We start from the raw sequence: 918,253 nt of genomic DNA, 5'->3' as shown, positions 1-918,253 counted from the left end.
GCGAGGGTGCCCTGCGGGATCAGCTCCACCTCCAGCTCACCGGCCAGGTACTGGCGGGCGAACTCCTTGTTGGCCCCGATGTAGGAGCCGGTGACGCGCGCGATCCGCCCGGCGGCCAGCAGCACCGCGAGGCCGGACTCCATCGCCCCGCAGTTGTTGGAGACCACCGACAGCCCGGTGACCCCCCGCTCGTACAGGGCCTCGATCAGCACGTTCGGCACACCGCTCAGCCCGAAACCGCCGACCGTCAGCGACGCGCCGTCACCCACGTCGGCCACCGCCTCCAGGGCGGTGGCCACCACCTTGTCCATCCGAGAAGTCCCATCTCTGCCGAGCGACCCAGCGCACAGATCAATCAGTGCACTGACTATTTCCGCGAGGTGTTCCCACACGCTGCCACCGGCGGGCCGAACCGTCAAGACCTCGGATTATGCGAGAAAAGCCGACGATGGCGGCCTCCGATCACCCGGGTCTCGCGCGGTATCGTTCAGTGCACCAACGAATCGGCAACCCGGGAGCGCACATGGCCGCGGTGGACCTCAGCACCCAACTCGGGCATCAGGCCCGGCGCCTCCAGCAGGCCCACCACCTGCTGTGGAACACGATGGTCTCCGAGGAGATCACCTCGCCCCAGTTCGCCGTCCTCAACACGCTCGTCACCGAACCCGGCCTGGACCAGCGCACCGTGGGGGAGCGGGTGGGGCTGGACCGCTCCACGATCGCCGAGGTCATCGCCCGGCTCGTCGGCCGCGGACTGCTCGACAAGGTCCGCGACCCGCAGGACGGCCGCCGCTTCCTGCTGCGGCTCACCGACGACGGGACCCGCACCCAGCGCAAGCTGGCGGTGCGCGCCGCCCGGATGAACCAGGTGTTCCTCGCCCCGATCTCCGCGGAGGAGCGCACCCAGTTCCTCAGCCTGATCCAGCGGGTCGCGGACGCGGCGGAGGGGCTGCGCAACCCCACCGAGCCGCTGGCCGCCCAGCACTGACACCGGGCGCGCCATCCTTCATCCCTCACCAGCCATCCGGCCCGGTCACGCCGTCGCGAACACCACCCACACCTGACCCTCGGCGAAGTTCACCGGAGCGCCGTCGTTCGTCGTGAACCGCGTGCCCTCGAACGCCGTCGCGCGCTTCCACTCCACGTGGTGGACCTTTCCGTCGCGCAGCACCTCGGCCCGGCCCTCGCCCACCGTCTCGGTGAACGGCGTGTTGTGCCCCAGGCTGTCGAAGTACCCGGACGGCCGCAGGTTCACGTACTGCACGACCACCGTCGCGGGCGCCACCTCCCCCGCGTCGGTGGTGGTCGCGGCAGCGCCGTCCATCGACACCAGCCAGCGCGCCCGGCTCTCGGACCAGGTGAAGGTGAAGCCGGCCGCGGGGTACGTCACCGTCCGCGACGACAGCGGCACCCCGCCCTCGGGTGCGGCGCCGTAGCGGAAGCCGGTCGTCAGCGCGTCGGCGCCCGGCGGGGCCGGGATCAGCCGGTCCGGGCTCAGATAGAGGTTGTGCGGCGCGGGCCGGCCGGCGCCCCGGTAGTAGGCGCCGGGCGTCCGCTCGGGCGGCTGGGCGTTCAACGGGGCCATGTCGATCAGCGGGAGCAGCTTGCGCTGGGCGCCGGAGAAGGCGAGCGTCGGCCGGTCGAACTGGCGCAGCAGCTCAAGATCCGACTCCCGGGCGCTGCGCACCGGCCCCACGGCCTTCGGCAGCTCGGTCGCGTACACCGCCATCAGCCGGCTCAGACCGCCCTCGACCTGCTCGACGTAGACCACGTCCGCCGCGTTCAGACCGGTGTGCGGGCGGGCCCGCCGGGAGTTGTCGATCTTCACGGCGAGCACCGACCCGTCGCCCGCCCCGTACGTCGTGCCGTCCGAGCCCGACGACTCGGGGTCCGGTCCCCGGCCGTCGTCGGACCCCCGGCCGCCACCGGCGGTGCAGCCCGCCGCCAGGGAGGCGGCGAGGGCGACGGCCAGCAGGGTGGCGGCGGCTGTGGTGAGGCGCCGGGGGCGGGGGGATCTTGGTGCCGGGGGCGCGGACGCGCCTGCCGATGGGTGCGCGCCTGCGGATGGTTCCGTGCCCGCCGACGGTTCCGCGCCCGGCGCTCGTCGTGTGCTCACCGTCCGTGGTGTGCTCACCGTTCGTGCTCTGCCCACCGCTGCCACCCACCAGTCCCGTGTTCCCGATTGTGCGCTTATCCGGTCATCGATGGCCATACCCGGTCACGTCATGTGCGGTGCCGGTCATCAGCCGGTGGCTCACGCGGAATGCGCCGATCGGCGCACACGCCACGATTCGGTGCGCGCCGCCCCGGGTACCCGGGGCGCGCAACCGCAGGACCAAGCCCCCGGGGCGACGGAGGGAGCGCGGGCATGAGGGCAGTGACATGGCAGGGCAAGCGGAAGGTCAGCGTGGACAATGTGCCCGATCCACGCATCGAGGAACCGACCGACGCGGTCATCCGCGTCACCTCGACCGGCCTGTGCGGCTCCGACCTCCATCTGTACGAGGTGCTCACCCCGTTCATGACTCCGGGCGACATCCTCGGGCACGAGCCCATGGGCATCGTCGAGGAGGTCGGGGCGGGCGTACCCGATCTCGCGGCCGGCGACCGGGTCGTCGTACCGTTCCAGATCGCCTGCGGCGACTGCTGGATGTGCCTCAACTCGCTGCCGACCCAGTGCGAGACCACCCAGGTCAGCGGCGAGGGCATGGGCGCCGCCCTGTTCGGCTACACCCGCCTGTACGGCGCCGTCCCCGGCGGCCAGGCCCAGTACCTCCGGGTCCCGCAGGCCCAGTTCGGCCCCATCAAGGTCCCCGAGGGCCCGCCCGACGACCGCTTCCTCTACCTCTCCGACGTACTGCCCACCGCCTGGCAGGCGGTCGCCTACGCCGACGTCCCCCAGGGCGGCAGCGTCGCCGTCCTCGGTCTCGGACCCATCGGCGACATGGCCTGCCGGGTCGCCCAGGTACGCGGCGCCGGACGCGTGTTCGGCATCGACCTGGTCTCCGAGCGGCTGGAACGCGCCCGGGCGCGCGGCGTGGAGACGTACGACCTGCGAAGCTTCGACAGCGAGAAGGAACTCGTCGCCGCCATCCGCGACGAGACCGACGGGCGCGGCCCGGACGCCGTGATCGACGCGGTCGGCACCGAGGCGCACGGCAGCGCCGTCGCCAAACTCACCCAGCAGGCCGCCGCCCTGCTGCCCAGGGCCATCGGCGGCCCCCTCGCAGAACGCTTCAGCGTGGACCGGCTCGCCGCCCTGCACACCGCGATCGAACTCGTCCGCCGCGGCGGCACCCTGTCCCTCGTCGGCGTCTACGGCGGCACGGCCGACCCGCTGCCGATGCTCACCCTCTTCGACAAGCAGCTCCAGATCCGGATGGGCCAGGCCAACGTCCGCCGCTGGACCGACGAGATCATCCCCTACCTCACCGACGAGGACGTGCTCGGCGTCGACGACTTCGCCACCCACCGGCTGCCGCTGGAGGACGCCCCGCACGCCTACGAGATGTTCCAGCGCAAGCAGGACGGCGCGGTGAAGGTGCTGATGACGCCCTGACACCGCTCGGGTCAGACGCCGGCCCGGACCGACCGGACCGGCGTCTGTCTGTCAGCCGCTCTCCCCGAAGATCTCCGCGAGGTCGTACCGCACCGGCTCCTCCAGCTGCGCGTACGTGCAGCTCTCCGGCGTCCGGTCCGGCCGCCAGCGGCGGAAGCGGGCCGTGTGCCGGAAGCGGGCGCCGTTCTCCATGTGGTCGTACGCCACCTCCACCACCCGCTCCGGACGCAGCGGCACCCACGACAGGTCCTTCTTGCCCGACCAGCGGCTCGGCGCCCCCGGCAGCCGCGCCGACTCGTGCGCCGCCTCCTCGGCCCAGGCCGCCCACGGATGCCCCGAGGCGTCCTCCATGCGCAGCGGCTCCAGCTCTTCGACCAGGTCGGCCCGCTTCTTCATCGAGAACGCGGCCGACACGCCCACGTGCTGCAGGACACCCCGGTCGTCGTAGAGCCCGAGCAGCAGCGAGCCGACGACGGGGCCGCTCTTGTGGAAGCGGTAGCCCGCGACCACCACGTCGGCCGTCCGCTCGTGCTTGACCTTGAACATGGCCCGCTCGTCCTGGCGGTAGCGCAGGTTGCGCGGCTTGGCGACCACCCCGTCCAGGCCCGCCCCCTCGTACTGCTCGAACCACTGCCGCGCCACCTCGATGTCCGTCGTCGCCGGCGCCAGATGCACCGGCGCCGTCACCCCGGACAGCGCCCTGACCAGCAGCGCGCGCCGGTCCTCCAGAGGCACGTCGAGCAGCGACTCGTCGTCGAGGGCCAGCAGGTCGAAGGCGACGAAGGACGACGGCGTGCGCTCCGCCAGCGTCCGCACCCGCGACTCGGCCGGATGGATGCGCTCGGTGAGCGCGTCGAAGTCCAGCCGGCCCTCCCGCGCGATCACGATCTCCCCGTCCAGCACGCACCGCTCCGGCACCCGCTCCTTCAGCGCCGCCACCAGCTCGGGGAAATACCTGGTCAGCGGCTTGGTGGTACGGCTGCCCAGCTCCACCTCGGGCCCGTCACGGAAGACGATCGCCCGGAACCCGTCCCACTTCGCCTCGTAGTGCATGTCCGGCGGGATCCTCGCCACCGACTTGGCGAGCATCGGCTTCACGGGCGGCATGACGGGCAGATCCATGGTCCGACTCTACGAGTCGTCCCCGGGGTCCGCCCGTCGCGCGACGCGTGGCTCAGCAGTACCGGTGCTCGGCCCGGGTGAACCCGAAGCTGTAACCGTCCGCGTAACCGCGGGCGTAGTCACGGTTGCCGGACCTGCTCCGCAGTCCGTAGTCCTCCTTGCAGTCCCTCCTGGCGTCCCGCCAGCCGTCCCGGAAGCCGTCCCGGAAGCCCCGTCGGTAGTCCCTCGCCGACTCGGGAACGAGACTGACGGCACTGACGGCACTGACCTCGGTCTGACTGGGCGTCGCCGCGGCGGCCTGCTGGAAGCCGGCCGGGGTGAGGACGGCGGTAGCGGCGATGAGGGCCGAACTCAGGACGGCGGTTCGCAACCTCTTGCTGGCGCGCATGACCTGCCTCCTCAGTTGTAGGTACGTGCAGGTAAAACCACCATAACCACCCAAATGGGCCCCGCAACTTGCGGCACCGGCACCCGATATGCCGCCTTGTGTGTGCAATCTGCCCCGAGATGCACGAGACGTGCGGGATGCTCAAGACATGCGGGATGTGCGAGACGCGCGGGATGCAGGTGATGCGAGGAATGCCGGATCGTGTCTACCGTTGCCTGCATGGGCGAAGCGGTGGAACTCGAGGCGGGCGGCAGGACCGTACGGCTGTCCAATCCGGACAAGGTCTTCTTTCCGGAACGCGGCTTCACCAAGCTGGACCTCGCCCGGTACTACATCGCGGTCGGACCCGGCATCCTGCGCGCCCTGCGCGACCGGCCCACCACCCTGGAGCGCTACCCCGACGGGGTGAACGGCGAGTGGTTCTTCCAGAAGCGGGCGCCGAAGAGCATGCCCGACTGGATCCCCACCGCCCACATCACCTTCCCCAGCGGCCGCACCGCCGACGAGATGTGCCCCACCGAGGAGGCCGCCGTGCTCTGGGCCGCCCAGTACGGCACCCTCACCTTCCACCCGTGGCCGGTCCGCCGCGACGACGTCGACCGCCCCGACGAACTCCGCATCGACCTCGACCCGCAGCCCGGCACCGACTACGACGACGCCGTCCACGCCGCCCACGAACTGCGCGCCGTACTCGACGAGTTCGGCGGACTGCGCGGCTTCCCCAAGACCTCCGGAGGACGCGGCCTGCACGTCTTCGTCCCCATCGAGCCCCGCTGGACCTTCACCCAGGTGCGCCGCGCCGCCATCGCCGTCGGCCGGGAGATGGAACGCCGGATGCCGGAACGGGTGACCATCAAGTGGTGGAAGGAGGAGCGCGGCCAGAAGATCTTCATCGACTACAACCAGACCGCCCGGGACCGCACCATCGCCTCCGCCTACTCCGTACGGCCCCGCCCGCACGCCCCCGTCTCCGCGCCGCTGCGCTGGGAGGAGGTCGGCCGGGCCCACCCCCGGGACTTCGACCTCGCGACCATGCCCGCGCGCTTCGCCGAGGCCGGCGATGTGCACGCGGACATGGACGAGCGCCGCTACTCCCTCGAAGCCCTGCTCGAACTCGCCCGCCGCGACGAACACGACCACGGGCTCGGGGATCTGCCGTACCCGCCCGAGTATCCGAAGATGCCGGGTGAGCCCAAGCGGGTACAGCCGAGCCGGGCGAAGAAGGCCGGGCCTACAGCTCCTTGATCACGACCCCTTGATCACGCCCCCTTGATCACAACTCCTTGACGCGGATGTCCCGGTACGACACCACATCCGTCGTGCCGTGCACCTGGAGACCGATGTAACCGGAGGCGAAGCGCCGTCCGTCCGTGCCCGGGTCGTCCGAGCGGGGCGGGACGAAGTCCTGGCCGCCGATGTTGTCGAACTCGTTGATCAGCACGCCGTTGCGGTAGACCGAGTAGTGCTGGTCGACCACCCGGATCTCGTAGTCGTTCCAGGTGCCCTTCTGGGTGACGCCGGCCCCGGCGAGACCGACCCGGTCGAAGCCGTACACCGACCCGGTCTTGTACATGTCGCCGTCGGGCCGGTCGAGCACCTGCACCTCGTGCCCGTACTTGATGGCGACCCACTCCGGCCGCGGCTCCTCCGGGTGGTCGTGCACCCACGGGAAGCGCACGAAGACGCCGGAGTTGGCGTTGCCGGTGCCGGGCGCGTCGTCACGCCACTGCAGGCGCAGCGAGAAGTCGCCGTACTTGCGCTGCGGGAACCACAGCATGCCGAGGCCCGGCTCGGTGGTGCCGCTGGTCATCGACCCGTCGGCGTTGAGGCCGAAGGAGCCGCCGCCGACGTGCTGCCAGGCGGCGAAGGACTCCGCGCTGCCGTCGAAGATCGTGCGGTAGCCCTCGGTCTGGCCGGGCTTGCCGATCCCGGACTGCCGGGCCGCCCGCTGGATCGCGTTGCCCTCGCGCTGGTCGATGATCCCCTCGCGCAGCAGCCGGTCGAGGACCGACTTCACATGCTTGAGGAACAGCGCGTGCGAGGTCCACTCCTTCTCGTCCTCGATCAGCTCGTTGATCCGGCACCGGTTGTCGGTGACCCGGTTGGGCACGCCCGAGTCGACCGTCCCGACGATGACCGTGCGGCGTTCGTCGTACTCGGGGCAGTCCGGCGGCGGCACCTGGCCGGCCACGACGGTGAAGCTGACCGTGCGGGCGGGCGCGGTGTTGCCGGCCTTGTCGGTCGCGCGGTAGGCGACGGTGTGGGCGCCGGCGCGGTCGACGATCAGCGGTGTGGTGTATGCGATGTACGGTCCACCGTCGAGTGAATACTCGATCCGGTCGACCCCCGACCCGCCGGCGTCGGTCGCCGTCACGGTCACGGTGGCGCGGTTGACGTACGCGCCGTCGGAATTCCGTGTACCGTCGACGGTCGCCCCGGTGACCGGTGGTGTGGTGTCCTGCGGCGGCGCGGCGACCACCGTGAACTCCACGCTCTTCTCGGCCGCCACGTTGCCCGCCTTGTCGGTGGCCCGGTAGCGGACGACGTGCGCGCCGGTCTGATGCACCATCACGGGGGCGGTGTACGGCTGCCAGGATCCGTTCGCGCCGACCGCGTACTCGATGGTGTTGACCCCGGTCCCGGTGTCCGAGGCGCTGACGGTGACCGTCGCCATGTCGATGTACGTGCCGTCGGGGTTGCGGTCGCCGCTGACGGTGGCCGAGGTCTCCGGCGGGGTGGTGTCGTCCGACTGCGGGGCGACGACGGTGAACTCGGCGCTCTTCTCGGCGGAGACGTTGCCGGCCTTGTCGTAGGCGCGGTAGCGGATCGTGTGGGTGCCGACCTGGTCGACCACGATGGGGGCGGTGTACGGAAGCCAGTCGCCCGCCGTGCCGACGGCGTACTGTATACGGTCGACTCCCGATCCGCCGTCGTCGTCCGTCGCCCGCACCGTCACGGTCGCCGACCCGACGTACTCTCCCTGCCCGTTCCGCGTGCCGCCGACCTCCGCGGTGGCCTCCGGCGCGGTCGTGTCCTCGCCGCCGCCCTCGGTCACCACGAGGATGCCCTGCATGGAGCCGTGGCCGGGGATCGTGCAGTGGTAGAAGTAGCGGCCCGGGGTCAGGGTGACCTCGGCGGTGTGCCGGCCGCCCATGTCGTCGTTCGGACTGGCCAGGATGTTCAGCGGCACGTCGCTGTTGAACTCCGGGTCGTTCGTCGCGAACGTCAGGGTGTGCGGCATGCCGGTGGTGTTGCCGGTGGCCGCGCTGTTCTCGAAGACGATCGTCGCCGGGCCCGCCACCGCGGTCGTGGGCGCCGAGACGTACTTGGTGATGTCGTCGCCGGCCGTCCAGGTGAGCACCTGGGCGGCGGACGCGGCGGCCGGTCCGCTCCGGTCGGCCGCGGCCGGGGCCGCCTGCACCCCCAGCAGCAGGAGCAGCCCCGCCAGCAGCGCGGCCAGCGCTCTTCGTCGCCCGGTCGTCACAGCTCTCACTACTGTGCCCCCCTCGCCAGCTGGTCGGCCGCCGGCGTCGGACCGCCGCCGGTGTACGTCACCCGCCACAGGGCCGACTTGGCGTCCGAGGTGAAGAAGCCGCGGCCGTAGTCGAGCACGTACAGCGCGCCGTCCGGACCGAACTTCCAGTCCATCAGGTTCTTGATGCCGTCGTTGCCGACCGGGACGATCTTCTTCAGCGACTCCGAGTGCACCGGCAGCCCGCCGTCGCCCTGTGTCTTCGGGTCCATCACCACCGCGTTGCGCGGCTGGTCGGCGTCGTAGAAGTCGCCGACGAACCACTTGCCGTCCCAGTACGACGGCCACTTGACGTCGCTCGCGCTCGTCTCGTCGTAGCGGTAGACCGGTCCGTTCATGGCCGCCTGGCCGCCGCCCTTGAGCCACGGCAGCAGGAACTTCTGCTCGCCCGCCTGGTACGACGGGACGCCGTTCGCGTCACGCGGGAACTCCGGCGCGCCGCCCTGCGGGGAGTACCAGATGTTGTTGCCGGTGACCGGCGGCAGGTTGACCAGGCCGTCGTTGTTCGGGGACTCGTTCTTCGGGTGGTCGCAGTCGTACCAGTCGAGCGGCTGCGAGGGATCCGGCAGGTTGCGGTCCCGGTACGGCTGCTTGTTGCCCATGCAGTACGGCCAGCCCCGGTTGCCCGCCTCGGTGATGACGGCGAACGTGTCGTACTTGGCCGGACCCCACACCGGGGAGGGCGCCGACGCGTCCGGGCCGACCCAGCCCGCGTACAGGACGTCGGTGGTCTTGTCGACGAAGATGCGCGCCGGGTTCCTGACGCCCATCACATAGATCTCGCCGCGGGTCTTGCCGCCGCCCTCGTCGGTCTCCTCGCCCGTGAACAGGTTGCCCTCGGGCAGGGTGTAGGTCCCGTCGGGCTCCGGGTGGATGCGCAGGATCTTGCCGTTGAGGTTGTTGGTGTTGCCGGCGGTGCGGCGCGCGTCGGCGAAGGAGACGCCCTTGTAGTCGGGCTCCGGGTTGTTGCCGGAGTAACCGTCGCTGAAGCGGCTGGAGTTGTTGTCGCCGGTCGCGATGTACAGGTTGCCTTTGGAGTCCCAGGCCATCCCGCCGCCCGCGTGACAGCAGCTGTGGATCTGCACCGGCCACTTGAGCAGCACCTTCTCGCTGCCCAGGTCGAGCTTGTTCGTGGCGCGGTCCAGGGTGAAGCGGGAGACGCGCCGCTCGGCCATGCGGGTGTCGCGGTCGATCCCCGAGTGCGGGGTGTAGTGCAGATACACCCAGCCGTTGTCCTCGAAACGCGGGTCGAGTTCGATGCCGAGCAGGCCCTCCTCGACCTTGACCAGCTCGTCGCCGCCGCCCTTGTTGCCGAAGACGGTCAGCTCGCCGGCGAGGGTGACCTGCTTCGTCCTCGGGTCGTAGACGTGGATCTGGCCCTTGCCCTTGCCGATGTCCGGGTCGTTCCAGTCGGTGACCACCGGCTGGGAGGAGTCGGCGCCGCCGCGGCCGATGTAGAACACCCGTCCGTCGGGGGCGGTGACCAGGCCGTGCGGCTCGCCGATCTGGTCGTTCTGCCCGGGCTGGTTGGGCCTGGTCAGCCGTTCGGCCTTGTAGTTGCCGTTGATCGTGGCCTTGCAGTCGGCCCGCACCAGCCGCGTCGTCCACAGCAGGGCGCCGCGCAGATGGGCGCGGAAGTCGGTCTCGTCGTACGACGACACCGTGCCGCCCATGCCGGTGTAGAAGGAGCGGCCGCCGTCGTAGTCACGGCACCAGCTGACCGGATGGTCCCAGCCGTTGGCCCCGGTCCCGGGCTGGTATGTGGACTCCCGTACACGGGCGACTGTATGCACATCGCCGGACGGGTTCTTCACCCAGTTCAACCACCGGTCGGGGCGCTTCCACCGCACCGGCAGATCCTTGGTGGCCGGATGCCGGCGGTCGCCGACCTCGACCGTCGCCCGCTGCACGGTCGTCGGACTCGCGGCTGCCGGCCGGGCGCCGACCAGCCCGGTGAACCAGTCCGAGTACGGCTCCGCCCGGGCCGCGTCATGGATGCCGACGAAACCGCCGCCCGCCTCCATGTACGCTTCCAGGCCCGCCTCCTGCTCCGGGTCGAGGACGTCCCCGCCGCCGGTGAGGAACACGATGGCGTTGAACCGCCCCAGCCGGGTCTCGTTCGTGAACACGGAGGCGTCGTCCGTGGCCTCCACCTTGAAGCGCTGGCTCGCCGGGCCGGACAGCCCGATCCGTTCGATCGCCTCGATCCCGGCGTTCACCACCGGGGACTCGTCCCCGGACGAGGCCGAGCCGTGGAAGATCAGCACCCGTACGTTCGCGCCGCCCGGCGGCGACTTGACGGACATCGTTGTCAGTGGTGGCTCCGGCGCCGGGCGCGCGTTCGCGGCGGAGCCGGAGAGCAGCCCGGCGGCGACGAAACCGGCGGTCAGGGCGGCCGTGACGGCCCGTCTGCCGGTCCCCGACCGTCGTGGCGCCCTGGGTCTGTGGTGCGATGTGGACCGCATGTGGTCATCCACCCCTCGTCGGTCACAGCAACAGCGCCAAGGAAGCTAGACCTCTTTGCGCGGTTCGCCAATAGGTATGACCGGGATCGCACGAACTTTGTCCAGGGTGTGGATAAACGCGGGGCGCCCCGCTACCGTCTCGAATCCCGTACCGGAGTGGGGAGTTCGGCATGGACAGACGTGGGTTCAACCGGCGCGTCCTCCTGGGAGGAGCAGCCGTCGCGACATCGTTGTCCCTGGCACCGGAGGCGACCGGCGCCGGGGAGGCACCGAGGACGGCCCCGGCCGGCGGCGAGGTGCGACACATCCGGCTCTACGCCGAGAAGCTCGCCGACGGGCAGATGGGCTACGGCCTGGAGAAGGGCAAGGCGACCGTCCCCGGGCCGCTCATCGAGCTGAACGAGGGCGACACCCTGCACATCGAGTTCGAGAACACCATGGACGTGCCGGTGAGTCTGCACGTCCACGGCCTGGACTACGAGACCTCCAGCGACGGCACCAAGCTGAACAAGAGCGACGTCGAGCCCGGCGGCACCCGCACCTACACCTGGCGCACCCACGCGCCCGGCCGCCGCAAGGACGGCACCTGGCGGGCGGGCAGCGCCGGTTACTGGCACTACCACGACCATGTCGTCGGCACCGAACACGGCACCGGCGGCATCCGCAAGGGCCTGTACGGGCCGGTGATCGTACGCAGGAAGGGCGACATCCTTCCGGACGCGACCCACACGATCGTCTTCAACGACATGCTGATCAACAACAAGCCGGCGCACAGCGGCCCGAACTTCGAGGCCACGGTGGGCGACCGCGTCGAGTTCGTGATGATCACGCACGGCGAGTACTACCACACCTTCCACATGCACGGGCACCGCTGGGCCGACAACCGCACCGGCATGCTGACCGGCCCGGACGACCCCAGCCAGGTCATCGACAACAAGATCGTCGGCCCGGCGGACTCCTTCGGCTTCCAGGTGATCGCGGGGGAAGGGGTGGGCGCAGGGGCGTGGATGTACCACTGCCATGTGCAGAGCCATTCCGACATGGGGATGGTGGGGCTGTTCCTGGTGAAGAAGGCGGACGGCACGATCCCGGGCTACGAGCCCCACGACCCGCACACCGAGCACCGGCACTGACGTCACCCGATGTCCAGGACCGTCCATTCGGTGCCGGGTTCCTCCTGGACGTGGAGGCGGGGCAACGACGCGGTCGGCGTGCACGGCGAAGCCCAGTGCCGACCGGACGGGGTTCTCACGCACCCGCACCGCGTGGCCGGCGCCGATCCTCAGCAGCGGGAAGCGCGTGTACGGGCAGGCCCACGCGGTCCGGCCGAACACGTTCAGCGCGTAGCAGTCGGAGATCGAGTCCGCCGAGGCGGCCGGCCGGTACGACCACAGGCTCTCGCCCGTGGCGGACCACTGGCGCAGGCCGGGCGCGCTCAACGGGTCGCCGTACACGCCCTCGTCGAAGTAGCCGACCCACAGGTCGCCCGCCTCGTCGGTCAGCAGATGCTCGATGGCGTCACCGACCCGGAACGTCCACGAGGCGCGGCCCAGCGCGTCGAACACCTGAACCTGCTGCTCGCCCGCGCGTGACCGGGCGTCCGCCACCACGAAGCCGCCGTCCGGAAGGGCGGCCAGGTGCGGGAAGCGCGCGGTGACGGCGTTCAGCCGGGTCTCGGAGGGCCGCCCGTCCCCGGCGGTGACCACCAGGGCGTCGCACGGTTCAGGCGGCGCGCCGCGCGGCGGGCGTTCCCCGAGGAGCCAGTGGGCTAGGGGGTGTCTCGTCGATCAGGCCGGATCAGGGAGCGGCGTCTGGTGCCGTGCATCGCAAGGCGGAGGAGGGAGTCGATGCGGCGCATCGGGGACCGACGACAACGCGGCGAGGCGCGGTGCCAGGTGCCGCGAGCCCGGCATGATCGGCGAGACGCCCCCTAGTCCGTCCGCGCCCACCGTGCTGTGCAGGACGGTCTGTTCACGATACGCGCGCGGCAGTCGTGCGTACGGCACGAGCCGCGTCTCGGCGGCCCTACTCGGCATGGGCCTTTCTCGTCGTCATGCCGTGATCATCACCCGGTGACGTCCGCCCGGCAAGGCCTTTTACGGCGCCGACGGCACGGGCTCCCCGCCCGGCCCCGCGGTTATCCTGATCGTCGACCGCGGAGGAGGAGTCCCGAAGTGACCGAGGCGTCGTCCCGTCCCACGCTGGAGGCCGTGGCCGCGCGGGCGGGAGTGTCACGGGCCACCGTCTCCCGGGTCGTCAACGGCGGGGACGGCGTGCGCGAACCCGTGGCCGAACGGGTCCGGCGGGCGGTGGAGGAACTGGGGTACGTCCCCAACCAGGCGGCCCGCAGCCTGGTGACCAAGCGGCACGACGCGGTCGCCGTCGTCATCGCCGAGCCGGAGGCCCGCGTCTTCGCCGACCCGTTCTTCGCGCTGCAACTGCGCGGCATCAGCAAGGAGCTGACCGCCCACGACAACCAGTTGGTGCTGCTGCTGACGGAGGGCCGTGACGACCACGCCCGCGTCGGCCGCTATCTCGCCGGCGGCCATGTCGACGGAGCCCTGGTGTTCTCCCTGCACCTCGACGACCCGCTGCCCGGCCTCATCCAGGGCGCCGGAGTTCCGACGGTGTTCGGCGGGCGGCCCGGCTGGAGCGACGCCACGCCTGTCCAGGCGCTCGTCTCCGATCGGCCGGGGGAAGCCGAGGGCACCGTCACCGCGCGCACGGCCACGGCGGTGTACGTCGACAGCGACAACCGCGGCGGCGCCCGCGACGCCGTACGCCATCTCGTCGGTCTCGGCCGCACCCGGATCGCGCACATCACCGGGCCCCTCGACCAGACGTCGGCGGCGGACCGGCTCGACGGCTACCGGGACGTGGTGGGTGACGCCGATCCGCGGCTGATCGCCGAGAGCGACTTCACCCCCGGCGGCGGGGAGCGGGCCATGCGCGGCCTCCTCGACCGGATCCCCGACCTGGACGCCGTGTTCGCCGCCAACGACCTCACTGCCGCGGGCGCGCTGCGCGTCCTGCGCGAACGCGGCCGGCGGGTGCCGGAGGACGTCGCCGTGATCGGCTTCGACGACATGCTGCCCGTCGCCGAGCAGACCGAGCCGCCGCTCACGACGGTCCGCCAGGACATTGAGGGGATGGGCCGGTTGATGGCCCGCCTGCTGCTCGGCCGCCTCGACCGCGGCACCCCGCCCGCCGCCGGACCGGCCCCGGACGCCCCGGCCGGCGTCGTCCTGCCGACGACGCTGGTACGACGGGCCTCGGCGTAGCCCCGGCCCGGACGGCGGGACGCGGCCCGCGGTGGCTCACTCCTGCGGCGGCGCGCTCTTGATCACCGCGAAGCGGGCGCCGTACGGATCCGCGAGCTTGGCGATGCGGCCGACGTCCGGCATGTCCGTCGCGGGCATCCGGACCGTGCCGCCCAGCTCCTCGGCCCGGGCGGCGGTGGCGTCCGCGTCGGCGACCTCGAAGTACGGCAGCCAGTAGGGGCCCGCCCCAGCCTCCGTCGGGTCGTCGGACAGCGGGATGATGCCGCCGAACATGGACTCCTCGCCGCCGCCCGCCGGATTGACCGTGGTGTAGACGCCGCCAGGGAAAGGGACGCCGAACGTCTCCAGGCCCAGCACCGCGTGGTAGAACGCCGCTGCCGCAGGCATGTCCGGGGTGTACAGCTCCACCCAGCACAGCGACCCCGTCTCGCCCGCCACGTCGATCCCCTCGGTCCGCCCCGGCTGCCAGATGCCGAACTGCACGCCCGCCTTGTCGCTGAGGATCGCGATGCGGCCCTGCCCCATCACGTCCATGGGCCTGAACAGCACCCCGCCGTGCGCCTGTTCGGCCGCGTCGGCGGCCGCCTGCGCGTCCGGGCTGCGGAAGTACACGGTCCACGACGGCGGGCCCTGCTCCGGCGTGGTCCGCATGCCGCCGGCCACCGTTCTGCCGTCCAGTTGGAAGAAGCCGTACCCGCCGGCCTCGGGCCCCGCCGACCGGAAGCGCCAGCCGAAGAGGCCGCCGTAGAAGGAGACGGCGCCGTCGAGGTCGGGGGTGCCGACGTCGATCCAGTTCGGAGCGCCGTCGACGAAACGGGTGGTGAGCATTGTCGCCCTCCTCGGAAGAGGCCCGTTGCCTGCTCAGTCCGAGTCTCGCACCGCCCACTGGCAACCGCCGCCGGACCCCAGCCAGGTTCACCCTGTGTGACGGCCACAGTTCTCGCTGTTTCCGTCGTCTCCCGCGCGCCGCCGTGCGCGGGGCCGCGTCGGCGGGGCATCATCGGGGCGGCCGGAGGCCCGGAGCGCCGCGTTGATCCGGCGTTGATCGGACGTTTTTCGCCGCCCGGCAGGCTCTCGGACATGCACCTCGAGACGATCACTCCGGCCCCCTCCGCCTGGCAGTCGCAGGCCCTGTGCGCGCAGACCGGGGCGGACTTCTTCTTTCCCGAGCCCGGCAGCTCGGTGCGTGAGGCGAAGCGCATCTGCGGCATGTGCGACATGCGTGCCGCCTGCCTGGAGTACGCCCTCGCCAACGACGAACGCTTCGGCGTGTGGGGCGGCCTGTCCGAGAAGGAACGCCTCCACCTGCGCCGCACCTCCCGCTGAGCCGGCGCGACCGCCCGGCTAGGATCCTCGGGCGTGCCCGGGGCGTCCGGGCAGGCCGGGGGCCCTGTGGAGCAGAGGCAGACTCGCCGCCTTTCCAGGGCGGTCACGCCGGTTCGAATCCGGCCGGGGCCCACCAGGGCACAGGGGGTGGGGCGGATGACGGACGCGGTCACGGAGGAGGAGCTGGCGGCGTTCCACCGCGTGGTGGGCAAGCTGCGGGCGCTGCCCGTCGACGACCCCGTACGGCTGCGCACCGAGCAGGTCGCCGCATCGTTCGCCCGGGACGGTCGGCTGCGCCGCCGCAAGGCCCGCGGCGCCGAGGTCTCGACGGCGGACGCCTCGGTGATGGCCGCGACCGCGACCGGCGCGCTCGACCGGCGCGAGGACGCGCCGCTGGCCGCTCCCGGCGCCGGCGGAGTGTTCCGCAAACCGCGCGGCTGCTACGTCTGCAAGACCCCCTATCGCGAGGTCGACTCCTTCTACCACCGGCTCTGCCCGCGCTGCGCCGCCGACAACACCGCACGCCGCGCCCTGAGCACCGATCTGCGCGGCCGCCGGGCGCTGCTCACCGGCGGCCGGGTGAAGATCGGCTTCCAGCTGGCGCTGATGATGCTGCGGGACGGCGCAGAACTCCTCGTCACCTCCCGCTTCCCGCACGACACCGCGCGCCGCTTCCGGGCCGCGCCGGGCAGCGAGCGCTGGCTGGACCGGCTCACCGTCCTCGCCGTCGACCTGCGCGACCCCCGCCAGGTGCTCGGCCTGTGCGAGGAGTTGCGGCAGGACGGCCGGCCGCTGGACATCCTCGTCAACAACGCCGCCCAGACCGTGCGGCGGCCACCGGAGTCGTACGCGCTGCTGGCCGCCGGCGAGCGCGACGCGCTGCCCGAGGGCGCGCGGCAGGCGCCCGGCTTCGTCCCGATGCGGATGATCGAGGGCGGCGCCGCCGCCCTCCCCGCGGTGCTGCGCGAGGCCGACGAGGCCGGGCTGCTGCCCGATCCGTCCCCGGAGAACTCCTGGTCGGCCCGGCTGGGCGCGCTCGACCCGGCCGAGGTCCTGGAGACCCAGCTCGTCAACGCCCTGGCCCCGGCTCTGCTGTGCGACCGGCTGCTGCCGCTGCTGCTGGCCTCCCCGCACCCGCGCCGCTACGTCGTCAACGTGACCGCGGTGGAGGGCCGGTTCGCCGTGCGGAACAAGACGGCCGGCCACCCGCACACCAACATGGCGAAGGCCGCGCTGAACATGCTCACCCGTACCAGCGGCGCCGAACTCGCCGGGCACGGCGTGCACATGTGCGCCGTCGACACCGGCTGGATCACCGACGAGAACCCGGCCCCGAAGAAGTCCCGGATGGCGGGCGCCGGTTTCCGCACCCCGCTGGACGTGGTGGACGGGGCGGCCCGGGTGTACGACCCGATCGTGCGCGGCGAGGCCGGGGACCCGGTGTCCGGGGTGTTCCTGAAGGACTACCGCGAGGCCGAGTGGTGAGACGGCGGCGGCCGAAGCGCCGTGCCGTCGCTCAGCGCCGTGCCGTCGCTCAGCGCCGTGCCGTCGCTCAGCGCCGTGCCGTCGCTCAGCGCCGCATCGCCGTGAACACCTCGGTCCAGAACCGCTGGTGCCGCTCGGAGGCGCCCACCAGATAGGTGGCCCGCAGCTTCGGCGGCAGCCGCGCCACCAGCCGGGTGACCACCGCGCGGTGCTTCTTGAGCTGCGACAGTTCCGCGTTGGCGATGATCTGGTGCACCACGTCACTGTCGTCGCCGCCCTCGTCGGACCGCTCCGCCGCCCGCCGTAGCCGCTCCTCCCAGGCGTCCACGTCCCGCGCCAGCTCGCGCAGCCCCGTCACCGGGCGGCCCCGCAGCCGGTCGATCAGCGCGGTGAGCGGCACCGGCGCGTACTCGCCGTCGCCCAGGTAGACGGTCGCCATCTCCAGCGGCAGCCCGTGCCGGTGCAGCTTGATCAGCCGTTCCAGGGTGCGCTTGGTGATCCAGGCGCGGCCGTCGTCGTCGATGTCGTGCTTCCACCACTCCAGCACCGTCTCCGCGTCCGCCCCGTACCGTTCGATCAGCCACTCGTTGGCCGGTATGTCCTCCGGCCGCACGGTGAGGGAGGCGGTGAAACGGGACGCCTGGGCGATGTTGTTGCGGGACACCAGCAGCTTGCGGCCCAGGTGGTACGGCGGGTTCTGCACGGCGATCTGGGCGCGCAGGTTCTCGATGCGCCGCCCGGCCAGCGACCACTCCTGGGTGATCTCCATCAGCTTGGCGAACGCGGCCTTGTCCTTGGGCCGGTTGTACTCGTCCCACACGATCGCCTTGGGCTCGGGCCCGGTGAACCGCGCGGCCAGCAGATTGTCCAGGGTGCCGTCCGCCGAGGGCACCGGAGCGCACAGGTCCTCGACGTTGGTCACCGGCAGGGAGAAGTACAGCGGGTCCCCGCCCAGTCCCTCGCGCAGCGTCTGACGCACCAGCTCCGTCTTGCCGCAGCCGGGCGGGCCCTGCAGCAGCACCGTCCAGCGGTTGCGCAGCGCGGCCCGCACCACCTGCCGCACGGGGTCGGGGACCGTCGCCGGGTTCGGCACGCCCAGGGCCCCGGCGATCCGGTCGAGGACCTCCGCCGTACGGTCCGGTCCGGGCCGCCCGTCGGGGTCCCGTTCGACGAGCCGCAGCCGTTCCCCGTCGAGCAGGGGCAGGCCCCAGCGCAGCGGGAAGCCCTCCTGGGCGTTGGCCAGGACGTGGTCGAGGGTGCGCGGGGACAGCAGGGTGCGCAGGCCGGGGGAGAGGGACGCCCACACGGAGAACACCGGGCCGAGGTCCCACCGGCGGTACTTGGCCGCCAGATGCCGCCGCCAGGAGGTGTCGTTCGCCGTGATCCGCATCGTCACCATGCGGTCCAGCAGCGCGAGGTCGCCCCGCCGGGCGGAGGTCTCGGTCAGCGACTCGTTGTCCGTGAGGAAGACGCCGATACAGCCCAGGGCGCGCAGATCGTGCTCGCCGAGCGTCCAGTCGCAGGCGATCTGCATCAGCTGCGACTGGATGGTGTCGCCCGCCTGGAGGGAGTCGTCTATCAGCAGCACGAACGGCCGGCCCGGCTTGAGGGCGCTCATCACCAGCTGCCGCAGCACCAGTTCGCCGGTGCGCGGATCGCGCACCGGGGCGCCGACGAGCAGGTCGTCCGGCGTCAGATTGGCCGCCGGGACGTACACCAGCACGGCCTCGGGGTGGGCACGGCCGATGTGCGAGAAGAACGTCGCCGTCTTGCCGATGCCGTGCTCGCCGAAGACCTGACCGGTCTGGCCGAGCGCGATCATCGCGTCGATGAACGTCTCCAGCCGGGAGCGGCCCGCAGGGTCGTGCCCCGGCGCGGAGGGAGGCGTCCGCTGTACGTCCGTGGTCATCTATCGCGTTCCCGTCGTGACGCGATGGCAGGCCATCGCGGGTGTGTGCGTCTCCGGCCAGTCCAGGCCGCCCTCGGTGATCAGCCAGATCCAGCTGTCCGGCTCGGCGGGCGTGATCGGTGGCGCGTACCCGTCGGTGAGCACGATCACGGCGTCCGGGGTGACGTCGAGGCGGCGGCCGTCGACCTCGGTGCGGCCCTCCACGTAGTCCGCGACGGCCTGGAAGCTGGTGCCTCCGCCGCCGTAGACGCGCTCGCCGGGCCGGAACGGCATCACCACCGCGTCGAACGACAGCCAGTGCGCCGCCACGCCGTCGATCCGGCCGACGAGTTCGGTGAGCCAGGCGATCACGTGGTCCGGCATCGAGCCGGACGTGTCGAGCGCGATCACCAGCATCTTCTCCCGCACCGGGCCGCGCCGGGACAGCATCGGGTCGTGGCCGAGGGCCGCGAGCAGCGCGCCCCGCTTCTTCGGGTACACCAGCCGCTCGCCCTCGCGCAGCCGCGAGCCGAGCACGTCGACGAGCCAGCGCTGCCACCAGTCGACCGTGCGCGTGGCCGTGGTCCGCCCGCGCAGCGTGCCCGCGCCGAGGTCGCCCCAGATACGGGCGGCCCGCGCGGAGCCGTCCTGGGTGCGGAACATCAGCTCCAGCAGCTCCCGCTCGGCTCCCGCGTGCCCGCGCCGGGCCGCCAGCAGGGCGTTGAGCAGGGCGGAGGAGACCACCGCGTCGACGGTCTCCTGGTCGGCGGGCACCGCCCCGTCCAGCAGGTGCAGGCACAGCCGCCGCTCGGGCACCGGCGGGCGGTGCATGCGCCGCAGCTCGCCGTACACCCGCAGATCCGTCTCGATGAACTTCGGGTACGGCAGCGGATCCAGCCCGTGCGCCGTCAGATCCGCGTGGTAGGCGTCGTACACCGCGCGGGGGTCGACGCCGGTCGGCCGGCCGTCGATGAGGGGCAGCCGCGCACGGCCGAGCCGGGCCAGCGCGACATGGTTGACGGCGACCTCGGCGGCGACCGTGAACACCGGGTCGGCGCGCAGTTCGGGCTCGGCGAACAGATGCCGGTGCACGAGGTGGCGGGCCTCGTGGAACAGCACGAACTTCACGCCGTCCAGGCCCAGCGCGACGAAATAGTGCGGGTTGTACAGCAGCAGGCAGGTGCCGTCCCCGGAGGCCACCACGGCCGCGGTGTCCACCGCCGTGGTCGTGATCTGGTGACGGCACTTCGCGTACAGCCAGGATGCCACCGCCGACTCGGTCAGCCCGAAGTCCAGCAGCGCGGCCTCCTTCAGCCGCCGCGCCTCCTCGACGACCTCCGGATCCGCCGGCCGGTACCGCTCCAGCGCCCGGCGGTCGGCGAGATCGACGACCGGGGCATGCCGCCCCCGCTCCCCGTACCCCAATGTCGTGCTCCCCCGTGCCGCGTTTCCCCGTGCCTCATTGGTAGCAGGCCCCACCGACAACGGGCCAAGGCATTACCTTCCGTGCTTGCCGCGGCAGGGCGGTCGAGGCGTTACCCTCTGCGGCAAGGGCGGGGCCGTAGCGCAGAGGCAGGCGCATGGTCTCCAAAACCGGACACGCTGGTTCGAATCCAGCCGCCCCGCCCCCTCTTCGACGACCGCCCGCCCGCCGGGTCAGGCGATGGCGCCCGCGGTCGTCACCAGCTCCGGCACCGTCCCGTAGTACGTGTCGACGAGCTGGGCGAGCACCGCCCACGCTTCCTCACGGCCGCCCAAGTGCTCCCACACCAGCGGCCGCAGGGCGTCCTCGGCCTCGCGGACACGCTTCGGGAACAGCGTGCGGCCCGCTGACAGCACCGCGAGCACGGTCCGCGCGGGACCGTGCTCCGTCGCGTACTGGGCCGGGCCCGCCAGCACGCCGGCCCGCCGCAGCCGGTGGGTGAACTTGGGGTGGGAGCCGAACTGCTCGCGCAGCGCGGGCGGGCAGTCCGGGCGCACGGACAGCGCCCAGCGGGCGTAACCGGGCAGCGGGGCCTCACGGTCCGCCTCCGTGACGGTCCGCCAGTCGGCGGGCGTCACGACCATGGAGGCGGCGGCGCGGCCCGTCGCCATGGTGGTGACCGCGCGCAACGCGCCCACCAGGCCGTGCTGCCGGTAGGCCGCCGGCGCCGGGAGTTCCCCCTCGCGCCGCACCAGGCTGTCGACCGGCACCGGCTCCGTCCGCCCCGGCCCGAACGGTACGCCCCGCGCGATGGCGCGCCGCAGCCCGTCACCGGCGGGAAGGTGCCGCCACACCACCGCGTTGCCCAGCGGGCTGTCCTCCTCGAGGACCCACAGCAGCACGGAGGACGGGACGTCGGTGTTCCGCCAGGCGGCGTCCGCGGCGGAGGGGAGGGCGGGGGAGCCGTCGGCGCCCACCGTGATCCCGGTCCGCTGCCGCACCCGCGCGGCGTCCTCGTCCCCGATCAGGCCCAGGAGGAAGCCGACCGCGTGCTCCGACATGCCGTAGTAGCGCATGGCGTGCATGATGCCGCAGGCCGGAGGCGGCGCGCACCGCCGATTCGACGGGTGTCAGCCTCCCGCGCGGGCGGCCATCCGGGCCTTGCGGGCCGCGAGCTTCTCGTCGAACTTCGTCGCCTCGCTGTCGAGACCGTTCATGAACAGCCCCAGCTCCTCCTGCGCCTGACGGCCCTCCGGGCCGAGGCCGTCGATCTCCATGATCTTCAGGAAGCGCAGCACGGGCTGCAGGACGTCGTCGTGGTGGATGCGCAGGTTGTAGACCTCGCCGATCGCCATCTGCGCGGCGGCCCGCTCGAAGCCGGGGATGCCGTGGCCGGGCATGCGGAAGTTCACCACGACGTCGCGGACCGCCATCATGGTGAGGTCGGGGGCGAGTTCGAAGGCCGCCTTGAGCAGGTTCCGGTAGAAGACCATGTGCAGGTTCTCGTCGGTCGCGATGCGGGCCAGCATGCGGTCGCAGACCGGGTCGCCGGACTGGTGGCCGGTGTTGCGGTGCGAGATGCGGGTGGCGAGCTCCTGGAAGGCGACGTAGGCCACCGAGTGCAGCATCGAGTGCCGGTTGTCGGACTCGAAGCCCTCGCTCATGTGGGCCATGCGGAACTGCTCCAGCTTGTCCGGGTCCACCGCGCGGGAGGTGAGCAGGTAGTCGCGCATGACGATGCCGTGGCGGCCCTCCTCGGCGGTCCAGCGGTGCACCCAGGTGCCCCAGGCGCCGTCGCGGCCGAACAGGCTGGCGATCTCGTGGTGGTAGCTGGGCAGGTTGTCCTCGGTCAGCAGGTTCACCACCAGGGCGATCCGGCCGATCTCGGTGACCTTGGACTGCTCCTTGTCCCAGGCCTCGCCGTCCTCGAAGATACCGGGGAAGTTACGGCCGTCGCTCCACGGCACGTACTCGTGCGGCATCCAGTCCTTGGCGACCTTCAGATGGCGGTTCAGTTCGTTCTCGACCACTTCCTCCAGTGCGTACAGCAGCCGGGCGTCGGTCCAGACTGAGGGGCTGCCGAGGTGGGGAGAGGTGATCGTCACGGGTACTCCAGGGGGACGGACTTCGACGTACGGGGGCCGGCGGGCGGCGCCGGAACCTACGGGATCGTAGGCTACGAAGCCGTAGGTTACGAAGCCGTAGGTTAAGCGCGTCGTAAAGATCGCTGTTCAGGCGGTCTTCCCAAAGCGGGCCGGAGATGCGGAAAAGGCCCGGGACCCGCAGGTCCTGGGGCTCTCCCCGTGAGCCGGTCGCCCGGTCAGGCATACAGCTCGCGCAGCCGCACCGAGAGACATGTCACACAGCCCTCGAGCTTCTCGAACTCGCCGATGTCCACCAGCACCGGCTCGTAGCCGAGGTCCGCGAACAGTTCGGCGGTCTTCGGGGCGCTGGCCGCCATCAGCAGCTTGTTGCCGCCGAGCAGCACCACGTGGGAGCCGGACTCCTCCGGCACGTGCAGGAAGCGCCCGAACAGCGACGGCGTGTCCATCAGCGGGATGCGCCCGATGACCGTCCCGTCGGGCAGCGCCGTCACCGCCGACTTCAGATGCAGCACCTTGGTCACCGGTACGGCGACCACGCGCGCCCCCAGCGGTTCGAAGGCGGCCCGCACCTGCTGCACACCGGCCGCGTTGGTGCGGCCGCCGCGCCCGACGTAGACGGTGTCGCCGATCTTCAGCACGTCGCCGCCGTCCAGGGTGCCCGGCTCCCAGATCCAGTTCACCGAGCAGCCGAGGCTCGCCACGGCCTCCTCCACCGCGACGGTCTCCGGGCGGCGGGACTCGGCACCGGGGCGGGTGATCAGGGCGACGTTCCGGTACATGACCACCGTGTCCTCGACGAACACCGAGTCGGGGCAGTCGTCGGCCGGATCGACCTCGAGGGTCTCCCAGCCGTGCGTGCGCAGCGCCTCCGCGTACGCCTCCCACTGCTCCACCGCGCGGTCGAGGTCGACCTCCGTACGGGCGACATGCGTGACGAGGCCTTCGGCCAGGCGGGGGCTGGGACGGCGGATGAGGGCCTTCTTGCTGGGCACGAGGGTCTCCGTAGGGGATGGGTGTTTCCGGTCGTGGCCGAAACCCGACGGGGTGACGGCCGCATCATGCAGACCCATTGTCGGAGACGGCGGCTCAGGACCGCGCGGACGGGGCCCGTCTACGAGCCGCCCCCGGCCACCCGACGCAGATGCTCCCCGGTGAAGGACCCCTCGGCGGCCAGCAGATCGCGCGGTGTCCCCTCGAACACCACTCGTCCGCCGTCCTTCCCGCCGTCCGGCCCGAGGTCGACGACCCAGTCGGCGTGGGCGATCACATCGAGGTTGTGCTCGACGACCACGACCGTGTTGCCCGCGTCGACCAGCCGGTCCAGCAGGGCGAGCAGGCCGTCGACGTCCGACATGTGCAGACCGGTCGTCGGCTCGTCGAGGACGTACACCGCGCCCGTGCGGTGCAGCCGGGTCGCCAGCTTGATGCGCTGCCGCTCGCCACCGGAGAGGGTGGACAGGGGCTGGCCGAGGGTCAGATAGGTGAGGCCGACGTCCCGGAGGGCGCGCAGCCGGCGCCGTACGCCGGAGTCGTCGAAGAAGTCCAGGGCCTGCCCGGCGGTCATCTCCAGGACGTCCGCGACGGAGCGGCCGCCGACGGTCAGCCGCAGCACGTCCTCCCGGAACCGCCGGCCCTCGCAGTCGTGGCACGTCGTCGTCACCGGGTCCATGAAGGCGAGGTCGGTGTGGATGACACCGCGGCCCTCGCAGGTGCCGCAGGCGCCCGCCGAGTTGAAGCTGAACAGCCCCGGGTCCGCCCCCGTCTCCCGGGCGAAGATCCGCCGTACCGTGTCCATCACCCCCAGGTAGGTCGCGGGCGTCGACCGCGCGGAGATGCCGATCGACGACTGGTCGACGACCACGGCCTCGGGGTGCGCCGCGGTCAGCTCGGCGACCAGCGTGCTCTTGCCGGACCCGGCGACCCCGGTCACCGCGGTGAGCACCCCGGCCGGGAAGCACACGGTGACGTCCCGCAGGTTGTGCCGGTCGGCGCCCTTGACCCACAGTTCCCCGGTGCCCGCGCGGGGCCGCTCCTTCACCGCCGTACGGCGTCCCAGGCACCGCCCGGTCAGCGTCCCGGACGCGGCCAGCTCGCGCGGGGTGCCCTCGAAGACGACCCGGCCGCCGTCGGCGCCCGCGCGGGGACCCATGTCGACCACGTGGTCGGCGAGCGCGATGACGTCCGGGTCGTGCTCCACGACCAGCACGGTGTTGCCCTTGTCGCGCAGCCGCAGCAGCAGTTCGCCGAGGCGTCCGACGTCGCGCGGGTGCAGTCCGACGCTGGGCTCGTCGAAGATGTACGTCATCCCGGTCAGGCTGGAGCCCAGGTGGCGCACGGTCTTCAGGCGCTGGCCCTCGCCGCCGGACAGGGTGGCGGTCTCCCGGTCGAGGCTGAGGTAGCCGAGGCCGATCGCCTCGATGCGCTCCAGGGCCGCGACGGCGGCGCCCGCGACCGGCCGGGCGACCGGGTCGTCGATTTCCTTCAGGACGCCGATCAGGTCACCGACCTGCATCCGGACGCAGTCGGCGATCGACAGCCCGTCGATCCGGGTGGCGAGCGCGGCCGCGTTCAGCCGCGCCCCGTCGCAGACCGGGCAGGTGTCCTCGGTCAGGAAGCGCGCGACGAGATCGCGGGTCTTCTGGCTCAGGGACGACAGGTCCCGCTTCAGGTAGAGCCGTTCGAACCGGTCGGCGAGGCCCTCGTAGTCGATCTCCCGGGCGCCGCCGGTGTTGTCGACGCCGACCTTCGCGCCGCGCCCGCGCAGCAGGAACTCGCGCTCGGCGGCGGTGAACTCGCCGACCGGCTTGTGCACGTCGAGCGCGGTGGTGTTGGTGTACGTCTGCCCCTGCCAGGTGCCGACGGCGAACGGCGGGAACAGGACCGCCCCGCCCGCCAGCGACCTGGCGGGGTCGAGGAGGCGGTCCCAGTCGGGCAGCACCGTCCGGCCGAGGCCGTCGCAGCGCGGGCACATGCCCGACGGGTCGTTGAACGAGTACGCCGTCGCCGGTCCGGCGCTCGGCGTGCCGTGCCGGGAGAACAGCACCCGGATCACCGAGTAGACGTCGGTCATCGTGCCGACCGTGGACCGCGAGTGGCCCCCGATCGGCCGCTGGTCGACGACGATCGCGGGCGACAGGTCCTCCAGCGTGTCCGCGTGCGGCCGCTCGTACTTGGGCAGCCGGTTGCGCACGAACCAGGTGAAGGTCTCGTTCAGCTGACGCTGCGACTCGACCGCGATCGTGTCGAAGACGACCGACGACTTCCCCGATCCCGAAACGCCGGTGAACACGGTCAGCCGGCCTTTCGGGATGCGGAGGGTGACGTCCTTGAGGTTGTTCTCCCGGGCCCCGACGAGGGTGATGAACTCACGCATGCCCTCGAAGCTAGGCGGGATACCCGACAGCCTCTGGCGTGATTTCCGTGAGTTCTCCGTCCAGCCGCAGCCAGCGGGTGATGCCGATCGACTCCAGGAACGGCACGTCGTGGCTGGCCACGATGAGCGCCCCCTCGTAGGACTCCAGGGCCGTGGTGAGCTGCCGTACGCTCGCCATGTCCAGGTTGTTCGTCGGCTCGTCCAGCATCAGCAGCTGCGGCGCCGGCTCCGCCAGCATCAGCGCGGCCAGCGCCGCCCGGAAGCGTTCGCCGCCGGACAGGGTGCCGGCCCGCTGGTCGGCCCGGGCGCCCCGGAACAGGAAGCGGGCCAGCCGCGCCCGGATCCGGTTGTTGGTGGCGCCCGGCGCGAACCGGGCCACGTTCTCGGCGACGGTCAGCTCGCCGTCGAGGACGTCGAGACGCTGCGGCAGGAACCGCAGCGGCACATGTGCCGTCGCCTCGCCCGCCACCGGTGCCAGCTCCCCGGCGATGGTGCGCAGCAGGGTCGTCTTGCCCGCCCCGTTGCGCCCGATCAGCGCGATCCGCTCCGGTCCGTGCAGATCGAAGCCGCCTGCGACGCGAGCGCCGTACGCCAGTTCCAGCTCCCGCAGGGTGAGCACGCTCCGGCCCGGCGGCACGGCGGTGTACGGCAGGTCGACGCGGATCTCGTCGTCGTCCCGCACGGCGTCCACCGCCTCGTCGAGCCGTTCCCTGGCCTCGGCCAGCTTCTCCTCGTGCATGATGCGGTGCTTGCCCGCGGACTCCTGTGCCGCGCGCTTGCGCGCCCCCATGACGATCTTCGGTTCGCGTTTGCTGTCCCACATCTTCTGGCCGTACCGCTTGCGGCGGGCCAGTTTGACCTGGGCGTCGACCAACTCCCGTTTCTGCTTGCGGAAGTCGGCCTCGGCGACCCGCACCATGCGCTCGGCGGCCTCCTGTTCGACGGCGAGGGCCTCCTCGTACGCCGAGAAGTTCCCGCCGTACCAGGTGATCTCGCCGCCGCGCAGATCGGCGATCTGGTCGACGCGGTCGAGGAGTTCGCGGTCGTGGCTGACCACGACCATCACGCCCGGCCAGGACTCGACGGCCGCGTACAGCCGCCGCCGCGCGTACAGGTCGAGGTTGTTGGTGGGCTCGTCCAGCAGCAGCACGTCCGGGCGGCCGAGCAGCAGCGCGGCCAGCCGCAGCAGCACCGACTCGCCACCGGAGACTTCGCCGATGGTCCGGTCGAGATCGATGTGGCCGAGGCCGAGTTCGCCGAGGGTGGCCAGCGCGCGCTCCTCGACGTCCCAGTCGTCGCCGACCGTCTCGAAGTGCTCCTCGGACACGTCACCGGCCTCGATGGCGTGCAGCGCGGCCCGGCGCTCGGCGATGCCCAGCGCCTCGTCGACCCGCAGGGCGGTGTCGAGGGTGACGTTCTGCGGGAGGTAGCCGACCTCGCCCACGACGCGCACGGTGCCGTCGGACGGGATGAGTTCGCCCGCGATCAGTTTCAACAGGGTCGACTTCCCGGACCCGTTGACGCCGACGAGCCCGGTGCGGCCGGCGCCGAAGGAGACGTCGAGGCCTTCGAAGACGGAGGTGCCGTCGGGCCAGGTGAAGGACAGGGAGGTGCAGGTGAGGGAAGTATGCATACGGGCCTCGCGGTTGCTTGATGTGGTCAGGGGCAACGCGTGTCGAGACACCGGAGGGCGGCGACCGTCGCGGAGGTCCGCGAGGGCGGAAGGCGGGAGCGAGAAGAAAAAAGCCCTGTTCCGCAAGGACGGCTCGAATGCCGAGGTCGCACGCAGCGCACACACGGATGATGTGTGAGGTGGTGTCTCAGGACCTCAGAAGAGCAACGTCCTTCTCCAATCGGCGGCAACAGAAGCGCTATACACCGTACGAGCGACGCCGGGGGCTGTCAACGACATTTATCGGCACCACTCCCCGGCACCACTCCCCGGCATCACTCCCCGGCATCACTCCCCGACACCACTCCCGCGCGGACGCCTTCCGGCCGGCACGTTCATGTCGCATTCCTGCCGGACGGCCCTCCGCGCGGGCTGGTTGAGTCGTCCGCATGACCCACGACACCACCCTGCGCGACCGCGCTGTCTCCTTCCGCGCCCTGCACGTCCCGGGCCGCCCGCTGGTCCTGCCGAACGCCTGGGACGCCGTCAGCGCCCGTCTCGTCGCGGACGCCGGTGCCGCCGCCGTGGCGACCACCAGCGCCGGGGTCGCCTGGGAACTGGGCGCACCCGACGGCGACCGTCTGGAGCGGGCAAGGGCGCTCGGCGCCGTCGCCGCCATCGCGGGCGCGGTCGGGGTGCCGGTGAGCGCGGACGTGGAGAGCGGCTACGCGGCGGACGCCGCGGGCGTCGCGGACACCGTCCGCGCGGTGCTCGCCGCGGGCGCCGTCGGGATCAACATCGAGGACGCCCGGTACGAGCCGGGCGGGAGCCCGCTGCGGCCGGTGGCGGAGCAGGCGGAACGTATCGCCGCCGCCCGCGCGGCGGCCGACGCGGCCGGAGTGCCGCTGTTCGTCAACGCGCGCGTGGACACCTTCCTGCGCGGTGCCGGGGGAGTGGACGCCACCCTGGAACGGGCCGCCGCCTTCCTCGCCGCGGGCGCCGACGGGATCTTCGTCCCCGGGGCCGTCGACCCGGGGACGGTGAAGCTGCTCGTCGACGGCGTCGACGGCCCGCTGAACGTGATGGCTGGACCCGGCGCGCCGCCCGTCGCCGACCTGGCCGCGCTCGGTGTCGCCCGGGTGAGCACGGGCGCCGGTGTCGCCCAGGCCGCGCACGCCCTGGTCCGCCGCGCCGCGCGGGAGCTGCTGGGCGCGGGGACGTACGACGCGCTGGCCGCAGGCCTCGACTACGGAGAGCTGAACGAACTGCTCGGGCGCAGGCCCTAGGGAACGTCTCGCCGATCATGCCGGGCTCGCGGCGCCTGGCACCGCGCCTCGCCGCGTTGTCGTCGGTTCCCGATTCCGATCGACGAGACACCCCCTCGGGGGCGGGACGCCCCCTAGCAGGCGTCCCGCATCAGCACCGCCAGATCGTGGTCCAGGTCCAGATACGCGTCCTCCAGACCCTCGGGCACCAGGCGGCGGGTCGCCTCCAGGAACCGGCGCACGTCGTCCGAGCGGACGTGCACGACGGCGGTGCCCTCGGGGGCGTGGAACTCCAGGACGGTGCGGTCGTAGCCGTACGGCCGCACCCGGACGTCCCCCTGGCCCTCGGGGCCCTCCTGGCCGGCCGCCAGAAGCTCGCGGGAGAACGTCCAGCAGACCTCCACGCCCTCCAGGGTGGCCTGGGCGGGGAAGGTCATCCGGACGGCGAACGGATCGCGTCGGTCGTAGTACAGCGTGGCCGGGATGCTCGGCATCCGCGGCGCGGCGGCGACGAGTCGGGCCTCGACGGGCTGCTCGATGACGGTGGACAACGCCTTGCTCCCTTGTGACGGCCGGACGGACTTTCCGGGGATGAGGCCGGGCACAGGAAGAGACGTCGGAATCGGCGGGTCCGTGCACCCGTGCCGAGTGACCTCCGTCACCGTGTTCCATCACGGCCGGAATTCAGTCCTGCGGACGCGCCCGCGCGCGGGGTATCTCTTCCGTCGGCGATGTGGGTACCCGTTCACTCGTCGTGAAAGGAAGTGAGCGCACATGCCGCGCGGTTCCAGCTCCAAGCGGGAGCGCCAGTACGAGCACATCAAGGAGAGCGCCGAGGACCGGGGCGAGAGCACCGGGCGGGCCAAGGAGATCGCGGCGCGCACGGTGAACAAGGAACGGGCCCGGTCCGGCGAGTCCAAGACCGCCGGCCGCACGTCGACGCAGGACATGTCGTCCGGCAAGCGGGGCGGTCAGCGCTCCGGAAAGGGCTCCCGGGGACCCACCTACGACCAGCTGTACGAGGAGGCCAAGAAGCGCGACATCCACGGCCGTTCGGACATGAACAAGCAGCAGTTGCAGCGGGCGCTCGGCAAGTAGCGCACCGACGGCCCGCGCGGCCGGCCCGCCCCGTACGCTCGTGCCCACCATGACGATCGTACGCATTCCCGCGGGCTGGCCCGCGACCGAGGAGGAGGCCCGCGCCGTCCAGGACGAGCTGCGGGCACGAGTGGTCCTGGACGAGCCGGGGCCGCCGCCCGGCACGGGGCACGTCACGGGGGTCGACGTCGCCTACGACGACGAGCGGGACGTCGTCGCGGCGGCGGCCGTCGTCCTGGACGCGGCGACCCTCGACGTCGTCGCCGAGACCACGGCCGTGGGACGCATCTCCTTCCCCTACGTGCCGGGCCTGCTCGCCTTCCGGGAGATCCCCACCGTGCTGGCCGCCCTCGACGCCCTGCCGTGCCCCCCCGGCCTGGTCGTCTGCGACGGCTACGGCCTCGCCCACCCGCGCCGCTTCGGCCTCGCCAGCCACCTCGGCGTGCTCACCGGCCTACCCACGATCGGCGTCGCCAAGAACCCCTTCACCTTCGTCCACGACGAACCGGGCACCCCGCGCGGATCGTCGGCACCCCTGCGCGCGGGAACCGAGGAGGTCGGCCGGGCGCTGCGCACCCGCGAGAACGTCAAGCCGGTCTTCGTCTCCGTGGGCCACCGCGTGAGCCTCGACAACGCCTGCGCGCACACGCTGGCGCTCACCCCCGAGTACCGGCTCCCCGAGACGACCCGCAGGGCGGACGCGCTGTGCCGCCGGGCTCTGCGGGCGGCCACGCGGGTCGTCAGCCAGGTCGCCGCGGCGGCCGCGAGGGACCCGGAGCGGTCGTGGGGGCGGTCGGTGTTCGAGCGGCAGGCCGATCCGCTGGCCTGGGCCGGGCGGGTGCTCGCGGCGGCGGCCCCGGCGCCGCGGCCCCCCGAGATCGAGGCCGCCCTGGAGCTGGCGGCCGACCGCGAGCGGTGGAGCCGCGCGGGAGAGGTGTTCACGCAGGTCCGCGGTGGCCTGGCCCGGGCCGAGGACCGGCTCACCGAGGCGGAACGCCTGTCGTTCCGGATCGCCGAGCTGATCGCCGAGGTCGCCCACAACGTGGCCGGACCCCCGCCGTTCCACGACCACCACGCGGGCTGGCGGATCGGCCCCCTGGCGGTCCGCCTCGCCGCCGCCGCGCCCGACCCGGCGGTACGGGAGCGCATCGCCGCGGCACTGGGGGAGTGGCCGCCGCCAGGGCAACCCGGGCAGGTCTGAGTACGGCGACTGAGTACCCGTACGGATGCCTGCGCGGCGGCCGGCCCGCCAGGCTGGCCGCATGACCTCGCCCCGTGCCCCGAAGCCCCTCACCGACCCCCAGCGCCCCGTCGAGCGTGCCGTGACCGCCGCGCTGGTCCTCGCCACGCTCGCCGGGCTCGCCTGGATCTGCGGGATGATCTACACGGCCGTGGAGTGGCCGGTGTAGGGCGGTCTCCCGGCCGGGAGGGAGCCGCAGGACTCGTACAGAACCTCAGCGGCGTGCGGCCACCCGGAAGGTGATCCCCGCCGCGCGCAGCCGCTCGGTCAGGGCGTCGCCCATCGCCACCGCGGTGGTGAGCTGCCCGGCGGCCGGCGGCAGGTCGTCCAGGGCGAGGCAGAGCGCCGCCTCGGCGAACATCTTCGCCGTCTCGCCGTAGCCGGGATCGCCGCCCGCGACCTCGGTGAACACCCGCCGCCCGCCGCCCTCGCCGACGAACCGCACGGAGAACCAGCTCCTCGCCCGCTTCTCGGCGCTCGGCCCCTCGCCGGGCTTCAGCCGGTCGGACAGCCAGCGCCGCGCGGGCGGCACCTGGGCGGCCACGACGAGCGCGCCCACGGCCGCCACCCCGCCGAGCGCGACCGGCAGCCGACGTACGGCGGCGTAGTGGCGGTAGCGGAAGTCGGGGCCGTAGCGCTCCAGGGCCCTCGCCGAGCGGCGCACGATCTGCGGGTCGATGGTCGGCAGCGGCAGCGCCCAGGCGCCGACCTCGGGAGCGAACCGCGGTCCGGCCGGCGGCGCGCTCGCCCGGCGGCCCACCAGCCGGGGCTCGTGGCGTCGGCGGTCCCGCGCGGCGGCCGCCAGTCGCGGGCCGCGCGCGAACTGGTTCAGGGCGGAGGCGAAGGTGCCGCCCGAGAAGGCCGCGTCCACGGACACGTATCCGTCCACCCTCAGGGGCACCCCCTCGGGCAACTGCCGGACCGTGAAGTACGCGCCCAGGTCGTGCGGCACGGAGTCGAAGCCGCACGCGTGCACCAGCCGCGCGCCCGTCTCACGCGCGCGTACGTCGTGCCGGACGTACATCAGGTCGACGAACTCCGGCTCGCCCGTGAGGTCGAGGTAGTCGGCGCCGGTGTCCGCGCAGGCGGCGACCAGCTCCTCCCCGTACGTCACGTACGGGCCCACCGTCGTGGCCACCACGCGCGCGTGCTCCGCGAGCCGGCGCAGCGAGGCCGGGTCGGCGACGTCCGCCCGCAGCACCCCGATCCCCGCGCCGCCGGGCAGGCGCTCGCGCAGCCGGTGCAGCTTCTCCTCGCTGCGGCCCGCGATCGCCCACCGCAGGCCCTCGGGGGCGTGCGCGGCCAGGTACTCCGCGGTGAGCGTACCGACGAAGCCGGTCGCCCCGAACAGCACGACGTCGTACGGGCGATCCGCCCTTTTCAGCCTGCTCATGACACCTCTCGCTCCCGCAGCACGCGCCGCTGTCGGTGGCTGAGGCTAGCGTGAGGGGTGCGGAGCCCGACGACGAGCCCGGAGGTGGCGCGCTGACGCGCGCCGAGCCGGGGGCGCGCGGGGGCGCGCCGGATTGTCCCGGGGTGCGCCGGCCGGGCGCCCGGCCGAAAATGGCTAAGCGCTTGCTCGTTCAGGCCTTGTGTCGACTGAAACCTGTTCTTACCATCACCGGTGTTACATCGGTTGTGTCACAGCGAGGGGGCTGGATGACCACGGCGAGGACGACCACGGGGAACACGCCGTCACCCGGACCGCTCGCGGGCGTCCGCGTCGTCGAGCTGGCCGGCATCGGCCCCGGGCCCTTCGCCGCCATGCTCCTCGCCGACCTCGGCGCCGACGTGGTCCGCGTGGACCGCCCCGGCGGCCCCGGCCTCGGCATCGACCCGGAGTACGACGTCACCAACCGCAACAAACGCTCGGTGGTCGTCGACCTCAAGGCCGCCGACGGCGCCGACCGGGTGCTCGACCTGGCCGCCCGCGCCGACGTCCTCATCGAGGGCTACCGCCCCGGCGTCGCCGAACGGCTCGGCGTCGGCCCCGACGCCTGCCACGCCCGCAACCCGCGGCTCGTCTACGGCCGGATGACCGGCTGGGGCCAGCAGGGCCCCCTCGCGCACCGCGCGGGCCATGACATCGCGTACATCGCGCTCACCGGCACCCTCGGCCTGATCGGCGCCCCGGACGAGCCGCCGGCCGTCCCCGCCAACCTGCTCGGCGACTACGCGGGCGGCTCCCTCTACCTCGTCGTCGGCGTCCTCGCCGCCCTCCACCACGCCCGCGCCACCGGCACCGGACAGGTCGTCGACGCCGCCATCGTCGACGGCGCCGCCCACCTCTCCGCGATGATCCACGGCATGCTCGCCGCCGGCGGCTGGCAGGACCGCCGCGGCGCCAACCTCCTCGACGGCGGCTGCCCCTTCTACGGCACCTACGAGACCGCCGACGGGCAGTACATGGCCGTGGGCGCGCTGGAGCCGCAGTTCTACGACGTGTTCACGGACCTGCTCGGCCTCGGCGACCAGGCCCCGCCGCGCCACGACATCACCCGTTGGGACGAACTGCGCGCCCTCGTCGCCGCCCGCTTCAAGGCCCGCACCAGGGACGAGTGGACGGCCGTCTTCGAGAGCTCCGACGCGTGCGTGGCCCCCGTCCTGTCGCTGCGCGAGGCGCCGCACCACCCGCACCTGGCCGCCCGCGGCACGTTCACCGACCACGGCGGTCTCACCCAGCCCGCGCCCGCGCCCCGCTTCTCCGCCACGCCCACGGCGGTGCGCACCGGCCCGGCCCGGCCCGGCACCGACACGGAATCCGTGGCCCGCGACTGGGACGTCCCCCGACTCGTTCCCCCGTCAGCGGCCCCCGAGCCCCCGAACCCTCAGTGAAAGGCCTCCTCGTGAGCACCGAAGCGTACGTGTACGACGCGATCCGCACCCCGCGCGGACGCGGCAAGGCCAACGGCGCCCTGCACGGCACGAAGCCCATCGACCTGGTCGTCGGACTCATCCACGAGATCCGCGCCCGCTTCCCCGGCCTGGACCCGGCGGCTGTCGACGACATCGTCCTCGGCGTGGTCGGCCCGGTCGGCGACCAGGGCTCCGACATCGCGCGGATCGCGGCGATCGCCGCGGGCCTGCCCGACACGGTCGCCGGCGTGCAGGAGAACCGCTTCTGTGCCTCGGGCCTGGAGGCCGTCAACCTGGCCGCCGCCAAGGTCCGCTCGGGCTGGGAGGACCTGGTCCTGGCCGGCGGTGTCGAGTCGATGTCCCGGGTGCCGATGGCCTCCGACGGCGGCGCCTGGTTCAACGACCCCATGACCAACCTCGCGGTCAACTTCGTGCCGCAGGGCATCGGTGCCGACCTGATCGCCACCATCGAGGGCTTCTCCCGCCGCGACGTCGACGAGTACGCGGCGCTGTCGCAGGAGCGCGCGGCCGCCGCCTGGAAGGACGGCCGCTTCGAGCGGTCCGTCGTCCCCGTGAAGGACCGCAGCGGCCTCGTCGTCCTCGATCACGACGAGCACCTGCGGCCCGGCACCACCGCCGGCTCCCTCGCCAAGCTGAAGCCGTCCTTCGCGGACATCGGCGACCTCGGCGGCTTCGACGCGGTGGCGCTGCAGAAGTACCACTGGGTGGAGAAGATCGACCACGTCCACCACGCGGGCAACTCCTCCGGCATCGTGGACGGCGCCTCCCTCGTCGCCATCGGCTCCAAGGCGGTCGGCGAGCGCTACGGCCTCACCCCCCGCGCGCGGATCGTCTCCGCCGCCGTCTCCGGCTCCGAGCCCACCATCATGCTCACCGGCCCCGCCCCCGCCACCCGCAAGGCGCTCGCCAGGGCCGGCCTGACCATCGACGACATCGACCTCGTCGAGATCAACGAGGCCTTCGCGGCGGTCGTGCTCCGCTTCGTGAAGGACATGGGCCTGTCCCTGGACAAGGTCAACGTCAACGGCGGCGCCATCGCGCTCGGCCACCCCCTGGGCGCCACCGGCGCGATGATCCTCGGCACCCTCGTCGACGAACTGGAACGCCAGGACAAGCGCTACGGCCTCGCCACCCTGTGCGTCGGCGGAGGCATGGGCATCGCCACCATCGTCGAACGCGTCTGACCTTCCCGCGGACCCACCAGACTTCTACGGAGACCCCTGTCATGACCGAGAGCACCACGATCCGCTGGGAACAGGACGACACCGGTGTCGTCACCCTCGTCCTCGACGACCCCAACCAGTCCGCGAACACCATGAACCAGGCGTTCCGGGACTCCCTCGCGGTGATCGCCGACCGCCTGGAGGCCGAACGGGACTCCATTCGCGGCATCATCCTCACCTCCGCCAAGAAGACCTTCTTCGCGGGCGGCGACCTGCGCGACCTGATCCGCGTCACCCCGGAGACCGCCCGGGAGCTGTTCGACGGCGGCATGGCCATCAAGCGGAACCTGCGCCGCATCGAGACCCTGGGCAAGCCGGTCGTCGCCGCGATGAACGGCGCCGCCCTCGGCGGCGGCTTCGAGATCGCCCTCGCCTGCCACCACCGTGTCGCCCTCGACGCGCCCGGCTCCAAGATCGGCTGCCCCGAGGTCACCCTGGGCCTGCTTCCCGGCGGCGGCGGTGTCGTCCGCACCGTCCGGCTGCTCGGCATCGCCGACGCGCTGCTGAAGGTGCTGCTCCAGGGCACCCAGTACAGCCCGCGCCGCGCCCTGGACAACGGCCTGGTGCACGAGGTGGCCGAGACCCGGGAGGAGATGCTCGCGAAGGCCCGCGCCTACATCGACGCCCACCCCGAGTCCGCCCAGCCCTGGGACGTGCCCGGCTACCGCATCCCCGGCGGCACCCCCGCCAACCCGAAGTTCGCGGCCAACCTGCCCGCCTTCCCCGCCAACCTGCGCAAGCAGACCGGTGGCGCCCCCTACCCGGCCCCGCGCAACATCCTCGCGGCGGCCGTCGAGGGCTCCCAGGTCGACTTCGAGACCGCCCAGGTCATCGAGGCCCGCTACTTCGTGGAGCTGGCGGCCGGCCAGACCTCGAAGAACATGATCCAGGCGTTCTTCTTCGACCTCCAGGCCGTCAACTCCGGCGCCAACCGCCCCAAGGACGTCGCCCCCCGCCAGGTCCGCAAGGTCGCCGTCCTTGGCGCCGGGATGATGGGCGCCGGGATCGCCTACGCGTGCGCCCGCGCGGGCATCGACGTCGTCCTGAAGGACGTCTCCCTGGAAGCCGCCCTCAAGGGCAAGGGCTACTCCGAGAAGCTGTGCGCGAAGGCCGTCACCCGGGGCCGTACGACCCAGGAGAAGGCGGACGCCCTGCTCGCCCGCATCACGCCCACCGCCGAGGTGAGGGACCTGGCCGGCTGCGACGCGGTCATCGAGGCCGTCTTCGAGGACACCGCGCTCAAGCACAAGGTGTTCCAGGAGATCGAGCAGGTCGTCGAGCCCGACGCGCTGCTGTGCTCCAACACCTCCACCCTGCCGATCACCGCGCTCGCCGAGGGCGTGCAGCGCCAGGGCGACTTCATCGGACTGCACTTCTTCTCGCCGGTCGACAAGATGCCGCTCGTCGAGATCATCAAGGGCGAGCGCACCGGCGACGAGGCGCTGGCCCGCGCCTTCGACCTGGTCCGGCAGATCAACAAGACGCCGATCGTCGTCAACGACTCGCGCGGCTTCTTCACCTCCCGCGTGATCGGCCACTTCATCAACGAGGGCGTGGCCATGGTCGGCGAGGGCGTCGAGCCCGCCTCGGTGGAGCAGGCCGCCGCGCAGGCGGGCTACCCGGCCAAGGTGCTCTCGCTGATGGACGAGCTGACCCTGACCCTGCCGCGCAAGATCCGCAACGAGACCCGGCGGGCCGTGGAGGAGGCGGGCGGCACCTGGACCGCGCACCCCGCGGAGGCCGTCATCGACCGCATGGTCGACGAGTTCGGCCGCACCGGCCGCAGCGGCGGCGCCGGTTTCTACGACTACGACGAGAGCGGCAAGCGCGTCGGCCTGTGGCCGGGCCTGCGCGAGCACTTCACCGAGCCGGGCCGCACCATCCCGTTCGAGGACATGCAGGAGCGCATGCTGTTCTCCGAGGCGCTGGACACCGTCCGGCTCCTGGAGGAGGGCGTCCTGACGTCCGTCGCCGACGCGAACATCGGCTCGATCTTCGGCATCGGCTTCCCCGGCTGGACCGGCGGCGTCCTGCAGTACATCAACGGCTACGAGGGCGGCCTGCCCGGCTTCGTGGCCCGCGCGCGGGAGCTCGCCGACCGTTACGGCGAGCGGTTCACGCCCCCGGCGCTGCTGGTGGAGAAGGCGGAGAACGGGGAGCGGTTCAGCGACTGAGGCAGTCGGCGGCCGAGTGGTTCACCCCACGGTTCACAGGGCGCTCCGCGCCCGACCGGGTGCCCCCGCCCTACCGGGTGAGCCACTCGCCCAGCTCCTCCCGCAGCGACCGCTGGAAGGTCGTCAGAAGCGCCTGCACGACCAAGGGGTGCATGTGTGCGGACAGGGACCGCACGTCCCGCGCGTCACGGTCCGACACCTCGCCCCGGAAGAGCTGGGACAGCTCACGGGCCGCGGCGCGCGAGTGTTCGATCAGGACCTTGCGCGCCCCCAGGATCGCCTCCTGCGACATCGGCACGTCCAGCAGCCGCACCCCGAGCCGCAGCAGGCCCAGGTCGACCCGGTAGCCCTCGGGATCCGGCCGTACGACGTCCATGGCCGCGAGCCGGTCCACCTCGTCGTCGCCCAGCGCCCGGCCCGCCCGCCGCTCCAGTTCCTCCCGGGTCACCGTCTCCACGGTCTCCGGCGCCCAGGAGGCCACCACCGCGCGGTGGATGGCCAGGTCGTGCGCGCTCAGGTCCGGCGGCAGCTGCTGGAGATAGCGCTCGATGCCCGCCAGCGTCATGCCCTGGTGCTGCAGCTCCTCGATGAGCGCGAGCCGGGCCAGGTGCTCCCTGCCGTAGTGCCCCACCCGGCGCGGGCCGATCACCGGCGGCGGCAGCAGGCCCCGGGTGCTGTAGAAGCGGACCGTCCGCACCGTGACACCGGCCCGCGCGGCCAGCTCGTCGACGGTGAGGGTCGGGTCCTCGGCATGGCTTGTCATGTTCAGCAGTATCGCTGTCTCACCAGAAGTGTGAAACCCGCGGAGATCCTGTGACAAGTAACGCTCTGTGACCTGGGCCACCGCATGTGACGGACCCCTGTGGGAAGGTGCTGCCTTGGTCTGTACCGCGACACCCAGGGTGGTGCGGGCCGCGTCACGTACGGACACCCGGGCGGCACAGCGCCCGGGCGCACCAGAGAGTGGAACCACCCGTGAGCAAGGACGCCGTGGAAACGGCAACGGCCGCCGCACATCCCGAGGCGGCGCAGGCCCCCGCGGACGCGGGCGACGCCGGTTACAGCAAGGACCTCAAGGCCCGCCACGTCAACATGATCGCCATCGGCGGCGCGATCGGCACCGGACTCTTCCTCGGTGCCGGCGGCCGCCTCCACAACGCGGGCCCCGCGCTCGCGCTGGCCTACCTCGTCTGCGGCGTCTTCGCCTTCTTCGTCGTCCGAGCCCTCGGCGAGCTGGTCCTGTACCGGCCCTCCTCGGGCTCCTTCGTGTCGTACGCGCGCGAGTTCCTCGGCGAGAAGGGCGCGTACGTTGCCGGCTGGATGTACTTCCTGAACTGGTCGACGACCGGTATCGCCGACATCACCGCGATCGCGCTGTACACGCACTACTGGAGCCTGTTCACCGACATCCCCCAGTGGGTGCTCGCCCTGATCGCCCTCGCGGTGGTCCTGGCGGTGAACCTGATCTCGGTGAAGATCTTCGGCGAGATGGAGTTTTGGTTCGCGATCATCAAGGTCGCCACCCTCGTCGCCTTCATGTTCGTCGGCATCTTCCTGCTGGCCACCCAGCACGAGGTCGGCGGCCAGACCCCCGGCCTCGGCGTGATCAGCGACAACGGCGGCGTCTTCCCGCACGGCCTGATGCCGGTCGTCCTCGTGATGCAGGGCGTGATCTTCGCGTACGCCGCGCTGGAGCTGGTCGGTGTCGCCGCGGGCGAGACCGCCGAACCGGAGAAGGTCGTCCCCCGCGCGGTGAACTCGATTATGTGGCGCGTGGGCCTGTTCTACGTCGGCTCGGTCGTCCTCCTGGCCCTGCTGCTGCCCGGCTCGGTCTACTCGGCCGACGAGAGCCCCTTCGTCACCGTGCTGTCGAAGATCGGCGTCCCGGCGGCCGGCGACGTGATGAACCTGGTGGTCCTCACCGCCGCCATGTCCTCGCTGAACTCCGGCCTGTACTCCACCGGCCGCATCCTGCGCTCCATGGCCATGGCGGGCTCCGCGCCGAAGTTCACCGCGCGGATGAACCGCAGCCAGGTCCCCTACGGCGGCATCCTGCTGACCTGCGCGGTCTGCGTGCTCGGCGTCGGCCTGAACTTCGTGATGCCGCACCAGGCCTTCGAGATCGTGCTGAACGTCGCCTCCCTCGGCATCATCAGCACCTGGGTGATCATCATGGTCTGTCACCTGGTCTTCGTCCGCCGCGCCAAGGCGGGCCTGGTGGAGCGGCCGTCGTTCCGGCTGCCCGGCAGCCCGGTCACCGAGATCGCCACGATCGTCTTCCTGCTGGTCTGCCTCGGCATGATGTGGAACGACCCCGAGGTCGGCCGCAAGACGCTCCTGCTCATCCCGCTCATCACGATCGCCCTGGTCGCCGGCTGGTTCGGCGTCCGCCGCAGGGTGTCCCAGACGACGGACCAGGAGCTGACGAAGCTCACGGGACGGTAATTCTGGGCCACTGTCAGTGGCAGCGCCTACGGTGGCGTCATGTCGGAGATCATCTATGTCCGGGGTGACGCCACCGTGCCGTCGGTGAAGGGCGTCAAGCTGATCGCCCACGTCTGCAACGACATCGGCGGCTGGGGCAAGGGCTTCGTGCTGGCCATATCGCGCCGCTGGCCCCAACCGGAGGCCGCCTACCGGGCCTGGCACCGGGAGCGCGCGACGAACGACTTCGCGCTGGGCGCGACCCAGTTCGTCCAGGTCGAGCCGTACGTCTGGGTGGCCAACATGATCGGCCAGCGCGGCATCAGGACCGGCAGCAAGGGCGTTCCCGTGCGCTACGAGGCGATCGACACCGCGCTCGGCCACCTCGCCGACAAGGCCCTCGAACTCGACGCGTCCGTGCACATGCCCCGGATAGGCTGCGGACTGGCCGGCGGCAAATGGTCCCGGGTGGAGCCGCTCATCGCTGAGCGGCTGGTGTCGCGGGGTGTCCCGGTCACGGTGTACGACCATGGGGAGGGCCGGAGTTGAACCGTGACACCGACGTGCTCGTGCTGGGCGGCGCGGGTGTGGACACCATCGTGTACGTACCGGAGCTGCCGCTCCCGTACGCCGACAGCTACCTGATCCACGACGGGATCCGCACCCGCGCCGGCCAGACCGGCGACTTCGTCTCGCTCGGCCTGAGCGCCCTGGGCCTGCGCACCCACCACCTCGACTTCCTCGGCGACGACCCCGAGGGCGACCTGGTCCGCGCCCTGCACCGTGAGCGGGGCATCCCGCTCACCGCGATCCCGCAGCCCGCCGGAACCAAGCGCGCGGTGAACCTGGTCGGCCCCGACGGCCGGCGCCTGTCCCTGTACGACAGCAGCCGCGGCCACCCCGACGACCGCCTGCCCGAGGCCACGGTCCGGGAGCTGGCGGAAGGCAGCCGCCACGCGCACGTCTCCATCACCCAGCCGTGCGACCACGCCCTGCCGGTGCTGCGCGAGAGCGGCGTGACGATCTCCACCGACCTGCACGACTGGGACGGCGAGAACCCGTACCACGAGGCGTTCGCGTTCGCCGCGGACGTCGTCTTCGTCTCCGCCGCCCGCCTCACCGACCCGGAGCGGACCCTGCGCCGGATCGCCGAGCGGGGCCGCGCCCGCCTGGTCGTCGCCACCGCCGGCGCCGAGGGCGCCCATCTGCTGGCCGACGGCGAGCTGACCCACGTACCGACGGTGACGCCCCCCGCGCCGGTGGTGGACTCCAACGGCGCGGGCGACGCCTTCGCCGCCGCCTTCCTCTACGGCTTCCTCGCCGGTGAGCCGCCCCTGCGCTGCGCCCGCTACGGCGCGGTCGCGGGCGCCCACGCCTGCACGGTGCCGTCGACCCAGGTCGACGCGATCGACCGGGACGCCCTGCTGGCACGGACCACGGCGGAGCCGGAGGAGACGGCGGCGGTCACCGCTCCCTAGTCCTCGTGACCGTGCCCGTGCCCGTCACCGTGCCCGCGCCCGTGCTCGTGCACGCCGTTGGTGGCGGCGATCTTCTTCCACGACTTCGGCTGCGCGGGAGCCTTCGCGGTCCGCGCGATCGACGCGTCCCGCGCCGCCGACGCGCCCGGCTTCGACGGCTCGTACAGCCAGGTGTCGAACAGCGCCGCCAGCGGCTTGCCGGACACCTCCTCGGCGTACCGCCGGAAGTCGGCGACGCTCGCGTTGCCGTGGGCGTACCGCTGCGGCCAGCCCTTGAGGATCGCGAAGAAGTCCTCGTCGCCGATCTCGTTGCGCAGCGCCTGCAGCGCCAGCGCGCCCCGGTCGTAGACGGCGACGTGGAACTGGTTCTCCGGCCCCGGGTCACCGGGCCTGACCGCCCAGAAGGCGTCGTCGGCCGGGCGTGAGGCGTACACCCAGTCGGCGATCTCCTGCGCGGTCCCCTCGCCCTCGTGCTCGGACCACAGCCACTGCGCGTAGCGCGCGAAGCCCTCGTTGATCCAGATGTCCTTCCACTCGGCCACGGACACCGAGTCGCCGTACCACTGGTGGGCCAGTTCGTGCACCACCACGGAGGTGTTGGTGCCGTTGGCGAACTGCCGCGGGCTGTAGAACGGCCGGGTCTGCGTCTCCAGCGCGTACCCGGTGTTCGTGTTCGGCACGTACCCGCCGAGCGCGTTGTACGGGTACGGCCCGAAGTATCCGGTCAGCCAGTCGGCGATCTCCCCGGTCCGCTCGACGCTCGCCCGCGCGGCGCCGTAGTTGTCGCCGAGGTCCTTGCTGTAGGCGTTGACGACCGGGATGCCGCTCTCCGTCCTCCCGGTCGTGACGTCGAAGCGGCCGACCGCGAGCGTGGCGAGATACGTCGCCTGCGGCTTGTTCGAGCGCCAGTTCCAGCGGGTCCAGCCGAGCCGGGAACTCGTCGACTGCAGGGTGCCGTTGGAGATGGCCTGGGTGCCGTCCGGCACCTGCACCGACACGTCGTAGGTGGCCTTGTCCAGCGGATGGTCGTTGCTGGGGAACCACCACCAGGCCGCCTCCGGCTCGTTCGCCGCGACACCGCCGTCCGGGGTGCGGTGCCAGCTGGTGAAGCCGTACGCCTGCTTCGCCGACGGCACCCCGCTGTAGCGGACCACGACGGTGACGGCGCTGCCCTTGTCGAGGGGTGTCCTCGGGGTGATCTCCAGCTCGTGCTCGCCGGAGGTCCGGAACTTCGCGGCGGCGCCGTTGACCCGGACCTCGCTCACGTCCAGCAGGAAGTCCAGGTTGAACCGGGACAGGTCCTGCGTGGTGCGGGCGAGCAGGGTCGCGGTGCCCTCCAGCCGGTCGGTGGCCGGCTGGTACTTCAGCCGGAGGTCGTAGTGGGAGACGTCGTAGCCGCCGTTGCCGTACGCCGGGTAGTAGGGGTCGCCGATGCCCGGAGCGCCGGGGGCGTGGCTCGCGGCCGATGCCGGGATCGCCAGCAGGAGGGAGGCCGCGGCCAGCGCGCCCGGAGCGGTCATTCTGCGGTGCACGTCAGCTCCAATTCCTAGGTGCGGAAAGTCTGTTCGGAGTCTGTTCGGAGCCTATTCAGTCCCTGTGTCCCCGGGCATGTCCACCGCCACCCCTGTCACACGATCGCCATTCGGCCGTCACGATCGGCTCCACCACACGGGCGAATTCCGGCCGCACACGCCCCGGGGACGGCACTTCGTGCGGCTCGGACGTCACACGACACGCACCGCGCGACGCGTCACACGCACCGAGCGACGCGTCACACGCATCGGACGAGGCGTCACGCGCCCCCTTCTGCACGGCATTTCACCCCGGTAGCGTCCGCGGCATGCCGATACGCACGCGCTTCACGATCTGGAGACCGCTCGCGGCAGCGGCCACCGCCGCCCTGATGGCCGGCCTCCTCACCCCCGTCACGGCTCAGGCCGCACCCCGCACGAGCCGGCCCGTCTACTCGTACGACGACGCCATCCGCGAGTCCGTCTGGGTCGACACCCGTCTCGACGGCGACGGCGACGGACGCACCGACCGGGTCGCCGTGGACATCGTCCGCCCCCGCGAGACCGACCGGCAGGGCCGCCGGATCCCCGTCATCATGGACGCCAGCCCGTACTACTCCTGCTGCGGGCGCGGCAACGAGAGCCAGAAGAAGACCTACGACGCGGCCGGGAACGTCGTCCGGATGCCGCTGTTCTACGACAACTACTTCGTTCCGCGCGGCTACGCCTTCGTCGGCGTCGACCTCGCCGGAACCAGCCGCTCCGACGGCTGTGTGGACGTCGGCGGCCGCTCCGACATCCAGTCCGCGAAGGCCGTCGTCGACTGGCTCAACGGCCGCGGCAAGGCCTACACCACCCGCACCGGCACCACCCGCGCCAAGGCGACCTGGACCAACGGCCGGACCGGGATGATCGGCAAGAGCTACGACGGCACCATCGCCAACGGCGTGGCCGCCACCGGCGTCGAGGGCCTGGAGACCATCGTCCCGATCGGCGCCATCTCCTCCTGGTACGACTACTACTTCGCCAAGGGCGCCCCGCTGTTCGACTCCGGCCCCGACGGGCTGGCGGACCGTGTCGAGAGCCCCGAGGCCCGCGCCCGCTGCGCCGCCGTCCAGCAGCGCATCGCCGACGGCGCCCCGCGCACCGGCGACTGGACCCCGCTGTGGACCGAGCGCGACTACGTGCCCGACGCCGGCCGGGTGAAGGCCAGCGTCTTCGTCGTCCACGGCATGCAGGACCTCAACGTCCGCGCCAAGCACTTCGGCCAGTGGTGGGACGCGCTCGCGAGGAACGGCGTCGAGCGCAGGATCTGGCTCTCCCAGGCCGGCCACGTCGACCCCTTCGACTTCCGCCGCGCCGATTGGGTCGACACCCTGCACCGCTGGTTCGACCACGAACTCCTCGGATACGACAACGGCATCGACGACGAACCGATGGCCGAGATCGAACGCGCCCCCGGCCAGTGGGTCACCACGGCGGTCTGGCCGCCCCGCAGCACCCTGCCGACCATCCTCAGGCCCGCCGAGGGCACCCAGGACGGCGTCGGCACCCTCGGACTGCGCCCCGGCACCGGCACCGAGACCTTCACCGACGACCCCGCGCACGACGAGACCGACTGGGCGGCGCACATCCACCGGCCCACGCCCGACAAGGCAGGCTTCACCACCGGCCCGCTCACCCGCGACCTGCGGCTGTCCGGCTCGTCGAAGGTGACCGTCACCGCGACCCCGACCACCTCCAGCGCGCACCTCAGCGCCGTCCTGGTGGACCTCGGCCCCGACACCATCCGCGACTACGCCGCCGAGGGCGAGGGCATCACCACCCTCACCGACCGCACCTGCTGGGGCGCGAGCACCAGCGGCGACAGCGCCTGCTTCAAGGAGACCGCGGCGGAGACGGCCGACGTCGACTACACGATCGTCAGCCGCGGCTGGGCCGACCTCGGCAACCACTCCTCGGCCACCGGGGCCCCGCTCACGCCCGGAAAGCCGTACACGATCACCCTCGACCTGGCCGCGACCGACCACGTCGTCCCCCGGGGCCACCGGCTGGCGCTGATCGTCGCGGGCACCGACAAGGACCTGATCGAGCCCCCGGCGAGCACGCCGACGCTCACCCTCGACCTGTCCCGCACCTCGGCCCGCGTCCCGCTCGTCGGCGGCGCGCCCGCCTTCGCCCGCGCCACCGCCGGCACCACGACCGCCGTGCCCGAGGCCGCGCCGCTCGACGGCGTCCGCGACCCGGGCGCCGCACGCAGCGTCCCGTAGGCACGGCTCACCCGGAGGGGGCGCCGGCCAGTCCGGCGGCCTCCTCCGCACATCCCCAGGCCACGGTGACGCCGGCGCCGCCGTGGCCGTAGTTGTGCACCAGCACCCGTCCGTCCGGCAGCGACGTCCGCTCCAGCCGCACCGCCGGGCGGGCGGGCCGCAGCCCCACCCGGTGCTCCAGCACCCGCGCCCCGGCGATCTCCGGCCGCAGCGCCGCGCACCGCCGTACGATCGCCTCCGCCTCGGCCGGGTCCGGCTCCGGCGTCCAGACGTCGTCCTCGGCGGTGCCGCCGAGCACCAGGCGGCCGGGCTGCGGGAAGAAGTAGGCCATCGTGCCGTCGGCGGCCGTCGAGACCAGCCAGGTGCGGATGCCCGGGTTCTCCACCACGACCAGCTGCCCGCGCACCGGCCGCACCGACGGGTCGGGCACCAGGGTCCGGGCGCCCAGCCCCGTGCAGTTGACGACGACCGGCGCGTCCGCCTCGGCGAGCGCCGTCACCGTCCGCTCCTCCACGACCCCGCCCGCCGCCCGCAACCGCTCGCGCAGCCAGGGCAGATGGACCGACATGTCGACGAGCGGCAGCCGCGTCCACAGCCCCGCACCGGAGTACTCATCGGCCGTGGCCGCGCGCAGCCCGGGCAGTCGCGCCGCGGCCCAGCCGGCCACCTCGTCCAGGGCCGTTTCGCCCAGTACCCCTTCGACCATGCGTACGCCGGTCACCTCGGGGCGTCCGGCCAGCTCCTCGTACACCGTCAGCGAGCGCAGCGCCCAGGCGCGCGCCGAGCCGACCGGCCGGATCCGGTACGGCCACCACAGGGCCCCGGCAACCGCCGAGGTGGTCCGCTCGACGGGCTCCCGCGTCCACAGCCGGACCCGGTGCCCGCGCTCGGCGAGCACCACGGCCGTCGTCAGCCCGATGACACCGCCGCCCACCACGACCACGTCGTCCCTCACGTCACTGTCCACGCCGGGACCGTAGCGGAATGTGTCATGCCGCGCTCAGAACGCCGCCGGACTGGGGATACTCACAGCATGTCTGCCGCGTATGCGACCTTTGGCCTGGCACCGGCGATGCGCGCCGGAGGCGTCCTCGCGGACGGCGCGTACCAGGTGCACCGGGACTTCGTCGACTTCATCGTCGACGGACGCCCGCTGCTCTTCCAGCTCTCCGACCTGGACGCGGTCTCCCCGCTCGCCGCCGACGTGCCGCCCGCCATCTTCACCGCCCAGGTGCGCAGCCTGCTGCTGGACGCCGCCCCGCCGCTGCCCGGCGGACGGCAGGTGATCTACGGCTGCCCCGAGTGCGCCGACCTGGCCTGCGGCGCGGTCACCGCCGTCATAGAGCGGGACGGCGACGACTACGTCTGGCGGGACTTCGCCTGGCAGACGGAGGAGCGAGTCGACCTCGAACTCAACGGCTACCACGGCATAGGGCCGTTCCGGTTCCGCGGCGAGGAGTACCGCGCGGCGCTGCGCTCCCTGCTCGACGGCACCGACCCCGCCGCCGGCCGCCGCCGCGTGCTGCTCATCGGCGCCCGCGTCGCCCTGCTCGCCAAGCTCGCCGCGGCCCTGCGCACCATCGGCATCGGCGCCGACATCGCCCACGACGCCGACCACGTGCCCGCCGAGGAACTGCGCGGCTACGGCGCCGTCGCCTTCGGCCGCGCCGTCGGCCCGGACGAACGCGCCGCCGTGCGCGGCGCCTTCGAACGCGCCGGGGTCGACGTGGCCTACGTCGACGGCCTCGCCCCGATCGTCCCGCTGCTCGTCGCCCAGATCGAACACGCTCTCGACCGCAGCCCCGCGGAGCGGCGCCGCCTCACCCGGCTGGTCGCCGCCGACGGCGAGGCCGGCGTCGAGGTCACCTCCCCGTGCCGGGTCGTCCTCACCGCGTACCGCCTCGACCGCCTCTACCGCATCCACACCCGCGAACTCTTCGACGGCGTACTCGAACCCGGCCGGCACCGCATCGCCCTGGACGCCAAGGCCGTCAAGGGCGAGTCCTACGTGGTCGCGCGGACCGCGGGAAGCGTGCTGGTGGAGGCCATGGCCAAGTGAGCCCCGCCGGGCCCCGACCCGGTCCGGGACGGTGAGTGGGACGGTGGGAAACCGGCGCGACCGGGCCGCGGGGCGGCGGTTAGGATCGGCGGTCTGATGACTGCCACCCTCGTCGCCAAGAACCTCGCCGCCGGTCACGGCGACCGCTCGCTGTTCACCGGCCTCGACCTCGTCGTGGCCCCCGGGGACGTGATCGGTCTGGTCGGTGCCAACGGCGCCGGAAAGTCCACCCTGCTGCGCCTGCTCGCCGGGCTCGACCGCCCCGAGCAGGGCGAGCTGCGGCTCTCCCCGCCCACCGGGACCGTCGGCCATCTGCCGCAGGAGCCGGAGCGCCGGCCGGGGGAGACCGTCCGGGAGTTCCTGGCCCGCCGCACCGGCGTGGCCGCCGCCCAGCGGGCCATGGACGAGGCCACCGAGGGCCTGGTCGAGGGCAGGCCGGGTGCGGACGACGCCTACGCCGTGAGCCTGGAGCGCTGGCTCGGCCTCGGCGGCGCCGACCTCGACGAGCGCGCCGAGGAGGTCGCCGACTCCCTCGGCCTCGCGGTCGGCCTCGACCAGCCGATGACGACGCTGTCCGGCGGCCAGGCCGCCCGCGCGGGCCTCGCCTCCCTGCTGCTGTCGCGCTACGACGTCTTCCTCCTCGACGAGCCCACCAACGACCTCGACCTCGACGGCCTGGAACGCCTCGAACGCTTCGTCTCCGGCCTGCGCGCCGGCACCGTCGTCGTCAGCCACGACCGCGAGTTCCTCACCCGCACCGTCACCAAGGTCCTCGAACTCGACCTGGCGCAGCGGCAGATCAACCTCTACGGCGGCGGCTACGAGGGCTACCTGGAGGAGCGCGAGACGGCCCGGCGGCACGCCCGCGAGGACTACGAGGAGTACGCCGACAAGAAGGCCGCCCTCCAGGAGCGGGCCCAGATCCAGCGCGCCTGGATGGACAAGGGCGTCAAGAACGCCCGGCGCAAGGCGAGCGACAACGACAAGATCGGCCGCAAGTACCGCAGCGAGGCCAGCGAGAAGCAGGCCGCGAAGGCCCGCCAGACGCAGCGCCTGATCGAGCGTCTGGAGGTGGTCGAGGAGCCTCGCAAGGAGTGGGAGCTGCGCATGGAGATCGCCTCCGCTCCGCGTTCCGGCGCGGTCGTGGCCACCCTCCGGGACGCCGAGGTGCGGCGCGGCGGCTTCCGGCTCGGCCCGGTCTCCCTGCAGATCGACTGGGCGGACCGGGTCGCGGTCACCGGCGCCAACGGCGCGGGCAAGTCGACGCTGCTCGCCGCGCTGCTCGGCCGCGTCACCCTCGATGCCGGGCACGCCGCCCTCGGCTCCGGTGTGCTGGTCGGCGAGGTCGACCAGGCCCGCAAGCTGTTCCACGGCCCGGAGACCCTGCTGGACGCCTTCGGCGCGGCGGTCCCCGGCACCGAGCCGGCCGAGGTGCGCACCCTGCTCGCCAAGTTCGGCCTGAAGGCGGACCACGTGCTGCGCCCCGCGGCCACCCTCTCGCCGGGCGAGCGCACCCGCGCCGCCCTCGCGCTGCTCCAGGGCCGGGGCGTCAACCTGCTCGTCCTCGACGAGCCGACGAACCACCTCGACCTGCCCGCCATCGAACAGCTGGAGTCGGCCCTCGACGCCTACACCGGCACCCTCCTGCTGGTCACCCACGACCGCCGCATGCTCGACGCGGTGCATGTGACCCGCCGCCTGGAGGTCGCGGACGGCAAGGTCACCGAGCGCTAGGGGGGTGTCTCGTCGATCAGGCCGGATCAGGGAGCGGTGCCAGACGCCGCGAGCCCGGCATGATCGGCGAGACACCCCCTAGGGCCGCCCGGACCCCGGGCACTCAAGTGCGCCAGGGTCCGGGCCCGCGTGTCTCAGCCCCGGCCGCTCTTCTTCGAGTCGAGCAGACCCGCGCGGCGCAGGGCGTCCGCCATCGCACTGTTGGCCGGGGCCGGGGCCTGGCGCGCACCGCCGCCGCCCCCGCCACCACGGCCCTGGCGCTGCTGCGGCGGACGCCCGCCGCGCTGCTGGCGGCGCTCGCCGGAGGGCTGCCCGCCCTGCGGGGCGGCCTCGTCGTCCAGCCGCAGCGTCAGCGAGATCCGCTTGCGCGGGATGTCGACGTCGAGCACCTTCACCTTGACGATGTCGCCGGGCTTCACCACGTCACGCGGGTCCTTGACGAACGTCCGCGACATCGCGGAGACGTGCACCAGGCCGTCCTGGTGCACGCCGACGTCGACGAACGCGCCGAACGCGGCCACGTTGGTGACGACACCCTCCAGGACCATCCCCGACGCCAGGTCGGAGATCTTCTCCACGCCCTCCTTGAAGGTGGCCGTCTTGAACGCGGGGCGCGGGTCGCGGCCCGGCTTCTCCAGCTCCTTGAGGATGTCGGAGACGGTCGGCAGACCGAACGTCTCGTCGACGAAGTCCTGCGCCCGCAGCGAGCGCAGCACCCCCGTGTTGCCGATCAGCGCCGCCACCTCCTGGCCGGCGGTCTTCACCATGCGCCGCACCACGGGATACGCCTCGGGGTGCACGCTGGACGCGTCCAGCGGGTCGTCGCCGCCGCGGATCCGCAGGAAGCCCGCGCACTGCTCGTACGCCTTCGGACCCAGCCGGGGCACCTTCTTCAGCTGCGCCCGGGAGGTGAAGGGGCCGTTCTCGTCGCGGTGCGCCACGATGTTCTCGGCGAGCCCGGAGGAGATGCCGGAGACCCGGGCCAGCAGCGGGGCGGAGGCGGTGTTCACGTCCACGCCGACGCCGTTCACACAGTCCTCGACGACCGCGTCCAGCGAGCGTGACAGCTTCACCTCGGACAGGTCGTGCTGGTACTGGCCGACGCCGATCGACTTCGGGTCGATCTTCACCAGCTCGGCCAGCGGGTCCTGGAGCCGGCGCGCGATCGACACGGCGCCGCGCAGCGACACGTCCATGTCGGGCAGCTCCTGCGAGGCGAACGCGGAGGCCGAGTACACGGAGGCGCCCGCCTCGGACACCATCACCTTGGTGAGCTTCAGCTCCGGGTGCTTGGTGATCAGTTCACCGGCGAGCTTGTCCGTCTCGCGGGACGCGGTGCCGTTGCCGATGGCGACCAGCTCGACCGCGTGCTCCTTCGCCAGCCGGGCCAGCTTGGCGATCGCCTCGTCCCACCTGTTGGCGGGGACGTGCGGGTGGATGACGTCGGTGGCGACGACCTTGCCGGTGGCGTCGACCACGGCCACCTTCACACCCGTACGGAAACCGGGGTCCAGGCCGAGCGTGGCGCGGGTGCCCGCCGGGGCGGCCAGCAGCAGGTCGCGCAGGTTGGCCGCGAACACCTTGACGGCCTCGTCCTCGGCGGCCGTGCGCAGCCGCAGCCGCAGGTCGATGCCGAGGTGGACGAGGACGCGGGTGCGCCAAGCCCAGCGGACCGTGTCCGTCAGCCACTTGTCGGCGGGGCGGCCCCGGTCGGCGATGCCGAAGCGGTGCGCGATCGTCACCTCGTACGACGACGGCCCCTCGGTCGGCTCCTCCGGCTCCAGGACGAGGTCCAGGACCTCCTCCTTCTCGCCGCGCAGCATCGCCAGGACACGGTGCGAGGGCAGCTCGGTGAACGGCTCCGCGAAGTCGAAGTAGTCGGCGAACTTCGCGCCCGCCTCCTCCTTGCCCTCGCGCACCTTCGCCGCGAGCCGCCCGCGCACCCACATGCGCTCGCGCAGCTCGCCGATCAGGTCGGCGTCCTCCGAGAACCGCTCGGTGAGGATCGCGCGGGCGCCGTCCAGCGCCGCCTGCGGGTCGGCGACGCCCTTGCCGGCGTCGACGAAGGCGGCCGCCGCGGCGAGCGGCTCGACCGTCGGGTCGCCGAGCAGCCCGTCCGCCAGCGGCTCCAGCCCGGCCTCGCGGGCGATCTGCGCCTTGGTGCGCCGCTTGGGCTTGTACGGCAGGTAGATGTCCTCCAGGCGCGCCTTGGTCTCCGCGCCCCGGATCCGCGCCTCGAGTTCCTCGGTGAGCTTGCCCTGCTCGCGCACCGACTCGAGGATCGCGGTCCGCCGCTCCTCCAGTTCCCGCAGATAGCGCAGACGCTCCTCGATCGTGCGCAGCTGCGCGTCGTCGAGCATCTCGGTCGCTTCCTTGCGGTAGCGGGCGATGAAGGGCACCGTCGAACCGCTGTCGAGCAGCTCCACGGCAGCCTTGACCTGCCGCTCCCGTACGCCGAGTTCCTCGGCGATCCTGCCTTCGATGGACCCAACTTCAATGGACCCGGGTGTCGTCACGATCCCGTACCGCCTTCTCCACTTCGGGTTGCGCGGCAATTGTGGCAGGTGACACCGACAGTAGGGGATCAGGGCGGGTCTCGGGCGCGGCTGGTGTCACGCCCGGCGCGCGCCTCGCCCGCCGGACGCCGACGCTCCGCCGAAGAGCCGGGCCAGTGCCCGGAACGGGAGTGTCACCACCGTGGCTATGGCACCGCCGATCTGCCGCAGTACGTCCGCGATCGCTCGGAACACGTCGTTCTCCTTTCCTCGCTGTTGCTCGTCGGGCAGCCCTCGGGTACCTCACTCGCGCCCCGGCATGCATGGCAGGAAAGGTGGGTTGCTCGTCATTGCGGCCATCCGGCGGGGCCCGAAGAATCGACGGCATGGCGCAGCGAACCGTCCTCGTCGTCCTCTTCGACGACGTGCAGAGCCTCGACGTCACCGGGCCCGTGGAGGTCTTCACGGGCGCCGGGCTGCACACGCCGGGGTCGTACGAGATCCGTACGGCCTCCCTGGACGGCGGCCCCGTGCGCACCTCCAGCGGACTGACCGTCGTACCCGACCGGGCTCTCGTCGATACCGCCGACCCGCACACCCTGGTGGTCCCCGGCGGGCGGGGCACCCGCGCGCCGGACCCGCGGCTGACCGCGTGGCTGCGCGAGTACGGGCCGCGCGCCGAGCGGCTGGTGTCGGTGTGCACGGGAGCGGTGCTGCTGGCCGAGGCGGGGCTGCTGGACGGGCGGCGCGCGACCACCCATTGGGCGTACTGCGACAAGCTCGCCCGGGACCACCCGGCCGTCGAGGTGGACCCCGAGCCGATCTACGTGCGTGACGGCCGTGTCGCCACCTCCGCCGGAGTCACCGCCGGCATCGATCTCGCGCTCGCGCTGGTCGAGGAGGACCTGGGCCGTGACGTCGCCCTCGCCGTCGCCCGGCACCTGGTGGTGTTCCTGCGCCGGCCGGGCAACCAGGCCCAGTTCAGCGCCCAGCTCGCCGCCCAGACGGCCCACCGGGAGCCGCTGCGGGACGTGCAGCAGTGGGTGACCGAGCACCCGGCCGCCGACCTCAGCGTGGACGCGCTCGCGGCCCGCGCCCGGCTGTCACCCCGCCACTTCGCCCGCGCCTTCCGCGCGGAGACCGGCACGACCCCCGGCCGCTATGTCGACCGGGTCCGCCTGGAACACGCCCGCCGGCTGCTGGAGGACACCGCGGACGGCGTCGAGGAGATCTCCCGCGCCAGCGGCTACGGCACCCCCGAGGCGATGCGCCGCGCCTTCGTCCGCGCGCTGGGCGCGTCCCCGGCGGAGTACCGCCGCCGCTTCCGCCCGGCCCCCGCCCCCTGAGGCCCCATCCACTTCGTCGCTGCCCACCGAGGCCCCGCCCACGACGACGCCGGGCCACGCCCACCGGAAGGACCCCGATGCAGATCGCCATCGTCCTCTACGACCGCTTCACCGCCCTCGACGCCGTGGGACCGTACGAGACCCTCGGCCGCCTCCCCGACTCCGAGACCGTCTTCGTCGCCGAGCGGACCGGGCCCGTCCGCACCGACACCGGGAACCTCGCGCTGACCGCCGACAAGGCCCTCGCCGAGGTGCCGCACCCCGACATCGTGGTCGTCCCGGGCGGCCCCGGGCAGACGCAGCAGATGGAGAACCGGGCCCTGCTGGACTGGCTGCGCGCCGCCGACGCGACCAGCACCTGGACGACGTCCGTGTGCACCGGCTCCCTGCTGCTGGCCGCCGCCGGCCTCCTGGAGGGGCGCCGGGCCACCTCGCACTGGCTGGCCCTGGACTTCCTCGGGGGCTTCGGCGCCGAGTCCGCCGGCGAGCGGGTCGTCTTCGACGGCAAGTACGTCACCGCCGCCGGCGTCTCCTCCGGCATCGACATGGGCCTCGCCCTGCTGGGCCGCATCGCGGGCGACGAGCACGCCCAGGCCGTCCAGCTGCTGACCGAGTACGACCCGCAGCCGCCCTACGACGCCGGCGCCCCGCACAAGGCCCCCGCGCACCTCGTCGAGGAGTTCCGCGGCAAGAGCAGGTTCATCCTGACGTAGTCCACGTGAAGCGCGGCGACCGGCGCTCCAGGAACGCGGCGACGCCCTCCGCGGTGTCGCCGCTCTCGCGGGCCCGCGCGGTCCAGTGGTCGTCGCGGTCGGTCCGCCCGTCGGCGAACTCCTTGGCCGCCGCCTGCGTCAGCTGCGAGCGGGACGCGAGGATCCGGGTGAACTCGGCGACCCGCTTGGCCAGCTCCCCCTCCGGCAGCACCTCGTCCACCATGCCGGTCCGCAGCGCCCGCTCCGCCTCGATCAGCTCGCCCGAGAAGAGGAGGTACTTCGCGGCGGCGGGGCCCACCAGCGACACCAGCCGCCGGGTGGAGGACGCCGGGTAGACGATGCCGAGCTTCGCGGGCGTCACCCCGAACAGCGAGCCCTCCTCCGCGAACCGCAGGTCACAGGCCGCCGCGAGCTGGGACCCGCCGCCCACGCAGTGCCCGCGGATCGCCGCCAGCGTCGGCTTCGGGAACGCCGCCAGCGCCTCCTCGGCGGCCACGGCCAGCCCCTGGGCCTCCTCGGGCGAGCCCTGGAGGGTGGAGATGTCGGCGCCCGCGCAGAAGGTGCCGCCCTCACCGGTCAGCACCAGCGCCCGTACCTCCGGGTCCGCGGCGAGCGTGTCGAGCAGCGGCGGCAGCGCCCGCCACATCGCGGCGGTCATGGCGTTGCGCTTGGCCGGGTGGTGGATGACGACGGTGGCGACCGAGTCGGCGACCTGGTGCAGCAGCTGGGGCTCCATGTGCCGGATGCTAGCCGCGCGGGGTGTGCGCACGGTCGGCGAGGGGGTCGGGACCGGAGCGCGGGCACCGACAAACCCGTACAACCCGAATAGTTCGCAAAGTCGGCAGAGGCGGGACAGGAGCAGTCCCACAACTGACCGTGTCATACGCCAACGGTCAGAAACGCTCGATAAGTGCTGACTTGTGTTCAGCTCTTCGCGTCGACGAGCTGTTTGCCAACACTCGACGTGTGGTGACAATCGAGCGCGAGGGTGGCGACCGGACGATGGCAGGCGGCGCAGAGGCACCCCTTGAGGCGAAGACGCCCGACCCCCTGCCGTACGAGGGCGTCTGGAGATTCACCGCCCCCGCCGTCGACGCGTCGGTGCCGCAGGCCCGGCACGCCGTGCGCGACCTGCTGCTGCGCCAGGGCGTGCCCGTCTCGGACGACGTGGCCCAGGGGCTGCTGCTGATCGTGTCCGAGCTGGTCACGAACGCCGTCCGGCACGCTGCGCTGCTGTCGCCGATGCTCGCCGTCGAGGTGGCCGTCGGCGCCGAGTGGGTGCGGGTGTCCGTGGAGGACAACCACCCCTACCGCCCGACGGCCCTGGAGGCTGACCACGGGCAGACCGGCGGCCGCGGTCTCCTGCTGGTCCGGGAGATCACGCGCGAGGCGGGCGGAGTCTGCGACGTCGAGCACACCACGACCGGCGGCAAGGTCATCTGGGCCGCCATGCCCCTCACCCTCGCACGGCCCGCCTGAACGTTCCGGCGCGGCCGCCGCGTTCCGGGGCCCACCGCGCCGGCCATCCGGCCACTCGGCCATCCGGCCACTCGGCCGTCCGGGCTCCCCGCGGCCCCGCGCCCCGAAGGTCACCGAGCCACAGGCCGCCCCGGCCGTCTCGCCGATCCACGGACAGGCCCGTCGTCTCGCCGATCCACGGACAGGCCCGTCGTCTCGCCGATCCACGGACGGGCCCGTCGTCTCACCAGTCCGCGGACGGACCCGTCAGTTCCCTGATCGCCGGGCGGGCGGCGTCCAGGACCGTCATGAACCAGGCCGAGAACGGGTCCTCGGCGTGCCGCTCCGCCAGTTCGGCGGCGGTGACGAAGGCGGTCGCGCCGACCTCCTCCGGGTCCGGGACGAGCGGCGACTGCACCAGGCCCACGAAGAGATGGTTGTACTCCTGCTCCACCAGCCCCGACGCCGGGTCCGGGTGGTTGTAGCGGACCGTGCCCGCCTGCGCGAGCAGCGACGGGGACACCCCCAGCTCCTCGTACGTCCGCCGGGCCGCCGCCGCGAACGGCGCCTCGCCGGGGTACGGGTGTCCGCAGCAGGTGTTCGACCACACGCCGGGGGAGTGGTACTTGCCGAGCGCCCGCTGCTGGAGCAGCAGCCGCCCCTGCTCGTCGAAGAGGAACACCGAGAACGCGCGGTGCAGCTGCCCGGGCGGCTGATGGGCGGACAGCTTCTCCGCGGTGCCGATCGTGACGCCGTTCTCGTCGACCAGTTCCAGCAAGATCGCGTCCGCGGTGCCGTTCGACGCGCTGTGCGTCGCGGTGGCAGGTGTGATCGGCATACCCATCCTTCGCTTCGTTCCTCGTGCCCAGTCTGCCGTACGAATCCGGCACTCCCGGCACTTCCCGGCACGCCCGCATGTCCCGCGCGGGGCCTGTGCGGCTGCCGCCACCGGTCGGACACCGGAAGGGGCCCGGTAGGTGATCGTGCCCCTGGCGGGGGACGGGGAACCGTTCGGACTGGCGTACGACGCCGCCACGTCACCCCGCTCGGGTTCACCGTGCTCGGCCCCGCCGGCGCCTCAGTGGCACAGCCGTGCCTCATGTTCCGCGTGACCGCTCGGCTCCAGCTGGAACGTGCAGTGCTCGACGTCGAAGTGATGGCCGAGGCAGCCCTGCAACTCGTGCAGCATCTTCTCGTGGCCGATCGCGCTCAGTACGTCGGAGCGGACGACGACGTGCGCGGACAGCACCGGCATCCCCGAGGTGATCGTCCAGGCGTGCAGGTCGTGCACGTCCTCCACCCCGTCCAGCGCCAGTATGTGAGCCCGCACCTCGGCCATGTCGACGTCCTTCGGGGCCGACTCCAGCAGCACGTCCAGCGTCTCGCGCAGCAGCTTCCAGGTGCGGGGCGCGATCATCAGGGCGATGACGAGCGAGGCGATCGGGTCGGCGGCCTGCCAGCCGGTGGTGAGGATCACCGCCGCCGCCACCAGCACCGCGACCGAGCCCAGCGCGTCCGCCGCCACCTCCAGGAAGGCGCCGCGCACGTTCAGGCTCTCCCGCTGCCCCCGCATCAGCAGGGTGAGGGAGATCATGTTCGCGGCCAGGCCGATCCCGCCGAAGACGAGGGTCACGCCGCCCTGCGTGTCGGCCGGGGTGACGAACCGCTGGATCGCCTCGTACAGCACGTATCCGCCGACCCCGAGCAGCAGCAGACAGTTGGCGAGCGCGGCGAGGATCTCGGCGCGGGCGTAGCCGAAGGTGCGGTTCTGGGTCGGGGGCAGGTTCGCGAAGTGGATGGCGAGCAGGGCCATGCCGAGGCCCAGCGCGTCCGTCGCCATGTGGGCGGCGTCGGCGATCAGCGCGAGCGAGTCCGCGAGCAGGCCGCCGACGATCTCCACCACCATCACGGTGAGGGTGATCGCCAGCGCGATCCGCAGCCGGCCGCGGTACGCCGCCGCGGCCGTGCCCGTGACCGGTGCGCCGTGCGCGTGTCCGTGGTCGTGCCCAGCCCCCATGAAAGCCGCCCTCCTGCGATCGGTCCGGATCACAGTGAACTACGGGTGGGGGGTATCCGGCAACGCGGCACTGAACACCGTTGTCATATGCGCTGACCTGCGGAAACGATCCCCAGGTCAGAGCGTTGCGGCAGTCAGCGGCCGTGATGCAGCAGCCAGCCCCGCCATGCCGACTCGACCATCTCGCGTACCCCTCGGCGGGCGGTCCACCCCAGTTCCGCGGCGGCCCGCCCGGCGGAGGCGACGGCGCGCGGGGCGTCGCCCGGGCGGCGCGGCTCGACGACGGCCGGACGGGTGTCCCCGGTCACCTCCCCGATCAGCGTGACCAGTTCCCGTACGGAGACGCCCTCGCCCCGGCCGATGTTCACGGTCAGATCGCCCGCCGCGTCCCGCGCGGACAGCCTGCGGGCCGCCGCGAGGTGGGCCTCGGCGAGGTCGGCGACATGGATGTAGTCCCGCACACAGGTGCCGTCCGGCGTCGGATAGTCGTCGCCGAAGATCCGCGGCGCCTCGTCGCGGGTGAGCCGGTCGAAGACCATCGGCACGATGTTGAAGACACCGGTGTCGGCCAGCTCGGGGGTGGCCGCCCCGGCGACGTTGAAGTACCGCAGACAGACGGTGGCGATGCCGTGCGCCCGGCCCGCGGCCCGCACGAGCCACTCACCGGCCAGCTTGGTCTCGCCGTACGGGTTCACCGGCGCGCAGGGCGTGTCCTCCGTGATGAGGTCCACATCAGGGTTGCCGTAGACGGCCGCCGACGAGGAGAACACGAACCGCCGGATCCCGGCCCCGGCGACCGCCTCCAGCAGCGTCGCCAAGCCGCCCACGTTCTCCTGGTAGTACCGGGTGGGCTGCGCCACGGACTCGGCGACCTGCTTGCGCGCGGCGAGATGCACCACACCGGTCACCCCGTGCTCGGCGAAGACCCGCTTCAGCAGGTCCGCGTCCGTCGCCGACCCCCGCACCAGCGGCACGCCGGCCGGCAGCCGCGCGGGCACTCCCGCCGACAGGTCGTCCAGCGCGACGACCCGCTCCCCGGCCTCGGCCATCGACCGCGCCACATGTGCCCCGATGTATCCGGCACCGCCGGTGATCAGCCATGTCATGGTCGCCCACCCTAAGCCCGGGGCCTGCCGCGGGCCGAGTCCGGGCCTGCCGCAGAGCGAGTGCGGCCCCGGCTGCCGACCGGGCCTGGCCCCGGCTGCCGACCGGGGCCGGCGCCCGCCGCCGACCGGGCCTGGCCCTGCCGCTGACCAAGTCCGGCCCTTGCTGCCGACCGGGTCTGGTGCCTGCTGCTGACCGAATCCGGCCCCGCCGCCGACCGGGGCCTGCCCCTGCCGCCGACCGAATCCGGCCCCCGCCACACACCGGCCCCTGGCTCCGCCGCGCCCGCACTCACGGCGCTGCGGCACACGCACCCCCGGCGCCGCCACCCCCCTCCACCACGCTCAGGAACCGCACCCTCACCACACAGCAACCGTCGTATGTCACGAATGTCCGCGTTGTAAGCGGGATTTTGTCCCGCGCCCCCCGCACCCCCCATGATGATCAGGGCAGAGTGGCTTGCAGCATGGGGCGTCCGGGCCGTGAACGGGCGGTGAACACGGGCCTCCGATCATCCGATAGCCTCTGCCGACATGCCGCCCGCCTGGCGCAGCCGATGGTGCAGCCAAGGGGCGCCCCCACATGTTCAGGCCCGGCGCCCCGCGCGTCGGCACGCTAGGAGTGAGTTCGGTTGTCGACCGCCATCCTCACCGGTCAGCCGGTCCCCGGATCGTCGATCGAGGGCGATCTGCGGTCCCTCGGCTTCGAGGTGCGCACCGCCGCCGACACCGCCGACGCCGAGACGCTGCTGGCCCAGGTGCCCGGCGACCAGCGCGTCGCGGTCGTCGACGCCCGTTTCGTCGGCCATCTGCACGCCCTGCGCCTCGGCCTGACCGACCCCCGCTTCCCGCTGGCGGCCGTCCCCGGCGCCGTCACCGCCCAGCCGGCCGGCCGGCAGGCCCTGACCCGGGCGATGGCCCGTGAGAACTCCGCGGGCGGCACCGGCGGCACCGGCGGCGCCGTCGTCGTCGACAGCCTCGCCGACCGCGTGGTCACCGCCCTCGACGCCGACGGCGCCGACGTGCACCGCCCCGAGCTGGGCAGCCTGGTCGCCACCGTCCCCGGCGACCCGCAGGCCCGCAACGAGGCCCGTCAGGCCGTGGCCTCCGTCGACGACGAGGCGATCCGCCTGAAGTCGGCCGTGAAGTCCCGCGACGGGTTCTTCACCACCTTCTTCATCAGCCCGTACTCCCGCTACATCGCCCGCTGGTGCGCCCGCCGCGGCCTCACCCCGAACCAGGTCACCACGGCCTCCCTGATCACCGCGCTGATTGCGGCGGCCTGCGCGGCCACCGGCACCCGCGGCGGTTTCGCCGCGGCCGGCGTCCTGCTGATCGCCTCCTTCGTGCTGGACTGCACCGACGGCCAGCTCGCCCGCTACTCGCTGCAGTACTCCACCCTCGGCGCCTGGCTCGACGCCACCTTCGACCGCGCCAAGGAGTACGCCTACTACGCGGGCCTCGCCCTCGGCGCCGCCCGCGGCGGCGACGACGTCTGGGCCCTCGCCCTCGGCGCGATGATCCTCCAGACCTGCCGGCACGTCGTGGACTTCTCCTTCAACGAGGCCAACCACGACGCCACCGCCAACACCAGCCCCACCGCCGCCCTCTCCGACAAGCTCGACAGCGTCGGCTGGACGGTCTGGGTGCGCCGCATGATCGTCCTGCCGATCGGCGAGCGCTGGGCGATGATCGCCGTTCTCACGGCCGCCACCACCCCCCGCATCACCTTCTACGCGCTGCTCGTAGGCTGCGCCTTCGCCGCCGCGTACACCACGGCGGGCCGCGTCCTGCGCTCCCTCACCCGCAAGGCCCGGCGCACCGACCGGGCCGCGGCGGCGCTCGCCGACCTCGCCGACTCCGGCGCCCTCGCGCAGGGCGTCGCGAAGGCCCTCGGGAAGCCCGCCCGCCGCCTGCCCGGCTTCGCCGTCCCGGCGATCGCCCTGCTCGGCGGAGTCGCCGTCGTCGCCACCGCCCTGTTCACCGAATTCGGCAGCGCCTGGCCGATCGTCGCCGCCGCCGGCTACGCCCTGACCTCGGGCCTCGCCGTCGCCCGCCCCCTCAAGGGCGCCCTCGACTGGCTCGTCCCGCCGTTCTTCCGCGCCGCCGAGTACTGCACCGTCCTCGCGCTCGCGGCCGGCGCGGGGGTGAACGGAGTGCTTCCGGCGGCTTTCGGGCTGGTGGCGGCCGTCGCCTACCATCACTACGACACGGTGTACCGCATCCGCGGCAACGCCGGTGCGCCCCCGGTCTGGCTCACCCGGACCATCGGGGGGCACGAGGGACGCACGCTGCTCGTCACCGTCCTGGCCGCGCTGCTCACCGCCGCGCAGTTCAAGGTCGCGCTCACGGCCCTCGCCGTGGCCGTCGCCCTGCTGGTGCTCGTCGAGAGCATCCGCTTCTGGGTGTCCGCAGGGGCGCCCGCCGTACACGACGAAGGAGAACCCGCATGATCGGCCTCGTGCTGGCGGCCGGCGCCGGACGGCGTCTGCGCCCCTACACCGACAGCCTGCCCAAGGCGCTGGTGCCGGTGGGGCCCGCGGGCATAGAGGGCGAACCGACGGTTCTCGACCTCACCCTCGCCAACTTCGCCGAGGTCGGCCTCACCGAGGCCGCGATCATCGTCGGCTACCGCAAGGAGGCCGTGTACGAGCGGAAGGCGGCGCTGGAGGCGAAGTACGGCCTCGAGCTCACCCTGATCGACAACGACAAGGCCGAGGAGTGGAACAACGCCTACTCCCTGTGGTGCGGCCGTGACGCCCTCAAGGACGGCGTGATCCTCGCCAACGGTGACACCGTGCACCCGGTCTCCGTCGAGAAGACCCTGCTCGCCGCGCGCGGCGAGGGCAAGAGGATCATCCTCGCGCTGGACACGGTGAAGGACCTGGCCGACGAGGAGATGAAGGTCGTCGTCGACCCCGAGAAGGGCATGACGAAGATCACCAAGCTGATGGACCCGGCCGAGGCCACCGGCGAGTACATCGGTGTCACCCTCATCGAGGGCGACGCCGCCGCGGAGCTAGCGGACGCGCTGAAGACCGTCTGGGAGACCGACCCCCAGCAGTTCTACGAGCACGGCTACCAGGAACTGGTCAACCGCGGCTTCCGCATCGACGTCGCGCCGATCGGCGAGGTCGACTGGGTCGAGATCGACAACCACGACGATCTCGCCCGCGGACGGGAGATCGCGTGCCGGTACTGACCCGTCTCATCCCCTCGCCGCTCGTCGTCGACATCCGTCCGGGGGCCATCGACGACCTGGCCTGTGTCCTCGCCGACGAGCGCATCTCGCACTCGGGCCGCCTCGCCGTGGCCGTCAGCGGCGGCTCCGGCGCGAAGCTGCGCGAGCGGGTCGCCCCGCAGCTGCCCGGTGCCACCTGGTACGAGGTCGGCGGCGGCACCCTGGACGACGCGGTGCGGCTCGCCGCCGACATAAAGGCCGGCCACTACGACGCGGTCGTCGGCCTCGGCGGCGGCAAGATCATCGACTGCGCCAAGTTCGCCGCGGCCCGCGTCGGCCTCCCCCTGGTCGCCGTACCGACGAACCTCGCCCACGACGGCCTGTGCTCACCGGTCGCCACCCTCGACAACGACGCCGGGCGCGGCTCCTACGGCGTGCCCAACCCGATCGCCGTCGTCATCGACCTGGACATCATCCGCGAGGCCCCGGTCCGCTACGTCCGGGCCGGCATCGGCGACGCCGTCTCCAACGTCTCCGCCATCGCCGACTGGGAGCTGGCCCACCGGGTCAAGGGCGAGAAGATCGACGGACTCGCCGCCGCCATGGCCCGCCAGGCCGGCGAGGCCGTGCTGCGGCACCCCGGCGGCATCGGGGACAACGAGTTCCTCCAGGTGCTCGCCGAGGCGCTGGTGCTCAGCGGCATCGCCATGTCCGTGTCGGGCGACTCCCGCCCGTCCTCCGGCGCCTGCCACGAGATCAACCACGCCTTCGACCTGCTCTTCCCCAGGCGGGCCGCCGCCCACGGCGAGCAGTGCGGGCTGGGCGCGGCCTTCGCGATGTACCTGCGGGGGGCGCACGAGGAGTCGGCGTACATGGCCGAGGTGCTGCGTCGGCACGGGCTGCCGGTGCTGCCCGAGGAGATCGGCTTCACCACCGACGAGTTCGTCAAGGTCGTGGAGTTCGCCCCCGAGACCCGGCCCGGCCGCTACACGATCCTCGAACACCTCGACCTGAAAACCGACCAGATCAAGGACATCTACGCCGACTATGTCAAGGCCATCGGTAGCTGAACTCCGGCCGGTCGTCCACCCCCCGGGGGTGAAGGACCGGCGCAGCGGTGAGCACTGGATGGGACGCCTCTACATGCGCGAGGTGTCCCTGCGGGTCGACCGCTACCTGGTGAACACCAGGGTCACGCCCAACCAGCTCACGTACCTGATGACCGTCTGCGGCGTGCTCGCGGCCCCGGCACTCCTGGTGCCGGGGATCCCGGGCGCCGTACTCGGCGTGATCATGGTCCAGCTGTATCTGCTCCTGGACTGCGTCGACGGCGAGATCGCCCGCTGGAAGAAGCAGTACTCGCTCGGCGGGGTCTACCTCGACCGCGTCGGCGCCTACCTCACCGACGCCGCCGTCCTCGTCGGCCTCGGCCTGCGCGCCGCCGACCTGTGGGGCGAGGGCCGCGTCGACTGGCTGTGGGCCTTCCTCGGCACCCTGGCCGCGCTCGGCGCCATCCTGATCAAGGCCGAGACCGACCTGGTCGGCGTCGCCCGCCACCAGGCGGGCAAGCCCCCGGTGCAGGAGTCCGCGGCCGAGCCGCGCTCCTCCGGCATGGCGCTGGCCCGCCGGGCCGCCGCCGCGCTGAAGTTCCACCGGCTGATCCTCGGCATCGAGGCGTCCCTGCTGATCCTGGTCCTCGCCATCGCCGACCAGGTCCACGGCGATCTCTTCTTCACCCGGCTCGGCACCGCCGTGCTCGCCGGGATCGCGCTGCTGCAGACCGTGCTGCACCTCGTGTCCATCCTCGCGTCGAGCAGGCTCAGGTGAGTGCCGTGGCTACGTCAATGAAGGTCGGCGCCGTCGTCATCACCATGGGCAACCGCCCCGAGGAGCTGCGCGCCCTGCTGGAGTCGGTCGCGGGGCAGGACGGCGACCCGGTCGAGGTCGTGGTGGTCGGCAACGGCTCGCCCGTGCCGGACGTCCCCGAGGGCGTGCGCACCATCGAGCTGCCCGAGAACCTGGGCATCCCCGGCGGCCGCAACGTCGGCATCGAGGCCTTCGGGCCCGGCGGCCGCGACGTCGACGTCCTGCTCTTCCTCGACGACGACGGGCTGCTCGCCCGTACCGACACCGCCCAGCTGTGCCGCGAGGCCTTCGCCGCCGACGACCGGCTCGGCATCATCAGCTTCCGCATCGCCGACCCGGAGACCGGCGTGACTCAGCGCCGCCATGTCCCCCGCCTGCGGGCCTCGGACCCGATGCGCTCCTCCCGGGTCACCACCTTCCTCGGCGGCGCCAACGCCGTCCGCACGAAGGTGTTCGCCCAGGTCGGCGCGCTGCCGGACGAGTTCTTCTACGCGCACGAGGAGACCGACCTGGCCTGGCGGGCCCTCGACGCGGGCTGGATGATCGACTACCGGTCGGACATGGTGCTGTACCACCCGACGACCGCGCCCTCCCGGCACGCCGTCTACCACCGGATGGTGGCCCGCAACCGGGTCTGGCTCGCCCGCCGCAACCTGCCCGGCCTGCTGGTCCCCGTGTACCTGGGAGTCTGGCTGCTGCTCACCCTGGCGCGCCGCCCCTCGCGGCCCGCGCTGAAGGCGTGGTTCGGCGGATTCCGGGAAGGCTGGTCGACGCCGTGCGGTCCCCGCCGGCCCATGAAGTGGCGTACGGTGTGGCGGCTGACCCGGCTGGGCCGGCCCCCGGTGATCTGACAAGCTCGTCCCTGCACGGGCCGGGCCACCACCCTCGGCCCGGGCTCCCGCCGAGCCCGCACCGGCTGCGCATCTTCGAAGACGAAAGTTTCCACTAGTGAGTGAGACAACGCACGACGGCGGAGTCGCCGTGACCGAGCCACCCTCGCCCGACGGGCATCTGACGGCGGCCGAGCTCGCCGCGAAGTACGGCCTGTCCGTGAGCGGCGCCCGGCCCTCGCTCGTCGAGTACGTCCGCCGGCTCTGGGGACGGCGTCACTTCATCATCGCCTTCTCCCAGGCCAAGCTGACCGCCCAGTACAGCCAGGCGAAGCTCGGCCAGCTGTGGCAGGTCGCCACCCCGCTGCTCAACGCGCTCGTCTACTACCTGATCTTCGGGCTGATCCTGAACGCGGGCCGCGGCATGTCCAAGGACGTGTACATCCCGTTCCTGGTCACCGGCGTCTTCGTCTTCACCTTCACCCAGTCCTCGGTGATGGCCGGCGTCCGCGCGATCTCCGGCAACCTCGGCCTGGTCCGCGCCCTGCACTTCCCGCGCGCCTCGCTGCCGGTGTCGTTCGCGCTCCAGCAGCTCCAGCAGCTGCTGTTCTCGATGATCGTGCTGTTCGCGGTGGCCTGCGCCTTCGGCAGCTACCCGGACCTGTCCTGGGTGCTGATCCTCCCGGTCCTGGCCCTGCAGTTCCTGTTCAACACCGGCCTCGCCCTGGTGGTGGCGCGGATGGGCGCGAAGACGCCGGACCTGGCCCAGCTGATGCCGTTCGTCATGCGGACCTGGATGTACGCCTCGGGCGTGATGTTCTCCATCCCGATCATGCTGGAGGACAAGCCGGCCTGGATCGCCGACGTGCTCCAGTGGAACCCCGCCGCCATCTACATGGACCTGATGCGCTTCGCGCTGATCGACGGCTACGGCTCCGAGAACCTGCCCCCGCACGTCTGGGCGGTCGCGCTCGGCTGGGCGCTGGTGACCGCCGTGGGCGGCTTCGTGTACTTCTGGAAGGCGGAGGAGAGGTACGGCCGTGGCTGAGGCACGCGTTCCCACCGTCATCGCCGACGATCTGCACATCGTCTACCGCGTCAACGGCGCCAAGGGCGGCAAGGGCAGCGCCACCGCCGCGCTGAGCCGCATCCTCAAGCGGGGCTCCGACGACGAGGCCCGGGGCGTGCGCAAGGTGCACGCCGTGCGCGGCGTGTCCTTCGTCGCCTACCGGGGCGAGGCCATCGGCCTGATCGGCTCCAACGGCTCCGGCAAGTCCACCCTGCTGCGGGCCATCGCCGGTCTGCTGCCCGCCGAGAAGGGCAAGGTCTACACCGACGGCCAGCCCTCGCTGCTCGGCGTGAACGCCGCCCTGATGAACGACCTCACCGGCGAGCGCAACGTCATATTGGGCGGTCTCGCCATGGGCATGTCCCGCGAGGAGATCAAGGCCCGCTACCAGGACATCGTCGACTTCTCCGGCATCAACGAGAAGGGCGACTTCATCACCCTGCCGATGCGCACCTACTCCTCCGGCATGGCCGCCCGCCTCCGCTTCTCCATCGCCGCCGCCAAGGACCACGACGTCCTCATGATCGACGAGGCGTTGGCGACCGGCGACCGCAAGTTCCAGAAGCGCTCCGAGGAGCGCATCCGGGAGCTGCGCAAGGAGGCCGGCACGGTGTTTCTGGTCAGTCACAACAACAAGTCGATCCGCGACACCTGCAACCGCGTGCTGTGGCTGGAACGCGGCGAGCTGCGCATGGACGGCCCGACCGACGAGGTCCTGAAGGAGTACGAGAAGTTCACGGGCAAGTGACCCGACGCGCCCGGGGCCCCGCCGGAACTGCTCCGGTGGGGCCCCGCGTCTGCGAGACGGCCGCCAACTCCCGCCCGTCGTAGGATTCTTGGCGTCAATCGGTGCGTTCTTGTGATGCCGGGGACACCCGCGGGGACCGTCCAGGGTTGTACAACGTAAGCTGTACCGGTCCCGAATCGATGCAAGTGGGGCGATAATGCGCGACACCCACCGTGAGGGAGGCCGTGCGAACACCGGGCGGCGTGTCCGAAATAGTGTGTATTGGCTCCGCAGTGTAGAACGGGAGATGTGACGGCAATGGCTACGGAAACTCCCCACCTCGCCGCAGCATGTGCCGTCCCCGCCCGAGGCAGCACACGGTGACGCGAACCGGCACGGCGCTCCCGGCCGATCCGGAGCGCGCCACCCTCGACAAGGCCGCGGCCGAGAACTTCCCCGTGGCCCCCTTCTTCCTGCCCCGGGCCTGGCGGACCGACCTGATGGCCGTCTACGGCTTCGCCCGTCTCGTCGACGACATCGGCGACGGCGACCTCGCCCCCGGTGGCGCCGACGCCCGGCTGCTGGGCGTCCCCCCGGAGCGGGCCGAGGACCGGCTGGCCGTGCTGGACGCCTTCGAGGCCGATCTGCGCCGGGTCTTCGACGGCGAGCCCCGGCACCCCCTGCTGCGCCGCCTCCGGCCCACGGTCCGCCGCTGCTCGCTCACCCCCGAGCCCTTCCTCGGCCTGATCGCGGCGAACCGCCAGGACCAGCTGGTCAGCCGCTACGAGACCTACGACGACCTGCTCGCCTACTGCGAGCTGTCCGCCAACCCCGTCGGCCGGCTCGTGCTCGCCGTCACCGGCACCGCCACCCCCGAGCGGATCCGCCGCTCCGACGCGATCTGCACGGCCCTGCAGATCGTCGAACACCTCCAGGACGTCGCCGAGGACTTCGGCCGCGACCGGATCTACCTGCCCGTCGCGGACATGAAGCGCTTCCACGTCCAGGAGGCGGATCTCGCGGCCCCCTCGGCAGGCGCGTCGGTGCGCGCGCTGGTCGCGTTCGAAGCACAACGCGCCCGCGATCTGCTGAATGAAGGCGCCCCCCTCGTGGGTAGCGTGCACGGCAGGCTCAGGCTGCTGCTCGCGGGGTTCGTGGCGGGGGGAAGGGCGGCCGTCGACGCGATCGTCGCCGCCGACTACGACGTACTTCCCGGCCCGCCCAAGCCCGGCAAGCTCCGGTTGCTGCGCGAGGTGGGCGTGACTCTGCGAGGAGAGGGGTGATCCGGACCGTGGAGCCCGATCCACACGTGTCGGCACCGGTACTCGCCGCCTACCGCTACTGCGAGGCCGTCACCGGGCAGCAGGCCCGTAACTTCGCCTACGGCATCCGGCTGCTGCCGGCGCCCAAGCGGCGCGCCATGTCGGCGCTGTACGCGTTCTCCCGGCGCGTCGACGACATCGGCGACGGCGCGCTCACCGGCGAGGTGAAGAGCGCCAGGCTGGAGGAGACCCGGGCGCTGCTCACCCGGATCCGCGAGGACGGCGTCGACGAGGACGACACCGACCCGGTCGGCGTGGCGCTCGCGCACGCCGCCCGGACCTTCCCGATCCCGCTCGGCGGACTGGACGAGCTGATCGACGGCGTGCTGATGGACGTCCGCGGGGAGACCTACGAGACCTGGGACGACCTGAAGGCCTACTGCCGCTGCGTGGCGGGCGCCATCGGACGCCTCTCCCTCGGCGTGTTCGGCACCGAACCGGGCGCGCGGGGCGCCGAGCGCGCCCCCGAGTACGCCGACACGCTCGGGCTCGCGCTCCAGCTCACCAACATCCTGCGCGACGTCCGCGAGGACGCCGAGGGCGGGCGCACCTATCTGCCCGGCGACGACCTCGCCAAGTTCGGCTGCTCGGCCGGGTTCGCCGGACCGACCCCGCCGGAGGGCTCCGACTTCGCGGGCCTCGTGCACTTCGAGGTCCGCCGGGCCCGCGCCCTGTTCGCCGAGGGCTACCAGCTGCTGCCCATGCTCGACCGGCGCAGCGGCGCGTGTGTCGCCGCCATGGCGGGCATCTACCGCCGCCTCCTGGACCGCATCGAGCGCGACCCCCAGGCCGTCCTGCGCGGCCGCGTCTCGCTGCCCGGCCGCGAGAAGGCCTACGTCGCCGTGCGCGGCCTCTCCGGCCTGGACACCCGCCACGTCACCCGCCACGTCAGCCGGCGCACCCTCCGGAGGCGCGTCTGATGGGGCACTTCGGGCTGGGGGCGAGCACGGGGACGGACCCGGACGGAGCCGCCGACGGGGAGCGCGGCGATGCCGTCGGCGGCAGGCGCCGCGGCGGCACGCACGCGCGCGTGACCGCCGTCGGCCCCGGCGGCCGCCCCGACGGCGCGTGCGGCGGTGTCCTCCGGGAAGGCACCGGTGACCGCCCGTACGGGAAGCGGCGCGCAACCCTCCGGCGAGCGGGTGCGTCACAGACTGCAGCGGTCCGGTCCGGACGGTTCCTTCGGCGTGGTGGACGCGCAGGGGAGGGTGCACGATGACCGACGGCACGAGGAACGGGCGCGGGCGGGACGCTGTGGTCGTCGGCGGCGGGCTCGCCGGCGTCACCGCCGCGCTGGCGCTCGCCGACGCGGGCGTGCGCGTCACCCTGCTCGAAGGCCGGCCCCGCCTCGGCGGCCTCGCCTTCTCGTTCCGGCGCGGTGAGCTGACCGTCGACAACGGACAGCACGTCTACCTGCGCTGCTGCACCGCCTACCGCTGGTTCCTGGACCGGATCGACGCGGCCGCGCTGGCCCCGCTGCAGGACCGCCTCGACGTGCCCGTCCTCGACCTCGCCAAGCCGGCGGGCCGACGGCTCGGCAGACTGCGGCGCGACGCGCTGCCCGTCCCGCTGCACCTGGGGCGCAGCCTCGCGACCTATCCGCATCTCTCGCTCGCCGAGCGCGCCGCAGTCGGCCGGGCCGCGCTCGCGCTGAAGGGGCTCGATCTCGCCGATCCGGCCCTGGACACGCAGGACTTCGGCAGCTGGTTGACCGCGCACGGTCAGTCGGCGCGTGCCGTCGAGGCCCTGTGGGACCTGGTCGGAGTCGCCACCCTCAACGCGGTCGCGGGCGACAGCTCCCTGGCGCTCGCCGCGATGGTGTTCAAGACCGGCCTGCTCTCCGACCCGGGAGCGGCCGACATCGGCTGGGCGCGCGTCCCGCTGGGCGAACTGCACGACCGGCTGGCTCGCAGGGCGCTCGACTCCGCGGGCGTCCGCACCGGGGTCCGTACACGCGTCACCTCCATCTCGCGGTACGTAAACGGGCGTTGGAGCGTTCAGGTTCCCGGCGAGACCATCGAGACGGACGCGGTCGTGCTCGCCGTACCACAGCGCGAGGCACACGCCCTGCTGCCGGACGGCGCCCTCGACGCGCCCGAACGGCTGCTCGAAATCGGCACGGCTCCGATCCTCAACGTCCACGTCGTCTACGACCGCAAGGTCCTCGGCACGCCCTTCCTCACCGCCCTCGGCACCCCGGTGCAGTGGGTCTTCGACCGCACCGAGGCCTCCGGGCTCACCGGCGGCGGCCAGTACCTCGCGGTGTCGCAGTCGGCCGCACAGGACGAGATCGACGCCCCGGTGGCCGTACTGCGCGAGCGGTACCTGCCGGAGCTGGAGCGGCTGCTGCCCCGCACCCGGGGCGCCGAAGTGCTGGACTTCTTCGTGACCCGGGAGCGCACCGCGACCTTCGCTCCCACCCCCGGCGTCGGTCGGCTGCGGCCCGGCGCCCGCACCAAGGCCCCCGGCCTGTACCTGGCCGGAGCGTGGACCGCCACCGGGTGGCCCGCGACCATGGAGAGTGCGGTCCGCAGCGGCATCGGTGCGGCGGACGCCGCGCTGCGTGCCCTGGGCCGGCCCCGCCCCCGTCACCTCTTCGACGTCGAGGAGGCGGCCTGATGCAACGGCTGCACGGCGCGGCAGGTCCCCGCACCCCCGGTACCGCAACAAGAGGAGAGACTGTGCCCACTGTGCCCCCGGCCTCGAAGGCCGCTCGAGAGACCGCGGTGGACGTGACCGCGCTCCTGGAGCGCGGTCGGACCCTGGCCACACCGGTACTGCGGGCGGCCATCGACCGCCTGGCCCCTCCCATGGACATGGTCGCCGCCTACCACTTCGGCTGGATCGACGCCGACGGCAAGCCCGCCGACGGGGACGGCGGCAAGGCCGTGCGCCCCGCGCTCGCCATGCTGTCCGCCGAGGTCACCGGCGCCGCCCCGGAGATCGGCGTCCCCGGCGCCGTCGCCGTCGAACTGGTCCACAACTTCTCGCTGCTGCACGACGACCTGATGGACGGCGACGAACAGCGCCGGCACCGCGACACCGTCTGGAAGGTGCACGGCCCCGCCCAGGCCATCCTGGTCGGCGACGCCCTCTTCGCGCTCGCCAACGAGCTGCTGCTGGAACTCGGCACCGTCGAGGCGGGCCGCGCCACCCGCCGGCTGACCACCGCGTCCCGTGCCCTGATCGACGGCCAGGCCCAGGACATCTCCTACGAGCTCCGCGACCGCGTCACCGTCGAGGAGTGCCTGGAGATGGAGGGCAACAAGACCGGCGCCCTGCTCGCCTGCGCCTGCTCCATCGGCGCGGTGCTCGGCGGCGCGGACGACCGCACAGCCGACACCCTGGAGAAGTACGGCTACCACCTCGGCCTCGCCTTCCAGGCCGTGGACGACCTGCTCGGCATCTGGGGCGACCCGGACGCCACCGGCAAGCAGACCTGGAGCGACCTGCGCCAGCGCAAGAAGTCGCTGCCGGTGGTGGCCGCGCTCGCCGCGGGCGGCAGCGCCTCCGAGCGGCTGGGCGAGATCCTCGCCGCCGACGCCGTGAGCAGTGACTTCGCGAACTTCTCCGAGGAGGAGTTCGCTGCGCGTGCCGCCCTCATCGAGGAGGCGGGCGGCCGCGAGTGGACGGCCGAGGAAGCGCGCCGTCAGCACGCCATCGCCATCGAAGCCCTCGACGCCGTGGACATGCCCGCCCGGGTGCGGGCCCAGTTCTCGGCGCTCGCCGACTTCGTCGTCGTACGAAAGAGATGATCACTATCGGTCGAATAGCCCTCGCGTAGTCGCCGGCCGGTGTGCGAAGGGAAGCGCACCGGCCGACGGCGGACCCACAGCAGACAGCGTCACCAGCAGGACTGCACGAAGGGGAAGCCATGACAGCGACGACCGACGGAAGCACCGGGGCCCTGCCGTCCCGCGCTGCCGCGGCCAGCGAAACCGACACCGAGACCCCCGCGGCGGCCGGGGTGCACGAAGCCGCCGTACGCGCCACCTTGCGCGCCACCGACTTCCTGCTGTCCCGGCAGGACGCCGAGGGCTGGTGGAAGGGCGACCTGGAGACCAACGTCACCATGGACGCCGAGGACCTGCTGCTCCGCCAGTTCCTGGGCATCCGCGACGAGCGGACCACCCGGGCCGCGGCCCTCTTCATCAGGGGCGAGCAGCGTGAGGACGGCACCTGGGCCACCTTCCACGGCGGGCCCGGCGAACTCTCCACCACCATCGAGGCGTACGTCGCGCTGCGGCTGGCCGGGGACGCCCCGGAAGCGCTGCACATGGCGAAGGCCGCCGCGTGGATCCGCGACCGGGGCGGGATCGCCGCCTCCCGGGTCTTCACCCGGATCTGGCTGGCCCTGTTCGGCTGGTGGAAGTGGGAGGACCTGCCCGAACTGCCGCCCGAGCTGATCTGGTTCCCGTCGTGGGTGCCGCTCAACATCTACGACTTCGGGTGCTGGGCCCGGCAGACCATCGTCCCGCTCACCGTCGTCTCCGCGAAACGGCCGGTCCGACCCGCGCCCTTCCCGCTGGACGAACTGCACACCGACCCGGCCCGCCCGAACCCGCCCCGGCCCCTCGCCCCGGCGGCCACCTGGGACGGCGCCTTCCAGCGGCTGGACAAGGGCCTGCACGCCCTGCGCCGGGTGGTGCCGAGACGGTTGCGCCGGGCCGCCATGAACACCGCCGCCCGCTGGATCATCGAGCGGCAGGAGAACGACGGCTGCTGGGGCGGCATCCAGCCGCCCGCCGTGTACTCGATCATCGCGCTGCACCTGCTCGGCTACGACCTCCAGCACCCGGTGATGCGTGAGGGCCTGGCCTCGCTGGACCGTTTCGCCGTCTGGCGGGAGGACGGCGCCCGGATGATCGAGGCCTGCCAGTCCCCGGTGTGGGACACCTGCCTCGCGACGATCGCCCTGGTCGACGCCGGGCTCCCCGCCGACCACCCGCGGCTGGTGAAGGCCGCCGACTGGATGCTGGGCGAGGAGATCGTCCGCCGCGGCGACTGGGCGGTGCGCCGACCGCAACTCCCGCCGGGCGGCTGGGCGTTCGAGTTCCACAACGACAACTACCCCGACATCGACGACACCGCCGAGGTGGTCCTCGCGCTGCGCCGGGTCAGGCACCCGGAACCGGAGCGGGTGGAGCGGGCGATCGGGCGCGGGGTGCGCTGGAACCTCGGAATGCAGTCGAGGAACGGCGCCTGGGGCGCCTTCGACGTCGACAACACCAGCCCCTTTCCCAACCGGCTGCCGTTCTGCGACTTCGGCGAGGTCATCGACCCGCCCTCGGCCGACGTCACCGCGCACGTCGTGGAGATGCTGGCCGTCGAGGGCCTGTCCCACGACCCGCGCACCCGGCGCGGCATCGACTGGCTGCTCGCCGAACAGGAGCCGGACGGCTCCTGGTTCGGACGCTGGGGCGTCAACTACGTCTACGGCACCGGATCGGTGGTCCCCGCCCTGGTCGCGGCCGGCCTGTCCACCGCGCACCCGGCGATCCGGCGGGCCGTGGCCTGGCTGGAGCGGGTGCAGAACGACGACGGCGGCTGGGGCGAGGACCTGCGCTCCTACAAGGACGTCAAGGCGTGGAGCGGCCGGGGCGCCTCCACCGCCTCCCAGACGGCGTGGGCCCTGATGGCCCTGCTGGCGGCGGGGGAGCGGCACTCCAAGACCGTCGAACGCGGCATCGAATGGCTGACGGCCACCCAGCGGGAGGACGGCTCCTGGGACGAGCCGTACTTCACCGGCACCGGCTTCCCCTGGGACTTCTCCATCAACTACCACCTCTACCGGCAGGTCTTCCCGCTCACCGCGCTCGGCAGGTACGTGCACGGCGAGCCCTTCTCCGGCGGCAGGGCGGCCAGGCCGCTCGCCGAGGCCAAGGGGAGCTGATGACCGTACGGCCCGCTCCGGCCCCGCTGCTGATCGCCTGCGCGCTCGGCATCGAACACCTGGCCCTGCGCCTGGGGGACCGGAGCGGCGCGGACGGGCCCGTCACCGTGCTGCGCACCGGCATGGGCCCCAGGGCCGCCGAGCGCTCGGTCACCCGGTTGCTGGCCGACCCGGCGCTCGCCGGCGCCGTCGTGCTCGCCACCGGTTTCTGCGCGGGGCTCGCCCCCGGCATGCACCCCGGTGACCTGGTCGTCGCCGAGGAGACCCGGGACCCACGCGGCGGCACCCCGTGCGTGGGCACCGAGCTGCTCGTCAAGGAACTCGTCCGGGCCGTGCCCGGCCGCACCGTCCACACCGGCCCCCTCACCGGCTCCGATCACGTGGTCCGCGGCCTGGAGCGCGCCGATCTGCTGGCGACCGGCGCGATCGCGGTCGACATGGAGTCGGCGGCCACGCTCCTGAGCGCCGTGCGCGCGGGCGAGCGCCCGGTTGCGGCCGTCCGGGTGGTCGTGGACGCTCCTGAACATGAACTCGTCCGTATCGGCACGGTGCGCGGTGGAATATCGGCTTTCCGCGTCCTACGTTCCATCCTTCCCGCTTTCTTTGAATGGCACCGCAATGTGCTGCTCCCCAGGAGGTGAGCCCGATGGCCATGCCGCTGCGCCAGTCCATCAAGGTCGCTACATACTTGGCTGAACAAAAGCTCCGCCGGCGCGACAAGTTTCCGCTCATCGTCGAACTGGAACCCCTCTACGCCTGCAACCTGAAGTGCGAGGGCTGCGGCAAGATCCAGCATCCCGCGGGCGTGCTCAAGCAGCGCATGCCGGTCGCGCAGGCCGTGGGAGCGGTGCTGGAGTCCGGCGCGCCGATGGTGTCGATCGCCGGCGGCGAACCGCTGATGCACCCTCAGATCGACGAGATCGTGCGCCAGTTGACGGCCAAGCGGAAATACGTCTTCCTGTGCACCAACGCGATGCTGCTGCGCAAGAAGATGGACAAGTTCACTCCGTCCCCCTACTTCGCCTTCGCCGTGCACATCGACGGCCTGCGCGAGCGGCACGACGAGTCCGTCGCGAAGGAGGGCGTGTTCGACGAGGCCGTCGAGGCGATCAAGGAGGCCAAGCGGCGCGGCTTCCGGGTCACCACCAACTCCACTTTCTTCAATACCGACACCCCCCAGACCGTCGTCGAGGTGCTGAACTTCCTCAACGACGACCTGAAGGTCGACGAGATGATGATCTCGCCGGCGTACGCCTACGAGAAGGCGCCCGACCAGGAGCACTTCCTCGGCGTGGAGCAGACCCGCGAGCTGTTCAGGAAGGCCTTCGCGGGCGGCAACCGGCGCCGCTGGCGGCTCAACCACTCCCCGCTCTTCCTGGACTTCCTGGAGGGCAAGGTCGACTTCCCGTGCACCGCGTGGGCGATCCCCAACTACTCGCTCTTCGGCTGGCAGCGACCCTGCTACCTGATGAGCGACGGCTACGTGCCGACGTACCGCGAACTCATCGAGAAGACCGACTGGGACAAGTACGGCCGCGGCAAGGACCCGCGGTGCGCGAACTGCATGGCGCACTGCGGCTACGAGCCCACCGCCGTCCTCGCCACCATGGGGTCCCTCAAGGAGTCCCTGCGGGCGATGCGCGACACGGCCTCCGGAAACCGGGAGTGACGCCATGACCGCCGTTCCCCTGGGCGTCCCCGAGGTGCCGGTCCGGCCGCTCGCCGAGCGCCGCCCGTCGCGGCGGATCCACGTCGGGCCGGTCGCGGTCGGGGGTGGCGCCCCCGTCTCGGTGCAGTCGATGACGACGACCCGCACGTCGGACATCGGCGCCACGCTCCAGCAGATCGCCGAGCTGACCGCCTCCGGCTGCCAGATCGTACGGGTCGCCTGCCCCACGCAGGACGACGCGGAAGCGCTGGCCACCATCGCCAGGAAGTCGCAGATCCCGGTCGTCGCCGACATCCACTTCCAGCCGAAGTACGTCTTCGCGGCCATCGAGGCAGGCTGCGCCGCGGTCCGTGTGAACCCCGGCAACATCAAGCAGTTCGACGACAAGGTCAAGGAGATCGCCAAGGCCGCCAAGGACCACGGCACTCCGATCCGCATCGGTGTCAACGCGGGCTCGCTGGACCGGCGACTGCTCCAGAAGTACGGCAAGGCCACCCCGGAGGCGCTGGTCGAGTCCGCGCTGTGGGAGGCGTCCCTGTTCGAGGAGCACGACTTCCGCGACATCAAGATCTCGGTGAAGCACAACGACCCGGTCGTGATGATCGAGGCCTACCGGCAGCTCGCCGCCCAGTGCGACTACCCCCTCCACCTCGGCGTCACCGAGGCCGGTCCCGCCTTCCAGGGCACCATCAAGTCGGCCGTCGCCTTCGGCGCGCTGCTCTCCGAGGGCATCGGCGACACGATCCGGGTGTCGCTGAGCGCCCCGCCCGCCGAGGAGGTCAAGGTCGGCATCCAGATCCTGGAGTCGCTGAACCTGCGGCAGCGGCGGCTGGAGATCGTCTCCTGCCCGTCCTGTGGCCGCGCTCAAGTCGACGTCTACAAGCTGGCGGACGAGGTCACCGCCGGGCTGGAGGGCATGGAGGTGCCCCTGCGCGTCGCCGTCATGGGATGCGTGGTCAACGGGCCCGGCGAGGCCCGCGAGGCCGACCTGGGCGTCGCCTCCGGCAACGGCAAGGGCCAGATCTTCGTGAAGGGCGAGGTCGTCAAGACCGTCCCCGAGTCGAAGATCGTGGAGACCCTGATCGAGGAGGCGATGAAGATCGCCGAGCAGATGGAGAAGGACGGCGTCGCCCCGGGGGAGCCGGCCGTCACCGTGAGCTGAACAGCACGGACCGAAGGGGGCCCGAGCGTGACGATTCTGGAGAGCATCCGGGGACCACGCGACCTGAAGGCGCTGTCCGAGACGCACTTGCGCGAACTGTCCGAGGAGATCAGGGACTTCCTGGTGCACGCGGTCGCCAGGACCGGCGGCCATCTCGGTCCCAACCTGGGCGTGGTGGAACTGACCATCGCCCTGCACCGGGTCTTCGAGTCACCGGTCGACCGCATCCTGTGGGACACCGGCCACCAGAGCTACGTGCACAAGCTCCTGACCGGCCGGCAGGACTTCTCCAAGCTGCGCGGCAAGGGCGGCCTGTCCGGCTACCCCTCGCGGGAGGAGTCCGAGCACGACGTCATCGAGAACAGCCACGCCTCCACGGCGCTCGGCTGGGCCGACGGGCTCGCCAAGGCACGCCGGGTGCAGGGGGAGAAGGGCCACGTCGTCGCGGTCATCGGCGACGGGGCACTCACCGGCGGCATGGCCTGGGAGGCGCTGAACAACATCGCCGCCGCCAAGGACCGCCCGCTGATCATCGTCGTCAACGACAACGAGCGCTCCTACGCCCCGACCATCGGCGGCCTCGCCAACCACCTCGCCACCCTGCGCACCACCGACGGCTACGAGAAGGCGCTCGCCTGGGGCAAGGACGTGCTGCTGCGCACACCGGTCGTCGGCCATCCGCTCTACGAGGCCCTGCACGGCGCCAAGAAGGGCTTCAAGGACGCCTTCGCGCCGCAGGGCATGTTCGAGGACCTGGGCCTGAAGTACCTCGGCCCGATCGACGGACACGACATCAAGGCCGTCGAGTCGGCGCTGCGGCGCGCCAAGCGCTTCCACGGGCCGGTGCTCGTGCACGTCCTCACAGAGAAGGGGCGCGGCTACGAGCCCGCCCTCGCGCACGAGGAGGACCACTTCCACACCGTCGGCGTCATGGACCCGCTGACCTGTGCGCCCCTGAGCCCCGTCGGCGGGCCCTCCTGGACCTCGGTGTTCGGCGACGAGATCGTGCGGATCGGGGAGGAACGCGAGGACGTCGTGGCGATCACGGCGGCCATGCTGCACCCCGTGGGGCTCGGGAGGTTCGCCGAGCGGTTCCCGGACCGGGTGTGGGACGTCGGCATCGCCGAGCAGCACGCCGCGGTCTCCGCGGCCGGACTCGCCACCGGCGGGCTGCACCCGGTCGTCGCCGTCTACGCCACCTTCCTCAACCGGGCCTTCGACCAGTTGCTGATGGACGTGGCGCTGCACCGGTGCGGGGTGACCTTCGTGCTGGACCGGGCCGGGGTGACGGGCGCCGACGGCGCCTCGCACAACGGCATGTGGGACATGTCGATCCTCCAGGTCGTGCCGGGCCTCAGGATCGCCGCGCCGCGCGACGCCGACCAGCTGCGGATCCAGCTGCGGGAGGCGGTCGCCGTCGACGACGCGCCGACGCTGGTGCGCTTCCCGAAGGAGTCGGTGGGGCCGGACATCCCCGCGGTGGACCGGGTCGGCGGCATCGACGTCCTGCACCGCGGCCCCGGACCCCAGGTGCTGCTGGTCGCCGTCGGGGTGATGGCGTCGGCGTGCCTCCAGGCGGCCGAACTGCTGGAGGCGCGAGGCATCGGCTGCACGGTCGTCGACCCCCGCTGGGTCAAACCCGTCGACCCGGAGCTGCCCGGCCTCGCCGCCCGGCACCGGCTGGTCGCCGTCGTCGAGGACAACAGCCGCGCGGCCGGGGTCGGCGCGGCGGTGGCGCTCGCGCTGGGCGACGCCGAAGTGGACGTGCCGGTACGGCGGTTCGGCATCCCCGAGCAGTTCCTCGCGCACGCCAAGCGCGGCGAGGTGCTGGCCGACATCGGGCTGACGCCGGTGGAGATCGCGGGCCGGATCGGCGCGAGCCTGGCGGTACGGGCGGAGCGGGCGCGGGGGGCGGCGGACGGCGCTCCGTCGACGCCCGCCACGGCCCCGCATCCCCCGGCGCAGCACCCCGCCGCCGACGAGCCGTCCGAGGAGAGCCACGTATGACCACCGCGGAATCCGCGTCCCAGCCGCCGGAGCCGGCGCCCGGCGGGGAGTTCGACCTGAAAGCGCTGCTGGCCGAGCGCGGTACCGAGCGTTACGAGTTGCACGCCCGGTACCTGAACCACCAGTTGCCGCGCATGCTGCACACCATCGGCTTCGACAAGGTCTACGAGCGGGCCGAGGGCGCGTACTTCTGGGACACGGACGGCGCCGACTACCTGGACATGCTCGCCGGATTCGGGGTGATGGGCCTTGGCCGCCACCACCCCGTCGTCCGCAAGGCGCTGCACGACGTCCTCGACGCGGACCTCGCCGACCTCACCCGGTTCGACTGCCAGCCGCTGCCCGGGCTGCTGGCCGAGCGGCTGCTCGCGCACAGCCCGCACCTGGACCGGGTGTTCTTCGGCAACAGCGGCACGGAGGCCGTCGAGACCGCGCTGAAGTTCGCCCGGTACGTCACGGGCCGGCCGAGGATCCTGTACTGCGCGCACGCCTTCCACGGGCTGACCACCGGCTCGCTGTCCGTGAACGGCGAGTCCGGCTTCCGGGACGGCTTCGCCCCGCTGCTGCCGGACACGGCCGTACCGCTCGGCGACCTGGACGCGCTGGCCCGGGAGCTGAAGAAGGGCGACGTCGCCGCCCTGATCGTCGAGCCGATCCAGGGCAAGGGCGTGCACGAGGCCCCGCCCGGCTATCTGCGCGCCGCCCAGGAGCTGCTGCACCGGCACAAGGCCCTGCTCATCGCGGACGAGGTGCAGACCGGACTCGGCCGCACCGGCGACTTCTACGCCTATCAGCACGAGGAGGGCGTCGAACCGGATCTGGTGTGCGTGGCCAAGGCGCTGTCCGGCGGCTATGTGCCGGTGGGCGCCACCCTGGGCAAGGACTGGATCTTCAAGAAGGTGTACTCCTCGATGGACCGGGTGCTGGTCCACTCGGCGAGCTTCGGGTCCAACGCCCAGGCCATGGCGGCGGGCCTGGCCGTGCTGTCCGTCATGGAGAACGAGCAGATCGTCGCCGGTGTCCGCCGCACCGGAGAGCTGCTCAAGGCCCGGCTCACCGCCCTGATCGACAAGTACGAGCTGCTCGCCGACGTACGCGGCCGGGGCCTGATGATCGGCATCGAGTTCGGCCGGCCCCGCTCGCTGAAGCTGCGCGGCCACTGGACCATGCTGCAGGCGGCCCGCAAGGGCCTGTTCGCGCAGATGGTGGTGGTGCCGCTGCTCCAGCGGCACCGGATCCTCACCCAGGTCTCCGGCGACCACCTGGAAGTGATCAAGCTGATTCCGCCGCTCGTCATCGGGGAGCGGGAGGTGGACCAGTTCATGGACGCCTTCACCGCCGTGATGGACGACGCGCACAGCGGCGGCGGGCTGGTGTGGGACTTCGGGAAGACACTGATGAAACAGGCGGTGGCCAACCGGTAGCCGGGGGCAGGGGACAGGGGACGGGGCGAGGTTCCCGGCCCTTTTGCCTGTGGGGCAAGAAAATTGCCTCACAGGCAAGAGTCGGGCTCAATGGAGACATGAGCTCCTCCGCCGCCGGGCCGGGCCCCGAGCCCGCCGGTGACCTGTCGACCATGGCCCCGCAGCTGCGCGCCCTGCGCCGCCGGGCCTCCCTGACGCTGGAGGCGGCGGCCCGCGAGGCCGGGCTGTCGCCGGCCCATCTGTCCCGTCTCGAGACCGGGCAGCGCCAGCCGTCGCTGCCGATGCTGCTCGCCCTCGCCCGGGTCTACGGTACGACGGTCTCGGAACTGCTCGGCGAGACGGTCGCCGGCCGGGACGCCGTGGTGCGCGCCGCCGACATGGAACCGACCGCGGCGGGCGGCTGGACCTACTGGCAGGCCGGCGCGCCCGGACGCGGCATGCAGGCGCTGCGCGTGCACGTGCCGCACGGCTCCCAGGGCGACATCGTGCGGGTGCACCCCGGCGAGGAGTGGCTGTACGTCCTCAAGGGGCGGCTGCGGCTGCGCCTCGGCGACACCGTCCACCGCCTCGGACCGGGCGACAGCGCGCACTTCGACTCGCTGACCCCGCACCGCATCGCCGCGGAGGACCCGGACGGGATCGACCTGCTCTTCGTCCACACCCTGTTGCAGAGCCCGACGGCCGCGCTGTGCCTCGGCCCCACCACCCATGTCACCGGAGAGACGCCATGAGCGGAGTCCAGAAGAAGAACGAGCGCCAGATCTGGGTGCGGCTGTTCATCTACGTGGTGGCGGGGCACGCCTTCGCCGCTTTCCTCTATCTGCTGTTCGCCGTCGGGTCGAAGTAGCCGGCGAAGCGGCCGACGGAACAGCCGCGCGGCCGTGACCGGCCTCAGTCGAGCAGCCGCTCCCGCAGCCGCTCCCGGACCGCCGGGGTGACCTTCAGTCCCTGTTCCAGGTAGGGGTCGACACCGCCCCAGGTCTCCTCGATGGTGTCGAAGGCCGCCGACAGGTACTCCGCGCGGGCGTCGAAGAGCGGGCTGAGCAGCTCCATGACCTCGGGGGAGTAGGCCGCGGCGGAGCTGCTGCTGCGGTGCACCTTGTAGCGCCGATGCTTGGCGTTGGACTCCAGGTAGTCGGCGATGATCGCCTCGCGCTCGACGCCCAGCGCGAGCAGCGTCACGGCGATCGACAGCCCCGCGCGGTCCTTGCCCGCCGCACAGTGCATCAGCGCGGGCACGCTGTCCTCGGCGAGCGCGTGCAGGACCCGGGAGTGCTCGGCGGTGCGCTGCTTGATGATCACGCGGTACGAGGCGATCATCCGGCCGGCCGCCTTGCCGTCGGCCAGCAGCTCCCGCAGCTGGTCCAGGTCGCCGTCGCGCACCATCTTCCAGAACTCGGCGCCGTCGGCCGGGTCAGACAGCGGCAGGTTCACGTTGCGCACGCCCGGCAGTTCGACGTCCGGGCCCTCCAGCTTCTGGTCCGCCGCGTTGCGGAAGTCGAAGATCGTGTGCAGGCCCAGGGAGGACAGGAAGACCGCGTCCTCGGCGGTCGCGTGCGCGAGGTGGCCGCTGCGGTAGAGCACGCCGTGCCGCACCCGGCGTCCGTCGACGGTTGGCAGACCGCCCACGTCACGGAAGTTGCGCACTCCGGCCAGTTCGGGCTCGGTCGACGGGACCTGCTGCGTCACGTGGGCTCCTCCCAGTCGGACCCGTCCGCGCTGTTCGCCTACGGGCACGCGTCCGACCATACGACATGGATTCCTGAGGCAATGAAGTCGTCCACAGGCGGGATACCCGACCAGGGGAGGCGTTGTCCACAGGTGCGAATGCCGCAGTTCTCCGACTCCGTCGCATATAGGTGAACTGTCCGAATTGGAACCTTCGTCGTAACTCGCTCTGGAGTAAAGGGTTCTGGAGAGGTGTCACGTGAGGAGCGTCATATCCGTGACGGTGGGTCGCCCGTCATGTCCACGTAATTCATGCGTTTTTCAAGGGCTTTTGGATAAACGGGCTGCCCGGTAATCGACGGAGGGTGACCGGGAATTCAGTGTCCGAAAAGATCGAAAAGCGCGCGCGGGCAACCTTTCGCTTGTCCTGGTGCGTCTTGCTCGCTTACGTTCCACACCGATCCGAGCGGAACGCCGAATCCTGCCGCTGCTCGGTGCCCGCGCAAACTCACCCGTCCACGGCAGGAGCGGGGGACCCACAGGTACGACCGCCTGTTCCGGTTCCCGGAACGGCTCGGGGTACAGCCACGCCTCGGCGTGGCCGGGCATCTCCAGTCCGCACCCGACAGCTCACCTCGCAGGCGCCGGAGAGGAATTCGCCATGCCTGCCAAGGGTAAGCACCGCCGTCCGAAGACCCTTCGTTTCACCCGTTCCATCGCCGTCGCCGGAACCGGCGGCGCCGCGCTCGCCCTCCCCCTGATGGGGGCCGCCGGCGCTCACGCGGCCACCCCGCAGTCGGTTTCCGAAAAGGCCGTCCAGTCGGTCGCCTCGGTCCAGCAGACGGCCGGGACGAAGGCCGCCGAGAAGAACTCCGCTCCGCGCACCTACACCGTGAAGTCCGGCGACTATCTGTCGAAGATCGCCGAGGACCAGAACGTCGAGGGCGGCTGGAAGAAGCTCTACGCCGACAACCGCGCGGCCGTCGGCGAGGACCCCTCGCTGATCCATCCCGGCCTGAAGCTCTCGATCGGCGGCAAGGCCACGGCCGGCTCCGCCGAGTCCTCGCCCTCAGAGGCCGCCAAGCCGTCGCGGTCCACCCAGTCTTCGCAGCCGGCCGAGGCGTCGCAGCCGGCCGAGGCGTCGCAGCCGGCCGAGTCGCCGTCCTCGAACGCGCCCACCACCACCACCACGCAGGCGGCCCAGGCCGCCCCCGCCGCCGCCGGTTACGTCGCCCCGGCGTCCGGTGCGGGTGTCGGCACCGCCTACAAGGTGGCGGGCAGCATGTGGTCCAGCGGCTACCACACCGGTGTCGACTTCGTCGTCCCGACCGGCACCTCCCTCAAGGCCGTCGGCTCGGGCACCGTCGTCTCCGCCGGCTGGGCCGGCGCGTACGGCAACCAGGTCGTCATCAAGCTCGCCGACGGCTACTACGCCCAGTACGCCCACCTGTCCTCCCTCTCCGTGTCGGCCGGGCAGTCCGTGACCGCGGGCCAGCAGGTCGGTCTGTCGGGTTCGACCGGCAACTCGACCGGCCCGCACCTGCACTTCGAGATCCGCACCACGCCGAACTACGGCTCGGACATCGACCCGGTGTCCTACCTCCGCTCGAAGGGTGTCGCGCTCTGACGCCACCCGCCCACGCCGGTTCCTGACCCCGGCGCCACGAGCCACCGAAGGCCGGACCCCGATCCCCGGGTCCGGCCTTCGGTGTTGCCGTCCCGCGGGTTCGTGGCCGGTTCGTGGCGGCCGTGTGGCGGCGGGGCCCAGGGTCTCGACAGGGCGAGGCCGGGAAGACACGGTGATCCACGACAGGCGGCAAGCGCCTTCTAAGTGCACTTGCCCAGTGCTTCCCATGCGAAGGAGCGCTTCCCCGTGCCCACCACCCGCAGAGCTTTCGGAGTTCTGGCGGCCGGTGCCGCCCTCACCGTCGCGGGCGCCCCCGCCGGGTCCGCGCAGGCCGCGCCCCGCCACCCGCGCCGACGCCTGATCGCCCGCGACGACTTCCGCCACGGCCTGCGGCAGTGGGTCACCGAACTCCAGGACGGAGGCGCCGTCACCGCCTCGCGCGGGGTGCTGGACATCGACGTGCCCAGCGGGGCGGACGGTGTGGTTCAGGCAGCGGCTCCAAGGCGCGTACGTCATCGAGTACACCGCCACCCCCGTCGCCGCCGGCGGTCCCAACGACCGGGTGTCGGACCTCAACAACTTCTGGAACGCCACCGACGTCCGGTCCCCGCACGACCTGTTCGCCACCCCGCGCGGTGGCGCGCTCGCCGAGTACGACCACCTCCGGACGTACTACGTCGGCTACGGGGCCAACGGCAACACCACGACCAGGCTGCGCCGGTACGTCGGCGAGGCCGGGGTGCGTCCGCTGATCCACGACTGCACCGAGCCGCTGCTGGTGCCCGGCGCGCCGAACCGGGTGCGGATCGTCTCCGCCGGGCAGGCCGTCCAGTGGTGGAACAACGGGCGGCTCGTCTTCGACCACACCGACCCGGAGCCGTACACCGAGGGGCACTTCGCCTTCCGTACGGTGTGGAGCCGTTTCCGGATCAGCGACTTCCGCGTGTGGCGCCTTATTCCTCAGTTGACCAATCCTTGAAGAGTGGCTTATCTCACCGCCCGTCAACCCCTGCTTACGGTCGCGTAGGTCACATTCAAAGGTGAATCATGGTCCGACGTGGCAGACGATTCGAAGAATGACAGCAGATCAGTGATCGGGTCGTACGTGGCGGTGGGGGACAGCTTCACCGAGGGCGTCGGCGATCCCGGCCCCGACGGGGCGTTCGTGGGCTGGGCCGACCGGCTCGCGGTCCTGCTCGCGGACCGGCGGCCCGAGGGCGACTTCCGGTACACCAACCTCGCCGTGCGCGGAAAGCTGCTCGACCAGATCGTGGCAGACCAGGTGCCGCAGGCCGTCGAACTCGCGCCGGACCTGGTCTCCTTCTGCGCCGGCGGCAACGACATCATCCGGCCCGGCACCGACCCCGACGAGGTCGCCGAGCGGTTCGAGCGGGCGGTCGCCGCGCTGGCCGCCGCCGCGGGCACCGTACTGGTCACCACCGGGTTCGACACCCGGCGCGTGCCGCTGCTGAAGCATCTGCGCGGCAAGATCGCGACGTACAACGGGCACGTCCGGGCCGTGGCCGACCGCTACGGCTGCCCCGTGCTCGACCTGTGGTCCCTGAGGTCCGTCCAGGACCGCCGGGCCTGGGACGACGACCGGCTCCACCTCTCACCCGAGGGTCACACCCGGGTGGCGCTGCGCGCGGGCCAGGCGCTGGGCCTGCCCGTCCCCGCCGACCCGGAGCAGCCGTGGCCGCCGCTGCCGCCCCGCGGCACCCTGGAGGTCCGGCGGGACGACGTGCACTGGGCGCGCGAGTACCTGGTGCCGTGGATCGGCCGTCGCCTGCGCGGGGAGTCCTCCGGCGACCACATCACCGCCAAGGGCACCCTGTCGCCGGACGACATCAAGATGCGGATCGCGGCGGTGGCTTGAGCGCCGGGGTGCTGCGGCGGGGCCGCCGGGCGCCGAATCGCCGGGCACGGGCGCCCGAGGGTGCCCGTGCGGCCCGCCCTACTCCTGCGGCAGCCCCAACTCCCGGGCCAGTGCCTCGTCCACCCACTGCTGGGCCCGCGCGCGCGAGACGGTGCCGCCGTACGAGGTGAGCTGTACGGCGAGTCCGTCGAGCAGGGCGGTGAGGCGCAGGGCGGTGCCGGCGGGGTCAGGGCACTCGAACTCGCCCGCCGTGACCCCCTCGGCGATCACCTCGGTCAGGGCGGCCTTCCACTGCCGGTCGAGGTCGCGGGTGACCTCCCGCAGGGCGGGCTCGCGCAGCGCGGCCGACCAGCCCTCGATCCACAGCCGCCAGCCCTTGGCCTGACCGGTGGGCGCGTACCAACGCACGGCCGCGCGGAGCCGGCGCAGCGCCGTGGTCCGGCGGCCGAGCAGTCCGCGCAGACGCGCGAGATCGTCCTCGGCGGCGTACGCGAACGCGGCCGCGACCAGCTTCTCCTTCGTCGAGAAGTGATAGAGCACCAGCGCGTTGCTCACCCCGAGGACCGAGGCCACGTCGGCGATGCGGACCGCCGTCACGCCCCGCGCCTCGATCTGCGCCACCGCGGCGCGCAGCAACTCCTCACGCCGCTCCGCCACGCTCAACCGCACTCTTGCCACGGCGTCACCCTAATGGGCGCGGCGGGCGGTTCACCGGCCGTCCGTCACCGGTACCAGCCGAAGCGCTCGGCGATCACCGGCAGCCGCTCCTCGGCGAGGGCGTGCGCGGCGGCCCGCGGGGTTGTCGCGTCGGCCTCCGCGCGCGCCAGCATCCGGTCGGTCAGGGTGCGCATCGCGCGGCGGGTGTGGGCCAGCGCCTCGTCCGCGTCCGCCCCGATGTCGCCGAAGAGGGTCCACCACCACCAGGCGTTCGTCCCGGAGTTGACGACGACGTCGGGCAGCACGGTCACGCCCCGCGAGGTCAGCGTTTCCTCCGCCTCCGGCACGACGGGCATGTTCGCGGCCTCGGCGATCCAGCGGGCGGTGATCCGGTGCTGGTTCCCGGAGTCGACCGCGTACGAGACGGCCGCCGGGACCAGTACCTCCGCGTCGGCGGACAGCCAGGCCTCGCAGGGCAGTTTGCGGTCGCCGGGCCGCAGCGCGGAGCGGTCCACGGTGCCGAACGCGTCCCGCGCGGCGAGCAGCGCCTCGACGTCGAGGCCCGCCGGGTCGGCGATGGTGCCCTCGACGTCGGCGACGGCCACGACGGTGAGTCCCGCGCGGGCGAGGAAGCGGGCGGTGGCGCCGCCCATGGTGCCGAACCCCTGGACGGCGACCCGCGTGCCCGCGTACGGCACCCCGGCCCGGTCCAGGGCGGTCAGCACCGACTCGGCGACCCCGCAGCCGCCCACCAGCGCGTCGAGCCCGATGCCGTCCACCTCGACGGCGAACGCGTCCGCGAGCCTCCTTCGCGCGGCGCTCTCGTCGTCGAGCAGGGGGTAGACGGCCTGGACGGAGGAGACGAGGCCCGCCTCGGCGGCGGCCCGGTCCACCAGGTCCTGCGTCAGTCCGAGGTCCTCACCGGTGGTCCAGAAGCACTCGACGTACGGCCGCACGGCCCGCAGGTAGCGCACCAGCAGCCCGTACGCCGCAGGGTCGCGCGGATCGCAGTCGATGCCGCCCTTGGCGCCGCCGAGGGGGACGTACCGGCTGCGCGGGTCGTAGTGCAGGGCCTCCTTCATGGTCATCCCGCGGGCCAGCCCGGCGACCTCGTCCAGCGTGCAGCCGGCGCGCATCCGCAGGCCGCCGCTGGAGACCCCGCGCACCAGCCGGTCGACGACGAGATAGCCGTGGCGGCCGGTGACGTGGTCGGTCCAGGTGAGCGACAGCAGCGGGCCGGTCATGCGGGACTCCTCGGATCTTACTGAACGGTGAGTCAGTATCGGGACGGTCTCGGCGAGGTGTCAACGCGCGCGACGGCACCGGCCGGCCGCCCCGCGGAGCCCTCCGGGGCGGGCTGTCGGTGGGGCGGACCATAATGGATGCCTCACCGACTCCACCTGGAGGTACCGTGGCCGGTCCCCGATCCCTGAGCTCCGGGCTCAGCGCGCTGCAGCCCGAGGCCTTCGGCGCGGACCCCAGTGGTGACCGCCTGGCGCGGATCCGCAGATCGCCCCACTTCAAGGACGGCGTCTTCCAGAACCCCGGCGGCCCCTCCCGGACCCGGCCCTCCGGCTCGGCCCTCGATTTCGCGAAGGTCTACTTCGACAAGGAGGCCCGCGCCCGCCGCGCCCCCCAGGGCGGGATCCCGGTGCACGCCACCACCCTCGCCGACATCGCCGCACCGCCTGCCACCGGGCTGCGGCTGACCTGGATGGGCCACTCCAGCGTGCTCGCCGAGATCGACGGACAGCGGGTGCTCTTCGACCCCGTCTGGGGCGAGCGCTGCTCCCCTTTCGCCTTCGCCGGTCCGCGTCGGCTCCACCCCGTGCCGCTCCCGCTGGCGGCACTCGGCCCGGTCGACGTCGTCGTCATCTCCCACGACCACTACGACCACCTGGACCTGCCCACGATCAAGGCGCTGGCCGGCACGGACACCCTCTTCGCCGTACCCCTCGGCGTGGGCGCCCACCTGGAGGCGTGGGGAGTGTCCCCGGACCGGCTGCGCGAACTGGACTGGCACGAGGCCACCCGGGTCGGCGGCCTCACCCTCACCGCCACGCCCGCCCGCCACTTCTGCGGGCGCGGCCTGCGCAACGGCCAGCACACCCTGTGGGCGTCCTGGTCGGTCGCCGGTGAGCGGCACCGGATATTCCACAGCGGCGACACCGGCTACTTCGACGGCTTCCGGGACATCGGCGCCGCCCACGGCCCCTTCGACGCGACGATGATCCAGATCGGGGCCTACAGCGAGTTCTGGACCGACATCCACATGACGCCCGAGGAGGGCGTGCGGGCCCATCTCGACCTCCAGGGCGGTCTTCCGGGCGGGGTGCTGCTGCCCATCCACTGGGGCACCTTCAACCTGGCGCCGCACCCCTGGGCGGAGCCGGGGGAGTGGACCAAGGACGCCGCGGAGGAGGCCGGGCAGGCGGTCGCCCTGCCGCGTCCCGGTGAGCCCTTCGAACCCGCCGGGAAGCTGCCGGCCGACGCGTGGTGGCGGCCGGTGTCCCGGCCGATCCCCCGTCCGTGGCGGCGACCGAGGGCCGTGGAGGCCGTCGCCGACCCGGAGCCGAGGGACCTGGACCTCGCGGGCGAGCGCTGACGTCGGCCGGGGGCGGGGAGATGCCGCGCCCCCGGCCTTGAAGGCGACGCCGGGCGCGATGGTGCCCGACGTCCCGTCTCTCGGCGGCCCCGACGTGGGGGAACTCGGCCGCCGGTCGCCGCGCTGATCGCCGAGGGCCGGCCCGATCCGGGGCGTGGCGCGAACCACCGCGCGGGACTCGTCCCAGACCGGAGGCGTGGCGCGACCCACCGCGCGGGACACGCCCCGACCGATGGCGTGGCGCAACCCACCGTGCCGGACACGCCCCCGACCGGTGACACGCCCCCGACCGGTCGCCCTCGCCGCTCAACCGGCTTTCAGGGCCTCGTCCGTGAGGTCCAGGTGACGCCGGAACGCTTCGCGGCCCCGGTCCGTGAGGCGGACGACGCGGGAGTTGTCGGCCGGGGTCAGCCAGGACTCCCGCAGCGCGTGCCGGAACACGCTCGCGGCCACCGCTCCCGCCAGGTGCGGACGCCGCTCGGTCCAGTCCAGACAGGTACGCACATGCGGTGCCGTCTCCCCGGCGGCGATGCCCGTCTCCGTCAGCCAGGCCACGCCCGACGCGGTGAGGGCGGGGCCGAACTCCCAGTCCAGCAGCCCTCGTTCGGTCATGGCGTCGGTGATCGCCACGGACAGGGAGCCGCCGAGGTGGTCGTAGCAGACGCGGGCGAAGGCCACGGCCCGCTGCCGGCGGGCGGCGACGAGCGAGCGGACCGGGACGAGCCGCTGCGGGGACAGGGCCGCCAGTGCCTCGATCATCTCGGCGACCCGGCTGTCGGCGAGGCGTACATGGCGGTGCCGGCCCCGGCGCGCCTCGGTGAGCAGGCCGCCGGTCACCAGCCGGTTGAGGTGGCTGGTGGCCGTGGAGGGCGCGACACCGGCCAGCCGGGCCAGTTCCGTCGCCGTCCAGGCCCGCCCGTCGAGCAGGGCCAGGCAGAAGGCGGCGCGGGTCCGGTCGGCCAGCAGCGCCGCCAGGGAGGCGAGGTCCGGTTCCTCGGCATGGGCATCGGGGCTGGTCACCCCGCCATTGTGGCGGGCGATACTTCGACGGGCGCCGAAACGTCGCGCCTCTAGCGTCCTACGGCATGAAGACCGTGACGACCGCGAAGACCGCGAAGACCGCTACGCATGCCGGAGTCCACCCTGGTACGCACGCCGGCACCCATCGAGTGATCCAGCCGAGCATCCTCTACTTCGGCACCCCCGTGGTCCTGCTGGCCACCGAGAACGAGGACGGCACCGCCAACCTCGCGCCGATCTCGTCCGCGTGGGCGCTGGGGCAGTACCTCGTAATGGGGCTGGGCAGCGAGAGCCACACCGCGCGCAATCTCGCCGCGCGCCCCGAGCTGGTGGTCAACGTCGCCTCGCCGGAGCTGTGGGACCGGGTGGAGCGCCTTGCACCGCTCACCGGCGCCGACCCGGTGCCGGAGAGCAAGCGGGCGGTGTACCGCCACGAGCCGGACAAGTTCGCCGCCGCCGGGCTCACCCCCGTCGGCTCGGACCTCGTGGCGCCGCCGAGGGTCGCCGAGTGCGCCCTCCAGCTGGAGGCGCGGGTCCGCGCGCTGACCCCCGGCGGGGACGGGCTCTTCCTCAGCGTCGAGTGCGAGGTGCTGCGCGTCCACGCGGCGGAGCGCGTCGTCGTGCCGGGCACGCATCACGTCGACCCCGCGATCTGGAGCCCGCTCATCTACAACTTCCGTCACTACCACGGTCTTACCCCGGAGGTCGGCCACGGCTTCCGCTCGGAGACCGCCAGGCTCGCCGCACGCCAGCGTTAGGTATGTTGACATAGGTATGTGTCCGTATCTATGGTGAGGGCATGCCCGCCCTGACCGACGGTGCTCTGGACGCCCTCGGCTCCACCCTGAGCGCGCTCGACACGCCGCACCCGCGCACCGCCGACTGACCGCACCGGTCGGCGGTGCCATTTCCCGGTCCGGCCGCGCTCTCGGCCTCCCCCGCACCCACGACACACGACGCATACGACAAGGACCGGCACACCCATGCCCTCCCTCACCCCGCACGCCGCCGCGCCCCGGCAGGCTCCACCCACGGCGGCGCCGCGCGGCCGGCGCGACAACCCCTGGCTGACCCTGATCGCCGTCGCCTTCGGCCTGTTCATGGTCGGGCTCGACGGCTCCGTCGTCTCCATCGCCAACCCGGAGATCGGCCGGGACCTGAACGCCGGCACCGCCGACCTGCAGTGGGTGACCAACTCCTACCTCCTCGCCCTCGCGGCCGCGCTCATCCTCGGCGGCAAGCTGGGCGACCGCTTCGGGCGGCGCACCTTCTACCTGATCGGCGTCGCGGGCTTCACCCTCGCGTCCGTCGCCATCGGGCTCGCCGGCTCGATCGAGGGCGTCATCGCCTTCCGGGCCGTGCAGGGCTTCTTCGGCGCCCTGCTGATGCCCAACACCCTCGCCCTGCTGCGGGCCGTGTTCCCGCCACGCAAGTTCGGCATGGCGGTCGGCATCTGGGGCATGGTCTCCTCGGTCTCCACCGCCCTCGGCCCCATCGTCGGCGGTCTGCTCGTCCAGCACGTCGACTGGGAGTCCGTCTTCTACGTCAACGCGCCCATCGGCGTCGCCGCGCTCGCGTTCAGCGCCCTCGTCCTGCCGAAGAGCAAGAACTCGGCCGCCGCCCGGGAGAAGTTCGACCTCGCCGGGGTCGTCCTGCTCGCGGCCGGTCTGCTCGCCGTGGTCTTCGGCGTCGTCAAGGGCGAGAGGTGGGGCTGGACTTCGGCCGGCACCCTGGGCGCCATCGCCGCGGGCGTGGTGATCCTGCTGGTCTTCGCCCGGTACGAGACCCGCGTCGCGAACCCTCTGCTGCCGATGCGGCTGTTCCGCAACCCGGCGCTGACCGTCGGCACGGCCGTCACCGCGCTGAACTTCTTCGTCCTGCTCGGCGTGATCTTCTTCGTCATGCTCTACCTGCAGAACGTGCGCGGCTACACGCCCGTCGAGGCCGGCGTCCGCACCCTGCCGCTGAGTCTGGCCTCCGTGGTCGCCTCCCCGCTCGGCGCCCAGCTGACCGAGCGGTTCGGCCCCCGGCTCACCATGCCGCTCGGCATGGTCCTCCAGGCCGCCGCGGCCTTCACCATGCTCACCTGGAGCGCCGACTCCTCGTACGCCACCATGTGGCCGCCCTTCATCGCCCTCGGTCTCGGCGTCGGCATGGTGATGTCCGCCTCCTCCGCGGCCATCGTCGGCAACGCGCCGGTCCGGGACGGCGGCGTCGCGGGCGGCCTGCAGGCCACCGCGCTCCAGATCGGCGGCGCGCTGGGCACCTCCGTGCTCGTCTCCCTCATCAGCGGCCGCGTCGGCGCCACGCTCCCCGGAGCCCTGACCGACGCGGGCGTGCCCGGACCCCTCGCCCACGGACTCGGTGAGGCCAAGGACGCCGCCGCGATGGGCATCGCACCGGTCGCCGACGACATGCCGGCCCGCGTGGCCCACGCGGTCGTCGAGGGCAGCCACACCGCCTTCATGAACGGTGTGCACACCGCCGTCCTGGTGACCGGCGTCCTCACGGTCGCCGGCGCGGTGATCGCGGCGCTCGGTGTACGCGGCCGGTCCGCCGCCCCGACGGGGACGCAGGCCACCGAGGGCTGACTGTGGGCCCGGCGCCGCCGGAGCCTCGCCCTGCCCGCACCGGCCCCTCCGGGCACGGGCAGGGCGCCCACGTCCCACCGGCGCCGTATGCCCACAGCCCTGTGCCACGGCCCCCGGGCAGGCCTCGAACGCCGACTGGGACATGGCGCCGGCGAACGAGCGACGACCAGCGGCTCAGGGGACGGCGACCGCGCCCGCCACGGCGCCGGCCAGGCCGTCCACCCGGAGCTCGTCCGGCCGACCACATGCGCACGCGCGCCCACCTGCGCGTCGAGCACCGACCCTCCGCGTGGGCGCGTTCCGGCGCTCCACATCGGGGAGGCCGTCACCGTCCCGACGCCGAGCGCATCGGCACACCCCACGGTGCCGGGCCACCGTCCAGCCGACGGCCACCGCGCGAACGCCCGCGCACGCCCGCGGCCGACGCCGCGCCTCGTGGCTACGCCACCGCCCGCCCCGGCGCCCCGGGACGGGACTCGTACCGCACGCTGTGGAACCGCCCGGCCTCCTCCCGGCCCGTCGGATCGCCGCCGAGGGCCCGTACCGCGTCGACCGCGAAGCGCTGCTCCCGCTCGTCGGTGAACCGACGCTGCGGATAGGTGCGGGCCGTGTCGGGTGTGGTGTGCAGGCCACGGTCGGCGAGAGCGCGCACGACGGGGTCGTAGGACACGGTCCGCAGTACGAACGCGCTCACCCAGACCGGACGCCGCGCGCCGTCCAGCAGGCGGGCGAAGGTCCGTTCCGTGACGTAGCTGCCGCCACCGGTGATGGTGACCAGCCCCACGCCGGCGAGCGCACGGCCCAGCTCGGGGCCGGGGTCGGAGCGCTCCAGGTCGTCGGTGAAGGCGGCGTCGAGCAGGCCCACCTCCCGCGCGTAGCGCACGGCCGGCGCCGAGATGTCCAGGCCGTACACCGGCAGTGCGTCGGGGCGGCGCCGCTCGGCGTAGAACTCCTTGTCCCAGGCGGCGAGGCCGGAGGTCGGCAGGTCCCGGGCCGCAGGGGACAGGTAGTGCTCGTACAGCTCCGCCAGGGTCACGTCGTGGTTGAGCAGCGCCGCGTTGATGCCGTACGAGCAGCACACGTCCAGTACCGCCGGAACGCCGGGCAGGCCGTCGTCCAGCGCGGCCCGCTCGGCGGCCACCCGCCGGAAGACCGGCTGGGCGTGGTGCGGGATCTCGTACCCCAGCGGGGCCAGCCGCGTGAAGTACGCCCGCGGATCAGCCTGGTCGTAGATGTCGTCGAAGCACGCCTTGCCACCCGCCATGCCGTCTCGGCCCCCTGTTCGCCGACGAGCCTTCCTCTCATGATGTCCCGCCACGGCGGAGGCGGCTCGTCGAGGCCCGGCGAGCCGCCGTCCCGCCCACTGCCGCGGTTACTTCGTCGCGCCCTGCGCGAAGCCGTTGTAGATGTAGCGCTGGAGGAAGAGGAAGACGAGCAGGGTGGGCAGGATGACGAGGATCGCTCCCGCCGAGATGTTCTCCCAGTGCGCCCCGAAGGGCCCCTTGAAGCGGAACAGCGCGGTGGAGATCGTGCCGAGGTCCTCCGAGGGCATGTAGAGGAACGGGATGTAGAAGTCGTTGTACGTGGTGATGCCCTTGATGATGACGACGGTGGCGATCGCCGGCTTCAGCATCGGGAAGATGATCTTGCGGTAGATGGTGAAGGCGTTGGCGCCGTCCAACCGCGCGGCCTCGTCCAGGGAGGTCGGGATGGCACGGATGAACTGCAGGAAGATGTAGATCGACACGATGTCGGTGCCCATGTAGAGCAGGATCGGCGCCCAGCGCGTGTCGAACAGGCCGAAGCTGTTGACCACCTGGAACGTCGCCACCTGCGTCGTCACGCCCGGCACCAGGGTGGCGACCAGGAACAGGCCCATGACGAGCTTCCTGAACCGGAAGTCGAAGCGGTCGATGGCGTACGCGGTCATCGAGCCGATGACGACCGTGCCGGTGATGGAGAACAGCAGGATGAAGGCCGTGTTGCCGAACGCGCCGAGCATGTGACCGCCGGTGAACGCGGTCGCGTAGTTCGAGAAGTTCAGCCAGTCGTCCGGCAGGCTCAGCGCGCCACCACCGTCCGCGATCTCCCGGGAGGTCTTGAGAGAGGTGAGGAAGACGACGACGAGCGGGATCAGCACCACGAGCGAGGCGAGGACCAGGGACAGATAGGTCAGCGTCGTCGCGATGCCGAAGCGCCGGCGCCGCGGCCGTCCGGGGGCGGTGAGGGTCATACGAGGTCCACCTTCTCGTCGGGCACCAGACGGCGCTGGATCCAGGTGATCAGCAGGATGATCAGCAGCAGTACGACGGCGCAGGCGGAGGCCAGGCCCGTCTTGTTGAACTGGAAGGCGAGCTTGATCGTCTGGATCACGAAGGTCGAGGTCTCGGTCGCGCCGCCCGTCATGATGTAGGGGATCTCGAAGACGGACAGGGAGCCGGAGACGGCCAGGATGACGCTCAGGCTGAGCACCGGCCGGATGCTGGGCGCGATGATGTGCCGGAACTGCTGCCAGCGGCTCGCCCCGTCCAGTTGCGCCGCCTCGTACAGCTCGCCGGGGACGGACTGGATCGCGCCGAGGAACAGCACGAAGTTCAGGCCGGTGAAGCGCCACACGGAGACACCGGCCAGCGAGGTGTTGGCCGACTCCGGGTCGCCCAGCCAGGCGTGGTCGCCGTCGACGCCCAGGAACGCCAGGATCGAGTCGAGGGTGCCGCCGTCCTGGAAGAAGTACAGGAAGACGAAGCCGATCGCGACCCCGTTGATCAGGTACGGGAAGAACAGGATGCCCTTGAAGAGGTTCCTGAAGCGCAGGTCGAAGCTGAGCACGGTGGCGAAGTACAGCGCGACGGCGATCTGCACCACGGACGCCGCCAGGTAGTAGAAGCTCACCGCGAACACCCGGAACATCTCGGGCCGGGTGAACAGCTGGGTGTAGTTGTCGACGCCGACGTAGTCGCGGTCGGGGCTGACGCCGTCCCAGTCGGTGAAGCTGTAGTAGATCATGTTGCCCACCGGCACGTAGGTGAACGTGATCAGCAGTGCCAGGGGGACCAGCAGGAACAGCCAGGGGGTGATCCGGCGCAGGGGATGGTCGCGCCGGCTGCGCGGCCGGGCGCCGGAGCGCCGGGCGGGCCGGGGGCCGCGGTCCGGCTCGGCGGCCGGCGCGGGCGGTGCCGCGGGGGAGGTGGTGATACGGGTCATGTGCGGGCCAGAGCCTTTCGTCGTCCTCTGAGAGCGCCGGCCCGCCGGGTCCCGGCGTCGGGGGGCCGCGGGGGCCGGGACCCGGCGGGCGCCGGGGTCAGGACCCGGTCGTCCGGGCGGCCTCGGCCCAGCGCTTGTCGAGCTCGTCGAAGTAGCCCTGGAGCGACCCGTCCTGGGCGCCGCGGGCGATGTCGACCAGCTTCTGCCGGTAGTCCTGCTTGCTCAGGCCGATCTCGGAGGCGTTGTCGATCGCGTTGACCTCCGCGGTCTCGGCCTCTGAACGCTCCACCAGCTTGACATCGTTGTCAACGTAGCTCTGCAGCGTGCTCGGCAAGGACGCGGACTTCAGGGCGGAGACAGCGCCCTCCCTGGCCGTGTAGCCGGACTTCTCGGTGAACCAGTCGATCCAGGCGCGCGCGGCCTGCTTGTGGTCGGAGTGGATGTTCACGGCCATCTGGTAGTCGGACACGAGCGTGGCGCAGAACTGGCCGTCCGTCTGGTACGGGAAGGGCATGAAGCCGATGTCCCCGGGGTCCTCGCCGGCCTTCTCCGCCGCGTCCTGCATCTGTGTGACGGCCCACGAGCCGAGCAGCATGCTGCCGACCTCTCCCTTGGCCAGCAGCGTCTTGGACGCCTCCCAGTTGGTGGTCGACGGGTCCTTCTCGGACAGGTTCGCGTGGACGATGTCGTGCAGCAGGGTGTCGATCACGTTGAGGTCCGAGCCCTCGGCCCAGGGCTTGTCCGTCGCGGCGAGTTTGTCGGAGGCCTGACTGTCGCAGCTGACCGAGCCGATGCTGTTGGTCCAGGGGCTGCTGAGCGGCCAGCCGTCCTTGAAGTTCGTGTAGTAAGGGGTGGCGCCGGTCTTCTCCTTCACCGTCCTCAGGTCGTCCAGGAACTCCTGGGGCGTGGCCGGCCAGTCGGAGATCCCGGCCTTCTTCCACAGCGCCTTGTTGTAGACGAAACCGTTGGCGGTGCCGAAGGTGGCGATGCCGTAGGTCCGGCCGTCGACGTCCGTCTTGTCGGTGAAGCGGTACGTCTCCTTCATCGTCGCGGTGCTGCCGAGCGGCGCGAAGAACTTCGGGTAGTCGCCCTTGGCGACCGCCGAGGGGATCAGCAGGACGTCGCCGTAGTTCTCGGTGTTCATCCGGATCTTCACCTCCCCCTCGTAGTCGGTGATGGCCTCGAACTCGACCTTCACCTCGGGGTAGGTCTTGTTGAACTCCGCCGCGTACTTCTTCATCGTGCCGTTCTGCACGAGGTCGGTGCGGTTGGTCAGGACCTTGATGGTGCCCGAGACGCCGTCCGGGTTCAGTGGCGCGACCGCGGTCTCGTTCGCGTTCGGTGTCCCTCCGCCACTGCACCCCACGACGGTCAGCATCGTGGTCGCCAGCAGGGCGGCGCTCAGGGTCTTCCTCCCCATGTGCCCAACTCCTTCCAGGGTTACGGCTCGGGCTCCGGTGGTTGACGGCACTATGTCAGGCGGTTGTAAACCGGTAAAGCTCCTTGTGAGAGCGGGATGCCCAATCGTTACCTGACATTTCCGGTGGATCTTGGTGTACAGGCTCGTGGCCTGTGGGTTTCCAGGCCTGGCGGGCTGAAAGTGGGGACTAGACCGGTTAATCACCCCGCGTTAGGTTGAGTCGCGACGCACACGAATCAGGCCCGTCCTGCCAAGAGGAGCCGCACATGAAGGAAGTCGTTCCGCTCGCCGAGGGCTGGAGCCTCCACCACGACACGAGCCCGCTGCCCGCCCAGGTCCCCGGCTGCGTGCACACCGACCTGCTCGCCGCCGGGGTGATCCCCGACCCCTACGTCGGTCTCAACGAGCGGGAGGTGCAGTGGGTGGGCCGCCGGGCCTGGACCTACAGCCGCGCCCTCGCCGCCGCCGACACCTCCGACGCGTCCCACGAACGCGTCGACCTGGTCTTCGACGGCCTCGACACCGCCGCGACGATCACCCTGGACGGTCGGGAACTGGGGCGCACCCGCAACATGCACCGCCGCTACCGCTTCGACGTGACCGGCCGCCACGGCGGGCTGCACGTGGAGTTCGCGTCGGCGTACGACGAGGCGGAGTTCGTACAGGTGCTGACCGGCGACCGGCCCAACGTCTACCCGGAGCCCTTCCAGTACATCCGCAAGATGGCCTGCTCCTTCGGCTGGGACTGGGGACCCACCCTGGTCACCGCCGGCATCTGGCGTCCGGTCCGGCTGGAGCGCTGGTCGACGGCCCGGCTGGCCGAGGTGCGCCCGCGCGTCACCGCCACCGACGGCACCGGCCGGGTGGAGATCCACATCGACGTCGAGCGCACCGAGCGAGGCGCCGACCGTCCGCTCGCCGTCCGCGCCACGGCGGGCGGCGCGGTCGGCCGGGCCGTGGTGGACGGCACGCGGGCCGTGCTGACGCTGGACGTGCCCGACGTGGCCCTGTGGTGGCCGCGCGGATACGGCGAGCAGCCGCTCTACGACCTGGAGGTGACCCTCGTCGAGGACGGCGACGAGGAACCGCTCGACACCTGGCACCGGCGCATCGGGTTCCGCACGGTGGAGCTCGACCGTTCCCCCGACGCGCACGGCACCGGCTTCACCTTCGTCGTCAACGGCGTACGCATCTTCGCCCGCGGCGTCAACTGGATCCCCGACGACGTCTTCCCGTCCCGCGTCACCCCCGACCGCTACCGCGCGCGCCTCGTCCAGGCCGCCGAGGCGGGCGTCGACCTGGTGCGGATCTGGGGCGGCGGCATCTACGAGGACGACGCCTTCTACGACGTCTGCGACGAGCTCGGCCTCATGGTCTGGCAGGACTTCCTCTTCGCCTGCGCCGCCTACCCCGAGGAGCAGCCGCTGCGCTCCGAGGTGGAGGCCGAGGCACGGGACAACGTTGTCCGGCTGATGCCGCACCCCTCGCTGGCGCTGTGGAACGGCAACAACGAGAACCTGTGGGGCTTCCGCGACTGGGACTGGGAGCCGGACCTGAAGGGCGACTCCTGGGGCGGCGGCTACTACCTGGACCTGATGCCCCGCGTCCTCGCCGAACTCGACCCCACCCGCCCCTACACCGCCGGCAGCCCCTGGTCCGGTTCCTGGGAGCACCACCCCAACGACCCGGCGCACGGCACCCACCACTCCTGGGAGGTGTGGAACCGGCGCGACTACGCCGAGTACCGCGACTCCGTGCCCCGGTTCGTCGCGGAGTTCGGCTGGCAGGCGCCGCCCGCGCTCGCGACCCTGCGCCGCGCGCTCCCCGACGAGGAACTCGCCCCCGACTCCCCGGGGATGCTCCACCACCAGAAGGCCGAGGACGGCAACGGCAAGCTGAACCGCGGCATCGCCCGCCACTTCGACCTGCCCGCCGACGACTTCGACCGCTGGCACTACCTCGCCCAGGTCGTCCAGGCCCGCGCCGTGGCCGCCGGCATCGAGCACTGGCGCTCGCACTGGCCGGTCTGCGCCGGAACCGTCGTATGGCAGCTCAACGACTGCTGGCCGGTCAGCTCGTGGGCCGCGGTCGACGGCGACGGCCGCACCAAGCCGCTCTACCACGAGCTGCGCCGCGTCTACGCCGACCGCCTCCTCACCCTCCAGCCCGGAGCGGACGGCCCGACCCTCGCCGTGATCAACCAGAGCGGCGAGACCTGGCGCACTGCGGTGTCGCTGCGCCGCCTGCGGGCCGACGGCGGCGTCACGGCGGAGGCGCCGCTCGAGGTGACCGTCGGCCCCCGCGAGGTCCTCCGGCTGGATGTGCCGCGAGACCTGGTGCCCGACGAGCGATCGGGCAAGGAGTTCCTCGTCGCCGACGCCGACGGACTGCGGGCCGTGCACTTCCCCGTCCCCGACAAGGAGTTCGCCTACCCGGCACCGCGCTACGACATCGACGTCCAGGCCCTCGGCGACGGCGGTAGTGTCGACGTCGTGGTGACAGCACAGACCCTCGTACGAGACCTCCTGCTGCAGGCCGACCGGCTCGGCGCGGACGCCGTCTGCGACACCGGCCTGCGTACCCTGCTCCCCGGTGAGCGGGCCCGGTTCCGGGTGCGCGGCGCCGGTCACCTCACCGCCGACGTGGTCAGGGGCGCGCTGTTCTGCGCGGCACCGAGGTGAGCGCTCCCGCCGAGCGCGTCACCATCAGGGACGTGGCGGCCGCCGCGGGAGTCTCCAAGGGCGCGGTGTCGCTGGCGTTCAACCACAAACCGGGCGTCTCCGAGGCCACGCGCGAGCGGATCTTCGCCGTGGCCCGGGAACTGGGCTGGGCGCCGAACTCCTCGGCGCGCAGCCTGTCCCGGCAGTCGGTGGACACCGTCGGGCTGGCCATCTGCCGGCCCGCGCGGCTGCTCGGTCTGGAGCCGTTCTACATGGAGTTCGTCTCCGGTATCGAGAGCGTGCTCGCCGAGCGGTCCTGCTCGCTGTTGCTGCGGCTGGTGGGCAGTCTGGAGGAGGAGATCCACCTCCAGGAGCGGTGGTGGCGGGAACGCCAGGTCGGCGGGTCCGTCCTGGTCGACTTCCACCAGGACGATCCGCGCGTCGCCGCGCTCGCCGAGACCGGCCTGCCCGCCGTGGCGGTCGGCCACCCCTCCCTCACGGGGGGCTTCCCGTCGGTGTGGACCGACGACGCCACGGCCGTCGCCGAGGCGGTGCGCTACCTGGCCGCCCTCGGTCACCGGCGCATCGCCCGGGTGGGCGGCCCGGCGGGCCTCGGCCACAGCGCGATCCGCACCGCCGCGTTCGAGGAGACGATGGCGGAACTCGGGCTCGCCGGCGGCCGGCACCTGGAGACCGGATTCTCGGGGGAGGAGGGCGCCCGGGCGACGCGGTCCCTGCTGCTGTCGCCCGACCGGCCGACCGCGATCGTCTACGACAACGACATCATGGCCGTCGCCGGGCTGGGCGTCGCCGCCGAGATGGGCGTCGCCGTACCGGACGAGCTGTCCCTGCTCGCCTGGGACGACTCACAGCTGTGTCGGCTGACCCATCCCACGCTGTCGGCGATGAGCCACGACGTGCACGGGTTCGGCGCCCAGGTGGCGCGGATGCTGTTCGACGTGATCGCCGGCGAGGACGTCCCGTCCCGGCCGGTGGCGACGCCCGAACTGGTGCCGCGCGCGTCGACGGCACCGCCGTCCGTGTGAACGCCTCGACGGAGAAGGGGCGCGGCATGCGGCCGCGCCCCTTCTCCGTCGTCGCCTCCCGGTCAGGAGGCGGCGCAGGCCGAGCCGTTGAGGGTGAACGCGGCGGGGACGCCGTTGCCGCCGGTCGAGGAGCCGCTGAGACCGAAACTCACCGACCCGCCCGCCGGGATCGTCCGGGTCCACGACTCGTGGGTCGCCCGCACGGTACGGCCGTCCTGGGTCGCCCTGGCGTTCCAGACCGAGTTGATCCTCTGGCCGCCGGGGAAGGCGAAGCTCAGCTCCCAGCCGTCCACGGCCCGGTCGGAGTGGTTGCGGATCGTGACCTCGGCGTTGAACGAGCTGCCCCAGTCGCTCAGCCGGTACTCCACCGCGCAGGCCGCCGTGCCGGAGCCGGGGGCGGTGCCGGCGGTCACCGTGGCCGACCTCGGCGAGCGGTTGCCCGCCGCGTCACGGGCGTAGACGGTGAACGTGTAGCGGGTGTTCGCGGTCAGGCCGGTCACCGTGACCGTGGTGGTGGCGGAGGCGGCGACCGTGGTCTCCTGGCCGCCGTCCACCCGGACCACGTCGTAGCCGGTGACCCCGGTGTCGTCGGTGGCGGCCGGCCAGCTCAGCCGCAGGCTGGTGCTCGTGGCGTCCGAGGCGGTCGGCGTGCCCGGGGCGGTCGGGGCGGTGGTGTCACCGCCGGTGCCGCCGGAGAAGACACTGGCCTCCTCGGCGGTGGCCTTGATGCCGTCGGCGCCGTCGAACAGGCGCTTTCCCCAGGCGGTGGGGCGTGAGGCGTCGAAGCCCTGGACGAGGTCGAGGTACTCGACGCCGCCGCCGTTGCCGCTCCAGGACCAGCCCAGGTAGCCGATGCCCAGCGACTGCGCGGTGGCCATGATGGCGTCCTCGTCCGGGTCGCCGTCGGAGTGCATGTCGCCGAACTCGCCGACCACGACGGGGAGTTTCGCGCTCACGAACCGGTTGAGGTAGTCGCGGACCTCGGCAGCCGTGTCGTAGACGCCGTACATGTGGATGTCGAAGACCGTGTTGCGGTCCGGGTCGGCGGCGAACACGTCGGCGGCGTTGTCGCGCATCGTGAACGACCAGTCCTGGCCCCAGTTGGGGGCGTCGACCACGAGGGTGTGGTCGAGGCCTCCCGCCCGCAGCCGGCCGATGGCGGTCCTGGTGTCGCCGGTCCAGGCGCTGTAACCGCTGTTGCCGTGCGGCTCGTTGCCGATGTTGACGATGACGTACTTCTCCTCGCCCACGAGGGCGCTCTTGACGTCCAGCCAGTAGTCCACCGCCTCGGACAGCGGCGCGGCGGCGCCGGCCTCGCCGTAACCGGTGGTGTCGTGCGCCTCCAGGACGCAGATCAGACGGTTCTCCTTGCACTCGGCGACCACGTGGGCGACGTCCGCGGTGTCGTTGCGGGTCCACTGGTCGCCCGTGCTGAGCACCACCCGGACCGAGTTGGCGCCCTTGGCCTTGATGTCCTTGAGCGCCTGGTCGGTGCGATCGGGGTGCCAGGTGTGCGCGTGGTTGACGCCGCGCATCACGAAGTCCTCCCCGTTGGCGTCCAGCAGGCGGCCCTCACTGACGTGGAATCCGGAGGGGGCAGCCGCCTGCGCAGCAGGCGCGGCGGCGAGGAGTGAGGCGCCCACGGCGAGGATCGTGCCCGTGGCCGCGGCCAGTTTCGTTCTCATGATTGCTCCCGGCTCGAGAATGTGCGGGGCGATGCGGAAAGGCGGAAAAGCCTTTCAATCGTGAATGCCAAAGGAACACGCCTGAAAACGGCTGCGTCCCGCGCCGCTTCGGTATATCCGCCCTTTGGCATTCACGAGAGTATGGATGCTCCGGAAGGAACACAATGCCTTCGACAGAACCGGTTAAGTGGATTCTTCCGCTACGTCAACGGGCGGCGAACGGATTTCCACCGCCCTATCTGCGCCTGTTGTTAAACCGATATAGCTGGTTCGCTGCAGCCGTGAGTGCGGCCGCGTCCGTGGCTTTCCGGGCCGGATGTGCCGTCGCGCGGCTGCCGCACGGCCGTCCATGTGGCGGCCGTGCGGCGGTCGCGGGGCCGCCGTACGGCCGTCGTGCGAGGCGAGTCGGTGCGATGGCAGGGCCTTGGCCAGCGGTTGGTGACGCTCGGTGATGCTCCCCCCTTGCCCTGATGGGGGGCGGGCGGTGGTGAAAGGCCCGGCGAACGGGAGCGTGCCCGTCGGGGCGCGGCGCGAGGCGGGGAAGGGGTCGCCGCCGCCTTGTTCGATCCAGACCGCTTCCGACCAGCACTGATCATTCCGTTTCGTTTGGCGTGCGGCCGAACGAGGGGCTTATCGGTCTGTCGTACGAGGGCTCATACCAGAGTGGGACGCTCTGCGGGGGTCTTTGTCAACTGCCCACCGCACATGATGCGTGGGCGACTACTGTCAGTGTTCGTCGGGCGACGCAGAACCAGTTCAGGGCATCCGGCCGACGGACCAGTACACGGACCAGTACGAGGACACCGATGTCACACCTCCGCGCACCGGCCGCACGCGCAGACCGCCGTGAAGGCGGACGGCACGGGCGACCGGTCGCCCGCACTGCCCCCGCACTGCCCGAGGCACACATACGGTCCCAACTGCTGCGCCTCGCCGTCCTGCCGCCCATCGCGGTCGCCCTCGGCGGCTGCGCGGCCGTGCTGTTCACCGTCCGCTCCACCGGCGTACGGACCGGTCTCACCCTGTGGGCCGTCCTCGCCGGGGCGGCATGCGTGGCCCTCGCCGGGATCGTGATCGCCGCCGTGGCCGCCCGACGCGCCGCCCGGTCGGTGCACGAACGCGTCGCCGCGCTGCGCCGCGGCAGCGCACGGCGCGAGGCCGACCTGCGCGCCCTCGTCGAAGGACTGCGGCGCGGCGAGGCGCCGCCCCCGCTCGCCCCGCACGGCGCACCGCCCGAGGACGCCGACGACTTCGACCTGCTCGCGGCCGACCTCACCCGCCTGCACGACGGCGCCGTCACCGCCGTCGTGCAGGCCGCGCAGCTCTCCAGCCAGACGGGCAGCGAACAGAAACTCGAGGTCTTCGTCAACCTGGCCCGCCGGCTGCAGTCCCTGGTGCACCGCGAGATCGCCCTCCTCGACGACCTCGAGAACGAGATCGAGGACCCCGATCTGCTCAAGAGCCTGTTCCACGTCGACCACCTCGCCACCCGGACCCGGCGCCACGCCGAGAACCTGGCCGTGCTCGGCGGTGCCGTCTCGCGGCGGCAGTGGAGCAACCCGGTCTCCATGACCGAGGTGCTGCGCTCGGCGATCGCCGAGGTGGAGCAGTACTCGCGGGTCAAACTCGTCCCGCCGATCGACGGCACCCTGCGCGGCCACGCCGTCGCCGACGTGATCCACCTGCTCGCCGAACTCGTCGAGAACGCCACGGTGTTCTCCGCCCCGCACACCCAGGTGCTGCTGCGCGCCAGCCTCGTCACGTCCGGCCTCGCCGTCGAGGTCGAGGACCGCGGCCTCGGCATGCCGGTCGACGAGCAGACGCGGATGAACCAGCTGCTCGACGACCCCGACCAGGTCAACGTGGCCCGCCTGCTGGCGGACGGCCGCATCGGGCTGTACGTCGTCTCCCAACTCGCCCGCCGGCACGGGATCGAGGTACGCCTGCAGTCCAACATCTACGGGGGCGTGCAGGCCGTGCTCGTCGTACCCCAGGAGCTGCTGGGCGCGGCCGCGGGTTCGGGCGGCGAAGCGGGGGAGAACGCTGGGCGAGCTGCCGGCGCGGCCGGGGGCACGGGGACGGGCACGGCACCCTCGCCCGCACCGCAGCCCCGGCACCAGCCGGTCCACCAGCGCGCCGACACCGGGCAGGACGTCCACGTCCGCCCGGGCACGCACTCCGCCGCCTTCCCCGACCAGGGTGCGCAGCCCGACCCCGGCGCTCACCCCGCCCGCCTCCCCACCCGTGGCGCGCGTACCGAGCGGGTGAACCCCGCGGACGCGGCTCCCGGCATCCGTGCCGAGGACCGGCCGGTCGTCGCCGAGCGGGAGGGAGTGCCGCCCGTGCCGCGGCACGGCGGTGTCGTGGGCGGCACCATGGGCAAGCCCCGGCTGCCCCGGCGTCGCGCGCAGGAACACATCGTCCCCCAGTTGCGCGGCGGTCCCGCACCGCGCCAGGACGACGGCCAGCCCGTCGGCCACGACCCCGGCCTGATGGCGGCCTTCCAGCGGGGCATCGGTCTCGCCGAAGCCCAGCAGAGCCTGGAGCCGGCGGCCGGCCCCCACCCCGGCCCGGTCCCCGCGGAGCCGCCCACCACGGCCGTACCCCCGCTGGACGTACGACCCGTGCGCGCGTCCGTGACCCCCGAGGCGATGGCCTCCGACCTCCGTTCCACCACCCGGCACGACGGGAGCGCGTCCGCCGGATGACCACCCCCACCCCACCCCCCTGCGCTCCCGCAGACCTTCGTACCCCAAGGAGTCGATCCACCATGGCGAGCGATGCCTCCACCGGCCTCGTATCCGATCTCGACTGGCTGATGAGCGGCCTCGTGCAGCGCGTCCCCCACACCACCAGCGCCGTCCTGCTGTCCTGCGACGGACTGGTGAAGTCGGTGCACGGCCTCGATCCCGACAGCGCCGACCACATGGCGGCGCTGGCCTCCGGCCTCTACTCCCTCGGCCGCAGCGCCGGAGTCCGCTTCGGTGACGGCGGCGACGTCCGGCAGGTGGTCGTCGAGCTGGACTCGACCCTGCTGTTCGTCACCACCGCCGGCTCCGGCACCTGTCTCGCCGTGCTCGCCGGCCGGGAGGCCGACGCCGCCGTGCTGGGCTACGAGATGGCGATGCTGGTCAAGAGCGTCCGCCCGTACCTGGTGACCGCGCCCCGGCAGCACGCCGTCGAACCCACGGCGATGAGGCCTTGAGCGCGGCGACGGCCGGCGACGGGCCCTGGCTCGATGACGCGGCCGGGCGGCTGGTGCGCCCGTTCACGGTCAGCAACGGCCGCACCCGCCCCACCGTCGCGCTCGACCTGATGTCGCAGGTGATGGCCACCGGCGCCACCGCCCTCGGCTACCTCGGCCCCGAACACGCGCAGGCCCTCGACCTGTGCCGCGCACCCGTATCGGTCGCCGAGATCGCCGCCCATCTGAAGCTGCCGGCGGTGGTCGCCAAGGTGCTGCTGGCGGACCTCGTCGACTGCGGGGCGCTGACCACCAAGCCCCCCGCCTTCCACCACAACCCCACGGACCGGGCCCTTCTGGAGGCAGTGCTCGATGGACTACGACGACAGCTCTGAGTACGACTACAGCGCCGGTCACGACGACGGCGCCGACCCCTTTCCCACCGCTCTGAAGATCCTGGTCGCGGGCGGGTTCGGGGTCGGCAAGACCACTTTCGTCGGCGCGGTCAGCGAGATCGCCCCGCTGAGCACCGAGGAGCTCCTCACCACCGTCAGCGTCGGAACCGACAACCTCGACGGCATCGAGAACAAGATGGAGACGACCGTCGCCATGGACTTCGGTCGGATCACCCTCGACTCCGACCATGTGCTGTACCTGTTCGGCACGCCCGGACAGGAACGGTTCTGGTTCATGTGGGACGAGTTGTCCGAGGGCGCGCTCGGCGCGGTCATCCTCGCCGACACCCGCCGGCTGGAGGAGTGCTTCGCGGCCGTCGACTTCTTCGAGGAGCGCGGCCTCGGCTTCATCATCGCCGTCAACGAGTTCGACGGGGCGCACCGCTACGACCCCGAGGAGGTGCGGGCCGCCATCGACCTCGACCCGCGGATCCCCGTGGTCCGCTGCGACGCCCGCATCTCCGCCTCCGGGGTCCAGACCCTGCTCACCCTGGTCCGGCACCTCATCGCCCACGCCCCCGCCGTCCCCGCGCCGAGCCACGGCGCGCACCGGTGACCACCGACCCCGACGACGCCACCGCCCCCGACCGCCCGACCGCCCCAATGCCCCTGACCGTCCCACCCGACCACCCCAACCTCCCCGACCGCCCATCGTCCCTTCGCCCCATCGCACGGAGCCGCACATGACATCCGCCCACAGCGACGGAGCCCGCCCATGAGCTACGACCCGCCGCGCCCGGCCGGTCGTCTGCTGCTCACCCCCGAGGACAAGGAGGCCCCCGCCCGCACCCTGCGGCTGCGCGGCCTCGGTCTCGGGGAGCGCCCGGAGCCCGCCCTCGACGCCTTCGCGGCACAGCTCGCCGCGCACACCGGGGCGCCGTACGCCATGGTCAACTTCCTGCACGAGCACGGGCAGTTCTTCGCCGGCCTGCGCGCCCCGGCGGCCGGGCCCGCCGGGCCCGACGGCGGTGCCCGGCCCGTGGTCGGCCGCCATCTGCCGCGCGACCACGGCTTCTGCCCCCATGTGGTGGCCCGGCGCAAGGCGCTCGTCCTGGAGGACGTCCGCGACTATCCGCGGTTCGCGGGCAACCCGGTCGTCGACGAGTTCGGCATCCGCTCCTATCTCGGCGCCCCGCTCATCGACACCACCGGCATGGTGCTGGGCACGGTGTCCGTCGCCGACGTAGCGCCCCGGCCCTGGGGCCGCCTCGGCCTGGAGACCATCAAGTCGACGGCCGCGGACCTCGCCGCCCGCCTGGAGGGCGGCCCCGCGCGTTGACCCCTCCGGGGGGTGTGAAGGAAAGCTGTGGCGCCGCTTAAGAAAACCTCGATGGACCGGGGGCATCCTCGTACGGAAGATTGCTAGGCGATTCCACACCTTTCCCCGTCCACGGGCTTCTTCGGCATGCCCGCGGGCGGGATCTCACCCTCAGGAGCCGTTGCGTTGAAGGCGCTGGTCAAGGAGAAGGCGGAGCCCGGGCTCTGGCTCGCGGACGTCCCGGAGCCCGCCGTCGGACCCGGCGACGTACTGATCAAGGTGCTGCGCACCGGTATCTGCGGCACCGATCTGCACATCCGGTCCTGGGACGGCTGGGCGCAGCAGGCGATCCGCACCCCGCTCGTCGTCGGGCACGAGTTCGTCGGCGAGGTCGTCGGGACCGGCCGGGACGTCACCGACATCGCGGTCGGCGACCGGGTCAGCGGCGAGGGCCACCTGGTGTGCGGCAAGTGCCGCAACTGCCTGGCCGGACGCCGCCACCTGTGCCGGGCCACGGTCGGCCTCGGCGTCGGCCGGGACGGCGCGTTCGCCGAGTACGTGTCCCTGCCCGCGTCCAACGTGTGGGTGCACCGCGTGCCGGTGGACCTCGACGTCGCGGCGATCTTCGACCCGTTCGGCAACGCGGTGCACACCGCGCTGTCGTTCCCGCTGGTCGGCGAGGACGTGCTGATCACCGGCGCCGGCCCGATCGGTCTGATGGCCGCCGCGGTGGCCCGGCACGCCGGCGCCCGCAACGTGGTGATCACCGATGTCAGCGAGGAGCGCCTGGAGCTGGCCCGCAAGATAGGGGTGAGCCTCGCGCTGAACGTCTCCGGCGCCACGATCGCCGACGGGCAGCGGGAGCTGGGCCTGCGCGAGGGCTTCGACATCGGACTGGAGATGTCCGGCCGCCCCGAGGCGATGCGCGACATGATCGCCAACATGACGCACGGCGGCCGGATCGCCATGCTCGGCCTGCCGTCCGAGGAGTTCCCGGTCGACTGGGCCCGGATCGTCACCTCGATGATCACCGTCAAGGGCATCTACGGCCGGGAGATGTTCGAGACCTGGTACGCCATGTCGGTGCTGCTCGAAGGCGGCCTCGACCTCGCCCCCGTGATCACCGGCCGGTACGACTACCGCGACTTCGAGGCGGCGTTCGCCGACGCGGCGAGCGGCCGCGGCGGCAAGGTCATCCTCGACTGGACCGCGTAGCCCCCGTACAGCTTTAGGAGCTTCTTCGATGTTCGACTCCGTGCGCGACGACCTGCGCGCCACCCTCGACGAGATCCGCGCCGCCGGCCTGCACAAGCCGGAGCGGGTGATCGGCACCCCGCAGTCCGCGACCGTGAACGTCACCGCGGGCGGCCGTCCCGGCGAGGTCCTCAACTTCTGCGCCAACAACTACCTCGGCCTCGCCGACCACCCCGAGGTCGTCGCCGCGGCCCACGAGGCGCTGGACCGCTGGGGCTACGGCATGGCCTCCGTGCGCTTCATCTGCGGCACCCAGGAGGTGCACAAGGAGCTGGAGGCGCGGCTGTCCGCCTTCCTCGGCCAGGAGGACACGATCCTGTACTCCTCCTGCTTCGACGCCAACGGCGGTGTCTTCGAGACGCTGCTCGGCCCCGAGGACGCGGTGATCTCCGACGCGCTCAACCACGCGTCGATCATCGACGGCATCCGCCTGTCCAAGGCCCGCCGCTTCCGCTACGCCAACCGGGACCTGGAGGACCTGGAGCGCCAGCTGAAGGAGGCCTCCGACGCGCGCCGCCGCCTGATCGTCACCGACGGCGTCTTCTCCATGGACGGCTATGTGGCGCCGCTGCGCGAGATCTGCGACCTCGCCGACCGGTACGACGCCATGGTCATGGTCGACGACTCGCACGCCGTCGGCTTCGTCGGCCCCGGCGGGCGCGGCACCCCCGAGCTGCACGGCGTGATGGACCGCGTCGACATCATCACCGGCACCCTCGGCAAGGCGCTCGGCGGCGCCTCCGGCGGCTATGTCGCCGCCCGCGCCGAGATCGTCGCCCTGCTGCGCCAGCGCTCCCGGCCGTACCTGTTCTCCAACACCCTCGCCCCGGTGATCGCCGCCGCCTCGCTGAAGGTCCTCGACCTGCTGGAGGCCGCGGACGACCTGCGCGTCCGGCTCGCCGAGAACACCGCGCTGTTCCGCCGCCGGATGACCGAGGAGGGCTTCGACATCCTCCCCGGCGACCACGCCATCGCACCCGTGATGATCGGCGACGCCGCCGAGGCGGGCCGGATGGCCGAGCTGCTGCTGGAGCGCGGCGTGTACGTGATCGGCTTCTCCTACCCGGTGGTGCCGCAGGGGCAGGCCCGGATCCGGGTCCAGCTGTCCGCCGCGCACTCCACGGACGACGTCAACCGGGCCGTGGACGCGTTCGTGGCCGCCCGCGCGGAGCTGGCCGCCTGATCCGTGCCGGTCTCCCGACCTGAGAGAATCGACCCCGTGATCGAAGCGCGGCGGCTGCACATCCTCCGTGCGGTGGCGGACCACCGCACGGTGACGGCGGCTGCCGCCGCGCTGTACCTCACGCCGTCCGCGGTCTCCCAGCAGCTGACGGCCCTGGAGCAGGAGACCGGCCACCGGCTGGTGGAGCGCGGCGCCAAGGGCGTGCGGCTCACCCCCGCCGGCGAGATCCTGCTCGGCCACACCAACCTCGTCCTCGCCCAGCTGGAGCGGGCCGAGGCCGAGCTGGCCGCGTACAGCTCGGGCGCGGCGGGCACGGTCACCGTCGCCGCCTTCGCGACCGGCATCGCCGAGGTCGTCGCGCCCGCCGTGGCCCGCCTCGCCCGCACCTCGCCCGGCATCGGCATCCGGGTCCAGGACGCCGAGGGCGACGCCAGCCTGCCGATGGTGCTGGACCGGCAGGTCGACGTGGCGGTGGCCGTCGAGTACCGGGGGGCACCGCCCGCCGACGATCCCCGGCTGACGCACGTGCCGCTGTACGCGGAGCCGTTCGACGCGGTCGTCCCGGTCACCCACCGGCTCGCCGACGCCCCGGAGGTGCCGCTGGCGGAGCTGGCCAAGGACCCGTGGATCGGCCCCTACCCCGGCAACCCCTGCCACGACGTGGTCGTGCTGGCCTGCGAGAGCGCGGGGTTCCAGCCGCGTCTTGAGCACTCCTCCGACGACTTCCGCGCCGTCGTGGCACTGGCTTCGGCCGACGCGGGCGTGGCCCTCGTACCGCGCTCGGCGCTGCGCGGCATGGACCTGGCGGGGGTGGTGGTCCGGCCGGTCGACGGGGTGGCGCCCACCCGCCGGGTCTTCGCGGCCGTCCGCCGGGGCGCCGAGGAGCACCCGCTGATCCGGCCCGTGCTGGACGCGCTGCGGGCGGCCGCCGAAGGGTAGGGAACCGGCCACCGGCCGAACGCAGTCTGGGCTGTCATGCGTGTGACGATGATCCTCCCGGCCCTGACCGAGGCGACGAGCCCGTTGTTCCGGCCCATCAAGTACTCGCTGTTCCCGCCTCTGGGCCTGGCCACCCTCGCCGGCTACCTCGACCCCGACGACGAGGTCACGCTCCACGACGAACACGTCGAGCGCCTCGACCTGGAGTCCCTGCCGACCCCCGACCTGCTGGTCGTCCAGCCGTACATCACCTCCGCCAGACGCTCCTACGAGATAGCCGACCACTTCCGTGCCCGCGGTGTGCACGTGGCCATGGGCGGACTGCACGTGACCTCGCTGCCCGAGGAGGCCGCGGCGCACGCCGACACGATCTTCACCGGCCCCGGCGAGGACACCTGGCCGCTGTTCCTGAAGGACTTCCGCGACGGTGCGCCCGCCCGCCGCTACGACTCGACGCTGCGCACCCTCGCCGGACTGCCGCCGGTCCGCCGCGACCTGATCAAGCGCCACCTCTACCTCGTGCCCAACTCGATCGTGGTGTCCCGCGGCTGCCCGCACCACTGCGACTTCTGCTACAAGGACGCCTTCTTCGAGGGCGGGAAGTCCTTCTACACCCAGGCCGTCGACGACGCCCTCGCCGAGATCGACCGGCTGCCCGGCCGCCACCTGTACTTCCTCGACGACCACCTGCTGGGCAACCGGCGGTTCGCCGAGGCCCTGTTCGACGGCATGAAGGGGATGGGCCGCCTGTGGCAGGCGGCGGGCACGGTCAGCTCCGTGCTGAGGCCGGACCTGCTGGAGCGCGCCGTGGAGGCCGGGCTGCGCAGTCTGTTCGTCGGCTTCGAGACCGTCAACGACGCCAACCTCGCCGAGCGCCGCAAGAACCAGAACATCGGCACCGACTACGCGGCGGCGGTACGGCGGCTGCACGACGCCGGGGTCATGGTCAACGCCAGCTTCGTCTTCGGCCTCGACCAGGACGGGCCGGACGTGTTCGACCGGACCGTGGCGTGGGCGGTCGACCAGGGCATCGAGACGGCGACCTTCCACATCATGACGCCGTATCCGTCGACCGGGCTGTGGAAGCAACTGGAGTCCGAGGGGCGGATCGTGCACCGCGACTGGGACCTCTACGACACCCGCCACGTCGTCTACCGCCCCAAGGGGATGACGCCGCGTCAACTGGAGGACGGCTACTGGCGGGCCTACCGCGACTTCTACCGCTGGTCCAGCATCTGGCGCGGCTCGGCGGCGCAGCCCGGCCCGCACGAGCGGCTGCGGCACCTGGCGTACGCGGGCGGCTGGAAGAAGTTCGAGCCCGCGTGGGACCTGCTGATCCGCTCGAAGCGGGTGGTGCGGGCGCTGCCGGCGCTGGAGCGGACGCTGGCGGCGTTCGGCGGGAGGCGGTGATCGTCGGCTGCCTCCTGTCCGTCTCCTCTCTGCCTCCTACTCTGTTTCATATTCGGGATAACATCCCTGATATGAAACAGAACCTCACCGAAGCCGGGCCGGACCCTGTCGACGCCCGGCTCGGCGCCCGCCTCGCCGAGCTGCGGGCCGAACACGGCTGGTCGCTCGGCGAGCTGGCGGAGCTCAGCGGGGTCAGCCGGTCCACCCTGTCCCGCGCCGAACGGGCGGAGATCAGCCCCACCGCCGCCGTCCTGAACCGTCTGTGCAACGTCTACGGACGCACCATGTCCCGGCTGCTCAGCGAGGTCGAGGCGGAGCCCGCGCCGCTGCTGCGCGCCGCCGAGCAGCCGGTGTGGGAGGACCGTGCCTCCGGCTTCGTGCGGCGCTCCGTGTCGCCGCCGCACCCCGGGCTGCGCGGCGAACTCGTCGAGGGACGGCTCGCCCCGGGCGCCGACCTGGCCTACGACCGGCCGCCCGTGCCCGGCCTCGAACAGCACATCTGGGTGCTGGAGGGCGCCCTGGAGGTGACCGCGCAGGACGTCGGGCACCGTCTCGACGCCGGGGACTGCCTGCGCCTGCGGGTGTGGGGCCCGACGCGGTTCCGGTGCGCAGGCCCCCGCGAGGCGCGCTATGTGCTGGCGGTGGTGCTGCCGTGACCATCGTCCGGCTGGACGCCAGCCGACTGCGCGAGCGCGCCGACGAGTTCGCGGAGCTGCTGGTCGACACCGTGGCGGGCGGCGCCTCCGTCGGCTTCCTCGGCCCGCTCGACCCCGCCGAGGCCGCGGCCTGGTGGCGGGAGCGGGCCGCGGAGGTCGCCGCCGGGCAGCTCGCCGTCTGGGCCGCGGACGACGGGGACCGGCTGGTCGGCACCGTCGGCCTCGCCTTCGCCGGCAAGGCCAACAGCCGCCACCGCGGCGAGGTGGTCAAGCTGATGGTGCGCCGCGACGGCCGCGGCCGGGGCATCGGGCGCCGCCTCCTGGCCACCGCCGAGCAGTCCGCCGCCGAGTCCGGGATCACCCTGCTCCACCTCGACACCGAGACCGGCAGCCTCGCCGAGCGTCTGTACGGCTCGGCGGGCTGGACGCGGCTCGGCGCGATCCCCGACTACGCGGCGGCACCCGGCGGGGAACTGCGGCCGACGACGATCTACTACAAGCGGCTCCCCGGCGCCGCCGGTACGGCTCCCACCAGGTGAATGTCAGTGGCAGGGGCTACCGTGCGGGGCATGTCGGATGCCGAAGACGTACGCCGTATCGCCCTGTCGCTGCCGGACACCACGGAGAAGATCGCCTGGAGCATGCCCACGTTCCGGGTGGCGGGGAAGATGTTCGCCACGCTGCCCGAGGACGAGACCTCCATGGCGGTGCGCTGTCCCAAGGACGAGCGTGACGAACTGGCCCTGGCCGAACCGGAGAAGTTCTGGATCGCCGACCACGAGGCCCAGTTCGCCTGGGTGCGGGTACGGCTCGCCGCGCTGGAGGACGAGACGGAACTGCGGGACATCCTCGCCGACTCCTGGCGGCAGGCGGCCCCGCCCCGACTCCTCGACTCCTACCCGGAGTTGGGGCTGCCGGCCGCGGAGTGAAAATCCCTTGGGCGCGCCCGGCCGCCGTGGCATGATCCCCGGGCCCGAGTGGGGGCCGGGGAGGGAGTGGGCCAGTGACGTCCGGGACACCGTCGCAGGGGGAGGGCCGGGGAAGCGGGGCGGGCGGGGGAGGCACGGAGACCGGCGCCGGTGCCGAAGCCGTCCCCGGCCCCGGCTCGCACGGCTTGTGGTCACGCGACTTCGGCCTGTTCTTCGTCGCCCGCGCCGTCGCCCGGCTCGGCGACACCATGCTGCCGGTCGCCCTGGCCGCGGGCCTGCTCCAGCACGGGTACGGAGCCGGCGCGGTCGGCCTGGCGATGGCCGCGACCGCCGCCACCTTCGCCGGGCTCGTCGTCTTCGCCGGGGTGATCGCCGACCGGTTCGCCACCCGCACGCTGATGATCTGGGCCGACCTGGTCCGGCTCGGCACCCAGGCCGTCGCGGCGGGGCTGTTCCTCGCCGACCACGTGGTCCTCTGGGAGATCTGCGCGATCGGCCTGGCCAACGGCGCCGCGGGGGCCCTCTTCCAGCCCGGCGTGGCCAGCATGGTGCCCCGCCTCGCCGCGGACGTCCAGGGCGCCAACGGGGCCATCCGGGTCGCCGAGTCGGTCGCCCAGCTCGCCGGACCCGCCGTCGCCGGCCTGCTCGTCGGCTTCGCCTCGCCCGGCGGGGTGTTCGCCGCCCACGCCGCCACCTACGCGATCAGCGCCCTGTGTCTCCTGCTGCTGCGCCTGCCCCCGCTCGCCCCCGACAGCCGTCCCACCGGTCACGCGGCGGACACCTTCCGGGCCGACCTGGTCGAGGGCTGGCACGAGTTCCGCTCCAGGACCTGGCTGTGGGGCGTCATCGCCGTCTGGTGCCTCTACATGATCGCCGTCTGGGGGCCGACCGGGCCCCTGGTGGCCACCGAGGTGGTGCGCGACCACGGGCCGCGCGCCTACGGCCTGGTCAACTCCGCCCTCGGCGCCGGCACCGTCGTCGGCGGGCTCCTCGCCCTGCGGCTGCGGCCCCGCCGGATGCTGCGCGCCGGCGCGATCGCCCTGACCGGCTTCGCCGGGTACCCGCTCGCCGTCGGCCTCGGACTCGGCGTCCCCGCCATGGCGGCAGGGGCCGCCGTCGCCGGGGCCGGGCTGTCGTTCTGGGGCGTGATGTGGGCGACGACCGTGCAGACACAGGTCCAGCCCGACGTCCTCAACCGCATCCACGCCTACGACGTGGCCGGCTCCCTGGCGATGATGCCCGTCGGCCAGGCCCTCGCGGGACCGGCGGCCTCCGTGCTCGGCGCGCGGCAGGTGCTGCTGGTCGCCGGGGCGATGAGCTTCGTCGTCGTGATGTCCCTGCTGTCGGTGCGGGCGATCCGCGGCCTCGTCCGCGTCGACACCCCCTCCGCGTCCCGCACGCCCACGCTCCCGGGCAAGCCGGCCCTCCGCCGCTGAGGCACCCGCCCACCGATAAAGGGGTGCGCGAGCACCGACCCGAGTGCGGTATTGTTTCTCTGCGCGTTCGGCCAGGGGAAACCCCAGGTCAGACGGCATCGGGACGTGGCGCAGCTTGGTAGCGCACTTGACTGGGGGTCAAGGGGTCGCAGGTTCAAATCCTGTCGTCCCGACTTGTGAGAGTCGAAGGCCGAAGGCCGATTCGGAGATCCGAATCGGCCTTCGGTCATCTCGGGAAGCCGCTTTCGGCGGTCGCGTCGAGGAGGGCCCTCCGGCACGCCTGGACGGCGGGGTGCCGGCTGCGGCCAGGGCGTACGACGGTGAAGACGCGGCGCGTGTGCCGTCCGCGAGGGAGCCGCCGCAGGGCGACGGTCGGGGTCCGCCCGCTCCAGACCAGGTCGGGGAGGAGAGCGGCGGCGTGTCCCTGCTCGACGAGACGCACGTGGAGCAGCAGGTCGGTGGTCTCGAACCGTACGTCGGGTTCGAACGGCACTCTGACGGAGCGGGCCGGGAGCGGCGAAGCGGGCCCGGTCGCCCAGGTGACCGCCACCGACGGCAACCACGGCCGCGCCGTGGCCCGCATGGCGCGCCTGCTCGGCCTGCGCGCCCACGTCTTCGTGCCGCGGAGCGTGCACCCGCGGGCCGTGGCGGCCATCGCCGCCGAAGGGGCGCAGGTCACCGAGGTTCAGGGCTCCTACGACGAGACGCTGCCCACGCTGGCCCCGCCCCGCCTGCCGGCGGCCTGGGCCATGACGCTCCTCCTCCACGCCGCCCTCACCGTCGTGTGGCTGGGCGGCTACGTGCTCCTGCTGGCCAAGGACCGGCAGGTCCTCGAAAGGCCGGGCACTCGCCGCGCGCTCGGACGGACCACGGGCGTCGTGCTGATCGGCCTCGGCCTCGTGGTCGCGACCGGTTCGTGACAGCTCCGCACGGGTGACGGCCCTAACCGATTTCCCGCAGATAGGCGCGGACCGTCTCCGGCAGCCGGTAGCGGGGTCCGTCGGTGCCGTCCTCGAGCAGCAGCAGCGAGCGGTCCACCAGCCGGGACAACGCGTCCAGGGCCGAGTCCAGCAGCCCCTCCTCGGCGGCGGTCTTCTCGACGTCCGCGAGCGCGTGGCCGTCGTCGCCCCCGCCCAGCAGGCGCAGGACGGCCCGCTCGGGAGGGGAGAGCAGCGCCCAGCTCCACTCCAGCGTGGCGCGCAGGGTCCGCTGCCGCGCGGGGCCGCCGCGCCGGCCCGTGGTGAGTACGGCGAACAGGCCGGAGTCGAGCCGGGCGGCCAGCTCGGCGGCGCCGAGGGCGCGCATCCGGGCGGCGGCCAGTTCCAGGGCGAGGGGCAGCCCGTCCAGCCGCCGGCAGATCGCGGTGACGGCCGCCGCGTTGCCGGGACCCAGCCGGAAACCCGTGGGCGCGAGGTCGGTGAACAGTTTCACCGCGTCGTACGAAGGCAGTTCGTCCAGGGGCGTCCGCGGCGGCGGCGTGCTGAGCGGCGGTACGGTCCACACGCGTTCGCCGGGCACGCCGAGCGGTTCCCGGCCGGTGGCCAGGACGCGCAGGGCGGGCTCCGCGCCCAGCAGGCCCTCGGTCACCTCGGCGACCGCCTCGACGACGTGCTCGCAGGTGTCCAGGAGGAGCAGAGAGGGCCGGGCGGTCAGGGCGCGGGCGATCAGGCCGGACACCGTCTCCGGAGTGGCGGACGACCGGTCCGGTCCGGCCAGGTCGACGTACCCGACGTCCTCGGCGCCGAGGCCGCGCACCACCTCCAGGGCGAGGCTCGTCTTGCCGACCCCGCCCGGCCCGGTCAGCGTCACCAGCCGGGCCGACGCGAGCAGCGTCCGCACCTCGGCCACCGCGTCCGCCCGGCCGACGAGTGGGGCCACGACGGCCGGCGGCGGCGCTGCGGGCGGGGCGACGGTGCCCGGCGCGGAGTCGTGCTGCCGGAGGATCGCCTCGTACTGGGCGCGCACCTCGGGGCCCGGATCCACGCCGAGTTCGTCGGCGAGGCGGGCGCGCAGCCGCGCGTAGGCGGCCATGGCCTCGCTCTGCCGGCCCGCCAGGTACAGGGCGCGCAGGTGGGCGGCGTGCAGGCGTTCGCAGAGCGGGTGGTGGGCGAGCAGGGCGCTCAGTTCACCGGCCAGCGTGTCGTGCTCGCCGAGGTCGAGGCGGGCCTGCGCGTGCGCCTCCAGCGCGGTCACCCGCTCGTCCTCGAGCCGGACGATCGCCGTGCGCGCGAAGCCCTGGTCCGACACGTCGGCGTACGCGGGCCCCCGCCACCGGCCCAGCGCGTCCGCCAGCAGGGCCGTCCGGTCCCGGGGGCCGCCGGCCTCGCGGGCGCGGGCGGCCAGCGCGCGGAACGTGCCCGCGTCGACCGAGTCGGGGGAGGCGGCGAGCAGATAGCCGGGCGGCTGCCGGACGACCAGGTTCCGGCCGCCGGGCTCGCCCGCCTCCAGCGCCCGGCGCAGCTGGGAGACGCGGGTCTGCAGCGCGGCGGCCGGGTTGCGGGGCAGCCGGTCGCCCCACAGGCCCTCGATCAGCCGGTCCGCCGGGACCGGACGGCCCTCGGCGACCAGCAGGTGTGCGAGCAGCGCCCGCACCTTCGCCTCCGGCACATGCACCGGCAGGCCGTCCTCCGTCCACACGGCCAGCGGGCCGAGCACCCCGAAACGCACGCCTGAACGATAGCCGGACCGCCGATCGAGGACCTGCAGAGAACCCGAAGAAGACCTGAAGTGGCCTCCGGCACCGTTCGGAACGTCAGCGATGACGTCACAACGTCAACGCGCCGCGAACACCGAAGGGTTGAGCCATGACCGCGTACACCGCTCCCACCCCCGCCGTCAGCCGGGAGATCCACCTCGCCGCCCGGCCGCACGGCACGCCGGTGCCCGGCGACTTCCGGCTGGTGCGCACCGACGTGCCCGAGCCGGGCGACGGGCGGGTCCTGGTCCGCAACACCTGGATGTCCGTGGACCCGTACATGCGCGGACGGATGGACGACACCCCCTCGTACGTCGCCCCGTTCGAGGTGGGCCGGGTGCTGGAGGGCCACGCCGTCGGCGAGGTGGTGGCCTCGCGCAGCCCGGCCGTCCCGGTGGGCGCGACGGTGGCGCACTTCGCGGGCTGGCGCGAGTACGCCCTGCTCGTCGCCGCCGACGTCACCGTCCTCGACGTGACGGACTCCCGCCCCCAGGACCACCTGCACGTCCTCGGCCAGACCGGCTTCACCGGCTATCTGGCGGTCACCGAGACCGCTCCGGTCCGGCAGGGCGACGTGGTGTTCGTCTCCGGGGCCGCCGGCGCGGTCGGCAGCGTCGCCGGGCAACTGGCCCGGAAGTTCGGCGCGTCACGGGTCGTCGGCTCGGCGGGCGGGCCGGACAAGACCCGGGCCCTGACGGAGGAGTTCGGCTTCGACGCGGCCCTCGACCACCGTGCCGGACCCCTCGCCGAGCAGCTGGCCGAGGCGGCGCCCGACGGCATCGACGTGTACGTCGACAACGTCGGCGGGGACCACCTCCAGGCCGCGATCGGCGCCCTGAACAGCGGGGGCCGGGTGGCCCTGGTCGGCATGATCAGCGGCTACAACGCCACCGGTCTGGTGCCGGGCCCCGCCAACCTCTACGACGCGGTGCTCAGGCAACTCACCCTGCGCGGACTGCTGGTGACCGCCCACCTGGACCGGCTCCCCGACTACGCCGCCCGCGCGGCCCGCTGGCTGGCCGACGGCAGCCTGCGCACCAAGGAGACGGTCGTGGAGGGCGTCGAGCACGCGCCGGAGGCGTTCCTCGGCGTGCTGAGCGGCGCCAACACCGGGAAGATGCTCGTCCGTCTCTGAGTCGTCGGCCCCCGACTTCCGTACGCATTCCGTACGCACGAGTACGGATCGAGCGCCGGATGGGAGGATATGGCCGTCATGACTGCAGGGTGGGGTGCGCGCACGGTGCGGGCCGCGGTGTTCGCGGCCGTCTGTGTGCTGCTCGCCGCCCTGGGTCACGTCCTCATGTCCGGCCGGCACGTGCCCGGCTGGACGCTGGCCGGCGGTCTCGCCGCGACCGGTGCCGTGGGCTGGGGCCTGGCCGGGCGTGAGCGCGGGCTGCCGCTGATCACGACCGTCGTGGTCGCCGCCCAGACCGCGCTGCACTCGGTGTTCTCCCTCGCCCAGTCCGGGACACCGGACCTCGGGCACACCGCGCACATGTCCCAGATGGGGCACATGTCGCATGCAGGGCACATGGGCGGATCGGTGACCGGTTCCGACCCGTCCGGCTCGTCGTCCTCCGGAATGCTCGCCGCCCACCTCCTGGCCGCCCTGCTGTGCGGGCTGTGGCTCGCGCACGGCGAACGCGCCGCGTTCCGCATTGTGCGCGCCGTCGCCGGATGGCTGGCGGCACCGCTGCGGCTGCCGCTCGCCCTGACCGTCGTACCCGACCGGCCGCGTCCGCGCGTGCGGCGGCGCCGAGCGGACCGCTCACCGCGCCGCCTCCTCCTCGTCCACGCGATCACCTCCCGGGGTCCGCCGCAGGGGACCGCTGTCGTCTGACGACAGCCGGTTTCCCGGGGCCGCCCGAGTGCGCCCCGGGCCCCGGCCGTACGCCCGCGCAGGGCGGTACGGCCGCTTTCCCCTGTGACGAGAAGGACACCCGGTGATCACTTCTTCCCTGCCCGCCTCGCCCGAGCGGGCCGAGAAACGCGTCCGCGCCGACAGGCCCGAAGGGGTCGACGAGTCGATAACCGCCTGGGCGCTCGCCGCCCGCGGCGGCGACCCGGCGGCCGCCGACCGGTTCGTGCGCGCCCTCCACCGCGACGTGCTGCGCTACGTCGCCCACCTCTGCGCCGACCCCCAGGCGGTCGACGACCTCGCGCAGGACACGTTCCTGCGCGCGCTCGGGAGTCTGCACCGCTTCGAGGGCCGCTCCTCGGCGCGTTCCTGGCTGCTGGCCATCGCCCGCCGGGCCGTCGTCGACAGCTACCGGTACGCCGGGACCAGGCCGCGGCTGCACGACGCCGCGGACTGGCGGCCGGTCGTCGAGCGGGCGCAGCCGTGCGGCCTGCCGGGCTTCGACGACGGGGTCGCGCTGCTCGACCTGCTGGCCGCGCTGCCCGACGAGCGCCGGGAGGCGTTCGTCCTCACCCAGCTGCTCGGCCTGCCGTACGAGGAGGCCGCCAGGCGCGTCGGCTGCCCGGTCGGCACCCTGCGGTCCCGGGTCGCCCGGGCCCGCGCCACCCTGATCGGCCTGCTCACGGCAGCGGCGTGACGGTACCGGGCCGGGCGGCGCGCGGTACTCGCGTCCGCCGCCCGGCCCGGAGTCCCGTCCCGAGACCGGTCCGCTCAGCGGCGGCTGCGCACCTTGCCGTCCCGCGGCGCCGGGATGAACTGCAGCTCCAGCGTCACCGGCGGCTCGGCCACGCCGGGGCCGCCCGCCTCCGCCCAGCGCAGCAGCTCGTCGGTGGAGTCGTCGTCCGACGCGAAACCCACCCACACGGCGCGTCCCCCGGCCCGCCGCCCGGCGCCGGACGGCTGCACGACGACGACGTTCGCCTGGTCGCACGGTCCGAGGCAGTCCGTGACGCGCACCGCGAACCGGCCGCCGGAGTCCGCCGCGGCGGCCCGCAGCCGCTCCAGCTGCCAGGCGTGGTCGGCGCCGGGGTGTTTGCGGGCGTTGCCGCAGCAGCAGCCCCGGCACACGACGAGCGTGCACGGCCGGGGCCCGAACCTGAGGGTGGCGGAGGTGCTCAAAGCGCCAGGCCCACGTGGGCGAGTGCCTGCTTGAGCAGGACGCCGTGCCCGCCCGGCATCTCGCTCTGCACCGCCTCCGACGCCGCCTCGTGGGGGCTGAACCAGACCAGGTCGAGGGCGTCCTGCCGGGGCCGGCAGTCGCCGGTGACCGGGACGATGTAGGCGAGGGACACCGCGTGCTGACGCGGGTCGTGGTACGGGGTGATGCCCTGGGTCGGGAAGTACTCGGCGACCGTGAAGGGCTGGAGTGAGGCCGGCACCCGGGGCAGCGCGACCGGACCGAGATCCTTCTCCAGGTGGCGCAGCAGGGCGTCCCGGACGCGTTCGTGGTGCAGCACCCGGCCGGAGACCAGGGTGCGGCTGACCGTGCCGTCCGGCCCGATGCGCAGCAGCAGTCCGATACTGGTGACCTCACCGCTGTCGTCCACGCGGACCGGCACCGCCTCGACGTACAGGATCGGCATGCGGGCGCGGGCCAGTTCGAGTTCGTCGGGTGTCAGCCAACCGGGCGTGGTTTCGGTCATGTCAGACATTGCTTGATCATACTTTCAGGTCGCGTCGGAAAACCGGTAGACCCGGCGGGCGTTGTCCCCTCCCGCCCACCGGGCGATCCGCAGGGCGTCGGGCAGGCTCAGCTCGTCGGCGGCCACCCTCTCCTCGAGCAGTCCGGCCAGTCCCCGCCGGAAGGCGAGCGCGCCGAGCGTGTAGAACTCGGCCACACCGTAGGCGTCCGAGCTGTACAGGAGTTTGCGGAACGGGGTGATCTCCATCGCCTCGGCGAGGACCGCGCCCGCCCGGGCCGGACCGACGTGCGTGAGGGTCAGGCCGAGATCGAGGTACACCTGCTCGAACACCGACGCCAGATACGCGGCCTGCCGGTGGTAGGGCCAGCAGTGCAGGAGCAGCACCGGAACCGTGCCCGCGGTCAGGCGCAGCCAGTCGGTCAGCAGTGCGGGGTCCGCGCGGTGCAGCCGCAGCTCGGCGTCGCCGAACCCGGTGTGCAGTTGGAGCGGCACGCCGAGATCGACGGCGGTCCACAGCACGTGCCGGACCAGTACGGGGTCGGCGAGTCGTCCGCCGCCCGCCGCGAGCCACCGGCGGGCGGCGGCGGTGACCTCGGCGTCGGCGGGCCGCGCCGGGTCGAGGACGAAGCCGGTGCGGTAGGCGGCCACCGACTTCACCGCCACCACGCCGGGCCGCCGCACCGCCTCCCAGGCGGCCGAGCGGAAGGCCTCGGCGTACGCGTCGGGCTCCGCGCCGGCCGCCGCCACCGCCTCCGCGACCCGCTCCAGCCGTACGACCTCGAAGGCGACGGCACCGGCGGCGGCCGCCAGTTCGGCCGGGGCGGTCAGGTCCGGCGGCCCGTACCCGGTGTCCACGCAGAGGACGCCCGTCCCCGAGGCGGCCAGCAAGCGCCGGTTGACCTCCGCCGCGCCCAGTTCCGTCCGCCGGGCCAGGTACTCGTCGGGCGGGGCGTGGCGCGGCAGGTCCAGCAGGGGAGCGCAGTGACGGCGGACGGCCACGCCGGCGGGGCTGTCGAAGGGGGAGACGCCGGGCCAGGCGTCGCCCTCGGTGAGCAGGGACTCGAAGCGGTCCCGGCCAAGGGCCGCGGTGACGACCCCGTGGCAGTGGTGGTCGACGAGCGGCAGCGCGGCGAGGGCCTCCTCGACCGGTCCGGGCCCCGCCATGTCAGTACACCCACCGGTAGGCGGCGGCCACCCGCGCGTCGTCCAGCCCGGCCACGGCGGCGATCTCCCCCTCCCGTACGGCGATCACCGCGTCCGCGAGGACCGGCCCGAGCACCTGCCGCAGCCCGGCGTCGCGCCGGAACTCCGCCACCGACCCGGCCAGCGAGACCGGCAGCCGGCGCACCCCGCGGGCCGCCGCCTCCGCGGCGCCCAGCAGGGCCGGATCGTCCGTGGTCTCCTCGGGCAGCGACCCGCCCGCCGTGACGCCGTCCAGTCCGGCGGCGATCAGACAGCCGAGGGCGAGATACGGGTTGGCGGCCAGGTCGACCGGTTTGACCTCCAGGTTCGCCGCGCGGTTGCGGAGCCCGGCGGTGCCGGTGACGACCCGCAACGCGCACTCCCGGGCCTCCCGGCCCCACGCGGTGAACACGCCCGCCCACCGGGACGGCCGCAGCCGCAGCGCGCTGGCCGGGCTCGGCGCGGTCACGGCCGTCAGCGCCGGCAGCCGGTCCAGGATCCCGGCCGCGAAGGCCTCCGCCTCGGCCGTCATCCCGTACCGGCCGGGGCCGCCCGCGTGGAGGTTGGTGTCCCCGCGCCAGGCCGAGAGGTGGATGTGGCCGCCGTTGCCGACGCCGTCGGCGAGGACGGCGGGGGAGAAGGACACCCTCAGCCCGTGCCGCCGGGCCACCGCCCGGATCGTCTGCCGCACCAGGACGCTGCGGTCGGCCGCCGCCACCGGGTCCAGCGCGCCCACCGAGATCTCGAACTGCCCGGGCGCGTACTCCGGGTGCACCTGCTCGACGTCCACGCCCTGCGCCGCGCACGCGGCCAGCAGCTCGGCCAGGCACTCGCTCAGCTCGACCTGCCGGGCGGCACCGTAGGCCGGGCCCGACACGGCCGGGAGGAACTCCCCCTCGGGCGCCGAGGCCGGTCCCACCGACCACTCGATCTCCACGGCCGCGCGGAACGTCAGCCCGTGCTCCCGTCCGGCCCGTTCGACGACCCGCCGCAGGAACGTGCGCGAGCAGGCCGGATGCGGCTCGCCCTCCTGGGTGATCCGGTCCACGGGCGCCCACGCCCAGCCGGGCTGCGCGGCGAGCACCGTCAGCCGGTCCAGGTCCGGGTAGAGGCGCAGATCGCCGTCGGGGGAGCCGAGCACGTCGGTGCGGACGATCGAGTCGTCGGCCAGGAACGTGTCGAACACCGGGGACATGCCGACACCCCAGGCCGCGGCGTCGGCGAGCCGCGCGGTCGGGATCGTCTTCACCCGGGTGACGCCCGCGGTGTCGACGTAAGCCAGCACGATCCCGTGCACGTCCCGCCCGGACAGTTCGCGCTCCAGCGCGCCGGCCCGCTCCACGTCCCCGGGACGGCCGCCGGGGACCGGGTCGGTCAGGGTGGTCATACGTCCTCCTCGACGGGCTCGGCCGGGCCGTTGCGCGGTCAGGGTTTCACGGCCACCGCGCCGAACTGCGGGACCACGACGGGCGCCGCGGACTCCGCCCGCCACTGCGAGCACGACACCAGCCCCGGCTCCAGGAACTCCAGTCCGTCGAAGAACGCGGCGATGTCCGCGCGGCTGCGGGCGGTGATCGGCGGCGTGGCGTTCTCGTTCCAGAATTCCATCGCCGGGATCTGGCCCTCGCCGCCCAGCTCGGGCTCGAACGTGGGGTGCGTGAGGACGAGGAAGCTGCCGGAGGGCACCGCCGCCATGACCCGGCGGGCGATCTCCCGCGCCTTGTCGGTGTCGAGGACGAAGTTGAGGATGCCCAGCATCATCACGGCGACCGGACGGGTCAGGTCCAGGGTGCGGGCGGCGCGCTCCACGATGGCGTCCGGGTCGTGGACGTCGGCGTCGACGTAGTCGGTGACGCCCTCGGCGGCGCCGGTGAGCAGGGTCCGGGCGTGCATCAGCACGATCGGGTCGTTGTCGACGTACACGATCCGCGAGTCGGGGGCGACCCGCTGGGCGATCTCGTGGGTGTTGTCCGCGGTGGGCAGCCCGGTGCCGATGTCCAGGAACTGCCGCACCCCGCGCTCCGCCGCCAGGAACCGCACCGTCCGGCCGAGGAACTCCCGGTCCGCCCGGGCGACGTCCCGGATCACCGGGAACATCGAGGCCACCTGGTCGCCGACCCGGTGGTCGACCTCGTAGTTGTCCTTGCCGCCGATCCAGTAGTTCCAGACCCGGGCGTTGTGCGCCACGGAGGTGTTCAGGCGCGCCGTTCCCTCCGCCGGGGTGGGGGCCTCGCTCACGTCGCTTCCTCTCCTCGCCCGTACGCGGTCCCCGCCATTGTGCCGCGCCCATGATCAGGGCGTCCCGGGAACCGGGGGAGTGGGCGTTCACTCGGGCGGGTGCACGTCCCCGGGTAGGGTTGACAGTCGTCCACCGAACGACAACAGGCTGCCGTCGCAGGAAGCAGGACATGCCGTACTCGCACTCGCCCCTCCCCACCGCCGCCGACGCCCCCGCCGCTCCCCCCGCCGACATCCGGCTCGTCGTCACCGACATGGACGGCACGCTCCTGGACGACGACAAACGCGCCCCGGACGGACTGTGGGAGACGCTGGCGCTGCTGCGCGAGCGCGGGGTGGTGTTCAGCCCGGCGAGCGGCCGCCAGTACGCCACCCTGGCCCGGGAGTTCGCGCGCGCCGCCGACGGCATGGTGTTCATCGCGGAGAACGGCACCTACGTGGTGCGTGACGGCGTCGAGCTGAGCTCCGACCCGCTGGCCCCGGACGTCGTCGCCGGGATCGTCGCGGCGGTACGGCGTCTCGCCGGCTCGGGCGTGGACCTGGGCGCCGTCGTCTGCGGCAAGAAGTCCGCCTACGTCGAACGGTCCGACGAGCCCTTCCTCGCCGAGGTGCGCCGCTACTACGTGGAGAACCGGGTCGTCGAGGACGTCACCGCCGTCGACGACGACATCCTCAAGGTCGCCCTCTACGACTTCGGCCCCGCCGAACGCACCACCGCGCCCGCGCTCGCCGCCTTCGCCGGAACCCACCAGGTCGTCGTCTCCGGCGAACACTGGGTCGACGTGATGAACCGCACCGCCGACAAGGGCGCCGCCGTCCGCCGGCTCCAGCGCGACCTGGGCATCACCCCGGCGCAGACCATGGTGTTCGGCGACTACCTCAACGACCTGCAGATGATGGACACCGCCGAGTGGTCCTTCGCCATGGCCAACGCCCACCCGGACGTCATCCGCCGGGCCCGCCATCTCGCGCCGTCCAACAACGACGACGGCGTGCTGCGCACGATCAGGCGCGTGCTGGGGCTGCCGACGGGCGGGACGGCGGTCTGAGGGCCGCGGGCTGCGCCGGGCGTGCCCCGTCGCGCCACGTGATGCGCCGGTGTCACGCTCTGCGGGGCTGGGCATGGTGAGGGGTGCCGTCCGGCCGCCGTGGCCGAGATGTGACATCGAAGAGGGGGAGCCATTGTCGTCTTCGATCCCGCCCGCTTCGTCCCTACAGGCCTCGTCCATACCGTCCTCGGCCATACAAGGCTCGTCCATACCGTCCCCGTCCGTGCCGTCCTCCCGAGGCAGGCCGCAGCCCGTGCTGGGCCCGCCCGGGGGCGCCGCCGTCTTCCTGGTCGTCACCGTCGACCCCGGCGGGGAGGCCGCCGCCCGCGAGACGCTCGCCGAACTCGCCGGACAGCAGCGGGCGTTCGCCTTCCCACACCCGGACGCGGGTCTGACCTGCGTGGCCGGCGTCGGCGCCGAGGCCTGGGACCGGCTGTACGGCACACCGCGCCCGGCCGCCCTGCACCCGTTCCGCGAACTGGCCGGGCCCCGCCACCACGCCGTGTCCACCCCCGGCGACCTGCTCTTCCACATCCGGGGCACGCGGCCCGACGTGTGCTTCGCGCTCACCACCGAGATCATGAAAGGCCTGCGCGGCGCGGCCACCGTCCAGGACGAGGTGCACGCCTTCGCCTACTACGACGCCCGCAACCTGCTCGGCTTCATCGACGGCACCGAGAACCCGGTCGGCCCCGACGCCGCCGAGACGGCGCTGGTCGGCGACGAGGACCCGGAGTTCCGCGGCGGCAGCTACGCCGTCGTGCAGAAGTACCTCCACGACGTGGCCGCGTGGGAGGGCCTGACCACCGAGGAGCAGGAGCGGGTCGTCGGCCGCGCCAAGTCGACCGGCCTCGAACTGGACGCGCCCGGCTCCCACAAGGAGGTCAACACCGTGCTCGGCCCGGACGGCGCCGAGCAGCGCATCCTGCGCGCCGCCATGCCGTTCGGCCGACCCGGCCAAGGGGAGTTCGGCACCTACTTCATCGCCTACGCCCGCGATCCGCAGATCACCGAGACCATGCTGCGCCGCATGTTCCTCGGCACCCCCGCCGGCGGCCCCGATCCGCTGCTGGACTTCTCCCGCGCCGTCACCGGCACCCTGTTCTTCGTGCCCTCCGCCGACCTGCTCCAGGACCTCTCGGCCCACGGCAAGCCGCGCTGAGTCAGTCGTCCCCGTCCTCCTCGCCGTCGTCCCCGGCGGGGGCCGGGGCGCCGGTCGCCGGGGGCGGGGTCGGTGTGGCGGCGGCCGTGGTGCCGGTCGCGGGCGGCTGGGCGGTGGCCGGGGCGGCGGACGGGGTGGCGGCGGTCACCGGGGTCCGAGCACCGGGAGCGGGATCGCCGACGGCCGGGGCCTGGCCCTGCGTGCCCGTGGCGGGCGCCTGCTCCAGCTGTGTCTCCGGGGTGGACGCGGCCGGGTCTGCGGTGGCGGAGGGGTCCGTACGGACACTCTCCGTGCCCCCCTCGTCGGGGGAGAACCACATCATCCCGGCGAACATCGCGGCGAGGAACAGCCCCACTCCGGCGGCGCCGGCCGCCACCTTCCGGCCGTTCACCTTCGGCCCGTTCGCCCGCCGTCCGCCCCCGGACGGCGCGCGGCGCCGGGAGGCCGGTCCGGTGGACGGCAGCATGTACGTCGTCGCGGGACCGGTCTCGCCCAGGGGGCGCGGCCCCGCGGACTGCGGCTGGGGCTGGGGCTGGGCTTGGGGCAGGCCGGCTCCGGGCTGGAGGCGGGGCCCCTCGGCGGGGAGACCGCCCTGCGCGGCCGCGGGCAGCGGCTCCGGGCGGCCCTGCCAGGCGCCCGAGGCGAACCACTCGGCGACCTGGGCGGCCGCCGGCCGGTGCTCGGGCTGCTTGGCCAGCAGGCCGAGCAGATAGCTCTCGAAGGCGGGCGGCAGCTGGGCGCCGAGCTGCCGGGGCGGCGTGGGGGTGGCGTCGAGGTGCTGGTGCAGGATCGCGATGGCGCTGTCGGCCTGGAACGGCGGGGCGCCGGTGAGCAGCTGGTACAGCACACAGCCCAGCGAGTAGACGTCGCTGGCCGGCCCCGCGGGCTTGCCCAGCGCCCGTTCCGGGGCGATGTACAGGCTCGTGCCCACGATCTGCCCGGTCGCGGTGAGCGCGGCGGCCGGGTCGTCCATGAAGCGGGCGATGCCGAAGTCGCCGATCTTGAGGGTGCCGTCGGCGTCCAGCAGCAGGTTGGCGGGCTTGATGTCCCGGTGCACGATGCCCTGCTGGTGGGCGGCGGCGAGCCCGGCGGCCGCCTCCGCGGCGATCCTCGCCACCCGCTCGGCGGACTGCGGCCCGGAGCGGGCGAGCAGCCCGGACAGGCTGTCGCCCTCGACCAGCTCCATCACCAGGAACAGCCGGTTCTCGTACGTGCCGAAGTCCAGTACGCCGACCACATGGGGGTGGTGGAGCCGGCCGGCGGTCTGGGCCTCCAGCCGGAACCGGGAGGCGGCGGTGGTGTCGGAGTCCTGGGGCAGCAGCAGCTTGACGGCGACCGGCCGGCCGAGCGTGTCGTCGTACGCCCGCCAGACCTCTCCCATCGCGCCGCGCCCGATCGGGTCCTGCAGCCGGTAACGGCCCGCTATGAGCACCTCTGCTACGTCCTCGTCCTGAGTGGGTCCACCGCCGCGGGCCGTAACTCACCGCGCGGGTGCGGGTGATGGTGGGGGGAGCGCCGCGGCTGCCTCAGCGTACCGGCCGCACGGGGGTGTTGATCACCGCGGGCGCCGGGCGGCACTCCTCGTCCCCGGTCGACGGCCGATGTCCGTCGGCACCCTGACGGCGTACGAGAGGACACTCGTCGACGAGGACGACGGCTCGGCGCGTGCCGACGGGCGGCACCGCGGGCAGGATGGAGGCGCACCGCCGCGCCCGCCGCCCAGGGAAGGAAGCCGTATGAGCGATCCGGCCGTCGTCACCCGTCTCGCGCGGGAGCTGACCGCGGGAGTGAAGGCCGCCGAACTGGAGGACTTCTACCGGGACTTGCACCGCCACCCCGAACTGTCCTTCCAGGAGCACCGCACCGCCGCCGCCCTCACCGCGCGGCTGCGGGCGGCCGGTTACGCGGTGACCGAGGGCGTCGGCCGAACCGGGGTGGTCGGTGTGCTCTACCACGGGGACGGCCCGGTGGTGTGGCTGCGCGCCGACATGGACGCGCTGCCCGTACGGGAGGCGACCGGCCTGGAGTACGCCTCCACGGTCGACGGCGTGATGCACGCCTGCGGCCACGACCTGCACGTCACGTGGCTCGTCGGCGCCGCCGATGCGCTCGCCGCCGCACGGGACGCCTGGTCCGGCACGCTCGTCGTGGTGGGGCAGCCCGCCGAGGAGTCCGGCGGCGGCGCGGCCGCCATGGTCGCGGACGGGGTGCACGAGCGCTTCCCGCGCCCGGACGCGCTCTTCGGCCAGCACGCCGCCCCCGGCCCCGTCGGCCGCTACGCGCACACGCCCGGCCTGGTCCTGTCGGCCTCCGACGACCTGGACGTCGTCGTGCACGGCCGCGGCGGCCACGGCTCACGGCCCGAGGCGGCCGTCGACCCGGTCGTCACGGCCGCGCACATCGTCACCCGGCTCCAGACGGTGGTGTCCCGGGAAGTCGCCGCGAAGGACTCGGTGGTGCTCACGGTCGGCCGGTTCCACGCGGGCACCCGGCACAACGTCATCCCCGCCGAGGCCCGGCTGGCGCTGAACCTGCGCACCCAGGACCCCGGGGTGCGCGCCCGGGTGCTCGCCGCGATCCGGCGCATCGTCGAGGGCGAGTGCGCGGCCGCCGGCTGCCCCGTCCCGCCCGGCGTCGACCTGGCCGGGGACGGCTTCCCGGTCACCGTCAACGACGCCGGTCTCGACGCCGAGACCGCCGCCGTCCACCGCGCGCTGTTCGGCGCGGACACCGTGCTCGACTTCGGGCCCGCGACCGGCAGCGAGGACTTCTCCCGGCTCGCCCCCGAGGGAGTGCCGTACGACTACTGGTTCGTCACCACGACCCCGCCCGGCATCTGGGAGGCGGCGCCCGGTGACGGACTGGCGGCCAAGATCGCCGCCGTGCCCGCCAACCACAGCCCGCTGTTCGCCCCGGACCTCTCCGCGCTCGTGCCGGGTGTCCGCACCCTGGTCTCCGCGGCTCTGAGCCGCTTCACCTGACGTGCGGCCGAGCTCAGACCTTGCGCGCCACCGCGCCGTACAGCGAGACCGGCCCCGGCCCGATGTCCGACTCGCCCTCCGCCAGCTCCGGACGCCAGTCGGCCACCGACACCACGCCGGGGTCCAGCAGGTCGAGCCCGGTGAAGAACCGGCCCATCTCGTCCCGGGAACGGGCCACCAGGGTCACCCCGCCCGCGGTGTACGCCGCGATGCCGCGCCGGACGTTCTCCGGCTCGAAGTCGGCGGTCATCGCGGACAGCACCAGACAGCTGCCCGGCGCCAGCGCGCCGACGAGGGCGTCCACCAGGTCGTAGGCGCCGTCCTCGTCCGCGACGAAGTGCATCAGCGCGATGAGGGACAGGGCGACGGGCCGGTCGAAGTCGAGGGTCTGCGCCGCCTGTTCGACGATGCGCGCCGGTTCCCGCACATCCGCCTGCACATAGTCCGTGGCACCCTCCGGGGTGCCGCGCAGCAGGGCTTCGGCGTGGGCGAGGACGATCGGGTCGTTGTCGACGTACACCACCCGGGACTCCGGGGCCGTCGACTGGGCGATCTGATGGAGGTTCGGCTCGGTCGGGATGCCGGAGCCGATGTCGAGGAACTGGCGGATGCCCGCCTCGCGGACCAGCAGCCGGGTGGCGCGCTGCATGAACCAGCGGTTGGCGCGGGCGGCCCGCGGGGCGCCGCCGTCGATCGCCATGATCTGGCGGCCCAGCTCCTCGTCGACCGGGTAGTTGTCCTTGCCGCCGAGATACCAGTCGTACACCCGGGCCGGATGCGGCCGGGTCGTGTCTATCCGTCGTACGGCCGGCTCGGTCCCCGTCACACCCTGCTCCTCTGCTCGAACGCCCCCGCGAACGCCCGGGGGTCGCGAGCAGTCTGACACGATCATGCGGCGCGGCGCAGAGTGTCTTCGGCCACCTCCTTCTCCAGGGCCGCCCGCACCAACGCGGCGGCCAGCACGGCCGGTTCGGCGTCGCCGGCCAGCTCGACCAGCCGGTCGGGGTCCTTCGGCAGCCCGAGCCGGGCGGCACCCGAGAGGGCCTTGCCGCCGAAGTAGGGCGCCACTTCCGGCCAGACGCGCTGCACCTCCCGCAGGAAGATGTCGACGCCCGCCGGGCCCAGACCGGGCACCTCGCGCAGCAGCCGCCCCAGCTCGCCGAGGTCGCCGTCCGCCGCCTCGCGCAGCCGGCGCAGATCCCCGCCCCAGCGCTCGGTCAGCAGCTCCGCGCCGTCGCCGAGCATGGTGGCGGTCCGTTCGTCGTAGCGCCGGTAGCCGCCCTCGCCCAGCGCGTCCACCCGGCGCTGCCAGGGCGCCCCGGCCATCCGGCGCGGGTCGCGCAGCCCCGCCTCGTGCAGGGCGCGCGCGGCGGCGACCGCGACGGAGGCGCGGATCCGGGCGCTGAGCAGCACGCTGAGCACCAGCAGCCGGTACAGCGGCTGCGGGGTGTCGCGCAGCCGGATCCCCGCCTCCTCGGCATAGGTCCGTCCGTGCGCGCGCACGAGGGCGCGCGCCACCTCGGCCCGGTCGCTCACGGCTTCAGCGGGTCATGGCCGATCGTCATCAGCTCGTGACGACGACGGGTCTGCTCGCCCTCGGGCTCGTTCGCGATGTCCGTCTGCCCGGACACCATGTCCACGACCAGCGACATCACGCGGATGTCGTCGTCGGTCAGATCGGTGCGCCGCTTCTGCAGAATGGCCAGAACCCGCTGCCCGAGGGGCGGGCCCGCCTGGTCCGGCAGCGGCTCGGTGGCCTCGTCGGCGTCGCGGACCCGCAGCCAGGAGGCCAGCTCCTGGGAGGTCATGTTCACCACGCGGTGGAAGTCCTCCCACAGCGCGTCGAGTTCGCGGGAGTCCGTCATGGCGTACCCCTTCCGGGTGGTGCGTGCGGGGTGCGGGGTGCGGGGGTCACTCCTCGCGCGGGAAGTTCTCCGCGTCGAACATCCAGCGCTGCTTCTCCAGGTCGCCCGTGATGTCGATCAGCAGGTCCTGGGTGACCGGATCCGGACGCTCGGTCGCCTCGATCCGCTCCCGCAGCCGGCCGATCGCCGCCTCCAGCGTCTCCACCATCACCTGAACCACCTCGGAGTCGCGCACCCAGCCCTCCTTGGGGGCGGGCAGCGTGAACCGGGCGGCGATGGTCTCAGGGCGCCCGTCCGGCGACACGCCGAGCGCGGCGGCCCGCTCGGCCACCGTGTCGGAGTGGGCGCGGGCGGTCGCGACCACCTCGTCGAGCTGGAGGTGGATCGAGCGGAACCGGGGTCCGACGATGTTCCAGTGCGCCTGCTTCCCGATCAGCGACAGGCCCAGCAGATCCACCAGGGTCTCCTGGAGCGCGTCACAGGCGACCCGGCGGGCGTCGTCGGGCAGGGTGCTCTTCACGACGGTCATAGCGCGCTTTCTCCTTCTCGCGTCGTCCTGGATTTCTGGACGTCGGAGCGGTGCGGCGCGCTCGGCCTCGCGCACCGGCACGGGCCGCCCTGCCGCGACCGCTCCCTGCGGGCGCGGGTGCCCCGGGGACGTCGGTGCAAAACGCGGGCGGGGGCGGGGTGCTCAAGCCCCGAGCACCCGGTCCAGGAACGCCGTCACCTCCGCGAACGCCTCCGCCTTGTTCGTCTCGTGGAAGACCTCGTGCCGGGCGCCGGGGAAGACCCGCTCGGTCAGCGCCCCGCCGCTCAGCCGCTCCACGCCCGTCCTGCTGCCCGCGAGCGGTACCAGCCGGTCGTCGTCGCCGTGCAGCCACAGCAGCGGCAGCGGGCCCACGTCGCCGTCCTCGGCGACGTCCTGCAGGGTCCGGACGAACGCCCGCAGGGTCGGCCGCTTCATCGGGCCGTGCCACACCAGCGGGTCCGCCGCGTACGCCGCCTGCACCCGGGGGTCGCGGGAGAGCGCGGCGGGGCTGATCGGGATGTCGGGGATCTCCCCGCGCGCCGCGTCGTGGGCGAGCAACCGGGCCGGTGTCTCCCAGGTGCCGATCACGGGCCCGGACAGCACCAGCGCGGCGAGGTCACCGCCGTACCGCTGGGCGTACCGGGCGGAGATCAGGCCGCCCATGGAGTGTCCGACCATCACCGTCGGTACGCCGGGATGCGCGGCCCGCGCCCGTTCCGCCACCTGGCGCACGTCGGCGACCACGTCCTCGAAGTCCTCGATCAGCACGCGCTCGCCCGCCGACCCGCCGTGCCCGGCGTGGTCGGGCGCGAAGACGGCGGCGCCGTGCTCCGCCAGCACGCCGGCCGTCTCCGCGTACCGGCCGCCGTGCTCGCCGTACCCGTGCACGAGGAGGGCGGTGTACCGGGGCCGCGGGTGGGCCCACTCACGGACGGTGATCGCGCCCCGCGTTCCGGTGAGGACGTGCTCGCGGGCGTCGGTCATGGCTCCTCCAGCCGCGTAGGGGAAGGTTCGGGGGGATCTTTTCAGGGGGCCTCCCAGAGGTCTATAGTCGAAAACTAGCAGTGCTAATTAACGCGGGTCCGTTCCCGCCGGCGCTGTCCTTGTCTGCTGAGCGATGACGGTCAGGAGTCCCACGTGCGTCCCGTCCACTTCGCGGCCGCCCGCCGCACCCCCATCGGCAAACTGCGCGGAGCCCTGTCCTCGGTGCGGCCCGACGACCTCGCGGCGGCGGTGATCCGCGGCCTCGTCGCCGACGTGCCCGCGCTGGACCCCGCCCGCATCGACGACGTCTACTGGGGCGCCGCCAACCAGGCCGGCGAGGACAACCGCAACGTCGCCCGCATGGCCGCCCTGCTCGCCGGCCTGCCCGAGTCCGTGCCCGGCGCCACCGTCAACCGGCTGTGCGCCTCCGGCCTGGAGGCCGTCACCACCGCCGCCCGCACCATCGCCGCGGGCGAGGCGGACATCGTGCTCGCGGGCGGCTCCGAGTCGATGAGCCGCGCCCCCTTCGTGCTGCCCCGCCCCGACGAGGCCCTGCCGCACCGCATGGAGACCGCCGACACCCGGCTCGGCTGGCGGCTGGTCAACCCCGCGATGCGCGAACTGCACGGCCTGCTCTCCATGGGGGAGACCGCCGAGGAGGTCGCCGCCCGCCACGGCGTGTCCCGCGAACGCCAGGACGAGTTCGCCCTGCGCAGCCACCGGCGGGCCGCTCTCGCCCGCAAGGACGGCCACTTCGACGACGAACTCCTGCCCGTGACCCGCCCCGACGGGGTCGTCGTCGACAGCGACGAGAGCGTCCGCGAGGACACCTCGTACGAGAAGCTGTCCCGCCTCAAGCCGGTCTTCCGCGAGGGCGGCACCGTCACCGCCGGGAACTCCTCGCCGATGAACGACGGTGCCGCCGGCCTCCTCCTGGTCAGCGAGGAGGCGCTGAACGACCTCGGGCTCGAATCCCTGGGCCGCTACATCGGCGGCGCCTCGGCCGGGGTCCACCCCGACGTCATGGGCCTCGGGCCCGTCCCCGCCACCCGCAAGGTCCTCGCCCGGGCCGGCTGGGGCATCGGCGACATCCAGGAGGCCGAGTTCAACGAGGCCTTCGCCGCCCAGGCACTCGCCTGCGTCGACCAGCTCGGCATCGACCCGGAACTGGTCAACCCCACCGGCGGCGCGATCGCCCTCGGCCACCCGCTCGGCTGCTCCGGCGCCCGCATCCTGACCACCCTGCTGCACCGCATGCGCCGCACCGGCTCCGCGCGCGGGCTGGCGACCATGTGCGTCGGGGTGGGGCAGGGCAGCGCGGTGCTCGTCGAGAGGCACTAGGGGGTGTCTCGTCGATCAGGCCGGATCAGGGAGCGGCGTCTGGTGCCGTGCATCGCAAGGCGGAGGAGGGAGCCGATGCGATGGGGGTCCCCCCTGCTCGAGCGGAGCCGAGAGCTTGGGGGAATCGGGGACCGACGACAACGCGGCGAGGCGCGGTGCCAGGCGCCGCGAGCCCGGCATGATCGCCGGACACCCCCTAGCCGCCAACAGCCCGTCCGGCGTGTGAGGACGAGGCCCGTCCAGGGCCGAAGCGGGAGCCCGGGGGCGGCAGCCCCCGGGAGTGCCCGCCGCCTCGACGCGGAGCCGCAGCAAGGAAACGGAGCAGCAATCCCATGGCAACCCTGTCCGTGGCGAGCATCCTCGCCGAGAACGCGCGGCGCCGGCCCGGCAAGACCGCCCTCGTCGAAGGCGACCTGCGCCTCACCTTCGCCGAGGTGTGGCGGCGGGCCCTCGCCCGGGCCGGCGCCCTCACCGGGCTCGGCGTACGCCCCGGGGACCGCGTCGCCCTGATGGCGCCCAACGTGGCCGAGTTCCCGACGGCGTACTACGCGATCGCGGCGGCCGGCGGTGTGGTCGTCCCCGTCCACCTGCTGCTGTCGGCGGCCGAGGCCGAGCACGTGCTGAAGGACAGCGGCGCGACCCTGCTGCTGTGCCACCCGGGGCAGGCCGGGACCGGTGCCGCCGCGGCACGCGCCGCCGGGGTGCCGATCGTCACGCTGGGCGCCGAGTTCGACAGGCTGGCGGCGGACGCCGAGCCGCTGCCGTCGTACGTCACCCGCGAAGCCGACGACCCCGCCGTGATCTTCTACACCAGTGGCACCACCGGCGTCCCCAAGGGCGCCGTGCTCAGCCACCTCAACCTGGTGATGAACGCGACCGTCAACGCCTTCGACGCCAACGACATCCGCCCCGACGACATCGCGCTCGGCGCGCTGCCGCTGTTCCACGCCTTCGGCCAGACGGTCTCCCTCAACTCCGTGTGGCGCGCCGGGGCCACCCTCGTGCTGCTGCCCCGCTTCGACGCGGCGAGCGCCATCGAGCTGATGGTGCGGGAGAAGGTCGACACCTTCCACGGGGTGCCCACGATGTACGTCTCCCTCATCGCCGCGGCCGCCGAGGCGACGGCCCTGCCCGAGCTGCGGGTGTGCGTCTCCGGTGGCGCCTCGCTGCCGGTTGCCGTGCTGGAACGGTTCGAGAAGGCGTTCGGGGCGCCGGTCTACGAGGGGTACGGACTGTCGGAGACCTCGCCGACGGCGACCGTGAACCAGCCCGTCTTCGGCACCAGGGCGGGCACCATCGGGCACCCCCTGTGGGGCGTGGACGTCGAGATCGCCCGCGCCGAGGCCGAGGACCGGATCGAGCTGCTGCCGGCCGGCGAACTCGGCGAGGTGGTCATCCGCGGCCACAACGTCTTCTCCGGGTACCTCGGCCGTCCCGAGGCCACCGCCGAGGCACTCGTCGACGGCTGGTTCCGCACCGGCGACCTCGGCACCAAGGACGCGGACGGCTTCCTGCGGATCGTCGACCGCAAGAAGGACGTCATCATCCGCGGCGGCTACAACGTCTACCCGCGCGAGGTCGAGGAGGTCCTGACACGTCACCCCGGTGTCGCCCAGGTCGCCGTCATCGGCCTGCCGGACGAACTGCACGGCGAGGAGGTGTGCGCCGTGGTCGTCCCGGCCCCGGGCACCGCCCCCGACGCCACCGGGATCACCGACTGGTCCAAGGAACATCTGGGGCGCCACAAGTACCCGAGGCGCGTGGAGTTCACGGACGCGCTGCCGCTGGGGCCCAGCATGAAGGTGCTCAAGCGGGAGCTGCGGGCGCGGTACGCGGAGCGGTCCGACCCTGCCTGACCCGGCCGGTTGCGTGCGCATAGCATCGGTGTCCGCATGGACACGATGACTCTCTGGCACATCACCGGCTGGGAGTTCGCCGCGCTCGCCCTCGCGGCGATGCTCGTCGGCTTCTCCAAGACCGCCGTGAGCGGTGCCAACACGATCAGCCTCGCCGTCTTCGCGGCGGTACTGCCCGCCCGCGCCTCCACGGGGGTGCTGCTGCCCCTGCTCATCGCCGGGGACGTACTCGCCGTCCTCACCTACCGCAGGCACGCGCACTGGCCGACGCTGTGGCGGCTGTTCCCGGCGGTCGCCGTCGGAGTGGTCATCGGCACGGTGTTCCTGATGTGGGCCGACGACGGGATCGTCCGTACCTCCATCGGTGTGATCCTGCTGCTGATGGCCGCGCTGACGGTGTGGCGACGCCGTACGGCCGAGCGGGCGGAGGAACCCGACGGCGTCACCACCCGCGCGGGCCGGGCCAAGGCCCGCTCCTACGGCGTGCTCGGCGGCTTCACCACCATGGTCGCCAACGCGGGCGGCCCGGTGATGGCGATGTACCTGCTGTCGGCGGGCTTCCGGAAGCTGGGCTTCCTCGGCACGTCGGCGTTCTTCTTCCTGATCGTCAACGTGTCCAAGGTGCCCTTCAGCGTCGGCCTCGGCCTGATCGACGGCCCCTCGCTGCTGCTGGACGCGGCACTCGTGCTCTTCGTCGTACCGGGGGCCTTTCTCGGCAGGTGGGCCGTGAACAGGATCAACCAGCGACTGTTCGAGCAACTGGTGATCGCCGCGACCGTGCTGGGGGCGCTGCAACTCCTGCTGCGCTAGCTCGGCTCATGGCCGCCGCCGTGACCATGGTCGCGTCCTCGCCGGCCGGGCACTCTGCGGTGTACGCGGGCCTCCCAGGGCGCCAGCGTCAGCGTCGCCTCCAGCGGTGTGGTGCCCTGGACGTTGCCGATGACCAGGTCGGCGTGCTCCCAGCCTGCGGGGAGGCGGACGTCGGCGGGTTCGCCGGTGAAGTTGCCGAGGACGAGAAGTTCCGTGTCCTCGTACCGGCGTGTGAAGGCGTACACGCGCTCGTCGTCCGGGAGCAGTGGTGTGAAGTCGCCGTGGACGACGACGGGTTCGGTGTGCCGCAGGGCGATCAGGCGTCGGTAGTAGTGGTACACGGACGCGGTGTCGGCGGTCGCCCGCGCGGCGTTGACATGGCGGTGGTCGGGGTGGACGGGGATCCAGGGCTCGCCGGTGGTGAAGCCGGCGTGGGGGGAGTCGTCCCACTGCATGGGGGTGCGGGCGTTGTCGCGGCTCATGGCGCGCAGCCCTTCGAGGACGCGCTCGGGGTCCTCGCCGCCCGCGACGGCGTGCGCGTAGTGGTTGAGCGATTCGATGTCACGGAAGTCGTCGATCGAGGTGAACGGGGCGTTGGTCATGCCGAGTTCCTCGCCCTGGTAGATGTACGGGGTGCCGCGGTGCAGGTGCAGGACGGTGGCCAGCATGGTGGCCGACCGCACCCGGTACCGCGGGCTGTCGTCGCCGAAGCGGGAGACGACGCGGGGCTGGTCGTGGTTGTTCCAGTAGAGGCTGTTCCAGCCGGTGTCGTTCAGTCCGGCCTGCCAGCGGCCGAGTGACGCCTTGAGGTCGCGCAGGCGCAGCGGCCGGACGTCGAACTTGCCGTCTCCGTGGTCGAGTCCGACGTGTTCGAACTGGAAGACCATGTCGACCTCCGCACGGGCGGGGTCGGTGAAGAGCTTCGCCTCCTCGACGGTCACCCCGGGCATCTCGCCGACGGTCAGGAGGCGGTCCTCGCGGCCCGCGAAGACCTCGCGGTGCATCTCCTGGAGGAACTCGTGGATGCGGGGACCGCAGTTGAAGGACGGCGATCCGTCCCCGTACAGGCGGCCCTCGGGCACATGGCCGTCCGGCAGGGCGGGGTCCTTGGAGATGAAGTTGACGACGTCCATGCGGAAGCCGTCGACGCCGCGGTCGAGCCACCAGCGCATCATGGCGTACACCGCCTGCCGGACCTCGGGGTTCTCCCAGTTCAGGTCGGGCTGCTTGCGGGAGAAGAGGTGGAGGTAGTACTCGCCGCTGTCCGGGTCGTACTCCCACGCCGGTCCGGAGAAGGCGGAGCCCCAGTTGTTCGGTTCGGCTCCGGGCGTGCCGGGCTCCATGCCGGGGCGGGCGGGCCGCCACCAGTACCAGTCGCGCTTGGGGCTGCCGGGCCCGCCGCGGGACTCGACGAACCAGGGGTGCTCGTCGGAGGTGTGGTTGACCACGAGGTCCATGACCAGTTTCATGCCGCGGTCGTGGACGGCGGCCAGGAGCTTGTCGAAGTCCTGGAGGGTGCCGAAGACCGGGTCGATGTCCTGGTAGTCGCTGATGTCGTAGCCGTTGTCGTCCTGCGGTGACGGATGGACGGGGGAGAGCCAGAGGACGTCGACGCCGAGCTCGGCGAGGTAGTCCAGGCGGCCGGTGATGCCGGGCAGGTCGCCGATGCCGTCGCCGTCGCTGTCGGCGAAGCTGCGGGGGTAGATCTGGTAGACGACGGCCGACGTCCACCAGGGGTGCGTCGCGGTCACTTGACGGAACCTCGCATCACTCCGGAGATCACCCAGCGCTGGGCGAAGACGTACACAAGGAGAACAGGTGCCAGCGCCATGAGGTAGGAGGCGAAGGCCACGGTGTAGTTGGTGTTGAACTGGCTCTGGAAGACGTACTGCACCAGGGGCAGTGTCTGCGCGCCGGGGTCGGACAGGACGACCAGCGGCAGCAGGAAGTCGTTCCACGCCCACAGGCAGGTCAGGATGCCGACGGTGGCGTTCATCGGCATGAGCAGGGGGAAGATGATCCGCCAGAAGATCGTCCAGGGAACGTCGTCCTTCACCAGCCGGGCCCGGATGGCGGTGTCCGGGTCGGGGACGTGGTGCTGCCGCACCCGGATGCCGGGGTGCTCCGCCTCGAAGCCGGCGATGAGCTTGTCGAACGTCTCGACGGCCTCGGGCTTGAACTGGAAGAAGTCCAAGGTCACCGGTTCGTCCCGGCCCTGGGACGGGGAGCCGCAGGCGCCGAGCAGCATGACGGTCAGACAGGCGGACAGCGCGGCTCTGCCTCTTGCACGGATCATGGTTCTCTCCTGGTGGCGTCAGACGCGGACGGCCTGGAAGAGAGCGAGGCGCTCCGGGTACAGGGCGGGCGCCTGGACGCCGGTGGCCGTCAGGACCCGTCCGGGCAGCTCCACGCCGTCGCCGTGCCACCAGGGGAGCCGATGGCCGGTGGGTCCCTCGGGGCGGTCTCCGGGCGCGAGCGGGGACAGGTGGTAGACCGCGTCGGGGTCGAGGCCGGGCAGCCGGACCCGTCCGGGCGGGGACTGCACGCTGGTGGCCGTCTGCACCAAGGCGTACACGGCACGGGACCGGTCGGGTGCGACGACGCCGTGCAGCCAGAGGGCCGGGTCGTGGTGGTCGGCGTGGACGACCGTGCCCGAATGCAGCAGGGGCCGCAGCCGCTTGTACGCCGCGATCCACTCGGCGAGGCCGGCCCGCTCCTCGGGGGAGGCGAGGGTGAGGTCCCATTCGATGCCGAAGTGGCCGAACAGGGCCGTCCCCGCGCGGAAGTCGAGGGTGTGGGCGCGGCCGGTGGTGTGGGCGACGGGGGAGGAGACGTGTGAGCCGAGGAGTTCGGGCGGCAGGAGGAGTCCGGTCCAGCGCTGGATCTGCTGGCGTTCCAGGGCGTCGATGCAGTCGCTGGTCCACACCCGGTCGGTGCGCTCCAGGATGCCCAGGTCGACGCGCCCGCCGCCGGACGAACAGGACTCGATCTCCAGGTGAGGGTGGCGTGCCCGGAGTTCGTCGACGAGCCGGTACACGGCGGCGGTCTGGACGTGGACCCCCGCCGTCCCGAGCGGGCTGTGCCCGGCCTCGACCAGGTCACGGTTGTGGTCCCACTTGATGTAGCCGATGCGGTACTCGGTGACGAGCGCGTCCAGGCGCTCCAGGACGTACGCGTACGCCTCCGGGTGGCCGAGATCGAGGACCTGCTGGTTGCGGGCGGCCGGCGGGACGCGTCCGCCCATGGCCATGATCCACTCGGGGTGGGCGCGGGCGAGGCCGGAGTCGGGGTTGACCATCTCCGGCTCGAACCAGAGACCGAACTGCATGCCCAGCGCGTGCACGTGGTCCACCAGCGGGTGCAGCCCCTCGGGCCAGACGTCCTTGTCGACGTACCAGTCGCCGAGCCCGGCGGTGTCGTCCCGGCGGCCCCGGAACCATCCGTCGTCCAGGACGAAGCGTTCCGCGCCCACCTCGGCGGCGGCGTCGGCGAGGGCCTTCAGCTTCTCCGCGTCGTGCCGGAAGTAGACGGCTTCCCAGGTGTTCAGGGTGACCGGCCGCGGCGACCGGGGGTGTCGCTCGCGGTCGCGCAGATAGCCGTGGAAGCGTCCGGCCAGCTCGTCGAGCCCGTACCCGTACGACCCGTAGACCCACGGGGAGGTGTACGTCTCGCCCTCGGCGAGCCGGACCTCGCCGGACAGCAGGACCTCGCCACCGCCGAGCAGGCGCACACCGGCCGGGGTCGCCTCGGCCAGCGAGCGGTGGTTGCCGCTCCAGGCGACGTGCAGCCCCCACACCTCACCGGTGCGGAAGCCGAAACCGCTCTCGCCCGCGACGTGTACGAGCGTGGCGTCGATGCCGGTGCGGCCGCGCCGGTTCTCCCGCAGATGGGTGCCGAGCGTGAACGAGTGCCGCTGCGGCGCGCGTTCACGCAGATGCCGGCCGGTGAGGTCGAGCAGTTCGGTGGCGTGGCCGGGCACGGGCAGGGTCAGCAGCAGGCCGTCGACGGTGTAGGGGCGGGTGCCCTCGTTGGTGAGGGTGGCGCGCTGCCGTACCAGTCCCGACGCGGTGACCTCGATCTCGAGGGCCAGCGCGAGTTCCGCGTGGCGGTCGACGCAGTCCACGGCCACGCGGTGCGCCACCGGCCCTTCGCCGGGGCCGGTCCGCACGGTCCGCACGGTCCGTACGGACCGGGTGGCGAAGGCGGTGGAGAAGTCCTCCCCGTCCCGGTGCCCGGTCAGCCCGGGCGTGCCGAGCCAGCCGGCGGACTGCTGGGGGAGCACGCTGACGGGCACCGGATCGTCGAGTGAGCACGACATGACCTGCGCCGCCTCGCCGCGGACCAGGCCGGCCAGCGCGTCGCCGGTGAGGTCGCCGAGATCCGCGCCCCAGTGGACGACCCGGGGGAGGAGGCCGCCGGCGCAGTCCAGGACGAGGCTCATGCCGGCGGCGCGGAAGTGGAGGAGGTCGTCGTGAGGACGCTCGGGCATAGGGGGAGTCCTTGGAGGAGAGAGGGAACGCCCGGACCCTCGCCGAGGGGCGGGGAGGCGGGCCGTTCGACTTGGACGGAACTTTCAATGCGGAAGCGTCTTCCCGTCAACCCCTCGGAAACACGCTCCTTTTTCGGGCGAAACACTGCGAGGATCGGCCTGTTGTTTTCATCTCGGAAGTAACCAGGGGGTGTGTGGGTGGCTGTGTGTGGGATGCTGAAGCCGACCTGCCGACCGTCCCGACCCGCGGAGGGCCACCCAGTGGATGCCACGTCAGCGACGTCGACCCCGATGATCGGTCCCAGCCGCGCTGTCGCCCTGGAAGTCCTGCTGCGCGGTCCCGTCTCCCGCAGTGAGATCGCTCGCCGCCTGGACATGTCGGCCGGCAGCCTCACCCGGCTCACCAAGCCGCTCGTCGACGACGGTCTGCTCGTCGAGGTGGACTCCGGTCCCGACAAGGAGTCCGGGACGGTACGCCGGACCAGGCCCCTGGACATCAATCCGGCCGCCCACCACTTCATAGGCGCCAAGGTCACCGGCGACGACGTCTACGCCGTCCTCACCACGATGCGCGCCGACGTCGTCGACGCGGCGCACAAGCCGCTCCCCGGCCGGGACCCGGCGTCCGTCGTGGCGGCGGTGAGCGAGCTGACCGGAGAACTGACCGCCCGGGGCACCCGGATCAGCGGGGTCGGAGTCGGCCTCGGCGGACGCGTCATCCACCACACCACCGTCACGGAGGCGCCGTTCCTCGGCTGGAGCCAGGACGTACCCCTCGGCGGACTGCTCGCCGACGCCCTCGGCGTGCCCGTCACCGTCGACAACGACCTGCTGGCGCTGACCCGGGCCGAGCACTGGTTCGGCACCGCCCGGGGACACGACCGCTTCGCCGTCATCACCGTCGGCGCCGGGGTCGGCTACGGCCTGGTCATGCACGACACCGTCGTCGACAGCCCGGACGCCGGAGTGGGACTGCTGGGGCACTGCCCCCTCGACCCGCTGGGCCCCCTCTGCCCCAGCGGGCACCGGGGTTGCGCCACGGCCATGCTGTCCAAGCCGTCCATCCGCGCCGCCGTGTCCGTCGGACTGTGCCGCCCGGTCACCTACGACGAGTGCCTGGACCTCGCCGCGGCCGGTGACCCGGTCGCCACCCACGTGATCACCGCGTCCGGCCGCGCCCTCGGCCGGCTCCTCGCCGCCGTGGCCAACTTCACGCTGGTGCGGAAGATCGTGCTCACGGGGGAGGGTGTACGTCTGGCCGAGGTCGCCCGCGCCGCCGTGGACGAGGGGGTACGAGCCGACCGCGCCCCGAGCACCGCCCCGCTGGACGTGCGGATCCAGCACAGCGACTTCACGTACTGGGCCCGCGGCGCGGCGGCCACCGCCATCCAGGCCCACGTCCTGGGCGACGCGCTGACGGCGGGCTGACGGCGGGCCGAGTCGGCCGGCCCGATCCGAACGGCAGGAGCTAACCGCCCGGTGCCCGCAGCCCCAGCAGCGCGGGAAGGTCCGCGAACGAGTCGACCACATGGTCGGGTTCGCCGCTCGCCGACCGGTGGGTCTCCGGCAGGTACTTCCCCGTCCGCACCAGCACCCCCGTGAGACCGGCGCGCTGTGCGGCGAGTACGTCGGACTCGATGTCGTCGCCCACCATCACCGCCTCGCCCGCCGGGGCCCCGAGCCGCCGGAGCGCCGCCTCGAAGAACGCCGCCGAGGGCTTCCCGGTCACCTCGGCCTCGGTGCGGGCGGCCTGCTCCAGCCCGGCCAGGAACGCACCCGAGTCCAGCCGCAGCCCGTCCTCGGTACGCCAGTACAGGTTGCGGTGCATCGCCACCAGCCGCGCCCCGCGCTGCAGATACCCGAAGGCCCGGTCCAGGGCCGCGTACTCGAACTCGGGCCCGGCCCCGCCGACGAGCACGACGTCGACGGCGTCGTCCCCGGCTTCCGCACCGCCGCCTCCGCCACCCTCGCCGACCAGGCGCACACCCGCCAGATCCGCCTCGATCTCCCCGCTGTTCAGCAGGAAGCAGCGCGCGTGCGGATACCGCTCGGCGAGGTGGGCTGCGGTGATGGCCGGTGCGGTGAGGACGTCGTCGGCGGTCACCGGGAACCCCGCGTCCGCCAGTGTCCCGGCGATCGACGCGCGCGTGCGGGACGTCGTGTTCGTCACCAGCGCGAAGGGCAGTCCCGCGGCCCTGATCGCCCGCAGCGCGTCGACCGCGCCCGGCAGCGGCTGCCAGGAGACGGTCAGAACGCCGTCGATGTCGATGAGCACGGCACGCACCGGGTCCATGACAGGACGATAACCGCGCCGCCGCCGCCGTGGGCAGCCGTCAGCCCTCCCAGTGGGCGAGCCGGTGCAGCGCGGCGGCCGTGCGGGTGAACCCCTGCTCGCCGAGCAGGGCGCGCAGCTCCCCGTTGAAACGGTCGATCTCGGGCCGGGCGGCGTCCAGCGCGGCCACGCCGTCCTCGGTCAGCTCCAGCACGACGGCACGATGCTCACGCGGATGCGCGCGCTTCGCGAGCAGCCCCGCCTTGCCGAGCCGGGCGACCAGCCCGGTCACCGCGGACTCGCGCAGCCCGAGCACCCGGGCGAGCCGCTGCTGGGTGAGGCCCGGCTCGTCGTGCACGGCGAACAGCGCGCCGAGCTGGGCCGTGGTGACCCCGGCGGCGGCCAGACAGCGGCGGTCCGCGGCGGTGCGCAACCGGTGTGCCGCCTGTTGCAGCAGGAAGAACAGACGCGGGTCGGAGGACGGTTCGGCGGGCTGGGTCATGGGTGGGATCTTGACAGACGAGGAGCACGCGCGGGAGGCTCACTTCACTAGTGAAGTGAAACCGTGAGGTGGGAAGTGAACGGCAACGGCAACGACGGCCTGGAGCTCGCGACCGCCCGGCAGGTGCTCGCCGCCCAGCCCTTCAGCAAGCTCCTCGGCGCCCGCCTGACGGCCTTCGGCGACGGAGCGGCCACCCTCGAACTCGACATCCGCGAGGACCTGCGGCAGCAGTACGGCTTCCTGCACGGCGGCGTCCTCGGCTACGCCGCCGACAACGCCCTCACCTTCGCCGCCGGCGCCGCCGTCGGCTCCGGGCTCATCACCTCCGGCTACACCATCGACTATCTGCGCCCGGCGGTCGGCACACTGCTGCGTGCCGAGGCCCGCGTCGTCCGTGCCGGCCGCACCCGTGTCGTGTGCCGCTGCGACCTGACCACCGTGGACGAGACGGGCGCCGAGACCCTGTGCGCGGTCGCCCAGGGCACGATCGCGGTCACGACGGGCTCCGCCTAGTCGGGCCCGGGACCGGGCTCGTACCCGGTGACGACGTAGTCCGCCTCGTCGTCCAGGGCGTTCTCGTCCCAGTCCAGCGAGATGCGCACGGGATGACCGTCGGCGGCGTACTTCGCCTCCGCCGTGTCCGCCTCGTCGCGCCGCGCCCGCGCCAGTTCCTCCAGCAGCTCGCCGAGCGTGGGCACTTCACCGGGCAGCTGCTCCACCACCCGTCGCCCGCTCTCGTCGAGCCCCCTCGCGTCGGTCACCTCGCCGTCCCGTACGGTCACCCGGAAGGTGCCCAGCAGGGACCGCTCCCCTTCGCTCGACGTCAACGTGTAGGAGTACGCGGCGGGTTCCTTCCAATCGGTGCCCCGCTCCTCGGCGGCGGTCGCCCGAGGCGTGGGGGTGTCGTCCCCGCAGGCGGCGGTCGTCGCCAGCAGGCCCCCGGTCAGCAGAATCGCGGCGGTCACGGAGCGGGCGGTGCGGCGGACAGCGGTCATGGCGGATCCCTTCGACGGACACGAGCGGCCGGCGGCGCCCACGGCGGCGACCGCGACGGCGGTACCACTGCGACGCCGCTGGACCGTCAACCGTTCGATACGCCCGGCCCGATGCCGTCCAGGTGCCGGTACGCGGGGTTGGGTATCTCCTCGATCTCCCGCAGCGGCGCCTCCTGTGCCCGGCTCTCCTCGCAGCTCTCGCAGGTCAGCAGCGAGTGGCCGGGACCCCACTCGGGGGCCGCGAGCCGCATGGCGCCTCCGCAGTGGGCACAGGGAGCGTAGGGACCTGGTGCCGGGTCGTACCGGGGGACGCGCAGCAGGCGGGGCTCGGTGAACACGGCGGGCAGCTCCTGTGCGAGCAGGGCGTCCGTCGGCAGGCGGAGGCCGAAGTGCTCCGCCACGATCCGGAACAGCCGCGGCTCCTTGCCGACTTCGTCGTCCTCGTGCTCGGCCTCGTCGCCGCTCGTCGACCAGTCGGGCTCCCCGTTCTCCGGCACCGCCACGCGCGCCGCGACCAGCCGCGCGTCGAGCTGTTCCGTGTGACCGGACCGGTAGGTGTAGGTGACGCCCTCGTGGTACTGCCACACAGTGGTGCCGTCGACCGCGTAGGTGAGCTGGGGCGGGTCCATCGTCGTGTCCAGGATCGACACCGAGCGGGTGCCCTCGGGCATGCGTGGCGCCTGCTCCCCGAGGCGGTCGCCGCGAGTCCAGGCCGACGGCGGCTCCAGGGCGAACGCCCAGCCGCCGCACTCGCCGAACGTGGCGACGTCCGGCGGGGTGTCCTGCCAGGGCACCTTCTCGTGCAGCAGCCCGTGCGTCTCCGCCGTGGTGCGCGGGGCGGCGGCCTCCTCGGGCGAGGCGCCCAGCAGCACGACCAGGTCCCGCGCCGACATGCCCTGCGCGAACGTCAGGTAGTACCCCTCCACCGCGCCGTGCTTCTCGATCCACTCCAACCCGTCACCCATGGCCGGACCCCCCTCGTCCACCGCTGCCGTCGCGTTCACCGAGCCGTTGGATCAAGTGAAGCACCCCGCACTGACAACGCCTGTGCCGCGCACGGCGTGGCAGGGCCCGGCCGCTCCTACCAGGCGGCTCCGTCCGGTTCCGGGGCGACGGACAGGGGCGCGGCGGTCGTGGCAGTGTCGAGGCCGCAGGTGCCGGACGCCCTCGCCTGGTCCCGGCCCGTCATCCGTACCGTGGCCCGGCCGTCGCGGTCCCTGCTGTAGGCGGCCGTGCAGATCAATTGGCGCAGCGCGGTCGTGTCCAGTTCGGCCAGGTCCAGGGGAACGACCATCAGGACGTCGCCGTTCTCGGGGAACTTGACGTGGACCGCGCCGGAGGCGACCCGGGGGAGCGAGGTGGCGAGCCCGGCGGCCTCGTCGGTCCGCGCCGGTCCGCTGAGCAGCGCGGAGATCACCTTCTCCGTCGGGGCCGGCTGAGCCTGGCCGGTGCCCTCCTGGTAGTCGGCCCCGAACACGCCCGCGGGCTCGAACGTCCGGATCACGGGGCTCACCTGGCCGTCGGGGGAGCGGAAGAAGAGCAGCGCGTCGTACCCGGGATCGACGAAGGCCTGCACGGTGGCGGGGCCGCCCGCCTCGACGACGTCGGTCTCCCGGATGCCGCAGCCGCCGAGCAGCAGGACCGCCGCCGGCACCGCGGCGGCGACCGCCCGGCGGAGCCCGCGCTCCCGCCTCATCCGCCGTCCTCCTCCGTGCGCAGCGGTATCTCGACGGTGAAGACGGCCCCGCCGCCCGGCAGGTTCCCCGCGCGGATCGTCCCGCCGTGCAGCCTGACGTTCTCCAGGGTGATCGCCAGCCCCAGGCCGCTGCCCGCCGAGCGGGTACGCGCCGCGTCGGCCTTGTAGAAGCGGTCGAAGATGTGCGGCAGCACCTCGGGCCGGATCCCGGGGCCGCTGTCGGCGACCTCGGTGACCAGCACCGGCACACCGTTGGAGCGCGCCTCACCGCGCAGCCGTACGGTCACGGGCGCGCCGCCGTGCCGCAGCGCGTTGCCGACGAGGTTGGCGACGACGAGGTCGAAGCGGCGCGGGTCGAGCCGGACGCGGATGCCGTCGGGCAGTTGGGTGCGGACCCGGCCGTCGCCCGTCCAGTGCCGGTTCTCCAGGGTCTTGCGGATGGCCTCGGCGGCGTCGACCTCGTCGGTGTGCAGTTCGGCCGCGCGCGCGTCGAAGCGGGAGATCTCCATCAGGTCCTCGACGAGCACGGCGAGCTTCCCGGTCTCGGCGCTGATCAGCCGGACCGCCCGGGCGGTGTCGGGGTCCAGCCGGCCCGCGTCCTCGTCGAGGACCTCGGTGACGGCCAGCATTCCGGCGAGCGGGGTGCGCAGTTCGTGCGAGACGTCGGAGGCGAAGCGGCGGGCGCGCGCCTCGGCCCGGCGCAGTTCCCGCACCGAGTGCTGGAGTTTGGCCGCGGACTCGTTGAACGTGTGGGCGAGCTCGGCCAGTTCGTCGCCGCCCCGCACCTGGATACGGGTGTCGAGCCTGCCGCTGCCCATGCTCTGGGCGGCCTCGCGCAGTTCCCGCACCGGGCGCAGCACGCTGCGCGCGGCGAGCAGGCCGGGCAGCAGGGCGATGGCGAGGCCGGGCAGGGCGCCGTCGCGGGCGGCGGTGAGCAACGCGTCCGTGTTGACCTGCTCGTCGGTCATCCGCATGACGGCGTAGAGGATCAGCCGGGTCGGCAGGACGCCCTCCGGACCCGTCCGGAAGACCGTGGGCATGGCGATGGTCAGGTAGGGGACGCCGTCCTTGACAACCCGTTCGAAGCTGCCGTGCGGATCGGCCCGGGCGGCGCGCCGCAGCTCCGTCGTGATGACGGTGGAGACGGGGCTCGTGCCCGAGGACGCGCGGATCGAACCGTACTCGGCGAAGACCACCCACGGGTGCGGCTTGCCCTTGCGGGCGATGTCGCGCAGGACCTCCTCCAGTCCCTCGGCCCGCACGGGCAGCACGAATCCGGTCTGCTGGACCTGGTCGCGGAACGACGACACCGCGGTGTCCTGCGCGGTCTGCAGCAGGGCGTTGCGCGCCTCGCGGTAGGTCAGCGCGGCGGTGGTGCCGGCGCTGACGGCGGCGACCAGCAGGAACGCCAGCACCAGCCGCGTGCGCAGCCCGAAGGCCGCCGCCCGCCGCGCCGACCGCCGGCGGTTCGCGGCCCGGCGCCGCCGCCGGGCGGCGGGCCGCGGCACCCCGTCGGGTTCCGGCGCGTGCTCGTCGCGAGCCGGGTCGTCGCCGGCCCCGCCGGCCTCGTCGGCGGGGCCGGTCAGGTCGCCGTACGCCCCGGCCGCAGGCGTCGCGTCGAGGCCGGGCCCGCCACCGTCCCCGTCCCCGACGCGGCGCACCCGGCCGAAGTCGATGCCCTCGGTCACAGCGGCCCGAAGCGGTAGCCGAAGCCGCGCAGGGTCTGGACGTAGCGGGGAGTGCCGGACTCGTCCTCGATCTTGTTGCGGAGACGGCGGACGCAGGCGTCGACCAGGCGCGCGTCGGCGTGGTAGCTGTGCTCCCAGACGTGCTCCAGCAGCTGCTGGCGGCTGAACACCTGCTCGGGGGCGGCGGACAGATGGAGCAGCAGCTTCAGCTCCGAGGGGGCGAGCGCCAGGCGCCTGCCGCCCTTGGTGACGGTCAGTCCGGCCCGGTCGATGGTGAGGTCGCCGTGCACCTCCGTGGCCGGCCGTCCCGGGCCGGTGTCCTCGATGCGGCGCAGCACGGCGCGGATGCGGGCCTCGATCACCTCGGGGCGCGCGGGCTTTACGATGTAGTCGTCGGCACCGGCCTCCAGGCCCACGATCACGTCGAAGTCGTCACCGCGCGCGGTGAGCATGATGATCGGCAGCTGGCTCTCCTCGCGGACGCGCCGGCAGACCTGGACGCCGTTCAGCCCCGGCAGCATCAGGTCCAGCAGCAGCAGATCCGGGCGGAACTCGCCCAGCGCGGCGAGTCCGGCCTCGCCGGTCGCGGCCGCCCGAACGTCATGGCCGCGGCGGCGCAGACCGAGTTCGACCCCTTCGCGCACGGCGGGGTCGTCCTCGATGAGGAGTACGCGGGGCATCGACAGTCTCCTTGGGGATGGTCAGCGCCGGGCCGTCCGCCGGCGCAGGCGGAGATCAGCGCGTCGAGTTCGGTGAGCCGCAGCGGGCGGGCGAGCAGCGCGAAGACGAGCACCACGACGGCGGCTCCGGCGGCCGTCGCGGCCAGGGCCCCCGCCCGCTCGGAGCCGGCGGCCGCCAGGTGGCCCAGCACGGTGGCGGGCACGGCGGCGAGCAGCAGCCGGGCGTGCGCCGCGACGGCGGAGGACCGCCAGGGCCGGGCGACGGCCAGCCGGCGGCCCAGCACCCGGCCCGTGACCACCCAGCCCGCGCACAGCGCCAGCGAGTACGCCGCCGCCATCCCCGTCACGGCCCAGCGGGCCGGCAGCAGCTGCGAGGCGGCCACGGACAGACCCGCGTTGAGGACGACGATCACCAGGTTCAGCAGGAAGGGCGTACGGGTGTCGGACAGCGCGTAGAAGGTGCGGGACAGCACGTACTGGCCCGACATGGCGACGAGCCCGGGCGCGAAGGCCATCAGGATCCCGGCCATGGCGGCCGTGTCGTCGGCGCCGGTCCTGCCGTGACCGAAGACGAGGGCCATCACCGGCTGGGCGAGCGCGAACAGCACGCAGGCGGCGGGGACCACGGCGGCGGCCGAGGTACGCAGGGCGTGCGACACGTCGCGTCGCACGGCCCCCATGTCCGCGTCGGCGGCCGACGCGCTCATCCGGGGCAGCAGCGCGGTCACCAGAGAGACCGTGATGATGCCGTGCGGGACGACCCACAGGACGTAGGCGTTGTTGTACGCGCTGAATCCGGGACCGCCGTCCAGGCCCGCGGTGGTGGCCAGCCGCGTCGTCACCCAGTAGGCGGCCTGGTTGGCCAGGACCAGCAGCACCAGCCAGCCGGCCGACCGCAGCGGGCGGGTCAGCCCGCTGCCCCGCCAGTCGAAGCGGGGCCGCCAGCGGAACCGGGCCGCGCGCAGGGCGGGGACGAGCGCCAGCGCCTGCACGGCGATACCGGCGGTCGTGCCCCAGCCGAGCACGGCGGTCTCGGTGGCGGTGAGCGTGTCCCCGCCGCCCATGGCCGGCGCCAGGTACAGGCCGAAGACGGTCATGACGACGACGTTGTTGAGGACCGGCGCCCACATCATCGCGCCGAACCGGCCGCGGGCGTTGAGCACTTGCCCGAGCAGCGTGAACACGCCGAGGAAGAAGATCTGGGGCAGGCAGTAGCGGGCGAACGCGGTCGTCATGGCTGCCTGCGCGCCGCTGTAGTCGGTGTACGCGTCGACGATCGCGGGCGCCGCCCACACCGCGGCGGCGGTGATCGCCAGCAGCGCGACGACGCAGACCGTGACGAGCCGGTCGGTGTAGGCGGCGCCACCGTCGTCGTGTTCCTTGGCGGCCTTGACCAGTTCGGGCACGAAGACGGCGTTCAGCGCGCCGCCGAGGAGCAGCATGTAGACGATCGTGGGCAGCGAGTTGCCGACCGCGTAGCCATCGGCGGTCGGCCCGATGGTGCCGAGCGCCGCGGCGACCACGGCGGACCGGGCGAAACCGGTGCCCCGGGACACCAGCGAGCCGGCCGCCATGACGGCACTGCTGCGCGCCGCGGACACCGGCTTCGTGCCCTCGCCGGCGACGGAACTCACGCCCGCCGCACCGGCGGCACCCCGCTCCGCACCCGTCTGCGTGGCCGGCCTCACCGGCGGTTCAGATACGCCTGGAAGGCGCGGTAGAGCGTCTGGTTGGCCGTGCCGCTCAACGGTCTCTCCCATTCCCCCAACGTCTCGACGACCTGCCCGCCGGTGCCGAGCTTCCAGCGCAGCAGTCCGTACGCACGTTCGTCAGGATCGAGAGTGGAGGGTACCCCGCGCATGTCGTAGACGTCAGCGCCGAGGGCGTGGGCGTCCAGCAGCATGCGCCACTGCAGCGCGTTGGAGGGCCGGACCTCGCGGCGGTGGTCGGCCGAGGCGCCGGTCTGGTACCAGACCCTGCGGCCCACCGTGATCATCGTGTGGGCGGCGAGGATCTCCCCGCCGTGACGGGCGAGATAGAGCTTCATCCGGCCCGGCTCCTCCGCGTTGAGCGCCGCGTACTGACGCTCGTAGTAGGCGAGCGAACGGCCGAGCCGGAAACCGTCGCGCTCCTCCGTGACGCGCAGCAGCCGGTAGAACTCGGGCAGTTCCGCCGCGCTGCCCACCAAGACCTCCACGCCCTCCTTCCGGGCGCGCCGCACGTTGCGCCGCCACTCCTGGTTCAGCCCGGACCACAGGTCCTCGGCGCCACGCCCGGCGAGCGGCACCCGGAAGACGTGGCGCGGCTGGGCGTCCCCGTCGTCCCCGGCCCCGTCACCGCCGCAGCGGCGCCAGCCGCGGGCCCGCAGCCGTTCGGCGACGGCGGTGCCGAGCGGGTCGACCTCGCTGGCGAGGACGTCACGCAGGTGTCTGCCCGGGCCGGTGAGCGACTTCAGCAGGGCGGCGTCCCAGCTCCGGTACGCGGGCGAGGGGCCGATGCGCACGGCGAAGGCACCCGAGCGGCGCAGATGCTCCAGCAGCGGGGCGAGCCAGCCGTCGAGGTCCGGGTCCGCCCAGTCGGCGACGGGACCTTCGGGAAGGTAGGCGAAGAACTTGCGGGTGCCGGGGAACTGCCGCAGCAGCACCAGGGCGACCCCGGTCAGCTCACCGGCCTCCGGATCCGGCCCCCAGCCGAGCAGCTGGGCGCGCCAGCCCTCCTTGACGTCGGCCCAGGACGGGCACTGCAGGAAACCGGCGCCGAGCGCCGCGCCGCGGGGGGAGGCGAGGAAGGCGCGGTAGGTCTCGGCGGTGACGGGTCCGAGCCTGAGGTCCCGGTTCCGTTCCTCGTGCTGGCGGCCGGGCGGTACGAGCAGCGCTGACACGGTCTGTGAGCCTCTCCTTCTCCCCGGCTGTCGCGGGGACGCAGAGGATGCTCACAGCCGCCCGTGACCGTCCCGCGCGGCGAATGTGACCGGACGATGACCGTTCCCCACCAGTCGCCGTCACATTGCCCGGACGCCGCTGACCAGGACTTATCCGGCTCTAGAGTCACGACATCTTCCGCCTTGTCCGTCACCCACGGAGGTCCCGTTGTCCCGCACACCCATACGCGCCCGCGCCCTGGCCGGAACCGCCCACGCCCTGGCTCGAACCGCCCGCGCCCACGTCCTTGTCCGCACCGCCGTCGCCGCGGCCCTGCTGGCGCCGCTCGCCGCCTGTTCCGCGGACTCCGCTCCCGCCGCGCCGGACGCGGGCAAGGGCGGGAGGGACGGTGACCGTCCCGTCGCCGTCACGGTCACCCCGACGGGACGGCAGGCCGCGGCCGGTGAGCGGGTGAAGGTCACCGCGGCGGGCGGCCGTCTCACCTCGGTGACCGTCACCGACGCCGAGGGCCGGCGGCTCGCCGGTGAGGTCGCCCGCGACGGCCGGACGTGGATCTCGGACCGCAAGGCCGTGCCCGGCACGGCGTACGAGGTGACGGCGGCGACCCGGACGCGGGGCGGCACCGCCGGCACCACCCGGGCCTCCTTCATCACCTCCCCGGCGGACAAGGTCAACAAGGTCGACTGGCGACCGGGCACCGGCACCACCGTCGGGATCGCCCAGCCGATCTCCCTGGTCTTCGACAACCCCGTCGAGAACCGGGCCGAGGTCGAGAGGCAGCTGAAGGTCACCACCTCCGACGGCACCGAGGGGTCCTGGGGCTGGATACGCGACTGGTCGGGCCGGGACCGGGTGGACTGGCGGCCCGAGACGTACTGGAAGCCCGGGACCGAGGTCACCCTGAACGCCGAACTGAACGGCACCGACTCGGGCACCGGCGGCTGGTTCGTGCGCGACTACACGAGCACCTTCACCATCGGCGCGCGGCAGGTCGTCGAGGTCGACCTCGACAGCCACCGGCTCACCCTCGTCCGCGACGGCAGGACGGTCCGGCGCATCCCCGTCTCCGGCGGCACGCCCGGAGGCGACAAGCGCTCCTGGCGCGGTACCGCCGTGCTGATGGCCAAGGAGGGCACCGTCAACATGAACTCCGAGACCGTCGGTCTCGGCGACGCCTACGACAAGATGGTCGACTACTCGATGCGGCTGACCTGGTCGGGGATGTACGCGCACGCCGCCCCCTGGAACGCCCGCCACTTCGGCAACGCCAACCGCAGTTCGGGCTGCATCGGGATGAGCGACGCGGACGCGGCCTGGTTCTACGACCAGGTGCGGCCCGGCGACCCGTTCGAGATCACCGGAAAGGACACCAAGGGGGTCGTCGAGCCGGGGAACGGCTTCGGCGCGTGGAACCTGTCATGGGCCGAGTGGCAGCGGCGGAGCGCCCTGCGCTGACCGCGGCGGCGCCCGCCGCCCCTCGCCCCTTCGCGGACGTGGTGCCTAGCCCTGTCCCGGGTTGCGACGCAAAAGGTAGGTGTCCATGATCCAGCCCTTGCGCTCCCGGGCCTCGGCCCGCAGCCTCTCGATGCGCGGCGCGGCCTCGGCGATCGGGCCGGACACGGTGATCTCGTCCGGGGTGCCGAGGTAGGCGCCCCAGTAGATGTGGATGTCCTGGTCGGCGTACTCGCGGAAGGTCTGATGGGCGTCGAGCATCACGACGACGTCGTCGACGCCCTCGGGGAAGCCCTCGGAGAGCCGCCGCCCGGTGGTGATCTGCACGGCACCGGCCACCCGGTTCAGCCCCGTGCGATGCCGCGCGACCAGCGAGGAGACGCTGCTGATGCCGGGCACCACGTCGTACTCGAAGGCCACGGCGCCCCGGTCCAGCACCTCCTCCAGGATGCCCAGCGTGCTGTCGTACAGCGACGGATCGCCCCACACCAGGAACGCGCCGGTCTGGTCCTCGCCCAGCTCCTCGAGGATCAGCCGCTCGTAGATGTCGGCGCGGGCGCCGCGCCAGTCGCCGACGGCCGGCGAGTAGGCCGCGCCGTCCGCGCGCCGGTCCCGCTCCGGGTCACGGGCCTCCACGATCCGGTAGGTGCCCTCCGGTACGTGCGTCTTCAGCATGTCCCGGCGCAGCCCCGTGAGATCGGACTTCACCTCGCCCTTTTCGAGCAGGAAGAACACATCCGTGCCGCGCAGCGCCCGGACCGCCTGGAGGGTGAGCTGGTCGGGGTCGCCCGCGCCGATACCGATGACATGAATCTTTCGCACGCCCCGAGTCTGCCGTACGGCACCGGCGGCGCCGCCACCGCCCGTGCCCTCACGCCCCGTACAGCCGGGGCGCGCGTGTCCGCGCGTCCACCACCGCGGCCCCTCCGACCCCGTCGGAGCCGTCCGCCCCGGCCTCCACCACGCCCGCCAGCTCCCGCGCCCACGCCACCACGCCGGTCAGATCCATCCCGTACGCGTCCGGCCGCCCGGACGACTCCGCCCACGCCTCCACCGCGCCCGCCCCGCGCCGCAGCAGCCGCGCCCCGCCGGTGACGTTGCCGCGGGCCGCGTGGGTGAGCCCCACGGCGAGCTGGGCGAGGCCCCGCCACAGCGTGCGCTCCTCGTCGGGCCCCGACTTCCAGGCGTCCTCGAACACCTCGTGCGCGTGGAACGGCTTCCCCGCGTCCAGCAGCGCCTGCGCCTCCGCCACGGTCTCCTCGGGCGTCCGTACGACCCCCTCCGGCTGCCGCTCCACGCCCGGTGCCCCGTACGGCAGCGGCCGCCCGAGCCCGTCCCGCGGCCGCGCGTTCCGCGCCCGCCCCTCCGCGTCCCGGTCCCGCGCCACGGCCGCCGCGCCTTCCGCGTCCCGGCCCTCCGAGGTGCTGCTTCCGCGTCCCTTTCCACCCATACGACGATTGTGCCGCCCGGTGCCCCCTTCGGCGCCGCCGGGCCCGTGGGGTAAAGTTCTGTCCGCGCGATCACGCGGGTCACCGCGAGAGGACGCACCGGGACGTGGCGCAGCTTGGTAGCGCACTTGACTGGGGGTCAAGGGGTCGCAGGTTCAAATCCTGTCGTCCCGACTTTTCGAAGTCGCAGGCCGAGGGGCCGTTTCAGGGCATCTGAAACGGCCCCTCGGCCGTTTTCGCCGTTCCCGCGTCGCACGAGGTCTCAGGAATCAGGAAGCCGAATACATCCCACGCTGTTGCGTGCATCCCGTGATCGAGATAAGGCGGCGTGATCATATTACCGAACGGTAGTCCTGTTCGTCTCCGTGGCCTCGCAGGCCGCCACCAGATGGGCGACGGACGCCAGTGTGATGTGCCGGTGCCAGCCGGGGAAGGAGCGGCCCGCGAAGTCGCGCAGGCCGACGCCGTCCGAGATGGCCGCGCAGTCGCGGGTGACGACGCCGGGCAGGTGGGTGAGCCGGAGCGCGGCGGTGACGGCGGAGGGGTCGAGGTTGGTCAGCCACAGGCGCCGGCCGGCGCGGCGGTCGGGGCGCCGCTCGTCGAGGAGTGTCATCGGCTCCCGCCGCGGCGGCGGCGCCACCACGGGGATCATCACGCCCGTGGTCCGGCCGTCAGCGGGGTTCGCCGGGTGCCGCACGTACGGCAGCGACTCGGCCAGTTCGCCGGCGGCGCGCAGCAGATCGCCGTACATGGGCAGCCTCGACCGGTCGATGCGCACCGGTGTCACCGGGCTCACCCGCACCACGAACGGCAGTCCCGTCGTCGTCAGGAAGCGGGCGATGGCCATGCCGTTCACCTCCGGGATGTCCACGACCACCGGCAGCCGCCGCATCCCGGCGACGTTCAGCAACCCGTGGACGGCCTGCTGCACGCACTCCTCGACGGTGCCGTACGCGGCGTTCTCGGGAACGCTGGCCCGCCGCCGGAGGGGGTCGGCCGTCCAGCGGGCGGACAGCCGCAGCTGCCAGTCGACCGGTACGGCCGACCGCTGCGACGCGAGCCAGGTGCCCACCGCCTGCTGGCCGTTGACGGTGCCCATCGAGGTGGGCTGCGGATCGGTGCCGACGGAGTGCGGCCCGGTCTTCGGGATCAGCGTGGAGCCGATCACCCATGCCTCCGGGGCCAGGACGCGCTGCGCGTGCCGGGCCGCGGCGTGCCGGATCGGCATCCACTCCCAGGGCGAGGTGCTGATGAAGTGGTGCACGCTCTGCTGTGCCGACGCCCCGTCGAACTGCGCCGCGATGCTCTGCAGCGTCTTGCGGCCGGGCACCGACAGCAGCCCGCGGACGTAGCGCTCGGCCTTCACCCGCTGCCCGTTGAGGTGCAGGGAACCGAAGAGTCTGCGGCAGGCGGCCGCGTCCAGGGCCGTCGGCATCGTCGCCGCCGGCCGTCGGACCGTCGTGACCGAGTGTTCCCGCACGTTGCGCATCGTCGTCCCCCCGTGACCGCAAAAAAGGACTCTCGTCCTGTTTTTTTATACGAGGGTACGCCGTACACAACCGTATGTTTTCGGCCAATGATGGTTCGGAGGGGCGCTCTCTCGGTGCCGGGGAGGTGGCGGGAAGTGGAACTGGCTTAGTCCACAGGCGAGTCGGGTCCATCGGGAGGGCTGTTGATGGTGGTGGCCTCGCGCACGCTCTCGGACGGGCGGGAAGCGCTCTCTGGTGGAACGCGCTGTGCGCACACGCTGTTTCGCACGTATTTTTGGCCAAAACCGAACGGAGGGCCGGTACTTTAAACGGCACTGGGGCCTCTCCGACTCAGGGGGAACGTTGTACGACATCACTCTCGACCGGCGTCCGACCGCTCAGGTCGGTCTCGGCGCATACGCCCATCTCAAGCGGCAGGAGCACCTGCTCGTCACCGGCTGGAAGCGCCTGGGCGCGCACGACTTCACCCTGGGTGTCAGATGGCCCGCCGTGCGGGGGGACCTGCCGTACGACCCCCGCGTCCTCGCGCAGACGATCCGGCAGACCGGACTGGTCGTGGCGCACGGCGCGTACGACGTCCCGTTGACGCACCAGACCATGCTGAGCACCCTCGACTTCACGATCAGCCCCGGGCTGCGCATACCCCGCGGGCGGACGTCGGAGCTGGACGTGCGGGTCACCGTGTCCGAGGGCGGGGGCAGAAGGCGTACCACGCGCGCGCTGCACATGACCTTCCAGGTGCTCATGGACGGGGCCGTGGTGGCCCGTGCCGAGAGCGAGTTCGGCTGGATTCCGGAGCGGGTGTACACGAGGGTGCGCGGTGACCGGCGCCATGTCGACTGGGCGGCCTGGCCGTTGCCTGCCCCTGTCGACGCGGCGTCGGTCGGCCGGGTCTCCGCCGTGGACGTGATGCTGGGCGCCGGGGACCGCCCGCACCGCTGGCTGCTGCGCAACGACCCGGACAACCACTTGCTCTTCGACCACCCCGTCGACCATGTGCCGGGCCTGGCCCTGCTGGAGGCCGCCGACCAGGCGGCGCGCGCCCTGCGCGGCCCGGCGCCGTTCACGCCGGGCCGTGTCGAGGCGGTCTACTGGCGCTACGTCGAGTTCGACCAGCCCTGCTGGATCGCGGCCGAGCCGCTGCCCGAGCCCGGCGCCGTCCGCGTCACCGGCACGCAGGAGGGGGAACCGGTCTTCCGCGTCGACTTCCGCGCGGGGGAGTGAGGACCGTCCGCGGAGCCGACCTCGCGCGGGCTGTCCGTCAGCGCGAGGCCGGCTCTTCCTTCGGCACCCAGCGCAGGGCGAGAACGCCCAGGGCGAGGCAGAGCAGGCTCGCCACCCCGATCGCGGCGTGCAGGCCGTCGACGAAGGCGTCCTCGGCCCGCGCGACGGTGGCCGCCGTCAGGCCCGGCTCGGCGAGGGTCTCGTCCAGGGTGCCCGCCACGTCGGGCCCGGTAAGCCGGAACACCGCGGCGGCGAGCGAGCCGAGCAGTGAGATGCCCAGCGCGTTGCCCAGTTCGTTGCTGGTCTCGGCGATCGACGCGGCCGATCCGGCGCGCTCGGCCGGCACCGCGGCCACGGCGGTCTCCGCGACCAGGCTGAAGGAGAAGCCGTAGCCGACACCGGTGACGAGCGAGGAGGCGATGAACGCTGCCACGCCGTGCTCGGTGGTCGTCATCAGCAGCAGGAGCAGGCCGCCTCCCATGAAGAAGTGCGAGGCGATCAGCGCCGCCCGCTTGCCGATCCGCTCGACCACGCCGCTCGCCCCGACGCACGCGGCGGTGAGCACGGCAGCGCCCGGCAGCACCAGCAGAGCCGCCGTCAGGACACTGTGACCGAGGACGGACTGGAGGTAGACGCCGGTGAGGTAGCCGGCCGCCGCCCAGGCGACGAGTGACAGCACGCCGGTGAGGATCGCGACGGTGAAGACGCGGTCCTTGAACAGCCGCAGATCGAGCAGCGGGTGCTCCAGGGTGAGCTGGCGGCGGACGAACCACACCAGGAGCGCGACGCCCAGCGCCCCGGTGATCGCCTCCGTGGCGGAAAAGGCCTCCGCGGCGGCCGACTTGACCGCGTGGACGGCCAGCAGGATGCCGACGGCGGACAGGACGACGCTGAGCGCGTCGATCCGGCCGGGGTCGGTGGTGCGCACCTCGCGCAGCAGCGCCGGGGCGAAGGCGACGAAGAGCACCACGACCGGGACGTTGATGAGGAACACCGATCCCCAGTCGAACCGGCTGAGCAGCAGGCCGCCGAGGACCGGTCCGACCGCGAATCCGGCGGCGAAGGCCGCGGCGAAGACGCCGATGGCCCGGGAGCGTTGCCTCGGGTCGGGGAAGAGGCCGCCGATGATCGCCAGGCCGGCGGGCAGCAGGGTCGCGCCGCCGAGGCCCATCAGGGCGCGGCAGGCGATGAGCGTCTCCGGGTTCGGCGAGAACGCGGCGCCCGTCGAGCCGATGCCGAAGACGACGGCGCCGGTCAGCAGGAACCTGAGCCTGCCGTACCGGTCGCCGAGGCTGCCGAAGGCGATGAGCAGGGACGAGACCACGAAGCCGTAGATGTCCAGGATCCACAGGGCCTGGTCGGTGGTCGGCGTGATCGCGGACGTGATGCCCGGCATCGCGAGATAGAGCACGGAGCCGTCCATCGCGACGAGGGCGACCGGGCCGAGCACGACGAGCAGACCCAGCCAGGCTCGTCGGTCGGCACGTTCCGCGACTAAGTCGGAGGAAGTCACGGGGCAACCTTTCGGGAGAAGGCGCGAGTCGGTTCGGGAAACGCGGGAAACGCCGCATACGGCGTACGCGGAATGCGGGGCGTGCGGTGTACGCGAATTTCGTGCGTACGGCGTACGCAAGCTGTTGGGTATGGTAGCTCATGACCATCAACGCGCAAGGCAGGCAAGCGAGTTCACCTGGGCTGTCGCGACGCGCCATCGTGGCGACAGCGGTTCGGGTCGCCGACGCCGAGGGTGTCGGCGCGCTTTCCATGCGGCGGCTGGCGAACGAACTGAACTCGGGCGTCATGTCGCTCTACCGCCATGTGGCGAACAAGGACGCGCTGCTGACCGCCATCACCCAGGCGGCCTGTGACGAACACCCCTATCCCGAGCCCGCGCCCGCGGACTGGCGTGAGGCGATGCGGCTCGCCGCGCGACAGGACTGGAAGGTGTACACCGCCCACCCCTGGGCGTTGGTCACGTCCAGCTCCGCCCGGCACTTCTCGGACACCTCGTGCCTGGACTGGATGGTGGACGCGCTCGCGGACCTCACCGACGACCCCGACCTGGCGCGGTCGTTCTCCATCGCCGTGTGGTCGTACGTGCAGGGCGTGTGCATCCAGCATGTGGCGCAAGAGCTGCTGCCCGCGGGGGACAAGCCCGAGCAGTCCCCGCTGCGGGCCACCGAGGAGGACTTCGAGACGGGGCTGGAGACCCTGCTCGACGGGATGGAACAGCGCGCCCGGCAGGCCGGTCCGGCCCCCGGGGAACCACGCTCCGCGCCCGCCTTCCCGGCCGCCTCGGCACAGTGAGGCGGACCGGCCCGGCGCGCTATCGTTCCTGCCATGATCGCCATACGGTTCGACCGCTTCGGCGGTCCCGAAGTCCTCACGCCCGTCGAAGTCGCCGACCCGGAACCCGGCCCCGACGAGCTGCTCGTCACCGTCGAGGCGGCCGGGGTGAACTTCGCCGACATCCACCAGGCGGACGGCTCCTACCTGGACCCCGGCCAACTGCCCCACATCCCCGGCAGCGAGGTCGTGGGGCGCACCGACGACGGCCGCCGGGTGCTGGCGAAGGTCTCCCACGGCTACGCGGAGCAGGCGGTGGCCAAGGCGTCCGCGGTCGTGGACATCCCCGAGGACCTGGACGCCGGGGCGGCGCTCGCGCTGCTGGTGCAGGGGCTGACGGCCTGGCATCTGCTGCGCACCGCCGCCCGCCTGGGCACCGGCGAGACCGTCGTCGTGCACTCCGCGGCGGGCGGTGTCGGAAGCCTCGCCGTACAGCTGGCCCGGGAGTTCGGTGCCGGGCGGGTGTGGGCACAGGCCTCCACGCCCGAGAAGCGGCGACTCGCCCTGGACCTCGGCGCGGACGCCGCCGTGGACTACCCGCTGCCGGAGCGGGCGGAGGTCATCCTCGACGCCGTCGGCGGTGAGCTCTTCGACCACGCCCTGGACTCGCTTGCCTCCGGCGGCCGGCTCGTCACCTACGGCAACTCCGCGCGCACCGGCTTCACCCCCCTCGACCCGGCCCGGCTCAGCCGGCTCAACGCCGCCGTCGTCGGCTTCTGGCTGCGCCCCACCCTCGCCGCGCCCGGCGCGTTCGCCGGCCCGCTGAAGGAACTGCTGTCGCTGACCGCTCAGGGCAGGCTCAAGCCGGTGGTGCACCCGGCGTACCCGCTCACCGAGGCCCGCCGTGCCCACGAGGACCTGCTGGCCCGGCGCACGACCGGCAAGGTGGTGCTGCGCCCCTGAACGCGCTGCCGGGACCGAACGGGGTAGCCTCCAGCATGACCAGTGATCTTCTCGCCGGGAAAGTCGTCCTCGTCACCGGGGCGAGCAGCGGCATAGGCGCCGCCGCGGCCAGGGTGTTCTGCAAGGAGGGCGCGACGGTGGTGCTCGCCGCGCGCCGCGAGGACCGGCTGGCCGCGCTGACCGAGGAACTGCGGGCGAGGGGGGCCGAGGCCGCGCACGTGGTGTGCGACGTCTCCGTCGCCGAGGACGCCGCGCGGGCCGTGGAGTTCGCCGTCGCGGAGTACGGGCGGCTGGACGGGGCCTTCAACAACGCCGGTATCGGCGGCGACCGCACACCGCTGCACCTGATGTCGGACGACGTCTACGACACCGTCATGGACGTCAACGTCCGCGGCGTGTGGAACTGTCTGCGGTACGAGATCGCCGCCATGCTGAAGGGCGGCGGGGGCGCCGTCGTCAACAACAGCAGCGTGGCCGGGCTGGTGGCCATCCCCGCCGCCGCGCCCTACATAGCCGCCAAGCACGCGGTGGTCGGGCTGACCAGGGCGGCGGCCGACGAGTACGCTCAGCAGGGGATCCGGGTGAACGCCGTAGCCCCCGGCACGACCCGCAGCGAGATCACCGAGGACTGGTTCAGGCGCAACCCCGGCCTGGAGCAGACGGTCAACGCGATGACCCCGCAGGGCCGTACCGCCGAGCCGGAGGAGATCGCCGCCGCCGCGGCCTGGCTGCTGAGCGATCGCTGCCCGTTCCTGACCGGGACGGTGCTGCCCGTCGACGGCGGTTTCGTCAACCAGTGACAGTCGCAGCGGACGCGGAGCCGGAGGCGTCACGGCCTCCCGCTCCGCGTCCCTCGTACGGGCCTCCGGAGGCGGGCCTTGGTAACATACCGATCCTTCGGTAGTTTAATCATTGAGCTATCAACGTTCCGGGACGGCGGTGCCGGCCGGGGCGCTGGGGAGAGTGTGGGGGCGGCCGAGTGGCGCGGCAGGAGCGTGCGATCCGCACGCGTGAGTCCATTCTGGAGGCCATGGCGAGCCTCTTCATCGAGGTCGGGTACGAGGCGGCCACCATCGCGGCGCTGGTCGAGCGGACCGGACTGACCCGGGGCGCCCTGTACTTCCACTTCCCGACCAAGGAAGCCATGGCGCACGGCGTCCTCGCCCGCGCGGTGACCCGCGAGGGGATCCTCCCGCAGACGTACAAGCTCCAGGAATGGGTCGACCTCGGCCTCCTCCTCGCCCACCGGCTGCCCCGGGAGCCGATGCTGCGCGCCGCCGTCCAGCTGTCCGTCGACCCCAAGGCGCGCAGCCTGTTCGGCACCCGCTGGCCCGACTGGATCGACGTCGGCCAGGACCTGCTCGAGGAGGCCAAGGAACGCGGCGAGCTCCAGCCGCACGCCGTGCCCGCGGAGATCGCCCGGCTGACCGTCGGCGCCTGGACCGGGGTGCAGCTGGTGACCGAGGCGCTGCCGGACGGACTCGGGCTCTCCGAGGAGATCGCGCGGCTGTACCAGCTGATCCTGCCCAACGTGGCCAGCATCGGCGTCCTCGCCAAACTGGACACGTCCCCCTACCGTGGGGCGCGGCTGCTCGAGGCGGAGGAGCACTCCGTGTGAACTCCCTTGACCTGGAGCCCACTTCAGACTGAAGACTCCCGTCCGTGCCCCGGCCCGCGGGCACGGACGGGAAGGACCACCATGCAGTACCGCACGCTCGGCACGGACCCGGCGCGCCGCCGCGAGGTCAGCGTCCTCGCGCTCGGCGCCATGCTCTTCGGCTCCGTCACCGACGAGAAGACCTCCTTCGCCGTCCTCGACCGCTATGTCGAGGCCGGCGGGAACTTCATCGACACCTCCGACGCCTACGCCTACTGGACCGATGGCGGCCAGGGCGGGCAGAGCGAGGAACTGCTCGGCCGGTGGCGGCGCAGCCGCGGCGTCGGCGACGAGGTCGTCATCGCCACCAAGCTCGGCGCCCGCCCCCTGGCACCCGGCACCGGACACCTCGACAACCCCGAGGGGCTGTCCGCGAAGGTGATCCGGGAGGCCGCCGAGCGCAGCAGGGAACGGCTCGGGGTGGAGCGCATCGACCTGCTGTACGCCCACATCGAGGACCCCGCCGTGCCGCTCGGCGAGACCGTGGAGGGCTTCGCCGAACTCGTCGCGGACGGGACGGCCGGTCTGCTCGGCGTCAGCAACCACGCGGTCTGGAAGGTGGAGCGGGCCCGCGCCCTCGCGGCGGCGGCCGGGCTGCCCGGCTACGAGGTCCTCCAGCACCAGCACAGCCTGCTGCGCCCCCGCTTCGACGTACCGACCGTCCAGTTCCCCGACGGCAGCATCGGCCACGCGGGCCCGGAACTCCTCGGCTACCTGCGGGCGGAGCCCGGCCTCACCCTGGTCGCCTACTCGCCGCTGCTGGCGGGCGCCTACGTCCGCGAGGACAAACCGCTGCCCCCGGACTACGAACACCCCGGCACCCCGGCCCGGCTGGCGGTGCTGCGCGAGGTGGCCCGGGAGACCGGCGCGACCGTCAACCAGGTGGTGCTGGCCTGGCAGATCGGCGGCCAACTGCCGATCGTGCCGCTCGTCGGAGCCTCGTCCGTCGCCCAGCTCGAGGAGAACCTCGCCGCCGTGGACCTTGAGCTGACGCCGGATCAGCGGACCCGGCTGGACGCCGCGCACTGAGCCGGGTGGGCCCCGCTGTGACAGGCCTGTGACCGGAGGTGTGGCTTCCGCCACGGACGCGGCGCGTCCGGCCCGGTGATGATCGCCGGATGCGTACCGCCCTCCCGGCCCTGCTCGTCGGTGCCGCCCTGCTGCTCACCGCGTGCGGTACCGAGACCGCCGGCGCGCCCGGCACCGCGGCATCGGGGCCCGCGTCGGCGCCCCCCTCGGCGTCGGCGCCGCCCGGTGACCCCGCCGACCTGGAGCGGGACGGCGTACGGATCACCGCGCTGACCCCGTCGTCGCCGGACGGGGCCGGGCGGCCGGTCACGGCCGCGTACGAGGTCACCAACGAGCACTCCGAAGCGGTGACTTACACGGTCACCTTCACCTTCGCGGACGAGGGCGGCAGGGGGCTCGCGAACGTCGAGGAGACCGTGCGGGACGTGGGTCCCGGGCGGACGGTACGAGGGACCGTCGCCGGGGACGGCATGGCCCGCAGCGCCACCCGCGCGGTCCTCACCGAGGTCCTGAGGGTCCCCGCCGACGAGGCGCCCGCCGCGCCCGGCACCTGTCCGCCCTCCGGGATCCGGGTCACCGCGGACGAGGGGGACGCCGCCATGGGGCTGCGGGTCGTCGGGCTGTCCCTGGAGAACTGCGGCACCCGCGTCCGGCACGTCGACGGGTATCCCGGGATCGCCCTGCTCGACGCCGACTGGCAGCCGGTCAGCGGCGTGGACGTGCTGCGCGGCAGCGGCGGCATCGCCACCGTGACCGGCTTCGACGATCCGCCCGGGCCGGTCGCCCTCGCCCCCGGCGAGCGCGTGACCGCCGGCCTGATGTGGCGCAACACCACCGGCATGGGCACCGCGGTCACCGTGCCGTACGTCCGCGTCACGGCGCTGCCCGGCGCCGACCCCGTGATGGTGGCCCCGCATCTCGATCTCGGCACCACCGGCAGGCTGGGGGTCAGCGCCTGGCAGCGCCCGCCGGCGTCCTGACGGGGCCGGTCAGGGCCTGACGAGCAGCTGGAAGTCGAAGGAGTACCGCGAGGCGCGGTAGATGTGGGTGCCGTACTCCACCGCGCGGCCGGTGTCGGCGTACGCCGTGCGCTCCATGGTGAGCAGGGCCGCGCCGTCCCGTTCCTCCAGGAGCGCCGCCTCCTCGGCGGTGGCGGAGCGGGCGCCGACGGTCTGGCGGGCGCTGTGCAGGGTGAGGCCGGCCGCGCGCATCATGCGGTACAGGCCGCTCGACTCCAGCCGGGCGGTGTCCAGGGCGAGCAGATCCGCCGGAAGGTAGTTGCGCAGGAACGCCACGGGCTGCCCGTGCGTGAGGCGCAGCCGCTCCAGGGCGGTGACCTCGCCGCCCTCCGGGACGCCGAGCGCGGCGGCCACGCGGGCGGGGGCCGGGATCCGCTCGTGGCGCAGGACGCGGGTGGCCGGACCCTGCCCGGCGGCCTCCAGGTCGTCGTAGAGGCTGCTCAGTTCCAGTGGGCGTCTGACCTGACTGTGCACGACCTGGGTGCCGACGCCGCGGCGGCGCACCAGCAGCCCCTTGTCGACGAGGGTCTGGATGGCCTGACGGACCGTCGGCCGGGACACCCCCAGGCGCGCGGACAGGTCGACCTCGTTGCCCAGCAGGTTCCCCGGGGCGAGCGCCCCGTGCTCGATCGCCTCCTCCAGCTGGCGGGCGAGCTGGTAGTACAGGGGGACCGGGCTGGTGCGGTCGAGTGCGAACGGCACGGCATCGAGAACGGAGACGGTCGTCGCCACCGGAACACCTCCTGCGGGCGGTCGAAACCCAGGTGTAGGCCGGGCGCCGCCTCCTTGTCAATACTTTGTACTTACATTCGGACCTGCTTGTGAAATGATGTCTTAACAAAGTATTGACAGCGGGCTTCCCAAGGGATGGAATCCGGTCTCAACGCAAGAGCCGTGCTTCCCCCGTCGCACAGTGAGGTGCAGGAAAGATGGACCGCTCTCCTCGGGACCGCTCGTCCCGCTCCCGCTCCCGCAGCATCACCTCAGCCCTCGCCGTGGCAGCGGCGGCGGCCCTCGTCCTCGCGGGCTGCTCCAGCGGCTCCGGCGGCAAGAAGGCCGAGGAGTCGGCGGACGGCGCCGCCGCGGGCAAGGCCTCCACGCCCCGGATGACGGTCGCCCTGATCACCCACCAGTCGCCCGGCGACACCTTCTGGGACATCGTCCGCAAGGGTGCCCAGTCCGCCGCCGACAAGGACAACGTCGAACTGGTCTACTCGGCCGACCCCAACGCGGGCAACCAGGCCAACCTCGTGCAGAACGCCATCGACCAGAAGGTCGACGGCATCGCGGTCACCCTCGCCAAGCCGGACGCCCTCAAGGACGTCATCAGCAAGGCGAACGCGGCCGGGATACCCGTGGTCGGCCTCAACTCCGGGGTGAGCGAGTGGAAGAAGCTCGGCCTGATGGAGTTCTTCGGGCAGGACGAGACCGTCGCCGGTGAGGCGCTGGGCAAGCGGCTGAACGAGTCCGGCGCGAAGAACGCCGTCTGCGTCATCCAGGAACAGGGCAACATCGGCCTCACCCAGCGCTGCGACGGCGTGAAGAAGACCTTCTCCGGCAGCATCGAGACGCTGTACGTCAACGGCACGGACATGCCGTCCGTGCAGTCCACGATCACCGCCAAGCTCAAGCAGGACAAGGCGATCGACCACGTCGTCACGCTCGGCGCCCCGTTCGCGCTGACCGCGGTCAAGTCGGTGTCCGAGGCGGGCAGCGACGCGAAGGTCGCCACCTTCGACCTCAACAAGCAGCTCACCGGCGCCATCAGCGAGGGCACCATCGAGTTCGCCGTCGACCAGCAGCCCTACCTGCAGGGCTACCTGGCGGTCGACTCCCTCTGGCTCTACGAGAACAACGGCAACTACAGCGGTGGCGGTGAGCAGCCGGTGCTGACCGGACCGGCGTTCGTCGACAAGTCCAACGTCGAGCGGATCGCCGCGTTCGCCGCGAAGGGCACCCGGTGATGGGCATGGCTCAGCAGGCTGCGCCGGCGGTGGACACGCCGCCGGCCCCCGGCCCGGGACGGACCGACGGGCGGACCGCCCGTCGCCCGCCGGCACTGCGGCTGCTCGCCCGTCCCGAGGTGGGTGTCTTCCTCGGCGCCGTCGCGGTGTTCGTGTTCTTCCTCGTCGCCGCGCCGCCGGTGCGCGACGGCAGTTCGATGGCCAACGTGCTCTACCAGTCGTCGACCATCGGGATCATGGCCCTGCCGGTCGCGTTGCTGATGATCGGCGGCGAGTTCGACCTGTCCTCCGGGGTCGCGGTGATCACCTCGGCGCTCACCGCCAGCATGGTCAGCTACCAGCTGACCATGAACGTCTGGGTCGGCGTGCTCGTGGCGCTGGCCGTGTCGCTGGGCGTCGGGCTGTTCAACGGCTGGGTGCTGGTGAAGACCGGACTGCCCAGCTTCCTGGTCACCCTGGGCACGTTCCTGATGCTGCAGGGTGTCAACCTCGCCGTCACCAAGCTGATCACCGGGAACGTCGCCACGGACGACATCAGCGACATGGACGGCTTCGACCAGGCCAAGGCGATCTTCGCGTCGTCCTTCGACGTCGGCGGCGTCCAGGTGAAGATCACCGTCGTGTGGTGGCTGGTCTTCGCGGCGCTGGCCACCTGGGTGCTGCTGCGCACCAAGTACGGCAACTGGGTCTTCGCGGTCGGCGGCAACCAGGACAGCGCGCGGGCGGTGGGCGTGCCGGTCACCTTCACCAAGATCTCGCTGTTCATGCTGGTCGGCTTCGGCGCCTGGTTCGTCGGCATGCACCAGCTGTTCTCCTTCAACACGGTGCAGTCCGGGGAGGGCGTCGGCCAGGAGCTGATCTACATCGCGGCGGCCGTGATCGGCGGCTGTCTGCTCACCGGCGGCTACGGCTCCGCGATCGGCCCCGTCTTCGGTGCTTTCATGTTCGGCATGGTGCAGCAGGGCATCGTCTACGCCGGCTGGAACCCCGACTGGTTCAAGGCGTTCCTCGGCGTGATGCTGCTCGGCGCCACCCTGATCAATCTGTGGGTCCGCAAGACCGCGACCCGGAGGTGACCCACCCCATGACCAGCAGCGACGTCATCGACCGGCCTCTCGTCGAGCTGCGCGAGGCCGGCAAGTCCTACGGCAACATCCGCGCCCTGCACGGCGTCGACCTCGCCGTCCACCCCGGCAGGGTGACCTGCGTCCTCGGCGACAACGGCGCCGGCAAGTCCACCCTCATCAAGATCGTCTCCGGGCTGCACCAGCACACCGAGGGCGAGTTCCTCGTCGACGGGCAGCCGGTGCGCTTCACCACCCCCCGCGAAGCCCTCGACAAGGGCATCGCCACCGTCTACCAGGACCTCGCGACCGTCCCCCTGATGCCGGTGTGGCGGAACTTCTTCCTCGGCTCCGAGATCACCAAGGGCCCCTGGCCCGTCCGCCGCCTCGACATCGAGACGATGAAGCGCACAGCCGACGAGGAACTGCGCAACATGGGCATCGTCCTCGACGACCTCGAACAGCCCATCGGCACCCTCTCCGGCGGCCAGCGCCAGTGCGTCGCCATCGCCCGCGCCGTCCACTTCGGCGCCCGCGTGCTCATCCTCGACGAGCCGACCGCCGCGCTCGGCGTCAAGCAGTCCGGCGTGGTCCTGAAGTACATCGCCGCCGCCCGCGACCGCGGCCTCGGCGTCATCTTCATCACCCACAACCCCCACCACGCCTACATGGTCGGCGACCACTTCAGCGTGCTGCGCCTCGGCACCCTCGAACTCTCCGCCGACCGCAGCGAGGTCAGCCTGGAGGAGCTGACCAACCACATGGCCGGCGGCGCCGAACTCGCCGCCCTCAAGCACGAGCTGTCCCAGGTCCGCGGTGTCGACACGGAGGAACTCCCCGACGAGCCGGCCACCCGGACCCCCGGCGCGTCCCCCTCGGAAGGAAAGTCCTGACATGGCCCCTGTGCTCGACCGCATCCGGGTCGGCTCCGCCCCCGACTCCTGGGGCGTCTGGTTCCCCGACGACCCGCGGCAGGTGCCCTGGGAACGCTTCCTCGACGAGGTCGCCGAGGCGGGCTACTCCTGGATCGAACTCGGCCCGTACGGCTACCTGCCGACCGACCCGGCCCGCCTCACCGACGAGGTGGCCGAGCGGAACCTCAAGGTCTCCGCCGGCACGGTCTTCACCGGCCTGCACCGCGGCCCCTCCGTCTGGGAGGCGACCTGGGAGCACGTCGGCCAGGTCGCCGCCCTCACCCAGGCGATGGGCGCGCGGCACCTCGTCGTCATCCCCTCCTTCTGGCGGGACGACAAGACCGCCGAGATCCTGGAGCCCGCCGAGCTGACCCGCGAGCAGTGGGCGCATCTGACCAAGGGCATGGAACGGCTCGGGCACGAGGTGAAGGAGACCTACGGCCTCGACATCGTCGTCCACCCGCACGCCGACACCCACATCGACACCGAGACGCACGTCGAGCGCTTCCTCGACTCCACCGACTCCGACCTGGTCAACCTCTGCCTGGACACCGGGCACTACGCCTACTGCGGCGGCGACAGCGTCAAGCTGATCGAGACGTACGGCGAACGCGTCGGCTACCTGCACCTCAAGCAGGTCGACCCGGAGATCCTGGCCGACGTGGTGGCGAACGGGGTGCCGTTCGGCCCGGCCGTCCAGCGCGGGGTGATGTGCGAACCGCCGTCCGGGGTGCCGGAGCTGGAGCCGGTCCTGGTGGCGGCCCAGCGCCTCGGCGTCGAGCTGTTCGCGATCGTCGAGCAGGACATGTATCCCTGCGAGCCGGACAAGCCGCTGCCGATCGCCGTCCGCACCCGCCGGTTCCTGCGTTCCTGCGGGGCCTGAGGGACTGAGGGCCGGGAGGGCCCACGGGGCTGAGGGCGCCCCAGGGGGCCGCCCTGCGGTGTGTTCCCGTGCCGCCCGCCGGCCCGTCCGGCGAGCGCTCAGGAGTCGTCCGCCCCGGCGCGCCGCCGTCCGCCCCGCACCAGCAGCACCACGCCCGCGGCCGTGAGGACGGCCCCCGCCGCGGCCGCCGCGACCGGCACGGTCGAACCGACCGCGCGCAGCCGGGCGTTGTCCTCCTGGGCGCGCTTCACCGCGAACTCCTGGGTGGCCGCGGTGTGGGTCAGCTTCGGGACGTCCAGCAGCACCACGGCGTCCTTCTCGCCGCCGGGGGCGCGCAGCGTGCGGCGCGGGCCGGTCTGCGCGAACAGGGTGCGGCCGGTGGCCTGGTCGACGACCAGCCGGACGCCGTGGTTCGCGTACCACTCCTCGGCGAGCACCTGGTCGGCGCCGGGCCGGCCGACCAGCGCCCCGGGCACCTGCCGGGTGCCGACCTTCGTCGGCGGGACGGTGCCCGTGAAGACGTAGCCGCGATGGCCGCGGATCCTCTCGGTGCCCCGGTACGACAGGGTGATCGTCGAGCCGAGCTGGCTGTCCCACCAGCTGTAGGCGCGCTTCTGCACGTCGAAGGGGAACTTCAGGTACGCCTCGCCCTCGTGGTAGGGCTGCTCCCGGCAGCAGTGCGCGGGCAGGTTGGTGGCGCGGTGGGTGACCCAGCGGTCGGTGGAGAAGTCCAGCGCGTCGTGCGGATCGGCGGCGGGCAGTGTGTCGTCGGTGTCGACGGTGGTCACCACGTCCCAGACGGCCTTGCCGCTGCGTTCGCTGTCGGCGACGTCGCCGCGCACCCGCTGGGTGACGGTGATCCGCCGGTCGCGGACCGTCTCGGCCTCGCCGGTGTCGAAGTAGCTGCCCGTTCCGGTGTAGACGGCGGTGACGTCGATGTCGATCGGGTTCACCGCCGCGCGCGGTTTGACGTACCAGACCAGCATCGGCGCGAGGACCAGCAGGAAGACGCCCAGTCCCAGCAGGACCAGGGAGAGGGGCGAGGTGCTACGGCGCATCGGCACTCCGGCACTCCAGGGCTCCGGGGCAGCGGCGGCCCCGCTGCCCGGAGAACGTACGGGCGGCCCGTACGGCGCGTCTACGCATCCAGGTGACAAAACCGGCCCCGCACCCGCGTTCAGGAGCCCGCCGCCGGGCTTCCCTCCCTGTGCCGCCGGTAGTGCCGGGCCACCCGGGTGCGGTTGCCGCAGCGGGTGGGGGAGCACCAGCGGCGGCGGGGGTGCGCGGGCAGGAACAGCAGTACGCAGTCGGCGGCCTCGCACTCCTTGAGCCGGGCCACCGCCGGGTCCGCCAGCAGGACGGCGGCCGACTCGGCGAGCAGCGCGGCCAGCCGGACCCCGAGCGGGCCGTCGCGGCGGGGCGGGGCGACGACCGCCGTGCCGTCCCAGACCGGGGCGCGCACCGCCGGCGCGGCGCGCTGGGCGTCGGCCAGGCCGCGCAGCGCGGACTCGGGCGGCCGCCGTCCGGCCAGCAGGGCCCGCAGCGCCGCGTCGGTGTGGTCGCGCACGGCGTGCACGGGGGCGAGGTCGGCTGCGGTGGGGGCGGTGCCGTCGGCCTCCCCGCCGAGCCGGTCCGCCTGCCGGGCGAGCCAGGCGGCGAGCCGGTCCGGGGTGCCGAGCAGTTCCGCCCGGCTCCCGCCGCTGAGCGGGCGGGTGTTGACGAGGTCGAGGGGCAGGGGTTCGCCTGTCGGGAGTTCACTGGCGTACACAACTCTAATGCTACATAAAGCGATTGACGCGTTAGAAGACGTAAGCGTATGACTGTCGCATGACCACCTCGGCGATCGCACCGCGCATCAGCCCGCCCGCCCGCACCGCCCACCGGCACATCGACGTGGACGGAGTCGACGTCTTCTACCGCGAGTCCCTGCCCGACCGCCCGGACGCCCCCGTCCTGCTGCTCCTGCACGGCTTCCCGTCCGCCTCGCACCAGTTCCGGCGGCTCATCGACACCCTCGGCCGGCACCACCGGCTGATCGCCCCCGACTATCCCGGTTTCGGGCACACCCGCGCCCCCGAGGACTTCACCTACACCTTCGAGCGGCTGACCGACGTCGTCGAAGGCTTCACCGAACGGCTCGGACTGACCCGGTACACGATGTACCTCTTCGACTTCGGCGCCCCCGTCGGCCTGCGCCTCGCCCTGCGCCGCCCCGACCGGGTCGCCGGACTCGTCGTGCAGAACGGCAACGCCTACCTCGACGGACTGTCCGACGCCGCCCGCGAGTTCACCGCCCTCACCCCCGACACGCCGGGCGCCGAGCGGACCGTCCTCGACCTGTTCACCCTCGCCGCCACCCGCGCCCAGTACGAGGGCGGCACCGCGGACCCGGCGCTCATCGCCCCCGAAGGCTGGCTGCTCGACCAGCACTTCCTCGACCGGCCCGGCCGAAAGCAGGCCCAACTCGCCCTCGCCTACGACTACAAGAGCAACCTCGCCGCCTACCCGGACTGGCAGGCCTGGTTGCGCGCCCACCGCCCGCCGACCCTCGTCACCTGGGGCACCGGCGACCCCTTCTTCACCCCCGACGGCGCCCGCGCCTACCTGCGCGACCTGCCCGACGCCGAACTGCACCTGTTCGACACCGGCCACTTCGCCCTCGAGGACCACCTGCCGGAGATCGCCCCGCTCATCGCCGACTTCCTCGACCGCACCTGGAACCCAGCCGCCCCGGAGGCCTCGTGATCATCCGCACCCTGACCGACGCCGACGTCGAGCGCGTCCTGCCCCTGCTGCCCGAGGGGCAGATCGGCGTCTGGGCCGACGCCGACACCTTCCGCGAACGCCTCGGCACCGGCGAGTACCGGCCCGAGTGGACCTGGCTGGCCGAGGACGACGGCGAGCCGTACGCCCTGGCCGCCTGGTGGGGCGGACCGCACGACACCCTGCCCGCCGCGCTCGACGCGCTCAACGTCCGCGGCCCCGAGGGCACCGACGACGCCCGTACGGAGCTGGCGGCCCGGCTGCTCACCGCCGCGCACACCGCCTTCGCAGAGGCCGGACGCGAGACCCCGCCCGCCTACCACGTGCTGCTCCCCGGCGACTGGCGGGAGCGGCCCGAGGCGGTCGCCGCCCTGCGCTGGCGGCAGGAGGCCGCCCGCCGGGCCGGGCTCACCGCCTCCCTCGAACGGCTCCGCTTCGAATGGACCCCCGAGGCCGGCGTCCCCAAGCCCTCCGACCGGCTGCGCTTCCGCGCCGAACCGGACGACGAGGTCTTCGTCGACCTTTTCCGCCGGGTCCTGGACGGCACCCTCGACGCCGAGTCAGGCACGGGCGCCGCGACCGTCGGCGCCGAGGCGCAGGCGCGGGCCGACGTCGCCTTCTACCGCGACGAGATGCCCGGCGACCGCGCCTGGTGGCGGATCGCCGAGACCCCGCAGGGCCGGCCGGTCGGCTTCGCGCTGCCCTCCCGCAACACCGCCGTGCACGTCGTCGGCTACCTCGGCGTGCTCCCCGAGCACCGCGGCCACGGCTACGTCGACGACCTCCTCGCCGAGATCACCCGCTTCCTCGCGGACGACGCGGGAGCGGACGTCGTACGCGCCGACACCGACCTGGCGAACGTCCCGATGGCGGCCGCGTTCACCCGTCTCGGCTACCGCAACTTCGCCCGCCGCCTGGTGCTTTCGGCACCGTGAACCCCGGTCCCGCGGCCTGGTGACCGCCGTCCGGACGCGCTCGGCGGGCGGGCCGGGGACCGGTGTGGAAGATTGCGGACAGAGGGAAGCCGGGTGCGGGCTCGTTGTCCCCCACAAGAGTGCTGCTCGGGTGCCCGCCCCCGGCCTCCCTCGACGACGTCCTACGACCGGGTGGTGACTCCATGCCGCTGCACAAGACCGACCGCCCGGCGGCCTCCCCCTACGCCGACGTCTACACCCTGCCGATCAGCGAGCGGGCGCTGCCGAAGTTCCGGATGCCGGAGAAGGTCTCCGAGGCGCGCGCCGTGCGGGCACTCATCCACGACGAACTGAGCCTGGACGGCAACGCCTCGCAGAACCTCGCCACGTTCTGCACCACCTGGGCGGAGCCCGAGGTGCACGCCCTGATGGACGAGTGCCTCGGCAAGAACATGGTCGACAAGGACGAGTACCCGCAGACCGCCGCGCTGGAGAGCCGCTGCGTGCACATGCTCGCCGACCTGTGGAACTCCCCGGACGGCGCCACCACCCTCGGCTGCTCCACCACCGGCTCCAGCGAGGCCGGCATGCTCGGCGGACTCGCCCTGAAATGGCGCTGGCGGGAACGCCGCCGCGCCGAGGGCAAGCCCGCCGACCGCCCCAACCTCGTCGTCGGACCGGTCCAGGTCTGCTGGGAGAAGTTCGCCCGCTACTTCGACGTCGAGCTCCGCCAGGTCCCCCTGGAGAGCGACGCGCTCGGCATGCGCGCACACCAACTGCGGGACCACGTCGACGAGAACACCATCGGCGTGGTGGCCATCCTCGGCGTCACCTACACCTGCGTCTACGAGCCGGTCGCCGAGATCGCCGCCGAACTCGACCGGATCCAGGAGGAGACCGGCCTGGACGTCCCCGTGCACGTCGACGCCGCCAGCGGCGGCTTCGTCGCCCCCTTCCTCCACCCCGACCTCGTGTGGGACTTCCGCCTGCCGCGCGTCGCGTCCATCAACGTCTCCGGCCACAAGTACGGCATGGCCCCGCTCGGCATCGGCTGGGTGGTCTGGCGGTCCGCCGAACTGCTTCCCGAGGACCTGGTGTTCCGCGTCTCCTACCTCGGCGGCGACATGCCCACCTTCGCCCTCAACTTCTCCCGGCCCGGCGGAGAGGTCGTCGCCCAGTACTACAACCTGCTGCGCCTCGGCCGCGAGGGCTACGCCAAGGTCCACGGCGCCTGCGCCACCACCGCCGGCATGCTCGCCGAGCAGGTCGCCGCGATGGGCCCCTTCACCGTCCTCTACGACGGCCAGGACGCCCTCCCGGCCGTGACCTGGACCCTCGCCGACCCCGCGGCCTGCCCCTTCACCCTCTACGACGTCACCGACCAGCTGCGCCGACGCGGCTGGCAGGTCCCCGCCTACCCGCTCGCCCTCGGCCGCGAAGACACCGTCGTCCAGCGCGTCCTGGTCCGGCACGGCACCGGCTACGACAAGATCGCCCTCCTCGTCGACGACCTGCGCGACGCCGTCGGCCGCCTCACCGAGGGACCGACGGCGCACGCCCCGGAGCAGTCGGCGTTCCACCACTGACTCAGCTCGCGCGGACCTCCGCGATCCGCACCGGCCGGTGCTCGCGCAGCGACAGCGTGCACGCCTCCGCGATCCACCCCGCCTCCAGCGCGTCCGCGACCGTGCACGGCGAGGGCCGGGAACCGGCCACCACCTCGGTGAACGCGGTCAGCTCGGCGCGGTAGGCGGCGGCGAAGCGGTCCATGAAGAAGTCGTGCGGGGTGCCGCCCGGGAAGGTGACGCCGGGCTCCACCGACCGCAGCGGCAGCTTGTCCTCCAGGCCGACGGCGATCGAGTCCGCGAAGCCGTGCAGCTCCATCCGCACGTCGTAACCGCGGGCGTTGTGACGCGAGTTGGAGACGACCGCGATGGTGCCGTCGTCCAGGGTGAGGACCGCGCCCGTGGTGTCGGCGTCGCCCGCCTCCCTGATGTAGTCGGCGCCCCGGTTGCCGCCGACGGCGTACACCTCGGTCACCTCACGGCCCGTCACCCAGCGGATGACGTCGAAGTCGTGCACGGAGCAGTCGCGGAAGATGCCGCCGGAGGCGGCGATGTAGGCGGCGGGCGGCGGGGCCGGGTCCAGCGTCGTCGACCGCACGGTGTGCAGCCTGCCCAGCTCACCGGCGCGCACGGCGGCCCGCGCGGCGGCGAAGCCGGCGTCGAAACGCCGGTTGTAGCCGATCTGGACCGGCACGTCCCGGCCCTCGACGGCCTTCAGGACCTCGACGCCCTCGCGCATGGTCCTGGCCACGGGCTTCTCGCAGAAGACGGGGACGCCGGCCTCCACGCCGGCCAGGATCAGCCCGGGGTGGGCGTCCGTCGCGGCGGCGATCACGATGCCGTCGACTCCGGCGCCCAGCAGGGCCTCCGGCGAGTCCACGACCTCGCCGCCGAACCGCTCCGCGGCGGCCTTCGCGGCGTCCGCGAACGGGTCGGTGAGCACCAGCGACTCGACCGCGTCGAGCCGGGACAGGGTCTCGGCGTGGAAGGCGCCGATGCGGCCGAGGCCGAGGATTCCGATGCGCATGAGGGCTGTTCCTCCAAGGGGAGAGGGGTTTCAGTCGAGTCCGCCGAGCACGTTCTGGTCCCAGTCGATCACCGAACCGGTGACCACTCCGGACCGCTCGGACAGCAGGAACACCACGAAGTCGGCGATCTCCTCCGGCCGGCCCAGCCTGCCCATGGGCAGCCGCGCGGCGGCCTGCTCGCGCCAGTCGTCCCCGGCGCCGTGGAACGCCCTCTGCGTGGCGTTCTCGCCCTCGGTGGCGGTCCAGCCGATGTTCAGGCCGTTGATCCGGATCCGGTCCCAGCGGTGCGCGTGCGCCGCGTTGCGGGTGAGCCCCGCCAGGCCCGCCTTCGCCGCCACGTACGGCGCGAGGAAGGGCTGCCCGCCGTGCGCCGAGGAGGTGATGACGTTGACGATCGTGCCGGGCGCCTGCCGGGCCACCATGTCCGCGACGGCGGCCTGCATCGCGAAGAACGGCGCCCTGAGGTTGATCGCGATGTGCTGGTCGAACAGCTCGGGCGTGGTGTCGAGCAGCGTGCCGCGCGAGGTCAGCCCAGCCGAGTTGACCAGGCAGTCGATCCGGCCGTACGCGTCGGCCACCCGCGTCACGGACGCCCTGGCCTGCTCCGCGTCGGCGAGGTCGGTCCGGACGAACGTCACCCGGGCGCCCAGCTCCGCCATCAGCGCCTCACCGGGCCCGGCGCGCCGGCCGGTGACGGTGACGTGCGCGCCCGCGCGGACGGCGGCCCGCGCGACGGCGGCGCCGACGCCCTGGCTGCCGCCGTTGACCAGCACCACCTTGTCGTCGAGAAGTCCCATCGGCTCGGATCCTTTCAGCTCTGCCGCCGCTCGGCGGCGGCCCGCAGCGCGTCCCGCAGGGCCCTCGGAGTCCAGGTCTCGCGCAGCGCCCGCCGTACGAGGTCCGCCTGCGAGGGCGGGGCGAGCCCGCCGGCCGGCGGATCGCGGTCCAGGTCGGTGGGGAAGGGATAGCCCTCGGCGCTCGCGGCGATCACCCGCTCCAGCCAGGCCTCGTCCGCGTCCTCGGCACGCCGCTTCAGCAGCACCGGATAGACGGCGTTCACGACCGCCTCCCGGTCCACGTTCTCCATGGCGCGCCCGAACGCGGAGGACACCTGGAGCAGGTTGGCCATGCGCCGCACGTCCGCGGACCGGTTGGCCCCGGCCGCGTGGAACAGCGCGGGGTTGAAGAAGACGGCGTCGCCCTTGGCGAGAGGGAGCTGCACGTGGTGCGCGTCGAAGTACTCCTGGAACTCCGGCCGCCGCCAGGCGAGATAGCCGGGCTCGTAGCGCTGCGAGTACGGCAGGTACAGCGTCGGCCCCGACTCGACCGGCATGTCGCAGTGGGCGACCGCGCCCTGCAGCGTCAGCACGGGGGAGAGCCGGTGCACATGGGCCGGGTAGGCGGCCGCGGCCTCGTCGGAGAGGAAGCCCAGGTGGTAGTCGCGGTGCGCGGTCTGCGCCGCCCCGCCCGGGTTGACCACGTTGACCTGCGAGGTGACCTGGTAGCCCGGCCCCAGCCAGGCCTCCGAGACCAGCGCCAGGACGTCGTTGGCGTAGTAGTCGGCGAACGCCTCCGGGTCGTGCAGGGCGGCCTTCTGCAGAGCGTTCCACACCCGGTCGTTGGCGCCGGGCGCGGCGAAGTGGTCACCGGCCCGCGCGCCGGACGCGCGCTGGCCGGCGATCAGCGCGTCGAACACCGCGCTGACCCGGTCCACGACGGTCCGGTCGGGGAAGGCACCGCGGAAGACCACGACGCCGGGGCCGTCGGTGAGCGCGCGGACCAGTTCGGCCCGCACCGCGCGCCGGTCCGGGACGCGCCCGGCGTCGTAGACCGGCACGTTCCGCTCCACGGCGGCGGCATGGGGGTACTCGGCGGGGTCGGTGGTCCGGTCGACGAGCGCGCGGAACGCGTCCAGGTCGCAGTCCGGCGCGGACAGCCAAGGGGTGGCGGACATCGTCGTCCTTTCGCTGACAGGGGCGACGGAGTGCTGTCATTGTTGTCATGACAAACCCCTCGAACAACCAGCAGCGATCCATCAAAAACCCCTCAAGGAGCGTGCGGTGGGCCATCCCTTCCCCATCCGGGAGATCGCCCGTCAGGCCGGGCTGAGCGAGGCCACCGTCGACCGGGTCCTCAACGGGCGCGGCGGGGTGCGGCAGAGCACCGCCCAGGAGGTGCACCGCGCCATCGCCGACCTGGACCGGCAGCGCACCCAGGTCCGGCTCGTCGGCCGCACCTTCATGATCGACATCGTGGTGCAGGCGCCGGAGCGGTTCTCCACCGCCGTCCGCGCCGCCCTGGAGGCCGAACTGCCCGGACTGCACCCGGCCGTGGTGCGCTCCCGCTTCCACTTCCGCGAGACCGGCCCCGTCGAGGAGCAGATCGCCACCCTCGACCGGATCGCCCGGCGCGGCTCGCAGGGCGTGATCCTCAAGGCCCCGGACGTCCCCGGCATCACCGAGGCGGTCGGCCGGCTGGCAGCCGCGGGCATCCCGGTGGTCACCCTCGTCACCGACCTGCCCGCGAGCGCCCGGCTCGGCTACGCCGGCATCGACAACCGGGCGGCCGGCGCGACCGCCGCGTACCTCATGGGGCAGTGGCTGGGCGACCGGCCCGGCAATGTGCTCACCAGCCTCAGCAGCGGCTTCTTCCGCAACGAGGAGGAGCGCGAGATGGGCTTCCGCGCCACCATGCGCGCCCGGCACCCCGACCGCACCCTCGTCGAGATCGCCGAGGGCCAGGGCCTGGACGCCACCCAGTACGACCTGGTCCGCGCCGCCCTGGAACGCGATCCGGAGATCCGCGCGGTCTACTCGATCGGCGGCGGCAACATCGCCACCCTGCGGGCCTTCGCGGACCTCGGCCGCGCGTGCGCCGTGTTCGTCGCCCACGACCTCGACCACGACAACACCCGGCTGCTGCGCGAGCACCGGCTGTCCGCCGTGCTGCACCACGACCTCCGGCACGACCTGCGCGAGGCCTGCCACCTGGTGATGCGGGCGCACGGCGCGCTGCCGCCCGCCGGGCCGATCCCGCCGTCCGCGATCCAGGTGGTCACGCCGTACAACATGCCCACACCCATCCGGTGAGGACCAGGCGTCCGCTCCGGGCGTGTATCACCGCTCGGCGCTCCCCGGCTGCCTACCGTCGTGCGCATGTGGAAATCGAACCCGGACGGCGGGCCGGAACGGCTGCTCGCGCTCGCCGACGGCGTGTTCGCCATCGCCATCACCCTGCTCGCCCTGGATCTGACCGTGCCCCGGGACCTGGACACCGAGCAGTACCATCAGGCCCTGCTCGACGTCCTCCCCGACTTCGGCGCCTACGCGCTCAGCGTGCTGGTCCTGGGCAACTTCTGGCGCGGTCACCGGAGCATCTTCCGCCTCGTCCGGCAGATCGACGGACAGCTGATCTCGCTCTCCCTGCTCGGCCTGGGCGTCGCGGCCCTGCTGCCCTTCCCCACCCGGCTGCTCGCCGACTACGGCGGTGAGCCCGTCTCCGTCGCGATCTACGCGGCGACGGTCGCGGCGCTCGGCGCCACCCACCTGGCGCTGGTCGCGGTCCTGGCCCGGCGTCCCTGGCTGCGCGGCGGCGAGGACCTGGAGGAAGACTTCGGGACACAGGCCCTCGACCTCGGCGCGACCGTCGTGCTGTTCCTCCTCAGCGTCCCGCTGACCCTGGTGTTCGGGGCGGCGGCCGCCTGGTGGTGGGTCCTGCTGGTCCCCGTCAAGGCCTTCCTGGGCCGACGGGCCCTCCGCCGGCACTGACCCTCAGGGCTCCACGGTCACCCAGGCGCCGCTCTGCGCGGACCGCGCCATCGCGTCCAGCACGGCGGCGCCGCGCACGGCGTCCGTGAGGGTGGTGCCGTGCGGCCGGCCCTCGGCGACCGAGCGCAGGAACCGGTACGCCTCGACGACCTTGAGGTCGTCGTAGCCCATGGCGTTGGCGGACACCGGCTGGAAGGCGTCGTACTCGCCCTCGCCGGGGCCCACGAAGACCGTGCTGACCGGCACGTCCTGGTAGCGGTCGCCGCGGCACACGCCCAGCTCGTTCATCCGGCGGAAGTCCCAGAAGAGCGCGCCCTTGGTGCCGTGCACCTCGATGCCGTAGTTGTTCTGCTCGCCGACGGAGACCCGGCAGGCCTCCAGCACCCCGCGCGCGCCGGAGGCGAAGCGCAGCAGGCAGCTGACGTAGTCCTCGTTCTCGACCGGCCCCGGCTCGCCGCCCGAGGCGAGGCCGTGGCCGGTGGTGGCACCGGTGGGGCGGGCCCGCTCCGGCACGAACACCGCCGTGTCGGCGGTCACCGAGGTGATCTCGCCGAGCAGGTACCGGGCCAGGTCCACGCCGTGCGAGGCGAGGTCGCCGAGCACCCCGCTGCCGCCCCGCTCCCGCTCGTACCGCCAGGTCAGCGCGCCGGCCGGGTCGGCCGCGTAGTCGCTGAGAAGGCGGATGCGGACATGGGTGGGCGTACCGATCCGCTCGGTGGCGATCAGCCACCGGGCGGTTTCCACGGCGGGCGCGTTGCGGTAGTTGAAGCCGACCGCGCCCTGCACCCCGGCCGCCGCGACCGCGTCGGCCACCGCGCGGGCGTCGTCGGCGGTCAGACCCACCGGCTTCTCGATCCAGACGTGCTTGCCCGCCTCGGCCATCGCCACGCCGACCTCGCGGTGCAGGAAGTTCGGGGCCGTGATGCTCACCGCCCGGACGCGAGGGTCGGCGGCCACCTCCCGCCAGTCGCGGGCCGTGCCGGCGAAACCGAACTGCTCGGCCGCCTGCTCGGCCCGCCCGGGCACCTCGTCGGCGACGGCGACCAGTTCGGGACGGAGCGGCAGCTGGGGGAAGTGGTGCCGGACCCGGGCGTACGCCTGGGTGTGCACCCGGCCCATCCAGCCGAATCCGACGACGGCGACGCCCAGCGTGTCCACCATGAGAGCCCCTTTTTTGGACCGGTCCATGCATTCCTCGGGCCACCCTGAGGGCCCCTTCTCCAGCATGTCAACCCTTTGACAGGACATGGACCCGCATGGAACGGTCCATCCCATGAGACCGCCGACGATCCGCGACGTGGCCGACCGGGCCGGGGTGTCCAAGTCGCTGGTGTCGCTGGTGCTGCGCGGCTCCGCGCAGGTGCGGCCCGAGAAACGAGAGGCCGTGCTGCGAGCCGTGCGCGAGCTGGGCTACCGGCCCAACGCCGCCGCCCGCAGCCTCAGCGAGCAGCGCTCCCGCACGGTCGGCGTCCTGCTGCACGATCTGCGCAACCCCTGGTACATCGACCTGCTCGACGGTCTGAACTCCCTGCTGCACACCGCCGGTCTGCACACCGTCCTCGCCGACGCCCGCCTCAACCGCCGCACCGGCCAGGACCCGGCCGGCCCCTTCCTGGACCTCGGCGTCGACGGCCTGGTCGTGGTCGGCACCCTGCCGGACCCGGCCGCGCTCGGCCCCGTCGCGGCCCGCATACCGGTCGTGGTCGCCGGGGCCCGCGAGGCGGTGCCGCCCGGCGTCGACCTGGTCGCCGGCGACGACACCGAGGGCGCGCGGCTGGTCACCGGGCACCTCGTCGCGCTGGGGCACCGCCGGATCGCGCACCTCGCGGGCTACGGCGCCGTCGGCGAACTGCGCCGCGACGGCTTCGAGGCGACGATGCGGGCGCACGGCCTGGCCGACGGCGCGCTGGTCGAGCCGGGCGACATGACGGAGGAGGGCGGCTACCGGGCGGCCGTACGGCTGCTCAGCCGCGCCGACCGGCCCACCGCCGTACTCGCCGTCAACGACATCACCGCCGTCGGCGTCCTGTCGGCCGCGGCCGAACTCGGCCTGCGCGTCCCGCACGACGTCTCCGTCACCGGCTACGACAACACCGCGATCGCCCGGCTGCGCCACCTGTGGCTCACCACCGTCGACCACGCCGGCCACGAGGTCGGCCGGCGCGCCGCGCGCTGTCTGCTGGACCGCCTGGAGGGGGCAGCAGGCGAGGGCCGGACCCATCTCGCCGTGCCGACGCTGGAGATCCGCGGGACCACCGGCCCGCCCCCGCCCGCCGGCTGATCACAGATTGATGGCGTACGCCTTGCGCAGCGTCTCGTGCACCGTCCACGTCGTGCGGTCGCCCTCGCGCAGCACCGCCATGTCGCCGGGGCCGACCGTCAGCGTCGGACCGCCCTCGACCTCGATCGTCGCCGACCCGCTGATCACCACGAACAACTCGTCCGCCTCGGTGTCGGTCACCACGCCCGGCGTGATCTGCCAGATCCCGCGCACCTGACGGCCGTCCGGCGACTCCCACACCACCTTCCCGGTCACCTCGGGCGTCCCGGAGAGGATCTGCTCGGGCTCCAGCGGCTCCGGTTCGAGCTCGGCGTCGGGGATGCGGACAACGAAACTGTGGGTCATGCGGCCGACCCTAGCCAGCCGCGACCCCGGCCCGGCGCCGACAGAGTGTGCGGGATCAGCCCCGGCGGGCGGACACTTCGTCGCGCTCAGGGCCGCCGGGCCGTCAGCGGTCGGCTGCTCGCCGCGAACCAGGGCGACCGGGGCTTCACCGCCTTCGCCCTGGCCGGCGTCTGCTCCATGGTGTTCATCGGCGTCGCCGCCCTGCGCGCCGCCCGGCAGACCCCGCGGGGCGCGGCGGACCAGCATCTGGTCGCCGGCCACTGAGCCGCCGTGTAGAGGGGACGGCGGCGCCCGGGGGAGGGGCGGGGGCGTCCGGTGCGGCGGACGCCCCGGCCGTCCCTGAGCGGTGCCGCGCATGGGGTAGAGTTGACCTGCATGATCACGCGGGAGACCGTGGATCGTCCGCCGGGACGTGGCGCAGCTTGGTAGCGCACTTGACTGGGGGTCAAGGGGTCGCAGGTTCAAATCCTGTCGTCCCGACCAGCGGAAGCACAGCCCGAGGGGCCGCTCCGGAGAGATCCGGAGCGGCCCCTCGGCGTTCGATGGCGTCCGTCACATCGCCTTCCGGCGGCTCCCGCCGCTCTGGTAGGTGTGGCAGGAGCCCCTGTACCCCCGTGAAAGCACCACCCCATGTCTGCGAGTCCCGAACCCGGCCCCGTGCCCTTCGCCCTCGACCTGACCCTGGAGGAGGCCCGGCGGCGTGCCGAGGTGCTGGCGGCGCTCGGTCCCGACTGGGACCCGGTGGCCGCGCTCCGGGCGGAGCAGGCCGCCGAGGACCTGCTCTACTCCGGTCTCGACGCCGACCAGGAGCGGACGTACGCGCTGCTCGTGGCGGCCGGTGTCCTGCCGGCCCGGGGACGGGACGCGGGCGATGCGCCTTCCCATTGATCCCCACGCGGACCGGGCACGCCGCGCCTGGGTGCCATGCCCCGGCTGCGACGACGCCCGCGACTGCACGGCCTGCGCCGGGCGGCGGAACTGCCCGGATCACTGGCGCTACCTGCTCGGCAACGACGGCGCCCGCGTCCACCTCCAGTGCCCGGGCTGCACCCACACCTGGACCGTCGACACCCGGCCCGGCCGGCGCGGGCAGAACGGCTGACGGGCCGGGTCAGCAGATCCGGGGCAGCTGCTCCCCGAGCGGCATGTCCACCACCCGGGTACCGCCGAGCCCGGTGCGCGCGACCACCATGCCCGGGTGCTCCGCGACCACCTCGCCGACGACCGCCGCCTCGGCGCCCAGCGGGTGGGCCCGCATCGCCGCCAGCACGGCTTCGGCGTGCTCCCGCGGCACGAACGCGACCAGCTTGCCCTCGTTGGCCACGTACATCGGGTCCAGGCCCAGCATCGCGCAGGCCCCCGCCACGGGCGCCGGCACCGGCACGGCACGCTCCTGGACGACGATCCCGCACCCGGACGCGGCCGCGATCTCGTTCAGCGACGCGGCCAGCCCGCCCCGGGTCGGGTCGCGCAGCACCCGCAGCTCCGGGGTGACCGCCAGCATGGCCTCCACGAGCCCGGTCAGCGGCGCGCAGTCGCTGACCACGTCGGCCTCGAAGCGCAGGTTCTCCCGCTCGCTCAGGATGGCCACGCCGTGCATGCCGACGGGCCCGCTGAGCAGGACCACGTCCCCCGGCGCCACCCGCTCCGGGCGCAGGTCCACACCGGCCGGGACCAGGCCCACGCCCGCCGTGTTCACGTAGACGCCGTCGCCGTGCCCGGCCTCCACGACCTTGGTGTCACCCGTGACCACCCGCACACCGGCGGTCCGGGCCGCGGCCCCGATCGCCTCGGCCACCTTCGCGACCGTGTCGATCTCGACGCCTTCCTCCAGGATCAGCCCGCACGACAGGAACGCCGCGCGGGCCCCGCTCATCGCGAGGTCGTTGACCGTGCCGTTGACGGCGAGGTCGCCGATGCTGCCACCGGGGAAGAACAGCGGCCGGACGACGAAGGAGTCGGTGGAGAAGGCCAGCCGCGCGCCCCCCAGCTCGACGACGGCGGAGTCCGTCAGCGCGGCGGCCGCGCCGCCGGCGAGGGCCGGCAGCAGGATCCGCTCGACCAGCTCCGCGGACATCGCGCCGCCACCGCCGTGGCCCATCACCACGCGGGGCCGGTCGCGCAGCGGAGCGGGGCAGGTCCAGGAGAGCATGTCGGGCGCCGCGGTGGTGTCAGACAACGGAGCTCTCCTGCGGGGTCGGGGCCGGCGCGGCCGGCGCCGGACGGGACGGCAGTTCCAGCCGCCGGTAGAGGTAGTACGCGGCGCAGGCGCCCTCGCTGGACACCATCGTGGCGCCGAGCGGCGTCCGCGGGGTGCACGTGGTGCCGAAGGCCTCGCACTCGTGCGGCTTGAGCAGCCCTTGCAGCACCTCACCGCTGCGGCACTCGGCGGGTTCCCGGGTCGCGATGTCACCGACGTCGAAGCGGTGCTCCGCGTCGTGGTCGCGGTAGCGGGCGGACAGCCGCCAGCCGCTGTCCGGGATGACCCCGATACCGCGCCAGGCACGGTCGGTGACCTCGAACACGTCGTCCAGCATGGCCCGCGCCGCCGGGTTCCCCTCGGGGCGCACCGCGCGCGGGTAGGCGTTTTCGACCGTGTGCTCGCCCCGCTCCAGCTGCCGGACGGTGCGCCGTACGCCCTCCAGGATGTCCAGCGGTTCGAACCCGGTCACCACGATCGGCACCCCGAACCCGTCGGCGAGCGCCGGATACTCGCCCGTCCCCATCACGCTGCACACATGCCCCGCCGCGAGGAAGCCCTGCACCCGGCAGTCCGGCGACCGCATGATCGCCTCGATCGCGGGCGGCACCCGGACGTGGGAGACGAGCAGGCTGAAGTTGCGGATGCCGCGCTTGCGGGCCTGGTGCACGGTCATGGCGTTGGGCGGCGCGGTCGTCTCGAAGCCGATGCCGAAGAACACGACCTCCCGGTCCGGGTTCTGCTCGGCGATGCGCAGCGCGTCCAGCGGGGAGTACACCACCCGGACGTCACCGCCCTCGCCCCGCACCTGGAACAGGTCCCGGCCCGTGCCGGGGACCCGCAGCATGTCGCCGAAGGAGCAGAAGATCACCTCCGGCCGCGAGGCGATGGCCAGCGCCTTGTCGATCACCTCCAGCGGGGTGACGCAGACCGGGCAGCCCGGACCGTGGATCAGCTCGATCTCGTCGGGCAGCAACTGGTCGATGCCGTGCCGGATGATCGAGTGCGTCTGGCCCCCGCACACCTCCATCAGCGCCCACGGCCGGGTCACCGACGCCCTGATGTCGCCCAGCAGCCGCGCCGCCAGCTCCGGGTCCTGGAACTCGTCGATGTACTTCACCGCCGCACCTCCCCGGCGAGGTCGCCGTCGCCGCCGTCCGCGTGCGCGGCCTGCTCCCACGGATCGCCGAACTCCTCCCGCAGCATGCCCAGCTCCTCGAACAGCTCCAGGGTCCTGCGGGCGGACTCCTCGTCCAGCCGCTGCAGGGCGAAACCGACGTGGACGATGGCGTACTCGCCGACCTGGAGGTCGGGCAGGTACTCCAGGCACACCTCCTTGACCACCCCGCCGAAGTCGACGGTGGCCATCCGGGTGCCGTCCCGGTCCTCGACGCCCAGCACTCTGCCGGGTACCGCCAGGCACATGCGTGTCTCCTCACTGGTCGTGCGGCACGGGCCCACGCCCGTCACCCGGTGCAGGGCGTCGCGCGGGCGGCGACGACGAGCTGGCCGAGGGCCAGGCCGCCGTCGTTGGGCGGGATCTCGCGATGGCGGAGCACGGTGAAACCGTCGGCGCGCAGGCCGCGGGCGCACGCCGAGGACAGCAGCGCGTTGGAGAACACGCCCCCGGTCAGTGCCACCGTCCCGAGCCCCGACGTCTCACGGGCCGCCGCGCACACCTCGCGCACCAGCCGCGCCACGGCGAGATGGAAGCGGGCGGCGATCACCGGCGCGGGCACCCCGAGCCGCACGTCCGCCGCCACGGCGGCGAGCAGCGGCCCCGGGTCCGCGGTGAGCGGCGCGCCACCGCCGGACCGGGCGAAGGCGTACCGGGGGTCCTCGACCGCGTCACCGGCGGACACGGCCGCCGCCTCCAGCTCGATCGCCGCCTGCGCCTCGTACCCCGCGCGGTGGCAGACGCCCGCCAGCGACGACACCGCGTCGAAGAGCCGGCCCATGCTGGAGGTCGGCGCACAGTTCAGCCCGCGCTCCAACTGGGCCAGCAGCACCGGCAGTTCGGCGGGCGCGCAGGCCGCGACGCACGGCAGGTCCGGGCCGGCGGCGAGGCCCGCCGCACGCAGGTGCGCGAGCGCCATCCGGTACGGGCGCCGCACCGCCGCGTCCCCGCCGGGCAGCGGCACGTAGGCCAGGTGCGCGAAGCGGCGGTAGCCCTCGTAGCCCGCGATCAGGAACTCGCCGCCCCACACGGCGCCGTCGTCGCCGTGCCCGGTGCCGTCGAAGGCGACCCCGATCACGCGGGTGCCCACGGGCACACCGTGCTCGGCCAGGGCGGCGGCGACGTGCGCGTGATGGTGCTGGACCCGTACCACGGGCCGTTCCCCGGCCCGCCGGAGCGCCCACGCGGCCGACCGGTACGCCGGGTGCGGGTCGGCGGCGAGCAGCTCCGGCCGGACACCGGTGATCGACTCCAGCTGCCGCTCGGCACGGTCGAACGCCTGCTGGGTGGCCAGGTCGTCCATGTCCCCGATGTGCGCGGACAGCCACGCCTTGTCGCCCTCGCCCAGGCAGCAGACGTTCTTCAGGTCGCCGCCGACCGCGAGCGCGGGACGGACCGGGAAGGGCAGCGTGACCGGGAGCGGGGCGTACCCGCGCGAGCGGCGCAGCACCAGCGGCTCGCCGTCGCAGACCCGCACCACGGAGTCGTCGCACGGCACATGGATGGGCCGGTCGTGGGTGAGCCACGCGTCCGCCAGGCCGGCCAGCCGCTCCAGCGCCTCGGCGTCGTCCGTGACGATGGGCTCGCCGGAGCGATTCCCGCTGGTCATCACGAGCAGCCGGGGCGCCGCGCCCGGTTCCCCGCCGTCCAGCAGCAGATGGTGCACCGGCGTGTACGGCAGCATGATCCCCAGATCGGGGCTGCCCGGCGCGACCGCGTCGGCGGGCACCAGGGCGCCCGGAGCGGGCCGCACGCCGAGGCGCCGGCGCAGCAGGACGACGGGACGGACCCGGCCGGTCAGCAGCTCCCGTTCGAGCGGGCCGACGTGGACCAGGTGCTCCACGTCCCCGACGTCCCGGGCCATCAGCGCGAACGGCTTGTCGCCGCGGGCCTTGCGCCGGCGCAGCCCGGCCACCGCCTCCGGGCGGGTCGCGTCGCAGGCGAGGTGGTAGCCGCCGAGCCCCTTGACGGCGAGCACGGCACCCGCGGCCAGCAGCGCCCGGGCCGCGCCGAGCGGGTCGCGGTCGTCGCAGCCGCCGTCGGCGGTGACCAGCCGCAGCCGCGGACCGCAGTCGTGACAGGCGACGGGCTGCGCGTGGAACCGGCGGTCGGCGGGGTCGTGGTACTCGCGCTCGCAGTCGGCACACAGCGGATAACCCGCCATCGTGGTGTGCGCGCGGTCGTACGGCAGCCCCGTGACGATGGTGAACCGCGGACCGCAGTGCGTGCACGTGACGAACGGGTGCCGGTGGCGCCGGTCGGCGGGATCGGCCAGCTCGGCCAGACAGTCGGCGCAGGTGGCGGTGTCGGGCGCGACCAGCGTACGGACGGGCCCGCCGGCGTGCGACGGGACGATCCGGAAGCCGCGTTCCCCGGTCGCGGCCAGCCCCGCCGCCTCCACCGACTCCACCACCGCCAGCGGCGGCGCGTCGGCGGCGAGCCGCGCCCGGAACCGGTCGACGGCCTCCTCGGGGCCCTCCACCTCCACCACCACACCGTCGCCGGTGTTCGTCACATGCCCGGCGAGCCGCAGCCCCGTGGCCAGCCCGTACACGAACGGCCGGAACCCCACGCCCTGGACCACGCCCCGTACGACGATCCGGGAACGCCGGACCGACCGCGTGCCCCACCGCGTGCCCGCCGGCGGCGCGTCGACGTCCGGGACGGTGCTCACGCCTCGGCCCGGGCCATCACCGGAGCGTGGACGGCGCCGCCCTCGGCCGCCGCGAGCGCCCGGTCGACCAGCACGCCCGCGCCCTCGCCGGTACGCACCGACGACAGCACCACGTCGACCCCCGGGTTGACCCGCTGCACATGGGCGCGGAAAGCGGCCTCGTCGAACTCGGCGGGCCCGGCCAGGTCGGACTTGGTGACGATCACCAGCTGGGCCAGCCCGAACGCGGTCGGGTACTTGAGCGGTTTGTCCTCGCCCTCCGTCACCGAGGCCAGCACCACCCGCAGCGACTCACCGAGGTCGTACGAGGCCGGGCAGACCAGGTTGCCGACGTTCTCCACGAACAGCAGCCGGGTGTCGTCGGGCAGCCAGTCGTGCAGATGCCCGGCGAGCATGTCCGCCTCCAGATGGCACAGCCCGTCGGTGAGTACCTGCCTGACCGGCACCCCGGACCGCGCCAGCCGGGTCGCGTCGTTCTCCGTCGCCAGATCCGCGGTGAGGGCCGCGGCCGCGACGCCGCGCTCCCTGGCGAGCAGCAGCTCACGCTCCAGCAGGGCCGTCTTGCCGCTGCCGGGACTCGACAGCAGGTTGATCACCGTGGTGCCCCGGGCCGTCAGCTCGGCACGCAGGATGCCCGCCGCCATCGTGTTCTTGGCGAGCACGGCCTGCCGGAGGTCGACTGTGCGGCACATCGTCACATCTCCTCGGAACGCGTTGCGTGGGTGGCGCCGGGCACGGCGGACTCCGCCGCCCAGCGCACCTCGGTGATCCTCAGCTCACGGCCCGACACCAGCTCGCCGGCGCCCCCGCCGCAGCCCGCGCACACCAGGCCGGGCGGCATCCCCGTCTCCCAGGTGCGCCCGCACGGCGCGCAGGACGCCCGGCCGGGCACGAAGCGGGTGACCAGGCCGGCACCCTCCAGCACCGTTCCGGCGCAGGCCAGTCCGAAGCAGAAGGAGAGCGAGTCGGCCACCACGCCCGCCAGCTCGCCGATGTCGACCCGCACCTCGCGCACGCCGTGCGCGCCGCGCTCCAGCGCCGCCCGCTCGACCTGGTCCACGATCGACAGGGCGACGGACATCTCGTGCATCGCCGTTCCGTCCTCGCGCCGGGGTGTCTCGTGCCGCCGCTCATTGAAGGCGGGGCCGGGCGGGCGCACCGACCGGCACGCCGCTCCCGCGCGGCCGGACAACCCGATCGGTGCACGCCGGTCCCGCGCGGCGTCACATCCTGCGGATGCGCAGGTAACGCCGGACGTCGGGCCAGAGGTGGGCGAGGAGCGCCGCCAGCGCGGTCGCGGTGACGGTGGCGGCGGCGCCGCCCATCATGCGCTTGTTCATGGTGGTCTCCCAGAACGGATCTCGATGGACGAGCGGTCCGGCGGCCCGGACGCTCACGGGATGACGGCCTCGTCGCGGACCAGCTCGCCGACCGTGCGCACCGCCTCCGGCACCGCGGCGGCCACCTGCGGGCTGAGCCCGATGCCCTCCTCGACGGTGGCGGGCTCGCAGCCCACCACCAGTGTGCGCCGCGGCGGCACGGCGCCGGTGCCGGCGCACAGGGTGTCCAGCAGCGCCAGCACGGCGTCGGGGGACATCCCGTGGCCGTCCAGCGCGACCTCCCCCGCCGGCCGCCGGCTGCCGGGATCGGAGGCGTCGATCACGTACACCGTGCCCGGCGGCCCGCCCCGCGCCGTCGCGTCCAGGAGGACCAGCGTGTCGTAGCCGTCGAGGAGCCGGTACGCGAGGTGGACACCGCGGATGCCGATGTCGGCGACCTCGACGCCCTCCGGCAGTTCCTGCCCGGCCAGGACGCGGGCGGCCTCCACGCCGAAGCCGTCGTCACCGAGGAAGATGTTGCCGACCCCGGCGACCAGGGTGCGCGGGCGGGGGCCGGGCTCGGCGCTCACACGTCCTCCCCGGCGTCGGCGAGGGCGATCTCGTCGGGCTGGAAGTACAGGTACCGGCCCTGCTCCCGGCGGATGTCGGCGCCCGGGTCGTCGTCGAGGGTGACCGCGATGTGCACACCGCCGTCGACGTCGTGCAGGACCGCCTCCACCAGGGCGCGCCGGCCGTCGAGGAACAGGTCCTGCGCGTCGGAGTGCCGCAGCCGGGGCCGCAGCACCACACGACTGCCCGCCCGCACCGGATGCCCGTCCACCAGGACGTGCTCGCTCGCGGGATCCACGGAGGCGTCCGCCGCGGGGTCCCACCAGGGGGTGTCCGGCCGAAGCGGGCCGTCCGGCCCGAACCCGCCGCCCGCCACAGGGCTGTGCGCCGTGGACCCGGTCGGCTCGGTGAACACCGGTACCCCGTCGGCCCCGGCGGGCCGCGGCGCGGTCGGCCCCGGCGCGGTGACCTCGCGCAGGCCCCGTACCGCGCCGTGCAGCCGCTCCAGTACCTCCGCGGGCATCGAGCCGGCCAGTTCGATCACCGCGGCGGCCCGGTCGTCGGTGCCGCGGGCCTCACGCTTCTCCTCGTCGGTGAGGGCGGCCGTGCGCAGCGCCAGGATCTCGTCGATCTCCGTCGCGTCGTACAGGGCACCGGGGCTCTCGGGCGCGATGGCCGGGTGGTCCTCCAGGATGATCGGTGAGGACAGCACGAGGTCGCGCGAGCCGGGCTCCCCGGCCAGCACCGGCCAGGTGTGCAGATTGCGGCAGGCGGCGACCGCGCCCCCCGCCCACTCCGGCGGATCGGTGAGCGACAGGAACCCGCCGGAGTCCAGGCACAGCAGGGTGTGCGTGGCGATCAGGGACCGGGTGAGCGCGGCGTCGCGATCGGCGCGCTCGGCGGGCAGCCAGTCGCTGGTGTTCTCCACCACCACGCTCAGCCGCCGTGTGACGTACGGGCCGTCCGGTTCGCTCTCCGACAGCCGCACGGAGCCGCTGATCTCCTCGCGGCGCCGCACCAGCCGCCCCACCATCCGCCCGGCGGCGTCCGTGACCGGCTCGGTCTCCTCGGCGGCCGGCCGGGTGAAGGGCACGTCGACGCCCTCGCCCGCCAGTTCCGCCACCGGCACCGCGAGCCGGACTTGCTCCTCGTGTCCCTCGTCCCAGGCCGGCAGCACCCGGTCGTCAACGCGCAGTTCCGGCACGGTCTCGAACCCACCGTCCGGCAGCGCCCGCTGCACCGTGCGCCGCTGGGCGTGCAGGAACCGCACCTCGACGGCGAGCACCGCGCCCCGCCGGGGTTCCATCAGCAGTTCGGTGTGCTGGAAGTCGGGCTCGTCGGCGGTCGCGGTCCAGGCCGGCGGCACGAGCACCCCGAACTGCCAGCGCAGCCGGTTCTTCGCGGCCGACGCGCGGTACGGGTAGAGCACGTACCCCTCGAACAGCACGGCGTCGGCGACCTGCCGTGCCACGTCCAGCCGGGCCTCGGTCGCCGGGGTGAACGTGATGGCGGGCGTCGTGGTCACGGTGTCCTCTCCCCGGCCTCGGCCAGCAACCGCTCGACGGTCGCCTGCCAGGACGGCAGCGCGTTCCGCGACCGGTAGGCGAGCAGCGCGTCCATGACGTCCCGGGGCAGCCGCAGCCAGCCCGAGCCCGGGAAGTGCTGGTCGACCATCTCCCGCCAGGTCTTCACCGGCATCCGGACCGAGGCCTCCCGGTCCCAGGGGACCGGCTCCACGTGGAAGCCGCCCGCGCCGGTGAAGGCGGTGCCGGAGAACAGCAGGAGCAGCGGCACCTCCCCGTCCCCGAGGGCGTCGAGGTAGCGGGAGGCGGCGACGTCCATGTCGTAGGTGCAGGGCACCGGCAGGTCGACCTCCGTCTCGCCGGTGAAGCCCCGCACCATCACCGGCACCTGCGCGAACTGCACGGGCTGGAGGCTGCTGCCCCAGCGGTACCGCTCCCCGAACAGGTCCGTCAGCGCCTCGGCCTCGGTGTCGGTGTAGGTCCGCCGGGCGGGTTCGACGCGGATCTGGCAGCGCAGCGCCAGCGCGTGCACCCGGGTGCCGGGCGAGGCGGTGACCCGCAGCCGGAAGACCAGCGTGGGCCCGGCGGCGTACGGGTCGGCGCGCACCTCGGTGCAGGTGAAACAGAACTCCGTCATGCCCGGCTCCCTCCGGCGTCGCGGACCTCGCGGACGTCGCGGGCCCGGGCGCTGACGTGCGTGAAGAAGGCGTCCAGGTCGGCCCGCGCCTCCGCGCCCCCGTCGAAGCCCTGCCAGTGCAGCCGCATGCGGCCCACCAGCTCGTAGCAGATGTCGACGGGTACGAGGTACAGCCGCACCCGGCCCTGGTGACGGCGCAGCAGCAGCGCCTCCACGTCCGGTTCGAGGAGGTCCGCCAGGGGCGAGCCGCCGAGCACCGACTGCCAGGCCTCCGGCTCCAGTTCGCTTTCCGTCGCCCCGGCCGGGCTCGGGTAGAACGCGACCAGCCGGTCCAGCGCGGAGTTGCGGAAGAAGAAGGCGACGCCGACCGGGATGCCGAGCCGTTCCCAGGCCTGCTCGTCGAGGCTGTGCGCCGGGTCGACGAGGTAGCGCCAGGGCACCGTCCGGAAGCGGCCAGTCGTACCGCCGGAGCGGTCCAGGAGCTGGGCGCACGGGTCGCAGGCGCAGGTCAGCGCGCGCTTGTCGACGTCGACCAGATGCCGGTGCCGCTCCTGGCGCAGCGGCGCCGCACACAGCTCGCAGCGCTCCTCGCGGGGCGCACGCGGCGCCGTGAACCGCGACAGCCCGGTACGCCCCGGCCCGGCGGCGGGCGCCCCCGGGGCGCGGTGCCCCGCGGCCACCGCGCCGGAGTCCTCGGCGGTCACCGTGTCGCGGTGGCCGGCGGACGGCCGTTCGGCCCGGTGGTGCCCGGTGGGCCCGCGCTGATCTGCAGAAGTGTGGGTTCGCGGGCCGGGCCCGCGTCCAGGGTCACCGCCGTCACCTCCGGCGCCAGGCAGGCGAGTGCCTCCCGCGCCGCCTGCTCGACGGCTTCCCGCGTGCTGCCGCAGCCGCAGCCGGACGAGCCGGTCATCCGCAGCCGCAGCTCACCCGACACGGGGTCGTAGCCGGCACGCTCCACGAGATAGGGCACGCCGTCCAGGGCCCGGTCGACGCGCATGGTCACGTCGTCCGGGTGCAGCCCGTGCAGCACCAGCAGGCTCGCCACCAGCTCGTCGCGGAGCAGCGCGGTCCGCGCGTCCGCGGCGGGGGCGCCCGGGTCGCGGCCCAGCAGCTCCAGAACCCGGGCGAACCCGGCGCCGTAGAACTCCATGAGCACACGGACCAGTTCCTCGGCGGCCTCGCAGGCCGCGCGGTCACCGGAGGCGGCCAGCAGGTCGAGGACCTCCTCGACCCTGCGTCCCGCCGCCTCCGCGGTCACCGCGCCGTGCGTGCCGCTCATCCGGCGAGCCCGCTCAGGCCGGTCGGCACGTGCATGCTCTTCACGGTCCTGCCGCCGCCGACGTACATGTGCACCCCGCACGGCAGGCACGGGTCGAAGCTGCGCACCGCGCGCATGATGTCGATGCCCTTGAAGTTCTCCGGGGGGTTCTCCTCGAAGATCGGCGTGTTCTGCACCGCGTCCTCGTACGGTCCGGGGGTGCCGTAGGTGTCGCGGGTGGAGGCGTTCCACGGGGTCGGCGGGTACGGGTGGTAGTTGGCGATCCTGCCGTCCCGGATGACGAGGTGGTGCGAGAGGACGCCGCGCACCGCCTCGGTGAAGCCGACGCCGATGGACTCGTCCGGCACCTCGAACTTCTCCCACGTCTGGGTGCGCCCGGCGCGCACCTCCGCGAGGCCCATCTCCGCGCAGTGCAGGGCCACGGCGGCGGCGTACGCCTGGAAGTAGGTGCGGGCGCGGTTGCGCTCCAGCGCGTTGCTCCACCGCGGGATCTTCCACTCGAAGGTGGTCTCCGGCTTGGTGAGGGTGCGCGGCAGGTTGATGACGACGCTGTGCCCGGTCGCCTTCACGTAGCCGATGTCGACGAGCCCCGACAGCGCGGTGGACCACAGCCGGGCGATGGGACCGCCGCCGGTGTCGAGCGGCAGGTGCTCCTTGCCGTCGAACCAGCGAGGCGACATCACCCAGCTGTACTTGTCGTCGAAGTTCCGCTTCTGCGGCGCCGGGATGGTGTGCTGGTTCCACGGGTGGCGCGGGTCGACCTGGTTGCCGAGCGGGTCGTGGGTGACGAACTGCTCCTGCCCCTCCCAGTCCTCGTAGTACGAGCTGCCGAGCAGGATGCGGATGCCGAGGTTGATCTCGGTGAGGTCGTTGGTGACCAGCTTGCCGTCCACGATGACGCCCGGCGTGACGAACATCCGCCGGCCCCAGTCCGACATGTTGGCGTACGTGAAGTCGCAGTACTCCGGGTCGTTGAGCGCGCCCCAGCAGCCGAGCAGCACCCGGCGGCGGCCGACCTCCTCGTAGCCGGGCAGCGCCTCGTAGAAGAAGTCGAACAGGTCGTCGTGGAGCGGCACGACCCGCTTCATGAACTCCACGTAGCGCATCAGGCGGGACAGGTAGTCCGTGAACAGCTGGACGGAGCCGATGGTGCCGACGCCGCCCGGGTACAGCGTGGAGGGGTGCACGTGGCGCCCTTCCATCAGGCAGAACATCTCCCGCGTGTACCGGCTGACCTGGAGCGCCTCCCGGTAGAACTCGCCCTCCAGCGGGTTCAGCGACCGCATGATGTCGGCGATGGTGCGGTAGCCGTGCTCGGCGGCGTGCGGCGCCTCGGTGCGCTCGGCGAGTTCGAGGACCCCGGGGTTGGTCTCGCGGACCATCTTCTCGCAGTAGTCGACCCCGACCAGGTTCTCCTGGAAGATGTTGTGGTCGAACATGTACTCCGCGGACTCGCCGAGGTTGATGATCCACTCGGCGAGGTGCGGCGGCTTCACGCCGTACGCCATGTTCTGCGTGTACACCGAGCAGGTGGCGTGGTTGTCGCCGCAGATGCCGCAGATGCGGCTGGTGATGAAGTGGGCGTCGCGCGGGTCCTTGCCGCGCATGAAGACGCTGTAGCCGCGGAAGACCGACGAGGTGCTGTAGCACTCGGCGACCCGCTTCTGCTTGAAGTCGATCTTCGTGTGGATGCCGAGGCTGCCCACGATCCGGGTGATCGGATCCCACGCCATCTCCACCAGGCCGGTACCGTCACCGGTCGTCGTCGAGGTCGCCATCGTGTCTGTGCTGCCCTTCGGGGGGTCGGGGTCTGCGAACGGGGGAGAGGGTCACGCGGTGGGAGCCGTCACCACGGCGGCCGGTAGCCGGTGGTGATCTTCCGGCCGGTGTGCCGCCACTTGGGCTCCTTGTCCACGGTCTTCGCCGTGATGGTCCGCAAGCGGCGGATCACCGCGCCGTACGCGCCGCTCGCGGTGCTGGAGAGCCGTCCGCCGGGCGGCTCGTCCATGAACGGCATGAACTTGTCGGGGAAGCCCGGCATCGTGCAGGCGATGCAGATGCCGCCCACGTTGGGGCAGCCGCCGATGCCGGCCATCCACCCGCGCTTGGGCACGTTGCACTTCACCACCGGCCCCCAGCAGCCCACTTTCACCAGGCACTTGGGGGAGTCGTACGTGGTCGCGAACTGGCCCTGCTCGTAGTAGCCGGCCCGGTCGCAGCCCTCGTGCACGGTCGCCCCGAACAGCCAGGTCGGGCGGAGCTTGTCGTCCAGCGGGATCATCGGCGCGGAGCCGACGGCCTGGTACAGCAGGTAGGTGAGGGTCTCGGCGAAGTTGTCCGGCTGGATGGGACAGCCCGGCACGCACACGATCGGGATGCCGGCCTGCGACGTCCAGTCCCAGCCGAGGTAGTCGGGCACGCCCATGGCACCGGTCGGGTTGCCGGCCATGGCGTGGATGCCGCCGTACGTGGCACAGGTGCCGATGGCGACCACGGCGAGGGCCTTCGGGGCGAGCCGGTCGATCCACTCGCTGGTGGTGATGGGCTGGCCGGTCTCCGGGTTGTCGCCGAAGCCGCACCAGTAGCCCTCCTGCTTGATCGCCTCGTTCGGGATGGATCCCTCGATCACCAGCACGAACGGGTCGATCTCGCCGCGCTCGCCCTTGAAGAACCACTCGATGAACGTGTCCGAGCCGCCGACCGGCCCGCACTCGAAGTCGATCAGCGGCCAGTGCACGGCGATCTTCGGCAGCCCGGGCAGACCGCCGAGCGCGATCTCCTCGATGCTGGGCTGCATCGCGGCCGTCAGGGCGACCGAGTCGCCGTCGCAACTCAGCCCGGCGTTGATCCAGAGGACGTGGATCGGCTTCTCGTCCGTGCCGGGCGCGCCGGAGGCGTCCGGCTCCTCACGCGTGGCCAGGGATGCTGCGTTCATCTGTGCCTCCGGGGAGGAATGCGGCAGAGCAGGATGAAGGGAACCGTTCGATCCTCGCTAAGCGTCGGGCACCTCGGCCGCGCGCGCACGCGTGGCCGCCGCCCCGTCCGGTGCCGTCTCCTTGCGGGCGAACGCCCGGCGCAGCGCGTGGTACGGCGCTTCGGGGTCGAAGAAAATGCTGCGCATCCGCTCCAGTTCGTGCGCGCGGACCGCGGCCAACGGGGTGACGGCCTCCCGCCGCTCGCTCTCCGCCTTCTTCGCCGCGAGGCGCGCCCGCGCCCCCGGGGACGCCGCCCACCGCTGAGCCAACCGGGTGATCTCGGCGGTGAAGCCGGCCGGTGCGCACTCGACGACCCGGTCGGCCAGGCCGAGGTCCAGGGCGCGGGCGGCGCTGACCGGCAGCGCCTCCCGGGTGAGCCGTTCGGCGGCCGCGGGGCCGACCCGGCGCGGCAGGGTGTACGTCCAGTACTCCGAGCCGTACAGGCCCATCCGCCGGTAGTGCGGGTTGAGCACGGTGCCGGAGCGGCACCACACCTCGTCGGCGGCCAGCGCCAGCATCACCCCGCCGGCCGCCGCGTTGCCGCCGACCGCGGCGGCCACCAGCCGGTCGGTGGTGGTCAGGACGGCCTCGACGAGGTCGTCCATGGCGTCGATGTTGGCCCAGGACTCCGCGGCCGGGTCGGCGGCGGCCTCGATGACACCGAGGTGGATGCCGTTGGAGAAGAAGTCCCGGGCGCCGCCCAGCACCAGCACCTCGGTGGGCCGCTCGCAGGCCGCCCGCCAGGCGCGCAGCAGCCGCCGGCAGTGGTCCGTGGACATCGCCCCGCCGGGGAACGAGAACGACAGCACACCCACCGGGCCGGCCTCGTGGTAGCGGATGTCCGACCACGCGGGGTCGTCCGCCGGCGGCAGCGCGGGCGTGCCCGCCTCCGGCAGCCAGGGCAGACGCCCGGCCAGGGCGAGGGTGGCGGGCAGCTTGCAGGCGCGGGGTTCGCCGGGCCGGGTGCGGGCCCGCAGCTCGGGGATCCAGACGGCGCCGTCCACCGTGGCCCGGCAGACGGCACCCGCCCGGGTCGCCAGCAGCTCGCCGGGGCGCCCGCGCAGCCGGTGCTCGGGCCGGCCGCCGTGCAGGAACCATTCCGCACCGAGCAGTTCGTCGAGGACGCCGGGCTGGGAGTCGGCGGCGCGCAGCTTGCGCAGGACCGTCCCGGTCGTGTCCTCGTCCCACGCGATGCGGCGGGCCGCCTGCCGCATCGCGGGCCGGGCGCGGGCCCCCGGTGTGCTCGGCAGGGCGCGCTGGTCGGTGGGGGAGAAGGTGCCGGACGCGAACCGCTCGACGGCCGTGAGCACCGCGCCGAGGGCCGCGTCGGCCAGCTCGTTGCGATACAGGTCGCTCTTGCCCACGGGCGGCACGGCGAAGTCCGCCGTCGCCCACACGGGCCCGGCGTCCATCTCCTCCTCGGCCTGCAGGACGGTGACGCCCCACCGCTCGGCGCCCTCCTGGAGCGCCCAGTCCAGGGATGACGGCCCGCGATCGCCGACCGGTCCCGGGTGGACGATCAGGCACGTCCGTGCCGCCCACACGTCACGCGGTACGGCCGTCCTCAGCATCGGGGCCACGATCAGGTCGGGCCGGTGCCGGTCGACGGCGGCCCGCACGGCGTCGCCCGTGGAGGTCACCTCGACGGCGACGCCGTACGCGCGATCACGCAGCTCGGCGTGCACACGCTGGGTGAGGCTGTTGTAGGCGCTGGCGATGAGCAGGATGCGCATGGCGAGATGGTTGGACATTTCGCCATGCGCGCGTCGACATGAATCCCGCACATCACTCGTATGGGTGATACTTCCGGCCGCCTGGCGGGCTGCCCGGGGGCCGCCCGGCAGACAGCTCGGCGCCTGTCGCCGGATATGCCTGCGATGTACGGAAGTGGGACACTTTCAGTGTTCGGGGCACAGCAGCGTGCCCTCCCACGACAGCGGACAGGCAGGTCGGCGCATGGCCAAGGAGCACGGGTCGTCCAAACCGTCGGGTGATCAGGGACCCAGTCGTCACCACGGCTCCGAGCACCACGGCTGGTCCCCGGACGTGGACGCGACCGAGCAGCAGGAGAATCCCAGCGCCCGCCGCTCCTTCCACGCGGAGGAGCACGCGCCGCCGCCCGGGAAGGGCCGCAAGACGGCCAAGGAGGAGCGCACGCCGGTCCCCGGGGACGTCGCGAAGAGCGAGACCATGGGAGGCCAGGAGTACGACGCCGAGAGCGAGCAGGGGATGCGGGACACCGGCCGCAGGGGCCGCTCCGGCCGGCCCAGTGGCACCAAGGACGACTCCGCCTTCACCGGTGTCGACCCCGACGACTCGGAGCCCGGGCACCGCCCCGGCTGACCGGCGTCGACGAGCGCCCCGGAGGAACGCCGAGCGCCGCTCCGCTCACCGAGCCGCTTCCCCCTGAGCAGCCGCCACAGCGCCCAGGCCTGCACGAGTCCACCCGCCGCCAGGACCAGCGCGAACGTCTCCGCCGGAGCCGGCACGGCCAGCAGCGGGACCGAGATCGGCAGGGTCACCGCGATCAGCCACACCCCGCCGAACCCCGGGTCACCGAACACGACCAGGCTCTGCAGCCAGGCGGTCACCCCCAGGACCACCGCGGCGTAACCGCAGGCCACCAGCAGCGCGGTGTCCCCGCGGCTGTACCGGGCGGCGAGATGGCGGGCAGAGTGCATGACGGGTCTCCTCCTCGTGGCGGGGCCGGGTCGGCCCCTGCCCTCCAGGGTCCCCTCCCGGCGGGCGGACCGGGCGGGCGAGGCTACTCACCCGGGCTGAGTACCCGTACTCAGCCGCGCGAACGGTCCTCGTCCCCGGGGGCGGTGGCCGCGCCGAACCACCTCGGGAGGTGGTCCAGCAGATCCCCCTGGTCCTCGCCGACCCAGACCACGTGACCGTCCGGGCGCAGCAGTACCGCCGGTGCGTCCAGTTCCTCGCCGACGTCGACCACGTGGTCGACCCGGTCAGCCCAGCCCGTCACCGAGAGGCGGCCGGTCTGGTCGAGGAGCAGTCCGCGGCCGTCGTGCATCAGCTCGTAGAGACGGCCCCGCTTCAGGCCCACGTCCCGCAACCGCCGGCCGAGCAGTTCGTGGCCGTCGCCGAGGTCGTAGCGCACGTCGACGGCGGTGATCATCCCGGTCACGTACCGATTGACCTCCTCGAAGTCCAGCAGCCGGGAGAACAGGCCGCGCAACGCCGTCGCGCCCGGGTCGGTCCCCAGCAGCGTCATCTGCGCGCGGGTGTTCTCCAGCACCCGGGCGCCCACCGGGTGCCGTTCGGCGTGATACGTGTCCAACAACCCCTCCGGTGCCCAGCCGTTCACCTCGGCGGCCAGCTTCCAGCCGAGGTTGAAGGCGTCCTGGATGCCGAGGTTGAGTCCCTGTCCGCCGGTCGGCGGGTGGATGTGCGCCGCGTCGCCGGCCAGCAGCACCCGGCCGACCCGGTAGCGCTCGGCCTGCCGGGTGGCGTCGCCGAACCGGGACAGCCAGCGCGGCGAGTGCGCCCCGAAGTCGGTGCCCGCGACGGCCCGCAGCCGCCGCTTGAACTCCTCGAGGGTCGGCGGCACCCCGCGATCCTCGGACACCCCCTCGGCGGGCACGACGAGGCGGTGGCTGCCGTCCTTGTTGGCGATGACGCCGAAGCGCAGCTGGGTCTTGCGGACCTCCGCGACGACGGCGGCGACCTTCGCCGGATCCTCGGTCAGCTCCATGTCGCCGAGCAGCGTCTCCACCCGGGCGGGCTCGCCGGGGAAGCCGACCCCGAGCTGCCTGCGGACCAGGCTGCGGCCGCCGTCGCACCCGACGGCATAGCGCGAACGCAGCCGCGTGCCGTCCGCCAGCTCGACGGTCACCCCGTCCTCGTCCTGGCTCAGCCCGACCGCCTCGCCACCGCGCAGGATCTCGGTACCGAGTTCACGGGCACGCTCGTCGAGCAGCCGCTCGGTGACCGGCTGCGGGGTGGCGAGGCCGTACGGGTGAGCCGTGTCCAGCCGGTCCGGCCACGGCTTGGCGACGCCACCGAAGAGGCTGCCGACCTGGAACTTCTCACTGACCGCGAGGAACCGGTCCAACAGCCCCCGCTGGTCCAGCATCTCGACACTGCGCGCGTGCAGCCCCTGCCCGCGGGAGGCCAGGGTCGGCTCGGTCAGCTTCTCCAGCACGACCACGCGCACGTCGTGCAGCCGCAGCTCGGCGGCCAGCATGAGGCCGGTCGGCCCGCCGCCGACCACGATCACGTCGATCACCACAACACCCCGTTCCCGCAGGATCTGCCTTCAGGCCGGAGATTCTGCGGGACACCGGGGGCCTTGCCGCAAGCCCCCCGGTGCGCTATAAGTTGAGAGTGGCAAGGAGTGGGTGAACTCCTTGCCTTTGTTTTTTCGACCTTTTCGACCTTTTTCGGCCGCCTCGCCCTGGTTCTCCCGGTGGCCTTCCACGGCGTTCCGCACGACCGCGCGGTCGAACGCGTCACCTCCCCCGAAGATGACGCGTTCGACCGCTCCCCCGGTGCCGGACTGTGGTCTGTGTGGTCGTGCCGTCACCAGCACATGACGGCTGTCTCGCCCGATCCCCACGCGGAGTACAGGCGTACCCGGACGAAATAGCGGCGGCCCTTGACGAGGCGGGCCCGGACGGTGGCGTTGGCGGGGGTGCCGCCGTCGTCGTGGGCGGTGAGGTAGCGGGGTTCGCCGTCGCGTTCCTCGAAGAGCACGACGACGGTGTCGGCGGCGCCGAAGACACCCACGGTGTACTCGCGGGTCTCCGGCGGCTCGACGGTGAAGTCGGCCTGCCCGCCGGGGCCGAGCCGCAGCGGCGCCGACCGGAAGGGCGCCAGCGCGGGCGGGCCGGAGACATCGGCCGGCGGATACCAGCGGAGCGCGAACTCCTTGTCCAGCGCGGAGAGCGTGCCCGGCGGGTGCAGGCCCGCGCGGAACTGCTCCGGCTCCAGGATCAGCCCCGACGGGAACGGATACTCCATGATCGACTGCGGGTCCCAGACGGAACCGTTCGCCTCGTCGCGGTCCAGCTTGCGCAGCACGTTGACGTACGTCCGGTCCCGGCTCCAGTGGTTCGGCGGGCCGGCCAACTCCTCGTAGACGGCCTCGTCGTCCCAGTGGAGGCCGGCGAACGGGCTCTGGTGCTCGTGCAGCATGCCCAGCGCGTGGCCGATCTCGTGCAGGGCCGCGGCGCGCTCGCCGGGCACGGTCAGGTCCCAGCCGAAGTTCATGGTGCGGTCGTTCAGGCCGACCCGGAGGGCGTCCCTGCCGACCAGCGACCAGGAGCCGTCGCCCGGCTGGAACCCGATGCGCAGTTCCGCCTCCGACCGGTCGCCGACCTCGGTGAAGGTCAGCCCGATGCCGAGGCACTGCCACTCGTCGAAGCACTCCCGGACCACGTCCTGCTGCTCCTTGGCACCGGCCCACGGCACCCGCCGGGTCTCCCCGGTCCCCGGAACGGGGATGACGGAGCCGTCGCCGTCGCCGTCGAAGAGGTAGTAGTGCAGCACGGTGCCGTTGACCCACATCCGGTGTCCCCGGACGAGCGCACCGATCCGCTCGGCGGCCAGCCCCGGCGCGAAAGCGGGGGCGGGCTGCTGCGCGAGGGAGCAGTAGCGTGCGGTCATGGCACCAGAGTGCCGTCGGACGACACCCGGGCGCCTGAGTCGGGGTCTACTCAAGTGCCCCTGTATCAAACCTGAGTAGTGCGGCTCCTACTGCCGTGACGACTTACGAACAGGATGCGAAGACCCCCCTTCAGACTTCTTTTCAGACGCCCCTTCAGCCCCCCCTCCGGACCCCGCTTCAGATGCAGAAGACCCTTCAGCTGCCCTGGCCGTTCACGGGACGGGAGGAAGAACTGGAGCTGGTCCGCCGGTCGCCGGCGGCCGGCCGGCACGGCATCGTGGTCACCGGACCCGCGGGGGCCGGCAAGACCCGGCTGGTCACCGAGGCGTTACGCGGGACCGAGTGCGTCCGTGCCGCCGGTACCCCCGAGTCCCGGGGCATTCCCTTCGCCGCGTTCGCCCACCTGCTGCCCGAGTCCGTCACCCTGCACCGAGCAGTGCAACTCCTGCCCGCCGTACGGCTGTTGTTCGTCGACGACGCCCACCTGCTGGACGACGCCTCCGCCGCCCTCGTGCACCAGCTCGCCGTGCACGGCCGCACCCGGCTGGTGGTCGTAGCCACCGACGGCGCGCCGGCCCCCGGCGCGGTGTCCCGGCTGTGGACCGGCGAGCTGCTGCCCCGCCTCGCGCTGGAGCCACTGCCCGCCGCGGAGACCGCGCAGCTGGCCGTGGCCGGCGCCGGCCGGGCACTGGAACCGCTCACCGTGCGGCGGCTGCACCGGCTCTGCCGGGGAGATCTGCGGCTGCTGCGCGCCCTGCTGGACGCGGTGCGCGACGGCGGGCTGCTCCACCGGGTGCCGGGCACAGACGAGTGGGCCTGGCGGGGCCCGGTACCGGTCACCCCCGCCGTCCGCGAGCACGCCGCGCCGGTCCTGGACCGCACCGACCCCGACGAGCGGGAGACCCTGGACCGGCTGGCCTTCGCCGAACCCCTCGCCGCGGACTCCGACGCGTTCGACCTGTGCGTGCTGGAACGCCTGGAGGCGGCCGGCCTGATCCGCCTCGACGAACGGCACCACGTCCGGCTCGCCCACCCCCTGCACGGCCCGGCCCTGCGCGCCACCGCCGGCCGACTGCGCACCCGGCGGCTGGCCGGCGACCCCGGCCGCCACGGCCCCGCGCTCACCGCCGAGGCGGCCGGCCTGTCCCGCCGGATCACCGAGGCCGACGTGCGCGCGCCGGCCGCGCCCGTGGGGGAGTGGCTGGCGGCGGAGGGCCATCCGGTGCCGGCCGGGTACGCCGCCGTACGCGCGCGGTACGCGCTGCTGCGGGGCGAGTTGCGCGAGGCGGCGGCGTGGGCGCGGGAAGGGCTGAGGGACGACGCCGGTGACGTCTCCTGCCGTACCGAACTCGTACTGGCCGCCGCGCAGTCGGGAGACGCCGAGGCGGCACGGGAGGCCCTGGGCGGACGTGATCCCGAGGGCAGAGCGGCGGTCTGGCTGGCCGCCGCGCGGGGCGATCTCGACGCGACGGAGCACGCGGAGCCGGACACGGACGCCCTCGCGCTGTACGACGCGGTACGGCTCGGCGCTCCCGAGGCGGTCCTCGACCGGCTCCCCGCAGGCGGTCTCTTCGCCGAGCACGCCGCCGCACTCGTCCGCCGGGACGGGCCCGCCCTGGACCGGGTGGCCGCCCGGCTGGAGGAGCGCGGACTGCTGCTGTTCGCCGCCGAGGCGTACGCCCAGGCGGTACCTGCGCACCGCGACCCGCTCGCCGCCCGCACCTCGCGCACCCGCGCCGTCGCCCTCGCCCGGCGCTGCCCGGGCGCGCGCACCCCCGCCCTGTCCGGCCTGGTCCTCGGCGAACTCACCGCCCGCCAGCGGCAGATCGTCACCCTCGCCGCCGCCGGACTCAGCAACCGCCAGATCGCCGAACGCCTCACCCTCTCCGTCCGCACCGTCGGCAACCACCTCTACAGCGCCTACGCCCGCCTCGGCGCCGCCGACCGGGGGTCCTTGCCGTGGCTGGTGGAACTGCCCACGGCCCAGCCGGCCTGACGGGCGTCCCGCGCCGCCAAGCGGTCTGGGCGCCGTTGTTCGCGCCCGGCTGTCCGCCGACCGGCGTGGCCGCCCGTGCCGTCTGGTGCTCAGGACGCGCGTGTTCGCCTGACGCGGTGGCCGCGTCCGTCACGGCGGCGACCGGGGGCGGCGCGTCGGGCTGTCCGGCGGGCCGGGTTGTTCGCCGGCGTGGTGGGACCGTCGGCCGAACAGCGCGCCGCACCGCTCGCCCCGCAAGGGATGCCCACGCTGCCGTCGTTCCGCAACGGCTGCCGGTGGCAGTCCTCACGCCGCCCCGAACGCCGTGAACGCCCACCCCGTCGCCTGGTGCAGGGCGTCGTCCGGGAGGGCGGTGCGGGCGTCGCGGAGGGCCTCGGCGAGGGAGAGGCCGGTGGTGAGGCCCTTGTGGAGGGCCAGCATCAGGGGGACCACAGCGGCGTCGTTGACGGGGGCGCTGCTGGCCACCACACCGGCCGTGCCGAGCGGGAGCAACGCCGTGACCAGGCCCAGCAGTTCGTCGGCGCCGACGGAGGCGAGGCGGGCGGTGTCGCAGCTGGAGAGGATGATGCGGTACGGGCTGCGGTCCAGGCGTTCGAAGTCGTGCACGATGAGCGGGCCGTCCGCCATGCGCAGCGACGAGAACATGGGGCTGTCGGCGCGGAAGGTGCCGTGCGCGGCGATGTGGGCGAGCGCCGCGCCGTCCAGTTCCTCCAGGACGCGGGGGACCCGCGCCTCCTCGTGCTCCAGCACCCTCGCCTCCGCGTACCGGTCGGCGACCTCCGGCACCTCCGCGCCGCCGGTCGCCAGGCCCGGCCCGCGCACCAGCACCTGGCGGCCGCCCGGCGGCGGTTCGGTCTCCCGGGCCCGCAGCCAGCTGCTCGCCGACGGCGACACGCTGACCACCCGATGCCGCAGCGAGGGCAGCAGCGCCCATGGCACCCGGTGCAGCCGCGCGGGCGGCACGATCACCACCGGTCCCGCGCCGAGATGCGCGGTGGCCGGGCCGAGCAGCAGTTCCTCCAGGCGCCGCCCCGCGGCCTCCACCACCGGCAGCCGCCCCTCGGCCCCCGGATGCGCCAGCCGCCGCAGCCCCGCCTGCACGTGCTCGGCCTCGACCTCCGCCTCCGCCAGCAGCCCCGCCTCGAACCGCCGTACCCGCCCCCGGCCGCACAGCAGCACCTGCACCCGCCCGTCCAGCACCGCCAGCGCCACCAGCCGGGTCCCGCCCAGCCGGTCCAGCAGCCGTCCCACGTCGAACCGGTGGCCGTCGCCGGGCGCGTCGCCGCGGATGTGCAGCGTCCGGGACCGCACCTCCCGCTCCAGCCGCCGCTGTTCCCGCTCCAGCGCCGGCACGGGACGGCCCTCCCAGCGGGCCGCCTCCGCGCGGGCGGCGATCTCCCGGAACGCGGTCAGCCCGCTCAGCAGCGCCGGATCGGCCGGCGGCCGGGTCGGCGGCGCGGACAGCACGGTGGCCCGCCAGCGTTCGCTCCACACCAGCAGCCGGCGCGGCCCGCCCCCGGCGAGGCTCGCCCGCTGGGCCAGCGCGGCCAGTTCGGCGCCCTGCTCGGTGGCCCGCGCCCGCAGCTCGGACGCGCCGAGCGTCATCCGGTGGTCGTCGAGCACGTCCAGCCCGCGCCGGCAGGCCTCCAGCACCCCCCGCGCCGAACCGGCGGCCCGCGCCCGCAGCGCCTGCGCCGCCCAGCCCGTCATCCGGGCCAGCGGAGGACCGCTGTGCCGGCTGCGCGCGGCGACCGCGAGATGGCGTTCGGCGTCCGCCGTCCAGCCCAGGCCCAGCGCGATCCGGCCCGCGAGCAGCGAGGCCTCCGGCGCGGCCGGCGCCCCGAACGACGCCAGCCGCTCGGCGACCGCGGCGGCGTCCGCGACGAGCCGTCCCGAACCGCGCCCGGCGGCCACCCGCGCCTCGATCAGCACGAGCCGGGCGTGCGTCTCCCACCAGGTGCGCCGCTGCCCGCAGAACAGCCGTACGGCCACCGCCGCGCGGGCGATCGCGGTGTGCGGGTCGCCCGCCAGCCGGGCCGCGCGGGCGGCGGCGAGCAACAGCTCCGCCTTCCGGGTGGACTGCCCGCCCATCCCGTCGAGCACCGCGATCGCCGCGTCCGCCTCGGCCAGCGCCTCCGGCGCCAGCCCCGCCGCCATCAGCACCTCGCAGCGCCGGATGTTCAGCATGAACGTCGGCGTGCCCAGCTTCGCGTACCGCTCCTCCGCCTCGTCCAGCAGCCGCAGCGCGGCCGGGACGTCCCCGGACCGGAACGCGGCCAGGCCCCGGCTCTCCACCGCGTCGGCCTTGTCGTGCTCCTGGCCGGTGGTCTCCCACAGCGCCTCCGCCGCCGTGAAGTCGGCGTCCGCCCGCTCCACCGCGCCCAGCGCCAGATGCACCGTCGCGCGCAGCGTCAGCGCCCGCGCCGTCCAGATCACGTCGTCCGCCTGCCGCAGCACCAAAATCGCCCGGCGTACGTCCTCCAGTGCCTCACGATGATGTCCGAGCACCCACCAGACGTAGGCCCTGCGGTACCGCACCCGCGCCCGGGTGTGCCCCGTGCCCCGGGCCACGCCCCGCTCGAACGCCGCGAGGCCCTGCCGGGTGCGGCCCGCGTGCACCAGCGCCACGCCGAGCGTGCCGAGGACGTCCGCCTCCCGCTCCGCAGAGTCCGCGCGCGCCGCCAGGTCCCGGGCACGCCGAAGATGGTGCAGGGCGATCCGCAGATCGCCGAAGTCCCGCTGCCAGATGCCGATCACCTGGTGCGCCACGGAGGCGTGCAGCGGCGACGGATCGGTGGCGAGCACCTCCTGTGCCCGGTCCAGCGCCTCGTTCGGGGCGGCGAACACCATCGGCAGCAGTTCGAGAACCGAGTCGCTTCCCGCTCTCACCCCACGGATGGTAGTGGCCGCCGTTCCCGGGAACCACGCCCCACCGGTTCGTCTCTGTATCAATCGGCGGCAGCAGCGCTCTAGTTGACGATCGCCGCCGTAACGGGAGGACACGCCATGGCTCCACAGCGATTCCGTGAACAGTTCGACCAGATCCAGCGCGCGATGCGCGACGTCCCGCTCGCCATGGGACCGGACGACTCCGCCGAGTTCCTCTACGAGAAGGGCGTCGTCCTCGCCCGCGACGGCGAGGAGGCGCAGCTCGTCGAGGACACCGTCCGCACCTTCTTCACCGAGGCGGCCGATCTCACCCCCGACACCGTGCGCCGCGCGAGCCCGCGGCGGAACCGCTCCGGCATCACGCGGATCCAGGTCGGCGACCCCGGCGAGGGCGCCGCCGGAGCGGACCGGGCGGTGGCGGGCGCGCTGCGCGCGCTGCGGCAGACGGAGGGACGCGCGGGCCGCCGGCTGGTCAGCCGCAACCACGTGGTGTCGATCGCGGTCAACGCCTGCCCCGGCGACGAACCCGCCCCCGCCCCGCAGGGCGCGGCGCCCAACCCGGCCGCCGACGAGGGCCCGCACGACCCGGACACCGCCGTCGGGGTCCTCGTCGTCGACACCGGTCTGATGGCCGACCACGGCTCCTACCCGCTGCTCGCGCACGCCGACGGCGATCTGCAGATCCGGGAGACCGACGAGCAGGGCGTCCTCCAGCAGTACGTCGGCCACGGCACGTTCATCGCCGGGCTGGTCGCCGCCGTGGCACCCAACACCGACGTCACCGTACGGAACACGCTGAACGACGCCGGGGCCGTCCTGGAGTCGGAGTTCGGCGACAAGCTCTTCGAGGCCGTCGACGTCAACGGCTGGCCCGACATCCTCAGCCTGTCCGCGGGCACCTCCAACGGCCGCACCGACGGCCTGCTCGGAGTCCAGGCGTTCATGGAGGAACTGCGCGAGCGGCACACCCTGCTCGTCGCCGCCGCCGGCAACAACGGCAGCGCCACCCCGTTCTGGCCCGCCGCCTATGCCGCCCTGCCCGGCTGGGAGGACAGCGTGCTGTCGGTCGGCGCGCTGCGCGGCGACGGCGAGTTCGGCGCCTGCTTCAGCAACCACGGCCCCTGGGTGAACGTCTACGCCCCCGGAGAGCGCCTGACCAGCGCCCTCACCGGCTGGGCCACGCCCGTGCCGTACGTGTACCAGCACTCGACGTACGACGCCTGCCGCTACGGCTTCGCCTACGACTGCACCTGCCAGAGCCCCGTCCACACCGGCGTGTTGAGCGACGAGAGCGCGGGCGCCAAGCCGGACCAGGTGATGTTCCAGGGGCTCGCGCAGTGGAGCGGCACCTCCTTCGCCACCCCCGTCGTGGCCGGGCTGGTCGCCGCGCACATGACGGCGCACAAGGAGAACGACCCGCGTGCCGCCCGGACGCAACTGCTCGCGGCGAACGCCGGGTTCGCGGAGGTGCGCGGCGCGCACGTGCCCGCGCTGCGGCCGCCCACCTGGCGTGCCGTGCCGGCCGAGCGGCCGGTCGCCCGCGCATGAGGGCCGGGGCAGTCCCCACCACGGCGTACGATGACTTGCCGTACACGAGGGGTGGGGCCGTGGACCGTGCAGATGTCGGCGCGCTCGTCCAGTCCGCCGTCGACGGCGACGCGGCGGCGTGGAAGGCGCTGGTGGAAGGGCTGAGCCCGCTGGTGTGGTCGGTGGTGCGCGCCCACCGGCTCTCCGACGCCGACGCGCACGAGGTCTACCAGACGGTCTGGTTCCGCTTCGCCCAGCACCTCGGGCGGATCCGCGAACCGCACAAGGCGGGATCCTGGCTGGCGAGCACCGCGCGGCACGAGTCGCTGAAGGTGATCAGGAGCTGGCGGCGGCTCACGCCGACCGACGACCCGCAACTCCTGGACCGGGTCAGCGAGGACCGTACGCCGGAGCAGTCGCTGCTCGACTCGGAGGAGGCGGCCGCGCAGAGCGAGCGGGTCCGGCGGCTGTGGCAGGAGTTCGAGGAACTGGGGGAGCGCTGCCGGCAGCTGCTGCGCGTGCTGATGGCCTCGCCGCCGCCCAGCTATCAGGAGGTGTCCGCCGCCCTGGGCATCGCCGTCGGCAGCATCGGGCCGCTGCGCCAGCGCTGTCTGCGCCGGCTGCGCGCCCGACTCGACGCACGGGGAGCACTGTGAACCACATCGACAACGGCGGAGCCGACGACGGCTTCGACGCGTACGACGAACACACCCTGGACGAGGCGGAGTTAGGTTCCGGAGTGCTGGAGGAGGAGCTGCGGCAGGCCGCCGCCGTCCTCGACCCGGTTCCGGCCGAGCTGCGGCGCGTGGCCGTGGACGCCTACAGCCTGCACGACCTCGACGCCCGCCTCGCCGAGCTGACCTTCGACTCCCTGGTGGACTCCGTCCCGGTGCGCGGCGCGACCGACGTACCGCGGATGCTCACCTTCCGCACCGGTGAGCTGAGTGTCGACGTGGAGGTGACCGCGCACGGTCTGATCGGGCAGGTGCTGCCGCCGCAGCCGGCCCGTATCGAGGTCCTGGGCGGCCCGCACCCGGCCGCGCCGGACACCCTCACCGCGGACACGATGGGCCGCTTCACCAGCGACGTCCCGCCCGCCGGCCCCTTCGCGCTGCGGCTGCGGACGGGCGGGGAGGTGGTCGTGACGGAGTGGCTGCGGGCCTGAGCCGTCCGCCCGTCAGCGCGGTACGGCGGCGACCAGCGTCGCGAGCGCCTCGGCGAGGCGCTCCAGGCCCGGTCCCGCCGGGCCGCCCGGCTCGGTCATGTAGGTGTCCCGGCGGATCTCCACCATCAGCGCGGACACCCGGGGGTCCGTCGCGTAGTACTCCAGCGGGACGTACGCCCCGCTGAACGGGCTGTCCAGCCCGACGTCCTCCCCGAAGGCCCGGCGGGCGGCGGCGACCAGCTCGGGCGGCGTGTGGAAGGCGTCGGTGCCCAGGCAGACGGGCGGCCGGGGGCCCGAGCCGTGCAGCTCGTAGGGCAGGGCCTCGGCGGGATAGGAGTGGACGTCGACGATCACGGCCCGCCCGGTCGCGGCGAGCCGTCCGGCCACGGCGTCCGTCATGGCCCGGGCGTACGGCCGGAAGTACCGTTCGATCAGCGGCTCCGGATCGTGGTCGCCGGCCCGCAGCTCGTCCTTGTGCGTGGTCCGCGTGTACACGGCGCCCATGCCCACGGCCAGCATCTCCTCGCGCTCGTCCGGGAACCGCTCCGGGTCCACGACCAGCCGCGACAGCCGGTTCACGAACCGCCAGGGAGCGGCCTTGGCCAGCGCCGCCGCCCGCGCGGCGATCTCCGCGGTGTGCGCGTCGACGATGTGGTCCAGCTCGCGCTCCAGCGCCTCGTCGTCCAGCACGATCCCCGCCCGCACGTCCGCCGGGATCTCCCGCGCCGAGTGCGGGACGTGCAGGATCACCGGCGAGTCGCCGGCACCGGGAAGCAGCTCGAAGGAGGGGGCGGGACGGCTCACGGGGCGGCTCCGGGGGGTCGGCGGCGTGATGGAGGGGGACGAGACGGGTCCGCCCCGGCCGGGCAGAGAGCCGACCGGGGCGGAACACGGGATCCGCGAGGGATCCTTCGGGGGATCCCTCGGCGGGTGAGCGTCAGCTCAGGGAGGCCAGGGCCTCGTTCCAGGTGGCCGAGGGACGCATGACCTCGGCGGCCTTGGCCGGGTCGGGCTGGTAGTAGCCGCCGATGTCGGCCGGCTTGCCCTGGACGGCGTTCAGCTCGTCGACGATCTTCTGCTCGTTGGCGGAGAGCGTCTCGGCGAGCGGGGCGAAGGCCTTCGCCAGCTCCGCGTCCTCGGTCTGCTTGGCCAGCTCCTGCGCCCAGTACAGGGACAGATAGAAGTGGCTGCCGCGGTTGTCGATGCCGCCGACGCGACGGGTCGGGGACTTGTCCTCGTTGAGGAAGGTCGCCGTGGCCCGGTCGAGGGTGTCGGCCAGCACCTTGGCCTTCGTGTTGCCGGTGGCCGTCGCGTACTGCTCCAGGGACGGCACCAGCGCGAAGAACTCACCGAGGGAGTCCCAGCGCAGGTAGTTCTCCTTGACCAGCTGCTGGACGTGCTTCGGCGCGGAGCCGCCGGCGCCCGTCTCGAACAGGCCGCCGCCCGCCATCAGCGGGACGACCGACAGCATCTTGGCGCTGGTGCCCAGCTCCAGGATCGGGAAGAGGTCGGTCAGGTAGTCACGCAGGACGTTGCCGGTCACCGAGATGGTGTTCTCGCCGCGGCGGATGCGCTCCACCGACAGCTTGGTGGCCTCGACCGGGGCGAGGATGCGGATGTCCAGGCCCTCGGTGTCGTGCTCCGGCAGGTACTGCCGGACCTTGGCGATCAGGTTGGCGTCGTGCGCGCGGGTCTCGTCCAGCCAGAACACGGCCGGGTCGCCGGTGGCGCGGGCGCGGGTGACGGCGAGCTTCACCCAGTCCTTGATCGGCGCGTCCTTGGTCTGGCAGGCGCGGAAGATGTCGCCCTCGGAGACCGGCTGCTCGATCACGACGTTGCCGTCGGTGTCGACCAGGCGGACGGTGCCCGCGGCCGGGATCTCGAAGGTCTTGTCGTGGGAGCCGTACTCCTCGGCCTTCTGCGCCATCAGGCCGACGTTCGGCACCGAGCCCATGGTGGACGGGTCGTAGGCGCCGTTGGCCCTGCAGTCCTCGATGACGGCCTGGTAGACGCCCGCGTAGCTGGAGTCCGGCAGGACCGCGAGGGTGTCGGCCTCCTGGCCGTCCGGGCCCCACATGTGGCCGGAGGTGCGGATCATGGCCGGCATGGAGGCGTCGACGATGACGTCCGACGGGACGTGCAGGTTGGTGATGCCCTTGTCGGAGTCGACCATCGCCAGGGCCGGGCCCTCGGCCAGCTCGGCGTCGAAGGAGGCCTTGATCTCGGCGCCCTCCGGCAGGGCCTCCAGGCCCTTGAAGATGCCGCCGAGGCCGTCGTTCGGGGTGAGGCCGGCGGCGGCCAGCGCCGCGCCGTAACGCTCGAAGGTCTTCGGGAAGAAGGCGCGGACCACGTGGCCGAAGACGATCGGGTCGGAGACCTTCATCATCGTGGCCTTCAGGTGCACCGAGAACAGCACGCCCTCCGCCTTGGCGCGGGCGACCTGCGCGGCCAGGAACTCGCGCAGGTGCGCGACACGCATCACGGAGGCGTCGACGACCTCACCGGCGAGGACCGGTACGGACTCGCGCAGCACGGTGGTGGTGCCGTCCTCGGCGACCAGCTCGATGCGCAGCGCGCCGTCCTCGGCGATGACGGCCGACTTCTCGGTGGAGCGGAAGTCGTTCTCGCCCATGGTCGCGACGTTCGTCTTGGACTCGGAGGACCAGGCGCCCATGCGGTGCGGGTGGGTCTTGGCGTAGTTCTTGACGGAGGCCGGGGCGCGGCGGTCGGAGTTGCCCTCGCGCAGGACCGGGTTCACCGCGGAGCCCTTGATCTTGTCGTAGCGGGCCTTGATCTCCCGCTCCTCGTCGGTCTTCGGGTCGTCCGGGTAGTTCGGCAGCGCGTAGCCCTGGCCCTGCAGCTCGGCGACGGCGGCCTTGAGCTGCGGGATCGACGCCGAGATGTTCGGCAGCTTGATGATGTTGGCCGCGGGCGTCTTGGCCAGCTCGCCCAGCTCGGCGAGCGCGTCCGGGATGCGCTGGTCCTCGGTGAGGTACTCCGGGAACACCGCGATGATGCGGCCGGCCAGCGAGATGTCCCGCGTCTCCACGGCGACACCCGCCTGCGAGGCGTACGCCTTGACCACCGGCAGGAAGGAATACGTCGCCAGGGCCGGGGCCTCGTCAGTGTGCGTATAGATGATGGTCGAGTCAGTCACCGGGTGCTCCGCTCCACGTCTGCAACATTGCTCGACATCAAGATATCTCGTGATCGTGTCTCCTGGGCGACGGGGCCGGATCCAATCGCACAGGCCCCCGGTCACCCCTCACATCGGGTGACGGAGGCGTGACCGGGGGCGGGGTGGTGCGGACGGTGCGGACTACGGCCGCGGCGCGGTGTCCTCCCGCTGGTGCGGGATCGCCGCCTCCGGGAAGGCGGTGCCGTGCTGGTGGAGGGAGACCGTGCGGGTGGGTGCCGGGATGCTGATGCCCTCCGCGCGGTAGCGGCGGTGCAGGCGCTTGATGAACTCGTGCTTGATCCGGTACTGGTCGCTGAACTCGCCGACGCCGAGGATCACCGTGAACCCGATCCGCGAGTCGCCGAAGGTGTGGAAGCGGATGGCGGGCTCGTGGTCCGGGACGGCACCGGTGATCTCCGTCATCACCTCGGTGACCACCTCCTCGGTCACCCGCTCCACGTGCTCCAGGTCGCTGTCGAAGCCGACCCCGGCCTGGACCATGATGGTCAGCTCCTGCTCGGGCCGGTTGAAGTTCGTCATGTTGGTCCCCGCGAGCCGGCCGTTGGGGATGATCACCAGGTTGTTGGAGAGGTTGCGGATGGTGGTCTGCCGCCAGTTGATGTCGGTGACGTAGCCCTCCTCGCCGCTGCTCAGCCGGATGTAGTCGCCCGGCTGCACGGTTTTCGAGGCGAGGATGTGGATGCCCGCGAAGAGGTTGGCGAGGGTGTCCTGGAGGGCCAGCGCGACGGCCAGACCGCCCACGCCGAGCGCGGTGAGCATCGGTGCTATGGAGATGCCCAGCGTCTGGAGCACCACCAGGAAGCCGAGCGCCAGCACCATCACGCGGGTGATGTTGACGAAGATCGTCGCGGACGCGGCGACGCCCGAGCGGGACTGGGCGACCGACCGCACCAGATCGGCCACCACCCGGGCCGCCGCCAGCGTCACCACGAAGATCAGCAGCACGGTCAGGGTCTGGTTGGTGTGGTGCTGCACGGTTCGCGTCAGCGGCAGCACCGCCGCCGCGGAGGCCGCCCCGCCCACGATCGCCGCCCACGGCACCACCGTGCGCAGCGCGGCCACGATGACGTCGTCCCCGCCCCAGCGGGTGCGGTCGGCCTGCTTGCCCAGCCAGCGCAGCACCAGCCGCAGGACGAACGCGGCCAGCAGGCCCGCCGCCAGCGCGACACCGGCGAGGATGAGGTCGTCCAGGGTCAGCGCGCGGGTCATCGGTCACCTCCGGAGGGACGATCCGCGGCAAACGGGGCCGCCGACGGCCGGATGTGAAGTGTCGTCACGTTGTCACCTGCTCGATTCCGGGATGTGCGAGCGCTCATCCTGCCGTATCCGGTACACCAGTTCGCACCCGGACCGGCGTCGCCCGCGCCCCGATCAGACGATGCCCTCCGCGAGTTCCGCCTGCTCACGGTCGGATCCGTACGCGGCGGTCGTCGGCGTTCCGTACGAACGGCGGGCGACGAACCACCACACCGTGGCGAGCACGAGTACGACGGCGAGGGCGACCGACGCGTAGTTCATCGTGTCGACCGTGACCGGCGACGACTGCGGCAGGCAGAACAGCACCGTCACACCCGCCACCCACACCACCGCGACCCAGCCGATCGGCCGGCTCCACCGGCCCAGGTTCCACGGACCGGGCGTGAAACGGTCCCCGGCGCGCAGCCGCAGGAACACGGGGATGGCGTAGGCGGGGGTGATGCCGATGACGTTGATGGCGGTGACCGCGCCGTACGCCGTCGTCGAGTACAGGGACGGCAGGGCCAGCACACAGGCCACCGCCACCGACAGCCACACGGCGGCGACCGGGGTCTGGGTGCGGGGGCTGACCTTGCGCCACAACTGCGAGCCGGGCAGCGCCCGGTCCCGGCTGAACGCGAACACCATCCGGCTGGCCGCGGCGACCTCGGCGTTGCCGCAGAACAACTGGGCGACGATCACCACCAGCAGCAGCGCGCTCGCACCGTCCGTGCCGAGCCCGTCGAGCAGGATCTGCGCGGGCGGCACCCCGGTCTCGCTGGCCCGGGTGGCGTCGTAGTCCTGGATGGCGAAGGTCAGCCCCGCCAGCAGTACGAAACCGGCCAGCCACGACACCCAGATGGCGCGCACGATGCCGCGCGACGCCGCCACCGAGGCGCCCGCGGTCTCCTCGGAGAGGTGCGCGGAGGCGTCGTAGCCGGAGAAGGTGTACTGGGCGAGCAGCAGGCCGATCGCGGCGACGTACAGCGGGTTGCTCCAGCCGGTCTCGTTGACGAACTCGGTGAAGACGAACGACGGGGACTGGTGGTGGTCGGGGACGATCGCCAGCGCGCCGACGATCAGCGCGACACCGGCCAGGTGCCACCACACGCTGATCGAGTTGAGCACGCTGACCAGCCGCACCCCGAACAGGTTCAGCACGGCGTGCAGCAGCAGGATGACGACGAAGATGAGCATCGTCTTCTCCGGCGTCGGCTGGAATCCCCACTGCAGGTTCAGGAACGCGCCGGTGAACAGGGCGGCGCCGTAGTCGATGCCGGCGATCGCGCCGAGCAGACCGAGCAGATTCAGCCAGCCCGTGTACCAGCCCCAGCGGCGGCCGCCGAGCCGGTCGGCCATGTAGTACAGCGCGCCGGACGTGGGGTACGCGCTGGTGACCTCCGCCAGCGCCAGCCCCACGCAGAGCACGAACAGGCCGACGCCCGCCCAGCCCCACAGCATCACCGCGGGACCGCCCGCGCCCATGCCGAAGCCGTACAGGGTCATGCAGCCGGACAGGATCGAGATCACCGAGAAGCTGATCGCGAAGTTGCCGAAACCGCCCATCCGGCGGGCGAGGACCGGCCGGTAGCCCAGTTCGCGCAGGCGTTGCTCCTCGTCCTGCTGCGGGGCGCCGTGGGGGGTGCGGGGCATGCGGGAACCTCCTGGGGTCCGGTGGAGACGAAGGGGAACGTCAGGGACGGCGGGCCGCCGCCCCGCTGCGGGCACGGGCCAGCCGGAACACCTCCGCGGCCTGCGCGTGGTCGCCCGGCACCGAGGCGCGGTACGCCCACGGCAGCGGCGTCCAGTACGGTCCTAGCGCGTCGAACACCCGGGCCGCCTCGGGGAACCGCAGCGCGCCCCACAGGGCGTGCGCGAGATGGTTCAGGTCGAGCGGGGTCCGCTCGGCGGCCGTGGTGAGCTCGAACCAGCCGTGGAACGCCCGGACCGCCTCGCGGGAGGCGTCCTCGGCGACCCAGTGCAGATCGAGCGCGGCGTCCCGCCCGCCGCCACGCCGGTAGCGCTCGACCCGGACGTACAGCGGCAGCAGATGCAGCGCCGAGCCCGGCGGTGCCGCGTCGGCCGCCCAGTGCGCGAAACCCGCCGCCTCGGCCAGCCGCCCGGACGCCGAGCGGTCGTACAGGAACTGGAGCATGCGGTGGTGGGCCTCGCGGTTGTACGGGTCGCGCTTGTCGGCCTCGGCCAGCAGCCCCCAGGGGCCGGGCGGCAGCATCGGCTCCGACGGCGCCACCCGGTGCTCCGGCCAGCGCTGCTCCTCGTCCAGCCGGGCCAGCGCCAGCAGGCACACCCAGGGGACCGGGTCGTGGGAGGCGACCCGCGCCACGGCGTCGCTCGCCCGCCACGCCTCGTGCCACAACTCGCCGGTACGGGAGTGCTGTTCGCGGTGCGCGCGCAGGGCCCGCTCCACCGCCACGCGGGCGTGCATCACGGCGGCCGGGACGCTGTGCGGCTCCTCGGTGAGCCACGCCCGCACCACGTCCGTGCCGGCCGCCGCGGCCGCCAGGACCTGGGTGCGCTGGGTCCACTGCCACCACGACCCGGTCTCGGCGAGCAGCGCGCGCATCGACATCCAACGCCCGGCGCGCACCTCCTGGAGGGCGGCGCGCAGCGCCGTGTCGGGTCCGGCGGGATCGTAGGCGGGGCGTGCTCCGTCTCTGGCCATCAGCCTCCCGCCCCGGTCGACGGGCGGGTGGTCGGGACGGCAGGGTGGCGTGACAACAGCCCTCCTCCGGGCGGCGGTTGAGGAGATCGCGTTCGGTCGGCGGTCACTATAGAGGCGCCTGTTCCGGATGAGACGCGAGTTTCGCCATCCGGAGAACCGGCTGCGCCCGGCGAGGAAGTTGACCGACTGTCAGCGGCGCTTGACGCCGTGTGGCCGACGACGGCAGGCTGTCGCCCCGTGATCACCACGGGGCGGGAGGCGCGATGACAGGACCGGTGCTCGCCGTAGACCAGGGCACCTCCGGCACCAAGGCCCTGGTGATCTGCCCCGAACGCGGCGTCCTCGGCACCGGCTTCACCGCCGTGCGCCCCCGCCACCTGCCCGGCGGACTCGTCGAGGCCGACCCGGCCGAGCTGTACGACTCCGTCGTCGACGCCGGACGCCAGGCGCTCGCCGAGGCGGCGGAACCCGTGGTCGCCCTCGGCCTCGCCAACCAGGGCGAGACCGTCCTCGCCTGGGACCCGGCCACCGGTCGCCCGCTCACCGACGCCCTGGTCTGGCAGGACCGCCGCGCGGAGACGGTCTGCGCCGGACTCGCCGAGCACGGCGAGGAACTGCGGGAGCTGACCGGCCTGCCGCTGGACCCGTACTTCGCCGCCCCGAAAATGGCCTGGATACGCCGCCACCGCACCACCGAGGGCGTCGTCACCACCAGCGACGCGTGGCTGGTCCACCGGCTCACCGGCGCCTTCGTCACCGACGCCGCCACCGCCGGCCGCACCCAGCTGCTCGACCTGGACCGCGCCGAGTGGTCGCCGCGCGCCCTCGACCTGTACGGCCTCGCCGACGAACGCCTGCCCGAGGTCGTCGACGGCGCCCGGCCCGTCGGCACCACCACCGCGTTCGGCGCCGCGATCCCGCTCACCGGACTCGCCGTCGACCAGCAGGCCGCCCTCCTCGCCCAGCGCGTCACCGCCCCCGGCGGCGCCAAGTGCACCTACGGCACCGGCGCGTTCCTCCTGGCGCACACCGGCGACACCCCGCGGCGCGGCGGCTCCGGCCTGGTCAGCTGCGTCGCCTGGCGGCTCGCCGGACACACCAGCTACTGCCTCGACGGCCAGGTCTACACGGCCGCCTCCGCCGTCCGCTGGCTCACCGAACTCGGCGTCATCCGGGGCGCCGCCGACCTCGACACCGTGGGCGGCGCCGTCCCCGACAGCGGAGGCGTCACCTTCGTGCCCGCGCTCGCCGGGCTCGCCGCCCCCTGGTGGCGCGGCGACCTGCGCGGCTCACTCACCGGACTCGGCCTCGACACCGGCCCCGGCCACCTGGTGCGCGCCCTGTGCGAGGGCCTGGCCGCCCAGGTCGCCGAACTCGCCGACGCCGCCGCCGACGACCTCGGCACCCCGCTGGACGTACTCCGCGTCGACGGCGGCCTCACCCGCTCCGCGCTGCTCATGCAGACCCAGGCCGACCTGCTGCAACGCCCCGTCGAGGTGTCCGCCCTGCCCGACGCCACCGCCCTCGGCGCGGGCGCCCTGGCCCGCCTGGGCGCGACCCCCGGCCTGGCCCTCGCGGACGCCCTGCCGGACTGGCGGCCGTCCGCCGTCTACGAGCCGCGCATCGACGCCGGCCAGGCGGCCGAGCGCCGCGCGCGCTTCCGCACCGCCGTGGCCGCCCTGCTGGACGGGGCGCCCGCGTGACGGTCACCGCCGACGGACCGCTGCCCGCCGAGCCCTACGACGTCGCGATCGTCGGCGCGGGCGTCGTCGGCGGCGCCGTCGCCCGCGCCCTGGCCCGGCACCCCCGGCTGAGGGTGGCGCTCGTCGAGGCCCAGGACGACGTCGGCCAGGGCACCTCCAAGGCCAACACCGCGATCCTGCACACCGGTTTCGACGCGGTCCCCGGCTCCCTGGAGGCCCGGCTGGTCCGCGAGGGCGCGCGGCTGCTGGCCGGGTACGCCGCCGAGTCCGGCATCCCCGTCGAACGCGTCGGCGCGCTGCTCGTCGCCTGGGACGACGACCAGCTCGCCACCCTGCCCCACCTCGCCGAGAAGGCCGTCCGCAACGACTGCCACGACACCCGCCTCCTCGGCCCGGCCGAGCTGTACGCCCGCGAGCCGCACCTCGGCCCGGGCGCGCTCGGCGCCCTGCACGTGCCCGGCGAGAGCATCATCTGCCCGTGGACGACGACACTCGCGTACGCCACCCAGGCGGTGCGCCACGGCGTCCACCTGCACCTCGACTGCCGGGTGGAGCGGGTGAGCCGGACCGGCGGCCCGCACGAGCTGACGACCTCCCGGGGCACCCTGCGCGCCCGGCGGCTCGTCAACGCGGCCGGACTGCACGCCGACACCCTCGACCGGCAGCTCGGCCACCACGACTTCACCGTCACCCCGCGCCGCGGCCAGCTCCTGGTCCACGACAAGTTCGCCCGCGCCCTGGTCCGGCACATCCTGCTGCCCGTCCCCACCGCCCTCGGCAAGGGCGTCCTGGTCGCCCCCACCGTCTACGGCAACGTCCTGCTCGGCCCGACCGCCGAGGACCTGGACGACAAGCGGGCCACCGGGTCCACCGCCGACGGTCTCGCCGCCCTGCGCGAGCAGGGCCGCCGCATCCTGCCCGCCCTGCTCGACGAGGAGGTCACCGCCGTCTACGCCGGGCTGCGCGCCGCCACCGAGCACGACGACTACCGGGTCCGCGCCCACCCCGGCCAGGGATACGTCACCGTCGGCGGCATCCGTTCCACCGGCCTGACCGCCTCCCTCGCCCTCGCCGAGCACGTCATGGGCCTGCTCGCCGAGACGGGACTCGACGCCGGACCCGCCCGGGAACTGGAGCCCGTGCGCATGCCGAACCTCGGCGAGGCGTTCCCGCGCCCTCATCAGCGCGCCGACCTCATCGCCGCCGACCCCCGCTACGGCACCCTCGTCTGCCACTGCGAACGCGTGTCCCTCGGCGAGATCCAGGACGCCCTCACGAGTACGATCCCACCGCGCTCCGTCGACGGGCTGCGCCGCCGGACACGCGCGCGTGGCGGTCGCTGTCAGGGCTTCTACTGCGGGGCCGCGGTGCGCGCGCTGTTCGAGGAGGGCAGGCCATGACGGATCGGCAAGCCGGGCACGACGGTCCGGCGGGGCCGGGCACGACGGCCGTACGGCGGGTGGACGTGCTCGTCGTCGGCGCGGGACCGGCGGGGCTCTCGGCGGCCGCCCGGCTGGCCGCCGCAGGCGCGGGCCGCGTGGAGGTGCTGGAGCGGGAGCGGGCGGCCGGGGGAGTGCCCCGGCACTGCGCGCACGGCGGCTTCGGCACCTGGCGCCGCCCGCTGACCGGGCCCCGGTACGCGCGGGACCTCGCCGAGACCGCCGTCCGGGCCGGAGCCGTCGTCCGCACCGGCGTGACCGCCCTCGACTGGGCGGGCCCGCTGGACCTCGCCACGGTCGGCCCGCGGGGCCCGGAGACGATCCGCGCGCGGGCCGTCGTCCTGGCCACCGGCGCCCGCGAACGCCCCCGCGCGGCCCGCCTCGTCCCCGGCACCCGGCCGGCCGGCGTGTACACCACCGGGGAACTCCAGCAGGCGGTGCACCTGTACCGGCAGCCGATCGGCACCCGCGCGGTCGTCGTCGGCGCGCAGGACGTCTCCTACGCCGCCGCCGACACCGTGCGCCGCGCCGGAGCCGACGTCGTCGCCCTCGTCACCGACCTGCCCGGCCACCGGACGGCACCCGCGCGGGCCCTGGACACCCGACTGCGCCGGGGCGTCCCGCTGCTCACCGGCACCACGGTCACCGAACTCCTCGGCCACGGCAGGCTGTCCGGCGTCCGCGTCCGCCACCACGACGGCCGTACGGCCGTCCTGCCCTGCGACACCGTCGTCTTCACCGGCGACTTCACACCCGAGCGCGAACTGGCCCGGCACGGCGGCCTCACCCTCGACCCGCGCACCCGAGGCCCCGCCGTGGACGGCGCCCTGCGCACCTCGCGGCCCGGCGTGTTCGCCGCGGGCAACGTCCTGCACGCGGTGGAGCCCGCGGCAACGGCGGCCCGGGAGGGCGTGTGGGTGGCCGACGCCGTACGCGCCTGGCTCGCCGGAACGCCCTCGCCGCACGGGGAAGCGTCGCCGCACGGGGAAGCTTCGTCGCCCGGGGATTCCCAGCCGGTCGGGGACTCCTGGCCGGTCGGGGTGCCGCTCACCGTCGACCCGCCGCTGCGCTGGATCACCCCCAACCGGGTCACCCCGGCCGACGTCCCGCCGTACACCCTGCGCACGGCGGCCCGCCTCGGCCGTCCCCTCCTCGAAGTGGCCCAGGACGGACGCGTCCTGCACCGCGAACGGGTCCGCGGCGCCGCCCCGGACCGCTCCCTGACGCTGACGGCACGCTGGGCCCACGCGGTCGATCCGAAGGGCGGGCCGGTGCGGGTGGCGGTCGGCTGACGGCCCGTTGTCAGTGCCGTGTGCGACATTGGCCCACGTGACAGACACGACGAACCCGCTGGCCGGGCTGGACGCGATCGACTGGGCCGAACTCTCGCACGCCTACGGCGAGGCGGACGACGTCCCGGGGCAGCTGCGCGCCCTGTGCGACCCCGACGCGGAGGCGCGCGGCAAGGCGCTGCACGCGTTGTACGGCAACATCTTCCACCAGGGCAGCCGCTACGAGGCCTCCGCCGTCGCCGTGCCCTTCCTCGCCCGCCTGGCGGCCGATCCCGCGCTGCCCGGCCGCGCCGACTTGGTCGGCCTGCTCGCCGCGCTGGCGGTCGGCTACGACGAGGCCCACCTGCCCGACGGGGTGGACGCGGCGCGCTGGCGGCGCGAGATCGCCGAGTTCGCCGCGCAGGACCGCGAGGAACTGCTCGCCGGGTACGACGCATGGGTGGCCGCGGCACCCGACGAGGGCGAGCGCGCCGTGCGCGAGATGCGGCGCGCGACGTTCGACTTCGAGCTCCATCTCTCAGCCGGACAGGCCGAGTTGCGTGCGTACGACGCCGTGCGGGGGGAGCTGGCGGGCCTGACCGCGCTGCTGGACGACCCCGATCCGGCCGTCCGGGCCGCCACCGCCCATCTGCTGGCCTGGTTCCCCGAAGAGGCCGCGCACACCCTGCCCGGGCTGCTGCGGCTGGCCGGCGAGGAGAGCGAACCCGCCGTCCGGGCGACCGCGATCGTCGCCGCCGGACTCATCGCCGACGCGGACACCGACACCGGCACCGACGCCGACACCGCCGGCACCGCCCACGCCGACCGGCTGCGGACCCACCTCGCGGCCCGGGAACCGGTGGTGCGCTGGGCGGCGGCCACCGCCCTCGCCCGTCTCGGCCACGGCGGCGACCCCGCCGTCCTCGCCGAACTGGCCGCCACCGCGGCCGCCCCGCCCGAGCCCGGCCCGCCGGGCGTCCCCTTCCACGACGGCGACCTGCGCGGCTACGCGGCGTCGACCCTCACCCGGCTCGCCGACCGCTTCCCCGACGAGGCCCTGGACGCCGTGACCGACGGACTGGCCGCCACCTCAGGACCGGGCAGCTTCGCGGTCACCCAGGCCGCCCTCCACCTGGCGTTCGGCCCCGAACGCCCGGACCGGCTCCCGGCCCACGCCGAACTCGACGCCCGTCGGCAGCGCCTCATACGGGTCCTCGCCGATCTCGGCGAGGACACCTGGCGCTGGGGCAACTTCCTGGCGATCCTGCGCGGCTGGGGACTGCCGACCGACCGGCAGGAGCTGCGCGCGTACGCGGGGATGCAAGGGATGTAGCCGTCAGCCCTCACCGCTCGGTGAACGACCCGTGCCGGCCCGCGCCGTCCGCGAACCGGGCGGCCCCCTCCAGGCTCTCCGCCAGCACCCCCATGCCATGGCGGAGCTCGCTCCGCAGTGCCGCGTCCTCGGCCAGGCCCTCCTGGTCCAGCACCGAGGCGCGGTCGGAACGCAGGCAGGCCTGCGGGAAGCGTGCCACGGTGGCGGCCAGTTCCTCGGCGGCGGCGCGAGCGTGGCCGACGGGGACGAGACGGTTCGCCAGCCCGATCTCGAAGGCCTCGCTCGCCGGCACGGGGCGGCCGGTGAGGATCAGGTCCAGGGCGCGGCTGGTGCCGATGAGCCGGGGCAGCCGCACCGTGCCGCCGTCGACCAGCGGCACGCCCCAGCGGCGGCAGAACACCCCGAACACGGCGTCCTCCTCGGCGACCCGCAGATCGCACCAGAGCGCCAGTTCCAGCCCGCCGGCCACGGCGTGCCCCGCGACGGCGGCGATCACCGGCTTCGACAGCCGCATGCGGGTCGGCCCCATCGGGCCGTCCCCGTCCTCCGCGACCCGGTTGCTCCGCTCGCCGCCCAGCGCTTTGAGATCGGCGCCCGCGCAGAACGTGCCGCCCTCACCCCACAGCACCGCCACCCGCGCCTCCTCGTCCGCCTCGAACGCGCGGAAGGCGTCGGCGAGTTCGGTGGCGGTCGGCCCGTCCACGGCGTTGCGGACCTCGGGGCGGGAGAGGATCACCGTGGTGACGGGGCCCCGGCGTTCGATGCGGACCGGCATGCGGATTCCCTTTCCATACGTCGACGGCGGCGGAGCGCTGCTGAGCGCGGCGGCGCGCTGGTGAGGGCTACGGGGCGCTGCTGAGCGCTACGGGGCGCACTCTCCCACACGGGCCGACGCCCCGCCCTCAGATCACCTTCAGCCGCACCAGCGCCCCCAGCGTCAGCGCCCCCGGCAGCAACGGCAGCCAGACCGTGATGATCCGGAACGCCAGGACCACCGCCGTCGCCACGGCCGCCGGGCCGCCCGCCGCCACCAGCGCCACGATCAGCGCCGTCTCCACCGAGCCGATCCCGCCGGGCGTGGGGATCAGCGCGACGGCGACGGTCGCCGCCAGGTACGCGACCGCCATGTGCCACAGCGGCACCGGAAGACCGAGCGCCCGCCCCACCGCGACCAGCACGGCGGCCTGCAGCGCCGGGAAGGCCAGCGAACCGCCCCACAGCGCCAGTGCCCGTGAGGGGCGGCTGTGTATCGTGCGCGCCTCTCCCAGCGCGGTGCGCAGGAAGGAGCCGACGGCCGCCCGCAGCCGCCGTACGCACGCCAGCACCACCGCCGCGACGACGGCCGCCGCGCCGATCGTGAGCAGCAGCGGGCCGATCGCGCCCTCCGGGAGCAGGGAGCCGAGCCGCAGGGCGCCCGGGAAGGCGATCAGCAGGGCGGCCAGCAGCGCCACCCGCCCGACGCTCTCCGCCAGCAGATAGAGCGCCAGCGCGGCGGAGGACCGGGCGAGCGGCAGCCCGCACACCGTCATGAACCGCAGATTGACCGCGCTCGCCCCGAGCCCGCTGGGCAGCATGTGGTTGGCCGCGCCCGCCGCGAACTGGGTGGCGAGCAGGCGGCACCGGGGCAGCCGCTCGACGACCGCGCCCTGCCGGGTGACGGCCGCCGCCACCCAGGTCAGACAGGTCGCCCCGGCGGCGGCCAGCAGCCACGGCCAGCGGGCCGTCGCGAGGTGGCCGAACCCCTCGGCGAGCACGGCCCGGTGCCGCACCGCCAGCACCGCGACCAGGGCGAGCGGCAGCAGACACAGGACGGTGCGGACCGGGAGGCGCCGGGAGAGCCGTATCGCTGTCACATCGGGAGAGGTTCTCCGTGCCGCCTCAACCGCGGGTTGCGGCTGCGGGGACGCCGCCTTACGGACACCCGTCCGGCCGGTCTTGACCTCGACATTGGTCGAGGTTCTACCGTCGACGACATGAGCATGGAGACCACGGCCTGGACGCAGCTGCACAGCGTCCTCAACGCCCAAGAGGAACGCCGCCCCTTCGACCGCGCCACGCTGCGCCGCATCGGCGCCTTCGCCCGCCCGCACCGCCGCCGGATCGCCGTGTTCGTGCTGCTCGGGGTGGTGACCGCGCTGCTCGCCGTCGCCACGCCCCTGCTCGCCGGACTGGTCGTCGACGCGATCGTGTCGGACGGCGACGAGGGCACCGTCGTACGGCTCGCCCTGCTCATCGCGCTCATCGCGGTCGTGGAGGCGGCACTCGGCATCCTCGCCAGGAGGCTTTCGGCGAGACTCGGCGAAGGGCTCATCCTCGATCTGCGGACGGCTGTGTTCGATCATGTGCAGCGCATGCCGGTCGCGTTCTTCACACGTACCCGTACGGGAGCGCTCGTCAGTCGTCTCAACAACGACGTCATCGGCGCCCAGCGGGCCTTCAGCAACACCTTGTCCGGAGTGGTCAGCAACCTGGTCACCCTGGTGCTCACGCTCGCCGTGATGCTCACGCTGTCCTGGCAGGTCACCCTGCTCGCGCTGGTGCTGCTGCCGGTGTTCGTGCTGCCCGCCCGGCGGATGGGTCGCCGGATGGCCCGGATGCAGCGGGAGGCGGCCGCGCTCAACGCGGCGATGGGCACCCGGATGACCGAGCGGTTCTCCGCGCCCGGCGCCACCCTGGTCAAGCTGTTCGGCCGGCCCGAGGAGGAGTCCCGCGAGTTCGCCGACCGGGCCCGCCGGGTCGCCGGGATCGGCATCCGCACCGCGACCGCCCAGTCGGCCTTCATCACCGCGCTGACCCTGGTGTCCGCCCTGGCACTCGCCCTGGTCTACGGCCTCGGCGGCACCCTCGCCCTGCGCGGCACCCTGGAACCCGGCGCCGTGGTCTCCCTGGCCCTGCTGCTCACCCGGCTCTACGCCCCGCTCACCGCGCTCGCCGGGGCCCGCGTGGAGGTGATGAGCGCGCTGGTCAGCTTCGAGCGGGTCTTCGAGGTGCTCGACCTGAAGCCGCTCATCGAGGACCGGCCGGACGCCCGCCCGGTGCCGGACGGCCCGGTCGCCGTCGAGTTCGACGACGTCCGCTTCGGCTACCCGTCCGCCGACAAGGTCTCCCTCGCCTCCCTGGAGGAGGTCGCGTCCCTCGACACCCGGGGCGGCACCGAGGTCCTGCACGGCGTCTCCTTCCGAGCCGAACCCGGCCAGACCGTCGCCCTGGTCGGCTCCTCGGGCGCCGGGAAGTCGACGATCGCGCAGCTGCTGCCGCGTCTGTACGACGTCGACGCGGGCGCCGTGCGGGTCGGCGGCGTCGACGTGCGCGACCTGAGCGCCGACTCGCTGCGCGGCACGCTCGGCATGGTCACCCAGGACGGCCACCTCTTCCACGACACGGTCCGCGCCAACCTCCTCCTCGCCCGCCCGGAGGCGACGGACGGGGAGCTGTGGGACGCCCTGCGCCGGGCCCGCCTCGACGCGCTGGTCCACGCGCTGCCCGACGGCCTGGACACGGTCGTCGGAGAGCGCGGCTACCGGCTCTCCGGCGGCGAACGCCAGCGGATGACCATCGCCCGGCTGCTGCTGGCCCGCCAGCGGGTCGTCGTCCTCGACGAGGCCACCGCCCACCTGGACAACACCTCCGAGGCGGCCGTCCAGGAGGCGCTGGCGGAGGCGCTGCGCGACCGGACCGCCCTCGTGATCGCCCACCGCCTGTCGACGGTCCGGACCGCCGACCAGATCCTCGTCGTGGAGGAGGGCCGGATCGTCGAACGCGGCACGCACGAGACGCTGCTGGCGGCGGACGGGCGGTACGCGGAGCTGTACCGCACCCAGTTCCAGCAGCGCGGGCCGGTGACCGCGACCGCGGTGTGAGGCGCGGGCCGGTCAGCGGGCCGCCCCGCGGCCGTCCACCCGCAGCGGGGCGTCGGTGCGGGCGGCGACGTCGTCGACGGTGACGCCCGGCGCGGTCTCGACGAGGGCGAGGCCGTCGCCGGTGACGTCGAGGACACCGAGGTCGGTGATGATCCGGTCGACGCAACGCTCGCCGGTGAGCGGCAGGGTGCACTCCTTCAGGATCTTCGGCGAACCGTCCTTGGCGGTGTGCTCCATCAGCACGATGACCCGCCGGGCCCCGTGCACCAGGTCCATCGCGCCGCCCATGCCCTTGACCATCCTGCCGGGGATCATCCAGTTGGCCAGGTCGCCGGCCGCCGACACCTGCATGGCACCGAGCACGGCGGTGTCGATGTGCCCGCCTCGGATCATGCCGAAGGACAGCGCGGAGTCGAAGAAGGAGGCGCCCGGCAGCACGGTGACGGTCTCCTTGCCCGCGTTGATCAGATCCGGGTCGACCTCGTCCTCCGCCGGGTAGGGCCCGGTGCCGAGGATGCCGTTCTCGGAGTGCAGCACGACCCGCACGCCCGGCGGGAGATGACCGGGGATCAGGGTGGGCAGGCCGATGCCGAGGTTGACGTAGGAGCCGTCGGTGAGTTCGGCGGCGGCGCGGGCGGCCATCTGGTCGCGGTTCCAGGGCATCAGGGACGTACCGTCCTCTTCTCGATCCGCTTGTCGGCCGCCTCGGCGGCGCTGAGTCCGACGACCCGCTGGACGTAGACGCCGGGGAGGCGGATCTCGTCGGGCCGCAGGTCACCCGGCTCGACCAGTTCCTCCACCTCGGCGACGGTGACGCGCCCGGCCATCGCGGCGAGCGGGTTGAAGTTGGCGGCGGCCCGGCGGAAGCACAGGTTGCCGTGCCGGTCGCCGCGCCAGGCCCGTACGAGGGCGTAGTCGGAGGTGATGCCGTGCTCCAGGACGTGCGGGCGGCCGCCGAAGTCCCGGATCTCCTTCGCCGGGGAGGCCGAAGCGACCGAGCCGTCAGCCGCGTACCGCCAGGGCAGGCCGCCGTTCGCCACCTGGGTGCCGACGCCGGCCGGGGTGTAGAAGGCGGGGATGCCTGCGCCGCCCGCCCGCAGCCGTTCGGCGAGGGTGCCCTGCGGCACCAGCTCCACCTCCAGCTCACCCGACAGGTACTGGCGGGCGAACTCCTTGTTCTCACCGACGTAGGAGCCGGTCACGCGGGCGATGCGGCCCGCGGCGAGCAGCACGCCCAGACCCCGGCCGTCCACGCCGCAGTTGTTGGAGACGACCTCCAGGCCGCTCGCGCCCTGCGCGTACAGGGCGCGGATGAGCACTTCGGGCACACCGCTGAGCCCGAAGCCGCCGACGGCCAGTGAGGCCCCGTCGGAGAAGTCGGCGACCGCCTCTTCGGCGCTCGCGCAGACCTTGTTCACGAGTCGGTCCTTTCAACCGGGGAGCACGGAGGACCAGCCGCCGTCGACGACGAGGTTGGCGCCCGTGATGTACGCGGCCTCGTCCGAGGCCAGGAAGACGGCGGCGTTCACGACGTCGTCCGGGATCCCCACCCGCCCGAGCGGGATGTGCCGGGCGATCGCACGCATCGGGTGGTCGTCGGCCAGCAGATCACCGCGCGAGCCCTCGGTGTCGATCATCCCGGGGCTGACGCAGTTGGCGCGGACGCCGTACGGCGCCCCCTCCGCGGCGAGCTGCCGGGTCAGCGCGATCACCGCGCCCTTGGACGCTGAGTGCGCCGTGCGCCGGTTGGTGAGGGAGCCGGTGAGCCCGGCGGTCGAGCCGACGGTCAGGACGCAGCCACGGCTGCGCAGCAGATGCGGCCAGGCCGCGCGCACGCTCAGCCACACCGAGTCCAGCTCCGCCCGCATCGTGAACGCGAAGTCGTAGTACGGCTGGTCGTCGATCCCGCCGAACCGCACGGCACCGGCGTTGGCGTACAGGATGTCCACCCCGCCGAACGCGTCCACGGCCTCCCCGACCCACGACCGCACCGACTCGTCGTCGGTGACGTCCAGCGGGCCCGGTGTGAGGGCCGTACCGCCGTCGCGGGCGATCAGCCGCTGGGTCTCCAGGGCCTGCTCGTGCCGCAGGTCGCCGCCGACGACCAGTGCGCCCTCGGCGGCGAACCGCAGCGCCGCCGCCCGGCCCTGACCGCGAGCCGTGCCGGAGATCAAGGCCACCTTGCCTTCGAGCCGCTTCATCCGCCGGCCTCCGCCCGCAGCGCGTCCGACACCGACTTCACGCCGCCGTGCGCGGTCAGGCCGCCGTCGACGGGGATCTCCGCACCGGTCACGAACGACGACTCGTCCGACAGCAGGAAGGCGACCAGCGGGGCCACCTCGTCCACCGTCCCGGTGCGGCCCAGCGGGGTCTCCCGGACGTTCGCCTCCCGGAAGGCCGGAGCGGCGGACGCGGTCATCTCCGTCTCGATGTAACCGGGATGGATCGTGTTGACCCGGATGCCGCGCGGCCCCAGCTCCAGGGCCGCCGTCTTCGACAGGCCGCGCAGCGCCCACTTGCTGGTCGTGTAGGCGACCGGATAGTGGCCGGTGAGCGCGGCCGACGAGCCGACGTTGACGATCGACGAGCCCGGCGGCATCAGCGGGGCCAGGTGCTGGATGCCGAGCAGCGGCCCGGTCACGTTGACCGCGTGCACCTGCGCCAGGTCCGCGGGCCGTACGTCGCCGACGCGCGCCCGCCAGGTGATGCCCGCGTTGTTGACCAGGCCGTCCACCCGCCCGTACGCCTCCCGCAGTTCGGCGGCGAGCGCGGCCCAGGCCCGCTCGTCGGTGACGTCGAGCGGGCGGCAGCCGCCGACCGGCTCGACGTCGGTGGCGATGACCCGCGCGCCCTCCCGCGTGAGCAGATCGGCCTCCGCGGCGCCCTGGCCGCGGGCCGCCCCGGTGACGACCACGACCTTGCCGAGCAGCCTCTTGGGACACAGCTCGCTCACGGCCGCTCCCTCGGCCGGCGGCGCGCGGCCGGCAGCGGCACCGGCGCCACGCCGGGGACGACCCGGTTGGACACCGACCCGATGCCCTCGACGGTGAGGGTGACCGTGTCGCCGGGCTTCAGCGGCGCCGGCGTCCGCTCCCCGCGCACGCCCCACAGCTCGGCGAGACAGCCGCCGTTGCCGCAGGTGCCCGAGCCGAGCACGTCACCCGGGCGCACCCAGGTGCCGCGCGAGGCGTAGGCGATCATCTCCTCGAAGGTCCAGCTCATGTTGGACAGCAGGTCCCGGCCGACGACGTCGCCGTCGACCTCGGCGGTGAGCGCGAGCCGCAGGAAGCCGTCCGCGTCCCGGTACGGCTCCAGCTCGTCGGCGGTCACCAGGTACGGGCCGAGCGTGGCGGCCGTGTCCTTGCCCTTGCAGGGGCCGAGCCGGACCTGCATCTCCCGCGACTGGAGATCCCGGGCCGACCAGTCGTTGAGGATGGTGTAGCCGAGGATGTGGTCGCGGGCCTGCTCCGGGGTGAGGTCGCGGCCGGCGCGGCCGACGACCACCGCCACCTCCAGCTCGAAGTCGAGGACCTGCGAGCCGGGCGGCACTGGCACGTCGTCGTAGGGGCCGACGACGGCGTACGGGTTGGTGAAGTAGAACGTCGGAGCGTCGTACCAGGCCTCGGGGACCCCGGCGTCCCCGTCGACCGAACGCCGGACGCCCTCCACGTGCTCCTCGAAGGTGACGAAGTCACGGACGGTGGCGGGCTCCAGCGGCGGGAGCAGCGTCACGTCCGACAGGGGCACCGCCGGGCCCGAGGGCCGTGTGCCGGGCGCGTCGAGCGGCGAGGTGCCGTCCGGCAGCGCCCGGACGGTGTCGCCCTCGACGACACCGCAGTACCGGCGGCCCGCACGGAGATAGCTGGCTATGCGCATCGCGGCCTCACACCGGCGGGGCGACGAACACGCCGCGGTCGACGTCGTTGAACGACTCCTTGGCGATTAGCTCGTTCATCGGGTTCGCCGTGCCCCACTGGTCGGTGACCTCGGGCTGGGAGAAGTCGTAGACGTGCGGGTGCCAGGTGTCCTCGTCGAGGAGTTCCAGCTCGGTGGTGTACTCGACGGTGTTGCCGTGCGGGTCGAGGAAGTACGTGAAGGTGTTGTCGCCCGCCATGTGTCGGCCCGGGCCCCAGATCTTGCGGTATCCGGCCCGGATCACCCGTCCGGAGCCGCGCATGTACTCGTCGAGGCCGCGCATCTCGAAGGAGACGTGGTGCAGCGAGGTGTGCGGGCCCTTCGCCAGCGCCATCGAGTGGTGCTGGCTGCTGATCCGCATGAAGTGCATGACCTCGCCCATGTGCGGCGAGCTGAGCGTGTCGGAGAGCGCGAAGCCCAGGTGCTCCTCGTACCATCGCCGGGTCCGGTCCAGGTCGGGGGAGTTGAGGACGACGTGGGAGAGCTTGACCGGGATGGCCTCCTTCTCCTCGATCTTGCGGTGCCGGCGGACCTCGACGTCCGCGGAGACCTCGATGGTGCGGCCGTCCACGTCGAAGAAGCGGAAGCCGTAGCCGCCGCCGGGGGTGTCGACCTTGCCCGGCCGGATGATCAGCTGGACGCCGCCGGCGAGCAGCCGCTCGGCGAGCGTGTCGACGTCGGCCGCGGACGCGGCGCCGTACGACACCAGGTCGAGGCGCTTCTCCTCGGCCTTGCGCAGCCGGACGACGTACTGCTCCGGGGAGCCCTCGGCGGCCAGGAAGGAGATGCCGGAGTCCTCGGCGACCTTGGTCAGGCCCCAGACGCCGGCGTAGAAGTCGAGCTGCTTGTCGTAGTCCGGCACGGCGAGGTCGACGTGCCGTAGATGGGTGAGCAGGCGCATGGTGTCAGTCCTTCCGGAGGAGGGCGGCGGCGTTGCCGCCCCGTACGGCGTGGAAGTCGGCATCGGGCAGGCGCGCGGCGCGCAGCGCGCCGAGCGGGTCGTCGGTGCCCATGTCGAAGGGGAAGTCGGAGCCGAGCAGCACCCGGTCGGGCCCGGCGGCGCGGATCAGCTCCCGCAGCACGTGCGGGTCGTGCACCAGGGAGTCGAAGTACAGGCGCCGGAGGTAGCTGCTGGGCAGATGGGCGCAGCCGGCGCCGGCGTCGGAGCGGGCCGACCAGGCGTGGTCGGAACGGCCGATGTGGGTCGGCAGATAGCCGCCGCCGTGCGCCGCGAGCACGATCAGGCCGGGGTGGCGGTCCAGCACCCCGGAGAAGATCAGGTGCGAGAGGGCGACGGCGTTCTCGGTGGGCTGTCCGACGATGTTGGACAGGTACCACCGGTCCAGGCGCTCGTCGAGCGTGCAGCCGAACGGGTGCAGGAAGACGATCGCGCCGGTCTGCGCCGCCCGCGCCCAGAACGGCTCGTACGCGGGGTCGGACAGCTCCCGGCCCGGAGCGTGGCTGGAGATCTCCACACCGGTCAGCCCCAGTTCCAGCGCGTGGTCCAGGGCGCGCACCAGCTGCTCCGGGTGGTGCAGCGGCACGAGACCGAGCCCGCGCAGACGGTCCGGGGCGGGCGAACAGTGCGCGGCGGTCGCCTCGTTGGCGAGCCGGTACACCTTCTCGGCCGTCTCCGCGTCCGTCCAGTAGTGGTAGTGCGACGGGGACGGGCTGACCAACTGCACGTCCACGCCCTGCGCGTCCATCGCGGCCAGCCGCACGGCAGGGTCGGTCAGCCTCGGTATCCGCTCGCGCACCATGGCCCCGTTGACGGCGAGGGCCTCGGGGCCGTTGCGGCGGACGTCCAGCGCCCGGGCCGCGTCCTGGCCGGGCAGCCCGGCCACCAGCGCCTCCACCTCCGGCAGCAGGACATGGGCGTGGACGTCGACCGTCGGCGTGGTCACGGCGGCTGCGTCGAGGTCGGGTGTGGTCACGGCAGTTCCCTCAGCATCGTCATGGTGCGGGCCATCAGACCGGGCACGTCCGCGTCGCGCACACCGTCGAGCTGCCACTGGCCGAGCTGCACGGACGCCTCCACGACGGGCCGGACCCGGCCGATCCGCCGCTCGTAGTACGCCTGGAGGAGCGCGTCGTCCCAGTCGCCGGAGCCGGTCAGCAGCTGGGCCAGCACCCACGCGTCCTCCAGGGACAGCGCGGCGCCCTGCGCCATGGTGGGCGGGCAGCAGTGCGCGGCGTCGCCGGCCAGCACCACCCGGCCGCGGTGCCAGGAACCCTCGACCAGCATCCGGTCGAACCAGGTGTAGTTGACCTTCGCCGGGTCGGTGATGTGCGCGGTGATCTCCGGCCAGAACCCGCCGTAGCCGGAGGCGAGAGCGCGCATCTCGTCGGCGAAGGAGTCGGCGGGGATCGACGCCCGGTCGCGGTTGGCCTCGACGACGTAGGCGTAGAGGGTGGTGTCGCTGGTCGGGCAGTACCCGGCGATGTAGGCGGGGCCGCCGTAGGCGAGGTCGGTGCGCACCACGCCCGCCGGGCGCGGCGCGGCGATCCGCCAGATGGCCATGCCGGTGGGCTCGGGCTTGGCGGTGATGCCGATCGCCGCGCGGGTGGTGGAGACGAGTCCGTCGGCGGCGATCACCAGGTCGTAGCGGGCCTCGGTGCCGTCGCTGAACCGGACGCGGACACCGTCGTCGTCCTGGTCCAGGATCTCCGCGCGGGTGCCCAGGCGGACCGTGGCGCCGGAGGCGCGGACCGCGTCGATCAGGATTCGCTGGAGCTGCGGGCGCTGCATGCCGACCGTGGCGGGCAGGTCGTCGCCGCCGGTGCGCAGATCGCGCTGGACGTGCAGGACCGTGCCGTCGGGGGCGGTGATGCCGACCGAGCCGAAGCTGAAGCCGGACGCCTTCACCTGCTCCCAGACGCCGAGTTCGCGCAGCACGCGCAGGGCGTTGCCCTGGAGGGTGATGCCGGAGCCGGCGGTGGCGTTCCAGTCGTCCTTGGCCTCGATCAGGTCCACGGCGAGGCCCGCGCGGCGCAGCAGGATCGTCACGGCGTTGCCGGCCGCTCCGCCGCCGACGACGAGGACCGTGCGGGGGTGGGTCATGAGGGAACTCCCTTGTTCCTCGGGCTGGTCGGGGCTGCTGGTCGCCCGGGGCTACTTGACGGCGATCGGGTTGACGGGGGAGCCCACCGCGCCGGTGATGGGCAGCGGGGCGGCGGTGAGCCAGAAGTCGTACACGCCGTCCGCGGCACAGTCCTCGGCCAGCGCCTCCAGGTCCCACATCTCGCCGATCAGCAGGCCGGTGTTGGGGATGACCACCTGGTGCAGCGGCTGGAAGGCGCCCTCGAACTCGTTGGGCCGCACCTCGAAACCCCAGGTGTCGGTGGCGATCGCGGCGATCTGTGAACCGTGCAGCCAGCCCGCCGTGGTGAACGACAGACCGGGCGCCGGACCGCCGGCGTACTCGCCCCAGCCGTCCCGCCGGACGCGGGCGAGCTGGCCGGTGCGGACCAGCACGATGTCCCCGCGGCCCACGGCCACCCCGTGCGCCTCGGCGGTCGCCGTCAGCTGCTCCGCGGTGATCGCGAACCCGTCGGGCAGCTCCCCGCCGGTGCCGATCACCCGGCCCACGTCCAGCAGCACGCCGCGGCCCGCGACATGCGGCGCCATGTGCTCGATACCGGTGACCAGGTCGCCGTCGGAGGTGACGACCTTCTCGGCGGGCCGCCCGTTCCACGCCTTGCCGTGGTCGAAGATGTGCCCGAGCCCGTCCCACTGGGTGGAACACTGCAACGGCATCGCGATCACGTCGTCGGCGCCGCCGATCCCGTGCGGGAAGCCCTGGTTGCCGAGGGCGGCGTCGGCACCCGTGTCCAGCATGGTGTGCACCGGATTGGTCCGCCGCCGCCAGCCCTTCTGCGGGCCGTTCATGTCGAACCGCTGCGACAGCGAGAAGCTGACACCGCGGCGGATCAGGGCGGCACCTTCACGGCGCTTGGCCTCGTCGAGGAAGTTCAGGGTGCCGAGCACGTCGTCCTCGCCCCAGCGGCCCCAGTTGGAACAGGCCTTCGCGGCCTCGGCGATGGCGCCCTCGGGGTCGTGGCGGTTCACGGCGTCTCCGCGACACAGCGGGTGCGCTGGGCACCGAGGCCGGTGACGGTGCCGTCCATGACGTCGCCGTCGCGCAGCAGTCGGCCCCAGTGCATGCCGTTGCCGGACGGGCTGCCCGTCAGCACCAGGTCGCCGGGCAGGAGGCGGGCGGTCTGCGAGGCGTACGACACCATCCGCGCCACGTCGAAGATCATGTCCTTGGTGGACTCGTCCTGCATGGTCTCGCCGTTGAGCTTCAGCGTCACTCGCAGGTCGCCGGGGTCCGCGATCGACTCGGCGGGCACGATCCACGGGCCGAGCGGGGTGAAGCCGGGCGCGTTCTTGCTGCGCAGCCAGTCGGTGCCGATCTGCGGCATGTCCCGGCGGAACACGGTCGTGCGGTCGGTCAGGTCGTTGGCGATGGTGTAGCCGGCGACGTGCTCCAGCGCCTCCTCGACCGGCACCCGGTGGGCGGGCCGGCCGATCACGACCGCCAGCTCCAGCTCCCAGTCGGGCTTCTCGGCCCACGCCGGCAGCACCACGTCGTCATAAGGACCGGTGATCGCGCTCGGCAGACCGATGAACACGTACGGCAGGTCCTCGGCCGCCCGGCGGTCCATGATCTCCGCGGCCTCGGCGCGGCGCACGTCGTCCGGACGGTCGTCGCCGGGCGCGCGGTGGGCCACGTGCAGATCGATCACGTGCCGGCGGTAGTTGGCGCCGGACTGGAACACCTGGCGCGGCTCCACCGGCGCGTGCACCCGGAAGCCGTCCAGCCGCTCGCGGTCCTGACCGTCGTCACCGGCCAGCGCCCGCAGCCGGGGCAGGGCGGCCGCCCAGTCCTCCAGCACGGCCCGGACCGTCAGCTCCGGCCGCTCGAAGGCGGCCCGGAGGTCGAGCACCCGGGCGTCCGGGGTGACGAGAGCGGGGAAGGCGGGCCCGTCGGGGGCGGAGAGAGTGGCGAGCGCGAAGGGTCCGGCGAAGAGCGCCGACGCGGGTTCAGGTTTCACGAACATGTCCTCCTGATTGCGGTGTGACTAATCTGGACCCGCGACCCGCAATCAGGGAAATAGATTCTGTGGATGGACGGCATCCACACGGTTTATGCCCTCTCCGTTGTGGCGTGGGCGCCGTACCGCAAGGGGAAGTCCCGTGAACCTGGCTCGTCTCGACCTCAACCTCGTCGTCGCCCTGCGCGCGCTCCTGGAGGAACGCAACGTCACCCGCGCCGGACAGCGGGTCGGCCTCAGCCAGCCCGCGATGAGCGCCGCCCTGGCCCGGCTGCGCCGGCACTTCGACGACGACCTGCTCGCCCGCGTCGGCGGCCACTACGAGCTGACCGCCCTGGGCCAGGTCCTCCTCGACCGCACCTCCACCGCCTACGCCGTGCTCGAACGGCTCTTCGCCAGCCAGGCCGACTTCGACCCCGCGCACGAGAGCCGCGAGTTCAAACTCGTCGCCTCCGACTACGCCGTCGCCGTCTTCGGCACCGAACTCGCCCGTGTGGTGCACGAGGAGGCCCCCGGCATCCGGCTGCGGTTCAGCCAGACCCCGCCCACCGTCGTCGACGACACCGCCACGCTGCTCAGCGCCACCGACGGACTGCTCATGCCGCACGGCGTGATCAGCGACTTCCCCGCCACCGACCTCTACGACGACCGCTGGGTCTTCCTCGTCGCCGACGACCACCCGAGCGTCGACGACCGGCTCACCCGCCAGGACCTCGCCCGGCTGCCGTGGGTCACCTACCAGCGCACCTACGACGCCCCGGCCGTCCGCCAGCTCGGCATGCTCGGCATCGAGCCGCGCGTCGAGGTCTCCGTGGACAGCTTCCAGCTCCTGCCGCTCCTCGTCGCGGGCACCCGCCGCATCGCCCTCGTCCAGGCCCGCCTGGCCCGCCTCCTCGCCCCCCTCGCCCCCGTCCGCGTCCTCGCGCCCCCCTACGAGGCGGTCCCCCTCCGCGAGGCCCTGTGGTGGCACCCGGTCCACACCCACGACGCCGCCCACATCTGGCTCCGCGAGACAGCCGCACGGGTGGGGAGACGGCTGGCGGAGGGGGCGGAGGGGATGTGACTCGGCCGGGGCCGGGCGGAGGGGATGTGACTCGGCCGGGGGCCTGGGATTGGGCAGACGACCGAACGAGGCAGTCGACCGGCCCACCGGGCCGCCGGCGAGGGCGCCGGGGCCGTGGGCCGTCTCGAGGGCGCCCCTGCCGACCCGCCACGCCGCGCGCGAAGCCGCCGGGCGCGCCGCGGCGCGGCGAGGGCCCCGGACGGGTCCCGGGTCGCCCGCCGAGGACGGTATCCACCGCCTGGATCGGCGGCATCCGGAACTCCGTCGTTCCGGGGCTGGGCAGGCCGGTGTGCGGGCCGCATAGTCGTGGCACGTCACGCGCCGGCCGGCCAGTCCCGCCCGCCCTGCGGCGCGCCTTCCCACCTCCCTGCCTGGAGTGCCGCCATGCCCGCTCCCGCCCCGCCCGCCCCCGACCCAGGCGCCGCCGCGGCCGTCCGGGGGCGGCTGCCCGCCGTACTGCTGATGGCCGGCAGCTGTCTGCCCGTCCTCGGCGCGGTGCTGATCGCCCCGGTGCTGCCCCGGATGCAGGACCACTTCGACGGCGTGGCCGGCAGCGCCGTCCTGGTGCCGCTCGTGCTGACCGTGCCGGCCCTGTCGTTGGCGCTGCTCGCCCCGTTCGCGGGCATGGTCGTCGACCGGCTCGGCCGCAAGCGCCTGCTGGTGGTGGCCACCGTCCTGTACGCGCTGTTCGGCACCGTCCCGCTGTGGCTGGACTCCCTCTACGGCATCCTGGCCGGCCGCGTCCTGGTCGGCGTCGCCGAGGCCGCCGTGATGACCGCCTGCACCACGCTGATCGGCGACTACTACACCGGCCGGGTCCGCGACCGGTACCTCGCCCTGCAGACCATGTGCGCCGCCGTGTCCGCCACCCTCTTCCTCGCGCTCGGCGGCGCCCTCGGCTCAGCCGGCTGGCAGGCGCCCTTCTGGCTGTACGCCGTCGGCCTGCTCCTCGCCCCGGCCATGGCGGGAGGGCTGCCCACCCCGGCGCCCGACACGCCGCGTACCTCCGCCGAGCCCGTCGCGCCGCGCCCCTTCCCGGTGCGCCGGATGGCCGGGATCTGTCTGCTGACCGTCTTCGGCGCGGTCGTCTTCTACACCGTCCCCGTGGAGATGGCCTACCTCCTGGACGACGTCGGCGTCGCCTCCACCGGCGCGATCGGCGCGGCCACCGCCCTGGCCGGCGCCGCCACCGTCCTCGGCTCCATCGCCTTCACCCGGCTCACCGACGACCCGAGACGCCGGCTGCCCGCCGTGTTCCTCCTGTGCGCGGCCGGGTTCGCGGTCATGGGGCTGGCCGACAGCCCGGCCCCGCTGATCGCGGGCGCCGTGATCAACTGCGTCGGTACGGGCCTGCTGCTGCCGTCGCTGCTGACGCTCGCCATGTCCCGGCTGGACTTCGCCGACCGGGGCCGCGGCACCGGCCTGTGGACGTCGGCGTTCTTCTTCGGCGAGTTCGTCTGCCCGCTCGTGCTGCTCGGCGGTCAGGGCGCGCTCGGCGCCCTCGCCACGTCGGTGGGCCTGCTCGGCCTGGTCACCGCACTGGTGGCGGCCGTACTGCTGCCCCTGACGGCGACCCGTCGCGCCCGGGCGGCCGACCCGGCCGTGGACGCGGGCGGCCCGACCCGGTAGGAGCGAACGGGCGCCGCCGCGACTCCGCGCCCGCACGGGCGTTACGCGGCGGCGCCGAAGGGTACCGGTGGACGCGCGGAGCGGCCGGGTGCCGTCCGCGGCGCGCTGGGAGACAGACGTGGACGCTTCGGTGGACAGGATCGCTGAGCCGTGGGGCGGGCGCACACCGTACGGGCGCCACCGGCCGTGGCCCGTGAGGGTGGACACGTATCTCGCCGAGGGCGTCGGGGCGAGCCGGGTGGAGCGGTGGGTGCAGACCGCGTCGATCCTCCACTCCGACGGCGACGCCATGGACATCGCCGTCGTGGACGGACGGATGGCCGGGGTGCGCGGCCGGCCCGACGACCGCGTCAACCGGGGCCGCCTCGGCCCGAAGGACCTCTTCGCCTGGCAGGCCAACGCCTCCCCGGACCGCCTGACCCGCCCGCTGGTCCGGCAGGACGGACGCCTCGTCGAGTCCGACTGGGACACCGCCATGCAGCGGATCGTCACCCGCTCGCGGGACCTGCTGGACGAACGCGGGCCGGGATCGATCGGCTTCTACACCAGCGGGCAGCTGTTCCTGGAGGAGTACTACACGCTCGCCGTACTGGCCCGCGCCGGCCTCGGCACCCACCACCTGGACGGCAACACCCGCCTGTGCACCGCCACCGCCGCCGAGGCGCTGAAGGAGTCCTTCGGCTGCGACGGACAGCCGGGCAGCTACGACGACATCGACCACGCCGACGTCATCGCCCTGTTCGGGCACAACCTCGCCGAGACCCAGCCCGTGCAGTGGATGCGCGTGCTCGACCGCCTGGCGGGCGGGGACCCGCCCCGCCTGGTGTGCGTCGACCCCAGGCCCACCCGGGTGGCCCGCGAGGCGAGCGTCCACCTCGCACCCCGCGTCGGCACCAACGTCGCCCTGCTCAACGCCCTCCTCCACGAGATCATCCGCACCGACCGGATCGACCACGCCTACATCGAGTCGCACACCGTCGGCTTCGAGGAGCTGGCCGACCGGGTGAAGGAGTGCACCCCCGCCTGGGCCGCCCGGATCTGCGACGTACCCGCCGAGCGGATCGGCGAGGCGGCCGAACTGCTCGGCACCGCCGACCGGCTGCTGTCCACCGTGCTCCAGGGTGTCTACCAGTCCCACCAGGCCACCGCCGCGGCCGTCCAGGTCAACAACCTGCACCTGATCCGCGGCATGCTCGGACGGCCCGGCGCCGGCGTGCTCCAGATGAACGGCCAGCCCACCGCGCAGAACACCCGCGAGTGCGGCGCCGACGGCGACCTGCCCGGGTTCCGCAACTGGCAGAACGACGACCACGTCGCCGACCTGGCCCGCGTCTGGAACGTCGAACCGGAGACCATCCCGCACTACGCCCCGCCCACGCACGCCATGCAGATGTTCCGGTACGCCGAGCAGGGCTCGATCCGCATGCTGTGGATCAGCGGCACCAACCCGGCCGTGTCCCTGCCGGAACTGTCCCGCATCCGCTCGATCCTCGCCCAGGACCGTCTCTTCGTGGTCGTCCAGGACCTGTTCCTCACCGAGACCGCGCAACTCGCCGACGTCGTCCTGCCCGCCGCGACCTGGGGCGAGAAGACCGGCACCTTCACCAACGCCGACCGCACCGTGCACCTGTCCGACAAGGCCGTCGAACCGCCCGGCGAGGCCCGCCCGGACCTCGACATCTTCCTCGACTACGCGGCCCGCATGGACTTCCGCGACAAGGCCGGCGGACCGCTGATCACCTGGCACGACCCGGAGTCCGCGTTCGAGGCGTGGAAGCGGTGCAGCGAGGGCCGGCCGTGCGACTACACCGGTCTCACCCACGGCCGGCTGCGCGGCGGCAGCGGCATCCAGTGGCCGTGTACCGCCGAGGCACCCGACGGCACCGAGCGCCTCTACACCGACGGCATCACCTGGGCCCACCCCGACGTCTGCGAGTCCTACGGGAAGGACCTGGTGACCGGCGCCGCGAGCGAGGTGACCGAGTACAGCTCCCTCAACCCGGACGGCAAGGCCGTGATCAAGGCGGCCGACTACCTGCCGCCCCACGAGGTGCCCGACGAGGAGCACCCGTTCCAGCTGACCACCGGCCGCACCGTCTACCACTTCCACACCCGGACGAAGACCGCGAGGGCGCCGCAGCTGAACGCGGCGGCCCCCGACGTGTGGGTGGAGGCCTCCGCCGCCGACGCGGTCGCGCTCGGACTCGACGAGGGCGACCTGGTCGAGGTCGCCACACCGCGCGGCGCCCTGCGCGGGCGGCTGCGGGTCACCGGCATCCGGCAGGGCCTGCTCTTCGTGCCGTTCCACTACGGCTACTGGGACACTGAGGGCGGCCACGGCCCCGACGGCGACACGCCCGGCCGGGCCGCGAACGAGGCGATCGTCACCGACTGGGACCCCGTCTCCAAGCAGCCCCTGTTCAAGACCGCGGCGGCCGCCCTCCGGCTCGTGGCTCCCGCCGACGGCCACACCGCGCCCGCACCGACGACCACCGCGTCCGCCCCCGTCCGCGCCGACGCGGCACCGGCGACCACCGGCGGACCGCCGGCCATGGTCACCCATGTCACCCGGTCGGCCGACGGCGCCGGGGACGACCGTACGGCTCCCGGGGACGGCAGTACCGCTCCCGGGGGCGGCCGTACCGCTCCCGGGGACGCTCGGAAGGGGGCTGCTCAGTGAAGCCGAACGGTGTCACCCTCGTCCTGAGGTCGCTCCACCACGGCGAGCGGCACCTCGCCCGGCAGCTGACCGCCGTGGCCGAACGCCACCGCACCGAGCACGAGATCCACCACGTCGCCACCGACCTCGCCCGCTGGTCCGGCGAACACGTCCGCCGCCTCGCCGAGGCGGGCCGGGCACACGGTCTCGACCTCGACGACTCCCCGGTCGCGTCGCCCGGAGGCGGCCCGGTGTCGGCCCTGCGCCAGAAGACCGCCGAAGTGCTCGGCCACCGGCCCGAACCCGGCCTGCTCCTCCTGCGCGACCTGCGGGAACTGCATCTCGCGGCGGCCGAGAACTGCCTCTACTGGGAGATGCTCGCACAGGTCGCCCAGGCCCGCCGGGACCAGGAGCTGCTCGCGGTGGTCTCCGACTGCCATCCACGGACACTGCGGCAGATGCGCTGGACCAACACCATGATCAAGAATCTGTCGCCGCAGCTGCTGACGAGCCTGTGACCGACCGGCGGGAGCGGCGTGCCGACAGCGGCGTACGGGCGTAACGTCCCGGTATGGGCGGCAGCATGAACGATCCGGCCACCGAGCACGACGAAGCCACCGAGCACGACGAAGCCGGCGAGCGTGACGAAGCCGGCGAGCGTGACGAAGCCGGCGAGCGAGAGGAAGCCGGCGAGCGCGCCGAAGTCACCGAGCGCGCCGAAGTCACCGAGCACGCCGAAGTCCGCGAGCGCGACGAAGAAGCCATCGCGCGTGACGAACTGGACACCGCGTTCGCGGACACGGTCCGCCAGATCGGCGCGTCCATCGGTGCGCTGTACCTCCTGGACCCCGACGAGCGGGTGCTCCGCCTGGAGCTGCTGTCCGGAGTGTCCACGGAGATGGCCGCGCCCTGGGTGAGGGTGGCGCTCGCCTCACCCGCACCCGTGGCCGACGCGGCCCGCCAGGACCGCCTGGTGTGGGTCGGCAGCCAGGAGGAGCTGGCGCACTCCTATCCGCGCAGCGCGCTGGCGCTGCCCTACCCCCTCGCGCTGGCGGCCGCCCCGGTCACCGGCCGGCGCCGGTGGGGAGCCCTGCTGCTGATGTGGCCACCCCACCGGCCCGCGTACATGACCGGACGGGAACGGCGGTACATCCAGGCCAGCTGCCGGCGGCTGGCCCACGTCCTGGAGGAACGCGTCGAGCGAGGCGGGAGCCCGGCCGGGAGCGGCGCACCCCGCGCGGTCCCCGTCGGAGCCGACCACGACGGCTCCGCGGGTCCCACCATGGCCGCCGCCGACTTCGTCGAGCGCCTGCCCGGCGGCAGCTGCTCCCTCGACCTGGAGGGACGCTTCACCTACCTCAGCGCCGGCGCCTGCGAACTGCTGGGCCGCGAGGCCGGCCAGCTGCTCGGCACCCGCCCCTGGCAGTCCCTGCGCTGGCTCGACGATCCCACCTACGAGGACCGCTACCGGGCCGCGGTACTCAGCCGCGAACCCGTCTCGTTCACCGCCTGCCGCCCGCCGGACACCTGGCTGGACCTGCACCTCTACCCGGACGCCAGCGGCATCAGCGTCCGTATCGTGCCCAGCGGCACGTCGCCCCCGCCCGCACCGGCGCCACGCCGCTCCAGCCGCTCCGTGACACCGTCGCGGGTGGGCCGGCTCTACCACCTGATGCACCTGGCCGCCGCGCTCACCGAGGTCGTCGGCGTACAGGACGTCATCGATCTCATCGCCGACCAGATCATGCCCGCCTTCGGCGCCCAGGGCCTGGTCCTCTCCGCCGCCGACGCGGGCCGGCTGCGCGTCACCGGCTACCGCGGCTACGACCGGGGGACCGTCGAACGCCTCGACGCCCTGCCCCTCGACACCTCCTTCACCCCCGCCGGACGCGCCATCGGCAGCGGCATCCCCGCGTTCTTCGCCAACCCGGAGGAGATGCGGCGCACCTACCCCGAGGCGCCGCTGGTCAGCGGCAAACAGGCCTGGGCCTTCCTGCCGCTGGTGATCTCCGGCCGCCCCGTCGGCTGCTGGGTCCTCTCCTACGACCAGCCGCACGACTTCCCGGCCGAGGAACGCGCCGTGCTGACCTCCCTCGCCGGCCTCATCGCCCACGCCCTCGACCGGGCCCGGCTGTACGACACCAAGCACGAACTCGCACAGGGCCTCCAGCAGACGCTGCTCCCGCGCACCCTGCCTTCCGTCCCCGGCCTGCGCGTCGCCGCCCGCTACCTGCCCACCACCCGCGGCATGGAGGTCGGCGGCGACTTCTACGACCTGCTGCGGCTCGGCGACACCGCCGCCGCGGCCGTCATCGGCGACGTCCAGGGCCACAACGTCGCCGCGGCCGCCCTCATGGGCCAGGTCCGCACCGGGGTCCACGCCCACGCGACCGTCGGCACCCCGCCCGACCAGGTCCTCGCCGCGACCAACCGGCTGGTCGCCGACCTCAGCCCCGACCTGTTCACCAGCTGCCTCTACGCCCACCTCGACCTCGGCCGCGGACGCGCCACCCTGGCCAGCGCAGGCCACCCGCCGCCGCTGCTGCGCCTGCCCGACGGCCCCACGTGCCCCGTCGACGTCCAGCCCGGCCCGCTCCTCGGCATTGACCCCGATGTCGTCTTCCCGCTCACCGAGGTCCCGCTCACCCCCGGCCTGACACTGCTGCTCTACACGGACGGCCTCGTCGAGACGCCCGGCGTCGACATCGACGACTCCCTGGCCCGCCTCGCCGGCCACCTCGCCCAGGCCGACGTCCACGACCTGGAAGCGCTCATCGACGACCTGCTGCGCAAGGAGGGAAGCACCGGCCAGCGGTCCGACGACATCGCCCTGCTGGTGCTGCACGTGGCGGAGGACTCGTAAGGTGACCGCGGGTGGCGGAGGACACGTAATGCGCCCCGCCCCCGGCGGAGCCCGCCCCGTTGCTCACGGCCGAGGGTCGACACGCCGCCACCGAGGCCGCGCGTCCCTCCCCCTGCGACCGGCGCCCGCGGCACACCGCGGGCAGACGCGCCGCACCTCGTCCGCCGCGCCCCCGGACTCCGGGAAGACGTCCTGCCAGGCGACGTGCGAGAACCGGGCCAGCCGGGAACGGCTCAGGGACAGCCCGCAGACCGTCTCGTTCCGGCCCGGCTCCCAGGCGTGCACCTCCCCGGCGGGCAGCCGCCTGCGGCCCTCCTCCTCGTCGGTCCACTCACCCGACGCGGCGACGGCGTACGACCGGGCCCGCGCGGCCATGCTTCAGCCCGCCGTGTTGTCGACCCGCAGCCGCACCTGCTCCTCGAGCCGCCGCAGGCTGCTGTCCAGGGCCTCACCCACCGCCTGCTCGCCGGGATCGTGGCCCTCGTCGAAGAACGACAGGTGCACCGTCACCTCGCTGGCGCCGCTCCCGATCCCCGCGACCTGCAACCAGCCCGCGTAACTGCCCTGGTCGCGCGTGCCCCACTCGATCCGCATCTGCTCGGGCCTGCTCCGCAGCAGGGCGGAGGTGTCCTCGTCGGTGCGGTCCTCGTGGACCGTCACGGCGGGCAGCCCCGCCGGCTCGACATGCAACTCGCCCGGCAACCAGGTGTCCAGCTGCCCCACATTGGCCGCCTGATCGAACACATGCTCCGGCTGCGCCGGCATCGTGCGGGAACGCTCGTACTCGGTCATCGCGCCACCGTCCTCACCCTCGGGGGTCGTCCAGCGCACCGCGTGCCCGGCTTGCCGGGATATAAGCACACGGAGCGGATCGGCGGGGGCCTCCCCGCATGTCACGTGCTGCGACCGCGGCGCGCAGCGGGTTCACTTCGAAGCATGAGAGAGAGCGGCAGCACTCCCCGCGTCCCGAGGCGGGAACGGCGGCGCCGGTTCGCACGGGAGACGGCTCCCGAGCCGAGGCGCTCGACGGTGATCCGGCGCCTCGGAGCGGACCAGGCGGGCCGGCTCTGGGAACGGCTCAGCGCGCTCGACTTCATCGGCCACTCGTTCTCCCTGGCCGCCCTCGCCATGATGTGCTTCTTTCCCTTCCTCATCGTCGTCACCGCGGCGGCCGGCGAGGACGCCGCCGAGGTTCTCGCCCACTGGCTGGGCCTGAACGAGCAGGCCGCGCAGGCGGTGACGTCCCTGTTCTCACCCGCGCAGAACATGGGCACGTTCACGGTGACCAGCGCCCTGCTGATGATCTTCGGAGCTGAGGCCACCGCCGCCGTGCTGCAGAGCTGGTACCAGGAGGTGTTCGACGTCTCCGGCCGGACCTGGCGGGACCTCACGGCACAGCTCTACTGGCTGGCCTCCCTGCTCGCCTACTGCGCGGTGCAGACGCTGCTGGGCAAAGCGTTCGGCGGCGCGCCCGGCGGGGCGCTCCTGCCGATCCTGTCCGGCTTCGCCGTGGCGACGCTCTTCTGGTGGTGGAGCCTGTACGTGCTGCTGCGCGGGGCAGTCCCCTGGCGCTCCTCGTTCCCGGCCGCGGTCGCCACCGGCGTCTGCTGGACGGGCCTCGGCGTCTTCTCCGCGCACTTCTTCTCCTCGACGATCGTCGTCAACGAGCAGAAGTACGGCCCCATCGGCGTCGTCATCGTCATCCTTTCCTGGCTGGTGGCGGTCGGCGTGGTCATCCACCTCGGAGCGGTCGTCGGCCGCCTGTACGGCGAACGCCATCCGCCACCGGCGGAAACCCACCGGTGAAGGCCCGCCCGCCGCCCGCCCGCTCCGTGCCGCGCGGACGGACCGTGAAGCTGCCATGGTGGTGGTAGGGGGAAATCCCGGACGGTGAAACGTTGTGGCGACGAGCGACGAAATACCACCCGATCCAGCCCTCCCGTACGTCGATCCGCTGGGCGACCCGTTCCTCAGGACGCGGTTCGCCCTGCCGACGAGGCCCGGCACGTTCCTGCGCCGCGCCCGGCTGGCCGACCACCTGGACCGGTCGTCGGCGACACCGCTGGTGATGGTCAACGGAGCCGCCGGCGCGGGCAAGACCCTGCTGGTCGCCGACTGGGCCGCGGAACTCGCGCAACCGGTCGCCTGGCTCACCCTCGACGCGGCGATCCAGGGACCTGGCATGTTCTGGGCCCACCTGCTCCAGGCCCTGCGCGCCGGCGGGGTGCGGCTGCCCGCCGGCATCGGATTCCCCGCCGACGGCAGCCGGGTGGACGACACCCTGCTGGTCCGGCTCGCCGCGCAGCTCAGCGGCGGCGGGACACCCGTGACCGTGGTGATCGACGACTACGACCGGGCAGGCGCCGACATCTCGGAACAGCTCGCGTTCGTACTGCACCACGCGCGGCCGGGCATGCGCCTGGTCCTGGTCACCCGCACCGAGCCGCTGCTGCCGCTGCACCGGTACCGAGCCGCCGGCGAGATGACCGAGATCCGGGGCGCCGAACTGGCCTTCACCCCCGAGGAGGCCGGCGCGCTGCTGGAACTCCACGGTCTGCATCTGACCGGCGACGCGGCACGCGCGCTGGTGGACCGCACCCGGGGATGGGCGGCCGGCCTGCGGCTGTGCGCCCTGGCCGCGCGGCAGAGCCCGGACCCGCAGGTGTACCTGAAGGAGTTCGAGGCGGGCCACAGCACCATCGCCGACTTCCTGCTGGCCGAAGTGCTCCGGCGGCAGACGCCCCAGACGCAGGATCTCCTGCTGCGCGTCAGCGTCCTGGAGCGCTTCTGCGCCGATCTGGCGAACACACTCACCGGACGGACCGACGCCGCGCCCATCCTCGCCGGGCTGCACCGCGAGAACGCCTTCGTCGAGGACCTCGGGCACGCCTGGTACCGGCTCCACCCGCTGTTCCGCGAGATCCTCCGCGTGCATCTGCGGGAGCGCTGCCCCGGACTGGAACCGGAGCTGCACCGGCGGGCCGCACACTGGCTGCGGCGGTCCGGCGCGCTCGCGGAGATGCTCACCCACGGTGCCGCGGCGGGGGACTGGGAGTTCACCGCCCGCGCGCTGGTCGACGACCTGGCGATCGGCCAGTTGTTCACCGGTCTGCGCTCCGACGACCTCACCGAACTGTTCGCCGGAATGGAGCCCGGGACGACGAGCTCCGCCGCGGAGCTCGTGCGGGCGGCCCGCGACCTCGCCCGGCACGACCTCGACCACGGCCTGGCCCACCTCCGCCACGCCGAGCAACAGCTCACGGCCGGCGACGACCGCGCCCCCGCGGCGGCCCGGCTGAGCTGCGCCCTGCTCGAGGCCCTCGCCGCCCGTCTGTCCGGATCCCCCCGACGCGCCGAGCAGGCCGCCCGCACGGCCCGGGAGGTGCAGGGCGAGATCCCGGCGCATCTGCTCGACCAGCATCCGGAACTCCCCGCCCTGCTGCTCACCCACGTCGGCTCGACACGTGTGTGGGCCGGGCACTTCGACGAGGCGCGGGCCACGCTGAAGGCGGTGGCCGGCGACGGCGGCCACGCCTCCACGGCGGTCGCGCGTCAGGAGTCCCTGGGCCACCTCGCGCTGATCGACTACCTCGACGGATGGCCGGGCAGGGCGGAGCGCCACGCCTTCGCCGCGATGACCACCTCGGACCGGTCCGGCCTGCCCGAAATCTCCGGCGCCGGTCTCGGGCGCCTGGTCGCGGCCGCGGTGGCCGTCGACCGGTGCGAACTGCGCCACGCGCAGCACCTCATCGACCAGACACCGGACCCGGCGACGCTCGACCCCGTGACCGCGGCGGGCCGGTCCATCGCCGTGGCCCGGCTCCTTCTCGCCCGGGGCAGGGTACGCGCCGCGGTCGCCGCCGCCGACGCGGCCGTGGCGACCGACGTCGGCTCGCCCTGGGCGGAGAGCCAGGCGGCACTGATCGCCTCGGCCGCCCACCTGGCCGAGGGCCGCCCCGAAACGGCCGCGGCGGTACTGCGGGAACTGGCCGACGGCGATCCGGCGTGTGCCGTGGGCCAGGCCCGGGCACACCTGGCGGCGGGCGACCGGCTCACGGCCGTCGGAGTGCTCGACACCATCGCCGCGGCAGGGCACGTCGGCCCCGCGGTGCGTGTGCGCGCCACGCTGGTCAGGGCGGAGGCCAGGCACATGGAAGCAGACGCGGCCGCGGTCCGCCGGCTCCTCGCCGACGCCCTGCTGGCCGCCCGGCGCGACAGACTGCGCCTCCCGTTCAAGGAAGCCGGTCCGTGGATCGAGCCGTACCTGCGGACGGGACCACTGCGGCAGCTGGCGGCGGGCTGGCTCCTCCCGGGCGGCGAAACACACGACCCGGAACCCGAACCCGCGCCCGTCCTGGTGGAGCAGCTGAGCGGACGGGAGCGCGATGTGCTGATCCGGCTCGCCCAGATGATGTCGACCGAGCAGATCGCCGCCGATCTGTTCGTGTCGGTCAACACGGTGAAGACCCACATCAAGAGCGCCTACCGGAAGCTGGCGGTGAACCGCAGGCACGACGCGGTGCAGCGGGCACGTGAACTGGGGCTGCTGTGACCGTGCGCTTCCCCCGGCAGTTCCCGCGGCAGTTCCCCCGACAGTTCCCGCGGCAGTTCCCCCGGCAGGGGTGAGGCGTCACGCGCTCCGTACGAGTGTGATGGCCACGGCGGCGGTCCCCCGACCGCCGCCCGAGGTGCCTTACGGAGAGGCCGGGGCCGTCATGCCGAGACACGACCGAGCAGCCGCGCTGGAGCACCGGCGGGAACGCCGAGCCCACGCCGACTACACCGGCGGCGTCTACGGCTCCATGCTCGCCACCACCGTGGTGATCGGTGTCGGCACGTTGGGCGACTTCCCTCGCCTGTACGTGGTCACGCTGCTGCTCCTCAGCGGTGTGGCCTTCTGGCTGGCGCACGTCCACGCCCAGCTGTTCGGCGCCCGCCTGGCGCAGCAGGCCCTGGACCGGCGCACTGTCCTGCATGTGTGCCGTGACGAGTGGCCGATCGTCAAGGCGGCCGTCCCGCCGGCCGTCGCCGTGGCCGTCAGCCCGCTGCTGGGGCTCGACATCAAGGGAGCCCTGTGGCTCGCCGTGGCGGTGGCCGTGGCCGGGCAGGTGGGCTGGTCGGTGGCGGCGGCGCGGCGGGCCGGGGCGTCACGGCGTCAGACGGCCCTCAGCGCCGTGGTCAACCTGGTCATCGGCGTGCTGATCATGTCTTTCAAGATCTTCCTCAAACACTGACGGACAGGACCGGACCGACAGGTCACCTGTACGGGGTGAGGCCGGAGCCCCCCGGCGGACGAGACGGTGAACGGACTGGGGTGAACATCGGCTGTCGGCGGCGGGAGAGCAGCACATGCGTTACGAGATCCGCGTCGAGGGACATGTGTCGGAGATGCTGGCCAAGGTGTTTCCGGAGCTGGATCACGTCCTGGTCTCCGAGCAGACGCTGCTGTACGGGCCCGTGGTCGACGAGGCGCACCTGTACGGGCTGCTGGCCCGCTTCCAGTCGCTGGGGCTCCGAGTGGTCGAGCTGCGGCAGCTGCCCGACTGACCCGGTACGGGGCGACTTCACCCGCCCCGGGTGAGGCCGGCCGTCCATGGCGTGCGCACGCTGAGAACAGCCGGGAACAGCGGTCGGGCACCCGCCCGGAACGGAGGAGACAGATGCGTGACGAGATCTACCTCGCCTACGACTATCCGCTGCTGAGCATGTTCTGGACCATGCTCTGGTTCTTCCTGTGGATCATGTGGTTCATCCTGCTCTTCCGGATCATCGGCGACATCTTCCGCGACGACGGTCTCAGCGGCTGGGGCAAGACCGGGTGGCTGGTGTTCGTCATCGTGCTGCCGTTCCTCGGCGTCTTCGTCTACCTGATCGTCCGCGGCAAGGGCATGGGCGGCAGGGAGATCGGCCACGCCCGCGCACAGCAGGCGGCGTTCGACGACTACATCAAGAAGACGGCGGGCGAGGGCGGCCGGGCGAGCAGCGCCGACGAACTGGCCAAGCTGTCGGACATGCGGGCACGCGGAGACATCACGGACGACGAGTTCCGCCGTGCCAAGGAACTCGTCCTGAGCGGCGTCGGCCCGACGGCCACTCCCGGCACCGCCGACGCACCGTCCCCGCACTGAGCACGGCCGACCGAGCACAGATCAACCGAGCACGGACAAGGAAACGAGGCAAAAGATGGCTGCCACCCACGTACCACGGGCACAATCGGCGAAGTACGAATGGGCCGCGGGCCTGATGATCTTCGCCGCCGTCATGCTGACACTCGTGGGCATACTCGACATCTTCCGCGGCATCGCGGCGATAGCCGAGGACGACATCTTCGTCACGACTCGCAACTACGTCTTCGAGTTCGACCTCACCGGTTGGGGCTGGATCCACCTCGCCCTCGGCGTGGTCGCGGTGATCGTGGGCTTCGGGCTGTTCCAGGGGGCGACGTGGGCGCGCGTGGCCGGTGTGACCATCGCCGGGCTGGTCGTCATCGCCAACTTCCTGTCCCTGCCGTACTACCCGGTCTGGTCCGTCATCATGATCGCGATGTCCGCGTTCATCATCTGGGCCCTGTGCGTCGCCCGCCAGGAAGACGTCAAGCCCTAGGTCGTGTCCGCAAAGTGGTTGGCGCGTTGGTCTGTTCGTGGTGCGTCGTCACGAGCTGACTGATCAGGCATGGGCGGTCATTGAGCCGTTGCTGGCTCCGTCGCGGATGGGCCGCCCGGCCCGCGACCGGCGGCAGGTCCTCAACGGCATCCTGTGGAAGCTGTCCACGGGGGCGGCCTGGCGGGACCTGCCCGAGCGTTACGGGCCGTGGAAGACGGTCTACGAACGCTTCCGCCGCTGGTCGGCCGACGGCACCTGGGACCGGCTGCCGGCCCACGTCCAGCAGCACTCGGATGCCGTCGGTGCCGTTGACTGGACGGTCGTGTGTGTCGACTCCACGACCGTGCGGGCTCACCAGCACGCGGCCGGGGCGCGAAAAGGGGGCTCTGGCCGGGTGAGGCGATCGGCCGGTCCCGCGGCGGGCTGACCACGAAGATCCACCTCGCCTGCGACGGCGAGGGCAGGCCACTGGCCTTCACCCTGACCGCCGGGAACGTCAACGACTGCACCCAGTTCGAAGCGGTGATGGCCCGCATCCGCATCGGGCGGTGCGGGCCCGGCCGTCCTCGCACCCGACCCACCCTGGTCGTCGCGGACAAGGGGTATTCGTCCACGAAGATCCGCTCCTACCTGCGCAGGCGCGGCATCAAAGCCGCCATTCCGGAGCGGATCGACCAGATCAACGGCCGCATCCGACGCGGAGAGAGCAGATGCCGGCTTGACCGGGCCGCCTACCGGCGCCGCAACACCGTCGAGCGCTGCTTCAACAAGCTGAAGCACAACAAAGCCCTGGCGACCCGCTACGACAAACGCGCCCGTCACTACCAAGCCCTGGTCACCATCGCGTGCCTGCGACTCTGGCTGCCGTGACATTGCGGACACGACCTAGGAACACCGTGCCTCGCGCAGTGCCGCCCGGCGGAAGAGCCCGGGCGGCACCGCGCTGCTGTTTGCGCCTCCCGGCGAAAGCCAGGCGTGTGATACCCGCGTCGGCCCCTGACGGCCGGTTAGGCTCACGCCGTCCGAAATATTGCGATTCATCCCCACGGAGGGCAGGACGGCAAGGATCAACCGCGAGCGCCTCGCCAGAACGCTGACGTTCTGGCTGCGTCCCGCCTTCGCGTTGCGCGTCGTCAACCGGTTCCAGAAGATCGTCGGCTTCGACCGCTCGATGGCCCTGGCATCCAGCGCCCTCACCGCGCTGATCCCGCTCGGCATCCTGCTCGGCGTCGTACTGAGCAACGTCGTCGACTACGACGTCGCCGAACGCGTCATCCGGCGCTACGGTCTCACCGGAGCCGGTGCCGAGGCAGTGGACTCGCTCTTCTCCCCGGCCGAGGACACGGACCCGAGCGCCGGCGTCTTCGGCGTCCTGTTCCTGACCGTCTCCGTGCTGAGCTTCGCGCGCGCCTTCCAGCGGCTCTTCGAACAGGCATGGGAACTGAAGCCCCTCAGCGTGCGCAACTCACGCAACGGCCTGTGGTGGATCCTCACACTCGGCGCCTACACACTGGTCACCGGGTGGATCTCCGCGCTGCTCGGCGGACGCGGAATCGGCCTGTTGTCGGCGCTCTGCTCGGCACCGGTGACCGTGGTCTTCCTGGTCTGGAGCGGCTGGATCCTCTCCGCCCGGCGGATCGCCTGGCCCGAACTGATCCCCTTCGGAGTCACCGCCGCGGTCCTCACAACCGTCTACTCCTGGGGCGCGGCCTTCTACATGCCCCGGCTCTTCAACACCTACGCGTCCCGCTACGGCGTGGTCGGTGCCGTCTTCGCCATGCTCTCGGCCCTCTTCGCCGCCACGTTCGTACTCGTCGCGTCGGCCGCGCTGGGCCGCGAGACGACAGACGAACTCACCCGCATCCGCCACGGCCAACGCCCCACCGACCACGAGGTCCGCCGCCAGTGGGAAAGCCTGGTCGAACAAACCCGCTCCCACTGGCGCTCGGCCCGCGAACACGCTTCCCGCGGCGGGAGGGAGGACACGGACCACTGACGCGTCGCCTCGGCAGCCCGTGTATTCCGGTCCGGCGGCGCCCTCAGCGCGTGTCCGTGAACGCCCCGGCCAGCTCCGAGGCGCCCTCCCGCACGCCGCGGACGGTGATCGGCGCGGTGGCCGGCAGCCGGGTGAGCAGGGAGCTGGTCAGGCACGCGTTCTCCGGGCGGGAGGCGTAGCGGGTGGCCGCCCTTGGTACCGGTACGACCAGGTGCGGCGGTGCCCCCAGGGTCTGCGCGATGACCGAGGCCCACGCGGCGCGGCTCACGCGGTCCGGTCCGCCCAGGTGGAGGACCGGCGGGAGTGGTGCCTCGGCGGCCAGCACGGCCGCCGTCACCTCCGCGACGTCGTCGACCAGTACCGGTGTCGTCCACTGGTCCTCCGGCACCGTGACCGGTTCGCCGCGCAGCAGCCGGTGGGCGCACGCGGCGAAGAAGTTGAGCCACTTGCCCGCGTCCGCCGGCTCGTGGCCGTAGACCAGGCTGACCCGCAGCACCACGGCGTCCGCGGCCGATTCGAGCACGGTGTGTTCCGCGCGCAGTTTCGCGCGGCCGTAGGCGTTGGCCGGGGAGACCGGGGTGTCCTCGGTGTTGTCGGGGCGGGAGCCGTCGAAGACGTTGTCGGTGGAGATCATCAGCAGTCTCGCGTCCCCGGCGAGCGCGGCGAGGTTGGCGGCCGCGGCGGTGTGCGCCGAGACGGCCCGGGACGGGTGCGCCTCGCACCAGGTGACGTCGGACGGGCCGTGCACGAGGACGACGCGCCGCGGCCCCAGCCGGGCCACGAGCCGGCCGCACGCCTCGGGGTCGGTGGCGTCCAGGGCGTGCCACCGGACCCCTCGCGTGTCCGGGAGGCGTCCCGGGCGGTTGCGGGAGGTGACGGTGACGGATTCGCCCGCCGTGGCCAGCCGAAGCGCGATGCCCATGCCGACGAAGCCGCTGCCGACGACGAGCGTGCCCCCGGCGCTCATCGCGTGCCCGCCCGGGACAGCCGGTCGGCCAGCAGCCTGCCGACGCCGATCAGACCGTGGTCGTCGTCCGGTTCGCCGAGCGACACCATGGCGTCGACCGCGTCCGCGTCGAGGCCGAAGCAACCCAGCCTCACCAACTCGCCGACCAGCAGGTCCCGGTAGCGTTCGCCGACCGCCAGGGCGAAGCCGCCCATCACGACGTACCGGCACACACCGATGGACGTGAAGACGGCCCCTATCGCCTGCGCGAGGTGGGTGACGGTGCTGCGCACCACCTGCGTGGTGAACGCGTCGCCCTCCCGTACCGCGGCCGCGATCGCCGGGTTGTCGACGCGGGACGCGCGGCCGGCGCAGCGCGCGGCCAGCCGGGACCGGGCGAAGCCGGCCGGGTCGGCCTCCGCCGCCCGGCGGACCGTGGCGAGCACGCCCCGCCCGGAGGCGATGGCACCGAGGTGGCCGCGCCCGCCGCAGTCGCACAGCGGCGCCCCGGGGGAGGGGTCGCAGACCCAGTGGCCGAGTTCGCCGCCGTGGCCGTCCGCGTCGAGCAGTACCTCGCCGCCCCGGAAGACCTTGTTGCCGATGCCGGAACTGACGGTGATCAGGCAGAACGGCTCGGTCTCCGTCGCCGCGTAGCGCCAGGCGGCGGCGGTCAGGTCGTTGACGACCACGACCGGCACGCCGATCCGCTCCGTCAGGAGCTGCCCCAGGGGCAGCGGGTCACCTCGCCGCCCCCACACCGTGGGCGCGGCGAGGACGAGACCGCCGGCCGAGATCGGCCCGGCGAAGGCCACGCCGACGGCGCGCGGGGCCGTGCCCGCGGTGTGCCGGGCCACCTCGTGGACGATCTGGTCCACGACGCGGTGCTGCAGCCCGGCCACGGAGTCGCGCGGATGACGGGCCATGCCCTCGACCGGCACCCGGCGCACCCGGGTGACGGACGCGGTGGCCGGGTCGTAGCGTCCCGTCCGCAGCGTCGTACCCCCCACGTCGAGCACGGTGAAGACGTCGTCGGAACCTGCGGGGACCGCGCGGTGCCCGGGGCCGGCCGGGTCGCCCGCCGGGGCGCCGCCCGCCGCGGTGACGGCGGTGAGGCGGTCAGACTGCGGGACGGTCACGAAGCTCCTCCTCGAAGACCAGCAGCCACAGGTCGGCGGCCGAGTCGTTGACGAGGCCGTGCTCGCCGTACGGACGGTTGACGACGACGTCCCCGGTGCCGACGCGGAACTCGGTGCCGTCCCGGTACATCAGGCCGCTGCCGCTGAGCACGACGTACGTCTCACGGTCACGGCCGTGCCGGTGGCGTCCTATGGAGGTGCCCGGCGGCAGCACGGCGATGTCGATGAACTCCGCTCCGGGACCCCCCTCGGCGCGGGAGAACAGGCGGTGGGCGAGGATCGTGCCCAGCCCGCCGTGGTCGTGCTCCTTGCCCCGCAGAAGCGTGTCGAGGCTCACCACGTCGGGGGCGGTCACGACGCGCGCCCGTCCCGCGCCAGCGCGTCCAGGGCGGCCCGCAGCACGTCGGCGGGCACGTCCTCCAGCCGCTCCACGAAGTCCGCCTTGCCGATGCCGGTCGGCACCACGAGGTGCAGCTCGCGTCCCCGCCGCTGCCAGGACGCGTGCAGGGCCTGCGTCATCAGCTCCGGGGTGCAGGTGGCCGGGTCGAACACCGGAAGGCCGATGCGCCGCAGAAGCGTCACCACGCGCTCGCAGCTCTCCGCGTCGACGAGCCCCAGCAGCCGGGCCAGGTGCGCCGACAGGGCCATGTCCACGGCGACCGCCTCGCCGTGTTCCAGGCGGTGGCCGCCGGCCGTCTCGATCACCGGGCTGAAGGTGTGCCCGAAGTCGACGAGCCGGGCGAGGTCGTGCTCGCGCAGGTTGGGGCACAGCTCCTCCATCATCAGCCGCATGGAGGTGCGCACCACGTACGTCTCCAGCGCGCCCCCGGAGGAGCGCAGGAAGGCGTCCGGGTGCGCCTCCAGTGCCGCGAAGAGGTCGGCGTCCAGGATCACGGCCATCTTCACGATCTCCGCCAGGCCGCAGCGGATCTCCCGGGCGGGCAGGGTGGCCAGCAGGGCGGGGTCGTTGAGCGAGGCGTGTGCGGGGTGGTACGCGCCGAACATGTTCTTCGTGTTCAGCGCGTTGACGCCGGTCTTGACGCCCACGCCCACGTCCACCTGCCCCACCAGGGTGGTGTTGACCTTGATGTAGCGGATGCCGCGCGCGTACATCGAGGCCGCGAAGCCCACGATGTCCGCGACGATCCCGCCGCCCACGGCGAGCATCACCCCGTGGCGGTCCAGGCCGGCCGCCTTGGCGACGGCGCACACCCGTTCCACCGACGCGAGCGTCTTGTTCCGTTCACCGCTTTCGATGGTGTGCACGCTCCAACTGCCCGGCTCCAGGCGCGCGTCGAGATAGGCGCGCAGCCGGTCGCCGTAGATGCGGTCCACCGTGGGGCCGACGAAGGCCACCACCCGGCGTCCCGCCACATAGCCGGCGAGGAGCGGGTTGCGGGGGTCGAACACTCCGTCGGTGACGTCCACGCGGTAGTGCGTACCGTCCGGCGCCAGCAGGTCGAAGCCTCCGGAGTCCTCACGGACTCCCTCAAGCTGAGCAAGGGCCTGGCCTGACATCTCTCTCCTCGGTCCTCGTTCCGTGCGGTTCGCCGTCGCTGAACACGCGGGTGACGGCCTGTAGGTGGGGATGGCCGGGCAGGTCCTCCAGCGGAACCGGCCGGCCGCGCCGGTCCGCCACCGGCAGCCTCCAGTTGGGGTGCACCTCGGCGGTGCCGGGAAGGTTCTGGGGTCTGAGGTCCCCGGTGGCGTCCGGCAGCCAGACCCCGAGCAGGGTCGACGGCGTGCGGGTCAGGAAGCGGTGCAGGGCAACGACCTCGCCGTCGGCGTCGGGCAGCAGGTCCAGCCGGCGCAGCTCCGCCAGCCAGCCGTCCCGTTCGGCCGCCGCCTGCGCCTTCTCCTCCGGTTCCGGGCGGGTCAGCAGGCCCAGCCGGGCCCGCAGGTCGACGTGTTCGCCGCTCAGCCACGCCGCGGTCGTCGGCAGGTCGTGCGTGGTGAGCGTGGCCAGGCAGTCGGTGCGCCACTGCCGCGGCGGCAGCGGACCGTGCCGTCCCTCCGACCCGCCCAGGTACTCGAAGCGCTGCACCGAGGTGCCGAGCACACCGCGCGCGGCCAGCTCCTCGCGGACACCGCGCTCCACCGTGCCCAGGTCCTCGCCGATCACCGCCGCTTCGGCCCGGTGCGCCTCCAGGAGCAGAACGCCGAGCATGGCCTCGGCGTCGTAGCGCACGTAGGTCCCCTCGGACGGGGGCCGGCCCTCGGGCACCCACCACAGCCGGAACAGGCCCATGACGTGGTCGACCCGCAGGGCCCCCGCGTGCCGCATGCCGGCCCGCAGCAGCCCGGCCAGCGGCCGGTACCCCTCGGCGGCGAGCGCGTCGGGCCGCCAGGGCGGCTGGCCCCAGTCCTGACCGAGCGGATTGAAGTCGTCCGGGGGAGCCCCGACGCTCATCCCGCCGGCCAGGCAGTGCTGGAGCGTCCAGGCGTCGGCGCCCTCGGGGGCGACGCCCACCGCGAGGTCGTGCACCAGGCCGATGTCCATGCCGGCGTCCTTCGCCGCGCGCTGGGCGCCGGCGAGCTGTTCGTCGGTGACCCACGCCAGCCAGCGGTGGAACGCGACGGCCTCCGCCAGTTCCCGGCGCGCCTCGGCCACCCGAGGCGACCGGGGGTCGCGCAGCCCGTCGGGCCAGGACCGCCAGGCGCCGCCGTGCACCTCGGCCAGCGCGCACCAGGTGGCGAAGTCCGTCAGGTCCCGGCCCTCACGGGCGACGTAAGCCTCCAGAGCAGCACGGCGGCCCGGCGCCGGCGGCACCTCGTACACCCGGCGCAGCGCCTCGTGCTTGAGGGCGCGCACCGTCTCCCGGTCGATCAGCGCGGCGCCGCTCAGCACGCGCTCGTTGAGGGCCCGGGCCCGGGCGACGCAGGAGTCCACCGCGCGACGGGCCTCCCCTTCCAGGTACCGGTACTCCGGCACCTCCTCCACCCGGACGTGCATCGGGTCCGCGAACCGCCGCGAGCTCGGCCGGTACGGTGACGGATCGGGCAGCGGCCCCGGCTCCACCGCGTGCAGCGGTCCCAGCTGGACGAAGCCGGCGCCCAGCGCGCGGCCGGACCAGGAGGCCAGCTCCCCGAGGTCGGCCAGGTCGCCCATGCCCCAGGACCTGCGGGAGAGCACCGAGTACAGCTGGATCAGAAAGCCCCAGCTGCGCCGCTCGGGCACCGGGACGCGCTCGGGCACCGACAGCAGCGGGGCGGACGCCCGCCGCCCGCCGACGACGGCGTGCAGGACGTGCGCGCCGGGCGGCAACGGTGCGTCGAGACCGCTCTCGCCGCCGCCCTCCAGGGCCACGCGGGCCTCGGCGCCCGGCGGCAGCCGCAGTCGTACGGCGGATCCGGCACGGACGACCACACAGGGCGGGAGCAGCCTGTCCGTGTCCGCCGCGCGCCGGGCGGCGAGGGCCCGCCGGGCGGCGTCCGGGGTGCTCGCGTCCACGCCGCACGAGGCCAGGACCGCGACCAGGGTGTCCGCGGCGACAGTGACGCGGTCGCCGCGGTCGGTGGCGTACTCGGTGCTCACGCCGTGCGCGCGGGCCAGCTCCCGCAGCGAGGCGTCGGGTACGGGGCGGTCGGTCATGGACGGACCTCCACCGGCGCGAAGAGCCGTTCGAGGACGGAGGCGACCCCGTCCTCGTCGTTGCCGGGGGCGATCTCGTCGGCCACGGCCCGCAGATCGTGGTGGGCATTGGCGACCGCCACGCCGTGCGCGGCCCAGGCCAGCAGCGGGATGTCGTTCGGCATGTCTCCGAAGGCGACGGTGTCGGCGCCGGTGAAGCCCAGCAGTTCGGCGGCCCGGGCGACGCCCGTGCCCTTGTCGGTGCCCGCGGGCAGCACCTCCACCATGCCCTTGACCGAGTGCACGACGGTCACCTCGCCACCCGTCAGCCGCCGGGTGACGGCGGCCAGCCGGTCCTCGTCGACGTCCGGGTGATGCAGGATCAGCTTGTCGATGGGCACCGCCCACAGTAGGTCCCGGTCGGTGGTCACGTCCCAGCCGTGACGGACCCGCTCCCCGAAGCCCGGCGTGACCTTGAACCGGCTCTCCGGCGGCGAGGTGACGATGCCGAGCTCGACCCGGCCCAGTTCCGCCTCGACCTTCTCGACGACGTCGCGGGCCAGGTCGCGGTCCAGTGACCGCGAGGCGAGCAGGCGGTCGGCGCCGGCGTCGTACAGTTGCGCGCCCTGGCCGCACACGGCCAGGCCCCGGTAGCCGAGGGCGTTCAGCAGGTGTCTGCAGGCCACCGCCGGGCGGCCGGTGACCACCAGGTGGTGGGCGCCGGCCGCGGCGACCCGTTCCAGCGCCCGGCGGGTGCGCGCGGACACCGTCAGGTCGCTGCGCAGCAGCGTGCCGTCCAGGTCGGTCGCCACCAACCGGAACGCGGGTGCGCGGGCCGGCACGGTGTCCCAGACGACCCGGCCGGAGCGCAGGGTCACCATGGCCACCGCATGGCTCCCGACGGGCGGCCCGTCCAGCGTCCCCGTGAACACGCCGTCACCGTCGGGGGCGAGCGCCCGGAGGACGGCGCCGCCGGGTGCGGGAGCCGGCTCGTCGGAGGCGAGGGCCTCGGAGGCCGACTCCAGCGAGGGGAGCGGCGCCGGTGAGCCCTCGGGGACCACCAATTCGACCCGGTCCGCGCCGGGATGCGCGTACCGCACGTGCCAGGTGCCGTCCGGATCGCCGGCGAGTCGGAACCGGTCCGCCAGACGGGCGTGCAGGTCCGGCCGGCCCGCCCACCGGGCCAGTTCGGCGCAGCGGGCGAAGTCCCCCCTGCCGTGCGCCGACGCGAACAGCTCTTCCCAGGTGTCCGGTCCGAGCTCGTCGACGCCGCACCCGAGCGCGCGGGCGAGCGCGAGGGCGTCACCGCGCTCCGTCGCCGCGCGCACGATCAGGTCGCGGTGCCCGGCAAGGGCGGCGGAGGGCAGCGCGTCCAGCCAGCCCCGCTCCACCAGTTCGCCGACCGGGGGCTGAGCACGCTCACCGCGCGACAGCCACTCGTAGGCCGCCAGACGCAGGTCCGCGCTGCGGACCCAGGTGAACGAACGGCCCAGGCGGCGCGCGTTGCCCGACAGCCGGGCGTAGGTATCGGGCGCCGTACGGAAGACCGTCACGGCCTCGCGTATTCGCTCCGCGAGGGCGCGGGCCAGGCCGGGGTCGTCGTCCCGGAAGGAACCGGGCACCGAGAACCCGGTCGCGGCCGGGTCGTCGAGGGACCGCTGGTGCCCGAAGTGGGACGTCACCCGCTGGGCGGTGGCGATGGGCACCGCGCCGCAGGCCATGGCCTCGGCCTGGGCTATGAGGAAGCCGTCCAGTTCGAACTTGGAGGGGAAGACGCAGAAGTCGGCGCTCGCCGCCTGCGCGAACAGGGTGTCCTCGTCGGCGAGCCGCCAGTCCAGGTGCAGCCGCCCCGGATACCGGTCGGCGAGTCGCTGGAACGCGGCGTTCGCCACCGGCGCCGGGGCGTCACCGCCGCCCCCGGTCGAGCAGCGGATCACGAAACCGACCTCCGGATCGCCGGTCAGCACCTCCTCCACGGCCCGCATCAGCTCCAGCTGTCCCTTGTGGTGAACCGCGTAGCGGGCGGCGTGGTAGAAGACCGGGCCGGACACCGTCAGGCCGAGCGACCGGCGCACCGCGGCCCGGTCCACCGCCTCCGGGTCGCGCGCCAGCCAGCTGTCCGCGATGCCGCAGCCGCCGGCCAGCAGCCGGTCCGGCTGCTCGCGCAGCCGCCGGGCCACCGGCAGCGACCGGAAGAGCGCTTCGAACGGTGTGTCCTCCCAGGTGACGTAGTGGTCGCGCTGCCCGGGGGACACGAAGTCGATCAGGTCCGCGTCCGCGACGACCAGCGGGAACACGCCCACGTGGTCCGGGCCGTACTCGACGTGCGTCCGGGTGCCCGCCAGGGCCCGGGCCATGGCGGCCGCGGGGGAGTCCTCGGCGGGCGGCGGCCCGTCGAGCGCGTCGAGGTCCGGGCCGCGCACCCCGAACAGCTCCAGCAGCCGTTCCACCTGCGGCCGGTACACCTTCTGCGTGACGGGGGAGTTCGCGGCGACGGTGCTCACCGTCCGGTACCGGTCGTCGTCGGCGAGGACCGCGGGCAGCAGGTAGTGGTAGTAGGGCTCGAAGCCGTGCACGATCGCCGGGCCGTCCGCCAGGTACCGCCGGATGAACCGCAGACCGCCGACCTGGAAGACCAGCGGCTTGGCGTACGCCAGGTCCCGGCCCTCGAACGCCGGGGGCGGGTAGAGCCGGTCCGGCAGCAGGTCCAGGAAGGCGTCGGACAGCAGGTACACGTCCACGCCGTCCAGACGCAGCAGGTGGGCGCGGGTGTCGAGGGACAGGCCGGTCTCGGGCGGCTGGTCCGGCCACACCTTGGGGTCGAGCACCAGCGGCACCGTGTGCTCGTCGCGGTAGTCGAGTTCCCGTACGTCGAACCGCTCCCGCAGCGCCTCAAGGTGGCCGTGCGCGGGGGTGACCAGCGAGACGCGGTGGCCGCGTGCGGCGTACTCGCGGGAGAGGTTCCACACGAGCGGGGACAGCCCGCCGCGCATCAAGCGGTTGTCGAAGCCGCCGCACTCGAAGGAGAAGGTGATGATGTGCACCCGGGGCTCTCCCTCACTCCGCCGTGCCGGCGCGCGCGCAGGCAGCGCGCAGGCCGGGCAGGTCGATGAACTCGGTGTGGGTGCCGGCGGCACCGCAGGCGAAGGCCCCGGACACCGATCCGGCCAGGACGCACTCCTCCAGCGGCCGTCCCTCGAAGAGGGCGTGGAGGAAGGCGGTGACGAAGGCGTCGCCGGCGCCGTTGCTGTCGACGACCGGCCGCTCCGGCCGCACGGCCGGGAAGTGGCGCACCTTCGCGTCGCCCCGCACCAGCAGGTGGCAGCCGTCCGCCCCGTCGGTGGCCACGACGAAGCGGGCCCGGCCCTTGCCGACGATGCCGTGCAGGACCTCGTCGAGCCGGTCGTGGACGGCCGCGGCGCTCATGAAGACGTAGTCGGAGGCCAGGGCGTAGGTGAGGTGGTGGGGGTTGACGCCGTCCCAGTCGTGCAGGTCGGTGGAACTGGTCACCCCGAGCCGGTGGACGTCCTCGTACAGGTCCCGGTTGTGTCCGACGATGGACAGGTGGACGTGGCGCGTCCGCTCCAGGTGCGGCAGGTAGAAGGCGCGGGGCAGCCGGAGGTCCGCCGGGTGCCGGGAGTCGTAGAAGGAGAAGCGGCGGCCCCGCGCGTCGACCAGGTTGACGCCGCGCGGGGTGCCGTTCGGGGACACCACGTGGCTGAAGTCGAGGCCGCGCTCGGCGTAGGCGGCGAGCACCGCCTGGCCCTGGGGGTCGTCGCCGAGGAAGTCGATGAACTTCGTGGCGAGGCCCAGGGCGTGCAAGCCGAGCGCGACGCCGTTGCCGGTGTGCGCGACGTAGTCGTACACGGGGGGCACGTGCAGCGAGTCGCCGGGCGGGATCCGCAGGTCCTCGACGCGGACGACGGTGTCGACACCGGCTCCGCCGACCACCAGGACGTCGTAGGGGGACAGGCTCATGTACGGGTTCCTTCCGTGACGGCCGCGGTGTCCTCGACCCGCTGCACGTGTCCGTTCTCCAGGACCACCGCCGAGTCGATGTCCTGACCGGGGCGGACCGTGGCGCCGGGCAGCAGCACGCTGCGCCGGACCCGGGCACCCGCCCCGACGGTGACGCCGGGGAAGAGCACGCTGTGCTCCACCCGGCCTTCGTTGACGAGATCCGCCGGAACCAACGAGGCGACCACGCCCGGGGAGTCGGCCACCCAGCCGCGGTCCACCCCGGGCCGTACGGTCCTGGGCATCCGCTCGACCGGGAGGCCGGCCCGCGGCCCGTCGGCGGCGAGCATCAGGTGTGCCCGGTGGTAGCGCTCGACGGTCCCGATGTCCTCCCAGTGGCCCGCCACCTCGTGGCCGCGGATGTCCTCGCCGCCCGCGAGCATCGCGGGGATGACGTCCCGGCTGATGTCGTGCTGCCACCCGGTGCCGTCCAGCTTCTCCAGGTAGCGGTGCAGCACCGCGGCGTCGAAGACGCAGAACGCGGCGAAGACCAGGTCGCTGGTCGGTTCGGCGGGCTTCTCCACGAACTCGGTGAGCCGGCCGGCACGGTCGAAACGGACCATCCCGAACAGGTGGACCCAGCGCCGCTCGATCCGCTGGTAGGCGATCGTCAGGGCGGCACCGGAGGCCCGGTGCTCCGCGATCAGCGGCCCGTAGTCGAAGCGGTAGACGTGGTCGGCGTGCAGGACCAGGACCTGTTCGCGCCCGCCGCCGAAGACGTGCCCGGCTTTGCGGATCAGGGCGTCCGCGGTGCCGCGCTCGGCCGGCCAGGTGCGTTCGGGCAGCTCGCGGGGGAGCGCGTCGCCCGCGGACCGGTAGGCGTCGTCGTACGGCCCGAAGTGGACCCGGAAGCCGGTGTCCCGGTTCCACACCCGGTGCAGGTCGTCCATCAGCCGGCGTTCCTCGTACTGGGACAGCAGCAGCACCTCCCCCAGTCCGGAGGCGCGCGCGTTGGCGAGGCTGAAGTCGATCAGGCGGCAGGAACCGCCGTACGGGACGAGGGGTTTCAGGCGTCCCGCGCCCAGCGGTCCCATGCGCCGGCCCTCGCCGCCCGCCAGCAGGACCGCGCGCACTCCGCCCCGTTCAGCCATGACGGGCCTCGTCCCAGGTGACCCGGCCGGAGGACAGCGTCAGCAGCAGCCGTGCCCCCGGTGCCGGCGGTGGCCCCTCGAACACGCCGGCCCCGGTGCGGCGCAGCTCCCGCACCTCGGGCAGCGCCCGGGCCGCCGTGCCCCGCGGGGCCGGGGTCACCAGCTCCACCCGCTCGGCGTGCGGCAGGCGGTACACGAGCGTGCCGTCGCCGGTGACCGAGCACCGCTCGCGCAGGCTCCTCACCTCCTCGGCGGTCACGGCGGCGGGGAAGCGGTCCACGATCCGCTCGCAGGCCGAGAAGTCGGCCCGTTCCCACGCCGCGCGGAAGAACCTGCGGGCGGCCGGGGTGTCGACGGGGGCACGGCGCGCGTACGCCGCCAGGTCGCCGTGGGCGAGCGCCGCCTCCTCGGTGATCTCCTCGTCCTTCAGCAGGTCGAACCAGCCGTGCCGCAGGGCGCGTTCGGCCGGCAGCGCGGCCGGCTCGCCACGCCACAGGCGGTGGAACGCGGTGAGGTGCAGGTCCGCGCAGTGCTCCCAGGTGAACCGCCGGGCGACCGCCGCCGCGCGCTCCGACAGCTCCCGGTAGCGGGCCGGATCCTCCGACCACAGCGTCGCCGCCTGACGGATGCGTGCGACGAGCGCGGCGGTGAGCAGTGGGTCGTCCTCGGCGAAGGAGCGGTTGACGGCGAGGCCGGTGGTCCCCGGCTCGGGCCGGGCGTGCCCGAAGTGCGCCATGCCCTCCTGCGCCGTCGCGATGGGCACCGCCCCGCAGACCATCGCCTCGCCCTGGGCGATGAGGAAGGTGTCCATCTCGAACTTGGACGGGAAGAGGCAGAAGTCGGCGGCCGACGCGTACTCGAACACCCGCCGCTCGTCCACCCGCTCCGACTCCAGGTGCAGCCGGCCCTGATGACGCTCGGCGACCTCGCGGAAGTAGGGGTCGTCGAGCGGGGCGCCGGAGATGCAGCGCACGACGAAGTTCGCGGCGAGGCCCTCGCTCAGCACCCGGTCGACGGCGCGCATCAGTTCCAGCTGGCCCTTGTGGTGCAGGGCGTAGCGCGCGTTGTGGAAGAAGGTGGGCAGCGCGGGGTCCAGGCCCAGGCCTTCGAGCACCGCCGGCCGGTCCACCTCGCGCGGGTCCCAGGCGAGCCACCGGTCGGAGATCGCGCAGCCTCCGACGAACATCTTGTGCGCGTTGTCCTTCACGGCCTGCGCCAGGGGCAGGTGTGCGAAGAGGGCTTCGAAGGGGGTGTCCCGGAAGGACGCGTAGAAGTCGAGCTGGCCGGGCGAGAGGAAGTCGATCAGATCGGCGCTGTCGAGGACCAGCCGGTAGAGGGCGACGTGGTCCGGCGGGTACTCGTAGTGCAGGTGCGTCAGCTGCTGGTACTGGCGGACCGCTTCGAGGTCCGGGCCCGTCGGCGCAGGGTCCTGCGGGAGGGCGGTCTCGGCGCCCAGGAGTTCCAGGAGCCGGCGGACCTCGGGCGCGTAGACCTTCTTGGTGATCGGCATGTTGCTCTGCACCGTGCTGACGACGAACTTGCGCGGGTCGTCGCGGAGCGCGGCCGGCAGCAGGTAGTGGTAGAAGGGCTCGTGGGCGTGGACGATCGCCCGCTCCTCGCCGAACCAGCGGCGCAGGAAGCGCACGCTGTCCACCTGGAAGACCAGCGGCTTGAAGAAGACCAGGTCCCGGCCCTTGGCGGAGTACGGCGGGTAGAAGGTGTCCGGGAGCTGGTCGAGGTGGTCGTTGGAGAGGAAGTACAGGTCCACGCCGTCGAGGCGGATGCGGTGCGCGGTGGTGCGCACGGGCAGGTGGACCTCGGCGGGGAAGCCGTGCCACACCTGCGGGTCCAGGACCAGCGGCAGGAGGTAGTCGTCCGTGTAGCCGAGGTCCTCCACGTCGTACCTGCCGCGCAGGTCGTCGAGCCTGCCGTGCGCGGGGGTGACGAGGGAGACCCGGTGGCCGCGGGCCGCGAAGGCCCGGGACAGGTTCCACAGGTACACCGAGGTGCCGCCCTGCAGGAAGGTGTGGTCGAAGCCGCAGCATTCGAAGTAGGTCTCGATGATGTGCATACGGGGCTCGGTCACGTTCACGTCCTTGCTGGAATGGTCGGAGCCGGGGTGCGGGCGCCGAGCGCGAGGGCGTGGCGCAGGTCGATCGCGGCGTGGTAGGGACGGGCGTGGTCGACGTTGTAGGCGAGTTCGTGCAGCAGCCGGCCCAGGTACAGCAGCCGGCGCAGCGGGTCGTCCGCAATGCGTCCGAGGAGCAGCCGCAGGACGTGAGCCCGCCAGACGTCCGCGGCGTGGAAGACCTGGCGCAGCACGGCGCGCGGCCCGGGCGGCCAGTCGGCGGCGCCGTCCAGCGCGCCCCGCATCGTCTCGGAGGAGTCGACACCGAGGCGCCGCGCGGCTTCGAAGGCGGCCTCGTCGGCGGTGAAGTACTCCAGTGCGCGCCGGACGGCGACGAGGTCCTGCACCGGCGACTGCGCTGCCCATCCCGCTTCGCCGGGGCCCAGGGCGGGGGTGGACATGTCGATCACGCTCATCGACCAGCCGCCGTCGTCCCCCGCCCGGCACAGCAGATGGGACAGGTGCAGGTCGCCGTGGCACGGCCCGGAGGAGAAGCCGGCCGGGGCGGCGTCGAAGGCGCTGTGCAGCGCGGCGGTCTCCTGCTGCAGGGCCGCGAAGGCGGCGGCGCGCGGGGCCGTGGGCAGGGCGATGTCCGCCGAGGCCAGCTCGGCCGTCCGGGCGGTGACCCGGGACAGCACCTCCCGCACCGGGTACGGCGGCAGGGGACCTCCGCCGAGCCGGTCGGCCAGGTCGCGGTGGAACCCGGTCAGGAAGCGCCCGGCGTCGCGCAGGTTGCCCGCCAGCGGGCGCAGATGCGTCCGCACGACGTCTTCGAGGTCGTCGGGGGCCTGCCTGCCGGTCACCTTCGGCCACATCGACCGCATGCTCAGCCTCAGCGGCAGGTCGATGCCGTCGCCGGGCTCGTACCGGTAGAACACGCCCAACGGGTGGTGGGTGCCGTCGGCGGGGTCGGCATAGGTGTAGTCGCCGGCCCAGGCGGGGGTGCGGCCGGTCCCGTTCATCAGCCGCAGGAGTTCGGGTTCGCGGACGGTGTCGTCCAGCCGCCGGTAGGTCTTGTGGACGTAAGCCGTGCCGTCGCTCTCCACCAGGGACAGGACGTTGGAGGACCAGCCCCGCTCGAACGGCAGCGGGCGCACCGAGCGGGCCGTGAGTCCCGCACCGCGGAAGCACACCAGGCCGCCGCGGGCAGTGGGCACTTGGCGTCCGGCGCGGACCGCGCTCAGCGCGATGGACTCGAACTCGGCGCTGCCATGCGCCTCTTGGGGGCCGCTGCCCTCGGGTCCGGTCCGGACGGGGATGAAATAGCGCCGTCCGGACGCTGGTCCGCCGACGGCCATCACGACCGACAAGCAGACGGAGGCGCCGAGGTCCGCGTGGTCGACGCACTCGAAGCGCTCGGCCCGCCGGCCGTCCTCGGGCATCCACGGGGCTGCGCGCAGCAAGGGGCCGAGATCGTCGTTTCGTATCATGCCCGACTCAACTTCCGGTCATCTCGTATCGGTTGACGCCGCGGCGCCACACGGTCAGGGCGAGTGCCAGGGCGCCGGCGGTGACCAGGGGCAGCCAGCCGAGCAGGCCCCTCGCGCCGGTCAGCAGGTAGACGCTCGGCACGTAGGCGGTGAAGGCGAACGGCAGGACCCAGGTGAGGAGGGTCCTCAGTGAGGGGTGGTGGATGTCCAGGGGGTAGGAGGAGAACTCCGACACCTGGTTCGCCGCGTACATCGCGGGCATGCTCGTGACCGTCCAGAAGGACAGGGACGCGAAGAGCAGCTTCACCGAGGTGTGCAGCAGCGCCCCGCACAGCACGAGCAGCGGTGCCAGTGCCCACTGCGCGGCGGTGAGCGACAGGCCGAGCTCGCTTCCCGCGTAGCCCACCAGTACGGCGCCCACGACGAGTTCACCGAGACCGTCGGGGTGGAAGAAGCGCTCCGACAGCAGGGAGAACAGCGGGTCGACCGGCCTGACGAGGTAGCGGTAGAACTCGCCGCGCTGCACCAGTTTGCGGCCCAGTTCCCACAACTGGTCGGTGAAGAGGTGGTCGAGTCCGCGCGGCAGCAGGGAGAAGCCCAGCAGGAACAGCACCTCGTGGTACGACCAGCCGCCCACGGCGGGGACCTGGCGGAAGACGAGACCGACGACCGCCGTCTGGATGCCGACCCGCACCAGGAAGGCGCCCGCGCCGAGCAGGAAGTCCGTGCGGTAGGCCGCCAGCCGGTGCAGGCCCACCCCGCCCAGGAACCAGGACAGCCGCAGGTATCGCGTCACCGTGCGCGTCATCCGCCCAGCACCTCCAGACGTCCGAGGGCGGCGCGCCAGAGCGCGGCGCACAGCAGTGACAGCCCGGCCGCCCAGGCCAGTTGCTGGGCGAGCAGCCCGGCGGCGTCCGGCCAGCCGTCGTAGCGGCCGAGCAGCAGGGTCAGCGGACCGTCGACCATCCCGCGGAAGGGCAGGGCCTTCGCGAGCGCGGCCAGCGGGCCCGGCATCAGCGCGATGGGCACGAGCTGTCCGGCGAAGAAGGCGACGACGCTCTGCTTGACCATCCGCACGCCCCAGGTGTTGGTGGTGAGGAAGCCGGTCATGCCGGTCAGCAGGTTCACGCAGAACGCCAGGAGCACCGACAGGGCGGTGGAGACGGCGAAGAGCAGCAGATCCGCCGGCCGGGGCACGCTGAGCGGGACGAGCAGGGCGAACAGGGCGAGGACCGGCAGGCCGACCAGGACTGCGTTGGCCCCCACCACCGGCAGGCAGGCGAAGAACCGCATCACCGGGTAGCTCACGGGGCGCACGAGCATGACCGCGACGTCACCCCGGTACACCTCGGCCGCGACCTCGTCGTCCACCCGGTTGGTGTGCAGTACTTGCAGGATCTGGGCCACCAGCAGGTAGGTGGTGATGTCCTCGACGGTGAAGCCGCCGGGTCCGCGGCCGGGCGTGCCCTCGTACACGGCACGCCACAGGAAGACGGTCACCGCCGCGCCGGCGGCCGCCGTCATCGCGGTCATCGCGAACATCGAGCGGTACTGCAGCAGGGACTGCAGGCCGCTGGTGGCGAACGGTGCGTAGCGACGCAGGCGGGCGGTCATGCGGCCCCGTCGCGTGCGTGGCCGGGGACGCGTGAGCGGCCGTAGATCTCGCGGAGCACGTCCTCCAGACCGGGTTCGGGGGCGTACCAGTCGGCGAGGTCGAAACGGTCCAGGAGGAAGGTGAGGACCTGCCGGGAGGTGTAGCGGCCGGTCGGGTAGTCGACGCGGACGCGGCCGCCGTCGTCCGGTGTGGCGCGCACGCCCGGCAGTCCGGCTTCGACGCGGCTCAGCACGGTCGCGGTCGCGGTGCCGTCGCGGTGGTCGAAGACGACCGAGCGGTGGTCGGCCGTGCGCAGCAGGTCCTGCAGGGTCCCCTGGTGGACGACCCGCCCGTGGTCGACGACCAGGGCGCTGTCGCAGATCGCGGCGATGTCGGCGATGTCGTGGCTGGTGAGCACTACGGTGGTGCCCAGTTCCCGGTGGGCGCGGTTGACCAGATGGCGCACCGCGTCCTTCAGCACCATGTCGAGGCCGATCGTGGGCTCGTCCCAGAACAGCACGGCGGGGTCGTGCAGCAGGCTCGCCGCGATCTCGGCCCGCATGCGCTGTCCGAGACTCAGCTGCCGTACCGGTGTGGACCCCAGCGCGTCGATGTCGAGGAGTTCCCGGAACAGGGCGAGGTTGCGCCGGTAGACCGGTTCGGGGATGTCGTAGACGCGGCGCAGGATGCGGAACGAGTCGGGTACCGACAGGTCCCACCAGAGCTGGCTGCGCTGGCCGAAGACGACGCCGATGGTGCGGGCGTTGCGCTGCCGGTGCCGGTACGGCTCCAGCCCGGCGACCGTGCAGCGGCCGGAGGTGGGGGTCATGATCCCGGTCAGCATCTTGATCGTGGTCGACTTGCCGGCTCCGTTGGCGCCGATGTAGGCGGTCTTGGTGCCGGCCGGTATCTCGAAGGAGACGTCGTCGACGGCGCGCACGACGCGGTACCGGCGGGTGAGGAGGGTGGAGAGGCTGCCGAGCAGGCCGGGTTTGCGTTCGGCCAGCCGGAACTCCTTGACGAGGTTCTCGGCCACGATCACGCGATCACCCGCTCGACGGCCTTCTCCAGCAGGCGCAGGCCTTCGTCGAGCAGGGCCTCGTCGAGGGTGAACGGCGGTGCCAGGCGCAGGATGTGGCCCCCGAGCGAGACGCGCAGTCCCAGATCGAGGGCCGCGGTGTAGACGGCCCGGGCCGTCTCGGGCGCGGGTGCGCGGCTCGCGGGGTCGGTGACGAACTCCAGGCCCCACAGCAGACCGAGACCGCGCACCTGGCCCAGCCGGGCGAAGCGGGACTCAAGGGCGCGCAGACGGTCCTCCGTGATCTCGCCGAGGACGCGTACGCGGTCGATCAGCCGGTCGCGCTCGACGACTTCGAGGGTGGCGCGGGCGGCGGCGATCCCCAGCGGATTGCTCGCGTACGTCGAGGCGTACGCCCCCGAGGTGGCAGCCTGCGGCCTGCGCAGCAGCTCGCCGCGGCCGGCGAGCACGGCGAAGGGGAAACCGCTCGCGGTGCCCTTGGCCAGCATCGCCAGATCCGGCTCGACGCCGAACAGTTCACTGGCGAGGAAGGCGCCCGTGCGTCCGCCGCCGGTGAGGACCTCGTCCGCGACGAGCAGCACGCCGCTGTCCCGGCAGGCGTCCGCGACGCGCTCCCAGTAGCCGGGGGGAGGGACGATGACGCCCGCCGCGCCGAGGACGGGTTCGAAGACCAGGGCGGAGACGTTGGGCTTCTCGGCGATGTGTCGGCGCACCAGTGACGCGCAGCGCACGTCGCACGACGGGTACTCCAGGCCCAGGGGGCAGCGGTAGCAGTAGGGGCTGTAGCCCAGCACGCTGTTGCCGCTGAATGCCTGGTGGCCGATGTCCCAGTGCACGAGCATCCGGGCGCCCATCGTCTTGCCGTGAAAGCCGTGGCGCAGGGCGCCGATCCGGTTGCGGCCCGGCGGCGCGGTCGCCTGGACGACCCGCAGGGCGGCCTCGACGACCTCCGCGCCGGTGGAGAAGAACGCGTAGGTGTCGAGCTGCTCGGGCAGCAGCCTGGCGAGCAGTTCCAGCAGTCCGGCACGGTCCGGGGTGGCGCTGTCGTGGACGTTCCACAGGCGGCGGGCCTGAGCGGTGAGCGCCTCGACGACCTCCGGGTGCCCGTGCCCCAGTGACTGGGTGAGGGTGCCGGCCGCGAAGTCGAGGTACTGGTTGCCGTCGAGGTCGGTCAGCACGGGACCGCGTCCCTCGGCGAACACCCGGCGTCCGTGGACGGCTTCCTCGGAGGCGCCCGGAGCCAGGTGCCGGGCTTCCCGTGCCAGGTGCTGTGTCTGCCGTAAGCCTGTCATCGCTGCCCCTGCTCGTCGGACCGGCTGTACGCGTTTCGCCGGCGAACTGCGTTGTGGCGCACCACGGTTGGCGGTTCGGCGCCGAGTCAAACACTTGAACACACGTGACTGCAAGACTTTGCGGATCGTTTCAGAAAGTTGTTGCGAGCGGCCGCGGCACTCTGGTTGAGTCGACGTGCTTACGGCGCCACCACGCCTCACGTTCGAGGAGGGACCTGTGAGAACACGCCCCCAGACCGACCCGCCCCCGCGGAGGCCGAGGTGAAGGCCCTGGTCCTGGCAGGTGGTACCGGCAGCAGACTGAGGCCGTTCACCCACACCGGCGCCAAGCAGCTGCTGCCCATCGCCAACAAGCCCGTGCTGTTCTACGCGCTGGAGTCCCTGGCCGCGGCGGGCATCCGGGAGGTCGGCGTCGTCGTGGGCGCGCACGGCCGGGAGATCCGCGAACTGACCGGAGACGGTGCCGCGTTCGGATTACGCATCACCTACCTCAAACAGCCCTTCCCGCTCGGTCTCGCCCACGCGGTGCGCATCGCCCGCGACTTCCTGGGCGACGACGACTTCCTGCTGTACCTGGGGGACAACTACCTCCCGCAGGGCGTCGCCGACTTCGCCCGTCACTCCGCCGCCGACCCCGCGGCGGCCCGGCTGCTGCTCACCCCGGTCGCGGACCCGTCCGCCTTCGGCGTCGCCGAGGTCGACGCGGAAGGGAACGTGCTGCGCCTGGAGGAGAAGCCCGACATCCCCCGCAGCTCCCTCGCGCTCATCGGCGTGTACGCCTTCAGTCCCGCCGTGCACGAGGCGGTACGGGCCATCACCCCCTCCGCGCGCGGCGAGCTGGAGATCACCCATGCCGTGCAGTGGATGATCGACCAGGGCCTGCGGGTACGCGCCGAGACGACCACCCGGCCCTGGCGGGACACCGGCAGCGCGGAGGACATGCTGGAGGTCAACCGCCAGGTCCTGGACGGGCTGGAGGGCCGGATCGAGGGCAAGGTCGACGCGCACAGCACGCTGGTCGGCCGGGTCCGGGTGGCCGAAGGCGCGATCGTGCGGGGATCACGCGTCGTGGGCCCGGTGGTGATCGGCGCGGGTGCCGTCGTCAGCAACTCCAGCGTCGGCCCCTACACCTCCATCGGGGAGGACTGCCGGGTCGAGGACAGCGCCATCGAGTACTCCGTCCTGCTGCGCGGCGCCCAGGTGGAGGGGGCGTCCCGCATCGAGGCCTCCCTCATCGGCCGCGGCGCCGTCGTGGGCCCGGCCCCCCGTCTTCCGCAGGCTCACCGGCTGGTGATCGGCGACCACAGCAAGGTGTATCTCACCCCATGACAACGAAGATCCTCGTCACCGGCGGAGCGGGCTTCATCGGCTCCGCCTACGTCCGCCACCTCCTGTCGCCCCAGGCGTCCGGCGGTGTCGCGGTGACCGTCCTCGACAAGCTCACCTACGCCGGCAGCCTCGCCCGCCTCGACGCGGTGCGCGGCCACCCTGGCCTCACCTTCGTCCAGGGCGACGTGTGCGACGTGCCGCTGGTGAACGCGCTGGCCCAACACCACGAACAAATCGTGCACTTCGCGGCCGAGTCGCACGTCGACCGCTCCATCGCCGACGGCGGTGCCTTCACCCGCACCAACGTGCTGGGCACCCAGGTCCTGCTCGACGCCGCTCTCCGCCACGGCTTGCGCACCTTCGTGCACGTCTCCACCGACGAGGTGTACGGCTCCCTCCCGCACGGGGCCGCCAAGGAGAGCGACCCCCTGCGCCCGACCTCGCCGTACTCGGCGTCCAAGGCGGCCTCGGATCTCATCGCCCTGGCCCACCATCGCACGCACGGCCTGGACGTCCGGGTGACCCGCTGCTCCAACAACTTCGGCCCCCACCAGCATCCGGAGAAGCTCATCCCGCGCTTCCTGGCCCGGCTTCTGTCCGGTGGCACCGTTCCGCTCTACGGCGACGGGCGGCACGTGCGTGACTGGCTGCACGTCGACGACCACGTCCGGGCCGTCGAACTCGTCCGCGTGTCGGGCCGGCCGGGCGAGATCTACAACATCGGGGGCGGCACTTCGCTGCCCAACCTGGAGCTCACGCACCGGCTGCTCGCACTGTGCGGCGCGGGCCCGGAGCGGATCGTGCACGTCGAGAACCGCAAGGGGCACGACCGGCGTTACGCGGTCGACCACAGCAAGATCACCGCCGAACTCGGTTACCGGCCGCGCACGGACTTCGCGGCCGCCCTGGCCGACACCGCGAAGTGGTACGAGCGCCACGCGGACTGGTGGCGTCCGCTGCTCGCCTCCGCGTGACGGCGGGCGGGACGGGGACCGCCGGGCACCGGCCGGCCCACCGGCGCCCGGCGGCAAGCCGGCTCCGGAGGCCGGCCGGCCGGTCAGCGTCCGTCCGCCGGGCGCTGCCCGCCCCGCGGGCCGGCGGCGGTGGACCCCCGGACCACCAGTTCCGGCATGAAGACGAACTCGGTGCGCGGCGGCGGCGTTCCGCCCATCTCCTCCAGCAGCGCGTTCACGGCGACCTGCCCCATCGCCTTGACGGGCTGTCTGATGGTCGTCAGAGGAGGGTCGGTGAAGGCGATGAGCGGCGAGTCGTCGAAGCCGACGACCGAGATGTCACCGGGAACCGTCAGACCCCTCTGGCGCGCCGCCCGGACGGCGCCGAGGGCCATCATGTCGCTGGCGCACATGACGGCCGTACAGCCTTTGCCGATCAGCGCGGACGCCGCGGCCTGCCCTCCCTCCAGGGAGAACAGCGAGTGCTCGACCAGCTCCTGGGACTCCTCCGCCGGCAGCCCCAGGTGCTCCCGCATGCCCATGCGGAATCCCTCGAGCTTGCGCTGCACCGGCACGAAGCGTTCCGGTCCGAGCGCGAGCCCGATGCGTTCGTGTCCCAGCTCGGCCAGGTGCGCCACGGCCAGGCGCATCGCGGCCCGGTCGTCAGGCGAGACGAACGGCGCCTCGATCGCGGGGGAGAACCCGTTGACGAGCACGAAGGGCACGTGCTGTTCGTGCAGCCGGGCGTACCGGCCGGTGTCGGCGGTGGTGTCGGCGTGCAGTCCGGAGACGAAGACGATGCCGGACACCCCGCGGCTCACGAGCATCTCCGTGAGTTCGTCCTCGGTCGACCCTCCCGGTGTCTGCGTGGCCAGCACGGGGGTGTACCCCTGACGCGTCAGCGCCTGCCCCATGACCTCGGCCAGCGCGGGGAAGAAGGGGTTGTCCAGCTCCGGTGTGATCAGGCCGACCAGCTCGGCGCGGCGCTGCCGCGGCGGGAACTCGTAGCCCAGCGCGTCGAGTGCGGCGAGCACGGAATCGCGGGTGTCGGTGGCCACGCCACGCGCACCGTTGAGCACGCGGCTGACCGTGGCCTTGCTGACGCCCGCCCGGGCTGCGATCTCGGCGAGCCGCATGGTCATGGCACCGCACTTTACCCGCCGGCCGTGAGCGCTGTGCCCACCGCGACAATGGCTGAAAAAGCTTGCAGCAATTTGCCGCAATGTCTTTCGCCGTCTTTTCGACCCTGTTACGTTCCTGGCAACCCCGGCGCCGCGCGGACGCGGTTGGCGTGAGGCGTTCATGCCTCCGCCCAATTCCGGGATCACTCATGGGAGTTCACAATGCGGCGTGGCATTGCGGCCACCGCGCTGGTCGCGGCGCTGGCCATGACGGCTTCGGCATGTGGCGGGGACGACGACGGCCAGACCGGTGCCGGCGGAGCCGGCAAGGAGCTTTCGGGAACCGTCACCTTCTGGGACACCTCGAACGAGGCGGAGAAGGCGACCTACCAGGCCCTCGCGGAAGGCTTCGAGAAGGAGCACCCGAAGGTCGACGTCAAGTACGTCAACGTCCCGTTCGGGGAGGCGAACGCCAAGTTCAAGAACGCGGCGGGCGGCAACTCCGGTGCTCCGGACGTGATGCGTACGGAGGTGGCCTGGGTCGCGGACTTCGCCAGCATCGGCTACCTCGCCCCGCTCGACGGCACGACCGCCCTCGACGACGAGTCCGACTACCTCCCGCAGGCCGCGGCCAGCACCAAGTACCAGGGGAAGACCTACGCGGTCCCGCAGGTGATCGACACCTTGGCGCTCTTCTACAACAAGGAGTTGCTGAAGAAGGCCGGTGCCGAGGTGCCCGGTTCCGTCACCGAGCTGAAGACGGCCGCCGCCGAGATCACCGAGAAGACCGGCGCGACGGGCCTCTACCTGCGAGGCGACGACCCGTACTGGTTCCTGCCCTACCTCTACGGCGAGGGCGGCGACTTGGTCGACGAGAAGAGCAAGACCGTCACGGTCGACGACAAGCCCGGCGTGGAGGCGTACCGGGTCATCAAGGACCTCGTGGACAGCAAGGCGGCCATCACGGACGCGTCCGACGGCTGGAACAACATGCAGAACGCCTTCAAGTCGGGCAAGGTCGCCATGATGCTCAACGGCCCGTGGGCCATCGAGGACGTCAAGGCGGGGGCGCGGTTCAAGGACGCCGGCAACCTCGGCGTCGCCCCCGTCCCGGCCGGCAGCGCCGGGCAGGGATCCCCCCAGGGCGGCTGGAACCTCTCGGTGTACGCGGGTTCGAAGAACCTCGACGCCTCCTACGCCTTCGTGAAGTACATGAGTTCGGCCGAGGTGCAGCGGCAGACCACCGAGAAGCTGAGCCTGCTGCCCACCCGCAAGTCCGTCTACGAGGTGCCGGCCGTCGCGGACAACGAGATGGTGAAGTTCTTCAAGCCGGCGGTCGACAAGGCCGTGGAACGGCCGTGGATCGCCGAGGGCAACGCCCTCTTCGAGCCGATCCGGCTGCAGATGGCCAAGGTGCTGGCCGGTGAGACCAGCCCGGACAAGGCGGCCGCGGACACCGGCGACGCCTATCGCAAGCTGCTCAAGGACTACAAGTAGGCCACGGGGAGGCTGACCGACCAATGGCTGTCGAGACCAGCCAGTCGGTGACGAAGGCCGCGGGCACGCCGGGTGCCCGCGGCCGGGGCCACCGCACTGACCACAAGACCCCCAAGCCCCCCGGGCGGCTGCGCAAAGCCCTGGCCACCCACTGGTACGCCTGGAGCATGGTCGCCCCCGTGGTGATCGTGATCGGCGTGATCATCGGATACCCCCTCGCGCGCGGCGTCTGGCTGTCCTTCACCGACGCCGACGAGGCCAATGTCGAACGCACCATCGGCGTCAACCACATCCCCGCGACCTACGAACACGTCGGTCTCGCCAACTACCGTGCGATCCTCGGCGACGGCGTCTTCTGGGACCGGCTCGGCTGGACCGTGCTGTGGACGGTCAGCTGTGTGGCGCTCTCCTTCGCCCTCGGCCTGGCACTGGCCGTCATGCTCAACCGCACCTTCAAGGGCCGCACCCTGTACCGCACGGCACTGATCCTGCCCTGGGCGGTGCCCGCGTTCGTCTCCGTGTTCACCTGGCGCCTGCTGTTCAACGAACGCAGCGGCCTGTTCAACGAACTGCTCACCGGCGCCGGTTTCGACCGGATCTCCTGGCTGAACGACCCGACCTGGGCGAAGATCTCCGTCATCGCGGTGAACGTCTGGGTGGGCCTGCCGTTCATGCTGATCGCCCTCCTCGGCGGCCTGCAGTCCATCCCCGGGGAGCTCTACGAGGCGGCGGAGATGGACGGGGCGAGTCCCTGGCAGCGCTTCCGCCACATCACCCTGCCGGGGCTGCGGTCCGTCTCCAGCACGGTCATCCTGCTCAGCACCATCTGGACCTTCAACATGTTCCCGGTGATCTTCCTGCTCACCCGGGGCGGCCCGGGCGACGCCACCGAGATCCTGGTGACGTACGCCTACCGCCTGTCCTTCGTCATCAGCCCGCGCGACTACTCCACGTCCGCCGCCTGGGGCGTGCTGATCCTGCTCCTCCTGGCACTCGTCACGGCGGCCTACCGCCGCGCACTGCGCAAGCAGGGAGACACCTGGTGACCGACACGACCACGCAGACCCCCGCCGGCACCCGGCCGCCGGCCCCCGTGCGCAAGCGCGGCGACCGCGGCCCGCTGGCCTCGCTCGGACTGCACCTGACACTGCTGGCCGCCTCCGTCGTCGCGGTCTTCCCCCCGCTGTGGCTGCTGGTCACCTCCTTCAAGCCGAAGACCGACGCGTTCGACACCTCCCTCGTCAAGGACTTCACCCTCGGCAACTACAGCCACGTCGTACGCGACACCGACTTCCTGGCCTGGCTGCAGAACTCGCTGGTCGTCGTCGGCCTGACCACGCTGATCGGCGTCTTCATCTCCGCCACCACCGGCTACGCGGTGAGCCGCTTCCGCTTCCCCGGCATGCGCCCCCTGATGTGGCTGCTCCTGCTCACCCAGATGTTCCCGGTCGCGGTGCTCATCGTGCCGCTGTACAACCTGCTCGCCGGCCTCGGGCTGCTCAACCAGCCGATCGGCCTCGTCGTCACCTACCTCACCGTCGCCGTGCCGTTCTGCGCCTGGATGATGAAGGGCTACTTCGACGGCATCCCGGTCGAGATCGACGAAGCCGGCCGGGTCGACGGACTCAACCCGTTCGGAACGTTCTGGCGGCTGGTGCTGCCGCTGGCCAGGCCGGGGCTCGCCGTCACCGCCTTCTACACCTTCATCACCGGGTGGGCGGAGGTGGCCTACGCGTCCGCCTTCATGACCGGTGAGGAGAACCTCACGCTCGCCGGAGGCCTCCAGACGTTCGTCAACCAGTACACGAGCGACTGGGGTGCGCTGACGGCCGCCGCCGTGATCATCGCGGTGCCCGCCGCGATCGTCTTCGGTCTCGTCGCGCGGCACCTCGTCTCCGGCCTGACCGCAGGCGCCACCAAGTCCTGACCGTCCCCCCATCGCAGGCAGGAAACCATGACCCAGTACCTTGCCGAACCCGGCATCCACACCCGGCTCCCCGGCCCCGGCGAACGCCCGGGCTGGTGGCGGGACGCCGTGATCTACCAGGTCTACCCCCGCAGCTTCGCCGACAGCGACGGCGACGGGGTGGGCGACCTCCAGGGCATCCGCTCCCGGCTGCCGTACCTCAGGGACCTCGGCGTCGACGCCGTCTGGCTCAGTCCCTTCTACGTCTCACCCCAGGCCGACGGCGGTTACGACGTCGCCGACTACCGGGCGGTCGACCCCATGTTCGGCACGCTGCTAGACGCGGACGAACTGATCCGGGACGCGCACGCCCTGGGACTGCGCGTGATCGTCGACGTGGTCCCCAACCACTGTTCCGACCAGCACGACTGGTTCCGGCGCGCTCTGCGCGAGGGCCCCGGCTCCCCGCTGCGCGACCGCTTCCACTTCCGCCCCGGACGCGGACCCGCGGGGGAGGCTCCCCCCAACGACTGGGAGTCCATCTTCGGCGGCCCCGCCTGGACGCGCACCGAGAACCCGGACGGCACGCCGGGGGAGTGGTACCTCCACCTCTTCGCTCCCGAGCAGCCCGACTTCAACTGGGAGAACCCTGCCGTCCGGGACGAGTTCCGCTCCGTGCTGCGGTACTGGCTCGACATGGGCGTCGACGGCTTCCGGATCGACGTCGCCCACGGCCTGGTCAAGGCCGCGGGACTGCCCGACATGGGCCGTACCGGACAGTTGCAGCTGCTGGGCACCCAGTCGCTGCCCTTCTTCGACCAGGACGGCGTGCACGAGATCTACCGGTCGTGGCGCAGGATTCTCGACGAGTACCCGGGTGAGCGCATCGGTGTCGCCGAGGCGTGGACGCCCAGTGCCGAACGTACGGCGCACTACCTGCGGGCGGACGAGCTGCACCAGGCGTTCAACTTCCACTATCTGGGCGCCGGCTGGGACGCCGGGGCGCTGCGCCGGGCGATCGACGAATGCCTGGACGCCATGCGCCCGGTGGGCGCGCCCAGCACCTGGGTGCTGTCCAACCACGACGTGGTCCGGCACGCCACGCGCCTCGCCGTGGACAGCCCCGAGCAGGGGCTGCGCCGGGCCCGCGCGGCGACGCTGCTGATGCTGGCCCTGCCCGGGTCCGCCTACCTCTACCAGGGTGAGGAGCTCGGCCTGCCGGAGGTGACCGAGCTGCCGGACGAGGTGCGACAGGACCCCTCGTTCTTCCGGGACAACGGGCAGGACGGGCTGCGTGACGGCTGCCGGGTGCCGATCCCGTGGTCGGGGACCGAGGCGCCGTACGGCTTCGGGCCCGTCGCGGGCGGACCGAGCTGGCTGCCGCAGCCGGACGGCTGGGGGCGGCTGTCGGTCGAGGCCCAGTTGGGTAACCCCGGGTCGACGCTGGAGCTCTACCGCAGCGCCCTGGCCCTGCGCCGGGAGCATCCCGCGCTCGGTGCCGGAGACGGCGTCGAGTGGCTGGAGGCCCCCGAAGGCGTCCTCGCCTTCCGTCGCACCGCGCGGGGCCCGGGCGACGGACGCCGCGACGGCGACCTGATCTGCACCGTGAACCTGACCGGCGCGCCGGTGCGGTGGACCGTGCCGGGGCGGCCGCTGCTCAGCAGCTGCGAGCCGGTGCCCGCGGGCGACGCGGCCGAGCTTCCCGCGGACAGCACCGTCTGGTGGGCGGTGTGATCCTGCCCCTGACGCGGGGTGCCGAGAGCGGCACCCCGCGGCTCACCGACATCGCGGCCCAGGCCGGGGTCAGCGAGGCCACGGCGAGCCGGGTGCTCAACGGCAAGCCCGGCGTCGCCCCCGCCACCCGGCGACGGGTGGTGGCCGCGCTCGACGTGCTCGGCTACGAGCGGCCCGTACGCCTGCGCCAGCGCAGCGCCGGCCTGGTCGGGCTGGTGATCCCGGAGCTGACGAACCCGATCTTCCCGGCTTTCGCCCAGGTCATCGAGCAGGTGCTGGCCGGGCACGGATACACGCCCGTGCTGTGTACGCAGATGCCCGGCGGGTCCACCGAGGACGAGCTGGTGGAGCAGCTGGAGGACCGGGGCGTCACGGGCATCGTCTTCCTGTCAGGGCTGCACGCGGACACCACGGCCGACCCCGTCAGGTACCACAAACTGGCGTCGCGCAGGCTGCCCTTCGTCCTGGTGAACGGATACAACGAGCGGATCACGGCGTCCTTCGTGTCGTCCGACGACCGGTCCGCCGTGCGGATGGCGGTGCGGCACCTGGCCGATCTGGGCCATGTGCGGGTCGGGCTCGCCGTCGGGCCCACCCGTTTCGTGCCGTCGCGGCGCAAGGCCGAGGGCTTCGCCGCGGCCGTGCACTCCTTCTGCGGGACACCGGCCGGAGAGGCCGAACGCCGCATCGAGCGGACCCTGTTCACGGTGGAGGGAGGCCACGCGGCCGGAGCGGCGCTGCTGGACAGGGGATGCACGGGCATCGTCTGCGGCAGCGATCTGATGGCCCTGGGGGTGATCCGCGCGGCTCGCGAGCGTGGCCTGTCGGTCCCGCACGACGTCTCGGTGATCGGGTTCGACGACTCGCCGCTGATCGCCTTCACCGATCCCCCGCTCACCACGGTGCGCCAGCCGGTGCAGGCGATGGCGACCGCCGCGGTGGGCGCGCTGCTGGAGGAGGTCGGCGGGACCCCGGTGCAGCGGACCGAGTTCGTCTTCCAGCCGGAGCTGGTCGTGCGCGCTTCCACGGCCCGGCGGAACGGATGAACGCGCAGGCCCGGGGGAGGGGCTCCGCAGCCGGCCCTGGTCGGGGCGGCGAGGCGGCATGAAGGCTGCGGAGCCCCGGCCTGGAGATCCGGTCCGGCGGACCGGGCGCGTGGACCCGAACGCGACGGGTCTCCGGGCCGCCGGACCGGACGTTGATTGAACGTAACACCTCTGAAACGCTTGTGAAAGACCTTGCATCGCACCAATTGGTGCCCGGGCCAGTGACGTTGAAGTTTTCGTGGAGAGAACGGCAAGTGCTGCCGGGAGGGTTGACCGACGGTTGGCGGGCTCGTACGGTCACGACCGCAAGAACTTGCTGACCGTTTCAGCAAGCATCCCAACAGGCCTGTCGGGCAAGGCGCGTTGCTGCGTGAAGGCCTCTCATCCGCATCAGGTGGATCAGGAGGAACGATGGCCAACAAGACCGTGGCCGCTGCACTCGCCCTCGCGGCGGGAGCCGCTGTGGTCGTCACGGCGCCCGGAACCGCGCACGCGGACCCGCCCGGCGACAAGGACGTCACCGCGGTGATGTTCGAGTGGAACTTCAACTCGGTCGCCAAGGCCTGCACGGACGACCTCGGACCGGCCGGATACGGGTACGTGCAGGTGTCACCGCCGAACGAGCGGGTGCAGGGCCCGCAGTGGTGGACCGCGTACCAGCCCGTCAGTTACAAGATCTCCACGAAGCTGGGCGACCGCAACGCCTTCAAGAACATGATCGACACCTGTCACGCCGCCGGCGTCAAGGTCGTCGCGGACACGGTCATCAACCACATGGCCAACAGCGCCGGCACCGGAACCGGGGGCTCGTCCTACAGCAAGTACGACTACCCCGGCCTTTACTCGAAGTCCGACATGGACGACTGCATGAAGGACATCGACAACTACGGGGACAGCTGGAACGTCCACCACTGCGAACTGGCCGGCCTGCCCGACCTCGACACCGGCGAGGAATACGTCCGCAAGACCATCGCCGGATACATGAACGACCTGCTGTCCCTCGGCGTGGACGGCTTCCGCATCGACGCCGCCAAGCACATCCCGCCGGGCGACCTCGCCAACATCAAGGGCCGGCTCAGCGACCCGGGCGTCTACTGGAAGCAGGAGACCATCGGGGCGTACGGCGAGGCCGTGCAGCCCGGCCAGTACACCGGCACCGGGGACGTCCAGGAGTTCTCCTACGGCAGAGACCTGAAGCGCGTCTTCTCCGGCGAGAAGCTCGCGCACCTGAAGAACTTCGGCGAGGCCTGGGGCTACGTCTCCAGCGGCAAGGCGGCCACCTTCGTGGCCAACCACGACACCGAGCGCCACAACGCGACGCTGACCTACAAGGACGGCGCCAAGTACACACTCGCCCACGTCTTCATGCTGGCCTGGCCCTACGGCTCGCCGGACGTCCACTCCGGCTACGAGTTCAGCAACGACGCGGGCGGACCCAACAACGGCCAGGTCGACGCCTGCTACACCGACGGGTGGAAGTGCCAGCACGCCTGGCGCGAGATCGCGAGCATGGTCAAGTTCCGCAACACCGCGGGCAGCGCCGCAGTGACCGACTGGTGGGACAACGGCAACAACGCCATCGCCTTCGGACGCGGCAGCAAGGCCTACGTCGCCATCAACCACGAGTCCGGCTCGCTGACCCGGACCTTCCAGACGTCGCTGCCCGCGGGCACCTACTGCGACGTCCAGAGCGGCAAGCCCGTCACCGTGAACGGCTCCGGACAGTTCACCGCCACCCTCGGCGCCGACACGGCCCTCGCCCTGCACACCGGCGCGACCAGCTGCACCGACCCGGGCGGCGGGGACCCCGGTGAGGAACCCGGCACCACGATCGGCGCCTCCTTCAGCGTCGACGCCACCACCGTCTGGGGCGAGAACATCTACGTCACCGGCAACAAGCCCGAGCTGGGCGACTGGAACCCGGCCGACGCGCTCAAGCTCGACCCGGCGGCCTACCCCGTCTGGAAGCTCGATGTCGCGCTCCCGGCCGGCACCTCCTTCGAGTACAAGTACCTCCGCAAGGACGCCTCCGGCAAGGTCACCTGGGAGAGCGGCGCCAACCGCACCGCCACCGTCCCGTCCAGCGGCAGGACGCTGCTGAGCGACACCTGGCGCGGCTGAACCAGGAAGGCGCTGCGTCTCGCCGACCGAAGGACCGCCCGGTTCGCCCCGCGATGGCGAACCGGGCGGCCCGCCTTGTGCGCCCGGTCGCGCCGCGCACACGAGGCGGCTCAACCCGTTCGACCGGTGAGGAGAGAGAAAGGCACAATGACCGGTTTACCGTCCCGGCGAAGAACCGCCCGCATACCGACCGTCGCACTGTTCCTGTCGGTGCTGTCGGCCCTGCCACCCACCACCCCGCCCGCGGACGCCGCGTCCCCGAGGCCGCCGTCGGACCGCGCGCTCGCCCGCACCCCGGCGCGGCCCGCCCCCTCGCGTGAGCAGTTCTACCTGGCACTGCCGGACCGCTTCGCCAACGGCTCCACCGCCAACGACGAAGGCGGTCTCACCGGCGACCGCTCCCGGACCGGACACGACCCGACCGACAAGCACTTCTACCAGGGCGGCGACCTCAGGGGCCTGATCGACAAGCTCGACTACATCAAGGGCCTGGGCACCACCGCGATCTGGATGGCGCCGGTCTTCAAGAACAAGCCGGTGCAGACCATGAGCGGCACGGAGATGGCCAGCTACCACGGCTACTCGATCACGGACTTCACCCGGGTCGACCCGCACTTCGGCACCAACGCCGAGCTCGCGGAGCTCGTCGACAAGGCCCACGCCAAGGGCATGAAGGTCTTCTTCGACGTCATCACCAACCACACCGCCGACACCGTCGACTACGCGGAGCAGAAGTACGGCTACCGCTCCAAGGGCGCCCACCCCTACCTCGACACCGAGGGCCGTCCCTTCGACGACAGCACCGGCATGGGCGAGGTCGACGAGGACAGCTTCCCCTACACGCCGCGGAACCGCACCGGCGAGCACGACACCAAGGTCCCGGCCTGGCTGAACGACTCGACCATGTACCACAACCGGGGCGACTCCACCTTCGCCGGCGAGAGCGCCCTGTACGGAGACTTCATCGGCAACGACGACCTGTGGACCGAGCGGCCCGAGGTCGTCGAGGGCATGCGGCGCATCTACGAGACGTGGGTGCGGGACTTCGGCATCGACGGCTTCCGCGTCGACACGGCGAAGAACGTCAACATGGCCTTCTGGACACAGTGGGCCACGGCGCTGGACGCCTACGCCGCCCGGCAGGGGAAGCCGGACTTCTTCATCTTCGCGGAGGCCTTCTCCGCCGACCCCGTCGTCATGGCCCCCTACCTGACCGAAGGCCGGCTCGACGCCACGCTCGACTTCCCGCTGCAGGCGGCGATCCGCAACTACGCGTCCCGCGGCGGCCCCACCCGTGACCTCGCGCACGTCCTCGCCCAGGACTATCGCTACACCACCGACAAGGCCAACGCCTACGGCGAGGTGACCTTCCTGGGCAGTCACGACATGGGCCGCATCGGGGGCTTCGTCAGCCAGGACAACCCCGGTGCGGACGACGCCGAGCTGCTGCGCCGTGACCGGTTCGCGCACGAGCTGCTGTTCCTGTCCCGGGGGAACCCGGTGATCTACGCGGGCGACGAGCAGGGCTTCACCGGACCGGCGGGGGATGTGTACGCCCGGCAGACGCTGTTCGCCTCGAAGGTCGAGGACTACCTGGACGACGACCAGATCGGCACGGAGCGTACCCATGCCTCGGACGCGTACGACGTGACGCATCCGCTGTACACGTCTATCGCTGATCTATCGCAGTTGACGAAGCGCCATCCGGCTTTGCGCGACGGCGTTCAGCAGGAGCGGTACGCGGACGACGGGGCGGGTGTGTACGCGTTCTCGCGCACGGACCCGAAGCAGCGGGTCGAGTACGTCGTCGCGGTGAACAACGCCGAGCGGGCCCGGACGGTGGAGCTGCCGACGTATACGGCCGGGATGGACTTCCGCGGCGTGTACGGGTCGTCGGTGCGGCTGACCAGCGGCGCTGACAAGAAGATCTCGGTGGAGGTGCCGCCGTTGTCGGCGGTGGTGCTGAAGGCGGGAGAGCCGCTGGCGTCCCCGGCCGCGCGGCCGTCGGTGTCGGTGAGGGCGCCGGCGGCCGGTGCCACCGGTGACGTGGAGGTTTCGGCGGATGTGGACGGCGGACAGCTGAACCGGGTCGTGTTCGCCGCGCAGGTCGGTGACGGGCCGTGGCGGACGCTGGGTTCGGCCGATCATGCCCCGTACAAGGTGACCCAGCACCTGACCGAGACGGTGCGGGCGGGGACCCCGTTGCGGTACAAGGCCGTGGTCGTCGACAGTGCCGGACGCACCGCGAGCGCCACCGCCGCGACCACCGCCGGACAACCGCCCGTGGCCGAGAGACCGACGGCGAAGCGACATCACGCGGTCGTCCACTACCGGCGTGCCGACGGCGACTACGACGGTCTGCTGCTGCGGACCGCCGACGGTACGACCGCCCCGTTCATCGGCCGCGACGCCTACGGCGCCTTCGCGTGGATCACACCCGGCGCCGGCACCGGCACCATCCGCTTCACCGTCGAGAAGGACGGTGTCGCCGACGGCCCCGAGCGCGCCTTCGACTTCGCCGCGACCGGCGAGGTGTGGACCGAGGAGAACAGCGCGACCGTCAGGATGGCCAGACCCAAGGCCGCGTATCCGCCGCAGGACGGGAGCAAGGCCGTCCTGCACTACCACCGGCCCGACGGCGACTACGAGGGATGGGGCCTGCACACCTGGACCGGATCCGCGGATCCGCCCGAATGGAACGACCCCATCCTGCCGGTGCGCGAGGACTCCTTCGGGCTGGTCTTCGAAGTGCCGCTGAACGACGGCGCGGCCTCGCTGAGCTACATCCTGCACAAGAAGGAGGAGAAGGACGTCCCGGTCGACGAAGCACTCGACTTCTCCCTGTACGGGGACGAGGTCTGGCGCGTGGCGGGCGACCCCGCCTATCTGACGCCCTCTCCCGGCGGCGCCTTCGGCCTCGACCTGGGCACGTCGGAGGCCGCCTGGATCGGCGACGACACCGTCGTATGGGCGGGTGAGGGCACGGGTGTCGCCAGTCAGCAACTGGTGTACGCCACCGAGGGCGACCTCACGCTCGAGAACGGCGCACTGTCCGACGAGGGGCAGTGGCTGCGGCTCGTACCGACCGAGCTGACCGAGGCACAGAAGTCCCGCCACCCGCAGCACGCGCAAGCCTCCGCGTTCCGTGTGGACCCGAGGGACCGCGACCGCGTCGGCCAGGCCCTCGGGGCCCGGCTGATCGCCACCCAACGCGCGGACAGCGGCGCCCTGCTGGGCGCCACCGGCGTGCGTATCGAAGACGGACAACCGGAAGGATCCGACAAGTGACCGGTGCGTTCTCAGACCGAAGAGCCGCAAGAGCTCGAAGAAGCCGAAGAGGCCGAGGAGATGGAAGAAGCGTCCCAGTGCCCGGCTTCACCACCGTCGCCGCCTCGGCCGTGGTTGCCGCACTGCTCACCACGGTGCTCGGCACACCCCAGCCGGCGGCCGCGGCGTCCCGGCCGCCCGGGCCGCCGTCCGACGCGCGGCTGGCCGCCGAGCCGGCCCGCCATGACCTGACCCGGGAGCAGTCCTACTTCCTGCTGCCCGACCGGTTCGCCAACGGCTCCACGGCCAACGACCGCGGAGGCCTCACCGGCGGCCGGGGCACGACGGGCTTCGACCCGACGGACAAGGGCTTCTACCAGGGCGGCGATCTCAGAGGCCTGATCAAGAAGCTCGACTACATCAAAGGCCTCGGCACCACCGCGATCTGGATGGCGCCGATCTTCAAGAACAAGCCGGTGCAGGGCGGCGGTGAGTCCGCCGGGTACCACGGATACTGGATCACCGACTTCACCCAGGTCGACCCGCACTTCGGCACCAACGCCGAGCTCGCGGAGCTCGTCGACAAGGCCCATGCCAAGGGCATGAAGGTCTTCTTCGACGTCATCACCAACCACACCGCCGACACCGTCACGAACGCCGAGAAGAAGTACGGCTACCGCCCCAAGGGCGCCTACCCCTACCTCGACACCGAGGGCCGTCCCTTCGACGACAGCACCGGCATGGGCGAGGTCGACGAGGACAGCTTCCCGTACACGCCCGTCGTGAACGAGGACGAGGCCGACACCAAGGTCCCGGCGTGGCTGAACGACCCGACCATGTATCACAACCGGGGCGACTCCACCTTCGCCGGCGAGAGCGGCCTGTACGGAGACCACACCGGTCTCGACGACCTGTGGACCGAGCGGCCCGAGGTCGTCGAGGGCCTGGAGAAGATCTACCAGAGGTGGGTCAAGGACTTCGACGTGGACGGCTTCCGCGTCGACACGGTCCGCAACGTCGACATGCCGTTCTGGACCCAGTGGGCCACCGCGATCGACGCCTACGCGGCCAAGAAGGGGCGCGAGGACTTCTTCGTCTTCGGCGAGACCCTCTCCTCCGACCCGGCCGTCACGGCGCCCTACGTGACCCGGGGCCGTCTCGACGCCACCCTCGACTTCCCGCTGCAGAACGCCATCCGCGGCTACGCCTCCCAGGACAAGCCGGCGAGCACTCTCTCCGGCGTCCTCGCCCAGGACTACCGCTACACCACCGACAAGGCCAACGCCTACGAGCAGGTGACCTTCCTCGGCAACCACGACATGGGCCGCATCGGAAGCTTCGTCAGCCAGGACAACCCCGGCGCGGACGACGCGGAGCTGCTGCGGCGTGACCGGTTCGCGCACGAGCTGCTGTTCCTGTCCCGGGGGAACCCGGTGATCTACGCGGGCGACGAGCAGGGCTTCACCGGACCGGGCGGGGACAAGGGCGCCCGGCAGACGCTGTTCGCCTCGAAGGTCGAGGACTACCTGGACGACGACCAGATCGGCACGGAACGTACCCATGCCGCGGACGCATACGACCCGACGCATCCGCTGTACCGGTCGATCGCATCCCTGTCGCGGTTGACGAAGCGTCATCCGGCGTTGCGTGACGGCGTTCAGCAAGAGCGGTACGCGGACGACGGGGCGGGTGTGTACGCGTTCTCGCGCACGGACCCGAAGCAGCGGGTCGAGTACGTCGTCGCGGTGAACAACGCCGACAAGACACGGACCGTCGAGGTGCCGACGTACACGGCCGGAATGGACTTCCGCGGCGTGTACGGGTCGTCGGTGCGGCTGACCAGCGGCGCTGACAAGAAGATCTCGGTGGAGGTGCCGCCGTTGTCGGCGGTGGTGCTGAAGGCGGGAGAGCCGCTGGCGTCCCCGGCCGCGCGGCCGTCGGTGTCGGTGAAGGCGCCGGCGGCCGGTGCCACCGGTGACGTGGAGATCTCCGCGGACGTGGACGGCGGACAGCTGAACCGGGTCGTGTTCGCCGCGCAGGTCGGTGACGGGCCGTGGCGGACGCTGGGTTCGGCCGATCATGCCCCGTACAAGGTGACCCAGCACCTGACCGAGACGGTGCACGCCGGGACCCCGTTGCGGTACAAGGCCGTGGTCGTCGACAGTGCCGGACGCACCGCGAGCGCCACCGCCGCCACCACCGCCGGACAACCGCCGCTCAAGCCCAAGCCGAGCGCGGTGGACCGGCCCTACGCCGTGGTGCACTACAAGCGGACGGACGGCGACTACGACGGCTGGCAGCTCAAGTCGTCGGCGGGCACCGCCGACTTCACCGGCCGAGACGCCTACGGCGCTTTCGCCTGGGTCGCGTTGGACGACGGCGCCGGCGACATGACGTACACCGTGGAGAAGGGCGGCACCGCGGACGGCCCGCAGCGCACGCTGGAGCCGGCGAAGACGGGCGAGGTCTGGATCGAGCAGGGCGAGGACGGACAGGCGGTGACGGCGCCCGAGGGCGCGTACCCGCCGCAGGACCAGAAGAAGGCCGTCCTGCACTATCACCGCGCCGACGGCGACTACGACGGCTGGGGCCTGCACACCTGGACTGGCGCGGCGAACCCGACGGACTGGACCAAGCCGTTGCAGCCGGTCGGCATGGACAGCTTCGGCGTGATCTTCGAGGTACCGCTCGCCGACGGTGCGACGTCCCTCAGCTACATCGTCCACAAGGGCGACGAGAAGGACATTCCCAGCGACCGGTCCCTCCACTTCGCCGGCCACGGCAAGGACGTCTGGCTCATCGGCGGCACCGATGGCTACCTGCTGCCGACCACCGGCTCCGCTCCTGACCTGGACCTCGGCACCTCGAAGGCCCAGTGGATCGACGCGGAGACCGTGGTGTGGAAGGTGAAGGCCACCGACGCCACCAGCCAGCAGCTCGTGTACACGCCCGAAGGGGACATCACCGTCGAGGACGGCGCCCTCTCCCGCGAGGGACACTGGCTCCGGCTGACGCCGACGACCCTCAGCGACGCGCAGAAGGCCGCCCACCCGCACCTGAAGGACCACCCGGCCTTCACGGTCGACCCGCGCGACCGCGACCGTGTCCGTACCGCGCTGCGCGGCCAGGTCATCGCCACGCAGCGGGCCGCCAACGGGGCGCTGCTCGCGGCCACGGGCGTACAGATCCCCGGGGTGCTGGACGACCTCTACGGCGAGGCGCGCGACGCCCGCCTCGGGCCCGTCTTCGACCGGGGCCGGCCCACCCTGTCCGTCTGGGCCCCCACGGCCCGCGAGGTGTCCCTGGAGCTGGACGGCCGGCGGATACCGATGCGCCGGAACGGTGACACGGGTGTCTGGTCGGTGACCGGATCCAGCGCCTGGACCGGCAAGCCGTACCGGTACGCCGTCACGGTGTGGGCTCCGTCCGTCCGCAGGATCGTCACCAACAAGGTCACCGACCCCTACTCGGTGGCCCTGACGGCCGACTCCGCGCGCAGCCTCGTCGTCGATCTGGACGACGAGTCGCTGGCGCCGCCGGGGTGGTCCGAGCTGGAGAAACCCGAGGCCGTGCCCCTGAAGGAAGCGCAGATACAGGAACTGCACGTGCGTGACCATTCCGTCGCCGACTCGACGGTCCCGGCCGCCGAGCGCGGCACCTACGCCGCCTTCACCCGGAAGAACTCGGCGGGCGGCAGGCACCTGCGCGCCCTGGCGGAGGCGGGTACCTCCCATGTGCACCTGCTGCCCGTCTTCGACTTCTCCACCGTGCCGGAGAAGGCCGCCGACCGGGCGACGCCGGGATGCGACCCGGCCGCCCACCCGGCCGACTCCGCCAAGCAGCAGGAGTGCATCGGGAAGACCGCCGCGAAGGACGCCTACAACTGGGGCTACGACCCGTACCACTTCACCGTCCCCGAAGGGTCCTACGCCGGTGACCCGGACGGGACGCGGCGCACGGTCGAGTTCCGGAGGATGGTCAAGGCGCTCAACGAGGACGGCCTCGGGGTCGTGATGGACGTGGTCTACAACCACACCGTCGCGGGCGGCCAGGCGGACGCCTCGGTCCTCGACAAGGTGGTGCCCGGCTACTACCACCGGCTCCTCGCCGACGGCTCCATCGCCACCTCGACCTGCTGCGCCAACACGGCCACCGAGAACGCCATGATGGGCAAGCTGGTCGTGGACTCGGTCGTCACCTGGGCCAAGGAGTACAAGGTCGACGGCTTCCGCTTCGACCTCATGGGCCACCACCCGAAGGAGAACATCCTCGCCGTCCGCCAGGCCCTCGACGCGCTGACCGTTGCGAAGGACGGCGTCGACGGCAAGAGGATCATCCTGTACGGCGAGGGCTGGAACTTCGGCGAGATCGCCGACGACGCCCGCTTCGTCCAGGCCACGCAGAAGAACATGGCCGGCACCGGCATCGCCACCTTCTCCGACCGGGCCCGTGACGCGGTGCGCGGCGGCGGCCCCTTCGACGCCGACCCCGGCGTCCAGGGCTTCGCCTCCGGCCTGTACACCGACCCCAACCCGAACGCGGAGAACGGCACCGAGGCCGAGCAGAGGGCCCGGCTGCTGCACTACCAGGACCTGATCAAGGTCGGCCTGACCGGCAACCTCGCCGGCTACCGCTTCACCGACACCGACGGCAAGGAGGTCACCGGCGCGGAGGTCGACTACGACGGCGCCCCCGCGGGCTACGCGAAGGAGCCGGGCGACGCCCTCGCCTACGTCGACGCGCACGACAACGAGACGCTTTTCGACGCGCTCGCCTTCAAGCTGCCGGCCGGCACGTCCGCGGCCGACCGGGCCCGTATGCAGCTGCTGGCGATGGCGACGGCCACCCTCTCGCAGGGGCCGGCCCTCTCCCAGGCGGGCACCGACCTGCTGCGCTCGAAGTCCCTGGACCGCAACTCCTACGACAGCGGCGACTGGTTCAACGCGATCCACTGGAACTGCGCCGACGGCAACGGCTTCGGCCGCGGCCTGCCCCCGGCCGCCGACAACCAGGCCAAGTGGCCGTACGCCAAGGCCCTGCTGACCAAGATCCAGGTCGGCTGCCCGCAGATCGAGGGCGCCTCGGCCGCGTACCGGGACCTGCTGAGGATCCGTACGACGGAGAAGGCGTTCTCCCTCGACACGGCCGCCCAGGTGCAGTCCGCGCTGTCCTTCCCGCTGTCCGGCACCGAGGAGACGCCCGGCGTGATCACCATGAAGCTGGGTGAACTCGTCGTCGTCTTCAACGCCACCGGCGAGCGGCAGTCCCAGCGGGTGACCGAACTGGGAAGCAGCGACTACCGGTTGCACCCGGTGCAGGCCGCCGGCGCGGACCGGGTGGTGAGGACGGCCACGTACACGAAGAGCACCGGGACCTTCGAGGTGCCGGGCCGTTCCGTGGCGGTCTTCAAGCGCTGACGGAAACCACCGACAAGGGGCCCGTGCCGGTCGTCCGGCACGGGCCCCTCCACGTGCTTTCGGCCTTTCCGCGGCCGCGCCGTCCACCGTGCTTCCGTCGTCGTCGGCACTCAGCCCACGCCGCTGAGCTGGCTCTCAGGAGCAGAGGAGTGACCCATAGTCATTGAAAGCCGCACGGCAAGGCTCTGAAACTTGCCGCAAAGCTTTTCATGTCTCGCTGGATCCTGCGTACGCTGTGGGCGTCTGTTCATGAACTGAAGGGGAGAAGTGCGATGAGGCGGTTCATGCGTTCAACTATTGTTGCCTCGGTCGCGGCTCTGGCCGTGACGGCGTCGGGTTCGGCGCAGGCCGAGACCCAGGACGATGCGGGAAGCCGGCTCGCCGCCCCCGACTGCGTGACGTTCAGCGCGGACTGGCGCTACACGTTCGTCACCAACGACTGCTCCGACGCCCACACGGTGAAGGTCGTGTACCGCGACGGGACCGACGTCCCCTGCCGGGTGGCGCCTCCGAAGGCCCTGATCACCTTCCCGGGGTACGGGACCTCGGGCAACGAGGTGCTGGGCGTCGTCCTGTGCTGAGACGAAGGCAGGCATCACGTCGCCCGGAACAGCCCCGTCTCGACCTCCGCGACCCGTCCTTCGGACAGGAGGCGGTCCAGGTGCTGTACGGCGGTCCTGCGTTCCACCGGCCTCACGTGCGGGCCCTCCACGTGGGGCCGGTAGACCAGCCGGTGCTCGACGATCTCGGCGACAGTCCGCGGCTCGCCGAGGAAGGCGAGCAGTGCCGCCTCCCGTTTCCGCACCACGCCGACGAACGCGTCAAGCCGGTGCCGGAACTCCGCGGCGCCCTCGATCACGCCCTTCTGGTGCGACGTGCCGTACCAGCGTGCGTCGATCTCCCGGCAGCGGCGCATCGACGCCTCGAAGTCGTCGAGGCTGCTGCCGGCGTCGCCGTAGTACGGGCCGAACGACGTCAGGTCGATGTCCGCGACGAAGAAGAAGCCGTCCGGCTCGATCAGGAAGCCGCTGTGTCCTGCCGTGTGGCCGGGCAGGTGGACGACGGTGACGGTCCGTCCACCGAGGTCGAACACGGCGCCGTCGGCGAAGCCCGTCGCGTCGGGACGTCCCCGCACATGGAACTTCCGCCGCATCATCTCGTCGACGGCGTCGGCCGCCTCGGGTGGGAGGCCGAGCCCGGCGATCAGGACCTCGGGGGAGCGCAGGGCGGCGAGGTCGCCTTCATGGACGTGGACCGGCACGTCGTAGCTGCCGAGACCGGCGATGTGGTCCTCGTGCGCGTGGCTGACGAGGACCAGGTCCGCGGGCGGCGCGGATTCGACGAGGGACAACGACGGATCGACGACCAGCGATGCCGTCGAGCCCCGCACGAGCAGTGAATTGCCGAAGGGGTAGGCGCCCAGTCGAGCGCCGACGAGCACGCTGACCTCACCGAATTCCGCTGTCGTGTATGCCGTGCTGTTCATCTTCACGATTCCCGTCGGACGAGTACCAGTCGAACGAATACCAGTCGAAAGCTGCCCGGCAGCAGTGTGTACCGTCGGTCACCGGGACCGGCGTCAGCGCACCGGCTCGGGGCGGCCGGCGTCCAGGTGGGCGGTGAGGAAGCGGGCGGCGCGGTCGAGTGCGGCGTCCGCCTCGTCGAGGCGGCCGTAGTGGTGGTGGAAGACGTGGGGGAGGCCGGGCCCGACTTCGAGCGTGACCTCGACGTCGTCGGCGCCCGCGCGGCCGGCCAGCCGGACCGCGTCGTCGAGCAGCACCTCGTTCGCCCCGACCTGCACGAGCAGCGGGGGCAGTCCGGTGAGGTCGGCGAAGACCGGGCTGGCCAGGGGGTGCGCCCGGTCGCCCGCGCCGACGTAGAGATCGGCGTAGGCGCGTATGTCGGCCTCGGTGAAGATGGGGTCGGCGTCCTCCTTGGAACGGATGCTTCCGCCGGCCAGGGTGAGGTCGACCCAGGGGGAGAGGACGACCACCGCGGCCGGCTGCGGCAGCCCGGCCTCCCGGGCCGCGAGCAGCGTGGCGATGGTCAGGCCGCCACCGGCGGAGTCACCGGCCATGACGAGGTCCCGCGGGTCGGTACCCGCCGCCAGCAGTTCGCGATAGGCCGCGAGCCCGTCGTCGACGGCCGCGGGGAAAGGGTGCTCGGGCGCCAGCCGGTAATCCACCGACAGGGCGCGCAGCCGGGCGCGGCGGGCCAGTTCACCCACCAGCCCGGCATGGGTGTCCGGTGAGCCGATGACGTAGCCGCCGCCGTGCAGGTAGAGCAGCCGGCCGCGGCCGGAGACCTCGGCCGGCTCCAGCTCCAGCGTCGGCCGCCCGCCCAGGACGGTCCTCCGGGTGACCACGCCGTCCGGCGCGGGGCGGCTGATGGCCGCGGCGAAACCGTCGCGCTGCTCCTCGACGGTGGGCGGCGTCTCGCTGCGAGGGGCGGAACGGAGCATGGCGTCGAGGGCGTCGCGCTGCTGTCGGGACATGGTGGGCCTCCATCGGTCGGGGTGCGAGGATGGATTCCTGGGAATCCATCTGTCCGAGACCAACCGGATTCCGAGGAAGATGATTCCCAGGAATCTATTGGAGGTTGCTGTGAGCCACATCACTCAGGTCTTCACTGATCTCGTCCGCGTCGAGACCCGGCTCTACAACGCGGTGAGCGCCCGGCTGCGCGCCGAACAAGACCTGAGCCTCGGGCAGTTCGAGTTCCTGGAGATCATCGACCGCGTGCCCGGGTGCCGCGTGCTCGACATCGTCGGCGAAGTGGCGATCACCGTCGGGGCCGTGAGCAAGGCGGTCGACCGGCTGGTGGCCGCGGGCTGGTGTGTGCGGGTCGCGCACCCCCAGGACCGCCGCTCGTCCGTCCTGCGCCTCACTCCCGAGGGCGGGAAGAAGCTGGCCGCTTCCCGTCCCGTAATCGAAAGCGAACTGCTCTCGCTGACCGCGGCGGTTCCCCCGGACGACCTGACCCGCGTCGCCTCGACGCTGGCCGCCCTTCGCACGACCCTCGAGACGGGCGCCCATGGTCAGCCGGGTTGAGGTCGACCACGATGTGTGGCCGCGCGTCGTGTGCGTCGCTGCCTTGTTCAGCGGGCCAGCTCGCGCTTGAGGATCTTTCCGGTTGAGGTCATCGGCAGGCTGGGCACGAACTCGACGAGGCGCGGGTATTTGTAGGACGCCATCTCTCCCTTGGCCCAGGCGACGAGCTCGTCGGTGGTGAGGGAGGAACCGGGCTGGAGGATGACGTAGGCCTTGATCTCCTCGCCGTGGCTGTCATGGGGTACGCCGATGACGGCGGCCAGGCTGACCTGCGGGTGCGTCATCAGGACTTCCTCGATCTCACGCGGGTAGACGTTGAAGCCGCCTCTGATGATGAGGTCCTTCGATCGGTCGACGATGTAGTAGAAGCCGTCCTTGTCGCGCCGTGCGAGGTCTCCGGTGCGGAGCCATCCGTCGCGGATGACCTCGGCGGTGGCTTCCGGCCGGCCGTAATAGCCCTTCATCACGTTGTGGCCCTTGACCGCGATCTCGCCGACCTGGCCGCTCTCGGTCACCTCGGTCCAGTCGTCGTTCATGAGCTTCAGTTCGACGCCCCAGATGGGCACCCCGATGGATCCCGGGCGTGGGCCGAGACCGGGGTCGCTGAACGTCGCGACGGGAGAAGTCTCCGACAACCCGTAGCCCTCGAGCACCGTGAGCCCGAGGCGTTGTTCGATCTGGTGGGCGATCTCCATCGGGAGCGCGGCACCTCCGGAGATGCCGATCCGGAGGTTGCTCGCGATGCGCTCGACGTCGACGTCGTCGCTGAGCGCGTTCAGGAGGCCCCACCACATGGTGGGCACGCCGGCGAAGAACGTGATGGACTCGCGGCCCATCAGCTCGACGGCTTCCCGCGCGTCGAAGCGGGGAACGAGGTGGAGGGTGGCAGCCATCGAGAAGCCCGCGTGCATCTGCACCGTGGCACCGAAGGTGTGGAAAAGCGGCAGGCAGAGCAGGTGGCTGTCGGAAGCCGGGGTGCTGCGGAACAGGCGGTTGCATGCCAGCACGTTCATCACCGTGTTGGCGTGCGACAGCTCCGCGCCCTTGGCCTGTCCGGTGGTCCCGGACGTGTAGAGGACGAGCGCGGTGTCGGTGGGCTCGGTCGCTGCCGACGCGAACGTGGTGCCCTGGCCGGCCAGGGTACTGCCGAGCGTCTCGACGCCGTCGATGGGACTGGCAGCCGCCGGATCACCGGTGATGACGAAGAAGTGCTCGACGGCGTTGACCCGCTGGAAGCCGGCGAAGCCCTCGGCGCTCATGGGCAACTCGGGGGTGCCCTCGAAGCAGAAGTAGGCCTTCACCTCGGCGTCGTCCAGGTGGTAGGCGATCTCGCGGCTCTTCAAGAGGACGTTGAGCGGGACGACGGCCGCGCCGGTCTTGAGGATGCCGTAGCAGACGACCGGGAAGTACGGCAGGTTCGGGCAGCTGAGGGCCACCCTGTCGCCGGGGCCGATCCCGCGTTCCGCGAGCAGGTTCGCGACCTGGTTGGCCGCGGCGTTCACCTGACGGTACGTCATGCGGGTCGGGCCCAGTACGACGGCTTCGCGGTCGGGGTACTTACGGGCGGAGTCTTCGAGCAGGATCGACAGGTTCAGCATGGTGACTCCTCATGAGCCTCGCGGCGGGCTCGCTCGCCCGCGGATGGATCGTGTGGTCCGCGTCCGCCCCCCAGCGCGGGCGGGCCGCTTCGTCATCGCGGCGGATCGACGAAGATGTCGTACTGGAGTTCCCCTGTGCCGCCGTACGGCGAGAGGTCGGTGACTCCGGCGTCGCGGAGTACCTCGACGTCGAGGAACGTGTTGCCGGTGCACTCGCTCGCGGGCCGTTCGAGGATCGTGACGGCGGCATCGGCCACGATCTCGGGTGAGCGTGACCTCTCGATCGCGGCGTCGCCGCCGAGGATGTTCTTCACCGCGGCGGTGGCGATGTAGGTCTCGGGCCACAGGCAGTTGGCCGCCACACCGTGGTCGGCGTACTCCGCCGCCCAGCCTAGGGTCAGGATCGTCATGCCGTACTTGGCCATCGTGTACGCGGGGTGGGCGCCGAGCCAGGCGGGGGACAGGTTGAGGGGCGGGCTGAGCGAGAGGATGTGCGGGTTGGTCCCCTCGCGCAGGTGGGGGAGGGCCTTGCTGGAGAGCAGGTACGTGCCGCGCAGTTGAATGTCGGCCATCAGGTCGAACCGCTTCGTCGTCAGCGTCTCGGTGCCGTCGACGGCCAGCGCCGAAGCGTTGTTGACCACGATGTCGATGCCGCCGAACCTGTCCACGCCTCGTTCGACGGCCCGCTGCACCGATGCCTCGTCGCGTACGTCCCCGACGACGGCGAGCGCACGGCCGCCGGCGGCCTCGATCTCCGCGGCGGCGGTGTGGATCGTGCCCGACAGCCGGGGGTCCGGAGTGTCGGTCTTGGCCAGCAGGATCACGTTGGCGCCGCGGCGGGCGGCGGCGACGGCGATCGCCAGGCCGATGCCGCGGCTGCCGCCCGACATGAGCAGGGTGCGGCCCGCGAGGCTCATCCGGTGATCTCCTTGCCGAAGATGTTGCGAGCGATGACCCACTTCAGGATCTCGTTGGTGCCCTCGTAGATCTCCCCGATCTTGCTGTCGCGGTAGATCGCCTCGACCGGCCCCGGGGTGCCGTCGGCGCTGAGTTCCCGGGCGAAGCCGAGACCACCGAACGCCTGGATCGCGTCGCGCGCCATGTCGACGGCCAGCCTGCTTCCGTACTGCTTCGCCATCGCGGCTTCCGGCTCGGGGAACACCTCGCCGGCGTCACGGCGCAGCGCGGCCTTGAGGTAGAGGTTGCGGGCGTTCTCGATCTCCGTGGCGCGGTCGGCCAGGAGGAACTGCCAGTGCTGGTTGGCGGCCAGCTTCCGGCCGAATGCCTCCCGGGTCGACAGGTGCGCGACAGCGTGGTCGAACGCGGCCTGCGCCATGCCGACACCGGCGGCGGCGATGCCGATGCGGCCGAGCGTGAGCGTGGCGAGCGCGTGACGCAGTCCTTGTCCGGGCTCGCCGCCGAGCAGGCAGTCGCCGGTCAGCTCGACGTCCTCGAACCACACGTCCGCGGTGAGCTGGCCGCGGTTGCCCATCTTCTGATCGGGCTCGCCGACGCGCACTCCGGGCAGGGAGGTGTCGACGATGAACATCGACAGCCGGTCGCCGGTGCGGGCGAGGGTGACGACGAAACCCGCGACCGGTGAGTTGGAGATCCAGCGCTTGCGGCCGTTGAGGACCCACGTGTCGCCGCGCCGGACGGCGAGGGTCCGGACCGATCGAGGGCTCAGGTCGGAGGACGCGTCGGGCTCGGTGGTGGCGAAGGCGCCCACCACGGTGCCCTCGGCCACCGGTCGCAGCCACCGCTGCTGCTGGGCAGCGGTGCCGTGGGTCAGCACGTTGCCGGCGAGGATGCAATGGACGTCGAAGACCGCCGCGACGCTGCTGGAGTAGTAGGCCAGTTCCTCGATCGCGACGGCGGTCGCCGTGACCGGGTGCGCGAGGCCGTCCCCGCCGACCTGGGCGGCGAAGGGCACCCGGAACAGGCCGGCGGCGGCAAGGCCGGCGAATACGTCCCGCGGAAAGCCGTCGACGCGCTCGTCGCCGTTCGCGATCCGGCGTGCGGCGGGGGCGACGACGTCGGCGGCGATCTTCCGCACCCGTTCGCGGAGTTCGCGGGTCTCCGCGGGGGAGAGGAGGTCGTGGTAAAGCCGGTCCGCCTGACGGGCGGGGTTGTGTGGGGCAGGCATGGTCACCTTCCGTGCAAGTGCTGGAGAGGTTCTTGGTGAATGGAGGAACGCGGTGCGCGTCGGATCGTCAGCGCACCGGGCGGGAAAGGCTCGCCAGGGCCTGCTCTGCGGCCCGCTCACCCGACGAGGCCGCGTCGGCGAGTGAGGGCATGTCGAGCTGGTAGTCACCGGCCAGGTGGACGGGGCCGAGGTGCCGGCGCAGCGTCGGCAGCGAGGCACGCCCGCCGGGCGCCCAGAACGGCACGACCCGGTGGTGACGCCGCACGATCCCCTCGTCGAGCTTCCCCCCGAGTTCCGGGTAGAGCGAGAGGAGGTCCGTGGTGAACCGGGTGACGATCTCCTCGTCGGTGAGGTCGAAAAGCCTGTCGGCCGCCGCGCCGCCCGCGAAGCAGGCCAGCGCGCCGCCCGGCTTTCGCGGGCCGGGACCGCGCCCGGCCGCGGCATGGTTGAACATCGCCTGGAACGACAGCTGCGGCGTCGACACGGCGATGTAGTCGTCCCACCGCTGCGGGCCCTCCTCGCGGGTGAAGTAGCCCACCACCACGTACCGGCCGTAGCGGATGTCCTCGAACGCCGCCCGATACGCGGGCGGGAGGCCGGGCATGATCCTCACCGCCACGTCACCGGGAACGGCCACGATCGCACGGCGGGCGCGTATCCGCGCCGGCCCGTTCTCGTCCGCGTAGTCCACGACGACGCCGTCCTCGGTCCACTCCACCGACCTCACCGGCGAGTCGAGCCGCAGCCGCTCACCGAGGTCGGCGGCCAGGACGTCGGTGAGGGTCTGGTTCCCTCCCTCCGGCAGGGAGAAGTTCGGTACCTTCGCCGGGTCCGTGAGGAGGATCCCCATCGAGATCGCGAACTGGGTCGCCGCCGTCTCCTCCGGCTCGCATCCCATCCATTGCCCGGACCAGGACCGCACCATGGCCCGCGCGACGTCGGAGTGAACGCCGCGCAGCACGTACGACGCGGAGCGAGCGTCGAGTGCCGCCCGGACTCGCTTCGCCAGGGGATTGCCGGGGTTCATCGCCAGGAACGGCACGGCCGCGAGGATGCGAGCGCCGACGGCCGCCAGTCCGACCCGGTCCATGAGGGTCATCCGGGAGCGCAGCATCAGGCCGAACGGATTCGATGTGTCGACCTGCTTCCCGTTGAGCGCGAGGGCCACTTTCTTGCCCGCCAGCGTCCCCATGGGGATCCGGTGGCGTTCGAGGGCGTCGATCAGGGCACCGGTTCCCTCGGTGAACTGGGTACCGAGGTTGATCCAGTGGTCACCCTGGCGAACCGACTCCACGCGCCCCCCGGCCCGGCCGGCGGCTTCGAGCACGACGACGTCCCGATCGGACAGGGCGGTCGCCGCCATCAACCCCGCCATGCCGGCACCGACCACGACGAACTCGCACGACTCTTCACGTACGTGGCTCGATGTATTCATGGCTCCCTCCACTTGCTTCCGTGATTGCGCTGGCGGGGATGACGCCCGTGCCTCGGGCACGAGTGGCGACGATGGGCTCGGCGAGTACTTCCGCCCGGCCGGTCTCGTCCAGGGCTCGGCAGATGATGCGCAGTTCGAACTCGACCGTTCGGCTCCGCTTGCCCTTGGCCGCGAGGCGCGCCTCGACCTCGACGATGTCTCCGCCGCGGATCGGCGCGAGGAACTCGACCGAGGAGTACCCGGCGAAGAGGCTCTCGTGGCCGTCGGTGGTGATCGCCAGGTGTGTTCCGGCATCACCGAACAGCTTCAGGCTGAACGCACCGTCGACGAGGTTGCCGGCGTAGTGGGCGTCGGAGTGGGCGACGTACCGCTGATGGACGACCTTCACGCGATTTCCTCGTCGATGCGGCCGATCCGGCGGGCGATCGCCTCTCCGCCGATCCTGATTCCGGGGTAGCCGCGCTTGGCGATCTCGGCGCACATGCGGCGGTACTTGCCGACGCCGCCGACGTAGCCGAGGAAGGTGGCCGGCTTGCCGGTCACGTTGGAGCCGCGGTACCAGGAGTCGGTGGTGGCGTACAGCGTCTGGTTCACCGTGGCCTCGGTGATGTTCACCCAGTCGTCCTGGGCCTCGGGGGTGGCTTCGACGACATCGCCGCCCTCTTCCTTGGCATGGGCGATCAGGTCGGTGATCCAGTCGACCGCCTGCTCGATCGTCACGACGACGTTGCTCGCGAGGGCGGGGCTCTGCGGGCCGCCGATCATGAAGAAGTTGGGGAATCCCGCGGTCATGATGCCCAGGTAGGTGCGTACGCCGTCACGCCACGCGTCCTGGAGCCTGCCTGCCTGAGGTGTCTTGACGTTGAGCGCGTACAGGGGTCCGGTGAAGGCGTCGAAACCGATCGCGAGAACGATGGCGTCGACGTCGTAGGACCCGCCCTCGGTGACGATGCTGCCGGACGTCATGGTCGAGATCGGCTCGTCACGCAGCGAGACGAGCGAGACGTTCGGACGATTGAACGTCTCGTAGTAGTCCGTTCCGAAACAGCTGCGCTTGGCGCCCAGCGGGTGGAACCGGGGCTCGAGCAGAGACGCGGTCCGCGGATCACGGACGATCTGGCGGATCTTCTGACGCACGAACTCCGCCGCGGTCTCGTTGGCCTCCGGGTCGGTGAGGAGGTCGGCGAACTCCGCGCCGACGCCGAGGAATCCGCTGCGCTCGTAGGCCCGCTCGTAGCGCTCCCGACGCTCCTCGTCGGAGACGTCGAAGGCGCGATCGGTCACGGGGCGGTCCGGGATTCCGCCGGGGGACTGCCGGCACTCCTCGCGAATGGCGGGGTAGTTCTTCTTGATCCCGGCGACGGTCTCCGCGGGTATCGGGGCGTTGCGGGCGGGGAAGACGTAGTTGGGGGTCCGCTGGAACACGGTCAGGTGGGCCGCGACCTCGGCGATGAGCGGGATGCACTGCACACCCGACGATCCCGTGCCGATGACGGCGACCCGCTTGCCGGCGAGCTCGTCGAGCGAGATCGTCCAGCGGCTCGTCGACACCGTCAGCCCGGCGAAGTTCTCCAGGCCGGGCACGTCGAAGTCCTTCGGCGTCGACAGTCCGCCCGAGCCGGCCAGCAGATAGCGGCCACGGCGGGTGTCGCCGGAGTCGAGGGTCAGCTCCCAAAGGCGCTCGTCGGGAAGCCAATCGGCCGCGACCACTTTGGTGTTGAACCGGAAGTGCCGTCGAAGGTCGAAGCGGTCGGCGACATGGTTGATGTAGCGAAGGATCTCCGCCTGCGGGGCGAAGCGCTCGCTCCAGGTCCACTCCTGCTGGAGTTCCTCGCTGAACGAGTACGAGTAGTAGACGCTCTCGACGTCGCATCGGGCGCCCGGATACGTGTTCCAGTACCAGGTGCCGCCGACGTCGGGGGCGGTCTCGTACCCGGCGACGGTCCAGCCCTGCTCGGCCGCCTTGTAGGCGGAGTAGAGGCCGGAGAACCCGGCGCCGATGCACAGGACATCGACGACGGGGGCGGTGGAGCGGGTGTCGGTCATTGGTCTCTGCCTTCTCGTGGTCCCAGGGGCTGACAGACGGCACGGAGGTAGTCGTTTGACTAGGTCGAATGACCAAGAATGTAGCTACGGACGGTGACCCCGTCAATGCCCGGCGGCCGTCAGGAAGCGGCGGCGGTGCGGCGCAGATGCCGCACCACGTCGTCGATCGCCGCGTCGGTCCGGGCGAAGACGCCGACCTCGGTGAAGAAGCCGTGGAACACGCCCGAGTGGCGGACGGAGGTGGTGGGTACGCCGTCGTGCCGCAGTCGTTCGGCGTACGCCTCGGCGTCGTCGCGCAGCGGGTCGACCTCGGCGGTGAGGACCAGGGCCGGCGGCAGCCCGTTCAGGGACGCCGCTTTCATGGGGGCCGCGTACTCATCGACGCCGCCCTGGCGGCCGGGGCCGATGTACTGCTCCCAGAGCCAGCGCGCATCGGCTGTGGTCAGCAGGGGCGCGTCGGCGAACCGGGTCCAGGACGGCGTGGAGAACCGGTCGTCGACCGCGGGATAGACGAGGATCTGTGACGCCGGGAGCGGGAGTCCGTGGTCCCGGAGGTGGAGGCAGAGCGCGGCGGCGAGGTTGCCGCCGGCGGAGTCGCCGCCGACGGCGATCATCTCCGGGTCGATGCCCGAGTCCCGACCCGACCCGCGCAGCCAGTGCAGCGCGTCGAGCGCGTCCTCGAGGGCCGCCGGATAGGGGTGCTCCGGGGCGAGCCGGTACTCCAGGGAGAGCACCGCCCAGCCGGACCGGCCGGCGATGGCGCGGCACACCTCGTCGACTCCGTCGAGGGTTCCGAGAACGAATCCGCCGCCGTGGAGATACAGCAGCGCCGGCCGCAGGTCCCCGGCCGTGGAGCCCGGTGGGTGGTAGAGGCGTGCGCGCAGTGGTCCGGAGCGGGTCGGGACGGTCACCGCCCCGACCCGGTCGAGGGGTGTCAGCGGACGGCCGGACGGTGTGCTCGCGAGCAGTTCGCGCGCCGCCCGGGCGCCCAGCTCGCGGACAGGTGCGGGCAGTGCCTCGGTGATCGCCTGGGCGACGAGCAGCGCGTCGGCGTCGAGGTGTTTCCAGCTCGGGGGGACGGGCTTGGCCATGCGCGGGGCCTTTCCGGCGAGGGGTTACGGGGGTGTTGACACGTTGCGGTCCGTGCCCCACCATCCTAGTCACCCGTTTGAGTCACATGACTAAGAAATCGGGATGGCCAGAGACCGTGCGGCGCCCCTACGGGTCGCGTGGTTCGTGAAGTCGAAAGGACCGAAGGATGGCCGAAACCATGACGGCCCCCACGCCGACCTCGGCGTGTGCCGCAGAGGTCGACATCAGGATCGAGGACGACGCCAGTCCCCTCGTGCGGCTGGTCGGCCGCACGCTGGGCGACTCCGCCCGGACCGGGCACGCCGTCGACACCCTGAACAGGTCGACCGGCACCGTGGCGATCCACTCCCACGACACGCCGCAGACCGCGACGATCACCTTCGGTGACAACGGAATCGACGTCTCCAGCGGCCTGCCGGCCGAACCGGACGCCGCCCTCACCGTCGACCTCGACGCGCGCTTCGCCCCGACGGCGGATCCCGCCGGTGACGCCGACCTGGCCGAGGCTGTCCTGCGGGCGCTCACGCCGCCGCTGCCCGCATGGCGTGATGCCGCTCAGCGGTTCTGGGACACGACACGTTCACTGCCGGGCATCCCCGACGTGCTGATCGCGGTCACCGAGGGGCCCGAGGGCCTGGAGCAGGCCGTGCTCGGCGACGGTCCCACGCAGTACCTGATCGCCGGAGCTCCCGAGACGCTCGCCGGCGTGTTCTCCGGTGCCGACGACCTCCTCGCCGTCCTGTCCTCGGGTGCCCTGGGCATCCAGGGCACCATGTCCCAGCTGTCCGTGATGGTCGGCGCCTCCTGGAAGGTTCGTTACGATGTCTGACCTCCGCACCACGGCCACGAGCGCGCCGCTTCGCGACTCCGGCGCGCGAGCCGTCCGCCTCGAGGCGACGAACCCGGAGGGATGTCTCCTCGGCAAGAACGTCTCGCCCGCGAAGTTCGCCGCGGGCAAGGACTCGGGTTTCCCCTTCGCGGATCTCCTGTTCGGCCTCGACCTCGGCAACCTTCCCACCTTCGGTTCCGCCTACCCCGTCTGGCGCGGCCACCTCGACGACGTCTACCTCCGCCCAGACATGTCGACCCTGGTCGAGTGGAAGCCGGGCCTGGACTCGGTCATCGGCGACTACTGGCTCAAGGACGGCACGCCGGTCCCGATCTGTCCGCGCAACCTGGTGCGGAAGATGGTCGATCGTCTGGCGACGCACGGATTCACCGCGACCGTCGCGGTCGAGATCGAGGCGACCGTCTTCGAGGAGCCGATCCACGAGGCGCGCGCCCGCGGTTACCGCGGCCTGACCCCCTTGGGCGGCAGCGCGGGCACGGCCTACCACCTCGCCAAGTCGAAGGACTGGACCGACTACATGAACGCCGTGGCCGACCGCCTCGACGAGGTCGGCATCGCGTGGGAGGCCTGGAGCGACGAGGACGCCGCCGGTCAGATCGAGCTCAACCTCGCACCGGGCGACCCGGTCAAGGTCGGCGACGCCTGGGCACGGACCCGCCAGATCATGCGCGAGGTCGCGTTCGAGCGCGGGCACAGCGTGACCTTCATGGCCAAGCCCACCGCCGGTTACGGCCAGGCATCCCACATCAACATCTCCCTGCAGCGCGACGGCGCCAACGCGTTCCACGCCGAGAACGGCCCGTCGGACACGATGCTGCACGCCATCGGCGGGCTGCTGGCGACGATGGAGGGCAACACCTCGATCGTGCTGCCGCAGATCACGTCGTACCGGCGGCTGGTCGACCTCAGCGGACCACCCGTCACGATCAGTTGGGGGATCAGCAACAAGACCGCCGCGGTGCGCGCCGTCTGCGGACACCCCACGTACTCCCGTCTCGAGTACCGCCTCCCGGGCGCCGACGCGAACCTCTACCTCGCGCTCGCGGGCGTGCTGGCCGGCGTCGTCGCCGGTGTCGAGCGGAAGATCGACCCGCCCGAGCAGGTCACCGAGATGGCGTGGTGCCTGCCGCCGGGTCTGGGCGTCGAGCGGGTCCCGGACACCATCACGAAGGCCGCGGCGGCCCTGGAGGCCGACCTGGTCCTGCGCGATCTTCTCGGCGGCGAGTTCGTCGACTACTGGATCGCGTCGCGCAAGTGGGAGTGGATGCAGTTCCACACCGCCGGCGGCGACCCGTTCGCCGAGCTCTCCGAGTGGGAGTCGACTCGCTACTTCGAACTGCCGTGAGCGGGCGTGAGAACGCCGTGACGGTGCGCCCGGTGATCGGCATCACCGGGCGGCGGTACCGGCTGCACCTGATCGAGGGAGCCGACGAACGGTACGGCGACCGATGCACCGACAGCTACATGTCGGACTTCGCGAGCCGCGTCGCGCTGGCCGGTGGACTCCCGGTGCACCTGTCGTACGACACCGACGCGACGGACATCTGCCAGTGGCTGTCCGGTGTGGTGATCACCGGCGGACAGGACGTCCATCCGGCCTGCTGGGGCGGCGACACGACACCGGTCCGCGACATCGACCCGCGGACGGACCCGATGGTCCACGACGTGGCTCGGGACGAGTACGAGATCGGCCTCGTCCGAGCCGCGCTGGAGCGGGGAATTCCCGTGCTGGGCGTGTGCCGCGGCCTGCAGGTGCTCAACGTCGCCCTCGGCGGCACGCTGATCGCGGATCTGCCGCCCGGCTCCGTGAGCCACCTGTCGGCAGAGGCCGCGCCGACCGACGGCACCCTCGATCACCTCGTGACCTTCGAGGAGGGCTCGATCGCCGCCGGCCTGTTCGGCGGGCACGCGGTGACCAACTCCTGGCACCACCAGGCCGTCGACCGCTGCGGCACCGGCCTGGTCGTCACCGGACGGACGAGCGACGGCGTGATCGAGTCGGTGGAGCTGCCCGGCGCTCCGGTGCTCGGAGTCCAGTGGCACCCGGAGTGGATGAAGAGCGCGGACCCGACGATCACATGGATCGTCCAGGCCGCGGCGGAGCTGCTCGCGGCCCACCGCGGTGAACAGACGCACAGGAGCTTGTGATGACGGAGAACGTGGCAGTCGGGCAGGCGGATCGCACGCACCCGCGTCCCCTGCCGGTCGTGAAGCCCGGACAGATCGGCGCGGACCCCACCGTCCCGACCCTGACCGAGCTGCTGTCACGGCGCGCACAGGACACACCGGAACGGGAGTTCCTGCGCTTCGGCGAACGGTCATGGAGCTTCGCCGACATCGACGCATGGACCTCCAGGCTGGCACACCGGCTGATCGAGATCGACGGCGTACAGCCGGGCGACCGTGTCGCGATCATGCTGCCGAACGTCGTGCACTGGCCGGTGGTCTGGCTCGCGGCGCTGAAGGCCGGAGCGGTCGCGGTTCCGGTCAACTCCTCCTACCGGCGGGGCGATCTCGCCTTCGTCCTCCGGGACTCGGGTGCACGCGTCGCGTTCACCGACTCCGAACGGGCCGGTCTCATCGCCGACGTCATGGCGACCGAGGACGGGCCCGGCGGCCTTCGTGTCGTCGACGTCGCAGACGACGGGGCCGGCCCCTTCCCGCGGAGGGCGCCGGCAGTGCCGGTCGATGCCGGGACGCTGGCGAACCTGCAGTACACCTCCGGTACGACCGGCTTCCCCAAGGCGTGCATGCTCACCCACGACTACTGGGTCCGGTTGGCCTGGATCTGCGCGGCGGCGACCGGACTCGGCAGCGAGGACGTGCTCCTGACGGCGCAGCCGTTCTCCTACATGGATCCGCAGTGGAACACGGCGCTCGCCCTCACGGTCGGGGCCCCGCTGGTCGTGCTGCCCCGGTTCTCCGCGTCGACCTTCATGGCCGACGTCCGCCGGCACCGCGCGACCTTCTTCTACGTCCTGGGGTCGATGCCCACCCTGTTGTTCAAGCAGCCGCCCACGCCCGAGGACCGCGACAACGCCGTGCGCCAGGTGCTCTGTTCGGGCATTCCCGTCTCCCTGCACGCGCAGCTGGAGGAACGATGGGGCGCGCCCTGGCGGGAGATCTACGGGATGACCGAGTCCGGAGTCGACCTGTTCAGCCCGTTCGCCGACGCCGGCGCCGTCGGGAGCGGGAGCCTGGGGCAGCCGGTGCCGACCAAGCAGGTCCGCGTCGTCGGTCCCGACGGCGCCGAGGTGCCGGCCGGCGAACCCGGTGAACTGGTCGTCTCGGGCAAGCCCATGATGAGCGGTTACTGGAACCGCCCCGAGGAGACGGCCAGGGTGCTGCGCGACGGCCGGCTCCACACCGGTGACGTCGTCGTCCGACGGGCCGATCAGGGCATCCAGCTGGTCGGCAGGATCAAGGACATGGTGCGCCGCGGTGGTGAGAACGTCGCGAGCGCCGAGGTCGAAGCCGCCCTGGAACGCGACGACGTGGTCGTGGCGGCCGCGGTCGTCGCCGAGCCCGACGAGACCCTGGGCGAGGAGGTCAAGGCCTTCGTCCAGCTGGCGGCCGGCGTGCCGGGCGATCGTGCGACGGCTGAGGAGGTCGTCGAGAGGGCCGGCAAGGAACTCGCTCGCTTCAAGGTGCCGCGCTACGTCGAGTTCGTCGCCGACTTCCCCCGGACGCCGTCCGAACGCATCTCCAAGCCGGCCCTCAAGGCGCGCGCCGCAGAAGCTCCCGGCGTGACGTACGACCTCGGTGCACGGCGGAACAAGACGGGGGCACGAGCCGCGTCCGGCAAAGGATTCCTCGACGTCGACGTCGTGCGGGGCGTCGCGGTGCTGACGCTCCGGCGTCCCGAGAAGCTCAACGCCATGGACGTCGCCACCCGGCTGCGGCTGGCAACGGCCGTCCGTGAGTTCGGGACCGGCGACAGCGTGCGCGGGATCGTCCTCACCGGCGAGGGGAGGGCCTTCTCCGCGGGGGAGGACCTCCAGAGCGCTCCGTCCACGGACGCTGAGCTCCGCGAGGCGTTCGAGAGCTTCCACGACATCACCCGGGCCATCCTGCAGACGCGGGTACCCGTCGTCGCGGCTGTCAACGGACTCGCGGTCGGAGGAGCCTCGGAGATCACCCTGTGCTGCGACGCCCGCATCGGAACCCGGGCGACGGAGTACTACCAGCCGGAGAACGGCCGGGGTCTCACGATCTCGAACGCTTCCAGCGTGCTGCTCGGGCGCCTCGTCGGCAGCCATGCGATGCGCCTGGTGCTCGGATCACCCCGGATCGGAGCCGACGAGGCGCTGCGGATCGGGCTCCTGCACGAGATCGTCGAGCCCGACGCCCTGATCGGCCGGGCCGTCGACACCGTCATCGAGTGGACGCCCGAGGGAAACACGACGGCCCTCCACCTGGCTCTCCTGCGCCCTCGGGCCGAGGAGATCGAAGCGGCCTTCGGTCGTGAGGACCTCGCCGCGAGGAAAGCATGGGACAGCGGTGTCCTCAGCGCGGGGATCAAGAGCTTCTGGTCCGCCAAGGGCACCGGAGCGTAAGCCCCGCCCCGGGCGCACGGGGGCACCGGCGCGTGAGCTTCGCCCTGGGGCTCGCCATCACCTTCGACAGAGCAATGCCACCGGAACCGAAAGAGGGGACGTCGACATGATCGACACCCAGGCCGCGGTACTCGCCGCGGTCGACGAACCGCTCCAGCTGACCGACATTCAGGTGGACGACCCGGAGCCGCACGAGGTGCGCGTCGCGGTCACGAACGTGGGGCTGTGCCACAGCGACCTGCACTACATGACGGGGACGGTTCCGACCGGCCTGCCGGTCGTGGTCGGGCACGAGGTGGCGGGCGTGGTCGACGCGGTCGGGGCGCAGGTGTCCGGCCTGCGTCCCGGTGACCGCGTGGTCGGCGCGCTGACCCCCTCCTGCGGCCGCTGCGTCAACTGTGAGGCGGGGCGGTCGACGCAGTGCCGGCGCGTCGAGGAGATACGACGCCGTCCGCGGCCGGCGTTCCGGACCACGGACGGCCGGCCGATCGAGCGGCTCGGCGACATCGGGGCGTTCTCCCGGCACACCCTCATGCGTGAGAACGCTCTGGTGAAGCTCCCCGACGACATACCGCTGCACATCGGGTGCCTCCTGGCCTGCTGCGTCGTCACCGGCGTCGGCGCCGTCTTCCGCGGCGCCCAGGTGAGGCCCGGCAGCACCGTCGCGGTCATCGGCTGTGGCGGCGTCGGGTCGGCCATCATCCAGGGGGCCAGGCTCGCCGGCGCGTCGGCGATCGTCGCGATCGACCTGGACGACGAACGGCTCAAGGCCGCGCGCGGCTACGGCGCGACCCACGTCATCAACGGCGCACGCGGCGACGTCGTCGCGGAACTCCACCGCCAGTTGGGCGACGGAGCGGACTACTCCTTCGAGGCGGTCGGCTCGGCGCGTACCGCGGCGACGGCCGTGGCCCTCCTGCGCCCTACGGGTACCGCGTGCCTGGTCGGGATCGCCCCCGGAGGGACCGAGCTCAGCATCCCGGCCTCGGACTTCTTCTTCGAGGAGAAGCGACTCATCGGCTCCTACATGGGCTCCGGCCAGGCACGGCAGGACATCCTCCAGCTCGCGCGCCTGTACCAGCAGGGACGCCTGCTGCTCGACGAGATGGTGACCCGCGTCATCCCGTTCGGCGAGATCAACGAGGGCTTCGAGGCGATGAAGTCCGGTGACGTGACCCGCATCGTCGTCGACCTCCAGTCCTGACCGACGAGTGAACGCAGAGGTGAACTCCATGGCGAGCAACCAGATCACGATCCCCCAGCCGGTGAACCACATCGCCGACGACTGGAGCGAGTGCCCGACGGTCGACGACGCGTGGAACGTCGACCCCAACACGCGCGAACCCGTCCACCGACTCGTCACGACAGCACCCGACGATCTCGACCGGGCGCTGCGGCACGCGGAGCGCGTGTACGACACCGGCCGCTGGGACGAGGACGCCCGGTACGAGCGCGCCGGCATGCTCGAACGGGTCGCCGCGATCATCGAGACCCGTGCCGAGGACATCGCACGGACGGACTCGCTGACCAGCGGCACACCCATCAGCGTCACGCGCAAGGTCGCGGCCTTCCTGCCCGCGAGGATCCGGGCGGCGGCGTCCGACCTGGTGAACATCCCGCGCGTCACCGCGCTGGCGGCCGGCGGCCGCGACGTCCGCCTGCACAAGGTGCCGTGGGGCCCGGCCGCGATCCTCACGCCGTGGAACGGGCCGAGCTTCATTCCCGCCGCCAAGATCGCCAGCGCGATGGCGGCCGGCTGCCCCGTCATCCTCAAACCCTCGGAGCACGCGCCCGGCAGCGCGCAGATCATCGTCGAGTGCTTCGTCGAGGCGGGCCTGCCCAGTGGCGCGCTGCAACTGGTGCACGGCGGTGGCGACGTCGGAGCCAGGCTGACCGCCGACCCGCGCGTCAAGATCGTCTCGTTCACCGGCGGACCGGGTGCCGGCCGCGCCATCGCACGGGCCGCCGCGGAGGACTTCAAGGTCCTGCAGCTGGAGCTCGGCGGCAACAATCCGGTGCTCGTGCTGGACGACGCCGACCTCGACGTCACCGCCGACGGCATCCTCGACGGCATGACCAAGCTCAACGGTCAGTGGTGTGAGGGGCCGGGCAAGATCCTCGCTCACCGCAGCCTGGCCGGCCCTCTTCTCGAGGCGTTGACCGAGCGGATCTCCAAGCTCGTCGTCGGTCACTCCCTCGACGAGAACGTCGAGATCGGCCCGATCTCCAACGCGCCGCACTTCCAGACGCTGCAGAGCAGGATCGAGGGCCTGCGCGGACTCGGGGCGAGCATCCACCGGCCCGCCCGGCTGCCCGGGCTCGACGGCTTCTTCATGTCGCCGACGGTCGCCGCCGGCGCCGACCCCGCTCAGGCCACCGCCGAGCTCTTCGGTCCGGTCGTCTCCCTGCACGCCGTGGACTCCGCCGAAGAGGCGTTGCGCCTCGCCAACGCCCATCCCTCGGGCCTGGACGCCTATGTGTTCGGCGCCGACACCGACCGCGCGATCGACATCGGCTCCCGCGTCCTGGCCGGCGAGGTGCGCGTCAACGGCGCCAAGCTCGCCGACCTCGGTGAGGAGTCGGCTCAGAGCTTCTGGGGCCCGGCCGGCATCGGCGGCCACGGGCCGGCGGAGTCGGTGCGCGTCTTCTGCGGCGACCGGGTCGTCGGCGTCGACTCGCCCGACCTGCCGCTGTGACAGCCCTGCACGGCGGTCACGATGCCACGGGCGTGGATCCGAGCCGAACCGCGAGCCAGCTGTCGAGTACCGAGACGGTGATTTCCATGTGCTGCGTGGCGGCGGACCGATCCCCGTAGGTGTACCAGTTCAAGGCGAAGCCGTCGGCCAGGGTGGCGATGACATAGGCGATCTGGTCGATGGTCTCCGGTTCGACCGGGTGGTCCGAGGGAGCGTCGCGCAGCACGGCGCGCACCGTCTCGAGGGCCTGGTCGTACACCGCGATACCGCGCTCTCCGTGCTGACGCCGCGCCCAGCTGATGAGTTCCATCGTGGCCGCGGTGAAGCTGGCCGACTCGAGGTAGCACTCCATGACACCGCGCAGGAGTTGGCGCGCCGTGTCCTTCAGATCGGAGTGCGGATCGCTGTTCTTGACCACCTCGCGGAACCTGCCGGACACGAATGTGTAGACATCGGCGAAGAGGTCCTCCTTGGAGTCGTAGCAGTAGTGCAGCATCGCCAGGTTCGCCTGAGCCTGCTCGGCGATCCGTCGGGTCGTCGCGCCGTCGATGCCGTGGGCCGCGATGACTTCCACAGCGGCGTTGATGAAGTCGCTGCGCCGTTGGGCGACGGAGATCCGGCGTGCCACGAGTCCTCCCGTTGCAAGGCATCCACGCAGTTGGACGCTTGATTAAGTCGCTGACCAGCCTAACAGCCGCGCCCGCGGCCGAGCCCAACTTCTTGGTCATCCGTCTTGAACACCTGACTAACACCCCTCCCCGAAATCACCGCCTTCAGCGCAGAGGCGAAGGCACGACCCGAAGGAATCAATGACATGAAGGAACTGCTCTTCATGCTGGCCGATCTCTGGATGATCTTCGCCGGCTTCCACTTCGGATGGAAGTTCATCAGACGCTACAACAATTACCTGCTCGGCCTGGAATGGATGATCGTCGCCACGTCGGGCTCGAACTTCCTCCTCTGGGCACTTCTGAGCGGAGACGAGAACAGCTTCCTGTACAACATCGCGTACTTCTTCGACGCATTCTCGCGATCCGTCGGCATCACCCTCATTCTCGTCATGGGCCTGATGGGCGTGACACACCGGTACAAGCCGACGGTCGTGGTCGACATCGCCGTGTTCGCACTGGCCATCGGCGCCGGCCTGTATCTCCAGCAGTTCCGCGGCCACGAACTCCACGTCGGCCCGGCGACGTTCTACGTCGTCGTCAACGCGCTCACGACCCTTTTCCTGGCCTACTTCTCGTGGCGGCTCTGGAAGATCGGTGCCAAGGGCCTCGCCGTCGGCGCCGGGCTGGCGACCGCGGCCGCCTCGGTGATCGCGATCACCTACGACTTCTTCCCGCTCCAGGCAGACGACGAGCACCGAACGCTTTTCTACTCGGCCGCGCTGGCCACCTGGGGATTCCAGATGTTCGTGTACTTCATCGCCTACCGCGCGCTGCACGACCACAACGTGGCGACGGGTGCGGAACCGGTTGCGAACGGCCAGAGGGCCGCTCGGGCCTGAGCAACGCACCAAAGGCCAGGGCACATTCGCGAGGAGCGATCAAATGAACACCGACAACGTCGAGTACACCACCTTCAGCGGCTGGGTCGATCCGCCCGCAGACATCCAGCCGGCCCTGACCGGTGATCTCACCTGTGAGGTCGCGGTGGTCGGCGGTGGCCTCGGAGGCATGTCGACGGCGCTGCGACTGGCCGAACGCGGTCAGGACGTGGTGCTGCTGGAGGCCGAGTTCTGCGGACACGGCGCCAGCTCTCGCAACGCGGGACAAGTGGCGGGTGCTCCAGGCGGTGACCTGCAACTCCTCAATCTGCTGTACCGCAAGAAGATGCCCGGCATGGTCCGCCTCGCCGAGCGCGCCGCGCACCACGTCGAAGAGCTCGTCAAGACGTACGACATCGACTGCGACTACGAACCGACGGGCAACGTCTTCGCGGCGGTGTCTCGTGGGCAGATGGGCCGAGTGCGCCGTGTGACCAGGATCCTTCAGCGCGCCGGCGGCCACGTGGAATCGGGCACCAGCGAAGAACTCGGAATCCCCCGCGGATTCCTCGGCGGGATGCGCGAGGTGGTCGGGGGAATGATGAACCCCGGCAGGTTCACCTCGGGCGTGCGCCGCGCACTGCTCGGCTCGTCCGCGCGAGTCTTCGAGCGGACGAAGGTCACCGATGTCACGCGCGACCGCGGTCAGGTGGCCCTCACCACGCCTCAGGGGGTGGTGCGGGCGCGCCAAGTGGTTCTGGCGACGAACGCGTACGCAGGGGAGTGGGACATCACTCCTCCACGGCTCTCCGTGCCCATCTGGGTCATCGAGGTGGAGACCGAGCCCATCGATCCCGCCCGGCTGGCGGCACTGGGGTGGACCAGTCGGTCGGGACTCGTCACCCAGCACGCCATCATGGAGAACTACCGCCTGACGCCGCGCGACACCATCGTGTTCGGCGTCCGACGGCTCGAGCGTGGCACGACGTATCCCCTCCCGCGGAAGCAGCCGGACCCGGCGCTCGTCGAAGAACTCGCCAGGGCCTTCGCGACGCGGTTCCCGGCTCTGTCCGACGTCGCGATCGAACGTGCGTGGGGAGGATGGATCGCGATCACCTCGTCCTGGCTTCCCCTCGCCGGGCAGATCGGCGACAACGTCTTCTACTCGATCGCCTGCAACGGCCACGGCCTGGCCCAAGCGCCCTACGTCGGATCCCTCATCGCCGATCTGATCGTCGACGGCGAGCGACACGAGGACCTGGAGGGAGTGTGGAGGAAGAAGCCGGTGTTCCCCCGCCCGATGATGATGGGCCCGCTGGGACTGCGCACCATCTGGGCCGTCGACCGTTTCAACGACCTGGTCAACGGAAGCCGGCGCAACGCCCGACGAGGCTCGGTTTCCTGAACCCCCGCACCCTTACCTACAAGAGAGTTCCGTGCGCTCCTACTTCGTTCCGAAGCCGCCCGGTGAGCCGGTGACGGACGTCCGTCCGCAACGCGTCGACCTGCACCGCCGCGCCGTACGCCGTGCCCAGCTGGTGTTCCTCGCCCTCAACGCGGTGCCCTTCGCCCTCGGTGTCGTGCTGTCCTGTGCCGCGGAGCTCGCCGCGGCTCCCGTGTACGGCCGGTTCACGCTGGGCCTCGGCTGGGGAATCCTGCAGCTCGGCGTCTTCGCCGGCAGCGTCTGGTGGTACGAGAACCGGGGGATGCGGGTGTGTGACCTCCTCGAACGGCCCCTGGTGTCCGGGGCCTCCAGTGCCTCCAGTGCCTCCGAGCCGACGAGTCCCGGGCGGTGACCCGGTGACCTGGTACCTCCTGAGTTCGAGCGGACACGACCCGATCGGTTCGGCGGCGAGAGGCCCGGTGCTGATCGCGTTCTTCGTCTTCATCGGTCTGGCCCTGCTGTGGGTCTTCACTCTGGCCACCCACGACGACCACCCGGAAAGGCTGTACATCGCCGACCGGTCCCTCTCGCCGGTCTTCAACGGGTTCGCCATGGCCGGCGAACACATCTCCGTCCTCACGCTGTTCGCGACCACCGGGGCCGTAGCTCTCTTCGGCTACGACGGTTACGCCTCCGCCGTCGACAGTGTCATCGCACTCGGACTGCTGCTGCTCCTCGCGCAGAAGATCCGCGACAGTGGCCGCTACACACTCGGCGACCTCTTCTCCCTGCGGGCGTCCGGTTCGGCGCCGCGCATCGCCGCGGCCGTGGTGACCCTCGCCGTCACGCTTCCCATGCTCGTGCTCCAGCTGCGGGCCGGCGGCATCATGTCGGCCATGCTGATCGGCATGTCGACCGACGCGGCCCAGGTGCTGTGCACGGTGCTGATGGGCGGGCTCGTCGTCTGCTTCGCCGCGGTGGCGGATCTCAAGGGCACCAGCCGCATGCACGTGGTCAAGGTGGTCATCACCCTGGCCACGCTCGCGGTGCTCACGGCGCTGTCCCTGCGGAAGTTCTCGTGGGACGCGGGCAGCCTGCTCTCGGCCGCGGTGGACAAGAGCGTGGCGCCCGGCGACTACCTGGGCCCGGGGCTCTGGGCACACATACCGAGCCTCGTGCCCCTCAACATGGTCAGCGATCACCTCGTCCAGATCCTCGGGACGGTCGCGATGCCACACCTGATCCTGCGCATCGCCGCGTCCCGGAGCGGCCGCTCGGCACGGCGATCCATGAGCATCGCCGCGGGCCTGACCGGTGTCTATTTCCTCCTCCTGATCGCCACGGGCTTCGCGGCCGCGGCGGTGGTCGGCGGCTGGGGAATCGGCATGGTCGACGCCAATGGGCAGGCCTCCCCGATCCTGCTCGCCTCCGGCGTCCTGCCGAACGGCTCCGCCACGCGCGCCGCGCTGATCACCGTCGTGGCCTGTGTCGCTTTTCTGGTCGTCCTCACGACCGTGACCAGCGTGGTGTTCGCGGCCGCGGTCTCCCTGGCCCACGATGTGTTCGCGCGCGCCGACTGCCCTCGCACCACCACCACCCGGCAGGTGCCCGTCCTGCGTCTTGCCATCGTCGCCCTGGGCGTCATGGGTCTGACGCTGTCAGCGGCCGCTCATCGGTACTCGCTGGAGTTCCTGGCCATCTTCTCGATGAGCGTCGCGGCCTCATGTGTGGCCCCGGTGGTCATCTACTCCTTCTTCTGGAAGGGGTTCGACCGCAGAGGACTGGTGTGGTCCGTCTACGGAGGGCTGCTGCTGTGCACCGTCCTGACGATGTTCTCTCCCACCGTGTCCGGATCCGCGTACGCACTCGTGCCGGGGGCGGATTTCAACTGGTATCCGTTCCGCTCACCGGGCCTGGTCTCCATACCCGCGGCGTTCCTCCTCGGGTGGCTCGGCAGCAGGAAACCGGGCCGGCGTCCGGTTCACACCGAGAGACGGGTGGAGCAGGACGTCATCTGATCCTGCCGTCCGCCTCGGTCGGCAGGGCCTGTTCCGCCCAGATCACCTTGCCCTCGCGGCTGTGCCGTGTGCCCCAGCGCTCGGCGAGCTGAGCGACCAGCAGCAGCCCGCGCCCGCCCTCGTCGAAAGTGCGGGCGTGGCGCAGGTGCGGGGAGGTGCTGTTCGTGTCGAAGACCTCGCAGGCGAGCGTGGACTGCAGGATCAGCCGGAGCTGGATCGGCCCCTTGCCGTAACGGATCGCGTTGGTGACCAGTTCGCTGACGATCAGTTCCGTGGCGAAGGACAGCTCCTCCAGCCCCCAGGCGGCGAGCGTCTCGGAGGTGTGGCCACGCGCGCCCGCGACAGCCGCCGGGTCCGAGGGCAGGTCCAGCGTGGTGACATGGCCGGGGTCCAGGGCCCGGGTCCGCGCCACCAGCAGGGCGACGTCGTCGGAGCGGTCGACGGGCAGTACGGCGGTCAGCAACCGGTCGCAGATCTCCTCCGGTGTGTCCGGTCCGTCGGTGAGGGCGTCGCACAGTGCGGCGCGTGCGGAGTCGACGTCACGGTCACGGCTCTGGATGAGGCCGTCGGTGTACAGAGCCAGCAGGCTGCCCTCCGCGAGCTCGAACTGCGCCGTCTCGAAGGGGAGTCCGCCGAGGCCCAGGGGCGGGCCGATCGGCATCTCGGGGAAGTCGACCGCCCAGGTGGCGTCGACGCCCTGGACGGAAGGAGGGGTTGCCACGGCCGGCGCCACATGTCCGGCGCTGGCCAGTGTGCACAGGCGGGACACCGGATCGTAGACCGCGTAGAGGCAGGTGGCGCTCAACTCGTCGTCGTGCCGCGCCTCCTCGCGCTGGAGGCGGATGACCACGTCGTCCAGGTGGGTGAGGAGTTCGTCGGGCATGAGGTCGATGTCCGCGAAGGACCGCACGGCCGTGCGCAGGCGGCCCATGGTGGCGGCGGCGTGCAGACCGCGGCCGACGACGTCGCCGACGACGAGGGCGACCCGCGCTCCGGACAGCGGGATCACGTCGTACCAGTCGCCGCCCACGCCGGTCCGGGCACCGCTCGGCAGATAGCGGGACGCCGTGTCGACGGCGGCCTGCTCCACCGCGCGCTGCGGCAGCAGGCTGCGCTGGAGGGTGAGCGCGGTGGTGCGCTCCTGGCTGTACCGGCGGGCGTTGTCGATGGACACCGCCGCCAGTGCCGCGATCTCCTGGGCCAGCAGAAGGTCGTCGTCGTCGAAGGGAGGCGCGGTGGCGCGGCGGAGGAAGTGGGCGAGGCCCAGGATGTTGCCGCGGGCCCGCAGGGGCAGCAGCAGGGCGGAGTGCCGGCCGGACGCGGGCGTCGTGACGCGGAGCAGGCGCGGCTGCCCCGAGGCCAGAGCGCGCGCCGGTTCCGACTCCGGCGGGTAGGTGTGCGTCCGGCCGGTGGCGACCGGCAGGTCCACGTCGTCGTCCAGCGCCGAACGCCGGGCGATCCGACGCAGCACCGGCGTGCGCGCGGTCGGCTCGGGCGGATGGGCGTCGCCGTCGTGGAGCAGGGAGTCGAGGAGGTCGACGGTGACGAGGTCGGCGAAGTCCTCGGTGCCGAACTCCGCCAGCTCCTCGGCGGTACGGGCGGTGTCGAGACTGGTACCGATCCGCCGACTGGCCTCGTTCGTCAGCAGCAGCCGTTGCTGCACCCGCCGGTCGCGCTCCTCCTGATACACCGCGACGACCTGCTCCGAGCCGCGGTCGACGTACGCGAAAGCCGCGCCCACCAGCCGCGAGGCCGCGGCGTTCGTCAGCTCCCAGTCGTCGCTGAGCCGCGCGGCCTCGCCCTGGACCAGCTGGACCAGGACCATGTGACCGAGGCGGTAGGAGCGCAGCAGCCGGCTGATCGGCACCCCGCGCCGGGCGGCCTGCCGGGCGAGCTCCAGCGCCTCGGCCGGCGCCTCGACCTCCGCCGCGTCGATGCGCCCTTCGAGCACGTCGAGGAACCTGGTGATGTGCCCGGCCGTCTCCTCCAGCGCGAGCCCGGCGAGCTCCTCGTGCTCCCACAGCTCGGGCATGTCCACGCGCAGTCGCCGCAGCAGCAGGTCGGCCGACTCCTGCGCCCGGGGCCTGAGCTCCTCAGCCAGACGACGGAGGAACGCGTCGACATCGATGCCCATACCGGAAACGTACCCAGGCTCCCGAAACCGCGCCCCTCCAGCGTGGCCGGCAGGCGCGGCCGACGCCGCGCTCGGTCCTGCGCGGCGACACCATGCGTCCCAGAAGTCAGCGAGGGGTCAGTGCGAGCCCTGAAACAGCTGATCGACCGGCCTGTCGGCCAGATGATGAACGTCGGTGACGGGGATTTCGTGGGCCGGGGCTCTCGCAGGGCGACAAACTCTTGATCGGCTTACGATGTGTGAAGAGATCTCCGGCAAGTCGGCTACCGATTCAGTCGGCGGGAGGCGGGATTCCATGGCCCGTAACAAAGACGCATCAGGGCTGGTGGCGGAGCTCTTCGCGGAGTTCGCAGGCACCATGGTGCTCATTTTGTTCGGCTGCGGTGTGGTGGCTCAAGTGGTCGCGGGTGGAGCGCTCACCACTCCACCGGGCGGTCTGGGCGACCACGACAGCATCGCCTGGGCGTGGGGGCTCGGCGTGACCCTCGGTGTGTACGTGGCGGCACGGATCAGCGGCGCCCACATCAACCCCGCAGTGACACTGGCCCTCGCCGCCTTCAAAGGATTCCCCTGGAAGAAGGTGGCACCCTACGCCGTCGCTCAGACCGCGGGCGCCTTCGTGGCCGCTCTGCTGGTGCGATGGAACTACACAGAGGCGTTGGCGAAGGCGGATCCAGGGCACACGATCAAAACGCAGGGAGTCTTCTCGACCCTGCCCGCCAACGGCAACACGAACCTGCCGGTCTACGAGTGGGGTGCGTTCCGTGACCAGGTCATCGGCACGGCGATCCTGCTGATGCTGGTCATGGCGGTGACGGACCTGCTGAACAATCCCCCGGGCGCGAATATGGCCCCGTTCATCGTGGGACTTATCGTGGTCGCGATCGGCATGGCCTGGGGCACCAACGCGGGATACGCGATCAACCCGGCACGTGACTTCGGCCCACGCCTGGCGAGCTATATCACCGGGTACGGCGGCGCGTGGCGAGATCAGTACGGCCAACTCTACTTCTGGGTGCCGATTGTGGGACCGCTGATCGGTGGCCTGGTGGGTGCGTTCATCTACAAGTTCTTCATCGGCCGCTTCCTGCCGGCCGCGAAACCCGAGCCTCCGGGCCGCGTCCCGGCCCCGGAAGGCTGACCGGCCCAGCGGCCCAGCGGCCCGGCGGCGCGCAGCCCCGGTTCTCTCCGGAGAGGGAGTCAACTCATGGCGGACTTCGTGGGCGCGGTGGACCAGGGAACCACCAGCACTCGGTTCATGATCTTCGACCACGACGGCAACGAGGTGGCGAAGCACCAGCTGGAGCACGCCCAGATCCTTCCGCGCTCGGGCTGGGTCGAACACGACCCCGTGGAGATCTGGGAACGCAGCAACACCGTGATGCAGACCGCCATGCGGGAGCGCAACCTGTCCGCATCGGACCTGGCGGCGATCGGCATCACCAACCAGCGGGAGACGACCGTGGTCTGGGACCCCCGGAACGGCCGCCCGTACTACAACGCCATCGTCTGGCAGGACACCCGCACCGACTCCATCGCGGCGGCACTCGAGCGGGACGGCCGCGGCGACGTCATTCGCCGGAAGGCGGGCCTCCCCCCGGCGACCTACTTCTCCGGCGGCAAGATCCAATGGATGCTGGAGAACGTCGACGGCCTGCGCGAGGCCGCCGAGGAGGGCCACGCACTCTTCGGCAACACCGACTGCTGGGTGCTGTGGAACCTGACCGGCGGGCCGGAGGGCGGAACCCACGCCACCGACGTGACCAATGCCAGCCGTACCATGCTCATGAACCTGGAAACCCTCGACTGGGACGACGAGCTGCTCGGTTTCTTCGGCATCCCGCGGGCGATGCTGCCACGCATCAATCCCTCGTCCCATGCCGACGCCTACGGCCAGGCGCGCACCTCCCGGCCGCTGCGGGCCGCCATCCCCATCACCGGTGTACTGGGGGACCAGCAGGCTGCCACCGTGGGCCAGGTGTGCTTCGCTCCCGGGGAGGCCAAGAACACCTACGGCACCGGCAACTTCCTCGTGCTCAACACGGGCACGGAGCTGGTGCACTCCCAGCACGGGCTGCTCACCACGGTGGCGTACCAGCTCGGCGACGGCCCGGCGGTCTATGCCCTCGAAGGCTCCATGGCCGTGACGGGCTCGGCCGTACAGTGGCTGCGCGACCAGCTGAAGATCATCCGTAGTGCGGCGGAGAGCGAGCAGCTGGCGGCGACCGTGGAGGACAACGGCGGCATGTACTTCGTGCCGGCCTTTTCCGGCCTGTTCGCGCCCTACTGGCGTTCCGACGCCCGAGGAGCGATGGTCGGGCTGTCCCGCTTCCACACCGGCGGCCACATCGCACGGGCCACGCTGGAAGCCATCTGCTACCAGAGCCGCGACGTGGTGGAGGCCATGGAGCAGGACTCCGGTGTCCATCTGGACGTGCTCAAGGTCGACGGCGGGGTGACCGCCAATGATCTGTGCATGCAGATGCAGGCCGACATCCTCGGCGTCCCGGTCAGCCGTCCGGTCGTCGCCGAGACCACCGCGCTGGGTGCCGCCTATGCCGCCGGGCTCGCCACCGGTTTCTGGCGGAGCGAGGACGAACTGCGCACCCACTGGCAGGAATCCAAGCAGTGGCAGCCGCGGTGGAGCGACGAGCAGCGCGCGGAAGGGTACGCCGGATGGAAGAAGGCGGTGGAACGAACCCTCGACTGGACAACGGTCGAATAGTGGCTTCAGGCGGCCGCCCGTCAGCCTTCGGCGACGTCCTCGTTACGCCCCTCGGCGAACTCCCACCAGGCGAGCGGGAGCCAGTCGCCGCCCACGAAAGCGTCGACGGTCGACCCGCGTCCGCTGATGGTCACAGGCGTTCCAGGCGGGTACGTGGTGCCGGACACGCCGGGCACTGGGACGAGCAGGGTCCCGAAGCGCTGAGTCACTTTCCCGTCCTCCGATTCGGCGCGAGGTTGAATTCGGTAATTACTCGAAAATACCCGGCTTGTCCCGTGCTTCCTATAGGGGGACCATGAGAGTTGGGTCACGTGAGGCGAACGGCCGCGGCTCTTTCCGTCGTTTCCACTGACCGTTCGCGCCAGGTTACGTTCGGTTGACGGCCGTTTGCCTCCGGCAGCGAGGATATATCGCTCAACGGAGGTGTCGGTATGAAGGCCGTTGTGTACAAGGGACCGTTCGAAGTAGCGGTCGAAGAAGTCGAGAACCCTCGGCTCCAGCACCCGAACGACGTGATCGTACGGATCACGTCCACCGCGATATGCGGCTCCGACCTGCACATGTATGAGGGCCGCACGGCCGCCGAGCCGGGCATCGTCTTCGGTCACGAGAACATGGGCATCGTCGAGGAGCTCGGTGAGGGAGTCACGGCCCTCAAGCAGGGCGACCGCGTGGTCATGCCCTTCAATGTCGCCTGCGGATTCTGCAAGAACTGCGTGGCGGACTACACCGGCTTCTGCCTCACCGTGAATCCGGGATTCGCCGGTGGCGCGTACGGCTATGTGGCGATGGGGCCGTGGACCGGCGGTCAGGCCGAATACGTGCGCGTACCGTACGCCGACTTCAACTGTCTGAAGCTGCCGGAAGGCACCGAGAACGAGAGTGATTTCGTTCTGCTCGCCGACATCTTCCCGACCGGCTACCACGGCAACGAACTCGCCCAGGTCTCTCCGGGCGAGAGTGTCGTGGTGTACGGCGGCGGCCCCGTCGGTCTCATGGCCGCCTACGCGGCCATGCTGCGCGGTGCCTCGAAGGTGTTCGTCGTCGACCGGGTGCTGGAGCGGCTGCAGAAGGCCGAGGAGATCGGAGCGATCCCGATCAACTTCGCCGAGGGCAACCCCGTGGAGCAGATCAAGGAGCAGACGAACGGCGAAGGCACGGACAAGGGCATCGACGCGGTCGGGTACCAGGCCGTGGCCGGGGGCACGGACCGCGAGGAACCCGCGGCCGTTCTGAACTCGGTCATCGAGACCGTGCGGCCGACCGGAGCGCTCGGCATACCCGGCCTCTACGTGCCGGCCGACCCGGGTGCGCCGGACGAGCACGCCAAGCATGGCCGGCTCATGGTCGCGATCGGGAGGCTCTTCGAGAAGGGGCTGCGTCTGGGTACCGGACAGTGCAACGTGAAGCGCTACAACCGGCAGCTGCGCGACCTCATCATCGAGGGCCGCGCACGGCCGAGCTTCGTCGTCTCCCACGAGGTGTCGCTGGAGGAGGCGCCCACGGCGTACGACAAGTTCGACAAGCGTGTCGAGGGCTACACCAAGGTCGTCCTGCACCCAGGGCGGTAGCGCAGTAGCTCTTGCGCGGCGGCACAACACGACGTCCGCCGACCGGCCGCCCGTCGGCTCGGCGGCCGGTCAGCGGATCACCAGGACGTGGTCGCCGCGCGGAAGCAGCTCGCCCACGACGGGCACGCCGGGGATCTCGCCGGCCACCAGCAGCCCGCCGGATGTCTGCGCGTCGGCCAGGAGCAGTGCCTCGTCCTCGCTCACCGCCGACAGGTCGTTGTGCGGGCGTACCCATTCCAGGTTCCGACGGGTGCCCCCGCTGACATATCCGTCCCGCAGCGCCTGCCGGGCGCCGTCGAGGTAGGGAACGGCGGTCGCGTCGATCAGTGCGGTGACCCCGCTCGCCCGCGCGAGCTTGAAGGCGTGTCCGAGCAGCCCGAACCCGGTGACGTCCGTCGCGCAGGTGGCGCCGGCGGCGATCGCCGCTTCGGCAGCCTCCCGGTTGAGTCGTGTCATGACCTCGACCGCCTGCGGGAACACCTCGCCGGTGGCCTTGTGCCTGCTGTTCAGGACACCGATGCCGAGCGGCTTGGTGAGCGACAGCGGCACACCCGGCTCGCCCGCGTCGCTGCGCAACAGACGGTCGGGGTCGACCAGGCCGGTGACGGCCATGCCGTACTTGGGCTCGGGGTCGTCCACGCTGTGGCCGCCGGCGACGTGGCAGCCGGCGGCCGCGGCGATCTCCAGGCCGCCGCGCAGCACCTCGCGCGCAAGTTCGAGGGGAAGTACGCCGCGCGGCCAGGCCAGCAGGTTCACGGCGAGCAGCGGACGGCCGCCCGTGGCGTACACGTCGGACAGCGCGTTCGCCGCGGCGATCCGGCCCCAGTCGTAGGCGTCGTCGACCACGGGCGTGAAGAAGTCGGTGGTGGCCAGCACGGCCACGCCGTCCTTCAGCCGGACGACCGAGGCGTCGTCGCCGTCGTCGAGCCCGACCAGCAGTTCGCCCAGGGGCGCGCGGACCGGGACGGCGGCCCCGAGGCCCCGCAGCACCTCCTCCAGCTCGCCGGGCGGGATCTTGCAGGCGCAGCCGCCGCCGTGCGCGTACCGGGTGAGGCGGACGGTTTCCTCGGGGTCCTTCTCAAGGGCAGATGTCGATGACGTCACATGGGCCATGATCCCGCAGATGTCGCATTAGCGCTTAGACGAGGCTTTTGCGAAGATTGCCACGATTGCGAGGAGGCGTATCCGGCCTGGTGACCGGCCCGGTCCTCAAAACCGTTGAACGGCAGGAGCTGCCGTTGGCGGGTTCGATTCCCGTCCGCCTCCGCCACAGGCGGCGCAGGAGTGCCACGGCGAGCAGGAGAGGTGCCATGAGCGATCCGCGCCGGCACATCCCCGGCACCGACTCCGTGCTGGCCGAGCCACGCATCGCCGCAGCGATACGGACGCTGGGGCGTCCCCTGGTGAAAGCGGCGATCGCCGAGGCCCAGCGACGGGCGAGAAAGGGTGAGATCGCTCCCGAGGACGTGGTGGACACGGTGGTCGGCCACCTGCCCGAGCGGGCCTGCGGCCTGCGGCCGGTGATCAACGCCACTGGCGTGCTGGTGCACACCAACCTCGGCCGCGCGCCGCTGTCGGATGCCGCCCGGGACGCCGTGACGGCCGCAGCCGGATGCACGGACGTCGAGTTCGACCTCGCGGAAGGCCGCCGGGCCCGCCGCGGGCGCGGGGCGCTCGCCGCGCTGGCCGAGGCCGTGCCCGATGCCGGGGCGGTGCACGTGGTGAACAACAACGCGGCCGCGCTGCTCCTGTGCGCCCTGGTGCTGGCCCGCGGACGGGAGATCGTGATCAGCCGGGGCGAGCTGGTCGAGATCGGCGACGGGTTCCGTATCCCGGACCTCCTGGCTTCCACCGGGGCCCGACTGCGAGAAGTCGGCACCACCAACCGCACCCACGCCCGGGACTACACGGAGGCCATCGGCCCCGACACGGCGTTCCTGCTCAAGGTTCACGCGTCCAACTTCCACATCAGCGGATTCACCGCGGCGGCGGATGTGGCAGAGCTTGCAGCGCTCGGACCCCCGGTGGTGGTGGACATCGGCTCCGGCCTGCTCGCCCCGCACCCGTTGCTCCCCCACGAGCCGGACGCCGCCACCGCTCTGCGCGCCGGGGCGGCGCTGGTGACAGCCAGCGGAGACAAGCTTCTCGGCGGCCCCCAGGCCGGGCTGCTCGTCGGGGACGCGGGGCTGGTCGAGCGACTGCGACGGCACCCCGCGGCGCGCGCCCTGCGGGTGGACAAGCTGACCCTCGCCGCGCTGGAGGCGACGCTGCGCGGTCCGGAGCCGCCCGTACACACCGCGCTGGCCGCCGACGAGACCACCGTGCGCGAGCGCGCCACCCGGCTGGCCGAACGGTTGCGGGCCGCAGGGGTACCCGCAGAGGTGCTGCGCACGGAGGCGGCCGTGGGCGGTGGCGGCGCGCCCGGGGTGACCCTGCCCAGTACGGCCGTCGGCCTGCCCGCGCGGTACGGCCCGCTGCTGCGCACCGGCGCGGTCCCGGTCGTCGGCCGGCTGGAACACGGACGGTGTGTGCTCGACCTGCGCACGGTCCGGGCGGAGGAGGAACGGTCGGTGCTGGAGGCCGTGCTCGCCGCGCAGCGATCACAGACGGGCGGCGGAAGCGGCGCAAGCACGGTCGGCAGGGACGACCACGGGAGTGAGCGGCCGTGCAGGTGATCGCCACCGCCGGTCATGTCGATCACGGCAAGTCGACGCTGGTGAGGCTGCTCACCGGCATGGAGCCGGACCGCTGGGAACAGGAGCGCCGGCGCGGCCTGACCATCGACCTCGGTTTCGCCTGGACGACCCTGCCGGGCGGACCCGAGGTGGCGTTCGTCGACGTCCCCGGCCACGAACGGTTCGTGCCGAACATGCTCGCGGGAATCGGCCCCGTCCCCGCCGTGCTGTTCGTGGTGGCCGCCGATGAGGGGTGGATGCCGCAGTCGACCGAGCATCTGGAGGCACTCGCCGCGCTGGGCGTGCGGCACGTGCTGCTCGCGGTGACCCGCTGCGACCTGGCCGACCCGGAACCGGCCCGGCGGCAGGCACTGGCCCGGATGGCGGCGGCCGGCCTGCGAGCGGTCGACTCGGTGACGGTGAGCGGGCGCACCGGCGAGGGCCTGGACCGGCTGCGTGCCGGACTGACGAGGCTGGTCGGAGCCCTGCCGTCCGCTGACCCGGATGCCGACGTCCGGCTGTGGGTGGACCGCTCGTTCAGCGTCGTGGGCGCGGGCACGGTGGTCACCGGAACGCTGACGGCAGGCACCCTTCGAGCGGGGGCGGAGCTTCAGCTGGCGTCCACCGGGGCGGTGATGCGGGTACGCGGCCTGCAGGCCCTGGGCCGGAGCGCGCCCGAGGTCCGCGCCGTGGCCCGAGTGGCGGTCAATCTGCGCGGCGTCGAGCACCATGCGATCGGCCGCGGCGACGCGCTGCTCACTCCGGGAAGGTGGCTGACGACGTCCGAGGTCGATGTCTCGCTGCGCTTCGGCGACGGCGACCGTGACGCCCGTGGGCGGCGCGGCGACGGCGGCGAGACCGGTGACGACAGCGGCAGGGGGATGCTCGGTGACGAGAGTGGCAGCGGGATGGTCGGTGACGACAGCGGCAGAAGTGACGTCGGCGAACGACACGATCTCCCTCGCGAGCTCGTGCTGCACGTGGGATCCGCATCCGTGGCCGCCCGGGTCCGGCCGCTGGGGCCCGGCAGCGCCCGGCTGCGGCTGGCCCGGCCCCTGCCGCTGCGCGTCGGCGACCGCGCGTTGCTGCGCGACCCCGGTCGCCACCGCATCGCCGCCGGTGTCGACGTACTCGACGTGACGCCCCCCGAACTGCGCCGGCGCGGAGCCGCGCGGTCGCGCGCCGCGGAGCTGGCCGCCCTGACCGGTGCGCCACCGCAGGCGGTGGCCGAGGCGATACTGCTCCGGCGGCGCTTCGCGACCACAGGCGAACTGCACTCCATGGGGCTGCCCGAGGCCGGCGAGCCGGCGGGTGACGGTCGGCGGGTTCATGCGCGCGTGTGGCGCGAGCTGCTCGCCGCCGTGCGCACCGTGGTCGACCAGTGGAGCGGCGATCACCCTCTGGAGACCGGGGTGCCGGTGGAGGCGGTACGGCAGCGGTTGCGGCTGCCCACCACCGGTGTGGTGGAACGGCTTGCCGATGCCGCGTCGCTGCCGTTGGTGGGCGGGCGGGTGTGCGCGCCGGGCCGCCTGGCGGCGCTTCCCGGACCCGTCGAGGCGGCGGTCGCGGCGCTGGCCGCCGAGTTGCGCGATGCGCCGTTCGCGGCGCCGGACGCCGCCAGGATGGCGGAGCTGCGGCTGGGGCGCCGGGAGCTGGCCGCCGCGGTGCGCGCCGGCCGCCTGCTGAAAGTGGCCGACGGCGTCTTCCTGCTTCCGGACAGCGCGGCACGGGCCACCGACGTGCTCGCGCAACTGCCGCAGCCGTTCACCCTCAGCCAGGCGCGGCAGGCCCTGCGGACGACCCGGCGGATCGCGGTACCGCTGCTGGAGCTGCTGGACCGTCGCGGCGTCACGGAGCGGCTGCCGGACGACACCCGTCGTATGCGTATCCGGCCGCTCTGACCGGTGCACGGCGTACTGCTCGACATGCTCCCCGCCCGTCCCGGCGTTACGTTGGCTGAGACAGCGGAAGGGCGCGAGGCGGGAGATCGCCGTGGGCCTGCGGCAGTGGATCGACGGCTGGCCGGTGTACCGGCAGTTCACCGGCGACGATGCGCTGGGCAGAGGCACCGCGGCACGCTCGCGCGGCACCGAGCGGCTGTCCGCCCGTACCGAGCAGGCCGACAGGGTCGTACGGTCCGTGTGCCCGTACTGCGCCGTGGGCTGCGGGCAGAAGGTCTACGTCAAGGACGAGAAGGTCACCCAGATCGAGGGCGACCCGGACTCCCCGATCTCACGCGGCCGGCTGTGCCCCAAGGGGGCGGCCAGCAAGCAGCTGGTGACCGGCCCCGGCCGGATCAGCACTGTCCTCCATCGGCGGCCGCACGGCATGGGGTGGGAGCGGATGCCGCTCGACCGGGCGATGGAGACGATCGCGGACCGGGTCATCGAGACCCGTCGGCAGACCTGGCAGGACACGCATCGCGGCGTCCCCGTCCGGCGCACGCTCGGCATCGCCTCGCTCGGTGGAGCGACGCTGGACAACGAAGAGAACTACCTGATGAAGAAGCTCTACACGGCGCTGGGCGCCATCCAGATCGAGAACCAGGCGCGGATTTGACACTCCGCCACGGTTCCCGGTCTGGGGACCTCGTTCGGCCGTGGCGGAGCCACGACGTTCCAGCAGGACCTCGCCGAGGCCGACTGCATCCTCATTCAGGGCTCGAACATGGCCGAGTGCCATCCGGTCGGCTTCCAGTGGGTGATGGAAGCCAAGGAGCGCGGTGCCACGATCATCCACGTCGACCCCCGCTTCACCCGCACCAGCGCGCCGGCGGACATCCACGTGCCGCTGCGCGCCGGGACGGACATCGCCTTCCTCGGCGCCCTGATCAACCATGTGCTGAGCAACGGCAAGGACTTCCGCGAGTACGTGGTCGCCTACACCAACGCGCCGGCGATCCTCCGGCAGGACTTCGCCGACACCGAGGACCTGGACGGGCTGTTCTCCGGTTTCGACCCGGAGAACAGTCACTACGAGACGACCAGCTGGATGTACGAGGGCGCGCAGGCCTCTTCGGCGGCCGGTGCCCGGGACCGGTGGCCGGCATCGGGGGACGAGGGCGGGCAGGACGCCGCCGCCCGGCAGCACGGAGGCAGGGAGCTGCGCGAGACCGCCCGCGGCGAGGCGTACGGCGCCGGTGGCCCCGCCCTGGACGCGAAGCCGGCCATGGACCCGACACTGCAACACCCCCGCTGCGTGTACCAGGTGCTCAAGCGGCACTTCGCCCGCTACACGCCGGAGCTGGTCGAGGACGTCTGCGGCATCCCCCGCGAGCTGTTCGCCCGGGTGGCAGACGCGATCACCGCCAACTCGGGACGCGAGCGCACCACGGCGCTGTGCTACTCGGTCGGCTGGACCCAGCACACCGTCGGGGTGCAGTACATCCGGACCGCATCCATCCTGCAGGCGCTGCTGGGCAACATGGGCCGGCCGGGCGGCGGCATCCTGGCCCTGCGCGGACATGCCAGCATCCAGGGCTCCACGGACGTCCCCACGCTGTTCGACCTGCTGCCCGGCTACATCCCCATGCCGCACGCCCACCAGCACCAGGACCTGGACGCGTTCGTGGCCGCGGACGCCGGCACCACCGGCTTCTGGGGCAACATGCGCGCGTACGTGGTGAGTCTGCTCAAGGCGTGGTGGGGAGAAGCGGCCACCGCGGAGAACGACTACCGCTTCGACTGGCTGCCCCGGCTGACCGGCGACCACGGCACCTACCGGACGGTGCTGAACCAGCTCTCGGGGGAGTGCAAGGGTTACTTCCTCGTCGGGGAGAACCCGGCGGTCGGTTCGGCCAACGGCAAACTGCAGCGGCTGGGCCTGGCCAACCTGGACTGGCTGGTGGTGCGGGACCTGCGGATGATCGAGAGCGCGACCTTCTGGAAGGACGGGCCGGAGATCGAGACCGGTGAGCTGCGCACCGAGGAGATCCCGACGGAGGTGTTCTTCCTGCCGGCCGCGGCGCACACGGAGAAGGACGGCAGCTTCACCAACACCCAGCGGCTGCTGCAGTGGCACCACGCGGCGGTCGCCCCGCCGGGGGACGCCCGCAGCGACCTGTGGTTCTACTACCACCTCGGCCGGATCATCCGGGAGAAGCTGGCCGGCTCCACCGACCCGCGCGACCGCCCGCTGCTCGACCTCACCTGGGACTACCCGACCGAAGGCCCGCAGGCCGAACCGAGCGCCGACGAAGTGCTGGCCGAGATCAACGGACACGGCCCGGACGGACGGCCGCTGTCCACGTCGACCCAGCTGCGCGACGACGGCTCCACCGCCTGCGGGGTCTGGATCTACTGCGGGGTCCGCGCCGACGGGCACAACCACGCGGCGAACCGCCGGCCACGCGACGAGCAGAGCCGGGTCGCCCCCGACTGGGGCTGGGCATGGCCGGCCAACCGCCGCATGCTCTACAACCGGGCGTCGGCCGATCCCGAGGGCAGGCCGTGGAGCGAGCGCAAGCGGTACGTGTGGTGGGACGCACAGCAGGGCCGGTGGACCGGGGAGGACGTCCCGGACTTCGAGGCGGACAAGCCGCCCGACTACCGGCCGCCGCCGGGCGCGAAAGCCCAGGACGCGCTGGCCGGCACGGACCCGTTCATCATGCAGAGCGACGGCCGGGCCTGGCTGTTCGCGCCGGCCGGGCTGGCCGACGGCCCGCTGCCCGCGCACTACGAGCCGTACGAGTCGCCGGTGGACAACCCGCTGTACGGGCAGCAGACGAACCCGGCGCTCCAGGCCTACGACCGTCCGGAGAACCGGTACCACCCGGCCGGCAGCACGGTGTATCCGTACACGTTCACCACCTACCGGCTCACCGAGCACCACACGGCCGGCGGCATGAGCCGTACCCTGCCCTATCTGTCCGAGCTGCAGCCCGAGTTCTTCTGCGAGGTCTCCCCGGAACTCGCCGCGGAGCGCGGCCTGGAGCACCTCGGCTGGGCGACCATCACCACGGCCCGCACGGCGGTCGAGGCCAGAGTGCTGGTGACCGATCGCATCAAACCGCTCCGGGTCCGAGGCCGCACCATCCACCAGGTGGGGATGCCTTACCACTGGGGCCCGCAGGGACTGTCCACGGGTGACGCGGCGAACGAGCTGCTGTCCGTGGTGCTCGACCCAAACGTGCGCATCCAGGAGTCCAAGGCGGCGACCTGCGACATCCGGCCGGGCAGGCGACCACGGGGCCCGGCGCTGCCGGCCCACGTGGCGACGTACCGGCGACGCGCAGGTCTCCCCGACGACACCCCGCCCGGCACAGGAGAGGGGCAGCGATGACTCCCGACCACAACAGGCTGTCCGGCCCACTGGCCGACCCCAGCGCGGACGCCGGCTACCCCGACACCCACCCTCCCCGGATGGGGTTCTTCACGGACACCTCCGTCTGCATCGGCTGCAAGGCGTGCCAGGTGGCGTGCAAGGAGTGGAACGAGGTTCCGGCGGAGACCGAGGAGCTCGACCTGCTCGGGCAGTCGTTCGACAACACCGGAGCGCTGAGCGCCAACAACTGGCGGCACGTGGCATTCATCGAGCAAACGGTGGCGCCGGACCGGACGCCGGTCGATCTTGGCATGCCGGCCATGGGTCCGCCCGGGCACGACGCGGGGGCCGGGGAGGACCGGGTGCGCTGGCTGATGTCCAGCGACGTGTGCAAGCACTGCACCCACGCCGCCTGCCTGGACGTCTGCCCGACCGGGTCGTTGTTCCGCACCGAGTTCGGGACCGTGGTGGTGCAGGAGGACATCTGCAACGGCTGCGGATACTGCGTGCCGGCGTGCCCGTACGGCGTGATCGACATACGCCCCGGCGACGGCCGGGCCTTCAAGTGCACGCTGTGCTACGACCGGTTGGGCACGGGCCGGGAACCGGCCTGCGCCCAGGCATGCCCCACCGACTCCATCCAGTTCGGCCCCTTGGAGGAACTGCGCGAGCGGGCCGACCGGCGGGTGACCGAGCTGCACGAGCGCGGGGTGGACCAGGCACGGCTGTACGGCCGGGATCCCGAGGACGGCGTCGGCGGTGACGGCGCGTTCTTCCTCCTGCTGGACGAGCCCGAGGTGTACGGGCTGCCGCCCGACCCGGTGGTCACCACCCGTGACCTGCCGTCGATGTGGTGGCACGCGGCCACGGCCGCCGCCGGTGTGGCCGTGAGCGTGGCGCTGTCCTTCCTGGGGCGGGGGACCTCCCAGCGGAGGACCTTTCAGAGGAGGACGCCGTGACGGGCAGCGGTGAGCGGGAACGGCCCATGGTCACGCGCGCGGAGTTCCGGTCGTACTACGGCCGGCCGATCCTCAAGCGTCCCGCCTGGAAGGTGCCGGACGTGCCGGGATACCTGTTCCTCGGGGGAACGGCGGGCGCCTCGGCATCCATGGCGGCGGTGGCCGAGCTGACCGGGCGCCGGGAGCTGGCCGGGACCGGCCGGTGGGTCGCCGCAGCCGCCTCGACGGCCGGAGTCGCCGCCCTGGTCCACGACCTGGGCCGTCCCGAGCGCTTCACGCACATGCTGCGCGTCCTCAAGCCCACCTCGCCGCTGTCGGTGGGCTCCTGGATCCTCGCGCCGTTCTCCGCCCTCGCCACCGCCTCGGCCGCCTCCCAGGCCACCGGGCGGCTGCCGGGGCTCGGCCGGCTCGCCGCGCTCGGCTCCGGCCTGCTGGGGCCGGCGATGTGCACCTACACCGCGGTGCTGCTCTCCGACACGGCGGTGCCGGCGTGGCACGAGGCGTATCCGGAGCTGCCGTATCTGTTCGCCGGCAGCTCGCTGACCGGCGCCGCCGGTGCCGCACTGCTCTGCGCACCCGCCGCGGACCACGGACCGCCGACCCGGATGGGCCTCCTCGGCACGGGCGTGGAAATCGCCGCGATGCGCCGCGTCGAGCGGCGGCTCGGGCTGGCCGGTGAACCCTACGTCACGGGCCGGCCCGGCCGACTGCTGACCCTGGGCAAAGCGCTGGCCGGAGCCGGAGCCGTGCTGTCGCTTCTCCCGGGCCGCCGGGCGGTCCCGGCCTTGGCCGCAGGGGCGTACCTGGCCGCGGGACTGTGCACCCGCTTCGGCATCTTCGCGGCAGGCATCGCGTCCGCCCAGGACCCGGTGTACGTGGTGACTCCGCAGCGGCAGCGTCTGCATCCGGACGGCCACGCACCCTAAGGGGTGTCGTGCGCACGCTGGCACCCGCTTCTTCGAGGTGGAATGGAGGGGCCTGGGCTGGCCGCCCGGAGCACATTGACGGCACCGTCGTGCGGGGTGTCAGCGTGGTCGGTGAGCGTGATGCGTTCGGAGCGCAGGCCCACGGTGCGACCTTGGTGAGGGCGTCGTCGATGAGGCGCTGTCGCTCGTCCTTGGCGACCTTGCGGAGCTTGAGCGGCAGTGCGAGGTTGTCGGCGATCGTCATGTGCGGCCAGAGCGCGTACGACTGGAAGACCAAGCCGGGATTGCGGCCTTCGGGGGCACCGTGTTGCGCGGGGTGCCGTCGAAGAAGACCTGGTCGCCGACGCGGATGGTGCCCGAGTCGGGGGTCACCAGACCCGCGATGCACGACAGGGTGGTGGACTTGCCGCAGCCAGAGGGGCCGAGCAGGGTGAAGAACTCCCCGTCGGCGACGGTGAAGTTGATGTCCTGCAGGACTGCGGTGCCGCGGAAGGACTTCTTGATGTTCTCGACGACCAGCTCAGGCGTGCTACTTCCCCTTCAGGAGGAGACCGGCGAGGCCGGTGACGACGGCGGTGACGGCGGTTGACGAGTTTCGGGAGCCACCCTCACTGTCCACGTACGACAGCGGCATTGCCGAGGCCTGGCAGCGGGCCCGGCCCGAGCTGGACACCAGCCCCATGGACGTCTTCGGGCGGCTGAGACACCTGCACGCCCTGCATGACCTCGCCATGGAGAAGGCCTACGAAGGAGCTCCGCTCAGCCCGGCCGAAACCGAGGTGCTGGTCCTTCTTCGGCACGCCAGGCAGCCGCGCGTCGCCGGGCAGCTCGCCCGTCAGCGCGGTTGCTCCCGGGCCGCGATCAGCAGGATCGTGATCAAGCTCGACCAGCGCGGGCTCATCACCCGGGATCCGAACCCCGCGGACCGCCGCGCCGCCCTCATCCGCATCACCCCGGACGGTGCCGCCCTGGTGGACGCGGTCTTCCCGGGCCAGCTCTCGCTCGAAGCCGAACTGCTGGCCGGGCTGGACCCCCAGCGTCGACAGGCCGTCGTGGAAGCACTGGACCTCCTGATCCGTACCCTCGCCGCAGGACGGTGACGGTGCTCGCTCCTGACGCGGCGGACCGACCAGCTGCGCGAGAACCTGCGTCGCGCTCAACGGCCCCCCACGCACCACGCTCGGCTGGGAGGTCCCAGCCGAGCGTGGTGCATGAACTGCTCGCGGCCTGATCAACACGACCGTATGGTGCGACGACCCCTGGTGAGCCCGTCGACGCTGGAAGGTCTTTTCCGTCTTCCTGCGGTCAGACCTTCGCGGTCGTGCGCATCTTGAGGGTGAGGGCGGCCAGGCTCATCATGAGCGCGCCGAAGAGCGCGGCGCAGGCGTACATGGTGAAGCCGATGCCGGCATTGCCCGCCGCGAGGAGGGCGCCGCCGATCCACGGGCCGAAGATGGCGCCGAAACGGCCCATGCCGGAGACCCAGCCGAGGGCGGTGGGACGGTCCTCGTCGTTGTGGTGGGTGCCGACCGTCGCGTAGACCATGGTCTGGCCGGAGAAGAGCAGCAGCCCGGCGAAGAAGACCACCGCGTACAGGACGCCGACCGACATCTTGACGCCCATGAGGTAGACGAAGACGGAGGTCAGGAGGAACCAGGCGATGACGACCTTGCGCGGGCCGATGCGGTCGGCGGTGCGGCCGGCGATGAGCATGCCGCAGATGCCGCCGACGTTCAGGAAGGTCGAGAAGAGCAGCGAGTCGCCGGTGTCGTAACCGAGCTCGACCATGATCTTCGGCAGCCACTGGCCGACTCCGTAGACCAGGAGCAGACCCGCGAAGGAGGTCAGCCAGAAGCACAGAGTGGTGGACCACTGGCCGTGCCGGAAGAGGTTCTTCAGCGCGTCCAGCTTGTCCCCGCGGTGCGCCTTCGGCTCGGCCAGTTCGGTGCCGTAGGCGGCGGCGAGCCGCTCGGCGTCGGCGCGGCGGCCGCGGGTGAGCAGGTTGGTGGGCGACTCCGGCAGCAGCTTGAAGGCGACCGGGAGCAGGATCAGGGAGGGCACCGCGGAGGCGATGAAGGCCGTTCGCCAGCCGTGGTCGTCGACCAGCCAGAGCGCGATCAGCGGGGCCAGGGCGCCGCCGGTCTGGTGGGCGGTCATGATGACGCCGGTGGCGAGGGCGCGGCGGCCGCGCGAGGTGAACTCCATGCCGTACGAGATCGCGATCGGCAGCAGCGCCCCGAGACCGAAGCCGCACACGAAGCGGAAGAAGCCGAACTGGCCCGAGGACTGGGACCAGCCGGTGCCCAGCGTGGCGAGGGTGAAGATCACGACGCTGGCGAAGACGGTGACGCGGCGGCCGATCCAGTTCGAGGCCATGCCGGACAGGATCGTGCCGAGCAGCATGCCGAAGTTGGCGTAACTGCCGATCGTGCCGGCGAGGTCGGGGGTGAGGCCGAGGCTGTGGCCGCCGAGCATCTTCGGGAGCACGGAGCCGTAGATGAACGTGTCGATGCCGTCGAGGAGGACGAGTGCCCAGCACAGGGCGATGACGGCGGTGCGGCTGCGGCGGGCCGTCGTCCCGGTCGCCGGGGCGAGCGGGGAGGTGGCGGAGGAGGACATCGTTGTTTCCTCTCGTGCGGGACGTCAGGACGGGGCCCTGGTCCCTGGCTGCAAGGGCGGTGGGGCCGGTGCGGCTCGCGCGGCCGGTGGGGAGGACGGGCGGAGCGCGCCCCTGAGCTGCGGACTCCGCGCGGGGAGCCGCGAGCTCGCTGTGGCGTAGACGTTAAGAAGCCGTAAGCGATACGTCAACACTTTTGTTAACAATCTAGGCAACGATTCGTTCCCCGGGATACGGCTGGCCGTCCCCCGGGGCCTGCTAGGCGAGATCACATCAGGGCTGAACGGGCGGTGTGCCGTGGGTGTGGAAGGACTCGATGGTCTTCAGGCCCCAGGCCTGGCCCTTCTTTCGTTCCTCCTCCGTCCAGGTGATGAGCGGCCAGTCGGGGGCAAGGACGAGGCGAGTGAGCGGGTTGCACAGTTCGATGCGGTTGCCGCCGGGTTCGTAGACGTAGAGGAAGAACGTCTGCTGGATGGCGTGCTTGTGCGGTCCCGTCTCGATGAAGACGCCGGTGTCGATCGCGAGGTCGGCGGCGCGCAGGATGTCCTCGCGGGTGTCGGTGGCGAAGGCGATGTGGTGCAGTCGGCCCTCGCTGCCGGTCCAGTCGGACGTGTAGACGACGTCGTACGACTTGTTGGTGTACGTTAGCCAGCGTGCGGCGATCTTCCCGGAGTCGAGCCGGATCTGCTCGGTGGGACGGGCGCCGAGGAGCTGTGCCTGCCACTCGGCGTTGGCGAGGACATCGGCTGCGAGGAAGTTGATGTGGTCCAGCCGGCGGACGCCGACGCCGCGGTTGGGTTTCGCCTGTGGCTGGTTCTTCAGGGACGGCTTGAGCGCGTCGGGGGCCGTGTAGTGCTCGCTCTCCCAGTACAGGGCGTGCTCGTGGCCGTCCGGGTCGGTGGTGACGTACAGCCGGCCGAGACCGGGCTCGTCCTCGGTCCACTTGCCCGTACCGCCCGCCGCCTCGATGGCCTGCACCCGGCGCCGGAGCGCCTCCTCGCTGGAGGTGCGCAGGGCGAGGCGGCCGAGGCCGGGCTGGTCTCGGGCGGTGAGGACGAGGCTGTGGTGCTCGTAGTCGTCGAAGGTGCGCAGGTAGACGGTGTCGCCGTCCTGCCCGTCGACGGTCAGGCCCAGGAAGTCGGTGAAGAAGGCGACGGAGGCGTCCAGGTCCGGGGTGAACAGCTGGGCGTGGCCGATGTGGGCGATGTCGCCGAGAGGCGGGGTCATGAGTGACCTCCTGTGGATGGTACGGGGAAGACGGTGCCGTCGAAGATCTTGCGGGCGGTGCGGACGACGGCGGTGCGACGTGCTCTCAGGCCGCCCTCGGGGGTGCGATCGATGCTGCTCTCGATGTCTGTGAATCCGCTGGGATGCTCGATGCGGAGCCGGTCACCCTCGTCGGGGAGGGCCGCGATGCCGTGTGCCACGCTTCCCTCGATCCGCAGCCCAGACGCCACGCTCGCGGCGCCGAGGACGCCGATGGAGGTGTGGACGCGGGCCGGGATGAAGGTGCGGGTGGTGACGGCGCCGCCGTGGCGGGGCGGCGAGAGGAGGGTGAGCTTGGGGACGGTGGTGTCGGTGACGTCGCCGAGTCCCATCAGATGCCCGGCTGCCAGCCGGATTTCGTGAAGTCGGGCGGTCAGTTCCTGGTTGCTCTCCAGGTCCTTGGGGGCCTCCTGACCGGTGACCTCGAGGGCCTCGGCCGGGATCAGGACGGTCGGCATGCCGTTGTCGACGCACGTGACGTCGATGCCGGCGACCGTGTCGCGCACGTTCCCCGTGGGCAGCAACTCGCCTCGGCCCGGCGGGAACTCGATGACGACGGCGGCGGCACTCCCGGGGACCCCGGAGATTTGCGTGTCGCCGCTGTAGTCGACGCGGCCGCCCGGGGTCGGGAATGTCGCCGTGGCGAAGTCACCCGAGTTCACCATCCGGATGCGTACGGACGTCTCGCTGCTCCCTGCTCGAACGAGTCCGCGCTCGACGGCGAACGGGCCCACCCCGGCGAGCATGTTGCCGCAGTTCTGGCGGTCCGAGACCTCCGCTTTGTCCACGGCGACTTGGAGGAAGAGGTAGTCGACGTCGGCCTCGGGGTCGGCCGACGGGGACACCACGGCGACCTTGCTGGTGAGCGGGTGGGCGCCGCCGAGGCCGTCGATCTGGCGCGGGTCGGGGCTGCCCATGACCCGCAGCAGCAGCTCGTCGCGGGCTGTCTGTTCGGTGGGCAGGTCGTCGGCCAGGAAGTAGGCGCCCTTGGAGGTGCCGCCGCGCATCTGCATGCAGCGGACCTCCGTGGGGCTGGTCACGACTCGGCCTCCTCGTACGAGCGGTAGGTCACTCCGAGCCGCGTGAGGGTCTCCCGCAACCCGTAGCGGTCCAGGCCCAGTTGCCCCTCCAGGAAGGCGGCGCGAGCCCCGGCCTCCTTCTGCTCGCGGGCCTCGGACGCCTCGGCGGTCTCGTGGGCGAGCTCGCGCGGGACGACCACCACGCCGTCGTCGTCGGCGACGATCACGTCACCGGGGTGGATCACCTGGCCGCCGATCACGATCGGTACGTTCACGCTGCCGCCGGTCGCCTTGACCGTGCCCTGCGGGCTGACGGCGGCGGACCAGGCGGCGAACCCCATCGCGCGCAGCTCGGCGGTGTCGCGGATACCGGTGTTCAGGACGACGCCACGCACCCCGCGATGGGCGAGGGCTGTAGCGAACAGCTCGCCGAACAGGCCGTCCGCGCACGGCGAGGTGGTGGTGACGACGAGGATGTCGCCCTCGCCGCACTGCTCGACCGCCGCGTGGATCATGAGGTTGTCGCCGGGCCAGCAGAGCACCGTGACGGCGGTGCCCGCGACCCGGACGCCTTGCTGGATCGGGCGCAGATGGGTGCCGAGGAAGCCGGTGCGGCCCATGGCCTCGCCGACGGTGGCCGTTCCGTAACCGGCGAGCGCCTCGACGGCCTTTGCCTCGGCCTTGGGCGGGTTGGTGACGATGACGCCGGGCATCAGGCGAGCTCCTTCGCGATCTGCGGGTAGGGCCGCATGTACGCCTCGGCCATGGTCTTGTGGGCGAGGCCGAGGTTGGGTCCGGCGTTGCGCTTGAGCTGGACGCCGCGGCGTACGGCGAGGTCGGTGTAGTAGTCCCACAGGTGCTGCTGGGCGCCGAGGCACTCCATGGCCTTGCGCTTGGTCTCCCACACCTCGGTGATGTCGAGGAGCACCTCGGGCTTGAAGCCGCTCATCTCCGGCTGGTGCGGCTCGAAGTAGAAGACGGGCGGGGCACCGATGATCTCGCCCTCGCCGGGGTAACCGATGGCCTGGGCGAGGACCCGGGCCTCCAGAGCCATGCGGTTGGCGGCCGGGTGGTCGCCGTTGTACGGGTCCTCGACCGGGTGCGTGAGCACGACGTCCGGCTGCGTCTCCCGGTAGACGGCGACGAGCCGGTCGGTCAGCTCGGCCGTGGCGAGGAGCGGGTAGTCGCCGGCGTCGAAGAAACGGACCTCGGCGCCGAGCGTCGCGGCGGCACGCTCGGCCTCCTCACGGCGGATCGCCTTGATCTCGTCAAGCTTCTTCCCCTCCCGCCACGCCTTCGCCGACTCGCCGCGCTCGCCGAAGGTCAGGCACGCGATGGTGACCTTCTCGCCCCGGGAGGTGGCCAGGGCGATGGCGCCGCCCGCCCGCCACACGAAGTCTCCGGCGTGCGCGGTGACGACGAGGGTCGATCGGGGCGGAGTGGCGGCGGGTGCGCCGTTGCCGTGGGTCATGCTGTATCTCCTTGGTGACAGGTGCCGCGCCCGCCCCAGGAGCGCGTCTCAGTCGGCGCGCAGGGCGTCGATCACGCTGCTGAGGTGGGCGCGCACGGCCGTCTCGGCCGCTTGCGGATCCCTGGCCCTGATCGCTTCGATCACGGCCAGGTGCTCACTCAGGGACTGCTGCGGACGTCCCGGCCGCAACGCCAACTGGAAGCGGTGCCGCACCAGTTGAGCGTTGAGCCGCTCCAGGAGACCGACGGCCGTGTGCTGGCCGGAGGCGTCCCGGATCAGGGCGTGGAGGTCGTGGTTGAGCTCGGAGTAGGTGACCGGATCGCCGTCGGCGACCGCCTTGGACATGGCCTTGCCCAGTCCGGTCAGCTCGTCGAGCTGCGCGTCGGTGGCCTCGGCCGCCGCCTTGGCCGCGCACAGCCCTTCGAGGGCCATCCGGCACTCCGTGATCTCCACGGCCTCCTCGACCGTCACCACCCGCACCCGCGAACCGCGGTTGCGGATCCGCTCGACCAGCCCTTCGGAGGTCAGATCGAGCAGAGCGGCACGCATGCTGGCACGCGTGACGCCGTAGCTCTCGGCGAGCTCGTTCTCCACCAGCCGCTGGGCCGGCGCCATCTCGCCCTGCAGGATCGCCTTCCTGAGTCGCTCCAGCGCGTACTGCTTGGCCTGCTCTCCGGAGCCTGGACGGGCTTCCTTCGGCATGTGCCCTCCCTGAGTGAGTGCCTGTCGACGCTAAATCTAGGCGAACAGAATTGTCAACGATTCTGTTCTCACTCTTGGGTGAGGCGAGTCACGGCGGGACTCACAGGCGGCGCCGGACAGCGGCCCTGGTTGTGCATGCGGTGCTGCGCCTGATGCGGATCACCGGCGGCCACCGGCGCCGATCTCCGGCGCAGGGGGCCAGGCTGGTGGCTGCCCTCGTCGAGGGCCAGGCCGCCGGTGGGGAGGGCGGAGCGGCCGTTGCCGGCGTCACTCGGCCCGCTGCCCTGCACGGCGGATCAATCCGCGCGTGCGCGAGGCGCTCTTTCGGAACGGGCGTACAGTTCGGCGGTGTCGGTGGCTAGCCCTTGTAGCCCGTCACCTTGGCGACCCACTTGATGAAGTCGCCCGGGTCCTCGTTGGTGGCGTGGCCCTTGTCCCAGTAGTACGCGTGGTCGACGTCGTCACCGAGGTTGTCCACGGCCATGGCGAGGTTCGCGGCGACTGTCAGCGCTGTGTCGGTGTCGGATGCGCCGAGCCGGATCCACCAGTGCTTGGAACGGTTCGGGTTGCGCTCTTCGAGGATGTGGAACATCGGGTTCATCAGCTTGAGCTTCTCGGGGATGTCGCTGTCGACCCGCTTGCTGCTGAGCCCGGTGGTGTCGTTCTTCGCGCTGTAGGCGGTGAAGTGACGGGCCTTGGTGGTGCCCTTGCCGAACTCGTTGTTCTCACCGGCGGACAGGTCGAACGCGTCGAAGGCCGGCTGGGTCTTCTTCCGCTGTGCCACGTGCGCGAGGTAGCCCTCCCACGTGAAGGTCGCCCGGTTGTTCTTCCACGTGATGAACGTGTTCTTGGCCAGGTATGTCTCGCGCTCGGAAGCCGGCAGGGCCGCGAGGTACTTCGTCGCCGACGGCTGGAGGTAGTGCTCCAGGAGGTAGTCGGCATAGTTGCGGGCGGTGATCTTGCCGAAGCCCGAGCCCTTGAGGCCGCGGAGTTTCAGGCCCGCCTGGTATTCGGCGAACTGCGACTGGAGCTCCTTCGACACCCTCTGGTCGACGGTCTTGCCGGTGGTCTGCGTGGGCAGGGTGCCCCAGTTCCACTCGTAGGCGCCGTCGGCGTGCTCCAGGTCCGTGATCGGGCACCAGGCGCCGGTCGCGAAAATGGTGTCGGAGGCGTCGGCCGCACCGGCCTCCCTGAGGTACGGCTCGTAGATCTCGCTGTCGCCGGAGGCGCCGAGCAGGGCCGAGGAGGCGCCGCCCGCGCTGGTGCCGGTGGACACGATCCGCTCGACGTTGCCCGGGATGCGGCCCTCGTTGGCGCGGATGTAGCGCACGGCGGCCTTCAGGTCGACGATCACCGCGGGGGCGGTGCCGTAGTAGGTGCCGGAGGAGTCGGTGAGGCTGCGTCCGCGGGTGCCGGGCTCCACCACGACGTAACCGGCGACCAGGGCCAGCTTCGCGAGGTTCACCATGCCGTTGATGGCACCCGTGCCACCCGCCATGCCGCCGTCCGTGCCGCCCGGTGGCATGGCGCCGCCCATGCCGGTCATCTCCAGCTTGGCCTGTCCCACCCCGGTGGCGTCCGCCACGCTGGTGGGCATGTAGGCGCCCACCGCGTTGGCGAGCACGATCGGGGCGTTTGACGCATCGACCGTCGTGCCGTCGATCTTGACCGGGACGCTGACCACCAGGCTCTGGTGGTCGGAGTCGCTCGGGTTCGTGACGTAGTTGCGGGCCTTGTAGAAGCGGTACGCCACCGAGTGCTCGGTGCCGGAGGCGTCGGCGATCGACTCCGTCTTCTCCGTGAAGTCGTCCTGGTCGAAGACCAGCAAGTCGTTGACCGAGGCGCCCTTGCCGTCGGTGCCGCCCGTGTTGTCTGCCTGTGCGGTCAATGTGATGCCGCCGACGGCTGCGACCCCGGCGGTCGCACCGAGTCCTATGACGACGCTCCTGCGGTTCACTGCCCTGTGCTTCATGGTCTTCTCCTCGTCGCGGCGAGTTGTCCGCCGTCCGTGGGGGGTGCTTTCACGTCGAGTGTGCGGGCTCCGGCTCTTTATTTTCAAGGGTTGAAAAATTAGAAGGGCGTGAAATCGAGGACCGCTGTGGCGACCATGCACAATCGAGACGTGAACACCCCCGCTCCCACCGACTCCGCGGCTGTGCGCCGGGCCAACCTCTCCCTGGTCCTGCGCTACCTCGCCGCTCACGGCCCGTGCGCACGCACCGAGGTCGCCGCGGGCACCGGCCTGGTGCACGCCTCGGTGACGGCGCTCGTCGCCGACCTGATCGATCGCGGCCTGGTGGCGGAGGTCGGCGCCGCCTCGTCGGGGGGGCGCGGCCGTCCGCGCCGACTCGTGAGTCTTGTGCCCGGGCGAGTGCGGACCACCGCCGTTCATGTGGCCTGGGGATACAGCACGGTGATGACGTCCGACCTGGCCGGCGTACCCGGCCTGCCACGCCAACTACCGAATTCGGGAGGCCCGTTCGGACCCGTGGAGAACCTGGCCGATGACATCGCCTCCGCCGTCGACGCCGTCGATCCACCGGAGTCAGGAGTCCATCATGGCCGTCTGGTGATCGCTCTGTCCGGACCGGTCACCGACAGGGCGCAGGAAGCGCCGGGCCCTGCGCACAGTGCCTCGCACCTCGCCCGGCTCGTCGCCGACCGGTTGCCCGGACTGCCCTGCCCCGTCGACGTGGTCAACGACGCCAAGGCCGCGGCACTGGCCGAGTACCACGCCCTCGCCTTGCGGGGCGGCACCGTGGCGTATGTGAAGTCGGACGCGGGAGTGGCCGGCGCGTTGATCGTCAACGGCCGCGTCTTTTACGGCAGTCACGGCCTGGCCGGGGAGCTCGGCCACATCCCGGTCTCCCTCGACGGACCCGTCTGCCGATGCGGCGCGACCGGCTGCCTGACCACGTACGTCAGCACCCGCGCGGTCCTGGAGGAGGCCGGCCTCGGCACTTCGGCTTCGCCTCACCACACCAGCGCCGCCCTCACCGAACTCGACCACCGCCTGCGTACAGGCGAGCCGAGCGCTCTGGCCGCACTGAACCGCGCCGGGCATGCCCTGGGCGCCGCACTCCAGTCGCTCACCGGAGTGACCGACCCCGATCACGTCGTCCTCGGCGGCCGACTTGCCGAGTGGCTGCCCTGGTTGAGGCCCGGCATCGACGCCCGCCTCGCCCCGCGCCGGGGCGCCTTCCCGGCCTGTTCCCCCGCCGTCACTCCCGGGGCCCTCGGTGCCGACGCGGCCCTCCACGGTGCGCTCGCCGCCGGACGCGAACACATCCTGGCCGACCCCGCCGCCGTACCGAAGGGAATCTGACGTCAGGCGCGGGTGCTGTTGTCAGCGGTGGCTCAGGACCTGCCTCCGGTCGCCGTCAACCGGGAGCCGACCCAGTGTCCGACCGTTCCCCGGGGGTGGTGACGGTACCCCGCCGTCCACCGACCGGATCTTCAGGCTGTCCGGAGCTCTGCCCGGTACCCCAAGAGGTGAGGCGGACGGCGCCGTGAAGTGATCAGGGTCCCGACCGCCGGCGAAGTGCGCGGCACCCGGCAACGGGCGAAGTCACTGGTCGACAGCGGACTTGATCGTCCACGGCACCGGCCTGCTGTGCGTCACCCTCTGCTCTGTCGCCGCAAGCAGATGGACGGCGCACCGACCCGGCACCGTGGTCCTCGTCATCACCACCGAGCCCCCGCATCACTGGACCTCCCCGCGTGGTGCCGACCGGAACCGAAGAAGGCTCACTGTCGGTGACGCGTGCTGCCCCCATCGTCGGCAGGCCATTCCACAGAGCCGCCGATGCGGGCCGTCAGGGAGTCCAAAAGCCCCGGAAGGTCACCTGCCTGCGCGTCCTGAAGCCGAGGCGCTCGTACAACGCGATGGCGCCGCTGTTCGTCTCGGCCACATGCAGGAAGGGACGCTCGCCGCGTGCCACGATGCGTGCGGCGAGCGCACATACCAAACGGGCGGCGTGGCCTTGACCCCGTGCCTCGGGAGCGGTGCAGACGGCGCTGATCTCCGTCCATCCCGGGGGCCGCAGGCGCTCCCCGGCCATCGCCACGAGGGCACCTTCGACCCTGACACCCAGGTAGGTGCCGAGTTCGTGGGTGCGTGACCAGAAGGGCCCCGGCTCGGTCCGCGAGACGAGATCGAGCATCTCGGACACGTTGTCCTTGCCCAGTACGACCAAGGCGCTGTCGGGCTCGGCGCCGCGTCGGTCAGGGAGGCGGCCGCCGGACCAGATCAACTGACGGCCCGCAAGGCTGAAGACGGGCTCCCAGCTCCGCGGTGGGGCAGCCGGACAACTGAACATGTCGGCGAGGGCACCTGGACCGAGCAACGCGGCGAGGTCGGGCCCAGTCCTCTGCCTCAGGCTGGACAGGCACGGCGGAGAAGGTCGCCACTTCGGTGGAGTAGGTGACGGCCCCGCCGAGCCGTCGGGCTAGATGCGCGTGCGGGCCGCCGAGCGACTGGCCTACCGGATCATCGAGTACCGAGTCGATGTACATCATTCCTGGGTGGACTCCTGCGGCACCGCTGACGCACCCTCGTGGATCAGGCGTGGCCGTGATCATTCCCCCAGTGTCACATCCGTGGCGGATGCAGCGGCCGATCGGTGTCGTGCGGACGCACTCGCAGCCGCACCCGCAGCCTTCGACATGGCTGAGGGACGTGCCGGTGGACGCGGGACATCTGGTCGTTGCCGGCGGTCGAAAAGTTTCGCCTCCCTGTACCCGGCCGGGTGGCGTTGCTTTCATGTGATCGCTGCCGCCCGAGCGGGCTCACGTACGCCCGAGGAGTGTTTCAAGTGCTTTCCACCGAGGCCAGGGTTCCGGAGTCGCTCCCGTTCGGCACGGGGCGTGCAGTGCTCGACCCGGTGACGGGCGCGCCGGTGCAGTTCCTGGACGACCGAGCCCCGGTACGACGGTTTCTGCTCGACCAGGCCGCCGCGCCCTGGCACTCGGTGGAGCATCAGTGGGGGTCCGGGCATCTGGTGACGGACCGGGGAGCGGCCCGGTGGCTCGCGCCGTCGGGACTGCGGGTGGCGGGCGACGCGGTCGAGGCGGTGTACACACCGCTGCCCGGGGTCCGGGTGGAGGTGCGGCGTTTTGTGGACGGGGACGTGTTGCGTGAGCGCTACACGGTCGTGAACAGCGCCGACGAGTCCCTCGCCGTCACCGGCCTCGGTATCCAGACGCCGTTCGCCGACTGGTACCGGGACGCGGCGACCTCGCTCGAACAGACCGTGCACGCGCACGTCTTCACCGGGGGCACGTGGGCGTGGGTGCTGGCCCAGCCGATGTCTGGTGAGGGGCGCTGTCTGGGGCTGATCGTGCGGGAGGGGGCGGTGCGGGCGTACTCGGTGGAGTCCCGCAACCAGGCGTCGCTGTCCGACATCCGCGGTCACCTCGTCCTCCAGGTCACCGACCACGCCCGCAATCCGGATGCGTTCGGCGGGCAGCCGGTGCTGCACCTGGGGCCGGGGGAGTCGGTCTCGCTCGCGTGGGAGCTGGGCTGGTACGAGTCGGTCGACCAGTTCACCGCCGCCACCCGGCCGCCGGCCGTGTTCTCCGCGTACGCCGCCGAGACCGGAACCCCGATCGTCGTCGAGGCGGCGTCGGTCAGCAGCCCGGACCCGCAGGTGAAGGTGGAGCGGGAGTCGGACGGCCGGTACCGGGTCGAGGTCTCCGCGCACGGCACCCGCACCCTGGACATCGGTGAGGGCGCCCGTACCGAGGTGCTCTTCCATCTCCCGCTGGAGGAGGTCGTGCGCCGCCGCGTCGCCTACATCATCCGCCACCAGCGGGCCACGGAGCGCCCCGGCCTGCTCGCCCACGCCTTCGTCCCTGTGAACACCAGGACCGGGCTGACCGGCGCCACCAACGGCTGGCCGGACTGGTCCGACGGCTCAGAGCGGATCGCCATGCCGCTGCTGCTGCAGGCCGCCACCGCCCGCGGCCTCGCCGACCCCGAGGAGACCGGCCCCCTGCTGGAGGGATGGTCCCGGTTCGCAGTACGCCATCTCCTCGACGACATCGACGCCCCGCGCCGCGGATCCCAGACCTGGCACCTCGAACCGCGGCTGTACGACATGCCCTGGCTGGCCCGCTTCTTCCTCGACCGGCACCGCGCGCACGGCCGCCCAGAGGACCTGGAGCGCGCCGCCCGCATCATCGAGCGCCGCTTCGACCTGGACGGCGCCACCCACCTGTCCATCGACGACTCCCCGACGACGACGGCCGTCTGCGACGCCCTCGACACCGCCGGCCAGACCGCCCGCGCCGCACGGCTGCGCGACCTGCTGGTCGACAGCGCCCGCCAGTTCGCGCGCCTGGGCCGGCGCCTACCCGCCCACGAGGTCAACTACGAGCAGGCGATCGTCGCTCCACTGCTGGACCTCCTCAGCGACGCCTACGCCCTGACGGACGACGCCGTCTTCCACGACGCGATCGAGGAGCGGCTGCCCTGGCTGCTGGCCTTCGGCGGCCCCCAGCCCCACGCACGCCTGCACGGCATCGCCATCCGCCACTGGGACGGCTACTGGTTCGGCGAGAACCGGCTCTGGGGCGACGTCTTCCCCCACTACTGGAGCACCCTGACCGCCACGACCCTGCTGCGCCTGCCGGCCACCCTGCGCACCCCAGACACCAACCGCCTCGCCGACACGATCTTCCGCGCCAACCTGGCCAACTACCACGAGGACGGCTCGGCCACCTGCGCCTTCGTCATGCCCTCCACCGTCGACGGACGCCCCGCCCACACCGCCGACCCCCTCGCCAACGACCAGGACTGGCACCTGACCCTGTGGCTGCGCCACCACGACGCCTGAGCGACGCGGCGGAGGCAGGACGCCGCGTCGGCTCGAACCGGCAGTGGCTTTTCCGACCGGCTGGGCACCCCAAAACTATGTCCGCGATAATGCTAGGCATATTGTTGACAATCTTGTAGCGTGCGTCACGCCTTGACCCCGAGGCATCAGCGAAGCACTCGGTGCTCGATGAGGGGAGACCCATGCAGAGGTTGACCGCGCCCCGCGGACGAGACGCACTCGCCCACCGGGCGAGACGCCCCGCGACCCGCACACGCTTCCTTAGAGGTGTGGCACTCGCGGGTTCCCTCGTCCTCATGTCCGTCGTCGTACCGGCCTCCGTCGCGGCGGCCGCGCCTGCGCACAGCCGTGGCCATGCCGCGGACCCCCAGGACGCGGCGCTCGCCTTCGACTCCTCCGCCTACACGACGATCACCGTCACCGTCGACGGCCGTCCGGTGACCGTGCGCTGGTACAAGGAGATCTGCTACGTCGTGAACCCGGTCGCCGCGGCCTCGCAGCAGCCCGGCGGACCTGGTGGGGGCAGCACCACCACGATCCCCAACACCGCCTGCGGCTACCAGAGCATGAACGTGTTCGTCCCCGAGAGCGCCTTCGTCGACCAGCGGGCGCCGATCTACTTCGCGGTGAACAACGGCGGCTGGATGGCCAGTTACATACGGGCGAGCGTGACCGCGGGCGCCGCCTACAACAGCGCGACGAGCAACGTCGGCGCCGCCCTGAAGGCGGGCTACGTCTTCGTCGACGTCGCCAGCCGCAGCCGCGGACTGGTCGGTGCCGACGGCTCGTCCCCCGGCAAGGCACCCGCGGCCGTCACCGACGCCAAGGCCGCCGTGCGCTACCTGCGTCTCAACGACACCGCGATGCCCGGCAGCGCGGAGCGGATCGTCGTCAACGGCACCAGCGGCGGCGGCGCGCTGGCGTCGATCCTGGGCGCTTCCGGCAACAGCGCCGAGTACACCCCCTACCTTGCCGCGATCGGCGCCGCCGGCATCGACGCCAAGGGGCGCAGCACCCTGCGCGACGACGTCTTCGCCGTCAACGCCTACTGCCCGATCACCGACCTCGGCAACGCCGACATCGCCTACGAGTGGCTCTACAACGCCCTGGGCTCCCGCGACACCACCGGCCAGAACCCCTCACCCGCGGCAGCCGCGGAGATAGCGTCCCGGTTCGCGGCCTACGAGAAGAGCCTCGGCCTGCGCCACCCCGACGGCTCCCGGCTCACCGCCGCGACCATGCTCGACACCATCGAGCAGGAGGTCGTCCGCTCCGCCGAGACCTACCTCAAGGAGGATCCCGCCCACACCATCCCGCCGCTGGGCGGCACCTTCCAGATCACGTCAGGGGGCACCACCAAGTCGTACGTCAACGACTGGATAGACGTCGACACCGCCACCCGCACCGTGCGCTCCGTCGACATGACGAAGTACCTCGCCTTCGTCGCCACCCAGGCCGCCCTCAAGACGACCCCCGCCTTCGACGCCGTCGGCGTCGCCGGGAACACCACCAGCCGCACCGAGACCAACCTCTTCGGCCCGCCGACCCAGACGTACCTCAACTACACCGAGTACAGCTGGAACCACAACGACGTGCCCGGCGACGGCAGCGGTCTGGACGACACCGGGCTGACCTGGAAGCAGTACACCGCGCAGCCGAGCACCACCGTCGACGACCAGATCCACCTCATCGACCCGATGGACTTCATCGGCACCAAGGCCGACACCGCGCCGAACTGGTACGTCCGCCACGGCACCCGGGACCGGGACACTGCCTTCACCGTCTCGGTCAACCTTGACCGCGCACTGGCCGCGGACAAGCAGGTCGAGGACCTGGACTACCGGCTCGCCTGGAACCAGCCGCACGCAGGGAACTACGACGTGCCCGAGGCCATGGCCTGGATCGCCAAGGTCGTCCAGAAAGCGGGCGACCCGCTCGCATAGGAGATCGTTCTCTCACCATGGTGCATTCAGGAATGAATCTTTGATCATGTCGCGCCAGGGGATCGTTGCTTGGTCGGTGAGGCGGCGGGCCATCAGGTCGGTCATGACCAGCTGGATCATGGCTTCGGAGCGGGCGGGCAGGGTCTCGTAGTCGCACGCCAGGCGGCAGTGAAGCATCGGACCAGCCGCAGGTCCGCTCCACGGTCCACCGCTTGGGCAGCGGGCTGAATCCCTTCCTTCCGGGCGCGTTGGACGCTTTCCATGCGATGCCGAGGGCGGCGGCGTGCTGGACGAGGTGCTGTCGGTAGCCGCCGCCCTCCCAGACCTTGCGGATGGTGGGGTGTGCGGCGGCCACCTGGTTGATCAGGTCGGTACCGGCGACGGAGTCCTGCACGCTCGCCGCGGTGACGGGCATCGCCAGCAGCAGTCCGAGAGTGTCGGTGACCATGCTCCGCTTGCGGCCCACGCACCTGGAAGTGGTTGTACTCATCACCAAGCGCCTACCTGGCACATCGTCAGGTAAGTCAGCATCTGGTCAGCTTCACTTCCCGAACATCCTGAGAGGCTGTCCGAACAGGCGCCTGGTCGGTGGTGCCACAGCAGTCCGGTTGGCGCCGAAGCCCAGGCAGGGAGCCCTGTCGCCGATGAGAAGCGATGTTCCTCACACTCATCGACTTCGACGCGTGCCCGTGTAGAGTGAAGACCGCCTTTGACCTGCACAAAGCAGGCAGGGAGCCGTCTTACAGGAGTCCGAAGTGCTGCGTACTCTGTTCAAGTCCAAGATCTAGCATTTGGGTGCTTTAGCAGGTCAGAGGCTTGATGGCCCCACTCAGGTCAGCAAACGGTCAGCATCGGGCGCGGAAGCGTCCCAGCTTGCTGACCAGATGGCCGCCGTGACGGGTGACCTCGACAGGTTTCTGGCTCCCGCTTGGGACGTTCGCTGCGTACTCGACAGGTTGACCGCGGCATGGGTCCTGACCTCGCCCGCCCCGGTGTCCTTCTCGTCCACTGTGCGGGCACCATGGGCCTCGGCTTCGGCATCGTCGTCACTTCCGACAGAGAGCGAAGCCGCGGCCGGTCCCACCGCGTGACCTGCTGCGTCATCATCACCCGCGCCCGCGGGCGGCCTGGTCCGGGCCTGCAGGGCAGCCGGTTGCCGCGCCACCTGGGGCCTGCGCGGGTAGGAGATGATGCGCTAAGCGCGCCCTGGCTGAGATATCCGAGGGAAGGGCGGCCGCCCGCCCCGTACGTATGACAGGGGACCCCCGTATCCGCTATGCCGCCCCTCTCAACGGCGATACTGGATGCATGGACACGACGATCACCGCCGCCCGCGCCGAGGTGCTGAGGGACCGCTACCGCAGCCGGCTGCCCGAGCGCTTGCAGGAGCTGGCCGGCCCTGTCGAGGGCAACGTGGACCTGCCGCTCCACATCGTCTGGTCCGGGCGGACGAGCTACAGTCTGGACCGTCCGAAGTCCCGCATGACGCTCTACCGGACCGTCCTCGCCGAAGGACTGAGTGAGGACCTGGTGACCCTCCTGCACCACCGACTGCTCACCGAGCAGTGGCCCGTGCTGCGGCGCTTGATCAGTCCCTATATTCGCGAGGTCTGGGAGGACGCCTTCCCCGAGCTGCTCCGCACCGCTCCGGCCGACACGAGCGCCGCGTGAAGCTCACTCCGCTCCACGAGCGTCTCCTCGCCGACATCCTCGACCTCGGTTCCCCTTACCCTCTGGTCCTCACCGGCGGGTACGCCGTGCAGGCCCACGGCCTGGTCGAACGCTTCAGTCGCGACCTCGACGTCGCCACAGAGAATCCCGCTCCGATGCAGGAGATCGTCGCCGCACTCACGGCAGGCCTCAGCGCGCGCGGATGGCGGACCACGCACGTCCAGACCGATCCGCTCAGCGGCCGTTTTCTCGTCACCGATCCGGCCACCGGCGAGGAGTGCGAGGTCGACGTCCTCAAGGAGGCGTTCTGGGCTCCGCCCGCCCAGACCCCCTACGGCCCCGTTCTTTCCCTCGACGACGTGATCGGCACCAAGGTCCGTGCCCTCGCCGACCGCGGCACCGTCCGCGACCTCATCGACGTCCAGGCCGCATCCCGCCACCGCTCCACCGCCGACCTCGAATCCCTGGGCCGCCGTCGTGCCCACAACGAGTTCAGCCTCGAAGACCTCCGGGACCGGCTGATCGGTGCGGACTGGTACGAGGACGAGGACTACACCGCGTATGGGCTCACCTCCCGGCAGATCGAAGAACTCAAGGCGTGGGCGCTGGAGTGGGCGGAGGATCTGGGTGCGCGGATCCATGACGAGAACGCCTGAGAGGCGGCCATCGTGTCCATCTGCTCTACCGTCGGTGCAACGAGAGGATGCGGTGTAGTCGGCAAGTTCCGACCCGGAGCCGTCCACGGTGGGAGGCTGCCCTGCACGGCGGAGCGGTCGACCGCCGATCGGCTGATGGTCAACGAGGGCGTGTTCCGTATCCCGTCTCTTGCCTACATGACGGAGGCGCTGACGGCCGTTGACGAGGCTCTGGCGTTGGAGATCGTCATGATGGCGGGGCACGGCCTGTGCAACGGCGAGGCGCGGGACCGTGAAGGGCGGCTACCTGTTGCGAGCCCCGGGCGGCTACTTCACCGAAGGCATGGAACGGCGCAGGGGGAGGAAGCTCTTCGCGGACCTCCCGCCGGAGGTGGGCGTCGGGATGTACGGCTTTCGGCACTACTTCGCCTCCAATGCCCTCGGCAACAACATCCCCATCACCGACGTGGCGGAGTGGATGGGACACAAGCCCATCGAGGAGACGTACCGCACCTACCGGTACCTGATGCCGGGCACCATCACCAAGGCCGCCCGGATCCTGGACGCCGGCCTCTGGGAAGCCGCCTGATGGCGGAAAGGGCGATGTCTGTCCTGCGAGGTGGGCGAGGAGATCTTCTTTGCGGATTTCCGAGGCTTTCACGATGTCGCTGTCCCACGCGGTCGATTCTCCCCAGACGCTCCTCAGGGCAGGCTGATTCTCCCCAGAGTCTCCCCAGCAGAGGGCAATGCAGCGTGCATACGCAGGGGTAAGGCATGGTCCGAGTGCACCGCTCTGCTGCGCGCAGTAAGGGGCGGGGCGCTCGTCGCAAGCCGGTGAGCGGCTGGCCGGTTTCAACCACTTGAAGCGGAAACTTGGCTGGGGCACCCTTTTCCGGTGCCAGGTGAAGAAGCGCACCTTGTAGGTGCAGAGGCTGTCCAGCGGGCGAAGAGATGGCTTGAGGGCACCATGCGCGTGGCCCAGTCGTACACCAATACGGACGGCGCTTGGGCGAAGAAGCTCACCCTCCACTGGCCGCACGGCAATGAGAAGCAGTTCTCCTACGACCTCGGCGGGGTCATGCGTGGCGGAGACTGGGACGGCCAGATGTTCTGCGCCGAGGTCAAATGGCGACGGAACTCAAGTGATCAAGGTACGGAGTACAAGAGCTTTCTGGCCAAGTGCTACGTCGCGCTCAGCAAGGACTACATGCTCGGTGATCACTACATGTGGATCAGCTGGCGCCGTTCCGCGCACGCGATTGGGATGTGCTCACGGCTCCGGACACGATCCGGGAAGCCGTTCTCGCCGAGGCGGCTCGTGCTTTGGGCACGGAAGATCCAGACGAAGCCCGGGAACTGATCAAGGACGAGATCGTCGATGAGCTGTCGGCGCGGCTCTGGATCGTGGTCATGTCGGAGAAGCAGGAGAAGCTCGTTCCGCTTGACGACTGGCGTGGAGTCGTAGCCCGCTTCTACAACAGCCAGGGGAAGACGTCATGGTGACACCAGTCGCACCCGAGATCGATCGCGCACTCGACCACCCTGACCCCCGTGAGGCCGTTGAACGGGTCAAGGATGTGGTGCAGCGCCGACTGCTTGCAGTGCATCCCTCAGCCAAGATCGTCCGAACCCCCTTCTTCAACCACACTTATGTACCGGACCTGTTGATGACGTGGAAGAACGGCCGCGGTGTGGCTGAACGGCGCGTCTATCTCCGGACTTCATCCGATCCGATTCTCCTCGCCAACGATGTGTTGCTGCTCGAACGAGAGCAGCAACCGCTCGTCGTGCCGCTGGGGCAGGTCGGGCAGGGTCCTTCATGGACCCGACTGGACGACATCGCGGGGGAGCGACAGACGCTCGTTCTGGACCCCTTCGGACTCGGGTCCCTGCCTCCCCACTCGACGACCCGCTCGCCGGTTGCACTGGCTTCCGACGCGATCGTCGAAGGCGGCCGCGGGATCATGAGACAGGACCAAGTGGAACAGTTCCTCGCCTCGGTGGACCTGGGAGTCGGTGCGGCCCGTGAGGGCCGGGAGGCCCCGACGCGTGCCGCCCTCACCACGCTCAGCCGTCGCACGACCCCGGGCGTGGCGCATCGGCTTGCCACTTTCATGGCCGCGATGTGGCAAGGCAGCGGCCGATCGATGACGGACTTCCCGGGCGATGTGCCGCTGCGCTCGTCCCTTGATGCCACCTCTTTGAACCTGCTGCTGTCCTCGGAGGAGATCGAGGACGAAGACTTCTGGCGGCGCATCCAGCCGCTTGTGGACATCAAGCCGCTGCTCGACAGCGGCATCACGGACACCGAGAACCTGCAACACCTCATGCGTAGCGCTGTCGGTGTCTGGAAGGCCCATGTCTGCATGGTCGTCGAAGGGCGTGGTGCGGGCGGCGGTTGGCGCTGGACGGTGGACCGAGGACGACTGGCCCTGCAAGGTCCGGATTTCGTCGCGTACATCGCCGGCAGCCGCAAGGACCTGGAGTTTCCTGAGGAGCGTGAGGTTCCGTTGCTGGCGGAGGTACGTGAGCGGGCGAACAGGCACGGCATCACGCTCACGTCGATTCGCATGATGACGCCGAACCGGAGTATCGGATACGACTCGCCCGGCGAAGACGTCACCAACGACCCGCAGTTGGACGGCATCAGCGCGGCACTGGGGCAGGAGGAGGGAGTCGTGGAGGCCCTGGCCGTGACACCCGGAGGGTATGCCCTGAGGTGTAACTTCTCCACGCAGACGGCCGGCCCGCCGGGCGCTCGGGCGTTGCTCATCTACGCCGATCTCCTGGGGACGGCGCTCCGCCTTCTGCGACCTTTCGGTGAGGGGGACGGGGTCGTGCTGCGTAGCCTGCTGGGTGGGGGCCCGGTGCCACCGGTGCAGTGGTCGCAGCCGACCCTGCCGGAGGCGTGAGCAGAGGGCGGCTGCGAGGCCGACTTCCGACAGTTGGTGGTCCGCCTTCCGGAGCACGCCCTTGCATCGCAGGTGAGCCGTCCATCCGCATGACGAGCTGCACCGGAGTCCTGGACCGAGCCACAAGAGTGGGAGTGCTCCGCGACGGAGCAGGTCACCCGGGCGAGGCACGCTTCTGCAGGTGTGTGCCCTTGTCGGAGGAGCAGGAGTGGGGAATAGCAGATCGCACGTCGTGACCAGCACCGTTGGCCTACCCTGATCTCTTGGGAGGTCAGGGGATTGCGGGCAACACTTCTCAGCGAGCTGAACGACAGAATTCTGGCCTTCCGCGATAGAGGGGCTCCGGAGGCTGTGCTCGACGAGGCGGGGATGACGTGCGCCTCGGAACTCATGGCGATGGTCAGCGAAAAGCTGGACGAGCTCCATGAGGTGGACACCGACACCTTGCACACGGTCGCCGCGTACTACTGGGCACGATCTCTTGCCCAGGGCGAAGCCGTGCTGTCGGCTGCGGACCTCAGGACGGCGATGCATGTCTTCGGCATGCTGTATCTGGCCGATCACCGTCGTGTGCCCCGGGAATTATGGTCCCGGCTCACGGAAGAGACCGGCCACGACCCGTGGCGAGACCCTGTGGACCACGCGAGCGACCTCGTGCTGGATGTCGAGCAGGGTGGTGATCCGGCCCTGCTCGACGAGGCGGTGGCCCTGTTGCGGAGCTCCGCTCCTAGCCCGTACCGCGACACCACGCTCGGTCTCGCGCTCTGCCGGAGGGCCCCGGTCTCCGGTCGCCTGGACGATGCGGACTCGGGCATCCGATTGCTCGCTCACGTGGCTGCCCTGCCGGAGTACTCACAGACCCGTCGGGCGCGTCGACGACTCACTCTCGCCGAGGCGTACACACGCCGCTTCGTCGTCTCGGCCGATCTCGCCGACCTCGCCGCGGCGGAATCCGCGGCACGTTCAGCGTTCGCCGAAGCCCCGGAGGGCTCGTCCGAGCAGGCGGATTCAGCGGGGACCATCGGTCTCTGTCTCGCCCGCAGGGGCGAGGCGGCCCTGTTCCCGGACGGCATCGCCGGACTTCAGGAGGCCGTCTCATGGCTGCGGCTGGGAGTGGATCTTCGGACGGCCGCGGGACAGGAGCCCGACCGTGCGAATCTGCGCAAGGCGATGGGGCTGCTTCTCGAACGCATGGCTCGGGATTTCGCTGAAGAGCCCGGGCGGGAAGGGGAGGAGGAACGAGAGGAAGCGCTCCCGGAAGTCGGGGTGTCGTCCGCCTCGTCGGACAGTACGAGCCAGGCGCGGCACCTCGCCGAACTGGGCTCGAAGACCATCTCCCGGATCGTGTCGGAGGCCGAAGCCATCCGCCAGGCCGTCGACCCGGCCTTCGCGCTCTCGGAGGACGCGATCGCCCCGTCGTGGCAGGAGCCTTGCACCTCGTCGAATCCGGAACGCCTCGGGACGCGGTGCCCGTGCTCACTCTCGCGCTGGAGGCTGCATCCGTTCGTTGGGGGAGGGGGGTCGGGGGCCCCTGGTGGTGGGCGGCCGACGCCTATGTCGAGGCCGCGCGGCTGAGTCTGGTCGAACGCCCCGACGGACAGTTGTTCCGACGTGCGCATGATGCCGTGCGAGCCCAGCTCGACGCATTGCGCGGAGTCGCTGGGGCAGTGGACACCGACGAACTCGCCCAGACCCTCTTCGCCGCCGGAATGCTGCATCTCAGCCCGTACCTCGGCGAAGCGGCAGGGTGGGACTTCACCAGCGCACTGAGCATCCGGGAGGAACGCCAAAGACGGCACCAGTCCCTCCACCCCGACGATCCCGCCCACACCGCAGTCCCGGACATGCCTCCGCCGCCGGACGCGGCTGCGGCCGCTGTCGCATACCTCCGCGAATCCGCCGACTTGTCGACGGGACACGAACGGGGACGGGTGCTGAAGGCGCTGACCGAAGCGCTCTCCTTCCTCGCCGGGATGAGGAACGAATCGTACGACCGCGAGATCCTCATCGCCGCCCGGGAGGCGTTCGACGTCATCGACCCGCGTCGTGACCCGTTGGCACACCTCTACCTCTTGCGGATTCTGTACCGGTTCGGCGAACTGACCCTGCCTGACGACCTTGCCGCGATGCTGCCCGTGCCCCTCGCCGTGATCAGGCGACGGCAAGGGCTCCATGAGGCTTCATGCGTCTTCGCGGAGGCGCTCACCCTTGCGAGGGAAGCCCATCGCCTCGATCTCCAGGCCCGTCTGCTGACGGCGGCCGACCGTGACCTGCCGCATCTGTCTATGGACTCCCACCGCCGGCTGCGCTGGTCGAGCGAGGTGCACTGCCTTGCCGATGACCGTCTGATCTGTGCACCGGAGCAGATGCAGGTGGGCCTGCTCGCCGACCACGTGCGTTCCTCCGCGGAGGCGGAGGACTGGCCTGCCGAGCAGCGAGCGGCGACGCTTCTCCACCTTGCGGCACACGCGGATCCGGAACAGGAGGGTGGCGTCGGACGTGACCTCATCAACGAAGCGCGACAGGTGTCACCCTCTCCCTTCCGACGCCATGTCGATGCGATCACCTACCTCGATGCCGCGCTCGCTCACGACATGGGAGCGCACGCCCAGGGACAAGGACAGCTGGGCGCCGCCGCGGCTCTCTTCGCCTCCGCAGCCTTCGGCTTCGCGCTGTGTCGACAGACCGACTTCGCTCTCGCAGCCCTCGACGCGGGTCTGGGATGCGCCTCCGCCACCGAAGGGCCCGAAGCCGAACGATCCGCGATCGCGCTGGTCCCCGCGTCCGTGTTCCTGCGTCAGGTTCCGGACGAGACCGTGGACTGGAAGCTGTACGACCTCTACCAGTCGCTGGCCTTCAGGGCGAGCGGCCCTACCATCAACCTGTCGGTGATGGCCGGCATTCACCAGGCCGCCAAGGGCATGGACTTCACACTCTCGGTGGGGCGCCCGGGTGCCTTTGAGTTCTCCGCCCACTTGGAAGGCATCCTGGCCCGCGCACGCGTTGCCGAGGCAGATCTTCCAGGACCGCTGCCCGACTTCGACCTACCCGGTGGAACCGAGACCGCCATGCTCTATCACCTGGGTTCAGGCGAGGCCGAACCGGACCACGACGCCGAGACCGAAGTGCGTAACTTGCAGCGCGCCGCCGATCGCTGGATCAGCGGGGAACTTCGCTTGGCGCGGGGCTCGACGTGGTTCCCGCTTCTTCAGGTCGACGAGATCCAGAAGCTTCTTCCTCCGGACACCGTGCTGCTCTCGTTCTTCCTGGGGCAGGTCGGCCACGTGGACTCCGTGAACCCCGTCATGGCCCTGCATGGGATGGCGGTGACGAACGAGGAGCTGTTCCACCGAACCATGGCCTTCCCGATGTACGAAGGTGCCCTGGTCCGAGCATTCAAAGCCGGCCACACGCTCACTGTCTCGCCTGCCGCAATCGAGATCGCGCAGCTGCGCCAGGAAATCACCGCCGACCCCCTGCACCGTGAGGTGTCGCGCACCGCTGCCCAGTTGCTGACCAACGACTCCCGCTCTTATCTCGCCGGCTTTACCGATTCTCTGCCTTCATGGTTCGCCCAGGGCAAGTCGCATCTCTGCGTCTGGCCCAACGGCCCCCTGCATTACCTTCCCTTTCACCTGCTGTCCGCAGATGGCCGCCTCCTCGCCGACGACTGGACCGTCTCCCAGGTGTCCAGCCTTTCCTTCCTCGGTCGCCCCGCATCGTCTCCTTCCCCTCAGCGGGGGCTTGCCGCCTTCCCGTTCGACAGCGGAGGGACGAACACACTGGAGGCCCACACCGCACGGATCGCCGCCTCGATGAGCGGCACAACCCTGGTGCTGGGGGCCGATGCCACTCCTCGCCGCTTCCTGGAGGCATTGCCCGAAGCCCGCTACATCCATGTGGCGGCCCATGGTTCGCACAACGAGTGGGCACCCTGGTACCAATGCCTGTTCTTGTCACCGGACCCGGAGCGGGGTGACGACGGCCGGGTCTTCGCCCATGACATCCTCAGGATCGATCTGCGTGGCGTCGAACTCGTCACGATGAGTGCATGCGAGTCGGCCCTCGGCAGATTCGACATCAACGACAACCTGCACGGCCTGCCTGCCGCCTTCCTTCAAGCCGGCGCTGCCGCCATCGTCGGCTGCCTGTGGCCTGTGTCCCCCGACGTGGCCACCACTTTCTTCGGAATCCTGTACGAACAGCTCGCTCTCTCCGGAGACCGGCGTGCTGCGTTCCGGACAGCCCAGTCCACGACGCGTTCCTGTTACCCGGCCTACCGGGACTGGGGCGCGTTCTGCTTCATCGGAGACTGGCGCACCGCCACCGATCACTCACGGGAAGCCACCGCATGATCTCTCTCGAGCGTATGACCGGGGTGGAGGCAGCAACCTCCTATGACCTCAGGCTCGTTCCGACCCTCCTCCTCCAGACACCCGCTCCTCAGCCTTCGCTGACAGGGCGAATTTCTCTGGGGGCACCGGTCGTACGTCCGCTGACCGGCATGCAGGCCGCCGAGGGCGACGGTGATTGGGGGGGAGTTCCTGGACGCGCAGTCCGCCCATTACGACTACCTGCTCCTCAGCATCGTCTGTTCTTTCCGTCCTTCGCCCGAGGGCGCTCCGTTCGCGAACGCGGGCATCGGCGTCCGGATGGAGGCGCCGGGCCAGTCGGCCGACCGGCAACCCATCGCATGGTCCATCTCTCCGAAAAGGCGGGCCGTCCCCGTTGCGCCCTCCGGCTCGCTGACACTGACCGCCAATCTCATGCTCGTCGACGCAGGTGTGGAGTTCACACCGCAGCAGGGTGGGCGCGAGGAACTGTTCGTCGTCGGCATGGGTGAACGCGACAGCGATCCCGAGTGGAGGTTCACCGCCACCCCGGACACACCCCTGATCGGCGATGAAGCACTCTCGCTGATCGTCCGGACCCCAGTCGGTGTGCCGACACAGGCCCACATCACAGTGGCCGCGACCGTCAAGCAGCGCCGTCTTGGCCTGATCCCGTACCGGGCTGAGCTTCCTCCTGCTCTGCGGACCATCGACCTTCAGTGACGACGCATCCCTCAAGGTGGCTGGTCGGGACAGCGTGCGGTCCTGCCTCGTTACGTCAGGCTACGTGGCGTAGGCAGTAAGACCGTGTCCTATGTGGCGTGAGTCGCTGGGTGGGTCATGGGTGGGGGCTCTTGGGGTTGAGTTGTTCCGGACGGGTCCCGTCGTCGAGGGCGCGGCCGCAGGGTGGCGGGACGCAGGACACGCCTGATGAGAAGCTGTTCGCCGCGATCATCCACGTGCTGGTCAGTGGCTGCGCCTGGCGGGCGCTTCCGCCGTGCTTCGGGATGTTGAAGTCGACCGCGCACCGCCGGTTCCTGATCTGGTCGCGGGCCGGAGTGTGGTGCCGGCTTCATGAAGCGGTTCTGTACCGCATCGACGACGCCGACCTGCTAGACCTGTCGCGCGTCGTTCTCGCCTCGGCCCACGGCAGGGCGAAAAAACGGGGAGCGAACATACAGGTCCGAGTCCCATGGACCGGGGTAAACCCAGCTCGAAAGTGCATGTCCTGCCCGATCGTCGAGGGCTGCCCCTCGTGGTCGGACTCTCCGTCGGCAACGTCCATGACCGCCACGGATCGAAGTCCATGGGGGCGGGTCCCCAAACGAAACACGACCCCTACCGCGGCCTGCACTTCCATCCCGGAAACGCCACGTCGACAAAGCCTATGACGTTCCTGACCTGCGGCGATGGCTCTGCCGCAAGCAGATCACACCCCGCATCGCCCGCAAGGGCATTGAGTCGAAACAGCGTCTGGGCCGACACCGGCGGGTGATCGAGCGGACCATGTCCTGGCTCACGGATACCGCCGGCTCAACCACCGCTACGAACGTCACCCCCCTGCCCAGCCGGCAATCGGGGCCGTCCAGAAGGAAGACGGCGAGTGGAACATCTCCGAGCCCACGGTGTACACCGCGCTCGTCACGATCCCGCCCGTCGCCACTGGCCCCGAGGCGCTCCAGGAGATGAAACTCCTGCTGCGTGAGAATCTATCGGCGGCCTCCGAAGGAGGCGTCGGGCTGGATTCAGGAACTCCTACCGCAGCTGAAGAACAGGGTTCCCTTCCTGGAACAGATCGTTCGGGACCTGCATGAACAGGACCTGAGTCCCCCGTACGTCTGGGACCTGATCAACGAGATCTGAGTGCTGACCCTCGCTTCACTGTATGGGACATCCTCACGAGGTGTCTGTCGTCGCCTTGTCACGTACCGAGACGACGACCGCTTCGGATCTGTTTCCGCAGGCACCAGAACGAGAAGGCACTCAGGAACTGAGCGAAAGCCGGCACGTCACTCCTGGCCGGTCGGCTCCTCAAGCCGCGCAAGTCCGAGCTCCTCGCGTAGGAACTGCAGGTAGGCGGGCAGCGTCTTGGCGAGCCCAGGGGTGTTGAGGACTTGGGCGATGGACAGGGAGGCGGCGTCCTCCCGGCTGGCGGAGGCCGCCGTGACGTACTGTCCCCACTGCCACCAAACCGGGTGGCGCAGCATCCGCAGCACACCGTCCGGGCTGCATCGCCAGGTGGATTTCCACCCCGTGCACGCCCATGAGGACGCCCAGTACGGCCACCAACTGGATCGGGGCGACGGACGTGACTGCTTCGGCCGCCCGGAGCAGTTCCTCGTCGTCCGAGGCGTCTATCGCTGACAGCAGCGTCCCCGCGTCGTGCTCGGGCGGCAGAGCCCTCCATGGGTCCTCACCGCGTCGACGGGTCCGCTCCTCTTCCTGGGCCACGGACCGCTGCAAGTCATCAGCCGCTTGGGCGGACAGCCCAAGGCCCTCGCCGAGCGCCTCAGCGACCTCGTCCAACCCCACCTCGTCCCGGCCTGCGGCAAAGAGCCGCAGTGCGACCGCCGCAAGGGGCTGGGGCCGTTGCCATTGAGGCATCCGCGCAATGCCCGCTACGTCCAGGCCGTGCTCCGCCACGGCGTCGAGGAGCATGTTGTGCGCGTCGGCGGGGCCAGGCACGTCTCGCGCGAGGCGGCCTGCCGCCTCCAGCAGCGCCTCGGCCTCCTCGTCGGAATCCGCCGCAGCCTCGGCCGCCAGCGTTGGATACGCGCCGAGACCGGCGGCCAGTCGGCGCAGGCGCTCGACGACCACCGCCCGGAGCCGGGCAGGCTCCTTATTGACGACCGCCCGAACGAGCTCACCGGTCGCCACAGAGGCCGGAGCCCGCCCCTGCCGGGTCGTGCGGGCCAGCACCTCGGCCTGCACGACAGTCTCCGGCAGCAGTACGGCACGGGTGCCGCACCCTCGGCCCAGTCCCCGCCGGGGATGGCGCTGAAGCCGACCAGCCGCCCGCCACCGCTCCAGTTGGAAGACCGAAACGTGCACATCCCGCTCCGCGAGGGCCTGGATCAGCGCGGCATCGGCGCCCGAGGGCGGGTTCGAGGCATGCGCCCATTACAACCCCGCGAAGTTCCCGCCGTCAGCATCTTCCCGACATGAGGTCATGAGGTGCCAACAACCCGCCGATGAAAGGCTGCTCAACCTCATGCTTCACAACTTCCTGGCCTCAGTCAGTGCCGTACCGGTCATCGCGCTCGTCCTGGCCCTCGCCCGCCCCCTGCGGCTGGTGGCGTTGCTGACCGGGTTCCTCGTCGCCCTGCGCGGGACCCGGGGCCAGAGCCGCGGCCAGATGTTCGACCTCTTCACCCGCCACCTCACGGACCGTTGGCCCCAGCGGTGACCTCAGATGACTTGTGCGGCCCGTGGTGCGGGTCCAAGTGTCGTCCACTTGCATGCAGGACGATTGAAAGGCGTCGAGGAGCGGCTCTTGTGCGCCATGGAGGCGAGCAGTGGTGACACTACATGCCGCTTTCGCCCCTCCTAAAGGTCATACCCGCGCCCCACATCACCGTCAGATCGTTAGCCCTCTCGTTGATCGTTCTGCGTCCGGCAAGGTGAAATTCGCGCTTGCGAGCCGGAGCTGTGTTGTGAGGCCGAACCCATGGTCATGGTGACCGAAGCGCCTACGAAGGCTTGCTCTTGGAGGACGAGACGGACGGTTGGCACCGAATGTGATCGCCAAGAAGATCGAGTCGGCCTTCGATGTTCTCGGCTGGGTAAGTCTGAGGTGCCGCGGGGGGAGCGGAAGGGACTTGCCCCGAGCCCTATTGGATCTGCGTGACGTACCGTCAGAGAAGTCAGCATTCGGTCAGCATCGGTCCCCACCCATTCCAAGGCGGTCGTCTCCACAGGCGCCGGTGCGGCGTGAAAGCCCAGGTGGGCAGCCGTGCAGCCCGACCGGAGCGATGTTCCTCACAATCTTCGACTCAGGCGCGTGCCAGTTGTAGAGTGATACCGCCCTTGACCTGCAGAAAGCTGGCAGGGAGCCGTCTTCCAGGAGTCCAAAGTGCTGCGTACTCTGTTCAAGTCCAAGATCTAGCATCTGGGCGTTTGTACAGGTCAGAGGCATGATCGGGTCGCCCAGGTCAGCAAGTGGTCAGCAATGGGCGCGGAAGCGTCCGAGCTTGCTGACTTGGTGACCGTCGCGGCGGGTGCCTGGGCGCAGATGCCTGGCTCCCGTCTGGAAGGTGCGTCTCGTGGCTCGTCACCTCGCTCGCGGTATGGGCTCGTTCTTCAAAGACTGCGGCTGTGCCAGGCCGACGCGGTGCCCGCACCCGTACACGATCCGTTTCCGCAACGGTCTGGGGAAGCAGGTCGAGGAGGGCGGGTTCGACACGCAGGATGACGCGATCGAGCGCCTCACGCAGATGTACGCGGAGAAGAAGCGCACGGCGCCGTCCGTCGCGGAAGCGCGCAGGGAGCTGGGGCAGAAGACGGTAGCGGAATACGCGAAGCAGTGGCTGCCCCGCCAGCGCCGGATGACCGAATACTCCACGGGCGAGCACGTCAACAGCTCCATCAACGTCCATATCATTCCGCGCCTGGGGTCACGGAAGCTGATATCCGTAACCCCTCGTGGTGGAACATTGCCTGGAGGAGTTGGAGGCCGACGGCGTCGGCCAGGGCAATCAGGTCAACATCCTGCGCACCGTCAAGGCGATCCTGCTGGACGCCTACGACAAGGGAGCGATGGCGGATAGGCCGGTCAAGGAGTGCAGGAGCCGGAGTACGTTCGCTAGAGGGTGGTCATTCCGAACCTGGCCTATCTGAAGCAGGCTCTGGCTGTCGCGGGTGACGACCTTGCCCTGGAGATCGTGATGATGGCGGGATGCGAACTACGCAACGGCGAAGCCCGGGCCGTGAACGTGAACAACGTCGTGGCGGACGACGTGTATCGGGTGCACGAGCAGATCCACTCCAACACGCACCGGCCAGCGAAGCTGAAGCATCGCAAGGTGGGGGAGTTCCGGGAGGTGCCACTGCCCCGCTCGGTACGAGAGGCGATCGAACACCATAGGGAGAAGCGCGGCACGACGAAGGAAGGATATTTGCTGCGGGGGCCGAGCGGGTACTACACGGAGCCGATGGAACGCCGGCGCGTGCGCCTGTGAGAGAGGCGTTCGACGGCAAGCCCCTGCAGACGCGGCCGGAGGGCGCTTCCGAGTGGGTGTGCTGCAACTCCGGCGGTGGCACCGCTCCCCCCGGGGTTCTCCTCCAGCGAGCACTTGACGCGAGGGCGTCGTGATGACACACGCCTGCGGTAGATGCGGCCCGGGCCCTTGGCGACCAACACGTCATAGCCTTCGCCTTTGCAAAGTCGAACGCCGCTGGAGGTGCTGAGGCGATGTCGCCCCGCTGAGGGGCGCACTGGCCTCTCGTCGGCGGGCTGTTCATGGTCGCGCAAGCCTGCCAACATCTCTTTGTTTGCGGAGATTGGGGGTCTCGCGTGGTGCCGGTGCAGAGCAATGATCTGCGGCTGCTGGAGCGCATCTTGGTGGACCAGCATCGTAAGCTGGCGCCGAACAAGAGCCGGGACGACTTCATCACGTTCTTCGCCGCGGACAAGTCTCTGCAGGACTGGAAGCTGGATAACTACGAGATCATGGACGGCGTCGTCGACGGTGCGCATGCGCTTGCTGTAACAGTGGTGCGGCTAGTGAAGCCCTGCTCGTTGACAGTGTGACACGCGAACAGTAGGCGGCCATGGCCGGAGTACGTACGGAATTCCTTCACGTTCGGAGAGCGTGCCAGGAAGTTCGTCCAGTCTTGCGAGAGTCTCAGATCAGGGCCGGCTTCGGAGGTAGCCAAGACCTCTTATTGGCCGCTGCTTGGCCTGCTGCCTCGACAGCGGTAAGTGTAGCCATAGGAATGCGCTTATCAAGTGCTTCGACCGGCCAGCTACTACGAAAAGTTCACAGCGACTGGTTCGTAATGGGCTTGGGCTGTTCCTTCGTGAGTTCACTGCATCCTGTCCGGCACGCTGTGTCCGGAGTGCCCTTTCCTTTCGGTCTGGCGCCATGACTCCTGCCGACCCGAGTGGCAGGAGTCATGGCGGTGGGTGCTCACCGGGATCTGCTTTCGAGTGCAGTCGCCGACAGTGCGACAAATCGAGCCATTGCTCGAGGTTGACAATGAGTAAAAGATGACCCAAGCTCATTAAGTGTGATATCGGTTCATATCGGGCACAGTTCTCAATGTGGGGGCGATCTGTGAAGGGGTGACCCGTCCGCCCTGCCGAAGTGTCGGAGTTCACCCTCCAGAAGGCGGTCGTTCGTGAGTATGATCATCGCTCCGTGGCGGCTCCGGCGCTGCCGGGATGTCAAGAGTCGGACCTGAGTGGTGCCCCAACTGGGTTGCTGCGGGGGAAGGTTAGGGTTGAAAGTGACCGAGGTCGTCCTGGTTCCTGACTGCTTCTGCGAGGATGCTGTTGGAGGCCGACGCTCCGTCATACCGCCGCAGGGTGGAAGCATCGGAGAAGGCGACGGGTCGGCGCGGCTCCTGAGTGTCGTACTCACGATCTTGCAATGGCGTACCGGAGGTGGTGACGACTTCACAATCGGCCACTCAGGGCGGTCCTTCGCTTCTCGAAGCGGTGAGACTCTCTCTGAGCGGGCCGGGCGGCTTGCGGACTTCATTCGCGGAAGCGTCGACTGGGTGATTCAGGGCGACATCACTTCCTCGGGGTCGCTGGGATTCCGGCTGTTCACGGAGCGCATCGACGAGGTCGGCACTCTGGCAGAGGGCTTGACCGTGCGGTGCCGGTTCACAGGGCGAGATATTCCCACGCTCACCCTCCAGGCCTCGGAGTCCTATGCGATCCGTGTGCCGCTGGATTCGATCAAACAGGAGATCCAGGAGTGCTGCGCCCGTTGGGCCGACGTTGCCGGCCGCACGATCAGTCGTATCGACCTGCTTCGGCGGGCCGACGCGGAGATACAGGACGGCCTGAACAGGGAGCCTTCCCGGAAGTTCGCTGACTCGAGCATCGTCGCCCAGGTACTGGCACATGCCGCCGAGGATCCGGACCTGGTCGCGGTGACGACGGAGGAAGGGGACACGACGTACGGCCAGCTGGAACGTTTCTCCAGCGTCCTGGCGGAGCAGCTACGAGCGGCGGGAGTCGGCGCCGGTGCCATCGTTCCGATCGTGACACGGCGCGGTCTCTTTGAGATCGTCGCGATGCTTGCGGTGATGCGTGTCGGCGCCGCCTACAGCTGCTTCGACGCCGAGCAGCTCAACCAGCGTGATGTGCAGGCTCTTTCGGCGCTGGGCTCGGACACCGTCCTGGTCGAGGGCGAGGCGGACCGCGTCCAGGGCGGTGAAGAGGGAGCCGAAGGGTCGCTCGCCCGGCGTCTACCGCGCCTGCGGGTGATCCGAGGCTTCATCACCGACGTCCCGCCAGGTCGCCCAGGCGGCGAGACACCGTTGACGTACAAAGCGGTCACCGGCGACCAGCTCACCCACGTGATCCACACCTCGGGTTCCACCGGTGTTCCCAAGGCTGTGGGGATCAGGCACGAGAGCGTCCTCAACTTCTCACTGGAAGCGGACTACCTTCCCGGCGAGTACCGCCGGGTGTTCGTCCACTACTCGTCTCTGTCCTTCGATGCCACCACCTTCGAGGTCTGGACCCCCCTGATCAGGGGTGACCGCGTGGTCGTTGCGCCACCCGGCCGGGTCACTCCCCGGACGCTGGGGACGCTCATGCGGCAACACGGTGTCACCACCGCGTGGGTCACCATTGGCCTGCTCCAGGCGCTCGCCGCGGACGACATCAGCCTGATCGACGGGCCCGTCGAGATTTTCACCGGGGGCGACGTCGTCGACCCGGCGGTCGTACGCACCACCTTGGAAGCGGTCGAAGGCCGATCCGTCACGGTCGTGTACGGCCCCACCGAAACCACGGTCTGGGTGACCACCCGACGTTACGAGAGCGCGGCGGACGTCCCTGGGAGGATACCTCTCGGGACGCCGATCCAAGGTGCCCAGGTGCAGGTACTGGACGCGCTCGGCCGCCGGCTGCCGCCGGGTGTGCCGGGTGAGCTGTGCGTCGCCGGCCTGCCGGTTGCTGTGGGCTATCTGGGCGAGGCGCAGGCTTTCTCCGGCAAGTTCGTCCCCTGCACGTGGGGTTCCGGCGAGCTGAGGATGTACCGGACCGGGGACATGGCGCGCCGGGGGGCCACGGGAGAACTGGAGTTTTTGGGGCGCAGGGATTCCCAAGTCAAGGCCGGCGGCTTCCGGATCGAACTGGATGAAGTCGAGGCTCTGTTGCGCCGCCACCCGGGGGTCGCGGACGTCGCTGTCGCGGCTGTTCCCGACAGTCTCGGACGTTTGCAGGTGCATGCCTGGATCACGGCCCGCGAGCCGGAGCTCACGGTGGAGGACGTACAGGCCTACGCCGGTGACAACCTTCCGCACTACATGGTTCCGGCACGCTACTGGTCCGCCGATTCCATCCCGCTCAACCGGAGCGGCAAGGTTGACCGCAAGGCGCTCGCGGCGGGTACCTTCGTGCCGTTGCGATCACGGCACGCTACCGCGGGCCTGGTGACGCCGACCGAGCGACTCGTCGGAGAGATCATGCAACAGGTGCTCGGGTGCGGTGAAATAGCGCGCGATGAAGACTTCTTCACCATCGGTGGCACCTCGCTCAGCGCGTTGCGGGTTATGGCGGCGATCGAGAAGGCGGCATTCGTTGCTCTGCCCCCCAGCACTGCTTTCCGGCATCGCACCCCGCGCGCACTCGCCCTAGCGGTGGAAGCGGCGCGCGAGACGGTCGAGGCGGAACGGCAGGCCGACAAGCCGCAAGAAGACATCCAGCCCCTGTCACCGGAACAGGCCTCGCTGCTGTTCATGCAGGAAATGTTCGGTGACGGCAAACCCGTATACCACGTACCGCTTCTGTTCGAGCTGACCGGGGAGGTCGATCCGGAACGCTTGTGCCACGCGGTGGACACCGTGGTGGCGAACGAGATCGCGCTCAGGAGCGCGCTTGCCCGTCGGGACGGGGTCTACTGGACCGTCCCGGTCGGGGATCCTCCCAGGGCCATGTTCTTGGACCTCACCAGTGAGTCACCGGCGGACGCCGAGCGACAGGCCAAGGCCATTGTCGAGGACTTGTGCGCCCGTCCTTTCACCGAGGGCGAGGCGCTCTTCCGGTGCGCGGTGCTGCGCCACTCGGCGGGCCGCGTAACGCTCGCCGCGGTCGCGCATCACGTCGTGTTCGACGGAGCTTCGCGGAGCTTGTTCATGCGCCGTTTGGAAGCCGCTTACACCGGCGAGCCCATCGACTCGTCGCGTTATCACTTCACAGCACCCCCGCAGCGGGAGCCGAGTGCCGCGGCGGTGGCCTACTGGCGGGAGGTCTTCAGCAGTCCGCCGCCGTCGTTGGAGCTCTCCCCGGAGCAGAGGCCGGAGGCGCTCAGCGGCGCCGGACGCACCTACCGGTTCGACTGGTCGGATCTGCTGGCGCGCGTCGAGGCCGTTGCTGGCCGCACGGGCGGCACAGTCACTTCCGTCCTGCTCGCCAGTTTCGCGGTCGTCCTGAGCCGTTTCGCCCGTCAAAACGACGTGGTCGTGGCCACCGCGTTCTCCGGCCGTCATCGGCAGGACTCCGCCGACGCCATCGGGATGCATGTAAGCACGCTGCCCCTGCGTATGAACGTCGACCCGGCGCTTCCGGGCGGCCACTTCGTGAAGTCGGTACAGGATCTCTTGCTGGAGGCCCTGGAGCACTCGGACTGCAGTTTTGACCGCATCGTCGCGCTGGCTGGCGCGGAACGACACGCCTCCCGACTGCCGTTGGCGCAGACGATGCTGGTCGTCAATGAGGAGGCCGGTGACTGGTTCGGGTCGGTTGACGGCGTACGGTGCACCGCGACGCCGATCGACCTGGGGGTTGCCCGTTTCGACCTAGCTGTGTCCTTCAGCGTGTCGGACGGCCGTCTCACCGGCACCGCCGAGTTCGCTCACGAGGTCCTTCCGGAGCATCTGGTCGTCTCCCTCGTCGACTCCTGGCACGTGCTGATCGACTCTCTTCAGGCAGCCCTCGACGAACCGGTCGGTTCCTTCGCTCTGCTGTCGGACGCCGACCGGGAGGCCATCGTCCGGCGTGGGACAGGGGCACGCAGTGAGCCTTCCGCGGCGACGCTGTGGGACGCTGTCGCGCGGTGGGAGCGTGAGTCGCCTTCGGCCGTCGCGCTGGGCACGACCGACTCCACCATCACATACGCGGAACTGATGCGGCGCACCCGTGCCCTCCGCGCCAGCCTACACTCCCGTGGCGTCCGGGCCGGGGAGGTGGTGGCCCTCGCCCTGCCCCGAGGCGTGGCCGTCGTCGAGATGATGCTCGCTGTCGCGGGCCTGGGAGCCGTCTACATGCCCCTGGCCGCGGCCACCCCGCTTGAACGGCTGCGGAACCTAACGACTGCCGTGGGGGCCAGGTGGCTGGTCACCGCCGGCGAGGCGCCCCTGGTCGAGGGAGTCGTCCATCTGTCGCTGACAGGGCTGACAGAAGGTCCTGACGGCACTGCTACGGGTGACGCGCCCGCGACTGCCGAACCAGGCGGTGGTCCCCGCGCCGACGAACTGCTCTGTGTCATGACGACCTCCGGTACGACCGGTACCCCCAAAGCCATCGGCCTGACCCACGCCAACCTCCTGTCGTTCACGGCGGACCCCGACTTCGACGACGGACACGAGGTGGTCGTCTTCCACGCGCCGCACAGCTTCGATGCCGCCGCCTACGAGATATGGGTGCCGCTCACACGCGGCAACACCGTCTTCATCGCGCCCGACCGGCAGTTCGACCTGGCGGACTACCGCTGGTTGGTCAAGGAGTCGCAGGCCACGGCGATGGCTGTCACGGCGGGCCTGTTCCGTGTTCTCGCCCAGACGGACCCGTCCTGCTTCGCAGGCCTGAAGACGGTGCTCGCCGGCGGGGACGTGGTGACCGTCGAAGCCGTCCGGGACGTCCTGGCCGCCTGCCCGAACCTGGTCGTCCGGCATCAGTACGGCCCGACGGAGACGACTACGTTCGCCACCACCCTTGCCATCGACGCTTCGACGGATCTGAGCGGCATGAAGCGGCTACCACTCGGTGGCCCTACTGCGGGCACTCGCGTCTATGTACTGGACCGGCAACTGAAGCCGGTGCCGCCCGGCTGTGCCGGTGAGATTTGTATCGCCGGCGACGGCGTGGCCATGGGCTACCGCTCCGCCGACCCAGCAGCGCACGACAACTTCGTCGCTGACCCGTTCGGAGCCCCTGGCGCGCGCATGTACCGTACGGGCGACATCGGCTACTGGTCGGACGCCGGACTGAACTTCGTCGGCCGAGCCGACCAGCAAGTCAAGATCCGGGGCTTCCGGGTCGAACCAGGCGAGGTCGACCACGCGATCCGGCATCAGCCCGGGGTAGCGGATGTCGCCGTCAGCGTCCTGAACGGCGGCGAGCGAGGCAAGTACCTCGGCGCCATCGTCGTTCCTGATGAGGGGGTCTCCCTCACCGCACAGGCCCTGCGTGTCTCCCTTTCCGACGCCCTGCCGGACCATCTCGTTCCGTCGCGCATCGTCGTTCTGCCCGCGCTGCCCATGACGGGCAATGGCAAGGTCGACACAAGCGTCCTCCAGGACCGACTCGCGGCCGCGCCCGCACAGCAGGTAGCGCCGGCCGCGGAGCCGGAACGCCCCTCCGGCGAAGCTGGTGTCGTCCTCACGTGCATGCGCGAAGTCCTCGGTGCGCCGACACTCCGAGAAGAGGACAACTTCTTCGACTTCGGAGGCTCATCCCTGGACGCCATGAGGCTCGCCGCGATGCTGCGCGACGCGGGCCTGCGGTGCTCCGTGCGTGACATCTACCGCCTCCAGACGGCCGAGCTGCTGGCGCAGTCCTGCCAGGCCATCTGAGGTCCCAACGGAAAGGCTCTTGACTTGCGCACTCTCAGTGCCATGTTTTACTCCCGCGCGGCCGCGTGCCCGCATGCCCCGGCGGTACGGACGGCACAAGGCACCGTGTCGTACTCGGAGCTGGCGCAGGCGGCTCAGGCTGTCGAGGCGACGCTGCGGCTGCGAGGCGTGGGGGCAGGGGACCGAGTGGCCATCGCGGCCCTGCCGGGTCCTTGGTTTCTCAGCACGATGATCGCGGCCGCCGAGCTGCGCGCGACCTACGTACCGCTCGACCTACGGCACACCTCCGAGCGGCTCCGCACTGTCGTGGAGCGGTCCTCCTGCGTGTGCGTGGTGGTCGACGACGCCGGAGCCGTCGTGCTCGACGCGGGCACGGCGACGCTGCACCTTGACGACGTCAAGCCCGTCGAAAGCGTGCTTCCGGCACCCGAGGACACCCTCCGCGCAATGGACGACGCCGTTCTCTACGCGATGTTCACCTCCGGCTCGACCGGAGAGCCCAAGGGCGTTCTCATCGATCACGCCGCGGTCGCCCAGCTGGTCACGGCGGCCACCACCGACTTGGCCATCCCGGCCGGCGCGGTGTGGAGCTGGACCCACTCGCCGGCTTTCGACTACTCCACCTGGGAAACCTGGGGTGCGCTGCTGACCGGAGGATGCGTCGCCGTTCCGGAGCCCGGAACGGTCGCCGACCCCGAGGCGTTGTGCCGGTTCCTGGTCGAGCAGCGCGTAAACGTGTTCAGCCAGACCCCGTCCTCGTTCCGGCGGATCACCACCGATGCCCGGTTGCTCGACATGGCGACGTCGAGCAGGGACCTGACCCATGTCATCTTCGGTGGTGAGGCCCTGCCGTCGGCGACGGTGAAAGCGTGGGCGCGCAGGCAGGGCCTCACGGCACCCCGCCTGGTCAATATGTACGGCATCACCGAGACATCGGTGCACTCGACTTTCCATGTCCTCGGCGACGACTCCCTCGCCGACGTCCAGGTTCCCGTCGGCCACGCCCTGACCGGCAGGAGCGTCACTGTGCGGGACGCCGACGGCCGGCTCCTGGGGCCGGGTGAGACGGGCGAGCTGTTCGTCGGCGGCCACGGTCTGGCCGTCGGGTATCTCGACGACCCCGAGGCGACCGCGCGCGCCTTCGTGAACCTGCCCGGCGAGAACGGCGAACCCGAGCGTTTCTACCGCTCAGGTGACCTCGGGCGCGTGGATCCACGTACCGGCGTCCTGTACCACTGCGGGCGCGCCGATCACCAAGTGAAGATCAGTGGTCATCGCGTCGCCCCGGAAGAGGTGGCGGCGGCGGTTTCCCGTGTCGACGGAGTAGGTGATGCCGTCGTCCTCGCCCAGCTGCACCCGGTCTTGCGGGAGCCCCGGCTCGTCGCTTACATACGGCCCGACGAGCACGCCGCGCAGCGGCCGGTCCGGTACTTCCGCGAGCAGACCCGCGCGCTGCTGCCGCCGTATCTCGTCCCGTCCCACTTCGTGCGCGTCGACCAGCTCCCCCTGACGGCGAACGGGAAGCTGGACCCGTCCCGGCTGCCTTCGCCCTGGACCGATACGGCCGACGAACCGGCCCCCGAAGCGTCTGACGCGGCCCGAAGCGTGGAGGAGACCCTCATCGCGGCCTTCGCGCAGGCCCTGTCGCTGACCACTGACGAAGTCGAACCCGACGCGGACTTCTTCTCTCTGGGCGGAGACAGCATTCTGGCCACCACCGTCTTCACCGCCACCCCGCAGCTGAGGGAACGGCTCACGCTCAGGGACCTGTTCACCACGACGACGGTCCGCGGCCTTGCCCAGCTCTGGCGCGAGCGCTCCCCGGAGCCGGCGCGTGCCGGGACGACGGCCGAATCCGTCACCACCGGTACCGCCGTACTTCCCCTGACACGGGCTCAGCAAGGCATCGTCTACGAGTGGTCGAAGTCGTCGACCGGTGCGTACCAGGACGGACTGCTCCACCACGTGTCCCTCTCCTGCACGTTGGACGACATCGTTGAGGGCATCGCGTCCCTGTCCACGGCCCACCCTGTGCTGCGGGCACGCCTGCGTCTGGACCGTTCTGAGGGCGAACTCGACCTGAGCGGTGACGCGTCCGTCAGCGTGACAAGCCATGACGACTCGGCGGACTCCAACGACGACGCCGTCTCGCGCGCACGCCGGTGGATCGAGCAACGGCGCGCCGAGCCCATGGATCTCACGGCAGGGCCGTTGTTCCGGTTCCGGGTGGGCAGGCTGCAAGACGGCTCCTTCACCGTGGCCTTGGTCGCTCACCACGTCGTCACAGACGGTTGGAGCCTCAGCGTGCTACTGCGCGACCTGTACGACCTGTGCCTGGGCCTGCTCCGGCCGCAAGACCTGGCAGCCCGCTCCGGCGACCACCTCAAGGTCCTGGCCGCGCTGCCGGAGCTGGAGACGCGGGACATGGATGCCTTGGCGTCGGCCGGTGCCCTCACACCCGCCCGCCCGAGCCTGCGCCCGGTGTTTTCGTGGGCGGTGACGATGACCGGCACCACGCAGGAGAGCGGCGTGCCTGTGGATGACCGGTTGATCGACGCGGCCAAGGCGTTCGCAGCGGCGGCCGGTGTCCCCCTGAAGTCGGTGTTCGTCGCGGCTCACATGAAGGCCACGCAGACGGACACGGCGAAGCACCTCAGCGCCTGTGTTCCCGTCTCGGGGCGCCCCGACCTGCCGGGCGGTGACACCTGCATCGGTTACTTTGTGCGTTTGCGATTGCTCGGACTCGCCCAGCAGCAGGGGGAATCGGCCGAGGAACTGGCGCGTCGCGTCTGGGACGCCGAACGGGTGCTGATGCAGACACGCTACGCACCACTATCCGTGCAACTGGGGGCGGCACCGGACACTTTGCCTCCCGTTCTCTTCAACTACGTCGACTTCCACGTGCTGAATTCCGTCCACTCGGTGATCAGGACGAGCGAGGCGTTCGATGAGAACAACTTCCCGTTGACCATCGAGGTCGTGAACCGCACGGACGGTGCCCCCGGCGCACACAGATGCCTGGTACGGGCGAAGGGGGCGGCAGCGGCCTCGTTGCTGGAACAGCTCGCTGCCGAGCACGTGACGGCTCTGCGGCAGATGGTCGCACCATACGTTGACGGAGGAAACGCGTGATACCGGAAAACGACGCGATCACCGGCAAGATCCTCGCGGCGCAGGGCCACGACGCGTCCGTGCATCGGGCCGCCCTGCTCTGCATCCCGCATGCCGGCGCCGGAGTCTCCTCGCTCTACGCGTTGCAGCAGATGGCACCACCGTGGCTGAGAACCGGAGTCGTGCGTTTCGCCGGCCGTGAGACCCGGTTCATGGCCGGCGCCGTCTCCAGCGCTGACGTTTACCTGGAGGAGATCACCCGGAGCGCGGCCGAGCTGTCACGCTCGGGACCGCTGTTTCTGCTGGGGAACTGCAGTGGTGCCTCCCTGGCCTTGGCCTCCCAGCAGGCACTGGCAGACAGGGGGATCACGGTAGCCGGACTGATCGCGGTCAGCGCACCCGCTCCGGTGGCGCCGGCGGCGGTACTCCCCCCGGGCCTGACCGACGCGCAGTTCGTCGACTGGCTGAGGACGTCCTGGCGTATTCCACCAGGGCTGTTTGAGGACGAGGAGATGCTCGAACTGCTCCTGCCCCAACTGCGCGCCGACTGTGAAGTCCTCTCGGTCCTGCCCCAGGAGAGAGCGGACCTGGGCGAGCCCGTTCTGGTCGTCCTCGGGGAGGACGACGAGCACCTGGGCGCGGCGGATGTACGGCTATGGCGGGACTGGGGAGCCGCAGTCACCGGCACATCGGTGCCGGGCGGACACTTCGTGGCTGTCGATCACCCCGCGTCCGTCTGGCAGGCCGTATCCGCGTTCATCGAGGAGGTCATGGCAGTGGACGGTCTGCCGGGGCAGCGCGATCCCGCGACCGAGATCACCCTGCCGTAATCACCGCCGCGCCCAGTACCCAAGGGGGACGGCATCCGAGGATCTGCGTTCGCCAGAGCCCTCGCACGGCTCAGCCCTGCTCGAAAAGAAAGATGACGGACATGACACGAACCGACGCGGAACGCCTCCTGGAGAGGGATCCCGTCATTCGTTTCTCGTGGGGAAACCTGACCAGCCGGCTCGACAAGGCGCAGCTCTACGCGTGGGAGCCTCAGTTCCGGGAGGTCCTGTACGAGACGGCCACCGGTCTGGACCTGGATGACGAGAAGCTGGCGGCGGCGCTGCAGACCGTCGGACTGGGAATATTCCGCCCGGATGCCATCGCGGCCGGCAACGTGGACACCATCCTCGACTTCTACGCGCGTCTCGGAACGGAACCGTTCTTCGCTGTTCCCGTGGCCATGACGAAGTCGGTCGTCCGGGAGGTGTGGCGTTATCAACTCAACGCCGCCACTGGCGAGCTGCTCAAAATGTTCGACCTGCTCTACGAGGCGTCACCCGCCATCCTCGCCTTGTTTCGCACGGACCGGTGCGAGGTTCCGGTCCCTTGCTCCGTCCTCATGGCCGACGCCAAGGGTGAGGCCGACCCGGGGGACCGGCAGGGCTGGGAACTCCGATCGCACCTGGGCAGCACCAACCGCATAGAGGTCTTCTTCCATACGGCCGACGAGCCCGTCGACGTCCTACGCGACGGCGGCATCTGTCTCGGGCCGGAAGGCCTGGCCGCCGCGCTGCGCGAGCGGACCGGCCCAAATGTGCGCGATCGCATCCGCGAACTGGCTCAGGAGATCCGGTCGGCCCACCCGGGCCGTGCGATCCGCCGCGAGGAACTGTTCCCCCCGCTGGCCAGGGCATGGCCGGCCGGTGAGGAGACGTCCCTCGACCGCTGGACGCTGCTGCGGCACTTCGGAAGCCTGCCCGCCGCGTATGCGGGCCGCGACGAGAACCTGGTCGGTGATTCCGGCACCGACGCCTGGTGGCGCCAGTCCGGGCTGCTGCACGGCCGGACCCGGTACCTGGAGAGCCGGGTCGGCAGCGCAAGGCCGGAACAGCCCGACGGAGACCGATGATGACAACATCTTCCGGCCCCATTCCTTACAGCCGACCGTTCTGGACGGCCGAGGAACGCGACGTAGTGACCCGGGTCATCGAATCGGGCATGTGGACGAACGGGGTGTCCCTGGCCGCCTTCGAGCAGGCGCTGGCAGAGTCCATGGACGCTCCGCACGCTGTCTGCTTCTCCAGCGGAACCGCGGCGATCCACGCCTTGCTGGCCATGCTCCGCAAGCCGGCCGGAAACGGCCTGGTGGTCACGTCCACGCTCAACTTCGCCGCCGTACCCGCCAGTGCCCGACTGCTCGGCTATGACGTGGCGTTCACCGACATCGACCGTGCCACGCTCAACATGGCGCCGGAGTCGCTGGAGGAGCTGCTGCACGGCATCGGCGCCCGATACGACCAGATCGTCGTCTTTCCAGTCCACTTCGCGGGGCTGCCCGCCGACCTGACTGCCCTGCGCTCGGTCGCCGACCGGTTCGGCGCGGTGCTTGCGGAGGACGCCTGCCATGCCGCCGGCGCCCACTACGAGCCGGGTGGACGTCCGGTGGGCGGGCATCCCGGGAGCACGGCCGCCGCCTTCAGCTTCCACCCGACCAAGCCCGTGGCGGCTGCCGAGGGTGGTGCACTGACCTTGCGTGACGATGTACTGGCCGACAAGCTGAGGGCCTTCCGCAATCACAACATGCGGCGCCCGCACACCGCTGGCGCCGAGGCCGTCGAGCCTTGGTCCTATGAGATTTATGAGCCGGGTCTGAACTTGCGGCTTTCCGACATCCATGCCGCGATCGGCCTGGTGCAACTACGCCGACTCCCGGAAAGCCTCGCACGCCGCCGCACGATGGCCCGGCGCTACCGCGCCGAGCTGTCGGCATCAACCGCGATCCGCAGTATCCCGGACGACCCGCACGAGCTGTCCGCCCTGCACTTGTTCCCGGTCGAGTTCAACGTGGACCGCCTCGGCATGACCAAGGCTGCGGTGTACGACTTCTTCCTTGCCGCGGGTATCCGCCTCCAGGTTCACTACACGCCCCTGCACCGCTTCCCGGCCTTCTCCGGTTTGCCCACGGTCCGAGACCGGTGGTTCCCCGTCTGCGACGACGTGATGCGTGGCACGTTCAGCCTCCCCATGTACTTCGGCCTCGGGGAGGGCGAACAGCAGCAGGTGATCGACACCGTGCGCGACCTGGCGCGGAAGGCGCCCAGGTGAGCACGGTGCTGTCCATTCCCTTCCTCGCCTCGCGGGCAGAGCAGTACGACCCGCGCTGGACCGAGGACGGGCTGGGCACAGAGGCATCCCTGTTCGACCGCGCCGACCTCGAAGACGAGGCGACGTGGCGTCAGGTGTGGCGGACGGTCGGCCGTATCGCCCGTGACGACCGCCCACCGTCGTTCACTTTCCACTTCCCCGTGAACGACTGTGACTGGATCGGCGACCCGTGGGTGCGCGCACGGCTCGACGAGACCATTGAACGCGCCGGTGAACTCGGGCTGGACGGCATCGTGCTGCACTCGAACCGGTGGCGGACCGTCGCCGAGTGGCAGCGCCGCGACCTCGCGGCGGAACGGGCACTCCTCGCCGAGCGAGTGGCGAACCTGCGCGAGCGGCTCACCGGCGCCGGCCCGTGGATCGGGCTGGAGAACATGCCCCTGACGGGGAACGACGGAACAGACCTCGACCCCCTGCTGCTGGTGCCCGCCGACTACACGGATCTCGTGGGCGGTAACGTCGGTATAACCTGGGACTTCTGCCACTACAGTTACACCGTTGAAATGACCCGGCGGATCGCTGCCGGATCTCTGGAGCCACGGTCCTGGTACCCGGACGTCGGACTGCCGTCTTTCGACGACTTCGAGGAACTCGGGCCGGCGCTGCGGCACTTCCACTTCAGCGCCTTCTCCGGATTCGCAGACGCGAGCCGGGGCCGGGTCTGCGCCGAGGGCGTCCTCCCCTGGCAAGCGGACGTCCCCGAGCCGGTGTACGTGTCGGCGCTCCGTTCCATGGCCGCCATGCCACACGTGAAGGCGATCACCCTGGAGATAGCCGAGCGGGACTACACACAAAGAGAGAACGTCTTCGCCGTGGCGCGCTGGTGCCGCCGGGTGATCGAGGAGGGACCATCCGATGCGATCCGGTGACGTGGTCAACAAGGCCGTGCTGACCGCGCTGAAAGACCGTGAGGAGGAGCTGACCGGTCTTCTGGGAGACCTGATCCGTTGCCACCCGGTCTACGGATCCGAGGGACAGCGTGCCGCACTCGATCTGCTGCGTACCCGGCTTGAGGCCGCCGGCTTCTCGGTACGGCTGCACAGCCACACAGCGAAGGAGATCGAGTCGTCCGCGGAGTACGTCGACGTACCGTCCCTCGGAACCGAGTTCGCGGACTATCCCGACCGTGAGCGCTGGTTTCTCACGGCTGAACGCGTCTTCGGCCCAGGAGGGCCGCACGTTCTGCTCAACGGCCATGTCGACGTGGACTTCGTGACCGCGCCGCATGACTGGGCCGAGCCCGGCCTATGGCAGTCCGGTGCCGACCGGGACGGCAGGATCATCGGACGCGGCGCCTGCGACATGCTCGGTGGTGTCGCCGCCTACGTGCAGGTTCTGACGACTCTGGTCCCTCATCTCTCCGAGGCCCGAGGAGCCGCCACCCTGCACCTGGTGCTCGACGAGGAGATCGGAGGCAACGGCACCCTCGCCGCATTGCTGACCGAGTCCGACCGCCGCTTCGACGTCGGCCTCATAGCCGAACCCACCGGCGGGCTCGTGTGCGACCGGACCTACGGCTTTCACCAGTTCTCGGTGCGCTGCTTCGGCGATCCGGTCCACATGGCCTTCGCCGCCGCGTACGACAACGCCCATCGTGTGCTCGCGGATGTGATTCGCGAGCTGGAGGAGCTAGACGACTGGATCGCCGGTCGGGCGGGATCTACCAGCCGCACGCGTCACGTCATGTACGGGATGATCACCGGCGGTAGCGACGCCGCGGTACCGGCGGAGACATGCGAGGTCCAGGTGACGCTGGCTCTTCCGCCCACGATCACGGCCGATGAGGTCACGGACCGGCTCGCGGCGCGGCTTTCCCGGCTGACCGGCGTGCGCAGGCCCCCGGTGCTGGAGTCCTATGGACTGTCGTTCCCCGGCAGCTCCCACGACGACGCCCGCTGGTGTGACACCGTTCTGAACAGCGGCCGCAGCTGTGGGGTCCCACTGGCACGCGGTGATTTCCCGAGCGCCTGCGACGCGCGCCTGCTTGAGAGCGCCGGCATTCCCACGATCGTCTACGGCCCCGGTAGTCTGACCCGCGCCCACAGCTCCGACGAGTACGTGACGCGAGAAGAGCTCACCGACTACTGCCAGGTGCTGGCGCTGACCCTGCTGACGCTGTGGAGTCCGGGTGCCTAGCCGCGGGCGGGTGCGGCTGACCGACGTGACCGCCGACTGGGACGAGACCGCCACGGGGGTGCCAGGCGTCGGTCCCTACCAGACCTGTCGCTGGGGCTCGATGGTCGCCCGCGCGTTCGGCGGTACGTTCCGCGTCCTGCGTGTGGACGACCACACACCTCGATATGTGCCCCTCATGGAGGGCGGACAGCTCGCCGGGGACGGTTTTTGCTGTGGACACCTCGGCTACGGCGGGGTGTTCGACGCCAGCGGCTCGCCGCTCTCCTGCTCGGACCAGGTCCGCACGATCGCGGCCGTCGAGCAGGCTTTCGGTAAACCGTGCAGGCGCCTGGTGACTGGTCCCGGAACTCCGGCTGGCGCGGTGTCCGGCGCCGAGGTCCGCGCGACACACCTGGTTCCCGTGGTGGCGGACGCCGGCCAGCGGCTCCCGAGCTACCGAGTCCGGGCCCGGCGTGCCGTGGCGAAGGGGCTGCGTGTCGGACTGACCGCAGGACCGTTGACCGAAGCGGAACTGGACCGGGCGGCTGAGCTCATCTGGGAGACCCAGGCACGTGTGGGTGCCGCCTATCGGACACCCCTGCCCCTGCTCGCGTCGCTGGCTGCCGACGGACAGGACTTCGGATGGCTGCTCGCCTGTCGTCTGGACGGTGAAGTGCTGGCGGTCAGCGGCTTCATCCGCTTCGCGGGTCAGGTCGCGTATCTCTTCAACGGCTGGCGGCCCGACGCCGCCGCCGTCGCGCCGAACTACGTGCTGATGCACGCGGCGCTCAGCCAGTTCGGGGACCTCGGAGACCGCCGGATGGACCTGGGTTATTCGCATCGGCAAAGTCTCCAGGAATTCAAACGAAGCTGGTCGGGAGCGCCTGCGCACTTTCTCGCTGTGGAAGCGCCGACAGCCCCTCGCGGGTGACATGTATGCCCAGTTCATTCACCAACAGAAGAAGGCCCATGGTCACAAGACTGAACCGCCTGGCCATCGTGGGGGCCGCCGAGGTGAACTCGGTGGCGTCCACCTACGGTCTCGGCCACGTCCGGGAGTTCCACGAGTGTGGCGAGGGCATGGTCAACTCCAACTACCGCCTGGACACGGACGGGGGCACATACCTGTTGCGCCTCTACGCAGCAGATCGTCGGCGCGAGGAGATCGACCTCGAACTGTCCGTGCTGCGTCACCTCGGGGACGCCGGGTTCCCCGTCCCCCGGTATGTGTGCGCGCGCAACGGGGAACGGGTGGGGGAACTGGCAGGACGGCTCTTCACGGTGCTGACCTACCTGCCTGGACGTACCCTGACCCAGGACGAACTCGCTCACGACATCGTCACCCAGGTTGGTTCGGCGTACGCCCGAATGCGCCTGCTGCTGAACGGCTTCGTACCGGACGGACGCAAGGACAACGCCGAGGAGCAGCTCTGCGGTGGCCTGATGGACGATGTGCTGAAGCGGCTTGAGGCCGAGGACGCAGAAGTGGCCGCCGAAGTCGGTGACGTCTGGTCCGAGGTCTCACCGCTGTTCACACCGCCCACCGAGCGGCAAGTGGTGCACGGCGACCTGTACTTCGCGAACACCGTGGTCGACGAGCACTGCAATCTCGTGGGGTTTATTGACTTCGACGACGCCTACCTGGGATCGTCACTGCTCGACCTAGCCTTGGTCGTCATGGAGTTCTCCACTCCGGCCGACAACGTCATCGACCTCGACCTGGTCGCTGCGTTGCTGCGCGCTTATGTCGCGGCGGGTGGTCCACGGCCGGACACGGATGTCTTCCCAGAGGCCCTGCTGTTCCTGTGCTGCAAATTCCTCTGCTACACCGCACAGATCCAGCAGCGGCAAGGTGAGCCGATCGAGCAGAACGATTATCTGCGACGGCTGCGCCACCTGCGTACGAGGGAAGTCCGCGAGATGGTGCGCCATCGCGTCGAGCGCGCGGTGGACACAGGCCGATGACCGACATGACAGGTCCCGGCGCACCGCAGAGTCACGTCGGCGATCCACACCAGTACGAGGGGAACACAAGCATTCTGAACCGCATAACAGACGGACGTGTCCTGATCACGGGCGGATTGGGATTCGTGGGTGCCACGCTGGCCAAAAGCCTGGTGGAGGCCGGAAATTCCGTCACACTTCTAGACTTCGGCACGCCCACGGGCTCCACCGCTCAGGCACTGGGACTGCTTGACGATCCAAAGGTCACATGCGCGTGCGGTGACGCCACCGAACCGGAGACGTTCGCACAGCTCTCTGACGACTACACCCACATCGTGCATGCCGCAGCCGTACTCGGGGTGCAGCGCGTGGCGCGGGAGAGCCTGCTCACCCTCGACGTCAATATCCGGGGTACGCAGCTGTGCCTCGACTTCGCGTCCCGTCAACGTGACTTGAGACGCGTGGTGGTGCTGAGCACCAGTGAGGTCTACGGCCGGCAGGCGAACGCCACGCCGGAAACGGCCTCCCTGCGTCTCGACACCGACTCGCTGCGCTGGAGCTACGCGGCGAGCAAGGTCGCCGCGGAGTTCCTGGCCATGGCGTACCGGGCGGAGCGCGGAGTCCCCACGACCATTGTTCGGCCTTTCAACGTCTACGGGCCACATCGTTCGCTGGGGAACGCGATGACCACATTTGTCAGCAGGGCCCTTCGCGACGAGGAGATCACGGTCACCGGCGACGGCAAGCAGCGCAGATCCTGGTGTCATGTCACCGACTTCGTCGACGGAATCAACCGATGCCTGGCCATGGACGCCGCACTCGGCGAGACCTTCAACCTCGGTAATGATTCCGCGGCGCTGACCATTCGCGAACTCGCGGAGCTGATCATTGAGTTGAGCGGATCGCGTTCCTCCGTGCGCCTCCTCGGTGACGACACCCCCGACGTGGTGGACCGGTCACCCGACATCGACAAGGCCCGACGGCTGCTCGGCTACCGGCCGGCGGTCGACTTGGAAACCGGTGTGGCTTCGCTGATCCGTGCCATGCGCGATGCACAGGGAGCCGTGAAATGATCACCGAGACCCAGGGAAAGGCGCTGATCTCTGCCATCACACACCGCACGGCCGTCATCGGTGTCGTCGGTCTTGGATACGTGGGCCTGTCGAACGCCGTGGCGTTCGCCGAGGCAGGGTTCCGCGTCATCGGAATCGACATCGAGTCCGAGCGCGTTGCGAAGATCAACCGCGGGGAGAGCCATCTGGAGCACGTCCCCGGTGAAGCAGTGGCGGAACAGGTCAGGGCGCAGCGACTGAGCGCGGCGACCGACTTCGACGTGGTGTCCACCCTCGACTGCGTCCTCGTGTGCGTACCGACGCCGGTACGGCGTGACACGGCCGATCCGGAGCCTGACCTGAGTCATGTGCGGGCAGCCGCGCAGGCGATCGCCCCCAGGCTGAAGCCGGGTAGCCTGGTGGTGCTGGAGTCGACCACTTTCGCCGGCACGACCGAGGACGTACTGCGCCCGCTGCTCGAAGCGAGCGGCCTGGTGGCCGGACGGGACTTCCTGCTCGGCTACGCCCCGGAGCGCATCGACCCCGGCAATCGGCAGTTCTCCCTCGAATCCATACCGCGTCTCGTCAGCGGCCACGGGCCGGACTGCCAGGAAGCGGTCCGTGCGCTGTACTCCCAGGTCTTCGAAAGCGTGCGACTGGTCTCGTCCATCCGTGCGGCCGAGGTGAGCAAGCTCTTCGAGAACACCTTTCGGTGGGTCAACATCGGCTTGGTTAACGAGCTGAAGATGATGTGCGACAGCATGGGACTGGACGTCTGGGAGGTGATCAGCGCTGCCAGTACCAAGCCCTTCGGCTTCCTCCCGTTCTTCCCAGGGCCCGGGGTCGGCGGCCATTGCATTCCCGTGGACCCGTACTACCTGGCCTGGAACGCCAGGCAGGTCGGCATGGAGGCACGGTTCGTATCGCTGGCCGGCCGGATCAACTCAGGCATGCCTGGTTACGTGGTCCAGCGCACGGCCGAGGCCTTGCTGGCGCATGACAAGCAGTTGACGGGCGCCCAGCTGCTGGTGGCCGGGGTCGCCTACAAGCGGGACGTGGACGACATCAGGGAGAGCCCTTCGCTGGAGATCATGCGGCTACTCGGTCAGGAGGGTGCCACGGTCGACTACCACGACCCCCACGTGCCGCAGTTGCCTGAAAATGCGGTCGGCCCCGATGCCGTCAAGTCGAAAACCTTGAGCACCCGGCTGGCCGCGGAGTACGACGCGGTGCTGATCCTGGTCGACCATTCGGACATTGACTGGGAGCAGCTCGTCGAGGGAGCGCCGCTCGTGATCGACACCCGTAACGTGACGGAGCGTCTGCCCCGGCTTGATTTTCAGGTTGTCAGGGGTTGATGGGCATGGGGGTGAGGAGACCGCGTTTCAGCGGCCTCCTCACCGGCAGCCCTTTCCCGTCAGGTGTCGCAGGCGCGGGCGAACGCGAGCGTCGAGTCCACCGTGCGCCTCAGCAACGCGTCCGCCTGGTCGGGGGTGAAGCGGTCGGACGGCACGCGCAAGGTGCAAACGAGCTGCTCTCCCTCGTCGGTCCACCAGTACTGCACGTACTTCGGGTAGTCCTCAGGAGCTGTCAAAGAGGCCGGCGTCGCGATCGCGGACCCCAGTTTGCGGGGCGTACTCAGCCATGCCGGGTTGAGCGCTACGTACGGCGTGGTGCTCTCGTCGAGTACGTCCTCCCCCATGTGGGCACGCAATGTCCGGTACGGCGGCGCGAGCAGGCCGAGAGCCTGCCGCCGTGATCGCTCGGTCTCCACGAGGGCAGCGGCCGCGGGGGTGTCCGGAGCGGATACGCAGCGCACGAGGACCCGAGCGTCCGACAGGAGCCCGGCGATACGTTCGGACCCCAGCTCGTGCCGCACACTTGTCGCGGTGGAGTACTGCAGGTCGTGGCGGGAGCCATCGGACTCCTGCCGGTGCAGCGCGGCCACCAGAAGGCTGAACACCGTCGCATCGTGGCGAGCCGCCGCACGACGGAGGAGTTGAGTCGTGGCGGCATCGAGCCGGACGTATGCCTTGGTGCAGCCCTGCTCGGCACCGGGCACCGCCGGAGGCATCGGTGCCCCTCGCTGATACGGGGGAGGCCCCAGGTATTCCCGCCAGTCCTGTACGACACCGACCATGCCACCGTGCTTAGCGATCTGGTTGTTGTAGTGCTCGGCCCAGTCGTAGAAGGACGGCAGGTCCGCCACATCTACTGCTGCACCGCTGTACTCCTGGGCCAGTTGGTCCAGGAGAATGCCCAACGACCAGCCGTCCACCGCCAAGTGGGACACCACCATCAGGACATAGTGAGTGGTCTCGTCCACGCGTGCGACGGAGAGGCGGGCCAGTTGTCCTTCCCATGGCGCCAGTTCACGTTCCGCCTGTCTGGCGAGGTAGGCGAGGGCCTCGTGTTCGTCGCTCACCGCTTCGACGTGCGGTGCTTCCAAGCGCATGTCCTTTGCGGGCACAGGGCGCCAGACGGGTTCCCCATCCCGCCAGGCGAAGGTGCCGCACAGGGCGTCGCGGGACGTCACCACGGCTCGGAACGCGTCGAACAGGCGGTGCGGATCGAAGGGCCCGTCCACGCGCAGAGCCGCGAACACACGCCGCCCGCCGCTGGACGCCTTGAGCCGTCTCAACTTCACCGTTTGCTGCGGAACGAGTGCCCGGTCACAATGAGCAGTCGGGCGAGCGTCGGCCCGCGCCGGCGGCGGTACCTCCTCGGCACCCGCCCCGCGCAACTCCTCGACCAAGGACACCTGCTGCTCGATGGTGGAGAACTCGAAGAGCTGCCGCAGCGGGAACTTCACGCCAAAGGCCGCCATGATGCGTCGTGACAGTTCCAGCAGCTGGATCGAGCTGCCTCCGAATTCGAAGAAGGACACGTCGTGCGTTCCCGACGCGTAGGCGTCGCCCAGCACCTCCTTCCATATCGTCTCCAGGGTTGTCCGCGCGAATGCTGCGTTCGTCATGCGCTGTTCCTGTTCACGAGTGTTCTTCAGTGCCTGTCAGTGCCCAGGTACCGTCAGCCATGCGGCCCAGCCAGCGCGGTGCGCCCGAGCCGTAGTAGTCCGTCAGCGCCGTTGGGGCGGTGATGTCGGCCAAGGACTGCCACATCAGGGCCCGAGGGATGCTGGCCAACCGCAGCGCCGCGGTGATCGTCGCATCGGTTTCCGCGCTGCGCGCCGGCTGCCCCAGGCCGGACAGATAGGCATCCACGAGGCGTTTTACCTGGGCCGGGGTGTCACCTCTGCGACGGGCGGCGTACAAGGGGTACAGCAGGCTCCCGAAAGGATGAGTCACGACGGCGTCGGCCCAGTCGATGATCACGAAGGCGGCTCCGCCGGACTCGCGCAATACATTGCCCAGATGCAGATCATCGTGCTGGATGCTGGCGGGCACGCCGGTGTCGCGCAGTCGAGCGCACCACTCTTCGAGCTGCGGCCGCATGGCGGCGATCCGGTGGAGCAGCTCTGTGCGGCTGTTCATGCCAGGCCTGTCGAGGAGTATGTCGAGATGGCTCATCAGCCGCTCGGGACGCAAATCCGGCACACCCAGGCCGATCAGCTCGTCGGTGTTCTTCGCGATCTCGCGCTGCATCGCGCCGTACTGTTCGAGAACCGCTTCCCAGAGGTGCCGGGCCCGGTCGGGGTCTCCGTCCACACTCGGTAGCGTCAGCGCACCTCGGGTCACGAACCACCCATCGGCCTCGTCGTGGACAACCACCTCGGGGACGACCGGACCCAAGCGGTCGCGCAGGAAGGCCACGAGTGAGGCCTCGTGGCGCGCCAGGCCTGTGGTGCATTTCAACCACAGCCATCCGTCGTCCACGGGCACACGGTAGACGCTGGCCCATGGACGCTCGTGCACCGGAACGGCAGGACCACGGCGCTGCGCCAGGTGCGCGGGAAGGCGCGCGGACAGCCAGGCTTCGACGGTGTTCGTCGTTGAGGACAAAATGACTCCGGCTCTGCAGATGCCGCTCGGGGGACCAGGTTGCATGTAGCGCAGGCCTGGCCGCACCGGAGGCGATTCTGGACGAACGCGGTCTTGACTCGTGGGCGCGGCGTCTGCGTGGTAAAAAGTTCGCCGCCCGCCGCCTGGATTGCCGCGCTCGCGTGTGATCATGTTGACTGTATGAACAGTACGGGCAAATGCCGACTCGGACAACGAGCCTTCCGGCGGTCGAGACGAGCGAAGTAAGACATGACGGCTGCAGGAGTCCCTGATCCGTGACGATCTCCGGCGAAGGCCGCTTGCCCGAAATCTCCTCCCTGCGCGAACTGTGAGCAGAGTCCTTTGTCGCTTGGTTTGCGCCGGGCATAGACATGAATTGAGGGGTATTCACTCGTGTCCAGGTTTGAGCGCGCCACCGGTGCTATACGGCAGCGTGATTTCCGGCTGCTCTGGGCAGCTCAGTCACTGTCCACTGCGGGCGATGCCGTGGCCTCCGTCGCCGTGCCCTTCGCTGTCCTTGAAGTCGGCGGCTCGGTCAGCCAGGTGGGTATGGTTCTAGCGGTGAGAGCCCTGGTACGGCTAGTGCTAGTGCTCGTGGGGGGAGTGTGGTCGGACCGTCTTCCCCGGCGTCTGGTCGCGCTTGCCACATTCCTTCTCGGCGCCACTGTCCAACTGCTGGTAGCCCTTCTCCTTTGGACTGGTCACTGCCGAATGTGGCACCTGGTCCTGGCGGCGGCGGTTCTCGGTGCTGGTTTCGCCTTTTCCCAGCCGGCATTGACGGCGATGCTCCGAGAAAGTGTTCCAGCGTCCCAGATCCAGCCCGCTAGTTCGCTGAACAGTCTTACCCGAAGCATCGCGGACGTCGTGGGGCCGGCGATCGGCGGCGTGCTGCTCGCGTACGTCGGGGTCCCCCTTGTTTACCTGGTGGACGGCCTCAGTTTCCTGCTCGCCGCAAGCATTCTCGTTCTCTACACGGCCAAGGTGGCGCCTGGGAAACGCCAGGATTTCGTCGCAGATTTGCGGGCTGGCTGGGTGGAGGTGCGTGGCCGCGGCTGGTTCGTGATGAACATCATCGCGCACGCCTGCTGGAACATGGGCTTCTCCGCGTTCCTAGTCATTGCTCCGGTACTGAGCGGGTCGGAGTTCGGTGGGGCGAAGGCGTGGGGGGTGATGTCCGCCGGGCTCGGCGTCGGCGCGGTCGCGGGCTGCCTCATATCGCTGACGTGGGCACCGCGGAGGCCGCTGGTCGTCGCCAACGCCGCGCTGCTTCCAGGCGCGCTGCCGCTGCTGAGCCTGGGGCACGGGCTGCCTCTAGCCGTTGTCGTTGTGTGCTGCGGGCTCAGCAGTCTGGGCCTTGCCGTTCTTAACGAGGTGTGGACGGCGGTCGTGAGTCAATCGTTCCCCATGGAGGTAATGGGGCGCGTCAACTCCTACGACCTCATGCTGAGCATGGCAGCGCTGCCTTTCGGTATGGCTGTCTCAGGTCCGCTCTCCACCTGGATCGGTGCCGAGGCGACCCTGAGCCTGGCCGCCGCCGTGCTGGCTCTCCCCTGTCTCGCCGTCATCTGTATGCCGCAGGTACGGTCCTTCCGGTTCGACCGGCAAGGTCTGGTCGTCTCACGCTCCTGAGCCCGGCAGTGAGCGGCGCAGAGTGAAGGCCGAGCCGTCCTGCTTCTGGAAGTCGTACTCCAGCAAGGCGAGCGCCGTGTCCAGTACCTCGAACATCGCTTTGTGGTCCGGCGCTTCGCCCTGGAGATCGGCCAGGCGCTGGGTACCAATGCCGCCGGGCAAGACGTCTCCCGGTCGCACATGCGCGAGGTAGCGGACCACGCCGGGCACCCTCCGCACTTCGGCGAGGCCCCGGGCAGCCGTCATTCGACAGGGCTCGGCCGGTGCGAGATAGATGTATTGGAAGCACACCCGATCTGGTCGGGCTTGCGCCAGGCCGGCCGGCGCGTTCAGTGCCAGCAGCCCGCCGGCCCTCACCGGATTCCCCGCGCCCGCCCGCACCGAAAGGTCCTGGACGTTACCGCCCAGTCGGCCGTTCACCTCGATGACGCGAGGACCGTCGGGCGTGAGTTTGATCTCGGTGTGGGTGATACCCCGTTCGACACCCAGCGCCATCAGCGCCTTGTCGGTCAGCTGACGGACCGTGGCCTCCTCCTCCGGTGTGAGCGCGGAGGGCCAGAACTGTCCGCGCTCGCGGAAGGGGTGCTCCAGGGGGAACTTTCCGGTCACGGCGATGTGCGTCACCCCTTGGGGCACCGACACGCTTTCCACGGACACGTAGTCGCCGTAGGGTGTCGATGGCCGTCCGCGCAGGAACTCCTCGACCACGAGCGGAACGACCAGCTCTCCGGCAACCGTCATCTCGTTCTGGATGCGCGCGGCGTCGTCGGTGGACCGCACGAAGAATGTGTTTCTGCTGCCCTCACCGCGCACCGGCTTGACCACGGCCGGAAGCCCCACGGTGGCCCATGCGTCCTTCCAGTCCCGTGGTTCGCGCACGAGAGCGGTGCGTACTGGGCTAACGCCCGCGGTGTTCAGTACGGAACGCTGTTTGTGTTTGTCCGTCAATGCCAGCGCGGTCGACGGTGAATGGAAGGGCAGTCCCAGCCGCTGGGCGATCGCTGCGGTGATCCGCAGCCGGGACTCGGAGAACGTCACGATGCCGGACGGCGAGAGCGCCCTGAGCGCCTCGGCGTCGCGTTCCTCGTCCTCCGACAGCTCCACTACGATGCCCAGCTCGCCGAGCGTGGGCAGCAGGGCTTCAGTGAAGTCCGACTGTGGCACCGCAAATACCAGGCGTGCGACATCGCCGAGGCCGACCGCCAGGTCCGCCGCTGTGGCGGCTCCCTTGTCGAACACCACGATCAGCACGGGAAGGCCGCCGGACAGTCCCCCGGACCGGGTGACGGAGGCATCGGACAAGCTGTCTTGGGACACCTGTGGATCTCTTTCTAGGCGATGTGGGCCGAGCCCGAGGCACTACGCCGGCGCAGCGGTGACGGCGGCCGAACGCCCCGCGCGATGCGCCGTTCGGGCCGGTGCGGCGATCCACGCGAGCTTGCTATGGGGCCTACACGTGTGGAGTCCGCGGAGCGCGGCAGTAAGCACATCCCGATGGCCAACCAGACGTGGAGACCATGTGCCTTCTCGGCCCCTTTGCAGGTACACGCCAATGACCCGATAGCACATCTGGCCGGAACGCGTCCCAAGTACTCCGACTCGGGCTCGAACCCACATTCTCAGTCAGCCGGATGGCAGGCGCAAGCGTTCCGCTTCATGCGAGTGGACGAGTGTACGTCGACGCACTTGGTGGAGTGCTCTCCTCACCCCTCGGACGTGTGTGCCATCAACTTGGCGTCGCTGCCGGGAAGGATTTCGGCGGGAATGACCGGCACGCCCAGTCGCGCCAATTGACCGCCTTCCGTACCGCGCGACGGGCGACCGGCCCGGGTACTGAGCACAAGGCCCCGAGCTTCCCGCGAGAATCCTGATGAAGTCAGGACAGGAGGCGGGATATCCCGCTGAACGGACACGACTCCGGCGCCTCGGACGAACCGTCGAGTGGTCGACGCGTGAGCGTGGCCACAGTTCCGTGCGTCGTCCATGAATCGGCCTGGCGCTGCTTGCGCAGAAAAGACCAGGTCACCGGGCATGTGCTCAAGCGGCGTGCAGCACAGGCAAGTTGACGTCCGTGGACAAACGGATGGTCAAAAGGCATGCGGAGCGTGGCCAGATGATCGTCTCTGTGTCAGCATGATCTGACCCAAGTGATCTTCTCAGGGAGCCGTTGGTGAAGGACATCGTTGTATTCGGTGGGAGTGCCCACCCCGAGCTCACGGCAGAGGTATGTGCTCACCTCGAAGTCACTCAGAGCCCGGTCTCGGTGAGTCGCTTCGCCAACGACTGCCTTGAGGTACAGCTACAGGCCAACTGCCGAGAGCGGGACGTCTTCCTGATCCAGCCGCTCGTCGCGCCGGTGCAGGAGCACCTCTTCGAACTCCTCCTCATGTGCGACGCGGCTCGGGGTGCGTCCGCTGGCCGCATCACGGTCGTCATGCCTCACTATGCCTATGCCCGTTCCGACAAGAAGGATGCTCCGCGTATCTCTATCGGTGGCCGTCTCGTTGCCGATCTGCTGACTTCGGCGGGTGCCAACCGGGTCCTCGCGATGACCCTGCACTCGCCCCAGGTACACGGATTCTTCTCGGTGCCGGTCGACCATCTGCACGCTCTGCGGGAACTGGCCTCGCACTTCCGGCAGTACGACCTGTCGAGGACCACCGTGGTCTCCCCGGACCTGGGCAATGCCAAGGAAGCGGCCGCCTTCGCGCGATTGCTGGGAGCCAAGGTGGCCGCCGGCGCCAAGCAGCGCTTCCCCGACGACCGGGTCAGCATCAGCCATGTGATCGGTGACATCGCCGGCCAGGACGTCATCGTCCTGGACGATGAGATCGCCAAGGGCAGCACAGTGCTGGAACTCCTCGGAAAGCTGCGGGAACTGGGCCCGCGGTCCATCCGGGTCGCTTGCACCCATGGTCTCTTCGCGGCCGGTGCCCTGAAGCGGCTGTCGGAGCAGGGAGACGTACTGGAAATCGTCTGCACCAACACGGTTCCCATCCCCGCGGAACAGGTCACCGGCAAGCTGCGGGTCCTGTCCGTCGCCCCTGCCCTCGCCGAGGCCATGCGCCGTATCCACAACGGTGAGTCCGTGAGCGCTCTGTTCGACGCTTCCTGAGCGGCCTCGCATAGCAACGCGGTCTTCTCCCGCTCCACAGACCGGTTACCCGCGGCGTGTCGACCCAACTTCGCGCGCGTCTTCATGCCCTTTGATGTGAGGAGTCTTCGGTATGCCCACCATCACGTCCCTCGACGCATTCGACCATTGGGCCGCGTCGGACAGGGAGGACGAAGCACGTGTCCACGAAGTGGATCTGACCGGGCGTACGGAGGTTCTCCTGCAGCTTGCCGGGCGGCCGCACCATCGGACTGCCTTCCTCGGATGCCCGATGGATTCGCAAGCCGAGAGCGAGTTGCGCAAGGCAGGCGCTCTGGTGTTGTCCTCCGCCCCCGAGCTGCCTTTCAATCCGTACCGGCTCGACCTCTACACCTCGGCCGAACTCCTGCAGGGCATCGAAGGGATGCCGTACGAGCAGACCCCGGACGCGCGTGTTCGGGAGTGGGCGCACAAGGTCGCGGACACAGTGGGTGTCCACGACGGCATCCTCAAGGGTCTGCACGACAGCGCGATGACGGCCGCCCTGCACAGGTACGTGGCGGGCAAGCGGATCGTGGGCATCATGGGCGGACACTCGCTCAATCGCGGCACCGATGGGTTCGCCGCGGCGGCGCGTCTTGGCCGTACGCTGGCCAGGCACGGCTTCGTCGTCGGGACGGAAGGCGGCCCCGGCGCCATGGAGGCCGCCAACCTCGGTGCCTACCTCGCCGACGCAGACGACCACGTGCTGGACAGCGCACTCGGCCGCCTGGCCGCCATCCCTGACGTGGAGCCCTCGGTCACTGACTGGGCGCGGTCCGCCTTCGAGGTGCGGGACCTGCACCCGGCCGGCGCGCACAGCACCGCCTCCCTGGGCGTGGCGCCCTGGACCAACGTCTACGGCGAGGACCCCGCCAACGCGTTCACCACCGTCATGGCCAAGTTCCTCACCCGTACCCTGGAAGACTTCGGCGTGCTGGGGCTGGCCAACGCCGGCCTGGTCTTCCTGCCCGGTGCGGCGGGCACTGTCCAGGAGATATTCGAGGCCGCGATGCCGAGCTATTACACCGACGGCCCGATCAGGCCTATCATCCTGGTCGGCAAGGAGCACTGGACGACGAAGCTGCCGGCCTGGGCGTTGCTCAGCGCGCTCGGAGAGGGGCGGCGTCTCGGCGGGCGGATCAGTCTCGTCGACGACGTCGAGTCGGCCGTGGCCCTGCTGCGAGAGGCATCGTGAAACGGGAGTCTCTCGACCAATACCGGCTGGTCCGGCAATGGGGTGTCGAGCACCCCGCGGACAGCGACGCGTCACCCCTAGCGTTCCCGTTCCTCGGCCAGCGCACGGCGGACGGGACGTATCTGATCGTAGACCGCAGGCTCCCCGAGAACCAGCTGATCGAAGTGTCTGCCGAAGGGGAGACGGTATGGAGCCTGAGCGCTCCGCCGCGGATGAACTTCGCCCACCGGATTGACACCGAGAGTGTCCTCTTCTGTCAAGGGACCGATCTGTACTGGGCCGACCGCTCCGGCCGCCGGACCCTGCACCGGCCGCTTCCGGTCACCCGGGCATTCAACTGCGGCTCGGTGCTGGATGACCGGCTGCTCCTCGCCGGGGACGACGGGATACTCCTGCTCACGCTCGACGGGAGGCTGCTGCGTCATCTGAAACCGAGCGAAGACAGTTTCATCGAACCCTCGGACGTGCAGTTGTTGCCGTCGGGCAACATCCTCATGTCCGACGCGCTCACCTGTTGCGCGATCGAGCTGGACGAGTACGGGCGGCGCGTTCGGATCTTCGGTCAGTGGCGGCGTCCGGGGCTGCGTCACGGCCGGGTCGGGGCACCGTACTCCGCCTGCCGGCTCCAGGACGGCCGGACCATCGTCGCGGACTGGCGCGGCAGTCGGCTCGCCGAGTTCGATACCGACGGTCGCTGGGTGCGTGACCTGCCGGGCATCGGCCGCGGCTTGACCGCGGGGCCGTCCTACGTGCGCCAGCTGCCTGACGGGGACCTGCTGGTCACGGAGACTGTCCACCGCCGACTCGTCGTGCGCTCGACAGAGGGCGAGGTGCGCTGGGAATACGGGCCGAGGACCCTTCCACGCCACACGCTTTCCTTCCCGCGCACGGTCCAGCCGCTGCGGGCATCGGACGACCTATTGGTGTGCGACACCTATGCCGACAGAGTAGCGTCCATCGATCCCTCGGGTGCCGAGCGGTGGGCCTTCGGCGAAGGAATGGGGCTGAACCTGCCCCGTTCGGCCCGGCAGGGGGAGGACGGCCGGATCGCTCTGTCCGATGGCCTCAACGGACGAGTCCTCGTCCTCGACGACTTGGGCCAGGTCACACGCGAGATCGACAAGGTGTCGTCCGACGGCCTACCTGTCCGTCTGATGGACCCGCACTACGCGGAACTGCTTCCGGGCGGTGTTCTGCTGATCGTCGACTCCGACCTCGAACGGGTCCTGTTGGTCGGCGAGGACGACACGGTGCTTCGCCAGTGGGGTGCTGGGGAGGAGCGGCTGTCCGACCCGCATCAGGCATGTCTGCTGGCCGACGGCGGAATCGTCGTCGCCGACTCCGCGAACGACCGCGTCGTCGAGTTCGACGCTGACGGAAACCTGCGGTACCAGATCGCCGGCACCGCTCTCACCGGCACGGGGGACCACCGTCCGCTGCTCTATCCGCGATTTGCCATGCCCATGCCTGACGGCAGCGGGGCGCTCCTGATCGTGGACACGGACGCGTGTCGCTTGACGGCCGCGACGCGCGATGGGGAACGGCTTTGGTCGGTAGGGCCGGTGCTCGACATCGAGGCCATTCCCGCAGCGGTACCCGAACTGCGCGTGCCGAAGTACGCGGCATTTGGCCAGCGCGGCCGGATTCTTGTCGCCGACTACCTGAACAGCCGGATCGCCGAACTCACAGCGCGGCCGGAGCCTATGGAGGGACCAGCGGAACATGACGTCTGATGAGCACTTCCCGGACATCGGCGTCCTGAAGCAACGCGGACTGCTTCCCGAGACGTACGACTGCGTCTATGTCACGGGATCCATCATCCGGGGCTGGGGGAACGCCGGTAGCGACTACGACCTGTACGTGATTTCCGACCGTCCCTGGGCGAGCGACACCGCTGACTTCGTGAAGGGGACGAACGGCCGGCACCCCATAGCGCTGGAGACGACCAAGGTCGCGGAGCGGGCCTGGGACCTCGAATATTGGCTGTCGGAGCAGGTCGAAGCGCTGCTCGCCCGAGTTGGCTGGGATGAATACCGGAGGCACGGTGCGTCCGCCGGTCCGGTGACCGTTCCTGAACGCGACTTCCTCGAAAGGCTCTTGTACGCGGTGCCGCTGCACGGTGCCGACTGGTGGCAAGAGCACCGGGAGCGGGTGGAGCAGTCGGCGTTCCAGGCGATCATGGTAGGACGTGCTGCCAGGCTGGCAGGGGAAGCCATTGAGGACGCCGTGGGCATGCTGCGGTCAGGGGACCACCGGAGCGCTGTACTGGCCGCCCGGATCGCCTTCACCTACGTCGTCGACGCGCTTCTGACCGCCGCAGGGGACTATTCCCGCAACCCGAAATGGCATGCACGGCGATTCCAAGAAGTGGAGCCGACGCTGCTCAGCAGCGACGAGTACTGGGCTATCGAGACCATGCGCGACTACTCGGAGGACCGGCCCGAAGCCTGGGTCGAACACGTTCTCGATGTCTGCAGGCGCATTTCCAAGGCTGTGTCAGCCGACGAGAGGTGGGCCGGACCGGCGACCACAGGGTGAGGCGGCTCCGACAACCGACCACTGGGACCATGTGAAGGTGGGCAATCAATGCAATACGCGCATCGTGCGACGCTGCACCATGTGGAATTCTATGTGTCCGACGCCGAAGCACGCGCCGCGGAGATGGTGGAGGTCTACGGCTTCCGGGTGTGCGGCCGCAATGTCGCCGACGACCACCGGTCGGTGGCCGTACGGCAGGGCGACATAACCTTCGTCTACACACAGGCCCTCACTCCCGAACATGCCGCTCATGCGTATACCGACACGCACGGTGACGCACCGGCGGTGATCTGGCTGGCATGTGACGACGCCCGCGCCGCATTCCAGGAGGCCGTGGCCGCGGGTGCGGGAGCGTTGCAGGAGCCCGTGGAGGACTCCGTCTCCGGGTGCGTCACGGCAACGATCCGGGCCTTCGGCAACGTCCGGCACACCTTCCTGCAGTGGCTTCCCGTCGCGGACCGGAAGCACATCGCGCCGGGAATCATCGCCTCGGCTCAGGACCGGCCGCACGAGGGCGTGGGCCTGTTGGCGGTGGACCACTTCGCTGTGTGTGTGCCGACGGGGCATCTGGACGCCACCATCGCCTACTACGAACAGGCTTTGGGTTTTCGGAAGATCTTCGAAGAGCAAATTATCGTCGGACGTCAGTCGATGCTCTCGCAGGTGGTGCAGAACGCCGCGGGCGATGTCACGCTCACCATCATCGAGCCCGACACCACCCGGGAGCCCGGGCAGATCGACAAGTTCATCCGTGACCACGGTGGCGCAGGCGTTCAGCACATCGCGTTCTCCTGCCGTGACGTGGTCGACTCCGTACGGACGCTGCGGGCCGCGGGCGTCGTCTTCCTCAGCAGCCCGGACACTTATTACGAAAACCTCCCCAAGCGGCTGAGTCTCCGCAAGTACGACGTCGCTGAACTGCGGGATCTGGGGCTGCTCGCCGACAGTGACCACGCCGGACAGTTGTTCCAGATATTCACCCGGTCCACACACCCGCGTGGCACCTTCTTCCTGGAACTCATCGAGCGGCTTGGCGCCGAGACGTTCGGAAGCGGCAACATCAAGGCGCTCTACGAGGCGGTCGAGCAGGACATGACGGCTCCAGCGTCCGGTGGCGGAGGCACCGTCCGTGAGCACTGATCTCGAAGCGCTGTACGACCTCCACGATGTGGCGAGGGCTGCCGAGCAGCGCGTTCCACGCCCCGTCTGGGACTTCATCGAGGGCGGCAGTGGTCAGGAAGGATCGCTGCGGGCCAACCACTCCGTCCTGGACTCCGTCTTCCTGGTGCCAAGGGTCCTTCAAGCATCGGCGCAACCGAACATGGGCACCCGGCTTCTGGGCGCGCCAGTCGCGCTTCCTCTCGTAGTCGCGCCCATGGCGTATCAGCGGCTTGTTCACCCCGAGGGGGAAGTCGCCGTCGGCCGGGCGGCGAGGGCGGCGGGAGTCCCCTTCGTCGTGCCCATGCTGAGCAGCGTCCCTGTTGAGCGAATCGCCGAGGGCGCCGGCACGCTGTGGCTCCAGCTGTACTGGCTGCGCGACCGGGGGCTCCTCACAGAGCTGGTGGACCGAGCCAAGGCCGCTGGCTGCGCCGCGCTGATGGTGACGGTCGACGTCCCCCGTATGGGCAGGCGCCTGCGTGACGTCCGCAACGCCTTCGCACTGCCCGAGGACGTCGGCGCCGTCCATCTCTCCGACGCTGACATGCTCGCGGCTCAGCACCAGGTGCCGGGTCGGTCGGCGGTGGCTTCCCATACGCGCCAGTCCTTCGACCCCGCCTTCGACTGGTCCTGCCTGGAGTGGCTCCGCAGCCACACGGATCTGCCCATCGTGGTCAAAGGAGTCCTCGATCCCCGCGACGCGGTACTCGCCGAGTCCCTCGGGGCGCATGCCGTCGTCGTCTCCAATCACGGCGGACGCCAGTTGGACGGAGCCGTGCCGGGGTTCTCCGTGCTTCCCGCAGTCAGGGAGGCCGTCAGCGAGGCATGCGAAGTGTGGGTCGACGGAGGCTTCCGGTCGGGCGTCGACGTGCTCAAAGCACTCGCAAGCGGTGCGACCGCCGCCTTGATCGGGCGCCCGGTGCTGTGGGGACTCGCTCTCGGCGGAGAGGACGGCGTCGGCAAGGTCCTCGACCTTCTGCGGGACGAACTGGAGGATGCCTTGGCCCTGTCGGGCTGCGCCGATCTCGAAGCAGCCGCCGGACTAGGACTCGTGGGCGAACTTCCGCGGCGGCTGGAGAGGCACCAATGACCCATCATCCATACTGGTTTGACCGAGCAGAACTGCATGGGTCCCTCGCCGACCCGGCGATGGAGTCGATGAACTTCCTGAACCAGATCGCCGAACAGTACCCCACCGCCCTGTCGCTGGCTGCCGGCCGTCCCACCGAGGCTGTCTTCGACCTGGCCGACCTTCCGCGTCACCTGGAGACCTTCTGTCGTTACCTGCGGGAGGAGAGGAACGCCACGGAGAGCGATGTCCGACGGACCGTATTCCAGTACGGGAGGACCAAGGGCATCATCCATGAACTGATCGCGGCTAACCTCCGCGTGGACGAAGGGATCGATGTCGACCCGGAGGCCGTTGTCGTCACCGTAGGATGCCAGGAGGCGATGTTCCTCGCACTCAGGGCCCTGCGCCGGGACGAACGGGACGTTCTGTTGGCGGTGTCGCCCACCTACGTGGGGATAGCGGGGGCTGCCCGACTGGTCGACATGAAGCTGCTGCCCGTACGCGAGGGCGCGGATGGCGTACTCCTCGATGATCTCGCGGCACAGGTACGGGCGGCCCGTGCTGCGGGGCTGCGCCCACGGGCGCTGTACCTGATCCCAGACTTCGCGAACCCATCGGGCCTGACCATGCCTCTGCACGCTCGGCACAGCCTGTTGGCAGCGGCTCGTGAACTGGGGCTGCTCCTTCTGGAGGACAACCCCTACGGTCTCTTCCGGGCCGACGGTGGTGAGCGACTGCCCACGCTCAAATCCTTGGACACGACCAGTCAAGTGGTGTACTTGGGGTCGCTGGCGAAGACAGCATTCCCCGGTGCGCGAGTCGGCTACGTGGTGGCAGACCAGACCGTCCGCTCGCCCGGTACCGGCCGTTCACTGCTGGCCGACGAGATGGCCAAGATCAAGAGCATGTTGACGGTCAACACGTCACCCATGGCCCAGGCGCTCGTCGGCGGCAAGCTGCTGGAGAGCGACTGCAGCCTGGTGAAGGCCAACGCCGACACCATTGCCGGATACAGCCGCAACCTCGAACGACTGCTGACGGGACTTCAGGACCGCTTCGGCCACCAACCCGGGATTTCCTGGAGTCGGCCGATCGGAGGGTTCTTCAGCGTGGTCACCGTACCTTTCCAAGTCGACAACACCACGCTCGAGTACTCAGCTAGTGAGCACCGGTTGCTCTGGACACCCATGAGCCACTTCTACCAAGGTGAGGGCGGGGAACGGCAGTTGAGACTAAGTGTGAGTTCGGTAGTGCCGGAGCAGATCGATCTCGGGCTGGACAGACTGCGTTCTCTGGTCGATGACCTGTCCGCGAACCCCGGCTTTGAACGATCGACCGGCGGCTGAGGTGCCGCACCACAGCGCTCTGACCTCTTGCTCACTGAGCACATGAGGAAGATGACACATTTCGTGAATATGCCGACCCAGGTCTCCGGTGCCCGTAGGCTTGTTGCTGCACTCGCCGAGATGGAAATCCAGGTTGTCTTTGGTGTTCCCGGGGATACGGGAATCGCCTTTTACGACCAATTAGCCGCCGCTACCGATGTCATCCGGCATGTGCTGACACGCGACGAGCGTCATGCCGCGTACATGCCGGACGGATACGCCCGTAGTACCGGCAGGCTTGCGGCGTGCGAGGCCTCGAGCGGGGCGGGGGCTGTCTACCTGGCCAGCGGGCTGGCCGAGGCCTACGCCTCCAGCGTGATGGGCCCGACGGTTCTTCTTCCTACGAGTTCGAGTACGCGGACAGGGATGATGCGTGCCCACCGCGTCACTCGCCTGACCTGGGGTGCACAGAACCGCGTGCAGAAGGGGACGATGTGATTTCACAGACGACGGACATCCGGTCCGCCGAGAATCTGGTGACGGAGCTCTTCTCCATCATCGATGCGGCACGCTGGGACGACCTCGGCCGTGTCTTCGCCGAGGATTGTGTCTACGACCGTCCCGGCTACGAGTCGCTGCGCGGCTTGGCACAGATCGAGCAGTTCTACCGCGTCGAGCGCATCGTCGCTGTCGGCCGTCATGACGTTCGGCACGTCGTGAGTGACCTGGCGGTTGTCGCCTGCTGGGGCCGGTTCACCGGTACCAGCCGCACCGGCGAGCACCTCGACGAGCAGTTCGCGGACACATACAACGTCCGTGACGGCAAGATCTTCAGCCGACGGACCTACTTCTTCCGGCCGGCAATCTGATGCCGACCAACAGGGGGATGCCTCCGACCGGCCACCAGGGGGATGAGGCGTGACTGCCCACGAGGAACTCGGTCGTGTGATGTTAACGAGCCAGCAGATAGCGGATCGTGTCCGCCAGCTCGGCACCGAGATCACCCGGGACTACCGAGGCCGGGATCTGGTGATCATCGGCGTGCTCAAGGGGGCGGCCGCCTTCACGGTCGACCTGGCTCGGGCCATTGATCTGCCCGTCGTCATGGACTGGACCGCAGTATCGACATACGGACGGGGCAGCACAGCGGGAACGCCCACGCTGCTCAAGGACATCGGTGAAGAACTGGCCGGACGTGACGTCCTGGTCATCGAGGACATCCTGGATTCCGGCGCCACGCTCTCGTGGCTCATGGCACGGTTGCGGAAGCAGGCTCCCGCCTCGGTGAATTGTTGCGTGCTGCTTCGCAAGCCCCACACCGTCGCGAAGCCGGTGGAGCCCCGGTACGTCGGATTCGACATCACCGAACACTGGGTCGCCGGCTACGGCATCGACTACGCCGAGCGGCACCGCAACCTCAGCGACATCCACGAGGTGCGCCTTCCTTCAGCCGCGCTGTCGGCATCTGCCTGAAGAACCTCCACATCAAAGATGCTGCCCGACGCCCAACTGGCCGAGCAGTGACCAGTCATGCCTGCTTGGAGAATCGTGGAAACCTTCGATCTTGTCATCATCGGTGCCGGTCCCGCCGGACTCGCTGCCGCGCAGCGACTTGCCGGATCGTCCTACCGTGTTGCGCTCGTCGACGGCGGGAAGCCGGTCGGCGAGCGAGACCGGCATGCCGCGGCCGATATGACGCGCGGACACGGCGGGGCTGGCCTGTTCTCGGACGGAAAGTTCTCGTTCTTCCCCTCGGCCAGCGAGTTGTGGACGCTGCCTCGTTCCGCCGATCTGCGGGTCGCGTACGACTGGACCTGCGAACTGCTCGGCTCCTATGGACTCGACACTCCTCCGTTCCCCTCTGATCCCTCGTCCTTCACGGTGGGCCGTGGTGAATGGGTTCTCAAGGAATACCCCTCGGACTACCTCTCGCTGGAGGCGCGCCTGCGGCTCACCGCCGACATGGTCGCCGCCACGGACGCCACTGTCCTTACCGAGACCGAGGTGGTGAAGGCCGAGTACGAGCCCGCCACCGACGTGTTCCGGCTGACGCTCAGTGACTCCAAGGGGCAGGAGTCGCAGGTGCTGGCTCGTCGCTTGGTCCTGGCCAGCGGCCGGTTCGGCCCCCTCGGCCTGCGAGCCCTCACGGACGAGCGGTCGTTCCGCCGTCTGGAGGTCGGGTTCCGTATCGAGCAGCCGGCCGCCCAGGCGTTCTTCAAGGACATGAAGCAGCTCGATCCGAAGCTCCGCTTCCGCGAGCAGGACGGCAGCGTGGAATGGCGTACATTCTGCGCCTGCCGGGACGGCGAGGCGGCGCTGACCGAGACGCAGGGGCTGTGGACCGTGTCCGGCCGCTCAGACTGCCCGCCGACCGGCCGGTCCAACGTGGGCTTCAACACCCGCATCCTGGACGAGGCAGTAGCGACACGGGCCATGGCACTCGCGCTTGCCGCGATGGCGAAGGAGGAGTCCTACTTCACGCTGTCCCTGGACGCGCTCATGGACAGCGAGCGGGAGACGGTTGCCGCATTCGAAGGGGTCTACGGGCCTGAGCTGCGTGAGATCATGGTGCAGGGTCTGTCCCGGCTGGCGGCTGCTTACCCTGTCATTCGGGACAGCGGTACACAGCTGATCGGCCCCACTCTGGAAGGCGTTGGCTGGTATCCGAAGGTCGACGGTGACCTCAGGCTCCTCGACACCCCCGCCTGGGTGGCCGGCGACGCATGCGGACTGTTCCGCGGCATAGTCGCGGCCATGATCAGCGGCCATTATGCGGCCGACTCCGCACTGCTGGAACTGGAAGTGCTGCGATGACAGCGTCTGTGAAACGCCGTGAACCGGTCGTCGGTGTCGGGGCCATCGTGATGCGGCCCGACGGTGCTGTGCTGATCGGGCACCGGATCAAACGCGGTGAGACCGCGTCCTGGTGCCTGCCCGGCGGACACGTCGAGGCGGGTGAGGACTTCGAGACCGCCGCCGTGCGGGAGATCGCCGAGGAGAGTGGCATCCGGGAGGTCACCGGGGCACGGGTGTTCGCCGTCGTGCTCCACACCGACGCGGAGCGAACCCAGGTGACCGCCGGTGTGGTGGCGCGGCCGACGGACGAGGGTGCCGTGGCGGCCACTTTGGAGCCCGAGGTCTTCGACCGCTGGGTTTGGGCCAGACCCGAGGAGCTCCCCGTTCCGCTGTTCCCCGCGAGCGCCGCACTGCTCGCGGTCTGGCAGGAAAAGCCCGTGCCCGAGGGATGGACGGTGTATCCGGCCGCCGCCACGGTCGCGTCTGCGGAGGAAGGACAGTGAGCCGCATCCATGTCTTCGACATGGACGGCACCTTGCTGCGTGGGACCACCGCCAGCCTGGAAATCGCGCGTCGCCTGGGGTGTCTGCCCGACCTGATCCGGCTGGAGGCGGAGTTCACACGCGGCGCGGTCGACACCCGTGGTTTTGCGGCGGAGGTCTGCCGATTGTGGCAGGACCTGACCCCCGAGCTGGTGGCAGACGTCTTCACACGGGCGCCTTGGATCGGCGGGATGGCGGAAGTGCTTGCGGACATCCGCCACCGCAGTGAGCGGTCGATCGTGGTGACGATGTCGCCGGACTTCTTCGCGGACCGGCTGAGGGCTTATGGGGTCGACGAGGTGGTCGCCTCCGGGTTTCCCTCTCTGCCGTTTTGCACCGCGCCCGATCCCAGAAGGATCCTTTCGCCCGCGGATAAGGTCACGGCTGTGGACCGGGTCTGTAGGGCCCTGGGGCTCGGCCGGGACTCCTGCATTGCTTACGGAGACTCCGCTTCGGACATCCCCTTGTTCCGAGAGCTGAGCCACACCATGGCCGTGAACGCCGATGACGCCCTGCGTGGGCTCGCCCGCTCCCAGTACGACGGTGACGACTTGCGGGTGGCCTACCGGATCGCCCGGGCTCAGCCACCCGCCCGCGGCAAACTGCTCTCTCCCGACTCCAAGGAGCATCAGTGACCCCCAGTTCCCGGGCAGACACGGACGGTTTCCGGTTCGACGCGCGCGCATGGACCAAGCTGCTGGTGCTGTGCACTGCCGTCCTCTTCGAGGGGATGAGCCTGTCGAGCATCAATGTGCAGCTGGCCGGTATCCAGCGCTCACTCGACCTGCGGCCCGACCAGCTCCAGTTGGTCGCGAGTTCGTTCCTCACCATGTACGCGGCGCTGCTCCTGGCCGGCGGCAAATGCGCGGACCAGTGGGGGCACCGCCGGATGTTCCTGACCGGCGTGGGAATCTTCGGTATAGGATCGCTCGGCGCGGCGCTGTCCCAAGAGGCAGTCCTGCTCATCACGGCCCGGGCCGTCCAGGGAGTCGGCGCCGCGATCACCGCGCCCGCGGCTGTTGCCCTGATCGTCCGGGGATTCCCGGAAGGAGCCGCGCGCAACCGAGCACTTGGAGTCTTCAGCGCCATGGGCGCGGCGGGCTTCTCGCTCGGTGTCGTCATCGGCGGCCTCCTGACCCAAGGAGTCGGCTGGCGCGGGGCCTTCCTCCTCTACGTCCCCTTGGGCCTGGCGGTCCTGGCCACCAGCGTACGCGTACTCGAACGCGAGACCGACACGAGGACACCGCAAAGCCGGATGCCTTGGCTGCCTGCCCTTCTGATCACCGGTGGGCTTGTCGCTGTTGTATACGCCGTGGGTCGCGTCGGCACCGGCTCCCTTGCCGAGATCGCGCTGAGCGCAGCCGTGGGCACGGGGGGAGTCATCACGTTCCTCATCGTCCAGGCCAAGGCCCCGGTGCCGCTGCTGCCCCTCTCTCTCATCACCAACCGCCGCATGGCAGCAGCCTGTCTCGCACTCGCCGGTGCCTTCGCGGCGATCACAGGCGCCCTGTTCCTCGTGGCAACCGAACTGCAGGAACACAAGGGATACTCGGCGCTGACAGCCGGACTGGCCTTCCTGCCGCAAGGACTCGCCGTGGGCCTTCTGTCCACACCGGCCGCCCGCATGGCCAACCGCAGGCCCGCGTCCCGGCTGCTGCTCGTCGGACTCGCTGTCATCACCGCCGGGCAGCTGCTGTACACCACCGTGGAGCACGGCAGTTACGCCACACACCTACTGCCCGCGGCCCTCCTGGTTGGCACGGGCATCGCCGTCGCCTACCCGGCAGCGGTGATGCTCGCCAGCGCGGCTGCGTCCCTCGATGACCAGGGCACCGCGTCAGGGTTCCTGGTCACCTGCCAACAGGCAGGCGGAGCCATCGGGGTCGCGGCTGTGACCGGCATCCAAAGCATCGCCCCCGGCACCTTCTGGACCGGCCCGTACAGCTTGTGGGGGTGCTTCACCTTCGCCGCCGCGTCGCTGCTCGGCTGCCTCCTGCTCCTGCTCCCGGAGAAGGGCCGCAAGCACAACGCGATGACCGGGACACAACACACCGCGATACCTGCGGAACAAACCCACTGATCCATGGGCCCTGCGCGCCTGAGTGCGGCGGGGGGGGGGCAGCCGCAGATGCCCGACCGCCTGCCCGTCAGGAGGCTCCATGTCCAGGTGCCACGTGCCGAAGCGCCGGATCTTGCTGGGCATGTACGGGGTGATGGTGGCCAGGTCGACCGGGTCGTCCTCCCAGCCAGCCTCGATGAGGTCGTTGACGATTCTGGTTCTGCTGGTGGTGAGGGGTCGGCCGCAGGTGGTGCAGGTGCCGGTCCAGCACCTCAGCACCTCAGCAGGTCCTGAAGGGCATCTAGGATCTGGTAGAGGGTTAGGCCGGCGGCCGCTTTTGGGCCGAGTCGCCGCAGGGTGAGGAAGGCTTGGGCGGCGGTGACGAGGGTGACGTGGAGGTGCCAGCTGCGCCAGGTGCGGCCTTCGCAGTGGTCCAGGCCCAGGCCGTGTTTGAGCTCGCGGTAGTCGTGCTCGATCCGCCAGCGCATCTTCGCCCATCGCACCAGGTCGGCGACCGGGGTGGTTGGTCATCCAGTAACCGGTCGGCTCATCGGCTTCTTCGGGCCGTTCGAACAGCAGCGTCCTCATGGGCAGCATGCCAATCCAGCGACTGCGTCCGCCTGCTTATTTTTGGGCGGTGCGGCTGGCTTCCTTCCCCCAGGGCCGCACCTGGCTCACGGGAAGTGCGAGGTCATCGTGCCTTGGCTGCCCTGCCGCCAGGTGACCTCCTAACACGGCGGCCTCTCAACGAGGCATGGCAGCGGCCGAGGCGCTCGCGGTATCGGGGTAGAGCTGGCGGTCCCAGGCCGCCGTAAGCGGGCTGATACGGCTCGGCGCCGGCAGGCCGTGCGATCTCCTTCGGGTCGACGGCCACGACATAGGACCAGCCGCGGCCTTCCAGCGCGAGCCGGAAGGAGACGCGCGGGACTTCACTCGGCCGAGCCTCGCTCTGCAGTCACTTTGTCAGCTTTCGTGGACACGGGCATGCAGATGCATGTCGTGCCAGCCATCGGCGTGGAGCAGTGCCCGACGCCGTACGCCTTCCAGGGCGAAGCCAGTCTTCTCAGCGATGCGGCAGGATGCGACGTTTGCCGTGGAGTGGCCGAGTTCTAGTCGATTGAATCCGACCTCTTCCAGTGCCCAGCTCGACACTCGAGCTACGGCCCGGGAACAGACGCCCTTGCCGCGGGCCTCCGGGGCGGTCCAATACGAGATTGCTGCTTGGCCACCCACTGTGACGATCGACTGGAGAGAGACCCGGCCGAGGACCTTGTCGTTGCTGGCATCGACCACGGCCCAGTGGCAGGCGGTCTCGTTCTCCCAGCCGCCGCGCCACTGCTTAATCCACTCTCGGGCTTCATCTTCCGAGTCCGCTCTGCGCAGATGCCAGTGCTGAATGCTCGGATCCTGAAACACTCGCGTGACAGCGGCTGCATCGGAAAGCAACCAGGGCCGCAGCAACGAGTTACCGTCGATCGGCAGTGTCGGCTGGGCAGACATGCTGAGGCCGCCGGGAGGCATGACGGGGGTGACCAGAGAAGGCATGAAAGACATCATGGCAAGCCCGCCTCTGGCTCGTGCTATCGGGCGTGGCACTGCTCGGCTGCAGTGATCCGGTGGGTTACTGACCGTGCAGTCGAGGATGAGAACGACGCGGGCAGACAGCTCGGCGAGCTGAGCGGTTACGAGGACGTCTATGCGTCCGTCGTTGTGCTGCCGGACTGTGTGGGCGGCCACCTCCACCGGCGCGGGTTGGCCGGTGGCCCGGCCGATGGGCAAGGCGGCACCGGATCCGTGATCTGTGACCGTCAGCGTTACCTTGATCCCGCGGGCGTACGTGGGGCTCCGTTCAGACAGCACTGGTCCACACTCCCTCGCCCTGTGGCCCGCCTCGCGGCCAGCAGTCCTTCGCTCGGTGCCTGAGAGCGCCGACGGTGATGCCGTCCAGCGCGAGTAGTTTTGTGAGCATCAAGAGGCACGGCGCGGTGGACGTGCTCGGCGCGCTCGCATCCCCTGGCCAGCTGTGGCAGCGCAGACGAGGAAGATCCGGTCAATGGGGCGGCCCAGGGCGAAGCGGATCTCGGCGGTACGCGTCGCTGCTGCGCGGAGGTCGGAATAGGTCGGCTCATCGGAGTGCAGCACCTCAAAGAGAAGAGTGCCGCTCTGACCGGAGCGGATGATGTCCGCGAGGTGCCCGTCCTCGGGCGCTCCGGTTTCCCAGAGCTGTGCCAGGAGCCGATGACAGAGTCGTTCGTGGATGGGCTGCTGCCTGTCGGCCGCCACTGCGGTCTGCAAGAAGCCCTCGAAGTCTAGGGAGGGTGCGGGAGATGAAGCTGTAGTCGATGCCGAGGACACGGTGGAAACGGTCTCCTGGGACGTAGAGGGCGGTGCTGAGGTTGCGCCCCCGCCGATGGGCGCAGGCAACGCGGCGTGGTGGACGATGCTGAGCGACTGGGTGCAGCGTGTCAGAGCTACATACAAGCCATGCATTCCCGACCGTGTTTCACCCGCGATGGCGGCGGGCTCCACGACCACGACGTCGTCGAACTCGATGCCTTTGGCTTCGTGTGGCTGGAGGATCGGTACAGTGCTGCCGTGGGTGGTGCTGAGTTCGGTGCGGAGCCTGTCTTGAAGACTCTGATCGGCCGGGACGATGACCGCTGTGGACCGCCCGTCCCGTGCTGAGGTGAGCTCTGTGACGCGTCCGGCAACAGCTTCTATCAGGTGTTCCAGGCTGCTTGCTCCCTGCACGTGCACCGCTTGCCCGCGGGCCGGCCGGACGGATCGGGCGACGGGTACGCGGGGTGCGGCAGCCCGGGCCAGAGGCTCGACGAACTCCGCGGCCTCGGGCGGGAGCCGAAAGCCGGCCTGGAGGACCTCGACCGTCCACGCCGAGCCTCCGGTCAGCAGCCCTGCCAGCTCGCGCCAGGAGTGATACTCGTGCGGTCCCCAGGAGTGATACTCGTGCGGTCCAGTGGCCTGGGCCAGGTCGCCGAGGATGGTCATGGAGCCCGAAGGGTATCGGCGTGCAAGGGCCCGTGCCTGCATCGGGGTCAGGTCCTGGGCCTCGTCGACGACGATGTGGGCGGAGGTACGCCGTTGGTGCGCGCCGTTGAGTAGCCATTCCAGCTCGTCCAGGCACACAAGATCAGCGGCGGTCCACGCTGCCTTGCCGGGCTTTGATCGCCGCAGCGCGGACCGCTCGTCGGCAGTGAGCAGCGTTGCTGCAGCTTCCAGCGTCTTGGGGCTGTCCCAGGAGGCGCGTGTACACGTCCGTAGGGTTCAGCCAAGGCCAAAGGTGTTGGATGAAGGCGGCGACCTCCTGGCTCGACAGAACGTTTTCCGGTGTGGCGCCGGGAATGGAGAGAGGGAGTTTGCCCGCCACGCGCAGGCGGAAGTTGGCCTGGCGTACGTTGAAGGGGCCGGACTCGCGCAGCGCCTCGCGGGCGATAGCGAGCAGGGCATCGGCGTCGGCTTCGTAGGTGCGGCCATTACATGCGAAGCGGATGAACGCCTCGTCCTCCTAAGCAGCCGTCAGCAGCGGTGAAACTCTGGCACGGTGGGGCCGGCAGTGCGCCTCCGCGGCCCGCCGCAGCACGTCAGCCATCCGGTCGTCACCTTGGAGGAAGGCCGCCTCGGGGGAGTCGGTGGCCATCGCGGATGTGGGACGGTCACCGGCCAGGAGGCGGTCGATAGTGAGGGTGGTGACGTCTCCTCCGCCGAGTGCGGGCAGGACCTGTCCAGCGTAAGCGAGGAAGCCCTGGTGCGGGCCCACGACGGGGACGTCTGGGCTGAGCAGTGCTGGTTGTCCAGTAGCCACATCGCGCGGTAGAGGCCCACTGCGGTTTTGCCGGTCCCCGGGCAACCTGGATGACCAGAGCGCCACGGCGTTGATGGGACACCAGCAGCAGTTGCTCGCGCTCCGGCCGCGGAACGCAGTCCTTCCTCGGCCGGCACGTCCGACACGTCGACTGGTAGGGGTTCCTCGGTCGCGGCTCCATCGTCCAGATGGGCGTGGTAGTGCGTCAGCACGAACTCGTCGAGGAAGTCGGTCACGGTCCACGGCTTCCGCCGCTGGAAGGCCAGTTTCCGCCGCAGCAGCAGGTCGCCGGGGTCTTCCTTGGTCGCCAGTCGCCACTCGATGGCCTGTTGCGCAGCGGAGGAGACGACCACCAGGTCGCGTTCGTCGTTCCACACAGGCTGTCGCCCGATGAGGAATGACTCGCCGCCACGAGTGCTGACCCGCATGATCACAGCGGCTCACCGCCTCGTACCCGGGCATTGACTTGTCCGCCTGACGCGCCGGGTGCCAGCATTTCATTGTACGCGCGGTAGACGGCGTCGGTCGCCGCGTCATGTGACTGCCGTTGCTCGAGGCACGTGTACGCGTAGTCCACGCCCCGCTGTTCCTGCGCGATGGCCGCACGACGCCCGGTACCCGCCATGCAACGCCGCTCCCGTCCCCCTGATCCGCACCTCAGCGAACCACTTGGCATCGATCTTGCTGAAACCGCAACTCATCACATCTACACCACAATTTCGATGCGCAATCGCTACATGGATGACGTGGTGGTGTCCTGAGGTAACTGGCTCGACGGCATGGCCGGGACCGCGGCACCGCATCCAGCGTCGCCGCAGTCTGAGGTGACCACGAGACAGCACGGGGCTGGCTATTGCGGCAGTTGACGCACCTGATTGTCCTCCGTCACCTTGTAGAGGTCGACGCGCAGCCGACGGTGGCGCAGCAAGGCCAGGCAGTCTCGCACTTGCGTGCTGAGAGGCCGCCCATCTGCCTGATGCATCATCAGGTAACTCAGCAACTGATCAGCATCAGTCTCCGAACATTCCGAGACGGCTGTCCGAACAGATGCCAGATCAGCGCTGTCACGGCAGCCAGGCTCTCGTGAAAGTGCAGTAGAGAGCCTGGTCGTGAGAGTCAACTGATGTTCCTCGACATCTTCGAGTTCGACGCGTGCCCGTGTACAGTGAACGACGCCCCTGACCTGCAGAAAGCTGGCGGGGAGCCGTCTTCTAGGAGTCCAAAGTGCTGCGAACTTTGATCAAGTCCAAGATCTAGCATTTGGACGTCTGCGCAGGTCAGGGGCATGATAGAGGACCCTCAGGTCAGCAAAAGGTCAACATGCGTCGCAGCCTCGTCTCCGCTCGCTGACCTTCCGCCCTCTGCGCAGCGCCTGTGCATGGTTCATCGCTCCCGCTCGGAAGGTTCGACACGTGGCTCGACAGCTCGCCCGCGGCATGGGCTCCTTCTTCAAGGAATGTGACTGCGCCAAGCCCACACGCTGCCCGCACCCGTACACGATTCGCTTCAGGGACGCGCTCGGCAAGCAGCGTGAGGAGTCCGGGTATGACACGCAGGACGACGCGATCGAGCGCCTCACGCAGATCTACGCAGAGAAGAAGAACACGGCGCCATCCGTCGCCGAGGCCCGCCGCGAGCTGGGCCAGCAGACTGTCGAAGAATACGCGAAGCAGTGGCGACCCCGACAGCGCAAGATGACGGAATACTCCACCGGAGAGCACGTCGACAGCTCGATCAATGTGCACATCGTTCCCCGCCTCGGATCCCGAAAGCTGAACTCTGTCACGCCAATCGTGGTCGAGCGCTTCTTGGACGAATTGGAGGCCGACAAGGTTGGTCGCGGAAACCAGGTGAACATATTCCGCACCCTCAAGGCCATCTTGCGTGATGCTTACGACAAGGGGGCCATGGTAGGCGACCCCGTAAAGGGGGTCCAAGAGCCGGAATACGTTCGCGAGAAGGTGGTCATTCCGTCCCTCGCTTACGTGAAGAAGGCGCTGACTGTCGCCGACGAGGATCTCGCGCTTGAGATCGTCATGATGGCGGGATGTGGCCTGCGAAATGGCGAGGCCCGGGCGGTGAACGTCAACAATGTCGTAGCGGACGACATCTACCGAGTGCACGAGCAGATCCATTCCAACACGCAGAGGCCGGCGAAGCTAAAGCATCGCAAAGCGGGAGAGTTCAGGGAGGTGCCTCTGCCGCGCTCGGTGCGGGAAGCGATAGAGCGCTACGAGGAGAAGCACGGCACCACGAAGGAGGGATATCTTCTGCGTGGGCCGAGCGGCTACTACACGGAGGGCATGGAACGACGTCGTGTAAAGAGGCTCTTCAAGAACCTTCCTGCGGAGGAAGGCGTTGGGATGTACAGCTTTCGGCATTATTTCGCCTCTAACGCGCTCGGGAGTGGCATACCCATCACCGACGTAGCGGAATGGATGGGCCACAAGTCCATCGAGGAGACGTATCGAACCTACCGTCACCTGATGCCTGGGAGTATCACTAAGGCTGCTCGAATTCTTGATGCCGGCCTCTGGGAATCTGCTGCTTGAAATCGTGGATCACTGCATTTCTGGTGGCCTGTGGTCCGGAGCCTGACATAGCCGAAAAGGCTGTCTCGGTGGTTTTGTGCCGGGACTCGCAGGATGACCTGCTTCTCACGCCCGGTGGGCATGGTGATCAAGCAACGCGGCATGCCCTGCCTGGGTGAGTCGGTACGACCAGTGGCAGGCGTCCTCGATGAGGCGGAGGCCCCGGGGACCGAGCCTGCGGGCGGCGGAGCGGCTGATGTCGAATTTGGGTAGCCCGTCGGGGCCTGCTTCGGTGATCTTTTGCAGTGTCTCGGTGATCCAGCGTGGCAGAACTGCGGGCGCGGTTGATTGATCCGGTCCGCTCGCCCGAACGGTTGCCCGCCCGAAGGGGGTGAGCCGAACCTGGATCTGGTTGGGGTTTCCCGCCAGCGCGTCGATCTGAACCACGCGGGTATGGAGCAGGTTCCGGCGGGCCAGAGCTGCGAGCGTGGAGCCTGCTCCCGCGTCGCGTAGTCCCTCGATGTCGAGGCGTTGCTGGCAGGGGGTGGGGACGGCCTGCGCGTGCATGGTCGCGTAAGGGATCCAGCGCCAGGTGTCGGCCGGCTCGCGGGGGAGACCGCGATGCCAGCGCTGACGCTGTTCCTGTTCGGCTTCCTGGTCGAGTTCATAGATGAGCGCGAGGTAGCGCTGCTGCCGGTGGTTGAGCTCGGACCAGAGTTGGCGTGCGGCGACCGTCCTCGGCTTGTGCTCCATGCGTCACTCGGGTTCTGTGAGGCGATTACCCGTCGTACTCGGTGATCGGTTCGACCAGGTAGTGGGGCAGCACGTGCTCGCTCACTTTGTGAGCGAGATGCAGGACGGCAGGCAACGCGAGCGGATCGGAGAAGTGGGACGCCTCGTATCGCTGCTGGTGGATGAGCGCGGCCCAGGCTGCCGGATCGTCGTCAGGCCCATGGCAGGCGACGAGGATCTCCAGGAGCGCTGGGTTCCAGACGTCATGAAGCGTGTCGTGTTTCATGCCGTAGATCTTGTCCTTGTTCTCGTCCTTGCCGGTGCATCCCCAGTGCGCTTCGAGGCGGGATCCCTTGGGTGAGCCGTTACCGGCGGTCGCCGGCTTCTTGCCAGTGCTGAAGAAGTGCCGGGGACGGTGTGGGTCTGCCCAGAATGCCGAGCCGACCCCGACGTCGCCCTGCTCACCACTCTCCGTGAAGCTGTAGTGCTGGCTTGTCTCGTCTCGCACGTTGGTGCGGAGGCGGATGTGGCGCAGACCCTTTCGACGATCGGCGGGGATGGGCGCTTCGGTGTTGAAGGCAAGCCCGTCGGAGGTCAGGTTGCCGTTGGTGAGGCCCGGGCAGCTGGATCTCAGGTTCTGTGCGAGCGTCAGCAGTGCGATGTCGGAGCCGTCGCACATTTCCTCGGTGACCTCCCGGAAGAACTCCTGAATCCGTTCGTGGGCCAGACGGCGTTCGATGTCGAAGTCGGCGAGGGTGAGAAGCCCTTGGTGGATGGGCATCCACGCGCCGTCGTGCGGAAGACGGATGCGCGCGAACGGTTCGTCGGGCGCGTGAGAGACGGCAAGGGGGAGGAGGGCGCGGCTCTCCTTGTTGCGGCGGACGACCCAGAACCCCACGGTGGTCACGTCACCCAGTGGGCTGTTCGCCGTGCCGGGGGCCGAAGGGTGTGCCAGGAGTCCTGTCTGGCGCACGAGGAGGTCCATGACAGATTTCGCGACGCGCTGGCGGCGAGTGCCAACGGTCTCCTGGCCGGGCAGCGTTCCAGTCGGCTTCGGTGGAGTGATGTTCTGAGCCAGCACGCCGATGGAGGCCGCTGCTGCCTTCACGGCCTGCTTGGGGTCGTGTTCCGCAGCGTTGTACGCGTCCGCGTCGGGCATCTCGATCAGAGCGAACCGTTGATGGCCGGAGGGGCAAGCCAGGCGTAGGCGCTCGACAGTCGCGGCCCGGCGAGCTGTGGTGGCTTGGCGGACCCGGTCCTTACGGTTCTTGATCGTGCTATCGACCTGGAGAGGAGCAGCGATCTCGCCTACTGGCTGGGTCCTGACGACGACGCTGAGGCCGTCCGTCTCGAGGACGTATTCGTGGCGGGAGTCGCCGGCTTGATCCTGTCGCACCTGTGGCACTGTCTGGCCGAAGGCCGTGTGTAGCGTCGCCAGCACTTCGTCTCGGATGGTGGCGGTGTTCCACAGCACGTCGACAGCAATGCCCTGGGGGATCGCACGAGCCAGGGCCGGCTTATCGATGCTCAACAACTGGTCGGCTGACGGGCGGGGTCGCACCGAGACGGGGATGCGCCGCAGGGGAGTCTCGGGCTTGGCGACCGCAGACAGAGCAGCAGCGAGCTGATGGAAGATCTGCCAGCGGTCGCGGGCCGAGACACCCTTGCCGACGGAGTGCTTGGCGTACTGGCCAAGACCATCACGGAAGACCACGCCGGCGAGGGGAGATCCGCCGCTGGCTGGCTTGAAGAAGGCGTATGGGTCAGCAGCCAGTTCGGGGGCTGACGGGAGGTAGCGATGTGACGTGTAGCGGGCGAGGGTGTCGGCGAGCACGTCGTCCCACACCATCTTCCCTTCCTTCTTGCCCTTGGGCCCTGGCTGCCACTTCATACGGGCCTTGCCGAAGGGGCTGGTCGCGTTCGCCCAGGGAGAGGGCGTGAAGAGGTAGGCGGTGACGGCCCGCTTGCCGTCCCAGACGTTGCCACGTGCCCACCTTCGGATACCGACACAGGCGTGGATCAGGCATTCCGAGGAAGGGTCGAGGGCGTGGTTCTGCGCAGTCAGACGCCATGTGTATGACCATGGATAGGGCGTTTCGTTCTTGCTCTCGTACACGTAGGGAGGCCAGGAGATCAGTTCAGCTCCCTCGTCGGCCGCGACGCGGTGCCACCGTGAGGTGCCGTAGTTCTTGAGTCTCGCGGGGGTGCCGGCCTCGTCCCATTCCCAGCCGGCATGGTCCACTTGCCATCCTTCGCTGACAAGTCGGGCCGCCAGTAGATTTGGCAGGACCTTGTACTCGGCGTCGCGAAGAGCCCGGTCCTTATCGATGCGCAAGCTCCGCAGGCCGCCGCGCAGATCGGACGACTCGAAACTCTCCAGCACAGAGACGAGCTCCGTGATGTCGATGGGCTCGGGGCGCCCTCGAAGACGCGCCTTTTCGTTCTTCGACAGAGCGGCAACGACAAGACCGCTGCGCACCAGCTCGACGATGAGTTCCCCGTCGGGCGTCGGGCTGCCGTCCTGGTGGTTCCAGGCCAGCCACACTTTGCCCTGGCGCCCCGAGCTGTTGCCGACGAGCACGTGCGGGAGGAGTGCGGCGATGCCCGAGGTGACAGCCCACAGCGGAAGCCCGTGCCATTCTTCGTCGTCATCGCCCTGCCGCGCACGCTGGAAAACACGCTTGTGCAGTTCGCGCGCCCAGATCTGGGGGAACTCGTAGGCGTAGTACGCGCCCAGGGGTTCCTCGTCGGTGGGCTTCAGGACCAGCGCCATGCGCTGGAGGCGGTCATACGTCGCCACGGTATTGCTCCAGGAGGTTGTGCAGCCCGTGCTTGAGAGGCAGGTACAAGGGGTTGGCGATCTCGGCTTCCGGCCCGGACATCGCTTCCTCCATGGCTCGGTACATGCCGAGGAGGATGCTGTCGTCGCTACGCGGATTGAAGGCGCCGTCACAGAAGTAGATTCGACCGCAGGCCGCGCCCCGCAGCATGCGGCCGGCGATCTGGTTCAGCGGGGGGATGTTCGTCCAGTCCATGGCCCGGCGCTCGAACGAGTCGGCTTCGGTCAGGGAGTACCGCAGAGACTCCTCGAGTCGGTCAGCCCACCGACGATGTGCGATGCGCTGGAACATTTCCGCTCGTGCACCCAAGGACGCGTCCGGCAGTCCAGCAGAGGGCATACCGTCGCGGATCTCCTCGATACCCCATCGGTTCATGGACTGGATGTGATAGCTGAGGTCCTCGGGGTGCAGATGAGGCCTCACGAGATACAGGGCAGCCCCGAGTGCTGCCACGTGATCGTCGTTGAGGATGTTGTGGCCGCGCTCGATGGCGAGCATGGGCGTGATCAGAATCCAGACGTCTCGGTGACGTGCAAGCGTGGAGACCCTGCTACGGGCGAGTGAGTCGTTGTCCCAGTGATGGGTCCCACGGTCGTCATCCGGAACCATGTGCATGATCTGGCCGGCCCATTCGGGGCGCAGCTCAACCAGCTTTCGGTGTGCGAGCCTGGCCTCTTGGTAGTTGCCAACCAACAGCAGCAATCGGTGTCGGCTAAGTTCCAGCTCATCGCGGATTCGCTCCAGCGTGCTGGGGCGTACACCGCGTGGGCCCGGCTGCGCGGTGCAGAAGTCCGCGAGCAAGTCCGCCAGGGCGTTTGTGCGTTCGTCTCCGAGCTTTCCCGACACCACGCGCTCGTAGGTGCGACCGTTCGGCCCCCTGCCGATCGAGGGCAGGTAGAAGCACTCGATGCGTTGGTCGACGGGGATCTTCTCGGCGGCGCGAGAAGTGAGGATGCCGGAAACGGGCACCTGGACGTCGTAGCGTGGCGAGTTCCCTGCCCAGCTGGTCGCCGACAGAAGGAGTACGCCGGGGGGTGCCTCATCGTCAACAGAGTCGCCGAAGAGGCGGGGAAGGTTCAGCAGCAGCGAACGGCCGATTCCCGTACACCGGAAGAAGCTGAGAGTGCCGAGCCGGTCGGCCGGAGCGTGCTCGTCCTCTCGGTACTGGAAGCCCAGCAGGTTGCCCATGGGACTCTCGGGCACCAGTGGCAGATATTCGGCTGGCGGGCGGTGCACGAGACTGGAGGACATGCCCTCGGCACCCGTCTCGCTTTCCACCTCCCAGCTGTACCTGGTCAGGTGGTCGAGTTGCTTTGCCAGCAGGGCAACGGTCATGGCGACCTGAAAACGGATGGCCAAACGACGGCGTGGCTCCCCGCCCGCGACGATCACGTCGCTGTCCTGGCTCAACCAGGCGATGAGCTGCTGCGTGATGCGGCTGGTGTCGTCGTACCCGCGAGCGGAGATCTCGCACAGGGCAGCCACCCGTGGGTCGCTGCCCGAGTACGGCCGACCGGGGTCGGTCAGCCACTCACGCAGAACCGCCCGCCACCGCGCGAACAGCTCCTCGTCTACCTTCCAGCGAGCACGTCTGCCCTGGCTCTCCGCCTTCTCCGACGGGTCCTCGGAACCTTCCTCCTTCGGTGGCCGCTTCGAAATCTCAGCCGCGAGCTGGGCGCCCAGCCGCCATTCGTTGAAGTAGCCCTCGCGTAGCCACTCCCGTACATGCCTGTGCTCACCCAGGAGAGCCCGCAGCCGGGCCACAAGCATTCCTGCGGAGTTGATCGAGATCGACCACTGGCGGACCGTCGAACTGGTGGTCAGATGACGCCCGTGGTTGGCACGGTTGTGCTGCTCGAACAGCGGACGGACCTCGTCGAGGTACGCATCCTTCCCGGGCCCGGCCAACGTCTGCGACGGGCTGAAAATCTCGTCGAGCTGGATCTGCACTCGATCCGCCTCGTCGAAGGCGAAGGTGTCACTGCGTTCGTGCGCGAGTTCCAGATACCGCTTCTGCTCATCGGTCAGCTGCGCCGGCACACGGCAGTGCAGGAGGCTTTGTGCTGTCGCCACCCAGATGGGGGCCTTGACCAGGGCCCGTGCCGCCTCGTGACGTCCGCAAGCGTGGAACAACGGACAGGAACATCGCTCCGGTTGCGTTCCTTCCTTCGACGTGCCTTGGTCGTCCGGCACTAGCTCCAGCCGCCCGAAGCATGGTGCGTCTCCCAGGGCCAACGGAGCTGTCAGGTCGGGCAGCGTCCCCTGCAACGTGCAGGCCGTCGACACCCAGTGCAATCGCTGGTCTTGCAGCAGCTCGACTCCGACAGTGCGCGGGTCCGGCGGCCGGTGGAGCTGACGGAGGTGCTGACCACGTGTAGAGGCTCCCAGGATCGGTGCGGCGGAGGCGGGTGCGTAGCGATTCAGGTCGCCCACCATGTTCAGCACCGCGATCACGTCGCCCAGCACCAGGGTCATCGTGTGACGGTGCCGCGCCGCCCAGACCGCCAGCACTGTCAGCAGCGTGGTCTTCCCAACGGCGGGCATGCCCACCACGTGCAGTACGTCTTCGATCAGCAGGCGTCGCGCTGGCCGAAGGCCCCGGCGCTTACGGAGGTGGAGTTCAAGATCCAGGATGCGGCCGTGCCAGTTGAAGTGGAGGCCGGCTGTTGCGTCCACCGCGTCCATCCTCTTGGCCGTTGCCAGCAGGGAGGACCAGTTGATCCGCATGCGACGCCGACGCCGGCCTTTTCCATGGCTGTGGCCTGGTGCGGGAACAAGCCAACGCGGAAGGCGTACGCGGTAGCGAGTCCCGTCCGCGGTGAATGTGTAAGAGGTCTCCGGTTCCGCCAGCACTGCCGTCTCACGTCGGTGCTCAGGGGGGCCTGCCAGGGCTTCGGCGTAGGCAGCCACGCGTTCCGGTCCATCGGACAGCTCCCTCTGCACCGGCGGGGCGTCCCAGTCCTTCACGGTGAACAGCCGAAGGTGTTCTGGAAATTCCTCGTACGATGTGAGGGCTTCGTGCCAGTCCTGATCCTTCTTGAGCTCACCGATCAGCCAGCGAACCGAACAGTTCATTACCGGAGCGGCAGCGTCTGTCACCTTCGGCCGAAAGTCGTAGCCCTTGAGTAGAGCCCATCCATCACGCACGGATGCTTCGGGCGCCCATACCGAGAGGGCGTACAGGCCAAGTTCGAGCGCCAGAGCGTGGCGAAGCTCAGACTGACTGGCTCCCGCCTGCTGTGCGGCCTTGCCAAGCCGCCTAATGAGCCTCCGCCGCCACTCGTTACGATCACGGGCCACAGGTCACCTCACCAGGGGCACCGAGGTCGGGGCACTGCTGAATCAGTCCCTCCAAAGTGGCCACCTGGACGTGTGGCTGGTCGTGAAGAGCGCTGCTGTGCTTGCGCAGGATGCGCAGGTATCCGTCCCTGCCACGCGTACGGTCCTGCGGGACCGCGATGAATCCCTTGCTGTAGGCGTAGGGATGCGCGCCGGACCAATCCGGGAACTTCTTGATGCTGCGGGCGAGGAGGAAGGGATTCCTCCAATCCTTCACGTCTACACCGATCGCATAGCCATCAGGCCAGGTCGCCACAGCGTCGAGGGCGTCGTAGCCCGGATACATCACAACCCGAGCTCCCCTGGCCGCCAGCCCCTCGGCGAATTCCAACTCTGGGCGCCCAGGAAGAGCGATATAGCCCACAAGATCTGCTCGGAGGCGGTGCGCGCCGTCAGCCGGCTTGAGTTCGGGTACCGAACCGAAGCGGTACGCGGCGCAGCGCCAGCTCGGACATGTCCACTGGCCGTCACCGCCTGGTGACATCCACTGTCGACAGCGACGACACACCGCGATTTTGCCGCTCAGGGTGCTCTCAGGAGGAACCGGCTCGTAGGACTCGTCGAGCCACACGGCCCAGGACGGTACGTCCAGGAAGCGATTCTTCTGCTGCACCATCTCCATGGCCGACAGGACGGTCCTCCCCGTCAGCAGCATCCGCCAGTGTGCGTACAGGTCCGGGCGCCCCAACGCCCTGGCGACGTCCTTCACGTGGTTCACGAGCGCACTCTCGTGTACGTCAGCGACGACGTCTCGGGAAGCCCGCACCCATTCCTGGCAGAACTCGCTCGGCGAGCCGTCGATAAGCAGCAACTCACCGTCAGCCTGGGCGTCCGGGTCGAAGACGAGGGGCCACTCTCGCATCGGTCGTCTGGCGCACCACTCCCAGACCAGATCCCCCACGCCGGTGGGCGCAGCGAGGCCCTTACGGACACAGGCGACCGAAAGTTGATCAAGGCCAAGTTGCAGGCGGCCGTCGTATGGCCGACGTCGATCAACATGCCCACGCCACGAAGAGAGGCTGACCAGTCCAGAAGCCACGAGGCTGAGCAGCACCTGCGATTCCCGCTCGGGGCTGCTGCGACCTCCATGGCTGGGAAGAGTCCCCAAGATCGACACGGTGCCACGGTAGAGGTCCTGCGTTGCAGCGGCAGGAGCAGGATCGATTCACCGCGTGCTAGATACACTCACTTGGATTACATGGGCTTAGCGGCGGCTGGTGATCGGCGCGGATCGCCAGGGGCCAGCGAGCTGAGCCGACGTCAATCCAGAGACAACCTGTCATCACCCCTGCTCACCTCTACCGTGCTGGGATGGCATACGGTCTCCGTGCAGCCGGGACCGTCTTCCTGCGAGAAGGCGTATGACATCTTGGCGTGCCCGCCCGCACACTTTCTTCACGGCGCCGTCGGGCCCTTGCGGAAACAAATCCACACGTGCCTGACGTTATTGATCTACTGGCCGAGGAGGGGAAGGTGTCGGGCCTGAGGCTGTTCCGCACGAACATGACGAAGGGCGGCGTGGCGGAGGTCGCGCCGCGTCTTGCTGAGGTCGAGGCAGATGTGCAGGGTCTCGTCGAGGCGCAAATGGAGACGCTGCTGGGGGTCCGTTTCCTGGCGAGCGAGTACAGCACGGGGCCGGTCCATGGGGGCCGGATCGACTCGCTCGGGCTGGACGAGAACGGATCACCGGTCGTCGTCGAGTACAAGCGCGGGGTCGACGCCGGCGTCATCAATCAGGGCCTGTTCTATCTCAGCTGGCTGGTGGACCACCGGGCTGAGTTCGAGTACCTGGTCCGCGACCGGCTCGGGGCAACGGCCGCGTCACAGGTCCTGTGGAGCGGCCCGCGCCTGATCTGCATCGCCGGCGACTTCACCCGCTACGACGTGCACGCCGTTCGCGAGCACCGGCGCTCGATCGACCTGGTCCGCTACCGACTTTTCGGCAGCGACCTGCTCGGGCTTGAGACCGTGGCGTCCGTCAGCGGCGGCACGCTGGCGTCCCGCCGGGCTCTCCAGCAGGTGGTCACTCGGGTCGCAGCCGGCGTCCAGGGCGTGTCGATGGTGGAGCTGGCGAGCGCGGTCGACGAGGCGTTGCTCGGACTCGGGGATGGTGTGAACCGTGTCGAGCGCAAGACCTACCGGGCCTACCAGCGGCTGCGGAACTTCGCCTGCGTTTGTCCTCCACAACGGAGCAAGCTCCTGGTCTACCTGAAGGTCGACCCGAAGGGCGTCGACCTTGTCCCGGGCTTCACCCGGGACGTGTCCGGTCTCGGTCACCACGGGACGGGTGATCTGGAGGTGCAGCTCCGTACGCCGAGGGACGTGGAGCGGGCGCAGGATCTGTTCCGGGCGAGCTACGCGGCGGCGTGACCCTCTGCCGGCCTCTGGGCCGTGCGGGCTTCGCGGGTGGTCTGTGGTCGTCGGGAGATGCCTTTCGACGGAGGGGCCGGCCGGGGCGGTTGCGCACCTGCTGGCCACCGCCGCCTACGGTCTGCTGCTGGCCTGATGGCAGGGGTGGTCGGCGGCTAGCTCAGATGCCGGGTAAAGAACTTGGCCGCGGCGTCCCCCGCGTGCTGAGGACGCCGGTGTGCCCGCCCATATTGGCGTGCAGGGTCTTCTCCTTGGAGCCGAAGGCGTCAAACAGGTCCAGGGCCGCCTGCCGGTCGTTCCCTTCGTCATCCCACTGCAGCAGGACGTGCAGCGAATGGTGACCTGGCGGGCCTCCTCGAACGTGGCCCGGGGGACGAAACTCCCGGTGAACAGAACGGTGGCCGAGGTGCGCGGCCCGCCCACCGCAAGGCGAACGCCGATGGAGATCACTCCCCCCTGAGTACCCGACCGGGCCGCCGATCTCGGGCAGCGCGAGGAGGGCGTCAAGGGCGGCCTGCCGTTCCGGGACCGCCTTGTCGACCAGGGGGAGGATGAGGGCGTGTCGATGATCTCGTCGCTGACCGGCTCGCCGGCCTCCAGCGCCCGGCGCAGGCCGGCGAGGGCATGCTCGGCGGCGGGCAGCCGCAGCAGGGTGCGCATTCCGGTGTCGAGGTCGGTGAGCGGCGGCCCCGTCTGCAGAGCAGGTACCTGCTCACCGGCTTCCACCGCTTCGAGGACGAATGCGGTGACCTCCGCGACGGTGGGCAGGTCCTCAGGCGCTGGTCTGAGGTCTGCGGTCATGTCGGTGTGCAAGGCCAGGCGGGCTCGCATGGCGAGCAGATGGGCCATAGCGTTGGCGGGCGGGTCCGCGTCCAGCAGGTGGTCGATCTTGTCCGTCAGCAGGCGCTGCCAGCGGTACAGGTCCTCTGCGGTGATCGCGGTGAGGCCGCGCACCAGTGCCCCGAAGCCGTACTCGAGGAGCACGACCGCGTCTTCAAGGATTCCCGGGTCCGTGAGGGTGTCAACGGCGGTGACCGTGTCGAAGAAGTTGCGGGCCAGATGGTCCGCCGGGTGCATGTCGCCCAATCCGCGCAGGGTCGCCACGACGATCTCATAGCGGGTCCGGAGAGCGGTGTTCTCCCCCACAGCGGCATCGAGCAGGGCGCGTGCGTGGCCGATCCATTCCGGCAGGTTGGCACGGGCTTCATCGTGGAAGGTGGCGTGGCGAAGCGGGCCTCGCAGGTCCACCAACTCTCCAAGGGTGCCGCTAGGCTCGTCGATTGCCTGCCACCGCTGCCGGGCTTCGACATACCAGTCGGGCAGCTCGCCGGCGCCGTCCGGGCGTGGCGGAGTGAGGTCGGATGGTAGGTGGAGGTACTGGACGGCGAGGTAGAACAGGTCGTAGTCGGCTAGGTGGAGGGCGAGTGCGGCGGCGTCCCAGATTTCCAGCTCGATGTGATGTGTCCGAGTGGCTTCGTCGATCAGGTCGTGCCGCTTTCTGGTGGGCACCGCGGTCACGGTGAAGTAGATGACACGGTCAACGGGTGTGCCCTGCCGGCAGATCGATGCTAGGTCGCTTCGGATCTTTCCCGGGACATCAGTGCTCTGGATGGTCCATGCCATCACCACCCGCTGGGTGGAGGCCAGCGCCGCGAACAGGGACGTGCCGGGCAGCTCCCGCGGGATGTTGGTCCAGTGACTTTCGGCATCCCGGCCCTGGTCACCACCGCTACTGACGGGGCCGGTCGCCGGAAGCAAGTTGCTAGTGATCCTCCGTCGTGCCAGGCCCAGGCACAGTGCCTCGAACTCGTGATGGCTGTTGCTCTCGCCGAGATTGCTCAAGGCAAAGCGGATGCGCCTCTCAAGCTGGACAGCATCGTCACTCACGTCGTTCCCCCTGTCTCACCGCGGCAGTCACGCATGTCCAGTGTCCAGCGCGACACGGGCGGCGGCCCTCGCCGCCGCAGCTTGCCATGGCTGTGGTCTCACACAAGGCCGACGTGACCCAGCAGGCGGCGGGTGCCGGGGGACGTGTCTTCCCAAGTGTGCCCGTGTTCGAGGCTCTTGAAGACAACGGCGCCCCTGGGGACGCGATCAGCGTGGAACGTGGACCAGTTGCGGCATGTCGGGCAGTCCCGGCCGATCAAGAATGGGCGCAGCAGGTGCAACGCGCCGTCGGTGTCGCGGAGGTAGAGGCTGCCCGTCTCCAGGTCATTGATGGGCGAGGTCATAGTGCGGGTTGGGACGACGGGGTGGTCGCCGGCCAGTTCCCGGTATTCCACGCGGGCGCTACGGGCGAAGACGTCCCAGCGGACGTCGGTGATTTCAATCAGGGGTAGATCGGCCAGAAAGCGGGCCCGTTCGACCAGGCGGGTCAGGTCGGCGAGGGCGACATCGATGGCGTGGGGCAGGTCGATCGGGTCGACACGCCGCAGGTGGGCCTGGTCATTGCGGCGCTCGCTCAGGGCTCGGCGGGCCTTCTCGGCGTCCGCATGTGCCAACAGCGTCCGGATGTCATTGAGGGGGTGGGCTTCCGGGAGGTTGTTGAGCTGTCGGCTGGTCGCGGCTTCGTTGAGTACGTTGGCCCAGTCGCCGAAGCCAGGGCCGCTGCGCCCGCCGGCGAGCTTGTCCCGGATTGCCGTCACTGCCCCCAGGGTGATCTGTCTCGCGTGGGTGAGGGCGAGGACGAGCTGAGCGACGTAGCACAGCAGTTGTTCGGCGGTGTCCAGGATCGCGGCGTAGGCGGCCTGGGCGTCACCGGCACTCATTCGGGCCTCGGTCTCGCGCCAGCGATAGGCGATGGGGTAGGGAAAACGGGTGCGGATGCTGTGGCCGAGGTCGTCGAGCAGCGAGGCTGCTTCGACACGCAGACGCAGCGCACGGCCGGATTCGATGAGGCGGGCGCGGGCCCGGGCTGCGGTCTTCTCCATGAAGACGGACTCGATCACCGACTCCGCCTCCTGCTCCCATCGTTTGAACTGCTGCTGGGCGGCTGTCATTTCGTCGAGCGCCTTGGTCAGCGCCTCATCGGGCTGCGGGACAGGCAGCGCGGACAACGCTTCCATGGTGGTGGCGGCCAGCCGGGGCCCGGCCAGGCTCAGGGCGAGTGGGGTACGCAGGAATAGGGTGATCAAGCGGGCCTGTGGGCGGGAGAGCGGTTTGATGGGCCTAAGGACCACCACTTGGTCGGACGCTGCGGCGGGGAGGTCTTCTTCACCGACCTGGGCGGTGAAGAAGCCGTGCGGAGGCACCGTGACCGGGGCGATCAGTCGGCGGATCACCAGGTCCCCCGCAGCGAGTTGCTGATCTGCGGGAATGGTCGCCCACAAGGTTTCCTCCGACGGCGGGGCGATCGTGCCGTCCCGGCCGATGTCCCGCGCCCGGATCATGCGCACCCCGCCGGGATCCTTCGGTGACGTCAGCTGCTTGCCGCTCTTCAGGATTACTTCGTTGAAGGGTGCACGGTGGAACGTGAAGAGATCACCAAGGGCGTTGACGGCTCCGAAACCGGCCAGGTCCTCGCGGCGCTGGAGGATGTGCGGGTCGAACCGATCGAAGTACAGGCCCTCTTCCGGGCCGGGCGGCTCCCGCAGGACATAGCCGTACTCTCCCCGACCGCCCTGACGGTCCAGCAGCCGCTCGAAGTCCTTGACGACAGATGCATTATCGGGGCGAGGGCGCGGCACCTGGAAGACCTTCAGTGCCGGCCGCGTCTGCGCCCGCGCTCGCAGGAAGACAACCGCCGACTCCACGCTCGCATGTAGCTGCGTCAACGTGGCCGACCCGTAGGCCACGAGCAGGGTGTCCCAATGCTCGGCCACCTTCGCGCGCATCTCGGCGGCCCAGGGGCGGTCCGAGACCCACGCCTGCGCCGGAAGGAGCACCGCCATCACGGCGTCGGCTGAAGGTGGGCGGCATGAGGTCATGACCTCGGCGTAGAAGGAGTCGGCATCGGTTGCACGACGCCTGTCCCGGTCCGCCCTGCGCTCCCATGTCGGCACCAAGAACAACGGTCCATCAGCGAGAAGCTCTCCGGCGCGCGCGCCCAATTGCTCCCACGACGGCTCGCACACGCTCTGCCAGCCCTCCGGCGCGCTGAAGGGCAGCTCGCGGGCGAACCGCGAGCTGCTCAGCACAGCCGGCACGCCCTGGGCAAGCCGCTCAAAACCGATGGCAACCAGCTGTTCACTCAACGACGACAGCCGTGTGGTCTCCGCCACGTTCCCCCCACTCACCTACGCCTCTCCGGCAGAAGGAAGCCTAAAGGCTCGCAGGTCACCGGGCCCCTCACCGGCATCACCATGCTGTACCGAGCTACCGCCGCCTGTCGATAACGAGCGGCTCAGGACACCACGTGCGATGACGCATGAGGGGCGGCTCCGGTCCTACGTGCAGTCGGCTCTTTCCTGGGCGCAGCGGATGTGGGTACAGCTGTGGCCAGCTGTGTTCCGAGATCGGCGTCTAGCTAGTTCCCAGTGAGCGGCTGCCAGGTCCGTGACGCGGACGGGGCAGCGGATGTCGACCGTGAACAATGCTCCTTGCCGTGTCGCGGTGACGTGGACGAGGCGTTCGTGCGTGGACCCGCCGTCGCCAATGATCAGGGAGGTGCGAGCGACGACTGAGGCATGATGCAGGAGACGGACCGCCGTTTCACCGGCCGCCTGCACGCCCCCGTACGGAGTGACCGGATAGGGCAGCGCTGTCTCGTCGTAGTGAACGTCGGTCCTGGAGAACACCGCGTCGGTGGAGACGTTCTCTTCCCAGCCTGGCGAAAGCTAGCGGGTGGGCCGGGTCCGGCTCCCCTGGAGGGTATCGCTGTAGGTCAGCGGCTTATCGCCTTCGTGGCGCACGCGCGTGACGAGCGGCTGTGATGAGCCCGTCACCGGTGCGCCGCCCGTGGTCGAGGTACGGCGAGCGGAAGCCGAGGCGCGGGTGCCAGCCGTGCTGTGGGCGTGGGGGTGGGTGCGGCGACGAGGGTTGCAGCGGCGGAGGCGAGCTCAGCGAGAAGGTCTTGGCCCACGCCGGCGGACAGGCGGATCGTCCACGCCGCGCGGTCGAGGTTGTCCCCGCCGTAAAGGGTCCAGCGGTCGGTCGTGGAGTGGGGGGTGTGCTCGAAGGTGATCGCGCCAGCCGCGGCCGTCCAGGTGGTGCGGGTGGGGTGGGTGGCCGGGTGCCATCCGGCGTTTCGGAGCACATCGTGCGCTTCCCCGGCGGCTGTGAGGGGCGGGGCGTCGAGGTGCTGCAGGGTCGTGTGGATCAAGGTGACGGGTGTGCCGGTGGTGATGGTGGCGTGCCAGAGGCGTTCGCCGACAGGGCCACCGTACTCGGCGATCGTCCAGGCGGTGTCGGTGCGGTGGCGTGCTTCGTGGTCGAACTCGGCCCGCAGGGTGAGGCTTTCGTGGGAGACGATGGTCGTCTCGTCGCTCCAGGTCCTGTACTTCTCCCACTGGGGGTTGTCATCGAGGAAGGAGGTCAGAAACTCTTTGTGCTCTCCGAGAGCGGCGACGGGCGGCGCTGCCGATGTCGTGGCGGTGCTCTTGGCGGAGTGATTCCCTGTCGTCTGCCCGTTCAGCACCTTGCGGACGGTCTTCTCGAGGTATGTGAGGGAAGCGGGGCCAGGGCGGACGGCGACCGAGTAGAGCCGCTGGAACTCGGCGATGGCGTCGGACTCGTTGTCGAACGAGGCTGAGATCTGCCGGAGGTGGTTCTCACCGTGGAGGTGGACGTGGCGGCGCGCCCCGGTGGTGTAGCTGCCGACGGCCACGGTGTTGTGGCCGTCGCGGGCGTGCAGATGGATGATCAGACGGCCTTCGGCGATGTCGTCGTGGAGGCGCTGGGCCTCGGCGCTCACCTCGCGGATCTCCTCCCTGGTGCACCAGGGAAACGGGTAGTTCCCCCAGGTCCACTCGGCGTCGATCTCTTCCTGGAGGGAGGGGGTGATGTCGACGGTGAACCCGTAGCGCTGAAGCTGTTCGGCCGCCTTGGCGGCGTAGTAGGGCTCTTCCCGGTCGATGCGGGCCAGCACCATGGTGCTCGGGCTGGTGCTGCGCCAGCCGAAGCCGTGGAGGTGGGAGCGCGCGGCGTCGGCTGTCGGGCCGCTGGTGGTGGCGATCACGCCGGGGTGGTGGGCCGGGTGGAGGGTGAAACGGACGTGAGCGTCGGCGGGGGCGTGGGGCATCAGGGACTTTCGGCTACGGGACCCTGCCAGGCGTGGGCCGGGTAGGGACGGCTCGGGCGGCGGTGGTTGTGATGGCGCGAGGTCTGCGGGGGCCGGCACGTGAGGCGGCTGTGGTTTCGGCTTGCGAGGTTGGGGCCGCGGGTGGGCGGGTTGCCCGCTGCCAGCGGTTGCGGACGGCGTGCAGGTCGGCGAGCGCCCGGCGACTGCCGGTGACCAGCTGATGCACGCTGTTGGCCGGGTCGTCGGCGTAGGCGGTGACCCGGTCGGCTACCTGGCGGGCTCGGGTGAGCAGGGTGCGTTCGACGAGCCGCTCGCCCCAGTACTCCGGGGAGCCGACGGGTATCGACAGCAGGGCGACCGTCTCGCCCGAGGTGATGCCGGCGGCAAGAACGCCGCGGTGCTGCGCCTCCCACAGCACGGTGACCGGATCCACGGGAGCCTCACGGTGGGCCAGCGCGGTCACGCATTGCCACAGCCCGGCATGGACGGGATGGAGGAAGTCGTTGGCACTGAGCCAGCGCATCTCCTTCACATGCGCGGGCGAGGCAACGGCACTCGCGAGCAGCCACTGCTCTGCCTCCAGAGCCTCTTCCGTGTCCGCCAGCTGCGGCGCCGACGAGGGCGGGGGTGTGCGCGGCATGGGGCTGGAGTGGGAGGGGAAACGGATGGCGAGTTCGTCCAGGTGTCGCGCGAGTGCGTCGGCTGCGTCGAGGGTGTGGCCGGAGCGGTCCGGTACCGTGCTGTCCGCGGCGGCCTGGGCGAGCCTCTCGGCGTGGAGGCGAACGGTACGCCGGGCGTGGTCGGATCGGATCATCGCCGCGTACGCGGGCGCGTGGCTCGGCCGGGGGCAGGCGGAGATCAGGGTGTGCAGGAAGGAAGGAGCCAAGCCCGCAGTCTCCGTTTGGGCCTGACCCAGGACGGCGTTCATCCAATCCAGTCCGGTCCGGTGTGCTTGTTCCTCTGGGGCGGGAACGGTGCGCATCGCGGCGAAGAGGGCGGCGTGGAAGGGGTTACCGAAGGACGCCGGCTCGAGTTCGGCCAGGCCCTCGAGGAGGGTGGGGTCGAGCAGGAGGGCTCCGAGGAGGGCCTGTTCGGCACAGTGCACCGGCGGGCGTTCCGCCGGTTCGTACGGTGCCTCGTCTTCGCCGTTGGGGGTGTGGGGCATCAAGCGGCCAGGGTGAAGTCGTCGGGGTTGAACGGGACGCCGATGTGCGGGGCGAGGATGTGGGCGGCCAGGCGCGGCGGGACCGCGTTGCCGATCTGGCTGAAGACCTGGCCCTTGTTCCCGGCCCAGGGATAGTCGGCGGGGAAGGTCTGGAGGATGCCGGCCTCGCGGGCGGTGATCCGTATCGGCTCCGGGGTGGCCTCGGGTTCATCCGCTTGCTGCGGGGTGATGGGTTCGGCGACCCAAGTGCACTCGTTCGCGCGGTGCCCGAAGAACAGCGTCCCGGCCGGCTCCTCGATGGACCGGACGGTGGCGTTGGCCTGGTTGTTGCTCCGCAGGGCCCAGGACCAGCGATGCGCGTCCGCGGCGAACGTGGGCGCCGGGGAATCGGCGGGCCGATTGTTCCGGGTGTCGTGCCGGGCAGCCCACCCGGCTCCCTCTCGGAGGGATGGCAGCACGACTGCCTTGGCCGCCCGGTGTCTCCAGGTGCCGCGGGCGCGGGCGTCGGAGAGGGTCTTGCGGGAGCCTGACGGGAACGGCTCGGGGCCGCCTCCCGGGCCGCCGCCGGCGCAGACAGTGGGCACTGGACGGTCGGTGGCTCCCCAGCCGAGCGCCTCGGCCATGCTCACCCAGCGAACGCGACCGGGCCCGAACAAGGTTTCTAGCTCGGCGACTTGGGAGTGGGTCGGCGGTGGTGGCTCTGCGGTGCGGACTCGGGAAGCGAGCAGGATCGCTCGTCGCCGTGTCTGCGGTACGCCGTAATCGGCAGCGTTCAGGATGCCGGTCCACACGGAGAAGCCCCAGCCGCGTAGTACGGCCGCGTACTGGCGCCACAGCGGCAGGACGTCGGGGACCTCCTCCATCGCGACCCACTCCGGCTCGCTCGCCGCGTTCAGCGCGTGCAGGTAGCGCATGGGCTCGGCGGCCAGCAGGGACCGTTCGTCCCGGCAGGCGGCGAGCAGCCGCTCGCGGGTGTCGCGACCGGCGGCGAGGTCGGCTACGGCCTGGTGGACGAGCGGCTGGTCAACCAACCCGAGCCGTTTGCCGGCCATTGACCACGCCTGGCACGGCGGACTGGCGATCAGCCCCTGGGTCCGCCCGATGAACGGCCGCACCGGATAGAGAGCCACGTCCGTACGCAGCGTCAACTGACCTGCTGCCCCTCGCGTTTTGCAGGCCCACTCGTCCCACTCCAGGCCGACGTCGCGTACCCCGAGCGCCGACAGGGCATGGCTCCAACCACCGGGCCCCGCGAACAGATCAAGGATCAAGTGGCCAGCCCGAAGTGGTCCTGCCTCGGCTCTGCGTCCGCAGTACCTCGGCATGCCCAGGGCGAGCACCCGTCGACCACGCCCCGCTCCAGCTCTTCCAGGTCGGCCTGGCCGTCGGCGAGTTGGGCCTGCCGTGCAGCCCATTCGGCTGCGGTGACGTGATCGATGGGGGCCTGGGCGAGGGGGACTCGGGAGCGGTGCAGGAACGCCTGTCCGAGCAGCTCGTTGCCGCTGGCGTTCGCGCGGGCGTTGCCCTTGCGGATGGCGGCGTCGAAGGCGACGACGTCCTGCCATTCGTCCGGGCTTGTGTCCCTGATGTGTCGCCACTGGGCGTTTCCGTGGAAGGGGCACCCGAGGCAGCTGGATTTCGGAGTGTCGCCGAGTCCGAGTGTGGCCAAGTAACGGATGCAGTCGGTGCGCGACCAGCCCATGTCGATGAGCGGATGCCGGTTGTGCATGTAGCGGACATCGGCGTCCTTGGCGCGGTGGAACTCGTCCGTGGATATGCCGACCCACTGCTCGACGAAGACGTCCTTGGGGATGCGCTGCGGGTAGGGGTAGCCGAGGAGCTCCCGAACTTGTCGTTTAATCGGTTTAATCTTGTATTCGCCGGTGCACTGGCGCCGGGTCATCCCAGGTCGGCCATCCCTGTTGAGGATGTACAGGGGCATGGAGGCGAAGCGGTGCTCCGGATCGAGGGCGTCGTTGCGGATGTTGCCGGAGGAGACACGCAAGATCGGTATGCCTGCAGGAGCGGCTACTTCCCTTTCCAGCCGGTCGAGGTGGTCATACACGGCCCTGGGTTCCCACCCCGTGTCCGCGAAGATGGCGTAATCAGCCTTCGGAAGAACGCCGTTGGCGGAGAGGGCGAGCATGGCGCTGGACTGAATGCCGGCACCGAGCGAGATACAGATAAGCGTGGGCGAGGCGGGAACCGGAACTTCCTTGAATGAACGGAGGAGGCGGCAGGCACGCTCCGGGGAACGGACGGCTGCGGTCAGCGGCGTGCGTGGGTGGTGTTGGCTTCCGCCGGGGCGGGGACGGGGCCGACCGCGGGCATGCTGACGTGCCGGGGGGAGTCGAGGACCGTGCTGAGGACGGAGATTCCAAGGGCGGTCAGACGTACGCGGTCGAGTGACGGTCCGCCGGGGAAGAACGGGGGCGCGGACCCGGGCTCGCGGGTCACCAGGCCCTGGTCTTCCAAGCAGCGCAGCACTTCCACGTCCACCGTCACGGTGCGGCCGTAGTCGCGCTCCGAGTACTGCTGGCTGACGATGACGTGGCCACGAGCGACTTCGAGCAAGACCTCACGCTTGGACGCGTCAAGGCCGGGGAGGGTGGTCTTGCTGCGCGCCCTGTCGGGCAGCCTGGCGGCGATGTGGGTGGCGGACTCGACTATGGCCTGGGGCGCGAGGGCGGTGAGTTCACGGGCCAGCCATATGTACTGCCCGAACCCGTGGCGGCGATCGGGGCGCGCATGCTCCACGTCGTCTTCGGGTACGGCTTGCCGGGCGGCAATGAGGTAGCGCGTGGCCCCGCCGGTCAGGTAGGCGATCTGCTTCAGTCGGACGATGGCGCTGGACACGGGCTCGATGGCAGGCAGGGGCTGCTGCCGGACCGCCTTGATGGAGGTAAGTGCCTCGCGTTCCAGACGGAGGGAAGAGGCCGCGTAGGCGTTTGGGACGAGATCGGCACGGCCGCCGAACAGCAGATCGATCCGGTCGTTGTGCTGGGTGTAGAGGTCGGCGAGCCCCAGGAGCCGTTCCACGGGGGTGGCCGGCGCGGGGGCATGGACGTCGAACAGGAGGGCGTCGTCGGACGGTGTCGTCATCGGGCAGCTCTTGAGTGGGAGTGGGCTTGCCTGGGCCGGCTTAGTGCGGGTGATCTGGTGGGCCGCGGAGGGTGGAGACACGGTCCGTCCGTTGGCAGGGCGCTGGAGACTTTCCGGTTCGCCTCCGGGCTCGCAATGCCAAGGTGGACACGAGTGACATCACCGACCACTTCGCATGGCCGGGTCGGGACAGGTCAGGCGGCGGTGCCGTAGTCGGCCTGCTGAGGTGCCTGCTTGGCGACGGCGCGGGCGGTGATGGCCTGCGACGCGCGGTCGGAGCCATCGGCCAGTTCGTCTGCGCCCGGTTCGAGGTACCAGGGGCGCAGGTCGAGCATGGCGACGCGCATGCCGGTGGCGAAACACAGTGCGGTGCCCTTGGGCAGGGCGCGGATCGCGTCGGCCGGCAGGATCCGCTCCTGCCGCATCGACACGGAGGTCGATTTGCCGGACTCGGAGGTGGAGGTGGAGGTGGTCTCCACGTCGTGGTCGCCGATCAGCCGGGAGAGCTTGTCGGCGAAGTCCGGGTCGTCGATGCCCGAACCGATGACCTTCACCGTGGAGGCGGACCACATGGCGTCCATGCCTGCGTCCCCCCACACTTTCTGGCCCTGGCGGTAGGACTGAAGGATCGTGATCGGGATGATGCCGCGACTGCCGAGGTGGGAATACAAGTCCGGCAGGTCGCTGATCTTGCAGACGTTGGCGGCCTCGTCGAGGATCGCCAGCATTGGCGGATCCAGACGTCCGCCGGCGCGCTCGGCCTGGGCTGTCGCGGCGCGCATCACCGAGTCCGCACACGCCGCGATCAGGGCGCTCGCTCCGCCGCCGCCGTCCTTGGAGAGCAGGTAGAGCGTGTCGGTGGAGGTGACGAACTCGGCCGGCCGGAACTCGGGGACGTCCTTCTGCGGGGTCACCCAGGCGGCGATCTCGGAATTGAGTAGGGCGGCGGCGTACTGGCGGGCGGTTTCGTAGATGCCGTCGCGGGTTTCGGGCGGGCCTTCGACGGTGCCCTTGAGCTGGGCCGCGACTGCGGTGAAGTTGTGGTCGCGGAGGATGTCCAGAGGTGTGCGGTCGGCAGGGAAGGCCAGCCACTGCATGACGTCGGTGATGGGCCGCTCGTCGAGCGCGGCGGCCAGGAACAGCTGGGACAAGATGTTGCTGCCGGCCTTGGACCAGAAGTCACCCTGCTGCGAGGCGTCCACGGACGCGGCGAGGAAGTGACCAGCCAACCGGCCCGCGCCCTCAAGGGACTTGGCGTCAGCAAGGGGGTTCCACCACATCTCGCGGGCGGCGTGTGCGATCTGCTGCGGATCCATCGACCAGGTCCGGCCCACCTTCGCGCGGGCCTCCAGAGTGGCGGTGTAAGCGTCGCCGGCCGCCTTGTTGGAAGTCAGCAGGACCGGGCCGGGAGCGTTGAGGATCGAGGGGATGGCGAGAGAAGTCGTCTTGCCGGACCGCGGGGCCATGATGGCGACGGCCACATCCTCGTACCCCATCCGCACCTCGTGCTTCGTGCCCTGGAGGTTGCCGAGGAGGACGCCGGTGTCATGGGCGTCGATGTGCTTGGCGTTCTTCAAACTGGGGCGCAGGCTACGGGCCTTGGCGGTGATGGCCTTGCCCATCAGCGGCTCGATGTCCTTCGGCTTGGCCATCCCGGTGACCTTCTTCTTGCGGCCGCCGCTTCTGCTCTTGTGGCGTGACCACAGGACGCCGACCACGGCGCCCAGCGCGAGCGCGGCGGCGATCGGGGCGATCCGGGTGCCGATGAGCAGGGACGTTTCGCCGGCCTCGGGCCAGAGCTGGTCGGGGTGAAGCAGGGCGGCGGTCGGCTGGTACGGCGCCCAGGCGCCGCTGGTGAGGTAGGCGGTGATGTTGCCGCACAGCCACGCCAGGTGGGACAGGGGAACGGCGACGGCGAAGACTCCCAGGAGGAGGCGGAAGGCGATGTCGTAGCCGTCGGTGGAGTTGCTGGAGGAAGGAGGCAATGGGCTGCGTGGTTCGGTGCGGGGGCGGAGGGGTTCAGCGGGTGTGGCTGGGGCTGGTGGGCGGCCGTCGCGGGACGCTGGGGGCTGCCGTCGCGGCGGTGTGACGGGCGGCGAGCGTGCGGATGCGGTCCTCCAAGGCGGAGGCGACCTGGACCGCGCGTACTTCCTGGCGCGTTTGAGTGACGAGATGCGGGCTGCGGGTCGGCAGACTGAGTGAGGTGCCGGTACGCAGTACCGGCCGGGGGTCGGCGAGCGCCGTGGTGAACGCGGCGATCAGATGAGGCGGCGTGTGCTCGCCGAAGCGGGCCTGCCATACCGGAGGCCGGGCGTGGTCAAGAAGCGTGCCGATCCACCAGGTGCCTGTCGTCTCGTGGATGTCGACGCGCACTGTGTTGTCAGGGGAGGCGAACCGGTGGTGGCGGTAGGACGGCGACCACCCCGCGTTCATCAGCGGTTGCACGGCGTCTTGAGGGTCTGCCGGAGCGGCGGTGGGATCGGTCAGCGCGTCGATGAAGCCCGCGATGATCTCCACCGGGGTGCGGGCGCCGAAGCTCGCGTACCAAGCGGGACGGTCCGGCTCGGGGGCGTGCTGAAGCGTCCACCACTGGCCGTCGGGGTCGGGTTCCAGCCGCAGGAGCGCCTTCTGGTCGGGGCTGGAGAGGATCACGCGGGGCATGAGGGGGGCGTTGCCGTGGCTCCAGCCGCAGGCGCGGTGCAGGGGCGCGGTGATCCAGGCGGGATCACCGCCCCCGGCCAGGTGCCGCGGCGCGATGAAGTCGACCTCCACGGTCTCGGGACTGGGCATGGTCACCTCCGCACCGCGTGGGTCCGCCCTGCCGCGCGGGCTGCGCGCGTGGTCGGGCGCGGTGCGAGGGGTGAAGGGGCGTGCTGGGCAGCGGCGTTGATCTCGTGCAAGACATGGCCGTGGATGGCCCAGTCGTCGAGGTGGCTCCAGCACTCGGCATGGTGCTCGGCGAGGGCGTCGTCGTACGCGGGGGTTCCGGGATGGGCGTCGGCCGGGAGACTGTCGCGCGTGTGCAGCCACTCCTCGTGCAGGGCGTCGAGCCTTTCGAGGGCGGCTCGTAGGACGCCGAGCTGGTACGCCCAGCGGGTCTGCACCGAGGGCGGTGGCAGGGCGCCCAGCTGGATGTCGGCGGTGGCCAGGAGGTGATGTGCGCCGACGCGGACGGTGTCGAACGCGGCGGCGGTGTCGGCGTCGCGCCGGTTCTGACGCCGTCCGTAGGTGTCGTCGTCGTACGGCCAGCCGTCGAGGTCGGTGTGCTCGTCGGAGTACGCGTCCCAGGCGTCGAGGATCTTCTTGCTGTCGCGGATGTAGTCGTCGAGGTGTTGCAGGGACTCGCGGTGTGCGAGCGGGGCGAAAGCGATGGGTAGGGGTCCTCTCGGTTCAGCGGCGCGGGGCCGGATGGTGGGCGCTCGCGGCGGTCGCCGCGGCGGTGGTGGCGAGCCGTTGGTGCCGGCGGGCGGCGCGGCCCTGGGTGCGGATCGCGCGGAGCCGGGCGGCGTGGGCCTCGACGACCTGCTGTGGTGTGAGCGGGCTGGGCTGCTGCACGACGCTGTAGTGGGCGATGCGGTCGTGCATCCCGCGTTGGAGCGGGGCACTGTCGGCGAGCGCGGTGACGAAGCCGTTGACCAGACGGGTCGGAGTGCGGCTGTGAAGATAGGCGCGCCAGATCAGCGGCCCGTCGTAGCCTCCGTGTCCGCGCTCGCGGGTCTCGATGCACCACGAGGGGGCCTCATGGCCGCCGAGGTGCCGCAGCTCGAGGCGGCACATGCCGTCGGGGGAGTGGGCTGTGCCCTGCTCGTCGGTCTCCCAGTTCGCCGCGTGCAGCGCCTGGAGGATGTCCGGCTGCTCGGTCGGCGGGGAGGCGAGCAGGGCGTCGGTCAGGTGACCGATGAGTTCGGCGGGCACCAGTTCGCCGAACTCGGCGTACCAGCCCGGCTCGGTGTCGGTGGGCTCGGCCCGCAGCCGCCACCACGCGGAGGTGGCGGACTGCGGGTCGAACTGGAGGGTGTACCGGTGATCGGGGCTGCGCAGGACGATCTCGGGGCTCAGCGGATCGGAGGTGCGAGTCCAGCCAGCGGCGGCCAGGCCATGGGTGACGTGGCGGGCGTCACCGGGGCCGGCGAGGTGGCGCGGGGTCGTGTCGAACGGGATCCGCCAGGCGTGCGTGTCGGCGAAGGCGGCGAGCTGCCGTTCGCTCACCGGCACGAGCAGCTCTCCGGCTCGGGAGCCTTGGCAAGGAGCGCCTTCAGTTCGTCGAGGGTGTAGTGCAGGTCGTACTGATCGGTCTGCTGCCACGCGGCGGTGCGCAGGTCCGCTATCCGGGTGTGCAGGGCCGTGCTGTGGGGGGTGTCCGGGTGGTCGAGGATGGCGCGGGCGAAGGCGCGCAGGGTGTCGCCGAGCTGGATGGGCAGGCCCGTGTACTCGTCGAGCAGGGGCTCCATCAGGGCGAGCGCCTGGCCGGGATCCGGAGTGTCGCGCAGGTAGTCGGTGAGCCGGGACAAGGTGTCGGTGGCGGTGCGGACGTCGTCCGCGGTCAGCACAGTCACAGGTCTCCTAGGGGGCGTTGGTGTCGGTCAGCGGCGCGAACGGGCGCTGCCGGCGGTGGTACGAGGACGGGCAGTGGTTTGAGGCCGGGCACTGCGTACAGAGTTGCGGGCCCAGGTGGCGGCGCGGGCAGTGGTGATGCGGGCCTGCTGCCAGGCGCTGAGCTGGGAGGGAAGGACGGACACGGAGGTGGTCCGGATCTGCGCGCTGTATGGCACGCGTCCGCGCGGACGCATCACGGGCTCGGGACTGGCGAGCGCGGCAGAAAAGCTCTCGACGAGGTGCATAGGGGTGGTGGCGGTGAAGGAGGCGGTCCAGCCGTGGCCCTGCTCGTCCTGGGCGCCGGACCACCACATCGCGCGGCCGTCGGGATCCTGGCGGAATTGCATCCACGCCGATCCGTCGGTGCTGACGGCGGTGACGTGCTCGTCATTGGGCGGTCTGGTCCACCGCTGCTCCCACAAGGGGGCCCACAAGTTCGGGGCGTGTGCGGAGCGAGGGCGGGTGAGGGCGTCGGTCAGCCCGGCGACGATCTCCACCGGCGTCTGCCGGCCCAGGGTCACCCACCATTCGTCCTGGTGCCCGCTCGCCTGACCGTGGATCGTCCAGCCACCCGGCAGGGTGTAGGGGTCGTAGGCGAGCCGTATTTTGCGGCCGGGGCTCTCCATGGACAGCGGGCCGCCGGACTTGGACTTGTCCTTCCACCCTGACGCCCGCAGGAACTCGGATACGTGACGCACGTCGCCACCGCCGGCGAGGGCTCGCGGCTCGACCAGGTAGTGCTGCTGGGCCTGCTCGCCTGGCCCCCAGCCGGTCCACTGCTTCTTCTTCATCGGCGCCGCCGTACCACCAGCGCGGAGGCGGCCGGCTGCGCCGCCGCACCGGTGGTCGGCTGTGTGCCGAGCGCTCTGATGGTGTCCGCGTGCTCGTCGAGGTCCAGACCGATGTCGTCCAGCTGGTTGGCGGCCCGGCCGAGGGCGAGCCACACCTCGGCGGGCAGGGCGCCGTGCTCGGCCTGGTCCTTGGCGAAGTGCGAGCCGGTGATCACAAGAGCGGTGACGCGGCCCAGGAGCCCGTCCTCGGAGTCCAGGATGCGACCGAGGACTTGCGTTGCCTGACCGGTGGGAAGCTGAGCCAGGTGGTGGCTGAGCACCTGGAGCTGACGGGCGATCTCGTCGGCGAGCCGCACTGCGTACGGAGGGGGAAGGGGCATGGTCCTCCTGGTGGTTGGTCAGAGGTGATGGGCGCGGCGCCGGGACTTGTCGAGCGCGGCCTCGGGGCGACTGCGCACCGAATCGACGGCGTGAGCCGGGCCAGTGACAACGAAGGCGCGCAGGTAGTGGCGGAAGAGAACGACGGCCAGGCGCGGCTTGCGGTGGGCGGAGACGGGCGGAGGTCTGCGGGGTACTACGGAAACTCCAGAAGACAAAGAGGGTTCGAACGGTCCCCCGGGTGCCGGGGGCATCGACTCGTCGGCGTGCCGTTCCATAGAGTTGAGGAATGAGGAGACTGCGGTCCAAACGACGGCAGTCGCAGGCGGACCGGCCGGGGGACGTGACGCTGGCGGTGCGCTGTGCATATAGGCACGGCACCGAGGACGCCTGCATGGCCCGCGACTCGGTCCTGCTCGTCGTAGCGGCGGACGGCACCGCGCAGCTGCCGGAAGGCTGGACCTACGGGACGCTTGGTGCCTTTCCTGCCGCGTTCTGTCCGGGTCACGCTGTGCTGGCGGCCAGGTGAGGTACATCGAGGCCCCGGACGAGTACGCCCCGGATGGGCTCCCCTCGGTGTTCTTGGCGGGCGGCATCGGCCAATGCGCGAACTGGCAGCGTGAGGCGGCACTTGGCTTCACCGACCTGGACGTGGCCGTTTTGAACCCGCGCAGGTCCAGCTTCCCGACAGAGAATCCGGACGCGGAGGCACAGCAGGTGCGGTGGGAACACCGCCAGTTGCACGGCGCATCCCTGGTGCTGTTCTGGTTCCCCGCATCGGAATCGCATCAGCCGATCGCCCTGTACGAACTGGGCATGATGGCTGCCGGCCCGACGCCGCTCGCTGTCGGCGCCGACCCAGCGTATGTCCGCCGCAACAATGTTCTGGTCCAGCTGAGCCTCGCGCGGCCGGGTCTGACGGTGCACAGCACGCTGGAGGACACCATCCGCCAGGTGCGAGCACTTCTTGACACGTCCGTGGCAGCCGCGGAACGCGATCTATCTTCCGCTGAGCAGCGCTGACTCAGTCCCCTTAAGCGCTCACGGCCCGGTGGTCTGTCTCACCGGCCCCTGGCGGTTGTGCTCCGGACTGTGGCCGGGGCTGGCGGCGCCGTCGGCGGGGCGGCGGTGGGCGCGATCCGGCCCGAGGGGTGCTGGAGCGCGACGTCGATGCCCTGGGCGCTGAGCTGTCGGCCCGCTTCGCGCACGGCGCGGGCCTGCTCGAAGGTGTCGTTGCCCATCAGGCGGTAGATGCCGGTCTGTTCGTCGTGGACGAAGCCGTTGCGGGTCAGCACGCCCGAGGCCGTGTCGCTGACCTGAATGGCGGCGAGACTGCCGTCGGACTGCCAGGTCAGGACGATCCGGTCCGGCTGGGAGGGATGGACGGTTGCGGCTGCGTTGTAGCGGGCCTGCGCGAGCGCTGCGTCGTAGCGTGCCAGCAGGTCGCCGGCGACCAGCTCGGCGCTGAGGAAGGGGTCGTCGCTCAGGGCAATGCCGTTCGGTTCCGGTACGCCGCTGTACGCCTCGTCGGGCAGGCTTCGAGGGGCGACGGCGGCGATGAGGAATCCGTCCCGTTCGTCGTATCGGTCCAGAATGGCGAGCTGGGCGCCGTCCTGTCGGGTCAGCACGGCCGCGTGCCGCAGTGGGTGCTGGGCGAGGGACTCGGCGACGAGGTCCAGGTCCCAGATTCTTTCAGTGAGTTCGGCGAGGTCGTCCTTGTGCTTGGGTGAGTGGTAGTCGCTGGCCCAGGTGTCGGGCAGTTCGCCGGCGAGGACGTCGGCGAAGGAGGCGAGGCGCTCTCTGTCAACGTGGTGGTGCATGGTTTCCTTGGGCGGGAACAGGGGGTCAGTGGCGCTGCCCGGCAACGGCCGCGGGACGGTATCGGTGCCGTGCGCTCAGGCGGTGGGTCAGTTGCGGTTCGGTGAGCGGGTCTCGGGGCGCGGGCGAGATTGCTCCCGATGAGGCGGAGGCGCTCGTCGGCGGCGTAGCGCAGACGGCGTGCGGGGCTGGCCGCATCGCCGAGGCCGAGGTGGAAGTCGGCGGTCGCGACGAGCACTTCCCTGCTGGCGGCGAGCACACCGTCGTGGGAGACCGTCGGATCGGTGAGGGTGGTGGCCACCTCTTCAGTGGTGGTGGCCTGACGGATGCGCGCGGCGAGGTGGGTGACCGAGACCCCAGCGGCAGGTCGCGGACCGGGCGGTATTCGGTGTCGAAGTCCTCGTCGCAGGCTAGGTAGTATCCCTGGCCCTACAGTGTTCGTCGTGTGGTGTGCCGAGCGGCGGCCGATGCTGCGACAACCGGAGGTCTGAGGCCAGCGTTCAGGTCGGTTGCCGCTGCGGTGAGGTCGTGCTGGATGCCATGCAGGCGGAGGGCGATCAGCTCCAGACCACGAGCCGCGGAGGGACTGGCGGAGCCCGGACGGCGGTCGATCCTGTGTGCGGCGTGCTCGACGAGCCCGCGCGCCGCTGCCAGCGGGCCGCTGTGCTCGTTGGCGAGCTGCGCCAGAACTGCCGCAAGCTGCGTGGACGCCGCCGGCACCGGCTGGGCAACGGCCGACTGCCTGGGACCGGCGGACACGGGGATGAGGCGCAGATCCTGCTCGATGCGGCGGGCCTCGTCGGAGATGCGCCGCAGGGGGTTGGAAGGCTGCTGCTGCCAAGTGCCATCGAGCCGGATGAGATTGGCGATCAGGTCGAGTCGTCCTGGCTGCCCCTGGACGGCGATCCAGGAGCAGCCGTCCTCGTCGCCAGGGGTCTCGACGCCGGCGGCGCGGGCGAGGCGGTGGGCAACCTCGGCCCACTCCGCAACCGACAGGTCACGGTCGTCGGGGTGGAGCCGCGCGTCGAGGTGGAAGACGGCCCGCCGGTCCCCGCCGGGGCCGGCCGTGAAGGGGTGCGCCAGGAGGGGATCTTCGAGGTGCTCGGCCCACTGCAACGGCGTCCACTCCGCCTGCTCGCCGTCCAGGGTGTAGGCGTCCAGCCCCGGCCAGTGGGCGATGACCTTGTGCTCGGTCAGCCCTTCCTCTGGTGTCACCGGGCGTCCCAGTGCCTCGCCGAGCGGGCCGTGCGGGGTGTGGGTGCGCTCGCTGACGCGGGGGATCACCGGTCGCTCCGGGCGTCGCAGATGTGCACGAGCTGGTTCAAGGCGCTGGTGGTGTACCAGCCGCAGTCGGTCACCTCTTCCGTGGCGGGGAACTTCGGCAGCAGGTAGTCGCTCAGCGCCCGCATGTAGATGATGCAGTCCGGGCAGCGGCGGGAGAGGTGGACCAGGTAGCGGGGGTGGGCGGTGATGTAGGTCTGCTGGCCGCCGTCCGGGTCCCGCAGGCGCCAGCCGTCCTCGTCGGTCGGGGTGTGCCAGGAGGGGGTCACCACCTGCATGGCGTCGCCCCACAGGTCGCCGCCGACCACACCTTTCAGGACGACGACCTGGTCGCCGGGCTGGAAGTGCTGGTGGGTGATGTCCCGCTCGGGTGTGAGCGGGTCGGGTATCGGCTTGAGGGCCGGGGTGTTCGCAGGAGTCCAGGACGGCGGGAGCATGGGGTTCCTTCCACGCAGGGCGGGGTGGCGGTGGGAGGAACAATGGTCCGGCCGATCGCCGGTTTGGCTAACCGGCGATCGTCGCCTATATTCCGCCGGTCTCAGCGGAAGGGGTTCTCCGTCCCGCGGTCCGCCTCGGTGGCGGCGTCGAGGAGTTCGAGCAGGTCAGCGCCCTTTGCGTCCCGCTGATCGATCCACCATCCGGCCCGGGTGATGGTGCGGGCCTTCTCCTCCAGCTGGGCCCAGTCCGCCTCGTGCCAGGTGCCTTCGACGACGAGCGAGGTGTGCGCGGCCGTCATCAGCTGGTGGCGTGAGCGCCCACCCCAGTCCAGGGCCCGCTCTGGGCCCTCCAACGGCGGCATGTCGAACTGGGCGGCCCACTCGGCGGCTGCTTGCTGCTCCTCGGCGCGCTTGGCGGCGAGCCACTGCTCCTTGGACTCGGAGTCGGCGTCGCGGGTGGCCTTCCAGCAGTCGGTGCAGTCCTTGGTGGCGAGCCAGCGTGCGAACCCGGCCCGCTTGTCTGCGGCGCGGTCGGACAGGTCATGGGTGATCTCGTGGCCACAGGAGTGGAGGACATTCCACTGTGTACGAACAGCCAAAGATGAATCTCCTTGAAGTCAGCGGGGATTAGGGGCGGCGCACTGCCGTGGCGGCGTGGGGCGCGGGGCCGCCGGGGGCTTGGTGTCCAGCACGGGGCGCGGGCGGATCCGCGGAGGAGCGGGCGTGCGGTGCGGTGGCAGGACGGCGACGGTGGCGCCGGGGTCCTCGGCCGCCTGGCGGACTTCTGCGGTGAGGAAGTCGAGTTGCCGGACGAGGACCTCGAGCCGGGCGGCGATCTGCCGGCCCAGCACGGTCTCCAGCGCACCAGCGAACTGCGCTGCTACGCGGAGCAGTTCCTGTATGCGGACCACGGGTCCTGCGCCATGTCCTGTTGCGTTGCGGTGAGCAGCGCCTCAGAGACCTCACCGGCGGCACGGGCCTCGACGTTCTGGAGCAGTTCCTGCAGGGACGTCTCCGGCGCCGGCACCGGGCGGTTGAACCTCCCGGCGTCCGGCCGCAGGACGCCGGGAGGCACCGCTCGCGACAGCGCCTGCCCGGCCGCGTACTCATGGTCGTAGTGCCCGATCACTTCCCAGCGCGGGGCATCCTGTCGAGGTTGTGGCGGGCCGCGTCCAGCAGGTGGCTGGCGTGCTCGGCGAGGTGGGTAGTGTATGCCTCGGCGGCGGCGGCGTTGTTGCGGCGGGCGATGGCGGCTGCGGCTGCCTGGTGGTGGATGGCCCATCCGTAGCGGTCCTGGGTGGCGTCGAGCGCGGTCTCGCTCTCGTGGTCAATGACGGCCATGCGCAGGCGGAAGTCGCTGGCTAGGCGGGCGAGTTCGGCGGCCGTCGGTGTGTGGGTGATTGTTTCTCCTGGGGTGGTCAGCGGCCTGCGCGGCGCCGGGGAGGGGGCTGCGCGGTCATGGCAGACGGCCGTGCCGCTCCGGGCGGCGTGGTCTTGTCGGGGGAGTCGGCGCGCAGGTCGGGGTCGAGACGTACTGGGTAGCGGGCGGCGGTGAGCATGTCCGCCGCCCAGGTCGCGTGCTCGGTCTCCCAGCCGCGCCCGAGGTCGAACGGGAGCCGGATCCAGTGCCCGCGCAGCGTGGGCTCGAACAGGAACCCGGCGCGGCGCAGGACCTCTGCAGCGAAGGAATCGAGCACGCCGTCCACTTCGACCTCGCCGCCGCGTCCGCGGGTGATGGTGATCGGCTCGGTTGCGGGCCTCACCGGGACCGCCCGACCGCGGAGGCGGTGAGGCGAACGGTCGGCGCGTAGGTGGGCTTGGGGGGTATCGGCCGCGTGGACGGCGCTGAGGTGGTGGGCGCTATCCTGCCCTGGGATGACCGGCTGGCGGCGGCCTGCGCGACGCGGCTGCGCCGTTGCATCAGCCCGTTGGAGGAGGTGGGACGCGGCGGACGTGCTGAAGGCGTCAGGTCCAGGGCGACGTCGGCTTGTACGGCGTAGCCGAGGCGGCGCAGGTCCTGGATGGCTTGTCGGGTGCGGCGCGGCCCGTCGCGCTCTGGCTCGGTGAGCCGGAACAGGCCCGGCGTGTCGGCGACGGGCTCGAACTGCTCCCGGGTGAGGAACCAGTGGGCCAAGTGCGCGGGCATGGAGGACGTAAAGGCCGCTACGAAGCTGTGCTGGGGATGGGTGCCGAAGGCAAATTGCGTGCCAGGATCCAAAGAGTGGTTCTCCTAACGGTGGGGGTGGTGCAGTTCAGCGGTGAGCGGCTGGGCCTGGGGCCGGAAGTACCGGTGGCGGTGCCGGCATGGGCAGGGCAGAGCGTGCGGGAGGGGTGGCGGCACTGGCCTGGCGCAGGAAGACGTCTGCGTGGGCGAGCCAGGTCTCGATCGCTGGCCAGATTCGTTGGTGATGTCCGGAGCGCGGCAGCGGCACCTCGCTGGTACGCAGGCTGTCGGCGTCGAGAAGGGCGGTGGTCAGATCGTCCAGCGCTCGAGCGTCCTGTGGCCACGGAGTGGCGGCGGGGCGGCACCGGTCGAGCACGGCTGGAGCATGGTCCAGGACGTACAGGAACTCACGCCATGCGCTATCCAGGAAGTCGGCCGTTGCTGCGCCGACCGGATCAAGGGCCAGCGGCATTGTGGCGCTGTCATGGCCGTAGACACGCCGCGTGGTCCAGTCGTCGTACTGGTCGCGGATGATGGCGAGGGCGTCTGCCACCGTGGAGGTCCGGCGGACGTGAACGGCGTAGTCGTAGGCGGGCAGATATCTTTCGGCGATGGCCCGTGCTGCGTGGCTGGCAAGGGGCGGCAGGTCGATGCTGTGTGGGGCGTGTGGGTCGCCGTGCCCTTCCCCAAATCGTTCGGGCGCGAAGGCGCCGATGAGATAGCCCTGTTGGTGGCCTGGGCGCTCAACGAGAAGCAACTTGGTGCCCGCGGCAGCGTTGATAAGGGTGGCGGCGTAAGGGATCCGTTCGCTGAGCAAGGCGTGTGCGAGTTCGCCGGCGTCCCATAGCCACGGCACGAGGTCTCTCTGCCACACGGGATGGGAGTAGATCTCAACCTGTGTGCTCCACTGGCCGGGCAGGAGGCCGGCGATGTCCCGGGCGGCGTCCCCGATGAACCGCCAGGCGCTGGTCGTCACCACGATCCCCTGCGCTTCAGCTAGTTGGATCAGGCCGGCCAGGGTTGAGCGGGCGGCATCTGCCTGACCGGGCGGCAGGTGATACACCCAGGCGTCGTCGTGCTGGAAACCTGCTTCTACCAGCGCGTCTTGCGCCACCTCGTACTGTTCGCCCGTCGCGATGGCGACGATGCCGACATTCCGGCTGTACGCCAGGGTGATCTGCGCGTCAGTCACGGTCGAGCATCCTCGGGCGGACGGCGGAGCGCAGGCTGCGGCCGTATTGCCAGGCGTGCTCGCGGGCGGCTGTCTCCAGCTGGTCGTATCCCGGCTGGGCGGTCATCTGGCCCGGGTGCTTGCGGTAGCGGTAGACCGGCACCGGCAGCAGGATTCCGGACGCGAGGCTGGTGACGCCGACGGCCGCCATGTAGTCCTCGCCCTGGGGCAGTCCGCCCATCGGGGCTGCGCGCACCAGCTCGGTCCGGGCCAGGAGTGTGGTCGGACCGATGGGGATGGTGGTATGAGGGGAGGGCCAGTACGTCCACACGTCTCCGGGCTCGTGTCGGCCGGGCGGCGTGGGGCAGCGCCACAGGGTGGTCGAGCCGTCGGGGTACCAGTCCTGACTCCACCCTGCGCACCAGCCCACACCGGTCGACTCCAGGATGGTCAGCCGCACCCGCATGGCGTCGTCGGTGAATTCGTCATCGTCGTCCGCCCAGTTCACGTAGGGGGTGCGGACCTGGGTGAGGGCGAGGTTGCGGGCGCACGCGGCGCCGAGCGGCCGCGGCAACGCAACGATGCGTACGCGCTGGTCAGCGGTGAGCGGGGCGGGGAGGCGCGCGGGGTCGGCGCCGTCGAGGGCGATCACTGCCTCCCACGGCACGGACTGCCTGGTCAGACTTGCGTGCATGGCGGTCAGGTAGTCGAGGCGGTCTTCGCGCAGGCGGGTGGCGATGACGACCGTGATCGGGGGCGTGGACAGGAAGATCTCCGGAACGAGCGGGCGGGACGGGTTTAGCGGCGGGCGGCCCTGGCGCCAGGAGGCGTAGACCGGGCGGGGGCGCTCCGGGGTGTTCGTGCTGTGGGGGCAGAGATGGGCGCGGTGATCTTCGCCGGGGCTGGCCAGGCGACCGTGGGGCCAGCCTTTGCCTGAAATGCGTTGATCACTTCGATCCCTGCCGGGTGAAGGACGTAGCCCCACTGCAGGTCCTGCTCAGCGGCGGTCGTCTCGGTGACCGACATGCGGGTCGGCGGGGAGCCGTCGGGCGTGACCAGGTGGTCCAGGGTGCTGCTGGGCCACTGCTCACCGCCGGTCAGGGCGGTGATGATCTCGGGAGGCGCGCCCTCGAGGAGGTCGGTGCCCAGCTCGTCCCAGGCAACGGCGACGCCGTCCACGAGATGCCGTGTCATGGCGTCGACGTCGTGGTCGAACCGGTACTGGTAGGCGGCCAGGAGTAGGGGCAGCTTCTCGCTCGGCTGGCCGTCGAGACGGACGTATATGCCGTCGTACCCGGTCTCGGTGGGGCGGGCGATGAAACAGCGAGTCGACAGAGGGACTCCCAGGGGCTGGGTGATTACCGGCCTGGCGTGGGACCGGCGGGTGGAAGGTGCGGAGGAGCCGGCGGCAGACCGGACGACGCCCGTGCTGGGCCCGCCGGCGACGCCGCCGCCGGTGCGGGGTCGTATTCGGCGCGCAGCGCCTTTATGTCAGCTTCGTCGGCGATGGCCAGCACTGACAGGCAGTGGCTCGCCGCTTGCATCAGCAGCTTGGGCGGAGACCCCAGCTCCGCTCCGCGATTTTGGCTGCGCCACCGGGCGGCGGCCACGAGGTAGTCGCTCACCGCGCGGAGTATCGGTTCGGCGGCGTCCAGAAGATGCTCGGTGACCGCACTAGCCTGCGCAGGAGTCTCGGCGGCGGCGAGCGCGTCGAGGTACGGGGTCAGGTCGGGGATCGGCAGGGGATCGGCCGGCAGCGGGTGCTCGGCAAGGAAGGGTTCGGCGTCGCGCCTGGCCCAGCGCACAAGATCGTGGCGGGTGGCGATGCCATAGCGGGCTGCGGCGATCTGGTCGGCATCGCGGCCCACATTGTCGTACAGCTCGAAGTCAGGATCTCGCATTGGGGCGGAGGGTCTCTCAAATGGTGGTGCTCGGGCCGGCGGCCTCGGCATCCGTGCGACGGCAGCCATAGCCGAGAAGGCTCGACCGCTCGGCCATGCTCGGTACTGCGGCGATGTCCGAGCAGGTGAAGGTATAGGTCACGGCGGGGGTCGGGCTGGTGCCGAGCCAGGCGCGGTCCTCCTTCTCCGGCACGATCACCAGACCTGCGGAGGCGACGGCGTCGTGCTGGGAGTGCGTGTGGGAGAAGACCACGAGCGCGCCCGTGTTGGTCTTCAGCGCATAGGCGTCGGTGAACTGCGGGTCGGCGGGCGCGAAGCGGGTGGTTCCCCGCGGGCCGAACTTCCGGGTTGTTTCGTCGTGGACCTTGATCTGCCGCCGGGAGGACTCCGTGGAGGTGAAGACCTTCTGCCCGGTGACCTCCCCTCCTGTGGTGAAGTTGTCGGTGACGGCCGAGCGGAGCACGCCGACCGGGGCGGCGAGGGCCTTCGAGGCGGCGTCGACCGCCGTGGCGTACCCGTCCTTGTCGAGCACGATCTTCGGCAGCTGCTTGGGATCGTCGATGTCGAGGCGGCAACCATCTCCCACCGCTGCGACTTGGTGTTCTCGGCCAGGATCAGAACCCGGGCGTGCTCCTGCTGGCTGCCGCCCCGGGTGACTGCGGCGAACCACCGCTGCTGCCCGTGCTTCAGGCGGGGGATGTACAGGTCGGTGGCCGCCAGGTCGTACGACCACGGCCGGTACGGCTCGCGGTCCGTTTCGGGCAGGGCCTCGTCCTGCTTGAAGTCCGCCAGCGACATCGCATAGAGGGGACCACCCTCCACCGTGCCGAGAAGTGCACGGTCCTGCTTCATGTTCGCGCGGTTGTTGATCTCCGAGTAGTGGGCGATGGCCTCGCGCGCCTGCGCGGGGGTGAGTGCCGGGGCCGGCTTCGGCGCGGCGGTGACACTGGACGTCGGCTTCTGCGCGGCAGTGCCGCTGTCGCTGTGGGTGCAGGCGGTTCCAACCAGGGCGAGGGTGAGGGCTGCGGCGGCCAGGGGAAGAGTGCGGTGGGCAGTACGGATGAGCGCTCCTTGCTGGGGCGTGGGGGAAGGACTGCGGTGGACGGCGGCAGGGAGGCCGGTCGAATCACCGGTGGCGTGCCGTGAGCGAGGCGTTGCTCGCTGCAGGCACGGGCGGGCGCGGAGACGTGGTGGTCGAAGTGGCGGCACGGCGGAAGTCGACGCCGATGCCCGCGGCGGTCAGCTGGCTCACGGCAGCTTGGACAAACAGCGCACGTTCGGCAGTGCTGTACGCGGCCGGCAGGACGAACGCAGCCTCGTGCGGTTTGTACTGGAAGCGGCAGCCGTACAGCACCATGCGGGCTTCTTCAGGCACGCTCGCGTACGGCGCTCCCACCACTCCATCGGGGTACGAGACCAGGGTGAGGACCTGGGTGGCCTTCTGTGCGGGAGGACGGTGGGGCGGCTCGGGCTGGGCGAGGATGTTGCCGTGGACGGCGTCCAGAGCTTGCTGGTAGCGGGGCAGCAGCCGCCGTGTCACCTGGGCGGCTGCACGCGCAGGCTTATCAGGGACGGCGATGCCGTTCGGTTCCTCGACGCCGACGAAGTGGTGGGGCTTGAGGCCCGGCGCATCGGGCTCCAGCGGTGCGACGACGAACTGGTGTCGGTACAAGGGCCGGTCGGTGACGTACAGCCGTCGTCCGTCCTGGTCGTGCAGGACGGCGTGGTGGCCGAGGGCGTACTGGCTGACGATGTAGTCGACATGTCCCACGTCCCAGAGCGTTTCGACGGTGCCGAACTGCCGGTTATGAGAGTCGTGGTGGGTGTAGTCGCTGGTCCAGGTGCCGGGCAGGCGGCTGGCCACAGCGTCGGCGAAGGCGGCTAGGTCAGTGCGGGGTGCTGGCATGTGTTCCAAGCGGTTAGGGGGGCGGCGCGTCTTCTAGCGGCACTGGAGGGAAGGCTGACGCTCGTCTCACGATCCAAAGAGGCCGTCGTGATCGGCGTCGTCTTCGCTCCAGCCGAAGACCGTGCGCTCCAGGTCGCCGAGATAGACGACGTCGGCGTGGGCGCGGAAGGCGTCGAGGACCTCGTCCGTGTAGTCCTGGACCTCGTTGTCCGCCAGGTCGACGCGCGCTCGGTTTCGTCTCGACAGTCGGCGCCACTCCAGTACGTCGGAGTCGGTGGCGCGGTCCATCCACACCCAGATGCCATTACCCAGCTTGATGACGTCCTGGGGGTGGAAGAGGCGCCCGGTTCGTCTGCGGCGGGGGTTTCGGTGTTCACCGAATCCGGTGACGAGGCTCTGGGCCAGTTTGTCCAGGGCGGCAGCCCTGATGTGCGGGTCCAGGTCCTCGCGGGCGAGCTGCTCGCGCACCGCATCGGTGAGGTGGCGCTTATGGAAGCGGCCGGTGGCGTCGGTGAGGTCAACAGCGCTCTGCTCGACGATGTGCTGCAGGCGCAGGGCAGCGGTGGTCGTCACGGCAGATCACGCTCCTGCCAGACCTGGTCCATCTCGGCCAGCGCCGTCATGGCGTGCGCGATGGTCTCACGGGTGATGGGAGCGCCGCTGGCGTACGCGGGGTCGTAGCGGCTGAAGGTCCGGGTACCGCGGGCCTGGGCAAGGGGCGGGACCAACTCGTCAAGCAGGCGGGTGGCGACTCGGCGCTGGCGCTTGTCCTCCTCGACGCGCTCGGTGCGCTCCGCCCACGCGCCGGCCAGGGTCAGTTCCCCCTCGACCACCCGGTCGGCGAGCTCGGGATCCTCCTCCCGCAGCCGGGCGAGCTGGACTTCGGCGCTGTTGGCCTTGGCCTTGTTCTCTTGGGCGACCGCGTACGCCTCGTTCAGCCCGGTGGCGCCGCTGATCACTGGGTCCACGAGGTCAGGTGCGTGCTGGAGCACGACGTTCGCCTTGCTGACGATGCCCCGCGAGATTCCCAACTGTCCACTCAGGAAACGGGAAGAGTGTCCACTCGGTGGACGCCCGCTCTGTTCACTCAGGAGACAGGCTTTTGCTGTGATCATGGCGATCTGGCCCTTGGTCAGATTGCGGCGGTGGACGTTGGCCGACAGGGCATAGCTGTCGGGGTCGTCACCGTCGTACGTGGTGTAGGAGGGTTCGACGCCGGCGACCTCGCACGCCTTCAGGCGGTTGCGTCCGTCGATGACCCGGCCGCTGCGGTCCAGCACGACCGGATGCAGCAGTCCCTGCTCTTTGATGTCGTTGGCGAGGGCGTTGAGATCGTCCTCGTCGAGTGAGGGGAAGAGCAGGATGGTCGGATGGAACTGTATGACGTACTCCTAGCTGATTGATCGTGGTGGTAGCCCGCTGGAGCGGGCCGTCAATGCATGCGGGCGTCTGTGTCGAAGAGCGCCAATTCATGTGCGTGCAGGAGGTGTTGGACGATGAAGGATCGGCCGGCGACTTTCCACAGTCCGCGTCCGCGGTTGAGGTGGGCGATGGCTTCCATCTCGACGGAGGTCAGCCCGAGCAGGGATGCTGCGGCGTGGAGCTGGTCGGTTTCCTGCCGGTAGATGATGCGGGTGGAGCAGTCGGCGAGGAGTCCCTCGGCGAGGGCGCGTCCTTGTGATCCGGCGTCTCCGGCGGTGAGCAGGTCGGACAGTCGGTGGATGACCATGAGGTTGGCGATGCCGAGACCGCGGGAGAGCTTCCACTGGGCCTGCATGCGCTGGAGCAGGCCGACGTGGCGCATCAGGCGCCATGCCTCGTCGTAGACGATCCACCGCCGGCCGCCGCCGGGGTCGGTGAGCGCGGACTCCATCCAGGCGGAGGCGCAGGTCATGGCGAGGACGAGGGCGGTGTCGTCACCGGAGCCGCCCAGGCGGGACAGGTCGATCGTGAGCATGGGGGCGCTGGGATCGAAGTGCACGGTGGAGGGGGCGTCGAACATGCCGGCCAGGTCGCCATGGACCAGACGGCGCATGGCGTGGGCGAGGTCGCGGGCCGCGTCGCCGAGGCGGCCGGACATGATTCCGGCGGCTTCGTCGAGCGCGGTGGGGTTGTTCAGGACGGTGGCGACGTCGCCGAGGAGCGGGGTGCGGCCGGTCGCGGTGGCGCTGGTGACCGCGGCGTCGAGAGCGACGTCCAGGACGGTGTGCTCCATGGGCAGCAGGTCCCGCCCCAGGACGGTGCGGGCGAGCGAGCCGAGCAGCAGCAGGCGACGCTTGCGGATCTCGCCAGCCCAGTCCGCCTCCGGGATGCTCTCGGGGCGGGGTGCTGCGTCGAGCGGATTGAGGCGCCCGGGCAGCCCGGGGCCCAGGGCGACGGACGTGCCGCCCAGGGCCTGGGCGACCGGCGTCCACTCGCCCTTGGGGTCGCACGGGACATAGACGCGGTAGCCGAAGGCGACGCTGCGCAGGGCGAAGCTCTTGGCCAGTGCGCTCTTGCCCTGGCCGATGACTCCGGCGAGCAGCACGTTGGGGTTGGTGAAGCCCTCGATGCGGCCGTACAACGCGAACGGGTCGAACACGAAGGACGCTTCGGCGTGGACGTCGCGGCCGATGTAGATGCCCTCGGCACCGAGACCGCCTTCGGCGAGGAACGGATACGCGCTGGCGGCGATGGCAGTGGTCATCCGGTGAGCGGGCAGCTTCAACCGGTTCCCGCGAGCCGAGGCCGGTCCTGGACGCCCGCTGGAAGGGAAGAGCGGGGCGGGCGTCTCCTGCTCGGCGGGCACGGCGCCGGGCTCGCGGGAACCGGCTCGGGCACGGGCCTTGGCGGCGGCCTCGGCGAGTTGCCGTCGGGCCGCCTTGCGGCTGGCGCGGTCGGTGCCGTGGGGCGTGAACAGGGGAGAGGCTGACGCGCGGCGGGCGCGACGGGCGGGCCGGTGGCTCATGGGCGGGGCTCGATTCGGCGGCGCGGGGTCAGATGGCGCATGTGCTGGTGTGCAGGTCGGCGGGGGTGGTTTTGCGGCGGATGGCGTGTCCGGAGGCCAGATGCCGCTGGCAGATGGTCAGCACCGGCGGCCCTTCGGGCAGGCGTTGGGGCTGGCAGGGCTCGCGGGGGCCGTCGGCCGGTGGGATGGTGTGGAAGGCGTCGTGGACCGCGGTGGTCGCCTGCCACACCCGCAGGTGCGCGGTGGCGAGGTGGCGGCCGGCGGCCGGGTGCGGTGGCCGGGTGGCGTCGGCGAGCTGGTTCAGGAGCTGGTGTGCGGCGGTGAGGTGGGCGTGCAGTGCGTCGAGGTGCACGCGGTCCGCGGGTGCGGTGGTCGTGCGGGCGTGATGGCGCAGCCCGGCGGTGGCGGCGCGCAGGTAGGGGTGCGCGTCGGATCCGGTCGTGGTGGAAGCGTTCAACAAAGTCCTTGGGAGCAGCGATTCAGCGGCGCTGGCTCGGAGGTAGGGAGGGGGCGTTGACCGGAGAAGGGGTGCTGGGCGCCCAGGTGTCTGCCGGGGCCGCCGAAGCCCCCTGCTCCGGCCGCAAGTCGACGTACCGGCCGGGTACGGGGAGGCCGGGATGGCTCTGTTCCGGCACATAGACGATGTCCGCGCCGTGATCGCAGGCGGCGGGGTCAGCCAGGTACCAGTCGACGAAGCCGGGGAGCGTGGCCAGAACTCGGGCGGCGTCGTCGAGGTTGACGGCGTTGACGATGAAGCTGGTCGGCGCCTGACCGTCGTGCCGCTCACTGGCCGGCGAACGTGAGGGTGAAGGCGCGGGGAGCGGGCGGGCCCACGAGGCCGACGAGGCGCTCCAGGACGGTGTCGAGGTGGTCGCTGGCCTCGAGGGCGGTGCTGATCCTGGCCTCGTCGTAGTCGGCCTGCTTCTCCTCGTTCACGTAACCGTCGTTGTCACGGTATTGATCGAGGCGTGCGCGGTGGCGGCTGACCAACTCTTGGCAGGAGGCGAGGAGACCGCGCAGTTCGCCGAGCAGTCGCTCGTGTTCGGTGGTCGTTGTCAGAGTGCGTCCCGGGGTGGACAGGCTTACAGGGCAGTGCGGGCGAGAGGGAGGGAGGCGATGGTGAAAGCGTCCGGCTGCTGGTAGTTGAGTCGGCGCAGATCGACGCCAGCGGTGACGGCGGCGGTTTCGATCTGGGCGCAGGCGGCGTCCAGGAGGGCGTCGGTGTCGGCGGTGACGGTGACCAGGCCGGTCAGGGCGACGTCGGCGTGCCCGGCGATGAGCTGGCGCTCGCGCTGTTTGACGTCGGCGTACTCGACAGAGTCTTCCTCGCTGTCGACCTGGCCGCGGCGGGCGCGTTCGTTGGCGTCGGCGATGATCGCGGCCTTCTTGCGCTGGACGTCGCGCAGCGCGGATTCCAGGCCCTGCGGCACGTAGATGAGGGACAGGCTGCGGCGCACGCCGGCGGTGAACATCAGCCCGTGCAGGAACCCGGCGCCCATCTCGGTGCGGGGCCAGTTCTCCACCCAGTACGTGGCGTGGCGGGCGGTGTCGGTGGCGAGGCGGTCGTACTCCTCGACCTGGACGACGGGTCCGGCGGCTGCGGGAGCGGCTTCGGCGCGGCCGGACTCGGACCACTGCTGCAACGCGGAGAGGGACTTGGGGTCATAAGCGGTGCGGATTACCGCGGCGATCTCGCGGGCCTTCAGCCACCCAGTGACCATGAGCCCGGCGCTCCGGGCGGCCTGGGCGACGCTGGCCGTGGTCTGCTGCATGACGGTGAACGCGCCGGTCAGCCCGCCGTCGGCCTGGCCGATGAGGCGCTTGGCGGCCTTGAGGTCGAGGGAGATCGCGAGGTAGGTCTCGTGCGGGGCGGCGGCGGGCCCGGCGGAGGCGACGAGTTCGGAGTAGATCTGTCCCGCGACCGGGGCCTCGGCCTGTCCGTGCTGGGCCCAGTGCCGGGCCAGGGTGTCGCCGGAGTCCGGGACGGTGCGTTCGAGGACCTGCACGGTGGCGACGTGTCCGGTGCGGGCGATGCCGGCCAGTGCGCGCCCCCATCCGTTGACGTTGTGGTTCTGGGTGGCGGGGTCGAGGAGGGCGAAGGCGCGGCTGCTGACGCGGGCGATGGCGGTCAGGGTTTGCCGGTGCGGGTCGTAGACGGCCGAGGCGCCGTTCCCCGAGTCGCCAGGGGTGACGACGCGCAGGGAGGCGGCGGTGCCGGGCAGATGGAGCAGGCCCTCCTGCCGGGGCCGGGTGACGGGCCGGGCAAGCCAGTGCGTCTGCCCGGTTCGGCGGCGCCGGCTGTAGCGGGCGACGATAGGCGCCCAGTCGATCAGGGACCGGCCATGGCGGCGTACGGCGGCCAGGGCGGCGACCGCCGCCCACAAAGGGGTCAGGGCGATGGCGCCGAGCAGTCCGGTGGTGAAGACGGTTACCAGCAGCAGCGCCAGTGCGCAGGAGACGAGGACGAGTTGGGGCAGGGTGAGGCCGAGGAGGATGCCACGGCGGCTCCGGTGCGGGAACTTCACCGTGACCGGGGCAACGGAGAGATCAGACAATGGGCGGGTCCTGGGGCGCGGGGGAACCTGGGGGCGGGCAGCTGGGCGCCACCCGCCCCCAGACGGCGAGCAGTGGATCAGAGGCCGCTGGGAGGCGGCGGGGAAGCCGTCCCGCTCGTGCCGAGGTTTGGTGAACCTGCGGTCTGCGAGCCCTGGGGCGGCGGGGCACCCTGCGGCGGCGGGGCCGTGGTCGGCGGGGTGGTCTGCCATCCGCCGGCGTGGCCGCCCGCAGTGCCCGAGCCGGTACTGCCGGCCCCCGGGCTGCCACCGACCTGCCCGCTGGTGTCGTCGGTGACGCTGGTCGGCGGCGGCTGGACGGCCTTCTCCAGGCCGGACTTGGCGGAGTTGCCGCCGGACGAGATACCTGGGCCTGTGCCTGGCGAACTTTCGTCACCGCCGCTGGTCGGGCTGGCGGCGATGTCGCCGGGGAAGCCGCCACCACCGGGGATAGCATCGGGTCCCTGCGGAGCCGCCGCGGCTCCGGCTCCGGCTGCGGCACCGCCCGTTGAGGCGGTGGCTGCCATCGCGGCGGCCTTCCTGCCGGCACGTTCGGCGTGCTGCTTGGCGAGCTGCGCCCCGGCGCCGCCGGCACGGTGCAATGTTTCTGCGTCGGATCCTTCGGCCGCCCAGTGCACGAACTTGAACGTGGCGTAGGGGCAGAGCAACACTAGAATCATGATCACGATGCCCGCGAGAACGTCGGCGAGCGCGGCCAGGCCGTCGCTGGCCTCGGTCTTGCCCATCGCGGCGATGCCGAGGACGAAGATGATCGTCATCAGCAGCTTGGAGACGACGAGGGTGGCGGTGGCCTCGATCCAGCCCTTGCGCCAGCGGCGTGCGACTTCCCAGCCTCCGCCCGCTCCAGCGAAGACCGCCAGGGTCACCATGACGAGGATGCCGACCTTGCGCACCATCATCACGCACCAGTACAGGACGGCGCCGATGGCGGCTCCGAGTGCGACGAAGACGGTGACGAGCCAGCCGAGCCCGGACAGCGCGGGGATCTGGCCCACCTTGACGATGCGGCGGACCGCGGATGCGATGTCCATGTTCGCCGCCTTGAACAGGCCGGCGGACAGGGCGTCGACCACTTCGATCGCGACGGTGGTCAGGGAGATGGCGGCGAACGCGAAGATCACGCCGGATGCGGTGCCGGTGAACGCCTGTGTCAGGGCTTGCCCGTCGCGCCGGATTGCCGCCCGGACCAGCTGCGCGCAGAACGTGGCCACGAGGACGACCAGGCCGATGGGCAGGATCATCTCGTAGTTGTCCCGGAACCACCCCGCGTTGAGGTCGACGCCGGTGGTGGCATCGACTGCCTTGGACGCCAGGTCGGCAGCTGCGGCGGCGAGTTCACCGGCGCTCTTGGCCATCCAGTCGCCGATGGCCTTGCCCGGGTCGGAGGCGAAGTCGATGGCCTCGCCGACCGCACAGACCTTGTCCGCGAGGGGGAGATCACAGAACCCCATGAGGACTCCTTTCGGTCAGGGTGCGAAGCGCGGGGCGATGGCGACGAGCGAGCAGTCTTCGGAGGGCCGGCACTGGACGGCGAGGGTGACCGAGCGGTCTTCTGCACCGCCGCCGCCCTTGGACCAGGCGATGGTCTGCTTGCCGGTGACGGTCACGGCGTAGATGTACGCCTCGGTGATCGCGGCCGGATCGTCGGCGAGTGCTTGCTTGAACGCGGCTGGGTAGTGGCCCTCGGTGACGGTTGCGGTGGCGTGCTGCTGCTGGTCAGCCATCCGCGACCACAACAGCGGATCGGGCATCTGCGCGGAGACGGAGGCCCAGTCGCTGTACTGGCCCTCCTTGGTCATCCACGCTTCCATGCCGGCGAGCTGCTGGGCGTGGCTGGTGGTGCGGGTGTCGTAGGACCAGAGCATCGCGGCGGCGGCCTTGGCGAACTGCACCGGGTCGGAGATACGAGGCGGGGCTGGCACCTTGCCGGTTTCCGCTTCTGGCTTCCTCTCGGTGGGGGAGGCGCTGGCGCTCGGCGTGGGGGAGGCAGCGGAGGGGGTGGTGTGCTGTTCGCCGCGTCCGGTGATGTAGGCGGTCGTGGCGGCGAGGCCGAGCAGGCAGGTCAGCGCGATGGCGGCGAGGACGATCCGGCGGTTCGGCAACCAGTTGATGCCGTAGCCGGGGAATCGACTGTTCATCAATGGACCTGCGATCCCAGGGCCGAGAAGAAGGCGACGATGCCGTTGGCGGCGCCGAGGCCGAGCGCGGCGCCGGCCGCGACGGTGGCTCCCTTCTTCCCGTTGGCCTCGGCCTGGTGGCCACCGGTGAAGTGACCCCAGGCCCAGACCGCCAGGCTGACGGCGAGGGATCCGACGACGGCGACGATGCAGAAGAGGTTGATGCTGTTGACGACGTTCTTCAGAACGGCAAGGCCCGGAAGGCCGCCGCCCTTGGGGGAGATGCCAGGGTCGTAGGCGAGCTGGAGGAACTGGTCGGCGAGTGGTGACATGGGTGAAGCGGGGGCTCCTTGCATGCGCAGGCCGATGAGGCCCGGCGGACGGGAAGGCGAGGGGAGGGGAGAGGCGCGCGAGCGGCGCGAGGAGGTAGGCCGACGTCAGATGACGCGTCGGGCGGCCAGGACGTCCCAGTCCTTCAGCGGCGTGATCCGGACGGGCTTGCCGGTGCGCGGGGCCTCGATGACCAGGCCCTCGCCCATGTACATACCGACGTGCTCCGGTCGGGCCGCGGTGCCGCGGCTGAAGATCAGGTCACCGGGCTTCAGCGCCTTGACGGAGACGGCCTTGCCCTCATTGACCTGTGTGTACGTGGTGCGCGTGAGCTGGATGCCGGCCTTGGCATACGCCTGCTGCATCAGCGAGCTGCAGTCACAGCGGCCCATCGGGTCCGGGCCGTGCGGAGCGGTGCAGGTGCCGCCCCACTGATACATCGTCCCGAGCTGGTGCATCGCCCAGACGATCGCCGTACGGGCGCGCGGGTCAGTGCCCCGGGGGATCGAGTAGCCCCTCGGGGCGGCACCTTCGGGGATCGGCCCGTACTGGGATCCGTCCTGCGCGGTGCCGCAGTCCGACAAGGCGGTGTCGTCGGAGTTCGTGCCGGAGCTGTCGGAGCCGGCGCCGGGGAACGTGGCGGCGATGGCCTTCTGGAGCGCGGTCGCGAGCGGCTCCCACTGTGCATAGGCGTCCGGGTAGCCGGACTTCTGCACGGCCTGGGCCGCCTGCGTCACCGTCATCTGCTGCCATCCCTTCACCTGCAGCAGCGCCTTGTAGAACCGTTCACTCGCATAGACGGGATCGCGGATCTGGTCGGGAGTGCCCCAGCCCTGTGACGGGCGTTGCTGAAACAGGCCGAGGCTGTCGCGGTCGCCTCCGGAGAGGTTGCGCAGCCGGGATTCCTGAATAGCAGTGGCCAGCGCGATGACCTGCCCGCGCTTGGGCACGTGGAGGCTGATACCGGTGGCCACGATCGTCTGGGCGTTCGGGATCTGCTCGGCGGGCAGTTCCAGACCCTCGACGCGGACATGGGAGGCGTCCGCCCCGTCGAGGATCTTCGTGACCTGATCGATGACCTTGTCGGTGTCCAGGTCGGACCGGCATTGAAGGGACGAGGTGGTGCTCTCGGCGGCTTCGCTGGACGAAGCGAGCATCATGGCCAAGCCGCCGAGGAGAAGCGGGGAGAGGAAGACGACGCCGATGCCGGCGGCGAGCGCCTTCAACCGGCCCCGCCCGCTCGCGCGGTGTCGGGTTCGGGCGAAGGCGGGCAACGAGACGTCATGGACGCTCCTTCAGGTGCAGGTCCGGCCTGCCGCTTGCGCATGGGCACGGTGGAAGGGGACGCGGCGGCCGGGGCGGGCGATCAGTCGGCTGGCCCGAGCAGGCGAGTTGCCGCTCGCCTGACAGGGCCATGGGGTGAGCTAGCTATGGCGGAACAGGGGAAAACCTCCGCGAGGCAGGATGGGATACGGGCCATCGGCGGTGTGCGCCGGGCAGTTCCAAAACAGTAGGTGCAGATTGGCGGCCGACCAAAAAGTGGACGGGAGGGGTCGGAATCCGGCACCTCTGTCTGGGACTTCTTGGTCGGCCGCCGATTCGCCTCTACAGTTTTGGGACTCCCCTCGCCCTATCCGGTCTGCGCCGAGGCTTCTGCATGCCCAATTCGGCTCCGTGAACCCAGATATGCGACGGGCTACTTGCTCTGTTCCTCTCCCGAATCGGGGTTCTTCTTTGCCTTTTTCCCTTCACCAGGCTGACGCTCTCAGCGTCCTCGCCGGCCTGCCGGACGACTGCGTTGATTCCGTCATCACCGACCCGCCGTACAACTCCGGCGGCCGGACCGCCAAGGAGCGCACCTCCCGCAGCGCGAAGCAGAAGTACACCTCCGCCGACGCCGGCCACGGCCTGGCGGACTTCACCGGCGAGAACATGGACCAGCGCAGCTACGGCTTCTGGCTCACGCAGATCATGACCGAAGCCCACCGGCTCACCAAGAGCGGGGGAACGGCCCTGCTGTTCACCGACTGGCGCCAGCTTCCCATCACCACGGATGCCATCCAGGCGGCGGGCTGGCTGTGGCGCGGGGTGCTGGCCTGGCACAAGCCGCAGGCCCGACCGCAGAAGGGCCGCTTCACCCAGAACTGCGAGTTCATCGTGTGGGCCTCGAAGGGAGTGATCGACGGCTCCCGCAATCCTGTCTACCTGCCCGGGCTCTACAGCGCCTCCCAGCCGTCGGGCAGGGAGCGGCAGCACATCACGCAGAAGCCCGTCTCCGTGATGCGTGAGCTGGTCAAGATCTGCCCCGAGGGCGGAACCGTGCTCGACTTCTGCGCCGGTTCCGGCTCCACCGGCGTCGCGGCCTTGATGGAGGGCCGGGACTTCATCGGCGTGGAGAAGACGGAGCACTACGCCTCCATCGCTGCGGACCGGCTGACGGAGACCCTCCGCGAAACGCTCACCCAAGAGGACATGACGCTGACGGCCTGAGCTCAACCTGCCGCTGCCTGCTCAGTGACGCTTCCCTTTCCACCGGCTTCTAGGAGGCCAGCCCTTCCGTGTCTGAACCCATAGACCCCCTGCGCGATGCCGAGTTGGAGCCGGTTCGCGTGCCGGACCCTCATCTTGAGGGCATCGAGGCCAGCGTCCGGCGACTGATGGAGCAGTCGGCTCAGCAGGCACAGCAGCTTGACCACCTGGCCTCCGCCCCCGCCCTCGGTGGCGCCTCGTCGTTCGCTGCCTTCGGTATGCCCGGCTTCGGTGGACCGGGCCCGGCCGCTGCGCCGGAGCCGCGCCCGATCCTGGAACTCGAAGGCGAAGCGTACGAGGACGAACTCGACGCCCTGAGCGACTGGGTCGACGACTTCCTGCTCCCCGTCTACGGGGCGGAGGTCACCACGGCGGCACCCTGGTGTCTGCGGTGGCAGGAGCATGACGACGTTGTCGCGTGGTTGCACGCGCTGTGGCTCGCCTACCAGCAGCACAAGGACTCTGAGGCCGGCCTGAGCGGTCTGTTCGTCTGGCACCGGGATTTCCTCACCCACGCCGTCGCCGCGATCCGTGCCCCCGGTGGCCCGCTGTCGGCCTGCATGACCTCCCCGGACCGGCCGGCGCACCGGATTCTGCCTGGCCCGCCACCCTCGACCCGTACGGAGAAGGCGAACACGGCGGGAGCTGAGGAGTCTCTGCCTGACGAGCCGACGTCATGAGCGCCGGGCAGCCGGCCTTCGGCCTCAGCTTTGACCCCCGGGCTCTGACCGACCTCCTGCAGGCTCCGAGCGACATCCGCGACCTCACCCTTGCCTGCCTGCAGGAAGTGGTGAACGCGGAGCGTTTCGGGATCAAACTCACCGGCGATCTGGAGGGCTACCGCAAGCTGTTCGTGGATGCTCGCAAGGACTGGCGCGTCGTGTACGGCGTGCGCCCAGCCCCTGAGACCTCTGTTCATCAGCGGGAGATCCACGTGGTCGCCATCCGGCCGAGGGCGAACAACGACGTCTACGACGAGGTCGGTCGCCGCCTGGGGATGACCCGTCGGCCTCTGAGCGCGCGCACGCACGCAGCCCGCGCCCGCTCCCCGCAGCTCATGGCGCACAGCCCGATGCCGAAGCCGGGACCCCTGCCCTCCACGATGCCGGGTCTGCCCCGACCAGCCCATAGCCCCGCGCACCACCACGCTCGCTGACACAAGGAGCACTTGCCTATGTCCTCTGATCCGGCTCCGGCGCTCGTTCGCCGAGCTGTTTCGGATCTCGACCAGCGCATTGAGGCAGCGACCGGCCACGATGTCGACACCCTATGGGCCCATCGGGACCGAGGCATCCTCGACGAGCCGCACGCCCGCCTGGTGGACCTGCACCGCGAGCTGGCCGGTGCTGAAGCCGGCGTGACCTTTTTCCGCACGCTGTTGCACCGTCTCAGCAGCGGCGAGTTCCCCACCAATGTGGCTCTGTTGGAGCGGATCGACCGCACCGTTGATCAGATGCGGGAGGCTGCCGGCGAACGTGACGACGCCGCGGCCCGCGTCATCACGGCCCTGGAACCGATCGAGACAGCCAACCGCGGCACACGCCACGACGAACGTAAACCACTGCCGCCCGCCGACCACGCTGCCCTGCTGGCCATCGCCGGCAGCGCCAAGCTGCACGAACACCTCCTGACCGGACGCCTGTCGGTGGTCACCTCATCCGGCACCCGGATCCCCTACGCACGATTTCAGCAGCTCGAGTCCTCCGGCCTCGTCTCTCGGGACACCAGCCGTCCGCTGCACGCCGGGCAGCCAGTCGCACTGACCGACGCGGGCCGTGCCGCCCTCACCGGCAGCCGCCGGGCGAGTACGGCTCCCTCCCCGGCCCCCGTTCGGCCCGGCACATGGCCTGCTGCCGCACGGCCCCGCCGCTGACCTTGCCGCCTACACAAAGGATCTATGCCTTCCCCCGAACTGGACCTGCGCCTGGAGGGTTTCAAGGCCGCCGACGAGGGGTTCTGGCACGCGATCGGGATCGAGCAGGACATGCTCACCGCGCTCGCCGAGCACCACACCCCAGATGGAGTCCACAGCTATTTCGTGCTGCACAACGGCGCTGTCACTTGGGGCGCGCCCGGCGAGCCACAGCTCGTCGCCCTCCACCTGCGGCGAGACCTCCAGACCAAGACGTTCCGCTTCGACCACGCGGAACTGCCCCTGCCCGCGATGGCGCAGTCATGGCTCATCCGCCGCGGATGCGCCCCTGGCGCGATCGGCCTGCTGCCCGGCATGGGGACGGCGCCGGCGGACGAGTCGACCCGTGCGCTGGAGCAACGGCTCATGAGCGACCGGGACCAGTTCGCCCTCCTGCACAGCTACACCGACGACGACCCTGACAACGCCGTCACCGTCGTGGTCCTCCGCGCCCTCGACGAGCGCAGCCCCACTCCGTTCCGTGTACTGCACGAGGAGGTGGACACCAGAGCGTGGACCCACACCTTGCGTGAGGGCGGCTTCGACTCACTCGATGACGCACTCCAGTGGTGCGAGGACCGCCTCGCCGGCGAAGCCTCACCTCTGCCGCCGGTGAGGCCCTCAGCCCGGTCCACCCGGCACTTGGCCCCTTTGGTCCCCACCACCCCTGCGACGCGCCCTCCGGGCCGCAGCCGTTGAAGCTCATTCCCGTATGGCGGGCCGGAATATAGGCGACGATCGCCGGTTAGCCAAACCGGCGAATCTGCAGACTCTTATACGGCCGACGGGAAACAACCCCCATCCGGCTCTCTTAAGCATTTCCCCATTCACGTACGGAGGTTACTTCCGCATGCGCTCCACCCGAATGGCCATATCAGCCGCACTACTGGGCGCAGTTGCTCTGCCGCTGCTGTCGGCCCCCACCGCCAGTGCGGCCACGGCACCCACCGCGGCCACCGTCACCAGGACCAGCAGCTGCTCGTCCCTGCCGCCCCTTCCCTTCGAGGTCCACACGAAGGCCGTGACCATTCGGTCCAAGGCCACGACCAAGTCCACCGCTGTCGGCGTCCTCTACCGAGGCCACAAGTTCACCGTCCACAAGACCAGCGGCAACTGGCACTACATCACGGACCGGACCACCGGTGTGAAGGGCTGGGTGTCCGGCACCTACGTCTACCGGGACGTCCGCATGTGCCTCGACTGACGGACGCTCGCAACACGCCTCCAGCAGAGCTGCGTTACTCGCCAGCTCGCTGATTCCCCATCCATGACCAGCGGGCCCCCGGTGCCCGCTGAAGAAAGGAGTGCTTCTTGTCCGACGGCACAGAGGACGTCGTGGGTGCGCTCACCGAGCAGATCGAGGCGCGGTTCTCCATGACCATGGACAAGCTGAAGGCCGCGGTCGCGGCGGCACCGGCCGCCAATCGCGAAGCCACGGACATCGTCAAGTGGCACGGTCTGCTCGTCGAGTCCCAGGCGACACTCGTGCGTGCCGAGGACGCGCTGCTCGCCGCGCTGGAGGCCCAGCCCAGCGAGGTCGACGATCCGACGATGGTCCTTGCCCAGCGCGTCAATGCCGCCGTCGGCACGCGGGACGGGCGCGCCATGGTGGTGCGGTGGCTCCTCGATCCGGCAGCCCCCGGCAAGCAGGACCTCACCGCACAGCGGCTGGCCCGATTCAGTGACGGCGCCCACAAGGGCCCGGCCGTGCAGACGAGCCCGCCGGCCGCGCCGGCGCCGACGGCACCCGTGCGGGGCGCCTTCCGGTGAGTGCTCAGTACAAGCCCAGCACCCTGGATGGCTGGCTGCAGGAGAGCTTCGGCGCGCCGGTCGCAGACTTGTACAGGTCGACGAGAACCCCAGATGCCTCCGCCGCACTGATCCGTGCCCTGGAGCTGCGTTCGTTCCTCGTGCTGGCCGAGGATCAGGTCGCTCGGGTACGCGACCGCGTGCACCAGGCCACGGCCGCCGACCGTGACTTGGATGAGCTGTCCGCCGACGACCTTCGGATGGACGCGCAGTGGCTGGAGGCCGCGCTCGAGGCCCGCGATGGGTACCGCACAGCCCTCGGCAACCTGCTACGCAGCATGCCGCCCCCCGGCCAGCGGCCCCAACTCGCCCGCACAACCCAGCAGGCGGCCACCACCTCCCTGCCTCCTGCCATCGCCGCCCCGGCACCACAGCGTGCCGGGGCGGCCCGGGCCCGCCGACCCTGAAAGCCTCACCCGCTTGCCCCACCCGACGTCCACCGAGATAGCCGGACGGATCGAGGAACTGTACGGCGCCACGCTCGCCGACCTCGAAGCCCACGCGCAGGATCAGCCGCCGGGCATGCTCGCCGCCCTCCTCGGCAGTCACCACGACCTCGCCTTCGCCGAGCGGAGCATCGCCTTCCACCGCGAACGCCTTGCTCAGCTTGTCGAGCCTGAGCGGGAGATCGGCACGCACGAGGTGTCACACGTCCTGGACTGCGCGCGGCGGCTCGCCGAAGCCGTCGCTGTCCGCGACGCCCAGGCCAAGACTGCGTCCGCCGTGCTGCACAGCCTCGTACGCGTCCGCCCGCCCGAGCCGTCCACCGCCCTGCCGGCCATGCCGCCTGCGCCCGCTATGGCCGTGAGCCCTGCTCCGAGCCGCTGAGCCCACGGGCTGTTCCGTTCATTCACCCCAGGAGTTCCCCCCTTTGGCCACCACAGGTCTGCCTCCGGAAACCGACGCCGATGTCGCCCGGGTCACCGAGGCACTCGCCATGATCACCCCGCGATGGAACGTCCGCATTCTGCTGGCGCTGTCCGGTCGGCCCCTGCGCTACACAGAGCTGGCAGACCGGCTGCCCTGGCTGCAGAGCGGCCAGCTCCACCCGAAGCTGCATTCGTTGTGCGATGCCGGTCTTGTCGAGCGGACCAAGCACTCCGCCCGACACGTCACCTACGGCCACACCGACCGCGGGACCGCGCTGCTGCCCATCCTGCCGCTGATCGTCGCCTGGGCCGAAGCTCACTTGGAGCAGACGGAGCGGCCGCTGCCGCCGATCGAGCAGATCGAGGACAGCCTGACGTTGCTCACCCGCCGTCATGCCGCCGCGATCCTGTGGGTGCTGAAGTCCCGTGGCGAGGCCAGCGGCCGGGCCCTGGCCAGGCTCGTCATGCCCAGCAGTGACTGGTCCAACATCTATCCGCCGCTTCGCCAGCTCGTGGCCGACGGGCTCGTCCAAACCGACGGCGTCGGGCAGCCCTACCGCTTGTCCGCAGCCGGTGACGCTCTTGGGACCGTGTTCGGGGCGCTGTCCGCCTGGTCCGCCGGGCAGCCCCTCACGCAGGCCGCCCGGCATCCGCTCTGGGGGCGAACGGACACCACGTCGGCGCCGCAGATGTGGACCAGCCACCCGTCACGCCTGCTGTCTCCCACGACAGCTCCGGCCCGTTTGAGGACCATCCTGCCCTCGCCGCCGACATGGCAACACGGCGATCTGTTCTCCCACGCCACCCCGGCCCGCCTGAAGCCGGCCCTCTCGGCGGGAGGACCGCGCCGATGACCTCCTCCCTCTCCCCGGTCGACGTCCAGCACGCCTGCACTGTGCTCTCCTCGCCGGCCTTGATCCGGCTGATCACCGAGATCGACGACAACGGCGCCGTCCCGCTTCGCGGTCTGGCCCGCACACTCGCCGACCTGCCCCCGCACCAGCTCCGTCGGGCCACCGACCGGGCACGCGCTCTCGGTCTACTGCGGGTGCGGTCCGGCGTCGGCCTGTGTCTGACCACGCCCGGCGTGGAACTGGCGGACGTGTACGACGCAGCCGCCCGCTGGGCGCGGCGCCACTCGTACCCGGCGCCGGTCGCCGACTTCACCAGCCGTGTCCAGCGCACCCTCGCTCTCCTGGCCGAGACCACGCTCCTTGCCGAGCACGGCGGACACCCTGACGCCAGCAGAGACCGGACGCCGAGTGCTCAGGCCGCAGCGGACCTCGACCAGCCGCGCGACCTGCTCACCCAGTGGCTGCAGGTGAACCCCCAGGCGGCTCAGAGCACCGATGCCGGATCGGCCGCGTGACGGACTGCATCAACACTCCTGTCGCACGCCGTCCGGCAGCATCCGCCCTGGTACGTGGCATCTACCTGCCCCGCGCCGCCGATGGTGCCGCGTTCGCGATGACCACCTACGGCATCCCGCTCCTCGTCCTGGCGACCACCGGCTCCGCAACGCTCACCGGCCTGGCGTTCGCCTTGGAGTGGCTTCCGCGCCTGGGCGCGTTCACCGTGGCCGGCACCGTCGTCGACCGGTATGGCACGGGCCTGATCTTCCGAATTGCGTGCGTTGTCCGGGCCCTGATCGTCCTCGCCGCTGCGCTCCTGCTGACGGTTATGGACGAGGGAGCGCCGGCGGCGACGGCCACGGTGATGACCCTCGCCGCACTGACCGGCGTCGCCACCGAGTTCAGCTACGTCGCGGCGGAGACGGCGGGCGGCGAGGCGAGCCGCATGGCCGGATCCCGCGCGCACCAGGTGCAGTCCGTGCTGCTGGGAATCGACCAGACGGCGATGCTCGCCGGACCGCTGGTCTCGGGCTTGCTGCTGGAGCACGGCGGACCAGCCGCGATGCTCGGCACGCTCGCCGGCTGCTCAGTCCTCGCCGCCGCGCTCGGAACCCACGGGAGGAACGGCCCGCTGGGTACCGAGCCGGGACAGAGCGGGCTGCGGACAGGCTGGGTCACGCTGCGCTCGCTGCCAGCGCTCGCATGGCTGGTTGGCGGTCTGGTCGTCTCCAACTGCGCCATCGGCCTGCTCCAGGCCGCCATGCCGGTGATCGTGGTCACCGAGCTGGGACGTTCCAGCGCGGATGCCGGACTGATCTGGTCGGTCGCCGCCCTCGCGTCCCTGCTCGCCATCACCGCCGCCCGCCGCGCGATCGACCGCTGGGGCCTGTGGCCGGTCGGAACCGCATCAGCCGCCGTCGCCGCCAGCGCCACACTCGTCGTCGCCCAAGTAGGCACCTACCGCGGCTATCTGCTCCTGATCGCCGTCCTGATGGCCGGCGAGGGGGGACTCACCGTCGTCCTGCGCACCCTGCGCTCCCACCTGATCCCGAGCGAGGTCTTCGGCAGCACCCTCAGCCTGACCATCCTGCTGCTCCTGCTGCCCTTCCCCGCCGCTGGGCTGCTCGTCGCCGTCCTCCCGCCCGCCCAGCTCGGGCACGCCGTCACCGCCGCAGCCGTACTACAGGCCATCGGCCTCGCCGCCGCCTTCACGCGCCTGCGCACCATGCGCGCCACACACGCCTGACCTCCAGCCCTTCCCAAGTGCCTCAAGTGGTGACACGCGATCGAGATTCGCCCTCGCAGCCCGTGACACCCAATCAGCCATTCCTCACGTACCTGATCCTCCCGAGGAGCCTGCTCTTGACCGACCGTCCTGTTGTCCTGGTCGTTGCCGCGGCCGACATGGAAGCCGAGGCGTATCGCGGCTACTGCCTGCAGTCCCTTGCCGCCGCCTACGACGTCGTCCTCATCACGGGCGAGGAACCGTCGTGGGAGGTGCCGTACATCCGGGACTGCCTGGTCGTGCCCGACCCGACCGACCAGGCGGCTCTGTCCGCCGCCGGCCTCGCGCTGGCCGAACGGTACGATCTGGCCGGGGTGTTCACCTGGACCGAGTGGTACCTCGTCCCGGTCGCCCGCCTCGCACGCCAGCTCGGCCTGCCGACCACGGCGCCCGAGGTGATGCAGGCGTGCCGCAACAAGGCCAACTCGCGCGCGCTGTTCGCCCGGCACGGTGTGCCGTCGGCCACCTCGACGAGCGTGCGCACCCGCGAGGAGGCGCACACTGCGGCCGAGCGGATCGGTTACCCAGTCGTGCTGAAGCCCTCCGCGCACGCGGCCAGCATCGGCGTGATCCGCGCCGACACCCCCGAACAGCTCGCCGACGCCTACGATTTCGCCGCCCGAGCCGCCGCACAGGGGACCGAGAACACGAGCGTCCTGGTCGAGGAATACCTCGACGGACCGGAGATTTCCGTCGAGTGCGTCACCTACCAGGGCGAGACCACCGTCGTCGCCGTCACCCGCAAGACCGTCAGCGCCCCGCCCTTCTTCGAGGAGCTGTCCCACTCGGTGGACGCCGCCGACCCGCTCCTCGACGTGGTCGCCCCCACTGCCCGATCCGCGATCCACGCGCTCGGCATCACCGACGGCGTCAGCCACATCGAGATGCGACTGGTCGATGGCCAGCCCCGCCTCATCGAGGTCAACGGCCGCCTGGCCGGAGACATGATCGGCCACCTTGTCCACCTCGCCACCGGCATCGACCTGCCCCGCGCCGCCGCCGACATCGCCTGCGACCGCGCCCCCGACCTCACCCCCACCCGGAGCGAGGCTGCCGCAATCCGGCTGATCTACCCGGAGCGCTCCGGCAGGCTCACCACGCTCCGCGCTGACGGCCCGCGCCCGCCCTGGCTGCACCGCGTCCACTTCCAGCGCAGCCCCGGCGACCAGCTCCTCCTTCCCGAGGCCGGTGGCGACATGTTCAGCGCCCGCATCGGCTACGTCATCACCACCGGCCCCGCGGGGGACGTGGCGCACGCCCGTGCCGAGCAGGCCGTCCGTGCCCTGACCATCGAGGTCAGCACGCCTCCCGACGCGGAGCGGGCCGCGTGACGGACATAGACGCGGCCGTGCGGGCCAGCCGTCGCCTGCTGACCGGCTACTTCCTCGGCCTCGGCGTGGTGATGGCCGTGTGGGGTGCTCGGATGCCGGCCGTTCAGCAGGCTGCACATCTGGACACCGCCCGCCTGGCCCTGGTGCTCCTGGCCGCCGCGCTCGGCATGGTCGCCGGACTCCGCGTAGGCGGTCATCTGGTCCGTCCCGCGCGGCTACCAGCCCTGCTCACCACCAGCGCCGTCACACTCGCGGGAAGCCTTGCCCTGCTGGGACAGTGCCATACCTTCACCGCGCTGCTCACGGCTGCGCTGGTTTTCGGCGCCGTGCACGGTGTCCTGGACGTCGCGGTCAATTCGGCGGCGGTGCAGTGCCAGAACGCAGCCGGCCGGCCCATCATGTCCTCTCTGCACGCCGCCTACTCCCTTGGCGCCCTCGGCGGCGCCGCCTTAGCCGCGGCCACCGCGCACACCGCGCACAGCACCCTCTTCCTTATGAGCGGACTGGTGCTGGCCACCGCCGCACTCGCAATGGCACCGCAGGTACGGACTTTGGCCGGACTTGAGCAACCCAGTGGGGTTGACCAGCTCCGCTCCGACGAGGATCGGCCGGCGCTGTCGCCGGGGAAGCTGTAGCTGCTGGGCGCGCTCGCCGCCTCGAGCCTGCTGGGGGAGGGAGCGGCAGCCGACTGGGCAGCCGTCCACCTGGACAGCCTGCACGCCACGACCGCGGTCAGCGCGGCTGCGTTCGCCCTCTACAGCGCGGCCATGGCACTGGGACGGCTGACCGGCGACCGGCTCACCGCTGTCTTCGGTGCCCACACCGTGGTCCGGGCAGGAGCCCTGCTCGCCGCAGCCGGACTTGCCGCCGGCGCCCTGGCCGCCAGCGTGCCGCTGGCCCTGACCGGCTGGGCCGTCTTCGGACTCGGCCTGTCCACCACCGTCCCCTCGCTCATCACCGCCGCAGGCGTCGGCGGCCCGAAGTCCGTGGCCACCGTCTCCGTGACCGGCTACTTCGGCCTGCTGGCCGGCCCCGCCCTGATCGGCGCCCTCGCCAGCACCACCAACCTGCGCATGGCCCTGCTGCTGCCCGCCCTCCTCGCAGCAGCCGTCGCCGCCCTGTCCCACCGCGCCCTGGAGAAACCCCGCCCTTGACCGTCACCACCGCCCACACCGGCCTCGACGCCGTGATCTTCGACTACAACGGTTAGGTCCAGTGTCTCTACCTGTCTCAGCTCGTTGACGGGGTGAACGGTGAGGTGGCGATGGGCTGTTAGGTTCCGCGGTCGTTACCACCAGCCGCGGGAGTGCGATGCCTTACTTCTTCACTTCGTCCAGCCATCTGGTCCGGCACCAGGGGGCTTTGAGCAAGCTCGGCTTCGATGTGTCTCAGATGTTGTCCGGGCCGGCGACGTTGCCGGAGGGCACGCCGTTCTTCGTGGACGAGGACATGCGTCCGGTCGAGCCGATGTGCTCGTACTTCTTTGATCTCGCCCGGCATGTGGGCTCGGAGAGCCTTCGGGACTACGCGTACGACCTGATGGGGTTGGAGGACTTCCTGGCCCGGGTGCTGGATCCGCCGTCGGACCTGTTGTCGGCGACCGAGGCGGACCTGGTGGCCTTCCGGCGGTGGCGCACGCAGTTGGCTCCGGTTCCAGTTGGGGCGGCGACGTGGCGGCGCAACCGTACGGCGATCAATGGGTTCTATGACTGGGCGGTCGGTACGGGTCTGCTGGAGCGGCGACCGTACGCCACGCGTCGCAGTGGGCGGGATGCCTTGTCGTGGGGAGCGGCTGCCGATCTGGATGTGCGGCATCTGTCGCGGGCGCAGTACGTGATGCTGCACCGGGTCGGTCTCGGGGGTGATCTCCCGGACGGCAGTGCGGATCCGGGTTTCCGGCGTGCGGGGCGGCTGCGGAACATGGCGGGCGCGGACCTGGCGGTGACGACGGGGATGCGGTTGCGGGAGTTCAGCTGCCTGCTGGACATGGAGGTGCCGCGCCCGTGCCCGGGGGCTGGGGCGGTTCCGGTGGCATTGGGGGCGATCGCGAAGTACGGCTTTGCCCGGGGGGTGATGGTGCAGCAGGCGGTGTTGCGGTCGCTGGAGCTGTACCGCCGTACCGAGCGTGCCGCTCAGGTGGCGCGCAGCCATGGGGCGCTGTGGCGGCGGCGCGCGGAACTGTTCGTGGTGGACGACGTCGATGAGCGGCGGATGCGGGTGTCCGGGCTGCTCCATGGTCGGCGGCGGTCGTTCGATGTGGTGGCGATGCCGGCGCCGCTGCGGCGGATCGCGGTGCTGGAGGGGGAGCGAGGGCTGGAGCCGCTGGGGTTGTTCGTGGGCCGGGGCGGTGGGGTGGTGTCGGCGTCGCGCTGGCAGCAGGTGTTCGATGCGGCGGCCGAGCGTGCTCGTCGGCTGTCGGAGGAGTGGGGCGGGGTGGAGATGCCGCGCAGGGTGCGGCTGCACGATCTGCGCCATACCTTCGCGGTGTTCATGCTGCGGCTGTTGACCGAGCAGGTCGTCGAGGACGAGCGGCGCCGCCGGGAAGCGGGCGGATCGGGGGTGTGGCTGCTACAGCACGTGGCCCGGTCGCCGCTGCTGATCCTGCAGCGGCTGCTGGGGCATCGTGATCCGCGGTCCACGATGAAGTATCTGCGCTATCTGGAGGACGTGAGCGCGATCGTGGCGCGGGCGGTGGAGGAGTGGACGCGGGAGGACCGCACGTTCGCCGACTACGCCCTGTTGTGTGCCGGCCGGGACGGCGGTGGTGTGTGATGCCGCGGCGTGGGGAGCGGAGGCAGGTGCCGGGGCAGCGGGTCGAGCCGCTGGCGGTCGTGGCGGAGCCCGCGCGGTTGGGGGTGCGGGAGGTAGAGCGTGCGTCGCGCCGGGATGGCGCGGTGTGCCGGGTGGATCCCGGCCGGTTCGCCTGTCGCGCTCTGGCGGCGGAGTTGGCCGACGAGTGGGTGCTGTACTGCCGGGCGCGTGCCCTGCGGGGGCCTGACCGGGCCGCGCGGGCGGTGCGGACCTTTGCCGAGTTCGCCGACGCATGGCTGGCCGACCGCGGGCTCGAACCGCAACTCGTACGGCTGGCGGGGGGACCGGCGGACCTGACGGAGATCATCTATGAGTGGGAGCACGAACTGCGCCGCGCTCACCCTTATCCGTCCAAACGCGGCTACGAGTTGGCGTCGAATCTGCTGGCGCTGATCGAGCAGCGGTCCGTACGGGAAGGGGACCTGCCGCCCAAGCTCGCCGCCCGGGCGCAGGCGGCGCCGCTGTTCGGGAAACCGGCTGAGGGGCCTCCGCTGGAGGAGTTCAGCCAGGCCGAGCGCGTTGCGCTGCGGGATGCCGCCCGCCGCGACATCCGGGCCCTCGAGCGCCGTATGGCCGCCGGCCGGGACTTGATGGCGACGGGGTGCGACCCCCAACAGGGCGGCTGGGAGACCGTGGCGAACCTGGTCTGGGCGATGCATCAGGGACTGCTGGACACGAAGGTGCTGCGTGCCCATCTGCCGACGTCACCCGGACACTGGCCCGGCGAGATCCGGCAGATCGCCGGGGACGCAGGCGCGACATGGGCCCCGCAGGCGCTGCTGGCCGGCCTTGCGGCGATGGTGTTCCCGCGTGAGCTGGATCTGCAGCCGTTTCGCGTGTTGCTGCTCCTGGCCATGGACGAATGCACACCGGAAGAACTCCTCGATCTCGCCCTGGGCGACGTCGAATTCACCGACGGCGGAGTGCGCCTTGCACAGACCAAGCGCCGCGCCGGACGGATCCGACGCCGCCTGCACACCGGTAGCGCGGCGGCCGACGACGGTGACGGGTCCAGGTTCGACGGGGAGGGCCGCTGGGACGTACCGGGGCTGCTGCGCCGCCTGTTCACGGTCACGGACCCGGTCCGGCACGCCTACCCGGACGTCGCCAACTGGCTGTGGGTGGCGGTGGAGCCCTCCGGCGCCGGCCGGGCGCGGGTAGGCGGGCGGCGGGCCGAGTTCGTCCTTTCGGGGCGCCGACTGACCGACTGGATCACCCGTCAGCGTCGGGTGGACGGACGTCCATTGGAGATCACGGCGCCGCACGATGCGCGCAGACTGCGCAAGACAGCCAAGATCGGAAGGGTAGTCGCGCTGGGCGGCACGGTCGCCGACCTGGCAGGCGACGACCACCACGTGGAGGTCTTCCGCCGCCACTACGCGCACGGCACCACCGCGCACGTCCTGGCGGGACGGGCCGTCACCACAGCCCAGCAGAAGGTGTTCGCGTCGCTGACCCGACCGCTCTTCACCGACGACGAAGCCGTGGCCGACCTGACAGAGCCCGAGGTAAGTGCCGCGCTGGGCCTGGACGAAGACACCGCAAAGGCGATGCGGGACGGGCAGCTGGACATGGGCCTGGTCAACTGCCGCGACCCCTATGCCTCCCCGCACACGCCCGCGGGCTCGGTGTGCCATGTCGCGCCGGCGATGTGCATGCTGTGCCGCAACGCGGTCGTCTTCCCCTCCCACCTGCCCCGCCTGGTGCTGCTGGCCGAGCACATCGAGCGGATGCGCAACCGGCTCACCCCGCCCCAGTGGCAGGCCCTCTGGGGCCGCCAGGCCGCCGCACTGGCCCAGCTGTTCGACGAATGCGCCGCGTCGATGCCCGACGCCCGCCGCGCGGCCCAGCAGGGCCGAGCCCGGCTCGACCTCCCCCTCGGCATGCGAACGGAGTACAACCGGTGAGCGCCCCCGCCCGCGACGAACCAGGTCTGCGGACTCCCCGGGCGGCGTTCCACGACGACCAGCCGGTCTTCACCGTCGCCAACGGACTGCTCGAACAGCACCAGGACCTGGTTCCCCTGTTCGGCGAGCGGGAACGCTGGAGCGGCTCCTGCCTGCGCCGACCGAGCAACGTCATCCCCGGCAACTGGCGGATCGTCTTCCCCACCTTCGACGCGGCATGGAACCTGCGGGCCAGGGAGGTCGCCTTCGCCCTGCTCAACCCGACCCACCCCGTCCTGCGGAACGCCGGCGTCTTCCGTCCCGCCCAGCCGGCCCACCTGTCCACGGTGCGACAGCTGATCGAGCGCCTCGGCGTACTGGGCCGCTGGGCCATGGCCCAGAACCAGCCCAGCCACCTCCCGCACTGGACCGATGACACGCTCACCGCGTTCCTGGCCTCCCTCCTGCAGACCGGCGTGACCCGGGAGCGGTCCCTGATCCCCTACCGGTCCATGCTCACCGCCCTACACGACCTGCATCCCGTGCTGACCGACGGCGGACTCCTCGCCGACCCGACACCATCCGCCATCGTGGGCGCGGCCTGCACCACACCGACCCCCACCGTCGAACCGGCCGTATGGTGGCCGCTGCTGCGAGCCGCCTGGACCTACATCAACTCCTTCGCCGACGACATCCTCACCGCCCGGGACGAGACTCTCGCCCGGCCCGCACGCCCCTCCCGCGTCGGTCCGTCACGGGCGCGGCCGAGCATCGACGAACGGCTGGACGCCTGGCTCGCCGACCCCGCGACCCGGATTCCCGTCCACGCCGACGCATTCCGCACCAGCCCCGCGGGCACCCCGATGTGGTCGGTGATCAGCCTGCTGATCACCGACGGCACCAACGGGCACGCTCTGGGCGCCTCGCGCCCATCCGCCGCCTCACGCCGCCGCCGCGTCCTGGCCGAAACCGCCCGTGGACGCACCATCGCCCTCACTCCCGGCCAGGCCGAGCAGATGCTCGGCCTCACCTGCCAGCCCAACGCCCCGTCCACCCAGACGCCTCAGCGCTCACAGGCCGAACGCGACGCTGCCCTGAAGACATGGCTTGCCGAACCCGGCCACCTCGTCCCGGTCCAGGAGACGACCAGTACTACCGCACAAGGAGACCAGGTTGTCCGCACCCCTCGCTGGTCGCTGCTGGCCAGCCTCGTCTACGGCCCCGGCGGCCCGCGCACCATCTCTCCAAGCTCGGCGGCCTCCCGCCGACGCCGCGCGAGGGCCCAGGCCGCCGTGGACGCAGGCCAGTACCAGGTCCTGGCGGGGCAGGCCCGCGCCGCCGACCTGCCTCGCCCCACACCGCACTTCACCGTCGTACGACGCGCCGACGGCACCGAAGGCCCGTGGCGCACTCATCTGACCGACCGCGACCTCGGCGAGGAACTGCGGGCCCTGCAAGGCGCCGTGTACTGCTTCGTGGCAGCGCTGTCGATGATGCGCGATTCCGAAATCCAGGAGATCCGCCGCGGAGCCCTCACCCACCACTACGGCACACCCGCGCTGCGCTCGCACAAGCTGAAGAACGAGCCCGGGCCCGTTGAGGAGAAGTGGTGGATCATCCAGCCCGTCGCCACCGCCCTGACCGTCCTCGAACGCCTATCGCAGCACCCCACCCATTTGTTCACCACCTTGGCCCCGCCCGGCACCTCGGGCCATGGCCGGGGAACGGGCCGACGTGGCCTCAGCGCCCCGTACGTCATCGACACCTTCATCGCCCACATCAACGCCCACCACTACACCACCGGCCTTGAAGCCATCCCCGAGGCCAGGGTCCGGCCGCACGAGTTCCGCAAGACCATGTCCGTCATCTGCGCTCAGGAACCCGACGGCGAGATCGCGCTCGGCATCCAGCTCAAGCACGCCGCCCGCCGCATCCTGGCCAACCCCACCACCCACTCCTACGCCGCCCCCGACGGCGCCTGGATACGTGAGTTCGACGACCGGCTCGCCACTGCCGCAGCCGCCAAACTCACCGGCCTGCTCACGACCCGTACCACCGGTGCCACCGTCGCCGTCGGACCCGCAGCCACCCGTCTGCACGCTGGCCTCGACCGCGCTGCCGCCCAACTCCCCGCCCCCGCAGACCCACAAGGACCGCCGCGCGGACTCCAGGCACTCGCCGCCGATCCCCGCGCAGCCGCCGACCTCATCCGCAACGAACTGCCCGAGCTGCACTTCGGCACCCTCAACCACTGCCTGTGGCAGCCGGAATGGGCCGAATGCACCAAGCACCTTCCACAGAACGAGGGCGGTGCGCCTCTCATCGGGGCCTGCCAACCGGCCCGCTGCCGTAACTCCGCCGTCACCGCTGACCACGCCCCCGTCTGGCTGGCCGAGCAAGACGACCTCACCGAGCAGCTGCGCGACCGCCGGCTTCCACCCGCCCGCCGAGCCGTCCTCCAAGCCCGCCTCGACGACGTCAAGACCATCACCACCGCCCTTATCCAGGACCTGTAAATGGCCGTCTCCCCAGCCTCCGAAGCCAAACTCCGTGCCGCCATGACCCGGCTCCTGGCCGGACAGCCCCAGAACACCGACGGCGCCCTCACCAAGGAAAACCTCGCCCGGGAAGCCGGCGTCAGCCACGCCACCGTCCACCGCGCCACCGACGTCCTCGCCGAATGGAACGCTCACGTCCCCCACCCCATCCGCCGCACGCCCAGCGAAAGGGCCCGCGACGACACCATCACCACACTGCGCGACCAGCTGACCCAGGCCCGCGAGCACGCACGCGACCTCCAAGGCCAGCTCGACGCCCTCGCCACAGTCACGGCGAACCTGTACGCCGAGAACCTCGCCTTGCGGAGACCCCTGCGCTACCGCACAGCCGACCCGGCCCGGTGACGCCAATTTGGTCGCTGCCCTCCGCATGCCTGAGAAAGAGGCAGGCATCGCCTTGGAGCCCGACGGAATACTGCTGGCCAGTATTGGCTACTAAGGGAACAATGCGAGTGTAGCCTTCTTGACGGTTCCATCGCGCAGAGCGTCCTCGGATGACACCTCACCCGATCTGGCTCACTTCAGTAGCGCGTCACCCCAGGATCCATAGTAGCTGCTTCCGGCATCTTGGCCGGAATAGGTTACAGTCAACTTCAGTCGAAGCGCGTCACTCACGTCCAGTTCGATCTTTTGCGACTGTCCGAGTGGAATCGTCTCTCTGTATTCATCCTTGCCGTCGACGGAAACCTCGAAGGTCAGCTTTCCCCCAGTCGGGGAATCATCGCGCAGCCCGGCGGTAGCGGAAAACGTGCCCCAGTGGCGGCCCAGGTTGTATTCGGCACTGGCTATAGGGCCTGCAGCGTTGACGATCAGTGTCACACTCCGGGCAAAGCCTTCCCCGTTTATCTCGGCTGTGCTGGTGTCCACGCCCTGTGTGGAAGTCAGTGGATCCAGAGTGCTCAGATACTGAGTTTGTGAGGTCGGGCCTGTAGTCACAGACTGACTCGGTACCGATGGCTCACTGGCCGTTACTGTCACGGGAGGGGGTGTTTTGGTGATAGTGCGCGTGGGCTGGCCAGTTCCGGATTCGCCCCCTCCGCAGGCGACGGAGCCCGCCAGTGCGGCAGATGTTACGAAGCCCACGGCTGCGATACGAAGCCGGCTCGTGGGCTTCCTTGGCTTGAAATTTGCTCTCATAGAGAACGCCCCGTCACACGTTACCGGAACTATGAGCAGAGCCGGGTCCGGCGCCTTCTCGGTCCTTTCGCTCCCTGACATCATGCAGGTCAGCCCCTATACGGAAGATCACCATCGCGAGCTCGAGAGTGATACGGCATACGAGGAGCCACAAAAGCGCGACAAGAGGACCGAAGACCACCACCAACACTCCCGCCCACGGAGATATAAAGAATCCCAGAACGACGTAGGCAAGCCAGACCAGCGCAATGACAAGCATTGCCACCTTGTATACAAATTTGACAACAATCGGCGTAACGAATTTGGTGAATCCGAAATCAAACAGATCCTCCAAGAAGCCGTCATCACGTTTCGTTTGCGAGCCAGGCGGAGACGGCGGGCCGAATCGTGGTGGCGGGCTGTACGGAGGCGGGCCGAATGCGGGGGATTGCTCTACGGACCGGGCGAGCCGGTGACCGCACTCCGAGCAGAAGGCGTCGGTCGGTGCTGTAGAGGCGCCACAATTGGGACAGCGGTCTGCTTCAGGCATTCTTATGCTCCCTGTCGCCCGCTTAACCAGGGGTCTATCTGTGAGTCAATCTGTGGCTTCGACTGGAGCCGCTGCATGGTGCCCGGTGCGGCTGAAAGGATAAATCGAGCCTTGTGACGATCACCGCCCGGACTTGGGGTATGGGCAACTCGAGCTGTTGATCACTGACGTTGGATGTCGGCCGCGACGATGACACCGTCGCGGACGGTGTATGTGCCGGCGAAGTATTGGTGTGTGCCGTCCGTCTGCGTGGCGTCGAGTTCAACTTCCACGGTGTCACCCACTACGGAAACGATCGTCACCGAGTCATGGGCTGTGTCTTTGAAGCCCTGCGCGAAGGCTGTATATGACCCACCTTGAATATTCTTTCCCCCGAGCTCCCAGGCACGCCTGTAGTCGCTGGCGTTGATGGCGTCAAAGTATGCCTCAACTGTGCCTTCTGGACTTCCCGCGGCTGGTGACGACTCGGTGGTGGGGCTGCTAGGCGTCGGCGAAATACTGGGAGGTTGTTCGGTGGGCTGAGACGGTGCCATGTCGCTGGTGGTCGGCGAAGGATAAGCCGACGTCGGCACCGGACTTATCCGCTGACTGGAATCTGAGCCGGTCCACTGGGTGATGCCGAGGTAAGTTCCGCCGCCGATGATCAGAGCAAGGAGAACAGCCGCTGTAGGGATGAGCAGGCGTCGGTTGCGTCGGCGAGTTGGGGGCGTCGTCACTGCGGACGGCCCATCCTCGCGGGGAGTCTCTTGGGCGCTCTCCTCGTCGGCGGCACTCAGGTCGGTGGAAGGTAGAGGCGCACCACAGACATTGCAGTATTGGGCGGGCTTGACCTCGTGACCATGGGGGCAGGTAACGGCCATCGGTGCACCGCATATGACACAGAACCTCGACGTCTCTTTCCCTCGCGGAGGCGTGTGCCCGTTCGGGCAGTGGAGTTGCGACTGATTCATGATCGGCAGCCCCCAGCCTGGTCAAAGGCTCCCTCGTTCCATGCTGCGTCACCAACGTCACTTCCGCATCCTGGGGACGGGCTCCGGCTTGGTGGAACGCCGGGTCTCGCGTCACTCGAACGCCGTACGGAAAGTTGCTCCGCCTGACGTCATTTCAGAAGCTGGAAAGGTCGCTCTTAAGCAACTTCGGTCAGACGATCGGCGTCGCAAGCGAAACGAGCAAAGTTTTCCGTATGCGGTACAGGTGGTGACAGAGAATGCAGCGAGGCTGGTTGTTCGCCAAGAGGAGCAAGGGATTGACTTTGATGCTGGGCGCGCTACTCCTTGTGCCCTCCTGTAGCGGCTCCGAACGGTCGGCAGACTTCACCATTCCGGCATGCCTAAAGACAGTTGAGTCGTCTGATGGCGAGCTCAGAAACGTCTGGTCTTCCGTCGCACCCTCTATTACCAAACGCTACTTTGCGGCAGCTGCGACTGGCTGCGACGGAAAGATATACCTAGTTGGAGGATTGGTGCCAAGAGCAGACTTTGACGAATCCGGCCTTGCTGACCAGACTGGGGCGCTGGAAATTTATGACCCCAGTAAGAATGCATGGTCGCCCGCGCCGGCCATGCCTACCCCTCGTTCCGACCCCGGCGCGGTTACGGGACGAGATGGACGTATCTATGCTATTGGTGGAGGCATTGGAGACCAATTCACCCCATCAGATGCAGTCGAAGTCTATTCTCCTGATTCGAATACTTGGGAAGTGGGCGCCCCGTTGCCGACCGCGATGGACAATGTCAACGCCACGGTGGATCGAAATGGAAACATGTACGCTATTAATGAGGACACCATGGCCATCTATAACGCAAAGGATGGAACGTGGAGTTTGGGTCCTCCGATGCCGACGCCACGGCGACGGATGGCGGTGGCTGCCGGCAGTGATGGAAAGATCTATGCTATAGGTGGTTTTGGTGGTGAAGGTGAAAGTCACGGTCCCCTAGATGCGGTTGAGGCGTATTTGCCCAGTACGGGCGCTTGGGAGAAGCGAAAGCGATTGCCGATCTCCTTGGGAACGACGGCTGGCGTAGTTGGCTTCGATGGCAAAATTTATGTGTTTGGAGGGCAAACGGGCGTCAACTGGGATTCGAGCTCAGCTGCCTATGCCTACACACCCGAGAAGGATTCGTGGGAGAAGATTCCTAGCATGCCGGTGGATCGCCACGAGCACTCTGCAGCGATTGGGCCAGACGGGCGGATGTACGTAATCGATGGTGATGCGGCCGGAGACGTTACCAACCGCGTAGACGTCTTTACGCCAGGCGGCTGACATGGAGAGGTCTCTGGGAGGGGATCCGTGCTGGGCAAGGCCGCCACACAGCGAGGGCCCACTATGCAACTCACGGACGGGGTCGGCTACACATCCGAGTGATGATGCCCTGCGACAAGATGCCCCTGCTGAGACATTGAACGCTGCCTAACAACGGCGTCATCGGCCTCCAGCCCACCCGCAGCCAGTGGCTCCACCTCGCCCGCACCGCCGGCTGGCCCGAAGGCGACCTCGCCGGCTTCCAGAGAGCCTTCTGGAGCGCACGCGAGCCCTACGACGCCGGCCAGCTCAGCGACCTCGCGTATTGGGCCAAGGTCCTCGGCTCCCACCCCAGCCCCAGCCTGCTGCGCGAACTACGCAACGCCGACACCTCCATGTGGACCGGCACCGACGGCCACGTCCTGGAGGTCCTCAACCGCATCCATGAGACAGGGCTGCCCATGGTGCTCCTGTCCAACGCACCCCGGCACCTCAGCGACGTCCTCGACAGCCAGGACTGGCGCCCCCTGATGACCCAAACCCTGTACTCGGCCCGACTGGAGGTGTGCAAGCCCGGCCCGTCCGCCTACCAGCACGCCCTCCAGGCGCTCGGCACTGTCGATCCCCGCCGTGTCCTGTTCGTCGACGACCGGGTGGACAACTGCCACGCTGCCCGCCGTCTCGGACTGCGCGCCCTGCACTACACCGGTCGTCCCGCTGCCCTAGAAGCAGCTCTGCTGACCACAGCCTGACCCGCCGCAGACCTCACCCTCATTGGATCGCTCCCGTGCCGTTCCACGACGACATCGACGGAGACGTCTACGTCTCCCCGCGCTACCTCGCCCGTACCACCGGGATCGGCGACCCCGGCCTCGACCCGCTCCGGAACCTCGGCTGGGAACTCCACAACGACGACCTCGGCAACGCCTACCTCAACGCCCCCGACCGTAAGGTCCGCCTCGGCTACCTCCCCGAAGGCGAGGACGACGGTCTGTGGCGCATCAACGCCTACAAGGACCCCTTCGGCCCGCCCGTCTGGGGCGTGTGCTTCAACGACTCCTGCCCCACGGAGTTCGTCACCGCCTTCACCACCGCGCTTGCCGCGGCGTACGAGCAGGGCCCCAGCAGCTACCTTGCCCGGCCCGTCGCCGGCGGCAAGGACCGTGACCCGTTCCTGGCCGTTGCTCCGCTCATTAACCGTGGCTGGCTGATCGATCGCCCGCGATGGGGCGTCTTCGCCGTCCACTCACCTGACGGCCTCGCCGGTTTGGAGTACACCACTGGTGACCTCGACGCGGAAGTGGAGCTGACGACCCGAGAAGCCCGCTGGCAGCTGTGGGCCGGCACCTCCATCGATCGACCGTTTTGGTATGCCACAGCGAGTACCGACACTCCTGTGGCTCTCCTCAAGGCCGTTACTGAGAGCGTCTCTGACCCCGCACCTCTGCTCCGTTGGCGTGACGACACGTACAGCTACATCAAAGGCAGGGCTCAGCTGACCCCGATTGCCCCGCCGCGCCCGCTGGCCCCCACCCCGCTCGACGTGCAGCGCGCAGCCACCCGCCGCCCGGCAGCCATCCCTACCGTCAGCGTCCCACGCTGGAGCACCACCAGCCGTCCGGCACTCCCTGGCGCCCGCCGTTGACCACCCGTCGCCCACCTGTCGACCTGGAGGCATCTGCTTGGCCCTGTACGCCCGCGTGTTCTTCATGAACCGTCTGGGCCTCCCTTTCACCGACGCAGCCGTCGTCGGCAACACGTACTACGCCACCCCAGTCTCGGGCGCCCCGCTCCGCCTGCGCATCGACTTCGCCCGAACTATCACCGCAGGCGAGTACGACGGCCTGCGCCTTGCCGTCATCCACCAGGACAGAGGCGAGCTCGACGCAGTGGCCTTGCGGTTCGAGGACCACAGGACGTTCGACCACCGCGACGCAACCCTGGGCCGCAGCCCGAGGGAATCGGAGTTCGGCACCATGCGCGAGTTCCGCGACCGTCCCGAATGGGTGCCGTGGGAAGGCGCTCATACCGACGGACTGCGCGATGCCGTCGAGCAGTACTCCTCCGTGTGGTTTCCCGGCGCCTGGACTGCGTCGGCACCGGGCCGGGGTGCGGGCCGCACCACTCACAAGACTCCCTCCCCGCCGCCGACCCGGGGTGGAGGCGCTCGCACTCGCTGAATGCCCCATCCCGACGGGATCTCGTCGTGTCCGCCGCCCGCCCCCTCCGGCACCTCGACAGTCCCCAGCGTCGAGTTCGACCCCGCTGCCCCTCTCTCCACCGACAAGGAGCCCTCACCGTGCACGCTCGTACCGTCCGAGGCGCCGTCCGATCAGCTGCCGTCGCCATAGCCGTGACCACACCCCTCGTCTGGGCCCCGACCGCGACCGCCCAGGCACCCGAGCCGACGCCGTCTGCCTCCGCCGCCACTACGGGCGACCCTGAGTCCGCACTGGGCAGCGTCTCCATCCTCAAGAAGGATCCGGCCGGCGATGTCCTGGTCGGGGCTGAGTTCCTCCTCCTCGACACCACCGGCCAGGAGGCGGGAACGGGCAAGACCGACGCCGAAGGGAGGCTGAACTTCACCGATCTGAGCCCTGGCGTCTACCGGCTGAAGGAAACCTCCTCCGGCAGCCCACTCCACGATGTCGTCGACGACCAGGACGTCATCATCACCCCCGGCGCCACTGCCCGCCTGACCATCGTCGACCCGTTCAAGCCCGCCCAGGTCCTCCTGACGACGAAGGACGACAAGACCGGCAAGCTCCTGCCGGGCTCCACGGTGAACATCGGCCGCGGCAGGGAGACCCTGCTCACCCTCACGACCGGGCCGAACGGCACCGCCACCGGCGAACTGCCGGTGACCAGCAAGAAGACAGAGTTCTGGGTCAAGCAGACAAAAGCACCCGAGGGCTACGACCTCGACAAGTCCGCGAAGAGCTTCACCGCCAGCCCCGGCGCACCGGTCACCGTGACCGTCACCAACGCCAAGACCGCCAGCACCACGAAGCCAACCCCGACCGAGAAGCCGACAAACCAGTCGACCGGCACCCCGTCCACGCCCACGGTCACGCCGACCAAGGACACCCCCGGCGAGTCGGTCTCCATGGCGACCGGCTCGCCCGACGCCGACGTCTCCCCGGCGCCGACCACCACGGACGCCGCGTCGCAGAAGTCTCCGAGCGGCTCCCTCGCCCACACGGGTGCCGACGCCACCCCCTGGTTGCTCGGCAGCGCCGGAGCCCTCCTCGCCGTGGGCGGCGGCGCCGTCTACCTCGTCCGCCGGAGCAAGGACAACGGCGACGACGACCAGCCAGAAAGCTGACCAGAAGCAGCGCTATCAAGCTGAACAACTAGCCCGGCAGGCCCCAGGAGCACACACTCCTGGGGCCTGTTCCGTCAAGTTGCCTCGGACGGGCCGTCCAGCGTCAGTGGCGCAGGAAGTCGAGCGGCCGGCGAAGCACTTGGCGGACGGCGCCTGGAAGACAACTTCACCCGCCTGGCTCGCCGAGGCCCGGCGCCTGCTGGACCACCTCTCCCGCCACGGCGGCCGGACCGCCGTCGACTCCCCGCGTCTGAACCTGCGACCGGTCTCGCTGCCGATGATGCCCGGCTGGTGGGCGGCGGAGGCCACCCGGCTGGTCACCACATGGCGGCCCCCGCCGGCCGCCGCGGGTCAGAAGGAACCGGGCTCGATGATCTCCTCGCCCTCGTCATGAGGGGGCTCGAACCGGGCGTAGAAGTCGTCCAGCGCCGCCTCGGTGACGGTCAGCGCGTTGGCGTCCTCACGCTCGTTGCGCTCGGCAAGGCGCCGCAGTAGTTCCTCACGAGGTACTGGGAAGTACAGCAGCCGCGGTAGTCCGCCGGCCTCCTCGACGAGCTTCTTCCACTCCTCACGGTCCGAGCGCAGCCACAGCCCATGGTCCAGTACGGCGTCCCGCCCGGCGGCGATCAGCTTGACCAACTCTTGGCGGACCTCGGCAACCACCGGGGTCTCCAGGGCGAAGTAGTTCCGCTCCGGGTAGTCCACGCCGTAGCGGCCGTGCCGGGCGTGCACCCGCTCGTCCACGGACAGCCGCACCGCCCCGGTCGGCTCCAGCCGCCGCTTGGCGTACGTGGTCTTGCCCGACCCGGTCAGCCCGACCAGCAGATACACCACCGGCCCGGCCGCTGCCGTCTTCACTCGCAGTCCTCCTTCGCCCGTGGAGACTCCTTCCGCCCAGCCTGCCACCCTCAGCCCTCGCCGTGCCGCCGGATCGGTTGCGCCCTCACCCGGGGGCACCCCGTGATCCCTACGCCCCTGCTCCATGCCCTGCGCGTGCACGTCCGGTATGGGTGATCCCGAGCCTTGAGGGAAGCTGGCGGTGTGGTTCCGCGCTGCGCCACGATGATGCGATGCACGAGGAATCGTTGGAGGAATGGGCACGACGGCGCGAGGAGCGCCGGAATGCCACAAGGGGGAAGCTGCGGGCGGTGCCACTCACCGAGATGCCACACCGCGGGGCACACGTAGATCCGGAAGCGCCTCGGGTGATCGAGAGATGGACCGGAACGGAGTGGGAGACGGTTGGTCTCGTCGAAAACCTGGCGGCAGCCAAGGCTCTGATGTTCCCGCCCCCGCCGATCGAGGAAAAGCCTGCCCAGTGGGACCGCCCGCCAGGGCTGGGTCCGGGCCGTGGCCGGCATCGGAAGCCAACTCCGGCGGAGGAGCGGGACACGTAGGTCCGGGCCGGCGGACAAGCCGCTGGCACCGTAGTAAGGGTTGGAACTGGACCCAAGAAACTTGAACGGGCGGGCACCTCTTCCGCTTGAGGATCCTCGAGCCCCAGGTCAAGGGAACGCGCCGCACCGCGGCAGCCGCAGGAGGTCAGCCCTCGAACGGCGGTACCTGGTCGGGTGTGAAGTCGTCCCGCAGGCGGCGGTAGCGGACCGGGTGGCGGAATCGGCCCGCGTCGATTGCCATGTCGGCGATGAACTCGACGACCAGCTCGGGGCGGACGGGGTGGTACTCCAACTCTGCGCGTGTGCCCCAGCCCACGCTGAAGCGGCGGCCGTGCCACGGGTGGTCCGGCCCGCCGGGGGTCAGGCGCTGGGCGATCTCGCGCCGGTCAGCTGTGCGTAACGCAGTCGTCCGCGCGACCAGGCGCAGACTGCCAGTGGTGTCGTAGCGGCCCAGGAGCAGTGTCTGCGGCGACGCCAGCGAGCCGGTGATCCCGACGAGCACCGCCTCGGAGGAGACGTATGAGCGCACCTTGATCCAGGCCCGTTTGCCCGGCAAGTAGGGCTGCTCAAGGCCCTTGACCATCACGCCCTCGATGCCGGCTGCACCCCATGCAGGATCCAGCCACTGCTGCGCGGTGGCACGGTCGGTCGTATTGGGGCACAGGGTGAACGGCGCGGTGAGGTCGCCGCGGGTGAACTGCTCTTCCAAGACCGCGCGCCGGTAGTGGTACGGGCGGGCCAGCAACTCCGCGCCATCGGCCTCCAAGACGTCGAAGACCACCAGATAGGCAGGGAACTCCGCGGCGGCCTGGGCAGCGCTGCGGCCCCGGCGCCGGGCACGCCGCTGAAGCTCCCCGAAGTCCAGCCGCCCGTGGGCGGGCACGACCAGCTCGCCGTCCAAAACCAGATTGAGCCCGGCAGCAGCCGCGGCGATGTCCGGGAACGCCGACGTCAGGTCCGCACCTTGCCGGGACTGCACCATCACCGCACCGGGCCGGGCGAAGAGGAGGGCACGAAAGCCGTCACTCTTGGCCTCCATCACTAGATCACCGGGAAGTGCTCCGTCCGGCGGCAGCTCCCGGCGTGATTCTGCAAGCATCGGCTCGATGGGAGGGATCAGCACCACACCGCCACATATACGCAGTGCACGCCGATCGCTGCCCGCTGATGCCCCCAGGCGGTCTAACGCTCACCGGAAGGCCCGGCGAGCCGCTCGGGCGGGGAGGGCATAGAGATGCTCAGGCCAGATCCATGCCCAGTTCGCTGTCCGGACGGCAGGACGCGCACGCCTCAACGGTCGGGTCGGTGAGCGCGGCCCGAGCCTCGTCTGGCCTGATCGAGTGCGTGGACCCTTCCACCCTCGTGCAGTCAGCAAGATGGACGACGGCGGGCTCTGGGTCGTCAAGACTTTGATGCTGCTGAACGACATAACTGGTTCCTGCGCGCGGCGCGGCGAAAGCGGGCAACCTCCCGCCTCCCTTCACCCGACGCCTCGGTCGCTGCTGCTGAGGCGGACCTTCGGCGCGGACAAGGGCCTTTCGTACCGCATCGCGCTGGAGACGCAGGTAAGTGCCGACCGTATCGCTCTCCGCGACCTGTCGGTCAAGGTACGCGAGGATCACCCGCAGCCGCGCCGGATCAGTCGGCAGTTCAGACATGGCACGCACCATCCCCGCACTGGATGAAGCCGCTCATCGCCAGCTCCTTCCTCCCTGCCTCTCCGTGTGAGGCGAAGCCCAGGCCCTTGCTCGCCGACCCTGCCAATACGAGTGGTACACCACCACCGACGAGAGCCGGATGAGCCGCTGCCGCAGCATGATCTGCGGGGCCGGGGCGAGCTGCTGATGGGGGGCGTGCCACTCCTGGTGCGCACGGGTGTCGGGGATCGGACTCATGGCCAAATTCAATCATGTGTTCGATAAGGCTGGTGTGGCGCTTCCTGATCTGGGTGACGCTCAGACTGTGCCTGAGCGCGATAGTTGTCACCTGGGCTCGATACCTGTCACCGACGTGGTCGGCAGCTACATCGGCCGTGGTGTGGTGCCCCGGGCTGGCGCCGGGCGCCCCCGCGTCAGGCCTGACGCGGTCATCGCGGGCAAGGCGTACTCGTCCGGGGCCACCGCCAGGTCCTGCGCAGGCGGGGCATTCCAGGCAGTGTGGCCTAGTCGTCCCTCTCGATATCGCGCTTGAGCTGTGCGGTCAACGTCAGGTAGTACGCGGTGTCCGGGGTCCGGGTGTAGGAGCAGACCAGACAAGCACCGCTACCGGTTTCCTCGAACTCCGCCGGATAGTCGAGCTTGAAGCTCTCGTACCCGCACACCCCGCAGTCTTCGAGGTCACAGCCCTCCCGGTCCGGATTATGCTTGGGGTGGGGATACTCAACAAGATCGGGGGCCCGCTCGGCGCGCAACTCCACTTCCTCATGGCCGAGGAAGTCGAGGTACTTCTGCGCCCGGTCCCGCTCGTAGATATCGCGCACCTCGGCCTTGACCCATCGGCCGTCGCTCACTACTTCGGGTATGCGTCCGAGGGCCGGATGCTCGTCGAGCGCCAGCAGCGCGTCGATGTGGTGCCGCTCCAGGGAACCTTTCCCGCGACCGTGACGAGGGGCCTGGGTCTGCTTGATGCCATCGCGCAGGGTTGCCGTGTCGACGCGGACACGCCCCAACCCGTCCCCGTCAGGCAGCGAGATGAGGAGAGTGCCGTCCTCCTGTTCGTCCGCCTTCTCCTCGATAACCGTGAGGAGCTCTGCCGCAGAGCGCATCATTGAGCCCTTGGGCTTGGTTTCCTCCCCGGGCCATTCGGCCGCGACGATGGTGAGGAGCCCGTTGCTGAGGGCCTGATCGAAGATGGCCTCACCCCCGGGGACCTCGTGGTCAGCCTCCAGCACAGCCGTGCATTCCGCGTACTGGTAGGCGCGCTCTATCTCCATCGGCTGATTATCTCGGTCGGCCCGGCCGGCGCCACAGGCACTTCGAGGCGTCGACCTGCGTGACCGCACAGCAGGTGACGAAAAGGCTGATCACATCCCGCAGGTGACAAGAATCCTGAGCAGACAGTGCCAACCGTCGTGCTCCGTCCTACGGCTAGGCCCAGGCAGACCGGCATCCCGGTGACAAGTACCGAGCTCCGGCACACAGACGCGCCGCAGCTGATAGGTGTCACAAAGGCAGGCTTGTTGTCACAGAGCACCTCGTCGGAGATCTCCGATTACTACCTGCGAGTCGTCGAGGCGCTTCGCGGTCTCCGATGTGACCACCCCCTACATGCGCCGGGGTAAGACCCGCTGAAGGGCCTCTTGGCGCATGTCACCGCGACTTGTGGCCCAGGCGCACCGCTCATCATCACGCCCGTGGACCGAGTGAGATGATGAGCGATGCCCGGCCGGTGGGTGGCCGCGGGTCTAGGAGGGCGAGTGGCTGGGGACGGAATCCGCGCGCTGGTGGATGTCGGCTGGGCCGTGGCTGATCTGCTGCGCGGCACCATGGGTGTCAATCAGTACCGCAAGGTGATCCTCCCGTTCACCTTGCTGCACCGGATGGACTGCCTTCGCCGGCTTGAGTCGGACCTGCGACTGAAAGCGACAGCCGCAGAGGGGGAAAGCCGTCTCGCGGCCACAGTCTCGGACGCGGCGATGGCCGGTTTGGACGGGACCGATGGCGCGCCGGATGCCTCGGGCAGCCTCGGCGGCTTGCTCACAGCGGTTGACGAGACGTCATCGGATGCAGAGTCGCGCCTCGCCGAAGCGCTGGGGCGTTTCGTACGGGGTTTCTCCGCCGAGGTCGTGGACGTGCTGGATACGTTCGACTTCGCGTCCACGGTAGGCGGTTGGCAAACGCGGGTGTGCTGCGCCAGGTGGTGTCCCGGTTTGCCGAGCTCGATCTGGGTCCTGACGTCGTCTCCGACCAGGAGATGGGGCGGGAGTACGAGGAACTGGTCCGGCGTCTTATCGACGGGGAGCCGGAGGTGTCAGGCGAGCAAACGAGCCCCCAAGATGTGACCGCGCTGACTGTCAGACTGCTGCTGGGGCCGGACGGCGCGACGCTAGACCGGGAGGGTCCGCCGATCGCCGTGCATGACCCGTGCTGCGGCACCGGAGGCATGCTCACCGCCGTCGAGGACTTTCTGCGTGGCATGGGCAGTCCCGCCGAGGTGACGGTCTTCGGCCAGGAGATCAACGCGGAGAGTCGTGCGATCGCTCGTTCCGCACGCATGATGAGAGGCTTGGATCCGACGGACATCCTGTCTGGCGACGTTCTCAGCGACGACCAGTACGGAAGCCAGAAGTTCGACTACCTACTGTCTAATCCGCCGTGGGGCTTCGATTGGCGGAGGGCGCAGGACGCCGTGAAGCGCGAGGCGGAGGAGTTGGGTCCGGCCGGGCGCTTCGGGGCTGGGCTGCCTCGTGTTAGTGATGCTTCCTGGCTCTTCGTGCAGCACATGGTCGCCCATATGCGGCCTTCGGCCGAAGGCGGTGCTCGGGCGGCCCTTCTGCTTCCCGCTCTGTCGCTGAACCGGGGCGGTGCCGGATCGAATGAGTCGAAGATCCGGCAGTGGCTGCTGAAGAACGACCTGCTGGAGGGTGTGGTCGCTCTTCCCTCGCATTTGTTCACCAACACCGGTTTCCCCACGTGTCTCTGGCTGCTGTCCAACCGCAAGCCGCTCCGACTTCGAGGCAAGGTGATTGCGCTGGACGCGCGGGGGGACTTCGCGACATTGCGTGGGCCCTTGGGGCGCAAGCGGCACTATCTGACCGACCAGCACATCGCCCGCCTCGCGGACCGCTACGAATCGGCATACGGAACCTCGAACGAGAGGCGGGGGGCCGATGGCGAGGCGGGGGCTTTGCTGCTCGACGTCGACTCCTTTGGTTACCAGGAAGTCACGGTCGACCAGCCGCTGCGGCAGCACTTCACGGCGCACTCCGCCACCGTCACCGATGCCGAGTCATGGCGGAAGCCGACAGGATTCGCTGGGATGGACTCCGTGGTGGGTGCTCTCCGGGCTTTGAGCGGGCAAACCTGGACCACTTGGGCCGCCTTCGAGGGCGCTTTCTCGAAGGCCCTGAAGGACGCAGGTCTGCCGACGGAGCTACCGCGCGGGCTGTGGCGCCGAGTACGTCATGCAGTGGCCGAATCGGCTCCAGAGGGTGAGCTGCAGCAGGATGCGGAGGGGCGTCCGCTGCCGGATCCCGAGCTGCGTCACAAGGTGAGGGTGCCCCTGGGGCAGGACGTGAGCGAGTTCATCGAGCGGGAGATAGCGCCCGAGTACCTGCGTGACCAGGTCGGCATCGAGATTGGCTACGCCCTGCCCCAGGCCCCGTTCCTGGCCGGCGGCCTTGACACGGGCTTCGGGCCGCTCTCCATGGTGGCAAGGCGCATAGCGAACAGCTCACCCGGCAGAAGGGCCATGGAGGGCTTGCCCCTGCTGAGTGGCAGAGAACTCCAGACGGCGGTGACCGCAGCGGATCTCACAGAGGCTCCCCGGCCGCGGCAGGCCGTGGCCGTCTGCACCGGCGGCGACGTGGTGGGACTGGCAGGCAACTGGCGCCTGCTACCCGCGGATTTTGGCGACGCCGTGACCGCAATGACCGTGCTTCGTCCCATCGGCAACATCGGGCGCGCTCTGTGCGAATGGATGCGGACCCGAGCGAGCGAAGAGGACGGCCCGTACTCGCGCGTGGATATGAACTCGCCTGTGCCCGTCGAACTGATCAAGGACCCTGAGTTCAACGCGTATCTAGATGATCTCGATCATGGCAAGGCAGCCCTGGCCAATACAACCTCCAGGATCTTGCCGAACGTGTTCCATGGCCTGCAGGCTGGCATCGACGAGATGCGTCGAGCGGCCAAGGCCTCCGCACACGAGGCGCGCATCATCGAGGAACTCGTCCAACCGCTCGGGGATCCGGTCCGACGGGCCGAGTGGACCTATCCCTACCACGTGGCGGCGCTGGCCCGGCAGTACCGCATCGCCACGGCACCAGCCCATCGCAAGGATGCTCTCCTAAAACTCGCCGAGGGCGTGGCTCGCTGTGTCGGGGTGCTTGCCGTCGCGGTCCAGATCCATCGAGACCAGGGCTTCATCGATACCCTCCGCAGGAACAGGACCCTCTCGCAAGGTGGTGCGACCTTCGGAACGTGGGAGAAGCAGATCGAAGCCCTAGTCAAGGTCGGCGCTATCCCCGAACTTCCGGAATTGGAAGGAGCTCTGGACCCCGGCGGTGTGCTCGGAACGCTGCGCGAACTGCGCGGGATGAGGAACGACTCAAGCCACGCAAGCAGGGTGCAGCCGGAACATAAGCTTGAGCGCGAGGTTGATGCTCTGCAACCTCTGGTCGTGGCAGCCCTGGAATCGGTGGGCTGGCTATCCGCACTGCGCTGGGAGCTGGTCGACACCTGCGCGTACACTGGCAACGGCGGATTCACCCTGATCGGGCGGCGCCTCCAAGGAAGCCATCCTGACTGGGAACCCTTCGAACGCCCGTTCCTCGGCACCCTTGACCCGGACCGCATCTACGTGGAAGGCCCCTCGTCCCCGCAGCCGTTGCCCTTGTGGCCGGTCGCTCGCGCTGAGGTCTGCGAGGATTGCGACGCGCGTGAGCTGTTCCTGTTCCACAAGTTCGACAGGGCGAGCGGGGACATCGCACTGCGCTGCGGCAGGGACCACAAGTTTCCCCGGGACGACAGCTGAAGGTTGTCCTAATCGAAGCCGGTCTGCGCGAACGACGCCGCGAACAGCGAGTTCGGGCTGTGCGAGCCGTCCGGATCCCAGGCCGGGTGTACTCGCCCAGCTTGCGCCTCTACCAGACGCCGACGATCCAGGTGCTCGAGCTGGTCGGCCGTCAGCACCGCGTCCGCGGCCGGGTCGGCCCGCGGTTGGGCAATGTCGACGCCGGTGTAGCCGATCAGGTGCTCGAACAGCAGCTGCCGCATCACGCCGAACACCCGCTCGACGGCGGCCTTGTTGGTCGGCCGCAGCACCCGGGCGGGCAGAACCTGGTAGCCGAGCACCCGCTCGATCTCGACCAGGTGGTGGTTGCGATAGACCGATCCGTGGTCGGTGGTCACCTTCTCCGGGGTGAAGAACGGCAGGCCAGCCACCGCGTGCCCGGCGAACTCGGCCACCACCGTGGCGGCAGGCCGGGGTAGGGCCATTCCAGGTCCTCGCCCCAGTCCGCCCGCATCGGCAGTGGCATCGTCACATCCCGCGGCACCATCGCGACGTCCACCGAGCTGTCGGAGACCAGCGTCAACCGGAAGGCGACCAGTGAGTGCGTGCAGACGTCCAGAGCCAGGGTGAGGTGCATATTCACCGGATCGCCGAAGACGTGCTCGCGGACCATCACCGGCAGCACCGTGATGTCCAGCGCGAAGACCTGGCCCGGCCGGTGCACCGGGACGTGCCCCTCCGACTCCGGCAGATCCGCCGACCGAGCGTAGCGCTGCCGGGCGCCACCGGGGCCGAACCACTCCTGCCAGAGCCGGCGCAGGGTGTCGTAGCTGGTCATCGCCATCCGCTTCGTCTCCTCGCGGACGGCCAGGACCGCCTCCCGCACCGGCTCGGAAACCGTCCGTGTTCCGCCGCTTCGGCGCAGCCATCGGTGGTCCGCGCAGTCGACCAGCCCGAACCGGCGGCGGGCGTTCTTCCACCGGATCAGCGTGCGGTAGCCGACCTAGCCCAGCCCCAGAAGCTTCGCGTGCTGCGGATCCAGGGCCGCGAGCTCCGCCACTTTCGCGTGCCGGCGCTCGGTGAGCGTCGTCGTCACCGGGTCGTACTCGGCTCTCGGCTCACCCGGGCCCGGGTGGAACGGGTCACCGGAGCGGAACCCGGTCGCCACTTCCAGCAGGTGTGTCATCCGCAGCTCGGTCAGCTCGAGCCGGCCCGCCTTCCAGGTCCTCGGACGCCTTGCGCTGGCGGCCCCGGTCGGTCCCAGCCGACGCACTTCGGATGGTTGGCCAGGAACCTGAAGGTCACCCGCTCGCGGGTGCCGTAAACCTCGCCAACTGCACCCGGCCCAGGTGCGGTTCGCGCCGCTCGACCGTCCACTCCGTCCCGTCCAGCACCAGCCCGGCGCCGGGGGAAAGGTCCAGTACCGCCGCCGCGGTCACCGGCCCGCCTCCCCGGCGGGCAACACGAGCGAGCGGTCCTGAAGCGGGCCGGCCAGGTCGACGCCCAACTGCCGCAACCACAGCCGTGTGCGAGCACGGAAGGCAGCCGAGCATCGGTCCTGCCAGCGGTTGATCGAGCTTCAGCTCGTCACCGACCAATCCAAGAGGCAGAGCCGCCAACCCGGCGACGCTGGCTACTGCTTTTAATGGCAAGGAACCCCATGTACTGAGTTTGTTGTCGGCGGACAGCAGTTCGCCGGGGGCAGACAGGAAAGGTCCACGAAAGACTGGCCAACGCGCGTAGGGGCATGTCAACCTAAACGACCTTCTCGGAATCCCCAAGTCAGAGAGGTGATTGCCTGTGACCGTGGCTCCCATGAGCCCCGGATTCTCCACTACCGTCGAGGCCCTGCGGCTGCGTGAGTGGCAGCTTGGCCCGGGCCAGCCGACGCTCGTTACGGACCAGTTCTCGGCCGACGACTTCAATCTGGTCGTGGACGACCGTGCGGATGTGCACGTCAGCTCCAAGGATGGCCGCTTCTACCTCGGGTGGTTCCCGCAAGGCCGTCCTGGCACGGATGGCGAGGGATGGAAGATCGCTGTCACTGGTACGGCCAAGATGCCTGGCTATCACATGTCGTTCGGCACGGAGACGCCGGCCGAGATCGTTGCCGCTGCCGTGGCGAGTGTGCTGGAGACCTCCCGGCGCGTATGACGCCACACGTTCGAGCCGGAGCCCTCTGCTCCTGGCTCCGTCCGGCCGACGGCACGATACCCGTCGGCCCCCCTTTCCCCATGCAAGGAGGCTCTCCATGGCGCACACGGAAATGACCGTTGAAGATCTCATCGACCTCTTGTCCGGCTGTGACGGGAAGCAGCCTGTGCGGCTCGCGATGAACCCGTTCTTCCCGATGGCGCACCGCCTTGACCAGGTCGTCCAGGCTACGGACGAGACCGGGCAGCCCGTCGTCTACCTCGCCGAAGGCCGGGACGCGGACACCCAACTCGGCCATCTGCCGCCCGAGGTCGCCGTCGCGCTGGCCTGGCAGGCCCCCGTACACGCGCCACCACACCGTCCTCGCCGCACTGCCTGCGGCAGCTAGACCCGCACCAGCACCTTTTGGAGGCGCCCCTGCACCCCGATTTCCCGTCCGGCCGATCCACCCCAACCAGCATCCGGTCCGCGTACTGGGTCGGCCCCCGTCACCTGGCCGGTGACGACGGACGTCTCTACGACGACGTCGCCGACACGCTGTCCGGCCTTGGCTGGACGAGTCTGACGATCGTCCGCGGACGTCGGGAACCGGAGGAGGCTCCGGAGGACCGACAGGTCCTGCGCAGCACCGTCCTCCATATCAGTCCCGACACTCTCCGGTGGGCCCAATGGGTCCTGCCGGACGAGCCGTTCTACCTGGGCGAGCTGCCGATCGCCTGGCAGGTCTCCGCTCGCGCGGACACGAGCAGCCCGCTGGCGCAGTGGTCGGCATACTTCACCCCCGACGTCCCCGGCGAGGTCCTCGTCGACTTCCTCGTCGCACTCGACGCCCTCGATCATCCTGCTGCGCCCCTCGCAGGGCCCGAGGTGGTGCTCGACGCTGTGACGGCCCATGGTTGGCTGCGCGACATCGACCATCCGGGTGCGGGGGCGACGGACCCCACCTTCACCTCCCACCTCACCTATGGCGAGGTACCGCCGCTCATCCAGGACGCCAACCCGCGCGCTTTGGTGGCTGAGTCCGACGAGCCGGGCCTGGCCGGGTGGCAGGCATGGGCCGAGCCGGTGTTGGGCTCGCCATGTCTGTGGGCTGCTTCTTTCGGCGCCAGCGTCCCGAATGACCTCGTCGCAGCGTTCGCGGCCTCGCTCAGCTCCACGGCACCGGTGCTACGGCGGGTGCTTCCGGAAAGCACCCAGGACCGGCTAATGCGCGCACCCGCCGGCTGAGTAGCTCCAGCCGCACCCGCGGCGCCCTTTCCCGGGCGTTCTACGCGCGCTCCAACTCACACGGCCCGGGCACCCTGATCGGGGTGCCCGGGCCTTTGGTATGTCCGGCATCTGCTCCCGTCACCTGGTGCGCGGCGGTGGAGTGCAGAGGCGCCCTCGCCCACAGGGCCGTGGACGAGGGCGTGGAGGGAGGCAGGGGATGCGTCAGCCCGTTACCGACGCCTTGGCGAGGGCCTTCTCCAGGTGCAGGTCCACGAGGGCAGGCGAGCCGGAGACGATCACCAGCAGGTTGGCGTCGCGGATAGCGGTTTGCTTGACGACCGTGTTCTGCCCGCCCGCGGAGAGCGTCATCAGCTGGCTCCACTGCTCGTCACCGAGCTGGGGCGGGGCCGTCTTCTGCGTCATCACGTCGATGGCAGTGCTGCCGGCGAGGACCTGGTACTGCGGGCAGCCGGTCATGGCGTCGAAGATGCGGTCGATGCCATCGGACAGCGTGCTCGCGGTGTCGCTGTACAGCTCCTCGGACACCTCTGAGTGGCTGTCGTTGGCGTACACGAAGCTGGCCTTCGCCTGGCCGGAGAAGTCGGGCGAGCCGCCGGTGGCGGCGTCGCCACCGAGGCCTTGCAGGGCGGGGCAGCCGAGTACCGTGACGGCGTCGTGCTGGGCAGGACGCTCGGGCTTGCGGATGTACCCGGCGCCGAGGTCGCTCTCGTCGAGCAGACGCCTCTCCAGCTCGGCCGGCGACAGTGCATCGGCCCGGTCGGCGGTGGTCGGCTTCCTGCTGTGCGCGGAGGATGCAGAGGCGGACTTCGCGTTGCTGGTGTCGGCGGAGCAGGCGGGCAGGGCGAGGATGGTGACGGCGGTGAGGCCGAGGGCGACGGTGACGCGAACGCGCATGGTGAGCTGACCCCATGGTGCTAGGTGATCGTTGGGCAGTGCGGGCCGGAGGCCCGGTGGGGTCGTAGGAGTGGGGGTCAGTGGCCGAGGTGCCGCAGGCAGTCCTCGAATGTGGCGTGCGTGGCGTCCGCAGGGCCAGCGTGTCGGTTGTACCAGGCGGTGTCGAGTCGCCTCTCGGGCTGCTGGTGTCCCTGGCTGCAGCGCACCCAGATCTGGCCCTGGGAGGAGATGATGATCCAGTCCCGGTACGCACCGCACTCGGCGCAAGCGACCATGTCACCGTCGAGGACGATCGGCTGCGTCCAGGGCATCACCCGGCCGTCGAGCTGGTCGTGGCTCGGCACGCGCAGCTCCGGCGGGAGGAAGTCGTCCACCACCGAGGCTGGCTCCGGGGTGGACTGCTGCGCGGTCCGCACCTGTTGGACCTCCGGCGGCACCTGGCCGACCAGACGTACATGTGCCTCGTAGTGCTGGCGCTGCATCTCGCTCGGCTCCTGCGCCCGGCGGCGTATGCGGTGAAACACCGTGACGTTCTCCCTCGTCTCGTCTTGCTCGCGTAGTGATCGTGCCGCAAGCCCATGACCTGCTTCAATTCACAAAGTCCACAGTCACGCTCTGCCTCGTCCGTGCCCGGACCGGCCCGATACCCGTTGCCCCGAGCGGTGTGCCGAGCGGTCCGCCGTACGTGCGGAATGGGCCAGGTCGGTGGTGTCCGCGGGCAGGCCCGCTGTCCGCCGCAGCCGCCATACGAGGACATCACTGACGGATTCCGCGGTGTCGAGCTCGCGTCGCCCGGCAGCTTCGGCCAGAAGGACGGCCGGGTCGTGGCCAGCGGCCTCAGCGTCGGCGAGGGTGGCGGCGAGTGCGTACCAGCCTGGCTCGGCGAGGATCTGCTCCGACAGCTCTGGGAGGGCCTCGCGTAGCACCACGGTCTGCCGCTGGAGCAGCGGGCGGCCCAGGCGCCGGCCACGCTGGTAGAGGGCGCTCAGCGGCTGGGCGGCGGCGGCCCGGTAGGCGGCACGGAGGTGCTCGGCGGCCTCGCGAGCAGCGGCGGCCTGCTGGGCGTGGCCCTTCTTCGCGTGCCAGTGCACGGCGGCGGTGATGACGAAGAACAGCATGTCGATCGCCATCGCGGTCGTCGCGCCGTCCTCGCCCCGGCCGAGTGCGGGGCCGCTGTAGACCAGATCGCGGGCGGCCTGCCGTAGCGCGCGATCGTGCCCGCGCTCGGCTCGGACGTGGGAGCGGGAGGCCCGCTCAAACGCGAAGGCCGCATCGCGCAGTTCGCGGCGGGTGTGGGCGGCGGAGGTCTTCGCCAGCGCGTCCAGGACCTCCCCGGCGGCGGCGATGTACGCGGCAGCGACCGCGTCCTCGCCGGCCTCGACCACCAGCACCGCCGCCCACGCGGCCGAGGCGGCCCGTCGGCGGGCGGCGGCCGGGCCGCCTGGTGCCACAGGTGAGTCCGGCTGCGCGGCGGCGGGGGCCTGGTCGTGGGTGTGGGCGGACCAGCGTTCCCGGATCCGCGGCAGGGACAGGTCTGGCGCGAGGCGCGCTCCGGGGTAGAACACGGGCTCGTCATCTTTGTTGCGGTCGTCGGGAAGGGCCACCTTGTAGCCGAGCAGGTCTCCCGACGGGGCAACGCGCTTACGGATCAGCAGGCCGGCGGCGGCCAGCCGGTCGAAGAACTCGGCCTCGCTGGTGGCGCCGGCCACCGCGCGCCGTACGGTCTCGCGCAACTCCTCGCGTGCGGTGCGCTCCCTGCCCTGCCGCTGGGCCTTGTGGCGCTCGGCGCTGGTCGGTCGCTGTGCGGCGGTTCCGTCACCCTTGTTGAGGCGCCGCAGCCCCAACTCGACTTCGAGTACCCGGGCCTGGGCCTGGACGCGGGCGGCGTCGTGATCGAGGTCGGGACGGTAGCCGTCCTCGCGGACGAGGGTGGCGATGATGTGGATGTGGTCGTCGGCGTGCCGTACGGCCGCCCACCGGCAGCCCGCGCCCTGATCGGGGTCGTCAATACCGGCGGCGGCGACCATGCGGCGCGCGACGTCACCCCACTCCTCATCCGTCAGAATGCGGTCCTCGGCGGCGTTGCGGACGGACAGGTGCCAGACATGTTTCTTCGGCCGCTCGGAGGCGTCGACGTTGTCCAAGGGCTGATCGAGGAGCTGCTGGAGCTGCTTGAGGGTTGCCGTCTGATGGCGGCCGGGATCGGGGGCATTGTTGTCCCAGGATGCGACGAGGTGCGGATCGGTGTGCTCCTCATACCTGCCCGGCCCGTATAGGTAGTACAAGAGGCCGAGGGTGCGCTGCCCGCGCTTTTGGATCCTGGGGATCATGCCGGTGGCAGTTCCTAGTCCTGGTGGAGGAGCTCGTCGGTGGCGCGCTGGACGCGCTGGACGGCGCGCTCGGTGGCGGCGACGACGGCGTCGAGTTCCGATGGGTGGGCGCCCGCGTTGATCGCTCGGGTGATCTGGTTGAGGTTGTTACCGACGTGGCCGAGATGCCGGCGGGCGGCGAACAACTCGGCGACGAGTTCACGGCGTCCGGCGATGGCGGCGGTAGTCGTGTCGAGGTCACGGGCGGCGGCGAGGCCGCTGCGAGCAAGGAAGGCGGGCAGGGTCGTGCGCGCGGCGGTCGCAGCAGCGGCGAGCAGCTTCTTCTCGTCGTCGTTCAAGCGGACACTGCACACGTAAGTGCGCTTGTGCGCGGGCGGCTTGGGCGAGCGCTTGCGCGAGGTCTTCGTGGCCCGACGTTTGCGCGGCGGCGTCACCTCCTCCGGCTGCGATCCGCCCTCGGTCGCCGCTCCGTGGACCAGCGCCCCCCGGTGCTGGTCCGCTCCCGCCACTCCCGGGGCGGGCTCTGGCCAAGACGCCTTCCCCAACGGGGAAGAGTGTCTTGGCCGATAACTTGCTCGCCCCGAGACCGAGTTGTGGTAGCGGTCAGATTTCGGGGTGGTGCCGTTGTCGTTGTGGATCGTCATCGGGTTCGGGGCCTCGTCGAGCGGATGGGGTGCTGGAAGGCGGCGGCCCGCCCGACCATGGCGGCTGGGGCCGAGAGGACGCGGACACGACGGTCAGGCTCGTATGCGACGAGCCATCGGCCGGTCGGGCTATGAACCGCGGCGTACGGAAGTCGCCGGCGGACCAGGACGTCCGCCCAGGCGCCAGCCTCGGCGGTCGTGAACGGGGACGGTCGAATCGGACCGGGGACCATGAGTCGACTCCTGAGGCAGGCGGTGGCCCGGCACTTTGCCGAGCCACCGTTTATGGATCCCCTGAGCTGTGACTTTGCAGCTCAGCCGCATTCGGGGCAGCGTCGGACGTGGCCGCTGAGTGCCCTGGCCATGCGCGTCTTCGCCGACAGCGCATGCGTGGCACTGGTCTTCGCCGATGCCTTGCCGGCGTGACGCTCGGAGTGCGTGCGCAAGATCGCGATGTCCCGCTCGTAGTCCTCGCGGAGGGTCTCAAAGCGGCGGCAGGTCTTCATCGGACGGGACTCCCTGTCGTGGTGGTGCTGTCACTGCTCCGCAGCCGCTGCAGGACGAGGCTCAGTCGGTCATTACGGCCGCCCTTCAGACCCTCGCGCCGAAGGATCTCCCGCAGTTGGACCCGGGTGACGGCTTCGTTGCCGTCCCGTTCGAGCAGGGCGGGGACGTGCGGGCGAACCTGCTCCACCAGCTGGTCAATGGACTCCTGCAGTTCCTGCGACGGACGCTGCGTCCGCAGGCTGCGTGATGGGCGACGGTGATCGTCCTTGCTCTTGGCCGCCGTTGACAGCTGCCGTCGGCGTGCCGTGTGCATCCGGTCCCCGGTGGGGTCGGTCCCCGTGTCGGTGTCGGTCGGTTCCCGGTCCCCGGTGGGGTCGGTCCCCGTGTCGGTGTCGGTCGGTTCCCGGTCCCCGGTGGGGTCGGTCCCCGTGTCGGTGTCGGTCGGTTCCCGGTCCCCGGTGGGGTCGGTCCCCGACTCGGTGCTGCATGGTCCCCGGTCCCCGGTGGGGCCCTGAGCAGGCGACTTGCTCTCTGGCGGGCAGGTGCCTCCGTTGCTGCCGAGGGCAGCTCCGGACGCCGACTTGCGACGCTCACCCCCCGCTTCCCGGTCCCTGGCCCCCGCGTCCCGAGCCGCGGTTTCGGGGATCGCTGCTTCGCCGCGCGCATTACCTGGGACCGGTCCCCGGTCCCCGACCAGATCGGTGACGGTAGGAAGCCCATCGATGGGGACCATGGTCGTCGTTGCGCTGCGCGCCCGGACGGTGGTGGTCGCCAAGCTGTGCTGCGGGGACCAGGGGGACGGCAGGGGGACCGTGGCCAGGTGGAGCGCGTGTCGGCGTGCGGCGAGTTGGGCGAGCAACTCGGTGCGCTGGGCGGGGTTGGTCCCGACCGATGCCCGGCCGATCGCCTTGGACAGGCGCCGAGTGAGACGCCGACCACGCCAGTCCGCTCGTTGCTCGTGGCTGCGCTCGGCGAGGCGGGTGGCGAGATCGACCGCCCGTCTGGTGGCTCGGTCGCGGGTGATCTGTGCGGCGTCGCGGTCCCGGGCGGCGATCCCGAGGCGGGACAGCAGCCGCTCGCGAGCCTCTCGGCCCAGAGTCGCCATGAGGCCGTGGGAGGCGGCGCCAGGGGTACGCAGGCGCAGTTCGATGCCCATGGCGAGGTGCCAGAGCATCGCTGCCATGACCGGTCCGACGAAGGCCCGGACCGTGCCGCCGACAGGACCGCTTTCAGCGTAGGCGGGAATCACCTGTACACCGGTGATGACCCAGACGAGGGTGCCCGGCAGCCCGGGCGCCCCCTGGGTTGCCAGGTTCTGCCGTGCCATCAGCGCGGTTGCGAAGAGTGCCAGTTCGGCGGCGCTGAACATCGCGGCGCGCTCGGTGGTGCCGGCCATGTCGAGGTAGTCGGCGGCGAAGCGCCAGCTGGTGTCCGCGCTGTAGGCGGTGCAGCCGAGCGCCGCGAGAGCGGCGACCTTCACCGCCGGACTGCCCGAGCGACTTGCCGGACGCGTTCCCCGCTGCCGGGTCACCCAGCCGGCGAGTACCAGGGCCAGGACGGCGACGGGCACGCCGACGATGAGGAGGCGGGACAGGTCCGGGACGGTGCCGAAGGACATGAAGGGCTTGGTCATGCGGCCTTTCCGAGAGGGGCGTGCGCGGCGTTCGACATCACCGGGCGGGTGGGCACCGGCTGCTCCTGGGCGGGGCCGCCGGATGCGGGCCGGGTGGGCACCGCCGTCCGCTTCGCCTTCTTCTTCCGCCTCGGCGGGACGCCGTGGGTGAGGTCGCGGTCGAAGACCTTGTTGGCGGCCTGCCGCAGCAGGTCTCGGGCGTGCTTGTGGCTGATCTGTAGGGCGACCGCGAGCCGGTCCGCCCGCCATCCGCGCACGTACGCGTGGTCGATGACCACCTGCCGTTCGGGCTCCGTGAGGTGCACGTCGCGTCCCTGGAAGATGGCGAGCACCCGGGTGTAGTCGAGGCGCTGAGGCAGCCCGTCGTGCCAGGGACGGCGCTCCGCCTCGGTCAGTCCGCCCCAGATGCCCTCCTTAAGGGAGTTTTCGAGGGCGTAGTTGAGGCAGTCGCGGCGGACGGGGCACGCGGCACACAGTTCTTTGGCCTCGGCGATGGCCTCGTGGTCCCGGGGCAGCGGGAAGAAGACGGCGTCGGCGTCCTCGGCATCCATGCCGTGGCACACGGCGCGCGTGTGCCAGCTGGTGTCGCCGATCCCGCGCAGGCTGGTGGCCGGGGCGTCGTGAGTGGTGATGTGGCGCAAGGGAGATCTCCGATGTGCTGCCGCGTTCCTCCGTCGGGGCCCGTGGTGGGCGTGGACGCGGCGTCGGGCTCCGACTGGGGGCAGGGACCGCAGCCGGGGCGTAAGGGTGATGTGCGGCGGTGCATCAGTTGAGGTGCACCGGTGCGGGCGCTCAGGCCCTCGCGGGCTGGGGTGTCCGGGCGTGCCTGGCTGCGGCGAGGTCGAAGCGGCCGGGATGCGGAGTGGCGCGCGGGGCGTTGCCGCGTGCTGCGCCGTCGGGGCCGATCCGTCGGCGGCGGCAGGGCTCGCCGACGTTGGCGCTGCACCACGCGCACCCGACCGAGAGCGCGTCGGGCTGCCCCTGAGCGATGGCGGCTTCGCGGGCCGCCCGTGCGGGCCGGTAGCGGGCGAGGGCGGCTCGGGCCTCGGACGGGATGCAGGAACCCACTTCCCTAAGCCGCGCCTCGAGCCGCGGGTCGACCCTGCGGCCGGCGAGCTGTCGGTACTGCGTGGGCTGAGCGGTGCCGGCGGCGACGGCACGCCGGGTGCCGACCAGCTCCGCGGTCCAGGCGGCCTGGTCGTCCGGGTCGGCGGACGGAGTGGGGTCGGTGTGCCGGTAGAGGCGGTCTCGCCGGTAGCTCTCCCAAGGGCGGGCGATGTCCGCGGGGACGATCTGGTACGGCGAGACCCGGATGTGCTGCCGTGCGGCGACGCGGGCGTCCCAGCCGTGTGGCGTGGCGAGCGGGATGTCGCCGAGCAGCTCGTGCCACTGGGCGAGCTGGTCGCGGGCTTCGCCCTGGTCGGTGCGGATGGTGCGGGGGTCGAGTCGGCCGATGTAGGCCAGCAGGGCGGCGATTTCGCGGCGGTCCATGGCTACTCCGTTCCGGTCGGCTCGTCGATGGCGGCGAGGAGGGCGGCGGTATGGGCCTCAGCGCGGGTCATGCCACCCGCCGGCCCCGAGCCGCCCTTGCCGGGCAGGGCGTAGAGGTTCGGTCGGTCCGGGGCGTGCTCCCGGGCGATCCAAGAGCGCCAGTCGGCAGCCCAGGCCCCTGCCGGTCGCGGCTTGAAGTCGGCGCGGTGAGCACGCCACTTCGCGTCGGCGGCGCGCAGCCCGTCTTCGCCGAGGCGGGCCAGGTGCCCCTGCTGCTGAGCCCAGGCGTGGGTGGCTGGGTCGACCTGCCATTCGCTAGCTGAGGTGACGGCAGCACTACTACTGCTGTACCTACGGTTCACCTTCGGTTCACTACGGTTCTGGGGGCCGGTTCCCGGTACATCGGAGTGCCGGATTTCGGTACGTCGGGGTGCCGGTTTCCGTCGGGACGGGCCGGTTTCCGGACGGGCCGGATTCCGGCCCGTGGTGGGGGCATCCGGTACCTCGCGGGGGCGAATTCCGTACCGGCGCAGCGCCGAGATACGGAGCGCGGGGCTGGCGCTGGCGTCGTCTGTCGGTGCCGATGCGCCATCGGTCTCCTGCTGCGTCATGGCTTCTGCCACTGCCTCGGCGGCGAGGGGCAGGCGGTAGACCGTGCTGCGCTGGGGGCCCTGGAAGTCGTCGAGCTGCTCCAGTTCGCCGCTGTCGAGCAGCCGGTCGAGGGCTTCGCGGACTGTGGACCGGGAGGCGTTCGCTCGCTCTGCCAGGCTTGCCAGGGATGCCCAGGCGATGCACTGCTCATCGGCCACCCGGTCGGCTATGGACAGCAGGACCAGACGGGCAGTTCCCCGGCTGGAGCTGTGCTCCCACACCCACTCGCGAGCATCGCTGCTCATCGGCCGCTCCTGCCCGTGAGACGGGACTGGCCTGCCGCCGGTGCCTCGGGGAAAAGCTCCTGGCTGGGGAGGCCAGGCGCCGAGACGTAGGTGCCTGATGAGTAGGCCGCGCCGTCGGGCCTTTTGCGCATGGCAGAGCGCATGCAACAATCTCCTTTGCAGTGTTGCCACGCTGAGCGCCTGGTGGAATGGGATCAGCGTGGTGATGGTGGGCAATTGCCGCTCTTGCCGGAGCGGGTTTTGCCAATATGCGCTCGGCGTCCGGAACCCCACGTTTCGGGCGCCGCCGCTGTATGTGGACCTATGCGGTCGGGATGGTGGGCATGTTGCTCCTTGCGTTCGGACTGCCGGGCAGCCCGCCCGGGGGACGACGAACATAGGCGCGTGCCTGCGTCAAGATCCAGACTTGGTTCAACATCTCTCCACTACTCGCAGCGCGTCCGCCGGCTACGTCCAACCGCGGGTCGTGCGTGTGGAGCCATCGGAGCCCGCCGCGCACTGGCCACGGCGCGGAGCGCGGCGGCTGGTGAGACATGGCGGACTCCGGGGGTGCAGGCATGCAGGGACGTTTCTGCAGAATCAGTGCAGGCTGATAGCGCGAAGGTAGGCTAGGAGCCTGCCCTGATCGACGAAACGAAAGTATCCTCGTTTCGTCGAGCGATCAAGTGGCTACAGTGTTGATCAGACCTCATCGGACCAGGAAGGACGGGTTGCATGCCGGCACGCCGGTTCGACGCCGAACGCATGCTTCTCGCCCGCCGGGCCATCGGTCGCAAGCAGAGCGACGTGGCGGCCCACGTGGGCGTCAGCCCTGCGCGGGTCAGCGCCTGGGAGAAGGGGCGCTCGGTTCCGGATCCGGAGAAGCTGCCCCTCATCGCCGAAGTCCTCGAGCAGGACAAGGACGAGCTGTTCCCGCGTGAGGGGCTTCCGGACCTCGCCGATCTCCGTGCTGACGCCGGGTACTCACAGGCTGCGACGAAGGAGCTGACGAAGACCAAGACGGCCGGCCCGGTGGCCGCTGCGGAGAATGCTCAGCGGCGCCTCGCCGAGGAGTACCACTTGCCGTTGGCGGAGGCGTACGGCGTGAGCGTGGAAGCGCTCCTCCGTGCCCAGGAACGCTCCTTCGGGATTGACGTGCCGGAGCCCGGCGAGACGATGACACCGCGGGCCACCGGCGATGGCCTGCCGGAAACGCTCGCAGAGAAGATCACGTATCTGCTGGAACAGCTGCCGGCCCCGCTCTCAGATGCAGAGGTCGCAGCACTGGGCAACAGCCGCACGAGGACGAAGATCCTCACTGAGGACCTGGTGCGCGACCTGCGCACCGGAGCGGTGACCAGCGCCTCGGTGGAAGTGCTGGACGCGCTGGCCGAGGCCCTGGACAGCACTCCGCTCATCTGGTCCGCCGACGCCGACGTCCAGCGAATCATCGCGGAAACGATGCTGCTCAGGGGTCAAGTCGCGGCACTCGCTGCACGAGGCGGTGAACAGGAAGGGCTCTCGACGGCGCTGCTGGAGTTCATCTTCAGAGAGGTCGACAAGGCCCGAGCGGACGCCCAGGGGAGCGGCCCGTCTGACTGACCGGCCCGTGAAACGCGTGCCCGGCACGAGGGACAGGTTCCTTGTGCCGGGCAGTGGCCTTACAGGCGGACGGTGACCTCCACCAAGGATTGGCTGGCGTGGGCGGCCAGGGCGGCCAGGGCGGCCTGCCAGACCTCGATCAGGTGAGGGGGGATCATGCCCGGCTCCAGGGCATCCGGCGGGCAGAACCGGTACTCGCTCAACTCGGACTCCTGCAGCGTAATCGCGGCTTGCTCCTCCTTGCTGAGGATCCCGCCGTCGTACACGTAGAGCACCTGGGCGCCTCGGCCTGGAACGGTGATCCAGGCATGCACGAGGAGTCGGCCGATGGGGGCCGTAATGCCAAGCTCCTCGTGGACCTCCCGGGCCGCAGCCTCGGACGGCGTCTCGTCCTTGTAGATGTCGACGGCACCGCCGGGCAGGTTCCAGTGGTCCTTGTACGTCGGGTTAACGATGAGAACGGCGCCCTCTGCGTCGAAGAACAGGGCGGCGGCGGAGGCGCTCAGCGTGGAGGAATGGGCACTCATGGTTACATCCTGGAGGCATGATGGGCAGGCTGCTTAGTGGCGGTGCTGGCTATGAGCGGGACGGCGGCCGGGCTGGCCGAGCGGTAGGCGTTGGCGACGCGGACCAGCCAGGAGACCTCCGAGGCGAAGTCGTCGCCGGCGGTGTCGAACCTGACCGGTGCTCCCGCGGGGTGACCGACCGCGCCCAGGGCCGCCTTCAGCCAGTACGCCTCCGCCGTGGCCGCCGCATCCGCGCCCCTCAGCCCCTCGGCCTCTGCGACTTCGCGAGCACGCGGAAGAAGGTCGGCCGGCACCCGGCGCCGCAGCTCGTGCGTCACATCCCGGATCTCGGTGACGTACCGGCCGAGCCGGATCTGCGGTGTGGCATCGTGCGACAGGATGTCGCGGGCCAGGTTGACCAGGGCAGCGGCCCGGTGTCCGCCGAGCAAATGGCTGGGCTTGTAGAGAGCTTTGCCCTCCACCGCAACCACGAGGTCACGCCACAGCGGATGAAGGCGGATCACTGCACGCATGCACTGGACCCGTCCCACGAGCGACCGGACGGCCGGGGTCACAGCCCCGACCAACCACAGCAGGAAACCGCTGTACAGCACGGCATCGGTGATCTGCTCCTGCTGGGCCACTGACGCCGCCGACGGCACCGCCACCGCGGTGGGCAGGAGGAACGCGGTACGCAGGATGGCGTACAAGACGAGCAGGACCATGCCGGCGGCCATCATCGCCAAACCGGTTCGCAATGGCCATCGCTGGGCACGCCGTGCGGCCCGGGCCCACTGATAGCTGCACACGGCAGCGGCCGCTGCCGTGTACAGATAGAGCAGTCCCATGTAGATGACCAGGCCGGGCTCACCGATGTGCCGGCCGATGAAGTAGGGGCTGTCCGCCCCGGTCTTCGTTCGGTCCATGGCGAAGAACAGCACGCCGGCCAGGCACAGCACGGTCGCGACCGAAGCCCGCGCTGCGACGCGGTGAACCAGCGAAGTGATCTTCACGTGGCGGGCGTCGCCGTCCTCGTCGGCGTACACATCAGTGACGTACGTCAGCAGGACGCAGATACCGGTGATCGTCAGGACGTGCTTGAGCAGGATGTGCAGTTCGCTGATGCCCAGCTGGTCGATCACCGCGCGGCCGATGTAGGTGCGTAGCCACCATGCAGTGGCGAAAGCTGCAAAGGCACCGCACAAAGATCGCTCGCGACGTTGGCCGCGCAGCGCGGCCGGGATACGCACGAGGACCTGCAGCAGGAGCAGGACGACGATGAGAGTGATGATCGCATCAGGTACGGACACGGGTCTTCCGGGGGGTGCGGGGGCGGGGTATGACTAGCGGACGGGACAGGTCGTTATCGAGGTGCCGAAGCGTCGTGTCCTCGATGTAGTCGATGGCGTACGCCTCGTGGTGCAGGAGATCGGCGAGCATCTCAGCGCGCATCTCGGAGTGAGAGTCGTACCGATGCCGGGCCATGACTCGACCGCGACGGGTCAGGCGGTACAGGACATTGGGCGGAAAGTCTGGAAGGAGTTTGGCCAGCTCCTCGTAGCTGGCCTCGGTCTCGTCGTCGCACCACATATGGGCCAGCTCGTGGAGGATGATCCGCAAGCGGTGGAAGCTGGTGGTGCCCCCCACGTACAAGATCATGTCGACGGGCACATCCTCGAGCCGGAGCCAGAGGCCGCACACGTCGGTGTTGGCCAGCAGGTGATCAGGGATCGCCACCAGTTTGATCTTGCGGCCGCGCGCCGCCTCGATGTTGGCGACCAGCCCGTCAAGACTGAACGGCCGGGGGATCGGCATCTGCTCCAGGAGCACCCGACACTCCTCGCGCACGGCACGGCGCCGTTCTGTGGCCTTGGGCGAGTGAAGCCGGGGCCACGTGCCGAAGGCTCGGGTCAGAGCCCCGCGCAGAGGTTCCCACCGCATAGCGCTCCCTGGTTCAGCTCAGGCCGGGGTTGAGTGTCGAGGCGGGCAGCGCCGCTTTCGCCGCTGTCCCGATCATCGAAATGGAGCGCTTCATCATGATCCTTTATGGGCGGGGCGAAGATCCATTGCCTCTGAGGACACGCGTACCTCAGTGACCGCAGCGAGATTAAGGCGACAGATCGTCCGTCATGACCTCGCAAAGCCTGCGCTTATCCTTGTGGTGAGAACTGTCAGTGCACATTGCCCTGGCAGGGGTCTAAACCATTGAAGGGATGTGCGACGGCTACGGGCTCAACTTCCGTAAGTGGGTACCGACATACTGGCGGCCACCTGACGGAGCGCCACCCTTGATTGAAACGGTGATGTGATCCAAATCCCATCACCTGTCGTTATGTGAACGTTATGAGTAAGAGCGAAACGCGCCCAATCGTCACCCGCATCCTTCAGCGGGCTCGCGCGCGGCGTAACACTTCAGACATACCCGGGTTTACGGCATCGTTCGGTGACCGGTCGTCAGTCGGAATCACCCAGGCCGAGACGGCGCAACTGGCTGGCGTCAGCCGCCGCTGGTACAACGCCCTGGAATCCGGCCGTCCGGCGAACTACAGCGATAACTTCCTGCAAGCGGTCCGGCGCATCCTCGATCTGACCGCCGAAGAATGGGAAATCGTGTACCGCATCACGCGCGGCCGAGCCCCGACCGCTGTGCCCGTCAGTCCCCTGAGCGGCCTGCTGCCGGATGTGATTCGCGACCTCGTCGAGCAGAGCCCCACCTGGGCCCTCTACGTCAGCGACTACCGCTGGGATGTTCTTACCTACAACGCCAAGACGCAAGAGTACTTTCCCTGGATGAGGCATGGCCTCAACGTCATGGAATGGGCGCTTACCTGGCCGGAAGCGCGAGCGCAACTGATCAACTGGCAGGACGACTGGGCGCTCCCGATGATCGCCCAGCTTCGTGTGCACGCAGAACAATGGCCCCGTGATGCGCGCCTCAAGGATGTCATCAGCACGGTTAGGGCCGACCCTGCGGCCAGAAAGCTTTGGGACGCTCCCAACCTGCCGACACTTACGCATCCTTCGTCGCGCCAAGTGCGGCGCCTCTTTCTTTCTGGCCAGGGGGGCAGGGAGTTCGCCATCCGGCTCGTGCCGTTCACTCCGATGGAATTTCCGTCATGTCGCCTGATGGCTATCACGCCTGCGGAGGAAGGCGCTGAGGTTAACGTGCCGCGGGTAGCGGGAGTTTGATGGGTTTAAGCGCGCGTTTGTGTCGGGGATGGGACGGAGCGTTCTCGGTGATCATTCTGCTTGCTGCAAGGCTCTTGACGGCAAGTTAACTGTGGAGTGTTCCAACCGCGGGTACGGAGGAGACGCGACACTCGGGCTACTACATCCATGCGGTGAGGCGGCCCGGGCGAGTGCGGTGCACAGTGGCAGGGCGCTGGTCCGGGTTCGCCTCTAGGTGGCGACGGGACGCGAATTCTGACTTCTCCCTATCCGGCGTGCAGTGGGCGTCCGACGTGGAGCTTGGTCAGCGAACTTCGGCTGGCCCGTAGAGGGCGGCCGGCTGGTTCGCCATCAGCGCCCAGTACCGATCGCCGTAAGACCAGTGCCACCACTCGGTTGCGTAGTTCACCAGACCGGCTTCGGACAGTGCGGCAGCGAGGGTGGTCCGGTTCGTACGGGCCGAGGGGCTGATGGAGGGAGCGTCCGTGTAGCAGGCACCGTCGGACTCTTCTGGGCTCGCGTTCACGCGTGTGCCCATGTCCAGCTCACGGCCGTCGGTATCCACGAGGGTGACGTCGACGGCCGCGCCGGCGCTGTGCGGCGCGATCTCCGGAGGAGACACGTACCGGCTGGCGGTTTGGTGTACCTGATCCCGGGGCCAGGCCGGGTTGGCGGCGCGCAGCTGGTCCGCGTACTCCTCGAAGTAACGCCGTTGCAGGTCAGGCGGGCGGTAGCCCTCGATGAACAGCAGACGCAGGCCCTCGGGCAGAGACGACTGTGCTTGAAGGAGCCGGTCGAGAACGCCTTGGCGGAGATGGGCGAAGGAACCCGTCGAGTCGGCCTTGCGGTCGTCGACCAGCAGGGTCCCGCGGACGTCGACGAGGGGCTCGCCGCAGTCGTGGACGGGAATGGCCGCCACGCGCGCATCGGACATCAGGACGACCTTCATCTATACCGCCCAATCCCAGGAGCCGACGTACGCGGCCCGGCCGGTGCGGCGGGCCTCCATCACCGCCTTCAGCCGGGCGAAGTCCCTCTCGGGCATGAGCGGCCGCCACTCCGGCAACGGCAACGCCCGGATCTCGGCGTGCTCCTGGGGAGCCAGTCGGATGTCTTTGATCTGCTGATCGGTGAGGCGCCCTCCGTCGAAGACGTAGCCGGCCGTGGCGTACGGCCACTGCGTCCCGGGCAGGCCGAACACCGCCGCCAGGAGCTGCGGCGGTCCGGGCACCACGATGCCGGTCTCCTCCTCGCACTCGCGGACCGCTGTCTCCCACGGGCGCTCATCGTTCTCCGTAGTTCCGCCAGGCCACTGCCAGGGGTGGACCTCCGCCGAGTACACGGAGCGCAGCTGTATGGGGTGGTCACGCTCGTCGGTGAAGAACACGGCCCCGAACACGGTCGCCTTCGGCAGCGTCTCGGCGTACACCTCGGGGGGAACCCAGTTCGGTCCCTGCGTCATGTGGTGCTCCCTGCGGGCGAGTGGGAGAAGCGGGTCATGCGCATGAGCGCGGGGTCGCGCCGGAAGCCGAGCGCTTCGTACAAGGGTGCGGAACCTTCGCTGGCGTACAGCTCGTAGAGGGTGGCGCCGTCCTGTTCCAGGTGTTCGAGGAGTGCGGTGAGGGCAGCCTTGGCGTATCCGCGGCGCTGGTACGCGGGTTCGGTGGCGACGGCGTGGATGCGCGCGGCCAGGCCCTTGGGGTACTTGGGGGCGGGGAGCAGTGGCTGGAGGAAGGCGAGGGCGCAGCTGGCGAGTTGTCCGTTGGGGGCGTCGATGACGTAGGCCCGGGCGTCGCCGCCGGGCTGCAGCCGGGTGGCGAGCTGGTCGCGGCATGTGGCGAGCCAGGTTTCGTCCAGGGGTTCAGACAGGATCAGCTCGGATCGGAGGCGTGCGATCTCTAATGCGTCGTCGGGGCGTGCCAGCCGGGGGTCAGTCACGGTGCGGCCCTTCTGGTCTCGTCGGCCTGGGGTTGTTGCGTCGGGGTGCTGTGGAGTGCACCGATAGGAGCTCTACCAAGAGGTTGGGCCAGCGAGCTCGGTAACGGGCTGGTGTGCAGCCTTGGGGATACGGAGGATGGTGCGGGCGTGGTGGACCGCCTGGAGCTGCGCGGCTGCGGGCGGTCCCCAGTCGAAGAACTGCAGGACCTGCTCTGGGGTGGCGAGGATCCGGGCGTAGGTGCGGCCGGTGGCCGGATCGGCAAGGGCCGGGCCGAGGCTTGTGAGGGCGGCGGCGTAGCGGACGCGAGCACAGGGTTCGTCGGGGTCAGACAGGTACCCGAGATATCGGGTGCCGGCGAGCTCGGCGGTGGCCTCCTCACGGGCTTCACGGATGGCGGTGGCCGTGGGGTCGCCGCTGTCCTCGGGTTCCGGAGTGCCGCCGGGCAGGCAGGCCGCGCCGCCGCCGGGGTCGAGGAGGACGAGGACACGCCCGTCCGGGGCGAAGGCCCAGACCCAGGACTGTCGGATTGTGAGGCCGTCGGGGACTGGGATGGGGTGGAAGGGGAAGTGGTGGCGGGCTCGGGCGGTGCGCAGGACGCCGACCCGGTCAAGGACGGTGGGGACGATCGGAAGCCCGTCCTCAAGGAAGGCGGGACCGGCGCCGCTGATGCGGGCGCGGAGCGCGGACAGGGCGCGGCGGGCGTCGCCCGGGGACATCAGAGCGGGCAGGTCAGCGGGTTCGACGAACTCGATGTCCTCGATCTCGCCCGGTGCGGGCCGGATCGCCGCGATCTGATCCTTGTCCCAGATGCCGCCGTCGAAGACGTGCAGAAGCTCGCCGGGGAACTTCATGGCGGGGGGCGTTGTGCGGCCGACGGGGGAGACCCAGTCGACAGCCAGCCCGCGGGTGAAGGTGGCCGTGACGCCGAGTTCCTCCTCCAGCTCGCGGGCAGCGCCCTGGGCGGGTGACTCGCCCAGGTCGACCGCGCCACCGGGCAGCAGGCGGGTGGGCCGGTAGCTGACGCGCTGGAGCAGGACCTGCCCGCGTCGATTGGTGATCAGCACAGAGGTGCCGGCCCACAGGGCGGCCGAGGCGCGCAGCGCCCCGTACGCCTCCGCGGTCATCGCCACACTGGGACGTTCGTCGGGTGCGGAAGTCGTGGTCATCTCTCTCCGATCGGTGAGTGTTTGCTCGGGGGCGGTGAAGGTGTGGCGAGAGCCGGGGGTGTCAGATGGTCAGCTGGGCTGGGTCGCCCTTCGTGGGGCCGGGGGTGAGACGGGTGAAGTGCTCGGTCTGGATGATCTGGATGCGGTCGGCTTCGGGAAGGCGGGCGAGGATGCCGGGCAGTGCCCGTTCGCGTGCGACCTCGCCGCGGTGCGCCAGGATCGCGCGCCACTTCACGTCGGCCCAGGGGGTGACGTCGACGCTGGTGGTCACGTACGAGTCCGGTACGGCAAGGACGCTCTTGCCCACCCCTTCGAGCAGCGGGCGGAGCAGGCCGACGCCGGACTCGGGGTGCGTGGCGGCGTACAGCACGGCCGGCTGCCAGGGCGGTCCCGCTTCGGGATATAGGTGGGTGAGGGAGGCCGCTTCGACGGCGAGCAGGGTGATCTGGTGCGTTCGTACGTGGTCGGGGTGGCCGGTCAGCTGGCCGAGGGCGTCGTGTCCGACGACGATGTCGGGTCGGAAGTCCCGGATGTGGGCGACGAGGCGGCCGACTGCTTCGTCGAGGGGAGCGTCGACGAGCCGGGGCCGGCCGGGGGCGGCCTCGGGGTTGCGGGCGTCGTTGTAGCCGAGCAGACGCGGGGTGCCGGCACCCAGGACGACTAGGGACTCGGCGAGTTCGGGCGCTCGCCGGCTGTCGGGGGCCCAGGTGGCGGTGACGACCGCCGTGCGGGCCCCGGCCGCGGCATGCTGGGCGAGGACGCCCCCGGCGAGGATGCCCTCGTCGTCCGGGTGTGCGAAGACGGCAAGCAGGCTGGGCAGCATGGGGATCTCCGGGGCGGTCACGGTACGGGGACGGGGGTGCCGGTGAGGTGCTCGGCGTGGCGGGCGAGGTGGGGAGCGAGGTCCGGGTGTCCGCCGCGCCCGGCGACCTGGAGGAGCTGGGCGAGCGCGACGAGTTCACCGGTCCGTCCGGCGGACGTGTCCAGGACGTGGGCGAACTCGTGGCGGATCCGGGCGGCCGTGGCCGGCCGAGTGAGGCTGTACGCGTGCAGGAGCCCGACGTCGAAACCGACGGGGACCAGGCCCCACCCCTCCCAGTCGAGCATGACCAGCGGCGGGCCGGTGAGGTTCGCCCAGTGAAGATCGCCGTGTCCAGTGGTCCAGGCGCTGACCTGGAAGGCGGGGATGCCCAGGAACCGGGTGAGGTTCTTGTCGACCCACCGCTGCCGTACGGCCTGCCGGTCGGTCAGGACGGTCGACGTCGCCTCCAGAGCCAGGCGGAGGTCGGCCCACCACACGGACGGCAGATCGAGGTCCGCGGTGAGGACCGGGCCGCCGCTCTGGAGTGCGGGCAGCGGCACGTACTCGGACAGCTCCGCGCGGTAGGCGTGGCCGTGGGCGGACCATTCGAGCACATCATGGAGTCGGGGCCTTGGCACGGTCGGGGGTAGCGCATGGTGGGCCGTGGCCGTTCCCTCCCACAGGCGGAGGTTGCGCTTGTCCTGCGGCGCGCAGACCAGGCGGAGCCACCACTGGCCGGCCCTCCGGCCCAGGGTGCGGCCCTGCCAGCCCCACACGTCCGGGCCGGTGGGCGTCACCTTGAACGTCCGGGCCGCTGCCGCGTGGGCGTGACGCATCCGGACCTGGTCGTCGCGGTCGGGCGGCGGCACGAACACCGCCGTGGTCGAGGAACCGGCCGCGGGGCTGGCCGCTTTATTCACGACCACGCTCCGCAAGCTCGGCCGAGACGGGTCGCGTGGGGTCGGCCGCCCCTGAGAAAGGTCGGGACGGCGTGGATGGCGAAGGTCATGCCGCTGGTACCTCTGGTGGTCGGGGCCGTGCGGGGGCCGTGAGATGCACGTAGTCGAGGGCCGCTTGAAGGGTGTGCTCGGTTGCGAGGGTGCTGCTGGTGTCGATGGCGTGGCCGTCGGCGTTCATCCAGGCGGTGGCGGCCTGGTGGCAGTCGGGTGCGCGTCGGCGGCGGTAGGCGCGTACGGCTTCTGAGGTGGTGGAAGCTGTCGGCCTGGCGGAGCGGGGTAGAGATCTCCCCGGCGTAGGTGGGGGTTGAGGACGGTCATCGACACGATGACGGGGCCGCCCGTGTGCGGGACCAGGCCGGCAACGAAGGGCGCCGGTCAGCTGCCGCCACAGCGGCAGGTCCTGGTAGTCCCTGGGCCGTAGGGCGTGGTCGGCGAGTGTGCTGCGCAGCAGGTCACCGACGGCCTCCGGGTCGGCGACCATCGCGCCGGGCAGAGCGCGGCACAGCCCGGCGGCGAGGGTGGTCTTGCCGCCGCCGAACGGGCCGTTCAGCCAGATGATCACGCCTTCCCCATGGGCGCGTAGATCGCATCGGTGCACTGAGCGGGGCTCGGAAACGCGCTGCGACCCGGCCACCGGAACACGAGTCGGCAGTGTTCCTTGTCCAGGACGTCCCCGGCGGGCAGCAGCTCGTCGGGCGTGCCGGCCGGGTGGACGGTCAGGACAGGATCAGCGTGCTTGTCGTTGTCGGCGGCGCGGATGTGGCGGTCCCAGGCCCGTACCGTGGCCGCCAGCTGCTCGGCGAGCTGTGGGCCCTGCTTGCCGAAGGCGTGGACGACCCACTCCCACTCCTTGTCCTCGGGGCGCTCGCCGTGCCGGGTCTGGATATGCGTCAGGTAGGCGAGCGAGCCGTCGCCGACGATCGCTGGTGCGTCACGGTCCTTCGCGATGGCGGTGACACCCGTGTCCTGGTGGGCGGCCAGTCGGCAGAAGGCGGGCAAAGTGGTGGCCGCGTACAGCTGCAGGGAGCCGAAGTAGGCGCCCGCCCCCATGGTGATGCCGGTGGCGATATCGTGCCGCGGCCCGCGGAGCGTCTCCTCCAGGCCCGCTGTCGGGGCTGCGTCGCCGTTGTCGAAGCGGAGCGTCAGCTCGCCGTCGAGGAGGCTGGTGACCGGGATGGTGCGGGCCTGCTGTCCTTGGTCCCGGACGAAGCCGCAGTAGGTGAAGTGCCGGGCTTCCAGAACCTGCCCGCGGCGCTCGAAGGCGATCGCCCGGGCGTAGCCGCCGATCTCCAGCGGCAGGACCAGGCGACCGCCCTCGGCCAGTTGCTCCCGCCAGGCCGGGGCGATGTCCCAGCAGTTGTAGGTGATCATGCTGGCGTCGAAGCCGCCGCGTGGCACGAGGTGGGCGGGGGCACCGAGGGCCGCGTCGGCCTCGACGACGGTGACGCGTCCGCTGCCGGCCTCCGTGAGGAACCGGCGGGTGCGGCGCACGACCCACGGGTCGATGTCAAGGGTCACCACCCGCCCCTCGGGGCCTGCGACGTGAGCGATCAGCTCGGCGTTGTAGCCGCCGGATCCCGCCTCGAACACGATCGCGCCCGGCATCAGGCACAGGTTCTCGATCATGTCGGCCTGGAGCCACGCTGCGGACACCGAGCTGATCGCCGTACCGGTCGCGTCGCGCCGGGTGATGACGGCCCGGTCGCCGCCGTCGTACGCGGTCGTCAGGTTCGCTTCCGGGGCGAAGCGGTGGCGGGGCACGCTCCGCAGCGCGTCGCGGACCCGCTCGGAGGGGGCCCAGCCGCCGTCGATGACCGTCTCGGCCATTGCCTGACGCAGCCGGGCCGCTTCGGCCGGCTCACCCGGCACGGCCGGCTGATCGACGGCGATGGGGTAGGCGGCCGCCGGCGGCAGGTCGGGAATGATGCCGGGCCACACGGCATCAAGCGCGAGCGCGGCAGGGGTGAAGATGTCGCCTGCGCAGGCGAGGGCGTGCAGGTCGTGCCACTCCCACCGGTCGAACAGTGTCGGCTCGCGGTTAGCCAGGGCTCCTGTCCAGGCGGTGATGCGGACGACCGCGGTGAGCCGGGGCACGCCGTGACTGTCGTCGGCGATCATCGTCACCGCATATGCCCCGTCCGGATCGGCGACCAGGCCCGTCTCTTCAGCGAGTTCGCGCACCGCCGCGGTGGCGAAGTCCTCCGGTCCGCTGGTCTTCCCACCGGGCAGCTCCAGCATGCCGCGCCGGGAACGGCCGAGCAGGACCCGGCCGGCATCGTCGGTGACGACGGCAAGGGCGCCGGTCAGGGCGTGACCGGTGGTCGGCCTCTTCTCGACGGCCCGGGTGTCGGTGTGGCAGGGGCCGCGCAGGACCAGGAAGGCCAGGTCGTCCGCGTCCAGCCGCTCCACCGTCCTCCAACCGGCGGCTACCAGGGCGATCTCGCCTTCGTCCAGGGCGATTCCGCGCCGCTCATCAGGCGTGTTCTCCACCACCGGTGTGATGACGACCAGAGCGCCGCCGTCCCGCAGCCGCTCACCCAGCCCGTGCACGACGCGATGGCGGTCGTGCAGGAACGGATACATCAGCCGCATGACGATCAGGTCGTACCCGTCCTCGTCCAGCGGGGCCGGGTCGTCGCGCTCGATGTCCAGATGCAGCCAGCGCACCCGCTCGATGTCGACGTGCTCTTCGCGGGCCCGGGCGAGCGCGCTGCCGGCGAAATCCACGGCGTCCACGGTGTAGCCGAGGGAGGTGAGGAAGACGCTCATCTCCCCAGTGCCGCAGCCCACGTCGAGCGCCCGGCCGCCGCTGTCGGGGGCGGGCGTGTGCTCGGCGAGCAGTTCCCGCTCGCGCTCACCGACCTGCCGGAAGTTCTTGCCGTCGCTGTAGTGCTGCTCCCACTGGTCGCGGGCGATGTACGTCAACGTGCTGCTCCTCGTGCGTAGGTGCGGTGCTGGTCAGGTGTGCTGTGCGGCGCGGAGCCGGGCCAGGGTGCGGTGGCCGCGCTCGACCAGCTCGGGGTCGCCGTGGGAAGCGCCGTAGGAGATGCCGGACACGGCATCCAGGACGGACAGGATCGTGAACTGCGCTTCTTCCACCGGGGTGAAGGGACGGCCGTAGCCGTCCATCACGGCTTCCAGGAGGTCGGGGCGGCCGTGCCACGCGTCGGACAGCCGGACGAAGTCCCGTACCGCCGGGCCCTCCTCCGACCGCTCGAAATCGAGCACGTACAGGGTGTCGGCTGCCTCGTCCCAGCGCAGGTTGCGCAGCTGGAAGTCGCCGTGCGTGGGGACCGCCTCCAGTGCGGGCAAGGACGCGGCGCTCTCGGCCGTGGCGCGGACGAACTCCTCGTCACCGGGAGCGAGGAGCGGCCGGGCACCGTCCAGGTGCCGCTCCAGCCTTCCCACGGGCAGTGCACCTCCGCCCGGCCGGGGCGGGACGCTGGTGTGGATGGAGGCGGCGAGCTGCCCGATGCGGTGGAAGATCCGGCGCTGCTGCTCGGGTGGGTAGGTGGCGCCGTGCAGGGACCGGCCCCCCACCGCGGTGAGGACCACGGCCCGCAGCACGTCATCGGCGGCCACCAGGCGGGGCGCGGCCGCGCCCAGAGCGGGGACCCAGCCACGCAGCGCGCCGACTTCGCGTTGGTGGAAGCGGTCGTTCTGGTGGATCTTGACGTACCAGGAACCGCCCTCGGCACCGTGCGCTCGCCAGACGCGGCTTTCCTCGCGAGCCCAGGAGACGTCCGTCCAGCGGATGATCCGGCCCACCGCCTGCTCGATGAAGGCACGCACGTCGTCCGGGACGGCGCTGCGGCTGGTGAGGTCGGGGACCAAGACCAACCGGTCGGCAGCCGGGTCGTAGGCGATCGGGTCGCCGGGCTCCTGGAAGTGCACGCCCATGTGTGCGCCGGCCTGGTAGGCGTCCAGCCCGGCCCGGCAGTACGCGACCATCGGCTCCGGCAGCTCGTCGAGCGGGAACCAGCCCATGGCATCGCACACCCGGGGTTCCATGACCTGCGGGGTGCCGTGCCAGCGCCGCACCTCGAAGAAGACTCCGATGCGTGCTCCGCCGGCGGGGGAGCGGTGGTGAATGGTGACGGCCGCGCGGACATCGGCCGGGTCGACGACGACGCCGGTCTCCTCGCGGGTCTCGCGCACTATCGCCGTGACCATGTCCTCCCACGGGCCGTCCAGATGTCCGGACGGAAGGTGCCAACAGCCAGCGGCGTAGACGTCACCGGCCCGGCGGGAGAGCAGCACCTCGGGCCCCGCCGTGCCGTGGCGCAGTGCGATCAGGTGCACGTCGAGCGGCTCGGTGTGCCGCTGGGCGCCGGTCATGCGTCACCGCCGCGGCGGCGGGCGGGCAACACGGTGAAGAGCGCATCCTCCTTCAGGCCGCCGTCGCGGGCATGCTCCTGGAGCAGTTGCAGAGCCTCGGCCTCGAAGTCCTGGTGGCGGTCGGCGAAGAGGGCATCGCGGAGCTTGTCCGCGGTGGGACCGTCGGCGAACAGCTGGGTGAGGGCGCTGTTGACCGCCACCAGCCCCCAGCCCGCAGTGACGCCCTGCCCGAGCTGGGCCGCCACAACCCCGGCGAGCGCCCGCCGGTCCGTCTCCCAGCCGGTGCGCAGCACCATGCCCACCATGCGGGGCAGCGCCGCCGCCATGTGCCCGAAGCCAAGCCGAGTTAGCGGCCCTTTGTGCCGGACGTAGGACTGGTCATAGCGCAGCCGACCACCGTACAGCTCCCGCTCGGAGTTCGAGATGCTGGTCGTGGCCGTCGCGGCGGCCTTCGGCGGGTTCGCGGTCTCGTCGCTGTCTGGTTCGACTCGCGTCAATGTGTTCCCTCTCGGAGCCGGAGTGGTGGCGTCGGCATGTCCAACGACGCCGCCGCGATTTCGAACACGTGTCTTTCGGTCGGGTTGCGCACCCTGGGATTCCGCGGTTCTTCGAAGGTGCGCAGTGCACCGACCCTTGACGTGCAAGAGCATGCGGGCGGGGACGAGTTGGCCGAAACGCCGATGCTCGGTCGTTGCGGCTGTATGCGGTCAGCAGCGCTGCGGACCCTCACCTTGGTTGCAGGGGCGGGCGGACGATCTCCACGAGCGTGCTTGCCGGCGTGGCGGTGGGCGCCGTGAGCGCGCGGGCGGCGGCATCGGTGATGGGCCGCCAGGGTCCAGCGGGAATCACGGCGCCGGGTTCGTAGGCGGGCTGCTCGGTGTGGGCGGTCCGCACGGTCGTGACGTCGCAGCGTTCGCTCAGTGCGTCGGGGCTGGTGAAGGCTATGTGCAGCGGCATGCGGCGCTCCGGGTCAGTCGTCTCCGACGGCGATGTCGAGTTCGCTCACCAGGGCCTGGGCGAGGTCGTGCTGCTGGCCCGGGTCGATGCGGACCCTGGCGAGGTGGGCGACCCCGCGGAGGGTGGCGAGGTCGTTGCCGCGCAGGTCGGCACCTCGGTAGCGGCCGGGTCCGAATTCGGTGAGGCGCAGTGTGCAGTCGGAGAAGACGACGTTCGACAGGTCGCAGTCGGTGAACGTGGCTTCGGTGAGGATGCAGCCGGCGAAGGCGACGGGGCCGGTGGCGCGGACCTTGGTGAAGGTCGTGTAGTCGAGCTTGCAGTTCTCGAATAGCACGTCGTCCAGGACCAGGCCGTCGAATGTGGCGCCGAGGAGCTTGGTGTCCCGGATGACGACGCGGGTCAGCTTGCTCTCGTTCCAGCGCGCCACGCCGAGATCGCTACCGGTGATCTCGACGCCGTGCAGGTTCAGCGACTCGAACGCGACGCGCTGTGCGCGGACGCTATGGATGCGGCCGGTGATGAGCTGGGTGTGAGCGAGTTCGAGGGAGCGGAGGTCCATGTCGCCGAAGGAGAAGTCCTGCACAGCGCCCCGCGGATTGTCCAGGGTGCCGACGTTGGCGAGGTAGAGGCCCGGCTCGTCCAGGTCGGGCGTGGTGATCGTGGCGGCGCCGAAGGTTCGGATGCTCATGGTGCTCCTGGTTCTGCTCCAGGGGGCCCGGTTCGCCGGGCCGCCCGGATGTCAGGGTGGGTTAGGACTTCTTGCTCCAGTCGTCCCAGGTGGGACGGTTGTCGAACACGGGCGTGGGGTTGTCCCAGGTGGGACGGTTGTCGAAGGTGGCGAGGGGGCGGGTGCCGGTCGCCTCCAGGAGGGCCTGGAAGCCCTGGGCCGAGTTCATCACGAGGTCAGTGGCGGTGTGCGGATGCATGACGCGCGACTCCTTCGAGTAAGGCGATCTTGGCGGTGGTGCAATACCGGGTTCGGGTCCCGTCGAAGCGGCCGTCGTGCTCGAAGTACCGGTTGGCCGGATGGGCTCCTCCGCAGAAGGCGAAGAACGGGCAGGTAGCGCGGCAGGCGTCCACGCCCTTCCAGAACTCGGTGATCCAGGGGGTGCGCTCCTCGGCTTCGGTCACGAGGACATCGAGGCCGTCGCGGAGCACGTTGCCGGTGGTGAAGTCGCCGAACCGCTCGTCGGTGAAGCCGGCCAGCTCGGGCGAAAGCATGACCACGCCGCCGTCGTAGGCGATGGTGGGCAGCGGGTCCCACGGCATGCCAGCGGGCGTGGAAGCCGGCGTAGGACCGTGGAGGACGGCGCTGGCGAAGTTCACCACCCTTGTGATCTCCCGCAGTTGTACGACGGGGTTGCTCCTCCAGGCGTCGGCGAGAGCGGTCCAGAACTCGGCGGACCGGACGGGATCGGCCTCGGTCGCATGGCGGTTGACGCCCTCGGTCTCTTCGACGTTGACACCGAGGGCTGTGACGCCGACGTCGGCGAAGAACTCGTAGAAGCGGGCCGCGTCCGCGGGGTCGGGGTCGGAGACGACGGCGATGGCGGAGAACGCGAGGCCGTGCCGGCGCAGACGGTCGATGCCCCGCATCGCGACGCCGAATCCGGGGCGGCCGGCGAGCGTGACGCGATGGGTGTTCATGTCCTCGGGGCCGTCGAGGCTGACGCCCACGTGTACCTCGTGCTCCAGCAGGAACTCACACCATGCGTCGTCGACGAGGGCGGCGTTCGTCTGGACGGAGTGCTTCACGCCCTGGAAGGGGGCCATGAGGGCGGCCAAGTGCTCGCGCCCGGTCGCCAGCGGCTCACCGCCGTGCCAGACGACCTCAAACGTGGGGTCTTCAGCCGCCCACTGGTTGACGGGCCGCGCCGCGGCCTGTGCGACGGCGAGTGGCATCAGGTGCTTCGTCTTCCGGAACGGCAGATAGCAGTAGGCGCAGTCCAGAGGCAGACACAACGTGGTGGGCTGCATGATCACTGCACGCGGTCTGGAGGCCAGGCGAGACCGGCTGGACATCGCGCTCCTCTCGATCGGGTTCGAGCGGGCCAGGTCAGGAGATGAGCTGCATGTTGACCGCCGCCGTGGTCCCCTCGACGCCGGACGAGGGCCGGACGTGCGTAACCCGCAAGGTCCGCCCGGCGCCTCCTGGTGCACGATGGCCGTAAGGGTTCCCTCGCCCCGGCTGGCAATGTCGCGAACCGTCCTTTGCAACCAGGGGGTAGCCGTCCTCGTGGAAGAACGACGCCCGGTCGCTCACGGGCACACCTCGCGCACCGTTGTCGGCCAGAGGTACGCGAGGGCGGGTCTGGTTGGGCACGTGCGGTTGGGCGGCGGAGCCAGAGCTCGAACGGAGCGCGGGCATCGGTGACTCCTCGGGGGCTTCGGGGAGGAAGAGGCCCGTAGGGTCGTCGGTCTCCGGGCGGCAGTGACCACGCTAGGAAGCTCCGCGCTGCGACCTCAACGAAGTTGCCACTTCTTGCCGGGATTCACTCGAGGGCGTCGATCGCGGAGAGGATCAGGGCGCGGGCCTTGGCGCCGTGGACCGCCATGCTGGCCAGGTTGTTGAAGGCGCGGTCGTAGTCGGCGATCTCGCTCGGCTGGGTGATCCGCAGGTATCCGGAGGTCAGCTCGACGGCCACCTCGGTGTCGTCGAACATGTAGAAGTCTTCGGCGGGCAGGCACGAGCGGCTGGCGCCGAGAGGGATCACGCCGAGGCTGACGAAGGACCGGGCGCTGACCGACATCAGGCGGTCGAGCTGGCCGGCCATCGCTTCGGCGTCACACACGGCCGCCCGCAGGACGTACTCCTCGATTAGCAGCCCGAACCTATGCCGCCCGCTGAGCAAGGTCTTCTGGCGGTCCATCCTGGCCTGGACGGCTTCTTCGACGTCGTCCACGGTGACGCGGTCGCGCTGGATCGAGCGCAGGACGGCAGCGGTGTATTCGCGGGTCTGCACCATGCCGGGCAGAACCCTGCTCGCATAGACGCGAAAGAGGCCGGTGCGCTCGTAGAGAGCGGCAACGGACTCCTGGGCGGCGCGGAGCCCGCTGCGCTCCATCTGCCGCCACTCCGTGTACATCGAGTCGACGGCGCGGGCGGCGGCGATGAGGTCGGAGATCTGGTCCGCGGCTCCGCACGCGGTGCACCAGGTCCTGATGTCCGACTCGGACGGTGCCCTGCGCGCGCTCTGAATCCGGCTGGTCTTCGAGGCGCCCCACCCGCACCGGACGGACAGCTCCTCGCCGGTCAGCCCGGCATCCCTGCGGAGGTCTTTCAGGCGGCGGGCGAGGGCCTTGCGTGCTTCGACGACGCTGGAGGACGGAGACGACGGCATGCTGATGGTCCGGTGGCGGTGGAACGGGAACTAGACCGCGAACTCCTCATGCGGGACCGCCCGCTCCCACACGGCCTCGAACGCCGCCACGACCGTCTTCACCACAGTGGGGTCCTCGTTGAACTCGTGCCCCGCCCACTCGCCGTCACCAGTGAACCAATGGAACAGCACCCGCTCGTCATCGATCAGCCAGAGGTCGTTACCCGGGACCATCAGGTCGGAGGCGAGCCGACGCGGCAGCCAGCGCACATCCTCCCCCGCGGCGATGTTGTGCCGCCCGGTGAGGGAGTGCTCCCACTTGATGTACTCGGTCACCGGCTCCGAGACGATACGTGCGCGGCGTACGGCGACGCCCCGGGCCACGGTCTCCTGCACCAGAGCGCGCCACTGCCGGTAGGCGTCGGGCAGCTCTACCTCGCGACCGTCCCGCCAGGCGTCGAACACCGGGTCGGCCATGTAGGAGTCGCGCATCTCCAGGTGGACAGCCGAGCGGTCAGCGCTCCTGAGCAGAGCGGTGAAGTCCGGCACGTCGTTCTGCGGCATCGCACGCCTCTCTCAGATACGGAATCATCCCGACGGGGATGCGCACGACGCCCTCGTGGTCGGGCACGCCCACGGGGTGTCCCGGTACCCACTCCGTCGTGTCGATCTTCGCCTTCATCTCCGGATCCGGGAGCCAACCCTGGACGACGATCTCGGCTGACTCGTCCTCGACCCAAACAGTCGGCGAGCCGCCGTTGGGCGAGTCCGGATCCTTCCCGACGAACTGTAGAGCCACGATTCCTCCCAGCCGCAAGCCAGTTGCCAACTCTTGCGCACAATTCCCCTGCCGAAGGGTGCGGTCAAGGTGGCGTGGCGAGTTTGGCGCATTCACGGTTCGGAGAGACCGCCGAAGGGCTACCTCGGCTCCGACAGCACTTCGGCTACAGCGTTCCGTCAAGGTCCCATACCCGCGATCTTGCGGCCGATCACCACAGGTCCAGTGCCTCCAGGAGGCGCGCGGCCGTGAGCAGCGGCGAAGAGGTCCCCGAAGTAGCACCGTTGCGGGTCAGGTTGGCGGTAGCCCTCAATGGGCCCGGACGCTTGAGGACGGCCTTGATAGTGAACTGCCCGTTCGTCACGATCACGGCGAATGGCGGCCGGTTCCTGCGGCTGGCGACGGCCTTCGCGGCCGAGGTGGCGGTCCCCTTCTCGCCCCTCCCACGGCGGATCGGAGTCAAGGTCGACAGGACCCCGCCAAGTCCAGCGGGATCGGGTACAACGCGTTCCACATGGACCTGGTGAACGGGACCCTGCCCCGGACTGCACCACGCTCCTGTGCGTCCGCCCCGCCCCGCCCCGCTCGGCGGCGGTCCCGGCATCCTCTCCGACGCCCATGCGCCCGGCTGGCCGAGTGGGCGAGCGTCTCGCCTGGCTCCACGGATCCGCCGGCCAGCCCGTGGGGCCGCCTCGGTGGCGGCCCATCAGGACACCGTCCGGGCCGTGCACGATCACGCCGAATCGAGCGCCGTGTTCGGCGGGGGAGGCGCGGTCGTACGGGGACGGCTCGCGACTTGCTCCGGCCGGTGGGCCACATACAGCCGGTACGAGGCATGGTTGTCCGCCTGCGGAGCGTCGATCGCAGTGACCGAGTCCAGGACGAGGCCGTGCGCGACCAGGAGGTCCTCCCACAGCTGTGGGGTGAGGACCCACATGTGCCCGGGGAGCTCCTCGGTGGTGCCGGGTAGCCGCAGCACTTCGGGCCGTGCCATCACAGAGACCGAGGGGCCGTCGCCGTGGGAGTTGGTGTGCAGCGCGCTGAACACGAAGCGCCCGCCCGGCTTGAGCCCGTTGGCCAGTGCGGGCAGGAGCCGGCGCGGGTCCGCGAAGTGCACGGCGCTGACCGAGTAGATCAGGTCGTACGGGTCGGCATCGCGCAGGTGGGTAACTGCGTCAGCACAGACCAGGCGGAGCCCGGGCGTGTCGAGGTAGCGGGCGACGGCGCGCTGGTGCTGGGTGGGGGAGGAATCCACAGCGGTGACCGTCGCGCCCATGGCCGCCACGCGCGCTGCGTGCCGGCCGAGCCCGCTGCCGAGGTCGAGCACGCGCAGGCCCTTCACGTCGCCGAAGACCTCGCTGCCGGGGCCTGCCCCGTCGATGGCCCACGTCCACCGGTCCAGTTCGGGCAGCTCGACCTTCCTGGTGAGCTGGTGGGTGCCGTACGCGGTCCAGGTGCCCAGGTTCTGTGTCTCGAAGTCCGTCATCGCTTGCTCCTGTTGCAGAGAGGCTCGTCAGGGTCGGAGGGCGTAGCAGCGCAGGGCGTCGAGGTCGGCGGTGCTCACGACGGACCATCCGGCCGTGAGGGTCTCGGCCTGCGCAGGGGTGATCCCGAGCGCGAGAAGGGCCGGATCGGTGGTGGTCCGCCGGCCGGCGATCTCGGTGACGACCCAGAACATGCCGCCGGGAGCCAGTAGTGCACGGACGCGGTTGACGAACGACTCCTTGTCGTCCATCCACCGGTAGACCAGGCGACAGGTGATGACCGCGTACGCCGCTTCCGGTAGGGCCGTGAGATCGTCGGTGGTGATGTCCAGGCACTTCCAGTCCGGCCCGGGAACGGGGCCGTTGTCCTGGGCAGCGGCGAGCGCGATGGCGCTGGGGGAGCAGTCGACGCCGGTCGCGTGGTACCCGAGCTGGTGATGCAGGTGACGGGTCACCGCGCCGTCGCCGCAGCCGATGTCGAGGGCCGGGCGGGAGTGGCCGGGGCCGAGGTGCTCGTCCAGGAGCCGCTTCTCGGCGTCGTCGAACTGCCGGTACCGGCGGCCCTTGGCCCACAGTGGCTCCCAGTAGGAGGCGCTTGAGGTGGACGCGGTGGTGGTCATGATGCTCCTTCACGGGCGGGAGGTACGGTCGCGGAGCCGGGTGGGGCGGGCATGCCACGCAGGGCTCGGACAGGTGACGTCAGCAGCAGGACCACGGGCACGACCTGGAGCAGCGCGCCGATGGCGAGGACTGCGCGTACCTCGAGGAAGAGCGCCAGGGCGCCGGAGGTCGCGGCGGCGAGGGGACGGCATCCAGCGGTCACCGTGGTGCTGGCTGCCTGCATCCGCCCCTGGAAGCGCGGATCGCAGAGGGTCTGGCGGAGTGACCTCTGGCTGACCCCTGCTGCCGTCGCCCAGAACAGCTGCACGGCGAGCGTCGCGGCCAGAGCGATCTGCCAGCCACGGCCGGGCCCGGCGAGAAGCAGCGGCACCTGCGCGACGGGGCTGACCGCGAACCCGGTGACGATCGTCGGGCCGACGCCGATCCGAGCCGAAATTCTTGCCGCGAGCAGCGCGCCGGCCAGACTCCCCGCACCACCCACGCCCATCATCACCCCGAGCGCGGTCGGGGAGGCACCGAGCCTCGTCAGCAGGTAGTAAGCCCAGTACGTATTCGTGATCGCCAGCCCGAAGGACAGCGTCGACAGGGCGGCGATCACCGTCCGGATCGTGGGCTGCCCGATCACGTATCGCACGCCTGCAGCGATGTCCCGCCCGAGGCTTCGGTGCTCGGGGGTCGCGTGGGTGAGCGGTTCGGGTGCGCGGATGTGCCAGACGAGTACGGCGGAGACCAGGAAGGATGCGACGTCGGCGAGGACCGATCGGGCCGGGCCGACGGCGCCGACGAGCGCGGCGCCCGCGTTGCTGCCGACGCTGTCGGCGACCGAGGACGCCGCGCCGAGCCGGGAGTTCGCGCCCTGTAGCTGGTGGGGCTCGACAATGGCCGGCAGGAGACAGATGGCCGCGGCGTCGTGCTGCACCTTGGCCGCGCCGAGCACGAGCGTCACCACATAGAGCTGGCCGATGGTGAGAACGCCGGCCAGGGCGGTGGCCGGGACGGTGGCGAGAGCTGCGGCTGCGGCCAGGTCCGAGACGATGAGCTGGGGTCGCTTCGCGTGCCGATCCGACAGTGCGCCTGCCCACAGCGCGAGCGTACTGGGGAGCTGACCGAGGAAGGCCAGCACCGCCACCTCCGCAGCGCTGGCGTGGAGTTCGAGGACGGCCAGCGCGGGCAGGGCGATGGTGCTCACCGCCGATCCGGACAGGCTCGCGGCCTCACTTCCGAGCAGGTATCTGAAGGCCGGGATCGCCCACGCGGTTTGTCTCGGTTCCCGGGTGGAAACCGTCACGCGGCCTCACCCCCACGGGTCAGTTCGGGGATGTTCGCGGTTGCGTGCATGGTCGGCACGGCGGCTCAGGCCCACCCGAGTTCGCTGTACAGGCGGCCTGAGCGGATGCCGTCGATCGCGGCCCGCGTGTAGGGCACGATCCGAGAGGGCAGCGCGTCGACCGGCCACCAGTCCCAGCTGACGCACCGGTCCGGCTCACGCACCTCCGGCTCGCCCTGCCAGCGGTGCGCGCGGAAGACCATTCCGATCCGGGGCTGGCCGTCCGGCTCGTCCACCATGTGCACGACGTGTGCCAGTTCCACATGCACGGGGTCGATGACCAGCCCGGCCTCTTCCTCCGCCTCACGGACCAGACATGCGATGGCGGACTCCTGCTCGCAGTGTCCGGCGAGGAAGTGGTGGGTGGAGGCCGCGAACGTGGCGTCGGGGTGGCGCAGACCGAGCAGTACCTTGCCGTGCTGTTCCAGGTAGAGGTGCACGCCGACGACGTTCAGGCGCGCTCGGCTGCACGTGCGTCCCTGTGCTGGCGCGACGGGCGGCACAGGGGTCAGGGTCTGGTGGAGGTCGATGACCTCCTGAGTCCAGGGGCACATCGTCAGATACCGGGTGGTCGCGGCGTCGAAGTGCCGGAACATGATGCCCTCGGCGCACGGCAGTTCGTCGGCCTCGCCGTCCCAGGCACCGAGGTAGACCCGGATGCGGCCCTTGTTTCCGTCCGGGCCCACACAGTCCACGACGGTGAACTCCTTCAGCGGCACGGTCAGGCCGGTCTCCTCCCGCAGCTCCCGCTCGACCGCCTGCCGACAGGTCTCCGTTCCTTCGCGGTTGCCTCCTGGGATGCTCCATGTGCCCGGGTCGCAGATGGGTTTGTTCGCGTCGCGCAGGTGCAACAGGTAGCGGCCGCGGGAGTCGACCAGCAGTGCGGCAGTCCCGCGGGGATCCTGGGCGGTAGTCATGATCAGCTCCTTGGTCGGCGGCGGAAGAGGCGGTCAGCGGTCCTGGGAGAGTTCCAGCAGCTCGGCGAAGGTTCCGCCGGCATGGACGAGGTCGTCGTATTGACCCTGTTCGGTGATCCGGCCTTGTTCCATCACGATGATGTGGTCGGCGATCCTGGTGTTCTCCAGGCGGTGGGTGACCACGATGGTGATGCGGTCGGCGGCGATGGCCTTGATCTGTTCGAAGATGCCGTGTTCACCGCGTGGGTCCATCTGGGAGGTGGGCTCGTCGAGGATCAACAGGCCGGGCAGGCGGTACAGGGCCCGGGAGCAGGCGAGGCGCTGCCACTCCCCGCCGGACAGTTCCGCGCCGCCGAAGATGTCGCGGGCCAGGAGCGTGTCCAGTTCCGCGGGGAGGTCCTCGACGGCCTTGCGCAGGCCGACCGCGTCGACGGCTTCCCATACGGGCCCGTCGTCGTGGGTGCGGGGCTGGCCGAGGGTGACGTTCTCGCGGACCCGCAGTGGCCACTGGGCGAAGATCTGCGGTACCAGGCCGGTGTCCGCCCACACGGTGGCGGGGTCCACCTCGGCGAGGTCGAGGCCGTTCCAGGTGACCTTGCCTTTGTCGGGCAGGTAGATGCCGGTGAGTAGCCGGGTGAGGGTGGACTTGCCGGAGCCGTTCGCGCCGACGATCGCGAGGATCTGTCCGCGTCGCAGGGTGAGGGAGACGCCGTCCACGGCAGGTCTGTCCTTGCCCGGGTACTGGTAGACGACCTCCTCGACGCGGATTTCCTCGGTCGGCACGGAGTGTTTGCGGGGGCCGCGCTTGGGGGCGCGGGCCGTGGCATCGTCGAGGAAGGACTGCATGTCGCCCAGGTACAGGCTGGTGTGGAAGACGGCGGCCCCGTTGATGACCACGCCTGAGAGGGCGGCCAGCGTGGTCTGGACGGCGATGACGGCCGTCGCGGCGACCGCGAGGTCGATCCGGCCGGTCACGGCGAGCCAGGCGAGGGCACCCCACGTCGCGACCAGGAAGACACCGCCGGCCAGTGAGGACAGCAGGGAGATCCGCAGAGTACGAGGCGCGGCGGCCAGGGTGCGCCGGTCACACCGGTCGGACAGGGACCGGTACCAGAACACCAGGTAGTCGGTCATCGAGTTGGCACGGACCTCGTCGCCGTACTTCGACGTCGTCGCCCACCAGCGCATCATGCCGCGCACGTTGCGGTCGGCGACGTTGGCGTAGTGGATCTCGTAGTCGACCTTGGCGGTCAGGACGGCGCCGACACCGGCCGGCAGCACGGCGAGCAGCAGCAGTGGCAGCATCAGCACGTTCAGCACGGACAGGACACCGCCGGCGGTGATCATGCGGATCAGGGCGGACATGAAGCGCTGTGCGTCGGAGATCATCACGTGTGTGCGGATCACCCCCATCTCCGCGGCCTCCTGCCGGTCCGAGAAGCCGTCCTCGGCGTACGCTGCGGCTTCCACCCGGCACACCGCTTCGACCAGGGCGGTGTCCGTCTCCGTGGTCAGCCGAGGTGTGATCCGCCGCTCGGCATAGGTGGCCACGGAGCCAGCGCCGCGCCCGAGGCCGGCGGCCAGGGCCACCACCACCAGAGCGGGCAGGGCACTGCGCAGCCGGTCGGCGACGGCAGCGTCCGAGAGGATCGGTTCCATGGCTTCGGCGGTTGCGGTCAGCAGGACGGCAGCCGAAACGCCCGTGACCACCTGGCAGCCGAGCAGCAACTGGACCGCGCGCCGATCGGTCCTCCACGCCAACTGGGCGATCCTGCGCAGGACCTTCGGGATCTGCCCGCACATCCGCCGGAAGGAGACCTGCGCGAGTGGGTTGACGGAGTACTGCCCGCTGTACGTGATCTCCGCCGGCGGCGGAAACGACGGCGCGGCGTCCTGCAGCTCGTGGCTATCGGCCGAGGTCAAAGGAGCTCCCCCTGTCGGTGGCGGCTGGGTCATGAGGCTCAACGACCCCGCCAGGATTTCGAACACCTGTGTTTCGGACGGACTTCGAACCCTGCGATAGAGCGCGCGGCGGAGCATGCGCGATGCACCGACCCTTGCCGCACAACGGGCCGGGCTCCGACCCGCGGTGGCCGAAACGCCGAGAGTGCCGCTGTCCGGCGCAGCAACCGAGTCGAACATGCATCGCCTCGGTCAGCGGCCGCGTCAGGTGGTTCCGGGAAGCGGAGCGTTGAGGATGTCCGCCAGGACGCCGCCGTCGAGCTGGACGCGCACGATGTGGTGATCCGACTCGGACACAGGCACCTCCACGACGTCGATGCTGAGCACTGCTGGAAGCAGTTGCTCCGTGGCGTACACCCTGTCGATCCGGGAATCAGGGCCGTACCCGTCGTAGGCGTTCACCGTCCGTGCCACCGCAGAGTGTTGCCCGTTCGCCGCCTGCCAGCGACCGAGGTCGTACAGTCCGGCGGCGCGCAGCGCTGTGTCGGGACGGGTGTCCACCACGTCCCGGGCTCCGTCCGGACCGGGGGTGGAGCGGTGCAGCCGGTGCGGACGGTCCTGAATCGCCTTGAGCTGGGGAAGGGCTGGGTCGCCTTCCGTGAGCGGCTGGGCCGGGAAGGAGTTGTTGTCGCCACCGAACAGAGCCGCTTGGGCCGTTGCCCGACCGTCCGGCAGCGACCACTTCTTGTCGGCGAAGGTGGTCAGCCACTCGGCTACTGTGAGGCGCTGGTGGGAGGAGGCATAGTTGAGGTGGTACGACACTGCGACCATCGGGCTGGAGTGCGGGCCGGCGGGAAGGTAGCGCAGGGACAGGGCGGTTGGCGGCAGTACCCAGACGGGACCTGGAGGCCACTCGCGGACCGGCGTGAACTTCTCCGGGTTGGCGAACAGCGCCGTGCAGCTCCGCTCACCGAGCCATCCCCGCATGCCGAGGAGATTCTCCAGTTCGTACATCACCTGCTTGCCGTCCTCGTCGGCGCCCCACATCTCCTGTCGGAAGACGAGGTCCGGATTCAGGCTGGCCAGCTTCTCGTAGCCGGTTCGACGCAGGTGCCGATTCCTCTTCCCATCGCGCTCGAAGTTCCAGTTCAGGGCAGTCAAGGTTTGTAATGCCATTCGGTGGCATCCCTCCTAGGTTGTGGCAGTTAGCCCTGTGCCGCTTCTGAGCGTGGCAGCGCCTTAGTTCGACCCGGAGAAGGACGATCCCCAGAGTGGGATCGAGCCAGTTGTATACGGCCGGAACCAGAGTTCGGTCGGGCGGCAACCTCGGCCAACCCGGTTCGCTGAAGGGCCCGGTGAGTAGGACGACCACGTCCTCTCTATCCTGTACGTCCGTGTTGTCAGGAACCAGCTCTCGTTCTCCAGGCGGCCCAGGCGCGTTGGATCGCCGCTTCACGCGCTAGGCATGGGCTGCTTCCGCATGCTGGCCGACGTCAATGCGATCCTTCCGTGACGTGCCAATGCGGCTGACTGTGCAGAAGGCTGCGAAGCGCGACTTCTGCCTTGTCCACCGCAGCAACCAGGGTCTGCATGTGTGCTGTTGGAAGGAATCCTGTGCCGAGCCCCGACAAGGTGATTACCGCGTTGAGCCCCAGCCATTGCTCGCTGGTCAAGTGGGGACGCATCAGGGGGTGATTCAGCACGTCGCGAGCCGCGTACGCGTCGAGAACTGCCACGTCCGCGACGGCGTTCTGCAAGGAGGCGACGTAGGGACTGGTGCGGGAGTGGACCAAATCCAGCGCGGCAAGGCCGATGCGGGCCTGAAAGGCCGCGAGTGATGGGTCGGGCGTGGCGATCAGATCAGTTGCCTCATGCAGCGCGAGGTCCAGGTCTGCCTGTGACGCGGGTGAAGTCGTGGGCCGGCAGCAGACGCGCAGGAGTGTCGCGACGACGTTCTCCCACCGTTCGGTGGGAGTCGTGGAGTCGATCGTGTCGCGAGCCTGCTGGTCAAGTCCGCGCTCCATCAGCGACATGATCTTGATCTGGCGTCCGTCGAGGAGACGGTTGCCAATGCCGCGGTGCGCGGCCATAGCCTCAGCGGCGTCGGACCAGCGGCCGACCTGTGCCAGGGCCCTGGCACCGTCGACGAGCATGCTGGCCCACATTGCCTCGCAGACCTTCCGGTGGTCTGCGTCGGTGCCGGTCACGATCGACAGATCGACGGTGTTGCCGCAGATTTCGGTTGTGCCGCGCTTCTGAGCAGCCCGGTACAGGCGTGCGAGGACGTCGTACGCGGCTTGGCCGTCGCCCTCGCGCGTCAGCAGTCGGGAGAGGTTGATCAGAGGCATCAGCGCCATGACGGCGATGTCTCCGCTGAGGCGTCCGGGCTCGGCAAAGACCTCGTACTGCCGCCAGCACAGGTCGGCTGCCAGGTCGGGCATTCCGACGTCGGAGGCAACTAGCGCCGCGTAGTTGAGGACTCCGCTGGTGCGGGCCACCAGGTCGTGGTGGTCCGCACCAGCGGGTGCGACGGTCAGCCCGGTGAGGTGGGTGATGCGCTCGTCCAGCGGTAACGCGGGCCTCTTGGGACGGCAGACCAGTGGAATGCGGCCGGCTATCGCGGGGATCACGGCGTCATCCCTTGCGCGGCCAGTCGACGACGAGACGGCTGTGGGGCTTGTCGATAACGAAGCGCAGCTCGGTGGCGGTCAGGTGGTCGCGGGCGTTACCGACGGCCATGCGGAAGGTGGGCTCCGGCCCGTCGTTGCCCCAGCCGAGGTCCCACTCGGTGATCTCGGTGGCGACCTGGTCGGCGAGTTCGGCGGCTCGCGGCCCGTGGCCGACGACGCCGATCTGACCGAACCAGCCCTCCTCGTCCTCGCCGTCGCGCAGGGTCAGGTAAGCCAGGGTGTCACCGTCGAGCGCGGCCATGGAGCCCCAGGGGAAGTGCGGGGTGAAGCCGGGGCGGGAGCCGGGCATGCGGGAGAGGCCGTTCGGCAGCACGGACGCCAGGTACAGGTACAGCCACTCGAAGGGGGCGCCCTTGCGAAACTTCACGTCGGTGTAGACCGTGGCCTGCTTCTCGTCCAGGACGGTGCGGATCGCGCTGCGGTCCACGTCCTGTTCGCTGAAGGTCTCCAGGCGGACGTTGCCCTCACCTGCCATGTGCACGAGCGTGTAGATGTCGTCGCAGACGCCCTTGCGCAGGGGCACGAACGTTGCCATCTCGCAGGAGACGGTCTTCCAGGTGTCGCCGTCGCGCTCGAAGGCGAAGGACCGCGAGATGCTGCCGCGAATCCTCATGGGAAGGATCAGACGCCCGCTGGGGGCTAGCTGGTCGAGAATCCTCAGCGGCACGTCGCCGGCGCCGACGGTGAACTGGATGCGGTCGTACGGGGCGTGCTCGGGAAGGCCGGCGGCGCCGTCGGCCAGCATGACGGACACGTTCGAGGCCCCGGCCTGTTCGAGGTTCTTCCGGGCGCGGTCGACGAGGTCCTGGTCGACGTCCACGGTCCACACGTGGCCGCCGGGCGCGACGAGCCGGCCGAGGAGCGCGGCGTTGTAACCGGTGGCGGCACCGGCTTCGAGAATCTTGTGGCCGGGCTCAGCGCCCATTTGCTCCAGCTGGGTGGCGACGATCGTGGGAGCGGAGATGCAGGAGATCATCTCGCCGTTGTCGTCGTGCTTGATGGGCACGGCGTCCTCGGCGTACGCGGTCTGAAGGCTGACGCCGGGCAGGAACTGGTGGCGGTCGGTGTCCCGGAAGGCGGCGATGACCTCGGGGGTGCGCAGGTGGCTGCTGTTGATCAGGCGGGTCACGAGCGCTTCGCGCAGGTCGGCGGGGTTGGCGGCGGTGTTCAGGGTGGTCTCCATCCGGGTGAGGGTAGGGGGGATCGAGGTGGTCTCAGGGCTGGACACGTGGAGGTCATCCCTTTCGGCGAAGGTGACTTGGCGGCCCAGCCACGCCGTGGCGGCCTGCTCCGAGGCAGGTACTCCGGCGCGGTTGAAGGTGAAGATTGCGTGGTGGGCGAGCACGGCGCGAAGGCCCCGCGTCAACCGCCCATCCATGGTCAGCGCCCTCAGCTGGTGACCGGCATTCTCGAACGCGGCGACGCGGTCGGCCCAGCCGGGTTCGGCGTCCGTCCGCCGGGCGGCGTCGGCGTTCATCAGGCGCCGCATGGCCTCGATGGCCCGGTCGCGCGAAGGACCGGTGGGCGGAGAGACCGGCGGGCGCAGGGCTGCGAGCTTCGCCCAGACGTCACCGGCCTCGAAGGAGTCCAGACCGGCCGCCCTGATCATGGTGGACAGCAAAAGCACACTGCGTTCCTTGGCCCATGGGCTGCCGGTGCCGGCCAGGGCGGAAGGGCTGTCCGCGCAGAACAGGTCATGCGCGACGTCCATGCCCTCGGGGCCGCCGAAGGCTTCGGGCTCCGGCTCGTAGACGCTGCTGACCCAGGTGCTGGCCAACTGGTCGGCGACGAGGCGGTCCAGCAGATCGGCAACGGGGTGCTCGGTACGCAGGCGCAGCCCCCCGTCCTTGCGTAGGAAGTGGAACCGCTGGTTGCTCAGCTCGGACGCCAGCACTTGGGCGACTTCCGGGCTCACCCCGGCATCCCCCGGAAACGAGATGCTGGCGTGCCACCAGTCCCTTTCAACGGTGGTCGCTAGGTTCTCGTCGTCGAAGTCCATGATCGTGGGTGTCTCCTTGTCGGTGGGCTCGAGGCGGAAGGGCTGGGTCAGGTGATCAGCAGGGCACGGGTCCAGCCGGTGGAGTTCGTGCCGTCCAGGGCGAGGTGCGCACCGGCGCGGCCTTCCATGAACCCGACCTTGGGCAACTGGTCGAGGCCGGCGGCCAGGCGCTCGGTCAAGTCTGCGATCAGCGGAGTGAACCGGTCCGGAGTGGGGCTGTCGTTGGCGACGGCGCGGACGACAGCCAGTAGGCCGGCCCAGCCGTGGCACAGCGAGGCGTCGGTGATCAGGTCGAGCTGGGTCAGATTGGCTAGTGTGCGGGCGACCGTGTTCTCTGCCGCGACCCGGCGGGCTGGGTCATTCAGGGCGAGGCCGGCCAGTTGCTGTGTGCGGGCGATGCCGATCTGGCCGTAGCACCATGACGGGCGCGCGGGTTCCGGCGTCAGCGGCTCCTGCGCTGACAGTTGCGCGTAGGTGGTCCAGTAGCAACAGCCGTACTTGTCCAGCCAGCGCGCGAACACTCCGATGGCATCGTGCTGCCCCGGCACCTGGACGTCTTGCCGGGCGGCGAGGGACAGCATGGCCAACGGGCCGGCGATGCCGTGTGCGACACCGTTGTTGCCGTGACCGCCCGCCATCTCCTCATCGGCGGGCCCGGCCTGCGACCACCATCCCGGCAGCTCCCGGCCGTCGATACGGACCGGTTGCGAGAGGGAGACCAGGTAGGCCAGCACCTCCTTGAGCAGCGGCGAGGTCGCGCCGCGAGCCAGTAGCAGCGCACCCAGCCCGGTCAGGCCCCGGATGAGGTCGAACTCCGCGAGGTGCGGCAGAGCCCCGGACAGCTGCCGCCGGCGCGCTGCCGTCAACCTTGCGGCGATGACCCGGTCGACCGCATCGCGGACGTCCCGTCCGGCGTGCCTTGCGCGGCTGAGCACGAACTCCAGCGCCGGGGCGCCGTGGAACAACGACGCGTTACCTCCGGCACTTACGCCGCCCGCCACTGCCTGCGCCAGACTGCTGCGCGCGGCCGCGAAGTCGCCACGCTCGATGTGCAGCAGCGCCACCCCGAGCGCGCCCTCGGACAAGTCCTGCGTCCTAGATCGAAGCGCCGCCGTCATGAGCGTGCCCTCAGCGGAACGACGAGGCTGTGGGCACGCCCGCCGATCCAGCCGTCGGAACCGGACGGCGGCGCGTCGTGCAGTATCGCGACACCGTTCCGGCTGGCGGCGAGGTGAGCGCGCAGCAGGTCCAGATGCATGTCCTGACGCAGGTCGAGGGGGAGCTGCTGGTCGTCCTGGGCTAGGAGCACGTGGTGCGGCACGCCGAACCGGCCCATCCAGGCATGCAACTGCCGGGCCCACTCATCCAGCGTCGCCGCGCGGCCAGGCAGATCCCGAGCCCTCAGCTTCCATCGCGCGGACACCAGGATCGAACGGCGGTAGTGCAGCGCCGGGGTGAACGGCAAGGTCCAGGCCGCCCCCCAGTCGAACCACGTCACCTGCGGTGCTCCGGCGCGGCTGATCTCGGCCAGGAACCTGGCCAGGGGAGGGGTGCAGTTGTTCCACAGGAAGTTGATCGCGGTGGGCGCGAGCAGCTCCAGGTGCGTGCCGGTGGCGGCCTCGGTCAGGTAGAGATGGCCGTCGCGGCATCCCACGGCCAGATCAGACGGGAAGAGCACGCCTTCCGTGCGCTGCCGGAACTCGCCGACGCTGACCAGCCGGGGTAGCACCTGCGGGACGCGTGTGAGCATGTCCACGGGGACGCGGCCGGCGTGGAAGGACAGTTGGGCTAGCTTCGCGCCGGGCTCTACCGTGGGCAGACTGGCATGCGCCGCACCAGCGCCTGGGAAGAGGTGCCAGAACCGGCCGGTCATCGAGCCGGCGGCGCGTGAGACGGTGGCCACTCGGAGGCGGAAGTTCCCGCGGTCCAGAGCAATTGTCGAGCCGGACTGAACATGCATGCACAGTTCGAGGTGGGGTGGGGTGATGTCGGGTTTGCCGGCAGCCGTCTCTAACTCCTCGATCATTGCGTCGGACAGGGCCACCGACTGGCGGCCTTCGACGGCTGCGGTGCCGGCCAGCTCCAGAAGCAGCCGGTCCCGGCGGGTCATCGGGCGGGGAGGCGCGGACACGCCTCCGAACCCCTCGGGAAGGCCCAAGCCTCGCTCGGGGTCTGTCACCGTCTCCAACGGAATCTCGACGCCCTCGCCATAGCGGTCGGCGAACCGCTCGGCGTATTGGTGCCATTCCCGGATACCCCTGGGGTGCATGGCGAGCCTGGTCAGAACCGTCGCAGCCGTTTCCGCCTCCACCAGAACGGCCTTCGGTAGCTGCACCGTGGCGTCCAGCCGCAGGTCCGGCGCCGCCGGCCTGCTCCGGGCCTCCTCCTGCAAGGCAGGCGGGAGGGCGTCGGCCGGGTCGGCGACGGTAGCGGGAGCACGAAGTGACGACCGCAGCAATCGGACCTGCAGGAGTTGCGCGAGCAGGATGGCCCGGTCGGACTCAGCCGTGGTCGGGAACTTCGTGGCGAGTTTGTCGGCCAGGGCGGCGTACCGGATAGGTGACCGGGCTGCGTCGAGCACCAGCTCGACCGCAGGCGTCACCGCGAGCGAGAACTTCGAGGCGCCCTCGGACGGTATGAAGAGGCGCCCGCTGTGCTGACGCGCCAGGCTATTGACGCACACCTTAACGTCCGCCATCAGCTCAACATCAGCTTCCCATTTGCTGATTGCGGCGTCCAAGGCCACTGGATCCGGCCGGGCAACAGCCTCATGTTCGTCTCCGAAGCGGACCTGGGCGCTGTCACCGAACTCGGTCAGCGCGACGCCCGCGAACAGCCCGAACGGGGTGGAGCGGCGCGTGTACCTGATCGCGTACCGCGCAGTGGCCAGTGCCGCCCGTCGCACCCGGCGTACCTTCAGCGTCCTGCCGCCGAGGATCGAAAGAACCTGGCGGGCCAGATCCGGACTAGCGACAGAGACGGCCTCACGGAAGGTGTCATCGGCCCATACTGCGGTCAGCCACCCACGCCAGCGTTCGAGCGGAGCGGCAGGCCCTGGCCAGGGCGGCATGACCGGCGGAGCGAGATGCACCGCGGCCCGCAGCATCCCCCCACCGACGCCCTGATACAGGCTGTGCCGTGAGCGCGTCATCACCCGTACTCCGTTCTTGCAGGAAGGGTGCGGGCTGGACGGATCCGTCCAGCCCGCACCACTGGACTGGACTGGTTACGACCCGGAGTTGGCGCAGGCGCTCGGGCAGGATGTGCCGCAGTTGTCCCCGGTGGTGCACATCAGCACCGACTCGGTCGCCGGCGTGCCCTCGATGAAGGTGATGTCGAGGTTGAACGGGTCGTCCTCGATCTCCGCGACGGTCAGCTGCTCGGGAGCAGTCGGCTTCTCCGTGTGAACAGCGGTCATGCGTGACTCCTTGAGTAGTAGCGGTGGTGAAGGTGCTGGCGCCCAGCCGGGTGCCGGCACCCCCTCGGTTCGTTCAAGCCAGGCGTGTGGGGAGGAGCCAGTGGGAGGGGGAACTCCTCCCCACACGCTGCTTCCAGCACCGACCCGTGTTTCAGGCCCGGTGCCGGGTCCTACACCCGCCCGTCGGTGACGAGGGGCGGGCAGTCTTGGTTTGGACCACGCGCAGGTAGTGGCATGTGGTGCGGGCGTACAGTCAGACGCCCACAGGCTGGGTGTCAGGGTGGGCCACGTACGCGTCGTGCAAGGCCGCGATGAACCTCTCGGCGAGCTTGTCGCCGGCAGCTTCCTCTTCGCGGAAGCTGCCGAACTTCTGCCAGTAGCTGCGGCCGACCTCCCGCTCCATGACTGCCTTGGCGATGAAGCGCAGCCTGCTCCCGCGGATCAGGCCCAGCCGGTGCCGCAGGCTGAGGGCACAGATCTGCTGGTTGGCATGGAGGTGCTTCACGTACTCCTCCACGTCCATCCCGTCGGGAGCCCACAGCTTCGCGAAGTCGGGATGGGTCGTCAGATGGGTCAGCCAGTCGTTCTGGATGCGGGTGACGGCCACTTCGTTCTTCTGCCGCTGGTGCCGCTGCCTTTGCACCGTGTGTGCGATGCCCACGGCGGCGAGGACGAGAACGGCGTTCGAGGTCTTCACCTGGGTCCTTCCGTTGTGACGTACTGCTGTCGCTGGTGCTTGGACGCCTGTTCCTCGTGGACCTGTTCTGCTGTGCGGAGCAGTCCCTTGACGAGGCGGGCGATGTTGTGCCCGGTGCGTTGCTGCCCGCGGGGTGGCGTACGGGGGCGAGAGGTAGAGCCGTCGGGACGCCTCCTCGAGGATTGCCTCCGCGCTGCGCCTGGCCTCCGAGCCGACTGGGACGGTCAGACACTGCGTACGAAGAACGTCAGCAATGGTGCGGCCGTGCTCTATCAGCTGCTCGACGAAGTCCATTGCGACGTCCACGGCCGGGAGCTCTGGACCGTGCAGGTCCCAGGCGAGCACCGTCTCGACGCTCGTCAGGGCCTTGGCGGGGACGGTGAAGGTCAGCGAAGCCATGCGACCACCTGGCTGGCTGTGAGCAGCTGGAACTGCCACGCGCGAGTGATCAGATGGGAACGGTTGCGGGCGCCTATGGCCAGGAGGAGTTCGCGGCCGTCCGCGCGGACGTCGGTGACCGGTCGGCTCAGCTCCGTGGCCATCTCCGAGGCCGCCATGCCCCGGGCAATAAGCGGGACGAGATCGCGTTGCTCGCGCGGCATGAACAGCGCCTCGGCGTCCAGAAGCGGCGGCCGCTCGATGGCCTCCGTGGCGTAACCGACTGCGACCGCAGCGGCGGTCTCGCTCACGCCGCGCAGCTTGTGCTTGGCCAGCTTGAGGTAGCCAGCGGCGGTGCTCTCGCGGATCTTGAGATTGACGGCGACCTCGGCCAGGGATTTGCCGGAGGCCATGCCCTGGAGGACCTGCCGCTCTCGGCGTGCGAGGACGACCTTCGCGACGGTCGTGGTGGTCACTGTTCCGCTCCTCGTATACGCGATATCTGCTGACACAGCTCGGTGAACCGGTGTTCCTCGGCGGCCACCAGGCGGTGCATGACGGGCGTCGGCCGCCGATGGAGCCACGCTCGGCGCAGGGCCGCGAGGGCGAACGCACCTGAGAGGGCAATGGCGCAGCGGCGGGGGTTCCGCCCGGCGCCGGGGCGCTTCGGCTCCCCATGGGGGACGTACGGAGCCGTGCTGTCCCAGCGCCGGGCGGGAGGTCGGGCCGTGAGGGGACCGGGCCCGACGTCTGCGGTGGGAGGCGTCATTCGTCGTCTCCCATCAAGTCGAGGATGGCGACGATCGCCAGGGCGTACCGGCGCAGGTACGAGAGCGCATCGCCGCGGGGCGTCGGTTCGTCGCGGAGGGCGAGCAGCCGGCGCAGCTCCTCGGTGGGGTACACCGCGGTGCGGTGCGGTACGACCTGGATGAGCTGGCGGGTGGCCCGGCGGAATCGGTCGGAGATCCGCGCTGCGTCCGCGTCGCTCAGCGGTGCGACCTCGGGGGGCGGCTGTCGGCGGAGGGGGAAGCCGCAGCGGACCAACAGTTCGTCGAGCCGGGTGCTGCGCAGGGCGGGCCCGGGCCGGTCGCTGAGGACTTCCTCGAGGGTGGCGATCAGGTCGTCACTGATCCCCTCGTCGGCAAGGGACCGGGACAGAAGATGGGCGAGGCGGCGCTTCTCCTCGTCATCGGTGGTGATCGGCCGAGCCATCGGCTCTGAGGCGGTCACGTCGTCGACCACGGCCATCACGATCCCCCCGAGGGGATGTGGAACGTGGCCCAGGTGGTGCGACCTTCGTTGGTGACACCCCACTGGCGCTGTGTAAGAGCGGCGACGATGTACAGGCCGCGGCCGTGTAAGTGATCGGCCGCAGCGTCGCACAGCCGGGCCGGCTCCGGGTTGTCGTCGGTCACCTCGACGCGGATCTCCTGGTCGGTGTGCCGGATTCGCAGGCTGACGTCCCCGCGCCCGTGCTCGATGGCGTTCGTGACCAGTTCAGAGACTGCAACGACCACGTCCTGCGCCAGGGAGACGGGCACGGCCCGGTAGCGCAGGAACGCCACCGTGATACGCCTTATCTGGGCGACGCGCACCGGATCCGGGGCGATGGCCACCTCGAAGGCGTACGACGCCCGCACCCGTGTCCCTTCAACGACCGGGTCGACGGCGGTGGCAGGACTCATCGGTGGGCCTCCCAGATGGACGGTGGGGGAAGCGTGGGGCGTACGGCGTCATCGCGTTGTGCGGCACAGGTCGATTCACCGATCAATCGACGTGTTCGTGTGATGACGCGGTCCGCAGGTCGTCGCTGAGCGAGGAAGTCCGCTATCGCATGGTCGCTGTAGCCGTAGAAGCGGCCGCGTTCGACGTCACCGTCGGGCGGTTCGCTGCCCCACTCGACCACGTGGCAGGTGTCGCGGTACGGGCACCAGCGAACGCGCAGGTCAGGGAAGCCGGGCCGGCCGTCGAGCACCTGCCGGATCGCCAGGCCGATGGTCAGCAGATCGACGGAGATGTAGCCGCCTCGGCGAGAGCCACCTACGGGGATCGCCAGCAACGGGGCCCGGAAGACCTGGATCGCGACCGCGTGTTTGAGGATCGTCGTGTCGGCCAGCCGAGCGTGGAAGTAGGGGTAGTCGTACGCCTCGTGCGGGGGCCGGGTCGTGACCACGAGCGGGCCCGGAGCAGTGGTCGCGGTCAGCATCCGCGCACCGCCTCGGGGCGAAATGCTCTGCTTGTGCGCCCCGGCATGGGTGGTACGTGGGCGACGAAGCTGAAGTGGTCCAGGAACCAGTTCAAGGTCCGCTCGTACGACTCGTCCATCGGGGAAACCACGGAACGGTCAGTGGTGACGACGCCTTGGACGAACCCGCCGCGGAGTGCCGTCAGCGCCCGCTGCCATTCCTCCCGCATCCAGGGGTGGTCGCCTGTTGCGTCGTCGTCGACGAGTCGGCTCACTACCTGCCATCCCCGTCTCCGGGCATAGACCTCGGCCATTCGAAGCGACGGGGCGGGATCCTCTCCCGCTGTCACCACGGTGTACAGGAGCACCTTGTACGGGGAGCCTGGAAGGTGGACTGCGGTATCGAAAGTGGAGCGGCACAGCCGGCGGAGACGGGCTCGCTGGTACGTGGGGGTGTGTAACTGCTCGACCATGCCCCGCCACGAGTCGTCGATTTCGGCTTCCGGCTCACCCGGCAACCCGATAGCGGGGATGTCGTCGAGTAAGGCTGTGATTCTCTGGGCGAGGGTTCTCGCGCTCATCTCAGCCCCTCTCTCGGTCGACTGCGTTCGGTCATGCACTCTCTGTGAAGGTGGCGATCATCGTTCACCCGTCGTAGGTGGCCTCACCATGACCTGACACCTGGCCTCTTCGACGCTTCCGGGTGACCCTCGTGGCCTCGGGGTAGCTTTGAAGTGGCTTATGAGCGGCATGTGTTGCCGTGACGTGGTGAGTCGGGTTCCCCTTCGAGGGAAGGGATCGATTCGCAAGCTGCTGGACGTGACGCCGCAGAGTTGGGGGCGGAATGAGAAGCGAACCGAGGACACTGCTCGCGCAGCTGTGCGATCGGGACAACCTCACCTACCGCCGGTTCGCGGAGAAGTTCACCGAGACCGGTGTTCGCCTCTTCGGGCGCAGCCCTAACAATCCGACCTGCGGCGAGACGCAGTTCCGGCGGTGGACCGGCGGAAAGCTGACGGGGTTACCCGGGCCGGAGACCTGCGAAATCCTCCAAGCGATGTGGCCCGAGTACACGGCAGAGCAGTTGTTCGGGCCGCCGCCTGCGGACGATCCCCAGGCACCCGCGTTTGACCTGGAAGAGCGAGTTCAGATGACCGCACGTGAAGCCCACGACGGCGCCGACGCGACCGCCGCGGCGTCCATCTCCGACAACACCATCGACGAACTGCGCGACCAGGTGGTGACCCTCGCCCGGCAGTATCACGGCATGCCGGCCGCGAAGGCGTACGAAGCAGCCGACCTCCTCCGACGCGAGGTCGAGCGGCAGCGGGACCGAACGCAGGTCCCGATCCAGCAGCAGACCCTGATGATCCTCAACGGGCAGACGGCCGCGCTCCTCGCGGTCGCCGCCTTCGACCTGGGATACTTCCCTAGCGCTCGAACCCTGGCTCGTACCGCAGCTGTCTACGGCGAGAGCACGCGCTTTACGCCGCTTCAGGCATACGCAGACGGCACTCTGGCCTACATCGCCTACCACTCGGGCGAGCTGAACGAGGCGCTGGGGAAGGCCCAGCGAGCACTGTCGTACGGCGGCCTCGGCGATATCGCTCAGCGACGTCTGCACGCCATCGCGGCCCGCGCCTACGCTCACCTGGGTGATGTCACCTCCGCGCAGCGTGCCATGCAGCTCTCCCAGGACGCCGACCGGGACCTGCGGGACGAACTGCATGACGCCGTGGGCGGAGAGTTCGGGTTCTCCGCCGAGCGGATGGCCATGTCCCACAGCACCTCCGCACTGCTGATCGGCGACGCCGAGCAGGCCGAGACGCAGGCCAGCCGCGCCCTCACCCTCCTCGGGGAGAGGGCGCCGGATGAACAGTCCACCCACGTTCGAGCCGGAGCTTCCGCAGACCTGGCGTACGCCCGTCTTCTGGCCAACAACGTCGAGGGGGCCGCCGAGGCCCTGACGCCGATCTGGGAAGTGCCGGCCGAGGAACGGAACACGGGCATCGTCGTGAGGGCGGCCCGGATCGGCAGGCATCTGGCGCGACCGCACTTCCACGGATCGAGCGCCCCCAAGGAACTCCGCGAGCGGATCGAGGAGTTCACGCGGGTCTCCCCGCCGTACCGGCTGGGTCCGCCCGTGGCCCTGCTGGCGATCGAGTCCTAATCGAAGGAGGCGAGGATCTTCGCCTCCTTCTCCGGGGCGATCCCGTGTTCCGCCCACCGCGGGTGGTCCACGGGACGCCCGTCTGCCACGAGCCAGGCCCAGGTGTCCCGGATCGTGTCCGTGATCGGTCGGCACCGCAGTCCTGCGGCGACGGCCCGGCTGGAGTCAACTGCCCAGACGCCGGCGTGCGTGCGCCACAACGGCAGTTCGGTCCATTGCTTAACGCCGTGGCTGGACAGCACACTTGGCTCCAGCCAGACGGGCTTCCCCGCACCCCCCGTCACGGACAGGCATTCGCTGATGAAGTCCGTGAAGGAGATGCCCTCGGGGTGAGCGACGTTGAAGCCGCCACTCGTCCCGCCTTCAGCCTGGTAGAGGGCGAAGGCCGCAACGTCCCGGACATCGACCGGCTGGATGCGCTGGCCGCCGGGTGCCGGCGCCAGGATCTTCCCGCCGCGTTTGGCGCGGGTCAGCCACCAGGGGAGTCGACCGACGTACTCCCCGGGTCCGAGGATGACGCCGGGACGCAGGAACACCGCGGCGTCACCGAATACTTCGGCAACGGCCCGTTCTCCGCCGGCTTTCTGGAACCCGTACACGGTGGGGCTGCCATCCTCACCGGTGTACCCGTACGACTCATCCGCGTCCGCCGGGCAGTCGAGCAACGTTGAGTCGTCAGTCAGCGGCTGGTGCGGCCAGCCCTGGTAGACGGACACGGTGGAGATGTGCACCCAGCGCCTGGCCACCTTGCGCAGAGCGGTGGCTGCCAGGAGCACATCACGGGGCGGGAAGTCCGAACTGGACGTGTCAATCACCACGTCCCAAGTCCCGTGCTGAGCAAGGCGGTCGAGGTCCTCTCGGGACGTACGGTCACCGTGAACCGGCTCGACGCCGTGCACGTCATGGCCGGAGCGCCCCCGGTTGAAGGTGGTCACCGACCACCCTCGCGCCAGCGCCCCTTCCGCGATGCACCTGCCCAGGAACCATGTACCGCCGATGACCAAAATCCTCATGCGCCCGATCCTGCCCTGTCGAGCAGAGGCACGGAAGACAAAGCCTGAAAGCGCGTCTTGTCCCGGCCGGTGTGTGGGGTGACTTCTTTGGAAAGCCCCAGCGCATCTAGTCGCTCCAACGGAGCAGCTTGTTCCGAAGCCATGCTCCTTCGATGCGGGTCTGCCCGTGCTGCGACGCCCTGGAGGGGCGGGCTCAGGGAGAGCGAACCGCCTGAGCTGGCCGCCAGAGAGAATTATGAGACGAGCATCACGCCGGTCCACGACCTGGACTAACCCTGTCCGGAGTTCCCCACTTCGTGTCAACTGCGCACTATGGTGTCCTTCATGGCTCGACCTGATTCAGATGGGGCTGAGAACCGGGACAGCGGGGCCCAGCCGTCCTCACCTGAGGGCCGACACGTACGGGCGTACCCCGAGGTGGCAGAGGTTTCAGTAACGGCTGAATCAGCTTCCATCAAGACAGTGAGCCATCTCTGGCTGATCTGGGCCAGCGTCGCCCTCGAACACGCGAGCACAGCACGTCGTGCCCGCGATGCAGCGCTCCAGGCGAGTGACAGCACCGAGGTCTCTCACTGGATGCGGCAGGAGTTCGACGCATCGCTGGTCGCGGTAGCCGCCGCAGCCCATTCCCTCGATGCGCTCTACGGATCCACGGCTGTACCTCAATCGACGCGTGACCAGTGGACGGGCAGGCGGACCAGGCGACACGGGAAGATCCGCGAGGCGCTGAAGCTCCTCTTCGAAACCGGCCCTGTGCAAACACAATGGGTCACGGAATTCGAGTGGCTCTTTGACCTCCGAGATGCAGCAGCCCATGCAGAGGAGAGCCCGAAGCTGACGGTGCCACATCCCGTGGGTACGAACACCGACCCCAATTTCCTTGCCTACTCGACGGAGTCTGCAGCCCGAGCCTGCCGCCTCCTTCTCACGGTCCTGCGTCGGTGTGCTGACTATCCTCGGTCGTCTCAACCGACCGCCGTGCGGTGGGCGGCAGCCCACGAGCCGGACATCACTGACCTGGAAAGCCGTTGGACGCAGACGTAGATAGCGCCTCTGCCACCCGTTGGTCCATATCCAGTGACCTCCGTATGGCCGAGTGGGGTGAGATGATCAAGAGGAGGCTGGCTTGGTGATGTAGGGGTTGATGATGGTCAAGGGCGCCGCGCTGCGTGGGTATTTGTTGGAGGAGGCGCTGGCCTGGCTCCTGCGGTCCTCCGGCTACCGCCTGTTGGTGCATGAGAGCCAGGACCCCGAGGAGTTGGTGACCGATGGGAACACGCTCCGGGTGCGTGGCCGGGGCGCGTTGCATCAGGTGGACGCACTCGGGGAATTCGCGTTCACGCCGGCCTTCTCGATGCCGGTGCGGCTGTTCCTGGAGGCGAAGTTCTACCAGGAGCGCTGCGGACTGGAGATCGTGCGCAACGCTCACGGTGTGCTGCACGACGTGAACGAGAATTTCATGATGCACGCTGGCAGAAGGCCGCGGCAGCGGTATCAGTACGCGTACGCGCTGTTCTCGACGAGTGGGTTCACGGCGGATGCCCAAAAGTATGCCCTGGCGCACCAGATCTCGCTCGTGGATCTGTCGGGTGCCTCGTTCGCATGGCTGCTCGGGGCAATAGGCACCACCGCGTGGACGCTGGAGCAGGCACAGTTCCACCTCGAGGCGTCCGGGACATTCCCGGTGACGTGGGTGCGCACGGAGCTGCGTAAGGAGCTGGGGACCTGGACCGCGTCCCCGGGGCTGCTGTCGACGACGGTGCCGGCGAATGGCAGATTCCGAGACGAGGCGGAGGCGGCGATCACCGGCTTCGCGGCCGCACTCCGGCAGAACAGTGGGGCTGAGTTGCTACTGGGCTTCCCGTCGGCGCCATTCATCCTGCCGCTGGCCGTCAGCGATCACCAAGCATTCACCTCGTACGCGGATGCCCAGCCGGACCATGCGGTGCGCATCCGGCGCCGTGGCAGCGGTGGTTCGGCGGAATGGACGTTGTCGCCGTTGGGCGAAGAGGGGGCGTACGAGCTCGCCTTCAAGCTGCCGGATCAGGTGGAGGACTGGATCAGCGACATCGAGGGGAAGGAGCGGCGCCGCACCCTGGAAGTGAAAGAGCAGTTCCTGTCCGCGATCACGATCTACCGTATGAACGGCGGTGGCGTGCGGGCATACCAGCTGCGGTACGAGGCGAGTTCGCTCTCGCACTCCTGATCCCAGCCAGGAGAGGGATGTGGCCTCCCCCAGGGCCGGGGAGGCCACATCCGTGTCAGACCGGCAGGTAGGGGCTGGGCTTGCCGTGCCAGCTGATGTTCAGCGCGTCCCGGGCCCGCGTGGTCGCCACGAAGAGCAGGGAACGGGCCTTGCGCTGCTCACGCTCGTAGCGGGGCGGGTCCTCGGTGCGGTAACGGTCGATGACGTGGGTGCGAGGGATGATGCCATCGCTGGCGCCCACGATGGCGAGGCGCTGGTACTCGAGGCCCTTGAAGCGATGCATCGTGCCGACGTGGACCTCGCCGTCGCCCTTGGGCCCTTCCTTGGTGAGCTCGGCGCAGGTGATGCCGGCCTTGGTGACCAGGTAGTACATGGTCTGGCTCACCATGTCGCGGTCGGCGACGCAGACGGCGATGTGGCCGCTCGGGTCTCTGGGCGAGCCGTGCTCGTCGGTGGACAGCTCCTTGCGCCACGCGGACAGGGTGGCGGCGAGGCCCGCGAGCTCGTCGTCCCAGGTGTCGTACGGCGTGAAGGCCGGGGCGGGCCCGTGGAGGACGGAACGGTATCCGGCGAGGTTGTCGGTGCCGTCGTCGAGGTCGTCGTAGCTCACCTTCTGCCCTGTCTTCACCGGGTCGACCACACGCAGGGCCTTGGTGAGGATCTCCTTGGTGGTGCGGTAGCTGAGGGTCAGGCGGGAGGAGCGGCCACGGATGTTGATGCCGAGGGCGCCGAGGGCGACCTGGTGGTCGTAGATGCGCTGGTGGGTGTCGCCGGCGATGAACATGTCGTTGGGCAGGTCCGGGTCGGCCATGGCCCGGAGCATCTTCCAGTGCGCGGGGCTGAGGTCCTGGGCCTCGTCGACGACGATGTGCCGGTAGCGGTAGTTGAGGTAGCGCATGCCGGAGCTGTTGTCGCGGTGGATAAGGTCCTTGCCGCCGACCTCCTCCTTGTACTCGCGCCGGGCCCTGATCTTCGCGGCGCGCTCCATCTCGAAGCGGGCGGCGCGCTCGGAAGCCTGGCCCCACGTCTCCACACCGAGCTTGTCGAGGCGGGCGGTGAACTGCTCGACGAGCTTCCAGATGTGATTGCGCTCCGGCCGGGTCAGCGAGCGCCCGCGGCCTGCCCGGCGGGCCTGGAAGTAGGCGGAGCGGGTGGGGACGGACTGGCCGAGGATGACCTGCTCCCACTCTTCCAGGAGGAACTCGGGCTCCCAGCGGCGGTCGTCGAGTTCGGCGAGGAGCTGGCGCATCTCGTTCAGTGCCACGTGGTCGTAAACACGCTGCCGGCCCCGGCCGGGTGCGGTGTTCTCGCCCAGGACGCGGGCGGCAAGCTGGTCGATGTGAGCGATCTCGACGCGGGCGAGGAGCTCGGGCTCGACGAGGGACGCCAGACGCAGGCGCAGGTCCGTGGTGAGGTTCTTGGTGAACGTGGTCAGGAGGATCGCCTTGTTGCTGCCGGGCGGTAGCTGCTCGGCAAGGTGCTTGACGCGGTGCAGGGCGACGATGGTCTTTCCGGTGCCGGGTCCGCCGGAGACGCGGGCAGGGCCGTTGTAGTGGCGGTGGACGATGCGTTCCTGGGTGGGGTGCAGGAACACCTTCCATGCCCGGAAGTCGCCTTCGTCGATGGCGGCCTGTACGGCATCGTCGACGGCGGTGACCTTGGTACGGCTCAGGGCCGCGGCGAAGTCACCGAGATCGGGCTCGTGGCCGAGCTCGACAGGCTGAGTGATCTCCTTGCGGACTTCGTCGATGGGCATTCCGGCGGCGAGGCCGTACAGGACGTCCTTGGACAGCAGAGGGGCGCCCTCGACGAGCTGGTCCAGCTCGGCGCTGTCGGTGACTGCGAGGGCCAGCTCGATCAGCTGGTCGGCGACGCCCAGCTCACGCAGCTGGTCGGCGCTGTACGCGGCGAGCAGAGGAGAGATCTCCGCAGGCGGAGTCGGCGTCGGCACAGGCTGGGCCGGCGGCGAGGTCTGTTCCGGTTCGGCCGGGGTCAGGGTGATGCCGGCACGGCGCAGGGCGCTGTCACCGACGACGGCGAGGTCGACGAACTCGATCTCGCCGGTGACACGGTTGACCGCGACCTGGAGCTCTTCGTAGACATCTTTGCGGTGGCGGACGGCGATGACCAGCCAGCTCTCGGTGCCGTCCGCGTCCCGTCCGGCTGGGGTCAGCAAGGCGCGGTAGGAGTCGTTGACCCGCGCGGACCAGATACGCGAGTCGCCCTTGAGCTTCTTCAACTTCAGGCCGGGCTGGTTCGGGTTGTTCCGGAAGACGTGGCAGAAGTCGTAGAACTGGGCCTTGACCGAGCGGTCGAGCTTGTACAGCTCCTGTTCGGCCTTGCGGTACAGGCTGAGCCGGGCGGTCATCGGGTGGTGCCTTCCGTGTCGGGGAGCTGTTCGAGCAGGGTGTCGAGGTGGTCGAGCCATGCGGCGGCGGTCCGGACCGTCCAGCCGTCCTCGGCGTAGGCCGCGTCTCGTCGCTGAGCTTCAATGTCCTCATCGCCCTGGTGGGCGGCGACGACGGCGATCTTGAGCTCGGGCGTGTGCCAGGCGAAGTCCGCCTGCCAGCGGCTGCTGCCGAGTTCGAAGCCGAAGACCGGGGCCTGCTTGCCGCATTCAGCGAGCGCCTCGGCGAGGCGGAGCAGGTCAGGTGCCTCGTCGGGATCTTCGCGCAGGATCTCCAGGATGTCCTCGTCCCAGACGGCGTCCCGGATGATCTTCCGGAGGGCGGCCTCCGCTGTCGAGTCCGTGCTCGGCTCCGAGACGGTTGGCGGCAGGGCAGGCTCGGGTACGGGCGTAGGCACGGGGGTGAGTGCTGCGGCGAGCGAGTCGAGTTCGCCGAGCCCGCCGCAGACTGCGAGGACCTCGACCTCGAAGTCCGCGGCGCGGCTGGCGGCGAGCTGGACTCCGTCCCCGCTGGCGAGGGACAGGAACTGGGTGAGGTTGGTCCAGTACAGCCAGGACCGCCACCGCAGCTTGTGTTCGTCCGTGTCGAGCACAGCGTCGCTGTCGTCGAGGACGGTCAGCGCGGTCCACCGCAGGTTGTCGGGGTCGGCCGCGTCCAGCGCGAACACGATCGGCAGACCATGCTCGTCCTGGGTACGGAAGACGTGAATGGGACCGATGCCGCCGACGTCGGGTACCACCGACTTGTCGTCCCGTCGGCCGGCTCCGAATGTGCCGAGCTGCTCTCGCAGCGCGGCGACGAGTTCGCTGCGCTTGCCGGTCGCGGCCACGGGTGTCGTGGCGGGAACGGCGGTGAGGCCGGTGACCAGGGCGCGGGCCCGGCGGGCCCATCGCGTGGCATCGGGGTCCCGCAGATAGGCGATGAGAGTGTCGATCGGGTTGGTGAAGACGGCTTCGCCGAAGTGGGCACGGTTGCCGCCGTACTGCTCGTACGCGGCCTTGGCTTGCTCCTGGGCGGTGCCCCGGTACGGCGGCCAGACAGGCTTGGTGCGCCCCGGACGCCGTTCGAACAGGTCGATGTCGGCCCAGGTGATCTGGAAAACGATCTTTCCGTCGGCACGGAGGCGGGTGCGCTGGGCCGCGTTCTTGGCGATGAGGTTGTGCTCCCGGCTGGCGTGGAAGCGGAAACCTTCCAGATAGACGTGCACGCTCTGCACCGGACCGCCGACGCGGGTGAATGTGAAGTCCGTACGCGTGCCTTCGAGCTGCCGCTGGGCGGTCAGCCTCCAGTGCATGACGTCCGAGCCGTCGGTGAACCGCAGATGCCCGCTGGCGTGGCCGTCCTCGTCCAGGGCCGCGTCGTCGGTGACCTTCACCCAGTCCCGCAAAGCGGCCAGGAAGCGGGCCTCCAAGTCGGATTCGACCTGAGCGTCCAGCCCGACCAGCCCGGTGTGCTCCACATCGCTGATGTCCCAGCCATCCTCGCCATCCCCCTTGAACAGCAGCGACTCCAGCATGCTGAGGGCTGCCTGGCGGGAGACGACGTCCTGGAACTGCTCGGGGGTGTAGCGGTGCAGGCAACGGTGGCAGGCACGCCGCTGCTCTTCCGCGCACGGACAAGCCTTGAGCTGCTCATACGCGCGAGCAAGGGTGTCTCGGAAGGCATGGCGGTCGGTGAGGCGGTCCAGGTAGCCGGTGCCGCCCGGAAGAGAGTCGAAGAGGACCAGGAACCACCGGCGCTCGCCGCTGTCGATGTCCGGCATTGACGCCACCGTGGTGTCCAGGTGTTGCGGGTCTCCGCCGAAGTGCAGGTCGACACCCAGCCGCAGTGCGGCTCGGAAGGAGTGCACCCGTGCGTCCACGTCGGCAGTCGCGGCAGGGATGAGGATGCGCAGGGCCTCGGTCTGCAGCTGGTGGGCGAGGAGTACCTGCTCCTGCGTGACGCCGTCCTTCTTGCCGCGGCGCAGCGGGCACCATGGGCGGTGGTGCTTGAGCTGCGGGGCACGGGCCGCCGCCGATTCCAGGGCATCGGCGTCGTGGTCGAAGACAGGACGGCCGTCCGCGCTCGCGGCCCCGCAAGCGGTGCACACGTGGAACGGGTTCAGCCGGACCAGATGGCCGGCGAAGTCGTCACGGGCGGGAGCGTCGTAGCGGACAGGCCCGACGTTGATCCGGCGGATCATCGCCGTGCGGCAGTAGTCCACGCCGAAGGTCTCGCGGTCGTGCCGCCAGGATTTGCCCCGCTCGATCTTCTCGACGGGAATGTCCACCGCGTCCACCACGGTGTATGAGCGGCGATCGCGGTCGTCCTTGTCGTCGCGGATCCGTGCGTCCTCACGTTTGTCTCGCGACGTCACGGTGGCTGGCTCGACGACCTGGAACAGGCAGGAGCCGTCGTCGGCGATCTGGCTCGTCTTGCACCGGGGGCATGGCGAGCGATCGTCGGTGGCGTTCTCGGTGCGAACGTATCCGCAGCCTGGGCACACCCGCCAGGTCCGCCACTCCTGCCGCCCGCCCGTCGACAACTCCAGGCCGGTGACCTCGTGCCGGTAGCCGTTGACGTAGAAGGTGTTGCCCGGTGCCAGCTCCTGGATCGCGAGGCGGCGGGGACGCTCGTAGGCGAGAGTCTCGGACGTGAACACCACCTTGCCCGTCTTGGGGTCGATGCCATCCTCGCCGTACAGGGTTGCCGACAGTGTCGTCGTGGAGTCGATGAGGGCGTAGTTGGGCAGCAGACCGAGGTCACACAGGGCGCTTTGTGCCGAGGTGTCGCCCAGGTGGAGCAGCTGCCTGCCCACCCCGCGCCGCTCGGCGTCCAGCTCCGCCTTCTGGCGGGCCTGGTCGGGGTCGCTGTCGTGCAGCTCGCCGTGGGCTTCGTCGATCTCGCGCAGTCGGGCCCGCAGGGCGTCCTCGGCGCGTCGCCACTCGCGTTCGGCCTTCTCCACGGTGCTGCGCAGGCCGTGCGTCGCGTATGCCTTCAGGTCGTCCTTGGCCTGCTCACTGACGCCGGTCGGGAACAGCCGCAGAAACCCGTCGGCCAGCTCCTCGCCCTGGTCGAGGGCTAGTTCCACCAGATCGGTCAGATAGCCGGATGGGCCGAACAGGCGAGGCGCCTTGTGCGGCAGTGCACGCAGCACGATCCCGTCCGTCCGGACAAGACGGCCGGCCGCAGCGAGGTCCAGCAGGTGCGCCAGGTACTGCCGTCGCAGGATCTCGACAGCGGACAGGTAGGACCCGGGTGGCACGATCGTGCCCGCGATCAGGTCCTTCGGCCGCTCCAGGAAGTACAGGTCACGGCGTCGCCGGTCGGGGATGGTCAGCAAGAAGGCGTTGCCGGTACGGCGGCCGGCGCGGCCGACCTGCTGCGCGTAGGAGGCGGGGCGGCGTGGCAGCGCGGCTAGCACGACGGCGCTCAGGTCGCCGATGTCGATACCCATCTCAAGCGTCGGCGTGCACGAGAGCACGTTGGGGTCCTTGAACCCGCCGCCGCGCTTGAACGCCTCCTCCACTTTCTCGCGTTGGTGCCGCGTCAGCATGCCTGTATGTTCCGCCGTGACCACCTGATAGGTGCCCGCGCGGAGATAGAGCCGACGGTAATAATCGTCCCTGTAGTCGCGGTCGCGGTGGTGTATCCCGAGCCCCTCCGGCCGGTCGCCGGCGACCAGGCGGCCCCTGCGGCACCGGTAAGAGGGACAAGGCTGGTCGTGCCACTGGTCCAGCAGGGACGGGTGGACCGTCTGCTCCCAGAAGCACACCGGGCACCGCACGTACGACACCCGCACTTGCTCGTCGTCCAGCAGGCGAGCCTCGATGATGCCGGGCTTGAGCCCGTACACACGCACCGAGGTGTCGTTCGGGGTTCGCACCGACAGCAGCCCCATCGAGGCGAGTTCGGGCAGCAACCGGCTCCACAGCTCGGGCGCCAGCTCACGCGGCAACTCGAGGCACCGCCCGGCCCAGCGCTCGTACCAGGACAGCCGACCGGTCGCGAAGTCGAACTCGCTGCCGTTCTTGGGCTGATCGAGCAGGAAGACGGGGGCGGCGATGCCCTTCGGGAACGCCCGCATGCCCGGCGCACGCTTGCCCCAGATGTAATACCGGCTGGTGCCCGCTTCGTCGATGTACTTGTTCAGCCACTGGTGTGCGACCGCACCGCGGGTACGCAGCCGCTCCAGGAAGATACGCACGAACGCCAGATAGCGGGCGTCGTCCTGCGCTACCAGCGGCAGACCGTCCCGCACACACTCCTCGTGCAACTGCCTGACCAGTGCGGTCACGGCCGCCGGGTCGTTGATGCGGACCTGGGCGGCGGCTGTCCGGGTCAACTCCAGCGTACGGCCGTTGCGGGACCGGAAACCGAACTCCATCAGTGCCTCGAACGCCAGCCGCTGACCGATCAGTCGCCACGTCTTCAGATCGCCACCGCGGCCCTGCCCGGACAACAGGCGGTCCACGCCCTTGAATCCGTGCAGGTCCGGTGGGACCACGGCGGAGAGGGTGTCCTTGTCCGTCGTAGCGTCGACGACGTTCGCGATCAGATCGTTCAGCGCTGTCGGTTTGTCGTGTCGCAGGTGGTCGGTGAGGAGGGCGCGAAGCGAGAAGGTGTACGAGCGGTTGGCGACGAATCCGGCCCGGTGCGCGGCATCCTGCACCGAGTCGTTGAACATCAGCGTTTTGTCCTCGTGGAGCCTCTTGTTGAGCTCTCCGCCGGTGAACAGCTGCGTGATGGATGCCGCGGCCATCGCGGCGGCACCGGTGCCGAGGTAGCGGATCGCGTTGCGCTCACCACACGCCGGACACCAGTCCTCCTTGGCCGCGGTGTTCGCCGTCTCCCCGAAGTTCACCAGCACGAACGCCGAGTCACGAGCAGTCAGCCGGGGCTCCTTGGTCTCCCGGTCGTAGTCGTTCAGCGGATCAGGCAGCCGCAGCCGCTTACGGGTGCCGTCCAGCACCATCAGCAGCCCGCCGGCGCCCTGCGAGGCAGCCGAGCCCCCCTTGCCGCTGGCCGCCGTGAGCAGCGCGGCCCCGGAACCCTCCCGGGCCTCCCGGTCCGTCGCTGCGATCAAGTTCCGGACCCGGGCCTTGTCCTGGCCGAGCGAGGACCGCCGGATCTTGTACGTGTCGAACTGGACGTCATGGTCATCGCTCTCCGGCGAGAACACCGCCCAGCCCGACCGCCCGCAGTCACGGCAGTAGATCGCCGGCAGGAACAGGTTCGCGCTCTGCCCCGACGTCGCCGTCGTCACCGGCGCCGTACGACCGCTGTCGGCCACGCTGGCATCGGCCGCGCCGGCAGTGTCCCAGCGGAACTCCGCCTTCGGCCAGGGCAGCACGCCACGCAGCAGCCGCGACACCGAACGCGCCCACTGGTGCACCTCGACATGCACGAAGGGCCGGGGCTCGGCCGGGGAGGACTTCGGATCTCGGGCGTATGACAGCAGCGAGACGAACCGCGCAAGCGCCTCGGCCGCCTTCTCGGGCTGCCGCGCCACTGCCTCGGACCAGCCGGCCGCGCCCGCCCGCCACATCACGTCCAGGACCTCGGCGCTGGTCCTCACACCGCCACCGAGGGCCTGCATCACGGCACGAGTGAAGAGATGCCGCTTGAGGTTCCCACCGAGGAGGAAGGGATCGAGGTCACGGACGTCCGTCACCTTCTCGATCAGATCCAGCAGCGCCTCGTCGCCGGTCGCCGGATCAGGCAGTGCCAGCAGCTCGTCGGGCGTCGGCATCGGCTGCATGGTCACGTCGCCGAGCGGGATGAACTCCTCGACCGTGAGCCGGTTTTCCCCGACGATGGAGTCCTGCGTGAACTCCGTGCCGAAGACGTGGGTGGCCACTTCCAACAGCTGCGCGGTGCCGTCCTCGTCCGTTCCGGAAGCGAGCGTCGCCGAGGTCGCCACCGGACAGATCTTCCCCAGAGGGCGGCCCTCCTCGGCTGCCCCCACGGCGGCGGCCAGCCGACGCAGCAGCATCCCGACATCTGTGCCCTGAGCGCCGTCATACGTGTGGAACTCATCCACGACGACGTAGCGGATATCCGACTCCCGCCACAGGGGAGCGTCGTCCGCGCGCTGGAGAAGAAGATCCAGCATCTTGTAGTTCGTTATCAGGATGTCCGGCGGGGACAACTGTATGTCGGAACGCCGGGTCCGCACCTTCTCGTACTGCGTCGCCGCCCGCTCACCGATGTACAAGCCGGCCGACAACTTCCCCAGTTCGGCGTTCTCCGTGAGCAGCTCATTGATCCGCTGCGCTTGGTCTGTCGCCAGGGCGTTCATCGGGTAGAGGAAGACTGCCTTCACCCCGGTCTTGCCGGCAGCACGCTCCCGACGGCAGTGATCCAGCACGGGGTACAGGAACGACTCGGTCTTACCGGAACCGGTACCGGTGGTGACCAGCGTGGGCTGCGGAGTGTGGTCGTGCGCCGAGGTCAGCCGCGCGAACGCGACCGCCTGATGCGCGTACGGCTTGAACCCCTCCCGCTGCCACTCGAGGTGCTTACGCCACTCCTCGCCGGCCACGGTGAACGGTGTCCGAATCCGCAGATACGGGCCCCGGAACATCCCCGACGTCTCGTCCCCGAGGAACCGGTGCAGCGCCTCACGCGCACCCTCGTCGGTGAGCGCATACGTCGTCGACAGATACTGCAGCAGGCTCTCCTTGAGCCCCCGCGCCTGAAGGGTCGGCCTCACGGCTTCGGCACCTCCTGCTTCACCGGATCCCACTCGCCGCGGGCGACGGCCTCGTCCAGCCGCTTTTGGAAGTGAGCGTGCGCGGCCCGCATCTCCGCCTCGCGGTCAGCCTTGTAGAACGGCGCGGTGTACCCCTCCGGCACAGGCGCGTTGACGGGGTCGGCCCGGTACGCCTCGAACTGGGCCCAGCTCTCCTTCGTTTGCCGCTGACCGATCGTGCGGGCGTTGCCCGCGATCTTCCAGCCATCGGCGTCGAACCAGGTCACGGCCTCGTACTTTTGCAGCACCGGGAAGCGGCCCCGGTACGCGGCGATGAGCGCGTCGGCGTCCATGCCAAGCCAAACGGCTACCAGCGCGTCGATCTCGACCAGGGCGGAGCGGCGGGCACGCTCGGTGCGGAGGGGCGTGTCGGGACGCCAGTCCGGGGTGACCTTGTGGAGCGGTTGGAGGCCGGGCCAGTCGCACGCCCACAGCTCGTAGCCGGGCCAGGTTGGGTCGTAAAGCTCGGCCCAGAGCTCGGCGTAGGCGCGGGTAAGGCAGTTCAGGCGCAGCGTGCGGAGGAGGAGGGCGGAGGCGAGGGGGTGGTTGGTGGTTGGGGCGGGCATGGCTTTGACGCCGGTGCCCCTGAGGTGGCCTCGCCCTGTGGCGCGCAAGAGATAGTCCAGTGGCAGTGACGCCCAGAACCCGCCGACCAAAGCCGTGGAGGCGAGGCTTGGCATTGCGAGGCTGTGTACATTGTCCACGTGTGCCGCGCCTGGAGGAATCAGGGCTGCGTACAGCGCTCGTTCAGTGTTGGGCGCGATCATGCAACGCCAAGCCACTCGGTAAAAAGTGACGTAGCGTCGCCTGGCTCTTCCAGTAAGCACTGCATCAATCTTCTCTGCAGCTACCTGCTCGTCGGAGATGTGTCCCTCGGACGCGATCTGCCGCCGTGCCCGGCTAACCGCCTTATCGCTCGCACGCAGCCGTGCAAGAGCTCGGTGATCGACCCACCGTTCCTGCTCCATCAGGTACGCATGGCTCCTGCCGTGTGGTCGCACGTACTCGGTGTCAGGTACGAAGTCATCGGGAAGCGCCACGAGATCTGCGCCGTATGCATCGTTGCTGTTCGCGTCATGGCGCTTGAAGATGGGGGTCGCAACGCTGAGCTGAGTGCCTTTGAGAATCACGTGGCGCCAGCGGTCGGGTTGATGCTCCTTGCCGGTGGCTGGGTCGAGGCGGTTGAAGTCGATCAAGTTTTCCTTCTTGGCGCCGCTCTCGTGGTATCCGGACGAAATCCGCGGTGCGGTGCCAAGCCGCAGTGGATAGTCCGCCAGAGCTTCGATCGCCGACGCTTCCCCAGTGCTCACAGGAAACAGTAGGCGGGCCTGCTCGATGGGTTGGTCGATCTCGTCCAGCAGCCGTTGCCAGACAGCGAGCTGGTGTCTGTCCACCCTGACGACACGAGCTCGATGTGGACGCTCGTCGAACTCGCCGTTGCGATAGCGGATTCCAGGAACGTCGCCTTGACCGTTGTGTTCGGCGGAGTGGCGGAGTGCGTCTACAGAGACAAGCCAAGACAGGTGATCGAAGTCGATCTCTGACGGCCGACCGTAGATGTGCACACCAAAGTGGGCGGTGTCGCCGACCGGCCGCGGGAAGAATCTCTGCCCGGCGTTGACGAAGTCACCGTGAATCCGGAGCCGGCGATACGCAGCCTCCCGAAGCACACCCTCCTTGTCCCCCGTGAAGTGCGTGTCCGGATGCACCATTCCGGCAGTCCCCTCGGCCGAGGCGTGTGCCCAAACCTGGGACATGAACGCGCGGTACAGGTCCGGCTGGGTGCCGGTCAGTAGGGGGTATATCTGCGGTGAGCCGAACACGGCGACTTGGGCAGTCATGCTCGTCAGTTCACCGAGCACGTATCGATGAGCCTCCTCGGACGCCAGCACCTCTCGGCGTCGGCGATCCTTCTCGTTCGCTGACGCCTTTTCCTCCAGCTCGAACCATGGCTCGTGCTCGGCCAGCACAGCCGCCTCGTTCCAGCGGGGCCGCACCCACGGTGGATTCCCCACCTGAAGGTCGAACCCACCACCCTGGGCGAAGACGAGGGCGAACTCCAGCTCCCAGTGGAGGAAGCCCTGGTCCTGCGCGATGTCGTGCACTTCACGGAGCCACGGGAAGCGGTCCTCCGGGTTGCCGGCGTCCATGCCCATGAATCCGGGCAGTGTTTCCTCGAAGCTCTTGAGTGCGTCGAGGTCATTGAAGGTGTCGATGAGGGTGCCCTCAGGCACGTCGGCTGTCCCAAGCATGGCCTCTAGGAACTCCAGCCAGTCGTCCAGGTCCTTGAGGGGGACGATAGGTCGACGCTCCGGTGACTTCGGCTTCGGCGTTGCAGCCTGAGTCCTTCCGCGTGGCGTGACTTGCTTGACCTCCACGACTGCGTTATCCGCGCTCAGTTCGAGGTCTCCGAAGCTGGTCTGCTCGGGGCCGAGTGCGAACAGGGCCGTCGCCTCGACGAACCGCGGCACGGGCGTGGGCGCGGGCACAGCGGCCGATTCCCGGTCGGCCAGGTGAGCGCGTGACTCCGCAACCAGCGGCGCCCCGTCGAGCAGGCGACTGAGGCTGTCTGCCCCAGTCACCTGTGGTCCGGCCACGTACTCCCTGGCCGTGCCGTCGAGCAGCCCGGCCTTGTCGACAGGCCAGAACCACAACGCACACCAGGCGTCCATGATCTTCTTCAGCCGCCAGTACGGGGTGTCCGCGGCGTTGAAGAGGTCCTCAAGGACCTGTTCCTTGGTGACGGCCTGGTCAGGGCGGTGGAGGAAGGCGTATTCGGCCTCGGTCGGGTCGGCGCCCCAGACGTCGATCTGGCGGGCGATCGCCTGCTCGGAGAGCTCCATGCGCTTGACGACGAGCGACCAGAGGAACTCGACCCGCCGGGCGGCGTCACGGAGACGGGTGAACTGGGACACCGGCTCCTTCTTCGACTTGCCGGCCTTGCCGCGCTTCGGGCGCTGGAGGATGCCCTTCTTCCAGGCTGCGAGCTGATCGACGCCTTCCTTCGCGAGTTCCTTGGCCTCCTTCGAGCCCGCGACCGCGGCCCACCCGGGACTCGGCAGAAGGAACTGGTGGACCGCGTCCTGGGGGAGTGGCTGCGGTTCGCCGTCCTTGAGGAAGGGGAGCCGGGTGGGCGCCAAGGCGCCCTTGGCCTTGAGCCATTCCTTGCCGGTGACGTCGTCGGCCGCGTAGACGGCGCGGCGAGCGCCGATGAGGCTGTTGCCTCGGCGCAGGTGAAGGCCGAACCAGGGGGCGCGCATGCCCGGGTGCATGGTGTTGAGCCAGAGGGAGACCTCAGCCAACTCGACGCCGGTGGCGTTGAGGTCGACGCCGTACGCGTTGTGCAGGGCGATGTACGCCTTGGCCTTCTGCTTCTCGGTGAGGGCGTCCGCGGTCGGGATGGTGACGCCCAGCTCGTCCTGCCGGCGGCGCAGGTACTCCTCGGCGACCTGGTTGATCGCCTCGTTGAGGAAGGCGCCGGAGCCGAGGGCCGGCTCGCAGATTTTGTACTTGAGCAGCTCCGACGCGCGGGTCTTGATGACGTTGCCGTCGGCGTCGCGTTCCTGGTCGAGGCGGTGCTTGAGCGTGAGCTCGACCGTGACCTGGGTCAGCGACTCGGGCGTGTAGTACGAGGCGGAGGTCTCGCGGTCGCGGCCGGCGAGGCGGTAGACGAAGGAGCCCTTCTCGTACTTCTTGACTCCGCGTAGGCCCTTGCGCGCGTCGTCCTCGTCGTAGTGGACGAGGGTCTTGTCGGGGTACTGGTCCTGCTTGTGAGAGGGGATGAGCCAGGAGCCCTTCTCCGGGTCGCCGCCCTTGGCGACCTCGCACAGCTCTTCCTCGGCGATAATGCCGGTGTACGACATCAGGCCCTCGTAGACGGCGCCGAGCTGGTTGATGCCGAGGTTGCGGTAGGAGATGAAGCCACCCCGCTCGCCGCGCTTGCCCTTCTTCATGGTGAGCAGGCGCAGTACCTCGTGCAGGGCGGCGTTGCGCAGGCGCAGGTCGAGCCAGCGCGGGGCGTTGTCCTCGTCGCTGCGGGGGTCGAGGACCCCCCTGCCGATGAGGCGTACCGAGCTGGGCTCGAAGAGTTCGCTGCGCAGAGGCTCGAAGCGCAGGCCACGGTCCTCGCTGCGGCGGGCGGCCTTGGCCTTGCGGGTCTCCTCGTCGTCGCCGGGCTGCTCGTCGTCCTCCTCGGTGCCGTACGGGCGGTGGCCGAAGTTGACCTTGTTGAACAGGACGTCCAGGGATTCGTGCAAGTGGAAGCCGTTGCGGGCCTCCTCCTCGACGAGTTCCTCGTCGCGTTCGACGAGTTCGCGCAAGCGGGCCATGGAATAGCCGGCCTCGTAGCTTCCGTCGTCTGCGGGAAGGATGCCGAGCTCGGGGCGGGCCTCGGCGTAGAGGAGGAACAGGATCCGGTAGAGGTAGCGGAGGGATTCGCGGGTGAGTTCCCGGGCGAAGGGGATCTTGGGGCTTTCGATGTCGGCCGGGGTGACGTTGTTCTTCGGCTCGGCCATCCGTGCCAGAACTTCGTTGGCGATGATCTCTACCGAGCGCTGGAGCCCGTGGCGCAGTTCGCCGGAGACGCCGGCGGCGTTGGCGCTGGAGGACTTCAGCAGGGCGTCGATGGCCCTGCTCTGGTCGTTCTCGCCGGGCCGGAGCATGTCCAGGCTGAACAGCGCGGCGATGGTGGCGAGTTCGCCCTGCTGGGTGCGGTCGTTGCGTTCCAGGGCCGCGTCGAGGTTGACGGCGAGATAGCGGCCTTCGCTCCAGGACTGGCGGTCGGCGAGGACGAGCACGCCGCCGCACAGCAACAGGACGAAGCGGGGGCGGGGCCCGCCTGCCTCGCCGAGCTCGCTCTGGAACAGCCAGGACGCCAGGGCCGGGCCGGTCTCGTACATCTCGCTCGCGCTTACCCGGAGTGGGTGCAGCAGTCGGCCGGCACCGGTCACGTCGAGGGCGGCGTCGTTATCGGCAGCCCAACCGCAGTCCAGGGCGATGATCCCGTGGCCGTGGTAGGCCACAGGCAGGAAGTAGTCGCGTCCGGCGCGGTGGACGGTGAGTTCGGTGGGAGTGGCCTCGAAGCCCAGGGCTTGCAGGATTGTCTGGTGCCACTCGGCGAGGCGCTTCCGCCACTCGGGGTTGCTGTGGGTGTTCGGCCGGACCTCGTCTCCGGCGTCGCGCTCGGCGGCTTCCGCGAAGTAGCCGCGTACGTCTTCGGAGAGGTAGGCGCCGCGCAGCGAGCGGAGCAGTTCCCGAGGTGTCTTCCGCGGGTCGTTCTCATCGCCTTCGCGCAGGGCCCAGGTGGCGAACAGGCCCTTCTTCAGGTCGGTTCCGAGCTGCTCGGCGAAGTAGTGCGCGGCGAAGTACTCGCCGCGGTTGCTGAAGGAGTCGAAGTCGGTGCTCATCGGTCGGTGCCTCCCTCAGCGGCGTTGAGCGGTTCCAGGACGGCGAGCAGACGCAGCATCGGCTCGCCCGTGGTCTGCAGGGACTTGAGCAGGCTCAGCCGCCTGCTGGCGCTGATGTTCACCCCGCGCTTGCCCATCCCGTCAGACGAGAACAAGGCTTCCTGCTGCCAGTGCACGACGCGCTTGCGGGACGGGGCCAAGATCGCCTCGATCTCCTCGCCGTACGCCTCCCTCAGGTCCCGGAGGTGCTGCTCCGCCCTGTCGATGGCGCCGGGCACGAGCTCCGTCAGGCCGTCGAGATCGTGCGGTGCGGCGCGGCCGGGCATGGTCGGACCCAGGCCGTAGTTCTCCAGGACCTCCGGGGTCAGAGGTGTCACCTGAAGGTCGCTCGGGTCGCCGTGGACAGCCATCCACTCGACGATGGTGGGCCGGCCCAGCGCGTTGGAGCAGATGCCCTGCACCAGGAACGTCGGTGAGTCCACGGAGGCGGCGAGCACGGGGGCCTGATGACGGCCGACCTCGACGAGCACCTTGTCGGTCAGCCAGTCCAGGACCGGGTGGACGTCGGTGACGTAGGAGACGTTCGGCCACTGCGACTTGGACGACTCCCGGGCCGCCTTGAGACGCCGGTCCGCGAGGTCCTTGGAGAAGGTGATGCGCATCCGTCCCGGCTCGGCCTTGCGGGGCATGATCCGCTGCTCGTCAAGATACGACTTCGGCAGTGCCTTCAGCCGGTACAGCAAGTCGCGCGGAGGTTCGAAGGCGATCGTTCCGTCGTCGTCGCGGCGCAGTGAGAGCTGGTCTTCGGGGTTGGGACGGCAGACCTGGCGTAGCGCCTCGTCGAAGTAGTCAGCAGTGGAAGCGAAGAGCCGTGGCACGTACGCCCGCCGAACCTCGGGATGCTCCGGGACGGCTCCCACCTGACCGAGGAGTCCGGAGAGGAATGCGGCGCCCCCCTGCTGGGACTGCTTGATGGACTCCTCGACGGTCCGGCCGGCGATCAGGTCCTGGGTGAGGCGGTTCTCCTCCTCCTTTGCCCGGTACAGGCCGGTGACCGCCTCAACTGAGCCCTCGATCTTGTGCGCTTCCTCCTCGCGCTTGAGCAGCTTCTCGCCCACCAGGCGGTCGTCCAGCGTACGGGGCTCTCCGGTCGTCTCGTCCGTCCGCCAGGGGATGTCGCTGGTGAGGATCAGGGCCCGGAACTCCGGTCGGTGCTCCTGGCCGTAGCGGTCGATACGGCCGTTGCGCTGCTCGATACGGATCAGGGACCACGGCAGGTCGAAGTGGATCAGCCGGTGGCACTGCTGGTGGAGGTTGACGCCTTCGGAGGCGACGTCACCGGTGAACAGGATGCGTACGGGGTCGTCGCGCAGCCCGAACTTCTCGACGATGGCCTGCTGCTCCTCGTCGCTGGTGGCGTCTCCGTGCATGACCTGTACCGCGCCGCCGAAGGCCAGCCAGGGCTTGTTCTCGTCGGGGCTGGTACCGCGCGGGAAGCCGAGCGCGGCCGGGACGGTTTCCGCGAGCCACTTCAGCGTCGGGATGCGCTCGGAGAACACCACCACGCGGGTCTCCGAGCCGGGGCCGACACCCATGGTGCGTAGTTCGTCCAGGAGAGCCGCCAGCTTCGCCGAGTCCTCGTCCTGGATCCGCTCGGCCACGTCCCGCAGATCCAGCAAGGCCGCTCGCTCCGCCTGCCTGGCAGCCTCCCGAGCCACCGGGTCGACCGGGCGCGTCCGCTGCCCGCTTCGTGCCGACTCCTCGGCCGGCTGCTTGTCCAGCGTCGCCAGTCGCGTCTTGACGGTCTCCAGCAGCGCCTTGTGCGAGGACAGGAAGGACTTCAGGAGCTGGTAGGGCACCAGTTGGTGCCGACTGACCGACGGCTGGTCGGGGTCGGCCGGAATCCAGCGCGTGGCGAGCTCCTGGAAGACGGCGAGCTCCTTCTCGCCAGCCGGTACGTGGATCGGCTGAGACGGTCCGCGGTCCGCCCAGGCGCCCTTCAGCGAGTCGCGGACCTCTGCCGACGTCTTCGTACGCCGGATGTAGAGGTGCTCAAGGTCCTTCACCTCGTATTTCGACGGGTTGGCGATGGCCGCCTCGTCCAGCATCTTGATCAACTCGGCGAACGACTCGGCCCGGCCGTTGTGGGGGGTGGCCGACGCCAGCACCAGCGCATCGGTCTTCCTGGCCAGCAGACGGGCGAGCTCGTTGTTCTTGGTGCCCCGGTTGACCAGATTGTGGGACTCGTCGATGACGACGGCGTCCCAGTTGGTGTGCTCCAGGTGGTGCGCGTAGACGTCGCTCTTGAGCGTGTCCACGGAGATGATCGCGCGCTTGAAGTAGGCGAACGGGTTCCGGCCGGCCGGAATGTCCTGCTGGATGCGCTGGATACCGGTGGAGTCCAGACGGACCAGCGGGATCGCGAATCGCGTCCACAGCTCCCGCTGGAACTGCTCCAGCACATGCTGCGGGGTCACGACCAGGATTCGCTCGCCCCGTCCGCGCCGGATCAGCTCGGCCAGCAGCACCCCGATCTCCAGGGTCTTGCCCAGGCCCACCACGTCGGCGATCAGGATCCGTGGCTGCGGGTTCTTCTCCAGCGACAGCGCCAACTCGGCGGGCCGCAGCTGGTGCACTTGCTGGTCCATGAGGAACCCGTCGGCCAGAGCGAGTCCATGCTCGGTCTGCGGCAGGAACGTCTTGCGCATCACTGCTTCGAGGAACAGCCGACCCCGCCGGTGGTTGGGTGAGTCGTCCGGGACGAGCCGCGTCTCCCGCGGGTCCAGCACCTGAATCGCGTCGAGTCGGCTGTAGAACACCGCGTCCGTGCCACGCACGAAGGACGAGATGCCGGTGACCTCCACCATCCATCCGTCTTCGCCGACGTCCTTGGAGTTCCGGACGAGCCACAGCTCGTCGCGGATCAGTACCTGGGACCCCGGGGCGTAACCGGTGGACCCGGTGGTCCGCTGCGAGGCTGGAGCATGCTCCGGCTCCCAGGCGTCCCACACCGCATCGCCATGGCCGCCAACGGCTTCAGCCTCGACGCTCAACGTCCGCTCCGATCCATCACCAGCGGCCATCGACGACCGCCAACACCCACGCGCCTTCAAACAACGGACTACGCCGTCCGCGCGCCATTCCGACAAAGACTCTCACCCGGCACCGTCAGTGCAGGAGTCACAGGACGGGATCGGCGGCGTACAACTCGCGCAGCTCGTCCGCAATCCGCTTCGACGCCGGAGGCCGTCCCCTGGCCGCGCCCGCATTCGGTGGGGCGTTCCGCCGCCCAGAACCCGGGGCCGGATCGGGCACGAGGGCCTCAGGTTCGACCGGCTCCGGGTCCGGGCCGTCGGCCTCGGCCTGTGACAACCGCGCAGGGTCGTCGAGCGGGCTCACCGGTTCGCCGTCCTCGATATGGTCAGCCTGTTCCTGGATGACCTTCTCGAACGACGCCGTCAGCGGATCATCAGAAGACGACGGAGCCTGGCCTCCCGTGGTGTGGGCGATGAGCGCCAGCCGGGCGGCCGCCGGGGTTACCTCGGAGGCGGAGAGGATCTCCGCGCACGCATCGGAGACCGCTTGCAGCGTCGGTCGCTCCTCCGGTGCATGGGCGAGCATCGCCTCCAACAGGGGCACCAGCGGCGCAGGCACCCCAGAGAGATCGGGAGCGATCTCGGGATTGGTGACCTGCGCCGCGATCGCCTCCCAGCGCGATCCGTCGTACGGATAGTGGCGAGCCGCTGCGTACAGCAGAACCGTTCCCAACGCGTACACATCCGCTGCGGGTGACACCTGCGGATGGCCGCCGGCCTGCTCCGGTGGCATACACCGGACGGTGCCGATGATCATGCCGCTGTGCGACAGCGTCTCCTGCGAGGCATCCATGAACGCGCCCAGCCCGAAGTCGATGATCATCGGGCCGTCATCGCCAAGGATGACGTTCTGCGGCTTCAGGTCTCGATGAAGCAGCCCCGCGGAGTGGACTGCCGCCAGGCCCTCGGCGAGCAACGCCCCCAGGCTGGCCACCAGGGGTAGCGGAAGCACACCGCTGCTGTCCACACAGGCCAACAGCGTGCGACCGGCCACGTACTCCATCGCCAGCCACGGTCGGTCGGCGTAAGGGTCCGCATCCAGGAAGCGGGCCACCCGATTCGTGCCGATCACGGTACGCGCGATCAACGCCTCCTTCTCGAACCGCGCACGCGTCAGCGGATCGAGCTTGTCGTTGCGGATCACCTTCACTGCGACCGGATCACCCGCCGGGGTGTAGGCGAGAAAGACCTCGCCCATCCCGCCCGAGCCGAGCTCCCGCGCCACCGTGTACCGGCCGATCCGCGTGGGCACTCCGCTCATCCGTACCGACTCACCTTTCCACCGCGCCTCACCCGATCAGCGCTGTCGGCCACCACTCTAATTGGCCAGGAGGACAGCCAGAGGGGCTTTCGGCCTGATCAGGACACTGGGCAACGGGATGCTGGCCGAAACTGGCCGACAGGAGTGCGTGGAAGCGGGTCACGGCGCTGCACGGTGCGGTGATGGGGTGAATCGGTTGTCGTCATGCCAGGTCTTGACACGCTGCCGACGGGCGGGGAAGGGGTGCTCCCGGCATCTCTGGCAGCCACGTCGACGAAACGTTGATCCGGTTGCCGGCGAAGTGCGCAGTAGGGCTTTCGATGGTTCGGGCAGAGCCTCCTTTGACGGGGTGCCGTGCGCACGCCGACGCCCACTTCTAATGGATCTTCTGCTGCTCTAGCCACTTGAAGATCTCGGTCTTCTTGTACAGGACTTTGGCGTTCCTGCCTCGGCCGAGCTTGTAGCCCTTCAAGCCGAGTTTCGATGCCTCCCTATAGACCCAGCTCGTGGACATGTTGAGCATCGCAGCGACCTCAGAAGTGTCCATAAGGACGGGCTCGACGCTGCGGCTCCTGCGCGACGAGTTGATATCGCTCCGGGTCCCGTCGGGATGGGACTGCGGTTCCACGGGCAAGATGGCTCCTTCAGGCTGGCCTGAGCCGGATGGCGGCATCTGCTCGCGCTCTGCTCTGGCCCAATTCAAACGTTTCTGACACCCGCCCCGTGCCACCGCCAAGAGTCACCGGACGAGCTATAGCCATGGTCATGAGAATCGCCGGTTTGGGTAACCGGCGATTCGCTGCTATGGTGCCGCGCCGCTTCGGCGCCCAGGTTCCTTGATGGGCCATGGGAGCCTCTTCCCTTCAGGTGGAATAGAGGGGGCCCGGGCCAGCTGACCCAGGGCGGCGCGTGGCCCGCTCCCGGTGGTCGGCCCCCTTGGCTCTCGACTGCCGCCCAGGCCGCCGGAGTGACGGTGATCACGGACGCCCGTCGGAGGGGGCTGCGTAGGCTTGTGCAGTCGTCGTGGTGGGGTCCGGGAGGGCGGGCGAAGCTCTCCTGCCATCGCCTGACGGTGCGTCAGGAAAGTCAGCAAGTGGTCAGCATGAGTCCTGAAAAACCTGGGGAATGCTGCCCGAACATGCGACTCGTTGTAGGGTAAGGAAACCGCCCTTGACCTGCAAAAACGCAGGCAGGGAGCCTATGTCCAGGAGTACCTCGATGATGCGTACAATGTTCAAGTCCAAGATCCACCGCGCCACCGTCACCCAGGCCGACCTGCACTACGTGGGATCCGTGACCATCGACGCGGATCTGCTCGACGCCGCCGATCTGCTGCCCGGTGAGCTGGTGCACATCGTGGACATCACCAACGGTGCCCGGCTGGAGACCTACGTCATCGAGGGTGAGCGGGGCTCGGGGGTGGTGGGGATCAACGGGGCCGCCGCCCACCTCGTCCACCCCGGAGACCTGGTGATCATCATCAGCTACGCTCAGGTCACCGATGCCGAGGCGCGGGCGTTGAAGCCGCGGGTGGTGCATGTGGACCGCGACAACCGGATCGTGGAACTCGGCAGCGACCCGGGTGAGCCGGTGCCGGGCTCGGACCAGCAGCGCAGTCCGCAGGCCGTACGGGCCTGAACCGACGCACCGGGAGCGTGCCGATGAGTGAGATCCAGATCCGCGACGACCGGGAGGCCGGCCGGCTGGAAGCCGTCGGCGAGGGCGAAGTCGTCGGTCACATCGAGTACTTCGTCCTCGAGTCGCCCGCCCGCGCCCTGGTCCCCGTCCACACCATCGTGGAACCGGCCCACGAGGGGAAGGGCATCGCGGGCTCGTTGGCACGTGAGCTGTACGCCCTCGCCGAGCGCGAGGGCGTCCCCGTCGCCCCGCTCTGCCCGTACGTCGTCAAGTGGGCCGAACGCCACCCCGACGAGGCCCCCGAGGCCGACCCCGAGCTGCTGCGCGCCGCGAAGGAGTGGCTGGTCGCGCACCCCGGGCGGTTCTGACCGAAAGGCGCCTTCCGCGTGCTCGCCCTGCTGCACACCTCACCCGTCCACGTGCCGGTCTTCGACGCCCTGCGCGACGCCGTCCGGCCGGGACTGCCGCTGAGCCACCTCGTCCACGAGGACCTGCTCGACCGGGCCCGGCGCGACGGGCCCGAGGCCGTGGCCGGCGAGGTGCGGGACGTGGTGGTGCGGGCCGTCGGTGACGGGGCCCGCGCCGTGCTGTGCACGTGTTCCACCATCGGCGGCGTCGCGGAGGCGGCCGCCGCCTCGGCCGGGGTGCCGGTGCTGCGCGTCGACCGCCCGATGGCGGCCGCTGCGGTGGCCGCCGGTCCCCGGATCGTCGTGCTCGCCGCGCTGGAGAGCACGCTCGGACCGACAGCCGCGCTGATCGAGGAGGAGGGCCGGCGCGCCGGTCGCGCCGTGGAGGTGGGGACCCTGCTCGTCGACGGCGCCTGGGCCCGCTTCGAGGCGGGCGACAACGAGGGATACGTGGGCCTCGTGGCGGCCGCCGCCGACGCGGTGAGCCCCGTCGGCGCCGACGCGGTCGTCCTCGCGCAGGCCTCCATGGCGCCCGCGGAACGGCTGACCGTCACTCCGCTCCCGGTGCTGTCCAGTCCCCGCCCGGGTTTCGTCGCGGCCGCCGAGGCGGCGCTCGCCGGGTGAGTCCGGGTGGGCCCACCTGGACCGCCGCATTGACGCCCCCGGGTGAGTGCCGGACCGGACGCCGGGTAGGCGGGGGAGTAGTCCAGAGCCACCGTCGACCGACTGGCTGGAGGACGCAGTGACCGAACCGTATCCCGATCCCGTACAGCCCCCGCCGACACCCGGCCCGGACCCCGTGCATCCGGAGCCGCCGCCGGGGCCCGTGCCGACGCCCGAGCCGCCGCCCGGCCCGGAGCCGACCCCGCCGCCCCCGGCCCCGGGACCGCCCCCGGGTCCCGTGCCCGAGCCCGGTCCGTCCCCGATCCCTCCGGGCCCGGAACCGGTCCCGAACCCGGAGCCCGGCCCGCCCCTGAGCTGAGCGATCGGCGCCGTCGAACAGCGGAGCAAGCGGAACAGCGGTGGGCGAGGCCCAGGCTCCGCCCACCGCAACGCCGTCGAGCAGCGGTGGGCGGGGCCGGATCCCCGCCCACCCCCAACGTCGTCAGGGGCGCGGGGAACTGCGCGAGCAACCCCCACGCACCCGCACCCGCCCGACGACCGAACACCGTCGAACGCCGCCGAACGCCGCCGAACGCCCCGAAACGCCGCGAGGCGCTACGCGGACACCTCCGACCGGTCCCCGCCCCACAGCGTGTGGAACGACCCCTCCTGGTCGGTTCGCCGGTAGGTGTGCGCCCCGAAGAAGTCCCGCTGCCCCTGCGTCAGCGCCGCCGGCAGCCGCTCGGCGCGCAGCGCGTCGTAGTACGCCAGCGCCGCCGCGAAGCCCGGCGTCGGCACGCCCTGCCGGGTGGCGGCGACCAGGACGTCCCGCCAGTCGTCCTGCGCGGCCGCGATCTCCTGGGCGAACGTCTCGTCGGACAGCAGGCTCGGCAGATCGGGCCGGGCGTCGTACGCGGAGCGGATCCGGTCCAGGAACGCGGCGCGGATGATGCAGCCGCCGCGCCAGATGGCGGCGACCTGGCCGAGGTCGATGTCCCAGCCGTACTCCTCGCTGCCCGCGGTGATCTCGTGGAAGCCCTGGGTGTACGACACGATCTTCGAGGCGTACAGCGCCTGCTCCACCTGGTCCGCGAAGGCGGCCGCCTCCGACTCGCCGAGCGGCGACGCCGTGGGGCCCGCCAGTCCGCGCGAGGCCTCGCGCAGCGCCACATGCCCGGACAGGGACCGCGCGAAGACGGCCTCCGCGATGCCGGACACCGGAACGCCGAGGTCGAGGGCGATCTGGACGGTCCAGCGGCCGGTGCCCTTCTGCTCCGCCTGGTCCACCACCACGTCCACGAACGGCTTGCCCGTCGCGGCGTCCACGTGCGACAGCACCTCGGCGGTGATCTCGATCAGGTACGAGTCCAGCCGGCCGGTGTTCCACGTCCGGAAGATCTCCGCGATCTGCGCGGGCCCGTACCCGGCGACGTCCCGCAGCAACTGGTACGCCTCGCCGATCAGCTGCATGTCGGCGTACTCGATGCCGTTGTGCACCATCTTCACGAAATGCCCGGCGCCGTCCGGACCGACGTGCGTCACGCACGGCGCCCCGTCCGCCGCCTTCGCGGAGATCTTCTCCAGCATCGGGCCCAGCGAGTCGTACGACTCCGTCGAGCCGCCCGGCATGATGCTCGGCCCGTGGAGGGCGCCCTCCTCGCCGCCGGAGATGCCGGTGCCGACGAAGTGGATGCCCTGCTCGCGCAGTTCGCGCTCCCGGCGCCGGGTGTCGGCGAAGTGCGCGTTGCCGCCGTCGATGATCATGTCGCCGGGTTCGAGCAGCGGGGCGAACTCCTGAATCACGGCGTCGGTGGGCTCCCCGGCCTTCACCATGATGACCAGCCGGCGGGGCCGCTCCAGCGCCGCGACGAACTCCTTGGCGGTCTCGGCCGCGATGAACTCGCCCTCGTCGCCGAACTCCTCCACCAGCGCATGGGTGCGTGCCGCCGTCCGGTTGTGGACCGCGACCGTGTATCCGTTGCGTGCGAAGTTGCGGGCGAGGTTGCGGCCCATGACCGCGAGACCCGTGACACCGATCTGGGCTGACGTGCTCATATCGTAGAACTCCTAGCTGTCCGGACATCGGGTGGTACCGGTCGTGCTCGGTGTACTGCCTTCGTATTGTCTTCGGCCATCCTTACGTGCCCCCGCTCCGGCCGCACACGCGGGCTCCCCGCGCAGGGGGGTGTCCGCAGATACGGGCGGGGGCGCCGGGCTGCTCAGTGGCCGGTTCGCGCGGGGCGCCCGTGCGCCGTGCGGGACGTCTGACGGTCGGTCAACTCCCGGTGCGCCGTGTGCTTTCCAGCGACCCTGAGGCGGCTGATTGCTGTCTTGTCATGGCCTGTTCCGCCCGCATAGTTTTGGCCCTCCTGACGCTTGTCGAGGGGGCACTTCATGGCCGTACGCGGCCGGCACCGCCGGTATCAGCCGAACAGGATCAACCGCGCCTCACTCACCGTCACTGCGGGCGGGGCCGGGATCGCCCTTCCGTTCGTCGGTACCGGTGCCGCACAGGCGGCCGACGCGGGCACGTGGGACAAGGTGGCCGCGTGCGAGTCGAGCAACGACTGGAACATCAACACCGGCAACGGCTACTACGGGGGACTGCAGTTCAGCCAGTCCACCTGGGAGGCCTTCGGCGGCACGGCGTACGCGTCGCGCGCGGATCTGGCCACCAAGGATCAGCAGATCGCCGTCGCCGAGAAGGTGCTCGACGGGCAGGGCCCGGGTGCCTGGCCGGTCTGCTCGCAGGAGGCCGGGCTCACCCGCGACGGCGGCACGTCCGCGAACCCGTCCGACAGCGGCACGAGCGGCAGCCGCCCCGACGGCGGCACCTCGACCCGCGCGTCCCGGACCTCGGTCGCCGACGTCCAGCCGCAGACCACACCCCAGTCCCGGGCTGGCAAGGCCGAGATGTACACCGTGGTGCGCGGCGACACGCTCTCCGCGATCGCCGAGGAGCAGCGCGTCAAGGGCGGCTGGCAAGGTCTGTTCGCGGCCAACCGCACCACCATCGGGACCGACCCCGACCTGATCCTGCCCGGCCAGCGGCTGAGCCTGGCCGGCAAGGCCCCGGGCACGGCGACGTCGGCGGGCTCCGCGCCGAAGACCGAACCGAAGGAGGAGCCGCGGGCCACGCCCTCGACCACGACGTCCTCCGGCTCCCGCAGCTCCGGGTCCAGCTCCAGCTCAAGTTCAAGCTCCGGCGACCGGGACACCGACACGCTCGTCGCACCCGTCAGCGCCTCGCTGGGCACCCCGTACCGGGCGTCCGGGTCCAGCTGGTCGAAGGGCTATCACACCGGCGTCGACTTCCCCGTCACCACCGGCACCTCGGTGAAGGCCGTCGGGCCGGGCCGGGTGGTGAGCGCGGGCTGGGGCGGCTCGTTCGGCTACGAGGTGGTCATCCGGCACAGCGACGGCCGGTACACCCAGTACGCGCACCTGTCGGCGATCTCCGTGAAGGCCGGGCAGGCGGTCGGCGGCGGCCAGCGCATCGGCCGCGCGGGCTCCACCGGGAACAGCTCGGGCCCGCACCTCCACTTCGAGGTGCGGACCGGGCCGGGGTTCGGCACCGACATCGACCCCGTGGCGTATCTCCGGTCCGGTGGCGTCAGGATCTGACGCGTATGCGGCGCCGCCGGTCGAGGGCCGGCGGCGGGAGGAACACACCGCCGTACAGCGCGGCGTAGCCGGGCGCAGGGCCGGCGGGCGCCCTGTTCTCGTACGCGCCCTCCGCCGCGGGGCTCGGCAGGAAGACCGGCTCCTCCGCCCGCGCGGCGGGTTCGTCGCCGAGGCCCGCGCGCCGCTTCGGCGCGAACGCAGACGCGGCGGCCGTGACGGGGGCGGCGGGGGTGGACGGGATGGCGGGGATGGCGGGGACCGGCTCGGACAACGCCACCGGCGCGGCATCCGCGGTCACGACCGCCCGAGCCACGGGCGCGGGCACATCCGCCGCGGCGACCGCTGCCGTGGTCACCGCCACGGAGGTCTCGGTCACCCCCGCCGGCACGATGACCGCGGTCAGCGGCGCGTCGGCACGGTCCTGGCCCTGGTCCCGGTCCTCGTCCAGAACCTGGACCCGGACCCGGTCCTGAACCGAATCCCGGTCCCCGGCCTCGTCCTGCGACCGGGCGATGCGCTCGGTGGTCAGCAGTATCAGGCCGCCCGCCGCGACCACGCCGCAGCCCAGGGCGAGGACGGTGCCCGTGGTGCCGTAACGGAAGGTCTCGCCGAACATCGTGATGCCCACCGCGGCCGCCACCACCGGGTTGACCACCGTCAGCGTGGCCAGCGGGGCGGCGAGCCCGGCGCCCCGGTAGGAGGCCTGCGACAGCAGCAGACCGGCCGTCGCGAGCACGCCGATCGCCGCCAGGGGCGGCAGGTCGCCCGCCGACACCCCGCCGGTCCAGTCGACGGCGACCGTCTTGGTGAAGACCGAGGACATGCCGAAGGCGATGCCGGACGCGGTCGCGAGCAGCATGGCCCGCACCGCCGGATGCCGGTGCGCGGCACGGCCCGCGATCATCAGCGCCGTCACCGCGACGGCGGTGGCCGTGAAGACGGCCACCTGCTGCGGCCCGCCCAGCGACTGCGCGTCCGACGTGCCGACCAGGGACAGCAGTCCGGCGAGACCCACGGTCGCCATGACGGCGCCCCGCCAGGCGGTCGCCCCGGCCTTGCGGCCCACGAACAGTGCCGCCATGGGCAGCGCGAAGACGATGGTGAGCGCGCCGAGGGGCTGCACCACGCTCAGCGGTCCGTACGCCAGCGCGACCACGTGCAGCAGTCCGCCCAGGCCGTTGAGCGCGACCGCGGCCCACCAGCCGGCGCGGCGCAGGGGGGCGTACTGCTCGCCCGGCGACGACGCCGCGACGTGCTCCTGCACGATCGCCCCGCCCGCGTAGGCCACGGCGGACACGATCGACAGCAGCACGGACAACGCGAGGGCGCTCATGAGCTGCTCCTCTGCGTGAGGCGGGGGCGCGGGGCCCGGCGTGGCGAGCGATCGGCATCCATGCCAACACGATGCCCCGCCGACCTGTTCCCCGTCGTCGTCCCTGAGCACGCAATGGCTCCTACTACCGATGGAGTACGGCGGCGGCGCAGTCATCCCTGAGGCGTGCGCCGACGGCGCGGGCCCCGTGCGCCGACCCCTAGGGGGTGTCTCGTCGATCAGGCCGGATCAGGGAGCGGCGTCTGGTGCCGTGCATCGCAAGGCGGAGGAGGGAGCCGATGCGATGGGGGTCCCCCCTGCTCGAGCGGAGCCGAGAGCTTGGGGGAATCGGGGACCGACGACAACGCGGCGAGGCACGGTGCCAGGCGCCGCGAGCCCGGCATGATCGGCGAGACGCCCCCTAGGGGGCCGCGTCCTCCCGCCCTGTCGAACTTGGTACTACTGCTCCTCGTGGAACTCGACCCCGAACTCGCCGCGCTCCGCCCGCTCGGCGGCTTCTTCCTCCTGCACACCACGTCGCATACGACCGCGCACGACACTTCGCCGACCACCGGAGCCGGCCCCGACGCCCTCCCCACCCTCGCCCAGGTATACGCAGGCCAGGCCTCGCAGGTTCATCCGGACCCGCTGGGCTTCCGGGTCCGCAAGGTCGCCGAGGCGCTCGGTGCCCCCGAGCCGCGGGTCGCCGCCTCCGTCGCCCACCTCGGACTGGCGTCCCGCCTCTGGTCGGTCGCCCTGGGCTGCGCCGCGCTGTACGGCCGCGTCCCCGACCTCGACCCCCGGCTGCTGCGCTGGGACCCCGACGCCGTCACCCCGTACGACTTGAGGCTGACAGAGGTGCGCCTGCGGCCCGCCGACGCGGACACCGTCGCCGATGCGCTTGCCGACGCCGTACCGCGCGCCCATCTGGAACCGCTCGCCGCCGCCCTGCGCGCCCGGTACCGGCTCGCCCCCGGTCTGCTGCGCGGCAACGCCGCCTCGGCACTGGCCGGCGCCGCCCGGACCCTGGACCGGTGGGCGCGGGAGCACGGCCGTACGGACGTCGCCGACCGGGCCCGCGCCCTGACCGCCGACCTGTTCACCCACCCGCTCCTCGCCGGCACCGGAACCCTCTCCGGCACCGCCTTCCGGCGCCGCGGCTGCTGCCTCTACTACCGGGTGCCCGGCGCGGGCGTGTGCGGCGACTGCTGCTTCACCCGGCCCCCGCGGTCTTCCCCGCGCGCGGCATCTGGGTGACCATGAGGGAACCAGCCGCTGAGACAGGGGGTTCCGGGTGCGAGTGGGACTGCTGACCCGGGAGTACCCGCCGGACGTGTACGGCGGCGCGGGCGTCCATGTGGAGTTCCTGACGCAGGAGTTGCGGTCCCTGGTCGACCTGGAGGTGCACTGCTGGGGCGAGGCCTCCTCGGCGGAGCGAGCGGCGGGCGTCGTACGCCACCGCCCCTGGTCCGCCCTCGACGGCGCCAACGACGCGCTGCGCACCTTCTCCGTGGACCTCGCCATGGCCGCCGCCCTCGAAGGCCGCGAACTCGTCCACTCCCACACCTGGTACGCCAACCTGGCCGGTCACCTCGCCAAGCTCCAGTACGGAATCCCGCACGTACTGACCGCGCACTCGCTCGAACCCCTGCGGCCCTGGAAGGCCGAGCAACTGGGCGGCGGATACGCCCTGTCGGGCTGGGCCGAGCGCACCGCGTTCGAGGCCGCCGACGCGGTGATCGCCGTGTCCGGCGCGATGCGCGAGGACATCCTCGCCTGCTACCCCGCGCTCGACCCGGCCCGGGTGCACGTCGTGCACAACGGCATCGACACGGAGCTGTACCGGCCCGACCCCGGCACCGACGTGCTGCGCCGCCTCGGCGTGGACCCGGACCGCCCCTACGTCCTCTTCGTCGGCCGCATCACCCGCCAGAAGGGCGTGCCCCACCTGCTGCGCGCGGTCCGCGGCATCGACCCGGCCGCGCAGGTGGTGCTGTGCGCGGGCGCGCCCGACACGCCGGAGATCGAGCGGGAGTTCCGTGAGCTGTACGAGGAGCTGAGCCGGGTGCGGGACGGCGTGCACTGGATCGCGCGGATGCTGCCGCGGCCGGAGGTCGTCCAACTCCTCACCCACGCCGCCGTGTTCGTCTGCCCCTCGGTGTACGAACCGCTCGGCATCGTCAACCTGGAGGCGATGGCGTGCGGCACGCCCGTCGTGGCCTCCCGGGTCGGCGGCATCCCGGAGGTCGTCGCGGACGGCAAGACCGGGCTCCTGGTGCCCGTGGACGACGCCTTCGAGGACGGCCTCGCGCAGGCCCTGGACGCGGTGCTCGGCGACCCGGACGGCGCCCGCCGGATGGGCGAGGCAGGGCGGGAGCGGGCCGTCGGCGAGTTCGGCTGGGACACGGTCGCCCGGCGCACGGTCCGGCTGTACGAGCGGATCGCGGCCGGGGCATAGCAAGGCATCCACCAGAGGGGGTCCGCCTGGCTTCGGGCGGGCATGCGGAACCAGCGTGAGGGGAGCGGCCATGCGGCGTGGGGGTCCTTCGGTTCTCGGCATCGTCCTGGCAGGCGGCGAGGGCAAGCGTCTGATGCCCCTGACCGCGGACCGCGCGAAACCCGCGGTCACCTTCGGCGGCACCTACCGCCTCGTCGACTTCGTCCTGTCCAACCTCGTCAACGCCGACATCCTGCGCATCTGCGTGCTCACGCAGTACAAGTCGCACTCCCTGGACCGGCACATCACCACAACCTGGCGGATGTCCAGCCTGCTCGGCAACTACGTCACGCCCGTCCCCGCCCAGCAGCGCCTCGGCCCGCGCTGGTACCTGGGCAGCGCGGACGCCATCCTGCAGTCCCTGAACCTGGTGTACGACGAGCAGCCCGAGTACGTCGCCGTGTTCGGCGCCGATCACGTGTACCGCATGGACCCGCGGCAGATGCTCGCCCAGCACGTCGAGTCCGGCGCCGGGGTGACCGTCGCCGGCATCCGGGTGCCGCGCGCCGAGTCCTCGGGGTTCGGAGTGATCACCCCCGGGCCGGACGGGCAGACGGTGAAGCGGTTCCTGGAGAAGCCGGCCGACCCGCCCGGACTGCCGGGGGACCCCGACTGCGTCTTCGCCTCGATGGGCAACTACGTCTTCACCACCAAGGCGCTCGTCGCGGCGCTGCACCGCGACGCGGAGGACGAGCGGTCGGTGCACGACATGGGCGGTTCGATCCTGCCCCAGCTCACCGAGCGCGGCGAGGCCGGGCTGTACGACTTCGGCGAGAACCACGTGCCCGGCGAGACCAGCCGCGACCAGGGGTACTGGCGTGACGTCGGCACCCTCGACGCGTACTACGACGCCCATATGGACCTGATCGCCGAGCGCCCCGCCTTCAACCTGTACAACCGCAGCTGGCCGATCTACACCCACTCGGGCCAGCTGTCCCCGGCCCGCTTCAACGCGGGCGGCATCGCCAGTGAGTCGATCATCAGTGCCGGATGCCTGATCCGGGGGCAGGTGACACGGTCCGTGCTCTCGCCGGGCGTGGTGGTCGACCCCGGGGCGGTGGTGCAGGGGTCGGTGCTCCACGACAACGTGCACATCGGCCGGGGCGCGGTGGTGCGCGGCGCCGTCCTCGACAAGAACGTGGAGGTGCCGCCGGGCGCGACCATCGGCGTCAACCCGGAGCGGGACGGCGAGCTGTACACGGTCTCCAAGGGCGGGGTGATCGCGCTGGGGAAGGGCCAGCGAGTGCCGTAGCACCCGCCACTCGTGTGACGGGCGGGGCGGCACAGGTGAAGAGACCGGGTCTTAATACGCTGTTAACTGAGCGTAGCCCGACAATCCTTGACCGTAATCGTCCACGGGCGATTGACTGCAGCCCCACCCCGCCGACGCGAGGCAAGCCATTGACTTCTGACGATCTGACTTCTGACGATCTGCTCGCACCCCTCGACCTGGCGTTCTGGAACATCGACTCCGAGCGGCACCCCATGCACCTGGGCGCCCTCGGCGTCTTCACCGCGAACTCGTCCACCGCGGGCGCCCACGCCGCCGACCTGCTCGCCGCGCGGGCCGCCGGCGTCCCCGGCCTCAGGATGCGGATCCGGGACGTGTGGCGGCCGCTCGACCCGGACCCGCGCGCGTTCCCGTTCGACCTGCGGGGGTCGCTGGCCTTCGGCGGCGCGGCCCGGGAACCCGACCCCGGCTTCGACCCCCAGCACCACGTGCGGCTGCACGCCCCCACCACCGACTTCCAGGCCGCCGCGGGCCGGCTCCTGGAGCGGCCCCTGGAGCGCGGCCGGCCGCCGTGGGAGGCGCATGTGCTGCCCGGCGAGGACGGCGTCTCCTTCGCCGTGCTGTTCAAGTTCCACCACGCCCTCGCCGACGGGCTGCGCGCCCTCGCCCTCGCCGCGGCGATCCTCGACCCCATGGACATGCCGCCGCCCCGCCCCCGCCGCGCCGAGCCTGCCCGCGGCCCGCTGCCCGACGTCCGCCGCCTGCCCGCGCTGCTGCGCGGCGCCCTGTCCGACGCGAACCGCGCCCTCGGCATCGGTGCCAGCGTCGCCCGCTCCACGCTGAGCGCCCGCCCCTGCCCGGCCCTGACCTCCGACCCCTCCGGCACCCGCCGCACCGCCGGCGTCGCCGTCGACCTCGACGACGTCCACCGCGTCCGCAAGGCCGTCGGCGGCACCGTCAACGACGTACTCATCGCCGTCGTCGCCGGCGGCCTGCGCCGCTGGCTCGACGAACGCGGCGACGGCAGCGACGGCGTCGCCCCGCGAGCCCTGATCCCCGTCTCCACCCGCCGCCCGCGCACCGCCCACCCGCAGGGCAACCGGCTCTCCGGCTACTTGACACGGCTTCCCGTCGGCGACCCCGACCCGCTGCGCCGCCTCGGCGCGGTCCGCACCGCCATGGACCGCAACAAGGACGCCGGCCCGCACCGCGGCGCGGGCGCCGTCGCCCTGCTCGCCGACCATGTGCCCGCCCTCGGCCACCGGCTCGGCGGCCCACTCGCCGCCCAGGCGGCGCGGCTCTGGTTCGACATCCTGGTCACCAGCGTGCCGCTGCCCTCCCTCGGCCTGAAGCTGGGCGGCGCCCCGCTCGCCGAGGTCTACCCCTACGCCCCGCTCGCCCACGGACACTCCCTCGCGGTCGCCGTCTCCACCTACCGCGGCGCCGTCCACTACGGCCTCGTCGCCGACGCCGGGGCCGTCCCCGACCTCGACCGGCTCGCCCGGGCGCTCGCCACCGAAGTCGAGACGCTGATCACTGCCTGTACGCCCTGATCGAGACGGGTTTGGCGGTCCGGCCCGGCGCTCCGTAAAATCCGACGTTCGAATGCGGGCGCGAGTCGGAGCGCCGCCAGGGCAGAAACAGGGAACGCAGCGGCGATGACGGTGACAGAGGAAGGCACCCGGACCACGGACGAGGTGGTCTACGGGCCCGGCATCGACCCCGAGCGTCTGGCGATCTGCCTGAGCGTGCTCGAGGAGCTCGACCAGCTCGAGATCGACCACCCCGACGCGATCAAGGTGCGCCGGGCCACCTCGCAGATCTACCGCACGGTCAAGCAGCGCCGCCGCCAGGAGCGCCGGGCCGCCAAGACCGCCCACGACCGGGCGGTCACCGAGGCCACCGCGACCGGCTCCGCCGAGCGCATCGACGACGAGACCGAGGGCATCCTGCCCTCCTCGAAGGTCGAGGCGGGCCGGATCGCCGGGATACTCCAGCGCCCGCGCTCCTGCTACGTCTGCAAGACGCGGTACGTCGAGGTCGACTACTTCTACCACCAGCTCTGCCAGGACTGCGCCGCCCTGAACCGGGCCAAGCGCGACGCCGGCGCCGACCTCACCGGCAAGCGCGCGCTGCTCACCGGCGGCCGCGCCAAGATCGGCATGTACATCGCGCTGCGGCTGCTGCGCGACGGCGCCCACACCACGATCACCACGCGCTTCCCCAAGGACGCCATCCGCCGCTTCAAGGCGATGGACGACTCGGCGGACTGGATCCACCGCCTGGAGGTCGTCGGCATCGACCTGCGCGACCCGGCCCAGGCCGTGGCCCTCGCCGACCAGGTCGCCGAGGCCGGCCCCCTCGACATTCTGATCAACAACGCGACGCAGACCGTGCGCCGCCTCCCCTCCGCCTACGCCGCCCTGGTCGAGGGCGAGAGCGCCCCGCTGCCCGCCGGCGAGCTGCCCGCCCACCACGTCATCGGCGCCTTCAACTCCGGCGCCGTCGACGGCCTCGCCGCGCTGCCCGTCGGCAGGAGCGGGCTGGACGCGCAGAAGGTCGCCGACCTCGCCCTGGTCGCGGGCAACGCCAGCATCGCCCGCCACCTCGACGGCACCGCCATCGACGCCGGCGGCCTGGTGCCGGACGTCGTCGACACCAACACCTGGGTGCAGACCATCGAGCAGATCTCCCCGGTGGAGCTGCTCGAGACCCAGCTGTGCAACTACACCGCCCCGTTCATCCTGATCAGCAAGCTGCGGACGGCGATGGCCGAGGCCGCCCGCAAGGCGTCCAGCGGGCGCTCCTACGTCGTCAACGTCTCGGCGATGGAGGGGGTCTTCGGCCGCGGCTACAAGGGCGCGGGGCACCCGAACACCAACGCCGCGAAGGCCGCCATGAACATGGTCACGCGGACCAGCGCCCAGGAGATGTTCGACACCGACCGCATCCTCATGACCTCGGTCGACACCGGCTGGATCACCGACGAGCGGCCGCACTTCGACAAGCTGCGCCTCGCCGAGGAGGGCTTCCACGCCCCGCTCGACCTGGTCGACGGCGCGGCCCGCGTCTACGACCCGATCGTGCGCGGCGAGGCGGGCGAGGACCTGTACGGCGTCTTCCTGAAGGACTACGCGCCGGGCAAGTGGTAGCCGCGCCGGGCGTAGTCCTCGGCCGGTGAGGCCCGGTGTGGCCACCGGTGAGCCCGGTGACGCCCCGTCAGTCCACCGCGCGCAGCCGCGTGTTGCGCGCGGCCACCAGTTCCAGCACGGTCCGCCAGTCCTCCAGGACCCCGGCGTCGAACCCGGGCGCCCGGCCCTCCTCGTCGGCCTGCCGCAGCCGCAGCAGGTCTTCGTCGGAGTCGGCGCCGGGCCGCGGCAGCCGTCGTACCAGCCGGGAGACCCGGTCGCCCAGCAGCGGCCGCACCGCCGCGGCGGCCCGGTCGGCGGGCCCGCCCGGGGCGCCGGGCGGCAGCACATGCCCGACGGGATGGACCAGGCCCGCCACCTGGAGCTCCTTGTCGGCGGGCCGGACGCGGCGCAGCAGCGCCGCCGTCTGGAGCGCGTGGTCGTGCAGATCGACCCGGGTGCGGCGCAGGCCCGGCTCGGGCCATGCGCCCCGGCAGGCGTTCAGCAGATCCATCAGCTCCTCGACACTGCGCAGCTCCATGCGTCGGTCCTCCCGCCGGACTCGGGCCTGTCTCTCGGATCATGATCGGCGCCGCGGGCCTGGCACGCCGTCCGCCAGCACACCATGGACGGCTTGCGAATCGGCCAACGGGACCTGAACTACGCGCCCGCTACCCCACGACCGGCCGTACATCCGTTCAGCTCAATAGGCCGAGCGGGTGATAGGCGAACGGGGCATCATGTGGCAAAAGCGGGCAAGGCCTTGTGGTGGGCATGCAGGGCGACTTGGGACAGTCACCCCTGATCTCCCCCTAGTTTTGAGCCCCATCGAGCGGATGCCCGCTCATTTGGTTAATCTGTTCCGGACGGACAAGCAGAACGGGTCCCTACCACCACCCACCGTCCGTCCCGGGACCAGCCGGTGCACAACGGCCTGCTTTCCCCGCGTTGTCCACGCCACCGCGTCCGGACGGATTCGACCCAGACCCGAGTGGGCGTCGTGCCGCGGAACGCAGCCTGGCCGGCCGACCCGAGGGTGACCCGACACATAAGGAGTGCGCGGTGACACCGGAGAAGACGAAGCGAGAACAGGGCCCCAAGGAACGCTCGGAGCGCGCGGGCCGACGACCCGACGAGATCGGCAGCCTCGACGTCTGGGCCCGTTCGGCCCCGATCCGGCTGGCGGGCTACGAGGAAGACCTCGCCGAGCCCCACATCCTGCCCAGCGTGGACTGAAGCCAGGCGCCACCCGCGATCGCCGGTCAGCTGGGCGTGCGACACTCACGCCCATGCTGATCAGAGAAGCCACCGCCGACGACTGGCCGCGCATCTGGCCGTTCTGGCATCGCATCGTCGCCGCGGCCGAGACCTACAGCTGGGACCCCGAGACCGGTGAGGAAGACGCCCGCGCGCTCTGGATGGGCCCCGCGAAACGGGTCTACGTCGCCGAGGACGAGACCGGCGCCGTCGTCGGCTCCGCGTACCTCACCCCCAACTACGGGGGACCCGCCGCCCGCATCGCCAACGCGGGCTTCATGGTCGACCCCGACCACGGCGGCCGGGGCGTCGGCCGCGCACTCGCCGAGCACATCCTGCGCGAGGCCGAGGCGCACGGCTACCGGGGGATGGTGTTCAACGCGGTCGTCGAGACCAACCCGGCCGTCAAGCTGTGGACCTCGCTCGGCTTCACGATCCTCGCCACGGTGCCGGAGGCGTTCGACCACCCCCGGCACGGCCTCGTCGGGCTGCACATCATGTACAAGGCCCTCTAGACAGCGCCTAGGGGGCGTCTAGCCGATCATGCCGGGCTCGCGCCGCCTGGCACCGCACCTCGCCGCGTTGTCGTCACTCTCCCCCACGCTCGAACGAGCTGCCGCGGGGGCACCCCCATCGCTCCGCATCGACTCCCTCCTCCGCCTTGTGATGCACGGCACCAGACGCCGCTCCCTGACCCGGCCTGATCGACGAGACACCCCCTAGCCGAGGGGCGCCGTCCGCTCCCACGGCCGCAGCCGCTCCAACTGCCCCGCCAGCTCCAGCAGTTCCGCCTCCGACCCGGGCCGCCCCACCAGCTGTACGGCACTGGGGGCACCCGAGGGCAGCTTGCCGAGCGGGACGGCCATCGCCGGCCAGCCGGTGAGGTTCCACGGCGGAGTCATCGGCGAGTACGCCGAGTTGGCGGCGACGTTGCGCAGCCAGCCCCGCTCGTGCCACGGCGCCGACCGGGGCGAGCGGCGGGCCAGCGCCGGTGTCAGCAGCACGTCGTACTCGGCGAAGAACGGCTCCAGCCGACGGCGCAGCTCCTCCCGGCCCGCCCCGGCGCGCACCCGCCCCACGAAACGCCGCCCGACGGCCGCGTGGACGCGGGTGCGCCGGGTCAGCAGCCGCGGATCGAGGCCCTGCGCGTCGACCGACGTGCCCGCCGTCCAGTGCGCCAGCGAGGTCAGGCTCAGCGACAGCGGGTACGGCGGGTCGGCGCGCCGCACCACGTGACCCGCCTTCATCAGCACCTCGGCCGCCTCCCGCGCGGCGGACGTGTACGGCTTGCTCAGCGCCACCCCGGCGAGCGGGCTGCGCAGCGAGAGGGCGATCCGGCGGGTGCCGGGCGCGTCCCCTCGTACGGTGCCGGCGTCGCCGTCCGCGAGGACGGACAGCATCAGCCGCGCGTCCGCCACGGTCGTGGCGAGCGGCCCGTTCTCCGACATGCCGAACCAGTCGCCGTCGCTGATCCCGGCCGGGACCACCCCGTGACCCGGCTTGATGGTGACCAGGCCGCAGTTGGCCGCCGGTATGCGCAGCGAGCCCATGCCGTCGTTGCCGAGGGCGATCGGCACCATCCCGGCGGCGACGGCGGCCGCGCTGCCGCCGGACGAGCCGCCCGCCGTGCGGGAGGTGTCCCAGGGGTTGCGGGAGGTGCCGTGCACGCCCTCCGTCGTACCGAAGACGCACAGCTCGGGCACGTTCGTCAGCCCCACGACCACCGCGCCAGCCGCCCGCAGCCGGGCCACGGTGACATGGTCCCGCTCGGCCGGCGCGTCCGGGGTCGCCGCCGAACCGACCCGGTTGGACTCACCGCGCACCGCGAGATTGTCCTTGACGGCCACCGGCACCCCGGCCAGCGGGAGTTCCGCGAGATCGCCGCGGGCCGCCACCTCGTCGGCCTCCCGCAGCGCCGCCTGGGCCCGCACCGTCCGGAAGGCGCCGATCCGCCCGTCCAGCCGCTCGATCCGCGCCAGGTGCTCCGTCACCACCTCCCGTGGGGTGACCTGCTTCTCCCGCACGGCGGCGGCGATCTCGACGGCGGTTCGTCCGACCCAGTTGGTCACGGGCGCTCTCCTCGGCGGTCAATGGGGGCTACTGGCGAGTACGTAGGGAGCACTCTGCCCAACGGGGCGGTGCCGCGTCGAGAGGCACGGTTCGAACCGGCCGTGGCAGGGGAGCTGTAGACCTCGTCGTACCCGTGAGCGCAGGGAGCCCCCATGCATGACGACCGCAGCCTCGTCGAAGGGCGTCTGAGGCGTGTCCTCGACGAACGCATCCGGCCCGCCGTCCACCCTGAGCGGGTGCCGCTGGAGGTGGCGGTGTGGCACGCTCCCGGCGAACCCGTGCCGGTCGCCGAGGGGCTGGCCGCCGAGGTCCGGCCGGTCGCGGCGGGGCAGCGGTGGGGTGCGCCCTGGGGCACCAGCTGGTTCCGGGTCACCGGCACCGTGCCGGAGCGGTGGGCCGGGCGGACCGTGGAGGCGCTGCTCGACCTCGGCTTCGACCCGCACATGCCCGGCTTCCAGTGCGAGGGGCTCGTCTACCGCCCCGACGGCACCCCCGTGAAGGGGCTGCACCCGCAGAACCAGTGGGTGCGGATCGGCGCGCCCGTGGCGGGCGGGGAGGAGGTGCGGCTGCACGTCGAGGCCGCCTCCAACCCCGTCGTCCTCGACTTCCACCCCTTCCTGCCGACACCGCTCGGCGACAAGGAGACCGCGGGCAGCGAGCCGCAGTACACCCTCGGGCCGATGGAGCTGGCCGTCTTCGACGAGACGGTGTGGCGGCTGGTGCTCGACCTGGAGGTGCTGGGCGAGCTGATGGCCGAGCTGCCGGCGGAGTCGGCGCGCCGCTGGGACGTCCTGCGAGCCGTGGAACGGGCCCTCGACGCGGTCGACCTGCAGGACGTCGGCGGTACGGCGGAGCGGGCGCGGGCCTGCCTCACCGACGTCCTCGCCGCGCCCGCCGCCCCCTCCGCGCACCGGATCAGCGCCGTCGGCCACGCCCACATCGACTCGGCGTGGCTGTGGCCGCTGCGGGAGACGGTCCGCAAGGTGGCCCGTACGGCCGCCAACATGACGGCGCTGATCGACGACGAGCCGGAGTTCGTCTTCGCCATGTCGCAGGCCCAGCAGTGGGCCTGGGTGAAGGAGCACCGGCCCGAGGTGTGGGCCCGGGTGAAGAAGGCCGTCGCCGAGGGGCGGTTCGTGCCGGCCGGCGGGATGTGGGTGGAGTCGGACACCAACATGCCGGGCTCGGAGGCGATGGCCCGGCAGTTCGTGCATGGCAAGCGGTTCTTCCTCGACGAGTTCGGCATCGAGAACGACGAGGCCTGGCTGCCCGACACCTTCGGCTTCGCCGCCGGGCTCCCGCAGATCATCAAGGCGGCGGGCTCCCGATACCTGCTGACGCAGAAGATCTCGTGGTCCCGCACGAACACCTTCCCGCACCACACCTTCCACTGGGAGGGCATCGACGGCACCCGGATCTTCACCCACTTCCCGCCCGTCGACACCTACAACTGCTCCATGCGCGGCGGCGAACTCGCCCACGCCGCCCGGAACTTCCGCGAGAAGGGCCGCGCCCGGCGCTCCCTCGCGCCCACCGGCTGGGGTGACGGAGGCGGCGGCACGACCCGAGAGATGGTCGCCCGCGCCGCCCGGCTGCGCGACCTCGAAGGCTCCCCGTCCGTGACCTGGGAGACGCCCGCCGCGTTCTTCGCCCGCGCCGAGGCGGAGTACCCCGACCCACCCGTCTGGGTCGGCGAGCTGTACCTGGAACTGCACCGCGCCACCCTCACCAGCCAGGCCGGCACCAAACAGGGCAACCGGCGCAGCGAACACCTGCTGCGCGAGGCCGAGCTGTGGGCGGCGACCGCGGCCGTACGCACCGGATTCCCCTACCCGTACGACGAGTTGGACCGGCTGTGGAAGACGGTGCTGCTGCACCAGTTCCACGACATCCTGCCGGGCTCCTCCATCGCCTGGGTGCACCGCGAGGCACGGCAGACGTACGCGCGGGTCGCGCGTGAACTGGAGGACCTCATCGGGGCGGCACAGCGGGCGCTGGTGGGGGAGGGTGAGCGGGAGCTGGTGTTCAACTCCGCGCCGCACACCCGGCACGGGGTCCCCGCGGGCGGCGCGGGCACCCCCCGCCGTCCGCGGCCGACCCGGCTGTCCCCCCGCGCCGGCGGCGGATACGTCCTGGAGAACGACCTGCTCCGGGTCGGCATCGACGCCCGGGGCCTCGTCGTGTCCGCCTACGACATCGAGGCCGGCCGCGAGACCGTCGCGCCGGGACGGGCCGCGAACCTCCTCCAACTGCACCCCGACTTCCCGAACATGTGGGACGCCTGGGACGTCGACGAGTTCTACCGCAACACGGTCACCGACCTGACCGGCGCCGACGAGGTCGCCGTCGCCGAGGACGGCGTCTCGGTGCGTGTCGTGCGCTCCTTCGGCGCCTCACGGGTCACCCAGGTCCTGTCGCTCGCGCCGGGGGAGCGGCGGCTGGTGCTGGACACGGAGGTCGACTGGCACGAGACGGAGAAGTTCCTGAAGCTGGCGTTCCCGCTGGACGTCCACGCCGAGCGGTACGCCTCCGAGACCCAGTTCGGGCACTTCTTCCGCCCCACGCACGGCAACACGTCCTGGGACGCGGCCAGGTTCGAGGCCTGCAACCACCGCTTCGTCCACCTGGCGGAGCCCGGCTGGGGCGTCGCCCTCGTCAACGACTCGACGTACGGCCACGACGTGACCCGAACGGTCCGTACCGGCCCCGACGCCGGTACGACGACCACGGTCCGCGCCTCCCTGCTGCGCGCCCCGCGCTTTCCCGACCCCGAGACCGACCAGGGCGTGCACCGCTTCCGGCACGCGCTGGTGCCGGGCGCGGACATCGGCGACGCGGTACGCGAGGGCTGGTGGCTGAACCTCCCGGAGCGCGTGCTCGGCGGCGCCTGCGAGGTCGCCCCGCTGGTCTCCGTCGACCAGGACGCGGTCGTCGTCACGGCGGTCAAACTGGCCGACGACGGCAGCGGTGACGTGATCGTGCGCTGCCACGAGGCCCACGGCGGCCGGGCCCGTGCCACCCTCACCGCCGGCTTCCCGTTCACCGAGGTCACGGTCACCGACCTGCTGGAACGCCCGCTGCCGGACACTGTGTCGCCGACGGCCGACGGCGAGCGGATCGCCGTACGCTTGCGGCCGTTCGAGTTGATGACGCTGCGGCTGCGGCGGCACTGACGGCGGGACCGCCGCGGCCGGGAGGGGCGGTCACGCGGGGCTGGTGGCGCGCCTCTGCCAGTTGCGCGCCCACCAGCGCATCATCTGCGGGTACACGACGAGGTATCGGAACGGCTTGATCGCGGCCATGTAGGCAGTGCCGAAGAGGCCGTTCGGCCTGACCAGGACGGCCATCTGGCCGCGGTGCCCGCCGTGGCCGTCCGGCACCCAGGCGAGGTGCAGCACCGCGTGCACGGTCCGGTTGGCCATCTCGGCCGCCCACTCGTCCTCCAGCCGGTACAGCATCGAGAACGGCGTGCCGATGCCCGGTCCGGTGGGACGCTCGCGCACGTCGGCGGGCAGCCGGTCGCGCAGGGTCGGCACCCTCTTCCCCAGGCCGGCCTTCTTCTCGTCCCAGCCGAAGAGCGCGCCCAGCTTCCACCGGGCGGCCCAGAGCACCCGCGTGGGCAGGGAGGACTGGCCCACGAAGTCGGTCTGGAAGAACGTCTCCAGCAGTTGCGGGAAGTCGTCCGGGCCGCCCGGGGTCGGCAGGGCCCACACGTCCTCCAGGTGGAAGTCGTGGGTGACGCGGTGGATGAGCCAGTCGTGGGAGGTGTGCGCGCCGCTGGGCAGCTTCATGGTGACGACCTCGCTTCCATACGCTGGTGTATGGATAGCGTAGCCCGGTCCGTACGGCTGCGTATAGAACTTTCGGACAGAGTGAGGAGACCGACCGTGGCCGAGGCTCGCACCCCGCGCGGCAAGTGGATCGAGGAAGGGCTGCGCGCGCTCGCCGCCGGTGGGCCGGACGCCGTCCGGGTGGAGGCGCTGGCGCAGTCCCTCGGCGTCAGCAAAGGCGGGTTCTACTGGTACTTCGGCGACCGGGAGACCCTGCTCGGCGAGTTGCTCGACACCTGGGAGCGCGATGTCACCGAGCAGGTGATCGAGCGGGTCGAGAGCGAGGGCGGTGACGCCCGCGACAAGCTGCGCCGCCTGACCGACGTCGCCGTCCCGCAGGCGTCGACGGACGTCCGGACCGACCTCGCCGTCCGCGACTGGGCGCGGCGCGACGAGCAGGTCGCCGAGCGGCTGCGGCGGGTGGACACCCGGCGCATGGACTACCTGCGCTCGCTGTTCACCGCGTTCTGCCCCGACGAGGAGGAGGCCGCGGCCCGAGCCATGATCGCCTTCTCGGCCTGGCTCGGCAGCCACCTCATCGCCGCGGAACACCCCGGGCGAGAGCGGGAGGAGGCATGGGATCTGGTTTGGGCGCGGTTGGTGAGGTGACGTCGTGACGCGGGGGCGATGCGGGGCGCGACTGCTGGGGCGCCCCGCGGAGGCGCCTGCCGAGGCGCCCCCTGCCGGGCGGCCCGCGCGGCCGTCGGCCCGGACGTCCGCCTCGCCGTGGACGCCAACCAGCGCTGGGACGTCGACGAGGCGATCCGCTGGACCCGGGCCCTCGCCGAGTTCGACCCGTACTGGATCGAGGAGCCCACCAGCCCCGACGACATCCTCGGTCACGCCGCGATCCGCCGGGCGGTCGCCCCCGTCAAGGTCGCCACCGGCGAGCACGCCCAGAACCGGATCGTCGTCAGGCAGCTGCTCCAGGCGGGCGCGATCGACGTCCTCCAGCTCGACGCGGCCCGCGTCGGCGGCGTCAACGACAACCCGGCGATCCTGCTGCCGACTGCGTCCCTGCGCTGCGTGGCCCGCGGCCTCGCCGCCGTCGCCGACGCGGGGCTCGTCCACGACCTCGTCGTACGGCCCCACCAGCTGCCCGCCTGCGCCCGCGCCGCCGCCGGCCACCCCGGGCTCACCTTCGTCCTCGACCACCTCGGCAAACCGCCCGTCGCCTCCGGCGCCCTCGAGCCGTGGGCGGGCGCGGTGCGCACCCTGGCCGCCCTGCCGAACACGGTCTGCAAACTGTCCGGCCTGGTCACCGAGGCCGACCCCGCGTCCTGGACGGCCGACGACCTGCGGCCGTACGCCGACGTCGTCCTCGACGCCTTCGGGCCGAGCCGCTGATGTTCGGCTCCGACTGGCCGGTGTGCACGCTCGCGGCGACGTGCGGCGAGGTGCGGGCGACGGCCGGCGAGCTGATCGCCGGGCTCGGCGAGGACGAACGCTCCGAGGTCCTGGAGGCCGCCGCCGTCCGCGTCTACGACCTCTGAGCCGCCTCGGCCAGCCGCGTCGGCGGCAGATACTCCCGCACATACGTCCGCTCCCAGCAGGCGCCGGTCTCCCGCAGCTCCCGCCAGCTGGTGTACCGGTAGCGGAACAGCCGGGCGCGGATGTGGCGGGGCGGCTCGTCCGGCGGGAAGGGGGAGCGGCGCAGCAGCTTCAGCGTGGCGCGGTCGTTCTCCAGCAGCCGTTCCACCAGTGCCCCGAACCAGGATCCGGCGTAGGCGGGCGACAGCGCGGCGAACCACATCATCCAGTCCAGCCGCAGATGGTAGGGAGCGAACTGGCGCGGCCAGTGCCGGGGGTCCCCGGGCTTCCCCTTGAACTCGTACTCCCGCCAGTCGGAGTCCTCGCGGGGCAGCGCGTCCGCCGTGCCCTCGATCACCACCTCGTACCGCACCCGGCTGACACTGCCGAAGGCGCCGTAGGTGTTCACCAGGTGGAGCGGGTCGAAGGAGCGGTTCATGATCTGGCGGCGGGAGATCATGTTCGCCACCGGGCGGTAGCTGAGGAACAGCAGCAGGGCGGCCACCGCCAGCACGACCACCACGTACCAGAGCGGGGCGCCGGGCAGGGGCGGCGGGTCGGCGGGCAGGCGGAGCGCCGGCAGGGCGAGCACGATGGTGATCCAGTTCAGCCAGGAGAAGTTCCCGGACAGCACCAGCCACAGCTGGGTGACGATCATCAGTGCGGCGGCGGCCGAGGCGACGGGCTGGGGGGTGAACAGCAGCACCGGCACCGCGAGTTGGGTGACGTGGTTGGCGGCGACCTCCACCCGGTGCAGCGGTTTCGGCAGATGGTGGAAGAACCAGCTCAGCGGGCCCGGCATCGGCTGGGTCTCGTGGTGGTAGTCCAGGCACGTCAGCTTCCGCCAGCAGGCGTCCCCGCGCAGCTTGATCAGCCCCGCGCCGAACTCCACCCGGAACAGGATCCAGCGCAGCAGGAACAGCACCACGACCGGCGGCGCCACCTCGTCGTTGCCGAGGAAGACCGCGAGGAACCCGGTCTCCAGCAGCAGCGACTCCCAGCCGAAGCCGTACCAGGTCTGGCCGACGTTCACGATCGACAGGTACAGCAGCCACGGGACGAGCCAGAGCAGCATCGCCGCCCACAGCGGCAGCAGGCCGTCGAGCCCGGCGAGCAGCGCCGCCGACACCGCGGCGCCCGCCCAGGCGCAGCAGGCGAAGAAGCGGTCGGAGTAGTGCAGTTGGAACAGGCTCGGCGCCCGCCGGAACGGCACCCGGGCGACGAAACGGGGGATCGGCAGCATGCCGCGCGAGCCGAGCAGCGCCCGGAACTGCAGGGCCGCGGTCAGGAACGCGACCAGATAGACGGCGGCCAGCGCCCGCTGGAAGACCAGCCGGCTCAGCCAGTAGTCGGATGCGGTGAACCAGTCCACGACCGTCGCTCTCCTCTCCTTCCATTCTGACGTCGGAGCGGGAGGTCACCCTCTGTAGGTCTGCCTCCGCTCGCGTCACCCATGCGGGTGAGGTGGACAGAAGTGCGGGCGGCCCGAGAACTCGAAGAATCGGGCAAAGCCTGGCAAGGTGGGGCGCATGGTTGATCGGGGAGCGAGCGCCCTGTCACTCCCGGACGACTGGCCCGCCCACCCGGACCCGATCCTGGCGCTCAACCGCATGGGCAGCTTCGACTGGGACCTGGACAGCGGTCTGTTCCACATGGACGCCCAGGCCCACGAGGTCTTCGACGTGCGCCCCGACGAATACAACGGCCGCCCCGAGTCCCTGGCCGCCCGCGTACCCCCCTCCGAGGCACGCCGCCTCGACGCCCTCGTCGCCCAGGCCATCAAGGACGGCAGCGAGAACTACGGGGCCTACTTCCGTCTCCGCTGCCGCGACGGCCGCCTGCGCTGGACCCACACCCAGGGCTACATCCGCCGCGACGAGACGGGCCGCCCCCGCCGGATCATCGGCATCGTCCGGGACGCCACCCGCGAGCTGAGCGAGATCGAGTCCCGGCGCGACGTCGCCGGCCAGGACAACGGCGACCAGAGCAGCGTCGTCCAGGCCACCACCGCCGCCCTCGCGCACGCCCGCACCGTCCGGGACGTCATCGACGTGCTGGAGAACTCCGACGGCGTCACCCACCTCGGGGCCACCAGCCTGGTGATGGGCCTGGTCGAGGCCGGCCGTATCCGGCTGATCGCCGAAGGCCCGGTGGGCAGCCGGGTGCCCGGCACCGAGGTCACCCGGATCGACGAGGCCTACCCGATGAGCGAGGTCGTCCGCACCCTCAGCCCGCGCTTCATCGAGTCCCCGCAGGAGTTCGCCTCCCGCTACCCCATCCTGTGGCCGGACATCACCGACCTCGGCATCACCTCGGCCGCCTACCTGCCGCTCATCGTCCAGGCCCGCCCCATCGGCGCGATGGGCCTGCTCTACGGCGACCGCCGCGGCTTCACCCCCGAGGAGCGGGACATCCTCGTCGCCCTCGGCAGCAGCATCGCCCAGAGCCTGCAGCGGGCCATGTTCTACGAACAGGAGAAGGACCTCGCCAGCGGTCTCCAGCAGGCCATGCTGCCGCGCACCATCCCCAGCGTGCCCGGCGCCGACGTCGCCGTCCGCTACCGCTCCGGCAGCAGCACCGGCACCCTGGGCAGGGACATCGGCGGCGACTGGTACGACCTGATCCCGCTGCCCGGCGGCCGGGTCGGCGCCGTCATCGGCGACGTCCAGGGCCACGACACCCACGCCGCCGCCGTCATGGGCCAGCTGCGGATCGTGCTGCGCGCCTACTCGGCCGAGGGCCACACCCCCGCCACCGTCATGGCCCGCGCCTCCGTCTTCCTCCACGAACTCGACACCGACCGCTTCGCGACCTGCCTGTACGCGGAGGCCGACCTCGCCACCGGGGTCGTCCAGGTGGTGCGGGCCGGACACATCGACCCGCTGCTGCGGGCGCCCGACGGCAGCTGCCGCCGCGTCCCCCTGGAGGGCGGGCTGCCGCTCGGCCTGTCCGCCGAGTTCGGCAGCCTCGACTACCCCGTCGGCACCCTGGAACTCGACCCCGGCCACACCTTGCTGCTGCTCACCGACGGCCTCGTCGAGACGCCCGGCGCCGACCTCGACGACGGCCTCCAGGCCCTCACCACGCTGGTCGCCGCCGGCCCCCCGGACGTCTGGAAACTCGCCGACCGGCTGATCGACGTGGCCGAGGAGCGCGGCGGTGACGACGACGTGGCGCTGCTCCTGCTGCGCCGCCGCGGCATGGACTCCCCCAAGACCGGGGGCCGGCTCCAGCAGCATGTCGCCCCCGGCGACCCCGAGGCCCTCACCGGCGCCCGGCACATGATCCGCGCCGCCGTCCGCGCCTGGGGTGCCGCGGACCGCGCCGACGAGATCGAACTCGTCGCCGACGAGCTGATCACCAACGCCCTGATGCACACCGAGGGCGCCGCGATCGTCACCCTCCGGGTCCTCACCGGCGGTGAACGCCGGCTGCGGGTGGAGGTGGAGGACTCCTCCAGCGCGCTGCCGCGCCGCCGCGAGGCCGGGGAGTCCGGCGTCTCGGGCCGCGGCCTGCTCCTGGTCGACCTGCTCACCGAGGTGTGGGGCGTGGAGGCGCGGGGCGGCGGCAAGTGCGTGTGGTGCGAGTTCACCGTCCCGGAGCGGGGCTGAGCCGGGATGAGGGCGCCGGTGCCCGGTGGCAGTCTGGACGTATGCCGGAACTGCCCGAGGTCGAAGCGCTCAAGGACTTCCTGACCGAACACCTGGTGGGACACGAGATCGTCCGGGTCCTGCCGGTCGCGATCAGCGTCCTGAAGACGTACGACCCCCCGCTCGCCGCCATGGAGGGCCACGAGGTCACCGCCGTACGGCGGTACGGCAAGTTCCTCGACCTCGCCACGGACGGCGGCCCGCACCTCGTCACCCATCTGGCCCGGGCCGGCTGGCTCCAGTGGAAGGACCGCCTGCCCGACGGCCCGCCCCGCCCCGGCAAGGGCCCCCTGGCGCTGCGGGTGGCCCTGGAGACCGGTGCCGGCTTCGACCTGACCGAGGCCGGCACCCAGAAGCGGCTCGCGGTGTACGTCGTCCACGACCCGGCGGAGGTCCCCGGGGTCTCCCGGCTCGGCCCCGACCCGCTCGCCGACGACTTCGACGAGGCCCGCCTCGCCGCCCTGCTGGCCGGCGAGCGCCGGCAGCTGAAGGGCGCGCTGCGCGACCAGAGCCTGATCGCCGGGGTGGGCAACGCCTACTCCGACGAGATCCTGCACGCCGCTCGGATGTCCCCGTTCAAACTGGCCGCGTCGCTGACCCCGGAGGAGACCCACCGCCTCTACGCGGCCCTGCGCACCACCCTCACGGACGCGGTCGAACGCTCCCGCGGGGTGGCCGCGGGGCGGCTCAAGGCCGAGAAGAAGAGCGGGCTGCGGGTCCACGGCCGCACCGGCGAGCCCTGCCCGGTGTGCGGCGACACCATCCGCGAGGTGTCCTTCAGCGACTCCTCGCTGCAGTACTGCCCGACGTGCCAGACCGGCGGCAAGCCCCTGGCCGACCGCAGGCTGTCCCGCCTGCTGAAGTGAGCCGGGCTCAGCCCGTCGGCGGCCACCACTCGATCATCAGGATCGTCGCGTCGTCACGGAGCCGGCCGGGCTGGGCGTCGAGGATGGAGTGGATCAGCCGGCGCAGGGTCTCCGGCGCCAGCTCGCCCGCGGCGGTGGCCCGGATGACCTCGTCGACGAACCGCTCCAGGCCGAACATCTCGCCGTCGCGGGTCCGCGCCTCGGTGACGCCGTCCGTGTACAGCAGCACCCGGTCACCGGGATGCAGTTCGATCTCGTGGGTCATCCGCGGCCGGTCGGTGAGCAGCGCCGGCAGTCCCATCGGCGGATCCGCCTCCCGCTCCATCGCGTCGACGAGCAGCCGCCGGTCGCGGATCAGCAGCGGTGCCGGATGCCCGCAGTTGCTCCAGCGCAGCAGGCCGCTGTGCAGGTCCAGCTGGAGGAGCACACCGGTGCAGAACTGGTCCGGCAGCCATTCCGACAGCGCGTCGTCGACGCACTTGACCAGTTCCGGCAGGTCGGCGCCGGTGCGGCGGGCGTTGCGGCACGCGGCCAGTGACACCGCGGTGGTCAGCCCGGAGGCGAGGTTGTGGCCCATGGCGTCGAGGACGGACGCGTGCAGGGTGGTCTCGGTGAGCGAGTGGTCGAACGCGTCGCCGCCGAGTTCGTACGCGGGTTCCAGGACGGCCGTCGACACCACGTGCGCGGTGCCGATGGTGCGCGGCGGCAGGAAGGCGCGCAGCATCTCCGCGGGCAGCCGCATCGGCTCGGTCCTGGTCCGCCGTACGAAGGTCTCCTTGTAGGCCCGTTTGGAGGTGACCATCATCGCCAGCAGGGTGGCGAGGGAGCGGCTGCGGCGCAGGGACTGCGGGGTCAGGGCGGGCTGGTTCACCGCGAGGACGCCCAGCCGCTCCGCGCCGTCCACGAGCGGCAGCCATGCCGTCATCCCGCCGGTCTCGGACTCCTCCACGCGCAGTGACTGGGTGCGGTAGGTCCAGCCGGCCAGCGACTCGTCGATGGGCATGGCGGAGGCGACGTCGGTGAGCGGGATGAGCCGACGCTGCCGGAGGTCCGCCAGGTAGACCACGGAGTGCTGCAGGCCCAGCGCCTTGGAGCAGCGGGCCACCGCGGTGGTCAGGTCCAGCGCCGGGGTCTCGGGGTCGGCGAGGAACTCCTCCAGCAGACCGTCACCGGTCTCTCCCGTCGCCACCGTCTCTCCCCTCGTCGGGACCGCGGGCACGGTCGGGTCGCGTTCCCAGCAGTCTCACACCGCGCGCTGCGGCCCGCCCGGCGACCGGGGCGGCGGGACGGGGGGTGCCGCCGTACGGGTGAGAGATCCCGGCGACATGAGGTTCTGTCGATATGAGGCTCCGGAGATATAGGGGCAAAAGTCCTGAATAGGGTGGGGGTGATGTGGGGCACAAGCAGGGACGGAACACCTGACCGAGCGACGTCGAGGACACCCACATGCCCACCGAAGCCATCGCGCCGACCGCCGGCTCCGCCCACGAGGTCGTGCGCGGCCACCACCCCGACTCCCCGGACACCGCCGTCGGCTTCCTGCGGCTCGTCACGCTGCCGGACGGGCCGGAGCGGGACCGGGTGCGGGAGGAGGTCCTGCGGGCGTGGCTGCCGATGGCGTACCGGATAGCCCAGCCGTTCCGGAACAAGGGGGAGAGCGTGGAGGACCTGCGGCAGGTGGCCGCGGAGGGACTGGTGAAGGCGGTCCGGCGGTTCGATCCCGCGCGGGGCCCGTTCGAGCCGTTCGCGATCCCCGCCATCAGGGGTGAGCTGCGGCGTCACTTCCGGGCCCGGACCTGGGACGTGCGGGTGCCGCGCCGAGTGCAGGACCTGCGCAACAAGGTGCGCGCCGCCTGGGTGGAGCTGGCCAACGCCCCGGGCAGTCCCCGCCCCACGGTCGAGCAGCTGGCCCGGCACACCGGGCTCGCGGAGGACGAGGTCCAAGAGGGCGTGGCGGCGCTGGAGAGCTACAGCGCCCTGTCCCTGGACGCCTCGAACGCGGAGACGGACGCCGACGGCACCAGTCTGGCGGACCTCCTGGGCGAGCCTGACCGGGGCTTCCAGCTCGTGGTCGACCGGGAGAGCGTCAAGGAGGCCGTACGCCGCCTGCCCAGCCGTGAGCGGGCCATCCTCTACCTGCGCTACTTCGAGGACTGGTCGCAGAACCGCATGGCCGAGCGGCTGGGCATCTCCCAGATGCACGTCTCCCGGCTGCTCTCGCAGACCTGCGCCCGCCTCCGCGACGAGACCCTGCACCCGGAGGAACGCGATCCGACGGCATCCCGGGCCGGTCAGGGCGGGTCGAGCACGACCAGGCGGTCCCCGGCCGCCGTGCGCACCTCGTAGCGGTCGATCTGGTCGGGGTGGCGGGCCGCCGACGCCTGCACGGTGTGGCGGCGGGCGTCGTGCGCGGCGACGCTCCAGGTCGCGAGGGTCTCCTCCGCGCCGTCCATGCCGACGGCGACTAGCCGGCAGGTACGGGGGCCCGCGCCGTCCCCGACCCTCAGCTCCACCAGGCTGCCGGACGCCGAGTCCTCGGCGGTGACCTGCGCCCACACCCCGGACCGGGCGTCCGTGGCCGCGATCCGCAGCGCCCCGTCCCCGCCCCCGTCCCCGCCCTGCGCCACGAGCGCCATCCAGGGCCCGGCCACCGCGGCCACCACAGACGCGGCGACCGCGTACAGCAACCGCCGGCGTCGCGCCCGGTGGCGGACCCGGACCTCGCCGAGCAGCCGGTCCAGCAGGCGCGGCCCGGGCCCGGCCGCCGGATGCACCGAGCGCGGGGTGGCCCGCCGGTAGAGCATCAACTGCCGGGTGGTGGGCCCGAACTCGGTGACGTGTGCCGTGCAGCGAGGGCACTCCATGAGGTGGTTCTCGAAGCGGAACGCCTCCGCCTCGTCCAGCACGCCGAGCGCGTACGCGCCGACGTCGCGATGCCTTTCCAGGGACCTCATGCCGCATCCTCGTGCCGTTGGGTGGGGGTGGGGTTACTGCGTGCACCCACCGGTACGCACGCGGCGGCCGAATCACTCAAGGCGCGGGCCCGATCGCCCCAGGGATTCGGAGCGGCCGGGCGCGGGGATTGGTCCGATCGGAAAAAAAGTCGCCCGGAGGCGTCTAGAAGAGATGGATGGCGAGATGGCCCAGCGGCAGCCCCAGCTGCCACGCCGGCGTCCAGACCTGCGGCCCGTCGTCCTCGCCGGCCGTCGCTCCGTCGCCCGGTACCGCGTTCAGGTCGGGGGCGAGCAGTTCGGTCTCCTCCAGCCACCGCCAGGCCGCCGAGGCCAGCTCCAGGTCCGGCGCGTCCCCGCCCGCCTCGACGGCCTCCGCGGCGAGCTGCGCCATCCGCTCGCGCACCCAGTCCTGCCAGGGCTGGTCGTAGGCGGTCAGGGACAGCCAGGTGTCCAGCTGGGAGATGACCCGGATGCCGGGCAGTTCGCCCCCGGTGTCGGACAGGAAGACGGTGAGCGCCAGGGCGTCCCGCCCCGCCCGGAACTCGAAGGACGTCGGCGGCATGAGATCGCCGGTCCGCAGCAGTTCGTCGGCGATGTACTCGGCGTACAACCAGGCCATGGGGACGGTGAGTTCTCCGCCGTCGGTGCCGTCCGTGCTCTGATGACCTCTGTGGAGCATCCCTTCCTGCCTTCCTCCGGTGCGTGCGCGTCGCCCGACCCCGGGCCCGGGGGATCGTCCCCGTCCGGAACACGGATGAGGACAGCCGATTACTCAACAGGGGTCGTCGGCAAGGCGCTTTACGGAGGTTTGACCCGGCCTTCGGTTTCACCGCAGGTCGGGCGCGTATCCCGGTAGCACCCGACGCAGGGCGCGCAGCGCGTAGTACGCGCGGGACTTCACGGTACCGGGCGGGATCCCCAGCGTTTCCGCAGCTTCCGCCACACTTGCCCCCTGGAAGTACACGAGCACCAGGACTTCACGGTGTTCCGGAGTGAGTGTCTTCACAGCCTCGCGGACATCGAGCATCGCTGCGGCCCGCTCGGCGTGGTCGGAGATCACCCGCGCGTTCTCCAGCACCGCGTCCCCGACCTCGGCGGGCCGCGCCTGCCGGGCCCGCCGCGCGTCGATCGCGAGCCGCCTGGCCACCGTGAGCAGCCAGGGCCGTACGGAGTCGAAGTCGTCGGCGCGCAGCGCCTCGGGATGCTGCCAGGCGCGTACGAGCGTCTCCTGGACAAGGTCCTCGGCGCGCTGCCGGTCGCCGTCGCAGAGCCGGAGCAGCAGCGCGAAGAGGGGCCGGCCGTGCTCGCGCTGGAGCGCGGCGAGCTCGTGCTCGGCGGTCGTCGTCCCGTGGGTGAGGGTGGTTCCGGCCGTCATGGCCGTATGGCATCGCAGGGCGCCGCCGCGGGACAGGGCACACACACGGATCTGCGGCGGACGGTCGAACCCGTCGACGAACGGTTCGACGAACGGTCCGAGGCGTCCGGCCGCGCACACCGGACGGGTTAATGGGGCCCCCGGGGCTGTTTGCCGTCGTGTACAGCTTCGTACCTATTTGTGGGTGGATACGACTGCACTGGGGAAGCTGATGATCGTACGCATCGCACGCCGACGGCAGGTGGCCCTCGCCCTGACGGCCCTTCTCGCCGCAGCCGCCGCCTGCCAGGCCCAGTACCACGGACAGGACGCCCGGCCGGGCCCCCTCGCGCCGTCCGTCGCCGACTCCCGCGCCTTCACCCTCGTCGCCTCCGGTGACGTCCTGCCGCACGGCAGGATCGTCGACCGGGCGCGCTTCGACGCGGGCGGCTGGGGGTACGACTTCACGCCGATGCTCTCCGGCATCCGCCCCGTCGTCGCCGACGCCGATCTGGCCCTGTGCCACATGGAGACCGTGTTCGGCGCGGACGGCGACTACTCGGGCCACCCCGCCTTCAGGTCCCCGCCCCAGGTCGCCCAGGCCCTCGCCGCCACCGGCTACGACGGCTGCTCGACCGCCTCGAACCACAGCCTCGACGACGGCGCCCTGGGCATCACGCGAACCCTGGACGCCCTCGACCGCGCGGGCGTACGGCACACGGGCACGGCCCGCGCCGAGGCCGAGGCGCGGGCCGTCGACCTCCTCCAGGCGGGCGCGGCGAAGGTCGCCCACCTCGCCTACACCCAGGGGACCGACGGCCGCTCGACGCCGCCCGGACAGCCGTGGGCGGTCAACCTGATCGACGAGAAGCGCGTCCTCGCCGACGCGCGGGCCGCCCGGCAGGCCGGCGCCGACGTGGTCGTCGTCTCCCTGCACTGGGGCACCGAATGGCAGGACGAGCCCGACCGGAGGCAACTCGCCCTGGCCGAGAAGCTCACCGCCGCGGCCACCCGCGGCCGCCCCGACATCGACCTGGTCCTCGGCACCCACGCCCATGTCCCGCAGGCCTACGAGAAGGTCAACGGCACCTGGGTGGTCTACGGCCTGGGCGATCAGATCCCCGGACAGCCGAAGAACCGCTCGGGCGTCGCCGACCCGCGCGGCAACCGGTCGACGCTGGGCCGCTTCACCTTCGCCCCGCCCGCCCGGCCCGGCGAGCGGTGGCGGGTGACCAAGGCCGAGTTCGTCCCCCAGCTGTTCGACATCGACGCGGGCCGCACGGTCGACCTCAACCGGGCGATCGCCCACGGGGCGGACATGCGCGGGGTGCTCGACCGGATCCGCCAGGTGGTGCTGAGCCGGGGCGCGGCCGAGGACGGGCTGGTGATGGGGGAGTAGGGCGTGACCGCGGGCCGCGTCAGTCGACGTCCACGTGGTCGAAGGTGCGCACCATCTCCCTGAGCACCCGCAGGCAGGCCGTCAGCTCCGCGTCCGTCAGACCGCCGCCGACCTCGCGCAGCACGGCCCGCTCCCGGGCGACGGCGGCGGTGATGCGCGCGCGGCCCTCCCCCGTCAGCCGGATCAGCGGCGACCGCTGGTGTGCCGGGTTCGGCACGCTCTCCACCAGCCCGTGCTCCGCCGCCTGGTTGACCATGCGCTGCACGAACTGCCGGCTGAGCGCCTGCGCGCGGCCCATCTGCGGCACCGTCATCGGGCCGTGCCCGCGCAGCAGGTCCAGGACGGCCCGGACGCCGACGGACAGCCCCTCGTAGGGCTCGGCCTGCTCCACCTTGCGCTGCACCCGCCGGTACAGCGGGCCGACGAGGGCGAAAACCTCGGTGAGCCGGTCGGCGAGTTCGTCGGGGCCGAGCGGCTGATCTGTTTCGGTCACGGCCCCATCATGACACCTCGGTTGTCAAGCTGCGGTGATTATGACACCTTGGTTGTCATGTTTGCTGCTCCGGAGCTCCATCACTTCCCGACCGACGACGGCAACCTCGTCCATCGCGCGGCCGGCACCGGCCCGCCGCTCGTCCTGCTGCACGGCGGCTTCCTCGACCACCGGATGTGGGACGACCAGGTACCGGCGTTCGCGGCGACCCATCGCGTCATCGCCCCCGACACCCGCGGCCACGGCGCCTCCGCCAACGCCACCCGCCCGTTCCGGCAGACCGACGACCTCGCCGCCCTCCTGCGCCACCTCGACACCGGCCCCGCGGTCCTCGTCGGGGTCTCCATGGGTGCGGGCATCGCCGTGGACACCGCCCTCGAACACCCGGACCTGGTCCGTGCCCTGGTCGTCACCGGCGCGGGCACCAGCGAGCCCGACTTCCGGGACCCGTGGACCACGGCCGTCCTCGCCGACTGGGAGCGGGCGCTCGCCGCCGGGGACGTCGAGGGCTGGCTGGCGGCCTTCCTGCGGTTCGTCCCCGGACCGCACCGGCGGATGGCGGACGTCGACCCCGAGGTCGTACGCCGCCAGCGCGAGATGGCCCTGGCGACGATCACCAAGCACACCGCCGGCGAACCGGACCACCGCGTGCCGGTCCAGGACACCTGGGCCCGCGTCGCGAAGATCGACGTCCCGGTGCTCGCCGTGCACGGCGGCCTCGACTCCGACGACCACCACCGCATGGCGGACCGCCTGGTGCGCAGCGTCCCCGGAGCCCGCGCGGTCACGGTCGACGGGGCGGCGCACTACCCCGGCATGGAACGCCCGGACGTCTACAACGCGCTGGTCTCGGAGTTCCTGCGGACGCTCTAACGCCGCGCCAGCTTCGAATGCCGGTACGAGTAGGCGAAGTAGACCACCAGACCCACCGCGAACCACACGGCGAACCGCAGCCACGTCTGCCACTGCAGGAACGTGATCAGCCAGATCGAGAAGACGACGCCCACGGCCGGCACGAACGGCATCCACGGCGTCCGGAAGGTGCGCGGCAGGTCCGGCTGCCGGTAGCGCAGCACGATCACCGCCACGCACACCACCACGAAGGCCAGCAGGATCCCGATGTTGGTCAGCTCGGCCGCCTCACCGATCGGCAGGAACCCGGCGATGGCGGCCGACGCCACGCCGACGATCCAGGTCACCCGGGTCGGGACGTGCCGCGTCGGGTGCGTCTTGGCGAACCACGTCGGGAGCAGCCCGTCGCGCGACATGGCGAACCAGACCCGGGTCACACCCAGCATGAACGTGAACATCACGGTGAGGATGCCGATGATGGCGCCCACCGCGATCACGTCCGCCAGCCCGGTCAGTCCCACCGACTTGAACGCGGTGGAGAAGCCGCTCTCCGGGTCGATCTCGGTGTAGTTCTGCATACCGGTCAGCACCAGACAGGCCGCCACGTACAGCACCATCGAGATCACCAGCGAGTAGATGATCGCCTTCGGCATGTGCCGCTGGGCGTCCTTCGACTCCTCGGCCGCGGTCGACATCGCGTCGTACCCGAACACCGCGAAGAACACGGTCGCCGCGCCGGTGAACGCCCCGCTGATCCCGTACGGGAAGAACGGTTCGTAGTTGTCGGTGTTGATGTGGAACACGCCGACGCCGATGACCAGCAGCACCACCAGCACCTTCAGTACGACGACCACCGTCTCGAAGCGTGCCGCGTTCTTGATGCCGAGGTTCAGCAGGTACGCGATCAGCAGACACAGCACCGCCGCGAACAGGTCGACGCGGTGGCCTTCGCCGGTGCCGGGCGCGCCCAGCATCCAGGCCGGCAGTTCGGCGCCCGTCTCCCCGACCAGGAAGCTGAAGTAGCCGGAGATGCCGATCGCGACCACCGCCACGATCGCCGTGTACTCCAGCAGCAGGTCCCAGCCGATGAACCAGCCCGCCAGCTCGCCCAGCACCGCGTAGCCGTAGGTGTACGCGGAGCCCGCCTTCGGGATCAGGCCCGCGAACTCCGCGTACGACAGCGCCGCCGCGGCGCTCGCCACGCCGGCGATGAGGAAGGAGATGACGACCGCCGGTCCCGCCGTCCCGTTGGCCACCGTGCCCGCGAGCGTGAAGATGCCCGCGCCGATGATGCCGCCGACGCCGATCGCGGTCAGCTGGGTCAGCCCGAGTGTCCGTTCGAGCCGGGTGCCCTCACTGACTTCCGTCTCCTCGATGTGTTCGATGGGTTTGCGCCGGAGAACCCCTTCACCCGTCCGGAGCCTGGCCATGCGCCTCACCTCTTCACGATCGGCAACGGCTGACGGCGGATCATGATGGCTCAGCGGAGGACCCTAAGGAAGGCGCCACGCACGGAGAGGACCGGTTACGGCACCACCGTCACCGGCCACCGCCCCGCCTTCACCAGCCGCACCGCGACCGAGCCGACGATCCGGTGCCCGGCCTGCTCCGAGGCGCCGACCACCACCGCGTCCGCCTTGAGGTCGTCCGCGGCCTTCACCAGGCCGTTGTACGGGTCGCCGCGGAACGTGTGGAACTCCCACCGCACCTCGAATATCCCCTTGGCCCGTTCGGCCGCGTCCCTGATCTGCGCCACCAGGTCCTCGGCGATCTCCTCGGCCGTGTCGGCGACCGGTGCGCCGAGCATCGCACCCGCCGCCATCACCGGCTGCACGTACACCACGGCGAGCAGCGCCCGCTGCCGCCGGGCGAGACCGCCCGCGTAGGCCGCGGCCCGCAGCGAGGAGTCCGAGCCGTCCACGCCGACCAGGATGACCTTGGGCCCGTCCGTGCCCCGTTCGAACTGGTGCGAGTGCTGTTCCGTCACGGCCCGAGGCTATCGGAACGGGTGATTCCCACCGTGGCGGCCGTCGGCCGCCGGTCGCCGGCCGCTCGCCGCCCGCGAACCGCCGCCGAACCGCGCTGCCGGCGCGTCATGACCCGCACGGGTGGAGTCGTGCCGCCGCACCGGTGTCACCGGGGTGCGCCGGGGCCCGAGCGGGTGACTGATCAGTCATGAAAAAGGATCAGTTGTTCACCCGACGGAAGGTGCTGCTCGCCGGTACCGCCGCCGTGGGCGCGGCCGGCACCGCCGGACTGCTCACCCTCGGCTCGGGCGAGGAGACGGTCCGCTCCGCCGCCCCCGCCGCGGGACCGCAGGCCCACCGCCCGCTCAAGCCCTCCTCCAACCGGCTCCAGCCGCTGACCGGCCACGGCCCGCCACGTGCCGTGCCCGGCCGTACCCCGGTACGGCGCGAGCCGCTGCTCAGCGTGTCCGGCCTCGGCCGCGCCATGGTGCTGACCTTCGACGACGGCCCGGACCCCCGCTACACCCCGGAGATCCTGGACACCCTCGGCGCCTACGACGTCCGCGCGATGTTCTTCGTCTGCGGCGAGATGGTCGAGGCCTTCCCCGACCTGCTCGGACGGATGGCCGACGAGGGGCATGTCGTCGGCAACCACACCTGGTCCCATCCCCTGCTCACCGACCTCACCCGCGCCCGTATCCGCTCCGAGATGGAACGCACCTGCGAGATCGTGGAGGAGGCCTGCGGGGAATGGCCCAGCTGGTTCCGCGCGCCCTACGGCGCCTGGAACCGGACGGTCTTCCGGCTCGGCGCCGAGCTGGGCATGGAACCCCTCGCCTGGACCGTCGACACCCTCGACTGGACCGAGCCCGGCACCCGCGTCATCGTCGACCGCGTGGAGAACGGCGCCGCCCCCGGGGTGGTGGTGCTCTCGCACGACGCCGGAGGCGACCGTTCGCAGAGTGTGCGGGCCCTGCGTTCGTACCTGCCGGAGCTGCTGGACGCCGGCTACCACATCACCGTGCCGCGCAGGCACCAGGTGTGACGGCGTGCCGCCGCCCGCCGGGTCGGGGCCCGTTCAGCGGACCTCGATCAGGCGGGCGAAGGCCACCACGTTGCCGTCGTAGCCGCTCTGCTGGGAGAAACCGCCCCCGCAGGTGATGACCCGCAGTTCGGGGGCGCCCTTGGAGGCGTAGACCCGGTCGCCGGGGAAATTGTTCTTGTCGAACACCTCGACGCCGTAGATCTCGAACACGGCCGTCTTTCCGTCCTGGCGCGCCACCTCGACGTGACTTCCCTTCTTCAATGCGCCCAGGCCGTAGAACACGGCGGGTCCCTGCTGGTTGTCCACATGGCCGACGACGACGGCCGTGCCCTTCTCGCCGGGCGAGACCGCGCCGGTGAACCAGCCGGCGAGATTCGGGTTCTCCGCCGGCGGCGCCGCCACCCAGCCCTCGGAGTCCAGGCCGACCGCCGTCACCGGCGCGTCCACCTGGATCGACGGAATCCTGACCCGGTCCGGCACCGCGAACGGAAGCGGTTGCGCGGCCTCACCGAAGGTGCCGGAGGCGGCGGAGCCGTCTGCCGCGGCCGCCGACGCGGGCTGGGGCGGGCCCACGTCGAACTCGCCCGAACCGTTTCGAATGAGCGCGAGACCGGTCAGCAGAACCAGCGCTATCACGCCCCAGGGGGCGCGCCTCCTCCGCCGCTCCTCCTCTTCGGCCAGCTCGGACAGCTCGGATGCAGACATACGCCATCCCCTTTCGACGCGGCCGTCGCCGCGTCAATTCGCGCATACCAGAACGCTAAATGCCGCGTGCGAAACCGGCGACGGGGCGGAGGCGAACGGGTGGGCCGGGAGAAGGGCGGGTGCGGCCATCCGAGTTGCCGTGACCAGGAAAATTCTGCCGGTCCGTGACCTGCGGCAATATCCGATTGTGCGGTTTTCGCCCGGCGTGTTGCCTCACCAGGACGGACCATCGCCGAAATGCGGGCGGGCGCAGCGCAACTGAGGGTCGTTCCGGAGGCGCTTTCTCGCCGATCGACCGGGGACGGACTCCGGGGCGTCTTCTGCGGAGGATCACATGCGTAAGTCACGTGCCCTGGCGGTGTCCGCCGCCGCGGTCGCCGCCCTCGTCGTCTCCGCCCCCTCGGCCGTCGCTTGGGACGGCCCGGGCGGCAACGGAAACGGCAATGGCAATGGCAATGGCATTGGCAACCAGGGCTTCGATCAGGGTGGCAATGGCGAGCAGGGCCAGGGCCAGGGCTTCAACCAGTGGGGGAACGGTCAGGGCGACAACGGTCAGGGAGGTGACGGGCAGGGCGGCAATGGCCAGAACGGCAATGGTCAGGGCGGCAACGGGCAGGGGGGTGACGGTCAGGGTGGCAACGGGCAGTGGGGCAATGGCCAGGGCGGCAACGGCCAAGGCGGCAATGGCCAGAACGGCAACGGCCAGGGTGGCAATGGGCAAGGGGGCAACGGTCAGGGAGGCCGCGGCGACCAGAACGGCAATGGTCAGGGCGGGAACGGCCAGGGTGGCAATGGGCAAGGGGGCAACGGTCAGGGAGGCCGCGGCGACCAGAACGGCAACGGTCAGGGCGGGAACGGCCAGGGCGGCAACGGCCGTGGCAACGGGCAGGGGGGGAACGGGAACGGCCAAGGCGGGAACGGCCAGGGCGGCAACGGGCACGGCAATGGCCAGGGCGGCAACGGCAACCAGGGCGGCAACGGCAACCAGGGCGGGAACGGCAACCAGGGTGGCAACGGCCACCACGGCGACTCCCCGAGCAACATCATCGCGCTGCCCAGCGTGATCGCCCCCGGCGGACAGCTCACGATCAGCGTCGACGGCTGCCCCCGCGGCGGCACCGCCACCTCGAACGCGTTCCCGACCACCAACCTCAGCGCGAGCCGCGGCGGCAACGAGACGGCCCGGGGCACCGCCACCATCCACGACGACGCCCGCCCCGGCTCCTACGACATCACGGTCCACTGCTCCGGCAAGACCCTGACCCGCCCGGCCGCCTTCACCGTCCTCGGCGGTGTCCGCGGTGGTGTCGGCGGCAGCGTCTCCTCCGGTGCCACGACGGCCGACATGGCCATCGGCGGCGGTCTGGTCGGCGCGGCCGTCATCGGCGGCGGGGTGTTCTGGCTGCGGCGCCGTTCCGAGAAGCGGATCTGACCCGGAAGGCCTGCGCGGCCGGGCGCGGGCCGGCCCGGCGTCGTCGGCGGCGGGGGCCGTCAGCCCTTGACGCCGGGGAAGAGCTCCAGGAACGGATCCGCCGTGGCCGTGATGCCCCGGCTGTACGGCGCGTCGAAGTCCCAGATGAGGAAGAGCAGGAAGGCGATCAGTGCCGAGAACAGCCCGGCGAGGATCAGTTCCCGGGGGGTGCGCCGGATCTGCAGGGCGAGGACCATCCCGACGGTGATCACGGCTCCGACGACCAGACCGAACCACACCACGCCCGGCATGGTCGCCCCCGTCGAGCTCGCGCGGGCGTTGCGGGCCTGGTCGGCGGCGGTGACCTGGTCCATGAGCGGCTGGTAGGCCTGGGCCTCGAAGTCGTTCTTCGGCTGGTAGTCCGTGACGTCGGTGCGGATGCGGTCCATCAGCCGGGTGCCGCGCTCGGTGACCTCACCGCGGTCGGCCATCGCCTTCCACTCGGTGGTGACGACGTGTCCGACGTAGGTGTTGACATCCTCCCGGATGCGGTCGCGGACGTCGGGCGGATAGACCCGTACCCGCTCCGAGATCTCGTGCAGCGCCTGGGCCTCGGCGCGGACGTGGTCCTCGGCGACACCCCGCGCCTCCCAGACACCGGCGATGGCCAGGCCGAGGACGATGGCGTAGACCACACCGATCCACATCGTCATGTACTCGATGACGTCCGGGGTCTCGCTGGGGTCCTCGTCGTCGTCGGCGGTGCGGTGCCGCAGCAGGGTGATGGCGACGACCACGGCACAGGCGGCCAGCATCGCGAGGGTGAGAACAAGCCATTCCGGCAACGGATTCCTCCAGGGATCAGCGCGGACGCAGCGCGGCGACGGCGACCACCGCGGGGGCGGTGATGAGCAGGACGTAGGTGACCGGCGAGGGAGCGTGCCGGGTCTGCCGCGGACGCGGCGGCGTGCGGTACTCCGGGTAGCTCACCGGAGTCGCGGAGGGGCGCGGGGTGGGCGTCGGCGAGGGCTTCGGGGTCGGGGCGGGCGGAGGAGACGGTGCGGGGGCCGGCGGCGGGACGGGGTGGGGAGGCGCGGGCCGGGGGGCCGGTGGCGGGGGCGGCGGAGGCGGCGGCTCGGGCTCCGGTGTGGGGGTCGGGGTGGGTTTCGGGGGCGGTGGGGGAGAGGGCTTGGGGATCGGCTTCGGTGGAGGCTCGGGGGTCGGAGTGGGTGTGGGGGTCGGGGTGGGCGTCGGGGTGGGCGTCGGTGTCGGGCACGTGAGACTTCCCGCGACCGACACCGCCACCGTGCCGCCCGGCCCGGTCGAGGACCAGGCGCAGGAGTCGGCGACCGCGACGCCGGCCGGTGCGCCGACGAGCGCCCACGTCAGCGCCGTGAGCGTCAACACCCTTGCGGCAGCGGGGAGATGGGTCGGTTCGGATCCATGCACGCCGAAGATCATGAGGCCTGTGTCGGCGCCGACACGCGGGCATACCGGGGGGATTGCCCCGAAGGAGCGAATCGACCGCTCGCGCGTTTGAACGTCCGCGGTCGTCCCGGACGTCCCCGGCAAAGAAATCCCGGCACCCGTTGAACACGCCCACACCTTCGCCCGTACCTCCTGTCGAGCGGCGGCGCAGCAAGGCGCTGTCACGGCAACTGGCTTGTTGACATGGGGAGTTGACGATGAAGACCTCCTGGCGGAGCGCCTCACTCGCGGCGGGTGCCGTGGCTGTGCTGGCGTTGACGACGGCGTGCGGCCAGGACGGCGGAGGTACCCAGCCGGCCAGTCAGAACGTCGGCGCCACGGCCGCGGCCGGCGGCTACGGCGGCACGGGCATCGGGAACAGCGGCGCCGGTGCGGAAGCGGGTGCCGACGTCGGCGCCGGCGCGAAGGACGAGCAGAACGCCGCCGCCGAGTCGGCCCCAGCCGGCAAGCTCGGCGTCTCCGTGAACGCGGAACTCGGCAACGTCCTCACCGACGCCGACGGCCGCACCCTGTACCGCTTCGACAAGGACACCGCAGACCCCGCCAAGTCCAACTGCGACGGCGACTGCGCCACCGCCTGGCCCCCGGTCCCCGCGGACGACGCGTCGGCCGGCGCCGGCATCGACAAGAAGCTGCTCGGCGAGGTCACCCGCGCCGACGGCACCAAGCAGCTCACGGTCGGCGGCTGGCCGGCGTACCGCTACGCCAAGGACGTCAACGCGGGCGACACCAACGGGCAGGGCGTCGGCGGCACCTGGTACGCGCTCGCGCCCGACGGCAAGAAGGCCGCTCTCGCCGACCTGCCGGGGCTGTCCACCCGCAAGGACCCCAAGCTCGGGGAGATCGTCGTCGACAAGAACGGCATGACGGTCTACCGCTTCATGAAGGACGAGGCCTGGCCCGAGCCGGTCTCCAACTGCACCGGCGCCTGCCTGGAGAACTGGCCGGTCGTCGCGCCGGTCGCCGCCGACGACACGAAGGGGGTGCAGAAGAAGGGACTGATGAGCTTCACCCGCCCGGACGGGACCAAGCAGCAGACGGTCAACTGCTGGCCCATCTACACCTTCAGCGGTGACAACGCACCGGGTGACACCAACGGACAGGGCGTGGGCGGCACCTGGTACGCCGTGGCGCCCGACGGAAAGCCGATCGGCGCGCCCGAGAAGGAGTAGCCACCCCGCACAGTGACCCGCGTGTCCCGTCTCCGCCCCCTGCCGCTCCCCTGGCAGGGGGCGGACCCGTTCCCGGTGGCCGGTTTGCCGTCATTCGCCGGTACTCTTCGGCATTCTTCTGCTTCTACCCGCCTTCTTCCGCTCTTCCCTCCCCTTCCCTGCCCTTCTCTCCTCTTCCCTCCTCTTCCCTCCACGCATCGGAACTCTCCGGAATGCCCTCGATACCTGGCGTAGAGGATTGCGGGCGTCGATTCGGCACGTGCCGCAGGCAGTGACCGGGAACGGATGGTCAATTTCCGTTTCGGCTCGCCCCGTTGGCGGGCGATCAGTAGCCTCAGCTCGAACACCGGACCGCCTATGCCTTGGAGAGATAGATGGAGCGTCCCGCCTGGGCCCCACGGAGCATCGACATCTCGGTGCCGAGCGTTTCGCGAATCTACGACTACTACCTGGGCGGTTCGCACAACTTCGAGGTCGACCGGGAAGCGGCCCGCAGGGCCATGGAGTTCATGCCGGGTCTCCCCAAGATCATGCAGGCGAACCGGGCGTTCATGCGCCGCGCGGTCCGCTACGCCGTGGACCAGGGCGTCACCCAGTTCCTGGACGTGGGCTCCGGCATCCCGACCTTCGGCAACGTCCACGAGGTCGCCCAGGCGGCCGCCCCCGGCGCGCGGGTCGTCTACGTCGACCACGACCCGGTGGCCGTCGCGCACAGCCAGGCGGTGCTGGAGGGCAACGAGGACGCGGACGTGGCCGCCGCGGACCTGCGCAAGCCGCAGGACATCCTGACGAGCCCCCAGGTGGAACGGCTGCTGGACCTGAACCGTCCGGTGGCCCTGCTCCTCGTTGCCATACTGCACTTCGTGGAGGACGCGGACGACCCGTACACGGCGGTGGCGCAGTTGAGCGAAGCGCTGGCGCCCGGCAGCATGCTGGTGCTCACGCATGCCTCGTACGAGGGAATCCCGCTGCCACCGGAGCGGGCCGACGGTGCGGTGGACGTATACAAGGACATTCGCAACCCGCTGATCATGCGCTCGCGCGACGAGATCGCGCGGTTCTTCGAGGGGTACGACATGGTGGAACCCGGACTGGTGCCGATGCCGCACTGGCGGCCGGACACCGCACCGGAGGACGAGGATCCGTATGCCTTCGCCGGTTTCGCGGGCGTGGGGCGTACGGCGTGAGCGCGGAGCCGGACGCGCCGGAGGACAGACTGCGCCGGTTCGCCACGATCTGGAGCCGGGCGGTCTTCCCGGTGACCGTGACGTCCCTGACCCGGCCGGAGTTCGAGGAGCAACTGCTGCCGCTGGCGCGGCGGTTGAGCCGGGCGCTGCGGGCCAGGACCTTCGACGCGGCGGAGGGCCGGGCCGTCGGCGCCGGGCTGGTCGGCGCGCACTGCACCGACCCCGAGTCGCTGAGCCGCACCCTGGACTGCGTGGACGCCTACCTGGTGCTCTACTGCGGCGAGGGCGGCGACCAGGAGGACCTGCGCGCCCGGTCGGCGCGGCTCCAGCACGCCATGGCCGCCGGGTTCGCCCAGGCGCTGCGCGAACGCACCCTCGCCGAGCAGGAGTCGATCGCGCAGGCCGCGCTGCGCGCCCAGGGCGTCGTCGCCCAGGCGCTGCACGCCAGCGAGGCCCGTTTCCGCGCGGTGTTCGAGGGCGCGGCGATAGGGATCGGCATCGCCGACCTGGACGGCAACGTCCTGCAGGTCAACGGTGCCCTGCTGCGGATGTTCGGCGGCGGCGAGCAGAACGTGCGCGGGCGCAACGTCCGCGAGTGGACGCACGCCGAGGACGCCCCCCAGGTGTGGCGGCTCTACGAGGAGCTGGTGCGCGGCGAGCGCGAGCACTACCACGTGGAGAAGGCCTTCTACCGCCCCGACGGAACGGTCCTGTGGACCAACCTCACGGTCTCCCTGCTGCGTGACCCCGACGGCCGCCCGCAATACCAGCTCGCCCTCATGGAGGACACCACCGAGCGCCGGCTGCTCAATCTGCGGCTGCGCTACGAGGCCACCCACGACGCCCTCACCGGCCTGCCCAACCGCACGCTGTTCTTCGAGCGCCTGGAGAAGGCCCTGAACGCGGGCCCCGGCCAGCGCTTCGGGCTCTGCTACCTCGACCTCGACGGGTTCAAGACCATCAACGACAGCCTCGGTCACGCGGCCGGCGACCGGCTGCTCGTCGAGGTCGCCGACCGGCTGCAGGCCTGCACCGCCGCGCCCGGCGAGATGGTCGCCCGGCTCGGCGGCGACGAGTTCGTGGCGCTGACCACCGGCCCCGACACCGAGCGCGAGGTCGACGAACTGGCCGCCCGGATCATGAACGCGCTGGTGGCGCCCGTCAGTGTCGACGGCCGTGAGCTCACCGTGCGCGGCAGCATCGGCATCGTCGAGGGCCCGGCGGGGGAGCGCAGCGCGGCGGAGGTACTGCGCAGCGCCGACATCACCATGTACCGGGCGAAGTCGGCGGGCGGCAACCGCTCCGAGCTGGCCGACGCCGAGGCCGACGCCCGCGCCATCACCCGGCACGGCCTCACCACCGCGCTGCCCACCGCGCTGGAGCGCGGCGAGTTCTTCATCGAGTACCAGCCGCTGGTCCACCTCGGCGACGGCAGCGTGCGCGGCGCCGAGGCGCTGGTGCGCTGGCTGCACCCGCAGCACGGCGTGCTCGGCCCCGACAGGTTCATCCCGCTCGCCGAGCACACCGGCCTGATCGTCCCGCTCGGCCGCTGGGTGCTGGAGCAGTCGGTACGGCAGGCCAAGGAGTGGCGCGAACGCTACGCCGCCACCTCGACGGCGCCCCTGCGCATCAACGTCAACCTCTCGCCCTGCCAGCTCACCCATCCCGGCCTGGTCCAGGACACCGTCGACATCCTGGAGGCGGCGGGCGTCGACCCCGACGCGCTGTGCCTGGAGGTCACCGAGTCCGCCCTGATCGGCGCCGACGACGATCTCCTCAAGCCGCTGCGCCGGCTCGCCGAGATGGGCGTGGACATCGCCCTGGACGACTTCGGCACCGGCTACTCCAATCTCGCCAACCTGCGCCGACTGCCGGTGAGCATCCTCAAGCTGGACCGCTCGTTCACCCAGGGCATGCAGCAGTTCCCCGCCGACCCCGTCGACCTGAAGATCGTCGAGGGGATCGTTTCCCTCGCCCACAGCCTGGACCTCGCGGTCACGGTCGAGGGTGTGGAGACGGGCGCCCAGGCCGACCAGCTCCGCATACTCGGCTGTGACACGGCCCAGGGCTGGTACTACGCTCGCCCCGGCCCCCCGGAGCGCCTCCACGAGCTGGCGCTGGCGGACGCGGCGGGGTGAGCGGCCCGGCGCGCCGGGTTCGTCGGTTCAGCCGGGCCCGCCGCCGACGAGGGCGTCCACCTCCTCGCCGACGCGGTGTTCCAGGGCGGTGCGCCAAGCGTCGAACGCGGCGGTCACCTCGTCCCGGGACGCGGTGGCGCCGAGGCGCAGCCGGTCGAGGAGGCGTCCCACGAGCCATCCGAGCACGGCGACCAGCGCCGTCACCACCAGACAGCCCGGCATGACGGCGACCACCCGCCAGGGGCTGATCTCCCCGAGTTCCTGCCTGCCGAGGAAGTGGTTCAGCACGGAGGACACGGCGCTCACCAGGAACCACATCACCGCGAGCAGGTAGGGCCCGGCGAGGGCGACCGTGAGGGAGCAGCCCTCCTCGCCCGGGCGGCTCACGACCCAGGCCGGAACGGCGAGCAGGAAGAGGGTGGCACCGGCGGCGACGCTCACCGCGAGGGCGCCGACGCGCTCGCCGCCCGGGAAGAACAGCGGCCACAGCGGGCTGGTGCCGATCAGCAGCCACACCAGCACCAGCGGAAGGCGGAAGCCGAGCGCGACTTCGTCGTCTTCCGCGCGCCGCGCGTCGGCGAGCAACTCGCGGTAGTCCCCCTCCAGCGCGGAGACGTCCCGGAGCAGGGCGGGTCGCCGCTCCGTGAGGCGGGCGCGCAAGCCGTCCGGTTCCAGGTGCGGGTGGGCGGCCACCCGCCGGCGGGTCTCGTACCGGGCCAGCTTCTCGTCGAGCACCGTGTCGAAGACGTCCTCCGCCGTGTCGCCCCGCGCGGCCCACGGCGAGTGGTCGGCGGCCGGCGGGTCGGACAGGGCGGTCTCGACCGCGGCCCGGATCGTCGTATGGGGGAACCGGTAGCCGCTGCCGGTCGCCACCAGGAAGCCGCGCCGGGCCGCGGTGGACAGGAACGCGGACAGCCGCCACGGCACGTGGTACTGCCACGCCAGCTGCACCCGGTCGAGACCGTGCCGCATGAGCGCGAACCCGCCCGCAACCGTCCAGACGCAGAAGGCGGCCATGCCCGCGTCCGCGGCCCACCGGCTGGGAGAGAACTCACGCACGTCCGCCAGGGCCCCGCACCACCACGCCGCCGTCGCGAGGACGGGGCCGAGCAGCACGCCGGTCACGACGGCCCGGGTCGCGACCCGGGGGAGACCGCGCCGCGGCGGGGGCACGGTGCCGTCCACCCGGAACTTCACCAGGCCCGCCCCGCACCCCGTCACGATCACCGCGCCCGCCATGACGGCCCCGATCACCGCGGCCGTGCCGACGGGGAGGCCGGTCCAGGAGGCGTAGCAGAACGCCGCGACCCAGCTCAGCGCGCCCATGGCCAGGGGCCATCCTGGCCGCCCCGGCAGGACGTGCGTCCACCGCCCGACCCAGCGCAGTGCGGGTGCCTCCAGCAGGCCGCCGTAGACATGCGTGTACCAGAGCATGAACGCGAGCCAGCCGAAGTACACCAGGACGTGCGGGGCCAGGGAGTAGCTCTTCGTGAGCAGGACGAGGGCCGTCATGGCCAGGGTGAAGAGCAGGTCCTGCCGGATCCGGGGGGCGTGGTCCCGCATGCCCAGCCGGCGGGCCTCGGCCGGGTCGGAGGCGGCCAGCAGGCCGACCGTGTCGAAGTAGTCCTGCCGTGCCTCGCGCAGAGCTCTCGCCAGGCCGCGCAGACCGCGCTCCAGTTGCCGACGGCTCCATTCGTCCTGCGCCGCGGCGGGCGGATCGGTGTCGGAGCGCCGCCGTTCGGCCATCACCGGCTTCTCCAGCAGACCTTGCACGTACCGCCGCAAGGCGGCGTACTGCTCGCGCACCTCCTGGGCGCTCTGTGCCGTCGCTCCCCACATCGACTGCAACAGGGGCCCTCCGGCCGCGTACGCGAAGTTGCGCACCGCGAACAGCGGTGGCTCGTCCCAGGCGCGTGAGAGGTCCACGGCACCCACCACCGACAGCATCAACGGTGTGGTGCACCACTCCCGCACGTTCGGGTTGTCGGCCAGCAGCCGCTCGATGTGCCGCCCCTCGTCGCCGAGTCCCGCCAGGGCGTCGTCCAGCGCCCCGCCGGACAGCGGGAGCATCCGCACGGTGCCGGTGAGGGCACCGTCGAGGCGCAGGGCAGCCATGGTGGACTCCTGGCACGCCAGCATCATGGGCAACCCCGAGTGTGAGTCCAGATACCCGCGGATCGCCGTTTCCCAGCTCGCGAGGTGACGCTCGGCAACGGCGTCCAGGCCCTCCAGACAGGGCATCACAAGGCCCAGCTCGAGCAGCCAGCCGGCTTCCACCGCGCCGCCTGGGCCGCCGTTGAAATAGGTGCGCACCCGGTTCACGAGCCAGGCCGTCAGGTCGTCGGGGGCGGACCGGTCGGGTGGCACCGCGACCGGCACCGGAACCACTGAGTCCGGGTCGTCGTGGACGTCCAGCAGGGCCCGCATGACACGCAGCATCAGCGTGGACTTGCCGGAGCCCTGTCCGCCCAGGATCAGCATCTGTCCCTGGCAGTCACGGAACACCGAGAGCGGATCGTCGCCGTCGGAGGAGACCTGCGGCGGCCCGCGGCGCACCGAGACCGTCAACGGCAGGTCGATGAGACGCGTCAGCCGTCGCCCGGCGTCGTTCAGCTGGGGATCGACCCAGCGCTGGGCTACCTCGTTGATCATCACTGCCCGCCGTGACGGCCAGTTCGCCGGGACGCGCGGCGCGTGGGCCCGGTGACGGCCCATCGCGACCGTCCAATGGCGGACGGTGACGTCGCCCAGGATGGTGCCCGAGTTGGCGACCGAACCGCGCGAGGCGTTGCTGTCGCCGGTGTGAGACGCGCTTGCCGTCGGCCCGGGCGGGTCCGCGTCGGGCTCGTGCCCGCACTCGTCCTTCGTCGTCATGAGAGGCCCCCGTCCCCGGAACGTCAGCGGATCTCGACGCCGCTGTTGGCCTCGCTCCGCCGTCCCTTGGCCGTGGACTTTCCGGTGTCCTGCGCCCGTGCCGACGCGATGCCCCGGGCCATGCGGCCGCGGACGCGCACCCCCGCATTGGCCTTTCCGCCGTCCTCGGCGCGGGCCGCTCCCGCCCGTACGGCCTCGAGACGGGCGCGGACACCCCGCGGCGCGTCGGGCCGCACGGCCCAGCAGAACGCGAGGGCCGCGACGGCGAACTGGAGTGTGGCGCCGACGAGTTGACCCGCGTCCGGGCCGTCGAGCAGCCACACCAGCGGGATCGAGGCGACCCCGGCGACGGACAGCGTGATGACCGTGATCTTCCGGCTCCTGGACATGGCCGCTCCCCCTTGTCCCTTTCGGCGCGCCCCACTCGGCACCGCCGAGCGACGATCCACAGGTGTATTGCCCGGTGGGGCGCAGACGTCACCCGCAGGGGGAGGCTTATCGTTCCAGCAGCATCCGCTGCAGCTCCCGCGCGGCCCGAGGCGGCGCCACGTCACTGCGGTGCGCCAGCGCGATGGTGCGATGCAGTCCGGGCCGGGCCAGCGGTGTGACCCGCAGTCCGCGCCCGGACCGTGCCGCCACCATCCGGGGTACGACGGCGACGCCCAGCCCGGCGCGCACAAAGCCCAGCACCGCGTCCATCTCCCCGCCCTCCACCGCGAAATCCGGCTCGAACCCGGCGGACCGGCACGCGGCGACGGTCAGTTCGCGCAGGTCGTAGCCGTGCCGGAACATCACCAGGCGTTCGCCCTCCAGGTCGGCGATGTCGACGGCGCGCCGCCCGCCGCCGGGCTTCGGTGCCTCGGGTGAGGACACCACGACCAGGTCCTCCCGCAGCAGCTCGACCGTGGTCAGCGCCGGGGACGGCGTCGGCAGCGGCAGCACGACCAGTGCCAGATCGAGGGCGCCGCGCGCGAGATGGCGTACGAGGTCGTGCGAGCCGCCCTCCTCGATCAGCAGCTGGATGCCGGGGTAGCGGTCGTGGAAGGCGCGCAGCACGTCCGGCAGCAGGCCCGTGCACAGGCTCGGCGTGGCGCCCAGCCGGACCCGGCCGCGCCGCAGCTGCACCAGCTCCTGCACCTCGTGCCGGGCGGTGTCCGCGTCCGCGAGGATGCGCCGGGCCAGTGGCAGCAGTGCCTCCCCGGCGTCGGTCAGCGTGATGTTGCCGCGCGCCCGCAGGAACAGATCGGCGCCGAGCTCCCGCTCCAGCGCCTTGATCTGCTGCGACAGCGAGGGCTGGGCGACGTGCACGAGATCGGCGGCCCGGGTGAAGTGCCGGGTCTCGGCGACGGCCACGAAGTACTGGAGCTGCTGGAACTGCACGCTCGCATGATAGAGCCCCGCGATAGCCGTGGCCTATCGAAACCAGGCAGACCATGTCTTGGACCGATGGGGGTGCCCGCCCCTAGCGTGCTGTTCCATGGCTCTGGCAACGCGGACGGACCGACGGCCGTCCATGGCGCGCACGATGTGGGACAGCTCCGTCGGCAAGAAGACAGTGATGGCCGTCAGCGGCGTGATCATGCTGCTGTACCTGGTCGCCCACGTGATCGGCAATCTGAAGATCTTCTTCGGCCCGGAGGAGTTCAACCACTACGGGCATTGGCTGCGCACGGTCGGCGAACCGTTCATGCACTACGAGTGGACGCTCTGGCTGGTCCGGATCGTCCTGCTCGTCGCGGTCGTCGCCCACGCCGTCTCCGCGTACCAGCTCAGCCGTCGCGACATCAAGGCGCGCCCCAGCAAGTACGTGCACAAGAAGCCGCGGGCCTCCTACGCCACGCGCACCATGCGCTGGGGCGGGATCATCATGGGCCTGTTCATCGTCTGGCACGTGCTGGACCTGACCACCGGCCACGTCCACCCGGGCGGCTTCCAGGAGGGCCGCCCCTACGAGAACGTCGTCGACACCTTCTCCACCTGGTACGGCAACGCCATCTACATCGTCGCGATGCTCGCCGTCGGCATGCACATCCGGCACGGCTTCTGGAGCGCGGCCCAGACCCTGGGCGTCGGCAGCCGCACCCGCGACCGCGCCCTCAAGACCGTCGCCAACGTCCTCGCGCTGCTGCTCACGGCCGGTTTCATCGCCGTACCCGTGGGCGTCATGACCGGAGTGGTGAGCTGACATGACTACCTACGCGGACTACAAGACCGGCGAGCCGGTCGTCGACACCAAGGCCCCCTCCGGGCCCGTCAACGAGCGCTGGGACAAGCGCCGCTTCGAGGCCAAGCTGGTCAACCCCGCCAACCGGCGCAAGCACACGGTGATCGTGGTCGGCACCGGCCTGGCCGGCGGCTCCGCCGGCGCCACCCTCGCCGAACAGGGCTACCACGTCGTCCAGTTCTGCTACCAGGACTCCCCGCGCCGCGCCCACTCGATCGCCGCGCAGGGCGGCATCAACGCGGCGAAGAACTACCGCAACGACGGCGACTCCATCCACCGCCTGTTCTACGACACCGTCAAGGGCGGCGACTTCCGCGCCCGCGAGTCCAACGTGCACCGGCTGGCGCAGATCTCCGTCGAGATCATCGACCAGTGCGTGGCGCAGGGCGTCCCCTTCGCCCGCGAGTACGGCGGCCTGCTCGACACCCGCTCCTTCGGCGGCGTCCAGGTCTCCCGCACCTTCTACGCCCGCGGCCAGACGGGCCAGCAGCTCCTCCTCGGCGCCTACCAGGCGCTCAGCCGGCAGATCGCCGCGGGCAACATCGAGATGCACGCCCGCACCGAGATGCTCGACCTGATCGTCGTCGACGGGCGGGCCCGCGGCATCGTCGCCCGCGACCTGATCACCGGGAAGATCGACACGTACTTCGCGGACGCCGTCGTGCTCGCCTCCGGCGGCTACGGCAACGTCTTCTACCTGTCGACGAACGCCATGAACTCCAACGCGACCGCGATCTGGCGGGCGCACCGGCGCGGCGCCTACTTCGCCAACCCCTGCTTCACCCAGATCCACCCCACCTGCATCCCGCGCACCGGCGACCACCAGTCCAAGCTGACGCTGATGAGCGAGTCGCTGCGCAACGACGGCCGCATCTGGGTGCCCAAGGCCAAGGGCGACACCCGCCCGGCGAACCAGATCCCCGAGGACGAGCGCGACTACTACCTGGAGCGCATCTACCCGTCCTTCGGCAACCTGGTCCCGCGCGACATCGCCTCCCGCGCCGCGAAGAACGTCTGCGACGAGGGCCGCGGCGTCGGCCCCGGCGGGCAGGGCGTCTATCTCGACTTCGCGGACGCCATCAAGCGCATGGGCCGCAAGGCCGTCGAGGCGAAGTACGGCAACCTCTTCGACATGTACCAGCGGATCACCGACGAGGATCCGTACGAGGTGCCGATGCGGATCTACCCCGCCGTGCACTACACGATGGGCGGCCTGTGGGTCGACTACGACCTCCAGACCAGCATCCCCGGCCTGTTCGCGGTCGGCGAGGCCAACTTCTCCGACCACGGCGCCAACCGGCTCGGCGCCTCCGCGCTGATGCAGGGCCTCGCCGACGGCTACTTCGTGCTGCCGGCCACCCTCAACGACTACCTGGCCCGCAACCCGCACCAGGAGCCGCTGACCGACGACACCCCCGAGGTGCGCGAGGTGCTGACGGAGACCCGGGACCGCCTGGAGCGGCTCCTGGCCGTCGACGGCGACCGCACCCCCGACTCCTTCCACCGCGAGGTCGGCGAACTCATGTGGGAGTTCTGCGGCATGGCCCGCACCGACGCAGGCCTGCGCAAGGCACTGGAGCGCATCCCGCAGATCCGCGAGGAGTTCTGGCGGCGGATCAAGGTGCCCGGCACCGGCGAGGAGTTCAACCAGTCGCTGGAGAAGGCCAACCGGATCGTCGACTACCTGGAACTCGCCGAGCTGATGTGCCTCGACGCGCTGCACCGCGCCGAGTCCTGCGGCGGCCACTTCCGCGAGGAGTCCCAGACCCCCGACGGCGAGGCCGCCCGCAAGGACGACGAGTTCTCCTACGCGGCCGCCTGGGAGTTCACCGGCACCGGCGAGGCGCCCGTCCTGCACAAGGAAGACCTGGTCTTCGAGTACGTCCACCCCACCCAGCGGAGCTACGCATGAAGCTCACCCTGCGCGTCTGGCGGCAGAAGAACGCCGACGCCGACGGCGCCATGTCCACGTACGAGGTGGACGGCATCTCACCCGACATGTCCTTCCTGGAGATGCTCGACACCCTCAACGAGGAACTCATCCTCAAGGGCGAGGACCCGGTCGCCTTCGACCACGACTGCCGCGAGGGCATCTGCGGAGCGTGCTCGCTGGTGATCAACGGTGACGCACACGGACCCGAGCGCACCACCACCTGCCAGCTGCACATGCGGTCCTTCGAGGACGGCGACACGATCGACGTCGAGCCGTGGCGGGCGTCCGCCTTCCCGGTCGTCAAGGATCTGGTCGTGGACCGCTCGGCCTTCGACCGGATCATCCAGGCCGGCGGCTACATCACCGCGCCGACCGGCTCCGCGCCCGAGGCGCACGCCACGCCGGTGCCCAAGCCGGACGCCGACTTCGCCTTCGAGCACGCCGAGTGCATCGGCTGCGGGGCGTGCGTGGCGGCCTGCCCGAACGGGGCGGCGATGCTGTTCACCTCCGCGAAGATCAACCACCTGAACGTGCTGCCGCAGGGCGCGCCCGAGCGGGAGACCCGGGTGCTGGACATGGTGGCGCAGATGGACGAGGAGGGCTTCGGCGGGTGCACGCTGACCGGCGAGTGCGCCACCGCGTGCCCCAAGGGCATTCCGCTGATGTCCATCACGAGCATGAACAAGGAGTGGCTGCGGGCCACTCGCAAGGTGAAGCGGTAGCACCCCAGGGCTGCCGTCGCCTTCGTGAACGTTCGCCGTGACGCGCGGACGGGCGGGGCCGGGAGTGGTGCTCCCCGGCCCCGTCTCGCGTTTCCCGGCTCGATAGTCTGACCGCATGATCTTCGGAAGTCAGGGGAGCGGACGGTTCGTTGACGCCGTCACGGCCTTCGAGACCGCGGTGCGCGGACAGAACCCGGACGGTGCGGAACGCGCGTTCCAGGAGATGCACCGCAGCCTCGGGGACGCGGGCCCGCACGAGGTCGCGCAGGCCGCCCCGCGGCTCGCCGCGCTGCTGCCCGAGGTGCCGCCCGGACCGCGCGGCATCGTCGCCGTGATCGTCGGCGCCTGCGTGGAGCGCGGCGCCGACCCGCTGCCCTGCGCGCCGTACGTGTTCGTGGAGCTGGCCGAGACGCTGGCCGCCGTCGGGGAGTTCTGCGAGCGCTGGGAGGAGACCGGCGGCGGGGAGTACCCCGACCCGCGGGACGGCGAGCCCGGTCCGGCACTCTTCGACCGGGTGGGACCCGAGGCGGCCCTCGCCTGGCTGTCGCTGCCCCAGTGGGAGATGGCGTGCCACGCCCTGCTCAACCACCCCGGCGTGCGGACCGCGCTGCACGGCTCCCTGCGCGCCCGGCTGCTGCGGGCGCTGCGGGCCGTGCAGGAGACCACCGAGTACGACGTCAAGGGCCTGGCGTACGCCCTGCTCGTCCTGGACGACGAGCCGCTGGTCGTGCTGCACCGCCCGACCGGCACCGGCTACGCGATGCGGATGAGCGGGATCGGCGACAACTTCCAGCTGCACACCCTGCTCGCGGACGTCCTCGTCGGCGGCGGCCACGTGCCCGGCCGGGCCCCGTCCGCGCAGGAGGCCGCCGTCTGCCGGGACGCGCCCGGCCAGGTACTGACCACCGGTTCGTTCAACCTCGTGACGCCCGGCGGGGAGTGGGTGTGGAACGAGGGCACGCCCTCCGACATCCCCGTGGTCGACGGCGTACGGCTGCTGGTCCTCGACCCGCCGCCCTACGAGCGCAGCTGGCCCGCCGGACGGTACTTCCCCGGCATGACCGGAGACCTCGTCCTGGAACGGGTCCTCGACGCCGCGGAGACCCGCGCCTGGCTGGCGGGCTGCACACCACCCAAGTGACGGGGGTCCGGGCCGCCGCCGTCCACCGGCGACGGCGGCCCGGCCCGTTCCGTTCAACAACCCCACATCCCGGCTCCCGTCACCCGTCATGTGGCGGCCAGACGGCATCGGAAGAAACGGGGGGTACCGCCTCCGTCCCCCTTTTCCGGCCGTACCAGGAGTGAGCCATGACCGGCGTGTCCACCCTCGACCGCCCCCCGCAGCCCGCGGCGCCCACCCGCTACACCGTCTCCCTCGCCCGCGACGAGGACGACGTGCGCGCCGCCCAGCGACTGCGGCACGACGTCTTCGCCGGGGAGATGGGCGCCCTGCTGACCAGCCCGCAGCCGGGTCACGACATCGACGCCTTCGACGCCTACTGCGACCACCTGCTGGTCCGCGACACCCTGACCGACCAGGTCGTCGGCACCTACCGGCTGCTGCCGCCCGAGCGGGCCGCGGTGGCCGGCCGGCTGTACTCGGAGGGCGAGTTCGACCTCGCCCCGCTGGACGCGATCCGGCCCGGCCTGGTCGAGGTCGGCCGCTCCTGTGTGCACCCCGACCACCGCGACGGCGCCGTCATCGGCCTGATCTGGGCCGGCATCGCCCGCTACATGACCGACCGCGGCCACGAGTGGCTGGCGGGCTGCTGCTCCATCCCGCTGGCCGACGGCGGCGCCCTCGCGGCGGCCACCTGGGACCGGGTGCGGGAGCGCAACCTCGCCCCCGAGGAGTACCGCGTACGTCCGCTGCTGCCCTGGTCGGCCGAGGGCGTGACCCGCCCCGCCGGCCGTACCGAACTGCCGCCGCTGCTGCGCGGCTACGTCCGGCTCGGCGCCTGGGTGTGCGGGGAGCCCGCGCACGACGCGGACTTCGGCGTCGCCGACCTGTACGTGCTGCTGTCGATGCGCCGGGTCAACCCGCGCTATCTGCGGCACTTCCTCTCGCTCGTCCCGGCCTGATGAGCGTCTGGCTGCCGAGCGCGCCCTGCACCCCGGGGGCCTGTGTGCGGGCGGCGGGCCGCGCCGGGTCGGTACCGCGGGCCGTGCTGCGGCTGACGGCGGTCACGGCCCTGCTGCTCGCCGGGATCGCGCTGTCACCGCTCGGCGCCCGGATCCCCGCCCACCTGGTACGCCGGTGGTGCCGGGCGATCGTCCGGGCGGCCGGGGTGCGGGTCCGGATCACCGGTGCCGCGCCGCCCGACGGCGGGGTGCTGCTGGTCGCCAACCACATCTCCTGGCTGGACATACCGCTGCTCGCCGCCGTCCGCCCGGCCCGGATGCTCGCCAAGACCGAGATCCGGCGGTGGCCGGTCGCCGGGCCGCTGGCCGCGCGCGGCGGGGCCCTGTTCATCGAGCGGGACCGGCTGCGGGCGCTGCCCCGGACGGTGGCGCGGATCGCCGGGGCCCTGCGGGCCGGGGCGGCGGTCGGCGTGTTCCCCGAGGGCAGCACCTGGTGCGGGCGCGCGCAGGGCGACTTCCGGCGGGCCGTCTTCCAGGCCGCGCTGGACGCCCGCGTCCCCGTCCAGCCGGTCCGCATCCGCTACCGGCTCGCCGACGGCACCGCCAGCACCACGCCGGCCTTCGTCGGCGACGACTCGCTGATGGCGTCGGTGTGGCGGGTGGTGACGGCGCGCGGGCTGGTCGCCGAGGCCGACGTACGGCCGCTGCTGGCGCCGGGCAGCCACCCGGACCGCCGTTCCCTGGCCCGGGCGGCCCAGCCGGGTCCGCCGGACGCGTGCGGTCACGCCCATGCCGTACCGCTCCCGCCACCGCGCAGGGCCCTGGCCGGTGCCGACGCCCCGGGGCGGGCCGCTATGACCTGACGCCGGCCCAGCGCCGCAGCGCTGCCGCGGCCTGCGCACGGTCGGCCGGGGCCAGGTCGGCGAGGTCGACGCCGTGGTTGCCGCCCGCCACCCACAGGACGTGTGAGTCGCGGCCCCCGGGGCGGAATGCCTCGGCGACCGACGGGTCCTGGGTGCCGTTGACGAACAGCATGCGGGAGCCGTGGCGGCGGACCCAGCGGTCGACGTCGGGCATGGCGGCCCGGTCGAAGGGCATCGGGACGTCCCGGGGGACGAACGTCCGGGGCGCCATCGCGTCCGGGTGGCGCAGCAGGCCGTCCAAGTGGTCGACGGGCGAGGACACGTAGCCCAGCTGGGTGCCCAGTTGGTAGAAGTACGGCACGAACTGCCGGGCGACGGCGTCGGCGTACAGGTTCAGGCCGGCGATGTCGTCCAGCCACGTGTACAGGGCGTCCGCGGTCGTGTGCGGCGCGGGGATCGCGGCGGCGTCGGCCGCCGTGGAGCGCTGCCAGAACATGAACGGCACCCGCAGCACGGCGGCCTCGAAGGCCTTCTCGGCGCTGCCGGCGATCTCGAAGCCCGTGCCGGCGGCGGCGGTCTCCGCCGCGTACCGGGCGACCAGGTCCGCGCGGCGCAGCAGCAGCTCCCGCTGCACGGCCTTCAGGGCGTCGCGGGACTCGCGGGTGCCCACCCGCTCCAGGAAGCGGACGTAGGCGGAGTTGTCGCGGTCGTCCACGTTGTTCGGGGCGGAGCAGGCCACCGTGCCGGCCACGTCGTGCGGGTGGAAGCGGCGGTGGTAGACGGCGGCCATGCCGCCCTTGCTGCTGCCGGTGGAGATCCACGCGCCGGGGTACAGGCCGCGCAGCAGCCGGACCACGCGATGGTAGTCGTCCGCCGCCTGGCGGATGGTCAGACGGGAGTAGTCGGACGTGTCCGGCCGGGAGGCGCCGAACCAGCGGTGCTCGACCTGGACCTGGTTGGCCTCCAGCAGCACCGTCGGTTCGGCGCGCCGCGGGGCCGACATCGCCGCGTATCCGGTGCTGAAGAGCACGGTGGGCCGGTCGGCGCCGGTGTGCAGCAGGGTGAGTCGCTGCTCGAACGTGCCGGCCGCGGGGTTCCGGTGGTCGACGGGCTGGCGCAGAGCGAGGACGAGGAAGCGGTAGCCGGGGTCCGCGGCGGGCCGCTCCTCGATCACCCTCAGTCCGGGCAGGGCCCCCAGGGCGGCGACGAGGCCGTCGTCGCCGGCACGGCGCTGCCGCCCCACCGCCGCGTGCGCGGGAGCGGCCACCGCGAGGCCCGCAGCCGAAGCCACCGTCGCACCGAGCAGCCGCCGCCTGGTCCACGTGCTCATCCCCGACTCCCCTCTCACGGAACGTTGCGGCTCCAGTACAGCCGTCCCGCCACCGGGGAGGATCACGCACGCGAGGGAGGTCTCTCCCCCCTGCGGGGGAGACCGGCTGCCGCGACCGGCTACCGCCCGGTCCGCAGCGCCCTCGCCAGATAGGGCGCCGTGGCGCTGCCGCTCGCCGCGGCCACCTCCGCCGGAGACCCCGCCGCCACGATCTGGCCGCCCTCGGCCCCACCGCCCGGACCCAGGTCGATCACCCGGTCCGCGCCCGCGACGACGGACATGTCGTGCTCGACGACGATCACGGTGTGCCCGGCGTCCACCAGGCCGTGCAACTGCCGCATCAGGACCTCGACGTCGGCCGGGTGCAGACCGGTCGTCGGCTCGTCGAGGAGGTACAGGGTGTGGCCGCGGCGGCCGCGCTGCAGCTCGCTCGCCAGTTTGATGCGCTGCGCCTCCCCGCCGGACAGCTCGGTCGCGGGCTGACCGAGCCGGAGATAGCCGAGCCCGACGTCGAGCAGGGTGCCGAGGCTGCGGGCCGCGGCCGGGGTGTCGGCGAAGAACTCCGCCGCCGACTCGACGGTCAGGTCCAGCACTTCCGCGATGTTCCGGCCCCGGTACGTCACCTCCAGCGTCCCGGCGTCGTAGCGCGCCCCGCCGCAGTCGGGGCACGGCGCGTACGTGCTCGGCAGGAACAGCAGCTCGACGCTGACGAACCCCTCGCCCTGGCAGGTCGCGCAGCGCCCGCCGGCCACGTTGAAGGAGAACCGCCCGACGCCGTACCCCCGCTCGCGCGCCGCGTCCGTCGCCGCGAACACCTTGCGCACCACGTCGAACAGTCCGGTGTAGGTGGCCAGATTGGAGCGCGGGGTGCGGCCGATCGGCTTCTGGTCGACCGACACCAGCCGTCCCACACCCGGCAGCTCCTCGGTGATCTCCCCGATCAGCGTGGACTTCCCGGACCCGGACACCCCGGTGACGGCCGTCAGCACGCCCAGCGGGAACGCTGCCGTCACCCCGCGCAGGTTGTGCCGGGTGACGGGGCCCAGCCGCACCTCGCCGCGGGACTCCCGTACCCGGCGGGCCGGGGCGGGGGAACCGTCGAACAGGAAGCGGGCCGTCGCCGACCCGGTGACCGACGCGAGCCCGTCCACCGGGCCGCTGTACAGCACCCGCCCGCCGTGCTCGCCCGCCCGCGGGCCCACGTCCACGATCCAGTCGGCGTCCCGCACCACGTCCAGGTGGTGCTCGACCACGAACACCGAGTTGCCCGCCGTCTTCAGCCGCTCCAGCACCGTGAGCAGGGCCTCCGTGTCCGCCGGGTGCAGTCCCGCGGACGGTTCGTCGAGGACGTAGACCACGCCGAACAGCCCCGAACGCAGCTGGGTGGCGAGCCGCAGCCGCTGGAGTTCGCCCGCCGAGAGAGTGGGGGTGGCCCGGTCCAGGCTCAGGTAGCCGAGGCCCAGTTCGACGACGGGCGCGATCCGTGACCTGAGGTCGGCGGTGAGCACCCGCGCCGTCTGAGAGCCGCCCTCCGGCAGGTCCGCCAGCTCGCCCAGCGGCAGCGCGGCCAGCTCGGCGATGGTGCGGCCGCCGAACGTCACCGCCAGCGCCTCCGGCCGCAGACGGCTGCCCCCGCACCCGGGACAGGGCGCACTGGTCAGGAACCGCTCCGCCTTGGCCCGCAGCGTGGGGCTCTTGGAGTCGGCGAAGGTCTTCATGACGTACCGGCGGGCGCTCGTGTACGTCCCCTGGTACGGCCGTTGGATGCGGTCCGCGTCCCGCACCGGGTGCACCGTGACCACCGGCTGCTCGTCGGTGAACAGGATCCACTCCCGCTGCTCGGCGGGCAGCTCGCGCCACGGCCGGTCCACGTCGTGGCCGAGGGTGTCGAGGATGTCCCGCAGGTTCTTCCCCTGCCAGGCACCCGGCCAGGCGGCGATCGCGCCCTCCCGGATCGACAGCGAGGGGTCGGGGACCAGCAGCTCCTCCGTCGTACGGTGCACCCGGCCCAGTCCGTGGCACTGCGGGCACGCCCCGGCGGCCGTGTTGGGGGAGAACGCGTCGGAGTCGAGCCGTTCGGCGCCCGGCGGGTACTCGCCCGCCCGGGAGAACAGCATCCGCAGCGAGTTGGAGAGGTTGGTGACCGTGCCGACCGAGGAGCGGGACGTCGGCGCCGAGCGGCGCTGCTCCAGCGACACGGCCGGCGGCAGGCCCGTGATCTCACCGACCTTCGGCGCGCCGACCTGGTGGATCAGCCGGCGGGCGTACGGGGCGACCGACTCGAAGTAGCGGCGCTGCGCCTCGGCGTAGATCGTGCCGAACGCCAGCGACGACTTCCCGGACCCCGACACGCCCGTGAACACCGCCACCACGTCCCGTGGGATGTCGACGTCCACGCCCTTCAGGTTGTGCTCGCGGGCACCGCGGACGCGGACGTATGGGTCGTTCGGGTCGTGCGGGCTGGTCATGCGGGGGAACTCCGAACCGGGGGCAGGCGGGACAAACCCCGCGATTCTACGCCGGGGACAGTCCGGCGATCCGCGCGAGCCGCCGGTAGGAGTCCAGCAGCGCCGCACGGTCGTACGTACTGGTGGTGACCAGCACCTCCTGCGCGCCCGTCTCCTTCAGCACCGTCTCCAGCGCGTGGGCGACCTCTTCCTCGGTGCCCGCGAGCTGCCCGGCGAGCCCCGACTCGTACAGGCCCCGCTCCTTCGGGGTCATCACCGACGCCTCCACCCGCTCGGCGGGCGGCAGTGGCGGGAACGTGCCGTGGGTACGGGAGTACGCCATGGACCAGGCCTCCGGGATCAGCAGCCGGCGGGCCTCCTCGGGCGTCGCGGCGACCGCGATCGTGCCGGAGATCACCACGTACGGCTCGCTCGCCCACGCGGACGGGCGGAAGTGTTCGCGGTAGTGGTCGACGCCGCGCAGCATCTTCTCCCGGTCGCGCAGATCGCCGATGACCATCGGCAGGCCCGCGCGGGCCGCGATCGTCGCGCCCTCACCCATGGCCAGCACGAACGGCGGCACGGTCAGACCCTCGGACGGCCGGGCGCGCACCCCCGTCGGCGAGGTGCCGCGGAACCAGCCCAGCAGCTCCTCCAGCTGGGCCGCGAAGTCCTCGGCGTCGCCCTTGTCCCGGCCCAGCGCCCTGCGCACCCCGTCGGTGAAGCCGACCGAACGGCCCAGCCCCATGTCGATCCGGCCCGGGAACAGCGACTCCAGCACCCCGAACTGCTCGGCCACGACCAGCGGTTGGTGGTTCGGCAGCATCACGCCGCCGGTGCCCACCCGGATCGTGCGGGTGGCGGCGGCCACCGCGGCCGCCAGCACGGTCGGCGCGGAACCGGCGACGCCGGGCACGCCGTGGTGTTCCGAGACCCAGAGGCGGTGGTAGCCGAGGCGCTCCACGTCCTGCGCGAAGCGCACGGTGTCGCGCAGCGCCTCACCGGCCGGGCGCCCCTCACGGGTGCGGGAACGGTCGAGCACGGAGAATCGGGTCGCGGCGATCACGGAACTCACACCGGGTTCAACGCCTGCGACCGGCCGGCATTCCCGCCGCGCACGGCCGTAATTCGTTGGCGTGTGCGCGACGAGGCGATCTACGGTGAGTCCAGGCGCCCGGTGCGCCGGTCACGCGTTCTTCGTGGTTCGACTCCATGCAGGCCCGCCCCTGGGCCTGTCGCCCTTCTGGGGGCAGCGCGTAACCAGACTGACCTCGGGCGCCGCACACTTCTCTCTCCGCCACACGTCTAGGGTGGGCGGTGTGACCGACACCACGAAGCCTCCGCTGGCCGTGTTCGACCTGGACAACACCCTCTCCGACACCGCGCACCGGCAGAAGTACCTGGAGCGCAGGCCGCGGGACTGGGACGCGTTCTTCGCGGCCGCGCCGCAGGACCCGCCGCTCCCGGAGGGGATCGCGCTGGCGCGGGAGAGTGCCGAGGAGTGCGAGGTGGTCTACCTGACCGGGCGGCCCGAGCGGTGCCGGCGCGACACGCTGGACTGGCTGGCCGCGCACGGGCTGCCCGAGGGGCGCGTCTACATGCGGCGCAACGACGACCGCAGGCCCGCCCGGCACACCAAGCTGGCGATCCTGCGCCGGCTCGCCCGGACCCGGGAGATCCACGTCCTCGTGGACGACGACGAACTGGTGTGCGAGGACGCCGAGCGGGCCGGCTTCACCGTCGTACGGGCGTGCTGGGCCACTCCGTCGGCGGACCTGAAGGTCGCGCAGGAGCGCGAGGGGCGGACCTGACGGGCTCAGTCCGCGTCCTCCAGCCGGAAGCCCACCTTCAGGCCCACCTGCCAGTGGGCGATCTGCCCGTTCTCGATCTGGCCGCGCACCTGGGTCACCTCGAACCAGTCCAGGTAGCGCAGGGTCTGGGAGGCGCGGGAGATGCCATTGCGGACGGCCTGGTCGACGCCCTCGGGGGAGGTGCCGACGATCTCGGTGACCCGGTAGGTGTGGTTCGACATGGGGTGCTCCTCTCCGCCGTGACGGCTGTGCCACGCGTCACTCCACCGTGCCCCAAGCCGCGTCGGACCGCGAGGCGTCGGGCCGGCGCCGAGCCGTCGGCCGGAATCGCTTGACCTCCGCATTGGTCCATACCAAAATCCGAGCACACCCGTACGAGTTCTCCGCTCACCCCCCACGTCGGGCTTCCGCACCCCTGTCCACAGACAGAACAGGACCCCTCGTGAGACGTCGCCGTCTGCTCGCCGTCACCTGCGCCCTGACCGCCGCCCTCGTCACCGGCTGCGGTCTGGTGCCCGGCAACGCCGCCCCCGAACGGCGCACCGTCGTCGTCTGGCTGATGAAGGACAGCGCCTCCCAGGAGTTCCTGGACCGCTTCACCGAGCAGTTCGAGCGCACTCACGGCGACCTCGACCTCGACATCCGCATCCAGGAATGGACCGGCATCGGCGAGAAGGTGCAGGCCGCGCTGGACTCGGACGACGCGGACGCGCCCGACGTCATCGAGGTCGGCAACACCCAGGTCCCGCAGTACATCGAGGGCGGCGGACTGCTCGACCTGACCCTGGAGTCCATGCGGGACTGGGGCATGGACGACTGGCTGCCCGGCCTCGCCGAGCCGGGCCAGCAGATGTCCGCCCAGTACGGCATCCCCTGGTACGCCGCCAACCGCGTCGTCATCTACCGCACGGACCTCTTCGAGCAGGCCGGTGTCACCGCCCCGCCGAAGACCCGCGAGGAGTGGCTGGAGATCACCGCGAAACTCGACTCGGGCGGCGACCAGGGCATCTACCTCGCCGGACAGGACTGGTACACCCTCGCCGGGTTCGTCTGGGACGAGGGCGGCGACCTCGCCGAGGAGAACGGCGGCAGCTGGCGGGGCAGCCTGGACACCCCGGCCGCCCTGCGCGGCATGGACTTCTACCGGAGCCTCCAGGCCCTCGGCGACGGCCCCGTCGACGCCGACGAGGAACACCCGCCCCAGGCCGGGGTGTTCGCCAAGGGCCGGGTGGCGCAGATCGTCGCGGTACCGGGACTCGCCCGGGCCGTGGTGCAGCAGAACCCCGACCTGGAGGGCAAACTGGGCTTCTTCCCCGTCCCCGGCAAGACCGCCGACAAGCCCGGCGCCGTCTTCACCGGCGGCTCCGATCTCGTCGTACCGGAGAACACCGACGTGCGCGACGGAGCGATCGCCGTCGTCGAGGCGCTGGCCGGCGCCGAGTGGAACACCGACCTGGCCCGCACCATGAACTACGTCCCCAACAAGACCACCCTGGCCGACAAGGTGGCGGGCGGGGAGGGCGTCGCCGCCATGGTCGCCGGCGCGGCACAGGGGCGGGCGACGCCCAGCACGCCCGACTGGGCGAAGGTCGAGGCCGACAACCCGATCAAGGAGTACATGACGAAGGTGCTCACCGGCGCCGACCCGGCGGCGGAGGCCCGCCGCGCCTCGCGCCGCATCACCGAGGCGCTGACGGCCCCCGCCGGCTGACCTCCCGGCCCGGTCCCGGCACGGGTCCGGGCCGGCCGGGCTCCCGGGCTACGGCACCACGCTCAGCGACAGCGCGAAGCGGCCCCCGCCGTCGGTCCACCAGTGCGTCAGCTCCAGCCCGGCGGCGGCCAGTTCACCGCGTACGCCGTCCTGGCGGAACTTCGCCGACACCTCGGTGCGCAGCTCCTCGCCCGCCGCGAACTCCACGGCGAGGTCGAGCGCCGGGATCTTCACGGTCTGCGCGTCGCGGGACCGCAGCCGCATCTCGATCCACTCCCGCTCGGCGTCCCACAACGCCACGTGGTCGAAGGCGTCGGGTTCGAAGTCGGCGCCCAGCTCACGGTTGACGACGGACAGCACGTTCCGGTTGAACGCGGCCGTCACCCCGGCCGCGTCGTCGTACGCCCGGACCAGCACCCCCTCGTCCTTGACCAGGTCGGTGCCCAGCAGCAGGGCGTCGCCCGGCGAGAGCAGCGCCCGCACCGAGGCCAGGAACTCCGCCCGCTCGGCGGGCAGCAGATTGCCGATCGTGCCGCCGAGGAACGCCACCAGCCGCGGCCCCGGCGTGTCCGGCAGCTCCAGCCGGGCGGTGAAGTCGGCGATCAGCGCGTGCACGGCGAGGCCGGGCCGCTCCGCGACGAGCGCCTGCCCGGCCTGGGTGAGCGCGCTCTCGCTGACGTCGACCGGCACGTAGACCTTCAGCCCGGGGAACGCGTCGATCAGATGCCGGGTCTTCTCGGAGGAGCCGGAACCCAGTTCGACCAGGGTGCGGGCGCCGGTCGCGGCGGCGATGCCGGCGGCGCGGTCGATCAGGATCTCCCGCTCGGCGCGCGTCGGGTAGTACTCGGTCAGTTCGGTGATGCGCTCGAACAACTCGCTGCCGCGGGCGTCGTAGAACCACTTCGGCGGCAGCGTCTTGGGGTTGCCGGTGAGGCCGTGCAGGACGTCCGCGCGCAGGGCCGCGCTCGTCGCGTCCTCGGGCAGGGTGCGGGTGACGAGGAACGGGCTCACGTATGGGGCTCCTTCGGTGGTGCGGGGGCCTGGCTCGGCTCCTTGAGCGGGGCGAGGCGCACTTCGGTGGGGCTCGCCGTGACCAGCGTGCGGTCCGGCACCTCGGTCCAGCGGGGGTCGTCGTCGTAGGGCTCGGACGCCACGACCGTGCCGCCACCCGGACGGACCAGGTACCAGAGGGTGTCGCCCCAGGTGGTGGCGGTGACGGCGGCGCCGTCGCTCAGCAGCAGGTTGAGCCGGGAGCCGGGGGCCGCCGCGGCGACCTCCGGCACGGTGTCGGCGAGCGCCCGCCCCGGATCGTCCCCGGCCCGCAGCCGGGCCAGGACCAGCGCCCAGACGAGCGCGGAGTCGTTGCGGGCCTCCAGGGACAGCAGATCCTCGGGCGGCAGGCTCCGGGACAGCGCGGCCAGCGATCCCGGCCAGCCCTTCACCGCGCCGTTGTGGCTGAACAGCCACCGGCCCGAGGCGTACGGCGCCGCCGCGGCCTCGGCGTCCGCGCCGGCGAGGGTCGCGTCCCGGACGGCCGCGAGCAGTGCCCGGGTGCGGACGACCCGCGCCAGATCGGCGAACGACTGGTCCGCCCAGATGGGCCCGGCACGCCGGTAACGGGCCGGCACCGGGTCCTCGTCGGCGTACCAGCCCACCCCGAACCCGTCGGCGTTGACCGTCCCGTACCGCTGCCGCCGGGGCGCCCACGACTGCCGGTACAGCGCGTGCGGAGGCTCGGCCAGCAGCGCGCCCAGCGGCTGCTCCGGCCCCACGTAGGCGATATGACGGCACATCAGACGTCCTGCGAGCGGGCCGTGCGGAAGCCGGCGAAGATCTGCCGCCGGATCGGATAGTCCCAGTTGCGGAACGTGCCCCGGCAGGCCACCGGGTCCACCGCGAAGGAACCGCCGCGCAGCACCTTGTGGTCGGGGCCGAAGAACACCTCCGAGTACTCCTTGTACGGGAACGCCTGGAACCCCGGGTACGGCAGGAAGTCGCTCGCCGTCCACTCCCACACGTCGCCGATCAACTGCCGTACGCCCAGCGGCGACTCACCGGCCGGGTAGCTCCCGGCGGGGGCGGGCCGCAGGTGCCGCTGGCCGAGATTGGCGTGCTCGGGCCCGGGGTCGGCGTCGCCCCACGGGTAGCGCCTCGAGCGGCCGGTCGCCGGGTCGTGGCGGGCCGCCTTCTCCCACTCGGCCTCGGTGGGCAGCCGCCGCCCGGCCCAGCGGGCGTACGCGTCCGCCTCGTACCAGCACACGTGCAGCACCGGCTCGTCCGGCGGCACCACCTCGGTCACGCCGAACCGGCGCCGCAGCCACTGCCCGCCGTCCCGGCGCCAGAACAGCGGGGCGGTGATGGAGTGGCGGCGGATGTGCGCCCAGCCCTCGGCCGTCCACCAGCGGGGCTCGGTGTACCCGCCGTCCTCGATGAACGCCTGGTAGGCGGCGTTCGTCACCGGCGTGGTGTCGATGTGGAAGGGCGGTATGTCACGGCGGTGCGCGGGGCGCTCGTTGTCCAGCGCCCACGGCTCGGCGGACGTGCCCATGGTGAACGGGCCGCCCGGCACGAGGACTTCGGCCGGTCCGGTGAACAAGGGGACCGGCTCGGGGTCCGGCGCGGTCAGCGCCTGCGGCCCCTTCCGCAGCTGATGGGTGATCAGCATGGTCTCGTCGTGCTGCTGTTCGTGCTGCGCGATCATCCCGAAGGCGAACCCCGCCTCGGTGAGCCGGGTGCCGTGGAAGGCGGCGCCCTCCAGCACGTCCAGCACCCGGCCGCGCACGTCGGCGGCGTACGTGCGGGCCTCGGCGGGCGGCAGCAGCGGCAGCGACGGCCGCTCCGCACGCGGATGCTCGAAGGCGTCGTACAGGCTGTCGATCTCCGGCCGGATCGCCTCCTGCCCGGCGACCGCCCGCAGCAGCCACTGCTCCTCCTGGTTGCCGATGTGCGCCAGGTCCCACACCAGCGGCGACATCAGCGGCGAGTGCTGGGCGGTGAGATCGGGCTCGTCGACGCACGTGGTGAGCAGCGTGGTGCGGTCGCGGGCGGTGGTCAGCGACGCCAGGGCGCGGGCGCGGAAGGACTCGGCGTCAAGGTCCCGGACGGTCTCGGGAGCGATGCCGGGAGCGGTCTCGGCAGACGTGCCGGCAGCGGCTTCGGCAGCGGTTTCGGGAGCGGTTTCGGTCATGAACTGAGGTCCTTCCCGTGCGGCGGGCGGCGGTCCGCCCCGAGCAGCCGGTCGAGCAGGTCGTCGGCGGGGCAGCGGCCGCGGACGACGTAGCGGTCGCGGTACACGGCGACGGCGTCCGTCACCTCGGTCGTGGCACCCAGCCGGGGCAGCGCGTCCAGCGCCGCCGCGAAGCAGCCCCGGGCCACCTCGCACAGCTCCGGATCGGCGAGCCCGTCGCGGGCCGCGTCGAACCACAGCGGATTGTGCGGCGCGGGCAGCCCGAGGGAACGCTCGGCCAGCGGCTTCACCGCGCGGTAGGCGGTCTCGGTGGCCTCCGGATCGTCGAAGAGCGCCGCGACCACGGCGAGCGGCACGATCCAGCCGTCGTCGCCGGGCTGCGCGTCGATCATCCGCAGCTCCAGGTGGCCCCGCGGCCGGACCGGCGGGAACAGGGTGGTCATGTGGTAGTCGAGGTCGTCGGAGGTCGGCGGGCGCGGTGTCCGCGACCGGGTCCACTCACGGAAGGTCAGCCCGTCGGGCACCTCCCACGGGCCGCCGTCCCGCCGCACGCACATCACCGGCGCGTCCAGCACCCGCCGGGTCCAGGCGCCGCGCGGATCGGCGTCCAGTACCGGCGCGCCCGCCCGGCCCGCGCCGATCTGCGCCCACCGCAGCTGCCGGGTGGACACCCAGCCCGTCGGCGTACGCCCCGCCAGCGGGGAGTTGGCGAACGCGGCCACCAGGACCGCGCCCAGCTGGTGCGCCAGCCACCAGCGCCGCACATGCCCCAGCGGACCGGGCTCCTCGTACCCGGCGTCGAGACACACCTGCACCGAGGCCGAGGCGCACATCATGGCTCGGCCGGCCGGGCCGGTGCGGTCGAGGCAGGTCTCCATGGCGTCGTAGCGCGGCTGGCGCAGGAACCGGCGCGGCGCGTGCCATGGGTCGTGGCCGACGCCGACCAGACCCAGGCTCCGCTCACGCAGGACCGCGCGGACGGCGTCCAGGTCGGCGGAGACGGTGCGCACACACTCCATCAGGGAGGCGGCGGGCGGCGAGCTCAGCTCCAGCTGGCCGCCGGGTTCCACGGTGAGCGCGGACGCCAGGGGCGTGGCGCGCAGGGCGGCGTAGGCCGCTTCGAGTCGTTCGGGTGTCACGGGGAGCTGCGGCCCGCGCAGCTCGTGGACCAGCCATTCCACCTCGACGCCGAGGGAACGGGGTGGTCCGGTCTTGAAGCAGATGCCCCGCACCAGCGCCTCCACCTCGGCCTCGGTGACGGCGGTGCGGGCATCCGTACAGTCGCTCACGGCATCGGACATGTGGGGTCCCTTCTGAGGTTCCTCCATGCCACCGGCCCGGGGCCCGGGAGCTCCGGACCGGCACACTCGTCCCACCCAAGACCCTCTCGCCCGTTCGGACAAGGGTGCAAATCGAGGCCTTCCGGACGGCATGCCGGGTCCGCGCGGGGCCGCGAAACTCTGTTGCACCGCACGACCAGGATCGCTCAGGATTCGTTCATGAGCACGACGGGGGAGGCCGCGCGGCGCGCGGCCACGGCGGCTACGGGGGTGGCGCCGTGAGCGCGCGCCTGCGCGGCATCGCACGCGAGACGGAACAGATCGTGGCCGCGGGGGCCTACCGAGCGCCGGACGGCCGCACGGTGCCCCTCGCGGAGGCCATCGAGGCGGCCCGGGCCGGAACCCGGATGCATGGCCCGGAGCCGGTGACGCTGCCAACGGTGCCCGCGCCGGCGGCGGACACCCTGGTGGAGGTCACCGGGGAGAGCAGCCTGGAGGCCGCCCGCCGCCTCGGCGCCGGTACGGCGGTGCTGAACTTCGCCTCGGCCCGCAACCCGGGAGGCGGCTACCTGAACGGCGCCCAGGCCCAGGAGGAGGCCCTGTGCCGCGCCTCGGCGCTGTACACCTGCCTGCTGCGGGCCCCGGAGTTCTACGACCACCACCGCGCCCACCGCGACCCGTTCTACACGGACCGCGTCATCCACACCCCGGCCGTCCCCGTCTTCCGCGACGACCGGGGCGGGCTGCTCGACGAGCCGTTCACGGTCGGCTTCCTGACGGCGGCCGCCCCCAACGCGGGCGTCGTCCGCCGCACCGCCCCGCACCGCGCCGTCGAACTGCCCCGCACCCTCGCCACCCGCGCCGAACGCGTCCTGGAGACGGCCGCCTTCCACGGCCACCGGCACCTGGTGCTCGGCGCGTGGGGCTGCGGCGTCTTCCAGAACGACCCGGCCCAGGTGGCGGGCGCCTTCCAGGGCCTGCTGCGCCCCGGCGGCCGGTTCGCGGGCGTCTTCGAGCACGTGGTCTTCGGAGTGCTGGACCGCACGCCCGGCGCGGCGGTCCGGGCGGCGTTCGCACGGACCTTCCCGGAGCGCCGGCTCAGCCCGTAGGGAAGGCGTCGGGAGTCCGGATCCGGTCACGGATCCAGGCCCCGGCCGGCTTCAGGGAGGCGGTGCCCGTCCAGGGGCCGCCGGCGTCGCAGGTGCCCGGCTCGAACACCGCTCCCGAGCGGTGGTCGTCGGAGAAGTTCCAGTTGACCCAGCTGATCTTCTTGCGGGCCATCAGATCGAGGTACTGCTGGGTGCGGCTGAAGTCGTTCGGCCCGTCGCCGCTGGCCTCCTGGGTGCCGAACTCGGTGACGAAGACCGGGATCCGGTCCGAGGCCCGGTCGAGCGCGTCCAGGTACTCCCGGCCGTGCGAGGCGGCGTAGAAGTGGAACGTGTACATGATGTTGCTCGCCCGGACCGGATCGCCGACGACGTCCGTCTCGTCGCGGCCGTCCGAGACGCCGAGGGAGGACCAGCCGTGGGTGCCGACGAGGATCGGCGTGTGCGGGTCCTGCGCGCGGATCACGGGGATGAGCTGCTCCGCGTAGGACTTGATCCGTGACCAGCTCACCCCGTTGGGCTCGTTGGCGATGTCGTACAGCAGGTTGGTCTTCCCGCGGTGGCGCTGGGCGATCTCGGTGAAGAACGTCTTGGCCCGCCGGAGGTTGTGGTTCGGGTCGCCCGGGGTGAGCTGGTGCCAGTCGACGAGGGCGTACATGCCGCGGGCCGTGGCCATCTCGATGAGCTGGTGCACCCGGTCGGTGAACTTGCGCGGGTTCGTCTCGTAGCCGCCCTCCTGGACGTAGAGCGAGATGCGCAGCACGTCGGCGTTCCAGTCGCCGGCGAGCGCGTCCAGGGAGCCGTCGGTCAGGCACTGGCTGTACCACTGCAGGCCGTGACTGCTCATGCCGCGCAGCTGTACGGGTTTGCCGTACTGGTTGCAGAGCTTGACGCCGCACACCTTCAGCCGGCCGTTGATCGCGGCGGGGGTGTTCGCGGAGGCGGAGGCGGATGCGGAGAGGGAGGCGGAGGGGGCCGTGTGGCCGGGGGGTGCCTGGACCGGGCTGTGGAACAGGCCGAGACCGGCGACGGCGGTCCCGGCGAGGAGAGTCGACAGAGGTCTGCGCATGACGTCCTCCGGTGGGGGCGGTGGGGGGTGGCAGTGGGGGGTGTCGCGTCTCGCGTCGCGCGTCTTTGCGTCTTGCGCTCTCGCCGTGTGGTGGACTGTTAGGAAGGTTTCCTTACGGCGAGGGGAAAGTAGCGCTCTGACGGGGCACGGTCAACCCTGCCCGGTGAGACCCGCTTCCTCGCCTCAGCTCCAGCCGTAACGCTCACTCAGCCGGTGCCGCACCAGGTCGAACCGCATGCGGTCCAGCGCGCAGGCCTCCCGCCGCATGCCCCGCTCGTGGAGCCGCAGGACCCGGTCCACGTCCACCCACGAGTCCCGCCCCGACCGGTCCCACGGGCCGTGCCCGATCGGCACCCACTCCCGGTCGCCGTCGTGCCGCTTGCTGGACAACTGCAGGGCGAGGAACGTGCCCACCGCCTCCCTGGCCACCACCAGCACCGGACGGTCCTTGCCCCGCCCGTCGTTCTCCTCGAACGGCACCCACGTCCACACGATCTCCCCGGGATCGGGGTCACCGTCGCACGCGGGCGAGTACTCGGTCCGCACCCGGCCGACCTCACGCGGGTCGGCCTCGGTGGTCGCGAACGGGCCTTGGCGGCCGGGGGCAGTGTCGTCGGTCAGCGCGGTCACGGGGTCACGGTAGCGGGGAGCGCGCAGGGGGGTCGCGAACGGGTGCGAAGCGACGGCGAACCGGATGTGACCGGGTGCGAACACCCTTACGCCGCAGGTGACTTCGCCGGCTCCCCCAGCGGCGGCCGCTGCCCGTGCCAGCGCAGCTCCGCCTCCAACTGGGCGGCCAGCGACACCAGCAGAGGTTCGCTGTGCGCGGGGCCGAGCAGCTGCGCGCCGACGGGCAGGCCGCCGACGAACCCGGCGGGCACGTTGACGCCGGGCCAGCCCAGCACGTTCCACGGCCAGGCGTACGGGCACGCCGCGATCATCGCCCGGTCGGTGGCCAGCGGGCCGAGCCCGAGCAGGGCGCCGATCCGGGGCGGGGGAGTGGCCGTCGTGGGCGCGAGGACCACGTCGTACGACGTGAAGAACCCGCCGATGCGGCGGTGCAGGACCGCCTCCGCCCGCCGTGCCGCCTTCAGCGGTGCCCCGCCGAGCAGCCGGCCCAGCCGGGCGGCGCCCCGGGTGCGCGGGTCGAGCAGCGCGGGGTCGGGGGCGTCGCGCGCCCATTCGGCGATCCCGGCGGTGGCCCGGGGCACGAAGGTCAGTCCGATCTGCCCGTAGGGCGGGTCGGCCTCCTCTACGACGTGCCCCAGCCCGGCCAGCCGCTCGGCGAGTTCGGTGACCCGGGCGCGGATCTCGGGGTCCAGGCGGGCCGGCAGCGCGGTGAACGGCGGCTTCAGGGACAGGGCGATACGCAGCCGGCCGGGGTCGCGGCCGGCCGCATCGAACGTCTTCAGCGTCGGCGGCCGGTGCGGATCCCGGTCGTGGTTGCCGCTCGCCGTGTCCAGCAGCAGGGCCGCGTCGGCGACCGTGCGGGCCAGTGTGCCGTTGACCGTGATGCCCTGGAAGGACTCGCCGCGCGGCCAGGTCGAGATGCGTCCGCGCTGCGGTTTGATGCCGATCAGGTGGGTCCAGGAGGCGGGGATGCGGACCGAGCCGGCCCCGTCGGAGCCGAGCGCGGCCGGCACCAGGCCCGCCGCGACCGCGGCCGCGCTGCCGCCGGAGGAGCCGCCCGGCGTGTGGTCGGGGTGCCACGGGTTGCGGGTGGCGCCGAACGCGGGCCCCTCGGTGAACGGCCACTGTCCCAGCTCGCAGGTGTTGGTCTTGCCGACGATCACGGCGCCGGCCGCGCGCAGCCGCCGTACCGCCTCGCCGTCCTCGGCGGCCGGCGGGAAGACGCCCTGGCAGCCGAACGCGGTCGGCTCGCCCGCCACGTCCATGTCGTCCTTGACGGCCACGGGCACCCCGAGCAGCGGCCGGCGTACCCCGGCGGCCAGCTCTCGGTCCGCCGCGTCGGCCTCGGCGAGCGCCGCCTCGGCGCGGACGATCCGGAAGGCGTTGAGGGAGCCCTGGGTCGCCTCGATCCGGGCCAGGGCCTCGGTGACGAGCGCCCGCGAGGTAACCTCGCCGGCGGCGAGGGCGCGGGCGGTCTCGGCCAGTCCTGCGGAAGGGGCGTGCGTCATGCGGGGCACCTCCGGGAGCGCGTTGTCTACCGAACGGTAACCTCTGGCGGCCCCGCTGGGAACGTCCGTGCCGGGCGGGGTGGTTCGCCGAAGGTCATGAATGTTCTGGTAGGCGTCCGCGGCCGGGCGCAAACCATCGATGACCCGACCGGGGCGGTTTTCACGTCCTCCGCACGCGAAGGCCACCCACGCGAGGGCGAACCCCGGCCGGCGCCCGCGGCGAGCCCGGGTCAGCCGTTCGCCGCCGGCCCGGTGATGTCGACCATCCACATGACGCCGAACCGGTCCGTGCACATGCCGAACACGTCGCCCCACATCTGCTTCTCCATCGGCACGGACACGGTGCCGTCGGCGGACAGCTTCTCCCAGTAGCCACGCAGCTCGGTCTCGTCGTCGCCGCTCAGGCTGACCGCGAAGTTGTTGCCGGTCGAGTGCTCCGTGCCGGGCGGGGCGTCGGCGCCCATCAGGGTGAAGCCGCTGGGGGTCTCCAGCATGGCGTGCATGATCTTGTCGGCCTCCGGGGTGTCCGGGCGGCCGAAGTCGCCGTAGGTGTTGAGTTTGAGCTCGCCGCCGAACACCTCCTTGTAGAACTCCATGGCCTGCCGGGCGTCGCCGCCGAAGCTGATGTACGGGTTGAGACGCGAGGGCATGAATCCTCCCGGTATGGGGTGAATGACCGGACAGGCGCAGAGTAGCGCGGGGCACTGACACCGGCTCGCCGTGGCGGTCGGGGCGGGACGTACCCTGGAGCGCCGCACGGCCCGAGCACCGCCCACAAGGCGACGCCCGGCGCGGCGAGCCGTCGTACCCGACGCCGAAGGAGCTCGATGAACCCCGGCCCCACCGCCGCCCGCGCCGTGCGCACCACGCTGCTGGAGGACTTCTCCCTGGAGATGACCGGCAAGGACGTGCCGCATCTGGAGGAGGCCCGGCACCTGATCCCGCGGGGCACCCGGATCAACGTCACCTTCCTCGGCAACGAGGACCTGCGGATGCGGCTGGACGCCGCGCGCGCAGTGAAGCGGCTCGGCTTCCTGCCCGTCCCGCATCTGTCGGCCCGCCGTATCCCCTCCCGGGCGGCGCTCGAGGAGTTCCTGGAGGCCCTGCTGGCCGACGGCGTCGGGGAACACCTGTTCGTCGTCGGGGGTGACCCGGCCCGCCCGGAGGGCCCGTACGAGGACGCGCTCTCCGTGATCCGCACCGGACTGCTGGAGCGCTACGGCGTCCGCCACGTCGGCGTCAGCGGCTACCCGGAGGGCCACCCCGCCATCGCCGACGGCGTGCTGTGGTCGGCCCTGACCGACAAGCACGCCGCGCTCGCGGAACGGCGGCTGGGCGGCCATGTGATCACCCAGTTCGGCTTCGACGCCGACCCGGTGCTCGCCTGGGTGGCCGAGACCCGCGCCCGCGGGGTGGACCTGCCGATCCGGGTCGGGGTGCCCGGCCCGGCCGGAGTCCGGCGGCTGATGTCGTACGCCACCCGCTTCGGTGTCGGAACCAGCGCCTCCATCGCCCGCAAGTACGGGTTCTCCCTGACCAACCTGATGGGCACGGCGGGTCCCGACCGCTTTCTGCGCGCCCTCGGCGAGGGCTACGACCCGGCGGTCCACGGCGACCTGAAGGTGCACTTCTACACGTTCGGCGGGCTGCGGGCCACCTCTGAGTGGGCGGCCCGCTTCTCGCGGGAGGACGGGGCCTCTGTGACGATGCTGTGAGGCCGCATACACAGGCCCCACAAGCACCAGGAGCGCCACCGTGAACGTCTCCCTCACCGTCTGGCTGCTGACCGTCGCGGCCCTCTGCGTCCTCATCGCCGTCGACTTCTTCATCGGTCGCAAGCCCCATGAGGTGTCGCTGCGGGAGGCCGGCACCTGGACGGTGGTGTGGGTCGTGCTGGCCTGTGCCTTCGGGATCGGGCTGGGGGTCTTCGGCGGCGCGGAACCGGCGGGGGAGTTCTTCGCCGGTTACGTCACCGAGAAGGCGCTCAGTGTCGACAACCTCTTCGTCTTCGTCCTGATCATGGCGAAGTTCGCGGTGCCGCCGCAGTACCAGCAGCGGGTGCTGATGGTCGGCGTACTGATGGCGCTGGTGCTGCGGGCCGGCTTCATCGCCGCGGGCGCCGCGCTCATCTCCGCCTTCTCGTGGGTGTTCTACCTCTTCGGCGCCTTCCTGATCTGGACCGCCTGGAAGCTGATCCAGGACGCCCGAAAGGAGGAGCACGAGGAGGAGTACCAGGAGAACAAACTGCTCAAGTTCGCCGAGCGGCGCTTCGGCGTCGCCGACCGGTACCACGGCACCAAGCTGTGGATCCGGCAGGACGGCAAGCGCGTCATGACGCCGATGCTGGTCGTGATGCTCGCCATCGGCTCCACCGACGTGCTGTTCGCCCTGGACTCGATCCCGGCGATCTACGGTCTCACGCAGGACCCGTACATCGTGTTCACCGCCAACGCCTTCGCCCTGATGGGTCTGCGGCAGCTGTACTTCCTCATCGGCGGCCTGCTGAAGAAGCTGGTCCACCTGACGTACGGCCTGTCGGTCATCCTCGGTTTCATCGGCGTCAAGCTGGTGCTGCACGCCCTGCACGAGTCCGGGTTCCACGTCCCCGAGATCGGCATCCCCTTCTCCCTCGGCTTCATCGTGCTCGTCCTCGCGATCACCACCGTCACCAGCCTGCGCGCGGCCAAGCGGCAGGAGGCGGAGGGGAAGGGTGGCCGGGTCAGCCGGTAGCGGGCGGTTCGGGGGCCGCCTGGGCGCGCATCATCACGCAGTCGAACTCGACCACCCGGCCCGTGGCCGCCTCCCGGGTCACCGGGTACATGCCGGTCACCTCGAAGCCGCCCGCCTCGTAGACGGCGATCGCCTCGCTCATCCGCGGGCTGCCCTCGTACAGCCGCAGCACGGCGACCTCCGACTGGAGCCCCACGAAGTCCGCGACGCGCTCCCCGGCGCCGGCGAACACCTCCAGGTCGTAGCCCTGGGTGTCCATCTTCAGATAAGGGCGCGGCTCCTCGATGCCGTCGAGCGCCTTCTCCATCACCCCGTCCAGCCGCCGGATCTCGATCTGCTCGGTGCGGGTCGTGGCGAACCGGCGGTAGCGGTCGCGGCCGTAGTCGCTGGGCGGCAGCAGCGAGTTCATGGTGTTCCAGCCGGTGTGGATGGTGCTGACCGTGTCCTCGCGGCCGAGTCCGCAGTGGTGGACGTGCCAGTCGGGGTCGTCACGGGCGGCGTCCTTCAGCCGGGCGAAGGCGTCGGCGGTGGGTTCGAAGGAGACGATCCGGCCGGTGTAGCCGAGCCTGCGCAGTCGCCGGGCGTACTGTCCGGCATTGGCGCCGATGTCGAAGACGCAGTTCACCCGGTACAGATCGAGCATCGCGGCCACGTGCTGGGTGCACAGGTACTCGGCGGCGGCCAGTTGCACCCGGCGCTCGTCCGCCATCGCCCGCCGGTCCAGCAGCAGCCGTGCGCCGGTGTCGCCGAGCCGCACGCCGGTCCACTTCCGGGCCTGCCGGTCCGCCGGCGCGGAGCGGTCCCGCGTGACGACCCAGGTGTCCTTGCCGGCGTCCGTCACCGCGTACTGGCCGTTGTCCCGGGCCACCAGGTCCGCCCCCGGTCGCAGGGGGATCCGGGTGCGCCCGCCGCGCCGGGAGACCACCGCGGTCCCGGGGCCGAGGTCGATCACCTTCAGACCGAGCCGGGGCAGCAGGGTGAGCAGTCTTCTGTAGAGGGTCTGCATTGGGCCACCCTCGCAGAGATGGCGCGAACAGGTCCCCGGATTGAACGATTTTCAACGATTTCGGGTACGGCCGAGGGGGCCGGAGCGAACGCGCCGGCCCCCTCGGTGCGGTGCCGTGGGCCGTCAGGCCGCGGCGGTCGTGTGGCCGTGCAGCCGGGCGACGACCTCGGTGAGCTGCGCGGCGACCTCGGCGTCGTCGGCCGGGTGGGTGTCGGCGAAGCGCTGCGCGGAGCCGGGGATGGAGAGCTTGACGTCCTCCAGTACCGTGCCGCCCGCGACGCCCACGGACTTGCGGGTGTCGTCGTGCGCCCAGACACCGCCGTACTGGCCGAGCGCGGTACCGGCCACGGCGACGGCCTTGCCGACGATCGCCCCGGCGCCGTACGGGCGGGACAGCCAGTCGATGGCGTTCTTCAGCACGGCCGGCATGGTGCCGTTGTACTCGGGGGTGACGAGCAGCAGCGCGTCGGCGGCGGCCACGGCCTCCCGCAGCGCCACCGCGGCGGCCGGCACCGAGCCCTCGACGTCGATGTCCTCGTTGTAGAACGGGATCTCGGCCAGGCCCTCGAAGATCTGGACGTCGGTGCCCTCGGGAGCGTGCTTCACGGCCGCCTCGGCGAGCTGGCGGTTGTGCGAACCGGCGCGGAGGCTGCCGACGAGCGCGAGGATGCGAACGGACATGGGGTACTCCCGATGACTCAGTGAAAAGCGGTTGGGCGGGTGGGCCGGGGTCCATCCGGACCGGGGTCCGTTTATTTTGTAGCAGTTAACCGGACCGCGGTCCAGTTTCATTCCCGATGCTTTACGCTGTCTTCATGTCCGCCTCCCTGCCGCCCTTCCCGCCGCCCCAGGAGCCCGTCGCAGCGCCCGAGTTGCTGGAGCTCGGCGGTCCCGGGCAGGACCCCTGCCTGCGGGCCGACGCCGCGCGCAACCGGGCCCGGCTGCTGGAGGCCGCGGGCCGGCTGATCGCGGAGCACGGCGCGGCCGGCGTCACCATGGAGGCGGTGGCCGCGGCCGCACAGGTGGGCAAGGGGACCGTCTTCCGGCGCTTCGGCGACCGCGTCGGACTGCTGACCGCGCTGCTCGACCACTCCGAGCGCAAGTTCCAGGCCGCCTTCCTCAGCGGCCCCCCGCCGCTCGGCCCCGGCGCCCCGCCCATCGACCGCCTGAACGCGTTCGGCCACGCGACGCTGCGCCGCTCGGTCGAGGCACTCGAACTCCAGATCGCGGCCGAGCCCACCCATGACCGCCGCTTCACCGCCCCCGCGCGGCGCCTGCTGCGCGGCCACGTCCAGATGCTGCTGCGGCAGATCGTCCCCCACGCGGACTGCGAGCTGCTCGCGCTGACGCTGATGGGCTATCTCGACCCCGTCGCGGTCCACCACCTCACCAAGCAGTGCGGGATGCCCCTGAAGCGCCTGGAGGACGGCTGGACCGACCTGCTCGTCCGCGTCACGGGCGTCGAGCCCGCCGCGACCGACGGCCACTGACGCACGCACGAAGCGGGGCGTGCGCGGGGGACCCACGGGGGTGCCGCTCCCACCGCGCCGGGCTTCTGCCAAGATGCCGTCGTCATGGTGCAGATACCGAAAACGCCCGCGCCCGTGCGGCGCCCCGCTCCCACGAGCGCCGATGTGGCCCGGCTGGCCGGCGTCTCCCGGGCGACCGTCTCCTACGTCCTGAACAACACCAGCGCCGTACGGATCAGCGAGCCCACCCGGCGCCGGGTCCACGAGGCCGCGAAGGAACTCGGGTACGTACCGCACGCGGCGGCGCGCAGCCTGCGCGCCGGGCACAGCCGGATGGTCCTGATGCCCGCACCGACCTTCCCGGTCGGACCGCTCTACAGCCAGTTCGTCAACGAACTCCAGTGGGCCCTCGGCCGCCTCGACTACACGGTCGTGCAGTACGGCAGCCTCGGCCTGACGGGTGACGAGGCCGCCCGCGCCTGGGCCGAGCTGCGGCCGGTCGCCGTCCTCGTACCGGGCTCCGAGCTGGGCCCCCAGGGCGTGGACCTGCTCAAGCGCTCCGGCGCCCGCGCCGTGGCGACGCTGGGGGCGGAGGCCGTCGAGGGCGCCCACGCCCTGCTCATGGACCACGCGGCGGTCGGCCGGGCGGCCGGCGCCCATCTGTACGCGCGCGGCCGGCGCCGGATCGGGGTCGTCGTCCCCGGGGAACCCGGCCTGGAGGTCTTCTCCCGGCCCCGGCTCGACGGCGTACGCCAGTCCGTGCGCGGCACCGACGCGACCGTGACCGAGCTGCCCCTCGCCTACGAGGAGGAGGCCGCGGCCCGACTCGCCGCACGCTGGCGGGACCTCGGCCTCGACGGGGTGTTCGCGTACAACGACGAGTACGCCATGCTGCTCATGCGCGCGCTTCAGGACGAGGGTGTCGTGCTCCCGGACGACACGGCCGTGATCGGCGCCGACGACCTGATGATCGGGCGGTTGCTGCGGCCCCGGCTCAGCACCGTCCACATCGAACTGCCCTCGGGCCGCGACCTCGCGGAACTGGTCGACCGCGCGGTACGCGACCCGGGTGCGGAACTGGAACGCCAGGAGGTGCTGGGAGCCGCGGTGGTGCACCGCGACTCCAGCTGATCAGGCGTCACATCGATATCGGAACGCGATCGGGACCGGGACCGGGATCGGTTGAGAAGAGCCGGGCGCAGGCCGGGGCGTCACTGCCCGTCCTGCTCCGACCGGGCCTGCTGCTCGGCGACCGCCTTGCGGACCGCGTCCATGTCGAGCTTGCGGGCCTGCCCGATGACATCCGCCAGGGCCGCCTCGGGCAGCGCGCCGGGCTGGGCGAACACGGCCACCTGGTCGCGGACGATCATCAGCGTGGGAATCGACTGGATGCCGAAGGCCGCGGCCAGCTCCGGCTGCGCCTCGGTGTCCACCTTGCCGAACACCAGGTCCGGGTTCTCCTGAGCCGCCTTCTCGTACACCGGCGCGAACTGCCGGCACGGACCGCACCAGGCCGCCCAGAAGTCGATCAGGACGAACTCGTTGTCCGTGACCGTCTGGTCGAAGTTGTCCTTGGTCAGCTCCACAGTGCCGCTCATGGCGTATCCCTCTTCCTGGTATGGGGGGCGTTCCTGGTGCAGGGGCGAGCCGTTCGCACAACACCGCCGGACAGACAGGTATTCCGTGCGCGCACAGTCACGTATCCGCGCGCGTACCCCTGTGGCCCCGCCGCACACCAGCCACCAGACTGACCCCATGACGGAAACGGATTCCATCGCGTACGACGTCGTGGTCCTCGGTGCCGGGCCCGTGGGGGAGAACGTCGCCGACCGCACCCGCGCGGCCGGCCTCACCACCGCGGTCGTGGAGAGCGAGCTGGTCGGCGGCGAGTGTTCCTACTGGGCGTGCATGCCCAGCAAGGCCCTGCTGCGGCCGGTGATCGCCCGCGCGGACGCCCGCCGCGTCCCCGGTCTGCGCCGGCTGGTGCAGGGGCCCCTCGACGCGCCCGCAGTCCTCGCCCACCGCGACCACTACACCTCCCACTGGCAGGACGATGGTCAGGTCGGCTGGCTGGACGGCATCGGCGCCGACCTCTACCGCGGCCACGGCCGGCTCGCCGGACCCCGCACGGTGACGGTCGCCGGACCCGACGGCACCCGGCACACCCTGACCGCCCGGCACGCCGTAGCCGTCTGCACCGGCAGCCGCGCCCAGCTGCCCGGACTCCCCGGGCTCGCCGACGTACGGCCCTGGACCAGCCGCGAGGCCACCAGCGCGAAGGCCGTTCCCGGACGGCTGATCGTGGTGGGCGGCGGCGTGGTCGCCACCGAGATGGCCACCGCCTGGCAGGCCCTCGGCGCCCGGGTGACCATGCTCGTACGCGGCAAGGGCCTTCTCTCCCGCATGGAGCCGTTCGCCGGGGAACTGGTCGCCGAGGCGCTGGCCGAGGCCGGCGCCGACGTCCGCACCGGCACCTCGGTGGAGTCGGTGAGCCGCGAGAACGGCACCGTGGTGGCGGTGACCGACGGCGGCGACCGGATCGAGGCGGACGAGATCCTTTTCGCCACCGGCCGCGCCCCGCGCACCGACGATCTCGGCCTCGACACGGTCGGCCTGGAGCCCGGCTCCTGGCTGCCGGTCGACGACAGCCTGCGCGTCACCGGCACGGACTGGCTGTACGCCGTCGGCGACGTCAACCACCGCGCGCTCCTCACCCATCAGGGCAAGTACCAGGCCCGGATCGCGGGCGCCGCCATCGCCGCGCGCGCCTTGGGAGCCTCCCCGCTGGAATCCGACGCGTGGGGCGCGCACGCCGCCACCGCCGACCACGCCGCCGTCCCCCAGGTCGTCTTCACCGACCCGGAGGCGGCCGCCGTCGGGCTCTCGCTCGCCGAGGCGGAACAGGCCGGACACCGCGTCCGCGCGGTCGACGTCGACCTCTCCTCGGTCGCCGGAGCCGGACTGTACGCCGACGGCTACCGCGGCCGGGCCCGCATGGTCGTCGACGTGGAGGACGAGATCCTGCGCGGGGTCACCTTCGTCGGACCCGGCGTCGGCGAGCTGATCCACTCGGCCACGATCGCCGTCGCCGGGCAGGTCCCGGTCAGCCGGTTGTGGCACGCGGTCCCGTCGTATCCGACGGTCAGCGAGGTGTGGCTGCGGCTGCTGGAGGCGTACCGGGACAGCTGAGCCGCCGTCATCTGGCTTGTACAACCGGGTACTTACTTCGGCAAGCCGAATCCCAGCGCCCGCGCGGCCTCCTCGGGCGTCGGCTGGTTCCAGCGCTCGGCCACCGCCTGGTTCGAAGCCAGGGAGCGCGGCTCGGCGCGGTCGACGTAGAGCACGCCGTCGAGGTGGTCGGTCTCGTGCTGCACGATCCGCGCGGGCCAGCCCGAGAACTCCTCGTCCACCGCGCGGCCGTGCTCGTCGGAACCCGTCAGCCGTACCCGCGCGGGCCGCGCCACCACCGCCTGCCAGCCCGGCACGCTCAGGCAGCCCTCGAAGAACGCGGCCCGCGCCTCGCCGACCGGCTCGTACCCGGGGTTAACCAGCACCCGGAACGGCTGCGGCGTCCGCTCCCGCGCCCGCCGCACCTCCTCCGGCACCGGCGCCGGGTCCTCGACCACCGCGATCCGCAGCGCCACCCCGACCTGCGGCGCGGCGAGCCCGACACCCGGCGCCGCGTGCATGGTGCGGCGCAGCGCCGCGACGAAACGGGCCAGCAGCGCGGGATCCAGCTGTCCGTCGAACGGCTCGGCCGGCCGGCGCAGCACCGGATCCCCGGCCGCGACGATGGGCAACGGGCCGTCCGTGGCCAGAAGCTCCTCGACCTGCTCGGCAAGCGGCCGGCGATGAGCGGGAGTAGACATCCCGCCAGCATGCCACGCCCCACCGGCGCTGTGACCCAGGTCACTCGACTGCCGGGGAACTCGAGGCCGTCACCCACCGACTACTGGACCACCACGGCCGAAACACCACCCCCCGGAGAACACCACCGATGACCACCGCTCCCTCGCCCCCCAAGGACGAGGCGTCCCGGTCGGCCCCGCCGGCCGCGCCGTCCAGAGGCTGGGCGCCGCTGCGCCCGCTGATCCTGCGCCTGCACTTCTACGCAGGCCTGCTCGTCGCCCCGTTCCTGCTCGTCGCCGCCCTCACGGGCCTGCTGTACGCCGGGTCCTTCCAGGCGGAGAAGATCGTGTACGCCGACGAGCTGACCGTCCCCGTCGGCGACACCAAGCTGCCGATCTCCGAGCAGGTCGCCGCCGCCCGCGAGGCCCACCCCGAGGGCACGGTCACCGCCGTACGGCCGTCCCCGGAGGACGACGCCACCACCAGGGTGCTGCTCTCCGACGTCCCCGGCGTCGACCCCGACCACACGCTGGCCGTCTTCGTCGACCCGTACACCGCGAAGGCGGAGGGCGCGCTCGAACAGTACGGCTCCACCGGCGCGCTCCCGCTGCGCACCTGGATCGACGAACTCCACCGCGATCTGCACCTCGGCGAGACCGGCCGCCTCTACAGCGAACTGGCGGCGAGCTGGCTGTGGGTGATCGCGGCCGGCGGCCTGGCGCTCTGGTTCTCCCGCCGCCGCGCCCAGCGCAAGCTGCGCGGCACCAGCGGGCGCCGCCGCACCCTCGGACTGCACGGCACCGTCGGCGCCTGGGCCGCGGCCGGCTTCGTCTTCCTCTCCGCGACCGGCCTGACCTGGTCGGCGTACGCCGGGGCCAACATCGACGAACTGCGCACCTCGCTCGGCGGCGCCACCCCGTCCGTCTCGGCGGCGGCCGGCGGCGACCACGGTGAGCACGGCGGCGCGGCCTCCTCCGGCACCGACCCGACCGGGGCCGGCGTCGGGCTCGACAAGGTGCTGGCCGCGGCGCGCTCCAAGGGGCTGACCGACCCCGTGGAGATCCAGCCGCCCGCCGACGCCTCGTCCGCGTACGTCGTCAAGCAGGTGCAGCGCGGCTGGCCCACGAAACAGGACTCCGTGGCGATCGACCCGGCCACCGGGGAGGTCCTGGACGTGCTGCGCTTCGCCGACTATCCGGTCCTGGCCAAGCTGACCCGCTGGGGGATCGACCTGCACTCCGGCGCCCTGTTCGGGCTGGTCAACCAGATCGCCCTGATGCTGCTCGCGCTCTCCCTGACCGTCCTGATCCTGTGGGGTTACCGCATGTGGTGGCAGCGCGGCCGCGGCTCCGCCTTCGGCCGCCCCATCCCGCGCGGCGCCTGGGCGCAGGTGCCCCCGCAGATCCTCGTCCCGCTGCTGGCCGTCGTCGCCGTCACCGGCTACTTCGTCCCGCTCCTCGGCATCCCGCTGGCCGCGTTCCTGGCCGTGGACATCGCCCTGGGGTGGCGCACCGGCGGGGACGGCGGACGTACGCGGGGAAGTAGCCGCGCGGGACTTCCGCGGGCTTCCGCGGGACCCCAGTGAGAACGACGGGCCCGGCTCCACAGGGGGGAGCCGGGCCCGTACGCGTGTGCTCGGGAGTGCTCAGATCTGCTCTCAGATCTGGTCGAAGTCACCCGCCAGCGCGGAGGCGATCCGCAGATGCGGCTCGGCCTCCTCCTGACGCCCCTGGCGCTGGAGGGTGCGGCCCAGCATCAGCCGGGCGTAGTGCTCGACAGGGTCGCGCTCCACGATGACCCGCAGCTCGGCCTCGGCGCGGCGCAGCTGGGCCGAGTGGTAGTAGGCGCGGGCCAGCAGCAGACGCGGAGCGGTCTGCTCCGGCTCCTCCTCGACGAGCCCGTCCAGGACGCGCGCGGCGGCGGCGTAGTCCTTGGCGTCGAAGAACATCCGCGCGCGCTCCCAGCGCTCCGCCTGCGTTCCGTGGTCGTAGTACGTGGTCTCCACTGGTGACCTCCTTCGCGCGCTACAACCACGCCAGATGGTTAAACATTCCACTACTTCGTTTGCTGCTTCATTTGCTGCTTCATGGCTACTTCATCCGGGCCAGTTCCGCGTTCGCCCGCTCCGTGACCAGGCTGAGCACCCGCCCGGCGGCGGCCAGGTCCTCCGTGGGGATGCCGGCGTAGACCCGGGCGGAGATCTCCCCGGTCTCGGCGGAAACCGTGGTGTACAGCGCGCGACCGGCCTCCGTGACGCGCACGGCGGACCCCTCGGACTCGACCAGCTCCTTCCCGGCCAGCCCGTCCAGGGTGCGCTCGGCGTCCGCCGGGTCGGCCTTCAGGCTTCCGGTGACGTAGCCGACGACGGTCTCGCGGTCGACCGGGCCGTCGGCGACGGCGACGGCCCGGAGCGTCACCGACTCCTGGAAGTCGAGGCCGTGCCGGGCCAGGACGGTTTCCAGGACCGCGCGGGCGGCGTAGTGCGCCAGGGCGAGGGAGCGGCTGTCGGCAAGGGGTGCCGCGGTGGTGGTCATGACTGCTCCTGCTTGTTCTCGTCGTGGTCGGTGGATGGATCAAGCGGTGCGTCGAGCAGGGTGGTGAGATCGCGGGTGAAGTCCCGGGCGCGTGCGCTGTCGATGCCGCCGAGGGGTTCCAGCAGCTGACGCAGCAGCCCCTGGACGACGTCGATCGCCTTGCGGGTGACGTCCCGCCCTTCGTCGGTGAGCGCCAGCTGCACGGCACGCGGGTCGCGCGGGTCCCGGGTGCGTTCGATGAGTCCGGCGGACTCCAGGGCGCGCGCCAGCTTCGAGACGTAGAGCGGTTCCAGTCCGGTGCGGTCGGCCAGCCGGCGCTGACTGGGGCGCTCACCGGCGCGCTGCATGCCGTGCAGCGAGGCCACCAGCGAGTACTGAGCGTGTGTCAGCCCCAGCGGTGCCACCGCGCGGTCGACCGCCACACGCCACTTCATGGACAGCCGCCAGACCAGGAAACCGGGCGTGGGGCCCTCGGATGCCGTACTCATGACGGATACGGTACATGGCGACTATGGCCATGGCTACTATTTTCTGGCTGGATGCTCGGGCACCCCGGCGCGGACGAGGGGCTGACGGGAGGGCAAGGGACTGCCGGGACGACGCCCGCAGGACTAGTTTGTCCGCCATGAGCAATCTCGATCGGGAAGCCGTCCCCGCCGTCTGCGGCGGCCGCGGTTTCGTGGTGGCGGAGCCCGTACGCGAACTCCTCAGCCCGCGCCACGTCCAGCTCGGCGAGTCGACCGAGGTCCGCCGGCTGCTGCCCAACCTGGGCCGCCGGATGGTCGGCGCGTGGTGCTTCGTCGATCACTACGGACCCGACGACATCGCCGACGAGCCCGGCATGCAGGTGCCGCCCCACCCGCACATGGGGCTGCAGACCGTCAGCTGGCTGCACCAGGGCGAGGTCCTGCACCGCGACTCGACCGGTAGCCTGCAGACGATCCGGCCGCGTGAACTGGGCCTGATGACCTCCGGCCGCGCCATCAGCCACTCCGAGGAGAGCCCCCGCTCACACGCCCGCTTCCTGCACGGAGCCCAGCTCTGGGTCGCCCTCCCGGACGCCCACCGCCACACCGACCCGCACTTCGAACACCACGCGGACCTTCCGGTGGTCACGGCACCCGGCCTGACGGCCACCCTGATCCTCGGCGACCTCGACGGCGCGACCTCGCCCGGCACCGCGTACACCCCGATCGTCGGCGCCGACCTCACCCTCACCCGCGGCGCGGACGTACGCCTGCCGCTGGAGCCGGACTTCGAGTACGCGGTCCTCTCCATGTCCGGCGAGGCCCACGTCGACGGCGTCCCCGTCCTCCCCGGCTCCATGCTCTACCTCGGCTGCGGCCGCACCGAACTCCCTCTGCGCGCCGAGTCCGACGCAGGCCTGATGCTGCTGGGCGGCGAGCCGTTCGAGGAGGAACTGATCATGTTCTGGAACTGGATCGGGCGGACGCAGGAGGAGATCGCGCAGGCGCGGCGGGACTGGACGGAAGGGTCGAGATTCGGTGAGGTGAAGGGGTACGACGGGGATCCTCTCCCGGCCCCCGAGCTGCCGGCGACGCCGCTGAAACCGCGCGGAAGGGTCCGTTGACCTGCGAGAGTGCTACGCCGTGCTCCTCACGCGCGTTGCGGGGTGCGTACGCGCTACGCGTCGTCGGCGCGGGAACGCCGAGCGGCGCGGCGGCGCAGGCGCATCGGCAGGGCGTACCAGCACAGGCCGAACCACAGCATGACCGTGCCGACGAGTACTTCGGCGAGGACACCGGGGACGACGAAACGGAGGAGCAGCAGAAGCGTGCAGCCGATGGTCAGGGCGAGGAGGACCATGCCGCACATCATCAGGCGGCCGGCGGCCTCCACGACCTCGTCCTTCATCCGCTGACCGGACAGGAAGCGGTGGATGGAGACGGGCGCTATGAGTGAGGCCGTGGCCGCCGCGCCGAGCACCACGGTGGTCACGTAGATGCCGCGGTCCAGCGTCTCCAGTTCCCTGAACGTCGGGGTGAAGGCGACGCTCAGCAGGAATCCGAAGAGAATCTGCACGCCCGTCTGGGTGACCCGGGTCTCCTGAAGTATCTCGTTCCAGCGGCGGTTGACCCGTTCACGCGGTGTCTCCGGTGCTTCGGCACCGGGTCGCGAGCCGCGCCTGCCCGTGTGTCCGCAGCAGGTGGTGTCCTCCCTCGCCGACTCGGCCGGCTGCTCCGTCATCGTCATGGCATCCTCCACATCCCAGGTCGACCGTTTGCCCCGGTCGGGCGGTTCTACGCAGGTCCGCGTCGCCACCCCCTGCCCGCCCCACTTCGGGTCGACGCGGTCGGCACCTTCGTCCGATGTGACGGAAGGTTGCGGAGAGGCTGTGGTGGAAAGCTGAGACTGGTGAAGTCTCACCTTCCGGAACGCGCATATTCCGACACCAGTTCAGTACACTCGCCTGATGTGACCATGTGCCGTTCGAGCAGGCACAGTCTTCGGCGCGACAGCGGTGCACAGGGGGCAGGTTGTTGGATCCGCAGAATGCCAGCAAGCCAGTCATCACCGTCGACTACTCCTTCTTCGAGCAGGCCTGCGAGGCCCGGCTCGTCGGTGCGACCTCCGCCGGGGGCGGCGGATGGAGGAAGCCGGTCTTCCAGCGGCGGCGGGAGCAGACTCATGAACGTGGCAGTGGTCGTTGGCCGCTGCCACTGAGAGAACGAAGGCGTCACGGACCCGCGCCTCTCGCGCCGTTGGGCCCCGCGGGCGCGGCCCACGTCGTCCTGCTGCTGGACGGCCGTCCCACGGAGAGCCAGGCATAGGCCGGCCGGCCAGGCCGGCAGTACCCAGGTTCCGGCCCGTGATCCTCGACGTCGACCTGGGCTACGGGCAGCGACGCAAGAGTGCGCCTTCTGCCGGAAGGAGGCGGTAGGAAACCGGTTACGTCTGCCGTCATGTTCCTCCCGGGCATCGGATGCCCGGCGGGCTCGCTCGCCCCGCGAGCCGGAGCGCTTGTCCTCCGGCCGGGCCGTACGGGCCATCAAACGTCACCTCGGCACTGCGCTGCTCACCTGCCCGGGCCGACAGTCCGCCGCGGGCCGGTGAGTCGGCGGGGCCGCGGGTCGCACGTCCCGGCGGTCTCGGCTTCGGCGCCGCCCTCGCGGCCTGCTTGGAACAACGGCTGTTCGCCCGGAACAGCGCAGTGGACTTCGCCCCGTGCCCGAGGAAGAGACTCCTGATCTCCGGGGCGAGGCACGCCTGAGGATCGCCACCAGGATCGCCCATCTCCACAACGCACGTCGGCTGTACAGCGCGTTCTGTTTCACCCATCTCCAAGAAGGGTTGTGGCACATGCGAATGGTCGAACGAAGCCTGTTGAACACCGAGTCGGTCGGCCAGCGGATCCAGATGCTTCGCCTTCGCGTCGGTCTGACGCAACAGCAGCTCGCCTCGGAAGCCGACATCAGCCTGGGCGGACTGCGCGATCTCGAGCAGCACCGGGTCAGCCGGCCGCGGGCGAACACCTTGTACCGTCTCGCGTCCGCCCTGGGGTTGTCGTCCTCGGAGGCGCGTGACCTGATCCGGCTCAGCCAGGAGCATCAGCTGCTCGCCCGGGATCTGCACATCAGAGTGCTGGGGACCCTGTCCGTGCGGGTCGACGGGGCGCCGGTGACCTTCGGTTCGGAACCGCGACGCGTTCTGCTCGGCATGCTCGCCCTTTCCCCCCGTGTGCCGGTCAGCATCGAGTCGCTGGTGGACCAGGTGTACGGGCACCGGCCGCCGTCGAAGGCGGGCGAGCTCGTGCGGTCCCAGGTGTCGCGGCTGCGGCGCAAGCTGCAGTCCACCCAGTCGCCGGCGCGCACCAACGAGGTGCTGGTCTCGGCGGGCGGCGGCTACATGCTCACGGTCGATCACAGCCAGCTCGACCACCTCGCGTTCGAACGTCTGGTGTCCCGCGCCCGCCGTGACCGGGAGGCCGGGCGGCTGGAGGAGGCGTTCACCGTGTACCAGCACGCGATCAGCCTGTGGCGCGGCCAGACGCTGGAGGACCTGCCGATGCTGCAGGTCCAGTCCGCCGTGGCGGCGCTGAACAGACATCAGGAGATGGCCATCCTCGAGTACGCGGCCACGGCCGGCGCCCTGAACCGTCACGACGAGGTGCTCCCGGTGCTGTACCGCCTCACCGAGGCCAACCCGTTGCACGAGCCGGCGCACGCCCGGCTGATGGTCGCCCTGGCCGGCAGCGGACAGCAGGCCGCTGCGCTGCGGGTGTTCATGGAACTGCGTGACCGGCTGGTCGGTGAGCTGGGTCTCGACCCCGGTCCCGAACTGCGCGACCTGCATCAGGCGATCCTGCGCAACGAGCTGACGGGTGCGGGCCACTCGCCCGAGGCGCCTTCGATACCCCCCAGGCAGCTGGTGGTCACCGCACGGCCGGTGCCGACCCAGTTGCCGACCGCGGCGGGTGGTTTCGTCGGCCGCGCGGACGCCGTCGCGCGGCTCGACGCCCTCCTCGCCCACGACCGGCATCCGACCGCGACGACCACTGTGGCCTTATCCGGTACGGCAGGTGTGGGCAAGAGCGCCCTCGCGGTGCATTGGGCCCGGCGTGTCGTGGAGCACTTCCCCGACGGGCACCTGTACGCCAACCTCGGCGGGTTCGGTCCGGAGCCGGAGCCGGTCTCGGCGGGTGACGTCCTGCCGGGCTTCATCGAGGCGCTCGGCGGCAGGCCCGAACGTCTTCCCACCGCACTCGCCGACCGGGCCGGCGCGTACCGCAGTCTGCTGGCGGGCAAGCGGGTGCTCGTGGTGCTCGACAACGCCCGTGACTGCGAGCAGGTCCGTCCGCTCCTGCCCGGCACTCCCGGATGCCATGTCGTGGTGACGAGCCGTGATCTGCTGCTCGGGCTGGTGGCCACGGAAGCCGCTCATCCGCTGAAACTCGACCCTTTGACCACCACCGAGGCGAGAGAACTGCTCAGCGGGCGGCTGGGAGCCGACCGGGTGGCGGCGGAGCCGCAGGCGACGGACCAGCTCATCGCCCGGTGCGCCTGGCTGCCGCTCGCGCTGGCCGTCGTCGGCGCCAAGGCCGCCGTCAACCCCACGCGTCCCCTGGCCGCCCTGGCCGATGAGCTGGCGGACGGACGCATCCTGGACGCCCTGTACAACGGCGACGCGTCGACCGATCTGCGCACGGTGTTCTCCTGGTCCTACCGGAATCTCAGCTCGGGAGCGGCGCGGTTGTTCGTCGAGCTGGGAACGCGTTCACCGATGGACGCCGACCTGCCCTCGCTGGCCGCGGCCGTCGGCGACTCCCAGGATCTCGTGCGCCGTTCGCTCGACGAACTCGTCCGGGCGCACCTGATCACGGAGGTCATGCCGCAGCGGTACGGCATGCACAGCCTGCTGCACGCGTATGCCGCCGAGGTGGCGGAGGAAGCCCGGGTACGGGTGTGACGCCGGGTACGGGTGTGACGGCCGGGTGCCGAAGGGGGCGGTGACACCCGTAGTCGGCCCGCTTACCGGCCGCGGTGATGAGCTTGACCAGCACTGTTGGCAGGTACGGGCGATCGCGGTCGTGTCCGCGTTCGGCTATGCGGGTGGACGATCATAAAGCGCGCCAACTCGATCACCGAGGTGGAGATTTCCACCTGCAGCGACCTACGGAGGTCATGTGGACGACGTCATCTCTGGCTCCGCACCCGCACGTACGCTCGGGGGATCGGGGCTCACCGTCTTCCCCGTCGGCCTCGGGTGCATGGGCATGTCGCAGGACTACGGACCGGCCGACGACGACGAATCCATCGCCACGCTCCGGCACGCGCTCGATCTCGGCGTGACGTTGATCGACACGTCCATGAGCTATGGAGCCGGCGACAACGAACGCCTGGTCGGCCGGGCCATCGCCGGACGGCGGGACGACGTGGTGCTGGCGACGAAGTTCGGCATCCTGCGGGAGGTGCGGGAGGGTCCGGCTCGGGTCTCGGCGAGGCCGGAGGACGTCGCCCGGTTCTGCGAGGCGTCGTTGTCCCGGTTGGGGGTCGAGCACATCGACCTGTACTACCTGCACCGCGTGGATCCCGATGTGCCGATCGAGGAGACCATCGGTGCGATGGGCGAGCTGGTCAGCGCGGGAAAGGTGCGGTACCTCGGGGTCTCGGAGATCGGGCCGGAGGACCTCAAGAGCGCCGCTGCCACTCATCCGATCACCGCGCTGCAGTACGAGTGGTCCCTGTGGTGGCGCGACCCGGAGGACGACGTGGTGCCGGCCGCCCGCGAACTCGGCATCGGGCTCGTACCGTACAGCCCGCTCGGCCGGGGCTTCCTGACCGGCAACGACCTGGCGACAGCGGATCTGACGGCCGGCGACGACCGTCATCTGGACCCGCGTCTGCAGGGTGACCACCTGGAGCGCAACCGCGCCGCCCTCGCGCAGATGCGTGAGCTCGCGGTGGAGGCCGGCGTCACTCCCGCGCAGCTCGCGCTCGCCTGGCTGCTGGCCCAGGGCGATGACGTCGTGCCGATTCCCGGTACCCGCAGCCGGCACCGGGTCGCCGAGAACGTCAAGGCGGCGGCCGTGTCGCTGTCGGACACGGACCTGAAGCGCCTGGAAGCCGTGGCCTCCCGCTCGATGTGGTCCGGAGACCGGCAGACCTTCGCACCGCACCGCACGCTCCGGAAGGCCACCGGAACGACGAACACCGTTGGGGGAGCACAGCGTGACAGCCGAAGCACCTGAGACCGGTGAGGCGGGTTCGGTCGCGAAGACCGGGCCGACCAGTCCCGTGTGGAGCCACACGGAATGGGATCCACTGGAAGAAGTGATCGTCGGGATCGTCGACGAGGCGCACTTCCCGCCGTGGCACGCCGCACTCCCACCGGTGCTGCCCACCGACCAGCACGACACCTTCCGGCGCAACGCGGGCAGGCCGTTCCCGGCGGAGGCCGTTGCGGCGGCGAACAAGGAGCTGGACGAGTTCGTCCACATCCTGGAAAGCGAAGGGGTGACGGTCCGGCGGCCGGAACCCATTCCGCAGAACGTCCCGTACCGCACGCTCGACTGGTCGAGCACTGGCATGTACGCGGCCATGCCGCGCGACGTCCTGCTGGTGGTCGGCGACGAGATCATCGAATGCCCGACGGCGTGGCGTTCACGCTACTTCGAGACCCTCGCCTACCGGCCACTGCTCAAGGAGTACTTCCGGGGCGGCGCGAAGTGGAGCGCGGGGCCGAAGCCGGAACTGAAGGACGAGCAGTTCGACGCCACCTGGGTCGATCCGGGCGAGGACGGGCCGCGGCGGCTGGTCGTGACCGAGTTCGAGCCGACCTTCGACGCGGCCGACTTCACCCGGTGCGGGCGCGACATCATCGCCCAGCTGAGCAACGTCACCAACGCGTTCGGCATCGAATGGCTCAGCCGGCACCTCGGTGACGACTACCGGATACACGTCCTCGAATTCGACGACGCCCATCCGATGCACATCGACGCGACCCTGGTTCCCATGGCGCCCGGCAAGGTGCTGATCAATCCGGAACGCGTCCGGCAGGTGCCGGACCTGTTCAGGGGATGGGACGTCATCACCGCGCCGAAGCCGGTCATCCCGGATTCGCACACGCTCTACATGACCAGCAAATGGATCAACATGAACATCCTGATGCTGGACGAGGAGCGGGTGGTCGTCGAGCGCCAGGACGAGCCGATGATCTCGCTGATGAAGAAACACGGCTTCAAGCCGATCCCGTGCGATTTCCGCAACTTCAACAGCTTCGGCGGATCGTTCCACTGCGCCACGCTGGACGTGCGCCGCCGGGGTGCTCTGCGATCGTACTTCTAGGGGGGCCACGTGCGGGTGTGGAAGAGCACGCCGAAGGACGCGTTGTTGGTGGGCTTCAGCGTGGCACAGCTGGTCGTCATGCTGTGGCTGGCCGCCACCTGGGACGAGGCGTCGATCCCGTGGAGGATCGCCTCGACGGCGGGCATGGCCGTGCTGATCTCCTACAACATCATTGTGGTGAGCCACTTGTTCACCCATGTGCCGTGGTTCGTGTCGGCACGGTTGAACGCCGCGGTGTCGCTGCTGAACTCGGTCAACATCGGCCAGTCGGTGCAGGCGTACCACCTCACGCATGTCCGCAACCACCACCGTTTCAACAACGATCCCGTAGGGGAGGACGGCACGACGAGAGACCTCTCGTCGACGTATCGCGACGGAGAGAACGGCGAACACGCCCCGCTCCTGCGCTATGCGTTCAAGGGCTCGCTGGACAGCCTGGTGGGCCGAGGCCGGGAAGTGTCGTACGTCCATCGGCTGTGGAAGGTCGGTGACCACGAGGAAGACCTGCTGTCCCTCGCCTCCCGGCGCGAACCCCGGCGCAGCAGGGAACTGCTGCAGATTCGCGCCGACCGGGCCGCGCACTGCCTGTCCCTCGTCGTGTTCGCGGCCATCTCGTGGCAATGGACCCTGCTGTCCTATCTGCCGGCCTTCTACTTGGCGCTGACGATGGTCAACGTGCAGAACTACTACCGGCACTACGGGGCGGACCCCGGTGACCGGGCGGCGGACTCGGTGAGCCACTACAGCCGCCTCTACAACAGGCTGACGTTCAACGACGGCTATCACCAGGAGCACCACCTGAGCCCGAACTCCCACTGGTCGCAGTTGCCGGCGGTGCGGGCGAGGTTCCGCGACCGGCTCGACGGCAGAACGCGCATCGTCAGCCCGGTGCCCGCGATGCTCGGGTTCCTCCACACCGGCCGGGCGCTGCTGCACCACGACCGTGCCGGCGGCAAACGTTGATCGCGACGGAGAAGGGAGGGGCCGTGGACCACCGCGCGACGGTGCCGCGGATCACGGGCGGTGTCCTGCCGCACGACGGGTTCCGGGTGCACGAGACGGTCCGCGACGTGGACGTCGACGCCGTGCTCGGCGTGCTGCGCGGCGAACTGGCCGCCTACCGGGTGCGGAACTTCGTCGATCCCGAGGACTGCGCACGGATCACCGACAACTTCTGGGCTTCCGGCATGCGGACGCCACGGTACGGCGACGGCGAGGACGGCGTGGAGGCCTACATCGTCGGCGCCTCGCACATCGAGACGACCACCGACGAGTACCTGACCGAGGCCGCGCGGACCGCGGACGCGGTGGCCGGTCTCTACCGGAACGCGACCGACCCGGTGGCGGGCTTCCGCGACCGGATCGCCGGACAGGGCGGGGTGAAGCGGGTCCGCGCCGCCGCCCAGCACGGCCGTGCCGCCGGCGGCTCCAAGGCCGTGTGCTGGAACAAGGCGGGCGTCTATCTGCTGATGCCGCACGACGATCTGGCTCAGCTCGGCGATCCGCTCCAGGCGGGTTTCGAGGTCCAGACCGTGCGGCGGGTGATGGCGGTGAACGTCTACCCCTACGTCCCCGCGGGCACGGGACACATCAAGCTGTGGAACATCGAGCCCGACGACCCCAGCAGAGACCGCATGGGGCTGACCCACAGCGGATTCCCCTATCCGCCCGAAGCGCTGGACGGCTTCCCCAGCCTCGTCGTCCCCGCCGAGACCGGCGATCTGTGTGTCATCAACGGCAATCTCGTGCACGCGGTCCTCGGCGGACCGACCCCGGACAGCGGCAGACGTCTGCTGCTGACCTGCTTCACGGGCCTGACCCCGGACGACGAGCTCATCTGGTGGACCTGATGTGCCGAGGAGGCAGACGTGTCTGACCCGACACGATCCGGTGAAGGTGCGGATCCGGAGCGTTCGGCCAGGCTGAAGCGGCTGATCAACGCCAGGATGGCCACCGGGCAGGGCTCGGTACCGCGGCGGACGTCGGACTCTCCGGTGGCCTCCTACGCCCAGGAACGCCTGTGGCTGACCGAGCAGTTGCTCGACGAGCATTCCGCGTACAACGTGCACCACGCGTTCCGCCTGCGCGGTCCGGTGGACACGCCGGCGCTGGAACGCGCGGTCACCGACGTGGTGCGGCGGCACGCCGTGCTCCGCACCACGTTCACCGAGCGGGACGGCCGGCTGGAGCCGGTCACGCTCACGGACTCCTGGCTCGACTTCGCATACCACGACCTCGTCGGGAACGAGGACGCCGCCGCGGAACTGTCGCGGTTGACCGACGCCGCCGCCTTCGGTGTCTTCGACCTGCGCACCGGACCGCTGGTACGCGCCCTGTTGGCACGGGTCGGGTCCGAGGAGTTCGTCTTCGTCTTCGTGGCCCATCACATCGTGGTCGACGGACGGTCCATGGAGGTCCTGTGGGACGAGTTGTCCCACGCCTACCGCGTGGCGGCCGGTGACGAGGTCCCGGACCTTCCCGAGGTGTCGCTGGAGTACGCGGACTTCGCTTCCTGGCAACGGGAGTGGCTGGACGGCGGTGTCGCGGAACGGCAACTGGCGTACTGGCGGGAGCGGCTGGCCGGCCTGGTCACGGCCGAGATCCCGGCGGACCGGCCCCGCCCCGTCGTGGGCTCCGGCCGGGGCGGCGTGGTGGACTTCGCCGTGCCGGAAGAAGTGGCCGAACGGCTGCGCGGTGTCGCGCGGGACTGCGGGGCCACCTTGTTCATGGTGATGCTGGCCGCCTGGTACGGAGTGCTGACCCGGTGGTGCGGGACGACCGACGTGGCCGTGGGCACTCCGATCGCGGGCCGGGGCCGGGCCGAACTCGAACGGATGGTCGGGTTCTTCGTCAACACACTGGTCCTGCGGGCCGATCTGTCCGGCGATCCGGATTTCAGGGAACTGGTGGGGCGGGTGCGCGACGTGGCCGCCGACGCGTACGCGCACCAGGACGTGCCGTTCGAGCGGCTGGTGGAACGACTGCTCCCTCGACGCGAACCGGGTCGTACGCCCTTCTTCCAGGTGATGTTCTCCATGGAGGACAGCGAGCCGGGCACTCCGCGCCTGCCGGGCGTGACCGTGACCCCGGTGCCGCTGGGCGTCGACACGGCCAAGTTCGACCTCGGCGTCGGCGTACGAGTCGCCGGCGACCGGATCGTCGGCAGCGTCAACTACTCCACGGACCTGTTCGACCGCGAGACCGCACAACGTCTGGCCGCGCACTACACGACGCTGCTCACCGCCGCCGCCGCGGCACCCGACGCACCCTTGAGCGCTCTCGGCCTGCTCCCCACCGACGAACGCGACCATCAGATCCGGCTCGGCACGGGTCCGCGAGCCGCCGAGGAACTGCCGTATCTGCATGAGGTCATCGCGGCGCAGGCCCGCAGCCGAGGCGAGTCGGTGGCCGTGGTCGGGGAGGACGGCCGACTGACGTACCGCGAGCTGGAGCGTCAGGTCGACGCCGTGCGGGACGTGCTGGGCGACAACGGGATCGGGCCGGAGTCCGTCGTCGGCATCCTGATGGAGCGATCCCCGGCGGTCGTCGTCTCGATGATCGCCGTCCTGGCCGCCGGTGGCGCGTTCGTCCTCATCGATCCGGCGTATCCGGTCGACCGGATCGCACGCGTCATCACGCTGTCCGGGGCCGAGGCCGTGCTGGTCCGTGACGGCTTCCCGGTCGACGCGACACCCGCCTCGGTGGCCGTGATCGACTTCGACTCGGCGGCGACGCGGACCGGCCGGCCCGCCGCGCGGACAGCGGCGCGTGGTCCCGCCGATCCCGACACCTTGGCGTATCTCGCCTTCACCTCCGGCTCGACCGGCGAGCCCAAGGGCGTGATGATCACCCACCGTGGACTCTCCGGCATGATGCTGGACGTCCGCGACCGGCTGGAGCTGACCCCTGGCGACACCATGGGCGCCATCGCGTCCCAGGCGTCCGACGTGGTGATCGTGGAACTGCTGGCTCCGTTGACCTGCGGCGCGCGCGTGGCCGTCCTGCCCCGCGAGGCCGCCGCGGACGGCGAACTGTTCGCGGCGGCGATCGACCGGTACCACGTCACGGTCACGCACGCCTCGCCCGCGACCTCGTCGCTGCTCCCCGACGAGTGGACCTCCGACGACCTGCGCATCTCCTCCGGCGGTGCGACGCTGCCCGGCGATCTCGCCGAACGGCTGGTCCCCCGGGTGCACACACTGTGGAACGTCTACGGCCCGGCCGAGGCCACCGTCTACACGACCATGCACACGGTGCGCGACGGGGCCCCCGGCCACCGGGTGCCCATCGGCCGCCCGATCCGGGGGGCGACCGTACGGATCCTGGACGAGCACGGTCAGCTGGCGCCGACGGGCGTGCAGGGCGAACTCGTCATCGGCGGATCGGGCGTGGCACGGGGATACGTCAGCAGGCCGGCGCTCACCGCCGAACGGTTCGTGCCGGACCCCTATGGACCGCCCGGCTCACGCGTCTACCGCACCGGCGATCTCGCGTCCTGGTCGGCCGACGGATCCCTGCTGTACGGCGGCAGACAGGACCACCAGGTCCAGCTGCACGGACACCGGGTCGAACTGGGGGAGATCGAGGCCGCGCTGTCCGCCCATCCGGCCGTCGCCCACGCGGTGGCGGCAGTGCGCGGAGAGGAACGCGACCCCGAACTGGCCGGCTACGTGGTGTGGCAGCCGCAGGCGCACGTCCCGTGGTCGGAACTCCGCGCCCACCTGCGGGTGACGCTGCCCGATCACATGGTTCCGACGGTGTTCGCGACCCTGGACCGGCTCCCGCTGACACCGACCGGCAAGGTGGACCGTGCGGCACTTCCCGACGTCGTGCGCAACCGTTCCGAGCGGACCTACGTGCCGCCCCGCGACGACATCGGCAAACTGGTCGCGGGCGTGTGGGAACGGGAACTCGAGGTCGACCGGGTCGGGCTCGAGGACGACTTCTTCGACCTCGGCGGGCATTCCCTGCGGGCATCCAGGGTGGTGTCGAGGCTCCGGCAGCTGCTCCGGATCGAGCTGGCGATGAAGACGCTCTTCGAGTTCCCGGTGCTCGCCGGATTCGTCGACGCCGTCAAGCGCGCCGGCCGGGAGGCACAACCCGGGATCTCCCGGCGCCCCGACGACGTCCCCGCCGGGCTCTCCGCCTCCCAGCTGCGCCTGTGGTTCCTCTACAACATGGACCCGTACCGCCGCGACTACAACAGTCACGTCGCGCTGCGGCTGTCCGGAGCGCTCGACGAGCAGGCCCTCGCCGACTCCTTGACGTACCTCGTCACCCGCCACGAACTGCTCCGCTCCCGCATCCAGGGCCGGGACGACAACCCGGCCCTGATCACCCTGCCACCGGACTCCTTCCGCCTCGAGGTGGCCGATCTGACCGCGGTCGCACCCGGTCAGCCGGCCACGGACCCTTCGCCGCTGGTCGACAGCTGTGCCCTCGACGTGTTCGACCTGCGGGCCGGACCGCTGGCGCGGGCTCTCCTGATACGTACCGGCGCCGAGGAGTACGTCTTCGTCTTCGCGGCCCACCATCTGGCGGTCGACGCCTGGTCGATGGAGATCCTGTGGGACGAGCTGTCGCGGGTGTACGGGGCCATGGCCGGCCGCGGGGTGCCGGACCTGCCCGAACTTCCCTTGCGCTACTCGGACTTCGCCCACTGGCAGCGGAACTGGCTGGACGGCGAGGCCGCCGAGCGGCAGCTGGCGTACTGGCGCAAGCAGCTGGCCGGATCGGTGACGGCGCGCATCCCGGCCGACCGGCCCCGCCCGCGCACGGATTCCGGCCGGGCCGGAGTGGTGGAGTTCTCCGTGCCGGACACCGTTTCCGACCGTCTGCGCACAGTGGCCCGCGACTGCGGGGCGACGATGTCCATGGTGCTGCTGGCCGGATGGTGCGACGTACTGTCACGGTGGTGCGGGACGACCGACGTGGCGGTGGGCACTTCGGTGGCGGGCCGCGGCCGGCCGGAGACCGATCGGATGGTCGGGTTCTTCGTCAACACGCTGGTGCTGCGGATGGACCTGTCCGGTGATCCCGATTTCACGGAACTGGTCGGGCGGGCACGGGACACGGCGCTGGACGCGTACGCCCACCAGGACATCCCCTTCGAGCGGCTGGTCGAGCGGCTCGCACCCCGACGGGAGTGGGGCCGCACCCCCTATTTCCAGGTGATGTTCTCCACCGAGGAAGGCGGACCGAGCCTGCCCGAGCTGCCGGGTCTGAAGGTGAGCCCCGTGCGGGTGGGCGCCGAGCCGGCCAAGTACGACCTCTCCGTCGGCGTCCGCATCGACGACGGCCGGATCGCGGGGACCCTCACCTACGCCGCCGACCTGTTCGACCCCGGAACCGTGCAACGACTAGCCGAGCACTACACGACCCTTCTCGCGGCCGCGGCCGCGGCACCCCACAAGCCGCTGAGCGCTCATCCCCGCGGGTCGGCCCCATCGTCAGCGGACCCGATGTGATCAGAACGGAGAGCAGCCATGGCAGAGCCGGACGGATCGCCGATCGACGCCGATTCCGATGTGATCGCTCGCGCCAACAGCACACGAGTCGACTTCCCTGACGGCGACGCGGCCCTCCACACACTCTTCTTCTCGTGGGCCGACCGGGCCCCGGAGCTCCCCGCCATCGTTCACCCCGGCGGGGAGCTGACGTACCGCGAGGTCCGCGACCGGGCCGAGGCCCTGGCGAACACACTCGGCGCACGCGGGGTGGAACCCGGTGACATCGTCGCCATCGTCCTGCGGAAGGGATGGGAGCAGGCGGTCGCGGCGCTGGCCGCGCTGCGGGCGGGCGCCGTCTTCGTGCCCGTCGACCCGGATTTCCCGAAGACCCGGATCGAGCACCTGCTCCGGCACTCGCAAGCGCGCTGCGTCATCACCCGCACGGACGTGGACGAACACGTGCGCTGGCCGGAGAACGTCCAGCGCGTACGCGTCGACGAACAGCACGCGGCGCAGGCTGCGCCGCCCGTCGTCACGGCGCCCGACGACCTGGCGTACATCATCTACACCTCCGGTTCGACCGGTGAGCCGAAGGGTGTGATGATCACCCACCGCGGCGCGGTGAACACCCTCCTCGACATCAACTCCCGCTTCGAGGTCCGGCCCGGCGACCGGGTGATCGCGGTGTCCTCCTTCACCTTCGACCTGGCCGTCTACGACATCTTCGGCACGCTCGGCGCCGGGGCCACCATCGTCTTCCCGCCGCACACCGCGGTACCGGACGCGGCGGTCTGGCTGGACACTGTCGGCAGGCACGGCGTGACCATCTGGAACTCGGTGCCGGCGTTGATGGACATGCTGACGGAACTGGCCCGGAGCCGGGACGACGGCGCGGAGACACTGTCCACCCTGCGGCTGGCGCTGCTGAGCGGCGACTGGCTGCCGCTGGCGCTGCCGGACCGCATCCGGGCCCTGGTCCCGGGCGCACGCGTGGTGAGCGCCGGCGGCGCGACCGAAGGGTCCATCTGGTCCATCCTCTATCCCATCGGCGAGGTGGCACCGGACTGGCGCAGCATCCCGTACGGAAAACCGATGGCCAACCAGACGTTCCACATCCTGCGCCCCGACGGCACGCCCTGCCCGGTCGGCGAGGCGGGCGAGCTGCACATCGGCGGCACCGGAGTGAGCGCCGGGTACTGGCGCGATCCGGACCGTACGGCGGCGAGCTTCGTCACCCATCCCCGAACCGGCGAAGCCCTCTACCGAACCGGGGACCTCGGCCGCTACGCGCCCGACGGGAACATCGAGTTCCTCGGGCGCAAGGACTTCCAGGTCAAGATCCAGGGCTTCCGGGTCGAACTGGGCGAGGTGGAGTCCGCGCTGCGCGCGCATCCGGACGTGAAGGACGCCGTCGCCGTCGCCCGGCCCGACCCCGCGGGCGACCGCCGCCTCTACGCCTACGTGACCGTCAGGTCGGCGGAGACCGATGGTGATCACCTGCGGGAATTCCTCCACGAGACGCTGCCGCGCTACATGGTCCCGGATGTGGTGTCCGTCCTGGCCGCCCTGCCCCGCACGGCCAGCGGCAAGGTCGACCGCGCCGCGCTCCCCGAACCGGCACGCCGGACGGATCACCACAGCGGCACCAGGGGGCCGGAGTCGCCCGTCGAGGAAGTCCTGGTGAGCCTGTGGGAGGAGATTCTCGGCGTGACCGCCGTCGGCACCGAGACGAACTTCTTCGACGCCGGCGGGAACTCGCTGGGCGCCTTGCGGCTCATCGCCGCGATCCAGGCCGTGCTCGGCGTGGAGGTGGCGGTCACCCAGGTGCTCGACGCGCCGACCATCCGAGGGCTCTGCGCCGTGCTCGCGGAGGACGAGCCCCTGTGGCGCAAGGCGACCGCGACGGCGCAGCAGCTGCTGCGCGAGGCCTCGACGTCCACCGATGCCACCACAGGTACCTGACGGGGGGAGACACTGTGCGAACAGGGCCCTGCGCCGACTCCGCCGGTGACTGGACCGGCGGTATACCCGCGCGGATCAAGGCTTGCGCGACGCGCACGCCCACCGCACCGGCCGTCCAGTACGACGGCGGTACGTGGACGTACCGACGGCTCGGTGACACCGCGGACCGCATCACGCGCCGCCTCCGGCGGCACGGCGCCGGACCCGGCACGTACGTCGCCGTGCACCTGGACCGTTCTCCCTGGCTCGTCGCGACGGTACTGGCGGTGTGGCAGACGGGCGCAGCCGTCGTGCCTCTCGGCTCCGACCAGCCACCCGACCGGCTGCGGCGCATGCTGGCCGTCGATCCGCCGCGTCTGGGAGTGACCGATCGCCGGCACTCGGAGCTTCCCGAAGGGACGACCTGGCTCGACCTCGCGGACATGATGTCCGCGCCGGACGGCCCCGCCCTCGGTGACACACCGTCGCTCCATCCGGACGACCTCGCCTACGTCTACTTCACGTCGGGTTCCAGCGGAACGCCGAAGGGAATCGCGGGCACGCACGGCGGCGTGCTGAACTATTTCGACCATCTGTGCCGTGAGCGGTACGTAGACGCGGACGACCGGGTGGTCCAGCTCGCCGCGGTCTCCTTCGACGCCTCGCTGCGCGACATGTTCTTCCCGCTCACGGTCGGCGCCCGCACGGTGATCACGCCGAACGGGGGCCGGGACGCCGCCGAGGCGTTGCGGGTGATCGTGGACGCCGGTGTCACGGCCGTCCTCGCGGTCGTGCCCTCGGTGGTGCGTGAACTCGTCCGGGAGGCGGACCGATCGGACGCCCCCGTGCCGGCGGTCCGGGTGATCCTGGTCAGCGGTGAGAGGCTGCACCCCGCGGATGTCGCCGCGATGCGACGGGTCTTCGTGAACGCGAGGATCGTCAACATGTACGGGCCGAGCGAATGCACCATGACCGCCACCGCGTACGAGCTGCCCTCGGCGCCGACCGGCACGTACGTACCGATCGGGCAGCCGATCACCGGTGTGACGGTCCAGCTGCTCGACCGGTCGCTGAATCCGGTCCCGGACGGTCGGCCCGGGGAGGTGTACATCGGCGGAGCGGGGCTGACACAGGGCTACTGGCACCGCCCCGGCATGACGGCGGAACGCTTCGTACCGAACCCCTTCGGGCGCGCGGGTGAGCGGATGTACCGCACCGGCGACACGGCACGGGTGGGTGCGGACGGGTTCCTCGAATTCCTGGGCAGGACGGACAACCAGGTCAAGATCCGCGGACTGCGCGTGGAGCTCGACGAGGTCGAGGCCGCCCTGTCCGCCCTGCCCGCGGTCCGGGAAGCGGCGTGCCGGGCCGGGGACACCGGACTTGTGGCCTACGTGGCCTGGTCGGACAAAGCCCCGCCGCCGGCCATCGGCGAACTGCGGGCGAGCCTGTCAGGAGTGCTGCCGGACCACGCGATACCCACGGCCTTCGTGCCGATGGAGTCCCTGCCCCGCAACCGGACCGGCAAGATCGACCGTCGGGCACTGCCCGAACCGACCGCGGAACGGTCCGCGTTGCTCGGCGCGCCCACCCCGGCGGGCGATCCGCTCGGAGACGCCCTGACCGCGGTCTGGGCCGAGACACTGGACGCGACCGTGGTGGGAGTCCACGACGACTTCTTCGACCTCGGCGGACACTCGCTGCTCGCCATGCGCCTGGCCGCCCGGATCTCCGACGTCCTGGACACCGAGATACCCCTGGCGGCGGTGTTCGAGGCGCCGACCCCGGCGGCCATGGCCGACTTCGTCCGGCGGACGACCGGCGACCGCGCGTCCGCACCCGTGATCGTGCCGGCGCCGGACAAGGGTCCACGGCTCTCGCCGTCCCAGGAGCACATCTGGCGCGTCGACCGCCACCTCGCCCCCGGCAACACCTGCTACAACGTGGCGGGCGTGTTCCGCCTGCACGGCGAGCTGGACGTCGCCTCGCTCACCGACGCCCTGACGGAGATCGTCCGCCGCCACGCGTCCTTGCGCACGGACTTCCCCGAGCAGCACGGCGAGCCGGTGGTCCGCACGCACCCGCCCGCACCGGTCGTCCTGCCCGTCGACGATCTCGGCACCGAGCCGCCGAGTGCGCTGACCGACCGCGTCCGCGCCGCGGTGCGACGCGGCTTCGACCTCGCGAACGGACCGCTGTGGCGTACGGGTCTGATCCGCCTCTCCCGCCAGGAACACGTCTTCCACCTGGTGGCGCACCACATCGTGTTCGACGGGCACTCCATGGGGAACGTCCTGCGGGAGCTGACCGAGCTGTACCGGACGTTCTCGGCCGGGCTGCCGTCGCCGCTGGCGCCCGTGCCGCTCCAGTACCAGGACTTCGCCACCTGGCAGCGGGCGCAGGCCGAGGTGGGGACGTGGGATTCCGAGATCGCCTACTGGCGGGCCCAGTTGGCCGGTGCGACCGCGCTGATCGAGCTGCCGGACGGGTACCCGTACACCGAGGACCGGTACCAGCGTCGCGGGCACCATGCGAACCCGCTGGGCGAGGAGCGGACCCGGCGCCTGCTGCGGCTGGCGGCCCGCGTCCGTGCGACGCCGTCCATGCTGCTGATGAGCGTGTTCCAGGCCGCGTTGTCCCTCTCGTTCGGGCGGGAGACCTTCCACGTGGCGACACCGGTCGCGAACCGCGCTCGTCCCGAGCGCAAGGACATGATCGGCTTCGTGGCGAACACCCTGCTGATCCGCGCCGACGTCACGGCGGATCCGACGCTGTCCACCCTGCTGACGCGGGTCCGGGCCGGTCTGCTCGACGGGCTCGCACACGCCGAGCCGCCACTGGAGAGCGTGTGCGAGGGCCTGGCGGCGTTCCCTTCGGACGTCCACTTCGCCCAGGCGCTGTTCAACATGCAGGAAGCACCCGACGACGGGGGCGGGGTGCCCGGGCTCACCATCACTCCGGTCGATCCGCCCGACGCCTGGTCGCGGTACCCGATCGCCCTGTTCGTCACCCAGCGCCCCGCGGACATCGATCTGCATCTCGTGTACGACAGCGCGCTGTTCGACGGGGAGTGGAAGGATTCGATCGCTCGGATGATCGACCGGTTGATCGACTCCCTGCTCGATGGCGACCATGGCGCCCACGTGCCGATATCCAGGTTCTCGAAGGACACTTGATGGACACGACCCCCAGCGCGCCCGACGTACGTGTGGCGGCACCGGGCAAGTACCCGCTGTTCGCGGTGCTGAGCGCGCACGGCATCTCCCTCGCCGGCAATTCGATGACGTACCTCGCGGTGCCGTGGTTCGTGCTCGACACGACGGGAAGTGCCACGCGGACGGGCCTGGCGGCGGCGGCGTCGTTCCTGCCGATCCTGCTGTCCCTGACGTTCGGCGGCATCGTGGTCGACCGCATCGGCTACCGCCGGGCGAGCGTCATCGCCGACCTCTTCGGCGGGGGGATGGTGGCGCTGATCCCGCTCCTGCACCTCGCGGACGTGCTGACGTTCCCGGTGCTGCTCGTCCTCGTCTTCCTCGGTGCCGCCTTCGACGTGCCGGGAAACGCCGCACGCGAGGCATTGCTGCCCGACCTGGCGCAGCGGTCCGGAATGAGCATCGAACGGGTGTCCAGCGCGCTGGAAGTGGTCGAACGCGGGGCACGCATGGCCGGTGCTCCGCTCGCCGGCGCCCTGATCGCGCTGATCGGTCCGGTCAACGTGCTGCTGGTGGACGCGGGAACGTTCGTCCTGGCGGCGTTGCTCGTCGCCGTGTCCAAGGCGCCGAAGCCCGAGGGCGACGCCGCGAAGGAACCCTATCTCGCGGGTCTGCTGCAGGGTTTCGCCTTCCTGTGGCGGGACCGGCTGCTGCGCTCGGTCGCCTTGCTCCTGGCCACGACGAACATGCTCGACGTGGCGTACGTCAGCGTGGTGCTCCCGGTGTACGGCGACCAGGTCCTTTCGGGTGCGGGAGCGGTCGGCCTGCTCATCGGCACCTCGGCGGTGGCGGGAGTCGCCGGTGGCATCGCCTTCGGCGCGGTGGCCCAACGGCTGCCGCGCCGGCTCCTCTTCACCGTTGCCTTCACATTGGTCGGACTGCCCCGCTGCCTCGTGCTCGCCGCGGAACCCGCCCTGCCGTTGGTCTTCGCGGCGGTCGCGGCGACCGGATTCTGTTCCGGGATGATCAATCCCATCCTGCGCACCGCGCAGTACCACCGGATCCCGGAGAACATGCGTGCCCGGGTGCTGGGCGCGATCTCCGCCGCCGCCTTCGCGACGGTTCCCCTGGGACCGATCGTCGGAGGCGCTCTCGTCGCCCGGGCCGGCCTGACCGGGACCCTCCTCGTCTTCGCCTGCGTCTACGCCGCGGCGGCCTCCAGCCTCGGGATCCTCAAGGTGTGGCGAGACATCGACGCGGTGCCGGGCGAGTCACGGACGCCGCCACAGGAGAAGGAGTGAAGCGTTGCCGGGCTTGAGCCACGACATCAGCATCCGTTCGGTGCCGGTCGCCGGGATCGTCGGCGGCCTCGGCCCGCTGGCCGGTGCTCACCTGTACGAGCGGTTCGTCCGGCTGACCGCGGCCAAGACGGACCAGGACCATTACTCCGCGGTCCTGCTCAGCCGGCCGTTCCCCAGCCGGCTCGGGCATCTCGGCGGGCTACCCGGCGTCGAGTCGCCGCTCCCGCAACTGGTCGCGGCGACCAGGGACCTGCAGTCGCTCGGCTGCACGGTGGTGGCGCTCGCCTCGGCGACGACCCACGCCTACCGGGCGGACGTCCAGGAGCGGACCGGCGCCACCATCGTCGACGGGCTGCGGGCGACCACCCGGGAGCTGACCCGCCGCGGTGCCACCCGGTGCGTGGTGTTCTGCACGTCGCCGACGCGGCGGCAGGGCCTGTACGAACCCTCGTGGCCGGACGACGTCGAACTGCGCTACCCGACGAGCGCGGAGCAGGAGACGCTGGACCGGCTCATCCTCGCGGTGAAGAGCGGCCGGACCGGTCCGGCAGAGGTGAACGTGCTCGGCGAGCTCATCCGCCGCTACCGCCGGCGCGGTTTCACCGCCCTCCTCGGCTGCACCGAGCTTCCGCTGCTGTGGACACCGGACGAGCCGGACGAGACCGTCGTCTCGGTCACCGACGCGATCGCGGCGGCGACGCTGGCCGCGATCAGTGACCTGGCAGCGGGTGGTGACCGACCGCGCTGATCAGTTCGGCGAGCGTCGCCTCGGTGCCGGTGACGATCCTGCGCAGCACCGAGGTGACGCATCGCTCGATGCCCTCGATCATGGCCGGCCCGTACATGCTCCGGTCGTACTGCATCTCGAACTCGTACGGCGTCTCACCGTTGACGATCAGGCTGAGCGGGTAGTTGTTCATCTCACGCACCCGCAGATGCCGCGCGGACATGCCGCCCAAGGCCGTCCGGACCGGATCGTCGACCGGGTAGTTCCCGACCACCACGATGCTGTCGAACAGCGGCTGCCGCGGCGGGATCTCGCTCCACGCGGTGATGTCCGCCAGCGAGGTCTGCTCGGACGGCATCCGGGTCCGGTCCGACTGCACCTCCCGCAGCCAGTCGTCCAGGCGCCGGTCACCGCGTCCCAGCCGGACGCGGACGGGGAGCGTGTTGATGAACAGGCCGATCATCCCCTCCATCCCCGGCCAGTCCGCACGGCCCGACACGGTGGCCCCGAAGACCACGTCGGTGGCGTTCGTGTACCGGCTGAGCATCAGGGCCCACGCGGCCTGGAAGATCGTGCTGGGGGTGACGCGCAGGCGTCGCGCGCAGTCCCGCACCGCGTCGGACAGCTCCGCCGGCAGCTCCCGGCGGTGCACCCCGTACCCCGTGGCGCCGGACGGCTCGACGGGCAGCCTCGTCGGCTCGGTGAACCCCGTGAGGTAGCCGCGCCAGTACCGCTCGTCCGCGCCCGCCTCGCGTCCGCCCTGCCATGCGATGAAGTCCCGGAACGGACGGCGGACGGGCAGCCGCAACTCCGTGCCGTCGGCCAGTGCCTGATACATCGCCAGCACATCGCCGATGAGCATGGTGATGCTCCAGCCGTCGAGCAGGATGTGGTGGGTCTCCACCAGGACACGCCAGTCCGCGGGACCGGTCCTGATCATCGTCACGCGGGCGACCGGAGCCCGTTCGAGATCGAAGGTGTTCCGCCTGCCGTCGTCGAGCAGGTCCTCAAGCGCCTCCCGCTGCCGGGCGGGGTCGCGGTCCGACCAGTCCAGGCGCGTGACCGGGAGGTGCACCTCGCGCTCGACGACCTGAAGCGCCGGAAACACGGCCTTCCAGGTGAACCGGGTACGCAGCAGGGGGGTCCTGCGGACCACCTCCTGCCACGCCCGGGCCATCACCTCAGCGTCGACGTCGCCCAGCTCCCAGCTCACCTGCGTCAGGTAGACGTCGGCGTTGGCCGCGGTGAGCGTGTGGAACAGGATGCCCGTCTGCAGGGTGGACAGCGGGTAGATGTCCTCGATGCCCCGGCAGGAACCGAACAGCCGCCTCAGATCCGCGGTGGACAGGCCGGCGAGCGGGTAGTCCGACGCCGTGCGCCCTCCGCTGTCCGGCAGACGGCAGAACTCGACGATCCGTTCCAGCGCCGCGGTGAATTCACGGGCGACGCTCTCGACGCGGCTCCGGTCGTGGACGGCGGGATCGTGGGACCAGTGCACGACGAGGCGCCCGTCCTGGATCCGGGCATACGCTTCGATCAGGTGGGTACGCGGCCGGCTCGGCGCGTTCTGGGCCCGCAGCGGATTCGGCACCTGCCGGAACAGGGCGTCCCCGCCGGAGGGCGTGTCGATCCGGCCGAGGTAGTTGAACAGGACTTCGGCCCGCGGCAGATCGTCGAGGCGGTGTTCGTCCGCGCGGACGTGCCGCAGCAGGCCGAAGCCGATGCCACGGCGGGGGACCGCGCGCAAGGTCTCCTTCACGGTGGTCAGGCAACCGCCGAGGTCGGCGGGGTCGGCCAGGTCCAGGTACACCGGGAAGACCGAGGTGAACCATCCGACGGTCCGGGTGAGGTCGACGTCGTCGAAGAGCGGCTCCCTGCCGTGGCCCTCCAGATCCACCAACAGCCGCGGCGAACCGGTCCAGGTGCCGAAGGCCAGTGCCAGCGCCGTCATCAGCACATCGTTGACCCGGGTCCGGTAGACGTCGGGCACCTCCTCGATCAGGGCACGCGTGGTGTCGTGGGACACCACGGACTCGAAGTGCTCCGTGTCGCCGTGGGTGCTCCCACCGGGCGGCACCGCACCGTCACGCGGCAGAGGCGGCAGCTCGCGGGGGATCGCGGAGCGCCAGTGGCGTGCCTCGTCGGCCAGTTCGGGCGATCGGGCCAGCTCGTGCAGCCGCTCGGCCCACGTCCGGAAGGAGGTCGTCTTGGCGGGCAGCACGGGTTCGGTCCGGCCGTCGAGGAGCTGACGGCACACCGCGTCGAAGTCCTCGGCCAGGATGCGCCACGAGACGGCGTCCACGCAGAGGTGGTGGACGACCACCAGCAGCACCGGCCTGGCGCCCCGGCGCTCCAGGAGGACCGCTCGCACCATCCGGCCCGCCACCGGGTCGAGCGTCTCGGCCGCCCTTGTCGCGTAGGCGTCCAGCAGGGCGCCGACGTTCGGATCGTCCACGGTGACCCGGTCCAGCCGGTCCTCCGGCCGGTACGGCTCCACCGTCTGGGTCCAGACCTCGCCGTCGCCCGCCCATCGGGTCCTGAGCTGGTCGTGGTGCCGTACCAGGTGGTCGACGGCGGTGGCGATGGTCTCGGCCGGCAGGTCCGCGGTGATCTCCAGCGCCAGGCACTGCGTCTGGTAGTCCCGGCGGGCGTCGCCGACCGACACGAAGGAACGCTGGATCGGGGTGAGCGGCACCGGCCCGGTGACCTCGCCCTGCTCCGCCAGGCGCACAGCCGCGCCGGCGTCGTCCGGCTCGGCCGCGACCGCGGCCAGTTCGGCGAGGGTCTGGTGCTGGAAGAGCTGGTTGGGGCGGAGCGGCAGTCCGGAGGCGGCCGCCAGGGACGTCACCTCGATCGCGCGGATCGAGTCACCGCCGAGCGCGAAGAAGTTGTCGTGCACGCCGACCTCGTCCAGGCGCAGCACCGTCTGCCACACCTCGCCCAGGAGCCGCTCCGCCTCGGTGCGCGGTGCGACCACCGCCGGACGGTCGGACGGAACGGTGGCGGCCGGAAGCGCGGCCATGTCCACCTTGCCGTTGCGGTTGAGGGGCAGGGAACCGAGGACGACGAACGCCGACGGCACCAGGTAACTCGGCAGGCGGTCCGACAACGCGGCGCGCAGTGCCGTGGACAGCCGGCCGGGGTCCGCGGTGTCCCGCGGGACCACGTAGGCCACCAGCCGCTTGTCACCGGACGCGTCCTGCCTCGCCACCACGACGGCCTGGCGAACGGCGGGATGGGCCATCAGCTGGCTCTGGATCTCGCCGGGCTCGATCCGGACTCCGCGGATCTTCACCTGGTGGTCGGTGCGGCCGAGGAATTCGAGCGTCCCGTCGGGAAGCCACCGCACGAGGTCGCCCGTGCGGTACATCCGGCTGCCGGGCGGGCCGAAGGGATTGGGCAGAAAGCGTTCGGCGGTCATGCCCGGCTGGTGGAGATAGCCTCGGGCGAGCTGTACACCCGCGAGGTACAACTCACCGGCCGCGCCCTGCGGGACGGGGTTCCCCGCGGCGTCGAGCACGTACAACCGGGTGTTCCACACGGCGCGACCGAGCGAGGCCTTCTCCGCTCCCGGCCGCAGGGTGCATCCGGTGACCTGGATGGAGGCCTCGGCCGGGCCGTACTGGTTGTGCAGCACGGCGTCGAAGGTCCCGTGGAAGCGGCTGACCAGCTCGGTGGTGATGGCCTCGCCCCCGCAGATCACCAGACGCAGTCCCGCGCATTCGGCGGCCGCCGGCTCGGCGACGAAGAACTGCAGCATGGACGGCACGAAGTGGGCGACGGTGATTCCCGTGTCCCTGATCAGGCCGGCGAGGTACTTCGGATTCCCCTGCTCGCCGGGGCGGGCCGGCACCACCGCGGCGCCGGTGGTGAGCGGCCAGAAGACCTCCCACACGGACACGTCGAAACCGAACGGCGCCTTGTGCAGCACCCGGTCCCCGGCCGACAGTCCGTGCTCGCTCTGCAGCCAGGTCAGGTAGTTGACGATGCCGGCGTGCGGCGTGACGACACACTTGGGGCGCCCGGTGGAGCCCGACGTGTGGATGGCGTACGCGAGGTTGTCCGCGACGGTGGCGACGACCGGCGGCGTGGTGGGGAACCCCTCGGTGGTGGCCCAGTCGCGTTCGAAGACGTAGGTGACGCCGTCCCACGCGGGAATCGCGGTCTGCCGGGCCTGGGTGATCAGCATCGACGCGCCGGCGTCGGTGAGCAGCGACGCCAGCCGGTCGACGGGCTGGTCCGGGTCGAGCGCCAGAAAGAGGCCACCGGCCTTCAGGACGGCCAGGACGGCGACGACGTACTCGGCGGACCGCTCGACCCGGACGCCGATCGTCGACTCGGTCCCGGCACCGAGCGCGCGCAGATGATGGGCCAGCGCGTTGGCGCGGTCGTCGAGCTCCCGATAGGTCAGCCGGCCGTCCTCGGTGATCACCGCGACAGCGTCCGGAGTGCGTGCGGCCTGCGCCTCGACGAGTGCGTGCAGGCAACGGCCTGCCACGCCCGGCTCGTCGGTGTCGTTCCACTCCTCCAGGACACGGACGCGCTCCCGCTCGGCGAACACCGGCAGTGCGGACAGCCTGCTGTCCGGGCGGGACACGACTCCCTGGAGCAGGGCACCGAAATTGTCGGCGAACCGCTCGATGGTCGACTCGTCGTACAGATCGGTGGAGTACTCGATCCGGCCGACGAGGTCCCGGCCGCTCTCGGTGAACTCCAGGGAGAGATCGAACTTGCTCGTGTGCGTCGCGACGGGCATCGACTCGACGCGGAGTCCGGGCAGGGTCAGGTCGTCGCCGGGTACGGCGGCGGGCCCGGCCGGGGGAACCCGGGCGGAATCGAGGTTCTGCCGTTCGTAGACCTGGAAGTTCACCTGGGCCAGCGGTTGCACGCTCAGATTGCGCGTCGGCCGCAGCTCGTCCACCAGGTTCTCGAACGGCAGCTCCTGGTGATCGTAGGCTTCCAGCGCGGTGTCGCGCACCCGCCTGACGAGTTCGGTGAACGGCGGATCACCGGACAGATCGGTCCTGAGCACCAGGTTGTTGACGAAGAAGCCGATCAGCGGCTCCAGTTCGACCTGGCCACGGCCGACGACCGGAGAGCCGACGACGACGTCGGTCTCGCCGCAGTACCGGGAGAGCTGCAGCTTGAACGCGGCGAGCAGCACCATGAACAACGTCGCGTCCTGTGCTCGGGCGATCTCCCGCAACGGCAGCAGAGCCTGCTCGGGCACGGTGAACGTGTGCTGCGCACCGCCGAAGGACGGCAGGGCGCGGCGCTGCCGGTCCGGAGGCAGGGTGAGGATCTGTGGTGTGCCGTCCAACCGCGCTCTCCAGTGGGCGAGTTCCCGTCGCATCCTCTCCCCGGACATCGTCCGGCGCTGCCACACGGCGAAATCCGCGTACTGCACGGCGAGTTCCGGCAGGTTCGGCGAACTCCCGTCGTGTGCCGCGGCGTACAGCGCGGCGATCTCCCTGAACATCACACCGAGCGACCAGGTGTCGGTCACGATGTGGTGCAGTGTGATCAGCAGGACATGGTCGTCGGCGGCCAGTTCGATCAGTTTGAGCCGGAACAGCGGGCCGGCTTCCAGATCGAAGGGCACCTTGGCCTCGGCATCGGCCAGGCGGACGGCTTCGCTCTCCCGGTCCGGCATCCCGGCCAGACTCACCACCGGGATGTCGACGGGACGGGGCGCGCCGATCACTTGAACGGGGCTTCCCGCGCGCACGGCGAAGGTGGTCCGCAGCGCCTCGTGGCGGGCGACCACGCCCGTGAACGCCTGCCGCAGAGCGGAGCGGTCCAGCGGGCCGCGCAGCCGGTAGGCCAGCGGCGCGTTGTACAAAGAGCGGTCGGACAGCAACCGGTCGAGAGTCCACAGCCGTTGCTGGGCGGACGAGAGCGGCAGGTCCGAGGCCCGGTCGGCAGGACCGATCCGATGGGAGTGGCCCTCGCGGGCGATCAAGAGATCCAGCAGGCGCTGCCTCTTCGCGACCGATCGGGCCTGTGCGTCCGCACTCATCCTCGATGCCCTCGCTTCTGATGCCATGTGGGGGACTCACCGGGTTCGCTGCCCACTATGGCTACGTGTGCTGGTGCGGCACCGACACGTCCGTGATCGGCCGGCCACGAGGACACCGCAGGTCGCGCTGGTGGCCGTCGGTGCGCATGGGAGTGTTACGGGTCGGGTACGGGCGCGGCGGCACCGGTCCCGGGCCCGCTCCGCCCCTCGTCCGGCGCACAGGCCCGTGACCACGCCGCCTCCACCCGACGTCCGCACAAGCATTCCGTAGGCGACCCGTACCCGATCCGGCACAGGTCGCGATCACCAGCGGATACCGATGCCCGCGTCGCTGATCTCGGCGAGCCTCGAACGCCCGTCCACTGACAAGCGGGCGTTCCACGATGGGCCAGCAGCGAAACTCGTGAAAGAGGGCCCGTGATGCGTCAGTCCACAGACGAGGCAGCCGGTCCGCTGAGGACGACCAGTGGGCATGCGCCGAACGCCGAGCACCAGGTCACCGCGGAGTACCACCAGCAGGTCGTCGAAGCGAACGCGACCGAGGTGACACACCCCGTCACCCCGGTCCACGTCCAGGTCGCCGCGCGGGCCGCGGAGCGCCCGGACGCGGTCGCCGTGACCGACGGGACACGGTCCCTGACCTACGGGGAGCTCGACGCCGGCGCCGCCCGGCTGGCTCGTCGTCTGTGTGAGGCGGGCGCGGCCACGGAGGTCGCCGTGTCCATCTGCCTGCCGCGCTCGGTCGAGTTGATCACGACCATGCTGGCCGTGCTCAAGGCGGGCGGCGCCTACGTACCACTGGATCCCGAGCACCCCGACGCGCGCCTCGCGTACCTGCTGACGGACTCCGGTGCGCCCCTCCTCGTCACCACGGACGACATCCGGGCACGGCTCTCCGTTTCCGACGGCGTCCGAGTCATCCGACCGGACGACCGCGGCGCCGATCCGATCGACACCCCGGTGGATCCCGCCAATTTGGCCTACGTCATCCACACGTCCGGATCGACGGGACGGCCGAAGGGCGTCGCGGTCACGCACGCGGGGCTCGCCAACCTGGTGGCGTGGCACCTGGACGCCTACCGGATCGGCCCCACCGACCACATCGGACAGTGCGCCGCCGTCGGATTCGATGCGTCGGTCTGGGAGATCTGGCCCGCGCTGGCCGCCGGAGCGACCTTGCACATCGCCGGGGACGAGGAGCGGCTGCGGCCGGACCTGCTGCTCGACTGGCTGGCGGACCACCGGATCACCGTCACGTTCCTGCCGACTCCGCTCGCCGCGGAGGTCCTGAAGCTGCCGTCGCCGCCGGGCCTGACGCTGCGCGCTCTGCTCACCGGCGGCGACAGGCTCGGCGCGCGGCCCCGGCCGGACGCCGGATACCAGCTGATCAACCACTACGGACCGACCGAGGCCACCGTGGTCACCACGGCCGGCGTCGTCCCGCCGCGCACCGGGTCGTGGCAGGCGCCTTCGATCGGACGGCCGATCGACAACGTACGCACCTACATCCTGGACCCCACCTCGCGGCCGGTCCCGGTGGGAGTCGCCGGTGAACTGCACATCGCGGGAGCGGGCCTCGCCCGTGGGTATCTCGGCAGCCCGGGGCTGACCGCCGAGCGATTCGTTCCCGATCCCTTCGCCGCCCGGCCGGGGGAGCGGATGTACCGCACGGGAGATCTCGCCCGATACCGCCCCGACGGCGCGATCGAGTTCGTCGGGCGCATCGACGGACAGGTCAGCATCGGCGGTGTCCGCGTCGAGACCGGGGAGATAGAAGCCAGACTCAGGGACCACCCGGCGGTCGCCGAAGCCGTGGTCACCGCGCGCGTCGGCGACCGTGGGAACACGTACCTCGTCGGCCATGTCACCCCTGTGGCAGGTGCCACGATCGACATCGACGCCGTCCGGGACCATCTGGTGGATCACCTGCCGAGTCAGATGGTTCCGCCGGTCCTCGTGCCGCTGCGACGCCTGCCCCTCACCCCGAACGGCAAGATAGACGTCGGCCGTCTCCCGGTACCGGAGCCGTCCGGTGCCGGCACGCCACGCGATCAGCTGGAGGAGCTGATCGCCGCGGTCTGGGCTCTGGTGCTGGACCTGCCGGAGCCCGACCGGATCGACATCCACGCCGACTTCCTGACGCTGGGCGGCCATTCCCTGCTCGCCCACCAGGTGATCACCCGCGTCAACGCGACGTTCGACCTCGACCTGTCGGTGCGCGCACTGTTCGGCGCGCCCACCATCGCGTCGCTCGCCGCCGTGGTCCGTCACGCCGCCGCGCCAGGGCGGATCGAGACCGTCACCCGGCTGGCCCGTCAGGTCGACGCGATGTCCGACGACGAGATCGAACGGCGGCTCGCCGAGCAGCCGGCCGTGGACCACACCGCTGCCCAAGGATGGGAAGGAGCGCAGGCAGATGACCGCGACCGAGGATGACGACCAGTCCTATCTCGTCGTCGTGAACGACGAGGAACAGTACTCGATCTGGCCGGAGGGCCGGAACGTCCCGGCGGGCTGGAAGCCGGTGGGCACGGGCCGTCCGAAGCAGGACTGTCTCGCCTACATCGAAACGGTGTGGACCGACATGCGGCCGCGCAGCCTGCGTGAGCGCATGGCGGGCTCCTGAGCGGGCCGGACAGGCGACGGCACCGGGATGACGAGGAGTCAGATGACCAGAGTTCCCACCAGAGCGTCCGTCGTGATCATCGGCGGCGGAATCGTCGGGGTCAGCGCCGCCTACCATCTGGCGGCCGCCGGAGTGCCCGACGTCGTACTCGTCGAACGCGGCGCCCTGGGCTCCGGATCCACCAGCCGTGCCGCGGGCGGATTCCGCGCCCAGTTCTCGGACCGCGTCAACATCGAGCTGGCGACGCGCAGCATCGAGACGTACGTGCGTTTCGGCGAGCGCTTCGGCCAGGACATCGACCTGCGTCAGGTGGGGTACCTCTTCCTGCTGGACCAGCCGGAGACCGTGCCCGAGTTCGAGTCGGCCGTCGCCCTCCAGAACGAACTCGGCGTGCCCAGCCGGATGATCTCGGTGGCCGAGGCGCGGCGTCTGTCGCCGCTGATCGGCACCGACGGTCTCGTGGCGGCCGTGTACTCCCCGACGGACGGACACTGCACGCCCGAATCGGCCGTGCTCGGCTTCGCCACCACCGCCCGCAGGCTGGGTGCGCGGCTGGTCACCCACTGCGCCGCCACCGGCATCGAGTACGACGGCGACCGGATCACCGCGGTCCGCACCGAGGCCGCCCGGATCGAGACCGACACGGTCATCTGCGCGGCCGGCACCTGGTCCCGCGAAGTGGGCGCATGGGCCGGCGTCGACCTTCCCGTCGACCCCCTGCGGCGGCAGATCGTGCTCACCGAACCGATCGACGGCATCGATCCGGCGACCCCCTTCACCATCGATTTCGGCACCGCCTTCTACTTCCGCGCGGAGGGCGCCGGGCTGCTGCTGGGAATGTCCGATCCCGACGAGAAGCCCGGGTTCGACACGAACCGGTCGGAGGGCTGGCTTGCGGGACTCGCCACGGCCGTGCAGCGAAGGGCACCCGCGCTCGCGGACGTGGGCCTCACCACGGGCTGGGCGGGCCTCTACGAGATGACCCCCGATCACAACGCGCTGATCGGAACGGGCGGCACGGACGGGCGGTTCCTCTACGCCGCCGGGTTCTCCGGACACGGCTTCATGATGGGCCCCGCCGTCGGCGAGGTCCTGCGTGACCTCTACCTGGGACGGCCGGCCTTCACCGACATCAGCGGCTTCCACGCCGGCCGGTTCGCCGACGCCGCGGCCCGCCCCGAATTGAACGTCGTGTGACCACCAACAAGGAGCTTGTGATGACTGACAGCACCGGCCGCACGCCGCGGCGCGTCTCGATCTTCGACACGACCCTGCGGGACGGCGAACAGGCCCCGCGCAACGCGATGAGCCCGCAGACCAAACTCGACCTCGCCCTGCGGATCGAGGCACTCGGCGTGGACGCCGTCGAAGCCGGCTTCCCCGCCTCGTCCGCCCGGGACGTCGAGGCCACCCGGCTGATCTCCGAGGCGCTCACCACCGCGCGGGTCGCGACCCTGTGCCGGGCGACCCGTGGCGACGTCGAGACCGCGGTCGGGGCGGCGGGCACAAGGAACCACCAGTTGCAGGTCATCGCCACCGCCAGCGAGATCCACCTGGAGCACAAGCGGGGCATCACCCGCAACGCCGCCCTGCGCGAGCTGCACGACGCCATCTCGCTCGCCTCCTCGCTCGGCGTCCCGTTCATCACCCTGGCCATGGAGGACTCCAGCCGCGGTTCCCTCGACCTGCTGCGCGCGACCGTCGAGACCGCGCTGGAGGCCGGTGCGACGCAGGTCGGCGTGGGGGACACGATGGGGTACTCGACGCCCGGCGAGTTCGGTGAGCTGGTCGCGACGGTCCGCGGCTGGGCCCCGGAATCGGCGAGCCTCACCGTGCACTGTCACAACGACTTCGGCCTCGCCCTGGCCAACACCATGGCGGCCATCGAGGCCGGCGCGGACGAGGTCCAGGTGACGCTGGGCGGCATCGGCGAGCGGGCGGGCAACACGGCACTCGAGGAGGTCGTCGGCCTGCTGGCGTACAAGAGCGACGTCTACGGCGCCACGACCGACGTCAAGACCGAGGGCATGTACGAGGTCTACACGGCGATCCGCGCGGCGATCGGGCTCGAAGAGCCGCGCAACAAGGCACTCTTCGGCACCTACGCCTTCGCCACCGCGGCCGGCATGCACCAGCAGGGGATGCTGCAGAACCCGCTGACCTACGAGTACGTCGAACCGAGCCGGTTCGGCCGTGAGTCGCAACTGCTGGTGGCCCGCCACTCCGGCCGCGCGGTGCTGCGGCACGTCGCCGAACAGGCCAGGCTCGACCTCGACGACGACACCGTGGACGCGCTGTACGAGAAATACGTCAACGGCCGCCCGGACGGCGACTGCGTCGAGCTGAGCGTCCTGCGCGAGGAACTCCTCGCCGAGATGGCGAAGACCTCGGAGTCGGCCCGATGAGCGGCCTGACGCTGGCCGAGAAGCTGTGGCAGCGCCACGTCGTCCGCGAACTGGACGAGCGGACCGACCTGCTCTACATCGACCTGCACCTGATCCACGAAGTGTCCTCGCCCCAGGCGTTCGAGGGGCTCCACCTCTCCGGCCGCCGTGTCCGCCGCCCTGAACTGACCCTCGCGGTCGAGGACCACAACGTGCCGACCCACTCGCTGGCCATCGCCGACGAGGCGAGCAAGGCACAGATCGAGGCGCTGCGCGGAAACTGCGCCGAGCACGACATCGAGCTGTACTCCATCGGCGACGCGAGCCAGGGCATCGTGCACGTCGTCGGACCCGAACTAGGCCTGGTGCAGCCGGGAATGCTGGTGGTGTGCGGCGACAGCCACACCTCGACCCACGGCGCACTCGGCGCGCTCGCCTTCGGCGTGGGAACCAGCGACGTCGAGCACGTGCTCGCCACCCAGACGCTCGCGGTCGCCCGCCCACGCACCATGGCGGTCGAGTTCACCGGGCTGCCCCGGGCGGGGACGGTGGCGAAGGACATCATCCTCGCGGTCATCGGCGCCATCGGCACCAACGGAGCCCAGGGCTTCCTCATCGAGTACCGCGGCGAGGCGGTGCGCGCGATGTCCATGGAAGGCCGGATGACCATGTGCAACATGAGCATCGAGGCCGGTGCGCGGGCCGGGATGATCGCCCCGGACGAGACCACCCTCGCCTATCTGCGGGACCGGCCCTACGCGCCGTCCGGTGCGGCCTGGCAGCAGGCGGCGGCGGACTGGGAGACGCTGGTGACCGACGACCCGGACGCCTTCGACCGGGTGGTGCACATCGACCTCTCCGAGCTCAGCCCGCACGTCACATGGGGGACCAATCCCGGGCACTCGCTCCCGCTCGACGCGGCGGTCCCCTCGGCCGAGTCGTTCAGCGACCCGGTCGAGCGGGCCAGTGCCGAGCGCGCGCTCGCGTACATGGACCTCCGGCCCGGCACGCGGATGCGCGACATCCCGATCGACACGGTGTTCCTCGGGTCGTGCACCAACGGACGGATCGAGGACCTGCGGGCGGCCGGCGAGGTGCTGCGCGGCCGCCGGGTCAAGCCCGGTGTCCGGATGCTGGTGGTGCCCGGCTCCGGACAGGTGCGCGCCCAGGCCGAGCAGGAGGGCCTGCACGAGATCTTCCAGGCCGCGGGCGCCGAATGGCGTCTGCCCGGCTGCTCCATGTGCCTCGGCATGAACGCGGACCGGATCTCGGGCAGTGACCGGGTGGCGTCCACGTCGAACCGGAACTTCGAGGGACGTCAGGGCGGCAAGGCCCGGACGCATCTGGTCTCACCCGCCGTCGCGGCGGCAACCGCGGTGACCGGCAGGCTCGCCGCCCCTTACGACCTGGTCTGAGAGAAGGCAATGGAACCGTTTCTCACCCACACGGGCCGGGCCATGGTGCTCCGGCGCAGCAACGTCGACACGGATCAGATCATTCCGGCCGAGTTCGGCAAGCGGATCTCGCGGCACGGCCTGTCGGACGCCCTGTTCGCCCGCTGGCGGAAGGACCCCGACTTCGTCTTCAACGCCAAGGAGCGCGAAGGCGCCACCGTGCTGATCGCCGACACGAACTTCGGCACCGGAAGCTCACGTGAGCAGGCGGTCTGGGCACTGCTCGACTGGGGACTCAAGGTGGTCGTCGCCACCCGGTTCGGCGACATCTTCCACCGCAACGCGCTGCGCAACGGCCTGCTGGCGGTCGTCCTGCCCGACGACGCCGTCGCGTCGCTGATGGCCCGGGCCGAAGCCGATCCGACCTTCGAGATCAGCGTCGACCTGACGGCCTGTGAAGTGACCGCCGGCCAGGACCGCTGGCCGTTCACGATCGACGAACGGGCACGCTGGCTGCTGCTCAACGGACTCGACACCATCGAGGTGACGCTGCGTCACGCGGCGGACATCGCGGACTACGAGCGGAACCGGCCGTCGTGGATGCCCGCCATCCCGCGCGGCAGCGCACCGGCGCGCGCCGAGGCGGGCACCCGGTGACAGGCACAGCGCCCCGGGCCGCCGGCGCGCGTCGCCTGGCCCGCGTACCCGCCGACGGCCTCAGCGAGCTGATCGAGGCCGGTCGCAGGATGGGGGCGGTGGACCTCGCACTGGGCAGCCCCGGATGGCCACGGCCACCGGAGGGGATGATCGACCAGGCGTGCGCCGCCCTGCGGCACGGGAACAACCAGTACGGCGACATGCGCGGCAACGGGGACCTGCGGTCGGTACTGGGCCGGTCGTTTCGGACCCCGGCCGATCCGGACACCGAGCTCACCATCACGGTGGGAGCGGCCGAAGGGCTGGCCGTGGCGATGCTCGCCGTCCTGGACCCGGGTGACGAGATCATCGTGTTCGAACCGTTCTTCGAGCCCTATCTCGTCTCCATCGCGACGGCGTCGGCCGTACCGAGATTCGTCCGGGTCCGGCCGCCCGACTGGCGGTGGGACGCCGAGACGCTCGCCGCCGCCATCGGCCCCCGCACCAGAGCCGTCCTGGTCAACACCCCGAACAACCCCACAGGACAGGTGCTGGACGAAGCCCAGTGGGCCGTCATCGCGGAACTGTGCGAACGGCACGACCTGCTGGTCATCTCCGACGAGGTGTACGCGTCGTACGTCTACGACGGCGCCCGGCACATCTCGGCGGCGGACGTGCCGGCACTGCGGGACCGTGCGATCGTGGTCGGCAGTTTCTCGAAGAGCCACGCCATCAGCGGCTGGCGCATCGGCTTCCTGCGCGCCCCCGCCGCACTCACCCGCGTCCTGCGCAGCATCCACATCGGACTGACCGGCGGGGCCCCCGTGCCGCTGCAGGAGGCCGTGGCCGTCTGGTCGTCGGCCGACGGGAAGGACTGGGACCCGCGGCCGGAACTCCAGCAACTGCGGGACAAGGCGCTGAGCATCTTCCGCGGTGTGGGGCTCACCTGTACCTCCCCCCGGGGCGGCTGCTACATCGTCGCCGAACTCGGCCCGTACGGCCGGGAGGACTGCCGGTCCTTCGTGCGCAGGCTCGCGATCGACCTGGGCGTGCTCCTCGCACCGGGACAGCTCTTCCTGTCCGACCGGACAGCCGATTCCGGCTTCGTCCGCATCGCCTTCAACAAACCCCAGGCCTATCTCGACACCGCGCAAGGGCGACTGGCGACCCTGGAGCCCCAACGGTGACGGCCACGCTCGTGAGGAGACCGCAGTGACGGTGATCGCTGTTGTACCCGGTGACGGAATCGGACCGGAGGTGACGGACGAGGCCGTCAAGGTCCTCGACGACATGCGGCTCGGCCTCGAATTCGACCACCTCGACGAGGTCAACGCCACCACGTTCCGCAAGACCGGAGCCGGCCTGTCCCCGGAGAACTTCGCACGGATACGCTCCGCACGATCGGTGCTGTTCGGCGCCATCGGCGCACCCGGAATCAACAACTCGGAGTACGGCCGGGGCGTGCTGATCAAGATGCGTTTCGAACTCGACCTGTACGTGAACCACCGGCCGGCGTTCCTGTGGGACGCCCGGCTGAGCCCCCTGCGGGACGAACGCCGCAGGAACGTCGACTGCCTGGTCGTACGAGAGAACTCCGAGGGCCTGTACGTCGGAGTCGGCGGCAGGGTGCGTGCCGACACACCGCACGAGATAGCGATCGACGAGGAGGTCACCACCTACCACGGTGTCCGACGCGTACTGGACTACGCCTTCTCGAAGGCGCGGAAGTCGGTGTGCCTCGTGGACAAGTCGAACGCCGTCCCCAACGGCGGGCAGCTCTGGCAGCGCTGCTGGCGCGACGCGGTCGAGAAGAACCCCGGCGTCGACTGCTCCCACCTGTTCGTGGACGCGGCCGCGATGAAACTCGTCGACGACCCGTCGGCGTTCGACGTCATCGTCACCAACAATTCCTACGGTGACATCCTGAGCGACCTCACCGCCCAACTGGCCGGCGGCCTGGGCATGGCGGCCTCGGCGAACCTCAACCCGGAGACCGGCTTCGGCGTGTACGAACCGGTCCACGGCAGCGCGCCGGACATCGCAGGGCAGGGCAAGGCCAACCCCGTCGGGGCGATCCTCAGCGCCGCACTCCTCTGCGAGGGAATCGGCCTCCCCGACGCCGCGGGTGCCATCCGCCAGGCGGTCTCGGCAGCGGTGTCCGCGGGGCGCTGCACGCCCGACATCGGCGGCTCGTTGAGCACCCGGGAGGCCGGTGCCGCCATTCGCGCCGAACTCCGCTGACACCCCCGGCGGGCCGAGCAGGCTCAGGAACCGGCCGCGCCCAGTGCCCGCCGGCTCTCCCGACAGACCTGCTCGGCCTCGCCGGGAGAGTCGCCGATCGCGGTGATCCCCAGCTTGCCGTACACGCACGCGGCACCCAGCAGATGCAGGACCGCGCCGGTACCGCGGCGCGGGTCGAAGGCGTGGGCGCCCAGGCGGTCGATCATCTCGGCGGGGCGGCGGCCCCGGAAATGGGGCACCCACAGGTGATCCGTGCCGACGTAGGCCTTGGCGCGCCCACCGGCGACGACCCGGCCGGTGGCGTGGTCGACGCAACCGCCCGTCACGAGCAGGGTCGTACCGAACGGATGCGTCGTGCCGCCCAGACGCAGGTTGGTCTCGCACAGCGAGATCTCCCATCCGTGCCGCTCGACGGCCAGGAAGTCCAGGCTGAACGCGCCGATGACACCGTGCGCGGACAGCACGTCCACGACCCGCCGGGCGTCGGCGCGCAGCGCCGACCGGTACCGGCCGTTCGCCGGGGACCGGCACCCGGAGTAGGCCATGTGGTCGAGCATCTGGTCCTGGGTGACGATCATCTCGGGCGTCCCGTCCGGGGTGATGCCGGCGAACACGCTCGGCCAGCGCAGACCCCGCGCGGTGACGAACCGCTCCGCGACCGCGCCCCGCGCGGACACCTTCGCCGCGAACGACGCCCAGGTCTCGTCCGGTGCGTTGAACCTGATCCGGGCCTGGGCCAGGCGCCCGGTCGGCATGGCCTCGACGACGGCGTTGCCGAGGCCCCCGTATCCGTCGTCCAGCTTGAGCATCACCGGGCCGTCCGCGATCAGCCGCGAGGCGGCGGCCTCCACCTCCTCGACGGTGGTCATGCCCCCGATGCCGGGCACCGTGGCGACACGGGCGCTCTCGGCGACCGCGCGGCTGCCGGACTTCGTGCCGAGAGCCGCCAGCCGCGCGGGCGAGCCGTACAGCGGAAGGCCGGTGACCTCCGACAGCCGCTCCTCGTGTTCGGTCACGACGAAGGGAAACAGCCAGGCATCGCTGCCCGCCGCTCGCGCGATCTCCCGGCACAGGCCGGGATCGCCGAGGATCCGGTGCGTCAGCGGGCGCAGTCCGGTGTTCTCGGCCAGGCCCACCGGCATCATCAGCAGCCTGCTGCGGGCCTCCACCGGGTCGGGCAGGAAGCTCAGGTAGTAGTCGACGACCTCGGCGTCGACGGGCACCGAGGACAGGAAGATCACGAAGACGCCGGGCTCGCGCAGCATGAGCAGGCAGAACAGAAGCCGCTCCTCGTAGCGCGCGTAGCCCTCGATGTGCGCCAGTTCCCCCGGTGAAAGGGTGAGGGAGGGCAGGACCACCACCGTTCCCGAGGTGGGCGTGAACATCGGCAGCCGGGGGTGCCTCGTGGCGAACTCCCGGCGGATCTCCTCGGCGGAGGCGACGCGGGCCTGCGAAGGCGTCATGACCAGATCGCCAGCGTCCCGTCGGTCGTGATGCCGATGAACATCGCGACCGACACCCGGCGCCCGCCCTGCCCGCCCGCGACGGAGTGGTAGAACCGCGGATTGAACACGAGGGCGTCGCCCGGCTCCGGCCGCACGGTCACGGACTGGACGCCCGCCACCACCTCGCGGTCGTAGCCGAAGCCGATCCGGGCAGCCTCGTCAGCGGGTTCCCAGGTGCGGCGCCAGATGGTGGTCTCGCCCCCGGCGTCGGGCATCATCAGGTAGACGTTGATCGCCAGCTGGGCGAGGAGCCGCTGGTCGAACAACCCGTGCGGGAATTCCCGTGCCACGTTGTCGAAGTGGACCCGCAGCCCGCCGTTCGACTCGCGGACCGTGCCGGCCATGACCGGGCGGCCCGCGATCCGGGCCGCCTCCGGCGGCGCTCCCCACACCTCGCCGAGTCGCTCCAGACAGATCCGGAGCGGATCGAGGTCCAGGTCGGCCGCTTCCCACGCCTTGCGTGCCGACTCGACGTCCGTCCAGTAGCCGGGATCGAGCCGGCCGTCGGTGACGAAGTCGTTGACGGTCGGGCCGAACCGCAGCACCGGCGGGTTGACCCGCTCCGGGTTGACCGAGCTCAACGGCATCCGGTCCACCAGTCCGGTTATCGCCGCCCGCAGTTCGGCCGGCAGGAACGCGCGGGCGTGCACACAGGCGAGGGTGCCTGTCGCCAGCCGGACCAGGTGGTCCTTGGTCAGCTCGGTCACGGCCTCCTCGCTGAACAGAGGGTCCTCGGCTGTCACGGAGAGAGTCATGGTGATCGTCGTCCCATCGGCACGGTGTGAGAGCGGTGATCTGATGTTGACCGTTTCCGATGTCCGTTCCCGGACAGGCGCATGGCACATCGCTGCCATGATCGTCGCTGGCCGTGCCCTGTCCGGCGGCCGACTGACGGGCGCGGTACTGCTCTCAGGCCCGGGCCGTGACGAGGTTCACGAGCACCGGGGCACGCACGATCGTCTTCGCGACACCCGCACCGGCCAGCGCTGTCCGCACCTTTTCGGACCGCTGAGCCAGCAGCACCAGTTCATCCCCGGAGACGTCGGTCGCCACCTCGATGCGGTCCCGGACCTTGCCGTCCACCTGCACGACACACGTCACCCGTTCCTCGACGAGGAGCGCGGACTCCACCTCGGGCCACCCCGCCTTGAGCACGGAAGGTGTCTGCCCCAGCCGCACCCAGCACTCCTCCGCCGTGAACGGGGCCACGCAGGACAGCATGCGGACCAGCGCCGCAGTGCCCTCCTGAACAGCCGGGTCGGCCGGGCCCGCTCCCCGGTCGACGGCCCGCCGGAGCGCGTTGGTGAGCTCCATCAGGCGCGCGATGCCCACGTTGAACCGCTGGGCCTCCATCGCCTGGGTCGTCTCGTCGATCAGCCGATGAACGATCTTGCGGAGCTCGCCGTCACCCTGGGCGTCGCGCGGCGCCTCGGTCGTGCCACCCACGTCGCCGGCCAGACGCCAGACCCGGGCCAGCCACTTCACCGAGCCGGCGGGGGACACGTCGGCCCAGTCGATGTCGTCCTCGGGAGGGCTGGCGAACAGCATCGTGACGCGTACGGCGTCGGGTCCGTGCTGGGCGATCTGCTCCTGGAGGTTCACCAGGTTGCCCAGACTCTTGCTCATCGCCTTGCCGTTCATGATGACCTGACCCTGGTTGGTCAGGCGCTTGAACGGCTCGGTGAACGGAACGAGCCCCAGGTCGTGCAGCACCTTGGTGAGGAAGCGGGCGTACATCAGATGACCGGTGGCGTGCTCCTTCCCGCCGACGTACTCGTCGACGGGAAGCCAGGCCGCGACACCGGCCGGGTCGAACGGGCCATCCTCGTAACGAGGATTGGGGTACCGCAGGAAGTACCAGGAGGAGTCGACGAACGTGTCCATCGTGTCGGTGTCCCGGCGGGCCCGACGACCACATGACGGGCACTCCGCCTCGATCCACTCGCCGGCGGTCTCCAGCGGGGACATGCCGCCCTCGGGGCGCAACGAGAAGCCGCTCTCGGGCAGGGTGACCGGCAACTGGTCCTCGGGGACGGGAACCGCGCCGCACGCGTCGCAGTGGACGACCGGGATCGGCGTTCCCCAGTAGCGCTGACGTGAGAGCAGCCAGTCCCGCAGGCGGTAGGTGATCGCTCCCTCCCCGACGCCGCGCCGCTCCAGCTCCGCGATGACGGCGGCGATGGCCTCGTCCTTGCGCAGCCCGTCGAGGGCGCCCGAGTTCCTCAACACGCCGTCACCGGACGTCGCTACGCCGGTGTCGGCGGGGTCCGGCTCGCCGGTGTCGACGACCGCACGGACCGGCAGGCCGAAGGCGGTGGCGAAGTTCAGGTCGCGCTGATCGTGAGCCGGTACGGCCATGACCGCGCCTGTGCCGTAGTCGGCCAGCACGTAGTCGGAGGCGTAGACGGGAAGCCGCTCGCCGTTGAGCGGGTTGATCGCATGGCGGCCGAGGAACACGCCGGTCACGGGGCGGTTCAGGGCCAACCGCTCCATCTCCGCCGTGGCCGCGACGTCGGCCCGGTACGCGTCGAACGCCGCCCTGTGCTCGGCGTCGCACAGTTCCTCGGCGAGCGGCGCGTCAGCCGCGACGACGAAGAACGTGGCCCCGTAGAGGGTGTCGGGCCGGGTGCTGAACACGCGGACGGGCGCGTCGCGGCCCTCGATCTCGAAGTCGATGTGTGCACCGGTGGAGCGGCCGATCCAGTTCCGCTGCATGCTCAGGATCTCTTCCGGCCACGCGCCCCGCAGCTGGTCCATGTCGTCGAGCAGCCGCTGGGCGTACTGTGTGGTGCGGAAGAACCACTGGGTCAGGTTGCGCTTGACCACGTCGGTGCCGCACCGTTCGCACGCGCCCTGGACGACCTGCTCGTTGGCCAGCACCGTGGCGTCGGTGGGGCACCAGTTGACAGGGGCTTCCTTGCGGTACGCGAGACCACGCTCGAACATCTTCAGGAAGAGCCACTGGTTCCAGCGGTAGTACTCCGGATCCGACGTGTGGAACCTGGTGCGCCAGTCGAAGGAGATGCCCAAGCGCTCGAACGACTTGGCCTGGATGTCGATGTTCCCGTACGTCCAGTCACGAGGGTCGAGATCGCGTTTGCGTGCCGCGTTCTCGGCCGGCAGGCCGAAGGAGTCCCAGGCGATGGGGTTGAGGACCTGCCGGCCGCGCATCCGCGCGAAGCGGGCCATCGTGTCGCTGATGCTGTACACCTCGGCGTGACCCATGTGGAGGTCACCCGAGGGGTAGGGGAACATACTGACGACGAGAGTGCGGTTGTCGTCCTTCGGCTTCGCCGAAGTGAGCTCCTCCGCCTCGAAGAGCCGCTCCTCGCGCCACAGCCGGAGCCATCTGTCGATGCCGGCGTGGGGGTCGTATGTCTCCCGGGCGACAACCGCGTGCTCGTCAGCCATCTGTCCCGTCCTCGCTGTGAAGGTGAATGGCCCGTCCAGACCGGTACGGTGTCTCGGCGGCGCGCCCCTCGCACACCATGGGCCGTTCCCGCCGCCGCGTCCCGACAGGGTACTGAACTTGGTTGCGCGATACGAGCGTTGCTCGCGTGACGGCGGCCGGGGAACCCTCGTCCGGGTGCACGGTGGTGCACGATCCTCGGTGAGCGGTCGGTGCCGACGAGCTGTTCAGGGAGCGCACGCGACTCGCCCCGAGCGGGGGCGCCGCGCTTACGGTCCCGTGCCGTCGATGTGCTCGAGCAGCGTCCGGGCTTCGACGGTGCGGCGGTGGTCCGGGCCGAAGGACGCCAGGCAGGCATCGTGAGCGGCCGCGGCCTGGCGACGGGCCTCGGGAACGCGGCGCAGCCCCAACAGGGCCGTGGCAAAGGCCAGCTCGACGGCGCCCTTGTCCGGATGGCGCTGGTGTTCGGGCAGAGCACGGTACAGCTTGTCGGCGCCCTGCGCCTCGGTGAGGGCCTGGTCGTGGCGGGCTTGGCCGTTGAGGCTGCGAGCCAGGCCGAGTCGCAGGACCAGGGACGTCCGGTCACGTGCGCGATGGGCGGCCAGGGCCTCGCGGGCGAGTGCCTCGGCCTCCTGATGGCGCCCCTGCGCGTTGAGGGCGAAGACCAGCCCGTTGCGGGCGGCCGCTGCCAGCAGTGACATCTCCGGGCCGGTACCGCGGGCCGCGGCCTCGGCGACTGCCGCGCATTCCGCCTCGCACTCGGCATACCGACCGAGCGAGATCGTCTGCTGGGCGCGGTCCGAGCGCAGCTTCAGGGTCAGCCAGTGACCGGCTCCGAATATCCTGCGGAAGGCGGGCAGCGCCTCGTCGTAGGTGGCCAGTGCCTCGGCGTGGCGGCCTTGGGCGCCCGTCGCGAGCGCGGCGATGTTCAGCGCCACGGCCGCGTACTCGTCGTCGCGTGGCCGCGATCGGGCAACGGCACGGGCTTCGGCCTCCGCCTCGGCATAACGCCCGGCTTCGTAGAAGGCTTTGGCCTCGGCGACAGGCGTTCCCGTCATTCGTTCGGCATCGCTTCGGCCGCGCGGCCGGAAAAATCTCATGACCGGGAGCATACGGATGCCGCGCAGGCTGCCCGGCGAGGCCCGCAGCCGCCTGAAGTCGGTCATGTCCGCGTCTCCGCCGGCTCGCGGTGATCCGCCGTCCGGCCGAACGGTTTGAGCGTGAGGACGAACACCGTGACGGTCGCTGCGAGGAAGAGCAGCTGCATGACGGTGCGCGGCACGAGCTCGTCGTACCAGGGCAGCGGCCTTCCTGAGAGGGCGAGCTCGACGTTGGCGGGGAACATCGCGATGAGCAGCAGCGTCAGTCCCGCCGCGGCGGGCATGGCGAGGCGGCGGTGCAGCATGGCGGCCGCGCCGGCGAGTTCGAGGACGCCGGTCACGGTGACGACGAGGCCCCCGTACGGCAACCACCCGGGCACCATCGCGATGAGCTCGGCCCGCATGCCGACGAAGTGCGCGATGCCCGTGAGGGTGAACATCGCCGCGACGCCCGCGCGGAGTGCGATCCCGAGTTCCAGGCTCCGGCGCAACCAGAGCCGGTTCACGGTCAGGACGGTGGCGGTCACGCCGACGAGTGCGATGAGAGGTTCCACGCGGTCAACCTGCTGGATGCCGTCGAAGCGGTCCATCCACAGGCCGTCTCGTGGAGGATCACGACGATACGATCGCTGAGTATGGCGGATTCAGTCATCCTCGACGAGGGCGACCGGCGGGTGCTGCACGCGCTGCAGCTGGACGGGCGGGCGTCGTTCACGCGGATCGCGGCGGTGCTCGGGATGCCGGAGCGGGCGGTCGCACGCCGCTACCACCGGCTCCGCGCCCGCATGGCACTGCGCGTCGTCGGCGTCACCCGCCCCGACCCGCGCGGGCAGGCGGACTGGTTCCTCCGCGTCGCAGGGAAGAGCGAGTCGATCGACGCCGTCGCCCGCACACTCGCCGGCCGCGGCGACACCTCGTGGATCGCCTCGCTCGCGGGCGACGGCGGACTCGGCGGGATCCTCCGTACGCCCCTGTCGACCCGCGACCGTGGCGACACACTCGAGCGGTTGCGCCGCAGCGCGGGCGCCGTGAGCGTGGCGGCGCAGCGGCTGCTCGTGCCGGTCGCCGGTGTCGGCGGATGGCCCGGCCGGCTCGAGTCGCTCACCGCGGCCGAACGCGAAGCGCTCACGCCGGCCGTGAGGAAAGGGACCGCGGACTCCGTCGTCATGGGCCGGCCGTGCGATGACGACGCCCGTCGCCTCCTCGGCCTCCTCGCCGTCGACGGGCGCATGAGCGTCGCCCGCCTGGCCCGCGCCTGCGGCATTCCCGAGTCGACCGTCCGCCGTCGCATCGCCGAGCTCGTCGGCGGCGGGACCCTGATGTTCGAGGTCGAGGTCGACTCGCGGCTCTACGGCCGGCACCTCGGCGTCATCTGCCGGCTCGACGTGCACCCCGCCGCGCTCGGCGATGTCGCGAGCGCCCTCGGCTCGCACCCCGAGGTCGCGTTCGCCGCGACGACCACCGGCGTCACCAACATCCTCGCGTTTCTCGAACTCGCCGACGGCGCCCACCTGCACCGGTACCTCACCGAGCGCATCGGCGCGCTCCCCGGCGTGCACCGCGCCGAGACCGAGATCGTCGCGCAGTGGATCAAGCGGGCGGGACCGCTCGTCGCGCTCCGAGCCTGAACGCGGCTTGCTTTCAAGCGCGCTCGAAGCTTTAGCGTCGAGGCCATGACCACGACGAACGAGACATCACGGGCGCGAGCTCGGGCCTCGGCCTGGCGCTCGCCGAGGCGGCACTCGAAGCCGGCGAGCAGGTGATCGGCACCGCGCGACGGGCCGACCGGTTCGACGGGCTGAAGGCGCGGTACGGGGACCGGCTCCTCGCCGTCGAGCACGATGTGCGCGACACGGCGGGCGCGGCCACGGTCGTACAACGGGCGCTGGAGGTGTTCGGGCGGGTCGACGTGCTCGTCAACAACGCGGGCGCCGGATGCGAAGGCGTCGTCGTCAGCGCTGTCGGTCCAGGCCCGAGGTGATACCCATGCCTGGGCCCTACGAGGCACCGCTGACAACGGCCCACCGACAACAGGGCCGTTACCGGTCCCTCCGCACGGAGAACTCGTTGCCGTCGGGGTCCAGCATCAGCGCCTGGCCGTTGTCGTCCTCGCCGGTGCCGGTGAGTGTCGCGCCGAGCGTGACGAGGCGGTCGATCTCCGCGTCCCAGTCGGCGTCGGCGGGGAGTGTCAGTTCGAAGAAGAGTCTGTTCCTGCCCGTCTTCGGGGCCACCGGGGGGCCGCCCCACGTGATCTTCGTACCGCCGCTCGGTGATTGGATCGCGGTCTCCTGGTCCTGGTCCCAGACCAGCGGCCACCGCAGCGCCTTGCTCCAGAAGTAGCCGACCTCCTGCGTACCGTCGCAGGCCAGCGCTCCGATGACGCCGGTGTCGGCGAGGAACTTGTTGCCGGCCGCGATGACGCAGAACTCGTTGCCGTCCGGATCGGCGAGCACCACGTGTCCCTCTTCGGGGAGTTGGCCCACGTCGATGTGCTTCCCGCCGAGTTCCAGCGCCCTGGCCACCGTCTGCTGCTGATCCTCCGGGGAGGTGCTCGTCAGATCGAAGTGCGCCCGGTTCTGGCCGGTCTTCGGCTCCTGGCTCGGCAGGAAACGGATGCGGAAACCGGTGGCATCAGGGGGCAGGACCGCGACGTCACCTTCCGGACCGTCGGCCAACTCCCAGCGCAGCACCCCGGACCAGAACCGCGCCAGGTCCGACGGCCGGGTCGCGTTGAAGCAGACTGCGAAAAGTCGACTGGTCATACCCCGTGCGTCTCCGATCCACTGACGGTCGATACGGTGCGCGTCCTCCCCGCGAGCGCAGGGTAGGGCCGGCGGTGGGGCACCCGCATCCGAGTTTCCGTCGCACGCCGAGTGCACCCCCGTGGAGTGATCCGCCTCACATGCTGTCACAGCGATCAACTGCGCGGTGTCTTGGTGCAGAACCCTTTGAAGCGGCGGAGGAGACAACATGACCGAGAAGTTCGACGTGGTCGTGATCGGCGGCGGATACGCGGGTGTCATGGCGGCCAATCGTCTGACGCAGCGCGACGACGTGACGGTGACGCTGGTCAACCCGCGGCCGGCCTTCGTCCCGCGCCTCCGGCTGCATCAGCTGGTGGGCGGGACCCACGACGCGGTCGTCGAGTACCGGGAGATCCTCGCCGAGAGTGTCCGGCTGGTCGTCGACACCGTGACCCGGATCGACGCCGCCGAGCGGGCGGTGACGCTGGCGAGCGGTGGCACGGTCGGCTACGACCACCTGATCTACGCGGCGGGCAGTGGCAGCGCCGACCCGGGCGTTCCCGGGGCGGCCGAGTTCGCCCACCCGGTCGCCACGCTGGAGGCCGCGCAGCGGCTGCGGTCGGTGCTCGACGCCGCGCCCGCGTCGGCCGCCGTGACGGTCGTCGGCGGCGGTCCGACGGGCATCGAGACGGCGGCCGAACTGGCGGAGCAGGGCCGCCGGGTGACCCTGGTCTGCGGAGGCGTGCTCGGCCCGTACCTGCACCCTCGGGCCCGGCGCACGGCTGCCAAGCGGCTCGCCCGGCTCGGGGTGACCGTGCTCGACGGCGCCGACACCAAGGTCACGGCGGTGACGCGGCACGCCGTGCACCTGGACGCGGGCCGCGAGCTGCCGAGCGACGTCACCGTGTGGACCGTCGGGTTCGGTGTGCCGGACCTGGCCGCGCGCAGTGGGCTGAGCACCGACGCGGTGGGCCGCCTGCTCACGGACGAGACCCTGACCAGCGTCGACGACGAGCGTATCGTCGCCGCCGGGGACTCGGCGGCACCGTCGGACCTGCCGTTCCGGATGAGCGCCTACGCCGCGGGGTGCCTGGGCGCACACGCCGCCGACACCGTGCTCCACCGCATCGCGGGTGAGCGACCCACGCCCATCGACTTGTCGTTCCCCGCCATGTGCGTCGGCCTGGGGCGCCGCGCCGCCGTCTTCCAGCTCGCGCGCAAGGACGACACCGCGATGCGGCTCTACGTCGGCGGCGGTGCCGGTGCGAAGCTCAAGGAGCTCTCCTGCCGGTTCAGCGTCAAGCACCTGGTGAACGAGGCGCGCAAGCCCGGTTCGCACACCTGGCCCAAGGGCGACCACCGGCGGCGACTGCTGCGGGCCGAACGCGGCGAGGCACCGGCCACCGCGGCACAGTCAGCCTGAGCCAGGCATTCGAGGGAGAGGGACCGAGAGATGACCGACGACACCGACACCACCGACCTGGCGACCGAAGCGTTCCTCGCCCACCGCAATCTGCTCTTCACCGTCGCCTACGAGATGCTCGGATCGGCGGCCGACGCCGAGGACGTCCTCCAGGAGACCTGGCTGCGCTGGGTCAAGGTGGACCTGGGACAGGTGAGCGACCAACGGGCGTACCTGGTGCGGATCACGACCAGGCAGGCGCTCAACCGGCTGCGCACCATGAAACGCCGCAGGGAGGCGTACGTCGGCCAGTGGCTGCCCGAACCGCTGCTCACCGCACCGGACGTGGCCGAAGACGTCGAACTCGCCGAGAGCATGTCGATGGCGATGATGCTCGTCCTGGAAAGTCTCTCCCCGACCGAGCGGGCGGTGTTCGTGCTGCGCGAGGTCTTCGAGGTCGACTACGACGAGATCGCCACGGCCGTCGGCAAGAGCGCCGACGCCGTCCGCCAGATCGCGCACCGCGCCCGCCGCCACGTCGACGCCCGCCGACCCCGCAGGAGGGTCTCCCCGAGCGAGATCCGGGTGGCCCTGGAATCGTTCCGGCGCGCGATCGAAACGCGGGACCCGCAGGACCTGCTCGACGTGCTCGCTCCCGACGTCGTCCTGCTCAGCGACGGCGGCGGAGTGAAGCGGGCCGCGGTGCGACCGGTCGTCGGCGCCGAGAAGGTGGTCCGCTTCTACCTCGGCGGCTCCGCCAAGCACGACGCCGCGATCGCCTGCGAGCCCACCGTGGTCAACGGCGGCCCGGCCCTCGCCGTCCATGTGAACGGCGAGTTCGACGGCGTCATGGCCGTCCGTGTCGAGGACGCCCGCATCACCGGCCTGTACTACGTCCGCAACCCCGAGAAGCTGACCCGCGTCACCTCCGAGACCCCGCTCACCCTGCGCTGAAGCCGGCGGCTCGGACTCCGTCCACACATCAATCCATCCATCCATTGGTCGCCACGCACCAACGAGGGGGAACCACACCATGGTCAGACGCACGACGGCCGCCCAGGGCGGCCTCACCTTCCTCAGGACCGCCATGGTCCTGCAGACCCTGACTCTCTTCTTCCAGGCGGTCACCGCCGGCATGCTGCTGAACTCGTCCCACGGCTACCGGATGCACGACGTCGGATCGAAGGTGATGTACGCGGCCGCCATGCTGTACCTGCTCGCCACGATCCTGGCCTGGCGGCCCGGCGGCGGCAGCCCCCGCCCCGTCCTGTACGCCACCGGCTTCCTCGTCCTCGCCTCGGTCCAGGTCGTGCTGGGCGTCGCGCAGGTGCCGTCGCTCCATGTCCCGCTGGGCGTCCTGCTGTTCGGCCTCAGCGTCCTCGCACTCGGCCGGCTGCTGACCACCCGCCCGCAGCTGCGGTCGGGCACCCCCTAGCCGCCCCCGACCCCGGGTGCCAAGGTGCCCTGGGCCGGGTCGCGGGCCGGTGTGCTTGAGTTGGGCCCCGCGACTCAGGACGGGAACCGAATGAAGGGAACGTGTCTGCCGTGCACGTGCTGATCCTCGGCGGCACCACCGAGGCCCGGCGCCTCGCCGAGCTGCTGGCGGCCGAGCGGTCGCCGGGGCTGCGGGTGACGAACTCGCTGGCGGGGCGGGTGGCCGCGCCCCGGCTGCCGCCCGGCGAGGTCCGCGTCGGCGGCTTCGGCGGAGCCGACGGTCTCGCCGCCTGGCTGCGCGCGCACACGGTGGACGCGCTCGTCGACGCCACCCACCCGTTCGCCGGCACGATCAGCCTCAACGCGGCACGGGCCGCAGCCACCGCGCACGTACCCCTGCTCGCGCTGCGGCGCCCCGGCTGGGTCCCGGTCGAGGGGGACGTCTGGCACGAGGTGGGCTCCCTGGAGGAGGCCGCGGCGCTGCTGCCCGCCCTCGGCCGCCGGGTCTTCCTCACCACCGGCCGGATGGGCCTGGCCGCCTTCGCCGGTCTGGACGACCTGTGGTTCCTCGTGCGGTCCGTGGACGCGCCGGAGGCACCGCACCCGGCGCGCATGGAGGTGCTGCTGGACCGCGGTCCGTTCAGCCTCGCCGGGGAGCGGCAGGTGTTGTCCGGGCACCGGATCGACGTCGTCGTCACCAAGGACAGCGGGGGAGCGGCCACCGCGCCGAAACTGACGGCCGCCCGTGAGGCGGGGCTGCCCGTGGTCGTCGTACGCAGGCCGCCGGTGCCCGACGGGGTGCCCGTCGCGGCCGGTCCCGCGCAGGCGGTCCGCTGGATCCGGGAGCTACGCGAGCGGGCCGCGTACCAGCGTGGCGGCTGAGACGATGCCTTGAGCGGCCGGGCGTCAGGTCCTCGGTGGCCTGGGCCACGGCGCGGTAGGAGTAGTCCTCGTCGACTCGCCACGTACGAATCCGGGCGGCCGTCCCCGGCGTCATCGTCTCCGGCGTCATCGTCTCCGGATCCATGGTGTCGTGTGCCATTCCACGCACCTTGGGGACGCCGCGGAGGAGTCGGCCACCTGATTACGCTCCCGCCCGCACCGCGCGGGCGGACCGCTCACTCCGCCTCGCTCGCGATCGCGTTGACGGCCGCGGCGGCGATGGCGCTGCCTCCGCGGCGGCCGCGGACGACCAGGCGTTCGAGGTCGGAGGGGTGGTCGGCCAGGGCGTCCTTGGACTCGGCCGCGCCGACGAAGCCGACCGGCGCGCCGATGACGGCGGCCGGACGGGGCGCGCCCTCCTCGATCATCTCCAGGAGGCGGAAGAGCGCGGTGGGCGCGTTGCCGATGGCGACCACGGCCCCCTCCAGCCGGTCGCGCCACAGCTCCAGCGCGGCGGCGCTGCGCGTGGTGCCGAGCTTCGCCGCCAGTTCCGGTACGGCCGGGTCGGAGAGGGTGCACAGGACGTCGTTGCCGGCGGGCAGCCGCTTGCGGGTCACGCCGCTGGCCACCATCTGCACGTCGCAGAAGACGGGTGCCCCCGCGCGCAGGGCCTCGCGGGCGCGGGCCACCACGCCGGGCGTGTAGGAGATGTCCCGGACGAGGTCCACCATGCCGCAGGCGTGGATCATCCGGACGGCGACCTGGCTGACGTCGGCGGGCAGGGCCGTGAGGTCGGCCTCCGCGCGGATGGTGGCGAAGGACTGGCGGTAGATGGCCGCGCCGTCCTTCTCGTAGTCGTACGTGGTCACGGTGTTCTTCCCGCCGCTCTCGGTCGTTGTACGGCGGCGAGCATACCGACGATCACACCGGACGCGGAGTCCTGGAACCATCGCCTGATCAACAATCCCCGCATCTGCTGCTAGCGTGCAACTGCACATCACTTGCAATAATGCTGTCGGAGGATGTTGGACATGGCGGTGTACACGCTCCCGGAGCTTCCCTACGACTACGCCGCGCTGGCGCCCGTGATCAGCCCCGAGATCATCGAGCTGCACCACGACAAGCACCACGCGGCCTACGTCAAGGGCGCCAACGACACGCTGGAGCAGCTCGCGGAGGCGCGGGACAAGGAGTCGTGGGGGTCGATCAACGGCCTGGAGAAGAACCTGGCCTTCCACCTCTCCGGGCACATCCTGCATTCGATCTACTGGCACAACATGACCGGCGACGGCGGCGGTGAGCCGCTGGAGAAGGACGGCGTCGGCGAGCTGGCGGACGCCATCGCGGAGTCCTTCGGCTCGTTCGCCCACTTCAAGGCGCAGCTGTCGAAGGCCTCCGCCACGACCCAGGGTTCCGGCTGGGGTGTCCTCGCCTACGAGCCGCTCAGCGGCCGACTGATCGTCGAGCAGGTCTACGACCACCAGGGCAACGTCGGCCAGGGCTCCACGCCGATCCTGGTCTTCGACGCCTGGGAGCACGCCTTCTACCTGCAGTACAAGAACCAGAAGGTGGACTTCATCGAGGCCATGTGGCGGGTCGTCAACTGGCAGGACGTGGCCAGGCGCCACGCCGCCGCCAAGGAGCGCGGCGACAGCCTGCTGCTCGCCCCGTGACCCGGCAGGGCCTCCCCGCGTCCTGCTCGTGATCGTCTTCTCACCCTTCACGGCGGGCGGCACAGCGAAGGGCTCCCGCGGCGAACGGGCCGGCGGGAGCCCTTCCGCCGTCCCGGGCCGACCCGGCGTCACGGGCCGACCCGTCTCGACGGCGTGGCCGTCCGGTTCCTCCGCATGCGGGGGCGGACGACTCGTTCAAAGCTGGGGGTATGGACGTGGCCGGAGCAGGTCTGGCCGCTGTGTACCTGGTCGACGCCGAGGCGGAGCAGCTGCGGATCGTCCACACCGCCGGCGGCCTGGGAGGCTTCGCGCTGCCCGAGATCCTTCCGCTCTCCGCGGATTCCCCGCTCGCCGAGGCCGTCCGTTCCGACCGGCCGGTGTGGCGGGACTCCGCGGCGCTGCCCTCGTACCGCGAAGCGGACCGGGACCCGCGCACGACCCCCGTCGCGCTGGGCGTGGTGCCGCTCGGTCCGCTGCCGCCGGGAACGGGCGGACGCGTGATGGGCCGCTTCGTCGTGGCGAAGGACCCCCGTGACACCCGCGACGCCCCAGCAGGGTCCCTGGGCGCCCTTGCCGGTTTCGGGCCCGACCAGCGCCTCCTGCTCGAGACCTACGCCGAGCAGCTCTCCTCCGTCATGGAGATCGGCGCCCCCTGGACGGCAACTGGCCGGCATCGCCCCGGAGACCTTCGACGGCTCCGTGGAGAGCCTGGTCGCGCGCGTCCTTCTGGACGAGCCTTCCCCTGTTCATGACCGTGATGGGCCGGGGGAGGACGACGGCGGACGTCCGGGACGTGATGTTCCGGGTCCGACGCCCCTCCGGCGGGTCGCGCTGGCTACACCCGCGCTGCCGGGGCCGGACCGGCAGCACCGGCAGACCGGTCCGCACCCTGGGCGTCGCCGCCGACCTCGCCGACCACGCGCCGGACGTGGAGGCCACCGGACGGCGGGAGAGGAACCGCCGGGCGGACGGCGACCGGACCGTGTGGCTCGACGCCCGTCTTCGAGGGGAAGGCGGACATCGCCGAGGAGTACCGGATCGGCTCGCGAACAAGGGGTCACCGACGGGCAATTAGCCGGCCGATGACAGGGGCAGCTGGGCGGCGAGGTCCCGTGCCGTGGCACTGTCGTCGGGGGTGGCGTCGTAGGCGGTGCCGTCGACGGTCAGCCGGACCTTCGACGTGAGGCGTCAGTCGGCGGACAACGCGACGCCCGTCTCCTCGGCCAGCGTCCGCAGGAGGCGGTCCTGGAACTCCTCGTCGTGCACGGAGCGGTGTGGCTGTGCCCGCTCGCGGTGGTACCAGTATCCGCCGGTGGTCAGGGCCTCGGGTTCGTCGCTCGACGCCAGCCACTCCTGGGTCTGATGGCCGAGCTCCAGATCGTCCGGTGCGTTCGGTCCGCCCATCTTCGTCGGCACCCAGCCCGGGTCCACGGCATTGCTCAGCACCCCGGGGCGCAGGCGGGCCACCGCGGCCGCGAGCGTCGTGACGAACAGCTTGCTGTCCGCGTACGAGCCCGCGGTCCCGCCCCGCCAGTCGACCCCGGCGAGCGACGGGCGCCCGCTGAAATGCGAGCCGCTGCTCAGGTACACCAGTCGGCGCGGTCCGCGGACCAGGGCCGTGAGCAGGTACGGGGCGATGACGTTGACCGGCATGACCGCCGGTCCGCTCCACACGCCGGCGTTGTGGACGACGGCGTCGAGCGGCGCCCCGGCGTTCAGTTCCGCCGCGATGCGCCGTACGGCGTCACGGTCCGTGAAGTCGCCCACGACGATGTCCGCCCCGCGGTCGACCAGCGAGCGGAGCCCCGCCGCGCGCTCCTCGCTCCGGGCGTGCACCACGACCTCGTGTCCCGCGGACAGCAACGCGTCCGCCGCGGCCCGTCCGAGGCCGTCCGCGGAACCGGTGACCATGATCCGACTCAAGGCGAGTCTCCTTCCGTTCGTGGGCGCACGATGCAGTATCCCCGCGGCGGCGGTCGCGAGTCGTCTACAGGCTGCGGGCGGTGATGTCGCCGTGGGCGGTGGTCGCGTGGATGGTCAGGTCGGCGGTGCCGTCGGTGTTCTTCAGGGCGTTGCTGACGCGGCCGTAGCCGGTGCCGGCGTCCAGGGAGGCCGAGACTCCGCCGGCGGCGCCGACCGAGATCTCACCCTGCTCGGTGCGCAGCGTGAGCGTGCCGCGGACGGCCTCGGCGATCCGGATGTCCCCCCGCTGGGTGCTGATCTCCGCGGAGCCGCCCAGGCGGCCGACCGAGATGTCACCGTCGAGGGTGGTGAGGCGGGCGCCGGTGGCCTCGTCGAGCCGGACCGTGCCGTGCGCGGTTTCGAGGGTGACGTCGCCGAGCTGCCCGACGCCGTGGAACTCGGCTCCGGCCGCCTTCGCCTCGACGCGGGAGCCGGCGGGCAGCTGGACCGTCACCTCTATGGCTCCGGAAGTGCCGAGGATCTGGTTCTTCGCCGGAGTCTCGATCCGCAGGACACCGTCGGCGTACGTGACCGTGGTCTGCTCCGCCGCCTTCACGTCGCGGCTCTTGGCGGTGTCCGCGGGCAGGACCTCGACGGTGGTGTCGGCCCGGTCGGCGGCGACGAGCCGGACCCGGCCCGCGGGGATGTCGAGGATGGCGGAGATCGGGGCGAGGGCGTCGAACTTCTCCATGGTGCTCTCCTGACTGCTCGTTCGTTTCTGCCGTTCGTTTCTGACATTTGAAACGCTACGTTGCGTTCAAGAATCGGGCAACATGTTCGTTGCGAAATTTCAACATCAGTGCAGGTGAAAAGCAAGAATTCGTTGCAATGGAACTGGAGCTAACGCAACGTCAACTGTTCCGTCCGTTGCAATGAAAGAAACTGAACGCTACGCTGGACGCGTCAGGGAAGCACGAAGGGAGATCGCGATGCCGGGAGGCAGGCTCACCCAGCAGGAACGTCAGCAGATCGCGCTGGGACTCGGCGACGGGCTCGCCTACGCGGAGATCGCCAGGCGTCTCGACCGGCCCACCTCGACGATCACACGCGAGGTGATGCGCAACGGCGGCCCCACCGCCTACCGCGCCGACCTGGCCCACCGCGCCACCGAACGCCGCGCGCACCGGCGCCGGCAGGCCGCGCCCCGGGGGGCCGAGGCGCCCGCGCAGGCACACGGGCGCGACGCCGAGGCCGTACGCGAGTACGAGGAGACGTTCACGACCCTCCTCATGTCGCAGGGCCTGCCCAAGATGATGGCCCGGGTGCTGACCTGTCTCTACACCACCGACGAGGGCAGCCTCACCGCGTCCGAACTCGTCCAGCGCCTCCAGGTCAGCCCGGCGTCCATCTCCAAGGCGATCGCGTTCCTGGAGAGCCAGGGCCTCGTCGCCCGGCAGCGCGACGAAGGCCGTCGTGAGCGCTATGTCGCCGACGACGACGTCTGGTACCAGTCGATGATGGCCAGCGCCCGCGGCACCGCCCAGCTCGCCGAGACCGCACGGCAGGGCGTCGGCGTCCTCGGCCCCGGTACCCCGGCCGCCGTGCGTCTCGAGAACATCTCCCGCTTCGTCGACTTCGTCTCGGAGAGCATCGCGCGCGCCGCGGACCAGGCCCGCGACGTCCTCCACACCAAACCCGAGACGCCCTCGGACGGTTCCGCCTGAGCCCCGCTCGGATCGCGGCCGCCGCCTCACGTCACAAGGACGCACACAAGCGGATGCGCTCGTACCGCTAGTGCCGGTGATCTTTCGCTGCGTAGCGTGGCGGCCGACCGCAAAGATCAGAAAGCGAGCAGACCGATGCAGCCGACGTTCGTACTGGTGCATGGCGCCTTCGCCAACTCCTTCTCCTTCGCACCGCTCCAGGCCGAACTCGGCCTCCTCGGGCACCGGTCGGTCGCCGTCGACCTGCCGGGCCACGGTTTCGCGGCGACCTTCTCGCAGGCGTACCAGGCCCCGCAGGACCCCGCGGGGCTCGCCACCGCACCCGGCTCGATCAAGGGCGTCACGCTCGCCGACAACGCCGCGCACCTGATCGACGTCCTGGAGCGGGCCAAGGAGAACGGGCCGGTCATCCTCGTCTCGCACAGCCGTGGCGGCATCACCGCCACCGCCGCGGCGAACGCGCGGCCGGACCTGATCGACCGCATCGTCTACGTCTCGGCCTGGTGCCCGGTCGATCTGGACGTCAGCGCCTACTACGCCGAGCCGGAGATGGCCACGGTCGACGCCGCCTCGCTGGCCCTCGCGATGGCCGGGAACCCGGCTGAACTCGGCCTGCTCCGCGTCAACTTCCGCACCGCCGACCCGGACGCCCTCGCGGCGTTCAAGGCGGCCTTCCTCGCCGACGCCACCGACGAGCAGTTCCTGACCTTCCTCAACACCCTCCAGCCCGACGAGAACCTGGACGCCGGCACCTCCGACGACCGCGCGCAGGCGGCGACCTGGGGCCGCATCCCGAAGACGTACGTGCGTCTCGCCGACGACGCGAGCCTGCCCCTCGCGCTGCAGGACCGGCTGATCCGCGAGGGCGACGCGCTGACGCCGGACAACCCCTTCGACGTGCGCACCCTCGAAGGCAGCCACCTGAAGTGGCTGCTCGACCCGGCGCCGGCGGCCCGTCTCCTGGGTGAACTCGCCGGGCAGGTCGGGTAGGGTCCGGGACGTGCGTTGATCTCCGGTGCGGTGGCCTCGCGGCCGCCGCGGACGATGTGACCGTCCTCCCGTGACCACGACCGGGAGGACGGCTCGGCGTTTGTTCACCCGTCACTCGGACCGGAGATCGTCACGTGATCCCACAGCACCCGCTGACCTACGAGACGTGTGTCGCCCGTCTCGCCGCCGACCCGGACGTCGTCGGGCTCGTCCTGAAGGGCTCGCACGCCCACGACGGCATGGCCACCGAGCACTCCGACCACGACGTCTACGTCGTCCTCGCCGACGACGCGGACACCGGTCTCGCGGTACTCGACGGTCATCGCTCCACCGAACTCGATCTCGTCGTCGTCCCGTTGAGCGAGTTCCGCCGGATCGGAGGCTGGGAGCGCTACGCACTCGCCCGGGCCCGTGTCCTGCTCGACCGGCTCGACGGCGAGATCGCGAGGATCGTCGCCGCCAAGGGACGACTCGACGCCGACGAGGCGTCGCGGGCGGCGGCCGGCCGGCTGGACGCCTACGCCAACTCGCTCTACCGGTCGGTGAAGAACGCCCGCGACGGCCACCGGCTCGCCGCTCGCCTGGACGCGGCCGACAGCGTGGGCTTCCTGCTGGAGCTGCTGTTCACCCTGGATCGCCGTCCGCGCCCCTACAACAAGTACCTGGAGTGGGAACTGGAGCGGTTCCCGCTGCCGGGATGGGACACGCGGGAGCTGCTGGCCGCGGTCGGACGGATCGCCGCGACCGGTGACGTCGAAGCGCAGCGGGGGCTCTTCGCGCAGGTGGAGGCCGTGGCGCGAGAGGCCGGCCACGGGCCCACGCTGGACGCCTGGGGCGAGGATCTGCGGCTGATGCGCCCCGGCCCGAGCCACCAGGGCTGACGACGGCGGGGGGAGTGCCCGCGCCGAGCGCTCAGGCGTCGCCGGGTCTGGCGAACTCCTCGATCAGCACCGGGTACTGCTCTGCGCCGTGTCCGGCGGCGATCGAGCGGTCGGCCATCGCCTTGATCAGTCTCGGCAGTTCGGCGTTGACGCCCACCGCCTCGCTCTCCTCGATCAGGTGGGCCATCGCCCGCGCGTCGGTCTCCAGGTCCGACACCTCGGCCGGGAAGGAGCCGCTGTCGATCTGCTCGGCGTACCCGGGCAGCCATTCGGCCACGCCGGCCGCGATCCGGCGCGCGAACGGCGCGTACGTCGCGGCGTCGACACCGGCCGTCCGGAGCAGTGCGGTGCCCTGCAGCCAGGCGTTCAGGACGCTCCACATCATGGCCAGGCCGGCCACGTCGTACAGGGACGCCAGACCGTGGTCGGCGCCGAGGTGGGTGACGGTGCCGAGCGCGTCGAGTGCCGGCTTGTGCGCCTCGAAGTCCGACCGCGGCCCGCTGTGCAGGATCACCGCCTCGGGGGTCCCGATGGCCGGCGGGACGGCCATGATGGCGCCGTCCAGGTAACGGGCGCCGCGCCGCCCGGCCCATCGGGCGGCCTCCCGGGCCTGGGCGGAGTCGCCCGAGGTCAGGTTGACCAGCGTCGTGCCGGCCAGTTCCACATCGCTCGCGTCGAGCAGCGCGCGCATGGCCTGGTAGTCGGTGACGCAGACGATCGTGAGGGGGCTCGCCCTGAGCGCGTCGGCGACCGCCGGTGCCCGCCGGGCGCCCTCGGCCGCCAACTGCTCGGCCTTGGAGGCGGTACGGTTCCAGACGGTCGTGGGATGCCCGGCCTTCAGGAACGCGCGGGCGAGCGCCTGGCCCATCCGTCCGAGTCCGATGACTGTCACAGGTATGTCGGGGTTGCTGTTCATGGCAGCATCGTCAACGTTGATACCGGTCTGAAGGTCAAGTGAGGTCGCGATGCGGATCGGGGAACTGAGTCGCCGGACGGGCGTCAACGCCCACCAGTTGCGCTACTACGAGGCCCAGGGCCTGCTGGAGGCGGAGCGCGGCGCGAACGGCTACCGCGAGTACGACGAGGACGCCGTGCTGCGGGTGCGGCAGATCCGGCACCTGCTCGGTGCCGGTCTGTCCTCCGAGGACATCGCGTACCTGCTGCCCTGCGCGGTCGGTGAGGCCCCGGAGCTGATCGGGTGTCCCGAGCTGCTGGCGGCGATGCGGTCGAGGCTGCGGCGCATCGACGACCAGATGAACAGACTCGCGCAGTCCCGCGACGCACTCACCGGCTACATCGACGCCGCCGAGCGCATGGGCCGCGAGAGCTATCCGCCGTTCGACGGCGCCGGCTTGGAGTCCGTGCCCGCCTGAGTGGCCGGGGCGATCAGGGCTTCGGCCGGTGCCACGCGGCGTCGGCGGCGGAGAAGCGGTGGGCGGCCGCCGAGGTGAGCGCGAGCAGCAGCAGCGCGGCGCACAGCGTCAGGACGAGATGGCCGTGCAGCACGAGCTGCGCTCCGGCGAAGGCGCCGAGGAACATGGCCAGCACGGACAGCACCCGGCGGCCGGGGCGCGGCGCCTCACCGCCGGCCGTCGCCGAGTCCGCCGCCAGACCCGTCAGGGTCAGGGTCAGCACGGTGGTGGTGAGGTCCGGGACGCCGAGCCGCCGGGCGACGGCGTTCTGCAGGCCCATCGCGACCCCCAGGAACACGATCAGCGTGTACCGCACCTCCGTGGTGACCCGGCCGTCGGTCGCGGTGGCGGCCACCACGGTGACCGCCACCAGGACCGTCTGCACCAGCGTCGCCGCCCTCAGCAGACGCCCCCGGTGCGCGGCGAAACGCGCACCCAGCCTGCCGCCCGCGAGGGCGCCGAGCAGGAACGTGAGCACCGAGACGACGGACGCGAGCACGGACAGGCTCGCGGCGCCCGCCAGGGCGAACCCGAGGAAGACGACGTTGCCGGTCATGTTGGCGACGAAGACATGCCCCAGCGCCAGATAGCTCACGGCGTCGACCAGCCCGGTGACCACCGTCAGGACCAGCATCAGCGGAGGCAGCGGACCGTGCCGTTCCTCGCCGCGCGGTACGAGGGTGCGGAACGCGTCAGTCAGCAGTCCGCGCACGGCGCACCCCCTCGGCGGCCGAGGCCGGCCGGTGCAGTACGGCACGGGTGAGGAAGCCGCTCGCCGGGCCCACGGCGATCGCGGCGACGGCTGTCCACACCGGCCAGGTGATGCCCAGCCCGTGGTCCGCCGACCACCGTCCGGCCCCGGTGAGGGCCAGCGAGGCGGAGACGACGACCAGGACGAGCGGGTACTCGTAGCCGTCGTTCTGCACCCAGAGGCCCTTGGGCCGCTTCACGGTGCCCGCGACCGTCATCACGCCCATGGCGGCCATCGCCGCCAGCGGGGTGAGCAGGCCGAGCGCCAGGAACAGGCCGGAGCCGATCTGGCCGGCTCCCGCGGCGAGCGCGGTCAGCCGGCCGCCGCGGAACCCGTCACGGCGGAACTCCTCGGTCCCGCCGGCCAATCCGTCGCCCCCGAGCCGGAAGCTCACCTTCTGCACCCCGTGCCCGGCGATGAGCAACCCCACCACCAGCCGGAGGACCAACAGTCCAGCGTCCATCGTGTGTTCCCGCCTGTTCCTGACGTTCCTGGGCCGGCTCGGGGATCAGCCCGCGGCGTGGGCGCCGATGACGGCCTGCGCGTAGACGATGCCGAGGCCGTAGGCGCCGCCGTGCTCCTTGACGACGCCGGTCGTGGCGGCGTACGTCTCGGTGCGGGCCCAGTCGCGCTGGAGCTCCAGCAGCACCTGCACCCAGGTGACGGGGACGGCTCCGGCCTGGATCATGCGCTGGATCGCGTGCTCGTGGGCCTGCGGGCTGACACCGCCGGACGCGTCGGTGACGACGTAGACGTCGTAGCCCTGGGAGAGTGCGGAGAGGGTGGGCAGGACGACGCAGACCTCGGTCCACAGGCCCGCGACGACCAGCTTCTTGCGGCCGGTGGCCTTGACCGCCTCGACGAAGTTCACGTCCTCCCAGGCGTTCATCGAGGTGCGGTCGACGATCTTCTGCTCGGGGAAGACGTCCGACAGCTGCGGCATGATCGGCCCCGAGAACGACTCGGCGGCCACCGTGCTGAGCACCACCGGCACGTCGAAGGCCTTCGCGGCCTTGGCCAGGCCGACGGTCGCGTTGATGATGCCGGTGCGGTCGCCGCTGCCGGTGCCGAAGAACATCTGCGGCTGGTGGTCCACGAACAGCACCGCGCAGTTGTCCGGGGTGAGCAGGTCGGGGCTGGGGGCGGCGGTGACCTCGGTGATGTCGACCATGAGTCATGAGCCTTTCAGGATAAGGGAATCGATGGGTGGTGGTGTCCCGGAAGGGGCGGCTCGGCGGCCGGGCCCCTCCCGGGAGGTCAGAGGGAGAAGCAGGGATCGAAGGGCGTGGCCGTGCTCTCCGGGGCCAGGCCGCGGGCGATGCGCCACTGGCGGTGCCGCTCCGACTCGGCGACGGCCTCGCCGAGCGCCTCCGCCTGGCGGGCGCCGGGCAGCCCGGCCGTGTGGGACGCCTGGTAGCCGCCGAAGTGCGCGACCGGACTCCAGGCGGGGCTGACGGGGGGCAGCTCCTCGTCGAGCCCCTCGTACTCGGCGGCGGCGTAGACGATCCGGCCACCGGTCACCGTCAGCAGCGACTCGATGTGCGCGATGTCCGGCTCGGCCACGGCGAAGTAGTCCTCGGAGAGGACCGCCAGGTCCGCGTAACACCCCGGCCGCAGCACGCCCTTGACGTCCTCCTCGCCGGTCAGCGCGGCGCCGGCGCGGGTGAACATCTCCAGCGCCGTACGCCGGTCGACGCGGTTGGCCGGCGGCCGCAGGGCCAGGTCGCCGACCGTGCGGCCGCTCACCAGCCAGTGCAGGGCGACCCAGGGGTTGTAGGTCGAGACGCGGGTGGCGTCCGTGCCGGCGGCCACCGTCAGCCCGCGGTCCAGCATGGCCCGGACGGGCGGGGCGTCCGCGGCCGCTCCCGGGCCGTAGCGCCGTACGAACGCCTCGCCCTGGAACGACAGGCGGTTCTGCACGGACATCGCTCCGCCGAGGGCCGCGACACGGTCGAGACTGTCCGGGGTGACGGTCTCCGCGTGGTCGAACAGCCACCGGTTCCCGGCCGGGAACAGACCCTCCGCGGCGAGCTTCTCGAACACCGCGAGATCACGGCGGATGGTCTCGTCGTACGTGGCGTGCAGCCGGAAAGCCCAGCCGTTCTCCATGAGCAGGCGCACCGCCTTCTCGAATTCCGCCTCGTAGTCGGCGGCGAGTTCCGGCCGCGGCTGGCTGAAGTTCTCGAAGTCGGCGGCGGCCCACGTCAGATTCTCGCCGGCGCCGTTCAGTCTCAGCCATTCGTCCCCGTCGCCCGGGCGGGCCGATTCGATCCAGCGGGCGAGGTCGTCGAGCTCCTGCCCGGGAGTCTGCGGGAAGAGATGGTAGGCGATACGCAGTGACAGCTGTCCGGCCTCGGCCAGTTCGATGACGGTGGCGTAGTTCTCGGGGAAATTCTGGAATCCGCCCGCCGCGTCGATCGCCGACGTCAGCCCGAATCTGTTCAGCTCGCGCAGGAAATGCCGCGTCGAGGTCTTTCTGTCCGCGCCTTCCAGCACCGGAGCCTTGGCGAGGGTCGAGTACAGCACGAGCGCGCTGGGAGCGGCCAGCAGCATGCCGGTCGGTTCCCCGTCCCGGCCCCGTACGATCTGGCCGCCCTTGGGGTCGGGCGTGTCCCGGGTGAAGCCGGCCGCCTTCAGCGCGGCCCGGTTCAGGACCGCCGACTGGTACAGGTGCAGGACGAACACCGGGGTGTCGGGCGCGGCGGCGTTCAGTTCCGCCACGGTCGGCAGCCGCCGCTCGGCGAACTGCTCGGCCGACCAGCCCCCGACCACCCGTACCCACTGGCCCTTCGGGGTGCGGGCGGCCTGCTCGCGCAGCATGGCCAGGCCCTGGCGCAGACTGCGCACGCCGTCCCAGCGCAGTTCCAGTACGTAGTTGAGGCCGCCGCGGATGACGTGCAGATGGGCGTCGTTGAGACCGGGGATCACCCGCCGCCCGAGCGCGTCGACCACCTTCGTGCCGGCACCGACGTGAGCAGCCATGTCCTGGTCGTCACCGACGGCCGTGATGCGCCCGTCGCGAACGGCGACCGCCTGCGCCTGGGGGCGTCCGGGGTCCCCGGTGTGGATCTTCGCGTTGCGGACGACGAGGTCCGCGGCGTCGTCGGCGGCATGCGGAACCAGCCCGCCGACAGGCATTGCTGACATCTTCGAAACCCTCCGGGAAAACGACGCCGTTGCGCGAGCCGGGTGAATTCCACGGCACTCCCTGACGATAGGCAGACGCAAGGTGCCTGCCATGCCCGTGGGCGCACCGGACTTTGCCTGAGAGCGCACGGCCGGAAATGCCCGGAACAGCAGACGCGGAGAAGTCCGGGAACCGCCGTGCGCGAAGAGGCCAGCAGTGGTGCGCTGCCGAGCAATTCCCGTGCACCCGACGCCGTTAGCGTGACGAAGAACGGTTCCGGGAAGCCCTTCGGGGGACCCCGGCCGTCATCGCCGGAGGGGCCGGCGTGCCATGAACGTTCAGGAGATTCACGTGTCCGATGTCCAAGAGCCGGTCCGGCCGGTGCTGGAGCCGGCGGCCGCCGCCTTCGCCGAGGCGACCGCCAATCCGCCCTACCTGTTCGACCTGCCCCCGGCTGAGGGGCGCAAGGCCGTCGACGACGTGCAGTCCGGCGAGATCGACAAGCCCGCCGTCGACGAGGAGTGGATCACCGTCTCGGGCGGGCCGACGGGCAGCGTCCGCGCCCGTCTCGTCAAGCCCGCCGGTGCCGAGGGCACCCTGCCCGTGATCATCTACATCCACGGCGCGGGCTGGGTGTTCGGCAACGCCCACACCCACGACCGCCTGGTGCGGGAACTGGCTGTCGGCGCCGGTGCCGCCGTGGTCTTCCCCGAGTACGACCTGTCGCCCGAGGCCCGCTACCCGGTCGCCATCGAGCAGAACTACGCCGTCGCGCGGTGGGTCGTGGCCGAGGGCGCCGGCAAGGGGCTGGACGCCGGCCGGATCGCGGTCGCCGGTGACTCGGTCGGCGGCAACATGACCGCCGCCCTCACCCTGATGGCCAAGCAGCGCGGCGACGTCCCGCTGGTGCAGCAGGTGCTGTTCTACCCGGTCACCGACGCGAACTTCGACACCGGCTCCTACCACCAGTTCGCCACCGGCTACTTCCTGCGCCGCGACGGCATGCAGTGGTTCTGGGACCAGTACACGACCGACGAGGCCGAGCGCGCGCAGATCACCGCCTCCCCGCTGCGCGCCTCCACCGAGCAGCTCACCGGCCTGCCCCCGGCGCTGGTCGTCACCGCCGAGGCCGACGTGCTGCGCGACGAGGGCGAGGCGTACGCCAACAAGCTCCGCGAGGCGGGTGTCCCGGTCACCGCGGTCCGCTTCCAGGGCATCATCCACGACTTCGTGATGCTCGACGCCCTGCGGGGGACCCCCGCCGCCGAGGCCGCGATCACCCTGGCCGCCGCCACCCTGCGGTCCGCCCTGCACACCGCCTGACCACGACCGGAGACATCCCCATGAGCACTTCCACGCCCACCGTCCTCCTCGTCCACGGCGCGTTCGCCGACGCGACCAGCTGGTCCGGGGTCATCGCGGAACTCCGGGCCCACGGCGTTCCCGTGGTGGCGCCGCCCAACCCGCTGCGCGGTCTCGCCGCCGACGCCGCGTACGTCGCCTCCGTGGCCGCGCAGATCGACGGCCCCGTCATCCTGGTCGGGCACTCCTACGGCGGGGCGCTCATCACGGTGGCCGGCACCACCGAGAACGTCGTCGGACTGGTGTACGTGGCCGCCTACGTCCTGGAGGAGGGCGAGAGCCTCGGCGAGCTCCAGGGCCGCTTCCCCGCCTCCCCGCTGGTGAGCAACCTCAAGCAGTGGACGTACCCCGTCCAGGGCGGCGGGTCCGCGGTCGAGGTCACCATCGCCGCCGACGCCTTCCCGTCGATCTTCGCCGACGACGTGCCCACCGACGTCACCGAGGTCCTGGCCGTGGCCCAGCGGCCGCTGGCCGCCGCCGCGTTCGAGGAGACGGCCACGGCGGCCGCGTGGCGGACCAAGCCGTCCTGGGCCCTGGTGGCCGGGGCGGACCGGGCCATCGACCCCGAGGTCCAGCGGTTCGGCGCCGAGCGCGCCGGGGCGACCGTCGTCGAGGTCGAGGGCGCCTCGCACGCGGTCGCCGTCTCGCGGCCGAAGGAGGTCGCCGAGCTGATCCGCGACGCGGTACGGGCGACCGCCTGAGGCAGCGCAGCACGGGTGCGCGGGCGGACGCTTCCGGCCGCGCGCCCCGTGTCGCGTGAGAGCACACGACCGACAGGAGAACGGAACATGACCATCAGCTCCCCGCACCTGAGCAGCCAGCCGAGGCTGCACCAGAAGGGCGAGATCATCCAGGAGTTCGGGACCGTCAAGCAGTTCCCGCTCGGACTGTCCTACGAGACCCGTATGTACTCCTGCCAGCGCCTCAACCAGGTGCTGGCGGACACCCAGATCCTCTACGGCCTCTACAAGAAGCACCACTGGCTGATGCGCGGGGCGACCTTCTACCAGCTGCACCTGGTGCTGGACAAGCATGCGGGGGAACAGCTCGGTCTCGTCGACGCCCTCGCCGAACGGGTCCAGACGCTGGGCGGTGTCGCGGTGGGGGATCCCCGGCACGTCGCCGAGATCACCTCGATCCCGCGCCCGCCGGACGGCGTGGAGGAGGTGCCGGCCATGCTGTCCCGGCTGCTGGCGGCACACGAGACCATCCTGACCGAGACCCACGAGGCGGCGGCCCGCGTCGCCGAGCTGGGCGACGACGGCACCAACGACCTGCTGGTCTCGCAGGTGATCCGGACCGGCGAACTCCAGGCGTGGTTCCTCGCGGAGCACCTGGTCGACACGCCTCTCGTGCGGGCCTGAGACGGGCGAACCGCCGCTGACCGGTGCAGCGGCGGACGGACGCCCCTTCCGGCGCGCATAGACTGGGCGTCGTGTCCAAGGGGGAAAGCGGTGACAGCGGTGTCCGAACACCGTTCGGTCGCCTGGTGCGGGAGTTGCGGCAGAGCCGCGGCTGGACCATCGAGGAGCTCGCCGAGGCGTCCGGTGTGTCGGGGCGCGCGATAGGCGACATGGAGCGGGGCCGCAGCCTGCGTCCGCACCGGGGCACGGTCACCGCGCTCGCCCAGGGTCTCCAACTGGACGACGAGGGGCACGCCGAACTGCTGGCCGCCGTCCGGGCAGGCCGCCCCGCGAAGCCCGCCGCCTCCGTGTACGCGTCCCCCTACACCCTGCCCAGAGGCGTCCTGGACTTCGTGGGCCGGCACGCGGAGCTGGCCACGCTCCGCGCCCTCGTACAACAGGCCACCGAGGACGCCGGGCCGGACCGGCAGGGCGCGCGTTCCCCGGTGCCGGCGGCGGTGCTGTCCGGTCCGCCCGGCAGCGGCAAGTCCACCCTGGCGGTGCGGCTCGCCGAGGAGTCCGCGCCGTCCTTCCCGGACGGAACGTTCCTGCTGGACATGCGGGGCCTGGACGAACAGCCGGTGACGGCGGAGCAGGCCGTGCTGCGGCTGCTGAGCGGGTGGGGCGTGGGCGACGCCGAACTGGGCCGGGCGACCGCCGAGGAGCGCCTCGTCCGGTACCGGGCGCTCACGGCCACCCTCCGCGCCGTCGTCGTGCTCGACAACGTCGGCAGCGAGGCCCAGGTCAGGCCACTGCTGCCGCACGAGGGGCACCTGCTCATGCTCGTCACCAGCCGCCGGACCCTCGCCGGACTGGAGGGCGTGCGGCGCCTGGAGCTCGACGCGCTGACCCCGCAGGAGTCCGCCTCCCTGCTGCGGGCCGTCGTCGGCGCCGGCCGCGTGGACGCGGAGCCGGCTGCCGCACGCGCCGTGACCGAACGGTGCGGGCATCTGCCACTGGCGTTGCGGGTGGCCGCCAACTGGGCCGCGACGCGCGCCAACTGGAGCCTGCAGCGGCTCGCCGACCGGCTCGCCGACGAGGAACGCAGACTGGACGCGCTGAGCGCCGGGGACCTGCGCGTGAACTCCGCCTTCGCGCTCTCCTACTCGCGTCTCGCGCCGGGCGCGGCCCGGATGTTCCGGCTGCTGTCGCTGGTGCCGGGAGGCGACTTCGGCATCCCGCCGGCCGCCGTGCTCGCCGACACGTCGCTGCTGGGCGCGGAGGACCTGCTGGAGGAACTGCTGGAGGCGGGACTGCTGATGGCCGCCCGCGGCGACCGCTACCGCTTCCACGACCTGCTGCGGCTGTACGCCCGGGCCCGCCACCGCGCCGAGGACACCGAGCAGGAGTCGCGGGCCGCGCGGACCCGTCTGCGTACCTGGCTGCTGGACACGACCGTGCTCGCCGGCCGCTGGTACGAACCGGACTACGGGGCGCCGCCGGCGGACCCCGGCCGCCTCGTCGTCCTCGACGACCGCGAGCAGGCCATGCGGTGGCTCAAGACGGAGAGCGACCACTGGCTGGCCGCCTTCCGCGAGGCGGCCGAGGCCGGCGAGCACGCCAGGGTCGCCGAGGTCGCCGACGCCACGTTCTGGTTCTCGGACCACTGGGTGTCCTGGGGCCACTGGGTGGAGGTCTACCGGCGCGCGGCCGAAGCGGGCGCCGCCCTGGGCGACCCCGCCCTGGAGGCCAGCCACCGCAACAGCCTCTCGGGGGCCTACTGGCTCGCCGAACGCCGGTCCGACAAGGCCATCGCGGAGGCCGCACACGCACTCGAACTCGCCCGGGGATGCGGGGACGTCGTCCAGCAGGGCTGGGCGCACCACCACCTCGGCGGGCTGCACGCCATGACCGGCGACCTGGCGACCGCCACCGACAACTACCGCCGGGCCATGGACCTGTTCGTCGAAGCCGACGAGATCAACGGATATCTCGCGGCGTCCGCCTTCACCGTGCGGGTGGCCGAGAAGGCCGGCCGCCCCAAGGAGGCCCTGGCTGCCTACGAGGAGGTCGTGAGCACACTCGCGGCCCCGCACAACCACGACCGCGTGCCGCCCAGCATCCGCGAGTACACGCTCATGTACGCCACGTTCAACGTGTCGTTCGTCCACCTCAACGAGGGCCGCTGGCGGGAGGCGGCCGAGGCGCTGCGTCCGCTGCGCGGCAAGCTCGACGCCCACGGCTGGCACGACCGTGAGGGCATGCTCCGTCTCCATCTCGGCCACGCGCTCACCCACCTCGGCGAGTACACCGAGGCCGAGGCCGAGTTCCGCGTCGCCCTCGCGATGGGCGAACGCCTCCCCTCGGAACTGCTCGAAGAGGCCCGCGCCTCCTTCGACTCCCTGGTCGCGGGCCGTCCGGCCCCGCCCACGCGCTTCGGGTGACGAGCGGGCTCACACCGGCTCGGGGACACGGCGCTCCGACGGGCCGTGCACCTGCCAGTCGCGGGGTGTCACGCCGTAGGCCGCGCGGAAGACCCGGCTGAAGTGACTGGCGCTGACGAAGCCCCAGCGCCGGGCGACCGCCGCCACCCCGAGGCGCGCGGTCGCGGGGCGCAGCAGATCCCGGCGGCACCGTTCCAGGCGCTGGGCCCGGATCCACTCGCTGACGCTGACCTCTTCCAGCTCGAACAGCTTGTGCACATAACGAACCGACAGGAAGTGCGCGGCGGCGATCCCGGACGGTGACAGGCCCGGGTCGGAGAGATTGCGCAGGATGTGGTTTTTTACCTTCGCGAGCATGGCCCCGGCGGTCTCCGGCGCCTGCGGGGTGAACCGTCCGCGCCGTTCGTCGATCAGCAGGGCCAGCAGGTCCAGCGCGGTCGCGGCGAACTCGCGGCCCACGGCCTCGCCCAGACCGGACACCTCGTCCGCCATACGGGCCAGATAGGCCGTCACCAGCGCGCCGCTGCCCTCATGGCCGGAGAAGGCCGTCGCCGTCAGCGCCCGCAGATCCTCCTCGCGCACCCGCAACTCCTCACGGGGGAAGTGGAAGGAGGTGAACGCGAACTCGCCCTCGATCTTCTTCCGGAACAGCCGCGCCGAGTCCGAGAGGGAGAACTCGCCCGGTGCCACCAGGACTTCCCGGCCGTCCTGCTCCTTCACTGCGGTGCCCCGCTGCTGAAGGGTGAGGAAGAGGTAGCGCCGGTCGTCGCGAGCGATCAACCGCCTGCTGCGCGTGACCACTTGTGGCCCCGCCTGGACACGACTCACCTGCAGCGCGCCGAGCCGGTGACTCACGATCAGCCCCGGGCCCGGCTCCGGCTCCAGGAGACGGACATCGAGCGGTACGAACGTACGCGACACCGCCTCCTGCCAGCGTTCCGCCCGTTCGGCGGCGGACAGCGCCTCGGTGGAAAGAACGACGGACACAGCATTTCCTCCCCGGACATCGTGTTCGGCCTTCGATGCGAAGCCGACGCGGGACCCAGGACGATGTCACCATCCAGGGTCGGGGCGGTCCAGGAAGAATCGGAGGAAGAAACGGCGATGCGTCCGGCGCGGTCGGCCCGATTCCGACCGCGAGATGATGTGTCGGCACTGCTCGCTCAGGACACCAGCGGCTGCTCGTCCACCTCGGTCAGTCTCACGGTGCACAGCCCGCCGCGCCCGGCCTTCACCTCCGTCACCTTCAGCTGGGTGCCCGGCAGCAGGATGAACTCCTCCTCGCCGGTGAACGCGGAGAAACTGCGGATGCCGACGGCCTTTGAGGGGACCACCTCGAACAGTGTCCGCTTGCCGCGACTGCCGAGGAACGCCCGCGCCACATTCGGCTCGGACGTGCACGAGGACACGCCCCACCAGGTCACCGTCCGGCCGAGCGGGTACTGCGCCCGCAGGTCCAGCGCCACCCCGCGCCACAAGGGCTCCGTGCGGGTGGGCAGCTGCGAGACCGCCGCGAACAGCAGCCGCAGGTACGGCAGATACGGGACGAGCCTGCTCCGGTCCGGGGAACGCAGGACGGCGTTGATCTCCCGGTAGAACGCGGACTCGCAGGTGTAGAGGTAGAGGGCGGCGATCGCCTCCGCGGACAGACCGCCCCCGGCCGGTTCGTCCGCTCGCGTCTTGCCGAACTCGTGCGAACGCGCGATGTGCCTGTCGAGGCCCCGGAGCACCTTCGCGACCGGGGCGACGGCGTCCCGGAAGTCCATGAGCGGCGTGTCGAACACACCGGTGATCGCGGGCAGGACGAGGCCCTCGTCCTTGACGCTCGCGAGCCGTTCCAGATACAGCTGGTGCAGCTCCATGGTGGACGTGATGAACGCGCCCATGCGCTCGGCGACGTCGCCGTCCGGCCCGTCGCCCTCCGCCACGGCCTCGTTCCACCCCTTGCTCGGCAGCCAGTCGATCGTGTCGGCTCCCAGCGACGCGAGGGCGTCGTTCACCATGGCGAAGTGGTCGCCGTCGCAGAAGATGTCGCCCTGCGCCGCCGGGTTGGCGTGGTCGATGTGCCGGACCTCGACGTCGGGGTACTTCTTCTGGAGCTGTTGGACGACCTTCTTCAGGCTGCGGGCGTGCGCCCCCCACCAGGCGAAGACGACACCGCGGTCCTCCTCGTCGGCGTCCTGCTTGGCCTTCAGGATCTCCTCGACGATCCGCTCGGCGACCGGACGCCAGAACGCGGTGTGCGGTTCGGCTCCCCGCGGCCCGTCGCTGCTGGCGGTCAGGGCCGCGTTCAGCAGCAGCACGCCCTGGGTGAGCATCGCCTGGAACCACTCCGGCGGCTGGACGGTGTCCCGCTCCTTCAGCAGCGCGCGGATGTCGGCGATCGGTGTCTTCTTCGGTATGCCGTACTTCCACATCGCCGCCGCCTTGATGATGCAGCGGATGCTGACGACCCTGCCGAACTGGCTGTCCTTCCAGTCGTGGAAGGTGTTGTCGAACATGGCGATGCCGGTGGCGCTCTCCGGCCGCGGGTACGGGTTCTGACCGAAGACCACGACCTTCCACTTGTGCGGCGGGTTGGGCTTGAGCGCCTGGAAGGTCAGTTCGCGGACGGGTACGACGTCCTGGCCGCGGCCCGGGCCGATGAACGCGGCCGCGTTCGGCTGTGCCTCGATGACAGGCTTGAGCAGCGGCAGCCAGGGTTCACCGCCGCCCTTGAACAGTTCGGCGAGAGCCAGCGGGTCGTTCGGGTCGGGCTGCGCGGAGGCGTTCGAGTCGATCATGGCCGGGAGGCTAGCAGCGGGCTCTGACAACGGGGCTCCGGCCGAGGCTCCCAACTGCGTTGTCAGTGGGGCGCGGTAGCGTCGTGATCAGTGGAAGGACCGTTTCTCACCTGGGAGTGCACCATGACCGTGAACCGCGAGCAGGCACCGCTCAAGGTCGTGTTGACCGACATCAACACGCATGTGGTGGAGGCGTGGCGGGCGGCCTTCGCCGACACCCCGGGCATCGAGATCCGCAAGGGCTCGATCCTCGACGAGCAGGTCGACGCCTGGGTGAGCCCGACGAACTCGCGGGGCCGGATGGACGGCGGGGTCGACGCGGCCGTCAAGCGGTACCTCGGCGCGGGCATCCAGCTGCGTGTGCAGCGGGCGATCCGCGACCGGTTCGCCGGGAGCCTCCCGGTGGGCAGCGCGGTGTGCGTTCCCTCCGGCGCGACCAACCCGAGGTTCCTGATCTCGACGCCGACGATGGAGACGTCCTCGCAGAACGTCAGCGAGACGCTGAACGTGGCCCTGGCGTGCGCCGCCGCGTTCCAGGCGATCCACCGGCAGAACGCGCAGGCGCCGGGCAGCATCACCTCCGTCGCGCTGGTCGGAATGGGCGCCCGGACCGGCCGCGTGCCGGCACGGGTGTGCGCCAACCTGATGTGGTCCGGCTACACGCTGTTCCAGGACTACTCGTTCGAGGACTACGACGACCTGCGCAGCACGATCGTCGCCCAGCTCGACGACATCGAGAACGCGCCCGAGGAGAAGCGGGTTCGCATAGCACCGCCCGCGCGCAGCACCTCCCGGCGCTGACCGGCCCCTGGCCTCTGACCCGCCCCTAGCCTCTCGCCCGCACCAGCGAGCCCGGTTCGCTGCCCAGGTCGTACATCTGCCACAGGAGCAGGCCGCCGTCGTCGGACGGCTCGATGACCGAGCTGCCGCGCGAGCCGGTGGGCGAGGGCCCGCACGGACTCGGGCGGCAGCGGCCCGTACCCCTCGGCCACGACCGACTCCAGCGAGGGCCCGGCCACGTAGGCGGTGGCCACCCACGGCTGCTCGGCGTCGGTGTCGGAGTCCAGCACGGCTGCGGTCCATTCCCCGCCGACCTTCCGGGCGGCCGCCACCTCCCGCGCGAACCGGGCCCGGAACTCGCCCTGCCGGGCCAGCTCCTCCTGCACCAGCTTGACCGCCACGATCCGCCCGCCGGGCGCCCGCCCGAGGTAGACGCGCCCCATGCCGCCGGACCCGAGCCGGCCGAGGAGCCGGTACGTGCCTATGGACGACGGATCACCGGGGGACAGTGCACGCATGGCACCGGATCTTCGCACAACGGCGCGCCCGGCACAGCCCGTTCAGCAGGTGGGACGGCTGCTGTGGGCCGGATCCAGCGCGTTGAGGACCAAGCGGGCGGCGAGCGGGTCGTAGCTGATGTCGACGTGGTCGCTGTCGTTGGTGAGGCAGTACTTCTGAACGGTGTGATTGGTGACATTGCCGGCCGGTGGGAGGTAGGACGAGGCGTAGGGCGTCACCACCTGGTCGTGGACCGTGGTGATGACGGTGTAGTCGACGTCCGGGTCGACGCCGCCGTCGGAGTTGAGGTCCCTGAGGAAGTCGGAGCCGACGATCTGCTGCTCGCAGGCCGTGCACGAGGTCCCGAGGAGTTCGTCGGCGCCCGGTATCGCGCGCGCCATGAGGCCCAGGCCCTGCAGGGTGGTGCCGTGGTTGGTCGGGGTCAGCGCGATCAGCTTGTCCACCTCGGCCGCGCCGCCGAGCCGTTCGATGTAGTAGCGCGGCATCAGCCCGCCCTGGGAGTGGCCGACCAGGTCCACCTCGGCCGCGCCGGTGGCGGCACGCACCTCGTCCACGAAGGCGGCGAGCTGTCCGGCGGAGGCGGGGATGTCGCCGGTGGCCTTCAGCGGGGCGAGTTCCGCGGCTCCGTAGTTGAGCGCGTAGACGCAGTACCCGGCCTCCTTCAGCCGCGGCGAGAGGCCCGCCCAGTTGGCGTAGCGGTTCTCGAAGGTGCCGTGCACCAGGACGACCGGGTTGGGGTGCTCCGGGCCGGGCCGGCACGACCAGTCGTTCGCGCCCGCCGGTACGGCCGTGGGGTGCAGCAACGAGTACCCGAACGCGGACGGGAAGCCGCTCTGCTCCGGCCCGCGCGGCTCGACGGCGGCCCGGGCCGTGCCGTCGCCGGATACGGACGCGCCGGCCGCGTCCTGCGACGCGGCGGCGTTCGCCGGGTCCTGCGACGCGGCGGCCTCACCGCGCGGCAGGGAGGACAGGCCCAGTCCGAGGGCGACCGCCAGGCCGGCGGCGGTCGCGGTCAGTCCGCGTCTGCGTCGCGCGTGCCGCCGGGCGGGCGGGCGGATCGGCGTCGTCCCGTTGCCATCCATGCTCGTTCTCCTTGTCCCGAGGCGCCGTCGTGCTCCGCCGTGGGGCGGTGTCACGTTGGTTACCGGCGCGTAGCGTCGGGATCACGCTGGACTCCGGGCCGGGCGCGGGACCAGCGATGTGGCGCGGGCCGCGCGAAAGGTGTCACCCGCATGACACTTCTGCCTGATCACGGTGCGTTCCCAGGACACCGGGGGCACGCTGGCGGGCGTGTGGAACGAGACGATGCCGACGCGGCAGCCGGACCAGGTGTTCACCCGCCGCCCCTGGCGGGAGCTGCCGCCCGCGCTGGCGGTGGTGCTGAGACCGCGGATCGACGCGATCGCCGCGGACATGATCGACGTCATCCGCGAGGAGGTGCCCGCCTACCGCCGGCCGCTGGACTCCGCGATGGGACGGGACCTCGCCGGGTCGGTGCGGCGGGCGATCGGGCAGTTCGTGGAGCTGACGGAGGAACCGCACAGCCTCCAGGACCACCATGTGCGGCACTTCCGCGGACTGGGCCGGCTGGAGTTCCTGAACGGACGCACCACCGACTCGTTGCAGGCCGCCTTCCGGGTGGGCGCCCGCGTCGGCGCCCGGCTCTACGCCGAGACCGCGCAGTCGGCTTCGCTGCCTTTCGAGGTGGTGATGCCGCTGCACGAGGCGGTGCTCACGCACATCAACGTGCTGTCCAACGAGTCGGTGAAGGGGTTCGCGGCGGCCCAGGCCAGAGCGGATGGCGGGCTCCAGCGCAGCCGGCGGACGCTCGCCGCGTGCCTGCTGGACCAGCGGCGCGCGGGGCAGTGGGACGCGGTGGAGCGACTCGCCGTGGAGGCCGAGTGGCCGCTGCCGGAGGCGGTCGCGTGCCTGCTGGTGCGCCACGGCGCGGGCGCCGGGCGGCTGCCGGGGCTGGGGCCGGAACGTGACACGGGGATCCTCACGCTGACGCACGGCGCCGACCTGGTGCTGATCGTCCCCGGCCCGGAGGACCGGGGGACGGTGGAGCGACTGCGGACGGCCGTGCGCGGGCGGACTGCGGCTCTCGGGCCCGCGGTGACACCGCGGGACGCCTGGGTGTCGCTGCACTGCGCCCGTCTGATGCTGACCGGCCACGGCATTGCCGCGGGCAGGGAAGGGGCGGCGGCCGGGGGCGGCGCGGGCGCGTTCGTCAGTGCGGGGGACGGGCTGGCGGAGGCGCATCTGCGCCACGGGATCCACATCGGCCGGCTGCTCGGCGACCGGGTGCTGGGCGTCCTGCGGGACCTGCCGGCCGGTCGGGCGGCACGGCTGGCGGAGACGCTGGACGCGCTGCTGATGTCGTGGAGCCGTACAGCGCCGGAGGTGGCACGTGCGCTTGGCATCCATCCGCAGACGGCACGCAAGCGGCTGCGGAAGCTGGAAGAGCTGTTCGGGGACCGGCTCGACGACCCCGCCTTCCGGTTCGAGGCGCTGCTGGCGCTGCGCACCCGCGCCCTGCGGGACGGGAGCGTTCCGGCTCCCCGCTGACGGCGCCGGTCAGCTCCAGCCGAACCGGCGGTCCACCACCGCGGCGAACTCGTCCAGCGTGAGCACGGCGTCCCCGTTCTGGTCGGCCGCGTCGAACAGGGCGGAGGAGGCGTCGGCGTCCTGGAGCCCCCAGGACGGCAGCACACCGGCCGCCGCCAGCGAGGGCCCCTTGGTCCGCAGGGCGACGATCACCTCTTCGCGGGTCAGGGTCCCGTTGTGGTCGAGGTCCAGCGCCTCGAACAGTTTCCGGGCCTTGTCACTCATTGGTCGTCCTCGTCTCTCGTCGTCGGCAGCCGACGGGCTCCGCTCACCACGGATGACGTCCCGCACGCCTTCCGGGTTCCCCGAGGGAGTGAACCGAGGGGCGGACGGGGCACTCATAGGGGCGTGGCGGACATCGATGCGTTCCTCGACCGGCTCAACCCCGAGATGTGCGTGGTCACGGCCGCGGTGGGGGAGCGGCGCGCGGGCTGCCTGGTCGGCTTCTCCGCGCAGTGCTCCATGCGGCCGGTGCGCTACGTGGTGTGGCTGTCCAAGCTCAACCGGACCTACGAGGTCGCCCGTGACGCGGACCGCCTCACCGTCCACCTGCTGACCCGGGACCGGCACGATCTGGCCGCGCTGTTCGGCGGGGAGTCCGGCGACGAGGTCGACAAGTTCACGCGGGTGCGCTGGCGGCGGGAGGACGACGGGGCGCTGGTGCTCGAGGACGCGGCCGCCTGGTTCGTCGGCACCGTGCGGACCCGGGTCGACGGCGGCGACCACGTCGGCTTCGTCCTGGAGCCGCTGCGCAGCGGCGGGCACCCGGAGGAGGGTCCGCTGCTGCGCCTGCGCGACGCCCTCGACATCAGCCCCGGCCACCCGGTGGACTGACCGGCCGGCCGGCGGTCACGGCACGCGGGCCGTCCAGTCCGGGGAGGAGAACTTGATGCGCGCCAGCTCCTGGGCGCGGGCCAGCTCCTCGTCGGTCACCTTGCCCGGCGACAGCCCGTACCGGCCGTGGAAGGAGTCGATCATCCGCTCGATGACGGCCTCACGGGGCAGGCCGGTCTGCCGGCGCAGCGGGTCCACGCGCTTCTTCGCGCTCTTGATGCCCTTGTCGGACAGCTTCTCCCGCCCGATGCGCAGCACTTCGAGCATCTTGTCGGCGTCGATGTCGTACGACATGGTCACGTGGTGCAGCACGGCGCCGGGACGCCCGTCGGGCCCCACGACCCGCTTCTGGGCGGCGCCCGCGATCTTGCCCTGGTCCGTCGCGATGTCGTTCAGCGGCTGGTACCAGGCTCTGATCCCCATGTCGCCGAGCGCGCCGAGCACCCAGTCGTCGAGGTAGGCGTAGCTGTCCTGGAAGGACAGTCCCTGGACCAGCGCCTCGGGCACGGACAGCGAATAGGTGATCGTGTTGCCCGGCTCCACGAACATCGCGCCGCCGCCGGAGATCCGGCGTACGACCTCCACGCCGTGCCGGGCGGCGCCCTCCGCGTCGACCTCGTTGCGCAGGGACTGGAAACTGCCGATGATCACCGCGGGGGCGCCCCACTCCCACACCCGCAGCGTCGGCGCGCGCCGGCCCGCGGCCACCTCGGCGGTCAGGACCTCGTCCAGCGCCATGTGCAGGGCCGGGGACTGCGGGCCCTCGTGGATCAGCTGCCAGTCGTAGTCGGTCCAGTCCGTGGCGTGCGCGAGCGCGCGGCGGACGGCGATCGCGATGCCTTCCGAGGTCAGCCCGTACATCACCGTCCCCTCGGGGAGCGCCGCGTCGACGCGGGCGGCCAGGCCCGCCGCGTCCGTGTCCGCCGGCGCCCCGTCCAGCGCGCGGTTCACCGTGTCGAGGGCCTCGTCCGGTTCCAGGAAGAAGTCGCCCGCGACACGTGTCCGGCACAGCACACCGTCCTCGGCGTCCACGTCGACCACGACCAGCTTGCCGCCGGGGATCTTGTACTCACCGTGCACTCGACCGTCTCCGTTTCCCGCTTCCGCGTCCGTTCGATCAACGTCCGGCCGGCACGGATGATTCCCGACATGTACGGCGGCCGAGCGGTGCCGGGCCCGGGTTTCCGTCGCCGGTCAGCCGGGGGAAGGACCGGGCGGCGACCAGGAAGCCGAGGGTCGTCAGGACGAACGGCAGGGTGAACGCGCGGCCGCCGGAGGGGGCGAGCAGGGCGGCGAGGGCGGGTGTCAGGACGGTCGCGGTGGCCGCGCCGAGCAGCGCGTAGAGCACGGTGGCCGGTGTCGCCGGCAGGAACACCCCGTACAGGGCGAGGGCGACGAGCGCCGCGTTGCAGCCCATGGTGCCGTCGGCGATGCGTTCGGCCGACGCGCCGAGCGCCCAAGCGGTCAGGATGCCCGCGGCGCTGCCGGCGCAGGCGGCCGCCCCGGCCGTCCGGCTCGCCAGGAAGACGCCCGCGAGCAGCAGCGCGCCCGCGTACCACTGGTCGAGGAAGAAGAGCTGGGACACGTTGCGGAAGAACGCCGCTCCCAGCTCCTCCAGGGGCGGGGCGGTCGCGCCGGACGCGGTGGCGGGCAGCGCGGCGACGCCGTCGTCGCCGGGCCGGACCCGTCGGAAGGCGGGCGCGGCGACGGTCGTCGCGACCGCCAGCAGGCAGTACGGCAGGGTCAGTGGCGGCAGGCTCCAGACGTGCAGCACGCGCACGACCGCCGCGGTGAGGATGGTGACGACGACGCTGCCCGCGGCGGCGAGCAGGGCCGTGTACGGCCTGTCCGCGCCGAGGACGACCGCGAGGCACAGGGCGGTGAGGGAGGAGTTGAAGCCCTCCAGCCCCGGATCGACACGGTCGCGGGACACCCCCAGCGCGCGTGCGGCGCCGGTGCCGAGGACGGCGCCGCCCAGCGCGTAGCCGGCGTAGCGCCAGTCGGCCAGGCACAGGGTCAGCAGGAAGACGGCACCCGTCCACGGGTTGGCCAGGAAAAGCACCTGGGCCAGGCCGCGCAGTACCTGCGCGCCGAAGTCCCGGATGTGTTCCGGACGCCACCACCGAGCCCACGCCGACCGTCGCACGCCCCGCCTCCTCAGACGAGCCCCATCCATGGTTTCCGTAATGCGGAAACGTGTTTCCGATACATGGTACCGGCGTCGACCGGCACGGCGAACCGGGGCGGCGGCTGGTGCCGGGGTGTCGGCCGCGTCCGCGGCTCGTCCGGGAGGCGGGACGGAACGCCCTGGTCTCCGGGCTCAGCAGCCGCCGCAGTTGTAGTACAGGACGTCCCAGTGGTTGCCCTCGTCGGCGTAGATGTTGCCGGAGCCGGACCGCCACTGCGGGGCGCCGTCGCCGCGCACGCCGATGTAGGTGAAGTTGTTCCTGATGTAGTTCCCGAGACAGGTGTACTTGCTGTAGTCGAGCTTGTAGCCGTTCCAGTGCGAGTACGTGCCGGACGCGTGACCGGTCTCCGTGCCGCCGGTGATGTTCAGCGCGCATCCGCTGGCCCGCTTCAGGGTCTGGGCGCCCTGGGCGGTGGCGAGGTTCAGCTGCTCGAAGGACGTACAGGTCGGGTTGTTGCGGTCGGAGCAGCCGCCCGACGACGACCAGGTGATGCCGACCTCGCGGAACATGGAGGTCGCGGTGGCGTGGCTGATCTTGGTGATGGCGAACGCCTCACCGGCGCCGCCGACCACGACGAGGCCGGGGGCGACGAGGAGGGTGAGAGCGGTGAGGATCGAGCGGAGCTTGCCCGTGACGGCCTTGCGAGCCTTCATACGGACCCCTTCCCTGCGCTGAGTCGTGTCTACCGGTGGGGTGACTGTGCAAGGCGGTGCAGGGAGATGATGCCCGAGCTCTACGCGCGTCCGCCAGAGGGCCCCGCACCCCCGCCGGGCAGGGGTGCGGGGCCCGAGTGCGGGACTCCGAAGGGGAGTTACGACGCGTCGCGGACCGCGCCTGTCACGGCCGGGCCGTGCGGCTCGCCCTCCATGTCGGTGGGCTGGAAGACCACGTACTCCGTCGGCTCGGCGACCCGGTCGCGGACCGTGGGCACCGCCACCTCCGCGCTCGTCTCACCGGTCGGCACCGGTGCCCACAGGGAGAAGTAGTCCAGCTTGGACAGCGGCACTTCGCCGTCGGGCACCTCGCCGACCATGTCGCGCAGCCACTCCGGGTCGACGTCCCGGGTGGACAGCTCGGGGCGGTCGCCGGCCGGCGCCACGTTCAGAGGGGACGCCAGCGGCACGTCGGCGGGCGCGGACAGCGAGATCCGCCAGCGCAGCGGCTGTCCCTCGGTGACCTCGCCCGCGGCCGGCGTCACGCTGACCTCGGGCATCGGGTCGTCGTTGCGGACGGTGACACCGCCGGAGTACGAGCCGACGACCGTGCCGCGGACCGCCTTCGCGAGCAGGTTGTGGGTGATGTCCCAGGCGTAGCGCTCGTTGCCCGTCACCTTCACCGTCACGTCCGTGCCGGGGTGGCCGGGACGCATGGTGACGAGGCGATGCCGGGTCGCGCCGGTGTCCGGGTCCACGACGTACAGCCGGACCGCGCCGCCGCCGTTGCCGGAGACCCGGACCGGCACCTGGTAGGTGCGCTCGCCCGAGTCGCCCTCGTCGACCGTGACGCGGCCGATGTCGACCCGGCTCAGGCTCGCCGCGCGCGCCGCGGGCGTGCCCGGCTTCCACCCGTAGGCGTCCATCAGCCAGGCCTTCCCGGACCGTGAACGCGGCGTCAGCTCCAGCGCGCCGACCTTGGACAGGTCGAGACCCGCGCGGACGGCCGCGGTGAGCGGGACGCGCAGCTCCTGCGCCCAGTAGGAGGCGGTGCGCTCGCTGCCCGGCAGCCCGTCCGCCCGGACGGTGCCGAGCGTGGCGCGCCTGCCGGAGGCGTCGGTGACGGAGATGTCGAGCCGGGTGCCGGCGCTGTTGGGCGGCACGATGACACGCAACGCCAGGCTCTTCGCGCCCTTGAGGGAGACGGGCTTGGCGGGCCGGAGGCGGGCCGGTGTGTCCGGCGCGGACCACTTCAGGGCGACGGCGCGGCGCCCCTCCTCGCGCTCCGGCCACCACCGTGCGAAGTGCGGGGACGAACCGGAGACGTTCTCGCCCAGGCAGGCGGTCCGCTCGTCCGTGTCGACCGCGTTGCACAGCCGTCCGCCGGTCACCTTCACCGAGCCGTCGGGCAGGAAGCCGGCGCCGCGGCCCGCACCGACCGCGTGGGTCAGGACACGGGCGGGATCCGCCGAGGGGGCCCGGCGGCCGGTGCCGTCGACCAGCTCGCGCACCCGGTCGTCACCGGCGACGAACAGCCGCGCGGCGGCGGCGATGTAGGTGGCCCCGGCGCGGTGCTGCTGCTGGGCGGTGAGGCGGGTGGTGGTGCCGGCGGAGCACACCGGGTCCCGGTCCTCGGGGTCGTCCCAGAAGTCGTCGCTCGCGGGTGCCTTCGCCTCGCCCGGCGTCCACTCGCTGTTGAAGAAGTTGTGGTTGGCGCCCGTGATGTGGACCGCGCTGTGCAGGGCCTTGCCGCTGCTCACGCCACGGGTGCCGTCGACGTACACCTGGCCCTGGAGGTCGGAGACGTCACCGTCGCAGCCCGGCAGGATCGTCAGCGACGGCACGTCGGGCACGGGGTTCTGGCCGAAGACGGTCGGGCCGATGAGCACGGTGCCGCGCACGGTCCAGCGGGCCCGCCCCACGTTGCCGTCCTGGGCGGGCGGAGGCGGGTAGAGGGAGTCCATGGCGGCCCGGTTCACGCCCTCACCGCCGCGCGAGTGGCCGACCAGCAGCACCCGGGACAGGTCGGCCTTCGGGGCCTCGCGCACGGCCTCCGGCGCGGTGGACGGGTTGGCGGACCAGTCCGCCCAGCGCGCCAGGTGCCTGCGCACCAGCGACGAGCGGGCCTGCGCGCCCGCGTCCTCCACCTCGGCGTCCTGGCCGTTGACTCCGTTGGCGGAGACGGAGACCGTCACATAGCCCTGGGAGGCGAGCAGTTTCTGGTCCCGCAGGTAGCCGCGGTGGCTGGGGATCGGTTTGGCGCCGGCGGCGCAGGGCCAGTCGATCGTCGTCTGGTCCTCGCCCTGGCCGGGCACGTAACAGGTGGCGTGCCGGCCGTGCAGGAAGAGGGCGAGGGGACGCTTGCCGGTTGCTCCCTTCGGGGCCACGACCACGCCCCGCATCTCGATCGGCGCCTTGTAGCCGGGCAGCCGGATCGAGTCGAGGGCGTACTCGCCGGTTACCGTGGCGAACGGGCCCGGCTTGCCCGGGTCGACGGCGCCCGCGGGCAGCCGGGGAGGGAGCTGCGGGGCACGCGGGGCGGACGCGTCCGGCCGGTCCGACGCGCCGGACGGCCGGTCCAGCCGACGGCCGCCCGCCATCACCTGAAGGCCCGTCAACTCGACCGGACGGGACTCCTCCAGGGGCAGCCGGAAGGTACGCCCGTCCTCGTCCGGTGTCGGTACGCCCACCAGTCCGCCGTCGGTGTGGAACTCCACGCGGGCGTCACCCGGCGGGACGCGCCGCGGCGCGCGCCATTCGAGGGCGTTCCCCTCGTCGGTGGCGGTGAACCGCCAGCCGGGCGGCAGTTCGTCCGCGCCGTCACCCGTCGTCGTGGCGACGGCGCCGGCCGGCTGCGGACGGGCCTGCGCCACGGCGGGCGTCACACCCGCCAGTGTCACCGCCGCGAGCACGGCGGCCCCCGTTATTCGGGCACGTATCAATGATCCTCTCCTCAACTCCCGGGTCCGGGGCGCCGTTGCGGCGGTCGCCCCTCGTGCAGGAGGAGGCGGAGAGCGGCCTCGTGGGTTGCCTGTGCGCGGTGAGACGGCCTAAACCGGTCAGCCGCCGGGGCCGGCGGTTCCCGCCCCGGCCCCGGCGAGCGGTACCCGGGATCAGGGGACCGGCGGCATCTCACCGGGGCGCGAGTCGAGTCCCGTGCGGTGGTTGACCCACGAGCCGCGGGTGAAGTCCGGCACGGCGACCGGACGGCCGCCCGCCGCCAGGGACTTGACGCTCAGGGGGACGGGCGAGCACCAGGCGGCGGCGTCGTAGACGTCCATGTCGGGGACGAGCCCGGCGCGCATCTGCTGCACCATGCGCCACTGCAGGACGTAGTCCATCCCGCCGTGACCGCCGTTGTTGGCGGCGTCGTCGCCGATCTTCAGCCACAGCCAGTGGTCGAACTCCTTGCGGTAGGCGTCGAACGCCCGCCAGGTGTGGCCGCTGTGGTCCGGCTCGATGTACACCCGGCCGCCGCTCGCGGACGTCACCCCCGCGTAGTCCTCGAAGATGCCCCGGCTGCCGGCCAGCGAGTTGATACGGCTGTAGGGGCGCGGCGAGCTGACGTCGTGCTCGGCGCGGATGACCCGGCCCTGCGCGGTGTCGATGAGGCAGGTGATGAGGTCACCGTTGATGTAGGTCTCCTTCCAGCTCGGGTGGGACTTGGGCACGAACCGCTCGCGGTAGTCGGCGAGTCCCTTCGGCTCGGTGGCGGTGGCCCGCAGGGTGGTCAGCCGGTCGCCGCGGTTGATGTCCATGGCCGCCGCGATCGGGCCGAGGCCGTGCATGGCGTAGAAGGACGCGGTGCTGCGGGTGTGCCACAGCCGCCGCCAGGAGTCGGTGTAGTAGGTGTCGGAGAACAGCAGGGCGCGCAGATCGTGCAGATAGCCGCCGTGGCCGTTGGTGATCTCGCCGAACAGCCCGTCGTGGGCCATCTTCAGCATCGCCAGCTCGTTGCGGCCGTAGTTGCAGTTCTCGGACAGGAACAGATGGCGGCGGGTGCGCTCGCTGGTGTCGACGAGGTCCCACAGCTCGTGCAGTTCGGTGGCGACGGGGAGTTCGACGAGGGCGTGCTTGCCGGCGAGCAGGGCGGCACGGCCCTGCTCGTAGTGGAACTCCCACGGTGTGGCGATGTAGACGAGGTCGATGTCGTCGCGGCGCAGCATGCGCGCGTAGGCGTCGGCGGAGCCGCCGTACTCGGCGGGCCTGGGCCGCCCCTCGGCGACGAGCCGGTCGGCGGTGCGCCTGGCGCGCTCGGCGCGGATGTCGCACACGGCGGTCACCGTGCAGCCCGGCACGGCGGCCCAGCCGGACGCCATGCCGTGGCCTCGGTTGCCGAGGCCGATCAGGGCGACGCGGACCGTGCGGTACTCGTCGAACGGGACGTCGACCATGGACTTCTGGCCCCGGCGCCGGGGCGGTGCGCCGGCGGCGGTCGGGGCGTCGGGGGCGGCGACGGGCGCGGCGGAGGCCGGGGCGCCGAGTCCGGCGACGACGGCACCGGAGGCCAGGGCCCCGCCCATGAGGGTACGGCGTGAGACAGCAGGGATTTCATGCATGGCGCGGATCGCTCCCTTATGCGTGGCCGGCTGCTCTTGCTGCCGCATGACTTTGTCCACGCAAGCGCCAGGTGTCAATAGGTGATTGAAAAGAAGCAGTTCCAAGCAGAAACGAGCATGCGGGGGTTGGGTGAAGCGGAAGAAGCCGGAAAACACCCGGCCGGGGCGACGGAGCCGCCCCGGCCGGGTGTGATCGTGCGCGAAGGTCAGCCGACCTCGACCAGCAGGTCACCGCCCTCCACCTGCTGGACCCGGTTGATGGCGAGCCTGCGCACCCGCCCGGCCTTCGGGGCGGTGATCGCGGCCTCCATCTTCATCGCCTCGATGGTGGCCACCGTCGCCCCCGCCGCCACCTCGTCGCCCTCGGCGACGGCCAGCGTCACCACGCCCGCGAACGGGGCCGCCACATGGCCGGGGTCGGACCGGTCGGCCTTCTCGGTGACGGGCGCGTCCGACGCGGCCGCGGCGTCCCGCACCTGGATAGGCCGCAACTGGCCGTTCAGGCTGGACATCACGGTGCGCATGCCGCGCGCGTCGGCCTCGCCGATGGCCTGCAGCTCGATGAGCAGCCGCACGCCGGGCTCCAGGTCGACGGCGTACTCCTTGGCGGGGCGCAGACCGTAGAAGAAGTCCTTGCTGTCCAGCACGCCGGTGTCGCCGTACGCCTGACGGTGGGCCTCGAAGTCACGCGTCGGGCCCGGGAACAGCAGCCGGTTGAGCGTCGACCGCCGGGACTTCTCCAGCCCCGCCCGGTCCTCCTCCGTCAGCTCCCGCACCGGCTTGGCCTCGCCGCGCCCCTGGAGCGCCTTGGTGCGGAACGGCTCCGGCCAGCCGCCCGGCGGGGTGCCCAGCTCACCGCGCAGGAACCCGATGACGGAGTCCGGGATGTCGAACCGGTCCGGCGTCGCCTCGAAGTCCTCCGGCGCCACCCCGGCACCCACCAGGTGCAGGGCCAGGTCGCCGACCACCTTGGAGGACGGGGTGACCTTCACCAGCCGGCCCAGGATGCGGTCGGCGGCGGCGTACATCGCCTCGATGTCCTCGAAGCGGTCCCCGAGGCCCAGCGCGACCGCCTGGGTGCGCAGGTTGGACAGCTGCCCGCCCGGGATCTCGTGGTGGTAGACACGCCCGGTGGGGGAGGCGAGCCCGGACTCGAAGGGGGCGTAGATCTTGCGGACGCCCTCCCAGTACGGTTCCAGGTCACCGACGGCCGTGAGGTCCAGGCCGGTCGGCCGGTCGGAGTGGTCGGTCGCCGCCACGATCGCCGACAGCGACGGCTGCGAGGTGGTGCCCGCCATGGAGGCCACCGCCCCGTCCACCGCGTCCACGCCCGCCTGCGCCGCCGCGAGGTAGGTGGCGAGCTGGCCGCCCGCCGTGTCGTGGGTGTGCAGATGGACCGGCAGGTCGAACTCGCGGCGCAGCGCGGACACCAGCGTCGCCGCCGCCGGGGCGCGCAGCAGGCCCGCCATGTCCTTGACGGCCAGCACATGGGCGCCGGCCTCGACGATCTGCTCGGCCAGCCGCAGGTAGTAGTCGAGGGTGTAGAGCCGCTCGTTCGGGTCGGAGAGGTCGGCGGTGTAGCAGAGCGCGACCTCCGCGACCGCCGTACCGGTCTCCCGTACGGCCTCGATCGCCGGACGCATCTGGGAGACGTCGTTGAGCGCGTCGAAGATGCGGAAGATGTCGATGCCGGTGGCCGCGGCCTCCTGCACGAACGCGTCGGTCACCTCCGTGGGGTACGGCGTGTAGCCGACGGTGTTGCGGCCGCGCAGCAGCATCTGGAGGCAGATGTTCGGCACCGCCTCGCGCAGCGCCGCCAGCCGCTCCCACGGGTCCTCGGCGAGGAAGCGCAGCGCCACGTCGTAGGTGGCGCCGCCCCAGCACTCCAGGGACAGCAGTCCGGGCAGGGTGTGCGCCACGTGCGGGGCCACCGCCAGCAGGTCCTTGGTGCGCACCCGGGTCGCCAGCAGCGACTGGTGGGCGTCGCGGAAGGTGGTGTCGGTGACGCCGAGGGTGGGCGCCTCGCGCAGCGCGCGGGCGAAGCCCTCGGGGCCGAGTTCGGTGAGGCGCTGGCGCGAACCCGCGGGCGGCGCGCCGGCGGGCAGCGGCGGCAGCTTGCCCGCCGGGTCCCCCAGCTCGGGGCGCTCGCCGTACGGCTTGTTCACCGTGACGTCGGCGAGATAGGTCAGGAGCTTGGTGCCGCGGTCGGCGGAGTGCCGCGCGGTCAGCAGATGCGGCCGCTCCTCGATGAACGAGGTGGTGACCCGGCCGGCCTGGAAGTCCGGGTCGTCCAGCACGGCCTGGAGGAAGGGGATGTTCGTGGCGACGCCGCGGATGCGGAACTCGGCCACCGCACGCCGGGCCCGGCCGATCGCGGCCGTGAAGTCCCGGCCCCGGCAGGTCAGCTTCACCAGCATGGAGTCGAAGTGCGCGCTGATCTCCGTACCGGCGTGGGTCGTGCCGCCGTCCAGCCGGATGCCGGAGCCGCCGGGGGAGCGGTAGGCGCTGATCCGGCCGGTGTCCGGGCGGAAGCCGTTCGCCGGGTCCTCGGTGGTGATACGGCACTGGAGGGCCGCGCCCCGCAGCGTCAGGGTCTCCTGGGACAGCCCCAGGTCCGCCAGCGTCTCACCGGCCGCGATACGCAGCTGGGACTGGACCAGGTCGACGTCCGTCACCTCCTCGGTGACGGTGTGCTCGACCTGGATGCGCGGGTTCATCTCGATGAAGACGTGGTTGCCGTCCCGGTCGAGCAGGAACTCCACCGTGCCCGCGTTGCGGTAGCCGATCTCGCGGGCGAACCGCACCGCGTCCGCGCAGATCCGCTCCCGCAGCTCGGGAGCCAGGTTCGGCGCCGGAGCCAGCTCGATCACCTTCTGGTGGCGGCGCTGGAGCGAACAGTCCCGCTCGAACAGGTGCATGACGTTGCCCTGGCCGTCGGCGAGGATCTGCACCTCGATGTGGCGCGGATCGACGACCGCCTTCTCCAGGAACACGGTCGGGTCGCCGAACGCCGACGCCGCCTCCCGCGAGGCCGCCTCGATGGACTCGCGCAGCGCCGCCGGATCCTCCACGCGGCGCATGCCGCGACCGCCGCCGCCCGCGACCGCCTTGACGAACACCGGGAAACCGATGTCCTCGGCGGCACGGACCAGCTCGTCGACGTCGGTGGAAGGCGCCGAGGAGCCGAGCACCGGCACCCCGGCCGCGCGGGCGGCGGCCACCGCGCGGGCCTTGTTGCCGGTCAGCTCCAGCGTGTCGGCGTCCGGGCCGACGAACGTGATGCCGGCCTCGGCGCAGGCGCGCGCCAGCTCCGGGTTCTCGGACAGGAACCCGTACCCCGGGTACACGGCGTCCGCACCGGCCTCGCGGGCGGCCCGGACGATCTCCTCCACGGACAGATAGGCGCGCACCGGGTGCCCCTGCTCACCGATCTGGTAGGCCTCGTCGGCCTTGAGCCGGTGCAGTGAGTTGCGGTCCTCGTGAGGGAAGACCGCGACGGTGCGCGCGCCCAGCTCATATCCGGCGCGGAACGCGCGAATCGCAATCTCGCCTCGGTTGGCGACCAGCACCTTGCGGAACATCCTGGATCCCTTCGGCCTGCCGGTGACGAGGACCATGGTGTCGGCGGTGGCCCTGACATGCCATGTGAGCCGGGCCACTTGCCCGGTTCAACGACGGCCGCAGTAGGCTCGCCGTCGATCACGAGATTGGCATGAACGGGGAAAAGCGATGAGTCTCGACGTGTTGCGGGCGATGTCCCGAATGGTGGGCCGCCGTACCGCTCTGCGCTACCTCGCCGTCGGTGTCGGCGCCACACTGCTCGCCGCCTGCAAGGGCGACGGGGACAAGAAGGGCAGCGGCGGGACGAAGAGCGACGGCGGGACGACCGGCGGCGACGGCCAGGGCGGCAGCGGTGGTCGGGTCGGCGGCGGGACCGGGAGCGGGGGCGGCGGAACCAAGGGAGTCGCGGGCAACACCCTCGCCGCCTTCGTCCGCGGTTCCTGGAAGATCACCACGGAGACCACCGACGGGGAGACGTTCTCGTACTCCGCGACCGTCCGGGACGGCGCCTGGACACTGGACTTCGGCGGCGGCAAGGCCGAGCAGGGCACCTGGGCGCTCCAGGGCGGCCGGCTGGTGCTGGGCGTCTCCGGCGATTTCGGCAGCGGTGAGGGCGCCGGCGAGCCGGGTGAGCCGACCGACGAGGCCGCCGCCGAGAACGTGCCGGCGACCGTCGGCGACTCCGTGTCCCTGTTCCTGCCCTGGCAGCCGCCGGGGATGCCGGGAACCGGCGACGGCCAGCAGCTCGACGTGAACTACACCAAGCGGAGCGGCGTGCTGCGCATCCGCCACATCGAGCCGAGCGGCATGACCGTCCACACCTGCACGCGCGTGTGAGGAGCGGGCGGGTGAGCCGGCCGGACCGGGCTCAGGACGGCCGGGTGCGCAGCGTCGGCGCCTGAGCCGCCATCAGGGCGCGCCAGGTCGGCACATCCGCCTCGCCGGTCGCCGGCAGCCCGTGGGACTCCTGGAACGAGGCGAGGTTGCGGGCCGTCGCCGCGCTGAACGCGCCGGTGATGTCCGTGGGCAGACCGGCGTTGTCGAGCAGGAACTGCAGCGCTTCGACGTCGGAGCCCGCGGAACGGGCGTCGACCTCGCTCACCAGCAGGGGCCACGTCTTCGGCCCGACCACGCCGTCCGCGAGGAGGGCGTGGTCGGCCTGGAACGCCTTCACCGCCGCCGCGGTCCTCCTGCCGAACCTGCCGTCGACCTCCACCCGGTGCCCGTGCGCGACGAGCAGGAACTGCACGGTCCGCACCGTCCAGAAGCGGTCGCCCTCCTGCACCAGCGGCCACCGCGGCACGGCGGCTGGACCGGTGGCGGACAGCTTCTCGGCCGCCTCGCGTGTGACCCGGGCGCTGTCCGCGTCCGGGTCCGCGTTCATGTTCGCCCACCACACGCCCAGACCGGCCAGGAGCAGCACCGAGGCGGTCGCGACGAGCGGCCAGGCGACGGCCCGCCCCCACCGGGTGCCGCGCCGAGGCGCCCCGTGGGCCTCGTCCGCCGGTACCGGCTGCGGCTCGGCCGACGTCACGGTGTCCCGTGGAGCGGTCGGCGCGCCGGCGCTCGGCGCGGGGCGCGCGCCGCGCCGGTTCGCGCTGCCGGCGACCGCCGCCGCGTGCAGGGCCCGTGCCCGGTCCAGGTCGTCCACGGGTGCCCGCAGATGACTGTGCAGCAGTTCGACGACGTGGAGCGGTGCGTTCGACCCGTGGCGGGGATTGAGGTAGCGCGACAGCGTCGTCTGGTCCACGCCCAGCCGCTTCGACAGCGACTCCTGGGTCGGCTTCTCGCTCCCGTCGCGTGCCGACTGCTCCCACCATCGCCTCAGCATCACCGCGAGTTCCGCTCCGGGCGACCGCTCCCCGGGCTGTTCCGATAATCCGCTCACTGTTCCGCGCCTTGCTCGTGTCGGTGCATAACCGCAGGTCGTGGGCCTGCATAGGCGGCCGTGCATGGATGCATCAAGCCGCGTGCCGGAGATGGTAGTTCGCACCGTGGATCTTGTTGCAGGGTGAGTCCGCGGCCGGCGACACCGCCCCGCGTCCCCCTACCCCTTCGCCCCCTCGCGGGGACGCTCCTGCCTGCGCGGACGGCGCGGCGGGCCGTGCCGCGGGCGTCGGGACCAGCCATCGGAAGGAACCGGATCATGGTCACAACATCACCCGTACGAGTGCGCCTGGCATGTGCCGCGGCGGCGCTGGGCGCCGCCCTCGCCGCCCTCCCGGCCCTCACACCGCCCGCCCAGGCAGCGCCCCCGTCGGCCTACCGGGTCACCTGCGTGGACACCAGTCACCACAACCACGGCCCGGCGGAGCGCACCCCGATCGACTGGCGGCGCGTCGCCCGCGACCACGGCTTCGCCTTCCTGAAGGCCACTCAGGGCACCCGCTACAAGGACCCCTGGTTCGCCCGCGACCACGCCGCCGCCGCGCGTACGACGCTGCTGCGGGCGCCGTACCACTTCTTCGACCCGCGCGGCACCACCGACGGGGCCGCCCAGGCGCGGCACTTCGTGGCCACGGCGCGCGCCGCCGGCTACCAGGGCGGCCGCCCCGGCGAACTGCCACCCGTCCTCGACGTGGAGAAGGTCCTCCGCGACGGCCGGGAGGTGTGTCCGCCGGCCCTGCGCGCCCAGCAGATCAGAGTCTTCCTGAACGAGGTGCGGAGCGCCTTCGGCGTCACTCCGATCGTCTACACCCGCGCCTCCTTCGTACGGGAGTGCATGGCGGGCAAGGGGGAGGTCTTCGCCGGGCACCCGCTGTGGCTCGCCCGGTACGGCAGCGGCTCCCGGGAACCGCAGCCCGTCCCCGGCGCGGGCGGCTCGTGGACGTTCTGGCAGCACACCGACCGCGGCAGCACCCCCGGCATCCCGGGCAAAACCGACCTCGACGTCTTCCGCGGCGGCCCGGCCGAGCTGCGGGCCCTCGCGGGCCGTGGAGCCGGCCAGCCGGGCACGGCCGGCTGGCCCACGCTCCGCTCCGGCGCGCGCGGCGTCGACGTCACGACGGCCCAGCTCCTGCTCACCGCCCGAGGCCACCAGGTCCCCGCGGACGGTGTGTTCGGGCCCCGTACGACGACCCAGGTCAAGGCGTTCCAGCAGGCCGCCGGTCTCCCCGTGGACGGGCTGGTCGGCGCCCGCACCTGGGCGGCGCTCGTCCCGACGCTGTCCCCGGACAGCCGTGGCAAGGCCGTCGAAGCGGCGCAGCGCCAGCTCACCGCCAACGGCCACACCGTCCCCGCCGACGGCGTGTTCGGACCTCGTACGACCACGCAGGTCAAGGCGTTCCAGCGGGCCGCCGGTCTCCCCGTGGACGGAGTCGTCGGGCCCCGGACCTGGGCCGCGCTCGTCGGCCGGTCGTGAACGCCGGCCCGCACCGGCCCCTCCCGCACCCCCACGCTGAGAAGGAGTCATCCATGTACTCGACCACCGCGCACCGCCGCCCCCGCGCCGCCCGGCTCGCCGCGGCGGCTCTCACCGCCGTCGTCGTGACCGGATCCGGCCTGGCGGCCGGGCCCGCCGCCACCGCCGCGCCCACCACGGCCGCACCGGCCGCCGCTGTCGGCGCCCGCGCGCAGGCGCCCGCCGCGACCTGGCCGCTGCTCCGGGCCGGGGACCAGGGAGTCGAGGTCACCGCGTTGCAGCACCTGCTCGTGGAGCGCGGCCGGCGGCTCGCCCTGGACGGGGTGTTCGGATCCGCCACCACCGAAGCGGTGAAGGCGTACCAGCGGGCGCAGCGGCTGCCCGCCGACGGCGTCGTCGGCTCCGCCACCTGGAGCAAGCTGGTGCCCACCCTGCGCGAGGGCGCGCGCGGGCCCGCGGTCAGGGCACTCCAGGCCCTGCTGACGGCCCGCGGCCAGGCGGTCCCCGGCGACGGCGTGTTCTCCGCCGGTGTCACGGCGAAGGTCAAGGCGTTCCAGAAGGCCGCGCGGCTGACCGCCGACGGCGTGGCCGGTTCCCGGACCTGGGCCGCGCTGCTCGCCGCCCGCACCGGCGCCCCCGAGGGCGGCCGGGCCGCGCTCGCCCGGCGGATCCTCGACACGGGCGGCATCACACTGGCCACGGTCCATCCCGGCGGCCGCCACGCGGGTTCCACCGCCCGGCAGAACATCGTGGACACGGCGAACGGCAAGGGCGCTCTGACCAGCCCCTGGAGCGACAAGCCCGGCCGCCGCGTCAACCTCGACACCCGCATGCTGAACGGCCTGCTGAAGCTGCGCACCGAGCACGGCTACCGGATCTCCGTCTCCGAGATCGTCGGAGGCGACCACAGCACCAACTCCAAGCACTACGCCGGGCTCGCCTTCGACATCAACCACATCAACGGCCGCCACGTCGGCTCCGGCGCCCCGCACCGCGCCCTGATGGCGGCCTGCCGCAAGCTGGGCGCCAAGGAGGTCCTCGGCCCCGGTGACGCCGGGCACGGCAGGCACGTCCACTGCGGCTGGCCGCGCTGATCCCCCGCTCCGAAGCGATGTGGCGCGCGGCACCGGGGCCGGGTCACCCGTGACCCGACGCACCGCGGACGCGGTGGGCGGTGTCGCGCAGCCACAGCGCGCTGCGTTTCGGCGTGCGGGTCTGGGTCGCGTAGTCGACGCGGACGAGACCGAAGCGCTGGGCATAGCCGTACGCCCACTCGAAGTTGTCGAGCAGGGACCAGGCGAAGTAGCCGCGGACGTCGGCCCCGCGGACGCGGGCCTCGGCGACGGCCGCCAGGTGGGCGGCGAGGTAGGCCGTGCGCTCGGTGTCGTCCACGAAGCCCTCGGCGTCGGGCCGGTCCTCGTAGGCGGCTCCGTTCTCGGTGACGATCACGGGCACGCCCGGGTAGTCGCGGGCGATGCGCAGCAGCAGCTCGGTGAGGTCGTGCGGCATCACCTCCCAGCCGAGCCCGGTCACCGGCAGTCCGCCGTGCGGCAGTCCGCGGGTGACGGGGGCGCCGTGGGCGTCGACGGTGGCGCCGCGCTCGTCGGTTCCGCAGACGCGCATCGAGCGGTAGTAGTTGACGCCGAGGGTGTCGACGGGCTCGGCGATGATTTCCAGGTCGCCGTCGCGGACGGGGATCCGGACGCCCCGCGCGGCCAGGTCGTCGATCAGGTCCCGCGGGTAGCGGCCGCGCAGGATCGGGTCGAGGTAGAAGCGGAAGCCGAAGGCGTCGGCCCGGCGGGCGGCCTCGCGGTCCGCCGGGCTGCCGGAGGCGGGCCGGCTGGTGCCCAGCAGGTGGGCGACGGCGATGTCGAGGGGACGGCGGGCGGCGGAGCGCAGCCGCCGCACGGCGAGACCGTGCCCGAGGTGCAGATGGTGTACGGCGCGCACACCGTCGGCGAGGGAACGGCCGCCCGGCGCGTGCACGCCCTCCACATGACCGAGTACGGCCGAGCAGAACGGCTCGTTGAGGGTGGTCCAGTGTTCGACGCGGTCGCCGAGGCGTTCGTGGACCAGTTCGGCGTAGTCGGCGAACCGGTGGGCGGTGTCGCGGGCCGGCCAGCCGCCCGCGTCCTGCAGCTCCTGCGGCAGGTCCCAGTGGTAGAGGGTGAGCCACGGCGTGACGCCCCGGGCGAGCAGTTCGTCGACCAGTCGGTCGTAGAAGTCGAGGCCGGCCGGGTTCGCCGGGCCGCGCCCGCCGGGCTGGACGCGGGGCCAGGAGACGGAGAAACGGTAGGTGTCCAGGCCGAGCGCGGCCAGCAGGGCGACGTCCTCGGGCATGCGGTGGTAGTGGTCGCAGGCGATGTCACCGGTGTCACCGTTGTCCACGGCCCCCGGGACGCGGCAGAAGGTGTCCCAGATGGACGCGGTGCGGCCGTCCTCGGCGGTGGCGCCCTCGATCTGGAACGCGGACGTGGCCGCACCGAAGCGGAAGTCCGGGGGCAGCCGGTCGATGAGGGCGTCGTGGCGGTCGGTGGCCGACGGGGCGGTCGTGGTCATGGCGGGTGGCGGTCCTCGCTGGAGTGGGCGTCGGCCCGGACACCGGGAGGGGGAGGAGGCGTCCGGGCCGACGGGAGGGGGAGGGGGTCAGGGGAGGCGGTGGTCGGCGTTCAGTACCGCGCCCCGCTCCGGGTGGTTCTGGTCGTAGCCCCGGGTGTCGCACTGCAGTCCGCCGACGATGCAGTGGTCCACCAGGGCCTTGAGGGTGCGCTCCTCCCACGCGTTGAAGAAGTCGTAGTGGAAGGAGTAGCCGCGTCCGCTGGCCAGGCGGACGTCGCTCATGTCGCCGTTGACCGGGAAGGCCATCTTGAACTCGATCATCGGCAGGGCGACCGGGTGGGAGGCCGGGCACATGTTGTCGTTGGTGCCGGGTTTGACGACCGGGTAGGCCATGTGGCTTTGGTGGTCGGGGGTGTCGAGGTACTTGCCGTCCCAGCAACTGGGTGCCTGGAAGCGGATGTTGAGCTGAACGTCGGGCCGGCTCGGGCAACTCGCCGGGATGTCGACGTTGAAGAAACTGTCACCGCATTCCCAGCCCTCGACGAAGCCCTTGTGGCTGCGGAATTCCTGGGCGCTCTGCATGGGGCTGCCGACGACGTACCGCAGTCCCTTGGGGAAGGGCCGCACGCTGGTGTAGTCGGTGACACCGGCTTTGTAGTAGATCACCTGCGGGCCGACGGGGAGGATCTTCTCGTCCCCCTTGTACAGGGACGGCATCCAGTACGCGGACGCGTCGGCCGGTGCCTTGCAGGTGGTGCTCCCTCCGTAGAGGCCGGCCGTCGTGCTGCCCGCGTGCGTCGTCGTGTTGCCCATGAAGGTGTGGTCGTGGGACCTGCCGGGCTGCCCCGGGTACACGATCGGGTCGTCCGGCGCGGTGTGCGTGACGGAACAGTTGGCCTGGAACTCCTTGTGGTAGCGCGGCGGCGGGGTCGCCTGGGACGGGGTGACGCCGGTGACCGGCGGGTTCGCCGGGATGTAGCCGTCGCCGTCGGGGTCGTCGGCCGTGGGTACCGCGGCCGCCGCCATGGCGTGGCCGGCGTGGGCGGACGCTCCGGTGCGGCCACCGACGTCGGATGCCGCGGCGAACGTGCCGGTGACCGACGCGGAGGCGGCCAGCGCGACCGTCAGCAAGAGGGCGGACAGGGTTCTCGATCGTGTTCTCATCAGCTTCTCCTCGGTGGGGTTGGATCAGCCGTAGATGCCGAACTCATGGAGGGAGTAGCCCCAGCCGGTGCCGCGGGCGGTGAGCTGGAGCCGGACGTGGCGGGCGTCGGCGGCCACGTCGACGGTGTCGACGTCGCCGTTGCCGGCGGTGGTGCTGTACACGGTGCGCCAGTTGGTGCCGTCGTCGGAGACCCGGACCTCGTACGCCTTGGCGTAGGCCGGGTCCCAGACGAGCTGGAGCCGGCGGACGGAGCGGACCGAGCCGAGGTCGACCTGGATCCACTGCGGGTCGCTCCAGTCACTGGCCCAGCGGGTGGTGGCGTTGCCATCGGTGGCGTTCTGCGGGGTGCACGGGCAGTCGCCGTAGGAGGCTTGGAAGGAGGAGGCGGTGGTGGGCCGGTTCAGGGCCAGGTTGGTGCCGGTGACGGGCGGGGCGACGACCTTGACGGACTTGGTCTCGATGCCCGCGTTGCCGTGTCCGTCCTCGGCCTGGACGTACACCTTCCACACACCGAGCTTCTCGGGGGCGGTGACGGCGAACGTGCCGTTGCCGGTGGCCCGCCACTCGGCCTCGACCAGGCGCTTGTCGCCGTTGGCGTAGTTGCCGCTCAGGAAGATCTTGTACGTGACGGCGTCGCCGTCGGGGTCGCGGACGTCGGCGCGCACGGTGAACTCGCCGCCTGCCGGGGCGGATCCCGCGGCACTGACGGTCATGCCGGTGACGACCGGCGGGGTGTTGTCGCCCGCCGTGGAACCCGTGTACGCCTTCTTCACGGCGTAGTACGACAGCCGCTTCAGGGCGTCGGGCACCAGGTTGAACCAGACGCCGCCGAAGTCGTGCTCGACGCCGTAGTGGAACACCGTCGCGCCCAGGGCGACGCCGCCGTGGCCGGTGACGCAGTTCCACGCCTTGGTGTAGCTCTCCGCCTTCTGCGCGTCGGACGGCTCGTCGGGGACTCCGTTGGCGTCGTCGGGCACCTCCCACTCGCCGGCCGGGCCGGTCTCGGTGACGATGTACGGCTTGCTGTAGCCGCCCTCCTCCCAGTCCTGGCGCACACCGCAGATGTCGCCGTAGGAGTTCATCGAGTACAGGTCCAGGTCGGGGGCGTTGCGCTTGTAGTACGGCCAGGCACCCGTCCAGGCGTCGGTGGACGTCACGGGGTGGTCCGGGTCGATGGAGTGGATCTTCTTCGCGACATCGTTGACGAAGGACGTGTACGCGTCGCGCTGGGCCTCCAGTTCGCTGCCGCTGTAGCAGTTCTGCAGGCCGAGGACGGACTCGTTGCCGACGTTCCACATCAGCGTCGCCGGGTGGGACTTGTACGTCTCGACCCACTTGGCGAACTCGGCGAGCATGTTCGTCTTGTACGCGGAGTCGGTCACGTAGTTCACACAGCCGCCGGATCCCGGGCCGCCGCCCGGCTGCAGCCAGAAGCCGTTGATCACCCGGATCCCGTGGGCGGCCGCGGCGTCCAGCAGCGGCTCGGTGCCGCCGTCGGTGCCCCAGGTGCGGATGGTGTTGACGCCCATGGACTTCACATCGGGCATGTGACGTCCGGCGTCGGCGATCGCCGGACCCCAGGTGACGCCCTTGACGGTGTACGGCTGCCCGCCGACGGTCAGCTGCCAGTCGCCCTGCGAGCCGGTGACCCGGACGGCGCCGCCGGGGCCGGGCTGGGTGTCGCCGTTGCCGTAGACCTGGAACTCCCAGAGGGAGTAGCCGTATCCGGTGGCGCGGGTGATGCCTTTGAGGCGGACGTAGCGGCCGGTGCCGGAGAGGGTGAGGTCGTCGGTTCCGCCGTCGCCGGCCTTGACGGACTTGGCGGTGCGCCAGTCGGTGCCGTTGTCGGAGAGCTGGATGTCGTAGGCCTTGCCGTAGGCGGCTTCCCAGGTGAGGACGACGCGGCTGATGTCGGCGCTGGTGCCGAGGTCGACCTGGAGCCACTGGTCGTCGGTCCACTGGCTGGCCCAGCGGGTGCCGGTGAGGTTGCCGTCGACCGCCGCCGAGGCGGCGAACGCGGCGCCCTCGCTGGACGACGCGGTGGCGGACTTGCCCTGCGAGAGCAGGGTTTCGGCAGCGGTGGCGGGCGCGGCCGTCACCACGGTGACGGATCCGGCGAGCAGGGCGCCCAACGACACGAGACAGGCCGCGTGTCGTCTTCTCCTCAAGGTGCGGTGCGGGGGCATGGCGGCTCCTGTGCGGGCGTACGGAGGGAAGGTCGGTTTCCCTCCCGGGCGGCGCGGCGGGGACTCGGGGCGCCGCCCGGGAGGGAGTTCACGGGACCGTCAGGGGAAGGACACGACGGTCGACGGGACGGTCGCGGTGCCCTCGGTGGGGGCGCCGGTGTCGTTGATGACGTGCTCGAACTGGCCGTTGCCGCCGAGCGAGACGGTGAGCAGGCTGTGGAACTTCACGCCGGGCTTCACCGGAGCCTTGAAGCCGTGGTCCTGACGGATCGTCGGGTCGACGTTGTAGTAGCAGTAGCTGCCCATGCCCCAGCCCTCGTGGGTGTCCACGGAGTCGTCGACGCGGTACGCCGCGTAGCCCTTGGTGGAGCCGTTCTGGATGGCGGCCTGGTTCGGGGCGTCGTACGCCTTCTCGTTCTGATAGAAGATCGTGCGGCCGCGCTCGCCGTACCACTCGACGTCGTACTTGTTGAAGTGCTCCACGAACAGGCCGGTGGCCAGCACGTCGTCACCGTTGACCCGGACTCCGTAATCGGCGCGGTTGGTCTCCCAGCCGACGCCCTCGCCGTGGTCGGCGCGCCACACCCAGGTGTGGTCGACGATGGTGTCGTCGTTGTTGACGACCATGCTGGTGGTGGCCTTGCCGGTGCCCGCGCCGCCGATGCGGATGTACACGTCCTGCACGGTGGTGGGGTTGGCGGAGTGGTCGGCGGAGGCGTTCTGCGGGCCGACCTCCAGCAGCGTCGGCGAGTTGACCGGTCCCGCGTCGATCAGGAAACCCGCCAGCCGCACGCCGTCCACGTCGGCGACCCGCATGGCGGTGACGCCGTTGTCCGGGATGATCGTGGCTAGGCCCAGGCCGAGCACGATCGTGTCGGGCCGGTTGATCTCGATGGTCCGGTCGACGTGGTACACGCCGGGCGTGAACAGCAGGTGGAGGCCCTGCGCGAGTGCCTGGTTGATGGTCGCGGCGGTGGCGCCGGGCTTGACCACGTAGAAGCGGCTGAGCGGGACGGACTGACCCTGCGGGGTGCCGCTCTCCCAGGTCGTGCCACGGGCGTTGGTGCGCTTGGCCGGCGCGAACACCTTGTACTCGTTGCCGTCGAGGTACAGGAACGGCTTCTCGCGGGAGACCGGGGTGTTCTGGAGGGTGGTGTAGCGCGGCTCGGGGAAGCTGTTCGCCGGGGCGCCCTCGACGCCGGAGAAGACCTGGTTCCACACGGAGTTCGACCATCCGCCGATGGAGCTGTCCCGCGTGTACCACTGCTGCTGCGAGTAGTTGCCGATCTGCCCGTCGATCTTCGAGTCGGCGATGTAGCCGCCGCTGGCCCAGCCGTAGCCGTTCGGCGCCAGGTTGAGACCGCCCTTGACGTGCATCCGGCGGAAGGAGGAGGCCTGCGAGACGGCCCACCGGTCGGTGCCGTTGACCGGGTTGACCGCGAGGTTCTCGGCGCCGCGCCAGAAGTTCTGCGTGGCGTTGCCGTCGAACCAGCCGGCGTCGACGGTGATGTCACCGTTGATCAGCGTGTCGTCGGGCTTGAGCCCGAGGCCCGCGATCTGGGTGTAGAAGCCGATCTGCGCGTTGAGGTTGTCGTAGGTGCCCGGCTTGAACAGGAAGGCGTGCCGGCCGTTGCCGAACTGTGCCGACTCCTGCTGCTTGAACACCGTGTCGAGCTTGCCCTGGATGTCGGGCGTCGACGGGTCGATCACGTGCACGTTCGGGCCGAGGTCGCCGCCACCCGGCAGCTGGGTGGTGTCGCCGTTGCCGTAGACCTGGAACTCCCAGAGGGAGTAGCCGTATCCGGTGGCGCGGGTGATGCCTTTGAGGCGGACGTAGCGGCCGGTGCCGGAGAGGGTGAGGTCGTCGGTTCCGCCGTCGCCGGCGGTGACGGACTTGGCGGTGCGCCAGTCGGTGCCGTTGTCGGAGAGCTGGATGTCGTAGGCCTTGCCGTAGGCGGCTTCCCAGGTGAGGACGACGCGGCTGATGTCGGCGCTGGTGCCGAGGTCGACCTGGAGCCACTGGTCGTCGGTCCACTGGCTGGCCCAGCGGGTGCCGGTGAGGTTGCCGTCGACCGCCGCCGAGGCGGCGAACGCGGCGCCCTCGGTCGACGACGCGGTGGCCGTCCGGCCCTGGGAGAGCAGCACCGGGTCGGCTGCGTGGGCGGAGGTGGCCGGTCCGAACGCCAGCAGCGTTCCGGCCAGGGACGAGACCAGCGCGCCGGCGGTGGCGCGTCTGGCTGTCGGGGAAGGGCGCCGGAAGGCAGGCGGTGTCCCGACTGAAGGCATGGGGGCTCCTCTTGGGTCTGACTGAGGGGAGAAGAGTGGGAGCGCGTGTGGGAGAGCGCTCTCCCGGAACCTTGCCCGCCCTGTCGGTGGCCGGTCAAGCATCGTGCAGCTCTTTTCTTTCGGCTTGGCTTAAGCCTGATGGATCACGTGCGGCTCCTGCGCGTACCCGGACGACGACAGCGCATTAGGGTTCCTGCGTGGCGAAGAGGGGACCGACTCTTGAAGACGTCGCGCGCGAGGCCGGGGTGTCGCGCGCGACGGTGTCGCGCGTGGTCAACGGGGTGCGCAACGTGGACCCGGAGATCCAGGAAGTGGTGCGCCGGGCCATCACCCGGACCGGCTACACGCCCAACCAGGCGGCCCGGTCCCTGGTGACACGCCGCACGGGCGCGGTGGCCCTGGTGCTCTCCGCGGTGGGCGAGGCCTTCGCCGCCCGGGTCTTCGCCGACCCGTTCTTCGGACGCGTGGTCGACGGCGCGCTCGGTCTGCTGCGCGAGCGGGGCGTCCAGCCGGTCCTGCTGGTGGCCGAATCGGCGCAGGCCAGGAGCCAGGTGGTGGACTACCTCGGACAGGGCGCCGCCGACGGGGCCCTGGTGGTCTCGCTCGACGTGGACGACCCGCTGCCGGGGATGCTGGTCGCGGCGGGGATCACGACGGTCACGTTCGGCCGCCCGCCGGGCGGTCCGCGGGCGGGCTTCGTCGACCTCGACAACGAGGCGGGCGCCCGGCTCGCGGCCGGACACCTGCTGGCCCGGGGCCGGCGCCGCCTCGCCACCATCGCCGCCCCCGACTCCGCCCCCGCCGCCCGGCAGCGCCTGGACGGCTTCCGCGAGGCACTGGCCGCGGCGGGCGTCACCGAGGTACCCGTGGTCAAGGGGCGGTTCACCGCGGAGAGCGGACGGCGGGCGATGGCCCGCCTGCTGCGCGAACATCCCCGCCTGGACGGAGTGTTCGCCGCGAACGACCTGATGGCCCAGGGGGCGTGCCAGTACCTGCGGGAACAGGGACTGTCGGTGCCGGGCGACGTGGCCGTGGTGGGCTTCGACGACTCCAGCGCGGCCGGCGAGTGCAGGCCGCCGCTGACGACGGTGCGCCAGCCGGTGGAGGAGATGGCCGCGGCGGCGGCCCGGCTGCTCGTGGAGCAGCTGCGCGGTACCGCCGAGCAGCCCTCGTCGGTGGTCTTCGAACCGGAGCTGGTGATCCGCGAGTCGGCCTGACCCTCGGTGCCGGTCCGCCCGGGACCGGCACCGAGGATCGGGCACCCGGGCTCAGGACACGGTGCTCCGGTGCGCGCGGATGATCTCCGCGTAGCGGCGCCCGCTGCTTTTCAGCGTGCGCCGCTGGGTCGCGTAGTCGACGTGGACCAGGCCGAAGCGCTTGTCGTAGCCGTACGCCCACTCGAAGTTGTCCAGCAGCGACCAGGCGTAGTACCCGGCCAGCGGGGCGCCCTTGCGCACGGCGCGGGCACAGGCGGCGAGGTGCTCCTCCAGGTACCGGGTGCGCTCGGGGTCGTGCACGCTGCCGTCGGCGGCGACCGTGTCCGGGTAGGCGGAGCCGTTCTCGGTGACGTAGATGCGGCGCGCCCCGTAGTCCTCGGTCAGGCGCATCAGCATGCCCTCCAGGCCCGCCGCGTCGACCGGCCAGTCCATGCCGGAGCGGGGCACGCCGGGCACCTTGACCTCACGGGCGTACGGCACCGGGCCCTCGGGGTCGTCGGCGACGACCACCGGGAAGTAGTAGTTGAGGCCGTGCCAGTCGGTCGGCGTCGCCATCACCTCCGGATCGCCGGGCCGCTCGGGCAGCTCCACGCCGTACAGCTCACGCATGTCGGCGGGGAAGCCGCGCCCGTACACCGGGTCGAGCCACCAGCGGTTGCTGTGGCCGTCCATGCGGACGGCGGCCGCGGTGTCCTCGGGGCGGGCGGAGGCGGGTTCCACGGTGGAGTGGTTCGTGACCAGGCCGATCTGCGCGCCGGGCGCGGCGGCCCGGACCGCCCGCACGGCCAGGCCGTGCGCGAGCAGGAGGTGGTAGGAGGCGCGTACGGCCGCGGTGAGGTCGGTCAGGCCGGGGGCCATCCTGCCCTCTAGGTGCCCGATCCAGCCGGAGCACAGCGGCTCGTTGAGGGTGGCCCACCGGGTGACGCGGTCGCCGAGGCGGGCGGCGACGACCGAGGCGTAGGCGGCGAGGTGTTCCGCGGTGTCCCGCTCCGTCCAGCCGCCGCGGTCCTGGAGGGCCTGGGGCAGGTCCCAGTGGTACAGGGTGACGGAGGGCGTGATGCCGGCGGCGAGCAGGGCGTCGACGAGGCGGTCGTAGAAGTCGAGACCGGCCGGGTTGACGGGGCCGTCGCCGCCGGGCAGGACGCGCGGCCAGGCGATGGACATCCGGTAGCCGTCGGTGCCGAGTTCCCGCATCAGGGCGATGTCCTCGGGCCAGCGGTGGTAGTGGTCGCAGGCGATGTCGCCGTGGTCGTCGTTGTCGACCTTGCCGGGGGTGTGGGAGAAGGTGTCCCAGATGGACGGGGCACGGCCGTCCTCGGCCACCGCGCCCTCGATCTGGTAGGCGGAGGTCGCGGTGCCCCAGGTGAAGTCGGCCGGGAAGGCGGCCAGGTCGAGGGCGTGCGGGGCTGCGGATTCGGACACGGAAGACCTTTCGGGAATGCGCGGGGGAGCGGGAGAAGGCGGGACTGCGGCTCCCGCCGCCCGGCAGGCGGACGCGGCGGGAGCCGGCGCGGGCGTCACTTCACGGCGCCCGCGGTCAGGCCGGTGATCAGATAACGCTGCAGCAGCAGGAAGCCGGCGACGACCGGCACGCTCACCACGAGGGACGCCGCCATGATCTGGTTCCAGTACACGTCGTTGAGCGTGGAGTACCCCTGGAGGCCGACGGCGAGGGTGCGTGTGGTGTCGTTCGTCATGACGGAGGCGAACAGCACCTCGCCCCAGGCGGTCATGAAGGCGTACACGGCGACCGCGATGATGCCCGGCACGGCCGCCGGGACGATCACCCGGAACAGCGCGCCGACCGGACCGCACCCGTCGACCTTGGCCGCCTCGTCCAGGTCGCGCGGGATCGAGTCGAAGTACCCGATCAGCATCCAGATGGAGAACGGCAGGGAGAAGGTGAGGTAGGTGAGGATCAGTCCGCCGCGGGAGCCGAACAGGGCGATGCCGGTGGCGTTGCCGATGTTGACGTAGATGAGGAACAGCGGCAGCAGGAAGAGGATGCCGGGGAACATCTGCGTCGACAGCACGGTGACCGTGAAGACCCGCTTGCCGCGGAAGTCGTAGCGGCTGACGGCGTAGGCGGCGAAGACCGCGATGGCCACCGAGCAGACGGTGGCGGCGCCCGAGACGATCAGGGAGTTCACGAAGTAGTCCGCGAGCGGCACCGTGTCCCAGATGTCGATGTACGGCCGGACCGTCAGCCCGGACGGGATCCACTGGAACTTCCCCGAGACGTCCTCCAGCGGCTTCAGCGAGCTGGAGAGCATCACGTACACCGGGAGCAGCACGAACACGGTCAGGACCGTCAGGAAGATCCGCCGGGTCCACAGGAAGGAGCGCGGGGCGGACATCGGCGACCGCGTGGCGCGCCGTTTCGAGGTGTCAGGCACGGGCCTTCCCTCCCCGGCCGGTGACCAGCAGGTAGACGCCGGTCACGACGAGCAGGAACAGCAGCAGCAGGACGGACATGGCCGAGCCGGTGCCGAAGTTCCAGGTCTGGAACGAGGACTGGTAGATGTGCAGGGAGATCAGGTCGGCGGACTCCGGGGCCGCCTTGCCGAACAGCACGAACGGCGTGTTGAAGTCGTTGAACGTCCACAGGAACAGCACGAGCACCAGCACTTGGTTGACGGGTCGCAGCGACGGCAGGGTGATGTGCCGGATCTGCTTCCAGACGCCCGCGCCGTCCAGGGCGGCCGCCTCGTACATGTCCTTGGGGATGTTCTGGAGGCCGGCCATCAGGGTCAGGAAGGCGAACGGCCAGCCCTTCCACACCGACACGGTCAGCAGCGCCCAGAAGGCGTTGTCGCCGACGAGCCAGAAGGCCGGGTCGTCGCCGATGCCGAGCTGGTCGTGGAGCATGTGGTTCACCAGGCCGTTGTCGCGCTGGAACATGAACACCCAGGTGATCACGGCGGCGTACACGGGCAGCGCGTACGGGACGAGGAACAGGGTGCGCAGCAGGCCCCGGCCGCGGAACTTCTCCTGGAGGAAGATCGCGGCGGCGGTGCCGATCAGCCAGCACAGGCCGACCGAGCAGACGGTGAACAGACAGGTGGTCAGGAACGACTTCAGCAGCGCCTCGCCCACGGGGGCGTTGAAGTCGACCGCCATCCGGAAGTTGTCGAGGCCGGCCCACGGGGCGTCGGACCAGTTGGAGATGTGGAACTGGGTCAGTTCCTTGAAGCTCATGACGATGCCCATGAGCATCGGCACGAGGTGGACGAGGAGTTCGAGGACCAGGGCGGGCAGGAGCAGCAGGTAGGGCAGTGAGACATGGCGCAGCCGCCGCCCGGAGCGGCGGGGGTTCCGCTGCGCTCCGGGACGGCCCGTCTTGCGCGTCGTCCCCGGCCCGGGCCTGTCGTGGCGGGATGCGACGGTCGTGGTCATGGCAGGAATCGCGCCTACTTCTTCGGCATCTGCTGCTGGGCCTTCTCGAGCTTCGCGCGCACCGACGCCGTGGTGACGGCACGGCCGGCGGCGGCGTCGGCGAAGAGGTCCTTGACCGCGGTGCCGACGACGGTCTCGAACTGGGACTCCTCGGGGACCTGCGGCAGCGCGGAGGCGCTGGTGGCGAGGGTGTCGCGCAGCACGGCGAGGGCCGGGCCGTCGAACGCGGGGTCCTGCTGGGCGCTCTTGACCGGCGGGATGGAGCCGTAGGCCTTGTTGAGGATCTTCTGCTCCTCGTCGCTGGTCATGAACTTCACGAACTCAAGCGCGCCGTCGACGTTGTCGGTGTTCTTGAACACCGACATGTTGATGCCGGCGACCATGGAGTTGGTGGCCTTGCCGGTGCCGGGCCGGCCGGACTGGACGGGTGCGGGTGCCACGCCCCACTCGTCGTCCTTCATGCCCTGCGTCTTGAACGTGGCGGAGGCGGTCTGCCACAGCACCATGCCGGTCTTGTCGTTGGAGAAGTCGCTCAGGGACTGGTTCTGGGCGTACTCGGCGTTGCCCGGGGCGACGATCTCGTGCTCGGCCATCAGGTCGACGTACTGCTTGACCGCGGCGACCGCGCCGTCGGAGGTGAAGTCCGGCTTGCCGTCGGGGGTGAAGAAGTCCGCGCCGTGCTGCTTGCCGAGCACGAAGACCTGGTGGATGTTGTTGGACAGGTTGGAGCCCTCGACGCCGATGCCGTTCTTGCCCTTGGCGGTGAGCTTCTTGCCGGCGGCGACCAGCTCGTCCCAGGTGGCCGGCGGCTTCTCTATGCCGGCCTCCGCGAACAGCTTCTTGTTGTAGTAGAGGGCGTACGCCATCGAGTAGAGCGGCACGGCGGCCGGGTCCTGGCCCTGGACGCCGGTCGAGCCGAGCGCCGACTCCACGAAGCGCTCCCTGCCGCCGATCTTGTCGAGGTTCTTCTCGTCCCAGGGGAGCAGCGCGCCGGTCGCCTGGAGCGAGGCCGACCAGGTGTTGCCGATGTTGAGGACGTCGGGACCCTGTCCGGAGGTGGTGGCGGTCAGGATCCGGTTCAGCAGGTCCGACCAGGGCACGACCTCCAGCTTCACCTTGATGCCGGTGCGCTTCTCGAACTTGTCGAGCTCGGGCTGGAGGACCTTCTTGTCGACCTCGACGCTCGCGCCCTGGTTGGAGGCCCAGTAGGTCAGGGTCTTGGGCGAGTCGTTCGACCCGCCGCCCGTCGTGGAACCGCCGCCGCACGCGGCCGCGGTGAGCGCGAGGGACAAGGTGACGGCGCCGGTGACTGCGGCTCTGATTCTGCGCATGGCTGCTCCGGACCCTTTCGGGGGATGACGTGGGAACCGGCACGGCGAGCGCCCCGCATGGCTCTCCGAACGGCTTAATTTACGCCGTGAGTTAATAACCACGAGAAGTGTGCGTCAAGGCCCTTGCCGCGGGTATGTTGCGGGCAGGGACCCTAAGGACAGGGGGCGAAGTGCCAGCGAGAAGTGGCCGCACGGTGCGTGACCTGCGGCGCGAGAACCGCGCCGCGGTTCTGCAACGGTTGTATTTCGACGGGCCGCTCAGCCGCCTCGCCCTCGGCCCCGCCATCGGGCTCAGCTCCGGCTCGGTCAGCAACGTGGTCGCCGAACTCGTCGCCGAGGGACTGGTCGAGGAGGCCGGCAGCGTCGACTCCGCCGGGGGCCGGCCGCGCACCCTGCTGCGCGTCAGCCCGGCCGGCGGCCGCATGATCGGCGTCGACATCGGTGAGACCCGCGTCCGCGTCGAGCTGTTCGACCTCACGCTCACCGAACTCGCCCGCACCGAGCGGGCCCTGTCCACCGCCGAGACCGACCGGCACGCCCGCTACGACGTCGCCGTCGTCGTCGGACACGTCCAGGACGGCATCGCCGAGGTGCTGCGCCGGGCCGGTGTCCCGGCCGAACGGCTGCTCGGCGTCGGCATCGGCGTACCCGGCATCGTCGAACACACCCCGCAGGACGGCGCCGTGGTGCACGGCCAGACCATCGGCTGGAACGGCGTCCCGCTGGAGCGCCTGCTGCGCGAGAGCGGCACCCTGCCGGCGAGCGTGCCGTACCGCATCGACAACGGCGCCAAGACGCTCGGCCAGGCCGAGATGTGGTTCGGCGCCGGGCGCGGCGCGCGCAGCGCGGTCTTCGTACTCTTCGGCTCCGGCGTCGGCGCCAGCGTGATCTCCGAGGACATGGGGCCCGGCCGGGCCGTCGAATGGGGCCATCTGACCGTCCGGGTCCGGGGCCGCCGCTGCCGCTGCGGAACCCTCGGCTGCCTGGAGGCCTACGCGGGCGCGGAGGCGCTGCTCGACCGGTGGCGGGAGGCCGGCGGCACCCCGCCCGAGGGCACCCACGAGGAGACGGCGCTCACCGCGATGCTCGCCGCCGCCTACCCGGACGACGCGGACACGGAGCCCGACCGGACCGCCCTCGCCGTGCTGGAGGAGACCGCCGAGTACCTGGGCGCCGGCTTCGCCGACCTCATCAACCTCTTCCAGCCCGAACGCATCCTCGTCGGCGGCTGGGCCGGACTCCAGCTCGGCAGCCGCTTCCTCGACGAGGTGAAGAGCCACGCCACGGCGTACGCGTTGCGCCACCCGGCCGCGCGCACCCGCATCGACCTGGGCAGACTCGGCCCCGAGGCGGTCACCGTCGGCGCGGCCGTGCTGCCCCTCGCCGACTTCTTCGCCCGCGGCGGCCGCCGCCCGCAGGAGCGGCCCAGCGCACCGGCCCCGGCGTGGCAGACGGCGATACGGGACCGGGTGACATCATGAATCCGCCGTAAGGTGCGGTCGTGGAAGAGATCCCGCCGTTCGAATACGACGGCCCATCTCGGCCGCGGCATGGGCGCCGGGACGGCCTGATGGACACGCTCGATCAGCAGCCGCCTGCCGTGAACGGTCAGCCGGGCATTACGGTGGGACACGAAGACCTCCGTGCGGTGCAGTCCCTGGCAAGCTCCCAGGGTGCGGAGCCGGTGGTGAAGCGACCTCGGGAAGGCTCTTGGTGGTCTTGCTGCCCTTAGAGGCCCGAACGAAGCCTTCGGACATGGCGGTGGGTAGTCAGGCAGAAGCGAGGAAGGTAGCGCTGCTCGGCGTCTTGGGCTGAGGCGGCGGGCAGGGTGCAGGTGATCACCTCGCTGCGGAACAGGAAGGCTTCGATCTCCTCTGCCTCTGCGTCCGACTCCTGGGCGCATGCCTCGCACGGGTCGATCTCGGGCACACCGGCGGGCGGTTGTGTTCGGACGAGCCCGAACGCCCGTAGCCGCCTCGGCCCCCGTCACACGTGCGGTCGCGAGGGCCGCTCCATGCCGGCTCGCGCGCCGTGGCCTTCGCCAAGATCAGCTAAACCTGCGGAGGCGGCCCCGGTGACCAGTTTGGCTCCTCATACCAGCCGGATGGATCTCGAACGAATCTCCGGAAACGGCTGCTCGTTCGGGCTATAACGTCCAACGTTCTAGAATGATCGCTGAATCTTGCGATCATCGTGATCGCATCGAACGGCCTCTCCTCGCGGCCAAACTTGGTGACATCTGTAGACCATTCTTCGTCGTAACTCTTGCGAGTGAAGTGAGCGAGATAGCCGTCTGCCATGGGCGTGACAAGGTGGAACCGTTGTTCATACTCGATTTTTCCATCCTCGAATAGGCGCTCGACCAGGACTGGGTTACCGACCGGATACACGGGTGAGCCAAGAGATGTATCGGGGCGGATGATCGTTTTTGGACCAACCCATTGAGAGTCGGCTGTGGCTCGGGAGTACTGGACGATGCGTTCGTTGATGCGGGCGACGACTTCAAGAGCGCCGTCGGCGCTCTGGACCATGCTGACCGCATCCACCAGCTCGTCTCCGCCGAACAGGCCGGGCCCATGCCACGGGGCGTTTGGGTCACCCCGCCAGAAGTGGGCGAGTCCGCCACCTGCCATCGGGGTGACAACTTCAAGATTGTCAGGTCCGAGACTGCTTTGAATGAGAACGGGATTCCCGCGTGCTTTCGTGTCGCCTTCGCCGAGCTGGGGGAGAAAAACGGGACCATGCCATGCAAATGCGGAGTCACGCCAGAAATGCGCAACGCGAAATCCGATGCGCGCTACGAGTTCCAAATTTCCGGGTCCGAAGGAGCTTTGAATCATGCTTAGAGCTGCCACCTTCTCCGTTTTGGCGAAATGCGTGCCATAATTCCAGAAAGTTGATCCTCCGGGCCTGTCATGGTACTTCCACCAGTGTTCTATCCCGCCCTCCGCGAGCGGGGTCGCGAACTCGATGTTTCCAGGGCCATACGTGCTTTGGATCACGGCCGGGATGCCGTGAGGAACACCCGGGGACGGTGGAGTCGTTTGATTGGCGGCGTGAAGGCAGACACCGATAAGGCCAGCGGTCACGTCCGCTATGATGAGTTTCATCTCTGCCCAGCGTGGCTGGAATTCTCTGCCCCACTCGACAGTAGTGCCAATGATTTTGCCGAGATTCGGGTCAACGAGATGTCGAGAGTAGGCGTAGTCGTCGATCGTTCCGCAGGTCGGGTACAGGTCAAAAGCCTGAAACACCCCATAGGGTGTTCCGCGTACGCGGCTGGCACTACCTGAAAAGCTCTGCGCGAGGGATTCTGCGGCATCCAGATCGGCGGGATCGCGAAACTCGGCATAACCTAGATCGGTGTCTATACCGCGTCTTTGATCGAATGCGGCATTGCGGAAGTTCATCGTCGGATCGGTCGTTTGAGTGTTGTCATCGCCCCAACTGAAGAGAACGTCCTCACTGAAACTATGGAGATCGACAACCCATTGAACCGACGGATGAGAGTCAAACAGGGACCTGACATTTCGAGTCTCGGGTTCGGAAAACGCCTCCGGGCCCTGATACGCCTGGGAATAATCACAAGGCTTCTCCGATACCGTGACCTTCCTTGCCGCCGCATCCTCTGCCACTACCGTCGGATGGAACGCCCTCTTGAAGTCGAAAAGAAAATCAAAATTCCTGTTGATGTCGACACCCCAACACGCGGGAGACGGAGGCGGATTGCTGTCCTTATCGCGCGGCGGCCTTCGATTCTTGCGCCACATGCCGGCAACCTCGTACTGGTGACTCATGCTCCAGTGTCGACCATCTGGGTTGACCAAGGGAAAGACTATGATGTCAATTCGGTTGAGGATTATCCCCAGCTGCTCCGCGCTGAAGGTCATATTCCCGTAGCGTAGGCCCGTGCCCGCCACCCAGGCGCGCAGTAAATCTGAAATAAAATTGATGAGGATTTCGCAGCTACCCCATTCTCGCGCGTGTATGCCACCCGTAAGCATGATCGTCGGCCTGTTCTCTGCCGGCGCGCTGCTGAGTCGGATGGCATGGCATGTTCGCTCATCATGCGTCCGATTGGCCAACGTGATCAACTCGCAGGTTGACGGATTCATGCTCGCAATGTTGATGAGCGCGGTCTCTACCTCGTCAACGTTCAGGTATCGGTCGTCCATGTTCGCCGCCTTCTAGATCAGCTCTCCGACTCCTGCCGGAATGCTGCCGTCCGCGAACCGATTAGCTTGCAAATTCACATCACGTTGAGAAAGACGTTCCGTTGTCGCGTCCGCGAGTATGTCGACAGTGATCCCCTGAGATGGGAGCAAGTCGAGAGTCTCGTTCGACGCGTAACACGCGACGCGGGGCATGCCGCCAGGACCACGTCGCACACCTTGTTCAGAAATGATCTCGCTGTGCCTGTGCATCACTGAGACCAGCAGGTTCGCATCGGAACTCGCTATCACGGCCCGCATGACTCGTAGACCAGGAGCTCGTTCATAGAGGCCAGCCAGATCGGCCAGGGCGGCCTCAAGGTGCGCGTCGTCAGCATGCTGCAGGCAGATCGACGCGCGCTGGGCAGTGGCATCGACGGCGTCGGCAATGTGATGGTGAGTGGTCAGCTCGTGCGAGAGCGCGTGCAACAACTGGGCGATCTTGAGGAAGTTGGTGGTTCCCGGGGTGGCTGCGGCGTGCCGGTAGCCGCTGACCGCTTCGCGTGCGGGGGCCAGCGCATCCGTGTCGCGTTGTGCTGTCCACAGCCGGATGGCCAGGTGGTGTAGGCCCATCGCCAGGGTGAACCGATGGTCGGCCAACTCGCCGGCCGCGGTCGGCGGGTGTGTCCGCAGCACATCCACGGCCGCCTGCTGGGCATCGACGGCGTCGGCAACGTGATGGTGAGTGGTCAGCTCCTGCGACAGCGAGTGCAACAACTGGGCAATCTGCAGCACCCTCGCGCCAGGTGCGTCAGCGGATGCTCGCAGAGCCTCAATCTCAGACGCCGCCGAACCTGCCGTTGCGGATCCTTCGGCCATCAGGCATCTCCTCGTTCGGGCGCACCAGTCGACCACACAAGAGGGATGGTTTCGCTGTATCAGTGCAGCTTGAAAGCCGCACTTAACCGGTGATGTCCTGCGTCCCGGCTGACCTTATCCGCTTCAGGAGGTAGCCCGTGCACGTTTGCGATGGGGAAAGGTCAAGCGCCGGCCATCGAACGCTCCTCACCGCCTTCAAACTGGACGGGGAGGCGACTCCATTATTCCCAGGCTCCCTCGAAACGCCGGCTTGTCAAATTCAGGGTGCTGCATGGACAAGATCGTTGCGTCGCGAGGTGGCGACAAAGCAACACGTCGGCACGGCAGCGCGCGACATGTGGCGGGACGCCTTCGAGGAGGCGATGGGCCTACGAGGACGCGCTGAGCGCCGGTCAGCGGCTGTTCGCCGATGTGCTCGCCGCGCGGGCGCGCTCCTGGCCCGTGGACCCGCTCGGCGCCGTACCGCTGGCGCCGCCGCGCACCCCGTACGGCCGGCTGCTCGCCTACCTGGACATCGACGACCCGGAGCTGCGCAGGGGAGTGCTGACCGTCGGCGCCCACTTCGACGGCGCCGCCGTCCGCGGCGACCGGCTCCACAACCAGGACCTCACGCTTCCCGGGACGCCGACCGAACTCGCCTTCGCCGCCGACGCCGTCGGCCCGGCGGAGGCGGCGAGCCGGACGGCCGACTGGTTCGAGGCGGTCCTCGCGCGGCCGCCGGCGTGCTGCGAACGGCTGCACGACGGGCGGACGTACGCCGTCCGGCACGAGTACGCCGACACGGGACGGGGGCTCGGCGAGGGCTTCGGGGACCGGCTCGCGCCGGCCGGGCTGCGTGCCCGCCTGGCCGCCGACGGCGTGGACGGGGGACGTGGCCGGATCGACCGGGCGGGCCTCGGCGAGCCCGACCGGGTCATGGTCGTCCGGGGCGACCCGGCCGCGGTGCGGTGACACCGGGCGGCGCCTCGCGGGCGATGGCCACCATGGCGGCGTCGTCCCCGAGGTGGCCGCCCAGCGTGTGGGCGAGCAGGTCCGCGCGCAGATGGCGCAGGAGGGCCTGCGGGCCGTCCTCGGGGGCGGTGGCCATGCGCTGGGCCAGCGGATAGAAAGCCCCGGAGCCGTCGCGGGCCTCCATGACGCCGTCGGTGTACAGCAGCAGGATGTCGCCGGGAAGGAAGGGGAAGTCCTGAACGGTGAAGGGGGAGTCCTGGAACGCGGTGAGCCCCAGCGGAGGGGCGGGATCGCGTACCTCCAGGGGGGTGACCCGGCCTTCGCTGAGCAGCAGGGGCGGCGGATGGCCGCAGTTGATCAGGTGCAGAACGGATGTCTCGTCGGGGACGTCGAGGACGGCGGCGGTGATGAAGGCCTCGCTGGGGGCCTTTCCGGTGCCGGGCGCCGCCGCTCCGGGGTCGTCCAGGTCGGAGGAGACGGTTCCCTCCAGCCAGGCGACCAGCGAGGGCAGGTCGGCCTGCCGGTGCGCGGCGGCGCGGAAGGCGCCGAGCAGCAGGGCGGCGTCACCGATCGCCGCCAGTCCCTTGCCGCGCACGTCCCCGACGATGAACCGGGTCCCGCGCGAGGTGCGCACCGCGGCGAACAGATCACCGCCGATCTGCGCCTCGGCCTCGGCGGCCAGGTACACCGAGGCGAGGCGCAGCGGGCCGATCCGGCGGGGCAGCGGCCGCAGCACGACCTGCTGGGCGGCATCGGCCACCGTGCGCAGTTGCGAGAGCTGTCTCTCGTGCTGTTCCCGTAGGTGGGCGAAGAAGGTGACGCATACCGAGATCACCACCAGCGCGGTGATCTGGAGACTGTGGTTGAGGTCGACGAGACTGGTCCGTACGACCGCGACGACCGCCTGTGCGAGGACGGCGAGGGCGCCGACGCCCGCGGTGGTCCAGGGGCCGGCGAAGGACGCGGTGAGGGCGGGAGCGGCGGCCAGGAAGGGGCCGAGGTGCACTTCGGCGGGCGCGATGATGTCGCTCACGGTGACGATCGCGATGAGCGCGAGCGGCACCGCGAGCAGAGCGTGCTGCCCTTCCCCGGATCCGCGGTGACCGCCGTGCCGCAGCCGAAGGTCCATGGAACCTGCATACACCCGCGCGGTGCCGGGCACCTCCTCGCGCGGGTGTGCCGGACGCCGTTTCGGCGGTCAGCCCTGGGTGGGAGTGAGGACCACGAAGTCCGCGTTCGCCGGGTCGAGGCAGACCGCCAGCCGACCGACGCCCGGCGCGTCCTCCGGTCCCATCTGGACGCTCCCGCCGTTGTCGGTGACCCTGGCGACCGCCGCCTCGCAGTCCTCGACGTGGAAGACGGGGTGCCAGTACGGCCGCCCGCCGGCCAGCGCGAGGTGCTCCGAGGGCAGTTGCATGATGCCGCCGTGCATGCGCTCCTCGGGCAGTCCGGCGGGGGTGATGAGGGAGTAGGTGCCGCCACCGCCCGGCAGTTCCGTGTCGCTGAACCGCCAGCCGAGGACTCCGCCGTAGAAGTCCTTCGCGCCCGCGGCGTCGCTCGTGTACAGCTCGGTCCAGGACAGCGAGCCCGGCTGGTCGACCAGCTCCACGCCCTTGCTGGTGCCCGGCTGCCAGACGGCGAACTGGCCTCCCAGCGGGTCGTCGTACTGAGCCATCCGGCCCCACTCGTCGAGGTCTCTCGGCTCGACCCGCACGGTGCCGCCCGCGTCGCGCACCGCCTGGGTGGTCGCGTCGGCGTCGGCGACGCCGAAGTAGATCATCCACGCGGAGCGGGCGCCCTCCTCGGTGAGCTTGCCGAGCCCGGCGACGATCTTGCCGTCCTTGCGGAACACGCCCCCTTCCATCTCCTCGCTCTCGCCCATGGACTCGTAGTCCCACCCGAGCACGGCGCCGTAGAAGGACGCCGTGGCCCGCACGTCGGGGGTGCCGAGGTCCAGCCAGCAGGGGGAGCCGGGGGAGAAGTCCGTGGTGATCATGGCGGCGGTGCCCTTCCCTTGGTCCTGTGTGGACCCAGCGTGACACCGGCCACCGACAATCGCCCGTCAGCCGTGCTCACGGCGTGTGGCGTATTGTTGAAATAAAAACAATCATGGTGGACAATCATGGTGGCAGGAGGCGGTCCCAGATGAGCAACGTCGAGACACGACCCGTCGAGGTGCGATGCGGATCCACCGAGGACGGCGGCGCGCCCTCCTCCGTCGAGCCGCGCGTGGACGTTCTCACCCCGCGCGACGTGCCGCTCGGCGGTCCGCGCGCGATGACCGTACGGCGCACGCTGCCCCAGCGCGCCCGGACGCTGATCGGCGCCTGGTGCTTCGCCGACCACTACGGTCCCGACGACGTCGCCGGCACCGGCGGCATGGACGTCGCCCCGCACCCGCACACCGGACTGCAGACCGTGAGCTGGCTGTTCAGCGGTGAGATCGAGCACCGCGACAGCCTCGGCAGCCACGCCCTCGTGCGCCCCGGCGAGCTGAACCTCATGACGGGCGGCCACGGCATCGCCCACTCGGAGGTCTCCACCCCGCGCACCACGATCCTGCACGGCGTACAGCTGTGGGTGGCGCTCCCCGAGGAACACCGCGCCACGGCGAGGGAGTTCCAGCACCACGTCCCCGAGCCGGTGCGGCGGGACGGCGCCGAGATCAGGGTCTTCCTCGGCGCCCTCGCCGGCGTCACCTCCCCGGTGCGGACGTTCACGCCGCTCCTCGGCGCCGAGATCGTGCTGGAACCGCACGCGACGCTCGCCCTGCCCGTGGACCCCGGCTTCGAGCACGGCCTCCTCGTCGACCGGGGGGACGTCCGCCTGGCCGGAACCCCGCTGCGTCCGGCCGAGCTGGGCTACACGCACCCCGGCGCCGGCACCCTGACCCTCGTCAACGAGTCGGACGGCACGGCCCGCCTCGTGCTGCTCGGCGGCCCGCCGTTCGAGGAGGAGATCGTCATGTGGTGGAACTTCATCGGCCGCGACCACGAGGACATCGTCCGCGCGAGGGAGGACTGGGAGAACGCCTCCGACCGCTTCGGCGCCGTGGCCGGATACCCGGGCGAGCGGCTGCCCGCCCCCGCCCTGCCCCATGCCACCATCCGGCCGCGCGGGAACCCGCCGCGCCGCTGAGTGCCGCCCTGCCGCTGGGGCGCGCGGGCCGGTGCCGTGCGCTGCCGTTCGGTCGCGGGCACGGTCCAGCCGCGGGCCCGGCTCAGCCGTGGGCGGGCAGCGGGCGGTGGGCGATGCCGTGAGCCTCGTCCGCCGGGACGCCGAGCATGCGCAGCATCAGCTCGGCCATGCTCCTGGCGGCCTCCTCGCTGTCGCGGCGCGGCTGGTGGAGGCGGAGGTCCAGCAGGGCCAGCAGGCTGCCGCCCAGCGCGGACAGGGCGATCACGGAGTCGGTGACGGTGAAGCGGCCGGAGGCCTTGCCGGTCTCCAGGTCGCCGAGGGCGCGGGGGGACAGGCCGCGCTCGGAGTGGATGTGCCCGAGCCCTCGGTGGCGCAGCACACGCATGATCTCCGGATGCGTGTCGGCCATCGCGGCGCTGAGGCGGACGCCGAACGCGATCCGCTCGGCGGGGTCGTCGACGTCGGCCAGCCGTTCGTCGATCGCCCGCCCGTACTCGTCGAGGGCGTCGATCACCGCCTCGTCGAAGAGGGCGGTCTTGGACTCGAAGTGGTTGTAGAAGGAGCCGAAGCCGACGTCCGCGCGATCGGCGATGGCCTGGATGCTCACGCTGGTGTCGCCGGTCTCGGCCAGTATCTGCCGGGCCGCCCTGATCAGGGCCTGCCGGGTCGCGGCGCGGCGGCGTTCGAACCGGTTGGCGGGCGGGGCTGACGTCGGCATACGCCGAGTCTAACCATCACCCACAGTCCTGATGGTTCCCTCAGAAGTGTTCCGCGGGCGGTGCCTGGCCGGACCCGCGGTGGCACACCGGTCCCGGGCCGGCCCACGCCGGATGCGGGCGGACACGGGGGAGTGGGTGGGCCCGGCCGCTCCGAAGCGCCGGGGGCGGCGGGTGTACGTGCGGGTGTTCGGGCGTTCGTCGTCCGGTGTGGTCCGGGGCCGGTGGGCGCTACCCGGTGCCCGGCGTCGCGTTGGGGTTGCCATGAGGCCTTTGCAGTGACGGTTCTGCAGTCCGCTGCGGCGACTGCGGCGGCGTCGGCAGGCGATCGCGCACCGAAACGGTTCGGGGAGTCAAGGACGTGTGGACAAGTGTCGGAGGGCCGGTGTTCCGGCCGGCGTCCGGGAACCGGGCCTCGGACGCCCTCGTCGGCAGGGAACGGGAGACGGCCCTGCTGCGCGAGTACCTCGCCGCTCACCGGCTGGTGACCGTCACCGGCACGGCGGGCGTGGGCAAGAGCCGCCTGGCCGCCGAGGTCGCGGCGTCCCGGCGGGACCGCCCCTGGCGGCGCACGGTCAGGGTGCGCTGGCAGGGCAGCGGACCGGGCGGGCCCGGAGCGCTCGGCGCGGCCCTCGCCCGGGCGGTGACCGGCAGGCGCAAGATCGACGCGGGGACCGATGTGATCGCGCTGGTACGGGACCTGCACGCCGCCCCCGTCCTGCTGTTCCTGGACGACGTCGACCCCGTCCACGCCGAGTGCGTGGGCCTCGTGCAGCGGCTGCTGATGGCCGTACCGGACCTGCGTGTGCTCGTCACCGCCCGCCGCGTCCTCGGCCTGGGCGACGAGCGCGTGCTGCGGCTCGCCCCGCTGAGCTGCGAGGCGCCGGACGACCCGGGCGCACCCGGCCCCGCGGTACGGCTGTTCGTCGAACGGGCCCGCGCCGTGGCGCGGGGGTTCCACGCCGGGGACGAGCAGCTGCGCGCCGCGGCGGAGGTGTGCCGGCTGGTCGAGGGAGTGCCCCTCGCCATCGAACTGGCCGCCGCGCAGACGCCCCGGCTCCCGGTCGGCGAACTCGCCGGGCTGCTGCGGCGCGATCAGGGCTGGCTGAGCAGCCCGCACCCGACGCTGCGCAGACACCGCTCGCTGCGCGAGGCGATCGGCGCCGGGTACGTGCTGTACGACCGGGCGGTGCGGATCGTGTGGGACCGGGCCAGCGTCTTCGTGGACTCCTTCGCCGAGTCCACCGCCGTCTTCCTGTGCGCAGGCGCGGGTGTCCGGGCCGACCAGGTGCCCGCGTGCCTGGCCCAGCTGACGGCGGTGGGCATCCTGGAACCGGTGGGCGGCACCGGCGGAGCGCTCCAGCCCCGCTACCGCATGACGCGAGCCGCCCGGGAGTTCGGCGCCGAACGGCTGCGGGAGGCGGGAGAGCTGCGCGTGGCCGCCGAACGGCACCTCGCGCACTGCCGGCGCGCGGCCGCCGTCGCGGAGAACCTGTGGCACGGCGGCAGCCAGCGGCAGGCCGTCCAGGTCGCCCGCGACGAACACGCCGAGATCGGCGCGACGGTGCGGTACGCCGTCGCTCACCCCGAGTACGCGCACGGCGCCCTGGAGGCCGTCGTCGGCCTGTGGTTCTGGTGGGCGGTGTACGACAGCGCCGAGGAGGGCCGCCGGCACATCACCCACCTGCTGCCGCTGTGCGAACCGGACAGCCTGGTGGCGGTGCGCGCGCTGTGGCTCGCGGCATGGCTGACCGCGGCCGCCGACCCACTGGAGGCCCGCACCCTGCTGGGCCGCGCCTGGCCGGCCGCCGTGCTGGCCGGAGACGACGCCACCCTCGGCCGCATCGCCCATGTGCAGGGCCTCCTGGCCCTGCACGAGCACGACGCCCGGGCCGCCGCCGCGCACTTCCAGCAGGCCGCGGACGGCATCCCCTACGGTGCCCCCGGCGGCCCCTCCCCGGCCGTCAGCCGGGCCGCCGCGGCCGTGGCCCAGGCGGCGTTCGCCCCCGGCGCCGCCCGCCGCAGCGCCCGGCGCGCCCTGGCCGACCCGGACGTCCGGGACGACACCTGGGCCTGCCTCCTGGCGCGGTACGCCCAGGCCGTCGTGGACCAACGGGACGGCCACCGCGGACGCGCCTGGCACCGGGCCCGCCGCGCGCTGGGCGGCCTGCCCGCCGGACCACCGTCCCCGCAGGTGGTCGCCGCGCTACGGCAACTGGTCGCCGACATCGAGTCCGGAGCGCCGGCCGGGCACGGCCGGCCGCCCACGTCGGCACCGCCCGTGGACGGGCACCGGCCGCTGCTCACCACGGGCCGGGCGCCCCGCTGACGCGGCAGGGAGGTGCGAGCGGCGCGGTCGGCCGCACGGCCGTGAACCAGCGCCGCGTGAGGCGGACCGGTGCCGCGCGAGGCGGACCGGTGCGGTGGGCGTGCGGTCCGCGTTCACCGCCTCCCCGTCGTGGCCGGACCCGGATGGCCCTGATGGATGAACGCGGCCCAGGCGGCCGGGTGGTCCAGGGCGGGGCCCTTGCGCAGTTCGTCGAGGAGCCGGCCGCCGAGTGAACCCGGGTTCTCGCGGCGCGGGTTCAGCATCCACGCCTGCGCGGCCCTGAGCGCGTCGACCGGGCTCCGGCCCTCGACGGTCAGGTAGTGGTGGAAGACGGCCATCATCAGCGCCGCCGCCGAGTCGGCGGTGGCCCACCGCGAGCCGACCACGTCGCGCGCGCCGCGCGCCACGAAGGCGGTCGTCAGGGTCAGTGCCTCGTCGTGGTCACGGCGGGTCAGATCGGTCTCGCAGGCACTGAGCACGACCAACGGGCCGTCGGTCCCGGTCCGTTCGCCGGCCGGCCGGGCGAGCAGCCGGGACACGGTCAGCAGGCCCGGATCCGTTCCCGCCGAGGAGACGTCGGAGGAGGCCAGCTGCAGCGAGGACTCCGTCGGGCTGACGCCCGCCGAGCCGTGGCACGCCAGGTGCAGCAGGGACGCGCCGCCGGTGAGCTCGTCGAGCAGATCGTCGGGCGTGCCCGGCCCCACCGGTTCGACCGGGGGCTCGAAGAAGTCGCCGTACAGCCGGGCCTCGGGGTACGGCCCCTGCCGCAGCGCCGTCACCTCCAGCTCGGCGTGGGTGAGGGTCATCGTCGGGTCCGCCACCAGGACGGCCGCGGCGCCCGGGACGCGCGGCGCGCGGCGGACGGTGTCGAGGAACTGCCTGCCGGACGCGGCGTAGCTGATCACCATGGCCTCGCAGACGTAGTCGTGCGGCGCCTCGGCGGGCAGCCGGGCCGCGTGCCACGGCACGATGCCGAGCCGGCCGCAGGGCACCAGCACCAGCCTGGGCGGGCCGGGACGGTCCCTGCGCCGGTCGTCGTTGGCGGCGAGCCGTTCCGCGATGCCCGTCATGACGGGGGCGATCACCGCGCCGGTCGCCCAGTCGCACAGCTCGGCGAGGGCCTGTTCCCACGCCTCGGCGACGCCCCCGTCCCGGGGCTGCCGCTGGCGCGCGCCCGCCGCGTCGAGGTAGCGCTCCAGCGGACCGCAGTGCTCACCGGACAGCAGCGGCAACGCGCGGACGCCGGTGCCGGTGTCCGGGCCCACCACGATCCCCATGCCGGGCGTGTCGCCCTGGCCGGCGAGCAGATAGACCAGCGCGTCGGCGTCACCCGCCGCGACCCCGGCCTTCAGTTCCCCGACCGTGGGCGTGCGGAACAGCGCCCCGTCCGGATCCCGGTGCCCCAGCGCCTGGAGCGCGCGGCGGCGCAGCGAACTGGGCAGTTCGCGGGGCAGCCCGTCGGCGGTGCCCGGCGGTCCCGCCTCCGCCTCCCGCCATGCCCGCGCGAGTTCGTCGTGCCCGCGGGCCTGGAGCAGTTCGGGCACCGCCCGCGAGGTGGCCGCCGCCTGCAGCACCAGGGCCCGGCCCAGCTCCAGCGCGGCCACGGCGTCCTCGACCCGTCCCTCGGCGGCCGCCCAGATCGCCGCCCGCACCCCGCGGTCGGCACCCGACCGGGCGGCCAGCAGGCCGTGGTCGGGGCCGGTCTGCAGGACGACGTCACCGGCGAGCGCCTGGAGCGATTCCAGCGCCGCGTTCGTGGCCGCCGCCCGGTCCGAGGCGTCCCCGGTACGGCCCGACCGGGTCCGGTAGTTCTCCGCGAGCTGCCACAGCGCGTCGCCCGCGAGCTGCGGTGACCGGCCCTTGCGGACCTGCGCCCGGACCTGCTCCAGCTCGCCGATGGCGAAGTCCAGGTCGGCCGGGTCCCGGGTCACGGAGTGCCGGAGCGTCGCCGAGAGACCGGCGAGGTAACGGGTGTCCGTGGAGGCGTTCGCGGGCAGCGGGGTGGGCGCGGGCATCAGGTCGGGGGTCCGGCCGACCACGGCCCGGGAAGCCTGCAGAGCCTCCTGGACGGAGGTGAGAAGGCTCTCCGGAAGCCCGAGTTCCCGCACCGACGAGGCCGTCAGGGCCTCCTGCTGCCGGGCCAGGCCCCGTACCGTGTTCTCGGTGTTCCCGGTGCGGTGGCCGAGCGTGGCGAGCGCGTTGCCGTGCGCCAGCACCACCAGCGACCGGAAGGTGTGGTCCTCCGGAGTGGTCCGCTCCAGTTCCGCGAGTTCGCCCACCAGCCGCAGCAGCTCGCGCTCGTCCTCGGCGTCCTCCGCCGCGCGCAGGGCGACCAGCAGGTTCATCGCCCGCAGCGGGACGGTGAGCTGGGCGGCGGCGGGATCGGCCTCCGCCAGCCGCGCGTAGTGCTCGCCGACGGACTCCCGGTGGGTCTCGGCGACGGCGCCGTCGATCCGGCTGCCCCCGAGCGGTTCGCCCGTCTGCAGCACCAGGCCGATGAGCTGCTGGATCTCGCCGGCCCGGTCATGACCGTCCGGCAGCCGGTCGAGGTCCCCGGTCAGCCGCTGGAGGAGCCGGCTGAGGGCTTCCGGATCGCCGTCCCGCATGGCTTCCGTGGTGCCGAGCAGCGCGGCCAGCCACGCCCCGGTGACGGTGTCGTCCGCCTGGGCCTCCGCCCCGGTACGCGCCTTCGGCTCCTGCCGCGGCCCGGAGTCCTCAGTGTCCGGGATGTCCGGGGTGTCCGGAGTGGACGGCATCAGGTTCAGCAGCATCCTCAGCTGCTCGGTGAACGGGAAGTCCGCGGGCAGCATCGACATCAGCGTCCCGGGATCGGAGAAGTCGGTCCGCGACACGTACGACAGCACGTCCTGGATCTGCCGTACCCGGTCCCGGGCCTCCGGGGGCAGCGGCAGCCCCTCCAGCTCGGCGGCCAGCGACGCGACCTTCGCCGCCTCGGCGGCCGGATCGCCGTGCCTCGCACCCAGCGACTGGTCGAAGACGGACCAGAAGTCCGGGGCGGATCCCGGGCCGGAACCCGGCACCGCCAGCTCGTTCAGCGTCAGCAGGTACAGCGCCGCCCAGCGCCGCCCCTCCGCCGGCACCGCCTCCCCGGCAGCCGTCGCCGGGTCCCGCACCTCCTCGAGCAGACGTCTCGCCTCCTCGCGGCCCGCCGGTGTGCCCTGCCCGGTGGCGTGCCGCATGGCGAGCAGGGCCCCGAGCGACAGCGTGACCGTGCCGAGCAGCGCCCGGTCGTGGTCCAGCAGCAGCCGCAGCTGCCGGAGTTCGGCGGCCGTACCGTCGAACTCCTCGGCGGTCACGGGTTCCTTGCCCACCCGGCGGATCAGCTCGGCACCTCGCGTGGTCGCCTCGGCGGCCCACGCCCGCAGTCCCCGTACGCCGCCGCTCTCCTCGTCCCGCACCGTGCCTCCCCGCCTCGCCCGCCGCGCCGCGACGCCCCGGTCGCGCCCGTGGGCACATGATGCGGCGCGGCACCACCGGGCGCACCGGTTTCGGTCCAAGCGCCCGGGTGCCGACCGGGATTCGCCCGCCGGCCGCCCGGCTGGTCGGCGGCGGGGCGAACACCGGGCGACGTCCGGGCCGGGCATTCACCGGGCCGGGCCGCGCTGCTTCCCTGGTCGTGCGGCGGAAACGAGGGATGGGGGCCGGGTGGACGTCGGTGTGGGGACCGCGACGCTGGTCGCGGTCGTCGGAGTGGTCGGGACGCTGCTGTCCGCGCTGCTGACCCAGCGCGCGGCGGACCGCGGCCGCCGGCGCGAGCAGCAACGCGCCGAGGAACTGTGGGAGCGGCGCAGCGAGGCGCTGGAGCTGCGGGCCTGCTACGTGGCGGTCAACACCGCCGCCCGGCACTATCTCGCCGCCCTCACCGACGTGTTGCACGCCCTGGGCCGTGAAACCGAGCTGCCGTCCGTGCGGCAGCGGCTCACCGCCGCGCGCGACCAGCACCGCGAGGTGTACGCCGAGGCCCAGATGCGGCTGCCGGACCGGGTGCTCGGCCCGGCGGCCACCGTCAGCCACCAACTGGGCGCCCTGTACGGCATGGTGCGGCGGCTCGACGACGGGATGCCGGGACCGGGGGACTCGCCGGCCGCCGTCCAGCGCGACATCGACGCCCTGTGGGAGCGGCTGCGGGAGATGCGCCGGGCGATGCGCGCCGACCTGGGCGCGGCACGGTCGGATTCCGGGCGTTGAGCGGGAGAACCGGTGGAAGTGGCCCCCGGGTGCGCGGTTGATCGGCATAGTGGGGTGATCCAAAGGGCTGTCGAGGTCCCGGAGAGGCAGGGTGCCGGTGAGCCAGGAGGAGAGCGGCGGTGTCCAGGGCCTGCGCGTCTGGGCCAAGGACGCGGCGGAGCGGGTGAAACGGCTGATGCCCGCCCTGGGCGGCGGTGTGCTGCCGTCGCGGCACTACGACGCCTCGGTCGCCGAACTCGAGCAGTTGTACCGGCTGTCGGAGCACGATCCGGAGCTGCGCGGTTCGGTGGGCGTCTGGCTGGCGGGTGCGCTGACCCTGCGGTACGGCGCGGTGAGTGGTGACCCCGCCGCCCGTGAGCGGGCCGAGCCGCTGCTGCGCGCCGCCCGGGACCGCGGCACCGCGCTCGGCGCGTCGGTGACCGAGGAGGACCGCCGGTGGGCGGCCGTGTTCCTGCTGGTCCTCGTCTCGCCGGTGCCGCCGCAGCAGAGCCCCGGGGCGCCGCCCGACCTCTCGGCGTACCTGGACTGGTGCACGCGGCTGGGCCCCGCCGGGATGATCGCCCACGCCACGGAGGTCCGCACACTGATGGCGGAGGCGGTCGAACTGCCCCTGCCGCCGGAGTTCCTCGCCCGGCTGCGTCAGTCCCAGGAGTTCATGGACGCCCCGACGGGTCCCGGCCTCACCGGTCTGCTGGCGGACATGATGCCCGCCGGCTCACCGTTCGCCGACCAGCTGCGGCAGATGATGGAGGGGATCTTCGGGGCGGCCGGGACCCGGCCTCCCGCACCACCGCCCGAGCCGCGACCACAGCCGGAACCGGGGCCGCAGCCCCAGCCCCGGCCGGAGCCCCGACCCGCCCTCACGCGCGACGACTTCCGCAACATGGTCGCCGCCATGGACGCCGTCCACGCCACGACCGAAGGGCTCGACGACGTACTGAAGAGCGGCGACCCGCGAGCACTCAACGACCTTCTCGGCAGGCTGCGCTCCGTGCAGGATCTGCCATTGCCGGGGCCGGACGCGACCTCGGCGCTGGAGAGCCTGCGGGCGTCGCTGCTCAACGTCAGCTGGAGTGTCGGCGGCAGCTTCCAGGACTGGTCGGCGGGCCGCGCCCACGCCGACGCGATCGTCGGCCACCTGGCGGGCATCGCCGACTCCGTGCCCGCGGGGATCGACGACCCCGCCGTACTGGGCCGCGCGATCGCACTCTACAGCCGGATCATGGGGGCCGGGGAGGCGGAGGACCACGAGGCGCTCCAGGGCCTGTTGGAGGAGGCGGAATCGCTGGAGAAGACGGTCCCCGAGGGCCACACCTTCCGTTTCATGGCCGACTGGGTGCTCGGCGCGGCCTACGGCAGGCTCGGCGTCCTGACCCGGGACCGGAAGCTGATGCTGCGCTGCCTGTCGGCCATGGAGAAGGGCGTGACCGGCGCCGAGGAGAGCGGTCTGCCCTTCGGTTCCGAGCTCTCCCTGCCGTACCTCCCGGACTTCGGCACGATGCGCGCGGCCCTCACCGGGGAACAGCCCGCAGCCGTTCCCGACCCTGTGCCCCCGCCCCCGGACGCCTCGACCGACGACCTCTACACCTGGGCGCTCGACCTGACCATGAGGTACGCCCTGGCCCCGGACCGGAACCCGGCGCTGCTCGACACCGCGATCGGCGCGTTGGAGCGGGTGCGGGACGGCGTACGGCAGGGACAGGCGCCGCGCATCGCCGCCCAGGCGCTGTGGGCCCTCGCCGAGGCCTACTTCGTGCGGCGGCTGCGCACCAAGGACAGTGAGGACACCTCCGCCCTGGACACCGCCCTGGAGTCGCTCACCGTGCTCGCCGCCGACGTGCTGCTCCAGTCCGGTGCGGAGCACGGGCTGATGGCCGCCCGCTCCGGGGCGAGCCGGGCGCTGCATGCCGCCCGGTGGGCGCTGTCGTACGGGCGGGTGCACGAGGCCGTCACCGCCCTGGAGCTGGGCCGGGCCCTGGTGCTCCAGGCGGCGTCCACCTCGTCCGTCGTACCCGAACTGCTGGAGCGGGCCGGGCGTCACGACCTGGCCGAGGCCTGGCGGGCGGCCTCCCGCACCAGCGGCACCGACGCCGGGGGCGAGGTCCCCGGCATGCTGCCCAGCACCCTGCGCCGCGAGGCCCTCGACGCCCTCGGCTACCGGCAGGCGGGCGGCCTGCTCGGCACGCCCACGCTGAGCGACCTCGCCGACGGCGTCGCGGAGGGCGGCGCGGACGTCCTCGTCTATCTGGTCCCCGGCGAGGGGGAGGATCCCGGCGCGGTGATCGCGGTCGGGCCGGAGATCGGAGTGGGAGTACGGCCCCTGCCGCTGCTGTCCGGCCCCGAGAGCGGCCCGCTGGAGCGCTATCTCGACGCCACGGCAGCCCACCAGGACCGGCCGCGGGACGCCGCGACCACACAGGCCTGGGAGGACGCCCTCGACGAGCTGTGCGGCTGGGCGTTCCAGGTGCTGGGCCCCGTCCTCGCCAGCGTCGAGGAACGTCTCCAGGCCGAAGGGGCACGCGACGACCGGCCGCTGCGGGCCGTCCTCGTGCCCTGCGGACGGCTCGGCATCGTCCCCTGGCACGCCGCGCGCTTCCCGCCCGACGCACCCCACGACCACCTCTGCCGGACCACGGTCGTCAGCTACGCGGCCTCCGGCGGCCAGTTCCTGCGCACGGTGCGGCGCGCGCCGCGCGACCCGGCGGCGGCGCCCGTCCTGGTGGCCGACCCGAACATGGGCCTGCTGCACGCCGAGATCGAGGTCATGGCCCTGCGCGACTCGTTCTACCCCGAGGCACGGCTGTGCGGCGCGATCTACGAGGCCGACGACGACGAACTGGTCCCCGGCACGCCCGACGACCTCCTCGCCCTGCTCGCCGACGGCGCCTCGCTGCTGCACGTCGCCTCGCACGGCTCGGCGGGGACCCGCCCGACGGTGTCGGCCCTGCATCTCGCCGAGGGCGCCGGCCTGACGGTGACCCGGCTGCTCGACCGGGAGGACCCGGGGGCGGCGCCGGATGGCCCGCTGGTCGTGCTGAGCGCCTGCGAGACCGATCTGAGCACCCGCGACCACGACGAGGCGCTGACCCTCACCACGGCGTTCGTCGCCGGGGGCGCGCGGGACGTCGTCGGATCGCGATGGACGGCCAGGGACAGCGCGTCGGCCCTGCTGATGGCCGTGTTCCACCACCACCTCACCGTCGACCGGCTCAGCCCCGTCGACGCGCTGCGCGCCGCGCAGCTGTGGATGCTCGACCCCGAGCGGGAGAACCCGGGCTCCCTGCAGGGCGAACTGCTGCGGCAGATGCGGCGGCCCGGGCTGGAACGGGTCGCGCTGTGGGCCCCGTTCATCCACCAGGGACATCCGGGCCCGGCCCGGACGACGACCGAAGGGAGGAAGGCGTGAACCAAGGGGACTCGGGTGCGGCGGAGCGGCTGCTCGCCCTGATCGGCGAACACCGGGACAGCATCCGCGAGGCCATGGACGACGAGCAGCACCAGCTGCTGCTCACCCGGCTCGCGGCACTCGCCGGGACACCGCCGGACGACGACAGGGCGGTCCGCAAGGCGCTCCAGGGCGTGCGCCTGGCGCTGCTGCCGCTGGCCCTCGACCACCCGGTGCGCGAGGAGATGGACTCCTCCCGGCTGGTCGCGGCACCGCCCGGACCGTCGGCCGTGGCGGGCGCGCGCGAACTGATGACCTGGCTGGCACACCCGTCGGCGGCGCCCGAACCGACGCCCGAGCCTGCGCCCGGATCAATGCCCGAGCCTGCGCTCGGATCCACGCCCACACCGACGCCCGAGCCAACGCCCGAACCGGCGCCCGAATCAACGCCCGAGCCTGCGCCAGCACCAAAGCCCGAGCCGACGCCCGAGCCTGCGCCCGGATCAACGCCCGAGCCTGCGCCGGAACCAACGCCCGAGCCGGCGGTCGAACCAGCGGCCGAGACCGACGCCGGTCAGGACGAACTGCTCCGGGCGCCCGCCCTCTCCGCGGCCGAGGCGCGGGCCCGCTGCGGCGGCGCCCCGCCCGCCGAGCTGATCCGGTTGGCCGACCCCCGAGACGGCGACCGCTACCCGGAGTTCCAGTTCGGCGCGGCCGGCGGCAGCCCGTACGACGTCGTCGTGGAGGTCAACCGGTTGCTGCTCGCGGACATCGACCCGTGGGGCGCCGCCGCCTGGTGGCTCAGCGGCAACACCTGGCTGGGCGGAACCCCCGCGCGGCTCCTCGGCCGGCTGCCCGACCACCGGCTGGTCGGCGCGGCCACCGCACTGGTGGAGGGGGAAGGATGAGCGACGTCTCGACCATGACCGGGTTCTTTCCCATGACGGAGCTGGTCCTGCGCCCGAACCGGGCGGTGATCCCGGCGGGTACCGAGCTGTGGCGGGTGCACAGGACCGAGTACGGGCCCGGCGAGTTCAACCCGCGACTCGCGGACATCCACTTCGAGGGAGGCCGCTTCGAGGGGACCGTACTCGACCGGTACCACAGCCTGTATCTGGCCGAGAGCCCGCTGACCGCCCTCGCGGAGAGCGTCCTGCGCTCCCGGCCCTGGGAACCGGCGCACAGCGAGCAGCGGATCCCGTACGCGGTGGTCCGTGAGCGGTCGCTGAGCGTCCTGCGCACCCGGTGCGAGCTGACCCTGGCCTCCCTGGTCACCGGCCGGGACCTGGCCGCGGTCTGCCGGGACGCCACCCTGCTGGACGACGAGAGCAACTACGCCTGGACACGGCGCTGGTCGAGCGAGATCCGCGCCCAGGCACCGGACGTCACGGGCCTGGTCTGGGACTCCCGGCGCAACCGTGGCGAGCGCGCCCTGGTGCTCTTCCACGATCGTCTCACCCACGTCGACGGCGGCCCGCTGGAGGTGCTGCCCGACCGGGGAATCCCGGATCTCGCCTCGGAGGAGGGCATGAAACAGGCGGACGAGATCCTGGATCCGCTGCGGGCGAAGATCTCCAGGCCCGTGCGGCACTGAGGCCCGGGGGCCGCCCGGCTGCGGCTTGTCCCGCTGTGAAGAGTGATGCCATGGTGGTCCCATGGCGACGTCTCCCCCTGATCACTCGTCACTTCTCGCTGAACTGAGGGAAGTTCGGCGTGCGGGACTGGTGCGGCTGCACGGGCGCTCGCTGCCGGCGCTGGAGTCGGCGGCCCAGGCGGTGGGCGCGGGCGCCGCCCGCACGCCGGGCGCGGCCGTGGAGGCGTTGCTGCGGCTCGCCGTGGCGCGCCTGGACGCGGGGACGCTGCGGACCGCCGCCGAGTACACGCTGGGGCTGGCGCAGGGCACCCGGGACTGGCCGGCGTCCTCGCGCCGGTCCCGGGCGGCCTCGGTGTACGGGGTGAGCGTCGAGCGCTTCCGCAAGGACCACGAGGTGATGGTCCTCGGTGAGATCGCCGAGCAGATCGCGCGGCTCGCGGACGAGGCGGGGGAGACGCAGGAGCCGGGCGGGACCGCCGGGGTGCCGTCCGGCGCCGCGGCCGGCGAGTGGGGCGCCCGCACCCACCGGACCGTGGACGCCTGGGCCGGCGGCCGCCCCGTGCGGCTCACCGTCCATCTGCACCCCGTGGACCTGCTGCGCGACGTGGACGTGGTCGTCTCCCCGTCCAACGTCTACCTCGCGCTGCCCGAGCCCTACAAGGCGTCCGTCGCCGCCTCGCTGCGCCGCGCCGCCGCCGTGCGCGGGGTGACCGGCGAGGTCCTGGAGGACCCGCTGCCCGACGAACTGCGCGCCTGGGCCGCCGAGCACGGCACGTCGGGGCGCGCCGTGCTGCCCGGCACCGTGGCCGCCACCGGGTCGGGCGCTCTGGCCCGGCAGGGCGTGCGGCGGATCTACCACGCGGCGATCGCCGTGCCCCGCGCCGGCACCAACGACTACAACGTGCTGCCGGCCGACGTCACCCGGGCCGTGGCCCGGGCGCTGGCACTGCTCGCCGAGGAGCAGGGCCGCCACACCCCGCCGCTGCGCTCGATCTGCCTGCCGCTGCTCGGCTCGGGCCGCGGCGGACTGCCGCCGCATGTGTCGCTGGGCGCCGTGTGGGCGGCCGTCGAAGCCGAGTTGGCGCGCGGCGCGACCTGGGACGTCCACTTCGTGGTGAGCACCCCGGAGGCGGCCGGACTCGTGGAGCGCGTCCCGGCCGGAATCCGCCCGGTCCGTGACCGGAGACCGACCGGCTGATCCGCTGCAATGGAAGAGCGCCCCGGTGCGCGTAGGGAGGCACGGGGGGCGCACAGGAGCGTGCTGGCGTACCCGGGCGCGCGATTTCCGTTCTGACGCGGACAGTTGATGTCGCGTCACCTAACGTGGGCACATGAGTGGCGGGATGGAAGAGTGGGGTCATGGGGCACGGGGCCGGATCGTCACCTGGCCGGCTCCCGACGTGTACGTGCTGGTCGAGGGAGTGCTGCTGCGCATGCTCCCGGACACCCCGGGACTGCCCCCGGGAACCGAGGTCGAGGTGCGCCACGACCCGGCGCGCGGCGGGCTCGTCGCCCACGCGACGGCGGACCCCGGCGACGGCAACGGGGCGGGGCGGCCATGAGTGAGTACGACTTCGGCTTCGCGCAGGGCTACGACGAACGGCAGCCCGTCGTCCTGATCCTCGACACCTCGGCCTCCATGGGCCGGCCGGCCGACAACCCCCGGATCGACGAGCTCAACGACGCCCTGACCGGCTGGTTCGACGGGGTCAGGGCGGAACCCAGGCTGCGCGCCCGGGTGGAGGTCTGCCTGATGACCTTCGACTCGCGGGTACGGGTCCTCGATCCCGTCCGGGAACGGCTCGTGCCCGTCGAAGAGGCCCCGCCGGACCGGCTGTTCGTCCCCGTGGACCGGATGCGCCCGCCCCGCCTCGAAGCCTCCGGGCTCACCCGTATGACCGACGCCGTCGAGACCGCGCTCGACCTCGCGAGGAACCGCCACCAGGCCCTCCAGGCGCGCTACGTCCAGGTGCGGCGGCCGTTCCTGTGGGTGCTGACGGACGGCGCGCCCAGCGACCGCGAAGGCCGGCGGATGGACCCCGCCGCGCTGGCCGGCACCGCGGAGAAGGTGCGCCGCGGCGAGGAGCGGGGCGAGTGCGTGTTCCAGGCCATCGGCGTGCGGGGCGCCGACCTGGAGCTGCTGCGGGTCCTCGCGCCCAAGGCCGCGCTGATGCTGGAGGGCCTGGACTTCGGGCAGATCCTCGACCTGCTGTTCCAGAGCTCGGACCGGATCGGTGCCGTGCAGGCCGCCGACGAGATCCACGGGCGGGTCGCCGATCTGGCACGGGAGCGGCAGCGCCTCGACGAGCTCGAGCGGAAGTACCAGTGATCGTCGCGGGCGCCTCCGTCCAGGGCACCGGACACCTGGCCGCCGGCCAGGGATGCCAGGACGCCTTCAAGGCGGTCGAGTCGGGCGACACGGTCGTGCTGGCCGTCGCGGACGGCGCCGGCGGGCGCGAACGCAGCGCGCTCGGCGCGCACCTCGCCGTGGACACCGCCTGCCGGGTCCTGGCCGAGGACGTCCCCGGCCCGCAGGACCCACCGGAGGCCTGGACCCGGTGGATCGCCGAGGCCGGAGCCCGCGTGGTCGCCGACCACCGGCGCGCCGTCGAGGGCCTGCTGGCCGCGACCGCCCCGGACCGGCCGGTGGACGCGGGCGCGCTCGCCGCCACGCTCGCCGCAGCCGTCGTACGGCCCCCGTGGGCGGCGTTCGTGTCGGTCGGCGACTGCTTCGGCACCGTACTGACCCGCGAGCCCGCCGGGACCGACCCGGCGGAACGCTGCCACCTCGTCCTGCCGCCGCCCGCCCCCGGCGGGCCCGGGCCGGTCTTCCTCTCCTCGCCCGGGGCCGCGCTGCGGACCCGCACGTTCGTGGTGTGGGAGCCGCACCTCAGCGGCGTCGTCCTCGCCACCGACGGCTGCGCCGCCCTCACCCTCGACCACCCCTCCGTCCACCGGCTCCCGCCGCACGCCGGGCCCCTGCCGTCCGCGCGGTTCTTCGGCGGGCTCGCCGCGACCCTCCGCGCCAACGGCGGCGACGGCGAACCCCTGCGCGCCCTGCTCTCCGGACCGCAGGCGGCCCGCTCCGGCGACGACCTGACCGTGCTGTGCGCCCTGACGGACGGCGGGTGACGGTGGCCCTGACAGCGGTGTCCGGCGACGGACGGGAATGGCGGCTGACCCGGCGCGTCGGCAGCGGCTCCGAAGGAGTCGTGTACGGCGTCGACGACCCGCGCCCACTGGTCGCCAAACTCGTGCCCGCCCCGCCCGACCCCGCCGCCTACCGCCGCCGCATCGCCCGGCTGGTGCGGCAGCGCCGCGAGCCACGCACCGTCCGGCTGCTCTCCGGCACCCCGCAGCGGGTCGCCTGGCCGATGGCCGGACTACGGGCCGGCGGCCCCGGACCGGACGGCGTCGACGGCTACCTGATGACCGACATGCGCCACGCCCACCAGCCGCTCACCCACCTGCTGACCCCGGCCGCCCGCCGGGCGTTCCTGCCCGGGGCGACCTGGGCCACCGCGCTCACCGCCGCCGCCTCCCTCGCCCGCCTCCTCGCGGACCTGCACACCGAGGGCTATGTCGTCGGTGACCTCAAACCCGACAACCTGTGGGTCGACGGACACGGCGTGGTCGGCATCGCCGACGTCGACTCCTGGCAGTTCAGGGACGGCGGCGAGGTGTTCCCCGGCCGCATGGGCACCCCCGGATACACCGCCCCCGAACGCATCGGCGCCCCCGCCGGCACCGCGCCCGACGACGCCTCCGACGACTTCGTGCTCGCCGTCCTCGTCCACCAGCTGCTGATGCACGGCCTCCACCCCTTCGCCGGACACCCCGGTGACGGCGGCGCCTACCTCTCCTACGACGACAACGTGCTGCACGGCCGCTGCCGCCTCCTCGACCGGACGGCGGTCGTCCTGCCCCGCTCCGCGCCCCCCGCCGACCTGCTGCCGCGCCGGCTGCTCGCTCTGTTCCGCGCGGCGTTCGGCGGCCACCGGCCCACCGCGGCGGACTGGGCCGACGCCCTCGCCGAGGAGTGCGCGCCGGCACGGCTGCGGACCTGCCGGGCCGACCCCCGGCACGTGCACACCGTGGAACGGCCCTGGTGCCCCTGGTGCGACCTGGCCGAGCGGGGCGCGGAGGCCCGCCCGGCGGCCCCGGACCGGCCCCCGGACGCCGTCACGGACACCGCGGCCCGCACCGCCGCCACCCCTCACGACCGGAAGGAGAACACCGCATGGCGGAGCTGACGCTCCTCTCGGTGGCCCGGCGGCTCGACCGCTGCACCGTCCTCGGGCCCGGCGCCCGCGCCGTGATCTGGGTGCAGGGCTGCCCGCTGCGCTGCCGGGGCTGCGTGGCCGCCGAGACCCTGCCCTTCGACGGCGGCACGACCTGTCCGGTGGCCGAACTCGCCGACTGGATATGCGGGTTGCCCGGCATCGAGGGCGTCACCTTCTCCGGCGGGGAGCCCTTCAGCCAGGCGGCCGCACTGGCCGAACTGCTCGACGCCGTACGGGCGCGCCGCCCGGAGCTCAGCGCGATGGCGTACTCCGGATACCGGTACGAGGCCCTGCGCCGCGGCGGCCCCGACCGGCAGGCGCTGCTGCGCCGCCTCGACCTCCTCGTCGACGGCCCCTACGTGGCGTCCCGGCACGGCGGTCTGCGCTGGCGCGGCTCCGCCAACCAGCGCATCGTCGCCCTCACCGACCGCTACCCGGACCTGGCGGCCCAGCCCGACACCAGCGCCGGGATCGAGCTGTCCGTTGAGACCGACGGAACCCTCTCCTGGGCCGGGGTGCCACCGACCCCCGGCTTCCGGGAGGGACTCGAGGAACGACTCGCGGCGCGCGGCTTCGTGCTGCACACCCAGGCGCGGAGGGAAACATGAGCGGATCACCGAAGTACAGCACGGTCAGGGTCGCCCCGGCCTACGCACGGCAGGAGGCCGAACGCCGCCGCGCCCAGGCCGCCGCCCGGCGGCGGCGCGAGGAACAGCGCGCCAGGGAGCGCGCCGAACGCGCCGCCAGGCGCGCCGCCGAGGCCGCCGCACGCCGGGAGCGCGCCAAGGCGGAGGCGGAGCGCAGAAGGGCCGAGCTGGCCGAGCGGCGGGCCGCCGAACGGCGCGCCCACGCCGCCCGGCTGCGCCAGGACCAGGCAGGCGCCGACGCCCGCCGGCTGGCCGAGGTGAGGAACCTGCTGGGAGAGGCCATGGCGTCCGGGGGCACCGCATCCGGCGAACTGGCCGCCCTCGAACAGCAGCTGGCCGCGCTGCAGGGCAGGATCGACCGCGCCGAACCCCTCGACGGGGAGATCGAGGAACTGCGCGGCCGGATCGTCCTGCTGCGCCACCGCGGCGAGACCACCGGGCCGGGCGCCGACCACCACGCCGTGCTCGCCGCACTGGAGGCCCGGCTGGCCGGCATCGGCTCCGAGGCCGCCGCACAGGACCCGGAAGGGCACCGGGCCTGCGTCGACCTCATCGGCGAACTGCGCGCCACCGCCGGACCCGGCGGCGAGACCCGCTTCGAGGCCCTGCTCGGCACGGTGGAACACGCGCTCACCCGGCACGCCGCGACCGCCGAGCGGCAGGCCGCCGAGGAACGGCGGCGCGCCGAACGGGCGCGGGAGGCACAGCGCCAGGCCGAGGAGGCCCGGCGCGAGGCGGAGGAGCGGGCCGCCGCACAGGCCGCCGCCGAGGAGGCCGAGCGGGAACGGCTCGCCACGGCTCACGCCGAGGCCCTCGCCGAGGCTCAGGACCGGCTCGGCGTCGTACGCCGCTCCGCCGAGGACGCGGCGGACGAGGCCCGCACACTCGGCGACCCGGACCTCGCCCACCGCATCGAGACCGCCGTCCACGCCGTCACCGGGCCGCTCGCCGACGGCGCGGCGGCCGACGCGCTCACGGCGGTCACCGCCCTCGAGGAACTGCTCCCCGAAGCCGAGCTCCGCCTGGACGAACTGCAGCTCGCCCACACCCGGCGGATGGACCTCGCCCAGGCGCTCCAGGACGCCATGCTCGGCGAGGGATTCGCCTTCACCGGCGGACAGGAGCAGGGCGCACGCCTGGTGCTCGGCTTCGAACGCCCCAGCGGGGCGACGTACGAGACCACCATCGCCACCGACGGCGGCGGCACACCCGTCCTCGTCTACCACGTCGACGGCGAACCCGACGTGACGCTGCGCCCCGACCCGGACGCCGCGGTCTGCGACAGCACCGAACAGCTGCTGGAGCGGGTGCACGAGGCGATCGGCGAGCGGGACGGCTTCGTGCCCGGCGAACTCACCTGGGACGGCAAGCCGCACGGCCGGAGCAGGCCGCCGCGCGGCGAGGGCAGGTCGCTGCCGGACGCCGGGGAGTGGAGGTGGAGCGGGTGAGCACCGTCGAATGGGCGAAACCACAGCACGGCACCCCGGCGGCCCCGCCGCCCGAGCGGCGTGACGGCACGGGCGGGGACGGGCAGCCGGTCGCCGCGGACGGCATGATGCCGCTGTGGGCGGTGTCCCTCGGCTGGGAGCTGCGGCGCGGACGCCAGGTGATCCTCAACGGGCAGATCAGGGACCGCTGGTGGTTCCGGGACCGGCCCGCCTCCTTCCGGCAGGTGGTCGCCGGACTGCTCGAACTGCGCGGCGCGGAGGTCGTCGGCTGGTGGGACCCGGTCGACGGGCTCACCTTCCCGCTGCCGGGCCACGCGGAACGCTTCGACCAGCTGCGGGAGGAGCGACCGCGTGAGGCCGCGGGGGGTGCGGCGGGTGAGACCGCGGGCGGTGCGGCGGGGGAAGGGGCCGGTGACGACGCCGCTGAGAGAGCCGGCGGGGGAGCGAGCGCGCCGTCCGGTGACGGGCCCACCGGTGACGCGCCGACCGGTGACGCGCCGACCGGTGGCGACCGGCCCGCCTCGGCGTCCTCCCGGCGCGCCGACGAGCGGCAGCGCGGCCGGGAGCGGCTGTTCGCGCCACGGCGGTCGGGGCGGCCCAGGACCTTCGACGACGTCGTCGCCACCGTGCAGCGCCTGGTCGCCTCACCCGACGCGGCCACCGCCTTCGTCTTCGAGGACGTCGACCACCAGCTGCCGCCCGGCCAGCCCGAGTCGCAGCTCGGCTATCTGCGGCTGCGCGCCGCCATGACGGACGCCGTCACCCCGCGCACCGCCGTCGGCCGGCCCCCGCACGCCCGCAACGCCGTACTGTGCGCCGTCGGTGACGTCGGGCGGCTGCCCGGCTGGTTCCACCTGGAGGACCCGCGGATCGCCGCCCTGCACATCGGCCCGCCCGACCCCAGCGAACGGCGCCTGTGGCTGACCTGGCTGCAGCACCACTTCAACGGGGCCCAGGACGCCACCCGCGCCGACCTCGAACGGCTCGTCGGCGCCACCGACGGCATGGCGGGCTGGGACATCGACTCCCTCTCCAGGACCTCGTGGCTGCGCAACGCCCCCCTGCAGAAGCCGGACAAGCTGCTCGAACTGCACCGGCTCAACGTGAGTGTCGACCCGTGGACCCAGCTCGACCGGGACACCGTCGCCCGCGCCGCCGACGTCCTCGGCACCCGGGTGGTCGGCCAGGCCACGGCCGTCGACGCCGTGGCGTCCGCGCTGCAGTCCGCGTTCGTCGGCGTCGACTTCGGCAATTCCGGGACCGCCCGGCCCCGCGGAGCGTTCTTCTTCGTGGGGCCCACCGGCGTCGGCAAGACCGAACTCGCCAAGGCCGTAGCCGAGTTGATGTTCGGCGACCAGAGCGCGTACGCCCGCTTCGACATGAGCGAGTACCAGCAGGAGCACGCGGCGGAACGGCTGGCCGGCGCGCCCCCCGGCTACATCGGCCACGAGCAGGGCGGCGAACTGACCCGGCGGGTGCAGGAGCGGCCGTTCAGCGTGCTGCTCTTCGACGAGATCGAGAAGGCCCACCCGAAGGTGCTGGACAAGTTCCTCCAGGTGCTGGAGGACGGCCGCCTCACCGACGGCCGCGGCCAGACGGCCTACTTCTCCCAGTGCCTGATCATCTTCACCTCCAACACCGGCGCCGAAGCGCTGCAGAGCCTGCTGGAGGAACGCGACGACGACCTGTCCTACGCCGAGCTGCAAGCGCACTTCACCCGCGCCGTGGAGGACAAGTTCCGGCAGATCGGCCGGCCGGAGATCTACGGACGGCTCAAGCCGGGCGTCGTCGTCTTCGACATGCTGCGCCACGAGCACGTGGTCAGGATCGCCGACCGGCTGCTCGCGCAGCTCACCGAGTCGGTCCGCGAACGCCATCGCGTCGAGCTGGTCCCCGACACCGCGACCCTGCACCCGTGGATCACCGAGCGGATGTCGGACCCCGAGCACCAGGCGTACGGCGGTCGGCAGATCCGCAACGAGCTGGAACAGGTGCGGTCGGCGGTCGTGCGCCATCTGCTGGAGCACCGGCCGGTACCCGGCAGCCGCGTGCGCGTCGGCGTCGGAGCCGACGGCGCGGTACGGGTGACGGCCGACGGGACGGCCCCGGTCACGGGAGAGGGGAGCGGCAGGACATGATCGCCATCGATCTCGGGCACCGTTTCGGACGCGTCGGACGCATCGGCCCCGACGGCCTGCCGGACGTGGTCACGACCGAACTGGACGGCACGGACGGCGTCCTCGACCCGCAGCGGGCCCTGCCCGCCCTGCTCGGCGCCGCCCCGCCCGGCCCGGACGGGCGGGCCGTGCTCGGCATACCCGCCACCGGCGGCGGCGAGGACGAGCTGCGGCGCGCGGCGGACGGCGCGGGGCTCGTCGTCGACCGGGTGCTGCCGGACCCGGTGGCCGTGGCCCTGCACTACGGCGCGGTCGCCGAGGGCGTGGACCACGCGGTCCTCGTCTGCGACCAGGGGGCGACGACCCTGGACCTGACCCTCCTCGCCGTCAGCCCCGACCTCACCGTCCACGTCGTCCGCACCCACAGCGTCCGGCTCGGCGGGGACGACTGGGACGCCGCGCTCGCCGCCCGGCTCGCCGGGCGGCTGCCCGACGGGGCGGACCCGCGCCGGGCCGCGGAGATGCTGCGGCGCGCGCTCGGCGCCGCCGACAGCGTCACCGAGCCGGTGCTCGACACGGCCGGCGCACCGCACCCGGTGACCCTCGACCGGGCCACCTTCGAGGAGGCGGTGGCGCCGCTGCGGGAGCGCGCCCTCGCCGCCGTCGCCGAGCAACTGGCCGACGCCGAACCGGCGGTGGACACCGTCCTGCTCGCCGGCGGGCTGAACGCCGCACCCGGCCGGCGGGCCGAGATCGAGGCGCTGCCGGTCGCGCGGGATCTCACGGTGCGCTGCTACCTGCCCGAACTCGCCGTCGTACGCGGACTGCTGGCGCTGCGCGACTTCGGCGTGCTGCGCGTCGTGACCGGGTCGCCGCGAAGCGCGGCCCGCGCGGACTTCGGCCATTTCCGCCCGGACACCGCACCCCCGGCCGCCACGACGGACCCGGACACGCGCACCGCACCCCCCGCCGCCCTGACGGACCCGGACCCGCTGACCTGGCCCCCCGAGCCGGACGACCCCGAACCGGAGACCCACCCGGCGAGCGCGGGGGCGGCACCCGACGCAGCCGACGCCGGGCACCGGAACGCGTCCCCGCGCGACGGCTCTCCGTACGGCGACGACTCCGCGCGCCCGGACACCTCCCCGGCGGGGAACGGCAGCCCCGCACCGCACGGTGGGCCCGACTCGGCTTCCAGGAACACCTCCGAGCCCGGCACGTCCGCGCGGCAGCAGCCCGCCGCACCTGCCCCCGAGCCGCCTCCGGCGACCGCGTCCACGACCGGACCCACCATCCCCGGCCCCCGACAGCCACCGGACCTCTCACAGCCCTCAGCCCCGGCCACACCCCCCGCAGCCGCCCCCGAGCCGCCGCCCCCGCCGCCCCGCTCGGCGCCCCCGGACGGCACCGGCACACCCGGTGAGGCGCCGTCCCTGTTCGCCGTCCCGGTGGGCGAACTCCAGGCCGTCCGCCGCGACGACCACCTGCTCGTGCTCTGGGCGTGGCCCGAGGGCGCCCTCAGCGCCCGGGTCCGCTGGCGCCGGGAGGACGGCTCGGCGGGCGGCGGGCCGAGGGACGGGGACGTGGTGTGCCGGCGGCGGGTGTACGAGCACGACGGCGGGTTCGACCTGGCTGTCGGCCGGGGCGCGGTCACCCTGACCGTGGAGGCCCTGGTCCCGGACCTGGGCGGGGAATGCGAGGGCGCCTCGTCGCTGCTCGTCCCCGCGCAGCCGCCGGTGGTGGAGTACGAGCCGACCGTGCGCCGGCGCCTCAAGGGCCGGGTGGCCACCGTCACGTTCACCTCGGAGACCGGCTGCGACCTGCCCGGCCTGCGCATCGTCCACAGCCTCGGCCGGTTCCGCCCCACCAGCACGGCCGAGGGCACCGTCCTGCACGAGCTGCCCGCGCAGCGCCTGCCCGCCGGCACCCCGCTGACCGTGGAGGTCCAGCTGCCCGCCACCCGGGGCCCGTCCTGGCTGGTCTGCTTCCCCGCGGACGCGAACGCGGGCACCGACTCCGGTATCGAGATCCGCCCGACGGCATTGCACAGACTGCGAGTGACCTGATGGCCAGACGCCTCACCTGCCCCTACTGCTACGAGAGTTTCGCCCCGCGTGAGATCCGCTTCCGCTGCAACACCCGCCTGAGCCGGGCCGGGAAGAAGTGCGAGCCCAGCCGCGACCAGGTGCTCGACGACCGGATGGGCCCGCGCCCCAGCCACGACCTGGGCCCGGTGTTCGCCGCCGACGGCCGCAAGCCGACCGCCCCCTGCCCGGACTGCGAGGGCGAGACGACGTACCGGATCTGCCCGGTGTGCCACTCCGCGCTGCCCGTCCAGTTCGGCATGGTGGACAGCCGGCTGATCGCCATGGTCGGCGCCAAGGCGTCCGGCAAGACCGTCTACATGACGGTGTTGCTGCACGAGATGCGCAACCGGGTCGGCGAGGCGTTCGGCGCGCATCTGATGGGCCTGGACGACGCGACGATGCGGCGCTACAGCTCCGACTACGAGGAACGCCTCTACGGTGCCAACCAGATGTTCCCCGGCACCCAGACCGCCTCCACCAACCTCAACCGGGTGGACCCACTGGTGTTCCGCTTCGGCCTGCGCCGGCGCACCCTGCTCGGCGAACGGCCGCAGCACACCGTGCTGTCGTTCTTCGACACCGCCGGCGAGGACTTCAGCTCCCGGGAGAGCGTGGAACTCAACACCCGCTATCTGACCGGCGCCGACGGCATCGTGCTGCTCCTGGACCCGCTGCAGATGCCGGGCGCCCGCGACAGCGCCCTGCCCGGCACTCCGCTGCCCGGCACCGAGGGCCTGGACGCGCCGATCAACGTCCTGTCCCGGATCACCAGCCTGCTCCTCGCCCCGCGCAGCGGCCGGTCCGCGCAGAAGATCGACACGCCGATCGCGGTGGTGTTCTCGAAGATGGACGCCTTCTGGCACCTGCTGGAGAGCGGCAGCCCGCTGCGCGCCCACGCCACCCCGCGCGGCCGGTTCGACGTGGGCGACAGCCTCAGCGTCCACGAGGAGGTGCGCCGGCTGCTGAAGGACTGGGACGGCGTGCCGATCGACCACCTGCTGGACAACCACTACACCCGCTACCGGTACTTCGGCGTCTCCTCCCTCGGCCGCAACCCCACGCCCGACGCCCGGGTCGCCCCCACCGGCATCCAGCCCTACCGGGTCGCCGATCCGCTGCTGTGGCTGCTCAGCGAGTTCGGCTCGGTGCCGAAGGCAGGGCGCGGATGACCCACTTCCAGCAGCTGTACTACACCTCGTGCGAGCACGGGCTGAGCGGGTTCTCCGGGTTCCAGTTCAACGCCGTCAGCGCGGGCGTCACCGCCGAGACCCGGCAGGCCGTGGAGGCGCTCGCCGGGTACGAACCGCCGCGCTCCATGGTGGAGTCGGACACCCCGGAGCTGCTGAAGCGCTGCCCGGTCAACCTCTGCTACCGGCCGTACGACCGGCAGGGCCGCCGGGCCACCGCGCTGTGCGTGCGTTACGTGGGCCGGGACTCGGCCCGCCGCTTCGGCAACTACTTCGCGCACGCCCTGCACAGCGAGGACTTCCGGGCGGCCGGGGACGGGATGCTCGGCATCGAGCTGTGGGGCTCCCCGGTGTGGGCCGGCACCGTTTCCCCGACCACGGAGATCCCACCCCTCACGGCGCCGCCGCGCGGGCCCCTCGGAGTGCGCGCGGTCCGCGACTTCGTGCACGGCCACCCGCACGCGGCGCAGCTGCCGAACCTGCTGGCCGCCGTGTTCGCCGCGCTCACCGAGCACGGCTCGGTGGTGGTGGTCGACCACACCAGCGACCGGGTCGCGCACTGGTTCGCCGCCGTCTCCTACCTGCTGCCGCCCCCGCTCGCCCGCCGCCTCTCCTTCGCCACCTACGTGCTGCGCCCCGCCCGCAGCCGGCTCCACCTGATCGGCACGGTGCCCGAGGCGCAGCTGGAGTTCGGGCCGGACGACGAGGCGGCGTACACCGTCTTCGACTTCGCCCGCGGGGTGTTCCCCGAGGTCGCCGCGCCCGACCTGACACTGCTCCTCACCCGGATCGGCGTGGGCTCCGTCCGGCCCGTCTGGTCCTGGACGGCGGACTACGCCCGCGGCGGCGAGGAGACCCCCGGCGACTGGCACGCCCCCGTCGCCGCGGCGGCCGCCTCGGGCGGCATCACGCTCGCCGCCGCCGACGTGCGCGCGGTGATCGACTGGCTGGCCGGCGCCGACCACCTGGGTCCGCGCCGGGCGGCCGTCGCCGCCGACCTGCACCGCAAGCACCGGGAACTGGACGACCGCCAGCTGGCCGCGCTCAGCGCCGCCGCGAAGGCCGGCGGCGACCTCACCGTGCACCAGGAGATCGAGGGCAAGCTGCACGCCTCCCGCATGCGGGCCTACATGACCGGCGCGCAGGACGCCGCCGAGCCCGTACCGCTCGCCGACCGCGCGGTGCGGCAGCGGGCCACCGCCCTGTGGGAGCGGCTGCTGAGCGGCGAGGCGGCGACCGCCCGGCAGCGGACCCGGCTGCTGCTGTGGGCGCTCGGCGCACGGCTCGCCCCGGCACCGGAGGTCCTGGCGCGCGAGACGCTGGCCCTCGCCCACGCCCTGGTCGGAGCGTCCGCCACGCCCGGCCCCGGGCTGCGCCGGGAGGTGGCCGAACTGGTGCGGGAGCTGCCGGAGATGCGCGAGGCCCTGGTGATCGCGGTGCGGGAGGCGCTGGAGGGGCGCGGCGGGCAGGAACAGCTCTTCTCGCAGTTCCCGGCCGAGCTGCTGCACGAGGGGGACCTGCGCGACCATCCCGTGCTCCTGGAGCATCACCTGCGGGCCCGGGCCGAACGGGAGCCCTCGCACACGGTCGACCTCATGTTCAAGATCCTGCGGATCAGGGACGCGGCGTCACCCGACGAGGATCTGCTGCGCGGCCTGTGGCGGCAGCCGTCGCGGACCTGGACCCACCGGGAGGCCGTCACGATCGCCGAACGGCTGCCCGCCGGCGAGCGCGTGGACCCGGCGGTCGGCCAGTGGCTCGACCGCGCCCTGAACCAGCGCATCGACGACGAGAGCGACCTCCAGGCCTGCCTGGAACTGTGCCGGGTGCTCGCCTCCCCGGCCCGCTCCGCCTGGCTGCCGGCCACCGCGCGGGAACGGGTACGCACCACGCTCGACCTGCACACCGCGCTCCACGAGGCCCGCGAGGCCACCGAACTCGCCGCCGCGTTCGCCATCGCGGGCATCGACCGGTGGGCGGCGCCGCAGGCGCTCAAGCGGTACCGCCTGGTGCCCGCCATGCTGGCCCTGCCTGCCGACGTCCGCAGGCTCCGCGACCGCCTCCCCGAGCTGAGCCACTCCACCCTCGACGGCTATCTGACCGCCGTGCGCCGCCTGGTGACACGAGGAGAACGGCTCGACGACACCGCGCTCGACCATGTGGTCGCGGCCGCCACCCTCAGATCGCGGGCCGGCCTCTCCCAGGCGCACAAGGACGACACCGCCGCGATCATGAGCCACCCCGCCCAGTACTGGCGGGTCGCCGACCTGAAACGGCTGGAGCACGCCACCCGGCCCCACGACCGGGACCTCGCCGACCGCTACGCCGAATGGATCACGGCCCGTGAGGGCGGAGCGCGCAAACTCGTCCGCAAGCTCCCCTTCGTCGGCCGCCGCACACCCGGTGGCACGCCCTCCGCCACCCCGGGCGAAGAGCCCCCCGGCAACTCCCGGAAGAAGAAGGGACGGTGACACCCGGTGGCCGAGATCATCGCCTACGTCCTCATCCCCGTCCTCTACCTCGCCGCGCTCGCGGCGTACCTGCCCGTCGCCCCCGTCATCGCCGCGCTGCGCGGCCTGGCGCTGGTGATGCAGCTGCTCACCGGGCACATACGGCTGCTGGCCGGCGTCCTGTACCGGCGCACCCCCGAGTTCCAGGCACTGCCGCCCTACCGTCCCCAGGACGAGGACGTGAAGGCGTACCGCAACTACTTCTTCGGACCGGGCTTCCGCGACCTGCGCCAACTCCTCATCCTGGAGCGGCGGTCGTACGTCAGGACGGTCGGCGACTCCTTCCGGGCCGTGACCACACGGCAGTTCACCGCCCCCACCCGGACCCGTGCCGTCACCGTGCCGTACGGGCTCACCCTGTACGCGGGCCTGTGCCTCGGCGCGCTGCTGGCCGTGCCGCCGCTCGGCCTGCTGTTCGGCCTGCACGCGCTCGTCCTGCTCGCGCTGATGGGCGGCGCCCGGCTCGTCGCCGGCACCCTGCGGGCCCTCGACCGGTCCGTGCTCCTGATGAAGCGGCTGCGCACCGGCATGCTCTGCCCGCACTGCTTCGAACGCGTCCCCTACCCGGCGTACGACTGCCCCAGCCCGGCCTGCCGGCGTCGGCACGCCGACATCCGCCCGGGGACGTACGGCCTGTTCCGGCGCCGCTGCGAGTGCGGGCAGCGCATGCCGACGCTGCTGATGCTGATGAGCCGGGACGCGCGGCTCCAGGCGTACTGCGTGTACCCGCACTGCGGGAAGCCGATGAACACCGACGCCGGGCACATGCCCGAGACGATCCTCCCGCTGATCGGCGGACAGGCCGCGGGCAAGACACAGTTGATGGCGGCGATGCTGCTGTCGCTGGAGAACGCGGCGGCCGACGGCGGACCGGCGATCACCCTCGCCGACGAGGAGTCGAACAGCAACTACCAGGTGCTGCGGGAGGTCCTGCGGATCCGGGGCCACACCCGGGCCACCCAGAAGGCGCTGCCCCGGGCGCACTCCTTCGTCCTCGGCAGCGGCCGCGCCGAGCGCCTGGTGCATCTCTTCGACACGGCCGGCGAGCGCTTCGTCGACCGCGACGAGACCGACGCGCTGCGCTACGCCCGGGAGGCCCGCACCTTCGTCTTCGTCCTGGACCCCATGGCGGTGAAGGCGTTCTGGACGTCCCTGGCCTCCGGCCCGGGCGCGCCGCTGGACCGCACGCTCGCCTCGACCGTGGATCCCGAGGAGGTCTTCGGCCGGTCGGTCCAGGCGGTCGCGGCCATGGGCGCGCCGCTGGCGGACTCCCGCCTGGCGGTCGCCATCAGCAAGACGGACCTGCTCGCCGGCCACGGCCTCGCCCCCGACCGCCCGGACGACAGCGACAGCGCCCGCGCCTGGCTGCGCGAGAGCCTGGGCCTGCGCAGCCTGGTGGAGGCGATGGAGCAGGAGTTCCGGGAGGTCCGCTTCTTCTGCACGGCCTCGGTGGTGGACGACGACGCCCGGGTGGACGCGAGCGTCGGGCGGTTCGTGGCGTGGTGCCTGCGGGACTGAAGTGGTGTTGCGGGCCGTTGTCGCGGGGGAGCAGGCTGGTAGCAGAGCACGACGCGTCGCGCGGAAACCGGAAACGCACGGTGGAAGGCGATCTCTGATGGAAAACCCCAGCGAGGAACAGGTTCTCGAGCTCAGCAGCGGCTTCGACGAAGCCGACACGTACTGGGCCATCTGGTGCCGGCAGGAACAGTGCTTCGTGCTGGACACCAGGGGCCCGGACGGGACGATGATCTTCTTCAGCGAGAGCGCCGCGGTCACCGGCGCGGGGCGTCACAACAGCGAGAACCCGGGCCACACGGCCCGCGCTTACCACGTCACGCACGCACACGCCTGAGCACCTGGTTAGACTGGAAGTCCAGACACTGGACTGACAGTCCAAAGGGGGGCTCATGGCCGGGCAGGACCTGGACGCCGAGCGGGACGCGGTCATCGGTGCGCTCGTTCCCGTCGTCGACGGACTCGTGGCCACCTTCGGCCCGCTGTGCGAGGTCGTGCTGCACGACTACCGGCAGCCGGAGAAGTCGGTGGTCGCCGTGGCCGGTTCGGTGACCGGGCGGGCGGTGGGCGGGGCGATGAGCGAGATCGGCATGCGGGTCCTCGCCCGCGGCGACGAGGCGTCCGACGAGCTGAACTACCTCACCCGCACCCGCTCCGGCGACCTCGTCAAGGCGTCCACGATGGTGCTGCGGGACTCCGCGGGCACCGTCTTCGGCGCGCTCTGCGTCAATCTCGACGTCACCGCCGTGCACCGCGCCCAGGCCCTCCTCGGCGGGCTCGCGGGACTCGGCGCGGGCACCACGCGGACCCCGGTCACCACCTTCGGCAACGACATCGACTCCGTCGTCGACGCCATCCTCGACACCCACGCGTCGCACCAGGCGCACAACTGGGCCGGCCTCGACCGCGACCGCCGCCTGGAGCTGTTCCGCAGCCTCGACGAGCACGGCGTCTTCGCCGTCCGCCGCGCGGTGGAGCAGGTCGCCGCCCGCCTCGGCATCTCCCGCGCCTCCGCCTACAGCTACCTCTCCCAGGCCAGAGCCATGGCCGACGACCCGACGTCCCAGGGAGGACATCAGTGACGACCACCCGCCCGCCCGTCACGCTCGACGACGTCCGCGCCGCCGCCGCCCGGCTCAAGGGGGTCGCCCACCGCACCCCGGTGCTGCGCTCGCGCACCCTGGACGGGCTGGTCGGCGCCCAGGTGCTGCTCAAGTGCGAGAACTTCCAGCGGGTCGGCGCGTTCAAGTTCCGCGGCGCCTACAACGCGGCCTCCCGGCTGACGCCCGATCAGCTGGCCCGCGGCATCGCCGCCTACTCGTCCGGCAACCACGCGCAGGCCGTCGCCCTCGCCGCCCGCGAACTCGGCACCACCGCGGTGATCGTCATGCCGGAGGACGCCCCGGCGTCCAAACGGGAGGCGACCGCCGGGTACGGCGCCGAGATCGTCACCTACGACCGCTACACCGGCGACCGGGTCGCCATCGCCGAGGCGCTGGCCGCCGAGCGGGGCCTCACCGTCATCCCGCCCTACGAGCACCCGCACATCATCGCCGGACAGGGCACCGCGGCGCTGGAACTGCTGGAGGAGGCGGGGGAGTTGGACGCGCTGATCACCCCCGTGGGCGGCGGCGGACTGATCGCGGGCAGCGCGACGGCGGTCAAGGGGCTGCGGGCCGGGATCCGGGTGATCGGCGTCGAGCCCGAGGCCGGCGACGACACCAAGCGGTCCCTGGAGGCGGGCCACCGGATCAGCATCCCGGTGCCGCGCACCATCGCCGACGGGCAGGCCCTGCACACGCCCGGCGAACTGACCTTCTCCGTCAACCGGCGGCTGGTGGACGAGATCGCCCTCGTCAGCGACGACGAGATCAGGGCGGCGATGCGGTTCGCCTTCGAACGGCTGAAGATCGTCGTGGAGCCCAGCGGCGCGACACCGCTGGCCGCGCTGCTCTCCGGCCGCGTCACGAACCTCCCGCGGCGCGTCGGCCTGATCGTCTCCGGCGGCAACATCGACACGGAGCGCTTCACCCGGCTCTGCGGGGGCGGCGAGGTCTGACGGCCGGGGGGGGGGGCAGGTCTGACGGCCGGAGGGAGGAGGTCTGACGGCCCGCCCCCGAATGGCGGCCCCCAGCGCCCCGGCGGACGATGGACGTGAGGGGTCCGGCCGCCGCCGGTGCCGCCTGCGCCGCAGGGGAGACGGGGACCGGCCCCGGCCGCGGCGGAAGCGGCCGGAAGGGAGGAGCATCATGCTCGAGATGAAGATGCTCGACAAGCCGGACGAGCGGCGGGACTTCCCGCACGGACACCTGGAAGCCGTCCACCTGACGGGATGCGACTTCGCCGTGGCGACCTTCGAGCCGGGCTGGCGCTGGTCCCAGGACGTGGGGCCGATCGCGGGCACGGACAGCTGTCAGATGAACCACAACGGCTACGTCGTCCAGGGGCACCTGCACATCCGCATGGATGACGGCACCGAGGGCGAGGTCGGCCCGGGCGAGGCCTTCGTCTGCTCCCCGGGACACGACGCGTGGGTCGTGGGCGACGAGGCGTGCGTCGCCTACGACTTCGAGGGCCAGACCGCCAAGGAGTACGCCAAGCCCAAGGAGTGATGACCCGGCGGTCCTCACACCGGCAGCAACCGGCTGACCAGGACACCGAGCTGATGCGCGGTGCGGCACTCGTGCATCGCCACCAGCTCGGCGTACTCGGGGGCGGCCGAGTCCCCGGTACCCCACTGGGCGCGCGGTTCGGGATTGAGCCAGTACAGACGGCGGGCCCGCCCGGCGATCCGCCGGAGCGCCGGGAGGTTCGGATCGGCCATGTTCGTCCGGGCGTCACCGAGCACGAACACCGTCGTCCGCGGGCCCACCGCGTCGCCGTACCGCTCCGCGAACTCGCCCAGCGCGGCGCCGTAGTCGCTGCTGCCGTGCCAGCCGGTGAGCGTGGCCTCGGCGCGGATGCGCGCGCCCAGCCCGCCGGGGTCGGCCGCGCCGTGCTCCAGCAGTCCGGTTACCTCGTCGATCCGGTTGACGAAGGCGAACACCCGCACCTTGGAGAACTGGTCGTGCAGCGCCTGCACGAGCAGCATCGTGAAGTCGGAGAACCCGGACACAGACCCCGACACGTCGCACAGCAGCACCAGTTCGGGCCGGGCCGGCCGCCGCCGGCGCAGCACGGGCCGCATCGGCACCCCGCCCGTCGACAGCGAGCCGCGCACGGTCCGCCGCAGGTCGATGCTGCCCCGGGCGGCCCGCCTGCGGCGTGCGGCGAGCCGGGTGGCCAGCTTGCGGGCGAGCGGCCGTACCGTCCGGCGCAGTTCGGCGAGCCGGTCCTGCCCGGCGTACAGGAAGTCCACCCGGTCGGCGGTGGGGGCCACGGCCCGCCGGGCGATCTCGTCGCGCCCGCGCCGCTCCGCGACCCGGCGCCGCGCCTCCGCGGCCACCTGTGCGCGGAAGACCTCGATGCGCCGCCGGATCTCGTCGTCCAGCAGCCGGTCGGTGAACTCCGCGCCGCCGTCACCCGCCCGCACCGTGTCGCGCACCCGGGCGAGCAGGGTCTGCGGGCGCAGCCGGTCGAGGGTCTGGTACGCCGACCAGCCGTCCGACCGCGGCCCGCTCCCGTAGCCGCCGAAGCCGTCGACCGCCTCCGCCGCCAGCCGCTCCAGCAGGGCGGTGTCGTCGGCGGCGAGCGCCGCCGCGAGCCGGTCGCGCAGCTCCGACCGGTCGGCCGGGCCGTCCGCCGCTCCCGCTCCCGCTCCCGGCGCGCCTACGGTCCGCGGAAAGTACAGGTCGAACACTGGGTCGAACACCCGTCGCTGGTCGGCGGTGTGCAGCAGCGTCGCCGCCAGCCCCTCGCGCAGCAGCTCACGGTCGGCGAACCCCAGCGTCTCCACCGCCCGCGCCGCGTCGACGCTCTCCCCGGTGCCGACGCGCACCCCGTGCGAGCGCAGCGCGGCGACCAGACCCGTCAGCCGGGCCGCGACATCCGGCGCCGGCACGGTCACACCGCGTCCAGGTCGAGCTTGGCGGCGGCCTTCAGCACGTCGTCCTGATGCTTGAGGACCACGCCGAGGGTGTCGCGTACGACGGTCTCGTCGAGGGTGTGCGCGCCGAGCGCGAGCAGGGTGCGGGCCCAGTCGATGGTCTCGGCGACCGAGGGCACCTTGCGCAGGTCCATGGCCCGCAGCGCCCCCACCACCCGGACGACGGACTCCGCCAGCGCCGTGTCCAGACCGGGCACCTTGAGCCGGACGATGCGCCGCTCCAGCTCCTCCTCGGGGAAACCGATGTGCAGGAAGAGACAGCGGCGGCGCAGCGCCTCCGAAAGCTCCCGGGAGGCGTTCGAGGTGAGCACCACGAACGGCCGGCGGGTCGCGGTGACCGTGCCCAGCTCGGGGACGGTCACCTGGAAGTCGCTGAGCACCTCCAGCAGCAGCCCCTCCACCTCGACGTCGGCCTTGTCGGTCTCGTCGATCAGCAGCACCTTCGGATCGTCGCCGCGGATCGCGGTGAGCAGCGGGCGCGGCAGCAGGAACTCCTCGCTGAAGATGTCGGTGCGCGTCTCGTCCCAGCGCTCGTCGCGCCCGGCGCTGATCCGCAGCAGCTGCTTGGCGTGGTTCCACTCGTACAGGGCGCGTGACTCGTCGACGCCCTCGTAGCACTGCAACCGGACCAGCCGCGCCCCCGCGACCCGGGCCACCGCCTTGGCCAGCTCGGTCTTGCCGACCCCGGCGGGGCCCTCCACGAGCAGCGGCTTGCCCAGGCGGTCGGCGAGGAAGACGGTCGTGGCGACCGCGGGGGAGGCCAGATAGCCGGTCTCGGCGAGGCGCGCGGAGACGTCGTCGACGGAAGTGAACACCAGGGCCTCCAGATCGGCGTCGAGGAGCAGTCACCTATCTAAGCGCTTGTTCACCGACTGTGTCACGCCTTCGCCGGCCCCGGATCGCCGCACCCGTACGGGGGAGCACAACGTGCCGGCCCTCGCCGCCGCCCGCTGCAATGGACGGGTGACCGCGCCCCCGGACGACTGCCTCGCGCGCAACGAGTGGATCTGCGGCGAGTATCTGACCACCCGCCGCGAGATCCTCCGCGACGCGGTCGTCCAGCACCTCCAGCTGACGTCGGTCTCGGTGCTCATCGGCCTGGCCCTCGCCCTGCCGCTGGCGATGCTGGCACACCGCCGGGGCTGGGCGGCCGGTCCGGTGCTCGCCGTGACGACGATCCTCTACACGATCCCGTCGCTGGCGATGTTCTCCCTGCTCCTGCCGCTGTACGGGCTCTCCGCCACCCTGGTCGTCGCCGGACTGGTGCTGTACTCGCTGACCCTGCTGGTCCGCAACATCCTCGCCGGACTGCGCGCCGTCCCCGAGGACATCCGGCAGGCCGCCCGCGGCATGGGCTACGGGCCCCTCCGCCTCCTGCTCGCCGTGGAGCTGCCGCTCGCCGTGCCCGCCACCATGGCCGGGCTGCGCATCGCCACCGTCTCCGCCGTCTCCCTGGTGACGGTGGGCGCCGTCGTCGGCTTCGGCGGGCTCGGCAACCTCATCTACGCCGGAATGAACACCTACTTCAAGGCCCAGGTGCTCACCGCCTCCGTGCTCTGCGTGGTGATCGCCGTCGTCGCCGACGTCCTGCTGCTGGGCGTCCAGCGGCTGCTCACCCCCTGGACGAGGGCGGGCCGCGGATGAACACCCTCACCGAGGCCTGGGACTGGCTGACCGACCCCGCCCACTGGAGCGGCGCCGACGGCATCGGGCACCGCCTCCTCCAGCACCTGGTCCTCACCGCCGTCTGCCTCGTCGTCAGCTGTCTGATCGCGCTGCCGGTCGCCGTCGTCCTCGGCCACCTCGGCAAGGGCGGGGCGCTCGCCGTCAACATCTCCAACGTGGGCCGTGCGATCCCCACCTTCGCCGTCCTCGTCCTGCTGCTGCTCACACCCGTCGGCCAGTGGGGCGAGGGCCCAACCGTCGTCGCGCTGGTGCTGTTCGCCGTACCGCCCCTGCTCACCAACGCGTACGTCGGAATGCGGGAGGTCGACCGCGGCGTCGTGGAAGTCGCGTACGGCATGGGGATGACGGGGCAACAGGTGATGTTTCACGTGGAACTGCCCCTTTCCCTCCCGATGATCCTCACCGGGGTGCGGATCGCCGCCGTCCAGCTCGTCGCCACCGCGACCATCGCCGCGCTGGCGGGCGGGGGAGGGCTCGGCCGGATCATCACGGCCGGCTTCAACCTCGCCGACACCTCGCAGGTGGTCGCAGGTGCCGTCCTCGTCGCCGCCTTCGCGCTCGTCGTCGAGGGCGTCTTCGCCCTGACCGGACGACTGGCACCGGCCTGGGCCCGGCGGACACGATGAGACTCCGTACGGCCGCGACGGCGGCCCTCCTCCTCGCCACCGCCTGCGCCACCGGCCCCTCCCTGGAGACCCGCGGTCAGGTCACCGCGCCGCCCGGCGACAGCCGGAGCCTGACCATCGGCTCCGCGGGCTTCACCGAGAGCGACCTGCTCGCCCAGATGTACGCCCTGCTGCTGAACCAGGCCGGATACCGCACCTCCCTGCTCACCGTCGCCAACCGCGAGCTGTACGAACCGGCCCTGGAGTCCGGCCGCATCGACGTCGTGCCCGAGTACGCGGCCACGTTCGCCGACTGGCTGAACGCCAAGACCCACGGCCCCGACGCCCCGCCGGCCGGTTCCCCCGACCTCGACACCACCATGACCGCCCTGCGCCGGCTCGCCACCCCCCGAGGACTGACCGTGCTCGACCCCGGCCGGGCCGTCGACCAGAACGCCTTCGCGGTGAGCGCGTCGTACGCCCGCCGGCACCGGCTGAAGACCCTCAGCGACCTCGGTGACTCGGGACTGAAGGTACGGCTCGCGGCGGGCGACGAGTGCGTACGGCGGCCGTACTGCGCACCCGGCCTGAAGGAGACCTACGGCATCGACGTCGTCGCCGTCGACCCCAGGGGCGTCGGGACCACCCAGGCGAAGCGGGCCGTGCAGAGCGGCCGGGACCAGCTGGTGCTGACCACCACGACCGACGCCACCCTCGACGAGTTCGGCCTGGTCCTGCTCGCCGACGACAAGCGCCTGCAGAACGCCGACAACGTCGTCCCGGTCGTCAACCGGGCCCGCGCGGGCGGTGCGGGCGCCACCGAGGCCCTGAACCGGCTCAACGCCGTACTCACGACGGCCGACCTGGCCGCGCTGAACCAGCGGGTCGACAGCTGGCGGCGACTGGCGAAGGACGTGGCGCGCGGCTACCTGGAGGAGAAGAACCTCCTGAAGTAGACCTCACCGGAAGGCGGCGGCGTTCCGCCGCGCCCACTCGGCGAACGTACCCGGCGCCCGGCCCAGCACCCGCTCCACATCCGGCCCGACCCGCTGCTCGGCCGGGGTGGGCGAGCCCAGGATGGACAGCGTCGTCTCCACCACGTCCGCCGGCATGAACGCCGCCATCCCGGCCGCCGCCTCCTGCCGGGACAGCTCCACGAACCGCACCGGCTCGCCCAGCGCGGCACCGATGGCCGCCGCCTGCTGCCGGGGCGTGACGAGAGCGGGGCCGGTCAGCTCGTACACCTCCCCGGCGTGACCGTCCTCCCGCAGCGCCGCCGCGGCGACCCCGGCGATGTCGTCCGGATCGACCACCGGCAGACCGACGTCACCGAACGGCGCGGCCACCGTGCGGCCGGTGCGCACCGACTCGGCCCAGGCGTAGGCGTTGGAGGCGAACCCCCCGGGGCGCAGGATCGTCCAGTCCAGGCCCGACCCCCGCACCGCGTCCTCGATGGCCCGCGCGACAAGCCCGTGCGAGGCGGACCCGGGCCGCGTCGCCACACCCTGCGACGACAGCAGCACGACCCGCCGCACCCCGGCGCTCTTGGCGACGTCCAGCACCTCGCCGGTGCGCAGCAGATGCGCGACGGCACCGCCGTTCTGCAGGAACAGCGCCTCGGCGCCGTCGAGGACCGGCCGCAGGCTCTCCGCGTCCGTCAGATCGGCCTGCCGCTGCCGCACCCCCTCGGGCACGTCGGCCGCCGTGATCCCGCGCGACGTCGCCGTCACCTCCGCGCCCGCCGCGGCCAGTACCCCAACCAGCGCGCGCCCGACGTTGCCGGTCGCCCCCGTCACCACGTACATGTCCAACTCCCTTGCCGATGTGCCTGCTTGATGACGAGGCGACGCTAACAGCACCGATATAGTAGATACCTAGAGGAAAGTGACTACCCCGAAGGAACGCGCATGGTGGACGACCCCGAGCTCGCCTGTCCGATCTCCCCGGTCGTGGACATCGTCTTCAGCCGCTGGACCACCCCGATCCTGTGGTCCCTGCACACCCACGGCCGCCAGCGGTTCGTCGAACTCGAACGCCGGATCACCGCGATCACCCCCAAGGTGCTCACCCAGCGGCTGCGTCAGCTGGAGCGCGACGGACTCGTCATCCGCACCTACCACCCGGAGGTGCCGCCGCGCGTCGAGTACGAGATCAGCGACCTCGGCCGCAGCCTCGCCCCGCTCTTCGCCCACCTCGCCGAGTGGGCCGGCGACAACTTGGAGAAGGTGGAGCGGGCCCGGCGGGCCTACGACGGGGACTGAGTAGTTCCGTTTTTGAGCAGACGGCACACCACCCCGCGAAGTAAGGCGCAGGACCGTTCTTGGCGCCGTTCCACCGGCCATGACGGCGGGGATCGCCGGCGCCGGCAGCGCCGCGGCCGCCCCGGGCCGTGACGAGGCCACCGTCACCGGCCTGACCGTCGAGCACCGCACCGATCCGCTCGGCGTCGACGCCCCCAGACCCCGCTACGGCTGGCGGATGGCGTCCGCGACGCGCGGCCGCCGCCAGAGCGCGTACCGGATCCTGGCGGCGACCTCCCGCGGACGGCTGCGCCCGGGCCGCGCCGACGTCTGGCACAGCGGCCGGATCACCGGCCCCGACTCGGTCGCCGTACGCCACGGGGGCGAGCCACTGCGCCCCTCCACCGCTACCACTGGACGGTCCAGGTCTGGGACGAGAACGGCCACCGCGCCGACGCCCCGCCCGCCGCCTTCGAGACCGGCCTGCTGAGCACCGACGGCGTCACCGGCTGGGACGGCGCCCGCTGGCAAGGCACCCGGCAGCCCCGGCGCCCCGCTGCTGTGCCGCCGGGCGGAACTGCGCGAGGGGCGTCGAGTTCCTCGGATTCGAGGACGGCACCACCTCCTACCGGCTGCCGTCCGGACGCTACGAGGTGACGTCCGCGCTCGGCTGACCGGCCACCAGCACCACCTCCAGGGTGCGCGGACCGTGCACCCCCTCGACCCGGTCCAGCTCGATGTCGCTGGTCGCCGACGGACCGGAGATCCACGTCAACGGGCGGGCCGGGTCGAGACGCCGCAGGGCCTGCGGCACGGAGGAGACGACCTGCTCGGGGACCCGCACGACACAGATGTGGTGGTCCGGCACGAGCGTGATGCGGCGACGGCCCTGGTCCGGGCCGCCGTCCAGGACGATCGTGCCGGTCTCGGCGATCGCCACCGCGCACGCCGTGACCACGCTGTCCACCCGGTCCAGCTCGTGCGGCGTCGACCCGGCCCGGTCCGCCACCCGCTCCGCCCCGGACGCCGCGAGCCAGGCCGGATCGAGGCCCGGCGGCACCAGCACCGTCCGCGAGCCGTGCCCGGACAGCAACCCGGCGATCACCGACGGCAGCTCGTCGGCCGCGCACCGGTGCACGAGCGCCCGGTAGTCCGCCAGGTTCTCGGCGAGCAGACCGACCGTCTCCTCGACGGTGCGCCCGCCGTGCTCCCGCAGATAGTCCCGCACGACCGCCCGCTCGTACGGCGTGTCCTCGCGCGGTACGTCGGCCAGCGCCCGCCGGACCCGGCCCAGGATCCGCTCCCTGCTGCTCACTTCGCGCCCTTCCTTCCCCCGTGCGTCCGCTGCCACCAGTCCCGGAACGGCTCCGCCGGCACCGGCGGCAGATCCCGGGTACCGCTCCACGCCCGGCCCGGACCGGGCAGCGTGCGCGGATGGAGCCGGCGGGTGCGGGAGGCGACGCGCTGCCCGGTGCGCAGGGCGCCGGGCCGGGACAGCGCCCAGCGGGCCGCCCGCATCGCCGCCCGCTCGGCCGCGTGCCCCTTCGCCGGGCGCAGCACCACCCGGTTGCCCTCGCGGGTCACCGGGCCGCCCTGGGCGACCCGCTCCCGCAGATGCACCAGCACCTCGGGGATGTCGATGGCGACCGGGCACACCTCGTAGCAGGCGCCGCACAGCGACGACGCGTACGGCAGCGAGGCGTCGATGTCGCTGCCGGTGCCCCGCAGCTGGGGGCTGAGGATGGCGCCGATGGGGCCCGGGTAGACCGAGCCGTAGGCGTGGCCGCCGGCCCGCTCGTACACCGGGCACACGTTCAGACAGGCCGAGCAGCGGATGCAGCGCAGGGCCTGGCGGCCGACCTCGTCGGCGAGGGTGTCGGTGCGGCCGTTGTCGAGCAGGACCAGGTGGAAGACCCTCGGCCCGTCCTCGTCCGTCGTACCGGTCCACGTGCTCGTGTACGGGTTCATCCGCTCGGCGGTGGAGGAGCGGGGCAGGGTCTGGAGGAAGACCTCCAGGTCCCGCCAGGTCGGCACGATCTTCTCGATGCCGACCACCGAGATCAGCGTCTCGGGCAGGGTCAGGCACATCCGGCCGTTGCCCTCGGACTCCACGACCACCAGCGTGCCGGTCTCGGCGACCATGAAGTTGGCGCCGGAGACGCCGACCTTGGCGCGCAGGAACTTCTCCCGCAGGTGCAGGCGGGCCGCCTCGGCGAGTTCGGCGGGGGTGTCGGTCAGCCCGTCGGGGGCGGGACGGCCCCACTCGCCCATCTCGCGCGCGAAGATGTCCCGGATCTCACCGCGGTTGCGGTGGATCGCCGGGACCAGGATGTGCGACGGCCGGTCCTTGCCCAACTGCACGATCAGCTCGGCGAGATCGGTCTCGTAGGCGCGGATGCCCGCCGCCTCCAGGGCCTCGTTGAGCCCGATCTCCTGCGTGGCCATCGACTTGACCTTGACGACCTCCGACTCCCCGGTCGCCTTGACCAGTTCGGTGACGATCCGGTTGGCCTCGTCGGCGTCCGCGGCCCAGTGGACCACACCGCCGGCCGCCGTGACCGACTCCTCCAACCGGACCAGGTACTCGTCGAGATGACGCAGCGTATGGTCCTTGATCCGCTTACCGGCCTCGCGCAGCTCCGCCCAGTCCTCGACCTCGGCGACCGCCCTGGCCCGCTTGGCGCGGATCGTGTGGGTGGCGTGCCGCAGATTGCCGCGCAGCGTCGTGTCGCGCACCGCCTCGTGCGCCGCCGCCGGGAAGGCCGGTATGCCGACGAAGGTTCCGCTCATGCCAGGGGCTCCTCTTCCGTGCTCGCCAGGATCTCCGCGATGTGCACCGGGCGCACACCCGACCGCAGCCGGGTCAGGGTGCCGCCGAGGTGCATCAGACAGGAGTTGTCGGCCGCGCACAGCACCTCCGCGCCGGTCGACTCGGCGTTGCGCACCTTGTCGGCACCCATCGCCGCGGAGACGTCGGAGTTCTTCAGCGCGAACGTGCCGCCGAACCCGCAGCACTCCTCCGCGCCCGGCAGCTCCACCAGCTCCAGCCCCTTCACCGCCTCCAGCAGCCGCCGCGGCCGGTCGCCGAGCCCCAGTCCGCGCAGCCCGTGACAGGTCGGGTGGTAGGTCACCGTGTGCGGGTAGTACGCGCCGACGTCCGTCACCCCCAGCACGTCCACCAGGAACTCCGTCAGCTCGTACGTCTTCGGCACCACCGGCGCCAGCGTCGCGGCCAGCGCGTCCCCGCGGCCCTCCGCGCGTGCCCGCTCACCCATCCGCGGATACAGCTCCCGCACCATCGCCCCGCACGACCCGGACGGCGTCACGATCGCCTCGTACTCCCCGAACACGTCGGCGAAGTGCCGCGCCAGCGGCTCCGCCTCGTGCCGGTAGCCGGTGTTGTAGTGGGCCTGCCCGCAGCACGTCTGGGCCATCGGGAAGTCGACCTCCACGCCCAGCCTGGTCAGCAACTTCACCACGGCACGCCCGGTGTCCGGATAGAGCGTGTCGTTGACACAGGTCAGGAACAGAGCGACACGCATCGCGGCTCCTCGGGGTCGATCATCGGATGGGTGCAGGGTAGTGCGGGGGTGACGGGGACGACAGCAGGCCCGGCCCCGGCCCGCCGGGGGAGGGCGGGCCGGGGCGGCCGGCGGTCAGCGCGCGGCGAGTCGGTCCTGGGCCGCGCGCCAGCGGGCGGTGTCGCCGCGCGGTTCGTAGCGGGTGAGCGGCTGGGTGCGGGTGAGCAGCCGGCGCATGTCGGCGCGGTCGCCGACCAGTTCATGGGCGCGCGCCTGCACCAGCACGTTGCCGAGCGCCGCCGCCTCGGTGGGCCCCGCCACCACCGGCAGCCCGCACGCGTCGGCGGTCAGCTGGCACAGCAGCGCGTTGCGCACCCCGCCGCCGACGACGTGCACCACGTCGACGGAGTGCCCGGCGAGCCGCTGCGCGTCCTCGACCGCCCGGCGGTGGGCGAGCGCGAGCGAGTCGAGGATGCACCGGGTGACCTCGGCGGGCGACTCGGGCACCGGCTGCCCCGACGCCCGGCACGCCTCGGCGATCCGCTCCGGCATCCGTCCCGGCGCGAGGAACGCCGCGTCCCCCGCGTCCACCACCGACCGCAGCGCCGGCACCACGGCGGCCGCCCGCAGCAGCTCGCCCAGATCCGGCTCGCCCCAGGCCCGTACGCACTCCTGGAGCAGCCACAGGCCCATGATGTTCCGCAGATAGCGGACCGTGCCGTCCAGCCCCAGCTCGTTGGTGAAGTTGGCGGCGCGGCTCTCCTCGGTCAGCACGGGCGCCGTCAGCTCCAGCCCGGCCAGCGACCAGGTGCCGGTGCAGATGTACGCGAACCGCTCACCGGTCGCCGGGACGGCCGCCACCGCGGACGCCGTGTCGTGCGAGCCGACCGCCGTCACCGGCACGGGACCGGTCAGCCCGGTCTCCTCCAGCACCTCCGCGCGCAGCACGCCCGCGGGATCGCCGGGCTGCCGCAGCGGCGCGAACAGGCTCAGGTCGATGCCGAGCCGCGCCGCCACGTCGTACGACCAGTCGCGGGTACGCGGGTCGACGAGCTGGGTGGTGGAGGCGTTGGTCAGCTCGGTGCCCTGCTCGCCGGTCAGCCAGTAGGCGATCAGATCAGGGATCAGCAGCAGCCGCTTGGCGTGGGCGAACTGCGCGGACGAGCGGGCGGCGGTCAGCTGATACAGCGTGTTGAACGGGGCGTACTGAAGCCCCGTCGCCGCGTACAGCTCGGCCGCCGGCACGGTGGTCCACACCGACTCCGCGATGCCCTCGGTGCGCGTGTCCCGGTAGTGCACCGGGTTGCCGAGCAGCGCCCCGTCCGCGTCCAGCAGACCGTAGTCCACGGCCCAGCTGTCGATGCCGACGGAGTCCACCCGGCCGGCCGCCCGCAACCCCTCCAGCACCCCGGCGTACAGCCCCGGCACGTCCCAGCGCAGCCCCTCGGGCAGCCGCACGGGCCGGTTGGGGAAGCGGTGCGCCTCGGTGAGTCCCAGTTCGTGCCGGCCGACGCGGCCGACCATGACACGCCCACTGGACGCGCCGAGGTCGACCGCGGCGTACGACTTCACGAGCGCGCTCACCGCAGGAAGGCGGCGGCGACGCCCGCGTCGACCGGGACGTGCAGACCGGTGGTGTGCGTCAGGTCCCCGCCGGTCAGCGCGAACACGGCGTTCGCCACGTGCTCCGGCAGCACCTCGCGCTTCAGCAGCGTCCGCTGGGCGTAGAACTCACCCAGCTTCTCCTCCGGCACCCCGTACACGGCGGCCCGCTGGGCGCCCCAGCCGCCGGCGAAGATGCCCGAGCCGCGCACCACACCGTCCGGGTTGACGCCGTTGACGCGGATGCCGTGCTCGCCGAGCTCGGCGGCGAGGAGGCGCACCTGGTGTGCCTGGTCGGCCTTGGTGGCCGAGTAGGCGATGTTGTTGGGACCGGCGAACACGGCGTTCTTGCTGGCGATGTAGACGATGTCACCGCCGAGCCCCTGCGCGGTCATCACCCGGGCCGCCTCCCGCGACACCAGGAAGGAACCGCGGGCCATGATGTCGTGCTGGAGGTCCCAGTCCTTCGCGGAGGTCTCCAGCAGCGGCTTGGAGATGGAGATCCCGGCGTTGTTGACCACCAGGTCCACCCCGCCGAAGGCCAGCACACCCGCCCGGAACGCCTCGGCGATCTGCTCCTCCGAGGTCACGTCCACGGTCACGGCGACGGCCTTGTCGGGCCCGCCCAGCTCCTCGGCCACGGCCGCCGCGTTCTCCGCGTTCAGATCGGCGACGACGACGCACGCGCCCTCGGCGGCCAGCCGGTGCGCGATCGCCCTGCCGATCCCGCTGCCCGCACCGGTCACCAGCGCCACCCGCGTCGCCAGCGGCTTCGGCTTCGGCATCCGCTGGAGCTTGGCCTCCTCCAGCGCCCAGTACTCGATGCGGAACTTCTCCGACTCCTCGATCGGCGCGTACGTCGAGACCGCCTCGGCGCCCCGCATCACGTTGACGGCGTTGACGTAGAACTCGCCCGCCACCCGGGCGGTCTGCTTGTCCTTGCCGAAGCTGAACATGCCCACCCCGGGGATCAGCACGATCGCCGGGTCGGCGCCGCGCATGGCGGGGGAGCCGGGCTCGGCGTGCCGGTCGTAGTAGGCGGCGTACTCCTCGCGGTACTCGGCGTGCAGCTCCTTCAGCCGCGCGACCGCCTCCTGAAGCGGCGCGGCCGGCGGCAGGTCGAGGACCAGCGGACGGACCTTGGTGCGCAGGAAGTGGTCGGGGCAGGAGGTGCCGAGCGCGGCGAGCCTCGGGTGCTCGGCGCGGGCCAGGAAGTCCAGCACCACGTCGCTGTCGGTGAAGTGTCCGACCTGCGGCCTGTCCTGCGAGGCGACGGCCCGTACGTACGGCGCCAGCGCCGCCGCCCGCTCCCGCCGCTCGGCCTCGCCCAGCGCCTCGTAGCCCTCGATCACGGGCCCGAACGGCTCCGCCTTGCCGCGCTCCGCGAGGAACGCCTCCGCGGTGCGGATGATGTGCAGCGAGTTCCGCTCGCACTCCTCCGCGGTGTCGCCCCACGCCGTGATCCCGTGCCCGCCGAGCACACACCCGACGGCCTGCGGGTTGGCCTCCTTGACGGCCGCGATGTCCAGGCCCAGCCGGAACCCGGGCCGCCGCCACGGCACCCACACCACGCTGTCCCCGAAACACTCGGCGGTCAGCTTCTCCCCGTCGGCCGCGCAGGCCAGCGCGATCCCGGAGTCGGGGTGCAGATGGTCGACGTGCGCGGCGTCGACCAGGCCGTGCATCGCGGTGTCGATCGACGGGGCCGCCCCGCCCTTGCCGTGCAGGCAGTAGTCGAACGCGGCGACCATCTCGTCCTCGCGCTCCACGCCGGGGTACACGTCGACGAGCGCCCGCAGCCGGTCCAGCCGCAGCACGGCCAGCCCCGCCTCGGTGAGCGTCCCGAGGTCACCGCCGGACCCCTTCACCCACATCAGCTCCACGTCCCCGCCGGTGACGGGATCGGTCTCGGTGCCCTTGGCGGACGCGTTGCCGCCGGCGTAGTTGGTGTTACGGGGATCGGACCCGAGCCGATGGGAACGGGCGAGCAGAGCGGCGGCTTCAGGATGAGTAGCCATGACTATCGGTTCCTTCTGAGAGAGGGTGCGTACGGAAAGGGGTGCGGGGAACTGCGCGACCAGCCACGGTCGGCGTGCAGTGCGAACGACACGGAAACCAGGCAGACGCTCACGCCCCCCACCCCGCCTGCTGCCCACCGACTCGCTCAGCCACGATCTTCTCGGCCCACCCGGACTTCCGATAAGCCGCCATCGGGTCCGGCTCCAGCCCCATCTCCTCCCGCAGCTCCCGCAGCAACGGCCGCACATCCGTGTCGTACGCGTCCATCAGCACCGCGTTGGCCTCCAGCACATCGCCGGAGGCCTGCGCGACGGCCAGCGCGTCACCGTCCACGAGCAGCGCCTTCGCCGTGGCCTCCTGCACGTTCATCACCGACCGGATGATTGCCGGGATCTTCGCCTCGATGTTGTGGCACTGGTCGAGCATGAACGCGACCTCGGGCGTGAACCCCCCGCCCCGGACCACCTCGTACATGATCCGGAACAGCTGGAAGGGATCCGCCGCACCCACCATCAGGTCGTCGTCGGCGTAGAACCGCGAGTTGAAGTCGAACCCGCCGAGCTTCCCCTCGCGCAGCAGCGTCGCGACGATGAACTCGATGTTGGTGCCGGGCGCGTGGTGCCCGGTGTCGACGACGACCTGCGCCTTCGGCCCGAGCTTCAGGCAGTGCGCGTACGCCGTGCCCCAGTCCGGCACGTCCGTCGTGTAGAAAGCCGGCTCGAAGAACTTGTACTCCAGCAGCATCCGCTGCCCGTCGCCGAGCCGCTCGTACACCTCGGCCAGCCCCTCGGCGAGCCGGTCCTGGCGGGCGCGGATGTCGTCCTGCCCGGGGTAGTTCGTGCCGTCGGCGAACCACAGCTTCAGGTCCTTGGAACCCGTCGCGTCCATGATGTCGACGCACTCCAGCAGATGGCGGACGGCCTTGCGCCGCACCGCCGCGTCGGGGTGGCAGATGCTGCCCAGCTTGTAGTCGTCGTCCTGGAAGGTGTTGGAGTTGATCGCGCCCAGCCGCAGGCCGCGCTCCGCGGCGTGCCCGGCGAGCGCCGCGTAGTCGTCGACCTTGTCCCACGGGATGTGCAGGGCCACGGTCGGGGCGACGCCCGTGAACTCGTGCACCTTCGCCGCGTCGTCCAGCTTCTCGCGCGGATCGCGGGGCACGCCCTTCTGGGCGAACACCTTGAAACGGGTCCCGGAGTTCCCGTACGCCCACGACGGCGTCTCGACGGCCTGGGTCCTGAGCGCGGCCTTCACCGCGGCGACATCGGTCACTGCTGGGCTCCTGTTGCTACACGGGTTGCTGCTACGGATTCAATGAAACGATTCAGAACGGCAAGCTATGAGCCACCCGAAGGGGTGTCAAGCGGTCTGGCCAACCCCGCTCGTCGTGACCCCACCGTGACCTTCGACTATCGAAATTTTTTCGACACTGCCCCATTGACGCGACAAGCCCGGCCCGCCTAACGTCCCGGCAACCCAGTTGAAACCTTTCACGACGCCGTGCGGGCCGCCTCGCCGATCCCACGCGTCGTCGAGGAGCCCCCATGACCCACCCGTCCGACACGGGGCCGACCCCGGTGCTCGCGCTCCAGGGCATCTCCAAGTCCTTCGGCGCCGTACGCGCCCTGCGGGACGTGTCCCTGGAGCTGTTCCCCGGCGAGGTACACGCCCTCGCCGGGGAGAACGGCGCGGGCAAGTCGACCCTCATCAAGACGCTCGCCGGAGTGCACCGGCCGGACGCCGGCCAGGTGCTGCTCGACGGCGCGCCCGTCGTCTTCCACGGCCCCGGCGACGCCCGCGACGCCGGAATCGCCGTGATCTACCAGGAGCCCACGCTCTTCCCCGACCTGTCGATCGCCGAGAACATCTTCATGGGCCGCCGGCCCCGGCGCGCCCTCGGGCGCATCGACCACAGGGCCACCCACGCCACCACCGCCGCACTGATGCGGCGCCTCGGCGTCGACCTCGACCCCGACCGCCCGGCCCGCGGACTGTCCATCGCGGACCAGCAGATCGTGGAGATCGCCAAGGCGCTCTCCTTCGACGCCCGCGTCCTGATCATGGACGAGCCGACCGCCGCGCTCACCGGCAGCGAGGTCGCCCGCCTCTTCGGCGTCGTCCGCACCCTCAGGGAACAGGGCGCCGCCGTCCTGTTCATCTCGCACCGGCTGGAGGAGATCTTCGAGATCTGCCAGAAGGTCACCACCCTGCGCGACGGCGCCTGGATCGCCAGTGAACCCCTCGCCGGCATGACCGAGGACGACCTGGTGCGCCGGATGGTCGGCCGCGACCTCGACGAGCTGTACCCGAAGCAGGAGGTGGCACCCGGCGAGGTCGCGCTCAGCGTGCGCCGGCTGACCCGTGAGGGCGTCTTCACCGACGTCTCCTTCGAGGTGCGGCGCGGCGAGATCGTCGGCCTCGCCGGACTGGTCGGCGCCGGCCGCACCGAGGTCGCCCGCGCCGTCTTCGGCGTCGACCGCCGGGACGCCGGAGAGGTCACCGTGGACGGCAGGGCCCTGGCCAACGGCGCCCCCTCCACCGCCATGGCCGCCGGGCTCGCCCTCGTCCCCGAGGACCGCCGCGCCCAGGGCCTGGTGATGGACATGTCCATCGAGCGCAACATCGGCCTCACCGGCCTGCGCACGACGGTCAGGGCCGGCCTGATGGACCGGGGCGCCGAACGCAGCCGCTCCCTGGACTGGGCGGTCAGGCTCCAGGTGAAGTACGCCCGGATCGCCGACGCCGTCTCCACCCTGTCCGGCGGCAACCAGCAGAAGGTCGTCCTCGCCAAGTGGCTCGCCACCCGGCCCAAGGTGCTGATCGTCGACGAGCCCACCCGGGGCATCGACGTCGGCACGAAGGCCGAGGTGCACCGCCTGCTGTCGCAGCTCGCCGCCGACGGCGTGGCCGTCCTGATGATCTCCTCCGACCTGCCCGAGATCCTCGGCATGGCCGACCGCGTGCTGGTGATGCACGAGGGCCGGCTGACCGCCGAGATCCCACGCTCCGACGCCACCGAGGAAACCGTGATGGCCGCAGCCACGGGGAGGGCCGCCGCGTGACGGTGACCACCCCTCAGCCAACCCCCGTGACGGACGTGCCGAAGTCGAGCGGCACCCGTCTGGTCGACCGCGTCTTCAAGATGCGCGAGCTCGCCATCCTGCTCGTCTTCCTGGTGATGATCGCCGTCACCCAGGCCGGCAACAGCGAGTTCCTGTCCGAGCAGGGCATCAAGGACCTGCTGCTGAACGCCACCATCCTGGTCCTGGTCGCCACCGGCCAGTCCCTGGTGGTGATCACCCGGAACGTCGACCTGTCGGTCGGGTCCACCCTGGGCATCAGCGCCTTCGCCGCCGGAACGTACCTCCAGGGCGGCGGGAACTCCGTCGTGGCCGTCGTCCTCGCCGTGCTGACGGGCGTCGGATTCGGCCTGCTCAACGGACTGCTGGTCAGCCTAGGCCAGGTGCCCGCGCTCGTCGTCACCCTCGGCACCCTCTACGTCATCCGCGGCATCGACTCCATCTGGGTCGGCTCCCGGCAGATCACCGCGGCCGACCTGCCCGGCGGCTTCGTCGACTTCGGCTCCGGCGGCGTCTCCGCCGTGCCGTACCTCGCGCTGATCGCGCTCGCCGTGCTGGTGGCGACCGCGTACTACCTCAAGCACTTCGGCAGCGGCCGCGAGCTGTACGCGCTCGGCTCCAACCCCGAGGCCGCCCGGCTCGCCGGCATCCCCGTGCGCAAGCGGATCCTCGCCGCGTACACCTTCTGCGGCGCCCTCGCCGGCCTCGCGGGCGCCCTGTACCTGGCCCGCTTCGGCAACGTCGACTCCGGCACCGGCAACGGCTACGAACTCACCGTCGTCAGCGCGGTCGTCGTCGGCGGCGTGGTCTTCACCGGCGGCTCCGGCAGCGTCTACGGCGCGGCCCTCGGAGCGCTGCTGCTGACCTCTATCAACAGCGTGCTGCCCGCCCTCGGCGTCAGCTCGGTCTGGGTGCTCGCCATCAACGGCATCCTGCTCATCCTCGCCATCGCGGTCGACCGCGTCGTCGCGCTGCGGGTGGCCAATGCCCTGAAGAAGAGGAACGCCCGCCATGCCTGAGTCCCTGACGAGCGTGAGCCGTTGGTCCGCCCTGAAGAGGTGGGACTCAGCCGTCGGTGCGCTCCTGATCGTCCTGCTGCTGTTCTCGTTCTCCTTCGTCGACGGCTTCGGCAACGCGCTGAACCTGTCGTTCCTGATCGGCAACACCCTGCCCATCGCGCTGATCGCGCTGCCGATGACCCTGCTCGTCGTCTCCGGCGAGATCGACCTCTCCGTCGCCTCCACCGCCGGGCTGTCCGGCGCGGTGATGGGAGCGCTGTGGAACCAGGGCATGGCGATCGAGACGATCATCCCGCTGTGTCTGCTGCTCGGCGTGGTCTGCGGGCTGATCAACGGCCTGCTCGTGACCAGGCTCGGGCTGCCGTCCCTCGCCGTGACCATCGGCACCCTCGCCGCCTACCGGGGCATCGCGCAGATCGTGCTCGGCTCCGATGCCGTGACCGACTTCCCCGCCCAGTACCTGGACTTCGCGGCCGGCCGCATCGGCGACACGTTCGTCCCGTACGCGTTCCTGCCGTTCCTGGTGCTGCTGGCGATCGCCGTGATCGCGCTGCACGCGACGCCGTTCGGGCGGTCGCTGTTCGCGATCGGGGCGAGCGAGGAGGCCGCGCGGTTCGCCGGGATCCGGGTCAAGCGGCAGAAGCTGATCCTGTTCACGCTGACAGGCCTGATGGCCTCGCTCACCGGTGTCTTCTGGGCTCTGCACTACGCCAGCGCGCGCTACGACAACGCGACAGGGCTCGAACTCTCCGTCGTCGCGGCCGTGTTGCTCGGCGGTATCGACTTCGACGGCGGCAAGGGGACGCTCGGCGGTGCGATCGCCGGTGTCTTCCTGCTGGGCGCTCTGCAGAACGTGATGAGCCTCCAGGACGTCTCCGCGCAGTCGCAGATCGTCGTCACCGGTGTGCTGCTCGTCCTCTCCGTGCTCGGGCCCCGGGTCGCGCGGCAGATCGCCGTGGCAAGAGCGGCAGTTCGTTAGCTGCGGGCCGTCCGTGGCTTGTCGCGCCCACGCGGCGGAGCCGCATGTCGACACAGCCCCGCGCCCCTCACGGCATCCACTCATCCCATGTCCAAAGGACCCACCATGTGTAAGTCATCCCTCCGTCGTACCGTCGCGGCCCTCGCCGCCGTCACCTCCCTCGCCCTCGCCGCCACCGCCTGCGGCGGCACCACCAAGGAGGACGTGAAGAACGAGGGCGGCTCGGCCGCCGCCGCCGGCAAGGCCGATCCGAACGCCGAGCTGAAGAAGGGCCTCACCGTCGGGTTCCTGCCCAAGCAGGTGAACAACCCGTACTTCACCACCGCCGACAAGGGCGGCGAGAAGGCGCTGAAGGAACTGGGCTCCAGCTACAAGGAGGTCGGGCCGTCCAGTGCCACCGACACCTCCGGGCAGGTCTCCTACGTCAACACGCTCACCCAGCAGCAGGTCGACGCGATGGCCGTCTCGGCGCAGGACCCCGGTTCCCTGTGCACCGCGCTGAAGCAGGCCATGAGCAACGACATAAAGGTCGTCACCTACGACTCCGACACCAAGCCGGACTGCCGCAACGCCTTCGTCTCGCAGGCGTCCGCCGAGGACCTGGGCCGCACGGAAGTGCAGTTGCTGGCCGAGCAGATCGGCTACAAGGGCGAGATCGCGATCCTGTCCGCCGCGCAGACCGCGACCAACCAGAACACCTGGATCGAGTTCATGAAGGACGAGCTCGAGGATCCGAAGTACAAGGACATGAAGCTGGTGAAGGTCGCGTACGGCAACGACGACGCCCAGCAGTCCTTCCAGCAGACCCAGGGCCTGCTCCAGGAGTACCCGAACCTGAAGGGGATCATCTCCCCGACCACCGTCGGTATCAAGGCCGCCGCCCAGTACCTGTCGGGCTCCAAGTACAAGGGCAAGGTCAAGCTGACCGGCCTCGGCACCCCGAACGACATGCGCAAGTACGTCAAGAACGGCACCGTCGAGGCGTTCGAGCTGTGGGACCCGGCCAAGCTCGGCGAACTGGCCGCCCGCACCGCCGTCGCCCTGGCCTCCGGGCAGATCACCGGCAAGGAGGGCGAGACCTTCACCGCCGGCGGCATGGGCGAGTACACCATCGGCAAGGACGGCGTGATCAGCCTGGGCAAGCCGACCGTGTTCGATGCCGAGAACATCGACGACTACGACTTCTGAGCCCCTTCGCCCTCTTTGGAGCTGGTACTTCATGCAGCGCGTCTGCTTCCTGCTCAAGGTCCGCCAGGACAAGATCGCCGAGTACCGCGAACGCCACGCCGCCGTGTGGCCGGAGATGCTCGACGCCCTCTCCGCCACCGGCTGGCACAACTACTCGCTCTTCCTGCGCGACGACGGCCTGCTCGTCGGCTACCTGGAGACCGAGGACTTCCAGGCCGCCCTCGCCGGCATGGAGGCCACGGACGTCAACGCCCGCTGGCAGGCGGAGATGGCCCCCTTCTTCGAGTCGCTGGACGGGGCCCGGCCCGACGAATCCATGAAGCCGCTCACCGAGGTCTTCCACCTCGCCTGACCTGGAGCTCCCGGATGAGAAGACGCACCGTGCTCGCCACCGCCCTGGCAGCCGCCGCGGCCGCCACCCCCGGCGTCGCGCGGGCCGCCGCCCCCGGCCCCTCGCTCACCCCGGCGGGAACCACCACCCTGGACAGCCGGGCGATCTACTTCGTGTCCTACGACGGCCTGGTCAACAACAACTCCTTCCAGAAGAACGGCCTGCTGACCTACAAGGGCCACCAGTACGCCGTCTGGTACACCGCCGACCGCAACGCCGTCGTCGGCCGCCGCGCCCTCGGCTCCGGCACCTGGCAGACCGCCGAGGCCGGCCACACGCTGCGCTACGACGACTCCCACAACGTCATCTCCATGGGCGTCTCGAAGACCGACGGCCGACTGCACCTCAACATGGACTCCCACAGCGACGGCTTCACCTACGTCAAGTCCGCGGCAGGACTCATGGACGACCCGTCCGGCACCGGCTGGACCGCGAGCCGCTTCGGCGCGCCCCAGAGCACACTCGACGGGCTCGCCCTCACCTCGCGGTTCACCTACCCGCAGTTCGTCGCCACCCCCGAGGGCCGGCTCCAGCTCAGCTACCGCGCCGGCGTCTCCGGCAACGGACGCAACGCCCTCGCCGAGTACGACGGCACCAGGTGGACGGCGCTGGGGGAGTGGACCGGCTCGACCGGCACGTACACCAGCGAGCACGGCTCGTCCACCGCCCGCAACATGTACCTGCACGGCATCGACTACGACCGCCACGGCCGGCTGCACGCCTTCTTCACCTGGCGGGAGCAGAACGGCGCGGTGATGTGCGCGAGCGGCGGGATCACCAACCACGACACCGGCTACGTGTACTCCGACGACCGGGGCCGTACCTGGCGCAACGGCCAGGGTGCGGTCGTCGGCGTCACCGGGGGTTCCGACCGGGTCTCCGTGACCGACGCGGGTCTGGTCGTGGACCCGCTGAACCCCGATCATTCCCTGATGAACCAGGAGAGCCAGTCCACCGACTCGGCCGGCCGGCCGCACACGATCATCTCCTACGTGCCCGGCCGCTTCGGCCAGTGCACCACGGACTACGTCGCCGACCGCACCGCGAACGGCCGCGCCTTCCACGTGCGCCGCGACGCCTCCGGCAGCTGGCGGAAGACGGAGATCCCCGTCCCGCTGAACTCGAGCCAGCGCACCAAGCTGGTCCTGGACGGGTACGACAACGCGTACGCGGTCCTCCCGTACGGCAGGATCGCCGCGGCCTCCGCCGCCTCCGGGTACACCGACTGGCGTCAGCTGTACGACGGCGCGGGGCTCGACGCCTTCGGCGAGGTGGTCGTCGACGAGACACGGATCGCGCAGGACGGTGTGCTGTCCGTGATGTACCAGGAGAAGTCCAGCGGTACGACCCCGTCGGCGCTCCGCGTCGCCGACTTCCGCCTGCCCGCCTGACCGAGGCCGCTCCGGGGCGGCGGCATGACGGTAGTGTGAAGGCCTTCCCGCCGCCCCTCGTCTCCATGGAGGTCCCTGCCTGATGGCCCAGTCGGTGGGTATCAAGGACGTCGCCCGCGCCGCCGGAGTCTCCGTGGGTACGGTGTCGAACGTCATCAACCGCCCGGACACGGTCGCCACCGAGACCCGGGCGCGCGTGCTGTCCGCGATCGACCGGCTCGGCTACGTCCGCAGCGAGTCCGCCCGTCAGCTGCGCGCGGGCCGCAGCCGGATCATGGGGCTGCTCGTGCTCGACATGGGCAACCCCTTCTTCGTCGACGTCGCCCGCGGCGCCGAGCGCGCCGCCCGCGAGGCGGGGCTCGGCGTCATGGTCTGCAACAGCGCCCAGAACCCCGGCGAGGAGGCCGAGTACCTGTCCCTCTTCGCCGAGCAGCGGGTGCGCGGCGTGCTGCTCACCCCGGCCGACGCGACCGGGCGGAACATCGGTGCCTTCCGCCGCCACGGCATCCCGTTCGTGCTGGTCGACCGGGTCGCCGAGGGCACCACCGAATGCTCGGTCTCCGTCGACGACGTGGCGGGCGGCGCGCTGGCCGTGCGGCATCTCGTCGACGCCGGGCACCGGTCCATCGCGTACGTCAGCGGGCCGCCCGGCCTGAACCAGGTCCGCGACCGCCGCACCGGCGCGCTGACCGCGCTCGCCGAGGCGGGCCTCGGACCGGAGGCGCTGCGGGAGCTGCCCACCGAACGCCTCGACGTCGCCGCGGGCCGGGACGCCGGGGCCCGCCTCCTCGGCCTCACCGACCGGCCGACCGCCGTGTTCTGCGCCAACGACCTGCTGGCCCTCGGCGTGCTCCAGGCCATGTACGCGGCCGGGGTGAGCGTGCCGGACGAGCTCGCCATCGTCGGCTACGACGACATCGAGTTCGCCGCCGCCGCGGCGGTCCCGCTCACCTCGGTGCGGCAGCCCGCCGTCACCATGGGCGCCCTCGCCGCCGAGCTGCTGCTGGAGGAGACCGAGACGGACACCGGCCGCCGCCCGCACGAACACCGCCGGGTCGTCCTCCAGCCGGAGCTCGTGGTCCGCCGCTCCAGCCTGGCGGGACGCTGAACGGCCGGTCCGCGGCCGCGCGTTCGCGAGGACCCGGGCCCGCTGAACAGGCGTTCAGCAACAGCTCTTGTTCCCCGCCCCCACCCGGCCGCCGGACATGTGCTGAACTGGGACGCGATCACCATCGCCGTCCGTACCGGGAGACCCGTTGAGCGTCAGCTACCGCCAGCCCGGCGTCGTCCTCACCGACCGCCGCTTCACCGTGCCCCTCGACCACGCCGACCCGGCGGGGGAGACGATCGAGCTCTACGCGCGGGAGGTCGTCGCCGGCGACAAGGCGCACCAGGACCTGCCCTGGCTGCTCTACCTCCAGGGCGGACCCGGCTTCGGCGCGAACCGGTTCGTCGGCAGGCAGGCCTGGCTCGGCCGCGCCCTGAAGGAGTACCGCGTCCTCCTGCTCGACCAGCGCGGAACCGGCCACTCCACACCGGCCAACCGCCAGACCCTCCCGCTGCGCGGGGGCCCCGCCGAGCAGGCCGACTACCTCGCCCGGTTCCGCGCGGACGCGATCGTGAAGGACTGCGAGCTGATCCGCCGTGAGGTCACCGGCGGCGCCCCCTGGACCGTCCTCGGACAGAGCTTCGGCGGCTTCTGCACGGTGAACTACCTCTCCACCGCCCCGGAAGGCCTGGCCGCCGCCGTCGTCACCGGGGGACTGCCGTCCCTGGACGCCCACGCCGACGACGTCTACCGGGCCGCCTACCCGCGCATCGAACGCAGGGTCGCCGCGCACTACGCCCGCTACCCGCAGGACGCCGAGCGGGCCCGCCGGATCGCCGACCACCTGCTGAGCCACGACGTGGTCCTGCCGAACGGCTACCGGCTCACCGTCGAGGCCTTCCAGTCCCTCGGCATCCTCCTCGGCGGCAGCGAGGGCAGCCACCGCCTGCACTTCCTGCTGGAGCACGCCTTCGTCCGCACCCCGCAGGGCCCGGCGCTGTCCGACGCCTTCCAGGAGGAGGCGCAGGGCCTGCTGTCGTACGCCGGACACCCCCTGTACGCCCTCGTCCACGAGGCGATCTACGGCCAGGACGAGCGGCCCACCGCCTGGGCCGCCGAGCGGGTGCGCGCCGAGTTCCCGCAGTTCGACGCGGCCAAGGCGCTCGCGGGCGACGGGCCGCTGCTGTTCACCGGCGAGTGCGTCTACCCCTGGATGTTCGAGACCGACCCGGCGCTGCGCCCCCTGCGCGAGACCGCCGAACTCCTCGCCGCCCGCACCGACTGGACACCGCTGTACGACCCCGCCCGGCTCGCCGCCAACGAGGTGCCGGTCGCGGCGGCGATCTACCACGACGACATGTACGTGGACACGGCCCACTCCCTGGAGACCGCACGGGGGATCAGGGGCCTGCGCACGTGGGTGACGGACGAGTTCGAGCACGACGGGGTGCGGGCGGGGGGCCCGCGCGTGCTGGACCGGCTCCTGGCCCTGGCGCGGGACGAGGCCTGAGCGAACGCCCCGGGGGCGCGGCTCTCCTTCGCTACTCTGCGAGCCATGACAGAGATCACCCAGCTGACGTCGATGCCCGAGGACTGGACCCGCGCCCTCGCGGTCGTGGCACACCCGGACGACCTGGAGTACGGCTGCTCCGCCGCCATCGCCCAGTGGACGGCGGCCGGCCGTGACGTCGCCTACGTCCTCGCCAGCCGAGGCGAGGCCGGCATCGACACGCTGGACCCGGCGGAGTGCGGCCCGCTGCGCGAGCGGGAGCAGCGGGCCGGTGCCGCGGCCGTCGGCGTGTCGTCGGTGGAGTTCCTGGACCACCGCGACGGCGTCATCGAGTACGGCACCGCCCTGCGCCGCGACATCGCCGCCGCGATCCGCCGGCACCGGCCCGAGCTGGTGATCACCCTCAACCACCGGGACACCTGGGGCGGCGTCGCCTGGAACACCCCGGACCATGTCGCCGTCGGCCGCGCCACCCTGGACGCGGCCGGCGACGCCGGGAACCGCTGGATCTTCCCCGAGCTGGTCGAGCAGGGCCTCGAGCCGTGGGACGGGGTGCGCTGGGTCGCCGTCGCGGGTTCCGCCACGCCCACCCACGCCGTGGAGGCGACGGCGGGACTGGAGGCGGCGGTGCGCTCCCTGCTGGAGCACCGCGCGTACATAGAGGCGCTGACGGACCAGGACCCCGAGACGTACGTCCGGGAGTTCCTGGCCACGACCACCGCGGAGGCGGGGGAGCGGTTCGGCGGGAGGCCGGCGGTGGCGTTCGAGCTGTTCCCGCGCTGAGCTGTTCCGCGCTGAGCCGTTCTCCCGCTGACCGGACGTCAGAGCGCGGTCGTCAAAGCGCCGGTGGCGCGGCGGGGGCGGACCACCCGGCCGTCCGGCAGCAGCTCACCGGTGTCGTCGAAGACGATGGTGCCGTTGCACAGCAGGGTCCAGCCCTGTTCGGGATGGGCCGAGACGGTCACGGCCAGACAGTGGTCCGGGCTGTCGGAGGTGGGGCAGGGCGGCTGGTGGCTGCACATGGCGTCTCCTCGATGCGACCGTGGGTCGGCTGCTGTCTCCGTAGTAGCCGAGGATGTTTTCCGTTGGATGAGAGGCCCCCCACACCGGCGGAAACTCGTCGGTGAGTTTTCGCTCCGGGCGCCCGTCTAGGGTGGAGCGCATGCGTGATCACGAAGGCGACCTGGCCGAGCTGCGCGGCGACTGCGGCAGCTGCTTCGGCCTGTGCTGCGTCGCCCTGCCCTTCGCCGCCTCGGCGGACTTCGCCCGGGACAAGGCGGCCGGCGAGCCGTGCCCCAACCTCCGGGACGACCACCGGTGCGGCATCCACGACCGGCTGCGGAACAAGGGATTCACCGGCTGCACGGTCTACGACTGCTTCGGCGCCGGGCAGAAGGTGTCCCAGGTCGTCTTCGGCGGCGAGGACTGGCGCGCCGGCTCCCGCGAGCACTCGCGCCGGATGTTCGAGGTCTTCCCCGTCGTCCGCCAGCTCCACGAACTGCTCTGGTACCTCACCGAGGCCCTGACCCTGCCCGCCGCCCGTCCGCTCCACGCCGAGCTGCGCCGACTGAGGGAGCGGACCGAGGAACTGACCCGGCAGAGTCCCGAGGAGATCGCGGCGCTGGACGTCGCCGCCCACCGGCAGGAGGTCAACGTGCTCCTGCTGAAGACCAGCGAGCTCGCGCGGGCGGGCACGCGCGGGCGCAAGAAGGACCGCCGGGGCGCGGACCTGATGGGCGCCCGCCTCAAGGGCGCCGACCTGCGGGGTGCCAGCCTCCGCGGCGCCTGGCTGATCGCCGCCGACCTGACCGGCGCCGATCTGCGCGGCGCGGATCTGATCGGCGCCGATCTGCGGGACGCCGACCTCACCGACGCCGATCTCACCGGCGCCTTCTTCCTGACCCAGCCGCAGGTGAACGCGGCCCGCGGCGGGCCGGGCACCCGGCTGCCGCGCTCGGTGACCCGCCCGGCGCACTGGACCGGAGCGGCCTGAACCGCGCGCTCCGCCGACGCGCCGGTGATCCACGTTTTGCCGCGCGTGGTTGGCGTACACCTCGATCTTCGATAGGTTAGGTGAGCCTTACCTAAGGAGGATTCGGATGGGTGACGGGATGGAAGACGGCCACGTCTGGGCGGCCGTGCCCGCCGCGGCGGAGCGCGCCCGGTCGGTGCTGGCCGCCGCGTGGTCGTGCGCGGTGGCAGCGGAGGGCGTCCGCGAGGAGCTGGTCGGCGCGCACACCGTGACCGAGGACGGCAGAGTGATCCTGCACGTGTCCGACGACAGCGCCCTGCTCGCCGCCGCGATCTGCGCGCCGCGCGGCGAGCCGTCCGCCGTCCTGGAGTTCGCCGACGTCGCCCCCGTCCCGCTGCGCAACCGGATCCGCGCCCGGCTGTCGCTCGCCGGCTGGTTCACCGTCCGGGACGGCGCCCTCGTCTTCCAGGCCGGCCGCGTCATGCTGCACCGCACCGCGGGCCTCGATCTGATCGACCTCGACGAGTTCGCCACGGCCGCCCCCGACCCGCTGGCCACGGCCGAGGCCCGGCTGCTGACCCACCTGGCCGACGCCCACCCAGACGCCGTCGAGCGGCTCACCCGGCTCGTCGAGCCGGGCAGCCTGCACGGCGCCCTGCGGGTGCAGCCGCTCGCCGTCGACCGGCACGGGCTGACCCTGCGCATCGAACGCCGCCGCGCCCACGGCGACGTACGCCTGGCCTTCCACCGGCCCGCCGACGACGTCGCGCAGCTCACCGAGCGGATGCATGTGCTGCTGTCCCAGGCGAGCGCCGCGAACTGCCCGCGCACGCTACAGCGGCAGCGCGCAGACGGCGACGGGTGAGGCGTACGGCTCGCCCGCGAGCCGCAGCCCGCCGCTCGCGCGGTCCACGTGGAAGACGGAGACCGTGCCGGACCGCTGGTTCGCCGTGAACAGCAGCCGCCCGTCCGGCGAGAAGGCGATCTGCCGCGGGAAGTCCCCCGCCACCGGCACCGTGCCGAGCAGCCGCAGCCGCGCCCCGTCGTCCTCCACCGCGTACCGGGCCAGACTGTCGTGCCCGCGGTTGGCGAGAAACGCGTACGCGCCGTCCGCGGTGACCAGGATCTGCGCCGGATAGTTGGTGACATCGCCGTCCGCGCCCGTGGACTGCCCCTCGCCGATGTCCAGGCGGCCGGTGTCCGGGTCGTAGGCGCAGACCGCGACCGTGTCGTCGGCCTCGTTGGCCAGATAGGCGTACCGGCCGCCGGGATGGAAGGTCAGGTGCCGCGGACCGGCGCCCGGCCGGGTGCGGGCCCGCGCGACCTCCGTGAGCGTGCCCTTCCGCTCGTCGAGGCGGTACGTGTACACCGTGTCGGTGCCGAGGTCCACGGCGAGCACATGGCCGCTGTCGGGGCTGGTGAGGATCTGGTGGGCGTGCGGCCCGTCCTGCCCCGGCCCGGGCGCGGGACGCGAGTGCGTGACGAGGCCGGTGCGCTCGCCCGGCGCGCCCGAGGAGTCGATCGGGTGCACGGCCACGCTTCCCGAGGCGTAATTGGCGCTGAGCAGCCAGCGGCCGCCCGGATGCACCGACAGATGGCACGGGCCAGCGCCGCCGCTGCTCCGGCTGCCGAGTATCTTCCGGTCGGCGAGCCGTACGGCGGTCACCGCGCCGTCCGCCCGCTCGCTCACCGCGTACACGACGCTTCCGTTCGGATGCGCGGCGAGATACGACGGATCGGCCACCCCCGTGAGCGTGCCGGACGCGCTCACACGGCCGGTCGCCGGGTCGTACGAGGCCACCGTGATGCCGGTGCCGCCGCCCTCGGCGGAGGTGTACGTGCCCAGGTACAACGGCCGGGGACCGGGTCGGGGCGGGGACGAGGACGGGTACGGGGACGGTCGGTGGGATTCCTTGCCCGGGGTGCCCGGTCGTCCCCCGGGCGCGTCGCCCTCCGCTCCCGGCGAGGCCGAGCAGGCGGCCGCCGCGGGGAGCGCGGCGAGCGTGCCCAGGAAGCGGCGCCTGCTGAAGCCCATCGATTGTCCACCTCGGTTCGTCGGCCGGTGTTCCGCTGCCGCCCCACCGTCTCATGTGGTGCGGCGGCGGGCCGCGGCCAGCCGGTCCCGCAGCCGCCGACGGGTGATGCGCGCCCGGTCCCGCAGCCGGGTCAGCCACGGCCGGCGTTCGCGCTGCTCCCGGGTGCTGCGGTCCAGCTCCTCCAGCAGCCGGCGCGAGCGGTGCTCGATGTCCAGTTCGTCGATGATGCGGTTCGCCTCGGCCAGCACCGCGCCGTGCAGCTGCCACTGCCGGGGATCGCGGCGCACCTCCTCCAGCAGCATGTCGGCCAGCTTGTCGCGAGTGGCCGTCGCCCTGTGCAGCTCGGCGGCCAGCCGCTCCTCGGCCGACTCCGCGTTGCTGCTGACATGGGTGGTGACCAGAACCGAGAAGCTGACGATCGCGTCCGCGATCTCGGCCAGCAGCTGCTCCACCACGGCGCCGGTCTCCGGCTCGAACAGCGGCTCCGGCTCCCGCTCCTTCGCCAGGTCGGTGAGGGAGCGCGCGATCACCCGCAGCACGACCGTGCAGATCTCCAGCGTGTCCAGGCCGGTGCGCAGCACGATCCGGTGCAGCAGGCCCTCGCGCACCCTGGGGTTGAGTCGCAGGCTGTCCTCGGCCTGCCGCAGCGCCGCGTCCACCTGCACGATGTCGTGGTCCAGCCGGCGGGCCTCGTGCAGCCGCTCGGCCGCCCGCTCCACCGGGGTGCGGCCCGCCGCCTCCTCGCCGACCCGCAGCATCAGCTGCCGCATCCGGCGTGCCAGCCCCTCGATCGACTCGCCCGCCTCGCCCACCCACACGGGCGGCGGGAGCAGCACGTTGCAGGCGAGCCCCACGACCGCGCCGATCAGCGTCTCCAGGACCCGCGCCCACGCGTACTCCCCGACGGCGGTGACACCGAGGACCAGCATCGCGCTGATCGCCACCTCCGCCACGTACTCGTCGACCCGCACCAGATGGCCCACCGCCAGCGCCACCATGATCACCAGCGCCAGGCTCCACCAGGTCAGACCCACCAGGAGGCTGAAGGCGATGGCGACCAGCACCCCCGCCACGACGGAGTTCACCCGGCGGATGCCGTTGGTGAGGGTGGCGTAGAGGGTGACCTGGACGACCAGCAGGGCGGTCAGCGGCGCGGTGAGCGGGGCCGCCTCGGGGCTCAGCCGCAGCGCGATGACGTATGCGACGGTCGCGGCGAACGTCGAGCGCAGGGCCTGGACGACCACCGGGTCACGACGCCGCTGCACCCATCGCACGACAGGACCCGGCCACTCACGTACATCTCGCATCCCTTGCGCTGTTCCCCGTCACTGTGGGCGTCGAACGTCCCTCATGGGTCCGTTCAGGCGTTCAGCTTGTCCAGGAAGGCGAACAGATTGCCGGTCATGCGGGCGATCTGCTCCTCCAGCGTCAGGCTCTCCTCGAACCTGGCACCGCTCTCCGGCACCTTCTTGCACCGCACGTAGAGCGAGCAGGCGAGGTCCGTGCACATGTACAGGCCGACCGAGTTGCCCTCGCGGCCCGCGGCCCCCGCCTTGCGGGCGGTCATCAGGGAGACCCCGCCACGCGGATGGCCGGTCAGGCACAGGCCGCACATGCTGCGCTGGAGGAAACCGCGCTGCGGGGGCGGGAAACGCAGGGTGACGCCGACCGGGCGCCCGTCGCGCTCGACGACCAGATAGCTGCGGTCGGGCGCTCCGGAATCCCGCCAGCCCAGGAAGTCGAGATCGTCCCAAGGGCGTTCGTCGAGGTCCCGGGGGACGGGCAGGCGCTTGGCCTCGCCCTTGGAGCAGTTGACGAAGGAACCGCGGATGTCCTTCTCGGTCAGCGGTCGCACGGGGTGCCTCCTGTAGACGAACCGAAAGCTAGGGGGTCTAGGTTTCGTGGGGTTCAGGGTAGGCGGCTGATGAATGGGGGTGCCATCGATTTATGACCTGCCTCGCAGTACGGAGTGCCCCCGACGCCGACTTCCTGGACGCCGACGAGCTGCGCGCCGCCGACGCGGCGGGAGCGGTCCGGCTGCGCCCGGCGTTCGGCGCGGCCCCGAGGGGGACGTCGCCTTCGTCCGGCACCGGATCGCCGCCGAGGCCGACGAGGTGGCGGAACTGCTCGTCGCCGGGGCCCGCGTGTACGTCTGCGGCGACGGCGCCCGCATGCCCCCGGGCGTGCGCGAGGCGTTCCGTACCCTGTACCGGGAACGCACCCCGGGCGCCGACGAGGCGGCCGCCGCCGCGTGGCTCGACACGCTGATCGCGGACGGGCGGTACGTGGAGTACGTGTACGTGGCGGGCTGACCGGACCGACCGGACACATGCCGGGAAGCGGAACGTCCCGCTTCGCTCAGCCCATTAATTAAGTGGTTGAGTAATATGGGGGCGCAGGCGGGGACGGTTCGGGAGGAGCCACATGGCGGAGCGGAACGGGCGGACGGTACGCGACCTCAGGCGGGCCAACCGGACGGCGGTGCTGCAACGGCTCTACTTCGACGGGCCGCTCAGTCGCTTCGAGCTGGGCCCGGCGACGGGACTCAGTTCCGGTTCGGTCAGCAACGTGGTCGCCGACCTCGTCGCGGACGGCCTGGTCGAGGAGGCCGGCAGCGTCGACTCCGACGGCGGCCGGCCCCGCACCCTGCTGCGCGTGGCCCCCGGCAGCGCCCACATGATCGGCGTCGACGTCGGCGAGACCCGGGTGCGGATCGAGCTGTTCGACCTGGCCCTCACCGAACTCGCTCGCGCCGAACGCCCCCTGGGCCAGCGGCGCTACGACGTCGACGTGATCGTCGGCCACATCCGCGACGGCGTCGCCGAGGTCACCGAGAGCGCCGGCGTCGACCCCGAGCGGCTGCTCGGCGTCGGCATAGGCGTCCCCGGCATCGTCGAGCGCACCCCGGAGCGCGGCGCCGTGGTGCACGGCCAGACGATCGGCTGGGACGCCGTCCCGCTGGAGGAACTGCTCCGCACCGGCTCCGGGCTCCCCGACACCGTCCGCTGGTTCATCGACAACGGCGCCCGCACCCTCGGCCAGGCCGAGATGTGGTTCGGCGGCGGACGCGGCGCCCGCAACGCGGTCGTGGTGCTGTTCGGCTCCGGCGTCGGCGCCTGCCTGGTCACCCCCGAGGTGGAGCACGGGCGGGCCGTCGAGTGGGGGCATCTGACCGTACGGGTCCGGGGCCGCCGCTGCCGCTGCGGCGCGCTCGGCTGCCTGGAGGCCTACGCAGGCGCCGAGTCGCTGCTGGAGCGCTGGCGCGAGGAGGGCGGCCGGCCGCCCGAGGGCACCGACGAGGAGACCTCGCTGAGCGCGATGCTCGCCGCCGCCTACCCGGCCGACGGCGGCACGGCCGACGCCGCCGCGCTCGCCGTGCTGGAGGAGACCGCCGAGTACCTGGGGGCGGGCCTGTCCGACCTGATCAACCTCTTCCAGCCCGAGCGGATCCTGATCGGCGGCTGGGCCGGGCTCCAGCTCGGCGCCGGGTTCCTGCCCGCCGTACGCGCGCACGCCAAGGCGTACGCCCTGCGCCACCCGGCCGAGCAGGTCACGATCGACCTGGGACGGCTCGGGCCGGACGCGGTCACCGTCGGCGCCGCGATCCTGCCGCTCGCCGACTTCTTCGCCCGCGGCGGCCGCCGCCCCGAGCCCGCCCCGCAGGGCCCCGCCCCGGCCTGGCGCGCGGTGCTGGAGGAGCGGGCACCGCGCTGAGCGGGGATTCCGGCGAGTGCCGGGCGGGTACTCGCGTGGCGCTCGAGAAGCCCGAGCCGAGAGGAGTACGTCGTGGACGAGCGCCGGGACGAAGAGCCGGGCCGGGGCACCGAGCCCGTGGGCCGGGACCTGCCCGACCAGCAGGTGAGCGAGGAAGAGGACCCGTGGGACGTGCCCATGGGGCCGTCCGGACCGGAGAGCACGCACCGCACCGAGGACGACGCCGCGTCCGCGGACGTCCCGGACACCGACGAGGCGGGCACCGGCCGGCGAGGCGACCAGCGCGCCGACACCGTGCACTCCGAGCATCCGGGGCCGGAGGAGTCGCCCGCCTGAACGGGGGCCGGGCGGCTCACCCGACCTTGCGCCCGCGCAGCGGTTCGGTGTCCGCCCCCGCCCCCTGCTGGAGGCCCTGCAGGAACTCCTCCAGCACCTCGGTGGCCGTACGGGTCGGCTGCCAGCCGAGCTCGGCATGCGCGCGGGAGCAGTCCATCAGCGGCAGCCTGAGGACCGCGTCGAACAGGTGCGGGGACGCGGGCAGCAGCCGCAGGCCCCACGCGGCGGCGATCGCCGAACGCGCCGCGGTGCGCGGCATCCGCACCGGCCGGGTGTTCAGCATCCCGCCCAGCAGCTCGGCGTCCACGGGCGGGTCCGCGGCGAGGTTGAACGCGCCCCGGACGTCCGACCAGAGGGCCAGCCGGTACGCCTCGGCGGCGTCGTCGGTGTGCAGCGCCTGCACCCGCAGTCCGGGGATGTCCGGCAGGAACGGCAGCAGCTCGGGACGCGCCAGCGGCCCCGGCAGGAACCGGCCGCCGAAGATCCGGCGCTGCTCGCTCGCCGACTCCCGCTTGAACAGGAACGCCGGGCGCATCCGCACCACCCGGGTGTCCGGATGGTCCCGCTCGAAGGTGTCCAGGGTCCGCTCCAGATAGGCCTTCTCCCGGCAGTAGGCGGCGTCCGGCCAGCCGTGCGTCGGCCAGGACTCGTCCACCGTGTGGTCCTTGGGGCCCGGCGAGTAGGTGCCGACCGAGGAGGCGTGCACCAGCGTCCGCACCCCGGCCGCGGCCACCGCGTCGAAGACCCGGATGCCGCCGAGCACGTTCGTCCGCCAGGTCCGCGCCGGATCGTGCGTCGGCTGGAACGCCCAGGCCAGATGGATGACGGCGTCCGCGCCGCGGAACTCGCTCACCAGGTCGGCCCGGTCCGAGGACAGATCGACCGCCGACCACTCCGTCTTCTCCGGCGCCCACTGCGGTGTCCGGCGGGCCAGCCCCCGCACCGAGCCGACCATCGGATCCTCCGACAGGAGGCGCACCACGCTGGTGCCGACGTTGCCGGTGGCGCCCGTCACCACGACCCTGCTGCCCGCTGTGCTGCTCACTGTCGGCTCCTCTCGGCCGGTTGCTCCGCGGGAGGGCCGAGTACCCGTACGAGAACAGGAAAAAAGCCCCGACCGGACGGGGGAATCACGGTCGGGGCGGCAGGTGGTGGGCGCGGATGGCGGTCGCCTCTCGGCGAGACGCTCCACAGGGCTTCAGCCGAACGATCGTCCCTGTGGGCAAAAGGTGAGGCCCGGGGACACTGTCCCATCCGCACCCACGGACGGTTCAACGGGCAACCACTTCGGTATGTTCCGGCATCCGCCGTCCCCGGCGGTGACGTGCGTCACGTCAGTGCCGCCAGGGGACTGTCCGCCAGGGACGCCAGCAGATGCGCGGGATCGACGTACACCGCGTCCGCGCCGGCCCGCTCCAGGTCGGCCCGCGGGATGCCGCCGCACAGCACGCCCACGCACCGCACCCCGGCCCGGCTGCCGGCCTTCATGTCCCACACCGTGTCGCCCACGAACACCGCCCGGCCGGCCGGCACCCCGGCCAGCTCCAGCGCCTGCTCGACCGGCTCGGGGGAGGGCTTGCCCGCCTCGACGTCCTCCGCGCTCGCCGTCGCGGTGATGGCGTCGTCCGCGTCGAGGGCGCGGCGCAGCGCGGACAGCTCCGGGCCGCTCGCCGAGGTGGCGAGGACGACCTTCCAGCCGTCGCCGTGCAGCCGCCGCAGCAGATTGCCGGCGTCCCGCAGCGCGGGCAGCCGGTCGAAGAACTGCCCGTACAACGCCTTGTGGGCGGTGCTCAGATCACCGTCCCGCTCCTTGTCCCGGTCCTCGCCCAGCAGCCGCTCGATCAGGTCGCCCGAGGGCAGTCCCACCGCGCGGTGCACGGCATGCATCGGCACCTGGTGCCCCGCCTGGCGGAAAGCCTCCCACCAGGCCGTGACATGGAGGTGATTGGTGTCGACGAGCGTCCCGTCGACATCGAACACCGCCGCACGTTCCATGATCCGCGTTCCCTTCCGCTCTTCGAGCAACGAGTCACCGAACTCAGGCCGCCGGAACCCGCCCCTCCCGGGTCCACGCCAGCAGCTCCTCCACCGACCAGCCGGTCACCACCCGCTCGGGCGGCACCCCGCACTCCTCCGCGCGCTCACACCCGTTGATCTGCCAGTCCAGCTGGCCCGGCGCGTGCGCGTCGGTGTCGATGGAGAACAGCACGCCCGCCGCCACGGCCCGGCGCAGCAGCCGGCGCGGCGGGTCCAGGCGCTCCGGGCGGCTGTTGATCTCCACCGCCGTGCCCGCCTCCGCGCACGCCGTGAACACCGCGTCCGCGTCGAACTCCGACTCCGGCCGCCCCCGCCCGGTCACCAGCCGCCCCGTACAGTGCCCCAGCACATCCGCGTGCGGATCGCGTACGGCGGTCACCATCCGGCGGGTCATCGACCGGGCGTCCATGCGCAGCTTGGAGTGCACCGACACCACCACGACGTCCAGCCGCTCCAGCAGCTCCGGCTCCTGGTCCAGCGAGCCGTCCTCGAGGATGTCGCACTCGATCCCGGTCAGCAGCCGGAACGGCGCCCACGTCTCGTTCAGCGCGGCCACCACGTCCAGCTGCTCCCGCAGCCGCTCGGCGGACAGGCCCCGCGCCACCGTCAGCCGCGGGGAGTGGTCGGTGAGGGCCACCCAGTCGTGCCCCAGCCCGATCGCGGCCCGCCCCATCTCCTCGATCGGGCTGCCGCCGTCCGACCAGTCGGAGTGCACATGGCAGTCCCCGCGCAGCAGCGCCCGCAGCTCCGCCCCGCCACGCGGCCGCGCCGGGGCCATGGCCTCGCTCTCCAGCTGCTCCAGATACCCCGGCACCTGCCCGGCCAGCGCCTCCCGCACCACCTGGGCGGTCTTCGGGCCGACGCCCTTCAGCGACTCCAGCGACCCGGCCTCGGCCCGCTGCCGCACCTCCTCCGCGGGCAGCGCCGCCAGCACCCTGCCCGCCGTACGGAAGGCACGCACCCGGTACGTCGGCGCCAGCGACCGCTCCAGCAGGAACGCGATCCGGTCCAGGGCCTCGACGGGGTCCATGGTCACCTCCTCGTCCAGGCCTCCAGAGTTCCCCAGGCCCCGCCGCCCCGCACCACGGAGCAGGCGGTTTGCCCCCTGCCTGCCCGGGTACTGCCGACAACCGCAGGACGCCGACGTCCCCGACCGGAGGAGGCCGCGATGTCCGTCCCCACCGCACGGCACCCCAAGAGCGCCGTCATCACCGGCGCCGACTCCGGCATCGGCCGGGCCACCGCCGTACGGCTGGCCCGCGCGGGCCTGGACGTCGGCGTCACCTGGCACCACGACCTGAAGGGCGCCGAGGAGACCGCCGAGGAGGTCCGCGCCCACGGGCAGCGGGCCGAGGTGGCGCACATGGACCTCACCCGGCTGCCCGACGCCGCGGACGCCGTCGACGAGCTCGCCGACCGGCTGGGCCGCCTCGACGTCCTGGTGAACAACGCCGGCACGGGCACCGCCACCCCGTACCTGGACCTGGAGCTGTCCACCGTCCGCGAGGTCCTCGACATCGACCTCGTCGGCCCCTTCCTGTGCGGGCAGCGGGCGGCCCGGCACATGATCCGGCAGGGCGACGGGGGCCGGATCGTCAACGTGACCTCCGTGCACGAGCACCAGCCGCGGGTGGGCGCCGCCCCCTACTGCGCGGCCAAGGGCGGACTCGGACTGCTCACCCAGGTCATGGCCCTGGAGCTCGCCGAGCACGGCATCACCGTCAACGCCGTCGCCCCCGGCGAGATCGCCACGCCCATGACCGGCCAGGAGGACACCGACGTGACCGAAGAACGCCGCCCCGGCGTCCCGCTGGGCAGGCCCGGCGACGCCCGCGAGGTGGCCGCCGTGATCGCCTTCCTCGCCGGCCCCGACGCCTCGTACGTCACCGGCGCCTCGTGGACCGTCGACGGCGGCATGCTCCGGATGGGCCCGCAGGCCGGCTCGCACCTGACCGGCGACGACTGGCGGCGCCCCTGAGACCGTGCGCCTGTGCTGCAGTTCCTGGGACCGCCCCGGCCTCACCCGGGTCCGCCACGGCCGCGGCTTCCACTACCTCGACCAGCACGGCGACCCGCTCACCGACCCCGAACGGCTGGTCCGCGTCCACGCCCTGACCGTCCCGCCGGCCTGGCGGGAGGTGTGGATCTGCCCCTGGCCCGACGGCCACCTCCAGGCCGTCGGCACGGACGACGCCGGACGCCGGCAGTACCTGTACCACGCGGAGTTCCGGGCCCGGCAGGAGAGGGCCAAGCACGAGCACGTCCGCGAGGTCGCCGCCGCCCTGCCCGGCCTGCGCACCCGCGTCACCGCCGACCTGTCCGGCCGGGGCCTGAGCCGGGAACGGGTCACCGCCTGCGCGGTACGCCTGCTCGACCTCGGGTTCTTCCGCATCGGCAGCGACCGGCACACCCGCGAGAGCGAGACCTACGGCCTGACGACGATGCGCCGCGAGCACGTGCGCTGCGGCCGGGGCGAGATCGCGTTCAGCTGTCCGGCCAAGGGCGGCGTGGACACGGTGCGGGCGCTGGTGGACGACCAGGCGCACGCGGTGGTCTGCGCCCTGCTGCGCCGCCCGGTGCGCGGCGGGCAGCGGCTGCTCGCCTTCTGGGAGCGGGGGCCTGGCACGACCTGCACGGCGACGACCTGAACGAGGAGGCCCTGCGCCGGCTGTCCGGCACCGAGATCACCGCCAAGACTTCCGCACCTGGCACGCCACCGTGCCGGCCGCCGTCGCGGTGGCCGTCACCGCCGAGGGCGGCCGCGGCACCCCGGCGTCCCGCCGCCGCCAGACGGCGCGGGCCGTCCGCGAGGTCAGCCACTACCTGGGCAACACGCCGGCGGTGTGCCGGTCCTCGTACATCGACCCACGCGTGTTCGAATTGTTCGAGCAGGGGCGTACGATCGCGCCCACGCTCAGCCGGCTCGGCGAGCACGGCGACTTCGGCCGGCCCGCGACCCAGGGAGCCGTCGAGGCGGCCGTCCTGGAGCTGCTGACCGCGTGACGCGTCCGGATGCCGATGGCCGGAACCGTCCTACGCTTTATGGCATGACCGAAGTCGCGAGCCCGCATATGTCCCACCCGCGGATCATGGTGCTCGGTGTACAGCCGGGCAGCCCGCCGTTCCGCATCATGGAGATCGACGGCGAAGTGGTCGGTCAGGCCAGGACCGTCACCGACGTCCTGAGGACCGCCGCCGCCTTCGGCATCACGGTGCACGACCTGGACGACCCGGACGTGGTGCGCTGGGTGGGCGGCGACAAGTTCACCTGGACGCCGCACTAGGGGGTGTCTCGTCGATCGTGCCGGCCACGTGCGTGCACCGCGCGTCCCAGCCGCCGTCCCAGCAGCAGATAGCCCGCCAGCGCGCCCGTCGTGTTGAGGATGACGTCGTCGATGTCGAAGGCGCGCCCCGTCACCATCGAGCCCTGGGCCAGCTCCACCAGCAGCATCACGAACGCGGTGAGCAGCAGCACCCGCACGATGCCGCGCGCCCGGGGCGCGAGCACCGGCACGAGGACGCCGAAGGGGACGCCGAGCAGCAGATTGCCGCCGACCTGCTTGACCGCGTCGCGCAGCGCGGGCTGGTCCAGATAGGCCCGCAAGGAGCGGCCCGGACGCAGGTTGCTGTGCGTCAGCGCCTCGGAGGCGGGGGAGGGCTCCAGCGTGAGCCGGGCCAGCACCACCGCGAACGCCACCATCATCACGAACGCGCACACCATCGCCAGCGCGCGGCCGCCGGCGGCGAGCAACCGCCGGGGCGCGGGCTTGCGCCCGCTGTCCTCCTCGGGTCGCGGCCGCGACGGTAACAGGGAGCGCAGGGCGCCCGGTACCATGCCGTCCTCCAGTCTTCAACTGCCGTACGGGGCAAGCCGGTTACCACCGGCAAGTCCTTCGATGCGGGGTCCGCTCAGCCGTTGCCGTAGCGCACCCGCACCTCCTTGAAGCCGAGGGAACCCAGCAGTCCCTCGAGCATGTCCGTGGTGTTCTTCTCGGCCCGCGCGGTCAGTCCGCTCTCCCTCGCCGCCTCGCCGATGTGCCGCACCGCGAGCCGCTGCACGGCCTGTTCGCCGTTCGGGTTGTCGGAGAACAGGTCGCCGAGCCGGTCGAGGAGCCCGCGCTGCTTGGAGACGGCGTAGGAGCGCTCGGGGTCGAGGGCCGGCGTGCCGAGCGCCGCGTGCGGCAGCCGCAGCGTGGCCGACGTCCGGTCCTCGTTCACCGTCACGTCGTCCTCGCCGAGCTTGCCGAGGTCGACGTACGCGTCGACGGTGCCCGCGCCCACGTAGAGGGTGCGGGTGCCGCGCACCGCGTCCGGCAGGTACTTGGCGTCCTTCTCCAGGTCCACCACCACCTGGAAGTTGCCGGACGCCGCCTCGTAGCGGCTGATGTCCCGGACCGACCGGAGCAGCGCCGGACCGGAGCGGTCGTGGGTCTCGGTGCCGAACACGTCCCTGAGTCCCGGGAGCACGCTGAGCCGCAGCCCGGCCAGCAGCACCACGAGCACCAGCACGACGGCGGCCAGGGCCTTCGCCCAGCCCGGTATCCGACCGAGGGAAGTCGCCATGGTGACGCACCACCTTCCTCCACCCGTTCGAATGCCCCTCAGTTGCCGTCCCAGACCGGTCAGTCGGCCATCTACGCTCCTTGCCGGGGCGCGCGAGAGCGCACCGGCGGTCTGCGCCCTGTTCGTGGTGACGAGGGCGGCCGGACCGTGGGTGCGGGGCGGCTGACGCGGTTCAGCGAGTGAACGGGTTCAGCGGGCGGGGCTTTCGGGACGGTCGAGGGCGGCGTCCCGGGTCGGCTGTGCGGGCAGCAGCCGTAACAGCCCCGCGGTGCGCAGCACCCGCAGGGTCTGCGGGTGGGCGCAGACCAGGGACAGCCGTCCACCGCGGGAGAGCACCCGGCTGCGGGCCCGGTACAGCAGGCGCAGCCCGGACGCGTCGAAGAACTCGACCGGGCCGAGGTCGATCACGATCCGCGGGGTGGGCGACGCGGTCGCGTCGTCCAGGTGCGGGGCGATCTCCTCGGCCGCGACGATGTCGATCTCCCCGCGGAACTCCAGGACCGTGTGGCCACGGTCCTGGAGGACGCGCACATACCGGGAGAGCGGTGCAGGCTCCTGCTGCACGACGACATCGCCTCCAACCAGCCCCGAGTCGGCGCACAACTGCGCGCCCTGCCCTGCAAGTTACCCTCGCGGACTGAATTTCAGCATGTTCGATTGACATATGTCTGTGAATTGCGACCGAGTTTTTTCGTGTCGTGAGCGAAGTGGCGCGACATGGCCGCTGACGACGCCGACGACGCGGCCGACGGCACCGCCTCAGTCCATCAGCAGCACCAGCTTCCCGGTGGTCCGGCCGGTGTCGCCGAGCCGGTGCGCCTCGGCCGCCTCGGCCAGCGGGAACGTGCCCGCGATCGTGGCGCGCAGCTGCCCCGCCTCGACCAGTTCGGCGATCGCGCGCATGCCCGTGCGGTCGGCGTCCACCAGCATCCGCAGCGCCCGCACTCCGAGCCGGTCGGCCTCCTCGTAGAAGTCGTCCGACCCGACCGGGAGGATCGAGACCACCAGCCCGCCCGGACGCAGGACCCGCAGCGAGCGCACGGACGTGTCGCCGCCGATCGTGTCCAGGACGACGTCGACGTCCTTGACCGCCTCGGCGAAGTCCGTCTCCCGGTAGTCGATCACCTCGTCCGCGCCCAGCTCCCGCAGGAAGTCGTGCTTGCCGGCGCTCGCCGTGCCGATCACGTACGCGCCGCGCGCCTTGGCGATCTGCACGGCCACGTGCCCGACCCCGCCGGCCGCCGCGTGGATCAGCACCCGCTGCCCGGACCGCAGGTCCGCCGTCTCCACCAGCGCCTGCCACGCGGTCAGCGAGACCAGCGGCAGCGCGCCCGCCTGGGTGTGGTCGATCCCGGCCGGCTTCGGCGCCAGGGCGCGGGCCGGGACGGTGACGTACTCGGCGTGCGAGCCGTGGCCGAACGGGTACGGCAGCATGCCGAAGACCTCGTCGCCGGGCCGGAAGGCGGCCACCCCGATGCCGGTCTCCACCACCTCGCCGGAGACGTCCCAGCCCAGGACGAAGGGCGGCTCGCCCAGGAAACCGCCGGTGGCGCGGTGCTTCCAGTCGGTCGGATTGACGCCGGCCGCCCGGACCCGTACCAGTACCTCGTTGGGCCGGGGGGCGGGCCGTTCCCGCTCGACGACCTTCAGGACCTCGGGACCGCCGAGGACGTCCTGGCTGATGGCTCGCATCGTGTTCACATCGTTCATGGTGAACCAGCCTGCCGGGCTCCGCCCGCCCGGACAATGGCATGATTGCCACTCTTCGATAGGATCGTGCCATGCGTGGTGAACGGCGGACCGAACGGGTCGTGGTCCTGGCGCTCGACGGCGTCTATCCCTTCGAGCTGGGCATCCCCAGCCGTGTCCTCGGCGCCGCCGACGGCCGGTACGAGGTGCTGACCTGCACCGTCGACGGCCGGCCGGTGCGCAGCAACGCCGACTTCACCATCGGCGTGCAGCACGGTCCCGAGGCCCTGGAGACCGCCGGCACGGTGGTCGTCGCCCCCGTCGCGCCGTCCGCCGTGACCGCCGAGCTGCCCGACGACGTACGGGCCGCGCTCGCCCGCATCCGGCCCGGCACCCGGGTGGTGTCCATCTGCACCGGCGCGTTCGTGCTCGCCGCGGCCGGGCTGCTGGACGGGCGCAGGGCCACCACCCACTGGCAGGTGGCCGACCTCTTCCGCAGCAGGTACCCGCACATCGACCTGGACCCCGACGTGCTCTTCGTCGACGACCACCCGTTCCTCACCTCGGCCGGGGCCGCCTCCGGCGTCGACGTCTGCCTGCATCTGATCCGCAAGGACCACGGCAGCCACCTCGCCAACACCGTCGCCCGGCGCTGTGTCGTGCCGCCGTTCCGGGACGGCGGCCAGGCGCAGTACATCGAGCGGCCCGTCCCCGAGACCGGGGCCGCCGCCACCGCCGCCACCCGGGCCTGGGCCCTGCAGCACCTCGACCAGCCGCTGACCCTCTCCGAACTCGCCGCGCACGCCCGGATGAGCCTGCGTACCTTCGCCCGCCGCTTCCACGACGAGGTGGGCCTCAGCCCCGGCCGCTGGATCGTCCAGCAGCGCGTCGCCCAGGCCCGCCAGCTGCTGGAGGCCAGCGACCTGACGGTCGACCAGATCGCGGCCCGGGTCGGCTTCGCCACCGGCGCCTCCCTGCGCCAGCACCTGAACGCGGCGATCGGCGTCTCACCCCAGACCTACCGCCGGACGTTCCGCGCGACCCGCTGACCCGGACAGAGCCGCCCGACGCCCCGAGGCGAACGTTCCGTCCCCTCACCCCGTCTCAGGAGCGGCAACGCACGGCGGTGAACAGAGAGCGGGGCGGCGGATGCGTAACAGGTTCTGGGCGGGCGCGGTGTTCACGATCGCGGCGGTCGGCGGGTGCGTCGGCGGCGGTGACGCGGACATCCTGGTCGAGGGCACGCCGCCCGCCACGCCGTACCGCGGACCGCTGCACGTGCCGGCCCCGGACCTCGCCCAGGACGGCCCGCGGGCGACCCGGATCGAGTCGGGTGCGGCGGGGCGGGCGCTGGAGTGCGACGGGGAGATCTACTCCGGTGGCGCGGGCGAGGCGTGGAGCGAGGGGGACGGCGGTGACACGCCCGAGGAGGGGCTGGCCGCCTACTTCGACATGGAGCAGCCCGGCGTACCGCGCTCCGGCTACCGCGTGGAACGCGAGGAGCGCGACCGTGTGCTGTTCTCGTACGACGTCGAGGGACGCACGAAGGTCGCGGTCGTCGTCGCCAAGGACCGCGAGAACGCACCGGGCTGGGGACCGGAGACCTCCGCCTCCTGCGACCCGGCGGAGCTGCCGGCGAGCTTCACCGACACCCAGTGGTACGAGATCTGGACAGATGTGCACGGCAATCGCGTCCCGATCACCGAAGTGAGCTCCTCGAAGGGCCCGGCCCACTGCGACTGGCAGGCCGCCCACTTCCTGGAGATGGGCAGCGGCGGCCACGACGGCGGCTACGCCCGCGATCCCGAGGGCGTCCTGCCCGATGGGATGCTCACCGGCGCGTACGACGGCGACGTCCGTATGCCCGCCGACGCCCGCGACACCGGGTTCCGCCGTGACGATCGTGAACTTTGGGTGACGGACGACCCCGCAAGGATCTACGTGCGCACCCCCGACGGTGTCGAGTCCTGGCCCAGGGTTGCGGACGGAATGGGGTGCCGCTGACCCCGGAGAGTGACGGAACCCTCACCTCCGTACCGGTGGTGAGGTTGATCCTTTCGCATTGAAACCAGATAAGCTCCCATCCAGCGCTGCGAGTTGACGCGATCGCGAACGGTCGGCTCGTGGTGCGTACTCATGAGTGCGGTCCCCCATGCACACCCACCTGATCGATCGTGTTGTTTTCGAAGGATGCAGATGGAACTCGCCACTCCGCCGCCGGCGGCGCGGCCCCCTGTCGCCTGGTACAGCTGGTGGCTGATGCCACTGGCCTTAGGGGGCGGGACGGTTGCCGCCACTTTCATGAGCTCGGAGCGAATAACCGCGGCCGTCGCCGGCGCCGCGGCGACGGCGGCCGGCTCGGTCTGTGTGCGCCTGCTCATTCGCACCCAGACCCAGCTGCGCCGTGCGGAGAGCGGGTTCCGCGCCGCCCAGGCCGAGCACTCCCAGCAGTGGCAGCAGCACATGGCCGGGCTGGAACGCAAGCACGCCGCCGACCGCGCCGCCCAGGAGGAACTGCTCACCGACCAGTCGCGGGCCTATGAGGCGCGACTCGCCGAGCAGTCCGAGGCCTACGAGGTGCGACTCGCCGAACAGGCCGAGGGCTACGAGGCGCGGCTCGCCGAGCAGACCGGCCTGTGGCAGGAGCAACTCGCCCACCAGCAGGCCGCAGTGTCCCACCTCGCCGACAAGCAGCTTCCCGAGGCGCTGAACCGGCTGCGCGCCGGTGACGCCATCGACGACCTGCTGCCCTCGGTGGACCGGTCCGCCAAGGTCGCGGTCGAACTCCAGGCCGACCTTCGCAAGGTATTGCGCACCGCGCTGATCAGCGTCGAGGAGGAGTTCAACCGCTCCACCTCCGCCGAGCAGGCCGTCGTCGGCATCGGCAACCGGATCCACGTCCTCACCAGCAAGCTGCGCGGCAGGCTGCACGAACTGCAGGGCGAGCACGGCCGTCTCCCGGCCGTCGCGCGCGGCCTGATGGAGCTGGACCAGGCGATCGGCCCCGCCGACTGTCTCGCCGCCAGCATCGGCGTGCTCGGCGGGTCGGACCGCCCGGGACGGCAGTGGCAGGAGCCGCAGCGCCTGCTCAGCGTGGTCCGCGGCGGCATCGGCCGGATCAAGGAGTTCCACCGCGTCGACGTACGCCATCTGCCCGAACTCGGCGTGGACGGCGGTCTGGTGGACCACCTCACGCTGATCTTCGCGCACCTCCTGGACAACGCCACCCGCTACTCGCCGCCCACCGAGCCCGTGATCGTCTCCGGCAAGGAGGTGCCGAACGGCGTCGGCATCGAGATCCAGGACTCCGGCAAGGGCCTGAGCGACGAGAAGAAGCGCGAGGCCGAGCACGCCCTCGCCGGCACCGCGTCCGGGCCCGGCCTCGGCGGCATCTCGGAGGACGCCAACATCGGCCTGCGGGTCGTCGGCGCCCTCGCCCGCCGCTACGGCATCCGGGTCACCTTCGCCGACTCGCCCTGGCTCGGCACCTCGGTGGTGATCGTGGTCCCGCACAAGTACTTCAGCCCGCTGCCCGCGGCAACCCCCGCCGTCCCCGCCGCGGCCGCCGCCCCCGCAGCCGCGCCGGTCACGGTGCCCGCCCAGGCCCCGGCGGAACCCGCCGACGCCGACGAGACCACGCCCGGCGGACTGCCCCGGCGCCGCAGCAGGCGCAGCGAGCCGGCCCGGCACCAGCCGGCCGAGCGCACCGGTCCGGCCGGTGAGGACACCGCCGTCCCCGCCGTCCCGCCGGACGCCTCCTTCGCCGGCCTGGCCGCCTTCGCCTCCGCCGGACGCCTGCCCGGAGAGGACTCCGGCCCGGCCACCGACCGCGCAACCACCGCCGGACGCGAGTCCGCCGAGCACCGCACTGAAGAGAGCGACTAGTCCACATGACGCAACAGGGAACCGACGTGAGCTGGGCGCTCCGCGATCTGGTGGAGAGCATCCCGGAGATCCGCTTCGCCCTCGTGGCCTCCAGCGACGGCAAGGCCATCACCTCCTTCGGCGCCGAGGACCCGGACGACGTGGACCGCTTCGCGGCCGTGGTGGCCGGCCTCCAGGCCCTCGCCCAGCCGGTCGCCGAGCAGTTCCCCAAGTACGCGGGGAACCTGCGGCTGGCGATGATCGAGGTCGACGGCGGTCACCTCTTCGTCGTCCGCGCGGGCGTCGAGACGTATCTCGGCGTGCTCGCCCGCGAAGGCCTCGACCAGGGCCTGCTGGGCCATCAGATGAGGGACCTCGCCCGCAGGATGGGTGAACTCCTCGGCACCACTCCGCGCCTGGAGGAGCACTCTGGATGAGTGCTCCCCGCCGGCCGACCGACCCGTCCGGTCTCGAGCGTTACTACGTCCTCACCAAGGGGCGTAGCGGACCGGGCGGTTCGGCGTCGAGCCTCGACGTGGCGACCCTCATCGTCTCCCGCGCCGCCCCGGCGCCGGGCATGCAGCACGAGTACGCGGACATCCTGCGGCGCTGCCGCGATCCGCTGTCGGTGGCCGAGCTCGGCGCCCATCTGGGGCTGCCCTTCAACATTCTCGCGGTGCTGCTGGCCGACCTGTTGCAGGAAGGCCACGTCGAAGCCCGTGATCCCATCCCGGCGCACGACGCCGGTCGCGGGCCCGACATCGCGCTCCTGGAGGAGGTACTCAGTGGACTTGAAAGGCTTTGACCGGCCCGGCGCCCCGGCGTCGGGGGACACCCGCTCGGTGAAGGTGATGATCGCCGGCGGGTTCGGCACCGGGAAGACCACCTTGGTCCGGTCGGTCAGCGACATCAAGCCGCTCACCACCGAGGAGACGCTGACCCAGGCCAGTGCCGACGTCGATCACCTCATCGGCGTCGCCGAGAAGACGGAGACCACCGTCAGCCTGGACTTCGGCAAGATCAGCCTCAACGACAGCCTGATGCTGTACCTGTTCGGCACCCCCGGACAGGAGCGGTTCTGGTTCCTGTGGAACGGGCTGTTCAAGGGCGCGCTCGGCGCGGTCGTCCTGGTCGACACCCGGCGGCTCGCCTCCAGCTTCCGGGCGATCGAGGAGATGGAGCGGCAGGACGTGCCCTTCGTCGTCGCCCTGAACGTCTTCCCCGACTCCAGGGAGTTCCCCGTGGAGGAGATCAGGGACGCCCTCGACATCTCCCCGCACATCCCGATCGTGGCCTGCGACGCCCGCGACCGGGCTTCCAGCCGTGACGTCCTGGTCACGCTCATACGCCACCTGAAGGAACGTTCAGCCGTCGCACGGGAGTCCCGATGAACGCCCAGCCCTTAAACGATCCCGGTACACCGCGCGGTTGCCCCTTCGGCCATGACACCGAGCGCACCCGGCTGTACGGGCCGGAGGCGGCGACCGACCCGCGCGGCATCTACGAGCGGCTGCGCAAGGAGCACGGCTCCGTCGCGCCGGTGCTGCTGGAGGGCGACATCCCCGCCTGGCTGGTACTTGGCTACCGGGACAGCCGTCGAGTGCTCGACAACCCCCTCAGCTTCCCCCGGGACGCGCGGATCTGGCGGGACTGGCGGGAGGGCCGGGTCGCGGAGAATTCTCCGCTGGTTCCGATGCTCGCCTGGCGCCCCGACTGCGTGTCCCAGGACGGCGAGGCGCACCGCCGGCTGCGCGGTGCCGTCAGCGACGGGCTGCAGTCCGCCGCCGACCGCGGTGTCCGGCGCCACGCCACGCACTTCGCCAACAAGCAGATCGACGCGTTCGCGGACTCCGGCCGCGCCGATCTGGTGGCGGACTACGCCGACTTGCTGCCGATGCTCGTGGTCGCCCGCCTTCTGGGGCTCGCCGAGGCGGAGGGGCGTCGCCTGGTCGAGTCCTGCGCCACGGTGATGAAGGGCGGCGAGGACGCCGTCGTGCACGACGGCGTGATCAGGGAGATCTTCGGTGAACTCGCCGAGCGCAGGCGGTCCGAACCCGGCTCCGACCTTGCCACCGGCCTGCTGGAGCATCACGCGGCGCTCGACCACGACGAGGTCGTGGCCCACCTGCGCGTGGTGCTGATCGCCGCGCACGTCACGACCAGCCTGCTGGCCCGGGTGCTGGAGCTGGTCCTGACCGACCCCGCCCGGCTCTCCGGGCTGATCAGCGGTCAGCTGAACATCTCGGCGGTGGTGGAGGAGGCCATGTGGAACTCTCCGCCGCTGGCCGTCCTGCCGGGGCGCTTCGCCGCCAGCGATGTCGAACTGGGCGGGCACCGCATCGAGGAGGGCGATCTGCTCGTGCTCGGTCTCGCCCCGGGCAACCTCGACCCCGAGGTCCGTCCCGACCCGGATGTCTCGGTGCACGGCAACCAGGCGCACCTGGCGTTCGGCGCAGGCCCGCACGAGTGCCCCGGGCAGAACATCGGGATGTCCATCATCGAGGTCGCGGTGGACGTCCTGCTGCACCGTCTGCCGGGCCTGCGCCTGGCCGTGCCGCCGGAGGAGCTCAGCTCGACCGCGTCCACCTGGATGTCCCTGCTGGACAGCCTGCCGGTCGAGTTCCAGGTCTAGGCAGGCCCCGGACGCCGCTGCCCGGCGGGATCACCCGGCCGGGCGGCGGCGTCATCTGCGTTCCCGGAACAGGATCGAGGCGTCAGCCGTCGAGCCAGTCGCCCGCGAGGTCCGTGGGACGGTATCCCGTGGCGTTCCAGAGGAAATGCGGGTGGGCGCAGCCGAACATGTAGGCGAGCAGTGCGGTGTCCTCCCTCCCCGTCTGAGGGTCGTGCAGCGCGTGGAAGAACTCGGATCCGACTGCGCCGGAATCCTGTTGGACATCACGAGCGCGGGCCGTGGACGGTGTGCCCCTGGAGGCCTCCACAGCGGCGATGTACGTGCGGCCCAGGATCTCCCAGGTGCTGTCGGTGTTGCCGTGCCAGGGGCCGTGCAGCGCCTCGAAGGCGTGGAGCTCGGCGTCGAAGAGGGCCGATGTCCCGGGGAATTGCTCTCGGCAGCGCGCGGACAGCTCGGCGGTCCGGGCGCTCAGAGCGGGTGCGCTGGGCCGCGGGGCGATGGTGAGGGTGGTGCCGTGGGTGAGGATGCCGGTGCACGCGTTGGGCTGCAGGTCGCACAGCGGGCAGTCCTGGGCCGGGGGAAGGCCCTGGGTGATGCCGTCGAACCACAGGGCGTGGCGGCCCGTGAGCCCCAGCCAGACGATGGTGCTGGGCATCAGCCACGTGTTCCACATCGGGGTGTGCGACTCGGGCATGCAGCCGTACTTGACCATGGCGATGGCGCAGGCGGCGTAGAGGGCCTTGGTGTGGGTGGGCATGTCGGCGAGCCAGAAGTTGCTGATCTCGCCGGTGAGGGCGTCGGCCCGTACGTCGACCATGTCGTCGATGACGCGGCACAGCAGCAGGGAGGCGAGGTGTTCCTCCTGCCAGAGTTCGGTGTCGGGTGAGACGTGCCAGAACAGGCAGTCCATCATCTGCAGGAGTGAGTAGGTGCTCTGGCCGAGCGGGTTGGTCTGGGGGAGTGTGACGCTGCCCGCGTGGTGCTGCCGGAGCCAGAACTCGTCCGCGGATCGCTTGTGGGCCGCGTAGAGTCCGCAGACCAGGGCCCGTGCGGTGTTGGTGCTGAAACTCTCGGCCAGGCGGCCTTCGATGAGTTGGGTGAGCCGCGTGGTGTCAATGGTGTCGATCACGCGTTTGTACTCGTGGAAGAGCAGGATGTCGTCCTCGAAGCGGTGGCGGTAGCCGAGGTCGCGCTCGAGGTCGTTCATCTGCCGGGCCAGGACCCATCCACCGGTCAGCACGCTGTCGAGTTCCCGGTGGTACGGCCAGGTCTTGACGGTGAGGGGACGGCCGGCGCTCTGCCGCCAGTCGTAGTCGGCCGGTGTGCGCGCGAGGGGCGTGGGCAGCCGACGGCACAGAGGGCAGGCGCAGGCGGTTTCCCGCTCCTCCTCGCGCGGCGGGGTGAGCGCCCGGCTCCGCCAGGCTCCCTCCAGCATCTCGCATGTCAGCCGGCAGACCTCGACATCGGTGCCGACCTGGGGGAAGGCTGCCTCGATCACGCGCAGGCTGGCATCGAGCCGTCTCAACCTGGCGTTGCCCTCCTCGTCGGGCGGGACGAACGCGTGCGGCGCCGAGTCGAGGGCTCCCTTCACCTGCAGCGTGGTGCCGGCGCGGGGGGATCCGAATGCGTCCAGCCGCTGCTGAGCGGCGTTCTCGCAATCTCGGTACTCGTCCGTGCGCGCCTTGATGTGCCGCGCGAAGAGGCCGGCCAGGGCGCTCCCCGCCTCCGCCGGCCGGGGCCGGTCGCCCGGCTGCCCTGGGATCAGGCTGGTGGATATCTCCGTCCCACCGCCTACGACTCGAGATTTCACACCGGTCTCCCTTCAAGCTCTGGTCCTGGCAGCGAATCGACCGGCCGTGTCGGCCGGTCGTGTCCGAGAAGCTTCCGTACATTCCGCGATGGCCTCGCCGAACAGCCGGACCCACGTTTCGGGGGACGTGGCACGAGGTCTCCCCGCCCTGCGGACGGGCGGCCGCCCGCCCGTCCGCTCACTCGAACTCACCTTCCCGATGCGTAAGTTGAATCGAAAAGCGCTACCAGGCTGCCCAGAGCGTAAATGATCTACGCCTAACCGGATCGTGATCTCCGTTACTGCTCAGGCCTCCTGAGCTGCGTACACTTGCGCGCCCCCGAGGTAAGTGGCAGCTGCACGCGTCTCCGCTATCTCACATACGCCGGGCAGGAACACCGGCGTGTCGCCGCCGCCCGGTGCCACCCGGTTGACCGCCATGCGAATCCCCTGGAGCGGATCCGGGCCGCTCACCGGCCAGCCGCTGCCCGTCGCGAGCCGGGCGCCCGCGCTCCCGGTCCCACCACGGGGCGCCGACGACCCGCGCGGTCAGTGAGCCGTCCCGCGCGGCCGTCGGATACGCCTGCGACGGGTCGTCCATGCCGAGGAAGTCCCCGACCAGCGCGTCCTGCCAGGCGGTGACGCCGAGCGCGTGCAGATGCCGCCGGCCTCCACCGGCCGGCCGCCGCCGGTGATCCACTCCCGCTCGGGGTGCGCGTCGGCGCAGGCGCGCACCGCGGCGACGGTGTCGGCCGCCGTCTTGGCCTCCGTCAGGTCGCACTGGGTGAGCTCCAGCCCCGACGGCACCGGATGCGCGTGCGCGTCCTGGAACGCGGGCAGCAGCAGCCGTCCGGCGAGGTCCACCGCCTCCCGGTCCGCGGCCCGGCGAGATCGTGCACCTCCTCGCGCCCTACGGCCGTGACACGGTCGCCGGTGACGGCCACGACGGTCGCGGTGCCGCCCAGCGGCGAGTGACGCGCCGACCTGCGTGACCTCGGCCCGCGCATGCACGCCGGTGCCCTCGACCGTCCACGGGCGGCGGTGCTGGGCTCGTACCGGGTGACCGGGCGGGCGTACGAGATCCAGGCCGTCGAGACGATCCTCGGCGTGCTGCGCCGGTTTCCCCGACGCGGAGGCGGTACGGATCTACCACGCCTACGGTGTCCTCGACTCGGCGAGCGCAGCGTATGCGCGGTTGCCCGCCGACACCCGCCCGCACATCGCCGCCACGGCCCGCCAGCTCGTCGCGGACACGCCGCGCAGCTCTACCAGGCAGCTCTGGACCTGCTGCTCAGCGCCGCCGCGGCTAGGCTGGGGGAAGTCCGGTCCCGGGCGGGACACCCCACGGCCGCACTGGACCACCGTCCGTCAACAACGCCTCACAAGGAGGACGTTCGCCGATGACTCAGCCCACCCCGCGCACCGCCGAGCAGCGCAAGCAGGACACCCTGCACCGGCTCGACCAGGACGTGGACGTCTGGGTCGCCACCGCCGACGGCGAGCACGGGCTGCCGTACCTCGTCCCGCTCTCCTTCCTCTGGGACGGCGCGACCCTGCTGCTCGCCACCCCCGCCGACAGCCCCACCGGACGCAACCTCGCCACCACCGGCGTGGTGCGGCTCGGCATCGGGCCCACCCGGGACGTGGTGATGGTGGAGGGCCGCGTTCAGGTCGTGCCGCCCGCCGAACTGTCCGAGGAGGAGGGCGAGTTGTTCGCCGGGAAGACCGGCTTCGACCCGCGCCGCCTCGCCACCCCGTACCTCTACTTCCGGGTCCTGCCGCAGCGGATCCAGGCCTGGCGGGAGGCCAACGAACTCGATGGGCGGGAGCTGATGCGGGACGGGCGGTGGCTGGCGGCCGACTGAATCCACGCGGGCGGGATAACCGCAAGGAAGAGGGCACGGGGCGGACCGCCCCACGCCCCGTACCTTGCGGAGGAGACATGCCACTGGTCAACGCGGGCGTGCTGGTGCTCGACTGTGCCGAGCCCGACGAACTCGCCGCGTTCTACAAGGAGCTGCTGGAGGCGGAGGAGACGGAGGCGACCGCCAACCGGGTCGAGATCCGCAGCCCCGACGGAACGCGGCTGGCGTTCCGCCGCGACATGAACGCCACCCCGCCGAGCTGGCCGCGCCCCGAGAACTCCCTCCAGGCGCACCTGGAGTTCGTGGTCGACGACCTCGACGCGGCCGAACGCCGGGTGGTCTCCCTCGGCGGTCGCCCGACCGACGCGAAGGACCCCGCCGCCCGCTCCGAGTCCCGCGGCTGCACCGACCCGGCGGGCCACTCCTTCACCCTCCGCCGCTCGACACCTCCGGGCCCCAAGCACGGCTAGGGCACATCGGCCCCCGTCCTCGTCGGCACGGGTGAGGCGGTCCGCCCGGCCCCTCGGCCGGGCGGACCAGGGCGGCTCAGTCCCGGCCGCCCTTGCTCTGGGCCGGCCACACTCCCGTCGCCCTGGCGATGGCCTTCGCGCCGGTCCGGTCGACCGCGCTGCGGACGGCGGCGAAGATGGCGCCCTGGATCGCGGCGGCCACCAGGATCTCGCCCCAGCCGCGGTCCGGGTCGAGCGCGTCGGGCGCGTCCTCCTCGTCCCGCAGCGCCATCCAGACCTTGCGGAACGCCGCACTCGCCAGCATGCCGCCCGACCAGCCCAGCAGCCAGCCGACCGGCTGGTACACGGCCGGCAGCTTCCGCTTCTTGCTCTTGCCCACCTGGATCTCCTCGCTCCTCGTACTATGGCGTCGAAACGCGTTGGTCACGGCCGGCCCGCGGCCGGCACCTCCTCGCCGGCCCGCACCGGCCCGGGCGGTGTCCCGTCCCCGAACGGCCGCCCGCCCAGCTGCTCGCGGTGATGCGCGGTCAGCCAGCCGGACAGGTCCGGCCCGAGGGGCACGATCCGGGTCGGATTGATACCGGTGTGCACCTCGTAGTAGTGCCGTTTGATGTGGTCGAAGTCGACGGTGTCGCCGAAACCGGGCGTCTGGAACAGGTCCCGCGCGTACGCCCACAGCACCGGGTGCTCCGCCAGCTTCCACCGGTTGCACTTGAAGTGGCCGTGGTAGACGGCGTCGAACCGCACCAGCGTGGTGAACAGCCGGATGTCCGCCTCGGTGATGCTGTCGCCGACCAGATAGCGCTGCCGGGACAGCCGTTCGCCCAGCGTCTCCAGCCGACGGAAGACACCGGCGCAGGCGGCCTCGTACTCCGCCTGACCCGTGGCGAAACCCGCCCGGTACACCCCGTTGTTGACGTCCTCGTAGACCCCGGCCATCACCTCGTCGATCTCGTCCCGCAGCCGCTCCGGATACAGATCCGGTGCTCCTTCCCGGTGCAGGGCCGTCCACTCGGTGGCGAAGTCCAGGGTGATCCGCTGGTAGTCGTTGGTGACCAGCCTCCCGGTGGGGACGTCGACGATCGCGGGGACGCTGACCCCGCCCGGGTAGCCGGTCTCCCGCCGGTCGTAGGCCTCGCTCAGGAAGCGGATGCCGAGCACGGGGTCGCGGCCGTCCGGATCGAGGGTGAAGCGCCAGCTGCGGTCGTCCTGGACCGGGTCGGCGATCGCCAGGGACATCGCGGCCTCCAGACCCAGCAGCCGCCGGGAGACCACCGCGCGGCTCGCCCACGGGCAGGCGCGGCTGACCACCAGCCGGTAGCGGGCGGCCGCCACCGGCCAGCCGTCCCGGCCGTCCGCGGTGATCCGGTCCGCGAAGTGGCTCTTCGACCGCTTGAACGTCTTCCGGCCGTAGGCGCTGTTGCCGTCGCCTGAGCCGCGCATGCCTGGCTCCTCTCGGGTGCGGGTCCTGCCGACGGGTTCCCGAGTTCCCCGGTTCACGCCGTCCGCACGGTGTGATCCCGGCGGCACCGGGCAGTCGGCGGAGGTGAGCGGGACATCATCGAACGCGGACGGGAAGCAGAAGACTGCACACCACCTCGAAGACAGCGGGCGGGAGGCGGACCGCAGGACCCGGGTCACCGTGCTGGTGGCGCTGGCGGCCAATCTGGTGATCGCGGCCGCCAAGACGATCGGCGGGCTGATCGCCGGTTCACCGGCCCTGCTGTCGGAGGCGGCCCATTCGGTCGCCGACAGTCTCAACGAGGTCTTCCTCCTCGCCGCCCTGCGCCGCAGCCGCCGCCCCGCCGACCGCCGTCACCCCTTCGGCTACGGCAAGGAGCGGTTCTTCTGGTCGCTGCTCGCGGCCGTCGGCATCTTCGTCATGGGCGGCTGCTTCTCCTTCTTCCAGGGCGTGGAGGCACTCACCAAGGGCACCGAGGAGCGGCTGGGCGGCTATGTGGCCGGCCTGGTCGTGCTCGGCGTGGCGCTGCTCGCGGAGGGTGCCTCGCTGCTGCGGGCGCTGCACCAGCTGCGCCGGCAGGGCGTCGCGGACGGCCTGCGCGACCCCGCGCTGCGCACGGTGGTCGCCGAGGACGGCACGGCGGTGCTCGGGGTGACGCTCGCCATCGCCGGGATGGCGCTGCACATGGCGACCGGGCAGGTGGTGTGGGAGGCGTCCGCGTCCCTCGCGATCGGCGCCCTGCTGGTGTACGTCGCCTACCGGCTGGGCCGGGACGCCCGCGACCAGCTGATAGGGGAGGCCGCCGACGCCGAGGCGAGCGGCCGGATCCGGGCGCTGCTGCGGGCGCAGCCGGAGATCGACAGCGTGGAGGCGCTGTTCACCATGAAGACCGGGATCGACTCGCTGCTCGTCGCGGCTCGGATCGATCTGGTGCCGGGCCTGGACAGCGAGCTCGTGGAGGAGGTGGCCGTGCGGATCAAGCGCTCGATCGGCCGCACCGTCCCCGAGGCGGACCAGATCTTCCTCGATGTGACCGACCGGCCCGCGCAGGAGGCACGGGAGAGCCCCGCCGCGACGGGGGAGCGCGGCGGGGCCTGACGTGCGGGTGCCCGGTGTGAGGCGGTTCATGCACGCCGGGCGCGAAAAACTTCCGGGGCGGGGCGAGCGCCGTACGCCGTCCCGCTCAGCCGGTCGGTTCGAGCACGAACACCGGGATCACGCGGTCGGTCTTCTTCTGGTAGTCGGCGTACGGCGGGTACGCGGCGACGGCCCGCTCCCACCACTCGTCCTTCTCCGCGCCGGTGACCTCACGGGCCGTCATGTCCCGCTTGTCCGGACCGTCCTGGAGCTCCACATGGGGGTTGGCCTTGACGTTGTGGTACCAGACCGGGTGCTTGGGGGCGCCGCCCAGGGAGGCGACGACGGCGTAACGGCCCTCGTGCTCGACGCGCATCACCGGCGTCTTGCGGATCTTGCCGCTCCGGGCGCCGAGGGTGGCCAGCAGCACCACCGGCATCCCGGTGTCCATCAGGGTCGTGCCCTTCGTCCCGCCGGAGCTCTCGTACAGCTCCACCTGCTCGCGCACCCACTGCTCCGGGCTGGGTTCGTATTCGCCCTCAAGAGGCATGTCGTCCGTCCCCTCTTCGACTTCGCCCGTCCACTGGCGTGGCCGGGCCGGTTCGCGTGACAGTCCAACATCAGGAGTCGTACGAATCTTCCACGCCGCCTGCGCACTCACTCCTTCGTGTCCTGGGAGGCGGCTCCGAGGAGCAGCCGGGCGGCCTCGCGTGCCTCGGCGGCCGGTGCGGTGCTCCCGGTGATGCCGGCCGTGACCATGGCGCCCTCGGCCAGCAGGAACAGCGGTCCGGCGAGCGAGGCGGGCAGCCCCGCGTCCGCGACCAGTGAGGCCAGGTAGTCCCGGAACGCCGCCTTGTGCGCCCGGACCCGTCCGGCCACGCGCTCCGAGGTGGCCCCCAGTTCGCCGTACGCGTTGATCCACGCGCAGCCCCGGAAGCCGGGCTCGGCGAACCAGTCCTCCAGCCGGTCGAACACCGCGAGGACGCGCCGCCGCGGATCCTCGTGACCGGCGACGTGCTCGGCGAGCCGCCCCCGCCAGCGCACGTCGCGCCGCTCCAGACAGGCGTCGACGAGCTGCTCCTTAGCGGGGAACAGCTGGTACAGCCGCTTGAGGGAGACCCCGGACGCGCCGCGGATGTCGTCCATGCCGACCGACTGCACGCCGCGCGCGTAGAACAGGTCCTCAGCCGCGTCCAGTGCCCGCTCCCGGGCGACCGCGCTGTCCATGAACCACCTCTTCCTGGCCTTCCCTTGACGGGAGAACGAGCGTTCTCCTACGGTAGCAGCCTCGCGGAGAACGATCGTTCTCCCGCTGCGTCGGAGGGAGCCGACCATGACGACCCGCCCGCCCCTGCCGCCCTTCACCCGCGAGACCGCCGCGCGGAAGGTCCAGGCCGCGGAGGACGCCTGGAACACCCGCGACCCGCACCGGGTGGCGCTCGCCTACTCGGAGGACTCGGTGTGGCGCAACCGCGACACCTTCCTCACCGGCCGCGCCGCGATCGTCGGGTTCCTGACCGCCAAGTGGGCGCGGGAACGGGAATACGCGCTGCGCAAGGACCTCTGGGCCTTCGACGGCAACCGCATCGCGGTCCGCTTCCAGTACGAGTCGCGCGACGCCGACGGGCAGTGGTGGCGGTCGTACGGCAACGAACTGTGGGAGTTCGACGAGCAGGGGCTCATGACCCGGCGGGAGGCGAGCATCGACGACGTGCGCATCGAGGAGCACGAGCGCCGCATCCACGGCCCGCGCCCCACGGCCGAGCACGGGCGGACCTTCCCCCTTCAGTAGGGTGCCCGCTTCAGTAGGGTGCCCGCGTGACCCAACAGGCCGGAAAACCCTTCCTCTACGTCGTCGTCTGCGCCGCCGGGATCGCCGAGGGCGTCGGCGAACTGATCACCGCCGCCCAGCGGCGGGGCTGGGAGGTCGGCGTCATAGCCACCCCCGTCGCCATGAACGGCTTCTTCGACACCGCCGCCGTCGAGGCCGGGACGGGCCGCCCCATCCGCTCGGCCTGGCGCACCCCCGGCGAGCCGCGGCCCTTCCCGCCCCCGGACGCGGTGGTGGTCGCGCCCGCCACCTTCAACACGGTCAACAAGTGGGCGGCGGGACTGGCCGACACCCTCGCCGTGGCAACCCTCTGCGAGGCCACCGGCCTCGGCGTCCCCGTCGCCGCCCTGCCCCGCGTCGGCGCCGCCCTCGCCGCGCACCCCGCCTACCAGGACAGCCTGACCCGGCTGCGTGCCATGGGCGTCCGCTTCGGCGAGCCCTGTTCCGGCGAGGACCGGGACTCGGCGGAGTTCCCCTGGGAACAGGCGCTGGACCTGGTCGAGCGGTAGGACACGCCCCGGCACGGCACCCGGCACCACCCCGGCGTGAACCCACGGAGTCACAGCGCTCCGACCCGTCACCCCACCTTGCGCAGCTCGAGAAGGTAGGCCGCGGTGAGCGCCACGGCACGGTCCTCGTCCTTGGACAGATCCTCGAGGGCACGCGTCGTCGTGCTCCCCGGGATGTCCGCGAGCGCCTGCGTCAGCCGACGGCGTGCGGACGCCGCACCGGTGGTGTGGGCGAGGCGGTCGGTGAGACCGGTGGCGATCCGGTCCGCCAATGCCGGATCCGCCGCCAGCGTGCCGAGCGCGTCGGCCGCGTCCACGTCGTTCGCCTCCTCGACGATCATGTCGATGAGCGTCGGGATCGCGTCGGCCACTCCGCGTGGCCCGAGCGCCAGAGCCGCGTGTCCGCGGACCACGACGTCGGCGTCCGTGAGCGCGTCCCGCAGCAGGCCGGTCGCCTCACCGCCCGGGAACTCGGCGATGGACTGGACGGCACGCGCGCGCACCTCGGCCGCCGGTGCGCCCAGGCCCTGCGCCAACAGGGCGAGTACGCCGTCGCCCGACTGCGCCAGAGCCCATCGAAGGGCTCCGGCGACGTTCGGGTCGCTCTCGCTCAACACCGCCTCGACCAGGGCCTCCGCGGGCACCGGAACCCTTTCGACCGAGGACAGCGCCGCGCGCTGGCGCTTCCCGGCGCTGTCCGATCCCAGGGCCTGCAGGAGCGCGACGATCTGCAGGACGTCCTCCCAGTCGGCGGGTTCGGCGGCACCGATCCGACGGAGCCGCGTGAGCAGTCCCGTCTCGGCCGCGATGCGTTCCCGCGTCTGGCGGATGAGGTCGTCGACGAGTTCCGACGGCGTGAAGCCGGGATCTTCCAGAGCGCGTCGGATCTCACGCAGCGACAGCCCCAGCGACCGCAGGCTCTCGACGTGGAAGATCCGCCGGATGTCGTCACCGGAGTACTCGCGATAGCCGCCCTCGGTACGGCCCGTCGGCCGCACCAGTCCCAGCGACTCGTAGTGCCTGAGCATGCGGGCGCTGACCCCGGACCGTCGTGCCACGTCACCGATCAACACTGCCTGTCACTCCTCCTGGCCGTTCGTGCCCAGGACCACGATGCGCTTCGCCTCCTCGATCGCGAACTCGAATCCGGCATCCGGGTCGCGCGACAGCCGTTCCGTGGCGATCGCGTGCCCGCGCACGCCGGGATCGGGGTCCGCCATCGCGGCTCGCAGCACCGGCACGGCCGCCGCACCGAGCGCGATCAGCGCCCGGCTCAGGCTCAGCCGCGTCGGACGCCCGCCGCGCCCGAGCTGCGTCGCCAGCACTTCGGCCAACTCGGTTTCCTCACCTTCGGGCACCAGCGCGACCGCCGCTCGCCAGGCGCTCCGCGCCACCTCGTCGTCGGCGTCGGTCAGCAGCGCCCGCGTGATCGCCGGCCACGCCCGCCGGTCCCCGACCTTGGACAACGTGTGCAGGGCCTGGCTCCGCGCCTGCGGACGTCGCGAGCGGAGCTGTTCGACGAGTCTGGGGACCGTAGTCGACGACGAGTGACGGGTGAGCGCCCAGGTGAGCATCTCACGCACCTGGAACTCGGGCTCGACCGCGCACCGTTCGACGAGCTTGCCGACGAACCGGGGGTCCGGGGCGGTGCCGGCCGCCAGCGCGGCCCGCAGCCGCGCCGACGAGCTGTCGTGCTCCAGACCTTGGAGGATTCGCATTGTGTTCGTGGCCTCTTTCGGCATGATCATGGGACCACCTCCTTGGCCGCAGTGAAGGCCTTGTCACTGTGTCAAGGTCAAGACCCCGAAGGCAGGAGCAGCCACCATGCAGTATGTGAAGCTCGGTTCGACGGGCCTGGACGTGTCGCGGATCTGTCTGGGCTGTATGACGTACGGCCTTCCCGACCGGGGCGTGCACGAGTGGACCCTCGACGAGGAGGCGTCCCGGCCGCTGATCCGGCAGGCGCTGGAAGCCGGGATCACCTTCTTCGACACCGCCAACGTGTACTCGGACGGCACCAGCGAGGAGATCGTCGGGCGGGCCCTGCGCGACTTCGCGCGCCGCGACGAGATCGTGCTCGCCACCAAGGTGCACGGCCGGATGCGGCCCGGTCCGAACGGCGCGGGCCTGTCCCGCAAGGCCATCATGACCGAGATCGACAACAGCCTCGCCCGCCTCGGCACCGACTACGTCGACCTCTACCAGATCCACCGCTTCGACCCGCAGACCCCGGTCGAGGAGACCATGGAGGCCCTGCACGACCTGGTGAAGGCGGGCAAGGTCCGCTACATCGGGGCGAGTTCCATGTACGCCTGGCAGTTCTCCAAGATGCAGTACACCGCCGAGCGGCACGGCTGGACCCGGTTCGTGACCATGCAGAACCACTACAACCTCCTCTACCGCGAGGAGGAGCGCGAGATGCTGCCGCTCTGCGCGGACCAGGGCGTCGGCGTGCTGCCGTGGAGCCCGCTGGCCCGCGGCCGGCTCACCCGCGACTGGGGCACCGTCACCGAGCGCAGCTCACGCGACAATTTCGGCAGCACCCTCTACCAGGAGGGCGACCACGCCATCGTGGACGCCGTCGGCCGCATCGCCGCGGCGCGCGGCGTCCCCCGCGCCCGGGTGGCGCTCGCCTGGCTGCTGCACCAGGACACCGTGGCGGCACCGATCATCGGCGCCGCCAAGCCGCAGCACATCGAGGACGCCGTGGCCGCGGTGGAACTCGAGCTGACCGACAAGGAGATCGAGGAACTGGAGAGCCCCTACACCCCGCACCCGATCGCCGGGCACTGACGGCGCGCCTCAGGGTCCCGTCCCCGCCCGGACCACGGTCAGGGACACCGACGACTCGTTCCCGCCCACCGGCACCTCACCGGCCGTCCACGGCACCCTCAGCGGCTCCCGCTCGTCCGGCGGGGTGACCAGGAGCGCGGCGGGGGTCGCCGTCCGGGCCCCGCTGATCTCGGGGTTCGCGTACGACAGGCCCGCCCGGGCCCCTTGGCCCGGCGCCAGCCTGACGCGCGTGGGCGTCTCCCGCACCCGCTCCGGGTCCGGACCCAGCTGCCTCCCGGACGCGTCGACGAAGGCGGCGCCCGGGAAGCCGAACAGGGTGCAGATGCGCTCGGAGACGTTGGTCAGGACGATCGGATGGTTCTCCTGGCCCGCGCCGGGATCGTTGCGGCCGACGGACGCGCGCAGTTCGGAGGTGTGGCAGCGGGTGCCGCCGGGAGAGGGGGCGGGGGAGACTTCCGACGCCGTCGGTGTCGCCGGGCTGGCCGGGGCCGCCGGGGTCACCGAGGGGCCGCCGCTCGCGGCGCCCGCCGTCGCGTCGGCCGTACCGCCCGCCGCGCCGCTGCCGCCGCAGGCGGTCAGCAGGACCGGTGCGGCCAGCGCGACGGCGAGCGCCGCGCGGCGGGGTAACGGGGAAAGAGACGCCATGGCCCTCACCACTCCCGGAGGTTCGCCGATGCGTGCCTGAGGGAACCGGTTCCCCGCCCCGCGCCGGCGATGCCTCACTCCTCCTCGACGAGAGCCAGCTCCGCCCAGATCGTCTTGCCCTCGGGGGTGTGCCGGGTGCCCCAGCGCTGGGTGAGCTGGGCGACCAGCAGCAGACCGCGGCCCCCCTCGTCCCAGGTCTTGGCGCGGCGCAGGTGCGGGGCGGTGTGGCTGGTGTCGGAGACCTCGCAGATCAGCGTGTCCGCGTCGTGGATCAGCCGCAGCCGGATGGGGTGCGAGCCGTACCGGATGGCGTTGGTGACCAGTTCGCTCACCACCAGCTCGGTGGTGAAGGAGGCCTCGACCAGTCCCCAGCTGCTGAGCTGTTCGGCGACCTGCTTGCGGATCGGCGCGACCAGCGCCGGGTCGGCGGGGATGTCCCAGGTGGCGACCTGCGAGGCGGGCAGCCCGTGGGTGCGGGCCAGCAACAGGGCCACGTCGTCACGGGAGCCGCCGGCCGGCAGCAGGGCGTGCAGGACGCGGTCGCAGGTGTCGTCCAGCGAGGCGGGCTCCGCCGGGCCGGGCTGCACCAGTGCCTCACGCAGCAGCCGCTGCGAGGTCTCGACGTCCCGCCCGGGGCTGTCCAGCAGGCCATTGGTGAAGAAGGACAGCAGGGTGCCCTCGCGCAGATACAGCTCGGTCGCCTCGAACGGCAGCCCGCCCACCCCCAGCGGCGGCCCGGCGGGCAGGTCGAGTTCCTCGGGCGGACCGTCCGGCGGCACCACGACCGGTGCCGGATGCCCGGCGCGGGCGAGGGTGCAGCGCCGCGACACCGGGTCGTAGACGGCGTACAGGCAGGTGGCGCCCACCTCGCCGGAGCTGCCTTCACCGGACTCCTCGGAGAGCCGGACCACCAGGTCGTCGAGGTGGGTGAGGAGTTCGTCGGGGGCGAGGTCGATGTCGGCGAGGGTGCGGACGGCGGTGCGCAGCCGGCCCATGGTGGCGGAGGCCTGGATGCCGTGTCCGACGACGTCCCCGACGACCATCGCGACCCGCATGCCGGACAGCGCGATCACGTCGAACCAGTCGCCGCCGACTCCGGCCTGGGCCGCCGGGAGGTAGCGCGAGGACGCCTCCAGCGCGGCCGTGCTCGGCAGCCTGCGGGGCAGCAGACTGCGCTGCAGGGCGAGGGCGGTCTCGCGTTCGCGGGTGTAGCGGCGGGCGTTGTCCACGCAGACCGCGGCGCGGGCGGTGATCTCCTCGGCGATCAGGACGTCGTCCGCGCTGAACGGGTCCGGCCGCCGTGAGCGGCTGAGCACGGCCACGCCGAGCGTGGTGCCGCGGGCCTGGATCGGGACGGACATCGTGGAGTGGAAGCCGTACTCCCTGTAGCGCTCGCGGCGGGGCGTGTCCTGGGCGAGCCAGCGCGTGAGGTCGCCGGTGGCGAACGAGGCGACGATGGTGCGGCCCGCGACCAGTGAGTCGGCCTGCGGGGAGTCGGCGGGATACACCGCGGTGTGGCCGGGCTCGACCAGGCCCTCAGGGGTGCCCGGGTGCAGCGACCGATGGGCGACGCGGCGCAGTGTCACCGGGGCGCGGACCCTCGCCGGGGGCTCGCCGCCGGTTTCCGGCGGGTCGAGCAGGTCGACGCTGACGAAGTCGGCGAGCGCGGGCACGCAGACGTCGGCCAGCTCCTGGGCCGTGCGGGTGACGTCGAGGGTGCTGCCGATGCGCACGCTGGCCTCGTTGACCAGGTGCAGCCGCTGCCGGGCGAGGTAGTTATCGGTGACGTCGTGGGCGGCCAGGCAGACGCCGTGCACCCGCCCCTCGGCGTCGGTGACGGGTGCCATCCGGGCCAGCCAGGCGTGCGCGCGGTCCTCGCCGCCGGCCCGCATATAGGTCTGGACGTCCTGCGCCTGCCCGGTGGTGAGCACCTGGAGGAGACACCGCTCCAGCTCCTCGCTCTGCGGCTTCCCGCCGATCTCGGAGAGCCGCAGCCCCTTGACGAGCTCCCCGGGCAGGCCGGTCACCTCGGTCATCGCGTCGTTCTGGGTGCGCAGCCGCAGCCGTTCGTCGTAGACGGCGACCGCGCAGGGGGACTGGACGAGGGCCGCGGACTCCAGCGGGTCGTCGGGGGAGTGGGGGCCGCCGGGCTCCAGCGGGGTGACCACCAGCCACTGGCCGGGGCCGTCGGGCGGCACCTGGTGGTGGGCGAGCAGCCAGACGGAGACGGTGCCGCCCGAGCGGTGACGGAGGGTGACCGTGCCGACCCAGCGGCCGCCCGGCGTCTCGGGTACGGAGCCCTCCACCAGCCGGGCGGCGGGCCGTCCCACGACCTCGTCGGCCGTCCAGCCCAGCAGCTGCCGAGCGCCCTCGTTCCAGTCGGTCAGCGTTCCGTCGTCGGCGATGACAGCCCGGGCCGTCGCGGCCTCGTCGAACGGGTAATCCGGGCTCATCGTCGCCACTCCATCGCACACTCACTGTCAACAAGCGAGTCACTTCCGTTCCAGCGTAGTGCTTCCGGCCTCCGCCTGGACGGGAACGGGGCCCATGCGGTGTGACCGGGTGGACACGGGGCGCTTCCACTCGCGGATCGCTTCCGATCGCCGGTGCGGCGGCACCGGCCGCCGGAGCGCTTCCGGGCGCGTCGGACGCCCACGCCGCCGGTGCCACCGCCTCCGGCCGCCGAACCGTCGCCCTCCGTAATCCCGGGCGCGTCGCAACAGGTCCCCTCCGGACCGTTGACGCGATGTCATGACTCCCACAAACATGGCCTGCGTCCGCAACTTGGGAGCGCTCCCATTCCGGGGCGCCACCCGTACCTCCCGAGGAGCCCCGACGTGAACAGACGCAGAACCGCGCTGCTGTCCCTGACAGCACTCCTGGGCGCGGCGCTCACCACGGTTCCGGCCCAGGCCGACGAGGTCGAGCAGATCAAGAACGGCACTTTCGACACCACCACCGACCCTTGGTGGGCTTCCGGCAACGTCACCGCGGGCCTGTCCGAGGGCAAGCTGTGCGCGGACGTGCCGGGCGGCACCACCAACCGCTGGGACGCCTCCGTCGGCCAGAACGACGTGACCCTGGTGAAAGGGGAGTCGTACCGCATCTCCTTCAGCGCCGACGGCACCCCCGCCGACCATGTGGTCCGGGCCATCGTCGGACTGTCGGTGGCCCCGTACGACACCTGGTTCGAGGTCAGCCCGCAGCTCAGCGTCTCCGGCAACAGCTACTCGTACACGTTCACCTCGCCCGTCGACACCACCCAGGGCCAGGTCGGCTTCCAGCTCGGCGGCAGCGCCGAGCCCTGGCGGTTCTGCCTGGACGACGTCTCCCTGCTCGGCGGGGTGGCACCCGAGCCGTACGAGCCCGACACCGGGCCGCGAGTCCGCGTCAACCAGGTCGCCTACCTGCCGTCCGGGCCGAAGAACGCCACCCTCGTCACCGACGCCGCCGAGCGGCTGCCCTGGCAGCTGAAGAACGCCGACGGCGCGGTCGTCGCCCGCGGCTGGACCGTGCCGCGCGGCGAGGACGCCTCCTCGGGGCAGAACGTGCACTCCCTCGACTTCGGCGCGTACAAGACGCGTGGCAAGGGCTTCACCCTGGTCGCCGACGGGGAGACCAGCCGCCCCTTCGATATCGGCACGAGCGCCTACGACCGGCTGAGCACCGACGCGGCCAAGTTCTACTACACCCAGCGCAGCGGCCTCGCCATCCGCGACGACCTGCGCCCCGGCTACGGCCGCCCCGCCGGCCACGTGGGCGTGGCGCCCAACCAGGGCGACACCGACGTGCCGTGTCAGCCGGGCGTGTGCGACTACCGGCTCGACGTCTCCGGCGGCTGGTACGACGCGGGCGACCACGGCAAGTACGTCGTCAACGGCGGCATATCCGTCTGGGAGCTGCTGAGCACCTACGAGCGCGCGCTGCACGCACGCACCGGCGAGGCCGGGCGCTTCCGTGACGGCACCCTCGACATCCCGGAGAGCGGCAACAAGGTGCCCGACCTCCTCGACGAGGTCCGCTGGGAGCTGGACTTCCTGCTGAAGATGCAGGTCCCGGACGGGCAGCCACTGGCCGGCATGGCCCACCACAAGATCCACGACGAGAACTGGACCGGCCTGCCGCTGCTGCCGAGCGACGACCCGCAGAAGCGCGAGCTGCACCCGCCGACCACCGCGGCCACCCTCAACCTGGCGGCGGTCGCCGCCCAGGCGGCCCGCCTGTACAAGCCCTACGACGCCGAGTTCGCCGCGCGGGCACTCGCCGCCGCGCGCGAGGCGTGGGCGGCGGCCGAGGCGCACCCCGCCGTGTACGCCGACGAGAACGACGGCATCGGCGGCGGCGCCTACCCGGACCGCGCCGTCGACGACGAGTTCTACTGGGCGGCGGCCGAGCTGTACCTCACCACCGGCGAACAGCGGTTCGCCGACTTCGTGCGCACCTCCCCGGTCCACACCGCCGACATCTTCGGCCCGCTCGGCTTCGACTGGGCGCGCACCGCGGCGGCCGCCCGGCTGGACCTGGCCACCGTGCCGAGCAGGCTCCCCGGCCGGGACAAGGTCCGCCAGTCCGTCGTCAAGGGCGCCGACCGCTACCTGTCGACGCTGAAGGCCCACCCCTACGGCCTGCCGTACGCCCCCGACGACAACAAGTACGACTGGGGGTCGACCCACCAGGTCCTCAACAACGCCGTCGTCCTGGCCACCGCCTACGACATCACCGGCTCCGCCAAGTACCGTGACGGCGCCGTCCAGACCATGGACTACGTCCTGGGCCGCAACGCGCTGAACATCTCCTACGTCACCGGCTACGGCGACGTCAGCGCGCGCAACCAGCACAGCCGCTGGTACGCCCGCCAGCTCGATCCGAACCTGCCGAACCCGCCGGCCGGGTCACTGTCCGGCGGCCCGAACTCGAGCATCCAGGACCCCTTGGCACAGAGCAGACTGCAGGGCTGTGTCGGTCAGTTCTGCTACATCGACGACATCCAGTCCTGGTCGACCAACGAGATCACGATCAACTGGAACGCGGCCCTGACCCGGATGGCCGCCTTCGTGGCGGACCAGGGCTGATCGCCGAGGGGTTCGAATGTGACGCGCATCTCGTCGTTTCCGACCGCTTTCGAACCCCTCGGTACCGTCTCCTGGCCCCGCTGAGCTGGGGATATTTACGAGTAAGTACCCGCGCGGTACCGTGAGCCCATGCCAGCCCTCAACGTGGAGTTCAGTGAACGCGAGCTAGAGGACCTGCGGCAGATCGCCAAGGAACGCGGGACGTCGATGAAGGCCCTCGTGCGGGAGGCGGCCGCCGCCGACATCGCCCGGCACCGCGCGCTGCAGGAGGGCGCCGAGGCCTTCCGCCGGTTCTTCTCCGCCCACGCCGACGAGTTCGCGGCCGCCTTCCCCGACGACGAGCCGCCCGCGGGCGGCGAGGGACGGGCCGCCTGACCGATGGCACCCGTCCTTCACATCGACGTGCCCTGGCTGCTCCAGCGTCACGAAGAGGTCCTGCCCGACCAGCCGACCATCAACGACTTCTCGGCGCTGGTCGCCGCCGTCGCCCGGCACCGCGTCGACCCGCCACGGCTCGGCGTCGACTCCGACCCGGCCTGGCGGGCCGCCGCGCTGCTGCACACCCTCGCCCTGCTGCGCCCGCTGCCCTCCGCGAACGCCCGGTTCGCCTGCGCCACCGCCGTGGCCTACATGTTCGTCAGCGGTGTCGGCATCGACCCGCCGTACGGCGCCCTGGTCGACCTCGCCCGCGATCTGATGGACGGCAAGACCGACGTCTACGGCGCCGCCGACCGGCTGCGCTCCTGGCAGATCTGACCCCCGCCCGGCGCCGGCGTGCCGCTCCCGCCCTCGGGGGAGGCCGCCGGCCGAGGGCGGGAGGAACACGGCCGGCGGCCGTGACGCGCGGGAGTGCCGCCGTCCCGCGCGGGGCCTGACGAGAGGCCACCTCCAGTGCACCGCGGGCGGGGCCCCGGCGGGAGCGTGCGCGGCGGCCCTGTCGTGGGCGGGGGTTTCACACGGGGCGCGGGGAAAAGCGAATGGCAGGACGAGCGGCGCCAGTTGACGCGGAATCTGACTTTATTTCAGAGGCGCAGATGTTGCTCAAGTGCCTTGTTGCGCACGACTCGGTTGTGCAAAAGTGATCCACCGGATTTTCTGCTCCCGTAGCCCGCCAATAAGGTACGCACCAAGTCGGCTTCCTTTCGGTGAACAGAACTCCGGCTGTCCCATATACGTGGGAAGGAATCCGCACGTGTTCACCCCCCACCCTGCCCGCTCCGATTCACCGTCGTTCCCCGACGGTGTTCCCGTCCCCTCCGACGAGGTGCTGGCCGCCCGGCTCAGCGGCGTGCCCGACGCCGAAGTCTCCCAGGCCGCAGCGCTGTTGCTGGCCCGGCACTGGCCGTCCGCGCACGCCTACGCGACCATCTGCCTCGCCACTTCCGCGAACGTCGCGGCCATGGTCACCACGGCCGCCTGTCACCAGGTCCTCGACCGTCTCACCCTCGGCGACCCCGGCGTCGCGCTGCGGCCCCGGCTGCTCGTCACCGTGCGGGACACCGTCCGGCACTGGTCCGCCGAGGACCGAATATCCACAGTCCTCCCGGAGTTGCGGAAACCCGCCGGAGGACGCGGTATGCGCGCCGCGAAGTCCATGACACCGGAAAACCGCAAGCTGGCCGAACGCGCTTTCCAACAGCTGCCCGGACCGGCCCGCTGTCTGCTGTGGCACACCGAGGTCGAAGCCGAACCGCTCGACTTCCCGGCCATGTTGCTCGGCATGGACGCCGACACCGCGGCGATCACCCTGGCGCAGGCCCGGGAGAAATTCCGGGAAGGCTGCGTCCGCGCCCATCAGCAGCTCGCCCCGAGCCCGGACTGCCGCTTCTACAACCGGCTCCTGGACGTCCCCATCCGGCGAGGCGGCGCCCTGCTTCCCGATGTCCAGGACCATCTGGCGCAGTGCCGGCACTGCCGGGACGCCGCCGAGCAGCTCGGCCTGGTCGAGACCGGACTCGGCGCGCTGCTCGCCGAGGCGGTGCTCGGCTGGGGCGCCCGCCGCTACCTCGACTCACGGCCCGGCCGCAACCAGCACCGGCCGCGCGGCCGAGGCGCGCGCCGGGCCGGACGCCCCCGGATGCTGCCGCGGCTGCCGAGCGCGGTGGTGCGCTCCTCGCGGGCGCTGCGCACCGGCGTCGGCATCGCCTCCGCCGGACTGCTGGCGACCGTCCTCGCCACGAGCCTGTCCTACGACGGTGACGCCGACCCGACGGCCTCCGCCGGCGCGCCCGCCGACCGCGCCGGGACGACCACCACACCCCCGGACACCGCCCGCACGCCCACCGGGCCCCGGCAGACCAGGCTCCGCAACGCGGCCGGCGACCTCTGCCTCGACATCCAGGGCGAGCCGCAGCCCGGCGCCGCGGTCGAACCCGCGTCCTGCTCCGCGGAGTGGACCCAGCAGTGGTCGTACGAGAACGACGGACTGCTGCGCAGCGTCGCCGACCCCGGACTGTGCCTCGACTCGCGTGCGGACGCCGGGGTCGTCATCCTCGGCGAGTGCGCCGACGCGGACGACGAGCGCGGCGACGACGTGCGGTACGACCTCACCGTCCAGGGCGAGTTCCTGCCCCGCTGGGACGAGCAGCTGGCCCTCGCCCCGACCACCGGCGAGCCCGGTGCCGACATCGTCGTCAAGGTCCGCGACGGGTCCGCGTCCCAGCGCTGGTTCGCCGACGCTGACTCCCGGTCGGACACCGCCACCACCTCGGCGACGGCCCGCACGGCCGGCCTCCCGGCCGCGGGCTAGCCGGACCGGCACCGGGCCCCGTCGGGACCCGCAGGGCCCGGGCCGGGGTGCCGCTCACCCCGGTCCCGGGCCCGGCTCACACCGCTTCCGTCCCGCTCACCACGTCACGTGGCTGTGCGCCCGTCAGGAAGGCCGCGGCGTTGCCGACCGCGGCGAGGGCGATGCGGACCACCGTCTCCCGGGTGACGCCGCCGACGTGCGGGGAGAGGACCACGTTCGGGGACTTCAGCAGACGCAGGGCCGGGGTGGGCGGTTCGGGGTCGAAGACGTCGAGGCCCGCTCCGGCGAGGGCGCCGCGCTCCAGGGCGTCCGCGAGGGCGTCCTGGTCGATCAGGGCGCCGCGCGCGGTGTTCACCACGAACGCCGTCGGTCTGAGCAGGGCGAGGCGTTCGGCGTTCAGCAGATGCCGGGTCCCGTCCGTGAGCGGGGCGTGCAGGGTGACGTAGTCGGAGGTGCGCAGCAGCTCCTCGAGCGGGAGGTGGCGGGCGCCGCCCAGCCGTGCCTCCGTTTCCGGCTCGGCCCGGCGCCGGCCCGTGTACACGACGCTCATGTCGAACGCCGCCGCACGCTTGGCGACCTGCTGCCCGATCTGACCGAGCCCCACGATGCCGAGGGTCTTGCCGGAGAGCTCGGTGAGGCCGCTCTGCAGGCGGGGCAGCGCCCAGTCCGCCTCGACGAGGGCGTTGTGGGCCGGGATCAGCCGCTTGGCGAGGGCGAGCAGCAGGGCGAAGGTCTGCTCGGCCACGTTCTGCGCCTCGGCGCCGCTGGAGCCGATCGTGCACACCGTCACCCCGCGCCGCCGCGCGGCGGCCACGTCGACGTAGTCGTAGCCGTGGCTCGCACACTGCACCAGCTTCAACTCCGGTGCCCCGGCCATGTGCCGGGCCGTCACCGGGGCCAGCGCGGTGACGATGACGTGGGCCGCGCGCAGGGCGGCCGGGTCCTCGTCGGCCGTCTCGACGACGGTGACGTCCGTCTCGCCGGGGAACAGCCGGGCGAGCGCCGCACCGGACGCACGGCCGCCGACATGGGGGGACACGACCGCGAGCACGTTCCTCCTGGCGGTCACGCGGTCTCCTCCACGAGGTCGGCGGCGGTCACGGTGCCGGGCGTGGCGTGGCCCGACAGGGCGAGGGTGAGGTCGAGTTCGGCGAGCAGACAGCGGATGACGTGCTCGACGCCCGCCTGCCCGTCCAGGCCGAGTCCGTAGGCGTACGGGCGTCCCACGAGCACCGCCCGCGCCCCGAGCGCGAGCGCCTTGAAGATGTCGTCGCCGGTGCGCACGCCGCTGTCGAACAGCACCGCCAGCCGGTCTCCGACCGCCTCGGCGATCCGGGGCAGCGCGTCGGCCGCCGCCACCGAGCCGGCCACCTGACGGCCGCCGTGGTTGGAGACCACCAACCCGTCCATGCCGGCCTCCGCGGCGAGCCGGGCGTCGTCCGGGTGCAGTACGCCTTTGAGGACGATCGGGCCGTCCCAGTGCTCCCGCAGGAACGCCAGGTCGGGCCAGGTCTTGCCGGGGTCGGCGAACATGCCGACGAAATGCATGACGGCCGCGTTCGGATCCTCGTGCACCGGTTTGGCGAGCCCCGCCCGGAAGGCGGGGTCCGTGAAGTAGTTGGCCGTGCCGACCCCGTGCAGGAACGGCAGGTACGCCTGGTCGAGATCGCGCGGCCGCCAGGCGAGCAGCGGAGTGTCCAGGGTGACCACGAGCACGCTGAACCCGGCCCTCTTGGCCCGGTCCAGGAAACTCCGTGTCACCTCCCGGTCCTTGGCCCAGTACAGCTGGAACCAGCGCTCCGCGTCGCCCATCGCCTCCGCGACCTGCTCCATCGGCGTGCTGGACGCCGAGGACAGGATGTACGGCACGCCCTGGGCGGCGGCGGCCCGGGCGGCGGCCGGCTCCGCCTCCGGATGCATGATCGACAGCACGCCGACCGGGGCCAGCGCCAGCGGGGCGGGCAGCGCGCGGCCCAGCACCTCCACCGACAGGTCGCGCTCGTGGACGTCCCGCAGCACGCGCGGCACGATCCGGCGCCGCTCCAGGGCCGCCCGGTTGGCGCGGGCGGTGCTGCCGTCGCCCGCGCTGCCCGCGACGTAGCCGACCGGGCCGGGCCCGAGCCGCCGCTCGGTGAGTTCCTCCAGCCGGGTCAGATCGGTCGGGAGCCGGGGTATCGCGCCGGTCATCCCGTTCAGATAGATCTCGTACTGGAAGTCCGCCCAGTGCCTGGCCATCCGTCCGCCTCTCGCCGTCGGGCCTGCGCCGACGCAGACCATACCGGCCGGTACGCCTCGGCGGGATCAGCCGGCGGGCACGGATTTCCGCGAGAGCCGGGCGAGTTCAGCCGACCCGCGCGGTGCGGTCCGGCACCTCCCCGCCGGCGTCGGCGCCGGTGACCGGTGGCACCGGCACCTCGGCCGTACGGACCAGCCGGGCGCCCTCGGGGCCGTAGACCGCGCGGGGCTCGGGGAAGAGCCACAGCAGCGTCAGGAACAGGACGGCGGCGACCGCCAGGGACAGCGGCAGGCCGATGTCGACGCCGCCCGCCAGCCCGCCCAGCGGGCCCACGAACTGGCCGGGGATGTTCGTGAAGAGCACCCCGACCGCCGCGGCCACCCACCACGCGAACCGGAAGCCGTACACGCACACCGCGAGGACCAGCCCGGCGAACAGCGCGTAGGCGACGGCGTACGACAGGTTGCCGCGCTCCACACCGAACAGCCGGTGGGCGCCGCCGACCAGGGCGTCGCCGGAGCTCCACACCGACAGCGAGAAGAACGCGACCGCGGTCAGCAGCGACAGGAACGAGTCCACCACCCGGCCGTGCACCCCGAGGTGCGCTGACGACGACACCGCGTTGTTGGTGCCGATGACCGGGCCGAACAAGGCCATGGGGCACAGGATCAGGGCTCCGGTAATCACCCCGAGGAGGGTTGCGGCGAGGCCCTGCAGGAAGGACAGGCCGAAGAGGATCGGGAACGCCCCGAGGACGCACGTCGAGAAGGTGTTGGCGCCGCCGAAGGCGAGCCGGAACAGGTCGGACGGGGTCGCGGTGAGGTCCGCGTCGGGGATGCGCTCCACGCCGTGGGGTGGAGCGCGTTGTGGCGCGGCGAGGGGGGGAACGGCCGGCCCGGTCGCGGGGTGGGCGGCGCGGGCACAGGCCGTTCGACGGGATCCGCAGACGCTACGGCAGTGATCAAGTCCGGGGACAGGTGGCGTTTCATCCAATTCCGGCGCCCGGGGTGGATGGTTCGGCCACCGCCGCCCGGCGGATTCGGAATGTTTCAGGCCGATTAACGAGCCCGGGGAATCAAGCCATCCGGTCACCCGAATCGATCAAGAACCGCGCAGATTGGCGGTTGGAACGTTCGAATCCCGTAACTTCACGCCACTGTTTCAATACGCAATGTTACTGAAACCAGTGGGGTCGAGATGAGTTTCCGCGACGGACTCGGCAGACTCGCGCTCGCCGGTCGGCACTCACCGCGTGCGGTCCGGCACTCAACGCAATCAAGCGGAAGGAAGCACACAATGCGGAACTTCGCGCGCCGGGCAGCGATCCTCGCCCTCGCGGCCACCGCGCTCGCCGGACCCCTGACCGGGGCGGCGCACGCGGCGCCCGCCACGCTCTACGCGCCCTCCGCCCTGGTCCTCACCGTGGGCCACGGTGAGACCGCCGCCGGTGTCACACCGGAGCGCGCGGTGACTCTGAACTGCGCCCCGAAGCCGTCCGGCACGCACCCGGACCCGGTCTCGGCGTGCGCGGAACTGCGCCGCGTCGACGGTGACCTAGGCGCCCTGGAGAGCGAGAGCGGCATCCTGTGCACCCGCGAGTACGACCCCGTGGTCGTCACCGTCGACGGTGTCTGGCAGGGGCAGCGCGTCTCCTACGAGCGCACCTTCGGCAACGAGTGTGTGATGAACGCGTCCAGCAGCAGCGTGTACGCGTTCTAGGGACCGGGGTCGCACGGATCCCGTGATGGCAGCAGGACGCCCGCAGGTGGGGAGTGCGGGTTCCTGTCACGGACCGTGGCGATCTCGCGGCAGGGGTCGGTGGGCGGAGTGGGGCCGCCCGCCGGCCCCTGGATCATTTGTCGCGGGTCCGGGCGCGGTGACTGGTGTCGCACCAGGGGAACCGGCGGCTGCGCCGGCAGGTGCACAGAGCGACCCGGAAGCGATCGGAGGAGACGGTCGTACCGTCCTCCAGTTCCACTTCCACCGGGCCCTCGACCAGCATCGGGCCCTCGCGGCGGACCCTGATCCGGCGCGGGCCGTCAGACGGGGAGTTCGGCACGGACGACCACCAGCTCTTCCTTGTTCTCCGCGGGGGCCAGCAGCCCCCGCTCCCGCAGCCAGTCCGCCCGCTCCCGCAGCACCGGTCCGAAGGCGATCCGGTGCCGCCGGGTCACGGCGGCCTTCAGGCCGGCCGCGCGCAGCTGCCCCACCGTCCGGTCCGGGTCGCTGAGCGCCGAGTGGACCATCAGCAGCACCCCGCCGGGCCGCAGCAGGCCCGGCGCCTCCCGGCAGATGCGGTCCACCAGGAGCCGCCCGTCGCTTCCCCCGTCCCAGCTGCGGGCCCGCCCGTGCGGGGCGCGGCTGTCGTCGGGGTCGGGCACGTAGGGCGGGTTGGCGAGAATGAGATCGAACGTCTGCCCGCGTACGGGCTCGAACAGATTGCCGTGCCGGATGCTCACCGGCAGCCGGTACCGCCATGCGTTGACCCGCGCGCTCCACACGGCCCGCCAGGACACGTCCACGGCGGTGACCCGGTGGCCCCGCCGTGCGGCGGCCAGGGCCAGCGCACCGCATCCGGTGCCTACGTCCAGTACGTCGGCGCCCTGTGGCAGCGGCTCGTCGGACAGGGCCGCCGCCAGCAGGGCGGTGTCCTCCTGTGGGTGGTATACGCCGGGTGCGATCAAGGGATTCACCCCGTCCCAGTACCCCCGCATTCAGGAAATATGGGATGTTTCAAACGCGCCGTGCGGGCGCAGCGACGAGTGGCCCGCCCGCCAGTCCGAGAGCAGCCGGTCCGCGAGACGGTCCTCGACATGACTGGTGGCGTCGATTCCGAAGGCCACGTCCGGCGCGAGGTACGGCTCCTCGTCCAGCAGCCCGCCGATCACGTCGTGGCGGACCACCTGCTCGTGCACCGCGTCCGCCTCGACGTGCTCGTCGTAGAAGTGCTCGGCCGCCGGCCCGGCCCCGGTGCGGCGCATCGCCTCCGCGAGCCGACGTGAACCCGGTGACGAGGTGACCTCCACGGCGGCGAAGTGACCCACGAGGGCGCCCCTGAGGGAGCGGTGCAGGCCGAACAGGGACATGAGGTTCACGACGGCCAGGGCCTCCGCGCACGCCTCGTCGAGATAGCGGCCGTACGTGGTGTCCAGGTCCAGGTCCGTCATGAGGTCGGCGAACAGCCGGGCGTGCACCCGGTCGGCCCGGCCGCCGCCGAACTCGTCGAACTCCACCGCCGCCATCCCCGCCTTCGCCCGGCCCCACAGCCGGGGCAGCACCCAGGCGTGCGGGTCCGCCTCCTTCAGGTGGTACAGGGAACGCTGGGCCGCGTACTCGCGCAGCTGCCACAGCTCGCCCTCGTCCCGCAGATAGTGGCTGAGCCCGGTGCCGTCCACCGGCTCCACCAGCAGGCCGGCCAGCGCGTCCGCCACAGCGTCGCGCGCCGGGACGTCCACCCGCAGCGCCGACAGGAAGCGGTGCTCCAGCGCCGCCCGGAAGCGCAGCAGCTCCGGGTCCCACTCGCGGTCCGGGGCCACCCCGGCATACCCGCGGTAGTGCAGTTCGTAGCAGACGTACAGGGCGAGCTGGAGGTCGTCGCCGTACGGGTCCGCGGCCGCGACCGCCCCGGCGTCCGGCGCCGGGCCCGCTGCCCGCAGACAGTCCACCACCGCCGCCGACACCGGCCCACGGGGCTCGGGCAGGCGCGGTCCTTCACGTTCCGGTCGTGCTCCTTCATGGTCCATGAGGGGCGGGTACCCAGGTCGGAGCGCCTTCCGCTTTCCACTGGGCCGGCCCGGTACCCCGGGCCGGCCACGGCGGGGCGGCCTCACTCGCCCCGCGACTCCTCCTCCGCCTCGGTGTTGGGGGTGATGGCCTCCCCGGCCTCACCCCGGTGGCGGCGCTGCTCCTCGCCGTCCCGGACGCGGCGTTCCTCGTCCAGGATCTCCTGGAGCACCTCCTCGAACGCCGTCTCCGGCTGTTCCCCTTGCCCCCCGCCGTCGCGTTGCCTGTCGTCGTGCTTGTCGTCGGCCGACACGGTGACCGCTCCTTCCGTTCACTGGGGTCAGGATGTGGTGCTCGCGATGCGCAGCGGCACGGGCTCCGCGCGGACGGTGTCCTCGTCCCGGCGGCAGACATCGGCCCACCACGACGGGCCCTCCTCCACGTGGCGCAGCAGCACGCCCTCGCGGATCGCCCACGGGCAGACGGTGAGCGCCCTCAGACCGGTCACCTTCATCGCCGTGTGCGCGACGAGCGCGCCGGCGAGGCTCTGCGCGGCGCGCGGCGCGGAGATGCCGGGCAGCTGAGCCCGTTCGACGGCGGGCAGCGCGGCCAGCCGCTCCACGGCGGACCGCAGGTCCGCGCGGCGCAGGTGCCGATCCGCGAACGGCCCGTGCCGCCCCGGCGCGGCCCCGCACAGCCGCCCGAGCTGCTGGAACGTGCGGGAGGTGGCCACCGCGGTGCGCGGCCCCTCCCAGCGGATCCGGGCCCCGGCGTCCCGCAGCTGATGGCGGACCTTGCGGCGCAGCGCCCGCACCTGCTGCGGCAGCGGGGGATCCTCGTCCATGAAGAACTCATGGGTCAGCCGTCCCGCGCCGAGCGGCAGCGACGCCGCGAAGTCCGGCAGCCGGCCACGCCCGAACGCCACCTCGAGCGACCCGCCGCCGATGTCCAGCAGCGCCAGCGGCCCCGCCCGCCACCCCATCCAGCGCCGGGCGGCGAGAAACGTCAGCTCCGCCTCGACCTCGCCGGGCAGGGTGCACAGCTCCACGCCGGTTTCCGCGCGCACGGCCCGCAGCACCTCCCGGCGGTTGGGGGCGGCACGCACCACGGCGGTTGCGAAGGCCAGCGGTCCGGCCGCGCCCCACTTGCCAGCGGTCCGGTCGGCCTCGGCGACCGCCTCGGTGAGACGGCCGACGGCGGTCTGCGGGATCGGCGCGCCGGGCCGCACCTCGTCGGCGAGCCGAAGCCGCCACTTCGCGGTGTGCACGGGCAGCGGCACCCCGCCCTCCGCGTCCGCGACGACCAGCCGCACCGTCTTGGAGCCCACGTCCACCACGCTGATTCGCATGAACACCGGGGTACCCGGATAACCGTGGCAGCAGTCCCCGGCGGTGTGATCGCCGTGCGGCGCGCGGAAGCACGCGGACCACCGCGGGGCGGCGGCGCGACGCCCGGGGGGCGCCCGTGCCCGGTCCGTGCCGTCCGGTTCAGGCCAGCTGCCGTCGCACCAGTTCGTGCAGCCGGCCGCCGGTGTCCGCGAGGAGCTGCGCGGGCGGCCCCTGCTGGGCGACCTTGCCGTCCTCCATCACGATGACCCGGTCGGCGTCCAGGACGGTCGACAGCCGGTGCGCGATGACGATCCGGGTGGCGTCGAGCGCCTTGGTGCTCTCGATGACCCGGCGCTGGGTCTCGTTGTCCAGCGCGCTGGTCGCCTCGTCGAAGAAGAGGACGCGCGGCCGGCGGATCAGCGCCTGCGCGATCATCAGCCGCTGCCGCTGCCCGCCCGAGATCGCCCCGTTGCCCGCGACGATGGTGTGCAACCCCATCGGCATCCGCTTGATGTCCTCGGCGAGCCCCGCCATCTCCGCGGCCGCCATCGCCTCCTCCGGCGTGTACGGCTTGGTGCCGCAGATGACGTCCAGGATCGACCCGGTGAACGGCTGCGCGTGCTGGAGCACCACCCCGCACTGCCGCCGTACCGCCGACTGGTCGAGGGCCGCCAGGTCCTGCCCGTCGTAGAGCACGCTGCCCGACACCGGCCGGTCGAAGCCGATGAGCAGCCGCAGCAGGGTGGACTTGCCGCAGCCGCTCGGGCCGACGATCGCCACGAACTCGCCCGGCCGGACGTCGAAGGACACGTCGTCGAGGACGAGCGGCCCGTCGTCGGAGTGGCGGAACGACAGCCGCCGCGCCTCGATCGCGCCGGACAGCTGGCCCGGGCGGGTGCTGGCCGTGCGCACTTCCGGCAGCTCCCGCAGCACCGGCTTGATCTGCTCGTACAGCGGCAGCGCGGCCACCAGGGACACGAACGCGCCGGTCAGCTGGGTGACCGAGGTGAGCAGCATGGTCACCGAGGTGTTGAAGGCGAGGAAGTCGGCCGCCGACATCGCGCCCCGCGCCGGGCCCGCCAGCAGCATGAACATCAGCAGCGAGCACAGCGGCAGATACACCGCGCCGAGCACCGCGGAGAGGTTCTTGATCCGCCCGAGCCGCTGCTGGAGTTCCCGGCTGCGCGCGAACTCGCCGGCCCAGGCGGCGTACGCGTAGTTCTCGGCGGCCGCGACCCGCAGCTTCGGCAGGCCTCGGAGGGTCTGGAACGCCTGGTTGTTCAGCTTGTTCGTGAGCACCGTCAGCCGCCGCTGCCAGCGCACCTGCCACAGCCCGAGCCCGAGGAACACGGTGGCGATGACGACGAGCATGCCGAGCGCCGCCAGCGCCATCGGCACGCTGTACCAGAGCAGCAGCCCCAGGTTCACGGCGCCGATCGTCACCGACTGGGCGACCGTCGGCCCGACGCCCGCGAGCAGGCGGCGGATCGCGCTGATGCCCATCGCCGCACTGGCCAGCTCGCCGGTGGACCGGCCGGTGAAGAACTTCGTCGGCAGCCGCAGCAGCCTGTCCCACACGGCCGGCTGCAGCGTCGCCTCGATACGGCCCTCCAGGCGCAGGATGGTCAGGTTCTGCAGCAGCATGAACGCAGCCGCGACCACGCTGCCGACGACGACCGCGACACAGACCTGCGCGATCAGCCCGGCCTGCGCCTTCGGCACGTACTCGCCGAGCACCTTGCCGGTCGCGATCGGCACCAGCGCGCCGATCGCCACCGTCACCAGCCCGCTGAGCAGCAGGCCGGTCATGTCGCCGCGCGTGCCCCGCATACAGAACCGCAGCAGGCCGAGCGGGCCCAGCGGGCGGTCCGGCAGCGGCCGGTAGAACATCACCGCGCGCGGCTCGAACTCGCCCGCGTTGGCCTTCTCGACCGGCGTCTCCCGCCCGGTCGCCGGATGGACGGCCACATAGCCGCCGCGCCGCCACAGCAGCGCGACCGGCGCCCCGGACAGCGCCCGCTGCCCGACCAGCGGACCGACGTCGTCCCGCCACCAGCTCCCGTCCAGCCGCACCGCCCGGGTACGCACCCGGGAGGCGAGCGCGATCCGCTCCACCGGGTCGAGGCGGTCGCTCTCGGTGCCGCCGTGCCCGGGGTCGGCGAGCGCGATCTTGGCCGCGCGGGCCACCAGCCGGCAGGCCGCGTACGTGGCGTCCGCGTCGGCGGACGTGGTGCGCCGAGCCGACGGGCGGCCGATGGACGCCAGCAGCGTCCGGTCGGCCTGCGCGCGCACCTGCTCACCGGCCTTGATACCGGCCGCTGTGCGGGTCTCGTGGGTCCGCTCCAGCTGCTCGATCCAGCGGTCCAGCGTGGTCAGCAGGCGGTACTGCTGGTCGACCATGCTCTGCCACACCGCCGGGTCCATCAGCAGGTCGGCGGCGGCCTCCGCGCCGTACAGGGAGCCGTACTGCACGCTGCCCGGCGGCACCTGCATCCAGAAGACGTCCTCGTCGGTGACCGCCGACGCCCCCTCCGCCGCCATCGGCGCCTGGAAGAGCACCGACAGGCCACGGCCGACGCCCAGCGCGAGCGCGTACTCCAGCGGGCTCGTCGTCGGCGGCACGTACTGCGGGTTGCCGTACTCGTCGTACGACCACGTCTGGGTGGCCGCCGGCTGGTACAGCTCGCGCAGGCCGACGCGGCGCACCACGCAGTCCCGCACCGGACGCGCCACCAGCGTGTGCTGCGGGCCGGCGACCGGGCCGAGCAGCAGCGTGCCCGCCTCCAGGCGGCCCAGGTGATGCCAGTGGCCCTGCCCGCCCGCGTCCACCGCGAACAGGTCCAGCGCGCCGGACGCCACCAGCCACAGCACCTGCGGCCCTTCCAGATCGAGCCGGGTCAGGGCGGTGCCGTCGATCGGCGTGCCCAGCGAGCCCAGGGCGCCCAGGACCAGGTCGCCCTCGTCGACCGTCGTCATCTCACCGCTCCCTGACCAGCGCCGCGTACGCGCCGCCGCGCGCCACCAGCTCCTCGTGCCGCCCGCGTTCGACGACCGTGCCGTGCTGGAGGACCACGATCTCGTCGCTGTCCCGCACGGTGCTCAGCCGGTGGGCGATGACCACACAGGCACAGCCGCGCCGCCGCAGGTTGTCCATCACGACCAGCTCCGTCTCGGCGTCGAGCGCGCTGGTCACCTCGTCGAGCACCAGGATGCTGGGGCGGCGCACCAGCGACCGGGCGATCTCCAGGCGCTGGCGCTGCCCGCCGGAGAAGTTCCGCCCGTCCTGCTCGACCCGGCTGTGGATGCCGCCCGGACGGCGCATCACCACGTCGTACAGGGCCGCGTCCCGCAGCGCCTCCACGACCGCGTCGTCCGGGATCGACGGATCCCACAGCGCCACGTTGTCGCGGACCGTGCCCTCGAACAGGAACACGTCCTGGTCGACGAAGGAGACGGACGCCGCGAGCGCGCCGCGCGGGATGTCCTCCAGGCGCTGCCCGTCGATGCGGATGACGCCCTCCCACGGTGTGTAGAGACCGGCGATCAGCCGGGACACGGTCGACTTGCCGCTGCCGGAACCGCCGACCAGCGCCACCTGCTGCCCCGGACCGACCGTCAGGTCGAAGCCGGTCAGCAGCGGTTTGTCGAGCGGGCTGTAGCCGAAGGTGATGTTCTCCAGCTCCACGTGCCCGTGCAGCCGCCGGGTCGACTCGCCGCCCGCGCGGGAGTACAGCGGGTCCGCGCGGAAGTTCTCCACGTCCTTCAGCCGTGCCACGTCCGCCGCGAAGTCCTGGATGCGGCCCGCGACGCCGTTGAGCCGGGTCAGCGGTGCGGTGAACCGGGTCACCAGCGCCTGGAAGGCGACCAGCAGACCCACCGAGATGTGCCCCTCGATGGCCCGCATACCGCCGATCCACAGGATCAGCGCGCTGTTCAGCGTGGCGAGCGTCGGCGCCACCACACCCAGCCAGGCGCTCGGCACGCCGAGCCGCTGCTGCTCCTCCAGCGTGGTCGCGTGCTGCCCGGCCCACTTGCGGAAGTAGCCGTCCTCGCCGCCGGTCGCCTTCATCGTCTCGATCAGCTGGAGACCGCTGTACGCCGTGGTCGTCAGCCGCGCGTTGTCGGCGCGCAGCTTCGCGGTACGGGTCGCGCGCAGCCGGATCACCACCCGCATGGCGATGATGTTCAGCAACGCCACCCCGACGCCGACGAACGTCAGCTGCGGATCGTACGTGTAGAGCAGCACGGCGTAGAGCACCACGACCACCGCGTCCACGCCCGCCGCCGCCAGGTCACGGGCCAGCGTCTCGGCGACCGCGTCGTTCGACTGCAGCCGCTGCACCAGGTCGGCCGGGCTGCGCTGGGAGAAGAAGGTGACCGGCAGCCGCAGCAGATGGCGCAGGAAGCGGGCGCTGGACAGCGTCGAGGAGATGATCCGGCCGTGATGCAGGTTCGCCTGCTGCAGCCAGGTCAGGACCAGCGTGAGCAGCACACACGCGCCCATGGACGCGAACAGCACGTCCAGCAGCGAGGTCTGCCCGCCGATCAGGAACATGTCGATGTACGTCCGGCTGAGCGCCGGCAACGCCGCGCCGACCAGGACCAGCAGCAGGCTCGCCAGCACCGCGGCGGGCAGCGTGCCGGCGGTGCCGCGCAGCCGGGCCGGCATGGCGCCGAGGACGCCCGGCCTGCGCCCGCCCCTGGTGAAGTCCTCGCCGGGCTCCATCACCAGCACCACACCGGTGAAGCTGCCGTCGAAGTCCTCCGTCGGCACGAAACGGCGGCCCTTGCCGGGGTCGTTGACCCAGACGCCGCGGCGGCCGAAGCGGCGGCCCATGCCGTCGTAGACGACGTAGTGGTTGAACTCCCAGAACAGCACGGCCGGCGCCCGCACCTCGGCGAGTGCGGCCAGGTCCATCTGCATGCCCTTGGCGGTCAGGCCGTAGCCGCGGGCGGCCTTCAGCAGATTGCTGGCGCGCGAGCCGTCACGGGAGACACCGCAGGCGATGCGCAGCTCCTCCAGCGGGACGTGCTTGCCGTAGTGGCCGAGCACCATCGCCAGGGAGGCGGCGCCGCACTCGACGGCCTCCATCTGGAGCACGGTGGGGGTGCGGACGGTCCGGCGGCGGGTCCCCGGGACCGGGCGCCGCGGCGGGGCGGCCCGGCGCCGGCCCCGGGTTTCCTCGGCGGTGGTGGTCACGGCAGCAGCCAATCGACGGGTCGCTGATCGGCCAGCCGGATCGAGCCGGTGGCCACGGTCATGGAGGTGAGGGCGTGCGGCGGGCCGTCCGTCGTCGACCAGGCGTAACCGCTCTTCGTCGACGCGGACCTGTCGAGCCGCACCAGGACCGCGACCGGCCGGCCGTCCTTCGTGAACTGCTCGCCGAGCTGGCTGTCACCGAGGAACGCGCCGATCCGCTGGGCGGTCTGGGGCGAGCGGTCCACGGACTTCACATGGCCGCGCAGCACGCCGTACTCCTGCGTGGGCACCGTCTGGACGGTGAGGTCCACGGGCGCGTCGGCGGGAATGGCGGAGGCGTTCTCGGCGGGGACGTACACCGTCGCGTACAGCGGCGCGTCCTTCGCGGCGACCTTCTCCACGGCGGCCACGTTCGCACCGGTGGCGAGGATCTGACCGATCGTCGCGGCGAGCGCGGTCAGCCGGCCCGCGGCGAGGGTGCGGACCACGGTCTCGCCCTCGGCGGTACGGATCCTCAGTACGGGGGCGTCGGCGGGCAGCCGCTCGCCCTCCTTCGCCAGGATCTCGGTGACCTGGCCGGCGACGGGGCTCTGCAGGACGTAACTGCCCTGCCCGTGGGTGAGGATCGCGGGCGCGCTCACCGTGGAGGAGACGCTGCCCGTCACCGCCCACACCGAGGCGGCCGCCATCGCGATCACCGTCACGGACAACACGAGCCAGCCCTGCGGACGGGCGAGCCGCACCGGAAGGTCCAGCTCCTCCGGCGACTGCAGCCTGGCGAGGGCCTGTTGGCGGAACTGCACGGAACTGATCCCTCACCGGGTGGAATTGCGTGACGGACATCCGAAGAGCCCCGGAGCCGGGATACGGCTCCGGGACTCGGCGGGGCACCCCGGGGGTGCGATCAGAGGCCGGCGACCAGGTTGGTGGCCGGGGCCGTGTTCAGGCCGGTGACACCCTCGACGGTGCCGACGACCGTGTCGACCAGGCCGGAAACCGGGGCGACGCCGTCCACCAGGCCGGTCACGGTGCCCAGGGCGTTCACGTGCAGACCGCCGGCGACGTTGTCGAGCTCGGCGTCGGAGATCTCGGCGGTCTCAACCTGGGGGGTGGAGTTCATGATGGAACTTCCCTTCGTATGGATATTTCACAAGGGGGGAGCGGCCCCCTCTGGGGACAGACGGACGGCCGCGACCGCAGGCGCCAGGCGCCCCGTAGAGGCGCCGTTCGCGGCCCCCGCGGTGCGAAGGATCAAAGCACGCGGCGACCTCCGTCCTCCAATCAACCACCCGTCCCACCTGGGCTTTTGAGCCCTCCGCGTGCCCAACCGTGCAGGTGCGCGCACGGCTTGTCGGCGACTTCTTCACATGCCGCACGGCATCGGCGCATCCCGGCTCTTGCCGCCGGATCGGCGAATCCGGCACTCCGGTCCCAAAGGCGTGGCCGCCGCCCCGGCCATGTGCAGATCCGCCGTTCGCGGTGAGCCCGTTGGGCATTCGATGTGCAGATTCCCTGAAGCACTCGTTCCGGTCCGCGACCGGAACCGACCGTCACCGACCGGTCGCGGAACGTGTCAGCCCAGGATTGCGTAGACCGTGCTCGCCCGGGCCGCGAGGTCCCCGCCCGGCTCCACCGTCATCGCGATGTCCGCGAACGCCATCCGGCGGCCCAGCTTGGTCAGCACCGCGGTGATCAGCACGTCCGCGTCCGCCACCGGGCGCTGGAAGGACGTTGACTGCTGAACCGTCGTCATCGGCACGAACGCGCCCCGCGCCGCCGAGACGGCGATCACCGTCGCCGTGTCGGCGGCGGCCATCAGCGCCTGACCCGACAGCGCGCCGCCCTCCCGGGCCAGCCGGTCGGACCAGGGCAGCCGCAGCGTCGCCCGGTCGTCGCCCAACGCCTCCACGGTCAGGCCCAGTTCCAGGACCCAGGGGGCGAAGTTCACGGAGAGGATCTTCTCGGCTTGAGCCGTGGTCATCGTCATGGGGAGACATTTCCCCGAACGACGGCGGAATCCCCACCGCGGGCCCCACCACCATCCCGTCGGCACGCATCCCGGTCCCTCCGGTTTCGCACACCCGATTGAACGCCCCGAGCGCGCCCTGCGTACCAGTGGCCATCCAGGCGCCCACCCCCGACAGCCGCCGACAGGGCGGCCGGACCCCGGTCCCTCAGGAGGTCGAGAAGTCTTGAGTCACAAGCGAATTCCGAAGCGCAAGGCCGTGCTGGCCGCAGGCGGCGTGGCGGCGCTCGGAGCGGCGGCCATCCTGCTGCCGAACGCCAACGCGTCCCAGGACGGCGCGCCGGAAGCCAAGTCCGCTCCCAGGACCCTGAAGTCCGCGGACGCCTCGGATCTCGCGGACCAGCTCGCCGGGCTGCTCGGCGACGCGTTCGCCGGGTCCTACTACGACGCCGACCGCCAGCAGCTCGTCGTCAACGTGGTCGGCGACGACAACCAGCTCGTCGTCCAGGCCAAGAAGGCGGGCGCGGCGGTCCGGCAGGTCGAGAACAGCGCCGCCGAACTGAAGGCGGCCGCGCAGACGCTGAAGAGCGAGGCGACCATCCCCGGCACCGCCTGGGCCGTCGACCCCAGAACGAACAAGGTCCTCGTCACCGCCGACAGCACCGTCACCGGCGCCAAGTGGGACACGCTGGAGTCCACCGTGCAGAGCCTCGGTTCCGGCATGGCGACCCTGCGGAAGTCCAGCGGCACCTTCAAGACCTTCGCCTCCGGCGGCGACGCCATCTTCGGCGGCGGCGCCCGCTGCTCGCTCGGCTTCAACGTCACCGCCGGCGACGGCACCCCCGCCTTCCTGACGGCCGGTCACTGCGGCGTCGCGGCGGAACAGTGGTCCGACGCCGAGGGCGGGGCGCCGATCGGCACCGTCGACCAGGCGGTGTTCCCCGGCGAGGGTGACTTCGCCCTCGTCAAGTACGACGACCCCGCCACCCAGGCGCCGAGCGAGGTGAACGCCGAGGGGCAGACCGTCCCGATCCTCCAGGCGGCGGAGGCCACCGTCGGCCAGGAGGTGTTCCGGATGGGCTCCACCACGGGCCTCGCCGACGGCGCCGTCACCGGGCTCGACGCCACCGTCAACTACCCCGAGGGCACGGTCACCGGCCTCATCCAGACGAACGTGTGCGCCGAACCCGGCGACAGCGGCGGCTCGATGTTCACCCAGGACGGCCTCGCCCTCGGCCTGACCTCCGGCGGCAGCGGCGACTGCACGGTGGGCGGGGAGACGTTCTTCCAGCCGGTCACCACGGCACTGGAGGCGGTCGGCGCGACGCTGGAGGGCGGTGACGGTGCCGGCGGCGCGGGCGAAGGCGAAGGCGCGGGCGCCGGTGGTGAGCAGGAAGGCGCCGGTGGCGCGGAGGAAGGTGCCGACGGCGCGCAGGAGGGCGTCGGAGGCGCGGAGGAAGGCGTCGGCGGTGCCGAGGAGGGTGCCGGTGACGAGCAAGAGGGTGCCGGGCACCAGGCCGGCGGCGGAGAGGAGGCCGCCGAGGAGGCCGGCGACTCCGGGCTGACACAGAATCACAGCTGACCCGCCCCACCACGTGGTCCGGCCCCCCGGCGGAGGGGCCGGACCCTTCGTCGTACCCGCCCGCCTCACCCCCGCGCCCGCAGCAGCAGCAACGCCACGTCGTCCGCCCGCTCCGCCGCGCCCGCCCCCTGCCCGACCAGTACGTCGGCCAGTTCGTCCAGCGGCAGCCGCCCCGCCTCCGTCAGCAGCTCGCCCAGTGCGGCGAGCGCCTCCTCGATGTCGACGCCGGGGGACTCGATCAGCCCGTCGGTGTACAGCACGAGCACCGACCCGGGCGCGAAGTCGACCTCCGTCGTCGGATACACGGCCGACGCGTCGATGCCCAGCAGCGGCCCGCCCGCCAGGTCGAGCACCCGGACCCGCCCGTCCGGCCGGCGCAGCAGCGGCGGCGGATGCCCGGCCCGCGCCATCACCGCCCGCGCGTGCCGCGGGTTCAGCCGCAGATACAGACAGCTGGCGAACAGATCGGTGCCGAGGTCGATCAGCAGCCGGTTGGTGCTGCCCATGACCTCCTGCGGCGACTGGCCGACGGCGGTGTACGCCCGTACCGCGGTCCGGATCTGCCCCATCAGCCCGGCCGCGGTCACGTTGTGCCCCTGCACGTCGCCGATCACCGCGACCGCGGTGCCCGCCGTCGGCACCGCGTCGTAGAAGTCGCCGCCGATGTCCATGCCCCGCGTGCTCGGCAGATAGCGGGCGGCCGCGTCGATGCCCGGCAGCGGCGGCAGGGACGGCGGCAGCAGCGCCGCCTGGAGGCCGTGCGCCAGCTGGTGCTTGGCGTCGTACAGCAGGGCCCGCTCCAGGGCCAGCGCGATCAGCCCGGCCATGCTGGTCAGCACCGACCGCTCGTCCGCCGCGAAGTGGCGCGGATCGGAGTAGGCGAGCACACAGGTGCCCACCGGGCGCCCGGAGGCGATCAGCGGCAGGTACGCCCAGGCCGCGAACCCGTCCGGGCTCTCCGCCCGCGCCGGATACAGCCGCTCCAGCTCCTCCCGGGACTCGAAGAACGCGGGCACGCCGGTGTGCAGGGCGTGCGCCCCCGGCGTCGCCGAGCCCAGCGGCGTCCCGTCGAACCGCTCCACGACCCGCGGATCGGGATAGCCGCGATGTCCCAGCACGCGCAGCCGCCCGCCCCGCGAGGCCAGCAGGACCAGGGCGTGGCTGCCGACGGCCGGGGCGAGCTCGTCCGCCACCAGCTGGACGACGTCCTGCACGCCGACCGCCTCGGTCAGCGCGCTCGCCAGCGTCAGCACCTGCGAGATGGTGACCAGCCGGGACGGCGCCTCGCCGGACGACGGCTCGGCCTGGCCCGTCCGCGAGACGGACCGGGCCCTGGTGATCCGCACGCTGAGCCCGCTCGTGCTCGGGTACAGCCGGAAGGACAGCCACTCGCCGGGCGGGCGCAGCGCCACGAACGACGTGGCGTGCTGGCTGAACAGGGCGGCCCGGTACCGGTCCTCGTAGACCGGGTCGTTCAGCCACGGCACGGACGCCCACAGCTGGGTGCCCACCAGCCGGGACACCGGTTCACCGATCAGTTCGGCCGCCGCCGGGTTGGCGAAGGCGACCCGCCCGTGCAGGTCGAGCGAGCACAGCCCGTACGGCAGCCGGGACACCATCCGGGCCGCCTCGACCGCGCCGATCGTGCCCGGCGTGCCCCCGACCACCGGCGCGGCCAGCAGATCCGGCTCGGGCAGCACCGGGCGGCTCTCCCGGGCCGCCCGCTCCAGCCGCAGCGCGAGCCGGTCGCAGGCGGACGTCAGCTGCTCCCGGATCCGGTCGGTCAGCGTCGGCGCGTGGGAGCCGGGCCAGGTGACGAACACCGCGCCGTACACCGTGCCTCCCGTCACCACCGGCACCGCGGCCAGCGCGAAGGGGTACGGCAGGACCACGGCGACCCGGGGGTAGCGGCGGGCCATCTCCTCCTCGCCGCCGACCCAGACCAGCCGCCGTTCGCGCACCGCGTCGGCGACCGGGATCGGGGCGCTCACCCCGACGCGCTCCCAGGGCGCGGAGAAGGCCCGCGGCAGCCCGGCCATCACCGCCATCTCGAGCACTTGTCCGTCGGGGGAGAGGAGGTACACCGCGCCGGAGTGGGCGTGGACGCCGTCGAGCATCGCGGCGAGCGCGAGCGACAGCAGCGGCTCGCCGGCCGGCTGCCGCTCGGCCGCGGGTGCCCGGGTGTGCGGCTGCCCGTCGTCCACGCCGACCACCTCCTCGCGGCGCCGCGAGCCGTGTCCCCGGCATCAAATCTCTCTCGCCCCGGCCGTCCGCGCCATCTCTGGGCGGACGCGCCGGCCGCGACGAAGGGCGCCTCGCGTACCCCGAAGCCCGGTGATCATGTCCCCCGAACGGATGCGCGGGAAGGAGCATGGGTGCGCTGTACGCGCCCCCGCGCATCCCGTTGGCCGGATCTTGCGCGCTCAGGCAGGAGCGCCGGGACCAAGAATGGGCACGCGCTCACCACGACGAGCCGACGGCGGAGAGCGGAAAGGGACAGCGGTGATCCGGGTACTTCTGGTGCATGATTCGAGTCTGGTGCGATCGGTTCTGGCGGAGTGGCTGAGCCGGGAACCCGACCTGGGCGTGGACGACGCCCCATGGCAAGCCGCGCCGGGCCGGGCGCGATCCTTACGGCCGGACGTGTGTGCCGCGGACCTGGACTACACAGGCCGCTACGGCATCCCGCCGCTGGGCGAGCTGTGCGGCCGGGGCGGCGAGAGACAGCCCCGGCTGCTGGTGCTGGCCACCGCGGACCGGCCGGGGCTGCTGCGGCGTGCCGTGGAGGCGGGGGCGCTCGGCTACGTCGACAAGGCGGGCTCGCCGGAGCGCCTGGTGCGGGGCATCCGGTGCGTCGCCGCAGGGGAACGTTTCGTCGACAACACGCTCGGCCTGGGTTTCCTCAAGGCGTCCCAGATACCGCTGACCAGACGGGAGCTCAGCGTGCTGTCGCTGGCGGCCGAGGGCGCGTCCATCGCGGAGATCGCCGGCAGCCTGCACCTGTCCCGGGGCACCGTCCGCAACTACATGGCCGCCATCACCCGCAAGACCGGCGCCCGCAACCGCGTAGACGCGATCCGGATCTCGCAGGGGGAGGGCTGGCTGTAGCCGGTGCCGGCCCGGGGCACGGGCAGGGCCCCGGACGCTGCCGCCCGGGGCCCTGGTGGTGCGGTGCCGGTCAGAGACAGAGCAGCACGCTCGCCGCGCTGATGCAGGAGAGCAGGCTCACCGTGCTCGCGCCGCCGCCGCCGGTGTGCTCGTCGGCTTCCATCGTCTGCAGGTCGAGAAGGGCCATCTTCTTTTCCTTTCCGTGATGGTGAGACGTCCCGTGGGGACGGGTTGGGTCACGACGCCGCCGGCCGGCGACGCCGCGTCATGAGGGCCGCCCGGCGGGCGGCGGGAGGAACGGCAGCGCGGCGGGCGTGTCGCCGAGGGCGGCGCCCAGCGCCAGCAGGCAGCCGGCCGTTCCGGTGGCCAGGTCCATGGAGAGCCGCATCATCTGGTGGCCGGGGAAGGCCAGCTGGCCCTGGTACGGCATCGCGAGCCAGCCGAGCCCCGCGAGCTGCTCAGCCAGCCGCGCCCGGACGCCGGCACCCGGCGCGGTGGTGCGGCCGAGGTGCAGGATCATCCCGGCCCGGCCCTGGAAGAGCCCGGGCTGCGCGTAGAAGCGGCAGGTGGCGGCGATGAGCACCCCCGCGCGGGCCCGTTCGAACTCCCCGGTGTCGTCCGTGGCGTGGGCGAGGTAGTCGTCGATCACCATGCCGAGCCCGACGCTGCCGTCGCCGAGATACGGCAGGGTGCGCCAGCCCTCGTCCACCTCCAGTGCCCCGCCCTCGCGGACCACGCAGGAGGCCAGATCCCGCCGCAGCGCCCGCCCGGCCGCCGCCAGCAGCTCCCGGTCGCCGGTGGCCTCGTGGCGCCGCAGCAGGAACAGCGCCTGCCCGGTCGCCCCGCGCAGCAGCCCGGCGCGCCGCCGGGGCGCCTCCGCAGGCGGCTCCGCGAGCCGTCGTACGACGATCTCCGCGGCCTCGTCGGCCCGCTCCCGCAGGCCCGGCTCGCCGGTGGTGCCGGCGAGGTGCCCGAGGACCAGGCCGAGCCCCGCGAGCCCGCCGTGCAGGTCGGAGGAGAGGTTCTGCCAGCGCTCGCGCAGGATGCCGTCGACCAGGTCCAGCGCCCGCTGCCGGTGTCCGAGCCGGTCCAGGACCAGCGCGACGCCCGCGAGACCGTCGTACAGGCCCAGCGGGGTGCCCGCCGGGGGCGGGGCCGTACGGTCGAGGAGCCAGCGTTCGCCCTCCTCGTAGCGCTGCGCGCCGGTTTCGGCCAGCGCGTGCAGCACCCCGGCCGCGCCGTGCGCGAGACCGAGCCCGCCGCCGTCGGAGAACTGCGCGATGTCGCCGGGGAAGAGCCGGTCGGTGCGCTCGGGGGTGGCCGAGGCGAGGATCGCCTTGACCATGGAGTCCCGGCTGTGCGGCCAGTCGGCGGGCTCGACGAGCCGCGCCGACCCGCCGCGGGCGGGCCCGGCCGCGTCCCGGGTGATCTCCGCGACCGCCTCGTCCAGGAACGCCCGCGGCACGTCCGGGAACTGCTCGGCGATCACCTCGGCCAGATGCGCCGCCTTGCCCCGGTCGATCACGAACAGCGTGGTCACGGGCATGAACAGGGCGAGCCGCAGACACGCCAGCGCATAGCGGTCGACGTCGGCGCCCCGGCGGTCGGGCGGCGCGAAGAACCCCGGGTGGGCGACGACCTGGCGGCCGTTCTCGTCCACCGGCGCGGCCGCCTCGAAGTCCAGCAGGAACACCGACTCCTCGTCGGGTGCCACCATGATGTTGAAGACGTGCAGGTCGTGGAAGACGATCCCGCGCTCGTGCACCGCGTCCACCGCCCGCTCCACCGCCCGGTGGATGCGCAGCGCCCACGCCGTGTAGTCGGCGACGGCCCGCGGATCGGGGTCGGGCACGAGCAGCGGGTGCCGTTCGGCGAAGAACGAGTTGAGCGGCCGTCCCTCGACGAAGTCCATCACCAGGAACCGGTGCTCGCCCAGCGTGAACCAGTCGCGCACCTCCGGCACCACCCCGGTGCCGGCCACCTGCTCCAGGGCCCGCTTCTCCCGCTCCAGCCGGGCGATCGCGTCCGCCCCGTCGGCCGCGAGCCCCGCGTGCGGCCGCCCCTCCTTCAGCACGACCCGGCGCCCGTCGCGGGTGTCGGTGCCCGCGTACACGCCACCGCCGTTGGAGAAGTGCAACGCCTTCTCGATGCGGTACGGCAGGTCGCCGACCGTCGTCGCGTTGCGGGCCGCCAGCTGCGGGGCCAGGAAGTCCGGCAGCGTCACCCACTCCGGCACCCGGAAGGACGGGTCCCGCCGGTCCGGTACCAGCCGCCCCTCGCCGTCGCGCACCGCCGGCACCAGCGACCCGCGCTCGTCGACCACGTAGGACCGCGCGAAGGCGCCGTAGCGGACGTGCAGCGGACCGTCGTCCCAGCGCAGATCGGTCAGGATGTACGGCCCCTCGAAGCCCTTCAGCAGCGCGCCCAGCTCGGTCAGCACCAGGCGCAGCTGCTCCTCGTCGACCGGGTAGACGGTGACGAACTTGCCGCTGCCCTCGCGTGGCGCGTACTTGGCGTTGCGCAGGTGCAGCAGATGCGCGGCCGGGACGAACTTGAACGGGATACGGCGCGGCACGCAGTAGTCCCACACGATCTCCGCGATCCGCTCCGCGTTCGCCCGGGTGGCCGAGGCGTGGATCTTCCAGCCCTGCGCCGGACCGGGCAGCGGCTCGCCGTCCGCGTCGAGCGGCGTCATCGTCAGCCAGTCGCCGGTGCGCGCCGCACGCCAGCCCTCGGGCACCTCGCGCCGGGCCACCGCGTACAGCGGAGCGGCGGCGTGCCCGTCGCCCGTGAGCCGGTCGGGCGTGTCGTAGAAGTGACCGTCCGCGAGGGCGTAAACCTCGTACCGCTTGTCCATGCCTCCCCCTCCGTGACGGCCACTGAGCCTTCCAGCCGACCGGCGGCCCCGACAGTCACGCCTGTCACGAGGTCGGTGTGCGGTACGCACGGGTCAAGACATGTTCGGGACCTTTCGACCGGGGACTCCGCGCCGACTCCGCGCCGGCTCCACGGAACGCACACAGGGGCTGCGCGGACGCCCCATTAGCGCTGTAATACGGACGTGGTCAATGACGGCGCCGCGGGACGTGGAACGGTGACGCCGCGCGCCGAGATCGCCCTGAGAGCGATCACGGACGACCGGGACACCCCCGAACGGCTGCACCGCGTCCTCGAACAGTCACTCGTCTTCGCGGGGGCGACTTTCGCCGCCGTGTACGCCCCCGACGAGGACGGAGACCTGCTGTGCCTGGTCGAGTCGGCGGGCGTCCCCCGGACGCTGTACGGGCTGCGCGACAGTTATCCGGTCGCCGGGCGCTCCCCGGCCGCCGACGCCCACCGCGACCGGCGGCCGGTCTGGGTGAGCCCCGCCGAGCTGGCCGCCCGCGCCGACAGCCGGCGCACCCCGGGCCCGGAGTTCCACCTGGCCGCGCTGCCCGCGAGCCGGGACACCCACGGCGGCTGCCTGCTCGCCGTCAGCGAGGACCCGCACGGCTTCGACACCGACCAGCGCAAGGCCCTCGAACTGATCGCCGACGCCGTCACCTGCCCCGCCCCGCCCGCCCACCCCGAGGGCGGCGAACTCCCGCCGCACGCCTTCGCCCTCGCCATGGACACCGGCCGCGTCGAGGTCGGCGACGGCATCCTCGACCTGTTCGGCCTCACCCGCGACGACTTCGACGGCAAGGTCGAGACCCTGCTCGGGCTCACCGTCCCCGAGGACCTGCCCTCGCTGATGTCCGTGGTCGAGGCCGACCACATGTCCGTGGGCGACCGCGAACTGGAGTTCCGCGTGCTCCGCCCGGCCGGCCCGCCCCGCTGGCTGCGGCTGCGCGGCCGTATGCAGCCCGGCGGCGAGGGCCAGCAGGCGCGGCTCGTCGGCAGCGTCGTCGACGCCTCCCAGCTGCGCTCCGACGTCACCGACGTCGCCCGCGTGCAACGCCTGGCCGCCGCGCTCTCCACCGCCGGCACCGTCCGCGACGTCAGCCAGGCCGTCGTCGCCGCCCTGCGCCGGCCGCTGCGCGCCGACCGCATCGCCCTCGCCGAACTGGAGCACGACCGGCTCGTCGTCACCGTCCTCGACCCGCCCGAACCCGAGGCCTGGCCCGAACTGTGGCGCCTGGAGTGGCGCACCGAGTGGCCCGACGCGCCCGTGCGGGCCATGCCCACCCTCGCCGCCGCGCTGCGCGAGGGCCGCGCCCAGATCTGGCCCTCCGGCACCACCCTGGAACCCGCCCTCGCCGACGTCGGCCCCGGCGGTCTCGCCGTACTGCCGCTGTCCGCCGGCGGCCGGATGGCCGGCGCCTGTCTGATCGGCTGGGACAGCCCGCACGACTTCGGCCCCGACGAACGCGCCCTGCTCACCGCCTCCGCCGGCCTCGCCGGACAGGCCCTGATGCGCGCCCACGCCTTCGACGCCGAACACGAACTGGTCGGCATGCTCCAGCGCCAGCTGCTGCCCCGCCGGCTCCCCAGACTGCCCGGCGCCGAAGCCGTCGCCCGCTACCTGCCCGCCACCGCCGGACTGGAGGTCGGCGGCGACTGGTACGACGTCATCCCGCTGCCCGACCACCACGTCGCCCTCGTCATCGGCGACGTGCAGGGCCACAGCCCGGCCGCCGCCACCCTGATGGGCCAGATGCGCACCGCGCTGCGCGCCTACGCCGTCGAGGGCCACCCGCCGGACGTGGTCGTCTCGCACGCCAACCGGCTCCTCGTCGACATGGAGACCGACCTCTTCGCCACCTGCGCCTACGTCGACGTCGACATGGAAGAGGGCACCGCCTGGTGCGTCCGCGCCGGTCATCTGCACCCGGTGCTGCGCCACCCCGACGGCTCCGCCCAGGTCGTCGAGACGGAGGGCGGCCCGCCGCTCGGCGTGCTCACCCAGGCCGACTTCCCCATGACCCCGATCCGGCTCCAGCCCGGCACCCTGCTCGCCCTCACCACCGACGGGCTCGTGGAGTCCGCCGACACCGACATCGACGAGGGCATGGACCGCTTCGCCCAGCGGCTGGCCCGCTCCGACCCCGCCCACCTCGGGCTGGTCGCCGACGGCCTGCTCGGCAACGCCCGGCGCAGCGACGACGTCGCCCTGCTGCTGATGCGCTACGACGGCATGGCGGTCCGCCCGCGCCGGGAGACCTGGTCGGTCTGGCGGGTCCCGGAGGCCGTGCGGCACGCCCGCCGCTTCACCAAGCGCACCCTGCGCGCCTGGGGTGTCGCCGCCCCTGCGGACGCGGTCCTCCTGATCGTCTCCGAACTCGTCACCAACGCCCTCGTGCACACCGAGGGCCCGGTCCGCATGGACCTCACGCTGGTCGGCAACCGGATGCGGATCGCCGTCGCCGACGCCTCGCCCCGCACCCCGGTCAAGCCGACCAGCATCGGCTGGGAGGCCACCGGCGGCCGCGGTCTGCTCCTCGTCGAGGCCATGTCGGCGGCCTGGGGCACCGTCCCCGTCAGCGGCGGCAAGCAGGTGTGGAGCGAGCTCGTGCTGGAGCCCTGAGACCGGGTACCCGAAGCGCGGACGGACGACGAAGAGGAGGTACGTCATGACTCAGCACGTCCGCGACATCATGACCGCCGATCCGGTGACCGTGGAACCGCAGACGTCCGTCGCGGCGGTCGCCCGGATCATGCGCGACGAGGACATCGGCGCCGTCCTGGTCACCGAGGGCGACGACCTGCGGGGCCTGGTCACCGACCGAGACCTGGTCGTCCGGTCGGTCTGCGAGGGCGGCGACCCCGAACAGACCACGGTGGCCGGCGCGTGCAGCGAGGACCTGTTCACACTCCAGCCCGACGAGGACCTGGACAACGCCATCCAGCTGATGCGCGAGCACGCCGTGCGCCGCGTGCCCGTCGTCGAGCAGGGCCACCCGGTGGGCATCGTCTCCCTGGGCGACCTGGCGATGGAACGCGACCCGGGCTCAGCGCTCGGCGACATCAGCGTGGCCCGGCCGAACACTTAGGTACCGCGCACCGCGGAGGGCGGCCCGGCCAGGGCCGCCCGATCGGCCTCGGTCAGGCCGGCACCGGCCTGCCGGTCGCGCACCGGCACCCGTCCGGGGGTGGCCGGTCATTCACCCGGCGACTTCGGGTACTCGACGTCCATGAACACAACCGCCAGCGAAATCGCCGCCTCGGGCTCCGGGGTCGGCATGGCCGTCATCCTCGTCGGAGGCGTCGTCATCACCGCCGCACTGATCTGGGCCGTACTGCTCGGCATCCGGGCGCGCAAGCGGGAGCCCCGCCGGCCCCGCCCCGACGAACAGCCCAGGGTGCCCGACTCCGGGCCGGTCCACGAGACCCGGGAGCAGCGGGCCCCGCACGGCATGGGCGAGGGCGAACGGCTCACCCCGCACGAACTGAGGCCCACCGGGGGCACCCCCAGCGGCGACCAGCGCCGCCCGCGCTGGGACGAGGGCTCCAGCGGCTCCTTCGGCGGGGGCGGTTCCGGCGCCACCTGACCCGACCGGTGTTTGCCCAGTTCAACGAATGGGGACCCGGGGTGGCGTCAGTGAGTGAGAGGAGCAGGCCGTGACCACGCCCACCAGTGACAAACCCGTCGCCCGAAGGCCCGAGACAGGCTGGTCGAGGGCCCGGCGCATGCGGGAGAAACCAGCCCTGCGCACCTGTGTGTCGGCCGTCCGGGACCCCGAGGGCCCAGCGCGCCCGGACCTCGCCCCGGAGGGGAACATCGTGAGGGGTGAGGACTGACCGGCGGCCGTACGCTGAGGCGGTGCGCCTGTTGCTGATGTCCGACACCCACGTCCCCAAGCGCGCCCGGGAGCTGCCCGCGCCGCTGCTCGCCGAACTGCCGCGCGCCGACGTCGTCTTCCACGCGGGGGACTGGCTCGACACGGCCACCCTCGACCTGCTGGAGCGGCACAGCCGCCGGCTGGTCGCCGTGTACGGCAACAACGACGGGCCCGAACTGCGCGCCCGGCTCCCCGAGGTGGCCCACGCCGAACTGGGCGGGCTGCGCTTCGGCGCCGTCCACGAGACCGGACCCGCGCAGGGCCGGGAGACGCGCTGCGCCGCCCGTTTCCCCGACCTCGACGTGCTGGTGTTCGGCCACAGTCACATCCCGTGGGACACCACCGCCCCGTCGGGCCTGCGCCTGCTGAACCCCGGTTCGCCCACCGACCGCCGCCGTCAGCCGCACTGCACCTACATGACGGCGACGGTCGCCGACGGCGAACTGACCGACGTCACCCTGCACCGGCTGCCACCGCGCCGGGCATAGGCGTGTCCGCGCACCCCGCCCTCCGGGCGGAGAGCGGGGTGCGCGGCCCGGCGTCCGGTGCGTGCTCCGCCCTGGAGGCGTCTCGTCGATCAGGCAGGGCTCGCGGCGTACGGCACCGCGCCTCGATGCGTTGTCGTCGCCGGTCCCCGATGCCCCCCGCGCTCTCGGCTCCGTTCGAGCATGGGCGCCATCACATCGACTCCCCCCCCCGCCTCGCAACGCACAGCACCTCGGCAATGCTCTAACGACCGGCGCGCCCCAAGGCCCAGACCTCCCTCAGCCACCGTTCAAGCCGTTCCTGGCTCGCCGACTGCATTCCGGCCAGGAGGGTGCGGCGGACCGGGCGGAATCCGCAGTGGCGCAGGAAAGCGCGCCGCATGTTGCGCCAGAACAGGTCCTCGCGTGCCAGGAGAGCCACGACTTGCGGTGAATTCTGTGTATAGATCACCCGGGCCGAGCGCCCCTTCAGCAACTTGCGGATGTACGGCGGCCGGTTCAGGTAGTCCACCCCGACGCCCGGCAGGAAGACCCGGTCGATGAATCCCTTCAGCAACGCCGGGACATGCCACCACCAGCAGGGGGTCACGATCACGAAGTGCTCGCACCAGCGGACCGCGTCCCGAGCCGCTACGAGATCAGGCTCCAGCGGCTGCGGACGGGTGAAGCCGCCGTGCAGGACCGGATCGAAGCGCATCTCCCTCAGACGCAGTAGCCGGACCTCATGTCCGCCCGCCCTGGCGCCCTCTGCATAGGCCTGTGCCAAGGCGGCGCAGTAGCTGCCGACGTCCGGATGGCCGTCGATGACGAGAATGTGTCGCACCGTTGCTCCCGTTGTATGGAGATCCCCTCCAGGGCCCTACCACGGCCTGAGCCGTCCGCCCCGCGCGCGGGGCGGACTCGCTCGTTCGGAGACACACCGCCGACCACCTCGCCGCCCGGCCCGACCGCCATCGCCGCGCCGGGACCGCGGGGCGCGCTGCGGCTGACCGCGACGACGGTGGCCAGGCCGGGCTGTGGGGTCTCGGCGAGGTCAGGATCGGCGACTGGCTCGGCGTGCCCCCGCACCACGGACGGGCACCTCTTCGCCCCGCCGACCCTGGAGACCGTCGTCGAACCGGTCGGCCCGGCGGACCGGCGGGCCCTGCACCTCGCGCTCACCCAGCTGGCCGAACAGGACCCGCTGATCGGCCTGCGGCACGACGAGGTGCGCCAGGAGACCTCCGTGTCGCTGTACGGGGAGGTGCAGAAGGAGGTCGTCCAGGCGACCCTCGCCGACGACTACGGCCTCGACGTCGCCTTCCGCGAGACGACACCGCTGTGCGTCGAACGCCTGACGGGGACGGGTGCGGCGTGCCGCCAGCCCGCCAGCCCCGCTGGATCACCCCGCGCAGCCCCGCGCGCCGCAGCGCGGCCACGATCTCGGCGCTGAGCCCCGCCGGGACCGGCACGGCCGCGCTGCCCAGACCGACGAACACGGGCGGCGGACCCGCGTCGAGGAAGTCCCGCAGTTGGGCCGGGAGTCGGAGGTCACGGTCGTACGGCCACCAGTACCCGGTGACCTCCAGTCCGGCACGCCAGTCGCGCGGCCGGGGCACGACCAGCGGGCTGAAGCCGTGCAGGATCGGCCAGTTCCGCTCCTCCCGGGCCCGCCGCGCCGCGCCGGGACCGAGCGCCGGCAGCCCCAGCCGGGCCCGTACCGCCGGGACGGTCCCCGAGAACACCCGCTCCACGGCGGCGCCCACCCCGTGCCCGGCGAGCCGGTTCCCGACACCGCCCCACGACCCGGCACCCAGCACCGGCGGCGCGAACTCGCCGGTGGCGGCCAGCGGTTGCAGAGAGACACCCATGCTCGGCAGCCGCAGCCCCTCGGCGAGGGTGTGCCCGAGCGGCGCGAGCGAACTGGACAGCAGCAGCACCTCGCTGGTCCGCGCCGCGGCGAGCAGATCGTCGGTCATCCGGCCGACCAGCGCCCGCGCCATCCCCACCACCCGCAGCAGCTTGCCGACGCCGCTCGCGCTGCGGTGCAGCCCCCGCCCCCGCGAAGTCTCCAGCTCCGCCCGCGGATCCACCGGCAGCGCGTGGAACCCCAGCCCCGAATCCGCCACCAGCGGTTCGAGAGCCCCGTGGGTCACCAGCGTCACCTCGTGCCCGGCCCGCGACAGCGCCCGCCCGAGTCCGGTGTAGGGGGCCACGTCGCCCCGCGATCCCGCCGTCATGATGGCCACTCGCACGCCGGCCGGTATGCCGCGTGCGCGGGCCGTTACGACCGCGTCACCGCGACCCGCAGCGGTGCCCGGAAGGACAGCAGGCCGAGCATCGGGACGTCCGCCGACTCCGCCGGACGCACCCCGGGCAGGCGGCGGGCCGCGGCCCGCAGGGCCACCGCCGCCTCCGTACGCGCCAGGGAGGCGCCCGGGCACCGGTGACGGCCGACGCCGAAGGCCAGATGATGCCGCACCTCGGCCCGGTGCGGGCACAGCTCCGCCGGTGCGGTGAAGACCTCCGGATCGGAGCCGCTGCCCATCAGCATCAGCAGCACCTGCGCGCCCTTCGGCAGGGTCACGCCGCCCAGTTCGACCGGGCGGGCGGTGATCCTGCGCCACGTCGTCACCGGCGGTTCGCGCCGCAGTACCTCCTCGACCCACGCCTCGGCGAGGCCCGGTTCGCCGGCGAGGCGTGCCCACAGCCCCTCCTCGGCCAGCGCGCGGCGCAGCACGGTCGCGATGAGCTGCCCGGTCGTGGACTGCCCGGCGACGAAGACGAAGAAGCAGGCCCCGACCGCGGTGGCCACGTCGAGCCGCTCGCCGTCGGGCAGCCGGTGCTCGGCGAGGGCCGCGACGAAGGAGCCTGGCCGCGCGGCGCCGTCCCGCACGGTACGGGTCAGCCACTGGTGGAACTCGGCGACGAGCGGCGCCAGTTCCAGCTGGCGTTCCGGCGTGGGCCGGCCCCAGAACAGTTCCAGCGAGGCGTCGCTCCAGCGGATCAGCGTGGCCGCGGGGACGTCGTCGATGCCCAGCAGCTCCATCAGCACCCGGCACGGCAGCACCTGTGCGAAGGACGTGAACAGGTCGCCGTCGCCCACGGCGTCGATCCGCTCGGCCGCCGCGGTGAGCAGTTCGTCGGCGAGGCGCTCGATCACCGGCACGGCGGCGGCCACGCGCCGGGCGTTGAAGAACCGGGTGACGACCCGGCGCAGTCCGGGGTGGCTGGCGGTGCCGTTGTTGGCGAGCGCGGCCGGCAGCCTGAACCCGGCCCGGGCGAGCACCCGCAGCGCGCCGACGGGCAGCGGGGTCACGGCGCGCTGCGCGTTGTCGGGGAGGAAGGCGTCCGGGTCGAGCAGCACCCGGCGGATGTCCTCGTGACGGCTCACCAGCCACAGCCCGGTACGCGGGTCGTGGTGCACCGGAGCGTCGGCGCGCAGCGCGTCCAGCCACGGATACGGGTCGCGGACGAAGTCCTCACCGAAGAGATCGAGCAGGTCGAGGGGCGCAGCGGGGGAGACCGTGTCCGGAGCCGAGAGAGTCACGGCCGGACGCTAACACGTGATCGTCCGGACACCGTCCGTGTGTGCGCGGCATCACTTCCGCCCCCGGAAGGCCGGTTCCCCGGTACGGGAACCGGCCTCCCCGCCGTCACACGCCGAGCTGCCGCCCCGCCGCGTCCACCGTCTGCTCCAGCAGCGTGGCGATGGTCATCGGACCGACCCCGCCGGGCACCGGCGTGATCAGCGAGGCCCGCTCGACGGCCGAGTCGAAGTCCACGTCGCCGACGTTGCCCGCGTTGTACCCGGCGTCGAGCACCACCGCGCCCGGCTTGATGTCCTGGCCCCGGATCAGCTTGGCCCGGCCGACCGCGGCGACCACTATGTCCGCCTCCCGCACCGCCGCCGAAAGGTCCGCGGTGCGCGAGTGGCAGTAGGTGACCGTGGCGTCCCTGGCGAGCAGCAGCATGCCGGCCGGCTTGCCGAGGATGGCGCTGCGGCCGACCACCACGGCCCGCTTCCCGGCCGGGTCGACGCCGTACTCGTCGAGCAGCCGCATGATGCCGCCCGGCGTGCAGGACACGAAGCCCGGCAGGCCGAAGCTCATCGTGGCGAAGGAGGCGAAGGTGACGCCGTCGACGTCCTTCTCCGGCGCGATCGCCTCGAACGCGGCCCGCTCGTCGATGTGGTCGCCCACCGGGTGCTGCAGCAGGATGCCGTGCACCCCCGGGTCGGCGGACAGCTCCCGCAGCGTACCGACCAGTTCCTCGGTGGTCGTGGCGGCGGGCAGGGCGACGTGCCGCGAGGCGATCCCCGCCTTGCGGCACCGGTTCTGCTTCATCCTGACGTACGTGACGGACGCCGGGTCCTCGCCGACCAGCACCGTCGCCAGACACGGGGCCGTGCCCGTGCGGTCGGTGAGGTCGGCCGCGCGCTTCGCGGTCTCCTCCACGACGCGCCGGGCGAGCGCGGTGCCGTCCATGAGGCGGGCCTGAGACATGATCCACTCCTGGGTCGATCGACCGGATCGCCCAGGCGCGCGGCATCGACTCCCATGTGGGCCGCTCCCCGGTGGTACTCCACCTCAGCGCCAGTCACGGCCCCGCACCAGCGTAACCGAGGCCGGAAGGCTACTCGTCCCAGGCCTGGATCATGGTCTGTTCGACGATCTTGCCGTCCCGCAGCGTGACCATCGACTCGGCGAGCACACGCACCCCGTCCGGGTACTCGCAGGACTCGCTGAAGGCGGCGCGGTCGCCCTGGATCACACAGTCCTCCAATTTGTGCGTCATGTCGCGGTTGTAGACGTCGGTGAGCAGTTCACCGATCTCCTCGCGGCCGTTCAGCGTCCGTGGATGGCTGGGCTGCGTGTTGTGGTCGACCACCCGCAGTCGCGCGTCGTCCGCGTAGAGCGACAGCAGGGCCGACGAGTTGTGTCCCTCGATGCCCCGGCGCAGTGTCTCGGTGTCGAAGCCTGAAGTGGCCGCAGTGCCCATCGTGACCTCCTCACAACGACCCCCTCTACGAGGCTCCTCCGCCCCGTCCGCCCCGGCAAGCGCAGCCCCCGACTCCGCCTGACGAGTGAGCGCGGCCGGGTGGCCGTGTCCGCGCGACGGCGGCCGGCGTTGCGCAGGACATGATCTCAACACGTCGTATCGTCGCCGCCGTCGGTCTCGCCGCCGGGGTCGCGGGCCTCGCGGCACCGTCGGCGGCCGCGGCCGAGGCGGACGCCCGGGCCGGCAAGCTGAACCCGGTCACCGCGCTCGACTCGCTCGCCGCCGCTGACCTGCCCGCCGAGCACCGGGACGCGCTGCCGCGGCCCTCCGCCCAGCTGGCGGAGCTGAACCAGGTCGGCGAACTGAACCGGCTCAACGAACTGCACCAGATCACCGACCTGGTCGCACCGGTGACCGGGCTGCTGCCCGCCATCGAGTACTGACCGGGCGCCGCCGCCTCGGGCCCGCTCAGCCGGCGGAGGCGAGGAACTGCGTGGCCGCCAGCTCCGCGTACAGCGGGTCGGCGGCCACGAGTTCGCGGTGGGTGCCCACCGCCCGGACCCGGCCCGCGTCCATCACCACGATCCGGTCGGCCATCGTCACCGTCGACAGCCGGTGCGCCACCACCAGCACGGTCGTCGACCGGGCCACGTCCGCGACCGTGTCCCGCAGCGCCGCCTCGTTCACCGCGTCCAGCTGCGAGGTCGCCTCGTCCAGGAGCAGCAGGCGCGGGCGCCGCAGCAGTGCCCGGGCGATCGCCACCCGCTGACGCTCGCCGCCGGACAGCTTGGTGCCGCGATGTCCGACCAGGGTGTCCAGGCCGTCCGGCAGCCGGGCGACCAGCCCGTCCAGGCGGGTCGTCTTCAGCACCCGGGTGAGCGTGTCCTCGTCCGTCTCCGGGTTGCCCAGCAGCAGGTTGTCCCGCAGGGAGCCGGACAGCACCGGCGCGTCCTGCTCGACGTAGCCGATCGCGGACCGCAGCCGGGACAGCTCCCAGTCGGCGAGGTCCCGGCCGTCCAGGGTGATCGCGCCGGACTCGGGGTCGTAGAACCGCTCGATCAGTGAGAACACGGTGGTCTTGCCCGCGCCGGACGGGCCGACGAACGCCGTCATGCCGCACGGCGGCACGGAGAACGTCACCCCGTGGTGGACGTACGGCAGATCGTCGGCGTAGCGGAAGCGGACGTCGGTGAAGGCGACGGCGGCGGGCTCGGCGTCGGAGGCCGGCAGCGGGGCGGCCGGGACCTGCGGCTCGGCGGGCAGCCGCAGCGCCTCCTGGATGCGGGTGAGGGCCGCGGCGCCGGTCTGGTACTGGGTGATCGCGCCGACGACCTGCTGGATCGGCGACATCAGATAGAAGACGTACAGCAGGAACGCGACCAGCGTGCCGATGTCGACGGCGCCCGTCGCCACCCGTGCCCCGCCCACCGCCAGCACCGTGATGAAGGCGATCTGCATCGACAGCCCGGCCGTGTTGCCCGCGGCCGCCGTCCACTTGGCGGCGCGCACGCTCTGCCGCCACGACTCCTCGGCGGCCGCGTGCAGCGTCTGCTCCTCGCGGTGCTCGGCGCCGGACGCCTTCACCGTGCGCAGCGCGCCCAGCACCCGCTCCAGCGAGGCACCCATCACGCCGACCGCGTCCTGCGCCTGCCGGCTGGCCCGGTTGATGCGCGGCACGATCACCCCGAGCACCGTGCCCGCGCCGAACACCACGGCGAGCGTGACCCCGAGCAGCACCGGATCGACCAGCCCCATCATCACGACGGTCGCCACCAGGGTGAGCCCGCCGGTGCCGACGCCGACCAGGGAGTCCGTGGTGACCTCGCGCAGCAGGGTGGTGTCCGAGGTGATCCGGGCCATCAGGTCGCCCGGTTCGCTGCGGTCGACGGCGGCGATGCGCAGCCGCAGCAGATACGACGACAGGGCGCGCCGCGCACCGAGCACCACCGACTCGGCGGTGCGCCGCAGCACGTACGAACCGAGCGCGCCCAGCGCCGCGTTGGCGATGACCAGCCCCGTCATCAGCAGCAACGCGCCCGCGATGGCCCGGTCGTGGGCGAGGTCGTCGATCAAGTCCCGTGCGACCAGCGGCAGCAGCAGGCCGGTGGCCCCGGTGACCAGGGAGAGCACCGCGCCGGCCAGCAGGGCCCAGCGGTGCGGTCGTACGTAGCCGAGAAGCAGCCGCCACGGGGGCGGGCCGGTGGGGGTCTCAGCAGGTGTCACGGTGCTCCTTCGCCGTCGCGGGCCGGTGGCAACAGGACGTTCAGGCTACGACGGTTGGCCCGCGCGCGGGCCCTCCCCGAACGAACTCGATCTTCGAACAGGTGGCGGAGACCACGCCCGACGCCGGAGCGCGCGGCCCGGTGCGGCCCGCACGGCGTCGCGGGCGGCGGTGAACCGGCGGTTGAAGGGCAGCGGCAGGCGCGTTCCTCCCGCCGGCTGCCCCGGGGCGGCCGCCGCTACCGACGCCGTGCGGCGATGAAGAGCCCCCGCTAGCGGGCGGCGAGTGCCGCCAGGGTGGCGTCGAGGTCGGCGGGGCGCGGCCTGTTGTGCGGGAGCCTGGCGAGCAGGGCGGCCATTCCGCAGGTGTCGGTGAGCGCGGAGAAGACCAGGCCGCCCGCGACGCCGGCGGAGAGCAGCCGCAGGGCCGGGTGCCGCCGTCCGAGCGTCAGGCCCGTCAGGACGAGGGCGCCCGCCGTGCAGCGGACCTGCCGTTCCATCGACCACGTGGAGCGCGCGGGACCGTCGGGGCGCTCCAGGGGGTGCCCGCGCTCCGCCCAGCCGTGGGTGCCGCCGGTCAGTGTCGCGGCGTCGACGCCGTGCTCGGCGAGGGTCGCGCAGGCGGTGCGGGAGCGGTTTCCGGAGGCGCAGACCACCAGCAGCGCGCCGCGCGCCTCGCGCAGCACGGGCACGGCCCGGTCCAGCTGGTCCAGGGGGAGGTTGTGGGCGCCGGGCAGGTGCCCGGAGGCGTATTCGCCGGGGGTGCGGACGTCGATGACGGTCAGTTCGCCGAGGCGTGCGCGCGCTTCGTCGACGTCGAGGGCGTGCGGGGTACGGGACGTGGACATGGTGAGGTGACTACCTTCCGGGGTACGGCCCGAGGGGGAGTAAAATACCCCCAAGGGTATGTGAGGAGTGGTTGTGGAGTTGCAGTTCGAGGGCGATGACCTCAAGTCGGTGCTGAACCGGCTGCGGCGGGCGCAGGGGCAGATCTCCGGAGTGATCAAGATGATCGAGGAGGGGCGGGACTGCGAGGACGTCGTCACTCAGCTCGCCGCGGCCTCCCGGGCCCTGGACCGCGCCGGTTTCGCGATCATCGCGACCGGTCTCCAGCAGTGCCTGACCGATCCCGAGCGCGGTGAGCGGGAGGGCGAGACCACCCAGCAGATGAAGGCGCGGCTGGAGAAGCTGTTCCTGTCGCTGGCCTGAGCCGGTTCAGAGGACCGTGTCCGCCAGCATGAAGGCGGCCACACCCAGCAGCGCCCAGGCGAAGACCCGCTGGAGGGTGCCCGCCGCGACGCGGGCCGCGAGCCGTCTGCCGTCCCAGGAGCCGAGCACCGCCGCCGCGGCGAACGGGGCGACGGCCGCCCAGTCGACGGTCACCGCCGAACCCGCCCGGGCCGCCAGCGCGACCAGCGAGTTCAGCGTGATGACGAGCAGGCTGGTGCCCACGGCCGCGCGCAACCTGAGCCCGGCCACGTGCACCAGCGCCGGTACGGCGAGAAATCCGCCGCCCACGCCCAGCGCACCGGTGACCGCGCCCAGCCCGGCCCCGGCGGCGCCGACCCGGCCGGCGCGCACCTCCACCGCGTCGCCGGACGACGCGGCCGACGGGCGCAGCATCCGCACCGCGGCCAGGGCGGCGATCACGGCGAAGGCGCCGGTCAGCAGCGCCGCCGGCAGCCGCGCGGAGACCACCCCGCCGAGCGCCGCGGGCACCACGCCGGCCGCGGCGAACAGGACGCCCTCCCGCCACCGGACGGTGCCCTGGCGGGCATGCCCGGACAGCGCGGTGGCCGAGGTGACGGTCACCACGACCAGGCTCGCGGTGGCGGCCGCGGCCGGGGACAGGCCTACCAGGTAGATCAGGGCTGGCACGGCCAGCACACTGCCGCCGCCACCGAGGGCGCCCAGCGCGAGACCGGTGAAGGCCCCCGCGACCAGGGCGAGCAGTGCGGCGCTCACGTCGGCGACGACTGCTCGTCGGGTATGCGGGCCAGCGGCAGCCCGGCCGCCCGAGCCGAGTCGAACCCGTCGTCGACGGCGACCACGTCACGCCCCGCCGCGTCGAGAATCGACGCCGCGATCGCCGCCCGCATCCCGCCCGCGCAGTGCACCCACACCGTGTCCCGCGGCACCTCGGCCAGCCGGTCCCGGAGCAGGTGGAGGGGGATGTGCAGCGAGCCCGCGAGGTGTTCCCGGGCGCGTTCCGAGTCCCGCCGCACGTCGAGTACGACGACCGGCGCGGCCTCCTCCGCCGGGGGACGTGCCGCCAGGTCCGCGAAGGTCGCTCTGCGGAACGCGCGCGGCGTCTCGCCCGGCCGCAGCCAGTCGGCGGGGGCGCCGGTCGCCGCGGCGGCCGGACGGTCGATGCCGACCCGGACGAGTTCCCGCTGCGCGTCGGCCAGCCGCTCCGGCGAGTCGGCGAGCAGCGTGACGGGCTTGCCCCACGGCAGCAGCCAGGCCAGATATGTGGCGAGCTGACCCTCGGCCTCGAAGTTCAGCGCCCCGGCGACATGCCCGGCGGCGAACGCGATCCGGTCCCGCAGGTCGACCACCCACTCCCCGTCGGCCAGCCGCGCCGCGATCTCCTCGGCGTCGGCCCGGCGCGGCGGGGTGAGGTCCACGGGAGCGGGGCCCGCGGCGTTGGCCGGGCCCATGTGCGCGTAGTAGGCGGGCACGTCGTCCAGCGCGGCGAGCAGGTCGGCGACGAAGGTGTCGACGTCCTTCACCAGCGCCTCGTTGGCGGTGCGCTCCCGGCCGATCGTCGTCCCGTCGCCGGCGGCCGTACCCGCGGAGCAGAAGCTGCCGAAGCCATGCGTGGGCAGCACCGCGGTGTCGTCCGGCAGCTCGGCGGCGAGCCGGTGCGCGGAGCCGTGCTGCGCCCGCGCCAGCCGCTCGGTCAGCCGGGGCTCCACCAGGTCGGGGCGCCCCACGGTGCCGATCAGCAGCGAACCGCCGGTGAACACCGCCACCGCGTGTCCGCCGTCCTCCAGGACGTACGAGGTGTGGTGCGGGGTGTGGCCGGGCGTGGCGAGGGCGCGCAGCACCAGCCCGTCCTCGATCGGCGAACGGTCCCCGTCGGCGACCGGCACCCGCTCGTAGGCGACCCGCGCGCCCGCGGGCACCAGGTACTCCGCGCCGGTGAGCCGGGCAAGTTCCAGGCCGCCGGTCACATAGTCGTTGTGGACGTGGGTCTCGACGACATGGGTGACGCGTACGCCCCGCGCCGCCGCGGCGGTGATCACCCGGTCGATGTCACGCGGCGGATCGATCACGACGGCGCGGTGGGCGCCGCCCGCGAGATAGCCGCGGTTGCCCAGTCCGGGCACGTCGATGGTGTCGACGAAGTACACGGCAGCACTCCTCTCCTGGTGGGAACCCGGATCCCGGTGGCCCTGAAATTACCCCAGGGGGTATCCGTCGGTCTGTTCACCACCGTAGCAGAAGTACCCCCGGGGGTATCCGGGGGCCGCGGGCGCAGAACGCGGGCGCAGGCGCCTGGACGGCGTCCCCGTGACGTCCCGGCGGCCGTCCCGCCGTGGCCGGAAACCGCTCCGCACGCTCGCCGGACGCGCCCTTACCGATCAGTCGGCCGTAGGGTCGTCACAGGTACGGACACCCGCCGACGGAAGGGACCAGTCACCATGGCGCAGGAAGTGCGCGGCGTGATCGCACCGGGCAAGGACGAGCCGGTGCGGGTGGAGACGATCGTCGTACCCGACCCCGGGCCGGGCGAGGCCGTGGTGCGCGTGCAGGCCTGCGGGGTCTGCCACACCGATCTGCACTACAAGCAGGGCGGCATCACCGACGAGTTCCCCTTCCTGCTCGGCCACGAGGCCGCCGGCGTGGTGGAGGCGGTCGGCGACGGGGTCACCGAGGTGGCGCCCGGCGACTTCGTCGTCCTCAACTGGCGGGCCGTATGCGGACGGTGCCGGGCCTGTCTGCGCGGACGCCCCTGGTACTGCTTCGACACCCACAACGCCGGCCAGAAGATGACCCTCGCCGCCACCGGGCAGGAGCTGTCCCCGGCCCTCGGCATCGGCGCCTTCGCCGAGAAGACGCTGGTCGCGGCCGGACAGTGCACCAAGGTCGACCCGGCGGTCGCCCCGCAGGTGGCCGGACTGCTGGGCTGCGGCGTGATGGCCGGCATCGGCGCCGCGATCAACACCGGCAACGTCGGCCGGGGCGACACGGTCGCCGTGATCGGCTGCGGCGGAGTCGGCGACGCGGCGATCGCCGGGTCGCGGCTGGCCGGCGCGGCGCGGATCGTCGCCGTCGACATCGACGACCGCAAGCTCGCCACCGCCCGCACCATGGGCGCCACCCACACCGTCAACTCCCGGGAGACCGACCCGGTCGAGGCGATCCGCGAACTCACCGGCGGCTTCGGCGCCGACGTCGTCATCGAGGCGGTCGGCCGCCCGGAGACCTACACCCAGGCCTTCTACGCCCGCGACCTCGCCGGCACGGTCGTCCTCGTCGGCGTCCCCACCCCGGAGATGAAGCTCGAACTGCCGCTGCTGGACGTCTTCGGCCGCGGCGGCGCGCTGAAGTCCTCCTGGTACGGCGACTGTCTGCCCTCCCGGGACTTCCCCATGCTCATCGACCTGCACCTGCAGGGACGCCTGGACCTCGGGGCGTTCGTGACGGAGACCATCGCGCTCGACGAGATCGAGAAGGCCTTCGAGCGGATGCACCAGGGCGACGTCCTGCGCTCGGTGGTGATGCTGTGATGACCGCCCCCGCCCGCATCGAACGCCTCGTCACCAGCGGCCAGTTCAGCCTCGACGGCGGCACCTGGGACGTCGAGAACAACGTGTGGCTCGTCGGCGACGACCACGAGGTCGTCGTCATCGACGCCGCCCACGACGCCGACGCCATCGCCGAGGCCGTCGGCGACCGCCGGCTGACCGCCATCGTGTGCACCCACGCCCACAACGACCACATCGGCGCGGCCCCCGCCCTCGCCGACCGCACCGGCGCGCTCATCTGGCTGCACCGCGACGACCTGCCGCTCTGGAAGCAGACCCACCCGGAGCGCGAACCCGACGCCTGGCTGCGCGACGGCCTGGTGATCGAGGCCGCCGGCGCCGACCTGACCGTCCTGCACACCCCGGGGCACGCCCCCGGCGCGATCTGCCTGTACGACCCCGGACTCGGCGCCGTCTTCACCGGCGACACCCTCTTCCAGGGCGGCCCCGGCGCCACCGGCCGCTCGTACTCGCACTTCCCGACCATCATCGACTCCATCCGCGACAAGCTGCTCGGTCTCCCGCCCGAGACGAAGGTCCTCACCGGCCACGGCGACGCCACGACCATCGGCGCGGAGGCCCCGCACCTGGAGGAGTGGATCGCGCGCGGCCACTGAACGGGCCCGCGACCGGATGATCCCGCGCGAAGGCGACGGAAAAGACGACAGAAGACGTCCGGCTTACCCGGCACCCTCGAAGCGACCACGAGGACGACGGAAGGCCCGACATGCCGGAACAGCCACTGAAGGACAAGGTCGCCCTGGTCGCCGGGGCGACCCGGGGAGCCGGGCGGGGAATCGCCGTGGAGCTCGGGGCGGCCGGCGCCACGGTGTACGTCACCGGGCGCAGCACCCGCGCGCAGCGCTCGGAGTACGACCGCCCCGAGACCGTCGAGGACACCGCCGACCTCGTCACCGAGGCCGGCGGCCGGGGCATCGCCGTCCCCACCGACCACCTGGACCCGGCGCAGGTGCGGTCGCTCGTGGACCGCATCGCCGGCGAACAGGGCCGTCTCGACGTCCTCGTCAACGACATCTGGGGCGGCGAGACCCTCTTCGAGTGGGCGACACCGCTCTGGGAGCACGACCTCGACAACGGGCTTCGGCTGCTCCGCCTGGCGATCGAGACGCACGTCGTCACCAGCCATCACGCCCTGCCGCTCCTGCTGAGGCGGCCCGGCGGCCTGGTCGTCGAGGTGACCGACGGCACCGCCGAGTACAACCGCGACAACTACCGGGTGAACTTCTTCTACGACCTCGCCAAGGCGTCCGTGCTGCGCATGGCCTTCTCCCTCGCCCACGAACTCGGCCCGCGCGGCGCCACCGCCCTCGCCCTCACCCCGGGCTGGCTCCGCTCGGAGCTCATGCTGGAGCACTTCGGGGTGCGTGAGGACAACTGGCGCGACGCCCTCGGCGAGGTCCCGCACTTCGCGATCTCCGAGACCCCGCGCTACGTCGGCCGCGCCGTCGCCGCCCTCGCCGCCGACCCCGGCGTGTCCCGCCACAACGGGGCCTCCCTGTCGAGCGGCGGCCTGGCACGGGAGTACGGCTTCACCGACCTCGACGGCAGCCGCCCCGACGCCTGGCGCTACCTCGTCGAGGTCCAGGACCCGGGCAAGCCGGCGGACACCACCGGCTACCGCTGAGGCGTTCCTCACCCGGTCTCTCCACAAGCTCGTGCAACCATCCGGGCGCGGCGGCTGTCTACGTGGTCGGAATCCATCTCTGTCGAAGGGCAGGCCGACCATGGGGGACACACGCAGACGAGCCGCCGCCGTCCTGGGCGCCACCGCGCTGGTGGCACCGCTCACACTCGCGCTCGGCGCCGCTCCGGCGCAGGCCGCGACCTGCACGACACAGACCGGGCCGTACCAGAAGCAGGTGGAGAAGTTCCTCGGCCGGCCGGTCGACGGGCGGCAGTCCGCCGCCGACTGCAAGGCGATCCAGGCCTTCCAGACCAAGCACGGCATCCAGCCGAACGCCGGCTACGCGGGCCCGGTCACCTGGGGCGTCATGGACCTCATGACCAAGCAGAAGGCCGTCGGGAACAAACCCAACAAGGACGGCAAGTGCCCGGTGAACAAGGGCCGCATCGCCTGTGTGAACCTCACCCTCCAGCTGAGCTGGATCCAGGACGGCAGCAAACTCGTCTACGGCCCCGTGCCCGTCCGCACCGGCCGTGACGGCTACGAGACGCGCACCGGCCTGAAGAAGATCTACTGGCGCAACATCGACCACGTCTCGACCATCTACGACGTGCCGATGCCCTACGCCCAGTTCTTCGACGGCGGCCAGGCCTTCCACTCGGTCGGCGTCAGCATGTGGAACCCGCCGGGTTCGCACGGCTGCGTCAACATGACCAAGACCGACGCGAAGAAGTACTGGTCACTGCTGAAGAACGGCGACGACGTCTACGTGTACGGCCGCAAGCCGGGCACCTGACCGGCCTTCGGCCGTCGTGGCGGACGCGTGGACTTCCGCACGGGTTCGCGAGGAGGGGAGTGATCAGCAACACGGTCCGGAATGCCAGGCTTGTTCCTGTTCACTCACAGGGTCTTCACGTCAGGCACCGTATGCTTCACAGCATGTCCACCACTGTTGAAACCGCCTCCGAGCGATCGGCCGCGGAGATCAACGAGGAGATCCGGGCCCTGTGGCGCCGGGCGGGCGGGACACTGAACACCGAGCAGCGCGAGGAATACCAGCGGCTCGTGATGGAGTGGGCCGACCGCGCCTCGGCCTGACCCACCCCCCTCCTCGGATCATCCCCAGGTCGCCGAGTACTGGCGCTGGTAGGCCCTGCGGTCCTGCTCCGTGCGGATCCACCGCGTGGCCACCAGCGCGACCAGGCTCCCCGCGACGATCAGCAGCCCGGGACCGACGTTCTGCGGGTCCGCAAGCCGCGCGTACAGGGACGGGTCCTCCGCGCCGCCCGCCGCCGGAGCCGGAGCGCCGGGATCGATCGCGTTCTGCGCCGCGGAGCCCGACGACCCCGCCGGCTCCCCGCCGACCGCCCCCTCGGAGGTGATCAGCCGCACATCGAGCGCGGTCAGCGCCTTGGTCAGCGGCTGGAAGAACGTCGTACCCCCGGTGCGGCAGTCCCCGCTGCCCCCCGAGGTGACCCCGAACGCGACCCCCTCGGCGAACAGCGGTCCCCCGCTGTCCCCGGGCTCGGCGCACACATCCGTCTCGATCAGGCCGGTGACCGTGCCCTCGGGATAGTTCACCGTCGCGTCCAGCGCGATGACCCGCCCGTCGCGCAGCCCGGTGGTGGCGCCGCTGCGGAACACCCCCTGCCCGACGGCCGGATCGGCCACCCCGGTGATCCGCACACCCCGCCCGCCGCCGACCGCGACGACGTCGGCACCCTCGCCCGCCCGGCCGCCCGCGTACCGCACCAGCGAGTAGTCGGCGCCCGGGAAGCTCCGGGCGACCGTCCGCCCCACCTCCCGGGTCCCCTCGCCGTCGGCGAACCAGACGGACCCGGTGGGCCCGCAGTGCCCGGCGGTGAGGATGAAGTCACGCCGGCCGTCGGTCACGTTGAAGCCCGCCGAGCAGCGCCCGCCGGTCGACAGGATGGGCTGGGCCCCGTTCAGCCTGGTGGTGAACGTGCCCGTGGTGCGTTCCATGCGGACGAAGCCGCCGATGTCCTCCGCGAGCTCGGTGAGACGGGCCCAGTCGGCGGCTGAGACGGTGCGGTCGGCCCGTACCACCACCTCGTTCTTCCGGTAGTCCACCGTCCAGGCCGTGCCGGCCACCCGCGGCGCCGAACGCAGCGCCGCGGTGGCCGACTTCAGCTCGCTCAGACTGTGCGGCACCACCTTCGCCGCGGCGCCCGCCCGGCGCACCTCGGCAGCCGTGTCCCGGTCGGTGACCGCGACCACCGGACGCCCGTCGGCACCGATCCAGCTGCCCGCCGTACGCTCCGCCCCGAGCCGGGTCACGAGGTCCGCGCCGGTGACCGGCGCGGCGTCCTTCGGCGGCGGGCTCGCCACGGCCTGGGTGACCATCGTCGCCCCGAGCAGCAGGCCGCCGACGGCCGCCAGCCGGGTGACGCGCCGGACGATCCGTCGTCGTACGTGCCTCATGCATGGCTCCCGAACCCCGAATGCGCGGTGGCGACACCGCGGGGGCCTCCGGCAGTCGAGTGCCCTCCTTCGCATACGTGCCGGGAGCCGGACGCGTTCACCCCCGGGCGGGGCCCGGCGTCACTTCTTGCGGGCCACCCCGCCGAACATCGCGACCTCTTCCGGCTCGGTCCCGTCCGCGTCCTGCGGGCGCCAGCGCGAGCAGGACACGACGCCGGGCTCCAGCAGCTCCAGACCGTCGAAGAAGCGGGTCACGGCCTCGGGCGTGCGCTGGGTCAGCTTCGGGGTGCCGTGCTCGTTCCAGAACTTCACGGCCTCGTCCACGTCCGGCATCGACGGCGAGGTGATGGTGTGCGACAGCACCAGGTGACTGCCCGACGGCAGCCGGTCGACCAGCCGCCGCACCAGGCCGTACGGGTCCTCGTCGTCGCCGATGAAGATGACCACGCCCAGCAGTATCAGCGCCACCGGCTCGCTGAAGTCCAGGGTCTTCGCGGCGTGTTCGAGGATCGCGTCCACGTTGCGCAGATCCTCGTCCAGGTAGTCGGTACGGCCCTCCGGCGTGCTGGTGAGCAGCGCGCGGGCGTGGGCGAGGACCAGCGGGTCGTTGTCGACGTAGACGATCCGCGCGTCCGGGGCGAGGCGCTGGGCGACCTCGTGGGTGTTGTCGGCGGTCGGCAGGCCGGTGCCGATGTCCAGGAACTGGCGGATGCCCACCTCCTCGACGAGATGCCGCACGGCACGCCCCAGGAACAGCCGGTCCGCCCGCGCGTACTCGCCGATGCCCGGGTGCAGTTGGCGGATCTGGTCACCGGCCGCCCGGTCGACCTCGTAGTTGTCCTTGCCGCCCAGCCAGTAGTTCCAGATCCGGGCCGTGTGCGGCTGGGAGGTGTTGATGCGCTCGCGCAGGGAATCGGCCACGCCGTCCGTGGCGGTCGGGTTCTCGGTCACGGGGTCAGCTCCTGGGATGCCGGAATGCGGTGGGGTGTCAAGGAGCAATCTAGACCGATGAGTTGATCTTTGCCGACCCTCCGGCGATTTCGGCCCCTTCGCCGTCCGTCCCCGCCGCGCCCACCGGAGCGAGCCGCGCCCAGCTGCGCGCGTCACCCCACACCGAACGCGGGTCGACGTACGGCCTGAGCAGCGTCGTCAGCGCCGGGTCGGCCCGCTCCTCCAGCTCGTCGGAGGCGATCCTGCGGGCGATGCCGGCGAGGAAGTCGGCGAGTTGCACGCGCGCGTCCAGCCGCGAGTCGACCAGTCGTACCCCGGCCAGCCCGACGCCGGCGCGCCGGGCGGCCGCCTCGATCCAGGCGAGGCGGTCCGGCGTCAGAGTGTTCTGCTCGTCGTGGACCAGCCGCACCGCCCGTCCGCCCGCGCTCCAGTGCGCGGCCGTCCCGACGATGGCCGGCAGCAGCGGGTTGAGCACCGGGATCGGCGCCCGGCTGTCCAGACAGCGCGCCCGGTACGCCTCGGCCCGGGGCCGGGCCGCCGCGAGCCGCCCCACGATCGCCACCGCGTCCGAGCGCCCGGCGTCCGCGGTGCGCAGGGCCGCGACCGCGCGGAAGAAGGCCTCCACGGGCGCGCCCGGCTCGCCGTCGTTGCGGACCCGCAGCAGCCGGTTGGCCGCCGCCAGGAACTCCCGCCACCGCTCCTCTCCGAAGACGGACCGGCCGTCGCGGAACAGCGTCACGGCCGCCGCGGGATCGTCGAGCAGCAGATCCACGGCCCGGTCGACGACGAAGAACGCCTTCTGCGTGAGATGCACGTGCGCGTGCCCGAGCAGCGGCCCGGAGGGCGCCAGCAGCCACTCCAGCACCGCGCGGTGCTTCTCCCGCAGCAGATGGTTCGCCTTGTACTCCTCGGCGGGCGAGCCGACGCGGTCCCGTATCTCCCGCACGTACGCGGCTGCCGACTCCCTCGGCAGCCGCACACCGGCGTGCGCGAAGACATCGGTGTTGCCGCCGGTCAGGTTCTCCCCGTCCGAGCCCGACTCGTCGCAGCCCACCTCGATCACCGGGCCCGCCCGCGTCGCCCCGTCCGCATGATTCCCGCTCACCGCACAGCCGCCTATCTTGTGCCCCATGACCAGCATCCCGCACGAGACGACCGGCGAACCGAATCCGCTGCGCGCACTCGGCCTGGACCGGCTGCGCCGCCGTACCAGCATGAAATGGCGCACCTATCCCGAGGACGTGCTGCCGGTGTGGGTGGCCGAGATGGACGTCCCGCTGGCCGAGCCGGTGGTCCGGGCGGTCACCGACGCCCTCGCGCTCGGCGACACCGGCTACGCGGCGGGCACCGACTACGCCGAGGCGCTGGCCGGGTTCGCGGCCGAGCGGTGGGGCTGGGACGGGCTCGCCGTGGAGCGGACCGCGATCGTGCCCGATGTGATGCTGGGCGTCGTCGAGATGCTGAAACTGGTGACCGGGCCCGGCGACACGGTGGTGGTCAACCCGCCGGTGTATCCGCCGTTCTTCCAGTTCCTCACCCACATGGACCGGAAGGTGGCCGAGTCGCCGCTCGGCGCCGACCTGCGGATCGACCTCGACGGGCTGGAGGACGCCTTCCGGGAAGCGGCCGCGGGCGGCCGCCGGGCCGCCTGCCTGCTGTGCAGCCCCCACAACCCCACCGGCACCGTGCACACCGCCGAGGAGCTGTCCGCCGTCGCCGCCCTCGCCGAGCGGTACGGGGTACGGGTCGTCGCCGACGAGATCCACGCGCCGCTGGTCCTCGGCGGCACCGCCTTCGTGCCGTACCTGAGTGTGCCGGGCGCCGAGCGCGGCCTGTCGCTGATGTCCGCGTCCAAGGCCTGGAACCTCGCCGGCCTCAAGGCCGCCCTCGCCGTCGCGGGGCCCGGCGCGGCCGCCGACCTGGCCCGGCTGCCGGAGGAGGTCGGTCACGGAGCCAGTCACGTCGGCGTCGTCGCCCACACGGCCGCGCTGCGCGACGGGACGGCCTGGCTGGACGCCCTGCTGGCCGGCCTCGACGACAACCGGCGCCTGCTCGCCGGGCTGCTGGCCGAGCACCTGCCCGCGATCGGCCACCGCCCGGGCGACGCCACCTACCTGGCCTGGCTCGACTGCCGCGCCCTCGGCCTCGGCGACGACCCGGCGGACGTCTTCCTGCGGCGCGGGCGCGTCGCCCTGAACTCCGGGCTCCCCTTCGGCACGGGCGGCGCCGGGCACGCCCGGCTCAACCTGGCCACCCCGCCCGAGGTGATCACCGAGGCGGTGCGGCGGATGGCGCGGGCGGCGGGGTGAGCGGCCGCGCGGGGGAGACGCGGTGGGGGAGCGCGCGGGGGAGACGGGTGAGCAACCCGTGCGGGGTGTGCCTAGACTCCCGTCATGGACGAGACGACCCCGACGACCCGGCTCGGTGCGGGCAAGTATCTGCTGATCACCAGCTACCGCAGGAACGGCACCGGCGTCGACACCCCGGTGTGGGTGGTGGAGGACGACGGGGCGCTCGGCGCCTGGACGGTCGCCGACTCCTGGAAGGTGAAGCGGATCCGCAACAACGCGCGGGTCCGGGTCGCCCCCTGCGACGTGCGCGGCAACCGCACCGGCGACGCGGTCGAGGCCACCGCGGAGATCTGCGACGCGGCCACCACCGCCCGCTACCGCGCACTCATCGCCCGCAAGTACGGCGTCCTCGGCCGGCTCACCCTGCTCGGCAGCCGGCTGCGGCGCGGCACGGACGGGACGGTCGGCATCCGCATCCGTCTGGAGCCGCCCGGCGGGCAGGCCGGGTGACGTCCCGTCAGCTCCAGGCGCGGTAGGGCTCGTCGACCAGCTGGAAGACGGGCTCGCCGCGGACCGGGTCCTTGGCGGTGGACAGCCGCACCCGGTCGCCGCTGTGGATGCCGATGGGCGGGCCCATGACCCGGCCCCGGACCACGAATCCCTCCGCCATCTCTATCAGCGACACATTGCGCGCGGCCGGGGTGTTGCGGTGCACCACCGTGGAGTGCCGGACCGTGCCGATGCCCTCACTGCGCTCGGTGCGCAGGTCGCTGCCCTGGCACACCGGACACAGCAGCCGGTGGTACATCGCGGTGCCGCACCAGGTGCAGCGCTGGAAGAGGATGGACTCGTCGTCGGCCGACGCGCGGTCGATCCGGGGTTCGAGGACGCCCGCCGCGGAGCCGGCTGCCTGCTGAGCGGCGCTTCCTGAGTGGTGGTACACGCTGGTCAACTCCCTGCGCTGGGCCGGAAATCCCGCGTGCGCGGCTCACCGTGCACGCCTGTGCGCGGCTCGTCGTGCCACCGTGCACGCCGACAGGTTATGGCACTGAGTGCCATGAGTAAAGGCACTCCGTACCCCCAATTTTCGGCCTGTGTTCAGGTCCGGCCGAGCGTGGTCTCGATCTCCTGCACCACCCGCCACAGGGGTGCCCCGCGCCGCGAGACGACCACCACCACGTCCTCGGAGCGCTCCTCGGAGGGCTCCGGGGGCGCGGCGCCGAAGGCCGACTGCACATACCGCAGCGCGTGGTCCACGGTCGTGCCCGCGTCGCCCTGCCCGTCCGAGCGCAGCCAGGAGCGCAGCGCGTTGTTGTGCGCAGCGACGACCGCCGCCGCGATCACGTCGGCGCGCAGCGTGCCGTCGGGCCGGCCGGCGAACCGCCCGCGCAGGTACTCGGCGAGGGCGCGCTCGTAGCGCCAGACCACCGACAGCTCGTAGGCGCGCAGTCCGGGCACCTTCTTGGTGAGCCGGTAGCGCTGCACGGAGAAGGCGGGGTTCTCGGCGTACATCCCCAGCACCAGCCGGGCGGCGTCGCAGACCCGGCGCACCGGCTCCTCGTCTCCCTCGCCGGCCGCGAGGAACGCCGTCATGTCGGCCAGACAGCGCTCGTGGTCGGGGAAGACCACGTCCTCCTTGGACGGGAAGTAGCGGAAGAACGACCGCCGCCCCACCCCGGCCAGCGCCACGATGTCGTCGACGGTGGTCTGCTCGTACCCCCGCTCCAGGAACAGCCTGAAGGCCGCGGCGACCAGGGCGTCCCGCATGGGGGGCTTCGCGCCCGCCGGCCGCGCCCGCTCGTCGCGCCCGGACGTCGCACTGCTGGAGCTCATGCACGCGAACGTAGCACGCCGGATGGCACTCAGTGCTGTGCTCCGAGGGAACTCAGTACCTCGCACGCTCCTCCGCGTACCCTGACCGCACCCGGCACCACCGTCCCGCCCCCGCCTCAGGAGACCGCATGCCCCGCCCCCGCCTGCTCTATGTCACCGACCTGGCCTATCCGGCGCGCGGGCGGCGCTACTGCGACGAGGACATCGAGCTGACCTCACGGCTGCGCGCGGAGTTCGACCTGGCCCTCTGCCATCCGCGGGACGCGGTCGCGCTGATGGACGCCTTCGACGCCGTCGTGGTCCGCAACAGCGGGCCCGTCCTCGGATACCGGGAAGCCTACGACGCCTTCCGCGCGCACGCGCTGCGCACCGGGGCGCGGGTCTACAACCAGCTGACCGGCCGCGCGGACATGGCCGGCAAGCAGTATCTGCTCGACCTGAGCGCGGCGGGCTTCCCCGTCGTCCCGACCGTGGACCGCGCCGCCGACCTGGAGCGGCTGCCGCGCGCCGAGCGCTACGTGGTCAAGCCCAGGCTCGGCGCCGACTCGATAGGCCTGCGGGTGGTGTCCGGCGACGCGCTGCCCGGCCTCGCCGACGGCACCGTCCTCGTCCAGCCGTACGTCGACTTCGCCTACGAGGTCTCCTTCTACTTCGTCGACCACGACTTCCAGTACGCCCTGTACGCCCCGGACCCCGACCGGCGCTGGGACCTCCAGCCGTACGAACCCACCCCGCAGGACCTGGAGTTCGCCCGGCGTTTCATCGACTGGAACACCGTCGGACACGGCATCCAGCGGGTCGACGCCTGCCGGGCACCCGGCGGGCAACTGCTGCTGGTCGAGCTGGAGGACCTCAACCCCTACCTCTCCCTCGACGCCCTCCCGCAGGACCGCAGGGACGCGTTCGTCGCCGCCCTCACGGCCTCCCTGCACCGGTTCCTCGCCGCCGCCTGACGGCTCAGTCGGCCTCGCGCCCCCGGGGCGCGGAGAGCCGGGCCACGGCCGCCGCCACCTCGTGCCGCACCTGCTCGGACAGCGGCCCGCCCCGGACCGACTCGACCAGGTCGTCGGCGAGCCGGTGCAGCTTGGTGTTGGTGCGCTGCGAGACCGCGACCAGCACCTCCCAGGCGTCCTGCCTGCTCAGCCCGAACGACGCCATCAGCACCCCGCGGGCCAGATCGATCGTCGGCCGGGTCTGCATGGCCCGGCGCAGCTGAACGACCTCCGCGCCCAGTCGCCGCCCGTCCCCGTCGTCCCCGTCGTCCCCGGCGTCGGGTGAGAACAGCGGCAGGGTGCCGGTGAGTGTGAGCAGCCGCTCCACTATCGGCGAGGCGGCGCGTACGGCGACGCCCTTGCCCTCGGCCAAGGCCTGCTCCCGCAGCGCCAGCAGCACGTTCAGGGCGGAACAGTCCCAGAACGCGACGCCGCTCATGTCCAGTTCGACGGCCTCGTCCGCCGCCGCCAGAGCCGCGCGCAGGGCGGCGCGCAGCTCGGTGTCGACGTCCAGGCCGAGTTCGCCGGATACCGCCACGAGCACCCGGCTGTCGTCCGGGTACGTCTCGATCATCAGTCCAGGGCTGCCGACCGCGGTGGACGGACGGTCCTCAGACTCCGGCATGGCCGACTCTCCCTCGAATACCTGCCTGCCCTCGCCCAACAGGCTGGGCTCCCGAACCGTCATACGTCAAGGGATACATGAAATCTGTTTCGCGTTTTGAAATGCGGGAAGCAGCGGTCCTATGATGGCCGCATGGGTGGAGTGCCTGAACCGCATGCCGGATGGACTTTTCTTACCAATCACGCGCGTGTGCTGGCCGCCATCGCGGATGATCACAGCGCCCGCATCCGCGACATCGCCGCGCACTGCAGGCTGACCGAACGCGCGGTGCAGAAGATCATCGCGGATCTGGAGGAGGCCGGTTACCTCTCCCACCGGCGGGAGGGGCGCGGCAACACGTATCGCATCGAGCCGGGCAAGGTGCTGCGTCACCCGGCCGAGGCCGGGCTGACCGTCGCGTCGCTGCTGGCCGTGCTGGCCCAGGACGAGGTCCACCGCGCGCAGGGGAGCGCGGACACAGAGGCGCCCGTCGGCGAGCGCGGCTGACCGGCGCCCGCGCCGGCCGCACCGCGTCCGGCGCCCGCTGTCCACGGGTGGTCGTTCAGGCCGCGCCGGACGTCTCCTCGGGAACGCGGATGTCGAGCACGCACACGTCGTCGCGCCGCTCGCCCGCCAGCATCGCCGCGAGCAACGGCTCCAACGAGCCCGATCCGTCACCGTGATGGGCCATGGCGGCCTCCGCAAGCCGTCCCAGCCCGCGGTCGAGCCCCTCCCCGGGGCGCTCCACGAGTCCGTCCGTGTACAGCAGCAGCCGGTCCCCGGGCCGCAGCAGGCACTCGGCCTCCTGGAACGCCGGATCGGTGGCCACCCCCAGCAGCATGCCGCGCGGGCGGCCGAGGAAGCGCGCCTCGCCGTCGCGCAGCAGGAGCGGCGGCAGATGCCCGGCCTGCGCCCACTCCAGCCGCCGGCCCCGGGCCTGATAGCGGGCCAGCACCATGGTCGCTGTGCCGTGCGAGTCGCGGGAGTGGCGCAGCAGCGTGTTGAGCCGGCCCAGCGCGCCCGTGAGCGACGAGCCGGTGATGACCATGCCCTTGGCGGTGAAGCGCAGCTGGGCCATGGTGGCGACCGCGCCGACGCCATGGCCCGCGACATCGCCGACGACGAACAGGGCGGCCCCGTCGGGCAGTTCGATGGCGCTGAACCAGTCGCCGCCGACCTGCACCCCCGACTGCGCGGGCAGATAGGCGACTTCGACCCGCAGCCCGGCCAGCCGCAGCGGCGTCTCCGGCAGCGGCAGCAGCGCGTGCTGCAACCGCCCGGCCAGCGCCCGCTCGGCTCGCAGCGCCCCGTGCTGGGTGTGCATCGCGCGCTCGCTGGCCACCAGCGCCAGCTCCGCCCGCCGCTGCGCGGTGAGGTCCTGGAGGAAGCCGTGCACCTCGACCGGTGTGCCGCGCAGGTCCGTCACCGCCTCGGCGACGATCCGCAGGTGCCGCACCCCGCCCGCCGCCCGGATCCGGAACGGCGCGTCCGCGGGGCGCCCCTCGGTCGTCAGCCCGTCCAGGGCCCGGGTCAGGGCCCCCACGTCGTCGGGCACGGCCAGGCCGGGCAGTTCGGCCAGCCGGAGCGGGCCGCGCCCCGGGTCCAGGCCGAGGACGGTGAAGACCTGCTCGGACCAGGTCACCTCATGGGTGACCAGGTTCCAGTTCGCCCAGCCCAGGTTGCCCAGCCGCTGCACGTCCTCCAGACGCTGCTCCTGCTGGGCCGAGAGGTCGTGGCGCACCCAGCTGACGACGAGTCCGCCGCCCAGGCGGGCCGCCCGGACCCGGTACGTGGACAGCTCCGCGACCCCGGCCACGAGGTCCGGCTGCCCGAACGGCTCCCCCTCGTACGGCTCCCCGGTGGCGAGCGTGTTCAGGCAGCCCTGCCACACCGCCTCGTCCGCCACCGGCGGCCAGCACTCCAGGAGCCGCCGGCCCACCAGCTCACGGCCGCTGCGCCCGACGACGTCGACCGCCTCCGCGGTCGCCGCGTCGATGCGGTAGTCGTGCACCTCGCCGGAGGGCGCGCGCAGCGGGGTCAGTACCACGGCCGCGCCGGGCAGTGTGTCGAACAGCTTCCGCACGGCGTCGGAGGACTCGTCGGTCGCGGGCTCCGGCCGGGCGTCGAGGGCCCGCAGCCGGCCGGCGCAGAGCCGGACGACGGCCCGCAACTGCTCCCGGACACGCGGCGGGAAAGCCCCCGGGCGGCCTCGCAGCACCCCGATGGCGATGTCGGCGGTGTCCCCGGAGACCACGGGCAGCCAGGCGCGGGACGGCCAGCGCTCGGGCGGCTCGCCGATGAGCAGATACCGGTGGTCGTTCTCCCCGGCGTCCTCCAGCCAGCACGGCTCGCGGGTGCGCAGCGCCTCCAGCGCGGCGATCCCGGCCAGCGGCGGGACGCGGCGCCACTGCTCGGCCAGCGTGTCTTCCATCCCGGCGTGCCCGATCAGCTCCAGTCCGCCCACGGGCACCCGGGCGTAGATCATCACCGCGTCGGCGTCGACGCCGGGTCCGAGGTGGTCCAGCAGGCACCGTGCGAGAGCCTGCGGCGAGTCCACTCGATCGAGTGCCTTGCCGAGGACGCCGAGCGCGGTGGTCTCCTCCTCGGTGCCGATGGGTTCGCGGGGGCGGGAGCGGGGGACGGCGCCGCCCGGGGCGGGGGAGCGGGACGGTCGTCGCGGCGTCGCGCCGGCCAGCTCTCCGAGCGCCAGCCGGCACTCGTCGATGAGGGTGCGGCCATTGGCCCGCGCCCGTTCGCGCAGCTCCTCGTGGGCGGCTTGGGCGGAGCATCCGGTGAGTGCCATCAGCGCGCCCTTGGCGCGCTCCAACACGGCCGAGGTGGCCGCCAGGTCCCGCAGCCGGTCCCGCTCGGCACGCTGCCGCGCGACGAACCCGGCCGATCCGGGCGCGTCGGGTCCGGCCCCGGGCCGGGCGGACCCGGCAGACTCGCTCGTCACGGCACGAGCATGGCACATGGGGGCGGCTTCGGGCGCGGCCTTGTGGTCATGAATTCCGACCGTACGGTCGGTCGCCCGGTCAGCGGTTCCCGGCGTGCTCGACCAGGGCCTGGCTCACCGCGCGCACACTGCGGGCGATGTGCTGGAGCTGCAGTACCTCCGCGGCGTACAGCTTGATCGTGTGTTCGATGACCGACTCGGGCATGCCGAGGCGGGGCAGATCGGCGCGGGCGGTCTGCAGGGCGGTGCGGGCGACGCGGATCTCCTGCTGGACCTGGATCTGGGCGTGCCGGGCGAGCAGCACGGGGTGGCGGATGAGCGCCGGATAGCTGGCGTACCGCGACGGCACCAGCCCGCGCAGCCACTTGGCGGCCGAGCGCTCCCAGTCGTAGCTGCCGGGAGTCTTGACCTGGCACGGCCAGTCCGGGCTGATGCGCGTGGTCGTCAGGGGCATAGGGGCATCGCTTCCAATGTGCTGCGTCGCTGGGATGGGACGACGGATGCGGCGGGCCCCCGGCCTAGGGGATGACCGGGGGTCCGCCGCCCTGGGGCGCGCGGGGCGCCCTGTCGAACGCCCGGGCCGTCGTGGGTAGGACGGCGGCTTCGGGAGTCCGCTGTGGTGCGGGATCCCGAGCAGTATTTATATATGCCATCGCCTTTGCAAGACGTATGAAAACATTCATGCGCGCTTTGAAGCGGGTGGTCCCCGTGTGTCGGTATTCGTCGGTAGGGGGCTGCCGCGTTCGGTGACGGCGGCGGCGCGGTCCCGGGCGGGGAATCAGTCGCGCAGGAAGAACTGGTGCTGGTCGGAGATCTGCTCGTACGACTCCAGCCGGGCCTGCGTGCGCTCCGGGTCGGCGTCGGTCATCGCCTGGAGTAGCGCGGCGGCCATCAGTCCGGGCGCGGCGTAGGAGTCGAAGACCAGCCGGGAACCCGTCCCGGTGGCGAAGGTGACGTCGGCCTCGTCGGCGACCGGGCCGAGCGCGAGGTCGGTGATCAGGGCGACACGCAGCCCGGCGTCCCGCGCCACCCGCACCGCGGTCAGGGTCTCCTGCGCGTGCCGGGGCAGGGAGAACGCCAGCACCCAGGTGCCGCCCGCCTCCCGGGACTGGAGCAGGGCGTCGTACGCGACGCTGCCGCCCAGCGTCACCAGCCGCACATCCGGGTGGATACGCCGCGCGGCGTACGCGAAGTACTCGGCCAGCGACGCGGAGATGCGCAGGCCCAGCACGGTCAGCGGCGTCGACGAGGACAGCTCACGGCCCACGGCGATGACCTGGTCGGGATCGGCGAAGTCGCGCCGCAGGTTCTCCAGGTTCTCGATCTCCGCGTCGACCGCCGCCTGCAGCTCGTTCGCCCGGTCCTCCTCGGGCGGGCCGCCCGCCAGCGCGCCGAGCGCGATCGACTGCAGCTTCTCGCGCAGCGCCGGATAGCCGCTGAAGCCGACCGCCGCCGCGAACCGGGTCACCGACGGCTGGCTCACCCCGACCCGCTCGGCGAGATCGGTGATCGACAGGAACGCCGCCTCGGTGATGTGCTCTATCAGGTACTGCGCGATGCGCCGCTGCCCCGGGGACAGCCGCGGCTGGTCGAACAGGTGCCGTAGCTGGGAAGTCGGGGCAGCCGCCACCTCCGGCGCGGTCTTCCCCGAGGTGATCGCGGACGCCTGCGCGCGTGCCTGCTGCGGCGATGGCACCGGTGCGCCTCCTTTGCTTCCCACGCGTTTCAACATAGCTCACGGACCGCGCTGACCAGGCTCGTCACCCGGTCAGACCCACCACCGGCACCACCAGGTCCGCCCGGTCCCGGGTCCCCGTCACCAGGTCGGCGTTGCGCTGGTCCGTGCCCCGCACCCAGGCCACCGCATCCGCGTGCGCCTTGCCGAACTCCTCGTGCCGGGCGACGAGCCGCCGGATCCGCTCGGCCTCGTCGAGCTCGCAGAACCACACCTCGTCCAGCTGCGACCGCACCCGCGCCCACGCGCCGGCGTCCAGCAGCAGATAGTTGCCCTCCGTCACGATCAGCCGGGCCGACCGGGGCACCGGCGAGCGGCTGCTCCAGGACCCGCTCGAAGCCCGGCGCGTACACGACGTCCTCGCCGTCGCCCTCCTCGCGCAGCCGGCGCAGCAGCGCCGCGTACCCGGCCGCGTCGAAGGTGTCGGGGGCGCCCTTGCGGGCCCGCCGGCCGAGCCGGTCCAGTTCCGCGTCGGCGAGGTGGAAGCCGTCCATCGGCACATGGGCGACCCAGGGCTCACCGGCCCCGTTCAGCGCCTGTACCAGGCGCTCGGCCAGTGTCGTCTTGCCCGCGCCGGGCGCCCCGGCGATACCGAGCAGGGCACGCCGGCCGTCCGGGGCGAGGGACCGGGCACGGGCGAGGAGGTCGTCGAAGGTGAGCGGCACGCCGAGAGTCTCGCACCGCCGCCCGGCGAACCGCCCCGGCGGGGCGGTGAATCGCACGACCAACGTGGCTCGGTCCGCGCGTTGTGGCGTGCGCCACCCACTGGATGACGGAATGCGGGGAACCGTGTCTCCATGACGGAGATGACGCGACTCGGTCTACCCACGACCGTCCAGGCCTGCCTCTTCGACCTCGACGGCGTCGTCACCAGGACGGCCGTGGTCCACGCGGCCGCCTGGAAGGAGACGTTCGACGCGTTCCTGCGCGCCCGCGACGGCGAGGACTTCCGGCCGTTCGACGCCGTCGCCGACTACGACGAGTACGTCGACGGCCGCCCCCGCGCCGACGGCGTCCGCACCTTCCTCGCCTCCCGCGGCATCGAACTCCCCGAGGGCGAACCAGGCGACCCGCCGGACGCCGAGACCGTCAACGGCCTCGGCAACCGGAAGAACGAACTGCTCCTGGAGCGCATCCGCACCGGCGGGGTCGAGGCCTACGACAGCACCCTGCGCTATCTGAGGGCCGTCCGCGCGGACGGGCTGCGCACCGGGATCGTCTCCTCCAGCGCCAACTGCCGGGACGTGCTGCGCGCGATCGACGCCGAGGACCTGTTCGACGTACGGATCGACGGCGTGGTCGCCGCCGAGCGCGGGCTGCCCGGCAAACCCCGCCCGGACACCTTCCTGGCCGCCGCCCGCGACCTCGGCGTGGAAGCCGGGCGGGCGGCCGTGTTCGAGGACGCGCTGGCCGGCATGGACGCCGGCCGCGCCGGCGGCTTCGGATACGTCGTCGGCGTCGACCGCGTCGGACAGACCGAGGCGCTGTACGCGCACGGCGCGGACGTCGTGGTGAAGGACCTCGCCGAGCTCGGGGAGGGCGAGTGATAGCGCAGCGGTCGTACGCCGTGGAACCGTGGACCGTCCGGGAGACCGACCTCGACCTCGACGTGCTCGCGCAGAGCGAGTCGGTGTTCGCGCTGTCCAACGGGCACGTCGGCTGGCGCGGCAACCTCGACGAGGGCGAACCGCACGGGCTGCCCGGCTCCTATCTCAACGGAGTGCACGAACTGCACCCGCTGCCGTACGCCGAGGCCGGCTACGGCTATCCGGAGTCCGGCCAGACCGTCATCAACGTCACCAACGGCAAGGTGCTGCGGCTGCTCGTCGACGACGAGCCGTTCGACCTGCGCTACGGACGGCTCGTCGCCCACGAGCGCACCCTCGACCTGCGGCGCGGCGTCCTGGAGCGGGTCTGCGAGTGGACCTCCCCGGCCGGTTCCACCATCCGGGTGCGCTCCACGCGCCTGGTCTCGCTCACCCAGCGGGCCGTCGCCGCCGTCGCCTACGAGGTCGAACCCGTCGACAGCCGCACCCGCGTCGTCATCCAGTCGGAGCTGGTCGCCAACGAGAGCCTGCCCGAACCGAACGGCGACCCGCGGGCCGCACGGGCGCTGAAGTCGCCGCTGGAACCCGAGGAGGACTTCGCGGACGGGCTGCGGCTGCGGCTGGTGCACCGCACCCGGCGCAGCGGCCTGCGCGTGGCGGTCGCCGCCGACCACACCGTCAGCGGCCCCGAACGCACCACGACGTCCGCGGAGAGCAACGTCGACGTGGCCCGGCTGACCGTCACCTCCGTGCTGGAGCCCGGACAGCGGCTGCGGGTGGAGAAACTGGTCGCCCACGGCTGGTCCGGCACCCGCTCCCGGCCCGCGATGAGCGACCAGGTGGAGGCGGCGCTGGCCGCGGCCGCGCACAGCGGCTGGACGGGACTGCTCGGCGAGCAGCGGGCGTACCTCGACGACTTCTGGGCGCGCGCCGACGTCGAGGTCGACGGCGACGAGGAGATCCAGCAGGCCGTCCGGTTCGCCCTCTTCCACGTCCTGCAGGCGGGCGCCCGCGCCGAGGGGCGCGCGATCCCCGCGAAGGGCCTGACCGGCTCCGGCTACGACGGCCACGCCTTCTGGGACACCGAGATGTTCGTGCTGCCCCTGCTCACCTACACCGCGCCCGACGCCGTCGCCGAGGCGCTGCGCTGGCGGCACAGCACCCTGCCCGCCGCCCGGGAACGCGCGGCCCAGCTCGGCCTGTCCGGCGCAGCGTTCCCCTGGCGGACCATCGAGGGCTCGGAGGGCTCCGCCTACTGGCCGGCCGGGACCGCCGCCTTCCACGTCAACGCCGACATCGCCGACGCCGTGACCCGCTACACTGCGGCCACCGGCGACACCGGCTTCGAACGTGACGCGGGCCTGGAACTGCTGGTGGAGACCGCGCGTCTGTGGCGCTCGCTCGGCCACCACGACCACGAGGGCGCCTTCCACCTCGACGGCGTCACCGGCCCCGACGAGTACAGCGCGATCGCCGACGACAACACGTACACCAACCTGATGGCCCGGCAGAACCTGCTGGCCGCCGCCGACGCGGTGCGCCGCCATCCCGAGCAGGCCGAACGGCTCGGCGTGGACGACGAGGAGAGCGCCGCCTGGCGGGACGCCGCCGAGGCCATGTACGTGCCGTACAACCACGAACTCGGCGTGCACGAGCAGCACGCGGGCTTCACCCGCTACCAGCGCTGGGACTTCGCCGCCACCCGCCCCGACCAGTACCCGCTGCTGCTGCACTTCCCGTACTTCGACCTCTACCGCAAACAGGTCGTCAAGCAGGCGGACCTGGTCCTCGCGATGTACACCTGCGGCAGCCACTTCGACGACGAGCAGATCGCCCGCAACTTCGCCTACTACGAGCCGCTCACCGTACGGGACTCCTCGCTCTCGGCGTGCGTCCAGGCCGTGGTCGCGGCCCAGGCCGGCCATCTGGGCCTCGCGTACGACTACACGGCCGAGGCCGCCCTGATGGACCTCGCCGACCTGGAGCACAACACCCGCGACGGACTGCACATCGCCTCCCTGGCGGGCGCCTGGATGGCCCTGGTCGCCGGCTTCGGCGGGCTGCGGCACGACGGCGACGTCGTCCGCTTCGCCCCGCGGCTGCCCGCGCGGTTCAGCCGCCTGGCGTTCTCACTGCAACTGCTCGGCCGCCGCCTGCGGGTGGAGATCACCCAGGAGAAGGCCACCTACACACTGCTCTCCGGCCCGCCCCTGCGGATCGGCCACCACGGCGAACCGGTGACGCTGAGCACGGACGGCCCCGCCGTCCGCACGGTCCCCACCGCCGCCGACCGTCCCGCCCCCGGACAACCCCCGCACCGCCGCCCCAACGACCGCTGAGACCGCTGAGACCGTTGAGACCCGGGGCCGAGGGCACCCGGCGTCGCTGTCGCACGGGCGGCCGTACCGCGCGCTGCACCCTGGGGCACTCTGGGTTAGTTTGGGCTTGTTTTCCCGGATGCCGCCTGGGGAGGGACGAGAAGATGGCCGACAGCGTGAGCGTCACCCGGGCGGCCGGTCTGCGCCTCGGCACACCGGACCCCGTCGCGGTCGTCGCGGTCGCCTTCACCTTCGCCCAACTGCTGCTGGTGCCGCCCGCCATGGGCCTCGGCTGGGACGAGATCGTCTACGTCAGTCAGGTCGGCGACCACGCCCCCGCCGCCTTCTTCAGCGCACCCCGCGCCCGAGGCGTCCCCCTGCTGGTGGCGCCCGTCGCCTCCTGGTCGACGTCCACCGCGCTGCTGCGCGTCTACCTCGCGGTCCTCGCCGGCCTCGCCCTGTATCTCGCCCTGCGCTGCTGGCGCGACCTGTTCCCGCCGCGCGTCCTGGCCACCGGCGGCGCCCTGTTCGGCACCCTCTGGGTGACGCTCTTCTACGCGCCGAGCGCGATGCCCAACTACTGGGTCGCCGTCGGCGCAGTGATCTGCGTCGGCTGCTTCCTGCGGGTCCGCGCGGGCCGCGGCGGCCGGGCCGCCCTGTGGGGCGTCGCGGCGAGCGCCGCGCTGATGGCGCTGATGCGGCCCACCGACGCCGTGTACGTGACCGCACCCCTCTTCGTCGCCGCCCTGGTCACCCGCCGGTGGCGCCCACTGCTCTTCCTCGCGGCGGGCCTCGCCGCCGGGGCCGTCCAGTGGGTCGTGGAGGCCTACCTGAACCACGGCGGCCTCGGCCGGCGGCTGTCCGACGCCTCCCGCATCCAGGGCGGCCTGGGCTGGCACTTCGCCGTCGACGACCAGCTGCGCGGCCTGATCGGCCGCACCCTGTGCCGGCCCTGCACCGGACCGCTGCCCAGCCCGGTCATCACCCTGTGGTGGTTCGCGCTGTGGCTGCTCGCCGCCGCCGCCCTCGTCATCGCCGTCCGCGCCCGCCGCACGACCCCCACCCTGCTGCCCCTCGCCTGCGCGGTCACGGCCGCCGTGCCGTACCTCTTCCTCATCGGCTACGCCGCCCCCCGCTTCCTGCTGCCCGCCTACGCGCTCGCCGCCATCCCGGTCGCCGACGCGCTGTGGCGGCTGGCCACCACCCCGGCGGGCCGGTGGCGGCCGGTCGCGGCGAGCGTCGTCGCACTCGGGCTGGCAGGGCACCTCGCCGTCCAGTGGGTGGTCCTCGACCGCACCGTCCAGCGCACCGTCGACGACCGCCGCGCCTGGGCCCGCACCGCCGGTGAACTGCACCGGCTCGGCGTCCGTCCGCCCTGCATGCTCACCGGCGCCACCGCCGTCCCCCTCGCGTACTACACCGGCTGCTCCTCCGCCGCGACCGGCGGCAACAACGCCAACATCACCGAGGCCGCCATCCTCGAATCCGCCCGCCGCATCCCCGTCGCCGCCGTCGGCACGTCGACCGGCTCCCCGCCGCCGTACGCCCGCTCGTGGGCCCCGTACCGGTTCGACCGGCTCCGGCTGTACGTCGCCCCGGCACCCCGCGCGGGCGGGCCCGCGTGACGCCCGAGCCGTGCGCGGCGACACCCACCCGCCGCCGCGCCTACTGGCACACCCTGCTCAGCGTCGCCGTCCTGATCGTCGCGGGATACCTGGCCCGCCGTCACTGGCCGGTCCTGGCGACCGGTGCCGCGCGGCTCGCCCACGCCGACCACGGGTGGCTGCTGGTGGCGGCCACGGCGGTGACGGCCACCTGGGTGTGCGCGGCGCTCGCCCAGCAGGGCGCGGTCCCGCCGAGCCTGCCCGCGGGGCGGCTGGTCGCCGCCCAGTTCGCCGCCTCCGCCGCCAACCACGTCCTGCCCGCCGGGCTCGGCGCGAGCGCCGTCAACTGGCGGTTCCTCGTGCGCAGCGGGCTCCCGGCGAGCCGCGCGGCGAGCGCGCTCGCCGTCAAGGCGGCGGCCGCGACGGCGGTCCGTGCCGTCCTGATCACCGCACTCGCCCTGGCCTGCCCGGGGGTGCTGCGACCGCCCCAGGTCTCCGGCGGCCGGCTCGCCCTCGCCGCCGCCGTCACAGTGGCCCTGGTCCTCGCCCTCGTACCGCTGTGGCGGCGCTGCCGCCCCGCCCTGACCGGCGTCCTCGCCGACGTGCGGACGGTGCACGCCCGGCCGCACCGGGCGGCGGCCCTGTGGGGCGGATCGCTGGCCTTCGCCGGCCTGCACGCCGTCGCGCTGATCGCCGTCGCCCAGGCCGTCGCCCTGCCCCTGCCGCCCGCCCGGGTCGCCCTGCTCTACCTCGCCGCCAGCAGCCTCGCCGCCCTGCTGCCCACCCCCGGCGGCCTCGGCTCCCTGGACGCCGCCCTCGCCCTCGCCCTGACCGCCACCGGAGCCCCGGCCGCGGCGGCGGCCTCCGCCGTGCTCGGATACCGCCTGCTCACCGTATGGCTGCCCCTGATCCCGGGGCTGCTGGTGCTCGCGGTGCTGGTGCGCCGCCGGGCGCTGTGACGAGAACAGGTGTTTCCCGGACGTCCCCTTCTGGTAGGAGTCCGGATGTCGAGCCGACGACGAGGGGGGAACGGCATGGCGAGCGACGCGAGCGAGGGCCGGCTGGGGGCGGAGTTCTTCACTCCCGGGACCGCGTCCTTCACCGATTTCCTGGCGGCCCACCGCCCCGAACTCCTGCCCACTCGCAGCGCGTTGGGCCCCGGCGTGCGCGCCGCCCCCGACACCGCCCCGCACGGCACCACCGTGCTCGCCCTCGCCTACGAGGACGGCGTCCTGATCGCCGGCGACCGCAGGGCCACCATGGGCAACCTCATCGCCCAGCGCGACCTGGAGAAGGTGCACCCCGCCGACGACTACACGGCGGTCGCCTTCGCCGGCACCGTCGGACTCGCCCTGGACATGGTCAAGCTGTACCAGGTGGAGCTGACGCACTTCGAGAAGATGGAGGGCACGCCGATGAGCCTCAGCGCCAAGGCGACCCGGCTCTCCGGCATGCTCCGCCAGAACCTCGGCCAGGCCATGCAGGGCCTCGCCGTCGTGCCGCTGCTGGTCGGCTACGAGGGCGGCCGGGGCCGCATCTTCGGCTTCGACGTCGCCGGCGGCACCTACGAGAAGACCGGCTTCCACGCCGAGGGCTCCGGCTCGCCGTACGCCCGGGGCGCGCTGAAGAAGCTGTACCGGCCCGGCATGTCCCGCCGGGAGGCCGCCCTCGCCGCGCTCCAGGCCCTCTACGACGCGGCCGACGACGACTCCGCGACCGGCGGCCCCGACCTCACCCGCCGGATCTTCCCCATCGTCTCCGTCATCACCGAGGACGGCTTCGAGCGGCTGACCGAGCCGGAGACGGAGGAGCTGAGCCGCGCCATGGTCGCACAGCGCGACAGCCGGCCGGACGGCCCGCACGCCGCGCCGTGAGGCGGCCCGCGCGAGCCGCGGGCCGCCCGTCGATCGCCGTTTCCGCAGGGGGCGAGGTCGCTCAGGCCGCCGGGCCGGGCAGCCACAGGTCGGGCCCGAACACCTCGTAACGGATGTGCCGCGCCGGAACCCCGGCGCGCAGCAGCTGTGCGCGGACGTCACGCATGAACGGCAGCGGGCCGCACAGGAACACCGTGGCGCTCTCGGGCAGTTCGACGCCGTCGAGGTTCATCAGGCCCTCGCGGGCTTCGGGGTCCTCCGGGCCGGGGTGCTCGTACCAGAAGACGGCGCGGGCGCCTCGCAGTTTTCCGACCAGCTCCCTCGTCTCGGTGCGCAGGGCATGGCCGGCGGGGGAGCGGTCGGCGTGCAGCACCAGGACCGGCCGGGCCGAGCCGAGGGCGGCGAGATGCGCCAGGATGCCCGTCATGGGCGTGCCGCCGATGCCCGCGGAGACCAGGACGACCGGAGTGGCGGCGTCGGCCGGGTCGTCGAGGAAGACGTCCCCGAACGGAGCCGACAGCGTCAGTTCGTCGCCCTCGCGGACCTGGTCGTGCAGCAGGTTGGAGACCTCGCCGTCCGGCGCGCCGGCCGTGCCGGTGACCCGTTTGACGGTGATGCGCCGCAGCTCCCCGCCCGGGTCGGACGACAGGCTGTACTGGCGCAGTTGGCGCACCCCGTCGGCCATCGGCATCCGTACGCTCACGTACTGGCCCGCCCGCGCCCGCGGTGCCGGCCGCCCGTCGGCCGGGCGGAGCAGGAAGGACACCACGTCGTCGGTCTCGCCGCGGCGCTCGACGACCGTCCACTGCCGCCAGACCTGTCCGGGCTCGACGCCCGCCTCCTGGTACAGGCGGGCCTCCCGGCCGATCAGGGCGCCGGCCATCAGCCCGTACACCTCGTCCCACGCGGCCGCCACTTCCGGTGTCACCGCGTCGCCCAGCACCTCGGCTATCGCCCCGAACAGGTACTTGTGCACGATCGTGTACTGGTCGTCGGTGACGCCGACGGCGGCGTGCTTGTGCGCGATGCGGTCCAGCAGCGCGTCCGGGCGGGTGTCCGGGTCGTCGAGCAGCGCGGTCGCGAACCCGGCGATCGACCCGGCCAGGGCGCGGCGCTGGGCACCGCTCGCCTGGTTGCCGCGGTTGAACATCCCGTCGAGCAGCTCCGGCCGGTCGCGGAACATCGCGCCGTAGAAGCGGGTGGTGATCTCGTCGAGCGCTCCGGCCACGGCGGGCAGGGTGGCACGTACCACGGCGGCGGACTCTGCGGACAGCATGGAGACTCCTCCCAGGCAGGTGGGGTGAGGCGGGACCGGCACCGCGACCACGGGGCGACCGTCTTCTGTGTAGCAGGCACCGGACCTCGTTCCCGCGGCGCTGGGCGAAGAGGGGCCGAACGGCCCCGTCGATCCGGGCACAACCGCCCACAGGTCCCGCCCGGGCCGGGGCCGGACGGCGCGGGGACGGCCTCCCGCCGGCCCTGTCCGGTGCCGCGGCCCGGTCAGGATGGCCCGGTCGGCCCTGTCGGACACCCGGCCGCCGGGGGAGTGTGGGGGAGGTATGGACCCGTACGCACCCCCGAGCGAACACCGATCCGGAAGGGAGCCTTGATGTCCGTCGACTCACAGCAGGCGCCGGCCCCGCTCACGGACGAGGAGCTGAGGACGCTGGACGCCCACTGGCGCGCCGCGAACTACCTGTCCGTCGGCCAGATCTACCTCATGGCCAACCCCCTGCTGACCGAGCCGCTGCGCCCCGAGCACGTCAAGCCGCGGCTGCTCGGCCACTGGGGCACCTCGCCCGGGCTGAACCTGGTGTACACCCACCTCAACCGCGTCATCCGGGCCCGTGACCTGAACGCCCTGTGCGTCTGGGGTCCCGGGCACGGCGGGCCGGCGGTGGTCGCGGGCTCCTGGCTGGAGGGCTCGTACACCGAGACGTACCCCGACGTCACACGGGACGCCGCCGGGATGGCACGGCTGTTCAAGCAGTTCTCGTTCCCCGGCGGCATCCCCAGCCACGTGGCGCCCGAGACACCCGGCTCGATCCACGAGGGCGGCGAACTGGGCTACTCGCTGTCGCACGCCTACGGCGCGGCTCTGGACAACCCCGGTCTGCTGGTCACCTGCGTCATCGGCGACGGCGAGGCGGAGACCGGGCCGCTGGCCGCGTCCTGGCACTCCGACAAGTTCCTCGACCCCGTCCACGACGGCGCCGTCCTGCCGGTCCTCCACCTCAACGGCTACAAGATCGCCAACCCGACGGTGCTTGCCCGGCTCCCCGAACCCGAACTCGACGACCTGCTCAGGGGGTACGGTCACGACCCCGTCCACGTCACCGGCGACGACCCCGCCGCCGTGCACCGCGCGATGGCGCGGGCCATGGACACGGCGCTGGACCGCATCGCCGCGATCCAGCGCGCCGCACGCGAGGACGGCGCCACCGAGCGTCCCCGCTGGCCGGTCGTCGTGCTGCGCACCCCGAAGGGCTGGACCGGCCCGGCGGAGGTCGACGGACTCCCGGTGGAGGGCACATGGCGCTCCCACCAGGTTCCCCTGGCCGCCGTCCGCGACAACCCGGATCATCTGCGTCAACTGGAGGCATGGCTGCGGTCCTACCGCCCCGAGGAACTGTTCGACGAGCACGGCAGCCCCCTCCCCGACGTCCTGGCGTGCGTCCCGGACGGTGCCCGCAGGCTCGGCGCCACCCCGCACGCCAACGGCGGTCTGCTGCTGCGTGAACTGCCCCTGCCGCCGCTGGAGCGGTACGCCGTCCCCGTCGACAAACCCGGCACCGGCCTCCACGAACCCACGCGCGTCCTCGCCGACCTGCTGGAAGACGTCATGCGAGCCACCGCCGACCGGCGGGACTTCCGCCTCGTCGGCCCCGACGAGACCGCCTCCAACCGTCTCCAGGCCGTCTACGCGGCCAGCGGCAAGGCATGGCAGGCCGGCACCCTCGACGTGGACGAACACCTCGACCGGCACGGCCGGGTGATGGAGATCCTGTCCGAGCACACCTGCCAGGGCTGGCTGGAGGGATACCTCCTCACCGGCCGGCACGGCCTGTTCTCCTGCTACGAGGCGTTCGTGCACATCGTCGACTCGATGGTCAACCAGCACATCAAGTGGCTGCGCGTCACCCGCCGACTGCCCTGGCGCGCACCCATCGCCTCCCTGAACTACCTGCTCACCTCGCACGTGTGGCGCCAGGACCACAACGGCTTCTCCCATCAGGACCCCGGCTTCGTCGACCACATCCTCAACAAGAGCCCCGAGGCCGTCCGGGTCTACCTGCCGCCGGACGCCAACACCCTCCTGTCGGTGGCCGACCACGCCCTGCGCAGCCGCGACTACGTGAACGTCATCGTCGCCGGCAAGCAGCCCTGCTTCGACTGGCTGCCGATGGACGAGGCGCGGACGCACTGCGCGCGCGGCGCCGGGATCTGGGACTGGGCCGGCACGGAGAACGGCGGCGAACCGGACGTGGTCCTGGCCTGCGCGGGAGACGTACCGACGCAGGAAGTGCTGGCCGCCGCCAAGCTGTTGCGCCGCCACCTGCCGCGGCTGGCGGTGCGCGTGGTGAACGTCGTCGACATCGCCCGGCTCATGCCGCGGGAGGAACACCCGCACGGCATGACGGACTTCGAGTACGACGGACTCTTCCCGCCGGACAAGCCGGTGATCTTCGCCTACCACGGCTACCCCTGGCTGATCCACCGGCTCGCCTACCGCCGCACCGGCCACCGGAACCTGCACGTACGCGGCTACAAGGAGATCGGCACGACGACCACGCCCTTCGACATGGTCGTCCGCAACGACCTCGACCGCTACCGCCTCGTCATGGACGTCGTCGACCGCGTGCCCGGCCTCGCCGTGCGCGCCGCCGCCCTGCGCCAGAGCATGGAGGACGTCCGGCTGCGCCACCACGACTGGATCCGCGCCCACGGCACCGACCTGCCGGAGGTCGCCGACTGGACCTGGGACGGCTGACCGCCGGGAACGCCCGAACGGAAAGGGCCGGTCGGCCCGGGCCGTTCGGCCCGCGAACCCGCAGGATCGGCGACAAGGAAGGACCCGTCCCGCCCGGTTCCCTTCCCGAGACGGACAACGCGGGACAGGAGCCCTTCGATGACGGACAGCGAACGACCCGGACCCGGCGACCCGATCCGGGTCCTCCTGCTGGACGACCACGAAGTGGTACGGCGCGGGGTGCGCGACCTGCTGAACGACGAGCCGGACATCAGCGTGATCGGCGAGGCCGGCGCGGTGGAGCAGGCTCTGGCGCGGGTCCCCGCGCTGCGCCCGCAGGTGGCCGTGCTCGACGTGCGCCTGCCCGACGGCGACGGCGTGACCGTCTGCCGCGAGCTGCGCTCACGCATGCCGGAGCCGGCCTGCCTGATGCTGACCTCGTTCGACGACGAGGAGGCCCCGCTGGACTCGATCACGGCCGGAGCCTTTCGGGTACGTGCTGAAGCAGATCCGGGGCTCCGACCTGGTCTCGGCCGTCCGTACGGTGGCCGCCGGCCAGTCCCTGCTGCACCCGAGCGCCACCGCCAAGGTGATGGCCCGGCTGCGCCAGGACCAGCAGCCGGAGGAGGAGCCGGACGCCCTGCCGGGGCTCACCGCCCGGGAGCGGGAGATCCTGGCCCTGATCGGCGAGGGCCTGACCAACCGCCAGATCGGCGGGCGGCTCCACCTCACCGAGAAGACGGTCGAGAGCCAGATCTCCCGCCTGCTCGCCAAGCTCGGCGTGGAGCGGCGCATCCAGGCCGCGGTCGACGCCACGCAGGTCCAGGACCGGCTGCGCCACGAAGGTCCACGGTGAGCTGGAAGGATGCCGGCCGGCCGCGATCCCGGCACGGCGCGAGCGCGGGTCCGCGGCTCACGCGGCCCGCCGGGAGCCCGAGGCCCGCCGGGTCCGGCCGCCCGCCGCCGGGGCTGTCACCGGTGCGGTCCGCCGCCGGTAGACCAGGTACGGGCGGACCAGGTAGCCGATCGGCGCGCTCCACACGTGGACCAGCCGGGTGAACGGCCAGGCCGCGAAGAGCAGGCAGGCGGTCAGGGCGTGCAGCTGGAACAGCAGCGGTGCCCCGGCGATGGCCTCCGGCTTCGGCTGGAGGGCGAACAGGCCGCGGAACCAGACGGAGACGGTGGACCGGTAATCATAGCCGGCGCCGAGGACGTTGTGGGCGGCGGTGGCGGTGATGCCGAGCACCACGGTGGCGGACAGCAGCGGGAAGAGCAGTTTGTCGCTGCGGTCGGTGCCCAGCCGGATCCGGCGGGTCAGCAGGCGGCGGGCGCACAGCATGCCCAGCCCGGCGACCATGGCCACGCCCGCGACCGACC

At 71.5% G+C, this 918,253-nt stretch carries 792 protein-coding genes, 6 tRNA genes, 26 pseudogenes and 2 riboswitches (2 of these 826 running past the window's edge); of the genes and pseudogenes, 413 read left to right on the top strand and 411 right to left on the bottom strand.

Features of this window, described 5'->3' with window-relative positions:
• A protein-coding gene (locus ACSU6L_RS05670) for a CoA transferase subunit A (RefSeq protein WP_437054152.1) crosses the window boundary here: on the bottom strand, positions 1–311 show its beginning. The gene continues 445 nt to the left of window position 1, outside the view; only the first 311 of its 756 coding nucleotides appear in the window; its start codon is at positions 309–311; its stop codon lies off the left edge, out of view.
• Between the two features lie 212 nt (positions 312–523).
• Between ACSU6L_RS05670 and ACSU6L_RS05665 the strand changes: the two genes are divergently transcribed.
• Positions 524–988: a MarR family winged helix-turn-helix transcriptional regulator gene (locus tag ACSU6L_RS05665; RefSeq protein ID WP_437054149.1), complete on the top strand. Its 465-nt coding sequence runs from the start codon at positions 524–526 to the stop codon at positions 986–988.
• 45 nt (positions 989–1,033) lie between these two features.
• Here ACSU6L_RS05665 and ACSU6L_RS05660 read toward each other — a convergent pair whose 3' ends face one another.
• Positions 1,034–1,975: a DUF3048 domain-containing protein gene (locus ACSU6L_RS05660; RefSeq protein WP_437064776.1), complete on the bottom strand. Its 942-nt coding sequence runs from the start codon at positions 1,973–1,975 to the stop codon at positions 1,034–1,036.
• 393 nt (positions 1,976–2,368) lie between these two features.
• Between ACSU6L_RS05660 and ACSU6L_RS05655 the strand changes: the two genes are divergently transcribed.
• Positions 2,369–3,559 (top strand): zinc-dependent alcohol dehydrogenase, encoded by a 1,191-nt coding sequence (locus tag ACSU6L_RS05655; RefSeq protein WP_437054147.1) that lies wholly within the window; start codon positions 2,369–2,371, stop codon positions 3,557–3,559.
• Between the two features lie 51 nt (positions 3,560–3,610).
• On the opposite strand, the gene ACSU6L_RS05650 is transcribed toward ACSU6L_RS05655, so the two are convergent.
• Together ACSU6L_RS05650 and ACSU6L_RS05645 are read right to left on the bottom strand one after the other, a co-directional pair.
• Entirely contained in the window at positions 3,611–4,681 is a 1,071-nt protein-coding gene (locus ACSU6L_RS05650) for an ATP-dependent DNA ligase (protein ID WP_437054145.1), read from the bottom strand.
• Positions 4,682–4,733: 52 nt separating this feature from the next.
• The gene (locus tag ACSU6L_RS05645) at positions 4,734–5,069 is read right to left on the bottom strand and encodes a hypothetical protein (protein WP_437054143.1); all 336 of its coding nucleotides are present in this window, start codon (positions 5,067–5,069) and stop codon (positions 4,734–4,736) included.
• A 219-nt stretch (positions 5,070–5,288) separates the two neighbouring features.
• On the opposite strand from ACSU6L_RS05645, the gene ligD reads away from it, so the two are divergent.
• On the top strand, positions 5,289–6,314 hold the full coding sequence (gene ligD, locus ACSU6L_RS05640; protein WP_437054141.1) for a non-homologous end-joining DNA ligase: 1,026 nt from the start codon (positions 5,289–5,291) through the stop codon (positions 6,312–6,314).
• Between the two features lie 28 nt (positions 6,315–6,342).
• On the opposite strand, the gene ACSU6L_RS05635 is transcribed toward ligD, so the two are convergent.
• Together ACSU6L_RS05635 and ACSU6L_RS05630 are read right to left on the bottom strand one after the other, a co-directional pair.
• On the bottom strand, positions 6,343–8,553 hold the full coding sequence (locus ACSU6L_RS05635) for an OmpL47-type beta-barrel domain-containing protein (protein ID WP_437054139.1): 2,211 nt from the start codon (positions 8,551–8,553) through the stop codon (positions 6,343–6,345).
• A gap of 8 nt (positions 8,554–8,561) precedes the next feature.
• The gene (locus tag ACSU6L_RS05630; protein WP_437054137.1) at positions 8,562–11,066 is read right to left on the bottom strand and encodes a ThuA domain-containing protein; all 2,505 of its coding nucleotides are present in this window, start codon (positions 11,064–11,066) and stop codon (positions 8,562–8,564) included.
• Between the two features lie 170 nt (positions 11,067–11,236).
• On the opposite strand from ACSU6L_RS05630, the gene ACSU6L_RS05625 reads away from it, so the two are divergent.
• Positions 11,237–12,199: a multicopper oxidase domain-containing protein gene (locus tag ACSU6L_RS05625; protein ID WP_437054135.1), complete on the top strand. Its 963-nt coding sequence runs from the start codon at positions 11,237–11,239 to the stop codon at positions 12,197–12,199.
• Between the two features lie 1,041 nt (positions 12,200–13,240).
• The gene (locus ACSU6L_RS05620) at positions 13,241–14,347 is read left to right on the top strand and encodes a LacI family DNA-binding transcriptional regulator (protein ID WP_437054133.1); all 1,107 of its coding nucleotides are present in this window, start codon (positions 13,241–13,243) and stop codon (positions 14,345–14,347) included.
• A 36-nt stretch (positions 14,348–14,383) separates the two neighbouring features.
• Here ACSU6L_RS05620 and ACSU6L_RS05615 read toward each other — a convergent pair whose 3' ends face one another.
• Positions 14,384–15,175: a VOC family protein gene (locus ACSU6L_RS05615; protein ID WP_437054131.1), complete on the bottom strand. Its 792-nt coding sequence runs from the start codon at positions 15,173–15,175 to the stop codon at positions 14,384–14,386.
• Between the two features lie 252 nt (positions 15,176–15,427).
• Here ACSU6L_RS05615 and ACSU6L_RS05610 point away from each other — a divergent pair, with 252 nt between their 5' ends.
• The 3 genes from ACSU6L_RS05610 to ACSU6L_RS05600 all read left to right on the top strand — a co-directional run bounded on the left by ACSU6L_RS05610 (position 15,428) and on the right by ACSU6L_RS05600 (position 17,158).
• Positions 15,428–15,673: a WhiB family transcriptional regulator gene (locus ACSU6L_RS05610; RefSeq protein WP_437054129.1), complete on the top strand. Its 246-nt coding sequence runs from the start codon at positions 15,428–15,430 to the stop codon at positions 15,671–15,673.
• Between the two features lie 60 nt (positions 15,674–15,733).
• Positions 15,734–15,805, top strand: a tRNA-Gly gene (locus ACSU6L_RS05605).
• Positions 15,806–15,829: 24 nt separating this feature from the next.
• Entirely contained in the window at positions 15,830–17,158 is a 1,329-nt protein-coding gene (locus ACSU6L_RS05600) for an SDR family NAD(P)-dependent oxidoreductase (protein WP_437054127.1), read from the top strand.
• Between the two features lie 85 nt (positions 17,159–17,243).
• Here ACSU6L_RS05600 and ACSU6L_RS05595 read toward each other — a convergent pair whose 3' ends face one another.
• Together ACSU6L_RS05595 and ACSU6L_RS05590 are read right to left on the bottom strand one after the other, a co-directional pair.
• Positions 17,244–19,067 (bottom strand): AAA family ATPase, encoded by a 1,824-nt coding sequence (locus ACSU6L_RS05595; RefSeq protein WP_437054125.1) that lies wholly within the window; start codon positions 19,065–19,067, stop codon positions 17,244–17,246.
• Positions 19,068–20,471: a vWA domain-containing protein gene (locus tag ACSU6L_RS05590; protein WP_437054123.1), complete on the bottom strand. Its 1,404-nt coding sequence runs from the start codon at positions 20,469–20,471 to the stop codon at positions 19,068–19,070.
• Positions 20,472–20,599: 128 nt separating this feature from the next.
• Here ACSU6L_RS05590 and ACSU6L_RS05585 point away from each other — a divergent pair.
• Positions 20,600–20,673 (top strand) — tRNA-Trp (locus ACSU6L_RS05585).
• A gap of 29 nt (positions 20,674–20,702) precedes the next feature.
• On the opposite strand, the gene ACSU6L_RS05580 is transcribed toward ACSU6L_RS05585, so the two are convergent.
• The 5 genes from ACSU6L_RS05580 to ACSU6L_RS05560 all read right to left on the bottom strand — a co-directional run bounded on the left by ACSU6L_RS05580 (position 20,703) and on the right by ACSU6L_RS05560 (position 27,580).
• Positions 20,703–21,545 (bottom strand): hypothetical protein, encoded by an 843-nt coding sequence (locus tag ACSU6L_RS05580; RefSeq protein WP_437054121.1) that lies wholly within the window; start codon positions 21,543–21,545, stop codon positions 20,703–20,705.
• 54 nt (positions 21,546–21,599) lie between these two features.
• Entirely contained in the window at positions 21,600–22,574 is a 975-nt protein-coding gene (locus ACSU6L_RS05575; RefSeq protein ID WP_437054119.1) for an acyl-ACP desaturase, read from the bottom strand.
• A gap of 215 nt (positions 22,575–22,789) precedes the next feature.
• A complete protein-coding gene (ddaH, locus tag ACSU6L_RS05570) occupies positions 22,790–23,566 on the bottom strand; it encodes a dimethylargininase (protein WP_437054117.1) in 777 nt (258 codons plus the stop codon).
• 119 nt (positions 23,567–23,685) lie between these two features.
• Positions 23,686–25,947, bottom strand: a complete 2,262-nt coding sequence (locus tag ACSU6L_RS05565; RefSeq protein ID WP_437054115.1) for an ATP-binding cassette domain-containing protein — start codon at positions 25,945–25,947, stop codon at positions 23,686–23,688.
• A gap of 10 nt (positions 25,948–25,957) precedes the next feature.
• Positions 25,958–27,580 carry an ABC-F family ATP-binding cassette domain-containing protein gene (locus ACSU6L_RS05560; RefSeq protein WP_437054113.1) on the bottom strand — a complete coding sequence of 541 codons (1,623 nt, stop codon included), beginning with the start codon at positions 27,578–27,580 and terminating at the stop codon, positions 25,958–25,960.
• Between the two features lie 428 nt (positions 27,581–28,008).
• On the opposite strand from ACSU6L_RS05560, the gene ACSU6L_RS05555 reads away from it, so the two are divergent.
• The gene (locus ACSU6L_RS05555; RefSeq protein WP_437054111.1) at positions 28,009–28,845 is read left to right on the top strand and encodes an isocitrate lyase/PEP mutase family protein; all 837 of its coding nucleotides are present in this window, start codon (positions 28,009–28,011) and stop codon (positions 28,843–28,845) included.
• 113 nt (positions 28,846–28,958) lie between these two features.
• Here ACSU6L_RS05555 and ACSU6L_RS05550 read toward each other — a convergent pair whose 3' ends face one another.
• Complete coding sequence (locus ACSU6L_RS05550) at positions 28,959–29,375, bottom strand: SsgA family sporulation/cell division regulator (RefSeq protein WP_437054109.1); 417 nt, start codon at positions 29,373–29,375, stop codon at positions 28,959–28,961.
• 223 nt (positions 29,376–29,598) lie between these two features.
• Here ACSU6L_RS05550 and ACSU6L_RS05545 point away from each other — a divergent pair, with 223 nt between their 5' ends.
• From ACSU6L_RS05545 to mmpA, 3 genes and pseudogenes are all read left to right on the top strand, one after another.
• Positions 29,599–29,922, top strand: coding sequence for a plasmid stabilization protein (locus ACSU6L_RS05545; protein ID WP_437054107.1), 324 nt, complete (start codon positions 29,599–29,601; stop codon positions 29,920–29,922).
• Between the two features lie 49 nt (positions 29,923–29,971).
• A pseudogene (locus ACSU6L_RS05540) lies at positions 29,972–30,655 on the top strand (endonuclease V); the annotation flags it as partial.
• A 529-nt stretch (positions 30,656–31,184) separates the two neighbouring features.
• Positions 31,185–31,331, top strand: coding sequence for a morphogenic membrane protein MmpA (gene mmpA, locus ACSU6L_RS05535; protein WP_437054105.1), 147 nt, complete (start codon positions 31,185–31,187; stop codon positions 31,329–31,331).
• A gap of 45 nt (positions 31,332–31,376) precedes the next feature.
• Here mmpA and ACSU6L_RS05530 read toward each other — a convergent pair whose 3' ends face one another.
• The gene (locus tag ACSU6L_RS05530; protein WP_437054103.1) at positions 31,377–32,555 is read right to left on the bottom strand and encodes a saccharopine dehydrogenase family protein; all 1,179 of its coding nucleotides are present in this window, start codon (positions 32,553–32,555) and stop codon (positions 31,377–31,379) included.
• 266 nt (positions 32,556–32,821) lie between these two features.
• Between ACSU6L_RS05530 and ACSU6L_RS05525 the strand changes: the two genes are divergently transcribed.
• The 3 genes from ACSU6L_RS05525 to ACSU6L_RS05515 are packed head-to-tail and all read left to right on the top strand — an operon-like array spanning position 32,822 to position 37,436.
• The gene (locus ACSU6L_RS05525) at positions 32,822–33,997 is read left to right on the top strand and encodes a CaiB/BaiF CoA transferase family protein (RefSeq protein ID WP_437054101.1); all 1,176 of its coding nucleotides are present in this window, start codon (positions 32,822–32,824) and stop codon (positions 33,995–33,997) included.
• Between the two features lie 11 nt (positions 33,998–34,008).
• Positions 34,009–35,223, top strand: coding sequence for an acetyl-CoA C-acetyltransferase (locus ACSU6L_RS05520; protein ID WP_437054099.1), 1,215 nt, complete (start codon positions 34,009–34,011; stop codon positions 35,221–35,223).
• Between the two features lie 41 nt (positions 35,224–35,264).
• Entirely contained in the window at positions 35,265–37,436 is a 2,172-nt protein-coding gene (locus ACSU6L_RS05515) for a 3-hydroxyacyl-CoA dehydrogenase NAD-binding domain-containing protein (RefSeq protein ID WP_437054097.1), read from the top strand.
• Between the two features lie 70 nt (positions 37,437–37,506).
• Here ACSU6L_RS05515 and ACSU6L_RS05510 read toward each other — a convergent pair whose 3' ends face one another.
• Complete coding sequence (locus ACSU6L_RS05510; RefSeq protein WP_437054095.1) at positions 37,507–38,199, bottom strand: MerR family transcriptional regulator; 693 nt, start codon at positions 38,197–38,199, stop codon at positions 37,507–37,509.
• A 212-nt stretch (positions 38,200–38,411) separates the two neighbouring features.
• Here ACSU6L_RS05510 and ACSU6L_RS05505 point away from each other — a divergent pair, with 212 nt between their 5' ends.
• The 3 genes from ACSU6L_RS05505 to ACSU6L_RS05495 are packed head-to-tail and all read left to right on the top strand — an operon-like array spanning position 38,412 to position 41,338.
• Positions 38,412–39,881, top strand: coding sequence for an amino acid permease (locus tag ACSU6L_RS05505; protein ID WP_437054093.1), 1,470 nt, complete (start codon positions 38,412–38,414; stop codon positions 39,879–39,881).
• Positions 39,882–39,920: 39 nt separating this feature from the next.
• The gene (locus tag ACSU6L_RS05500; protein WP_437054091.1) at positions 39,921–40,409 is read left to right on the top strand and encodes a macro domain-containing protein; all 489 of its coding nucleotides are present in this window, start codon (positions 39,921–39,923) and stop codon (positions 40,407–40,409) included.
• Positions 40,406–41,338, top strand: a complete 933-nt coding sequence (locus ACSU6L_RS05495) for an adenosine kinase (RefSeq protein WP_437054089.1) — start codon at positions 40,406–40,408, stop codon at positions 41,336–41,338. The genes ACSU6L_RS05500 and ACSU6L_RS05495 overlap by 4 nt, the downstream gene beginning before the upstream one ends.
• Here ACSU6L_RS05495 and ACSU6L_RS05490 read toward each other — a convergent pair.
• Positions 41,335–42,870: a M1 family metallopeptidase gene (locus tag ACSU6L_RS05490; RefSeq protein ID WP_437054087.1), complete on the bottom strand. Its 1,536-nt coding sequence runs from the start codon at positions 42,868–42,870 to the stop codon at positions 41,335–41,337. The genes ACSU6L_RS05495 and ACSU6L_RS05490 overlap by 4 nt on opposite strands.
• A gap of 308 nt (positions 42,871–43,178) precedes the next feature.
• Here ACSU6L_RS05490 and ACSU6L_RS05485 point away from each other — a divergent pair, with 308 nt between their 5' ends.
• Positions 43,179–45,119 carry a Xaa-Pro dipeptidyl-peptidase gene (locus tag ACSU6L_RS05485; RefSeq protein ID WP_437054085.1) on the top strand — a complete coding sequence of 647 codons (1,941 nt, stop codon included), beginning with the start codon at positions 43,179–43,181 and terminating at the stop codon, positions 45,117–45,119.
• 7 nt (positions 45,120–45,126) lie between these two features.
• Here the strand turns inward: ACSU6L_RS05485 and ACSU6L_RS05480 are convergent, their stop codons facing one another.
• Positions 45,127–46,086, bottom strand: coding sequence for an FAD-dependent oxidoreductase (locus tag ACSU6L_RS05480; protein WP_437054083.1), 960 nt, complete (start codon positions 46,084–46,086; stop codon positions 45,127–45,129).
• Between the two features lie 66 nt (positions 46,087–46,152).
• Here ACSU6L_RS05480 and ACSU6L_RS05475 point away from each other — a divergent pair, with 66 nt between their 5' ends.
• Positions 46,153–47,178 carry an oxidoreductase gene (locus ACSU6L_RS05475; RefSeq protein WP_437054081.1) on the top strand — a complete coding sequence of 342 codons (1,026 nt, stop codon included), beginning with the start codon at positions 46,153–46,155 and terminating at the stop codon, positions 47,176–47,178.
• Positions 47,179–47,274: 96 nt separating this feature from the next.
• The gene (locus tag ACSU6L_RS05470; RefSeq protein ID WP_437054079.1) at positions 47,275–48,912 is read left to right on the top strand and encodes an ABC-F family ATP-binding cassette domain-containing protein; all 1,638 of its coding nucleotides are present in this window, start codon (positions 47,275–47,277) and stop codon (positions 48,910–48,912) included.
• A gap of 134 nt (positions 48,913–49,046) precedes the next feature.
• Here ACSU6L_RS05470 and ACSU6L_RS05465 read toward each other — a convergent pair whose 3' ends face one another.
• Together ACSU6L_RS05465 and ACSU6L_RS05460 are read right to left on the bottom strand one after the other, a co-directional pair.
• Positions 49,047–51,428, bottom strand: a complete 2,382-nt coding sequence (locus ACSU6L_RS05465; protein ID WP_437054077.1) for a Tex family protein — start codon at positions 51,426–51,428, stop codon at positions 49,047–49,049.
• 96 nt (positions 51,429–51,524) lie between these two features.
• Positions 51,525–51,662, bottom strand: a complete 138-nt coding sequence (locus ACSU6L_RS05460; protein WP_198948614.1) for an LPFR motif small protein — start codon at positions 51,660–51,662, stop codon at positions 51,525–51,527.
• A 131-nt stretch (positions 51,663–51,793) separates the two neighbouring features.
• Between ACSU6L_RS05460 and ACSU6L_RS05455 the strand changes: the two genes are divergently transcribed.
• Both ACSU6L_RS05455 and ACSU6L_RS05450 read left to right on the top strand, forming a co-directional pair.
• On the top strand, positions 51,794–52,753 hold the full coding sequence (locus tag ACSU6L_RS05455) for a GlxA family transcriptional regulator (protein ID WP_437054075.1): 960 nt from the start codon (positions 51,794–51,796) through the stop codon (positions 52,751–52,753).
• 77 nt (positions 52,754–52,830) lie between these two features.
• Complete coding sequence (locus ACSU6L_RS05450) at positions 52,831–53,466, top strand: DJ-1/PfpI family protein (RefSeq protein ID WP_437054073.1); 636 nt, start codon at positions 52,831–52,833, stop codon at positions 53,464–53,466.
• Here the strand turns inward: ACSU6L_RS05450 and ACSU6L_RS05445 are convergent.
• Positions 53,453–54,202 (bottom strand): enoyl-CoA hydratase/isomerase family protein, encoded by a 750-nt coding sequence (locus ACSU6L_RS05445; RefSeq protein WP_437054071.1) that lies wholly within the window; start codon positions 54,200–54,202, stop codon positions 53,453–53,455. The two genes, ACSU6L_RS05450 and ACSU6L_RS05445, sit on opposite strands and share 14 nt — an antisense overlap.
• Positions 54,203–54,432: 230 nt before the next feature.
• Between ACSU6L_RS05445 and ACSU6L_RS05440 the strand changes: the two genes are divergently transcribed.
• Positions 54,433–54,945: an ATP-binding protein gene (locus ACSU6L_RS05440; protein WP_437054069.1), complete on the top strand. Its 513-nt coding sequence runs from the start codon at positions 54,433–54,435 to the stop codon at positions 54,943–54,945.
• A 223-nt stretch (positions 54,946–55,168) separates the two neighbouring features.
• On the opposite strand, the gene idi is transcribed toward ACSU6L_RS05440, so the two are convergent.
• The 3 genes from idi to galE all read right to left on the bottom strand — a co-directional run bounded on the left by idi (position 55,169) and on the right by galE (position 58,047).
• Positions 55,169–55,762: an isopentenyl-diphosphate Delta-isomerase gene (gene idi / locus ACSU6L_RS05435; RefSeq protein ID WP_437054067.1), complete on the bottom strand. Its 594-nt coding sequence runs from the start codon at positions 55,760–55,762 to the stop codon at positions 55,169–55,171.
• Between the two features lie 240 nt (positions 55,763–56,002).
• Positions 56,003–56,941 (bottom strand): cation diffusion facilitator family transporter, encoded by a 939-nt coding sequence (locus tag ACSU6L_RS05430; RefSeq protein WP_437054065.1) that lies wholly within the window; start codon positions 56,939–56,941, stop codon positions 56,003–56,005.
• Between the two features lie 134 nt (positions 56,942–57,075).
• Entirely contained in the window at positions 57,076–58,047 is a 972-nt protein-coding gene (gene galE, locus ACSU6L_RS05425; protein WP_437054063.1) for a UDP-glucose 4-epimerase GalE, read from the bottom strand.
• 629 nt (positions 58,048–58,676) lie between these two features.
• Between galE and ACSU6L_RS05420 the strand changes: the two genes are divergently transcribed.
• The 20 genes from ACSU6L_RS05420 (at position 58,677) to ACSU6L_RS05325 (ending at position 80,041) form a co-directional block, all read left to right on the top strand.
• Positions 58,677–60,497 (top strand): DUF5941 domain-containing protein, encoded by a 1,821-nt coding sequence (locus tag ACSU6L_RS05420; protein WP_437054061.1) that lies wholly within the window; start codon positions 58,677–58,679, stop codon positions 60,495–60,497.
• Entirely contained in the window at positions 60,494–61,246 is a 753-nt protein-coding gene (locus ACSU6L_RS05415) for a sugar phosphate nucleotidyltransferase (RefSeq protein WP_073944255.1), read from the top strand. The genes ACSU6L_RS05420 and ACSU6L_RS05415 overlap by 4 nt, the downstream gene beginning before the upstream one ends.
• Entirely contained in the window at positions 61,234–62,295 is a 1,062-nt protein-coding gene (locus ACSU6L_RS05410) for an iron-containing alcohol dehydrogenase family protein (RefSeq protein WP_073944256.1), read from the top strand. Before ACSU6L_RS05415 ends, ACSU6L_RS05410 begins: the two co-directional genes overlap by 13 nt.
• Positions 62,273–63,052, top strand: coding sequence for a CDP-alcohol phosphatidyltransferase family protein (locus tag ACSU6L_RS05405; protein ID WP_365514051.1), 780 nt, complete (start codon positions 62,273–62,275; stop codon positions 63,050–63,052). The genes ACSU6L_RS05410 and ACSU6L_RS05405 overlap by 23 nt, the downstream gene beginning before the upstream one ends.
• A 17-nt stretch (positions 63,053–63,069) precedes the next feature.
• On the top strand, positions 63,070–63,942 hold the full coding sequence (locus ACSU6L_RS05400) for a glycosyltransferase family 2 protein (RefSeq protein WP_437064775.1): 873 nt from the start codon (positions 63,070–63,072) through the stop codon (positions 63,940–63,942).
• Between the two features lie 97 nt (positions 63,943–64,039).
• Positions 64,040–64,969, top strand: a complete 930-nt coding sequence (locus tag ACSU6L_RS05395; protein ID WP_437054057.1) for an ABC transporter permease — start codon at positions 64,040–64,042, stop codon at positions 64,967–64,969.
• Entirely contained in the window at positions 64,962–65,738 is a 777-nt protein-coding gene (locus tag ACSU6L_RS05390; protein ID WP_437054055.1) for an ABC transporter ATP-binding protein, read from the top strand. Before ACSU6L_RS05395 ends, ACSU6L_RS05390 begins: the two co-directional genes overlap by 8 nt.
• 329 nt (positions 65,739–66,067) lie before the next feature.
• Positions 66,068–67,000 carry a squalene synthase HpnC gene (hpnC, locus tag ACSU6L_RS05385; protein ID WP_437054053.1) on the top strand — a complete coding sequence of 311 codons (933 nt, stop codon included), beginning with the start codon at positions 66,068–66,070 and terminating at the stop codon, positions 66,998–67,000.
• The gene (gene hpnD / locus ACSU6L_RS05380) at positions 66,997–67,959 is read left to right on the top strand and encodes a presqualene diphosphate synthase HpnD (protein ID WP_437054051.1); all 963 of its coding nucleotides are present in this window, start codon (positions 66,997–66,999) and stop codon (positions 67,957–67,959) included. The genes hpnC and hpnD overlap by 4 nt, the downstream gene beginning before the upstream one ends.
• Positions 67,959–68,258: a DUF6380 family protein gene (locus tag ACSU6L_RS05375; protein ID WP_437054049.1), complete on the top strand. Its 300-nt coding sequence runs from the start codon at positions 67,959–67,961 to the stop codon at positions 68,256–68,258. The genes hpnD and ACSU6L_RS05375 overlap by 1 nt, the downstream gene beginning before the upstream one ends.
• Positions 68,255–69,658, top strand: coding sequence for a hydroxysqualene dehydroxylase HpnE (gene hpnE, locus ACSU6L_RS05370; RefSeq protein ID WP_437054047.1), 1,404 nt, complete (start codon positions 68,255–68,257; stop codon positions 69,656–69,658). Before ACSU6L_RS05375 ends, hpnE begins: the two co-directional genes overlap by 4 nt.
• The gene (locus ACSU6L_RS05365) at positions 69,658–70,794 is read left to right on the top strand and encodes a polyprenyl synthetase family protein (protein ID WP_437054045.1); all 1,137 of its coding nucleotides are present in this window, start codon (positions 69,658–69,660) and stop codon (positions 70,792–70,794) included. Before hpnE ends, ACSU6L_RS05365 begins: the two co-directional genes overlap by 1 nt.
• A gap of 119 nt (positions 70,795–70,913) precedes the next feature.
• Positions 70,914–72,932, top strand: a complete 2,019-nt coding sequence (gene shc / locus ACSU6L_RS05360; protein ID WP_437054043.1) for a squalene--hopene cyclase — start codon at positions 70,914–70,916, stop codon at positions 72,930–72,932.
• A complete protein-coding gene (locus ACSU6L_RS05355; protein WP_437054041.1) occupies positions 72,932–73,573 on the top strand; it encodes a phosphorylase family protein in 642 nt (213 codons plus the stop codon). Before shc ends, ACSU6L_RS05355 begins: the two co-directional genes overlap by 1 nt.
• A 5-nt stretch (positions 73,574–73,578) precedes the next feature.
• Positions 73,579–74,601 carry an adenosyl-hopene transferase HpnH gene (gene hpnH / locus ACSU6L_RS05350; protein WP_437054039.1) on the top strand — a complete coding sequence of 341 codons (1,023 nt, stop codon included), beginning with the start codon at positions 73,579–73,581 and terminating at the stop codon, positions 74,599–74,601.
• A gap of 4 nt (positions 74,602–74,605) precedes the next feature.
• Positions 74,606–75,763, top strand: a complete 1,158-nt coding sequence (gene ispG / locus ACSU6L_RS05345; RefSeq protein WP_437054037.1) for a flavodoxin-dependent (E)-4-hydroxy-3-methylbut-2-enyl-diphosphate synthase — start codon at positions 74,606–74,608, stop codon at positions 75,761–75,763.
• A 27-nt stretch (positions 75,764–75,790) separates the two neighbouring features.
• Positions 75,791–77,770, top strand: a complete 1,980-nt coding sequence (dxs, locus tag ACSU6L_RS05340) for a 1-deoxy-D-xylulose-5-phosphate synthase (RefSeq protein WP_437054035.1) — start codon at positions 75,791–75,793, stop codon at positions 77,768–77,770.
• Positions 77,767–79,194, top strand: coding sequence for an aspartate aminotransferase family protein (locus tag ACSU6L_RS05335; protein WP_437054033.1), 1,428 nt, complete (start codon positions 77,767–77,769; stop codon positions 79,192–79,194). Before dxs ends, ACSU6L_RS05335 begins: the two co-directional genes overlap by 4 nt.
• A gap of 98 nt (positions 79,195–79,292) precedes the next feature.
• On the top strand, positions 79,293–79,925 hold the full coding sequence (locus ACSU6L_RS05330; RefSeq protein WP_437054031.1) for a helix-turn-helix domain-containing protein: 633 nt from the start codon (positions 79,293–79,295) through the stop codon (positions 79,923–79,925).
• Positions 79,922–80,041, top strand: a complete 120-nt coding sequence (locus ACSU6L_RS05325) for a DUF6126 family protein (RefSeq protein WP_437054029.1) — start codon at positions 79,922–79,924, stop codon at positions 80,039–80,041. The genes ACSU6L_RS05330 and ACSU6L_RS05325 overlap by 4 nt, the downstream gene beginning before the upstream one ends.
• Positions 80,042–80,085: 44 nt before the next feature.
• Here ACSU6L_RS05325 and ACSU6L_RS05320 read toward each other — a convergent pair whose 3' ends face one another.
• Positions 80,086–80,883: a tyrosine-protein phosphatase gene (locus ACSU6L_RS05320; RefSeq protein ID WP_437054027.1), complete on the bottom strand. Its 798-nt coding sequence runs from the start codon at positions 80,881–80,883 to the stop codon at positions 80,086–80,088.
• 478 nt (positions 80,884–81,361) lie between these two features.
• Positions 81,362–81,519: riboswitch (cyclic di-AMP (ydaO/yuaA leader) on the top strand.
• Between the two features lie 4 nt (positions 81,520–81,523).
• Here ACSU6L_RS05320 and ACSU6L_RS05315 point away from each other — a divergent pair.
• The 3 genes and pseudogenes from ACSU6L_RS05315 (at position 81,524) to ACSU6L_RS05305 (ending at position 84,365) form a co-directional block, all read left to right on the top strand.
• Positions 81,524–82,489, top strand: coding sequence for a peptidoglycan DD-metalloendopeptidase family protein (locus tag ACSU6L_RS05315; RefSeq protein WP_437054025.1), 966 nt, complete (start codon positions 81,524–81,526; stop codon positions 82,487–82,489).
• 246 nt (positions 82,490–82,735) lie between these two features.
• Positions 82,736–83,468 (top strand): annotated as a pseudogene (locus ACSU6L_RS05310) (DUF6250 domain-containing protein).
• A gap of 111 nt (positions 83,469–83,579) precedes the next feature.
• A complete protein-coding gene (locus tag ACSU6L_RS05305) occupies positions 83,580–84,365 on the top strand; it encodes an SGNH/GDSL hydrolase family protein (RefSeq protein ID WP_437064774.1) in 786 nt (261 codons plus the stop codon).
• A 78-nt stretch (positions 84,366–84,443) separates the two neighbouring features.
• Here the strand turns inward: ACSU6L_RS05305 and ACSU6L_RS05300 are convergent, their stop codons facing one another.
• Positions 84,444–85,043 carry a TetR family transcriptional regulator C-terminal domain-containing protein gene (locus ACSU6L_RS05300; protein WP_437054023.1) on the bottom strand — a complete coding sequence of 200 codons (600 nt, stop codon included), beginning with the start codon at positions 85,041–85,043 and terminating at the stop codon, positions 84,444–84,446.
• Positions 85,044–85,087: 44 nt separating this feature from the next.
• The gene (locus ACSU6L_RS05295; RefSeq protein WP_437054021.1) at positions 85,088–86,266 is read right to left on the bottom strand and encodes a Glu/Leu/Phe/Val dehydrogenase dimerization domain-containing protein; all 1,179 of its coding nucleotides are present in this window, start codon (positions 86,264–86,266) and stop codon (positions 85,088–85,090) included.
• A 167-nt stretch (positions 86,267–86,433) separates the two neighbouring features.
• Between ACSU6L_RS05295 and ACSU6L_RS05290 the strand changes: the two genes are divergently transcribed.
• Complete coding sequence (locus ACSU6L_RS05290) at positions 86,434–87,627, top strand: MBL fold metallo-hydrolase (protein WP_437054019.1); 1,194 nt, start codon at positions 86,434–86,436, stop codon at positions 87,625–87,627.
• Positions 87,628–87,933: 306 nt separating this feature from the next.
• Here ACSU6L_RS05290 and ACSU6L_RS05285 read toward each other — a convergent pair whose 3' ends face one another.
• Positions 87,934–88,647 carry an ArsR/SmtB family transcription factor gene (locus tag ACSU6L_RS05285; protein ID WP_437054017.1) on the bottom strand — a complete coding sequence of 238 codons (714 nt, stop codon included), beginning with the start codon at positions 88,645–88,647 and terminating at the stop codon, positions 87,934–87,936.
• 149 nt (positions 88,648–88,796) lie between these two features.
• On the opposite strand from ACSU6L_RS05285, the gene ACSU6L_RS05280 reads away from it, so the two are divergent.
• The gene (locus ACSU6L_RS05280; protein WP_437064773.1) at positions 88,797–89,405 is read left to right on the top strand and encodes a flavin reductase family protein; all 609 of its coding nucleotides are present in this window, start codon (positions 88,797–88,799) and stop codon (positions 89,403–89,405) included.
• Positions 89,406–89,630: 225 nt separating this feature from the next.
• Positions 89,631–91,238 (top strand): DHA2 family efflux MFS transporter permease subunit, encoded by a 1,608-nt coding sequence (locus ACSU6L_RS05275; protein ID WP_437054015.1) that lies wholly within the window; start codon positions 89,631–89,633, stop codon positions 91,236–91,238.
• Between the two features lie 439 nt (positions 91,239–91,677).
• Here ACSU6L_RS05275 and ACSU6L_RS05270 read toward each other — a convergent pair whose 3' ends face one another.
• The 4 genes from ACSU6L_RS05270 to ACSU6L_RS05255 form a co-directional block, all read right to left on the bottom strand.
• Positions 91,678–92,502 (bottom strand): hypothetical protein, encoded by an 825-nt coding sequence (locus ACSU6L_RS05270; RefSeq protein WP_437054013.1) that lies wholly within the window; start codon positions 92,500–92,502, stop codon positions 91,678–91,680.
• A 108-nt stretch (positions 92,503–92,610) separates the two neighbouring features.
• Positions 92,611–93,471, bottom strand: a complete 861-nt coding sequence (locus tag ACSU6L_RS05265; RefSeq protein ID WP_437054011.1) for a carbohydrate ABC transporter permease — start codon at positions 93,469–93,471, stop codon at positions 92,611–92,613.
• Entirely contained in the window at positions 93,468–94,442 is a 975-nt protein-coding gene (locus ACSU6L_RS05260) for a carbohydrate ABC transporter permease (RefSeq protein ID WP_437054009.1), read from the bottom strand. Before ACSU6L_RS05260 ends, ACSU6L_RS05265 begins: the two co-directional genes overlap by 4 nt.
• Positions 94,443–94,539: 97 nt before the next feature.
• Complete coding sequence (locus tag ACSU6L_RS05255) at positions 94,540–95,862, bottom strand: ABC transporter substrate-binding protein (protein WP_437054007.1); 1,323 nt, start codon at positions 95,860–95,862, stop codon at positions 94,540–94,542.
• A 266-nt stretch (positions 95,863–96,128) separates the two neighbouring features.
• On the opposite strand from ACSU6L_RS05255, the gene ACSU6L_RS05250 reads away from it, so the two are divergent.
• Together ACSU6L_RS05250 and ACSU6L_RS05245 are read left to right on the top strand one after the other, a co-directional pair.
• Complete coding sequence (locus tag ACSU6L_RS05250) at positions 96,129–98,543, top strand: glycoside hydrolase family 2 protein (protein ID WP_437054005.1); 2,415 nt, start codon at positions 96,129–96,131, stop codon at positions 98,541–98,543.
• Positions 98,540–99,568 (top strand): LacI family DNA-binding transcriptional regulator, encoded by a 1,029-nt coding sequence (locus tag ACSU6L_RS05245; RefSeq protein ID WP_437054003.1) that lies wholly within the window; start codon positions 98,540–98,542, stop codon positions 99,566–99,568. The genes ACSU6L_RS05250 and ACSU6L_RS05245 overlap by 4 nt, the downstream gene beginning before the upstream one ends.
• Positions 99,569–99,630: 62 nt before the next feature.
• On the opposite strand, the gene ACSU6L_RS05240 is transcribed toward ACSU6L_RS05245, so the two are convergent.
• The gene (locus tag ACSU6L_RS05240; protein ID WP_437054001.1) at positions 99,631–101,253 is read right to left on the bottom strand and encodes a cellulase family glycosylhydrolase; all 1,623 of its coding nucleotides are present in this window, start codon (positions 101,251–101,253) and stop codon (positions 99,631–99,633) included.
• Positions 101,254–102,059: 806 nt separating this feature from the next.
• Between ACSU6L_RS05240 and ACSU6L_RS05235 the strand changes: the two genes are divergently transcribed.
• From ACSU6L_RS05235 to ACSU6L_RS05170, 14 genes are all read left to right on the top strand, one after another.
• Entirely contained in the window at positions 102,060–103,961 is a 1,902-nt protein-coding gene (locus ACSU6L_RS05235) for an ATP-binding protein (protein ID WP_437053999.1), read from the top strand.
• Between the two features lie 62 nt (positions 103,962–104,023).
• On the top strand, positions 104,024–104,458 hold the full coding sequence (locus ACSU6L_RS05230) for a roadblock/LC7 domain-containing protein (protein ID WP_073944290.1): 435 nt from the start codon (positions 104,024–104,026) through the stop codon (positions 104,456–104,458).
• Positions 104,455–104,832 (top strand): DUF742 domain-containing protein, encoded by a 378-nt coding sequence (locus ACSU6L_RS05225; protein WP_073944291.1) that lies wholly within the window; start codon positions 104,455–104,457, stop codon positions 104,830–104,832. Before ACSU6L_RS05230 ends, ACSU6L_RS05225 begins: the two co-directional genes overlap by 4 nt.
• The gene (locus ACSU6L_RS05220) at positions 104,810–105,448 is read left to right on the top strand and encodes a GTP-binding protein (RefSeq protein WP_437053997.1); all 639 of its coding nucleotides are present in this window, start codon (positions 104,810–104,812) and stop codon (positions 105,446–105,448) included. Before ACSU6L_RS05225 ends, ACSU6L_RS05220 begins: the two co-directional genes overlap by 23 nt.
• A 159-nt stretch (positions 105,449–105,607) precedes the next feature.
• Complete coding sequence (locus tag ACSU6L_RS05215; RefSeq protein ID WP_437053995.1) at positions 105,608–106,171, top strand: GAF domain-containing protein; 564 nt, start codon at positions 105,608–105,610, stop codon at positions 106,169–106,171.
• 165 nt (positions 106,172–106,336) lie between these two features.
• A complete protein-coding gene (tdh, locus tag ACSU6L_RS05210) occupies positions 106,337–107,365 on the top strand; it encodes an L-threonine 3-dehydrogenase (protein WP_437053993.1) in 1,029 nt (342 codons plus the stop codon).
• Positions 107,366–107,393: 28 nt separating this feature from the next.
• Complete coding sequence (locus ACSU6L_RS05205) at positions 107,394–108,587, top strand: glycine C-acetyltransferase (RefSeq protein ID WP_437053991.1); 1,194 nt, start codon at positions 107,394–107,396, stop codon at positions 108,585–108,587.
• A 36-nt stretch (positions 108,588–108,623) separates the two neighbouring features.
• Positions 108,624–109,526, top strand: a complete 903-nt coding sequence (locus tag ACSU6L_RS05200) for a LysR family transcriptional regulator (RefSeq protein WP_437053989.1) — start codon at positions 108,624–108,626, stop codon at positions 109,524–109,526.
• Between the two features lie 36 nt (positions 109,527–109,562).
• Positions 109,563–110,936: a B12-binding domain-containing radical SAM protein gene (locus ACSU6L_RS05195; RefSeq protein ID WP_437053987.1), complete on the top strand. Its 1,374-nt coding sequence runs from the start codon at positions 109,563–109,565 to the stop codon at positions 110,934–110,936.
• Positions 110,937–111,007: 71 nt separating this feature from the next.
• Positions 111,008–111,592: a helix-turn-helix domain-containing protein gene (locus tag ACSU6L_RS05190; RefSeq protein WP_437053985.1), complete on the top strand. Its 585-nt coding sequence runs from the start codon at positions 111,008–111,010 to the stop codon at positions 111,590–111,592.
• Entirely contained in the window at positions 111,589–112,131 is a 543-nt protein-coding gene (locus ACSU6L_RS05185) for a GNAT family N-acetyltransferase (protein WP_437053983.1), read from the top strand. The genes ACSU6L_RS05190 and ACSU6L_RS05185 overlap by 4 nt, the downstream gene beginning before the upstream one ends.
• A 30-nt stretch (positions 112,132–112,161) precedes the next feature.
• Positions 112,162–112,521, top strand: coding sequence for an MmcQ/YjbR family DNA-binding protein (locus ACSU6L_RS05180; RefSeq protein ID WP_437053981.1), 360 nt, complete (start codon positions 112,162–112,164; stop codon positions 112,519–112,521).
• 74 nt (positions 112,522–112,595) lie between these two features.
• Positions 112,596–113,957, top strand: coding sequence for an MFS transporter (locus ACSU6L_RS05175; RefSeq protein ID WP_437053979.1), 1,362 nt, complete (start codon positions 112,596–112,598; stop codon positions 113,955–113,957).
• A 99-nt stretch (positions 113,958–114,056) separates the two neighbouring features.
• A tRNA-Pro gene (locus ACSU6L_RS05170) sits at positions 114,057–114,130 on the top strand.
• 53 nt (positions 114,131–114,183) lie between these two features.
• Here ACSU6L_RS05170 and ACSU6L_RS05165 read toward each other — a convergent pair.
• Complete coding sequence (locus ACSU6L_RS05165) at positions 114,184–114,450, bottom strand: LysR substrate-binding domain-containing protein (protein ID WP_437053977.1); 267 nt, start codon at positions 114,448–114,450, stop codon at positions 114,184–114,186.
• Between ACSU6L_RS05165 and ACSU6L_RS05160 the strand changes: the two are divergent.
• Positions 114,416–114,667, top strand: a pseudogene (locus tag ACSU6L_RS05160) (pyridoxal-phosphate dependent enzyme); the annotation flags it as partial. The gene ACSU6L_RS05165 and the pseudogene ACSU6L_RS05160 overlap by 35 nt on opposite strands.
• A 232-nt stretch (positions 114,668–114,899) precedes the next feature.
• Here the strand turns inward: ACSU6L_RS05160 and ACSU6L_RS05155 are convergent.
• Positions 114,900–116,624, bottom strand: coding sequence for a BTAD domain-containing putative transcriptional regulator (locus ACSU6L_RS05155; RefSeq protein WP_437053975.1), 1,725 nt, complete (start codon positions 116,622–116,624; stop codon positions 114,900–114,902).
• Positions 116,625–116,761: 137 nt separating this feature from the next.
• On the opposite strand from ACSU6L_RS05155, the gene ACSU6L_RS05150 reads away from it, so the two are divergent.
• The 3 genes from ACSU6L_RS05150 to ACSU6L_RS05140 all read left to right on the top strand — a co-directional run bounded on the left by ACSU6L_RS05150 (position 116,762) and on the right by ACSU6L_RS05140 (position 119,207).
• Positions 116,762–117,787, top strand: a complete 1,026-nt coding sequence (locus ACSU6L_RS05150; RefSeq protein ID WP_437053973.1) for an NADP-dependent oxidoreductase — start codon at positions 116,762–116,764, stop codon at positions 117,785–117,787.
• Positions 117,788–117,865: 78 nt separating this feature from the next.
• Positions 117,866–118,492 carry a hypothetical protein gene (locus tag ACSU6L_RS05145; RefSeq protein WP_437053971.1) on the top strand — a complete coding sequence of 209 codons (627 nt, stop codon included), beginning with the start codon at positions 117,866–117,868 and terminating at the stop codon, positions 118,490–118,492.
• 103 nt (positions 118,493–118,595) lie between these two features.
• Positions 118,596–119,207, top strand: coding sequence for a sigma factor (locus tag ACSU6L_RS05140; RefSeq protein WP_437053969.1), 612 nt, complete (start codon positions 118,596–118,598; stop codon positions 119,205–119,207).
• Positions 119,208–119,281: 74 nt separating this feature from the next.
• On the opposite strand, the gene ACSU6L_RS05135 is transcribed toward ACSU6L_RS05140, so the two are convergent.
• Genes ACSU6L_RS05135 through ACSU6L_RS05115 form a run of 5 tightly spaced genes read right to left on the bottom strand, consistent with a single transcriptional unit; the run spans position 119,282 to position 123,633 of the window.
• Entirely contained in the window at positions 119,282–119,689 is a 408-nt protein-coding gene (locus ACSU6L_RS05135; protein WP_437053967.1) for a (2Fe-2S) ferredoxin domain-containing protein, read from the bottom strand.
• Complete coding sequence (locus tag ACSU6L_RS05130) at positions 119,686–120,213, bottom strand: NUDIX hydrolase family protein (RefSeq protein WP_073944305.1); 528 nt, start codon at positions 120,211–120,213, stop codon at positions 119,686–119,688. The genes ACSU6L_RS05135 and ACSU6L_RS05130 overlap by 4 nt, the downstream gene beginning before the upstream one ends.
• A 24-nt stretch (positions 120,214–120,237) precedes the next feature.
• Complete coding sequence (locus tag ACSU6L_RS05125; RefSeq protein ID WP_437053965.1) at positions 120,238–121,377, bottom strand: amidohydrolase family protein; 1,140 nt, start codon at positions 121,375–121,377, stop codon at positions 120,238–120,240.
• A gap of 1 nt (position 121,378) precedes the next feature.
• Positions 121,379–122,782, bottom strand: coding sequence for a glutamine synthetase (locus ACSU6L_RS05120; protein ID WP_437053963.1), 1,404 nt, complete (start codon positions 122,780–122,782; stop codon positions 121,379–121,381).
• Positions 122,783–122,820: 38 nt separating this feature from the next.
• Positions 122,821–123,633, bottom strand: coding sequence for an SAM-dependent methyltransferase (locus tag ACSU6L_RS05115; RefSeq protein ID WP_437053961.1), 813 nt, complete (start codon positions 123,631–123,633; stop codon positions 122,821–122,823).
• A 170-nt stretch (positions 123,634–123,803) separates the two neighbouring features.
• On the opposite strand from ACSU6L_RS05115, the gene ACSU6L_RS05110 reads away from it, so the two are divergent.
• Entirely contained in the window at positions 123,804–124,682 is an 879-nt protein-coding gene (locus tag ACSU6L_RS05110; RefSeq protein WP_437053959.1) for a Cof-type HAD-IIB family hydrolase, read from the top strand.
• Between the two features lie 223 nt (positions 124,683–124,905).
• A complete protein-coding gene (locus tag ACSU6L_RS05105) occupies positions 124,906–125,844 on the top strand; it encodes a Dyp-type peroxidase (RefSeq protein ID WP_437053957.1) in 939 nt (312 codons plus the stop codon).
• 1 nt (position 125,845) lies between these two features.
• Here the strand turns inward: ACSU6L_RS05105 and ACSU6L_RS05100 are convergent, their stop codons facing one another.
• Positions 125,846–127,276 (bottom strand): serine/threonine-protein kinase, encoded by a 1,431-nt coding sequence (locus tag ACSU6L_RS05100; RefSeq protein WP_437053954.1) that lies wholly within the window; start codon positions 127,274–127,276, stop codon positions 125,846–125,848.
• A 304-nt stretch (positions 127,277–127,580) separates the two neighbouring features.
• On the opposite strand from ACSU6L_RS05100, the gene ACSU6L_RS05095 reads away from it, so the two are divergent.
• The gene (locus ACSU6L_RS05095) at positions 127,581–128,825 is read left to right on the top strand and encodes an amidohydrolase (protein ID WP_437053952.1); all 1,245 of its coding nucleotides are present in this window, start codon (positions 127,581–127,583) and stop codon (positions 128,823–128,825) included.
• A 13-nt stretch (positions 128,826–128,838) separates the two neighbouring features.
• Here the strand turns inward: ACSU6L_RS05095 and ACSU6L_RS05090 are convergent, their stop codons facing one another.
• The 5 genes from ACSU6L_RS05090 to ACSU6L_RS05070 form a co-directional block, all read right to left on the bottom strand.
• Positions 128,839–129,651: an SAM-dependent methyltransferase gene (locus ACSU6L_RS05090; RefSeq protein WP_437053950.1), complete on the bottom strand. Its 813-nt coding sequence runs from the start codon at positions 129,649–129,651 to the stop codon at positions 128,839–128,841.
• 62 nt (positions 129,652–129,713) lie between these two features.
• Positions 129,714–130,361, bottom strand: a complete 648-nt coding sequence (locus tag ACSU6L_RS05085) for an endonuclease (protein WP_437053948.1) — start codon at positions 130,359–130,361, stop codon at positions 129,714–129,716.
• On the bottom strand, positions 130,358–130,690 hold the full coding sequence (locus tag ACSU6L_RS05080) for a DUF3140 domain-containing protein (RefSeq protein ID WP_073944314.1): 333 nt from the start codon (positions 130,688–130,690) through the stop codon (positions 130,358–130,360). Before ACSU6L_RS05080 ends, ACSU6L_RS05085 begins: the two co-directional genes overlap by 4 nt.
• A 46-nt stretch (positions 130,691–130,736) precedes the next feature.
• Entirely contained in the window at positions 130,737–131,219 is a 483-nt protein-coding gene (locus ACSU6L_RS05075) for a Dps family protein (protein WP_437053946.1), read from the bottom strand.
• 162 nt (positions 131,220–131,381) lie between these two features.
• Entirely contained in the window at positions 131,382–132,203 is an 822-nt protein-coding gene (locus tag ACSU6L_RS05070; RefSeq protein ID WP_437053944.1) for a lysophospholipase, read from the bottom strand.
• Positions 132,204–132,356: 153 nt separating this feature from the next.
• Here ACSU6L_RS05070 and ACSU6L_RS05065 point away from each other — a divergent pair, with 153 nt between their 5' ends.
• From ACSU6L_RS05065 to ACSU6L_RS05055, 3 genes are all read left to right on the top strand, one after another.
• The gene (locus ACSU6L_RS05065; protein ID WP_437053942.1) at positions 132,357–133,544 is read left to right on the top strand and encodes a thiolase family protein; all 1,188 of its coding nucleotides are present in this window, start codon (positions 132,357–132,359) and stop codon (positions 133,542–133,544) included.
• A gap of 332 nt (positions 133,545–133,876) precedes the next feature.
• Positions 133,877–135,400 carry a long-chain-fatty-acid--CoA ligase gene (locus ACSU6L_RS05060; protein ID WP_437053940.1) on the top strand — a complete coding sequence of 508 codons (1,524 nt, stop codon included), beginning with the start codon at positions 133,877–133,879 and terminating at the stop codon, positions 135,398–135,400.
• Positions 135,401–135,436: 36 nt separating this feature from the next.
• Positions 135,437–136,210, top strand: coding sequence for a sulfite exporter TauE/SafE family protein (locus ACSU6L_RS05055; protein WP_437053938.1), 774 nt, complete (start codon positions 135,437–135,439; stop codon positions 136,208–136,210).
• On the opposite strand, the gene ACSU6L_RS05050 is transcribed toward ACSU6L_RS05055, so the two are convergent.
• Genes ACSU6L_RS05050 through ACSU6L_RS05040 form a run of 3 tightly spaced genes read right to left on the bottom strand, consistent with a single transcriptional unit; the run spans position 136,207 to position 140,699 of the window.
• Positions 136,207–137,961 (bottom strand): glycoside hydrolase family 13 protein, encoded by a 1,755-nt coding sequence (locus tag ACSU6L_RS05050; RefSeq protein ID WP_437053936.1) that lies wholly within the window; start codon positions 137,959–137,961, stop codon positions 136,207–136,209. The genes ACSU6L_RS05055 and ACSU6L_RS05050 overlap by 4 nt on opposite strands.
• On the bottom strand, positions 137,958–138,506 hold the full coding sequence (locus ACSU6L_RS05045; RefSeq protein ID WP_437053934.1) for an ABC transporter permease subunit: 549 nt from the start codon (positions 138,504–138,506) through the stop codon (positions 137,958–137,960). Before ACSU6L_RS05045 ends, ACSU6L_RS05050 begins: the two co-directional genes overlap by 4 nt.
• 18 nt (positions 138,507–138,524) lie before the next feature.
• Positions 138,525–140,699 carry an alpha-galactosidase gene (locus ACSU6L_RS05040; protein ID WP_437053932.1) on the bottom strand — a complete coding sequence of 725 codons (2,175 nt, stop codon included), beginning with the start codon at positions 140,697–140,699 and terminating at the stop codon, positions 138,525–138,527.
• Between the two features lie 291 nt (positions 140,700–140,990).
• Between ACSU6L_RS05040 and ACSU6L_RS05035 the strand changes: the two genes are divergently transcribed.
• Positions 140,991–142,127 (top strand): ROK family transcriptional regulator, encoded by a 1,137-nt coding sequence (locus ACSU6L_RS05035; RefSeq protein WP_437053930.1) that lies wholly within the window; start codon positions 140,991–140,993, stop codon positions 142,125–142,127.
• Positions 142,128–142,167: 40 nt separating this feature from the next.
• Here the strand turns inward: ACSU6L_RS05035 and ACSU6L_RS05030 are convergent, their stop codons facing one another.
• Complete coding sequence (locus tag ACSU6L_RS05030; RefSeq protein WP_437053928.1) at positions 142,168–142,992, bottom strand: HAD-IIA family hydrolase; 825 nt, start codon at positions 142,990–142,992, stop codon at positions 142,168–142,170.
• 40 nt (positions 142,993–143,032) lie between these two features.
• Positions 143,033–143,473 carry a MarR family winged helix-turn-helix transcriptional regulator gene (locus ACSU6L_RS05025; protein ID WP_437053926.1) on the bottom strand — a complete coding sequence of 147 codons (441 nt, stop codon included), beginning with the start codon at positions 143,471–143,473 and terminating at the stop codon, positions 143,033–143,035.
• 63 nt (positions 143,474–143,536) lie between these two features.
• On the opposite strand from ACSU6L_RS05025, the gene ACSU6L_RS05020 reads away from it, so the two are divergent.
• Positions 143,537–143,986 (top strand): PaaI family thioesterase, encoded by a 450-nt coding sequence (locus ACSU6L_RS05020; protein WP_437053924.1) that lies wholly within the window; start codon positions 143,537–143,539, stop codon positions 143,984–143,986.
• On the opposite strand, the gene ACSU6L_RS05015 is transcribed toward ACSU6L_RS05020, so the two are convergent.
• The 7 genes from ACSU6L_RS05015 to ACSU6L_RS04985 form a co-directional block, all read right to left on the bottom strand.
• Positions 143,983–144,468 (bottom strand): DUF6174 domain-containing protein, encoded by a 486-nt coding sequence (locus ACSU6L_RS05015; protein ID WP_437053922.1) that lies wholly within the window; start codon positions 144,466–144,468, stop codon positions 143,983–143,985. The genes ACSU6L_RS05020 and ACSU6L_RS05015 overlap by 4 nt on opposite strands.
• 86 nt (positions 144,469–144,554) lie before the next feature.
• Positions 144,555–145,433 carry a hypothetical protein gene (locus ACSU6L_RS05010; protein WP_437053920.1) on the bottom strand — a complete coding sequence of 293 codons (879 nt, stop codon included), beginning with the start codon at positions 145,431–145,433 and terminating at the stop codon, positions 144,555–144,557.
• A 116-nt stretch (positions 145,434–145,549) separates the two neighbouring features.
• Positions 145,550–146,164: a hypothetical protein gene (locus ACSU6L_RS05005; RefSeq protein ID WP_437053918.1), complete on the bottom strand. Its 615-nt coding sequence runs from the start codon at positions 146,162–146,164 to the stop codon at positions 145,550–145,552.
• A complete protein-coding gene (locus ACSU6L_RS05000) occupies positions 146,161–147,672 on the bottom strand; it encodes an ATP-binding protein (RefSeq protein ID WP_437064771.1) in 1,512 nt (503 codons plus the stop codon). Before ACSU6L_RS05000 ends, ACSU6L_RS05005 begins: the two co-directional genes overlap by 4 nt.
• A 176-nt stretch (positions 147,673–147,848) precedes the next feature.
• Positions 147,849–148,472 (bottom strand): winged helix-turn-helix domain-containing protein, encoded by a 624-nt coding sequence (locus tag ACSU6L_RS04995; protein ID WP_437064769.1) that lies wholly within the window; start codon positions 148,470–148,472, stop codon positions 147,849–147,851.
• Positions 148,373–150,106 carry a murein biosynthesis integral membrane protein MurJ gene (gene murJ, locus ACSU6L_RS04990; protein WP_437064767.1) on the bottom strand — a complete coding sequence of 578 codons (1,734 nt, stop codon included), beginning with the start codon at positions 150,104–150,106 and terminating at the stop codon, positions 148,373–148,375. Before murJ ends, ACSU6L_RS04995 begins: the two co-directional genes overlap by 100 nt.
• Before the next feature lie 110 nt (positions 150,107–150,216).
• Positions 150,217–151,413: a lipid II:glycine glycyltransferase FemX gene (locus tag ACSU6L_RS04985; RefSeq protein ID WP_437053916.1), complete on the bottom strand. Its 1,197-nt coding sequence runs from the start codon at positions 151,411–151,413 to the stop codon at positions 150,217–150,219.
• A 259-nt stretch (positions 151,414–151,672) separates the two neighbouring features.
• On the opposite strand from ACSU6L_RS04985, the gene ACSU6L_RS04980 reads away from it, so the two are divergent.
• The gene (locus tag ACSU6L_RS04980; RefSeq protein WP_437064765.1) at positions 151,673–152,869 is read left to right on the top strand and encodes an Ig-like domain-containing protein; all 1,197 of its coding nucleotides are present in this window, start codon (positions 151,673–151,675) and stop codon (positions 152,867–152,869) included.
• A 45-nt stretch (positions 152,870–152,914) separates the two neighbouring features.
• On the opposite strand, the gene cobF is transcribed toward ACSU6L_RS04980, so the two are convergent.
• Together cobF and ACSU6L_RS04970 are read right to left on the bottom strand one after the other, a co-directional pair.
• The gene (cobF, locus tag ACSU6L_RS04975) at positions 152,915–153,688 is read right to left on the bottom strand and encodes a precorrin-6A synthase (deacetylating) (protein ID WP_437053914.1); all 774 of its coding nucleotides are present in this window, start codon (positions 153,686–153,688) and stop codon (positions 152,915–152,917) included.
• Positions 153,689–153,737: 49 nt separating this feature from the next.
• On the bottom strand, positions 153,738–154,316 hold the full coding sequence (locus tag ACSU6L_RS04970; RefSeq protein ID WP_437053912.1) for a DUF309 domain-containing protein: 579 nt from the start codon (positions 154,314–154,316) through the stop codon (positions 153,738–153,740).
• Between the two features lie 98 nt (positions 154,317–154,414).
• Here ACSU6L_RS04970 and ACSU6L_RS04965 point away from each other — a divergent pair.
• Positions 154,415–154,488: transfer RNA gene (locus tag ACSU6L_RS04965), tRNA-Pro, on the top strand.
• Between the two features lie 163 nt (positions 154,489–154,651).
• Here ACSU6L_RS04965 and ACSU6L_RS04960 read toward each other — a convergent pair.
• Positions 154,652–155,803, bottom strand: coding sequence for an IS701 family transposase (locus ACSU6L_RS04960; RefSeq protein ID WP_437053910.1), 1,152 nt, complete (start codon positions 155,801–155,803; stop codon positions 154,652–154,654).
• Between the two features lie 343 nt (positions 155,804–156,146).
• Between ACSU6L_RS04960 and ACSU6L_RS04955 the strand changes: the two genes are divergently transcribed.
• Entirely contained in the window at positions 156,147–157,028 is an 882-nt protein-coding gene (locus ACSU6L_RS04955) for a ScbA/BarX family gamma-butyrolactone biosynthesis protein (RefSeq protein WP_437053908.1), read from the top strand.
• A 37-nt stretch (positions 157,029–157,065) separates the two neighbouring features.
• Here ACSU6L_RS04955 and ACSU6L_RS04950 read toward each other — a convergent pair whose 3' ends face one another.
• Positions 157,066–158,451 (bottom strand): MFS transporter, encoded by a 1,386-nt coding sequence (locus ACSU6L_RS04950; RefSeq protein ID WP_437064764.1) that lies wholly within the window; start codon positions 158,449–158,451, stop codon positions 157,066–157,068.
• Between the two features lie 290 nt (positions 158,452–158,741).
• Here ACSU6L_RS04950 and ACSU6L_RS04945 point away from each other — a divergent pair, with 290 nt between their 5' ends.
• From ACSU6L_RS04945 to ACSU6L_RS04920, 6 genes are all read left to right on the top strand, one after another.
• Entirely contained in the window at positions 158,742–159,335 is a 594-nt protein-coding gene (locus tag ACSU6L_RS04945) for a TetR/AcrR family transcriptional regulator (protein ID WP_437053906.1), read from the top strand.
• 33 nt (positions 159,336–159,368) lie between these two features.
• A complete protein-coding gene (locus ACSU6L_RS04940) occupies positions 159,369–160,277 on the top strand; it encodes a quinone oxidoreductase family protein (protein WP_437053904.1) in 909 nt (302 codons plus the stop codon).
• 35 nt (positions 160,278–160,312) lie between these two features.
• On the top strand, positions 160,313–161,077 hold the full coding sequence (locus tag ACSU6L_RS04935; RefSeq protein ID WP_437053902.1) for a glucose 1-dehydrogenase: 765 nt from the start codon (positions 160,313–160,315) through the stop codon (positions 161,075–161,077).
• 179 nt (positions 161,078–161,256) lie between these two features.
• Positions 161,257–161,895: a ScbR family autoregulator-binding transcription factor gene (locus ACSU6L_RS04930; RefSeq protein ID WP_437053900.1), complete on the top strand. Its 639-nt coding sequence runs from the start codon at positions 161,257–161,259 to the stop codon at positions 161,893–161,895.
• Between the two features lie 81 nt (positions 161,896–161,976).
• Entirely contained in the window at positions 161,977–162,963 is a 987-nt protein-coding gene (locus ACSU6L_RS04925; RefSeq protein WP_437053898.1) for an aldo/keto reductase, read from the top strand.
• Positions 162,964–163,052: 89 nt separating this feature from the next.
• Positions 163,053–163,943 (top strand): DUF4232 domain-containing protein, encoded by an 891-nt coding sequence (locus ACSU6L_RS04920; RefSeq protein WP_437053896.1) that lies wholly within the window; start codon positions 163,053–163,055, stop codon positions 163,941–163,943.
• A gap of 9 nt (positions 163,944–163,952) precedes the next feature.
• Here ACSU6L_RS04920 and ACSU6L_RS04915 read toward each other — a convergent pair whose 3' ends face one another.
• Positions 163,953–164,714 (bottom strand): GntR family transcriptional regulator, encoded by a 762-nt coding sequence (locus ACSU6L_RS04915; protein ID WP_437053894.1) that lies wholly within the window; start codon positions 164,712–164,714, stop codon positions 163,953–163,955.
• A gap of 197 nt (positions 164,715–164,911) precedes the next feature.
• Here ACSU6L_RS04915 and ACSU6L_RS04910 point away from each other — a divergent pair, with 197 nt between their 5' ends.
• The 4 genes from ACSU6L_RS04910 to ACSU6L_RS04895 are packed head-to-tail and all read left to right on the top strand — an operon-like array spanning position 164,912 to position 168,807.
• Positions 164,912–165,946, top strand: a complete 1,035-nt coding sequence (locus ACSU6L_RS04910) for a sugar ABC transporter substrate-binding protein (RefSeq protein WP_437053892.1) — start codon at positions 164,912–164,914, stop codon at positions 165,944–165,946.
• Positions 165,946–167,022, top strand: a complete 1,077-nt coding sequence (locus ACSU6L_RS04905; RefSeq protein WP_437053891.1) for an ABC transporter permease — start codon at positions 165,946–165,948, stop codon at positions 167,020–167,022. The genes ACSU6L_RS04910 and ACSU6L_RS04905 overlap by 1 nt, the downstream gene beginning before the upstream one ends.
• 8 nt (positions 167,023–167,030) lie before the next feature.
• Positions 167,031–167,903, top strand: a complete 873-nt coding sequence (locus ACSU6L_RS04900; RefSeq protein WP_437053888.1) for an ATP-binding cassette domain-containing protein — start codon at positions 167,031–167,033, stop codon at positions 167,901–167,903.
• A gap of 1 nt (position 167,904) precedes the next feature.
• Complete coding sequence (locus tag ACSU6L_RS04895; RefSeq protein ID WP_437053886.1) at positions 167,905–168,807, top strand: sugar phosphate isomerase/epimerase family protein; 903 nt, start codon at positions 167,905–167,907, stop codon at positions 168,805–168,807.
• Between the two features lie 98 nt (positions 168,808–168,905).
• Here the strand turns inward: ACSU6L_RS04895 and ACSU6L_RS04890 are convergent, their stop codons facing one another.
• Together ACSU6L_RS04890 and ACSU6L_RS04885 are read right to left on the bottom strand one after the other, a co-directional pair.
• Positions 168,906–169,865 carry a DUF3068 domain-containing protein gene (locus ACSU6L_RS04890; protein ID WP_437053884.1) on the bottom strand — a complete coding sequence of 320 codons (960 nt, stop codon included), beginning with the start codon at positions 169,863–169,865 and terminating at the stop codon, positions 168,906–168,908.
• A 119-nt stretch (positions 169,866–169,984) separates the two neighbouring features.
• Positions 169,985–170,575 (bottom strand): CGNR zinc finger domain-containing protein, encoded by a 591-nt coding sequence (locus ACSU6L_RS04885; protein ID WP_437053882.1) that lies wholly within the window; start codon positions 170,573–170,575, stop codon positions 169,985–169,987.
• A 59-nt stretch (positions 170,576–170,634) separates the two neighbouring features.
• Between ACSU6L_RS04885 and ACSU6L_RS04880 the strand changes: the two genes are divergently transcribed.
• The 3 genes from ACSU6L_RS04880 to ACSU6L_RS04870 all read left to right on the top strand — a co-directional run bounded on the left by ACSU6L_RS04880 (position 170,635) and on the right by ACSU6L_RS04870 (position 174,070).
• Entirely contained in the window at positions 170,635–171,552 is a 918-nt protein-coding gene (locus ACSU6L_RS04880; RefSeq protein WP_437053880.1) for an alpha/beta fold hydrolase, read from the top strand.
• The gene (locus ACSU6L_RS04875) at positions 171,549–172,505 is read left to right on the top strand and encodes a GNAT family N-acetyltransferase (protein ID WP_437053878.1); all 957 of its coding nucleotides are present in this window, start codon (positions 171,549–171,551) and stop codon (positions 172,503–172,505) included. The genes ACSU6L_RS04880 and ACSU6L_RS04875 overlap by 4 nt, the downstream gene beginning before the upstream one ends.
• Before the next feature lie 182 nt (positions 172,506–172,687).
• The gene (locus ACSU6L_RS04870) at positions 172,688–174,070 is read left to right on the top strand and encodes a glutamate decarboxylase (RefSeq protein WP_437053876.1); all 1,383 of its coding nucleotides are present in this window, start codon (positions 172,688–172,690) and stop codon (positions 174,068–174,070) included.
• Between the two features lies 1 nt (position 174,071).
• On the opposite strand, the gene ACSU6L_RS04865 is transcribed toward ACSU6L_RS04870, so the two are convergent.
• The 3 genes from ACSU6L_RS04865 to ACSU6L_RS04855 are packed head-to-tail and all read right to left on the bottom strand — an operon-like array spanning position 174,072 to position 177,031.
• Entirely contained in the window at positions 174,072–175,076 is a 1,005-nt protein-coding gene (locus tag ACSU6L_RS04865; protein ID WP_437053874.1) for a Gfo/Idh/MocA family protein, read from the bottom strand.
• Between the two features lie 30 nt (positions 175,077–175,106).
• Complete coding sequence (locus ACSU6L_RS04860) at positions 175,107–175,874, bottom strand: SDR family oxidoreductase (protein ID WP_437053872.1); 768 nt, start codon at positions 175,872–175,874, stop codon at positions 175,107–175,109.
• A gap of 14 nt (positions 175,875–175,888) precedes the next feature.
• Positions 175,889–177,031, bottom strand: coding sequence for a phytanoyl-CoA dioxygenase family protein (locus ACSU6L_RS04855; protein WP_437053870.1), 1,143 nt, complete (start codon positions 177,029–177,031; stop codon positions 175,889–175,891).
• A gap of 106 nt (positions 177,032–177,137) precedes the next feature.
• Between ACSU6L_RS04855 and ACSU6L_RS04850 the strand changes: the two genes are divergently transcribed.
• Positions 177,138–178,166 carry a LacI family DNA-binding transcriptional regulator gene (locus ACSU6L_RS04850; protein WP_437053868.1) on the top strand — a complete coding sequence of 343 codons (1,029 nt, stop codon included), beginning with the start codon at positions 177,138–177,140 and terminating at the stop codon, positions 178,164–178,166.
• Positions 178,167–178,232: 66 nt separating this feature from the next.
• On the top strand, positions 178,233–178,844 hold the full coding sequence (locus tag ACSU6L_RS04845; protein ID WP_437053866.1) for a TMEM175 family protein: 612 nt from the start codon (positions 178,233–178,235) through the stop codon (positions 178,842–178,844).
• A gap of 3 nt (positions 178,845–178,847) precedes the next feature.
• Here the strand turns inward: ACSU6L_RS04845 and ACSU6L_RS04840 are convergent, their stop codons facing one another.
• Positions 178,848–180,005, bottom strand: coding sequence for a Gfo/Idh/MocA family protein (locus ACSU6L_RS04840; protein ID WP_437053864.1), 1,158 nt, complete (start codon positions 180,003–180,005; stop codon positions 178,848–178,850).
• 112 nt (positions 180,006–180,117) lie between these two features.
• Between ACSU6L_RS04840 and ACSU6L_RS04835 the strand changes: the two genes are divergently transcribed.
• Positions 180,118–181,125 carry a LacI family DNA-binding transcriptional regulator gene (locus tag ACSU6L_RS04835; RefSeq protein ID WP_437053862.1) on the top strand — a complete coding sequence of 336 codons (1,008 nt, stop codon included), beginning with the start codon at positions 180,118–180,120 and terminating at the stop codon, positions 181,123–181,125.
• Here ACSU6L_RS04835 and ACSU6L_RS04830 read toward each other — a convergent pair whose 3' ends face one another.
• Positions 181,126–181,470 (bottom strand): cupin domain-containing protein, encoded by a 345-nt coding sequence (locus ACSU6L_RS04830; protein WP_073944357.1) that lies wholly within the window; start codon positions 181,468–181,470, stop codon positions 181,126–181,128.
• A 45-nt stretch (positions 181,471–181,515) separates the two neighbouring features.
• Here ACSU6L_RS04830 and ACSU6L_RS04825 point away from each other — a divergent pair, with 45 nt between their 5' ends.
• From ACSU6L_RS04825 to ACSU6L_RS04810, 4 genes are all read left to right on the top strand, one after another.
• Positions 181,516–181,734 carry a hypothetical protein gene (locus ACSU6L_RS04825; protein WP_437053860.1) on the top strand — a complete coding sequence of 73 codons (219 nt, stop codon included), beginning with the start codon at positions 181,516–181,518 and terminating at the stop codon, positions 181,732–181,734.
• A 142-nt stretch (positions 181,735–181,876) separates the two neighbouring features.
• Positions 181,877–181,953: transfer RNA gene (locus ACSU6L_RS04820), tRNA-Pro, on the top strand.
• 147 nt (positions 181,954–182,100) lie between these two features.
• Positions 182,101–182,358 (top strand): DUF6400 family protein, encoded by a 258-nt coding sequence (locus ACSU6L_RS04815; protein ID WP_437053858.1) that lies wholly within the window; start codon positions 182,101–182,103, stop codon positions 182,356–182,358.
• Positions 182,342–182,572 (top strand): hypothetical protein, encoded by a 231-nt coding sequence (locus ACSU6L_RS04810; RefSeq protein WP_437053856.1) that lies wholly within the window; start codon positions 182,342–182,344, stop codon positions 182,570–182,572. Before ACSU6L_RS04815 ends, ACSU6L_RS04810 begins: the two co-directional genes overlap by 17 nt.
• 9 nt (positions 182,573–182,581) lie before the next feature.
• Here the strand turns inward: ACSU6L_RS04810 and hypE are convergent, their stop codons facing one another.
• The 18 genes from hypE to absR1 all read right to left on the bottom strand — a co-directional run bounded on the left by hypE (position 182,582) and on the right by absR1 (position 201,449).
• A complete protein-coding gene (hypE, locus tag ACSU6L_RS04805) occupies positions 182,582–183,649 on the bottom strand; it encodes a hydrogenase expression/formation protein HypE (protein WP_437053854.1) in 1,068 nt (355 codons plus the stop codon).
• Entirely contained in the window at positions 183,642–184,790 is a 1,149-nt protein-coding gene (gene hypD / locus ACSU6L_RS04800) for a hydrogenase formation protein HypD (RefSeq protein WP_437053852.1), read from the bottom strand. Before hypD ends, hypE begins: the two co-directional genes overlap by 8 nt.
• Positions 184,787–185,095 carry a HypC/HybG/HupF family hydrogenase formation chaperone gene (locus tag ACSU6L_RS04795; protein WP_073944386.1) on the bottom strand — a complete coding sequence of 103 codons (309 nt, stop codon included), beginning with the start codon at positions 185,093–185,095 and terminating at the stop codon, positions 184,787–184,789. The genes hypD and ACSU6L_RS04795 overlap by 4 nt, the downstream gene beginning before the upstream one ends.
• A 41-nt stretch (positions 185,096–185,136) precedes the next feature.
• Positions 185,137–187,521, bottom strand: a complete 2,385-nt coding sequence (gene hypF, locus ACSU6L_RS04790) for a carbamoyltransferase HypF (protein WP_437053850.1) — start codon at positions 187,519–187,521, stop codon at positions 185,137–185,139.
• Positions 187,518–188,213, bottom strand: a complete 696-nt coding sequence (gene hypB, locus ACSU6L_RS04785; protein WP_437053848.1) for a hydrogenase nickel incorporation protein HypB — start codon at positions 188,211–188,213, stop codon at positions 187,518–187,520. The genes hypF and hypB overlap by 4 nt, the downstream gene beginning before the upstream one ends.
• A 2-nt stretch (positions 188,214–188,215) precedes the next feature.
• The gene (locus ACSU6L_RS04780) at positions 188,216–188,611 is read right to left on the bottom strand and encodes a hydrogenase maturation nickel metallochaperone HypA (protein ID WP_437053846.1); all 396 of its coding nucleotides are present in this window, start codon (positions 188,609–188,611) and stop codon (positions 188,216–188,218) included.
• Between the two features lie 133 nt (positions 188,612–188,744).
• Entirely contained in the window at positions 188,745–188,861 is a 117-nt protein-coding gene (locus tag ACSU6L_RS04775; protein ID WP_437053844.1) for a DUF6893 family small protein, read from the bottom strand.
• Positions 188,862–188,914: 53 nt separating this feature from the next.
• Positions 188,915–189,430 carry a hydrogenase maturation protease gene (locus ACSU6L_RS04770; RefSeq protein ID WP_437053843.1) on the bottom strand — a complete coding sequence of 172 codons (516 nt, stop codon included), beginning with the start codon at positions 189,428–189,430 and terminating at the stop codon, positions 188,915–188,917.
• Positions 189,427–190,935: a hypothetical protein gene (locus ACSU6L_RS04765; RefSeq protein WP_437053841.1), complete on the bottom strand. Its 1,509-nt coding sequence runs from the start codon at positions 190,933–190,935 to the stop codon at positions 189,427–189,429. Before ACSU6L_RS04765 ends, ACSU6L_RS04770 begins: the two co-directional genes overlap by 4 nt.
• Complete coding sequence (locus ACSU6L_RS04760) at positions 190,932–191,570, bottom strand: DUF6084 family protein (RefSeq protein ID WP_437053839.1); 639 nt, start codon at positions 191,568–191,570, stop codon at positions 190,932–190,934. Before ACSU6L_RS04760 ends, ACSU6L_RS04765 begins: the two co-directional genes overlap by 4 nt.
• Positions 191,567–192,250: a DUF5947 family protein gene (locus ACSU6L_RS04755; RefSeq protein ID WP_437064763.1), complete on the bottom strand. Its 684-nt coding sequence runs from the start codon at positions 192,248–192,250 to the stop codon at positions 191,567–191,569. The genes ACSU6L_RS04760 and ACSU6L_RS04755 overlap by 4 nt, the downstream gene beginning before the upstream one ends.
• A gap of 20 nt (positions 192,251–192,270) precedes the next feature.
• Complete coding sequence (locus tag ACSU6L_RS04750; protein ID WP_437053838.1) at positions 192,271–192,849, bottom strand: hypothetical protein; 579 nt, start codon at positions 192,847–192,849, stop codon at positions 192,271–192,273.
• The gene (locus ACSU6L_RS04745; protein WP_437053836.1) at positions 192,846–194,627 is read right to left on the bottom strand and encodes a nickel-dependent hydrogenase large subunit; all 1,782 of its coding nucleotides are present in this window, start codon (positions 194,625–194,627) and stop codon (positions 192,846–192,848) included. Before ACSU6L_RS04745 ends, ACSU6L_RS04750 begins: the two co-directional genes overlap by 4 nt.
• Positions 194,628–194,695: 68 nt before the next feature.
• Complete coding sequence (locus ACSU6L_RS04740; protein ID WP_437053834.1) at positions 194,696–195,784, bottom strand: hydrogenase expression protein HypE; 1,089 nt, start codon at positions 195,782–195,784, stop codon at positions 194,696–194,698.
• Between the two features lie 57 nt (positions 195,785–195,841).
• Positions 195,842–197,557 carry a hydrogenase maturation protein gene (locus tag ACSU6L_RS04735; RefSeq protein ID WP_437053832.1) on the bottom strand — a complete coding sequence of 572 codons (1,716 nt, stop codon included), beginning with the start codon at positions 197,555–197,557 and terminating at the stop codon, positions 195,842–195,844.
• 276 nt (positions 197,558–197,833) lie between these two features.
• Positions 197,834–198,505, bottom strand: coding sequence for an SCO4225 family membrane protein (locus ACSU6L_RS04730; protein ID WP_437053830.1), 672 nt, complete (start codon positions 198,503–198,505; stop codon positions 197,834–197,836).
• 110 nt (positions 198,506–198,615) lie between these two features.
• A complete protein-coding gene (gene rox, locus ACSU6L_RS04725) occupies positions 198,616–200,070 on the bottom strand; it encodes a rifampin monooxygenase (protein WP_437053828.1) in 1,455 nt (484 codons plus the stop codon).
• A 293-nt stretch (positions 200,071–200,363) separates the two neighbouring features.
• On the bottom strand, positions 200,364–201,449 hold the full coding sequence (absR1, locus tag ACSU6L_RS04720; protein WP_437053827.1) for a beta-glucuronidase AbsR1: 1,086 nt from the start codon (positions 201,447–201,449) through the stop codon (positions 200,364–200,366).
• Between the two features lie 182 nt (positions 201,450–201,631).
• Between absR1 and ACSU6L_RS04715 the strand changes: the two genes are divergently transcribed.
• Positions 201,632–203,446, top strand: a complete 1,815-nt coding sequence (locus ACSU6L_RS04715) for a LuxR family transcriptional regulator AbsR2 (RefSeq protein WP_437053825.1) — start codon at positions 201,632–201,634, stop codon at positions 203,444–203,446.
• Between the two features lie 285 nt (positions 203,447–203,731).
• Here ACSU6L_RS04715 and ACSU6L_RS04710 read toward each other — a convergent pair whose 3' ends face one another.
• Positions 203,732–206,335 (bottom strand): CHAT domain-containing protein, encoded by a 2,604-nt coding sequence (locus ACSU6L_RS04710; protein WP_437053823.1) that lies wholly within the window; start codon positions 206,333–206,335, stop codon positions 203,732–203,734.
• A gap of 117 nt (positions 206,336–206,452) precedes the next feature.
• Between ACSU6L_RS04710 and ACSU6L_RS04705 the strand changes: the two genes are divergently transcribed.
• The 3 genes from ACSU6L_RS04705 to ACSU6L_RS04695 are packed head-to-tail and all read left to right on the top strand — an operon-like array spanning position 206,453 to position 209,027.
• Entirely contained in the window at positions 206,453–207,883 is a 1,431-nt protein-coding gene (locus ACSU6L_RS04705; protein ID WP_437053821.1) for a S8/S53 family peptidase, read from the top strand.
• Positions 207,884–207,942: 59 nt separating this feature from the next.
• Complete coding sequence (locus tag ACSU6L_RS04700) at positions 207,943–208,518, top strand: RNA polymerase sigma factor (protein ID WP_073944402.1); 576 nt, start codon at positions 207,943–207,945, stop codon at positions 208,516–208,518.
• A gap of 56 nt (positions 208,519–208,574) precedes the next feature.
• Positions 208,575–209,027 (top strand): hypothetical protein, encoded by a 453-nt coding sequence (locus tag ACSU6L_RS04695; RefSeq protein WP_437064761.1) that lies wholly within the window; start codon positions 208,575–208,577, stop codon positions 209,025–209,027.
• Between the two features lie 12 nt (positions 209,028–209,039).
• Here the strand turns inward: ACSU6L_RS04695 and ACSU6L_RS04690 are convergent, their stop codons facing one another.
• The 5 genes from ACSU6L_RS04690 to ACSU6L_RS04670 all read right to left on the bottom strand — a co-directional run bounded on the left by ACSU6L_RS04690 (position 209,040) and on the right by ACSU6L_RS04670 (position 216,145).
• The gene (locus tag ACSU6L_RS04690) at positions 209,040–209,831 is read right to left on the bottom strand and encodes an N-formylglutamate amidohydrolase (RefSeq protein WP_437053819.1); all 792 of its coding nucleotides are present in this window, start codon (positions 209,829–209,831) and stop codon (positions 209,040–209,042) included.
• A gap of 133 nt (positions 209,832–209,964) precedes the next feature.
• On the bottom strand, positions 209,965–212,184 hold the full coding sequence (locus ACSU6L_RS04685) for an NADP-dependent isocitrate dehydrogenase (protein ID WP_437053817.1): 2,220 nt from the start codon (positions 212,182–212,184) through the stop codon (positions 209,965–209,967).
• Between the two features lie 162 nt (positions 212,185–212,346).
• Positions 212,347–213,435 (bottom strand): mechanosensitive ion channel family protein, encoded by a 1,089-nt coding sequence (locus ACSU6L_RS04680; RefSeq protein WP_437053815.1) that lies wholly within the window; start codon positions 213,433–213,435, stop codon positions 212,347–212,349.
• Positions 213,436–213,597: 162 nt separating this feature from the next.
• Positions 213,598–215,115, bottom strand: a complete 1,518-nt coding sequence (locus tag ACSU6L_RS04675; protein WP_437053813.1) for an amino acid permease — start codon at positions 215,113–215,115, stop codon at positions 213,598–213,600.
• 40 nt (positions 215,116–215,155) lie between these two features.
• Positions 215,156–216,145 carry a hypothetical protein gene (locus ACSU6L_RS04670; RefSeq protein ID WP_437053811.1) on the bottom strand — a complete coding sequence of 330 codons (990 nt, stop codon included), beginning with the start codon at positions 216,143–216,145 and terminating at the stop codon, positions 215,156–215,158.
• A 263-nt stretch (positions 216,146–216,408) separates the two neighbouring features.
• Here ACSU6L_RS04670 and ACSU6L_RS04665 point away from each other — a divergent pair, with 263 nt between their 5' ends.
• Genes ACSU6L_RS04665 through ACSU6L_RS04650 form a run of 4 tightly spaced genes read left to right on the top strand, consistent with a single transcriptional unit; the run spans position 216,409 to position 221,891 of the window.
• Complete coding sequence (locus ACSU6L_RS04665; protein WP_437053809.1) at positions 216,409–217,848, top strand: FGGY family carbohydrate kinase; 1,440 nt, start codon at positions 216,409–216,411, stop codon at positions 217,846–217,848.
• On the top strand, positions 217,845–219,248 hold the full coding sequence (locus ACSU6L_RS04660; RefSeq protein ID WP_437053807.1) for an FAD-dependent oxidoreductase: 1,404 nt from the start codon (positions 217,845–217,847) through the stop codon (positions 219,246–219,248). Before ACSU6L_RS04665 ends, ACSU6L_RS04660 begins: the two co-directional genes overlap by 4 nt.
• Entirely contained in the window at positions 219,245–220,579 is a 1,335-nt protein-coding gene (locus tag ACSU6L_RS04655) for an NAD(P)/FAD-dependent oxidoreductase (RefSeq protein ID WP_437053805.1), read from the top strand. Before ACSU6L_RS04660 ends, ACSU6L_RS04655 begins: the two co-directional genes overlap by 4 nt.
• Before the next feature lie 37 nt (positions 220,580–220,616).
• The gene (locus ACSU6L_RS04650) at positions 220,617–221,891 is read left to right on the top strand and encodes a HEAT repeat domain-containing protein (protein WP_437053803.1); all 1,275 of its coding nucleotides are present in this window, start codon (positions 220,617–220,619) and stop codon (positions 221,889–221,891) included.
• A 10-nt stretch (positions 221,892–221,901) separates the two neighbouring features.
• Here ACSU6L_RS04650 and ACSU6L_RS04645 read toward each other — a convergent pair whose 3' ends face one another.
• Both ACSU6L_RS04645 and ACSU6L_RS04640 read right to left on the bottom strand, forming a co-directional pair.
• Complete coding sequence (locus ACSU6L_RS04645) at positions 221,902–222,666, bottom strand: crotonase/enoyl-CoA hydratase family protein (protein ID WP_437053801.1); 765 nt, start codon at positions 222,664–222,666, stop codon at positions 221,902–221,904.
• A gap of 127 nt (positions 222,667–222,793) precedes the next feature.
• The gene (locus tag ACSU6L_RS04640) at positions 222,794–223,693 is read right to left on the bottom strand and encodes a lysylphosphatidylglycerol synthase transmembrane domain-containing protein (protein WP_437064759.1); all 900 of its coding nucleotides are present in this window, start codon (positions 223,691–223,693) and stop codon (positions 222,794–222,796) included.
• A gap of 171 nt (positions 223,694–223,864) precedes the next feature.
• Here ACSU6L_RS04640 and ACSU6L_RS04635 point away from each other — a divergent pair, with 171 nt between their 5' ends.
• Positions 223,865–225,751: an ABC transporter ATP-binding protein gene (locus tag ACSU6L_RS04635; RefSeq protein ID WP_437053799.1), complete on the top strand. Its 1,887-nt coding sequence runs from the start codon at positions 223,865–223,867 to the stop codon at positions 225,749–225,751.
• A gap of 12 nt (positions 225,752–225,763) precedes the next feature.
• On the opposite strand, the gene ACSU6L_RS04630 is transcribed toward ACSU6L_RS04635, so the two are convergent.
• The 10 genes from ACSU6L_RS04630 to ACSU6L_RS04585 are packed head-to-tail and all read right to left on the bottom strand — an operon-like array spanning position 225,764 to position 234,730.
• Positions 225,764–226,414, bottom strand: a complete 651-nt coding sequence (locus ACSU6L_RS04630; protein ID WP_437053797.1) for a CoA transferase subunit B — start codon at positions 226,412–226,414, stop codon at positions 225,764–225,766.
• Positions 226,414–227,169 carry a CoA transferase subunit A gene (locus tag ACSU6L_RS04625; RefSeq protein WP_437053795.1) on the bottom strand — a complete coding sequence of 252 codons (756 nt, stop codon included), beginning with the start codon at positions 227,167–227,169 and terminating at the stop codon, positions 226,414–226,416. Before ACSU6L_RS04625 ends, ACSU6L_RS04630 begins: the two co-directional genes overlap by 1 nt.
• 12 nt (positions 227,170–227,181) lie before the next feature.
• Positions 227,182–227,952, bottom strand: coding sequence for an SDR family NAD(P)-dependent oxidoreductase (locus ACSU6L_RS04620; RefSeq protein ID WP_437053793.1), 771 nt, complete (start codon positions 227,950–227,952; stop codon positions 227,182–227,184).
• Entirely contained in the window at positions 227,949–228,704 is a 756-nt protein-coding gene (locus tag ACSU6L_RS04615; RefSeq protein WP_437053791.1) for an SDR family NAD(P)-dependent oxidoreductase, read from the bottom strand. Before ACSU6L_RS04615 ends, ACSU6L_RS04620 begins: the two co-directional genes overlap by 4 nt.
• Positions 228,701–229,627, bottom strand: a complete 927-nt coding sequence (locus ACSU6L_RS04610) for a fumarylacetoacetate hydrolase family protein (protein ID WP_437053789.1) — start codon at positions 229,625–229,627, stop codon at positions 228,701–228,703. Before ACSU6L_RS04610 ends, ACSU6L_RS04615 begins: the two co-directional genes overlap by 4 nt.
• Positions 229,628–229,634: 7 nt before the next feature.
• The gene (locus tag ACSU6L_RS04605) at positions 229,635–230,567 is read right to left on the bottom strand and encodes a VOC family protein (protein ID WP_437053787.1); all 933 of its coding nucleotides are present in this window, start codon (positions 230,565–230,567) and stop codon (positions 229,635–229,637) included.
• Between the two features lie 4 nt (positions 230,568–230,571).
• The gene (locus tag ACSU6L_RS04600; RefSeq protein ID WP_437064757.1) at positions 230,572–231,570 is read right to left on the bottom strand and encodes an amidohydrolase family protein; all 999 of its coding nucleotides are present in this window, start codon (positions 231,568–231,570) and stop codon (positions 230,572–230,574) included.
• 26 nt (positions 231,571–231,596) lie between these two features.
• Complete coding sequence (locus tag ACSU6L_RS04595; protein WP_437053785.1) at positions 231,597–232,727, bottom strand: FAD-dependent oxidoreductase; 1,131 nt, start codon at positions 232,725–232,727, stop codon at positions 231,597–231,599.
• Between the two features lie 51 nt (positions 232,728–232,778).
• Positions 232,779–233,735, bottom strand: coding sequence for a cyclase family protein (locus ACSU6L_RS04590; RefSeq protein ID WP_437053783.1), 957 nt, complete (start codon positions 233,733–233,735; stop codon positions 232,779–232,781).
• On the bottom strand, positions 233,732–234,730 hold the full coding sequence (locus ACSU6L_RS04585; RefSeq protein WP_437053781.1) for a fumarylacetoacetate hydrolase family protein: 999 nt from the start codon (positions 234,728–234,730) through the stop codon (positions 233,732–233,734). The genes ACSU6L_RS04590 and ACSU6L_RS04585 overlap by 4 nt, the downstream gene beginning before the upstream one ends.
• Before the next feature lie 136 nt (positions 234,731–234,866).
• Here ACSU6L_RS04585 and ACSU6L_RS04580 point away from each other — a divergent pair, with 136 nt between their 5' ends.
• The 5 genes from ACSU6L_RS04580 to ACSU6L_RS04560 all read left to right on the top strand — a co-directional run bounded on the left by ACSU6L_RS04580 (position 234,867) and on the right by ACSU6L_RS04560 (position 242,938).
• Complete coding sequence (locus ACSU6L_RS04580) at positions 234,867–235,787, top strand: LysR family transcriptional regulator (protein ID WP_437053779.1); 921 nt, start codon at positions 234,867–234,869, stop codon at positions 235,785–235,787.
• 384 nt (positions 235,788–236,171) lie between these two features.
• Positions 236,172–237,416 (top strand): MFS transporter, encoded by a 1,245-nt coding sequence (locus ACSU6L_RS04575; RefSeq protein WP_437053777.1) that lies wholly within the window; start codon positions 236,172–236,174, stop codon positions 237,414–237,416.
• Positions 237,417–237,534: 118 nt separating this feature from the next.
• Positions 237,535–240,096 carry a molybdopterin-dependent oxidoreductase gene (locus ACSU6L_RS04570; protein ID WP_437053775.1) on the top strand — a complete coding sequence of 854 codons (2,562 nt, stop codon included), beginning with the start codon at positions 237,535–237,537 and terminating at the stop codon, positions 240,094–240,096.
• Complete coding sequence (locus tag ACSU6L_RS04565) at positions 240,093–240,593, top strand: hypothetical protein (RefSeq protein ID WP_437053774.1); 501 nt, start codon at positions 240,093–240,095, stop codon at positions 240,591–240,593. The genes ACSU6L_RS04570 and ACSU6L_RS04565 overlap by 4 nt, the downstream gene beginning before the upstream one ends.
• A gap of 53 nt (positions 240,594–240,646) precedes the next feature.
• Positions 240,647–242,938, top strand: coding sequence for a SpoIIE family protein phosphatase (locus ACSU6L_RS04560; protein ID WP_437053772.1), 2,292 nt, complete (start codon positions 240,647–240,649; stop codon positions 242,936–242,938).
• A gap of 63 nt (positions 242,939–243,001) precedes the next feature.
• Here the strand turns inward: ACSU6L_RS04560 and ACSU6L_RS04555 are convergent, their stop codons facing one another.
• Both ACSU6L_RS04555 and ACSU6L_RS04550 read right to left on the bottom strand, forming a co-directional pair.
• On the bottom strand, positions 243,002–243,313 hold the full coding sequence (locus ACSU6L_RS04555) for a hypothetical protein (RefSeq protein WP_073944422.1): 312 nt from the start codon (positions 243,311–243,313) through the stop codon (positions 243,002–243,004).
• A gap of 3 nt (positions 243,314–243,316) precedes the next feature.
• The gene (locus tag ACSU6L_RS04550; RefSeq protein WP_073944423.1) at positions 243,317–243,730 is read right to left on the bottom strand and encodes an SRPBCC family protein; all 414 of its coding nucleotides are present in this window, start codon (positions 243,728–243,730) and stop codon (positions 243,317–243,319) included.
• A gap of 144 nt (positions 243,731–243,874) precedes the next feature.
• Here ACSU6L_RS04550 and ACSU6L_RS04545 point away from each other — a divergent pair, with 144 nt between their 5' ends.
• From ACSU6L_RS04545 to ACSU6L_RS04510, 8 genes and pseudogenes are all read left to right on the top strand, one after another.
• Positions 243,875–244,744: a YhjD/YihY/BrkB family envelope integrity protein gene (locus ACSU6L_RS04545; RefSeq protein ID WP_437053769.1), complete on the top strand. Its 870-nt coding sequence runs from the start codon at positions 243,875–243,877 to the stop codon at positions 244,742–244,744.
• 94 nt (positions 244,745–244,838) lie between these two features.
• Entirely contained in the window at positions 244,839–247,490 is a 2,652-nt protein-coding gene (locus tag ACSU6L_RS04540; RefSeq protein ID WP_437053767.1) for a LuxR C-terminal-related transcriptional regulator, read from the top strand.
• Between the two features lie 163 nt (positions 247,491–247,653).
• The gene (locus tag ACSU6L_RS04535; protein ID WP_437053765.1) at positions 247,654–248,172 is read left to right on the top strand and encodes a hypothetical protein; all 519 of its coding nucleotides are present in this window, start codon (positions 247,654–247,656) and stop codon (positions 248,170–248,172) included.
• A 115-nt stretch (positions 248,173–248,287) separates the two neighbouring features.
• Positions 248,288–248,485, top strand: a complete 198-nt coding sequence (locus ACSU6L_RS04530) for a hypothetical protein (RefSeq protein WP_437053763.1) — start codon at positions 248,288–248,290, stop codon at positions 248,483–248,485.
• A gap of 113 nt (positions 248,486–248,598) precedes the next feature.
• The gene (locus ACSU6L_RS04525; RefSeq protein WP_437053761.1) at positions 248,599–249,066 is read left to right on the top strand and encodes an SHOCT domain-containing protein; all 468 of its coding nucleotides are present in this window, start codon (positions 248,599–248,601) and stop codon (positions 249,064–249,066) included.
• Positions 249,067–249,121: 55 nt separating this feature from the next.
• A complete protein-coding gene (locus ACSU6L_RS04520) occupies positions 249,122–249,541 on the top strand; it encodes a DUF7144 family membrane protein (protein WP_437053759.1) in 420 nt (139 codons plus the stop codon).
• Between the two features lie 40 nt (positions 249,542–249,581).
• Positions 249,582–250,411: pseudogene (locus tag ACSU6L_RS04515) on the top strand (IS5 family transposase).
• A 160-nt stretch (positions 250,412–250,571) separates the two neighbouring features.
• Positions 250,572–251,537 (top strand): YhjD/YihY/BrkB family envelope integrity protein, encoded by a 966-nt coding sequence (locus tag ACSU6L_RS04510; RefSeq protein ID WP_437053757.1) that lies wholly within the window; start codon positions 250,572–250,574, stop codon positions 251,535–251,537.
• A 43-nt stretch (positions 251,538–251,580) separates the two neighbouring features.
• Here ACSU6L_RS04510 and ACSU6L_RS04505 read toward each other — a convergent pair whose 3' ends face one another.
• The 14 genes from ACSU6L_RS04505 to ACSU6L_RS04440 are packed head-to-tail and all read right to left on the bottom strand — an operon-like array spanning position 251,581 to position 269,781.
• Positions 251,581–252,504 (bottom strand): SDR family oxidoreductase, encoded by a 924-nt coding sequence (locus ACSU6L_RS04505; RefSeq protein WP_437053755.1) that lies wholly within the window; start codon positions 252,502–252,504, stop codon positions 251,581–251,583.
• On the bottom strand, positions 252,501–253,619 hold the full coding sequence (locus tag ACSU6L_RS04500; protein WP_437053753.1) for an ROK family protein: 1,119 nt from the start codon (positions 253,617–253,619) through the stop codon (positions 252,501–252,503). The genes ACSU6L_RS04505 and ACSU6L_RS04500 overlap by 4 nt, the downstream gene beginning before the upstream one ends.
• Positions 253,600–253,974: a cupin domain-containing protein gene (locus ACSU6L_RS04495; protein ID WP_437053751.1), complete on the bottom strand. Its 375-nt coding sequence runs from the start codon at positions 253,972–253,974 to the stop codon at positions 253,600–253,602. The genes ACSU6L_RS04500 and ACSU6L_RS04495 overlap by 20 nt, the downstream gene beginning before the upstream one ends.
• Entirely contained in the window at positions 253,971–255,137 is a 1,167-nt protein-coding gene (locus ACSU6L_RS04490) for a sedoheptulose 7-phosphate cyclase (protein WP_437053749.1), read from the bottom strand. Before ACSU6L_RS04490 ends, ACSU6L_RS04495 begins: the two co-directional genes overlap by 4 nt.
• Positions 255,109–257,211, bottom strand: a complete 2,103-nt coding sequence (gene malQ, locus ACSU6L_RS04485) for a 4-alpha-glucanotransferase (protein WP_437053747.1) — start codon at positions 257,209–257,211, stop codon at positions 255,109–255,111. Before malQ ends, ACSU6L_RS04490 begins: the two co-directional genes overlap by 29 nt.
• Positions 257,208–260,234, bottom strand: a complete 3,027-nt coding sequence (locus ACSU6L_RS04480) for an HAD-IIB family hydrolase (protein WP_437053745.1) — start codon at positions 260,232–260,234, stop codon at positions 257,208–257,210. The genes malQ and ACSU6L_RS04480 overlap by 4 nt, the downstream gene beginning before the upstream one ends.
• A gap of 13 nt (positions 260,235–260,247) precedes the next feature.
• The gene (locus ACSU6L_RS04475; protein WP_437053743.1) at positions 260,248–261,168 is read right to left on the bottom strand and encodes a carbohydrate kinase family protein; all 921 of its coding nucleotides are present in this window, start codon (positions 261,166–261,168) and stop codon (positions 260,248–260,250) included.
• Entirely contained in the window at positions 261,165–262,298 is a 1,134-nt protein-coding gene (locus ACSU6L_RS04470; protein ID WP_437053741.1) for a sugar phosphate nucleotidyltransferase, read from the bottom strand. Before ACSU6L_RS04470 ends, ACSU6L_RS04475 begins: the two co-directional genes overlap by 4 nt.
• The gene (locus ACSU6L_RS04465) at positions 262,291–264,384 is read right to left on the bottom strand and encodes a glycosyltransferase (protein ID WP_437053739.1); all 2,094 of its coding nucleotides are present in this window, start codon (positions 264,382–264,384) and stop codon (positions 262,291–262,293) included. The genes ACSU6L_RS04470 and ACSU6L_RS04465 overlap by 8 nt, the downstream gene beginning before the upstream one ends.
• A gap of 2 nt (positions 264,385–264,386) precedes the next feature.
• A complete protein-coding gene (locus ACSU6L_RS04460; RefSeq protein WP_437053737.1) occupies positions 264,387–265,856 on the bottom strand; it encodes a phosphotransferase in 1,470 nt (489 codons plus the stop codon).
• Positions 265,857–265,863: 7 nt separating this feature from the next.
• Positions 265,864–266,664, bottom strand: coding sequence for an ABC transporter permease (locus ACSU6L_RS04455; protein ID WP_437053735.1), 801 nt, complete (start codon positions 266,662–266,664; stop codon positions 265,864–265,866).
• Positions 266,661–267,470, bottom strand: coding sequence for an ABC transporter permease (locus tag ACSU6L_RS04450; RefSeq protein ID WP_437053733.1), 810 nt, complete (start codon positions 267,468–267,470; stop codon positions 266,661–266,663). Before ACSU6L_RS04450 ends, ACSU6L_RS04455 begins: the two co-directional genes overlap by 4 nt.
• The gene (locus ACSU6L_RS04445) at positions 267,467–268,486 is read right to left on the bottom strand and encodes an ABC transporter ATP-binding protein (protein WP_437053731.1); all 1,020 of its coding nucleotides are present in this window, start codon (positions 268,484–268,486) and stop codon (positions 267,467–267,469) included. Before ACSU6L_RS04445 ends, ACSU6L_RS04450 begins: the two co-directional genes overlap by 4 nt.
• A 2-nt stretch (positions 268,487–268,488) precedes the next feature.
• Positions 268,489–269,781: an aspartate aminotransferase family protein gene (locus tag ACSU6L_RS04440; RefSeq protein WP_437053729.1), complete on the bottom strand. Its 1,293-nt coding sequence runs from the start codon at positions 269,779–269,781 to the stop codon at positions 268,489–268,491.
• Between the two features lie 261 nt (positions 269,782–270,042).
• Here ACSU6L_RS04440 and ACSU6L_RS04435 point away from each other — a divergent pair, with 261 nt between their 5' ends.
• Both ACSU6L_RS04435 and rfbB read left to right on the top strand, forming a co-directional pair.
• On the top strand, positions 270,043–271,110 hold the full coding sequence (locus ACSU6L_RS04435) for a glucose-1-phosphate thymidylyltransferase (protein ID WP_437053727.1): 1,068 nt from the start codon (positions 270,043–270,045) through the stop codon (positions 271,108–271,110).
• Positions 271,107–272,084 carry a dTDP-glucose 4,6-dehydratase gene (gene rfbB / locus ACSU6L_RS04430; RefSeq protein ID WP_437053725.1) on the top strand — a complete coding sequence of 326 codons (978 nt, stop codon included), beginning with the start codon at positions 271,107–271,109 and terminating at the stop codon, positions 272,082–272,084. The genes ACSU6L_RS04435 and rfbB overlap by 4 nt, the downstream gene beginning before the upstream one ends.
• Before the next feature lie 83 nt (positions 272,085–272,167).
• Here the strand turns inward: rfbB and ACSU6L_RS04425 are convergent, their stop codons facing one another.
• Positions 272,168–273,205, bottom strand: coding sequence for a LacI family DNA-binding transcriptional regulator (locus tag ACSU6L_RS04425; protein ID WP_365509399.1), 1,038 nt, complete (start codon positions 273,203–273,205; stop codon positions 272,168–272,170).
• A gap of 201 nt (positions 273,206–273,406) precedes the next feature.
• Between ACSU6L_RS04425 and ACSU6L_RS04420 the strand changes: the two genes are divergently transcribed.
• From ACSU6L_RS04420 to ACSU6L_RS04380, 9 genes and pseudogenes are all read left to right on the top strand, one after another.
• Positions 273,407–274,681 (top strand): extracellular solute-binding protein, encoded by a 1,275-nt coding sequence (locus tag ACSU6L_RS04420; protein WP_365509402.1) that lies wholly within the window; start codon positions 273,407–273,409, stop codon positions 274,679–274,681.
• 23 nt (positions 274,682–274,704) lie between these two features.
• Positions 274,705–275,727 (top strand): carbohydrate ABC transporter permease, encoded by a 1,023-nt coding sequence (locus ACSU6L_RS04415; RefSeq protein ID WP_437053722.1) that lies wholly within the window; start codon positions 274,705–274,707, stop codon positions 275,725–275,727.
• A complete protein-coding gene (locus ACSU6L_RS04410; protein ID WP_437053720.1) occupies positions 275,724–276,608 on the top strand; it encodes a sugar ABC transporter permease in 885 nt (294 codons plus the stop codon). Before ACSU6L_RS04415 ends, ACSU6L_RS04410 begins: the two co-directional genes overlap by 4 nt.
• A 27-nt stretch (positions 276,609–276,635) precedes the next feature.
• Positions 276,636–278,321: a glycoside hydrolase family 13 protein gene (locus ACSU6L_RS04405; RefSeq protein WP_437053718.1), complete on the top strand. Its 1,686-nt coding sequence runs from the start codon at positions 276,636–276,638 to the stop codon at positions 278,319–278,321.
• The gene (locus ACSU6L_RS04400; protein WP_437053716.1) at positions 278,309–279,367 is read left to right on the top strand and encodes a LacI family DNA-binding transcriptional regulator; all 1,059 of its coding nucleotides are present in this window, start codon (positions 278,309–278,311) and stop codon (positions 279,365–279,367) included. The genes ACSU6L_RS04405 and ACSU6L_RS04400 overlap by 13 nt, the downstream gene beginning before the upstream one ends.
• Positions 279,368–279,778: 411 nt before the next feature.
• Positions 279,779–281,488, top strand: a complete 1,710-nt coding sequence (locus ACSU6L_RS04395) for a carbohydrate-binding module family 20 domain-containing protein (RefSeq protein WP_437053714.1) — start codon at positions 279,779–279,781, stop codon at positions 281,486–281,488.
• Positions 281,489–281,635: 147 nt separating this feature from the next.
• Positions 281,636–284,740 (top strand): annotated as a pseudogene (locus ACSU6L_RS04390) (alpha-amylase family glycosyl hydrolase); the annotation flags it as partial.
• Between the two features lie 113 nt (positions 284,741–284,853).
• Positions 284,854–290,172, top strand: coding sequence for a pullulanase-type alpha-1,6-glucosidase (gene pulA / locus ACSU6L_RS04385; protein WP_437053712.1), 5,319 nt, complete (start codon positions 284,854–284,856; stop codon positions 290,170–290,172).
• 284 nt (positions 290,173–290,456) lie between these two features.
• A complete protein-coding gene (locus tag ACSU6L_RS04380; RefSeq protein ID WP_437053710.1) occupies positions 290,457–290,753 on the top strand; it encodes an alpha-amylase in 297 nt (98 codons plus the stop codon).
• A 14-nt stretch (positions 290,754–290,767) separates the two neighbouring features.
• Here ACSU6L_RS04380 and ACSU6L_RS04375 read toward each other — a convergent pair whose 3' ends face one another.
• Positions 290,768–291,658 (bottom strand): MBL fold metallo-hydrolase, encoded by an 891-nt coding sequence (locus tag ACSU6L_RS04375; protein WP_437053708.1) that lies wholly within the window; start codon positions 291,656–291,658, stop codon positions 290,768–290,770.
• A gap of 93 nt (positions 291,659–291,751) precedes the next feature.
• A complete protein-coding gene (locus tag ACSU6L_RS04370) occupies positions 291,752–292,666 on the bottom strand; it encodes an alpha/beta hydrolase (RefSeq protein ID WP_437053706.1) in 915 nt (304 codons plus the stop codon).
• Between the two features lie 109 nt (positions 292,667–292,775).
• Here ACSU6L_RS04370 and ACSU6L_RS04365 point away from each other — a divergent pair, with 109 nt between their 5' ends.
• Positions 292,776–293,222: a MarR family winged helix-turn-helix transcriptional regulator gene (locus ACSU6L_RS04365; RefSeq protein ID WP_437053704.1), complete on the top strand. Its 447-nt coding sequence runs from the start codon at positions 292,776–292,778 to the stop codon at positions 293,220–293,222.
• 47 nt (positions 293,223–293,269) lie between these two features.
• Here ACSU6L_RS04365 and ACSU6L_RS04360 read toward each other — a convergent pair whose 3' ends face one another.
• The 7 genes from ACSU6L_RS04360 to ACSU6L_RS04330 form a co-directional block, all read right to left on the bottom strand.
• Positions 293,270–294,820, bottom strand: a complete 1,551-nt coding sequence (locus ACSU6L_RS04360; RefSeq protein ID WP_437053702.1) for a long-chain-fatty-acid--CoA ligase — start codon at positions 294,818–294,820, stop codon at positions 293,270–293,272.
• Between the two features lie 92 nt (positions 294,821–294,912).
• On the bottom strand, positions 294,913–295,737 hold the full coding sequence (locus ACSU6L_RS04355) for an SDR family oxidoreductase (protein ID WP_437053700.1): 825 nt from the start codon (positions 295,735–295,737) through the stop codon (positions 294,913–294,915).
• On the bottom strand, positions 295,734–296,966 hold the full coding sequence (locus ACSU6L_RS04350) for an acyl-CoA dehydrogenase family protein (protein ID WP_437053698.1): 1,233 nt from the start codon (positions 296,964–296,966) through the stop codon (positions 295,734–295,736). Before ACSU6L_RS04350 ends, ACSU6L_RS04355 begins: the two co-directional genes overlap by 4 nt.
• Before the next feature lie 67 nt (positions 296,967–297,033).
• Positions 297,034–298,401 (bottom strand): flavin monoamine oxidase family protein, encoded by a 1,368-nt coding sequence (locus ACSU6L_RS04345; protein ID WP_437053696.1) that lies wholly within the window; start codon positions 298,399–298,401, stop codon positions 297,034–297,036.
• Positions 298,376–298,789 carry a hotdog domain-containing protein gene (locus ACSU6L_RS04340; RefSeq protein WP_437053694.1) on the bottom strand — a complete coding sequence of 138 codons (414 nt, stop codon included), beginning with the start codon at positions 298,787–298,789 and terminating at the stop codon, positions 298,376–298,378. The genes ACSU6L_RS04345 and ACSU6L_RS04340 overlap by 26 nt, the downstream gene beginning before the upstream one ends.
• Positions 298,786–300,447, bottom strand: coding sequence for a flavin-containing monooxygenase (locus ACSU6L_RS04335; protein WP_437053692.1), 1,662 nt, complete (start codon positions 300,445–300,447; stop codon positions 298,786–298,788). The genes ACSU6L_RS04340 and ACSU6L_RS04335 overlap by 4 nt, the downstream gene beginning before the upstream one ends.
• 119 nt (positions 300,448–300,566) lie before the next feature.
• Positions 300,567–301,538, bottom strand: coding sequence for an alpha/beta hydrolase (locus ACSU6L_RS04330; RefSeq protein WP_437053690.1), 972 nt, complete (start codon positions 301,536–301,538; stop codon positions 300,567–300,569).
• A 167-nt stretch (positions 301,539–301,705) separates the two neighbouring features.
• On the opposite strand from ACSU6L_RS04330, the gene ACSU6L_RS04325 reads away from it, so the two are divergent.
• The 6 genes from ACSU6L_RS04325 (at position 301,706) to ACSU6L_RS04300 (ending at position 309,641) form a co-directional block, all read left to right on the top strand.
• On the top strand, positions 301,706–302,368 hold the full coding sequence (locus tag ACSU6L_RS04325) for a hypothetical protein (RefSeq protein WP_437053688.1): 663 nt from the start codon (positions 301,706–301,708) through the stop codon (positions 302,366–302,368).
• Positions 302,361–303,734 carry a glutamine synthetase family protein gene (locus ACSU6L_RS04320; RefSeq protein WP_437053686.1) on the top strand — a complete coding sequence of 458 codons (1,374 nt, stop codon included), beginning with the start codon at positions 302,361–302,363 and terminating at the stop codon, positions 303,732–303,734. The genes ACSU6L_RS04325 and ACSU6L_RS04320 overlap by 8 nt, the downstream gene beginning before the upstream one ends.
• Positions 303,731–304,537, top strand: coding sequence for a gamma-glutamyl-gamma-aminobutyrate hydrolase family protein (locus ACSU6L_RS04315; RefSeq protein ID WP_437053684.1), 807 nt, complete (start codon positions 303,731–303,733; stop codon positions 304,535–304,537). Before ACSU6L_RS04320 ends, ACSU6L_RS04315 begins: the two co-directional genes overlap by 4 nt.
• Positions 304,537–306,945, top strand: coding sequence for an AMP-binding protein (locus ACSU6L_RS04310; RefSeq protein ID WP_437053682.1), 2,409 nt, complete (start codon positions 304,537–304,539; stop codon positions 306,943–306,945). Before ACSU6L_RS04315 ends, ACSU6L_RS04310 begins: the two co-directional genes overlap by 1 nt.
• Positions 306,946–307,051: 106 nt before the next feature.
• Complete coding sequence (locus ACSU6L_RS04305) at positions 307,052–308,149, top strand: Zn-dependent alcohol dehydrogenase (protein WP_437053680.1); 1,098 nt, start codon at positions 307,052–307,054, stop codon at positions 308,147–308,149.
• 28 nt (positions 308,150–308,177) lie between these two features.
• Positions 308,178–309,641 carry an aldehyde dehydrogenase family protein gene (locus ACSU6L_RS04300; RefSeq protein WP_437053678.1) on the top strand — a complete coding sequence of 488 codons (1,464 nt, stop codon included), beginning with the start codon at positions 308,178–308,180 and terminating at the stop codon, positions 309,639–309,641.
• A 16-nt stretch (positions 309,642–309,657) separates the two neighbouring features.
• Here the strand turns inward: ACSU6L_RS04300 and ACSU6L_RS04295 are convergent, their stop codons facing one another.
• Positions 309,658–310,269 carry a TetR/AcrR family transcriptional regulator gene (locus ACSU6L_RS04295; protein WP_437053676.1) on the bottom strand — a complete coding sequence of 204 codons (612 nt, stop codon included), beginning with the start codon at positions 310,267–310,269 and terminating at the stop codon, positions 309,658–309,660.
• A 186-nt stretch (positions 310,270–310,455) separates the two neighbouring features.
• Between ACSU6L_RS04295 and ACSU6L_RS04290 the strand changes: the two genes are divergently transcribed.
• The 4 genes from ACSU6L_RS04290 to ACSU6L_RS04275 are packed head-to-tail and all read left to right on the top strand — an operon-like array spanning position 310,456 to position 314,532.
• Positions 310,456–311,151, top strand: a complete 696-nt coding sequence (locus ACSU6L_RS04290) for a transporter (protein WP_437053674.1) — start codon at positions 310,456–310,458, stop codon at positions 311,149–311,151.
• A gap of 43 nt (positions 311,152–311,194) precedes the next feature.
• Positions 311,195–312,535 carry an NAD(P)/FAD-dependent oxidoreductase gene (locus ACSU6L_RS04285; RefSeq protein WP_437053672.1) on the top strand — a complete coding sequence of 447 codons (1,341 nt, stop codon included), beginning with the start codon at positions 311,195–311,197 and terminating at the stop codon, positions 312,533–312,535.
• A gap of 31 nt (positions 312,536–312,566) precedes the next feature.
• Positions 312,567–312,926 (top strand): hypothetical protein, encoded by a 360-nt coding sequence (locus tag ACSU6L_RS04280; protein WP_437053670.1) that lies wholly within the window; start codon positions 312,567–312,569, stop codon positions 312,924–312,926.
• A gap of 4 nt (positions 312,927–312,930) precedes the next feature.
• Positions 312,931–314,532: a sodium:solute symporter family transporter gene (locus ACSU6L_RS04275; RefSeq protein WP_437053668.1), complete on the top strand. Its 1,602-nt coding sequence runs from the start codon at positions 312,931–312,933 to the stop codon at positions 314,530–314,532.
• Here the strand turns inward: ACSU6L_RS04275 and ACSU6L_RS04270 are convergent.
• A complete protein-coding gene (locus tag ACSU6L_RS04270; RefSeq protein ID WP_437053666.1) occupies positions 314,525–316,666 on the bottom strand; it encodes an ATP-binding SpoIIE family protein phosphatase in 2,142 nt (713 codons plus the stop codon). The two genes, ACSU6L_RS04275 and ACSU6L_RS04270, sit on opposite strands and share 8 nt — an antisense overlap.
• Before the next feature lie 295 nt (positions 316,667–316,961).
• Here ACSU6L_RS04270 and ACSU6L_RS04265 point away from each other — a divergent pair, with 295 nt between their 5' ends.
• Both ACSU6L_RS04265 and glpK read left to right on the top strand, forming a co-directional pair.
• Positions 316,962–317,807: an MIP/aquaporin family protein gene (locus ACSU6L_RS04265; protein WP_437053664.1), complete on the top strand. Its 846-nt coding sequence runs from the start codon at positions 316,962–316,964 to the stop codon at positions 317,805–317,807.
• Positions 317,808–317,873: 66 nt separating this feature from the next.
• A complete protein-coding gene (gene glpK, locus ACSU6L_RS04260) occupies positions 317,874–319,391 on the top strand; it encodes a glycerol kinase GlpK (protein ID WP_437053662.1) in 1,518 nt (505 codons plus the stop codon).
• A gap of 20 nt (positions 319,392–319,411) precedes the next feature.
• Here the strand turns inward: glpK and ACSU6L_RS04255 are convergent, their stop codons facing one another.
• Positions 319,412–319,600 carry a hypothetical protein gene (locus tag ACSU6L_RS04255; RefSeq protein WP_073944455.1) on the bottom strand — a complete coding sequence of 63 codons (189 nt, stop codon included), beginning with the start codon at positions 319,598–319,600 and terminating at the stop codon, positions 319,412–319,414.
• A gap of 222 nt (positions 319,601–319,822) precedes the next feature.
• On the opposite strand from ACSU6L_RS04255, the gene ACSU6L_RS04250 reads away from it, so the two are divergent.
• Positions 319,823–320,962 carry a glutathione-independent formaldehyde dehydrogenase gene (locus ACSU6L_RS04250; RefSeq protein ID WP_437053660.1) on the top strand — a complete coding sequence of 380 codons (1,140 nt, stop codon included), beginning with the start codon at positions 319,823–319,825 and terminating at the stop codon, positions 320,960–320,962.
• 69 nt (positions 320,963–321,031) lie between these two features.
• Here ACSU6L_RS04250 and selD read toward each other — a convergent pair whose 3' ends face one another.
• Positions 321,032–322,075 carry a selenide, water dikinase SelD gene (selD, locus tag ACSU6L_RS04245; protein ID WP_437053658.1) on the bottom strand — a complete coding sequence of 348 codons (1,044 nt, stop codon included), beginning with the start codon at positions 322,073–322,075 and terminating at the stop codon, positions 321,032–321,034.
• Between the two features lie 62 nt (positions 322,076–322,137).
• On the opposite strand from selD, the gene ACSU6L_RS04240 reads away from it, so the two are divergent.
• From ACSU6L_RS04240 to nrfD, 6 genes are all read left to right on the top strand, one after another.
• Positions 322,138–322,232, top strand: a tRNA-Sec gene (locus tag ACSU6L_RS04240).
• A gap of 40 nt (positions 322,233–322,272) precedes the next feature.
• Entirely contained in the window at positions 322,273–323,637 is a 1,365-nt protein-coding gene (gene selA / locus ACSU6L_RS04235; RefSeq protein WP_437053656.1) for an L-seryl-tRNA(Sec) selenium transferase, read from the top strand.
• On the top strand, positions 323,628–325,538 hold the full coding sequence (gene selB / locus ACSU6L_RS04230) for a selenocysteine-specific translation elongation factor (protein WP_437053654.1): 1,911 nt from the start codon (positions 323,628–323,630) through the stop codon (positions 325,536–325,538). The genes selA and selB overlap by 10 nt, the downstream gene beginning before the upstream one ends.
• A 91-nt stretch (positions 325,539–325,629) precedes the next feature.
• Positions 325,630–328,917 (top strand): formate dehydrogenase, encoded by a 3,288-nt coding sequence (fdh, locus tag ACSU6L_RS04225; RefSeq protein WP_437053652.1) that lies wholly within the window; start codon positions 325,630–325,632, stop codon positions 328,915–328,917.
• Positions 328,914–329,858: a 4Fe-4S dicluster domain-containing protein gene (locus tag ACSU6L_RS04220; protein WP_437053650.1), complete on the top strand. Its 945-nt coding sequence runs from the start codon at positions 328,914–328,916 to the stop codon at positions 329,856–329,858. Before fdh ends, ACSU6L_RS04220 begins: the two co-directional genes overlap by 4 nt.
• Positions 329,855–330,784 carry an NrfD/PsrC family molybdoenzyme membrane anchor subunit gene (gene nrfD, locus ACSU6L_RS04215; protein WP_437053649.1) on the top strand — a complete coding sequence of 310 codons (930 nt, stop codon included), beginning with the start codon at positions 329,855–329,857 and terminating at the stop codon, positions 330,782–330,784. The genes ACSU6L_RS04220 and nrfD overlap by 4 nt, the downstream gene beginning before the upstream one ends.
• Positions 330,785–330,932: 148 nt before the next feature.
• Here the strand turns inward: nrfD and ACSU6L_RS04210 are convergent.
• A pseudogene (locus ACSU6L_RS04210) lies at positions 330,933–331,303 on the bottom strand (ATP-binding cassette domain-containing protein); the annotation flags it as partial.
• Positions 331,304–331,347: 44 nt separating this feature from the next.
• Here ACSU6L_RS04210 and ACSU6L_RS04205 point away from each other — a divergent pair.
• The gene (locus ACSU6L_RS04205) at positions 331,348–331,884 is read left to right on the top strand and encodes a MarR family winged helix-turn-helix transcriptional regulator (RefSeq protein ID WP_437053647.1); all 537 of its coding nucleotides are present in this window, start codon (positions 331,348–331,350) and stop codon (positions 331,882–331,884) included.
• A 205-nt stretch (positions 331,885–332,089) separates the two neighbouring features.
• On the opposite strand, the gene ACSU6L_RS04200 is transcribed toward ACSU6L_RS04205, so the two are convergent.
• The 7 genes from ACSU6L_RS04200 to ACSU6L_RS04170 form a co-directional block, all read right to left on the bottom strand.
• Complete coding sequence (locus ACSU6L_RS04200) at positions 332,090–333,403, bottom strand: MFS transporter (protein ID WP_437053645.1); 1,314 nt, start codon at positions 333,401–333,403, stop codon at positions 332,090–332,092.
• A 271-nt stretch (positions 333,404–333,674) separates the two neighbouring features.
• Positions 333,675–334,628 carry a catechol 2,3-dioxygenase gene (locus tag ACSU6L_RS04195; RefSeq protein WP_437053643.1) on the bottom strand — a complete coding sequence of 318 codons (954 nt, stop codon included), beginning with the start codon at positions 334,626–334,628 and terminating at the stop codon, positions 333,675–333,677.
• On the bottom strand, positions 334,625–335,707 hold the full coding sequence (locus tag ACSU6L_RS04190; protein ID WP_437053641.1) for a 4-oxalomesaconate tautomerase: 1,083 nt from the start codon (positions 335,705–335,707) through the stop codon (positions 334,625–334,627). The genes ACSU6L_RS04195 and ACSU6L_RS04190 overlap by 4 nt, the downstream gene beginning before the upstream one ends.
• On the bottom strand, positions 335,704–336,399 hold the full coding sequence (locus ACSU6L_RS04185; protein WP_437053639.1) for a 4-carboxy-4-hydroxy-2-oxoadipate aldolase/oxaloacetate decarboxylase: 696 nt from the start codon (positions 336,397–336,399) through the stop codon (positions 335,704–335,706). The genes ACSU6L_RS04190 and ACSU6L_RS04185 overlap by 4 nt, the downstream gene beginning before the upstream one ends.
• Complete coding sequence (locus ACSU6L_RS04180; protein WP_437053637.1) at positions 336,399–337,157, bottom strand: PIG-L deacetylase family protein; 759 nt, start codon at positions 337,155–337,157, stop codon at positions 336,399–336,401. The genes ACSU6L_RS04185 and ACSU6L_RS04180 overlap by 1 nt, the downstream gene beginning before the upstream one ends.
• Before the next feature lie 48 nt (positions 337,158–337,205).
• Positions 337,206–337,859: a GntR family transcriptional regulator gene (locus tag ACSU6L_RS04175; protein ID WP_437053635.1), complete on the bottom strand. Its 654-nt coding sequence runs from the start codon at positions 337,857–337,859 to the stop codon at positions 337,206–337,208.
• Positions 337,860–338,217: 358 nt separating this feature from the next.
• Positions 338,218–339,831, bottom strand: coding sequence for a subtype B tannase (locus ACSU6L_RS04170; RefSeq protein WP_437053633.1), 1,614 nt, complete (start codon positions 339,829–339,831; stop codon positions 338,218–338,220).
• Positions 339,832–339,981: 150 nt separating this feature from the next.
• Between ACSU6L_RS04170 and ACSU6L_RS04165 the strand changes: the two genes are divergently transcribed.
• Positions 339,982–341,184: an ROK family transcriptional regulator gene (locus tag ACSU6L_RS04165; RefSeq protein WP_437053631.1), complete on the top strand. Its 1,203-nt coding sequence runs from the start codon at positions 339,982–339,984 to the stop codon at positions 341,182–341,184.
• 490 nt (positions 341,185–341,674) lie between these two features.
• Here ACSU6L_RS04165 and ACSU6L_RS04160 read toward each other — a convergent pair.
• Positions 341,675–342,377, bottom strand: a pseudogene (locus ACSU6L_RS04160) (GNAT family N-acetyltransferase).
• 296 nt (positions 342,378–342,673) lie between these two features.
• On the opposite strand from ACSU6L_RS04160, the gene ACSU6L_RS04155 reads away from it, so the two are divergent.
• Positions 342,674–344,695 carry a hypothetical protein gene (locus tag ACSU6L_RS04155; RefSeq protein ID WP_437053629.1) on the top strand — a complete coding sequence of 674 codons (2,022 nt, stop codon included), beginning with the start codon at positions 342,674–342,676 and terminating at the stop codon, positions 344,693–344,695.
• 296 nt (positions 344,696–344,991) lie between these two features.
• Positions 344,992–346,638 carry a subtype B tannase gene (locus tag ACSU6L_RS04150; RefSeq protein ID WP_437053627.1) on the top strand — a complete coding sequence of 549 codons (1,647 nt, stop codon included), beginning with the start codon at positions 344,992–344,994 and terminating at the stop codon, positions 346,636–346,638.
• Between the two features lie 12 nt (positions 346,639–346,650).
• On the opposite strand, the pseudogene ACSU6L_RS04145 reads toward ACSU6L_RS04150, so the two are convergent.
• Positions 346,651–347,101 (bottom strand): annotated as a pseudogene (locus ACSU6L_RS04145) (IS5 family transposase); the annotation flags it as partial.
• Between the two features lie 845 nt (positions 347,102–347,946).
• On the opposite strand from ACSU6L_RS04145, the gene ACSU6L_RS04140 reads away from it, so the two are divergent.
• The 10 genes and pseudogenes from ACSU6L_RS04140 to ACSU6L_RS04095 all read left to right on the top strand — a co-directional run bounded on the left by ACSU6L_RS04140 (position 347,947) and on the right by ACSU6L_RS04095 (position 358,050).
• Positions 347,947–348,309, top strand: a complete 363-nt coding sequence (locus ACSU6L_RS04140; protein ID WP_437053625.1) for a hypothetical protein — start codon at positions 347,947–347,949, stop codon at positions 348,307–348,309.
• On the top strand, positions 348,306–348,965 hold the full coding sequence (locus ACSU6L_RS04135) for a nucleotidyl transferase AbiEii/AbiGii toxin family protein (RefSeq protein WP_437053623.1): 660 nt from the start codon (positions 348,306–348,308) through the stop codon (positions 348,963–348,965). The genes ACSU6L_RS04140 and ACSU6L_RS04135 overlap by 4 nt, the downstream gene beginning before the upstream one ends.
• A gap of 271 nt (positions 348,966–349,236) precedes the next feature.
• Positions 349,237–349,533, top strand: coding sequence for a hypothetical protein (locus tag ACSU6L_RS04130; RefSeq protein WP_437053621.1), 297 nt, complete (start codon positions 349,237–349,239; stop codon positions 349,531–349,533).
• A gap of 638 nt (positions 349,534–350,171) precedes the next feature.
• Positions 350,172–350,447, top strand: coding sequence for a hypothetical protein (locus ACSU6L_RS04125; RefSeq protein ID WP_437053619.1), 276 nt, complete (start codon positions 350,172–350,174; stop codon positions 350,445–350,447).
• A complete protein-coding gene (locus ACSU6L_RS04120; RefSeq protein WP_437053617.1) occupies positions 350,441–351,856 on the top strand; it encodes a hypothetical protein in 1,416 nt (471 codons plus the stop codon). The genes ACSU6L_RS04125 and ACSU6L_RS04120 overlap by 7 nt, the downstream gene beginning before the upstream one ends.
• A 351-nt stretch (positions 351,857–352,207) precedes the next feature.
• A complete protein-coding gene (locus ACSU6L_RS04115) occupies positions 352,208–353,431 on the top strand; it encodes a hypothetical protein (protein WP_437053615.1) in 1,224 nt (407 codons plus the stop codon).
• Positions 353,432–353,523: 92 nt separating this feature from the next.
• On the top strand, positions 353,524–356,211 hold the full coding sequence (locus tag ACSU6L_RS04110; protein WP_437053613.1) for a CHAT domain-containing protein: 2,688 nt from the start codon (positions 353,524–353,526) through the stop codon (positions 356,209–356,211).
• Between the two features lie 171 nt (positions 356,212–356,382).
• Positions 356,383–356,910 (top strand): hypothetical protein, encoded by a 528-nt coding sequence (locus tag ACSU6L_RS04105; RefSeq protein WP_437053611.1) that lies wholly within the window; start codon positions 356,383–356,385, stop codon positions 356,908–356,910.
• A 155-nt stretch (positions 356,911–357,065) separates the two neighbouring features.
• Positions 357,066–357,746: pseudogene (locus ACSU6L_RS04100) on the top strand (IS5 family transposase); the annotation flags it as partial.
• A 142-nt stretch (positions 357,747–357,888) separates the two neighbouring features.
• Positions 357,889–358,050: a hypothetical protein gene (locus ACSU6L_RS04095; protein ID WP_437065244.1), complete on the top strand. Its 162-nt coding sequence runs from the start codon at positions 357,889–357,891 to the stop codon at positions 358,048–358,050.
• 146 nt (positions 358,051–358,196) lie between these two features.
• On the opposite strand, the gene ACSU6L_RS04090 is transcribed toward ACSU6L_RS04095, so the two are convergent.
• Positions 358,197–358,394 carry a hypothetical protein gene (locus ACSU6L_RS04090; protein ID WP_437053609.1) on the bottom strand — a complete coding sequence of 66 codons (198 nt, stop codon included), beginning with the start codon at positions 358,392–358,394 and terminating at the stop codon, positions 358,197–358,199.
• Between the two features lie 268 nt (positions 358,395–358,662).
• On the opposite strand from ACSU6L_RS04090, the gene ACSU6L_RS04085 reads away from it, so the two are divergent.
• From ACSU6L_RS04085 to ACSU6L_RS04010, 16 genes are all read left to right on the top strand, one after another.
• A complete protein-coding gene (locus ACSU6L_RS04085) occupies positions 358,663–359,352 on the top strand; it encodes a hypothetical protein (RefSeq protein WP_437053607.1) in 690 nt (229 codons plus the stop codon).
• Between the two features lie 46 nt (positions 359,353–359,398).
• Positions 359,399–359,593 (top strand): hypothetical protein, encoded by a 195-nt coding sequence (locus ACSU6L_RS04080; RefSeq protein ID WP_437053605.1) that lies wholly within the window; start codon positions 359,399–359,401, stop codon positions 359,591–359,593.
• Positions 359,594–360,473: 880 nt separating this feature from the next.
• Complete coding sequence (locus ACSU6L_RS04075; RefSeq protein ID WP_437053603.1) at positions 360,474–360,953, top strand: hypothetical protein; 480 nt, start codon at positions 360,474–360,476, stop codon at positions 360,951–360,953.
• Between the two features lie 42 nt (positions 360,954–360,995).
• On the top strand, positions 360,996–361,364 hold the full coding sequence (locus ACSU6L_RS04070; RefSeq protein ID WP_437053602.1) for a hypothetical protein: 369 nt from the start codon (positions 360,996–360,998) through the stop codon (positions 361,362–361,364).
• Between the two features lie 335 nt (positions 361,365–361,699).
• Entirely contained in the window at positions 361,700–361,936 is a 237-nt protein-coding gene (locus tag ACSU6L_RS04065) for a hypothetical protein (protein WP_437053600.1), read from the top strand.
• Positions 361,937–362,907: 971 nt separating this feature from the next.
• Entirely contained in the window at positions 362,908–368,160 is a 5,253-nt protein-coding gene (locus ACSU6L_RS04060; RefSeq protein WP_437053598.1) for an amino acid adenylation domain-containing protein, read from the top strand.
• 42 nt (positions 368,161–368,202) lie between these two features.
• Positions 368,203–371,292, top strand: coding sequence for an amino acid adenylation domain-containing protein (locus ACSU6L_RS04055; RefSeq protein ID WP_437053596.1), 3,090 nt, complete (start codon positions 368,203–368,205; stop codon positions 371,290–371,292).
• Positions 371,289–372,101 (top strand): thioesterase II family protein, encoded by an 813-nt coding sequence (locus tag ACSU6L_RS04050; protein ID WP_437053594.1) that lies wholly within the window; start codon positions 371,289–371,291, stop codon positions 372,099–372,101. The genes ACSU6L_RS04055 and ACSU6L_RS04050 overlap by 4 nt, the downstream gene beginning before the upstream one ends.
• A 101-nt stretch (positions 372,102–372,202) precedes the next feature.
• Positions 372,203–373,171, top strand: a complete 969-nt coding sequence (locus ACSU6L_RS04045; RefSeq protein WP_437053592.1) for a hypothetical protein — start codon at positions 372,203–372,205, stop codon at positions 373,169–373,171.
• Positions 373,168–374,367 (top strand): DegT/DnrJ/EryC1/StrS family aminotransferase, encoded by a 1,200-nt coding sequence (locus ACSU6L_RS04040; RefSeq protein WP_437053590.1) that lies wholly within the window; start codon positions 373,168–373,170, stop codon positions 374,365–374,367. Before ACSU6L_RS04045 ends, ACSU6L_RS04040 begins: the two co-directional genes overlap by 4 nt.
• Positions 374,364–375,296 (top strand): TIM barrel protein, encoded by a 933-nt coding sequence (locus tag ACSU6L_RS04035; protein ID WP_437053588.1) that lies wholly within the window; start codon positions 374,364–374,366, stop codon positions 375,294–375,296. The genes ACSU6L_RS04040 and ACSU6L_RS04035 overlap by 4 nt, the downstream gene beginning before the upstream one ends.
• Positions 375,283–376,563 (top strand): M20 family metallopeptidase, encoded by a 1,281-nt coding sequence (locus ACSU6L_RS04030; protein WP_437053586.1) that lies wholly within the window; start codon positions 375,283–375,285, stop codon positions 376,561–376,563. The genes ACSU6L_RS04035 and ACSU6L_RS04030 overlap by 14 nt, the downstream gene beginning before the upstream one ends.
• A 10-nt stretch (positions 376,564–376,573) precedes the next feature.
• Entirely contained in the window at positions 376,574–377,473 is a 900-nt protein-coding gene (locus ACSU6L_RS04025) for a GNAT family N-acetyltransferase (protein WP_437053584.1), read from the top strand.
• 38 nt (positions 377,474–377,511) lie between these two features.
• Positions 377,512–378,507, top strand: coding sequence for a phosphotransferase (locus tag ACSU6L_RS04020; RefSeq protein WP_437053582.1), 996 nt, complete (start codon positions 377,512–377,514; stop codon positions 378,505–378,507).
• Positions 378,504–379,559 (top strand): NAD-dependent epimerase/dehydratase family protein, encoded by a 1,056-nt coding sequence (locus ACSU6L_RS04015; protein ID WP_437053580.1) that lies wholly within the window; start codon positions 378,504–378,506, stop codon positions 379,557–379,559. Before ACSU6L_RS04020 ends, ACSU6L_RS04015 begins: the two co-directional genes overlap by 4 nt.
• Positions 379,556–380,896 (top strand): nucleotide sugar dehydrogenase, encoded by a 1,341-nt coding sequence (locus ACSU6L_RS04010; protein ID WP_437053578.1) that lies wholly within the window; start codon positions 379,556–379,558, stop codon positions 380,894–380,896. Before ACSU6L_RS04015 ends, ACSU6L_RS04010 begins: the two co-directional genes overlap by 4 nt.
• Before the next feature lie 59 nt (positions 380,897–380,955).
• Here the strand turns inward: ACSU6L_RS04010 and ACSU6L_RS04005 are convergent, their stop codons facing one another.
• Positions 380,956–382,512 carry a condensation domain-containing protein gene (locus tag ACSU6L_RS04005; protein ID WP_437053576.1) on the bottom strand — a complete coding sequence of 519 codons (1,557 nt, stop codon included), beginning with the start codon at positions 382,510–382,512 and terminating at the stop codon, positions 380,956–380,958.
• Between the two features lie 13 nt (positions 382,513–382,525).
• Complete coding sequence (locus ACSU6L_RS04000) at positions 382,526–383,371, bottom strand: aminoglycoside phosphotransferase family protein (RefSeq protein ID WP_437053574.1); 846 nt, start codon at positions 383,369–383,371, stop codon at positions 382,526–382,528.
• Between the two features lie 519 nt (positions 383,372–383,890).
• Between ACSU6L_RS04000 and ACSU6L_RS03995 the strand changes: the two genes are divergently transcribed.
• Positions 383,891–385,126: an MFS transporter gene (locus ACSU6L_RS03995; RefSeq protein ID WP_437053572.1), complete on the top strand. Its 1,236-nt coding sequence runs from the start codon at positions 383,891–383,893 to the stop codon at positions 385,124–385,126.
• On the opposite strand, the gene ACSU6L_RS03990 is transcribed toward ACSU6L_RS03995, so the two are convergent.
• Complete coding sequence (locus tag ACSU6L_RS03990; protein ID WP_437053570.1) at positions 385,115–386,443, bottom strand: ATP-grasp domain-containing protein; 1,329 nt, start codon at positions 386,441–386,443, stop codon at positions 385,115–385,117. The genes ACSU6L_RS03995 and ACSU6L_RS03990 overlap by 12 nt on opposite strands.
• Positions 386,444–387,296: 853 nt before the next feature.
• On the opposite strand from ACSU6L_RS03990, the gene ACSU6L_RS03985 reads away from it, so the two are divergent.
• The 14 genes from ACSU6L_RS03985 (at position 387,297) to ACSU6L_RS03920 (ending at position 400,968) form a co-directional block, all read left to right on the top strand.
• Positions 387,297–388,241, top strand: a complete 945-nt coding sequence (locus tag ACSU6L_RS03985) for a ribose-phosphate diphosphokinase (protein WP_437053568.1) — start codon at positions 387,297–387,299, stop codon at positions 388,239–388,241.
• Between the two features lie 112 nt (positions 388,242–388,353).
• A complete protein-coding gene (locus ACSU6L_RS03980; RefSeq protein ID WP_437053566.1) occupies positions 388,354–389,457 on the top strand; it encodes an LOG family protein in 1,104 nt (367 codons plus the stop codon).
• The gene (locus tag ACSU6L_RS03975) at positions 389,454–391,190 is read left to right on the top strand and encodes an NHL repeat-containing protein (RefSeq protein ID WP_437053564.1); all 1,737 of its coding nucleotides are present in this window, start codon (positions 389,454–389,456) and stop codon (positions 391,188–391,190) included. The genes ACSU6L_RS03980 and ACSU6L_RS03975 overlap by 4 nt, the downstream gene beginning before the upstream one ends.
• Positions 391,180–391,995 carry a hypothetical protein gene (locus tag ACSU6L_RS03970; RefSeq protein WP_437053562.1) on the top strand — a complete coding sequence of 272 codons (816 nt, stop codon included), beginning with the start codon at positions 391,180–391,182 and terminating at the stop codon, positions 391,993–391,995. The genes ACSU6L_RS03975 and ACSU6L_RS03970 overlap by 11 nt, the downstream gene beginning before the upstream one ends.
• Positions 391,996–392,043: 48 nt before the next feature.
• The gene (hppD, locus tag ACSU6L_RS03965) at positions 392,044–393,135 is read left to right on the top strand and encodes a 4-hydroxyphenylpyruvate dioxygenase (protein ID WP_437053560.1); all 1,092 of its coding nucleotides are present in this window, start codon (positions 392,044–392,046) and stop codon (positions 393,133–393,135) included.
• Positions 393,107–394,243 carry an alpha-hydroxy acid oxidase gene (locus tag ACSU6L_RS03960; RefSeq protein WP_437053558.1) on the top strand — a complete coding sequence of 379 codons (1,137 nt, stop codon included), beginning with the start codon at positions 393,107–393,109 and terminating at the stop codon, positions 394,241–394,243. The genes hppD and ACSU6L_RS03960 overlap by 29 nt, the downstream gene beginning before the upstream one ends.
• A gap of 68 nt (positions 394,244–394,311) precedes the next feature.
• Positions 394,312–395,571 (top strand): PLP-dependent aminotransferase family protein, encoded by a 1,260-nt coding sequence (locus ACSU6L_RS03955; RefSeq protein ID WP_437053556.1) that lies wholly within the window; start codon positions 394,312–394,314, stop codon positions 395,569–395,571.
• Positions 395,572–395,613: 42 nt separating this feature from the next.
• Entirely contained in the window at positions 395,614–396,048 is a 435-nt protein-coding gene (locus tag ACSU6L_RS03950; protein WP_437053554.1) for a thiamine pyrophosphate-binding protein, read from the top strand.
• Positions 396,045–396,419, top strand: a complete 375-nt coding sequence (locus tag ACSU6L_RS03945) for a nuclear transport factor 2 family protein (protein WP_437053552.1) — start codon at positions 396,045–396,047, stop codon at positions 396,417–396,419. Before ACSU6L_RS03950 ends, ACSU6L_RS03945 begins: the two co-directional genes overlap by 4 nt.
• A gap of 49 nt (positions 396,420–396,468) precedes the next feature.
• Entirely contained in the window at positions 396,469–397,023 is a 555-nt protein-coding gene (gene hpt, locus ACSU6L_RS03940) for a hypoxanthine phosphoribosyltransferase (RefSeq protein ID WP_437053550.1), read from the top strand.
• A gap of 75 nt (positions 397,024–397,098) precedes the next feature.
• Positions 397,099–398,364 (top strand): FAD-dependent oxidoreductase, encoded by a 1,266-nt coding sequence (locus ACSU6L_RS03935; RefSeq protein ID WP_437053548.1) that lies wholly within the window; start codon positions 397,099–397,101, stop codon positions 398,362–398,364.
• On the top strand, positions 398,361–398,849 hold the full coding sequence (locus tag ACSU6L_RS03930) for a nucleotide triphosphate diphosphatase NUDT15 (protein ID WP_437053546.1): 489 nt from the start codon (positions 398,361–398,363) through the stop codon (positions 398,847–398,849). Before ACSU6L_RS03935 ends, ACSU6L_RS03930 begins: the two co-directional genes overlap by 4 nt.
• Positions 398,846–399,523, top strand: coding sequence for an HAD family hydrolase (locus ACSU6L_RS03925; RefSeq protein WP_437053544.1), 678 nt, complete (start codon positions 398,846–398,848; stop codon positions 399,521–399,523). Before ACSU6L_RS03930 ends, ACSU6L_RS03925 begins: the two co-directional genes overlap by 4 nt.
• Entirely contained in the window at positions 399,520–400,968 is a 1,449-nt protein-coding gene (locus tag ACSU6L_RS03920; RefSeq protein ID WP_437053542.1) for an MFS transporter, read from the top strand. Before ACSU6L_RS03925 ends, ACSU6L_RS03920 begins: the two co-directional genes overlap by 4 nt.
• 251 nt (positions 400,969–401,219) lie before the next feature.
• Here ACSU6L_RS03920 and ACSU6L_RS03915 read toward each other — a convergent pair.
• The 3 genes and pseudogenes from ACSU6L_RS03915 to ACSU6L_RS03905 all read right to left on the bottom strand — a co-directional run.
• Positions 401,220–401,860 (bottom strand): annotated as a pseudogene (locus ACSU6L_RS03915) (transposase); the annotation flags it as partial.
• Between the two features lie 50 nt (positions 401,861–401,910).
• Positions 401,911–402,492, bottom strand: coding sequence for a GNAT family N-acetyltransferase (locus ACSU6L_RS03910; RefSeq protein ID WP_437053540.1), 582 nt, complete (start codon positions 402,490–402,492; stop codon positions 401,911–401,913).
• Positions 402,493–402,915: 423 nt separating this feature from the next.
• Positions 402,916–403,953 (bottom strand): hypothetical protein, encoded by a 1,038-nt coding sequence (locus ACSU6L_RS03905; protein ID WP_437053538.1) that lies wholly within the window; start codon positions 403,951–403,953, stop codon positions 402,916–402,918.
• Positions 403,954–404,955: 1,002 nt separating this feature from the next.
• Between ACSU6L_RS03905 and ACSU6L_RS03900 the strand changes: the two genes are divergently transcribed.
• Both ACSU6L_RS03900 and ACSU6L_RS03895 read left to right on the top strand, forming a co-directional pair.
• Positions 404,956–405,168 (top strand): hypothetical protein, encoded by a 213-nt coding sequence (locus ACSU6L_RS03900; protein ID WP_437053536.1) that lies wholly within the window; start codon positions 404,956–404,958, stop codon positions 405,166–405,168.
• Between the two features lie 1,011 nt (positions 405,169–406,179).
• Entirely contained in the window at positions 406,180–407,319 is a 1,140-nt protein-coding gene (locus ACSU6L_RS03895; protein ID WP_437053534.1) for a tyrosine-type recombinase/integrase, read from the top strand.
• Positions 407,320–407,424: 105 nt separating this feature from the next.
• Here ACSU6L_RS03895 and ACSU6L_RS03890 read toward each other — a convergent pair whose 3' ends face one another.
• Genes ACSU6L_RS03890 through ACSU6L_RS03875 form a run of 4 tightly spaced genes read right to left on the bottom strand, consistent with a single transcriptional unit; the run spans position 407,425 to position 415,326 of the window.
• Positions 407,425–408,051 (bottom strand): hypothetical protein, encoded by a 627-nt coding sequence (locus ACSU6L_RS03890; protein ID WP_437053532.1) that lies wholly within the window; start codon positions 408,049–408,051, stop codon positions 407,425–407,427.
• A 25-nt stretch (positions 408,052–408,076) separates the two neighbouring features.
• Positions 408,077–410,830 (bottom strand): RNaseH domain-containing protein, encoded by a 2,754-nt coding sequence (locus ACSU6L_RS03885; RefSeq protein ID WP_437053530.1) that lies wholly within the window; start codon positions 410,828–410,830, stop codon positions 408,077–408,079.
• Positions 410,817–414,170: a hypothetical protein gene (locus ACSU6L_RS03880; protein WP_437053528.1), complete on the bottom strand. Its 3,354-nt coding sequence runs from the start codon at positions 414,168–414,170 to the stop codon at positions 410,817–410,819. The genes ACSU6L_RS03885 and ACSU6L_RS03880 overlap by 14 nt, the downstream gene beginning before the upstream one ends.
• Entirely contained in the window at positions 414,160–415,326 is a 1,167-nt protein-coding gene (locus ACSU6L_RS03875) for a hypothetical protein (RefSeq protein ID WP_437053526.1), read from the bottom strand. The genes ACSU6L_RS03880 and ACSU6L_RS03875 overlap by 11 nt, the downstream gene beginning before the upstream one ends.
• Before the next feature lie 356 nt (positions 415,327–415,682).
• On the opposite strand from ACSU6L_RS03875, the gene ACSU6L_RS03870 reads away from it, so the two are divergent.
• Positions 415,683–416,579, top strand: coding sequence for a DUF5655 domain-containing protein (locus tag ACSU6L_RS03870; RefSeq protein WP_437064756.1), 897 nt, complete (start codon positions 415,683–415,685; stop codon positions 416,577–416,579).
• 155 nt (positions 416,580–416,734) lie between these two features.
• Here ACSU6L_RS03870 and ACSU6L_RS03865 read toward each other — a convergent pair.
• The 11 genes and pseudogenes from ACSU6L_RS03865 to ACSU6L_RS03815 all read right to left on the bottom strand — a co-directional run.
• Positions 416,735–417,224, bottom strand: a pseudogene (locus ACSU6L_RS03865) (alpha/beta hydrolase); the annotation flags it as partial.
• Positions 417,225–418,564: 1,340 nt separating this feature from the next.
• On the bottom strand, positions 418,565–420,799 hold the full coding sequence (locus ACSU6L_RS03860; RefSeq protein ID WP_437053524.1) for a hypothetical protein: 2,235 nt from the start codon (positions 420,797–420,799) through the stop codon (positions 418,565–418,567).
• 165 nt (positions 420,800–420,964) lie between these two features.
• Positions 420,965–421,318, bottom strand: a pseudogene (locus ACSU6L_RS03855) (sugar nucleotide-binding protein); the annotation flags it as partial.
• A 140-nt stretch (positions 421,319–421,458) separates the two neighbouring features.
• On the bottom strand, positions 421,459–422,757 hold the full coding sequence (locus ACSU6L_RS03850) for a DUF317 domain-containing protein (protein ID WP_437053522.1): 1,299 nt from the start codon (positions 422,755–422,757) through the stop codon (positions 421,459–421,461).
• 13 nt (positions 422,758–422,770) lie between these two features.
• The gene (locus ACSU6L_RS03845; RefSeq protein WP_437064754.1) at positions 422,771–423,922 is read right to left on the bottom strand and encodes a DnaB-like helicase N-terminal domain-containing protein; all 1,152 of its coding nucleotides are present in this window, start codon (positions 423,920–423,922) and stop codon (positions 422,771–422,773) included.
• Positions 423,922–425,247, bottom strand: coding sequence for a DNA cytosine methyltransferase (locus tag ACSU6L_RS03840; RefSeq protein WP_437053520.1), 1,326 nt, complete (start codon positions 425,245–425,247; stop codon positions 423,922–423,924). Before ACSU6L_RS03840 ends, ACSU6L_RS03845 begins: the two co-directional genes overlap by 1 nt.
• Entirely contained in the window at positions 425,190–426,068 is an 879-nt protein-coding gene (locus ACSU6L_RS03835) for a hypothetical protein (RefSeq protein ID WP_437053518.1), read from the bottom strand. The genes ACSU6L_RS03840 and ACSU6L_RS03835 overlap by 58 nt, the downstream gene beginning before the upstream one ends.
• Positions 426,069–426,190: 122 nt before the next feature.
• Positions 426,191–427,024, bottom strand: a complete 834-nt coding sequence (locus ACSU6L_RS03830; protein WP_437053516.1) for a hypothetical protein — start codon at positions 427,022–427,024, stop codon at positions 426,191–426,193.
• 194 nt (positions 427,025–427,218) lie between these two features.
• Positions 427,219–429,009 carry a type IV secretory system conjugative DNA transfer family protein gene (locus ACSU6L_RS03825; protein WP_437053514.1) on the bottom strand — a complete coding sequence of 597 codons (1,791 nt, stop codon included), beginning with the start codon at positions 429,007–429,009 and terminating at the stop codon, positions 427,219–427,221.
• Between the two features lie 34 nt (positions 429,010–429,043).
• Complete coding sequence (locus ACSU6L_RS03820) at positions 429,044–429,814, bottom strand: DUF317 domain-containing protein (protein WP_437053512.1); 771 nt, start codon at positions 429,812–429,814, stop codon at positions 429,044–429,046.
• 2 nt (positions 429,815–429,816) lie between these two features.
• Positions 429,817–430,128, bottom strand: coding sequence for a hypothetical protein (locus ACSU6L_RS03815; protein ID WP_437053510.1), 312 nt, complete (start codon positions 430,126–430,128; stop codon positions 429,817–429,819).
• A gap of 51 nt (positions 430,129–430,179) precedes the next feature.
• On the opposite strand from ACSU6L_RS03815, the gene ACSU6L_RS03810 reads away from it, so the two are divergent.
• The gene (locus tag ACSU6L_RS03810) at positions 430,180–430,401 is read left to right on the top strand and encodes a hypothetical protein (protein WP_437053508.1); all 222 of its coding nucleotides are present in this window, start codon (positions 430,180–430,182) and stop codon (positions 430,399–430,401) included.
• Between the two features lie 13 nt (positions 430,402–430,414).
• Here the strand turns inward: ACSU6L_RS03810 and ACSU6L_RS03805 are convergent, their stop codons facing one another.
• The 4 genes from ACSU6L_RS03805 to ACSU6L_RS03790 are packed head-to-tail and all read right to left on the bottom strand — an operon-like array spanning position 430,415 to position 432,791.
• On the bottom strand, positions 430,415–431,239 hold the full coding sequence (locus tag ACSU6L_RS03805; protein ID WP_437053506.1) for a DUF317 domain-containing protein: 825 nt from the start codon (positions 431,237–431,239) through the stop codon (positions 430,415–430,417).
• The gene (locus ACSU6L_RS03800; protein WP_437053504.1) at positions 431,230–431,580 is read right to left on the bottom strand and encodes a hypothetical protein; all 351 of its coding nucleotides are present in this window, start codon (positions 431,578–431,580) and stop codon (positions 431,230–431,232) included. Before ACSU6L_RS03800 ends, ACSU6L_RS03805 begins: the two co-directional genes overlap by 10 nt.
• A 27-nt stretch (positions 431,581–431,607) precedes the next feature.
• Entirely contained in the window at positions 431,608–432,411 is an 804-nt protein-coding gene (locus ACSU6L_RS03795) for a DUF317 domain-containing protein (protein ID WP_437053502.1), read from the bottom strand.
• Complete coding sequence (locus ACSU6L_RS03790) at positions 432,408–432,791, bottom strand: hypothetical protein (protein ID WP_437053500.1); 384 nt, start codon at positions 432,789–432,791, stop codon at positions 432,408–432,410. The genes ACSU6L_RS03795 and ACSU6L_RS03790 overlap by 4 nt, the downstream gene beginning before the upstream one ends.
• Before the next feature lie 523 nt (positions 432,792–433,314).
• Between ACSU6L_RS03790 and ACSU6L_RS03785 the strand changes: the two genes are divergently transcribed.
• Entirely contained in the window at positions 433,315–433,812 is a 498-nt protein-coding gene (locus tag ACSU6L_RS03785; protein ID WP_437053498.1) for a nucleoside 2-deoxyribosyltransferase domain-containing protein, read from the top strand.
• A 38-nt stretch (positions 433,813–433,850) separates the two neighbouring features.
• On the opposite strand, the gene ACSU6L_RS03780 is transcribed toward ACSU6L_RS03785, so the two are convergent.
• The 24 genes from ACSU6L_RS03780 to ACSU6L_RS03665 form a co-directional block, all read right to left on the bottom strand.
• Positions 433,851–434,609 (bottom strand): hypothetical protein, encoded by a 759-nt coding sequence (locus ACSU6L_RS03780; protein ID WP_437053496.1) that lies wholly within the window; start codon positions 434,607–434,609, stop codon positions 433,851–433,853.
• A gap of 427 nt (positions 434,610–435,036) precedes the next feature.
• Positions 435,037–435,891, bottom strand: coding sequence for a relaxase/mobilization nuclease (locus tag ACSU6L_RS03775; RefSeq protein ID WP_437053494.1), 855 nt, complete (start codon positions 435,889–435,891; stop codon positions 435,037–435,039).
• Entirely contained in the window at positions 435,888–436,325 is a 438-nt protein-coding gene (locus ACSU6L_RS03770) for a hypothetical protein (protein ID WP_437053492.1), read from the bottom strand. Before ACSU6L_RS03770 ends, ACSU6L_RS03775 begins: the two co-directional genes overlap by 4 nt.
• 101 nt (positions 436,326–436,426) lie before the next feature.
• Entirely contained in the window at positions 436,427–436,924 is a 498-nt protein-coding gene (locus ACSU6L_RS03765; RefSeq protein WP_437053490.1) for a hypothetical protein, read from the bottom strand.
• An 18-nt stretch (positions 436,925–436,942) separates the two neighbouring features.
• Complete coding sequence (locus ACSU6L_RS03760) at positions 436,943–437,236, bottom strand: hypothetical protein (RefSeq protein ID WP_437053488.1); 294 nt, start codon at positions 437,234–437,236, stop codon at positions 436,943–436,945.
• 214 nt (positions 437,237–437,450) lie between these two features.
• Positions 437,451–437,666, bottom strand: coding sequence for a hypothetical protein (locus ACSU6L_RS03755; protein ID WP_437053486.1), 216 nt, complete (start codon positions 437,664–437,666; stop codon positions 437,451–437,453).
• A 77-nt stretch (positions 437,667–437,743) separates the two neighbouring features.
• Positions 437,744–438,088 (bottom strand): hypothetical protein, encoded by a 345-nt coding sequence (locus ACSU6L_RS03750; RefSeq protein WP_437053484.1) that lies wholly within the window; start codon positions 438,086–438,088, stop codon positions 437,744–437,746.
• On the bottom strand, positions 438,085–438,543 hold the full coding sequence (locus ACSU6L_RS03745; protein WP_437053482.1) for a hypothetical protein: 459 nt from the start codon (positions 438,541–438,543) through the stop codon (positions 438,085–438,087). Before ACSU6L_RS03745 ends, ACSU6L_RS03750 begins: the two co-directional genes overlap by 4 nt.
• 34 nt (positions 438,544–438,577) lie before the next feature.
• Positions 438,578–439,681, bottom strand: a complete 1,104-nt coding sequence (locus ACSU6L_RS03740; protein WP_437053480.1) for a hypothetical protein — start codon at positions 439,679–439,681, stop codon at positions 438,578–438,580.
• Positions 439,674–440,411 carry a glycosyltransferase family 2 protein gene (locus ACSU6L_RS03735; RefSeq protein ID WP_437064752.1) on the bottom strand — a complete coding sequence of 246 codons (738 nt, stop codon included), beginning with the start codon at positions 440,409–440,411 and terminating at the stop codon, positions 439,674–439,676. The genes ACSU6L_RS03740 and ACSU6L_RS03735 overlap by 8 nt, the downstream gene beginning before the upstream one ends.
• Positions 440,412–440,458: 47 nt before the next feature.
• Positions 440,459–440,854, bottom strand: coding sequence for a hypothetical protein (locus ACSU6L_RS03730; RefSeq protein ID WP_437053479.1), 396 nt, complete (start codon positions 440,852–440,854; stop codon positions 440,459–440,461).
• Positions 440,855–441,018: 164 nt separating this feature from the next.
• Positions 441,019–441,561 (bottom strand): hypothetical protein, encoded by a 543-nt coding sequence (locus ACSU6L_RS03725; RefSeq protein ID WP_437053477.1) that lies wholly within the window; start codon positions 441,559–441,561, stop codon positions 441,019–441,021.
• 16 nt (positions 441,562–441,577) lie between these two features.
• On the bottom strand, positions 441,578–442,147 hold the full coding sequence (locus ACSU6L_RS03720) for a hypothetical protein (protein WP_437053475.1): 570 nt from the start codon (positions 442,145–442,147) through the stop codon (positions 441,578–441,580).
• A 540-nt stretch (positions 442,148–442,687) separates the two neighbouring features.
• Entirely contained in the window at positions 442,688–443,425 is a 738-nt protein-coding gene (locus tag ACSU6L_RS03715) for a hypothetical protein (RefSeq protein WP_437053473.1), read from the bottom strand.
• Positions 443,426–443,533: 108 nt separating this feature from the next.
• Entirely contained in the window at positions 443,534–444,040 is a 507-nt protein-coding gene (locus ACSU6L_RS03710; RefSeq protein ID WP_437053471.1) for a hypothetical protein, read from the bottom strand.
• Entirely contained in the window at positions 444,037–444,828 is a 792-nt protein-coding gene (locus ACSU6L_RS03705; RefSeq protein WP_437064750.1) for a ParB/RepB/Spo0J family partition protein, read from the bottom strand. Before ACSU6L_RS03705 ends, ACSU6L_RS03710 begins: the two co-directional genes overlap by 4 nt.
• Before the next feature lie 71 nt (positions 444,829–444,899).
• Positions 444,900–446,414: a VirB4 family type IV secretion system protein gene (locus ACSU6L_RS03700; protein WP_437053469.1), complete on the bottom strand. Its 1,515-nt coding sequence runs from the start codon at positions 446,412–446,414 to the stop codon at positions 444,900–444,902.
• A 28-nt stretch (positions 446,415–446,442) separates the two neighbouring features.
• Positions 446,443–446,871: a DUF6238 family protein gene (locus ACSU6L_RS03695; protein WP_437053467.1), complete on the bottom strand. Its 429-nt coding sequence runs from the start codon at positions 446,869–446,871 to the stop codon at positions 446,443–446,445.
• A gap of 326 nt (positions 446,872–447,197) precedes the next feature.
• Entirely contained in the window at positions 447,198–447,350 is a 153-nt protein-coding gene (locus ACSU6L_RS03690) for a hypothetical protein (protein ID WP_437053465.1), read from the bottom strand.
• 146 nt (positions 447,351–447,496) lie between these two features.
• Entirely contained in the window at positions 447,497–448,969 is a 1,473-nt protein-coding gene (locus ACSU6L_RS03685; protein WP_437053463.1) for an SCO6880 family protein, read from the bottom strand.
• Between the two features lie 77 nt (positions 448,970–449,046).
• Positions 449,047–450,438, bottom strand: coding sequence for an SCO6881 family protein (locus ACSU6L_RS03680; protein WP_437053461.1), 1,392 nt, complete (start codon positions 450,436–450,438; stop codon positions 449,047–449,049).
• A 15-nt stretch (positions 450,439–450,453) separates the two neighbouring features.
• Entirely contained in the window at positions 450,454–451,125 is a 672-nt protein-coding gene (locus tag ACSU6L_RS03675) for a hypothetical protein (RefSeq protein ID WP_437053459.1), read from the bottom strand.
• Positions 451,125–451,436, bottom strand: coding sequence for a DUF6112 family protein (locus ACSU6L_RS03670; RefSeq protein WP_437053457.1), 312 nt, complete (start codon positions 451,434–451,436; stop codon positions 451,125–451,127). The genes ACSU6L_RS03675 and ACSU6L_RS03670 overlap by 1 nt, the downstream gene beginning before the upstream one ends.
• Positions 451,437–451,541: 105 nt before the next feature.
• Positions 451,542–452,660 (bottom strand): C40 family peptidase, encoded by a 1,119-nt coding sequence (locus ACSU6L_RS03665; RefSeq protein ID WP_437053455.1) that lies wholly within the window; start codon positions 452,658–452,660, stop codon positions 451,542–451,544.
• A 508-nt stretch (positions 452,661–453,168) separates the two neighbouring features.
• Between ACSU6L_RS03665 and ACSU6L_RS03660 the strand changes: the two genes are divergently transcribed.
• The 18 genes and pseudogenes from ACSU6L_RS03660 (at position 453,169) to ACSU6L_RS03575 (ending at position 470,121) form a co-directional block, all read left to right on the top strand.
• On the top strand, positions 453,169–453,924 hold the full coding sequence (locus ACSU6L_RS03660) for a DNA-methyltransferase (protein ID WP_437053453.1): 756 nt from the start codon (positions 453,169–453,171) through the stop codon (positions 453,922–453,924).
• Positions 453,925–454,091: 167 nt separating this feature from the next.
• Positions 454,092–454,643, top strand: coding sequence for a DUF4913 domain-containing protein (locus ACSU6L_RS03655; RefSeq protein ID WP_437064748.1), 552 nt, complete (start codon positions 454,092–454,094; stop codon positions 454,641–454,643).
• On the top strand, positions 454,640–455,119 hold the full coding sequence (locus ACSU6L_RS03650) for a hypothetical protein (RefSeq protein WP_437053451.1): 480 nt from the start codon (positions 454,640–454,642) through the stop codon (positions 455,117–455,119). Before ACSU6L_RS03655 ends, ACSU6L_RS03650 begins: the two co-directional genes overlap by 4 nt.
• 18 nt (positions 455,120–455,137) lie before the next feature.
• A complete protein-coding gene (locus ACSU6L_RS03645) occupies positions 455,138–455,836 on the top strand; it encodes a hypothetical protein (protein ID WP_437053450.1) in 699 nt (232 codons plus the stop codon).
• A 24-nt stretch (positions 455,837–455,860) separates the two neighbouring features.
• Positions 455,861–456,574, top strand: a complete 714-nt coding sequence (locus ACSU6L_RS03640) for a hypothetical protein (RefSeq protein WP_437053448.1) — start codon at positions 455,861–455,863, stop codon at positions 456,572–456,574.
• Between the two features lie 151 nt (positions 456,575–456,725).
• Positions 456,726–457,079, top strand: a complete 354-nt coding sequence (locus tag ACSU6L_RS03635; protein WP_437053446.1) for an SH3 domain-containing protein — start codon at positions 456,726–456,728, stop codon at positions 457,077–457,079.
• 107 nt (positions 457,080–457,186) lie between these two features.
• Positions 457,187–457,645, top strand: coding sequence for a hypothetical protein (locus ACSU6L_RS03630; RefSeq protein WP_437053444.1), 459 nt, complete (start codon positions 457,187–457,189; stop codon positions 457,643–457,645).
• Entirely contained in the window at positions 457,642–458,091 is a 450-nt protein-coding gene (locus ACSU6L_RS03625; protein ID WP_437053442.1) for a hypothetical protein, read from the top strand. The genes ACSU6L_RS03630 and ACSU6L_RS03625 overlap by 4 nt, the downstream gene beginning before the upstream one ends.
• Before the next feature lie 13 nt (positions 458,092–458,104).
• Entirely contained in the window at positions 458,105–458,512 is a 408-nt protein-coding gene (locus ACSU6L_RS03620; protein ID WP_437053440.1) for a hypothetical protein, read from the top strand.
• Between the two features lie 43 nt (positions 458,513–458,555).
• Positions 458,556–459,407: a winged helix-turn-helix transcriptional regulator gene (locus ACSU6L_RS03615; protein WP_437053438.1), complete on the top strand. Its 852-nt coding sequence runs from the start codon at positions 458,556–458,558 to the stop codon at positions 459,405–459,407.
• Complete coding sequence (locus ACSU6L_RS03610) at positions 459,404–459,922, top strand: hypothetical protein (protein ID WP_437053436.1); 519 nt, start codon at positions 459,404–459,406, stop codon at positions 459,920–459,922. Before ACSU6L_RS03615 ends, ACSU6L_RS03610 begins: the two co-directional genes overlap by 4 nt.
• Entirely contained in the window at positions 459,919–461,151 is a 1,233-nt protein-coding gene (locus ACSU6L_RS03605; protein ID WP_437053434.1) for an MFS transporter, read from the top strand. Before ACSU6L_RS03610 ends, ACSU6L_RS03605 begins: the two co-directional genes overlap by 4 nt.
• A 158-nt stretch (positions 461,152–461,309) precedes the next feature.
• Positions 461,310–462,521 (top strand): ATP-grasp domain-containing protein, encoded by a 1,212-nt coding sequence (locus tag ACSU6L_RS03600; protein ID WP_437064747.1) that lies wholly within the window; start codon positions 461,310–461,312, stop codon positions 462,519–462,521.
• 71 nt (positions 462,522–462,592) lie between these two features.
• A pseudogene (locus tag ACSU6L_RS03595) lies at positions 462,593–463,675 on the top strand (MFS transporter).
• Between the two features lie 157 nt (positions 463,676–463,832).
• Positions 463,833–465,293 (top strand): tyrosine-type recombinase/integrase, encoded by a 1,461-nt coding sequence (locus ACSU6L_RS03590; protein ID WP_437053432.1) that lies wholly within the window; start codon positions 463,833–463,835, stop codon positions 465,291–465,293.
• A 26-nt stretch (positions 465,294–465,319) separates the two neighbouring features.
• The gene (locus ACSU6L_RS03585; protein WP_437053430.1) at positions 465,320–467,239 is read left to right on the top strand and encodes a hypothetical protein; all 1,920 of its coding nucleotides are present in this window, start codon (positions 465,320–465,322) and stop codon (positions 467,237–467,239) included.
• Entirely contained in the window at positions 467,236–469,734 is a 2,499-nt protein-coding gene (locus ACSU6L_RS03580; RefSeq protein WP_437053428.1) for a hypothetical protein, read from the top strand. The genes ACSU6L_RS03585 and ACSU6L_RS03580 overlap by 4 nt, the downstream gene beginning before the upstream one ends.
• Positions 469,735–470,121, top strand: coding sequence for a hypothetical protein (locus ACSU6L_RS03575; protein WP_437053426.1), 387 nt, complete (start codon positions 469,735–469,737; stop codon positions 470,119–470,121).
• A gap of 171 nt (positions 470,122–470,292) precedes the next feature.
• On the opposite strand, the gene ACSU6L_RS03570 is transcribed toward ACSU6L_RS03575, so the two are convergent.
• The 3 genes from ACSU6L_RS03570 to ACSU6L_RS03560 form a co-directional block, all read right to left on the bottom strand.
• Positions 470,293–470,913, bottom strand: coding sequence for an NPCBM/NEW2 domain-containing protein (locus tag ACSU6L_RS03570; protein ID WP_437053424.1), 621 nt, complete (start codon positions 470,911–470,913; stop codon positions 470,293–470,295).
• Positions 470,914–470,926: 13 nt separating this feature from the next.
• On the bottom strand, positions 470,927–471,442 hold the full coding sequence (locus ACSU6L_RS03565; protein WP_437053422.1) for a DUF4282 domain-containing protein: 516 nt from the start codon (positions 471,440–471,442) through the stop codon (positions 470,927–470,929).
• A gap of 161 nt (positions 471,443–471,603) precedes the next feature.
• On the bottom strand, positions 471,604–472,302 hold the full coding sequence (locus tag ACSU6L_RS03560; RefSeq protein WP_437053420.1) for a hypothetical protein: 699 nt from the start codon (positions 472,300–472,302) through the stop codon (positions 471,604–471,606).
• A gap of 395 nt (positions 472,303–472,697) precedes the next feature.
• On the opposite strand from ACSU6L_RS03560, the gene ACSU6L_RS03555 reads away from it, so the two are divergent.
• The 6 genes from ACSU6L_RS03555 (at position 472,698) to ACSU6L_RS03530 (ending at position 477,403) form a co-directional block, all read left to right on the top strand.
• Positions 472,698–473,705 (top strand): Kelch repeat-containing protein, encoded by a 1,008-nt coding sequence (locus ACSU6L_RS03555; RefSeq protein ID WP_437064746.1) that lies wholly within the window; start codon positions 472,698–472,700, stop codon positions 473,703–473,705.
• 143 nt (positions 473,706–473,848) lie between these two features.
• Positions 473,849–474,436: an HAD-IA family hydrolase gene (locus ACSU6L_RS03550; RefSeq protein ID WP_437064744.1), complete on the top strand. Its 588-nt coding sequence runs from the start codon at positions 473,849–473,851 to the stop codon at positions 474,434–474,436.
• Between the two features lie 35 nt (positions 474,437–474,471).
• Positions 474,472–475,329: a DUF317 domain-containing protein gene (locus ACSU6L_RS03545; protein ID WP_437053418.1), complete on the top strand. Its 858-nt coding sequence runs from the start codon at positions 474,472–474,474 to the stop codon at positions 475,327–475,329.
• A gap of 37 nt (positions 475,330–475,366) precedes the next feature.
• Positions 475,367–475,864: a hypothetical protein gene (locus tag ACSU6L_RS03540; RefSeq protein WP_437053416.1), complete on the top strand. Its 498-nt coding sequence runs from the start codon at positions 475,367–475,369 to the stop codon at positions 475,862–475,864.
• Positions 475,865–475,983: 119 nt separating this feature from the next.
• The gene (locus ACSU6L_RS03535; protein WP_437053414.1) at positions 475,984–477,009 is read left to right on the top strand and encodes a SpaA isopeptide-forming pilin-related protein; all 1,026 of its coding nucleotides are present in this window, start codon (positions 475,984–475,986) and stop codon (positions 477,007–477,009) included.
• Positions 477,010–477,115: 106 nt separating this feature from the next.
• Positions 477,116–477,403, top strand: coding sequence for a hypothetical protein (locus ACSU6L_RS03530; RefSeq protein ID WP_437053412.1), 288 nt, complete (start codon positions 477,116–477,118; stop codon positions 477,401–477,403).
• On the opposite strand, the gene ACSU6L_RS03525 is transcribed toward ACSU6L_RS03530, so the two are convergent.
• Complete coding sequence (locus ACSU6L_RS03525; RefSeq protein ID WP_437053410.1) at positions 477,361–477,867, bottom strand: ATP-binding protein; 507 nt, start codon at positions 477,865–477,867, stop codon at positions 477,361–477,363. The genes ACSU6L_RS03530 and ACSU6L_RS03525 overlap by 43 nt on opposite strands.
• 212 nt (positions 477,868–478,079) lie before the next feature.
• Here ACSU6L_RS03525 and ACSU6L_RS03520 point away from each other — a divergent pair, with 212 nt between their 5' ends.
• Positions 478,080–478,406 carry a DUF6087 family protein gene (locus ACSU6L_RS03520; protein ID WP_437053408.1) on the top strand — a complete coding sequence of 109 codons (327 nt, stop codon included), beginning with the start codon at positions 478,080–478,082 and terminating at the stop codon, positions 478,404–478,406.
• 145 nt (positions 478,407–478,551) lie between these two features.
• On the opposite strand, the gene ACSU6L_RS03515 is transcribed toward ACSU6L_RS03520, so the two are convergent.
• Together ACSU6L_RS03515 and ACSU6L_RS03510 are read right to left on the bottom strand one after the other, a co-directional pair.
• On the bottom strand, positions 478,552–479,532 hold the full coding sequence (locus ACSU6L_RS03515) for an ATP-dependent DNA ligase (RefSeq protein ID WP_437053406.1): 981 nt from the start codon (positions 479,530–479,532) through the stop codon (positions 478,552–478,554).
• A 112-nt stretch (positions 479,533–479,644) separates the two neighbouring features.
• Positions 479,645–479,890, bottom strand: a complete 246-nt coding sequence (locus ACSU6L_RS03510) for a DUF6233 domain-containing protein (RefSeq protein WP_437064742.1) — start codon at positions 479,888–479,890, stop codon at positions 479,645–479,647.
• Here ACSU6L_RS03510 and ACSU6L_RS03505 point away from each other — a divergent pair.
• Positions 479,783–480,091, top strand: a complete 309-nt coding sequence (locus ACSU6L_RS03505) for a hypothetical protein (protein ID WP_437065242.1) — start codon at positions 479,783–479,785, stop codon at positions 480,089–480,091. The genes ACSU6L_RS03510 and ACSU6L_RS03505 overlap by 108 nt on opposite strands.
• 476 nt (positions 480,092–480,567) lie before the next feature.
• On the opposite strand, the gene ACSU6L_RS03500 is transcribed toward ACSU6L_RS03505, so the two are convergent.
• Positions 480,568–481,338, bottom strand: coding sequence for a hypothetical protein (locus ACSU6L_RS03500; RefSeq protein WP_437053404.1), 771 nt, complete (start codon positions 481,336–481,338; stop codon positions 480,568–480,570).
• A gap of 444 nt (positions 481,339–481,782) precedes the next feature.
• On the opposite strand from ACSU6L_RS03500, the pseudogene ACSU6L_RS03495 reads away from it, so the two are divergent.
• Together ACSU6L_RS03495 and ACSU6L_RS03490 are read left to right on the top strand one after the other, a co-directional pair.
• Positions 481,783–481,941, top strand: a pseudogene (locus ACSU6L_RS03495) (hypothetical protein); the annotation flags it as partial.
• Positions 481,942–482,234: 293 nt separating this feature from the next.
• Complete coding sequence (locus ACSU6L_RS03490; RefSeq protein ID WP_437053402.1) at positions 482,235–485,099, top strand: N-6 DNA methylase; 2,865 nt, start codon at positions 482,235–482,237, stop codon at positions 485,097–485,099.
• An 8-nt stretch (positions 485,100–485,107) separates the two neighbouring features.
• Here ACSU6L_RS03490 and ACSU6L_RS03485 read toward each other — a convergent pair whose 3' ends face one another.
• The 4 genes from ACSU6L_RS03485 to ACSU6L_RS03470 all read right to left on the bottom strand — a co-directional run bounded on the left by ACSU6L_RS03485 (position 485,108) and on the right by ACSU6L_RS03470 (position 486,517).
• Positions 485,108–485,476 (bottom strand): hypothetical protein, encoded by a 369-nt coding sequence (locus ACSU6L_RS03485; RefSeq protein ID WP_437053400.1) that lies wholly within the window; start codon positions 485,474–485,476, stop codon positions 485,108–485,110.
• The gene (locus ACSU6L_RS03480) at positions 485,473–485,964 is read right to left on the bottom strand and encodes a hypothetical protein (protein WP_437053398.1); all 492 of its coding nucleotides are present in this window, start codon (positions 485,962–485,964) and stop codon (positions 485,473–485,475) included. The genes ACSU6L_RS03485 and ACSU6L_RS03480 overlap by 4 nt, the downstream gene beginning before the upstream one ends.
• A 117-nt stretch (positions 485,965–486,081) precedes the next feature.
• Positions 486,082–486,264 (bottom strand): hypothetical protein, encoded by a 183-nt coding sequence (locus tag ACSU6L_RS03475; RefSeq protein ID WP_437053396.1) that lies wholly within the window; start codon positions 486,262–486,264, stop codon positions 486,082–486,084.
• A gap of 115 nt (positions 486,265–486,379) precedes the next feature.
• Positions 486,380–486,517 (bottom strand): hypothetical protein, encoded by a 138-nt coding sequence (locus ACSU6L_RS03470; protein WP_437053394.1) that lies wholly within the window; start codon positions 486,515–486,517, stop codon positions 486,380–486,382.
• Positions 486,518–486,878: 361 nt separating this feature from the next.
• On the opposite strand from ACSU6L_RS03470, the gene ACSU6L_RS03465 reads away from it, so the two are divergent.
• From ACSU6L_RS03465 to ACSU6L_RS03455, 3 genes are all read left to right on the top strand, one after another.
• Positions 486,879–487,232: a DUF317 domain-containing protein gene (locus tag ACSU6L_RS03465; RefSeq protein ID WP_437053392.1), complete on the top strand. Its 354-nt coding sequence runs from the start codon at positions 486,879–486,881 to the stop codon at positions 487,230–487,232.
• Between the two features lie 97 nt (positions 487,233–487,329).
• Positions 487,330–487,620: a hypothetical protein gene (locus ACSU6L_RS03460; RefSeq protein ID WP_437053391.1), complete on the top strand. Its 291-nt coding sequence runs from the start codon at positions 487,330–487,332 to the stop codon at positions 487,618–487,620.
• A 17-nt stretch (positions 487,621–487,637) separates the two neighbouring features.
• The gene (locus ACSU6L_RS03455) at positions 487,638–488,459 is read left to right on the top strand and encodes a DUF317 domain-containing protein (protein WP_437053389.1); all 822 of its coding nucleotides are present in this window, start codon (positions 487,638–487,640) and stop codon (positions 488,457–488,459) included.
• Positions 488,460–488,663: 204 nt separating this feature from the next.
• Here the strand turns inward: ACSU6L_RS03455 and ACSU6L_RS03450 are convergent, their stop codons facing one another.
• The 9 genes from ACSU6L_RS03450 to ACSU6L_RS03410 all read right to left on the bottom strand — a co-directional run bounded on the left by ACSU6L_RS03450 (position 488,664) and on the right by ACSU6L_RS03410 (position 496,857).
• On the bottom strand, positions 488,664–489,356 hold the full coding sequence (locus tag ACSU6L_RS03450) for a hypothetical protein (RefSeq protein WP_437053387.1): 693 nt from the start codon (positions 489,354–489,356) through the stop codon (positions 488,664–488,666).
• A 77-nt stretch (positions 489,357–489,433) separates the two neighbouring features.
• The gene (locus tag ACSU6L_RS03445) at positions 489,434–489,880 is read right to left on the bottom strand and encodes a hypothetical protein (protein WP_437053385.1); all 447 of its coding nucleotides are present in this window, start codon (positions 489,878–489,880) and stop codon (positions 489,434–489,436) included.
• Positions 489,881–489,964: 84 nt separating this feature from the next.
• Positions 489,965–491,686, bottom strand: a complete 1,722-nt coding sequence (locus ACSU6L_RS03440; RefSeq protein WP_437053383.1) for a relaxase/mobilization nuclease domain-containing protein — start codon at positions 491,684–491,686, stop codon at positions 489,965–489,967.
• A gap of 14 nt (positions 491,687–491,700) precedes the next feature.
• Positions 491,701–492,330, bottom strand: coding sequence for a MobC family plasmid mobilization relaxosome protein (locus ACSU6L_RS03435; RefSeq protein ID WP_437053381.1), 630 nt, complete (start codon positions 492,328–492,330; stop codon positions 491,701–491,703).
• Between the two features lie 314 nt (positions 492,331–492,644).
• Positions 492,645–492,836, bottom strand: a complete 192-nt coding sequence (locus tag ACSU6L_RS03430; RefSeq protein WP_437053379.1) for a hypothetical protein — start codon at positions 492,834–492,836, stop codon at positions 492,645–492,647.
• Positions 492,833–494,470, bottom strand: coding sequence for a hypothetical protein (locus ACSU6L_RS03425; protein WP_437053377.1), 1,638 nt, complete (start codon positions 494,468–494,470; stop codon positions 492,833–492,835). Before ACSU6L_RS03425 ends, ACSU6L_RS03430 begins: the two co-directional genes overlap by 4 nt.
• Complete coding sequence (locus tag ACSU6L_RS03420) at positions 494,467–495,111, bottom strand: WhiB family transcriptional regulator (protein ID WP_437053375.1); 645 nt, start codon at positions 495,109–495,111, stop codon at positions 494,467–494,469. The genes ACSU6L_RS03425 and ACSU6L_RS03420 overlap by 4 nt, the downstream gene beginning before the upstream one ends.
• A 151-nt stretch (positions 495,112–495,262) precedes the next feature.
• Complete coding sequence (locus tag ACSU6L_RS03415; protein ID WP_437053373.1) at positions 495,263–495,961, bottom strand: zinc finger domain-containing protein; 699 nt, start codon at positions 495,959–495,961, stop codon at positions 495,263–495,265.
• 2 nt (positions 495,962–495,963) lie between these two features.
• Positions 495,964–496,857, bottom strand: a complete 894-nt coding sequence (locus tag ACSU6L_RS03410; RefSeq protein WP_437053372.1) for a helix-turn-helix domain-containing protein — start codon at positions 496,855–496,857, stop codon at positions 495,964–495,966.
• Between the two features lie 714 nt (positions 496,858–497,571).
• Between ACSU6L_RS03410 and ACSU6L_RS03405 the strand changes: the two genes are divergently transcribed.
• Positions 497,572–498,438, top strand: coding sequence for a helix-turn-helix domain-containing protein (locus ACSU6L_RS03405; protein WP_437053370.1), 867 nt, complete (start codon positions 497,572–497,574; stop codon positions 498,436–498,438).
• A gap of 59 nt (positions 498,439–498,497) precedes the next feature.
• Here ACSU6L_RS03405 and ACSU6L_RS03400 read toward each other — a convergent pair whose 3' ends face one another.
• Genes ACSU6L_RS03400 through ACSU6L_RS03390 form a run of 3 tightly spaced genes read right to left on the bottom strand, consistent with a single transcriptional unit; the run spans position 498,498 to position 500,774 of the window.
• Positions 498,498–498,965 carry an NUDIX domain-containing protein gene (locus ACSU6L_RS03400; protein WP_437053368.1) on the bottom strand — a complete coding sequence of 156 codons (468 nt, stop codon included), beginning with the start codon at positions 498,963–498,965 and terminating at the stop codon, positions 498,498–498,500.
• 2 nt (positions 498,966–498,967) lie between these two features.
• Positions 498,968–500,254: an MAB_1171c family putative transporter gene (locus ACSU6L_RS03395; protein WP_437053366.1), complete on the bottom strand. Its 1,287-nt coding sequence runs from the start codon at positions 500,252–500,254 to the stop codon at positions 498,968–498,970.
• On the bottom strand, positions 500,241–500,774 hold the full coding sequence (locus tag ACSU6L_RS03390; protein ID WP_437053364.1) for a hypothetical protein: 534 nt from the start codon (positions 500,772–500,774) through the stop codon (positions 500,241–500,243). Before ACSU6L_RS03390 ends, ACSU6L_RS03395 begins: the two co-directional genes overlap by 14 nt.
• 513 nt (positions 500,775–501,287) lie before the next feature.
• Here ACSU6L_RS03390 and ACSU6L_RS03385 point away from each other — a divergent pair.
• Positions 501,288–502,133, top strand: coding sequence for an MmyB family transcriptional regulator (locus ACSU6L_RS03385; RefSeq protein WP_437053362.1), 846 nt, complete (start codon positions 501,288–501,290; stop codon positions 502,131–502,133).
• 283 nt (positions 502,134–502,416) lie between these two features.
• Here the strand turns inward: ACSU6L_RS03385 and ACSU6L_RS03380 are convergent, their stop codons facing one another.
• The 34 genes from ACSU6L_RS03380 to ACSU6L_RS03215 form a co-directional block, all read right to left on the bottom strand.
• Positions 502,417–503,061, bottom strand: coding sequence for a M15 family metallopeptidase (locus ACSU6L_RS03380; RefSeq protein WP_437053360.1), 645 nt, complete (start codon positions 503,059–503,061; stop codon positions 502,417–502,419).
• Positions 503,062–503,574: an NUDIX domain-containing protein gene (locus tag ACSU6L_RS03375; RefSeq protein WP_437053359.1), complete on the bottom strand. Its 513-nt coding sequence runs from the start codon at positions 503,572–503,574 to the stop codon at positions 503,062–503,064.
• A complete protein-coding gene (locus ACSU6L_RS03370) occupies positions 503,571–504,050 on the bottom strand; it encodes a GNAT family N-acetyltransferase (protein WP_437053356.1) in 480 nt (159 codons plus the stop codon). The genes ACSU6L_RS03375 and ACSU6L_RS03370 overlap by 4 nt, the downstream gene beginning before the upstream one ends.
• Positions 504,051–504,122: 72 nt before the next feature.
• Positions 504,123–505,217, bottom strand: a complete 1,095-nt coding sequence (locus ACSU6L_RS03365) for an NUDIX hydrolase (protein WP_437053354.1) — start codon at positions 505,215–505,217, stop codon at positions 504,123–504,125.
• Positions 505,218–505,278: 61 nt separating this feature from the next.
• Entirely contained in the window at positions 505,279–506,040 is a 762-nt protein-coding gene (locus ACSU6L_RS03360; RefSeq protein ID WP_437053352.1) for a PIG-L deacetylase family protein, read from the bottom strand.
• Positions 506,041–506,057: 17 nt separating this feature from the next.
• Positions 506,058–506,939 carry a hypothetical protein gene (locus ACSU6L_RS03355; protein WP_437053350.1) on the bottom strand — a complete coding sequence of 294 codons (882 nt, stop codon included), beginning with the start codon at positions 506,937–506,939 and terminating at the stop codon, positions 506,058–506,060.
• Between the two features lie 85 nt (positions 506,940–507,024).
• Positions 507,025–507,540 carry an AAA family ATPase gene (locus ACSU6L_RS03350; RefSeq protein WP_437053348.1) on the bottom strand — a complete coding sequence of 172 codons (516 nt, stop codon included), beginning with the start codon at positions 507,538–507,540 and terminating at the stop codon, positions 507,025–507,027.
• The gene (fxlM, locus tag ACSU6L_RS03345) at positions 507,537–509,903 is read right to left on the bottom strand and encodes a methyltransferase, FxLD system (protein WP_437053346.1); all 2,367 of its coding nucleotides are present in this window, start codon (positions 509,901–509,903) and stop codon (positions 507,537–507,539) included. Before fxlM (ACSU6L_RS03345) ends, ACSU6L_RS03350 begins: the two co-directional genes overlap by 4 nt.
• 33 nt (positions 509,904–509,936) lie before the next feature.
• Positions 509,937–511,316: a phosphotransferase gene (locus tag ACSU6L_RS03340; RefSeq protein ID WP_437053344.1), complete on the bottom strand. Its 1,380-nt coding sequence runs from the start codon at positions 511,314–511,316 to the stop codon at positions 509,937–509,939.
• Positions 511,313–511,813: a hypothetical protein gene (locus ACSU6L_RS03335; RefSeq protein WP_437053342.1), complete on the bottom strand. Its 501-nt coding sequence runs from the start codon at positions 511,811–511,813 to the stop codon at positions 511,313–511,315. Before ACSU6L_RS03335 ends, ACSU6L_RS03340 begins: the two co-directional genes overlap by 4 nt.
• Before the next feature lie 229 nt (positions 511,814–512,042).
• Complete coding sequence (locus tag ACSU6L_RS03330; RefSeq protein ID WP_437053340.1) at positions 512,043–512,273, bottom strand: hypothetical protein; 231 nt, start codon at positions 512,271–512,273, stop codon at positions 512,043–512,045.
• 13 nt (positions 512,274–512,286) lie between these two features.
• Positions 512,287–512,961, bottom strand: a complete 675-nt coding sequence (locus tag ACSU6L_RS03325; RefSeq protein ID WP_437053338.1) for a pentapeptide repeat-containing protein — start codon at positions 512,959–512,961, stop codon at positions 512,287–512,289.
• Between the two features lie 61 nt (positions 512,962–513,022).
• Entirely contained in the window at positions 513,023–513,199 is a 177-nt protein-coding gene (amcA, locus tag ACSU6L_RS03320; RefSeq protein WP_437053336.1) for a multiple cyclophane-containing RiPP AmcA, read from the bottom strand.
• Positions 513,177–514,250, bottom strand: coding sequence for a radical SAM protein (locus ACSU6L_RS03315; protein WP_437053334.1), 1,074 nt, complete (start codon positions 514,248–514,250; stop codon positions 513,177–513,179). Before ACSU6L_RS03315 ends, amcA begins: the two co-directional genes overlap by 23 nt.
• Before the next feature lie 515 nt (positions 514,251–514,765).
• Positions 514,766–515,614 carry a helix-turn-helix domain-containing protein gene (locus tag ACSU6L_RS03310; RefSeq protein WP_437053332.1) on the bottom strand — a complete coding sequence of 283 codons (849 nt, stop codon included), beginning with the start codon at positions 515,612–515,614 and terminating at the stop codon, positions 514,766–514,768.
• Positions 515,615–515,644: 30 nt separating this feature from the next.
• Positions 515,645–516,157, bottom strand: coding sequence for a DUF6879 family protein (locus ACSU6L_RS03305; RefSeq protein ID WP_437053330.1), 513 nt, complete (start codon positions 516,155–516,157; stop codon positions 515,645–515,647).
• Positions 516,108–516,392, bottom strand: coding sequence for a hypothetical protein (locus ACSU6L_RS03300; protein WP_412694737.1), 285 nt, complete (start codon positions 516,390–516,392; stop codon positions 516,108–516,110). The genes ACSU6L_RS03305 and ACSU6L_RS03300 overlap by 50 nt, the downstream gene beginning before the upstream one ends.
• A 712-nt stretch (positions 516,393–517,104) precedes the next feature.
• A complete protein-coding gene (locus ACSU6L_RS03295; RefSeq protein WP_437053328.1) occupies positions 517,105–517,857 on the bottom strand; it encodes a class I SAM-dependent methyltransferase in 753 nt (250 codons plus the stop codon).
• 27 nt (positions 517,858–517,884) lie between these two features.
• A complete protein-coding gene (locus tag ACSU6L_RS03290) occupies positions 517,885–518,475 on the bottom strand; it encodes a class I SAM-dependent methyltransferase (RefSeq protein WP_437053326.1) in 591 nt (196 codons plus the stop codon).
• Positions 518,472–519,764, bottom strand: a complete 1,293-nt coding sequence (locus ACSU6L_RS03285; RefSeq protein WP_437053324.1) for an MFS transporter — start codon at positions 519,762–519,764, stop codon at positions 518,472–518,474. The genes ACSU6L_RS03290 and ACSU6L_RS03285 overlap by 4 nt, the downstream gene beginning before the upstream one ends.
• 65 nt (positions 519,765–519,829) lie before the next feature.
• Entirely contained in the window at positions 519,830–520,720 is an 891-nt protein-coding gene (locus ACSU6L_RS03280; protein ID WP_437053321.1) for an NUDIX hydrolase, read from the bottom strand.
• Between the two features lie 33 nt (positions 520,721–520,753).
• Entirely contained in the window at positions 520,754–522,643 is a 1,890-nt protein-coding gene (locus tag ACSU6L_RS03275) for an ATP-binding cassette domain-containing protein (protein ID WP_437053319.1), read from the bottom strand.
• A 243-nt stretch (positions 522,644–522,886) separates the two neighbouring features.
• On the bottom strand, positions 522,887–523,783 hold the full coding sequence (locus ACSU6L_RS03270; RefSeq protein ID WP_437053317.1) for an endonuclease/exonuclease/phosphatase family protein: 897 nt from the start codon (positions 523,781–523,783) through the stop codon (positions 522,887–522,889).
• 332 nt (positions 523,784–524,115) lie between these two features.
• On the bottom strand, positions 524,116–525,252 hold the full coding sequence (locus ACSU6L_RS03265; protein WP_437053315.1) for a hypothetical protein: 1,137 nt from the start codon (positions 525,250–525,252) through the stop codon (positions 524,116–524,118).
• Between the two features lie 4 nt (positions 525,253–525,256).
• Positions 525,257–527,311 carry a methyltransferase, FxLD system gene (gene fxlM, locus ACSU6L_RS03260; RefSeq protein ID WP_437053313.1) on the bottom strand — a complete coding sequence of 685 codons (2,055 nt, stop codon included), beginning with the start codon at positions 527,309–527,311 and terminating at the stop codon, positions 525,257–525,259.
• Between the two features lie 47 nt (positions 527,312–527,358).
• A complete protein-coding gene (locus ACSU6L_RS03255; RefSeq protein WP_437053311.1) occupies positions 527,359–528,429 on the bottom strand; it encodes a lanthionine synthetase C family protein in 1,071 nt (356 codons plus the stop codon).
• On the bottom strand, positions 528,426–530,462 hold the full coding sequence (locus ACSU6L_RS03250) for a lantibiotic dehydratase family protein (protein ID WP_437053309.1): 2,037 nt from the start codon (positions 530,460–530,462) through the stop codon (positions 528,426–528,428). Before ACSU6L_RS03250 ends, ACSU6L_RS03255 begins: the two co-directional genes overlap by 4 nt.
• 75 nt (positions 530,463–530,537) lie before the next feature.
• Positions 530,538–530,729 carry an FxLD family lanthipeptide gene (locus tag ACSU6L_RS03245; RefSeq protein ID WP_437053307.1) on the bottom strand — a complete coding sequence of 64 codons (192 nt, stop codon included), beginning with the start codon at positions 530,727–530,729 and terminating at the stop codon, positions 530,538–530,540.
• A gap of 253 nt (positions 530,730–530,982) precedes the next feature.
• Complete coding sequence (locus ACSU6L_RS03240) at positions 530,983–531,426, bottom strand: DUF6082 family protein (protein ID WP_437053305.1); 444 nt, start codon at positions 531,424–531,426, stop codon at positions 530,983–530,985.
• A gap of 386 nt (positions 531,427–531,812) precedes the next feature.
• Complete coding sequence (locus ACSU6L_RS03235; protein ID WP_437053303.1) at positions 531,813–532,280, bottom strand: LuxR C-terminal-related transcriptional regulator; 468 nt, start codon at positions 532,278–532,280, stop codon at positions 531,813–531,815.
• A 289-nt stretch (positions 532,281–532,569) separates the two neighbouring features.
• Complete coding sequence (locus ACSU6L_RS03230) at positions 532,570–533,052, bottom strand: hypothetical protein (protein WP_437053301.1); 483 nt, start codon at positions 533,050–533,052, stop codon at positions 532,570–532,572.
• Entirely contained in the window at positions 533,052–533,489 is a 438-nt protein-coding gene (locus tag ACSU6L_RS03225; RefSeq protein WP_437053299.1) for an ATP-binding protein, read from the bottom strand. The genes ACSU6L_RS03230 and ACSU6L_RS03225 overlap by 1 nt, the downstream gene beginning before the upstream one ends.
• Positions 533,486–534,010, bottom strand: coding sequence for a DUF6302 family protein (locus ACSU6L_RS03220; RefSeq protein ID WP_437053297.1), 525 nt, complete (start codon positions 534,008–534,010; stop codon positions 533,486–533,488). Before ACSU6L_RS03220 ends, ACSU6L_RS03225 begins: the two co-directional genes overlap by 4 nt.
• On the bottom strand, positions 534,004–534,570 hold the full coding sequence (locus tag ACSU6L_RS03215) for a hypothetical protein (RefSeq protein WP_437053295.1): 567 nt from the start codon (positions 534,568–534,570) through the stop codon (positions 534,004–534,006). Before ACSU6L_RS03215 ends, ACSU6L_RS03220 begins: the two co-directional genes overlap by 7 nt.
• A gap of 569 nt (positions 534,571–535,139) precedes the next feature.
• Between ACSU6L_RS03215 and ACSU6L_RS03210 the strand changes: the two genes are divergently transcribed.
• A complete protein-coding gene (locus ACSU6L_RS03210) occupies positions 535,140–536,159 on the top strand; it encodes a DNA-binding protein (protein ID WP_437053293.1) in 1,020 nt (339 codons plus the stop codon).
• On the opposite strand, the gene ACSU6L_RS03205 is transcribed toward ACSU6L_RS03210, so the two are convergent.
• The gene (locus ACSU6L_RS03205) at positions 536,156–537,172 is read right to left on the bottom strand and encodes an NAD-dependent epimerase/dehydratase family protein (protein WP_437053292.1); all 1,017 of its coding nucleotides are present in this window, start codon (positions 537,170–537,172) and stop codon (positions 536,156–536,158) included. The two genes, ACSU6L_RS03210 and ACSU6L_RS03205, sit on opposite strands and share 4 nt — an antisense overlap.
• Before the next feature lie 462 nt (positions 537,173–537,634).
• Between ACSU6L_RS03205 and ACSU6L_RS03200 the strand changes: the two genes are divergently transcribed.
• Positions 537,635–538,216: a hypothetical protein gene (locus tag ACSU6L_RS03200; RefSeq protein WP_437053290.1), complete on the top strand. Its 582-nt coding sequence runs from the start codon at positions 537,635–537,637 to the stop codon at positions 538,214–538,216.
• A 100-nt stretch (positions 538,217–538,316) separates the two neighbouring features.
• Positions 538,317–539,378, top strand: a complete 1,062-nt coding sequence (locus ACSU6L_RS03195; RefSeq protein ID WP_437053288.1) for a hypothetical protein — start codon at positions 538,317–538,319, stop codon at positions 539,376–539,378.
• Between the two features lie 55 nt (positions 539,379–539,433).
• Here the strand turns inward: ACSU6L_RS03195 and ACSU6L_RS03190 are convergent, their stop codons facing one another.
• The 6 genes from ACSU6L_RS03190 to ACSU6L_RS03165 form a co-directional block, all read right to left on the bottom strand.
• Positions 539,434–541,746, bottom strand: a complete 2,313-nt coding sequence (locus ACSU6L_RS03190; RefSeq protein WP_437053286.1) for a UvrD-helicase domain-containing protein — start codon at positions 541,744–541,746, stop codon at positions 539,434–539,436.
• On the bottom strand, positions 541,743–548,480 hold the full coding sequence (locus tag ACSU6L_RS03185; protein ID WP_437053284.1) for a DEAD/DEAH box helicase: 6,738 nt from the start codon (positions 548,478–548,480) through the stop codon (positions 541,743–541,745). The genes ACSU6L_RS03190 and ACSU6L_RS03185 overlap by 4 nt, the downstream gene beginning before the upstream one ends.
• A complete protein-coding gene (locus ACSU6L_RS03180; RefSeq protein WP_437053282.1) occupies positions 548,477–553,924 on the bottom strand; it encodes a hypothetical protein in 5,448 nt (1,815 codons plus the stop codon). Before ACSU6L_RS03180 ends, ACSU6L_RS03185 begins: the two co-directional genes overlap by 4 nt.
• A complete protein-coding gene (locus tag ACSU6L_RS03175; protein WP_437053280.1) occupies positions 553,921–556,977 on the bottom strand; it encodes an SNF2-related protein in 3,057 nt (1,018 codons plus the stop codon). The genes ACSU6L_RS03180 and ACSU6L_RS03175 overlap by 4 nt, the downstream gene beginning before the upstream one ends.
• Before the next feature lie 127 nt (positions 556,978–557,104).
• Positions 557,105–558,280, bottom strand: a complete 1,176-nt coding sequence (locus ACSU6L_RS03170) for a serine/threonine-protein kinase (protein WP_437053278.1) — start codon at positions 558,278–558,280, stop codon at positions 557,105–557,107.
• A gap of 376 nt (positions 558,281–558,656) precedes the next feature.
• Complete coding sequence (locus ACSU6L_RS03165) at positions 558,657–558,908, bottom strand: helix-turn-helix domain-containing protein (RefSeq protein ID WP_437053276.1); 252 nt, start codon at positions 558,906–558,908, stop codon at positions 558,657–558,659.
• 590 nt (positions 558,909–559,498) lie between these two features.
• Between ACSU6L_RS03165 and panD the strand changes: the two genes are divergently transcribed.
• The 3 genes from panD to ACSU6L_RS03150 are packed head-to-tail and all read left to right on the top strand — an operon-like array spanning position 559,499 to position 560,949.
• Positions 559,499–559,918, top strand: coding sequence for an aspartate 1-decarboxylase (gene panD, locus ACSU6L_RS03160; RefSeq protein ID WP_437053274.1), 420 nt, complete (start codon positions 559,499–559,501; stop codon positions 559,916–559,918).
• Between the two features lie 23 nt (positions 559,919–559,941).
• Positions 559,942–560,286, top strand: coding sequence for a GNAT family N-acetyltransferase (locus ACSU6L_RS03155; protein WP_073944463.1), 345 nt, complete (start codon positions 559,942–559,944; stop codon positions 560,284–560,286).
• An 18-nt stretch (positions 560,287–560,304) separates the two neighbouring features.
• Positions 560,305–560,949 carry an aspartate/glutamate racemase family protein gene (locus ACSU6L_RS03150; RefSeq protein WP_437053271.1) on the top strand — a complete coding sequence of 215 codons (645 nt, stop codon included), beginning with the start codon at positions 560,305–560,307 and terminating at the stop codon, positions 560,947–560,949.
• A 594-nt stretch (positions 560,950–561,543) separates the two neighbouring features.
• Here ACSU6L_RS03150 and gndA read toward each other — a convergent pair.
• The gene (gene gndA / locus ACSU6L_RS03145; protein WP_437053269.1) at positions 561,544–562,983 is read right to left on the bottom strand and encodes an NADP-dependent phosphogluconate dehydrogenase; all 1,440 of its coding nucleotides are present in this window, start codon (positions 562,981–562,983) and stop codon (positions 561,544–561,546) included.
• A 339-nt stretch (positions 562,984–563,322) separates the two neighbouring features.
• Here gndA and ACSU6L_RS03140 point away from each other — a divergent pair, with 339 nt between their 5' ends.
• A complete protein-coding gene (locus tag ACSU6L_RS03140) occupies positions 563,323–564,552 on the top strand; it encodes a transglycosylase family protein (RefSeq protein WP_437053267.1) in 1,230 nt (409 codons plus the stop codon).
• On the opposite strand, the gene ACSU6L_RS03135 is transcribed toward ACSU6L_RS03140, so the two are convergent.
• Positions 564,542–565,885 carry a DMT family transporter gene (locus ACSU6L_RS03135; RefSeq protein ID WP_437053266.1) on the bottom strand — a complete coding sequence of 448 codons (1,344 nt, stop codon included), beginning with the start codon at positions 565,883–565,885 and terminating at the stop codon, positions 564,542–564,544. The two genes, ACSU6L_RS03140 and ACSU6L_RS03135, sit on opposite strands and share 11 nt — an antisense overlap.
• Positions 565,886–566,335: 450 nt before the next feature.
• Here ACSU6L_RS03135 and ACSU6L_RS03130 point away from each other — a divergent pair, with 450 nt between their 5' ends.
• From ACSU6L_RS03130 to ACSU6L_RS03110, 5 genes are all read left to right on the top strand, one after another.
• Positions 566,336–567,121 (top strand): (2Fe-2S)-binding protein, encoded by a 786-nt coding sequence (locus tag ACSU6L_RS03130; protein WP_437064740.1) that lies wholly within the window; start codon positions 566,336–566,338, stop codon positions 567,119–567,121.
• 37 nt (positions 567,122–567,158) lie between these two features.
• Positions 567,159–568,322 carry a glycogen synthase gene (gene glgA, locus ACSU6L_RS03125; protein WP_437053264.1) on the top strand — a complete coding sequence of 388 codons (1,164 nt, stop codon included), beginning with the start codon at positions 567,159–567,161 and terminating at the stop codon, positions 568,320–568,322.
• Positions 568,323–568,392: 70 nt separating this feature from the next.
• A complete protein-coding gene (gene glgC / locus ACSU6L_RS03120; RefSeq protein ID WP_437053262.1) occupies positions 568,393–569,613 on the top strand; it encodes a glucose-1-phosphate adenylyltransferase in 1,221 nt (406 codons plus the stop codon).
• A 149-nt stretch (positions 569,614–569,762) separates the two neighbouring features.
• Positions 569,763–571,145, top strand: coding sequence for a wax ester/triacylglycerol synthase family O-acyltransferase (locus ACSU6L_RS03115; RefSeq protein ID WP_437053260.1), 1,383 nt, complete (start codon positions 569,763–569,765; stop codon positions 571,143–571,145).
• Between the two features lie 105 nt (positions 571,146–571,250).
• Complete coding sequence (locus tag ACSU6L_RS03110; RefSeq protein ID WP_437053258.1) at positions 571,251–572,744, top strand: SDR family NAD(P)-dependent oxidoreductase; 1,494 nt, start codon at positions 571,251–571,253, stop codon at positions 572,742–572,744.
• A 67-nt stretch (positions 572,745–572,811) separates the two neighbouring features.
• Here ACSU6L_RS03110 and ACSU6L_RS03105 read toward each other — a convergent pair whose 3' ends face one another.
• A complete protein-coding gene (locus tag ACSU6L_RS03105; protein WP_437053256.1) occupies positions 572,812–573,261 on the bottom strand; it encodes a hypothetical protein in 450 nt (149 codons plus the stop codon).
• Between the two features lie 521 nt (positions 573,262–573,782).
• On the opposite strand from ACSU6L_RS03105, the gene ACSU6L_RS03100 reads away from it, so the two are divergent.
• Positions 573,783–573,956: a hypothetical protein gene (locus ACSU6L_RS03100; protein WP_107468792.1), complete on the top strand. Its 174-nt coding sequence runs from the start codon at positions 573,783–573,785 to the stop codon at positions 573,954–573,956.
• Positions 573,957–574,009: 53 nt separating this feature from the next.
• Complete coding sequence (locus ACSU6L_RS03095; protein ID WP_437053254.1) at positions 574,010–574,492, top strand: N-acetyltransferase family protein; 483 nt, start codon at positions 574,010–574,012, stop codon at positions 574,490–574,492.
• A gap of 204 nt (positions 574,493–574,696) precedes the next feature.
• Here the strand turns inward: ACSU6L_RS03095 and ACSU6L_RS03090 are convergent, their stop codons facing one another.
• Positions 574,697–576,046 carry an amidase gene (locus ACSU6L_RS03090; protein ID WP_437053252.1) on the bottom strand — a complete coding sequence of 450 codons (1,350 nt, stop codon included), beginning with the start codon at positions 576,044–576,046 and terminating at the stop codon, positions 574,697–574,699.
• Positions 576,047–576,199: 153 nt separating this feature from the next.
• Between ACSU6L_RS03090 and ACSU6L_RS03085 the strand changes: the two genes are divergently transcribed.
• A complete protein-coding gene (locus ACSU6L_RS03085; RefSeq protein WP_437053250.1) occupies positions 576,200–579,220 on the top strand; it encodes an alpha-mannosidase in 3,021 nt (1,006 codons plus the stop codon).
• A 30-nt stretch (positions 579,221–579,250) separates the two neighbouring features.
• On the opposite strand, the gene ACSU6L_RS03080 is transcribed toward ACSU6L_RS03085, so the two are convergent.
• On the bottom strand, positions 579,251–579,838 hold the full coding sequence (locus ACSU6L_RS03080; RefSeq protein ID WP_437053248.1) for a DUF2867 domain-containing protein: 588 nt from the start codon (positions 579,836–579,838) through the stop codon (positions 579,251–579,253).
• Positions 579,839–579,934: 96 nt separating this feature from the next.
• On the opposite strand from ACSU6L_RS03080, the gene ACSU6L_RS03075 reads away from it, so the two are divergent.
• From ACSU6L_RS03075 to ACSU6L_RS03065, 3 genes and pseudogenes are all read left to right on the top strand, one after another.
• Positions 579,935–580,486 carry a TetR/AcrR family transcriptional regulator gene (locus tag ACSU6L_RS03075; protein WP_073944477.1) on the top strand — a complete coding sequence of 184 codons (552 nt, stop codon included), beginning with the start codon at positions 579,935–579,937 and terminating at the stop codon, positions 580,484–580,486.
• Positions 580,487–580,558: 72 nt separating this feature from the next.
• Positions 580,559–580,891, top strand: a pseudogene (locus tag ACSU6L_RS03070) (enolase C-terminal domain-like protein); the annotation flags it as partial.
• Positions 580,892–580,903: 12 nt separating this feature from the next.
• Positions 580,904–581,370 (top strand): annotated as a pseudogene (locus ACSU6L_RS03065) (amidohydrolase family protein); the annotation flags it as partial.
• Here the strand turns inward: ACSU6L_RS03065 and ACSU6L_RS03060 are convergent.
• Positions 581,358–582,779 carry a lipase maturation factor family protein gene (locus ACSU6L_RS03060; protein WP_437053246.1) on the bottom strand — a complete coding sequence of 474 codons (1,422 nt, stop codon included), beginning with the start codon at positions 582,777–582,779 and terminating at the stop codon, positions 581,358–581,360. The pseudogene ACSU6L_RS03065 and the gene ACSU6L_RS03060 sit on opposite strands and share 13 nt — an antisense overlap.
• 157 nt (positions 582,780–582,936) lie before the next feature.
• On the opposite strand from ACSU6L_RS03060, the gene ACSU6L_RS03055 reads away from it, so the two are divergent.
• On the top strand, positions 582,937–585,018 hold the full coding sequence (locus tag ACSU6L_RS03055; protein ID WP_437053244.1) for a SpoIIE family protein phosphatase: 2,082 nt from the start codon (positions 582,937–582,939) through the stop codon (positions 585,016–585,018).
• Between the two features lie 41 nt (positions 585,019–585,059).
• A complete protein-coding gene (locus ACSU6L_RS03050; RefSeq protein ID WP_437053242.1) occupies positions 585,060–585,923 on the top strand; it encodes an Fpg/Nei family DNA glycosylase in 864 nt (287 codons plus the stop codon).
• A 7-nt stretch (positions 585,924–585,930) separates the two neighbouring features.
• Here ACSU6L_RS03050 and ACSU6L_RS03045 read toward each other — a convergent pair whose 3' ends face one another.
• Entirely contained in the window at positions 585,931–587,112 is a 1,182-nt protein-coding gene (locus tag ACSU6L_RS03045) for a PP2C family protein-serine/threonine phosphatase (protein WP_437053240.1), read from the bottom strand.
• 257 nt (positions 587,113–587,369) lie between these two features.
• On the opposite strand from ACSU6L_RS03045, the gene ACSU6L_RS03040 reads away from it, so the two are divergent.
• Complete coding sequence (locus ACSU6L_RS03040; RefSeq protein WP_437053238.1) at positions 587,370–588,269, top strand: SigB/SigF/SigG family RNA polymerase sigma factor; 900 nt, start codon at positions 587,370–587,372, stop codon at positions 588,267–588,269.
• Here ACSU6L_RS03040 and ACSU6L_RS03035 read toward each other — a convergent pair.
• The 3 genes from ACSU6L_RS03035 to ACSU6L_RS03025 all read right to left on the bottom strand — a co-directional run bounded on the left by ACSU6L_RS03035 (position 588,215) and on the right by ACSU6L_RS03025 (position 590,252).
• Positions 588,215–588,877: a zf-HC2 domain-containing protein gene (locus tag ACSU6L_RS03035; RefSeq protein WP_437053237.1), complete on the bottom strand. Its 663-nt coding sequence runs from the start codon at positions 588,875–588,877 to the stop codon at positions 588,215–588,217. The two genes, ACSU6L_RS03040 and ACSU6L_RS03035, sit on opposite strands and share 55 nt — an antisense overlap.
• A gap of 163 nt (positions 588,878–589,040) precedes the next feature.
• The gene (locus tag ACSU6L_RS03030) at positions 589,041–589,556 is read right to left on the bottom strand and encodes a hypothetical protein (RefSeq protein ID WP_437053235.1); all 516 of its coding nucleotides are present in this window, start codon (positions 589,554–589,556) and stop codon (positions 589,041–589,043) included.
• A gap of 147 nt (positions 589,557–589,703) precedes the next feature.
• A complete protein-coding gene (locus ACSU6L_RS03025) occupies positions 589,704–590,252 on the bottom strand; it encodes a sigma-70 family RNA polymerase sigma factor (protein ID WP_073940150.1) in 549 nt (182 codons plus the stop codon).
• 211 nt (positions 590,253–590,463) lie between these two features.
• Here ACSU6L_RS03025 and ACSU6L_RS03020 point away from each other — a divergent pair, with 211 nt between their 5' ends.
• Entirely contained in the window at positions 590,464–591,630 is a 1,167-nt protein-coding gene (locus tag ACSU6L_RS03020; protein WP_437064738.1) for a CapA family protein, read from the top strand.
• Between the two features lie 19 nt (positions 591,631–591,649).
• On the opposite strand, the gene ACSU6L_RS03015 is transcribed toward ACSU6L_RS03020, so the two are convergent.
• The gene (locus ACSU6L_RS03015; protein ID WP_437053233.1) at positions 591,650–592,123 is read right to left on the bottom strand and encodes a MarR family winged helix-turn-helix transcriptional regulator; all 474 of its coding nucleotides are present in this window, start codon (positions 592,121–592,123) and stop codon (positions 591,650–591,652) included.
• Between the two features lie 57 nt (positions 592,124–592,180).
• Here ACSU6L_RS03015 and ACSU6L_RS03010 point away from each other — a divergent pair, with 57 nt between their 5' ends.
• Positions 592,181–592,996 carry an alpha/beta fold hydrolase gene (locus ACSU6L_RS03010; RefSeq protein WP_437053231.1) on the top strand — a complete coding sequence of 272 codons (816 nt, stop codon included), beginning with the start codon at positions 592,181–592,183 and terminating at the stop codon, positions 592,994–592,996.
• Here the strand turns inward: ACSU6L_RS03010 and ACSU6L_RS03005 are convergent.
• Both ACSU6L_RS03005 and ACSU6L_RS03000 read right to left on the bottom strand, forming a co-directional pair.
• Positions 592,993–594,405 (bottom strand): amino acid permease, encoded by a 1,413-nt coding sequence (locus ACSU6L_RS03005; protein ID WP_437053229.1) that lies wholly within the window; start codon positions 594,403–594,405, stop codon positions 592,993–592,995. The genes ACSU6L_RS03010 and ACSU6L_RS03005 overlap by 4 nt on opposite strands.
• A 95-nt stretch (positions 594,406–594,500) precedes the next feature.
• Positions 594,501–594,962 carry a universal stress protein gene (locus ACSU6L_RS03000; RefSeq protein ID WP_437053227.1) on the bottom strand — a complete coding sequence of 154 codons (462 nt, stop codon included), beginning with the start codon at positions 594,960–594,962 and terminating at the stop codon, positions 594,501–594,503.
• A 188-nt stretch (positions 594,963–595,150) separates the two neighbouring features.
• Between ACSU6L_RS03000 and ACSU6L_RS02995 the strand changes: the two genes are divergently transcribed.
• Positions 595,151–595,987, top strand: coding sequence for a polysaccharide deacetylase family protein (locus ACSU6L_RS02995; protein WP_437053225.1), 837 nt, complete (start codon positions 595,151–595,153; stop codon positions 595,985–595,987).
• Between the two features lie 33 nt (positions 595,988–596,020).
• Here the strand turns inward: ACSU6L_RS02995 and ACSU6L_RS02990 are convergent, their stop codons facing one another.
• Together ACSU6L_RS02990 and ACSU6L_RS02985 are read right to left on the bottom strand one after the other, a co-directional pair.
• Positions 596,021–596,692 (bottom strand): class F sortase, encoded by a 672-nt coding sequence (locus ACSU6L_RS02990; protein ID WP_437053223.1) that lies wholly within the window; start codon positions 596,690–596,692, stop codon positions 596,021–596,023.
• A 343-nt stretch (positions 596,693–597,035) separates the two neighbouring features.
• Positions 597,036–597,713 (bottom strand): hypothetical protein, encoded by a 678-nt coding sequence (locus ACSU6L_RS02985; protein ID WP_437065240.1) that lies wholly within the window; start codon positions 597,711–597,713, stop codon positions 597,036–597,038.
• A gap of 9 nt (positions 597,714–597,722) precedes the next feature.
• On the opposite strand from ACSU6L_RS02985, the pseudogene ACSU6L_RS02980 reads away from it, so the two are divergent.
• A pseudogene (locus ACSU6L_RS02980) lies at positions 597,723–598,124 on the top strand (hypothetical protein); the annotation flags it as partial.
• 59 nt (positions 598,125–598,183) lie between these two features.
• On the opposite strand, the gene ACSU6L_RS02975 reads toward ACSU6L_RS02980, so the two are convergent.
• Both ACSU6L_RS02975 and ACSU6L_RS02970 read right to left on the bottom strand, forming a co-directional pair.
• The gene (locus ACSU6L_RS02975) at positions 598,184–598,948 is read right to left on the bottom strand and encodes a DUF4239 domain-containing protein (protein WP_437053221.1); all 765 of its coding nucleotides are present in this window, start codon (positions 598,946–598,948) and stop codon (positions 598,184–598,186) included.
• A 16-nt stretch (positions 598,949–598,964) separates the two neighbouring features.
• Positions 598,965–599,093 carry a hypothetical protein gene (locus ACSU6L_RS02970; protein WP_274535960.1) on the bottom strand — a complete coding sequence of 43 codons (129 nt, stop codon included), beginning with the start codon at positions 599,091–599,093 and terminating at the stop codon, positions 598,965–598,967.
• Between the two features lie 695 nt (positions 599,094–599,788).
• Between ACSU6L_RS02970 and ACSU6L_RS02965 the strand changes: the two genes are divergently transcribed.
• The 3 genes from ACSU6L_RS02965 (at position 599,789) to ACSU6L_RS02955 (ending at position 604,088) form a co-directional block, all read left to right on the top strand.
• Positions 599,789–600,763, top strand: a complete 975-nt coding sequence (locus tag ACSU6L_RS02965) for an SCO0930 family lipoprotein (protein WP_437053219.1) — start codon at positions 599,789–599,791, stop codon at positions 600,761–600,763.
• 374 nt (positions 600,764–601,137) lie between these two features.
• Positions 601,138–601,950, top strand: coding sequence for an SAM-dependent methyltransferase (locus ACSU6L_RS02960; RefSeq protein WP_437053217.1), 813 nt, complete (start codon positions 601,138–601,140; stop codon positions 601,948–601,950).
• Complete coding sequence (locus ACSU6L_RS02955) at positions 601,947–604,088, top strand: putative bifunctional diguanylate cyclase/phosphodiesterase (protein WP_437053215.1); 2,142 nt, start codon at positions 601,947–601,949, stop codon at positions 604,086–604,088. Before ACSU6L_RS02960 ends, ACSU6L_RS02955 begins: the two co-directional genes overlap by 4 nt.
• A 27-nt stretch (positions 604,089–604,115) precedes the next feature.
• Here the strand turns inward: ACSU6L_RS02955 and ACSU6L_RS02950 are convergent, their stop codons facing one another.
• The 3 genes from ACSU6L_RS02950 to ACSU6L_RS02940 form a co-directional block, all read right to left on the bottom strand.
• Positions 604,116–606,962, bottom strand: a complete 2,847-nt coding sequence (locus tag ACSU6L_RS02950; protein WP_437053213.1) for a hypothetical protein — start codon at positions 606,960–606,962, stop codon at positions 604,116–604,118.
• A gap of 23 nt (positions 606,963–606,985) precedes the next feature.
• On the bottom strand, positions 606,986–607,351 hold the full coding sequence (locus ACSU6L_RS02945) for a hypothetical protein (RefSeq protein WP_437053211.1): 366 nt from the start codon (positions 607,349–607,351) through the stop codon (positions 606,986–606,988).
• Positions 607,352–607,457: 106 nt separating this feature from the next.
• Complete coding sequence (locus ACSU6L_RS02940) at positions 607,458–608,342, bottom strand: LysR family transcriptional regulator (RefSeq protein ID WP_437053209.1); 885 nt, start codon at positions 608,340–608,342, stop codon at positions 607,458–607,460.
• A gap of 133 nt (positions 608,343–608,475) precedes the next feature.
• Between ACSU6L_RS02940 and ACSU6L_RS02935 the strand changes: the two genes are divergently transcribed.
• From ACSU6L_RS02935 to ACSU6L_RS02910, 6 genes are all read left to right on the top strand, one after another.
• Complete coding sequence (locus ACSU6L_RS02935) at positions 608,476–609,147, top strand: succinate dehydrogenase (protein ID WP_437064737.1); 672 nt, start codon at positions 608,476–608,478, stop codon at positions 609,145–609,147.
• Position 609,148: 1 nt separating this feature from the next.
• Positions 609,149–611,098, top strand: a complete 1,950-nt coding sequence (locus tag ACSU6L_RS02930; protein ID WP_437053207.1) for a fumarate reductase/succinate dehydrogenase flavoprotein subunit — start codon at positions 609,149–609,151, stop codon at positions 611,096–611,098.
• Positions 611,095–611,841 carry a succinate dehydrogenase/fumarate reductase iron-sulfur subunit gene (locus tag ACSU6L_RS02925; RefSeq protein ID WP_437053205.1) on the top strand — a complete coding sequence of 249 codons (747 nt, stop codon included), beginning with the start codon at positions 611,095–611,097 and terminating at the stop codon, positions 611,839–611,841. Before ACSU6L_RS02930 ends, ACSU6L_RS02925 begins: the two co-directional genes overlap by 4 nt.
• Before the next feature lie 115 nt (positions 611,842–611,956).
• A complete protein-coding gene (locus ACSU6L_RS02920; RefSeq protein ID WP_437053203.1) occupies positions 611,957–612,982 on the top strand; it encodes a hypothetical protein in 1,026 nt (341 codons plus the stop codon).
• Between the two features lie 167 nt (positions 612,983–613,149).
• A complete protein-coding gene (locus tag ACSU6L_RS02915; RefSeq protein ID WP_437053201.1) occupies positions 613,150–613,923 on the top strand; it encodes a GNAT family N-acetyltransferase in 774 nt (257 codons plus the stop codon).
• Complete coding sequence (locus ACSU6L_RS02910; protein ID WP_437053199.1) at positions 613,923–614,786, top strand: lysophospholipid acyltransferase family protein; 864 nt, start codon at positions 613,923–613,925, stop codon at positions 614,784–614,786. The genes ACSU6L_RS02915 and ACSU6L_RS02910 overlap by 1 nt, the downstream gene beginning before the upstream one ends.
• On the opposite strand, the gene ACSU6L_RS02905 is transcribed toward ACSU6L_RS02910, so the two are convergent.
• The 3 genes from ACSU6L_RS02905 to ACSU6L_RS02895 form a co-directional block, all read right to left on the bottom strand.
• A complete protein-coding gene (locus ACSU6L_RS02905) occupies positions 614,776–616,116 on the bottom strand; it encodes a S28 family serine protease (protein ID WP_437053197.1) in 1,341 nt (446 codons plus the stop codon). The two genes, ACSU6L_RS02910 and ACSU6L_RS02905, sit on opposite strands and share 11 nt — an antisense overlap.
• A 119-nt stretch (positions 616,117–616,235) precedes the next feature.
• On the bottom strand, positions 616,236–618,584 hold the full coding sequence (locus ACSU6L_RS02900; protein ID WP_437053195.1) for an ATP-binding cassette domain-containing protein: 2,349 nt from the start codon (positions 618,582–618,584) through the stop codon (positions 616,236–616,238).
• A 46-nt stretch (positions 618,585–618,630) separates the two neighbouring features.
• The gene (locus ACSU6L_RS02895; protein WP_437053193.1) at positions 618,631–619,638 is read right to left on the bottom strand and encodes an LLM class flavin-dependent oxidoreductase; all 1,008 of its coding nucleotides are present in this window, start codon (positions 619,636–619,638) and stop codon (positions 618,631–618,633) included.
• Positions 619,639–619,882: 244 nt separating this feature from the next.
• Here ACSU6L_RS02895 and ACSU6L_RS02890 point away from each other — a divergent pair, with 244 nt between their 5' ends.
• Positions 619,883–620,374: an LNS2 domain-containing protein gene (locus tag ACSU6L_RS02890; protein ID WP_437053191.1), complete on the top strand. Its 492-nt coding sequence runs from the start codon at positions 619,883–619,885 to the stop codon at positions 620,372–620,374.
• Between the two features lie 5 nt (positions 620,375–620,379).
• Here the strand turns inward: ACSU6L_RS02890 and ACSU6L_RS02885 are convergent, their stop codons facing one another.
• Complete coding sequence (locus tag ACSU6L_RS02885; protein WP_073940061.1) at positions 620,380–620,595, bottom strand: dodecin; 216 nt, start codon at positions 620,593–620,595, stop codon at positions 620,380–620,382.
• Between the two features lie 221 nt (positions 620,596–620,816).
• Between ACSU6L_RS02885 and ACSU6L_RS02880 the strand changes: the two genes are divergently transcribed.
• Positions 620,817–622,085, top strand: coding sequence for an extracellular solute-binding protein (locus tag ACSU6L_RS02880; RefSeq protein WP_437053189.1), 1,269 nt, complete (start codon positions 620,817–620,819; stop codon positions 622,083–622,085).
• Positions 622,086–622,133: 48 nt separating this feature from the next.
• Here the strand turns inward: ACSU6L_RS02880 and egtD are convergent, their stop codons facing one another.
• From egtD to egtA, 4 genes are read right to left on the bottom strand one after another with little or no spacing between them, the layout of a single operon-like run.
• Complete coding sequence (egtD, locus tag ACSU6L_RS02875; protein ID WP_437053187.1) at positions 622,134–623,096, bottom strand: L-histidine N(alpha)-methyltransferase; 963 nt, start codon at positions 623,094–623,096, stop codon at positions 622,134–622,136.
• A complete protein-coding gene (gene egtC, locus ACSU6L_RS02870; protein ID WP_073940058.1) occupies positions 623,093–623,878 on the bottom strand; it encodes an ergothioneine biosynthesis protein EgtC in 786 nt (261 codons plus the stop codon). The genes egtD and egtC overlap by 4 nt, the downstream gene beginning before the upstream one ends.
• Complete coding sequence (gene egtB, locus ACSU6L_RS02865) at positions 623,878–625,272, bottom strand: ergothioneine biosynthesis protein EgtB (RefSeq protein WP_437053185.1); 1,395 nt, start codon at positions 625,270–625,272, stop codon at positions 623,878–623,880. Before egtB ends, egtC begins: the two co-directional genes overlap by 1 nt.
• Complete coding sequence (egtA, locus tag ACSU6L_RS02860) at positions 625,269–626,573, bottom strand: ergothioneine biosynthesis glutamate--cysteine ligase EgtA (RefSeq protein WP_437053183.1); 1,305 nt, start codon at positions 626,571–626,573, stop codon at positions 625,269–625,271. Before egtA ends, egtB begins: the two co-directional genes overlap by 4 nt.
• 257 nt (positions 626,574–626,830) lie before the next feature.
• Between egtA and ACSU6L_RS02855 the strand changes: the two genes are divergently transcribed.
• Positions 626,831–627,661 carry a TIGR02452 family protein gene (locus ACSU6L_RS02855; RefSeq protein ID WP_437053181.1) on the top strand — a complete coding sequence of 277 codons (831 nt, stop codon included), beginning with the start codon at positions 626,831–626,833 and terminating at the stop codon, positions 627,659–627,661.
• On the opposite strand, the gene ACSU6L_RS02850 is transcribed toward ACSU6L_RS02855, so the two are convergent.
• The 4 genes from ACSU6L_RS02850 to ACSU6L_RS02835 all read right to left on the bottom strand — a co-directional run bounded on the left by ACSU6L_RS02850 (position 627,651) and on the right by ACSU6L_RS02835 (position 631,515).
• The gene (locus ACSU6L_RS02850) at positions 627,651–628,727 is read right to left on the bottom strand and encodes a glycoside hydrolase family 5 protein (protein ID WP_437053179.1); all 1,077 of its coding nucleotides are present in this window, start codon (positions 628,725–628,727) and stop codon (positions 627,651–627,653) included. The genes ACSU6L_RS02855 and ACSU6L_RS02850 overlap by 11 nt on opposite strands.
• 183 nt (positions 628,728–628,910) lie before the next feature.
• Positions 628,911–629,357, bottom strand: a complete 447-nt coding sequence (locus ACSU6L_RS02845; protein ID WP_437053177.1) for a type II toxin-antitoxin system PemK/MazF family toxin — start codon at positions 629,355–629,357, stop codon at positions 628,911–628,913.
• An 86-nt stretch (positions 629,358–629,443) separates the two neighbouring features.
• Positions 629,444–630,865 carry an amidase gene (locus tag ACSU6L_RS02840; protein WP_437053175.1) on the bottom strand — a complete coding sequence of 474 codons (1,422 nt, stop codon included), beginning with the start codon at positions 630,863–630,865 and terminating at the stop codon, positions 629,444–629,446.
• Between the two features lie 230 nt (positions 630,866–631,095).
• A complete protein-coding gene (locus tag ACSU6L_RS02835; protein ID WP_437053173.1) occupies positions 631,096–631,515 on the bottom strand; it encodes a VOC family protein in 420 nt (139 codons plus the stop codon).
• 177 nt (positions 631,516–631,692) lie between these two features.
• Here ACSU6L_RS02835 and ACSU6L_RS02830 point away from each other — a divergent pair, with 177 nt between their 5' ends.
• Both ACSU6L_RS02830 and ACSU6L_RS02825 read left to right on the top strand, forming a co-directional pair.
• Positions 631,693–632,580 (top strand): methylenetetrahydrofolate reductase, encoded by an 888-nt coding sequence (locus ACSU6L_RS02830; protein ID WP_437053171.1) that lies wholly within the window; start codon positions 631,693–631,695, stop codon positions 632,578–632,580.
• 40 nt (positions 632,581–632,620) lie between these two features.
• Positions 632,621–633,595, top strand: a complete 975-nt coding sequence (locus ACSU6L_RS02825; protein WP_437053169.1) for a TerC family protein — start codon at positions 632,621–632,623, stop codon at positions 633,593–633,595.
• On the opposite strand, the gene ACSU6L_RS02820 is transcribed toward ACSU6L_RS02825, so the two are convergent.
• Positions 633,585–634,601, bottom strand: a complete 1,017-nt coding sequence (locus tag ACSU6L_RS02820) for an FkbM family methyltransferase (RefSeq protein WP_437053167.1) — start codon at positions 634,599–634,601, stop codon at positions 633,585–633,587. The genes ACSU6L_RS02825 and ACSU6L_RS02820 overlap by 11 nt on opposite strands.
• A 123-nt stretch (positions 634,602–634,724) precedes the next feature.
• The gene (locus ACSU6L_RS02815; protein WP_437053165.1) at positions 634,725–635,282 is read right to left on the bottom strand and encodes an NAD(P)H-dependent oxidoreductase; all 558 of its coding nucleotides are present in this window, start codon (positions 635,280–635,282) and stop codon (positions 634,725–634,727) included.
• Positions 635,283–635,398: 116 nt separating this feature from the next.
• Between ACSU6L_RS02815 and ACSU6L_RS02810 the strand changes: the two genes are divergently transcribed.
• Both ACSU6L_RS02810 and ACSU6L_RS02805 read left to right on the top strand, forming a co-directional pair.
• Entirely contained in the window at positions 635,399–636,091 is a 693-nt protein-coding gene (locus ACSU6L_RS02810) for a TetR/AcrR family transcriptional regulator (RefSeq protein ID WP_437053163.1), read from the top strand.
• A gap of 84 nt (positions 636,092–636,175) precedes the next feature.
• Positions 636,176–637,201, top strand: a complete 1,026-nt coding sequence (locus ACSU6L_RS02805) for a LacI family DNA-binding transcriptional regulator (RefSeq protein ID WP_437053161.1) — start codon at positions 636,176–636,178, stop codon at positions 637,199–637,201.
• An 80-nt stretch (positions 637,202–637,281) separates the two neighbouring features.
• On the opposite strand, the gene trxA is transcribed toward ACSU6L_RS02805, so the two are convergent.
• On the bottom strand, positions 637,282–637,668 hold the full coding sequence (trxA, locus tag ACSU6L_RS02800) for a thioredoxin (protein WP_073940045.1): 387 nt from the start codon (positions 637,666–637,668) through the stop codon (positions 637,282–637,284).
• Between the two features lie 157 nt (positions 637,669–637,825).
• Here trxA and ACSU6L_RS02795 point away from each other — a divergent pair, with 157 nt between their 5' ends.
• Complete coding sequence (locus tag ACSU6L_RS02795; RefSeq protein WP_437053158.1) at positions 637,826–639,259, top strand: dihydrolipoyl dehydrogenase family protein; 1,434 nt, start codon at positions 637,826–637,828, stop codon at positions 639,257–639,259.
• A 32-nt stretch (positions 639,260–639,291) separates the two neighbouring features.
• Here the strand turns inward: ACSU6L_RS02795 and ACSU6L_RS02790 are convergent, their stop codons facing one another.
• Complete coding sequence (locus ACSU6L_RS02790; RefSeq protein ID WP_437053156.1) at positions 639,292–639,939, bottom strand: peptide deformylase; 648 nt, start codon at positions 639,937–639,939, stop codon at positions 639,292–639,294.
• Between the two features lie 128 nt (positions 639,940–640,067).
• Here ACSU6L_RS02790 and ACSU6L_RS02785 point away from each other — a divergent pair, with 128 nt between their 5' ends.
• Positions 640,068–641,504, top strand: coding sequence for a PepSY-associated TM helix domain-containing protein (locus tag ACSU6L_RS02785; RefSeq protein WP_437053154.1), 1,437 nt, complete (start codon positions 640,068–640,070; stop codon positions 641,502–641,504).
• Positions 641,505–641,576: 72 nt separating this feature from the next.
• Here ACSU6L_RS02785 and ACSU6L_RS02780 read toward each other — a convergent pair whose 3' ends face one another.
• The 3 genes from ACSU6L_RS02780 to ACSU6L_RS02770 form a co-directional block, all read right to left on the bottom strand.
• A complete protein-coding gene (locus ACSU6L_RS02780) occupies positions 641,577–641,924 on the bottom strand; it encodes a tetratricopeptide repeat protein (protein ID WP_073940041.1) in 348 nt (115 codons plus the stop codon).
• 85 nt (positions 641,925–642,009) lie between these two features.
• On the bottom strand, positions 642,010–642,453 hold the full coding sequence (locus ACSU6L_RS02775; protein ID WP_437053152.1) for a MarR family transcriptional regulator: 444 nt from the start codon (positions 642,451–642,453) through the stop codon (positions 642,010–642,012).
• Positions 642,450–642,941: a MarR family winged helix-turn-helix transcriptional regulator gene (locus ACSU6L_RS02770; protein ID WP_437053150.1), complete on the bottom strand. Its 492-nt coding sequence runs from the start codon at positions 642,939–642,941 to the stop codon at positions 642,450–642,452. Before ACSU6L_RS02770 ends, ACSU6L_RS02775 begins: the two co-directional genes overlap by 4 nt.
• 137 nt (positions 642,942–643,078) lie before the next feature.
• Here ACSU6L_RS02770 and ACSU6L_RS02765 point away from each other — a divergent pair, with 137 nt between their 5' ends.
• Positions 643,079–644,044 (top strand): pirin family protein, encoded by a 966-nt coding sequence (locus ACSU6L_RS02765; protein ID WP_437053148.1) that lies wholly within the window; start codon positions 643,079–643,081, stop codon positions 644,042–644,044.
• Between the two features lie 53 nt (positions 644,045–644,097).
• On the opposite strand, the gene ACSU6L_RS02760 is transcribed toward ACSU6L_RS02765, so the two are convergent.
• The gene (locus ACSU6L_RS02760; protein ID WP_437053146.1) at positions 644,098–644,667 is read right to left on the bottom strand and encodes a DUF6328 family protein; all 570 of its coding nucleotides are present in this window, start codon (positions 644,665–644,667) and stop codon (positions 644,098–644,100) included.
• A 1,107-nt stretch (positions 644,668–645,774) separates the two neighbouring features.
• Between ACSU6L_RS02760 and ACSU6L_RS02755 the strand changes: the two genes are divergently transcribed.
• The 10 genes from ACSU6L_RS02755 (at position 645,775) to ACSU6L_RS02710 (ending at position 663,849) form a co-directional block, all read left to right on the top strand.
• Positions 645,775–647,880, top strand: coding sequence for a BTAD domain-containing putative transcriptional regulator (locus ACSU6L_RS02755; protein ID WP_437053144.1), 2,106 nt, complete (start codon positions 645,775–645,777; stop codon positions 647,878–647,880).
• 217 nt (positions 647,881–648,097) lie between these two features.
• Complete coding sequence (locus tag ACSU6L_RS02750) at positions 648,098–649,162, top strand: aldo/keto reductase (protein WP_437053142.1); 1,065 nt, start codon at positions 648,098–648,100, stop codon at positions 649,160–649,162.
• The gene (locus ACSU6L_RS02745) at positions 649,143–650,258 is read left to right on the top strand and encodes an amidinotransferase (protein WP_437053140.1); all 1,116 of its coding nucleotides are present in this window, start codon (positions 649,143–649,145) and stop codon (positions 650,256–650,258) included. The genes ACSU6L_RS02750 and ACSU6L_RS02745 overlap by 20 nt, the downstream gene beginning before the upstream one ends.
• 9 nt (positions 650,259–650,267) lie before the next feature.
• On the top strand, positions 650,268–651,221 hold the full coding sequence (locus ACSU6L_RS02740) for a fatty acid desaturase family protein (RefSeq protein ID WP_437053138.1): 954 nt from the start codon (positions 650,268–650,270) through the stop codon (positions 651,219–651,221).
• A gap of 23 nt (positions 651,222–651,244) precedes the next feature.
• Positions 651,245–652,108 carry a hypothetical protein gene (locus ACSU6L_RS02735; RefSeq protein ID WP_437053136.1) on the top strand — a complete coding sequence of 288 codons (864 nt, stop codon included), beginning with the start codon at positions 651,245–651,247 and terminating at the stop codon, positions 652,106–652,108.
• A gap of 18 nt (positions 652,109–652,126) precedes the next feature.
• Positions 652,127–656,725 (top strand): amino acid adenylation domain-containing protein, encoded by a 4,599-nt coding sequence (locus ACSU6L_RS02730; RefSeq protein WP_437053134.1) that lies wholly within the window; start codon positions 652,127–652,129, stop codon positions 656,723–656,725.
• An 18-nt stretch (positions 656,726–656,743) separates the two neighbouring features.
• The gene (locus ACSU6L_RS02725; RefSeq protein ID WP_437053132.1) at positions 656,744–658,669 is read left to right on the top strand and encodes an amino acid adenylation domain-containing protein; all 1,926 of its coding nucleotides are present in this window, start codon (positions 656,744–656,746) and stop codon (positions 658,667–658,669) included.
• 14 nt (positions 658,670–658,683) lie between these two features.
• Positions 658,684–661,824, top strand: a complete 3,141-nt coding sequence (locus ACSU6L_RS02720) for an amino acid adenylation domain-containing protein (protein WP_437053130.1) — start codon at positions 658,684–658,686, stop codon at positions 661,822–661,824.
• Positions 661,824–663,101, top strand: coding sequence for an MFS transporter (locus ACSU6L_RS02715; RefSeq protein ID WP_437053128.1), 1,278 nt, complete (start codon positions 661,824–661,826; stop codon positions 663,099–663,101). Before ACSU6L_RS02720 ends, ACSU6L_RS02715 begins: the two co-directional genes overlap by 1 nt.
• A gap of 4 nt (positions 663,102–663,105) precedes the next feature.
• Positions 663,106–663,849, top strand: coding sequence for an aspartate/glutamate racemase family protein (locus ACSU6L_RS02710; protein WP_437053126.1), 744 nt, complete (start codon positions 663,106–663,108; stop codon positions 663,847–663,849).
• Here the strand turns inward: ACSU6L_RS02710 and ACSU6L_RS02705 are convergent.
• Complete coding sequence (locus ACSU6L_RS02705; protein ID WP_437053124.1) at positions 663,812–669,847, bottom strand: amino acid adenylation domain-containing protein; 6,036 nt, start codon at positions 669,845–669,847, stop codon at positions 663,812–663,814. The two genes, ACSU6L_RS02710 and ACSU6L_RS02705, sit on opposite strands and share 38 nt — an antisense overlap.
• Positions 669,848–670,267: 420 nt before the next feature.
• Between ACSU6L_RS02705 and ACSU6L_RS02700 the strand changes: the two genes are divergently transcribed.
• Genes ACSU6L_RS02700 through ACSU6L_RS02665 form a run of 8 tightly spaced genes read left to right on the top strand, consistent with a single transcriptional unit; the run spans position 670,268 to position 679,128 of the window.
• On the top strand, positions 670,268–672,283 hold the full coding sequence (locus ACSU6L_RS02700) for a non-ribosomal peptide synthetase (protein WP_437053122.1): 2,016 nt from the start codon (positions 670,268–670,270) through the stop codon (positions 672,281–672,283).
• Positions 672,264–672,473 carry an MbtH family protein gene (locus tag ACSU6L_RS02695; protein ID WP_437053120.1) on the top strand — a complete coding sequence of 70 codons (210 nt, stop codon included), beginning with the start codon at positions 672,264–672,266 and terminating at the stop codon, positions 672,471–672,473. The genes ACSU6L_RS02700 and ACSU6L_RS02695 overlap by 20 nt, the downstream gene beginning before the upstream one ends.
• Before the next feature lie 42 nt (positions 672,474–672,515).
• Positions 672,516–673,670 (top strand): NAD(P)/FAD-dependent oxidoreductase, encoded by a 1,155-nt coding sequence (locus ACSU6L_RS02690; RefSeq protein WP_437053118.1) that lies wholly within the window; start codon positions 672,516–672,518, stop codon positions 673,668–673,670.
• A gap of 20 nt (positions 673,671–673,690) precedes the next feature.
• Positions 673,691–674,878: a LeuA family protein gene (locus ACSU6L_RS02685; protein ID WP_437053116.1), complete on the top strand. Its 1,188-nt coding sequence runs from the start codon at positions 673,691–673,693 to the stop codon at positions 674,876–674,878.
• Complete coding sequence (gene leuC, locus ACSU6L_RS02680) at positions 674,875–676,272, top strand: 3-isopropylmalate dehydratase large subunit (RefSeq protein WP_437053114.1); 1,398 nt, start codon at positions 674,875–674,877, stop codon at positions 676,270–676,272. The genes ACSU6L_RS02685 and leuC overlap by 4 nt, the downstream gene beginning before the upstream one ends.
• 9 nt (positions 676,273–676,281) lie before the next feature.
• Positions 676,282–676,908 (top strand): 3-isopropylmalate dehydratase small subunit, encoded by a 627-nt coding sequence (gene leuD, locus ACSU6L_RS02675; protein ID WP_437053112.1) that lies wholly within the window; start codon positions 676,282–676,284, stop codon positions 676,906–676,908.
• Positions 676,905–678,074 (top strand): pyridoxal phosphate-dependent aminotransferase, encoded by a 1,170-nt coding sequence (locus ACSU6L_RS02670; protein ID WP_437053110.1) that lies wholly within the window; start codon positions 676,905–676,907, stop codon positions 678,072–678,074. Before leuD ends, ACSU6L_RS02670 begins: the two co-directional genes overlap by 4 nt.
• A 31-nt stretch (positions 678,075–678,105) precedes the next feature.
• Positions 678,106–679,128 carry an isocitrate/isopropylmalate dehydrogenase family protein gene (locus ACSU6L_RS02665; protein ID WP_437053109.1) on the top strand — a complete coding sequence of 341 codons (1,023 nt, stop codon included), beginning with the start codon at positions 678,106–678,108 and terminating at the stop codon, positions 679,126–679,128.
• A gap of 23 nt (positions 679,129–679,151) precedes the next feature.
• Here ACSU6L_RS02665 and ACSU6L_RS02660 read toward each other — a convergent pair whose 3' ends face one another.
• The 5 genes from ACSU6L_RS02660 to ACSU6L_RS02640 form a co-directional block, all read right to left on the bottom strand.
• Entirely contained in the window at positions 679,152–680,591 is a 1,440-nt protein-coding gene (locus ACSU6L_RS02660) for a peptide ligase PGM1-related protein (protein ID WP_437053107.1), read from the bottom strand.
• Positions 680,588–681,376 (bottom strand): 2OG-Fe(II)-dependent halogenase WelO5 family protein, encoded by a 789-nt coding sequence (locus ACSU6L_RS02655; RefSeq protein WP_437053105.1) that lies wholly within the window; start codon positions 681,374–681,376, stop codon positions 680,588–680,590. Before ACSU6L_RS02655 ends, ACSU6L_RS02660 begins: the two co-directional genes overlap by 4 nt.
• 166 nt (positions 681,377–681,542) lie before the next feature.
• Complete coding sequence (leuS, locus tag ACSU6L_RS02650; protein WP_437053103.1) at positions 681,543–684,044, bottom strand: leucine--tRNA ligase; 2,502 nt, start codon at positions 684,042–684,044, stop codon at positions 681,543–681,545.
• Between the two features lie 267 nt (positions 684,045–684,311).
• Complete coding sequence (locus tag ACSU6L_RS02645) at positions 684,312–685,208, bottom strand: tetratricopeptide repeat protein (protein ID WP_437053101.1); 897 nt, start codon at positions 685,206–685,208, stop codon at positions 684,312–684,314.
• Entirely contained in the window at positions 685,205–685,732 is a 528-nt protein-coding gene (locus ACSU6L_RS02640; RefSeq protein ID WP_437053099.1) for a DoxX family protein, read from the bottom strand. Before ACSU6L_RS02640 ends, ACSU6L_RS02645 begins: the two co-directional genes overlap by 4 nt.
• A 45-nt stretch (positions 685,733–685,777) precedes the next feature.
• On the opposite strand from ACSU6L_RS02640, the gene ACSU6L_RS02635 reads away from it, so the two are divergent.
• A complete protein-coding gene (locus ACSU6L_RS02635) occupies positions 685,778–686,770 on the top strand; it encodes an Lrp/AsnC family transcriptional regulator (RefSeq protein WP_437053097.1) in 993 nt (330 codons plus the stop codon).
• 65 nt (positions 686,771–686,835) lie between these two features.
• A complete protein-coding gene (locus ACSU6L_RS02630; RefSeq protein ID WP_437064735.1) occupies positions 686,836–687,123 on the top strand; it encodes an SDR family NAD(P)-dependent oxidoreductase in 288 nt (95 codons plus the stop codon).
• Between the two features lie 58 nt (positions 687,124–687,181).
• On the opposite strand, the gene ACSU6L_RS02625 is transcribed toward ACSU6L_RS02630, so the two are convergent.
• Positions 687,182–687,904, bottom strand: coding sequence for a VOC family protein (locus ACSU6L_RS02625; protein ID WP_437053095.1), 723 nt, complete (start codon positions 687,902–687,904; stop codon positions 687,182–687,184).
• Positions 687,905–688,112: 208 nt separating this feature from the next.
• Here ACSU6L_RS02625 and ACSU6L_RS02620 point away from each other — a divergent pair, with 208 nt between their 5' ends.
• The 4 genes from ACSU6L_RS02620 (at position 688,113) to ACSU6L_RS02605 (ending at position 691,604) form a co-directional block, all read left to right on the top strand.
• Entirely contained in the window at positions 688,113–689,309 is a 1,197-nt protein-coding gene (locus tag ACSU6L_RS02620; protein WP_437053093.1) for an NAD(P)/FAD-dependent oxidoreductase, read from the top strand.
• Between the two features lie 30 nt (positions 689,310–689,339).
• The gene (locus tag ACSU6L_RS02615; RefSeq protein ID WP_437053091.1) at positions 689,340–690,242 is read left to right on the top strand and encodes an RNA polymerase sigma-70 factor; all 903 of its coding nucleotides are present in this window, start codon (positions 689,340–689,342) and stop codon (positions 690,240–690,242) included.
• A gap of 79 nt (positions 690,243–690,321) precedes the next feature.
• Positions 690,322–690,723: a hypothetical protein gene (locus tag ACSU6L_RS02610; RefSeq protein ID WP_437053089.1), complete on the top strand. Its 402-nt coding sequence runs from the start codon at positions 690,322–690,324 to the stop codon at positions 690,721–690,723.
• A 110-nt stretch (positions 690,724–690,833) separates the two neighbouring features.
• Complete coding sequence (locus ACSU6L_RS02605) at positions 690,834–691,604, top strand: cobalt-precorrin-6A reductase (protein ID WP_437064734.1); 771 nt, start codon at positions 690,834–690,836, stop codon at positions 691,602–691,604.
• Positions 691,605–691,840: 236 nt separating this feature from the next.
• Here the strand turns inward: ACSU6L_RS02605 and ACSU6L_RS02600 are convergent, their stop codons facing one another.
• Positions 691,841–692,473 carry a precorrin-8X methylmutase gene (locus ACSU6L_RS02600; RefSeq protein ID WP_437053087.1) on the bottom strand — a complete coding sequence of 211 codons (633 nt, stop codon included), beginning with the start codon at positions 692,471–692,473 and terminating at the stop codon, positions 691,841–691,843.
• A 162-nt stretch (positions 692,474–692,635) separates the two neighbouring features.
• On the opposite strand from ACSU6L_RS02600, the gene ACSU6L_RS02595 reads away from it, so the two are divergent.
• Positions 692,636–693,277 (top strand): superoxide dismutase, encoded by a 642-nt coding sequence (locus tag ACSU6L_RS02595; protein ID WP_437053085.1) that lies wholly within the window; start codon positions 692,636–692,638, stop codon positions 693,275–693,277.
• Between the two features lie 215 nt (positions 693,278–693,492).
• Positions 693,493–694,029 (top strand): hypothetical protein, encoded by a 537-nt coding sequence (locus ACSU6L_RS02590; RefSeq protein ID WP_437053083.1) that lies wholly within the window; start codon positions 693,493–693,495, stop codon positions 694,027–694,029.
• 319 nt (positions 694,030–694,348) lie between these two features.
• Here ACSU6L_RS02590 and ACSU6L_RS02585 read toward each other — a convergent pair whose 3' ends face one another.
• The 3 genes from ACSU6L_RS02585 to ACSU6L_RS02575 all read right to left on the bottom strand — a co-directional run bounded on the left by ACSU6L_RS02585 (position 694,349) and on the right by ACSU6L_RS02575 (position 695,930).
• Positions 694,349–694,444 (bottom strand): cyclophilin-like fold protein, encoded by a 96-nt coding sequence (locus ACSU6L_RS02585; RefSeq protein ID WP_437064732.1) that lies wholly within the window; start codon positions 694,442–694,444, stop codon positions 694,349–694,351.
• Between the two features lie 21 nt (positions 694,445–694,465).
• Entirely contained in the window at positions 694,466–695,200 is a 735-nt protein-coding gene (locus tag ACSU6L_RS02580; protein WP_437053081.1) for an SDR family NAD(P)-dependent oxidoreductase, read from the bottom strand.
• A gap of 64 nt (positions 695,201–695,264) precedes the next feature.
• Positions 695,265–695,930, bottom strand: coding sequence for a DUF4097 family beta strand repeat-containing protein (locus tag ACSU6L_RS02575; protein ID WP_437053079.1), 666 nt, complete (start codon positions 695,928–695,930; stop codon positions 695,265–695,267).
• A gap of 238 nt (positions 695,931–696,168) precedes the next feature.
• On the opposite strand from ACSU6L_RS02575, the gene ACSU6L_RS02570 reads away from it, so the two are divergent.
• The 3 genes from ACSU6L_RS02570 to ACSU6L_RS02560 all read left to right on the top strand — a co-directional run bounded on the left by ACSU6L_RS02570 (position 696,169) and on the right by ACSU6L_RS02560 (position 698,774).
• Positions 696,169–696,903 carry a helix-turn-helix domain-containing protein gene (locus tag ACSU6L_RS02570; RefSeq protein WP_437053077.1) on the top strand — a complete coding sequence of 245 codons (735 nt, stop codon included), beginning with the start codon at positions 696,169–696,171 and terminating at the stop codon, positions 696,901–696,903.
• A gap of 135 nt (positions 696,904–697,038) precedes the next feature.
• Positions 697,039–697,893 (top strand): alpha/beta fold hydrolase, encoded by an 855-nt coding sequence (locus ACSU6L_RS02565; protein WP_437053075.1) that lies wholly within the window; start codon positions 697,039–697,041, stop codon positions 697,891–697,893.
• Between the two features lie 134 nt (positions 697,894–698,027).
• Positions 698,028–698,774 carry a hypothetical protein gene (locus ACSU6L_RS02560; protein WP_437053073.1) on the top strand — a complete coding sequence of 249 codons (747 nt, stop codon included), beginning with the start codon at positions 698,028–698,030 and terminating at the stop codon, positions 698,772–698,774.
• 31 nt (positions 698,775–698,805) lie between these two features.
• Here the strand turns inward: ACSU6L_RS02560 and ACSU6L_RS02555 are convergent, their stop codons facing one another.
• Positions 698,806–699,690 carry an NAD(P)-dependent oxidoreductase gene (locus tag ACSU6L_RS02555; RefSeq protein WP_437053071.1) on the bottom strand — a complete coding sequence of 295 codons (885 nt, stop codon included), beginning with the start codon at positions 699,688–699,690 and terminating at the stop codon, positions 698,806–698,808.
• 49 nt (positions 699,691–699,739) lie between these two features.
• Here ACSU6L_RS02555 and ACSU6L_RS02550 point away from each other — a divergent pair, with 49 nt between their 5' ends.
• The gene (locus tag ACSU6L_RS02550) at positions 699,740–700,147 is read left to right on the top strand and encodes a MerR family transcriptional regulator (RefSeq protein WP_437053069.1); all 408 of its coding nucleotides are present in this window, start codon (positions 699,740–699,742) and stop codon (positions 700,145–700,147) included.
• A 13-nt stretch (positions 700,148–700,160) separates the two neighbouring features.
• Here the strand turns inward: ACSU6L_RS02550 and ACSU6L_RS02545 are convergent, their stop codons facing one another.
• The 4 genes from ACSU6L_RS02545 to ACSU6L_RS02530 form a co-directional block, all read right to left on the bottom strand.
• Positions 700,161–700,898 carry a YoaK family protein gene (locus tag ACSU6L_RS02545; protein WP_437053067.1) on the bottom strand — a complete coding sequence of 246 codons (738 nt, stop codon included), beginning with the start codon at positions 700,896–700,898 and terminating at the stop codon, positions 700,161–700,163.
• On the bottom strand, positions 700,879–701,400 hold the full coding sequence (locus ACSU6L_RS02540; protein ID WP_437053065.1) for a DoxX family protein: 522 nt from the start codon (positions 701,398–701,400) through the stop codon (positions 700,879–700,881). Before ACSU6L_RS02540 ends, ACSU6L_RS02545 begins: the two co-directional genes overlap by 20 nt.
• 45 nt (positions 701,401–701,445) lie before the next feature.
• The gene (locus ACSU6L_RS02535) at positions 701,446–702,108 is read right to left on the bottom strand and encodes a hydrolase (RefSeq protein ID WP_437053063.1); all 663 of its coding nucleotides are present in this window, start codon (positions 702,106–702,108) and stop codon (positions 701,446–701,448) included.
• An 86-nt stretch (positions 702,109–702,194) separates the two neighbouring features.
• Positions 702,195–704,084: an amidohydrolase gene (locus ACSU6L_RS02530; protein ID WP_437053061.1), complete on the bottom strand. Its 1,890-nt coding sequence runs from the start codon at positions 704,082–704,084 to the stop codon at positions 702,195–702,197.
• A 331-nt stretch (positions 704,085–704,415) separates the two neighbouring features.
• Between ACSU6L_RS02530 and ACSU6L_RS02525 the strand changes: the two genes are divergently transcribed.
• The 4 genes from ACSU6L_RS02525 (at position 704,416) to ACSU6L_RS02510 (ending at position 709,213) form a co-directional block, all read left to right on the top strand.
• On the top strand, positions 704,416–705,387 hold the full coding sequence (locus ACSU6L_RS02525; protein WP_437053059.1) for an alpha/beta hydrolase: 972 nt from the start codon (positions 704,416–704,418) through the stop codon (positions 705,385–705,387).
• A 20-nt stretch (positions 705,388–705,407) separates the two neighbouring features.
• On the top strand, positions 705,408–706,127 hold the full coding sequence (locus ACSU6L_RS02520; protein WP_437053057.1) for an alpha/beta fold hydrolase: 720 nt from the start codon (positions 705,408–705,410) through the stop codon (positions 706,125–706,127).
• A gap of 87 nt (positions 706,128–706,214) precedes the next feature.
• Positions 706,215–706,790: a Dps family protein gene (locus ACSU6L_RS02515; RefSeq protein ID WP_437053055.1), complete on the top strand. Its 576-nt coding sequence runs from the start codon at positions 706,215–706,217 to the stop codon at positions 706,788–706,790.
• Positions 706,791–706,861: 71 nt separating this feature from the next.
• Entirely contained in the window at positions 706,862–709,213 is a 2,352-nt protein-coding gene (locus ACSU6L_RS02510; RefSeq protein WP_437053053.1) for a helix-turn-helix domain-containing protein, read from the top strand.
• Between the two features lie 9 nt (positions 709,214–709,222).
• On the opposite strand, the gene ACSU6L_RS02505 is transcribed toward ACSU6L_RS02510, so the two are convergent.
• Positions 709,223–710,200, bottom strand: coding sequence for a helix-turn-helix domain-containing protein (locus tag ACSU6L_RS02505; protein ID WP_437053051.1), 978 nt, complete (start codon positions 710,198–710,200; stop codon positions 709,223–709,225).
• Positions 710,201–710,376: 176 nt separating this feature from the next.
• Positions 710,377–711,996, bottom strand: a complete 1,620-nt coding sequence (locus ACSU6L_RS02500; protein ID WP_437053049.1) for an ADP-ribosyltransferase domain-containing protein — start codon at positions 711,994–711,996, stop codon at positions 710,377–710,379.
• Positions 711,997–712,119: 123 nt separating this feature from the next.
• Here ACSU6L_RS02500 and ACSU6L_RS02495 point away from each other — a divergent pair, with 123 nt between their 5' ends.
• Positions 712,120–712,797 (top strand): macro domain-containing protein, encoded by a 678-nt coding sequence (locus tag ACSU6L_RS02495; RefSeq protein ID WP_437053047.1) that lies wholly within the window; start codon positions 712,120–712,122, stop codon positions 712,795–712,797.
• Between the two features lie 119 nt (positions 712,798–712,916).
• Here ACSU6L_RS02495 and ACSU6L_RS02490 read toward each other — a convergent pair.
• A pseudogene (locus tag ACSU6L_RS02490) lies at positions 712,917–713,294 on the bottom strand (serine/threonine-protein kinase); the annotation flags it as partial.
• Between the two features lie 42 nt (positions 713,295–713,336).
• Complete coding sequence (locus ACSU6L_RS02485; RefSeq protein WP_437053045.1) at positions 713,337–714,377, bottom strand: esterase/lipase family protein; 1,041 nt, start codon at positions 714,375–714,377, stop codon at positions 713,337–713,339.
• Between the two features lie 172 nt (positions 714,378–714,549).
• On the opposite strand from ACSU6L_RS02485, the gene ACSU6L_RS02480 reads away from it, so the two are divergent.
• Positions 714,550–715,863 (top strand): helix-turn-helix domain-containing protein, encoded by a 1,314-nt coding sequence (locus ACSU6L_RS02480; protein WP_437053043.1) that lies wholly within the window; start codon positions 714,550–714,552, stop codon positions 715,861–715,863.
• A gap of 9 nt (positions 715,864–715,872) precedes the next feature.
• Here ACSU6L_RS02480 and ACSU6L_RS02475 read toward each other — a convergent pair whose 3' ends face one another.
• The gene (locus ACSU6L_RS02475) at positions 715,873–716,127 is read right to left on the bottom strand and encodes an EF-hand domain-containing protein (protein ID WP_437053041.1); all 255 of its coding nucleotides are present in this window, start codon (positions 716,125–716,127) and stop codon (positions 715,873–715,875) included.
• Between the two features lie 123 nt (positions 716,128–716,250).
• Here ACSU6L_RS02475 and ACSU6L_RS02470 point away from each other — a divergent pair, with 123 nt between their 5' ends.
• The gene (locus ACSU6L_RS02470) at positions 716,251–716,736 is read left to right on the top strand and encodes a flavin reductase family protein (protein WP_437053039.1); all 486 of its coding nucleotides are present in this window, start codon (positions 716,251–716,253) and stop codon (positions 716,734–716,736) included.
• A gap of 15 nt (positions 716,737–716,751) precedes the next feature.
• Here the strand turns inward: ACSU6L_RS02470 and ACSU6L_RS02465 are convergent, their stop codons facing one another.
• The 6 genes from ACSU6L_RS02465 to ACSU6L_RS02440 form a co-directional block, all read right to left on the bottom strand.
• Positions 716,752–717,816 (bottom strand): lipoate--protein ligase family protein, encoded by a 1,065-nt coding sequence (locus tag ACSU6L_RS02465; protein ID WP_437053037.1) that lies wholly within the window; start codon positions 717,814–717,816, stop codon positions 716,752–716,754.
• Between the two features lie 37 nt (positions 717,817–717,853).
• Positions 717,854–718,882 (bottom strand): urea transporter, encoded by a 1,029-nt coding sequence (locus ACSU6L_RS02460; protein WP_437053035.1) that lies wholly within the window; start codon positions 718,880–718,882, stop codon positions 717,854–717,856.
• 174 nt (positions 718,883–719,056) lie between these two features.
• Positions 719,057–719,578: a hypothetical protein gene (locus ACSU6L_RS02455; RefSeq protein WP_437053033.1), complete on the bottom strand. Its 522-nt coding sequence runs from the start codon at positions 719,576–719,578 to the stop codon at positions 719,057–719,059.
• A gap of 158 nt (positions 719,579–719,736) precedes the next feature.
• Entirely contained in the window at positions 719,737–722,520 is a 2,784-nt protein-coding gene (locus ACSU6L_RS02450; protein WP_437053031.1) for a hypothetical protein, read from the bottom strand.
• 171 nt (positions 722,521–722,691) lie between these two features.
• Complete coding sequence (locus ACSU6L_RS02445) at positions 722,692–724,137, bottom strand: Gfo/Idh/MocA family protein (RefSeq protein ID WP_437053029.1); 1,446 nt, start codon at positions 724,135–724,137, stop codon at positions 722,692–722,694.
• A 206-nt stretch (positions 724,138–724,343) separates the two neighbouring features.
• A complete protein-coding gene (locus ACSU6L_RS02440; protein ID WP_437064730.1) occupies positions 724,344–727,718 on the bottom strand; it encodes a pyruvate carboxylase in 3,375 nt (1,124 codons plus the stop codon).
• Positions 727,719–727,866: 148 nt separating this feature from the next.
• Here ACSU6L_RS02440 and ACSU6L_RS02435 point away from each other — a divergent pair, with 148 nt between their 5' ends.
• Positions 727,867–728,535, top strand: coding sequence for a lipocalin family protein (locus tag ACSU6L_RS02435; RefSeq protein ID WP_437053027.1), 669 nt, complete (start codon positions 727,867–727,869; stop codon positions 728,533–728,535).
• 31 nt (positions 728,536–728,566) lie between these two features.
• Here the strand turns inward: ACSU6L_RS02435 and ACSU6L_RS02430 are convergent, their stop codons facing one another.
• Positions 728,567–729,586 carry a peptidoglycan-binding protein gene (locus tag ACSU6L_RS02430; protein ID WP_437053025.1) on the bottom strand — a complete coding sequence of 340 codons (1,020 nt, stop codon included), beginning with the start codon at positions 729,584–729,586 and terminating at the stop codon, positions 728,567–728,569.
• A 258-nt stretch (positions 729,587–729,844) separates the two neighbouring features.
• Between ACSU6L_RS02430 and ACSU6L_RS02425 the strand changes: the two genes are divergently transcribed.
• Positions 729,845–731,059 carry a peptidoglycan-binding protein gene (locus tag ACSU6L_RS02425; RefSeq protein WP_437053023.1) on the top strand — a complete coding sequence of 405 codons (1,215 nt, stop codon included), beginning with the start codon at positions 729,845–729,847 and terminating at the stop codon, positions 731,057–731,059.
• A 53-nt stretch (positions 731,060–731,112) separates the two neighbouring features.
• On the top strand, positions 731,113–732,153 hold the full coding sequence (locus ACSU6L_RS02420) for a peptidoglycan-binding domain-containing protein (protein WP_437053021.1): 1,041 nt from the start codon (positions 731,113–731,115) through the stop codon (positions 732,151–732,153).
• Between the two features lie 43 nt (positions 732,154–732,196).
• Here ACSU6L_RS02420 and ACSU6L_RS02415 read toward each other — a convergent pair whose 3' ends face one another.
• From ACSU6L_RS02415 to ACSU6L_RS02400, 4 genes are all read right to left on the bottom strand, one after another.
• Entirely contained in the window at positions 732,197–733,618 is a 1,422-nt protein-coding gene (locus tag ACSU6L_RS02415; RefSeq protein ID WP_437053020.1) for a GH1 family beta-glucosidase, read from the bottom strand.
• 87 nt (positions 733,619–733,705) lie between these two features.
• Positions 733,706–734,782, bottom strand: a complete 1,077-nt coding sequence (locus tag ACSU6L_RS02410; protein ID WP_437053018.1) for a DUF1996 domain-containing protein — start codon at positions 734,780–734,782, stop codon at positions 733,706–733,708.
• Between the two features lie 24 nt (positions 734,783–734,806).
• A complete protein-coding gene (locus ACSU6L_RS02405; protein ID WP_437053016.1) occupies positions 734,807–736,969 on the bottom strand; it encodes a discoidin domain-containing protein in 2,163 nt (720 codons plus the stop codon).
• A 99-nt stretch (positions 736,970–737,068) separates the two neighbouring features.
• Positions 737,069–739,255, bottom strand: coding sequence for a galactose-binding domain-containing protein (locus ACSU6L_RS02400; RefSeq protein ID WP_437053014.1), 2,187 nt, complete (start codon positions 739,253–739,255; stop codon positions 737,069–737,071).
• A gap of 197 nt (positions 739,256–739,452) precedes the next feature.
• On the opposite strand from ACSU6L_RS02400, the gene ACSU6L_RS02395 reads away from it, so the two are divergent.
• Positions 739,453–740,472, top strand: coding sequence for a LacI family DNA-binding transcriptional regulator (locus tag ACSU6L_RS02395; RefSeq protein ID WP_437053012.1), 1,020 nt, complete (start codon positions 739,453–739,455; stop codon positions 740,470–740,472).
• A 51-nt stretch (positions 740,473–740,523) separates the two neighbouring features.
• Here the strand turns inward: ACSU6L_RS02395 and ACSU6L_RS02390 are convergent, their stop codons facing one another.
• From ACSU6L_RS02390 to ACSU6L_RS02375, 4 genes are all read right to left on the bottom strand, one after another.
• Positions 740,524–741,894 (bottom strand): GH1 family beta-glucosidase, encoded by a 1,371-nt coding sequence (locus ACSU6L_RS02390; protein WP_437053010.1) that lies wholly within the window; start codon positions 741,892–741,894, stop codon positions 740,524–740,526.
• Between the two features lie 95 nt (positions 741,895–741,989).
• Positions 741,990–742,829 carry a carbohydrate ABC transporter permease gene (locus ACSU6L_RS02385; protein ID WP_437064729.1) on the bottom strand — a complete coding sequence of 280 codons (840 nt, stop codon included), beginning with the start codon at positions 742,827–742,829 and terminating at the stop codon, positions 741,990–741,992.
• 31 nt (positions 742,830–742,860) lie between these two features.
• Complete coding sequence (locus ACSU6L_RS02380) at positions 742,861–743,868, bottom strand: carbohydrate ABC transporter permease (protein WP_437053008.1); 1,008 nt, start codon at positions 743,866–743,868, stop codon at positions 742,861–742,863.
• 14 nt (positions 743,869–743,882) lie between these two features.
• Entirely contained in the window at positions 743,883–745,199 is a 1,317-nt protein-coding gene (locus tag ACSU6L_RS02375) for an ABC transporter substrate-binding protein (protein WP_437053006.1), read from the bottom strand.
• 170 nt (positions 745,200–745,369) lie between these two features.
• Here ACSU6L_RS02375 and ACSU6L_RS02370 point away from each other — a divergent pair, with 170 nt between their 5' ends.
• Positions 745,370–746,680, top strand: a complete 1,311-nt coding sequence (locus tag ACSU6L_RS02370) for an ROK family protein (protein ID WP_437053005.1) — start codon at positions 745,370–745,372, stop codon at positions 746,678–746,680.
• 570 nt (positions 746,681–747,250) lie between these two features.
• On the opposite strand, the gene ACSU6L_RS02365 is transcribed toward ACSU6L_RS02370, so the two are convergent.
• Together ACSU6L_RS02365 and ACSU6L_RS02360 are read right to left on the bottom strand one after the other, a co-directional pair.
• Positions 747,251–749,374, bottom strand: coding sequence for a M14 family metallopeptidase (locus ACSU6L_RS02365; protein ID WP_437053003.1), 2,124 nt, complete (start codon positions 749,372–749,374; stop codon positions 747,251–747,253).
• Between the two features lie 12 nt (positions 749,375–749,386).
• A complete protein-coding gene (locus ACSU6L_RS02360) occupies positions 749,387–750,229 on the bottom strand; it encodes a hypothetical protein (protein ID WP_437053001.1) in 843 nt (280 codons plus the stop codon).
• Positions 750,230–750,670: 441 nt separating this feature from the next.
• Between ACSU6L_RS02360 and ACSU6L_RS02355 the strand changes: the two genes are divergently transcribed.
• On the top strand, positions 750,671–751,180 hold the full coding sequence (locus ACSU6L_RS02355) for a hypothetical protein (RefSeq protein WP_437052999.1): 510 nt from the start codon (positions 750,671–750,673) through the stop codon (positions 751,178–751,180).
• Here ACSU6L_RS02355 and ACSU6L_RS02350 read toward each other — a convergent pair.
• Together ACSU6L_RS02350 and ACSU6L_RS02345 are read right to left on the bottom strand one after the other, a co-directional pair.
• Complete coding sequence (locus ACSU6L_RS02350) at positions 751,143–752,309, bottom strand: PP2C family protein-serine/threonine phosphatase (protein ID WP_437052997.1); 1,167 nt, start codon at positions 752,307–752,309, stop codon at positions 751,143–751,145. The two genes, ACSU6L_RS02355 and ACSU6L_RS02350, sit on opposite strands and share 38 nt — an antisense overlap.
• 69 nt (positions 752,310–752,378) lie before the next feature.
• Positions 752,379–753,176: a VOC family protein gene (locus ACSU6L_RS02345; RefSeq protein ID WP_437052995.1), complete on the bottom strand. Its 798-nt coding sequence runs from the start codon at positions 753,174–753,176 to the stop codon at positions 752,379–752,381.
• 149 nt (positions 753,177–753,325) lie between these two features.
• Between ACSU6L_RS02345 and ACSU6L_RS02340 the strand changes: the two genes are divergently transcribed.
• The gene (locus ACSU6L_RS02340) at positions 753,326–754,318 is read left to right on the top strand and encodes a pirin family protein (protein WP_437052994.1); all 993 of its coding nucleotides are present in this window, start codon (positions 753,326–753,328) and stop codon (positions 754,316–754,318) included.
• A gap of 82 nt (positions 754,319–754,400) precedes the next feature.
• Here the strand turns inward: ACSU6L_RS02340 and ACSU6L_RS02335 are convergent, their stop codons facing one another.
• Positions 754,401–755,036, bottom strand: a complete 636-nt coding sequence (locus ACSU6L_RS02335; protein ID WP_437052992.1) for a TetR/AcrR family transcriptional regulator — start codon at positions 755,034–755,036, stop codon at positions 754,401–754,403.
• Between the two features lie 359 nt (positions 755,037–755,395).
• Here ACSU6L_RS02335 and ACSU6L_RS02330 point away from each other — a divergent pair, with 359 nt between their 5' ends.
• Positions 755,396–757,363, top strand: a complete 1,968-nt coding sequence (locus tag ACSU6L_RS02330) for an ATP-binding protein (RefSeq protein WP_437052990.1) — start codon at positions 755,396–755,398, stop codon at positions 757,361–757,363.
• Between the two features lie 113 nt (positions 757,364–757,476).
• Here the strand turns inward: ACSU6L_RS02330 and ACSU6L_RS02325 are convergent, their stop codons facing one another.
• The gene (locus ACSU6L_RS02325; RefSeq protein ID WP_437052989.1) at positions 757,477–760,782 is read right to left on the bottom strand and encodes a CHAT domain-containing protein; all 3,306 of its coding nucleotides are present in this window, start codon (positions 760,780–760,782) and stop codon (positions 757,477–757,479) included.
• 259 nt (positions 760,783–761,041) lie between these two features.
• On the opposite strand from ACSU6L_RS02325, the gene ACSU6L_RS02320 reads away from it, so the two are divergent.
• The 20 genes from ACSU6L_RS02320 (at position 761,042) to ACSU6L_RS02225 (ending at position 784,957) form a co-directional block, all read left to right on the top strand.
• Positions 761,042–761,572 (top strand): hypothetical protein, encoded by a 531-nt coding sequence (locus ACSU6L_RS02320; protein WP_437052987.1) that lies wholly within the window; start codon positions 761,042–761,044, stop codon positions 761,570–761,572.
• 97 nt (positions 761,573–761,669) lie between these two features.
• The gene (locus tag ACSU6L_RS02315) at positions 761,670–764,978 is read left to right on the top strand and encodes a CHAT domain-containing protein (RefSeq protein WP_437052985.1); all 3,309 of its coding nucleotides are present in this window, start codon (positions 761,670–761,672) and stop codon (positions 764,976–764,978) included.
• Positions 764,975–765,865 carry a hypothetical protein gene (locus ACSU6L_RS02310; protein WP_437052983.1) on the top strand — a complete coding sequence of 297 codons (891 nt, stop codon included), beginning with the start codon at positions 764,975–764,977 and terminating at the stop codon, positions 765,863–765,865. The genes ACSU6L_RS02315 and ACSU6L_RS02310 overlap by 4 nt, the downstream gene beginning before the upstream one ends.
• The gene (locus tag ACSU6L_RS02305) at positions 765,862–766,551 is read left to right on the top strand and encodes an RES family NAD+ phosphorylase (RefSeq protein WP_437052981.1); all 690 of its coding nucleotides are present in this window, start codon (positions 765,862–765,864) and stop codon (positions 766,549–766,551) included. Before ACSU6L_RS02310 ends, ACSU6L_RS02305 begins: the two co-directional genes overlap by 4 nt.
• A gap of 61 nt (positions 766,552–766,612) precedes the next feature.
• Positions 766,613–767,749: a hypothetical protein gene (locus ACSU6L_RS02300; RefSeq protein WP_437052979.1), complete on the top strand. Its 1,137-nt coding sequence runs from the start codon at positions 766,613–766,615 to the stop codon at positions 767,747–767,749.
• 133 nt (positions 767,750–767,882) lie between these two features.
• Positions 767,883–768,113 carry a hypothetical protein gene (locus tag ACSU6L_RS02295; RefSeq protein WP_437052977.1) on the top strand — a complete coding sequence of 77 codons (231 nt, stop codon included), beginning with the start codon at positions 767,883–767,885 and terminating at the stop codon, positions 768,111–768,113.
• Entirely contained in the window at positions 768,110–768,880 is a 771-nt protein-coding gene (locus ACSU6L_RS02290) for a vWA domain-containing protein (protein ID WP_437052975.1), read from the top strand. Before ACSU6L_RS02295 ends, ACSU6L_RS02290 begins: the two co-directional genes overlap by 4 nt.
• On the top strand, positions 768,877–769,683 hold the full coding sequence (locus ACSU6L_RS02285) for a protein phosphatase 2C domain-containing protein (protein WP_437052973.1): 807 nt from the start codon (positions 768,877–768,879) through the stop codon (positions 769,681–769,683). The genes ACSU6L_RS02290 and ACSU6L_RS02285 overlap by 4 nt, the downstream gene beginning before the upstream one ends.
• The gene (locus ACSU6L_RS02280; protein WP_437052972.1) at positions 769,680–770,804 is read left to right on the top strand and encodes a protein kinase domain-containing protein; all 1,125 of its coding nucleotides are present in this window, start codon (positions 769,680–769,682) and stop codon (positions 770,802–770,804) included. Before ACSU6L_RS02285 ends, ACSU6L_RS02280 begins: the two co-directional genes overlap by 4 nt.
• Positions 770,792–771,442, top strand: coding sequence for a 4Fe-4S single cluster domain-containing protein (locus ACSU6L_RS02275; RefSeq protein ID WP_437052970.1), 651 nt, complete (start codon positions 770,792–770,794; stop codon positions 771,440–771,442). The genes ACSU6L_RS02280 and ACSU6L_RS02275 overlap by 13 nt, the downstream gene beginning before the upstream one ends.
• On the top strand, positions 771,439–772,929 hold the full coding sequence (locus ACSU6L_RS02270; RefSeq protein ID WP_437052968.1) for a hypothetical protein: 1,491 nt from the start codon (positions 771,439–771,441) through the stop codon (positions 772,927–772,929). Before ACSU6L_RS02275 ends, ACSU6L_RS02270 begins: the two co-directional genes overlap by 4 nt.
• The gene (locus ACSU6L_RS02265) at positions 772,926–775,067 is read left to right on the top strand and encodes an AAA family ATPase (RefSeq protein ID WP_437052966.1); all 2,142 of its coding nucleotides are present in this window, start codon (positions 772,926–772,928) and stop codon (positions 775,065–775,067) included. Before ACSU6L_RS02270 ends, ACSU6L_RS02265 begins: the two co-directional genes overlap by 4 nt.
• A complete protein-coding gene (locus tag ACSU6L_RS02260) occupies positions 775,064–777,112 on the top strand; it encodes an Hsp70 family protein (protein ID WP_437052964.1) in 2,049 nt (682 codons plus the stop codon). The genes ACSU6L_RS02265 and ACSU6L_RS02260 overlap by 4 nt, the downstream gene beginning before the upstream one ends.
• Complete coding sequence (locus ACSU6L_RS02255) at positions 777,112–778,302, top strand: TRAFAC clade GTPase domain-containing protein (protein WP_437052962.1); 1,191 nt, start codon at positions 777,112–777,114, stop codon at positions 778,300–778,302. Before ACSU6L_RS02260 ends, ACSU6L_RS02255 begins: the two co-directional genes overlap by 1 nt.
• Positions 778,299–780,791, top strand: a complete 2,493-nt coding sequence (locus ACSU6L_RS02250) for a GTPase-associated protein 1-related protein (protein WP_437052960.1) — start codon at positions 778,299–778,301, stop codon at positions 780,789–780,791. Before ACSU6L_RS02255 ends, ACSU6L_RS02250 begins: the two co-directional genes overlap by 4 nt.
• A 6-nt stretch (positions 780,792–780,797) precedes the next feature.
• The gene (locus ACSU6L_RS02245) at positions 780,798–782,348 is read left to right on the top strand and encodes a TRAFAC clade GTPase domain-containing protein (protein ID WP_437052958.1); all 1,551 of its coding nucleotides are present in this window, start codon (positions 780,798–780,800) and stop codon (positions 782,346–782,348) included.
• Between the two features lie 97 nt (positions 782,349–782,445).
• Positions 782,446–782,682 carry a hypothetical protein gene (locus tag ACSU6L_RS02240; protein WP_437052957.1) on the top strand — a complete coding sequence of 79 codons (237 nt, stop codon included), beginning with the start codon at positions 782,446–782,448 and terminating at the stop codon, positions 782,680–782,682.
• Positions 782,683–782,737: 55 nt separating this feature from the next.
• Positions 782,738–783,427 carry a helix-turn-helix transcriptional regulator gene (locus ACSU6L_RS02235; RefSeq protein ID WP_437052955.1) on the top strand — a complete coding sequence of 230 codons (690 nt, stop codon included), beginning with the start codon at positions 782,738–782,740 and terminating at the stop codon, positions 783,425–783,427.
• Positions 783,424–784,404, top strand: a complete 981-nt coding sequence (locus ACSU6L_RS02230) for a pyridoxal-phosphate dependent enzyme (protein ID WP_437052953.1) — start codon at positions 783,424–783,426, stop codon at positions 784,402–784,404. The genes ACSU6L_RS02235 and ACSU6L_RS02230 overlap by 4 nt, the downstream gene beginning before the upstream one ends.
• Positions 784,405–784,594: 190 nt before the next feature.
• A complete protein-coding gene (locus tag ACSU6L_RS02225) occupies positions 784,595–784,957 on the top strand; it encodes a cupin domain-containing protein (protein ID WP_437052951.1) in 363 nt (120 codons plus the stop codon).
• 14 nt (positions 784,958–784,971) lie between these two features.
• On the opposite strand, the gene ACSU6L_RS02220 is transcribed toward ACSU6L_RS02225, so the two are convergent.
• Positions 784,972–786,351, bottom strand: coding sequence for a vWA domain-containing protein (locus tag ACSU6L_RS02220; RefSeq protein ID WP_437052949.1), 1,380 nt, complete (start codon positions 786,349–786,351; stop codon positions 784,972–784,974).
• Complete coding sequence (locus ACSU6L_RS02215; RefSeq protein WP_437052947.1) at positions 786,348–787,205, bottom strand: AAA family ATPase; 858 nt, start codon at positions 787,203–787,205, stop codon at positions 786,348–786,350. Before ACSU6L_RS02215 ends, ACSU6L_RS02220 begins: the two co-directional genes overlap by 4 nt.
• Before the next feature lie 148 nt (positions 787,206–787,353).
• Here ACSU6L_RS02215 and ACSU6L_RS02210 point away from each other — a divergent pair, with 148 nt between their 5' ends.
• From ACSU6L_RS02210 to ACSU6L_RS02200, 3 genes are read left to right on the top strand one after another with little or no spacing between them, the layout of a single operon-like run.
• A complete protein-coding gene (locus ACSU6L_RS02210) occupies positions 787,354–788,034 on the top strand; it encodes an ABC transporter permease (RefSeq protein ID WP_437064727.1) in 681 nt (226 codons plus the stop codon).
• Positions 788,031–788,702, top strand: coding sequence for an ABC transporter permease (locus ACSU6L_RS02205; protein WP_437052945.1), 672 nt, complete (start codon positions 788,031–788,033; stop codon positions 788,700–788,702). The genes ACSU6L_RS02210 and ACSU6L_RS02205 overlap by 4 nt, the downstream gene beginning before the upstream one ends.
• The gene (locus ACSU6L_RS02200) at positions 788,699–789,637 is read left to right on the top strand and encodes an ABC transporter substrate-binding protein (protein WP_437052943.1); all 939 of its coding nucleotides are present in this window, start codon (positions 788,699–788,701) and stop codon (positions 789,635–789,637) included. The genes ACSU6L_RS02205 and ACSU6L_RS02200 overlap by 4 nt, the downstream gene beginning before the upstream one ends.
• 3 nt (positions 789,638–789,640) lie before the next feature.
• Here ACSU6L_RS02200 and ACSU6L_RS02195 read toward each other — a convergent pair whose 3' ends face one another.
• On the bottom strand, positions 789,641–790,486 hold the full coding sequence (locus ACSU6L_RS02195; RefSeq protein ID WP_437052941.1) for an NAD(P)H-binding protein: 846 nt from the start codon (positions 790,484–790,486) through the stop codon (positions 789,641–789,643).
• Positions 790,487–790,588: 102 nt separating this feature from the next.
• Between ACSU6L_RS02195 and ACSU6L_RS02190 the strand changes: the two genes are divergently transcribed.
• Positions 790,589–790,942 (top strand): winged helix-turn-helix transcriptional regulator, encoded by a 354-nt coding sequence (locus tag ACSU6L_RS02190; RefSeq protein WP_073939934.1) that lies wholly within the window; start codon positions 790,589–790,591, stop codon positions 790,940–790,942.
• A 79-nt stretch (positions 790,943–791,021) separates the two neighbouring features.
• On the top strand, positions 791,022–791,411 hold the full coding sequence (locus ACSU6L_RS02185; RefSeq protein WP_437052939.1) for a hypothetical protein: 390 nt from the start codon (positions 791,022–791,024) through the stop codon (positions 791,409–791,411).
• A gap of 156 nt (positions 791,412–791,567) precedes the next feature.
• On the opposite strand, the gene ACSU6L_RS02180 is transcribed toward ACSU6L_RS02185, so the two are convergent.
• The 6 genes from ACSU6L_RS02180 to rhaI form a co-directional block, all read right to left on the bottom strand.
• Positions 791,568–792,236, bottom strand: coding sequence for a LutC/YkgG family protein (locus tag ACSU6L_RS02180; RefSeq protein ID WP_437052937.1), 669 nt, complete (start codon positions 792,234–792,236; stop codon positions 791,568–791,570).
• Positions 792,233–793,711: a LutB/LldF family L-lactate oxidation iron-sulfur protein gene (locus ACSU6L_RS02175; protein WP_437052935.1), complete on the bottom strand. Its 1,479-nt coding sequence runs from the start codon at positions 793,709–793,711 to the stop codon at positions 792,233–792,235. The genes ACSU6L_RS02180 and ACSU6L_RS02175 overlap by 4 nt, the downstream gene beginning before the upstream one ends.
• Complete coding sequence (locus tag ACSU6L_RS02170) at positions 793,708–794,463, bottom strand: (Fe-S)-binding protein (RefSeq protein WP_437052933.1); 756 nt, start codon at positions 794,461–794,463, stop codon at positions 793,708–793,710. Before ACSU6L_RS02170 ends, ACSU6L_RS02175 begins: the two co-directional genes overlap by 4 nt.
• Positions 794,464–794,577: 114 nt before the next feature.
• A complete protein-coding gene (locus tag ACSU6L_RS02165; RefSeq protein WP_437064726.1) occupies positions 794,578–796,014 on the bottom strand; it encodes a rhamnulokinase in 1,437 nt (478 codons plus the stop codon).
• A gap of 8 nt (positions 796,015–796,022) precedes the next feature.
• Positions 796,023–798,062, bottom strand: a complete 2,040-nt coding sequence (locus tag ACSU6L_RS02160; protein WP_437052929.1) for a bifunctional aldolase/short-chain dehydrogenase — start codon at positions 798,060–798,062, stop codon at positions 796,023–796,025.
• A gap of 109 nt (positions 798,063–798,171) precedes the next feature.
• The gene (rhaI, locus tag ACSU6L_RS02155; RefSeq protein WP_437052927.1) at positions 798,172–799,332 is read right to left on the bottom strand and encodes an L-rhamnose isomerase; all 1,161 of its coding nucleotides are present in this window, start codon (positions 799,330–799,332) and stop codon (positions 798,172–798,174) included.
• Positions 799,333–799,604: 272 nt separating this feature from the next.
• Between rhaI and ACSU6L_RS02150 the strand changes: the two genes are divergently transcribed.
• The 9 genes from ACSU6L_RS02150 to ACSU6L_RS02110 all read left to right on the top strand — a co-directional run bounded on the left by ACSU6L_RS02150 (position 799,605) and on the right by ACSU6L_RS02110 (position 809,449).
• Positions 799,605–801,122: a sugar ABC transporter ATP-binding protein gene (locus ACSU6L_RS02150; RefSeq protein ID WP_437052925.1), complete on the top strand. Its 1,518-nt coding sequence runs from the start codon at positions 799,605–799,607 to the stop codon at positions 801,120–801,122.
• A complete protein-coding gene (locus tag ACSU6L_RS02145) occupies positions 801,119–802,159 on the top strand; it encodes an ABC transporter permease (protein WP_437052923.1) in 1,041 nt (346 codons plus the stop codon). Before ACSU6L_RS02150 ends, ACSU6L_RS02145 begins: the two co-directional genes overlap by 4 nt.
• Positions 802,152–803,138, top strand: coding sequence for an ABC transporter permease (locus ACSU6L_RS02140; RefSeq protein ID WP_437052921.1), 987 nt, complete (start codon positions 802,152–802,154; stop codon positions 803,136–803,138). The genes ACSU6L_RS02145 and ACSU6L_RS02140 overlap by 8 nt, the downstream gene beginning before the upstream one ends.
• A gap of 105 nt (positions 803,139–803,243) precedes the next feature.
• Positions 803,244–804,326, top strand: a complete 1,083-nt coding sequence (rhaS, locus tag ACSU6L_RS02135) for a rhamnose ABC transporter substrate-binding protein (protein ID WP_437052919.1) — start codon at positions 803,244–803,246, stop codon at positions 804,324–804,326.
• Positions 804,327–804,357: 31 nt separating this feature from the next.
• Positions 804,358–804,678, top strand: coding sequence for an L-rhamnose mutarotase (locus tag ACSU6L_RS02130; RefSeq protein ID WP_437052917.1), 321 nt, complete (start codon positions 804,358–804,360; stop codon positions 804,676–804,678).
• Positions 804,679–804,692: 14 nt separating this feature from the next.
• A complete protein-coding gene (locus ACSU6L_RS02125) occupies positions 804,693–806,108 on the top strand; it encodes a BNR repeat-containing protein (protein WP_437052915.1) in 1,416 nt (471 codons plus the stop codon).
• A gap of 82 nt (positions 806,109–806,190) precedes the next feature.
• A complete protein-coding gene (locus ACSU6L_RS02120) occupies positions 806,191–807,216 on the top strand; it encodes a LacI family DNA-binding transcriptional regulator (RefSeq protein WP_437052913.1) in 1,026 nt (341 codons plus the stop codon).
• A 148-nt stretch (positions 807,217–807,364) separates the two neighbouring features.
• Entirely contained in the window at positions 807,365–808,666 is a 1,302-nt protein-coding gene (locus ACSU6L_RS02115) for an alpha/beta fold hydrolase (protein WP_437052911.1), read from the top strand.
• Positions 808,667–808,711: 45 nt separating this feature from the next.
• The gene (locus ACSU6L_RS02110; protein WP_437052909.1) at positions 808,712–809,449 is read left to right on the top strand and encodes a PIG-L deacetylase family protein; all 738 of its coding nucleotides are present in this window, start codon (positions 808,712–808,714) and stop codon (positions 809,447–809,449) included.
• A 38-nt stretch (positions 809,450–809,487) separates the two neighbouring features.
• On the opposite strand, the gene ACSU6L_RS02105 is transcribed toward ACSU6L_RS02110, so the two are convergent.
• Complete coding sequence (locus ACSU6L_RS02105; protein WP_437052907.1) at positions 809,488–809,688, bottom strand: DUF5999 family protein; 201 nt, start codon at positions 809,686–809,688, stop codon at positions 809,488–809,490.
• Between the two features lie 140 nt (positions 809,689–809,828).
• On the opposite strand from ACSU6L_RS02105, the gene ACSU6L_RS02100 reads away from it, so the two are divergent.
• Together ACSU6L_RS02100 and ACSU6L_RS02095 are read left to right on the top strand one after the other, a co-directional pair.
• Entirely contained in the window at positions 809,829–810,659 is an 831-nt protein-coding gene (locus ACSU6L_RS02100) for a pentapeptide repeat-containing protein (protein WP_073939918.1), read from the top strand.
• 118 nt (positions 810,660–810,777) lie between these two features.
• Complete coding sequence (locus ACSU6L_RS02095; protein ID WP_437064724.1) at positions 810,778–811,503, top strand: DUF2470 domain-containing protein; 726 nt, start codon at positions 810,778–810,780, stop codon at positions 811,501–811,503.
• Here the strand turns inward: ACSU6L_RS02095 and ACSU6L_RS02090 are convergent.
• From ACSU6L_RS02090 to ACSU6L_RS02080, 3 genes are read right to left on the bottom strand one after another with little or no spacing between them, the layout of a single operon-like run.
• On the bottom strand, positions 811,471–812,673 hold the full coding sequence (locus tag ACSU6L_RS02090; protein ID WP_437052905.1) for a lactonase family protein: 1,203 nt from the start codon (positions 812,671–812,673) through the stop codon (positions 811,471–811,473). The genes ACSU6L_RS02095 and ACSU6L_RS02090 overlap by 33 nt on opposite strands.
• Positions 812,674–812,724: 51 nt before the next feature.
• Positions 812,725–813,981: an FUSC family protein gene (locus ACSU6L_RS02085; RefSeq protein WP_437052903.1), complete on the bottom strand. Its 1,257-nt coding sequence runs from the start codon at positions 813,979–813,981 to the stop codon at positions 812,725–812,727.
• Positions 813,982–814,034: 53 nt separating this feature from the next.
• Positions 814,035–814,529, bottom strand: a complete 495-nt coding sequence (locus tag ACSU6L_RS02080; RefSeq protein WP_437052901.1) for an FBP domain-containing protein — start codon at positions 814,527–814,529, stop codon at positions 814,035–814,037.
• A gap of 116 nt (positions 814,530–814,645) precedes the next feature.
• Here ACSU6L_RS02080 and ACSU6L_RS02075 point away from each other — a divergent pair.
• The 3 genes and pseudogenes from ACSU6L_RS02075 to ACSU6L_RS02065 form a co-directional block, all read left to right on the top strand.
• Positions 814,646–814,986 (top strand): annotated as a pseudogene (locus tag ACSU6L_RS02075) (reductase); the annotation flags it as partial.
• 112 nt (positions 814,987–815,098) lie between these two features.
• A complete protein-coding gene (locus ACSU6L_RS02070) occupies positions 815,099–816,388 on the top strand; it encodes an ROK family transcriptional regulator (protein WP_437052899.1) in 1,290 nt (429 codons plus the stop codon).
• A 72-nt stretch (positions 816,389–816,460) separates the two neighbouring features.
• Positions 816,461–816,724, top strand: a complete 264-nt coding sequence (locus ACSU6L_RS02065; RefSeq protein WP_437052897.1) for a hypothetical protein — start codon at positions 816,461–816,463, stop codon at positions 816,722–816,724.
• A 16-nt stretch (positions 816,725–816,740) separates the two neighbouring features.
• Here the strand turns inward: ACSU6L_RS02065 and ACSU6L_RS02060 are convergent, their stop codons facing one another.
• From ACSU6L_RS02060 to ACSU6L_RS02050, 3 genes are all read right to left on the bottom strand, one after another.
• Positions 816,741–817,769 carry an SDR family oxidoreductase gene (locus tag ACSU6L_RS02060; protein WP_437052895.1) on the bottom strand — a complete coding sequence of 343 codons (1,029 nt, stop codon included), beginning with the start codon at positions 817,767–817,769 and terminating at the stop codon, positions 816,741–816,743.
• 284 nt (positions 817,770–818,053) lie between these two features.
• Entirely contained in the window at positions 818,054–818,719 is a 666-nt protein-coding gene (locus ACSU6L_RS02055) for an HAD family hydrolase (protein WP_437052893.1), read from the bottom strand.
• 43 nt (positions 818,720–818,762) lie between these two features.
• Positions 818,763–819,791 (bottom strand): PHP domain-containing protein, encoded by a 1,029-nt coding sequence (locus ACSU6L_RS02050; protein ID WP_437052891.1) that lies wholly within the window; start codon positions 819,789–819,791, stop codon positions 818,763–818,765.
• Between the two features lie 138 nt (positions 819,792–819,929).
• On the opposite strand from ACSU6L_RS02050, the gene ACSU6L_RS02045 reads away from it, so the two are divergent.
• The 3 genes and pseudogenes from ACSU6L_RS02045 (at position 819,930) to ACSU6L_RS02035 (ending at position 822,045) form a co-directional block, all read left to right on the top strand.
• Positions 819,930–820,739, top strand: a complete 810-nt coding sequence (locus ACSU6L_RS02045) for an SDR family oxidoreductase (protein ID WP_437052889.1) — start codon at positions 819,930–819,932, stop codon at positions 820,737–820,739.
• Positions 820,740–820,743: 4 nt separating this feature from the next.
• Positions 820,744–821,764 (top strand): annotated as a pseudogene (locus ACSU6L_RS02040) (DNA topoisomerase IB).
• Positions 821,765–821,808: 44 nt separating this feature from the next.
• Complete coding sequence (locus tag ACSU6L_RS02035) at positions 821,809–822,045, top strand: hypothetical protein (protein WP_073939908.1); 237 nt, start codon at positions 821,809–821,811, stop codon at positions 822,043–822,045.
• Here ACSU6L_RS02035 and ACSU6L_RS02030 read toward each other — a convergent pair.
• The 4 genes from ACSU6L_RS02030 to ACSU6L_RS02015 form a co-directional block, all read right to left on the bottom strand.
• Positions 822,042–822,596, bottom strand: a complete 555-nt coding sequence (locus ACSU6L_RS02030) for a VanZ family protein (protein ID WP_437052887.1) — start codon at positions 822,594–822,596, stop codon at positions 822,042–822,044. The two genes, ACSU6L_RS02035 and ACSU6L_RS02030, sit on opposite strands and share 4 nt — an antisense overlap.
• A gap of 74 nt (positions 822,597–822,670) precedes the next feature.
• Positions 822,671–823,324, bottom strand: a complete 654-nt coding sequence (locus ACSU6L_RS02025; RefSeq protein ID WP_437052885.1) for a DUF4230 domain-containing protein — start codon at positions 823,322–823,324, stop codon at positions 822,671–822,673.
• Between the two features lie 189 nt (positions 823,325–823,513).
• Positions 823,514–823,888, bottom strand: a complete 375-nt coding sequence (locus tag ACSU6L_RS02020) for an anti-sigma factor antagonist (RefSeq protein ID WP_437052883.1) — start codon at positions 823,886–823,888, stop codon at positions 823,514–823,516.
• A gap of 195 nt (positions 823,889–824,083) precedes the next feature.
• Positions 824,084–825,034 (bottom strand): NADP-dependent oxidoreductase, encoded by a 951-nt coding sequence (locus tag ACSU6L_RS02015; protein ID WP_073939904.1) that lies wholly within the window; start codon positions 825,032–825,034, stop codon positions 824,084–824,086.
• A gap of 71 nt (positions 825,035–825,105) precedes the next feature.
• Here ACSU6L_RS02015 and ACSU6L_RS02010 point away from each other — a divergent pair, with 71 nt between their 5' ends.
• The 7 genes from ACSU6L_RS02010 (at position 825,106) to ACSU6L_RS01980 (ending at position 831,509) form a co-directional block, all read left to right on the top strand.
• Positions 825,106–826,062, top strand: a complete 957-nt coding sequence (locus tag ACSU6L_RS02010; RefSeq protein ID WP_437052881.1) for a GlxA family transcriptional regulator — start codon at positions 825,106–825,108, stop codon at positions 826,060–826,062.
• A gap of 100 nt (positions 826,063–826,162) precedes the next feature.
• On the top strand, positions 826,163–827,017 hold the full coding sequence (locus ACSU6L_RS02005; RefSeq protein ID WP_437052879.1) for a hypothetical protein: 855 nt from the start codon (positions 826,163–826,165) through the stop codon (positions 827,015–827,017).
• 192 nt (positions 827,018–827,209) lie between these two features.
• Positions 827,210–828,898, top strand: coding sequence for an ATP-binding protein (locus ACSU6L_RS02000; RefSeq protein WP_437052877.1), 1,689 nt, complete (start codon positions 827,210–827,212; stop codon positions 828,896–828,898).
• 5 nt (positions 828,899–828,903) lie between these two features.
• Positions 828,904–829,314 (top strand): roadblock/LC7 domain-containing protein, encoded by a 411-nt coding sequence (locus tag ACSU6L_RS01995; RefSeq protein WP_073939900.1) that lies wholly within the window; start codon positions 828,904–828,906, stop codon positions 829,312–829,314.
• The gene (locus ACSU6L_RS01990) at positions 829,311–829,682 is read left to right on the top strand and encodes a DUF742 domain-containing protein (RefSeq protein ID WP_073939899.1); all 372 of its coding nucleotides are present in this window, start codon (positions 829,311–829,313) and stop codon (positions 829,680–829,682) included. Before ACSU6L_RS01995 ends, ACSU6L_RS01990 begins: the two co-directional genes overlap by 4 nt.
• On the top strand, positions 829,663–830,268 hold the full coding sequence (locus tag ACSU6L_RS01985; RefSeq protein WP_073939898.1) for a GTP-binding protein: 606 nt from the start codon (positions 829,663–829,665) through the stop codon (positions 830,266–830,268). The genes ACSU6L_RS01990 and ACSU6L_RS01985 overlap by 20 nt, the downstream gene beginning before the upstream one ends.
• Positions 830,265–831,509, top strand: coding sequence for a cytochrome P450 (locus ACSU6L_RS01980; protein ID WP_437052873.1), 1,245 nt, complete (start codon positions 830,265–830,267; stop codon positions 831,507–831,509). Before ACSU6L_RS01985 ends, ACSU6L_RS01980 begins: the two co-directional genes overlap by 4 nt.
• 82 nt (positions 831,510–831,591) lie before the next feature.
• On the opposite strand, the gene ACSU6L_RS01975 is transcribed toward ACSU6L_RS01980, so the two are convergent.
• Both ACSU6L_RS01975 and ACSU6L_RS01970 read right to left on the bottom strand, forming a co-directional pair.
• Complete coding sequence (locus ACSU6L_RS01975) at positions 831,592–833,319, bottom strand: hypothetical protein (protein ID WP_437052871.1); 1,728 nt, start codon at positions 833,317–833,319, stop codon at positions 831,592–831,594.
• Positions 833,320–833,803: 484 nt separating this feature from the next.
• A pseudogene (locus ACSU6L_RS01970) lies at positions 833,804–834,305 on the bottom strand (amidohydrolase family protein); the annotation flags it as partial.
• Between ACSU6L_RS01970 and ACSU6L_RS01965 the strand changes: the two are divergent.
• The 3 genes and pseudogenes from ACSU6L_RS01965 to ACSU6L_RS01955 form a co-directional block, all read left to right on the top strand.
• A pseudogene (locus tag ACSU6L_RS01965) lies at positions 834,277–834,702 on the top strand (TetR/AcrR family transcriptional regulator); the annotation flags it as partial. The pseudogenes ACSU6L_RS01970 and ACSU6L_RS01965 sit on opposite strands and share 29 nt — an antisense overlap.
• A complete protein-coding gene (locus ACSU6L_RS01960; RefSeq protein WP_437052869.1) occupies positions 834,699–835,163 on the top strand; it encodes a pyridoxamine 5'-phosphate oxidase family protein in 465 nt (154 codons plus the stop codon). The pseudogene ACSU6L_RS01965 and the gene ACSU6L_RS01960, both read left to right, overlap by 4 nt.
• A gap of 77 nt (positions 835,164–835,240) precedes the next feature.
• Entirely contained in the window at positions 835,241–835,633 is a 393-nt protein-coding gene (locus ACSU6L_RS01955) for a VOC family protein (protein WP_365514446.1), read from the top strand.
• 76 nt (positions 835,634–835,709) lie between these two features.
• Here the strand turns inward: ACSU6L_RS01955 and ACSU6L_RS01950 are convergent, their stop codons facing one another.
• Complete coding sequence (locus tag ACSU6L_RS01950; protein ID WP_437052867.1) at positions 835,710–836,012, bottom strand: DUF4235 domain-containing protein; 303 nt, start codon at positions 836,010–836,012, stop codon at positions 835,710–835,712.
• Between the two features lie 44 nt (positions 836,013–836,056).
• A complete protein-coding gene (locus ACSU6L_RS01945) occupies positions 836,057–837,076 on the bottom strand; it encodes a glutathione S-transferase family protein (RefSeq protein ID WP_437052865.1) in 1,020 nt (339 codons plus the stop codon).
• 199 nt (positions 837,077–837,275) lie between these two features.
• On the opposite strand from ACSU6L_RS01945, the gene ACSU6L_RS01940 reads away from it, so the two are divergent.
• A complete protein-coding gene (locus ACSU6L_RS01940; protein WP_437064722.1) occupies positions 837,276–838,193 on the top strand; it encodes a cation diffusion facilitator family transporter in 918 nt (305 codons plus the stop codon).
• An 85-nt stretch (positions 838,194–838,278) separates the two neighbouring features.
• Here the strand turns inward: ACSU6L_RS01940 and ACSU6L_RS01935 are convergent, their stop codons facing one another.
• Entirely contained in the window at positions 838,279–838,722 is a 444-nt protein-coding gene (locus ACSU6L_RS01935) for a nitroreductase family deazaflavin-dependent oxidoreductase (RefSeq protein ID WP_437052863.1), read from the bottom strand.
• 107 nt (positions 838,723–838,829) lie between these two features.
• Entirely contained in the window at positions 838,830–839,399 is a 570-nt protein-coding gene (locus ACSU6L_RS01930; protein WP_437052861.1) for a TetR/AcrR family transcriptional regulator, read from the bottom strand.
• A gap of 106 nt (positions 839,400–839,505) precedes the next feature.
• Here ACSU6L_RS01930 and ACSU6L_RS01925 point away from each other — a divergent pair, with 106 nt between their 5' ends.
• A complete protein-coding gene (locus ACSU6L_RS01925) occupies positions 839,506–839,964 on the top strand; it encodes a DUF1348 family protein (protein ID WP_437052859.1) in 459 nt (152 codons plus the stop codon).
• A 26-nt stretch (positions 839,965–839,990) separates the two neighbouring features.
• A complete protein-coding gene (locus ACSU6L_RS01920) occupies positions 839,991–840,512 on the top strand; it encodes a flavoprotein (RefSeq protein WP_437052857.1) in 522 nt (173 codons plus the stop codon).
• 68 nt (positions 840,513–840,580) lie between these two features.
• On the opposite strand, the gene ACSU6L_RS01915 is transcribed toward ACSU6L_RS01920, so the two are convergent.
• Both ACSU6L_RS01915 and ACSU6L_RS01910 read right to left on the bottom strand, forming a co-directional pair.
• A complete protein-coding gene (locus tag ACSU6L_RS01915) occupies positions 840,581–841,585 on the bottom strand; it encodes a MerR family transcriptional regulator (protein ID WP_437052855.1) in 1,005 nt (334 codons plus the stop codon).
• A 6-nt stretch (positions 841,586–841,591) separates the two neighbouring features.
• A complete protein-coding gene (locus ACSU6L_RS01910; protein WP_437052853.1) occupies positions 841,592–842,260 on the bottom strand; it encodes a HEAT repeat domain-containing protein in 669 nt (222 codons plus the stop codon).
• Positions 842,261–842,336: 76 nt separating this feature from the next.
• Between ACSU6L_RS01910 and ACSU6L_RS01905 the strand changes: the two genes are divergently transcribed.
• Positions 842,337–843,305 carry an aldo/keto reductase gene (locus ACSU6L_RS01905; RefSeq protein ID WP_437052851.1) on the top strand — a complete coding sequence of 323 codons (969 nt, stop codon included), beginning with the start codon at positions 842,337–842,339 and terminating at the stop codon, positions 843,303–843,305.
• A 9-nt stretch (positions 843,306–843,314) separates the two neighbouring features.
• Here the strand turns inward: ACSU6L_RS01905 and ACSU6L_RS01900 are convergent, their stop codons facing one another.
• Together ACSU6L_RS01900 and ACSU6L_RS01895 are read right to left on the bottom strand one after the other, a co-directional pair.
• The gene (locus ACSU6L_RS01900; RefSeq protein ID WP_437052849.1) at positions 843,315–843,950 is read right to left on the bottom strand and encodes a DUF4232 domain-containing protein; all 636 of its coding nucleotides are present in this window, start codon (positions 843,948–843,950) and stop codon (positions 843,315–843,317) included.
• 74 nt (positions 843,951–844,024) lie between these two features.
• On the bottom strand, positions 844,025–846,403 hold the full coding sequence (locus tag ACSU6L_RS01895; protein ID WP_437052847.1) for a SpoIIE family protein phosphatase: 2,379 nt from the start codon (positions 846,401–846,403) through the stop codon (positions 844,025–844,027).
• A gap of 384 nt (positions 846,404–846,787) precedes the next feature.
• On the opposite strand from ACSU6L_RS01895, the gene ACSU6L_RS01890 reads away from it, so the two are divergent.
• From ACSU6L_RS01890 to ACSU6L_RS01875, 4 genes are all read left to right on the top strand, one after another.
• Positions 846,788–849,022 carry a glycoside hydrolase family 9 protein gene (locus tag ACSU6L_RS01890; RefSeq protein ID WP_437052845.1) on the top strand — a complete coding sequence of 745 codons (2,235 nt, stop codon included), beginning with the start codon at positions 846,788–846,790 and terminating at the stop codon, positions 849,020–849,022.
• 129 nt (positions 849,023–849,151) lie between these two features.
• Positions 849,152–849,397 carry a hypothetical protein gene (locus ACSU6L_RS01885; protein WP_073939881.1) on the top strand — a complete coding sequence of 82 codons (246 nt, stop codon included), beginning with the start codon at positions 849,152–849,154 and terminating at the stop codon, positions 849,395–849,397.
• Between the two features lie 3 nt (positions 849,398–849,400).
• Positions 849,401–849,778: a toxin Doc gene (locus ACSU6L_RS01880; protein WP_073939880.1), complete on the top strand. Its 378-nt coding sequence runs from the start codon at positions 849,401–849,403 to the stop codon at positions 849,776–849,778.
• Between the two features lie 436 nt (positions 849,779–850,214).
• Positions 850,215–851,771 (top strand): RICIN domain-containing protein, encoded by a 1,557-nt coding sequence (locus ACSU6L_RS01875; RefSeq protein WP_437052843.1) that lies wholly within the window; start codon positions 850,215–850,217, stop codon positions 851,769–851,771.
• Positions 851,772–851,847: 76 nt separating this feature from the next.
• Here ACSU6L_RS01875 and ACSU6L_RS01870 read toward each other — a convergent pair whose 3' ends face one another.
• From ACSU6L_RS01870 to ACSU6L_RS01860, 3 genes are all read right to left on the bottom strand, one after another.
• Positions 851,848–852,840, bottom strand: coding sequence for a 2-hydroxyacid dehydrogenase (locus ACSU6L_RS01870; protein WP_437052841.1), 993 nt, complete (start codon positions 852,838–852,840; stop codon positions 851,848–851,850).
• The gene (locus ACSU6L_RS01865) at positions 852,837–854,006 is read right to left on the bottom strand and encodes a lactate 2-monooxygenase (RefSeq protein ID WP_437052839.1); all 1,170 of its coding nucleotides are present in this window, start codon (positions 854,004–854,006) and stop codon (positions 852,837–852,839) included. The genes ACSU6L_RS01870 and ACSU6L_RS01865 overlap by 4 nt, the downstream gene beginning before the upstream one ends.
• 106 nt (positions 854,007–854,112) lie before the next feature.
• A complete protein-coding gene (locus ACSU6L_RS01860; RefSeq protein WP_437052837.1) occupies positions 854,113–854,853 on the bottom strand; it encodes a cytosine permease in 741 nt (246 codons plus the stop codon).
• Between the two features lie 450 nt (positions 854,854–855,303).
• Here ACSU6L_RS01860 and ACSU6L_RS01855 point away from each other — a divergent pair, with 450 nt between their 5' ends.
• Entirely contained in the window at positions 855,304–855,726 is a 423-nt protein-coding gene (locus ACSU6L_RS01855) for a subtilase-type protease inhibitor (RefSeq protein WP_073939875.1), read from the top strand.
• 133 nt (positions 855,727–855,859) lie between these two features.
• Here ACSU6L_RS01855 and ACSU6L_RS01850 read toward each other — a convergent pair whose 3' ends face one another.
• The 10 genes from ACSU6L_RS01850 to ACSU6L_RS01805 all read right to left on the bottom strand — a co-directional run bounded on the left by ACSU6L_RS01850 (position 855,860) and on the right by ACSU6L_RS01805 (position 866,245).
• Positions 855,860–856,066 (bottom strand): CDGSH iron-sulfur domain-containing protein, encoded by a 207-nt coding sequence (locus ACSU6L_RS01850; RefSeq protein ID WP_073939874.1) that lies wholly within the window; start codon positions 856,064–856,066, stop codon positions 855,860–855,862.
• Positions 856,047–856,721, bottom strand: a complete 675-nt coding sequence (locus ACSU6L_RS01845) for a HemK2/MTQ2 family protein methyltransferase (RefSeq protein ID WP_437052835.1) — start codon at positions 856,719–856,721, stop codon at positions 856,047–856,049. Before ACSU6L_RS01845 ends, ACSU6L_RS01850 begins: the two co-directional genes overlap by 20 nt.
• Entirely contained in the window at positions 856,722–857,750 is a 1,029-nt protein-coding gene (locus ACSU6L_RS01840; RefSeq protein WP_437052833.1) for an iron-containing redox enzyme family protein, read from the bottom strand.
• A gap of 83 nt (positions 857,751–857,833) precedes the next feature.
• The gene (locus ACSU6L_RS01835; protein ID WP_437052831.1) at positions 857,834–858,043 is read right to left on the bottom strand and encodes a hypothetical protein; all 210 of its coding nucleotides are present in this window, start codon (positions 858,041–858,043) and stop codon (positions 857,834–857,836) included.
• A gap of 27 nt (positions 858,044–858,070) precedes the next feature.
• A complete protein-coding gene (locus ACSU6L_RS01830; RefSeq protein WP_437052829.1) occupies positions 858,071–859,078 on the bottom strand; it encodes a Ppx/GppA phosphatase family protein in 1,008 nt (335 codons plus the stop codon).
• A gap of 139 nt (positions 859,079–859,217) precedes the next feature.
• Entirely contained in the window at positions 859,218–862,034 is a 2,817-nt protein-coding gene (locus ACSU6L_RS01825) for an NHLP bacteriocin export ABC transporter permease/ATPase subunit (protein WP_437052828.1), read from the bottom strand.
• Between the two features lies 1 nt (position 862,035).
• The gene (locus tag ACSU6L_RS01820; RefSeq protein WP_437052826.1) at positions 862,036–864,258 is read right to left on the bottom strand and encodes an NHLP family bacteriocin export ABC transporter peptidase/permease/ATPase subunit; all 2,223 of its coding nucleotides are present in this window, start codon (positions 864,256–864,258) and stop codon (positions 862,036–862,038) included.
• Positions 864,255–865,061, bottom strand: a complete 807-nt coding sequence (locus tag ACSU6L_RS01815; protein ID WP_437052824.1) for an HlyD family efflux transporter periplasmic adaptor subunit — start codon at positions 865,059–865,061, stop codon at positions 864,255–864,257. Before ACSU6L_RS01815 ends, ACSU6L_RS01820 begins: the two co-directional genes overlap by 4 nt.
• A 101-nt stretch (positions 865,062–865,162) precedes the next feature.
• The gene (locus ACSU6L_RS01810; protein ID WP_437052822.1) at positions 865,163–865,378 is read right to left on the bottom strand and encodes a type A2 lantipeptide; all 216 of its coding nucleotides are present in this window, start codon (positions 865,376–865,378) and stop codon (positions 865,163–865,165) included.
• A 453-nt stretch (positions 865,379–865,831) separates the two neighbouring features.
• Positions 865,832–866,245 carry a PaaI family thioesterase gene (locus ACSU6L_RS01805; protein WP_437052820.1) on the bottom strand — a complete coding sequence of 138 codons (414 nt, stop codon included), beginning with the start codon at positions 866,243–866,245 and terminating at the stop codon, positions 865,832–865,834.
• A 205-nt stretch (positions 866,246–866,450) separates the two neighbouring features.
• Here ACSU6L_RS01805 and ACSU6L_RS01800 point away from each other — a divergent pair, with 205 nt between their 5' ends.
• Positions 866,451–867,806, top strand: coding sequence for a S1 family peptidase (locus ACSU6L_RS01800; protein ID WP_437052818.1), 1,356 nt, complete (start codon positions 866,451–866,453; stop codon positions 867,804–867,806).
• A 65-nt stretch (positions 867,807–867,871) separates the two neighbouring features.
• On the opposite strand, the gene ACSU6L_RS01795 is transcribed toward ACSU6L_RS01800, so the two are convergent.
• Positions 867,872–870,019 carry a SpoIIE family protein phosphatase gene (locus ACSU6L_RS01795; protein ID WP_437052816.1) on the bottom strand — a complete coding sequence of 716 codons (2,148 nt, stop codon included), beginning with the start codon at positions 870,017–870,019 and terminating at the stop codon, positions 867,872–867,874.
• A gap of 289 nt (positions 870,020–870,308) precedes the next feature.
• On the opposite strand from ACSU6L_RS01795, the gene ACSU6L_RS01790 reads away from it, so the two are divergent.
• Positions 870,309–870,914 (top strand): LuxR C-terminal-related transcriptional regulator, encoded by a 606-nt coding sequence (locus ACSU6L_RS01790; RefSeq protein WP_437052814.1) that lies wholly within the window; start codon positions 870,309–870,311, stop codon positions 870,912–870,914.
• Positions 870,915–870,984: 70 nt separating this feature from the next.
• Here ACSU6L_RS01790 and ACSU6L_RS01785 read toward each other — a convergent pair whose 3' ends face one another.
• Positions 870,985–871,101, bottom strand: a complete 117-nt coding sequence (locus ACSU6L_RS01785; RefSeq protein WP_073939862.1) for a SapB/AmfS family lanthipeptide — start codon at positions 871,099–871,101, stop codon at positions 870,985–870,987.
• Positions 871,102–871,179: 78 nt separating this feature from the next.
• Positions 871,180–873,771: a class III lanthionine synthetase LanKC gene (lanKC, locus tag ACSU6L_RS01780; RefSeq protein WP_437052812.1), complete on the bottom strand. Its 2,592-nt coding sequence runs from the start codon at positions 873,769–873,771 to the stop codon at positions 871,180–871,182.
• Positions 873,772–873,975: 204 nt separating this feature from the next.
• Between lanKC and ACSU6L_RS01775 the strand changes: the two genes are divergently transcribed.
• The 4 genes from ACSU6L_RS01775 (at position 873,976) to ACSU6L_RS01760 (ending at position 878,163) form a co-directional block, all read left to right on the top strand.
• Positions 873,976–876,420: a SpoIIE family protein phosphatase gene (locus ACSU6L_RS01775; RefSeq protein WP_437052810.1), complete on the top strand. Its 2,445-nt coding sequence runs from the start codon at positions 873,976–873,978 to the stop codon at positions 876,418–876,420.
• Between the two features lie 46 nt (positions 876,421–876,466).
• On the top strand, positions 876,467–876,886 hold the full coding sequence (locus ACSU6L_RS01770; RefSeq protein WP_437052808.1) for a CBS domain-containing protein: 420 nt from the start codon (positions 876,467–876,469) through the stop codon (positions 876,884–876,886).
• 141 nt (positions 876,887–877,027) lie between these two features.
• Positions 877,028–877,384 carry a DUF6479 family protein gene (locus ACSU6L_RS01765; protein ID WP_437052806.1) on the top strand — a complete coding sequence of 119 codons (357 nt, stop codon included), beginning with the start codon at positions 877,028–877,030 and terminating at the stop codon, positions 877,382–877,384.
• Positions 877,385–877,656: 272 nt separating this feature from the next.
• Entirely contained in the window at positions 877,657–878,163 is a 507-nt protein-coding gene (locus ACSU6L_RS01760) for a metallophosphoesterase family protein (protein ID WP_437052804.1), read from the top strand.
• Between the two features lie 241 nt (positions 878,164–878,404).
• Here the strand turns inward: ACSU6L_RS01760 and ACSU6L_RS01755 are convergent, their stop codons facing one another.
• Both ACSU6L_RS01755 and ACSU6L_RS01750 read right to left on the bottom strand, forming a co-directional pair.
• Positions 878,405–878,983 (bottom strand): NAD(P)H-dependent oxidoreductase, encoded by a 579-nt coding sequence (locus tag ACSU6L_RS01755; RefSeq protein WP_437052802.1) that lies wholly within the window; start codon positions 878,981–878,983, stop codon positions 878,405–878,407.
• A gap of 89 nt (positions 878,984–879,072) precedes the next feature.
• A pseudogene (locus ACSU6L_RS01750) lies at positions 879,073–879,228 on the bottom strand (XdhC family protein); the annotation flags it as partial.
• On the opposite strand from ACSU6L_RS01750, the pseudogene ACSU6L_RS01745 reads away from it, so the two are divergent.
• A pseudogene (locus ACSU6L_RS01745) lies at positions 879,161–879,403 on the top strand (hypothetical protein); the annotation flags it as partial. The pseudogenes ACSU6L_RS01750 and ACSU6L_RS01745 sit on opposite strands and share 68 nt — an antisense overlap.
• On the opposite strand, the gene ACSU6L_RS01740 reads toward ACSU6L_RS01745, so the two are convergent.
• From ACSU6L_RS01740 to ACSU6L_RS01725, 4 genes are all read right to left on the bottom strand, one after another.
• Positions 879,318–880,379, bottom strand: coding sequence for a glycosyltransferase (locus ACSU6L_RS01740; protein WP_437052800.1), 1,062 nt, complete (start codon positions 880,377–880,379; stop codon positions 879,318–879,320). The pseudogene ACSU6L_RS01745 and the gene ACSU6L_RS01740 overlap by 86 nt on opposite strands.
• A gap of 44 nt (positions 880,380–880,423) precedes the next feature.
• Positions 880,424–881,689, bottom strand: coding sequence for a cytochrome P450 (locus tag ACSU6L_RS01735; protein ID WP_437052798.1), 1,266 nt, complete (start codon positions 881,687–881,689; stop codon positions 880,424–880,426).
• 106 nt (positions 881,690–881,795) lie between these two features.
• A complete protein-coding gene (locus tag ACSU6L_RS01730; protein WP_437052796.1) occupies positions 881,796–882,644 on the bottom strand; it encodes a bifunctional 5,10-methylenetetrahydrofolate dehydrogenase/5,10-methenyltetrahydrofolate cyclohydrolase in 849 nt (282 codons plus the stop codon).
• Positions 882,645–882,666: 22 nt separating this feature from the next.
• Positions 882,667–882,752: riboswitch (ZMP/ZTP riboswitch) on the bottom strand.
• Positions 882,753–882,774: 22 nt separating this feature from the next.
• Positions 882,775–883,140, bottom strand: a complete 366-nt coding sequence (locus ACSU6L_RS01725) for a nuclear transport factor 2 family protein (protein WP_073939851.1) — start codon at positions 883,138–883,140, stop codon at positions 882,775–882,777.
• A gap of 140 nt (positions 883,141–883,280) precedes the next feature.
• Between ACSU6L_RS01725 and ACSU6L_RS01720 the strand changes: the two genes are divergently transcribed.
• Entirely contained in the window at positions 883,281–883,583 is a 303-nt protein-coding gene (locus tag ACSU6L_RS01720; RefSeq protein WP_437052794.1) for a hypothetical protein, read from the top strand.
• Positions 883,584–883,608: 25 nt separating this feature from the next.
• On the opposite strand, the gene ACSU6L_RS01715 is transcribed toward ACSU6L_RS01720, so the two are convergent.
• Both ACSU6L_RS01715 and ACSU6L_RS01710 read right to left on the bottom strand, forming a co-directional pair.
• On the bottom strand, positions 883,609–885,363 hold the full coding sequence (locus ACSU6L_RS01715; RefSeq protein WP_437052792.1) for an ABC transporter ATP-binding protein: 1,755 nt from the start codon (positions 885,361–885,363) through the stop codon (positions 883,609–883,611).
• Between the two features lie 269 nt (positions 885,364–885,632).
• Positions 885,633–886,208, bottom strand: a complete 576-nt coding sequence (locus tag ACSU6L_RS01710) for a rhodanese-like domain-containing protein (protein WP_437052790.1) — start codon at positions 886,206–886,208, stop codon at positions 885,633–885,635.
• A gap of 73 nt (positions 886,209–886,281) precedes the next feature.
• On the opposite strand from ACSU6L_RS01710, the gene ACSU6L_RS01705 reads away from it, so the two are divergent.
• Entirely contained in the window at positions 886,282–886,569 is a 288-nt protein-coding gene (locus ACSU6L_RS01705) for a metal-sensitive transcriptional regulator (protein ID WP_365514539.1), read from the top strand.
• A 6-nt stretch (positions 886,570–886,575) separates the two neighbouring features.
• Here ACSU6L_RS01705 and ACSU6L_RS01700 read toward each other — a convergent pair whose 3' ends face one another.
• Complete coding sequence (locus ACSU6L_RS01700) at positions 886,576–887,325, bottom strand: sulfite exporter TauE/SafE family protein (RefSeq protein ID WP_437052787.1); 750 nt, start codon at positions 887,323–887,325, stop codon at positions 886,576–886,578.
• Entirely contained in the window at positions 887,322–888,716 is a 1,395-nt protein-coding gene (locus ACSU6L_RS01695) for an MBL fold metallo-hydrolase (RefSeq protein WP_437052785.1), read from the bottom strand. Before ACSU6L_RS01695 ends, ACSU6L_RS01700 begins: the two co-directional genes overlap by 4 nt.
• A gap of 291 nt (positions 888,717–889,007) precedes the next feature.
• On the opposite strand from ACSU6L_RS01695, the gene ACSU6L_RS01690 reads away from it, so the two are divergent.
• From ACSU6L_RS01690 to ACSU6L_RS01670, 5 genes are all read left to right on the top strand, one after another.
• Positions 889,008–890,096: an S-(hydroxymethyl)mycothiol dehydrogenase gene (locus tag ACSU6L_RS01690; RefSeq protein ID WP_437052783.1), complete on the top strand. Its 1,089-nt coding sequence runs from the start codon at positions 889,008–889,010 to the stop codon at positions 890,094–890,096.
• Complete coding sequence (locus ACSU6L_RS01685) at positions 890,096–890,731, top strand: MBL fold metallo-hydrolase (protein WP_437052781.1); 636 nt, start codon at positions 890,096–890,098, stop codon at positions 890,729–890,731. The genes ACSU6L_RS01690 and ACSU6L_RS01685 overlap by 1 nt, the downstream gene beginning before the upstream one ends.
• A gap of 110 nt (positions 890,732–890,841) precedes the next feature.
• Positions 890,842–891,759 carry an SDR family oxidoreductase gene (locus ACSU6L_RS01680; RefSeq protein WP_437052779.1) on the top strand — a complete coding sequence of 306 codons (918 nt, stop codon included), beginning with the start codon at positions 890,842–890,844 and terminating at the stop codon, positions 891,757–891,759.
• Between the two features lie 100 nt (positions 891,760–891,859).
• Positions 891,860–892,555 carry a L,D-transpeptidase family protein gene (locus tag ACSU6L_RS01675; RefSeq protein WP_437052777.1) on the top strand — a complete coding sequence of 232 codons (696 nt, stop codon included), beginning with the start codon at positions 891,860–891,862 and terminating at the stop codon, positions 892,553–892,555.
• A gap of 143 nt (positions 892,556–892,698) precedes the next feature.
• A complete protein-coding gene (locus ACSU6L_RS01670) occupies positions 892,699–892,857 on the top strand; it encodes a hypothetical protein (protein ID WP_198948462.1) in 159 nt (52 codons plus the stop codon).
• A gap of 18 nt (positions 892,858–892,875) precedes the next feature.
• Here ACSU6L_RS01670 and ACSU6L_RS01665 read toward each other — a convergent pair whose 3' ends face one another.
• From ACSU6L_RS01665 to ACSU6L_RS01655, 3 genes are all read right to left on the bottom strand, one after another.
• Positions 892,876–894,201 carry a S1 family peptidase gene (locus ACSU6L_RS01665; RefSeq protein WP_437052775.1) on the bottom strand — a complete coding sequence of 442 codons (1,326 nt, stop codon included), beginning with the start codon at positions 894,199–894,201 and terminating at the stop codon, positions 892,876–892,878.
• Between the two features lie 120 nt (positions 894,202–894,321).
• Positions 894,322–895,152 (bottom strand): SAM-dependent methyltransferase, encoded by an 831-nt coding sequence (locus ACSU6L_RS01660; RefSeq protein WP_437052773.1) that lies wholly within the window; start codon positions 895,150–895,152, stop codon positions 894,322–894,324.
• Between the two features lie 49 nt (positions 895,153–895,201).
• The gene (locus ACSU6L_RS01655; protein ID WP_437064720.1) at positions 895,202–896,257 is read right to left on the bottom strand and encodes a DUF3800 domain-containing protein; all 1,056 of its coding nucleotides are present in this window, start codon (positions 896,255–896,257) and stop codon (positions 895,202–895,204) included.
• A 25-nt stretch (positions 896,258–896,282) separates the two neighbouring features.
• Between ACSU6L_RS01655 and ACSU6L_RS01650 the strand changes: the two genes are divergently transcribed.
• Both ACSU6L_RS01650 and ACSU6L_RS01645 read left to right on the top strand, forming a co-directional pair.
• The gene (locus ACSU6L_RS01650; protein WP_437052771.1) at positions 896,283–897,461 is read left to right on the top strand and encodes a MalY/PatB family protein; all 1,179 of its coding nucleotides are present in this window, start codon (positions 896,283–896,285) and stop codon (positions 897,459–897,461) included.
• Positions 897,462–897,545: 84 nt separating this feature from the next.
• The gene (locus tag ACSU6L_RS01645) at positions 897,546–897,953 is read left to right on the top strand and encodes a PPOX class F420-dependent oxidoreductase (protein ID WP_437052769.1); all 408 of its coding nucleotides are present in this window, start codon (positions 897,546–897,548) and stop codon (positions 897,951–897,953) included.
• A 7-nt stretch (positions 897,954–897,960) separates the two neighbouring features.
• On the opposite strand, the gene ACSU6L_RS01640 is transcribed toward ACSU6L_RS01645, so the two are convergent.
• Together ACSU6L_RS01640 and ACSU6L_RS01635 are read right to left on the bottom strand one after the other, a co-directional pair.
• Complete coding sequence (locus ACSU6L_RS01640; RefSeq protein WP_073939834.1) at positions 897,961–898,386, bottom strand: Zn-ribbon domain-containing OB-fold protein; 426 nt, start codon at positions 898,384–898,386, stop codon at positions 897,961–897,963.
• A 155-nt stretch (positions 898,387–898,541) separates the two neighbouring features.
• Positions 898,542–899,276 carry a TetR family transcriptional regulator gene (locus tag ACSU6L_RS01635; RefSeq protein ID WP_437052767.1) on the bottom strand — a complete coding sequence of 245 codons (735 nt, stop codon included), beginning with the start codon at positions 899,274–899,276 and terminating at the stop codon, positions 898,542–898,544.
• 128 nt (positions 899,277–899,404) lie between these two features.
• Between ACSU6L_RS01635 and ACSU6L_RS01630 the strand changes: the two genes are divergently transcribed.
• Positions 899,405–900,229, top strand: coding sequence for a hypothetical protein (locus ACSU6L_RS01630; RefSeq protein WP_437052765.1), 825 nt, complete (start codon positions 899,405–899,407; stop codon positions 900,227–900,229).
• Positions 900,230–900,233: 4 nt separating this feature from the next.
• Here the strand turns inward: ACSU6L_RS01630 and ACSU6L_RS01625 are convergent, their stop codons facing one another.
• Entirely contained in the window at positions 900,234–900,893 is a 660-nt protein-coding gene (locus tag ACSU6L_RS01625; protein WP_437052763.1) for an STAS domain-containing protein, read from the bottom strand.
• 132 nt (positions 900,894–901,025) lie between these two features.
• Between ACSU6L_RS01625 and ACSU6L_RS01620 the strand changes: the two genes are divergently transcribed.
• Positions 901,026–901,379 carry a helix-turn-helix transcriptional regulator gene (locus ACSU6L_RS01620; RefSeq protein ID WP_437052762.1) on the top strand — a complete coding sequence of 118 codons (354 nt, stop codon included), beginning with the start codon at positions 901,026–901,028 and terminating at the stop codon, positions 901,377–901,379.
• Between the two features lie 55 nt (positions 901,380–901,434).
• On the opposite strand, the gene ACSU6L_RS01615 is transcribed toward ACSU6L_RS01620, so the two are convergent.
• The 4 genes and pseudogenes from ACSU6L_RS01615 to ACSU6L_RS01600 all read right to left on the bottom strand — a co-directional run bounded on the left by ACSU6L_RS01615 (position 901,435) and on the right by ACSU6L_RS01600 (position 906,228).
• Complete coding sequence (locus ACSU6L_RS01615) at positions 901,435–903,846, bottom strand: SpoIIE family protein phosphatase (RefSeq protein WP_437052760.1); 2,412 nt, start codon at positions 903,844–903,846, stop codon at positions 901,435–901,437.
• A 61-nt stretch (positions 903,847–903,907) separates the two neighbouring features.
• A complete protein-coding gene (locus ACSU6L_RS01610; RefSeq protein WP_437052758.1) occupies positions 903,908–904,282 on the bottom strand; it encodes a hypothetical protein in 375 nt (124 codons plus the stop codon).
• A gap of 324 nt (positions 904,283–904,606) precedes the next feature.
• Positions 904,607–905,524, bottom strand: a complete 918-nt coding sequence (locus ACSU6L_RS01605) for a MurR/RpiR family transcriptional regulator (protein ID WP_437052756.1) — start codon at positions 905,522–905,524, stop codon at positions 904,607–904,609.
• A 64-nt stretch (positions 905,525–905,588) separates the two neighbouring features.
• Positions 905,589–906,228 (bottom strand): annotated as a pseudogene (locus tag ACSU6L_RS01600) (nucleoside/nucleotide kinase family protein).
• A gap of 141 nt (positions 906,229–906,369) precedes the next feature.
• On the opposite strand from ACSU6L_RS01600, the gene ACSU6L_RS01595 reads away from it, so the two are divergent.
• From ACSU6L_RS01595 to prcB, 5 genes are all read left to right on the top strand, one after another.
• The gene (locus ACSU6L_RS01595) at positions 906,370–907,110 is read left to right on the top strand and encodes an HAD family hydrolase (RefSeq protein ID WP_437064718.1); all 741 of its coding nucleotides are present in this window, start codon (positions 906,370–906,372) and stop codon (positions 907,108–907,110) included.
• Positions 907,107–909,449, top strand: coding sequence for a glycoside hydrolase family 65 protein (locus ACSU6L_RS01590; RefSeq protein ID WP_437052754.1), 2,343 nt, complete (start codon positions 907,107–907,109; stop codon positions 909,447–909,449). Before ACSU6L_RS01595 ends, ACSU6L_RS01590 begins: the two co-directional genes overlap by 4 nt.
• Before the next feature lie 143 nt (positions 909,450–909,592).
• Positions 909,593–911,053 carry a hypothetical protein gene (locus ACSU6L_RS01585; protein WP_437052752.1) on the top strand — a complete coding sequence of 487 codons (1,461 nt, stop codon included), beginning with the start codon at positions 909,593–909,595 and terminating at the stop codon, positions 911,051–911,053.
• On the top strand, positions 911,050–911,991 hold the full coding sequence (locus ACSU6L_RS01580; protein WP_437052750.1) for a lysylphosphatidylglycerol synthase domain-containing protein: 942 nt from the start codon (positions 911,050–911,052) through the stop codon (positions 911,989–911,991). Before ACSU6L_RS01585 ends, ACSU6L_RS01580 begins: the two co-directional genes overlap by 4 nt.
• Positions 911,992–912,066: 75 nt before the next feature.
• On the top strand, positions 912,067–912,906 hold the full coding sequence (gene prcB / locus ACSU6L_RS01575) for a proteasome subunit beta (RefSeq protein WP_437052748.1): 840 nt from the start codon (positions 912,067–912,069) through the stop codon (positions 912,904–912,906).
• Positions 912,907–912,967: 61 nt separating this feature from the next.
• Here prcB and ACSU6L_RS01570 read toward each other — a convergent pair whose 3' ends face one another.
• Complete coding sequence (locus ACSU6L_RS01570) at positions 912,968–914,182, bottom strand: globin domain-containing protein (protein ID WP_437052746.1); 1,215 nt, start codon at positions 914,180–914,182, stop codon at positions 912,968–912,970.
• A 333-nt stretch (positions 914,183–914,515) separates the two neighbouring features.
• Between ACSU6L_RS01570 and ACSU6L_RS01565 the strand changes: the two genes are divergently transcribed.
• Together ACSU6L_RS01565 and ACSU6L_RS01560 are read left to right on the top strand one after the other, a co-directional pair.
• Entirely contained in the window at positions 914,516–916,897 is a 2,382-nt protein-coding gene (locus tag ACSU6L_RS01565) for a phosphoketolase family protein (RefSeq protein WP_437052744.1), read from the top strand.
• Positions 916,898–917,035: 138 nt separating this feature from the next.
• Positions 917,036–917,732, top strand: a pseudogene (locus ACSU6L_RS01560) (response regulator).
• A gap of 57 nt (positions 917,733–917,789) precedes the next feature.
• Here ACSU6L_RS01560 and narI read toward each other — a convergent pair.
• Positions 917,790–918,253 carry the 3' portion of a respiratory nitrate reductase subunit gamma gene (narI, locus tag ACSU6L_RS01555; RefSeq protein WP_437052742.1) on the bottom strand. 313 nt of this gene lie beyond the right edge of the window, so only the last 464 of its 777 coding nucleotides appear in the window; its start codon lies off the right edge, out of view — the gene reads right to left on this strand; it ends in the stop codon at positions 917,790–917,792.

It is taken from the genome of Streptomyces sp. enrichment culture, from assembly GCF_964272855.1.
Lineage (GTDB): Bacteria > Actinomycetota > Actinomycetes > Streptomycetales > Streptomycetaceae > Streptomyces.
The sequence above is the reverse complement of the archived record's forward strand: the minus strand, read 5'-3'. Positions and strand labels throughout refer to the sequence as shown.

What these genes read in the sequence shown, in the direction of transcription:
- ACSU6L_RS05665 (WP_437054149.1), top strand. Translation starts at nt 524, where the DNA reads ATGGCCGCGGTGGACCTCAGCACCCAACTCGGGCATCAGGCCCGGCGC.
- ACSU6L_RS05655 (WP_437054147.1), top strand. Translation starts at nt 2,369, where the DNA reads ATGAGGGCAGTGACATGGCAGGGCAAGCGGAAGGTCAGCGTGGACAAT.
- ACSU6L_RS05650 (WP_437054145.1), bottom strand. Translation starts at nt 4,681, where the DNA reads ATGGATCTGCCCGTCATGCCGCCCGTGAAGCCGATGCTCGCCAAGTCG.
- ACSU6L_RS05645 (WP_437054143.1), bottom strand. Translation starts at nt 5,069, where the DNA reads ATGCGCGCCAGCAAGAGGTTGCGAACCGCCGTCCTGAGTTCGGCCCTC.
- ligD (WP_437054141.1), top strand. Translation starts at nt 5,289, where the DNA reads ATGGGCGAAGCGGTGGAACTCGAGGCGGGCGGCAGGACCGTACGGCTG.
- ACSU6L_RS05630 (WP_437054137.1), bottom strand. Translation starts at nt 11,066, where the DNA reads ATGCGGTCCACATCGCACCACAGACCCAGGGCGCCACGACGGTCGGGG.
- ACSU6L_RS05625 (WP_437054135.1), top strand. Translation starts at nt 11,237, where the DNA reads ATGGACAGACGTGGGTTCAACCGGCGCGTCCTCCTGGGAGGAGCAGCC.
- ACSU6L_RS05615 (WP_437054131.1), bottom strand. Translation starts at nt 15,175, where the DNA reads ATGCTCACCACCCGTTTCGTCGACGGCGCTCCGAACTGGATCGACGTC.
- ACSU6L_RS05610 (WP_437054129.1), top strand. Translation starts at nt 15,428, where the DNA reads ATGCACCTCGAGACGATCACTCCGGCCCCCTCCGCCTGGCAGTCGCAG.
- ACSU6L_RS05600 (WP_437054127.1), top strand. Translation starts at nt 15,830, where the DNA reads ATGACGGACGCGGTCACGGAGGAGGAGCTGGCGGCGTTCCACCGCGTG.
- ACSU6L_RS05595 (WP_437054125.1), bottom strand. Translation starts at nt 19,067, where the DNA reads ATGACCACGGACGTACAGCGGACGCCTCCCTCCGCGCCGGGGCACGAC.
- ACSU6L_RS05580 (WP_437054121.1), bottom strand. Translation starts at nt 21,545, where the DNA reads ATGCGCTACTACGGCATGTCGGAGCACGCGGTCGGCTTCCTCCTGGGC.
- ACSU6L_RS05565 (WP_437054115.1), bottom strand. Translation starts at nt 25,947, where the DNA reads ATGCGTGAGTTCATCACCCTCGTCGGGGCCCGGGAGAACAACCTCAAG.
- ACSU6L_RS05560 (WP_437054113.1), bottom strand. Translation starts at nt 27,580, where the DNA reads ATGCATACTTCCCTCACCTGCACCTCCCTGTCCTTCACCTGGCCCGAC.
- ACSU6L_RS05555 (WP_437054111.1), top strand. Translation starts at nt 28,009, where the DNA reads ATGACCCACGACACCACCCTGCGCGACCGCGCTGTCTCCTTCCGCGCC.
- ACSU6L_RS05545 (WP_437054107.1), top strand. Translation starts at nt 29,599, where the DNA reads ATGCCGCGCGGTTCCAGCTCCAAGCGGGAGCGCCAGTACGAGCACATC.
- mmpA (WP_437054105.1), top strand. Translation starts at nt 31,185, where the DNA reads ATGACCTCGCCCCGTGCCCCGAAGCCCCTCACCGACCCCCAGCGCCCC.
- ACSU6L_RS05530 (WP_437054103.1), bottom strand. Translation starts at nt 32,555, where the DNA reads ATGAGCAGGCTGAAAAGGGCGGATCGCCCGTACGACGTCGTGCTGTTC.
- ACSU6L_RS05525 (WP_437054101.1), top strand. Translation starts at nt 32,822, where the DNA reads ATGACCACGGCGAGGACGACCACGGGGAACACGCCGTCACCCGGACCG.
- ACSU6L_RS05515 (WP_437054097.1), top strand. Translation starts at nt 35,265, where the DNA reads ATGACCGAGAGCACCACGATCCGCTGGGAACAGGACGACACCGGTGTC.
- ACSU6L_RS05510 (WP_437054095.1), bottom strand. Translation starts at nt 38,199, where the DNA reads ATGACAAGCCATGCCGAGGACCCGACCCTCACCGTCGACGAGCTGGCC.
- ACSU6L_RS05500 (WP_437054091.1), top strand. Translation starts at nt 39,921, where the DNA reads ATGTCGGAGATCATCTATGTCCGGGGTGACGCCACCGTGCCGTCGGTG.
- ACSU6L_RS05485 (WP_437054085.1), top strand. Translation starts at nt 43,179, where the DNA reads ATGCCGATACGCACGCGCTTCACGATCTGGAGACCGCTCGCGGCAGCG.
- ACSU6L_RS05475 (WP_437054081.1), top strand. Translation starts at nt 46,153, where the DNA reads ATGTCTGCCGCGTATGCGACCTTTGGCCTGGCACCGGCGATGCGCGCC.
- ACSU6L_RS05470 (WP_437054079.1), top strand. Translation starts at nt 47,275, where the DNA reads ATGACTGCCACCCTCGTCGCCAAGAACCTCGCCGCCGGTCACGGCGAC.
- ACSU6L_RS05455 (WP_437054075.1), top strand. Translation starts at nt 51,794, where the DNA reads ATGGCGCAGCGAACCGTCCTCGTCGTCCTCTTCGACGACGTGCAGAGC.
- ACSU6L_RS05450 (WP_437054073.1), top strand. Translation starts at nt 52,831, where the DNA reads ATGCAGATCGCCATCGTCCTCTACGACCGCTTCACCGCCCTCGACGCC.
- ACSU6L_RS05445 (WP_437054071.1), bottom strand. Translation starts at nt 54,202, where the DNA reads ATGGAGCCCCAGCTGCTGCACCAGGTCGCCGACTCGGTCGCCACCGTC.
- idi (WP_437054067.1), bottom strand. Translation starts at nt 55,762, where the DNA reads ATGCCGATCACACCTGCCACCGCGACGCACAGCGCGTCGAACGGCACC.
- ACSU6L_RS05430 (WP_437054065.1), bottom strand. Translation starts at nt 56,941, where the DNA reads ATGGGGGCTGGGCACGACCACGGACACGCGCACGGCGCACCGGTCACG.
- galE (WP_437054063.1), bottom strand. Translation starts at nt 58,047, where the DNA reads ATGACATGGCTGATCACCGGCGGTGCCGGATACATCGGGGCACATGTG.
- ACSU6L_RS05415 (WP_073944255.1), top strand. Translation starts at nt 60,494, where the DNA reads ATGATCGGCCTCGTGCTGGCGGCCGGCGCCGGACGGCGTCTGCGCCCC.
- ACSU6L_RS05405 (WP_365514051.1), top strand. Translation starts at nt 62,273, where the DNA reads ATGTCAAGGCCATCGGTAGCTGAACTCCGGCCGGTCGTCCACCCCCCG.
- ACSU6L_RS05400 (WP_437064775.1), top strand. Translation starts at nt 63,070, where the DNA reads ATGAAGGTCGGCGCCGTCGTCATCACCATGGGCAACCGCCCCGAGGAG.
- hpnC (WP_437054053.1), top strand. Translation starts at nt 66,068, where the DNA reads ATGTGCCGTCCCCGCCCGAGGCAGCACACGGTGACGCGAACCGGCACG.
- ACSU6L_RS05375 (WP_437054049.1), top strand. Translation starts at nt 67,959, where the DNA reads ATGGGGCACTTCGGGCTGGGGGCGAGCACGGGGACGGACCCGGACGGA.
- hpnE (WP_437054047.1), top strand. Translation starts at nt 68,255, where the DNA reads ATGACCGACGGCACGAGGAACGGGCGCGGGCGGGACGCTGTGGTCGTC.
- ACSU6L_RS05365 (WP_437054045.1), top strand. Translation starts at nt 69,658, where the DNA reads ATGCAACGGCTGCACGGCGCGGCAGGTCCCCGCACCCCCGGTACCGCA.
- shc (WP_437054043.1), top strand. Translation starts at nt 70,914, where the DNA reads ATGACAGCGACGACCGACGGAAGCACCGGGGCCCTGCCGTCCCGCGCT.
- ACSU6L_RS05355 (WP_437054041.1), top strand. Translation starts at nt 72,932, where the DNA reads ATGACCGTACGGCCCGCTCCGGCCCCGCTGCTGATCGCCTGCGCGCTC.
- hpnH (WP_437054039.1), top strand. Translation starts at nt 73,579, where the DNA reads ATGGCCATGCCGCTGCGCCAGTCCATCAAGGTCGCTACATACTTGGCT.
- ispG (WP_437054037.1), top strand. Translation starts at nt 74,606, where the DNA reads ATGACCGCCGTTCCCCTGGGCGTCCCCGAGGTGCCGGTCCGGCCGCTC.
- ACSU6L_RS05335 (WP_437054033.1), top strand. Translation starts at nt 77,767, where the DNA reads ATGACCACCGCGGAATCCGCGTCCCAGCCGCCGGAGCCGGCGCCCGGC.
- ACSU6L_RS05330 (WP_437054031.1), top strand. Translation starts at nt 79,293, where the DNA reads ATGAGCTCCTCCGCCGCCGGGCCGGGCCCCGAGCCCGCCGGTGACCTG.
- ACSU6L_RS05325 (WP_437054029.1), top strand. Translation starts at nt 79,922, where the DNA reads ATGAGCGGAGTCCAGAAGAAGAACGAGCGCCAGATCTGGGTGCGGCTG.
- ACSU6L_RS05315 (WP_437054025.1), top strand. Translation starts at nt 81,524, where the DNA reads ATGCCTGCCAAGGGTAAGCACCGCCGTCCGAAGACCCTTCGTTTCACC.
- ACSU6L_RS05295 (WP_437054021.1), bottom strand. Translation starts at nt 86,266, where the DNA reads ATGACCGGCCCGCTGCTGTCGCTCACCTGGACCGACCACGTCACCGGC.
- ACSU6L_RS05275 (WP_437054015.1), top strand. Translation starts at nt 89,631, where the DNA reads ATGCCCTCCCTCACCCCGCACGCCGCCGCGCCCCGGCAGGCTCCACCC.
- ACSU6L_RS05270 (WP_437054013.1), bottom strand. Translation starts at nt 92,502, where the DNA reads ATGGCGGGTGGCAAGGCGTGCTTCGACGACATCTACGACCAGGCTGAT.
- ACSU6L_RS05265 (WP_437054011.1), bottom strand. Translation starts at nt 93,471, where the DNA reads ATGACCCTCACCGCCCCCGGACGGCCGCGGCGCCGGCGCTTCGGCATC.
- ACSU6L_RS05260 (WP_437054009.1), bottom strand. Translation starts at nt 94,442, where the DNA reads ATGACCCGTATCACCACCTCCCCCGCGGCACCGCCCGCGCCGGCCGCC.
- ACSU6L_RS05255 (WP_437054007.1), bottom strand. Translation starts at nt 95,862, where the DNA reads ATGGGGAGGAAGACCCTGAGCGCCGCCCTGCTGGCGACCACGATGCTG.
- ACSU6L_RS05250 (WP_437054005.1), top strand. Translation starts at nt 96,129, where the DNA reads ATGAAGGAAGTCGTTCCGCTCGCCGAGGGCTGGAGCCTCCACCACGAC.
- ACSU6L_RS05240 (WP_437054001.1), bottom strand. Translation starts at nt 101,253, where the DNA reads ATGAGAACGAAACTGGCCGCGGCCACGGGCACGATCCTCGCCGTGGGC.
- ACSU6L_RS05235 (WP_437053999.1), top strand. Translation starts at nt 102,060, where the DNA reads ATGTCACACCTCCGCGCACCGGCCGCACGCGCAGACCGCCGTGAAGGC.
- ACSU6L_RS05230 (WP_073944290.1), top strand. Translation starts at nt 104,024, where the DNA reads ATGGCGAGCGATGCCTCCACCGGCCTCGTATCCGATCTCGACTGGCTG.
- ACSU6L_RS05220 (WP_437053997.1), top strand. Translation starts at nt 104,810, where the DNA reads ATGGACTACGACGACAGCTCTGAGTACGACTACAGCGCCGGTCACGAC.
- ACSU6L_RS05215 (WP_437053995.1), top strand. Translation starts at nt 105,608, where the DNA reads ATGAGCTACGACCCGCCGCGCCCGGCCGGTCGTCTGCTGCTCACCCCC.
- ACSU6L_RS05205 (WP_437053991.1), top strand. Translation starts at nt 107,394, where the DNA reads ATGTTCGACTCCGTGCGCGACGACCTGCGCGCCACCCTCGACGAGATC.
- ACSU6L_RS05195 (WP_437053987.1), top strand. Translation starts at nt 109,563, where the DNA reads ATGCGTGTGACGATGATCCTCCCGGCCCTGACCGAGGCGACGAGCCCG.
- ACSU6L_RS05190 (WP_437053985.1), top strand. Translation starts at nt 111,008, where the DNA reads ATGAAACAGAACCTCACCGAAGCCGGGCCGGACCCTGTCGACGCCCGG.
- ACSU6L_RS05180 (WP_437053981.1), top strand. Translation starts at nt 112,162, where the DNA reads ATGTCGGATGCCGAAGACGTACGCCGTATCGCCCTGTCGCTGCCGGAC.
- ACSU6L_RS05150 (WP_437053973.1), top strand. Translation starts at nt 116,762, where the DNA reads ATGACCGCGTACACCGCTCCCACCCCCGCCGTCAGCCGGGAGATCCAC.
- ACSU6L_RS05145 (WP_437053971.1), top strand. Translation starts at nt 117,866, where the DNA reads ATGACTGCAGGGTGGGGTGCGCGCACGGTGCGGGCCGCGGTGTTCGCG.
- ACSU6L_RS05130 (WP_073944305.1), bottom strand. Translation starts at nt 120,213, where the DNA reads ATGACCGAAACCACGCCCGGTTGGCTGACACCCGACGAACTCGAACTG.
- ACSU6L_RS05125 (WP_437053965.1), bottom strand. Translation starts at nt 121,377, where the DNA reads ATGGCGGGGCCCGGACCGGTCGAGGAGGCCCTCGCCGCGCTGCCGCTC.
- ACSU6L_RS05120 (WP_437053963.1), bottom strand. Translation starts at nt 122,782, where the DNA reads ATGACCACCCTGACCGACCCGGTCCCCGGCGGCCGTCCCGGGGACGTG.
- ACSU6L_RS05110 (WP_437053959.1), top strand. Translation starts at nt 123,804, where the DNA reads ATGCCGTACTCGCACTCGCCCCTCCCCACCGCCGCCGACGCCCCCGCC.
- ACSU6L_RS05095 (WP_437053952.1), top strand. Translation starts at nt 127,581, where the DNA reads ATGAGCGATCCGGCCGTCGTCACCCGTCTCGCGCGGGAGCTGACCGCG.
- ACSU6L_RS05080 (WP_073944314.1), bottom strand. Translation starts at nt 130,690, where the DNA reads ATGACGGACTCCCGCGAACTCGACGCGCTGTGGGAGGACTTCCACCGC.
- ACSU6L_RS05075 (WP_437053946.1), bottom strand. Translation starts at nt 131,219, where the DNA reads ATGACCGTCGTGAAGAGCACCCTGCCCGACGACGCCCGCCGGGTCGCC.
- ACSU6L_RS05070 (WP_437053944.1), bottom strand. Translation starts at nt 132,203, where the DNA reads ATGACCGACGCCCGCGAGCACGTCCTCACCGGAACGCGGGGCGCGATC.
- ACSU6L_RS05060 (WP_437053940.1), top strand. Translation starts at nt 133,877, where the DNA reads ATGGCAACCCTGTCCGTGGCGAGCATCCTCGCCGAGAACGCGCGGCGC.
- ACSU6L_RS05055 (WP_437053938.1), top strand. Translation starts at nt 135,437, where the DNA reads ATGGACACGATGACTCTCTGGCACATCACCGGCTGGGAGTTCGCCGCG.
- ACSU6L_RS05045 (WP_437053934.1), bottom strand. Translation starts at nt 138,506, where the DNA reads ATGATCCGTGCAAGAGGCAGAGCCGCGCTGTCCGCCTGTCTGACCGTC.
- ACSU6L_RS05040 (WP_437053932.1), bottom strand. Translation starts at nt 140,699, where the DNA reads ATGCCCGAGCGTCCTCACGACGACCTCCTCCACTTCCGCGCCGCCGGC.
- ACSU6L_RS05035 (WP_437053930.1), top strand. Translation starts at nt 140,991, where the DNA reads ATGATCGGTCCCAGCCGCGCTGTCGCCCTGGAAGTCCTGCTGCGCGGT.
- ACSU6L_RS05030 (WP_437053928.1), bottom strand. Translation starts at nt 142,992, where the DNA reads ATGGACCCGGTGCGTGCCGTGCTCATCGACATCGACGGCGTTCTGACC.
- ACSU6L_RS05025 (WP_437053926.1), bottom strand. Translation starts at nt 143,473, where the DNA reads ATGACCCAGCCCGCCGAACCGTCCTCCGACCCGCGTCTGTTCTTCCTG.
- ACSU6L_RS05015 (WP_437053922.1), bottom strand. Translation starts at nt 144,468, where the DNA reads ATGACCGCTGTCCGCCGCACCGCCCGCTCCGTGACCGCCGCGATTCTG.
- ACSU6L_RS05010 (WP_437053920.1), bottom strand. Translation starts at nt 145,433, where the DNA reads ATGGGTGACGGGTTGGAGTGGATCGAGAAGCACGGCGCGGTGGAGGGG.
- ACSU6L_RS05005 (WP_437053918.1), bottom strand. Translation starts at nt 146,164, where the DNA reads ATGAGGCGGGAGCGCGGGCTCCGCCGGGCGGTCGCCGCCGCGGTGCCG.
- murJ (WP_437064767.1), bottom strand. Translation starts at nt 150,106, where the DNA reads ATGGCGGCCGGCTCGCTGGTGTCCCGGGGCACCGGTTTCGCCCGGTCC.
- ACSU6L_RS04970 (WP_437053912.1), bottom strand. Translation starts at nt 154,316, where the DNA reads ATGGGTGGAAAGGGACGCGGAAGCAGCACCTCGGAGGGCCGGGACGCG.
- ACSU6L_RS04960 (WP_437053910.1), bottom strand. Translation starts at nt 155,803, where the DNA reads ATGCGCAACGTGCGGGAACACTCGGTCACGACGGTCCGACGGCCGGCG.
- ACSU6L_RS04950 (WP_437064764.1), bottom strand. Translation starts at nt 158,451, where the DNA reads ATGGACGGCTCCGTGCTCTATCTCGCGATGCCGGGCATCACGTCCGCG.
- ACSU6L_RS04940 (WP_437053904.1), top strand. Translation starts at nt 159,369, where the DNA reads ATGATCGCCATACGGTTCGACCGCTTCGGCGGTCCCGAAGTCCTCACG.
- ACSU6L_RS04935 (WP_437053902.1), top strand. Translation starts at nt 160,313, where the DNA reads ATGACCAGTGATCTTCTCGCCGGGAAAGTCGTCCTCGTCACCGGGGCG.
- ACSU6L_RS04925 (WP_437053898.1), top strand. Translation starts at nt 161,977, where the DNA reads ATGCAGTACCGCACGCTCGGCACGGACCCGGCGCGCCGCCGCGAGGTC.
- ACSU6L_RS04920 (WP_437053896.1), top strand. Translation starts at nt 163,053, where the DNA reads ATGCGTACCGCCCTCCCGGCCCTGCTCGTCGGTGCCGCCCTGCTGCTC.
- ACSU6L_RS04910 (WP_437053892.1), top strand. Translation starts at nt 164,912, where the DNA reads ATGGACCGCTCTCCTCGGGACCGCTCGTCCCGCTCCCGCTCCCGCAGC.
- ACSU6L_RS04905 (WP_437053891.1), top strand. Translation starts at nt 165,946, where the DNA reads ATGGGCATGGCTCAGCAGGCTGCGCCGGCGGTGGACACGCCGCCGGCC.
- ACSU6L_RS04900 (WP_437053888.1), top strand. Translation starts at nt 167,031, where the DNA reads ATGACCAGCAGCGACGTCATCGACCGGCCTCTCGTCGAGCTGCGCGAG.
- ACSU6L_RS04895 (WP_437053886.1), top strand. Translation starts at nt 167,905, where the DNA reads ATGGCCCCTGTGCTCGACCGCATCCGGGTCGGCTCCGCCCCCGACTCC.
- ACSU6L_RS04890 (WP_437053884.1), bottom strand. Translation starts at nt 169,865, where the DNA reads ATGCGCCGTAGCACCTCGCCCCTCTCCCTGGTCCTGCTGGGACTGGGC.
- ACSU6L_RS04880 (WP_437053880.1), top strand. Translation starts at nt 170,635, where the DNA reads ATGACCACCTCGGCGATCGCACCGCGCATCAGCCCGCCCGCCCGCACC.
- ACSU6L_RS04870 (WP_437053876.1), top strand. Translation starts at nt 172,688, where the DNA reads ATGCCGCTGCACAAGACCGACCGCCCGGCGGCCTCCCCCTACGCCGAC.
- ACSU6L_RS04865 (WP_437053874.1), bottom strand. Translation starts at nt 175,076, where the DNA reads ATGCGCATCGGAATCCTCGGCCTCGGCCGCATCGGCGCCTTCCACGCC.
- ACSU6L_RS04860 (WP_437053872.1), bottom strand. Translation starts at nt 175,874, where the DNA reads ATGGGACTTCTCGACGACAAGGTGGTGCTGGTCAACGGCGGCAGCCAG.
- ACSU6L_RS04855 (WP_437053870.1), bottom strand. Translation starts at nt 177,031, where the DNA reads ATGTCCGCCACCCCTTGGCTGTCCGCGCCGGACTGCGACCTGGACGCG.
- ACSU6L_RS04845 (WP_437053866.1), top strand. Translation starts at nt 178,233, where the DNA reads ATGTGGAAATCGAACCCGGACGGCGGGCCGGAACGGCTGCTCGCGCTC.
- ACSU6L_RS04840 (WP_437053864.1), bottom strand. Translation starts at nt 180,005, where the DNA reads ATGGTGGACACGCTGGGCGTCGCCGTCGTCGGATTCGGCTGGATGGGC.
- ACSU6L_RS04835 (WP_437053862.1), top strand. Translation starts at nt 180,118, where the DNA reads ATGAGACCGCCGACGATCCGCGACGTGGCCGACCGGGCCGGGGTGTCC.
- ACSU6L_RS04830 (WP_073944357.1), bottom strand. Translation starts at nt 181,470, where the DNA reads ATGACCCACAGTTTCGTTGTCCGCATCCCCGACGCCGAGCTCGAACCG.
- ACSU6L_RS04815 (WP_437053858.1), top strand. Translation starts at nt 182,101, where the DNA reads ATGTCTGCGAGTCCCGAACCCGGCCCCGTGCCCTTCGCCCTCGACCTG.
- ACSU6L_RS04810 (WP_437053856.1), top strand. Translation starts at nt 182,342, where the DNA reads ATGCGCCTTCCCATTGATCCCCACGCGGACCGGGCACGCCGCGCCTGG.
- ACSU6L_RS04795 (WP_073944386.1), bottom strand. Translation starts at nt 185,095, where the DNA reads ATGTGCCTGGCGGTACCCGGCAGAGTGCTGGGCGTCGAGGACCGGGAC.
- hypB (WP_437053848.1), bottom strand. Translation starts at nt 188,213, where the DNA reads ATGTGCCGCACAGTCGACCTCCGGCAGGCCGTGCTCGCCAAGAACACG.
- ACSU6L_RS04780 (WP_437053846.1), bottom strand. Translation starts at nt 188,611, where the DNA reads ATGCACGAGATGTCCGTCGCCCTGTCGATCGTGGACCAGGTCGAGCGG.
- ACSU6L_RS04775 (WP_437053844.1), bottom strand. Translation starts at nt 188,861, where the DNA reads ATGAACAAGCGCATGATGGGCGGCGCCGCCGCCACCGTCACCGCGACC.
- ACSU6L_RS04760 (WP_437053839.1), bottom strand. Translation starts at nt 191,570, where the DNA reads ATGACGGAGTTCTGTTTCACCTGCACCGAGGTGCGCGCCGACCCGTAC.
- ACSU6L_RS04750 (WP_437053838.1), bottom strand. Translation starts at nt 192,849, where the DNA reads ATGAGCGGCACGCACGGCGCGGTGACCGCGGAGGCGGCGGGACGCAGG.
- ACSU6L_RS04745 (WP_437053836.1), bottom strand. Translation starts at nt 194,627, where the DNA reads ATGGCGACCTCGACGACGACCGGTGACGGTACCGGCCTGGTGGAGATG.
- ACSU6L_RS04740 (WP_437053834.1), bottom strand. Translation starts at nt 195,784, where the DNA reads ATGAACGCAGCATCCCTGGCCACGCGTGAGGAGCCGGACGCCTCCGGC.
- ACSU6L_RS04735 (WP_437053832.1), bottom strand. Translation starts at nt 197,557, where the DNA reads ATGCGCATCCTGCTCATCGCCAGCGCCTACAACAGCCTCACCCAGCGT.
- ACSU6L_RS04730 (WP_437053830.1), bottom strand. Translation starts at nt 198,505, where the DNA reads ATGCACTCTGCCCGCCATCTCGCCGCCCGGTACAGCCGCGGGGACACC.
- absR1 (WP_437053827.1), bottom strand. Translation starts at nt 201,449, where the DNA reads ATGACCGCACGCTACTGCTCCCTCGCGCAGCAGCCCGCCCCCGCTTTC.
- ACSU6L_RS04715 (WP_437053825.1), top strand. Translation starts at nt 201,632, where the DNA reads ATGCAGAAGACCCTTCAGCTGCCCTGGCCGTTCACGGGACGGGAGGAA.
- ACSU6L_RS04705 (WP_437053821.1), top strand. Translation starts at nt 206,453, where the DNA reads ATGGCTCCACAGCGATTCCGTGAACAGTTCGACCAGATCCAGCGCGCG.
- ACSU6L_RS04680 (WP_437053815.1), bottom strand. Translation starts at nt 213,435, where the DNA reads ATGACCCGCGCGCTGACCCTGGACGACCTCATCCTCGCCGGTGTCGCG.
- ACSU6L_RS04675 (WP_437053813.1), bottom strand. Translation starts at nt 215,115, where the DNA reads ATGCCCCGCACCCCCCACGGCGCCCCGCAGCAGGACGAGGAGCAACGC.
- ACSU6L_RS04670 (WP_437053811.1), bottom strand. Translation starts at nt 216,145, where the DNA reads ATGGCCAGAGACGGAGCACGCCCCGCCTACGATCCCGCCGGACCCGAC.
- ACSU6L_RS04665 (WP_437053809.1), top strand. Translation starts at nt 216,409, where the DNA reads ATGACAGGACCGGTGCTCGCCGTAGACCAGGGCACCTCCGGCACCAAG.
- ACSU6L_RS04655 (WP_437053805.1), top strand. Translation starts at nt 219,245, where the DNA reads ATGACGGATCGGCAAGCCGGGCACGACGGTCCGGCGGGGCCGGGCACG.
- ACSU6L_RS04645 (WP_437053801.1), bottom strand. Translation starts at nt 222,666, where the DNA reads ATGCCGGTCCGCATCGAACGCCGGGGCCCCGTCACCACGGTGATCCTC.
- ACSU6L_RS04635 (WP_437053799.1), top strand. Translation starts at nt 223,865, where the DNA reads ATGAGCATGGAGACCACGGCCTGGACGCAGCTGCACAGCGTCCTCAAC.
- ACSU6L_RS04630 (WP_437053797.1), bottom strand. Translation starts at nt 226,414, where the DNA reads ATGCCCTGGAACCGCGACCAGATGGCCGCCCGCGCCGCCGCCGAACTC.
- ACSU6L_RS04620 (WP_437053793.1), bottom strand. Translation starts at nt 227,952, where the DNA reads ATGAAGCGGCTCGAAGGCAAGGTGGCCTTGATCTCCGGCACGGCTCGC.
- ACSU6L_RS04610 (WP_437053789.1), bottom strand. Translation starts at nt 229,627, where the DNA reads ATGCGCATAGCCAGCTATCTCCGTGCGGGCCGCCGGTACTGCGGTGTC.
- ACSU6L_RS04605 (WP_437053787.1), bottom strand. Translation starts at nt 230,567, where the DNA reads ATGCGCCTGCTCACCCATCTACGGCACGTCGACCTCGCCGTGCCGGAC.
- ACSU6L_RS04595 (WP_437053785.1), bottom strand. Translation starts at nt 232,727, where the DNA reads ATGACCCACCCCCGCACGGTCCTCGTCGTCGGCGGCGGAGCGGCCGGC.
- ACSU6L_RS04585 (WP_437053781.1), bottom strand. Translation starts at nt 234,730, where the DNA reads ATGTTCGTGAAACCTGAACCCGCGTCGGCGCTCTTCGCCGGACCCTTC.
- ACSU6L_RS04575 (WP_437053777.1), top strand. Translation starts at nt 236,172, where the DNA reads ATGCCCGCTCCCGCCCCGCCCGCCCCCGACCCAGGCGCCGCCGCGGCC.
- ACSU6L_RS04560 (WP_437053772.1), top strand. Translation starts at nt 240,647, where the DNA reads ATGGGCGGCAGCATGAACGATCCGGCCACCGAGCACGACGAAGCCACC.
- ACSU6L_RS04555 (WP_073944422.1), bottom strand. Translation starts at nt 243,313, where the DNA reads ATGGCCGCGCGGGCCCGGTCGTACGCCGTCGCCGCGTCGGGTGAGTGG.
- ACSU6L_RS04550 (WP_073944423.1), bottom strand. Translation starts at nt 243,730, where the DNA reads ATGACCGAGTACGAGCGTTCCCGCACGATGCCGGCGCAGCCGGAGCAT.
- ACSU6L_RS04545 (WP_437053769.1), top strand. Translation starts at nt 243,875, where the DNA reads ATGAGAGAGAGCGGCAGCACTCCCCGCGTCCCGAGGCGGGAACGGCGG.
- ACSU6L_RS04535 (WP_437053765.1), top strand. Translation starts at nt 247,654, where the DNA reads ATGCCGAGACACGACCGAGCAGCCGCGCTGGAGCACCGGCGGGAACGC.
- ACSU6L_RS04530 (WP_437053763.1), top strand. Translation starts at nt 248,288, where the DNA reads ATGCGTTACGAGATCCGCGTCGAGGGACATGTGTCGGAGATGCTGGCC.
- ACSU6L_RS04525 (WP_437053761.1), top strand. Translation starts at nt 248,599, where the DNA reads ATGCGTGACGAGATCTACCTCGCCTACGACTATCCGCTGCTGAGCATG.
- ACSU6L_RS04520 (WP_437053759.1), top strand. Translation starts at nt 249,122, where the DNA reads ATGGCTGCCACCCACGTACCACGGGCACAATCGGCGAAGTACGAATGG.
- ACSU6L_RS04505 (WP_437053755.1), bottom strand. Translation starts at nt 252,504, where the DNA reads ATGAGCGCCGGGGGCACGCTCGTCGTCGGCAGCGGCTTCGTCGGCATG.
- ACSU6L_RS04490 (WP_437053749.1), bottom strand. Translation starts at nt 255,137, where the DNA reads ATGTCAGGCCAGGCCCTTGCTCAGCTTGAGGGAGTCCGTGAGGACTCC.
- malQ (WP_437053747.1), bottom strand. Translation starts at nt 257,211, where the DNA reads ATGACCGACCGCCCCGTACCCGACGCCTCGCTGCGGGAGCTGGCCCGC.
- ACSU6L_RS04475 (WP_437053743.1), bottom strand. Translation starts at nt 261,168, where the DNA reads ATGAGCCTGTCCCCCTACGACGTCCTGGTGGTCGGCGGAGCCGGTGTC.
- ACSU6L_RS04470 (WP_437053741.1), bottom strand. Translation starts at nt 262,298, where the DNA reads ATGGCTGAACGGGGCGGAGTGCGCGCGGTCCTGCTGGCGGGCGGCGAG.
- ACSU6L_RS04460 (WP_437053737.1), bottom strand. Translation starts at nt 265,856, where the DNA reads ATGATACGAAACGACGATCTCGGCCCCTTGCTGCGCGCAGCCCCGTGG.
- ACSU6L_RS04455 (WP_437053735.1), bottom strand. Translation starts at nt 266,664, where the DNA reads ATGACGCGCACGGTGACGCGATACCTGCGGCTGTCCTGGTTCCTGGGC.
- ACSU6L_RS04450 (WP_437053733.1), bottom strand. Translation starts at nt 267,470, where the DNA reads ATGACCGCCCGCCTGCGTCGCTACGCACCGTTCGCCACCAGCGGCCTG.
- ACSU6L_RS04440 (WP_437053729.1), bottom strand. Translation starts at nt 269,781, where the DNA reads ATGACAGGCTTACGGCAGACACAGCACCTGGCACGGGAAGCCCGGCAC.
- rfbB (WP_437053725.1), top strand. Translation starts at nt 271,107, where the DNA reads ATGACAACGAAGATCCTCGTCACCGGCGGAGCGGGCTTCATCGGCTCC.
- ACSU6L_RS04425 (WP_365509399.1), bottom strand. Translation starts at nt 273,205, where the DNA reads ATGACCATGCGGCTCGCCGAGATCGCAGCCCGGGCGGGCGTCAGCAAG.
- ACSU6L_RS04420 (WP_365509402.1), top strand. Translation starts at nt 273,407, where the DNA reads ATGCGGCGTGGCATTGCGGCCACCGCGCTGGTCGCGGCGCTGGCCATG.
- ACSU6L_RS04415 (WP_437053722.1), top strand. Translation starts at nt 274,705, where the DNA reads ATGGCTGTCGAGACCAGCCAGTCGGTGACGAAGGCCGCGGGCACGCCG.
- ACSU6L_RS04405 (WP_437053718.1), top strand. Translation starts at nt 276,636, where the DNA reads ATGACCCAGTACCTTGCCGAACCCGGCATCCACACCCGGCTCCCCGGC.
- ACSU6L_RS04395 (WP_437053714.1), top strand. Translation starts at nt 279,779, where the DNA reads ATGGCCAACAAGACCGTGGCCGCTGCACTCGCCCTCGCGGCGGGAGCC.
- ACSU6L_RS04380 (WP_437053710.1), top strand. Translation starts at nt 290,457, where the DNA reads ATGCGTTCAACTATTGTTGCCTCGGTCGCGGCTCTGGCCGTGACGGCG.
- ACSU6L_RS04375 (WP_437053708.1), bottom strand. Translation starts at nt 291,658, where the DNA reads ATGAACAGCACGGCATACACGACAGCGGAATTCGGTGAGGTCAGCGTG.
- ACSU6L_RS04370 (WP_437053706.1), bottom strand. Translation starts at nt 292,666, where the DNA reads ATGTCCCGACAGCAGCGCGACGCCCTCGACGCCATGCTCCGTTCCGCC.
- ACSU6L_RS04360 (WP_437053702.1), bottom strand. Translation starts at nt 294,820, where the DNA reads ATGCTGAACCTGTCGATCCTGCTCGAAGACTCCGCCCGTAAGTACCCC.
- ACSU6L_RS04355 (WP_437053700.1), bottom strand. Translation starts at nt 295,737, where the DNA reads ATGAGCCTCGCGGGCCGCACCCTGCTCATGTCGGGCGGCAGCCGCGGC.
- ACSU6L_RS04350 (WP_437053698.1), bottom strand. Translation starts at nt 296,966, where the DNA reads ATGCCTGCCCCACACAACCCCGCCCGTCAGGCGGACCGGCTTTACCAC.
- ACSU6L_RS04345 (WP_437053696.1), bottom strand. Translation starts at nt 298,401, where the DNA reads ATGAATACATCGAGCCACGTACGTGAAGAGTCGTGCGAGTTCGTCGTG.
- ACSU6L_RS04335 (WP_437053692.1), bottom strand. Translation starts at nt 300,447, where the DNA reads ATGACCGACACCCGCTCCACCGCCCCCGTCGTCGATGTCCTGTGCATC.
- ACSU6L_RS04330 (WP_437053690.1), bottom strand. Translation starts at nt 301,538, where the DNA reads ATGGCCAAGCCCGTCCCCCCGAGCTGGAAACACCTCGACGCCGACGCG.
- ACSU6L_RS04325 (WP_437053688.1), top strand. Translation starts at nt 301,706, where the DNA reads ATGGCCGAAACCATGACGGCCCCCACGCCGACCTCGGCGTGTGCCGCA.
- ACSU6L_RS04320 (WP_437053686.1), top strand. Translation starts at nt 302,361, where the DNA reads ATGTCTGACCTCCGCACCACGGCCACGAGCGCGCCGCTTCGCGACTCC.
- ACSU6L_RS04310 (WP_437053682.1), top strand. Translation starts at nt 304,537, where the DNA reads ATGACGGAGAACGTGGCAGTCGGGCAGGCGGATCGCACGCACCCGCGT.
- ACSU6L_RS04305 (WP_437053680.1), top strand. Translation starts at nt 307,052, where the DNA reads ATGATCGACACCCAGGCCGCGGTACTCGCCGCGGTCGACGAACCGCTC.
- ACSU6L_RS04300 (WP_437053678.1), top strand. Translation starts at nt 308,178, where the DNA reads ATGGCGAGCAACCAGATCACGATCCCCCAGCCGGTGAACCACATCGCC.
- ACSU6L_RS04290 (WP_437053674.1), top strand. Translation starts at nt 310,456, where the DNA reads ATGAAGGAACTGCTCTTCATGCTGGCCGATCTCTGGATGATCTTCGCC.
- ACSU6L_RS04285 (WP_437053672.1), top strand. Translation starts at nt 311,195, where the DNA reads ATGAACACCGACAACGTCGAGTACACCACCTTCAGCGGCTGGGTCGAT.
- ACSU6L_RS04270 (WP_437053666.1), bottom strand. Translation starts at nt 316,666, where the DNA reads ATGGGCATCGATGTCGACGCGTTCCTCCGTCGTCTGGCTGAGGAGCTC.
- ACSU6L_RS04265 (WP_437053664.1), top strand. Translation starts at nt 316,962, where the DNA reads ATGGCCCGTAACAAAGACGCATCAGGGCTGGTGGCGGAGCTCTTCGCG.
- glpK (WP_437053662.1), top strand. Translation starts at nt 317,874, where the DNA reads ATGGCGGACTTCGTGGGCGCGGTGGACCAGGGAACCACCAGCACTCGG.
- ACSU6L_RS04250 (WP_437053660.1), top strand. Translation starts at nt 319,823, where the DNA reads ATGAAGGCCGTTGTGTACAAGGGACCGTTCGAAGTAGCGGTCGAAGAA.
- selD (WP_437053658.1), bottom strand. Translation starts at nt 322,075, where the DNA reads ATGGCCCATGTGACGTCATCGACATCTGCCCTTGAGAAGGACCCCGAG.
- selA (WP_437053656.1), top strand. Translation starts at nt 322,273, where the DNA reads ATGAGCGATCCGCGCCGGCACATCCCCGGCACCGACTCCGTGCTGGCC.
- ACSU6L_RS04220 (WP_437053650.1), top strand. Translation starts at nt 328,914, where the DNA reads ATGACTCCCGACCACAACAGGCTGTCCGGCCCACTGGCCGACCCCAGC.
- ACSU6L_RS04200 (WP_437053645.1), bottom strand. Translation starts at nt 333,403, where the DNA reads ATGTCCTCCTCCGCCACCTCCCCGCTCGCCCCGGCGACCGGGACGACG.
- ACSU6L_RS04195 (WP_437053643.1), bottom strand. Translation starts at nt 334,628, where the DNA reads ATGACCCCGCCTCTCGGCGACATCGCCCACATCGGCCACGCCCAGCTG.
- ACSU6L_RS04185 (WP_437053639.1), bottom strand. Translation starts at nt 336,399, where the DNA reads ATGCCCGGCGTCATCGTCACCAACCCGCCCAAGGCCGAGGCAAAGGCC.
- ACSU6L_RS04180 (WP_437053637.1), bottom strand. Translation starts at nt 337,157, where the DNA reads ATGACCCACGGCAACGGCGCACCCGCCGCCACTCCGCCCCGATCGACC.
- ACSU6L_RS04175 (WP_437053635.1), bottom strand. Translation starts at nt 337,859, where the DNA reads ATGCCGAAGGAAGCCCGTCCAGGCTCCGGAGAGCAGGCCAAGCAGTAC.
- ACSU6L_RS04170 (WP_437053633.1), bottom strand. Translation starts at nt 339,831, where the DNA reads ATGAAGCACAGGGCAGTGAACCGCAGGAGCGTCGTCATAGGACTCGGT.
- ACSU6L_RS04150 (WP_437053627.1), top strand. Translation starts at nt 344,992, where the DNA reads ATGTCCGTCGTCGTACCGGCCTCCGTCGCGGCGGCCGCGCCTGCGCAC.
- ACSU6L_RS04140 (WP_437053625.1), top strand. Translation starts at nt 347,947, where the DNA reads ATGGACACGACGATCACCGCCGCCCGCGCCGAGGTGCTGAGGGACCGC.
- ACSU6L_RS04120 (WP_437053617.1), top strand. Translation starts at nt 350,441, where the DNA reads ATGGTGACACCAGTCGCACCCGAGATCGATCGCGCACTCGACCACCCT.
- ACSU6L_RS04090 (WP_437053609.1), bottom strand. Translation starts at nt 358,394, where the DNA reads ATGCTGCGCCACCCGGTTTGGTGGCAGTGGGGACAGTACGTCACGGCG.
- ACSU6L_RS04080 (WP_437053605.1), top strand. Translation starts at nt 359,399, where the DNA reads ATGCTTCACAACTTCCTGGCCTCAGTCAGTGCCGTACCGGTCATCGCG.
- ACSU6L_RS04075 (WP_437053603.1), top strand. Translation starts at nt 360,474, where the DNA reads ATGGGCTCGTTCTTCAAAGACTGCGGCTGTGCCAGGCCGACGCGGTGC.
- ACSU6L_RS04055 (WP_437053596.1), top strand. Translation starts at nt 368,203, where the DNA reads ATGTTTTACTCCCGCGCGGCCGCGTGCCCGCATGCCCCGGCGGTACGG.
- ACSU6L_RS04045 (WP_437053592.1), top strand. Translation starts at nt 372,203, where the DNA reads ATGACACGAACCGACGCGGAACGCCTCCTGGAGAGGGATCCCGTCATT.
- ACSU6L_RS04040 (WP_437053590.1), top strand. Translation starts at nt 373,168, where the DNA reads ATGATGACAACATCTTCCGGCCCCATTCCTTACAGCCGACCGTTCTGG.
- ACSU6L_RS04030 (WP_437053586.1), top strand. Translation starts at nt 375,283, where the DNA reads ATGCGATCCGGTGACGTGGTCAACAAGGCCGTGCTGACCGCGCTGAAA.
- ACSU6L_RS04020 (WP_437053582.1), top strand. Translation starts at nt 377,512, where the DNA reads ATGGTCACAAGACTGAACCGCCTGGCCATCGTGGGGGCCGCCGAGGTG.
- ACSU6L_RS04015 (WP_437053580.1), top strand. Translation starts at nt 378,504, where the DNA reads ATGACCGACATGACAGGTCCCGGCGCACCGCAGAGTCACGTCGGCGAT.
- ACSU6L_RS04010 (WP_437053578.1), top strand. Translation starts at nt 379,556, where the DNA reads ATGATCACCGAGACCCAGGGAAAGGCGCTGATCTCTGCCATCACACAC.
- ACSU6L_RS04005 (WP_437053576.1), bottom strand. Translation starts at nt 382,512, where the DNA reads ATGACGAACGCAGCATTCGCGCGGACAACCCTGGAGACGATATGGAAG.
- ACSU6L_RS03980 (WP_437053566.1), top strand. Translation starts at nt 388,354, where the DNA reads ATGCCCACCATCACGTCCCTCGACGCATTCGACCATTGGGCCGCGTCG.
- ACSU6L_RS03970 (WP_437053562.1), top strand. Translation starts at nt 391,180, where the DNA reads ATGACGTCTGATGAGCACTTCCCGGACATCGGCGTCCTGAAGCAACGC.
- hppD (WP_437053560.1), top strand. Translation starts at nt 392,044, where the DNA reads ATGCAATACGCGCATCGTGCGACGCTGCACCATGTGGAATTCTATGTG.
- ACSU6L_RS03955 (WP_437053556.1), top strand. Translation starts at nt 394,312, where the DNA reads ATGAACTTCCTGAACCAGATCGCCGAACAGTACCCCACCGCCCTGTCG.
- ACSU6L_RS03950 (WP_437053554.1), top strand. Translation starts at nt 395,614, where the DNA reads ATGAGGAAGATGACACATTTCGTGAATATGCCGACCCAGGTCTCCGGT.
- ACSU6L_RS03930 (WP_437053546.1), top strand. Translation starts at nt 398,361, where the DNA reads ATGACAGCGTCTGTGAAACGCCGTGAACCGGTCGTCGGTGTCGGGGCC.
- ACSU6L_RS03910 (WP_437053540.1), bottom strand. Translation starts at nt 402,492, where the DNA reads ATGCCTTCTCTGGTCACCCCCGTCATGCCTCCCGGCGGCCTCAGCATG.
- ACSU6L_RS03905 (WP_437053538.1), bottom strand. Translation starts at nt 403,953, where the DNA reads ATGACCATCCTCGGCGACCTGGCCCAGGCCACTGGACCGCACGAGTAT.
- ACSU6L_RS03900 (WP_437053536.1), top strand. Translation starts at nt 404,956, where the DNA reads ATGGGCGTGGTAGTGCGTCAGCACGAACTCGTCGAGGAAGTCGGTCAC.
- ACSU6L_RS03890 (WP_437053532.1), bottom strand. Translation starts at nt 408,051, where the DNA reads ATGGAGCACAAGCCGAGGACGGTCGCCGCACGCCAACTCTGGTCCGAG.
- ACSU6L_RS03850 (WP_437053522.1), bottom strand. Translation starts at nt 422,757, where the DNA reads ATGCCCCACGCCCCCGCCGACGCTCACGTCCGTTTCACCCTCCACCCG.
- ACSU6L_RS03845 (WP_437064754.1), bottom strand. Translation starts at nt 423,922, where the DNA reads ATGCCCCACACCCCCAACGGCGAAGACGAGGCACCGTACGAACCGGCG.
- ACSU6L_RS03840 (WP_437053520.1), bottom strand. Translation starts at nt 425,247, where the DNA reads ATGCCGAGGTACTGCGGACGCAGAGCCGAGGCAGGACCACTTCGGGCT.
- ACSU6L_RS03835 (WP_437053518.1), bottom strand. Translation starts at nt 426,068, where the DNA reads ATGCTCGCCCTCTCCGCCAACGGCGTTCTTCCGAAGGCTGATTACGCC.
- ACSU6L_RS03830 (WP_437053516.1), bottom strand. Translation starts at nt 427,024, where the DNA reads ATGACGACACCGTCCGACGACGCCCTCCTGTTCGACGTCCATGCCCCC.
- ACSU6L_RS03820 (WP_437053512.1), bottom strand. Translation starts at nt 429,814, where the DNA reads ATGCCCAGTCCCGAGACCGTGGAGGTCGACTTCATCGCGCCGCGGCAC.
- ACSU6L_RS03810 (WP_437053508.1), top strand. Translation starts at nt 430,180, where the DNA reads ATGTGCGCCGACGCGGACGGTGTCGAACGCGGCGGCGGTGTCGGCGTC.
- ACSU6L_RS03795 (WP_437053502.1), bottom strand. Translation starts at nt 432,411, where the DNA reads ATGAAGAAGAAGCAGTGGACCGGCTGGGGGCCAGGCGAGCAGGCCCAG.
- ACSU6L_RS03790 (WP_437053500.1), bottom strand. Translation starts at nt 432,791, where the DNA reads ATGCCCCTTCCCCCTCCGTACGCAGTGCGGCTCGCCGACGAGATCGCC.
- ACSU6L_RS03780 (WP_437053496.1), bottom strand. Translation starts at nt 434,609, where the DNA reads ATGCACCACCACGTTGACAGAGAGCGCCTCGCCTCCTTCGCCGACGTC.
- ACSU6L_RS03770 (WP_437053492.1), bottom strand. Translation starts at nt 436,325, where the DNA reads ATGCTCCCGCCGTCCTGGACTCCTGCGAACACCCCGGCCCTCAAGCCG.
- ACSU6L_RS03755 (WP_437053486.1), bottom strand. Translation starts at nt 437,666, where the DNA reads ATGGCCGTCATTGACCACGAGAGCGAGACCGCGCTCGACGCCACCCAG.
- ACSU6L_RS03730 (WP_437053479.1), bottom strand. Translation starts at nt 440,854, where the DNA reads ATGACACGGCATCTCGTGGACGGCGTCGCCGTTGCCTGGGACGAGCTG.
- ACSU6L_RS03725 (WP_437053477.1), bottom strand. Translation starts at nt 441,561, where the DNA reads ATGCGAGATCCTGACTTCGAGCTGTACGACAATGTGGGCCGCGATGCC.
- ACSU6L_RS03700 (WP_437053469.1), bottom strand. Translation starts at nt 446,414, where the DNA reads ATGAGCCACCGGCCCGCCCGTCGCGCCCGCCGCGCGTCAGCCTCTCCC.
- ACSU6L_RS03680 (WP_437053461.1), bottom strand. Translation starts at nt 450,438, where the DNA reads ATGGGGTTCTGTGATCTCCCCCTCGCGGACAAGGTCTGTGCGGTCGGC.
- ACSU6L_RS03675 (WP_437053459.1), bottom strand. Translation starts at nt 451,125, where the DNA reads ATGAACAGTCGATTCCCCGGCTACGGCATCAACTGGTTGCCGAACCGC.
- ACSU6L_RS03670 (WP_437053457.1), bottom strand. Translation starts at nt 451,436, where the DNA reads ATGTCACCACTCGCCGACCAGTTCCTCCAGCTCGCCTACGACCCTGGC.
- ACSU6L_RS03655 (WP_437064748.1), top strand. Translation starts at nt 454,092, where the DNA reads ATGGAGCAGTCGGCTCAGCAGGCACAGCAGCTTGACCACCTGGCCTCC.
- ACSU6L_RS03650 (WP_437053451.1), top strand. Translation starts at nt 454,640, where the DNA reads ATGAGCGCCGGGCAGCCGGCCTTCGGCCTCAGCTTTGACCCCCGGGCT.
- ACSU6L_RS03645 (WP_437053450.1), top strand. Translation starts at nt 455,138, where the DNA reads ATGTCCTCTGATCCGGCTCCGGCGCTCGTTCGCCGAGCTGTTTCGGAT.
- ACSU6L_RS03640 (WP_437053448.1), top strand. Translation starts at nt 455,861, where the DNA reads ATGCCTTCCCCCGAACTGGACCTGCGCCTGGAGGGTTTCAAGGCCGCC.
- ACSU6L_RS03635 (WP_437053446.1), top strand. Translation starts at nt 456,726, where the DNA reads ATGCGCTCCACCCGAATGGCCATATCAGCCGCACTACTGGGCGCAGTT.
- ACSU6L_RS03610 (WP_437053436.1), top strand. Translation starts at nt 459,404, where the DNA reads ATGACCTCCTCCCTCTCCCCGGTCGACGTCCAGCACGCCTGCACTGTG.
- ACSU6L_RS03600 (WP_437064747.1), top strand. Translation starts at nt 461,310, where the DNA reads ATGGAAGCCGAGGCGTATCGCGGCTACTGCCTGCAGTCCCTTGCCGCC.
- ACSU6L_RS03590 (WP_437053432.1), top strand. Translation starts at nt 463,833, where the DNA reads ATGCCTTACTTCTTCACTTCGTCCAGCCATCTGGTCCGGCACCAGGGG.
- ACSU6L_RS03575 (WP_437053426.1), top strand. Translation starts at nt 469,735, where the DNA reads ATGGCCGTCTCCCCAGCCTCCGAAGCCAAACTCCGTGCCGCCATGACC.
- ACSU6L_RS03570 (WP_437053424.1), bottom strand. Translation starts at nt 470,913, where the DNA reads ATGAGAGCAAATTTCAAGCCAAGGAAGCCCACGAGCCGGCTTCGTATC.
- ACSU6L_RS03565 (WP_437053422.1), bottom strand. Translation starts at nt 471,442, where the DNA reads ATGCCTGAAGCAGACCGCTGTCCCAATTGTGGCGCCTCTACAGCACCG.
- ACSU6L_RS03560 (WP_437053420.1), bottom strand. Translation starts at nt 472,302, where the DNA reads ATGGCCGTTACCTGCCCCCATGGTCACGAGGTCAAGCCCGCCCAATAC.
- ACSU6L_RS03555 (WP_437064746.1), top strand. Translation starts at nt 472,698, where the DNA reads ATGCTGGGCGCGCTACTCCTTGTGCCCTCCTGTAGCGGCTCCGAACGG.
- ACSU6L_RS03520 (WP_437053408.1), top strand. Translation starts at nt 478,080, where the DNA reads ATGCACGAGGAATCGTTGGAGGAATGGGCACGACGGCGCGAGGAGCGC.
- ACSU6L_RS03505 (WP_437065242.1), top strand. Translation starts at nt 479,783, where the DNA reads ATGGACGACGGCGGGCTCTGGGTCGTCAAGACTTTGATGCTGCTGAAC.
- ACSU6L_RS03500 (WP_437053404.1), bottom strand. Translation starts at nt 481,338, where the DNA reads ATGGAGATAGAGCGCGCCTACCAGTACGCGGAATGCACGGCTGTGCTG.
- ACSU6L_RS03475 (WP_437053396.1), bottom strand. Translation starts at nt 486,264, where the DNA reads ATGACACACCTGCTGGAAGTGGCGACCGGGTTCCGCTCCGGTGACCCG.
- ACSU6L_RS03460 (WP_437053391.1), top strand. Translation starts at nt 487,330, where the DNA reads ATGGCGCACACGGAAATGACCGTTGAAGATCTCATCGACCTCTTGTCC.
- ACSU6L_RS03450 (WP_437053387.1), bottom strand. Translation starts at nt 489,356, where the DNA reads ATGCGCGTTCGCGTCACCGTCGCCCTCGGCCTCACCGCCGTCACCATC.
- ACSU6L_RS03440 (WP_437053383.1), bottom strand. Translation starts at nt 491,686, where the DNA reads ATGATCCCCAGGATCCAAAAGCGCGGGCAGCGCACCCTCGGCCTCTTG.
- ACSU6L_RS03435 (WP_437053381.1), bottom strand. Translation starts at nt 492,330, where the DNA reads ATGACGATCCACAACGACAACGGCACCACCCCGAAATCTGACCGCTAC.
- ACSU6L_RS03430 (WP_437053379.1), bottom strand. Translation starts at nt 492,836, where the DNA reads ATGAAGACCTGCCGCCGCTTTGAGACCCTCCGCGAGGACTACGAGCGG.
- ACSU6L_RS03425 (WP_437053377.1), bottom strand. Translation starts at nt 494,470, where the DNA reads ATGACCAAGCCCTTCATGTCCTTCGGCACCGTCCCGGACCTGTCCCGC.
- ACSU6L_RS03415 (WP_437053373.1), bottom strand. Translation starts at nt 495,961, where the DNA reads ATGGACCGCCGCGAAATCGCCGCCCTGCTGGCCTACATCGGCCGACTC.
- ACSU6L_RS03410 (WP_437053372.1), bottom strand. Translation starts at nt 496,857, where the DNA reads ATGAGCAGCGATGCTCGCGAGTGGGTGTGGGAGCACAGCTCCAGCCGG.
- ACSU6L_RS03405 (WP_437053370.1), top strand. Translation starts at nt 497,572, where the DNA reads ATGCCGGCACGCCGGTTCGACGCCGAACGCATGCTTCTCGCCCGCCGG.
- ACSU6L_RS03400 (WP_437053368.1), bottom strand. Translation starts at nt 498,965, where the DNA reads ATGAGTGCCCATTCCTCCACGCTGAGCGCCTCCGCCGCCGCCCTGTTC.
- ACSU6L_RS03385 (WP_437053362.1), top strand. Translation starts at nt 501,288, where the DNA reads ATGAGTAAGAGCGAAACGCGCCCAATCGTCACCCGCATCCTTCAGCGG.
- ACSU6L_RS03380 (WP_437053360.1), bottom strand. Translation starts at nt 503,061, where the DNA reads ATGAAGGTCGTCCTGATGTCCGATGCGCGCGTGGCGGCCATTCCCGTC.
- ACSU6L_RS03375 (WP_437053359.1), bottom strand. Translation starts at nt 503,574, where the DNA reads ATGACGCAGGGACCGAACTGGGTTCCCCCCGAGGTGTACGCCGAGACG.
- ACSU6L_RS03365 (WP_437053354.1), bottom strand. Translation starts at nt 505,217, where the DNA reads ATGACCACGACTTCCGCACCCGACGAACGTCCCAGTGTGGCGATGACC.
- ACSU6L_RS03360 (WP_437053352.1), bottom strand. Translation starts at nt 506,040, where the DNA reads ATGCTGCCCAGCCTGCTTGCCGTCTTCGCACACCCGGACGACGAGGGC.
- ACSU6L_RS03340 (WP_437053344.1), bottom strand. Translation starts at nt 511,316, where the DNA reads ATGACCGGCGCCCAGCGGCACACCGAGCCGCTCGACGTGCACCTGATC.
- ACSU6L_RS03330 (WP_437053340.1), bottom strand. Translation starts at nt 512,273, where the DNA reads ATGCCGCTGCACATAGCCTTCACCAGCCCCGACGCACTGAGCGAACGC.
- ACSU6L_RS03325 (WP_437053338.1), bottom strand. Translation starts at nt 512,961, where the DNA reads ATGAGCATCCGAACCTTCGGCGCCGCCACGATCACCACGCCCGACCTG.
- amcA (WP_437053336.1), bottom strand. Translation starts at nt 513,199, where the DNA reads ATGCATCCGCACACCGCCACTGACCTCGTGATGAACTCGGCCCAGGGC.
- ACSU6L_RS03315 (WP_437053334.1), bottom strand. Translation starts at nt 514,250, where the DNA reads ATGCAGCCCACCACGTTGTGTCTGCCTCTGGACTGCGCCTACTGCTAT.
- ACSU6L_RS03310 (WP_437053332.1), bottom strand. Translation starts at nt 515,614, where the DNA reads ATGCCGTCGTCTCCGTCCTCCAGCGTCGTCGAAGCACGCAAGGCCCTC.
- ACSU6L_RS03305 (WP_437053330.1), bottom strand. Translation starts at nt 516,157, where the DNA reads ATGCCGCAGAACGACGTGCCGGACTTCACCGCTCTGCTCAGGAGCGCT.
- ACSU6L_RS03295 (WP_437053328.1), bottom strand. Translation starts at nt 517,857, where the DNA reads ATGACGGACTTCGAGACACAGAACCTGGGCACCTGGACCGCGTACGGC.
- ACSU6L_RS03290 (WP_437053326.1), bottom strand. Translation starts at nt 518,475, where the DNA reads ATGACCACCACCGCGTCCACCTCAAGCGCCTCCTACTGGGAGCCACTG.
- ACSU6L_RS03280 (WP_437053321.1), bottom strand. Translation starts at nt 520,720, where the DNA reads ATGACTACCGCCCAGGATCCCCGCGGGACTGCCGCACTGCTGGTCGAC.
- fxlM (WP_437053313.1), bottom strand. Translation starts at nt 527,311, where the DNA reads ATGGACTTCGACGACGAGAACCTAGCGACCACCGTTGAAAGGGACTGG.
- ACSU6L_RS03255 (WP_437053311.1), bottom strand. Translation starts at nt 528,429, where the DNA reads ATGACGGCGGCGCTTCGATCTAGGACGCAGGACTTGTCCGAGGGCGCG.
- ACSU6L_RS03250 (WP_437053309.1), bottom strand. Translation starts at nt 530,462, where the DNA reads ATGACGCGCTCACGGCACAGCCTGTATCAGGGCGTCGGTGGGGGGATG.
- ACSU6L_RS03245 (WP_437053307.1), bottom strand. Translation starts at nt 530,729, where the DNA reads ATGACCGCTGTTCACACGGAGAAGCCGACTGCTCCCGAGCAGCTGACC.
- ACSU6L_RS03230 (WP_437053301.1), bottom strand. Translation starts at nt 533,052, where the DNA reads ATGGCCGTGGTCGACGACGTGACCGCCTCAGAGCCGATGGCTCGGCCG.
- ACSU6L_RS03225 (WP_437053299.1), bottom strand. Translation starts at nt 533,489, where the DNA reads ATGAGTCCTGCCACCGCCGTCGACCCGGTCGTTGAAGGGACACGGGTG.
- ACSU6L_RS03220 (WP_437053297.1), bottom strand. Translation starts at nt 534,010, where the DNA reads ATGCTGACCGCGACCACTGCTCCGGGCCCGCTCGTGGTCACGACCCGG.
- ACSU6L_RS03215 (WP_437053295.1), bottom strand. Translation starts at nt 534,570, where the DNA reads ATGAGCGCGAGAACCCTCGCCCAGAGAATCACAGCCTTACTCGACGAC.
- ACSU6L_RS03210 (WP_437053293.1), top strand. Translation starts at nt 535,140, where the DNA reads ATGACCGCACGTGAAGCCCACGACGGCGCCGACGCGACCGCCGCGGCG.
- ACSU6L_RS03205 (WP_437053292.1), bottom strand. Translation starts at nt 537,172, where the DNA reads ATGAGGATTTTGGTCATCGGCGGTACATGGTTCCTGGGCAGGTGCATC.
- ACSU6L_RS03195 (WP_437053288.1), top strand. Translation starts at nt 538,317, where the DNA reads ATGATGGTCAAGGGCGCCGCGCTGCGTGGGTATTTGTTGGAGGAGGCG.
- ACSU6L_RS03190 (WP_437053286.1), bottom strand. Translation starts at nt 541,746, where the DNA reads ATGACCGCCCGGCTCAGCCTGTACCGCAAGGCCGAACAGGAGCTGTAC.
- ACSU6L_RS03180 (WP_437053282.1), bottom strand. Translation starts at nt 553,924, where the DNA reads ATGAGCACCGACTTCGACTCCTTCAGCAACCGCGGCGAGTACTTCGCC.
- ACSU6L_RS03170 (WP_437053278.1), bottom strand. Translation starts at nt 558,280, where the DNA reads ATGAGCGGAGTGCCCACGCGGATCGGCCGGTACACGGTGGCGCGGGAG.
- panD (WP_437053274.1), top strand. Translation starts at nt 559,499, where the DNA reads ATGATGCGTACAATGTTCAAGTCCAAGATCCACCGCGCCACCGTCACC.
- ACSU6L_RS03155 (WP_073944463.1), top strand. Translation starts at nt 559,942, where the DNA reads ATGAGTGAGATCCAGATCCGCGACGACCGGGAGGCCGGCCGGCTGGAA.
- gndA (WP_437053269.1), bottom strand. Translation starts at nt 562,983, where the DNA reads ATGAGCACGTCAGCCCAGATCGGTGTCACGGGTCTCGCGGTCATGGGC.
- ACSU6L_RS03140 (WP_437053267.1), top strand. Translation starts at nt 563,323, where the DNA reads ATGGCCGTACGCGGCCGGCACCGCCGGTATCAGCCGAACAGGATCAAC.
- ACSU6L_RS03135 (WP_437053266.1), bottom strand. Translation starts at nt 565,885, where the DNA reads ATGAGCGCCCTCGCGTTGTCCGTGCTGCTGTCGATCGTGTCCGCCGTG.
- glgC (WP_437053262.1), top strand. Translation starts at nt 568,393, where the DNA reads ATGCGGCGTGGGGGTCCTTCGGTTCTCGGCATCGTCCTGGCAGGCGGC.
- ACSU6L_RS03110 (WP_437053258.1), top strand. Translation starts at nt 571,251, where the DNA reads ATGACGGTGACAGAGGAAGGCACCCGGACCACGGACGAGGTGGTCTAC.
- ACSU6L_RS03105 (WP_437053256.1), bottom strand. Translation starts at nt 573,261, where the DNA reads ATGGAGCTGCGCAGTGTCGAGGAGCTGATGGATCTGCTGAACGCCTGC.
- ACSU6L_RS03095 (WP_437053254.1), top strand. Translation starts at nt 574,010, where the DNA reads ATGCTGATCAGAGAAGCCACCGCCGACGACTGGCCGCGCATCTGGCCG.
- ACSU6L_RS03085 (WP_437053250.1), top strand. Translation starts at nt 576,200, where the DNA reads ATGCATGACGACCGCAGCCTCGTCGAAGGGCGTCTGAGGCGTGTCCTC.
- ACSU6L_RS03080 (WP_437053248.1), bottom strand. Translation starts at nt 579,838, where the DNA reads ATGAAGCTGCCCAGCGGCGCGCACACCTCCCACGACTGGCTCATCCAC.
- ACSU6L_RS03055 (WP_437053244.1), top strand. Translation starts at nt 582,937, where the DNA reads ATGGTTGATCGGGGAGCGAGCGCCCTGTCACTCCCGGACGACTGGCCC.
- ACSU6L_RS03050 (WP_437053242.1), top strand. Translation starts at nt 585,060, where the DNA reads ATGCCGGAACTGCCCGAGGTCGAAGCGCTCAAGGACTTCCTGACCGAA.
- ACSU6L_RS03040 (WP_437053238.1), top strand. Translation starts at nt 587,370, where the DNA reads ATGCCCACCGAAGCCATCGCGCCGACCGCCGGCTCCGCCCACGAGGTC.
- ACSU6L_RS03035 (WP_437053237.1), bottom strand. Translation starts at nt 588,877, where the DNA reads ATGAGGTCCCTGGAAAGGCATCGCGACGTCGGCGCGTACGCGCTCGGC.
- ACSU6L_RS03030 (WP_437053235.1), bottom strand. Translation starts at nt 589,556, where the DNA reads ATGCTCCACAGAGGTCATCAGAGCACGGACGGCACCGACGGCGGAGAA.
- ACSU6L_RS03025 (WP_073940150.1), bottom strand. Translation starts at nt 590,252, where the DNA reads ATGACGGCCGGAACCACCCTCACCCACGGGACGACGACCGCCGAGCAC.
- ACSU6L_RS03020 (WP_437064738.1), top strand. Translation starts at nt 590,464, where the DNA reads ATGATCGTACGCATCGCACGCCGACGGCAGGTGGCCCTCGCCCTGACG.
- ACSU6L_RS03010 (WP_437053231.1), top strand. Translation starts at nt 592,181, where the DNA reads ATGTTTGCTGCTCCGGAGCTCCATCACTTCCCGACCGACGACGGCAAC.
- ACSU6L_RS03005 (WP_437053229.1), bottom strand. Translation starts at nt 594,405, where the DNA reads ATGGCCAGGCTCCGGACGGGTGAAGGGGTTCTCCGGCGCAAACCCATC.
- ACSU6L_RS02995 (WP_437053225.1), top strand. Translation starts at nt 595,151, where the DNA reads ATGAAAAAGGATCAGTTGTTCACCCGACGGAAGGTGCTGCTCGCCGGT.
- ACSU6L_RS02990 (WP_437053223.1), bottom strand. Translation starts at nt 596,692, where the DNA reads ATGTCTGCATCCGAGCTGTCCGAGCTGGCCGAAGAGGAGGAGCGGCGG.
- ACSU6L_RS02965 (WP_437053219.1), top strand. Translation starts at nt 599,789, where the DNA reads ATGAAGACCTCCTGGCGGAGCGCCTCACTCGCGGCGGGTGCCGTGGCT.
- ACSU6L_RS02960 (WP_437053217.1), top strand. Translation starts at nt 601,138, where the DNA reads ATGGAGCGTCCCGCCTGGGCCCCACGGAGCATCGACATCTCGGTGCCG.
- ACSU6L_RS02950 (WP_437053213.1), bottom strand. Translation starts at nt 606,962, where the DNA reads ATGACGACGAAGGACGAGTGCGGGCACGAGCCCGACGCGGACCCGCCC.
- ACSU6L_RS02945 (WP_437053211.1), bottom strand. Translation starts at nt 607,351, where the DNA reads ATGTCCAGGAGCCGGAAGATCACGGTCATCACGCTGTCCGTCGCCGGG.
- ACSU6L_RS02935 (WP_437064737.1), top strand. Translation starts at nt 608,476, where the DNA reads ATGGCGCGCACGATGTGGGACAGCTCCGTCGGCAAGAAGACAGTGATG.
- ACSU6L_RS02930 (WP_437053207.1), top strand. Translation starts at nt 609,149, where the DNA reads ATGACTACCTACGCGGACTACAAGACCGGCGAGCCGGTCGTCGACACC.
- ACSU6L_RS02925 (WP_437053205.1), top strand. Translation starts at nt 611,095, where the DNA reads ATGAAGCTCACCCTGCGCGTCTGGCGGCAGAAGAACGCCGACGCCGAC.
- ACSU6L_RS02920 (WP_437053203.1), top strand. Translation starts at nt 611,957, where the DNA reads ATGATCTTCGGAAGTCAGGGGAGCGGACGGTTCGTTGACGCCGTCACG.
- ACSU6L_RS02915 (WP_437053201.1), top strand. Translation starts at nt 613,150, where the DNA reads ATGACCGGCGTGTCCACCCTCGACCGCCCCCCGCAGCCCGCGGCGCCC.
- ACSU6L_RS02910 (WP_437053199.1), top strand. Translation starts at nt 613,923, where the DNA reads ATGAGCGTCTGGCTGCCGAGCGCGCCCTGCACCCCGGGGGCCTGTGTG.
- ACSU6L_RS02905 (WP_437053197.1), bottom strand. Translation starts at nt 616,116, where the DNA reads ATGAGCACGTGGACCAGGCGGCGGCTGCTCGGTGCGACGGTGGCTTCG.
- ACSU6L_RS02900 (WP_437053195.1), bottom strand. Translation starts at nt 618,584, where the DNA reads ATGACCAGCCCGCACGACCCGAACGACCCATACGTCCGCGTCCGCGGT.
- ACSU6L_RS02885 (WP_073940061.1), bottom strand. Translation starts at nt 620,595, where the DNA reads ATGTCGAACCACACCTACCGGGTCACCGAGATCGTCGGCACCTCCCCC.
- egtC (WP_073940058.1), bottom strand. Translation starts at nt 623,878, where the DNA reads ATGTGCCGTCATATCGCCTACGTGGGGCCGGAGCAGCCGCTGGGCGCG.
- egtB (WP_437053185.1), bottom strand. Translation starts at nt 625,272, where the DNA reads ATGACCGAAACCGCTCCCGAAACCGCTGCCGAAGCCGCTGCCGGCACG.
- egtA (WP_437053183.1), bottom strand. Translation starts at nt 626,573, where the DNA reads ATGTCCGATGCCGTGAGCGACTGTACGGATGCCCGCACCGCCGTCACC.
- ACSU6L_RS02850 (WP_437053179.1), bottom strand. Translation starts at nt 628,727, where the DNA reads ATGCGCAGACCTCTGTCGACTCTCCTCGCCGGGACCGCCGTCGCCGGT.
- ACSU6L_RS02840 (WP_437053175.1), bottom strand. Translation starts at nt 630,865, where the DNA reads ATGACGCACGCCCCTTCCGCAGGACTGGCCGAGACCGCCCGCGCCCTC.
- ACSU6L_RS02835 (WP_437053173.1), bottom strand. Translation starts at nt 631,515, where the DNA reads ATGCCCTCGCGTCTCAACCCGTACATCAGCTTCGGCGGCGACGCCCGG.
- ACSU6L_RS02830 (WP_437053171.1), top strand. Translation starts at nt 631,693, where the DNA reads ATGAACCCCGGCCCCACCGCCGCCCGCGCCGTGCGCACCACGCTGCTG.
- ACSU6L_RS02820 (WP_437053167.1), bottom strand. Translation starts at nt 634,601, where the DNA reads ATGCAGACCCTCTACAGAAGACTGCTCACCCTGCTGCCCCGGCTCGGT.
- ACSU6L_RS02815 (WP_437053165.1), bottom strand. Translation starts at nt 635,282, where the DNA reads ATGTCCGTTCGCATCCTCGCGCTCGTCGGCAGCCTCCGCGCCGGTTCG.
- ACSU6L_RS02810 (WP_437053163.1), top strand. Translation starts at nt 635,399, where the DNA reads ATGCTTTACGCTGTCTTCATGTCCGCCTCCCTGCCGCCCTTCCCGCCG.
- ACSU6L_RS02805 (WP_437053161.1), top strand. Translation starts at nt 636,176, where the DNA reads ATGGTGCAGATACCGAAAACGCCCGCGCCCGTGCGGCGCCCCGCTCCC.
- trxA (WP_073940045.1), bottom strand. Translation starts at nt 637,668, where the DNA reads ATGAGCGGCACTGTGGAGCTGACCAAGGACAACTTCGACCAGACGGTC.
- ACSU6L_RS02795 (WP_437053158.1), top strand. Translation starts at nt 637,826, where the DNA reads ATGACGGAAACGGATTCCATCGCGTACGACGTCGTGGTCCTCGGTGCC.
- ACSU6L_RS02790 (WP_437053156.1), bottom strand. Translation starts at nt 639,939, where the DNA reads ATGTCTACTCCCGCTCATCGCCGGCCGCTTGCCGAGCAGGTCGAGGAG.
- ACSU6L_RS02785 (WP_437053154.1), top strand. Translation starts at nt 640,068, where the DNA reads ATGACCACCGCTCCCTCGCCCCCCAAGGACGAGGCGTCCCGGTCGGCC.
- ACSU6L_RS02775 (WP_437053152.1), bottom strand. Translation starts at nt 642,453, where the DNA reads ATGACCACCACCGCGGCACCCCTTGCCGACAGCCGCTCCCTCGCCCTG.
- ACSU6L_RS02770 (WP_437053150.1), bottom strand. Translation starts at nt 642,941, where the DNA reads ATGAGTACGGCATCCGAGGGCCCCACGCCCGGTTTCCTGGTCTGGCGG.
- ACSU6L_RS02765 (WP_437053148.1), top strand. Translation starts at nt 643,079, where the DNA reads ATGAGCAATCTCGATCGGGAAGCCGTCCCCGCCGTCTGCGGCGGCCGC.
- ACSU6L_RS02760 (WP_437053146.1), bottom strand. Translation starts at nt 644,667, where the DNA reads ATGACGATGACGGAGCAGCCGGCCGAGTCGGCGAGGGAGGACACCACC.
- ACSU6L_RS02755 (WP_437053144.1), top strand. Translation starts at nt 645,775, where the DNA reads ATGCGAATGGTCGAACGAAGCCTGTTGAACACCGAGTCGGTCGGCCAG.
- ACSU6L_RS02725 (WP_437053132.1), top strand. Translation starts at nt 656,744, where the DNA reads ATGGCAGAGCCGGACGGATCGCCGATCGACGCCGATTCCGATGTGATC.
- ACSU6L_RS02715 (WP_437053128.1), top strand. Translation starts at nt 661,824, where the DNA reads ATGGACACGACCCCCAGCGCGCCCGACGTACGTGTGGCGGCACCGGGC.
- ACSU6L_RS02705 (WP_437053124.1), bottom strand. Translation starts at nt 669,847, where the DNA reads ATGAGTGCGGACGCACAGGCCCGATCGGTCGCGAAGAGGCAGCGCCTG.
- ACSU6L_RS02700 (WP_437053122.1), top strand. Translation starts at nt 670,268, where the DNA reads ATGCGTCAGTCCACAGACGAGGCAGCCGGTCCGCTGAGGACGACCAGT.
- ACSU6L_RS02695 (WP_437053120.1), top strand. Translation starts at nt 672,264, where the DNA reads ATGACCGCGACCGAGGATGACGACCAGTCCTATCTCGTCGTCGTGAAC.
- ACSU6L_RS02690 (WP_437053118.1), top strand. Translation starts at nt 672,516, where the DNA reads ATGACCAGAGTTCCCACCAGAGCGTCCGTCGTGATCATCGGCGGCGGA.
- ACSU6L_RS02685 (WP_437053116.1), top strand. Translation starts at nt 673,691, where the DNA reads ATGACTGACAGCACCGGCCGCACGCCGCGGCGCGTCTCGATCTTCGAC.
- leuC (WP_437053114.1), top strand. Translation starts at nt 674,875, where the DNA reads ATGAGCGGCCTGACGCTGGCCGAGAAGCTGTGGCAGCGCCACGTCGTC.
- leuD (WP_437053112.1), top strand. Translation starts at nt 676,282, where the DNA reads ATGGAACCGTTTCTCACCCACACGGGCCGGGCCATGGTGCTCCGGCGC.
- ACSU6L_RS02660 (WP_437053107.1), bottom strand. Translation starts at nt 680,591, where the DNA reads ATGACGCCTTCGCAGGCCCGCGTCGCCTCCGCCGAGGAGATCCGCCGG.
- leuS (WP_437053103.1), bottom strand. Translation starts at nt 684,044, where the DNA reads ATGGCTGACGAGCACGCGGTTGTCGCCCGGGAGACATACGACCCCCAC.
- ACSU6L_RS02645 (WP_437053101.1), bottom strand. Translation starts at nt 685,208, where the DNA reads ATGACCGACTTCAGGCGGCTGCGGGCCTCGCCGGGCAGCCTGCGCGGC.
- ACSU6L_RS02640 (WP_437053099.1), bottom strand. Translation starts at nt 685,732, where the DNA reads ATGGACCGCTTCGACGGCATCCAGCAGGTTGACCGCGTGGAACCTCTC.
- ACSU6L_RS02635 (WP_437053097.1), top strand. Translation starts at nt 685,778, where the DNA reads ATGGCGGATTCAGTCATCCTCGACGAGGGCGACCGGCGGGTGCTGCAC.
- ACSU6L_RS02625 (WP_437053095.1), bottom strand. Translation starts at nt 687,904, where the DNA reads ATGACCAGTCGACTTTTCGCAGTCTGCTTCAACGCGACCCGGCCGTCG.
- ACSU6L_RS02620 (WP_437053093.1), top strand. Translation starts at nt 688,113, where the DNA reads ATGACCGAGAAGTTCGACGTGGTCGTGATCGGCGGCGGATACGCGGGT.
- ACSU6L_RS02615 (WP_437053091.1), top strand. Translation starts at nt 689,340, where the DNA reads ATGACCGACGACACCGACACCACCGACCTGGCGACCGAAGCGTTCCTC.
- ACSU6L_RS02610 (WP_437053089.1), top strand. Translation starts at nt 690,322, where the DNA reads ATGGTCAGACGCACGACGGCCGCCCAGGGCGGCCTCACCTTCCTCAGG.
- ACSU6L_RS02595 (WP_437053085.1), top strand. Translation starts at nt 692,636, where the DNA reads ATGGCGGTGTACACGCTCCCGGAGCTTCCCTACGACTACGCCGCGCTG.
- ACSU6L_RS02575 (WP_437053079.1), bottom strand. Translation starts at nt 695,930, where the DNA reads ATGGAGAAGTTCGACGCCCTCGCCCCGATCTCCGCCATCCTCGACATC.
- ACSU6L_RS02570 (WP_437053077.1), top strand. Translation starts at nt 696,169, where the DNA reads ATGCCGGGAGGCAGGCTCACCCAGCAGGAACGTCAGCAGATCGCGCTG.
- ACSU6L_RS02565 (WP_437053075.1), top strand. Translation starts at nt 697,039, where the DNA reads ATGCAGCCGACGTTCGTACTGGTGCATGGCGCCTTCGCCAACTCCTTC.
- ACSU6L_RS02555 (WP_437053071.1), bottom strand. Translation starts at nt 699,690, where the DNA reads ATGAACAGCAACCCCGACATACCTGTGACAGTCATCGGACTCGGACGG.
- ACSU6L_RS02550 (WP_437053069.1), top strand. Translation starts at nt 699,740, where the DNA reads ATGCGGATCGGGGAACTGAGTCGCCGGACGGGCGTCAACGCCCACCAG.
- ACSU6L_RS02540 (WP_437053065.1), bottom strand. Translation starts at nt 701,400, where the DNA reads ATGGACGCTGGACTGTTGGTCCTCCGGCTGGTGGTGGGGTTGCTCATC.
- ACSU6L_RS02535 (WP_437053063.1), bottom strand. Translation starts at nt 702,108, where the DNA reads ATGGTCGACATCACCGAGGTCACCGCCGCCCCCAGCCCCGACCTGCTC.
- ACSU6L_RS02530 (WP_437053061.1), bottom strand. Translation starts at nt 704,084, where the DNA reads ATGTCAGCAATGCCTGTCGGCGGGCTGGTTCCGCATGCCGCCGACGAC.
- ACSU6L_RS02520 (WP_437053057.1), top strand. Translation starts at nt 705,408, where the DNA reads ATGAGCACTTCCACGCCCACCGTCCTCCTCGTCCACGGCGCGTTCGCC.
- ACSU6L_RS02515 (WP_437053055.1), top strand. Translation starts at nt 706,215, where the DNA reads ATGACCATCAGCTCCCCGCACCTGAGCAGCCAGCCGAGGCTGCACCAG.
- ACSU6L_RS02500 (WP_437053049.1), bottom strand. Translation starts at nt 711,996, where the DNA reads ATGATCGACTCGAACGCCTCCGCGCAGCCCGACCCGAACGACCCGCTG.
- ACSU6L_RS02495 (WP_437053047.1), top strand. Translation starts at nt 712,120, where the DNA reads ATGACCGTGAACCGCGAGCAGGCACCGCTCAAGGTCGTGTTGACCGAC.
- ACSU6L_RS02485 (WP_437053045.1), bottom strand. Translation starts at nt 714,377, where the DNA reads ATGGATGGCAACGGGACGACGCCGATCCGCCCGCCCGCCCGGCGGCAC.
- ACSU6L_RS02475 (WP_437053041.1), bottom strand. Translation starts at nt 716,127, where the DNA reads ATGAGTGACAAGGCCCGGAAACTGTTCGAGGCGCTGGACCTCGACCAC.
- ACSU6L_RS02455 (WP_437053033.1), bottom strand. Translation starts at nt 719,578, where the DNA reads ATGAAGGCTCGCAAGGCCGTCACGGGCAAGCTCCGCTCGATCCTCACC.
- ACSU6L_RS02445 (WP_437053029.1), bottom strand. Translation starts at nt 724,137, where the DNA reads ATGCATGAAATCCCTGCTGTCTCACGCCGTACCCTCATGGGCGGGGCC.
- ACSU6L_RS02440 (WP_437064730.1), bottom strand. Translation starts at nt 727,718, where the DNA reads ATGTTCCGCAAGGTGCTGGTCGCCAACCGAGGCGAGATTGCGATTCGC.
- ACSU6L_RS02435 (WP_437053027.1), top strand. Translation starts at nt 727,867, where the DNA reads ATGAGTCTCGACGTGTTGCGGGCGATGTCCCGAATGGTGGGCCGCCGT.
- ACSU6L_RS02425 (WP_437053023.1), top strand. Translation starts at nt 729,845, where the DNA reads ATGGTCACAACATCACCCGTACGAGTGCGCCTGGCATGTGCCGCGGCG.
- ACSU6L_RS02420 (WP_437053021.1), top strand. Translation starts at nt 731,113, where the DNA reads ATGTACTCGACCACCGCGCACCGCCGCCCCCGCGCCGCCCGGCTCGCC.
- ACSU6L_RS02415 (WP_437053020.1), bottom strand. Translation starts at nt 733,618, where the DNA reads ATGACCACGACCGCCCCGTCGGCCACCGACCGCCACGACGCCCTCATC.
- ACSU6L_RS02410 (WP_437053018.1), bottom strand. Translation starts at nt 734,782, where the DNA reads ATGAGAACACGATCGAGAACCCTGTCCGCCCTCTTGCTGACGGTCGCG.
- ACSU6L_RS02405 (WP_437053016.1), bottom strand. Translation starts at nt 736,969, where the DNA reads ATGCCCCCGCACCGCACCTTGAGGAGAAGACGACACGCGGCCTGTCTC.
- ACSU6L_RS02400 (WP_437053014.1), bottom strand. Translation starts at nt 739,255, where the DNA reads ATGCCTTCAGTCGGGACACCGCCTGCCTTCCGGCGCCCTTCCCCGACA.
- ACSU6L_RS02385 (WP_437064729.1), bottom strand. Translation starts at nt 742,829, where the DNA reads ATGTCCGCCCCGCGCTCCTTCCTGTGGACCCGGCGGATCTTCCTGACG.
- ACSU6L_RS02380 (WP_437053008.1), bottom strand. Translation starts at nt 743,868, where the DNA reads ATGACCACGACCGTCGCATCCCGCCACGACAGGCCCGGGCCGGGGACG.
- ACSU6L_RS02375 (WP_437053006.1), bottom strand. Translation starts at nt 745,199, where the DNA reads ATGCGCAGAATCAGAGCCGCAGTCACCGGCGCCGTCACCTTGTCCCTC.
- ACSU6L_RS02365 (WP_437053003.1), bottom strand. Translation starts at nt 749,374, where the DNA reads ATGGACGACCGATACCTGAACGTTGACGAGGTAGAGACCGCGCTCATC.
- ACSU6L_RS02360 (WP_437053001.1), bottom strand. Translation starts at nt 750,229, where the DNA reads ATGGCCGAAGGATCCGCAACGGCAGGTTCGGCGGCGTCTGAGATTGAG.
- ACSU6L_RS02350 (WP_437052997.1), bottom strand. Translation starts at nt 752,309, where the DNA reads ATGGACCTTCGGCTGCGGCACGGCGGTCACCGCGGATCCGGGGAAGGG.
- ACSU6L_RS02345 (WP_437052995.1), bottom strand. Translation starts at nt 753,176, where the DNA reads ATGATCACCACGGACTTCTCCCCCGGCTCCCCCTGCTGGCTGGACCTC.
- ACSU6L_RS02340 (WP_437052994.1), top strand. Translation starts at nt 753,326, where the DNA reads ATGAGCAACGTCGAGACACGACCCGTCGAGGTGCGATGCGGATCCACC.
- ACSU6L_RS02335 (WP_437052992.1), bottom strand. Translation starts at nt 755,036, where the DNA reads ATGCCGACGTCAGCCCCGCCCGCCAACCGGTTCGAACGCCGCCGCGCC.
- ACSU6L_RS02305 (WP_437052981.1), top strand. Translation starts at nt 765,862, where the DNA reads ATGAGCGACGTCTCGACCATGACCGGGTTCTTTCCCATGACGGAGCTG.
- ACSU6L_RS02300 (WP_437052979.1), top strand. Translation starts at nt 766,613, where the DNA reads ATGGCGACGTCTCCCCCTGATCACTCGTCACTTCTCGCTGAACTGAGG.
- ACSU6L_RS02295 (WP_437052977.1), top strand. Translation starts at nt 767,883, where the DNA reads ATGAGTGGCGGGATGGAAGAGTGGGGTCATGGGGCACGGGGCCGGATC.
- ACSU6L_RS02290 (WP_437052975.1), top strand. Translation starts at nt 768,110, where the DNA reads ATGAGTGAGTACGACTTCGGCTTCGCGCAGGGCTACGACGAACGGCAG.
- ACSU6L_RS02275 (WP_437052970.1), top strand. Translation starts at nt 770,792, where the DNA reads ATGGCGGAGCTGACGCTCCTCTCGGTGGCCCGGCGGCTCGACCGCTGC.
- ACSU6L_RS02270 (WP_437052968.1), top strand. Translation starts at nt 771,439, where the DNA reads ATGAGCGGATCACCGAAGTACAGCACGGTCAGGGTCGCCCCGGCCTAC.
- ACSU6L_RS02260 (WP_437052964.1), top strand. Translation starts at nt 775,064, where the DNA reads ATGATCGCCATCGATCTCGGGCACCGTTTCGGACGCGTCGGACGCATC.
- ACSU6L_RS02255 (WP_437052962.1), top strand. Translation starts at nt 777,112, where the DNA reads ATGGCCAGACGCCTCACCTGCCCCTACTGCTACGAGAGTTTCGCCCCG.
- ACSU6L_RS02250 (WP_437052960.1), top strand. Translation starts at nt 778,299, where the DNA reads ATGACCCACTTCCAGCAGCTGTACTACACCTCGTGCGAGCACGGGCTG.
- ACSU6L_RS02240 (WP_437052957.1), top strand. Translation starts at nt 782,446, where the DNA reads ATGGAAAACCCCAGCGAGGAACAGGTTCTCGAGCTCAGCAGCGGCTTC.
- ACSU6L_RS02235 (WP_437052955.1), top strand. Translation starts at nt 782,738, where the DNA reads ATGGCCGGGCAGGACCTGGACGCCGAGCGGGACGCGGTCATCGGTGCG.
- ACSU6L_RS02225 (WP_437052951.1), top strand. Translation starts at nt 784,595, where the DNA reads ATGCTCGAGATGAAGATGCTCGACAAGCCGGACGAGCGGCGGGACTTC.
- ACSU6L_RS02205 (WP_437052945.1), top strand. Translation starts at nt 788,031, where the DNA reads ATGAACACCCTCACCGAGGCCTGGGACTGGCTGACCGACCCCGCCCAC.
- ACSU6L_RS02200 (WP_437052943.1), top strand. Translation starts at nt 788,699, where the DNA reads ATGAGACTCCGTACGGCCGCGACGGCGGCCCTCCTCCTCGCCACCGCC.
- ACSU6L_RS02195 (WP_437052941.1), bottom strand. Translation starts at nt 790,486, where the DNA reads ATGTACGTGGTGACGGGGGCGACCGGCAACGTCGGGCGCGCGCTGGTT.
- ACSU6L_RS02190 (WP_073939934.1), top strand. Translation starts at nt 790,589, where the DNA reads ATGGTGGACGACCCCGAGCTCGCCTGTCCGATCTCCCCGGTCGTGGAC.
- ACSU6L_RS02185 (WP_437052939.1), top strand. Translation starts at nt 791,022, where the DNA reads ATGACGGCGGGGATCGCCGGCGCCGGCAGCGCCGCGGCCGCCCCGGGC.
- ACSU6L_RS02175 (WP_437052935.1), bottom strand. Translation starts at nt 793,711, where the DNA reads ATGAGCGGAACCTTCGTCGGCATACCGGCCTTCCCGGCGGCGGCGCAC.
- ACSU6L_RS02170 (WP_437052933.1), bottom strand. Translation starts at nt 794,463, where the DNA reads ATGCGTGTCGCTCTGTTCCTGACCTGTGTCAACGACACGCTCTATCCG.
- ACSU6L_RS02160 (WP_437052929.1), bottom strand. Translation starts at nt 798,062, where the DNA reads ATGGCTACTCATCCTGAAGCCGCCGCTCTGCTCGCCCGTTCCCATCGG.
- ACSU6L_RS02150 (WP_437052925.1), top strand. Translation starts at nt 799,605, where the DNA reads ATGACCCACCCGTCCGACACGGGGCCGACCCCGGTGCTCGCGCTCCAG.
- ACSU6L_RS02140 (WP_437052921.1), top strand. Translation starts at nt 802,152, where the DNA reads ATGCCTGAGTCCCTGACGAGCGTGAGCCGTTGGTCCGCCCTGAAGAGG.
- rhaS (WP_437052919.1), top strand. Translation starts at nt 803,244, where the DNA reads ATGTGTAAGTCATCCCTCCGTCGTACCGTCGCGGCCCTCGCCGCCGTC.
- ACSU6L_RS02130 (WP_437052917.1), top strand. Translation starts at nt 804,358, where the DNA reads ATGCAGCGCGTCTGCTTCCTGCTCAAGGTCCGCCAGGACAAGATCGCC.
- ACSU6L_RS02125 (WP_437052915.1), top strand. Translation starts at nt 804,693, where the DNA reads ATGAGAAGACGCACCGTGCTCGCCACCGCCCTGGCAGCCGCCGCGGCC.
- ACSU6L_RS02120 (WP_437052913.1), top strand. Translation starts at nt 806,191, where the DNA reads ATGGCCCAGTCGGTGGGTATCAAGGACGTCGCCCGCGCCGCCGGAGTC.
- ACSU6L_RS02110 (WP_437052909.1), top strand. Translation starts at nt 808,712, where the DNA reads ATGACAGAGATCACCCAGCTGACGTCGATGCCCGAGGACTGGACCCGC.
- ACSU6L_RS02105 (WP_437052907.1), bottom strand. Translation starts at nt 809,688, where the DNA reads ATGTGCAGCCACCAGCCGCCCTGCCCCACCTCCGACAGCCCGGACCAC.
- ACSU6L_RS02100 (WP_073939918.1), top strand. Translation starts at nt 809,829, where the DNA reads ATGCGTGATCACGAAGGCGACCTGGCCGAGCTGCGCGGCGACTGCGGC.
- ACSU6L_RS02095 (WP_437064724.1), top strand. Translation starts at nt 810,778, where the DNA reads ATGGAAGACGGCCACGTCTGGGCGGCCGTGCCCGCCGCGGCGGAGCGC.
- ACSU6L_RS02090 (WP_437052905.1), bottom strand. Translation starts at nt 812,673, where the DNA reads ATGGGCTTCAGCAGGCGCCGCTTCCTGGGCACGCTCGCCGCGCTCCCC.
- ACSU6L_RS02085 (WP_437052903.1), bottom strand. Translation starts at nt 813,981, where the DNA reads ATGCGAGATGTACGTGAGTGGCCGGGTCCTGTCGTGCGATGGGTGCAG.
- ACSU6L_RS02070 (WP_437052899.1), top strand. Translation starts at nt 815,099, where the DNA reads ATGGCGGAGCGGAACGGGCGGACGGTACGCGACCTCAGGCGGGCCAAC.
- ACSU6L_RS02055 (WP_437052893.1), bottom strand. Translation starts at nt 818,719, where the DNA reads ATGGAACGTGCGGCGGTGTTCGATGTCGACGGGACGCTCGTCGACACC.
- ACSU6L_RS02050 (WP_437052891.1), bottom strand. Translation starts at nt 819,791, where the DNA reads ATGGACCCCGTCGAGGCCCTGGACCGGATCGCGTTCCTGCTGGAGCGG.
- ACSU6L_RS02045 (WP_437052889.1), top strand. Translation starts at nt 819,930, where the DNA reads ATGTCCGTCCCCACCGCACGGCACCCCAAGAGCGCCGTCATCACCGGC.
- ACSU6L_RS02035 (WP_073939908.1), top strand. Translation starts at nt 821,809, where the DNA reads ATGACCGAAGTCGCGAGCCCGCATATGTCCCACCCGCGGATCATGGTG.
- ACSU6L_RS02030 (WP_437052887.1), bottom strand. Translation starts at nt 822,596, where the DNA reads ATGGTACCGGGCGCCCTGCGCTCCCTGTTACCGTCGCGGCCGCGACCC.
- ACSU6L_RS02025 (WP_437052885.1), bottom strand. Translation starts at nt 823,324, where the DNA reads ATGGCGACTTCCCTCGGTCGGATACCGGGCTGGGCGAAGGCCCTGGCC.
- ACSU6L_RS02015 (WP_073939904.1), bottom strand. Translation starts at nt 825,034, where the DNA reads ATGAACGATGTGAACACGATGCGAGCCATCAGCCAGGACGTCCTCGGC.
- ACSU6L_RS02010 (WP_437052881.1), top strand. Translation starts at nt 825,106, where the DNA reads ATGCGTGGTGAACGGCGGACCGAACGGGTCGTGGTCCTGGCGCTCGAC.
- ACSU6L_RS02005 (WP_437052879.1), top strand. Translation starts at nt 826,163, where the DNA reads ATGCGTAACAGGTTCTGGGCGGGCGCGGTGTTCACGATCGCGGCGGTC.
- ACSU6L_RS02000 (WP_437052877.1), top strand. Translation starts at nt 827,210, where the DNA reads ATGGAACTCGCCACTCCGCCGCCGGCGGCGCGGCCCCCTGTCGCCTGG.
- ACSU6L_RS01995 (WP_073939900.1), top strand. Translation starts at nt 828,904, where the DNA reads ATGACGCAACAGGGAACCGACGTGAGCTGGGCGCTCCGCGATCTGGTG.
- ACSU6L_RS01990 (WP_073939899.1), top strand. Translation starts at nt 829,311, where the DNA reads ATGAGTGCTCCCCGCCGGCCGACCGACCCGTCCGGTCTCGAGCGTTAC.
- ACSU6L_RS01980 (WP_437052873.1), top strand. Translation starts at nt 830,265, where the DNA reads ATGAACGCCCAGCCCTTAAACGATCCCGGTACACCGCGCGGTTGCCCC.
- ACSU6L_RS01960 (WP_437052869.1), top strand. Translation starts at nt 834,699, where the DNA reads ATGACTCAGCCCACCCCGCGCACCGCCGAGCAGCGCAAGCAGGACACC.
- ACSU6L_RS01955 (WP_365514446.1), top strand. Translation starts at nt 835,241, where the DNA reads ATGCCACTGGTCAACGCGGGCGTGCTGGTGCTCGACTGTGCCGAGCCC.
- ACSU6L_RS01945 (WP_437052865.1), bottom strand. Translation starts at nt 837,076, where the DNA reads ATGCGCGGCTCAGGCGACGGCAACAGCGCCTACGGCCGGAAGACGTTC.
- ACSU6L_RS01935 (WP_437052863.1), bottom strand. Translation starts at nt 838,722, where the DNA reads ATGCCTCTTGAGGGCGAATACGAACCCAGCCCGGAGCAGTGGGTGCGC.
- ACSU6L_RS01930 (WP_437052861.1), bottom strand. Translation starts at nt 839,399, where the DNA reads ATGGACAGCGCGGTCGCCCGGGAGCGGGCACTGGACGCGGCTGAGGAC.
- ACSU6L_RS01925 (WP_437052859.1), top strand. Translation starts at nt 839,506, where the DNA reads ATGACGACCCGCCCGCCCCTGCCGCCCTTCACCCGCGAGACCGCCGCG.
- ACSU6L_RS01910 (WP_437052853.1), bottom strand. Translation starts at nt 842,260, where the DNA reads ATGATCATGCCGAAAGAGGCCACGAACACAATGCGAATCCTCCAAGGT.
- ACSU6L_RS01905 (WP_437052851.1), top strand. Translation starts at nt 842,337, where the DNA reads ATGCAGTATGTGAAGCTCGGTTCGACGGGCCTGGACGTGTCGCGGATC.
- ACSU6L_RS01900 (WP_437052849.1), bottom strand. Translation starts at nt 843,950, where the DNA reads ATGGCGTCTCTTTCCCCGTTACCCCGCCGCGCGGCGCTCGCCGTCGCG.
- ACSU6L_RS01895 (WP_437052847.1), bottom strand. Translation starts at nt 846,403, where the DNA reads ATGAGCCCGGATTACCCGTTCGACGAGGCCGCGACGGCCCGGGCTGTC.
- ACSU6L_RS01885 (WP_073939881.1), top strand. Translation starts at nt 849,152, where the DNA reads ATGCCAGCCCTCAACGTGGAGTTCAGTGAACGCGAGCTAGAGGACCTG.
- ACSU6L_RS01880 (WP_073939880.1), top strand. Translation starts at nt 849,401, where the DNA reads ATGGCACCCGTCCTTCACATCGACGTGCCCTGGCTGCTCCAGCGTCAC.
- ACSU6L_RS01865 (WP_437052839.1), bottom strand. Translation starts at nt 854,006, where the DNA reads ATGGCCAGGCACTGGGCGGACTTCCAGTACGAGATCTATCTGAACGGG.
- ACSU6L_RS01855 (WP_073939875.1), top strand. Translation starts at nt 855,304, where the DNA reads ATGCGGAACTTCGCGCGCCGGGCAGCGATCCTCGCCCTCGCGGCCACC.
- ACSU6L_RS01845 (WP_437052835.1), bottom strand. Translation starts at nt 856,721, where the DNA reads ATGCGGGGGTACTGGGACGGGGTGAATCCCTTGATCGCACCCGGCGTA.
- ACSU6L_RS01840 (WP_437052833.1), bottom strand. Translation starts at nt 857,750, where the DNA reads ATGGACCATGAAGGAGCACGACCGGAACGTGAAGGACCGCGCCTGCCC.
- ACSU6L_RS01830 (WP_437052829.1), bottom strand. Translation starts at nt 859,078, where the DNA reads ATGCGAATCAGCGTGGTGGACGTGGGCTCCAAGACGGTGCGGCTGGTC.
- ACSU6L_RS01825 (WP_437052828.1), bottom strand. Translation starts at nt 862,034, where the DNA reads ATGACGACGGTCGACGAGGGCGACCTGGTCCTGGGCGCCCTGGGCTCG.
- ACSU6L_RS01810 (WP_437052822.1), bottom strand. Translation starts at nt 865,378, where the DNA reads ATGAACTCCACCCCCCAGGTTGAGACCGCCGAGATCTCCGACGCCGAG.
- ACSU6L_RS01805 (WP_437052820.1), bottom strand. Translation starts at nt 866,245, where the DNA reads ATGACGATGACCACGGCTCAAGCCGAGAAGATCCTCTCCGTGAACTTC.
- ACSU6L_RS01785 (WP_073939862.1), bottom strand. Translation starts at nt 871,101, where the DNA reads ATGGCCCTTCTCGACCTGCAGACGATGGAAGCCGACGAGCACACCGGC.
- lanKC (WP_437052812.1), bottom strand. Translation starts at nt 873,771, where the DNA reads ATGGACAAGCGGTACGAGGTTTACGCCCTCGCGGACGGTCACTTCTAC.
- ACSU6L_RS01770 (WP_437052808.1), top strand. Translation starts at nt 876,467, where the DNA reads ATGACTCAGCACGTCCGCGACATCATGACCGCCGATCCGGTGACCGTG.
- ACSU6L_RS01765 (WP_437052806.1), top strand. Translation starts at nt 877,028, where the DNA reads ATGAACACAACCGCCAGCGAAATCGCCGCCTCGGGCTCCGGGGTCGGC.
- ACSU6L_RS01740 (WP_437052800.1), bottom strand. Translation starts at nt 880,379, where the DNA reads ATGACGGCGGGATCGCGGGGCGACGTGGCCCCCTACACCGGACTCGGG.
- ACSU6L_RS01730 (WP_437052796.1), bottom strand. Translation starts at nt 882,644, where the DNA reads ATGTCTCAGGCCCGCCTCATGGACGGCACCGCGCTCGCCCGGCGCGTC.
- ACSU6L_RS01725 (WP_073939851.1), bottom strand. Translation starts at nt 883,140, where the DNA reads ATGGGCACTGCGGCCACTTCAGGCTTCGACACCGAGACACTGCGCCGG.
- ACSU6L_RS01720 (WP_437052794.1), top strand. Translation starts at nt 883,281, where the DNA reads ATGATCTCAACACGTCGTATCGTCGCCGCCGTCGGTCTCGCCGCCGGG.
- ACSU6L_RS01710 (WP_437052790.1), bottom strand. Translation starts at nt 886,208, where the DNA reads ATGTCCACGTCCCGTACCCCGCACGCCCTCGACGTCGACGAAGCGCGC.
- ACSU6L_RS01690 (WP_437052783.1), top strand. Translation starts at nt 889,008, where the DNA reads ATGGCGCAGGAAGTGCGCGGCGTGATCGCACCGGGCAAGGACGAGCCG.
- ACSU6L_RS01685 (WP_437052781.1), top strand. Translation starts at nt 890,096, where the DNA reads ATGACCGCCCCCGCCCGCATCGAACGCCTCGTCACCAGCGGCCAGTTC.
- ACSU6L_RS01680 (WP_437052779.1), top strand. Translation starts at nt 890,842, where the DNA reads ATGCCGGAACAGCCACTGAAGGACAAGGTCGCCCTGGTCGCCGGGGCG.
- ACSU6L_RS01675 (WP_437052777.1), top strand. Translation starts at nt 891,860, where the DNA reads ATGGGGGACACACGCAGACGAGCCGCCGCCGTCCTGGGCGCCACCGCG.
- ACSU6L_RS01670 (WP_198948462.1), top strand. Translation starts at nt 892,699, where the DNA reads ATGTCCACCACTGTTGAAACCGCCTCCGAGCGATCGGCCGCGGAGATC.
- ACSU6L_RS01665 (WP_437052775.1), bottom strand. Translation starts at nt 894,201, where the DNA reads ATGAGGCACGTACGACGACGGATCGTCCGGCGCGTCACCCGGCTGGCG.
- ACSU6L_RS01650 (WP_437052771.1), top strand. Translation starts at nt 896,283, where the DNA reads ATGACCAGCATCCCGCACGAGACGACCGGCGAACCGAATCCGCTGCGC.
- ACSU6L_RS01645 (WP_437052769.1), top strand. Translation starts at nt 897,546, where the DNA reads ATGGACGAGACGACCCCGACGACCCGGCTCGGTGCGGGCAAGTATCTG.
- ACSU6L_RS01635 (WP_437052767.1), bottom strand. Translation starts at nt 899,276, where the DNA reads ATGAGCTCCAGCAGTGCGACGTCCGGGCGCGACGAGCGGGCGCGGCCG.
- ACSU6L_RS01630 (WP_437052765.1), top strand. Translation starts at nt 899,405, where the DNA reads ATGCCCCGCCCCCGCCTGCTCTATGTCACCGACCTGGCCTATCCGGCG.
- ACSU6L_RS01625 (WP_437052763.1), bottom strand. Translation starts at nt 900,893, where the DNA reads ATGCCGGAGTCTGAGGACCGTCCGTCCACCGCGGTCGGCAGCCCTGGA.
- ACSU6L_RS01620 (WP_437052762.1), top strand. Translation starts at nt 901,026, where the DNA reads ATGGGTGGAGTGCCTGAACCGCATGCCGGATGGACTTTTCTTACCAAT.
- ACSU6L_RS01615 (WP_437052760.1), bottom strand. Translation starts at nt 903,846, where the DNA reads ATGTGCCATGCTCGTGCCGTGACGAGCGAGTCTGCCGGGTCCGCCCGG.
- ACSU6L_RS01610 (WP_437052758.1), bottom strand. Translation starts at nt 904,282, where the DNA reads ATGCCCCTGACGACCACGCGCATCAGCCCGGACTGGCCGTGCCAGGTC.
- ACSU6L_RS01595 (WP_437064718.1), top strand. Translation starts at nt 906,370, where the DNA reads ATGACGCGACTCGGTCTACCCACGACCGTCCAGGCCTGCCTCTTCGAC.
- ACSU6L_RS01585 (WP_437052752.1), top strand. Translation starts at nt 909,593, where the DNA reads ATGGCCGACAGCGTGAGCGTCACCCGGGCGGCCGGTCTGCGCCTCGGC.
- prcB (WP_437052748.1), top strand. Translation starts at nt 912,067, where the DNA reads ATGGCGAGCGACGCGAGCGAGGGCCGGCTGGGGGCGGAGTTCTTCACT.
- ACSU6L_RS01570 (WP_437052746.1), bottom strand. Translation starts at nt 914,182, where the DNA reads ATGCTGTCCGCAGAGTCCGCCGCCGTGGTACGTGCCACCCTGCCCGCC.
- ACSU6L_RS01565 (WP_437052744.1), top strand. Translation starts at nt 914,516, where the DNA reads ATGTCCGTCGACTCACAGCAGGCGCCGGCCCCGCTCACGGACGAGGAG.